Here is a 918,640-nt window from a genome sequence, read left to right as displayed (position 1 = left end):
CATCGGCGGTTGTTCGAACGACACGCCGAGCGCTTTCCACGCGTCGTACAGGCGTTCGACTTCGTGCTTGTCATCGACCATGAATGCCAGCTCCGATCGATGGCCGGTGCCGCCCGACACGAAGTCATTCGCATGGGTCGACCACAGGCCCAGATGCAGCCCGTTGTCGAGCGCGAAGGCCGCGTAGGTCGGAAACGCGGCGACGGGCCGGCGCCCGAGCAGGCGCTCATAGAACTGCGCGCTGCGCGTCGGGTCCTCGACATACAGAAGAACGAGATTCGGGGAAGTCATGCGGAGCCGTCCTGGGATCGATTAAGATGCGTTCCATTCTACGAATGGATGCTGTCAGAACATGGCAGCATTGAACGATGACGCGCGCCGAACGATTGCTCTCGCTATTGCAACTGTTGCGACGCCACCGCCACCCGGTGAGCGGTCGCGTGCTGGCTGAAGAACTGGGCATCAGCCTGCGCACGGTCTATCGCGACATGGCGTTGTTGCAGGCGCAGGGTGCGGACATCGAAGGCGAGCCGGGCGTCGGATACGTGCTGCGCGCCGGTTTCATGCTGCCGCCACTGATGTTTTCGCAAGCGGAACTCGAAGCGCTGATGCTCGGCTTTCGTTGGGTCGGGAAGTTCGCCGATGTACAGCTCACGACGGCCGCATCCGATGCGCTCGCGAAGATATCCGCCGTGCTGCCGGCCGACCTGCGCCGCGAGATGGAATGCACGACACTGCTCGTCGGCCCGCGTACGGTCGAGGATCGGGAGATCATCGACATGGGTGCCGTGCGCGCGGCGATTCGTACCGAAAGCAAGATCAGGATCCGATATGCGGGCGAGGGCCGGAAAGCAATCGGCGAACGGATCGTGTGGCCATTCGCGCTCGGCTATTTCAATGACGCGCGGATTCTGGCGGCGTGGTGTGAAAGGCGGAACGACTTCCGGCATTTCCGGACCGATCGCATCGTCGAGCTGGAGCGACTGGATGTGCGATATCCGCGGCGGCGCGCGGTGCTGCTGAAGGCGTGGCGTGCGGTGGGCGCCGACGTGCGAGTGACGGTGAGGTAGCGTGCGGCCGATCGACCGCACGCGTCGGTGCGTTTATGCGACGTGCGCCACGCCGTATTGCGAAGACAGATATCGCCGGATATCGGCCGGCGAATCGATGAAGCGTCGGCCGTTGTGCTCGCGAATCGCCAGCGCGCCGTCAGTCGGTGCGTGACCGTCGCCGAGCACGAGCACCGGCGCCGATTGGTTGTCCGTGCCGATCAGCGCGACGATCTGCTGGCGCGGCCGCGGCGCGTCGACGTATTCGACGTCGACGGCGTCGCGAAGCTGCGGGTAGAAGCTCAGCAATCCTTCGACGGAAACGGAGTCGCCGCAGTAGAACGGACCTTCGGAATCCTTGAAGAATCCTGGGCGAAGAATGAACAGCGTGTCTTTCATGATGGTCTCGCTATGAGAGGGGACGAACGTTGAAAAACCGTGATGCGGGGTGGCGCGCCGTGTCGCCGGATTTCACGCTTCCGCGAGCGCGGCGGTGCGCATTCTGGCGAAACCGGCGGCGAGGTCGGCGATCATGTCGTCGGGATGCTCGAGCCCCGCATGAATCCGCAGCAGCGGGCCTGCCGCCGCCCATTGCGTGGCGGTGCGGTAGCGCGACGGATTGGACGGGATGATCAGGCTTTCGAAGCCGCCCCAGCTATAGCCCATGCCGAAGCACGTCATCCCGTCGAGCAGCGCACGCATCGCATCGTCGGCCTGCGGATGCAGCACGACGCCGAACAGCCCGCACGCGCCGGTGAAGTCGCGTTGCCACAGCGCATGGCCGGGGTCGCCGGGCCGCGCCGGATACAGGATCTGTGCGACTTCCGGCTGTTTCGCGAGCCATTCGGTCAGCACGTGTGCGTTGCGCTGGTGTCGCTCGAGCCGGACCGACAACGTGCGCAGGCCGCGCAGCGCGAGATACGCGTCGTCGCCGCTGACCGTCATCCCGAGTTGCCGGTAGAAACGCGTGACTTTCGGTGCGAGCGCCTCGGTCGTCAGGATCGCCCCCATCAGCACGTCGGAGTGCCCGGCGATGTATTTGGTCGCGGCATGAATCGACACGTCGACGCCATGGTCGAACGAGCGGAAGTTCAGCGGCGTGCCCCAGGTGTTGTCGAGCAGCACGACGGCGGCGTGCCGGTGCGCGACGCGGCTGATGGCGGGAATGTCCTGCACCTCGAAGGTCAGCGAGCCCGGCGATTCGGCGAATACCGCACGCGTGTTCGGCCGCATCAGCGACGCGATGCCCGCGCCTATCGAAGGATCGTAGTACGTCGTTTCGATGCCGAGGCGTGCGAGCGTTTCATCGCAGAACGAGCGGGTCGGGTCGTACACGGAATCGGCCATCAGCAGATGGTCGCCGGGATTCAGCACCGCGAGCAGCGCGGTCGTGATCGCGCTGAGCCCGCTCGGCGTCAGCAGCGCGGCGTGCGCGCCTTCGAGGCGGGCGAGCGCTTTCTCGAGTGCGCGCGTGGTCGGGCTGCCGTGGCGCCCGTACGCGAGCGGCGTGCCGCGCACGGCGTCGAGTGCGTCGGTGCCATGAAAGAGCAGGGTCGACTGGCGATACACGGGCGGATTCACGGGCGAACCGGGCTGGCCGTGCGAGCGGCCTTCGTGGGCGAGTACGGTGTCGGTCGAATGCAGGTGGTTCAAGATGTCGTCCTTTGAGGGTCAATCGATCGAAACGAGGCTGCTCCTGCGCACTCAGTGCAGGATCTTGTCGAGGAAGTCGCGGGCGCGCTCGGAACGCGGCGCGGCGAAGAACCTGTCGCTGGCCGCGTCCTCCACCACCGCGCCTTGGTCCATGAAGATCACGCGATGCGCGACTTTCCGCGCGAAGCCCATTTCATGCGTGACGCACACCATCGTCATGCCGTCGCGCGCGAGCTCGACCATCACGTCGAGCACTTCGTTGATCATCTCGGGGTCGAGCGCGGAGGTGGGCTCGTCGAACAGCATCGCGACCGGGTTCATCGACAGCGCGCGCGCGATCGCGACGCGCTGCTGCTGGCCGCCCGACAACTGCCCCGGATACTTGTGCGCATGGGCCTTCAGGCCGACGCGATCGAGCAGCTTCATGCCGTTCTCGACGGCCTCGTCCTTGCGGCGGCCGAGCACCTTGATCTGCGCGAGCGTCAGGTTCTCGGCGATCGACAGGTGCGGAAACAGCTCGAAGTGCTGGAACACCATGCCGACGCGGGCGCGCAATTGCGCGAGCTTCGCGCCCGGGTCGCCGAGCCGCGTGCCGTCGACGGTGATGCTGCCTTTCTGGAACGGCTCTAGACCGTTGATCGTCTTGATCAGCGTCGACTTGCCGGAGCCCGACGGCCCGCACACGACGACCACTTCGCCTTTCGAGACCGCCGCGCTGCATGCCGAGAGGACCTGATGCTTGCCATACCATTTCGAAACGTTGTCGAGCGTAATCATGTTCTGTCCGTCGTTGAGGTCGGGTTGAATGGACGGCGCGCGTTCAATGCGTGGACGGCAGCGCGAGGCGCGTTTCGACGCGGCCCTGAAGCCGCGTGAGCAGCGTGCTCAGCACCCAGTAGATCGCGGCGGCGGCGAGATAGAGCGGCAGCGGCTGGAACGTCGCGGCGATCACTTCCTGCGTCGAGCGCAGCAATTCGGTGACGGTGATCACCGAGACCAGCGACGTGTCCTTGATCAGGCTGATCAGCGTGTTGCCGAGGCTCGGCACCGCGAGGCGCAACGCTTGCGGGCAGACGATGTAGCGCAGCGTCTGCACGTGCGTGAGGCCGAGGCTGTGTGCGGCCGCCCATTGCCCGCGGCCGATGCCGAGGATCGCGCCGCGCATGCTTTCCGACAGATAGGCGCCCGCGTTGAGCGTCAGCGTGAAGATGCCGGCCGTCGTCGGATCAAGCGTGATGCCGAGATCGGGCAGCCCGTAGTAGACGACGAACATCTGCACGAGTAGCGGCGTGCCGCGCATCAGGCTGACGTAGCCCTGCGCAAGCCCGGCGGCGAGCCGGTTGCTGCCGATCCGCATGATTGCGATCACGAGCCCGACGACGAGGCCGAGCGCCATCGACGCCACCGCGAATTTCAGCGTGAGCACCGCGCCTTTGACCATCACGGGCAGGGTATGAACGACCAGTTCGAGTGCTTCCATCACGTGTCTCCTGATTGTGTGCCGGCCGGCCCGCGCGTTCGTGCGCGCGGGCGCGGGGCGGGCTGTGTTATTGCGCCATCGGCTTGGTCGTGTCGGCGCCGAACCACTGCATCGAGATCTTCTTCAGCGTGCCGTCCTGCTGCAGCGATGCGACCGCATCGTCGATCGCCTTCGCGAATTTCGGATTGCCCTTGCGGAACGGGATGCCCATCCGGTCCTCGCCGCCCGCAAGCACGGAACCGGGGCGCAGCGGCAGGTGCGAGTTCTTGATCAGGTAGTTGAGCATCAGGCGATCGTTGACCGCCGCGTCGATGCGGCCCGCCGCGAGGTCGCGCAGGTTTTCCGGCGTACCGGGGTAGACCTGCAGGTCGATCGCGGGCACGGTCTTGACGAGATCGACGTAGTTGCTGCCCATCGTTACGCCGACCTTCTTGCCTTTCAGTTCGTCGAGCGACTTGAATGCGCGCGCGTCGTTCTGGCGTTGCAGCAGTTGCGCGGACGAATACACGTACGGTGCGCTGAAGTCGAGCGCCTGCTGGCGCGACGGCGTAATCGCGACCTGGTTGACGATCACGTCGAATTTGCCGGCCTGCAGGCCGGCGAGAATCCCGCTCCATTCGGTCGTGACGAACTGCGGCTTCACGCCGAGGCGTGCGGCGACGGCCTTCGCGACGTCGACGTCGAAGCCTTCGAGCTGGCCATCGGCGTTGCGGTAGTCGAAAGGCGGATAGGTGCCTTCGAGCGCGATCTTCAGCACGCCGGCTTGCTTGACGGTGTCGAGCAGGTCCGCCGCGTGCGACGTGGCGGCCGCCATGCAGAGGAGCGCGGCGGCGATGCCTTGCTTGAGCGTCGGGGTGAAGTGCTTCATGGTCGTCTCCGTGGTTGTTGTCGAAAATTCAGGGTGTGCGAAGCCGCGGCGACGGGCGGCGTCGCCGTGGGCGGGAAGTCGGTGCGGTGGGCGGCGGCGCGCGCTGTGCGTCGCCGTGCGTGATGCCGCGCGTTACGGCATGCGTTCGCGCGCGACGGTGGCGCGGCGCGCATGCGGATGAAGGCGTGAGCAGTGCGAACGGTCGTCGCGTGACGCATGAGCTGACCGCGCGGCATGCGTGTCGAACGTGTTCCGGTGCGCGGCGAAGAGTTCAAGCATGGTGTTCATGATTGCCCGTACGGCTTTGCGAGAGTGGTGGACCGGGTGCATCGTCGATGCGCATCCGGCGACACGAATGCTGAGCGACTGAGGGCAATCTTAGGTTTGTCAAAAAGGAATGTGTTTCCAAAGATGCGCGCACTTTCTGCGTGCCGTGGAATGTTTTTCTCTGCGCGCGGAACGCGGCGCAAGCGATCTGCTGCGGTTGCGCGCGATGCGAAGCATCAGGTGCTACGGTGCGGCTGTGCGGTTGCGCCGAATCGCGAGCGGGTGAACCGGCGGCGCACCGAAAAGCAAAACGGCCAGGCTTGCCGGTAGCGGCAAGCCTGGCCGTTGGCCTTCGTCTCGACGAGCGCGTGTTACTCGAACGTTTCGAGCGCGAGCAATTCGGCGATCGTCTGCCGGCGGCGGATCAGCCGCGGCGTACCGCGATCGACGAGCACTTCCGGCGCGAGCGGCCGGCTGTTGTAGTTCGAGGACATCGACGCGCCGTATGCGCCCGCGTCGTGCAGGAACAGCAGGTCGCCGATCTGAGGCTGCGCCAGCTTGCGGTGCGTGACCACGCCGCCTGCATCCTGCGTGAACACGTCGCCCGATTCGCACAGCGGCCCCGCGATCGCGAGGTCGACGAGCGGGCGGCCGGCCGGCAGCGCGCCGTCGTGCGTGTGCACGGACACCGCGTGGTAGCTGCCGTACATCGACGGGCGCATCAGGTCGTTGAAGCCCGCGTCGATCAGCACGAAATCGTGCTTCGGCCGGCGGTTGACGGCTTGCACTTCGGTGACGAGCGTGCCGGCTTCGGCGACGAGGAAGCGGCCCGGTTCGATCTCGATGCGCACCGGGTGGCCGAGATGTCGTTCGATCCGCTTGCGCGCGGCGTCCCACTGGCTGAAGTAGTGACCCACGTCGACGCGCGGCTCGCCGTCGCGATACGGAATCGACAGCCCGCCGCCGGCCGAGATCGCGTCGATGTCGTGGCCGAGCGACGTGACGAGATCGACCATCGCATCGCATACCTGCGACAGGTGGCCGTAGTCGACACCCGAACCGATGTGCATGTGGATGCCGACGAGCTTCAGCCCGTACTGGCGCACGATCTCGATCGCGCGCGGCACGTCGTCGATCCAGATGCCGTGCTTGCTTTGCGGGCCGCCGGTGTTGGTCTTGTTGCTGTGGCCGTGACCGAAGCCGGGGTTGACGCGCAGCCACACGCGGTGGCCCGGTGCGTGTTCGCCGATGCGCGCGAGCATGTCGAGCGAACCCGCATTCACGGTCACGCCGTGCTGCAGCACGGCTGCGAGCGTCGGACGGTCGATCAGGTCGGCCGTAAACACGACGCCTTCAGGCTCGCCGGCCGGGCTGAACCCTGCCGCGAGGCTGCGCTCGATCTCGCCGAGCGAAACGGCGTCGACGCACGCGCCTTCCTCGCGCATCAGCTTCAGGATATGGATGTTCGAGTTCGCCTTCTGCGCATAGCGGATGACGTCGAACTGGCGCAGTTGGGCGATGCGGTCGCGAATGACGTCGGCGTCGTATACCCACAGCGGGGTGCCGTATTGTTGCGCGAGCGTCGCGAGCTGGCGGGAATCGAGGGACATGGCGGATGAATCGGGTCGATTGAACGGATAGCGTGAATGATGCGCTTGTTTGGCTATACAGTAAAATGCCTGTTTTTCGACATTCGATTCATTCCTGATATAGAAGATCATGCTCACGCACCGTCATATCGAGGTTTTTCGTGCGCTGATGGTCGCCGGCAGCACGACGCGCGCGGCCGAGATGCTCTACACGTCGCAACCGACGATCAGCCGCGAGCTCGCGCGGATGGAGCAGGTCGTCGGCTTCGCGCTGTTCGAGCGCGCGCACGGCCGGCTGCGGCCGACGATGGCCGCGCTCACGCTGTTCGACGACGTGCGGCTCGCGTATGTGGGGCTTGAGCGTGTCGCGGCGACGGCCGCGCGCCTGCGCGAGTTTCGCGACGGGCAGCTTTCGGTGATCGCGCTGCCGGCGTTCTCGCATGCAATCCTGCCCGGCGCGTGCCGGCGTTTTCGCGACGCGCACGCGGGCGTCAGCGTGTCGGTCGAGACGCAGGAGTCGCCGATGCTCGAAGAGTGGCTGACCGCGCAGCGTTACGATCTCGGGCTGACCGAGCACGACGTCGCGCCGGCCGGCACCGTGCTCACGCCGCTGCTCGAAGTCGACGAGGTGTGCGTGCTGCCCGACGGCCATCCGCTGCTCGCGCAGGATGCGATCGATCTCGTCGATCTCGCCGATCGCCCGTTCGTGAGCCTGTCGCTGAACGATCCATATCGCATCCTGATCGACGAGGCGTTTGCGCAGCTCGGCGTCGCGCCGCGCTCGGTCGTCGAGACGCCGTCGGCCGTGTCGGTGTGCGCGTTCGTGCGGCAGGGGCTGGGAGCGGCGATCGTCAATCCGCTGACCGCGCTCGATTTCGTCGGGCGCGACCTGCACGTGCGGCCGCTCACGCGATCGTTTCCGTACCGGGTCAGCGTGATCGTGCCCGAGCACCGGCCGAAGAACCTGCTCGTCGATGCGTTTGCCGATGCGCTGCGCGCCGAGGCGAAGGCGATCCGTCGCCGGCTGGCCTCGCACCTCGGTTAGCGCGGCCGTATGATGGGCGTTTTGCGGCTGCCGTCCTTACTATCCGGAATCTCGTCATGACCGATGCTTCGTCTTCCCTCGAACAACCGACGCTTACCGGCGAGCGCGTCGAATTGCGGCCGCTCGAAGCCTCCGACCGGCAAGCACTGCTGGATGCGGCCGCCGACGGCCAGTTGTGGAATCTGAAGGTGACGGTCGTGCCGGGCGCGGAGACGGTCGATGCGTATCTCGACACCGCATTGCAGGGGCGCGCGTCCGGCACCGTGATGCCGTTCGCGATCGTCGATCGCGCATCGGGCCGCGTGATCGGCAGCACGCGCTTCTGGAAGATCGATCGCCGGAACCGCAAGCTCGAGATCGGCCATACGTGGTTGAGCGAATCGGCGCAGCGTACGCGCGCGAACACCGAAGCGAAGTGGCTGCTGCTCGCCTATGCGTTCGACACGCTGCACTGCGTGCGCGTGCAGTTCACGACCGACGAGCTGAACGAGAAATCGCGCGCGGCGATCCTGCGGCTCGGTGCGAAGCAGGAAGGGATCGTGCGTCACGAACGGATCATGCCGGATGGCCGCAAGCGCAATTCGGTGCGCTTCAGCATCATCGACGACGAATGGCCGGAGGTGAGTGCGCGGCTGACGGCGAAGCTCGCGACGTAACGTGTGATGCGTGTTCGGATCGCGTGATCCGACGTGCATCGCGCCGCCGGAATAGGGCAGCGCGACGAGGGGGAAACGGTGCGCCGCGCGCGGAGCGCGGCGCGGCATCGCGTTACTGCACCGATGCGAGATGGTGACGCTGCGCGAGCTTCTGCGCGTCCGCGTAGTGCGCCTGCAGGATCGGCAGCGCCTGGCGGGCGACTTCCTTCAGCTTCGTGTCGCGGCCCGATGCGATTTCGGCCTGGAATGCCGAGATCGCCTTCTGCTGGCCGGCGAGCGCGACCTGTTCGATATACGCCTTGTCGAACTCGGCGCCGCGCAGGTTCTTGATGCTGCTCAGCATGGCCGTGTCGGGGTCGTTGGCCGGCACGTCGACACCGCGCGGGCTCGCCGCGCGCATCGCCTGGATGATCTTTTCATCGTCGGTCGACACGCGTTGCGCGAAGGCCTTGACCTGGCTGTCCGACGTGCGCGAATCGGCGATGCGCGCCGCGTCGTGCTGCGTCGACACGGTCTTCGTGCCGTCGGTGATGAAGGCCTGGTCGGCTTCGTGGATGCGCGTCGCGGCAGCGGCCGGCGCGGACGGCACCGGTTGTGCGGTTTGCGCGGTCGCCGTCACGGCGACGAGAAGCAGGCCAGCGGCAGACAATGCAAGGCGCGAGAGTGGGGGAAAGCGGTTCATGGGACCTCCTTTCGATCGGGGCTCTGGTTGAAAAACGGATCACGTGATCCGTCACTGTGCGAGAGACCGGGCGCGCCCGGGCCGGATTCGACCGCCGCTCTGCCGCGGCGCCGGTCGAAGCGTTTCCCGGCCCGACTGATTCTAGGAGAGCGTTCGGGTAGCAGGTGCAACCGTGCTGTGGTTTGTGTAACGGTTGGTAAGACGAATCGAACGGCGTGCGCGCGGGCAGGTATTGCGTACCTGATGCGCATGCCGAAGCGGCAATTTTTGCGCGCACGCGGCGTGCGGGATGCACGTGCGTGTCATTTGCCTTTCATCGTCGTGCCGTGATGTCTTGCGCGTTGAGCGAGGCGTCGTGTGGTGTCGTGTCGAGCGCGATGCGTCACACGCGATCGAGCAGTGCGTCGAGGCGCGGCAGCAACGGCGTCGCGCAATGCGCCTGCAATGCGTCGGGTGCGGTGTAGCCCCACGCGACGCCCTGGAACGCGATGTGCGCGCGTCGTGCCGCGTCGGCGTCGCGAATCTCGTCGCCGACATACAGCACTTCGTCGGCGCGCACACCTGCTTCACGTACGAGCGCGCGCAGACGACGCGCCTTGCCGAACAGCGGAATGCCGCACGCGAAGTAGTCGACGCGGCGGCCCGCGTGCGGGCCGAGCCGGTCGCGCACGATCTCCTCGGTATTCGATGTGGCGATCGCGATGCGGATGCCGCGTGCGGCGAGCGCATCGAACGTCTCGTCGACGCCGGGGAACAGCATCACTTGCGCGACGCGCGGTTGCATCAGGCGGCGCATGTCGATCGTCACGCGCGGCACTTTCCACATCGGCACGTCGAGCGCGCGAATGATGTCGCGCGCCGACATGCCGCGCAGTGCGGGGCGCAGCTCGGGCGTCGCGTCGCGAAAGCCGTGCAGGCGCGACGCTTCAGAGAGTGCCGCGAGAAAGCTGTCGAGCGAATCGGCGAGCGTGCCGTCGAAGTCGAATGCGATGAGGCGATAGGGCATGACGCGGTGCGGCTGGTTCATTGAACGGGCGACATTGTCACCGAATCGAGGCCCGTTGCCTTCACGACCGCTTGCGCCTGCGGCGATGCGAGATAGTCGAGCAGCTTCTTCGCGGCTTCCGGATGATCCGCGCCGACCGGAATGCCGCCCGCGAAGCGCGTGACCGACTGCACGGATTCGGGCACCTTGCCCGCATACGTGACGCCCGGCACCGGCAGCAGTTCGCTGACCTGCTGGAAGCCGATTTCGTAGTCGCCGTTCGCGACGACCGATGCGACCGGAATGCGCGGCACCATCGTCGCTTTCGGCTTCACCTGATCCTCGATGCCGAGCTTCCGGAACATTTCCTTCTCGACGTAGACGCCGCTCGCGCTGTCCGAATACGCGACCGATTTCGCACGCAGCAGCACGTCCTTCAACTGCTCGACGGTGCCGATGTCGGGCTTCGGCGCGCCGGCGCGCACGACCATCCCGATCCGCGAATCGGCGAGCTCGACGCGCGACGCCGGAATCACCTTGCCTTCCTTGATCAGCCGGTCGAGCGCATAGCCGACCATGATCAGCACGTCGGCTTTCTCGCCGCGCGCGAGGCGGTTCGGGATCGCTTCCTTCGAATCGCCCATCGACGGGCCCGAGATCGTGTCGAGCGTGTCGCCGGACGCGGCCGTGAAGCCGGGGCCGAGTTGTCTGTAGGCAGCCGTGAAGCCGCCGGAGATCATCACGCGCAGCTCGGCTGCTTCGGCCGGCAGCGCGGCTAACGCGAGCGCGGCGGCGGCAAACAGGAGTGCCACGCGGCGCGTGACGGGATGGCGGGTGGCAGGGGCGGTGAGGGCGGCGCGATCGCGCATGGGCATGTCTCCTTCCAGTCTGTCGTGGGCGGCGTGCGCGGTTGCAACGGGCCGGCACGGGCTACATGATCCACTGAAATGCGCAGGGGCGTAAGCGGGTGAGGGCCGCACGCGCTGGCCGATGCTACTCGTAGTGGTAGCGGCAGGACACGATGCTGATCTGAAGGTCGTCGGCCTCGTAGACCAGGCGGTTCGTGTCGTCGATACGGCGCGACCAGAAGCCGGAGAGATTGGCTTTCAGTGGTTCGGGTTTGCCGATGCCTTCGAACGGCGTTCGCTGGGCGTCGCGAATGAGCTGGTTGATGCGCTTGAGTGTTTTGCGATCCTGCCCCTGCCCCTGCCAATAGACATAGTCATCCCGTGCGTCGGAAGTAAAGAGCACGCGGCGCACACTCATTCGTCATCCTCGGCGAGCTTGCGTTCCTTCGCCTTGCCTTTGCGCAGTTGCGCGATCGAGCGCTCGAGATGGGCAACGTTGGCCGGCGAGCGCAGCAGGTGAACCGTCTCCATCAGGCTGTCGTAGTAGTCCTGCGACATGATCACCGCGTTCGGCGCATCACGACGTGTGATGAGCGTCACGTCCGCATCGTCGACGACCTGGTCGATGACAGTCTTCAGATTGCCCCGGGCATCCGAAAAATGAATCGTGCGCATGATGTGCCTCACTTGTACATATAACCGTACAAGTATAGCATCGCCTGCAGGATATGTACGGGTTGTCGTACAGGTTGGCCGATCGTCAGTCGTGGTTGCATGTCATCGGCTGCCAAGAGAGGCCACATCCAATGCGTCACAGCCTCCAGCCGCCGCTTGTAGCCCGCCGCGCCGCGCGGTATCGTCGATGCTCCGCCTTCCGCCCCCAACCGGAGAACAGACGTGCCCGCTGCCACCCCCGCCACGCTGAGATTTTCCACCGACAAGCGCGAACTCGACATCGACGCGATCTTCGATTTCCTGCACCGCGACGCGTACTGGTCGCAGGGCATTCCGCGCGATGTGGTCGAGCGTGCGATCGAGGGTTCGCTGTGCTTCGGCGCGTATGTCGGCGACCGGCTCGTCGGGTTCGCGCGACTCGTCACCGATCACGCGACCTTCGCCTACCTCTGCGACGTGTTCGTGCTGCCGGCCGAACGCGGCAACGGCTACGGTCGCGCGCTGATCGATTACGTGTTCGCGCAGGAGATGGTGCAGCGCCTGCGCCGCATCATGCTCGTGACGACCGATGCGCACGAACTGTACCGGCCGGTCGGCTTCGGGCCGTCCGCGAACCCCGAGCGGCTGATGGAGATCCGCCGTCCCGACATCTACGCGAAACGCTGACGCGCGGCGCAGCGCATACAATATGCGCTTTCCGTTTTTGCCGAAGAGAAGCACATCATGACCGAACAGGAAGCCGAACAGCTCGCCACGCATCGTCATTACAAGGGCGGGCTGTATCGCTACATCGGCGTTGCCCGCCATTCCGAAACCGAGGAATCGGTCGTCGTGTACGAGCATCTGTGGCCGCATGCGCGCGGGCTGTGGGTGCGCCCGGAAGCGATGTTCAACGGCAACCTCGAAGACGGCACGCCGCGTTTTCGCAAGTTGCGCGACTGATCCGCGTGCGGCCGGCCGCATGAGCCGGCCGCGCGAACGTCACGCGCCGGCCAGCGCCTTCACCAGCTCCGGCGGCGCGTGCGCGACCGTCACCTCCGGCGTGCCGTGCCATGCCGCGAGTTTCTTCACGGCCTTCGCCACGTCGGCCGCGAGCCCCGTGCCGAACCGCACGCCCGGCTCGACATGCACGGCCTTCAGTTCGAACGTTCCGAGCGCGCGATGCGCTTTGGCATCGACGCGGCCGACCAGCCGGCCGCGATGCAGCACGGGCAGGCAGAAATAGCCGTAGCGCCGCTTGTGCTCCGGCGTATAGCACTCGATCGTGTAATCGAAACCGAACAGCATCGATGCGCGCCGCCGATCCCATACGACCGGATCGAACGGCGACAGCAGTGTCGTGACCGTCGAGCGCAGCGTGTCGGCCTCGGCGGCCGGCAGCAACGCTTCGAGCGAGCGATGCACGTAGGCCGGCTCCTTCCAGTCGGCGATCGTCACCGGAATCAGGTCGCCGGCTTCCGCGAGCCGTTCCAGCTCCGCATGGTACGAACGGCGCGGCAGCCGGTAGTAGTCGGCCACCCAGTCCGCGCGTACGACGCCGAGCGCGCGGCACGTGTAGTCGAGCAGTGCGGGCAGCACGGCGTCGCGCGGCGGCAGGTCGCGCGTGTCGTCCCAGCCGGGCAGCACGCGCTCGCGCACGTCGTACACGCGCTGGAAATTGCGGCGCTCCGACACCATCAGGTCGCCCGTCGTGAACAGCACTTCCAGGTGACGCTTCTCGGGCTTGCGATCCCACCATCCGTTGCCTTTCGCGCCATCCTCGCGCGCGAAATCGGCCGATCGCACCGGGCCTTCCTCGCGAATCCGCGCGAGCAGTCGCTCGATGTCGGGACGGTTCTGCTCGTGCCATTCGGCCGCGTACTTCCAGCCCATTCCGGACGGATCGAGCATCTTGTAGCGCATCAGGCCGAACTGCTCGACGGGCAGGAAACACGCTTCGTGCGACCAGTATTCGAACAGGCGCGCTTCGGCGAGATGTTCGTCGAGCCACTTCGGGGAGAAATCGCCGAGACGGCTGAACAGCACGAGATACGGGCTGCGCGCGACGACGTGGATGGTGTCGATCTGCAACTGCGCCATCCGGCGGATCGTGTCGAGCACGTCGGCCTTGGTGGCCTTGCGGCGGGGCGGCGTCAACAGACCCTGTGCGGCGAGATGCAGCGCGCGGGCGGCGGCGGGCGAGAGCGTAAGCATCGGGATGGCGGTTGAGGGTGGCGGTCGGGCACCACTTTAGCGCGAAAGCCGCACGCGCGTGCGACGTGCGCGCGCGACACGTCTGACAATGCTTGACAGATGCGTGGCGCAAGTTTCCTTATAGTGCACAGCATGGCGCGACGATATGAGCGCGCAACGATTCCGCTTCCGACGCACATATGTCCATGGCACGCAGGAAGCGAATCCGGGATTCTCAACCCCCATCGGGAGACCCGGAGCCCTGAGCGGACATCCATGCGGCTGTGCACCGGCCCCGTGTGGATGTCCGCTGATTTTTTTGTATTTCCGGTTTTTCGTCAGCCGCGCAACGCGTCACCCGAATCCCCGTTTCCCCGAATCCCCGAATCCCCGAACCGCAACGCGCGAGGCAGATCGTCGAGTCTTGCCGCGCGGTAACGCGGCGAACCGGACTGCCCGTCGTCGTTGCTGCGAATGTCAGGGTGCGCGTCTTCGCGCAGCCGCAACGACGCGCGGTTTTCCGGCGCGCACGCTCCCTTGTTTCCCGATCCAGATCGCGCCCGTACCGATTGCGGGTGCCGGCCGCTTATTGCCGCCTGCCGCGCGCGACTTCGTCGCCGGCGCCCGGCGGCAGCCGCCGCGTGATCGGAATCGATGCGAACGAGCACAGCCCGACCACGACGAACGCGGGCCAGAAATCCGACCACACCATCGACTGATGCCCCTGCAGCCAGTGCGAAATGTGCAGCACGATGCCTGCCACCGTCACGCCGAGCCCGAGCGACATCTGCTGCACGACGCTGCCGAGGCTCGTCGCGCGGCCCGCGTCGCGCGGCGAGATGTCCGCATAGATCATCGAGTTCAGGCTCGTGAACTGCAGTGCGGGGAAGATGCCGCCGACGAGCACGATCAGCCAGATCGCCCAGGTCGCCATGCCGGGATGGAACACGCCGTATGCGGCGATCGCGAGGCCCGCGAATGCCGCGTTGTAGATCAGCACCGTGCGAAAGCCGAAGCGGCGCAGCGTATGGGTGGCCGTCGAGCGGCTCACCGCGCCGCCGAGCGCGGACGCGCACGTGATGAGCCCCGAATGGAACGCGGTCATGCCGAGCCCTTCCTGCAGCGCGAGCGGCAGCAGGAACGGCACCGCACCGAGGCCGATGCGGAACAGCGACCCGCCGACGACGCTCGCATGGTAAGTGGGGATCTTCAGGAAACTGAGGTCGAGCACCGGGCGCTCCTTGCGGCGCGCGTACGGCACGTAGAGCGCGAGCAGCACGATGCCGGTCACGCACATCGTCACCGCGTTCGCGCGCGTGGTGAGCGAACCGTCGAGCAGCGTGAGGCCCATCAGCAGCAACGCGGCGCCGCTCGCCGACAGCAGGAAGCCGAACCAGTCGAGCGGGCCCGGGTCGGGCTCGTGCGTGTTCGCGATGTGCTTGCTCGCGAGATAGATCCCGTAGATGCCGATCGGCACGTTGATGAAGAAGATCATCCGCCAGTGCAGGTAGGTCGTGATGAAGCCGCCGACGAGCGGCCCGACCGTGGGCCCGAACAGTGCGGGAATCGCGAGGTAGTTCATCGCGCGCACGAGATCCGAGCGCGGCACGGCGCGGAAGATGATGATGCGGCCGACGGGCACCATCATCGCGCCGCCGACGCCTTGCACGAAGCGCGCGAACGTGAGCACGCCGAGGGAATTGGAGGCCGCGCACATCAGCGAGCCGACGACGAAGATGCCGATCGCGGTGCGGAATACGGAGCGTGCGCTGAAGCGGTCGGCGAGCCAGCCGCAGATCGGGATGAACACGCCGAGCCCGACCACGTAGGCCGTGATCGCAATGTTCAGTGTGACGGGGTTGTGCCCGAAGTCCCGCGCCATCGCAGGCAGCGCGGTGACGATGATGTTCGCGTCGACGCTTTCCATGAACAACGCACAGGCAACGATGAGCGGTGCTAGAAAGACGGGCGACATGGGCTGGGCGCGCGGTAAAGACGCCATTATGCCCACAATGTTGTCGATGCGTCACGCACGACAACACTTGTTCCGCATGTTGCAACAGTCGTCCCTGTTTTCGGGGAGGAAGAAGAGACGACTGCCGCGTGTGACATGACACATGACATCGATGCGGCGTCGCGGCCGCGCAACTTGCGCGCGGTGCGCGTTTCGTGCGACAGTCGGACCCACTCGCAACACCTCGCAACACAACACGACGCGCATCGATCGAGGGCCATCGAGACGAGCGCGCGCGCGAACGAGACCTCGTGCCGACCCACTCACCATCGAAAGGAGGGGACACGTCATGACGTCACGTCGTGCCGCATCGATCGCATCACATCTCGCAACCCGTCCCGCATCGCCCGCGCCGCGCCTTCGCTGGGCCGCCGCGCTGGCCGTCGCGTATCTCGCCGTCGCCGGCTGCGCCGCGCAGGCCGACAATGCGAACCAGGCGGTCGCGCAAGCCGCCGGCCAGTCAACCTTGCCGACCACGGCGGCGGCCGCGAGTCCGGCATCCGGCACGCTGCTGCCGCCGCCGAGCCAGCTGTACGGCGAGCTTTTCGTCGCGGTGCAGACCGCGCAGATCTATCCCGACCAGAAAACCTTCGTCGACGCCACACCCGATACCGATCCCGCGACGATCGTGCAGTTGTATCAGCAACAGAAATCGCAGCCGGGCTTCTCGCTGAAGACGTTCGTCGGCCAGCACTTCACGCCGCCCCCGGAAGGCGGCGTGACGCCGCCGCCGAACCAGACGCTGCGCCAGCACATCGACTGGTTGTGGCCGCAACTGACGCGCACGAGCGCGACAGTGCCGCCGTACGGCTCGCTGATCGCGATGCCGAAGCCGTACGTCGTGCCGGGCGGCCGCTTCCGCGAAGGCTACTACTGGGACACCTATTTCACGATGCTCGGGCTGCAGGTGTCGGGGCGCGAGGATCTGGTCGACGACATGCTCGACAACTTCGCGCATCTGATCGACACGATCGGGCACATCCCGAACGGCAATCGCACGTACTACGCGAGCCGCTCGCAGCCGCCGTTCTTCGCGTACATGGTGACGCTCGCGGCGCAGGCCGAAGGCGACAAGGTTTACCAGAAATACCTGCCGGAACTGCGCAAGGAACATGCGTACTGGATGCAGGGCGAAACCACGACGCCGCGCGGGCAGGCCGCGCGCCACGTGGTCGCGATGCCCGACGGCGCTGTGCTGAACCGTTACTGGGACGCGAGCGACACGCCGCGCGACGAGTCGTATCTCGAGGACGTGACGACTGCGAAGTCGGCCCCCGGCCGTCCGGCGAACGACGTGTACCGCGACCTGCGCGCCGGCGCGGAAAGCGGCTGGGACTACAGCTCGCGCTGGTTCGGCGACGGCAAGACGCTCGCGACGATCCGCACGACGTCGATCGTGCCGGTCGACCTGAACAGCCTGATGTTCCATCTCGAGACGACGATCGTGAAGGGCTGCACGGTGACGCGCGACGTCGCCTGCGTGACCGACTTCGCGGGGCGGGCAGCGCGGCGCGCGGCCGCGATCAACCACTATTTGTGGAACCGCCGCGGCTACTACGGCGACTACGACTGGCAGTTGCGCAAGCCGCGTGACGCCGTGACGGCGGCGGCGCTGTATCCGCTGTTCGCGGGTGTCGCATGGCCGGAGCGCGCGAAGGCGACCGCGCGCGAAGTGCGCAAGACGCTGCTGCAGCCGGGCGGCCTCGCGACGACGACCGAGAACACGGGCCAGCAGTGGGATGCGCCGAACGGCTGGGCGCCGCTGCAGTGGATCGCGATCGACGGGCTGCGTCGTTATGGCGAACCGGCGCTCGCGAAAGACATCGGCACGCGTTTCCTGTCCGACGTGAAGCACGTGTATGCGACCGAAGGCAAACTCGTCGAGAAGTACGTGGTCGAGGGAGCCGGCACGGGTGGAGGCGGGGGCGGCGAATATCCGCTGCAGGACGGCTTCGGCTGGACCAACGGCGTCACGCTCAAACTGCTCGGGCTGTACGGCGAGTGACGCGTGGCGCGTGCCGCATCTAGACGCACGGGCCGGACTGTCGCGCGCGCGGACGTCCGGCCCGTGTCTTCATGCGGGGTGCGTCGTCAGAACGTGATCGTCGTGCGCACGCCGACCACCGTCTCGTCGCCGATGCGCGCGCCCGGCGCGTTCGGGTTCGGAATGCCGCCGCCCGGACGGAAGAAGTGCTGCAGGTCGGCCTGCAGTTGCCACCACGGCGTGACCTGGTACAGGTAGGTTGCTTCGACGACCGTCTCCGCGCGGCGTACCGGATAGCCGGGCGTCGTGTAGGTGCCGGTGTCGCCGTCGAGGCCGCGCGCATGCGAGCCGATCTTCGCGTAGCCGACCGCGATGCCGGCGACGTCGTTGTCGCGACCCTTGAACGGCGCTTTCAGCGTCACGCCTGCGTTGGCGGCGAAATCGACGATATTGCGATCGCCCGGCGCGCCCATCACGCGCGCGAACACGCCGACCGAGCGCGGGCTGTCGGCCGACGGCCGCCACACCATCTGGTCCGCGACCGCATAGAACCCGTAGTTGCCGCGATGGGTGGCCGGCATGCCGTTGCTGTCCGGATTCGCGAGCGACAGCCCGTCGGTGCCGTAGCGCGGGTCGTTCGCATGCTGCGACTGATACCAGAAGCCGAGCTTGTAGGTGCCGGGCAGGCCGGCCGGCTGCGGTGCCTTCGGATCGGCGGGCGGCGCGTTCAGCGCGTACTGCACTTCGCCGATCACGAACGCGCCGCTGCGCAGGTTGAAGTTGGTGCCGTGCGCGTTCAGCACCTGCGCATCGCCGTCGCTGCGGCCGGCCGGGTTGCCGTCGAACACGCCGACCATCGCGGTCCACGCGTCGGCCGGCTTCACGCGCAGCCGCACGCCGAGCGACGACAGCGGATATGCGGGGCCGCCCGCCGGCAGGTCGGTCGACGGCAGCACGGGCCAGCCGAATGTTGCGTTCATGAACGTTGCCGCGTTCTGGCTCACCATGAATTCCTGGTCGACGCTCTGCTGGCCGACCTTCACGTCGACCTTGCCGTCGAGCAGCGACTGCTGGTACCAGAGCTCCCACAGGCGCGTGGTCGAATTCGCTTCGATGCCGGTTGCAGTCTGCAGCGTCTGCAGATACCGCTGCGTGAGGTTGGTGCCGTGGATCTGAAGCGCCGACACGTTGAACGTGCCGCCCGGCACGCCGATCGCCTTGCCGGTGTCGACGTTGAAGCCGAATTGCGTGAGCCCCTGGTAGGCGCCGCCGCGATTCGTGCCGCCGGACGTGTTGTACAGGTATTCGCTGGTTTCCTGCAGCGTCAGCGTGACGCCGTGATCGCCGAGCATGTCGCGCAGGCCGCCCATGTTGCCGAGCAGGTTCGAGCGTTCCCAGAAGCCGGTGGGAGCGGGCGCGGCAGCATCGGCGGCCTGTTGTGCGGGCGCGGCGGCGTCGCCGGCGCCGGCTGCCGGTTCGGGAGCGGCTGGCGGCGACGATTGCGCGAACGCGGGTGCGGCGGCGAGCGACAGCAGCAGCGCGGCGAGCGCATCGAGGCGGGGCTTGCGCGGGACGGGTTCGAGGTAGTTCTTCATGCGGGTTCCGTTGGCAGTTTGATTAGTTAGGCTGATTAAACAGGAACGTGATGCGGGGGTATTGCGAGGCGGTCGCGCGGCGCGTGTCGCCGCCGCGCGACGAAGGGCTTACGGCAGCCAGCCGCCGATGCGCCACACCTGAGCGAAGCCGAGGCGGGATGCAGCCGCGCACAGCAGCGCGGCGAGCGCGATGGCGGCCGCCATCGCGGCGGCGAGCATGCAGTCGAGCGGGCGGGGCACCGGCGCATGGGCGAGCGCCGTGCCGCGCCAGTTGCTGAACGCATGGGCGAGCGGCGAGAGGCCGGAAACGAACGAGCGGTCGCATGCGACGTGCACGATGCGCTTGAGTCTGACCGCGAACGATTGAAAGAACATGACGCTGCCTCCGTCAGGTCCGGCGCAGGCCGGACGACGTGATCGAGCGCGGACGCGTGACGCGGCCTGCGATCGGAGGGTGGAACGTAACGGAGCGTGCGACGGACGAACCGGCGATGGCCGGCCCGGGAGGAAGCGCGCTAACCCGACGAGTGCGAGCTAGCGGCGAAAGACATGCGTCTGGCTGCTATCTCGCGATGGCTTGGCCGGCTTGAACCGGCATCGAACTGCAACTAGAGCATGTGTCCACGGAGGGACTCCCTTGATGAATTGGGGCGGATTGTAGTCGCGACTTTTGCTGCGGTGCAAGTAAAAAAAGCGTCGATGTTGCGTGCATCGCGGCGGCGCCCGGCGTGCGTATCGCCGCTGCGCGATGCCGGGCGCGGCAGAGCGGCGACTGTTGTTCGCGCGCATCGCTGCCTCGTGTGATCCGGCACGTTGAAAGGTTTCGCCTTGCCAATCCTGGTGCGAATCTTTCAGTGCGCCGGGGGCGGGAAAAATTTTCCGCGGATCGGGTTTCGAGGGGTTGACTTCCGTTTCGGGCGGTCCATAGAATCCGGCATCTTCACTCTTGGGGCCGCCGCCTTGGACGCCTGCAGTAGTCGATCTTCGAACGAAATTTCCGCCTGAGCGACCGACGTCCGCGCCTCTTAGAAGCCGCCGTTTGTCACCCAGGCAAACGGTGCGCGCAGCAGTATTCCGCAGTAACCCCCTACGTGCACCCTGATTCGCGCCGGTTAGCGTGATGCGTTTTCGCATGCGCCGCCCGGTTATTCCGCCGCCTGGTTTGCGGCCGCGTTCGCACATGCGTCTTTCCCGCGCACGAACGTCGGCCCGCAAGCCGGACGGCGGACAACCGTGTTCCCCGGAACACCGCACAGGAGCCGCCATGAACGACAGTGACAGTTGTCCCTTATGCCCGATGCACAGACAGACCCTTTTGAACCCGGGTCGCAGGGACAATCCGGCCGACTAGCCTGACACGTCGTTCAGGCCCCGGACTGGCCCCGCGCCCACGACGCGGCCGGCACATCTGCCGTCGCCGCACGGAGCCAGACCATGAACTTCGGCCTTCTGCTGTCGAATCTTCCGCACGTCACGGAATCGCGTCACCACTACGACACGATGCTGACGCTCGACGCCCGTCCGCGGGTGTTCTCCCGCCTGTTGAACCAGCTGAAATCGTTGATCCACTGAAGCACGAAGCGCCGCGCGCGCCTCGGCATGCGCACGCGCGGCCGCCATCGAGCGGCCGCCCGCGCGCATTCCAAGGTCACACGCTCATCGCATAACCCTTAGCCGTACGGAATACATCATGTCCACGCCATCCAACGTCTCTCCACCGATCGCCGCCGAACGCAGCGCCGTGCTCGACGAAGCCCATGTGGGCGACATTCGCGGCGCGCTCGGTACGATCGCGCATCACGACACCGCCGCGCGCGGCACGTGGTGGGCACGCCTGCGCACGCTGCTCGCGATCATCGGCCCGGGCCTGATCGTGATGGTCGGCGACAACGACGCCGGCGCATTCGGCACCTATACGCAGGCCGGCCAGAACTACGGCACGACGCTGCTGTGGACGCTGCTGCTGCTCGTACCCGTGCTGTACGTGAACCAGGAAATGGTGCTGCGCCTCGGCGCGGTGACGGGCGTCGGCCATGCGCGCCTGATCTTCGAGCGCTTCGGCAAGTTCTGGGGCGCGTTCAGCGTGATCGACCTGTTCCTGCTCAATGCGCTGACCATCGTGACCGAGTTCATCGGCATCACGTTCGTGCTCGATTTCTTCGGGCTGCCGAAGGTGGCCGGCGTATGCGTGGCTGCCGCGCTGACGATGGCCGCGGTGAGTACCGGCGATTTCAGGCGCTTCGAGCGGTTCGCGATCGGGCTGTGCGTGCTGAGCCTGCTGCTCGTGCCGGTGCTCGTGTCGATTCACCCGCCCGTCGCGCAGATGACGCGCGATTTCTTCGTGCCGAACTGGCCCGCGCACGCGAAGCTGTCGGACGTGATGCTGCTCGTGATCGGTATCGTCGGCACGACGGTGGCGCCCTGGCAGTTGTTCTTCCAGCAGAGCTACGTGATCGACAAGCGCATCACGCCGCGCTTCATGAAGTACGAGAAGGCCGACCTGTGGATCGGCATCGCGTTCGTGCTGGTCGGTGCGGTCGCGATGATCGGCTTCAGCGCCGCGCTGTTCAACGGGCATCCGGAGGCCGGCAACTTCACCGACGCGGGCGGCATCATCGCGGGCCTCGAGAAGTATGCGGGCCGCACGAGCGCGACGCTGTTCGCGGTCGCGCTGCTCGACGCGTGCATCATCGGTGCGGCGGCCGTGTCGCTGTCGACCGCGTACGCGATCGGCGACGTGTTTAAGATCCGTCATTCGCTGCACCGTGGCGTGACCGATGCGAAGGGCTTCTATCTCGTCTACTTCGGCATCGTCGCGGCCGCGGCCACGCTCGTGCTGATCCCGGGCAGCCCGCTCGGCCTGCTGACCGAAGCCGTGCAGACGCTCGCGGGCGTGCTGCTGCCGAGCGCGACGGTGTTCCTGCTGGTGCTGTGCAACGACCGCCAGGTGCTCGGGCCGTGGGTCAACTCGACGAAGCTCAACGTGTTCACGGGCGCGGTGATCTGGGTGCTGGTGCTGCTGTCGATCATCCTGACCGCGTCGGTGATGTATCCGGATATCAGCGGCGAAGCGATCGTCGATGTGCTGGTGGGCGGCACCGTGCTCGCGATCGCCGGGTATCTCGCGACGGTGCTGATTCGCCGCAACAAGCGCGTCGTCGAGCCGGGTGTCGACCGCTCGCTGCGCGACACGTGGCGCATGCCGCCGCTCGACACGCTCGAGCCGCAGAACATGACGGTATCCACGCGCGTGTGGATGGCCGTGCTGCGCGGCTATCTGGTGATCGCGGTCGGTCTCGTGATCGTGAAGGTCGTGCAGATGACGCTGCTGAAGTAACGCGAATCGTCTCGAAGGAAGCGGCGCCGGACCCGGCACCGCGCCGCAACCCGCACATGCCGGCCCGCGAGGCCGGCATGTGCGTTTACGCGCGCGGCTGCCGTCAGATCAGCTCGAGTTTCGACGTCAGGTACGTGAGCTGGATCCGGTTCGCGACGCCGAAGCGCTTGCGCAGCTTGCGCAGGTGATAGTCGACGTTGTGTGCGCTGGTGTCGAGGCGCCGGCCGATCTCCTTGTCGGATGCGCCCTCGGCGATGCCGAGCAGCAGTTCCTGCTCGAACGGCGTGAGCCCGTTTATCGCGCGCTCGCGCGACGTCGAGATCAGTTGCGGCGACGCGAACTTGTGCACCGACAACCCGATCGACAGCGCCTGCTCGATGGTTGCCGGCGTGATCCATTCGCGCGTGCGGCGCGGCGCGGTGAAGCTCATGAACGCGTGCAGCCGCGTGCCGGGCACGGCCATCGAATACATGATGCCGCTGCACATTCCGTCGTCCTGCATCGTCTGCAGGAAGCCGTCGAGCGCGGCCGGCGTCACGGACGGGCCGTCGTCGCGCTCGCGATGTTCGCGGCGCAACTGCTGCAGGTCCCACACGATCGGCATGTTGCACACGCGCGCGCCGAGCGTGCGCGGGTCGACGTCGTGATGGTTGTGCCGCACGTAGTCGCCGCGATAGGTGGCCGGCGTGAACGCTTCGTGCAGGTAGAGACTCTCGACGCGCTCGCGCGAGAATTCGAGCGCGAAGTAGGCGAACGTCGAGAAGCCCGTCAGGTGCAGCAGGCTCGAGACGATCCGGTTGCGCTCGGCCGTGCTCTGCGCGAGCGCGAGCGTATCGGCGACGCCGAGCTTCGGGGCGTGCGCCTGCACGACGTCGCCGCGCTTCGCGTCGTCGCACCAGACGACCTGCACGGCACGCTCGCGCAGCGCGTCCGCGCATGTGTTCAACCCGCGCGGCGGACGGGAAAAGATTGGGGCGACCGCTTCTTCATGCAATGCAATATCGGACATGAGCCATCCCTCGGAATCGACGCGCATCGCCTGGCGGCGGCCGTATCGTGTACGGCATTCGCGGCGGTGCGATCGAGCATCGTTATGATATGCGCCGATCGTCATCCCTGACGAAACGCGGGGCATTGTACAAAAATGCCTGTGTACGCGTAATATGCCGTAATACTAATTGCGGCGAAAGAATCATATTCGCGTGCATATAACGATGGCCAGAAAATCATAAAGAAAAGACCAGATCGTGACGGGGCGCAGTTTCACATATTGGGAAAGGGGTGGGCTCCTCATGACATATGCTGACGGCGCACCACGCGTCGAGTGGTTTTCACAAGCCGATATAGCGGCGGCTGCCGCTTATTCGAATGAATATCAGGCAATCGAGCGTGACTTTTTTACCGGAATTCAAATTGCGCCCGGTAAAAGCGACCTTGCACCATTCGATTTCGCGCAATGCCATGCGCGATTGCGGCAAATCGGTTTCAGTACGCTCGGTTACGGCGCCTACGAAATGATCGGGCGGCGCATCCTGTGCGCGCACCTGCTGCGCGAACTCGCGCCGGCGACGTTCATGCAGCCGTATATCGAAGGAATGCTCTACGAAAACGACCCGCGGTTCGCGCAGGTTCGCCAGAGCGGTTTCCCGGTCGCGTGGCGGCTCGACGAGATCGAGGCGGCCGCGCAGGGCAGCGGCGACCGCAAGGTGCTCGCGCTCGCCGGCCATCTGCGCGCGCACGCGATGAACAGCGGCGTGATCTTCAGCCTGTCGGCGCCGCGCCTCGACTTGCGCGTCGCGGTGAACGTCACGTCGGAGACGCACGGCACCGAATGGATCGACGATCGCGTGATCGGCGGCGCGCTGTCGGTGAGCCTGGCCGTGCATCGTGTCGCGCTGCCGTTCCTCGAGGCGCGCATCGCGCGCATGCGCGGCTTCGCGCTCGGCGACGAGCAGCAGCAGGTGCTCGAGCGTCTCGTGCACGGGTTGTCCGACCAGGAGATCGCGAGCGCGCTGCGCACGTCGCTGCACAAGGTCGGGCACCACATCCGCTCGCTCGAAAAACTCTTCAACGTACAGAACCGCGCGCAGCTCGCCTATCTTGCCGCGCGGCGCCTTCAGCCTTGACCTGACGCGCGTGCCGGACGACCGGCACGGGATGGAAGCGGTTCCGGCGACGCGTGCCCGAAAGCGCCGCCGGGTTTCGTAGTCCGATCCGATCGCCGCCGGGAATCGCGCTTTCGCGCTACGAGGCGCATCCCTTTATCCATCGTTTCGCATCGCTACACTCGTCCCATTCAACGGTCCGCGCGGCACGGGGCAGGGTTGCCCGTGCCGGCCGGCGATAACGACAGGACAACGGCACGATGGCAGAACCGAAGGCGCTCCCCCGCGACTGGCAGCGGTTGTTTTCCGCCGGCCGCGGCGTGTCCGGCCGGCGTCTCGGGGGCGCATCGCCGCGCGCGGACCTGTTCCTCGGCACGTTCATCGTCGCGGTGGTCGCGCTGTTCATCCTGCCGCTGCCGCAAGCCGCGCTCGACGGGATGATCTCGCTGAATCTCGCCGCGAGCGTCGTACTGCTGACGGTGTCGACCTACGTGCCGTCGGCGGTCAGCTTTTCGTCGTTTCCCGCGCTGCTGCTGTTCACGACGCTGTTCCGGCTCGCGCTGAACATCGCGTCGTGCAAGCTGATTTTGCTGCACGCGAACGCCGGTCACGTGATCGACGCGTTCGGGCGGCTCGTCGTCGGCAACAACGTCGTGGTGGGCGGCGTGGTGTTCCTCGTGATCGCCGTCGTGCAGTTCATCGTGATCGCGAAAGGGTCGGAGCGGGTGGCCGAGGTCGGCGCGCGCTTCTCGCTCGACGCGATGCCGGGCAAGCAGATGAGCATCGACGCGGATCTGCGCGCGGGCATCATCAGCGCCGACGAAGCGCGCGAGCGCCGCGAGAAGCTCGAGCAGGAATCGCAGATGCACGGCGCGATGGACGGCGCGATGAAGTTCGTGAAGGGCGATGCGATCGCGGGCCTCGTGATCGCGTTCATCAACATCGTCGCAGGCATCGCGGTCGGCACGCTGATGCACGGGATGGATATCGGCGAGGCGCTGCAACGTTACGCGATCCTGACGGTCGGCGACGGGATGGCGTCGCAGATCCCGTCGCTGCTCGTGTCGATCGCGGCCGGCATCGTGACGACGCGCGTCGCGACGCGCGATGCGCGGCAGCGTCAACTGGGCGAACAGCTCGGCGAGCAACTGGGTGCGCATCCGCGCGCGCTGCTGATCGCGGCGCTCGTGCTGGCCGGTTTTCTCGTCGTACCCGGGTTCCCGAAATGGTCGTTCGCGCTGATCGCGTTCGGGCTCGGCGCGTTCGCGTTGTCGCAGCTCAAGCGCAAGACGACTGCGCCGAGCTTCAACCTGATTCATATCGCCGGGCGCATCGGCGCGGCCGACGACGGTCAGCCCGCGAAGGTGTCGCACGCGGCGGGCGTCACGTCGCTGATCGCGGTGTCGCTGTCCGACGACCTGCGCACGAGCCTGAACCTCGCGCAACTGCAGGCCGCGCTGTCGAGCGCGAAGGCGCGCGTCGACGCGGACATCGGCACGGTGTTCCCGCGCATCACGCTGAACGACGACGAAGGCGCGGCGGCCGGCACGTACCGGATCTACCTGCAGGACGTGCTCGCCGCGCACGGCGCGCTGAAGCCGGGCTGGCTGCTGTGGGACGGCGTCGCGCCGCTGCCCGAGCGCGCGGAGCGCCAGCCGGCCGAGGCGTTCGGCCCGTTCGCGACCGCGTTGTGGATCAAGCCCGACGGCGCCGCGCCGGACGGCAAGTGGCTGTCGAGCGAAAGTGCGCTCGCCGCGCACGTCGAGCAGATCGTACGCCAGCATGCGGACGAGCTGCTCGGCATCCAGGAGACACAGGCACTCGTGCATCTCGTGCGCCGCGATCACCCGGAACTCGTGGGCGAGCTGACGCGGCTCGTGCCGCTGCAGCGCGTGACCGAGGTGCTGCGCCGGCTGCTGGCGGAGCAGGTGCCGATCCGCAACCTGCGCGTGATCTTCGAGAGCCTGATCACGTGGGCGCCGAACGAACCCGACGACGTGATCGCACTCGTCGAGCTGGTGCGCGTCGACCTGCGCCGGATGATTACCGACCGCCACGCGGGCACGACGCGCCAGCTGCGGGTCGTGCTGTTCGAGCAGAACCTGCAGGAGCGGATCGAGAGCGCGGTGATGCGCACGAAGCAGGGCAATTTCCTCGCGCTGTCGAGCGCGGTCAAGCAGGACATCGGCGAGCAGGTGCGCGCGATCGTGCAGGCCGCGCAGGCGGCGGGCTCCGGCGGCCACGCCAACGCGCAGGGCGCGGCGCGGCTCGCGGTGATGGTCGCGCTCGGCGCGCGCCGCTACGTGAAGACGATCCTGCAGCCCGTGCTGCCCGAACTGGCGGTGCTGTCGTATCAGGAGGTCGAGGAGGACGTGCAGCTGCACACGGTCGGTTGGGTGAAGAACCCGCCGGACGACGGCTCGGTCGGCGCGGGCGCCGACGTGCGCGCGCCGGGGGCCGTGCAATGACGAGCTCGACGATCCTCGACCTGACGCGCCAGGCGCTGATGCTCGTGCTGCTGCTGTCGATGCCGATCGTGGTGATCGCCACCGTCACGGGCCTCGTCGTCGCGATCCTGCAGGCCGTCACGCAGGTGCAGGACGCCAACATCGGCATCGCGGTGCGGCTGATCGCCGTGATGGTCGCACTCGTGCTGCTGTCGGGCTGGCTCGGCGGCGAAGTGCTGCGCTTCGCGCAGCAGGCGCTGGAACGTGTGTTCGTTTCTTCCACAGGAGTCTTTTGATGCGTCGACGCGTCGCCTCGATCCGGTTTCAACCGCGCAGCCTGCAACGGGCCGCGCTTGCCTTGTGCGCGACCGCGCTGCTCACGGCGTCGCTGTGCATGGCGCCCGCGCAGCCGGCCCGCGCCGCGGACCTGCGCTGGCGCAACAAGCCGTTCACGATCGTCGCGAACGGCAAGAAGATCGGCGACTTCATTCGCGAGCTCGCATCGTCGCAGGACGTGACGGCGGTGGTCGACCCGAAGGTCGACGGCGTGATCAGCGGCCGCTTCTCGGGCACGCCGCAGCAGACGCTCGATACGATCTGCTCGACCTACGGGCTCACGTGGTACTACGACGGCTCGTTCCTGTATGTCGATCCGGCCGACCAGTCGCAGACGCAGATGATTCCGATCCCGCCGAATGCATCGGGTGAAATCGGCCGCGCGCTGCAGGCGATGCAGATTCCCGACAAGCGCTACACGCTCGTGATCAACGACCGCGCGAACAGCGTGTACGTGGCCGGCCCGCGCCGCTACGTCGAGCTCGTGCGGCAGGCGGTCGGCTCGGTCGGCGATCCGTCGGCGAACGGCGCGCACGCGGATATCCGCGCGTTCCGGCTGAAGTACGGCTGGGCGTCGGACTTCACGATCAACCGCTCGGGCAAGGAAGTGACGGTGCCGGGCGTCGCGACGATCCTGCGCAAGCTGTTCGGCAAGGGCGGCGGCACGAACGCGCCGCCGTCGAGCACGTCGCTCGGGCAGGCTGCGCGCCAGGTGAAACTCGGCTCGGGGATGACGATCGCGGTGCCGCGCCTCGATTTCCCCGATATTTCCGGCGGCCCGCGCGCGGGCGGTTATTCGGGCGACGGCAGCGCGGTCGGCGGATTCTCGCCGTTCTCGAGCGGCGGCGGCGACACGCTGCCGCAGATCGTCGCCGATCCGGCGATCAACGCGGTGATCGTGCGCGACCTGCCGGAGAACATGTACCGCTACCAGTCGCTGATCAACCAGCTCGACGAGCGGCCGCGCATCGTCGAGATCAACGTGACGATCATCGACATCAACGAGGATTCGCTCGACAGCCTCGGGATCGACTGGCGCCTGCACACGACGCACGGCGACGTGCAGATCGGCAACGGCGCGAATCCGCTGAACGGCAACACGCAGTACAGCGGCTCGGGCAACCCGCCGCTGACGTTCGGCGTCGGCACGTCGGAAACCGGGCAGACGGGCACCTTCCTGCCGACCGGCATCGCGCTGACCGCCTCGATCGGCGGCTCGCTGCGCAATTACCTGCTTACGCGCGTGAACGCGCTCGCGCAGAAGGGGCAGGCGCAGTTGCGCTCGAAACCGAAGGTGCTCGCGCTCGACAACACCGAGGCGATCCTCGAGAACCTCACGCAGTTCTACGTGCAGGTGCAGGGCTACCAGGATTCGTCGCTGTACAGCGTGACGACCGGCACGAGCATCAAGGTGACGCCGATGATCGTCGACGAGGCGATCCGCAACGCGGCCGCCGTGTCCGGCAATCCGCAGAGCGTGATGATGTCGATCGACATCCAGGACGGCAACGTCGTGCAGGGGCAGACCGTGTCGAACATCCCGGTGATCCAGCAGCGCAACATCGTCACCAAGTCGATGATCGACGAAGGCAAGAGCTTGTTGATCGCGGGTTTCAACGACGACGAGGTGCGGCTGAACAAGAGCGGCGTGCCCTGGCTGTCCGACATTCCGCTGATCGGCAACCTGTTCAAGTACACCGACAAGTCGGGCAACCACATGGAGCGGTTCTACCTGCTGACGCCGCGCGTGGTGACGGCCGCGTCGATGTACGCGCCGGACGGCTCGCCCGTGAACCCGGGCGCCGACGCGCCGGCCAATCCGGAGGGGCTGTCGATGTATCGCCCGCCGGACAACGACGTCGCGGTGCCGCTGACGCCGAAGCCGTTGCCCGGCACGAAGTTCGGCCCGCCCGCGCTGCCGCCGCCGAAAGAGGCGGCGCCGCAGCCGGGCGCGACGACCGCAGGAGCGACCACCCATGTCGACGAGCATCATTGATCCGCACGGCGATGGCGCATTGCCCGGCGGCGCGGGAGGCGCCGGCGCGAGCGCGGCCGCGCTCGCGTCGCCGTGGAACCTGTGTTTCCTGAGCGGGCCGATGTATGGCCGCACGATGTCGCTCGCGCGTGGTGCGAACTGGGTCGGCACGGCGGCCGATTGCGAAGTGATCCTGCCCGATCGCGAGATCGGCGCGAAGCAGGTGTGCCTGCAGGTCGGCGCGCTCGCGGTCACCGTGCAGAACCACGGCGGCGAGGTCGACGCACCGGTGCTGTTCAACGACGAACCGCTCGGCGCGGGCCGCCGCTCGATGACGCCGCACGACGTCGTGACGGTCGGCTCGATCCGGCTCGGCATCGCGCGGCACACGCAGGCGAGCGTCGCGGTGCCCGACGAAGCCGACGCGCCGGATGCCGCGCGCGAGGCCGCGTGGCTCGGCTGGCTCAACGGCGGGCTGCGCCGCCTCGGCAGCCGGCGGCTCGTGATCGCGCTGGTCGCGCTGTGGGTCGGCGTGCTGCTCGGTGCGCTCGGCTACGGCTTCGTCGCGTGGTCCGGGCGCTTGCCGTGGCAGCACGAATCGGTGCTCGCGCGCACGCACCGGCTGCAGCAGCAGTTGCACGCGTATCCGGAGCTGGCCGTCGCGCCGCGCGACGACGGCGTGATCGTGTCGGGCTACGTGAGCGACCCGGCCGCGCGCGATCGCGTCGCGCAGATCGTCGCGGGCGTCGACAACGCGGCGCTCGGCAACATCTACGTGGTCAGCGATCTCGTTGCGACCGCGCAGACCTATTTCAGCGATACGGCGCTCACCGTCACGTATCTCGGGCGCGGCCGGATCGAGTTGACGGGCACGGCGGCGCGCGCGCAGATCGAGCCGCGTATCCGCAACTACATGAAGGACGCGCGCCCGGCGCTCGAAGTGGTCGATCACGTCAGCGATGCCGATGCGGCCGCGCCGCGCACGACGACGACGCTCGGCGGCATGGCCGGTATCCCGGAGATCACGACCGTGTTCGCCGGCGACGGCGACCAGCGCTACATCGAGACGGCCGACGGCAGCCGCTATTTCGAGGGCGCGCGGCTGAAGGACGGCCCGACCGTCGTGTCGATCGGCCCGAACGAAGTCGTGTTCGAGCGCAACGGCCAGCGCATCACGATGCCGCTCGGCGGCGCGCCGGCGAACGCACCTGAACAGGCGCCCGCGCCGCCCGTGCCGCCGCTTGCGAGCGGCGCCGCGGCCGGGGTCGCGCAGCCGGTGCCGGGGCCGACGTTGCTGCCGGATGTCGCGCCGGCAGCAGCCGCGCCGGGAGCAGCGAAGGAGGCGGCGCACTAGCGCCGCGAGACAGGTCATGCGCATCGCGCGACGCGCGGTGCGCGCATGAACGCGGGACGTCGCACACGTGCGGCGTCCCACGTCGCCGGCGGGGCATGGGGCTGCCGCCGGAAAAGCAGATGAACTTCACATCAAGGAGCACAGCATGCCAGGCCCGACCAGTACCGGTAGCGCAACCGACACGACCCAGGTCCAGCAGCAGGCGGACGACCTGACCAAGACGCAGCTCGAACTGACGAAGATCAACTTCCAGGTCCAGCAATCGACGGCGACGTTCGAAACCAGCAACGCGGTGACCGCGCAGGAGGGGACGGCGAACGCCCAGGTCGCGCAACACCTGAGTTCCGCCGGCCGCGCATGACGCCGGCCACCGGCCGCGCCGCGCGCCGATGCGCGCCGGGTCAGCCCGCCAAGGGCGCCCGGCGGCGGGGGCGTGCGTGCCGGCCGGCCTGTTCCGGGCAGGCCCGGCCGATGCGGTCCGGCGCCTGCCAGCCAAGGAGGGCATAGATCATGTCAGTGACAGGCGTAGGCGCAGCGCCGCCGGGCGCTGCCGCGCTCGCGAGCGCGGCGCAGCAAACGGGTTCGGCGTCCGATCCGGCGCAGGTGCGCCAGTTCGATGCGCTGATGCAGCCGGGCGCGTCGCCGGCCGCGCAGGCGCCATCGTCGGGCGTCGCGATGGCGCGCGTGACGGCGGACGCGGCGCCGGCCGTGCAGATGACGCCCGCGCAGGCGAACCCGTCGTCGCTCGTCGAGCGGTTGCGCACGTACGGCAACGATCTCGACACGCGGTACGCGAACATCGACAAGCATCGCGGCGAGATGCTGACGTCGATGGCCGACAGCCGCAGCGATCCGTTGATGACGATGGTGAAGGCGATGGATTTCCAGTGGACGGCGACCACCACGATTTCCGAATACCAGTTGAGCCTGTCGGTCGCGCAGGCGGCGAACGGCTTCACGCACACCGTGCTGAAGACGCAGGAGTGAAAGCGCGCGGGGCCGGATACGGCCTCACGCGCCATGAAGCGGACAAACGATGACGACGATCGATTCGACGCCGCGCGCGCATGCGTGGCGCAGCCGGGCAGCGCGCGCGCTGCTCGCGGGGCTGCTCGTGCTGCTGGCCGGGTGCCAGAAGGAGCTGTACTCGGGCCTGTCGGAGCGCGACGCGAACCAGATGGTCGCGGTGCTCGGCGACGCGGGCATCAGCGCGTCGAAGGACAACGACGCGCGCGACACGTCGGACCGCAACGCGTGGCTGGTCAGCGTCGCGGACGGCGACATGCAGTCGGCGCTCACGGTGCTGCAGGCGAACGGGCTGCCGAAGGCGAGCTATGCGAGCCTCGGCGAGCTGTTCCAGAAGCAGGGCCTTGTGTCGACGCCGGCCGAGGAGCGCATGCGCTACCTGTACGGCGTGTCGCAGGACCTGTCGCGTACGTTGCAGGACATCGAAGGCGTGGTGGTCGCGCGCGTGCAGGTCGTGATTCCGGAGAACGATCCGCTGGCGGACAAGATCAAGCCGTCGTCGGCGGCCGTGTATATCCGCTACCGGCCCGGCGTCGACCTGCGCGCGATGGCGCCGATGGTCAAGGATCTCGTCGCGCACAGCATCGAAGGGCTGCAGTACGACAACGTGTCGCTGTTCCTGCAGCCGGCCGCCGCACGCACGGCGCGCGTGGACGGGATCGGCAGCGCGGTGTCGGACATCCTGCGGCTGCGTTCGCCGCTCGGCTGGCTCGTGTTCGCGCTGATCCTGCTGACCTGCGCGGTGATCGCGCTGTCGGCGGCGCGGCGCGGGATGTTCGGCACACGGCTTGCCGGCCTGCTCGGCGCGGCGCGCGGCGGCAACGGTGCAGCCGGGCAGTCGTCCGGCGGCGGGCTGCGCACGCCGGACGGCGCGCGCGACGGCGCATGAGCGATCCGTATGCGGCGCCGCCGGGCGACGCGGCGGCTCCGGCCGATACCGCGCCGCTGCCGTGGCTGCAGCCGCTCGCGCCGCCACCGGCCGGGCGGCGCGCGGCGTTTCATGCGCTTGTCTGCGACTTCAACCTGCGGCCCGACCGCTATCTGCACGTGACGCGCGTGCCGGCCGACTGGCCTGCGCGCTACCGCTCGCCGGATGCGTTCGGCGCGGCCGGCCGCAAGCTGCTCGCGCGGCACCTGCTCGATGCGAACGGCGTGGCCGGCCGGCACGACTTCGACGTCGCGAACCCGTGCGCGCGGCTCGCGCTGCTGCCGGGTGCGGCGCTCGAGCAACTGGCGTCGTATGCGGGGCTGCTGCTGCATCGCCACTGGCTGCGCGACGCGCTGGCCGCGCGGCGCATTCGCGCGGAAGTCGCGGCGCGGCTCGGCGGCGACGCGCTGGAACTCGCGCTCGAGCGCGCGCCGGAATTCGGCGCGCTCGCCGACACGCTCGAGCCGTGGCGTGCGGACCCCGCCGCGCTGCCGGCGGTGATCCGCGCACGCGGCGGGCGGCTGCTCGCGGATTTCATCGGCGTGGCCGGCGATGCGGTTGCGCAACGCGTGCGCCTGAAATTCAACCGCGCGATCGACGACGAGGCGCCTTACTGGCTGAACCGCGCGCAGCGCGACCAGTTCGGTGAGCTGCTGTTCCTGTTTCTGATTCCCGAGAGGCTTGCGTCATGGGACTGGCTTTTCTGATCACGAGCGACAACCTGCAGCTGCTGTCGGAGCGCAAGGTGCTCAAGGAGCGCGAATACGCGGCGCTGCTCGACGCGTCCGCGGTGATCGCGACCGCGCACGACGAGGCCGCGCGCATCGTCGCCGACGCGCAGCGCGAATTCGACAAGCGCCAGGCGGCCGGCTACGACGAAGGGATGCGCCGCGCGCAGCGCGAGCAGGCGGCGCAGGCGTATACGCAGGCGCTCGCCGCCACGCGCACGATGGAGACGATGAAGGATGCGATGGCCGACATCGTCGTGAAGGCCGTGCGCGCGATCGTCGGCGAGATGAGCACGCAGAAGCTGTACGAGGCCGCGCTGTCGCGGATCGCGCCGCTCGTGCGCGACGAGGCGTTCCTGATCGTGCGCATCGCGCCCGGCCGGACCGACGAGATGCGCGACGCGCTCGATGGCGCATTCGCCGGACAGTCGAACCGGCAGAAGATCCGCATCGTCGAGGATGCGCAGCTCGAACGTCACGCATGCACGGTCGAGACGCCGTCCGGACGCATCGATGCAAGCCTCGACCTGCAGATCGACGCGCTGCGCCAGGCGATCCGCCGCGACGCATTGAAGGGCGGCACACGATGAACGCGCCACTCGATGACGCGCAATCGTTCGGCGGCGACGGTGGCGACGACGGCGACACGCCGTTCGATCGCGGCCGCCTCGTCGGCGATCTCGACGCGGGGCTCGCGTTCTTCTCGCCGGTGTCGGTGCAGGGCCGCGTCAATCATGCCGTCGGGCAGATCCTGAACGCGACCGGCATCCGCGCGCGGCTCGGCGAGATCTGCGAGCTGCGCACGCCGAACCAGCCGACGCTGCTCGCCGAGGTGGTCGGCTTTTCGCGGCAGACGACGCTGCTCACGCCGCTCGGCGACGTGGCCGGCCTGTCGCCGGAGACGATCGTCGTGCCGTCCGGGCGCGAGCACGTGTTTCCGGTCGGCGAAGGCTTGTTCGGCCGCGTGCTCGACGGGCTCGGCCGGCCGCTCGACGATCGCGGGCCCGTGACGGGCGCCGCGTGGGTGTCGACGCAGCAGGACCCGCCGAACCCGCTCGCGCGCAAGATGATCGACACGCCGTTTCCGACCGGCGTGCGCGTGATCGACGGGCTGATGACGCTCGGCATCGGGCAGCGCGTCGGCATCTTCGCGCCGTCGGGCGTCGGCAAGAGCACGCTGCTCGGGATGATCGCGCGCGGCGCGCAGGCCGACGTGAACGTGATCGCGCTCGTCGGCGAGCGCGGCCGCGAGGTGCGCGAATTCATCGAGCACAGCCTGTCGCCCGAGGTGCGCGCGCGTTCGATCGTCGTCGTGTCGACGTCCGACCGGCCCGCGATGGAGCGCGTGAAATCCGCGCTCGTCGCGACCGCGATCGCCGAGCATTTCCGCGATGCCGGCAAGCGCGTGCTGCTGCTGGTCGATTCGCTGACGCGCTTTGCGCGCGCGCAGCGCGAGGTCGGGCTCGCGAGCGGCGAGCCGCCGACGCGGCGCAGTTTCCCGCCGTCGACGTTCGCGGTGCTGCCGCGCCTGCTCGAACGCGCGGGGCAGGGAGCGAACGGGTCGATCACCGCGCTCTACACGGTGCTCGTCGAAGGCGACGAGGAATCGGACCCGATCGCCGAGGAAGTGCGCTCGATTCTCGACGGCCACATCGTGCTGTCGCGCAAGATCGCGCTCGCGAACCGCTATCCGGCGATCGACGTGCTCGCGAGCCTGTCGCGCGTGATGCCGCTCGTCGCGAGCCGCGCGCACCAGCTTGCGGCGGCGCGCGTGCGCGAGCTGATCGCGAAGTACCAGGAGATCGAGCTGCTCGTGCAGATCGGCGAGTATCGCGAGGGCAGCGACCGCCTCGGCGATCTCGCGCTGCGCGCGCGCGACGCGATCGGCGCGTTCTGCGCGCAGGCGTCGCACGAGGACGTGCGCTTCGACGCGCTGCTCGCGAAGCTGACGAAGCTGGCGAACGATCATGTCTGAAGCCGACGACCGCCTCGTGCTCGCGACGCTCGCGCGCCTGAAACGCGTGCGCGAGATGCGCAGCCAGATCGCGCGCGTCGCGGCCGCGCGCCAGCAGGGCATCGCCGCGCAGAGCCGCCGCGCGCTCGATGCCGCGCACGCGCAGCTCGCGCAGCAGGTCGCCGCGAAGGCCGCGATCCAGACGCGGCTCGCCGACGACGTGCGCGAGGCGCGCGCGCTGCAGAACGCGGCGGCCGACACGCGCACGTTCGATCGCCACATCGGCACCGCGAACGCGTCGGTGAGCCAGGCCGCGAACGTGCATCGCGGCCACGAGGCGACGCTCGCCGATTTGCAGCGCGCCGCGCGCAAGGCGAAGGCCGCGGAGGACAAGCTCGAGAAAGCCGGCGAGAAGGCATTGCAGGCGCGCGCGGCGCGGGTCGAGCGCGATGCCGACGAAGTCGCGGACGGTTACGCGGTGCGGCGCTTCGCGACGTCCGGCGTATGGAGCGGCGCGGCAGGCGATACGGCCGGTCATGCGGCCGCGCAGCCCGAAGCGGCCGCCGCGTTCGATGCGGAGATGGCCGCGCAGCCGGCCGATGCGGAAGCCGGCACGAACGATGCCGCCGGTGCGGACGACGCCACCGCCCCGGCCGGCGATGCCGCGCCGGCTGCCGCCGCGGAGCGCCGATGCTAGACCAGGCCGCGGGTTTCAACGACGTCGCGGGTACGCTGCGGCCGCTGCTCTACGTGATGCCGCGCCTGTTGCCGATCATGTTCGTCGTGCCGGTGTTCAACGAGCAGATCATCACGGGCCTCGTGCGCAACGGGATCGCCGTCGTGATCGCCGCGTTCGTCGCGCCGGCGATCGACTCCGCGCAGGTGGCCGCGCTGCCGTTCCTGATGTGGTGCCTGCTCGTCGCGAAGGAAGCGATGGTCGGCCTGTTGCTCGCGGGCGCGTTCAGCGCGGTGCTGTTCGCGATCCAGGGCGTCGGCTACCTGATCGACTTCCAGACGGGCAGCGGCAGCGCCGCGTTCTTCGATCCGATGGGCGGGCACGAAGGCGGCCCGACCTCGGGCTTCCTCAACTTCGTCGCGATCGCGCTGTTCGTCACGGCCGGCGGCCTGCAGGTGCTCGTGCAGCTGTTCGCGCAGTCATATGCGTGGTGGCCGATCGGCTCGCTCGGCCCGGATTTCTCGTCGATGCTGCAGACCTTCATCGTGCGGCAGACCGACACGATCTTCGAATGGATGGTGAAGCTCGCCGCGCCGGTGACGATCGTGCTGGTGCTCGTCGAGCTCGGCATCGGCCTCGTCGGGCGCGCGGTGCCGCAGCTCAACATCTTCGTGTTCTCGCAGCCGCTGAAGAGCGCGCTTGCACTGCTGATGATGGTGCTGTTCCTGCCGGTGGTGTATGCGTCGCTGCATTCGCTGTTGAGCCCCGACAGCGGGCTGATCGCGCTGCTGCGCGCGCTGTTCGCCGCGCACGGCGGCGCCTGAGCGCGACGGAGCCGACATGGCCGAAAAGGACCAGAAGCCGACCGCGAAGCGCCTGCGCGAGGCGCGCGAGAAAGGCGATGTGCCGAAGAGCGCGGAGACGATCTCGTCGGCGTTCTTCGTCGGTGTGTGCGTCGCGCTCGCGGTGGGGATCGGGTCGCTGTTCGCGCGGCTGCAGGCGCTGTTCCGGCTGGTGTTCGACGCGGTCGGCGCGGCCGACCCGTCCGCACGGATCGCGGTGCTGATCGACGGCGCCGCGCGCGACTGGGCGACGCTGTCCGCGCAGATCGTCGCGGCCGGGTTGCTCGCGGGCCTGCTCGCGGGGTTCGTGCAGGTCGGCGGCGTGATGGCGTGGAGCCGCCTCGTGCCGCAGTTGTCGCGGCTCAATCCGGCCGAGGGCATGAAGAACCTGTGGTCGGTGCGCAATCTCGTCAATCTCGTGAAGATGCTGCTGAAGACGGCGCTGCTCGTGGCGACGCTCGGCTGGCTGATCGTCGAATCGCTCGACCCGTCCGTGCAGTCGGGTTTTACGCGGCCGGTATCGATCCTCGCGCTGATCGTGAAGCTGCTGATGATGCTGTTCGGCTGGGCCGCGCTGATCTACATCGTGATGGCGCTGATCGACATCGTGCACCAGCGGCACGAGTTCAACCAGAAGATGAAGATGTCGATCGACGAAGTGCGGCGCGAGCACAAGGAGGACGAGGGCGACCCGCACATCGCGGCGAAACGCCGGCAACTCGCGCGCGAAGCGCAGTTCGCGTCGCTGCCCGACCGGATCGGCTTCGCGTCGGTGGTCGTCTATTCGCCGCGCGTCGCGGTCGCGCTTTATTACGGTGGAATCGGTTCGCTGCCGTGGGTGCTCGCGCGCGGCGAGGGCGACGCGGCCGAGCGGATCGTGCGGCTCGCGCGCGACGAGCTGCGCCCGACGCTCGCGAACGTCGGGCTCGCGCAGGCGCTGTACGACACGACGCCCGAGAACGGCACGATCCAGCCGCAGCATTTCCGCGAGGTCGCGCAGTTGCTGAAGTGGGCGACCGGCGCGGGTTGACGCCCGCATGCGCTCCTTTTTCGGGCGCCGGGCCTGCGCGGCCATGCGTGCCCATCCGATATGGCCCCTTGCCCGGTCATGCGCGCACGGCGCTTGACGCCAATTTTTTTCCGGTCGTCGTCCGAATTCACCGGTGAATTATTGCTGATTTATTTCTTCGTAATATGGCTCGACCGTCACGCCGGACGGCGGGCCGCAAGGTGCGCCATGCGTGACGGAACAGGTCAACAGGGGCAGGCAAATTACATGTGCGGAATCGACGGCTTTTTGAATAGCGTCGCCATCGATGAGGAGACAGCGCGCGGCACGCTCGCGCGCATGACGGCGAGCCTCGCGCATCGCGGGCCGGACGGGCAGGGGATCTGGGTCGACCCGGAGGCCGGCATCGCGCTCGGCCACCGGCGGCTGGCGATCGTCGACCTGTCGGTGCACGGCCGACAGCCGATGGCATCCGCGTGCGGCCGCTACGTCATGGTCTTCAACGGCGAAATCTACAACCATCGCGAACTGCGCGCGGAGCTGGAACGCGCAGGGCGCGCACCGGCGTGGCGCGGCCACTCCGACAGCGAGGTGCTGATCGCGGCGATCGTCGCGTGGGGCGTCGAGGCGACGCTGCGGCGCGCGACGGGCATGTTCGCGTTCGCGCTGTGGAATCGCGCGTCGCGGGTGCTGACGCTCGCGCGCGACCGGATCGGCGAGAAGCCGCTCTACTACGGGCGGATCGGCGACGCGCTCGTGTTCGCGTCCGAACTGAAGGCGTTGCGCGGTTATCCGGGTTTCGACGGCGCGATCGACCGCGACGCGCTGTGCCTGTACCTGCGGCAGTCGAGCGTGCCCGCGCCCTACACGATCTATCGCGGCATCCACAAGCTGCCGCCCGGCACGTACCTGCAGTTCGAGCATGCGCGCGACACGCCGCGCGTGCGTGCGTACTGGACGCTCGAACAGGCGATCGAGAACGGCCGCGCGCAGCCGTTCGAGGGCAGTGCCGACGATGCCGTCGGCCAGCTCGACACGATCCTGCGCCAGGCCGTCGCGCAACAGATGGAAGCCGACGTGCCGCTCGGCGCGTTCCTGTCGGGCGGCGTCGATTCGTCCGCGATCGTCGCGCTGATGCAGGCGCAATCGGCGACGCCGGTCGACACGTTTACGATCGGCTTCCACGAGGCCGGCTACGACGAGGCCGGTTACGCGAAGGCCGTCGCGCGCCATCTCGGCACGCGGCACACCGAGCTCTACGTCACGGCCGACCATGCGCTCGGCGTCGTGCCGAAACTGCCGACGATCTACGACGAGCCGTTTTCCGATGCGTCGCAGATTCCGACCTTTCTCGTGTCGGAGCTGACGCGCCGGCACGTGAAGGTGAGCCTGTCCGGCGACGGCGGCGACGAATTGTTCGGCGGCTATACGCGCTACTTCCTGACACCGCGCCTGTGGCGCAAGCTGCATCGCGTGCCGGCCGCCGTGCGCGCGCGGATCGCAGCCGCCCTGCATGCGCTGCGGCCCGATCATGCCGACCAGCTCGCGGCCGTCGCGCAGGGTGCGTGGGGCGGCGTGGAAGCGCGCGAATCGGCGGCGCGCATCGGCGACCGCCTGCACAAGCTCGGCCACGTGATGACGGCCGAGAGCCGCATCGGCCTGTACCGGCTGCTGATGTCGGCGGTCCATCATCCCGAGCGCATCGCGCTGTCGGGGCAGGAGCCGCCGACGCCGCTCGACACGGCGTCCGCGTGGCCCGCACACCTGAGCTTCGCCGAGCAGGCGATGGCGATCGACACACTCACCTATCTGCCGACCGACATCCTCGCGAAGGTCGACCGCGCGGCGATGGCGGTGAGCCTCGAGACGCGCATGCCGTTCCTCGATCATCGCGTCGTCGAATTCGCGTGGCGCGTGCCGGCGGCGGTGCGCTTGCCGGAAGGGCAGTCGAAGGCGCTGCTGCGCGGGCTGCTCGACCGGTACGTGCCGTCGGCGCTGATCGACCGGCCGAAGCAGGGCTTCTGCGCACCGATCGACCACTGGCTGCGCGGCGCGCTGCGCGACTGGGCCGAGGCGCTGCTGCGGCCGTCGCGGCTGCGCGAGGAAGGCTTCTTCGACGCGGCCGCGGTCGAACGCCTGTGGCGGCAGCACCAGACGGGCCGGATGAACTGGCAGCACCAGTTGTGGACGGTGCTGATGTTCCAGGCGTGGCTGGAGGCGCAGCGGGCGGCGTGACGAAAGCGCCGTGCGCGGCGGCGCATCCCGGCCGCCGGGACGAACGTCAGCCGACGTTCAGCGGCGTGCCGATCGGCAAATTCCCGGGATCGTGCGCGACGGACGGATTGAGTTGCAGGATCTCGTTCAGCGCGCGCGCATCCTGTTCGCCGGGCGTCATCGCCTGCTGGTCGGCACGCGACACGTGCGCGGCGTCGAGCAGCGACTGGCGATGCTGGTCCGCGATCACCCACAGCGAATCGCCGTCGACGACGATGTAGGGCTGCGGGGTGTTCGCCGGCGATGGCGTCTGCGCAGGCTGGGGCGGGGCCGTCGGCTGCGTGGCATGCGTGACGGGCCCCTGCTGCCCAGGCGTGGCGGCCGGAGACGGTGCGACGGCGTTCTGCGTCGGGCCGCTGCCCGGTTGTTGCGTGCCGGGGGGCGGCGGGTTGCCATTGTCGTCCTCCAGCGCGGTGTAGATCCACTTGCCGACATAGATCAGGATCGGCGCGACCAGGAGCGAAGTCGGAATCGGGCCGGTGATCCGTTTCGTCAGATTCGGGAAATGCGTGTCGATGCGCGCGAGCGCGAGCAGCGTCGCGGACGACAGCGACGAAATCGCGGCCGGCAAGTCCGAATGAATGGCGGGTTGCGGGCCGACGAAAGGCGCGATCGCACCGCCGGCGATGCTCGCGAGGTCCGACATCAGATCGATGCCGCGCACGATGCGGCTGCGTCGTTCGATGCTCAGGTGCGCAAACGCGCTGCCCTGCACGAGGCCCGTATACGTGATGCCGAGTAGCGCGCCGGCTGCGCCGAGCGCGGGCACGACCGACGGATTCTGCAGCAGCGCGTGCAGCGACAGCTCGCCGAGGCTCGCATAACCCGCGATCGCGGCGGCCCGTCCGGCCTTGCCGATGAAGCGGCGCGGATTCCCGTAGTGCAGCTGCTGGATCGAGGTACCCGCGAGCACGCCCTGCATCTGCTGGAGCATGTCGTTGGCGATCATCTTCGTGTATTCGAGCGTCTTGTCCGCGGGCAGCGACGCGGCCTGGTGCAATTCCAGCTGGAGCCGGATCTTCGCACGCGCGCTTTCCGCGAGCAGGATCAGCGACGCATTGCGCTGCGCCGCGTGCATCTGGTGCGCGGCGAGCTGGTTGTTCAGGCCGTCGACGAAGCGGTCGATCACGCGGTCGAACAGGCGCGGGTCGCCGCTTTGCAGCACGCGAACGGTGTCCTGGTGCAGCGCCTGCACGAGCCGGCCGGTCCGCACGCCGACGAACGCCGCATTCGCGGCCTGCTTGAAGCGGTCCGGTGTCAGGCCGAAGTGATGGACCGCGAAGCCGGCCGCCGCGCCGACGGCGATCGACAGCAGGTTCTTGCGGTTGAGCATTGCGCCGATCCAGCTGTCCGGCTGGTGCAGGCGCAGCGCATGCAGTTCCGCGGCTGCGGCGCGCGGATCGTCGGGCGTCATCGGGTCGTGCGTCTGCGCGCTGACGAGCCGGCTTTCGCTGATCGGTTGCGTATCGGCGGAGACGAGCGCCGGCGCAAGGACGGTTTCGCGCCAGGCGCGCAGCGGTTCGACGCCAGCGCCGCCGCCGTCCGCCGTGACGATCTGTTCCGGCTCCGCGAGCCGCGCGCCGACTTCCGCGAGCCACCGTTCGTTGAACATCCGGGCGGCATCGCTGTTCGCGGGTGCGCGGCGCGGGTCTGCCGCCCATTTGTCGGTTGCGAAGCGCGACGTCGCATAGCGTGCGCGATGCAGCAGTTGCGTGGTGTTGCCTTCGTACAGCTGCTGGCGCAACGCCGCGATCCGTGCGGGCGACATGCCGCGCGCCCGGCCGATGCGGTCGACTTCCGCGAGCAGCAGGCGGTGCTGGTTCATCAGCGTCGTGCGATCGACGCGATCGTACACGCGCGTCAGTGCGTCGGCGCCGTGCAGCCGGGTGATCGACGGATCGTTCGCTTTGGCGCGCTCGACGAGCAGCGTCGCGAGCGCGGTCGTCAGTTCCTGGTTGGCGACGAAGTCGGCGCCGTGCGTCGCGTACGACAGGCCGACGTGTACCCACGGCAGCGCCGGGTGGTCGAGCAGCGATTTCGCGAGTTCCAGGTGACTTGCACCGGACGCGGGTTCCGGCACGGTGTCCCAGCCGTGAAAGGTCACCATCACGTGCGGCGCCGGCTGGCCGAGGTGCTTCCGGTTCCACGATTCGAGCAGCGAGCCGAGCCGCGCGTGGTCGTGATAACCCGTGTTGGGGCCGGGCTGATGCCGGTTGTCGACGGCCGATACCAGCGCCCGCGCCGGGGCCATTTCGAGGCGCAACAGGAAACCGGCTTTCGACGACGCGTCGAGCCAGTCGTGCAGGTGCTTCTCGACCAGATCGTCGATATGCATCGACTTGCCGTTCGTGCCGGTGATCGTGCCGGTCCAGTAGTCGATCGTCGCGTCCTTGTGGTCGCCGATCGATTTCGCGTCGTGCACGATCCCTGGGTCGTGCCTGGCGCCGCGCGTGGCCGCGAGCGTGTGCGGATCGACCACGATCGTCACGACCGGCGTCACGCCGCCGTAGCGTTCGATCTGCGCGACGAACGTCGCGGGGTCGTCGGATAGCCGGAAAGCGCGGCTCATCGGCACGACGCGCTGCTGATACGCGAAATCGGCGGCGAGAAACCGCCGGCGCAGCGCGCGGTCGATCGCGCGCGCAGCGCTGAAACGGCTCAACCCCTTTTTCTTCAGCGGGATCGGTGCATAGCGCGAGCCGCCGCCCGACCAGTCGCGGGCGACGTACACCGGCATGCCGGTGTCGCGCCACGCCTGTGCGTCGGCCATGATCGCGGGCGGTACGCCGTTGACCGCATCGTCGACTTCGAGCGGCGCGGCGCGCGGGTCGCGCGCATGCTGCACGAGCGCGTCGATCCGGTCGTAGTGCTCGAGCAGGCTCGATGCGTTGCCGTCGCCATAGCGCTGCAGCCATTCGACCTGTGTCGTGCTGACGAGCGAGGGCTGATAGGTCCGTACGTCGAGCACCGGATGGCTCGGCGCCGTGTGTCCGTTGCGCACGGCCGCGGCGTTCGCGCGGCGAATCGACTGCAGCGCCGCCTTGCGTTGCGACCGAAGTCGCTTCGCTTCGGCCGCCCCCCAGTTGCGCCGGGCATCGGATGTGTCTGGCGAGCTGTCTTTTGCCAGTGCGTCGACGTCGGCGAGGCGTGTCTCGAGTGTCGCGAGCCGCGTGCCGCGCGCGTGGTCGGCAAGTGCGTTCGGTGCGAGTTCGGTCAGCAGCAGGTGGATGTCGCCACCGTACGGGCCGTTGCCGATCGGCGACGCCTCGAGCGGCACGCCGGGGCTGTCGGGTTTGCGCCAGTCGTCGTGCCACGTCAGTTTGCCTTCCGCGTCGGCGGTGATGACGGCACGCGGCTTGCCGAGCCGGTACGCGATCCGGTCGCCGCCGCCATACACGTAAATGAAATGCTTGCCGGGCACGAGGCCGCGCGCTTTCGCGAGACCGAGCAGGTGCACGGTGTTGTGACCGCTGAAATCCAGTGCGTGACCGGATGCGGCGGGCAGCAGGCCCGCTTCGAACGGGCGTGCTGCCGGACGCCGTGCTGCGGCCGCGATCGCGCGGGCGCGGCGCAGCGTGACCACCGCGCCCGCACCGGTCAGCGACGGGAGCCGGCGCCGCATGGCGTGCGCGCGGCTGATCGCCACATGGCTGCCGTATCGAAGGCGGCGTGGCGGCAGGACTTCCGTCTTGTCCTTCTTCGGTGGCTGCGGCGCGTCGAAGCGGTCGCCGACCCGCGCGAGCATGGCCGGTTCGACACCGCTGACGAAGAACGTCATGCCGCGCGTGCGGGCGCGTGTGAGCGGCACGCCGTGCAGTTTGCCGTTCGGCCATAACCGGATGCGTCCGCGCTGCGGATACGCGGCGGCGAGCGGCCGTTCCTTCACGCGCGTCTGCGCATGAGGCGCATTTTCCTGGTATTGCCAGACACCGGCGGCGGAGTCGTAGCGCGCGTGACCGGCGATCTTGCCGGTCGCCTTGTCGACGACGTAGATCGTGTCGGCGTGGCCGGCTGCCGCGACGGCCTGTTTCGCGCGTGCGAAGTGCGGCGCATTCGACAGCGCGTCGATTGCGTCGACGTACGCGTCGCGCACGCGCCCGCTTCGCGTGAATTCGACCGTCTCGTCGCCTTGGCGAGCGGGCTCGATCTTTGCCGGGCCGCCGAGTGCGGTCAGCTCGCTGTGCGTGACGGAAGACGCATGGAAATCGAAAGCGCGTCGCGCGTCGGCGGTGGCGGTCGGGTCGCTGCGTTCCATCGCGCTCGACAGCGCCTGCTTCAGCGCCTCCCGTTCTTCCGCGTTCAACGCGTTGCCGAGGAACCGGAGGCGGTGGATCGCGCCATTCGCATCGACATGTGCCGTTGCGACGAACGACGGCGGCGCGTCGGGTGTCGGCTGGCCGGCGCGGGAGATCAGCAGCGTCTTGCCGGTTCCCGTCTGCTGCACCAGTTGGCCGAGCGTGGGCGCGTGCTGGCCCTCGGCGCGCGTCAGCGTGCGCATGTCGCGCTCGTCGAGCCACGCGCGCGCATGCTTCATCGCGCCGCCGTCGAGTGCATGGCGGCCGCGCGCCGGGGCGGCGAGCCTGGCCGGCACCGGGCGTCCGGCGGCCGCGCGAACCTGTTCGCCGTAGTATTCGCGATAGGTCGGATTGCCGGGCGTCGACGTGCGCATGTCGCCGAACGTGTCCGCGAGTGCGGACAGCGCGGCCGGGTCGCGGCTCGCCAGCGCATGCTCGGTCGCGTGGGCGAGCGCGTCGGGCAACTTCGCACGGGCCGAGATGTCGGGCCCGCCGGCGGCGAGGATTTCGTTGCGTATCGTGTGCGCGTTGAGTTCGGCGCGCGCCTCCGCGTCGAGCAACGCGGCCACCGCTGCTTCGGGGCTCGCATGTTCGGTGGCGAGCGCGCCGGTCGTGAGGTCGACGCCGTGCTGCAGTTCGTGGCCCCAGACGAACACGAGCGTGCCGGCGCGGCGCGTATTGCCGTCGAGCACGATCGTGCGCGTCTGCGCGTCCGCATAATGGCCGCCGCCGGGCACGCCGACCCGGATCTTCCAGCCGTCGTCGCGGACCAGCCGCATCTGGGCGCGAAAGGTCGGCGACTGCCGTGCGATCGCGTGCGCGCGCATCAGCAGCACGCGGCCGCGGAATCGCTGCACGACGCGCCCGAGCATGCCCGGGCGTTGAGCGTAAGCGCCGCTTTCTGCGTAAGCGGGATGGGCGAGGCGAATGCGGCCCGTCTCCACGCCGCGCTGGATCATGTCGATGACCCCGTCGATCCGCTCGACGACGTCGCCTTCGGGGTCTCCCTTGTGCATGACCTGACCGGGATCGTGCAGCAGGACGTCGCCCTTGTGGCCGAACAGCACCTGGAAGTCGTACAGCAACCCGTGCGCTTGCGTGACGTTGCGAATGTTCACGAGATCGGCGACACCGGTGCGCAGGACCACGCCGGGCAGACCGAGTCCTTTCTCCATCGCGGTGCTGCTCAGGCGCGCGGCCGGCTTGTTCACGACGCCCATCCGGCCCAGGTGCGAAAACGGCCCGTCGACCGTGCTGACGGGCAGGTTGAGCCGCTTCAGTTCGCGCAGGCCGTTCTGTTCGGCGCGGGTCTCCTCGTGCGCGACGATGACGCCGTCCGGCGATGTGTCGCGGAAGAAGCCGATCGCCTGGCCCGTGCCGCCGTCGAATACCGTCTTGTAGAGCCCGGAGCCGAGGAGCGGGCCGAGGTGGTCGGCAGGATCGACCGGGCGCGCGGGATCGCCGGCGACGTGCAGCCGGCCGCCGGTGACCGACAACTCGCCGAGCGCCGGTTGTTCGTAAGCGGCCGGCACATAGCGGTTCATGCCCGACAGGTCGGTCGGCATGCCGCCTGCGCCGAAAGCGTCCGGGTGCACCGCGTAGACCGGGCGTTGCCACAGGTTCGCCAGTTGCGCGGCCGCGCCTTCGTTCGCGTGCCGCGCGGCCAGGATCACCACGCGCTGGCCTGCGTACGGAATGTCCGACAGCAGCGTGAAGCCGTGCGGATCGATCGGCCGGCCGTCGGGGCCGAGCAGCGTGCCGTCGTGCCGCGTGTCGGCATGGACGATGGCGAGGCGGTCGGCTTCGTCCATCGACACGAGGCCGCGCCGCCTGAGGCCCAGCGCATCGAGCGCCGGCGTCGCGGCACCGAACGGCGACGCATTGCGCTCGACATGCGCGCGCGACCATGCGACGCGCTGCGCCTGGATCTCGCGCATCGAGCGCGGCGCATCGTCGCGCGGCTTGTCGCGGCCCCGGTTGTCGTGCGGCGGCTCGCCCGCATCGCGCGGATGCGTATTGTCGCGATTGCCGCGACTGCCGAGGTCGACGTCGTAGCGGGCCTCGAACGAATTGAGCTGCTTGCTTGCCTCGGCTTCGAGCGCCTTGCGCGTGTAGCGGCCTCCACCGGTGCGCTTGCCGGTTGCATTCACGCGCGAACGGTCGCTGCCGAGCAGGCGCATCTGCTGCGCGAGCGTGCCCGACTGTTGCGCGAGTGCGCTGACCTGGTTCGGCAGCGGCGCACCGCCGGCACGCATCTGCACATCGGGCCGCTTGAGCTTGACGTCGCCGCGCTCGATCCCGCGTTCGAGCAGCGTGATCTGGTCGTCGACATCGGCCAGGGTCTGACGATACGCGTCGCTGTTCGTCTCGATCGGGCCGGGATCCGCGAGCAGCAGCCGGCCGTCGCGGTACACGCCTTGTGGATCGAAATAGAGCCGGTCCTGCAGGATCGCGTCGCGCAGCGTGCGCAACGTCTGCAGCGATTCGGGGTCGAGCGTTGTCGGCAGCAGGCCGCGCCCGGCATCGCCCGTGTGCAGCGCGCCGCGCGGCTGGTACAGCACCGCGACGCGATCGGCGTGCGAAAAGGGGCCGTCCATCGCGACGGTCGGGAGATCGTACCGGCGCCGCAGCAGCGCGAGCGCCGCGCGCTCGGTGTCGGCGCTCGCCCGTTGTTCGGCGCGCGTGCTGAAATCCTCGTAGAGGCCGACGACGGCGTCGCGGCCGAGCGCGAAGCCGCCCTTGTGGGCGCCGAAGCCGAGCAGTGCGCCGAGATGTTCGTTCAGGTCCACGGGCTTGCCGCTGTCCGCATGGAACACCTGACGACCGTCGGCCCGCAGCGGCCCGAGCGCGACTTCCGGGTGCGGCGCGGGATCGAAGCGCAGGAACCCGCTCGTCGCGCGGATCGTGCCGTCCGCGGCGAGCGCGCCGCGCGGCGCGACGAACACCGGGCGGTTCCAGACGTTCGCGAGTTCGGGCGCGAGCCCGGCCTCGGCGCCGCCCGCGACGAGCACGATCGGTTCGTCGAGCCGGGCCGGTGCAGGCAGGCCGTGGCGCGTTTCGAGCGCGAGTTCGTGGCCGGACAACGGCGCGCCGTTCGGGCCCGTCAACGGCGCGTCCGCGTGGCCGCCGCGCACCACGAACAGCGTGCGGCCCCCGTAGGTGTGCTGCTCGACGCGCGGCCCGCCGCTCGCGACCGCGACGTCCGCATCGCGTGCGGCGAAGCCCGGCGCGAGCGGGGAAGCCTCGATCGCATGGAGGACGGTCCATGCGACGCGCTGGCGAAAACTCAGCGGTTCGAGTGGCCCGCCCGAGCCGGCTTCGGCCGGGTTGGCGACCCGCCGGTACTGCATCGTCCGTGCATCGCCGCTGCGGCGATCCGCGCGCGATGCGGTGCGCGCATCCTGGTCGTTCTCGGCATCGCGTTCGCGCACCTGCGCGGACGAGCGGCCCGCCTGCGCGGTCGCGCGCGACGTCGCCGCAGCCGGCTCGGCGACGGCTGCCGCCGTGTCGGCCGCGCGCATCGCGGACGGGTCCGCGCGGGCCGCCAGCGTGCGGGCGCCGTCGTCGTGCGGCGGCGCGGCCGGTGTCGGCGCGTCGGTCGCCGGTGTCGCGGCGCGCGGTGTGCCGACCTGGCTCGGCGCGCGCAGCTCGATACCGTCGGACAGCGTCAGGCTGCCGTCCTTGCCGGCCGTGATGCGGCCATCGGTGTCGTAGCGGTTGAAGCGCGTGCGTTCGAGGGTGCGCCACGAGCCGTCGACCCGCTCCGCGATCGTGATGCGGCCGTCGTGATCGACGAACGCGGTGGTGCCGGTCTTGCCGCGCGCGCCGGTATTCACGGCATTCGCGCGGCTCAATACGCGAATCGGCACGCCTTCGTAAGTCAGCACGCGCTTGCCGACCATCAGCGTGCCGTCGCCAGCCACGGTCACGCTGCGGCCGTCGATCGTCGCGCGCGTGCGGCCGAGCCGCAGCGTACTGGTCGACGTATAGCGGCTTTGGCCGATGCGCACGGTCTGGTCGCCGATCTGCACGGCCTGGTTGTTCAGGTCGCGGCCGCCGAAACCGCCGGTACGCCGCACGATGCCGGTCGTCACCGCCTTGAGCTTCTGGTGGCCTTGCGCGAGACCGAGGTTCAGGAGGAACGACGATGCATCGCCGGCGAGCCGGTCCGTGTGCCCCGTCAGCGCGTCGTGCGTGAACTGAACGCCGGCCTCCGCCGCGCCGCCGAGACCGGTGACCGTCGTTGCGCGCCGCACGAAGGTCGCGAGCGCCTTCGAGTCGTTCAGCAGCGTGGCGATCTTGCCGATCCCGCCGACGCCGGCCGGCACCAGGTTCAGGTAGTCGGCGCGCGCCTCCGCATCGAGCGGATTGATCGTGCGATCGTGCTGCACGCGATTGACGAGGTCGTAACCGGAATTCGCGACGGCAGCCGCGGCCGACGTATAGATCAGCCCGGTACCGGCCACGTTGAGCGCGACGCCGAGCGGCGCGCCGAACACCGTCGCGTCGAGCAGGCCGCCGCCGACCTCGAGCGCGATCCCGCCGAGCAGCATCCCGAGATTCACGTCGCCACCGCCGAACGTGTGCATCACGCCTTCCCACCAACTGTCGTCGTGCGCGGTGTCGTGCCGGTCGATCCGCGCGACGCCGTTCGCGTCGTAGCCGGTCGCGATGTCGAGCGTGCCGTCCGACGACAGCGTGTTGTCGTCGATGAAGTTGCCGACGCTCGAGTATTTCGCGCCCTGATCGTCGACGTAATGCGTGTCGCCGCTCTCGTTCGTGACCTTGAAGATCGCGCTCGTCATCAAGCCGGCGTCCTTCGACGCATAGACGACCGGCATCACGTTGACGCGCGTGCCGGTGCCGCCGCCGACCTTCAGCAGTTCGTCGCGCACCTTGTCGATCGATTCGAGCTTCTTGCCGTCGCTGAATTGCGCGGCGTGCGGGTCGTCGGTCGCGCGGTCCGGCGACAGCCCGATCGCGATGCCGACGAGGTTGCGCTGCTGCGTGTCGTCGAGCTTGCCGAAGTCGATCGTCGCGCCATGCCGCGTCGCCTCGCCGGCCTTGTCGAGCAGCGACTGCGACAGCTCGTTGCGGTGCGCACCGAAGAAGTCCGACAGCGCCTTCGCGTAGTCCTTCTGGTCGGATTCCGTCTTCGGATTGCGCAGCCGCTCGTCGAGATGCGCGTCGAATTCGTTGAACAGTACCTGCTGATGCAGCGTTTCGCCGAGCATCTGCGCCTGCTGAACGTCGCGGTTCGCCTGATCGAGTGCCGCGCGCGCATCGGTCAGCTCCTTCGCGTAACGATTCACGACGAACGGCACCGGCGCGGTCAGCGGAATGTTCTTCGGCGTGCCGTCGGGTTTCGTCACCGAAAACACGCTCGGCGTCGGACCGACGCCATGGTCGCGATTCCACTGGTCGTACCGGGCCTGCAAGCCGTCGGCCTTGATCTGCAGATCCGACTGCTTCGCCTGCGCATCGGCGAGCGTCTGCTTCGTCGCCCGTTCGTTGACGACCGCCGTCATCCGGTCGTCTGCCTGATGCAGCGCGGACGCGATCGTTTTCAGCCCCTTGATCCCGAGCGGCGTCGGATCGTTCGCGATGCACATCGTCCGGTGGTCGTACTGGTTCTGCACGCCGGCCGCGACATCGTCGTAGTGGATCGCGAGCGCGTTGCCGAAGGCGGCGACGAAGCCGTCGTGCGCGATGCTCGCTGCATCCTTCGCCTTCGACAGTTGCGCGGCCGCGTCGTCGACACCGAGATCGGCCCGCGGATCCATGAGTTTCACGCCCGGATGGTCGCGGCGCCATTGCGTCGCGCTCTTCTGCGTGGTGTCGTAATTCGTCTGCTGCTCGGCGGCCTGGCGATTCGCATACAGCATCTGCAGATAGCCGCCGCTCACGCGTGCGTTTGCCTGCGCATGGTTCAGCAGGTCCTTCTGCGTGGCGACCGTCGTGCTCATCACGGCCGGGCCGTACTTGCCGGACACCGCGTCGTACGTGCCCTGGATGTCGGCGACCTTCGCCGCGTCGGTCGCCGCGCTCAGGCACGCGTTCGCATAGTTCGCGTCGTCGGCGCTCTGCGTCAGTTGCGTCCGGGCCTCGTCGGGCTTCAGCGCCGGCGGCACGTCGATCACGCGATCGAGCCGCGCAAGCCGGGTGTTGATGCGGGCGATGCCGGCGCTCATCGCATCGGCGTAGTCGCCGTTCGACGCATACGACTGCAGCTGGGCGAGCGCGAGGTTCGAGTTCGCGATGTCGGCATTGTGAAGCGCCATTGCTTCGGACAGCTTCGCGTCCGCGTTCTGCCATGCGTCGTACGCCTGCTTCTGCTGCGGCGTCCAGTTGTCCTGCGACGCCTTGGCCGGATCTTTGCCGATGTCGGGTACGGCCGCTTTCAGCCGGTCGAGCGCCGCATTCGCGTCGGATTGCGCGGAGCCGGACCGTGTCGGATCGAGCGCCTCGTTGTCGTGATCGGCCTGCTGCGCATACGCGATCATGTAGCCGGCGTCGGTCGTGACGTCGAGCTCCTTTTCCGCCTTCGCGGTGGCCTTGTGCGCGTTGTCGTAAGCCGTTTGCGCGCCGGCGAGCGCGTCCTTCGTCGTGGACGGATCGTTGTGCGCGCTCGTCAGCGCGGTCTGCTTGTCCTGCTCGTCCTTCAGCGCATTGTCGTATTGCGTTTGCGCGCCCTGGATCGCTTTCTGCGCGGCTTTGGTCAGCGGGTCGTCGACCGTGATGTCGGGCGGCTTGGGCCGATACTGGTCGGCGAGGCTCTGGATCAGCGATGTCGCGGACGCGATTTCGGCATTGGTCGGCTTCGACGGATCCGTGTCGGGCGTGACCTGCCCCGCGATCGGCGGCGGGGGCGTGGCGGCCTGCTGCTTCGACGGGTCGCTCGCTTGCTGCGCAGCCTCGCTTGCCGCTTTCGCGCGTTCGGCTTCGAGCGTGCGTTCGAGGAACGCCATCCAGTTTGCGCCCATTCCGACGCCGTCGATATCCAGCATCCAGCTCCTCCCGGGCGCGCATCGCTCGTGGGTGCGCGCATTACGATGCCATTACGGTCAAGCTTGGAGTGTAGAAAGGTGTGCATCGCGACGGCGCAGCGCGTTTCGTAGCGTGCCGCCGATGCGCGCACGTCGAGGGGGTATCGCTACGAACGGCGGGGAGGGGGCGGGCTTACTGCTGATCGAGACACTTCACGCACAGCCGCTTCGCCTGGCTGGCCGGCAGCCCGCGGCACATCATCACCACCGGGCGCGCGTGGCATGACGGCGCATCGGCGGACGCGGCGGGCGACGCCAGCCGGCGCGCGCTTTCGGGCGGCGTGACGGCAGCGGCTTGCGTGCGCCGCCGGCGCTCGGGCGGCGGCGTGTCGCTCACGACGGGAATCGGCTCGATGCCGCCTTCGCGCGCGTTGCGCTGCGCGCTCGCGACGACGCGGCTCACGTAGCCGCTCGAGAAGCCGGTCGTGAAGTTGCCGCTGTAGTAGCACGACAGCGCCGCGCGCAACGCGGCCTGCGTGGCGCGGCCGGTGCCCGACGAGCGCGCGAAGCATTCGGTCAGGATCGCGCCGCCGGCCTGCAGGTTGCGGCACGGCTCGAACATCGTCGTTTCGTCGAGCCCGTATTTCGGAAAGTTGCGCACGTTCACCTGCGCGAGGCCGACGCTGTAGCTGAAGCCGCGCGCCGCCAGCTCGCGCGCGGTCGCACGTGCTTCGTCGAGCGATGCGGGCTGGCGCGTCAGGTGTCCGCCGACCACGCCGATCGCATACGGATTGAAGCCCGACTCGGTGCGCACGAGCGCGGCGAGCGTATCGGGGTCGACGTTCGGCGCGCACGCGCGCGCGAGTTGCGCGAAGCCCGCGCCGCCGCTCGCGGCCTGCACGGCGCGCGGCTGCCCGCACGCGAGCGCGAATGTGGCCAGCGCGCACAGGCACGCGGCGGCGCTGCGCAGGCCGCGCGCGTTCATCCCGCGCCCGCCACGCGGTACGACATCACGAGCCCGTGCACGAGCAGCGACCAGCCGTCGAGCGCGACGAACAGCAACAGCTTGAACGGCACCGAGATCGTCGTCGGCGAGATCATCTGCATGCCGAGTGCGAGCAGGATGTTCGCGACCAGCAGGTCGACGACGATGAACACGATATAGATCACGAAGCCGATCTGGAACGCCTTCGTCAGCTCGGCGAGCGTGAAGCTCGGCACCAGCACGAGCAGGTCGTCGTCCTTGATGCCGTCCGCGCGGTTCTTCGGCCACACCGACGTCGCGGTGCGCACGAAGAATTCGCGGTCGCGCAGCCGCGTGTGCGACACGAGGAAATCCTTGATCGGCGGCAGCGCGGCATCGGCGAGCGCGCCGACGTCGGCGGTCGACAATTGCGCCGACGCGTCGAAGTGGCGCGCCTGCAGCGCGTCGCGGATCGACATCCCGACCGGCGCCATGATGAACAGCGACAGGATCAGCGCGATGCCGTTCAGCACGAGGTTCGGCGGCACCTGCTGGATCCCGAGCGCGGAGCGCAACAGGCCGAGCACGACCACGAGCTTCGTGTAGCTCGTCACCATCAGCGCCGCGAACGGCGCGATGCCGAGCGCGGCGATCACCGCGATCAGCGCAACCGGATTCGGCAGGTTGCCCATCGTTCAGCGCTCGCGCGGCGCGGGTTGCGTCAGCGTGACGACCCGCACGCCGAGCTTCTGGCCGACCGCGATCAGGTGGCCGGTGCCGATCAGCATCCCGTTCGCGACGAGATGGATCACGCTCTGGTTGATCCCTTGCTGCAGTTCGATCACGGCGCCCGGCTGCAGCGCGCTCAGCTCGCCGAGCGGCATCGACGTGGGCGGCAGTTCGAAGCGCAGGTCGACCGCGAGGCCATCGAGCGTGCGCGGCGCGTCGGCGGGCGGCGCGTCGTGCGTCGTCGCGGTCGCGGTGTCGGTGCGGGTCGGTTCCAAAGGCATCTCCCTGATTCGTTCGACGGTCAGCCGGTTGCCCGACGGCCGCCCGGTGATTTCCCACGCCGGCGCGGCCGGCAGCCGCGCGACGCACAGCAGGTTCTGCTCGTGCGCCTGCCAGCGTTCGATCGCGATGATGTCGCCGCCGACGACGTCGGCCAGTTCGGCCGTCGTCAGCTCGGTGCGGCCGATCTCGAACACGAGCGGCACGGGCAGGTTCGCGTAGGCCGCGCGCGCGTCGGCAGGCGCGGCGGGCGCGGCCGCAAAGAACACGGCCAGTGCATCCGGCGTGTCGAACAGCAACGCGCCGTGGCAGCGCCACGCGGCGTCGGCACGGCGCAGCTCGAAGCGCAGCGCGGCCGGCGACGCGCGCCAGGCGGGCGCGCTCGCGGGCGGCGGCAGCAGTTCCACGCGCTGCCGTGTCGCGGCCTGCAGCACGGCCGCGAGCGGCGCGCACAGGTCGGCGAGCAGCGCCGCGCGGATCACGGCCGGCACGGCCGGATCGGCGGCGTCGCCGAGCCATTCCGTTTCCGCGACCGGGTCGATCCACAGCGTGCCGGCGGCCGGGCCGACGACGAAGCGGTACGCATGCGCATCGGCGGCCGGCTCGGCGTCGACGCGCCAGCGCGCCTCGTACGCATGCTCGCCGAGCGTGACCGGGACGGCGCCGGGCGCGCAGTACGCGTGCGACAACCCGCGCGCGGCAGCGGCGGACAGGCGCGGCAGATAGGGCGACGCGTCGAGCGCGACCGCGGCCGGCGGCGCGGCGGATGGCGCGGAAGCGGCGGGCAGGGCCCGGCTCGCGGCGTCGCCGGCGTCGGCATTCGTCAGGAACAGCGCAGGCACGGCGGGATCGGAGCGGATTCGGCGTCGGTTCGACGGGTTGTTCTTGGGGGCCGGTGGCGCGGTGGGGCGCGCGGCTGCTGCGTCGATTGTAGGGATGGCGACGGCCGCGTGCCGCGCCGGAATCCGTAGTCGTGCGCATCGCGTGGCGGCATGGGGCGCGGGGCGCTACGAAGCCCGACGTGGCGTCACGTAGCGCCATGCAATGCGATCGAGCGGGATGCGCGGGGCGGGCGGGGAAAAGCGACCGCCGCCCGGAGGCGGCGGTCGGGTCGCGACTGGCTGGCGTGCCGGGCGTCCATGGCTCGCCCGGCTGGCGAGCCGCGAAGCGCCGCGATTGCGCGCGGCGCGGTGGGGGATCGGTGCCGGCGCGCCGCGAACCGGTGGCGCGCGGGGCGAGTCGTCAGGCGTAGTCGGCGGCCATCGCGGGTTGCGGCGCCGCGCGCAGGATCGGCGCGGCGTCGTGGCGCTCGACGTGCGTCATCGCCGCACCGAACAGCACCAGGCGGTAGCCGACCGCGTAGATCGGGATGATGCGCAGGTTCTTGTCGTGATCGAGCTGCAGCTTCGACCGGATACGCGAGATATGGGTGTCGAGCGTGCGCGACGACACGCCGAGTTCGCGGCCCCAAACGGCTTCCTGGATTGCCTGCCGCGGCACGATCTTGTTCATGTTGTCGAGCAGGAATTCGACGACGTCGAATTCACGCGGCGTAACGTCAACGACTTTGTTGTCGATTTCGATCGTGCGGCGCACGAAGTTGATTTTTATGTTGTCGATGTACAGGTATTTGCAATCCATGGTGGCCCTCGCATGTCCATAAAGGAGTGTTTGCGGGTCATGTGTTGCAACTTCCGGGCCAGGGAACGGATGGTGACGCGCCGGCAGGCGCCGGAGCCGGTGCTGGCGGCGTGGCGGCCTTGAATTTAAAAGAATTTTTAACGCCGCGCACGAGGAGATGTTCCGAAGGGGACGGAACAACGGTGAAGGATTGTTACGTAGCATCGCGGGGCGACGTTACGGGCGTTACGTCTGACGTAACGTGTGGGGAGAGGCGGGAATCCGGGCAGGCTGCGCAGGGCGCGGGCCGGGCCGCGAACCCGATGTCAGGCCCCAGAGCGAGCCCGCTCCCGATAAAAAAGGCCGCGGGACGTCGCCATCCCGCGGCCGGCGCTGTTACCTGCCCGTCACGCCTTCGCGCTATCCGCCGAATCGAACGGCAGCACGTAATGCCGTTTGCCCGTGGCCGCGAAGATCGCGTTCGCGACGGCCGGCCCGACCGGCGCGACGCCCGGCTCGCCGACTCCGGTCGGCGCCTCGGCCGACGGCACGATGTGCACCTCGACCTTCGGCATTTCCGCCATGCGCAGCACCTGGTAGCTGTCGAAGTTGCGCTGCTCGACGTGGCCGTCCTTCAGCGTGATCGCGCTGTGCATCACCGCGCCGAGCCCGAAGCCGATGCCGCCCTCCATCTGCGCGGCGACGATGTCGGGATTGATCGCGATCCCGCAGTCGACCGCGCACACCACGCGCTCGACCTTCACCTTGCCGTCCGCGTCGACCGATACCTCGGCCACCTGCGCGACATAGCTCTTGAACGCCTCGGCCACCGCAATCCCGCGCCCGCGCCCCTTCGGCAGCGGTTTCGCCGGGTCCCAGCCGGCTTTCTGCGCGGCCAGTTCCAGCACGGCGCGCATGCGCGGCTCCTTCGCGAGCAGGTCGCGGCGGAACGCGTACGGGTCCTTGCCCGCCGCGTGCGCGGCTTCGTCGATGAACGCCTCGACCGCATAGGCCGTGTGCGAGCTGCCGACCACGCGCCACCACAGCACCGGCACGCCGGTCTTTGCGGTCGCGAGTTCCACCGACACGTTCGGCACCGCGTACGGCAGGTTCGCCGCGCCCTCGACCGATGTCGCGTCGACGCCGTTCTTGACCATGAACGCCTCGAACGGCGTGCCGGCGAGGATCGACTGGCCGACGATCCGGTGGCGCCAGCCGACCAGCCGGCCGTCCGCGGTCAGCCCCGCGTCGAGCTTGTGGAAGTACATCGGCCGGTAGAGGCCGCCCTGGATGTCGTCCTCGCGCGTCCACTGCAGCTTGACGGGCTTGCCGTCCGCGCCGAGCGCCTTCGCGATCGACACGGCCTCGACCACGTAGTCCGACCACGCGTTCGCGCGCCGGCCGAAGCTGCCGCCCGCGTACAGCGTGTGGATCTGCACCTGCTCGGGCTTCAGGCCCGCGACGTGGGCCGCGTTGCCCTGGTCGACCGTCTGGAACTGGTCGCCGGCCCAGATCTCGCAACTGTCGGGCGTCAGTTTGACGACCGCGTCGAGCGGCTCCATCGGCGCGTGCGCGAGATACGGGAATTCGTACGTCGCGGCGAGCTTGCGCGCGGCGCCGGCGATCGCGGCATCGGCATCGCCGTCCTTGCGCGCGGACGTGCCGGGCTTGTCGGCGAGCTGCCGGTATTCGCGCATGATCTCGTCGGAGCTGCGCTTTTCGGCGTTCGTTTCGTCCCATTCGACCTTCAGCGCGTCGCGGCCCTGTTTCGCGGCCCAGAAGCCGGTCGCGACGACCGCGACGCCGCGCGGCACCTGCACGACCGCCACGACGCCCGGCACGGCCTTCGCGGCCGTCGCGTCGAAGGATTTCACCGTCGCGCCGAAGCGCGGCGGGCGCTGCAGCAGCGCGACTCGCATGCCGGGGAAGGTCGTGTCGAGCGTGAAATGCGCGGTGCCGTTCGACTTCGCCGAGGCGTCGACGCGCGGAATCCGGTGCCCGATCAGCTTGAAATCGGCCGGCTGCTTCAGCGCGACCTTGTCCGGTACGGGCAGCTTCGACGCATCGGCGACGAGCGTGCCGTACGCGGCCGTCTTGCCGCTCTTCGCGTGCGTGACGACGCCGTTTGCGGTCGTCAGCTCGCCGGCCGGCACCTTCCAGCGGGCCGCCGCGGCCGACACGAGCATCGCGCGGGCCTTGCCGCCCGCTTCGCGCAGTTGCTGCCACGAGTTCGCCATCGCCGAGCTGCCGCCCGTGCCCTGCATCGTGCCGAACGCGAGGTTCGCGTAGCGCTTCGCATCGGCCGGCGCGCTTTCGACGCGCACGCTCGACCAGTCGGCATCGAGTTCCTCGGCGACGATCGTCGCGATGCCCGTATAGGCGCCCTGGCCCAGTTCGACGTGTTTCGCGATCACCGTGACGGCGCCGTCGGGCGTGATGCGCAGGAATGCGTTCGGCGCGAAATCGGCGGCGGGCGCGGTCGCGGCGAGCGCGCGGCGGCCGAGGCCGGCCCATTCGAAGCCGATCGTCAGGCTGACGGCGGCCGCGGCGCCCGCGGCTTTCAGGAACGTGCGGCGCGACGGTTGCACCGAACCGGGGTTGTCGAGTTCGATCGTCATGGTCAGGCTCCCAGCGTCGCGGCTGCGTCGTGGATCGCGGCCCGGATGCGGGCGTAGGTCGCACAGCGGCACAGGTTGCCGTTCATCGCGGCGTCGATGTCCGTGTCGGTCGGCTTCGGATTCTGTTCGAGCAGCGCGGTGGCCGACATGATCTGGCCGGACTGGCAGTAGCCGCATTGCGGCACCTGCAGCTTGACCCATGCAGCCTGCACGGCTTTCGCGGGCTTGCTTTGCAGGCCTTCGATCGTCGTGATGTGCTTGCCCGCGATGCCGGCGAGCGGCAGCACGCACGAGCGGACGGGCTGGCCTTCCAGATGCACCGTGCACGCGCCGCACTGCGCCATGCCGCAGCCGAACTTCGTGCCGGTCAGTCCCGCGTGCTCGCGGATCGCCCAGAGGACGGGCATCGACGGATCGGCGTCGAGCGTGACGTTCTTGCCGTTCAGGACAAACGAGGTAGGCATTTTTATGTCTCCATGGGGAAAACCCGCCATGCCGGCAGGTTAGCGGGGAGTGTGCGCGAGCACGCAGAATTTGCGTCTACCCAATCCTGCAAATTTGTTGAACAATCCTGCAAATCCCCGGCACGCTGCGAGCCGTTTCGCTATGCTCCCGCGACACGGGGAAATCAATCGAGGATTCGTCATGGACATGACCGATATCGCGGCGTCGCGCGAATCCGGGCGGCGCGAACTGGCGTCGCTGATCGGCCGCTTCGCGCCGGCGGACGGCTCGCATGCCACGGCCGTGCCGGGCCTGATGCTGCACCGGCACGCGCGTCCGGTCGATCTCGGCTGCACGGTGTCGCGGGCCGCGCTCGTGATCGCCGCGCAGGGCGCGAAGCGCGTGATCGTCGCCGGCCAGGCGTACGAATACGATTCGCAGAATTGCCTGATTACGTCGATCGACTTGCCGATCCTGTCGCGCGTGACGCGCGCATCACCGGACGCGCCTTACCTGTGCCTGTCGCTGACGCTCGATCCGCAGCGGATCGTCGAACTCGCGGCCGAGATGCGGTTGCCGGAGCCCGACGCGGGGCCCGAAGGCGAGGGGATCGCGCTCGCCGAGCTGACGCCGCCGCTGCTCGACGCCGCGCTGCGCTTGTTACGGTTGCTCGATACGCCGGCGGACATTCCGGTCGTCGCGCCGCTGATCGAAAAGGAACTGCTGTACCGGCTGATGACGAGCGGGCAGGGCACGCGGCTGCGCCACATGGCCATCGCGGGCAGCCAGACGCACCGGATCGCGCGCGCGATCGAATGGATTCGCGATCACTTCGCGGAGCCGATGCGCGTCGAGACGCTCGCGCAGGCGGTCAACATGAGCGTGTCGTCGCTGCATCATCATTTCAAGCACGTGACGACGCTGAGCCCGCTGCAGTACCAGAAGCAGTTGCGGCTGCACGAGGCGCGGCGGCTGTTGCTGCGCCAGGGCGGCGACGTCGGGTCGGTGGCCGCCGTCGTCGGCTACGAAAGCGCGTCGCAGTTCAGCCGCGAATACAGCCGGCTGTTCGGCGCGCCGCCGATGCGCGACGTCGTGCACCTGAGGAAGAAGGAGCTGCTCGGGTGAGGCCGGCGCCGGCCGCCGGTCATTTCGCGACGATTTCCGTTTGCAGGAACGCCGGCGCGATCCGCCAGTCCGGCACATAGCGCGCCGGCCACGCGCCGGGCGTATCGACCGCGTTGAAGTAGACCACGGCCTTCAGCAGCGGATAGCGCCACAGCGAGCGCTGGAATTCGTCGAGTTCGTCGCGCTTGCGTGCATTCGACCCGTCGATGCCGAGCTCCGTGACCATCACCGGCAGCCCGTAGTCGGTCACCCGCTCGTACTTGGTCCGCAGGATGCTCGCGGCGGAGAAGTGGCCGCCGGTCGGCCAGACCGCGCAGCGCGGGCAGTCGAATACGGACAGGCCGACGACGTCCACGTAACCGCGCCCCGGGAAATAGTCGTCGAGATTCCGGTTGCCGGCCGGCGACCACACGAAGCGCAGCCGGTCGGTCATCTTCCTGCATGCGGTCACGACCCGCCGGTAGGCGTCGACGTATGCCGATGCGTCGCCGACGGCCCACGGATAACGCCCCGTGTCCGTCTCCATCTCGTGGCCCCAGCGCACGAACACGGAGCCCTTCAGCGCCGCGAGCGTCGAGCAGAGGGCCGCGATGCGCGCGTCGTAACGGCCGTGCGCGATGTCCTCGAGCAGCGCGCCTTGTCGCGTACCGTCGGCTGCCCACGGCTCGACGGTCAGCATCAGCGAGCGGTTCCTCGACTGCGCATCCCGGTAGGCGTCGCCGATTTCGTCGCCGATATCGGGCGCGTTCCACGACACGAACACGTGATCGAACGCGAGATTCGAATCGGCCGCGAACGTCCTGTCCGGATCGTACGCGCCGAGCTCGGGCTGCTTGACCGGCTGGCCCGGCACGGGCGCGACGACGGCCGGCAGCCCCGAGCGCCACATCATCGCCTGCCAGCCTTTCGGCGCGCGCAACCCGATGCCCGTCAACAGCATCGCGAGCGCGAACACGAACAGCGCGTTGCGCACGGGCAGCCGGCTGAAGAACATCTGCCTGAACGCCGACGCGTCGAGCCCTTGCTCCCTGCCGTGATTCACCGCGACGACGGCCGCGATCACCAGGTACAGGATGCTCGTCAGCGTCGAGAACAGATAGAAGCCGGCGGCGTTGCGCGGATTCTCGACCGTGACGACGGGCAGGCTGCAGAACAGCGAGATCAGCAGGTACGGCGCGACCACGCGCAGCGGCGCGTCCTGCTCGATTGCGCCGCCCTTCGGCGTGACCTTGAACGCGAATTCCTTGCCGCGCACGCAGTCGAACAGCGCCGATGCGCAGCCGAGCACGACCCACGGCCAGCGCGCGAACACGAACGACAGCCCTTCCCACGACAGCAGCCTGGTGTTCAGCGGGCGGCACGACCGGGTCGAATGCGTGGCCCAGGTCACGACGCAGAGGATCAGCACGCTGAGCGGCAGCGCGTAGGCGAGGTACGTGAGGTAATCGACGTGCGCCCATACGCGGCCGGTCAGCAGCGCGACGACCGGAATCACGACACTGCCGGCCATCGCGAGCGCGCACAGCGGATACCACAGTTGGCAGAACAGGAACTGCGCCTTCAGCTTCGGCGGCAGGCCGCCGAAATAACGGCGCGTATAGCGCAGCATGATGATCATCACGCTCTTGGACCACTGGAATTCCTGCGTGGCCAGGTCGGCGAACGTGCGCGGCCCTTCGCCGTTCGCGATCGCGTTCAGCGCGTGCATGCCGCGCCAGCCTTTCGAATTGAAGATCATCGTGGTCGAGTGATCCTCGGCGAGCTCGGGCCCGAGCCCACCGATCTCGCGCAGCGCGCGGCAGCGCACCGCGTAGTGCGAGCCGATGCACAGCGGCGCGAGGCCGCCCGCATAACCGGCCTGCATCGTGCCGTGCAGCGGCCCTTCGACGTTCACGCGGCCGCGCGCGCTCCAGCTCTGCGCCGCGTTGCTGTCGCAGATGCTCGGCGCCGACACGTAGCCGACTTCCGGATCGACGAACGGACGCAGCATTTCCTCGAGATAGGTGCGGGTCGGCACGTGATCGGCGTCGAGCTGCGACACGAAATCGTAGTTGTCGTAGCCATACATGTCGTAGAAGTACGCGAGATTGCCTTCCTTGCAACGGGTCCGGCGCGGCCAGCTCGTCCGGTGATAGGCGGCGATACCGCGCCGCGTCGACACGAATACGCCATGTTCGCGGCACCAGTCGAGCGTCTCGGGCGTCGGGTCTTCATCGGCGAGCCAGGTGTCGTGCGGATAGGTCTGGTCGAGCATCGCGAGCAGCGTCGTGCGGACGATGTCGAACGGCTCGGACGGCGCCTTCGTGACGACCATCGCGACGCGCCAGTCGCGCGGCACCGCCAGCGCGGGGTTCGGCACGACTGCCGAGCGGATGATGAAGATGAAATAGCCGGGAATGAAGGTGGTCCAGAACAGCACGAAGCAGTTGACGCCGAAGCGGAACGCATCGACGTAGTGATCGTCGCGCAGCCACCAGCGCCAGAAGATGCCGAGCGCGACGAACCAGCACAGCGCGAGGATCTGGAAGATGAACTTGGTCCCGCTGTCCATCAGCGGGACGACGAGCGGGATGTCGGCTTCCCGCGCGCCGGCGCGATCTGCTTCGGTATCGGGGGTATCGGCGGTATCGGTGGCGTCCGGGGCCAGGCCGCCGGCAAGCGATGCAACCAGCTTCTTCATGGTGCTCTCCCGTCAAGGTCAGATCATCAGTCGTGAAGCAGGCTGCGAGGCAGCCGGGTGTCCTCGTTTGCAGGTTGGGGTTCTGCCGGGTCCGCCGGCGCGCGCTCGCTGCACGTGCGGCCGATGCGCTCGTAGCGCCGAAACCCGCTGTCGACCGCCAGCCGTTCGCTGAACAGGTTGCGCATGTCGAGCATCACGGGATCGGCCATGTGGTCCGCCAGGTCGGTGAGGTCGAGCGTCTCGAACGCCTTCCACTCGGTCATCACGACGACGGCGTCCGCGCTGCGCACGGCGTCGGTCGCGGAGCCTTCCATGAATACCTGCGGCAGCAGCCGCGACGCCTCGTGCGGACGCGCGGGGTCGTACGCGCGGATATGCGCGCCCGCGCCGACGAGCAACTGGATCACGTCGATGCTCGGGCTTTCGCGCACGTCGTCGGTCTGCCCTTTGAACGTGAGGCCGAGCACGGCGATGCGCTTGTCCTTGATCGAACCGCCGCAGGCCTTCTCGATGCGGCGCAGGATCTGTTCCTTGCGCAGCGCGTTCGATTCGATCGCCGCGCTGACGATGCGCAGCGGCACCGCGTGCTTGGAGGCCGTCGCTTTCAGCGCGCGCGTGTCCTTCGGGAAGCACGAGCCGCCCCAGCCGGGGCCGGCCTTGAGGAACGACGCGCCGATGCGGCGGTCGAGGCCCATTCCGTTCGCGACCAGCTCGACGTCGGCGCCGACCGCTTCGCACAGATCCGAGATTTCGTTGATGTAGCTGATCTTCACCGCGAGGAACGCGTTCGCCGCGTACTTCACGAGTTCGGCGGTTTCGATTTCGGTGGCGAGCACGAGATGGCCCGTCGCTTCGAGCGGCGCGTAGATCGCCTTCATGATCTCGATCGCGCGCGGATGCTCGGCGCCGAACACGACGCGGTCCGGATGCATGAAATCGTCGAGCGCCGATCCTTCGCGCAGGAACTCCGGATTCGACGCGATCGCCGCGTCGATGCCGGCCGGCGCGTATTGCTCGACGATTTGCTTGACGATCCGGTTCGTGCCGACCGGCACCGTCGACTTGGTGACGACGACCGCGAAGCCGGTCAGGTTCGACGCGATCTCGCGCGCGGCCGCCTCGACGTACTGCAGGTCCGCGTGATCGGTGCCCGGCTGCGCCGGCGTGCCGACCGCGATGAACACCGCGTCGCGATCGCTCACGCTCGCCGCCAGGTCGCTGCTGAAGCGCAGCGTGCCGCGTTCGACGTTGCGTGCGACGACGGCGTCGAGGCCCGGTTCGTAGATCGGCATGCGGCCGTCGTTCAGCGCGTCGATCTTGCCGCGATTGTTGTCGATGCAGACGACGTCGTGCCCGAGATCCGCAAAGCATGCGCCGCTCACGAGCCCGACGTAGCCCGTGCCAACGATGGCGATCCGCACATTCATGGTTGTTCCCCTGGGTGCCTTTCCGTGAAACCGGCTCGACTTCCGATTACTGGCCGGATTCGAATTGCAGTTCTTTTTGAAACCACGCCGCGGCGTGTTCGACCATTTGCTCGATTGCGGTAAAACGCGGCCGCCAGCCCAGCACGAGCGCGGCCTTCGTTGCGTCGGCGTACAACTCGGGCGGATCGCCCGGGCGGCGCGCGGCCATCGTCGTCGGCACGGTGCGTCCGGTGACGGCCTCGACGGCGCGCAGCGCATCGAGCACCGAGGTGCCCTTGCCGGTGCCGAGATTCAGCGCGACGCTGTTGCCGCCGCGGCACAGATAGGCGGTGGCCTTCAGGTGCGCGTCGGCGAGGTCGCTCACGTGCACGTAATCGCGAATCGCGGAGCCGTCGGGCGTCGGGTAGTCGGTGCCCATCACCTGGAAGGCATGGCCGGTGCCGAGCGCCGCGCGGATCGCGAGCGGCAGCGCGTGCGTTTCAGGCTCGTGGCATTCGCCGATCATGCCGTCAGGGTCCGCGCCCGCCGCATTGAAGTAACGCAGCGCGACCCACTTCAGCCCGTACGCGCGCTCGAAATCGGCGGCCATCCGCTCCATCGCGTATTTCGTGAAGCCGTACGGATTGATCGGCTGCTGCGGCGTGCGCTCCGAGATCGGCAGCGCATCCGGCACGCCGTAGGTCGCGCACGACGACGACATCACGATCTTGCCGACGCCGGCCGCGCGCATCGCGCTCAGCAGCGTGCAGGTGCCCGTGACGTTCACCGTGTAGTAGCGCTCGGGGGCGAGCACCGATTCGCCGACATAGGCGAGCGCGGCGAAATGGATCACGACGTCGGGCCGGTGCGCGGCGAGTGCCTTCGACAGCGCGTCGCGGTCGAGAATGTCGGCCGCGACGAGCGGCCCCCATCGAACCGCGTCGCGATGGCCGGTCGAGAGATTGTCGTAGGCGACCGGTTCGTGTCCCGCTTGCGCGAGCGCCTTGCACGTATGGCTGCCGATGTAACCCGCTCCGCCTGTCACGAGCACTTTCATGCGGTCGCTCCGGTCATGCGCAGCACCGGCTCGAGCCACAGTTCGCGGCTGAAATAGTCGACGGTCCGGCGCAGGCCTTCGTCGAGATCGATGGTCGGCCGCCAGCCGAGCTCGGTCGACGCGATCGAGATGTCGGGTTTGCGCTGGTGCGGATCGTCGATCGGCAACGGCCGGAACACGATTTCCGATTTCGAGCCCGTCATCGCGAGCACTTTCTCGGCGAGTTCGATCATCGTGAATTCGCCGGGGTTGCCGATGTTGACCGGCGAACCGACGTTGCGCTCGGCGCCCATCAGGCAGAAGAAGCCGTCGATCAGGTCGCTGGCGAAGCAGAACGAACGCGTCTGCTTGCCGTCGCCGTAGATCTCGAGCGGCGCGCCGTTGAGCGCGCCGACGATGAAGTTCGACACGACGCGGCCATCGCGCGGCGACATTCGCGGGCCGTAGGTGTTGAAGATGCGCGCGACGCGCACGTCGATGCCGTGCGTGCGGTAGTAGTCGTAGCACAGCGCCTCGGCGGCGCGCTTGCCTTCGTCGTAGCACGCGCGCGGGCCGATCGTGTTCACGTTGCCGCGATAGGTTTCCGTCTGCGGATGCACGCCCGGGTCGCCGTAGATCTCGCTGGTCGAGGCCTGGAACACGCGTGCGCCAGTTTTGCGCGCGAGCGAGAGACAGTGGTTCATGCCGAGCACGTTCGTCATCATCGTGTGGACGGGATCGATCTGGTACGTGGGCGGCGATGCCGCGCACGCGAGATTCCAGATCTCGTCCACCTGCAGCTGCGGCAGGCCGAGCGATACGTCGCCCTTCACGAATTCGAAGCGCCCGGATGCTTTCAGGTCGGCGACGTTGAGCTTGCGCCCCGTCAGCAGGCTGTCGATGCAGGTGACGAATGCGCCTTCGATGACCAGGCGTTCGCACACGTAGCTGCCGAGAAAACCGGCGCCGCCCGTCACGAGGGCGTGTCGACCGGCGCGCGTCGCGATCGGAACCCTGTCATTCATGGCTTTCCCCTTCGTCGAACATCTCGTCGAACCACACGTCGATTTGCTCGACGGCGGCGCGAACACGTCCCATCCCGCTGCACGGGCAGCGTTTCGGCAAGCGCCGGTTCGCATGGGCTGATGTCGACGAAGCGCCGCGGCAGGCGCTCCGGTTTCGCTGGCTTCCCCGTTGATGCTTGAACGACGCAAGCGTCGATCGATCGCAGGTGATCTTCATCGCCGTTCCCCGACAAGCTGATTGACGAGCGGGCGCCGTCCGTGTTCTTCGTGCCGTGGCGTGCCGCTCGGTGAGAGCCGCATATCAGGCAATCGGCATGCCAGGGACGCCGCAGTCCCGATGCGCGACCGCGTGCTCGTGCAATTGCTGCACGGCACGCGGATATGTGTTTCACGCGTGTATCGTGGGGACAGAAAAGCGATCGGAACGATTGCCGGATCGACGCGATTCGATACGACGAAACTCGCGATAAATCAGGCTTTTGCGAGGTGAGGGGTGTTAAACGAGTGTTGATCGAGCATGTTTCAATGATGAGAATTGCACTGGTTGTCGATTAAAAGAGTTGCTTGAGCGTATCGCTCGTGGATCGAGCGTATCGCGTGAAATGTAAACCGAAAGAAAGTGAAACAAGGATGAATCGTCTGAAATCGATGCCGTAAACATTTGTTATATTTTGTTTTAAATTTTACGACGATGAGCGGGTGGATCGCGGCGCCGTTGGCCGCTTCACGGATTTTATTTTTTCAACGTCTTTTAGGCCTGTCTTTCTATCCGTGATCGTGTCGGTATTTTCACGGATGAATCAAAATCGTTTGAATTGTCGAGGCCGGCGCGTGCCGACGACGTATCGGAGGCCGTCACACCGGCCCGGCGAAACAGGATGCCGCACGATTCGATTCCTGTTTGCCGGGGTGCTGGAAACCGGCCGCACGTGCCGCGCCGCGTGGTTTGCGAGCGGCAAGGCCCGCACCGCCTGGCCGGCGCGGCAGCGCGCTTCTCAAGTTTGAAACAACTGTTCATCTGACCGTTCGGCGAGGGCCGGCGAGCCGGATTCGTCCGTCAAATCATGGCATTGCTTCGCGGCGCTCAACGATCGCCGCGCGTGCCGAACCGTTGCCGCGATACATTCCTGAAACAAAAAATGACGTTCCCGGCGATTCGTGCCGGCGCGGCGGCCGTTCGGCGCGCGCAATGAACGGTGGAATAACGCGTGGCACGCTGCTTGCGGTATTCGGCGCATCGGCGAGCGGTCGAGATGAAGCAACAAAGATGTGGGGCGACCACCTCGTCAATAAGCCAGTCGGGGAAACGGCGATGAAGACTATAAGCAGTAGCTTGATCGGCGCGTACTTTGCGCTCCAGTGGGGTAGTCGGAAAGATCGGGGTGTTGCTCGCGGCGCAGTGCCAGCTTCGCGGGTTTCCATGTGCCGATTTCTCGGCCTCCGCACGCTTCGCGTGCTGGAGCGGTTGTCGCGCCGCGCGGCAACCGGGCGACAGCGGTATTCGCCCTCATTCAGTTCACCCGGATGGGTCAGGCTGTTCGTGCCGGACAGCGTGACGCCGATTCGCCTTCGACCGTGCAGGGCGGTTTCGATCGCGCCAGGCAAAACCTGGCGCCGGCCGGATTAGATCGAACGCCCGTCGGCCGGATTATCCGGAAGACCTTTCGTCGATCGCTCAGGGAGAAGACATGCTACCTGGCTGCGATGCAGGCTCGTTATCGCTCGACTGAAAAGCGTATTTTCCACGAGGCTGCATTTTGCGGTGGTAAATGTATTCGCGCGTTTTCGATTCCGGAAAGGGATGCCATGTGCCGGCATCCCGTCCGGCGGGGTATCGAATATCGCGGGCCGGAAAAATAAGCGTATCGATCCGGTTGTATTAATGGAGTCGTTTTCGGGAAATTTCAAAAATTCATAAGATTCATCGAAAACACCTACTCATAAATTTTGGACAACTGAAAAACACGAAACTAAACTTCGGCTGGCAAAAACAGAAAAGAATGAGTTTCAAAGGCAACATGATTCTCGTAATTAGATAGTGATCCTTATTTGTGAGGATTGCTCAAGTCTGGAAGATTGATGGCGTGCGATCTTCCTGGCTCATTCAGTCCACGCCGTTATGGAGTCGACCATGAAGAAGCTTCTGATTGCAGCAGCAGTTCTGGCGGTTTCGGGTGCAGCGTTCGCAGGCAGCGGCACGGTGTCGAGCAGCAGCTCGTCGAGTGGCGGTTCGACGATGGCCGGTGTTGCAGGGTTCGGCCATTTCTCCGCGACCGATTCCGGTGCCGCACTCGGCGCAGCCGGTGCACTCGCAGGTGGCCCCGGCAGCGGCTCGGTCTCGTACACCAACCACACGCAATCGTCGTCGGTCGGCGGCTTCGGCTTCGGCGGCGCACAGGCTGGTGGCACGAGCGGCGCGAACGCCGGTTCGATCGGCTGGACGTATCACCACTAAGCCGGGGCGCGTAGCGTTCGTCATTGGCTGGCGGTACGGGGGCCGGGTTTCGCTCCGTGAGGACGAGCCCGGTTCCTGGACTGCCGAATAACCTCACAGCAAGGAATTGCTATGAAAGCCAAAGTGATCTTAGCGACAGCGCTTACCGTCCTATCGTCGGCCGTGCTGGCCGCCGGTTCGTCCACGACCAACCAGACGCAATCCGTTGCAGCAGGCGTTTCCGGTTCGGTACTGGTCGGCTCCGGCAGCTATACGAGCAATTCGAATTCGGTAGCGGGCGCAAATGCGGGAAGTACCGTGACACCGTCCGGTTCCGTTGGTACGGCATCCGCGTTTCACAACTCGACCTCGACGGCCAGCGGTTCGGGCACGAACGGGGGGCGTTCGCGGCGGGCGGCGGTATCGGTGCCGCAGGCTCGTACGGTGGAAACAGCAGTACGAACGAAAACGCGAACGCGTTGTCGGGCGGCGTTTCCGCCACGATCGTGCTCGGTGCGAATCACTACACCGCCACGAGTGCGAACGACCAGGGCGTGGCCAACGCCGGTGCCGCAGGGCTCACGGGCGCTGGTGGTTCAGGTGCGATCACGGGTTCGAATCACTACAACTCGTCGACCGTTTGGAGTACCGGCCCGGCCGGCTCACCGTCAGCATCGGGCGGAAGCCAGGCAAGTTCCAGCGCGACCGGAAGCAGTCATTAGTCAGGTGCGGGGGGACCAGTTTCTCAGCGACGCTGGTCTCTTTTCCCCGCATTGTTGTCACGTAAGGAGTTGGCATGAAGCAGAAACTGATTGCCGCCGCTCTGATGCTTGCGTCTCTGACGGCATATGGCGCTGACCGTGCTGCCGACGACGTGCAATCGAATATGCAGACGTCAAACAACCCTGACCAGACAACCAAACCGTCAGAACAACAAACGCTTTCGTCGGGCAGTGCCATCGGCGGACCGGATACCCAGCAGTGGCAGGGCATGTCGGCCGGCTCGTGGTCCCAGCTGGGCAGCGGCTGGAAGCAGTTCGGGGAAGCAGCTAAAGCTGAAGGCATTCAGGGGAATTAGTACGGTTGCCTGGGTGGGAGGTCAAACCTCGTCCGGAGAGTGAAATGAACAGCAACAGGATCAAGGTGGCATGCGCGGCGATGTTCGCGATGACCACGATCGGCGCCCAGGCGCAAACTGCGGATTCGACTTCGAGCGCACAGTCCTCGACGTCGTCCACGGCGATCAGCCAGGGCGGTGGCTCGAGCATGAACACGAACACCACGAGCTCGCGCGGCGGCAACGCCACCAGCAGCAGCGGGGTTCGCGGCAGCGGCAATTCGAGCGTGAACGTGAACGTGACGATGCCGTCCGGCACGAGCGGTGGCTCGAGCGTGACGCCGCAGAGCGTGAGCTCGCTGCAGTCGTCCGGCGCACCCGGCACCAACCCGTACAACACCCAGTCATCGGAAAACGTCAACTACTCGGGTACGCAGACGATCAAGACGAACCCGGCCATCCAGGCGCCCGGCCTCACGACCACGCTGTCCGACACCTGCATGGGATCGGTGAGCGTCGGCGTGTCGTTTCCGGGATTCGGCGCGACGGGCGGCACGACGCTGGTCGACCAGGCCTGCGTGCGTCGTCTCGATGCGCGTGAATTCCGTGCGATGGGGCTGACCGACGTGGCGCTCGCGCTGCTCTGCCAGAGCGACGCGAACCGGCGCGCGGTGGAAGCGACCGGCCACCTGTGCCCGGGCACGACCGCACCGCTCGCGCGTTCGAATGTCGCGCCGAGCGTCGAAGCGACCGTCGCCGACGACGTGAAGTATCACGATCCGATCGTGCGCAACCGCATGGGTCTGCCGCCGCTCGGCTCCGCCGCACCGGCGCCCGCCGCGACGCGCCCGATCGAAACGACCTCCGTGCAGGCTGCGCCGATCCCGGTGCCGGTCCCTGTCCCCGTGCCGTCGATCGCTGCACCGGCCATCGCACCGACCGTCGCCAGCAAGGTGCCGGACGCTGCGCCGGCGGCTGCCGCGAAGGCCACGCAAGCGGCTGCCGTCATGCCCGCCGCTGCCGCCGCACCGGTTGCCGCTGCAGCGCCGGCGGTTGCCGCCGCGCCTGCCGTCGCACCGGCCGCGATGAGCGCGGTGCCCGCAGCGGCCATCGTCGCCGTGCCAGCCGTTGCCGACAAGGCGCCGGAGCCCGCGCCGGCCGTGGCCGACAAGGCACCGGAGCCCGTGCAGCCCGTCGCCGACAAGGCACCGGAGCCGATGCCGGCCGTCGCCGACAAGGCGCCCGAGCCCGTGCAGCCGGTTGCCGACAAGGCACCGGAGCCGATGCCGGCCGTGGCCGACAAGGCGCCCGAGCCCGTGCAGCCGGTTGCCGACAAGGCGCCGGAGCCGATGCCGGCCGTGGCCGACAAGGCGCCCGAGCCCGTGCAACCGGTCGCCGACAAGGCGCCGGAGCCGATGCCGGCCGCCACCGATGCCGCGCCGCAGGCAGCGGACGCTGCGATGCCCGCGCCGGCAGCCGATGCGAAGGCAGCCGAGCCGGCTCCGCAGGCCGCGGTCGAAGCCCCCGCACCGGAAGCCGCGCAACCCGCCGCAGCCGACATGCCGGCCTTGTCCGATCCGGCGCAGAGTCTGTCGCCGGCCCCGGTCGACCAGCAGGCCGCACCGGCTGCACCCGCCACACCGGTACCCGCAGTCGTCTCGACGAGCACGTCGTCGTAAGCGTGCGGGCCCGTCTCCCGTGCGACCGGCATGCCGGCCGTGCGGGAGCCTTCGGAGCCGATGCGCGACGGTCGTCCCTGTTTGACGGGTGTTGGTCCCATCCCCGAGGTCAACACCTCTTTTTGCCTGACGAGGATACAAGGAGGCCTCAATCATGAGGATCTTTTTGGTCGCTCTGCTGCTGGTCAGCGCGCAAGCCGCCGCGCAGTCCGTTTTCCAGAATCCCGCGGTTTTCGTCATCCTGAGCGAGCAGACCGCCGCGAACGCCGTGAGCGTTCAGCAGGCACTGACGACGCTCGGCCGTGCCGACAACACGGCCTGTGCGCCGATGATGATGATCGGCGACCCGCAGATGATTTACATGATGCCCGAGGAAGGGCACGCGCCGTCGTGGCAATCGCCGGTGTACGGTCGCGGCACGCCGTTCGAGGCGCAGAACGGGCCGCACCCGACAGGCAAGACGGTCGGCGCGATGCAGCACGCCGAGGACATGCAGACCCAGCCGTGGAGCGACAGCAGCGCGATCACGCAGAAGATCGCCGGCGACTCGAGCCTGTCCGCGGCCGACCGCGTGAGCGATTGGCAGCGCAACGGGCTCACTTCGATCGAGACGGCCCGCGCGACGGAAGTGACGGTGAACGGCAAGACCTACCGGGCCTATCGCGACGACATCAACCGGTCCGCGCAACCGGTGATCGAGCCGCAGATCTACACGCAGCGCGTCGTTTTCTGCCGATAACGAAACGTCGATCCGAGGACGGGCCGGCGCTGCGCCGCGAGACCACGGAGTCCCGCCGCACGCCGCCCGGCAACGACCGGTCCGAGATACAACCCTACGCGGCGAGGCCATCGTGAACTATTGCTGCCAGATCAGGCTGTCAGGCCCGCAGGATGTCGAGCAGGATGCAGGCATGACGATCGCGCCGTTCCTTGCCGTCCGGCGCAACCATACCGCGCCGTCGCGGCCGCTCGTCTACCTGTCTCAGCATCACGACACCGCGCTCGTCGACTGTCTCGCCTTGCGCGGCTGGGATGTGTCGCGCGCGAAAACCGTTGCGGACGCACTCAATCTCGTCAAGGCGAATCGCCCGCATGCGGGCATCGTCGATTTCGGCAGCTTCGCGTCGGCCGACGTCGCGTCGTTCGAGGCGCTGCTGCGCGACCCGCGCGTCGGCTGGGTCGCGCTCGCCGACGGCGAGCGTCTGTGCGACATCGCGATCGCGCGGCTGATCCGTCACTGCTGTTTCGACTACGTGCGCAATGCGACCGCCTATACGACGATCGGCTATCTCGTCGGCCATGCGTACGGGATGCTGAAGCTCGCGGACGGCGACCCGGCCGCGGACGCGCCGCCGCCCGGCGGCACGATGATCGGCGCATGCGACGCGATGCGCCGGCTGTTCTCGACGATCCGCAAGGTCGCGAACACGGATGCCTCCGTGTTCATCGCCGGCGAATCCGGCACGGGCAAGGAGCTGACGGCGGCGGCGATTCACCAGCATTCGTCGCGCGCCGAGGCGCCGTTCGTCGCCGTGAACTGCGCGGCCATCCCGTCGACGCTGCTGCAGGCCGAACTGTTCGGCCACGAGCGCGGCGCGTTCACGGGCGCGCACCAGCGCAAGATCGGCCGCATCGAGGCCGCGCACGGCGGCACGCTGTTTCTCGACGAAATCGGCGACATGCCGTTCGAGAGCCAGGCGAGCCTGCTGCGGTTCCTGCAGGAAGGCACGATCGAGCGGCTCGGCGGGCACGCGTCGATTCCGGTCGAGGTGCGGATCGTGTCGGCCACCCACGTCGATCTCGAGGCGGCGATGCGGGCGGGGCGGTTCCGCGCCGACCTGTACTACCGCCTGTGCGTGCTGCGCATCGACGAGCCGCCGCTGCGCGTGCGCGGCCGCGACATCATGCTGCTCGCCGATCACGTGCTGCGCCGTTATCACGCCGACAGCCCGCACCGGATTCGCGGCTTCATGCCGTGCGCGGTCGAGGCGATCCACAACTATGCGTGGCCCGGCAACGTACGCGAGCTGATCAACCGGGTCCGGTTCGCGATCGTGATGACGAACGGCCCGATGATCTCGGCCACCGATCTCGAGTTGCACGCGTACACGTCGCGGCGTCCGCCGACGCTCGCCGAAGTGCGTCGCCAGGCCGAGCGGCACGCGATCGAGGAAACGCTGCTGCGCCATCGCCACCAGCATGCGGACGTCGCGTCGGAGCTGGGCATCTCGCGCGCGACGCTGTACCGGCTGATGACCGCGCACGGGCTGCACGGCTGACGCGCCGCGCATCGGCTCAAGACCGCGCGGCGGCAGCCGTTAAGACATGAAATGACCCGTCCGGACCGCCGGCGCAGCGATGCGCCCGCGCGGCCGGCACGCGGCGCATCACGTTTATCCGAGGTTATCGTGGCAGAGTGCAGTCACTGCGGCAGGACGTTGCTGGTCGGCGGGCAGTCGATCGACGGCCGCCGCTATTGCAGCGCGGCGTGCGCGCACGCGCATCCGATCGTCGTCGAGGCGGAGCGGGTGCCGGACGCGAAGGTCAGGCAGTACGTCGACGACTGGCGGTACGGGCCGTGTCCGATCTGCCTGCGCGAAGGGCGGCCGGTCGACGTTCATGCGTCGCATCGCGTCGTGTCGCTGGTGTTCGTCACGCGCTGGGCGACGCGGCGCCACGTGTGCTGCCGCCGCTGCGGCCGCAAGAAGCAGGCGCTCGCGCTGCTCGCGTCGGCCGCGCTCGGCTGGTGGGGATTGCCGTGGGGCGTCGTGCTGACGCCGATTCAGCTCGCGCGCAACGCGTTCGGGCTGGCCGCGCGCGATCCGGAAGTCGCGACGCAGCAGTTCGAGCAGTTCGTGCGGCGCAAGCTGGCGGAGCGCCGGCTGCGGCGCGCGCGGCAGGGCGCCGGCGCCTGATCGCGGCGGAGCGTGCTCAGGCCGGCCGCTCGAAGCCCGATGCGATCCAGCGCTCGGCGCTGGCCTTGCTCAGCTTGAAGCCGGCCGATACCTTCGCTTCGGCCAGCAGCTCGCCGTACGGATCGAATGCCTTGAGCTGCGCGTACGGCTCGAATTCGTCCGGCACGATGTCGAGCGTCACCGACACGTCCTGTTCGTCCTCGCCCTGGACCGTCACTTCCTTGTGCAGCATCGCGCGCCGCTGCTGCTCGTGGCGCATCAGCACCTCGGTCGCGGTCTTCACGAGCGTGCGGAACGCGTTCGCGTCCATCGGCTTCGGGTTCTTCTTGTCGCGGCCCATGGTCCACGGCCCGACGAGCGCGGGCTCGGACTCGCCGTCCTTGATCATCTCGACGGCCCAGCCGTCGTCGTCTTCGTTCTTGATGATGCGGGCCGTCCAGCCGTTGTCGCGCCAGAGGCCGTCTTCGTGGATGGCGGTGTCGTCGGATTGCAGATCGGATTCGGTCATGGGGAAAGTGGGAAGTACGGGGCGACGGGCAGCCGGCGAAACAACGGCGGCACGCGGCCGGCATCGGCGCGTCGCTCGCTGCCGGTCGCCCGCCGCCGGTCGCCCGGAATGGCATGCAAAGGCCGCAATTTTACCTGCTGGCCGGCCGCGTGGCCCGCGCGGCGCGCAAGCCCGGCCTTCCGGCCGATGCCGGCGGGTGCCGGCCGCCGGTCGCGGCCGGTCGAACCGGGGCAATTATCAAACTTGTATTACGCCCCTGGCGGCCGATCCATATGCCGTCCGATATCCCGTCCGCGCGCGGCTCCATAGAATCGACTCTCAGGCTAAAAATAGCCTGAATGTCCTTTCAACGCCAAACCGGCCGCGCGCGTTCCGCACCGTGCGGCCGGCGAACCACCTGGAACTGCGCATGAGGAAATTCAATGTTCGCATCGTCTTCGCGTACGACTGGCCGTTGACGCTGGCCGGCATCGAGCAGATCGCCGGCAGCGCCTGCGCGATCGAGCTCGTCGCGGTCTACCGGAGTGCGGCCGAGCTGGTCGCGTCGCTTGGCGGCGTCGACTGCGACATCGTGCTGATCGACTATTCGATGCGCGGCGACGAGCAGATGGACGGCCTCGCGCTGTTCGACTGGCTGCGGCGCATGCGCCCGAGCGCCGGGATCGTCGCGCTGGTCGCCAACGAGAACCCGCTGATCTTCCGGTCGATCCTCGCGACGGAGCGCGTGAGCATCGTCAGCAAGTTCGACGAAGTCGGCCATATCGTCACGGCGATCCATTCGAGCTACAGCGGCGGGCGTTACCTGTCGCCGCGCGTGCGGCGCGCCGTCGACGCGTTCGGCGAGCACGACCACGCGCCCGTGAAGCTGTCGGCGCGCGAGATCGAGGTAATCCGCCTGTATCTGTCGGGCGAGCCGATCAAGGCGATCGCGCAGCGCCTGAACAAGGGCAAGCAGACGGTCAGTGCGCAGAAGATCAGCGCGATGAAGAAGCTCGGCGCGAACAACGACGTCGAGCTGATCCAGCGGGCGGCGGGGCTGGGGCTCGGCACCATCACGGCCGCGTCGCGGGCCGGCGGCGCGGTGTGAGCCCGCCGGCGCCGCGCCGGCGCCGTCAGGCCGGCAACGCGAACCGCGTGACGGCGTCGCGCAGCGCCTCGGCCTGATCGCGCAGCGAATGCGCGGCGGCCGCGGCCTCTTCGACGAGCGCCGCGTTCTGCTGCGTGACCTGGTCCATCTCGCCCACCGCGCGATTGACCTGCTCGATCCCCGCGCTTTGCTCGCGCGACGCGTGGCTGATTTCGTCGAGGATCTCGTTCACGCGCCGCACCGACTGCACGAGCTCGGCCATCGTCTCGCCGGCATTCGTGACGAGCGCCGCGCCGTGTTCGACGGTCTCGTTCGACGACACGATCAGCGACTTGATCTCCTTGGCGGCCGTCGCCGAGCGTTGCGCGAGCGAGCGCACTTCGGCCGCGACCACCGCGAAGCCGCGGCCCTGTTCGCCCGCGCGCGCGGCTTCGACGGCCGCGTTCAGCGCGAGGATGTTGGTCTGGAACGCGATGCCGTCGATCACGCCGATGATGTCGCCGATCTTGTGCGAACGGTCGGTGATCTCGTTCATCGTGCGCACCACGTCGTCGACCACCTCGCTGCCGCGTGTCGCGACCTGCGCGGCCTGGCTTGCGAGCGATGCGGCCTGCGCGGCGCTGTCCGCGTTCTGCTTCACGTTCGCGGTCATCTGGTCCATGCTCGACGCGGTCTGCACGAGCGCGGCCGCCTGTTCCTCGGTGCGCTGCGACAGGTCCGTGTTGCCGGCCGCGATTTCGCTCGCGCCGACGTTGATGTTCTCCGTGCCCATCCGCACGCGCGACACCATGTCGATCAGCCCGCCCTGCATCGTGTGCAGCGCATGCAGCAGGCTGCCGCGATCGTCGTGCTTCACGGTGACGCGTGCGGTCAGGTCGCCCTGCGCGATGCGCTGCGCGGCGTCGAGCGCGACTTCGAGCTCGCCGCCGAGGTTCGCGCGCACGCTCCTCAGCACCAGCACCATCACGGCGGTCGCGAGCGCGCCGAGCACGGCCGTCATCGCGAGCCAGCGGCCGATGCTCGCGAGCACGGCCGAGCGCACGTCGTTCATGTACATGCCCGTCACGAGATACCAGTCCCACGGCGCGAAGCGCTGCACGGCGCTGATCTTTTCCTGAGGCTTGTCGGCGCCCGGCTTCGGCCACAGATACTCGACGAAACCCTTGCCGCCTTCCAGGTTGCCGGCCTTCACGATCTCGACGAACAGGTGCTTGCCGTTCGGATCGGTGAAATTCGACACGTCCTTGCCGTTGAGATCGGCCTTGATCGGATGCATCACGATCACGGGTTTCGAGTCGTTGACCGAGATGTAGCCGTCGGCGCCGTAGCGCATCGCGGCGATCGCTTCGAGCGCCTTCTGCTTCGCGTCGGCTTCCGGCATCGCGTTCTGCTGCGACAGCTTGTAGTAATGGTCGGTCACGCTGGCGGCCTGCGCGACCAGCGACGCGAGCTGGTCGCGGCGGTCCGCGATCATCGAGGCGCGTGTCTGCCATGCGCCGAGCCCGGCGATCACGAGCAGGCCGAGCCACAGGATGACGATCATCGAGGCGAGTTTCTGATTCAGGGAAAGGTTGCGCATGGTGTGTGGTCGGTCAGTCGAGGAAGCTCGCCGGTGCGGCGTGACGGGATAAGTGTCTTGACGGCGCGCGACGCGGGTTGCCGTAGGCGGGTAATCCCTATGGAGCGGCGCAGCCGCCAATGCCTTCGACGCCGATACGGGTATCTATGCATATGCATAAACGGGGTCGCTATACTGTCGGGGCGATTGCGTGCGCGCCGGGCGCCCGGGCGGGCGGCGGCACGGCGCTGAATGGAACCGAAAGGAGGCAACGATGCGAATTCTGGTGGTGGGGGCCGGCGCGGTCGGCGGTTATTTCGGCGGCCGGCTGGCCGCGGCGGGGCGCGACGTGACGTTCCTGGTGCGCGACGGCCGCGCGGCCGCACTCGCGCGCGACGGGCTGCTGATCCGCAGCCCGCGCGGCGACCTGACGCTCGCGAACGTGCAGACCGTGCGCGCGAGCGATGCGGGTGCCGGCGTCGCGCCGTTCGATCTCGTGCTGCTGAGCTGCAAGGCGTACAGCCTCGACGACGCGATTCTCTCGTTCGCGCCGTTCGTCGGGCAAGACACGCTGATCCTGCCGATGCTCAACGGGATGCGCCACCTCGACGTGCTGCGCGAGCGGTTCGGCGCCACGCAGGTGCTGGGCGGGCTGTGCGTGATCGCGGCGACGCTCGATCGCGAGCAGCGCATCGTGCACCTGAACGACACGGCCGGGCTGTCGTTCGGCGAACTCGCCGGCGGCGAGTCGCCGCGCGTGCGCGCGGTGGCCGACGTGTTCGGCGGCGCGGGTTTCGACGCGACGCTCAGCGACGACATCGCCGCGCGGATGTGGGAGAAGTGGGTATTCCTCGCGACGCTCGCCGCGAGCACGTCGCTGTTCCGCGGCTCGGTCGGCGACATTCTCGCCGCGCCGGACGGCCGCCGCCTGCTCGAGACGATGCTCGGCGAATGCAGCGCAATCGCCGAACACAACGGCCACCGGCCCGACCCGGCGGCGATTGAGCGGATGCAGCGGATGGTGCTGACACCGTCGCCGCTGACCGCGTCGATGCTGCGCGACGTCGAGAACCATGCGCGCGTCGAAGCCGATCACGTGATCGGCGACCTGCTCGCGCGCCGCGACCCGCAGGCGGACGACGCACTGTCGCTGCTGCGGATCGCATACAACCACCTGAAAGCGTACGAGGTGCGGACGGCGCGCGAGCACGCGGCCGCGTAATCGCCGGCACCGGCCTTTCCCACGGGCCCGGCGGCCGGCCGCCGGGTGTCCGTCCCGCGTGTTCCGCGCTGCCCAAATTTGCCATCCGGCGCCGTTTTCGGCCGGAAAGCGCAAAAAAGTATCGAAAATCAGGCGTAAAGTTGGTGGAGCCGCGCGCTCGATCGACCTACATTGCTTCCCATGCGACCGGTCGCATCGCCGCGCGAGACACGCGGCGCACGAGCGAACAGCCGAGCAGGCCGGCCAGGAAACCATGGGAATGGAGACGCCAACATGATGCACCCCGATCTCGAAGTGGTCGAAGTGCGACGCGACGAGTCGTTCAAGGTCTGGTCGCACGGCTATCCGTACTGCACGATCCGCTGGCATTTCCATCCCGAATTCGAACTGCACCTGATCGTTGCGACGCGCGGCAAGTATTTCGTCGGCGATCACATCGGCTCGTTCGGCCCCGGTCATCTCGTGCTGCTCGGCCCGAACCTGCCGCACAACTGGGTCAGCGACATGGCCGAAGGCGAAACCGTCGAGTGCCGCAACCTCGTGATCCAGTTCGATCCGGCGTTCGTGCGCCGTTGCATGGACGCGTTTCCCGAATGCCGCGACGCGCAGGCGCTGCTCGACGACGCGCGACGCGGCGTCGGCTTCGACGCCGAGACGAGCGCCGCGATCGCGCCGCTGTTCGACGAGCTGCTGACGGCGCACGGCATGCGCCGCATCGCGCTGTTCATGACGATCCTCGAACGGCTCTGCGGCGCGGCCGAACGCACGCTGCTCGCGAGCCCCGCTTACGACCAGGCTCACGTCACGCCCACGCGGCTCAGCCACGCACTGTCGTATATCGGCAAGAACCTCGCGGCCGAGCTGCGCGAATCCGATCTCGCGCAACTGACCGGGCAGAGCATCAGCGCGTTCTCGCGCGCGTTCCACCGTCAGACGGGCATGCCGTTCGTCCAGTACGTGAACCGGCTGCGCATCGAGTCCGCATGCCAGATGCTGCTCGCCGACGACGCGAACATCACCGACATCTGCTTCCAGGCCGGCTTCAACAACGTATCGAACTTCAACCGCCAGTTCCGCGCGGTGAAGGGGATGGCGCCGTCCGAATTCCGCACGCTGCAGCGGCTGAACGCACGCAGCCGCGAACTCGCGCTGCATGCGGCGCCCACCGGCAACCCGATGCCGCCGCGCGTGCTGACGCCCGGCGCGCCCGAACTCGCGCCGCAACCCGGATGATCGCCGGGCCGCCGCCCGCCTGAACTTTCCACGCCGTTTTACCCCGCCGATCGCGCCGTTTACGTCGCGAGGGGCGACTTCACCCACGAAAAAGCCGCACACCGCGGCCCACATGGCGCCGGAGCAAGCGCTGACGCGCAAACGCCGGCCGATAACGGAGACACCGTCATGACGCACGCATCGCCTGCTTCTTCCCCTCGTCGCGCCGCCCGCATGGCGGCCGTCGCCGCGCTCGCCGCCGCGGCGTGGCTGCCCGCCGCCGCGCATGCCGCGCCGCTGCGGATCGGCATGACGTTCCAGGAGCTGAACAACCCGTATTTCGTGACGATGCAGAAGGCGCTGAACGATGCGGCCGCATCGATCGGCGCGCAGGTGGTCGTCACCGACGCGCATCACGACGTCAGCAAGCAGGTGAGCGACGTCGAGGACATGCTGCAGAAGAAGATCGACATCCTGCTCGTGAACCCCACCGATTCGACCGGCATCCAGTCGGCGATCACGCAGGCGAAGAAGGCCGGCGCGGTGGTGGTGGCCGTCGATGCAAACGCGAACGGCCCGGTCGATTCGTTCGTCGGCTCGAAGAATTACGACGCGGGCGCGATGTCGTGCGAATACCTCGCGAAGGCGATCGGCGGCAGCGGCGAGGTCGCGATCCTCGACGGCATTCCGGTCGTGCCGATCCTCGAGCGCGTGCGCGGCTGCAAGGCCGGGCTCGCGAAATTCCCGAACGTGAAGCTCGTCGACACGCAGAACGGCAAGCAGGAGCGCGCGACCGCGCTGTCGGTGACGGAGAACCTGATCTCCGCGCATCCGAAGCTCAAGGGCATCTTCAGCGTGAACGACGGCGGCTCGATGGGCGCGCTCGCCGCGATCGAGGGTTCCGGCAAGGACATCAAGCTGACGAGCGTCGACGGCGCGCCCGAGGCGATCGCCGCCATCCAGAAGCCGAACTCGAAGTTCATCGAGACGACCGCGCAGTTCCCGGCCGACCAGGTGCGCATCGCGCTCGGCATCGCGATTGCGCGCAAGTGGGGCGCGACGGTGCCGAAGGCGATCCCGGTCGACGTGAAGGTCGTCGATCGCGGCAACGCGAAGGGTTTCAGCTGGTGAACGACGCGCGACGCGACGCGAAGGGCGGCATGGACGGCGCCCTTCTCACGGAGAGGCCGATGGATACGATACTCAGGCTCAACGACATCACGAAAAGCTTTCCGGGCGTGAAGGCGCTGTCCGGCATTCATCTCGAGATCGCGCGCGGCGAGATTCACGCGCTGCTCGGCGAGAACGGCGCGGGCAAGTCGACGCTGATGAAGATCCTCTGCGGCATTCATCAACCGGATGCGGGCACGATCGAGATCGACGGCACGGCGCGGCAATTCGCCGACTATCACGATGCGGTCGCGGCGGGCGTCGGCATCGTGTTCCAGGAGTTCAGCCTGATCCCGCATCTCGATGCCGTCGACAACCTGTTCCTCGGCCGCGAGCTGCGCAACCGCTGGGGCGCGCGCGACCGCACGCGGATGCGCCGCGCGGCGGCCGGCATCTTCGCGCGGCTCGGCGTGTCGATCGATCTCGACGCGCCGATCCGCACGCTGTCGGTCGCGCAGCAGCAGTTCGTCGAGATCGGCAAGGCGCTGTCGCTCGACGCGCGCATCCTGATCCTCGACGAGCCGACCGCGACGCTCACGCCGGCCGAAGCCGAACACCTGTTCGCGATCATGCGCGAGCTGAAGCGGCAGGGCGTCGCGATGATCTTCATCTCGCATCACCTCGAGGAGATCTTCGCGGTGTGCGACCGCATCACGGTGCTGCGCGACGGCCAGTATGTCGCGACGACCGACGTCGCGCGCACGGACGTCGAACAGCTCGTGCGGATGATGGTCGGCCGCCGGATCGAAAGCAGCTTTCCGCCGAAGCCGGCGCTGCCAGCCGATGCGCGGGCCGTGCTCGAGGTCGATGCGCTGCAGATCGAGCGCGGCGGCCCGGTGAACCGCTTCGCGCTGCATGCGGGCGAAATCCTCGGCTTCGCCGGGCTCGTCGGCTCCGGGCGCACGGAGACGGCGCTCGCGGTGATCGGCGCGACGCGCGCGCATCGCAAGGAAGTGCGCGTGTGCGGCACGGCCGCGAAGCTCGCCGATCCGGCCGATGCGCTGCGCGCGGGCATCGGCATCCTGCCGGAAAGCCGCAAGACGGAAGGGCTCGTCACGTCGTTTTCGATTCGCGACAACATCTCGCTGAACAACCTCGGCAAGTACCGGTCGATGCGCTGGCTGATCGACCGGCGCGGCGAGGCGCGCACGACCCACGACGTGATGCGGCGCGTCGGCGTGAAGGCGCCGTCGATCCACACCGAGGTCGCGACCCTGTCCGGCGGCAACCAGCAGAAGGTCGTGATCGCGCGCTGGCTGAACCATCACACGTCCGTGCTGATCTTCGACGAGCCGACACGCGGCATCGACGTCGGCGCGAAAGCCGAAATCTACGAGCTGATGCGCGAACTCACCGCGCGCGGCTACGCCATCATCATGATCTCGTCCGAGCTGCCGGAAATCGTCGGCATGTGCGATCGCGTCGCCGTGTTCCGGCAGGGCCGCATCGAGGCGACGCTCGAAGGCGACGAGATCGATCCCGACACGGTCATGACCCATGCCACGGCCGGCACGCGAGGAGCGACCCATGAACCTGCCTGATTCTTCTTCCACGCCCTCCACGACGCTCGCGGCCACGGCCGGCGAGGCGCCGCCGCCCCGCGCGATGTGGGCGCAGCTGCGGCGCTCGACGCTGTTCTATCCGCTGGTCGGCCTCGTCGTCGTGTGCGTCGCGATGATGATCGCGAGCCCGGGCTTCCTGTCCGCGGCGAACCTGGAAAACGTGCTGCGCCAGGTGTCGATCAACGCGATCATCGCGGTCGGCATGACCTGCGTGATCCTGACCGGCGGGATCGACCTGTCGGTCGGCTCGGTGATGGCGCTGTCGGGCACGCTTGCGGCCGGGCTGATGGTCGCGGGCGTCAACGCGGTTGCCGCGCTGGCGATCGGCATCGCCGTCGGTCTGGGCTTCGGCTTCCTGAACGGTGTGTTCGTCGCGCTCGCGGGGATGCCGCCGATCATCGTCACGCTCGCGACGATGGGTATCGCGCGCGGCCTCGCGCTGATCTACACGGGCGGTTATCCGATCGACGGGCTGCCCGACTGGGTCGCGTTCTTCGGCAGCGGCAAGGTGCTCGGCATCCAGGCGCCCGTGCTGATCATGCTGATCGTCTACGCGAGCGCGTGGCTGCTGCTCGAGGGCATGCCGTTCGGCCGCTACGTGTATGCGATCGGCGGCAACGAACAGGCGACGCGGCTCACCGGCGTGCGCGTCGCGCGCGTGAAGCTGATCGTCTACACGCTGGCCGGGCTCACGTCCGCGCTCGCCGCGATCGTGCTGACCGGGCGGCTGATGAGTGGGCAGCCGAACGCGGGCGTGGGCTTCGAGCTCGACGCGATCGCGGCCGTCGTGATGGGCGGCACGTCGATTTCCGGCGGGCGCGGCGCGATCCTCGGCACGCTGGTCGGTGCGCTGCTGCTCGGCGTGCTCAACAACGGGCTGAACATGATCGGCGTGAACCCGTATGTGCAGAACGTGATCAAGGGCGGAATCATCCTGCTCGCGATCTACATCAGCCGCGAACGATCGCGGTAACGCATCACTTGTCAGCTATCCGAATCATCACCGAAAGAGAACACTCATGACGACACCCGAAGCCCAGCCGCGGATGACCGCGGTCGTCTGCCACGGCCCCGAGGATTATCGCGTCGAACAGGTCGCGAAGCCGCGCCCCGGCCCGAACGAACTCGTGATCCGCATCGCCGCGTGCGGGATCTGCGCGAGCGACTGCAAGTGCTATACGGGCGCGAAGATGTTCTGGGGCGGCCCGAACCCGTGGGTGAAGGCGCCCGTGATTCCCGGCCATGAATTCTTCGGTTACGTCGAAGCGCTCGGCGACGGCGCGGCCGAACATTTCGGCGTGGCACTGGGCGACCGCGTGATCGCCGAGCAGATCGTGCCGTGCGGTAAGTGCCGCTATTGCAAGTCGGGCCAGTACTGGATGTGCGAAGTGCACAACATCTTCGGCTTCCAGCGCGAGGTCGCCGACGGCGGGATGGCCGAGTACATGCGTATTCCGCCGACCGCGATCGTCCACCGGATTCCGCTTGGCGTGTCGCTGGAAGACGCCGCGATCATCGAGCCGCTGTCGTGCGCGATCCATACGGTGAACCGCGGCGACGTCCAGCTCGACGACGTTGTCGTGATCGCGGGCGCGGGCCCGCTCGGGCTGATGATGACGCAGGTCGCGCGCCTGAAGACGCCGAAGAAACTCGTCGTGATCGACCTGATCGACGAGCGGCTCGAACTCGCGCGCGAATACGGCGCCGACGTGACGATCAACCCGAAGCGCGACGACGCGCGCGAGATCGTCCGCGCGCTGACCGACGGTTACGGCTGCGACGTCTACATCGAGACGACCGGTGCGCCCGTCGGCGTGAGCCAGGGGCTCGACCTGATCCGCAAGCTCGGCCGCTTCGTCGAGTTCAGCGTGTTCGGCGAGGATGCGACCGTCGACTGGTCGATCATCGGCGATCGCAAGGAGCTCGACGTGCGCGGCGCGCATCTCGGGCCATACTGTTACCCGATCGCGATCGACCTGCTCGCGCGCGGGCTCGTCACGTCGAAAGGCATCGTCACGCACGGTTTCGCGCTCGAGGACTGGGACGACGCGATCCGCGTCGCGAAATCGCCCGAATCGATCAAGGTGCTGCTGAAGCCGGCCCGCTGAAAGCCGACGCGCGCCTCACCGGAGACATCATGGAATACGTCATAGGCGTCGATATCGGCACGCAGAGCACCAAGGCGCTGCTCGTCGACCGGCACGGCACGATCGTCGCGCGGCGCTCGGCCGGCTACCAGCCCGATACGCCGCGTCCGTTGTGGGCCGAGCAATGGCCGCAGGTATGGTTCGGCGCCGTGCTCGAATGCGTCGCCGGCTGCGTGAGCGATGCGCGCGCGCAGGGCGTGCCGGCCGACGCGATCCGCGCGGTCTGCGTGAGCAGCCTGTACGGCGGCTCGGGCATTCCGGTCGACGCCGACATGCGGCCGCTTCATCCGTGCCTGATCTGGATGGACCGGCGCGCGACCGCGGAGGTCGAGCGGGTCAACGAACAGGTGAACGTCGAGCGGCTGCGCGTGATCACGGGCAACGGCGTCGACAGCTACTACGGGTTCACGAAGATGCTGTGGCTGCGCGACCAGCGTCCCGACGTGTGGGCGAACGTGCGCTACTTCCTGCCGCCGAACGCGTACGTGATCTATCTGCTGACCGGCGAGGTCGCGGTCGATCACAGCTCGGCCGGCAACATCGGCGGCGTGTACGACGTCGCGCGCCGCGAGTGGTCGGACGACGCGCTCGACATGCTCGGCATCCCGGCGACGATGATGCCCGAGCGGCTCGTCGAATCGACGGACGTCGTCGGCGGGCTGCTGTCGCAATGGACCGGGCAGCTCGGGCTGCCGGCCGGCACGCCGGTCGTCGCGGGCGGCGTCGACGCCGCCGTCGCGACCTTCGCGGCCGGTGCGACGCGCGCGGGGCAGCACGTCGCGATGATCGGCACCAGCATGTGCTGGGGTTACGTGAGCCAGCATGTCGATGCGCGGCACGGTCTCGTCAGCATGCCGCACGTGTTCAACGGGCAGCGCGACCTGTACGTGTTCGGCGGCGCGATCACAGCCGGCGCGTCGGTCGCGTGGTTTCGCGACCAGTTCTGCCATGCGGAAATCGATGCGGCGCGCTTGCTGCCGCACGGCGATCCGCACGTGCTGCTCGAGGACGCGGCCGAAAGCGTGCCGGCCGGCGCCGACGGCGTGCTGTTCCTGCCGTACCTGATGGGCGAGCGCAGCCCGGTGTGGGATGCGAAGGCGAGCGGCGCGTTCGTCGGGCTCAGTCTCGCCCATACGCGCGCGCATCTCTATCGCGCGGTGCTCGAAGGTGTCGCGTTCGCGTTGCGGCACAACATCGAGGCCGGCCGCCGCGGCGCGGCGGCGCTGGACGATCGGCTGATCGTCGTCGGCGGGGCCGCGCATTCGGCGCTGTGGATGCAGATCATCGCGGACGTGACGGGTTTCCCGGTGTGGACGATCGGGCAGGACGTCGAGGCCGCGATGGGGGCGGCACTGCTCGCGGGTGTCGGCGTGGGGCTCGTGTCGGTCAACGATGCACAAGGTGGCTGGGTCACGCTGGTTGAGCGTGCGCGGCCCGATGCCGAGCGCGCAACGACGTACGACGCGCGTTTCGCGCTCTACACCGCGCTGTATCCGGCACTCAAGCCGATCATGCACAAGCTGGGCACGTCATCATGAACACACGATTCGATTTCAGCGGTGCGCGGATGCTCGTCACGGGCGCATCGAGCGGGATCGGGCGCGCATGCGCGGTGGCGCTCGCGCATGCGGGCGCACAGGTTGTCGCGGCGGCGCGCGACAGCGCCGCGCTCGATGCGCTCGCCGGCGAGATCGCGTGCGAGACGGTGCGCCTCGATGTCGGCGGCGACGAACATGCGATCGATGCGGCGCTCGCCGCGCATCGTGCGTTCGACGGCCTCGTCAATTGCGCGGGCGTCGCGTCGCTCGAACCGGCGCTCGAGGTCGGCGCGGCGCATTTCGATCAGGTGATGGCCGTCAACGCGCGCGGCGCGGCGCTCGTGGCGCGGGCCGTCGCGCGGAAGATGATCGAATGCGACGGACGCGGCGCGGCGCGCGCGCGCGGCAGCATCGTCAACGTGTCGAGCCAGGCCGCGCTCGTCGGCCTGCCTGCGCATCTGAGCTATTGCGCGTCGAAGGCGGCGATGGACGCGATCACGCGCGTGCTGTGCATCGAGCTCGGGCCGCACGGCATCCGCGTGAACAGCGTGAACCCGACCGTCACGCTCACGCCGATGGCGCAATTCGCGTGGAGCGAGCCGGAGAAGCGCGCGCCGATGCTGGCGGCGATTCCGCTCGGACGATTCGCGGAGCCGGACGAGGTGGTCGAGCCGATCCTGTTCTTGCTGAGCGATGCGGCATCGATGATCAGCGGCGTGTCGCTGCCGATCGACGGCGGGTATACGGCGCGATAGGTGACGGCGTGCAGTGCCGCTTTGCCGGCGGCCGCGCGCCGCGGGAAACAGGGGCGAATGCGCGGGTGGCCGGCGCGCGTTTAAACGGGGTCCTTGCTCGGCGGCCCGTCCGGTTGCTGCGGGTTGTCGTGATGGCCTGGCGGCGACGACAGCGGGTCGTCTTCCGGATCGCGGTTCGGGTCGGCCGGGGGCTCGGGCGTCGGGGTCGTGTGATCGCTCATGGGGAACTCGCGCAAGGCAGGACGGTGGCGGGGCGGCGGCGGGTGCGCCTCGTCTCCGTTATAGCCAATCGGCCGCGCGTTTGCAGCGGGATTCTTGCGGCGGGTCGTGTCGCACAGGCGAAACCCTTGGCTGGGGGCATTCTCGCGGAATTCCGCGATGGGCTCACTGCGCGATCGCGGTCAGCGTAAATCCGCGGGCGTATCGACATCGCGCAGGATGCCGGGATCGTCGACGTCGAGCAGCCGGACCGGCGCGCTGGCGAACAGCGCGCGGGCGCCCGTGTCGCCGTCGAGTGCGGCGAGCGCATCGAAGTGGTGCGCGGCGAAGCCGACCGGATGGCCGCGCACGCCGCGATGCGCGGGCGCGACGATCGACGCGTTTTCGGCGTCGAGCGCGCGCGTGACGGCTTCGTAGGTGGGGGCCGCGATCCACGGCATGTCGGCGAGCGCGACGAGCCAGCCGCTCGCGTCGGGGGTCGCGCGTACGCCGGCCGCGAGGCTCGCGCCCATGCCACGCACGGTGTCGGGCGCGTAGACGACCTGACAGCCGGCTTCGTTCAGCAGAATCGCGAGTTTTTCGGCGCCGGGACGCACGACGGCGATGACGTCGGACGTGATCGCCGCGAGATGGCGGGCGGCCGCGACCGCAACAGGCGTGCCGTCGGGCAACAACGCCAGCAGCTTGCTGTGCAGGCCGCTCGGGTCGAAGCGTTGACCAAGACCGCCGGCGAGCAGGACGCCGGTGGCGAATGACGCATAGGACATCGGCGCGGGGGGATGTGAGGCAGGTGCCGCGATTGTGCGGGAGCGGGCAGGGATCGGCAAGTGAGGGTGTTACCGGGGCTTGCCTGTTTTCATCGGAAAGAATGTCGATCGGCGGCTGCGTCGAGCGGGTTTTCCTCGGCGGGGCCGTAGATTGCGTGCGATTCGCGTTGTATCACGGCCCAATGGCGGTTGCCGAACGACCAATGCCGCCATTTCGACAGGTAATTCGTGAAGCCGGTCGCCCGGGACGCGTACTGCGTCGCATGAGGCCGATCAGGATCGTTTTGGTCGGACGAATCGACGATATGGCAGCGTTCGGCGGAGGATGTGCCCTGGTTTTGCCGGTGGACCCGCCACGCTCACCAAAGCGTCTTCACATGCGCGTATGCGCGGATTTTTTCGTCGCGGGTGACGAGCGGCGCGCCGAGCCGCCGCGCGGTGGCGACGATCATGCGGTCGGCCGGATCCTTGTGGAACGTGCCGGGCAGGGTGGTGGATTTCGCGGCGATGTCGGCGTCGACGGGCACGAAGCGCATCCCGTCGATTTGCGCGACCGTGGCGAGCCATGCGTCGACTTCCATCGACAGCGCCAGCCGCTCGTTGCGCACGAGCATCGCAATCTCCCACGCGGAGATCGCGGATGCGGCGAGCGCGCCTTCGCTCCGCGCGCGCTCGATCGCGCTGCGCGCTTTCTTGCTGAGCGAAGCGTCGCCCGCCACCCACCACACCAATGCATGCGTATCCAGCACGATCACCGCGACGCCTCCCAATCATCTTCCGCAATCGGATCGAGAGGATTGTCGTAGCGCATGACCGTGCCGCGCAATATGTCCAACGGCTGAGCCTCGCGTGCGTGATACGGCCGGATCTCGAGCGTTGGTTTGCCGTGATCGGTGACGATCAGGCTTTCGCCCGACGCCTCGACGAGCCGGAAGTATTCGAGTGCGCGAGCCTTGAATTCGGATTTCGAAACGGGAGCGTGTGGCATCATGATATGAGCATAGTCATTTGACAATGGTCATTTTATGATGCACCGGGGAGCGCAGCAAGCGGCTAAGGCTTTGGCTGGCCGATCGGGGAGGGCAGGCGTAAGAAGCCGTTTCCCTGGCGGTGCGCGCTACGCATCCGCCCACTTCCTCAGCAGATTGTGATAAATCCCGGTCAACGCAATGACCATCGGATCTTTCGCACTCTTTTCCGCGGAAAGCGCCTGAATCTGCGTATCGAGCTGGAACAGCAGCGTGCGATCCCCATCGTCGCGCACCATGCTCTGGATCCAGAAGAACGACGCAACGCGCTCGCCGCGCGTCACGGGCGTCACGTGATGCAGGCTCGACGCCGGATACAGCAACAGGTCGCCCGCCGGCAGCTTCGCGCGATGCACGCCGTACGTGTCCTCGACACACAGCTCGCCGCCGTCGTATGCATCGGGTTCCTCGAGAAACAGCGTCGCCGACAGATCGCTGCGCACGCGGAAATCCGTGCCGCGCAGCAGCCGGATCGCGTTGTCGACGTGCGTGCCGAACGTCTCGCCGCCTTCGTAACGATTGAACAGCGGCGGAAACACCTTGAGCGGCAGCGCCGCCGAGAAGAACAGCGGGTGGCGCGCAAGTGCATCCTGGATCGCATCGCCGACCGCCCGCGCAGCCGGCGAGCCTTCCGGCAATTGCCGGTTGCGTTTAGCGAGCGCGGACTGCGCGCCGGACGTCGCGTTGCCGTCGGTCCATTCGGCCGCATCGAGCAGGTCGCGGCATTGCGCGACCTGCGCCTTGGTCAATACGCCGGGGATGTGAAGCATCATGTTGCGGATTCCATGGGATGCGGCGTGAGTTGCATCGCGGCCGCCCGAAATGCGTCGAGCGGCGACGATGCGAGATACGCGCGCATCTTCGCGATGAACGCGGGCGTCGCGGTGGCCGGCACGCGCGCGAGCCACGTGAGCGCTTCGTCGATGCGCCCGCGCTCGGCGAGCAGCCGTGCAAGGTTGAACTGGCCGCGGAAGTCGCCGGCAACGGCCGCGCGGCGATAGTGGTCGAACGCGGCGTCGGGGTCGACGGATACGACCCAGCCGTCCTCGTAGAAGCCGCCGATCAGGTTGATCGATTTCGCATGGCCGAGCGCGGCCGCGCGGCGGAACCAGTCGAGCGCGTCGGCGCGGTTCTCGTCTACGCCGTTGCCGAGCGCGAGCGCCGTCGCGTAGTTGTACATGCCCCAGTCGAGCCCCGCCTGCGCGGCGAGCCGGTACCAGTACACGGCGACCGGCGCGCACGCGGCCGTGCCCCAGCCGAACTCGTAGCAGCGGCCGAGCATGTTCATCGCCATCGGATGGCCGGCCCGCGCGGCGTGCCCGAACCAGTCGAACGCGGCAGCCGGGTCACGCGCGACGCCATGCCCGTCGAGCAGATACTGCCCGTAGACGGCCTGCGCATCGACGATGCCGTTGTCGGCCGCCGCCGCGACCCACGCGGCGGCGCGCTCGGGCGGCCCGGCCAGGATGTCGGCGAACTCGCGCGGCGACACCGACGCGAGCGCCTTCAGCGACACGGCCTCCATCGATCAGTAGCGCGCGTTCAGCGTGACGAACGCCGAGCGGCCCGGTGCGATCGACGCGTAGTGCGCCGGATACGCCTGATCGAAGTACGTGCGGTTGAACAGGTTGTTCACGTTCAGCTGCAGGTCGAGCTTCTTGTTGATCCGGTACTGCGCCATCGCGTCGAAGCGCCAGTACGACGGCACGGCGCGCAGGTTCGCGGGATCGCCGAACACTTCCGACATGTAGAACGCGCCGCCGCCGACGGTGAACTTCGGCGTCACGTCGTAGTTCGACCACATCGTGAGGCTGTGCTTCGGCGTGTTCGGGAAGCGGTTGCCGTTGTTCGCGCTGTCCTTGCCGTTGTCACGCAGCTCGCTCTTCATGTACGTGTAGCCGCCGAACACCTGCCACTGCTTCGTGATCTGGCCCGCGACGCCGAGTTCGAGACCCTGCACGCGCTTGTTGCCGACCATCGCGTACTGGTTGTTCGGCAGCGTGACGCGCGCGTTCGTCGTGTCGATCTGGAACAGCGCGGCGGTCAGCGACAGCTTGTCGTTCAGCACGTTCCACTTCGTGCCGAGCTCGATGCTGCGGTTCTTCTCCGGCGACAGCTGGTCGGCGTTCTGGCCGACGCCGCCGCGGCCCGGCGTGAGCGACTGCGTTTCGCTGCCTTCGCCGAGCAGCATGCCGGCCGGCGTCGACGAAGTTGCATACGACGCATAGATGCTGCCGTTCTGCGCGGGCTTGAACACGAGGCCGGCCTGCCAGTTCACGAGCGTGTCGTCGCGCGTGGTGGTCTTGCCGCCGTTTGCCTTGGTGTCGGTGAAGCGGGTCGAGTAGTCGTCGACGCGCACGCCGGCGTTCACCTGCCAGCGCGGTGTGATCTCGATCGTGTCGAAGCCGTAGATCGACTTCGTCGTGGTGCGCGCATGCGCGTAGTCGTTGGCGCGTGTGATCGAACCGGCCCACGGATCGTTCGGGTTCGGCGACCACAGGCTCGTGCAGTTGTAGCCCGACGCCGCGCCGATGCCTTTCTGGCAGATCTTGCCGTTATCCGTTGCGACGTTGTACGAATCGCGCTTGCCCCACTCGCGCGACAGCTCGATGCCGGTCGTGAAGCTGTGCTTGAACGGGCCGGTGCGGAATTCGCCAAACAGCTCGGTCAGGTTCGCGATGCTGTTGATCGAGCTGTTGCGGTTGTTGTTGCGGCGCCAGACCTTGCCGTTGACCACGTTGCCCTGGCTGTCGTCCGGCTGCGTCCAGATGTAGTCCTGCGTCGATTCGGTGTAGCGCGTGGTGTTGCGGACCGTCAGCCCTGGCGTGATGTCGTGTTCGATCTTGATCGTGCTGATGTCCGACGTGGTCTTGCGGAAGTCGCGGTCGATCAGCCCGTAGAAGTTGTGGCGATCGACGGGCGCCGGATAGATCGTGTCGACGTTCGCGGGCTTGTTCGACGTCGTATAGAAGTACGGGATGCCGCTGTCGGGCATGTCGTCCGTCGACAGGTGGTAGTAGCTCGCGGTCACGCGCGTCGACGTGCCGAGGCCGAATGCGATCGACGGCGCGACGCCCCAGCGTTCGTTGTTGACGGCGTCGCGGCCGGCGACGTCGTTGTTGTGGCTCATCAGGTTCAGGCGGAACGCGGCGTGATCGGCGAACTGCCAGTTGCCGTCGGCCGTGAAGCGGCGATAGCGGTCGGTGCCGAGGCCCGCGCTCGCGCTGGCCGTCGTGCCGAGGTGCGGGGCTTTCGTGATCAGGTTGATGCTGCCGCCCGCGCCGCCGCGGCCGCCGTATGCGCCGTCGGAACCCTTGGTGATTTCGACGCGTTCGGTGTTGAAGATCTCGCGCGTCGTGGCGCCCGTGTCGCGCATGCCGTCGACGAACATGCTGCCCTGCGTGTCGTAGCCGCGGATGAACGGGCGGTCGCCGAGCGGGTTGCCGCCTTCGCCGGCGCCGAACGTGATACCCGGCACGGTGCGCAGCGCTTCGGTCAGCGTCGACGCACCGCTGTTCCGGATCAGTTCCTGCGGGATCACGGTGACGGACTTCGGCGTGTCGACGAGCGGCGCGGTGAATTTCGCGGAAGCGGAAAAGTCGGCCTTGTAGCTGTGCTCGGTCTTGCCCTGGATCTCGATCGGCGCGAGATGGCCTTCGGTGCTGGACGGGGCGGGCGGCGTGCCGTCGGCGAAGGCGGGGCTCGCGGCGAGCACGCTGCACAAGGTGGTGAATTTACCGAGCTTCAACTCGTCGGAACGGGACTTCATGATGCGCATCGACCTCGCGGTGTGGCCCCGGAGGCAAGGCGCTACAGGAAGGTGCACGCCGCCGGGAATTATTACGATTTGTTTTCAGCCGGCATTCTATGTAATTTCATGTTAAATGAGAAGCGTTCTTGTTCGTGTTTGTGTGGAATTGTTGACGAATGTTGCGGGGAGGAGTGGGCGTGGAAGCTGGCCAAACGGCCGAGTGTCAAGGGTTTGACGGGTGAATTAGAGTGATCACATCGCAGGCAATTCTGGTGAATGCAAAGTGCTCATATGACTGCATTGAAAGCAATTTGCAGGAATGCATCATGCCGGTGATGACCATCCGAAATTTGCCCGACGAAGTGCATCGCGCCCTTCGGGTTCGTGCAGCCAAGCATGGGCGCAGCACTGAAGCCGAGGTGCGCGACATTCTTGAGCAAGCTGTTCTGTCGAGCGGCCGCCTCAAGCTGGGCACGCTACTGGCGGAAATTGGGCGGGAGGCCGGGGGGGGCGATTTCGACGTCGAGCGTGACAAGACGTCAACTGATCCGATGAGCTTCGAATGATCCTTGTTGATGTAAGCGTCATTTCCGAGCCACTGCGACGTGAGCCGAGCGCGGCTGTGGTCGAGTGGCTCGATGCACAGAACGTCGAGACGCTGTTCCTGGCCGCGATTGGTCTCGCCGAAATGCGGTTCGGTATCGCGACGTTGCCGGAAGGGCGAAGGCGGGAGGCGTTGCATCAGAACCTCGAGCATCGCATCGTGCCGCTGTTTCGAGGCCGGATCCTGCCGTTTGACGAGGCGGCAGGTGCGGCGTATGCGAGCATTCGCGCGCGAGTCCGTGCCGCAGGCAATGCAATCGCTCCGGCCGACTGCTTCGTTGCGGCAACGGCCGAGGCGAACGGCCTGATCGTCGCGACGCGCGACGTTGCTCCATTCGAAGCGGCGGGGTTACGCGTGATCGATCCGTGGGCCTCGTAAGCGTCAGCCGTTCGGGCAATCATCATGTGCTCGCGCAAAAAATGAAGCGCGCCGGGTAACACGGCGCGCTTTTCATCGAACGATCGTGCCTGACTGAGGCGTCTTCCGTCGTTCCGCTCAATCAACCCCGTGAAACACCGCATCCTCCGGCCCGAGATACGCCGGCGGGCGCCACGTCGCATCGCGCATCGAATGCTGCACGAGGTTCTCGACGCCGAGCAGCACCGCGAAGATCGCCATCCGCACCGGAATGCCGTTGTCGGTCTGCCGGAAGATCGCGAGGCGCGGGTCGCGGTTCAGGTCGACCGACAGGTCGTTCGCGCCGGGCCGGCTGTCGCGCGGCAGCGGGTGCATGATCAGCGTGTCGGGCTTGCAGACCGAGTCGACGAGCGCCTGATTGATCTGGAAATCCGGCGTGTAGCCTTCGAACGATTCGTCGGTGAAGCGCTCCTTCTGGATGCGCGTCGCGTACACGACATCCGCGCCGCGCAGCCCGGCCGCGAGGTCGGTCGTCTGCTCGATCACATGGCCGTTCGTCGAGATCTGGTCGATGATGTACGCCGGCATCTCGAGCGTCGGCGGCGACACGAGCGTGAACTTGAGCCCGCGGTACAGCGCGAGCAGCTTGACGAGCGAGTGCACCGTGCGGCCGTACTTGAGATCGCCGACCAGCGCGATGTGCGCGCCGTCGACGATCTTCCCGAGCCGCGAGAATTCACGCTGGATCGTATAGAGATCGAGCAGCGCCTGGCTCGGGTGCTCGCCAGGGCCGTCGCCGCCGTTGATCACCGGCAGGTTGGTTGCGCGCGCGAACTCGGCCACCGAGCCTTTTTCCGGGTGGCGGATCACGAGCGCGTCGACGTACCCGGCCATCACGCGGCTCGTGTCGTAGATCGATTCGCCCTTGGCCATCGACGAGAACGTGAAGCCCGTCGTGTCGCACACCGAGCCGCCCAGCCGGCAGAAGGCCGCGCCGAACGATACGCGGGTGCGCGTGCTTGCCTCGAAGAACAGGTTGCCGAGCACGGCGCCTTCCAGCACACGCGAAACCTTGTGGCGCCGCGCGATCGGCTGCATCACGTCGGCAACACGGAACAGCGCCTCGACCGATTCCCGCGAGAACTGGTCGACCGACAGCAGCTGCGGCTTGCCTTCGAACAGGAACTGCTTGGAGAGCCCCTGATTATCTACGCTTTGCGTATAGATGCTGCCATCCGGTGCCGAGCGCTCGACGATTTCCGACACGAAGCGCTCGACGATCTCGGGCATCCCGCGCGATTCCTGCGAATCGTCGGGCAGCAGCCACGTGTCCAGCGCGCGCCGGCTGACGCCGATGCGATTGGCGAACGCTTCGCGGGTCATGTTGAGGCGGCGCATCGCGTCGCGGAGGAAGGCTTGCTGGGGAACGGTCATCGGCGGCTCCTGGCGGAAAATATACGCGGTGCGTATATTAGTTCCTGCCGCAATGAAGTCAAGGAAAATCTGCGAGAACCGGTTGTGCGGTGCGTGTGACACCCGACAGGTTCGTACTGGCGCGCGGCGTCCGTCTCCGTATAATCAGGTCAGGCCCCGTGCCCGGCAGCTTGCGGGGCGCCGCGCCGCATACGATTCGCCCGGTCGGGCTTGTTGATTCGAAGGAGAACGAGAATGACGCGTACGATTGCTGCAATGCTTCTGGTGGTAACCGCCGCGCTGGCCGGTTGCAATACGGTTGCCGGCATGGGCCAGGACATTTCGAAGGGTGGCCAGGCGATCAGCGATTCGGCTGAAAAGGCCAAGTAAGTCGACGGGTTCCGGAATGCAGAAGGCGCCGGGCCGTCCCGCGATTGCGGGGCGGCCCGGCGCCTTTTTTTCGGGCTGCGCGGGTGCCGGCGGTGTCAGGCGTGTTCCACGAATGCGTAGCGGCCTTCGACCTTGCGCGGCGTCAACCAGCCGTAGTCGGGGAAGATCCGGTTGCGGACGAACCACACGTAGCCCACGAGCAGGATCGTGATGACGAGGCTCGGCAGCGCCGTCGACGGATCGCGACCGAGATCGGCGATGGTCTTCGGCAGTTGCAGTAGCGACAGCAGGATGAACGCGTGATATGCGCCGACGCGATGGGTCGCGAATCCCCAGATGAACAGCAGTGACAGCGGCACGGTCAGCGCGAGGAACAGCAACACGATGCCAGTGCCGGCGGTGGCGGAGATGTAATACGCGAGCGCGAGGCTGATCGCCAACTGGGCGATGCCGAGCGCGACCAGGATCCGGACGTGAACCTTGTTCTTGCGGCAGCGTTCGGGATCGGCGCGCGATGCGATCAGGCCCGCGAGCACGCGATCCTTGAGCCCCTGTCCGGACAGATCGGCCAGCACGTCGGCCTTCCTCGTTCCCGCGGACAGCAGCACCGCGATTCTTGTCTTGGCTTCCTTCCTGTTCATTGTTTGGCGAATTATTGTTCGATGGTTGTCAAAGGTCCCGGCCACGCGAATATTGCATCTTGCGAGGTGGCGCGCAACGGTTTTGCAGTGTGCGGACACATTCCTACAGTCGCAGACGGCGGCGTCGGAACGAGGGGATCGACGGGCAGTGCGGCGGGACGAAGCGACCGCCGCTGCCGCAATGACGTGACGAACGCGGATCAGTCGACGGCGGTTTGCGTCGACGGCGCGGAGCGGGCCGGCTGTCCCGGCTTCGCCGGCTCTGCGGTGCGTGTCCGGGCTGACGGTTCGCGCCGGCGTGTGGCGCCGACGAGCATGCCCGCGACGACGAGTGCGATGCCGGCGACACGCGTGCCGTTCAGCGTCTCGCCGAACAGCGCGACTGCGAACAGTACGGCCGAGACCGGCGCGACCGCCGTGAACAGCGCGGCTTCGGTGCCGCTCGTGCGTGCCGAACCGGCATACCAGCACAGGTAGCCGAGCACGGTCGGCACGAGCGCGTAGTAGGCGATCGCCGACACGGCGCCGACGGTCCAGCCGGCCGCCACCGCGTGCCATTCGAATGCAGCCGGCACGAATGCGAGCACGAAGCCGAGGCCCGACATCGCGGTGGACAGCGCGAGCGGCGGCAACGGTGCGGCGAGCCGCCGGTTGAGCAGGATGAATACGGCTTCGCATGCGACGGCGGCCAGCACCAGCGCATCGCCGGCCAGCGTCTGGAGCGACGGCATCGTCTGGCCGGGCGCGAACGTGACGAACAGTACGCCGGCCGTTGCGAGCGCGGCGGCCAACCAGTCGCGCGGTGTCTGCCGCTCGCGCAGCACGACGGCCGCGATCAGCGTTGACATTGCCGGCAGCGTGCCCAGCATCACTCCCGCGTCGAGCGGTGACGAAAGCTTCGTGCCGCTGATCAACAGCACGGTGTAGCCGACACCGCCTGCCGCAGCCTGGATGACGAGCAGTACCGCGTCGCGTGCGGAAATGCGCGGCCAGCGCATGCGCTGCGCGCGCATCAGCGCGAACAGCAGCGGGGTCGCGATCAGGAAGCGCAACGCCGTGGCCGCGAACGGCGGCAGGCCGCTCGCCGCGAGACGGCTCGCGATGACGGTGCTGCCGACGCCCGCCATCGCGGCGGCGAGATAGAGATAGCCAATCAGTCGTGTTTTCATGCGCCGCATCGTCGCGTATGGCGGCGGTGGCCGTCTTGAACGAAATTGCAGCGCGGGCTTGGGCTTGGGTTTGGTCTTAGGGCTCGGGCTCGGACTCGGGTAGGCGCATCGAGTCCGCCGAATGCATCGAGCAGGGCGCTTGCATCGGCGCGCTGCGCCACCCAAGCCGCAACGATCAACAATCGCCGATGGCCGCTCGTCCAGCGGCTTCGCGCCGGAATCACGGCAGCATCAAACCGCCTGCGTGAACCGCCCCGGTGTGATCCCGAACTGGCGTGCGAATGCGCGCGTCAGGTGGCTCTGATCGGCAAAGCCGGCTTCGGCCGCGGCATCCGCGATCGGCAGGCCGCCGGCGAGCAGCGTGCGCGCCAGCCGCGCGCGCGACTGGATCAGGTACGCGTGCGGCGTGATGCCGAGTTCGCGCGCAAACCCGCGCAACAACTGGAAGCGACTCACGCCGCTCAGGTCGGCCAACTCGGCGAGCGAAACGGGCGCGGCCGGCGCCGCGTCGAGTCGCTCCCGTGCGACGCGGATCGCCGGTGCAACGCCGGCTGCCGGCGGCGCGCGGTTCGCGTGCCGGGCGAGGAGCCCGGCGACGAGCATCACGAGCGCCTCGTCGCGCGCGAGCGGCTGGGTTTCCCCGGCGACGATGCGCGCATGCAGCCGCCCGACGGCGGCTGCGAGCCGCGCGTCGCGCACCGCCGGATGCGCGAGCTCGACGCCGCCCAGACCTTCTTCCGCCGCGACACCCGCAACCAGCGCGGGCGCGAGGTACAGCATCCGCCAGCGCCGGCCCGTGCCGGCATCGATCGGCGAACCGTCGTGCATTTCGCCCGGGTTGACCATGATCGCGTCGCCGGCGAGCGCGTCGACCTGCCCGCGGCCGCTCCACGACCGGTGCGCGCCGCTGACGATCACACCGACCCCGAATTCGTCGTGCGCGTGGCGCGGAAACGCACGGTCGGATTCGAGGCTGATCGCCTCGATGCCTTCGCAAGTCCGCCGGTAGTGGGTGACACGGTGCATGTGCGCTCCTCGCGCCGGGTGCGGCGCGGATTTCGTGCACTTTAGCGCGTTCCGGCGCCGTGCGCCCTTCATCCTTTTGGCGGATACCGCGCGGCGTGCGCAACCCGCACCATGTGCACATGAGCAGCGTACACGGCCCGCCGGGCCTGAAGCTGCGCGGGAGACGGCAGGTGGAACGACAGGATCCGGTATTCATTCAGGTTGGCGCGCTCGCGGATGGTTTCGCGCCGGAAGCGAACATCCTCGCGCCCGTCGACGCGCTCGCCGGGCGTACGCTGACGCTCAACGACGCAACGGGCGCGTGGCGCGTCTATACGTTCGAACCCGGCGCGCTGCAATGGCGCGATGCGGCAACCGACGCGGGCGGCCGCGAGCCGTGCCGCGTGACGCGGCTGCGCGACGGGCTGTACTTCGTTGATTACATCGACTCGGCCGCCCGCGCGACGTCGGTCAGTCTCGTGATCGATCTCGACGACGGCGTGTGGACGTCGGTCGTCGGCACGCTGCCGACGGAAGCCGATACGCGCATCGACGCGTTCACGCGCGTCGCACGCGGGTTGCCGCTCACGGCCGTCGATACCGAGTTCCGGCACGGCACGCTCGGCGGCCATGCACAGCCGGGGCCGCTGCATGCGCTCACGCGCGAGCTGATCGGCAAGCGGACGATGTACCGCTACAGCCCGACCGAATGCTACGAGCACATCTACCTGAACGAGAATTTCTACGCGTGGCAGTGCCTGCAGGGCGTCGAAGGCGGGCTGGCCGATGTCGACCGGTGCCATTACTTCAGGATCGCCAGCGAGCTGTACCTGTTCGTGTGGCGCGAAAAGGTGGTGCCGACGCTCGGCGTCGTGCTGATCGATCTCGCGCAGCGCAAGACCGACGGCAAGATCTTCGGCTACCAGGGCGGCGATTTCGGCACGCTGTCGAATTTCCAGATCGGCGCGCATGCGCAGGTGCTGAACGAAACCGTGCATCCGCTCGGCGACGAGGAGGCGCGGCGATGACTGCCGTGCCGGGCAGCGGCCGCCTGCGCGCGGATTTCAGCGGGCGCGTCGTGCTCGTCACCGGCGCCGCGCAAGGGATCGGCGCGGCGATCGCGCGCCGTTTCGCGGAATCCGACGCGTTCGTCGCGATCGCCGACCTGAACGGCGAGGCCGCCGCCGCGCAGGCCGATGCGCTTGCCAGCGCCGGCGGCGATGCGCGTGCCTATCGGGTGGATGCTGCCAGCCGCGACGAGCTGGTCGCGCTGGTCGCGGCGGTCGAGCGCGACGCCGGCCGGCTCGATGTCGTCGTGCACAACGCCGCGTATTTCCCGCTGACGCCGTTCACGCAGATCGACGAGCCGACACTCGAACGGACGCTGTCGGTCAACCTGTCGGCGCTGTTCTGGCTCGCGCAGGCGGCGTTGCCGGCATTCGAGCGTGCGGGGGCCGGGCGGCTACTCGTTACCTCGTCGGTGACGGGGCCGCGTGTCGTGTATCCGGGGCTCGCGCATTATGCGGCGTCGAAGGCCGGCGTGAACGGCTTCATCCGCGCGGCGGCGCTGGAGCTCGCGCGCCGCAACGTGACGGTCAACGGCGTCGAGCCCGGGATGATCCGCACGCCGGCGGCCGGCAATCTCGGCGACGCGTCGGTCGCGGCGCAGATCGCGCGCGACATTCCGCTGGCGCGGATGGGCGAGCCGGAGGATATCGCCAACGCGATGCTGTTTCTCGCGTCGGCGGACGCTGCGTACATCACAGGGCAGACGATCGTCGTCGATGGCGGTGCGACGTTGCCGGAGAGCGGGGCGGTGCTGGGAGACGGGTAACGATGAACCCGCAAGAGCAACGGCCGCGACGAGGCCGTGGCCGGCGATGCGCTTGCTGCGGGGCGATCGTCGGCCGTGAAGGGTATCGTCGTCGCGACTACAGCCAGCCGTTGCGGATGAACTCGACGATCGAATAGCGGCGGTTCTCGAGCGCGTGCTGCCGGACGGCTTCGACGATCCGCGATACGCCGTCCGCGTAGGGTGTCGCGCCGACCACGCGCGATTCGAACTGCAGGCTGCACGCGCCGTCGTCGATGCGTATCCGGTGCACCGCATGGCGGCCGAGCTGATCGTCGGGGATGCCGAATTCGCTGCGCTGCACGTCCGGGTCGCGTACGGAGCGGATGTCCTCCGGCCGCACGCCGAGCGACTGGCCGATGCCGACGGCCGTGCCGGGCACGGACGTCTTGCCCGCCTGATGCGACTCCATCAGGCTGATTTCGCAGTCGCGAAACAGATGGCCGCTGGTTTCCAGCATGCTCATGAACTTGAGCATCAGGATGTTCGTGTTCGGACAGAGCACGACCGGGAAGCCGTGCGATCCGGTTTCGAGGTCGGAGCCGGTGGAGAGTTCGACGAGCGGCGATGCAGTGGCCTGGCAGAACGCGATCGCGGCGGGGAGTTCGCGGCCGGAACCGGCATGCACGACGATCGATCGGGCGTCGCTACGTCGGGTGTCGCTACGCACGTTGTCCGACCACGGCATCACGCGACAGGTTGACGGGTCGAGCTTGTGCGAGCCGAGCAGCTCATTAGCCAGCTTGCCGGTTCCAACGACGAGTACTTGCATGAAATTGACGGGTTGAGATTCAGGATTCGAGACGGGAATGGCGAGGGCTGTCGGATCGTGCAGCACGATTGCGGCGCGGGCTGCAGCGGACGAGCCTTGCGCATTATGCCCGGCCGTCCGCATGCTCGCCTGCCTGCTGCCTGCTGCCTGCTGCCTGCTGCCTGCTGCCTGCCGCACGGCGCACGGCGCACGGCGCACGGCGCACGGCGCACACCGCACACCGCACACCGCACACCGCGCACCGCGCACCGCGCACCGCCCTGCGTCGCGCGTGCAGAGCGGCGATGCGTCAGCTCGCCACCGCCGTCGGCAGCCATGCGTTCGCCGCGTTCTGCGTGGCGAGCTGCTTCGCGATCGAGCGTGCGAGCCGGTCCGTATCGGATGCCACCGTGTCGTGCTTGGCTTCCGACGCGCCGTGCAGGCCGGCGCCGACCGCTGCCGACGTCGCGAGGCGGCCGGCCGCCGCGCCGACCCCGGCGGTTTCCACCATGCCGGGCAGGTGGCCGCTGTTCGCGCTGGCGGAGAACGTATGGAGCGGCTGCGGTGCGCCGTGGGCCGGCTGGAACAGCACGGTGACCGACGCGCCCACTTCGCTCTTGCCCGCGCCGAGGCCGATCAGCACGCGCCGGCGGCGGTTGCCGGCGTCAATCGTCTCGAATCGGCCTTCGATGACCAGCGCGTCGCGGTCGTCGGGCACCGGGCCGTCGGCGCGCAGCGCGGGCAGGCCTTGCGACCGGAGTTCGCGCACGAGCGCGTCGGCGAGCTGCGCGCGGGTCTTAGCGCGCTCTGCTGGCGCTGCACGTCGGCGGATGAACCGTGCGCGAGGGTCGCGAGCTTGCTGATCATCCCGCCGTCGACCTTGACGTCGGTTGCGCCCACGTCGAAAGCGGATACATACACGACGTCCGCGTGAACCTGCGGCAGTGCGCGTGCCGCCGGCACGGAGGTCGTGGCCGTGATCGCGGTCGATGCGCAGCCGGTCATGGCGAGCGCGCTCGCGATCAGCGCGGCACTGGTCAGACGTTTGGCCTGTGCGGCAAGTGCGTGAAGGGAAGTGAACATGTCGATCTCCGTTGCCTGGATGAAGGTGCCGATACTGTCGCGGCATTCAGGAACGCGAACGATCGGAAGCGGGGCGTGGACGCTGGCGGAGAAGGGTTGTCATGCCGTTGCGCAACACGCAGGCGCAAGTATGCGGAGGTCGGGCGCGGCGCGCCACGCAGGAATTATGTCGGCGCATGTCACGCGCCGGCGCGGGCGGCCGTCAAGCCGTCAGGTCATCAGGCCGTCAGCGACGGGCGGCCCGGCGCTGACGAATCGAGCGGCAGCGCGACGACGGCCTCCAGGCCGCCGCCGTCGCGGTCGCGAAACGTCAGCGAGCCGCCGTGCAGGCGGGCGATCCGCTCGACGATCGCGAGGCCGAGGCCGGTGCCGCCCGCATGGCTGCGCGCGTTCGCGCCCCGGCTGAACGGCGCCTTCAGTCGTTCGAGTTCGGCGGCGCCGATGCCGTTGCCGCGATCGCCGACCACCGCATATGCGATGCCCCGTTCGGTCCAGGTACGTACGCCGAGGCCCGTACGTCCATACACGACGGCGTTCTGCATCAGGTTCATCAGCAGCCGCATCAGGCTGATCGGGCGGAACGCGAACACGGGCACATCGCCTTCGTCGAATTCGAATTCGTGACCGAGCCCCGCGAAATCCGCGACGAGCTGGCCGATCAGCGCATTCAGGTCGCCGGGTTGCGGCGTTTCGCGCTCGCCGCTGCCGGCGTAGTCCATGAATTGCTGCAGGATCGTATCGATCTGGTCCAGATAATGCTCGGCCGAGGCGGTGAGCGCGTCATGGGTGCCGCGCGGCAGCGCCATCGCGATCGCGAGGCGCAGCTTGGTGAGCGGCGTGCGAATGTCGTGCGACACGCCGGCCAGCATCAGCGAGCGGGTCGCTTCCGCCTGTTGCAGCGCGTCGGCCATTTGGTTGAACGCACGGCTCACGTCGGCGATTTCGGTCGGGCCGTCGGTCGGCAGCGGCGGCGGGCGCTCGCCCGCGCTCACGCGCTGCGCCGCCCGTGCCAGCGCGTCGAGCGGCCGGTTCAAGTGGAGCTGGATCAGATAGCCGGTCAGCGCAGCGAGCAGCGCCAGCCCGACCGACAGCGCGAGGGCCGTCGTGATGCCGCTCGCCTGCGCGTCGGCGGCCATCGGCAGCGGCACCCAGACGGGCGAGCCGGCCGCATGCAGCCGGATCCACAGGCGTTCGTCGTCGCCCGATTGCCAGCGCGCCGGCAGCCCGGGCGGCAGGTGGCGTTCGAGCGCCTGCATGAACACGTCGCGCTGCCAGGCGCGGAAGAAGGCCGACAGGTTCGGCGCACCCGGCGGCGCAGCGGGCGGCGGCGATGTCTGGCCGCCGAGCTGCGCGGCCATCGCGCGGCCCGCGTCCGGCGGCACGGCGGCCAGCGTACGGTCGAGCAATTGCACGTAGTCGGAGAAGATGATCGACGCGCGTTCGATGCGCGGGCGCTGCACGTAGTGGAGCAGCACGGCGAGCGAACAGGCGAGCGACAGCGCGACGAGCGCCACCAGCAGCGCGATGTTGCGCGCGAGCAGCGAGCGCGGCAGCGGGAGTCGCATCACGTCTCGACGCCGGCCACCAGCATGTAGCCGATGCCCCAGACGGTCTTGATGAAGCGCGGTTTGCCGGGATCGTCCTCGACGATCTGGCGCAGCCGCAGGATCTGCACGTCGACGCTGCGATCGAGTGCGTCGTGGTCGCGGCCGCGCGCGCGGGCGAGCAGGTTCTCGCGGCTCACCGCGCGGTTCGGCGACGAGCCGAGCGCGTGCAACAGCAGCATCTGCGCCGAATGGATCTCGACGAGCGCGCCGTCGCGCATCAGCGTCTGCTGGCCGACGTCGAACGTGAACGCGCCGAAGCGCAATCGTTGCGACGTCACCGTCGGTTCGCCGGCCGCCATCTTCTGCCGCCGCAGCAGCGCACGCACGCGCGCAACGAGTTCGTCGGGGAGAAACGGCTTGGCCAGGTAATCGTCGGCGCCGGTTTCGAGGCCGACGACCTTGTCGGCCGCGTCGCCTTTCGCGGTCAGCATCAGGATCGGCAGCGTGTGGCCTTCGGCGCGCAGGCGCCGGCACACGCTCAGGCCGTCCTCGGGTTCCATCATCAGGTCGAGCACCAGCAAGTCGTACGGTTCGCGCTGCAGCAGGCGATCGAGCCGCTTGCCGTCGGCAACCGCGCGGACCTGGAAGCCCTGGCCGGTCAGGAAGCGCTGCAGCATGTTGCGCAACTCGGCTTCGTCGTCGAGCACGATGATCTTGCTGGACTGTTCCATCGGCTGCCTCCCGGTACGGCCGCGCGGCCGCACGCTCGTTGTCGGTCAGCGGGCCGCCATGCGCTGGCGCATGAAGCCGGCGATCTGCGCGAGCGTGACATAGCCGTTGCGCTGCGTGTCGATCTCGTCGAAATGCTGCGCGACCATCGGCATGCCCGCGGCGGCCTGCTCGCGGGTGAGCTTGCCGTCGTGCGTCGTGTTCGCGCTGGCGAAGCGGGCCTGCAACTGCATCAGCGCATGTTCGACGCGTGCGCCGCCGTTCGCCGCGCCCGCCGGCATCTGCTGGGCCGACGCTGCTGCTGAGACGATACACAAAACGACGACGGCAATCATCTTCTTGATGGACTTCATGGGGTTTCTCCTTGCGTGGCCGACGGTCTGCGCCGGCCGGGTGGTTGATGAAACGGAAACGGGTGGAAAACGAAACGGATCGATATCGGGTTACGCCCAGTGAGCAGGCACCCAGATGCGGCCGGCCCAGTGGGCGGGCACCCAGACGACCGCGCGCGGCGGGTGAGCGACATACACGGCGCGCGGGGCGACGTACACGGAACGCGGCAGCGGCGGTGCGAGGTACAGGACCTTCGGCGGGGGCGGTGCGACGTAGACGATGCGCGGGGCCGGGGCAGGTGCAATCACGACCGCTTTCGGCGGCGCAACATGCACGACTTTCGGCGGCGGTGCGACGACGACGGTTTTGGGCGGCGCAGGCGTGACGACGACAGCGGCCGGAGCCGGCGGCGCCGCGACGACGACGGCAGCCGGCGCCGGCGGCGCGACAGCGACCGTGGCGGTAACTGGCGGCGTCACGATCACCGCAGCCGGCGGGGCGGCGCGACGGGCACCGGCACCGTTCCTCCCGCCACGACGACCGTGCCGCCGGCCGCCGTGCTGCCGTGAATCACCGCCGTGCCGCCGGTCGACACCGTACCGCCATGAACGATGGTCGAGCCGCCCGACGTCGTCACGACGCCGGGTGCGACGCGCGTCGCGCTGCCGGAATGCGTGACGCTGCCGCCATCCGTACCCGTCACGGTGCCCGAGCGCGAGCAGGTCGACCCCGCGCAATTCGTCGACGCCGTGTGGCTGGCCGTGTTGCCGCCCGATCCGGTGATCGTGCCGCTCGACGCGTACTGGCCTGGGCCGTTGCGCGTCACGCTGCCCGACGTCGATGCGCTGCGGCCGTCCGAGCCCGTCAGCGAACCGGTATGCGAGCAGGTGCCGTCCGCGCAGCTCGTGTCGCCGTTGTGCTCGACCGAGCGCCCGTTGGGGCCGACGGCGGTGCCGCTGTTCGAGAACTGGCCCGGCGCGGTGCGCGTGACGGTGCCCGTATTGGTTGCGAGGCCGCCGCCGCGGCCGATCACGCCGCCGGCGTGCGAGCAGCTGCCGCCGCCGCACGAGCCGGCATGCGCGCCGCTGTAGGTGCCGCGCGGCGTGTAGGCGGTGCCGTGGCCGGACCAGCCGGCGAAGGCCGGCGCGCTGGCGAGCGTGACGAGAGCGGCGGCGGTGACGAGGAAGCGGGTTTTCATCGGGTGTCCTTGCGGTTCGTTTCGGTGCACGCGGTGGCGTGGCGACGGGACGAACTTTAGGACGGCAGCGCGCGCCAGTCGCGTCATAAAAGATGTCGCGGTGTTACACGTGGCGCGTGTTTTTCGGTACGACGAATGCGTGCGTCGTCCGTGCGGATCGCGGGCATGCCGCGTCGGGCAAGGCTGCCGGCGATGCAGTCGCGTGGCAGTGAGGTACGGAGGAATTGATCGGCGCGCGGCGTGCGCCATCCGGAAGTGTGTCGTGGCGACATGCGGCGACATATTTGCCGGCCGATCCTTGCATGCGCGGAGGCACGTCACGCACATTAAAAGCAGGCAATGCACGATGCACGATCACGACGCGGCATGCGTTGCTTCGCGACATGCAGCCGTTGCGGCAAACCTTCCGATGAATGCCGAATACGCGAGCCGCGAATCACTCGGCAACGGCAGCGTTCGTATGTCACGCCGCCGCATCCGTCGCCGCGTATCGCACAAGTCGTCGATCGGCTCCGCCACGACATACGGCGACACATTTCCCGAAGGCCCAAAGCACTCGCTGGCGCGAACCGTCCCGTCGCCAGGCCACGCGCGCCAACGACCACTGCACACCGCCCGAACGCATTTCCCGGCGACATACGGCGACACATTTCATCCGTGGTCTTTCCGTTTCGCGCCCACTACAGTGCGTTCCATCCGACGCGATGGCAGCACGTGCCGCACATGACGCGTCCGACTCAACCGAAGGAAAGACCCATCATGCTCATGACCACAGGAAAGCTCGCGTACTTCGTCACACTCTTCATCGTCGCCGTCTCGCTTGTCGAGGCGGCGGTGCTCACGTGGCGCCGCAGCCGCCAGCCCGAACCGTTCGACTGGAACGAAGTCTGGCTGTCGCTCGCCGATCTCGCGGGCCGCAAGCTGCTCGCGCTGGTGCCGCTGTCGCTCGCCACGCCGGTCTTCGATTTCGCCTGGGCGCACCGGCTCTTCACGATTCCGCTGCACAGCGTCGCGCTCGCGCTGCTCGTGTTCGTCGGCCAGGAGTTCTGCTACTACTGGTATCACCGCGCGTCGCATCGCGTGCGCTTCTTCTGGTCGACCCATGCAGTGCATCATTCGCCGAACCAGCTGACGCTGTCGTCCGCGTTCCGTCTCGGCTGGACCGGCAAGATCGCCGGCGCCGCGATGTTCTTCACGCCGCTCGTGTGGCTCGGCGTGCGTCCGGAAGCCGTGCTCGCGATCCTGTCGTTCAACCTGATGTACCAGTTCTGGCTGCACAACACGTGGATGCCGAAGCTCGGTTGGCTCGAATACGTGTTCAACACGCCGTCCGCGCATCGTGTGCACCATGCGTCGAACCTCGACTACCTCGATGCGAACTACGGCGGTGTGCTGATCGTGTTCGACCGGCTGTTCGGCACCTATGTCGCCGAACGCGCCGACGAGCCGTGCCGCTACGGCCTCGTCACGCCGACCCGCTCGCGCAATCCGTTCGTCGTCGAGCTCGAACACTGGGCGAGCCTCGTGCGCGACGTCGCGACGGCCCGCGACGTGTGGACCGCGATCCGCTTCGTGATGCTGCCGCCGGGCTGGCAGCCGGGCAACCGGGGCGAAACGACGGAGGAACTGCGCCGCCGCAATCTCGTCGCTGCGCGCACGGATGCGTGAAGGGCGCTACGCTGTCGGCACGCCGGCCTCGCACGCTCGTGCTGCGGCCGGCATGAACCATGCACCACGCATCATCAAGCAACCCTCGATCCAGGAGAGAACATCGATGGAACACGACCTGAAAGGCAAGGCAGTCGCGATTACCGGCGGATTCGGCCATCTGGGCGTCGCGACGGCCGCGTGGCTGAGCGAGCGCGGCGCACGCGTCGCGCTGATCGGCCGGGGCGAAGCGCCGGCGGCACCGGCGCTGCCCGGCGTGCCGGCCGATGCGTTGCGCATCGGCGGCATCGATCTCGTCGATCCGCAGGCGGCCGTCCGGGCGCTCGACATCGTGCAGCGCGAATTCGGCCGCGTCGACGCGCTGCTGAACATCGCCGGCGCTTTCACGTGGCAGACGATCGCCGACGGCGACGCCGCGACGTGGGACCGCATGTACGAACTGAACGTGAAGACCGCGCTGAACGCGTCGAAGGCCGCGCTGCCGTACCTGGTGGCGAGCCCGGCCGGCCGCGTCGTGAACATCGGCGCGGGCGCGGCGTTCAAGGCCGGCGCGGGCATGGGCGCGTATGCGGCCGCGAAGGCCGGCGTCGCGCGGCTCACCGAGGCGCTGGCGGCCGAACTGCTCGATCGCGGCGTGACGGTGAACGCGATCCTGCCGAGCATCATCGATACGCCGCCGAATCGCGCGGACATGCCCGATACGGATTTCACGCGCTGGGTGCGGCCGGAACAGATCGCCGCGACGATCGGCTTCCTGCTGTCGGCCGACGCGCAGGCGATCACCGGCGCATCGATTCCGGTGAGCGGCCGCGTGGCGTAGCGCCGGCGTCTCGCTGCGGCTCGCGCCCGGTCCGGCCGTGCGTACAATGTCGCACCGGAAACGCGAGCCCTGCCCGAGACCATGAATCAGCCCAATATCCTGATCGTCGAAGATGAAATGGCGATCGCGGACACGATCGTCTACGCCCTCGGCACCGACGGCATGCAGACCGTCCACTGCACGCTCGGGCAGGCGGCGCTCGACCGCCTGTCCGAGTCGCACTTCGACCTGGTCGTGCTCGACGTCGGCCTGCCGGACATGAGCGGCTTCGAAGTGTGCCGGCGGTTGCGCACGTTCACCGATATCCCGGTGATCTTCCTGACCGCGCGGCACGATGAAATCGACCGGATCGTCGGGCTCGAAATCGGCGCCGACGATTACGTGGTCAAGCCGTTTTCGCCGCGCGAGCTGGCCGCGCGGGTGCGCGTGATCCTGCGCCGCTTCCACCGGCCGGCCGCGCCGCAACCGCAACCGATGCCGATGCCGGCGCCGGCCACTGCAGCCGGGCCCGTTGCGCCGGGTTTCGTGCTCGACACCGATGGTGCGCGCGTGTCGTGGCTCGGCCACGCGCTGGACCTGACACGCTACGAGTTCGGCCTGCTCGCGTTGCTGGTCCGGCATCCGGGGCGCATCTATTCGCGCGAGCAACTGATGGACCTCGTGTGGCACGAGGCCTTCGATTCGGCCGACCGCACGGTCGACACGCACGTCAAGACGCTGCGCGCCAAGCTGCGCGCGATCGACCCCGAACGCGACCCGATCCGCACGCATCGCGGGATGGGTTATTCGCTGCAACCGTAACGACCGGCACCGCCCATGCATATCGGCCTGCGCATCTTCTTCGGCTTCTTCCTGATCGTCGGTCTTGCCGCGCTGATCACGCTGCGCGTGTTCGTGCAGGAGGTGAAGCCCGGCGTGCGCGAGGCGATGGAGGACACGCTCGTCGACACCGCGCAGGTGCTGGCGACGCTGGCCGCCGACGACATGGCGAGCGGCCACATCGCCGACGGCGCATTCGCGCGGCAGCTCGAAAAGCTGCACGCGAGCCCGGTCAGCGCGAACGTGTGGGGCATGCACAAGAACACGATCAGCTACCGCATCTACATCACCGACGCGCACGGCATCGTGCGCTACGACTCGGACGGCGGTGCGGTGGGGCAGGACTATTCGCGCTGGAACGACGTGTACCGGACGCTGCGCGGCGAATACGGCGCGCGCAGCACGCGCGCCGATCCGAACGACGACAGCAGCACCGTGATGCACGTCGCGGCGCCGATCCGGCGCGGGAACGACATCATCGGCGTGCTGACGATCGCGAAGCCGAACCAGACCGTCGCGCCGTTCATCGCGCGCAGCCAGCGCAAGATCATGCTGTACGGCGCATTGCTGATGGGCGGCGCGATCCTGATCGGCGCCGCGTGCACGTGGTGGCTGGTGCTCGGGCTGCGGCGATTGCAGCGCTATGCGCGCGCGATCGCGGCCGGCGAACGCGCGGTGATGCCGCTGCAGGGCGCGAACGAGCTGGCCGAACTCGGCCGCGCGGTGGAGAGCATGCATCAGCGGCTGGAGGACCGGCAGTACGTCGAGACCTACATCCACACGCTCACGCACGAGATGAAGAGCCCGCTGGCGGCGATCAGCGGCGCGGCCGAGCTGTTGCAGGAGGACATGCCGGTCGAGAATCGCCAGCGCTTCACCGGGAACATCCGCCGCCAGGCCGGCCGCCTCGAACAGATGATCCGCAAGCTGCTCGCGCTGGCCGAAGTCGAGCAGAAGCAGCGCCTGTCGGTGCACGAACCGGTCGCGCTGCTGCCGGTGCTCGAACAGCTCGTCGACGATATCGAGCCGCGCGCACGGCAGCGCGGCGTGAGCCTGCGGATCGACGTGCACGACGCGGCCGATCCGGCGGTCGTCGAAGGCGATCCGTTCCTGCTGCGCCAGGCGCTCGGCAACCTGCTCGACAACGCGCTGGATTTCGCGCCGCACGGCAGCACGATCCGGATCGCGCTCGAACGGCAGCCGGCGGGCAGGGCGCACGTGGCGGTCGTGCGCGTCGCCGACGACGGCCCGGGCGTGCCCGATTACGCGCTGCCGCGCGTGTTCGATCGCTTCTATTCGCTGCCGCGCCCCGACGGGCAGGATCGCAGTACGGGCCTCGGGCTGTGTTTCGTCCGCGAAGTCGCGATGCTGCACCGTGGCCAGGTCGCGCTCGCGAACCGCGACGAAGGCGGCGCATGCGCGACGCTCACGTTGCCGTCGGCGGGTTGAGCGCGCTTCACGCTCGCCACACATTCGCTTCACACCGGCTTCAATCGCCCTTCACCGGGCCCGGTCATGCTGGCCGTACCTTCCATTCCGGTACCTTCAGCAATGAATCGAGTCCTGTTGTTCAAGTCCGTGATCACCGCGTTTCTCGTGCTGTTGATCCTGATCCCGCTGCACATGGTGCAAAGCATCGTGCAGGAACGCGCCGAGTTTCGCGAGAGCGCATTGCAGAGCATCTGGGCGAGCTACGCGGGGCCGCAGACGGTGACGGGGCCGGTGCTCGTCGTGCATTACACGGAAGTCACGCGCGTGCGCGACAGCGCGCCGGCCCGCGGCGCGCCGAAGACGAGCCTGAGAAGCGAGACGAAACGGCTGCTCGTGTTTCCGAAGACGCTGAACGTCGACGGCTCGCTCGACATCAAGGTCCGTTATCGCGGCATCCATAAAGCGCTCGTGTACGACCTGGCGAGCCGGATGACGGGCACGCTCGCGCTGCCGGACCTGAAGAAGCTGCCGCAGGCGGACGGCCACGTGAGCTTCACGATCGACGGCGCGTATGTCGCGCTCGGCATCGGCGACATTCGCGGGTTGAAGGCGCAGCCCGACCTGCGCATCGGCGGCGAGCGGCTCGACATCGAGCAGGGCTCGCGGCTGGAGAGCCTGCGCCAGGGCGTGCATGCGAACGTCGATCTCGCGGCGCTCGCGAAAGCCGGGGCAGTCGTGCCGTTCAGTCTCGACCTGCCGCTGGTGGGGGCGGAATCGGTCGCATTTGCGCCGGTGGCCGACCAGAACGAGTTCTCGCTGAAGTCGAAGTGGCCGCACCCGAGCTTCGGCGGCGCGTTCCTGCCGGGCGAGCGGACGATCGATGCACAGGGTTTCACCAGCAACTGGCACGTGACGTCGTTCAACACGAAGGCGCGCGAGCAGGTCGCATCCGGCAACGGGGATGGTGCGATCGAGATGGCGTCGGTATCGGTGATCGAACCCGTGAACGTCTACCTGCAGGCCGAACGCGCGACGAAGTACGGTGCGCTGTTCGTGATGCTCACGTTCGCGAGCTTCTTCATGTACGAACTCGTGAAGCGGCTGCGCATTCACCCGATCCAGTACCTGCTGGTCGGCCTGTCGCTCGCGCTGTTCTTCCTGCTGCTGTTGAGCCTGTCCGAGCACATCGCGTTCGGGCGCGCGTATCTCGTGGCCAGCGGCGCGTGCATCGGGCTGCTCGGCTTCTACCTGTCGTTCGTGCTGCACAGCGTGAAGCGCGGCGCGACGTTCGCGGCGCTGCTCGCGATGCTGTACGCGGCGCTCTACGGGCTGCTGCTGTCGGAGGACAACGCGCTGATGCTCGGTTCGCTGCTGCTGTTCGCGATCCTCGCCGGGATCATGACGCTCACGCGCCGCATCGACTGGTATGCGCTGGGCGCCGCGTGGCAGCCGCTGGCCGACAAGCCGGGCGCCGGCGCCGTGAAGCCGGAGGCGCCGGCGAAGTAAGCGGCGGTGTTGCGTGTGCGCTGGCCGGGGCGACCTCCGGTCAGCGCACCATGCCGTGCCGGACTGCCGCGATTCACGCGTGAGGCGACGGCCGGCGAAACCGCGCCAGCGGAATTTCGGCGACGGCCGTGATTTCGATCAGCAGATCGGGGTGGTAGAGGCGCTCGACCTGAACGGTCGTCGTCACGGGATAGGGCTCGGCGAAGTACGTCTTGCGGATGTCGCCGGCCTGCATGAAAGCGTCGATGTCGGTCGCGTAGTGAACGAGCGAGATCACGTCCCGCATCTGTCCGCCCATTGCGGCCAGCACGTCGCGGATGTTGTCGAGCGTCTGGCGCACCTGCGTGCGCATGTCGCCCTGGCCGACCACCTGACCGCCTCGGTCGAGCGCGACTTGCCCCTTCAGATGGACGATCCGGCCGTCGCCCTGGATCACGGCCATCGAGAACGCGCCGAACGGCGCCCAGACTTCCGGCGGATTCACTGCTTCAGCCATGACGCAACTCCTGTCGGTCGGTGGGGACGGCTCGGCTGCACGGAGGGCAGTGCTCGGGGGCGCGATGCGGGCGCGCCGTCGACTGCGCTGCGCGCTTCGTCGACGATCGCGCCATTATGGATGAGCGCACGGCGCCGCATGCGTGCCGCCCGGGCTGGGCGGCATCCACTTATACTGAGCGTTCTCCGTCATTCGATTTTCGCCGTGCCCACGTCAGCTCCTACCGATCCGTCCATCGACGATCCCCGTCCGACCCCGCCCGAACAGCCCGAACTGGAAGACTGCTGCAACAGCGGCTGTTCGCCGTGCGTTTTCGACCTCTACGACGAAGCGCTCGCGCGCTATCGCACCGAACTGGCCGAGTGGGAAGCGCGGCAAGCGCAACGCAAACGACACGGATGAATGCGATGCCGGCGAGCGGCCGCGCATTCACCGTTCCCGCTTCACGTCCGGCCAGCGGTGCGATCGCCGCCCCGCGTCACGCGCCCGCATGCAGCCGCCGATGCAGCGGCCCGAGCGCGGCCGACAGCGCGATGCATGCGAGCAGCACGATCGTCAGCACGAACATCGACGTCCTGAACCCCTGCACGTAGTCGATCGCGGCCGGATGTCCGCCGAGCCGCGCGAAGAACACGCCGCCGATCGTCGCGGCGCCGACCGCCGCACCGATCTGCAGCATCGCGGTGACCATCCCGGATGCGACACCCGCGCGCGCCGCATCGACTTCCGCCAGCACGATCCGCACGACCGACGGCAGCACGAGGCCTTGCCCGATGCCGATCGCCGCGATGCCCGCGTAGAAGCCGGGCCCCGGCGCGCCTTCGCTCGCGAGCGCGGCGGCGGTCGCGACGCCGGCCGCGAGCATGACGAAGCCGAGCGTGAGCACCCGGTAACCGCCGAACCGGCCGACGAGGCGCGGCATCAGCAGCGGGCTGGCCAGGAAGCCGAGCCCGAGCGGCAGGATCGCGAAGCCTGACGCGAGCGGCGACCAGTTCAGGCAGCCCTGCAGATAGATCCCGTAGCTCAGGAAGAACGCGCTCAGCGTATAGAACAGGAACGCGAGCATGAGCCCGAGCGCGACGACCGGGTTGCGCAGCAGGCGCACGTCGAGCAGCGGATCGCGGCCGCGGGCGAGCCGGCCCGCTTCGACCGCCAGCAGCGCGCCGAGCATCGGCACCGCGCCGACGAGGCACGCGATCATCCACAGCGGCCAGCCGGCCTCGCGTCCGTGCGTGAGCGGGTAGACGAGCATCAGCAGGACCAGCGACATCAGCACCGTGCCGGGCACGTCGATACGCTGGCCGCGCGGCGGCCGGTTCTCGGGGATGAAGCGCCAGCTGCCGATCAGCGCAAGGATGCCGATCGGCAGATTGACGAGGAAGATCGCGCGCCAGCCGAGCCCGAACGGATGCAGGCTGATCAGCGCGCCGCCGCCGAGCTGGCCGATCACCGCCGCAAGTCCGAACGCGAAACCGTAGAAGCCCATCACGCGCACCTGCTCCTGCGGGCTGAACACGCTGCGGATCGTCGCGAGCACCTGCGGCGCGAGGATCGCGGCGAACAAACCCTGCAGCACGCGGCCGCCGACGAGTACCGCGCCGCTGCCGGCGAGCCCGCACAGCGTCGACGCGAGCACGAAGCCGGCCATCCCGAGCATGAACATGCGCTTGCGGCCGTACAGGTCGCCGAGGCGCCCGCCGGTGATCTGCACGACCGCGCTCGCGCACGCATAGGCCGACACGACGAGCTGGAGCTCGGCCGGACGCGCGCCGATGCCGTCGCGGATGGCCGGTAGCGCGAGATTCACGATGAAGTAGTCGAGCGGCGGCAGAATGGCGCCGACCAGCAGGACCACGAGCGCCCAGCCGTGATGGCTGCGCGGCGTCGCCGCGGCGGCCGCGCCGGCCGGCGCGCAGGGGGCAAGGGTGTTGTCCGTCATGAAAGCAGGTTCCGAAAAATGAGGGCCGCATGCGCGAGCGGCGCTGGCAGGCCATTGATCCCGTATTCTCGGCGGGGTCGATGATTCGGAAAAGCGGGAAAGAGTGGTAGCATCCATCGGGTTATTCGATGGATGGAGAACGATGATGCGCGGCTTCGACCTGGACCAGTTGCGTACTTTCGCGGCGGTCGCGGACGCCGGCAGCCTGACGGCCGCCGCGCCGCTGTTGCACCTGTCGCAGTCGACGGTCAGCGAGCAGGTGCGCAAGCTCGAATCGCGCGCCGGCGTGCCGTTGTTCGTGCGCAGCAAGCGCGGCGTCGAGCCGACACCGGCCGGCTCGCGGCTGCTGCAGCACGCGCGGCGCATCGTCGCGCTGAACGAGGCCGCGTTCGACGAGCTGCGCGGGCAGGCGATCAAGGGCGAGCTGCGCGTCGCGATCACCGATTACTACCGGACGAATGAAGTCGCGGGGATGCTGGCGCGGCTGCGCGAGTGCTATCCGCAGTTGAGCTTGCACGTGAGCGCGATGAAGAGCGCGGACATCGAAATCGCGCACGCGAGGGGGCAGATCGATCTCGGCGTCGTGATGCACCTGTCGAGCGGGCCGTTTCGGCCGGCGTCGGCCGATACGCGCTGGGTGCTGCGGCGCGAGCCGCTGTCGTGGGTCGCGTCGCCGGCGCTGGCCGAGCAGTTGCCCGAGCCGTTGCCGCTCGTGCTGCTGCCGGACGACTGCATGATGCATCAGATCGCCGTGCGCTCGCTCGACGAGCAGCGCATGCCGTACGTGCTGGTGCACAGCGCGTCGGGCGTCGCGGGGCTGCAGTCGATGCTCGCGGCGGGGCTGGGCGTTGGCTGCCTGTGCGCGTCGGCGATCTGCGACGGCATGATGCGGCTCGGCGCGAAATACCGGCTGCCGCCGCTGCCCGATGCGGTGTTTTCGCTGACGCCGCCGATGCCCGGCGAACGCGAGTCGGTCACGCAGGCGCGCGAGGTGCTGTCGCGGCAGTTGCTGATGTAAAACCGCGCCGCGCGACATGCGACGGCGCGTATTCGAGAGAAGCAGCAAGAGGGCCGAACGAATGAACGACGAACTGAAGCGCCAGATGGCCGAACGGCTGCAGGACGCGCTGGAGCGCGTGGTCGACGAGCGCTCGCTGATCCACTTCCTGCGCGTGCTCGGCCACGACTGGAACAAGGAGCGGCAGCTCGACGCCGATGCGCCGCCGTCGCCGTATGCGCGCGCCGCGCTCGGCTGGGAAAACCGCTCGATCGGCGAGTACCTGGAAGCGATGGTCGACTGGGCCGAGGCGTCGGAGGAAGGGCTGCGCTTCTACGACGTACCGGACAATCCGTGGCGGCGCATGGCGGATATCCTGTTCGCCGGAAAGCGCTACGAGTAGCGTCACCCGCGCGATGCGTCGAGCCGCCTACTCGGCGGTTTCTCCGTCCGCATACGCACGCAACCCGTCCGCGAGCGCATCGAACACCGCCCGGCAGCGCGGGCTGGTCCGCAGATCCTCGTGCATGACTACCCAGGTCTCCAGCATCATCGCGAGCTGCTCCGGCAGCAGGCGCACGAGCCGTGCGTCGCGCTTCGCGAGCCCCGTCTGGCAGAAACCGACGCCGTAGCCGGCGCGGATCATCGCGAGCTGCGCGAGATTGCTGTCGGTGCGCAGCGCGAACGCATCGCGTTTCCACAGCGGCATCCCGCGCCCCGCCGAGCGGATGAACGGCGTGACCGTATCGAAACCGATCAGCGCGTGACGCGCGAGTTCGTCGGTCGTCGACGGTGCACCGTTGCGCGCCACGTAATCGTCGCGCGCGAACAGCCCGACTTCGATTTCGCCGATGCGCCGCGCGACGAGCGCGTCCTGCGCGGGCGGCGCCATCCGCACCGCGATGTCGGCCTCGCGGTTCAGCACGTCCTGGATACGGTCGGTCGGCACCAGTTCGATGACAAGCCCCGGATGGTCGCGCCGCAATTGCGCGAGCATCGGCGGCAGCACCTCGACGGCGATCACGTCGCTGGCCGAGATCCGCACGGTGCCGCGCACGCCGGCGCCGTGGCTTGCGGCCGCGCGCTCGAAAGCCGCCGCCGCGCTGCGCAATGCTTCCGCATGGCCGCGCAGCGCGAGCGCCGCCTCGGTCGGCAGCAGGCCCGACGGCGAGCGCGTGAACAGCGTCTGGCCGAACGCTGTTTCGAGCGCCGCGACGTGGCGGCCGGCCGTCGGCTGCGTAATGCCGAGCGCGCGTGCCGCGCCGGACAGCGAGCCTTCCGTCAGCACCGCGAGAAAGGTGCGGTAGCGTTCCCAGTTCAGATCGGTGGTCATACATAAATGTATAGCTGATCTTCCGGGTTAGGCAATTCCTTGTTAGCCGCCGGCGCGCCAGAATGCCTCTCACGATGGTTCATTCACGGAGAACGGCAATGACGACGGACGCAGGCGGAATGCAACGACAGGCACTCGTGCTCGGCGCGAGCGGCGGGATCGGCGGGGAAGTCGCGCGGCAGTTGCGCGATGCCGGCTGGCAGGTGCGCGCGCTCAAGCGCGGGCTCGACGCCGAAGTGGTGGAGCGCGACGGGATGACGTGGGTGCGCGGCGACGCGATGGATCGCGAGGCGGTGGTGCGGGCCGCGCGCGGCTGCAGCGTGATCGTGCACGCGGTGAACCCGCCCGGCTACCGGAACTGGCCGACGCAGGTGCTGCCGATGATCGACAACACGATCGCGGCAGCGACGGTGGCGCAGGCGACCGTCGTGCTGCCCGGCACGGTCTACAACTACGGCGCCGACGCGTTTCCGGTGCTGCGCGAAGATGCGCCGCAGCATCCGGCGACCCGCAAGGGCGCGATCCGCGTCGAACTGGAGCGGCGGCTGCAGGAAGCGACTGCGCAGGGCGTCCGGACGATCATCGTGCGCGCGGGCGATTTCTTCGGCGTGCGCGCCGGCAACAACTGGTTTGCGCAGGGGCTGATCAAGCCGGGGCGGCCCGTTTCGAGCATCAGCGTGCCGGGGCGGCCGGGTGTCGGTCATCAGTGGGCGTACCTGCCGGACGTCGCGCGCACGATGGTCGAGCTGATCGAGCGGCGCGACACGCTGGAGTCGTTTGCGCGCTTCCATCTCGGCGGGCATTGGGATGCGGACGGCATGCAGATGGCCGAAGCGATCAGCCGCGTGGCGCAGCGGCACGGGATGCGGCCGGCCGTGCGCAAATTCCCGTGGTGGGTCGTGTGGGCGGCGGCGCCGTTCGTCACGACGCTGCGCGAGATGCTGGAGATGCGCTATCTGTGGCGCGAGCCGTTGCGGATGGACAACGCGCGCGTGACGGCGGTGCTCGGCCGCGAGCCGCTGACGCCGCTTGATACGGCGGTGGAGGCGACGCTGGCGGGGCTGAGGTGTCTCAAGTGAGCAACGGCCGTCGCGGATACGGCAGCAGTCTGCTATGATCCGCGCTCCCTTCCTCGACGCTGCTGCAGGAAGGTACTCACGACCGCCGGAATACCGGAGGTCGCGTCGTACCTTTTTCATTTCCAGCAGCGATGTCTACCTTCCCTCGCTTAAAAAAGGCCTTGCAGCGGCAAGGCATCCGTGTCGACTATCACGCCGGCATATATCACCTGCGCAATGAACAGTCGCAGGCTTCCGTTCTGTTGCCCGATTCGCTCCCGCTCGAGGAGAAGGCCGTGCAGCAGTTGCTCGCGTTCGCGGCAGTCTGTTCTCCCGATGGCCATCACGGCGTCTGCAAGGCATGTGCGACGCCCGATTTCCATCCGGGCGGTGTTGCGCCCGTCGGTTCGGTCGTCGCGACCGACGACGCGTTCGTGATTCCCGCCGCGATCGGCACCGACATCAACTGCGGGATGCGTCTCGTCACGACGGGCCTCAAGCGGTCCGCGCTCGCGCCGTTCGAATCGGCGCTCGTGGAGCGGCTGACGCGCGCGATTCTCGCGGATCGCCGCGACGTGCCGGTCAGCGGCGACGCATTTCGCGCGCTGTTCGACGTTGGCCCCGCGGCATTCGTCGATCGCGTCGCGCAACAGGGCCTCTGGCAGCAGGTCGACCGCGGTCGGCTTGCCGACGAACTGTCGTCATGCATCGGCCTCGACCGGTTCGACGGCAATGCGAAGTATGCGCCGGACGCGCATGTCGGCTCGCGCGACGTGTTTCGCGATCCCTGCCTGGGTACGCCTGGCTCGGGCAACCATTTCGTCGAACTGCAGATCGTCGATGCGGTGTTTGACCGGCATGCGGCATATCGTGCAGGGCTCGCGAAGGACGATGTCGTCGTGATGATTCACAGCGGTTCGCGCGATGTCGGTTTCTACGTCGGGCGTCGCTGGATGGATCGGGCGCGGGCTGCATGGCCGGTAGGTGTCAAGCATCCGGAAAGCGGTCTGTACGGTCTTTCCGGCGAACTGGCGCGCGAATACCTCGTCGCGATGGGCACCGCCGCGCGCTATGCGTGGCTGAATCGCGTCGTCCTGGCGGAGATGGTGCGCAAGGAACTGGCCGAACTGACCGGCGAGACCCGTTCGGCGCTCGTGGTCGATGTGCCGCACAACGTCGTGCTGCGCGAGAACGGGATGAACATCCATCGCAAAGGCGCGACGCCAGCCCGTGACGGCGATCTTGCGCTGATTCCCGGATCGATGGGCGATGCGTCGTTTCTGGCGACAGGGCTCGGCCATCCCGACTGGCTGTGGTCATGCAGCCATGGGGCAGGCCGGAGCGTGCGCCGGCAGGTATTGCGGCGGATGCGCACGGAGCAGGCGCCCGGCACGTGGCGATGCGTGACGTTGCGCGACGAACGCCGGATCGAGGAGGCGCCGGAAGCCTACAAGCCGATCGGACCGGTGATCGATGCGCAGGAGCAGGCCGGTCTGATTCGCAGTGCGGTCCGGCTGAAGCCGTGGATCACGTTCAAGGCGTGACGAGCGCCGCCCCCGTCACGCCACGACCGGCAATACCTCGACCGCATACCGGTGCTTCAGGCTGCGCCCGAGCACCGGATCGTGCAGTTCCATCTCGAACGCATCGCCATCGCCCATCGCGGCGATCGCGCCATGCACGGTGACGGTGCCGCCATACATCGCGCAGCGCGCGGGCATCGTGCGTCGGTCGTCGAAACGTTGCCACAGCGCACCCGGCGCAAGCAGTCCGCTGACCGCGCCATGCTGGTATGCAACCCGTTCGCCGCCGCGCGAAATCAGCCACGAGCGCATCTCGATCGCGTCCCAGTGATCGGCGACATCCGCGTAGAGCCACGCATCGCGGCCCAGCGGTTTCGCGCACACCTGTTTCGACACGGCGACGCCGTACGCCTCGACTTCACGATCCGTGTGATCGGAGCCGACCGTGACCAGCGTGCCGGCCGGGCTGTCGACCAGCACGCATTCGATCTCGCCGCCCGAGCGTGCGCCGAGTACGCCGATCGACGGCGCCTGCGTGAGCAATGCGGCCGACACGCGATAGAAGCACGGCGTGGTCGAGGGTGGCGCGACGCCGAGCGCCGCGAGTTCGTCGATGTGCGCGCGGATCGCTTCCGGATCACGGCCGGCCCAGCCGGCGATCACGACACGCTCGATCTCGACGTCGACGGCGGCCGGCGCGCGTTGCAGGGAAATCACGTTGAACGACAGGGCTTGCATGCGGGTATCCGTTTGAAGTGCAAAGGAATGAACAGGGATGCGGCGATACTCAATCCGCGAGCGGCCGGTGCGCGGTCTCGCGTGCGACGAGGAGCGCGATCGACGTGACGACGAGCGCGGCGGTGACGTACAGCGACACGGCCGTCGTCGAGCCCGTCTGCCGGAACAGCGTGGCGATCACGAGCGGTGCGAAGCCGCCGCCGACGATGCCGGCGAGCGTGTAGGCCAGCGACGAACCCGCATAGCGCACCCGCGTCGGAAACTGCTCGGTGACGAACGCACCCTGCGGGCCGTACATCACCGCGTGGATCACGAGACCGATCGCGACGGCCGCGACGATCGCGACGGGCCGCGCCGAATCGAGCAGCGCGAAGAACGCGAACGCCCACACGATGCCGGCGATCGCGCCGGCGAGATACACGGGGCGGCGGCCGAAACGGTCCGACAACGCGCCGAAGAACGGCACCGCGAGCGCGTTGCAGGCCGTGCCGATTATCACGGCCGTCAGCGCGACGGGGCGCGACAGATGCAGCACGGTCGTCACGTAGGTCAGCGTGAACACGACGATCAGCGCGTACAGCACGTCCGAGCCGATCCGCGAGCCGCCCGCGATCAGCAGGCGCCGCCAGTGGTACTTCAGCACGTCGGCGACGGGCACTTCGGCGGTCGCGTGCGATTCGGCGAGCTGCTCGAACTGCGGTGTTTCGTCGACGCCGCGGCGCAGCCAGAAACCGAACACGACGAGCAGCGCGCTGGCCGCGAACGGCACGCGCCAGCCCCACGACAGGAAGTCCGTGGACGTGGTCGACAGCGTCACGAGCGCGATGCAGCCGGTGCCGAGCAGCGTGCCGAACGACGGGCCGATCTGCGTCCACGACGCGGACAGTCCGCGTCGGTTCTGGTCGCCGTGCTCGACCGACAGCAGCACCGCGCCGGCCCATTCGCCGCCGAGCGCGACGCCCTGCACGAAGCGCAGCGCGACGAGCAGGATCGGGCTCAGGATGCCGGCCTGCGCATAGGTCGGCAGCACGCCCATCAGCGCGGTCGTCAGCCCCATCAGCACGAGCGTGAGCATCAGCACCGCGCGGCGGCCGATGCGGTCGCCGAGATTGCCGAACACGAAGCCGCCGAGCGGGCGCGACACGTAACCGACCGCGTAGGTCGAGAACGCGAGGATCGTGCCGGCCAGCGGATCGACCGACGGGAAGAACAGATGGTTGAAGACGAGCGCGGCGAGCGTGTTGTAGATCGTGAAGTCGTACCACTCGAGCGACGTGCCGATCATGCTCGCGGTCGCGAGTCGGCTGTTGCGGACGCGGCGGGGCGCGTGGGCGGCGGGCTGGGCGAGAGTGCTCATGGTGTCGGGCAGGTCGTGATGGATGACGGAATGAAGCGCGGGGCCGGCACACCGGCGGCGTGCAAATGCGGCGCGGCCGGCGTCGGCGTTCGGGTGTTCAGGCGCTCAGGCGCTCAGGCAGGCAGTGCGGCGGCGGCCGGCTCCGCTTCTGCGTCGCGATACGCAACCGGCAGCGGCGCGGCGGCGCGCCACAGCAGGTCGAAGGTGCGCACGTCGTCGTGCCCGGCGAGCGCGGCGGCTACGCGGCGCGTCACGGCCGCATCGCTGCCTTCGATCAGCACGAGCGCATCGGCGGCCGGGCGGGCGGCCGCATCGGCGCCGATCGGCGCGGACAGCTCGGGTGCGGTGCAGAAGAGCCGCGCGGCGTGGATGCCCGGCTCGTGCAGCGCGGCGTCGAATTGCTCGCGCAGTTGCGCCACTTCGATGCGCTCCGGCGGCAGCACGAACAGCGCGAGATGCGCGCCTTCGCCGTCGCCGGCCTCGATCGCCAGTTCGCCGACGCGCCGCTGCGTGCCGGTCATGCGCTCGAAGTTCGCGAGCGACCACGTGGTCTGCTGCGTGAACGCGCGCCGGTAGGCGTCGCTGCGGAACACGTCGAGCACGTCGGTCACGTACAGCGCGAGGTACTTGCGCGGGCCGCCGTCGGTCGCGCGAAAGCGCCGCGCATGCGTGAAGCCGGGAATCGCGACACGCTCCTGCATGTGTTCGCGGTCGTACCACGCGTTGAAATCGGCTTCGTGCGCGGGGTCGATATCCGTCCAGACGCAAAGCTGGCCGTGCGGAAGGGAAGGGCGGGTCATCGCGGGGTTCCTCGTGACGGGGGTGTGTCAGGAACCGCAGTTTCCCGAAGACGGGCCGCGCCCGTCCAACAAGAAAACAAATTCGCGGTGAACAGGTTTTCTTATGAGCGGGGCGGGCGGCGTTTTGCGGGCGGGGCGGCGGACGGTGCGGGTTTCGTCGCGGGTTTCGCTTTCGGTTTCGCCTTCGTATTGGTCTTTGCCGCCGTCCGGGTACGGGCGGGCGATGCGTCGACGGGATCAGGCTGAGGCGATCCGGCCGGTTTCGCATGGCTTGCTGCGGCCGACATCGCGCGCGCGACTTCGCTCGCCAGTTCGGCGATGCGCGCGGCAACCGGCAGGCCCTGCGAACGGTACGTCGCGACGAGCGGCAGCGCGGGGAATTCGGGTTCGACGTCGAGCAGCTCGAGCGCGCCTTCGTGCAACTCGCGCCCGATGATCGCGGGCGGCAGCGCGGCCACGCCGAAGCCGTCCGCGACGAGGCGGATCATCGCGGCCACCGACGTGATGCAGTTGATGCTAGCCGGCCGCTCGACGGCCGCGAACAGCCGCTCGATCGTCGCGTGCGGCCCCGAGTGGCGCGAGAAGCTGATGATCGGAAACTCGGCCAGGCGCGCGACGTCGAGTGGCTGGCCGCCGAGCCCGAGGCGCGGGCTGGCGGCCCAGTGCACGGGGAATTCGCACAGCGGCAGGTTCGTGAAGTCGGGGCCGGGCACCGGATCGGTCTGCAGGATCAGGTCGACGCCGTCGGTGCTGAGCAGGCGGATCAGGTGCAGCGTCGTGTCGCTCGTGATTTCGACGTCGAGGCGCGGATAACGCTCGCGCAACTGCGCCATCAGTGCCGGAAACCAGCTGTGCACGATCGATTCGATCACGCCGATCCGGATCAGGCCGGCGTCGCTTGCCGCGTCGATGTCGCGGCGCATTTCGCCGTCGAGCCGCACGATCCGCTCCGCATACGCGAGCATGCGCCGGCCCGCCGGCGTGAGCGTGGCCGAGCGCGTGTTGCGATCGAACAGACGCACGTCGAACGCTTCCTCGAGCGATGCGATGCGGCTCGACACGGCGGCCTGCGTCGTGTGCAGTTTTTCGGCCGTTAGCCGGAAGTTTTCCAGCTTCGCGAGCCAGACGAAGGTTTCAAGAAACCGGATGTTCATCGAAGTCCGAACGGTGTGGCGGCGGGATCGGTCGATGGTAGCGGATTTTCGGGGCAGGAAACGAGCAGGCGGCGCGGCGAACGCACCGCAGCGGCCGCCGGGGCAGGTGTCGACAGCCCGCAGGACGGGTGGGCAGGTGTCGGCAGGTCGCAGCGCGTTGGGGCAGGTGCCGGCAGGTCCCGGAGCGTGCGGGGAACGGTGCCCACCGTGAGGCGTCAGGAGGCGGCGCGCCCCCTTGTGTCAAATCGCGTCGAACGCGAGCGTCGGCACGTCGACCACCATCGCGCCACCGTCGGCGACCAGCGTCGCGCCGGTCACGAACGACGCGTCCGGCGACGCGAGGAACGCGCAGACGGCCGCGATTTCGTCCGGATCGGCCGCGCGCCGCAGCGGCACGTCGGCGCTCACGCGCGCATACGCGCGGTCGAGCGTGTCGCCATGCGCGGCCATCAGCGGCTCCATTTCCGCGTCGGCCATCGGCGTGCGGACCCAGCCCGGGCAGACGGAGTTCGCGCGCACGCCATGCGGGCCGTAGTCGCGGGCGAGCGAGCGGGCGAGCCCGAGCAGCGCGTGCTTGCCGACCGTATAGCCGCACACGCCGGGCCCGGCCGCGAGCGCCGCGATCGACGCGACCAGCACGATGCTGCCGCGCTGCGCGATCAGGTCGGGCAGGCACGCGCGCGCGCTGACGAATGCCGTGTCGAGGTTCGCGTGCATCGCGTCGCGCCATTGCGCGTCGTCGGTTTCGTCCGCGCGGCCGACGCCGTGGCCGCCCGCGCACGCGACGAGCGCGTCGACGCGGCCGAAGCGTTCTGCGATCTCCGGCAGAAAGCCGGCCCAGTCGGCCGTGCTGGCGGCGTCGCCGGCGAGTACGAGGCCGCCCGTTTCGGCGGCCAGCGCGTCGAGCGGCGTGCGGCGCCGGCCGATCAGCACGACGCGGTCGCCGCGGCTGGCGAAGCGGCGCGCGCACGCGGCGCCGATGCCGGTGCCCGCGCCGGTGATCGCGATCGTGCGGGGTTGCGGGTGCGTCATGTTCTTCTCCGGAAAGGTGTCGTTCCCGGTCACTTTAGGCGGCGCCGGCCCGCGCCGGTATCAGCCGGAAGGATGAACGCGGGCAGTCCTTTTGGCCGGCCTGAAAGGTCGTGGCCCATTTTGCAAAGGCTGACGATGTCCGGCCCCGAATCGCTCTATCCTCCACATTTTTGGGATAAGTCGCGAAAGCCCGGCACAATAGCGCGGGCGAGGCCGCGCATCGACGCGCGGCGCACCGGCCGGCCGATTCCGTCGTGCGAGCAGAGCGGCAGGCCGGCCAGACCGATGCGCGGGCATCGCGTCTGCCGATGGCGCGTGCCATCACGGCTTATCGCCCGGTTGCGCGCTGGCGTGGCCGGACCGTCGACAAGAACAGGGAGGGGCCGGCAATGAGGCTGGACGACGAAAGAGAAAGCATGAACGTCGAAGATCGCCGCGGCGCCGGCGGTTTCGGCGGCGGGCGCGGCGCGACGATCGGCATCGGTACGATCGTGGTTGCGCTGGCCGCGTCGTATTTCTTCGGGATCGACCCGCGCGTGGTGCTCGAAGGCGCATCGGCGCTGCAGGGCCGCCAGCAGCAGGCGCAGCCCGCGCCGGCGCAGCGCCAGGGCGCACCGGCGAACGATCCGGGCTCGGTGTTCACGCGCAAGGTGCTCGGCAATATCGAGCGCACGTGGACGGGTGTGTTCAACACCCAGTTGCATGCGCAGTACGAGCCGCCGAAGCTCGTGATGTTCACGAGCTCGACGCCGACCGCCTGCGGCACGGGCCAGACGGCGATGGGGCCGTTCTACTGCCCGGCGGACCGCAAGGTGTATATCGACCTCGGCTTCTACGACGAACTGCGCAAGCGCTTCGGCGCGGGCGGCGATTTCGCGCAGGCTTACGTGATCGCGCACGAAGTCGGTCACCACGTGCAGAACCTGCTCGGTATTTCCGACAAGGTCGACGCCGCGCGCCGGCGTTCGAGCCAGGCGCGCTCGAACGCGCTGTCGGTGCGGATGGAACTGCAGGCCGACTGCTTTGCCGGCGTGTGGGCGAACAACGCGCAGCGCGCGAACCAGCGGCTGATGGAACCCGGCGATTTCGAGCAGGGGCTGAAAGCGGCCGCCGCGATCGGCGACGACCGGCTGCAGCAGCAGGGGCAGGGCTACGTCGTGCCGGAAAGCTTTACGCACGGCACCAGCGACCAGCGCGTGTACTGGCTGCGGCGCGGGATGGAGTCGGGCGAGGTGAGCGCCTGCGACACGTTCGCCGCGAACGCGCGCTGACGGAGGGCGGGGCGCGCACCGTCGCGCGCGCTTCGTCCCGGCCAACCGGCCGCACCTGTCCCGCGGCCGAGCGACCACACCGGCCCGGGGGCGGCGGCCCAGCGACGCAACGGCCCATCGGCCACCCCAGCCACCCCGGGACGATTTGCCGATTTGCGCTCACCGGCGCATTTCGGCGCCGGTAGGCTGGCCCGAACTTCGACACGTTCGTCCGCCAGCCAGCCGATTCCACCATGCCGATTCCATCCGTTCCCGCCGACCAGGACGCCGTCGACTGGCAGCGCGCGCTGCGCGCGTGCGTGGACGCGTTCGATGCGTTCGCGAGCCCGTCCGCGATCGTGTTCTACCGGCTCGACCTGAGCGGCGAGCCGGCCGATTTCGAGCTGTTCGGGATGCCGGAATCGATGCATCGCACCTATGTCGCGCGTTACCGGATGCTCGATCCGCTGCATCCGTCGCGTTGCGCGGCGGGCGAATGCGCGGTCGTCACGCTCGCATCCCAATTGCCTGACGAAAGGCGCGACGCATCCGCGTACTGGACCCGTTTCCTGCGGCGGCATGACGTGGCCGACGTCGTCGAGATCTGGCTGCGCGACGCGGGCCGGACGGTCGGCGCGTTCTCGCTGCTGCGGTTCGGCATGGGCGACGGGGCCGGCAACGGCACGGCGGGCCGTTTCGCGCCCGGCGAAATCGACGCGCTCGCACGGCTGCAGCCGGTCGCCGAAGCCGCGTTGAGTCCGTTGCTGCGCGCGCGGCGCGGGATTCACCGGATCGATTGCGAAGAGCGGTTGACCTACCGCGAAGAGCAGATCGCGCGCCTCGTGCGTGACGGCCGCTCGAACAAGGAGATCGCGCGCGATCTCGCGCTCGGGCAACCGACGATCAAGACCCACCTGATGCGCATGTACCGCAAGCTCGGCGTGTCGAACCGCACGGAGCTGGTCGGCGCGTTGTTCCTGTAACTCCCCACGCCCTGCCAATTTGCGCTAACTGCGCGCCCGCCTCGCTCGATACAGTGGTCCGACGCCCGCGTGCCCACGCGCATGCGGCCAGCCACGACAATCCTCGAGACGCCCATGAGCACCACGAACTTCGTCGCCGTCAGCGACACCGTGCGCACCTTCGTTGCGCGCGATTTCGGCCTCTTCATCGACGGTGAAATGCAGCCCGCGCACACGGCCGCGCGACTCGACGTGTACGACCCCGCGACCGGCGAGCGGCTCGCGTCGGTCGCGGACGCCGACGAACACGACGTCGACCGCGCGGTCGCCAGCGCCAAGCGCGCGTTCGACGCGCGCGTGTGGAGCGGGCTGCGCCCGGCCGACCGCGAACGCATCCTGCTGAAACTCGCCGACCTGATCGAAGGCGACGCCGAAACGCTCGCGCAGCTCGAAACGCTGAACCAGGGCAAGTCGATCCACGTGTCGCGCGCGATCGAAGTCGGCGCGAGCGTCGAATACGTGCGCTACATGGCCGGCTGGGCGACCAAGATCACCGGCCAGACGCTCGACGTGTCGATCCCGTTCCCGCCCGGCGCGCGCTACACGGCCTATACGCGCAAGGAGCCCGTCGGCGTGGTCGCCGCGATCGTGCCGTGGAATTTCCCGCTGATGATCGCGGTGTGGAAGCTGATCCCCGCGCTCGCGGCCGGCTGCACGATCGTGCTGAAGCCGTCGCCGGAAACGCCGCTCACCGCGCTGCGCCTCGCCGAGCTTGCCCGCGAAGCCGGCGTGCCGCCCGGCGTGTTCAACGTCGTCACCGGCGGCCGCACGTGCGGCGCCGCGCTCGCGAGCCACCCGTCGATCGCGAAGATCTCGTTCACCGGGTCGACCGCGACCGGCAAGCTGGTCGGCGCGGCGGCCGTGCAGAACATGACGCGCTTCTCGCTCGAGCTCGGCGGCAAGAACCCGATCGTGATGCTCGACGACATCGACGTCGCGCAGGCGCTCGACGGTGTCGCCGCCGGCGCGTTCTTCAACCAGGGGCAGGTGTGCGCGGCCGCATCGCGCATCTATGTGCATCGCAGCAAGTTCGCGCAGCTCGCCGACGGCCTCGCGGGCGTCGCGCAGTCGATGAAGCTCGGCGCGGGTCTCGACACGACCGCGCAGATCAACCCGCTGGTGTCCGCGCACCATCGCGACAAGGTCGTCCAGCACATCGAAGGCGCGCGCCGCGCGGGCCTGACGTTCCTCGCGGGCGGCACGCCGGCCGACGATCTGCCCGGCTATTACGTGAAGCCGGCCGTGATCGCCGATCCGCATCCGGACAGCGCGATCGTGCGCGACGAGGTGTTCGGCCCGGTGATCGTCGTCGTGCCGTTCGACGACGCGGCCGACGCCGTGCGCCTCGCGAACGCATCGCCGTACGGCCTGGCCGCGAGCATCTGGAGCAACGACCTGAAGCGCGTGATGAACCTCGTGCCGCAGATCGAGGCCGGCACCGTGTGGGTGAACTGCCATATTCCGCTCGACCCGTCGATGCCGTTCGGCGGCTACAAGCAATCGGGCATCGGCCGCGAGTTCGGTCAATACGCGATCGAAGGCTTCACCGAAACCAAATCCGTCTGCATCGCGCACTGATGCGCGGCGCGAACCTGAACAACCTCGTCCAAACGATCCGACAGTGGAGACTGCAATGAGCTACAACGAAGCGAAATTCTGGCACCCGATGGTGCACCCGAACGAAATGAAGCAGCGCAAGCCGATCCGCATCGTTCGCGGCGACGGCTGCTACGTGTTCGACGAAGAGGGCAGGAAGCTCGTCGACGGCGTCGCGGGCCTGTGGAACGTGAATGTCGGCCACAACCGCCAGGAAGTGAAGGATGCGATCGTGCGCCAGCTCGACGAGCTCGAATACTTCCAGCTGTTCGACGGGATCTCGCATCCGCGCGCGGAAGAGCTGTCGAAGAAGGTGATCGACATGCTCGAACCGGAAGGAATGCGCCGCGTGCTGTACAGCTCGGGCGGCTCCGATTCGATCGAGACCGCGCTGAAGATCGCGCGCCAGTACTGGAAGGTGCGCGGCCAGGCCGATCGCACCAAGTTCATCTCGCTGAAGCAGGGGTATCACGGTACGCATTTCGGCGGCGCGTCGGTGAACGGCAACACGGTGTTCCGCCGCAACTACGAGCCGAACCTGCCGGGCTGCTTCCACGTCGAGACGCCGTGGCTGTACCGCAACCCGTTCACGCAGGACCCGGAGGAACTCGGCCGGATTTGCGCGGAAATGCTCGAGCGCGAGATCCAGTTCCAGAGCCCCGACACGGTCGCCGCGTTCATCGCGGAGCCGATCCAGGGCGCGGGCGGCGTGATCGTGCCGCCGGCCAACTACTGGCCGCTCGTGCGCGAGGTGTGCGACCGCTACGGCGTGCTGCTGATCGCCGACGAAGTCGTGACGGGTTTCGGCCGCAGCGGCAGCATGTTCGGCAGCCGCGGCTGGGGCGTGCGCCCCGACATCATGTGTCTCGCGAAGGGGATCTCGTCGGGCTACGTGCCGCTCGGCGCGACGGTCGTGAACGCGCGGATCGAGGACGCGTTCGCCGCGAATGCGGATTTCGGCGGCGCGATCATGCACGGCTACACGTATGCGGGCCACCCGGTCGCGTGCGCGGCCGCGATCGCGAGCCTCGACATCGTCGTGAAGGAAGACCTGCCGGCGAACGCGGCGAAGCAGGGCGCGTATCTGCTCGAAGCGCTGCAGCCGTTCGCGGAACGCTTCGCGTCGGTGGGCGAGGTGCGCGGCAAGGGGCTGATGCTCGCGCTCGACCTCGTCGCGAACAAGGAGACGCGCGAGCCGATCGACCCGCTGTCGGGTTACGCGAACGCGGTCGCGGAAGTTGCGCGCGAGAACGGCGTGCTGGTGCGGCCGGTCGGCACGAAGATCATCCTGTCGCCGCCGCTCGTGATTCAGCGCGAACAGCTCGACCGGATCGTCGACGCGCTGGCGGCGGGCTTCGAGGCCGTACCGTTCGCCTGACGACGTGATTGCGTGACGGCAGGCCGGCGGCGGCATCGCAGCCGCCGCGGGTTTGCCGATTTGCGCTATGACCGGATTATTTTGCCTGCGTATTTTTTCGACATCGGATCAACGTGTGATCGACAGGGGACCCGGGTGCCGAAGCGCTGAAGCGCCGTCCCGGGCCGACCGCAAAGCATGGGGCCTCTCACTGCCGTAGCGCAGGTCGAGGCCCACACAGGAAGGAGACAAAGATGTCGGGATGGTCAGGAATTACCGGCGCCGCGGGCGACACGCCCGCCGGCACGCCGGCCGAGACGGGCGGCGGCACGGCGCTGAAGGCGGGCGCGGTCGGCTTTCCGACCGCGCTGGCGAGCGCCGTCGGCCTCATCATGGCGAGCCCGGTGATCCTCACCGCGACGTCGGGCTTCGGGATGGGCGGCTGGGCGTTCGCGGTCGCGATGATCATCGCGTTCGTGATGATGCAGGCGCAGGCGACCACCTTCTCCGAAGCCGCGGCGATGCTGCCGACGGCCGGCTCGGTTTACGACTACCTGTCGTGCGGGCTCGGCCGCTTCTGGGCGATCACCGGCACGATTTCCGCGTACTTTCTCGTGCACGTGTTCGCCGGCACGGCGGAGACGATCCTGAGCGGTATCATGGCGCTCGTCAATTTCGAATCGCTGAACGCGGCGTTCGAGAAGCACAACAGCTCCTGGCTCGTCGGCGTCGCCCTCGTGGTCACGTTCGCGATCACCAACATCATCGGCATCAAGGTGTTCAGCAAGCTCGAGATCGTGCTGACGGCCGGCATGTGGCTGTCGCTGATGATCTTCGGCATCCTCGGGCTCGCGGCTGCGCCGGCCGTGCACCTCGACGGCTGGTTCGGCGGCTCGGAAGTCGGCACGTCGGTGCCGGCCGTGCTGTCGCTCGTCGGGATGGCGATGTTCATGTTCGTCGGCTGCGAGTTCGTCACGCCGCTCGCGCCGGAAATGAAGACGCCGGGCAAGACGATTCCGCGCGCGATGGCGCTCGGCCTCGTCGGCGTCGCGATCTGCATGTTCCTGTACGGCGCGGCGATCCGCCGCCAGGTCGCGAACGTGCCGGTGAGCCCCGACGGCCTCACGCACCTGCTCGACACGCCGGGCGCGATTCCCGCGTTCGCGCTGCAGGTGCTTGGGCCCTTCGGGCGCATCTGGTTCGGCATCGCGTTCCTGTGCGCGGGCGCCGCGACGATCAACACGCTGATGGCCGGGCTGCCGCGCATCCTGTACGGGATGGCGATCGACGGCGCGCTGCCGCGCTGCTTCGCGTACCTGCATCCGCGCTTCAAGACGCCGGTGGTCGGGATCGTCGCGGCGGCGATCGTGCCGATCTTCCACGCGTGGCTGATCAACGGCAATCTCGACAGCATCCTGCACCTCGTGCTCGCCGCGACCTGCGCGTGGGGCACCGCGTACCTGCTCGTCACCGCATCGGTCGTGATGCTGCGCATCCGTCGCCCGGATTTGCCGCGCCCGTACCGTTCGCCGCTGTTCCCGCTGCCGCAGATCGTGTCGAGCGTCGGCATCGTGCTCGCGATCTGGTACATCACGCCGCCCGGCATGAACGCGCGCGACATCTACGTGCCGTTCGGCGCGATGCTCGGGCTCACCGCGCTGTACGCGCTGTTCTGGACGCTCGTCGTGCAGCGCCGGCATCCGTTCAAGCCGGTGCCGGTCGAGGAAGTGCTGCGCAACGAGCACGTCGCGTCGTGAAGGCCGCGCTTGCCCGGTGGCGCGCGGCGCCCGATGCGCCGCCGCCCGGCCATCGGCCCGGCGCGATCGCCGCGCGCGTGCTCACCGATCTGCGTGCGGTGCGCGATGCCGATGGCGTCGGCCATCCGGCGGCGCGGCTGCCGAACGGCGTGCGTGTGAGCGTCGACGAGCGTGTCGAGCGCCAGTTCCTGATGCATACGGTCAGCGTGAAGGTGTCGACGGCCGCTCGCGGCCCGGCCGCGCAGGGCAGCGCCCGCGTACGGCAGACCGGCTGGCTGCGCCGCACGGGTATCGACGCGACGCCCGAGCCGGGATGCGACCCCGGATTCGCCGATACGCTGGCCGCGCTGATCGCGGAGCCGTCGCTGGCCGACGCGCTGCGGCCGCTGCACCTGACCGACTGCGCGATCGACGCGCGCGACGGCTGCTGGACGCTCGCGATCGTGCCGTTCGGCGGCAGCGAGGTCGTGAACCGGATGCCGTCGTTTCGCCGCTACGTCCGCCTGACCGGAGAGCAGGCCGCCGGGCTGTCGGCGGCCTGTCTTGCATTCGAAACCGCACTACGCAGGATTTTGCGCGGGTAAGCTGTGGCGTTGCGGCCGCGCGGATGCGCCCGGCCACATCCAGGATCCAGGAATCAGGGTTTTACCGGAGACGCCGATGTTGTTCCAGTCACGCTCACACGAAGACGTGCACGACCACGGGCTCGCGATCGCGGGCTGGCATCAGGTCTACCGCCAGATGACGCCGGGCCGCTTCAGGGGCACGGTGACGCAGGTGCTGTACGACGATTTTCACTTCTTCCGCGAAACGACCAACCGGCGCGTCGCGCAAACCGGGCTCGCGCCGGCCGGCCGCACGTCGCTCGCGGTGCCGCTGTCCGTGCCGCTCGCAGGTACTTTCCAGGGCCAGCCGATCGACGGATATGCATTGCTCGCGCTGCGCGCCGGCGAGGATTTCGAATTCCACACGCCGGAAGGGATGGGGCTCGTCGGGATCAGCGCGGCATCCGACATGGTCGACGAGCTGTGCGAAGCCGAATTCGGCGCATCCGGCGCGCGCAAGCTGCGGCACGTGACGCGGCTGTCCGACGCGCAGGGCGTCGCGCTCGGCGTGCGGCTGTCGGCGCTGATCGACGATGCGCAGCGCAACCCGGGCCACCTCGAATACGCGGCCACCCGCAAGATGTTCCGCGACGCGATGCTCGGCATGTTCCTCGATGCGCTCGAGCAGGGTATCGGCGTCGAGCGCCGCGATATCACGCATGCGACCTACAGCGACATCGTGAGCCGCTGCGAGAAGCATCTGCGCGACCGGCCCGAAGAACCCGTCACCGTGCTCGAACTGTGCCGCGCGCTGCGCTGTAGCCGCCGCACGCTGCAAACGAGCTTCCAGCGCGTGGCCGACGTCACGCCGGTCGGCTATCTGCGCACGATCCGGCTGAACGCGGTGCGTCGCATGCTGCGCACGACGTCGGTGCAGCAGCTCGGTGTCGGCGAGGCCGCCGCGAGCTGGGGTTTTACGCATCTCGGTTATTTCGCGCGCGAATATCGCGACCTGTTCGGCGAACTGCCTTCCCAGACGACGCGCCCCGAATGACGCGCGCGCACCGCGACGAAGCCGCCGGGCGTCGTCGCGAACTGCGCGATCCACCGTTTGCCGATTTGCGATAGAGGTCCTGAATTTTCGCTGGATAGAGTCCTGTCACCCAATTCGACAACCCCATCGATTTGCACTGCAGATCGATGAAAACAGAGGGGCGGGACATGAAGATCGGACGACGACTGGCCGCGGCGGCGGCTACGCTGGGTTGCATGCACGCACACGCGCAGACATCGGGCAGCGTGACGCTGTACGGCACCGTGGACACCGGCATCATCTACTCGACGAACCAGCAGTTCACGCGCGCCGACGGCAGCACGGGCGGCGGACATGCATGGCAGATGGGCGGCGGCAACCTCGTGCCGTCGCGCTTCGGGTTCCAGGGAGCCGAGCCGCTCGGCGGCGGGCTCAACGCGGTGTTCACGCTGGAACAGCAGTTCCTGTCCGCGAACGGGCAGGCGCTGCAGGGCGGCACGGCATTCAGCCGGCAGGCGTGGGTCGGGCTGCGCCACGATACGATCGGCACGCTCGGCCTCGGCCGGCAATACGACTCGTACACGGACATGCTTGGCGCGTATGTATCGAGCAACAACTGGGCCACGCCGTACGGCTCGCATCTCGGCGACGTCGACAACCTGAACGCCGCGTTCAACTTCAACAACGCGGTGAAGTTCACGAGCGCCGATTTCAACGGCCTCACGTTCGGCGGCACGTTCAGTTTCGGCGGGCAGGCCGGCGATTTTTCCGCGAAGCGCGGTTATGCGGTGGCCGCGACGTACACGCGCGCGCCGGTCGCGTTTTCGGTCGGCTACCTCGACCTGCACCAGCCGCTCGACGCGGCGCTCGGCGGCGCAAGCGGCTATATCGGCGATTTCTCGTGCAGCAACCCGGGCGCGATGTACTGCCTGCTGCAGGACGCCGGCTCGATGCGCGCGTTCGGCGCGGGCGGCTCGGTGACGCTCGGCGCGGCGACGGTCGCGCTCACCTATACGCATACGCGCCTCGGCGACAGCCGTTATTTCTCGACCGCCGCGCAGCCGCGCACGCAGGCGTTCACGTTCGACATCGGCGAGCTGAACGTCACGTACATGTTCACGCCCGCGCTGCAGGGCGGCGTCGCGTACATCTTCAACGCCGCGCATACCGACGGACGCGGCACGACGCGCTTCCACCAGGTGAACGTCGGCACGAACTACAGCCTGTCGAAGCGCACTGCGCTGTATGCGGTCGCGATCGGCCAGATCGCGAGCGGGACGGGGCTCGGCACCGACGCGAACGGCAACGCCGTGAACTATGCGCAGATTCCGGTGCTCGCAAACAGCAATTCGAGCCGGCAACTGGCGGTGATGGCCGGGATTCGCGTGAACTTCTGACGCGGCCGGGGCGGGGCAGCCGGGCATGGCGGCGGATTCTTCCGCCGCGTGCCATAAATTCTTAACGATCGGCGTGAACAATGGCGTTCGCATCAGGCGGCCAGCAACGCCGCCCGCGTTGCACACGTGTGCAACGCATGGCCGTCCCGCCACCACGCCGAACGAGAGAGACCTCATGACCCTGCTGAGCCGCCTGCGCGCGCTGTCCGCCGCCCTTGCGTTGTCCTTTGCCGCCACGCACGCCGTGGCCGCGGATCTCGTCATCGCGGGCCGCGACGACATCTACGGCAAGGGGCTGGCCGACGCCGTCGCCGGCTTCAACAAGCTGCACCCGGGCACCGAGATCGAGCTGCTCAAGCTGCCGAACGCGAACCTGTACCAGAAGCTCAAGCTGTCGATGCGCGAAAGCACCGGCGCGTACGACCTCGTGATGATGGACGACACGTGGGCGCCCGAATTCATCGGCAACGGCTGGCTGAAGCCGCTGCCCGCGTCGCTCGCGGACGCCGATCTCGTGCCGTCCGCCGTCGCGCTCGGCCGCAACGCGGCCGGTGCGCTGTATGCGCTGCCGATCGTCGGCAACGTCGAGATGTTCGCGTACCGCAAGGATCTGCTCGCGAAATACAAGCTGCAGCCCCCGCGCAACTGGGACGACGTGCTGAAGATCGCGCAGACCATCGGCGGCGCGGACAAGAGCGTGTCGGGCGTCGTGTTCCGCGGCACGAAGGGCAACCCGGTCGTGACGGGCTTCCTGCCGATCCTGTGGGCTTACGGCGGCGACGTGTTCGACCATGCCGGCAACGTGACGATCGATTCGCGCGAGGCGCAGGCCGCGCTGAAGACGTTCCTCGCGCTGAAGGCGTCCGCGCCGAAGGACGTCGACGTGTACGGCGCGGCGGAAGTGCGCGATGCGCTGCAGCGCGGCACGGCCGCGCAGTCGATCGAGGTATGGCCTGCGTGGGTGCCGGCGCTCGACGATCCGAAGCAGTCGCGCGTGGTCGGGCAGATCGCGTTGCAGCCGCCGCCCGGGCAGACCGCCGGCCCGGCACCGATGCTCGGCATCTGGCAGATGGGCATTCCGAAGGATGCGCCGCACGCGAAGCTCGCGCAGGATTTCCTCGCGTACCTGACCTCCCGCGACACGCAGACGCGCCTCGCCGGAATCGGCATTCCGCCGACCCGCCGCAGCGTGTTCGCCGATCCGGCGCTGGTGCGCCAGTACCGCTGGTATCCCGATCAGCTGAAGGCGCTCGAGGCCGGCCGTGCGCGGCCGCGCGTGAAGGACTGGCAGCAGGTCGAGAGCATTCTCGGCGACCAGCTGCAGCTCGCGCTGACCGGGCAGGCCGCGCCGGACGCCGCGCTGCGTCAGGCGCAGCAGAAGATCGCGCAGGCGACGGCCGCGGCCGGCAAGTGACGGCTCGCCTCGATACGTTGTCCGGAACCCGCGCATGAAATCATTCGGCCGCAGCCTGCCGTTCGTCGCGCTGCTCGGTCCCGCGTTGCTGGTGCTCGCCGCGCTCGCGCTGTATCCGGTCGCGCAGGTGCTGATCGATTCGTTCTGCCAGGTCGATTACGCGGCCGGACGGCGCGCGTTCGCGGGGCTCGCGAACTATCGCGCGGTGCTCGGCGACGACGCGTTCACGGCCGGCTTCGGCAACACGCTGCGCTTCACGATCGTGGCGTCGCTCGCCGAAGTCGCGCTCGGCTTCGGCCTCGCGCTGCTGTTCGTGCGCGCGTTTCCGGGGCGGCGCATCGCGCTGCCGCTCGCGATCCTGCCGATGATGCTGTCCACGCTCGTGTGCTCGGCGATCTGGCGCAACTGGCTCAACTTCGACGGCTTCCTGAACGCGCTGCTCGCGGGGTTCGGCATCGAAGGCGTGCGCTGGCTGTCCGATCCGCATCTCGCGCTGTGGTCGCTCGCGCTCGTCGACGTGTGGCAGTGGACGCCGATGGCGTTCCTGATCGTGCTCGCGGGGCTGCAGTCGATTCCGCAGGAGCTGTACGAAGCCGCGCGCACCGACGGCGCGAGCGAGTGGCAGTGCCTGCGCGACATCACGCTGCCGCTCGCGGCGCCGCAGATCGGCCTCGCGCTGCTGCTGCGCTCGATCGACACGTTCAAGCTGTTCGACAAGGTCTATGCGCTGACGGGCGGCGGCCCCGGCAACGCGACGCAGACACTGTCGACCTATATCTACGACACGGGCTTCCGCTTCTTCAACGTCGGGCCGGCGAGTGCCGCGTCGGTGTTGATGCTCGCGGCGTCCGCGCTGCTGGTTTCGGGGTACGTATGGCAGACGGTTCGCAAGCGGCGCGCATGATCGCGCAACCCGCGGGCATCACGCGCGCACGAGCAGGCGCCGCATTCGGTCGCGCGATGCCGTGGGCGCTGCGCATCGCCGCGCTCGCGCTGTTGCTGCTGCCGTGCCTGTGGATGGCCGGTGCGGCGTTCATGCCGACGCTCGAACGCCTCGATCATCCGTTGCGGATCTGGCCGGCCGCGCCGACCTTCGATCATTTCGCGTCGGTGTGGTCCAACGGCATCGGCGCGCCGCTCGTCAATTCGCTGCTGGTCGGATTCGGCACGACGCTGCTGGCGCTGGCGCTCGCGTTTCCGGCCGCGTACGCACTCGTGCGGCTGCGGTTTCCGGCGCGGCTCGACCTGCTGTTCCTGGTGCTCGTGCTGGCGTTGAAGCTGATGCCGCCGATCACGATCGCGGTGCCGCTGTTCGCGCTCGCGAAGCGGCTGCACCTGCTCGACTCGACGTTTGGCCTGATGCTCGCGTATCAGATCTATGCGCTGCCGATGGCGATCTGGATGCTGCTCGCGTTCGTGCGCGACGTGCCCATCGAATATGAAGAAGCGGCCTGCATCGACGGTGCGGGGCTGGCGCGGCGGCTGGTGCAGATCGTGCTGCCGCTGTGCGCGCCCGGGCTGATCGCAACCGCGATCTTCGTGTTCATCGCCGCGTGGAACGAGTTCCTGCTCGCGCTGCTGTTCGTGTCGACGCCGAGCCGCTTCACGCTGCCGCTCGCGATTGCCGGATACGTGACGGAGAACGGCATCGACTGGGGCGACCTGATGAGCGCGGGGTTGCTCGCGTCGCTGCCCACGCTGGCCGTGGCCGGTTATGTGCAGCGTTACCTGCTGCGCGGGTTCGCGGGCGGGTTGAAGTGACGCGCGGCCGCGCCGCGCCTGATCCCGCGTTCTTGTTCTTATTCGCAGCTGTGCCGCACGACTTGAGTCACCGGCACGACGCGCGTGCGCGACGGGCCGTCGAAGGTCTGCATCCGGTCGGCGAGCATGTCGATTGCCGCATGCGCGAGGCCGCGCGTGTCCTGCCGGAGCGTCGTGAGCCGATACGCGTCGTATTCGGCGGCCGGGATGTCGTCGAAGCCGATCACGCGCAGGTCGTCCGGCACGTGCAGCCCGAATTCGTTGCGCGCGGCGTCGATCAAGCCGAGCGCGAGCAGGTCGGACGAACAGAACACGCCATCCGGGCGCTCGCCGGCCGCGAACAGCTGCCGCGCGGCGTCGACGCCGCACGCGTGGGTGTCGGACGGCGTGTCGAGCACGCGCGCGAGCGCGGCATCGAACGCGTCACCGCGCCCGATCGCATGCTCGAACGCATCGGCGCGCGCACGCGCGCTGTAGCTCGCGCCGCGCGGCCCGACGAACGCGAGCCGGCGCGCGCCGGCCCGCACGAGCCGCTGCGCCGCATGGACGGCGCCCGCCGCGTTGTCGCTGACGACGACGTCCGCACCCGGCAGGTTCGCGTCGCGATTGATCATCACGACGGGAATCCGGTGTTCGAGATACTGCTGCGCCACCGACAGCGGCGGCGATGCGGACGTCATCACGAGGCCCGCGATCCGGTAGCTGAGCAACTGTTCGAGCGATTGCCGGACCTGGCGCGGATCTTCCGCGTTGGTCACGAGCGGCGTGAGCGCGCGCTGCCCGAGCGCGGCCATCAGGTCGGACAGCAGCCGCGCGCGGAACGGATTCTCGAACCCGGCCGTCACGACGCCGATCATGCTGCTGCGCTGCGTAATCATGTCGCGCGCGATCAGGTTGACCTGGTAGCCGAGCGCGCGCGCCGCGACCATCACGCGTTCACGCGTCTGCGGCGCGATGCTCGCCGTCGGCGAGAACGCGCGCGACACCGCCGAGCGCGAGACGCCGGCCCGCACCGCGACGTCCGACGCGGTCACCCACGGTTTTCTTTCCTTGTCATTCATCGATTCATGATTCCTTCGAGCCACGATACGTGCATGCCGTCTGCCGACTGGATGTCGGCGCTCGACGACGCGCGGCCGCTGCATACGCTGACCCTACCGGGCAGTCATGACACCTGTGCGTATACGGTCGACGATCGGCTCGTGCGCACGCAGCGCGCGCCGCTCGATGCGCAGCTCGCGCACGGCGTGCGGCTGCTCGACATCCGCTGCCGGCACGTGCGCGACGCGTTCGACATCCATCACGGCGGTATCGCGCTCGGCATGACGTTCGACGATGTGCTGGCCAGCTGCACGCGTTTTCTCGACGCCCATCCGCGCGAATGCATCGTGATGTCGGTGAAGGACGAATGGCCGGCGCACGCGTGCACGCGTGCCTTCGACGCGACGTTCGACGCGCATCGCGCGCGGCATCCGCGGCTGCGCTGGCACGCGGGTGGCGCGTTGCCGGCGCTCGGCGACGTGCGCGGCGCGATCGTGCTGCTGCGGCGTTTTCGCGGCAGCCGGCCGCTCGGCATCGACCTGACTGCGTGGCCCGACAACGCGACCTTCGCGATCGATCATCCCGATGGCGCGTTCGTGATCCAGGACGAATATCGCGTGCCGGTGGCCGCGTCGATCGGCTGGAAGTGGCGGGCGATCGATGCGTTGCTGACGCACCTGCCGTCGCCGGACAGCGGCCGCTGGGCGATCAATTTCTGCAGCGGAACGGGGATGGGCGCGAATCCGTTCGTGGTCGCGCACGGCGACGGCCGTGTGCAAGGCATCCACGCGCGGCTGGCCGAACGATTGCGCGAGCAGCGCGGCCCGTGCGGCGCGATGCTGCTCGACTTCTGCGACGACGACGACTGGGCGCTCGTGCGCGCGCTGATCGAATGCAACGATCACGCGCCGGCGCCGGGTGCGTGGCGCCGGCCGTTTCGCTGTTAGTGCAGGTTCGCGCGGAAGAACGCGAGCGCCTTCGCGTCGAGCGTCTGGTGAAAGGCGACGCGATCGAATCCGCCGGCGTCGACGCACACGCGCGGCGCCATTTTTTTCAACGCGTCGGAACACGGCGCGATGAACGCGAAATGCGCAGCGTTCCGCACGACGTGGAATTCCGGCCGCTGCGGCAGCAGGCCGGCCAGCGCGGGGATGGTGGCCGGCTCGACGCCGTCGCCGCCCGCCTCCGATCCCCAGATCTGGATCGGTGCGTGGACATTCTTCACCGTATCGGCGGTCGGGAATTCGTCGAATGGATCGGCGAGCACGTAAGCCTTGATGCGCGGATCGTGCGTCAGCGGCGCTTTCGGCACGTCGCCGTTGCGGATTTGCCTGCAGATCGGCCAGGTCGGGTCCGGGCAGGCGACCTCCGCATGCACGAAATCCGGGTTGGCGCCGGCCAGCACGAGGCCCGTATAGCCGCCGCGCGAAAAGCCGAAGAAGCCGATCCGGGCGGGATCGATTCGGGTGGCGTCGGCCGAGTTGGCGAGCATGTAGTCGACCAGGCGCTTGATGTCGACGGGGCGTTCGACGAACTCCTGAATGTCGGCCGCGCGGCTCATGTCGAGCGCGTTGTCGCCGGGGTGGTTGATGGCCGCGACCACATAACCCGCGTCGGCGAGCGTTTCCGCGAGATCGTGATGGCCGAGGGGCGTGCCGCCGTGCCCATGCGAGATCACGATGAGCGGCAGCTTGTCGCCGAGGGTCGGGCAATCGCGCAGGCCTTTCAATTCGAAAGGCCCGACCGTGAGCGTCTGCGCGGCGTCCGCGCAGGGCGTCCACACGACCGCCTTCATTTCGGGGCCGGTGGCATCGGCAGGAATCCGGACGAACTTGATGCCGGCCGCATGCGCGACCGTGGCGGACAGGCAGAGCAGGACGGCCGATAACCAGGTTTTCACGGTGAATCCCTCCGGGGCAAGGATCGGACTGCCGTTGCGGATCGCCGGTCGGACGCCGGCGGGCTACCGCGTCGCGATCGCCACGGCCGCGCCGGCCATAGCAGCGGCGCTCGTGCGGTTCGCGATCCGCTTCGCGCGCGCCGACGTCAGGAACGCCCGCGCGCGTGACGCGAGCAGCGACCAGATGCAGTCGGTGACGATCAGGACCGCGAGCATCGTGCCGACCAGTTCGGCCCAGGCCGTCACGCCGACGTGCGTGAGGTCGATGATGGTTGGCAGCAGCGCGAGATAGAAAACGACGATCTTCGGATTGCCGAGCGCGACGAGCAGGCCCGCGACGAACATGCGCCACGGCGACTGGCCGCGCGGCAGGTCGTCCGCGCCCGTATCGGTCGGCGCGGTCCACATCTTCCACGCGAGGAACAGCAGGTACGCGACGCCGAGCAGCTTCAGCACGATCAGGCCCGTCTCGAACGTGCGCGCGAACGCGGACAGCCCTGCGACCGCGACCGTGAGCCATACGGCCTCGCCGAGCCACATTGCGATGAGGAACGGCAGCACGTCCCGCACGCCGTTCGTCAGCACGCGCGCGACGAGCGCGGCGACGCCCGGGCCGGGCGTGCCGGCGGTGACCAGCAGGGCGAAGGCGAAGACGGCGAGCGCGGACAACGTCATGACGGACCTCGTGGGCGGGTGTTCGAAACGTATGAGGTTTCGATTATAGTGACGGCCGCTCCCGATTGCCTGCCTGTATTGACGTCATGACTGCATCGATCCTGATTCGCCCCGCCACGCGGGAAGACGCGGCCGCGATGGCCGCCGTGGAAGTCGCCGCCGCGCAGCGGTTTCGCGAGATCGGCATGATCGACATCGCCGACGGCGAGCCGACCGATGCGGCCGACGTGCTCGCGCGCATCGATGGCGGGCGCGCGTATGTCGCGGTCGATGCGCAGGGCGCATGCGTCGGGTTCGCGTTCTACCGGCTGCTCGATGCGCAGCGGCTGTATCTGGAGGAACTGGATGTCGCGCCGTCGCATGCCGGACAGCGGATCGGCGCGCGCCTGATCGAACAGGTGACGGCGCGCGCGGCGCAGGAGCGCATCGCGCAGGTCGTGCTGTCGACGTTCCGCGACGCGCCGTGGAATGCGCCGTATTACGCGCGCCTCGGTTTCCGGATCGTCGACGACGCGTCGCTCGACGACACGCTGCGCGCGATCCGCGCGCATCACGTCGCGCTCGGGCTCGACGAGACGCAGCGCGTGTTCATGTGTGCGGACGTGCACGCCTGAACACGCGCTGCCCGGGCGTCAGGCCGCGTCGCTCAGCGCCGGATAGTCGGTGTAGCCCGTTTCGCCTTCGGCGTAGAACGTCTCCGGCACCGGCTTGTTGAGCGGTGCGCCGAGTTCGAGGCGGCGCGGCAGGTCGGGGTTCGCGATGAACAGCTTGCCCCAGGCGATCGCATCGGCGCTGCCGTTCGTGAGCGCAGCCTGCGCGGTGTCGAGCGTGAACTGCTCGTTCGCGATCAGCGGGCCGCCGAACGCTTCCTTCAGGCGCGGGCTCAAGTGGTCGCCCGAATACGATTCGCGCGTGAAGATGAACGCGATCTTGCGGCGGCCGAGTTCGCGCGCGACATAGCCGAACGTCGCCGCCGGATCGGAATCGCCCATCGTGTGCGCGTCGCCGCGCGGCGCGAGGTGCACGCCGACGCGGCCGGCGCCCCACACGTCGATGGCGGCATCGACCACTTCGAGCAGCAGGCGTGCGCGGTTCTCGATCGGGCCGCCGTACGCATCGGTGCGGCGATTGGTGCTGTCCTGCAGGAACTGGTCGAGCAGGTAGCCGTTCGCGCCGTGGATCTCGACGCCGTCGAAGCCGGCCGCCTTCGCGTTCTCCGCACCCTTGCGGTATGCGGCGACGATGCCCGGGATCTCGTCGAGTTCGAGCGCGCGCGGCGTCACGTACGGGCGCTGCGGACGCACGAGGCTCACGTGACCGCCCGCGGCGATCGCGCTCGGCGCGACCGGCAGGTCGCCGTTCAGGAACACCGGATCGGAGATCCGGCCGACGTGCCACAGCTGCAGCACGATGCGCCCGCCGGCCGCATGCACGGCCTGCGTGACCTGCTTCCAGCCTGCGACCTGTTCGTCGGACCAGATGCCGGGCGTGTCCGCGTAGCCGACGCCCTGCGGCGTGACCGACGTCGCTTCGGTAATGATCAGGCCGGCCGATGCGCGTTCGGCGTAATAGCGGGCCATCAATGCGTTCGGCACGCGCGTCGCGCCCGCACGGGAGCGGGTGAGCGGCGCCATCACGATGCGGTTCGGCAGGGCGAGTTCGCCGAGGGTAACGGGGTCGAACAGCGTGGGCATGGCAGATAACCTCTTCACGAAAGGCGGGCGCGCCGTCGCGTCATGTGCAACGCGGGCCCGCATGGCCGATACGGCCGGTTGACTAGAGATCGCGGCGCAAAGCGTCGTGAAATGCGTCGATGACGGCCTCGTTGCGCTGGAAGAACGCCCACTGGCCGATCCGCGTCGACGTCACGAGCCCCGCGCGCTGCAGCGTCGCGAGGTGCGCGGAGACGGTCGATTGCGACAGCCCGCAGCGCGCGTCGATCTGGCCCGCGCAGACGCCGTGGTCATACGGCAGCGTCTGTTGCGGGAAATGCGCGCCGGGCGTTTTCAGCCAGACGAGGATTTCCCGGCGGACGGGGTTCGAGAGCGCTTTCAGGATCGCGTCGATGTCGATTTCGGTCGGCATGGATGGGGTGGGTGTGTCGGTCAGGCGAACGGGTATCGTCGATGGGCGAATCTTATATCGTATTTTGACGATACGTTTTGAAAGCACTGTTGGCTATGGGGTTGATAGCGATCGAGACGGGCAATATCTGGCAGCCCGAATAAGTCTCGCTACGTTTTCTCAGGGGAAATCGTGTTGCGACGCATGAACGGTTGCCGCCCGCGTTAGCCGGTTATCGGGGTGCGACCGTTTATGCGTGCCCCAGTGATGGGCCGAAGTCGCAGGGGACAGACCACGCGAATGCGCTGGAGACCGGGCGGCACCGCGCCGAATCGCGTCCCGCCCGGTCTTCAATTCGTCCTGTCGACCATCCTGTACCGCCCCCGTACCGCATCGACATGAGCGAGCGTATCGAGCACGCGTATCACCGGCGGATGCCCGTAAACCCGCTCGACCATCGCCTTGTACTCGTCGCCGTGCCAGCGCTCGGCGGCTTCGCGCGTGCGCCACACGTACACGCCGCCGCCTTCGTGCGTTTGCGCGTCGTAGAAGTACCACTTGTGCAGCAAGTCCGGGTTCTGCGCCCACTTCGCCGCGGTGCTTTCATACCGTTCCTGCAGCGTGGGGACATCGACGTCGGCTTGCAGCTTGAAGAAGACGATTTCGGTAATCATGGCAATGCCTCCATTCGTGAATCGCAGGGGCGACGCGCGGATGTCGCGTACCTCAGTAAGGCGACGGCCGGTTCTCCGTGCGCCATTTGAGGTCGGCCGGCGTGCCCGGCCGGGGCGGGCGCAGCCCCTCGATCGTCCACAGCCCGAACGGCGTTTCGCCGATATGGATTTCCCAGCGCAGGCCGCGCTCGCCGATGAACGGCGCCAGGCGCTGGCCGACATGGGTCATGAACCGCGCCTGCTCCGCCGGGTCCTCGATCTGCCGTGCGATGTGATCGACCCGGATCCGCACGAAGTCGCCGGTCGGCTTGCCGCCGATCAGGAACGACGCGGGCGGCAGCGACTGGAACAACACGTTCACGTAGAAGCGCGGCAGGAACCCGTCGTAGAAGCCGACGATGCGATCGGCGATCTCGAGTTTGTCGGCGTCGGTATAGGCGTTTTCGGGGTGGTAGATGTTCCAGAGCGGCATGCGGGTTCTCCTGTTGACGGGATTGGAAGCGGGCGACGGCTCAGGCGGCGGCGTAGCGCGCGGCAGGCAGGCCGTCCTGCGTGACGGCGGTGAGGAGGCGGCTGCGCGCGCCTTCGAACTGCTGCCATGCGCCGAGATCGTGGAGCGTCGGAAAGCAGACGGATTCCGCGTGATCCAGTGCATGCAGTGCGGTGTCGACGAGCGTTTCCGGCGTCATGAACAGCGCGTCCGGAAAGGGCGCCGGCGTGTCGCCGAAGAATTCCGTGCGCACCGGCCCCGGCATGACGGCCTGAACCGCGACGCCGCGCGGCGCAAGCTCGGCGTGCAGCGCGCGCGTGAAATTGAGCACGTACGCTTTCGAGCCGCTGTATCCGCCCGCGCCGGGCACGGGCATCAGCGTGACGATCGAGCCGATGTTTACGATCATCCCTCGCCCGGCCTCGCCGAAGCGGCGCGCGGCCGCCAGCGAGAGCCGGGTCAGCGCGAGCACATTGACCCGGATCATCGCGTCGACGGCGGCGGGATCGACCGACGCCGACAGACCCAACGCGCCGAGGCCGGCGGCATTGACGATGCCCGCGAGGCGGGCGGTGCGGTCGATCAGCGCCTCGATCAGCGCGACGCCGTCATCACTCGACAGGTCGGCGGCGACGGTCTGCACGTCGCATGCGTATGCCGACCGGAGCCGGTCGGCAAGCGTCGCGAGCCGTTCATGGCGGCGCGCGACCAGGATCAGGTCGTGCCCGCGAGCGGCGAGGCGATCGGCATAGACGGCGCCGATGCCCGACGACGCGCCGGTCACGAGTACAACACCTCGAGCTTCTTGCTTCATGCGCGAATCTCCGAAAGGATGGACTGACAGGATTCAACTAACTCTTATTATTAGAGTAAGTGTCCGGCAGCGCGCCGTCAAGCGTTGCCGGATGCGATACGATGAGCGCCGCGCGTGCGCACATGTGTCGCGCGCCGAAGTCAGGAAAGGTGATTCGCGATGAAATCCAAGAGTTTTGACGGCATGACCTGTTCGATCGCCAGCGTGCTCGACGCGCTCGGCGATCGATGGAGCATGCTGATCGTGCGCGATCTGGCGCTCGGGCTGGCGCGCTACGACGACCTTCGCCAGTCGACGGACGTGACCCATGCAACGCTGTCGGACCGGCTGAAGGCGCTCGAAGGCAAGGGGCTGGTCGAGCGCCGGCTGTATCAGTCGCGCCCCGATCGGTACGAATACCATCTGACGCCGCGCGGCCGCGACATCGGCATCGTGCTGATGGCGCTCGCGCAGGTTGGCGACGCATGGGGGCTGGCGGAATCGAAGGCGCCGCCGCTCAGGTTCACGGACGCGCACTCGGGGCATGCGGTGCGGCTGGCGTTGGTCGATGCCGAGACGGGCAGGCTGCTCGACCTGCCTGACCTGCGGGTGGAGCCGGGCCCCGGCGCGGACGAGATCATGCACTGGCGGCTCGAGAAGACGCGGGCGCGGCGGAGTGAATCGTGACGCTTGCGCCGCTGTTTCCCCGCCGGATCGACGCTCACGAAGGAAACCGCGCGGCGTTCGCTTCGGGCGGCAGGCGCAGCGCGTTCGTGAGGTAGCTCACTGTCCGGTAGAAGCCCGCGAGCATCAGCAGCTCGAGCAGGGCCTCGTCGCTGAAGTGCCGGTGCAACGCGTTCCACAGTGCATCGTCGATATCGCATTGCCGATGCAACGCATCGCACATCCGGATCAGCAGCCGCTCTTCGTCACGCCAGCATGTGTCTTGCGCCGAGCCGTGGGCCAGCGACCGGATCTGCTCGTCGCTGAATTCCGCCGCCTGCGCGAACACGGCGACATGCACGCCCCATTCGTATTCGGACCGGCACAGCGCGGTGGTGCGGTCGATGACGATTTCCCGCTGGCGGATGTCGAGATGGCCTTTGTCCAGCAGGCCGGCGGCAAAGAACTTCGTGCACAGGCGCGTATCGCGCGCCATCGTCGTGAAGAGCCGCAGCGGCGGCCGGCCGCGCATGATCCGTTCGATCGAAGCTGCAATCTCGGGCTCGAAAGGCGGCGATGCGCTCGCAATACGCTGAGTCATGTGAACTCCCGTGCATGAGGTGAGGCATGAGTCAAAGCGTAGGCATCGTGCTTTAAAAAGTAAAGCATGAAATCCGGATGGCGAGCATCATTACGCTAGTGTGGCGATCCATTGACAGGGGCAGGCGGTTGCTTTAAAAAGTACAGCATGACTACGCCAAGAATCGGACAACGTGTTCGCGGATCGACAACCGGGCGGCCCATCATGGTCGTGCTGGATCTGCTCGGGCGGCGCACCGCGCTGCGCATCCTGTGGGAACTGCGCGGCCCGCCGCTGACGTTCCGCGCGTTGCAGGAAGCCTGCGAAACGAACGCGCGCCTGCTCAACACGCGGCTCGCCGAGCTCAAGGCGTCGGGCCTCGTCGAGCATGGGGATGGCGGCTATTGCATGACCGCCGAAGGCCGCCGGCTCGAAGCGGCGCTTCAGCCGTTGCTGGGGTGGGCAAGGCAGTGGGCAAAGCGCGATCCGGACGGGTTCGATGCAGCCGAGCGCGAGCAATCCGGGCAGTCGCGTTGAGCGTTCGGCACACGGGCGCGCATCGCAACATCATTGCGGCTCATGCGTCACGCGTGAGTCATTTTTTGTTTGCCGGAGTTCATTCATGTCTGTTCGCGCTGTCATATTCGACTTCGACCTGACGCTGGCGGATTCTTCCGCCGCGATCATCGAGTGCACGGAGTACGCGTTGCATCGGCTTGATGCCTCCGGCGCGACGCATGCGCAGATCGCTGCCGTCATCGGGCTGCCGTTGCAGGAAATGTTCCGTTCGTTGACGGACGACACCGAACCGGCGCGAGCCGACGCGTTCGCGCAGCATTTCGTGGCGCGCGCCGACGAGATCATGGTGCATGGCACCCGCATCTATCCCGAGGTTCCGCCGCTGCTTGCGCAACTGCGTGAGCAGGGCCTCGCGATTGCGATCGTGTCGTCGAAGTTTCGCTACCGGATCGAAGCGATCCTTGCGCTGAACGGATTGCAATCGCAGGTCGACGTGCTGATCGGCGGGGAGGACGTGCAGCGTCACAAGCCGGACCCGGAAGGGCTCGTGCTCGCGCTCGATCGGCTCGACCTGCCGGCAGCCGACGCGATCTACGTGGGCGACCATGCGGTGGATGCGCAGGCGGCCGATCGCGCGGGCGTGCCGTTCGTCGGCGCGGTGAGCGGGATGACGTCGTTCGACGCGTGGGCCCGCGCGGGCAAGCAGGCGGTGCCCGCGCATATCGGCGAACTCGCGGCGATCGTGCAGCGGATGCGGCGCGGGACGTGCGACGTATCCGGCTGACGTGATGCCGGGCGGCGCATTCGTCGGCGCGTACGCTCACGGCACGGCTTGATCCCGACGAGTCGAATGCTCCGGAAAACCGCACGATGCCGCGCACCGTCAATCACCTCCGCTGGAAGATCGTCGCATTCCTGGTCGCGCCGCTGACCTTCGTGATGACGCTCGATCGCGCGGCGATGGCCGTGGCCGCGCCGACGATCCAGTCCGAGCTCGGCCTGTCGATCGTCGAGATGTCGATGATCCTGACCGTCTATTTCTGGGCCTATGCGATCGGCCAGATTCCGGCGGGGCGGGCGGCCGAACGCTTCGGGTCGCGCAAGGTGCTGTTCGGCACGAGCACGCTGTGGTCGCTGATGATGATCGTCACGCCGCTCGGCGGTTCGTTCGCCTGGCTGTTCGGTTGCCGGCTGGTGCTCGGCGGCGCGCAGTCGGCCGACTGGTCGAGCAGCGTCGTCGCACTCAAGCGCTGGTTTCCGACCGGCGAGCGTGCGAAAGGCAACGCGGTGCTGCTCGCAGGCCTGTATCTGGGCCCGATCGTGTCGGCGCCGCTCACCGCATGGACCATCGTGCACTTCGGCTGGCACGCCGTGTTCTACGGGTTCGGCGCACTCGGCCTGCTGCTCGGCGCGATCTGGTGGTTCGGTTACCGCGACGCGCCTGCGTCGCACCCGCTCATCACGAAGGCCGAGGCCGACACCATCGCGGCCGATCAGCCGCCCGACCAGGCCGACGTGTCGGGTTCGCTCGTGCGTTGCCTGCGGTTGTGGCGCTTCTGGATCTTCGGTGTTCAGTACTTCCTGCTGGTGCTGATCCAGAGCTTCTACACGACGTGGCTGCCGACCTACCTGATGCGCGCACGCGGGCTGTCGCTGAAGGCGATGGGGCTGTACGCGTCGTTGCCGTGGGTTGCCGTGTTCGCGGCCGTATTCGTCGCCGGAACCGTCAGCGATCGGCTGCTCCGGAAAACGGGCTCGATCTATTGGGCGCGCACGCCGGTCGCGATCGCGGGATTTGTCGTGAGCGCGCTCGCGCTGGCCGCGGCGTCGCGCGCGGACGCGATCGCGGCGGTTATCGCGCTGCTGTGCCTGTCGTTTGCGGCCGTCGGGTTCGTGCAGGTGGTCGTGTGGTCGGCCGCGCAGGATCTCGGGCGGCCGTTCGCCGGCGTGATGTCGGGCTGGACGAACGTGTGGGGTGCGTTGTCGAACGTCGCAGGCCCGATGACGCTTGCGCTGGTCGTCAAGGTCACGGGTAGCTGGGGCAGCGGGATGATCGTGATCGGCGCCGCGGCGGCGTGCGGCGCGGTGTTGTGGCTGTTCGTGCACCCCGAGCGGCCGTTGCTCGCCGCCGCTCCCGACGGATTGCCGCCGGCGGGCGGCGCGAGCGCGCCGCGTAGCGCCGGGCGTGCAACGCGGGCCGACGCCGGGCGCGTGTCCGAACCGGCCGACTGAACCCGTTTGCGCAAAAGATCGGCAAGCGCGCGACGGATTCTGCGACTATCGCCGTTAAAGTCAAACCGTCAAAACAGGTTCGCCACCATGTCGCTCATTTCCGTCGTTTTCGACCGAATCCGGCCCTCGCGCGTGCTGCCGGCCGTCCGCACGCTGTCATGCGTCGTTCCGCTCGCGGCAGCCGGTGCCGCGGCCGGGATGCTGGGCGCCGCGCCCCGGCCGCGGCGGCCACGCAGCGCGAACGCCTCGAAGCGCCGGTCAAGGCCGTCGCCGACCAGCGCGTGGCCGTCGATACGCCGCAGGGCAGCGCGGCGCTGCCGGTCTACGCGGACCATCCGCTCGACAAGGCCGCGCCCGACGTCACGCGCGTATTCGTCGTGATTCACGGCACGCTGCGCAATGCCGACGCGTATTACGCGTCCGGGCGCCAGGTCGTCGAGAAAGCCGGCGCGGCCGGCAACGGCACGATGGTCGTCGCGCCGCAATTCCTGACGCGCGCCGATACGCGCGCATTCTCGCTGGACGCCCGAACGCTCGCGTGGACGCAGGAAGGATGGAAGGGCGGCGAGCCGGCCCGCCAGCCGGGCCCGGTCAGTTCGTTCGCCGCGCTCGACGCATTGCTCGCGCATTTCGCCGATCGCAGTCTGTACCCCGCGCTGACGACGGTGGTCGTGATCGGGCATTCCGCCGGCGCGCAACTGCTGCAGCGCTACGCGGTGGCCGGGCGAGAAGGCGACGCGCTGGCGCATGCCGGCATCGCCGTGCGCTACGTGGTCGCGAATCCGTCGAGCTACCTGTATTTCGACGACGAGCGGCCGGCCGGCCAGGTGCTCGCGGGCGGCGCGTGTCCGGGCGCGACGCAATGGAAATACGGCTTGAAGTCGGCGCCGCCCTACGTGGCGTCGCAGGACGCGGGCGAGCTCGAAACGCGCTATGTCGCGCGCAACGTCGTGTACCTGCTCGGCCAGGCCGATACGAACCCGTACACGCATTTCATCGACCGCTCGTGCGCGGCGATGGCGCAAGGCCCTTACCGGCTCGCGCGCGGGCTCGCGTATTTCGAATACCTGAAGAAGCGGCACCCGTCCGATCTTGCGCAGCACGTCGTCGAAGTGCCGGGCGTCGGGCACGACAATCTCGGCATGTTCACGTCCGCGTGCGGGCTGGCCGTGCTGTTCGACCAGGCGTTGCCGCCGTCGTGTCCGGTCGTCGCCGGCACGGCGCCGGTCGTGCGTGCCGCGGGGCAGTGAGCGCGACGGCGCGCGTGGATCGATCAAAAAAATGAAGGAATCGGGAAGATAAATTCATTTCCCGATCGTTCGTTCGCGGTTCAGGATGACGGCGTTGCCTGGAGCACTCCCCATGAACATCACGATCCTCGACGATTATTTCGACACGCTGCGCACGCTGCCGAGCTTTCGCAAGCTCGACGGGCACGACGTCACGATCTGGACCGATCACGTGCAGGACGTCGACGCGCTGGCCGAGCGCCTGCGCGACACCGAAGTGCTGGTGCTGATCCGCGAACGCACGCAGATTCGCGCGCCGCTGATCGCGCGGCTGCCGAAGTTGCGGCTGATCAGCCAGCGCAGCGTCTATCCGCACATCGACATCGACGCATGCACCGGGCATGGCGTGATCGTGTCGTCGAACCAGCACGCGGGCACGCCTTCCTATGCGGCCGCCGAGCTCACGTGGGGCCTCGTGCTGGCCGCGATGCGCCAGATTCCGCAGCAGATGCGCGCGCTGCAGGCCGGCCGCTGGCAGATCGGCGTCGGACGGACGCTGCGCGGGCGCACGCTGGGTATCTACGGTTACGGCCGGATCGGTGCGGAAGTCGCGCGCTACGGCGCCGCGTTCGGCATGAACGTGCAGGTCTGGGCGCGCGAGGCGTCGCTGCAGCGCGCTCGCGACGACGGCTGGGCGACGGCATCGTCCAGGCAGGCATTCTTCGAAGCGTGCGACGTGCTTTCGCTGCACATGCGGCTCGTGCCGGCCACGCGCGGCATCGTGACGGCGGACGATCTGGGCCGGATGAAACCCGACGCGCTGCTCGTGAACACGAGCCGCGCGGGCCTCGTCGAACCGGGCGCGCTCGAAGCGGCCTTGCAGGCCGGCCGGCCCGGGATGGCGGCGGTGGACGTCTACGACACCGAGCCGCTGCGCGACCCCGGGCATCCGTTGCTGCGCTTGCCCAATGTCGTGTGCACGCCGCATATCGGCTACGTGACCGAGGACGAATACGAAACCCAGTTCTCCGATGTATTCGACCAGATCGTCGCGTATGCGGCCGGGCAGCCGATTCACGTCGTCAACCCGGACGTGCTCGCCCGCGACGCGGCATCGATCGAGCCGCTGATCCTCGACCTGCTCGAATGGATCGGGCCCGGTGTGCGGCCCTACGACGAGGTGATCGATGCATGGCGCACGTCGTGCCCGCGCCTGCCGGTGTGGGAGGAAGCCTGTGCGCGCGGCTACGTGGTGCGACGCCATGAGCCGGGCGGTGCGGCGGAGGTCGAGGTGAGCGCGGCCGGCCGCGCACGCCTGCAAGCCGGGCGGGCCTGAGCGCACGGACCGGATCGGATTGGGGCGCGGTCGCGGCGCCGCGCGTCATGCCGGTTTTTCGGCGACCGGAGCGGGTGCGTCCGGATCGAATACCGTCAATCCTTCGGTCGGGTCGGTCGGCATGTCCCACGGCCGCGCGGCAATGGCCCGTTTCGTCGCTTCGTAGCCGGCCTGCCGGCGGGCCGCGATGCCGGTCGGCGTGAAATCGATGTCCTTCAACTGATTGTCGCCGGCGAGCCGCGGCGCTGCGAGCTTGATCAGGTGCATCGTCGTTTCGCATCCCCACGCGGCGAGCCGGCGCACGGCCGGCGACGCGCGTTCGGCTTCCGGCACGTGCCGCGCCAGTTCGCGAATCACGTGGCGCAGCTGATGGATCTGCTGCTGGCGCGCGATGTGGCTGTCGGTGCGGCTCGCGTACTGGATGTCCTTCTGCCGTTCCGACACCTGCCAGATGCTTTCGGGCTCGGGGCCGGCCGGATTCCACATCTGCACCGAGAAGATGATCGAGCTGCGGCGCGGGTTGTCGTCGAGCACGACCTCGACCGGCGTATTCGAATACACGCCGCCATCCCAGTACGGCGCGCCGTCGATCCGTATCGCCGGAAACGCGGGCGGCAACGCGCCCGAGCTCATGATGTGCTCGATCCCCAACGGCGTATCGCGCGAATCGAAATAGCGCATCGTGCCGGTGCACGCATTGACCGCACTGACGGTCAGGCGCGGGTGGCCCGCGTTCAGCAGGTCCGGGTCGATCAGCGACGCGAGCGTGTCGCGCAGCGGCGCGATCCGGTAGTACGACGCGCGATCGACGCCGAGGCGCACCATCGGCCCGAGCCACGACGCCGGATTGGGCTGGAAGAATCCGGCGATGCCGCCGCTGATGATCATCAGCTCTGCCAGCGTCTTGTCCCAGCCGGGCACCAGCGGCGGAACGTCGAAACGGGTCCGCTCGGTCACGCGCTGCCAGAACGCCAGCAGCTTCTCGTAGCGCTGCTCCGGCGGATTGCCGGCGATCAGCGCCGCGTTGATCGCGCCGATCGACGTGCCCACCACCCAGTCGGGCCGGATACCGGCTTCGTCCATTGCCTGGAAGACGCCGAGCTGGAACGCGCCCAGTGCGCCGCCGCCCTGGAGCACGAGCACGACTTGCCCGGGAAGGTTCATGCGTGCCGGCTGGCTAGCGGTCATGGCTTGCCTCGCTGCGTGTGACGGTGGGTCGGGTCCGAACGGCTCGTTTCAGTTTAGGCGATCGGCAGCGGGGGATCGCTCGCCGCGCAGCGCTACGCGTCCGGGTAAGGCGTGCCGTCCTTGTGCAGGAACCGGCCGTCGCGGCTCGGGCTCATCATGTCGATGTCCGGGCAGGTGATCACGTCGTCCGGCGAGCGCGAGCCGACTTCGAGATAGACGGCGGGCGCGTCCGACCGGTTGACCAGGTGATGGCCGTTGCCGGAGTTTTTCGGAAATGCCGCGCAGTCGCCCGCACGCAGCACGGTCTCGCCGCCGTCCTCGATCATCACGAGCTCGCCCTCGAGCACGTAGACGAATTCGTCTTCGTCGGCGTGCCAGTGACGCTGGCTGGACCAGCCGCCCGGCGGCACGCGCATCAGGTTGACGCCGAAATCGCGCAGCCCGCCGGCATCGCCCAGGCGCTGGCGGATGCGCTGCGCGCATGGCGCGTCGAACGGCCGCGGATAGCCGCTACCCAGGCGTTCGGGCACGGCGCTGATGTCGATCCTGGGCATGGGCGGCTCCGTCTGCCACGCGGGCGAATGGGACGGTGGTCATTGTAGGCTCGTGCCACCGGCCGCTCGTCCGCGCGTTTCGTGGCGGGCCGCGTCATTCGACGGTGATCGTCTCCTTCATGTACGGATGAATCCCGCAGAACACCTTGTAGACGCCCGGCTTGTCGAAGCGGAACGAGTACGTGTCGCCCTGGTCGAGCGCCGACGAGTGGAAGATGCCGGCGTCGTTGACGACGGTGTGCGGTTCGCCGTCGAGGTTTTTCCACGTGACCGTCGTGCCGGCCTTGATCGTGGTCGACATCGGCGAAAACATGAAATTGCGGATCGTCACGAGCGGGCCGTCCGGGCCCTGCGCGAACGCGGCGAGCGGCGTGCCGGCGGCGGCCGAGCACAGGATCAGCGCCGCGATGATCTTGGATTGCTTGAAGCGGGTCATGTCGGTCTCCTTGTGTATCGGTCAGGCCAGCGTGGCGTCATGCAGCGACGACGAGACCGGATGGCCGGCGAATTCGACGGTCGTCACGCCGAGCATCGCCGGCAGCCGGTCGTGCGGTACCGTGAGCGGCACGGGCCCCGGGCCGTTGCCGGCCGTCGGCTGCGGGAACGCGGTGGAGCGCGCGGTATGGAACGTGATGTTGCCCTCGACCTTCGACACGATCTGGTGGATGTGCCCGTTCAGCACCGTGACCGAGCCGAAGCGCCGCAGCAGCGCCATCGTCTGCGGCGCGTCGCCGGTTCCCCAGCCCCACGGCTCGTAGATGGTCCACATCGGCATGTGCGAGAACACGACGATCGGCGTGCTCGACGAGCGGCCCTTGAGATCCTGCGCGAGCCATGCGAGCTGGTCGTCGCCGAAGCTGCCGAGCCCGTTCGGCTTGAAATGCATCACGTTGACGAGGCCGATGAAGTGCACGCCCGCGTGATCGAAGCTGTAGTAGCCGCGATTGTCCGACGCCTTGCCGAACCGGCCGAAATATTCGGCGCCCGAACCGTCGGTGACGTCGTGCTCGCCGGGCACCGTGTGCAGTTCCGGCACGCGCAGCGCGGACAGCAGTTGCGACGCGTGGTCGAACTCCTCGGCTTTGGACAGGTGCGTGATGTCGCCGGTGTGGATGGCCAGCGCGGGCATCGACGGCATCCCGTTGACGAGGTCGATCGTCTGCCGCAGCGTGGCCGACACGTCGGGATTGGCTTCCTTGTTGAAGCCGATGTGCGTGTCGCTGATCTGCACGAACAGCGGTTTGCCGGCGTCGGCCGGGCGCGCGTCGCCGGTCTGCGCGAGCGCGAGGTCGAACGGCGTCAGGATGCCGCCCGACAGCGTAAACAGCGTGCCGAGCCCGCCGAAGGCCATGCACTGGAGGGCCTTGCGGCGCGACGGGCGGGTGGGATTCGATGAAGACATGGGAGCCTCGCAATCGTATGACGAAACCGGACGGCCGGATCGTCCTGGAAAAAACCGGCGCCTTCGTGTGCCATACCGGCGAAGCGGCGGTTTTATTCCCGCGAATATTCCCGCGCGTGACGAGGCCGGACACGAGCGCCCGCGGCCTGCGAGGCGATGAACGATGGTTGAAGGGCGACCTGTCAATGTCCTGTAAGTGACACGTCACATTTGCGTCATGACCGCCCGATAGCCTGCGACACCGAGTCACCTGTCCGGAGCCACCTTCATGCCGAATCTCGCGGCAACGGAAACCAGCGGTGCGGTCAGCCATCGCACGCGCACCATCAGCCTCGCGCTGTTTTTCCTGATCATTGCCTTCGGCATCGTCTATGTCGGGATTCATCTGAGCGCCGACCTCAGCCCGGTCAAGGAAAGCTCGATCCTCCCGTTCCTGCTGCTGATCGTCGCGCTGCTGATCGCGCTCGGCTTCGAGTTCGTGAACGGCTTTCACGACACCGCGAACGCGGTCGCGACCGTCATCTACACGCATTCGCTCGACCCGCATCTCGCGGTGGTCTGGTCGGGGCTCTGGAACCTGTTCGGCGTGCTCGTGTCGAGCGGCGCCGTCGCATTCGGCATCGTGCAGCTGCTGCCCGTCGAGCTGATCCTGCAGGTCGGCAGCGGCGCGGGCTTCGCGATGGTGTTCTCGCTGCTGATCGCGGCCGTCACGTGGAACCTCGCGACCTGGTATTTCGGGCTGCCGTCGTCGAGCTCGCACACGCTCGTCGGGTCGATCATCGGCGTCGGCCTGATGAACCAGATCGTCAGCGGCCCGTCGGGCACGAGCGGCGTCGACTGGAACCAGGCGCTCGGCGTCGGCAAGGCGCTGCTGTTCTCGCCGCTGATCGGCTTCGTGCTGTCCGCACTGGTGCTGCTGCTGCTGAAGGCGCTCGTGCGCGTGCCGGCGCTGTACCAGGAGCCGAAGGGCAACAAGCCGCCGCCGTTCTGGATCCGCCTGCTGCTGATTCTGACGTGCACCGGCGTGTCGTTCGCGCACGGCTCGAACGACGGGCAAAAGGGCATGGGCCTGATCATGCTGATCCTGATCGGCGTGATGCCGACCGCCTACGCGCTGAACAAGGCCGTGACACCCGACCAGACGAGCACGTTCGTCGCGGTCGCGCGCCACGCGTCGGCGACACTCGTCAAGTACGCCGACCCGGCCGCTCAGTCCGCCGACCCGCGCACCGACGTCGAGACGTACGTGCGCACGCACAAGCTGACGCCCGTGACGCTGCCCGCGCTGGGCAAGCTCACCGACACGATCGCCGACCAGGTCGCGCAGGCAGGCGGCATCTCGAGCGTGCCGCAGAACCTCGTCGACAACGTGCGCAACAACATGTACGTCGCGTCCGAGGCGATCCGCCTGATGGAGAAGGCGAAGGCGCCGGCGTTCTCGGTCGAGGACGCGAGCGCGCTCGACGCGTTCAAGAAGCAGATGGACCGCGCGACGAAATTCATCCCGACGTGGGTGAAGGTCGCGGTCGCGATCGCGCTCGGACTCGGCACGATGGTCGGCTGGAAGCGGATCGTCGTGACGGTCGGCGAGAAGATCGGCAAATCGCATCTCACGTACGGGCAGGGCGCGTCGGCCGAGGCCGTCGCGATGCTGACGATCGGCATGGCCGACGCATACGGGCTGCCGGTATCGACGACGCACGTGCTCGCGTCGGGCGTGGCCGGCACGATGACGGCGAGCGGCGCGGGCCTGCGCTGGGACACGGTGCGCAACCTCGTGCTCGCATGGGTGCTGACGCTGCCCGCGTCGATCGCGCTGTCGGCCGCGCTGTACTGGGCGCTGCACGGGCTTTTCTGATGCTCTTCTGATTCGCGCCGGGGGGCGCGACGCCCGGCCGCGCGGGATGCGGCCGGACCCATCGACTTTCAATTCGACACAAGACGCTACCGATGGATCTCAGTTTCTTCGACCCGAACCGCACCGCCAACGCGTCCGCGTGGCGCGTGCTCCCCAATCGCTGGGACGCCGTCGCGTTTCCGCTGATCATCGGCATACTCGCGATGGCGATCGTCGGTTTTCACCAGACGATGGCGCCGATCGGCGTGCTGCAGACGCAGAAGATCGCGCTCGATCCGTCGAACCTGCCCGAATACGCGTTGCGCACCACGCTGCGGATGCTCGCGGCGATGGTCGCGTCGCTCGCGTTTACGCTCGTCTACGGCACGCTCGCCGCGAAAAGCCGCCGCGCGGGCATGGTGCTGATTCCGATTCTCGACATCCTGCAGTCGGTGCCGGTGCTCGGTTATATCTCGTTTACGGTCACGTTCTTTCTCGCGCTGTTCCCGGGCCGCGTGCTCGGCGCAGAACTCGCGGCGATCTTCGCGATCTTCACGAGTCAGGCATGGAACATGACGTTCAGCTTCTACCAGTCGCTGCGCACGGTGCCGCGCGACCTGAGTGAAGTGTCGCGCGGCTTTCACCTGACGCCGTGGCAGCGCTTCTGGAAGCTCGAGGTGCCGTTCTCGATGCCGGGGCTGATCTGGAACATGATGATGTCGATGTCGGGCGGCTGGTTCTTCGTCGTCGCGTCGGAGGCGATCACCGTCGGCAACCAGACGATCACGCTGCCGGGGATCGGCGCGTATCTCGCGCAGGCGATTTCGGACAAGAACCTCGGCGCGGTCGGCTGGGTGATCGTCGCGATGTCGGTCGTGATCCTGGCCTATGACCAGCTCCTGTTCCGCCCGCTCGTCGCGTGGGCCGACAAGTTCCGGATGGAAAACACCGCATCCGGCGATGCGCCGCAGTCGTGGCTGCTCGACATGATGCGCCGCACGCACCTGATCCACCAGTTGCTGGTGCCGGCCGGCTGGCTGCTGTCGCAGGCCGCGCGGATTCCGCTGCGCCTGCCGCCGATGAAGGGCGCGCGGTCGCGCGGCGCGTCGGCGCGTCGCTCGTCGCGCATCGGCGACATCATCTGGGGCGCGTTCGTGATCCTGCTGACGGTGTACGTCGTGTGGCGCGTCGTCAGCTTCGTGTCGACCGGCGTGACGATGGGCGAAGTCGGCCACGTGCTCGTGCTCGGGCTCATCACGCTGCTGCGCGTGTTGGTGCTGATTGCGATCGCGTCGGTGATCTGGGTGCCGCTCGGCGTGCTGATCGGGCTGCGCCCGGCGCTGGCCGAGAAGATCCAGCCGCTCGCGCAGTTTCTCGCGGCGTTCCCGGCGAACCTGCTGTTCCCGGTGTTCGTGATCGTGATCGTCCACTTCCACCTGAACGCGGACATCTGGCTGTCGCCGCTGATCGTGCTCGGCACGCAGTGGTACATCCTGTTCAACGTGATCGCCGGCGCGATGTCCTATCCGAACGACTACAAGGAAGCCACCAAGAATTTCCGCATCCGTGGCTGGCAATGGTGGCGGCAGGCGATCCTGCCCGGCATCTTCCCGTACTACGTGACCGGCGCGATCACCGCATCGGGAGGCGCGTGGAACGCGAGCATCGTGTCCGAATTCGTGCAGTGGGGCGACACGAAGGTCGTCGCGCACGGCCTCGGCGCGTACATCGCGCAGACCACCGCCGCCGGCGATTTCCCGAAGATCATCCTCGGCATCGCCGTGATGTCCCTGTTCGTTACCCTGTTCAACCGTCTGCTGTGGCGTCCGATGTACGCCTATGCGGAATCCCGGCTCCGTCTCGATTGAGAGTAAGCGCGATGCAAAATTCGACCGTTATCAACGCCCCCGTCAAGACGTCCCAGCCGCCGCAGCCTCCGCGCCTCGGCGAAGAAATCCTGCGCGTCGAGCACGTGAATCGCGGCTTCAACAAGTCGCAAGGCGAACTGCTGGTGCTCGACGATGCGAACCTGTCGCTGCGCGAAGGCGAGATCGTCGGGCTGCTCGGCCGTTCCGGCTCGGGCAAGTCGACGCTGCTGCGCATCATCGCCGGCCTGATCGAGCCGACCGGCGGGGAAGTGACCTATCTCGGCAAGCCGCTGAACGGCCCGGCCGAAGGCGTCGCGATGGTGTTCCAGACCTTCGCGCTGTTTCCGTGGCTCACGGTGCTGCAGAACGTGGAAGCCGGCCTCGAAGCGCTTGGCGTCGGCGCGCGCGAGCGGCGCGAGCGTGCGCTCGCCGCGATCGACCTGATCGGTCTCGACGGTTTCGAGAACGCGTATCCGCGCGAGTTGTCGGGCGGCATGCGCCAGCGCGTGGGCTTTGCGCGCGCGCTCGTCGTCGATCCGACGATCCTGCTGATGGACGAGCCGTTCTCGGCGCTCGACGTGCTGACGGCCGAAACGCTGCGTACCGACTTGCTCGACTTGTGGACGCAAGGCCGGATGCCGATCAAGTCGGTGCTGATCGTCACGCACAACATCGAGGAAGCGGTGTTCATGTGCGACCGGATTCTCGTGCTGTCGTCGAACCCGGGCCGCGTGATCGCCGAGATCAAGGTGCCGTTCAAGCATCCGCGCAACCGGCTCGACACCGATTTCCGCAAGCTCGTCGACGACATCTACGCGAAGATGACCGCGCGTCAGACCAACGAGGCGACGAAGAAGGGGCTCGAGCTCGGCAGCTGGATGCCGCGCGTGTCGACCAACCTGATGGCCGGCCTGATCGAAACGCTCGCGATGGCGCCGTACCACGGCCGTGCCGACATGCCGGAAATCGCGCGCACGCTGCATCTGGAAGTCGACGAACTGTTCCCGATTGCTGAAGTGCTGCAGTACCTCGGTTTTGCGGACGTGCGGGAAGGGGATGTGTTCCTGACGCCGCCTGCGCGCGTGTTCGCGGAATTCGGTACGCAGGAACGCAAGCTGATGTTCGCGGATCACCTGCTGAAGCACGTGCCGCTCGCCGCGCGGATCAGGAAGGTACTGAACGAGCGGCCGGGCCACCGCGCGCCGCGCGTGCGCTTCGAGCAGGAGCTGGAGGATTTCCTGTCCGACGAGGCGGCCGAGGAAACGCTCGACGCGGTGATCGACTGGGGGCGGTACGGCGAAGTCTTCTCGTACAACGACAAGACCGAGGTGTTCAGTCTCGAGGATGTCGAGAGCTGATCGCCGCGTGCGCATTGCATCTCGTCGCGCAGGCCGTGGCGAGATGCAGTCATGAGCCGTCTGCCTCTTCCCACTGAGCGAGAAGCTCCGGCGGAATGGCCTTGACGACATCGACGTAGCGCTTTCCGACGAATTGTTCGGCGCGTTTAAGCAGCACCGGAATGGGGCTGCTCGGCTCGTTCGTCTCGAACCACCGGCGTGCCGCGCAAATCAACGTCAACGCTGCCCGCCGGTCCGCCGGCGCAAAGAGGGCGGGCGCAACAACGGGCGTCGAGTCTGGAGAAACCACCTGCTCGTCATCCGGACGTGCCCGCGATGCGGCCGGTTCGGCGAGTGCCGCCAACACCGGCGTATCGCATTCCTCGTGTGCGACTGCAGGCAAGGTGTCGGACCAGGTATCGACCCGCGGTTCGCTTGCTTGAAAGCGCCGGAGCAGGCGGATCAACGGGGAAAAATCCGGTAGATACGCGTCGAGGTGCGTCGCACACCACGTATCGATGGCGGAGAGATTCGAGATCGCGTCGTCGAAGGCTTTCATCGTCGACGGCTGCTGTTCGCGCAGGTTCTGCAACTGCAGCGTGACCGAATCGGGTGCGAGCGCATCGACCGGACGCGGATGCGCGAACGCACGCTCGACGTCGCGTACCTGCAGCCGCGTGGCGGTCGATCGTGTCAGGACGATTTCCCGCACGTCGGCCAGCAACCCTTCCGGATCCGATAGCGCCTGCAATGCGTTCATCCGCATCTCCAGCGCGGCATGACGATCGTTGTCGGCATCGGCCTGCGGATGCACCTGCTCCGGAAACGCCTGCAACCAGGCCGCCAGCAGCCCCGTTCCATCGGCAAGACCTGCCACACCGCCCAAGCGAGTGCGGCAGCGCGTATGCAGCACGGCGACGCGCATGTCCTTCGTTCGCGTCATCAGCCGCCAACAATCTCGTTCGATCTCGCTCCAGTTGAGCGGGTCGGGCGAATCGACGAATGCGCCGTATTGCACATCCCGCCTGGGTGCGGCGCCGGCAAACAGCACCACGAAATCATGGTCGTATTCGAGATCCGGGCCGCATGGTGCCGTATCACTCAACGGCGCGAACCAGTCCTCATGCGGCGTGTCCGCGACGGTCGCCCGGCCGGGCTTGTTTTGCGTGGAAGATGGTTTCTTGCTCATGGTCAATGCCCGGAGGCCGTATCGCGGCGATTGAAATGGCGTGCATGGCGTTCGGGCTCGAAGCGCATGCCGGTGATCGGCTTGTCGGATGCAGGACGGCCCAGCCAGCCGGACCAGCCCATCCGCTGCCGTCCGCCCATCATGGCCGGCGGCGCGCTTTCGGGTTTGATGCGAAGCTCGAGTTCCCATTCGAGCTCGTGACCGACGAATGCCCGCACCCACTCGACGAGTCGCGGCAGGTCTTCACCTTGCGGCGTGAAACGCAGGTACGCGTCGAGATCGACGGGACCGATCACGATGCGAAACCGGTGCTGGCGGTCCGGTGCGACGCGCCCGAGCACCGCGCCGCGGCCCATCGTCGCGGCGGCGCCCGGGTAGCCCATGCGCCCGCAGTCGGCCGGATCGATTTCGATCCAGTGAAAGACGTTTTCCTCGAGGGCGACCGGGACGCCGAAATAATGTTCTAGCGTGGTGCGCAGTCCGTCCGGATTGCGCGATTCGCGAACGAGATGGGCCGAGGTGGCAAGGCGCGCATGCGACGGAAGGGGGCGTCGGCTGATCTCGCCGATGTCCTGTCCGACAAGGCTGGCGACGTAGAACGAGAATTGCTCGTCGTGTTTCCGGTCGAGGCCTGCAGCCGCCTGCGCGGACGCCCACGCACGATAGAACAGGGTGAAGAACCGGTGGTGAAAAATGTCGAAGAAGTCGACCGTGGTCGTGTCGCGGCGGCCGCTTTCCCGATCCTTCGCGATTTCGGTCACGTGGATGGGGAGTGGGCCGTTGGGCCCCAGCATGCCGAGGCCGAACAGCCGCACCTTGAGTCGCCCGCCCGCCTCGTGCGCGCTCGCGATTTCGCGCGGCGCGAAGGCCAGACTCGGCTGCTGGCCCAGCCTGAACGGTTCGGCCTGCGGCCGGCGCGCGCTGCCGACCGGATCGATCGCGGGGTTCGCGCCGATTCGACGCAGCAACGACAGGAACCCGAAACGCCAGGGTTCGGCCTGCAGGGACTCGAGCAACTCGGGTGACAGCGCGTTGTCGAGCAGCAGCGCGGGGAGCGTGGCGCGCTTCATCACAGGGCTCCGCGCGTGCCGGTGCGTGCTGGCCAGCGCGCGATCCGGCCGCGTTGCATCGAGTGCAGCTCCGTCTGCGTGAAGCTGTTGATCGACACGTGCCGCGCAAGCCAATGTTCGAGGATCGTGCCGAAAAGATAGGGACTCACGCCCGAGAAGCCTGTCTCGTCGACCGTCAGTACGCATTCGATGCCGCGGCCGAAGGTCATCGGGCCGGCTCCCGGCAGCTTGCGCGTTACGGGGCGCGTTTTCGCGCCCACGAGGCTTTCGACTTGCCTGCATTGTCCGGCGTCGCTATCCACGAGATACAGGCGCAACAGGTCGCGCAGGCCTTGCCCGCCCTCCCGGTGATCGAGGGTTTCGAGCGGCAGATAGTTGAAGTTCAACTGGCGGATCAGGCGCCACGCCATTTCCCGCTCGGCATAAGGCGGCAACGGTGCGCTCGGCGGGCGGATCAGGCCGATGCTGTCGACCGGCGCGGACTGCGCCGTCTCCAGGTCGTGCACGCCGTTGCGTGGCACGAGCGTGGCGAGATCGCGGTTCGTCAACAGCGCCTCGACCGACAGGAAGCGGATGTTTTCGCCATACGGCGCCTCGGCCTGGTCGACGAGCGAGAGAAACACCTCCGTCCCCACGTATGGCGTGCGCGTCCCGTAGCGGCGCGCCGAATCGGACAGCAGGCGCCGCTCGCGCCGCATCGAAAAATAACGGCCGTGGTTGCCTTCATCGTTGTTCAGCGTCTGGTAGAGCGGCCGGAACTCGAGTTCGGAGGACGTTGCGGCGACCTGCCCATAGGCGGCGCTGACCGAGAACACCTCGTAGTCGAGCGGCGTGAGTCGAGCCGGAACCAGATGGAATTCGGTATCGCGCGGCGAGATCTCGACCCGGTCGGTATGCTTGCGGAACAGATTGATGACGGGCGTGCAGAAGAGCGCGAAACGCGACGCATCGACGAGATTGGCGAGTGGCCCGGGCGCCCGGTCAAGCAGGACGACGATCTCGACTTCCCGGCCGTTGACGCGCGAGAACCCTTCGGCAAGGCCGTTCAACGCGAAGAACCAGAACCGTGCGGGACAGGCAAAGTATTCGTGCAGCAGGTTGTGCCCGTGGAACTTGGCCCAGTTGAGCGGTAACAGGCTTTGATCGGTGCCCAGGCCTTCGTATTCGACCGCCCTGTCGGTGACGGCCGCGGGCGGACGGCCCGGCATGCCGAATTCGCCGGGCGCGCCGATCACGGAGGCGATGCCGCCCGCATGCAGCAATTCAAACAGATGCGACGCGACCTGTTCGTCACCTGCCAGATAGACCGGAAGCCGGTCGAGCCCTTTCAGGTCGACGATCCGCATGTTGCCGGTGGTCGCGAGCCTGATTCGCAACGCCCCGCGCACTCGCGTATCGGGCGGACAATAACGCTCCAGCGCCGGGATGTCCGGTGGAATGCCGGTCAGCCGCACGTCGGTGATCGCGAGCGGCCACAGTGTGACGTCCTGTCCGCTCGTGAACCGGCAGGCCGTGCGCTCGCCATCGGGAACCTGCGCGGTGAACGCGGTCCCGCGCGGAAGGCGATAGCCATCGACGAGGTTGCCTTCCGACTGCCCGGGATACAGGCGAGCGATCGAGATCGACGGGGTCGGCGCGACGTAGTTCGGGTAGATGACCTCGAGCAGTCGCTCCGTGAAGCGCGGAAATTCCGCATCGAGCTTGATCTGCATGCGCGCTGCCATGAAGCTGAACGATTCGATCAGGCGCTCGACGTAAGGGTCGGCCACTTCGCCGGCCTGCATGCCGAGCCGGCGCGCGATCTTCGGATGCGCACGTGCGAACTCGGCGGCGAGCTCGCGCATGTAAATGAGTTCCTGGTTGTAGTAATCGAGCAGTCGCGGGTCCATCGGAGAAGCCTCGTTGGGGTCGTGGTGTGCGCCGTGCTCAGCCGGCACGCATGCCCGTGATCCGGATTTCGCTCGTTTCGAGATCCAGCGAACTCTGCACCATGAATTCGAGCGGATACGGATCCATGTGGATCAGGCCGCGTACTTCGAAGGCGAGCACGTTGTGATGTTCGCCCGCGGAATCGGCATCGGCGTGGGTGCGGGGCGATACCACCAGTGAATCCGGAATCAGGCGCGGCTCGAAATCGCCGATGGCGCGACTGATCATGCATTCGACGTCATTCCACTGGCGTGATGCGATAAAGGTGCCTGCGAGCGGCGGCACGCCGAAATTCACGGTCGACGCAGCAGCTTGCGGATGGCAGGCGCGATCGATCCGGTCTTCGATGCTCGTCGTGTTGAGCAGATAGGCGAGATCGCGCTGCACGATGTCGCGCATCTGCTTGCGTGTGACCGTGTATTCCTCCGGGGCTTCGGTCTGTCGATGCGGTGCATCGTCGCGCAGGCGGTCGAGCAGCGTCGGCATCAGATGCGAGTTGGCTCGCCGCGGCGTACGTGTGGCCGGGGCATCGGCGCCCGGCTGGCGTTTTCGGCCTTCAGTCATGGGCTTGATTCGCGTTGATCGCAATTGGCGCGACGCGCGAGCCGAACTCGGCGTGCGCCAGTTCAAACAGGCTGAAGTCGCCCAGGTCTGTTGCCCATGTCTTCTGCCCGAGCGCGACGACACCGGTGCGGCCGATGTCGTGCCAGAGGGTCTTGCGTCCGAGACGCACGGCGTCGTTGCCGGTTTCCGAACCCGGGTACCGGGCCGGCATGAAGCCGTGGACGTCGCTGCCGTCGACGAGCGTGAGTGCGCAGGGTGCCCAGACCAGATCGACCGGTTGCGTCGGCTGCGACACGCGCCATGCCGCCAGGTCGGCGAACGGCACCCAGCGATAGTGTCCGGCCGTGATGAATTCGCAGACCGGGCCGAAGCGGGAATCGCTGTCGGCGATCCAGGCGGCATCCCCCTGCGGCGCGACGAGCGGAACGTTCGGTGCAGCCCGAAAGGCTGCGTCGCGGACGATGTCGGCCTGTTCGACCTGCTCGTCGGCAGCATGACGCATCGCATCCAGCAGGGCGTCGATCCAGGGCGGCGATGCAAGGACGGCGCCAGGGTGTTCGCGGCCCTCGACCACCTTTGCCCGCCACCGCTCGGCACGGATCAGGTCGCGATACATCTGTGCGGTTCGGCCCTGACTCGGTTCGAGCTTCGCCCAAACCTGCAGTTGCTGGATTGCGCGTGACCACTGGCCGACGATGCATAGCAGCTGGAACAGCGCCCAGCGATGGGGCGTGGTCGTCGGCTGCGAGCGAATGCGTGCCTCGATGCGCTCGATCTGGTCGGCGAGCGGGATGTTGCCCGCACGATGCGTGGCGGACGTAGTGATGGCGGTGAGCCTTGTCATGGCTGGTCCTTACGTAAGGACGCGGCCAGCGGGCTGTCCACGGACAGCGCATGGTGCTCGCGCCGGGTAAGCGGTGGCGGGACAGGGGTGCGGCGCGCGGACTCGGCATGAAATTCGCGTGGCGCGAAAAGTTGCAGGATCTCCGGAACGGATTCGCCATCGGTTACCGCTTCCGCGTGTCTGTCCAGATGACCGAATACCTCCTCGATCGTGCGATTGCCGGACAAGAACGTCTCGATCGAATCCGAATGCCCCTGGCTTTCATAGGCCGGGTGATCCGGTGAGATGGGGGGCGTGAGCGTGTCGTCCGCCGATGGAGCCCACGCCGAAGAGATCGGTGCGCCGGGGGCGGCGAGGGCGCGCCAGTACTGCGCATGGAGCGCATTGATCAGCGCATCGGTGTGGCCGGCTTCGTTGCGGACCGTGTCTGCTGCGGCATGCGGACGGGCAGCAGCATCTTCCCGTGCGCCGATACCAAGCAGGCCGAGCATGTCGTCGTCGGCGGTGTGCGCGGAACCGAAAGCGTCGCCCGGTTGCAACGTGTCGGTAACGGGCCGTGGACGTGCTTTCTCCGACGCGGGCGCGACGAGCGGCGTGTTCGATTGACGATGCCAGGGCAGGTGAAGGGAACGCATGGGTGGGTTCGGTGGCAGAAAGATCTGCAAATAAAGCGCGAGTATCGATGAATATTTCGTCTCAAAAAAGTGCTTGGGAAATAAAATGAAAAAATTGATTATGGGATGATTGTTAAAAATCGAAACGTTTAAATGAAGATGTGATTTTAGTAAAAGGATTTGTATCGTTTGTTGACGTTTTGCGGTTTTGATTTTCGCTTTTTATCTCGAAATGGCGGCGATTTGTAGGTGGCGTTTTTGGTGGGGTCCGTATGGATTGTTCATGATTGTTCGGTGGCTCAGGCATGGAGTTGATGTGATGGAATATGGGATTTGTCCTATATTTATTAATTGTTGTCGATGTGGTTGGTGCGTTGACGTGGTTATTGTTTCATGTTGATAATTCGGCTCCTGATTCGGATCAGGCCGTTTCCCGAATCGGAGAGGGAAGTGTGTTTCGAATGTTCGAGGTACCGTCTGGCATGAGGGCAATAAAGGAATCCTTATTGCCATGACGTGTGCATTCGCAACGCGCTAACGAACATAACAAGACCATCATGAACATTTCACGCCAGACTTTGTTCGGCAAGCTCGGGGTCGAGCTTTATCGGGGAATCGAGTCGGCGACGAGTTTCTGCAAGCTGCGCGGGAATCCGTTCGTCGAACTCGTCCATTGGCTGCATCAACTGCTCCAGCAGTCGGACGGTGACCTGCGGCGAATCGTGCGGCATGCGGATATCGATCGCGACGTGCTCGAGCGTGATCTTGCGCGGGCGCTGGCTGCGTTGCCGGCTGGCGCGAGTTCGATCAGCGATTTTTCCTGGCATATCGAAGCGGCCATCGAGCGTGGCTGGGTGCTGGCGACCCTCGGTCATGGCGATCGTCGCGTGCGTGGTGCATGGCTGGTCGCGGCACTTGTCTCGACACCTGAACTTCGGCGCGTGCTCCTCGCCATTTCTCCTGAATTCGGCAAGATCCCGGTGGAAGATCTTGGCGACGTGCTTCCTGCCTGGATCGACGGGTCACCGGAGGCAGCCGACGGGCCGTACGATCAAAGCGAACTCGCGCCGGCTTTGCCGGGCGAGGCATCCGGTGCAAAGCCGGGGCCGTCGAAGGGCAACGCGCTCGAGCAGTATTGCCTGGATCTCACCGCGCGGGCGCGTGCCGGCGAAATCGATCCCGTCATCGGCCGCGAACTCGAAATCCGCACCGTGATCGACGTGCTGCTGCGTCGCCGACAGAACAATCCGCTGGTCACCGGCGAGGCCGGGGTCGGCAAGACGGCCGTGGTGGAGGGGCTCGCGCGTGCGATCGCAGCGGGCAACGTGCCGCCGAATCTGGCCGACGTGAGGCTGTTGAGCCTCGATGTCGGCGCGCTGCTGGCGGGGGCCAGCATGAAGGGGGAATTCGAGGCTCGCCTGAAGGGTGTGCTCGAGGCCGCCGCACGATCGGCGACGCCCATCATCCTGTTCGTCGACGAAATCCATACGCTGATCGGCGCGGGCGGCCAAGCCGGTACCGGCGATGCCGCTAACCTCCTGAAACCGGCGCTCGCACGCGGCACGATCCGCACGATCGGCGCGACAACCTGGGCCGAATACAAGCGACATATCGAGAAGGATCCGGCGCTGACCCGGCGTTTCCAGGTGTTGCAGGTCGCAGAACCGTCCGAGGCGGCGGCGACCGACATGGTTCGCGGGCTCGTGCCGACGTTCTCGTCGCATCACGGCGTCGTCGTTCGCGATGAAGCGATCCGCGCCGCAGTGACGCTGTCCCATCGTTACATTCCGTCCCGTCAGTTGCCCGACAAGGCGATCAGCCTGCTCGACACCGCGTGTGCGCGCGTGGCGCTGTCGCAGCACGCGACGCCGCGCGAACTGGACGACGTGCGGCAGCGTCTGGCTGCAGCGCGCGCCGAAGAAATCCTGCTGGTGCAGGAGGCCCGTATCGGTCTCGATGCGGACAAGGCGTTGAATCGCGTGCATACGCGTATCGACGTGCTGGCGACGGAGGAAGCATCGCTCGCGGAGCGCTGGCGCGAACAGGCGCAGGCCGCCCAGGCATTGCTCGCCGGGCGCGAAGCCGCGATCGCAGACGCAGACGGTTCACCGGTATCGGTCGACACGCTGCGCGAACTCGAACGGACGCTGGCCGCGCTGCAGGGCGATGTACCGCTCGTCTTTCCCGAGGTCGACGCCGCCATCGTCGCCGAGATCGTTTCGGACTGGACCGGCATCCCGGTCGGTCGCATGGTCACCGACGAGATTGCCGCTGTGCGTCGCCTTCCGGAAACGCTTGAGACGCGCGTGATCGGGCAACGCGATGCACTGCATCTGATCGGCGAGCGCGTGCAGACCGCACGGTCGGGCCTGACCGATCCGAAGAAACCGCTGGGCGTGTTCCTGCTTGCCGGCCCTTCCGGCGTAGGCAAGACAGAGACCGCGCTGGCGCTTGCCGAGGCGCTCTACGGGGGCGAACAGAACCTGATCACGATCAACATGAGCGAGTATCAGGAAGCGCATACGGTGTCTGGCCTGAAAGGTGCACCGCCCGGCTATGTCGGCTACGGCGAGGGCGGTGTGCTGACCGAAGCGGTGCGCCGCCGTCCCTATGCGGTCGTGCTGCTCGACGAGATCGAGAAAGCGCATCGCGACGTGCACGAAATGTTCTTCCAGGTGTTCGACAAGGGCTACATGGAAGACGGCGACGGCCGCCATATCGATTTCCGCAATACCACCATCCTGTTGACGAGCAACGTCGGCGCCGACCTGAGCGCGGGCCTGTGCGCGGACCCGGCGCTGTCGCCGGATCTCGACGGGCTGCGGGACGCGCTTGCCCCGGAATTGCTGAAAGTATTTCCGGCGGCGTTCATGGGGCGTGTGACGGTGGTGCCGTACCGTCCGCTCGCCGACGACGCACTCACCCGCATCGTTCGCCTGCATCTGGATCGCGTCGTGAAACGCATGGCGGACAGCCACGACATTGCGCTTGCCTACGACGACACGGTCGTGAGCTACATCGTCGACCGTTGTCTGGTTCAGGAGACCGGTGCGCGCGTGCTCATCGGCTTCATCGAACAGCATGTGCTACCGCGCCTTTCCGCGCTATGGCTCGATGCGTTTGCATCGCGCGTGCCACTCGAGCGCATCTCGATCGGCGCGAGCGACGCCTCCACATCGCCCGCCGAAGCGCTGACGTTCGAGGCGACCCATTCTCATCTTGTCGAGCCACGCCGTTGAGCTCGACATCCGTCAACCACTGTCAGGAGACTGTTCATGTCCGCTAGCAGTTCGCAGAAGTTCATCGCGCGCAATCGTGCGCCGCGCGTGCAGATCGAATACGACGTCGAAGTGTATGGCTCGGAGAAGAAAATCGAGCTTCCGTTCGTGATGGGCGTGCTCGCCGACCTGTCCGGCAAGCATCCGGTCGAACCGCTGCCGGCGGTGTCGGACCGCCAGTTCCTGGAAATCGATATCGACAACTTCGACGAGCGCATGAAGGCGATCCGGCCGCGCGTCGCGTTTGCCGTGCCGAATACGCTGACGGGCGAAGGTCAGATGATGGTCGACATGACCTTCGAAAGCATGGAGGACTTCTCGCCGGCCGCGATCGCCGACAAGGTGGAGCCGCTGCGCCGCTTGCTCCAGGCGCGTACGCAACTGGCGAACCTGCAGACGTACATGGATGGCAAGTCGGGCGCGGAGGCGCTCGTCACTCAGTTGCTGCAGGACCCGGCACTGTTGAAGTCGCTGGCTGCGGCACCGCGGCCCGAGCGGCAAGAAGCCGGCGCGGCCGATCCGGGCGACGCGAGCTGACAGACAAACCGATCGAGGATGACCATCATGGCAAAACAGCAAGCACAGGCCGTCGAGGCCCAGGCGACCACCCAGTCCGATTTCACGCAGCTGCTCGAGCGGGAGTTCCGGCCGAAGACGGACCAGGCCCGCGCGGCGGTGGAACATGCGGTGCAGACGCTCGCGGAGCAGGCGCTCACGCAAACGATCACGATCAGCGACGACGCCTACAAGAGCATCGCGGCCATCATCGCGCAGATCGATCACAAGCTTTCCGAGCAGATCAACCTGATCCTGCATCACGACGACTACCAGGCGCTCGAATCCGCATGGCGCGGCCTGAACCATCTCGTGTCGAACACAGAGACGGACGAGCACCTGAAGATCCGCGTGATGGACGTCTCGAAGACCGAACTGCATCGCACGATGCGCCGCTACAAGGGGCTGGCGTGGGACCAGAGCCCGCTCTTCAAGCAGATCTACGAGCAGGAGTACGGCCAACTCGGCGGCGAGCCGTACGGGTGCATTGTGGCCGACTACTACTTCGACCACACGCCGCCGGACGTCGACCTGCTCGGTTCGATCGCGAAGGTGTCGGCCGCTGCGCACACGCCGTTCGTGACCGGTGCGGCCCCGTCGGTGCTGCAGATGGAGTCCTGGCAGGAACTGGCCAACCCGCGCGACCTGACGAAGATCTTCACGCAGAACCTCGAATACACGGCGTGGAATTCGCTGCGCAATACCGAGGATGCGCGCTACGTCGGCCTCGCGATGCCGCGCTTCCTCGCGCGCCTGCCGTACGGCGCGAAGACCAATCCGGTCGACGAATTCGATTTCGAGGAAGACACGAACGGCTCGAATCACAGTCGCTATGGCTGGGCCAACGCGGCATACGCGATGGGCGTCAACATCAACCGCTCGTTCAAGCAGTACGGCTGGTGTTCGCTGATCCGCGGCGTCGAATCCGGCGGCACGGTCGAGAACCTGCCGTGCCATACGTTCCCGACGGACGACGGCGGGATCGACATGAAGTGCCCGACCGAGATCGCGATTTCGGATCGTCGCGAGGCCGAACTGTCGAAGAACGGCTTCATTCCGCTCGTGCATCGCAAGAACACCGATCATGCGACCTTCATCGGCGCCCAGTCGCTGCAGAAGCCGGCCGAGTATCACGACCCCGACGCAACCGCCAACGCGAACCTGTCGGCGCGCCTGCCGTACCTGTTCGCCTGCTCGCGCTTCGCGCATTACCTGAAGTGCATCGTGCGCGACAAGATCGGCGCGTTCAAGGAGCGCGAGGACATGCAGCGCTGGCTCAACGAATGGATCATGCACTACGTCGACGCTGATCCGGCGAACTCGTCGCAGGACACGAAGGCACGCCGGCCGCTCGCGGCGGCTGAGGTGCTCGTCGAGGACGTGGAAGGCAATCCCGGCTACTACCAGGCGAAGTTCTTCCTGCGCCCGCATTTCCAGCTCGAAGGATTGACCGTTTCGCTGCGGCTCGTGACGAAGCTGCCGTCGATCAAGGAAGCCGCTTAACCATCCGGCAGGTCCCGCAGGGCCGAACATGAGGATGCTTCGGCAGACGATGATCGGCCCGATTCCAATCGTTTAATAACAGGAGTACTACGCATGGCACAGGACATTTTTCTGAAGATCGATGGCATCAACGGCGAATCGCTCGACGACAAGCACAAGGACGAGATCGAGATCCTGAACTGGGATTGGGAAATCCTGCAGGAATCGACGATGCATTCGGGTAGCGGCGGCGGTGCGGGCAAGGCGACGGTGAAGGACCTCACGTTCGAACACAACATCGATCGTGCAAGCCCGAACCTGATGAAGTACGCGCTGACGGGCAAGCACATCGACCAGGCGGTGCTTGTGATGCGCAAGGCCGGCGGCAATCCGCTCGAGTACCTGAAGCTCACGATGAGCGACGTGATCGTCACGCGCGTGAAGCCGTCGGGCAGCAAGGCCGGCGAGGAGAAGAGCCGCGAGACGGTGTCGCTGTCGTTCTCGAAGGTCAAGCAGGAGTATGTCGTGCAGAACGCGCAGGGCGGCAGCGGTGGCGCCGTCACGGCGAGCTTCGACATCAAGGGCAACAAGGAAGCGTAAGCGTGGTGCGCCGCGCGCGACAGAGCATGTGTGTTCTCCGCGCGCGGCGTATTTCGCGGTTCATCGAGGTGAATTCTGCATGCGTTCGATTCTGACTGCCGCTTTGTGCGCTGCCGTCGTGCTGCTTTCGGCCTGCGCGAGCGGCGAACCGAAGCCGAAAGAACCGATTCGGCTCGAACTGGCCGTCAAAGCGGCATCCGACGTCAATCCGGACGATCGCGGGCGGCCGGCGCCGATCGTGGTGCGCCTCTACGAGCTGAAGAGCGACAACGCATTCGAGGCGACGGATTTCTTCACGTTGGAGAAACAGGAGAAGACGGTGCTGGCCGACGACGTCGTCAAGCGCGACGAGTTCCAGTTGCGGCCCGGCGAGCATCGGAAAGTCGTCCGGCGCCCTGATCCGGAAACGACCGCCATCGGCGTGATCGCGGCCTATCGTGACCTGCCGAACGCGGTGTGGCGGTCGGTCTACACGCTGCCCGCAGCGCGCGACAAGGCGTGGTACCGATTTTTCACGCCGAAGCTGAAATTGACTGTCGGTCTCGAGGCCAAGGCCGTGAGGATCGAGGAAACGAAGAAATGAAACACGTCGCGCAACGAAACGGACGATACGTATGAGCTGGTACGCCAAGGTCGCCTGGCAGGAGGGGTTGTTTTTCAGGCCACAACTGTTCCAGCAACAGGAACGCTACTTCGAGAAGTACGCGCACATGCGCGCGGCGCCGCTGTCGCCGTTTTTCTTCGGCTTCGTGCATTACGGGCTCGATCTGGAGTCGCTCGCGCTCGGGAAGGTGGTCGTCAAGTCGGCCGCCGGCGTGTTCGCTGACGGCACGCCGTTCGATGCGCCGGGCAATACGCCGTTGCCGCCGCCGTTGACGATCCGGCCCGAGCACGTCGATCAGGTGATCTATCTGGCGGTGCCCGTGCGCTTGCCGAACTGCGAGGAAACGACGTTCGAGAACACGGCGGATTCGATGGCGCGCTACCAGGTGTTCGATACCGAGCTGCGCGATTCTAATTCGATCGGGCTGGCGCCCGAGTCCGTCCAGCTGTCGAACCTGCGGCTGCGCCTGGTGCCCGAGAAGGAGCTGGGCAGTGCATGGATCGGTCTTGCGCTCACGAGCGTGAAGACCATCCGCGCAGACGGCAGCATTGAACTGGACGACACGCTCGTGCCGCCTGTGTCGGGCTATGGCGTGAGCGATCTGCTGACGAGCTGGGTCACGAAAATCCACGATCTCGCTCACCTGCGCGCGAATGCGCTGTCGCAGCGGCTGGCCGGTACCGACGACACAACCGCGAGTGCGGCGACGGTCACGGATTACTTGCTGTTGCAGATCCTCAACCGGTATCAGCCGTTGCTGCAGCACATGCTGCGCGTGCCGACCACATCGCCAGCCGATGTGTACACGCTGCTGATCGCGATGGCGGGGGAATTGTCGACCCATCTGCGCACGGACACGCGCCGTCCGCTCGACACGCATCCACCTTATCGGCACACGACGCCGCATCTTTGCCTGAAGCCGGTGGTCGACGATACGCATCGGCTGCTCAATGCCGTGCTGGTACGGAGTGCGCAGAGCATCGCGCTCGAGGATCAGGGGCACGGCATGCGCAATGCAGTGGTCGATCCGGGGGATATGCAGGGCTTTGCTGCGCTGGTGCTGGCCGTGCATGCGGCGATGCCGCCCGATGTGCTGCGGCAGCAGTTTCTCGCGCAGGCGAAGGCGGGGCCATCGGAGAAGCTGCCGAGTCTGGTGCGCAGTCACTTGCCGGGTATCGGCCTGCAGGCACTTCCGGTGCCGCCGCGGCAGATTCCGTTCAATGCGGGATACATCTATTACGAGCTGACGCAGGGCGGGGCGCTGTGGGAGGAGGTGGTGCGTCACGGCGGGATTGCATTACATGTGGCGGGGGACTTTCCGTCGTTGAAGCTTGAGCTTTGGGGGGTACGCGCGTAGGAGCGATGGTCGAGAAGGAGCTGGATAGCGAAGTGATTCAATTTCAGGATTTGATTGACTCGAATTTGATATGAAAAATATAACTGAACGTGCACCCGAACCATCTCGAAAAAACCCTGTGCTTCGTGGTTTTGGTCTTGCCTGGCTGATTTTGATCGCGGGGTATTGGGCGGTTACATCTATCGATCCGATGCGTAACTTGTTTTGGCGCGGATATTTTTTTCTAGTGCCGCCGGTTGTCGCAGCCTTGGTTGCCGTTGCATTTATTGTGCGCGGAGATAAAGACTTTGCCGGCGGAATATTTGCCGGCCTTGTCTCTATGCTGTGCGTGATTGTTGCGTTGGTGATTTTTTTAATCAATAGTTTATTTGGTAACTCCTATCCCCTTGTTAACGGTTGGAAATAGGACGGGGTAGGCGTTATAGGTTGAACGTATTGTGGATGATCAGTGACTCGATCGATTCAAAGGGGCATCGGAATGGCTTTGTTTGACGCACCACGGACGCTGTCGGTTTCCGGCGCGGCCTTGCCGATGTACGGTGGTCAGTCGATCCTGACGCCGGTGAAGCTCGCTGGCGGCGAGACGATTGGCGAGTTGTTCGAGTACGTCCTGGAGCTGAAGACGCCGGACGCACTCGGGTTTTCGCAGAGCATCGCGGCGAATGTCGATCTCGACGCGCTGATCGGCACCGAAGTGACCGTATCGATTCAGCTCGAAGGCAGGGGACATTTCATTCCAGGTCTCGCCGGCGCTGCCGGAATGGCCAATATCGGCGCCGGCTCGCGCGAAATCACCGGTGTTGTCAGCCATGCGACGATCGTCCGTGAGGACGGTCGCTCGATCGTCTATGCCCTTACGCTGCGACCGTGGCTCTGGCATGCGACCAAGAATTGCGACTGTCGCATTTTCCAGGATATGTCCGTGGTCGAGATCACGGATGCCGTGCTGTCGGTTTATCCGTTCCCGATCGACAAGCGACTGACGACTCCCCGGCCGAACAAGATATGGCCCAAGCGGGACATTCAGCGCCAGCACTTCGAAAGCGATTGGACATTCCTGCAGCGTTTGTGGGAAGAGTGGGGCATCTACTACTTCTTCGAACATGACGAAGGCAAGCATCGACTCGTGCTTTGCGATTCGATGGGGGCGCTCAAACCGCTCGGCGATGCCTATGCCGAGCTTCGCTACGAACCGCCGACCAGTCGACGGATCGACGAGGAACACATTCACGATTTTTCGGTGTCCCATGCGCTGACCACGGGCGCGGTGACGGCTGTCGACTACGACTATACGTTGCCGCGGGCGAATTTGACCGTGACGCGCGAAGACCCTCGCGAAATGGGGCTCGCTCATCAGGAGCGCTATTCGTGGGGAGATTACGCACAGCCGCAAGCAGGTGCGGCCGGACTCTCCGGCGCTCACAACGAACCGCGCACGGAGGCGGAATATCTGACGCTGGTGCAGATGCAGGCCTGGCGGTGCCAGGGATTGAGAGCCCACGGCAAGGGCAACTTGCGTGGCATGGTCACCGGGCAGACATTCGTGCTGTCGCACTACCCGCAGATCGCGGCGAATCGCGAATATGCGGTGATTGCCTGCAGGCTTGCGATCGAGGAGATCGGCGAAGCGTCAGGGGCCGGCCAGCAGTATCGCTGCGAAGCGGATTTCACGGTGCAACCGACCCATGAACCGTTTCGGCTAACGCGCACGATTGCGAAGCCGCGCATGACCGGCGTCGAGTATGCCGTCGTGACGTGCCCCGAGGGGCAGGAAATCTGGACCGACGCATACGGCCGGGTGAAGCTGCAGTTCCTATGGGACCGGTTGGGCAAGAACGACGAGCGTTCCAGCTGTTGGGTGCGCGTTGCCGGTGCGTGGCACGGCGATCAGTTCGGGGGTGTTTTTCTTCCGCGCCGGGGGCATGAGGTCGAGGTCGCTTTCGTCAATGGTGATCCGGATTTGCCGATCGTCGTGGGCAGCGCGGTGAATGCATTCAACATGCCGCCGTTCGCGCTGCCGGAGAACCAGACACTCGCCGGTTATCGAAGCAAGGAGGTCGGTGCCCGGCGGGCGAATACGCTGGCTTTTGATGATACGAACGGAAAGATCCAGGCGCATCTGTCGAGCGATGAAGGTTGCTCGCAGTTGAATCTGGGGTACATCACGCGTATTGCGGGGAATGCCGGGCGGCAGGATGAGCGTGGTCGTGGGGCGGAGTTGCGGACGGACGGCCACGGCGTGTTTCGTGCGGGGCAGGGCATGCTGCTTACGACGGAAGCACGTCCCAATGCGCAGGCGCATTTGACCGACATGGATGAAACGACTGCCCGGTTGGAAGAAGCCGCGCGTTGGCAGTCGACGATTGCTCAACTGGCGCAACAGGCCACGGCGCAGGACGCGAACGCCCATCAGGAAGAAGTCGCCGCGATGCTGGCCAGACAGAACGCCGCCATACGCGGGCCGCAAAGCCGCGCCGACGACGGTTTTTACGAGCTGGGTGCGCCGCACGTCGTCATTGCTGGCGCCGCCGGTATCCAGACTACGACTCCCGCGACAACGCATATCGCGAGCGGTCAGCACGTTGCGCTGACGAGCGGGGCGCATATCGCGGCATCGGCGAGCGGTAGCGTCCTCGTCAGCGCTCAGGACACGGTGCGTCATTTTGCAGCGCATGGAGGCATGAAATCCGTCGCGGCGGATGGCGATATCGACATTCACGCACTGCAGAAGGCGATCAATCTGCTGGCCCTCCTCGAGGTCAACGTCACCAGCGACACGATCCATATCAAGGCGAAAAAGAAGCTGGTTCTGAACGGTGGCGGGAGCTATATCGAGCTTGAGCAGGGCAGCATCAAAAGTGGCACCAGCGGTGTCTGGCTGGCACATGCAGCCACCCATTATTTTCCTAAACCTGACGAAGTTTCCGTCGAGCTTCACGTTCCCAAGGTGTGCATCGAGTGTCTGCTGAAAGCCGCGAAGAGCGGTGCATCGGTTGTGCCGCGGCTTTGAGGTTGGCTTCATGAAAACAGTAGACGGCAACGGAAAACTCTATGGCCTGGTCGATGGCGCGCAGTACCCGGAGGCGCTTGCTATATGGGTGCTCGAGTTCTCGCCGGAGGTGCGATCGTTATTTGAAGGATTGCCCGAGGAGGAGGCCGGAAACGCGGCTCCGATTCTTTTCGAGATCGACGACGCGGATAGCGAATGGGTTCGTCATATCGATCAGATGGATCGGTATCGGCCATGCTTCACAGTGATGCGCAGCGCGCTCGGTATCGATGAACTCAAGATTCATATTCAACGCTTTCTCTTTGCGGACATCGGTGAAGGCATGCAGGTTCTGCTTCGCTGGTTCGATCCACGTTCGCTTCCGTCGATAGTGGGCGTCGCCGGCCAAGCGGTGATCGTTGAACTCACACGCCCGATAGCGACATGGATGTATCGCGGTGGAAGCTCGGAGTGGCGGTACATCGCTATCGACGAGCGTTTGCGCATCGAGGATGCGAGGCAGTTTTCGCTGTCACTCAGTCAGCGGCAGCTCGATACGTTGGAAAAGCATGATGAGCCGCATGCGCTCATGAGCGAGTTGAGCGACCTTGGCCTGATCGACGCGAATCAGCCATATGCCATCAGGTACCGGGATTTGCTTCACCGATATGGTCGTGCGATTCAATGGGGGTTGGCGCTCAGGGCAGATCTTCACGCGTTCTGTGTGGCCTCGTATCAGTATGGCGAAGCGTTCGACCGACAGGGCGAGATTCGATCGGCCATCCGGTCGGCTGTTGCCGGCGAAGCATCGTTGCTACAAGAGTTTGAGTTGGTTCCGTCGTATGTATGGCGGGATTTGATGCGTGATTTCGAGAAGCGTGCGAAGTCGATCGATGAACAGGATGCCGAAAAATGATCGTAGTTGTTTCGAAGCGCTTTGCCGGTCTTCTTGCTGCTGGTTTCCTGTCGACGATCCTTGGGTGCTCGGATGCAAATGAGAGTAACCCATCGGATGTGAGTGGCTATAACTACACCGACTACTACATCGCGGGATTCCGCGTCGGGAATGAAGGCCAGGAACTCTCAGCAGGCGGGCCGAATATCTTTCCTAAAAAGGACGGTCAAGCGCGCTCGGGCGGAGGGGGATTCGTGTGCTGCATCAGCATTCCGTCCCACTGGCGTCCAGACACGAAACTCGTGATCAAGTGGCGACGAGACACGAAACCCTACGACGATGACCGTAGCGGTGACCAATGGCTTACTGCGACCACAGACGTGCCGCCGTACGGGCCACGCACCGCGGGCTTCGTGGTGCATTTCCTGTCAGGCGACCGGATTCGTATCCAGATCAGGGATGAGAAAGGAATTCTCCCGAAAATCGATGATGACGATCCCTATATCGTGCAGGGCGTGCTGGACTCGGAATTGAACAAGAAGTGAGGAGAGGGTGTGATGAGCGTCATTCGATGGCCCGAGCCATTCAACGAACGGGGTCGTTTGGGCGAGGGCGAAACTGCTCGCACAACGGGCAAAAGTACCTTGGCAGGAGAGTTCTACCGCTGCCCACAGACGTTACGCGTCATCTTGATCCTGACTACATAAAAGGAGATTTTCTTGAGATGGAAATCAGTGCTCTGAGGCATTTCCTTGCTTTACTTACCTGTTCGCTGTTGCTAACGATGATTGGTTGCTCGGATTCAAATGACATCAATCCGTCCAGCGTCAGTGGCTATAACTATACCGATTATTACATTGATCAATTTCTCATTACGAGCGAGGGTCATGAACTGTCTGCAGGCGGTTCAAATATGTTGCCGAAAGAGGCTGGGAAACAGCGCTCGGAAAGTGGTGGATCGTGCTGTATCGGTATTCCTGCCCACTGGCGTCCAGGCATGAAGCTCGTAATCAAGTGGCGGCGGGACACGAAACCCTATGACGAAGACCGCAGCGGTGATCAATGGCTTACTGCGACCACCGACGTGCCGCCGTATGGTCGACGGACTTACGGTTTTGTGGCGCATTTCCTGCCCGGCGATCGAATCCGTGTGGAGATCGAGGACAAACCGGAAATGGCGGAGAAACCCGCCGATAACGATCCGTACATCGTGCAGGGCGTGCTGGATGCGGAATTGAACAAGAAGTGAGGAGAAAGTGCGATGAGCGTAATCCGTTGGCCCGAACCGTTCAACGAACAAGGGCGTTTGGCAGAAGGTGAAGCGGCCCGAGCAATGGGCAAAAGTACCTTGGCAGGGGAGCCCGCTGGCTGTCCGAAGACGCTTCACGTCAATCTGTTCTTCGATGGTACGAATAATAATCTTGAATGGGATACAAAATATACGAAAAAGCCGACACACAGTAATGTCGCGAGAATGTTTCGTGCTTGCCAGCGGAAAAAAGAAGCAGGGATTTTCTCCGAGTACGTTCCGGGTGTCGGTACTCCATTTTTTGAAATTGGCGAAATGGCTTTCACGTCGGAAGGCAAGGCATTCGCCCTTGGTTTCGGTATGCGCGTCGCTTGGGGATACACCCGCTTGCTGAACGCGCTGCATATCGCGATGACGGGGAGTCGATTGCTGGACGATCCTGAGGCCCGTGCTCTGTGTTCGTCGATCGACAATGACGTCATGGCCTCGAACGGCACGCTGACGCAAATTGTCGGAAAGGTGTCTAAGGCTCTCCCCATGGCGGGTTCTATCGCAACCGCATCGCAGGTGTACTACGGATACAAATCTCGGGCGAAGCTGGAGCGTCTTCACGGGGAACTGTCCGCGCTTCAGAAGAAGCATCGCGGACCGGGTGGTCAACTGAATCGTTCGATCAAGAAGGTATGGGTGAACGTATTCGGCTTCTCGCGCGGTGCGGCAGGCGCGCGCGTATTCGTCAACCGTCTCATCAACACGTGGGCACCGGACGGTATGATCGCCGGCGCGATTCCGTACGAGGTCAATTTCCTGGGGATTTTCGACACGGTTGCATCGGTTGGTCTGCCGGATACGGCCACTGCGGCGATCGATATGGCGGATCTAGACGGGCACTGGGCATGGACCGCAAAAGGTGCCCTTAACATTCCCGCTTCAGTGAAGAAGTGCGTGCATTTCTTCTCGATTCACGAACAGCGCATGAGTTTCCCGCTCGATTCCATTCGGGAGCAGCATGCCTATCCGGTCAGCGAGCCGCGCAGGATTGAGGTCGCCTACCCGGGGGTACATTCGGACGTGGGCGGTGGTTATGCGTTCAATGAAGAGGGCAAATCTCGAGACGGCGACGGTAGCAAGCTTAGTCAGGTCACCTTGCACAACATGTATATCGAGGCATTGAAGGCTGGCGTGCCATTATCTGTGCAGACAAAGGAATCACCGCTTCCGAAGATCGTAGACGATGATTTCAAAATCTCGTCATCCGTTTCCCGCGCCTTCAACGACTGGCTCTCAACCGTCAATCAAAAGCCCCTCGACAGCGTCGAAACCGCACTTCGTATCGGCATGGGTCAGTCGCTCGCATGGCGTACCTTGCGCGCGGACTATGGAAATCCGCAGGCCTACATCACGTCGCAGGCCTTTTTCCGTCATGCGCCTGAAGACGAGGTCACGCCCCACGGACTCGAAACGCGAATCGCGAGCAAGGCAGCGTCCAATTCCCAGCTTGACAAGCTGAAGCACGAGAAGAGCCAACTCGAGAAGCAAAAGGCTGGCCTCGATGCCGCCGCGCTCAGCATGCCTGCGATTCCGGCACTGGCGAATCCGTTCAAGAAAAAGGCGGCTGAACTCGGCGAGCAAATCAAGAAGAAAGACGCCGAGATCATGGCGGCTGCGGCTGGGAAACCTCCGCGGCCCGGCGAGGGTACGACGGACGTAACGACCAACGACAAGACCGACCTTCTCGAAGCCGCGGAGGAGTTCCGCCTCTTGCTGGCATACCTGTATCCCGATCGTCGTTCGCGCTGGCAGGTGTACTGGTCTCGCCCGCCGGCGGACAAGGTGAAGCTGAAGGTTGGGGGGCCAGCGATGCCATTGCCTTGGAACAGGACGTCAGCGCTTATTACCTGACGGTTGAACGGAAGGATGTCGCCACGCACCGTCGGCAAGGGTCGACGACCGTCTGGATGGGAGGGCGTGATCGCGTGCTGCAGCTGTTTGGTGCCGTGGCCCCGTATCAACCAGTCCTGGATTATGTTCTCGCGCCGCCGCAGGAAATGCTGCCGTTCCTGCTCGAACACACGTCTGACGCCGCGGTGCGAAAGCTGCCTAGCGCCGCGATTCGTTTGCTGGACGATTACGTTCACGACAGCCGCGCATGGTTCCGCGTGCCCTATTTCCATGAATATGCACCCGGCGGTTACGGTTGGGCGCGGACGTTCTTCGTCGGCAACGACAGGCGCGTTCGGTCGCTCGGCCTGAAAGACGCCGCCGCGCAGATTGCCATCGAGCGTGCCAGGGTAGCGGCGGCGGATCGCGGCAACTACCTTGCCGAGCAGTTCAGGACGTTACCGCCGCCAGTGAAAGTCGACTTCAGCACCTTTCCGCGTTATTAAGCGCGCCAGCCTACGAATAGCACCATGTCAATCAGCATCGCAGTCGTCGGAGACGCAACCGACCATGGCGGCCGGATCATTACCGGCTCGGATACGCACAAGATCGGCGGCAGGAAAATCGCCCGCCTGCATGATCTGGTCGATTGCCCGGAAACCTATCCGGACGGTCGTCCGCACGGCGTCAACAAGATCATCGAAGCGCATCCGACGCTCAGCGTCGGCGGGCGCCGCGTGGCGCTGCATGGGCACCGTACCGAGTGCGGTTGCCGGCTGATTGCCACGTCAACGGCAAAGGTGGGACGCTAACCATGTCGACTCCAAGGAAAACCCGCGCGCCGATCGATTCCGTGCATACATCCACGGAAGATACGGAGGCGTTGGCCGATGCGCTGAACCGGGAAGACGATACGCCGGCCAACGAGGGTATTGCACCGCCCGAGGTCTTCGAGCAGCGCCTGGCCCAAGTGAAGGCTGCGCCGAATCCATTACTTGAAGCATCCCGCGTCCTGCTGCGTGCACAGGCCGACATGCCGGAGAAATTTGCGTCGAAGAACGCAGTCGCGTCGTTACGCGCGCTTCTCAAGCAGGAAGTGCGGGTATTCGAAAAACTCTGCGAGCAGACCAATATCCGACGCGACCACATGATTGGCGCCCGATATTGCCTGTGCACGGCGCTGGACGAAACGGTAACGCAAACCGCATGGGGCAAGGCCGGTTCATCCGGGATTGCATGGATCAAAGAGGGGCTGGCAACCACCTTCCACGGCGACCTCGATGGCGGCGACAAGGTTTACCTGCTGATCGGCCGCTTGCTCGAAGACCCTCACGAGCATCGAGACCTGCTGGAAGTCATTTACCGGACGCTCAGTCTCGGCTTCGAGGGCCGCTACCGAGGTGCGGCCGATGGCGCGCGCAAGCACGACGCGATTCGCCAGCGGCTCTACAACGTCATCACGTCGCAACGCGAATCCGTGCCACTGGCGCTGTCTCCCCACTGGCAATCCAACGCAAGTGGCAAGCGCCTGTCGGTCTACGATTTTCCAGTGTGGATTACCGCGACTGTCCTGTCGGTGGTCCTGCTCGGACTGTTCGGATGGTTCAAGTACGAACTGTTCAATCGCAGCGCGGACGTTCAGAAGCAGATTGCCGACATCGCCCGCATGACGCCGCCGCCTGCACCGCCGCCGCAATTGCACCTCAAGCAGCTGCTCAAGGACGAAATCGCGACCGGCACCGTCAGTGTCGACGAAGACGCTCGCCGCAGCGCCGTCACGTTCCGCGGCGACGCGATGTTCCGGCCCGGTGGCGCTTCGGTTCAGGCATCGATGAATCCGCTGATTTCGAAGATCGCGGCCGAGATCGCCAAGGTGCCGGGCAAAGTCACGGTTCTCGGCTATACGGACAACGTGCCGATTCGCAGCCGTCATTTCGCGTCGAACCAGGTGCTGTCGGAAGAGCGGGCCACCCAGGTCATGCAGATGCTGCAAGCCGCCGGGGTGCAGGCGAACCGCCTCGAAGCCGTCGGCAAGGGCGATGCCGATCCGGTCGGCGACAACCGCACCGCGCAGGGGCGCGCGCAAAACCGCCGCGTCGAGATCGACGTCGCACGATGAGCCAGATCCGTTTCCGGAATAACACATGAAGAAGTTCCAGTTCCTGTCGTTTCTGGCCTCGCGCCAGTTCCTCGCGTTCCTCGCACTGGTTGTCGTCGCACTGGTGGTCTGGTTCGTCGGTCCGTTTTTCGCATTCGGCGGGCTCAAGCCGCTCGCCGGGGCCGGCATGCGCGTGCTGCTGATTGGGTTGTTGCTCGCCGGCGTGCTGCTTTGGCTCGTGGGATGGTCGATCAGCATCGTGTTTGCCGCATTGCTGTGCTTGCTGATCTGGTATGCGGGGCCGCTGCTTTTGCTGGGGCACATGGCTCCATTCGAACCGGCGTCGGCCCGGCTCACCGCGATCTCGCTGGTGGCGGTCGTTTTCGTCCTGATCGGCGTGTTCCGCCTGTGGCAGAAAATGCGCGAAGACGATGCGTTCATGAAAAAGATGCTGCGTCTGGATCGCAGGAAGGAGGATCCGCTCGCAGCTTCCCGTCTTCGGAAAGTCGAAGGAGGTGTGACGAACGCGCTCGCGCGCCTTAAATCGATGCGTACCGGTGCGCGCGGCATCGGCAAGCTGTTCCAGGGCAAGCGCTATTTGTACGAGTTGCCCTGGTACATCACACTCGGCTCGCAAGGGTCCGGCAAGACCAGCATATTGATGAACGGTGGGCTGGCGTTTCCCGTTGCCGAGCAGATGCAACGGGCTGCCGGGAAACCTGCTGCCGATGCTGCCGCAGTGGACTGGTGGCTGACGAACGATGCGGTGCTGATCGACACGACCGGCTACTACACGCGTCATCGCACCGCGAAGGCTGGGGGCGGCGATGCACGCGTCGCTGAACCGAATAAGCCGGTAGCCGATGCATCCGGCAAGGATGCCGCCAACGCGCCGACGAGCACGGGACGTTCTGCCGATGACACGCAACAGGACGCCCTCGGAAAATCGGAAGAGGCCGCCGCCTCGAAATCGAGCGTCGATGTCGTTCCGAATCCTTCCGACACGCGCGACGGTCCACAGGAGATCGATCGAGTGGAGTGGCTCGGGTTTCTCGGCATATTGCGCCGGAACCGGCCTCGCGCGCCGATCAACGGCGCATTGCTGACGGTCGATCTCGCGACGCTGGCAAGCGCGGATGAACAGGCGCGTGTCGCCGAGGCTGCTGCATTGCGCGCCCGGCTGGCAGAGCTGAGAGAGGAGCTGGGCATTCGCTTCCCCGTTTACGTGATGGTCACGAAGATGGATCGCCTCGCAGGTTTTGCCGAGTATTTCGGGGCGCTCACGTCCGAGGGGCGAGCACAGGCATGGGGCTTTACGCTTCCATACGGCAAGGAAACGGTTGCGAAGGAAGGGCTGCGTGCGCGTTGTCATCACGAGCTCACCCAACTGGCGGAACGGTTGACGGGTTCGATCGATACGCATCTGCAGGATGAGTACGATCTGGACAAGCGGCGCAAGCTTGCCGCCATGCCGGAGGCGTTTTCCGCGCTGCTCGGGCCGCTGCTCGACCTGATCGACCAGGTATTCCTTGATTCTCGCTATGACGACACCCAGCTCCATTCGACGTTGCGCGGCGTGTACTTCACGAGCGCCCGACAGCGGGGCAGCGAGATCGTGGCGGAACGTCATACGGTGGTTCAACGTCTTCTGTCGACTCAGGACCACGCCCCTGGTGCACCGGCGCGTGCCGAGGGGAATCAAGGGTTCTTCCTGCACGATCTCCTGACGCGTGTCGTGTTCCCGGAAGCGCATCTCGTGAGTCCCAACCTGCGTTGGGAATATCGCTACCGACTCTTGCGCCTGATCGGCCACACATTGGTGCTGCTGTTGTTCGTGTGGCTGGCGATTGGTTTGCGCGTGAGCTTCGGCAACAACAGTGACTATCTCGACACGATTGGCCGCAAGGTGCAGGCGCTTACCGCCCGCGTCACGGCGTTGTACAAGACGCCCGAATTGCAAGCCGTGCCCGATACGCTGACAGAGGCGCGCTATCTGCCCACTTTCCCGGGGCTCGACCTGTCCGATCCGGACAGCGCGTGGCGCTACGGTCTCTACACGCCCGTGGACATTGCCACTGAAAGTCGTCACACCTACGATGCGCTCGAAGACAACCTGCTGTTGCCGCAGATCGTGCACCGTCTGGAAGAAATCATGTCCGGTGCAATGGCCAGCGAGGATCCAAAGGCTGCCTACGATGCGCTTCGCGTGTACTTGATGCTGTACGACAGGGCGAAGTTCAATGCGGGTGACGTCAAGGCATGGGTGCTCGACGACTGGGCGAAGACCGACAGCGCCACTGCTTTTGGTGGAAGGGCGTCGATGATCGACCACGTGCAACAGCTCTTCTCCGGGGAGCGTGTCGTGCAGTCTCCGCTGATCCGCAACGACGCGCTGGTACAGCAGACACGTACCTTTCTTGATGGCAGCAACGCCACCGACCGCCTTTACCAGCGCGCGAAGGCGGCAATGCTCAAGGAAGCACCCGATGAGTTTACGTTGCTGCGCGCGGTGGGCCCGCAGGCCGGCACGGTGTTCACGCGAGCGAGCGACGCACCGTTGTCGCGTGGCGTGCCGGGGCTCTTCACGTTCGACGGCTATCGGAATCTGTTCGACAAGCGGCTGCCGGAATTCGTGCAGATCGCGCACGACGACGACGCGTGGGTGATGGGGCGCTCGTATTTGGGCGAGGCTCAAAAAAAACGGCTGAGATTGTGAGTAACGCCACCGGCGCGGACGATGCGTTGACCGACGCCGTTCGCCGCGAATACCTGATGGAGTACGCGCAGCAGTGGGAGGCGTTTCTCAACGACATTCGGACCGTGAGCGGCACGAGTCTTGCCTTCAATCTGAAGGTGCTGCGCAGCTTTGCGGCCCCCGATTCGCCGCTCGCACGTCTTGCCCGTGCCGCAGTACGCGAGACGACGCTCACGCAGCAATCGACTGCGTCGAACGGTTCGCTGCTGCAGAAGGCTGCCGACCAGCTGAACCAGAAAGCCGACAAGGCGCTGGGTATTCGGGCGTCGGAGCGTGTCGAGCGGGAACTCGTCGACAATCGTTTCGCGGCGTTGCGAGAGGTCGTGACGGGAAACGCGGATGCGCAGCTCGAGGTGCAATCGACCGTCACTCGGGCGGACAAGACGGGACTGGACGGCGTCGCCAACATGCTGAACGACTATTACACGGCGCTCACCGTTGCTGACAACGCACTGTCGAACAACAGCATGCCGCCGGCGAGCGATACGGCCGCGAAACTCAAGATGGCTGCCGACACTATGCCTGCACCGTTCCGCGCGATATTGCTCAAGCTCGCCGCAGATGGGTCGCGCGAGGTCAATCTGGGGATCGGTCAACTGTTGTCGCGCCAGATGCAGGCAGTGGTTGGCGACAGCTGTCGACTGACGATCGAAGGAAACTACCCGTTCTCACCCGAGAGCAAGCGCGATGTCGGTATTGACGACTTCACGCGTGTGTTCGCGCAGGGCGGTGTTATCGACGATTTCTTCGTGAAGACGCTGGCGCCATTTGTCGATACGTCCGCAAAGCCGTGGCGCTATCGAACCCTGCCGGGGGCAACGGAGCCCGTACAAGGGCCGAGCCTCGAGCCGTTCGAGCATGCGAAGGCGATTCGCGACATTTTCTTCAACGATCCTGGCCACAGGCAGATGACGTGGAAGGCCGACATCCGAATTCCCGAACTCGCGCCGACGATCATGAGCCTCTCGCTCGACATCGACGGGCAGGCGACGCTTTACCAGCACGGTCCGGTCGCACCCGTCACGGTTACGTGGCCAGGGCCGCGCGGCGGCGTCCATGCCGAGATCACGGCCAGCCCGCGCATCCGGCCAGACACGTCGACAGTTTCATCCGACGGCCCCTGGGCGTTGATGAGACTGCTTCAGAAAGGTCGGGTGGTCGGAACGGCCACGCCGGGCCGCACACGAGTCGCGTTCAGTTTCGACAGTCGTGAAGCGGTGCTCGACATTACGAGCTCCGGAAGTGTCGCGAATCCGCTGACGAGCGACGTGTTGAAGACGTTCCGGTGTCCGGCCTCGATGGCGATGTTCAATTTGCCGGATAGTGGCCCGCCACCGGGATTGCCCCAGGGCACGTTGCCGATAGGCGCGGGAAGCGTTTCCCGTTGAATCGAGAAAGGGGCGATCACGATGAGTCTCTCAACAGCCGATCCGTCGAACCATGCCGGAGCCTTGGTGTCGCCGTCCGTCGCGACAAGGCTCAAGATGATGGAGCAGTCGACCAACCCGCTGCTTGAAGCAGCGCGCGTCCTGCTGCGCGCGTTGGCCAATCAGCCTGAAATTCTCGATGCCGATTCGATTGCCCGGCAGCGGCGGTGGCTGGAGCATGAGATCCGGCTATTTACGCGGATTTGCGGTGAACTCAACCTCCGACCGGAGCATGTCCGGAGCGCAAGCTATTGCCTGTGCTCGGCGCTCGACGAGGCTGCGATGCAGACGCGTTGGGGAAAAGGAGAGGCAACCGGAAGCGAATGGCAAGTCAACGGACTGGCTGCTGCGATGGGCCATGATCGTCAGGGCGGTGATCGTGTTTTCCAACTGATCGATGAGGCGTTACGCAGCCCGCACGCGAACCTCGATCTGATCGAGCTGTACCAAAACATACTCGATCTTGGCTTTCGCGGGCGTTACCGATTCGAGCATGAAGGTCACCGCCGTTTGCAGGTCATTCGTGAGCGCGTGCACGACGTGGTTGTGACGGGCGGGTTGGGCATGAGCCACGTAAGCGAGCCGGTCAGACAAATGCGACAGACGGTCGATCCGTGGGTGCGTCCGTTGGCTATGCGCCGGTCGTCGCGCATTTGGGCTGTTGTCGGTATAGTCGCCGCGTTGCTGGCGGGCGCCGCGGGATATGCCGTGGTGGACCATTGGACCGGTTTGAGAGAGGCGCAACGGGTGTCGCCGTTTGACTCGCTGGCTCGCAATCTGGAACAGCAGCTCCGTGACGAGGTCGCAGCAGGGAATGTCGAACTGATCCGGGATCCTGTACGGAATATCTTGTCGCTGCGCTTTGGCGGCATGTTTGTGCCTGGTGGTGTGGCGGTGGCCCCTTGGGGAGCTTCCGTCGTGGCCTCGGTCGGACGGGAAATCGCGGCGATGACCGAAGGCGTGGTTGTTCGAGTCGTGGGATACGCGGACAGCGCGCCGGCCAGTTCAGCACGTCAGGTTTCCAACCAGGCGCTTTCCGAAGCGCGTGCCCGACAGGTTGCCCAGATTCTTGTCGCGGCAGGCGTACCGGTGCCGGGCATCAGCGTGGAAGGGCGCGGAGATGCCGATGCGTTGGCGGACAACAGTACTGAGTCGGGAAGGGCCAGGAATCGTCGCGTCGAAGTGATTATTTCGGAATGACGCAGGAAAACGTTGCTCCAGCGGTTTTCCGCGACCGATACCATCCGCCGCTCACTCCGGCAAATCCCGCTGATTCGTGTCCTGCTCGATCCCTCCGGTATTGAGGTGCTCGATCTTCTCCATCCGCTGCCTTGCCAGCTCCGGCAGCCGGTTCGTCACGCCGATCACGATCGCTTCCGCGAGCGCGAGCGCCGGCACGTTGGTCTGCAGCATCGCGAACGGGCGCCCCTGGATACGCAGCACGATCTCCGCGAATTCGCCGATCGGCGACATCCATTCGTCGGTGATCAGCAGGATTCGCGTGCCGAGCCGGTGTGCGGCCTGCGCGAAGCGGATGCTGTCCTTCTGGTAGCGGCGAAAGTCGAAGATGACGAGCACGTCGCCGCGCCCCATGTCGGCCAGCGCGACCGACGCGAGGTTCACGTTCGGCTCGACGTATTGCACGTGCGGGCGTGCATAGGCCAGCGTGAACGAAAACAGCGACGCGAGCGGCGCCGTATAGCGCCCGCCGCCGCAGAAGACGCGGATGTCCGTATCGGCCAGCAGCGCCACGGCTGCGTCGAACGCGGCGGCGTCGAGTCCTTCGATCGTGGTCGCGAGCGATTCCGACAGCCGCTGGAAAATCGCCGAATGGCTGTCGCGCTTGCCCGTTTCCGAGTGGAATGCATCCATCCGCGCGAGCGGCGAATTCATCGCGGTGTCGATTTCGTCGTGCAGCGCCTGCTGGAACGACGAGTAATTGGGAAAACCGATCCGGACGACGAAGCGGAACACGGTCGGGTCGCTGACTTCGGCCTGTTTGGCGACGCTCGCGATCGGCCCGAGCCCGAGGCTCGGGTAACGATCCAGCAACGCCTGCGCGACCTTCTGTTCCGACGGCGTGAAGCTATCCATCTGGGATAACAGCAACGCCCTGATGCTCGTCCCCATCGGGCACTCCGACTCTCGTATCTGAATGACAAACGGCAGACGTGCGTCTGCCGGCGACTGCCCGCATGTTAGCCGATTGACGTGCGGCGGCCCGCGCGCGGGCCGAAATTAGAGGGACGCATCGCTCGGGCAGATGGAGCGTCCGTCAATGTAATGAAACAAACATTCATCTGGAAGCGTTTCCGCGCTTCGTCGCTTGAAATTCAGTGATAACCCTAGGTATTAGCGCAAAAAAGCGAGTGATATGATCGCGCCCTCGCCGGAATGTACGATTCATTACACTCCGGATTGGCGGCGCCGATACGCGATGACGCGGCGGCGCATCCCGGCCTGGCCCGGTTATTTGTCTGGAGGATTCCGTCATGAGGCGGCTCGTCGTACTCACCCTGTTGTCGGCATTGAGCGTGTGCGCGTTCGCCGCTTCGGACCCCGCGGTTGAAGCGAAGAACGGCATGGTCGTGTCGTCGCAGCACTTCGCGTCGCAAATCGGCGTCGACATCCTGAAGGAAGGCGGCAACGCGGTGGATGCGGCCGTGGCGGTCGGTTACGCGCAGGCCGTGACCAATCCGTGCTGCGGCAATATCGGCGGCGGCGGCTTCATGACCGTGCACCTGGCCGACGGCCGCGACCGCTTCATCAATTTCCGCGAGACGGCGCCGGCCGCTGCGACGGCGAACATGTACCTCGACGCGGCGGGCAACGTCCGCCCGGGCGAAAGCCTGTACGGCTATCGCGCGGTCGGCGTGCCGGGCACGGTGGCCGGGCTCGATCTCGCGCAGCGCAAGTACGGGAAGCTGACGCGCAAGCAGGTGATGGCGCCGGCGATCCGGCTCGCGCGCGACGGTTTCGTGCTGACGCGCGGCGATACGGACATCCTCGACACGACGATCGACCGCTTCAAAAAGGACCCGGACGCGGCGCGCATCTTCCTGCGCGCGGACGGCACGCCGCTGCAGCCGGGCGACCGCCTGGTGCAGAAGGACCTCGCCCGTACGCTGGAGCGGATCGCGGAGCAGGGGCCCGACGCGTTCTATCACGGCGAGATTCCGAAGATCGTCGAGGCGGCGTCGAAGCGGGCGGGCGGCCTGATCACGGCGGCCGATTTCGCGTCGTACCGCGCGCAGGACATGGCGCCCCTGACATGCACGTATCGCGGTTACGAGTTCGTATCGGCGCCGCCGCCGAGCTCGGGCGGCGTGACGATGTGCGAGACGCTGAACATCCTCGAAGGGTATGACCTGCGCAAGCTGGGTTATCACTCCGCGGCGTCGATCCACTACATGACCGAAGCGATGCGGCACGCGTACGAGGACCGCAACACGCTGCTCGGCGATCCCGACTTCATCGACAACCCGATCGCGAAGCTGACGAGCAAGGAATACGCGGCGCAGATCCGCAAGGGTATCCATGCCGATACGGCGACGCCGTCGGTCGACGTGCAGCCCGGCGTCGGCGTGCACGAGAAGCCGGAGACGACGCATTACTCGATCATCGACCACGACGGCAATGCGGTGTCGACGACCTATACGGTCAACGGCCGCTTCGGCGCGGTGGTCATCGCGCCGGGCACGGGCTTCTTCCTGAACGACGAGATGGACGACTTCACCACGAAGGTCGGCGCGCAGAACCTGTTCGGCCTCGTGCAGGGCACGCGCAACTCGATCGCGCCGGGCAAGCGCCCGCTGTCGTCGATGGCGCCGACCATCGTGAAGAAGGACGGCAAGGTGTTCATGGTGGTCGGCTCGCCGGGCGGTTCGCGCATCATCACGATCACGCTGCAGACCGTGCTGAACGTGATCGACTACGGGATGACGCCGCAGGACGCGGTCGCCGCGCCGCGCATCCACCACCAGTGGCTGCCCGACGAGGTCTATTACGAAACCTACGGCCTGTCGCCCGACACGCTCGCGATCCTGCGCAACATGGGCTACAAGATGGTCGAGCAGACGCCGTGGGGCGCGGCCGAACTGATCATGGTCGGCCTGCCCGGCACCGAAGCGGCGAGCCGCCAGAGCTCCGGGAACGATTCGTCGGTGTCCGGCAACGTGCGCGTCGGCTTCATCTACGGCTACAACGATCCGCGCCGTCCGGCCGGCTCGGCGATCGGGTACTGATCCGGCCGCAACCTGCCGAACCGCTGCCGCCGTCATTCGCCGTTGTGCGAATGACGTTGCGGCGGCAGCGCGTCCGTCCGCGGACATTCGCAAGTTCGATCGCCGCCGGTGCGCGGCACAGCGCGCACGTCCGGCTCGCTCCGCGCGCTTCCCGGCGCGACGCCCGACGCACGTCTTTCATCAGTCATCCTCGTCACCCTGCGGAGAATTCCGTCATGAACAAACGCATGTCTGCGGCAGGCTGGATCCTGCTCGCGATGGCGGCCGGCATCCTGATCGGCTACCTGATCTACACGCAGCTTCCGGACAAGCAGTCGGCCGCGGAAATCGCCGGCTACATCTCGCTCGTGTCCGACGTGTTTCTGCGGCTGATCAAGATGGTGATCGGCCCGCTGGTGTTCTCGACGCTCGTCGTCGGCATTGCGCACATGGGCGATGCGTCGTCGGTCGGGCGCGTGTTCGTGAAGGCGCTCGGCTGGTTCGTCACCGCGTCGCTGATCTCGCTGCTGCTCGGGTTGCTGATGGCGAACCTGTTGCGCCCCGGCGAAAACCTCGGCCTGCCGCTGCCGGACATCGGCACGTCCGCGCATCTCGCGACGTCCAAGTTCACGCTGAAGGATTTCGTCGGCCACATGGTGCCGAGATCGTTCGCCGAGGCGATGACGAACAACGAGATCCTGCAGATCGTCGTGTTCTCGATGTTCTTCGGCGTCGCGCTGTCGGCGCTCGGCGAGCGCGGCAAGATCCTCGTCGCCGCGATCGACCAGCTGTCGCACGTGATGCTCAAGATCACCGGCTACGTGATGAAGCTCGCGCCGCTCGCAGTGATGGCCGCGATGGCGTCGACGGTGGCGATCAACGGGCTGTCGATCCTGCTGAAGTTCGCGGTGTTCATGGGCGACTTCTACGTGAGCCTCGTGCTGCTGTGGGCCACGCTCGTCGCCGCCGGGCTGCTGTTCCTCGGCCGCCGCGTGTTCAAGCTGCTCGTGCTGATCAAGGAAGCGTTCATGCTGTCGTTCGCGACCGCGAGCTCGGAAGCCGCGTATCCGAAGATCCTCGATGCGCTCGACCGCTTCGGCGTGCGGCGCAAGATCTCGAGCTTCGTGATGCCGATGGGGTATTCGTTCAACCTCGACGGCTCGATGATGTACTGCACGTTCGCGTCGCTGTTCATCGCGCAGGCCTACAACATCCACCTGTCGCTCGGCACGCAGATCACGATGCTGCTGATCCTGATGCTCACGTCGAAAGGGATGGCGGGCGTGCCGCGCGCATCGCTCGTCGTGATTGCCGCGACGCTGCACCAGTTCAACATCCCGGAAGCGGGGCTGCTGCTGATTCTCGGTGTCGACACGTTCCTCGACATGGGCCGCTCGGCGACGAACGCGGTAGGCAACTCGATCGCGAGCGCAGTGGTCGCGAAGTGGGAAGGCGAGTTGATGTCGGAAGCGGAAGCCGAAGCGCATGCCGCGCAACTCGACGCCGAACTGGAACGGCAGAACAGCGATCCGGCCTATGGCGCCGGTCAGGCCACGTCGACCTGACGTCAGACGGTCAACGCGTCGTCGATGCACGCCGCCAGCACCATCGCGGCGGCGTTGCCCGGCGCCGAGCCGAGCAATTGCGGCGCGTAGACGCTGTCGCCGATCTCGATCGGCCGCCCCGACAGCGCGCAGACACCGCGCTTGCGCGTCGTGAACAACCGCCACTTCTGGTAGCCGTAGTGCCCGGTGCACGCGTCGCACCACGAAATCATCACGGTGTCGGCCGTGGGCCGTTCTAGCACGTTGATGGTCGGCTTGCTCGTCGCGTCCCACGACGGCAGCCGGTCGCGCGTGACGCTGCGCCGCCGGGGCATGCCCCACGATACGGACGGCATGTCGAAGCTGCCGATCGCGGCGACGGTCATGAGCCAGGGCGCTATACGGTTGTTCATGTCGGTTTTCCTCGAAACGTTACGCGGTGCCGCGACGCGCGGCATCACGACAGGCGGATGCGCGGCTGCACGCAGCCGTTGATCCGTTCGGCGATCCACAGCAGGGTCGCCTTGGAGAAGCCGTGCAGCGCCTGCTGGTGCCGCCGGTAGAGCATCAGGTGGCTGAACTGCGCGAAACGCCCCTGGATGAAGCCGCCGCGAAAGAACCCGAATTGCCCGAGCGTGCCGAACGCGTCGTAGTCGCTGATCGACACGAGCGCGCCGAAATCGTGGAACGCGAACGGCGGGATCGGCTTGCCGTCGAGCCACGCGGGCAGGTGCTTCGCGAGATGCTCGGCCTGCTGCGTCGCGACCTGCGCGGTCGGCGGCAGCGGCCGTTCCTGGCCGGCGGGCAGCAGGCTCGCGCAATCGCCGATCGCGAACACATGCTCGTCGGCCGCTGCCTGCAGCGTGGGCCCGACGACGATCTGGTTCGCGCGGTTCGTGTCGAGCCCGCCCAGCGCCTGCATGAAATCGGGTGCCTTCACGCCGGCGGCCCAGACCATCAGGTCGGCTTCGGCAAACGAACCGTCGCCATAGTGGAAACCGTTCGCGTCGGCCGACGTGACGCGCGTCGACGTCAGCACGTGAAAGCCGATCTGTTCGAGCCGCCGCTGCGCGGATGCGGAAATCCTCGGCGGGAACGCGTTCAGGATGCGTGGGCCGCTTTCGAGCAGCGTGAGCTGCAGCCGCTCGCGCACGGTCGCGTCGCCATACGCCTGCGCCACTTCCAGCAACCGGCTCAGTTCCGCCGCAAGTTCGACACCCGTCGCGCCCGCGCCGACGATCGCGACGCGGAACGGCTCGTCGCGCGCGATGCTGCGGAACACGCGCATCCGCAACGCTTCGTTGAAGGTTTCGGCCTGCTGCTGGCTGTCGATGAAGTAGCAGTGCTCGCGCACGCCCGGCACGCCGAAATCGTTGGCCTGGCTGCCGAGCGCGAAGACCAGCACGTCGTATTCGAGTTCGCGGGCCTCGATCACCAGTTCGCCGGTCTGCGAACGGATCTCGCCGAGCTGCACGCGGCGGCGCGCGCGATCGAGCCCCGTCAGTTCGCCGGGCTGGTACGTGTAGCCGTGTTCCCGCGCATGGGCGAGGAAGATCACCTGTTGCTGCTGCACGTCCCGCGTGCCGGCTGCAATCGTGTGCAGCATCGGCTTCCAGATGTGGGTCGGGCTGCGGTCGACGACCGTGACCTGCGCCCGCCCGGACCGGCCGAGGCGCTCGCCCAGACGGGTCGCGAGCTGCAATCCGGCGATCCCGCCACCGACGATGACGATGCGTGTAGGGGTTGTCATGAATAAATCATCAAGTGATGAATAAGGTATGATCCTAGCGCTTACCGGCTTCGCGTGTCAACGGAGCCGGGCCGGCAGCCCGGTTTCGTCGACGTGAAACCGGGGCCCGAACACGGGCATTCGAATGACTCAAGGGGAGCAGGAAAACGTGGCTGAAGTCACTGAGCGCGAGCCGTCGAAGCGGCGTACGCGCGGGCGGCCGCTGGCGGGGGCATCCGTCGGTCCGGACGTGATATTGCGGGCCGCGCGCCGTACGTTTGCGAAGCGCGGCTACGACGCGACGAGCGTGCGGGAAGTCGCGCGCGAGCTGGGCGTCGACGCGGCGCTGATCGCCCATCATTTCGGCACGAAGGAAACGTTGTGGCTGGCCGTCGTCGAGCAGATCGTCGAACTTGCCGAGCCGATGTTCGACGCGCTGCGCGCATTGCGTACGTCGTCACTGCCGCATCGCGACCGCGTGCGGCGCGCGCTCGAGCTGTGCATCGATCACGAGCTGGACGAGCCCGACATGGGGATGTTCTTCTCGACCGCGGCGACCGAAGAGGGTGCGCGGCTCGACCGGCTGCAGGAACGGATCGTGCGGCCGTATCACGACGTGATGTTCCCGCTGCTGTCGGATGCGGTGCAGGCCGGCGCGATTCGCGCGGTCGATCCGAACGTGCTGTTCTTCATGCTCGCGAGCGCGATCGGCACGACGGTGTCGTACAGCCACATGATGCTGGAGTTCACGTCGCTGCCGACGCGGCGGGACGCGTTCCGGCAGGCCGTGCTCGACGCCGCGCTCAATCTCGTCGGCGACTGAGCGCCGCGCGCGCGATGCGCGCGGTCACGTCGCGGCAACCAGCCCCAGTTCAGCCACCGCATTCCGCGCGGTTTCGCGCAGCGCATCGACGAGCGGCGACGGCGTGCGGTACGCGATCGCCAGCTCGTACGCGAGCGGGCTGCCCGCATCCTTCAGTTCGCGGAACACGATGCCTTGCGGCTGCATCGGCACGAACAGGCGCGGCATCAGTGCGACGCCGATGCCGCCCGCGACGAGCCCGGCCGTCGTCTGCATCTGGCGCGGCTGCTGGACGATGCGCGGCGTGAAGCCGGCCTGCGCGCACGCCGTGACGATCCGCGCGTGCATGCCGGGCCCGTGATGCGCGGCAAACATGACCCACGGTTCGTCCGCCAGCTCCGCGAGCGCGATGCGCCGGCGGCGCGCGAGCCGGTGGCCGTCGGGCAACGCGGCGACCATCCGGTCGCGCAGCAGCGGCTCGACGCGCACGTCGCCCGCATCGGCCACCGGCAGCACGACGAGGCCGGCATCCGTACGGTCCTGGCGCAGTGCGAGCACCTGCTCGGCGGTCGTGCCTTCCTCGAGCTGGAACGCGACGTCCGGATGGCGCTCCTGGAATGCGCGGAGGATCAGCGGCAACAGTGCGTTGACCGTGCTGTCGACGAATCGCAGCCGCAGCGTGCCGCCGAGGCCGGCGCCCGCGCGGCGGGCCACGGCCACCGCGCGCTCGGCCTGCTCGATCGCGCGCCGTGCTTCGAGCAGGAAGGCTTCGCCGGCCGGCGTCAGCGCCGAGCCGCGGTTGTCGCGCTCGAGCAGCGTGACGCCCAGTTCTTCTTCGAGCTTGCGGATCGCCGCGCTGAGCGGCGGTTGAGCCATATGCAGCCGCTCGGCCGCGCGCCGGAAGCTGAGCGCCTCGGCGACCGCAATGAATTGCCTGAATTGCCGCAGATCGATCATGCGATACTTTTTGCGTATCAGTGGATCATCGAATTCGTATTTTACCTATCACCCGGTGCTGCCCAGAATGCCCTTGTCATCAACCGTCAACATTCAGGAGGGCAGGTCATGACGGGCAGCGAACAGCAACGCACGGCGATCGTCACGGGCGGGTCGAGCGGGATCGGTTTTGCCATTGCAAGCCGGCTGGTGGAGGACGGGTATCGTGTCGCGATCGTCGGGCGCGACGTGACGCGATTGCAGGCGGCGGTCGCACGGTTCGGCGATGCGGCGATCGGGCACGCAGGCGACCTGAGCGTGCGGCGCGACGCGGAGGCGGTCGTCGCCGCGATCGTCGCGCGGTGGCCGCGCATCGACGTGCTGGTCAACAACGCAGGGCTGACCGGCCGGGTCGGCGCGGATACGGAGGCGGGCGAGGCGGAGGCTGTTTGGGACGCCGTGCTCGATGCGAACCTGAAAAGCATGTTCGTGACGACGCTGGCCGTACTGCCGCATCTGGCCGAACGCGCCGCGAGGATCGTGAACATCGGCTCGATCGCGGCGCGCGCCGGCAGCCTGCTGCCGGGCGGCCTGGCGTATGCGGCCGCGAAGGCAGGCGTCGAAGGGTTCACCGTCGCGCTCGCGCGCGAGCTCGGGCCACGCGGCGCGACGGTCAACACGGTCGCGCCCGGTTATATTGCCGATACACGTTTCTTCGGCGACGGCGGCGTCGCGCCGGGCATCGCGGCGACGATCCGCGAGCAGACGCCGGCCGGTCGCGCCGGCCATCCGGACGACATCGCGGATGCCGTTGCGTGGCTCGCCGGGCCGCGCGCGTCGTTCGTCACGGGCGCGACGATCGCGGTGAACGGCGGCTGGCGCGTCGGGTGAGGCAACCCGCGCCGGCGGCGCGTGCAGGCTCGCCCGTCATTCGAGGTCCGCGGGCGGCTTGTCGCCGAGCCAGCGCCGCGCGCCGGGCCCGTTGCGGCCCGCGCGGTCTTCCGGGTTGGTCAGCTTGCAGCGCTTCAGCGACAGGCAGCCGCAGCCGATGCACTCGTCGAGATTGATGTAGAGCCGCTGCAACTCTTCGATCCGGTTCGCGACGCGCTGCTTCCAGCCGCGCGACAGCCGTTGCCAGTCCTTGTTGCTCGGCGCGGTGTCTTCCGGCAGGCTGACGAGCTGCTCGGCGATCTCGTCGAGCGAATAGCCGATCTTCTGTGCGAACACGATGAACGCTATCAGCCGCAGCACCGCGCGCGAATAGTGGCGGTGGCTCGACCCGTTGCGGTGCGACTTGATGAGCCCGCGCGTTTCGTAGAAGCGCAACGTCGACGCCGGCACGCCGCTGCGCGCGGCCACTTCGCGAATCGACATCAGCGGCCATTGCGGGGTTTCCTGGATACCCATGACGCCCTCCGGGAAAGCTTGACTTGAAGTTAACTTCAACTTTTATGCTACGCGGCAGTTTAACCCGTCGCGAGGCATCATGCTCTCCTTATCCCTACGCAGGACGTCGCCTTTGGGCGCGGCCTGTGCCCTGTTGCTGGCGTTGTCGGGCTGTCACGACGGCAAAGGCGCATCGTCGGCCCATCCCCTTCCCGAAGTCGGCGTCGCAACGGTCGCGCCGCGCACGGTCCGCCTCGCGGACGAATTCAACGGACGCGTCGAAGCCGTCGACGCGGTCGAACTGCGGCCGCGTGTGAGCGGCTATCTTCAGCGTGTCGCGTACAAGGAGGGCGACCTCGTCGCGCAGGGCGCATTGTTGTTCGAGATCGACCCGCGCCCGTACCGGATCGCGCTCGACCGCGCAAACGCGCAGCTGCAGCGGGCCCGCGCGGCCGCGAGCCTCGCGAACGTGCAGCTCAAGCGCGTGCAGACGCTGATCGATGCGCATGCGACGTCGCAGGAAGAACTCGACAACGCGCGCGCCACCGCCGAGCAGGCCCGCGCGGATCTGCAGGCGGCCGACGCGGCCGTCGCCGACGCGAAGCTCAATCTCGGTTTCACCGAAGTGCGTGCGCCGATCGCGGGCCGCGTCGGCCGTGCGATCGCGACCGTCGGCAACCTGGCGCGCGCGGACGATACGCTGCTGACGACCGTCGTGTCGCAGGACCCCGTCTACGTGTATTTCGATTGCGACGAACAGAGCTATCTGCGCTACAACGCGCGGCGCGCCGATCCGAAGCATCGCGCGATCGGCGCCGATCCGGTGCGCGTGGGCCTCGCGAACGAGACGGGCTTCCCGCACGCGGGCACCGTCGATTTCCTCGACAACCGGCTCGATCCGCAAACCGGCACGATCCGCGCGCGCGTGCGGCTGACGAATGCGGATCACACGTTCACGCCGGGGCTCTATGCGCGCGTGCAGCTCGTCAGCGGCCGCGACCAGGATGCGATGCTCGTCGACGACAAGGCCGTGCTGACCGACCAGGACCGCAAGTACGTGTACGTGATCGGCCCCGGCGACAAGGCGCTGCGCCGCGACGTGACGATCGGCCGCGAGCTGGAAGGCGAGCGGATCGTCGAGAAGGGGCTGCAGGCGGGCGACCGCGTGGTGGTCGACGGCATGCAGCGGATCTACTACCCGGGCGCGCAGGTGAAGCCGAAGGCGCTGCCCGCGCGCGCCGACGCCGGAACGGGCAACGACGCCGGCACCGGCGCCGCTGGCGGCGCGCAGGCCGTAGCCGACGCCACCGCGCCGGCCGCGCAATAACGGGAGACATGTAATGGATTTCTCCCGATTCTTCATCGACCGGCCGATCTTCGCGGTCGTGCTGTCGATCGTCATCTTCGCGATCGGCCTGATCTCGATTCCGATGCTGCCGGCCGGCGAATACCCGGAAGTCGTGCCGCCGAGCGTCGTCGTGCGCGCGACGTACCCGGGTGCGAACCCGAAGGAAATCGCCGAATCGGTCGCCGAACCGCTGGAAGAGGCGATCAACGGCGTCGAAGGCATCATGTACATGAAGTCGGTCGCCGGGTCGGACGGCAGCCTGCAGGTGGTCGTCACGTTCCTGCAGGGCGTCGATCCCGACACGGCCGCCGTGCGCGTGCAGAACCGCGTGAGCCAGGCGCTGTCGCGCCTGCCCGACGAGGTGCGCCAGTACGGCGTGACCACGCAGAAGCAGTCGCCGACGCCGCTGATGTACGTGAGCCTCTATTCGCCGGACAACAGCCGCGATTCGCTGTACCTGCGCAACTACCTGACGTTGCACGTGAAGGACGAGCTGTCGCGGCTCACCGGCATCGGCGACGTCGGCGTGTACGGCTCCGGCGACTACGCGATGCGGCTGTGGCTCGACCCGAACCGGCTTGCATCGCGCGGGCTGACCGCCAGCGACGTGATCGCGGCCGTGCGCGAGCAGAACGTGCAGGTGTCGGCCGGCCAGCTCGGCGCGGAGCCGTCGCCGAAGGCGCACGATTTCCTCGTGTCGATCAACGTGCGCGGCCGCCTGCGCACGGTGCAGGAGTTCAGCGACATCGTGCTGCGCAACGGCGACGACGGCCAGGTCGTGAAGCTGTCCGACGTCGCGCGCATCGAGCTCGGCGCGGGCGACTACACGCTGCGCTCGTATTTCAACGACAAGCATTCGGCCGTGGTCGGCATTTTCCTGTCGCCGGGCGCGAACGCGCTCGACGTCGCGAAGGCCGTGTACGCGAAGCTCGATGAACTGTCGAAACGGTTCCCGCCCGGCGTCGCGTACCGCCCCGTGTGGGACCCGACGGTGTTCGTGCGCGAATCGATCCGCGCGGTGCAGCACACGCTGATCGAAGCGGTGGTGCTGGTCGTGCTCGTCGTGATCCTGTTCCTGCAGACCTGGCGCGCATCGATCATTCCGCTCGTCGCGGTGCCGGTATCGGTGGTCGGCACGTTCGCGTTTCTCCATCTGCTCGGCTATTCGATCAACACGCTGACGCTGTTCGGGCTCGTGCTCGCGATCGGGATCGTCGTCGACGATGCGATCGTCGTCGTCGAGAACGTCGAGCGCAACATCGCGCAAGGGTTGAGCCCGCGCGACGCCGCGCACCAGGCGATGCGCGAGGTGTCGGGGCCGATCGTCGCGATTGCGCTCGTGCTGTGCGCGGTGTTCGTGCCGATGGCGTTCATGTCGGGCGTCACGGGCCAGTTCTACAGGCAGTTCGCAGTGACGATCGCGATCTCGACGGTGATCTCCGCGATCAACTCGCTGACGCTGTCGCCCGCGCTCGCCGCGAAGCTGCTGCGTCCGCACGGCGCGCCGAAGGATGCGCTCACGCGCGCGCTCGACCGCGCATTCGGCTGGCTGTTCCATCCGTTCAACCGCTTCTTCGAGCGCAGCTCCGATCGCTATCACGGCGTCGTCGGCCGCACGCTGAAGAAGCGCGGCGTGGTGTTCGCGGTCTATGCGGCGCTGCTCGCGGCGACCGCGCTGCTGTTCAACGCGGTGCCGGGCGGCTTCATCCCCGTGCAGGACAAGCTTTACCTGTTCGCCGGCGCGAAGCTGCCGGAAGGCGCGTCGCTCTCGCGCACGAGCGCCGTGACCGAGCAGATGACGAAGATCGCGCTCGGCACCGATGGCGTCGAGATGGTGCCGGCGTTCGCGGGGCTGAACGCGCTGCAGGGCGTGAACACGCCGAACATCACGAACTCGTACGTGATCCTGAAGCCGTTCGACCAGCGTCATCGCAGCGCCGCGCAGATCAACGCGGACCTGAACGCGCGTTTCGCGGCGATCGGCGGCGGCATCACCTATGCGTTGATGCCGCCGCCGATCCAGGGCCTCGGCAATGGTTCAGGTTATTCGCTGTACCTGGAGGATCGCGGCGGGCTCGGCTACGGCGCATTGCAGAACGCGCTCACGGCGTTCCAGGCGGCGGTCGCGAAGACGCCAGGGATGAGCTACCCGGTCAGCTCGTACCAGGCGAACATTCCGCAGCTCGAGGTGAAGGTCGACCGGCTGAAGGCGAAGGCGCAGGGTGTCGCGCTGACCGACCTGTTCAATACGCTGCAGGTGTATCTCGGCTCGATGTACGTGAACGACTTCAACGTGTTCGGCCGTGTGTACCGCGTGATGGCGCAAGCCGACGCCGGCCACCGGCAGACGGCCGCCGACATCGCGAACCTGCGCACGCGCAACGCGAAGGGCGAGATGGTGCCGATCGGCTCGATGGTGACGGTCGGGCCCGCGTACGGGCCCGACCCGGTGGTCCGCTACAACGGCTATCCGGCTGCCGACCTGATCGGCGACGCCGATCCGAAGGTGATGTCGTCGTCGCAGGCGATCGCGAAGCTCCAGCAGATCGCGAAGGAGGTGCTGCCGCCCGGCATCACGCTCGAATGGACCGACCTCAGCTACCAGCAGGTCACGCAGAGCAACGCGGCGATCGTCGTGTTCCCGCTCGCGGTGATGCTCGTGTTTCTCGTGCTGGCCTCGCTGTACGAGAGCTGGACGCTGCCGCTCGCGGTGATCCTGATCGTGCCGGTGTGCATGTGCGCGGCGCTGTTCGGTGTATGGCTGTCCGGCGGCGACAACAACGTGTTCGTGCAGGTCGGCCTGGTCGTGCTGATGGGGCTCGCATGCAAGAACGCGATCCTGATCGTCGAGTTCGCGCGCGAGCTCGAAATCCAGGGCAAGGGCGTGATCGAAGCCGCGCTCGAAGCGTGCAAGCTGCGGCTGCGCCCGATCGTGATGACGTCGGTCGCGTTCATCGCGGGCTCGGTGCCGCTGTTGATCGGCAGCGGCGCGGGCAGCGAAGTGCGTGCGGCCACCGGCGTCACCGTGTTCGCGGGGATGCTCGGCGTCACGCTGTTCGGGCTGTTCCTGACGCCCGTGTTCTATGTGGCGATCCGCAAGCTCGCGGGCGGCACGCCGGCCGTGTGGAGCGAACAGCACGGCACCCTCGAAGGAGAAAACCGATGAGCGCCGCTTTCCGTCTTTCCGCGCTCGCGATGTCGGTGACGCTGGCCGCCTGCGCGGTCGGCCCTGATTTCAAGCGACCCGACACGGCGAGCGCCGTGCGGTTCGCGCGCGACGAACATCCGGCGACGCAGCGCGACGCGTCGCCGTCCGATACGCCGCCCGATGTGTCGGCCGATGCCGATGCCGCTTTCTGGCGCGGCTTCGGCGATCCGGCGCTGACGCAGTTGATCGACGCGGCGCTCGCGGCGAACCAGGATCTGCAGGTCGCCGTGTCGCGCTATGACGCATCGAACGCGCTGCTGTCGCAGGCGACGTTCGACCGCTTTCCGACGATTACCGCGAGCGGCCAGATCGGCCATCAGCTGATGAGCAAGGACCAGGCGTTCGGCGCGCCGCGCAGCCAGCGCGATAATCCGACGTCCAGCATCGGGATCAATGCCGCATGGGAACTCGACCTGTTCGGCCGCGTGCGGCGCTCGATCGAATCGCAGCGCGCGGAAACGGCGGCGAGTGCGGCGGACGTGCGCGCGGTGCGCGTCGCGATCGCGGGCGAGGTCGCGAGCACGTACGTCGATCTGCGCGGCTCGCAGGAACGGCTGCGGATCGCGCGCGACAACGCCGACAACCAGAAGCAGACGCTCGCGCTGATCAATGCGCGCGTCGGCGCGGGGCGCGGTTCGGAGCTCGACGCGGCGCGCGCGCGGGCGCAATACGAATCGACGACGTCGCGGATCGCCGTGTACGAAGCGGCGATCGGCGTCGACGAGCACCGGCTCGCGGTGCTGACCGGGCAGACGCCGGATGCGCTGATCGGCCGTTTCGACTGGCCGAAGGCGGCCGTCTCGCCGGGCACGCCCGTGCCGCTGCCGGCGCTTGCCGCCGACATCGATCCCGGCACGCCGGGCGACCTGTTGCGCCGGCGGCCGGACGTCGCGGCAGCCGAAGCGCGGCTGCACGCGGCGACCGCGCGCGTCGGCGTCGCGACGGCCGACCTGTTTCCGCGTTTCACGTTGTCGGGGTTGCTCGGCAGCGCGACGAGCAGCTACGGGTTCTTCCGCGCGGGCAGCGATACGAACCTGATCGCGCTCGGCATCGACTGGTCGTTCCTCGACGTCGGTCGCGTGCGCGCGCGGATCGCGGCGAGCGACGCGGAAGCGGCCGGCCAGCTCGCGCAGTACCGTCAGACCGTGCTCGGTGCGCTGGAGGAAACGGAGAACGCGCTGCTGCGCGTCGCGCGCACGCGTGACGAGACGGCGCACCTCGTGCGTGCGGCGGATGACAGCGCGCGTGCCGAGCAGCTCGCGCAGGCGCGCTTCTCGGCGGGCGCGATCGACTACTACGAAGTGCTCGACGCGCAACGGACGCTGCTGCAGGCGCAGGACGCGGCGGCCGACGGGCGGATGCGCAGTGCGGCGTCGACGGTCGCGTTGTACAAGGCGCTCGCGGGCGGCTGGCCGTCGGGAACGGGGCAGGGCGCGCAAGGCCCGCTCGCGGAGTCGAGGCGATAGCGCGGGCGCGTTTGCGCGGCAGGCTGGATGCGCATGCCTGCCGCGCGGCCGCACGACTACACCGTCGCCGGATCGATCTTGCCGATGTCGATGCCGTAACGCCGGATGGCTTCGCCGACCCGCGCGCGAGGCATCGCGCCTTCATCGGCGAGCGCCTTCAGCGCGGCGATCACGATGAAGTGCCGGTCGACCTCGAAGAACGTGCGCAGCGCTTCGCGTGTATCCGAGCGGCCGAAGCCGTCGGCGCCGAGCGACACGAAGCGCCGGCCGTCGACGAACGCGCGGATCTGGTCGCCGACGATCTTCATGTAATCGGTCGCGACGACCACCGGCCCCGTACGCCCGTCGAGGCATTGCTGCACATACGGCACGCGCGGCGACGCGTCCGGATGCAGCAGGTTCCAGCGTTCCGCGGCGAGCCCGTCGCGGCGCAGCTCGGTCAGGCTCGTCGCGCTCCACACGTCGCTCGACACGCCGAAGTCCTGCGCGAGCAGGTCGCTCGCGGCGAGCACTTCGCGCAGGATCGCGCCGCTGCCCATCAGTTGCACGTGCGGCGCATCGGTGCGCACCGCGCTGTCGCGCAGCAGATAGAGACCCTTGAGAATGCCGGCTTCCGCGCCGTCGGGCAGCGCCGGGTGCGGGTAGTTCTCGTTGAGCAACGTGATGTAGTAGTAGATGTCCTCCTGTTCCGCGAACATCCGCCGCAGGCCGTCGCGCACGATCACCGCGAGCTCGTACGCATAGGTCGGGTCGTACGACACGCAGTTCGGGATCACCGACGACAACACGTGGCTGTGTCCGTCGTTGTGCTGCAACCCTTCACCCATCAGCGTCGTGCGGCCCGACGTCGCGCCGAGCAGGAAACCGCGCGTGCGCGCGTCGCCGGCCGCCCACGCGAGATCGCCGACACGCTGCAGCCCGAACATCGAATAGAAGATGTAGAACGGAATCGCCGGCAGGCCGTGGTTGCTGTATGCGGTGCCGGCCGCGATCCACGATGCGATCGCGCCCGATTCGTTGATCCCTTCCTGCAGGATCTGGCCGTCCTTCGCTTCCTTGTAGTAGCTGAGCTGGCCGGCATCCTGCGGCGTATAGAGCTGGCCGAGATGCGAATGGATGCCGATCTGGCGGAACAGGCCTTCCATCCCGAACGTACGCGATTCGTCCGGCACGATCGGCACGACGAGCTTGCCGAGGTCCGGGTCCTTCAGCAGCGTGGTGAGGATGCGCACGAACGCCATCGTCGTCGACAGCCCGCGTTCACCGCTGCTCCTGAGCTGGCCGTCGAATGCGGCGAGCGGCGGCACCGGCAGCGGCTCGACGCGGCTGAAGCGGGCCGGCACGTGGCCGCCGAGCGCCGCGCGGCGCTCGGCGAAGTAACGCGCTTCGGCGCTGCCCGGCTCGGGCTTCAGATAGGGCAGTTCGTCGAGCTGCGCGTCGCTGACCGGCAGCGCGAAGCGGTCGCGGAACGCGCGCACGGCGTCCGCGCTCATCTTCTTCAACTGGTGGTTCACGTTCTGGCCTTCGCCGGCTTCGCCCATCCCGAAGCCCTTGACCGTTTTCGCGAGCACGACGGTCGGCCGTCCGTCCGCGCGCATCGCCTGCGCGTAGGCCGCATGGACCTTTTCCGGATCGTGGCCGCCGCGCGCCAGTTTCCAGATGTCGTCGTCGGAAAGATCGGCGACGAGTTCAAGCAATTCCGGATACTTGCCGAAGAAATGCTCACGCACGTATGCGCCGCTCTGCGACTTGAAGGTCTGGTAGTCGCCGTCGACGCATTCCATCATGCGCTGGCGCAGCAGGCCGGTCGTGTCGCGTTCGAGCAGGCGATCCCAGCCGCCGCCCCAGATCACCTTGACGACGTTCCAGCCCGCCGCGCGGAACGTGCCTTCCAGTTCCTGGATCACCTTGCCGTTGCCGCGCACGGGGCCGTCGAGACGTTGCAGGTTGCAGTTGACGACGAAGATCAGGTTGTCGAGCCGCTCGCGCCCGGCGAGCGAGATCGCGGCGAGCGATTCGGGCTGGTCCATTTCGCCGTCGCCGAGAAACGCCCAGACCTTGCGGCCCTGATGCGCTTTCAGTCCGCGATATTCGAGGTAGCGCATGAAGCGCGCCTGATAGGCGGCCGTGAGCGGCCCGAGCCCCATCGACACGGTGGGGAATTGCCAGAAATCCGGCATCAGGCGCGGATGCGGATACGACGACAGCCCGTCACGTCCCGCTTCACGGCCGGTCTCGCGGCGGAAGTTGTCGAGCTGCGCGTCCGTGATGCGGCCTTCCAGATACGCACGGCCGTAGATGCCGGGCGCCGAATGCCCCTGGATGTAGACCATGTCGCCGTCGAAAGCATCGGTGCGGCCGCGGAAGAAATGATCGAAGCCGACGTCGTACAGTACGGCGGCCGACTGGTAGGTCGCGATGTGGCCGCCGACGTTCGAATGCCGGCCGGCGCGCAGCACCATCACCATCGCGTTCCAGCGGATCATCGCGTTCAGGCGCCGCTCGAGCGCGAGATCGCCCGGGTAGGCCGGCTGCCGCTCGCGCGGCACGGTGTTCACGTAGGCGGTCGTCACGCGGCCGTGCAGGTCGCCGTGGCGGGCCGCGTCGAGATCGGCGAGCTGGTCGAGCAGGTAGTGCGCGCGCGGGCGGCCTTCGAGGGCGATCACGGATTCGAGCGCATCGATCCATTCGCGGGTTTCCTGCGGGTCGATGTCGGGTAGCGCGAGAGGTGCGGTCATGCAATGTCTCCAGAAGCATAAGGCTGCGCGGGGCGACGGTCGTGGCGCCGCGTCGCGCGACGGAACACCCGCCGATCGGCGGGTAGATAGTTGCAATTGCAATCATGTCGAAGGCAATTGTATCGAGGTAAAATTTAATTGCAACTGCAATTCAACGAAAGGAACGACCTGACATGAGCGCACCCGAACCCGATCTGTGGTTCTCGTTCGTCCGCGCGCACCGGACGATGATTCGCGAGATCGAACGCCGTCTCGCGGAGGCCGGCCTGCCCGCCTATGCGTGGTACGACGCGTTGTGGGGGCTCGAAAGCGGGCCGGACGGCACGCGTCGCATGCACGAACTCGCCGATGTGCTGGCGATCGAGCGCTACAACCTCACGCGGCTCGTCGACCGGCTCGAACAGGAGGAGCTCGTCACGCGCGCGCGCTCGGCGGACGATGGCCGCGCCGCGTTCGCGCGTATCACCGACAAGGGGCGGACGCTGCGCAAGAAGATGTGGAAGGTGTACCAGTCGACGGTCGCGGAGCTTTTTCTCGACCAGTTCGGCGCGAAGGAGCAGGCGGCGATGGCCGCCGCGCTCGATCGCGCGACGGCCGCCGCGCGCGAGGCATCGACGGACGCGAAGTAGCAGCGGCCGCGCCGCGCGTCAGGCGAGCCCATACCGGTGTATGGCCTGCGCGGCACGGTCGGCCGGTACACGGCCGGCGTCGGCGAGCAGGCGCAGCGCGACCGCCACGATCCATCGCGGATTCGGCGCGCGTGCGCCGCCAGCGCCGGCCGAATCCGCGCCGAGCGCCGCGAAGCGGGCAGGGACGAACGCACCGATCTGCGCGGCGATGTGCCGCGCATAGCCCGTCACCGCGAGCACCGGCGCATTGCCTTCACCGAGACACGCACGGACGTGCGCGATGCGCGGTTCGGCATGCGGATGCAGCAGGTTCCAGCGATCGGCCTCGCGGCCGTCGCGCGCGAGTTGCGTATAGCTCGGGCAGCTCCAGATCGTCGAATCGACACGCCATTCGTCGTGCAGCAGGTCGGCTGCTTCCATCACGTGCGCGAGTGTGCTGCCCGCGCCGCACAGCCGAATCTGCGCGACCGCGCCGGCCGCCGAGCGCCGGCCGGCCCGCACCATACCCCTGAACGCATCCCGGGCCGCGGTGGCCGACAGCGGTTTCGTGTCGGGCATGCAGTCGTCGTGGCTCGCGAGGTAGAAGAATCCCGGCTGGCCGTCGACATAGAGCGCGTGCAGCGCGTGGCGCAGGATCGCGATCGCCTCGTGGCCCGAAGCCGGGTCGTACGGCGTACACGCCGGGTTCGCGGCCAGCCAGTGCGGGACGTCGGGCGTCACGCCCTTGGGCCATGACGACAAGGTCGTTTCGGCGTCGTTCACGAAGATCCCGCGCGCGACGGTCTCGGCTGACGCCAGCCGCAGGCGGTCGGTCGCGCGCGCCTGCAGCAGATACAGCAAAGGCCGCTCGAAACGCTGGCCCGCCGCGAGAAAGCGCAGCGGCCACGCGCTGATGCGACGATGCGCGTTGTCGCCCGCCGCCGATGCGGGGTCATCGGCGCGGACGATCCATACGCGTTCCGACGTCGCCGCATCGTGTTCGAGGCAATCGGCGGCTGCACGCATCGCGCCGAGCGGTGACACCGCTCGGCCGCGCGGCGCGAGCCGCCGCGTCACCAGTCGTTCGAGGCAGGCCGCCGCGGCGCGGCGGGTGTCGGGCGTCCGCACGGGCGGACCGGATCGCGCAGTCTGCATGTCCCTCCTTCGAGTGTTGGCATGTTGCCGGGACCGTTGGTCCAGGCATAGGATTGCAATTGCAACGATTGTAGTTGCAACGATAACCGGATGACAAGGACCGACATGACATCGACTCACTCCCTCACGTTCTATACGGCCGACACGCCGAACGGGCACAAGGTCGCGATCTACCTGGAAGAGGCCGCGCTCGCGCACGATCGCGTGCACGTGAACCTGTCCGCCGGCGAGCAGCGCAGCCCGGCGTTTCTCGCGATCAACCCGAACGGCAAGATTCCGGCGATCGTCGATCACGACACCGGCCTGGCCGTGTTCGAATCCGGCGCGATCCTCGGCTATCTCGCCGCGAAGACGGGCGTTCTGCAACCCGAAACGCTGGCCGAGCGCACGGCGGTCCAGCAATGGCTGCACCTCCAGATCGGCGGCATCGGGCCGATGCTCGGCCAGCTGTGGTGGTTCCTGCGTGCATCGAAGACGGTCAATGTGGAAGCGATCGACCGCTATCGCAACGAGGCGAAGCGTCTCTATGCGGTCGTGAACGGCCGGTTGTCGGAATCCGCGTATCTCGCATCGTCGCGATACTCGATCGCCGACATTGCCGCGTTTCCGTGGTTGCGCACGGCGGCGGAGCTCGATCTCGACATCGCGGGCTATCCGCATGTGGAGCGCTGGCTGGCCGACATCGAAGCGCGGCCGGCCGTTCAGCGGGGCCTGATCGCATGCCGTGCGCCGGTGGCGGAACAGGCGCACTGACGTTACATCGCCCGCGCCGCACGCGCGGCGCGGAAACCGGGCAGGTTGCCCGCCCCGAAACATCGTTCTCCTTCGTCGTAAACGTCTCGAATGCGTGATATTTGCGCCGCTCGATCCGGTTTAGAGTGGCCGCGAATCGATGACGATGCGTCGCATGGCCGCAGCCCCGGGCCGTACAGACGCACCAGAGGAGTGGGAGACAAATGGGTGAAGGCAGGATTACGCAGGTCGAATCGTTCGGTTTCGAGCGCATTCCCGATGCATCGCGCTATGCGCGGCCGATCGATCTGTTCCGGTTGCTGTTCGGCGGCTGCAATACGTTTTCCACATCGGTGCTCGGCAGCTTTCCCGTGCTGGTCGGGCTGTCGTTCAAGGCGGGCGTCGCCGCGATCGTGCTCGGCGTGCTCGCCGGCACCTGCATCCTCGCGCCGATGAGCCTGTTCGGCCCGCGCAACGGCACGAGCGACCCCGTGTCGTCCGGCGCGCATTTCGGCATCCACGGCCGGATCGTCGGCTCGTTCCTCGCGCTGCTCACGTCGATCGCGTTCTTCTCGCTCGCGGTGTGGAGCTCGGGCGACGCGCTCGTCGGCGGCGCGCACAACATGGTCGGCGTGCCCGTCAACGGCTTCACGCTCGGCGCCGCCTACATGGTGTTCGCGGTGCTCGTGCTGATCGTGTGCATCTACGGCTTCCGCTTCATGCTGTGGGTCAACAAGATCGCCGTGTGGGCCGCGAGCGTGTTGTTCGTCGCGGGCCTGTTCGCGTTCGCCGGGCTGTTCGACGTCAACTACGCCGGCACGCTGCATCAGGGCAGCGCGGGCTTCTGGGCCGCGTTCGTCGGCGCGGTGCTGGTGGCGTTGAGCAATCCGGTGTCGTTCGCGTCGACGCTCGGCGACTGGGCGCGCTACATCCCGCAGCACACGCCGAAGCATCGCGTGATGGGCGCCGTGTTCGCCGCGCAGATCGCGACCTTCGTGCCGTTCTTCTTCGGCCTCGCGACCGCGACGATCATCGCGTCGAAGGCGCCCGCGTTCATCGCGTCGAACGACTACGTCGGCGGGCTGCTCGCGATCTCGCCGCGCTGGTTCCTGCTGCCGATGTGCCTGATTGCGATCATCGGCGGGATGTCGACCGGCACGACCGCGCTGTACGGCACGGGCCTCGACGTGTCGAGCATGTTCCCGCGCTTCCTGAACCGCGTGCGCGCGACGCTGCTGATCGGCACGATCGCGATCGCGTTCATCTTCGTCGGCCGCTTCTGGTTCAACCTCGTCGAGAGCGTCGCGACGTTCTCGACGCTGATCGATACCTTCAGTTGCCCGTGGATGGCGATCATGGTGATCGGCTACGTGACGCGCCGCGGCTACTATCTCGCCGACGACCTGCAGGTGTTCAACCGCGGGCTGCACGGCGGACACTACTGGTTCACGCACGGCTGGAACGTGCGCGCGATGGGCGCATGGCTGCCGGCCGCGTTCGTCGGGCTGGCGTTCGTGAACCTGCCGGGCCAGTTCGTCGGGCCGCTCGGCAACCTCGCGGGCGGGCTCGACCTGAGCGTGCCGGTGTCGCTGGTGATAGGCGGGATGCTGTACTTCGTGCTGCTGACGCTGTATCCGGAACCGGACGGCGTGTACGGCCCGCACGGGCGCCGCTTCGTGCGCGGCGGCCGGCAATCGGCGCGCGGCGCCGGTGCGCCGGCGATCCAGCCGAAGGGATACTGAGCGGCGCGTTGCGCCTGACCCCGGAACGACAACGCCGCCGTGCGGGCATAGCCGCCGGCGGCGTTGTCGCTTCCGGCAGGACGGCGGCCTGCCGGCACGGCGATGCGATGCGTATCAGTGGAACGTGCTGCCCGCGAGCATCCCGCCGTCGACGATGAATTCCGACCCCGTGCAATACGCGGATTCGTCGGACGCGAGGAACAGCACGAGACTGGCCACCTCGTCGGGTTTGCCGATGCGCGCGATCGGCAGGCCGCTGTAAATCGACGACGGATCGAAATCCGCGTACTCGGGCGGGCGCGCCATCACCGTATCGATGCCGCCCGGGTGCACCGAGTTCACGCGAATGCCGTAGCGGCCGAATTCGAGCGCGGCGGCCTTCGTCATCCCGCGCACCGCGAACTTGCTCGACACGTACGCGCTGCCGCCCGCGACGCCTTCCATCCCGGCCGTCGACGACACGTTGACGATCGAGCCGCCGCCCGCATCCTTCAGCGCGGCAAGCGCCGATTTCATGCCGAGCCAGCAACCGACCTGGTTCACGTCGATCACCTTGCGATAGTCGTCGAGCGAACACGATTCGATCGGCACGAGCTTCAGGATCGCCGCGTTGTTCACGAGGATGTCCAGCCGGCCGAAATGCGCGAGCGTCGCCTGAATGGCCGCCTGCCAATCGCTTTCGCTCGTCACGTCGAGATGCTGGAAATGCGCGGCGTCGCCGAGTTCGGCCGCGACGCGCCGGCCGGCGTCGTCCAGCACGTCGGCGATCACCACGCGCGCGCCTTCGGCGACGAACCGGCGCGCTTCCGCTTCGCCCTGGCCGCGGGCGCCGCCCGTGATCAGCGCCACCTTGCCTTCGAGTCGTTTCATCCTGATTGCTCCTGTGGGTGAGAGAGACGCGCGCGGCCGCTCACGCGGTGGCGGCCGCCACGTCGATGATGCGGACGGGATTGGCGCCGTCCCATGTGCGGGCTTCGGAGATGCCGTGCGCGATCATGTCGCGCATGCCGGCGCCTTCGATGATTTCGACGCGCACGCCGGGATCGTCGGCGTCGTCGAGATAGGCGACGCGCGTGGACGGGTTGTGCGCTTCGAACACGACGCGCAGGCCGCGCGCGGTGAGCTGCGCCAGCGCCGCATCGAGATCGTCGACGACCCACGCGACGTGATGCAGGCCGACGAGGGGCTGCCCGTGCGCGTCGCGGTACGGCGAGCGCGAATCGTTCGTCACGTGGATCAGTTCGATCTGCAGATCGCCGCGATACGCGAGCCCGACGTCCATCGTGACCGTCACCGGTTCGCCGAGATGGCGGCCGTCGAGGCGCACGTTGCGGAACACGGTCCACGGGCCGAGATCGTGGCGCGCACGCCAGCGCGCGACGCTGGTGTCGAGGTTGGCGACCACGTAGCCGAGCTGGTCGATGGGGCCGAGGACTGGGTCGTTCATGTCGTCTCCGTGGCGGGCGCACGTGTGCGCGGCGCGCAATGAATGACGGCCATGATGGCAACAAAGCCCGTGCTTCGTGCCGTCCGAATGGACTAGCACGCGCTGTTCGTATCGCCGGGAGTCGGGACGGAAGAGGGGCGGGGCAGGCGAGTGAGGCGGATCGAGCCGCGCGTCACCGCGCGTTCGGCCCCTTGACCGTCAGCCGGCACACGGTGGCGAGCGCGAGCAGGTTCGGGTCGCGTTCGCGCCGGTGCAGGAAGCTCAGGCCGATCGTCTGGCGGATCGTGGGCCCGGCGAGCGGCACGAGCGCGATCTTGTGCGCGAACAGGTCGCGTACGCGGCCCGGCAGCAGCGAGCAGCCGACGCCGCCCGACACGAGGTTGATCAGCGAGAAGATGTCGCCGACGCGCATCACGACGTTCGGTGTGACGCCGGCCGCGCGGAACGCTTCGGTGAAGCCGTGGTGCGTCGCGAAGCCTTCGCCGAGCGATACGAACGGCACGTCGCGGCACGCGTCGAGATCGATCGCGTTGCGCTGCGCGTACGGCGAATCGATCGGCGCGGCGAAGAACATCTCGTCCTGGAACAACGCGATCGATTCGATCTCGGCGTCCGGGTCGGGCAGCGCCATCAGCGTCGCGTCGATCGCGCCCTGCCTGAGCTTGTCGAGCAGGTCGGCGTTCGAGCCGAGCACGAGTTCGGCCTGCAACTCGGGGCGGCGCTCCTTCAGTGCGATCACGACTTCGGGCACGGTGCGGATCGTCAGCGAATAGAGCGAGCCGATCTTCAACTGCCCGGCGCCGTAGCCGGCCGCTTCGCGCGTCGAGCGAATCCCGTCCGTCATCGTCTTGAGCACTTCGCCCGCGACTTCGGCGAGCACCAGCGCGGCGTCGGTCGGAATCAGGTTGCGCCCCTCGTGACGAAACAGCGCGCAATGCATGCCTTCCTCGAGCGTATGCAGCGCGCGATGCACGCTCACCGTGCTGACGCCCAGCGCTTCGGCGGCTTTCGCGAGGCTGCCGGCTTCCATGAACGCGAGGAGCACCTCGAGCTTGCGGAACGTGATCTCTTCGTTGATGCGGTTGCGCATGATCCAGGCGACGGGAAGGGCAGCTGACGATTCTGCCGCAGAACCCGGGCCGCAACAATGCGCGAATCACCGGGTTTTTCGCGGGGCAAAGGCGCGCTGCGGAAACATTTAATCTCCGGCTAAGTTTCTTCCGCGGGCGTTAATTGATGCGGGTTTTTGGCGTCCCTATGATCGTTTCAAGCCGGTCGTGCGTGCGCCGAGAGGGTTGCTTTTACCTGTCTCGGGCCAGCGTGCGAACGGTCGGTTCGCCCATGCCTGCCGTGCACGGCGGCCGGCATGCGGTGCGGCACCACGAGACTGCAGGAGATAAGCATGCACGACTCACGTCGGAACACGCGGCATCGGCAAGTGGTTGCCGCCGTCGTCGGCAATACCCTCGAGTGGTACGACTTCATCGTTTACGGGTTCTTCTCCGGCATCATCGCGCGGCTGTTCTTTCCCGCCGAGAGCCAGTACGCGTCGCTGCTGATGTCGCTCGCGACGTTCGGCGTCGGCTTCTTCATGCGCCCGGTGGGCGGCATCCTGCTCGGGCTCTATGCGGATCGCAAGGGCCGCAAGGCCGCGATGCAGCTCATCACTCCTGATGACGCTGTCGATCGCGCTGATCACGTTCGCACCGTCGTACGCGACGATCGGCCCGGTAGCGCCGGCCCTGATCGTCCTCGCGCGGCTGTTGCAGGGCTTCGCGACCGGCGGCGAATACGCGAGCGCGACGGCGTTCCTCGTCGAGAGCGCGCCCGAGAACCGGCGCGGCCTGTACGGGTCGTGGCAACTGATCGGCCAGTGCCTCGCGGTGTTCTCGGGCGCGGCGATGGGCGCGTGGGCGACGCAGTCGCTGTCGGATGCCGCGCTGCACAGCTGGGGCTGGCGCGTGCCGTTCGCGCTCGGGCTGCTGATCGGGCCGGTCGGCCTGTGGATCCGCCGGCACATGGAGGAGACGGAGGCGTTCATCGATGCGAGCAAGTCGGCCGTCGAGCCGCCGGCGAGCGTGGCGCGCGTGCTGCGCGACAACCTGCGCGGCGTGCTGGTGTCGATGGGGCAGACGATCACCGGCACGGCCGTGTTCTACGTGATGCTCGTCAACATGCCGACGTTCGTGCACAAGACCTTCGGGCTGCCGCTCGACCAGGTGTTCAAGGTGCAGATGCTGGCGGTCGCGCTGCTGACGGTGACGATTCCGGTCGCCGCGATCGTGTCCGACCGCATCGGCAGGCGGCCCGTGCTGATCGCCGGCATGCTGGCGATGCTGACGGTCACCTATCCGCTGTTCTCGTGGCTGGCCGCGGCGCCGAGCATTGGGCGCTTGCTGGTGATGCAACTGGTGATCTGCACGATCATCGGGATCTGCTACGGCCCCGCGCCGACCACGCTCGCCGAACAGTTCGCGACGCGCTCGCGTTCGACCGGCATCGCGCTCGCGTACAACGTCGCGGTGATGATCTTCGGCGGCTTCGCGCCGTTCATCGTCACGTGGCTGACGCACGCGAGCGGGTCGCCCGTCGCGCCCGCGTGGTACGTGCTGTTCGCGGCGTCGTTCGGGCTGCTCGCGAGCGTGTTCATGCACGACGGCGCGCCGTGCGTGCTCGCGCGCCGGCAGTTTCAGGGCGAACCGCTGAGCGTCAAGTAACGGCCGGCGGCCTGATGCCCGCGCCGGCGAGCCATCGGCGCGGGCGGCATCCTGGGTATCGGTGCGTCCGATGATGAGCATCGCGGGCGGCGGCCTACCGCGGCGGCCGTCCGGTCATTACGCTTGGGCGATCATCCACTCTGTCCGGAAGGTCGCCATGTCCCGGCTCGATTACAAGCTGCTCGGCCCCTGTTTGCTCGCCATCGCGATCGACGCGATGGGGTTCGGGCTCGTCTATCCGATGATGTCCGCGATCTTCAGCGATCCGCACGCGGGCATCCTGCCGGCCGACGCCGGCGCGCACGCGCGCAATTTCTACCTCGGTCTCGGCTACGGGATCTACCCGCTGTGCATGTTCTTCGGCTCGTCGCTGATGGGCGAGTTGTCCGATCGCTACGGCCGCCGCAGGATCCTGCTGCTGTGCGTGCTCGGCCTCGCGGCCGGCTACGCGATGATGGCGGCCGGCGCGTGGCACGCGAGCGTCGCGCTGCTGCTGGCGGGCCGCGGGCTGACCGGCCTCATGGCCGGCTGCCAGGGCATCGCGCAGGCGGCGATCACCGACCTGAGCACGCCGGAGAACAAGGCGTACAACATGAGCATCATGTCGCTCGCGTTCAGCGCGGGCGTGATCGTCGGCCCCGTGCTCGGCGGCGTCACGTCCGACCGGACGATCTCGCCGCTGTTCGACTACGGCACGCCGTTCGTGCTCGTCGCCGCGCTGTCGCTGGCGTGCGCGTTCTGGACCTGGGCGTCGTACCGCGACTCGGCCGCACCGCGCGGCGACACGCGCATCGATCCGCTGCTGCCGCTGCGGATCATCTGGGAGGCCGCACGCCAGCGCAACGTCGCGTTCCTGTCGGTGGTGTTCTTCCTGATGCAGGTCGGCTACGGGCTCTACCTGCAGACCATCATGCTGCTGTTGCAGGCGAAGTTCGGCTATACGAGCGCGCGGCTCGGGCTGTTCAGCGGCGTGATCGGGATCTGCTTCGTGTTCGGCCTGCTGTTCGTCGTGCGGCTGATGCTGCGCGTGTGGCGCGTGATCGACATCGCGAAGACGGGCCTGCTCGTCGCCGGGCTCGGGCAGGTGCTGTCCGCGCTGTTCCCGCAGGAGCCCGTACTGTGGGCGCTAGCGATGGTCGTCGGCTGCTTCGACATGGTTGCGCATACGACGATGTATACGGCGTTCTCCGACGCCGTCAGCGAAGACCGGCAGGGCTGGGCGCTCGGCGTCGCGGGTTCGGTGATGGCCGTCGCGTGGGTCGTGACGGGCGCGCTGACGAACCTGCTGCCCGTATTCGGCGAGATCGGCCTGCTGCTGATCGGCGGCGCGGGCTTCCTGCTCAGCTTCGTGATGATGGTCGCGTACGGGCGCACGCAGCCGGGCGCGCGTACGCCCGCGCTGTCGTAGCGTGGGCGGTCGAGCGGGTTGGCCCGATCCTGTCGGACGTTGTCCCGCGTGCCGCTGTCGCGCGAAGCCGCGTGGCCCGACACTGGCGTCTCGCGGTGCTGGAAGCGCCAGGCCGCGTCCGGCGGCGCCGGCAGGGCCGGCCCGCCGTTCCGTTCGATGTGCCAACCTGGAGTAGAGAACGACCCATGCAACATCCGACCATCCGTACCCTGGCCGGCGCGACGGCGCCGACGTCGATCGCCGCCGCCCGCACCGCACTGCTGGTGATCGATTTCCAGAATGAATATTTCAGCGGCCGGCTGCCGATTCCGGAAGGGCCGCGCGCGCTCGGCAACGCGCAGCGCGTGATCGCGTTCGCCGACCGCGCGGGCATTCCGGTGTTTCACGTCCAGCACGTCGATACCGCCGACAGCCCGATCTTCGCCGACGGCAGCGACGGCTTCCGTTTCCACGCGGATTTGCAGCCGGCGCCGCATCACGCGGTGGTGAAGAAGACGTCGGTGAGCGTGTTCCCGACCACCGACCTCGACGCGCGCCTGAAAGCGGGCGGCATCGACACGCTGATCGTCACGGGCCTGATGACGCACGCGTGCGTCGCCGGCGCGGCACGTGATGCGGTGCCGCTCGGCTATGCTGTGATCGTCGTCGACGACGCATGCGCGACGCGCGACCTCGATGTCGCAGACGGCGGCACGGTGCCGCACCGCGACCTCCATCGCGCGACGCTGGCCGCGCTGTCGGACACGTTCGGCGATGTGCTGACGACCGCGCAGGTGCTGGCGCTCGACGTCGCCTGACGGCCGCCCGGCGTGCGCTTCGACGTCAGTCGGCCCAGCCCGGCGCGGCGTACACGACTTCACCGCGGAAGCTCGTCTCGATCACGCGGGTTTGCGCGAACGTCTCGACCGGGTGCGCGAACGGATTGCGATCGAAGATCGCGAAGCTCGCGTCCTTGCCCGCTTCGAGCGAGCCCGTGCAGTCGTCGAAGCGCAGCGCATAGGCGGTGTTCACCGTATAGGCCTCGAGCATCGTCAGCAGGTCGAGGCGCTCGTGCGGATTCCACGGCGGGCTGTCGGGCTGGTCGATCAGCAGGTGCGTGACGCCGGTCTGGATGATCTGCATCGGGTCCATCGTGCTGACCGACCAGTCGGAACCGGCCGCGAGCATCACGCCCGCGTTGCGCATGCTGCGGAACGGGTAATTGCGCGCGGCGCGCTCGTCGCCGAGCAGGTCGCGATAGAGCTGCTGCTGTTCTTCGCGCGCGGCCGTCCACAACGTCTGCACGCTCGCGATCGCGCCGAGCCGGTTGAAGCGGCTCATGTCGGCCGGATCGACGAGCTGCAGGTGCGCGAGCTGCGCGCGCCGGTCACGCATGCCGTTACGGCGCTGCACGTATTCGAGCGCGTCGAGCGTCATGCGCACCGCGCGGTCGGCGAGCGTATGGAAGTGCAGGTCGAAGCCGGCCGTATCGGCGAGCAGGCAGATCTCGTTCAGCGCGTCCTGGCTCCACAGCGCGAGGCCGCAGTCGTCGGTGCCGGCGTACGGCTCGAGCAGCGCGGCGGTTTTCGATTCCGGCACGCCGTCGACGAAGATCTTCACCGTATGCAGGCGCAGGTTGTCGCGCTCGTATTCCTGACGCCATCCGACAAAACGCTCGACCTGCTCGCGCGGATCGCGGCGCGGGTTCGCATAGAGGCCCGCGCTCATGTACGCCTTCAGCGTGCCGGCGCGCTGCGCCGCGGCGTATGCCTTGAGCTCGGCTTCCTCGACGCGCGCGTCGAACCAGCCCGTGATGCCGTAGCCGTGCGCCATCGTGTGCGCTTTCGCGAGCGACTTCGGATAGCCGGCCGGGCTCAGTTGCGGAATGATCGGGCAGACGCGATAGAACGCCGCTTCGTGCACGACGCCGTTCGGCGCGCCCGACGCATCGCGCTCGTAGACGCCGCCCGATGGGTCGGGCGTATCGGCCTTGATGCCGGCTGCTTCGAGCCCCTTCGTGTTGAGGCAGCCGCTGTGCACGTCGAAGCCGACCACGAGCAGCGGCCGGTCGGGCACGATCCGGTCGAGCAGTTCGCGGGTCGGGTAGGCGCCGAACGCGGCGAGATTGGCGCCGCCGAGGTAGACCCACGGCTCGTTCGGCGTCGCGTCGGCGCACGCGCGGATGCGCTGCAGGATCGCGTCGGGGTCGTTGATGCCGGACAGGTCGAAGTCGCCGAGGATCTGGTGGCCTTCGAGCGGGTGCACGTGGCCGTCGATGAGGCCCGGCAGCATCAGCCGGCCGGCGAGGTCGACCATGCGAGTGGCGGGGCCGGCGAGCGGGCGGATGTCGTCGTCGCGGCCGACCGCGACGATCTTGCCGTCCTTCGTGGCGAGCGCCTGCGCGAAGCGGCGCTGCGCGTCGCCCGTGTAAAGCAGGCCGTTCAGATAGACGGTGTCGGCGTGTTGCATGTGTCTCCTCCGGATAGGGGGCGTGTCGACGGGCGCACGCGTCCGGCGGGCGGGCCGTCTGGCTCGTCCGGTCGCGTGAACCCGGTCGGGTTGGAATGGGGTGCGGGGCGTTACGTACCGGCGCTGCGCGCCGGATGCGACGGCGTCGTGCCGCGGTCACCGCCGGCCGCGACGGGCGGTGCGTCATGCCGGTTTCGCCGACGGCTCCCGATCGGCAAATCGGTGGGGGACGCATGTGCGGCCGCGCGGGCCGGCGTCCATCCGGTATTCGGCATTCGGTGTCTCCGTGGCATCCGACGTGTTCCTGTCGCCGGGTGAGTCAGATACTAGGAGCGGGGCGGCCGGCTGTCTGTCATCGTTTTGAGGACAACGCGCGACAAAGGCGGCGGGAGGTAGGGCGATGTGCCGGGGTGATCTACCGGCTGCGGGCTTCCGGCGTTTCCTCTTCGGTCACGCACCACGCGAAGAGCCCGGCCCGGTTCGCAACGCCGAGCTTCGCGAGCGCGCGCCCGAGATAGGTGCGCACGCTGCTGGGCTTGAGCGCGAGCGTATCGGCGATCTGCGGGACGGGCCGGCCTTGCAGCACGGCGCGGCAGACGAGCCGCTCGCGCTGCGACAGCGCCGCGCCGCTGGCCGACAGCCGCTGTTCGAAGCGCTGCAGCAACGCGTCGTCGTCCGAGCGCGGCGTCAGGCGGGCGAGCCGCGCATGCTGGATCAGCAGCGGCAGCACGAAATCGCCGAGCTGCCGCAGCAAGGCCAGTTCGGCCAGCGTGTAGGACGGCTGGCCGCGCCGGCGGAACAGCGAGAACGCATAGACGTAGTCGCGCTCGCTGCCGAGCAGCGTGCAGTCTTCGCCGAGCTCGCCGAGCGCAAATTGGCGGCCGTATTCGGTCGCCGTGTCGATGTCTTCGTTGCACGAGAACACGAGCTGCGAGTCGGTCGCGCGCTCGATATGCGGAAGCAGCGTATCGGTGCGCCAGTCGCCCTGTGTATACAGATCGAGCGCATGGCGGGTGCCGTCGGGATCGTCGCCGCCGGCGAAGAACAGCACGTCGACGTTGTCGACCGATTGCGACGGCGTATCGCGCCGGTAACGCATCGCGACGCAGTAATGGGATTGCGGGTCGACGGTTTCGCGCAGCCACGCCCAAAGCCGGGCGGGAAACTGCGGACTGCCGAGGCTGGCGACCAGGTCGCCGGCGTTGCTCAGGGAAATGTGGGCGGGGCTCATCGTTGACACCGTCTTCGCGAACGGCCGCCCGCGCCGGCCGGGTTTCGCGTGCGGCGGCGCGCTTGGCAGGCGGCGGCGTGCGGTCATGCGGGCCCGCGGCCGGCGCGGCGGCGAAGCTACGATTGTAGGGGACTTCGCCGCGACCGGGCATCCATGCGGGCGGGCGACACGGCGGATTGCCGTCGACGACCGGCGCACGGCGCGCGTCGTCGGATGCCGCTTGCCGGCCCGTGCGTCAGAACATCGTGTTCCGGTTCGCGGACGTTTCGGGCACCGGCTGGATCACGTCCCAGTGCTCGACGATCTTGCCGTCCTTCACGCGGAAGATATCGACGATCGCTTCGCCGCGATCGCCCGGACGCTCGGTCGCATGCACGTGCAGGTACACGAGGTCGCCGTCGGTCGCGCTGCGGACGATGCGCGCCCGCGATGCCGGGTTCTTCTGGAAGGCGCCGACGAAATACGACACGAACGGCTTCTTGCCGTCCGGCACGTGCGGGTTGTGCTGCTTGTAGTCGTCCGCGACGACGGCGGCGGCTTCGACCGCTTCATGCTTGTTGAAGAAGCGGTCGTAGAACGTCAGCACGAGCTGGCGGTTGGCTTCCTCGGCGGCCAGGTCGCGCGTGGCCGGGCCGGCGGCCAGCGCGGCCGTCGACGCGGCCAGCAGGACGAGCGCGGCAACGGCGCGAACGGGGGAGCGGAGCGATGACATGTAGCGTTTTCCTTGTCTGACGTTTCGTGGACTGATGTGCGATACACGGCTGCGGGCTGCACCGGTCGGTCGCGGTGACCGGCGGCACATGTGCGCGTGGCTGCGAGCACGCATTGCGCGTCGATGCGAAGGGATCGGCGCGAAACGCATGCCGTCAGCGCTGCCGATGGTGCGAGGCCGCGCGGCATCGTCATGTTTCGTTGAACTGGCGAATCCGGGCGGCTGCCGGGCCGATCGAATGGTACAGTTGCCGCGAACCCGTCACAAGAAGTCAGCGCGGTGTGAACAGGTCACACCGCGCTGACCATGCATTGTCCGTGAAAGAGAATCCCGTCATGCCGTTGCCCTCCGCCGACGAAATCGTCGAACTCGATCAGCCGTGCCCGATCCGCGATGTGCTCGACCGCATCGGCGACCAGTGGAGCCTGCTCGTGCTCGAAGCGCTGTCCGGCGGGACGATGCGCTTCAACGAACTGGGCCGTGCGATTGGCGATGTGTCGAAGCAGATGCTGTCGCGCACGCTGAAGCGGCTCGAGCAGGACGGTTTCGTCAGCCGCACGCTGTTCGCCGAGGTGCCGCCGCGTGTCGAATATGCGCTGACCGACCTCGGGCGTTCGTTCCTGACGCCGATGCACGCGATGATCCGGTGGGCCGACGAACATCATCGCGCGATCTGCGCCGCGCGCCGTCGAGCGCGGGAGCTGGAGGGCGGTGGCCGCTGAGCGGCGCGCTGGCTCAGTTCCTTTGAAGGGTGGTGTGTTGCCGACGGCTCGGCTTGGCGACGTATGTCGGCTCGGCATCGGATGTTCGTTATCCGAAGGGCCTCGTCCAGGTGGACGGCTTGACGATACGCTGCCGCGTTCGTCGCAAATACAGCAACGCGTGTGCGACGCGACACCCAAGTCGACGGCCAGCGTCGGCGCGACCGAAACATGGCGTCTTCTGTTGTATGGGGCGCGACAAGAGGACAGCAGGAATTCGCGCGGTGCAGGATGACGAGACCGCAAAGAGGCGGCCGTGTCGATTACCGACGTTGTCCGATCGGATGGAGCACGAGTATCGGTATCGCGGCCGGGGGCGCGCCGGAGAAGGGCCGAATGTGCGGGATGTGCGGGATTTGCGGGGCACGCGTGCCGCTCGCCAGGATTCCGCGGCCGGGGCGCGGTGCGGATTCGCGCCCGGACCGGCTCCGGCCCCTCCACGGGCCGGAGCCGGTTGGTTGTCTATCGCCACGAACCGTCGACGTAGATCCACACGTGCCCCTGGCGACGCCAGTAGCCGGGTACCCACCGCCGCCCGGGGCGCCGTGCGACCCAGCGGCCGGACACCCATATATAGCGGCCGCGCTGCCAGCTCCAGTAGCCGTCGGTCCATATATAGCCGTGCGGCCGAGGCGGCGGCGGACGGCGATCGTGCCGGGCCGCCGGCGGTCCGAAGCCCGGGCGGTCGGCATAAGGCGGCCCGCCGGGCACGCGATTCGGGCCGGACGGCCGATAGACGGGCGGTGCGGGCTGAGCCGAGGCGGCGCGCAGCCAGCCGGTGCCGGCAAAGGCGGCGGTCAGTCCGATGGCGCGCAACAACGAGCGTCGATTCATGGCGTGTCCTGTTCTGTATTCGAGGCCGCCTTACATTAGCCTGCCGGTGCGCCGACCGGGTTACGCGAGCGGTTAAGGCTGTTACCGCGTGTCACGGCAGCCGCAGGCCGCCGTTGCCGGCCCTGCCGGCGGGTGGACATGACCCGCTTCACGGATGTCGTGCGTTGTTTACTGACCGGCCGACACGTTTTAGACGGCGAGAGCCTGGTATTTGAGACTAAACTGAGTAAAAATTGCCGATTCGAGGGTGCCCAATCGAATCCGTTTGTTGTTTCTATGCAACCGTCAAGACGATGACATGTAAGAATGGTGCGATGGGAGGCTCCAAAAAGCCGTCGTCAAGAAGTCAAAAACAAGCATCAAAACAAATACTTATAACGCGGCCCTACTTTCATTATTTCTAGTTCTGGAAAAGCTTATTTCTTTATTTGCGGATCGCTCCCCTAGGGTACACCCCTATACTCACGGTTCCCAAACGGGCAACTATCCGGGCGCGGCCAGCAGGACCGATGGCGCTCCCGGGCGGTTGAAGACCGTTTATGAACAAGGTCGCGAGACCTGCCTCTTTTTAGAAGGGAGCTCCACGAATGAACAAGACTCTGATCGTTGCAGCAGCTGCAGCATCGTTCGCAACCGTCGCTCACGCGCAAAGCAGCGTCACGCTGTACGGCGTGCTGGACGCAGGCATCACCTACCAAAGCAACGTTCAGCCGGCCCTGGGCCAAGCTGGCAAGTCGCGTTGGTCGATGGGTTCGGGCGTTGACCAGAGCCGTTTCGGCCTGCGTGGCTCGGAAGACCTGGGTGGCGGCCTGAAGGCAATCTTCACGTTGGAAAGCGGCTTCAACATCGGTAACGGCAAGTTCGCGAACGGCAACGGCGGCATGTTCAACCGTCAAGCTTTCGTCGGCCTGTCGAGCCAGTACGGCACGGTCACGCTGGGTAAGCAATACGACGCAACGCAAGACTACCTGGCGCCGCTGACGGCAACGGGCTCGTGGGGCGGCACGTACTTCGCGCACCCGCTGAACCTTGACCGTCTGAGCACGAACGGCGATGTCGCTCAGAACAACACGATCAAGTACACGAGCGCGAACTACGCTGGCCTGCAATTCGGCGGCACGTACTCGTTCTCGAACAACACGAACTTCGGCAACAACCGTGCGTACAGCGCGGGTGCTGCATACCAGTTCCAAGGTCTGAAGCTGGCTGCTGCATACTCGCAAGCGAACCTGGGTGACGGTACGAACGCAAACGGCGCAACGTCGTCGGCGATCGGTGGCATCGCTAGCCAAGGCCGCGTCCGCACGTACGGTGCTGCTGCTGGCTACGCATTCGGCCCGGCACAAGTCGGCGCTGCATGGACGCAAGCACGTCTCGACAACAACGCTGTCGGTAGCCTGGGCTCGGTGCGCACCGACAACTACGAAGTCAACGCAAAGTACAACCTGACGCCGGCTCTCGGCCTGGGTGCTGCTTACACGTACACGAACGCGAAGATCAACAACGGCAGCACGCACTGGAACCAGTTCGGCCTGCAAGCTGACTACGCACTGTCGAAGCGCACGGACGTCTACGCACAAGCTGTGTACCAGCGTGCAGCGAAGAACGGCATTGGCGCATCGATCTACAACGGCGACAACAGCACGCTGCCGAGCTCGTCGATCAACCAAACCGCAGCAACGGTTGGTCTGCGTCACCGCTTCTAAGCGTGACAGGCGGGGTAACCCGCTTCGCAGCATCGAAAAAGGCGCCTTCGGGCGCCTTTTTTTTCGTCTGCGGAATGGATAACGACGATTCATATCGTCCGGATGCAAAAAAGCGAGGCACATGCCTCGCTTTTTTTCGTTCTGCGCCGGTCACGGCGCGGTGCTGGCCGGCTGGCGTCAGCGCGTGTATTCGCCGTTGGCTTCCGGCTGGAACACGATCGCGGAGACCTTCATCAGCTTTTCGGCACCGCTCGGCTGCATCACCTTGACCATCTGGCCGCGCTGCGTGCCCAGCAGCGCCATGCCGACGGGCGAGAACACGTTCAGGCGGCCCAGTTCGAGATTGGCGGCGTCAGGATAAACGATCGTCCAGGTGGTCTGTTCCTGGGTTGCTTCGTCGAGCAGCGTGATCTGCGAATTCATCGTGACGACGTTCGCCTTGATGGTGTCCGGCTGAACGATGTCGGCGCGCTCGAGCAGCGTGTCGAGCATGGTCTGGAATCGCGGGTTGTGCTCGGCGTGCTTCTCGAGGCGAGCGACGTCGAGTTCAGTCAACTGGTAAAGGCGTTGTTTCATGGCAGTTCTCCAAATGATCGGCAGGGGCAGGCGTGGCGTGCCCATGAGGATCGCCCGGAGCCTGTCTGACCTGGCTCCGGGAGGAGACCGAGCCGTCAGATCAGGCGCCGGGCAGGGGCGAGCGGCGCCTGGGCCGTGCGTCGAGCGAGGGGATGCGCCGGATAATCGGCGCGCGCGCGCACGCCGGCGGGGCCGGACGGCGAAACCGAAAGAGGCGTGAGCGCGTGCATGGTGGATGTGGAATATCGACTGGCGAATAAAACCTTACGATTCTACAACACAACCTTCGGGATATGTGATCTGGCTGTTGGCGTTTCGTCAGAGATTGTTGTGTAGATGAAGCAAGTGGCGGCGTTGCGATTCGGAAAAGGCGGGCGATATTTGCCAAAATCGCAACGCTGTATGTTCAAACTAAGGGTTTCCCCTCGGGGTGACGAGCACTACACTGGATTCAATCGCTTCAGACAGTCCTGCCGAGGCGACATCAAAAGAGAACATATTCCGGAGGTAAATCATGAAGTCGATCATCTACGCAGCCATCGCCGCATCCGTCCTTGCCGCTCCGATCGCATCGTTTGCGCAATCCGAGCAAGGGCTGACCCGTGATCAGGTCAAGGCCGAACTCGTGCAACTCGAACAGAACGGCTACAAGCCGCTGGCGAGCGATTCGCAGTATCCGAGCAACATCCAGGCAGCCGAACAACGAATTCAGCCGAACCAGCCGATGCTCGCGCAGGCCGATACGAGCGGCTACGGTGCCGTGCCGACGGGCGCAGCACAAGCGGGTCGCCGCATGACGCGGGAAGCGCCGAATCCCGTGAACTCGGTCTACTTCGGTAACTGAACGTCCCCGGGTCTGCCCGAGCGCACCGCTTAATCGACGAGACGCGCGCCATTTGCGCGCGTTGTTCGCCCGCAGGAGCAGAACCTCCGTCGCCGCATTCCGGCGGCTTTCCGCCCAGACGCTTACGCGTTTGGGCCTTTTTTGCTGGTGCGGGTCAGACCGACGTGACCGCGGGAGTGCCGTGGATATAGTGTTCGAGCTGGCTGATCGTGAACTGCTGATCGGCAATCACGCTCTTCACGAGGTCGCCGATCGAGATGAGGCCGATCAGCTTGCCGCCGTCGAGGACGGGCAGGTGGCGCATCCGGTGCTCGGTCATCAGTGCCATGCACTCGTCGGTGGATTGCGACGGTTCGACGTAGCGCACCTTCGCCGTCATGATTTCCTCGACGCGGGTGGCCTTCGAAGAGCGGTCCTGCAATACGACCTTGCGCGCGTAGTCGCGCTCGGTAACGATGCCCGCGATGTCGTCGCCGTCCACGACCAGCAACGCGCCGATTCCCTTTTCCGCCATCAGCTTGATGGCGTCGTAGACGAGATCGGTCTTCCTGACGGTGTAGATGGTGCGGCCGGAATCCGGCTTGGCCTTGAGAATCTGCGCGACAGTCGTACTCATTCGCTTTCTCCGTGTGCAGGTCGATACAGGGAAGGCAGGCGTGATGCGCGTCACCCGATGAGGCCAGTATAGCCGGGCGGGTGGCGGCAGTCGCGTGACGTTTCCAGATTAGCGGTAAACTCCCGTCACGCACTATCCACACAACTCCTACATTCCTGATCGTTTCGACTGAATTCATGATGTCTTCGCGTTCCCAATCGCCCGCGCAGGGCAATGGCCAGGCCGACGAGTGCGTGACGCTCGTCGCCACGGCGTCGCTGCCTACGCGCTACGGTACGTTCACGTCATACGCGTTCCGCGTATCGGGCAGCGATGCCGAACATCTCGCGCTCGTGATGGGCGACGTGACCGGCGAGCAGTCCGTGCTGACGCGGCTGCATTCCGAATGCCTGACCGGCGACGTGTTCGGCTCGTATCGCTGCGATTGCGGCGAGCAGCTCGATCTCGCGTTGCGCTACATCGCGGCCGAAGACCGCGGCGTGCTGCTGTATCTGCGCGGCCATGAGGGGCGCGGGATCGGCCTCAGCAACAAGATCCGCGCATATGCGCTGCAGGAGCAGGGGCGCGACACCGTCGAGGCGAATCTCGACCTCGGTCTGCCCGACGACGCGCGCGAATACGACTCGGCCGCAGCGATCCTCCGGATCCTCGGCGTGACGTCGGTGCGGCTGATGAGCAACAACCCGAAGAAGTTCGACACGCTCGTGAAGCACGGCATTCCGGTCTGCGAACGCGTGGCGCTCGCGGTGCCCGTGCGCGAAGAAAACGAGCGTTATATCCGCACGAAGCAGACGAAGTTTGGGCACTACTTCGAAGAAAACGAGTAATCGCATCCGGCGCTTCGGCGGCTTCTCGCCGCCGCGTGCCCTTCCGATCGTCGCCGGCCGAGGCGACGATCGCGATTCCCGTCTCATCCGTCTTGCGTCCGGGTTCGTGATGCTAGTTGCGTTGCGCCACCGATACGATCCCACTCACCCATGACCACGCGATCGAAGATCGAAACCGAACGTCTGACGCTGCGTCGCTGGCGACCGGAAGACGCGGCCGCGCTTGCGGCGATGCACGCGCATCCGGAAGTGACTGCGTGGCTAGCGCGCGGCCCGATGTCGGTCGACGAGGCGAGCGACGTCATCGCGCGCTTCGACGCGCATTTCGAGGCCCACGGTTTCGGCGTGTGGGCGGTCGAGCGTCGAGCCGATGCGACACTGATCGCACTTTGCGGGCTGTCGCACGAAACGCGTGTAACGCATCCGATGACGCCATGTGTCGAAATCATGTGGCGGCAGGCGCATCACGCTTGGGGCATGGCTATATTGCCGAAGCGGCGGTCGCGGCATTGGCCGACGGGTTCGACCGGAGCGGGCTCGGCGAGATCTTCGCGTGGACGGCCGACACCAACCTGCGATCGCAGCACGTGATGCAGCGGCTTGGCATGCAGCGCCAACCGGCGCGCGATTTCGATCATCCCGCGTTGCCGGAAGGGCATGCGCTGCGGCGGCACGTCGTGTACGTTGCCCACCGCGGCGACGCCAGCGCGTAACGGCTCGTCAACGCCAGTCGGCATTCTGCAGCACGATCCGGTAGCCGTCTGCGTCCTCGAATGTCTGGCCTGATATATCCCAATATGGATTGAACGACGTCACGGGCATGAAGCCGTGCGCAGTCGCGCGCTCGCATGCGGCTTCCCATTCCGGACGATCGGGCAGGTAGAACACGATCAGGTCCTCCGGCGTCGGGGACGGCGCGATCGGATGGTCCGGACAGTGCGTGAATTCGAAGTGGTAGTCGAGCCCTTTGCGTCCGAGCATGACGCCGGAAAAGCCGTCGTGATCTTCAAAGCGTGCGAGTACCGACAAGTCGAGGGCGTCGCGATACATGCGCTCGGTTCTGGTGAGGTTGGCAACCGGGCGGGCAATGCGCAGGTGTGCGTGCAAGATGGCCTCGGGGAGCGTGGCAGTCCCGCCGATGATAATCCGGTCGGTCCGGATTGTGTCGCGCCGAGATGCCGGGGGCGGCGAATGGTATGGCCCCGTAATCCGCGCAGGCAATAAAAAAGCCCACTGCTTGAGCGGGCTGAATCCATGTTTGGAGACATGGAGGAGACAAACGTAAATTTAAGGGAAAACCCGGAGGTTGGCAAGCCCCCGTTGTATCCATGCAACTTCCCGCCGTAACGACCGCCTCGCATCGACGCGGCCGCTATTGCGCTCACATGCCGCCGGCCCGCGCGTGCGCGGCAAACGCGCCGAACCGATCCTGCGCGACCGGCAGCGCGTACTTGTTGCGCATCTCGGTTTCGATCCACTCACAGGCTTCGCGTGCGCAATCGGTCAGCGCGTGCCGCGTCGCATGCCCGTCGATGTCGTAGACGAAGCGCACGCCGACCTCGTCGTCGGCAACCTGTCGTTCGAGCTGATTGAGCTGCAGTTGCGGACCATGCCGTTGCGACAGCGCGCGTAGCTCGTCGAAGTGATATTCGAGCCAGTCCGCGAAGAACAACGCATCGCTGCGGCACGGCAACCGGAAGGCCGTGCTGCGCGACGGGCGCGGCGTGGCTTCGCTGGCGGCTGCATGCGGCTCGTTGTCGCCGGAGAGGGGCGTGTCGACCGGCGCGAGCGGGTGCTGAATCCGCCGATACGGTTCGCGATCGCGCAGCGCATGCCACAGCAATTCGTCTCCGGCGGCGCCGGACGGCTGCATCGTCAGGTCGTGTTGGCCGTCGCCGGCCGGGACGATGTCGCGGATCACGAGGCGCAGCGAGCAGAGCGGTTCGTCCGCGACCAGCAGCGTCGCCGCGCGCGGCAGCCCGCAGACGAGCGGCGCGACGCCGGCGGCGCGAAACACGAGCCCGTGGCGGTCGAGCCGCACGAGCGGCAGCGGCCTGGGAAACGACGGATAGGCGACCGCGATGCGAGCGCCGCTGGCGCGCGTCAACCCGGGCATCATCGCGCGAAAGACCTGAGACTGGTCCACGTTGGTTCTCCTTCGTTACGATGCCGCCCGGACGGGAATACGCGTTCCGGTTCAGGCGGCGATGGCTTGCCGGGATGCCTGCCCCGGCTCGATTCCTAATGCGGCAAACGTTTGCGGATCGATATCGATCCAGCACGCGACCACCAGACGCCCGTCCACCTGTTTCGGCGGGCCTGCGCGGTGCGCGTGTATGCCGATCCGGCGAAACAGCCGCTCCATGCTCGCGAACGTCACGCCGATCAGCTGCCGCGCGCCAAGCTGCGCCGCGCATTCGACGACCGCCGCGAGCATCGGGCGCACCGCCCATTCGGCATTGCCCGAACCGCTTTCGTCGTCGGTCGCCGCGAACCTGGACAGCTCCCAGACAGCGGCTGATTGCGGCAGCGGCATGTCCTCGGCGATCAGGTCGGCGAACAACGAACCCAGCAGATACGGGCGCGTCGTGGGCAGCAGGCGCGCACATCCGCACATGTCGCCGTCGGCGTTTCGCGCGAACACGTAGACGGTATCGTCGCGATCGAACTGATCGCGCTCGAAACTTTCGTTCGCCGACGGGAGCGCCCAACCAAGCTGCTCGACGAACACGCGGCGCCGGTAGCGCCCGATATCCGCTGCAAGTTCGTGTGGCAACCGCCCTTCCTCGTGAACGAAGGTCCGCATGGTGTCCTCGGGTCTGTGCTTTTGTATGCACGCATTACATCGCGCGGCACGAGGACGCTGTAACTGGTAACTCTTACAGGGTGGCGACGCGAAAGCGTCATTCAGGACGTGGTAACGGTTTCTTGATCGACGGGATTGAAAACCGGGCCGCTTTTGCTTATAAAGACCGCCAGCATCACGGAAATGGTCAGAGGAATGCGTGGCCGGTTGTCACTGGAGCGTGGGACCGGCATGATAGGTGCCGTTGCGGCCGAGCAGGGCCGACGCGACCGCCGCGGCCCAGTCGATGGAGGCGAGCCGCGCGGCGAGCGCGGCGGCCGTGCGGAACATGCCGATGTCGGCGCCCGTGGCATCGACGATCATCACGTTGCTGCGGACGTCGCTGCCCGCGATCACGAACGTGCCTGTCGCGCGTTCGAGATACCAGTCCCAGCCGACTGTCACGTAAGCGACGCCGGCGCGGGCCGTGCGCTGCCATTCGGTATAGCCGGCGAGGCGTGCGTCGATCGCGTTGTCGCGCAGTTCCGCCAGCAGTGATGCATCGAGGCCGCTTGCGACGTGGTCGATCGCAAGCGCGGCCAGTGCGCCTTCTGACAGGCGTACGTAGCCGTCCGCGGACGGGCCGGAGACCGGATGCAGCAAAGGTGAAGTCATGCGCGGAATGTATCAGCCTCGAACCGGAGCTGGAACCTGACAAGTATGACAGCGTGACGTTGTCGGAGAACGAATGGAACTGCGCTGGCAGGATGCCTATCAACAATTCAGTGCCGCGGAAGACGAGCAACAGCTCTTCCAGCGGATCGCTGCCTATTCCAAACGGCTGGGATTCGAATACTGCTGCTACGGCATTCGCGTGCCGCTGCCCGTGTCGAAGCCGTCGGTCGCGATCTTCGATACCTATCCCGACGGCTGGATGGCGCGTTACCAGGCGCAGAACTACATCGAGATCGATTCGACGGTGCGTGACGGCGCGCTCAGTACCAACATGATCGTCTGGCCGGATGTCGACCGGAGCGATCCAGGCCCGTTGTGGCAGGACGCGCGCGAATTCGGGTTGTCGGTGGGTGTCGCCCAGTCGAGCTGGGCGGCCCGCGGCGCATTCGGATTGCTGAGCATCGCGCGCCATGCCGACCGGCTGACGCCGGCCGAGATCAACATGCTGACGCTGCAGACGAATTGGCTCGCGAACCTGTCGCATTCGCTGATGAGCCGCTTCATGGTGCCGAAGCTGTCGCCCGCGGCGGGCGTCACGCTGACCGCGCGCGAGCGCGAGGTGCTGTGCTGGACGGCAGAGGGCAAGACTGCGTGCGAGATCGGCCAGATCCTCAGCATCTCGGAGCGGACGGTCAACTTCCACGTCAACAACATCCTCGAGAAGCTCGGCGCGACGAACAAGGTCCAGGCGGTCGTCAAGGCGATCTCCGCCGGGCTCATCGAGACACCCTGACGCGGGCGAGGGCGGCGGCGCCGAACACGGCGGCCGCCATGCCGCTCATTCCATCATCGGCTCCGCTTCCTTCGCGGTCCAGCTCACGCTGGAAATGCTCTTCTCCATGCTTATCCGGCTCGCGATCTGCTCGAGCTTCGGTTGATCCTTCGGATGCAGCTTCAGCGTCGCGGTCACCTTCAAACGGTCCGGCTGGTCGGGGACGTCCTCGCTCGTGAGGCTCTGGAACGATAGCGGCTTCGCGTACATCGAGTTGGACAGCAGCGTGCGGATGTGCACTTCGTCGGCGGCCAGGCAGATCACGGTGATCTGGTATTCGCGCACGAGATCGGCATTCGACACGGGTGTCGCGTTGATCGCCTGGCTGACGCCCCGCAGCACGGTATTGGTGAGCAGCACGACGCCCGTGCCGGCGAGCGCGGGCACGTAATGACCGGAACCGGACAGCACGCCGACCGCAGCCGAGCACCACAGCGTCGCGGCCGTGTTGATGCCCTGGATCGAGCCTTTGTCGCGCATGATCACGCCGCCGCCGAGAAAGCCGACGCCCGACACGACGTACGCGGCGATCTGCGTGACCCCCGCAACGCCGTTGCCGGTCAGTACGCCGAGCGTGACGAACAGGCATGCGCCGCTCGCGACGAGCGTGATCGTGCGCAGGCCGGCCGTGCGCTGGCGCATCTGGCGCTCGAGGCCGATCGCGACGCCGCAGGCGAACGCGGTGAAAAGACGGAGTGCGAAATCGAAAGTCATGGTTGTCCTGCCGTGCAAGGAGCGCATGCCGGCTCGCGCCGCCGCGGCGCAATGCCGAAGGCGACGCGAAGATGGCCGTCATCGCGCGGTACTGTACCGCGCGAATGCGTCATTCAGTGTGAAACGGTAGGCGTACGGGCTCGCGGAACGCGAGCCGGGGCAGGAGAACTGCGTCGGACAGGCGTTCAGGCGGCAAGCGGCGCACGCAACGGAGTGCTGCAACTGTCCACGATGGTTCCTGAAGGAAGAATGGGCGGCATTCTAGTGGGCGGCGCGTGCATGCGTCAACCGCCCGGCGACGGTCGGGCTACTGCGCCGACCCGATCGTCCCCGTGGCGAGCGCGAGCGCGGCAGCCGCCGACAGCGCACCGGCATAGCTGTCGACCTCCGCATTCCGGGCCGCGAGCAGCTGGCTCTGCGCGATCGTCGCGTCGGTCACCGAACCGACGCCGTTCCGGTACGCGGTCAGCGCCGCGTCGTAGCTCGTCTGCGCGGCATCGACGAGCGCCTTCGCGGCATCGTGCGATGCGAGGCTCGTCTGCACCGCGTTCTGCGCGGCGACGACCTGGCGGACGGCTTCCTCCTTGGTCCGCGTGAGGCGCGCGGAGGCGCTTTGCGCATCGTTGCGCGCCTGCATCAGCACGGCCGAGCGCAGCCCGCCGTCGTACAGCGGGATCGTCACGCCGAGGAACACGCCGCCGCCGTAGCGGCTGCCGTTCAGATTGACGGTCGGCGCCTGGTCGCCGATCGCCGGCAGCGCGGAGATCGCCGTGCCGCCGCTCGCATACGACGTCGATGCGGACAGGAAGATCTTCGGCATGAACGCAGCCTCGGCGGCCTTGATCTTCGCGCGGTTGGCCTTTTCGAGCGCGAACGCGCCCTGCAGGTCGGGGCGGCGCGCGATCGCGTCCGACACGATCGCGTCGACCGACGAACCGAGCGCGGGCGGCAGCGGCCGCTTCGGCAGCGCGGCGATCGTCGGCTTCGACAGCGGCGAGATGCCGAGCGCGGAGACGAGGGCAAGGTAGCTGTCGCTCTCCGTGCCGTTCGCCTGCACGAGCGCGAGGTTCGCCTGCGCGCGGTTCTGCGTCGCCTGCGCGAGTTCGACGACCGTGCCGACGCCGTGCCTGAGCCGTGCGCGGGATGCCGCGAGGATCGCGTCCGCGTTCGCGAGGCCTTGCTGCGCGCTGAGTGCGCGCGATCGCGCGGCTTCGTAGCGGTAGTACGCAACGGTCACGTCGTGGATCACCTGCTGGTGCACGGCCGTGAACGCGACGTTCGATGCGATCGATGCCTGCTCGGCCGCTTCGACGCGCGCCGCGCGGCCGCCGAAATCGAACAGCAGCCATTGCAGCGACAGCGCTGAAATCGTGCCGTGCACGGTCGTGTCGCTCGACGAATCGCCGAGGATCGTCGACGTCGAGCCGTGGCTCGCCTGGTACGCGCCCATGGCCGTTGCGGACAGCTTCGGCAGATAGGCGGATTTCGCGATGCCGACCGCGAGCGCCGCGTTGCGCGCGTCGTTCCATGCGATGCGGGTCAGCGGGTTCGCCGATTCGGCGAGGTCGATCAGTTCGGGCAGCGTGTACGCATGTGCGGAATCGAGCGCGGCCGGCGGCGATACCGACGCGAGCGCGGGCGTGGGCGGCAGCGTGTAGTCGTGCGCGCCTTGCGTGGACGCGCGCGGCGGCGCGGGCACGATCTCGCCCGCAGCCGATGTTTGCGGCTGCCACGGGCGGTCGGACGCCTCCGGCGCCAGATCGATCGACGACGTCGCGCAGCCGGCCAGCGCGACGGCGGTCGCGAGGGCGGCGGCGGCGATCGAGGCGGCCGGCGGTTCAGGTAGGCGCATGAGGGACGGGCTCCTTCGGTGTGGCTTGGCGGGCGGCGTCGGCGATATGCGCGAGCCGCGCGTCGATCAGGTGCAGCAGCGCGTCGCGCGCGGGGTCGGCGGGGGCGTCGCCCGACGGCGCGGGGGCGTCCGTCCGAGGCGCGGCTTCGTCGTCGCGCAGGTCGGCCACGCGCGCGAGCTGCGCGCCGATCGCCGCGTCGCCCGGCGCGCGCTCGGCGAGCAGGAACAGCGGGCCTTCGAGCGCGCCGAGTTCCGCGAGCGCGCGCCGCCGCGCGGCGAGCCACGTGGCGGCCGGCCGCACCCACGACGGTTCGTAGTGGATCAGCCCGAGTTCCTGCGAAATCGCGCCGTGGCGCGCGAACGCTTCGGCGGCCAGCGCGCGCCGCTCGGCCGGCTGCGCGATCTGCGCGAGGCGCCGCCACTGGTCGAGCAGCGCCGCGAGCGCCGTGTCGATCTGCTTGCCGATGCTGACGGGCCAGATCCGCGTGAACACGAGATACACGACCACGTTGCCGAGCAGGATGCCGATCGTGCGGTCGCGCGCGAGCGTCAGGTCGAAGCCGGGGCCGGCGCCCTGGATCACGCACAGGAAGAACGCGAACGCGACCTGGAAGCCCGCATACGCGATGCGCGGCGACCCGAAGGCGACCCACGCGGCGAGCCACGCGCCGGCGAATACGAGCGCCATCAGCTCGCCGATCGACGACAGCGACGGCACGACGAACACCAGCGCGGCGGTGCCGAGCAGCGCGCCGACGATGCAGCCGGCGATGCGCAGCGTGAGCTTCTCGACCGTTTCGGCCGTCGAGCCGAGCGACACCATGTAGCAGGTGATGAAGCAGGTATGGATGCCCGACCAGTCGAGCTGCGAGTACAGCAGGTAGCAGAACATCGCCGCGGCCGTCGTTTTCAGTGCGTAGCGGACGTGGTCGGGATTGGTGCGTGCGTCGGGCAGGAAGAAGCCGCCGCGCGGGGCGGGGGGCGCAGACGGCGCGGCGGGCTGCGCCGGCGCGGCGGCCGTATCGGCCGCGGCCGGTTCCGCGAAATGCGTGATCGCAGTGTGCAGGTCGGTTGCGACGACGCGCGCGAGCGGCGGCAGCGCATCGGTGGCCGGCAGCGCGAGCGTCACATCGACCGGATAGCCGCCCTGTTCGAGGATGGCGGCCATCTCGTCGAGCGTCGTGGCGATCGGGGCGGCGAACGCGTCGGGCAGCCGGGCATCGGGCTCGCGGTCGGCGAGCGCGACGGCCACGAGCAGCGCGGTGCTCGACGCGATGGCCTGCCGCAGTGCGACGACATCGGCAGCCGACGACGAGCCTTCGAGCTTCGACAGCTTGAGCCACGTGAGCAGCTGCTTGTCGCCTTCGCGCAGGCTTGCGTCGAACGCGGCGCGTGCGTCGTGGTCATGATCGCCGCGCAGTCGTTGCGCCGCGAGCCGCAGCCGCTTCGCGAGCTGCGCTTGCGCGAGCTTGCGCGGCGACGGCGCGATCAGCAGGTTGACGACGATCGCGACGCCGACCGGGATCGCGACCATCAGCCATGCATAGAGCAGCGCGCGCGTCGCCGCTTCACCGAACGGCGCGAGGCCGAGCTGGTCGAGCCCGAAGCCGACGATCATCGCGAGGATCGCGCCGACCGGGCGCAGCTTACTCGCCGATGTCAGGTAGAGCAGCCCGACCGACATCACGGTCATGCACGCGACGCGGAGGATCGAATAGTCGATGCTGAAGATCGCGACGCCCATCACGAGCGCGATCACGACCGTGACGAGCAGCAGCATCGCGACCGCGAGCACGACGCTCGTCACGCGGTCGGCTCGGTTCAGGAAGAACACGACGTATGCGGAAATCGCGGCTTCCGGCGTGCCGTACCCGCTCGTCACGAGCACGACCAGCGCGCAGATCAGCGCGACGCGCACGGCCATCGCCGCGCGCCCCGGAAACGGCACGAGCAGTCGCAGGACTTCGCGCGGGCCCGGCGAGCGGACGTCAGCGGCAGGCTGAGCCATGCCGGACCTCGACGATCGCGCTCGCGCCGACGCGCACGAGCTTGCCGTCGGGTTCGTCGAGCTTCACGCGCACGGGGAAGCGCTGCGCGACGTGCACCCAGTTCACCGAGTTCTGCACGATCGGCAGCGAGCGCGGCAGGTTGATGCGGGCGCTGTCCGCGATGCCCGCGCCGATGCCGACGACCTTGCCCGTCATCGGGCGGCTGCGGTCGATCATCGAATAGACGGTCGCGCAATCGCCGACCTCGATGCGGTTCAGCGCCGTCTCGCGGAAGTTGCCGACGGCGAACCATTCGCTCGCGTCGATTAGCGTGAAGATGGACTGGTTCGGCGCCAGGGTTTCGCCGGCGAGGACGGTCAGGCCCGTCACGAGCCCGTCGTGCGGCGCGCGCACGACCGTATCGTCGAGCGCGTGCTGCGCGCGGGCCAGTGCGGCCTCGCGCGCATGCAGCGTCGCGATCGCATCGGCTTCGTCGCCGATCGTCTGTGCGGATGCGCGCTGTTGTTCCTGGGCCTGCGCGAGCGACACGGCCGCATCGCGCTGGCGCACCTTCGCCTGGTCGAACTGCTGCGCGCTGACATAGCCCTGCGCGGCGAGCGGCGCGAGCCGGTTCACGTCGCGCGTCGCGAGATCGGCGTTCTGCGTCGCGCGCTTGACCTGCTCGGCGGCGACCGACGCGTTCGAGCGTTCGCCGATCAGTGAACGGCGCCGCGTGTCGAGCGATGCGCGCGCGAGTTCGAGATCGGCCTGCGCCTGTGCCACCGTCAGCCGGTACGGCACGGGATCGATTTCGTACAGCAGGTCGCCTTTCGCGACGCGCTGGTTTTCATGCACCGCGAGCCGCACGATGCGCCCGCCGACGGGCGATGCAACGTGCACGACGTCCGCGTCGATCGACGCATCGTCGGTGGACGGGAAGGCGGTCGTGCGGTGGTACGCGTACGCGAGTGCCGCGATGCCGAGCGCGACGATCGCGAGCGCGATCACGCGGCCTTTCATGGAGGGGCGGGCGTTTCCGGCGGCCTTCATGCGAACGGCCCCGTGCCGGTGAGCCAGACGATCACGGCGATCACGAGCCCGATCGCGGTGCACACGGCCAGTTGGTAAGGGACCGTGGCGGCCCAGCCGGTCGCGACGAACACGCGGTGCGCGACGATCGCGCCGACGATGCCGACGATCGCGCTGACGAGCCAGAGCGGGAAATACGCGCCGAACAGGACGTACGACGGCGCGCCGCGCGATGCGCAGCCCGCGAGCGGCAGGGCGGGCGCCAGGACGGCGGCGACGCGCAGGGGCGCGCGCGGCGTTGTTTTTCTCATGGTGTGGCGAGCTCGACGATGGGGGTGGATGCCGGGCACGGCGCAATGCGGTTGGTCGCCGCGACGACTGTTCCGCGATACGGAGCCGATAATAAAGCAGCGCGATGCGGACCGCCAGCTATCCGGTCCGCGTTCGCGACACGGGCCGTGGCCGGTCGCGGCCGCGCCGTTCCGTCCGGCATCGTGTTTCGGTGACGGCGCCCGGGCCGCCGCGATTCTGCCAGCGCAAGCTCGTGTAGGGTTGCTAACGGACTGTAAAGGATCGTCAGACGAAAGAAGGCGGAAGATGTTTGCTGCGCCCACGCAGCGCAATCGATGTGGAAACGGCTGTTTGCCGCTCGAACGCATGGGAATCCGGTCAGGTCGGTCCGGTCGTTTCCTCGAGGGGCGTGACGGGATCGAGGTCGTCGAGATCGGTGCGGATGGTCGTGACCGACACGGGATCGCCGGTCATCGTCCGGCCCCGCGCGATGTGCCGCCGACGGGCACGACCGGTCGTCGGGAACGGGATCTGTGTACCATCGTGCGTATGGCGCGAAGCGCGGCATGGGGCGTCATCGCCCCGTGCGATGCTCGTCGCGGAAGCCGTATCGCAACGAAGGTGAACGCTCCATGCGAAGTTTCTTTGTCCGGTTCATTGCAATCGGCGTGTTGTTCCATCTGTATGTCGGGATACGGATCATTCCCGATGCGTTCGCGTCGCCGGTCGCGCGCACGGTCGCCGCGCTCGTGCTGGCGAGCTTCGTCGTGCTGATCCCGGTCGGCATGTTCTCGCGCCGCTTCGACGAAGGCTGGGCCGCGACGCTCGTCGGCTGGGTCGGCTCGCTCGTGATGGGCTTCTTCTCGTCGCTGCTCGCGCTGACGCTGCTGCGCGAATTCGTGCTGCTCGGCGTGGTCGTGTGGCGGCAGTTCGTGCATGCCGGCGCGTGGAGCGGAGCATCAGGCGATACGGCGGTCGGCGTGCTGGCGGCCGCGGTGCTCGTCACGGCGATCGGGTTCGTCGGCGCGCGCCGCACGGCGGCGGTCAAGCGGGTGTCGATTCCGGTCGCGGGGCTGCCCGCCGGCCTCGACGGGCTGACGATCGTGCAGCTGTCCGACATCCACGTCGGGCCGACGATCAAGCGGCCCTATATCGAACGGATCGTGCGTGCGGTCAACGCGCTCGATGCGGACGTCGTCGTCGTGACCGGCGACGTGGTCGACGGTTCGGTCAAGCGCCTGCGCGAGCACACGGCGCCGCTCGGCCGCATGAAGTCGCGGTACGGCAGCTTCCTCGTGACCGGCAACCACGAGTATTACGCGGGTGCGCATGCCTGGATCGACGAATTCCGGCGCATCGGGCTGACGGTGCTGCTGAACGAGCACGTGCTGATCGAGCGCGGCGGTGCGCGCGCGGTGCTCGCGGGCGTGACCGACTTCGCGGCGGGCGGCTTCGATCCCGCACATCGCAGCGACCCCGAACGGGCGCTGGCGGGCGCGCCGCACGACGTCGGCACGAAGATCCTGCTCGCGCACCAGCCGCGCAGCGCGGAAGCGGCGAACCGGGCCGGTTTTACCGTCCAGCTTTCAGGGCATACGCACGGCGGCCAGTTCCTGCCGTGGCCGCCGTTCGTGCGGCTGCAGCAGCCGGTGATCGGCGGGCTGAGCCGTTTCGGCGATCTGTGGCTCTATACGAGCCGCGGCACCGGATACTGGGGGCCGCCGAACCGCTTCGGCGTGCCGTCCGAGATCACGCTGATTCGCCTGACGCGCGGCTAGGGCCGGTTCCCGCTAACAACGGGCTTGCGAACGGGCCTTGCCGGCGGCCGTCACTCGATCCGCGCGATGTCGTCGAAATCGAAGCGCGGGCTGCGCGGGAACAGGCCGGCCGGATCGCCGTAACCGAGATTCACGAGGAAGTTGCTCCGGATCGCGGTGCCCGCGAAGAACGCGGCATCGACCTTCGCGTTGTCGAAGCCGGACATCGGGCCCGCGTCGAGGCCGAGCGCGCGGGCGGCCAGGATCAGGTAGGCGCCTTGCAGCGACGCGTTGCGGAACGCGGTGGTCTCGATCAGCGCGTCGTTGCCGGCGAACCAGCTGCGCGCGTCGGCGTGCGGGAACAGCCGCGGCAGGTGCTCGTGAAACGCGAAATCCATGCCGACGATCACCGTGACGGGCGCAGCCATCGTCTTCGCGAGATTGCCTTCGGACAGCGCGGGCTTCAGGCGCGCCTTCGCTTCGGGCGACTTGACGAACACGAAGCGGGCGGGGCTCGAATTCGCCGAGGTCGGGCCGAATTTCGTCAGGTCGATCAGCCGGTGCAGCAGTGCGTCGTCGACGGGTTTGTCCTGCCATGCGTTGTGCGTGCGCGCGGTGAGGAACAGTTGATCGAGGGCGGAATCGGAGAGCGTCGTCATGATGGGGTCCGGGAAGAAAGCGGCCGGGTCGCGCCGGCCGGCGTGGCTGAAGAAAGCGGCGCCCCCGGCAGGGCGCGCCGCGACACGCCGCGATGATAGCGTGATGCGCGCCGGCGCAGCGGGCTTCCCGCCGGCGGCGAATGACAGCGCATGGCGGTGCGCGGCGCGGTTGGCTAGTATGCAGGCATGCATCGTTCGCCCCGTTCATCGCCCGTTCCCTCCGACATGTCGACGCCCGATCTTTTTGCCGACACGCCCGCGCCCGACGTGGACTGGTACCCGGACTGGCTTGCGCAGCCCGACGCCGATCGCGTGCTGGCCGCGCTGATCGGCGAGGTCGCGTGGCGGCAGGACACGATCCGCACGCCGCGCGGACGCATTCCGTTGCCGAGGCTCACCGCGTTGCAGGGCGAGCCGGACGCCGTTTACGTGTATTCGGGCATTCGCAACGTGCCCGCGCCGTGGACGCCAGCCGTGCTCGAACTGAAGCGGGCGGTCGAAGCGACGTGCGGCGCGCGTTTCAACAGCGTGCTGCTCAACCGCTACCGCAACGGGCTGGACAGCCTGGGCTGGCACGCGGACAACGAACCGGAACTCGGTGATGCGCCCGTGATTGCGTCGGTGAGCCTTGGCGCGATGCGCGTGTTCGATCTCCGTCATCGTGCGACGGGCGTCACGCATGCGTATCGCCTCGTGCACGGCAGCCTGCTCGTGATGCGCGGGCGCACGCAGGCCGAATGGCAGCATCGCGTGCCCAAGGCGCCGGGCGTGCAGGGCGAGCGGGTCAACCTGACGTTCCGGCGCGTGATGCCGGCCGGCGCGGAGCGCTAGCATCCGGCCGTCATCCTGGCGTGCCAGGGCCGCGGGATAAATCGCGCCCCGTTTTCGCAATCCACGAACGACCAAGGCAAGCAAGCGACGCAGCATGCGGCACGTTGCCGCACGAACGCGGGACGATGTGGCCCGAAACGGCCCAAAGGCTTGTCCTATATGGGTTTCAGACATATTCGATCGACCGTCCGGTTCCGATAGATGAGTGAAACCTCTGATGGTGCGTCGCAACAATCATTGGCTAGACTGTCGAATGGCTGAAACGCGTCGGATCCCGGCGCGACCTTTTCGACATGCCCCGTGCGTTGCCGATGCAATGCGCAAGGGGGCAGGAGCATAACGCGTGACCGTACTCGACCCTACCTTCGAACCCTCGCTGCACGTCTTTGAACAAGACGGCGGATGGCAATGGGCGCTGACGGTACAGCGGGCGTCCGGCGTTGGCGTGAAAGTCGTCGCGTTCAGCCGGGATGGCTTGCGCGGCGAAGCCGAGGCATACGCCGCCGGCCAGCTTGCCCGCGCCGAGTATGCCGACGCCGTGACGGCCTGACGCCGTCGCGCCGATCCCGTCCGGGGATCGCCATCACCGCCGGCCATTCGCTGCCGGGCGGTTTTCTCCCGATCGTTTCCCGTCTTCCGTTTGCCGCAATGCGCGTTCGTCGCGCGACGCCGCATGCGGTGCCCCCGCGCGCCGATGCGCCCCGGTCTGCCCGCGCCAAATGGTCCGTACCATCCGACACGTGCGTGCCACACGCCGCGCTTAACGTCCGTGCACGGTGTCCGTCGCGCCGGCGATGGGGCCCGGGCCGCGGCTCGATCGCCGGCCGCCGGGCGACGACCCATCGACAAGAACGCAGGTCATGTGCGACGACAGAACCGACACCAACTGCCATGGGCGCGGCGGATCGCGCACGGCGCGGGCGCCGCAACGGGGATTCACGCTGATCGAGGTGCTGATCGCACTGGCGATCGTCGCGGTGGCGCTCGGCGCCGTGATGCGCGCGATCGGCGCGCTCGCGTCGGACACCGATATGGCCCGCATGCGCCTGCTCGCGTTATGGAGCGCCGACAATGCGCTCGGCGAAATCCGCATCGCGTCGACCTGGCCGTCCGTCGGCACGAACACGTTCGCGTGTCCGCAGGGCCGCTACCGGTTCGTGTGCCGCCAGTCGGTGGCCGCGCTGCCGAGCCCGCTGGTGCGCCGCGTGACGGTGAGCGTCTATCCGTCCGCGTCGAGCCGCAACGTGCTCGCCGAAGTCGTCACGGTGATCCAGAATGAAGCGCGCCGCTGAACCGCGTGCGGCGGCGCGCGCCCGCGGCTTCACGCTGATCGAGATGCTGGTCGCGATCACGCTGCTCGCCGTGATCGCGTTGCTGTCGTGGCGCGGCCTCGACGCGACGATCCGCGGCCGCGACGATATCGCGTCGAATCTGGCGCAAACGCGCCTGCTCGGCCGCTATTTCTCCCAGTTGCAGTTCGACCTGACCAACCTCGTGACGCCCGACGAAGTGTTCGGGCCGCCGTTGCGCATCCGCCCGGACGAACTCGTGATGGTGCGCCATCTCGGTGTCGGCGGCGGGCCGACGCACATGCAGGTCGTGCGTTACCGGCTGACGGGGCGCGAGCTCGTGCGCAGCGCGTCGCAGCCGCTGGCGTCGCTGGCCGAGGTCGACGACGCGCTGCATCACATGGATGCGTTCGCGCGCGTGGTCGTCAGCAACGATGCGCGCTCGATGCAGCTTTCCGTATGGATTCCGCCGGACGGATGGACGACGAGCCAGACCGTCATCGAGCAGGCCTATGCGCAGTTTCTCGCGCAGCACGGCATCAGCAACTCGACGTCGATCGGTGCGCCGGTGCCGCGCGGCGTCCGCTTCGCGGTCACGATGGGCGCGCCGGCGGTCGAGTACGTGCGAACGATCCCGATCGGTCAATGAATGCGCAATGCGGCCCGGTACGCGCGCCCATATGCGGAAAGCCGTTCCGTCCCCCGCACAAAATGGTCCGTAACTTTCGTCATACGTCTGTTATTGGCCGTCCGTTAGTCTCGTGACGAGCATGACCGCCGCGACCGGTTCCATCGGCCGGTTCAGCGGCGGCATCGTCAAACGGGAAGGGGGCGAACGTGACGGTCGAGCACCGGCATGATGCACACGCGGGCGCGTCGGGACACGACGCGCCCGGGCAATGGCAATTGACGGCGATCCTGAACCGCGCGCAGCAGTGGCACGGCGCCGGTCGGTTCGACGATGCGGCACGCGACTATCTCGCGGTGCTCGCGAAGGCGCCCGATCATCCGCAGGCGCTCCATCTGTACGGCGTGCTGCAATTCCAGCGTGGCGCGGCCGATCATGCGGAAGCGCTGCTGCGTCAGTCGATCGCGATCGCGCCGGACGTGCGTGCGCTGTCGGATCTCGGCGCGATCGCCGGCGAGCGCGGCCGCACCGACGAGGCGCTCGCCCATTTCGCGGCCGCGCTGCGCGCATCGCCCGACGACGTGCAGACGCTCGTGCGCCGCGGCAACACGCTGACCGATTTGCGCCGCCATGACGACGCGCTCGCGTCGTTCGACCGCGCGCTCGCGGTGTCGCCGCTCGTGCTCGACGCCCTCTGCAATCGCGGCGGCGCGCTGCGTGCGCTCGGCCGCTTCGACGAAGCGCTCGACACCTACGACCGCGCGCTGATGGTCGATCCGCATTCGTTCGAATCGTGGTTCAACCGCGGGCTCGTGTTGCGCGAGATGCGGCGCGCGGCCGACGCGCTGCACTGTTTCGATCGCGCGAACGCGATCCGGCCGGGCGTCGCCGCGATCGTGGCCGAGCGCGGCCGCACGCTTGCCGATCTCGACCGCCTGAACGAAGCGCTGGCCGCATTCGACGAGGCGATCGCGGCCGATCCCGCGCGGCTCGATGCGTTGTGCGACAGCGCGGCCGTGCTCGAACGGCTGGGCCGCGCGGATGAAGCGCTCGCGCGTTGCGACCGCGTGCTGGCGCACGATCCGGCTGACGCCCGCGCGCTCGCGAGCCGCGGCAACGCGTTGCTGCAGCTCGAGCGTCACGACGAAGCGCTCGACAGCTACGCGCGTGCGCTCGCCATCGAGCCGCGTTCGGCCGACACGCTGTGCAATCGCGGCACGGCGCTGCGACATCTGCAGCGTTTCGATGCGGCGCTCGCCAGCTACGACGACGCGCTCGCGCTCGACCCCCGTTTCGCCGAAGCGTGGACGAACCGAAGCCGCGTGCTGCAGGACCTGCACCGTTACGACGAAGCCTTCGCGTCGCTCGATCGCGCGCTCGCGCTGCGTCCCGATCACGCGGCGAGCTGGCTCGCGCGCGGCAACCTGTTCGCCGACCGTGCGCAGGCGGCCGACGCGTTTGCGGCCTACGACCGCGCGCTCGCGCTGCAACCCGACTGGGCCGGCGCGCATTGCGCGCGTGCATCGCTGCACCTGATGGAAGGCGATTTCGCGCGCGGCTGGCATGGGTACGAATGGCGGCTGCGCGATCCGCAATTCGCGCGGTATGCGCGGTCGTTCACGCAGCCGGCGTGGCGCGGCGACGAGCCGCTGGATGGCAGGACGATCCTGATTCACGCAGAGCCCGACTTCGACGACACGCTGCAGTTCTGCCGCTACGTGCCGCTCGTCGCCGCGCGCGGCGCGCGTGTGGTGCTCGAGGTACCGCCTTCGTTGCACGCGCTGATGCCGTCGCTTGCCGGCGCGGCCCACGTGATATCGCGCGGCGCGCCGCTGCCGGCCTTCGATTGCCATGTGCCGCTGCCGAGCCTGCCATACGCGTTTCGCACCGAAACCGACACCATTCCGCGCGACGCGGCCTACCTGCATGCGGACCCGCAACGCACGCGCGAGTGGGACGCGCTGCTCGGCGAACGGCGCAGGCCGCGCATCGGGCTCGCATGGGCGGGCGATCCGGCGCAACGGCACGACGCCGGCCGGTCGATCGACTTCGCGCGGCTCACGCCGCTGTTCGATCTCGACGTCGACTGGATCAGCCTGCAGAAACCCGTGCATGAACACGACGACGCGCGGTTGGCGGATACGCCGGTACGCCGCGTCGACGACGAACTCGGCGATTTCGCGGATATGGCTGCGCTGATCGGCGCGCTGGATCTCGTGATCGCGGCCGATTCCGCCGTTGCGCATCTGGCGGGCGCGCTGGGCGCGCGCGTCTGGGTGCTGTTGCCCGATCCGCCGGCATGGCGCTGGATGCGTACGCGCGGCGACAGCCCGTGGTATCCGTCCGCGCGGCTGTTTCGCCAGCCGGCGCCCGGCGACTGGGCCGATGCGATCGGCGCGGTGCGCGCCGCGCTCGAACCGATGACACGTTAGACACGACACGCGACACGAACAGCGACAAGTGGGGGCCACACGATGACACCGAATGGGGAAGGGACGACACTGGCGAGCGCGCTGCTCGCGCCGGAACGCCGTCCGCCCGATACCGCGCAGCTCGAACGGCTGCTCGTGCGTGCGCGCAAGGCGCATCACGAGGGCGCGCTGCAGCACGCGGAGAACGCGTACGCCGAATTGCTGGCGATCGATCCCGAGCATCCGGAGGCGCTGCACCTGCTCGGCGCGGTGCGTTTCCAGCAGGGGCGGCTCGACGATGCCGAACCGCTGATGCGGCGCTCGGTCGAGCGCCAGCCGGTGCCGCTTGCGCTCGCGAACTACTCGGCGGTGCTGGCCGGGCTCGGGCGCGAACACGATGCGCTCGCGCGGCTCGACGAGGCGCTCGCGATCAATCCCGTGCATCAGCGCGTGCTGTTCCAGCGGGCCGGGCTGCTCGCGCAACTTGCGCGGTACGACGAGGCGCGAGCGGTCTACGACCGGCTGCTCGAACTGACGCCCGGTTTCGCCGACGGTTACGTGAAACGCAGCGACATGCTGCGCGCGCTCGGCCGCTTCGACGACGCGCTCGCCGACTGCGACCGCGCGATCGCGCTCGCGGGCCGCACGTTCGACGCGATGCGCGGGCGCGGGCTCGCGCTGCGCGAACTCGGCCGCTTCCGCGACGCGGCTGACAGCTACGGCCACGCGCTCGCGCTGCGGCCGGGCAGCGCCGACGCGTTGTTCCTGCGCGGCGTCGCTTATCTCGACCTGCACGACCCCGAATACGCGCTGGCCGATTTCAATGCGGCGATTGCGGCGAGCCCGGCGTTCGTCGAGGCGATCTTCAACAGCTCGGTCGCGCTCGAACAGCTCGGCCGGCACGACGAGGCGCTGATGCGTTGCGACCGCGCGATCGCGATCGATCCGCGCCATGCGCGCGCTCGCCAATCGCGGCAACGCGGCGAGCTACCTGGGCCGCTACGCGGAGGCGGTCGACAGCTATGCGCGCGCGCTCGATGCCGAGCCGGGCAGCATCGGCGTGCTGTGCAACTACGCGAGCGCGCTGATGCGTGTCGATCGTCACGACGACGCACACGACCTGTGCGACCGTGCGCTGGCGATCGACCCGCACTACACGCCTGCGTCGTTCACGCGCGCACGCGTGCGGCTCGAATCGCACCGCTACGACGATGCGCTCGACGATCTCGCACGCGTGATCGCCGCAACGCCGCGCGACAAGCTCGCGCATTTTCATCGCGGCAGCGCATTGCGCGCGCTGCGACGCAACGACGACGCGCTGCGCGCGTATGCGGAAGCGATCGACATCGATCCCGACTATGCGCACGCGCACTGCATGCGGTCGTTCCTGTGCCTGTCGATCGGCGATTTCGAAGCCGGCTGGGCCGAATACGAATGGCGCTGGCGCGACAGCCAGCTCGACGGCAGCCGGCGCGACTTCGCGCAGCCGCGCTGGACGCACGGGATGCCGCTCGACGGGCAGACGATCCTGCTGTATCCGGAGCAGGGGCTCGGCGACACGCTGCAGTTCTGTCGTTACGTGCCGCTCGTGAAGGCGCTCGGCGCGCGTGTCGTGCTCGAGGCGCCGGTCGAACTGAAGGCGCTGTTCGCGACGCTCGACGGCGTCGACGTGCTCGTCGCGCGCGGCGACCCGCTGCCGCCGTTCGATCTGCATTGCCCGCTGCTGAGCCTGCCGCTCGAATTTCGCACCGATCTTGCGTCGATTCCGGCGGGCGCGCCGTACCTGCGTGCCGATCCCGCGCGCGTCGAGCACTGGCGTACGCGCCTGGGTGCGACCGACCGGCCGCGCATCGGCCTCGTCTGGGCCGGCAACCCGCTGCACCTGAACGACCGCAATCGCTCGATCACGCTCGCCGACCTGGTGCCGCTGCTCGACGACCGCTACGAATGGATCAGCCTGCACAAGGTGATCCGCGACGAGGATCGCGCCACGCTCGACGCGAGCGCGATTCGCTTCGTCGGCGACGCGCTGACGGATTTCGCGGAAACGGCCGCGCTGACCGATGTGATGGACGCGGTGATCAGCGTCGATACGTCGGTCGCGCACCTGGCCGGCGCGCTCGGCCGGCCGCTCGCCGTGATGCTGCCGCACACGCCCGACTTCCGCTGGCTGCTCGATCGCGACGACAGCCCGTGGTATCCGGGCGCGCGACTGTTCCGCCAGCCGGAGGGCGGCCAGTGGGCGCCGGTCGTCGAGCGGATTCGCGACGCGCTGCCGGCGCTGGCGGCGGGGGCGCTGCGATGAGCATGGCGCAGGCGCCGGCGTTCGGCGCGGGCGCCGCACCGTTGCGGGCGGCGGTCGACGATGCGTTGCGCCATGCGCGCGCGCGGCTCGAGCAGCGCGATCTCGCGGGCGCGGGGCGGCTCTACGAGGGAGTGCTGGCGATGATGCCCGACCACGTCGAGGCGCTGCACCTGCTCGGAGTCGTGCATCTTCAGCGCGGCGATCCCGTGCGCGCGGAGCCGTTGATCGCGCGATCGATGCGATCCGGCTTGAATCATCCGTGGAATTTCGCGAATCATGCGGCGGCGCTGACCGGCGCGGGCCGTCATCGTGAGGCACTCGATGCCGCTGCCCAGGCGCTCGCGCGCGACCCCGGTCATGCGCCGGCGCATGCGGCGCGCGGCGACGCACTGCACGCGCTCGGGCGGCACGGCGAAGCGGTCGGCGCCTGCGATCTCGCGCTGGCGCGCGAACCGGGCCGCGCGTCGACGTGGGTCCGGCGCGGCGAGGCATTGCGCGCGCTCGGCCGGCCGGCCGACGCGCTGATCAGCATCGAGCGCGCGCTGCGGCTCGATCCGGACGACCCGGCAGCGCTCGCCGAACGCGGCCATGCGTTGCGCGCGCTCGGCCGCGGCGACGAGGCGCTGCATTGTTTCCAGCTCGCGATGGTCGTGCGCGGCAAGACGCCCGATCTCGTCTATGCGTGCGGCTATACGCTGATCGAGCTGGGGCGGCCGGCCGAAGCGCTGGCGTGTCTCGACGAAGCGCTCGCGCGGCTGCCGGACGACATGCAGCTGCTGTTCGTGAGCTGCGTCGCACTCGATCTGCTGCATCTGCGCGACGCGTTGCTCAAGCGCAGCGACCGGCTGCTCGCGCGCGATCGCGACCACGTCGGCGCGTGGGTCGGCCGCGGCAACGCGCTGCTCGGGCTGCGGCGCCACGAGGAAGCCGCGCACGCGTACGGCGAAGCGCTTGCGCGCGCGCCGGCGGATTTCGACGCGCTGCGCAATCGGGCCGGCGCGCTGCGGGCGTCCGGCGCGTACGACGAAGCGCTCGCGCATTACGACCGTGCGCTCGACGCGCGCGGCCCGCACGCGGAAGTGCTGTGCAATCGCGCGATCACGCAACAACTGCTCGGCCGTTACGACGACGCGCTCGCGAGTTACGCGGCCGCCGCCAGCGCGCCCAGCCGCACGGCGCAGGAGATTTATACGCGCGCGGTCGCACGCCAGCAGCTCGGCGACTACGCCGCCGCGCTGGCCGATTTCGCGCTGGCGTGCGTGCGCGATCCGAATCATGGCGTCGCGCGCCGGTCCGAGGCGTTCTGCCGCCTGGTGATGGGCGACTTAGATGCGGGCTGGCGGCAGCACGAAACGCGCTGGGATGCCGCCGACGTGACGCTGCACCGGCGTCATGCGGACCGCCCGCAATGGACGGGCGACGCGCCGCTCGCGGGGCGCACGCTGCTGCTGCATGCGGAGCAGGGCTTCGGCGACACGCTGCAGTTCTGCCGTTACGCGAGCCTCGCGCATGATCGCGGCGCGACCGTGCTCATTGACGCGCCGGCCGCGCTGGCCGGTCTGCTGGGCACGCTGCGCGGCGTGAGCCGCGTCGTCGTCGACGGCCAGCCGGCGCCCGCGTTCGATCTCCATTGCCCGATGCTGAGTCTGCCGTTCGCGTTCCGCACGACGCTCGACACGGTGCCGGCCGGCGTGCCGTACCTGCATGCCGACCCGCGGCGGCGCGCCGAATGGATCGGGCGGCTCGACGCGGCCGCGCCGTCACGACGGTTGCGCATCGGGCTCGCGTGGTCGGGCAATCCGGACCACGCGAACGACGAAAACCGGTCGATGACGTTCGCCGCGCTCGCGCCGCTCGTCGCGCTCGATGCGACGTTCGTGAGCCTGCAGGTCGGCGTGCGTGCGCGCGACGCCGACGCGTTCGCCGCGAGCGGCGTGCTGTCGTTCGAGGCGGAGTTGACCGATTTCGCGGAAACGGCTGCGCTCGTCGACACGCTGGACCTCGTCATCGCGGTCGATACGTCGGTCGTGCATCTGGCCGGCGCGCTCGGGCGGCCCACGTGGGTGCTGCTGCCGCGCGTGCCGGACTGGCGCTGGCTGCTCGAACGCGACGACAGCCCGTGGTATCCGCACGCAACGCTGTTCCGGCAGCAGCGGCCCGGCGACTGGCCGGCGCTGGTCGAGCGTGTGGCCGAGGCGCTGGCAGCCCGCATTGGCGCGCATCGCGCAAGCGCGTGACCGGCCCACTGTGACAAAAGCTACGGACCTTTCGCATCCGGCCGGAATGGTCCGTAACACCCGCCACGCGGTTGCCATCGCGTCTTCGTATGTTCTTGTGATTCTGGCGGCCGGGTTCAGGCCGGGACGCAATGACCAGACGCGGCAACGGATCGGCACCGCTTTCGGCGCGACCGTCGTCAAGCGCAATTTCATAGGATTCGGGGTGAAGAATGGCAGCACGCGCACGCACGGCACGACAACCTGACGCGACGGGGTCGCGCTCGACCCTGAAATCGGAACTGCGGCCGCTGGTTCAGGCCGTGGCGCTGATGCTGCTGGCGGGCGCGTCCGCGCACGTGCAGGCCGCGGGGATCATGAACCTCGGGGCGGCGACGCCGCGTGCGTCGGGCGGCGCGGCAGGCGCCGGCGGTGCGCCGGGCATGCCGAATCTCGGCGTGTCGCCGCAGCAGGCGCTGCAGGCGAGCCAGCCGTCGATCCGCAACCTCGGCTATGCCGCACATGCGATCGCCGCGCAGATCGCCGCGCAGCAGAACGCGGCTGCCGCGGCGGCGAAGCTGCCGTCGACCGTGCCGAACGGGCTTGCGCCGGGCGGGCTGCAGGTGGCGAACGGCGTGACCTTCGTGACGGACAACAACGGCAACCCGATCAGTCAGAACACGGATGCCGGCAACCCGCTGCTGTGGGTCAACGCGAACGGACCGAAGCAGACCGTCGACGGCAGCGGGCACGTGAACGTCGACGTCAAGCAGACCGGGCAGAACGCGGTGCTGACGTGGGAGACGATGAACGTCGGCCGGCAGACCACGCTGAACTTCGACCAGTCGGCCGGCACGCAGACGAACGGCGCGAACAACTGGGCCGTGCTGAACCGGATCAACGACCCGAGCGGGCGGCCGAGCCAGATTCTCGGCAACATCACCGCGCAGGGCGCGGTGTACGTGATCAACCGCAACGGCGTGCTGTTCGGTGCGGGGTCGCAGGTCAACGTGCATTCGCTGGTTGCGTCGTCGCTGAACCTGCTCGACATGAAGAATCAGCTCGTGCCGACGCCGGCGGGCATCGTTGCGAGCAACCAGCAGTTCCTGAGTTTGCCGGCGGGGACGACGGGCGGGCTGGCTTATCCGGAGTCGGGGAGTTCGGGCGGAACGGTCGGGGCGGGGGGGCAAGCCGAACGAGGTGCTGGGGCTCGGTAGTCAGGCGCTGCTGATCGGGACGTATCAGGCGCCGGGCGACGTGACGATCGAGCAGGGGGCGTCGATCACGACGCATACCAACGGTACGGCGAGCGACGGCGGGTTCGTGCTGGTTGCGGCGCCGAACGTGACGAACGCGGGCAGCATTTCGGCGACGTCGGGGCAAGTCGTGCTCGCGGCGGGCGTGGGGGTGAGCCTGCGGCCGAACGGAGCCGGGGCGACGGGCAACCCGCAAGTCCTGCTGCCGGAGTTGAGCGGGCAGATCGTGACGACGGATTTTCAGACCGGCGGGACGATCGACGTCACGCCGGCTGGCACGTTGACCAATACGGGCATCGTCCAGGCTGCCCGCGGCAACGTGAACCTGCTTGGCAGCCGCGTTGCGCAAAACGGCGTGGTGGGCGTGACGACGAGCGTCAACACGCCGGGCACGATCACGATCTCGACGGCGGACGAGTATGCGTCGAACAATCCGCTGGGCAATCCGTATACGGGCACGGTCCCGGTCACGGGCGGCACCGGCGGCGGCGACAACGTCAATCGCGCCGGCCTGCTGAGCTTCGGGCCGGGATCGGTGACGACCGTGTTGTCCGACAACAATGGCCAGACCGCGACGTCGACGCCGGGCACGACGTTCACGCCGGGCGGCATCACGATGACGGCCGGTTCGGTCTGGTTCCAGGGTGGCTCGCTGATCGAGGCGCCGGGATCGAACGTGTCGGTCACGGCCTATGCGCCGTCGATCGTGTCGAACAAGGTGCCGGGCCAGACCGCGGTGCCGGGTCGCATCTACGTCGATGACGGCGCGACGATCGACGTGTCGGGGCTCGCAAACGTGCAGGCGCCGATCTCGCAGACGCTCGTGACGATCGACCGGATCGGCCAGAACGAACTGGCCGATTCGCCGCTGCTGCGCAACAGCTTCCTGTTCGGGCTGAAGGGCGTCGTCGTCGACAGCACGCTGACGGGCACGCGCAGCGACGGCGTGCAGTGGGTCGGCAGCCCGATCCTGAACCTGTCGGGCTACGTGAACCTGATTCCGCGCACCGTCGATCAACTGCTGACCAACGGCGGCACGATCACGCTGTCGGGCAACGAGGTGATGACCGCGACCGGTTCGTCGATGAACCTGAACGGCGGGTACGTGCATTACAACGGCGGGATGGTCAACACGACGCGGCTCGTCGACGCCAACGGTGCAATCGTGCCGATCGGACAGGCGAGCCCCTATGAGCGTTACATCGGCATCGCCGGGCAGTTCGTCGAGAGTCACCCGCGCTGGGGCGTGACGAAGTCCTGGTTCAACCCGCTGCAGACGGGCGGCACTTACCAGTCCGACTACATCGTCGGCGGCAATGCGGGCACGCTCGACCTGTTCGCGTCGCAGGCGCTGGTGCTCGACGGCGACATCAGCGCGCAGGCGTTCGGCGGCGCGAAGCAGATGCAGGGCAACAGCCTGCCGTCGGGCGGCACGTTCAACCTCGGCGCCGATCCGAAGCTGGCCGGCGGCGCGCTGGCCGGGATGACGTGGAACACCGGCGCTAACCCGACGATCACGTTCAACGGCATCTCGGGCTTCGCGATCCTGCAGGACAACGCGCCGCAACTCGGCGCGCTGATGCCGGGTTTCTCGATCGGTACGCCGATCGACAAGACCGCGTACCAGTCGCTGGCCGCCAACGATCCGAACAACCTGCTGACGACGCAGATCGTGCCCGTTGCGAAGTTGAACAGCGGCAGTTTCGCGAACCTGAACGTGTCGGAGGACAAGAACACGGGCAAGGGCATCGTGGTTGCGCAGGGCACGCAACTGAATCTGCAGCCGGGTGGTTCGATCTCGCTCAACAGCCCGGCGGTCGGCGCCGACGTGAACGTCGCGGGGCGGCTGTCCGCGCCGTCCGGTTCGATTTCGATCACGAGCGGCGGCAATGTGGTCGTCGGGCCGCAGGGCGCGATCAATGCCGCAGGCCAGTGGGTGAACAACGATGTGCAGGCCGCGCCGGGTACGACGCCCGGCAACAGCCAGTTCATCAACGGCGGCAGCATTTCGCTGTCGGCAAAGCAGAATTCGACCTTCGTGGACGGCGTCGCCGTGGACGCGACAGGATCGATCCTGCTGCAACCGGGCAGCGTGCTCGACGTATCGAGCGGCGGCGAAATGCTCGCGAACGGTCAGTTGCTGATGCAGAACGGTGTCCCGGCCGGACGCGGAGGCAACGTTACGTTGCAGACATACGCCGCTTCGCAGGCGACGCAGCAGTTCGGTCATACGCGCGACAGCGGTTCGCCGCTGCCTGCTACCCAACCGGTTGCAGGCACGATCGCGATGGGCGGTACGATTCTGAGCGAAGGTTTTTCGGGGGGCGGCACACTGACGCTGGAGGCGCTCGGCTTCCGGATCGGTGGAGACCGCGCGGCGGCGGCGCCGTGGGACGTCTATCTGCCCGAAAACTTCTTCTCGCAACAGGGCTTCGGCAAGTACGTGCTGAATGCGTACTACGATTCGACCGTCGCGCCGGGTGCAGCGGCCGCACTCACTCAGTTGAACCGTATTCCGGATGCACTGGCGCTCCAGCAGACAGGGTCGGGCGCGAATCTGTCTGCTGGCAGCCTGACGACGATCGGTCAGCTCGACGCCTATCACCGGCAACCGACGAACCTCGTGTTGACGGGCGGGAGTTACGTTGCGTGGCAAAACGGGCCGGACGGCCCGCCGCCATCGTATCCGGGCGTAACCGGTGCGGTGACGCTGTCGTCCGGGGCATCGATCAATGCCGATGCGGGGGCGAGCATCGCGCTCGCTTCACCGAAGCAGGTTACCGTGCTCGGCTTGGTGGTCGCGCCGGGCGGCGCGATCGTGCTGAGTGCCGATACTGGCGGCACGACCGGTCAACCGGGGCAATTCAATGTCTACACGCCGAGCAACAGCCGATCTGTCTGGCTCGGTTCCGATGCGACGCTCGACGTATCCGGTGTCGCGCTCGCCAATCCGCTCGCCACGCCTGTCAAAGTGGGGGAACGACTGTCGTGCCCAATTCCGGCAAGGTTCTGCCGGGCGGTTCGGTGACGCTGTCGAGCGATGCGGGTTACGTCGTCGCACAAACCGGTTCGACGATCGACGTGTCGGGCACGTCGGCGAACTTCGATCGTTTGCAGGCGAACGGCACTTATGCGTCGCAGCCCGTGTGGAGCGATGCCGGTTCGATCACGCTGTCGGCCGCGTACGGCCTCTTCGCGGACGGGACGCTGGCCGGCCACGGTGGCGCTTCGCAGGCGCGCGGCGGCACGCTTGCGATTCTGCCGCATCAGAACAGTAGCTCGGCCGGTGCGACGGCGCTCGTCGTGCGGCAGAGCGGGACGCTCGTTCCCGCCGGACTTGCGCCGGGCCAGGATTTCTCGGCTGCGATCGATCCGACCACCGGGCAGCCGATCGGTCAGCCGACGGGCGTGATCCAGTTCGCCGCCGATCGCCTGAACGGTTCTGGAATCGCGAATCTCGTGCTGGGTGACGGCACGCCGTCCCCGATTCCCGCGCCGGTGCCGCCGATCGCATTTGCGGGCAACGTGAACCTGACGCTACCCGAATCCGTGACGCTGAATGCCGGCCGGATCGCGGCGATCGGGATGGATCAGCTTTCGACGCTGTTGTCGACACCGGCCAAGCCGGCCGGCGGCAGTTCGGTGCTCGCGGACCAACTCGCGCAGCCGCCAGCCAATCCGCTCGGCACGACGGTGACGATCAACGCGCCTTATGTCGCGCTGGTTGGCCCGATCGCCACCTCGTCAACGCCCGCATTCGCGCCGGTCGCGACGCTTTCCGATGCAACGCTGAACGTGAACGCATCGTTTCTCGACCTGCGCAATCAGATCCAGTTGAACAATATCGGCCAGGCGAATCTGGCGAGCAGCGGCGATATCCGGCTGAGTTCGACCAGCGTGGCGACGAGCGGGCCTGCCGCGCTGGCCCCCGGCATGCTGTATACGCCGGGTAACGTGTCGTTCAATGCGGCGGACGTGTATCCGGCCACCGGCAGCACCTTCATCGTCGACGCAGTCGGCCCGGTCGATTCGACCACCGGCAAACCCGCGCCGACCACCGTCACGTTCGGTACGACCGGTTCGTCCGGCACGCCGCTGTCGGCCGGCGGCACGCTGCTCGTCGACGCGACGAACATCGTGCAGGGCGGTAACGTACGCGCCCCGTCGGGCACGCTCGTGTTCGGGGTCGGCGATCCGACGAACGCCGCGACGCAGAAGCAGTTCGGCAACCTGCCGCTCGTCGCGACCGATTCGGTGACGTTCGCGAACGGCAGCGTGACGTCGGTTTCGAACGGCGGATCGACCATTCCTTACGGCACGACGATCGACGGCGTCGAATGGCAGTTCAACCCGCTCGCGGGCACGACCGCATCCGACCTGAATGCGCCGCCGGCCAAGTACATCGGCGTGAACGGCACCAGCGTCGCGCTCAACAAGGGCGCGACGATCGACCTGTCCGGCGGCGGCGACCTGCAGGCAGCCGAATGGGTGCCGGGCACGGGCGGCACGCGCGACGTGCTGTCGCAATACAACGTGAGCTACGCAAGCGGCAAGGGGGCGACGGCGGTGCCGGTCAACGCGGGCGCCGGGAACGTCTACGCCATCGTGCCGGGCGCGCAATCGCCGGTGGCCGCATACGATCCGCTGTTCGCACAGTCGATACAGCCGGACGTCGCCAGCAACGGCACGCCGACGACGCAGACCGTGACGCTCGGCGTCGGCCAGGCCGGGATGAATGACGCGATCGGCAAAGCCGTGTACCTGTCCGGCGTGCCGGGCCTCGCGGCCGGTTATTACACGCTGCTGCCGGGCAAGTACGCGACGCTGCCGGGCGCGTACCGCGTGACGGTGTCGGCGACCACCGGCAACGTCGTGCCGGGCGCGTCGCAGGTGCTGCCGGACGGCACCGTGACGACGGCCGGGTACTTCGCCGATGCCGTGACGGGCGGGCGCAGCGCAACGCCGACGCTCTTCAACGTGCAGTCGGGGGCGGTGTGGCAGCAGTACTCTCAGTACACGCTGAAGGGTGCGAACGACTTCTTCACCGCGCAGGCCGCGAAGCAGGGCAACGTGACACCGCCGCTGCCGGTGGATGCCGGCCAGCTCGTACTGGCCGCGACGAAGGCGCTCACGCTCGGTGCGACGCTGAACGCAGTCGCCGGCGCGGGCGGCGCACCGGCCGAGGTCGACATCGCGTCGCGTGACATCCAGATCACCGGCAACGGCAGCGCGGCGCTGCCCGGCTATCTGCAGATCGGCGGCGATGCGCTCGATTCGTTGACCGCCGGCAGCTTGCTGATCGGCGGCACGCGCGCAGCGACGACGAAAGGTGTGACCATCACGCCGATCGCGAACAGCGTGGTGGTGTCGAACGACGCGAACACGTCGTTGAAGGGCCCCGAGATTCTGCTGGTGACGAAGACCGACGCGAGCGGTACGGATTCGAACGCGGCAAACGGCTTGCGTGTCGACGCAGGCGCATCGATCGTAGCGGCAGGCGATTATCCGGCGGCGAAGGACCAGCCGATCACGATCGCCGGCGACGGTGCGCTGCTGCGCGTGTCGAACGGCGCGATGGCGCCGCTCACGCGCACGGGCGGCACCGGCACGGGATTGCTGACGGTCGGCGCAGGCGCGACGCTGTCGGGCGGTCAGGCGCTGATGCTCGATTCGTCGGGCAACCTGAAGGTCGACCCGAGTGCGGTGCTGTCGGCGAAGGCGATCACGGCTGACGGTTCGGCGATCACGTTCACCAATGCGACTGGCGCAGCCGCGGCGAACCTGCCGGGCTTCGTGATCGACCAGGCCGGGCTTGCGCAGCTTTCCAACGCGGATCTCGTCACGCTGCGCAGCTATGGCGCGATGGGTTTCGTCGGCGACGTGAACGCGACGTTCGGCAAGAGCGTCGACCTGAGCGCGGGCACGTTCACGAGCGATGGCGGCCGCGTGACGCTGAACGGGCAGCAGATCGCGTTCACGAACGAGACGGGTGCGCCGAATGGCACGGTCACGCCGGGTAACGGCACGCTGACGGTCAACGCGAAGGAGATCGACTTCGGCACGGGCACGAAGGCGTTGAGCGGATTCTCGTCGGCGAACATGACGGCAAGCGGCGGCATCGTCGGGCAAGGCACGGGGACGTTCGATTTCGGTGCGCTGCCGGTCACGCTCAATGCGCCTGTGTATCTGGCCGATACGAGTTCCGCATCGACCGTGAAGACGACCGGCGCACTGACGCTGAACGGCGCGGCCGGCACTGCGTTGACGAAGACGCCGGTGGGCGGCGCATGGCATTTCGTTGGCGGCACGCTCGCCGACAACGGCGCGACGATCGCCGCGCCGGCCGGCAACGTGAGCCTCGAGGCGACCACCGGCAACCTGACGATCGGCAGCGGCTCGACGGTCAGCGCCGCGGGCGTGTCGAAGCAGTTCTTCGACGTGACGCAATACGCGCCGGCAGGTTCGATCACCCTGACCGCCGATGCAGGGACGGTCGACGTGCAGTCGGGCACGACGCTCGATTTCTCGGGCGCGAAGGGCGGCGGCGCGGCGGGCAGCCTGACGCTGTCGGCGCCGAAGCAGGTCGTGAATCTGAACGGCACGATCAAGGGCGGTGCGACGAATGGCTATGCAGGCGGTTCGCTGTCGCTCGACACGGCCGGCGCGGCCGATCTCGATTCGCTCGCGAAGACACTCGCATCGAGCGGCGTGAACCAGTCGATTGCCGTTCATACGAAGTCGGGCAACCTGACGCTGTCGGCCGGCAACGCGCTGACCGCGCGCTCGGTGTCGCTGACGGCCGACGGCGGCGCGGGCAATGCATCGGATACGGCAAACGGCAACGTGAACGTGCTGGGAACGATCGACGCGTCGGGCAAGGCGGGCGGACAGATCGACCTGTACGGCCGCAGCGGCGTCGACGTGGAGGGCACGCTGCTCGCGCGCGGCTCCGATCCGACGCAGCGCGGCGGCAAGGTGAATATCGGCACGAGCGCAGTGTTCGATCCGACCGTCGCGAATCCGTACAACGCGACTTACGGCTACGAGAACATCGATCCGTCGCGCTCGGGGCTGATTCGCGTCGGTGCGGATGCGCTGATCGACGTGTCGGGCGGGACGGCCGGCGGGTTGTCGGGCGGCACCGTGAATTTCCGTGCGCCGCTGCTTGCGGACGGCAGCGTCGATGTCCAGTTGCCGAATACGTTCAACAGCGGCAAGGGCATCGTCGGTTCGCGTGCGACGACGCTCGAAGCGTATGCGACGTGGAGCACGACCGACGCGACGTCGGGCGCACAGCACTTCGACGGCATCGTCGATCCGGCGGGCTGGTACGACAGCAAAGGGCATTTGCTGGGCGGCACATTTACCGCACAAGGCGCTAATCCGCCGACCTTCACGTTCGCACCGAACGCGAACGGCGACGGCGGCGGCACGCTGACGAACAATGCGACCGGTGCGCAGGTGACATTGACGGGTAGCGACGCAGACCAGGCCTCACTGTATAACGGCGTCACGTCGATCGGCTTCCCGGGGATGAGCAGCACGTACTTCGTGCCGACGACCGCGAACGCCGATCATCAGAATTTCTACGGCGGACAGATCGTCAAGGCGAGCGACGGCACGCTGTCGATGACGCCCGGCACGCTGATGGGATTCATTCAGAGCGGACTCGGTGCCAACGGGCCGACGCTGCAAGGGTCGACGGGGAATATCGCGAATTTCCGCGTGGCGCCAGGGATCGAATTCGACAACCCGAGCACGGCGATCAACAGCGGCAATATCTCGATCTTGTCGAACTGGAATCTGGGCGCGGGGCTGCCGAACAATAGCGGGACGATCGATCCTGCGTATCGCTATAACCGAACGATCGCGCCGATGCTGACGTTCCGGGCGACGAACAATTTCGACGCGAAAGCGAGTATTACCGACGGGTTCTTCCAGAGCCAGGTCGCGACGATTCTGGGGGCGGCGGGGACGGGTTCTGCTACCGGGACGTATGCGGCAGCGCTGGCGTTGTACAACAGCCTGATGTCGCTGGATGATCCGGCGTCGATCAGCGTGCAATTTACCGATGGATCAACTCAGTCACTGACGTCGATCAGTAAAGATTCGACGAATCCGCTCTACGACCCGAACGTTGCATTGACTGCACCACTCCAGAATCAGGCGCCTCTGTACTACTCCGACTATCTGGAGTACGGCAATTCGTGGGGTTCGTATTACGGATACTGGGCAAGCGGGAACTATGCATTCCACATCATGCCTTATGTCCCGTTGCGTATTCCCGCACCGGTGCTGTCGAACTATGCGTCATACCAGGATTATGCGAACGCGTACTTTGGTCCGGGTTCCTGGTTGTTTGGGTATGCAAGTAATACCGTTGCCGGAGTGGTGCGAAACGGCGTGGTTTTCTTTGAGAAATTTGGCACGCCGACGCCGCCGGTCATGTCGTCAAAGCCTGGCGATTACGGACAGTACATCGCTTTATACGGGAACTATCTGTCGCGATTGACTTTCACGAAATCGCCCAATTTTGCGTTCGTTGATCCAAGGAACGCGTATAGCTTCTTCTATGCGCCTGCCTCTCCGCTGTCGATTCCTAACACGGGCGTCAACATCGGTGCACTGCCAGGCAATACGGCGGCCAACGTTGCAACGAAAGACAACCCGTTGCCGATCAGCTATGCAGCATTGCTAGGTGGTCAAAGCACGTCATATCGCATTGTTGGTGGCGCAGATCTGGCAAGTGCCAATCCGCTCGCTGTACAGCCGAATGCGGCGCTCGATTCCGCCAGCGTATCTGCGGGCAACGTGACGTTGAATCAGCACACGGCCTATGTCGATTCGAACGGACTGACGTTGCTTCAGCCGACGACGATCCGAACGGGAACCGGGTCGATCGACATCGCCGCGGCCAACGATTTCACGCTGGCGGATACGGTCGCGCCGGGTGTCGTGTATACGGCGGGCGCGCCGGCGCAGGGTTCACCGACGTTGGGGCTTGCTTCGGCGGTGATGAATGGGGGGGTAGGCAAGGCGGATATTCTGGTCACGCCGGCCGTGAATCCCGACTCGGCGGGAGACATTTCTATTCGTGTGCAGGGCGATATAAACGGCCTCCAGAACGTGATTGATGCAACAGGCGCGGTGACGGGGGGAGCGGGCAACAGCATTAGCCAGTACTGGTGGCAGTGGATGCAGATCACGGCAGGGAAAACCTCGGATGGCAATTTTATCGTTGCTCCGCTGACCCGGACATCAATCGATTTCGGTGCGTTCGACCAAGGCGTGATGAGTGTCGGCGGCAACGTCGCGATCAGTGCCGGCGGCAATATTTCGGACCTGGCCGTGTCGTTGCCGACCACGTGGTACCTGGATGGCAACGGCAAACCTGTCACGGTCGGCGGTGGAAATCTGACGGTGCGAGCGGGCGGCGATATTCTGAGCGGCGACTACTTCGTCGCGAAGGGGGCAGGGACGATATCGGCCGGCGGAAGCATCGGGCCGGACATCACCGTCTCGTCTCCCCGGACTGGGGTGGCTCCAATTGCCGTATCGACGGTGCTTGCGACGCAGGACGGCATATTCGATGTCACGGCGCGTCAAGGCGCAGACATCGGTGCAGTGTTGAACCCGTCCTATGCGAGCGGATTCTCGCCGCCCGGCGGACAGCCCACCAAGGCTGTCAATCTGTTCAGCTACGGACAGTACGCCGACAGCCAGGGATACTCACCGACTTCCGCGGTGAATGTGCTCTCCACAACCGGCGACGTTAGAATCGGTGCGCTCGGTGGCTTGTTGACCGGGGCAAATGGCGTACTGCCGGCGAGCGTCAATCTGACGGCATTCGACGGAGGGATCAATGTCCAATCGGGTGGTGTGCTTTATCCGTCGGCCGTCGGCCAGTTGAATCTGGTTGCGGATCGATCCGTGAATCTTTCCAGCATATCGTCACTACTGGTTGGAACCAGCTTGCCCAATACGTTCGGTATGTCCGACGCCGATCCGTCGCAGATGCCTTCGCCGACGAATCCACTCGCTGTGATTCCGGCATTGACCGATACGACACTTGTCGGACATGCGCTTAATGCACTGCATGGCGACGACATGCAACCCGCGCGAATCTACAGCCTGAATGGCAGCATCGTTAATGGCACAGTGGACAATCCCAATTCCAGTGACGGCTTCTACCGGAGCCTCGTTACGCTATCGATCGACAAACCGGCGTTGGTACAGGCCGGGCAGGACATCGTCAACCTCGCGTTCTGGGGGCAGAACCTGCGTAGCTCCGATGTGACACGAGTCGTGGCCGGCCGAGATATCTACGACACATCGATCCCGTACGCAGGTGGCGGCGCTGTCCCGGTGTTGGTGATCGGCGGGCCGGGATGGTTCGATGTGCAGGCAGGACGTAACATCGGCCCGTTGACGAGTCGGGCAGAGTTGTACAACCAACAGGCTATCCCCACTGGGGTCCCGCTTTTCACTGGTATCGACGCCGTCGGCAACGCGAACAACCCGAACCTGCCTCACGAGAGTGCGAACGTCAACGTGCTGTTCGGCGTTGGTCCCGGCGTCGATTTGCCGGGGTTCATCTCGACCTATATCGCGCCGGGCAGCTCGGTTGCCGGCGTGCCGAGCGCGACGCCCGCATTGGTCGCGTTCATGGAGCAGTACGACGCGGGGGCGCTTGGTGTTGACACGGGCCTGCAGGCGGACAAGGACGCCGCGCTTGCCAGGGTCGGACGGTTGACAGCCGACGATGCGTGGAAGCAATTCAAGGCGTTGCCGTCTTACGTACAGCAGCTTTTTGCGGAAAAGGTACTGTTCGGCGTCCTCGCGCAAGTCGGTGCGGACTTCAATGATCCGGCGAGCCGGTACAACGGCCAGTATTCGCGAGGTTATCAGGCAATCAACACGCTGTTTCCCGCATCGTTCGGCTACACGGCGAACAATCTGGGCGGCGGCTCCAACGGGGCGAACAAGTCGGCGAGCACGGGCAACCTCGACATCCGAAGCACGACGATCCAGACGCAGCAAGGTGGCGATGTGACGATCCTCGGCCCGGGCGGGCAGGCACTCGTTGGCAGTACGACGGCGCCGCCGCAGATCGTGGACGCGAACGGCAAGGTGGTGGCCGGCCCCGGCACGATGGGGATCCTGACGCTCGAGAAAGGCAACGTCGATATCTTTACCGACCAGAGCGTACTGCTCGCGCAGAGCCGGATCTTCACCGAGCAGGGCGGCGACATGACGATCTGGAGCTCGAACGGTGACATCAACGCGGGCAAGGGCGCGAAGACGTCGGCCGATACGCCGGCGCCGCAGTATGTATGCGATGCGAACCACTACTGCACGGTCGATTCGCGCGGTCAGGTGACGGGCGCGGGTATCGCGACGCTGCAGAGCATCCCGGGTGCGCCGAAAGGCACGGTCAACCTGATTGCGCCGCGCGGGACCGTCGATGCGGGCGACGCGGGCATTCGTGCTGGCAACCTGAACGTTGCCGCGTTGCGTGTGGTGAATGCCGACAACATCCAGGTCACCGGGAAGGCGACCGGCATTCCGCTCGTGCAGGCTGTGAACACGGGAGCGCTGACGGCGGCGAGTTCGGCCGCGTCTGCCGCGAGCCAGGTCGCACAAGACGTCGCAAGAAACAATGCTTCAGGCGTTGCCCCGCGTCGCTGGACGATCAGCGTGCAGGTTGAAGGCTTCGGGGACAACGGTCCGGATGGCGGGTCGAAACGGCGCAAGTCGGAGCAGGTTGGCTACGATTCGTCCAATGCGGTGTCATTGCTGGGGTTTGGCGCAGCCGGGCCGACTCAGCGGACGTTGTTGAGCAAGGAGGAACTCGGGAAGCTGAACAGGTTCTGATTCGACGGCATCGGGATGGATTGAACCGGACGGAGAGAAAGCCCCGCCTCGCATGGTCGAGCGCGGGGCATTTTGTTTTCGGAGGTCGAATCGCATTTGCCCGGTTTATCTGTCCGGTGAACGTCTTGTCGATAAGACCGGTGCGGCTTTCGTTTGGTCCCGGCTCACGTTTCCGGAGAATCGATACGGGGCGCTCCAGAGTCGAGCGAAACGATTTGCAACCCGGTGTGAGTGCTACCTGGGTACTTGTGGTCAATCCGTCGACCTGCTGGCTTGCAGGCGTGGAGAGGGAGTCGCGTGAAATGGTGTGACGTCTTGCTTCTTATACGGTATCTGGTGACCGGTACCGTATCGCGCGCAATGGCGCGGCCGCATGAAAAAAAACCGCCCCGAATGCTCGGGGCGGGTTCAACACGACATTGCAAATCCGTAGCGATCCGGATCAACGGCCGGTATAGAGTGAGCAGGTCCCTGCTTCGCCGATGTCCAGGTTGTTTCCGCTCGTGTTGCTCAGGAAGTTGGCGAGGATCGCGGATTTGAAGCTTGACGGTACGGTGTCGAAGCCATTTCCGTGTACGACTGACGCGTAGCTAGTGTTCGTGTAGTGGTTGTTCAGGAAGCTTTGAACATTTGACATCACAGTCGGGTCGGCGTAGCACTGGCTCAGGATGATCTGGCTCATGCCAGAAACCGGATAGCCGGAAGCCGGGTTGGCCAGCGCAGCGTATGCCAGGCCGGAGACTGGCGCCCACTGCGTCGGATCAATTGCAGCGGAAAATGTCGACGGTGCCGAGATCGTGCCCAATGCCCTCGTTGCGTTCGCGTACGTCGGCGCGTAGTACGTCATGGCCATCGAGTTGTACAGGCTGGCGATCGGAAGCTGCAGCGCGCCCGATGACGTCACGACCGCGCTCGACGGTGCTAGGTAGGTATTCGAGTAAGCCGGACTCAAGTAGGCGACCGCACCAATGCCGGCGGACCATAGTGACGCAAGCGAGCGACGAGCGCCCATATCGCCCGATGCCGCAATGAAGTTCGATGGCGTCCCGGTCGGAAATGCTGTCGTGTTAGCGAATATCGGCGAATCGACGAACGTTGTTCCGGCCTTCGTGTTAGCGCGCGTGCAGACTGCAGCCAGATGACGGGTCAAAAGTTCGGTGGTGCCACTCGAGTTCGATTGATAGACGACGGTGATTGCTTGATTAAATGGGTAACTGTAATAGTCTTCAGGGTTAAGGATCTGATTCCAGTTTGTAAGCTTCCCCGAGAAGATGCCGCACAGATCATCATCGTTCAGTGCGATGCTATGCGTCTGACTTGGTGTCGTTTGAGGCGTGATCGAACTCGTCACGGTAGGACCGTTGACGATCGGCACTGTGATGGCCGTCACGATATACGGGATCTGGATCAGCGGGCCGCTGTTGGTACCGATCGTGCTGGCGTTGTACGACGTGACTTGCGCGGTTGTCAGCCCAGCTTCGCTGGTAGCAAAGTGAACCGCACCTGTAACGCCCTGGCCGAAGAATGTCGGTTGGTTGTTCAGGAACGCGTACACGCCTGCTCCATTGACAGCGTACGGGTAATACGTGAAGCCTTCTCCATTCGTGCCGAATAATCCTATCTCGCTTGCTGGATTGCTGGCGCTGCCGAACAGCGGCGCGACAAGCGACGATCCTCCGCCTTGAACGATCGGTCCGGCGGCAGCGGCGAGCGACGATCCGGCGATCGGAATGATCCCGGCGAGAATGCGGCAGATTGCGCGTTTGGTGAGATTCATAAGGATTTCAGTGTGGTGGTATCGGGAAAGCGGACGAGAAGCGCGTTCGATATGAGCCAACCTCGCTCCGTTGGTATCGAGCGGCCTGAAACGAAAAAAAACCGACCTCGATTGCTCGAGGTCGGTGCGCCGTATTGCCGTGTATTGCAGGATCTGCCGTCGATTACCGGCCGGTGACGAAAGTGCAGACCGATGCGTCGCCGATGTCCAGGTTGTTCCCGCTCGTGTTGCTCAGGAAGTTCGCGGAGATCGCGGTCCGGAAGTTCGACGGCACGGTATCGAAGCCGTTGCCGTGGACGATCGACGCGTAGTTGGCGGCCGTGTAGTGGTTGTTCAGGAAGGACTGAACATTCGAAGTCACCGCCGAGTTTGCATAGCACTGGCTCAGGATGATCTGGCTCGTGCCCGAAACCGGATAGCCGGCAGCCGGGTTGGCCAGCGCAGTGTATGCCGGGCCGGAAACCGGCACCCACGCATTCGGATCGGCAGGGTTCGACGGTGCCGAGATCGTGCCCAGTGCCGTCGTCGCGTTCGCGTACGTCGGCGCGTAGTACGTGCTGTTCGACGAGTTGTACAGGCTGGCGATCGGAAGCTGCAGCGCGCCCGACGACGTTACGACCGTGCTTTGCGATGCGAGGAACGTGTTCGTGTAGTCCGGGCTCAGGTATGCGACCGCGGCCGTGCCGGCCGACAACAGCGTCGTGAGCGAACCGCGAACGCCACCGCTGCCCGAGGCAGGGATGAAGTTCGTCGGCACGCCCGTCGGGAACGCCGACGTGTTCGCGAACGTCAGCGAATCGATGAACTTGACGCCCGACGCCGTGTTGGCGGTCGTACAGACTGCAGCCAGGTGGCGGGTCAGCAGTTCAGTCGTGCCGCTGCTGTCCGAGCGATAGACGACCTTGATGGGCTTGCTGGTCGTCGTGTAGACCAAACCCGTTTCCGGATTGATCACGTTGTTCCAGTCCGTGATCTTGCCCGAGAAGATGCCGCACAGGTCGTTGTCGTTCAGCGCGATGCTGTGCGCCTGACCCGGCGTCGTTTGCGGCGTGATGGCGCTCGTCACGGCCGGAGCGTTGACGACCGGCACCGTAATCGCCGTCACGATGTACGGGATCTGGATCAGCGGGCCGCTGTTAGAACCGACCGTGCTGGCGTTGTACGACGTGACTTGTGCCGTCGTCAACGCAGCATCGCTGTTGGCGAAGTGAACCGTGCCCGAGACGCCCGTGCCGAAGAACGTCGGCTGGTTGTTCAGGAACGCGTTCTGGCCGGCGCCCGAACCGACCGAGAAGTACGTGAACGTGGCGTTGTTCGTGCCGAACAGACCGATTTCACCGAAAGCCGGAACGGAGGTAGTGGCGTTGGCGCCGATCGTCGGTGCGACGAGCGACGAGCCGCCACCTTGAATCACCGGGCCTGCAGCCATTGCGACCGAAGCGCCCATGCCCGAAACGACGAGAGCCAGGACCTGACAGATCTTGCGCTTGCTGGATTTCATGAGAAATTTCCTTGGACGAAGATAAACGGGAACCCCTGCTACTGCGGTTGGAGTACTTGTGGACCGCCGGGTAAATGTAGGGGGAAATCCGGATGACGCGTGTGAATTTTTAATAACGAAAGGTACGGAACATTTGTGGCGGTATTGGCAATGCTTTATCCGGATTGGCGTGGCCATAATTCGAGATGGAATCGGGCGATCGATGATTCCCAGATGTTGGGAGGGCGATGGTTCACTCCGGCGAGGCCTCGTGTTGCGGGCTTTTTGCTGCACACAGAAGTGCTATCGCAACTGCAAGTCAGTTTCGTGGCGAATGCTACGGAACATTTCTTCCACAGACGGAGTGGATTTCCGGGATTGAATATCCGGTGATTCGATCGAATGCTTTTATTAAGCAACCATCAGTCCATGATTGCCGTCTAGTTAATGTTTGAATAATTGATTTCACTAATCGCGATGAAATCGTTTTTACGATATAAGAGCAACGACCGGAAGTAATGAGAACCAAAAAGAGAAACAAAAAAAGGTAGCCCAACATCCGTCACAAATCTGCGCCGGTTCGCTCCGTAGTCTTCCCCGGCGACTCCGTCCGGCGCGTTGCGCGACGTCGTCGAAAAAGTCCAGCGCGTGACACGCGTGACCCGAGGGCACTCACATGTCGGCATTCCGCTACGAAGCGATCGATCCCACCGGCCGCACGCTGAAAGGCGTGCTCGAAGCCGACAGCGCGCGCGCCGGGCGCAGCCATCTGCGCACGCAGGGGCTCACGCCACTCGTCGTCGAACTGGCCGGGCAACGCCTGCACGGCGAACGTCATCAACGCCTGTCGCTCGGCCGCAAGCTGTCGCAGCGCGAGCAGGCGATCCTCACGCGCCAGCTCGCGAGCCTGCTGGTCGCGGGGCTGCCGCTCGACGAATCGCTGTCGGTGCTGAGCGAGCAGGCCGAGCGCGAATACCTGCGCGAGCTGATGGCGTCGATCCGCGCGGAAGTCGTCGGCGGCCATTCGTTCGCGAATGCGCTCGGTCAGCATCCGCGCGATTTCCCCGACATCTATCGCGCGCTCGTCGCGGCCGGCGAGCACACGGGCAAGCTCGGCGTCGTGCTGTCGCGTCTCGCGGACTACATCGAGCAGAGCAACGCGCTGAAGCAGAAGATCCTGCTCGCGTTCACGTATCCGGGCATCGTCACGCTGATCGCATTCGGCATCGTCACGTTCCTGCTGAGCTACGTCGTGCCGCAGGTGGCGAACGTGTTCACCAGCACGAAGCAGCAGTTGCCGACGCTGACGGTCGTGATGATGGCGCTGTCCGATTTCGTGCGGCACTGGTGGTGGGCGTCGCTCGCGGCGATGGCCGCGATCGTGTTCGCGATCCGCAAGGTGTTGTCGCGGGAAGGGCCGCGGCTCCGGTTCGATCGCTGGCTGCTGACCGCGCCGCTCGCGGGCAAGCTCGTGCGCGGCTACAACACGGTGCGCTTCGCCAGCACGCTGGGCATCCTGACGGCGGCCGGCGTGCCGATCCTGCGTGCGTTGCAGGCGGCCGGCGAGACGCTGTCGAACCGCGCGATGAGCGCGAACGTCGACGATGCGATCGTGCGCGTGCGCGAAGGCTCGGCGTTGTCGCGCGCGCTGGCCCATACGAAGACGTTCCCGCCGGTGCTCGTGCACCTGATCCGCTCGGGCGAGGCGACCGGCGACGTGACGACGATGCTCGACCGCGCATCCGAAGGCGAATCGCGCGAGCTGGAGCGGCGCACGATGTTCCTGACGAGCCTGCTCGAGCCGCTGCTGATCCTCGCGATGGGCGGCGTGGTGCTCGTGATCGTGCTCGCGGTGATGATGCCGATCATCGAGCTGAACAACATGGTGCAGTGATGCGGGCTTACCGCACGAACACGTTCGCCTTCTCCGCGGCAGGCAACGCGATCTCGCGCTGCAAGCCGTGGCGGTCGACGACGATCGAGCGTGCGCGGACTTCGGCGAGCTTCGCGGCTTCGCCGATCGCGGCGCCGAGCGACACGACGCGCGACGCTTCGCCGCCGACGCTGACGATCGCCGCTGCGCGCCGTGCGTCGAACGCAAGCACGCCGAGCAACTGGATCGCGTCGCGGTTGTCATCGGGCTTCGCGCCGAAGAGTTGTGCGCTCGCGGCAACGTCGATCGGCGCGGGCGATGCGGCAGGCGAAGGCGCGGGCGCATCGGCCGCACTCAGCAAGCGCACGGCCCACAGCGACACGGCGACGAGCGCCGCGCCGGAAACGAGCGTCGCGACGAGCGGAACGAAATCGACGCGGGACGGAATGTTGCTGAGCAGGGTGAGCGGTTTCATGGCGGCGGATCGATTCGATGAACGGTGAACGGATTCCATTCTTTGACGCAAGGGTGAACGCATGATGACGGGGCACGACGAATGGCGAACATCGCACGCAGGGCCGACGCATGAACGTGTACGCCGCCGCATGCAACGCGGCTTCACGCTGATCGAGATCATGGTGGTCGTCGCGATCCTCGGCATTCTCGCGGCGCTGATCGTGCCGAAGATCATGAGCCGCCCCGACGAGGCGCGCCGCATCGCCGCGAAGCAGGACATCGGCACGATGATGCAATCGCTGAACCTGTATCGCCTCGACAACGGCCGTTACCCGTCGCAAGAGCAGGGGCTCGCTGCGTTGATCCAGAAGCCGACCACCGACCCGGTACCGAACAACTGGAAGGACGGCGGGTATCTGGAACGGTTGCCGAAGGACCCGTGGGGCAACGCGTATCAATACCTGAACCCGGGCGCGCACGGCGCGATCGACGTGTTCAGCTACGGCGCGGACGGCAAGCCGGGCGGCGAGGGGAACGATGCGGATATCGGTTCGTGGCAGTAACGGCATGACGATCGCGCCTCCCGGGAAGTCGCGCATGCTCGCGCCCCGTCGCGCGGCGGGCTTCACGCTGCTGGAGATGCTCGTCGTGCTCGTGATCGTCGGGCTGCTGGTCGCGGTCGTGACGCTCGCGCCGTCGCGCAATCGCCGCACCGATCTCGCCGAGGAAGCGCAGCGGCTCGCGAACCTGCTCGAATCGGCCGGCGACGAAGCGCAGGTGCGCTCGATGCCGATCGCGTGGCAGCCGGTGGGTGGCGGCTACCGGTTCGTGCAGCGCACGGAGAACGGTGCGTGGGCGCCGATGACGGACGACCTGTATCGCGCACGCCGCTGGGGCTCGGCGGTGACGGGCGTGTCGGTGCGTTACACGGGCGGCGGCGAAGTGCCGTCGCGCGTCGTGCTCGGCAGCGAAAGCATCGACGTGCCGGTGACGATCACGCTGTGGTCCGGCGAGGTGCGGATGGCGGTGGTCGGCACGGGCATCGGCAATTTCGTCGTGCGCCGGCCATGAGCGGCGCGCGGCGTCGCGCGGGCGCAAGCCCCGAACCCGTGACGCACGAAAGCGGTGCGGCGCGATCGTGTCGCGGATCGGCATACTTCACCTGACTGTCATAGTGCCCGCTCACAATCTGACGTTCGCTTGCCACGAAACCGCTCACGGGGGTGCGCGTTTCGCCGGCAGCGTGCAACTCCACTTCCGTCCAGGGATTCATGACTCGTTCACGGGCGCCGACCGGTGTCCTGGCGCTCGTCGCGTGGCTCGCGTTCGTCGTGCTGTGCATGCGTGGCGTGCAGGCGCAGGAGACCGGTTCCATCGGCCGCCAGCCGGGCAGCGCGGTGCGTTTCGATCTGCCCGCGCAGCCGCTCGCGAAGACCTTGCAGGACTTCGCGCGGATCACCGAGCTGATCGTGCTGGCGCCGGCGCCGCTGCTCGACGGGCGCACGAGTGCGCCGGTCCAGGGCGAATTCGCGCCGCGCGACGCGCTCGAGCGGATGCTGGCCGGAACGGGGTTGCGTGCGGAATTCTCGCGTCCGGACGAAGCGATCATCGTCGCGCAGCCGGTTGCCGGGACGGCGCCCGCGACGGCCGACACGCCGGCGGATGCGGCCTTGCCGATCGACGGGATCGGCGATTCCGGCGATCGGCGCGCGTTCGCGGGCCTGCTGCAGGCGCATCTGATCGATGCGCTGTGCGCGCAGCCGGCGGCGGTGCCGGGCAGCTATCGACTCGTCGCGCAGGTGCGCATCGACAACAGGGGGGCGGTGGTGGCGGTCAACATGGTGGCATCGAGCGGTTCGGCCGCCCGCGACGCGGCGGTGATGCGCGCGCTGCGCGCGCTGAAGCTGGACGATGCGCCGCCGGCGGACCTGCCGCAGCCGGTCACGATCCTGCTTCGGCCGGCCGGCAACGGCGTGCATTTTCGTTGTCCGGCGCCGCAGCCGGCCGCTCGGGGCTAGGCCGCGATGACCGACAGCAATCGCACCGGGCTCAGGAAGCTGCTGGCGACGCGCTACGCGTATCTCGTCAGGCGCCTCGAGCGCGTGACGGGGTCGAAGGACGGCGCGGCCGACGCGCTGCACGAAACCTGGCTGCGCCTCGAGAACGCGAACGTCTCCACGCAGGTGACGAACGCGGACGCCTATATACTCGGGATGGCGAACAATGTCGCGATCGACCAGCATCGCCGCGAACGGCGGCATTTGCACGACGACGATGTCGAGACGCTGCTCGAGATGCCCGACGAACTGGCCGATCCCGAGCGCATCGTCGCGGCGCGCCGCAAGGTCGAGACACTGAAGGACGTGCTGCGCGGCCTGCCGCCGCGGCGCCGCGCGATCCTGCTGGCCGCCCGTGTGGACGGCCTGCTGAACCGCGAGATCGCCGAGCATTTCGGCATTTCGCTGCGGCTCGTCGAAAGCGAGCTGAGCGCGGCGATGAAGTACTGCCTGCAGCGCATGCAGGAAGAAGACGGTGATTCTTACACGGGTTCGCGAGGCGGCCCGCGTAAATTTTGAGCATCCGGACGATGACGAAAGCCCAGGCCGAACCTGCCCACGACGAACTCGACGAAGCGAGTGCGTGGCTGTTGCGTCTGCGCTCGGGGGACGCGAGCCAGGCCGAAGCCGACGCGTTCGAGCGCTGGTGCGCCGATCGTCCGCAAGCCGCCGATCTGCTGCGCGGCACCTGGAGCGCGCTGCGCACGGCGGCGACCGAACTCGCGCACGAGGAGCGTGCGGCCGCTGCCTGGGCAAACGTTGCAAAGCGCGAGCGCACGATGCGCACCGGGCGGCGCGCGTTCATCGGCTTCGCGGTCGCAGCCGGCGCGTCGTGGCTCGCGGTGCGTCCGCCGATGCAGTTGTGGCCGTCGCTCGGCGATCTCGCGGCCGATTACCACACGGGCACCGGCGAGCAACGCAGTGTTGCGCTGTCGTCGCGCGTGACGGTGGAGTTGAACACGCAGACGCGCGTCGACGTGTTGCCCGCGGGCGATGCCGCGCACGGCGTCGAAGTCGTCGCGGGCGAAGCGGAGATCGATGCGGCCGCGCCGCCGGCCGGCCGCGCGACGCCGATCCAGCCCGTCACGGTGGTCGCCGGCGGCGGCCGCATGCAGGCGACCATCGCCCGCTTCAACGTGCGGCGCACGGGCTCGCAGGTCTGTGTGACCTGCCTGTCCGGCACGGTCGCGCTCGAGCATCCGCGCGGCGCGCGCACGCTGAAGGCCGACGATCAGGTCGTCTATGACGATCGCGGCGTGCAACCGGTGTCGCGGACCGATCCGGGCGCGGTCAGCGCATGGCGGCGCGGCATGCTGGTGTTCAACGGCGTGCCGCTGGCGGACGTCGTCGACGAGATCAACCGCTACCGGCGCGGCAAGGTCATCCTGCGCAGCGCGTCGCTCGGCGAAAACCGGATGCAGGCGCAGTTCCCGATCACGCGGCTCGACGACGTGATCGACATGGTCGGCCGCCTGTACGGCGCGCACATCACGCGCCTGCCCGGCAACATCGTGCTGCTGAGCTGACGCGGCTTCCCGCACTTTCCGCTTTCCTTCCTTTCTTCCTCCGTCGGGCGGGCCCTTTGCCCGCTTCAGGGCTACCCGCGCGCTGCGGGTTACGGCCCTTCGATACGACCTAATCCATGAGGGCCGGCAAACGCCGGGCCGTCTTTCATGGCGGCCCGGCGGGGCGTCGTCGGACCCGAGGCGTGGGTGGCAAGCGCCCCGGCCGCGCAGCGATGCGCGGTGCGGGGAATGTGTGTCGATTGAGCTTCGGGCGGTGGCGTGATCATGAACGAATCGCAACGGGATGCGGATTCCGGCGACGCGAACACGCGTGCCGACGCGATCCGCGAGGGCGCGGTGCGCTGGCTGCTGTGGCTGCGCGCCGGCGACACGACGGAGCACGAACTCGACGCTTTCGGGCGCTGGCGCGCGCAGAGCGACGCGCACGCGCGCACGGTGCGCGAGCTGATCTGGATGTGGGCCGTGCTGGAGACGGCCGGCCGCCAGGAACCGGGCGAGTCGGGCGGATCGCCGCGCACGCATTGACGCGGCGGGCGGCGCGTGGCGTATGCTCGCGCGCCGGAATCGCTGTCATGACGCCGCGCGCGGGCGTTGCAAGAAAGTCTGCGGGTTACGCGCGCCCGCTTCGACCTTGTATATGAGAGAGCGAGGGGGCCGTGAAGCGAGGCGGGGACCGGGGGCCGGAGCGGGAACAGGCCCCCGGATCGCCGTTCACCCGGCGTGACCGGCATGCCGGCGCCCGGCTTCGCGATTCAGGATGGCGACCCGTGCCGCAGGCCGGCGCGTGCGCCGCTCCACGCGGCGTCGAGCGGATCGCCGGCGTCGCGCAGCGGCTCGCGCAGAAAGGGAAAGCGTTCGACGAACGGTGCGGATTCTTGCAAGGCCACGATATGGTTGACCATCCATTGCAGCAGCTCGCCGCCGTGCCGGACCTGTTCCGTGCGCCAGTCCGGCATCGTCGAGAAAAGTGCCGAGAAGCCGCCCCAGCGCGATGGGCGATCGTTGTCGCCGGGCCGGAAATAGGTGTTCATCGCGACGTCGTGCGCATCGGTCAGCGTGCCGACGAACAGCCCGTGAGGCGTCGGCACGCCGATCTGCTGCCAGCCCTCCGCGAGTGCGAGCGAGCGCATCACGCGCGCCGCGACGAACGCGACGCGCGTCTCATGTTCGATTTCCGAAAGCGACATCACGCCGTTGCGCTGCATGCAGCGCGCGACCGCGTGCGGGCGGATCACGTTCGACGCGAAGCTGCGCAGTACCAGGTCGGGCACCGTCAATTGCAGCTGGAATTCGCGCAGGCCGTGCTCGGCGCTCATCGTCGAGAAGTTGACGAACAAGCCTTCGGCGTGACCGAGCGTGCCGACGTACGGCTCGAGCCCGAGGCGGGCGAGCTTCGGCGCGATCTGGCGCTCGAGCAGCCGCATCAGGTTGCGGCGGTTGCGCACGCCCGTGAAATCGTCGAGGCCGCGCGTGACGACGTCGCTGATTTCCCAGCGGCGCTCGTCGGCGACGAGTCGCGGAGAGCCGCTCAGATCGAACCGGGCGCGGCCGTGCGCCACGCGTGGATCAACGTACATGCCGGTGCCTCGTGCATCGATTGCGGGCGGACCGCCGCGACGGCGCGTCGTCGTGCGGGGCCGGTGGTCGCCCACGATGCTGCGGCGTCGCGGGCGGCCCGTCAAGTGCGATTGCGCCGCGCGGCAGGCAGGCGGGCGTACCCGGCCGAACCGTATGGAGTCACCCGATGATGCGCACGATCGTGGAACGCTTCGTCGAACTGAGCCCGATGACGATCATGACGCGGCTCGTGCTGCAATGCGCGCTGCACGACGACTGGATCGACACCGTGGCCGAAGCCGACGAAGGGCCCGACGACGAGTCGATCCGCGAAACGCTGTTCGCGCTGGCGGTCGACGCGATCGCCGCGCTTGCCATGCACGCGCGTACGCCGCAGGCCGCCACCGGCAACGTGTCGTCCGCGTCCGGCGTCGCCGTGGCCGCGCTTCACGACGGCATGAGCCGATGGCGGGCCGGCTGGGGGCGCGCGCTCGTCAGGGACAGCGTCGATCTGCTGCTGCCGGTCGCGGCGACGCGTGCCGACGAACGTGCGCGTTCGGTCGGCGGGATGCGGCTGCGCGTGCTGGACGGCGCGGGCGACGGTTGCGCGCCCGGGGCCGCCGGTTGCGGGTGCGGGCGCGCGTGCGACGATCCGGCGCGCGAGGCGGCGGGGGCGAGCGGCGCACGCGCGTTGCCGGTCTACGATCCGGATCTCGGGATGATCGTCGACCTGCTGCCGGTCGAACGCGGCCGGGCGCACGAGCGCGCATTCGTCGGCGCGCTGCTGGAGACGGTGCGGCCGGGCGAGCTGTGGATCGTCGACGGCCGTTTCGATACCGATGCGATCGTGTCGGGCTGGCCGCGCCGCGGGGGGGCGTTCGTGCTGTGCGAATACGGCGGCGCGGCCGCCTGCCGGCCGCTCGGCGGCTGGCGCGACGCCGGCCGCCTCGATACCGGGTATCTCCGCGAGCAGGCCGTCGGCATCGCGGGCGACGGCGATGCGGCCGGTACGCTCAGGCGGATCGAATGGCGCGATCACACGCTCGACGGCAGTCCGGGCGCGACGGTCGCGGTGCTGACGAACCTGCCCGCCGGGCAGTTCGACGCGCGCCAGGTCATGCAGCTGGCGCGCCGTCGCTGGCGCGATGCGCTGCCGTTGCCGCTCGATCCCGTGACGGGCGGCGCGCCGTTCGGCGGCGTACCCGCGCGCGCGTCGCTGCTCGCGAGCGGAATCGCGGCGCTCGCGTACAACGCGTTCAGCGTGATGACGCGCGTCGTCGGCGGCGCGCTTACCCTGGACGAGCGAGATGCGGAGCGCGTGCCGTCGCACATCGCCGACGGCGTCGCGGCAACCTATGCGGGGATGATGATTGCGTTGCCGCCCGACTGGTGGCGTCGTTACGACCAGTTACCCGCGGCGGCGCTCGGCCAGATGGTGCGGATGCTCGCCGTGCATGTCGATCCGCGCAGCGAACGGCGCAGGCGTCGCGACAACCGGCTGTCCGCGAAGTCGCAGGCGCTGCTGCGCGCGGCGACGCTCGAATGCCTGCTGCACGACGACGGCGGCGATCCCGCCGCGAGCGTGTTCAGCCTGCGCACGATCGCGATGGCGACGCGCGACTTCAGCAGCAATCCGTCGAAGGCATTGCGGCACGCCGGCGAGGCGCTCGTGATGGTCACGAAATACAACCGCCCGATCGCGTTGCTCGTGTCGATCGACGACTGGAACCGGCTGCTCGGCGAAGTACGCGAAACGAATCTCACGCGGCTGTCGTTCGACTGCGCGGCCGCGCAGGGCATGCGTGCCGTCGCGTTGGGCGAATCGTCACTGAACTAGCGCGGTTTCGCACGGGCTTGCCCGTGCGCCGCGTTCAGCTCGTCAGCCGGTGCACCCAGATCACCGACGTCCACGTGAAATTCCCGCTGCCGTAGCGCGCGACCAGCGTATCGACGCGCGCGTTGATGCGCGCCGAATGCACGCGGCAATGCACGAGGAAGTAGATGCTGTTGACGCCGACGACCGATCCGTCCGGCAGCGTCGGGCTGCCGTTTCGTGCGGGCAGCAGGTATTCGGCGATGTCGCCGGTGCTGACGAAGTACGCGGTGCCGCGCCGGTCGACGAGCCGCTTGGCCTGGCTGGCCGACAGGGTCGGAATCGCGGCGACGAGCACGGGCTCGGCCGCGGTATTGGCGTTGACGGTGGTCAGATCCGGCAGGATCGTCGTGAACGGCGCCAGCGTGTCGATTGCATGCGCGTCGTAGCCGGGAATGCGCGCGAGATCGTCGATGGAAACGAGCTGCAGCGGCCATCCGTCGGGGCCGTTCGTGTCGCGCAGCGAGCGCAGCATGTAGTCGGCCGTCAGCTGCGCGAGCGCAGGATCGAGCGATAGCTGGCCGAGCAACCGCCGGTACGCCAGCACGCCTTCGGCGTTGGCCTGCCAAGGCTTGCCGGGCGCGACGCGCGACACGAGGTTCGTCAGGTTGAAGCGCGCCTGCGCATCCTCGACGTGCCCGGAGATCCACGCGCGCGACAGTTCCGCGTTGACCGCCGCGGCATCGGGCGGCAGCAGGTCCGCAAGCTGCACGTCGGCGGCCGGCGACGACCACGGCTGGCCGACGAACGTGACGTTCGACGTCGCGCTCTGCGCGCGCAGCGTCGCGCGCGCCCATTCGACCGCCGCGCGTTCGACCCACATCGTCTGGGTGGCGAGCCGCTGGTTCTCCACGTCGCGGGTCGCGACCTGCTGGCGCCACAGCACGCTGGCCGCGAGCGTGGCGGCCAGCGCGACGACGAGCAGCACCGTCACGATCGCGATGCCGCGTTCGCGCGTCGGTCGCGCTTTCCCGAACCTTCCGTATCGATGCATGCGCTTGGCTCCTGCGATGGCGGCGCGGTGGCGCTCAATCCTCGAACGCCAGCCACGCGTGTGCGATGCTCGCATGCGCAGATGACGTGACGCCGAACATCGCGGCGAGGCCGGCCACCCAGAACGCGAGCGTCGCGGCATGCGTGCCGTCGGCGGCGACCGCGAGCGGGCCGACCAGCGATGCGATCGAATGCGAGCGCCACAGCAGCAGCACGAACAGCGCGCAGCCGACCGCCATCGCGACGAAGAACAGGTAGAGCGCGACCGTCGAGCGCCGCGTGAACGGCGCGCGGTGATGCCGCTGGTTCGCCGCGACGATGGCCGCGCCGTTCGCGACCGGCACGATCGCCATCGCGAGCATCCAGAACAGCGGCTGGTCGCTCGACGCGTTGATCAGCAGCAACGTGCCGATCGTCCAGATCGGCGGTGCGAGCACCGTGAGCGCGATCCACGAAAACAGTTGCCAGGCGAGCCACGGCGCGCGCCAGCGCAACGGGCGCCGCGCCACGGCGCAGGTGGCGGACGGCGGCCGGCCGGCGGTCGCGGCAAAGCCGGACAAACGCCCGGCGAGCCACCGTACGAATATCGTGGCGAATGACATGAATGCATCCCGTCGTTGACGTCATTACCTTCTTGTTGACCCAATAGCTAGGACGAAGCGGGCGCCTGCAAACCGCAGGTTTTCGTCGATCGGGACGCCGGCGGCACCGCCGCCCCGCGATGACGGTGCACGGAAACGGTCTCGCGCGCGTGTCGTGCATATCTTCAGCGGAATGTCACAAAAACTTCCCGGTTGAAACCCGAGGATTGTCGTGCCGCTCGCAGTGGGGACGCGCTTTGCGCGATCGCTTCCGGGCGGCAACACGTTTGCCGGCGATCGCGCGCGAGCGCGACGTCCATGAGCCGTGACGGCCGTGGCGGACGACACGCACACGAAACGGGGGCCACGCACATTCCTGCGCAACGTCCCGCGCATTGCGCGCGGGCGGTCGTTGCGCGCGCATCGCCGGCCGCACGCCGGCGGCCGTGTCCTGCCTCCGGCGTCGAACCGGACGGCCCGCGAAAAAAAGTTTGCGGCAATGCGCGCCCGGTTCCGTCTAGGTAGGTGAGAGCGGCGACGCGTGCGCCGCACACGATCGTCGTTGCCGGTCGACGCAGCCGTGCCGAAGCGTCGTCAGGCAGCCGATCGCGACGATGCGAATCGGGTGTGCGGGTTTGACGGATTCGCTTCGTCCTTTCCGGTAGACGCGGTCGAGCGCGGGTACGGAAATCGGGTAATGCATTGTGCAATTCATGCTAAGGATGGCGAATAAATCGTCATCAAAGTGAAACAGGCATTTGATAGCGGAGCGGGCGACGGGGTGAGTGCGCTTCGCCGCGATCCGGAACAACAAAGGGGAATGGCGCATGCCGCCGAGAGTAGACCGCAAGTCACGCGAACGATGGCGGCTGAATTGCCGATGCCTGGCCGGCGCCGTGCTGGCCGGAGGGCTGAGCATCGCGCCGGGCATTCATGCGCAGGAAGCCGCGAAGCCCGCGCCGTCGGCGCCGCAGACGTTCGACGTGAATGCCTTCGTGGTGCGCGGCAACACGACGTTGCCGACGCTCGAGATCGAGAAGGCCGTGTACCCGTTCGAAGGGCCGGGACGGACGCTCACCGACGTGAATGCGGCACGCGACGCATTGCAGAAGGCCTACCAGGAGCGCGGCTATCAGTCGGTGGTCGTCGAGCTGCCGCAGCAGCAGGTGAAGAACGGCGTGATCCTGCTGCAGGTGGTCGAGGCGAAGGTCGGGCGATTGCGCGTCGACGGCGCGAAATACAACTCGCCGCAGAACATCCGCGATGCGGTGCCCGCGCTCGCCGAAGGCACGGTGCCCGATTTCAGCCAGGCGCAGCAGCAGCTCACCGACCTGAACCGCTCGGCGGACCGGCAGGTGATTCCGGTGCTCAAGCCGGGCGCGATGCCGCAGACGGTCGACGTCGATCTGAAGGTCGACGATCACAGCCCGCTGCACGGCACGCTCGAACTGAACAACGACAACAGCCCCGGCACGTCGACGCTGCGCACGAGCGCGAGCCTCAGCTACTCGAATCTCTGGCAGCTCGGCCACGTGATTTCCGGCACCTACGTGCTCGCGCCGCAGCATCCGAACGACGCGCGCGTCTATGCGTTCTCGTATCTCGCACCGATCAAGGATTCGCGCTGGAGCTTCCTCGCGACGATCGTGCATTCGGACAGCAACGTCGCGTCGGTCGGCAACACCAACGTGCTCGGCAAGGGCACCACGTACGGCTTCACCGCGATCTATTCGCTGCCGGCGACGGAGACCTACGCGCACTCCGTCAGCGTCGAGATCGACCGCAAGCATTACGACGAAAACGTGTCGCAGCCGGGCCAGGGGGTCTCGACCGCGCCGCTCACCTACGTGCCGGTCACGCTGTCGTACAACGGCCAGTTGAGCCTGAAGAACTCGCAGACGTCGTTCTCCGCGTCGCTGACGACGAACATTCGCGGCCTCGGCAGCGACTGGGGCGCCTGGGACAACAAGCGCTACAACGCGACGCCCGATTTCGTGTACGGCAAGTTCGACGTCAATCACACGCAGCGCTTCGCGAACGACATGCAGGCCAATGCGCACGTGAACGCGCAGATCTCGAACTCGCCGCTCGTGTCGAGCGAGCAGTTCGCCGCGGGCGGGATGAACAGCGTGCGCGGCTACATGCAGGCCGAGAACACGGCCGACAGCGGCGTGATCGCATCGCTCGAAGTGCGCAGCCCGTCGCTCGTGAAGTGGCTCGGCGGCGCGGTCGGCAGCCGCCTGAACGAGTGGCGTTTCCATGCGTTCTTCGACGCCGCGCACCTGTGGTTGCTGAGCCCGCTGCCGGAGCAGACGGCGCGCTTCAACCTGATGAGCGTCGGCGTCGGTACGCGGCTGCAGATCATGAAATACGCGAGCGCGGATTTCGAGGCCGGATGGCCGCTGAAGGCGGGCGTCTATACGCGGCAGTACAGCCCGCGGTTCGATTTCTACGTAAGGCTGGGGTTCTGACGGATTTTTTTTGATCGTGCCGGGGCGATGCGACGAGCGCGGCGCCCGCACATTCGGGGAGTGGATCGTGAAGCGAGTCTTGTTTTTCCTGTTGGCGGTGATGCTCGGCGTGCTGCCCGGCATCGCGAACGCATGGTGGCAGAACGACTGGTCGTACCGGAAGGCGATCACGATCGACGCGAGCGCGAAAGGCGCGAATCTCGCCGAGTCGGCCGGCCGCGTGCCGCTGCTGATTCGCCTGCATTCGGGCAATTTCCAGTTCGACGGGCTGGCCGACAACGGCGCGGACATCCGCTTCGTCGCCGCCGATGACAAGACGCCGCTGAATTACCACGTCGAACAATACGATCCGGTGCTCGGCGTCGCGCTGATCTGGGTCGACGTTCCGAAGATGCCGGCCGGCGCCGCGGAGTCGATCTGGATGTACTACGGCAACAAGAAGGCGCCGGACGGCGGCAAGCCGGCCGAAACGTTCGATGCCGACTACACGCTCGTCTACCACTTCAACGGCGCGGCGGGCGCGCCGCCGAAGGATGCGACCGCATACGGCAACAACGCGCAGAACGCATCGTTTCGCACGGTCGAGGACGGCATCGTCGGCAAGGGTGCGCGCTTCGACGGCAGCGGGTCGCTGACGCTGCCGGCGAGCCCGTCGCTGAACCTGGCCGCGGGCGGCAGCTTCACGTTCAGCGCGTGGGTGAAGCCGTCCGCGCTTGCGCCGAACACGCTGCTGTACAGCCGCCGCGACGGCGCGAACGCCTTGCTGATCGGCCTCGACAACGGCGTGCCGTTCGCGGAAGTCGACGGCGCGGCCAATAGCCCCGCGCCGGTGCGCACGCCGGCCGCCGCACCGGTTGCCGCGAACCAGTGGACCTATCTGGCCGTCACCGCCGACGGCAAGAACCTGACCGTCTACGTGAACGGCAAGCAGGCCGCGCAGGTGGCGGCGACGCTGCCCGCGCTGAACGGCGCCGCCACGATCGGCGCGGACGCCGCCGGCGCGCCGGCCGGCCTGGCCGCGTACTCGGGTGCGCTCGACGAGCTGCGCCTGTCGAAGATCGCGCGTTCGCCGGCCGCGCTCGCCGTCGATGCGCTCGCGCAGGGCTCGGAATCGAAGCTCGTCGCGTACGGCGCGGACGAGAAGCAGTCGGGTTTCGGCTTCGGGTATTTCGGCGTGATCGTGCAGTCGGTGACCGTCGACGCGTGGGTCGTGATCGCGATCCTGCTCGGCATGGCGGTCGTGTCGTGGGTCGTGATGTGGACGAAGGCGCGTTACGTCGGCACCGTCGACAAGGCGAACCTGTATTTCGTGCAGCGCTTTCGCGAAGTGGCCGGGCGTCATCTGGTCGGCCTCGCGCACGTCGACGAAGCGAGCGACGACGGCCGCCGGCTCTACCAGTCGTCGCTGTACCGGCTGTACAAGGCCGGCGTGCATGAAATCCACAGCCGCGTGGACGGCAACGGCCGCACGGTGATCACGTCCGAATCGATCGAGGCGATCCGCGCGTCGATGGACGCGACGCTCGTGCGCGAAAACCAGCGGCTGTCGAAATCGATGGTGCTGCTGACGATCGCGATCTCGGGCGGCCCGTTCCTCGGGCTGCTCGGCACGGTGGTCGGCGTGATGATCACGTTCGCGGCGATCGCGGCGGCCGGCGACGTGAACGTGAACGCGATCGCGCCGGGTATCGCGGCCGCGCTGCTCGCGACGGTGACGGGCCTGTTCGTCGCGATTCCCGCACTGTTCGGCTACAACTACCTGCTGATCCGCAACAAGAACGTGACCGCGAACATGCAGGTGTTCGTCGACGAATTCGTCACGCGCCTCGCCGAAGCGCACCGCACGCCCGATCACGCGGTGCTGGCCGACTGAGCGCACTGAACCGAACACACGCAGGAGAACGCCATGCAGGTTCAGGACGACGACAAGCCGTACGACGACATCAACATCACGCCGATGCTCGACCTCGCGTACGTGCTGCTGATCATCTTCATCATCATGACGACCGCGTCGGTGCAGGGCATCAAGGTCGACCTGCCGAAAGCGAGTTCGTCCGCGAGTCTCGCGAAGCCGAAGACGAAGGCGATCACGGTCGCCGATTCGGGGCAGGTCTTTCTCGACGCCTACCCGGTGACGATGGACGAACTCGAGAGCCGGCTGCGCATCGAGAAGGCGACCAATCCGGAATTCCCGATCGTGCTCAAGGGTGACGCGGCCGTGCAGTACCAGAAGGTCATGGACGTGCTCGACCTGCTGCGCCGCCTCGACCTGTCGCAAGTCGGTCTCGTGACCGGCAAGGCGAAGCAGGGCTAGGGCGCGCGATGGAAATGACCTACAACGGCGGCCCGCCGCAGAAAGGCCCCGGCCGCTACGTGAAGCCGGTTGCGATCGCGCTCGTGCTCGCGGGGCTGGCCGCGCTGATCTGGCGTTTCGCGGGCGATACGGCCGGCGTGAAGCGCGTGAGCGCGCCGCAGGTGACGACGGTGATCCCGTTGCCGCCGCCCCCGCCGCCACCGAAACAGAAGCCGCCGCCCGAGAAGGTGAAGGAGGAGGTCAAGACGCCGGTCGACCGGCCGACGATCGCGCCGAAGCCGTCCGAGGCGCCGAAGCCGTCGGACAACCAGCCGAAGCAGATGACGATGAATGCGCCCGCGCAGGCCGGCACCGACAGCTTCAACATCGGCGCGGGCGACGGCTCGGGGATGATCGGCAGCGGCGGGGGCGGCAAGTTCGGCAATGCGAGCTACGCGCAATACATGGTGTACGTGCTGCAGCGCGCGATCGAGCAGGACAAGGGCGTGCAGGAAGCCGGCGGCGCGCGTTTCACGGGCAGCCTGAACCTGTGGATGGATACGGCCGGGCGGATCACGAAGGTCACGGTCGCGCAGTCGACCGGCGACGCGAAGATCGACGCGGCCGTGATCGCGGCAGTCGAAGCGCTCGGCAGGGTCGACGAAGCGCCGCCGCCCGCGACCGCGTATCCGGTGCTCGTGAAGCTCCAGGGACGCAAGCCGGCATGACGATGCGCGCGCGCGACATGGCGAATGAATCATGGGGCGGCGCCGTTACGCGGATGCCGCCGGAAAAGAAACGAAAATTGTTCGGAGTGCTTCGATGATTCGGAAGATGAACGGACGGGGTGGGGTACCCCGCAACGGCGCGCTGCCCGCGCGCCTGTCGCGCGTCGGCGCGGCGGTGCTGACGCTCGGGTTGACGTGCGCGTCCGCCGCGCACGGGCAATCGCTCGAGGCGCAGGCGGCAACGGGGAAAGCCGCGCCGACCGAGAGCGTGGTGATCAACCTGATCAACCTGCTCGTCAAGCGCGGCGTGCTCACGCAGCAGAATGCGAACGAGCTGATCAGCGAGGCGCGCACGGAAGCCGTGCAGGCGAGGGCCGCGCGCGCGTCGGGCGCGCCTGTCGTGGCCGGCGCGGGCGTGGTGAATCCGCCGACGCAGCCGGGCGACGTCGCGGTGCCGTACGTGCCGCAGCTCGTGCGCGACCAGATCCGCGACCAGGTGAAGCAGGAGGTGATCGCGCAGGCGAAGGCCGAGAACTGGGCGCAGCCGAACACGTTCCCGGACTGGGTGTCGCGCATCAAGCTCGACGGCGACTTGCGCGTGCGCGACGAATACCACTTCTACGGCAGCCGCAACGCGAACAACGTGACGAACTTCGCGGCGATCAACCAGGGCGGCGGGTTCGACATCAACCAGAACACCAATACGACGCAACTGCCGACGCAGAACACCACGCAGAACCGCAACAACCTGCTGCGCTACCGCGCGCGGCTCGGCGTGACGGCGACGCTGTCCGACGACATGATCGCCGGCATCCAGCTCGCGAGCGGCAACGACAACGGGCCGGTGTCGACCACCTCGACCGCCGGCGGCGGCTTCGCGAAGAAGAACATCTGGCTGAACAAGGCGTTCTTCGCGTATCGGCCGACGTCCTGGCTGAACCTGACGGCCGGCCGCTTCGACAATCCGTTCTTCAAGTCGGACCTGGTGTTCTCGGACGACCTGATGATGGACGGGCTCGCCGCGAACCTGCGCCATGCGCTGCCGTGGAATCCGGACGTCACGCTGTTCGGCACGCTCGGCGTGTTCCCGATCCAGTACACGAGCGAGAACTTCCCGTCGAACAGCACCGACAAGGCCGGCAGCGACACGAAGTGGATGTTCGGCGCGCAGTTCGGCGCGGACTGGAAGATCGATGCGAAGAACCGCCTGCGCGGCGCGGTTGCGTACTACGACTTCCAGAACATGCGCGGCACGCTGTCGTCGCCGTGCGCGCTGTATCTCGGCGCGACCAACTGCAGCACCGACAACGAGGCGCCCGCGTTCATGCAGGGCGGCAACACGTTGGTCGCGCTGCGCAACATCGTGCAGAACCCGAACCTCGCGCCCGGGATGACGCCGCAGCCGCAGCTCTTCGGGCTCGCGTACAACTATCGGCTGCTCGACCTGAAAGCGCAGTGGGACACGGTGGTGGCCGACCGCTTCAAGCTGCGCCTGGACGGCGAGTACGTGCGCAACCTCGCGTACAACGACAACAAGGCGTTCGCGGCGGCGTCGCTGCCGGTCAACAACTATGACTCGACGTCGGTGAACGCGACGCGCGCCGATTACCGCAGCGGCCCGAACGGCTTCCTCGCGAAGGCGACGATCGGCGAGCCGGAGCCGCGCGAGAAGGGCCAGTGGAACTTCTCGATCGCGTACAAGTACCTGCAGCCGGACGCCGTGCTCGACGCGTTCAACGATCCCGACTTCCATCTCGGCGGCACCAACGCGCGCGGCTACGTGCTCGGCGCTGCGTATGCGGTCGCGCGCGACACGTGGGTATCGGCCCGCTACCTGAGCTCGAAGGAAGTGTACGGGCCGCCGGTATCGATCGACGTGCTGCAGATCGAGCTGAACGCTCGTTTCTGACCGGAGCCGCGAATGAACACGATCCATCGCACGATGCTCTCGGCCGGCGTGGCCGGTGCGCTGCTGCTGGCGGCGGGCGGCGCACACGCGCAAAGCATCGAGGACAAGCTGCGCAGCCAGTTGCGCTCGACCGTGCAGGAGCTGCGCCAGTTGCAGGACGGCCAGGCCCAGTTGCAGAGCGACAAGGCGGCGGCCGAGAAGCAGCGCGACGACGCGCTCGCGCAACTGAAGGCATTGCAGGGGCAACTCGCGGCGGCGCGCGGCGATTCGGGCGCGGAGGCGGCCGCGAAGCGCGCGCTTGCACAGGAGCGGGCGGGCCGCGAGCAGGACGCGAAGTCGCTCGCGAAATACAAGTCGTCCTACGAGGATCTGCTCGCCGTGTCGCGTGCCCGCGATGCGCAGCACACGCAACAGCAGAAGGACATCGCCGCGCGTGACACGCAACTGAAAACCTGCCAGGCCCACAATGCCGAGCTGTATCGCGTGGGGCACGAGATTCTCGACGCGTACGAGCATGTCGGGATCGGCACGCTGTTCGCGTCGCGGCAGCCCTTCGCGCAGTCCGCACGGGTGAAGTACGACGATCTCGCGCAGCGCTACGGCGATGCGCTGTACGCGGGCAAGTACGACCCGGCCGCGCGCGCGGCCGCCGCCGCCGCTGCGCCGGCGTCGGCCGCGAATGCGCCGTGAACCTGCGCCCGGAACCGGGCGCGAACCGACCGTTTCATTGAACACGGGGAATACCGACATGCAAGACAAGCAACCGAACGCCGGCGACGAACGCACGGCACACGATGCGCCGATCGAAGCGATCAGCGCCGACCGCCTGGCCGACGTGCTGCGCCGCGCGGGCTATCGCGTGACGGCGGCCGAGCAGAACGGCGCGGTGCAACTGATGAGCGCGAGCCAGGGCATCGGCTTCGCGGTGCGCTTCGGCAACCCGGCTGCCGCGCTCGCGCCGCAGGCGGCCGAGGTCGCCGCCGCCGCGCTGCCGTACATCGACTACACGCTGTCGTGCGTGCTGCAGGTGCAGGGCGAATTGCCGACCGAACTCGTCGCGGACTGGAACCGGACCAAGCGCTTCGCGCGTCTCGCGAGCCACGGGCCGTTTCTCGCGCTGGAGATGGACGTGGTCGTCGCGGGCGGCGTGTCCGAGCGCCACCTGCGTTCGACGATCGAGCTGTGGGATCGCCTGATCCAGGAATTCCTGCTGCACCTGCGCAACCGTCCCGCGATGGCCGAGCAGGACGCGGCGCGCGCGGCGGCGGCCGATCCGGCATCCGCATCGGCCACGGCTGTGGCTCCGGCCGGGCTCGAGGCTGCCACGCAGTCGTGATCGTCGTGCGCAGGATCGGCACAGCGCTGCGAGGCAGCCTGTCCCGCACGTGACGCCGGCGGGCGCGCGAGCACGGTGTCCGCATTTCAAGAGCAATCCAGAGGGCAGTCGAACGATGATGACGAAGATGAAGATGCTGGCAATGGTGGCGGGCAGTCTCGTGCTGGGCGTGCCGTTCGTTGCGCACGCACAGGACGACGTGATCGCGAACGCCGCGCAGGCGTCGGTCACGCAGGCCGACATCGCGGGGCTGTTGAAGGCGGTGAGCCCCGAAGGCCGTGAACGCCTCGCGGCCGATCCCGCGACGCTGGACCAGATCGTGCGTTCGACGCTTGCGCAGAAGGCCGTGCTGGCCGAGGCGAAATCGAAAGGCTGGGACAAGCAGGCCCAGGTGCAGGCGGCCGTCGAGCAGGCGCAGCGCGATATCGTCGTGCGCAGCTACCTGACGTCGGTCAACGCACCGCCGGCCGACTATCCGTCGGACGCGGAGCTTCAGTCCGCGTATGACGCGAACCGCGCCGCATTCACCGCGCCACGTGCGCTGCACGTCGCGCAGATCTACATCGCGGTGCCGCAGAACGCGGATGCCGCCACGCTCGACAAGGCGCGCAAGCAGGCCACCGATCTCGCGAACCGTGCGCGCAGCGGCGATTTCGCGGCGCTCGCGAAGGCGAATTCGCAGGACAAGGCGAGCGCCGCGAATGGCGGCGATCTCGGTTTCGTGCCCGACACGCTGATGGTGCCGGCGGTGCGGCAAGCCGCCGACGCGCTGAAGCCGGGCCAGGTTTCCGCACCGATCCGGACGCCGGCCGGCTTTCATGTCGTGAAGCTGATCGACGTGCGCGCGGCCGCGCCGCGGCCGCTGGCCGACGTGAAGGAGCAACTGCGCACGATGCTGCGCGCGCAGCGCACACAGCAGAATGCGCAGGCGTATCTCGCGAAGCTGGCCGCAAACGCGCCGATCAATGAAGACGCGCTGAAGAAAGCGCTCGCGTCTGCCCGGTAGGCGAGCCCATGGCCACTGTCCGTTCGACGCCGCGCGTCGCGGCCCCCGATGCGCGCACATCGGCGCGCCGTCGCCCGGCCGCCGCCGCCGACCGTCCGCGCATGCCGAAGGCGAACCCGTGGCCGGGCCGGCCCGGCGAATGGCCGACGCATTGCCCGCTTTGCTTCGGCGCGCTGGAGCCGTTGCCCGGCGCGGGCGGTTATGCGCGGCACCGGAGCATGCGGTGCTCCGCGCAATGCGTGCTGACGACGCGCCAGTATCAGCCGGAGGAGCTGACGATTCGCGGCTCGCGCGACGTGCAGGTCGCCGCGCATCATCGCGAGCGCTTCATCGCGCACTGGCCGCGCCATTACGCGCTGATGCGGCGCGCGTGGCCCGCGCTCACGATCGGCCGCTTCATCGCGGTGATCGCGTGCGTGGACGTCGCGGATCTGTGGTCGTACCGGATGTTGCGCGACGACGATCTCGCGGCCGTGCTGCTCGTGCTGGCCGGCTTCCTGCGCGTGCCGGAAGCGCCGGGCGCCGACGCACCGGGCACCGACCCGCGCGCGCCCACGGTGCGCTGGGTGCGGTTCTGGTTCGACGCGAGCGTGCGCGACGTCGGCGATCTGTGGACGGCCGGCAGCGATGCGCCGGCGCTGTTTCGCGTCGACTATCGCGAACCGCTCGTCACGCCGTATCCGACCGGCGCGCAGGTGCATGCGTGGCAGCCGGTCGAAGGCATGCGCGACGCATGGGCGCGGCAAGCCGATGCAAGCGAGCCGGCCGTCGAGGCGGCCGATCGCGCGGCGTTCGCGCGTTTCCTCGCGCGCGCGCCGCTGTCGGCCGCGCGTGCAACGGAGCCATGACTGAAGGAGGCGCAGGTGAAGATGCGACGAAACGGAATCGCGACGATCGTCTGCCTGTTGCTGGCGGCCGGCGCACACGCACAGGGCAGCCGCGCGGCGGCGAGTGCGGCCGTACCGGCCCGGCCGGGTTCGGCCGCGAAGCCGGTGTGCGTCGACGCGGAAGTCGACGGCAAGCGCGCGCTGTCGTACGACTGCCTGAGCCAGCAGTTGAAGCCGACGGCCGAACCGCAGGCGGGCGCATCGCAGACGGATTCGGAGCGACTGTCGAAGCAGCCGTCGAACCGGCTCGGCACGTTCAACCTGTCGACCGAGCAGAACCGCTTCGGCTCGAACTGGGGCCGGTCGGTGACACCACAGCGGCCCGATGCGCCGGTTGCGGTGCCGCCGAAGTGAGGCACGCGGCGGGTATCGACTGGCGGACTCGATGAGCCGGCGCGAACCGGCGAGGAACAGTGGCATGAAAGCAGGCAAGCGCACAGGACTGGCGGTGCTGCTGCGGGCGATCGCGAGCGGGCTCGTCGTGTCTACGTTCACGTTCGCGTGCACGACGGCGCAGGCCGCCGATTCGCCCGCGCAGGCGAGCGCCGTCGCGCCGACCGTCGCATTGCCGAACTTCGCCGCACTCGTCCGGCGCGTCGGCCCGGCCGTCGTCAACATCAGCGTCACGCGCGAAGTCGCGCAGATGGGTATCCAGTTGCCGCCCGGCATCGCGCTCGATCATCCGCTCGCGCCGTTTCTCGCGCGGCGCGTGATCGGCAACCGGGAGGAAGTGAGTCTCGGCTCCGGCTTCATCGTCAGCGCCGACGGCGTGATCCTGACCAACCGGCACGTGGTCGGCGATGCCGTCGCCATCGACGTGAAGCTGACCGACAAACGGCAGTTCAAGGGGCGCGTGATCGGCAGCGATCCCGTATCCGATGTCGCGGTGATCCGCATCGACGCGCACAACCTGCCGGTCGTGGAAACCGGCGACCCCGCGCGCACCGAGGTCGGCGACTGGGTGATGGCGATCGGCTCGCCGTACGGGTTCGCGAACACGGTCACGCAGGGCATCGTCAGCGCGAAATCGCGCTCGTTGCCCGGCGAGCGCGCGATTCCGTTCATCCAGACCGACGTGCCGATCAACCCCGGCAACTCGGGCGGCCCGCTGTTCGACCTCGGCGGCCGCGTGATCGCGATCAACTCGATGATTTTCTCGAAGACGGGCGGTTATCAGGGGCTCGCGTTCGCGATTCCGATCGACATCGCGCTCGACGTGAAGGACCAGTTGCTGCGGACCGGCAAGGTCACGCGCGGCCGGCTCGGAGTGGCCGTGCAGGAGGTGAGCCAGGCGCTCGCGCGTTCGTTCGGCCTCGCGAGCCCGGATGGCGCGCTGATCACGATGGTCGAGCCGGACGGCCCGGCCGCGCGCGCGGGCGTGCAGGCGGGCGACGTCGTGCTCGCGGTCGACGGCAAGCCGGTCGACGAATCGGCGGACCTGCTCGGCGCGGTCGCGGGCATGCGTGCCGGGCGGCAGGCCGACCTGCTCGTGTGGCGCGCGGGCCGGGCGATGCACGTGATCGCGACGGTCGGCGCATTCGACAGCGGCGCCGCGTCGGCCGGCGGCGAGCAAGGCCCCGCGCGGTTCGGGCTGGCGCTGCGGGCGGCAACGGAGCCGGAGCGCCGGCGGCTCGGCGTCGGCCAGGCGCTCGTCGTCGAGCAGGCGAGCGGCCTGGCCGCGCGCGCGGGCTTGCAGCCCGGCGATGTCGTGCTGTCGGTGAACGGCACGCCGGTTGCGAGCATCGGCGCGCTGATGGCGGAGATCGACGCCGCGCACGGCAATGTCGCGCTGCTCGTCCAGCGCGGCGGCGCGCGGCTGTATGTGCCGATCGGGATCGGTTGAGCAGGCGACGCAATGCGGCACGACGGCCGGGTGCCGACATGCCGAAACGGGAGGCGGGATGAAGCGAATGCAGAAGTGGGGCGCATCCGGATGGCTGCGCGCGATCGTCGCCGCATGCGGGCTGGCCGCGGGTGCCGCGCCGGCCGTGGCGCAAAAGGCCGACGTGCCGCCGACATGGATCCGCTATGGCCAGCTCGCCGGGCAGCAGTTCCAGACGTGGCTCGAAGCGGACGGCGACGCGGCCGACCGGCTGCACCGCTACCTCGAGACGCGCGTGCTGAATGCGAGCGCCGACGCGCCGCCGCCCGCGATCGTCGTGCGCGCGTGGATCGGCGCGACCGGTGCCGTCACGCGCGTCGAATTCGCGTCGCTCGGCGATCCCGATGCGGACGCGGCGCTTCGGCAACTGCTCACGGCCGGCCCGCTGGCCGAGCCGCCGCCGCCGGACATGCTGCAGCCGTTGCGCGTGCGGCTGCGGCTCGCGCCGAATCCGGACGCGGCGGCATCGGCGGTACGCGCGCCGTGACGCCCGGGCTCCGTACCCGGGCCGGCTGATAGCGCTGCATATCGTAATAAGATATCCGTGGCGACGTGATGATCGCGCCCGACGCCCTACGCCCTACGCCCTGCGCACGCAAGGGCCGGCCAGCCGCCTGCCTGCTGCCCGGCGATTTCCGCATGGCGTCCGTCCATCGCTGCTATCCTCTCGACCGTGAATGACTCCTCATGGCGTCGCGGATGCGCATGCTGCATTGCGGCGATGCGCGCGGGTGCGAACCTGCGTGCGCGCTGAGGTAGCATGACTGACTATCCACGGTGATCCATGACCCGTTTCGTGACTGATTTCCTTCCGTCCATGTCCACATGGTCAAGACAACGATGAGCGGCACACCCGAACCCGCCGCGCCCGGCGACGACGAATCGTCCGGCGGCGCGTCGTCCTATCTGGTGCCGGGGCTCGAACGCGGGCTGCGGATTCTCGCCGAATTCTCCGCGCGCGAGCCCGTGCTCGGCGCGCCCGAGTTGTCCAAGCGCATCGGCATTCCTCGCACGACCACGTTTCGCCTGCTGCAGACGCTCGAAGCGCTCGGCTTCCTCGAGCGCGTGAACGGCGATCGCTATTTCCGGCTCGGCGTCGGCGTGCTGCGGCTCGGCTTCGAATACCTGAACTCGCTCGAACTGACCGATCTCGGCACGCCGGTGCTCGAACGGCTGCGCGATTCGACCGGCCTGTCGGCGCATCTGCTGATCCGCGACCAGCGCGACGTCGTGTTCGTCGCGAAGGCGCAGAGCAACGCGTCGATGTTCGGTTCGGTGAAGGTGCACGTCGGCACGCGCCTGCCCGCGCATGCGACCGTGCACGGCCACGTGCTGATGGGCGACCTGACGCGCGACGCGCTGCGCCAGCTCTACCCGGAAAAGCGGCTCGAGCAGTTCACCGAGCGCACGCCGGGCACCGTCGACGAGCTGTACGACCGCGTGCGCCAGTACGCGCGGCTCGGCTACGCGGTCAGCGAGGCGGCGTTCGAAAGCGGCATTTCGGCCGTGACCGCGCCGGTGCGCGATCATTCGGGCTCGATCGTCGCGGCGATCACCGCGACGGTGCCGCGTTCGGAGATCGGCGAGGCCGGTGAAAAGGAGCGGCTCGTCGAAGCCGTGTGCGGCGCGGCGGTCGACCTGTCGCAGCGGCTGAACTACCGGCCGCTCGAAAGCGACCCGACGTTCGCGCACGCGCGCCACAGGGTCGCGATGTTCTGACGCGCGGGGCGATACGCGGCCGGATCGCCGTGATGCTCACGCGCGCGGCTTCGCACAACACAAAAGACAAGAGCGGCCCGCGGGCCGCTCTTGTCTTTTCGGGCGCCGCACGCCCGGCACCGCTCAAAACGAGTGGTGAATCCCGGTCAGCACGATCACCTGGTTCGCAGTGCTCGATACGCCGGCCGTGAAGAATGACGCGTTCGCGCCGCCCGACGCGTGTTCGTACAACACGTTCGCATAGAGCTGCGTGCGCTTCGACAGCGCGTAGATGTCGCCGATCTCGACCTGCGTCCAGCGGCGGCCGGACAGCGTCGTGGTGGCCGCGCCGCCCGCGATCGTGTTGAACGCGCTGCTGCGGTAGTTCACGCCAGCGTCGTAGCTCTGGAACGTATCCGAATAGCCGTTCGACTGCATCTTCGTGCGCGTGTAGAGGCCATGCACGAGGAAATCGCCGATCTGGTACGACGCGCCCGCGCCGATGTTCTCGACCTTGTTCGCGATATAGCCGTTCGCCGTGTTCTGCCCCTGGAACGACGCGATGCCCGTCTGGCTGATCAGGATCGAGCGGTCGTGTTCGTTCGAGTAGACGACCGACGCCTTGAACGGCCCGTTCGCATAGTTCAGCGCGACGCCGACCGATTTGCCGGTCGAGAAATTCGTCGTGTTGCCGAGCGCCATCGTCGCGGCGGCCGAGAAGCCCGCGTAGCTCGGCGAGCGGTACTTGACCGAGTTGTTGTACGGCACGTTGCCGGTCGCGGCGAGCCCGTCGATGTTGCCGGGGTGGAACGCGTACCAGCTCATCGCGAGATAGGCCGTGCTGAGCGGATCGAGATAGTCGAACGACAGCGGTGTCTGGCGGCCGAGCGTCAGCGTGCCGTAGCGCTCGGAACTCAGGCCGACGAACGCCGCGCGGTTCCAGATCGTGTTCGCGGTCGCGAACTGGCCGTTGTTCGTATAGAAGCCGTTTTCGAGCTGGAAGATCGCCGACAGGCCGTCGCCGAGGTCTTCCTTGCCTTTCAGGCCCCAGCGATCGGGCTGCGTGTTGCCCTGGATCATCGCCCACTTCGCGTGGCCGCCGACGTTGTTCACGTACGCGACACCCGCATCCAGGCTGCCGTACAGCACCACGCTGCTCTGCGCCCAGGCGCCCGACACGGCGCCGATCCCGATGACTGCTGCTGCTACCGCATGCTTGACCATTTGATCTCCTGACTCTCCGACCTGATGAAAACGTGCCGTGGCGGCATGCGCGGGGACGGCCGGCCGTCACGCGTGTTCCACCGCCGGACGGGCATTCGTATGTTCCATATAAGGAACAATGTGCCTCTGGTGGAATGAAGTATAGGGGCGTCGCGCACGTGATCAAAAATAATTTTTTCGGGCCGGATGGCCGCGCGGACGATGCATTGCACTGGTGCGCGAAGCCCGAATAAAGGGCGTAACTCCGCGATACAAAACAAAAAATTACATCTTGTGGGGTAGGCGAAAGCGATAACCGACCCGACGGTCAGTGTTTTCCCTAGGGCATGCAGCTTTTTGTTTTACTCGTGGAAAGTCGCTCCTATAATCACCATCCATAAACTAACGTTCCGGATATGGAACAAGTCAGGATCAAACCGAGAGTCGATCAGAAGGAAGGGTGTGAGATGTCTGAACAATGGGTTTGCGCCGGGCACGCCGGCGCGCTGTCGGAAGACACGCCGATCGAGTTCAAGCGGACCGACGGCGTCGAAATCGGGATCTACCGCGTCGGCGACGCCGTGTATGCGCTCGAAAACCTGTGCCCGCATGCGTACGCGCTGCTAACGCAGGGGTTCGTCGACGAAGGCACGGTCGAATGCCCGCTGCACGAGGCCGTGTTCGACATCAAGACAGGCGAATGCCTGAAGGGTCCGGGCGGACGCGCGCTGAAGCAGTACGCGGTGCGCCTCGCCGGCGAGGAAATCCAGATCAAGGTGGATTGACGTCTTCTACCGTCTAAAGGCGGCCGATTCCCACAACTGGCGATGCACGTCCGCATCGGAGAATGTTCAGCGCAGCGTTGGTATCTCGATCATGCACGACACCGCAACCACTGCAGGTCCACTCTCTTATTCGCAGTCCCGCGATACCTTTCGGCCGCGTCGTGCTGTCTTTCGATCCGCACGCCGAACAGGACTGGGTAGAGCCGCTTTCATCCACTTCCTCGAACGTGGCTCCGTGCGCCATCGCTTTGTAACGGAGCTTGTTTCGGAAGGACGACCAGGATGCGTCGTAGACGCTCTTCGCCATCCTGGTTTTGGCGAGTTTCGATGCCGACACGTTGCCGATTACGATGTAATCGAAGCGCCGTACCAAATTGAGCGCGAGCTTGTGCTGGAAATCGGCGCGGGCATTCGCCACCTTGGCGTGCAGCTTCGCGATATGCCGTTTGTGTTTTCGAGCCCGTTGCACTTTCGCCAACTTTTCCGCCGCGCGTCGGCCGAACCGATCATTGGGCAACGTCTCGCCAGTCGAAAGTGTGGCGAAGTCTTTCAGACCGAGATCGATTCCGACACCGGAACGGATCGGGCGCGCCTGAACTTCGGGCACTTCTATCACGATGTTGAGAAACCAGTTGCCGCAGGCATCCCGCGCAAAGTTAGTGCCGTCCTTGATCTTCCCTTCGGGAAGCTGCCGGCTGTTGAACACACGGAAGGTGTTGCCGGCAAAGCGAAATGCGTCGCCCTCACGCTTCAAGTCGCGACCCTTGAGCGGCACCCAGCCAAGGGATTTCCTGCCGCGATAGCGCAGGTAAGGCCGTTGATGCTGGCTGCGCGACTTTGCGTACTGCTCACACGTTGCGTTGATCGTGCCGGAGTGGAGGCCGAGTTCCTTGCTGCTGCCCGTGGTCAACATATTCAAATCAAATCCCGTTGGCCACTTCTTGTTCCACTTGAGCGCGTGCTTCTGCGTGTCGTTGCAGAAGTTCCAGACGTAGTTCACCGCACGGCTCTGCTTGTTAAGCAGTCCGTTGAGCGACTTCACGCGATAGCGATAGACAAGAATCATGCTGGTCACTTTAACGTTGGAAGGCCGTCTGTCAACGGCACTCCATTCCTCTCCGCCATCCATGGTGGGGTTTCTCGGAGCAACTGATGAAAGAAGCGACCGTCAACTTCAATCCCTTCCTGAAGCCGTGGGTGGCGCCGCAGCCGAACAACGTCGCCGGCAAGGGGCAGATCGAGATCCCGGGGCAGGTCGAGAACCGGATCTGGCAGAACCGCAAGGCCGAACCGACGCAATACGAGAACGACCTCGGCGATGCGCTCGAACGCGTGTTCGAAGCCGGTGCGACCGAGCTGGACGACGTCGTCGCGGGCCTGAACCGCATCGGCTTCCGCGCGCCGGACGGCACGCCGTGGACGCCCGAGCGCTTCCGAGCCGAAATGGCCGCGCTCGCGGAATGAGCGCGCCGCGCGCGTGACCCGCCGACCCGACGACAACCGCATCCGGAGCACACTGATGACGTCCCCCGTACAACACGCAGCCCAACACGACCCGGTCCGTGACTACCTCGACCGCGGCATCAAGAACTACTGGTATCCCGTCGCGCCGAGCTGGCAGGTGTCGAATGCGCCTGTCGGCCTCACGCGCCTGTCCGAGCAGATCGTCCTGTGGCGCGATCACGAGGGCAAGGTCCACGCGCTGGAAGATCGCTGCCCGCACCGCGGCGCGCGCCTGTCGCTCGGCTGGAACCTCGGCGGCAGCATCGCCTGCTGGTATCACGGCATCGAGATCGGCGGCGACGGCACGGTCGACAAGGTGCCGGCCGTCGCGAACTGTCCGCTCGAAGGCACGAAGTGCGTGAAGTCGTATCCGGTCGAAGAGAAGGCCGGCGCGATCTTCCTGTGGTTCGGCGACGAAGCGCACGGCGAGCCGGCGCCGCTGAACCTGCCCGAGGAACTGGTCGCCGACGAGTACGGCCACTTCCTGTGCGTATCGAACTGGAAGTGCAATTACCAGTACGCGATCGACAACGTGATGGACCCGATGCACGGCGCGTACCTGCATGCGACGTCGCACTCGATGGCCGAAGGCGACAAGCAGGCCGACATGCGCGTGCGCAAGACGGAAACGGGCCTGATGTTCGAGAAGATCGGCCAGCGCGACGTGAACTTCGACTGGGTCGAGCTCGGCGAAACGGGCTGCCTGTGGATGCGCCTCGCGATTCCGTACAAGCAGAAGTTCGGCCCGGGCGGCAACTTCGGGATCATCGGCTTCGCGACGCCGGTCGACGGCGACAACTGCCAGGTCTACTTCTGGCGCACTCGCAAGGTCAGCGGCTGGCAGCGCGACGTGTGGCGCTTCATGTACCGCAACCGCCTCGAGGGCCTCCATTGGGACGTGCTCGAGCAGGACCGCTACGTCCTCGAAAGCCTCGCGCCGCAAGCGCGCGATCACGAATACCTGTACCAGCACGACATCGGCATCACGCGTGTGCGCCGGATGCTGCGCCAGCGCGCGCAGGAGCACCTGTCCGCGCTCGACGCGCATCGTGCGGCGCAAGCCGCTGCGGAGCCCGCGAATGGCTGAGTTCGCACCGGTCGTGTCGCTGGCGGGGCGCCGCGTGCTCGTCACGGGCGGCGCGCGCGGTCTCGGCGCGGCGTTCGTGAATGCGCTCGTCGCGTCGGGTGCGCAGGTCGCGTTCGGCGACGTGCTCGTCGACGAGGGCCGTGCGCTCGCCGCGCAGCTCGCGCAAGCCGGTCATGCCGCGCATTTCTTCGCGCTCGACCTGGCCGATCCGGCGAGCATCGACGCATTCGTCGCGCAGGGCGCCGCGGCGCTCGGCGGCATCGACGCGCTGATCAACAACGCGGCGATCACGAACTCGGGCGGCAAGCTGTCGACGGAGCTCGACGTGTCAACGTGGGACGCCGTGATGAACGTGAACGTGCGCGGCGTGTGGCTCGTCAGCAATGCGGCGTTGCCGCACCTCGCGAAGTCGGGCCGCGGTGCGATCGTGAACCTCGCATCGGACACCGCGTTGTGGGGTGCGCCGCGGCTGCTCGCCTACGTCGCGAGCAAGGGCGCGGTGATCGCGATGACGCATGCGCAGGCGCGCGAGTTCGGCGCGCACGGCGTGACGGTCAACGCGATCGCGCCGGGGCTGACCGAAGTCGAGGCCACGGCGTACGTGCCGGCCGAGCGTCACGCGTTCTACATGCAGGGCCGCGCGCTGACGCGCACGCAGGTGCCCGACGACGTGACGGGCCCCGTGCTGTTCCTGCTGTCGGATGCCGCGCGCTTCGTGACAGGTCAACTGCTGCCGGTGAACGGCGGCTTCGTAATGAATTGATGTTTTTACCCTTGATGAAGGAGAGGACGATGGCGGACGCCGATCTCGAACGCAAGTCGTGGGACCAGCCGGAAGGCGCAAGCTTCAACGACTGGATGGAAGGGCGCGTGGCGCGCTACGCGACGCGGCGCTACGACTGGGACGCGCTGAAGTTCCAGGCCGACTACGACCCGAAGTACCGCCGTGCGCAGATGCGTTATGTCGGCACCGGCGGCACGGGCGTCGCGAAAGACGTCAACACGATTCCGGCCGGCAACTTCACGTTCTCCACGATGGTGATCCCGGCCGGCAACATCGGCCCGAGCCACATCCATATCGACGTCGAGGAAATCTTCTTCGTGCTGCGCGGCAAGATGAAAGTGATCTGCGAGCGCGACGGCGAAACGTGGGAAGCGATCCTCGGCGAGCGCGACCTGATCTCGGTGCCGCCGGGCGTGTATCGCACGGAAATCAACATCGGCGAGGAAGACGCGCTGATGTGCGTGATGCTCGGTTCGCCGAAGCCGATCACGCCGACGTATCCGCCGGATTCGCCGCTCGCGAAGATCAAGCGTTGAGACGGAGCCGGTAAAGCAATGAGTGTCATCGACAAACGTGAACGCGACCGCACCGCGGCGTTCGCCGCGCTGCTCGGGCAGTTTCCCGAGCAGCGTTGCGAGGCCGGCGCGGCGGGCACGATCGGCTACCGTGAAGCTGGCGCAGGCGAGGCCGGCGCGCAGCATGCGGGCCGCGCGCTTCCCGTCGTGCTGCTGCACGGGATCGGCTCGGGTGCCGCATCGTGGGTGCGCCAGCTCGACACGCTCGGCGCATCGCGGCGCGTGCTCGCGTGGGATGCGCCCGGTTACGGCGTATCGACGCCCGTGCACGGCGCGTCGCCGGCCGCCGCGGATTACGCGGCGTCGCTGAACGCGTGGCTCGAGGCACTCGGCATCGAACGCTGCGTGCTGGTCGGTCATTCGCTCGGCGCGATCATCGCGGGCGGCCTGGCCCGTGCGATGCCCGCGCGGATCGCCGGCCTGCTGCTGATTTCGCCTGCGGGCGGCTACGGCAGCGCGCCCGCCGAAACGCGTGAATCGCGCCGCGACGCGCGGCTCGCGATGCTCGCGGAGCTCGGCCCGACCGGGTTGGCCGAGCAGCGCAGCGGCAATATGGTTTCCGGGTTCGCGAGCGAGGATGCACGTGCGTGGGTGCGCTGGAACATGGCGCGCATCGTGCCGGCCGGTTATGCGCAGGCCACCCATCTGCTCGCGAACGCCGATCTCGCGACCGATCTCGCCGGCTTTCGCGGCCGAACGGCCGTGGCCGTCGGCGCGAACGACGCGATCACGCCGCCCGCCGCGTGCGAGCGGATCGCCGCGGCCGCGCACGTCGGGATGCAGGTGATTCCGCAAGCCGGTCACGCCGGTTACGTGGAAGCGCCGGCCGTTTATTCCGCACTGATCGACACGTTCTGCCGTCAGTGCGACACGCAGCGGGGGCTGGCATGAACGAACCGCTGAAACAACAAGACACCGAAAACCCGAAGTCCGAAGCGAGCTACGTGGTGCCCGGCCTAGAACGCGGGCTGCGGATTCTCGCCGAATTCTCGCCGCGCGAGCCCGTGCTCGGTGCGCCCGAGTTGTCGAAGCGGCTCGGCATTCCGCGCACGACGGTGTTCCGTCTGCTGCAGACGCTCGAATCGCTCGGCTTCCTCGAGCGCGCGGACAAGGATCGCAACTACAAGCTCGGCATTGCCGTGCTGCGGCTCGGCTTCGAATACCTGAGCTCGCTGGAGCTGACCGATCTCGGCCTGCCCGTGATCGAAAGCCTGCGCGATGCGACCGGCTTCACGACGCACATCGTGATCCGCGACGGCCGCGACGTGGTGTTCGTCGCGAAGGCGCAGAGCCAGTCGCCGGTGTTCAGCTCGATCCGCGTGAACGTCGGCACGCGCCTGCCCGCGCATGCGACGACGCACGGCCACGTGCTGATGGGCGACCTGTCGCTGAAGGAGCTGCACGCGCTGTATCCGGAACGCACGCTGAACCGCATGACGAGCGCGACGCCGGAGACGGTCGACGCGCTGTACGAAGTGATCCGCGAGGATACGTTGCGCGGCTACGGCATCAGCAATTCGTCGTTCGAGCGCGGTATTTCGGTGGTCACGGCGCCGGTGCGCAACGAGACGCAGAAGATCGTCGCGTGCATCACGGTGACGGTGCCGCGTCCGGAGATCGATGCGGCGCTGGTCGCCGACGGGCTGATCGACAAGGTGCAGCGCGCGGCGGCGGAATTGTCGCGGCGGCTCAATTACCGCTCGGATGACGAGCACACGTTTCTGAAGGCTTTAGGACTCCGATGATCCAGATCGATCTGACCGGGCAGGTTGCAGTGGTGACGGGCGGTTCGTCCGGCATCGGCCTCGCGACCGCCGAACGGTTCTTGCAGGCCGGCGCATCGGTCGCGATTTGCGGCCGCGACAGCGACCGTCTCGCGCGTGCCGAAGCGATGCTTCGCGACAAGTACGCGGGTGCGCAGTTGCTCGCCGAGCGCTGCAACGTGCTCGACGAAGCCGACGTGGCCATGTTCGCGCAAGCGGTGTCGACACGCTTCGGCCGCGCCGACATGCTCGTGAACAACGCGGGCCAGGGCCGCGTGTCGACTTTCGCCGACACGACCGACGACGCGTGGCGCGAAGAACTCGAACTGAAGTACTTCAGCATCATCCGCCCGACGCGCGCGTTCCTGCCGCTGCTGCGCGACGCGCAGGCGCCGACGATCACCTGCGTGAATTCGCTGCTCGCCTTGCAGCCGGAGCCGCACATGGTCGCGACGTCGTCGGCGCGCGCGGGCGTGCTGAGTCTCGTGAAGTCGCTCGCGACCGAGCTGGCGCCGCAGCGCATCCGCGTGAACTCGATCCTGATCGGCATCGTCGAGTCGGGCCAGTGGCGCCGCCGCTACGAAACGCAGGCGCAGGCCGGCGAAAGCTGGGAAGACTGGACCGGCGCGCTCGCGCGCAAGAAGAACATTCCGCTGAATCGCTTCGGCAAGCCTGACGAGGCAGCCTGGGCCCTTTTTTATCTCGCAACGCATCTGTCGTCCTACACGACGGGCAGCCATATCGACGTTTCTGGAGGCTTTGCACGCCATGTCTGAAAAAACCACGGTTGGCGAGCTGATTGCCGCCTTTCTCGAGCAGTGCGGCGTGAAAACCGCATTCGGTGTCATCTCGATCCACAACATGCCGATCCTCGACGCGATCAACTCGCGCGGCAACATCCGGTATGTCGGCGCGCGCGGCGAAGCCGGCGCGGTGAACATGGCCGACGGCCTGGCCCGCGTGTCGGGTGGCCTCGGCGTCGCGTTCACGAGCACGGGCACGGCGGCGGGCAACGCGGCCGGCGCGATGGTCGAGGCGCTGACGGCCGGCACCGCGATGCTGCACATCACGGGGCAGATCGAGACGCCGTACCTCGACCAGGATCTCGCGTACATCCATGAAGCGCCGGATCAACTGACGATGCTCGACGCGATCTCGAAGGCCGCGTTCCGCGTGCGCACGGTCGAAACCGTGCTGCCGACGATCCGCGAAGCCGTGCGTATCGCACAGACCGCGCCGACGGGCCCCGTGTCGGTCGAGATTCCGATCGACATCCAGGCCGCCGAAATCGAATGGCCGGAAGACCTCGCGCCGGCGCACGTCACGGTGCGCGAGCACGATGCCGCGCGCGTCGCGAAGCTGACCGATGCGCTCGCATCGAAGCGCCGCCCGCTGCTGTGGCTCGGCGGCGGCGCGCGTCACGCCCGCGAGGAAGTCGAACGCCTCGTGAAGCTCGGCTTCGGCGTCGTGACGAGCGTGCAGGGTCGCGGCGTGCTGCCCGAGGATCACCCGGCGACGCTCGGCGCGTTCAACGTGCACGCATCCGTCGAAGCGTTCTACAAGACCTGCGACGCGCTCGTCGTCGTCGGCTCGCGCCTGCGCGGCAACGAGACGCTGAAGTACAAGCTCGCGCTGCCGCAGCCGCTGTTCCGCGTCGACGCCGATGCGCTCGCCGACAACCGCGGCTATCGCAACGAGCTGTTCGTGCACGGCGATTCGAAGCGCGTGCTGGCCGAGCTGGCCGATCGTCTCGAAGGCCGCCTGTCGGTCGATCCGCAGTTCGCGGCCGATCTCGCGGTGGCCCGCGAGCAGGCCGTCGCCGACGTGTCGAAGGGCCTCGGCCCCTACAAGCAGCTCGTCGATACGCTGCAGGGCGCCGTCGGCCGCGACTACAACTGGGTGCGCGACGTGACGATCTCGAACAGCACGTGGGGCAACCGCCTGTTGAAGATTTTCGAACCGCGCGCGGGCGTGCATGCGCTCGGCGGCGGCATCGGCCAGGGGATCCAGATGGGCATCGGCGCGGCGCTCGCGGGCGCGGCGGCGAAGACGGTCTGCCTCGTCGGCGACGGCGGCCTGATGGTCAACGTCGGCGAGCTGGTGACGGCCGTGCAGGAAAACGCGAACGTGATGATCGTGCTGATGAACGACCAGTGCTACGGCGTGATCCGCAACATCCAGGACGCGCACTACGGCGGCCGCCGCTGCTTCGTGCAATTGCACCAGCCCGATTTCGCGCAGTTCTGCGCGAGCTTCGGTCTCACGCATTACCGCATCACGTCGCTCGACCAGGCCGAGACGATCGTGCGCGAAGGGCTCGCGAAGGAAGGACCGGTGATGGTCGAAGTCGACATGCTGTCGGTCGGCTCGTTCGCCTCGCAGTTCGCAGGCCCGCCGGTGAAGAAGGAAGCGCCGTCGGAGCGCCAGTATGCGTAACGTCCACGCACCCGTCGACGTCGCGATGATCGGCTTCGGCGCGATCGGCGCGGCCGTGTACCACGCGGTCGAGCACGATGCGTCGCTGCGCATCTCGCACGTGATCGTGCCGGAACACCAGCGCACCGCGGTGCAGGACGTGCTCGGCGAGGCGGTGGAGGTCGTGTCGTCGGTCGACGCGCTGGCCCGCCGCCCCGAGTTCGCGCTCGAATGCGCGGGCCACGGCGCGCTCGTCGATCACGTCGTGCCGCTGCTGAAGGCCGGCACCGATTGCGCGGTAGCGTCGATCGGTGCGCTGTCCGACGTCGCGTTGCTCGACGTGCTGTCGCAGGCGGCCGACGAAGGCGGCGCGACGCTGACGCTGCTGTCCGGCGCGATCGGCGGCATCGACGCGCTGGCGTCCGCGAAGCAGGGCGGCCTCGACGAAGTGCTGTACGTCGGGCGCAAGCCGCCGCTCGGCTGGCTCGGTACGCCGGCCGAGGAACTGTGCGACCTGCGCGCGATGACCGAAGCGAAGGTGATCTTCGAAGGCAGTGCGCGCGACGCCGCGCGCCTGTATCCGAAGAACGCGAACGTGGCGGCGACCGTGGCGCTCGCGGGCCTCGGCCTCGACGCGACGCGCGTGTGCCTGATCGCCGATCCGGCCGTCGCGCGCAACGTGCACCGCATCACCGCGCGTGGCGCCTTCGGCGAGATGTCGCTGGAAATGAGCGGCAAGCCGCTGCCGGACAACCCGAAGACGTCCGCGTTGACCGCGTTCTGCGCGATCCGCGCGCTGCGCAACCGCGCGGCCCGCTGCGTGATCTGAACGGGCGGCGCCGAGCGCCGAAAGACCCGCCTGCGCTACGGCGACGGCGGGTGTGCAGAGACAGATTTGTGGGACTTGTGAAATGACTCCTTTCGATACGAGCCTCGTACCCGACGGCAACATCCTGATCGGCGGCGAGTGGCGGCGCGGCCGTGGCGCGCCTTATGCGAGCCACTATCCGGCCGACCAGTCGCTGAACATGGAAGTGTCGACGGCGAACGCGGAAGACGCGGCCGAAGCCGTCGAGGCCGCCGACGCCGCATGGCGCCGCGCCGACTGGTCCGGGCTGAAACCGCATCAGCGCGCGCAGGTGCTGTACCGCATCGCGGATCTGATCATGCAGCGCCATGAAGCGCTCGCGAACCTGCAGCGCCGCGACAACGGCAAGCCGATCAGCGAGACGCGCGTGCTGGTGGCCAGCGCGGCGAACACGTTCCGCTATTTCGCGGCGTGCCTCGAAACGCTCGACGAAGAACTGACGCCGTCGCGCGGCGATTACCTGACGATGAGCGTGTACGAGCCGATCGGCGTGATCGCGGCGATCACGCCGTGGAATTCGCCGATCGCGTCCGACGCACAGAAGCTCGCGCCGGCGCTGGCCGGCGGCAACGCGGTGGTGCTGAAGCCGGCCGAAGTCACGCCGCTCGTGTCGCTCGCGCTCGCTCGCATCTGCGAGGAGGCCGGCGTGCCGAAGGGCGTGCTGAGCGTGCTGCCCGGCAAGGGCTCGGTGATCGGCGACGTGCTGGTGCGCCATCCGCTCGTGAAGAAGGTGTCGTTCACCGGCGGCACCGAAGTGGGCCGCGGCATCGCACGCCTCGCGGCCGAGAAGCTGATGCCCGTGTCGCTCGAACTCGGCGGCAAGTCGCCGACGATCGTGTGCGACGACGCCGATCTCGATCACGCGGTCAACGGCGTGCTGTACGGCATCTTCAGCTCGTCGGGCGAAGCGTGCATCGCGGGTTCGCGGCTGTTCGTGCAGCGCGCGGTGTACGACGAATTCATGCAGCGTCTGGTCGCGGGCGCACGCAAGCTGCGCGTGGGCGATCCGACGCGCGCCGATACGCAGATGGGGCCGCTGATCACCGCGAAGCATCGCGAATCGGTCGAGCGCTACGTCGCGCTCGGTCTGGAAGAAGGCGGCCGCCTGCTGTGCGGCGGCGAGCGGCCGTCGGGCGACGGGCGCGAGAACGGTTTCTTCTATCAGCCGACGATCCTCGAAGGCCTGCCGAACAGCGCGCGCATCTGCCAGGAAGAAATCTTCGGGCCCGTGCTCGTTGCGATGCCGTTCGACGACGAAACATCGCTGATCGCGCAGGCGAACGACAGCGTGTTCGGCCTCGCCGCCGGCATCTGGACTCGCGACTACAAGCGCGCATGGCGCATCGCGCGTGCGCTCGAGACGGGTACCGTCTGGATCAACACGTACAAGCTGTTTTCGATCTCCACGCCGTTCTCCGGCTGGAAGGAGAGCGGGATGGGGCGCGAGAAAGGGCGTCTCGGCATCCGCGAGTACATGCAGCAGAAGAGCCTCTACTGGGGCTTGAACGACGCGCCGCTGCCGTGGGCGAACTGAGCGAAGGGGAATGACGCAATGAGCATTTTGGGAATCGAGCAGATCACGTACGGCGTCGACGACCTCGCGACCTGCCGGCGCTTTTTCGCCGACTGGGGGCTGAAGGAAGTCGCGCACGACGACACGCGCGCACGCTTCGAGACGCTGAACGGCTGCACCGTGCTGGTCGTCAAGGCCGACGATCCGGCGCTGCCGCCCGCGTTCGAAGCAGGCCCGACGCTGCGTGAAGTCACGTGGGGCGTCGCGACGCAGCAGGAACTCGACGCGCTGCGCACGAAGCTCGCCGGCCAGCCCGGCTATTACGCGCAGGACGATGCAGTTGGCTGTATCGATCCGAACGGGATGGCGATCCGCGTCGAAGTCACGCGCAAGCGTGCGCTCGAAATCACGGGCTCGCCGTCGAACGTGTGGGGCCAGACGCTGCGCGTCGACCAGCCGAGCCCGATCTATGCGCGCGCGGAGCCGGTCGAGGTCGGCCATGTCGTGTTCTTCACGAACTGCCTCGACGCGCAGGAAAAGTTCTATCACGAGCTGTTCGGCTTCGAGACGTCGGATCGCTACCCTGGCCGCGGCGCGTTCATGCGCTGCGCGCCGCATGGCGGGCACCACGACCTGTTCCTGCTCGCGCTGCCGAATGGCAAGCGCGGCCTGAACCATGTCGCGTTCACCGTGCGCGACATCCATGAAGTGTTCGGCGGCGGCATGCACATCGACCGCTGCGGCTGGGAGACGCAACTCGGCCCGGGGCGTCACCCGGTGTCGTCCGCGTACTTCTGGTACTTCCAGAATCCGGCCGGCGCGCTGATCGAGTATTACGCGGACGAAGACGTGCTGACGCCGGACTGGCAGCCGCGCGAGTTCGAGCCGGGCCCGACCGTGTTCGCCGAGTGGGCCGTCGACGGCGGCCTCGATGGCAACACGCGCCGGCAGAAGAGCGCGAAGGCGCCGGAAGGCAAGTTCATGACGGAGCGCAAATCATGACCGAAGCGAACACGCAGGCGCAGGCCGCGCCCGGCACGGTCGTCGTGATCGGCGGCGGCCAGGCGGCCGGCTGGGTGCTGAAGACGCTGCGCGCCGAAGGCTACACGGGCCGCCTCGTGATGATCGCCGACGAGCCGCATCTGCCGTACGAGCGCCCGCCGCTGTCGAAGGCCGTGCTGGCCGGCGACGCCGACATCGAAACCGTGCGCGTCGTGCGCCCGGACGAATTCGACGCGCTCGACATCGAGGCGTGGCAGCCGGAACGTGCGGCGTCGATCGACCGCGCACGCCGCATCGTGACGACCGCGAGCGGCCGCGAGATCGAATACGACCGGCTCGTGATCGCGACCGGCGGCACGTCGCGCCGGCTGCCCGACGCGATCGTGAAGACGCCGAACCTGCACTACCTGCGCACGCTCGACGAAGCGGCCGCGCTCGGCGAGAAGCTGCGCGCCAGCCGGCGCGTGCTCGTGATCGGCGGCGGCTGGATCGGCCTCGAAGTCGCGGCGACCGCGCGCAAGCTCGGCGTCGACGCGGTGGTGGTCGAAGGCGCGCCGCGCCTGTGCGGCCGCTCGGTGCCGCAGATCGTGTCGGATTTCCTGCTCGACCTGCATCGCGCGAACGGCGTCGACGTGCGTCTGGGCGCGGCGCTCGCGTCGCTCGACGCGCAACCGGACGACGCGTCGAAGGTGCGCGCGACGCTCGCCGACGGCACGACGATCGACGCCGATTTCGCGGTGGCCGGCATCGGCCTCGCGTTGAACGCGTCGCTCGCGAGCGATGCGGGGCTGGCCGTCGACGACGGCATCGTCGTCGACGAATTCGGCGCGACGAGCGACCCGGCGATCTTCGCGTGCGGCGACGTCGCGAACCATCACAACGGCTGGCTGAAGCGGCGCGTGCGGCTCGAATCGTGGGCCAACGCACAGAACCAGGCGATCGCGGCCGCGAAGGCGGTGCTCGGCGTGCGCGCGCCGTACGCGGAGATTCCGTGGTTCTGGTCCGATCAGTACGACGTGAACCTGCAGATCCTCGGCGATCTGCCGGCCGATGCACAGCTCGTCGTACGCGGTGACCTCGCCGCGCGCCGCGCGACGCTGTTTTTCTTGGGCGACGGGCATGTGAGAGGTGTCATCGCCGTGAACAACGCACGCGAGCTGAAGCTCGCACGCAAGTGGATGAACCAGGGCCGGACAGTGGATACGGAAGCCCTGGCAGACACGACCAAAGCGCTTGCCTGACCGGCCAAAAAGATCCAGGAGACACCCCGCATGAGCACTTTCGACAACGTCGTGGCCGGCCGCGCCACGATGGAAGCTGCCGCCTCCACGCCCGGCGCGATCATCGCGCGGCTCGAGCGGCTTCCGGCCAACGCGATGCAGATCCGCGCACGCGTGCTGATCGGCACCGCGACGTTCTTCGACGGCTTCGACGTGATCACGATCGCGGCGACGCTGCCGCTGCTGATTCACAAATGGGGGCTGTCGCCGACGCAGATCGGCATGCTGATCGCGTCCGGCGCGATCGGCCAACTGATCGGCGCATTCCTGTTTCCCGCGCTGGCCGAGAAGCACGGCCGCGTGAAGGCGATCGCGTGGAGCTCGGCCGTGATCGGCATCACGAGCATCGCGTGCGGCTTCGCGCCGACGTTCGAGGTGTTCGTGCTGCTGCGGATTTTGCAGGGGCTCGGGCTCGGCGGCGAGTTGCCGGTCGCCGCGACGTACATCAACGAGATCACGCGCGCGCACGGCCGCGGCCGTTTCGTGCTGCTGTACGAGATCGTGTTCCCGATCGGCCTGCTCGTGTCGATGGCGCTCGGCGCGTGGCTCGTGCCGCGCTTCGGTTGGGAAATCATGTACTTCGTCGGCGGGCTGCCGCTGATCCTGTCGGTCGTGCTCACGCGTCTCGTGCCGGAATCGCCGCGCTGGCTCGCATCGCGCGGGCGGCTCCCGGAAGCCGGGCGCGCGGTGAGCGCGTTCGAAGCGTCGGTGCGCGGCGAGCTGCCGCCGGTCACGCAGGCGGCCGCGTTCGACGAGATGGTGCGCCAGCATCCGAAGCGCAAGATGAGCGACCTGTTCAGCGCCGCGTATCGCAAGCGCACGCTCGCGGTGGCGACGTTGTGGGCGACGTGCGGGTTCATCCAGTACGGGCTGTCGACGTGGCTGCCGACGATCTACAAGAACTTCTATCACGCGCCGCTGCAGCTCGCGCTGAACCTCGCGGTGATCGGCTCGGTGATGGGCGTGCTCGGTTCGCTGGCGTCGGCGCTGCTCGTCGACAAGCTCGGCCGCAAGCCGGTGATCGTGTGGTCGTTCGTGCTGTGCGCGCTGTCGCTGGCGTTCGCGGGCATCTATCACGCGTCGTCGGTGTACGTCGTCGCGATCTTCTGTTCGCTGTCGCTCGGGTTGATGGCGTCGGGTTTCATTACCGCGTACGTCTACACGCCGGAACAGTATCCGACCAGCATCCGCGCGTCAGGCTGCGGGCTCGGCAGCGCGTGGCTGAAGATCGCGTCGTTCGTCGCGCCGATGGTCGTGCCGCACGCGATCATCGGCGGCAACCTCGCGCCGGCGTTCTACCTGATCGGCATCGTGCCGCTGATTGCGGCGGTGACCGTGCATTTCGTTGGGATCGAGACGAAGGGGAAGGTGCTCGAAGCACTCGAAGCGTGAGCGAGGGCGGCAGCAACGGTTGACGTGAAAGGAAAGGCCCGGACGATGTCCGGGCTTTTTGTTTGGGGCGGTGCGGTAGTGTCGCCGGGCAGCGCGAACGCATGCAATTGTTGACGTGTGGCTTGCATGGTCTAATTCACGATCCCGTTTTCTTCCGGTCATCGTCATGCCCCTGTTCGAACCCGTCACGCTGAATACATCCCGCCTCGTTCTGCGTCCGCTGCGCGAAGCGGATGCGCCGGCCTTCTTCGAGATCTGGTCGGATGCGGAAGCGATGCGCTATTTCTCGTTCGCGCCGATGACGCACGTCGAACAGGCGGCGGAGCGCATCGAACGCAACCTGCGGACGTCGGCGAGCGGGCAGGATTTCGTGTGCGTGCTCGAACTGCGGGAAACCGGCGACGCGCTGGGCGAATGCGTGCTGTTCCATGCGAACGAGCAGTGCCGGCGCGCTGAAATCGGCTTCAGCCTGCGGCGCAAATTCTGGAACGGCGGGTACATGCGCGAAGCGGCGCACGCGGTGATCGACCATGCGTTCGGCACGCTGCGTCTGAACCGGCTCGAGGCCGATATCGATCCGCGCAACGCGGCGTCGGCGCGGCTGCTGGAACGGCTCGGCTTCGTCAGGGAAGGGTTGTTGCGCGAACGCTGGATCGTCGGCGACGAAGTGTCGGACAGCGCGCTGTACGGATTGCTGGCGAGTGATCGGCGCGGGCCGTATCGGCCGGCGGATATCGCGTGAAATGCGTCGCGCGGGGCGCTCACAGTTTCGCGAGCCAACCCTCGACTTTTTCCTTCCCGCGCAGCGTCGCGATCCACCGCTCGGGCAACGCCGGCTCGCCATACAGCGCACCGGCGAGGCTGCCCGCGATGGCCGCCGTCGTATCCGTGTCGTTGCCGAGCGCGATCGCGCGCTTCACGCAGTCTTCGTAGCTGCCCGTCGACAGCAGGCAATGGATCGACGACCAGAAGCTGTCGACCACGTAGCCGGAGCCTTGCGGCGCGTCGAAGCGGCCGTCGAGCACGACCTTCAGCTCGATTTCGTCGTTCGTGCGTTCGTAGCGCGCCAGCAAATCGTCTTCGGCCGCGCGCACGGCGTCGGGTGCGGACTGGCCTTCGACGATACCGAGCGCCGTCAGGCAATACAGCGCGCAGCAAAGCTGCGAGCGCACGTGGCCGTGCGTGACGAGGCTCTGCTTGCATGCGAGCCGGATCGCTTCGTCGCGCGACGCGGCGACCATCACCACGGGAAAGCAGCGCATCAGCGAGCCGTTGCCGTTGTCGCGCTCGCCATCGGGCCCGGCCACGGCCGGAGCCTTGCCGGCCGCGAGTGCGTGGAACGCGCGCTGCGTCTGCAGGCCGACGTCGAATACGCGCCCGTCCGGCGTGAATGCGCCGCGATGAAACCAGTCCTGCAGGTTGCCGGCGAACGTGTCGAGATTCAGGTCACGGTCGTGCAACAGTGCATCGAGCAGCGCGAGTGCCTGCGCACCGTCGTCGCTCCAGGTGCCGGGTGGCACGCCATCGTGTGCGTGCTCGAAGCCGTGCGGCGGCGTCATGTCGATCGCGGCGGGAGGCGGGATTGACTCGGCGTCGTGGAATTCGTAAGGCACGCCCAGCGCGTCGCCGACCAGCAGGCCAAGCAGGCCGCCGCGCAGGCGGGAGAGTCGGGTCGGATTGGTGGTCATCGGAGGAGGCTCGGGTTGGCGGCTCGCGTTGCAGATTAGACCAATCGCATTCGCGTGCCTAGCCGGTGCGTGCGGGAGGACGGGCGCGAATCGCTGGAGGTATGCTTGCGCGTCAAGACCGGATCAGGCGACGACTTGCGGAGCGCATCCGTATAACGCCGGTCCGGCGGCGGCACAGAGCATGGAGCAACGACATGAAACAGATCGTGGTAACCCGCGTCGCAGCCTATTCCGCCGGCAGCGAATGCGCGGAGGTGACGCTACGCTGCGGTGAGCACGAGATCACGGTGTTCTCGTTCGGCGGCACGGCGCGCGTGAACGACATCGTACGAACGCCGGTGTCGGCGATCGATTGCGATGTACGCGCGGCCTGTCTTGCCGATTGGCCCGACGATGCCAAGCGGGCGGCCAGCCGGCAATGGATCGGGAAAACCGCGAACCCGTACGGCTACCGCGGATGCGGGCAGGTCGTCGACCGGGAGCAGGGGTTGATCGACGTGGTCGGTTTCGTGATCGACGCGGGCGAGCTGCCATGCGATGGCGCGGTCGAATTCGAGTGTCTGCGGCTCGACCTCTGAGCGGCCGATCGACGGTCGGTCTTGCCGGATTGCCGGCGCAAACTTACCCTTGGCCAGCACACCTGCCCACGAAAAGGATCGACCATGCAAGCCCATCCTCTGCGTCTTTCCCCCGGCGAAGATCTGCGCGGTGCCATCGAGGCCGCGTTGCGTTCGCATGGCGCTCACGCGGCGTTCGTGATCCAGGGCATCGGCAGCCTGAGCGTCGCGCAGTTGCGTTTTGCCGGCATCGACCAGCCCACCGAACTGCGCGGCGACCTCGAAATCCTGACGTTGGCCGGCTCGGTCTCGCCGGACGGCGCGCACCTGCACATGGCCGTTTCCGACGCATGCGGGCGCGTGTCGGGCGGCCATGTCGCGAGCGGTTGCGTGGTGCGTACGACCGCCGAGATCCTGCTCGCGCTGCTTCCCGCCCATCGTTTCTCGCGCGAACCCGACGCGGGCACCGGCTTCAACGAACTGGTGATCCGCCGCGCACCGGGTGGCGACAGCGCATAAAAAAATGGCGCCGCGGGCATTGAGCCTGCGACGCCATTGCGTGGCGCTGCGGCGGCAACCGCCCGCCGCAACCCGACCGCGTGCTTACAGCTGCACGGTGTCGGCCACTTCCTTGAAGTCTTCGATCTGGTCGAAGTTCATGTACTTGTAGATCTTGTCGCCGTTGGCCGTGAGCACGCCCATGTCGGCCATGTACTCTTCCTTGGTCGGGATCTTGCCCAGACGCGAGCAGATCGCCGCCAGTTCCGCCGAGCCGAGGTACACGTTCGTGTTCTTGCCCAGGCGGTTCGGGAAGTTGCGGGTCGACGTCGACATGACCGTCGCGCCTTCGCGCACCTGTGCCTGGTTACCCATGCACAGCGAGCAGCCCGGCATTTCGGTACGCGCGCCGGCCGTGCCGAACACGCCGTAGTGACCTTCTTCGGTCAGCTGCTTCTGGTCCATCTTGGTCGGCGGCGCGACCCACAGCTTGACCGGAATGTCGCGCTTGCCTTCCAGCAGCTTCGACGCGGCACGGAAGTGGCCGATGTTGGTCATGCACGAGCCGATGAACACTTCGTCGATCTTCGCGCCGGCCACGTCGGACAGCGTCTTCACGTCGTCAGGGTCGTTCGGGCATGCGACGATCGGCTCGTGGATGTCGGCGAGGTCGATCTCGATGACGGCCGCGTACTCGGCGTCGGCGTCCGGCGACAGCAGTTGCGGGTCGGCCAGCCACTGCTCCATCGCTGCGATACGGCGCTGCAGGCTGCGCGGATCCTGGTAGCCCTGCGCGATCATCCACTTCAGCAGCGTGATGTTGCTGTTCAGGTACTCGATGATCGGTTCCTTGTTCAGGTGCACCGAGCAACCGGCGGCCGAACGCTCGGCGGACGCATCCGACAGCTCGAACGCTTGCTCGACCTTCAGGTCGGGCAGGCCTTCGATTTCGAGAATGCGGCCCGAGAAGATGTTCTTCTTGCCTTGCTTGGCGACCGTCAGCATGCCTTGCTTGATCGCGTACAGCGGAATTGCGTTGACGAGGTCACGCAGCGTGACGCCCGGTTGCATCTTGCCCTTGAAGCGGACCAGCACCGATTCCGGCATGTCCAGCGGCATCGTGCCGGTGGCGGCCGCGAAGGCGACCAGGCCCGAGCCTGCCGGGAAGCTGATGCCGATCGGGAAGCGCGTGTGCGAATCGCCGCCGGTGCCGACGGTGTCGGGCAGCAGCATGCGGTTCAGCCACGAGTGGATCACGCCGTCGCCCGGGCGCAGTGCGATACCGCCGCGCGTGCTGATGAAGTTCGGCAGCGTCTGGTGCGTCTTCACGTCGACCGGCTTCGGATAAGCGGCGGTGTGGCAGAACGACTGCATCACGAGATCGGCCGAGAAGCCGAGGCACGCGAGATCCTTCAGTTCGTCGCGGGTCATCGGGCCCGTGGTGTCCTGCGAGCCGACCGAGGTCATCTTCGGTTCGCAGTACGTGCCCGGGCGCACGCCCTGGCCTTCCGGCAGACCGCATGCGCGGCCGACCATCTTCTGCGCGAGCGAGAAGCCCTTGCCGCTGTCGGCCGGCTGGTGCGGCAGGCGGAACAGCGTCGACGGCGCGAGGCCCAGCGCTTCGCGCGCCTTCGCGGTCAGGCCGCGGCCGATGATCAGCGGAATGCGGCCGCCGGCGCGCACTTCGTCGAACAGCACGTCGGACTTGACCTGGAATTCGGCGATCACTTCGCCGTTCTTCAGCGCCTTGCCGTCATACGGGCGCAGTTCGACCACGTCGCCCATTTCCATCTGCGACACGTCGAGCTCGATCGGCAGCGCGCCGGCGTCTTCCATCGTGTTGTAGAAGATCGGGGCGATCTTGCCGCCGAGGCACACGCCGCCGAAACGCTTGTTCGGCACGAACGGGATGTCTTCGCCGGTGAACCACAGCACCGAGTTGGTGGCCGACTTGCGCGAGGAGCCGGTGCCGACCACGTCGCCCACGTAGGCGACCAGGTGACCCTTTTCCTTCAGCGATTCGATGAACTTGACCGGGCCGCGCTTGCCGTCTTCTTCCGGCGTGATGCCGGGGCGCGCGTTCTTCAGCATCGCCAGCGCGTGCATCGGGATGTCCGGGCGGGTGGTGGCGTCCGGCGCCGGCGACAGATCGTCGGTGTTGGTTTCGCCCGTGACCTTGAAGACCGTGACGGTCAGGCTTTGCGGCACTTCCGGACGGCTCGTGAACCATTCGGCGTCGGCCCAGCTTTGCAGCACGGCCTTCGCGTGCGCGTTGCCCTTGTCGGCGAGTTCCTTCACGTCATGGAACTGGTCGAACATCAGCAGGGTTTTCTTCAGCGCGTCGGCGGCGACGGCCGCGACTGCTTCGTCGGACAGCAGCTCGATCAGCGGCTGGATGTTGTAGCCGCCGAGCATCGTGCCGAGCAGTTCGGTGGCGCGCTCGCGCGAGATCAGCGGGCTGACCGTCTCGCCCTTGGCCACGGCGGCCAGGAAGCCGGCCTTCACGCGGGCGGCTTCGTCGACGCCGGCCGGCACGCGGTAGGTGATCAGTTCGAGCAGCGTTTGCTCTTCGCCGGCGGGCGGATTCGCCAGCAGTTCCACCAGTTCGGCGGTTTGCTGGGCCGTCAACGGCAGCGGGGGAATACCGAGCGCGGCGCGGGCGGCCACGTGAGCACGAAAGTTTTCAAGCATGGGGAGACCTGCTGATATGGCGTTTGAGGGGAAGGCCTTTCCGGCACTCCGAGGCTGTTCCAGGCACTGCTTTGAGCGGGATTCTAATCTCAATGCTCTGTAACGTCAAATGTCTTATGTCTTATATAAGAGTTGGCGCGCGTGAACCGGGCGGGCGCGGCGGTACGGCGCGCCGGTTCGTTCCGGCGAAGTCTGGCGGGATGTCCGGGCGCCTTTGCCGGCAAGGTGTTCCGGGCGGTTCTTGCCGTCGCCGGAAGGATGGGGCGATCCGCGGCTGGCGGCCTGGTCGCGATTCGGGCGCGTCCGCTGACGGCAGGTCGGCCCTGCCGGGTCCGACTTTCGTCATGTGGAACGGCAGCGGGCCGTGCGCGGTGGCGACTGAAGGGCTCGAACCCGATTCCGGTTTCCGGTGCCGCACATATCTGCACAAGCACACAAGAAACGGTACACACGCGTTGCTTCCGCGCGTCTACGCTCCTTTTCGCGCGGCTTGCAATCAGGTTTCAAACAGGCGGGGCGAGGATCGGCATGCGCCTGTCGGCTCACCCTGAACGTCCGCGATACCTTCAATTCCGTCGAGCAAGAACATGCGATCCAGACATTGGCTTTTCCTGATGGCGTCACTCGTCGCGTCGGCGGCCGTTCATGCGGCCGCGACCGGCGACGAGACGCAGGGCGCGGCCAGCCAGCCCGTCGCGCTGGTCTATCGCGGCCCGGCAGCGTGCGATGGCTGCCCCGAAGCGATCGCCGCGCGCCTGCGGGAATCGGATTACAGGTTTCGGGTGATCTACGTCGGGCCGGCCGAGAAGCTCAAGATCACGCCTGCGGCCCTGGCCGGCGCCGCTTTATACGTCCAGCCCGGCGGCGGGCAGGACATCCCCGGTGCGGCAGCGAGCATCGGGCGGCGTTCGATCCAGGCCGTGCGGCGATACGTGTCGAACGGCGGGCGATATCTCGGCATCTGCATGGGCGCGTATCTGGCGGGCGAGCAGGGTTTTGGGCTGGTTGCCGGCGAGATCGACTCCGAGGTCGACCGGCCGGGCTCGACGCTTCACGGCATCGCGGACACCGTGACACCGGTCGTATGGCGCGGGAAAAAGCGCTGGATCTACTTCCAGGACGGCGCGATGCTTCCGGCCGTCCAGGCCGGTTCCGGCGGTGTCGTGCTGGCGACTTATCCGAACCACGACATCGCGGCCGCGACGTACCGCTTCGGCAAAGGGCGCGTCGGGCTCGTCGGCCCGCATCCCGAGGCCGATGAAAGCTGGTATCGCCAGTACCGTCTCACGAACCCGGACGGCGTTTCGCCGGACATGGCTCATGACCTGATCCACGCGACGATGAAGCCATAACGGCGCGTGCGTTATTTCCGTTTGGCCCGGTACGCGTCGAGATTCTTGCGCGCCTGCGCGCGGATGGCGCGTTGCACGAACGGCGTCCAGCCGAGCAGGGCTCCCTTCAGCCCGAGCGCCTGGCGTGCCCAGCGCCACAAGTCGAAGCTGTCGCGATGCTCGACGATGAGCCCGTCGCGAAACCGGAACCGCGCGTCGATCCGGTTGACCACCATGCGGCCGGTGGCGGTGAACCGGTAGCGCGCGACCCACTGCGCGCGGCCGGCCTGTTCATCCGCGTCGACCTCGCCGAACGTCAGCGAAAATTCCTGCGCACGCGCGACCAGCATGCGCCACATGTCGCGCGCGAGATCGCCGCGCAGTTCGCCGAACGCGGGATCGCTGAAGACGATGTCGTCGGCATAACAGGCGAGCATCGCGTCGATGTCGCGCTGCTGGAAGGCGGTGTAAAAACGCTGGATCAACTCGGTGTTCGGATGGCTCATCTTTTGATTGGCTTGTCGTTGCAGATGAAGCGGGGTCTCGACGTGCGGCCGGTTGCCGGTTGCCGGGCAAGCCACTGTATCGGAAATCAAATGCGCTGTCCGCGATGGGCGCGATCACGTGCGCCGGTGTTTCCCGGCTGTTCCGCCGGCCGTCCGATTGATGGACAATCGCGCGCTGGAGGCCGGCAACGCCCCGGCCTTGTCACGCACGTCGATTGTCGAGAAACCGCCCATGAAATTCCGCGTTGAAGCGCCGTTGCGGCGCACCTTGTTGCTGGTGTTGCTGGCCCATGCGTCACCAACCTTCGCGGCAGGGCTCGACTGCGCGCAGGCAAGCAGCGCGACGGAAAAGGCCGTCTGTGCGTCGAACGACCTCCATCTGGACGACGGCAGGCTGTCGGCCTTTTACCGGAAGCTGTCCGATGCGTTGCCGCAAGGGCAGCGCGCCGCGTTGCGCACCGACCAGCTCGGCTGGCTGAAGACCCGCGATCAATGCGGCGCGGATCACGGTTGTATCGAGCAGCGTTATCTGTCGCGGATCGGCGAACTGCAATCGCGGCTGGCCACGGTGCTCGCGTATCACCCCGACGGCGAAGACCAGGCCGCGCTCGACGATTTGCGTACGCTCGTCGATCAGGCGCGCAAAACGGATTCGATCTCACCGGTCGGGACAGTGATCGAACGGTTGCGGATCAAGGCCGGCGTCACCCGCTTTTCCAGCGAATCCGGCGACGGGCAGGGGGCGGTTTTTCCGACGACCCGGCCCGACGGTGTGACGGCCGACGAATGGAAGGCGTTGAAGGCATCGCGCATCGACGTCGACGACACCGCGATGGGCGCCTTCTACACGCTGATCGATCTCGATGGCGACGGGCAGCGCGACCTGGTCGTCGAAACGGCGGCGAACGGAACCGGGTTGTGGTCGTCGGTCGACGTCATGCGCCGCACCGGCGGCAAGTTCGACGTGCCCGGCAATTCGAACGAAGCGATCGACCGCAGCCTGTACACGACGAATGGCCGCGGCGCGAATCAGGCGGCCGAATGGATTCGCTTGCGCGGGCGCGTTTATGCCCTTTATCGCGACAGCCACTACGGCGTGGACGCGTTCTACCTGCTGCGGCCGTTCACCATCGTCGACCAGGTGCCGCAACTGACGGTGCATTATCGTTACCGCCTGTCGGTGCCGATCGAGCAGCACGACGAGGGCAAGGCCGGTTCAACGGTGCTTGACGGCAAGCTGCATGCCGCACTCGAACGGGCGCTGCGCGAGGTGAGCGACAGCACCGCGCGCGATGCGGGCTCCGACAAGCCGCTGTGCCCGATTCCGCCTTCGGTGCAAGGCGATGCTCGCAGCGACTACATGAACTACGGGCCCGGCCACTACGCGTACGAGATCGTCGGCGACATGCCGGTGCATGTCGGCGGCACGTGCCATATCGGCCGGCTGGTCGACTGGTTCGGCGATTACGGCAAGAATGGCCTGATGGCGCAGATGTCGATACGCATTCCCGGCGGCGATACGGACCACGTGCAGACATTCGACGTGAACGGCGTCCGGACCGTGACATCCGTTGCAACGTCGATCGGGAAAGTGACGGTGAACAGCGGGAATTGATGCGAACGCGCGCGGCTTCGGTTCAGGCGTTTCCGCCTGAACGCGAGCGGAGCGTCACCGGATTCGCGTCAACGGTTCGCCATCGCGACGTCCTGGTTGCCGCGCCCGGTCACCAGGCAGCCCGACATGAACGCCTCGCTCTGGCTGCCGGCGGCGGCCTCGCCGAAGCCCCGGCCGAGCGCGTCGGCCTTCACCTGCGCGGCGCCTTGCTCGCACGCCAGCGGGCTGGCGTCGCGGCCCTGCGCATGCAGGATCGCGCGATCGGCAATGAGATACGCCAGCAGCGCGAAAACAGCGATATGTACGGCTCGTCTCATGGTTCGTCTCCTCGTCACCCAAGCGTACGCGGACACGTTTGGCGAAGCACTTGGGGGTTCCCCCGGTAAACGTCTGCTGAAAACGGTGGCGGGCGCGCGTGATCCCGTCCTGTTTTTCGGGTTTCACGTGCAAAAGGAAGGGGCTGTCGGCAGACGAGAGGAGGGGTGCGCAGCGCGGCAATCGCGCGACGGATTTCAGCGCGGCCGGCGCGTGATTCGCGCGAGTTTGACGAATGTCAGGGTGCGGGCGGGCGACGACGGTTGCGCTGCCGTTCGAAGCGATAGCATGAATGCATGATTTGACGGAACGCGATGACGGGTGAATGCATCGGTTCCGGCAAGCAGGCGCGTGTCGAATATCGCTATCGAAATAGTGAGGAATCCAAATGCTTAACGTATCTTCCGTGTTGATCAGTCTCGCCCCGATGTGGGCAATCTTGCTGGTTGCGTCCTCGGCTGCTGCTTATTTCGTGTTCTGGCGCAAGGTCATCGAATAAGCGCTGCGTGACGAGCGTTGCGCATGCTGCGCGCAACGCGCATACGTGCCGCGTTGATCGTGCATCCGTCGCCGGCGCAAGTTCGCGGCCGTCATGAGAACGCGGCCGCGCTGCACGCCAGTCATTGCACGGCCGTCACCGGCACGTTCGAAATCCGCACCAGCCGGCCCATCACGCTGCGGCGAAACACCGACAGCAGCGCATGAAGCGGATCGTGCCTCGGCGCGACGACCACGATTTCGTCGCATCCGTTTTCGGCCGCCGCTGCCGCGATCGTATCGGCCACCGGGCCGACCTTCATCACGACGCTGTACTTGACGCCGACTTCCCGTAGAATCCGCTCCGCCATGGCCAGATCGTCGGACGCGAACTTCTCCTCGATCGAGCGCAGCCGCGACAGCGGGTGATAGGCCTCGAGCCGCGTCGATTCGAGCGGCGCCTGAACGTTGATCAGCACGATCTCCGACGCGCACCGTTCGCGATACAGGAATGTCGCGTGGCGCACCGCCTGCAGCGAGCGGGGCGAGTGACCGACCGGAACCAGCAGCTTGAGCATGAACGTTGTCCAGGGAACGAGATGATTCCAGCGTAGCGCGCCGCCGGGCCGAGCGATCTAAAGAGACCGGGCGGCCGCGTAAAAATGTCGTTAACGCACGCCGCCTCGTGTCGCGCCTAAGGAAACGCTGATCAATGGACCAACTTCCGAAGTTGCAGGCGAGATGGCTTCAAATTTTCTGGATGACGAAGCGAATCGGCGCTCAATTCAGTGAATTTGGCGCGTAAGCGAGCCTCCCCTGCTCGCATTTTTCATACGCATGACGGACTGCTCCCATGGACCGATCGCAACAGATTTCGCGCAATCACCAGATTCGCCAGAGCGAACAGGCTGAACAGTTGCGCGGTGTTCTTGGCCAAGCCCTTGTATCGGGTCTTGCGATGCTGAAACAGATTCTTGACGATATGAAACGGATGCTCAACCCGCGAACGGATCTGCGCCTTGGTTCGCTCGAGCGCGATCACCAGGTCCTTCAGCGCTCCTTCTTGCATCGCCTTGATCTTTCCCCGCCTGGCAGCGACGTGCCACTTCACGGCCTTGCCCGCCATTTCCTCGCGCTTGTCGACGCCAATGTAGCCCGCGTCGGCGAACACCTGCTCTTCATGCCCGTGCAGCAGGGCATGAGCTTGCGATACATCCGACACGTTGGCCGCCGTGCCAACCACACTGTGAATCAGGCCCGAGTCGGCGTCGACGCCAATGTGGGCTTTCATGCCAAAGTGCCATTCGTTGCCCTTCTTCGTTTGATGCATTTCCGGGTCACGGCTCTTCCCGGCATTCTTGGTCGACGGCGGCGCTTCAATGATCGTCGCGTCAACCAGCGTGCCTTCCTTCATCATCAGCCCACGCTCGCACAGCGAGATGCCAATCTCGTCGAACAACTTCCGTGTCAGTTCGTGTTCGATCAGCAGGCGCCGGAACTTCAACAGCGTGGTTGCATCAGGCACGTTCTCGATCGCCAGATCGATGCCGGCGAAGGCTCGCAGCGTGATGCTGTCATACAGCGCGTCTTCCAGTCCTTCGTCCGACAGTCCGTACCACTGTTGCACGAAGTAGATTCGCAGCATCCGCTCAAGGCCAATCGGCGGGCGACCTCGCGTGCCCTTCGGATAGTGCGGTTCGATGGCCGACAGCAAGCGCTGCCACGGAACGACCTTCTCCATCTCTTCCAGGAAGCGTTGGCGCCTCGTCACTCGCTTCTTGCCTGCAATTTCCGCTTCCGCGAAGCCGATCTGCCTCTTCATCGTCGTGGGTCCGTTCCGTGAGCTGTCTTCTAAACGTCCTCGGCTACGTCTGCGATGACCGCCGAGCCGAATAAATCAGCGTTTCCCTAATAGAAATATAAGAAATTTAAGTTTATGCGCATAAACGATTTCATCCACCGAGGCGGCGCACGAGGTCCGATACCCGTCGCCGCGATTCAGTCGAATCCGCAATGAATCGTGACGGAAAATATCGGAGGTTGCCGATCCGGCGTCGCGTAGAGTAGTGCATCGGCCGCAGCGCGGCCCCTCCCGGCCGGTTCGGGAGCGGCCGCCGCCGCCACGCGGCCTGCCATTCATTCAGATTTCAGGAGACCCCGAATGCCGCACGGCGCCCCGCAGCTTCTCGCTCCCGCTTCCATTTCCGTCGATCCGATCGTGCGCCTGTCGGCAGGCGAGCTCGCGTCGGCGATCCGCAGCAAGGCGGTCTCGTGCGTCGAGACGATGCGCGCGTATCTCGACCACGTCGAGCGCGTGAACGGCGCGGTCAACGCGATCGTCGCGCTGCGCGAGCGCGATACGTTGCTCGCCGAAGCCGCGGAAAAGGATGCCGCGCTGGCGCGCGGCGAGTACCACGGCTGGATGCACGGGATGCCGCAGGCGCCGAAGGATCTGGCGATGACGAAGGGGCTCCGGACGACCTACGGCTCGCCGATCTTCCGTGAGCACGTGCCGCAGGCCGATTCCGTGGGCGTCGCGCGGATGCGCGCGGCCGGCGCGATCTTCATCGGCAAGACCAACACGCCCGAGTTCGGGCTCGGCTCGCACACGTTCAACGAGGTATATGGCGCGACGCGCAACCCGTACGACCTGACGAAGAGCGCGGGCGGCAGCAGCGGCGGCACGGCGGCGGCGCTCGCGTCGCGGATGCTGCCGGTGGCGGACGGCAGCGATTTCGGCGGTTCGCTGCGCAATCCGGCCGCGTTCTGCAACATCTACGGCTTCCGGCCGTCGCAGGGGCGCGTGCCGCGCTGGCCGGGCGTCGACGTGTTCATCCAGCAGCTCGGCATCGAGGGGCCGATGGGCCGCACGGTCGGCGACGTCGCGCAACTGCTCGCGATCCAGGCCGGCTACGACCGGAACGATCCGCTGTCGCTCGCCGACGATCCGGCCGTGTTCGCGCAACCGCTCGAAGCAGACCTGCGCGGCAAGCGCATCGCGTGGGTCGGCGACTGGAACGGCTATCTCGCGACCGAGGCCGGCGTGCTCGCGCAGTGCGAACAGGGGCTGGCGACGCTGCGCGAGATCGGCTGCGACGTCGATGCCGCGCTGCCCGCGTTCGCGCCTGATCGCATCTGGCGCCTGTGGCTCGCGCACCGGCACCTGCTGTCCGGCGGCGGGCTGCTCGCGCATTACCGTGATCCGGCCCGCCGCGCGCTGCTGAAGCCCGAGGCGATCTACGAGATCGAGGGGCTGCTCGCGATGCAGGGCGACGCGGTGTTCGACGCGAGCGTCGAGCGCACGGCCTGGCATCAGGCCGTGCTGAGCTTCTTCGACCGCTACGATTTCATCGCGGCGCCGACTGCCCAGGTGTTCCCGTTCGACGTCGACCAGCGCTGGCCGAAGGAGATCGCGGGCCGCGCGATGGACACTTATCACCGCTGGATGGAAACGGTCGTGCCATGGACGCTGGCCGGCTGCCCGGTGATCAGCGTGCCGGTCGGTTTCAACGACGCGGGGCTGCCGATGGGGATGCAGCTGATCGGGCGCCCGCGTGCCGATCTCGACGTGCTGCAGCTCGCACGCGGTTACGAGCAGGCGGCCGACTGGGTCGGCCGGCGGCTGCCGGCCTGGATGGCCGCGTAACGCCGCGGCAGGCGGGCGGCGGCATGCCGCCCGTTTTGTTTGGGCATCGACACGTGCGAGCTTGTTGCTCGACGACGGCGGCGCGTGTTGTCTCACCGCTTGCGAAGCCCCGAAGCCCCGAAGCCCCGAAGCCCCGAAACCGCGTGCATTGATGCAACCGGAGAACGAATCCCGGCGCCTGTCCGATATCGCACCGCAAACGCGGGCGAATGCGCATGACGGGCTGCAGTCGCGGCCGAATTGCAAGCCGCCGCGCGGCGTGATTTCGTTTCGATGTGTTTCAGTCGTTGCGGCGGCGCGCGACGCGCTTCGACAATATCGGGCTCAACCATTCGGGCACGAGGGAAACACATGAAGCACATTCGCGCGACGGGCCGGCATCTGGCCTCGGCAGGCATCGCGTTCGGCATCCTGGTGAGCGGTGCCGCGCACGCACAGCTCGATCTGCAGTCGATCGGCGCGTCGCTGCTCGGCGGCGGGCAACAGCAGGCGGCGCCCGCGCAGGGCGGCGTCGCGCAACTGCTGCAGGCCTACGTCGGGGCGAACCAGCAAGTGCTGACCGGCCAATCGGCGCTCGCGTCGGCGATGGGGCTGACCGGCGCGGCCGGGCAGGCGCAGCAGGCCGCGGGCCAGCTGAGCGGCGGCAATGCGCTGACGCCGGCCGCGCTGTCGCAGATGGGCGGCGCGCAACAGTCGGTGTCGCAGGCGCTCGGCCAGGCTTTCGCGAGCGGCGGCGCGACGCACGGCCCGATCGACAAGCAGGCGTTCAGCAACGGTCTCGCGTCGCTCGGGCAGGGGCTCACGCAGTATTCGCAACTGCAATCGGGGCTCGGCAATCTCGGGTCGACGAGTGCCGCGTCGCTGCTGCAGTCGGGGCTGAATCCGCAGAACATGCAGGCTGCGTCGTATATCGCGCAAAGCGCGCCGGGCCAGTTGCAGTCGCTCGCGGCGACGCTCAGCCAGGCCGTGCAGTTCGCGACGAGCCAGGGCATTTCGGTGCCGTCGGTTGCGTCGTCCGCGCTGAAGCTGCTGCCGTAACGTCGCGCGGGAGCGTGCGCGATGCGGTGCCGGCATCGCGCGCGACGACGAACCATCACCCCGCACAACATGGGGGTTTCGCGCGATGCTATCGTGGCGTGTCCCTTTTATCGGTGCAGGTTCATGACTGACTCGTTCGACCTCTCGCGCTATTTCTCCCGCATCGGCTATGACGGCCCGGCCGAGCCGACGCTCGACGTGCTGCGCCGGCTGCATCTGCTGCACCCGCAGGCGATTCCGTTCGAAAACCTCAATCCGCTGACCGGCGCGCGCGTCGCGCTCGACCTGCCCGCGATCGTCGACAAGGTGATCGGGCGCCGCCGCGGTGGCTACTGCTTCGAACTCAACAAGCTCTTTTACACCGCGCTCACGACGATCGGTTTTCGCGTGACGCCGCTGATCGCACGCGTGCGCTGGATGCGGCCGCCCGAGATCGTCACCGCGCAGACGCACATGCTGCTGCGCATCGATCTCGACGGCGCGGCCTGGCTCGCCGACATCGGCTTCGGCAGCGCGACGCTGACCGCGCCGTTGCGTTTCGTGCCGGACGAGCGGCAACTGACGCCGCACGGCGCGTTTCGCGTGATCCACGCACCGGTCGACGGCGAATTCGACATGCAGTTCGAGATCCCCGACGGCTGGCAGACCACCTATCGCTTCTCGCTGAAACCGGCCGAGTGGATCGATTACGACGCCGCGAACTGGTTCACGTCGACGTATCCCGAGTCGATCTTCGTGAACGACCTGATCGCGTGCCGCGTGCTGCCGGACGGTCGCGCGGCGCTGCTCAACACCGCGCTGACGCTGCGCGACGCGACGGGCGCCGGGCGCACCGTCACGTTCGACGATGCGGCCGCGTGGGGCGCGTGCCTGCGCGACACGATCGGCATCAATACGGCGGGATTCGATCTCGACGCGCTGTTTGCGCGGCTGGCGGCGCGCGCCGGGAAGTAACGCCGAACACGCACGCACGATTCGGGCACGCGGCCTGCCCACGGCCTGCCCACGGCCCGCACCCGATCGGGTCGTCCATCCCGGCCGCATGCATGTTTGACTTTTGCTAGATTGCTAGCATACTAGCCATCATGACCGATGAAGAAGTGAAGCAGTTCAACGTGTACCTGCCGCTGGGCCTGATCCGGCAGGTCAAGCATCGCGCCATCGAAACGGAGCAATCGCTGTCCGCGCTGGTGGCCGAAGCGCTGCGCGCGTACCTGGCCGTTCCGCCGTCGGGCGAGGGGCCGTCCACGAAGGAGGAGTGACATGTCATCCGAGCGAATCGAAGCCGTGTTCCTGACGACGCACAACTGGGGCAAGTCGGCGAAGTTCTTCCAGGCGCTGGGCTTCACGCTGGAATTCGAAACCGATCACCACTCGGGCCAGTTGCGCAGCGGCGACGGCCCGTATCTGTTCATCGCCGAAGTCCCGCCGGGCGAGACGCCCGACATGCAGGTCGTGCTCAAGGTGCCCGACGAGCAGGCGGTGCGGCCGCAGCCGATCGTCGATGTCGTCACGCCGTTCGAGGACACGCACTGGGGCACGCGCGACATGACCGTACGCGATCCGGACGGCCGCGTGTGGCGCTTGCAGGCGCCGGGCAAGCAGGGCGCGTGAGGCCGACATGACCGATACCCGCGAAGATGCACCCGACAGCACGGCCGCGCGCGTCGCACTGTGGCGCGCGCTGCACGTCGAACTCGACGCGCCGCCGCACGTGCTTGCCGACGAAGTCGGGCTTCAACTGCTCGCGCCGGCGCCGGGCTGGCAGCAGCGTGGCGACATGGACCCGCAGTTCACGCGGCCGTTCCGCGCGTCGATCGTCGCGCGGGCGCGCTTCATCGAGGATCTCGTGGTCGGGCAGGCCGCGCGCGGCGTGAGCCAGTACGTGATCCTCGGCGCCGGTCTCGACAGCTTCGTGCAGCGCCGGCCCGACATGGCGTCGCGCGTGACCGTCTTCGAAGTCGATCCGCCGGCGCCGCAGGCATGGAAGCGCCGCCGTCTGGTCGAGCTCGGCTTCGGCGTGCCCGACTGGCTGCGTTTCGTGCCGGTCGATTTCGAGGCGAAGCAGTCGTGGCGCGATGCGCTCGTCGGCGCGGGCTTCGATGCCGGCAAGCCGGCGGTCGTGGTGTCCACTGGCGTCAGCATGTATCTGACGCGCGAAGCGAACGCGGCCGCGCTGCGTGAAGTCGCGTCGCTCGCGCCGGGCTCGACGCTCGCGATGACGTTCCTGCTGCCGCTGGAACATGCGGACCCGGACGTGCGCCCGGGGCTGGAGATGGCCGCGAAGGGCGCGCGCGCAAGCGGCACGCCGTTCATCAGCTTCTTCATGCCGGCGCAGATCCAGGCGCTCGCGATGGAAGCCGGTTTCACGAAAACCGAGCACATACCGGCCGCCGAGCTGACGCGCCGCTATTTCGCCGATCGCACGGACGGCCTCAGGCCGCCGAACAACGCAGAGGAACTGCTGGTCGCGACGATCTAGCGTCGCAGGCGTGAAAGCAGGGACGTACGCACACCGGGCCGGCGACGCAAAGCCGCCGGCGTCCGGCCGCGCCGTCACGCGCGTTCGAGCACGGCCATTTCCCGCACGATCACGAGCAGCACCGCGAGGCTTGCGCCGCCCGATGCGCGCAAATCCGCGAGCAGGTGCTCGTAGCGGGCGAGCGCAGCTTCGCGGCGCTCGCGCCATGCGCCGACGATCGTCTCCGGCGTGGTCGAATCCGGCGATTCAGCGAGTGCGCTCGTCGCGAGCGTGCGCTTGAGGCGCGCGACTTCCGCGAGCGCGGCCGCGCGCGCGAGCATGTCCCAGTGCGTCGGCGTCGGCAGCGTCGCTGCGCGTTCGCCGATCCATCCGTAGTTGAGCAGCGTGCCGAGCGAGAAGTAGACGCCCGCGACGAGTTCGAGGCTGCGGTTGCAGGTCGCGGCCACTTCGGCGATGTCGAGCAGCGCGGCCGAGATGTCGCCGCTCGCGGCGCGCACCGCGAGCGCGCTGTCGACGCCGGCTTCGACCAGCACGCGCTGCCGCTCGGACAGCGCCTCGAGATCGTCGGCCGGCAGCAGCGACGGCAACTGCGGCGCGAGCCTTTGCGCCGCGTCCCGGCACCGCGCGATCAACTCGGCGACGCCGCCGTCGGCCACCGCGCCGGACTGCAGATGCCGCAGGAACCACAGCGCCGCGCGTTCCAGCAGCCGCGCGACGTCGACGAACATGCGCGCCTGCACGTCGTCGGCCACGCGGTTGTCGAGCGCGTCGATGTCGCGCCACACCGCATCGAGATCGAACACGTCGCGCGCCATGATGCACGCGCGCACGATGTCGCCCGGCTTCGCGTCGGTTTCCTCCATCAGCCGGTGCACGAACGCGGCGCCGACGCGGTTCACGAGCGCGTTGGTCAGGTGCGTCGCGAGAATCTCGCGGCGCAGCGGATGGCGGCCCATCGGCTCGCTGAAGCGTTGCTGCAGCGGCTTCGGGAAGTAGTCGACGAGCATCGCGGCAACCAGCGGATCCTCGGGCACGTCGGATTCGAGCAGCGCGTCGTAGAGCCACATCTTGCTGTATGCGAGCAGCACCGCGCGCTCCGGCGACGTGAGGCCGAGCTTCGCGGCTTGCCGTTCGGCGATCTCGTCGTCGGTCGGCAGGAATTCGATCACGCGGCTCAGGCGGCCCGCGCGTTCGAGCCAGCGCATCAGGCGCGCCTCGGCGTCGAGCAGCTCGACGCCGTAGCGGCCGGCGATCGACAGCGCCTGCGTCTGGTAGTAGTTGTCGCGCAGCACGAGCAGCCCGACTTCGTCGGTCATCTCCGCGAGCAGCGCGTTGCGCTGCTTCTCGGTCATCTCGCCGTCGGAGACGACGAGCCCGAGCAGGATCTTGATGTTGACTTCGTGATCCGAACAATCGACGCCGGCCGAGTTGTCGATCGCGTCGGTGTTGATGCGGCCGCCGCGCTGCGCGAACTCGATGCGGCCGAACTGCGTGCAGCCGAGGTTGCCGCCTTCGCCGACGACCTTGCAGCGCAGCTCCGCGCCGTTCACGCGCACCGCGTCGTTCGCGCGGTCGCCCACTTGCAGATGCGTTTCGCGCGCGGCTTTCACGTAGGTGCCGATGCCGCCGTTGTACAACAGGTCGACCGGCGCCTGCAGGATCGCGCGGATCAGCTCGGTCGGCGGCAGCGCGTGCGCGTCGATGCCGAGCGCGGCCTGCACGGCCGGCGACAGCGGGATCGTCTTCGCGCTGCGCGGGTACACGCCGCCGCCCGCCGAGATCGCGGCCGGATCGTAGTCGGCCCAGCTCGAGCGTTCGAGCGCGAACATGCGTTCACGCTCCGCGAAGCTCGTCGCGGGGTCGGGGTTCGGATCGAGGAACACGTGCCGGTGATCGAACGCGGCGACGAGCCGGATGTGCGGCGACAGCAGCATCCCGTTGCCGAACACGTCGCCCGACATGTCGCCGACGCCGACCACCGTGAAATCGGTCGTCTGCGTGTCGATGCCCATCTCGCGGAAGTGCCGCTTCACCGATTCCCATGCGCCGCGCGCGGTGATCGCCATCTTCTTGTGGTCGTAGCCGACCGAGCCGCCGGACGCGAACGCATCGTCGAGCCAGAAGCCGTATTCGTGCGAGATCGCGTTCGCATAGTCGGAGAAGGTGGCTGTGCCCTTGTCGGCGGCGACGACGAGATACGGATCGTCGGGGTCGTGGCGCACGACGTCGGGCGGCGGCACGATCGCGTTGCTGACGAGGTTGTCGGTCAGGTCGAGCAGGCCGCGCAGGAACGTCTGGTAGCACGCGATGCCTTCGCGCATCCACGCTTCGCGATCGCTCGGCGGCGGCGGGTTCTTCACGACGAAGCCGCCTTTCGAGCCGACCGGCACGATCACGACGTTCTTCACCATCTGCGCCTTCATCAGCCCGAGAACCTCGGTGCGGAAATCCTCGCGGCGATCCGACCAGCGCAGGCCGCCGCGCGCGACGCGCCCGCCGCGCAGGTGCACGCCCTCGACACGCGGCGAATACACCCAGATCTCGAACATCGGCTTCGGTTCGGGCAGGCCCGGCACTTTCGCCGGATTGAACTTGAACGACAGGTAGGGCTTTGGTTCGCCGTTCGCGTCGTGCAGGAAGTAGTTCGTGCGTTCGGTCGCATTGATCACGCCGAGGAACTGGCGCAGGATGCGGTCCTCGTCGAGGTTCGGCACCTGGTCGAGCGCACTTTCGATCGACTTCAGCAGCCGTTCGGCCTGCACGTCGCGCGTGTCGCCGGTGGCTGGATCGAAGCGCAGCAGGAACAGCTCGACGAGCTGCCGCGCGATCGCCGGATTGCCGGTCAGCGCGCGTTCGATGTACGCGTCGCTGAACGTCGAGCCGACCTGCCGCAGGTATTTCGCATACGCGCGCAGGATCGTCACTTCGCGCGCGCTCAACTGGGCGCGCAGCACGAGGCGGTTGAAGTCGTCGTTCTCGATGCGGCCGCTCCAGATCCGGTCGAACGCATCCTCGAACAGGCCCTTCACGCGCTCGATGTCGAACTCGGTATCGTCGGCGAGTTCGAGCCCGAAGTCGTGTACCCACGCATGCATGGCATCCTGCGTCTGGATCCGGTACGGCCGTTCTTCATCCACGCGCACGCCGAGATGCTCGAGCATCGGCAGGCTGCGTGACAGCGCGATCGGGTCGCCCGCGCGATACACCTTGAAGCGGAACGCGCGCGCCTCGGCCTCGATCGGGCGGTACAGGTTCATCGCGAGCTGGCCGGAATCCTTCACGCGCTCGATCAGCTCGATGTCGCGCACGGCCGTGCGCGCCGGGTAGTCGTCGCGATAGCCGGCCGGGAACGAGTCGGCATAGCGTTGCAGCAGCCGGTTGCCTTGCTCTTCGCCGAACGCGTCGAGCAGCGCGTCGGCGAGATCGTCCTGCCAGCGGCGCGTGACCTGCACGAGCCGCGTTTCGAGCTCGCGCGTATCGACGTCGGGCATCGTGCCCGGCTCCGCATGTACGACGAAATGAATACGCGCGATCGCCGATTCCGACAGCAGCGGCGTGAATTCGACGTTCACGCCGTTGTACGCATCGACGAGCAGCTTCGCGATGCGCCGGCGCAGGTCGGTGTTGTACTTGTCGCGCGGCACGAACACGAGGCACGACACGAAGCGGTCGAACCGGTCGCGGCGCACGAACAGGCGCGTGCGCTGGTGTTCCTGCAGCCGCAGGATGCCGAGCGCGATGTCGTAGAGCTGATCTTCGTCGGCCTGGAACAGCTCGTCGCGCGGATAGGTTTCGAGCACCGTCACGAGCGATTTGCCGAGATGCCCCTTCGGCAGGAAACCGGCGCGCCGCACGATGTTCGCGCACTTGCGGCGCACGATCGGGATCTCGGCGCTCGACACCATGTACGCGGTCGACGTGTAGAGCCCGATGAAGCGGCGCTCGCCGGTGACTTTGCCGTCCGCGCCGACGAGTTTCACGCCGACGTAGTCGAGATAGCCGGGGCGGTGCACGGTCGCGCGCGAATTGGCCTTGGTCAGGAAGATCGGCCACGCGCCCATGATGATGTCGGCGGCGGCCTGCGGCAGCGGCGTGACGTCGGGCGCACCGGATGTGCGCAGCGATTCGCGCAGGATGCCGAGGCCCGTCCCTTCGATGCCGCGCAGGCCGAAGCCGGTGCCGTCCGACACGAGCGCGTAGTCGCGGTGGCCGAGGAACGTGAAGTGATCGGCGGCCATCCATTCGAGGAACGCGCGCGCCTCGATGTCTTCCGCGGTCGATTCGCGCGCCTTCATCTCCTTGATCGTCGCGCGGGCGATGTCGACGATCTTCGGCCAGTCCTCGACCGACGCGCGCACGTCGCCGAGCACGCGCGCGATGTCCTCGCGCAGCGTGTCGAGCAGCGCGGCGTCGCCGCAGCGATCGACTTCGAAATGGATGAACGACGCGAGTTGCGACTGGCCGTCGCCGGGCGTTGCACCGCCCGCGTCGACGCGCTCGATGCCGCCGCCCGCGCCGCGCCAGATGCGGAACACCGGGTGCAGCGCCGAATGCAGCGCGAGCCCGAGGCGGTTGACGGCCATCGTCACCGAGTCGACGAGGAACGGCATGTCGTCGTTGACGATCTCGATGACCGTGTGATCGGAATGCCAGCCGTGCTGTTCGAGGATCGGGTTGTACACGCGCAGCCGTTCGCTGCCGGGCACGAATTTCTGGGCGGTTTGCCAGTGCGCCATGGCGGCGCCGTACAGATCGGCGATGCTGCGATTCTGCAGATCGTCGGCGTCGACGAAATCGTAGTAATGACGCAGGAAAGGTTCGACGATCCGGAACGTGGCTTCGGGCAGGCGCCCTCGCGCGAATTCGACGACGTCGGAGAGCAGGTGTGCGACGACTTCCTCGTTCTTCGCTTCCATGGCGGTCTCCCGGGTGGCCATTGGCTGCTGCGTCTGTCCGGCATTATGCGCCGATTGCGTGACAAAGCGATGTGCGGGCGCACAACGGGAAACGAGGAAGGAGGTCGCCTGCAGCGTCGTCGTGCAGGCGCCGCAGGCGATACATCAGAGCGATGCAGGCGGCGCTGAGGCGACGCCGGTGGTGACGCTCAGCGCTCGTCGCTCCACAGCTTCCCGGCCGTCGCCCAGTTCTCTTTCTTCACGTCGGTCAGGATGATGTCGACCGAGCCCGGCGCGCAGCCGAGCGTCTCGCACGTGACGCGCGTGATCGCCTCGACGAATTCGCGCTTCTGGTCGACGGTGCGGCCTTCGAACAGCTGGATATTGAAAGTCGGCATGACAAATGCTCCGGTTGAGGTTGAACGATTCGGTGATGTGAGGGGGCGACGTCAGTCGCGATACGACGGATCGATCCGGTCGAGCCGGCGCAACAGCGCCGGCCATTCCAGTTCGCCCTCGATCGCGCCGCCGTCGCGCAGTTGTTCGGCCGTGCGATCGGCGACGGCCGGATCGGGCAGCACGAGCGGGCCGCCGCCTGCCTGCGCGCGCACCTGGATATCGCACGCCTTGATCAGCGTATCCATCAGCACATAGGCTTCGGCAACGGTGCGCCCGACCGTCAGCGTGCCGTGATTGCGCAGCAGCATCGCGGATTTCGCGCCGAGGCTCGACGTCAGCCGCGCGCCCTCGGCCGGCGAGAACGCGAGTGCCTCGTAGTCGTGGTACGCGAGGTCGCCGTGGAACCGCAGCGCGTGCTGCGATGCGGGCAGCAGCCCGTCGCGCTGGATCGACACGGCGATGCCGGCCGTATTGTGCAGATGCATCACGCAGACGGCATCGGCGCGCGCGGCGTGCACGGCCGCATGCAGCGCGAAGCCCGTCACGTTGACCGCGTATTCGCTGTCGCCGATCCGGTTGCCGGCCAGGTCGATCTTTACGAGATTCGATGCGCGCACCTCGTCGAACGTGAGGCCGAACGGATTGATCAGGAAATGGCCGGGCTCGCCGGGCACGGTCGCGGAAAGATGCGTGTAGATCAGGTCGTCCCAGCCGTTCAGCGCGACGAGCCGATAGGCGGCGGCGAGATCGACACGCAGGCGGCGTTCGGCGTCCGAGATCGGGCCGCCGGGCTTCACGGCATCAGGACGGTGTGCGAATGACGACATCGGGTTCTCCGAGAGTGAAGCGGCGCGAGACGGCCACCGTGATCCACGATGCGAGCGCGAACGGCGCGGTGAGCACGGTGATGTCCGCGCGCATCGCAAGCCACTGGATCAGCGCGGCGAGTGCGGCCGCCGCGAATGCGGCGCGCGCGCCGCGCGGCATCAGCGCGAGCGCGGCCAGCGCGCCGTTGAAGCCGAGCAGGCCGTCGGCGAACGATGTGCCGTTCGCGCCGAGCGCGAGCAGCAGCACGGTCGACACGACCGCGCCGCAGAATGCGAACGCCGCCGCGCGGCGCGACGCGGCCGCGATGCCGCCGACGATCAGTGCGCCGGCCCACGCGCCTTGCGCGAAAGTGGTCTGGGCGACGCCCGAGAGCAGCGCGATGCCGCTCGATGAGAATGAAAGCGTCAACGCCGCGCCAGCCATCGCACCGGTTGCATGCTGCAGCGCGACAAACGGCAGCCACAGCGCGGTGACGGCGAGACACGGGCTCGAATACGGGCACTGGCGCCAGCGGGCCAGCGGCGCGCGCATCGCGCGCTGCACGAGCGCCGCACCGATCGCGGCCAGCGGCACCAGCGCGAGCGCGGCGAGCGGATGGGGCGCGAACAGCACCGCGACCAGCGCGGCGAGCGCGCCGTTGAAGCCGTGCAGCCCCTGTTCGATGTCGCGGCGCTCCGCGCCCGTCAGTACGGCGGTCATGCTGGCGGCGGCCGAGCCGACCAGCGCTGCGCAGGCGAGCCGCAAGTCGGTCAGCGCCAGCGCGGCGAGCAGCATCGCGCCGGTGAACGCATTCGCCTGCAGTACGATCTGCCCGATGCCGCGCAGCAGGATGCGCAGGTCGATCGATGGCGAAGCGGGGCGGGCGGTAGGCATGATGGCGGCGGAACAGGACGAGCCGCGAGCATAGGACACAATGCCATGCACCGGAATAGGGAATTCTGGATAGTCAGGATTTGTGTGCGGTGCCCCAGATCGGGGAACGGGCATGTTTTACCGGGGCTACGTTGGCGTTTTTTGGCGCTTTATCGGCTTGGGTAGCGAATTTGCGCATCGGCTGGCGTTTGCGTGACGGGATGTGTGCAACGATGCCCCGATTCGGGGAAACCGGGAGACGAAACGATGCGCGAAGTGCGTTGGGCGTCGCTAGAAGGCGATGGGGTCGAACATCTGGCGTTCGACCGGAGCGGCGGCGGGATCGTCGTCGAAAGCGCGGTGGTCGGCCAGCGCTACGGCCGGGCTTACGGGCTCGCGTATCGCGTAGAGTGCGATCCGCACTGGCGCGTGACGTATGCGGTGCTGAAGGTGATGGGCGGCGGGACGCTGGAGCTGCGCGGCGACGGCGCGGGCCACTGGCACGACGGAGCGGGCCGCGCGCTGCCGGAACTGGACGGCTGCATCGACATCGACATCGCGGCGACGCCGTTCACGAATTCGCTGCCGATCGGCCGCCTCGGGCTCGCGCGCGGCGAGCGGCGGCCGATCGACGTCGCGTACATCTCGACGCCGGACCTGAAGGTCACGCCGGTCAAGCAGGCATATGCGTGTATCGAGCCGGGCCGGCGCTACCGCTACGAAGGGATCTTCCGGAACTTCACGGCCGAGATGGACATCGACGACGACGGGCTGGTGATCGACTACGAAACGCTGTTCAAGCGCCTGCCGGCGCCGACGGCGCGCTGAACCGCGGCGGTCGTCACCGCCGGCCGCTCCTGCGCGGAAGCGAAGCGGTCGATCCGCGACGCGATCAGGTCGGGGTGACGCAGCACGATCCAGTGCGTGCCGTCGATTTCCTCGCGCACGTGGTCGCCGAGCCAGCGGTCGAGGTCGACCGACATCTCGGGCGTCACGTAGCGGTCGCGCACGGGCACCAGGATCTGCACGGGCGCCTGCGCATACCGTTCGCGCGGCTTGCGCGCCCGCGCGAGGAAGTTCGCGCGGTAGAGCTGCATGCCGTTCAGCGAATTCTTCAGTTGCACGGGGTCGCGCTCGGCGCGCACGCGTTCGGTGAGCTGCAGCCAGCGCGGCCACAGCGCCGCGCCGCCGAGCCGCCAGATCAGCGACGGCACGAGCGGCAGGTGGAAGAACGCGATGTACCACGACTTCAGGCTCTGCTTGAGCCGCATCTTCGCGCGGAACACGTGATCGAGGCACGGGCCCGAGATCGACGTGTACGACGCGATCCGGCCGCGGAACGCGGGGTCGGTCACGGCCTCCCAGCACTGGATCGAGCCCCAGTCGTGGCCGACGAGGTGAAACGGCCGGCCGCCGCAGGTCGCGTCGGCCACCGCCTTCAGGTCGCCTGCGAGCTGCGCGAGCGTGTAGTCGGCGCGGCGGCGCGGCGCATCGGACGCGCCGGCGCCGCGCACGTCGTACGCGATCACGCGGTAGCGCTTTGCGAGCCGCGCGCGGATCGGCGCCCACACGGCCGCCGAATCGGGGTAGCCGTGCACGAGGATCAGCGGCGGCGCGCGCCGCGGCCCGCTTACGTAGACGGCGAGTTTCACGTCGCCGGACTGGACGGTCAGCATCGCGTGTGCGCGCGACATGGCGTCATGCCTGCGCAACCGGGTGCAGCGGCACGCGGCGCGGGGCGGCCTGCGCCGCGTAGCGCGCGTTGGTCGCGTCGATGTTCTCGAGCAGCGTGTCGAGCCCCTGCAGGTACTGGTGGTTGTCGTGGTCCCACGGGTGGAAGCCGGGGCGGAAGTAGTCGAGCCATTCGCGCGCAATGCTCGGGAATACGCCGTGCTTCGGGCCGTACAGGTACTTCACGAGGCGCCACATGCCGCCGAACTTGCCGTGTTCGCGACGGTGCGCGCGCATCAGGCGCAGGTGGAAGTCGAACACGATTGCCCAGAAGAGCACGGTCGTCGTCAGCATCGTGCCGGTGCGCAGCAGGTAGCTGCCGAGGCCCGGCTTCATCACGGCGTTCCATACGTCGTACGACACGGCCTTGTGCTCGGTTTCCTCCATCGCGTGCCACATCCACATCTGCTGGTAGCCTTCGACCGAGCCGTCGATCCGGTGCTCGTGGCCCGACAGCAACTGGTTCGCGAGGATCGCCGTGTAGTGTTCGAGCGCGATCGTGATCGCGAGCTGCATCGAGTGCGGCAGTACCTTCTTGAACCAGCCGAGGATCGTCCACAGGCGCTTGTCGAGCTTGTGCGCGGGCAGGCCCGACGACTGCAGCAGGTCGTTGTATTCGATGTGCTCGCGCGTGTGCATCGCTTCCTGGCCGATGAAGCCGATCACCTGCTTCTTCAGTTCGGGGTCCTCGATGCGGTCGCGGTAGTTGCGCACCGAATCCATGAAGAAGCGTTCGCCGGCCGGGAACAGCAGCGACAGCGCGTTCATGAAGTGCGTGACCGGCACGCCCTGGACGTGCCAGTCCTTCGCGCGTTCGGGCGGCAGCGCGAAACGGATGTCACGACGCACGGGCATCATGTTCGGGGTCGTCATGATTGTTCACCTCCCTGATTACCTGCATTGTTGTACGTGGCGTGCAGCGGTGCGGATGCCGGCGTGCCGCGCGCAGCGTGGCGGCAGGCCCTGGCAGCCTCGCGGCGCGTCGCGAGCACGACGAGCGCCTGGTACGCGCACGGCAGCACGCGCGCCATCCAGTCGCCGGCCTTCGCATCGCGGCCGATCAGCACACGGCGCTTGTTCCGGCGCACGCCGGAGAGGATCGCGCGCGCGGCGTCGTCGGCGGTCGTGATGAAGAATTTCTCGAACGTGTCCCGGCCTTGCTGCTCGCTCGCGACCATGAAGCCGACCATGTTCTGCGACACGCGGCTGGCCTGCGCGATGTTCGTGCGGATGCCGCCCGGATGCACGCAGGTCGCCGACACGCCGCACTTCATCATGTCGAGTTCCTGGCGCAGCGATTCGGTGAAGCCGCGCACCGCGAACTTGGTCGCGTTGTAGCCGCTCATGCCCGGTTGCGCGAAGATCCCGAACAGGCTCGACGTATTGATCACGTGGCCGTCGCCCGATGCCTTCAGGTGCGGCAGGAATGCCTTCGTGCCGTGCACGACGCCCCAGAAATTGATGTTCACGATCCACTCGAGATCGCTGTATTCCATCCCTTCGATCGTGCTCGACAGCGCGACGCCCGCGTTGTTGAAGATCAGGTTGACCTTGCCGTGTTCCTTCGCGGTGTCGTCGGCCCACGCGAACATCGCTTCGCGCTCGCCGACGTCGAGCACGCGCGTCGAGACGCGCACGTTCGGCGCGATCGCACGGACGATCCGTTCGGTTTCGGCGAGACCGACGCCGTTCTTGTCGGCGAGCGACACGTGGCAGCCGGCCTGCGCGAGCTGGATCGCGAGCGAGCGGCCCATGCCCGAGCCGGCGCCCGTGATCGCGGCGACCTTGTTGCTGAAATCTTTCATGTCGGTTGTTCCTTGTCTGGCTCAGGCCGCTTCGGCGGAAGTGGAAGCAGAAGCGGCGGGCACGGCGGCGGGGCGCGCGGTCGTGTCGTGCGGCGCGCGATACGCGTGGTAGTCGGCGATCGAGAAGTGCGCGGTCGCCTGGCGGAAGCGCCACGTGAAGCCCGGCCACAACGTCGTGTTCTTGCCCGTGCGCGGATCGAGATACCAGCTCTTGCAGCCGCCCGTCGACCAGATCGCCTTCTTCAGCTTGCCCTGCAGGTCGCTGTTGAACTGCGCCTCGACGAGCGGGCGCACCTCGATCGCATCCGCGCGCTCGCGATGCATCGCCTGCAGCGCGCCGAGGATGTATTCGATCTGCGACTCGATCATGAACACCATCGAGTTGTGGCCGAGGCCGGTGTTCGGGCCGACGATCATGAAGAAATTCGGGTAGCCGGGCAGCGTCGAGCCGAGATACGCGTGCGCGCCGTCGCGCCATGCGTCGACGATGTCGAGGCCGCCGCGGCCGACGATCGCGCCGCGCGGGAACGGATCGGCGACCTGGAAGCCGGTGCCGTAGATCAGGCAGTCGACTTCATGGCGGCGGCCGTCGGTCGTGACGACCGCGTCGGCTTCGATGTGGTCGATGCCGGTCGTGATCACGTCGACGTTCTTGCGCGACAGCGCCGGGTAGTAGTCGTTCGAGATCAGCACGCGCTTGCAGCCGAGCGTGTAGTCCGGCGTGACGGCCTTGCGCAGCTCCGGATCGGGAATCTGCTTGCGGATGTGGCGCAGCGCGAGCTTCTGCACGTTCTTCATCAGCGACGGATGGATCGCGAAGCCGAGCACGCGCGATTCGAGCATCCAGTAGATGCCGCTGCGCACGGCCTTCTGCGTGAACGGCAGCGTGCGGAACAGCCACTTCTCGAGCCCGGTCAGGTTGCGGTCGGGCTTCGGCATGATCCACGGCGGCGTGCGTTGGAACAGCGCGAGTTCCTTCACGCGCGGCGCGATCTGCGGCACGAACTGGATCGCGCTCGCACCGGTGCCGATCACCGCGACGCGCTTGCCTTCGAGCGCATAGTCGTGATCCCAGTGTTGCGAGTGGAAGGCGCGGCCCTTGAAATTCTCGACGCCGGGAATCGCCGGCAGCGCGGCGCGCGACAGGCCGCCCATCCCGGACACCAGCACACGCGCGGACAGCCGCTTGCCGTTCGCGAACGTGAGGCGCCAGCGTTGCGCGGCCTCGTCGTACTCGGCGCGCTGCAGCTCGTGGTTCAGGCGCAGGTGCGGGCCGACCCCGAAGCGCTGCACGCAGTCTTCGAGATAGGCGCGAATCTCCGGCTGCGGCGCGAACATGCGCGTCCAGCGCGGGTTCGGCGCGAACGAGAACGAATAGACGTGCGATTGCACGTCGCATGCACACCCGGGGTAATGATTGTCGCGCCACGTGCCGCCGACCGACGCGGCCTTCTCGAGGACGACGAAGTCGGTCACGCCTGTTTGCCGCAGGCGGATCGCCATGCCGAGGCCGGCAAAGCCGGTGCCGATGATGGCGATGTCGATGGTTTCGTCCAGGCCGTCGTGGCCGGGCGGACCGAAAGGCAAGGTGCGAGCATTCATCCGGGTGTCTCCGATTTGGCTCATTTTCGAATGTTACATTGTTTGATGTAACGATAGTGGGTGAGCCCGGAAACCGCAAGAGGCTAGAAGCGGCGCTCTAAGGGCCGGAAGCCAGACGGGAAAAGGCTGAGCGGGGTTTGGAACAGGCCGTTTTCCGCATTGCGGAAGACGCGGAGAGGCCCGTGTACGGGGCGAGACAGGAGGCGGGCTAGGCCGCCGGCGCGCGGCGGCCTGTTTGAAACGGAATCAGGGTCGGATTGAACGGGCGCTTGTCTCATGGAAAACCCCGGCCACGATCGTGACCTGCGCGAGCGCGTAGAGGCCCCAGATCAGGTAATCGATGCCCGGAAAGCCGCCGAGGAACCGGCCGACGCCGATCAGCGTATCGGAGCCGACGAAGATCAGGCTGCCGATCGCGACCAGCGGGCCGCGCGTGCGGGCGGCGAGCGCGAAGCTCGCCATCACGCACAGCACGAGCATGTAGACGGCGACCGGTATCAGCAGCTCGCCGAGGTGCGGGAAGAAAGCCAGATAGAAAGCCGGCGCGGCGATCCACAGCCCGACGAGCGCGATGATGCGCCAGCCGTGCGGCCGTGCGCGCCAGCGCAAGAAGATCGCGCAGTAGAACAGGTGCGTGAGCAGGAACGCGCCGAGGCCGAGGACGAACGACAGCGGCCAGTCGGGCAGCGCGAGCAGCACGTCGCCGAGCACGGCGGTCGCGAGCGCCGCGCACAGCCACGCGCGTTCGCGCGCCGCGCCGCAGGTGCTGCCCGCCGCGAGCAGCAGGATGCCCATCGCGGCTTTCGCGGCGGCCTGGCCGGGATAGGGCGCGACGGCGAGCGACAGCCCGTACAGCAGCGCGGCGGCGACGGCGAGCGGCCAGAGCCGGCGGTAGGTGGCGGGAAGCGTGGCGATCAAGGCGGGTGTCTCCGGATTGTTGGCGTCTGCGGTGGACGGCGCGCCGTCGTGGGAGCGGCTGCCGGCCATTATCCGGAAGAAAGCGCGCGCGAAAACCGGCAAATCCTTCTAGGACATGGCGGGGATGGCGTGCGCAGGCGCGTGCTTGCCGCCACGGCGATCCGGTGCGGCCCGGCGCACGATGGGCGAGCGCCTTCGCGCGATTTCTTCCGCGCGTTGCCCCGGCTGAACCGGGGCAACGAGTTCAATTCGGCTTGTTATGATCGCCGCGGTATTTCCGTTGTCGTTGTTCCGCCCGGTCGCGCGACAGGATGCGTAAGCCGGTGCGAGCCCGATGAATCCATGCCGTGCCCGGCCCGCGCGCCAATCCGCAGCGGGGCGGCCGGCCCCACGAAAAATGGTCCGACCATGACCGAACTTCTCCACGGCGACGGCGCGATCCGTCGCACGACGCCGTACGGCTCCTCGATCGAAAACACCTATGCGGGCGTGCTGTCGTTCATGCGCCGCAGCTACTCGCGCGCGCTCGACGGCGTCGACGTCGCGATTTCCGGCGTGCCGCTCGATCTCGCGACGACCTATCGCTCCGGCGCGCGGCTCGGGCCCGCCGCGATCCGCGCGGCGAGCGTGCAGCTCGCGGAGCTCAATCCGTATCCGTGGGGTTTCGATCCGTTCGAGGATCTCGCGGCCGTCGACTACGGCGATTGCTGGTTCGACGCGCACAACCCGTTGTCGATCAAGCCCGCGATTGTCGAGCATGCGCGCACGATCCTGCGCTCGGGCGCGAAGATGCTGACGCTCGGCGGCGACCACTACATCACGTATCCGCTGCTGGTCGCGCACGCGGAGCGCTACGGCAAGCCGCTGTCGCTGATCCATTTCGACGCGCACTGCGATACCTGGGCCGACGACGATCCCGACAGCCTCAACCACGGCACGATGTTCTACAAGGCCGTGAAGGAAGGACTGATCGATCCCGCGACGTCGGTGCAGGTCGGCATCCGCACGTGGAACGATGACTTTCTCGGGATCGAGCGGCTCGACGCCGCTTGGGTGCACGACCATGGCACGCGCGCGGCGGTCGAGCGGATCGTCGACATCGTCGGTGCGCGGCCCGCGTACCTGACGTTCGACATCGACTGCCTCGATCCGGCGTTTGCGCCCGGCACCGGTACGCCGGTCGCGGGCGGGCTGTCGTCTGCGCAGGCGCTCGCGATCGTGCGCGCGCTCGGGGCGGTGAACCTGGTCGGCGCGGATGTCGTCGAGGTTGCGCCCGCTTACGATCATGCGGATATCACGGCGATCGCGGCCGCGCATGTCGCGTGCGATTTGCTGTGTCTGTGGCGGCAGAAGAAGGTGGCGGGGGCGTTGAAGTAAGCGGACGCGCATGGTCGCTTGATGAAAAAAGGCCGGCGGGCAAGGTGCTCGTCGGCCTTTTTCATGCGCTGCGTGCGGTTTTCCGTGGGGACGGCCGGAAAGGGCGTGGCGGATTTTCGCGGGCGGTGCGGTTCGATCCGGAGCAGTCGTACGCGTTTCTCGTCGTGGTCATTCAGGCAAGCGCCGATACCGCTGCTGCGCCCATTACCCATCAACCTGATGCACGCCGAAGCTTCGCCGCTGCATGCCGGCGGGCAGTGAACCGCCAGCCCGTTCCAGGGCTGGCGTTACTCGTTCCCGCGGATCACGGTTGACGTTTGCCGCGGCCACCTGCAGGTTTGCCGGCCGGCTTGCGTGAACCCGCGGCCGGCTTGCCGGCGGGTTTGCTGCGCGGCTTTTGCGTGCTGAACGGATTGCCGCCGGACACACTCGCGCCTTTACCTGCGGCTACCGCGCGCGGCGCCGCAGGCTTGCGTTTGCTTTCGCCATTTTGCGGGCGTGCCTTTTTGCCGGGCGCCGGCTTGGCGCTGGGCGCAGCGTGCGGCACTTTCGGCTTCTTGGGCTTTTTGGGTTTCTTGATGATCTCGCCCGTTGCGCTGGTTTGCGGCACGCGGTGTTCGGCTTCGAAACCCGGCTCTTCCTCGCGCGGCAGCGTTTGCCGGATCAGCGCTTCGATCGCGGCCAGTTGCGGCGCTTCATCGGCACACACGAGGGACACCGCCACGCCGCTGGCGCCCGCGCGGCCCGTGCGGCCAATACGGTGCACGTAGTCTTGCGCCACGATCGGCAGATCGACGTTGATCACCAGCGGCAGGTCGTCGATATCGAGCCCGCGCGCGGCGACATCGGTGGCCACCAGCATGTTGACTTCGCCGGTCTTGAAGCGATCGAGCGCACGCAGGCGTGCGGGCTGCGGTTTGTCGCCGTGAATGGTGTCGACCGCGTAGCCCGCGTCATCCAGCATGGCCGCCAGGTAATCCACGCCTTTGCGCGTTTTGACGAACACCAGCGCGTGCTCCCAGTTGTTCTCGGCCACGAGGTGCATGAAGAGATCGGGCTTGTTCTTCTTGTCCACCGGCACCACCCACTGCTTGATCTTGCTGGCCGTGGCATTGGGCGGGCTGACGCTGATGTTGACCGGGCCGCGCAGAATGCCCGCTGCCATCGCGCGGATATCGTCGGTAAACGTGGCGGAGAACAGCAGCGTCTGGCGCCGGGCGGGCAACGCGGCAAAGACGGCGTCGAGTTCGTTCGCAAAGCCCAGATCCAGCATGCGGTCGGCTTCATCCAGCACCAGCGTTTGCACTTGATCGAACTGCACCGCGTTCTGGCGGTTGAGATCCAGCAAACGGCCGGGCGTGGCAACGAGCACATCGACGCCTTTGCGCAACTTCATCATCTGCGGGTTGATGCTCACGCCGCCGTAGGCAGCCAGGAATCGCAAGTCGAGGCCTTTGCCGTACGTGATGAAGCTTTGCAGCACCTGTTCGGCCAGCTCGCGCGTGGGCACCAGCACCAGGACGCGCGCGCGGTTGCTGGACACCGTCGGGCCGTGTTGCACCAGCCGCTGCAACAGCGGAAGCGCGAAACCCGCCGTCTTGCCCGTGCCGGTCTGTGCCGCAGCCATGACGTCCTTGCCGCTGAGCACGGCAGGAATCGCCTTGGCCTGCACCGGCGTAGGTGTCTGGTAATTGAGATCCTGCACATTACGCAGCAAGGGATCGATCAGGCCAAGCGAGGCAAAGGACATGGACGTGTTCCGGGCTAAAACCGCAATTCTAGCGGTTACCGTGCCGATCGCACCGCGCGTGTCATCTCACCCGGCAACGAGATCGCGCGGATGATCTGCAAAGGGGAGAGGCAGAACGACGGCGGGGCAAAAGCCGCGGTTGAGAAATATTGTTCGTCGTGGATACAAGTCACGCGACTCATTCGTGAAGGCTATCGCGTCATGTGTGTGATCGTGGCGCGACCATTGGGCTGCTGCCGATCGGCTTGCGGGTTCATGTCCGTCATGTCCTGACGCGTTTCGCGAACGTTGTAGTCGGGGCGGTGGGCGGCGATGGAGGGGGAGACGTCCGGGCGTTTGGTGGCTCCCATTCGCTGGATGGCGGTCGGCATCCAGCGTGCGACGAACGCGTCCTGTCGACCTATCTTGGTCGCCCAGTTCGGGGATTTCTCAAAGGCTGTTTCCAAGCTAGAGCGGCCATGCGCTGCCATGCCGCACAAATGCCTTCTCAAGCTGGGGCTGAGGTTTTGCAACGCGCCAGCAAGTACGCTCTCGTTTTCGAATTCCCAATAAGGCTTCACATCGTCGATGTGAGCTGCGAGCTTTTCAAACTCCTGCTCTTCTAGCTTCTGCGTCACACGTATCCTGAACAAGAGAGACCCATACGCGTCTTCGGAGGCGTAAACGCTGCCCGGCGAGCGGCTTCCTAATGTCCATCGAGAGAATCTGTGTCTGTGCGTGTGTGATGGCGTGTATCCGTGTTAGGGAAGGTTAGTAGGCGGTAATGGGCCGACGTGATATAAGGCTCTATGGTGTGGGCGTGATGAAGATTTTCATTTCCGTGGACGAAGAGGACAAGCGCCTATTTCATCGGGGAGTAACTTCTTGAACGAATCGCTCAATTTCGACCGGCAGAATCTAGTCGTTAACCCACTACGTCGTCCCGTGAACATCCAGTCAGGGAGTCGCTCGTCGCGAATGCGCACAGAGTGCAACGTGCAGGGCGCACTTTGCCTTAACCGCGCTCGCTCTATGGGCGGCGGCAATTCGAAGCTCCTCCGACTTTTCCTGCTACCGCAGCCAGCGAAGTTTGCGTCCACCTTCGACGCAAAGGACATTGTGGCCTACGGCCTTGGCGTGCATATTCTTCGTGTCTTTCAGGATGACGACGAATTTCGCACTGCAGTATTGACGTTGCTGGCCAAAGGTTATCGATTATCCCTTGGCGAACGACGACTCGACCTGAACGTGGCCGGCAAAATCCCGAACAACCTGCGGGAATCCCTATCGGATAGTTTGGCGATAGCGGCTGGTCGCCTTGAAGCCCTGACGGGCGGCGAGGTCAATTCGGAGGCCAGTCTTAGTCGTATTCGCAAACCTTGGATAGTGGCCTCAATCCTATCCGGTATTTTCTACTTTTTCAGGAATCTGGTTTCAGGCCTTCCTCTGTCCGCGTTTTCGCTTCTGCCGGCAATTGTCGTCGGAACGGTGGTTCTTTCGACGGGAGTGATTTTTGTCCTGCGCGCAAGCCTGAAACAATATGCGCTTGCTGGAGCGGTCGCGTCCGAAGCCTTGATGTGGAGTGTCTTCAGTTCGGTGTTCTTCAGTATCGCAATATGTTCTATTTTGAACGACTACGTAGGGGAACGGGTATTGCCAGCTCAATCCCTCGTGGTCGACGGAACAGTCCATATTACACACGGGAAATACACGTCCTGCTCGCTTGTCCTCAACACTTCGACTCCTGTTGTATTGGATGGAAAACGGCTCCAAGCATTACCGATGCCTTGCTCGCTTGCCTATCTGCATAACGATTCTTCCGAGTACCGCTACGAGGTTAAAATCAATCGCGGGCTGTTAGGAGCTGCTTTCGTGCAGTCGTTTTCGTTGCAGGAGTGAGTGCCAGACGGCGCTGCGCCAGCGAATCGAAAGTCGAGATAGGCCATCGCGACAAGCGGAGGAGCAACGTACGCGGGCTGACCAGGATCGGGTAGCCGGCCGAGCCTGCTCAAGACTGAGTTGTGTTCGGTTACGAACACCATCGGCAATCCGCTGTATTGCTGACAAACACGTGGGTTTCTCTTCGAAAGTCGGCAAAGGTCAAGTTGCTCCCACGGAGTATGCGGCAGAGTCCGAAAGCGAACCGGCCGTTGGAGTGACGGCTTCGTCTGTTGCGCGAACGTCAACTATTGGCCGACTGCCGACCATTCGCTTCACGCCTCCCGAAAATTCCGGAAAACAAAAAAGGCCGACGGGCAGGGTGCCCGTCGGCCTTTTCCGGATCGGTGTACTACGCCGCGCGTTACTTCTCTGCAAGCGCCGTCGCCACGCGTTTATCGGTCCATGCGTTATCGGCCACGTTCAGCTTCTGCGGAATCAGCTTTGCCCCATAAAACGCGTCGGCCACGCCTTGCTGAATCTTGACGATCTTCTCGTCGACCGGCACCGCGCTGAACGGCACGCGCTTGATCCACGTTTCGACGAGCGGCAACGGCAGCCCGACCTTCGGCGCGATCAGCGCGGCCGTCTCGGCCGGATGCCCGTTGACCCACAGGCCCGTCTCCCGCGCCTGCTTCAGGATGGCGCCGACCACGTCGGCATGCCGTTCCGCGAAATCCCGCGTCGCTTCGTAGAAGTTGTTCGCGGGCGTGAGGCCCGTGTAGTCGGACAGCGTGCGGATTTTCAGCGAATTCTGCGCGGCCGCGTAGTACGGGTCCCAGACGGCCCATGCGTCGACGTTGCCGCTCTCGAACGCGGCGCGTGCGTCGGCGGGCGGCAGGTACACGGGGCGGATCTCGTCGTAGCGCACGCCGGCCTTCTTCAGCGCTTCGAGCAGCAGGTAGTTCGCGCTCGAGCCTTTCTGCAGCGCGACCTTCTTGCCGCGCAGGTCGGCGAGCGAGCGGATCGGCGAATCGGCCTTCACGAACACGGCTTCGTTGTGCGGCGCGGGCGGTTCCACACCGACGTAGACGAAGCGCACGCCGGCCGCCTGCGCGAGCACCGGCGGCGGCGCGCCCGTATAGCCGAAGTCGATGCTGTTCGCATTCAGCGCTTCGAGCAGTTGCGGGCCGGCCGGGAATTCGAACCACTGCACGTCATAGCCGAGTGGCTTGAGACGCGCTTCGAGCGAGCCTTGCGCCTTGATGACCGACAGCAGGCCGGCCTTCTGGTAGCCGATGCGCACGACCTTGTCGGCGGCGCCCTGCGCGAAGGCCGACGTGGCCGCGACGGCGACGAGCGCGGTCGCGGCGGTGCGGGTGATCCAGCGGGTGAAACGAATCATCGAACGAACTCCATGCGAAACGTCTTCGGGTGAGCGGCCGGTGCCGCTCGGTTGGAAGAATCGTCGCATGAGCGATCACGCCCGCAAACGAAGCATTGCCGATAAGAATATGACGGCGGCGGCCCTATGCTTTGTCGCCGTCGTCCTGCGTATCGGGCGTGCCGGATTGCCGCGCGGCTTCGTCGCTGAGTTTCTTGTCGAGGATCGTCGCGACACGGCCGCCGAGATAGGCGCTGGCCGCGGTTTCGAGCGCGCGGTTCGTCTCGCCTTCGACGAACACGGCCGCGAGCGGGCGCAGGCGCCAGATCGCATCGACGAGCGCGGGCACGTCGGTGGCCGGCGGCAGCGTGCCTTCGTCGTACCGGTCGAGCCGCTTCACCACGAGATCGACGAGCAGCCGTGCGATCGCGTCGAAGTGCGGACGCGCGAGGCTGATCACGTCGAGCAGTTCGCGCGGCGGAATGCCTTCCTTCGTCATCGCGGCCGCTGCCTCGAGCAGCGCGGGGCTCTTCGCGACGAACGACAGGCCGCGTCGTTCGAGCAGGCCGAGTTCCGTCACGCGCGAGAGCTGCGTCGGCGCTTGCGGGCCGAACATCTGCACGAGCGCGGCGAGCGAATAGGTTTTCGGCAATTCATGCGACCAGCGGCCGCCGATCGCGTTTTCGAGGCCGAGGATCGAGCGCAGGTCGTGGCCTTCGTCGATCGCCTTGATCAGGTCCTGGATGTTCGACAGCGTGTAGCCGCGCGCGAGCAGGTGGTTGATCAGCTTCAGGCGCGCGACGTGCGTATCGTCGTAGATGCCGACGCGCCCGCGCTTCTCGGGCGGCGCGAGCAAACCGCGATCCTGGTACGCGCGGACGTTGCGCACGGTCGTGTCGGACACGCGCGCGAGTTCGTCGACCGTGTATTCGTTCTGGGAATCCACCGCGGCCTCGTCGGGGATGGGTTGAGTCTGTTTTGACATGCGGCCATTCTAGCGCGACGCGGCAGCCTCGGGCGAGGCGGGGAGCGTGTGTGCACCGCCGCCGAGCGGGCGCTGCAGCAGCGCCGTGTCGATCCAGCGGCCATGCTTGAAACCGACCGCTTTCAGCAGGCCGGCCGGCTCGAAGCCGAACGCGCGATGCAGTGCGGTCGAGCCGCCGGTGCCGCCATCGGCGATCACCGCGATCATCTGTCGCCACGGGCCGGCCTCGCAGCGTGCGATCAACGCCGCGAGCAGTGCGCGGCCGATCCCGCGCCCGCGCTGCGCGTCGTCGATATAGATCGAATCCTCGACGGTGAAGCGGTACGCGCTGCGCGTGCGGTAAGGCGTCGCGTACGCGTAGCCGGCCACCCGGCCGTCGCATTCGGCGACGAGATACGGCAGCCCGTCGCGCAGTACCGCGTCGCGGCGCGCACGCAGCTCGGCGGCGTCGGGCGGCGTTTCCTCGAACGACGCGACGCTGTGGCGCACGTGGTGCGCGTAGATCGTGTGGATGGCGGCGAGATCGGCATCGGTCGCGTCGCGGACGATGCAGGCGGCTGGCGTGGCGGACATGGTGACGGGGAGCGGGGAGCGGGGCGCAGATGCGGGCAAACCCGTACTATGCGGGCGATTGCCCGATGCGTAAAGCGGCGGCCGTGCGTCCGGCGTCGCGGCGTTCAGCTCGGCTGCCGCTTTTTCTGCGTGTCGCGGGGCAGCTCGTTGAAGCGGGCGAAGTAGTAGGCGGAAAAGCGGCCGAGGTGCCCGAAGCCGAACGTCAGCGCCGTGTCGGTGATGCTGACCATCGGGTCGGTCAGCAACTGCACGCGTGCGGCATCGAGCCGGATGTTGCGCAGCAGCTCCATCGGCGTTGCGCCGTGGTAGCGCCGGCACAGCACGTTCAGCGTCCGCAGGCTGACGCCGGCGACCCTGGCGAGATCTTCGAGCGAGATCGGCGCGCAGAGCCGCGCATGGATGAATTCGTGCAGCGCATCCATCTGCCGGATGCCGCCGCGCGATCCGGCCTTCGCCGGTGCGCCGCGCGCTTGCGGCACGGGGCCGGCGTGCGTGGCGGCGGGCGACGGCGGGCAATGCACGCGCAGGAATAGCGCGAGGCTTCGTTCGAAGTGGTCGCGCCATTCGGCCCGGATGCCGCCGTCGTCGGCAACGGCGAGCATGTTAAGCAGCGACTGCGCGATCAGGTCCCACTGCGACGCAAGCGACGTCGGCAACAGGAATCCCGGGGCGAGGCCGGGCGCAGCGTCGTCGGGGCGGCGGCCGCCGGCCGCGCGCATCAGCGAATCGGGCACCTTGACGATCAGTTGCCGGGTGCCGGACCGCCAGCGGAGGCGGACGCGCGTTCTCGGCGCCAGGACGGCGGTGCGCCCTTCGGACACGCCCATCACGTGCCCGTCGCACTCGATTTCGGCGCCGCCCGCAAGCGACGTGTGGACGAGCGAAAAGCCGTCGAACGGGCGCGGGGCGACCTCGACTTCGGCGCCGTACTGCAGCGCGTAGATGCTCAGGTGATTCAGTTGCCCCTTGAAAAGGGCCGTGTCCGGCACACCCCGCTTCCAGCGCAGCGCATGCTCGGACAGTTCCGCCGAGACCAGCTCGTGCGCATCCATGCGCAATCCGGAGCGGAACAGGCAATTCCGATACAGCGCGGACAGCACTTCCGCATTCGGGGTGAGGGGCATGGGGCGTCTCCTGTGCGGCGTTTTTCATGCGTGGCATCCGGCTGGCCGCGGATGCGCGTTGCGCCACATCGGTTTCTCTTCTGTGCGAGATATCCTGAAAGGATGATATTGACCTTCGTCAGGCTTGTCTAAAGTATTGCAAGAATCGGATAGTCCCGTTCGCGCAGCGGAAAAATCCGGATAGCGTGCGGCGCGCGGCACGCAAGAAAGCGGCTCGAATTCGCGAGCTGCGTGCAAATTCCGGATAGTGAGAATCATTGTGGCTTCCTACACTGCGCCGGCATCCGGACGGAATGCAGTGCATCCCGCGAAAACATTTCGTACAGCTACTAAATCGATGGGGCGATCGATCGTACTGATACGAGGGCGTGGGGTGCGACGGCTACCGCCGGGCCTGAGTCTCCTCTGGAAAAAGGAACGAAACCCCATGCGTCAAATCAACCTGCAGGCGCTCTCCGATGAAGCGCGGCTGGGCCCGCTGCACGGCGTCGTGCTGTTCTGGTGCGCGCTGATCATCGTGTTCGACGGCTACGACCTCGCGGTGGCCGGCATCGCGCTGCCGGCGATCATGAGCGAGATGGGCGTCAATCCGGCGCAGGCCGGGTTCATGGTCAGCTCGGCGCTGTTCGGCATGATGTTCGGCAACATCGTGTTCGGGACCGTCGCCGAGCGGATCGGGCGCCGCTGGGCCATCGCGGCCTGCCTGACGCTGTTCAGCGTCTTTACCGCGGCGGCCGGGATGGCGCCGACGCCCGCGCTGTTCGGCGCGGCCCGCTTCCTGGCGGGCATCGGCATCGGCGGCGTGATGCCGAACGTGATCGCCCACATGACCGAGTACGCGCCGCGTCGCCTGCGCAGCACGCTGGTGACGCTGATGTTCAGCGGTTATTCCGTCGGCGGCATGCTGGCGGCGGTCATGGGCAAGGGGATGATCGACGCATACGGGTGGCAGTCCGTGTTCGTCGCGGCGGCCGCGCCGGTGCTGCTCGTCCCGCTGCTCGTGAAATGGATGCCGGAATCGCTGCCGTTCCTGATCCGGCGCGGCCGGACCGACGAGCTCGCGCGCATCGCGCGCCGGCTCGATCCGGCGTACCGGCCCGAACCGGGCGACTGCTATGTCGTCCCGCGCGAGGACGATGCGGGCAGCGCGCCGGTTCGGCAGTTGTTCGACGACGGTCGCGGATTCAGCACGGTCATGTTCTGGATCGCGTGCTTCATGTGCCTGTTCATGGTGTATGCGCTCAGCGCGTGGCTGACGAGGCTGATGGCGAGCGCCGGTTACAGCCTCGGTTCCGCGCTCACCTTCGTGCTGGTGCTGAACGCCGGTGCGATGGCGGGCGCGATCGGCGGCGGCTGGCTGGCCGATCGCTTTCCGATCAAGACGGTGCTCGTGTCGATGTATCTGCTGGCCGCGGTGTCGATCACGCTGTTGGGCTACAAGATGCCGACCGCGCTGTTGTTCGTGCTGGTCGGCGTTGCGGGCGCGTCGACGATCGGCACGCAGATCGTCAACTGCGCGTACGCGGGGCAGTTCTATCCGATGGCGATCCGCTCGACCGGCATCGGCTGGACGTTGGGCGTGGGGCGCGGCGGCGCGATCCTGGCGCCGATCGTCATCGGTTTGCTGGTCGGCATCGATCTGCCGCTGGAACAGAACTTCATGGCGATCGGACTGCCTGCGCTGGCGGCGGCCGTCGCGGTCGGCCTGATCGATCACCGGCGCTCGGCTTCGCATCGCGATCGACCGGCCGGCGCTGGCGCCGGCGAGCGTCAGGCGTCGCCTGCCCAGCCGTCCTGAGCGGCACGTCGGCGGGGCGCAACCGGCCGGGGGCTTGGCCGGCCCGCCGCAGCGGTTCCGACGGGGCTGCGGCGTCAGAGCCGCCCGTCCGCCTCGCGCACCGCATCCGCGATCGCATCCGCGACGCGCTGCACGCGCGGCGACCGGCGCACGTCCGGGTGAACGACGAGCCAGATCTCGCGCTCGATGTCGCAGTGCGGCGCGGACGTCAGTTCGACGAGCGGTGCACCGGCATGTGCGGCCGGATCGTCGACGAGAAACCTGGGCAACAACGCGACGCCGGCTCCTGCCGCGCACGCGCGATGCTGCGCGGCCAGGTCGTTCGCGATGAACGCGAAGCGCCGTCCGGCCGCGAAGCGCTCGAGCCATTGCTGCTGCGGCGTTTGCGCGAGCGCGTCGTCGTAGCCGACGAACGGCCAGGTGTCGGGCGGCGCGCCCGCCCATTCGGGCGATGCGCACAGCGCGAAGCGCATCGTGCCGAGCCGGCGCGCGGCGAGCCCCGGCTCGCTCGGCCGTGACAGGCGCACCGCGAGATCGGCTTCGCGTGCGTACAGGTTCGCCGCATGCATCTCGCCCATCAGGTCGATCCGCAGCGCCGGCCATGCGCGTTGTGCACGGGCGAGGCGCGGCGCGAGGAAGTGGCTGGCGAACACCGGCGACGCCGACACGCGCACGACGCCGTCGAGCGTGGCCGCGCCCTGCGCGGCGCGCGCGAACGCATGCGCGTCGGCTTCGAGGCGCGCGGCGTGTTCGGCGAGGTGCAGCCCTTCGTCGGTCGGCGGCCAGCCGCGCGGCAGCCGGTCGAACAGCCGGATGCCGAGCGACGACTCCAGCGCGTCGATGCGCCGCGCGACCGTCGAATGCTGGACCTGCAGCGACCGCGCGGCGGCCGACAGGCTGCCGCCGCGCATCACCGCGAGGAAGGTGCGGATGTCGTCCCAGCTCATCGGTGGCGCGGAGGCGGGAGTGAAAGCCGGATCGGTCGAATTTTGCACAGTAGATGGGCAATTAACGTGAATTCCGATCGATTATGCACGATGGGATGATCGTGTCACTTCATTCGATTGCGAGGAGCGTCATGACCCAAACTGCCACCGCCATCCGGATCGGGATCGACCGCTACGGTGACGCCGGCGTGCTGCGCCGCGTCGATGCGCCCGTCGCGCCACCTGCCGCCGGCGAGGTGCGGATTCGCCAGACCGCCGTCGGCGTGAACTTCGTCGACATCTATTTCAGGACAGGGGCACACGCATTGCCCGCGCTGCCGGACGCGCTCGGCGTCGAGGCGGCCGGCGTGATCGACGTGGTCGGGCCGGGCGTGACGGATCTCGTGCCGGGCCAGCGCGTCGCGTATGCGGGCATGCCGACCGGCAGCTACGCGAGCCTGCGCACGATGCCGGCCGAGCGTGTGCTGCCGATACCCGACGGCCTGAGCGACGACGCGGCCGCCGCCGGGCTGCTGAAAGGCATCACCGTTTATATGCTGCTGCATCGGGTCCGGCAGGTCGGCGCCGGGGACACGATGCTCGTGCATGCGGCGGCCGGCGGCGTCGGGCTGCTCGCGACGCAGTGGGCGCGCGCGCTCGGCGCGCGGGTGATCGGCACGGTCGGGTCGGCCGCGAAAGCCGCGCTCGTGCGTGCGCACGGCGCGGAGGCGGTGGTCGATTATCGGGAGGAAGATTTCGTTGCGGCCGCGCGCGCGTTCGGCGGCGGCGCAGGTGTCGATTACGCGATCGAAGGGATCGGCGGCGACGTGCTGACGCGTACGCTCGGCGCGATCCGTCCGTTCGGGATGGTCGCGAGCATCGGGCAGGTTGCCGCGATCGGCGTGCGGCAGACGGTCGATCTCGACGAGCTCGGGCCGGCCCGCTCGATCGCGCTGGCGCGGCCGAGCGTGCTAAGTTTCATCGCGCGCGACGTGGCCGCGTATCGGGAGGCGGCGCGCGCGACGCTCGAACGGCTGGCGGGCGGCATGCACGTCGAGATCGGCGCGCGGCTGCCGCTCGAACAGGCGGCCGACGCGCACCGGCTGCTGGAGTCGCGTGCGACGACGGGCGCGGTCGTGCTGGTGCCGTAACGGCGGGGCGTCGCGGGGCGCGATGCGGGCCGCCGGTCACATCGCGCCAGGGCTTGCCATCCGGTCAGTTGTGCTTGCGCAGCGGCGCATCCTCGACGAACCACGCGAGCACGAACGCGATCGCGATCACGGTCGCCGCCGCGAGATACACGACGTGCAGCGAGCCGGCGAACGCATGCAGGTACGCATCGCGCACGGCATCGGGCAACTGGTGCACGGTGGCCGGGCCGAGCGCGGGCGGCAACTCCGTGCCGGCCGGCAGTGCGTGCATCATCCGCGACTGCAACCCGTGCGAGAACAGCGCGCCGAACGCGGCGACGCCGAGCGAGCCGCCGATCGACCGGAACAGCGTCGCGCCCGACGTCGCGACGCCCATGTGCCGGAACTCGACCGTGTTCTGCACGGCGAGCGTCAGCACCGGCATCACCATGCCGAGCCCGATCCCCAGCAACGCCATGTACGCATACATCGTGTGCAACGGCGTATCGAGCGTGAGCGTCGACAGCAGCGCCATCGCGATGCCGCCGGTCAGCGTGCCCGCGATCGGGAACATCCGGTACGAGCCGAGCCGCGAGATCAGCCGGCCGCTGACGATCGACGTCACGAGCATCCCGCCCATCATCGGCAGCAGCTGCATCCCGGCCTGCGACGGCGTCGAGCCCTTCACGACCTGCAGGTAGAGCGGGATGAACGTGACCGAGCCGAACAGCGCGATGCCGACGACGAAGCCGATCAGGCTGACCAGCACGAAGGTGCGATGGCGGAACAGTTCGAGCGGCATGATCGGCTCGGCCGCGAGCCGTTCTTCATAAATGAAGCCGCCGATCGCGACGAGGCCGAGTACGAGCGTCATCCACAGTTGCGGCGACGTCCAGGGCAGCAGCGAGCCGCCTTCGCTCGTGAACAGGATCACGCAGGTGAGGGCCGTCGCGAGGAACGTGGCGCCCATGTAGTCGATCCGGTGCTTCACGTGCGCGGTGTGCGGCCGGAACGCGATGCCGATCACCGCCAGCGCGAGAAAGCCGAGCGGCAGGTTGATCGTGAAGATCCAGCGCCAGGAAAGGTGCTCGACCAGGAAGCCGCCGAGCAGCGGGCCGATGATCGTCGCGAGGCCGTAGACGCCGCCGAACATCCCCTGGTAGCGCGCGCGGCGATCGGGAGGCACCAGATCGCCGATCGCGGCCATCGTGACGACCATCAGGCCGCCTCCGCCGAGCCCCTGCAGCGCGCGCAGCACGATCAGCTGCGTCATGTCCTGCGCGACGCCGCACAGCGCGGAGCCGGCAAGGAACAGCACGATCGCGACCTGCAGCACGATCTTGCGGCCGTACAGGTCGCCGAGCTTGCCGTACAGCGGCAGCACGACGGTGGACGACAGCAGGTACGCGGTGACGACCCACGACAACTGGTCGAGCCCGCCGAGCTCGCCGACGATCGTCGGCAGCGCGGTCGACACGATCGTCTGGTCGAGCGCGGACAGCAGCATGACGAGCAGCAGCGCGGCGACGATCAGCCCGGTCGGCGCGTCGCGGCGGGCCGCTTCGGCGGCCGGTGGCGTAAGGAGGGTATCGGTTGTCATCGAGATATCTGCCATGGCAGGGATTTGATCCGAAATATAGCGATGAATGATTGCCTGGTCAATTTCTGCCCAGCCTCGATATGTTGCAGCCGTAACAGGAGATTGCCGACGCGAAAAATTGACCGGGATCAGCCGGAAAGCAGGGACACACTCAAGTTTTTTGCAGGCAAACCGTAATCCAGAGTGCCGCGGACCGATTGCCGCGTCACTTTTCATCGCCCACGTCCGTCATGAACCTGAACGCCCTGTTTTCCCGTTTCTCGATCCGTACGCGGATCTTCTCCACGCTCGGTCTCGTTGCCGCGCTGCTCGTCGTGTCGGGGCTGATCGGCCTCGCCGGCATGCAAAGCTCGAACCGCGCGCTCGACGAGGCCTATACGCAGCAGCTGGCTGCGAAGACCGCGCTGTCCGCGGCGAGCCTGAACCTGACGATCGTGCGCACGACGCTCGACCGTGCGCTGCTGCATCCGGAAGCGCCGGAAGTGCCCGATCTCGTCAAGAAGGCCGAGAACTATCTCGCGAAGGCCGACGCGGCCTGGCGCAACTACGCGGCGATGCCGCACGAAGGCGACGAGGGGCCGCTCGCGAGCCGCCTCGACGCCGCGCGCCAGGCGCTGATCGGGCAGGCGCTGAAGCCGATGATCGACGCGATCCGCGACGGCCGGCGCGACGAAGCCGACCGGTTGCTGATGACGGTCGCGCCGCCGCTGTCGGTCGCGCTCACGCAGGCGACCGATGCGCTCGATGCGTACCAGGTCGCGCGCGGCAAGGACGTGTACGACACGGCGCAGACCTATTACGGCTGGATGCGCGCGGGTGCGATCGCGGGCATCGCGTTCGGCCTGGCCGCGTGCCTCGGTTGCGCGATCGGCCTGCATTTCGCGATCACGCAGCCGGTGAACCGGCTGCTGTCGCATTTCCGCCGCCTGTCGGAAGGCGACCTGACCTCGGAAGTGCGCTGGTCGTCACGCGACGAGATGGCCGAGCTGGTGAAGGGCGTGACGGGCATGCAGCGCAGCCTGGCGGATACCGTGCGCCAGGTCAGCCAGGGTTCCGAGGCGATCTCGACGGCAACGCACCAGATCGCAGCCGGCAACACCGACCTGTCGCAGCGCACCGAGGAACAGGCGTCCGCGCTGCAGGAGACGGCCGCGAGCATGGAGCAGCTGACGGCAACCGTGAAGCAGAACGCCGACAATGCGCTCGAAGCACAGGCCTGCGCGGACAGCGCGAGCGAGATCGCGACGCGCGGCGCGACGGTGGTCGGCGAGGTGATCGGCACGATGAACGAGATCGACCAGAGCTCGCAGAAGGTCGCCGACATCATCGGCACGATCGAGGGTATCGCGTTCCAGACCAACATCCTCGCGCTGAATGCGGCGGTGGAAGCCGCGCGCGCGGGCGAGCAGGGGCGTGGTTTCGCGGTGGTCGCGGGCGAGGTGCGCACGCTCGCGCAACGCTCGGCATCCGCGGCGAAGGAAATCCGCACGCTGATCGGCGAATCGGTCGAGCGTGTCGCGACCGGCTCGCGGCTCGTCGGTGTGGCCGGCACGACGATGCAGGACATTCAACTGGCGATCGGCCGCGTGACGGGCATCATGACGGAGATCGCGGCCGCATCGAGCGAACAGCGCGACGGGATCGAGCAGGTGAACCGCGCGGTGTCGCAGATGGACCAGGTGTCGCAACAGAATGCGGCGCTCGTCGAGCAGGCTGCGGCCGCCGCGGCTTCGCTCGAGGAACAGGCCGACGGGCTGCGCCGCGCGGTGGGCGCGTTCCAGGTGGCGTGATCGACGGCGGGCGGTGGCGGGCCGAGCGCTCGCAGGCCGCCCGCTGCGTCAGGCGGCCTCGAGCTGCGCAGCTGCGCGTGACGACGCAACGATCAGCAGCTTCATCGTCGCGCGCGTCGCGCCGACGAACAGCTTGCGCGCGGCGCGCGCGTCGAGCGTATCGAAGTCGACCTCGGTGAGGATCACGCACGGCGCCGACTGGCCCTTGAAGCGGTAGATCGAATCGAGCAGCACGTCGCCTTCGCGATATTCGGGGTTGCCGAACAGGTCGTACTTGCCGGTGAAGCTCTTCACCCGGTGCGGGCCGAGCTGGTCGAGCGGCGCGAGCACCGAGCCTTCACGGCCGCGATACGACAGCACCGCGATGTCCTGCTTGCGGAAGCCGAGCGACAGCGCATGCGTGATCGCGCGCTTGGTCGCATCGATGCAGGCTTCGTTCAATGCGTCGCCCGACGCGCCTGCTTCGCCATAGGCCGACACCGACGGATCGGAGCCGTCGAACGGGCTGCCGGAGCGCAGCTCGGCCGCGAGCGGCTCGACGCGGCCGACCACGTCGCGCACGAATTCGAGCAGGTCGCGCGGGCTGCGGTAGTTCGTGAGCGCCTTCAGCGTGACCCAGCCGGGCAGCGCGACGCTCTCGCGCATGTACAGGTTCTGCAGCGGATCTTCCAGCCACCACCACGCGCCTTCCGGCGCCAGCAGGCGTTCCAGTGCGGCGGCCCACGGCGCATGGAAATCCTGCCCTTCGTCGACGACCAGCACGTCGAATTGCCAGTGCCCGGGAATGGGTGCCTGCGCGAAACGCGCCTCGAGCCGCTCGAATTCGCCGGGCGTCTGGAAGTCGGGCGTATAACCGCCGTCGCGCGCGACCCAGTCGCACAGCTGGTGGTAGTTCGCGATTTTCGCGCCGGGCGGCGCGATGCGCGCGATGTAGTCGGCGAGCGGCCGGTTGAAGCATACGTAGAGCACGCGCTTGCCGGCCGCGACGGCATCGCGCATGACCTGCACCGCGAGTTGCGTCTTGCCGGAGCCGGCCGTGCCGGTGACGCGCAGCCGGAACGGCGCGAATTCGAGCTGGCGCGCCCATGCGGCGAGCCCGCCCGACAGCCGCGTGACGAGCGTGCCGGCCTGCCCGACGAGCGCGCTCGTGTCGGGCGTGAGCGCCAGTTCGTCCGCAAGGAAATGGTGGAGCTTCGGTGTGTTCGGAAGGCGTTCGTCGTCCTCGGGCAGGATCTGCAGGATCACCTGTGCGAGCTGCGCCTTGCGCGACGCATCGACGATGCGATCGGCCGCGACGCCGGCGATCGACGCCTGGCGGATCGAGTAGTCGGGGCAGTACAGCAGCGCCTCGACACCGTAGACGCCCGCGCCGAGCGCGGCGGTCAGCCGCCGGTGCAGCGTTTCCTGCGTGCGTGCGAGCTGGATCGCGACATTACGCTCGGTCTGCAGGTAGACCTTCACGAGCCCCTTCGGCGTTTCGCGCAGGAAACCGGCTTTCTGCTCGATCAGCAGCACGCGGCCGGCCGGGCTCACGACGACGAACGCCGCTTCGCCGAACACCGAGAACCCCTGGTCGGCGCGCGTCCAGTGCACGCCGTGATACACGGTGTAGGTATCGGGCAGCGCGTGTTCGAGCGCGGCGAGCGTTTCGCGCTCGCGTTCGGCCGCGCCGGTCGCGGCGAGGCTTTTCCAGTCGTCGGGGATGAGGCGGGCCATGGAGTCGGGCGGCGGATGCCGGCGTGGGCGTGAACAGGTGCAGCTATTGTACTGAGGAACCTGTTCGCGACCGCCATGCCGCGCGGACGTTGGCCGTCCGGAGGAGGAACGGCGCGGCGGAAATTACCCGCGCGCGAGCCGTTTCGCGAGATCGGCGCTGAGGATCGCCATGCGCGCGGGCTTTTCGTAGCAGACGACGTCGAACGCGCGGATCACTTCGCTGATGTCGGCCTCGCTCGCGCGGCCGGTGAGCAGGTCGCCCGTCAGCACGAAGATCGGCGCGCCGGGGTTGTCGGACGTGCGCACGGCCTTGATCGCGGTGGCGGCCGTGCTGTCGTCGAACAGCCATTCGGTCAGCACGGCATCGAAGGCCTGGCCCTGCAGCGCGTCGACGAACGGCGCGAGGCCGTCGAACGCGGCCGTCGCGAAACCCTGCCGTTCGAGATAGCGGCACAGCTCGGTTGCGCTGACGCGATCGGGGTCGATCACCGCGACGACGAGCTTGTCGCTCTCCGCGCGGCGCGGATAGATTTCGATCTTGTGCACGTCGTACGCGTTCTGGTACAGCACGCCGGTGTGGCGCAGCACGCGCCAGCGGCCGTTCTGCTCGTACGCGACGAACTCGGGACGCGCGCCGGCTTCGAGCGGCGCGCCGATCCAGGCGGTGCACGGAATCTCGGCGACGCCCGCGTAAAGGACGGCCTCCTGCGAATACGCGCCGACCATGCCGGGGTCGAGCGTCTGCGCGCCGAACAGCTGCGCGGCGGGCTCGCCGTACGCTTCGGCGACTTTCTTGATCTGCGAGAGCGTCCAGGGGCTGCTGCCGCGCAGTTTGCGATGGCCTTGGGAGAAACTCAGGTCGAGGATGCGGCAGAGTTCGGTGGTCTGCTGGCGCTTGCCGATGCCGTTGCGGGTCATCAGCTCGCGCACGCGCTCGGCAACCGCGAGGGAATCCGTGGTGATTGCTTCAGTGGTCATGCTACGGGAACGGATCGTGACGTTCAGAACGACGCCTTGCGGCAGTCTCGACGGACAGTCTTCATGACGTCCAGTGGCGAGCCGACCGGCCACGCGCGGAAAAGATAACTTTACCGCAAAATGGTCGTCATTCAGTGTGGCGAAAGGTGCGTTTGTGTGAAAGGTGTGTCACGACGTTACCGCAGCCGGCCGTATTTCGACGCATTAGCGCCCTACAGGAAACAATGACGACAACCTATCCGCTGCACGATGCCCTGACCCGCGCCGAAGCGGCGTTCCCGGCCGAAGCCGATGTCGTGATCGCCGGCGCCGGCATCATGGGCTGCGCAGCCGCGTACTACCTTGGCCTGCGCGGCCTGAAGGCCGTCGTGCTCGACAAGTCGCGCATCGCCGGGCAGCAGTCGACGCGCGCGTGGGGCTTCGTTCGACAGCAGGGCCGCGAAGCCGCCGAGGTGCCGTTGATGATGGCCGGCATGCGGATCTGGGAAAATTTAGAGGAAACGCTCGGTTTCGATCTCGAATGGCGGCAGGGCGGCTGTCTCTATATTGCGGACAACGAAACGGACTGGACCTCGTTCCAGGCCTGGCTCGCGGTCGCGCACGAGCACGGGCTCGACACGCGCACGCTGACGCGCGCGCAGATCGACGCGCGCGTCAGCGGCCTGTCGCCGCAGGCGCGCACGCTCGGCGGGCTGTACACCGCGACCGACGGGCAGGCCGAGCCGCGCCGCGTGGCCGCGGCGTTCGCCGCGCGCGCAACGGAAGCCGGCGCGCGCTTCTTCGAGGGTTGCGGCGTGACCGCGATCGAGACGGCCGGCGGCGCGGTCGTCGGCGTCGCGACCGAGCGCGGCACGATCCGCACGCGGCGCGTGATCTGCGCGGCGGGCGCGACCAGTTTCCGGCTGCTCGACGGCGTCGGCATCCGCCTGCCGCAGCAAGCCGTGCGCGGCACCTGCATGCGCACCAACGTGGTGCCCCCGGTGTCGGCGGCAACGGTCTGGGGGCACGGCCTCGGTATCCGGCAGCGCAAGAACGGCGCGATCAATCTCGCCGACGACATGCAGGTCGACGTCGACCTGACGCTCGGCCACCTGCGCGGGTTGAGCCTCTTCTGGCCGGAGTTCTGGTCGCAGCGCGACAAATTCCGGCTGCACCTGAATTCGGCCGCGTGGCGCGATGCACTCGAGCGCATCAACGGCGCGGCCGGGCCGATCGAGCCGCGCGATCCGCAGCCGCAGCCGAACCGCGCGCATGCGCCGCGCGCGCTCGCGAAGCTCAAGACGATCTTTCCCGCGCTGAAGGACGCGCAGATCGTCGAGGCGTGGGCCGGCCTGATCGACGTGCTGCCCGACGGCATTCCGGTGATCGATGCGCCGGGCACGCCGGCGGGGCTCGCGATCGCGACGGGGTTCTGCGGTCATGGCTTCGCGATGGGGCCGATCGTCGGCCGGCTGCTTGCGGAATGGATCGACACGGGCGCGCCGTCGCTCGATCTGCACGCGTTTCGCGCACAGCGTTTCGTCGACGGGACGATGGTGCGGCCGCGCAGCATGCTGTAACGGCCGGCGCGGGGCATTCCCATCGTAGAATCGAGCCCGCATCCTTCAGGAGATTCCCCGTTGGCAACGCCTTCCGACCAGCGCCGTTCGTTGCGCTCACGCCTGCGTCGCGCCCGCAACCCGTGGCAGGCGCCGCGCACACGCACGCTGTTCACGCGTCCCGCGACGTCGCCGCGGCGCACGCTGCTGTTCCGCATCGGCGCGGTCGTGCTGTTGTGCGTGCTCGCGTTCCTCGTGCTGTATCTCGATCGCGACGGCCTGCGCGATTCGACCAAGAGCACGCCGATGACCGTCGCCGATCTCGTGTACTTCACGATGGTCACGGTCGCGACGGTCGGCTACGGCGACATCGTGCCCGTCACCGCGCGGGCGCGCCTGATCGATGCGTTCTTCATCGTGCCGATCCGCATCGTCATCTGGTTCATTTTCCTGGGCACGGCGTATCAGTTCGTGATCCAGCGCGTCATCGAGGAATTCCGCATGAAACGCCTGCAAAAACAACTGTCCGATCACATCGTCGTGTGCGGTTACGGCCTGTCGGGGTCGATCGCCGTGCGCGAGCTGCTCGAGAGCGGCGTCGATGCCGCGACGATCATCGTGATCGATTCGCAGCAGCAGGCGCTCGAGGCCGCGACGTCGCTCGGCGTAACGGGGCTGCTCGGCGATCCCGCGCACGAGGACCTGTTGCAGCAGGCGCAGGTGCGCGCGGCGAAGGCCGTGATCATTTCGGTGACCGACGATCCGACCGCGATCCTGCTGACGCTGTCGGTGCGCAGCATCGCGCCCGATACGAAGATCGTCGTGCGGATCCAGGAGAACCTGTACCAGCGGCAACTGCGGCAGGCCGGCGCGGACGTGATCGTGTCGTCGACGAAGATCGGCGCGCTGCTGCTCGCGGACGCGGTGCATAGCCGCTACATCGTGCCGTTCGTGAACGACATGCTGTCGACGCGTGGACGCGCGACGCTGCTGGAGCGTGAGGCGTTGCCGCACGAGATCGGCTGCATGACGAACGTCGTGCCGGGTGCGATCATCGTCGGGCTCGATCGCTGCGGGAAGATTCATTCCTTTTACGAGGACCCGCCGTGCAGGATCGAGGCGGGGGATACGCTGGTCGTGATCCAGTCGGCGAGGATTCCGGACCCGGATGTTTGATGGTGCATGAATCCCGGGAAATTGAAATAACCCAATGATTCGTGTGTTCGTGTGTCAGGTGGATCGTTGTCTTTTTATGAATGTGTAGACGCCATGCAGGTGCCCGAGGGCAACATCGATCCATGCTGATCTTCGCTGGTCGGCGGACGCGCGTGTTCGCCCGCTCGGGATGAGCGGGCAGTGGCCTCGGCATTTCCTCAACAGCGCGTGCCGATAGCAGCGGATAACGCCCCTGGTGGGGCGCGTCACGACACGCTCGCAGTGTTCCTGCCGTGCCGGAAACGGCTTCAGTCGAACTGCGTTCCTTTCTGGATCAACTCGATCTTGTATCCGTCGGGGTCCTCGAGAAATGCGATCACCGTTCGACCATGCTGCATTGGCCCCGCCTCACGCGTGACGCGATAACCGAGCGCTTTTGCGAGACGTGTCACGTCCGCAGCGTCGTCGACCTCGATGGCGACGTGACCATAACCATCGCCGTGCTCGTAAGCGTGACGGTCCCAGTTGTAGGTCAGTTCAATCGCAGCTTCTTCACGCTCATCCCGATATCCGACGAAGGCAAGCGTAAAACGTCCGTCCGGGTACTCCTTCTGCCGCAGCACCCGCATTCCGAGCGCGTCGTGATAGAACTGCAGCGACGCATTCAGATCGGAAACGCGCAGCATGGTATGTAAAACACGCATGAATTGATCTCTCTACGCTATTGAAAAAACGACCGAGTCAGCCTTCGACGCGATAGCCCTTGAACAGGAAGACGGGCCCGAATGCGTAGCTGTCGATCAGGTCGAAGAACTTCTTGATCGTGTCGTTGCGGCAGTGCTGCTGGAACGCTTCCTCGTTCTCATACACTTCGTCCAGATAGAAGCGATTGCGATTGTGTTCGTCACGGATCACTTCGAACCGAAGCGTGCCGGGCTCCTTCGCGAGCGAACCCTTCGCATCGAACAACCCCGCCTCGGCGAAGGCTTCGCGCTTGTCGGAAGGAACGTCGAATTGCACCAGAACGTGATAGGTCATGCGAGCCTCGAGAAGTAAGGATGAAATTCGATGATCGGGGCATCCCGACCACCGAAGCCGTACGATAGGCGCACGAGTCGTTCATGAAAAGTAACTTAAAATAAGTACATCACTAACAAAAAGTGAGCGATCTCCGTGAAGCTCTCCCAGATCAAGTTCTTTTGTGCGGTCGTCGAGCACGGCACCGTTGCAGCCGCGGCCAAGGCACTGAATTGCGTTCCGTCGAACATCACGATTCGCGTGCGCGAGCTCGAGAGCCAACTCAACGTCGCCTTGTTCATACGCGAGCGCAATCGATTGTTCGTCACGCCGGAGGGGCGCCTTCTGTACGAGAAGGCAGGAACGCTGCTCGCGCTCGCCTCCGAGACGCAGCAACTGTTTGAGGGGAATCAACCGTCAGGCAGCCTGAACGTCGGCGCCCTCGATGCCGTACTGAGCAATCATCTGCCGCCGCATATCGCGAACTATCGGCGCGCGCGTCCGAGGGTCAGGCTGAACATCCATCCGGGACATTCGTTTGCGCTCGAACGACGGCTCGTGGACGGTGAGCTCGACGTGATCGTGTCGGACGGCCCGATCGATCATCCGCTGCTGGCAAGCTCGATAGCCTTTCGGGAATCGCTGATGCTGATCACGCCGAAGGCGATACGTCGCGTATCCGCCGAGTGGTATGCCGAGCACGAGCTATATGTGTTCGGAACGAGTTGCTACTATCGTCAGCTGGTCGACGCCTGGATCAGCCGAAACCAGGTCACACCGCGCGCCGTGCTCGAAATCGAGTCCTATCCGATCATGTTTGCTTGCGTCGCGGCTGGCCATGGTTTCGCATTCGTACCAGCCAGCTTTTTTGCGACCTACCAGCGCGGCTATTCGGTGCGCGCTCATCAGCTTGACGATATCGGCTCCGCCGATACCTATTTCGTCTGGCGCAAGCATCAGGCTTCCGCGCTTGTTCCCGACTTCATCGACAACTGCCTGCCGGATTGACCGAAGATATGCAGCCCGTTGATGTCGATCAGGCGTTCGATCCGCATCGCGATGCTGATACGGTGCCTTCTCGCTGGAAGGGGCGTAGCAGGTTGCCGATACCAAGTTCGCCAATGCACCTGCCGTGAAGACGCGCTGCGCAATGCAGCTCCGTGACTTCCAACACTTCGAGAATGGCGGGGTGTTGTGCGAGTGCGCGGCATTCGCCGAGTGGCTTGCATCAGGTCAGGCTGGCGCTCAACCGGGCGCGGGACACATTACTTTTCTTTGATTGGATGTCTGTGAGCGATGCCTGGTATGCGTCGATGAGCGGCTTCAGTTGCACCGGTGACGCGACGCACCGGTGCAATTCCGCGATGCCCGCCGGCGTCAGTTCCCCACTTCCTTCAGAAGTGCCGCAGCGGCCAGTTTGCCGATGTTGTTCGACGCGAGCGGGCTATCCCCCGTGATCAGCTTTCGATCCTGGTGGCACCGGCCCGTCATGTCCTTGTTCAACACCTTGACACCGAGTTTCTCGAGGCTTTCGGCGACGAGCCAGGGGAGCGGGCCCGGCATGTAACCGATATCCAGATTCGGCCCCTTGTCGAGCGCATCCGGGAACACGCAAATCTCGTAGTCCCTGAACGGATAGTTTTCCGGCTTTTCACCGACGGCCGAAGCCAGCAAGCACGACGGACCATGGCACAACGTAATGATGTGCCTGTCGTTGTCGAGCGCCCACTGGAGCGTGCGCTTGACCTCCGTGCTGTACGGAATGCCGGCCAGCACCCCGTGACCGCCGGGAATGAATACCGCGATGTAGGGCGAATCCGCGCCAAGGTCCCGGTCCAGCACATCGGACAATTTGAGCGGCACTTTGAGCTTCGGCAGGTATTTCCGGTAGGTACTCTGAACGGCTTCGTCCTCACCCGGCATGGCCCACAGCTCCAGCTTTGCCGGATTGCCCGAAAGCGTCGCGATATCGATTTCGAAGCCGGCCTTGTCCATGTGATGCATCGGCAGCAGCATCTCGACCGGATGATTACCGGTCGAGAACATCTTGCCGTTCGTCATCAGCACATAACGCTCGTCGGTCGCGATCATCAGCACCTTCCACTTGCCGCCCTTGTACGGGTTCGGGTAATGCGCGCCGTCGAAGTCGGTCTTGGCGGACGTGTACTGCGACAACGAGTACGGAGAGGGGAAGTAGGCGTTGTTCTCCGCGGGATCGGGCGAGGGCATCTTGTCCGGTTGCTGCAGTTCGGTGGTCATGATTGCTCCTTTCACTGGACTGGGTTCAGGAATCGACTGGGACTCGATGATCGGCCGTGCTCAGCCGACGGATGCCTGTGAGTCGGCTCGGATGGCTTCCTTTGCACTTCGAGGCGAAGACGAAGACTCCGCCAGGCAGCACGAGCGTGCGGAGCAAATCTTACAATACGGTCCGGGATTAAATGCCCCCCCGATCAGGTGGGTCCGCGCTCGACGGGCCGGCGTTACGCGTGACGGTTCGCCGTATCGCCGACGCACTGCGACGCGTTGGCCTGTCCCCCCAAATGTGGGGGTGTTTGGCGAGTGCCGGTACGGTATCTTGAATGTCATCGCGGCTGACGCAAACCAGCGTCGAAAATGGCCTGCACGGTCGCCCGTGACCTTGCGTTGCGCCACGTCGGCCGCTCACGGAGACCTTCATGAATCCTTCGTATTCCCGATCCCGGGAAGCGCTGTTGCCGTCTGCCTACACGTATCCGCTTCTGATCAAGCAATTGCTTCACACGCCGCTGGCGACTCGGCCGGAGCAGGAAATCGTCTACGGCGACCAGTTGCGGCACAACTACTGGACCTTTCGCCATCGGCTCGGTCAACTCGCCAGCGGATTGTCATCGATCGGCGTCGAGGCCGGAGATACCGTTGCCGTGATGGACTGGGACAGCCATCGCTATCTGGAATGCTACTTTGCGATTCCGATGATGGGCGCGGTGCTGATGACCGCCAACGTGCGATTGTCGCCCGATCAGCTGCTGTACAGCCTCAATCACTCGGGCGCGCAGGTTGCCCTGGTGCATCGCGACTTTCTGCCGATGCTCGCAAGCATTCGCGACCGGCTCGAGACGGTGAAGCGCTTCGTGCTGATCGCCGATGGCGGGGAGATCGACGTTCCGGACGGGTTTGCCGACGAGTACGAGCATCTGGTTGACGCCAGTCCGCCGGATTTCGCGTTTCCCGATTTCGACGAGCATACGCGCGCGACGACGTTTTACACGACGGGTACGACCGGCCTGCCGAAGGGCGTGGCGTTCACGCATCGGCAACTGGTATTGCACACGCTGGCCGGAATGGCTGCGTTGTCGAGTGCGCGCGAGCACGGGCGTATCCATCGGGATGACGTCTACATGCCGATCACGCCGATGTTCCACGTGCACGCGTGGGGAATGCCGTACATTGCGACTGCGCTCGGGCTCAAGCAGGTTTACCCGGGACGCTATTCCGCGGAGGGGCTGCTTGCGCTGATCGAGCGCGAATCCGTGACGTTCTCGCATTGTGTGCCGACTTTGCTCGGGATGATTCTCGACAGCCCGTCGTCGGCGGCGGTCGATCTGTCCTCCTGGAAAGTAATCGTCGGCGGCTCGCCGCTGTCCGAGGGGCTTGCTCGCGCGGCGATCGCGCGTGGCATCGACGTCTATACGGGTTACGGCATGTCGGAGACGTGCCCGCTCATGACGATCGCGCAAGTCGATTCAGCGCAACCGGGCGCCGACGGGACGCCTGACGACGGCGTCGCGCGCAGGACACGAACGGGCGTGCCGCTGCCTCTCGTCGATTTGCGTATCGTCGACGAGAATCTGCGCGATGTGCCGCACGATGGGCGCTCGGCGGGGGAAGTCGTCGTGCGGATGCCGTGGGCGACACAAGGCTATCTCGGTGACGTGCCGGCCTCGCAGGCGCTGTGGGCTGGCGGCTATCTTCACACCAACGATATCGGCGTAATCGACAAGGACGGCCGGCTGCAGATCACGGACCGCATCAAGGACGTGATCAAGACGGGCGGAGAGTGGGTGTCATCGCTGGAACTCGAGGACATTCTGTCTCGGCATCCCGCCGTACGCGAGTCTGCCGTCATCGGCATCAAGGACGCCAAATGGGGCGAGCGGCCGCTCGCGCTCGTCGTGCTGGCCGACGAATACGTCGGGCGAGTCGATTCCGCGGAATTGCAGGCGCACGTCAAGCAGGTGGCCGATCGCGGATTGATCTCACGATACGCGGTGCCGGAAAGGCTGCTCATCGTCGATGCGATCGAAAAGACGAGCGTCGGCAAAATCAACAAGCGCGTATTGCGCGAGCGCTATCAGGCAGGCTGAGCTGCGCGGATATCGGCCGCGCGGTGAGCGGCCGTTATCCGTGTCGAGTCATCCGAGCGTCGTTTTGCCGAGGTCTTCAAAGAGTTTGACGTTGTCCCAGTAGGCGGCAATCCTCGTGATGCGGGCCTCGGCATCGAACCGGAACACGAATGCGTGCCTGACCGAAAACGATTTTCCGCGATGCCGGATGCCCAGGAAATCCTGTGCCTGGGTACCGCGGATCGTGACCTCGACAGTCGCGTGATGTCCCGCTCCGTCCGCATGGATGGCGTCCATATCATTGGACAAATCCGGAAAGGCATTGATCAGCGCTGTCCAGATCGCCAAACCCTGTACGGCCGCGGCGCCTGTCGCGGCGATCGGCACGTAATCAACGGTGGCGTTCGGCGCAAACAGGGCTAGCATTCCCTCGAGGTCGTGCTTTCGGTAGCGGTCAAAAAATGCTTCCGCGATGTCTCGGCAATTCATGACAGCTCCCGGGCGGTAACGATGGTTCAACGGCTTGGGGCGACCGGATGCCCAATGGTCGCGTCAGCGGCCGGGCAAGTGGGTGGTGGCGTCAATGGGGGGACCGCCGGGGTAGCATGGAATGAGTTGCCCGATTGAGGTAGCCCCCCAAATGGGGGGCTGAACATCGGATGGCGGATCGAGAACAATGCGGGTCCCTCGCGTTCGACCGGTATGCGCCACGATTCCGGCACTGGCCAGTCCGGACATCACCTACTGTTGATGGCCGATGTCGCATGGCTATGCTGTATTTGCCGCGCATCGAAACCTGGCAGTGCGTCGGGCAGGTGGGCCGAGGGCTACCGCCCACGCGGGCAGACCGTACCAAGTGAACAGGAAACAGATGACGTCCACGGAAAGCGGAGAGTCGACCATGCCTGCGGACGCCGATGCGATCGAAGTGCTGGTGCGTACCAAGCTGATGCCGGCATCGGCACGAGAAATCGTACCGCGCGTTGCCAGGATCGGCCGGCTCGTGCGGGCGCTCGACCGCCGGGTCACACTCGTATGCGCCCCGGCCGGGTACGGGAAGACGACGCTGCTGTCGGAGTGGCGAAAAGAACTCGTCGCGACGGATATCAAGGTTGCGTGGGTGAGTCTCGACCAGGACGACGACAACGCGTCGATCTTTGCATCCTATGTCGTCGCGGCCGTCGTCGAGGCCACCGGTGGGGTCGGCGGCCGTGCGCAGCGATTGCTGCGCGACCGCGCGCTGATTCCGCTGAAGATCGTGTTCGACGAGCTGCTCAACGAGCTCGAAGCCGCGGGCGTCGAAATATTCCTGATGCTCGACGATTTCGATCGCCTCGTATCGCCGGTCATTCACGATGCGATGTTCGAGTTGTTGCGCTACGCGCCGTCGAACGTGCACGTCGTGCTGGCCTGCCGATCCACGCCGGCATTGCCGCTCAGTTATTTCGAGTCGCGTGACGAGCTGGTGAGGGTGGACGCGGACGATCTCTGTTTCGACGAAGCGGAAACGCGATCGTTCTTCGACCGGATCGCAGGCAAGCAACTCAACGCGGAGAGCATCGAGCGCCTGCGTGCCGCGACAGAAGGCTGGGTGTCGGGTTTGCAACTGGCCGCGCTCGCACTGCGCGACGATAGCAACGCGGCGCACGTCGCCGAACAGGTGAGTCATGCGCGGGCCGGGATCGCCACCTATCTCAACGAGAACGTGATGTCCCGCGTACCGGAGGCCGTTCACCACTTCCTGCTGTGCACGGCGGTGCTGGAGCAGATGACGCCTTCGTTGTGCAACGCGCTGACGGATCGTGACGACGCCGCGGACTGCCTCGAATGGTTGAGTATCCACAATCTCTTCATCAAGTCGGTTGACGGAGGGCGTCAGAACTATCGCTATCACGCGCTGTTTTCGCAGTATCTGCGAGAGGAGCTGGCATTGCGCCGGCCGGGCGCGGTTGCCGCTCTCCATCGCCGCGCGAGCGAATGGTATGCGGCCGAGCGGCAATGGCCGGATGCCGTTCGGCATGCGCTTGCCGCCGGTGATTTCGACACGGCCGCCAGTTGGGTCGAGACGTGCGCGATGAGGCTCATCGCTTCCAGTGACGTGCGAACGGTGCTCGACTGGGTATCCCGCCTCCCGGCGCCCGCGGTCACCGGACGCTTGCGGCTGAGGATTGCGCATACGTGGGCGCTGGCGTTGTCGATGAGTATCGTCGACGCACGCCGCTCGCTGGAGTCGATCGAATCCGACGTGAATGCGGGCCGCTTCGACATGGATGGTGTCATGGCGACCGAACTGCTTGCGGTGCGCTCGTTGATCGCAGGTTTGTCGGACCGGAGTGTCGAATCGCTGAATCTGGGCGAGCGCGTGCTGGATGCGAGCCCGAAGCCGGGATCGTGGATAGAGCAGATCGGGCAAACCACGATGATCTTCGGGCTCAGTTATGCGGGGCGCATCGATGATGTGCTTGCGCTCAGAGCACGCGCGGAAAGTGCGATGTCCGGAGATGAGCCGCTGTATGCGAACGTTTACCGGCAAAACATGTCCGGTCTCGCAGAGTTCGTCTCCGGTCGCTTGCATGATGCATCGAAGACATTCGAGGTCGCCCTGCGGTTTGCCGAGCGGTCCGCAGGGCACTTGTCGGCGGCGACCGCGCTGTCGGCCGGCTATCTGTCGGCCATCTATTACGAATGGAACGACTGGGCGAAGGTCATGGAAGCCCAGCGAGATCGCTTCGAGGTCGCGATGCAGGCATGCTCGCTCGGGCCCTTGCTGCGTTTCATACAGGCAGCGGCGTTGATCGAGTTTCAGTCCGGTCACGAAGCGCGGGCCCATGAAATCCTCGAAGCCGCGGATCACATCGCATGCAGCCGGCAATGGCTGCGACTGCGTGTGGCGTGCATGGCGACCAGCATTCGGATCCATGTGAGCGCCGGAAAACTGTCGCAGGCGAATCGTGTCGGCAAAGCGCTCGCGGCGCTCGTGCCGGCAGCGTCGCCGGACGAGGCATCGAGTTACGTGGAAACGTGGCAAATGGCGCAATCCGCGCGGGCCAGGCTGTTGCTCGCGGACGGGAAAGCGGTCGAGGCCGAGCGGGCGATCGGAATCGTGCATGACGAGCTTGTCGCGCGTGGATTCGCGTGGTTCGCCGCGCAAGCCGCCACGTTGCGGGCTGTAGCACTTGAACAGGCCGGCCAGGAAGACGAAGCGCTCGATGTACTCGGTCGAGCGCTCGAATACGGTCAGGTCAACGGGCTGGTACGTACGTTCATCGACGAAGGCGCAGCCGTGGAGCGCATGGTCGGGCGCGCGCTAAAGCGCGCCGGGCGCTTACCGGCCGTCAACGCGTGGTATTTGCGGGAGCTAGCGCGCGCATTCGACGCCACGCGGACGTCCAGCACGACATCGGCCACGCGGCCGGGCCTGCCCGGGAACCTGAGCGCGCGGGAGGCCGAGATCCTCGACTATGTCGCGCAAGGGTTATCGAACAAGGAAATCGCCCGTGCGCTCCGTGTTGCGCCGGAAACGATCAAGTGGCACCTGAAGAATATCTTCGAGAAGCTGAATGTCACGTCGCGCATCCAGGCCGTACGCAACGGGTTGGCGCGTGAGCCGTCGAGCTCGAGGCCCGATGACGAATGACCGGCGGAGGGTGTGCCGGTCCACGTCGTCGAGGCTCGGAAAATGAGGACACCATTTCGTCGATCGGCGCGTGAATGCGCGCGGTGTGGCGAAGGTCGCGGTGCGTGACGAGCGATACGTCATACGGCGACTGTTGCACGCGATCGGTCCAGATGTTCGCGAGCCGTCGCATTCTCCCACTGGCCTGCACAAAAGGGGCGGAAAACAACCGGTCGAAAACGACGGTCCGCCCGCTTTCGCAAGCGTCTCACATGCACGAACGATCAAGTAGCCCCCGTGCGGGGGGTGATCGCCTGGCGAAGAATGCTCGACAATTCGGACTATTGAGTTAAGTGTGGCGGCTGCTGGAATGGCAGATTACCGGCCGGACTGCGCTGGCGCGGTCCTTCCGGCCGAAAACTCCAGATGGTTATGTCGGGCGTCACTCCTGCAGCGCTCAGAAGCAAACTTCCGGATTTCCGTTACGTGCGTAGACAGGCAGTGATAGACGATGAATCGAAATGGATATGCTCGAAAACATGCGGACATTCGTGCGTGTGGTCCAGGCCGGGAGTTTTACGGCAGTGGCAAAACAGACCGATGTCGCGATTGCACAGGTGTCGCGGGCAGTCGCTAGTCTCGAAGAATATGCACAGACTCGTCTGCTGAATCGAACGACCCGGCGGATTTCGCTGACCGACAGCGGACGGCGTTATTTCGATCGCCTGCTGTCGATCCTTGGCGATGTCGACCAGGCGAATGCCGAGGCGAGAAACGCGCTTGTTCGGCCATACGGGCGGTTACGCGTACATACCATGCCCGGGCTGGGGCAGAGCCATGTCACCGAGGCAGTCGTTGCCTATCAAGCAGCCTATCCCGAGGTTGCAGTCGACGTCACCTATTCACAGAGGATGCCGAATCTGGTGGAAGACGGCTACGATATTTCGGTGGTCACGGCATCGAGCCTGCCTGATTCGGGGTACATCGCACACACCTACGGGAGATGCTACAGCGTGCTGGTCGCATCGAAAGCCTATCTCGATCAACATGGCACCCCGACGACGCCGGCCGATCTCGCCGACCATACGTGTTTGCGCCTCGACACGCCCGCCGATTCGAACGACGCATGGTTGCTTCATGGCGCGGGCGGCGAGGTGATATCCCACTCCGTTCTCTCGGCCCCGTTTCAGGCGAATGCACCGGAAGCGCTGGCGATTGCGTTGCGTGCCGGAATGGGTATCGGGTCGTTGGCCATCTATTCGGTTATCGACGATCTGCGAAGCGGGAAACTCGTGAGGGTGTTGCCGGGCTATCGCCTGACGATGCTCGATGTCTATGCGATGTACATATCCAGGCAGTTCATGGACGCGAAGATACGGACATTTCTCGACCATCTGCGCATGACGCTTTCGCCGGCGCTGGAAGCCGACGAAGGTGCATTGAATTCGATTGCTGCATAAGGTCTGCGCACTGTAATCGGCAGTCGCGGGCGCCACGCAATCGTCACGCCGGGGGTGCCCGATTCTGACGCCCGGCAATCCGCAGTTCCCCGTTCGTTCTTGTTGAGGAGAGGATGATGAAGTCACGTTTTTTGATCGTTGTTGCCGGCATTGTCGCGTTGACGTCCGTAACGTGCTACGCGCAATCCGCTACCCCTGACACGCAAACGGCCAAGCCGGCGGCTGCGTCGTCTCGCTCGGCGAAGAAGGCCGAGCGCCTGGAAAACCGGACGTTCGCGAAGAAGGTCCGGCAGGCGATCGTGAAGGCGCCCGGCATCGGCAATGCACAGGTCACGGTGTTCGCCAAGGCAAAGACCGGCGAAGTGACGCTCGCCGGCATGATAACGGACGAGTCGCAGGACAAGGCCGCGGTGGAGGCGGCTCGCCAGGTGCCTGGCGTCACGTCGGTGACAAGCAAGCTCGAGTTGCGAATGGAAGGCGGGCAGTGATGCGGTGTGCCTGACGCTGTCGGCCCCTCCGGATGTTCGCATTCGGAGGGATCGGCAGCGTGAATGGTTCGGTATTCGAAGAATAAATCCAGGAAATCCGCGTCCGGTCAGTGCGGGCGATCGGATGGTCGGGATCGACGGGTTCCCGATGCGCCCGGCCCGGCGGGTGTTCCGCACGGAACCTAGAAGAGATGCCGAATCCCGACGGCGGTGCCGAACGTCGATCCCGACACGCCGTAGAGCGCGCCGTTGGTGGACAGGCCGGTGTTCATCTTGCCGTGGTTGTTGACGAACCCGAACTGGCCGTAAATCATCGTCGCCTTCGACAGGCTGTAGGTCAGGCCCGTGGCGGCCAGAACAGAGTGATTCCCGGTATCGTTCCCGTCGCTCGTGTACCAGACGCCCGCGTCGGCGTGGATCGTCGGTGTAAACCGGTAGCTCAAGCCACCGCCGTAGACGCGGTTGTCGAATGAGCCCGCGATCTTGTAACTGACGAATACCGCGTTCACGGTCAGATCGTTGAACTCGTAACGCGCACTGATCGTGCGGCCCGAGAACGCGACGGTGCTCGGCAGGGGCGTCGTCGCAGCCGTGCCGCCGGCGTTGCCGCTATACATCGCCGCGCTGACAAGCAACGGGCCGTACGTGTAGTTCAGGCTCGCGGAATACTGCCGGCCCGCCTGGAAATTACCGGCTGCGCCACCAAGCGCAAGCATCGCGTTGCCCTGAAAACCCGCCATCGTCGGGCTCGCATACGAGATGGCATTCGCGTTGAAGATGCCGGTGACGAACACGTTGCCAACGTAGATCGGCACCTGGCTGCCGAAGAACGATACGGAGCGCGGGTCGGTCGAGATCAGCGAGAGCACGAACGGGGAAAACTGCAAGCCGGCCTTGACGGTACCCACGCCGCTCTCGATGCCGATCCAGGCCTGGCGGCCGAAGAAGTTTCCGTTCGAATCGGTGAAGCCGCCTTTCGACAGATCGATGCCGCTCTCGAGCGTGAAGATCGCCCTCATGCCGCCGCCGAGATCCTCGCTGCCTTTCAGGCCGAACAGCGATGGCGTCATTCCGCCGCTGATCAGCGAAAACTGACGGCCGGCATTTCGGCCGGTCGCCGGATCGACCGTCTTGCTCGTGTACAGGACGCCGCTGTCGACGATGCCGTAAAGCGTCACGCTGCTTTGCGCATGTGCGTACGGTACCGCGCCTCCGATGATGGCGGTCGCCAGTGCGATTGAACGACTTCCGGAACGAAATGACATCGTTGATTATCTCCAGTGTAATTGTGATTTCTAAGGAAACGCTGATCAATGGACCAACTTCCGAAGTTGCAGGCGAGATGGCTTCAAATTTTCTGGATGACGAAGCGAATCGGCGCTCAATTCAGTGAATTTGGCGCGTAAGCGAGCCTCCCCTGCTCGCATTTTTCATACGCATGACGGACTGCTCCCATGGACCGATCGCAACAGATTTCGCGCAATCACCAGATTCGCCAGAGCGAACAGGCTGAACAGTTGCGCGGTGTTCTTGGCCAAGCCCTTGTATCGGGTCTTGCGATGCTGAAACAGATTCTTGACGATATGAAACGGATGCTCAACCCGCGAACGGATCTGCGCCTTGGTTCGCTCGAGCGCGATCACCAGGTCCTTCAGCGCTCCTTCTTGCATCGCCTTGATCTTTCCCCGCCTGGCAGCGACGTGCCACTTCACGGCCTTGCCCGCCATTTCCTCGCGCTTGTCGACGCCAATGTAGCCCGCGTCGGCGAACACCTGCTCTTCATGCCCGTGCAGCAGGGCATGAGCTTGCGATACATCCGACACGTTGGCCGCCGTGCCAACCACACTGTGAATCAGGCCCGAGTCGGCGTCGACGCCAATGTGGGCTTTCATGCCAAAGTGCCATTCGTTGCCCTTCTTCGTTTGATGCATTTCCGGGTCACGGCTCTTCCCGGCATTCTTGGTCGACGGCGGCGCTTCAATGATCGTCGCGTCAACCAGCGTGCCTTCCTTCATCATCAGCCCACGCTCGCACAGCGAGATGCCAATCTCGTCGAACAACTTCCGTGTCAGTTCGTGTTCGATCAGCAGGCGCCGGAACTTCAACAGCGTGGTTGCATCAGGCACGTTCTCGATCGCCAGATCGATGCCGGCGAAGGCTCGCAGCGTGATGCTGTCATACAGCGCGTCTTCCAGTCCTTCGTCCGACAGTCCGTACCACTGTTGCACGAAGTAGATTCGCAGCATCCGCTCAAGGCCAATCGGCGGGCGACCTCGCGTGCCCTTCGGATAGTGCGGTTCGATGGCCGACAGCAAGCGCTGCCACGGAACGACCTTCTCCATCTCTTCCAGGAAGCGTTGGCGCCTCGTCACTCGCTTCTTGCCTGCAATTTCCGCTTCCGCGAAGCCGATCTGCCTCTTCATCGTCGTGGGTCCGTTCCGTGAGCTGTCTTCTAAACGTCCTCGGCTACGTCTGCGATGACCGCCGAGCCGAATAAATCAGCGTTTCCCTAAGGATTTTTTTAATTGGTTTGAAAAATGAATCCGGGAATTGACCGTCTCGTGATTTTCGATTCATTGGCGTGGATGTTAGATCAGGGTGTCGACATATTGAAATACGGTAGTAGTACTAGATATGTATGGGATAAATGGAGGGCCATGAAAACAATTCATTTGCGTCGAATTTTCTGCCTGCCTACGCTTTCAACCATTAAAAATCCACAAATCCCGGCGATCTGAACGGAAGTTTTCCGTGCATGAACTCGACCGGGGAGATTTGAGCGGTTGACTAAAAAGGAGACGATGCATGGAGTCGAAGAACGTTCCGGAGATGGCCGAGCTGTTGCGCGATGCGCCGAAGAACTGGGGCAAGTGGGGGCCGGACGACGAAGTCGGTTCGCTTAACTACCTGACCGAGACGGAGGTGCTGCGCGGCGTTGCGGCCGTGCGTTCCGGCAAGACCTTTACGCTGCAGATCCAGATGGGGAATCCGAAGGGCGATCCGGTCTGGCCGGGCCGCTCCCAGGCATGCCGCATGAATGTGATGGACAAGGGCCACTACATGTGCGGCAAGGGGCCGCTGTTTCCCGGGCTCCTCGAATATGCGGACGACATGATGATCATGTATCTGCAAGGTTCCACGCAGTACGACGCCCTGGGGCACGTCTGGTACGGCGACCAGATCTGGAATGGCTACGACGCGAAATCGACGATCGGCGGCCTCGCGAAGGCGAGCGTATTGCCGATCGCGGAGCGCGGCGTCGTCGGGCGCGGCGTGCTGATCGACATCGCCCGGCATCGCGGCAAGGCCGTGCTCGATCCGGGGGAGACCTTCACGCATCGCGATCTGCTCGAGGCTGCCGAAGCGCAGCGCGTGACGATCGACAAGCGCGACGTCCTCGTGATCCGCACCGGCTGGATCGGCTCGTTCTACGAGCGCGACAAGAACGAGTTCTACAAGAATTTCATCGAACCCGGCCTGACCTACAGCCCGGCGCTCGTCGAATGGTTCCAGCGGATGGAGATCCCGAACCTCGTCACGGATACGATCGCGAACGAAGTGACCATCGATCCGGAATCGGGCGTCGCGCTGCCGCTGCATAACGCGCTGATGCGCAACCTCGGCGTCACACTGACCGAGATCGCGCAGCTCGACCCGCTCGCGGCCGACTGTGCGGAAGACGGGCAATGGTCGTTCCTCTACACGGCGGCGCCGCTCAAGGTCGTCAGCGGAAGCGGCGCGCCGGTCAATCCGGTGGTCATCAAGTAGGTCGTTTCAACTCCGGTCCGACCGCGTCCGCGCTTGCAAGCGCCGGGCGCGCAGTGCAATTCCGGCGGCGCGCGCACGTGATGCCGCGCCGTCCATTCCTGGAGTGTCCATGACGCCCTATGACAAGAAGCCCTGGCTCGCGAACTATGCGGCCGGCCATCCGGCGACGATCGCGCCGGTATCGACCGACGCGCTCGGTATGTTCCGAGCGGCGGTCGCACGAGCGCCTGAGCGTGCCGCGATATTGTATTTCGACGGCGTGCTGACCTACGCCGAACTCGATGCGGAATCGGATGCCCTTGCCAGCGCGTGGCGCGAGCGCGGCTGCGTATCCGGCGACCGCGTGGCGCTGTACCTGCAGAACGTGCCGCAGTTCGTGATCGCGCTTGTCGCCGCGTGGAAGCTCGGGATGATCGCGGTGTCGATCAATCCGATGAACCGCTCACGCGAGCTGCGCGTATTGCTCGCGGATTCGGGCGCGCGAATGCTGATCTGTCACGAGTCGCTTTATGCGGACGTCGTACGCCCGTTTCTCGACGAGGAAGCCCGGGCCGCCGCGCGAGGCGAGCCGGCGGTGCAGCCAGCCGTGATGACCACGAGCGAACTCGAATACCAGAGCCGAAACGATGCACGACTCTTTGCCGGCACGCGACGGCAGCCGGCGGATGACGTGGAGGATCTGTCGACGACGATTGCCGCCTATCGCGGACATCGACCGCCACCCGTCACGCTCGGGCCGGCGGATGTCGCGATGCTCGTGTACACGTCCGGCACCACCGGCGTACCGAAGGGTGCGATGAACACGCACGGCAACATTGCATTCAACGCGCAGGTGTACCGTGACTGGATGGAGCTGCGGGAAGGCGGTCCGATCCTCGGCGTCGCGCCGCTGTTTCACATCACCGGACTGGTTGGGCATATCGGCGCGGCGTTGATCGGTGCGGCACCGCTGATTCTTGCGTGCCGTTTCGAGCCGGGTGTCATCCTCGATGCGATCCGCGAGCATCGCGCCGAATTCACGATCGGCTCGATCACGGCGTTCATTGCGTTGATGAACCATCCGCACGCAACGCGCGAGCATCTGGTGTCGATGCGACACATCTACTCCGGCGGTGCCCCGATTCCGCCGAGCGTCATCGATGCGTTTCTCGAGCGCTTCGGCCACTACATTTACAACGGCTACGGGTTGACCGAGACGAACTCGCCCACGCACTGCGTGCCGCTCGGTCGCGATGCACCGGTCGATCCGTCGACCGGGACGCTCGCCGTCGGCGTACCGGTATTCAACGTGGAGTCGTACATCGGCGACGAGGCCGGCCGCCCGCTGCCGTCGGGCGAGATCGGCGAGATCATTTCGCGCGGGCCGATGGTCGTGCCGGGCTACTGGAACAAGCCGGCCGAGAGTGCGAAATCGATTGTCGACGGATACTTCCGGACCGGCGACGTCGGGTTCATGGACGAGCAAGGCTGGTTCTATCTCGTCGATCGCAAAAAGGACATGATCAACGCGGGCGGCTACAAGGTCTGGCCGCGCGAAGTCGAGGACGTTCTGTATTCGCATCCGGCGGTACGCGAGGCCGCGGTCGTCGGCGTCGCTGACAGTTACCGGGGAGAAACCGTCAAGGCCGTCGTGAGCCTGAAACCGAATGCCGAAATCTCGCCCGATGCGCTGATCGCATACTGCAAGGAACGGATGGCGGCGTACAAGTACCCGCGCATCGTCGAGATCATCGACGAACTGCCGAAGACCTTGACCGGGAAGATCCTGAGGCGCGAGCTGCGCGGGTAAGCGAGCGTCGGCCGACGTGGCAGGTGGCGCACCGCGTCACGGGTGCGTCGCCGTGCCCGCACGAACGGACTCGAATACCTCGCCCAGTTGCCGACGCAACCAGATATTCGCGGGATCGGCGTCGGAATTCGCGTGCCAGTAAAGATAGGTATCGATCGATGCGTCGAACGGGCATTCGAGCATCTGGTTGCCGTACATCTCGTTGAGCAGCCGCGCGTACCGCTCCGGCATGGTGAGCAGCAGGTCGGTCTGGTCGACGACGCGGCAGGCGGCGAAGTAGCGGACGCATCGCAGGCGGACGCGGCGTTCGGCGCCGAGTTTGACGAGTGCGGCATCTTCGACGCCGCCGCCGCGTTGCCGGCTCGTCACGAGCACGTGCTCTTCGGCGAGGTAGGTGCCGAGGTCGAGGCGTTGACCGACGCGCGGGTGATTGCGCCGGCACAGCACGACGTACCGGTCGGTCGATAGTTTGGTACTGCGCACGGATTGCGGGTGAGGCAGCAGGACGTCGATGACGGCATCGAGCGCGCCGGTGAGCAGGTCCGCTTCGATCGCGCGCCGGTCGTGTTGTACGGCGGCAATGTCGATCGACGGCGCGTGATTCGCGACGTATTGCGCGATGGGCGGCAATACCACCGGTTCCTGTGCGTTGAGAATGCCGATCGTGAAGCGCCTGATCGTCGACGCGACATCGAACCGGCTGGCTTCATGCAGCGTGCATTCGAGCGTATGCAGGCCATTGCGCACACGCGCAATGATCGCTCTCGTCAACGGGGTGGGCATCATTGCATTGCCGTGACGCTCGAACAGCGGGTCGCCGAGCAGTTCGCGCAGCCGGTTCAGCGCATGACTGACCGCCGATTGACTGAGATTGAGCTGCTGCGCCGCGCGCGTGATGCTCTGCTGGGCGTAGATGCGTTCAAACACCACGAGCAGATTCAGGTCGGTCCGGAAAATGTTCATGACATCGGGAATGAAGGGAGGGCGCAGCGGTAGCGGCGATTCGTCAGAAATACCGCGTGAAGACGCGGTTTTGCCACCCCCCGGACGGGGGGCAGCGCGCATAGCGCCGCTCATCCTGATATCGCGCATGTACGCCAGCCCCGATTCTCGGTCGTCGCCGGGAACCGTCGGTGTTTCCCCGGGGTGCATGCGAACGCACCGATGCCCCCCACCAGAGGGGGCTGCTATTCGGGAATCGCGGAAATAAGCTCAGTCGTCCCGGCGATCACGGAGCGCATGTTCACCGGGATAAAGAGCTGAATGAAATTTTATGGATAACGAATCTATTGACGAGGTGAGGGGTCGCAAGGCGATCCTGATTCCCGGAATGGACGACGGAGGAGGCATATGACGTTGAATGCAAGCGCAGTTTCACGCATCCGGGAGCATGCGAAGTTTCGTGAGCTGGTCGACGAACGCGCACGCCTGGGCCGGGTGCTGATGGTGATCGTGCTGGGCGCGTATTTCGGGCTGATCGCGCTGGTCGCATTGCGGCCTGACCTGTTGAGCAGCCCGGCCTGGACGGGAAGTGTCACGACGGTCGGCGTGATATTCGCGGTTGTCGTGATCGTCGCCGGATGGGGGTTCACGTGGCTCTACGTCCGCGTCGCGAATGATCGGTTCGAAAGACTGACCGACGAATTGCTTGGCGAGGTGCAGCAATGAAATCGATCGCACGCGTTTCGACCGCGGCAGTCGCGCTTGCCGCCGCGCCGGGCGGCCCGGCCTGGGCGAGCCCAGTCGTGGAGGCGGGGGCGCGGCAGCCACTCAATCTTGCCGCCATCGCAATGTTCATGGTGTTCGTCTGCATGACGCTGGGCATCACCTACTGGGCGGCGCGCCGCACCAGGACGGTGAACGACTTCCTGACCGCCGGCGGCGGAATCAGCGGGCTTCAGAATGGCCTCGCGGTCGCCGGTGACTACATGTCCGCCGCGACGTTGCTCGGCGTCGTGAGCCTCGTCTACGCGAAGGGTTACGATGGCCTGCTTTATGTCGTCGGCTTCTTCGTGGGATGGCCCGTGATGTTGTTCCTCATGGCCGAGCGGCTGCGCAATCTCGGCCGGTTCACGTTCGTCGACATCATCGCCTACCGGCTCGATCCGGTCAGCACGCGCTGGATGGGGGTGGTCAGTTCGTTGACGGTCGTGTTCTTCTATCTCGTCGTTCAGATGGTCGGGGCGGGGGAGCTCGTTCAACTGCTGTTCGGCATCGACTACACCTATGCGGTCGTCGGCGTCGGGTGTCTCATGATCGTCTACGTGACCTTCGGCGGGATGATCGCGACGACGTGGGTTCAGATCATCAAGGCCGTACTGCTGATGTTCGGCGGCACCGTGCTGACGCTGTTGGCGCTCGGTCACTTCGGTTTCAGCTTCGAACGGCTTGCGCGGTCCGCAATCTCGGTGCACAAGGCGGGGAACTCGCTGATGCAACCGGGCCGCCTGTTCTCGGACCCCGTTTCGGCCATCTCGATGTCGCTCGCGACGGTGTTCGGACTCTCCGGTCTGCCGCACGTCCTGATGCGCTTCTTTACCGTTCCGAATGCGCGAGAAGCCAGGAAAAGCGTATTCGTTGCCAGTACGTGCATCGGCTTCATGTTCATCGCGATGTTCGTCATCGGTCTCGCAAGCGTCGTGATCGTCGGCACCGACCCGCAGTTCTTCGAGGGCGGACGCGTGGGCGGCGTGCTGCGCGGCGGGAGCAATATGGTGGCGATGCATCTCGCCAACGCGACGGGCGGCAGCCTGTTCCTCGGCTTCCTCGCGGCGGTGACGTTCGCCACCATCCTGGCCGTGGTGTCGGGCCTGGTGCTGGCGGGCGCGTCGGCCGTATCGCACGACCTCTATGCGAGCGTGCTGTGCAAGGGGCGGGCGAGCGGGGCATCGGAGATTCGCGTCACGCGGTGGACGACACTGGCGATCGGCGTCGTGGCCGTCGCGCTTGGCCTCCTGTTCAAGGGGCAGAATCTCGCTTTTCTCGTTGCACTGGCGTTCAACGTTGCCGCTTCGGCGAATTTTCCGCCGCTCGTGCTTTCGATGTACTGGAAGGGATTGACGAGTCGCGGCGCCGTTTGCGGCGGCATCGTCGGGCTCGTATCGTCGGTCTCGCTGGTCATTCTGTCGCCGGCGGTGTGGAAATCGGTGTTGGGACATCCGGCTGCCGTGTTCCCTTACGATCATCCGGCGTTGTTTACGATGCCGTTGGCGTTCCTGGCGAGTTACGTGTTGTCGATACTCGATCGCAGTTCGAAGGCCAACGCGGAACGGCGCGCGTTCGATGCCCAGTTCGTACGCGCTCAGACCGGGCTCGGAGCCGAGCAGGCGGTCGAGCATTGACCGGAACGTGCGGCCATGCCCGACGCATCGAGGATGCACCAGTCAGTGTGCGCGGAATGGTGCTGATGCGCGGTCATCGGGCATCGGACTCCGGTGCGGGTAACGGCGAGTCGGGTGCCGCGAGCGCGCTGTGCATGAAGTGCAGACTACCGAGCACGGTTTGAAGATGGGGCACCGCCGGCCCGGCCGCATCGGTGGTCTGCATCGTTCGTTGCAGGGTGGCGATTGCAGCCTGCACCGCGCGCGTGGCGGCGGCGCGGGCCGTCGGTGTCGGCGTCTCGAACAAGAGCCCGATCGCGCGGCATGCGGACGCGCAATCGTCGAGCCACGCCGGTGTGGCGTCCGGGCCGCGCCGTGCTGCCTCGATGGCCATCGCACCGCGCAGGTCGACGACGGCTGAGCCGATCTCGAGGACGGACAGAAACCATTCGACGGACTCGCCGTTGGCCACCGGGTCGTCACGCGAGATCGACCGGACCTGATACATGAGGTCACGCGTGCGGCTTTCGAAGCGCGCGCGCAGCGTCGCGGCCGAGTCGGTGCAGGCGAACACGACTTGCCCGCGCAGGTCGGCGAGCAGGTGTTTGCGCAGCTCGCGCATCGTCGGCGGCAGGAACAATTCGAACGCGACCGACGCCATCAGCATGGACAGGACCAGCGCGATCGCATCGTTCATGAAGGACGTCGGATCGTAGGCGACGACATTGTCGGGGCCGGTCAGGAAGCAGAAATAGATGCAGTATCCGACGCCGTAGCCTGCCAGCGACGGGCGCGTCGTCATCCAGCATCCCAATGCGAGCGGCGGAGCGAGGACCACGCACAGCAGCGGGAAGCCGTCGATGACCGGGTAGGCGACGAACATGACGATCAGCCCGATGACGGACGCGAACGCCGTGCCGATCGCCATCTGAAACGCGGTGCGTGACGGGCGCGCAGAGGAGGCGACCAGTGCGCAGATTGCGCCGCCGTTCAGCACGAGCAGGGCGCCCGACGGCCATGCGGTCGCGATCCAGAACGTGCTCAGCACGAGTGTCAGCAGCATTGCGCGGACGCCGGCGACGGCCGCGATGAGCGGATTGGTGCGCGGTTCGTATGGCGTCGCCCACTGTTCGCGCTCGTGAGCGATTGCACTCAGCGACAGATAGGTTTGCGCATAGGCGATATAGCTGTCCAGGAATCGGTCGAGCAGGTCGACCGCCGTGTCGAAGTCGAGCGCGCTCGCGCGGCTGCCGAGCCGGTTTCGCGCCAGGCGTGCGCGGTCGGGCAACGCCGTGCGGCAGTGTTCGAGGGTGTCGGCCAGCGATTGGACGAGTGCGTCGATATCGTCGGCGTGCGTCGCATCCTGCCATTCGAGCCGGATCGGCGCCGCGATACCGGCCATCAGCGCTTCGATCTCCGTCAGCACGACATCGGCGCGTGCCGCCCGCAGTCGGGCGATCAGCTGACTCAATGCGTGCAAGCGCGTCGATGCTGCCATGCGCTCCGCATTGAGGCGAGTCAGGCGGCCGTTTCGCAAGCGCGTGTCGGGGCCTTCGAAAACCGCGACACTGCGTGCGGCTTCCGCGTTGACGGTTTCGTCGACGATGCGCACGCTCAGCGCCTCGAGAAACGACCGGTCGATGCGGCCCGACAGGATCGACAGCACATCGTCCGTGAACTCGGTGAACCGCGCCCGGTTCACGCGGCTGATCTGTTTGCTGACATGCTGCGGAAAGACGAGCGCGCTGACCGCGCCCGAACTCAGGATGCCGATCGTCACTTCCGTTACACGCGTCATCGCCGAAAGAAAGGCCGCGTCCGGATGTTGCCATGACGGGATGCCGATGAGCGCGGCCGTGTAGCCGGCGAGCACGAAACCATAGGTCCGGAAGTTGCGGTTTCGCGCGGCGCCTGCCGTGCAAATGCCGATCCAGAGCGCGGTTGCGCCGAGGAAGAGCTCCGGCGCCTGCCCGAACAGGCCGATCAGCACCAGCATGGCGAGCAGGCCCACGATCGTGCCGCAGATCCGATACAGGCTTTTGGCGAGCACCATGCCGCTTTGCGGCTGCATCAGCACGAAGACCGTCGTCATCGCCGTGCGCGGCATCGGGAGTTCGAGCTTCATCGCCACACCGAGCGCCAGCAGCGCGGCGAGAATGGTCTTGAAGACGTACAGCCAGGTGACGCCGCTCGTGCCGGCCCAGTGGCGGGCGGCGTCGATGATGGCGATACCTGTTTTGGTATCCGAAATATAGGACGTGATTCTGAACGGCGACGAAGACATGATGTAGGTGGCGCGTGATGCGGGAGCGCGGCGACAGGACGAACGTGATTGTATTTTCCGGAGACGCGCTGGAGTATTGCGCGTGGTGTTAAACGCTTTTTCCGGATCAGGATCGACGTCGTCGCGCGGTGAACGGGTGCGATGGCCGAGCATGCCGCTCGCCGCGCGTGGCCCGTTCGACGAAGCGACAGGAGTGGACCGGCGAGCCGTGCGCCTGCATCGCGATCCCTGCCTCCGGCGGCCGGACGGCCGCTTTTCCGCGCGTTGCGTTCGTGCGCAAGACCGGCGGCGAACCGGGCGTTCGCCGCCGGTGCGGAGGCTGCTGCGCGGGTCAGTTGCGCGTCAGCATGTTCAACAGCGCCTGGGCGGCCGGTTCGGACGACGCCGGATTCTGGCCGGTGATCAACAGGCCGTCGACGACCACGTACGGTTGCCAGTCATCGGTTTTCGAATAGCGACCACCCTTCGACTTGAGTTCGTCCTCGACGAGAAACGGCACGATGTTCGTCAACCCGACCGCCTCCTCTTCCGAGTTCGAGAAGCCGGTGATGTTCTTGCCGGAGACGAGCGGCTTGCCGTCCGTCCCCTTGGCATGCCGCAGCACGCCCGGTGCGTGGCAGACGACTGCGACCGGCTTGCCCTGTGCGATGGCCTGCTCGATCAACGAGATCGACCGAGCGTCTTCCGCGAGATCCCAGAGGGGGCCGTGGCCGCCCGGATAGAACACCGCGTCGAACCCGTCGACGGCAACCTCGGACAGTTTTTGCGTGGCCGCGAGCGCGGCCCGCGCGTCTGCATCTGCTTCGAAGCGGCGCGTGGCGTCGGTCTGAAACGCGGGGTCCGCGCTTTTCGGATCGAGCGGCGGCTGGCCGCCGGCCGGCGACGCAAGCGTGATGTCCGCGCCTGCGTCTTTCAGCGTGAAGTAGGGGGCGGCGAATTCCTCGAGCCAGAAGCCGGTTTTCTCGCCGGTCGAGCCGAGGGTGTCGTGGGAGGTCAGGACGAAGAGAAGTTTCATGATGTCGATGGATGAAGATGAATGATGGATGCGCGAATTCGCTTTACGCAGCGATTTCGGCGACGCGCACGACTACCTTGCCGAAGTTCTTTCCCGCGAGCAGACCGATGAGCGCTTCCGGTGCCTTTTCCAGGCCGTCGGTGACGTCCTCGCGCGGCGTGATCTCGCCGGCCTTTACCCAGCCGCCCATTTCGGCCAGGAACGCCTGATAGCCGGTCGCATAGTGATCGAGGATGATGAAGCCCTCCAGGCGGATCCGTTTCTTCAGGAGCGTGTCGGTCAGGAGCGGCAGCCGGTCGGGGCCGGGTGCCGGTTCGCTATCGTTGTATTGCGAGATCAGGCCGCAGAGCGGCACGCGTGCGCCGACGTTGAGGAGCGGCAGCACGGCGTCGAAAATCGCACCGCCGACGTTCTCGAAGTAGACGTCGATGCCGTCGGGGCAGGCTTGCGCGAGCTGCCGGGCAAGATCGGGCGCCCGCCGATCGAGGCACACGTCGAAGCCGAGCGTCCCGGTGACGTACCGGCATTTCTCCGCGTCTCCCGCAATGCCGACGACGCGGCAGCCTTTCAGTTTCGCGATCTGGCCGACGACGGCGCCGACCGCCCCGCTCGCCGCCGCGACGACGACCGTTTCGCCCGGTTTCGGTTGCCCGATCTGCAGCAGGCCCGTATAGGCGGTGAAGCCCGGCATGCCAAGCACGCCGAGTGCGTGGGACGGGTGTTCGAGATCCGTGCCGAGCGGCATGAGATCCGTGCCGTCGGAGCACGTGTAGTCCTGCCAGCCGCTTTCGCCCAGCACCAGTTCGCCAACCGCAAATGCGGGATGCTTCGAGGCAATGACGCGGCTGACGGTGCCGCCAACCATCGTGTCGCCGAGCGCAACCGGCGGCGCGTAGGACGGCGCGTCGCTCATGCGCCACCGCATGTACGGATCGAGCGACAGGTAAAGCGTCTGCAGCAGGACTTCGCCTTCGGCGGGCGTCGGTACTGCCGTGGTTTCGAGCCGGAAGTTGTGTGCTGCCGGCGCGCCGACGGGGCGGCCGGCCAGGACGACCCGGCGATTGACGGATGGGGACTGCGGCATGGGTAACCTCTGTGTGACGGTGTCGCCGCCCGGAACGTGCAGGGTGGCGGCGGGTTTTTCGCGTGACGGTCGTGATGCGCGGGACGACGTGCCATGGCATGTCGCATACGAAAAGTAGACCAGTCGTCTAGGGCTTGGACACTTGCAGGCAACGTCGCAGGTCATGGCCTGCAGGGATGCGCCGGGTCGCGTCATTCATCGCATGAATGCGAGGGCCGACCAACAGGTCGAACCGTGAGGCGGATCATACGATCGAGTAGACCAGTCGTCTAGAGCGTGTGCCGTGCGATTTCGCGCTCCGTGAGCTGCCCTGCGTGTGATCGACGAGGCGCGCCGGGCAACGGCGAACCGGGCATCCGTTCGTCGCAAAGGCCGTCCCATAAGGCGCTCGCCGGGATCGGCCGTGCCGGTAAACGACGGCGTGCGGCCGCGTCCGAACCTCGGCAGCGAGGCGGGCCGCCTCCCCATTCGGGGGGCACGTCGGCTGCGTGAAACGCCGTAAGGTAGTCGGCAAGGTAGCCGTCCGGGTCGGTCCGGCCGGCGCAATCATCGTGTCGCGAACGGGAGGCAGCATGACCAGAACGGTGTTGATAACCGGTGCGGGGTCCGGATTCGGGCGAGGGGTCGCGTTCGCGCTTGCCGAACGCGGGCATCGCGTGATCGCGTGTGGCCAGATCTGGCCGCAGGTCTGGGCGCTGCGGCAGGAGGCCAAGGCGCGCGGTGTGGACATGCAGGTCATCAAGTTCGATGTGACAAACGAAATCGATCGTGCGCATGCATTGCCGCACGACGTCGATGTCCTGCTGAACAACGCGGCCATCATGGAATCCGGCCCGCTTGTGGAGATTCCGATATCCGTGTTTCGCTCGGTGTTCGAAACGAACGTCTTTGCGGCGCTCGAAGTCGCGCAGGGATTCGCGCGCAGGATGGTCGTGCGCGGGCATGGCCGGATCGTCTGGATGTCGTCGGTCGCGGGACTCGTCAAGGTGCCGTTCGACGGCGCCTACGCCGCGTCGAAGCATGCCGTCGAAGGCATCTGCTCGGCGATGGAGGAGGAGCTGAAGCCCTATGGCGTCGAAGTCGTGACGATCAATCCCGGCGCCTATCGCACCGGCTTCAACGACACCGGCATGGAAAGCATGGATCAATGGTGGGACCAGGGCGAGCGCGTGGTCGCTCACTGGCCGACGCGCGAACTGAATCGGCAACACGATCCCGCTGAAATGATCGACGCCATCGTCACGGTGATCGAGGCGGAGGCGCCGTCGTATCGTACCGTCAAGCCCGAGTCCGCCGGGCAGCTCGTGCGCGACGAGCAGGCTGCCGCATGGGAACGCACCGTAGGCGGCAAGCGGTGAGCGGCGCGAACGAACGCAACCGCCGGCGAGCGTGTCCGCCATGTAGGGATGCATGTTGCCGGCGGCCCTGAAAGCGCGGTGCGTCTAGACGAAGCGGAGCAGCGAGATCGTGATCGTCAGTGTCACCGCCGACAGGATGCTCGACGCGACCAACGTCGCGCCCGCGGTCGGATCGTCGATGTCGTAGCCGAGGCCGAACAGGATGCCGAAGGAGCCGCATGGTATCGCCGCCAGCAGCACGAGTTGCCCGGCCATCGGTGCCGGCACGGAGAAGAGGCGGACGCAGAACCATGCGAGCAGCGGCTGCACGATGTGGCCGAGCAACAGCGCAACACCGACCTCCGCGTTCAGCCGGATCGGCAGGGTGGCAAGGATGAGGCCGGTGGAGAACAACGCGAGGCCCGCCGTCGTTCCGCCGATGATGCCCAGCGATTGGGCGATCAGCGTCGGCAGGCGCCATCCGAGAACGGAGAAGGCAATCCCCCCGAGCGGCGCCAGGACAACCGGCTTCAGGAAGGTACTGAGCAGCGCGCCGGCGAGCGGTTGCGCATCCGGCTGGCGCGCGTGTTGGGCGCCGCGGGCGCGCTCGAGCAGAATCAGGCACGCAGGAGACATCACGATCGATGCGACGGTGATCGCGAACGCGACCGTCAATGTGCTCGACTCGCCGTACACGGCGACGAGAAGCGGCAGGCCGACGGCTGCAAAGTTCGGCATGCCAACCGTCACCGCACGCACGGCGGAACGACTCGGATCAACATGAAAGACATGCTTCGACAAGACGAGCGACGCGAAATACGGCACGAGCATGAAGATCACGATGACGGCCACGGGAACCAGATGGCTCACCAGTTCCGCGCGCGGCATCTTCGCGGTATAGACGAACAGCGCGAATGGCAGCGCATAGTCGACCAGCATCTTGTTGATCGACACGACGGGCATGTTTCCGGCATGAGTTCTTCCGGCGAAATAGCCCATTGCGATCGAAAAGAAAAACGGTACCAATGCGGACGATATTTGTTCAGTCATTGCAGCTCCAGAGCAGGTCGCCGGGCACTGTGCCGGTATCCGGCACCGTCACCCGCATGCTGACCAGGCGATCTCGACGCGGCGAAACGAATCGGCCCGCGAGTCGCAGCGTTGCCGCCAACATGAACGCCTTGCGGGTTTTTTTCACCCCCCCGTAGTGGGGGTAGAGCGGTCGGCTCGACAGCGCTATCGTTGGCTCATCGTGACGACGGGCCGAAGCAATGCAGGCTGGCCGGTTCGTACCGAGCGGGTGCGGTGACGTTGTTCGATTCCGCAGCGAGGCCGTGCAGCATGAAACAGCCCGATCGTCTCGCAACGACCGTCACCTGCCGGTCCGATCCCGCCTGGACAACATTGCCAGGACGTCATGCCGAAGCGCGCGTGAAGTCGTCGACGATGACATCGCTCAACCGGACGCGTTCGCCTTTCCACGCGAGCCGGCAGCAGGGCAGCGCATGTGCGCGCTGCCTACCCGGAATGTCCGGCCCGGGATCCATGCCGGCATCGTGTCAATTGCACTGCGCGACGGTTCGCGTTGCGCGGAGAAACCCGTCATGATTTTTGAAATTGCCCAGATCGACATACAGGAAAACGGCGAGCCGGGGTTTGAACGTGCGGTCGCCGAAGCGAAACCGCTCATCGAACGCGCACCCGGTTGCCATGGCTTGCATTTGTATCGCGGTATCGAGCAACCGTCGCGCTATCGCCTGATGGTGCAATGGGAAAGCGTCGAGCTGCACGACGCCTTTCGCCAGACAGCCGATTTTCAGCGCTGGCGCGAACTGGCCGGACCCTTCTTCGTGGCCCCGCCGTCAGTCGAGCACGTGCGCGAAGTCTGACGAGCCTGCGCATGACGCGCGGTGCACCGCCGCATCCGTGCGGCGTGCCCGGCCGGCATCGCCGGCACCATCGGTTTTTGCAAGGAGAGAGAGGCCGTGAGGTTCTCCACGATCAGCACGCAGATTCAACTGGCGAGGCGGCCGAACGGTCAGCCCGTTTCGGACGATTTCCAGACGGTCGCGGTGCCGCTTCCGGCGTTGGCGGACGGCGAGATTCGCGTGCGAAACGAATACATTTCGGTCGATCCGTACATGCGCGGCCGAATGGACGACCGGCCGTCGTATGTCGAGCCGTTCAAGCTGCATGAAACGATGACCGGCGCCGCGGTCGGCCGTGTGACCGACAGCGCGTCGAGCGCATTCGCCCCCGGCGATCTCGTGCTGCACCGATACGGCTGGCGCGACATCGCCCAAGGCGCGGCGGAAGAATTCACCCGCGCTCCGGACATGCCGGACCTGCCGAGCAGCGTTCATCTCGGCGTCATGGGCGCAACGGGCATGACGGCGTATGTCGGGCTGCTCGTGGTGGCACGCATGCGCGAGGATGACGTCGTGTTCGTTTCCGCCGCAGCGGGCGCGGTCGGCTCGCTCGCGGGGCAGATCGCGCGGCTGAAAGGCGCTGCGCACGTGATCGGCTCGGCAGGGAGCGACGAGAAAGTTGCCGTGATTCGCGAACGCTACGGATACGATGCGGCGTTCAATTACCGGCGCGCGCCGGTGCTCGAGCAACTGGCGGCCGCGGCACCCGCAGGTATCGACGTCTATTTCGACAACGTCGGCGGCGATCATCTCGAGGCGGCCTTGTCGACGTTCAATTACGGCGGACGCGCGGCGATCTGCGGTGCCATTTCGCAGTACGACCGCGTCGGTGCATTGCCCGGGCCGCGGTTCATGGAAAACATCGTCTATCGCAGCCTGACGTTGACGGGCTTCCTGCTGCACGACTATCGGCAGGACCGGGATGCGTTCGTCGACGAGATGGCGGCGTGGCTGAGGGGCGGGCAGATCGTGCATGACGAAACGATCGTCGACGGTGTCTCGCGCGCGCCGGAGGCCTTTATCGGGCTGATGAACGGGACCAACACCGGCAAGATGCTGGTCAGGATCACGTGACCGATTGAACACGCGCGATCGACCCGGCTCCGGGTTCGATCGCGCCGGCTTGCGAGTGGGACATGCCTGATGCGACTTCACGACTGGACGACGGGCTGCGCGTGGGTTCCGCCCGCGAGTTCGCGGGTGCCCAGGTGACGGTGCTGGAATACGACGGAAGCGTGCTGGTGGTGCGTTGGGTCGAGCCCGGCGTCCGGCATTTCGGCGAGCAGCGCTGGCGGCGTGTCATCGCTTCCCGCCGCGGCATCTGCGTACTGACGCATTTGCCCATCTTCCCCGGCGACGCGGTGTTTCGTCCGGCGGAGCGGCCGAGACCCACCAACGCCCGCGCGATGATCCTCGCGAACGATACGCTGGGCATGCAGCCTGCCTGAACCCTGCCTGAACGCGTGCCGGCGCGCGCAGCGCCGGCACGACCGGATCACGATTGCGCGACGGTATTCCTGAGTACGCCGATCCCTTCGATCTCGACCTCGCACACATCGCCGACGCGCATCCAGAGCTGCGGATTGCGTGCCATGCCGATGCCCGACGGCGTGCCGGTCGCGATGACGTCGCCGGGCTCGAGCGTCATGACTTCACTGATGGTGGCGATCAGCGCAGCGATGTCGAAGATCATGTCGTTCGTGTTGGCTTCCTGCACGACGACACCGTTGAGCCGGGTCTGAAGCTTGAGACCGTCCGCGCCCGGCGGCAATTCGCCGGCGGTCACCAGCTCGGGGCCCAGTGCGCCCGTATTGTCGAAATTCTTTCCGACCGTCCATTGTGGTGTCTTGAACTGATAGTCCCGCAGGGTCGCGTCGTTGAAGATCGTATAGCCGGCCACATGGTTCAACGCGTCGCTTCGCGCGATGCGTCGGCCGCCGCGGCCGATGATGACCGCCAGCTCGCCTTCGTAATCGAGCTGATCCGACTCCGTCGGCATGCGTATTGCGGCGCCGTGCGCGGTCAGGCTGCTGCGAAAGCGCGCGAAGAGCGTCGGATACGACGGCACCTCGTATCCGGCCTCTTGCGAGTGCTCGACGTAGTTGAGCCCGACGCAGATGATCTTCGCCGGCCGCGTCACGGGCGGGAGCAGCGTGCAGTCGGCCAGGTCGAGCGGCCGTCCGGCCAACTGGAGGCGCTGGCTTGCCTGCGCCAGCGCGGAAGGACCGCCGGAGACGACGGTGTCGAGATCGCCGGGGTAGTCGGGATCGCTACGCGTCAGTCCGAGATAATGGCCGTCGCCGGACCGGATGGCGAGGCCGGTGACGCCGTCGCGGACGAAGCTGATGAATCGCATGATGGTTTTCCGATAATCAAGTGAAACAGGCCGGAAGGCGCGAGGCCGGGCCGCGCGGTCCTTCGGTCGCGTGCGGGAGGGTGAGTCCCGCGTGATACGGGCAGCCGCCCGATGTCATTTGCCGGTCGAACCGGGGGCGCCGTCGTCGGTCACTTCGTTCGTGACGGCCGCCCGAATCCGCTTCAATTGCGCCGGATCGACCTGTCGCCGGACTTTCTCGACGTCGGATGCGCTCACCTTGCCGGCACGATTGCCCCAGCTGTCGCGTACGAACGTCGCGAGTTCGGCGACCTGCATGTCCGAGAGCCGCCAGCCGAATGCGGGCATGGCCAGCGGCGCCGGATCGGTTCGGGTCGACGGCATCCGCGAGCCGGTCAGGATCACGTGAATGACCGACGACGGATCGTCGGACGTGACCACCGCGTTGCCCGCCAGCGCGGGAAACGCCTTCATCGCGCCGCTGCCGTCCGAGCGATGGCACGCATTGCAGTTGTCGAGGTACAGCAAGGCGCCGCCGGTCGGCGTGACGCCCGAGCGCAACGCGAAAGCCGTATCGGACTTGACGGGAGGTGCCGCCGACGTCGGCGGTGCGCGACCGGGGCCGAGGCTGCGGAGGTAATCGGCAACCGCTGCCAGGTCGGCGTCGCTGAAATACTGCGTGCTGTTCTCCACGACTTCGGACATGCCGCCGAACGTGGCGCCGCCGTGTGATCGTCCGGTTCGCAGAAGCTGGACGATGCTGTCCCGTGTGAGCTCGCCGGCGCCGTTTCCGTGCCCGGGGCGCAGGTCGGGCGCATGCCAGCCCGCGAGCGTGTAACCGCTCAGGTACAGATCCGATCCGCGTGCGTCCAGCGCCTTCTCCTGGCCCATCAGGCCGTGAGGCGTATGACATGCGCCGCAGTGCGCAAGCCCTTGAACGAGATAGGCGCCGCGGTTCCATGCTGCGTTTTGCGTCGGGTCCTCGCGATAGGCGCCACTTGGGCGAAACAGGAGATTCCATCCCGTGAGCATCACGCGCAGGTTGAACGGAAAGTGGAGCCGCGTCTCCGTATTCGGCTGGCCGATCGGACGGACGCCGTGCATGAAGTACGCATAGAGTGCGCGGGTATCGGTGTCGCTGACCTTCGAGAAGGACGGGTACGGCATGGCGGGGTAGAGCAGGTGCCCGTCCTTCGCCACGCCTTTGCGCATCGCGGCCGCGAAATCGTCGTAGCTGTAGCTGCCGATCCCGTGCTTGATGTCTGGCGTGATGTTCGTCGAATAGATCGTGCCGAACGGCGTGTTCATCGGCAGCCCGCCGGCGAACGGCTGGTCGCGCCGCGATGTATGGCACGCCACGCAATCGCCGACGCGCGCCAGATAGGCGCCGCGCGCGATCTGGTCGGCATCCTGCGCGTTCGCGTCGGCCGGTTGCAGCCACGTGGCCAGCGTGGCGAAGGTAAATAGCAGACCGAACGAGATGCCGGCCAGTTTCTTGCATCGCTCACCCATTGCATTTCCTATGTCGGTAGCAGTGGACCGGGATTCTTCAGGTACTGCTCGCGGATCGCGCGCGCCGCGAAGTACGCTTGCGCGCCGACCATGCCTGTCGGGTTGTAGGCCCAGTTTTGCGGAAACGCGCATGCGCCCGTCACGAATACGTTGTGCACGTCCCACGATTGCAGGTACTTGTTCACGACGCTCGTGTCCGGCCGATCGCCACAGACTGCGCCGCCGGTCGTATGCGTGGTCTGGTACGGCCGCATGTCGAAGTGATCGCCGATCTTCCCGGCGTGGACCGACATCGATTTCGGCTTCATCGCACGCGCGACCTGCTCGGCCTTGTCGGTGACGAAACGCGTCATGCGCATCTCGTTGTCGTGCCAGTCGAATGTCATGCGCAGCAGCGGGAGGCCGTATGCGTCGCGATAGGTCGGATCGAGATCCAGGTAGTTCGTGCGATACGACATGACCGAACCCGCCGTACCGATGGAAAACGAATGCAGGTAGTTGTCCTTGAGCGCCTTCTTCCAGGCGGAGCCCCATTTGGGCGTGCCTTCCGGCAACAGGGTCTGGCCGATCGGGCGGCCGCCGGTGACCATCGCGCTGATATAGGCGCCGCCGACGAACCCCGCTGCGGAATGATCGAAATGATCCGCATTGAAGTCGTCGAATGCCTGGCCCCCGGAGCCGGCGCCGATGAACGGATCGATGTGGACATCCTTGTCGAAGAACAGCGAGACCGCGCTGTTCTTCTGATAGGCGAAGTTCCTGCCGACGGTTCCCTTTCCCGTCGCCGGGTCGTACGGCGTTCCGATCCCGGACAGCAACAGCAGGCGCACGTTGTGCATCTGGAATGCGCAAAGCACGACGATGCGCGCCGGCTGGAACACTTCCCGGCCCTGCGCATCGAGATAGGTCACGCCGGTGGCGCGCTTGCCGGACGAATCGAGTTGCACGCGCGTCACATGGGATCGGTCGCGCAACTCGAAGTTGGGTTTGGCCAGTAACGCCGGCAGGATGCAGGCTTGCGGCGATGCCTTCGCATACATGTAGCAGCCGAAGCCTTCGCAATAACCGCAGAAGTTGCACGGGCCGAGCTGCATCCCGTACGGATTCTGATAGGCGATCGACGCATTGGACGCGGGAATCGGAAATGAATGGAATCCGGCTTCGCTGGCCGCACGCTTGAACAGGGTCGCCGGATAATTGTCGGCGAGTGGCGGGCACGGATAGTCGCGCCGGCGCATGGCCTCGAATGGATTGCCGCCGTCGACGATCTTGCCGTGAAGATTGCCTGCCTTGCCCGACGTGCCCATCACGGCTTCGATACGTTCGAAGAACGGTTCGAGTTCGTCCAACGAATAAGGCCAGTCCTGGATCGTCATGTCATCGGGAATGAACCCGGCGCCATATCGCTGCGCGTAGTGCGAGCGGATCTTGAGGTCGGCCGCATTGGCGCGCCAGGTCGTGCCGTTCCAGTGCACGCCCGAGCCGCCCACCCCGGTACCCAGCAGGAATGCGCCGAGCTGCCGGTAGGGCAATGCGTCCTCGTTCGGCGCATGCCGGATCGTGACCGTCTCGCGCGCAAGATTCTGCATCAGCTTGCGCCGCTGGATGTAAGCGAGTTCGTCGGCGATGGCCGGGTACGCGAACTCGGGGCTCGTATCCCGATTTTCGCCGCGCTCGAGGCCGACGACGGTCAGGCCGGCCTCGGCCAGCTCCATCCCCATGATCGCCCCTGTCCAACCCATCCCGACGAGGACGGCATCCACTTCCGGTTTCGTGATTTGCGGCATATGCATCTCAACCCTGTTGACCTTCGATGCTGACGGGGCCGTACGGGTAGCGCTTGCCGGTCCCGACCCAGTCGAGGAAGTCCGCCCTGGCCCCCGGAAAGCCGATCATCTTCCAGCTGCCCATCTCCTTGTTGCCGCCGTGGATCGGGTCCGACAGATAGCCTTCACGGGTGTTCTCCAGCAGGAACGCGAAGAAATCCGTCGAGGAGAGATCGTCGAACGCCATCGCGCCGGACTCCAGGCGTGCGAGCACGCCGGTTTGTTCCGCAACGGCGAGTTCGGCAAAGCGCCTGCCTGCGAATTCGCGCATGCATCGCGCGTTCGTCGCCTGGATGCCCGCTCGGTACAGCTCGCGAGGCGTGAGCCTCGACTGATAACCGAACAGCGGGGAGGCGGCACGAAACGGACCCTGCATATACCAGTGCGCCGCATAGCCGTAACCGGTTTCCAGTTGCCTGTCGATGAAGATGGGTACGTTCAGCTCCAGCGCGCCTGGCCCTTCGTTGTCGTGCGGGATCAGGCGATCCACCGCCGCGAGTACGAAGTGCCATTCTTCGAGCGTGAAGAACGCCGGACGGTAGTTGTCGAGCCGGACGCCGCCGTCGGCGTTTTGGGTTGCCGTCGGCGCCGGCGATGCGTCGTCGCCCGAATGGCACGCCCCTATCGCGACGGCGGCGGGCACGATGGCGACGCGTTTGAGGAAGACGCGCCGGCCGGACTCGGGCGCCGGCTTGTCGTCGGGTGACTGGGTTTTGCTCATGGATGCGTTTCAGACCATTCCGTGGTGTCGTCCCGTGCGCGGCCGCTTCGGTCTGCTGACCATGCAGCGACGGCGTGTCGGTGCGCTCTTCAACCGGCATGCGTGGCGCGAATGCTCCTGAATGGAGATGCGCGTCGGACCATGCGTCGAAGGGTGCGTGCAACGAACAGTACCGACGGCCCGGCGCGATGGCAGCCCCCTGTTCGGGGAGGGCGCGCGGAATTGAGCATTTCCGGGTGGCTGCGCACGGTCGATCCGGACGCCCCCCCACTTAGGGAGGATTCTTGCAGAGCCACCGACGGTACGAGGATCATGACGTTGGCGACGTTTGTTTCTTCAAACTGACGAATTCCGCTCAACGATGCCGGATTGCTGGCGCAGTCACTGCCATCCGCAGTGCCAGGGGAAACCGCTGCACCAGCGAATTGCAATTGCGTTACTCGACTCCGCCGCGAATCGCGAGCCGCGCGTGGCTCGGCGAGGCGAGATGAAACCCACCAAGGAGTCTGCCATGTCGACTTTCTCAAGACGTTCGTTCGTCCAGTCAATCGGTGCTGCAACACTCGCGCCCGGCGTGCTGCTCGCGTCGGCAGAGGGCGGCGCTGCGCCCGAAAAATCCGCTCCACCGCAGGGGGGCGGCGCGAACTATGCCGATTACAAGCATATCCAGGTTACCCAGGACAGCGGCGTCGCCACCGTGACGCTGAACTATCCGCCGCTCAACCTGCTCGACGAGGTCCTGTCGGAGGAGTTCGATTCGTTGACCCGCCAACTGGAACAGGATGCGAGCGTACGTGTCGTCGTGCTGCAGAGCGCCGTGCCGAAGTTCTTCATTGCGCATTCGGGCCTGCACCGTGTCGGCTCGGCGCCGAAAACGACTTCGAATACCCGCACCTTCCGCCTGACCCAGATGCTGGGCGAGCGCCTGCGCAACATGCCCAAGGCCGTGATCGCGAAGGTCGAAGGGATCGCCCGGGGGGCGGCTGCGAGATCGCGCTGGCCGCAGACATGTGTTTTGCCGCGATCGGCGAAGCCGTGTTCGGTCAGCCGGAGGTCGTCTGCGGACTCGTCCCCGGTGGCGGCAACACCCAGCGCCTGCCGCGGCGAATGGGGCGCGCCCGCGCCCTCGAGGTGCTGCTGGCCGGGGAAGATTTCTCTGCCGAGCTGGCCGATCACTACGGCTATATCAATCGTGCACTGCCGGCCAGGGAACTGGGCCCGTTCGTGGACAAGCTCGCACGCCGCATCGCAACCTTCCCGCCCACGACGATTGCCCACCTCAAGCGGTCCGTGGACATGGGGTCCGACGTCTCCTTCTCCGAAGGCTTGCTGGTGGAAGCGCATGAATCCGATCTTTGCGTCGCCAACGAAGCGATACAGGCGCGCGTGAAGGCGATACTCGCTGCAGGTGCCGAGACCTATGAAGGGGAGCTTCGCTTTCCCGATCTCTCCGCGAAGCTGCCGCCTGCTGATTGAGCGGTGCACGCCGGTATGAGCGGCCGGTCGTGACCGATCCTTGCCGAGCGATGGGGGGGGCAGGTCGAACGCATTGGCGTGACGAGATCGAGATTGCTCGTGCGTGTGACCTGCTTCCCGTGTCGGGTCCGGCAACCGTGTCGATTCGGTTCCGGTCAAGGCATGCCAATGAAGAAGCGATTCAGCGAAGATGCATCGATGCGCCAACGCTATACCGCCCATGCCGACCGGCCTGGGAAGCCGTTTCAACCCGCGCGTGAACGTAACAACGTTCGAGCGTCACGCCGCCACCACCGGCCGCGGCACGCACCGATCAAAGGCTGTCCAGGAACGCCTGCGTGACCGCGACCCACGGCCCGTTTCCGTCATTGTTCGCGTCGTATTCGACGGCAGGGTTCTGGCCGCCCCAGATGATCGCGCCGGACGCGGTCGTGCTCCGGATCGTGTTCAGCACGCTTTGCCAGGTCGCAGCGGGAATCAGGGTGGTGTTCTGATCGTAGTACTGCGGCCAGATGTACGGAAACACCGGATGGGGCCCCGTGCTGCTCTGGCGGTCGATCGTTCCCGTCGATGCGAGGTCGGCATTGAGCTGCGGCGCCCAGGCCGCGCCCGTATACGGCGACGTACCGTTCGCCTTGACGTATTCGCTCGGGAAGTACGCCGTCCGGCCGTTGTTGAGATCCATCAACTGAGCAATGTCGCGATACGCGCTGGCCGAGTCCGCCGTGCTGATGTTGGCCGCATTCGCGAGCCCGTACCATCCGAGCACGCGATTGGGGCGAATGGCCTGGGTCCATTGCTGGAGTTGCTTGAGGATCGCGAACCGGTTGGCGATCGTCGCCGTGCTGCCGGTCAGGTACAGCTTTTCGCAGTCGAGAACGAGATAGCCGGCCGAGTCGGCCGGCGTCGGGTCGTACGTGTTGACCAGCGCCTCCCAGTCGCTTTGGGACGGAAGCTTGACCTTGCCCGTCGACGCATCGTATGTGAGCGGCTGGCAGTAGCGGGCCGGGATGAAATTGGTCTTGACCGCACCGTGTCCGATGGAGACGTCGGCGTATGACGTGTTGTCCAGCACCGTAAACGAGGTCGCGGCATCGACCCTGGGTGGATGAACGGCCGCGAGCGCGCTCAGCGCCGCCGTGCCGACACCTGCCACGACCCACAGACGCTGGCGAATTGACGTGGATTGCATCATTGAACTCCTGGTTGGAAAAAAGGAGAAAAGGGCGCGTTTGAGCATGCGGCGCACGTGTCGCGCCGACCGGCGGCGCGGGCTAGAACATCGTCTCGATGCCCGCATAGACACCGGTTTGGCCGTGACCCGGCGCCGGGTTCGTGCCCCAGCCGGCGTTCATCGGCCCCAGCCCCGGGCTCTGCGGATTGACGCCGAAATTGGCATTGGCGCTGTTGAACACGTGCGCCGCCATGCTGTACAGGAACGTTCGCTTTGACAGGTCGTACATGCAGCCGATGCCGACCATCGTCACGCGCGACTCGCCGTCGTGATCGGCGGTCCATTTGCCGGGGCCGACCTTCATCGTGTAGGCCGCGCCCTGCAGGTGGAGAAACGGATTCACGTCGTACGTGAGGCCGGCCCACCAGAGATCGGCGGTGTCGGACAATCCTGCCGGCGTGTCCGGCGCGGAGTAGTGCGTGTACGCGGCCTGCACGCGAAACGGACCGAACCGGTCGCGCACGCCGACGAACAGCTCGCGCGAATAACTGAACAGGTTGTTTTCGATACCCTGCGCGTTGCGGATCTCGTCCCAGACCACGCGTACCTGGAAGTCGCCGTGCGTGTAGGCGCCGCTGATGCCGTCCGCGCGGCCGGCCTTGCCCGCGTTGCCTGGATCGCCGGCGTTGAAGTTCGTCGGGCTGTTGCCCAGGTTCAGTTCCGCATCGAACGAGAAGCCGTGCAGGTCGGGCGACAGGTAGCGGATGCCGTTGGAAAGGCGGGAGCCGTTCCGGTACGCGACGAACGATTGCGCGCCGAAGTTTTCTTCGAGCAGCGGGTCGTATTCCCACACGTAGTTGTTGAGCATGGGCCCCTGGCCGAACCGGATCGTGCCGTAGGTGTCGTTCTTCAAGCCGATCCAGGCCGCGCGCTGGAAGATCAGCCCCGCGACCAGCGAGCCGGTCGGCGTGAAGGCCGACTCGAGCCAGAACAGCGCGTGGTTCCCGTGCCCCAGGTCTTCCGTGCCCTTGAGGCCGATGATGTTGACGCCCCAGTCGCTGCCTTGCGACCAGCGCGACCCGGCGCCGTGCGGTGTCTGGACGCCGCTCGTGTACTGGACGTCGCCGCCCAGGCGTCCCCACAGAAGGACATTCGATTGCGCGTGCGCGAGCGTCGTGACGAAGAACGCGATCGCGAAAGCTGTTCCGCTTCTCATTTATTTAGCTATCCATATTTGATGGAGCGATAAAAAATCGGCCGCCCCCGGTGCGGCCGTGTGTCCGCCATGCCGCGAGGCGCGGTCAGCGAGGCTGCTGCGCCGGCAGCGGCACGTCGGCGGCCGGCTCGGCGCGGCGCGGGGCCGGCCGAACGAACTGTCGACGTTGATCCTGCGTCAGCCCGAAGAACCACGTGAGCACGAAGGCCGACGCGTAGGCCGTCGCTGTGGCGAGGCAATAGACCGCGACGCTGCGGCCCAATCCCATGGGCCCGGTGACGAGCGGGATCAGCATCAGGTTGGCGGGGCCGATCGTGGTCGCCCCGACGAAATCGCCGTGACTGGCGAAGTACCCGAGTACCAGCGCGCCGATTCCGCCGCCGATCGACGACGTGACGAGCGGACGCCCGAGCGGCAGCGTGACGCTGTACAGCAGCGGTTCGGATACGCCCAGCATGCAGGTCGGCAAGGTGTCCCGGATCCGCTGTTTGAGGCCCGCATCCTTGACGCGGAAGTAGAGCGCGAAGGCGGCGCCGGCCTGCCCGCACCCCGACATCGCGAGAATCGGGAACAGCGCGGTGAAGCCGTATTGCGCGATGAGTTGCGCATGAATCGGGATCAGTGCCTGATGCAGGCCGAACATCAGGAGACCGACGAACGACGCGGCGAGGACGAACGCGGCTGGCATGCCGCCGACATTCAGCAGGCGCGTGGTAATCAGGCTGACGCCGTTCGTCAGCACGTCGGCGACCGGCATGAGCACGAACAGCGTGGCGGCGCCGGCGACGAGCAGCGACACCGTTGGTGTCACCAGCGTCTCGATCGCGGGCGGGATGCGCGTGCGCAGGTTGCGCTCGACCAGCGCGACCAGCACGCCGGCCAGCAACGCCCCCATCAGTCCGCCCTGGCCGGGCCGCAGCGCGATTTCGCCGAGCAGCGGCAGGGTGAATGCGTGGAGCTTGGTGACGGCCGGCACGATCATCACGCTTGCGGCCGCGCCGCCGAGGCTCGGCGTGCCGTCGAACTCGCGCGCCGCATTCATGCCCACCTGGATGACCAGGAATGCGAAGAAGGCCGTGCCGATCGTCGATGCGACGGTGGCGAGAAAGGTCAGATCGCTTGCGCTATCGGGGGGCGAATGCCTGGCCCAGAGCAGCAACAGGCCGCCGAGCGCGTTGATCAGCCCCGCGCCGACCAGCGCCGGGATCAGCGGCGTGAAGATCGCGGCGATGCGGCGCAGGAATCCGCGCACGGCGTGGTTGCCGCGTTTGACGGGCGACGGCTGCTTCGCGGCAGGCACGTCGTCGCTCGTCAGCGCGTTGCTCGCAGCGCGTTCGCTCAATGCCTGCGCGAACGCGCTCCATACCTGCTTGACCGCGCCCGGGCCGATGACGACCTGCAGCGGATCGCCGGTCACCACGCCGAGCACGCCCGGCAGTTGCCGCAACGCGGCCGGGTCCGCGAGCGCGGGATCGACGAGATTGACGCGCAGTCGCGTCATGCAATGCGTGTGGTTCCGCACGTTTTGCGTGCCGCCGATTGCATCGAGAATCGCGTGGGCCAGTTCCCTGAATCGCTCTGCCGTCTCCGCCGCCATGCCTTGCTCCTGTGGAATGCCGAACCGCCTCGGTCGGGAGGCGGGTAGGTTGAGTTGAATCGTTGACGGATTGGAACGGACCAATACATTTATTGGTTGGCAATAGGTAGTTTTTTAGAAGCTGTCCACGGATTGGGTGGTTAGCTTTTCTGTTCTGGAGATAACGTGCGCAGGATCGCTGGATGGGCCGGAAATTTATCGAAAAACCCATATGTATCAATGGATATTGGCCGATTTGTGGATCAGGTCGATCGGCGGGCGTCACCGCATGGTTACAAAAATCGGTATCGCCGCAATTTACAACCAATGCCAGACCAATTATGATCGGCAGCATTTCTCGTCCAACCTGTGGAGTCTGAGCATGCCGCTGGATCGTCTGATTACCGAGCAGCCCAACGTCTTCAGCGCCAACCTCGATCAACTGAGCATCGAAGAGGGCGTGGCATTGATGAATCGCGAGGATGCGTTCATTGCGCCGTGCGTGGCGCGCTCGCTGCCGTCCATCGCGGCAGGCGTACGGGCGGTCTCGCAAGCGCTTCGCGCGGGCGGCCGGCTCGTCTACATCGGCGCGGGCAACAGCGGCCGGATCGGTTACCTCGATGCGCTGGAGTGTCAGCCGACTTTCGGCATGTCGCCGCAAGAGGTCGTGGGCATCGTCGCGGGCGGTTTCATCGGCATGTCCGAAGGCGTCGAGGATTCCGCGGAACGCGGGCAGGCGGATCTGGAAGGCATCGCGCTCAGGCGCGAGGACGTGGTCGTCGGGTTGTCTGCGAGCGGTCGCACGCCCTATGTGATCGGCGCGCTGCGCCATGCGCGGCGAATCGGCTGTTCGACCGTGTCGGTCGCCTGCAATAGCGGGAGCGAGGTCGGCGCCGTTGCCGATGTCGCGATCGAGGTGGACTGCGGCCCGGAGATCCTGGCCGGGTCCACGCGCCTGAAGGCGGGGACTGTGCAGAAGATGGTCTGTAACATGCTGTCGACGCTCTCCATGGTCGCGCTCGGCAAGACCTATGGCAACCTGATGGTCGATCTGCAGGTGCACAATCACAAACTTCAACTGCGTGCGCAATCGATTGTCGCGCAGGCGGCAGGCGTCGCGCCGGACGTCGCTGCACGGACGCTGGCGGAAGCCGGCAACCGTCCGCGGATCGCCATACTGATGCTGCTGGCCGGTTTGAGCTGCGGCGAAGCCGAGGCGTTGTCGGTGGAGCATGGCGGATCGATTCACCGCGCGCTGCAGGCGCGCAAGCCGTCCTGACGCAGTGCGTCGCCCCGTGGCGCATTTTTCAATCCTGACCATTTCTAGTGTATCGATGACGGAACGCAGCCTGGATGACCTTCCTCCACCCGACGTGCAACCCGAAGCGCGCCTGTTCAGCGCGTCGCAGGTAGCCGAACTGCATACGCCTTCGTCGAGCGGCGCGAGGACGCCGGTTGCGTCGCGCGTCGCCCGGATGCTGCGCGCGACCATCGTCGACGGCGCGATGAAAACCGGCGAAAGCTTTCCGCCCGAACGGGAGCTCGCGGCGTTGCTCCAGGTGTCGCGCGACACGGTGCGGCGCGCGATCGAAGAACTGATCCGCCAGGGCCTCGTCGAAGCGCGTCAGGGCGCGGGGACGTTCGTCGCCGCGCGCGTCGAGCAACCGTTGACCGAGATCACCAGTTTCTCGGACGACATGCTCCGCCGTGGCTTTCGTCCGGGGTCCCACTGGGTCAAGCGCGAATTGCGCCGCCCGACACCGGAGGAGTCGCTCGCACTGGGGCTCGCACCGGATTCGGTCGTCATGCATCTCGAACGGGTCAGAACGGCGGACGCCGTACCCATGGCAATCGAACGTGCGGTGCTGGCGGCCGAACTGCTGGGTGGCAACCTGGAGTTCGGCGACTCGCTGTACGACGCGTTGAATGCCGTCGGCGTTTGCCCGGTCAGGGCGCTGCAGCGGCTGCGCGCGGAACTGGCGTCCGGGCTCGACGCGGAACTGCTCGGCATCCGGAGCGGCGATCCGGTGCTGCACATCGAACGCCGGTCGTTCTCGGTCGAAGGGCGGCCGCTCGAGCTGACGCGGTCGTTTTACCGAGGGGATCGTTACGATTATCTCGCCGTGATGGGCAAAGGGTGATGGACTGGGTGGCGACGGGTACGGCCGCGCCGTAGCCGGCACCCAGGCCGGCCGTCGCCGCAATCGTGCCCGCGGCATGCGCTCGATTCGCGATCGGCAGCGCATCGGTCGCCTCCCGCGATATCAACGCGGCGAACGCAGGTCGCAGTGTGCGGCGACGGCACTGATCCCCGCCCGCGCGGAGCCGGCCGAGGTCAGCGCACGGGCTCTGCCGAGGCCAGCAAACTGCGCAGGAACACCATGATCATGTGGCCGATCGGCACCTCGGACAGGATCGACTGCTGCAGCGACAGGCCTTGCGAGAGGCCCATGAACGATATGGCCAGCACGACCGGCGGTTCGGGCGGCACTTTCTTCAGCCGCGCGAAAATCTGTTCGATGCAGTAAGCGAGGCCATCGCGATGGGTGTCCAGCAGCGCCTGCGATGCCGCTGCAAAAGCGGGGTTGCGTCGCCCCTGAAGCTTGAACTCGACGCCCAGCACCGACCACTCGGGCTCGGCATCGACGGTCCGCGACCAGATTTCCAGCGCATTCAATATGTCGTCCGCCGAAGCGGACGGGTCGCCCAGCGCCCGCGCGATGTCGGCCACTTGCGTCCTTGAACGCTCCCGCATCAGTTCGATGAACAGTTCATCCTTGCTCGCGAAATTCGAATAGAACGCGCCCTGCGTGTAGCCGGCCTCGGCCGCGATATCCCTGAGCGACGTGGCGCCGAAACCGCGGTCGACGAACAGCCGCTTCGCAGCCGCGAGCAAATGCGCGCGGGTCTGCAATCGACTTTCTTCGCGGCTCAACCGCGGGGGAGGGGCGCCGTATTCATGGCCGGAAGGATATCAGTTGATATTTGGGATAGATACCATTACGATCGCATTTCAAATATCACTTGATATGTAAAATGCGGCGCGCGATTGTGCGCCGGAATGTTCATGGTAGGGCCGGCTCCGGGTGGACGATCGTCGCGGCATGGGGCCGTCGGTGCGGCGTCAAGGGGCTGCGGATGGTTGCGCCCATGGTGTCGGGTCATCCGGTGTATGGGGTTGGCCGCTTGCCGGCCAGATGAATGCCGCCCTCGCGGGGCGACATGAAACAGTTTGTTAGCCATGCGAATCATGTCGATTCCCATGCGGATGCGGGGCAGGAAGCAGAAGATGAGTGCGAGCAAGACCTATGCGCAGCTCGTTGTCGAGCTGGCCGAACTGGACGAGGAAATCGAGCGTGCACGCGCGCGTGAGCGCATCGATGCGATCGAGAAGGTTCATTCGTTGATGGACACCTATGCGATCAAGCATCGCGACCTGGTCGGCCGGAACGGCCGCCGAGGCGCGTACATGGTGAAAGTCCTGCCGGCGCGGTATCGCGATCCGGTGAGCGGGAAGGAATGGAGCGGGCGCGGTAACGCTCCGCTGTGGATCCGGGGCAAGGATCGCCGTCAGTTCGTCATATGCAAGCCCCCATCGGCCGGCAAGAAAGCCAGGTCAAATTGACGAAGCACGACGGGCGCGCGGCATGACTGCCGGCGCGCGTTGAGCTAAGGCGATATCGGTCTGGACTGCGCGTGTCCCGGCGGCGTCAGCACCACGAGCAGCGTGGCGCCGTCCGGCGCCACGTAGGCATGCGGCCGATGCGACGAAAACAGCGCGCTTTCGCCGGTGCGCAACCGCGTCGGCTCATCGTGCTCGAAGTGCAGTTCCAGTTCGCCGGACAGCACGTAGCAGAATTCGTCGCCCTCGTGGCCGGCGAGTCCGCCGGCATCGTCCACCGTGCGTGCGTCGACCTGCATGCGCAGCGTAATCATCCCGGCCGAGCTGTCACGGTGCAGCAGCGCGTACTCGTAAGGGATGTTCGCGATTCGCGTCGTGACGATGTCTTGCGCGTGGCACACGCTCAGCGAATGGCGGTGGCGCAACTGGTTGGTCAGCACGTCGCGCCAGTCGAAACCCATGCCTTCGATGATTCGGTGCAGTACGCCGAAGGTCGGCGACATCTTGTTCGTCTCGATGCGCGAGAACGTCGCCGCAGGCACGCCGGTCAGCCGGCTTGCCTCGTTCAGCGTGAGATCGCGCGACTGGCGCAGCGCGCGTAACCGCTGCCCGATCTGGTCGGCGGGAACCTGCAGCCGCTCGCGGCGCGGCGGCTTGATCGGCAGCGCGGAAAGAATCGACGAGACGCGGGTTTTCTTGCTCATTACCGTTCACCGGGGAGAATGTTTTTACTGATATGTAATAAAAATATACAGCATTGCCGCAACCCCGGGCGTTGAAATGCGAAGCGCTTGTCGTTGCCGAGTATCGAGGCGTACACTGCCGTGGTGTCGACATGACGAAAGCGGGACATCTTCGATGTCTCGTTTTTTTGCTACCTGTATTTACGGATATGTAAATACAGGTGCATGCACGACGCGTCTTGCTCCGGCCGTCGGGACACGAAGCTCCGCAGAAACAGCGATGGAGACGAGCGAAGCGGCGTGATTTCACGGCCATAAATTTACGTATCAGTAATTTTTGAAGGAGTGGTCATGAGTGTGAAAAACGATCGGATGGATGGCGCGTACCGCGCGGAAGGCTGGGTGCAATGGCCCGGCGAGCCCGAACTGAGTTTCCAGTTCGCGCGCACGCTCGGCGGTGCGCAGGAAGGCGCGAGCCTGATCAGCGAGTGTTTTCGCGCGGCGTCGCGGATGACGCCCGGCGATACCGAGAGCTGGTATCGCGAATGGCAGGTGCTCGCGACGACGAGCGAGCAGCGCGCGCTGGACGCACTCGAGCGCGGTTTCCTGCGCACCGCGAGCAGCAACTGGCTGCGCGCGGCCAACTACTACCGGTCGTCGGAGTTCTACCTCGCGCACGATGACGCGCGGCGGCGCGATACCTTCGACAGCGTCGAGCGCTGCTCGCATCGCTATCTTGAAGGGCTGACGCCGGCCGGCGAGGTCGTGCGAATCCCGTACGAAGGCGGTGCGCACCTCGATGCGTATTTCCTCCCGTGCGCAGGCAACGGCGTGCGTTCGCCGACCGTGATCGCGTTCGGCGGGCTCGACGAGTACAAGGACGAACTGCTCCACGAGATGCCCAAGCACGCGCTCACGCGCGGCATGTCGCTGCTGCTGGTGGACCTGCCCGGGCAAGGCGGGACGCTGCGCCGTCAGAAGATCGTGAACCGCGCCGATACCGAAGTGCCGGTCGGTGCATGCGTCGATTACCTGCTCACGCGCCACGACGTCGATCCCGGCCGGATCGCGCTGTACGGCGCCAGCGTCGGCGGGGTTTATGCGGCGCGCGCGGCGTCGTTCGAGAAGCGCGTCGTCGCGGTGGTGTCGGATTCGGTGATGTTCGACATGTCGACGTTGTTCGCGGAATGGCTCGATACGCCGGACCGGCTCATCTGGCGTCACCTGAAATGGGTGTTCGGCTGCACGACGCCGGAGGGCGTGGTCGCCAAGGCGCGGGACTTCCGGCTCGCCGACGTGATCGAGCGGATCTCGGTGCCCTATCTGGTGCTGCAGGGCACCGAGGACTGGCTGGGGTTGAAAACGGCGACCGATACCTACGAGTACGCGAAGGCGCATGGGGTCGACGCGACGCTCAAGCTGTTCGATCCCGACGAAACGGGCGCCGCACACTGTCAGATCGACAACCCGACGCTGGGGCAGGAGTTCATCTGCGACTGGCTGGCGGCGCGACTCGGCATCGATCAGCGCGAGGTCCGGCAGCGCACGCAGGCATTGGCCTGAGCGGCAGCGCGTATCGGCGCGGGAGGCCGGCTCGCCGCGGCGGGTCGGCCTCCCGGCGCCGGCCGTCGTCGACCGTAGCGCCGGCCGGTGCTGCGGCGGACCGAACCGCTGGCCGCCGCCTGCGTTTATCCGCGGCCCACGAAAGGCATCGCGGTCGCCATGATCGTCATCGTCAGGATGTTCGTGTCCAGCGGAAGGCTGGCCATCTGGACGATTGCGTTCGCGACGTGCGCGACGTCCATGCGCGCTTCGGGCGCGAGGCTGCCGTCCGCTTGCGGCACGCCTTGCGTCATCCGTTCCGTGAGCGACGTCGCCGCGTTGCCGATGTCGATCTGGCCGCAGGCGATGTTGTATGCGCGGCCGTCCAGCGCCAGCGATTTCGTGATCCCGGTCACAGCGTGCTTGGTGGCCGTGTACGCGATCGTGTCGGGGCGCGGCGCGTGCGCCGAGATCGAGCCGTTGTTGATGATCCGGCCGCCCTGCGGCGTTTGCGCTTTCATCAGCCGCCACGCGGCCCGCGCACACAGAAAGACGCCGGTCAGGTTCGTCGCGACGACGTCGTTCCACACGCCGAAGTCGTATTCGTCGAGGGGAACGGCGGGGGCGTTGCGTCCGGCATTGTTGAACAGGACGTCCAGCCGGCCGAACTGCTGCGTGATCTGCGCGAACGCGCGATCGACCGATGCTTCGTCGGTGACGTCGGCAGGAAATACGTGCGCGTTGCCGCCGGCGATGCGGATCGCCTCCTGCGTTTCGCGTAACGATTCTTCCCGGCGTCCGATCAGCGCGACGGTGAATCCGGCGCCGGCGAGCGCGATGGCCGCCGCCCGGCCGATGCCGGTTCCGGCGCCCGTGACGGCTGCGAATTTCTGCGAGACAGACATGGCTTGATTTCCTGCTGGTTGAATGGGAGGCGAGGCGGCCGGTGACGGGCGTCATCGCCGCTTCGGCAATGTAGTCGAAATGCGCGTTGCGCATGTTCAGGTACGGATCGTACAGCGTGCCTGCATCCCGCGATGTTGTCGGGCGGTTGGGCGGCTAGCGTGTCGCGTTGTTCGACGCGGGCGGCAGCAGATCGATCCGGCTTCGCGTCAGGCACCGCGGCCAGGTAGCCGCTACGCCGTTGTGTCCGACGATGACGAAGTTCGTGAATGCGCGATCGGACACGAGCATCTGGCCTTTGCCGATGTGTTCGCCGATAAAGGTGATCGCGAGCTCGATCGGCAGAAAATCGCCGATCGTGCGCCGGACGTGGATCAGGACGTCCGCGGCGCCAATCGTCGAGAGCATGTTCCGAAGCAGGTCGCGATCCACGCTGCCGCTCGAAAGCAGATGTATCCACTCGCACTGGACGAGATCGACATCGGGGCGATGCTTGAGATAGAGCGAATGCACGCGTCTGGGGTTCATGGGCTCAGGTACCCGTGTTTGCGATAACCGCGACTATTGCTTCCGCCCGGGCGCGGTCTTCCGCACCCGCGCGCCGGTGTCCGCGAACAGGTCGACCACCACGCCGCGCAACCACCGGTTGCCTTCGTCCTGATTGACCCGCGTATGCCAGAGCATATGAATCGGCGCGCCCGGCAGCGGGACGGGCAACGCGCGCCAGCCGAGCGAGAACGGCGCGGCGAGTTGCAGCGCGAGATGCTCCGGCACGGTCGCGATCAGGTCGGTGCGCTGCAGGATGTAGCCCACGCTCATGAAATGCGGCACCGTCAGCCGCACCTGGCGTTTCACGCGGCGCCGTCTCAGCCATTCGTCCACCTGCCCGTGGCCGGTGCCGGCCGACACCACGACCAGGTGCCCGGCATTGCACCACGCATCGACCGTCAGCGGCGCGTCCTCGAGCGGATGCCCGCGCCTGAACAGGCACACGTAACGCTGATCGAACAGCCGGCGCTGATAGAACCCGCCCTTGAGTTGCGGCAGCAGGCCGATCGCGAGATCGACGCGGCCGTCGGCCATTTCGTCGCTCAGGTTGACGCTCGTGTCGCGAACGGTATTGAGCGCGATGCCCGGCGCCGCTTGCGACAGGTGTTCGAGCAGCGCGGGCAGGAACACGACTTCGCCGATATCGGTCATGCCGATCGTCAGCGTGCGCGTGGCGCGCAGCGGATCGAAACCGGTCTCGGGATTGAGCGCGGCATGCAGCGTCGCGAGCGCATGCGAAACGGGTTCCGCGAGCCGCAGCGCGAACGGCGTCGGCACCACGCCGCCCGGCCCGCGCACGAACAGCGGATCGCCGAGCCGGCGGCGCAGCTTCGCGAGCGCATTGCTGACGCCCGGCTGGCTCATGTTCATCTGCTCGGCGACGCTCGATACGCGCCGCTCCTGCATCAGCCGCTGGAAAAGCAGCAGCAGGTTGAGGTCGATATCGCTCAGTTCCATGGGTTTCGCATCGTCGCGCTCATTGCATCGGGTGATGAAGCAGATTCATTTCATTTTATTGCGGGATGAATGTCCACTCCTGAAACTACCGATACGGCGCACGCATTCGACACGCGCGCTGCGCGGGCCGCGGCCCCCACACCTGAATATCGGAGACACCTTCATCATGCAGACGAACCTGAAGATTGCGATCGTCGGCGCCGGAATCGGCGGCCTGACGCTCGCGCTCGCGCTGCGCGAGCACGGCATCGACGCGCAGCTCTACGAGCAGACCGACGCATTGCGCGAAGTCGGCGCGGCCGTCGCGCTGTCGGCCAATGCGACGCGCTTCTACGAGCGCATGGGGTTGCGCGATGCGTTCGACGCGGTTTGCGCGGACATCCCGGGCCTCGTCTATCGCGACGGGCGCAGTGGCGCGGTGATCGGCCATCATCGCGGCGAGCCCGACTATCGCCGGCAATTCGGCGGCGCGTACTGGGGCGTGCATCGCGCGGATCTGCAGGCCGTGCTGTCGAAAGCGGTGGGCCTCGACTGCATCCATCTCGGCCACCGGCTGATCGATCTCGCGCAGCATCTCGATCGCGTCACGCTCGCGTTCGACAACGGCGCGCGCATCGAAGCCGATCTCGTGATCGGCGCGGACGGCGCGCGTTCGATCACGCGGCGCTGGATGCTCGGCTACGACGATGCACTGTATTCGGGCTGCTCGGGTTTTCGCGGCGTGGTGCCGGCCGACCGCATGGACCTGTTGCCCGATCCTGACACGATCCAGTTCTGGGTCGGGCCGCACGGGCATTTGCTGCACTATCCGATCGGCGACGACGGCGACCAGAATTTCCTGCTGGTCGAGCGTCACCCGTCGCCGTGGCCGTCGCGCGACTGGGTCATGCCGTCGGAAGAGGGCGAGCAACTGCGCCTGTTCGGCGACTGGCATCCGGCGGTGGTGCAGATGATCACCGCGGTGCCGATCAGCCAGCGCTGGGGGCTGTTCCATCGTCCGCCGCTCGGCCGCTGGAGCCGCGGGCGCGTGACGCTGATCGGCGATGCCGCGCATGCGCTGGTGCCGCACCACGGGCAGGGCGCGAACCAGTCGATCGAGGATGCGGTGGTATTGGCGGCGCAACTGGCGAAGGCCGGGCCGCGCAACTGGCGCGAAGCGCAGGAAGGCTACGAGCGTCTGCGTCGCGGCCGCACGCGCAAGGTGCAGTACGCGTCGATCTCCGCGGCCGACGTGCTGCACCTGCCCGACGGGCCGGCCGCGCAGGCGCGCAATGCGCGTCTTGCCGAGCGCGGCAGCGTGCTGCATCACCTGGACTGGATTCACGATTTCGATGCGCTCGCCGACGAGCCGGACGAGCGTCAGGGCGGCACGTGGCTTTGAATCTCGTAGCGGCCGGACCGTAGGCTTCGCGCGTTTATGCCGACGGAATCATTCGTTGCGCAGCATCGACGAAAACAATCGTGCGCCCGCTCGGGTGCCCCGTCACTTCACGCATTCGAGCGCGTACTTCAATCCCTGCCCGAGCAGCCCGCGCCACACGTCCCACGTATGCCCGCCGTCGACGATGCGCAGCTCGGCCGGGTTCTGCGCGCGGCGCAGGTGGGTGTACAGCACACTCGATTCCGCCTGGATCGTCAGGTCGTCGTCGCCGGCCGCGATGAACATCGGCACGCGCCAGCTGCGCGCGAAATAACCGCGCATCAGCGCCGGGTAGTTGAGCTCGTGCCACACGCGCGAGTCGAACTGCCGCTCGCCGAACACGCCGACATAGCGCGCGGCGGAATTGAGCGGCGGCTCGTTCGCATAGATCGCGGGGCTCAGCAGCATCGCGCCGCAGAACAGCCCCGGTTCGAGCAGCGAGAAGCGCAGCGCGCCGAAGCCGCCCATCGATACGCCGCCGATCGCGCGGCCGGCGCGCTGGTTCGACACCGCGAAGTGCGCTTCGACTTCGGGCAGCAGGTCGTTGAGGAACGCGCTCTGCATCTTCTCCTTGCGGTCGACGTACCAGTCGGTGCCGCCCTGCGGCATCACGATCACGACCGGCGGAATCTCGCGGCGCTCGATCAGCGTGTCGGCGGTAGCCTGCAGCCGGCCTTGCGTGACCCAGTCGTTCGCGTTGCCGGCATTGCCGTGCAGCAGGTACATCACCGGGTAGCGCGCGCCTTCCGGGTTGTAGCCGGGCGGCAGGTAGACCGTGTACGACCAGTCGCGCTTCAGCGACGCCGAGCGGAACGCGCGCAGCACGATGCTGCTGCCCGGATTGACGGAAGCCTCCTGGGCGGGCGGCGCGGCCTGGACGACCGCCGGCGGAGACGACGCGGGCGATACCGTCGGCGCGGCCGGCGTGGCACGGGCGGTGGTGATGGAGCCGGCGATCAGGGCGACGGCGAACGGAAGGGCGAGTCGGCGCATGGCGAAACGTTTCAGGAGAGGCGCCGGCTATCGTAGCAGCGGCGCATGACGGCGCGGCGCGTCATCGCCGCGAACGGAACGGCAGCCGCGCGACGAGCGGCCCGTAAAGTTTGGCAACGAGATACAGCAGGCCTATCGCGACGACGTCGGCGGCCAGGCCGAGCGGCACGTTGAGATAGCCTTCGGTCGCCTGGTAGAGCACCGAATCGACCGCGAGCGAGATGCCGGTGCCGGCGACGAAGCACAGCAGCCCCTGCCGGCCGATCGTGCCGATCCACGGCATCGCGTGCGCGACTTTCTTCATCCAGCCCAGGTGCACGAGCTTGGCCGCGAGCCACGCGATCGCGAGGAAGTTCGCGAGCCGCAGCGCGCCGAGGTTCTGTTTGATCGACGGATCGGTCGGGAACGGCTCGATGCGCAGCCGGTAGTAAGCGCCGGCCGCGACGATCGCGAGCGAGACCGCCGTCAGCAGCCAGCCCTGCGGCTTGGGCGCGAGCGTCTGGTAGACGGGCTGGCAGCGCGCGATCACGCCGAGCACGAACAGGAACTGCCACGCGAACGGATTGAAGTCCCACGGCGCGCCTTCGACGGTCGGCAGGAAGCGCGCGACGTGCGGCGCCGCGTACCAGAGCGACCCGCTGAATGCGAGCATCAGCCACGGCTGCGTGCGCGCGAGCGGTAACGCGAGCGGGACGAGCAGCGCGAAGAACGCGTACATCGGCAGCACCGACGCGAGGTACGGCTGGCGGCGGAACAGCAGGATGTCGCGCAGCGCGGCGAGCGGCTTGTGGAGCAGGCCGTCGAGGTCGTTGGTCGGCATGTTCGGGCCGTCGATCGCGAGCGCGTTCAGCGCGGCCGTGATCAGCAGCATCAGGCCGGCCGTCACGAGGAACGCGCGGTAGATCTCGAACGCGCGCCGGATGAAGCGCTGGCGCGCGGCGGCTTCGTCGTGCCGCTCGGCGAGCGAGTTGTACGCGATCGCGGTCGCGAAGCCGCCGAGGAACACGAATACCTCGGCCGCGTCGCACAGCGCGTACGCGTGCAGCGTCACGCGCGACAGGATGCTGCCGCCGATGTGGTCGACGACGATGACGAGCAGCACGAGGCCGCGGAAGAAATCGAGTTCGGCGTAACGGCCGGCCCGGGCAGGCGCGGTCATCGGGCCGCCACCCGGCGCGGGGCGCGTGCGCGGCCGGCACATGCCGCGCAGGAATCGGGGTGAAGCATGACTTCGTGGAGAAATGGCGAACGGATGCGCATTGTGCCACCGATGCGACGCCGGCCGGGTTTACGCGGATGGCGGGCCGGCCCGCCGCTGCCGATAAGCCCGGTCAGGCAGTCTGCGCAACGGGGCAGTTGGGAGAGCGCAACGCTTTGCGCGCGGTTTCGATACCCCGATGGACGGACGGTTTGCGACGTGACACCATTTTGATTCCACGCGGCCGCACACCGCGTCGTCCGCCCTGCGGGCCACACATACAACAGACCAAACATTCGCCGGGCGCTCGGCCTGCCCGGCCCCCGGCTCCGGAGATCCGTCATGAAGAAGCACGTCATTTTTGCCGCTGCGCTGGCCGCTTTCGCCGCGCCGGCCTTTGCCCAGAACAGCGTGACGCTGTACGGCCTGATCGACGAAGGCTTCAATTACACGAACAACGTCAACGTCAATGGGGTCGGAAAAACGAATTACCAGCTCGCGAGCGGGTATGCGCAGGGCAGCCGCTGGGGCCTGAAGGGCAGCGAGGATCTCGGCGGCGGGCTCAAGGCGATCTTCACGCTGGAAAACGGTTTTGACGTGAACAACGGCCGGCTCGGCCAGGGCGGCCGCATGTTCGGCCGCCAGGCGTTCGTCGGGCTCTCCGCGCCGCGCTTCGGCACGTTGACCTTCGGCCGCCAGTACGACTCGGTCGTCGACTACCTCGCGCCGCTGACCGCGAACGGCAATTGGGGCGGCACGCTGTTCTCGCACCCGTTCGACAACGACAACACGGACAACTCGTTCCGCGTCAACAACACGGTCAAGTACGCGAGCCCCGACTGGAACGGGCTGACCTTCGGCGGCACGTACAGCTTCAGCAACAGCACGGGCTTCTCGAACAATCGCCAGTACAGCATCGGCGCGCAGTATTCGCTGGCCGGGCTGCAGGTCGCGGCCGCCTACCTGCAGGCGAACAATCCGGGCGTCGGCAGCGCGGGCGCGATCGCGGCCGACGATGCGAACTTCGTCGCCGATCGCCTGCGCATCTTCGGCGGCGGGATCAACTACACGTTCGGCCCGGCCACGGTCGGTTTCGTCTATACGAAGACGGACGTGAAGAATCCGGTGTCGACCGTCTACCTGCCGGCTTCGACGTTCGCCGGCCTCGGGCTGACCGCGACGAAGTTCCAGAACTTCGAAATCAACGGCAAGTACCAGCTCACGCCCGATTTCTATCTCGGCGCGCAGTACGTGTACACGGACGGCAAGTTCGATGCCGCCGCCGGCTCGTTCAAGCCGAAGTACCACACGGTCGGCCTGATGGCCGACTACAGCCTGTCCAAGCGCACCGACGTCTATCTGCAGGGCGCATGGCAGAAGGTCGCCGGCGACAAGACCGGCACGGCCGCCGACGGCGGCTACGTCGTCGGGACGGACGGCCCGTCGTCGTCGTCGAACCAGTTCGCGGTGCGCGCCGCGATCCGCCACAAGTTCTGAGCGCGGCCGCCGGGGCTGCGCGCCCCGGCGTTCGCTGCCGTCAGTCCGCCCGGTGCGTGCCGCCGAGCGTTGCCGCGAGCCAGTCGACGAAGATCCGCACGCGCGGCGCAAGATGCCGGCCGTACGGGAACACCACCGACACGGGCAGCGGCGCTGCATTCCATTCGGGCAGCACTTCGACCAGCGAGCCGTCGGCGAGCAGCGGTGCGAGCCCGTCGCGCGGCACCTGGACCATCCCGAGGCCGGCCAGGCAGCACGCGAGATACGCCTGCGAGCTGTTGACCGACACGACGCTGTGCATCTTCACCGCGTGCAGCTCGCCCGAATCCATGTCCGCAAATTCCCAGTCCAGTTCGCGGCCCGTGCGGCTCGAGAAATAGCCGACCGCGACGTGGTCGGGTAATTCGTCGGGCGAGCGCGGCGTGCCGTGGCGCGCGAGATACGCGGGCGACGCGCAGTTGATCTGCGTCATCTCGCCGATGCGCCGCGCGACGAGCGACGTGTCGGACAGCACGCCGACCCGCACCGCGCAATCGATGCCGTCCGCGACGAGATCGACGAAGCGGTCGGTCGTGCTGATCGCGACGCGCAGGTCGGGGTAGCGCGCGTGGAAATCAGGCAGCGCGGGAATCACCTGGTTCACCGCGAAGCGTTCGGGCAGATCGACGCGGATCACGCCGCGCGGCGACGCGGCGGCGTCCTCGAACAGCGTTTCCACATCGTCGAGATCGGCCAGCAATCGCACGCAGCGCTCGTAATAGGTCGCGCCCTCGGCCGTCAGCGCGACGCGCCGCGTCGTGCGCTGCAACAGGCGGATCTTCAGGTGCTTTTCCAGATACTGGACGGCGTTGCTGACCGTCGGACGCGGCAGTTGCAACTGCTCGGCCGCTTTCGTGAAGCTGCCGAGATGGGCGACGCGCGCGAAGATGCGCATTGCTTGCAGATGGTCCATGCGGGGCGAGGGGCGGGCTGATTGGGACAGGCTCCATTGTTAATCAGCGTCGAATGGTTTGGTGGAGCGTTTCGCGTTTATCGCATGCTGCGATGCGCCCAGAATCCGGTCCATTCACTCACCACTTGAAGGAAACGGACATGGACACGCGTCAACTGGGCCGCACGGGCCCGCAGGTTTCGGCGATCGCGCTCGGCTGCATGGGGATGTCGGATTTCTACGGGCCGGCCGACCGCGACGAAAGCATCGCGACGCTGCACGCGGCGCTCGACCACGGGATCACGATGCTCGACACCGGCGATTTCTACGGAATGGGCGACAACGAGATGCTGATCCGCGACGCGCTGCGCGGCCGTGCGCGCGACCAGGTGCTGATCAGCGTGAAGTTCGGCGCGCTGCGCGATCCGGTCGGCGGGTTTGCCGGCTACGACGCGCGGCCCGACGCGATCCGGAACTTCGTCGCGTATTCGCTGAAGCGGCTCGGCACCGACTACATCGACATCTACCGGCCGTCGCGCGTCGATCCGGCGGTGCCGATCGAGGAGACGGTCGGCGCGATCGCCGATCTCGTGAAGGCCGGCTACGTGCGCCACATCGGCCTGTCGGAAGCCAGCGCCGACACGATCCGCCGCGCGGCGGCCGTCGCGCCGATCTCCGACCTGCAGATCGAGTATTCGCTGCTGTCGCGCGGCATCGAGGCGGAGATCCTGCCCGCGTGCCGCGAACTCGGCATCGGCGTGACGGCCTATGGCGTGCTGTCGCGCGGGTTGCTGGGCGGGCGCTGGAACACCGCTCGGCAGGGCGAGCGCGATTTCCGCGCGGCGAGCCCGCGCTTCCAGGGCGAGAACCTCACGCACAACCTCGCGCTCGTCGATGCGCTGCGGACGATCGCCGACGAGAAGGGCAGCAATCCGGCCCAGGTCGCGATTGCGTGGGCATTGTCGCGCGGCGGCGACATCGTGCCGCTGATCGGCGCGCGCAAGCGCACGCAGCTCCAGGACGCATTGCAGGCCCCTGAGTTGCAACTAACGGTCAATGACATCGCTCGCATCGAAGCGGCGGTTCCCGCCGGGGCGGCTGCCGGCGAGCGTTATCCGGCCGCGCAGATGGCGCACCTCGACAGCGAGCAGGCGAGGGGGTGATTCACGGGGCCTGACCGGCTGCTCTGCGCGGCCCGCCCGGCGGCCCCGAGCCAGCCTCAGGCAAAGCCAGATGGCGGGCGGCGCGGCGGCGGTTCACCATCGGCGCCTTGTTCAACCGGACGGAACGCCGCCATGCAAATTCATACGCTGACGATCATCGTGCTGGTTTTCCTGCTGGCCGGCGCGGTCAAGGGATGATCGGGCTCGGGTTGCCGACGATCGCGATGGGGCTGCTCACGCTCGCGATGCCGCCGTCGGCCGCGGCGAGCCTGCTGCTCGTGCCGTCGTTCATCACCAATGTGTGGCAGTTGTGGCTCGGTCCGTCGTTCGGGCCGCTGCTGCGCCGGCTGTGGCCGCTGCTCGCCGGTCTCACGATCGGCACGCTGACGGGCGGGCTGCCCGCGCTCGCGGCCGGCAGCACGTGGACGCATGCGGCGCTCGGCGTGGTGCTGATCATCTACGGGCTGTGGGGGCTGGCCGCCGCGCGCCTGCCTGCGCCGGGCCGCCACGAACAATGGCTGTCGGCCGTGATCGGCTACCTGACGGGTGTCGTGACGGCCGCGACCGGTGTGTTCGTCGTGCCGGCCGTGCCGTATCTGCAGGCATTGCGGCTGTCGAAGGACGACCTGATCCAGGCGCTCGGGCTGTCGTTCACTGCGTCGACGATCGCGCTCGGCTTGCAGTTGCGCGTGACGGGCGCGCTGCAGACGGTCGATCTCGGCGTGTCGGCGCTCGCGCTCGTGCCGGCGCTGGCGGGGATGGCCGGCGGGCAATACGCGCGGCGCGTGATGAGCGAGAAGGCGTTCAAGCGCTGTTTCTTCGTCGGGCTGATTGCGCTCGGCGCCTACATGGCGGCTTCGGGGTGGCTGTGAGCGGGCATCGCCGGTGCGCGTGATGCGTGCGCGCGGCGATGCCCGCCACCCTGCACGATTCCGAAGCCGGTAGCCGGCTTCGGGCATGCTCGCAGGACGGCAGCCGCGTCGATCAGGCCGGATCGGCGTACTTCAGCGTCCACCCGAACGTGCGGTTCGTGCCCGCGCCGAGCGCAAACGGCTTCGTCGTGCAGGCGAAGTTCGAATGCAACTGGCCGATCGGCGTCGTCGACAGCGGGTTCGTCGCGCCGTTCACCGTGTCGAAGGCCGACAGCGCGCAGTTGTCGAACCCGGACGCCGCATAGCCGGTCGCGGTGCTGTTCGCGTACGTCACCGACACGCCGTTGGCCTGCGTGGACGCGAAATCCGCGAACGACGTGAAGTCCGTCTCGACCGACAGGTTGCCGCTGAGCGTGGCCGTGCTCAGCGTATCGCTGCGCGCGATCGAGCCGTGCGCGAACGTCAGCACCGTATGCACCTGCAGGTCGAGATCCGTCGTGTACGCCGCATTCTTCGACGCGAGCCGGAACTTCGCCGTATCGAACGACACGATCACCTGGCCGTTGGCCTGCTGCACGTTCAGGTTCTTGTAGTACGTGACGGGAATGTAGGTTTTCCCGTTGTACGACACCTGCGGAATCAGCAGCGCGTAGCCGAGATCGGTCGTGCCGTAGGTCAGCTTGTCGGAAGCCGGCACCGGGTAGTACGGCGTGAACGAGTTGTAGTCGGGCGCCTGGCTCAGGTTCAGGTTGATCACGCGCCGTCCGTCGCGCACGGTGACCAGCGCCGCGCTGTACGGATGCGCGGCGTCGTTCGGCTGGTTGTACCAGGTGAGCGTGTAGCGCGGCAGCGCGTCGAGCCACGCGTTGTAGTCCGTATCGGCCATCGGCGCCTTGCCGCCGAAGCCGAGCTTGTTCCACCATGCGTTCACGTACAGGTACTGGTGCAGCAGGCTGAAGTTCTCGCCCATCACGCGCGGCTTGCCGCGATACGCGTCCGTGCCGCGGCCCTTGACCCACATGTTCACCGACGGCGTCGGCAGCGACGGGTCGTACCAGAAGGTGTCGAAGCGATGCGCGGCCTTGGCGATGAACGTGTACGCGATCTGCTTCTCCTGATCGGACAGCACGCCGGCATTGGCGGCCGCGGTCAGCACTTCCATGAACGCGGAATCGCCGTACGGGCCGATCGAGCGGCCGTAGTTGAAGCCTTCGCCGTCGCCGTTCAGCTGCTGCAGGATCAGGTCGACGGACTTGCGCAGATACCCCTTCAGTTCCGGCGTGAGATTCGCCTCGTTGCCCATCTCGAGCGTGCGCTCGGTGACTTCGCCGATCAGCAGCGTGCTGTAGCGGTCGAAGCGCGCCTGGTCGTAATAGGTCGTGTGCGTGTTCGACGCTTCGTCGGAGAACCCGCCCGACGAATCCTTCCGGATGTGGTTGGTCAGCGTGTACAGCAGCGCGTCGCGCGCGCCCATCGTCGCGACGGCCGGATCGGTCGCCGACGCGAACGACGGATTGCTCCAGCCGAGTTTCTGCCGCAGCCCGGCGATCCCGTAGGACACCGCATAGTAGTTCTGCGCGGTGTTCAGCGACGCGATGTCGATCGGCGTGCCGGCGGCCGGGCACGTGTCGACCTTGCCGCTCGCGTCGGGGCCGAACATGTCGCAGAACCGGAGCCGCTGCTGCAGCGTCGCGAGCATCGCGTCGCTGAAGACTTCGTTGAGCATCCCGTGCGCCTGCAGGTTGTTCAGCGCGACGAGATAGTAGTACTCGCCCCACGACGTATTCGCGTACGTGTAGTTGCTGCCCGACTGCGCCATCATCGCGGTCGTGATCTTCTGGTACGTCGCGAGGTAGCTTGCGTATTGCGGGTCGCCTTTCGACTTCATGTCGATCAGGATGTACGACAGGCCGAGCGCGAGCTTGCCTGGCAGGAATTTGTCGCCGGTGTTCGTGTCGAGCACGTGAACCGGCGTGCCGTCGCCGAGATCCATCACGACCTGCGTGAAGTCGGGCGACTTCCGGATCAGGTCGAACAGCGCGCGCATCTGGCCCATCATCGTGATCGGCGTGTCCGTCCCGGCCGGTACGCTGGTGTCGGCCGCGCCGTAGACGAGCGCCTGCAGCGAGGTGGCCGCCAGCGCGGAAGCGGGGGGCGACGTCGGTGTCGAGCCCGACGGCGGGGTGGACGAAGACGGCGGATCGGTGATGTCGTTGCCACCGCAGGCGCTGACGAACACGACGGAAAGGGCGCTGAGCGCGGCGCCGAGCGCGAATCTGCTGCGCGGATGCATTGTGTCTCCAGTTTTGAATAGTGATGTGGAACGGGCGGGTGTGGCCGTTGCCGCGCTCGATGCCCGTACCTGGGCTCCGCCTCGTAACCCTGATCCCTGAAGGCGGATGGCCCGAATCACAACTCGAGCGGGCAAGCGTTCTCCCTGCGCGGGCCGTGGACGGCGTCGCGCCGATGCATTGGAAAACGTTTTCCAAATTTAGGCATCGAACGGCCCGGTGTCAATGAACTTTCACGCTGGATGCGCCGGTAGAAACCCGAATAGTGGGAACGAAGGAGGGAAGCGATGAGGCCGAAATGACGTGATATTCGCCGGGAATTTTTACGTCTTCCGGTGAGGTGCTGCGTCGAATGCCGGCGTGAAAGCGGAAGGAGGAAAAGCTGTCTCGCTACGTGCTCTCTATGAACTTTGAGAGAAAACGTTATCCATAAGAGTTGAGGCGAGTCGAAGCGGATATCGACCCGCCGATCGCAACCGGCGCCTGGCGACGCCAACGAGCCTTAAAGCTGCGCCTCGATCGCCGCCTTGTCGATCACCGACCAGACCTGGCGGATCTTGCCGTCGTGAAACTCGTAGAACACGTTCTCGGCGAACGTGACCTTCCTGCCGTCGACGGCGAGCCCCATGAACGTTCCTTTCGGCGAACAGGCGAAGCGCAATCGGCACGCGACGCGCGGCGGCTCACAAGCGAGCAGCCGGATGTCGAAATGGAGGTCGGGTATGTCGCGGTAGTCCTGTTCCAGCATCGCGCGGTAACCGGCCAGGCCGAGCGGCCGGTCGTTGTGGATCACGTCGTCGGCGACGTACCGGCCGAGCGCTGGCCAGTCCTGCCGGTTCAGGCAGTCGATATACGCGCGGTAGCGGGCGGCGAGATCGATGTCGGTCATGGTCGTGCCTCCGGGTGTCGATGGAATGGGGCGAATGTCGCGCGCGTTATCGCGGCCCCGTTTCGCCGGACAAAAACGCGACGAACTCCCGCGTGTATTTCGGCAGCGCGTCGAACGACCGCGCACACAGCGTCAGCTTCCGGTGGCTCCACGGATCGGACAGCTCGACGAGCCGCACGTCCATCGTCTGCATCGCGCGCTCGGCGGCATGCCGCGACACGATACCGATGCCCACGCCGCTGGCGATCACGCGGCAGATCGCATCGAAGCTCTTCAACTGCACGCGATAACGGATCCGTTTGCCGAGCGCGCGCGCCTGGTCGGCGAGATGCACCTGCAGCGCGCTGCCGTCGGTGAGGCCGATGAAGTCGGCGTCGGCGATTGCGTCGAACGCGACCGCGTCGTGTGCCGCGAGCGGATGCGCGGCCGGCGCGACCACCACCAGCCAGTCCTCGCGAAACGGCTTTTGCTCGAGCCCGCCGAGCCCGACCGAATCGGCGACGATGCCGACTTCGGCCGTCTTGTTGCGGATCGCATGCACGATCTCCTGGCTCGAGCGCTCCTCGACACTGATCGACAGCTTCGGATGATGCGGCAGGTAATCGGCCAGCGCGTCGGGAAGGTATTCGCTCAGCGAGGCCGTGTTGCACAGCAGCCGGATATGCCCGCGCAACCCCTGGCCGAACTGCTGCAGTTCGCCGCGCATGTGGTCGATCTGCTGCAGCACGGTGCGCGCGTGATGTTCGAGCGCGCGGCCCGCATCGGTCGGCTGCGCGCCCGACTTGGCCCGGTGCAGCAGCGGCACGCCGAGTTCGTCCTCCATGCCGCGGATGCGTTCGCTCGCGGCCTGCAGCGTGATGTGCGTGCGTTCGGCGCCGCTCGTGATCGTGCCGGCCTCGCAGATGTTCAGGAAGAGCCGCAGGTCGGTCAGGTCGAAGCGCATGATGGGCGGGGAGCGATCGTGTCGGAATGGCCGATAAGTTAGCAGGAACGGCGCCCGCGGTCTCAAGCGCAGCCTGAGGCCCGATTCGCCGGTTCCGCATTTTCGGGGTGTGATCGAAGCCCGATCATGGCGGCATCTCAACCGGGGAGCCCGTCATGCATGTCGATTCGTCGTGGGGCGTGTCGTTCAAGATCGCACTGCACCTGTTTTTCCTGTGCATCGGCATCGCCTGGGCCTGTTCAGAACTCGCCGAATGGTTGCGTTGAGCGCGCCGGCAGGCGCGCGCATCGATCGCCTGTCGTCGCCCGGCAGCTATTGAAATAAATTCGTCATAGTTTCTTTCGACGAAAATTCTTCCGCTTTCGCGCGAAAAGACTGTCAAGTTTTCCCCGATCCGACCGTATTACCGGTAGCGAATGCCAGCCGGCGGCCGGTTCGTGATCGTTTGTCATCATTGTTTGCATCCGGTTACACGTCGGCCGTTCCGTTTTTGAGATGCTTGAAAGATTGTCAAACCGGAGTCGGATCGTCCATGAAAACGCGCGAGATTTACCGCAACGCGGCGCGGCTGTCGGGCCTGGCCGCCGTGCTCGTCATGGCCGGTTGTGCAGACACGCAGTCCATCCCGCCGAGCAACACGCTGGCGGGACAGTCGCAGCCGTCGAGCCAGCCCGCCGCTGCGCCGTCGGCCGCCACGTCCGTCACACCGCCGCCGGCGCCGATTCTCGTCGCGCAGAAGTACGTCGTGAAGCGCGGCGACACGCTGACGGGCATCGCTTCCGCGAACGACTGCAGCGTGGCCGATCTGCGCACCTGGAACAAGCTGGGCGCGAACGGCAGGCTGCGCATGGGCCAGGTGCTGCGCATCGTCAAGCAGCAACCGCTGCCGACGGCCGGCGCGACCGGCACGCAGGCCGCGGCGGCCGCTGCCGCGAGTGGTACGGCGGCAGGCGGCCAGGTCACGGCGTCGACGGCGAGCGACCGTCAGGTCGTCAAGGAAACGAAGCGGCACGCGGGCGGCGTCGCGCTCACGTGGCCCGCGCGCGGCAAGATCGTCGACGGCTTCCGGCCGGGACAGAACCGCGGCATCCAGATCGCCGGCCGGCCGGGCGATCCGGTGCGCGCCGCGGCCGACGGCCGCGTGATGTATGCGGGCACGGGCCTGAACGATTACGGCAGCCTGATCATCGTCCAGCACAACGCGGATTTCCTGACCGCCTATGCGCACAATCGCAAGCTGCTCGTGAAAACGGGCGACATCGTGCGCCAGGGCGACGCGATCGCCGAGATGGGCGACCTCGACAACTCGCGCGTCGCGCTGCTGTTCGAGGTGCGGCGCGACGGCAAACCGGTGAACCCGATGCCGTACCTGCCTTCGTCGCAAGGTTGAGCGGGGCCGTTTCGCTGGAACGCGGCGGCGGTCGCTGCTACGCTATGGGGTCTGTTTGCCGGTGGCGCGCCGATGCGCTGCATCGGCACACAGACCCTGTTGTTTCATGCGAGTCCCGCGCTGCCTGCGCGGAGCCGACGGGCGTCTTTCGGGGATGCGCGGCGAAGGCCGTCGCGGGCCGGCCGTCGGCGTGAACGGGCGCGCTTTGCCGGTGCGCGCCCGCGTTGCTTCGTGCCATCGTTTCCGACAGAACACACCTCATCCATGGAACACTCTCCGACACGCCGCTCGCTGTTGCTCGCCGCCGTTGCCGCACCGTTCGTCGCCGCATGCACGTCCGCGCCGGTCGCCGACCAGGGGCGCGCCCACACCGCGCAAGCCGAACTGGCCGCGCTCGAGAAAGCGTCGAACGGCCGGCTCGGCGTCGCCGCGCTCGATACGTCGAGCGGCGTGCGCATCGCCCACCATGCGCGCGAGCGCTTCCCGCTGTGCGGCACGTATGCGGTCGTCGCGGCTGCGGCGATCCTCGCGCGCGGCTCGCTCGACGCGTCGCTGCTGCCGCGCCGCATCCTGTATCGCCGTTATGAAGTCGTGGCGGGTTCGCCGGTCACGGAAAGCCACGTCGACACGGGCATGACGATCGCGCAACTGTGCGCGGCCATGCTGCAGTCGGGCGACAAGGGCGCCGGCAACCTGCTGATGGGCGTGCTCGGCGGCCCGCAGGCCGTCACGGCGTTCGCGCACGACAGCGGCGACCCAACGTTCCGCCTCGATCACTGGGAGCCCGAGCTGAACAAGGCCACGCCGGGCGACGAACGCGACACGTCGACGCCGGTCGCAATGGTCGACACGCTGCAGCGGCTGCTGCTCGGCGACACGCTGCGCGAACCGCAGCGCACGCAACTGACGGAATGGCTGACCGGCGGCGCGCGCAGCGCGGCCGGCATCGCGGCGGGCGTGCCGTCCGGCTGGCGGATTGCCGGCAAGGCCGGCGCCGGCGGTTACGGCACGACGACCGACATCGCGGTGGTGTGGCCGCCGTCGCGCGCGCCGATCGTGATGGCCGTGTCGTTTACGCAGCCGCAGGCCGACGCGGCGGCCCGCGCGGACGTCGTCGCATCGGCAGCGCGCATCGTGACGGGCGCGTTCACCGCGACGGCCTGAGTTTTCCGCGTCTCGCGCAAAGCGGGCGTTTGGCTTATCGTGTCGGTCAGCGCGCGCCGGTGTCGGCGCGCGATCCTTCTGCGCCGTTTTTCCGTTTCCCAGCCTCGTCATGCGCCGACTTCCGCCCCTGCACGCGCTGCAGATCTTCTCGACGGTGGCTCGCCACCGCAGCTTCACGCGTGCGGCCGAGCAGCTGTGCATCACGCAGGGCGCGGTGAGCCGGCAGATCCAGACGCTCGAGGCGCACTACGGCTTTCCGCTGTTCAAGCGGCATGCGAAGGGCCTCACGCTGACGGCGGAGGGCGAGCAGTTGCTGCCGGTCGTCAACGAGAGCTTCGCGCGGATCGAGGACATCTCGATGAAGCTCACGCGGCAGCGCACCGATCTCGCGCTGAAGGTGCCGACCTGCGTGATGCGCTGGATGCTGCCGCGCATCATGCGCTTCCAGGGCGAGCATCCCGATCTCCACGTGCAGATCACGACCGCGTGGCAGCACGTCGTCGATTTCTCGACCGAACCGTTCGATGCGGCGATCGTCTACGGCACGCCGCCGGGCCCGGGCGTGTTTGCGTTGCCGTTGTTCGACGAGCGGTTGACGCCGGTATGCGCGCCCGAGTTGCGGCAGGCGTCGCCGCTCGATGCGGTTGGCGATCTTGCGCGCCATACGCTGCTGCATCCGACGCGCGACCATCGCGACTGGCGCGCGTGGCTCGATCACGCGGGCGAGCGCGGCGTCGATCCCGCGCGCGGGCCCACGTTCGACACGCTCGATCTCGCGACGAACGCGGCGATGCAGGGCTTCGGCGTCGCGATCGGCGACGTGACGCTCGTCGACGACGACGTCGCCGCACGCCGACTCGAACGGCCGTTCGACATCGTGCTCGAAACCGGCGCGCGCTACTTCTTCGTGTATCCCGAGAACATCGGCAGCCAGCAGAAGATCCGCGCGTTCAGTGACTGGATCGCGCGCCATCGCGATTGATGCACGATGGCGGCAGCGGGCCTCCGGCAGCGGGCTTTACTGGTAGGTCACGACGGCGATCATCGGCGCCTGATCGTTGCCCGGACGCTTCGGTAAAACGATTGCGCGCGAGGCCTGCGTAAAGGTCGTGGTCTTCACGGCCTGCATGCTGGCCGCGTCGACGAACGCGATCTGTCCGATCGCGGGGCGCGGGCAGTCGGGCCGTACCTGGGCGGGTGCGGCGCCGGTTGCGTCGAGCGCGAACGAACACGGCGGCTCGACGATCATGCCGGAGAAATGGATGATGCCGGACGCACCGGCGGCAAAGGACGAGGACGTGGCCAGAAGCGAGGCAGCCAGGGCGAACGAGGCGGCGAACAGGCGATGCTTCATGACAGGCTCCAGAGAGGAAGCGCGTCGCAGCGGGGCCGCTCGGGTGGCAGTCCGTCAACGCCGCGATGCTGTATGCGTAAACGGCAAAACCATCGAACCTCTTGAATGAAAAAACAGAAATAAAGGTAATAAGCAAATGACGCCGGATTGCTTCAACCAATGTAGGCCGAATCTGCGCAACCGCAAGTCAGGGAAATGCCGGGTGGCATAAGATCGCAGGACGAACGGTTGCCGGGACCGTTGTGCGGGCAACGTCATCGCGTTGCCCGGAAAGCAAAAAGGCCGCTCGAAACGAGCGGCCTTTTTGCATGGAAGCGGACGATGCGGTGTTCAGCCCGCGCGCTTGCGTACCGCGCCGACGATCACGAGCAGCACGATCGCGCCGATGATCGATGCGATCCAGCCCGCGCCCTGGCCCGGCGCATACCAGCCGGCGGCGCGGCCGACGTAGCCCGCGACCAGCGAGCCGACGACGCCGAGCACGATGGTCATCAGGATGCCCATCTTGTCGTCGCCGGGCTTGAGCGCGCGGGCGAGGAGGCCGACGATGAGCCCGACGACCAGGGTTTCGATGAATTGCAGCATGAACGCCTCCCTATTGCTGTTGAGCTGTTGACGAAAGGAAGTTGACCCGTGCGGTGCACGAGGGTTCCCCGCGGCGGCCATGCCGGCGCGGGGCGTGCCGAGTATCGCATGCCGGCGCGTCGCACAGATGTCAGGCGGCGGGCGCGTCACTCACCGGGTCGAGACGGCGGTAGCCTTCGGTCGCCTGCAGCAGCGTGCGCGTGTAGTCGCGCGCGACCTGCCCGGCGCGCACGTCCTCGATCCGCAGCTGCTCGACGATCTCGCCATGCTGCATCACCGCGACGCGCTGGCACAGGAAGCCGATCACCGCGAGGTTGTGGCTGACGAGGATCATCGTCAGGTTGCGCTCGCGATGCAGGCGGCGCAGCAGGTTCAGGATCTCGGCCTGCACCGACACGTCGAGCGCGGACGTCGGCTCGTCGAGCAGCAGCACGCGCGGCTCGACGATCAGCGCGCGTGCGATCGCGACGCGCTGCCGCTGGCCGCCCGACAACTGGTGCGGATAACGAAAGCGGAACGCGGGGCCGAGGCCGACTTCGGACAGCGCGCGGGCAATGCGCGCATCGGCGTCGCCGATGTCGTGGATCGACAGCGGCTCGCGCAGCGTCTGATCGACCGTGAAGCGCGGATGCAGCGATGCGTACGGGTCCTGGAACACCATCTGCACGTGGCGGCGGAACGCGCGCTCGGGCTTGCCGCCGACCGGCCGGCCATCGATCGACAGGCTGCCGGACGCGAGCGGCACGAGGCCCGTCAGCGCACGCAGCAGCGTCGACTTGCCGGAACCCGATTCGCCGACGAGGCCGAACACCTCGCCGTCGCGCACCGCGAAGCTCGCGTCGCGCACGGCGTCGACGTGACCCGTGCGGGTCGGGAAACGGATCGATGCGTGATCGACGTCGATCATCGTGCGGCCTCCTGTCGATCGGCGGGCGGGATGGCATGCGGCGAGGGATCGAGCCACGCCGGGTCGCGCCGCAGCACGGGCAGTTCGTCGGGCGGGTTCGCGAGCGGCGGGTTCGCCGCGAGCAGCCCGCGCGTGTACGGATGGGACGCGTCGCGCAGGTCGCGCGCGGCGCAGGTTTCGACCACGCGGCCCGCGTACATCACCGCGACGCGATCGCAGAACGACATCACGAGCGGCAGGTCGTGGCTGATGAACATCAGGCCCGTGCCGTGCCGCGCGATCATCGCGTCGAGCACCGCGAGCACCTGCATCGACACCGCGACGTCGAGCGCGGACGTCGGTTCGTCGGCGATCAGCAGGCGCGGGCCGGTCGATACCATCATCGCGATCATCACGCGCTGGCCCATGCCGCCGGACAACTCGTGCGGATACGCATCGGCGACGCGCGCCGGGTCGCGGATCTGCACGGCCGCGAGCGCGTCGACGATCCGTTCGTGCAGCGCGCGGCCGCGCAGGCCGGGTTCGTGGAGGCGGAATGCTTCGCCCATCTGCTTCGCGACCGTCATCACCGGGTTCAGCGAATATTTCGGGTCCTGTAGGATCATGCCCATCTGGCTGCCGCACAGCCGTCGGCGCTCGCGCGGGCTCATCGCGAGCAGGTCGTGGCCCGCGAAGCGCATCGTGCGCGCGGACCAGCGTGCGGCATCGGGCAGCAGGCCGAGCAGCGCGCGGCCCGTCAGCGATTTGCCCGAGCCCGATTCGCCGACGATGCCGAGCCGTTCGCCGGGCGAGAGCGTCAGCGACAGGTCGCGCACGGCGTCGGTGACGACGCCGTCGTGCCCGCGAAACCCGATCCTCAGGCCGTCGATCTCGCAGAGCGGCGCGGGCGCGGTGGCGGAATTCATCGGCATGTCACGCTCCATGACGGGGATCGAAGACGTCGCGCAGCCCGTCGCCGAGCAGGTTGAACGCGAGGCTCACGAGTAGGATCGCGATGCCCGGCAGCGTCGCGACCCACCACGCGTCGAGCAGCACGTTGCGGCCCGAGGCGACCATGAAGCCCCACTCGGGGCTCGGCGGTTGCGCGCCGAGGCCGAGGAAGCCCAAGCCCGCGACGGTCAGGATGATGCCGGCCATGTCGAGCGTCGCGCGCACGATCACCGACGACATGCACAGCGGCATGATGTAGCGCAGCAGGATGCGCGGGCCCGATGCGCCCTGCAGCCGCGCGGCGTGGATAAAGTCGGCCTGCGCGATGCGGATCGTCTCCGCGCGCGCGAGCCGCGCATACGCGGGCCATGCGGTGATCGAGATCGCGACGACCGCGTTGATCACGCCGGGCCCGAGCGCGGCCGCGAACGCGAGCGCGAGCACGATCTTCGGGAACGCGAGCGCGATGTCGGTGATGCGCATCAGCACGCTGTCGACGATGCCGCCGCAATAACCGGCCGTCGTGCCGATCAGCAGGCCGATCGGCACGACGATCACGACGACGAGCAGCGCGATGCCGAGCGTGAGGCGCGAGCCGGCGATCAGCCGCGAGAGGATGTCGCGGCCGAGCTGGTCGGTGCCGAACCAGTGCGACGGCGAGCCGGGCGGCAGCAACCGGTCGGACAGCACCTGGCGCAGCGGATCGTGCGGCATGATCATCGGGCCGATGATCGCGACGACGATCAGCGCGACGAGGATCGCGAGCCCGAACAGGTTGAGCGGATTGGTGGCGAAGCGGCGCCAGCGGCGGTACGCGAGGCCGAGCGCGGCCTGCGAGCGCGACGCGGGCGCATCGGAAAGCAGCCACGCGCGCAGCGTGAGACGCTCGGCATTCATGATCGGACGACCTTCGGCATGGGCGATGAAAGAAGCAGGGTGGAAGCGGTCATGTCGGAGCGGCCTTCAACGTGCGCGCGGATCGAACACGCGGTACAGCGCGTCGGTCAGCAGGTTGACGGTGATGAACATCACGCCGATCACGAGCGTCGCGCCGAGCACCGCGTTCATGTCGGCGTTCAGCAGCGCGCCGGTCAGGTAGGAACCGAGCCCCGGCCACGCGAATACGATCTCGGTCAGCACCGAGCCTTCGAGCAGGTTGCTGTAGGTGAGCGCGATCACGGTGAGCAGCGGCACCGCGATGTTGCCGAACGCGTGCCGCCAGATCACGCGGCGCTCGGACAAGCCCTTCGCGCGCGCGGTGACGATGTATTCCTGGCTCAGTTGGTCGAGCATGAACGAGCGCGTCATCCGGCTCAGGTACGCGACCGAGTAGTAACCGAGAATCGCGGCCGGCAGCGCGATGTGCGACACCGCGTTGCGGAACACGTCCCACTCGCCCGCGAGCGCCGCGTCGATCAGCAGGCTGCCCGTGCGCGGATCGACCATGCCGTCGTACACCGGATCGAGCCGGCCGGGGCCGCCGACCCAGTGCAGCCGCGCGTAAAACAGCAGCAACCCCATCAGCCCGAGCCAGAACACCGGCACGGAATTGCCGATCAGCCCGACGAAACGCGCGATGTGATCGATCGGCTTGTTGTGCTTCACGGCGGCCGCGACGCCGAGCGGCACGCCGATCGCGATGCCGATCAGCGTCGCGATCGTCGCCAGTTCGAGCGTGGCCGGGAACACGCGCTTGATGTCGTCGAGCACCGGGTTCGCGGTCAGCAGCGATACGCCGAGATTGCCGTGCAGCACGTCGCGCACGTAGATCAGGAACTGCGTGACGAGCGGCTTGTCGAGGCCGAGCGCGATGCGTTCGGCCGCATACGCCTCGGCCGACGCGCGATCGCCGAGGATCGCGAGCACGGGATCGATCGGCACCTTGCGGCCGATCACGAACGTCAGCGCGAGCAGCCCCGCGAACGTGACGGCGAGCGTGAGCGCCCAGCGCAGCACGCGCAGCGCCCAGCGTACGGCCGGGCGCCGCGCGGGCAGCGTGCGCAGTGCTTCGAGGGAGGAGGCGGGAGTCGACATGCGGCGAATCTTATTGCTTCTTCAGGTTGCGGTACGACACGAGATCGTTGATCGGCCCGACTTCGAGCCCGCTGACGCCAGGCCGCGTCGCGACCTGTGCGACTTTCTCGAACATGATCACGAACGGTGAGCGCGCGAGCACTTCCTTCTGCATCGACTGATACAGCTGCGCACGTTTCGCGGCGGTCGGCTCGGCGAGCGCGGCATCGGTTTCCTTCGTGAGTTGCGGGATGTCCCAGCTGTTGCGCCAGGCCAGCATTTTATAGCTCGACTTGTCGGAATTGTCGGGATTCCATGCGAAACCCTGCGCGTTGCTGTGCGGATCGATGTAGTCGGCCGACCATTCGCCGATGTAGATGTCGTGCTGGCGCGCACGGTATTTCGCGAGCGTCTGCTTGTTGTCGCCGGGGATCAGCTGCACCTTGATGCCCGCCTGCGCGAAGTTCGCCTGCACGGCCTGCGCGATCTCCGTGTACGGATAGTCGTTGCGCACGTCCATCGTCACCGTGAAGCCGCCGGGCACGCCGGCCTTCGCGAGCAGCGCCTTCGCCTTCGCGACGTCGAGTTTGTACGGGTTCGCGTTCAGCGTGCCGAGAAAGCCTTCGGGCAGGAAGGTCTGGTGCACCTTGTAGGTCGTCTTCACGACGTTGCCCTGGATGCCGGCGTAGTCGACGAGCCACTTCAGCGCTTCCTGCACGTCGGGCTTCGCGAGCGTCGGGTTCTTCGTGTTCAGGCCGAGATACAGCAGCGTCGCCTGCGGCGATGCCGAGACCTTCGCCTTGCCGGATTTCACGACGGAGGCCAGATCGTCGGGGCTCAGGTCGCGCGCCGCATCGACGTCGCCGTTCTCGAGCAGCAGGCGCTGGCTCGCGGCTTCGGGCACGTGGCGCAGCACGATGCGCTTCATCGCGAGCGGCAGCCGGTAGCCGTCGAAGCGCTGCAGCACGAGGCTGTCGCCGGCCGTCCACTTGACCAGCTTGTAAGCGCCGGAGCCGGCCTCGTTGGTCTTCAGCCAGGCGTTGCCGAAGTCGTTGCCCTGCTGGTGCGACAACAGCAGCTTCCTGTCGAGTACCGACGCCGGCCACGAGCCGAGCACGTTCAGCACGAAGGTCGGCGCGTATTTGCGGTCGGTCGTGACCGAGATCGTCTGGTCGTCGAGCTTCTTCACGTTCGCGACGACGTTCGCCTTCGTGAGGCCGATACCGGTCAGCACGGCGGCCGGCCCCTTGTCGAGCAGCACCGCGCGCTGGATCGACCATGCGACGTCGTCGGCCGTCAGCGGGTTGCCCGAATGGAACTTGAGGCCGGGGCGCAGCTTGAACGTGTAGGTCAGCCCGTCGGTGCTCACCGTCCACGACTGCGCGACATCGCCGTTGAATTTCGACGGATCGCGCAGGTCGACGCGCACGAGCCGGTCGTACGTGTTCGCGACGTATTCCTCCGGCACCAGCTCGTAGATTTCGCCTGGATCGAGCGTCGTGAATTCGTCGAGCAGCGTGGCCATCACGAACATGTCCTTAGGCGTTTCCGCGTGCGCGGCGGAAAGCGGAACGGCGGCGAGAACGGACGCGGCGGCGAGCGCCGCGACGAGCCGGGATGTCGGTAGTTTCATGTGCGCTTCTCCATCTGTCGTTGATGTCGTTGAAGTCGTTGAACGTGAACCGTGAAGGGGACGGGCATTGGCATCACATCAGGCGCCACGGGCCGCTCGCCGCGTTGTCGATCTGCGGCAATTCGCACGAGCCGGGCAGCTCGTAGTGCCACCACTCGCTGTCGATGTGCGCGAAGCCGGCCGCGTGCATCACGCCGAGCAGCAGCAGGCGGTTGCGTTGCACGGCTTCGGGCAGCCCCGCGTGGAAGTGGCCCGACGCGGCGACCATCTCGTCGAAGCCGGTGCCCATGTCGAGCGGTTCGCCGTTCGCACCGACGAGCGTCAGGTCGAGCGCGGTGCCGCGGCTGTGATTCGAGCCGCGGCCGAGATCGGCGACGAAGTTCGGATCGGGCAGGAAATCCCACAGCACTTGCTGCGCTTGCGGCGGCCGGTACGCGTCGTAGATGCGCAGCGTGAAGCCGGCCTGCGCGGCCACGTCGACCGCGCGGCGCAAGGCGGCTTCGGCAGGCGCCAGCAGCAGGCAGTGCGCGCGGCGGTAGATCGGCTTGCCGGTCAGGTTGCGGTCGGTCGCGTAGACGAGATCGATGTCGACGCGATGCGTGGCGGGCGTGATTTCGACGAGGCGGTGGTCGGTCATCGGTTCGGGTTCGCTCAGGATTCGAATTGGTCGAACGTGTGCTGCAGTTCGCGGTTGCGCGCGACGCGCCGGTCGATCGCCGGGCCGAGGCGGTCGACGACGGCCGTGATCAGCAGGTTGAACAGGCAGGTGAGCGGCGCGAGCGAATCCCAGAACTGGCCGACGTCGGTTTTCACCTGCAGCAGGTCGGCCGGCCATTCGCGCGCCCACGGGCACGACAGGTCGGTGACGAGCGCGAACGGCTGCCCGCGCTCGGCCGCCGCCTGGCAATAGCGGCGCGCGCTGCGCGAATACGCGCGCGTGTCGGTGACGATGCAGTACGGCCGCTCGAATTCGGAGTTCAGCGAATCGACGTACGAGCCCGACTGGCCGTCGGAATAGAACACGCGCGGGCGCAGGTATTCGAGGTAGCTGCTGAACGCGTTGCTGATCCCGCGCGTCGACTGGATGCCGAGGATGAACACGGCGTCGGCATGCGCGATCCGGTCGGCGACCTGCGCGAACACGGGGCCTTCGGCGAGCCGGTACACGTGGCGGATCGCATCGAGCTCGCGTTCGAGCGACGAGGCGAGCGCGCCGTCGCTGCCATTGGGGTTGCCGTTGCCGCCGGCTGGCTGCGTACCCGCGACGCGGCGGTATTCGTCGAGGCGGTCGGTGATCATCCACGGGCGATCGCCGCCGCCGCGCAGTTCGCGTTTCAGGTCGTCGAGATTGCGATACCCGACGCTGCGCAGAAAACGCCCGACCGAGATGCCGCTCGTGCCGGCCTGCTGCGCGATCTGGTCGGCCGTCTCGAGCCCGAGCCGGTCGAGGTTCGCGAGCATGTAGCTCGCGATGCGCTTCGCTGTCGGCGTCAGCTCGGCATAGCGGGATTCGACGGTACGGGCGAACGCGCAGGTCATCGGCTGTTAGATCGTTGTCGTCTGGTGATCGAATGTCATCTATCTAACGAAGCCAAAATCATTCGCGCCAGCGGATAAAAACTATGGTGTGAGGATAGATGATAGGGTCGGATGGCGGAGTGGGGCACGCGAATCGTGCCGATTATTTCTGTGGGGAATATTTTGCGTTTATGCCTGACAGGAATATCGCGACGTCGTTCGTTGAACGGCACGTCAAGTCGACGCCACGGATCCTGGTCGGCGCAGCGCATCCTCGGCGGATTGCGGTCGGCAGCACAACGGCTCGACGACATGCCGGGCAAGTGAACCGCATCGAACCCCGGCCGGGCGAGCCGGGGTTCGGTGTATCGGCATCAGCCTGCTTCAGCCTGATTGTTTTTTCAAATCGATCGCATTGATAGTCTCAATCTCCTCTTTTTGCCACCCTGTATCCCGCTGCGCCGCAATAATTACAAAATTAAAGCAGATCAGATTAAATCATTAATTCAGGTTAATAATTCATTTAAGTTTTAAGCGGATTTGTATTTAACTTGCGTCACGGGATGTTCGATTTTCGATAATCCGAAAAACGGCATGTGTTCCGTAATGGTAATTCGCTCAATCGCAAGAATGAAGAGGTAACCATGACGAATCTTTCTCGACGCAAGATGCTGACGAATACGGCCGGCGCCATTGCCGCAGCGGGCATTGCCGTATCGGCAAAGGCCGCGTCGTTCGGCAATCCGGACCGCCCGCCGGAGGGCGCAGTGAATGCGCTCAACCGCCAGAGCCTGACCGATCCGGGGCCGAAGAATCCGGCAATCGCAAACCAGTTTCCATCTTTTCAGGATCCGCCGGCCACCGATATAAACGGCATGCCGTTATTCTGGGCGTCTTTTAATAATGCGCATAAGCGCATTCAAAATGGCGGATGGGCACGCGAAGTCACGCAAGATGATTTTGCGATTTCAGAAACAATATCCGGCGTGAACATGCGCCTGACGCGCGGCGGCATTCGCGAGATGCATTGGCACCAGCAAGCCGAGTGGGCGATCATGCTCGACGGCCGCTGCCGGATCACGGTGCTCGACGAACTCGGGCGGCCGTCGGTGCAGGACGTGAAAACCGGCGATCTCTGGTATTTCCCGCCCGGTCTGCCGCATTCGCTGCAGGGGCTCGGCACCGACGGCGCCGAATTTCTGCTCGCGTTCGATAACGGCCGCGCATCGGAATTCAACACGCTGCTGCTGACCGACTGGGTCGCGCATACGCCGCCCGACGTGCTCGCGCTCAATTTCGGCGTGCCGGCCGACTCCTTCAAGAACATTCCGCTCGACAACCTGTGGATCTTCCAGGGCGACGAGCCCGGCCCGCTCGCGGAAGCCCAGCGCGCATCCGCGTCGTCGGCCGGTGCGCCGCCGCATCCGTTCATCTTCTCGCTCGGCGACATGAAGCCGGCGGTCAAAACGCGCGGCGGCGAGGTGCGGATCGCGGACAGCACGAACTTCAACATCTCGAAGACGGTCGCGGCGGCGCTCGTCACCGTGCATCCGGGCGGCATGCGTGAGCTGCACTGGCACCCGAATGCCGACGAATGGCAGTACTACCTGCAGGGCGAGGCGCGGATGACCGTGTTCGACACGGGGCCGAAGGCGCAGACGGCCGACTTCCGCGCAGGCGACGTCGGTTACGTGAAGAAGAGCCTCGGGCATTACGTGCAGAACACCGGCAAGACCGACCTGGTGTTTCTCGAGATCTTCAAGACCGACCGCTACGCGGAGGTGTCGTTGTCCGACTGGCTCGCGCACACGCCGCCGAAGCTCGTCGAAGCGCACCTGAACGTCGCGCCGGACGTGATTGCGCAGTTTCCGCGCAACCGTCCCGACGTCGTGCCGCTGTAACGCCGCCGCCGCCGTGGCCGGCAGGCGGCAGGCCGGCCGCGTCGCCCGCTTCCGGGCAAGCCTTCCTTATTCGAACGGAACCACACCATGATTCCCGTCACGAGCAAATCCGCCGGCGGCTTCGCGCTGCCGGGCCAGTCTCCCGAGCGTATCGACGGCGCGGCGCGCGCCGCGCTGGAAGGGCGCCGCACCGGCGTCGCCGCGCTGCTGCCGTTCGTCGGCCCGGCCGTGATCGCATCGATCGGTTATATGGACCCCGGCAATTTCGCGACCAACATCCAGGCCGGCGCGGCGTACGGCTACCGGCTGCTGTGGGTCGTGCTGGCCGCGAACGCGATCGCGATGCTGTTCCAGGCGATGTCGGCGAAGCTCGGCATCGTGACCGGCCGCAATCTCGCGGAACTGTGCCGCGACCATTTCCCCGCGCCGGTCGTGTGGGGCATGTGGGTCGCCTCCGAGATCGCCGCGATGGCGACCGATCTCGCCGAATTCCTCGGCGGCGCGCTCGCGTTCGGGCTGTTGTGCCACCTGTCGCTGTTCGCGGGGATGATCGCGACGGCGTTCGCGACCTGCGCGATCCTCGCGCTCGAAAAGCGCGGCTTCCGGCCGCTCGAAGCCGCGATCGCGGCGCTGGTCGGCGTGATCGGCGCGTGTTATCTCGGCGAGCTGCTGATCGCGCCGCAGGACTGGCACGCGGCCGCTTTCCATCTGGTCGTCCCGCAGATTCCCGATCATGCGGCGCTGACGATCGCGGTCGGGATCATCGGCGCGACGATCATGCCGCACACGCTGTACCTGCATTCGGGGCTCACGCAGGATCGCACCGCGCCGCGCGACGACGCGGAACGGCGGCGGCTCGTGCGCTTCTCGAACCGCGAGATCGTCGTCGCGCTCGGGCTGGCCGGGTTCGTGAATCTCGCGATGGTGATGATGGCGTCGTCGGCGTTCCATCTGAGCGCGCCGGGCATGACCGACATCGGCGACGCATATCACACGCTGATTCCGGTGCTCGGGCCGGCGGCCGGGGCGCTGTTCCTCGTCGCGCTGCTGACGTCGGGCGTGTCGAGTTCGGTGGTCGGCACGATGGCCGGGCAGGTCGTGATGCAGGGTTTCATCCGCCGCCGCCTGTCGGTGTGGGTGCGGCGCGCGGTGACGATCGCGCCTGCGTTCGCGGTGGTCGCGCTCGGCTGCGACGTCACGCGCGCGATGGTGGCGAGCCAGGTCGTGCTGAGTTTCGTGCTGCCGCTGCCGATGATCGCGCTGCTGATGCTGTCGGCGCGCGCGGACGTGATGGGTGCGTACGCGATGCGGATGCCGCTGCGGATCGTCGCGGGCGCGGCGACGATCGTGATCGTCGGGCTGAATGCGTATCTGGTGTGGGCGGCATTCAACTGAACGACGGCGGCGCGGGGCCGCTGGTTGTTTGCTGCTGCATGTTCGGCGCTTCGCGCAGCCGCCGGATCGTGTTGCACTGTTGGCCGCAGAGGCGCGTCGAGCGCAGCGTGATGACCGCACCGGCCGCGGCTCGATACCGGAATCAGCTCGGTACCTTTGCGCTGCCCGTCGACCGGCATCTCGCCGCACAGCGGCGACCGCGAGCCGGACGGGGACGTTGCGTAGATGTTCAGCCGCGCGATGTCGCGTGTCGCGGTGAACACGACCGCAGATCGCCGTTGTCGCCCGACAGGGCGCCCGCGCGGCAGGCCACGGCGATTACCCGCGCGCCGGCAGGGCCGGCCGCGCGGGCTGCCGCGATTATTTCGCGAGGGTCCGGTACGACACGAGGTCGTTGATCGGCCCGATTTCCGGCCCGGTCGTGCCGGGGCGCGTCGCGACCTGCACGACCTTCTCGAACATGATGATGAACGGCGAGTTCGCGAGCACGGCCTTCTGCAGCGCTTCGTAACGCTGCGCGCGTTTCGCGGGCGACGGCTCGACGAGCGCGGCCTCGGTGTCCTTCGTCAGTTGCGGAATGTCCCAGCTGTTGCGCCACGCGAGCATCTTGGTCGGCGACTGGTCCGAGTTGTCCGGATTCCACGCGAAGCCGCGCGCGTTGCTGTTCGGGTCCATGTAGTCGGGCGACCATTCGCCGACGAAGATGTCGTGCTGGCGCGCGCGGTATTTGCCGATCGCCTGCTTCGCATCGCCCGGGATCAGCTTCACGCGGATGCCGCCCTGCGCGAAGTTCGCCTGCAGCGCCTGCGCGATCTCGATGTACGGGTAGTCGTTCGGCATGTCCATCGTCACGTCGAAGCCGTTCGGCAACCCGGCCTTCGCGAGCAGCGCCTTCGCCTTCGCGACGTCCTGCTTGTACGGCCGCGCGTTCAGCGTGCCGAGGAAGCCTTCGGGCAGGAAGGTTTCATGCACCTTGTAGGTCGTGCTGACGATGTTGCGCTGGATGCCGTCGTAGTCGACCAGCCATTTCATCGCCTGTTGGACCTCGGGCTTCGCGAGGTTCGGGTTCTTCGTGTTCAGGCTCAGGTACAGCAGCGCGGATACCGGCCACGACGCAACCTTGATCTTGCCGGCCTTCGTCAGCGCGGCGAGGCTGTCGGGGCTCAGGTTGCGTGCGGCGTCGACGTCGCCGTTCTCCAGCAGCAGCCGTTGTGCGGACGCTTCGGGCACGTGGCGCAGCACGACGCGCTTCATCGGATACGGCGTGCGGTATTTCTCGAAACGCTGCAGCACGATGGTTTCGTTCGGCGTCCACTTGACGAGCTGGTACGGGCCCGAGCCGGCGTCGTTGGTCCGGAGCCACGCGCTGCCGAAATCGTTGCCCTGCTGGTGCGACAGCAGCAGTTTCTTGTCGAACACCGAGGCCGGGCACGCGCTCAGCACGTTGAGCACGAAGCTCGGCGCGTACTTGCGGTCGGTTTCGAGCACGACGGTCTGCGGATCGACCACGCGCACCTTCTGCATCACGTTCGCTTTCGTGAGGCCGAGATCGGCGAGCACGCCGGCCGGCCCCTTGTCGAGCAGGATGGTGCGCTGCAGCGACCACGCGACGTCGTCGGCGGTCACCGGGTTGCCGGAATGGAATGTGAGGCCGGGGCGCAGCTTGAACGTGTAGGTGAGGCCGTCGGCGCCGACCGTCCACGATTGCGCGATCTGTCCGTTGAAGTGCGTCGGATCTTTCAGGTCGACGCGCACGAGCCGTTCGTAGGTGTTCGCGACGTACTCGGACGGCACAAGTTCGTAGATCCCGCTCGGGTCGAGGGTCGTGAATTCGCCGAGCTGCGTGGCGACGACGAAGATGCCGGGCGGCGTGGCAGCCTGCGCCGGCAGCGCCGGAACGAGTGCGACGAGCGCGGCGCTGACGAACAACCGGGACAGCAGATGCTTCATGCGGGCTCCAACGAAAAGGAATCGTGGGTGCGATTCTCTCATCGACGGACGCCGGAGGAAAATATTCGGCGCGCGCGGGGCGGGCCGGGCGGGCGCCCGGCGCCGGCAGGCGTCAGATCACGCAGCGCGCGATCGCGAAGCGCATCGCTTCTTCAGGCGGCTCGCTGCCCGAGCCGCGCACGACCTTGACGACCGAGCCGTTGCCCGACGGCGTGAGCGTGACGAAGTACGAGTTCGATCCGATCGAGATGTCGGTCACGCCGTTGTGCTGCGATTGCTCGGTGCCTGACAAACGGCTGTCGAGGCAATTGGCGATCGCGTAGGCCGGACGCTGCGACGACACGTAGATCATCGGCGCTGCGCCGGATGACGAGGCCGAGTCGGACGAGGGCGCGGAACCGCAGGCGGCGAGCAGGGCGGCGGGAAGGAGCAGCAGGAATCGTTTCATGATCGGGTCGTCGGGTGTCTCGTATCGAGGCTGGGGCGCGGGGTAGGCGAAACGCGAAGCTTCGCGACGAAACCGCCCGGATTCGGGCCGTTTTTGACGGTCGATGCGGCAGGCGGCTGACGACGGAGTATACCCGCGGCATTTGACGCGGATGAGGCGTTGAAACGATTCGATACAACAAGCACCCGCTGCCGCACGGCGGCAGCGGGCGTTTCAGGCGTTGGCGACTGGGCGCTGGCCGGTTGTGTCGTTTTTACTGGCCGATCTTGTGGCTGACCGCATTTTCCTGCTGGTTCAGCACGCGCTGCTCGCTCTTGGTGATGTGGCTGTGATCCTGCGCAGCCATGTCCCGCTCTTCCTGGCGGATCTTGTGGTCGTCACGATGCAGGCGCGCGGCCTGTGCGTGCGACATCTCGCCCTCCTTCACTTCGTGATGGATGCGGCGATTCTGGTTTGCGAGGCGCTGGTTGACCTCTTCGCGGCGCGGATGCGTCTGCTGCCACGGCGTGTCGGCGAACGCGGTGCCGGTCAGCACCGACATCAGGGTGGCGGCGATCGCGAGATGGCGGGTAAGGGCTCGCATGGTGTTTTCTCCTGTCGTTGCGCGTCCGAATGGTGGGCGCTTGAGGAAAAAACGCGGAGCCGGCGCAGGCTGTTGACGTTTCGGCCTGTATCGATTGCAAGTCTTTATTACGTCTGCGGTTTGCGGCGCGGGCCCGGCGCGTGCAGCGGGGCCCGGCCGCGGCTGTCAGTGCGCGCCCGCCGCCGCCGCATCGGCATCGCCGCCGCCCGAGCGCGCCGGCTTCGTGATCCAGATGAGCGGGATGATCGCGATGAAGATGATCGCCGACACGTAGAAGATGTCGTTCAATCCCATCACGGCCGCCTGCGAATCGACCGACGCGTTGAAGAGCCCGAGCGCCGAATCGGGGCCGACGTGCAGCAGCGAGCGCATCGTGTCGACCTGCTGCGCGAAGATCGGGTTGGTGACGCTCGCCTGTTCGGTGAGCCGCACGTGATGCAGGATCGTGCGGTCGTTCCATGCATTGCTGATCAGCGACGTGCCGACCGCGCCGCAGAACGTGCGGCCGAAATTTGACAGGCCGGCCGCGGCAGGAATCTTTTCCGGCGGCAGCCCGGACAGGATGATCGACGTCAGCGGCACGAAGAACATCACCATCGGAATGCCCTGCAGCAGCGTTGGCAGCACGAGATCCCAGTGCGACACGTCGGTATAGAACGTCGTGCGCATCATGAAGACGACGGCGAAGCCGACGAACGCGAGCGTCGCGATGTAGCGCGGATCGGTGCGCGGCAGCAGCTTGCCCATCACCGGCGTGAGGACGACCGCGAACAGCCCGAGCGGTGCCGTGGCGAGCCCCGAATCGACCGCGCGGTAGCCGAGGTAGCCCTGCATCCACTGCGGCAGCAGCACGAGCGTGCCGAAGAACATCCCGTAGGCGACCGAGATCGCGATCGTGCCGCCGGCGAAATTGCGTTGCGTGAAGAGCCGCAGGTCGACGATCGGGTTGGCCTCGTGAAGCTCCCACACGAGAAAGAACGCGAAGCCGATCAGCGCGACGATGCCTAGCGCGACGACGACCGGCGAGTTGAACCAGTCGAGGTCCTTGCCCTTGTCGAGCATGATCTGCAGCGATGCGACCCACAGCACGAGCAGCAGCAGGCCGACGGTGTCGATCGGCATGCGGCGCGTGGCCGATTCGCGGTCGCGGAACACGATCCACGTGACCGCCGCCGCGAAGAGGCCGACCGGGATGTTGATGTAGAAGATCCACGACCAGTTGTAGTCGTAGGTGATCCAGCCGCCGAGCGACGGGCCCGCGATCGGGCCGACGAGCGCCGTCATCGACCACAGCGCGAGCGCGCTCGACGATTTCTGCCGCGGCCACGCGCCGAGCAGCAGCGCCTGCGACAGCGGCGCGAGCGGCCCCGCGACCGCGCCCTGCAGGATCCGCGCGGCGAGCAATGTCGGCAGGTTCGGTGCGATCCCGCACAGCCACGACGCGCACACGAACAGCAGGATCGACGTGACGAACAGGCGCACCTGGCCGAAGCGCTGCGTGAGCCAGCCCGTCAGCGGAATCGACACCGCGTTCGCCGCCGCGAAGATCGTGATCACCCACGTGCCTTCGTCCACCGACACGCCGAGGTCGCCCGAAATCGTCGGAATCGCGACGTTCGCGATCGACGAATCGAGCACGTTCATGAACATGGCGAGCGATACCGCGATCGTGCCGATCGCGAGCCGGCCGCCCGACAGCGGGCCCGGGGATGACGGAGATGACATGGTGTTCCTGGGGGATGAGGGACGGCGGCGCGTGGCGACGGTCGCGCTCGCGCGACGCCTGCGCGGGCGGCCCGCCAAAAGGACGAACGAACGGATACGCACTGCGCGCGGGCGGCCCGCCAAGCGGGGCCGCTCGCGCGCAGCGTACGGTTCAATCGTTCATCCGGATCGGCGAAGCCGCGACGGGCTTCGGGGGCGGGTGCGCCCGTCAGGAAGGCGCGACGCGCGTGACGCGTCGGCGGGTAGCCGGCACGTGGCTGCCGGTGCGGGTGAGGTCGTTTTTCATTGCCACAGGCTAACGGCGCGGCGAACGACGATCAACGCTTGCGCGCTCACTAATTGCTTTCACGTACCGCAACAATGCGGCACGGCGCGTGCCGGTTTACGATCGCGAAAGGCTGGTTACGGCGCGCTCCGCCATGCGGTGAAGACTTCCGTCAGGAATTCGACGAACGCGCGCACCTTGCTGTCGAGCGTCGCGCGCCGCGGGTAGAGCACGTGAAGCTCGACGTCGTCGGTGCGGTGCCAGTCGGGCAGCACGATTTCGAGTTCGTTCTTCTCGAGCCGCCGCGCGGTGAAGTGCGTGGAAATCAACGCGATGCCGCCGCCGCTCGAGGCCTGGCGCAGCACCGTGACCGATTCGTTCGAGATCAGCACGGGCCGGACCGGCACGTCGGCCACGTCGCCGGCCGCGTTGGTGAGTCGCAGCGTCAGGCCGGGTGTGTCGCGGCCGACGAACAGGATGTCGTGATGGGCGAGATCCTGCGGCGTTTGCGGCCGGCCGGCGCGATCGAGATAGTGCGGGCTGGCCGCGAGCTTCGCGTGCGACCAGCCGAGCGAGCGCGCGACATAACCAGAATCGGTCAGCACGCCGGTGCGTAGCGCGACGTCGAAGCCGTGTTCGACGAGATCGAGCGCGCTGTTGTCGTAGATCAACACGAGCTGGACCAGCGGATAACGCCGGCGAAACTCGGCGAGCGCCGGCTCCAGTTCGAACAGGCCGATCGAGTAGGGCACGAGCACGCGCAGCGTCCCTTCGGGTTCCGTGCGCAACGCGCGGGCCAGGCGATCCGCGTCGAGCAGGATTTCCTCGGCGCGCAGGCAGCGCTCGTAGTAGTCGCGCCCGGCTTCGGTGACGGACACGCGGCGCGTGGTGCGGTACAGCAGCTGGACGCCGAGGTCGTCCTCGAGCTGCTTGACCTTGCGGCTCACGCGGCTGAGCGGCATGTCGAGTTGCGTGGCGGCGGCGGTGAAGTTGCCGCGTTCCACCACGCGCAAGAAAATCCGGATGCTCTCGAAATCCATACGAGTCGTTTCAGTGTTCGTCCTGTGCGCATCTTACCGTCGCGCGCCGGATCGCCTCGGGTCGCGCCGATTATCCCGCCCGGTGCAATAACGCATCCCGCAGTCGGCCCGTAGTGGCGGCAGGCGCGCGATCGTATGCTCGCCGGATGAAATTCGCTTTCCCCAGCCTGCCGCCGTTCGCGGCCGTCCGGGCCGCGCTGCGCGACGCGCGCCCGACGCTGCCGCCCGGCGCGCTCGCGTTCGCGCTGCGCAATACGGCCGCGTCGCTGCTCGCGCTCTATATTGCGTTCCGGATGAATCTCGACGATCCGAAATGGGCCGCGTCGACCGTCTGGATCGTCGCGCAGGGCAGCCGCGGGATGGGGCTGTCGAAGAGCCAGTACCGGATTCTCGGCACCGCGATCGGCGCAGCCGTCGCGCTCGCGCTGACCGGCGCGTTCGCGCAGACGCCCGAGCTGTTCCTGGCGGCGCTTGCCGTATGGATTGGCCTGTGCGCGGGCGTCGCGACGTTCCAGCGGAATTTCCGCGCGTATGCGGCGGTGCTCGCCGGCTATACGGCCGCGATCATCGCGATGGATGCGGTGTCCGCGCCGCTGCATGCGTTCGATATCGCGGTTGCACGGTTCCTGTACGTGGTGGTCGGCATCCTGTGCTGCGCGCTGTTCGATACGGTCTTTGCGCCGGGCGCGCCGCTGAACGATGTCCGTACGCGGCTCAAGCGCTATCTCGACCGTTCGGTGGCGGTCGGTGCGGGCGCGCTGCGCCGTGAGCCGAACGGCGCGGCGGTGCACCGGCTGTTCGCGGACGCGCTCGAACTCGATACGGCCGCCGAATACGCGGCGACCGGCGCGCCGCCGGTGCGCAACGCGATCGGCCATTTGCGCGCCGCGGCGCTGGGCGTGTTGGCGGCACAGGCCGCGGGGCAGGCGATCCGCGAGCACGCGGTGCGCGCCGGCGATGCACCGGACCCGCTGGTTGACGAGGTCGCGCGTGTGCTCGACGGCGTCGCCGCGTCGGGCGACGCCGGGTACGAACTGGCGGCGCTGCGCGCGCGCGTGGACGCAGCGCTGCATGCCGAGGCGGCCGGCCCGGACACGTCGCGCCTGCTGACGCTCGACCGGCTGGCGGCGCTGCTCGCGGGGTTCGACCGCGCATACGCGAGCCAGGCGCAGCTCGACCGGCCGGAGCCGCCGCCTTCACGCGTGCGCTACGCGTTCCACCACGATCCGGTAATCGCATGGCACAACGCGATTCGTGCGTTCCTCGCGGTGATGACCGCGTCGGGGATCTGGATCTTCACCGCGTGGCCGTCGGGCGCCGGTTTCGTCACGATCACGGCCGTGGTCGGCGCATTGTTCTCGACGCGCCCGAATTCGGTGCGCGCGGCTGTTGGGTTTCTGAAAGGCACGGCGTGTGCGGCCGTCGCGGGTGTCGTCTGCAATTTCATCCTGCTGCCCGCCGTGTCGGGCTTCGAGATGCTGGCCTATATCCTCGGCGTGTTCCTGATCGCCGCGGGCATCGCGATCCGGCATCCGCGCACGGCCGCGATGGGCAGCGCGTTTACGATCTTCTTCTGGAATTTCACGTCGCCGGACAATACCGCCCGCATCGGCGACGCCGCGTTTCTGAACAGCGCGCTCGCGACGATGCTCGGGATCGCGTTCGGCGCGCTCGTGTTCGCGCTCGTGTTTCCCGACGATCCCGGCACCAGCCGGCAGCGCCTGCATCGTGCGGTGCGCCGCGACCTGGCAGGCATTGCGCGCGACCCGCGCGCGTGGTCCGCGAGCACGTGGCTCAGCCGTACGGCCGATCGTCTCGCGCGCGAGCTGGGGTTCGCAGGAAGCTTGCCGCAGACGCTGATCGAGCGCGACATGCGCGACCTGCTCGCGATCTGGGGGCTCGGCGACAGCCTGCTGTCGCTCGCCGAACTGGCAGCGCAGGAGCCGGCCGCGCGTCGTGCGGCAACCGTGGTGCGCGGGCGGTGCGCGCGGGCGGAGTTCGCGGAGCTCGACCGGACCTGCGACATGGCAGCCCGCGTGCTGCTGCGGCGCGTGGCCGCTCGCGATGGCGACGACGCGCGCGCGTTGCTGCGCGGGGTTGTGCTGCTGCGGCGAATCGCGGATGCGGCCGCCGAACACGGCGGCTTCCTGCGCGGCCGCCGCGACTGAGCGATGCGGCGGGCGGGTGTTCAACTGAGGCGGTAGGCGCGGCAGGGCGCCACTTCCGCCGGCAGCGGCTCGTGGTTCAGTTCGAGCAGCGTGCGCTCGATCATCCTCGTCATCGCATCGAGCGCGAGATGGTTCGGCCCGTCGCCGAACGGTTCGGCGATCGCATGGGCGATCGCGTCGAGCGCGATCAGCGTATAGGCGACGAACACGGTGACGAACGGCGTCGCCGCGCCGATCGAGTCGACGAGGCCGAACGGCAGCAGCACGCAGTACGCGTAGATGGTCCGGTGCAGCAGCACGTCGTACGAGAACGGGATCGGCGTCGACGCGATGCGTTCGCACCCGCTCACCATCGAGACGAGATCGTCGAGGCGCGCGTCGAGCATCCACAGGCGCGTGTCGGAGAGGCGGCCCGCATCGGCGCGCGCGGCGAAGGCCTCGCGCAGCCCGTGCACGATTGCAACCGGGCGATACCGGGCAGCGGCGATGCGCGCGTAGGTGTCGTCGTCGAGCAGCGCGCGCAGGTCGCCGGCCGGATCGGTGCCGCGCAGTTGATGCTTGAGCGAATAGACGAACGCGACGACCGTGCGCACGAATGCGCGCCGCGCGTCGTCGTCATCGTCGAGCGCACCGTAGCTGAGCGCCTGCGACACCAGCGTGCGCGTGGCGGTCAGCACGCCGCCCCAGAGCTGCCGCGCCTCGCGATAGCGGTCGTAGCTCGCGTTGTTGCGAAACCCCGCGAAGATCGCGAGCGTGAGCCCGATCAGCGTGAACGGCGTCGGGTTCAGCGGCACCTTCTCGCCGAGCACGCGGCCGCCGCCCCACACCGCGACGAGGCTGATCGCGAGCGTCAGCAAGAGCTGCGGCAGGATGGTCGGCAGCACCGAGCCGTTCCAGACGAGCAGCATCCGCAGCCAGTGCTCGCGCGGGCGAACGATCATCGTCGTGCTCCGTCAGGCGGCGATTGACGCCGGTGCGGCAGCGCGATGCAGCAGCACGGGCACCGACTTCGACGTCGGCGTGTTGCACACGTCGCCGACGCTGTCGAGCGGCACGAGCGGGTTGGTTTCCGGGTAATACGCGCCGATGCAGCCGCGCGGGATGTCGTACTCGACGAGCAGGAAGCCGTCCGCGCGCCGCTCGATGCCGTCGTGCCACACCGTTTCCATGTCGACCCATTCGCCGGCCTTCAGGCCGAGCATCGCGAGATCGTCGCGGTTGACGAACACCACGCGGCGCTGGCCGAACACGCCGCGATAGCGGTCGTCGAGCCCGTAGACGGTCGTGTTGTACTGGTCGTGTGAGCGCGTCGTCATCAGCGTCATCAGCCGCTCGCCGTGCAGCGCGCGGGCGCGCTGGATCGGCGTGTCGGTCGGCAGCGCGTGCGCGATGAAGTTCGCCTTGCCCGTGGGCGTGAGCCATTCGCGGTCGCGCGACGCGACCCGCAGGTGGAAGCCGCCCGGCCGCGCGATGCGCGTGTTGTAGTCGTAGAAGCCGTCGAACGTTGCCTCGATCGCGTCACGGATCTTCGCGTAGTCGTCCTTGTACGCGAGCCAGTCGATCTTGCCGCTGCCGAACAAGGCATGGCCCATGTGCGCGACGATTGCGGGCTCCGACATCAGGTTCGGCGACGCCGGCTTGTTCATTCCGTACGACACGTGGACCATGCTCATCGAATCCTCGACCGTCACGCCTTGCGCGACGTTGTCCTGCAGGTCGATCTCGGTGCGGCCGAGCGTCGGCAGGATCAGCGCGTCGCGGCCGTGGATCAGGTGGCTGCGGTTCAGCTTCGTCGTGATGTGCACGGAGAGGTCGCAACGGCGCATGCCTTCCCACGTGCGCGGCGTGTCGGGCGTCGCCATCGCGAAGTTGCCGCCGAGGCCGATCAGCACCTTCACGTGGCCTTCGAGCATGCCTTCGATCGTTTCGACGACGTCGAGGCCGTGGTGGCGCGGCGGTTCGAAATCGAACACGTGGCCGAGCCGGTCGAGGAACGCCTGCGACGGTTTTTCCTCGATGCCGACCGTGCGGTTGCCCTGCACGTTCGAGTGGCCGCGCACCGGGCACAGGCCCGCGCCGGGGCGGCCGATGTTGCCGCGCATCAGCATCAGGTTCGTCAGCATCTGCACGGTCGCGACCGAATGCTTGTGCTGCGTGATGCCCATGCCCCACGTCGCGATCACGCGCTCGCTGCGCGCATAGAGCTGCGCGAGGCCGTCGATCTGCTCGTACGGCACGCCGCTTTCGGCCGTCAGCGCGGACCAGTTTTCGTTGCGCAGATCGTCGGCGAACGCGTCGAAGCCGGCCGTGTGCTCGCCGATGAACGCGGTGTCGAGCACGCGCGGCGCACCGGCGGCGCGCGCGGCGTCGTCGAGTTCGAGCACGCGCTTCGCCATCCCCTTGATCAGCGCGAAATCGCCGCCGATCGTCGGCTGGATGAACGTCGATGCGATCTTGGTGCCCGACATCGTCAGCATCTCGATCGGGCTTTGCGGATCGGCGAAGCGTTCGAGGCCGCGCTCCTTCAGCGGGTTGATCGACACGATCGTCGCGCCGCGCTTCGCGCATTCGCGCAGCTCGCCCATCATCCGCGGGTGGTTGGTCGCCGGGTTCTGGCCGAAGATCAGGAGCGTGTCGGCGTGCTCGAAATCGTCGAGCGTGACGGTGCCCTTGCCGACGCCGACCGATGCCGGCAGCCCGCGGCTCGTCGCCTCGTGGCACATGTTCGAGCAGTCGGGGAAGTTGTTCGTGCCGTACCGCCGCACGAGCAGCTGGTACAGGAACGCCGCTTCGTTGCTCGCGCGGCCGGACGTGTAGAACGCGGCCTGGTTCGGGTCGGGCAGCGCGCGCAGGTGACGCGCGATCAGCTCGAATGCGTCGTCCCAGGCGATCGGCACGTAGCGGTCGGTTTGTGCGTCGTAGGCCATCGGGTCGGTGAGCCGGCCGTGCTGTTCGAGTTCGAAATCCGACTGTTCGAGCAGTTCGGTGACGGTATGCGCGGCGAAGAAGTCGGGCGTCACGCGCTTGCTCGTCGCTTCGGCGGCCACGGCCTTCACGCCGTTTTCGCAGAATTCGAACGTCGATGCGTGCTGGCGGTCGGGCCATGCGCAGCCGGGGCAGTCGAAGCCGTCCGGCTGGTTCTGGCGCAGCAGCGTACGGTAGTTGCCGCCGGCGACCTTTTCCTTGATCAGGTTGATCGTGACGGCTTTCAGCGCGCCCCAGCCGGCGGCCGGGTGGGTGTACGGTTCGATGCGCGCGGTGGAGGATTTCTTTTTCATGGTGCAGCAGGTGTCGGGGGCGATGCGTGCAGAGTACGCGCGGCACCTGTGATGCTGTGTGTACACCTGGTCACTTCAAAAAAGAGTGCAGTTGCAGCCGTTCAGACAGTGCGGATCGCAACTGTGTTGCTGAAGGGAAGTTGAAAGGGAGGCGCGTGAAGCGTTACGAACAACTGGCCGACGATCTCCAGGCGCAGATCGAGCGTGGCGTGTACCGGCCCGGCGAGCGGATTCCGTCGGTGCGGCAGGCGAGCCGGCAGCAGCAGCTCAGCGTCACGACCGTGCTGCGCGCGTACCTCGTGCTGGAAAGCCGCGGCCTGATCGAAAGCCGGCCGCAATCGGGCTATTTCGTGCGGGCGCGCGCGGCGGCGCCGGCCGAGGCAGAACTGCACATGTCGGCGCCGGCGGCCGAGCCGTCGGCCGTGGACGTGAGCCGGCTCGTGCTGTCGACGCTGCGTTCGATTGCGCGCGACGACGCGGTGCCGCTCGGTTCGCCGTATCCCGATGCATCGCAGTTTCCCGTGCAGCGCCTCGCGCGCTATGCGCAGGCGATCGGGCGCCGCCGCACGCGCTGGGGCGTGATCGACGATCTGCCGCCCGGCAACCAGGAGCTGATCCGCCAGATCGCGCGGCGTTACGCGGAGCGCGGAATCGCGGTCGAGCCGGGCGAGATCGTGATGACGATCGGCGCGACCGAGGCGATCAACCTGTGCCTGCAGGCGGTCGCAAAGCCGGGCGACACGATCGCCGTCGAATCGCCGACCTTCTATGCAATGCTGCACGCGATCGAGCGGATGGGCATGCGCGCGCTGGAAGTCGCGACGCACCCGGGCGACGGCATCGATCTCGATGCGCTCGAACGGATTTTCGTACGCGAGCGCATCGCCGCGTGCATGGTGATGCCGAATTTCCAGAACCCGCTCGGTTTCCAGATGCCCGACGCGCGCAAGCGCGCGCTCGTCGAGCTGCTGGCGAAGCACGGCGTGCCGGCGATCGAGAGCGACGTCTATCACGAGCTGCACTTCGGCGACACGACGCCGAGCGCGCTGAAGTCGTTCGACCGCGACGGGCTGGTGCTGCATTGCGCGTCGTTCACGAAGAGCCTGTCGCCGCGCTACCGGATCGGCTGGGCGATGCCGGGCCGCTACCGCGACCAGGTCGAGAAGCTGAAATTCCTGAACACGCTCGCGACGCCCGCGATCGAGCAACTCGCGATCGCCGAGTACCTGAAATACGACGGCTACGATTTCCATCTGCGGCGCATGCGCAAGCAGTACGCGCAGCAGGCGAGCCTGATGAGCGCGATGGTGCGGCGTTTCTTTCCGGAAGGCACGCGGCTGTCGCAGCCGCAGGGCGGGTACGTGCTGTGGGTCGAGCTGCCGCCGCAGGTCGATGCGATGAAGCTGTACACGCTCGCGCTCGCGCAGCGGATCACGGTCGGGCCTGGGCACATGTTTTCGGCGGGCACCGATTACCGGCATTTCATCCGGCTCAACTACAGCTACCCGTGGTCGCGGCAGATCGAGGAAGCGCTGAAGGTGCTCGGGCGGCTCGCGTCGGAGTGCGCGGCGGGGTGAGCGCCGCGATTCCGGGTGTCAGGCGGCGGCCGACAGCCGGCCGCCGTGGCGTGCATCAACCCGCGTGCGGCGCGTGCAGCCCGGCCTGCGCGGCGCCGGCCATCTGCCGCATGTCGAAGCCCGACGGATGCTGGTACACGCGCAGCCCGAACTCCGGCAGCACCGCGATCAGGTGATCGAACAGGTCGGACTGGATGGTCTCGTAGTCGACCCACGTCGTCGTGTCGGTGAAGCAGTACAGTTCGAGCGGAATGCCTTCGGCCGTGAGCGGCAGTTGCCGCGCCATGCAGGTCATGTCGCGGCGGATGCGCGGATGGCCCTTCAGATAGTTCGCGACATACGCGCGGAACGTACCGAGATTCGTCAGCTGGCGGCGGTTCGCCGCGCAGTCGCCGGCCGCACCGAGCGTGCCGTTCCATTGCTCGATCGCGTCGACCTTGTCTTCGAGATAGTCCTTCAGCAGCGTCAGGCGTTCGAGCCGTTCGATCTCGTCGTTGGACAGAAAGCGCACGCTGGTTGCATCGACGAACAGCGCGCGCTTGATGCGGCGGCCGCCCGCTTCGGTCATCCCGCGCCAGTTCTGGTAGCTCTCGGTGATCAGTTTCCACGTCGGCACCGTGATGATCGTGTGATCGAAATTCGCGACCTTGACGGTGTTCAGCGTGATGTCGATGACCGTGCCGTCCGCGCCGGCCGACGGCATCGTGATCCAGTCGCCGATCCGCAGCATGTCGTTCGACGACAGTTGCACGCCCGCGACGAGGCCGAGCAGCGTGTCCTTGAAGATCAGCATCAGCACCGCGGACATCGCGCCGATGCCGGACAGCAGCAGGCCGATCTGTTTGCCGGTCGCATCGCCGATTACGACGAGCGCGGCCGTGATGAACATCACGAGCTTGACGAGCTGCATCGCGCCTTTCAGCGACAGGCGCGGCTGATCGCGCTGGTGCGTGCGATGCGCGTGTTCGAGCGCGGACAGCGTCGCGCTGATGGTCATCGTCACGAGGAACACGATCAGCGCGAACAGCACCTTGTCGGCGGCTTGCGCGGCGGTATCCGGGATGCCGGGCACCGCGCCGAGCCCGAGCTTGATCACGACGAACGGGACGATGCGGTTCAGCCACTTGAACGCGCCGAACTCGAACAGCGCGTCGTCGACGCGCGTGGCCGACAGCCGCGCGAGCCGCGCCACGACGCGAAACAGCAGGAAATGGACAGCGGCCGTGATCGCGCCGGCGGCGGCGAGCAGGACGAGGATGCCGACGAGCGGCGCAAACCAGGATTCGTTCAGGGTCATAACGGCAAACAGGGGCCTTCTCGTGCGTTGAATCGGCGCCGCGATGCGGCGCGCGCCCGGTGAAGGGCACATGAAAGGGACCGTGATTGTGCCATCGGGTTCCGGACGCGTGCCGCGAATGCGCATCGCGCGGCTCCCGAACTTCCTCACCATTGCGCAGGTCTCCTTTGCAATCGGGTGAGGGAGGAAGACGAGGCTGCATCACCGCACGCCGGTGCGCACGCGGGTTGTCGGCCCGCGCCGCATGCGGGCCGGCGATCCGTGCGACGCTGCTTCCGCGAGTGTGGGCAGGCGAACGCACGTGTCGGGCAATCCTGCGATCATGCCGGTTCCGGCGGCGTTGCCGGCGCGCCGTTCGTCGTCGCGAATTGCTGAACCGCCGACGGTGAGCGCCGCGCGGCACCTTCGCGCACTTGCCATGCGGCGCCTGCCCGGGGCACGATGCGCGAACGACTTCGCGAACCCCGTCATCACGCCACTTCGACCTCACGCATTTCACGCATGCAAGACTCCAACGAAAGCCGCTCGTCAGGCGTGCGGCTGCTGAAAGGCATCCTCCCGATCCGCCGCGCAGGGGCGATCCGCGATGTATTCGCGGGCATTTCGCTCGCGTCGATGGACATCCCGCAGGTGCTCGGCTACGCGCGCATCGCCGGCATGCCGGCCGTCACGGGCCTTTACACGGTCTTCCTGCCGCTCGTCGCGTTCGCGTGCTTCGGCGCGTCGCGCCATCTCGTGGTGGCCGCCGATTCGGCGACCGCGACGATCTTCGCGAGCCGGCTGTCGTCGATGGCGCCGGCCGGCAGCGCCGACTATGCGGCGCTGGCCGGCATGGTCGCGCTGCTGACCGCCGCGATGCTGCTGCTCGCGCGCATCTTCAAGCTCGGCTTTCTCGCCGATTTCCTGTCGCGCACGGTGCTGGTCGGCTTTCTCGCCGGCGTCGGCGTGCAGGTGTCGATCGCGATGCTCGGCGACATGTTCGGCCTGTCCGTACCGTATCCGGCGTCGCGCAGCCTCGCGCAACTCGACTATGTCGTCACGCATCTCGTCCACACGAACCGGCCGACGCTCGCGCTCGCGGCGCTCGTCGTCGTCGCGATTCTCGCGTGCAAGCGCTTCCTGCCGCGCGTGCCGATGCCGATGATCGCGGTCGCGGGCAGCATCGCCGCGAGTTATGCATTCGGCTTCGCCGCGCACGGCATCGCGGTGCTCGGGCCGGTCGCGGGCGGGCTGCCGCCGCTGCGCTGGCCGTCCGTCACGTGGCAGCAGTTCCTCGATCTCGTGCCGGTCGCCGCGTCGTGTTTCGTGATGATCATCGCGCAGAGCGCGGCCGCCGCGCGCGTGTTCGCGCAGCAGTACGGCGAGGACGTCGACACCAATGCCGACATCCTCGGCCTTGCCGCCGCGAATGCGGCCGCGGCGGTCGGCGGCGCGTTCGTCGTCAACGGCAGCCCGACGCAGACGGCGATGGCCGACGGCGCGGGCGTGCGCAGCCAGATCGGGCATCTTGCGTTCGCCGCGGTCGTGGCCGTCGTGCTGCTGTTTTTCAGCACGTACCTGCAGTATCTGCCGCACGCGGTGCTGGCCGGCATCGTGTTTACGATCGCGCTCGGGCTGATCAACGTGCGCAGCCTCGCGGCGATTCGCAAGGAAAGCCCGGGCGAATTCACGCTCGCGCTGGTGACGGCCGCGGCCGTCGTGACGGTCGGCGTCGAGCAGGGCATCCTGCTGGCCGTCGCGCTGTCGCTGATGCGGCACGTGCGCCACAGCTACCAGCCGCACACGATGGTGCTGGAACCCGTCGCGGGTAACGGCCGGTGGCAGCCGGTGCCCGCGCGGCCCGGCGCGATGACGGCGCCGGGGCTGATCGTCTACCGGTTCGGTTCCGACCTGTTCTTCGCGAACGACCATCTGTTCGCCGGCGAAGTGGCCGAGCTCGTCGATGCGGCGCCGGAGCCGCCGCGCTGGTTCATCGTCGACGCGGGCGCGATCACCGACATCGACTATTCCGCCGCGCGGACGCTGACCGATCTCGTCAAGACGCTGCGCGCGCGCGGGATCGGCGTGCTGTTCGGCCGCGTCAACCGCTACCTGCGCGCGGACATGGATCGCCACCGGATCACGGAGATTGTCGGCGCGTCGTGCATCTTCCCGACGCTGCATCAGGCGCTGGAGGCGGCCGGCACGACGCCGGCGCCGCAGGAGCCGGGCGTCGTGTAACGCGAAGCGGCGCTAGGCGGCCGCGCGCAAGCGCGCGAAGCCGTTGCGCAGGTGGCGGGCCAGTTCCGCCGCGGCCGGCGTGCGCTGGCCGCGCGGCAGATGAAGATTGATCGCGAAGTTCGGCAGCGCGGGCAGGCCGCTGCCGGCTGGCAGGATGTCGAGGTCGGCCGGCACGGTGGACGCGAGCCACACGGTCACGGCGAGATCGGAGCGTACGGTCGCGGCGGTCGCGTCGATGCTGCCGTTTTCGAACACGGTGCGCCACGCGCGATCGCAGCCGCGCAGCGCGTCGAGCACCGTCGGGCGGAACGCGCAGGTCTGCGCGACCATCGACACGGGCAGCGGCGTGTTCCGGTGCGCGGTGCCGCCTTTCGCGCCGACCCACACCAGGCGGTCGACCGCGATGCACTCGCCGCGCGATGCGCCGACCGGCGCTTCGATCAGTGCGACGTCGAGATCGCCCTGCGTGAGCCCCCGGCGCAGTTCCGGCGATGCCGCGCACACGAGCGAGAGTTCGACCTGCGGATGGGCCTGCGCATAGCCTTTCAGGATCGGCGCGAGACAGGCGCCGACGAGATCCTGCGGGGCGCCGAGACGGACGGCGCCTTCGACCGCGCCGGCCGTCATGTCGGTCAGCAGCGCATCGTGCACGGCGAGCAGCCGGCGCGCCTGCCCAAGCAGACGCTCGCCGGCGGCCGTGAGCACCAGGTTGCGATGCTCGCGGACGAACAGCGGGCCGGACAGCGTTTCGAGCCGTGCGACCTGCTGGCTGACCGCGCCTTGCGTCAGGTGCAGCGCGTGGCTGGCCGCCGTCATGCTGCGATGATCGGCGACCGTGACGAATGCGCGCAGCAGTGCGATGTCGAGATTGCGTACCATGCGTCGCATTATGGATGCTAATGGCAGGCATAAAAAGCTTTCGCTGTCGTAATGCGAGGGTCGCGGGTAAAACGGGGTTTCGACATCGACCACCGGGAGCCGCCGTGCCGCTTCACGACTACCTGCCGCTCGTGCTGTTCGTGATCGTGTCCACCGTGACGCCGGGCGGTGCGACGACGCTCGCCACCGCATCGGGCGCCCATTTCGGCTATCGGCGTTCGCTGCCGATGATGGCGGGTATCGCGGCCGGCCTGGCGTCGATGGCGGCGGCCGCCGCGGCCGGGCTCGGCGGCGTGCTGCTCGCGCTGCCCGCCTTGCAACTCGCGATGAAGGCGGCCGGCTCGTTGTATCTCGTATGGCTGGCCGTGCGCATCGGGCGCGGCGGCAAGCCGCGGCTCGATGCGGCCGTGCACCGGCCGCAAGGGTTCGTCAGCGGCGTATGGATGCTCTGGCACAACCCGAAAGGCTGGGCGATGACGCTCGGCGCGGCCGCGTCGTTCGCCGCGCTCGCGTCCGGCCCGGCGCGGCTCGGCGTGCTGCTCGGGCTGGCGTTCGGCGTGGCTGCGATGGCGTCGCTGTCGCTGTGGTGTTTCGCCGGGCTGCTGTTCGCGCGCGTGTTGCGCACCGAGCGGCAGTGGCGCTGCCTGAATGCCGGGCTGGGCGTGCTGCTGGTGGTGTCGATCGTGCCGATGTGGCTGCCGTAGCGACGCCGCGCGCGCGGCGCGGCGTCGACGGTCAGCGCGAACCGGCGCGCGCGGCGCCGGCGGGTTGCCCGCCCGCGCCGGCCGACCACAACGGCAGCCGCAGCGTCGTGACGAAGCTCGCCGCATGCAGCAGGCAAAGCAGCCCGAACGCCCACGCGTACGCGCCGGCTTGCGTGCCGCCGCCCGATGCCGGTCCGGCTTGCAGCCGCCACGCGAGGAACAGCGTGCACAGCGTCGTGAACGTCGGGCCGCCGAGGCGCTGGACGATATTGAGCGACGTCGTCGCCATCGGCAGGTTGCTGCGCTCGACCGACGCATACGCGGCGGCGATCGACGGCGCACCGATCGCGCTCTGGCCCATGCCGCGCAGAAACAGCGCCGGCACGAGCACCCAGGGGTCGTAGCCGGCGAGGGCGAGGAACACGAGCGGCAGCGTCGCGAGCAGCGCGAGCAAGGCCCCGGCGGCGGCGAGCCGGCGCACGCCGAACCGGCTCGTCAGCGCGCCCATCGACGGATAGGTGACGAGCATGCCGAGCCCGAGCGGCGCCAGCAGCCAGCCCATCTCGCCCGGCGAACGTCCGCACGCCTGGATCAGGAACACGGGAATCAGCATCTGGCCCGCGTACATCGCGCCGTTCGACAGGAACTGGGTGCCGGCCGCCGCGCCGAACACGCGGGAGCGGAACAGCGCGAGATCGATCAGCGCATGCTCGCCCTTGCGCCGCTCGAAGCGCAGGAACGCGGCGAGCAGCAGCGCCGAGCACGCGACGGCGACGACACCGGCCGCCGTGCCGATCCGCTCGGCGCCATACAGGAACAGCACGAGGCCCGGCGACAGCAGCGCGAGGCCGATCCAGTCGAGCTCGCGACGTTGTGCTTCGTCGCGGTCGCCCGGCAGGAACCGCACGGCCAGCGCCAGCGCGAGCGCACCGACGGGCAGGTTCACGAGAAACAGCCAGCGCCACGATGCATGCTGCAGGATCGCGCCGGCGACGACGGGGCCGAGGATCGGCGCGAGCAGCACGGGCACCGCCGCGTAGCCGATCACGCGCGCCATCTGCTGGCCGGCCACGCGCGCGATCATCATCTGCGCCATCGGCGCGAGCAGCCCGCCGCTGACGCCTTGCAGCACGCGGAACGCGATCAGCGACGGCGCGGACCACGCGAGCCCGCACAGCGCCGACGTGAGCGTGAACGTGGAGAAGCACCACAGGTAGAGCGCCTTCGCGCCGATGCGGTCGACGAGCCAGCCGTTCAGCGGCAGCACCAGCGTCAGCGCGAGCAGGTAGCCGCTCGTGACCCACTGGATCGTCGACAGGCTCGCGTGCAGGTCGGTCGCGAGGCTCGACAGCGACACGTTGACGATCGTCGCGTCGAGCTGCGACAGCAGCGAGCCGAGCGTCGCGACCGCGCTGACCTTCCAGATCGACGGATCGAGCCGGCCCGCGGCCGATGCGCGGGCGCCGCTCACGCGCCGCGCTGGTCGAGCAGCGCGAGGATGTCCTGCGTCGAGCCCGTTTCGCCGAGGCGCGGGAAGATGCGCTCGACGCTGTTCACGTGCGCGTCCGCGTTGAGGTCGGTCATCGCGTCGATGGCGAGCGTCACGTTGTAGCCGAGTTCGTGCGCGTACCGCGCGGTCGATTCGACGCCGATGCTCGTCGCGACGCCGGTCAGCACGATCTGCGTGACGCCGGCCGCCTTCAGGTGCGCGTCGAGATCCGTGCCGGTGAACGCGCCCCAGGTCTTTTTCGTCACGAGGTGGTCGCCCGGCTGCCGGTTCAGTTCGGGCACGAGTTCGGTCCAGTCGGCGGGGAGCGCATCCGTGCGCATCTGCTGCTGCGTGCGGCCCGGTGCGCCGCCGGCGACGTTGACGAGCACGACCGGCAGGCCGCGGCTGCGGAATGCGTCGAGCAGTGCGCGCGCGTGCGCGACTACCGGTGCGACCGGATGCGCGGTGGGGAGGGCGACGATGCCTTTCTGCAGGTCGATGACGACGAGTGCCGTGTTCGTGTCGAGACGGGTTGCGCTCATGATGGGCTCCGTGAAAAAGGGCGAAGGGGGCCGTGCGCGCGGCGGTTGCGTGGCGCGCGGGCCGGATTCATTGCTCGCCGATCCGGCGGATCAGCGGGATCGCCGCGGCGAGCGCGTCGATTTCGTCGGGGTCGAGTCTGGCGATTGCGGCGCCGAGCCACTGGTGCTTCGCAGCATTGCGCTTGCGCCGCGCATCGAGGCCGGTCGCGGTCAACTGGAACAGGATCTGGCGGCCGTCGGTCGGATGCGGCTCGCGCTCGACGAGGCCGTCTTCCTCGAGGCTCGCGAGGATCGCCTTCATCGACTGCGGCTTCATGGCCTCGGCGCGGGCGAGATCGGCGGTCGTCATCGGCCCGTGTCGTTCGAGCCGCGCGAGCGCGCTGGTCTGCGACATGCCGAGTCCTTCGGATTCGACCTCGGAGCGGAGCCGGCGGATCAACTGGCCGACCGCGAGGGTCAGGTCGGCGGCGACGAGGGCGGCGGAAGCGCCGGGTTTGCGTGGCGGGTTCATGCGGCGAATCATAGGATATGACAGTTAAACTTGCAAGTTTAACTGTCGAATTGGCCGCCGAATCGTGGCGCCGGCCGGCGCGCGGTTATGCGCGGCGGGGCGCGACTGCTACGACTTCGTTGTATTTCGGGGTGGCGTTCTCGTGCAGCAGGTCGCCGAGATATTGCGCGAGTTCGTCCGCGGCGAGCGCGGACGGAATCTGCAGGTTGGCGGGGCGCCGCTTGCCTTCGGTGCCCAGATCGAACACGGCCCAGCGGCCGTTCTTGCGCACGACGGCGAGCAGCTGTCCGAATGCGTTGAAGCGGTATTCGTCCTGCATCGCATTACTCCCCTGGCGTGAATGCGCCGGCCGCCTGCGTGGGCTTACTGGATCGAGCAGGTCAGCCAGCGATGGATTTTGAGTGCATCGCTCGAGACGCCGGCGCGCGTCGGTGCGCCGAGCAGCACCACCGTTTCACGGCGGCCCTTCACGCGCATGCGCATCACGACGCCGTGCCCCGATTCGTTGATGAAGCCGGTTTTCTGCAGCCGGATCGGCAGGCGGCGGTAGCGAACCAGCGGGTCGGAGTTCACGTACAGCAGCTCGCCGTCGCCGGGACGCACGGTGGTCGACGTATCCGTCGAGAAGTAACGGATCAGCGGGTCCTGCGCTGCCGCGCCGACGAGCCGTGCAAGATCCTCGGCCGTCGACACGTTGTGCGGCGACAGGCCGGTCGGCTCCCGGAAATGCGTGTGGCGCATGCCGAGCCGCCGCGCTTCGCGGTTCATCGCCTTGACGAAAGCCGCGCGCCCGCCCGGATAGTCGCGGCTCAACGCGGCGGCCGCGCGGTTTTCCGACGACATCAGCGCGATATGGAACATGTCGCGGCGCGACAGCTCCGAGCCGACCTGCAAGCGCGAGCCGGTGAACTTGATCGTGTCCCGGTCGTGCGCGGTGACGCGCAGCACGCCGTTCAGCGGACGGTCGGCGTCACGCGCGACGACGGCCGTCATCAGCTTCGAGATCGACGCGATCGGCCGCACGGTGCGCGCGTTGCGCGCCAGCAGCGGCGTGCCGGAATCGACGTCGAGCACGTAGGCCGCGCGTGAATGCAGCGACCTGACCGCGCGCGGGCTGTAGCCGCAGCTGGCCATCAGGCGCGGCCTGGCGGGCGCCGGGCGCGGGCGTACGGCGGTCGTGCGCTTCGCGCGGCGCTGCTGCGGGGCCGGCGCCGCGTGACGCTTGACGGCATGATGCTTCGCGCGCGGGCGGCGGTGCTTGACGGCCTTGCTGTTGCGGTGTGCCGGCTTCTTCTTGACGGCCTTCGTCTGCGCATGGGGCGTGCGATGCGGCTGCGTGCGCTGCGCGGACGCGTTCGCGGCGAACGCGAGCAGCAGGAACGAGAGAGCGAGGATCAGGGTGGTCCGGGTGCGGGTCAGGCGCGCGATGAGGCCGGTCAAGCGAAAGTCTCCTTTTCACGCGCGATGCGGCTGCGCGGAATCCATGGTCGGTCAGCGGGTGCGGGAAATTATAAGGTCGATCGCGCGACGATGACGATCGAAGCGAATGCAATGACGCGTGATGCGGAGGGATTCCGGTCGTTCTTGTGCTGTCGATCAGTGATGCACGCGCGGTGAGAACCGTCAAGGCGTGCCGTTCCGGGCCGCTATGCCTCGAGACAGCGCGGGTTCCGCGTCGCTGTCCGGCGCCGCCGTTCAGCGCGGCCAGTTCCGCCGCGACACGACCGCGAAACTGATGGCGATCGAACCCGTCATGGCGCGCGGCGGCGCGTCTTCGATCGCATCGCCGAAACGAAAGCGGCGGCTGCGTCCGTCGGTGCGTTCGATGCGACGTTTCGGTGCGCGCGCATCGACCGCGGCGGCAGGTTCGTTCGCGACCGCTGCATCGCAAGACGGGTCGGCGACGCACTCGGCCGCATGATCTGGAGACATGACAGTGAATTCCGGGAAGGGCATGTCCGTATTGAACGTCATTGCATTCGATCAGTAAAATGAATGTTTCGATCGATATGATTCTTTTGAAGAATGGAACTGAAACTGCTGCGAACGTTCCTGACTGTCACCGAGCTGTGTCATTTCAGCCGCGCGGCCGATGCGCTGCACATGAGCCAGCCGGCACTGAGCAAGCAGATCGGCGCGCTCGAGGCGAGCCTCGGCGGCAAGCTGTTCGAGCGCGGGCGGCACGGCGCGGAGCTGACGCCGTTCGGCGAGCGCTTCCTGCCCGACGCGCAGGCGCTCGTGCGCGATGCCGACGAGATCCTCGCGCGTGCGCGGGAGGCGACCAGCGGGCAGCGCGGCCATCTGCGGCTCGGCATCTGCCTGTCGGTGCTGACGCTCGTGCCGAAGCTCGTCGCGGAATTTCGCCGCCGCAATCCGGGCATTGCCGTCACGCTGAGCGACCTGTCGTCGTCCGAGCGGACGCGCCGGCTGCGCGCGGGCAAGCTCGACGCCGGTTTCCTGCGCCTGCCGTCCGACGACGGGCTGTCGTCGTTCAAGGTGATCGACGAAGGGCTCGCGCTCGCGGTGCCGCCGCATCTCGGCTTCAAGCGCGTGCCGGCCGACCTCGACGTGCTCAACGAGATCGGCTTCATCGCGCTGCAACGCGCGCGCGGCCCGGGGCTGGCCGCGCAGATCGACCGCTGGTGCGTCGAGCGCCGCTTCGTGCCGCACGTGACGCAACAGGCGGAGGATGTGCAGTCGGTGCTGACGTCGGTTGCGGCCGGCGTCGGCGTCGCATTCATCCCGTCGCGTGCGCAGTACCTGCTGCGCGACGCGACGGTGCTGCCGCTCGACGGCAAGGATGCGAAGTGGCGCGTGGGGCTCGCATGGCTGTCGGATCGAGACGATCCCGTCACGACGCATTTCGTGTCGTTCATGCGTGCGGCGATCAAGGGTGCGTGACCGGGCGTATAGTGTTCGCGATTGCATCCTGAATGCCGGTCCGGCGCCGGCTCACGTACCCGAACGATGACTTCAGAATCCGACGAATCCCCGCTCGATCCCGCACTCGTTGCGACACTCGCGACGCTGAACGAGGCTGCGAGCGATCCGGCCGGCAAGACCTGGTCGCTGCCGAAGATCGCGAAACGCACGCAGTTGCCGATGAGCACGCTGCGCCGCGTGCTGACGCAGCTCGACGGCGCGGGCCTCAGCACGACGACGCTGAACGAGGACGGCACCGGCAGCGCCGCGCTGACCGAAGAAGGGCGAGCCGTGTGTGCGCAACTGTTCGGCGCGAACGACGCCGGGTGAAAGAAAAACGGGCCGCTGATGCGGCCCGTCGTATTGCTCCGGTTCATGCGGGGCGCCGTGCATTACCACGGCGCCGTCACGGCCCTCACCGAATATCGGCAGAGCCGGACGTTCCGCCCGCGCACGTCGCGCGGGCCGACGGACATCAGAACCACTGCTTGTAGCGGCGCACGTAGATCGTCTTGACGATCTGCGCGAGCAGGATGTAGCCAACCATCGTCGCCGCGAGCCACAGCCAGTAGGTGCCCGGCAGGTGCATGAAGCCGATCGCGTCGGCGAACGGCGAGAACGGCAGCCAGCAGCCGATCGCGATCGCGGTGAACGTCGACAGCAGCACCGGCAGCGAGGCCGTGCTCTGCAGGAACGGGATCTTCTGCGTGCGCAGCAGGTGCACGACGAGCGTTTGCGACACGAGGCTCTCGATGAACCAGCCCGAGTTCATCACGATCTGGCCGCCCGTACCGCCGTGCAGGTGGTACATCGCGCCTGCGCCGAACACGGTCCACATCAGCACGTAGGTCGTGATGTCGAACACCGACGACGTCGGCCCGACCCACAGCATGAAGCGGCTGATGTTGCCGGCTTCCCACTTGCGCGGCTTCTTCAGGAACTCGGGGTCCATCTTGTCCCACGGCAGCAGCATCTGCGACGTGTCGTAGATCAGGTTCAGCACGAGCAGCTGTGTCGCAAGCATGGGCTCCCACGGCAGGAACGCGCTGGCGACGAGCACCGAGAACACGTTGCCGAAGTTCGAGCTCGCGGTCATGTTCAGGTACTTGAGGATGTTGCCGAACGTCTCACGGCCCTTGATCACGCCTTCCTCGAGCACCATCAGGCTCTTTTCGAGCAGGATGATGTCGGCGGTTTCCTTCGCGATGTCGGCGCCGCTGTCGACCGAGATGCCGACGTCGGCGTCGCGCAGCGCGGGCGCATCGTTGATGCCGTCGCCGAGGAAGCCGACCGTGTGGCCGTTCGCCTGCAGCGCCTTCACGATGCGCGCCTTCTGCAGCGGCGTGAGCTTCGCGAACACGGTCGTGCGTTCGACCACCTGCGCGAGCGTCGCATCGTCGAGCGCTTCGATTTCCGCGCCGAGGATCGGCTTGCCGGGTTCGAGGCCGACCTGGCGGCACACCTTCATCGTGACGATCGGGTTGTCGCCCGTCAGCACCTTCACCGCGACGCCGTTTTCGCGCAGCGCGGCGAGCGCCGGCGCGGCCGATTCCTTCGGCGGATCGAGGAAGGTGAGGAAGCCGCGCACGACGAGATCGCGTTCGTCGGTGGTGCGGTACTGCTCGCGTTCTTCGCCGCGCGGGATCGTGCGCGTCGCGAGCACGAGCACGCGGAAGCCGTCCTCGTTGTACGCGTTGGCCTGTTCGAGCAGCCGCTTGCGCGCGACGAAGTCGAGCGGGCGCACGCCGTCTTCATCCTGCACGTGCGTGGAGACGGCCAGCATTTCCTCGACCGCGCCCTTGCAGACCAGCAGGTGCGTGCCGCGCGTATCCTCGACGACGACCGACAGGCGGCGCCGCACGAAATCGAACGGCAGTTCGTCGATCTTCTTGTAGCCCTGCGGTTTCACGCGTTCGCCGATCTCGTCGGCGCGCGCGACGACCGCGATGTCGATCAGGTTCTTCTGGCCGCTCTGGTGGAAGCTGTTCAGCCAGCCGAGCCGCAGGATTTCCTCGTTTTTGTGACCGGACAGGTCGAGGTGGTGTTCGAGGATGATCTTGTCCTGCGTGAGCGTGCCGGTCTTGTCGGTACACAGCACGTCCATCGCGCCGAAGTTCTGCACCGAGTTCAGCCGCTTGACGACGACCTTGCGGCGCGCCATCGCGATCGCGCCGCGTGCGAGGTTCGCGCTGACGATCATCGGCAGCATCTCGGGCGTGAGACCCACGGCCACCGCGAGCGCGAACGTGAGCGCGCTCAGCCAGTCGCCCTTGGTCAGCCCGTTGATCATGAACACGATCGGCACCATCACGAACATGAACTTGATCAGCAGCCAGCTCACGCTCGCGACGCCGCGGTCGAAGCTCGTCTCGATGCGCTTGTGGCTCACGACGTTGCGTGCGAGCGAACCGAAGTACGTGTCTTCGCCGGTCGCGACGACCACGGCCGTCGCCGTGCCGCTGACGACGTTGGTGCCCATGAAGCACACGTTCTCGAGATCAAGCAGCGATGCGGAAGCATCGTTCGCCGCGCTGGCCGCGCGCGTGTTCGCGGATTTGCCGGCCACCGCCCCGAGCGTGTCGTACTTCTCGACGGGCAGCGCCTCACCGGTCAGCACGGCCTGGCTGATGAACAGGTCGCGCGACGCGATCAGGCGCACGTCGGCGGGGATCATGTCGCCGGCCGACAGGTGCACGATGTCGCCGGCCACGACGTCGCGCATCGGCACTTCGCGGCGCGAGGGTTCGGCCGTGTCGGTCACCGCGCGTTGCACGGTGGCCGTCGTGCGGACCATCGCCTTGAGTTTTTCGGCCGCGCGTAGCGAACGGAATTCCTGCACGAAGCGCAGCAGCGCGCTGATCGTGACCATCGTCAGCAGGATCGTCATGCCGACATAGTCGCGATCGTCGGGCGCCGCGAAGTAGACGTCGGTGAAGAAGCTGATGGCGGCCAGCACCAGCAGCACGTAGACGAACGGGTTGTGGAACGACAGCAGCAGCTGGCGGGTCCAGTGCGGCGGCTTGTCGTGCGCGATTTCGTTCGGGCCGTAGTGCTGCAGGCGGTCGGCGGCCTGGTCGTAGGTGAGGCCGCGCGTGCTGGAGTGCAGTGTCTTCAGCGTGTCTTCGAGCGGGCGGGCCGCTTCCTGCGCGGCGCGCATGATGCGCGGTTCGTTCTGCTGGCTGGCGCCGGCGTTGATGAAGCCGCGCTGTTTCTTTTGCGATGTATTTCGTTGTGTCATGAGTCGCTCCTTGCGCACGGGGCGGCGGGCGGGGAGCGACCGTGACGTTATCGACGCACGAGCGCTCCCCGCCGCGTCGCGTCTGGCGCGATCGGCTGTGGATCGGTGAAGGCGGGAACGCTCGCCGGCGCGCAGGGTGCGGTCGGACGGTCGATGCGCAGCGTCGCACCGGCGAGCGGTAATCGACTACTGTCGTCTGAGTTCATCTGCACTCCTGTCGGTAGCGGATAGTCGGCACGGGCGATCGGCGGCCGCGCACGCACGAAGGCGCGCGGCCGGACGGCACGCGAACGGGGAATGCACGCGGCTGGCGCTGCGCGCAACACGAACGCACGCGCGCGACGACGCGTCGCGTGCATTCGGCACATTCAAAAAATTCGGCGGGGAATCTGGCCAGTCAGGCCGGAAGGACGCCGCATCCTGCTTCCCGGGATGCGGCAGAAGACGAGGCTCTGCGCGTTTTCCTCAGGCAGCAGTCAAGTTGGTCGAGCACCAACTACAACTCGCATCGGTGTTCACAGAACACTCCATGTAATTAGACGGGGCCGATGGTAATGGCTCGTCGTGCGAAGCGTCAACCCTTTTGTCAGGCGTTTCGTGCGAAACGTAACCGGGCCGATGCGTGGACCGTAACGCGAGCGCCGGCGCGCCGAAAAACGAGCCGCGCGCATGCCATGTCGGCATGCGCGCGGCCGTGTCGAAGCAGGGCGCCGGTTACTGGTTGGCGGCCGCGACGGCGGCTCCCGCGTCGACGATGCCCGAGCCTGCCGGCATCGCGGTGCACGACGTGCCGGCCGCCAGCTTGGTCGTGCGTGCGCCGCCTTGCAGCTTCTGCTGGATCTGCGCGGGGGTGAGGTTGCCGTTCACCGAGAGCATCAGTGCGGCGACGCCCGTGACCTGCGGCGTCGCGAGGCTCGTGCCGTTCGCGAGGCCGTAGGTGTCCGAGCCCGGCGTCGTCGTGCCGGTGTTCGACGTCGACAGGATGTTGACGCCCGGCGCGCTCAGCGTGACATCGGCGCCGAAGTTGCTGAACGATGCGCGGCGGCCCGTTGCGTCGGTCGCGCCGACGCTGATCACGCCGCGGCAGTTCGCGGGCTGGTCGAGCCCGGTCGACAGACCGTCGTTGCCGGCCGCGACCACGACGGTCACGCCCTTCGCGGTCACGTCGTCGATCGCCTGCTGGAACGTCGTGCTGCATGCGCCGACGCCGCCGAGGCTCAGGTTGATGACCTTCGCGGGGTTGGGGTTGTTCGGCACGCCGTTTACCGGGATGCCGGCTGCCCAGCGCATCCCGTCGGCGATGTCGCTCGTCACGCCGCCGCACTTGCCGAGTACGCGCACCGGCAGGATCCGGCCGAGCCACGATACGCCCGCGACGCCGATGCCGTTGTTGGCGGTCGCGCCGATCACGCCCATCACGCGCGTGCCGTGCCAGCTGCTGTTGCTCGGTTCGCTCGCGCAGTGATAGTACGGGCCGCTTGCATTGTCGAGTTCCTGCTGCGTGACCCAGTCGCCGGGATCGCTCGCATCCGGGCCGCGCGTCAGGCCGTTGTTGCTGGTGTTGACGTTGCTGATGAAGCTGTAGCCCTGCAGCGTCAGGTTGCCGACGAGATCCGCATGCGGCCGGTAGCCGGTGTCGAGCACGGCCGTGACGACGGTCGGCGAACCCTTGGTGGTGTTCCAGGCGAGCGGCAGGTCGATACCGGCCGTCGGGTCGGACAGGTTCCACTGCTGGCTGTACAGCGGGTCGCTCGGCGTGTCGCGGATCTGCATCGGGTGATCCGGTTCCGCGTAGTCGACGTCGGCATCGGCCGCGAACGCCTGCGCGAGCGCGGTCGCGTCGGTGGCCGCGATGCGCTGGCCGAGCGACAGCACGGCCGCGCCGTTCGAGATCGTCCGTTCGACCTGCACGTTCAGCGGCGCTTGCGCAACCGAGCTGGCATAGGCGCGTGCGCTGCCGGCCACCGGTGCGGTCCAGCGCGTCATCGAGCGCTGGATCACCGCGTCGAGCCGCGTCCCGTTGTCGATGGTTGCCATCGCCCGTGCGGCGGTCAGCGTCTTCAGCTTGACGATCAGGTGATCGACCGGCGCTTCGGCCGGCGCGGTCTGCGCGGCCATCTGCACGGCGGCCTGCTGCGTCGCGCACGCGTTGCTGCCGGACGAGGCGGGCGGGTTCGTGGGGTTGGGGGACGGGGACGGGGCCGGTGTCGGCGCCGGGGCGTTGTTGGAGGAAGACGGGTTGCTGCCGTCGCCGCCGCCTCCGCCACCACAGCCGGACAGGGGCAGGAGGGCGGCGGCGGACAGCACGCCGACGAGCATGCGCGCATGTGCGGAGCGCGCCAGCGCGAAATTGAAACGTTTGGCTCTCATGTTGAAACTCGATCCTCGTAGATAACCGTCGTGCCGGCGGTGGCGCTGGTCCGGCGAACCCGGACCTTGTCGTTTTTGTCTGGCGGCCGCGGCAGGGTTGCTGCGACGCGCCATGCACTGGGTAACGGCCAGCGCGGCGGCTTCTTGAGTACGTTTCGCGAGAAAAACGGGGGGCGGCGCAAACGATTACGTTGCGGCGTTGCGGCACGAACGCATGTTTGGAACGCGTGACCCAAAAGACAGGTTCGCGCCCGCACGCGGCCGGTCGGGCGAAATGCGCGGCGCGAGCCGGTTTGCGCGGTACGGAAAACGGGCCGGGCGGCCCGGACGCGATGGAAGGTTGTTTACGCTTTCCCTGATGCGACGCGAATTTTGTCGGGCGTACGATCGCGATTCGATCAACGTTTCGTCAGGAGAAAAGCATGGATCGCCGCTTCCGTTGGCTGGCTGTCGCGCTGTCCTGCGCGCTGGCAAGCGCCGCGCACGCGCAGGCCCTCACCGGCACGCTGAAGAAGATCAAGGACACGGGCATCGTGTCGCTCGGCATTCGCGAATCGTCGGTGCCGTTCTCGTATTCGGACAACCAGCAGAAGAACATCGGCTATTCGCGGGACATCGCGTCGCGCATCATCGACCAGCTGAAAACGGAGCTGAGCCTGCCGAACCTCGCGGTGAAGGAAATCCCGATCACGTCGCAGAACCGGATTCCGCTGCTGCAGAACGGGACGATCGATTTCGAGTGCGGATCGACGACGAACACGCTCGAACGGCAGAAGCAGGCCGCGTTCTCGAACAGCATCTTTCTGTACGGCATCCGCTTCAGCACGCGCAAGGATTCGGGCGTGAAGGACTTCTCTGACCTGGCCGGCAAGACGGTCGCGACGACGGCCGGCACGTCCGACGAACGCCTGCTGCGCAAGCTCAACGAAGAGAAGGCGATGAACATGACGATCATCAGCGCAAAGGACCACGCCGAAGCGTTCATGAACGTCACGACCGGGCGCGCGGTCGCGTTCGTGATGGACGAGCCGCTGCTGTACGGCGAGATCGCGAAGGACCGCAACCCGGGCGCGTACACGGTGACGGGCACGCCGCTCGTCCACGAAAATTACGCGTGCATGATGCGCAGGGACGATCCGGCGTTCAAGCATGTCGTCGACGGAGTGATCGCGAAGATGCAGACGTCGGGCGCGGCCGAGAAGCTCTACAACCAGTGGTTCACGCAGCCGATTCCGCCGAAGGGCGTGAGTCTCGGCTATCCGCTGTCGGCGGAGATGAAGCAGCTGTTCAGGAATCCGACCGACCAGGCACAGTACTGATTTCGGTACTGAAATGAAAAGCCGCCGGTGTGGGCCGGCGGTGTCGGGGGTGATGCGTCGCGTGTCAGGGCTTGATTTCAGGCCCGCGCGCGGCCGGTTTTTCGGGGGCGGCCGGCATCTGCCCGGCGATCGCGAACACGGGCATCAGCGCCAGCGCGCCTGCCGCCATGGACGAACGAAATCGCATGGTCGTATCACCATCAAGCGATACTGAACGAACCGTGCGGCTCACGGAGAGCGCCATCGGCGACTGTGCGGATGCCGGTTCATATCAGCATTAAAACCGTGGCTGGGCGGCCCGGTTAGCGCATTTCCGGGCGTGCCGCAATCGGCATTCAACCTCGCCCGCGCCAGGGGAATCCGGTTGCCTGCCGCAACAACAGGCACAATACGCAGTTCGCCAGGTTCGCACGTGTGTTCGATATTCGAACATTTCGCGGCGCATCCCGCTGTCCGACATCCTTCCCAGTCGTCATGAACGCCACGCTCACCCCCGCGCGCGAGTCGAATTCGCCGCGCTTCCTGCTATTCCTGATCTGCCTGTTCGCGTCCGCGGGCCAGCTCGCGATCGACATCTACGTCCCCGCGCTGCCCGACATGGCGCGTTCGTTCGCGACGACGCCGCAGGCGATCCAGTCGAGCGTGTCCGGCTACATGGCGGCCTACGCGCTCGGCCAGCTGATTTTCGGCCCGATCGCCGACGCATACGGGCGCAAGCGCGTGCTTGCGTTCGGGCTGGTGATCTACACGATCGGCTGCCTGTTGTCGCTCGGCGCGCAGAGCCTGGAGATGTTCGTGCTCGCGCGCTGCCTGCAGGGCTTCGGGATTGCGACCACCAACCTGCTCGCGAAAGCGATCATCACCGATTCGTTCTCCGGTCAGGCGCTGATGCACGCGTTCACGTACATGTCGATCGCGTGGGGGCTCGCGCCGATCATCGCGCCGGTGATCGGCGCGCATCTGCAGGAATGGTTCGGCTGGCGTGCGTGCCTCGTGTTCCTGCTCGTCTACTCGCTGGTGATGTGGGCGCTGCTGTGGCGCTACCGCGAAACCTTGCCGAAACCGGTGCATCTCGAGCCGCGCACGCTGATGGCGAACGCGGGCAAGGTGCTGGCGAGCCCGGTATTCCAGAGCTGCTTCCTCGCGCAAGGGCTGTGCTACAGCATCCTGCTCGTGTTCAACATCGTCGGGCCGTTCATGGTGCAGACCACGCTGCACAAGCCGCCCACCTTCTTCGGCTATCTCGCGCTCGGGATCGGGCTCATGTATTTCCTGGGCGGCCTGTCGAACCGGATTCACGGGCGCGGGCTGCCGAGCGCCGAGCAACGGCTACGCATCGGCGCGCGCGTGATGGCGGGTGCGTCGGTCGCGATGCTGGTGCTGGCGTTGACCGTCGGCCTGCGCGTGTGGACGCTCGCCACGCCGGTGCTCGTGATGGGCTTCTGCGCGGGCGCGATGTATCCGACGCTGATGGCCAAGGGCAATTCGCTGTTTCCGCATATCGCGGGGCTGACGAGCGCGATCCTCGGGTGCGCGCTGCTGCTCGTGTCGTCGGCGATGATGGGGCTGGCCGGCTTCGTGTCGATCCACGTGCTGACGCCGCTCGCGCTGTTCTTCGTCGTGCTGTCGTTCATCGTCGTATGGATGGTGACGAAGCTGCTGCGGTACCTGACGCAGCAGCAGGCCGCGGCCGTCGTGTGCGGGAGCGGGGAGGCCGCGTAAGCGTTTCGTTGATCGATCGCGAGCGGTGGCGACGCGGCCGAGCGGCCTTGCTAGCCGGGCCGCTCGCGCAACACACCACATCCGACAGAACCATGAGCCTGATCCTGCTGAACCGCGTCTCCCGATCCGATGCCGCCGACCTGATCGCCGCCAACCGCGCCAGCCGAAGCCATCATCTGCCGTGGGTCGACTCGTTTGTCGACCAGGCCGGATTCGATCAATGGTTCGCCCGCTGCGTGACGGGGCCGAATGTCGGACTCGTCGCGCGGGAACGGGTGTCCGGGGCGGTGGCCGGTGTGGTGAACTTCAACGAGATCGTCGGCGGCGTGTTTCAGAGCGCGTATCTCGGGTACTACGGGATGGCGGATTTCAGCCGCAAGGGGCTGATGACGGACGCGTTGCGCGAGGCGATCGGTGTCGCGTTCGGTGAGCTCGGGCTGCATCGGCTCGAAGCGAACATCCAGCCCGGCAACCACGCATCGATCGCGCTGGTACGGCGGCTCGGCTTCCGGAAAGAGGGATTTTCGCCGCGCTATCTGCGCATCGGCGGCGAATGGTGCGACCACGAACGGTGGGCGCTGCTGGCCGACGAAGGGAACGAAGCGGGCGCCTGAGGTTCGATTCCTTTCGCGCCGCAGGCCGCTTACAGCGGATGCGCCGCGCCCGCCTGGGTCAATAGCGAAACGGCAACCGGATCCGGCGACCCATTCGAATCGATCGCGCCGGCTTTGGCCAGCGCGACGAGATCGCTGTCGACGCCCGGTTGCCCGACCACGAACGACGTGGTCAGGAACGCCGGCGCTGCAAGCGTGAGCGCATAACGCTGCTGCAGGTTCGTCACCACGGCCGATTGCGCGGCCTGCACGGTGTCCGGGCTGTTCATCGCCTGCTGATAGCGCAGGTTGCCCTGGAAATTGCCGATCAACCCGGCCGTATTCGTGCCGAGCTGCGCCGCGAGATAGACCAGCATCAGCTCGGTCTCGGGTGTCGTATTGAAGGTGCCGCCTGCATAGGCGAGCGAATGCAGGCTCGTGCCGCCCGACGTCACGGTGATCACGCACGGCAGTGCGGCGTTCACCGTCACACGATAGTTGCCGCCGCCGTCCGTCAGCGTCGTGGCCGATCCCACCGCACAACTGACCGCCACCGGCGCGCTCGCGAGCGCATCGCCCGTGGCGGCCGTGCCCGACAGCGACACGGTCTGCGTGTTGTTGTTGAAGCAGACGTCGACGCCGAAACAGGCGTCGCCGTTGCAGGCCTGAAGCGCCGCGAGCGTGGCGACGCAAAAGGCGCCCAGCGCGGGGCGGGTGAAGCGCGTATGGCGAATGTTCATGGTCGCGTGCGTCCGGGAGAAGGGAGCAACCGATGCGCGCCGGGAATACGGCGCCGCTCTCATTCTATGTCCCGAATCGGGGCGGTGCTTGCCCGTTTGGCCTGCTGGCGATGGGGAGCGGCTTGCCGTTGACCGGTTCGGCTCGTGCGGTGTTTCGCCGGCGGGATGCGTTACTTGCGCGCAGGGTGCCGTGCCGAAGCAGCTTGCCCTCGGTTTCGGGGGGGGGGGGGGGGGGCATTTTTATCGGATCCGGAATCGGTCTGCGCCGGTTTGTCTTGTGTGTCCGAATGCATCGCGCGTCCGGTATCGTCGGTCGATTCCGTCGCGGCCACAATCGGCCGCGTGCCTTGCCGACCCGGCCTGCTCAGGGCTTGCGCGCGGCCGGTGCAGCCGTTTTCGCGAACGCCCCCGTACCTCGAAGCTGATCGCATCCGCGACATTCCCTCGCGCGTCGACGAGTTCGAGCCGGTGCCGGCCCGGCCACGGCAGCCACGCGACGCGGTCGGCATGCCCGATTACCTTGTCGTCGAGCCGCCACGCGAACCGCGCGGCGCGCCCGGCCGAACGCTCGAACCAGATCCGTTGGTTCTTCGGCGGAATGTCCGGGTCGATCGCGAAGATCGTGCCGTCCGTCGGCGCACCGATCGTCAGCGGCGCGCGCGCGCCGTCCTTGCCCGGCGTGACGGGTGCGGCGAGCCGGATCGTGTCGACCGCCGTTCCCGCGATGAACCACTCGTTGCGCGCGGGCTCGATATCGCGTTCGAACGTGATGCGGCGCGTCTCGACGCCGGCCGGCGCGCGTGGCGCGCGGCTCGGCAGGTCGCGGTGCAGGTAGCCGACGACGGCCGACCACACGGGCGACGCGCCCGTGACGCCCGACACGTCCCACATCGGCGAGCCATCCGCATTGCCGACCCACACGCCGACCGTATAGCGCGACGTGAAGCCGACCGTCCAGTTGTCGCGCATGTCCTTGCTCGTGCCGGTCTTGACCGCCGAGAAGAAGCGCGTGGCGAGCGGATTGTCGAAGCCGAACGTGCGCACGCGCGCGTTGTTGTCCGACAGGATGTCGGTGACGACGAAGCTGGCCGCTTCGCTGAACACCCGGGTGCCGCCGTCCGCACGCGTGGGCGCCGATGCGCCGGCAGCCGGCGCTGGCGCGGGCAGGTCGACGACCTTGCGTGCGACGCCGCCGTTCGCGAGCGCGCGATACGCGTTGGTCAGCGACAGCAGCGTGACGTCCGCGCTGCCGAGCGCGAGGCTGAAGCCGTAGTAGTCGCCTTCCTGCGCGAGCGGCAGGCCGAGCGCGGTCAGCGTGCGCGCGAAACGGTGCGGCGTGACGAGCACGAGCGTGCGCACGGCCGGCACGTTCAGCGAGCCGCCGAGCGCGCTGCGCACGCTCACCCAGCCCTTGAAGTCCTTGTCGTAGTTCTGCGGAATGTACAAACCGCCGCCGGCGGCGAGGTTGATCGGCGCATCGTCGAGCAGCGACGCGGCGGTCAGCCGTTTTTCGTCCAGCGCCTGGGCGTAGAGGAACGGCTTGAGCGTCGAGCCGGCCTGGCGCGGCGCGAGCACGGCGTCGACATCGCGCGCGCTCGACAACGCGCCCGACGATCCGACCCACGCGCGAATCTCGCCGGTCGTGTTGTCGATCACGACGACCGCGCCGTCCTGCACGTTGCGCCGGTGCGCGGGTGCGTTGAGTTCGGTGAGCGCGCGCGTCAGCGTGTCGCGCGCGAAGCGCTGCAGCGGCGCATCGAGCGTCGTGCGGATCTGCGCGCCGGCCGCCGGCCTGACCTCGGCCGCGATGCGCCGCGCGAAGTGCGGGGCGAGGGCGGCGCCGTCGTCGCGCACCGCGCTGGCCGGGCGCGCGACGACGAGCTGCACGTAGCCGTCGAGCGACGCGCACGCCTGTTCCGCATGCATGTCGCGCAGGATCCGGCACGCGCGCTCGGCGACTTTCGCGGGCGTCGCGTTGGGCGCGCGCACGAGTGCGGCCGCGATCGCGGCCTCGCGCGCGTCGAGACCCGACGGCGCCTTGCCGAACAGCACCTGCGACAGCGCGCCGAGCCCGACCGTCTCGCCGCGGAACGGCACGAGGTTCAGGTAGGCCTCGAGGATCTGGTCCTTGCGCCAGCCGCGTTCGAGCAGCAGCGCGTTCATCGCCTGCGTAGCCTTCTGCGGTAGCGAGCGCTGCCCCGAGCGGCGCGGCGAATCGCTGAGCAGCCCGGCGAGTTGCATCGTGACGGTCGACGCACCGCGCGTGCGCTCGTTCCACAGGTTGCCCCACGCGGCGCCGGCGATTCCGCGCCAGTCGACGCCGCTGTGTTCGTAGAAACGCTTGTCCTCGGAGACGACGATCGCCTCGCGGAATGCGGGCGATACGTCCGCGAGCGACACCCAGTCGCCGCGCCGTTCGGTGAGGTCGACGCGCGTGCGCTGCAGCGGCGTGCCGTCGCGCGCGAGCAGCACCCAGTCGGAACTGCGCCAGTTGCGGCGCACGTCGTCGTAGCCGGGCAGCGCATGCGCGACGAGCGGCGCGGCCAGCACGACGGCAACGATCACGCGGCCGGCGAAACGCGCCGGCCGCGGCAAAACCAGATCGATCATCACGTACTCACGACTTGCCTGCGTCGGCCGGTTTCACGGTCATCGGCGGATTCGGCCACAGGCCGTACACGGACGGCGCGTACAGCGCCTCGACGCGCGTCGGCGGCAGTCCGAACGTGCCGACGTTGTTCAACCGAACCGTGTACTCGACCGAGAATTTGCCCTTCGGCAAATAGTCGTAGTACGCGCGGTAGCCGTCGAAGTCACGCTCGATGAACGACGGCCACGCGCCGTCCGGCGTTTTCTCGCCCTGCGTCGCCGCTTCGGAGTCGCGGCCGAGGCCCGATCCGAGGATCGTCGCGCCGGCCGGGATCGGATCGTTGACGGCGACCCACGTCATGTCGCTCTGCGCATCGATGTCCAGATGCACGCGCACGACGTCGCCGCGCGTCAGCACGCCCTTGACGGCGGGCGACACGGGTGTGACCGTCTTCGTGATCCGGTAGCCGGCCGCGAACGGCGAGCGCAGCGGCACGGCCGCGAGGCTCTCGACGGTCGCCCACGGCCGCCCGGTGCCTTCCTGCGTGACCGACAGCGTGGCCGGCGCCTGCGACGCGCGCGGCCACGGCATCAGCACGCTGCGCGCGGCGGCCGCGCGGGTCGCGGCGGTGGCCGACGCGGGCGTATCGGCCGGCGCCTGCGCCTGCGACCACGAGATCGTGCGCTCGTCGCCGCCGAGCGCGACCTTCGTCGCGCCGGCAACCGGCGTGCTCTCGTAGGTGCGCGAGAAGCGCTCGACCGCGAGCAGCCCGAGCGCGTTCGACGTCGTCGTCTGCCATGCGCCCTGGCGTTGCAGCGCGAGCAGGCCGGCCGTCACGCGCGGCATCTCGTCCTTCCACGCCGGGTCGCCCGCGAATTCCATCGCGAGACGCGCGGCGTTGGTCTCGTTGCTCGTCATCAGCCACCACAGGTCGTCGTCGCGCGCGGTCGAGAACACGAGCTGCGTGCCCTGGTACGTGAGGCGCGCACGCAGGATCTGCTCGACCTGCGCGCGTTTCTCGTCGCGTTGCGGGATGTCCTTCACGCGCGTCAGGATCGCGTGATAGTCGATCACCGCCGACGTCGGCCACTGGTTCGGCGCGATTTCGATCGAGCCGAGCATGCGGCCCTGCGCGGCGCCGTAGCGCGACAGCGCCTCGATCGCGGCGAGCTTGCGCAGGTCGCGATCCTGGCGCGGCGCCCATGCGTTGCGCTCGATGCGGCCGTCGACGAAGCGCGCGAGCCCGGCTTCGAGCTGCGTGCGCATGTCTTCCGGCAGCGCGAAGCGCGGGTCGAGACGGCTCGCCTCGTCGGACAGCACGAGCAGGTACGACGACAGCGTCGGGCTGCCGTAGTGCGAATCGTCGGACGACGGCGGGAAGTAGCTCGCGAGCCCGTCGCTGTCGAGGTAGACGGGCATGCGTGCAACCAGTGCCTGCCATTGCGCGGGGTCGCGCAGCCCGATCGCGCGCGACGCCTGCTGTTCGAGGCAGCGGTACGGATAGCGCTCGAACCAGCGGCGCACGCCCGGCAGGCCGTCGGCGAGCTTCGACTGCAGCGAGACGGCGATGCCGCCGCGCGGCGCGCCCTGTGCATTGCCCGCGGCGCCGGCCGGCGCCGCGACAGGCACGGTCAGCGTGCCGTCGACCTGCGCGAGCGTGGCCTGCTGTACGGTTACCGGCAGCGCGGGCACGACCTTCTGCGCGACTGCCAGCGCGTCGGATGCGCGCTTGCCGCCTTGTTCGGCGGCTTCGATGCGCCAGTTCAGCGCGCCGGCCGCATCGAGCGCCTGCTCGGGCACGGTGATCGTCCATGCCACTTCGCTTGCCGTATTGGCGGCGAGCGACACGGTTTGCGGCGCGACGTCGAGGCCCGTCACGCGCGGCGTCACGACGACCTGCATCGCGCGGTCGGTCGTGTTGCGCAGCGTGACCTGCGCGCGGAACGCGTCGCCTTCTCGCACGAGCGGCGGCAGGCCGGAGATCAGTTGCAGATCCTGCGTGCTGCGGATCGACGTGCTGCCCGTGCCGAAACGGTCGGGGCCGACCGCCGCGATCGCGACGATCCGGAAGCGCGTGAGCGCGTCGTTCAGCGGCACCTCGACGGTCGCGCTGCCGTTGGCATCCAGCGTCACGCGCGGATTCCACAGCAACAGCGTGTCGAACAGCTCGCGCGTCGGCGCGCTGCCGCCGCCGCCGCCGGCCGGTACGGCCTTGCGGCCGAAGTGGCGGCGACCGACGATCTCCATCTGCGCGGTGGCGGTTTCGACGCCGTACGCGCGTCGCCGCAGCATCGCGTCGAGCAGGTCCCAGCTGTTGTTCGGCATCAGTTCGAGCAGCGCCTCGTCGACGGCTGCGACCGCGATCTGCGTGCCGGCCGGCGCGGGCTGGCCGTTCGGCAGCGTGACCTTTACGTGCGCCTGGGCCTTGCTGCGCACCGTGTAGCGCGTCGCGTCGGTCGTCACGGTCACGCCGAGGCGGTGGACGCCCGTGCCGACCTTGATCTCGCCGAGGCCGTAGCGGAACGCGGGCTTCGACAGGTCGACGAACGCGGTCGGCGCTTCATAGTGGCGGCCTTCGCGCCAGAATGCGCGGGCCCATTCGACCGGGGCCTTCCAGCCCCACGTGAAGAACGAGTACCACGGCACTTCGCGAATCCGGCCGCGCAGCGCGAGCACCGACACGTAGACGTTCGGCCCCCACGATTCGCCGACCTTCAGGTCGACGGTCGGGTTCTTGCCGTTCAGCTCGACGATGTGCGTTTCCATCACGCCGCCGCGTTCGACCGCGACGAGCGCGGTCGCGTAGCGGAACGGCATGCGCACCTGGAAGCGGGCCGTTTCGCCTGGTTCGTACGAGGTTTTCTCCGAGATCACGTCGATCCGGTCGGTGTTGTCGCCGCCGAACCAGAGCTCGTCCTCGCGCGTGACCCAGACCGACGTCGATGCGTTCGACGCGCGGCCGTCGCCATCCTTTGCAACCGCGATCAGCTGCACGTTGCCGGCCTGTTCGAGCGTCGCGTCGCAGGACATGCGGCCCTTGTCGTCGGTCTTGCCCGAGCACAGCACGCCGAGCTCGCGCGTGTCGCTCTTGTTGTCGTACGCATAGAAGCCGCCGACCATCCGCTTGCGCGACGACGTCGTGATGTGCGCGACACCCTTGATCTCGATCGGCACCGACGCGCGCGGCTTGCCCTGCAGATCGACCGCGAGCGCCTGCACGGGCACGCGCTGGCCGACCGACACCCAGCGGCCGGCCTTGATGCCGGCCACCACCGCGGCCGGCCACAGGATCGTGTCGCCGCGGATCGTCTGTACCTCGCCGTTCGGGTCGGCGAACGTCGCTTCGAGCGCGATGCGCTTCGGCGCGTCGACGTCGGGCAGGCCCTTGAGCGTGACCGAGCTCGCGCCGTTGCGGTCGAGCGTCAGCGGCAGCTTGTCGGCGATCAGCTTCGTCGCGTCGGGGTCGTTGTTCGACGACGACGCGTTGTCGCCGTCTTGCGAATCGTCGTCGGCGTTGCCGTCGCTCTTGTCGGCGCGATACGGCGTGAAGCTGAAGTCCTCGAAGCGATCCGCGAACGGCGGCGACGCCCACTTCATCAGCGCCGACACCTGCACGGGCAGGTTCGATGCGCCGCCGCCCGACACATAGTCGATCTGCACCGCGAGCGGCGCTTCCTTGACGGCGACGAGCGGGCTCTTCTGCGCGTCGCGCGCGCCGATCGACCCCTTCAGCACCGGCAGGCGGAACGCCTCGACGCGGAAGCTGCCGCTGTAGTAGGTGGAAGTGGGTGAATCTTCCGGGCCGCCCTCGAGCTCGACGCTGTATTCGCCGAGCTTCGCGGCCGGCGGCAGCGTGAATTGCGTGTCCGCGCTGTGATCGGCGGCCCACGTGAGCGGCAGCTTGTAGGTCTGGCCCGTGCCGAGATGGCGGATCGTCACGCGCGTCGGGTATTGCGACGGGAACGCGAGGCTCTGCAGCGTTTCGGTGCGGATGAAATGCTTCATCGACACGGTTTCGCCCGCGCGCAGCAGCGTGCGGTCGAACACCGTATGCGCGCGCACGGTCGGCGCGCTGTCGGTGTCGGTCGGCACGTTGAAGCGCCAGGATTCGATCCCGCGGTTCCAGCCCGAGCTGACGAACGCCATGTCGGGGCCCGTCTTCGGATCGTTGACGCGGGCCGACACGAAGTAGTCGTCGAAGCGCTCCGACGAGCTGCATTCATGCTTCGGCTCGAACGGCCCGTCGATCTTCAGGAGACCCTGCGCGTCGGTCTTGCCGGACGCGATTTCGTCGCCGTTGCAGTCCGACACGCGGATCTGCGCGTTCGGCACGGGCTTGCCCTTGTCGAGCGTCGTGACCCACACGAGGTTGTTCTCGCGGCCCTGTTTCAGGTGCACGCCGAGGTTCGTGACGAGCACGGTCGTACGCACGTACATGCTCGACGGCTTCGCGAGCAGCGAGCGGCCGAGCGCGGGCGACGCGAGTTCGAGCACGTAGAAGCCGGGCTTCTCGATCGGCACGCCGACGATCTCGAACGGGCGCAGCGTCTTCGGGTCGGCTTGCGGCAGCGTCAGCGCCTGCGCACCGGGCTCGCCCTTGAGCAGCGACAGCGAACGCACGTCGACGCGGCGGTTCTTCGGCGCGGGCTGCTTTTCGCCGGCCTCGAGCGGCACGTAGACGGGGTGCTGGCCCTTGCGTTCCAGCAGGCCGGGAATCTGGTCGTCGATCGAGCCGGCCGTCATCGACCAGTTGTCGAAGCGGTCGACGGTGCGCATCCACTGGCGGATCGCGGTGTCGTTCTCGACCTTCAGGTTCGCGAACTGCGCGCCGCCCGCGTTGAGGCCGGCGATGTGCAGGTCGGCCTCGACGTTGCGCAGCGTGACGGGCACGAGCGCGGGCGTGTCGGGCTCGGCGAAGCGCTCGACGATCCCGAAGGTGCCCGACGAGAATTTCGCGAGCGGCGGCATCGGCGCGGTGCGCGTCGCGAGCGGGAACAGGTCGGCGTTGGACAGCGTGCGGTCGGTTACGTCGCGCAGGCCCGACGGCAACTCGATCGTCAGGCCGGCCTGCGCCGGCAGCGGCGGGTTGAACGTGACGGTCGTCACTTCCTCGCTGTGATCGTCGGCCGCGAAGGTCGGCGACAGCGAACCGTCGGGGCCGCGCACCTTGATCGCCTCGGCGTTCTTGCGCGAGATCGGCGCGTTGAACGACAGCGTGAGCGGGCGCAGCGGCGTGCACGGCGCCTTCGCGTTCTCGCGTTCGCACGAGAAGCTCGCGGCGAACGGCGCACGCACGGTGAAGTCGAAGCGGCGCTCGGTGTCGTTCGCGATGCCGCTCGGGCTCGCGACGCCCTTGCCGTACACGAGCTGCATCTTCGCGCTCGCCGGCAGCGCCTGCGCGCACGACAGCGTCAGCACGCGCGCGGCATCCTTCTTCAGACCGAAGTGGTCGAGCAGCGCGTTGCGCGTATCGTCGTCGGCGGCCGTGACGGGAATGCGGTTGCCGATGCCGGCCGCTTCGCACCAGATGTTCGCGAGCGCCGAGCGCGGTTCGGCCGGGCCGTTCAGCTTCATCACGAACACCTGCCGTTCCTCGATCTCGCGCGAGCCGGGGCGCACGTTCACCGGGAACGGGCCGCCCGTCTGGAACGTGAAGCGGCGCGTGCCGCTGGCCGCGTTGCCGGCGACCGAGCGCAGCGTGTCGTTGAGCGCGACCGAGCAGCGCACGCCGGGCGGCAGGTCGTTTTCGAAGTCGTAAACCCAGGTCTTGTCGTCGAGCCAGTGACCCTGGCCGCGTGCGGCGGCGGAGTCGGTACAGGTCACGCGCGCGGGGTTCGGTGCGGATGCCGAGCCGAATGCAACCATCGGCTCGTCGAACTTGATGACAGTCTGACGCACTTCGGTGACGGTGCCTTGCGGCGACACGCTCACCGTGCGCGCCGCGAGCGCATGGAGCGACAGCGCTGCGGCGGCGCCGAGCGCCGCGACGGCGCCGATGCGCCAGACGAGCCGTGTGGTGCGGTTGGTTGGATTCGCTTTGTTGTGTTTGTCGTGCTGCTTCATCGCTCGATTGCCCTCGGAGGGAAGCTTTCTGTTTGATTGCACGCGATTCTAACCGACGGCCATGCGCGCGCATCGCTGCACGCAGTGTGTCGCCGGCATGCGACACCGGTATGCACGACGCAGATTTGTCGCGCCGACGACACAAAAATGCAGCGAAATGTCGATTGTCTCGGATTGCGGAACATTTAATGGACTATAAAAAGATTGTTCGATCCGATTTGTGCGCGTACATTTCAGGTCCGCGCCAATGTTTGAGAAATATCAAGCGTGGTTTTCCCGAATCCGGTGTTCGAGAGAAGGAAACATGCATAACGACAACACCCCCCACTCGCGTCGCGCTGGCGACGCAGCCGCAACCGGCATCACGCGGCGTCAATGGCTGCAGGGCGCACTGGCGCTGACGGCGGCGGGCCTCACGGGCTCGCTGGCGTTGCGGGCCCTGGCCGATGATCCCGGCACCGCGCCGCTCGATACCTTCATGACGCTGTCCGAAGCATTGACCGGCAAGAAAGGGCTGAGCCGCACGACCGGCGAACGCTTCCTGCAGGCATTGCAGAAGGGTTCGTTCAAGACGGCCGACAGCCTCCCGCAACTCGCCGGCGCGCTCGCGTCCGGTTCGCTGAATCCCGATCAGGAAGCGCTCGCGCTGAAGATTCTCGAGGCGTGGTATCTCGGCATCGTCGACAACGTCGTGATTACCTACGAAGAAGCATTAATGTTCGGCGTCGTGTCCGATACGCTCGTGATTCCTTCGTATTGCCCCAACAAACCCGGCTTCTGGGCCGATAAACCGATCGAGAGGCAAGCCTGATGGCCGATACCGATACGCAAAAGGCCGACGTCGTCGTCGTCGGGTCGGGTGTCGCAGGCGCGATCGTGGCACACCAGCTCGCGATGGCCGGCAAGTCGGTGATCCTGCTGGAAGCCGGCCCGCGCATGCCGCGCTGGGAAATCGTCGAGCGCTTCCGCAACCAGCCCGACAAGACGGACTTCATGGCGCCGTACCCGTCGAGCCCGTGGGCGCCGCATCCCGAATACGGCCCGCCGAACGACTACCTGGTCCTGAAGGGCGAGCACAAGTTCAACTCGCAGTACATCCGCGTGGTGGGCGGCACGACGTGGCACTGGGCCGCGTCGGCATGGCGCTTCATCCCGAACGACTTCAAGATGAAGACCGTGTACGGCGTCGGCCGCGACTGGCCGATCCAGTACGACGACATCGAGCATTACTACCAGCGCGCCGAGGAAGAGCTCGGCGTGTGGGGCCCGGGCCCCGAGGAAGATCTGTACTCGCCGCGCAAGGAGCCGTACCCGATGCCGCCGCTGCTGTTGTCGTTCAACGAGCAGACGATCAAGACGGCGCTCAACGGCTACGACCCGAAGTTCCACGTGGTGACCGAGCCCGTCGCGCGCAACAGCCGCCCGTACGACGGCCGGCCAACCTGTTGCGGGAACAACAATTGCATGCCGATTTGCCCGATCGGCGCGATGTACAACGGGATCGTGCACGTCGAGAAGGCCGAGCAGGCCGGCGCGAAGCTGATCGAGAACGCGGTCGTCTACAAGCTCGAGACCGGGCCGGACAAGCGCATCACCGCCGCGGTCTACAAGGACAAGACGGGTGCCGACCACCGCGTCGAAGGCAAGTACTTCGTGGTTGCCGCGAACGGTATCGAGACGCCGAAGATCCTGCTGATGTCGGCAAACCGCGATTTCCCGAACGGCGTCGCGAACAGCTCCGACATGGTCGGCCGCAACCTGATGGATCACCCGGGCACCGGCGTGTCGTTCTATGCGAACGAGAAGCTGTGGCCGGGCCGCGGCCCGCAGGAAATGACGTCGCTGATCGGTTTCCGCGACGGCCCGTTCCGCGCGACCGAAGCCGCGAAGAAGATCCACCTGTCGAACATGTCGCGCATCAACCAGGAAACGCAGAAGATCTTCAAGGGCGGCAAGCTGATGAAGCCCGAGGAGCTCGATGCGCAGATCCGCGACCGTTCCGCGCGCTACGTGCAGTTCGACTGCTTCCACGAAATCCTGCCGCAGCCCGAGAACCGCATCGTGCCGAGCAAGACGGCCACCGACGCGATCGGCATCCCGCGCCCCGAGATCACGTACGCGATCGACGATTACGTGAAGCGCGGCGCGGTGCACACGCGCGAGGTCTATGCGACGGCGGCGAAGGTGCTGGGCGGCACGGAAGTCGTCTTCAACGACGAGTTCGCGCCGAACAACCACATCACGGGCGCGACGATCATGGGCGCGGATGCGCGCGACTCGGTCGTCGACAAGGACTGCCGCACGTTCGACCATCCGAACCTGTTCATCTCGAGCAGCTCGACGATGCCGACCGTCGGTACGGTGAACGTGACGCTGACGATCGCGGCGCTCGCGCTGCGGATGTCGGACACGCTGAAGAAGGAAGTCTGACCGTGCGGAAATCTACTTTCACCTTCCTCCTCGCCGGCTGCCTCGCGCTGCCGGGTCTCGCACGCGCGGCCGACGCGGCCGATCCGGCACAGGTCAAGCGCGGCGAATACCTCGCGATCGCGGGCGACTGCATGGCGTGCCACACCGCGAAGGGCGGCAAGCCGTTCGCGGGCGGCCTCGGGATGCCCGTGCCGATGCTCGGCAAGATCTACACGAGCAACATCACGCCCGATCCCGATACGGGCATCGGCAGCTGGACGTTCGAGGACTTCGAGCGCGCGGTGCGCCACGGCGTCGCGAAGAACGGCGACAACCTGTATCCGGCGATGCCGTACGTGTCGTACGCGAAGATCAACGACGACGACGTGCAGGCGCTGTACGCGTACTTCATGCACGGTGTCGAACCGGTCAAGCAGGCGCCGCCGAAGAACGAGATCCCTGCGCTGCTGAGCATGCGCTGGCCGCTGAAGATCTGGAACTGGCTGTTCCTGAAGGATGGCGCTTACGAGCCGAAGCCGGCACAGAGTGCCGAGTGGAACCGCGGCGCATATCTCGTGCAGGGCCTCGCGCACTGCAGCACGTGCCACACGCCGCGCGGCATCGCGATGCAGGAGAAGTCGCTCGACGAAACCGGCGGCAGCTTCCTGTCGGGTTCGGTGCTCGCAGGCTGGGACGGCTACAACATCACGTCCGACCCGAACGCGGGGATCGGCGGCTGGACGCAGCAGCAGCTCGTCCAGTACCTGCGCACCGGCAGCGTGCCGGGCGTCGCGCAGGCCGCCGGCCCGATGGCCGAGGCGATCGAGCACAGCTTCTCGAAGATGACGGAAGCCGATATCGGCGCGATCTCGACGTACATCCGTACCGTGCCGGCCGTCGCCAGCGGCGACGCGAAGCAGTCGCGCGCGTCGTGGGGCAAGCCGTCCGACGATGGCGCGAAGCTGCGTGGTGTCCCGCTTGCGGCGTCGGGCATCGATCCGGCACGGCTGTATCTCGGCAATTGCGCGACCTGTCACCAGATGCAGGGCAAGGGCACGCCGGACGGTTATTACCCGTCGCTGTTCCACAACTCGACGGTCGGCGCATCGAACGCGACCAACCTCGTGCAGGTGATCCTGAATGGCGTGCAGCGAAAGGCAGGCAGCGAGGACGTCGGGATGCCCGCGTTCCGCCACGAGCTGTCGGACGCGCAGATCGCCGCGCTGGCAAACTATCTGACCGGGCAGTTCGGCAATCCGGCCGCGAAGGTGAGCGAGCAGGACGTCGCGAAGCTGCGTTGACGCGGCACGCGACGACGCAGGGCGATCACTGACAAGAGGAGGAGCACAGCACATCGGGCGGGCCCCGATGCCGGTTGTTGCAGAGCGGGGCGGGCGGCGCAGGCAGTTGCCCGCCCTGGTTCATTGGCAATCCGGTGCGCGACGGCCGCGCATCGCTTTCGTTGATCGACACCATGACACCGAATCAACCGTTTCTCGCGTCCCAGCGCGATGTGCTGCTGCTGCTGTCCCGAATCCTGCTCGTGATCCTGTTCGTGATGTTCGGCTGGAAGAAGATCATCGACTTCCCCGGCACCATCGCGTTCATGGGCTCCGAAGGCGCGCCCGCGCCGATCATCTCCGCCGCGATCTCGGTCGTGATGGAGCTGCTCGTCGGGATCGCGATCCTCGTCGGTTTCCAGACGCGGCCGCTCGCGCTGCTGCTTGCGCTGTATACGATCGGCACCGGCATCATCGGCCACCACTACTGGACGATGACGGGCGGCGAGCAGATCAACAACATGATTCATTTCTACAAGAACATCGCGATCTCGGGCGGCCTGCTCGCGCTTTGCGCGGCCGGCCCCGGGCGTTTTTCGATCGATCGCGGATAAACAGGCCCGGGGCGCGCGCATGGGGCGCGCGCATGGGGCGCGCGCTGGAAGGTCGAGACTCCGAGGGGGCATCATTTTGCGACTCAAACATTTCGCATGGCTGATCGCGGCCGTCACACCGGCGGCCGCTTTTGCACAAACGAGCGTGACGTTGTACGGCCGTATCGACGGCGGCATCGAATACCTGAACCACATCGCGACGCCGAATGGCAGCAAGTCGCGCTGGGCCGCGGAAAGCGGCGACTGGGGCACCAGCATGTTCGGGCTGAAGGGCATCGAGGATCTCGGCGGCGGGCTGTCGACGGTCTTCAACCTGGAAACCGCGTTCCAGGTGATGAACGGCCAGACGGGCGGCGGGCGCATGTGGTCGCGGCGCGCGTACGTGGGCCTGAAGAGCAACACGTGGGGCCAGTTGCAGGCCGGCCGCAACCTGTTCATCGACAGCGACGGCGTGTGGGAATTCGACCCGTTCGTCCAGCAGGCGTTTTCGTCCGCGTCGCTCGTGCGCGGCCGCAACTGGCAGCAGACCAGCAACAACATCGAATATCACAGCCCGGTGATCGGCGGCTTCGACGTGCAGGCGCAATACGCGTTCGGCAACCAGTCGCGCGGCTTCAACTACGGCGCCGCCGACGATTTCGGCCGCTCGGACGGGATCATGATCTCGTACCACTCGCCGGTGCTCGACGTGCGTGGCATCTACGACGAACTGCGCGACAACAACGGCAAGTTCAGCAACATCTTCACCGCATCGCGCGAGTATTTCGTCGGCGCGAACGTGAAGGTGTCGAAATTCAAGATCCAGGGCGCGTATACGCACTACCAGGCGCCGGACAGCCCGGCCGGCGTTGCCGATCGCGCGGATCACTACTGGCTCGGCGCGACCTACACCGCGACGCCGCAATGGGCCGTGACGGGCGGCGGGTACTACGTGAAGGTCGGCGACGGCGGCGGCGATGCGTCGCACGATCCGTCGGGCCACGCGATGATGTACGTGCTCGGCACCACGTACAACCTGTCGAAGCGCACGTTCCTGTACGGCACGGTCGCGTACGTGCGCAACGGCGGCAACTCGAACTTCTCGCTGCTCGCGACGCCGCGTGATGCGACGTCGGGCACGAGCCCGCTGACCGGCGAGTCGCAGACGGGCGCGTACGTCGGGATGATGCATACGTTCTGAGCGGGGCGTATCGCAAGTCATGCAAGGCACGGGCGAGGGTGGCCCGTGCCTTGTTGCGTTGACGGCGTCCCGCCGGCGCCGGTCAGAACACGCAGGTGTCGGTCGTCGTCAGCGTCGCGAACGGGCCGTCGAGCGTCGCGTTGTGATGCGCGACGATCCGCTCGGCCGGCAGCGCGGGCGTGTCCATGCAGGTGTGTGCGTCGGCGACGAGCGCTACGCGAAAGCCGAGGTCGGCGGCTGCGCGGCAGGTCGTGTCGATGCAGTACTGTGTCTTCATCCCCGCGACGACGATTTCGCCGATACCGGCGGCGCGAAGCCACTCGGCAAGCTGCGTCCCCGCGAAGCAGCTCGACCGCGTCTTGGTGAACACGGTGTCGCGCGTGGCGTCGATCGCGAGTTCCGGCAGCAGCGTGGTGAGCGGCGAGTCGGGTGCAATCGGCGAGCCGGCGGGCCCGGTGTGGCGCACGGCGAACACGGGTGCACCGGCTTCGTGCGCGCGACCGATCAACCGGTTGATGTTTGCGAGCACACGGTCGCCATCGTGCGGGCGATCGGGACCGTGAAACAGCCCGACCTGCATGTCGACGACGAGCAGCGCGCGTTTGGGGGAAGGGGCTTCGGACATTGCGTTTCTCCTGAATGACCGGCACGGACGGAGAAACGACAAGACCCCGTCCGGAACCGGCGGGGCCTGTGAGGAATCGGTGGCGCTACGACCTTGCGCGCACTCGCCGCACGAGCCCGCCGAAGGCGGTCGTGCGCGTCGTGATCGAGAGCGTAGTGGTGGCGTAGCGCATCGAGCGATCATGCCCGATGCGCGCGCATCGCGTCAATCGCGTGCCGCGCATCGGTCGTTGGCGGGCGCTCAGTCGAGCGACTTCCCGGCCTTCTCGTCCATGCAGCGGATGGCGAGCAGCGTGAATACGCCGCAGCCGATCGCGTACCACGCGGGCGCGTTCGGGTTGCCGGTCGCCGCGATCAGCCACGTGACGAAGAACTGCGCGAAGCCGCCGAAGATCGCGACGCCGACGCTGTACACGAGCGCGCCGCCGGTCGCGCGCACCGCACGCGGGAACAGCTCGCCGAGCATCGCGCCGGTCGCGCCGATGTTGATCGCGTGCACGATCGACAGCGCGGCGATGATCGACAGCAGCGACGCCGCGCCCGGCCAGCGGTTCAGCGCGATGAACGCCGGGTAGATCGAGGCCATCAGCACGATGCGCGTCCACCAGACGATCCGGTTGCGCCCGTAGACGTCGGACAGGTGGCCGCCGATCGGCGTCACGAGCATCAGGATCGCGCCGGCGACGCAGCCGGCCGTCATCGACAGCCAGGTCGGCAGGTGCAGCACCTGCACGCCGTAGATCGCCATGTAGAACACGATGATGTAATGGATCGACGTGCCGCCGATCGTCACGCCGAGGCCGGCGAACACGGCCTTGCCGTGATGGCGCAGCACGTCGGCGAGCGGCAGCGACGCGACCGGTTCGTCATGCGCGGCAGCGGGCGCGGCGGCCGGCACTTCCTCGACGGTGCGGCGCAGCCAGTAGCCGATCGGCACGAACAGCGTGCCGATGATGAACGGCACGCGCCAGCCCCAGCTTTCGAGCTGCGCGGCATTCAGCGTTGAAGTCAACGCGACGCCGGTGAGCGCGCCCGCGAGGGCGGCGAGCCCCTGGCTCGAGAACTGGAACGACGCGTAGAAGCCGCGGCGATGCTGCGGTGCCTGTTCGAGCAGCAGCGTCGTCGACGCGCCGACTTCGCCGCCCGACGCGAACCCTTGCAGCAGGCGCGCGAGCACGAGCAGCATCGGCGCGGCGATGCCGACTTGCGCGAAGGTCGGCGCGACCGCGATCGTCGCGGTGCCGAGCGCCATCAGCAGCAGCGTCAGGATCATCGCCTTCTTGCGGCCGGCGCGGTCGGCATACATGCCGATCACGAGCCCGCCGAGCGGACGCGTGACGAAGCCGACGCCGAAGCTCGCGACGGCGAGCATCAACTGCCCGAACGGCGAATGCACGGGGAAGAACAGCTTGCCGATCAGGATCGCGAAGAAGCTGTAGACCGTGAAGTCGTAGAACTCGAGCGCGTTGCCGACGGCGGCGGCCGCGATCAGCCGGCGTTTCTTTGCGGCGGCGCGCGCATCGACCGGCGTGCCGGCGAACGGAAGGGCAGACGTTTCCATGGGGCTCCCCCGGGTAAGCGCGAAGCGGTGTGGTGAAGGGCCGTCAGGCCGCGAGCCAGGCTTCGGCGACGCGAACCCAGTAGCTCGCGCCGATCGCGAGGATGTCGTCGTTGAAGTCGTAGCCGGGGTTGTGCACCATGCAGCCGCCCTTGCTGCCGATCCCGTTGCCGATGAACGCATAGCAGCCGGGGCGCGCTTCGAGCATGAACGCGAAATCCTCGCTGCCCATCAGCGGCGCGGTGTCGGTTTCGACGCGCTCGGCGCCGAGCATCTGGCGTGCGATGTCGGCCGCGAACGCGGTCGGTTCGGGATGGTTGACGAGCACCGGGTAGCCGTAGTCGTAATCGACTTCCGCCGCGATGCCGAAGCTTTCCGCCTGGCCCTTCACGAGCGCTTCGATGCGGCGTGCGAGCAGTGCCCGCACGTCGGCGTCCAGCGCGCGCACCGACAGCTTCATCACGACGGTTTCGGGAATGATGTTGAACGTCTCGCCGGCCTGCACGCTACCGACCGTGATCACGGCCGCATGCTGTGCGTCGACTTCACGCGCGACGATCGTCTGCAGCGCGACCATGATGCTGCCCGCGGCCGACATCGGGTCGCGCGCGAAATGCGGCATCGCGCCGTGGCCGCCGACGCCGCGCAGCGTGATCGTCACGCGGTCGGCCGACGCCATCGCGGCGCCGGTGCGGAATGCCATGTCGCCGGCGGCGCGGCCCGGCATGTTGTGGATCGCGAAGATCGCGTCGCACGGGAAGCGGTCGAACAGGCCGTCGTCCATCATCGCCTTCGCGCCGCCGAAGTTTTCCTCGGCCGGCTGGAAGATCAGGTTCAGCGTGCCGGAGAACTGGCGCGTAGCGGCGAGGTGGCGCGCCGCGCACAGCAGCATCGCCGTGTGGCCGTCGTGGCCGCATGCATGCATCTTGTTCGCATGACGGCTCGCGTACGGCAGGCCCGTGGCTTCCGCGAGCGGCAGCGCATCCATGTCGGCGCGCAGCCCGACCGTGCGCGCGCCTTGCCCTTCGCGCAACACGCCGACGACGCCCGTCTTGCCGATGCCGCGATGCACTTCATAACCCCAGCCGGCGAGCAGCTCGGCGACGAGATCGCTCGTGAGCGTTTCCTCGAACGCGAGTTCGGGATGAGCGTGGATGCGGCGGCGCACCTCGACCAGTTCGGGGGCGATCGCGGCGATGCCGGGGATGACGGGGTTCACGGCTTGCAGCATGGTGTCTCCTGTGGGGCGGGTGGGGCGTTTGACGCGCATATGACGTCAAAGCATATAAATTTCTTTTGCGCACCAGAAGCTGATAAATTGCTTTGGTGCTCACCACCGGTTGCCGCTCGGGAATACCCTGAGCCGGCGCGCGTCGCGGGGCATCGGGTTTCCACGGATCACGCCTCACCGCCATGAAATACCATCAGCTGAAAGCGTTCGTCACCGTCGCGGAAGAGGGGAGCATTCGCGCGGCCGCGCGCCGCCTGAACGTGTCGCCGGCGGCGCTGACGAAGGCGGTCAAGGAGCTGGAGATCGCGCTCGGCGTGTCGCTCGTCGTGCGCACCGCGCGCGGCGTGCAGCTCACCGCGTTCGGCCAGCAACTGCAGGTGCGCGCGCGGCTGATCGTCGCCGAAATGCAGCGCGCACGCGACGACATCGAGCAGGCGCAGGGGGCGATGACGGGCTCCGTCGCGGCGGCGATCACGCCGGCCGCCGCGGTGACGATCCTGCCCGATGCGTTTCGCGCGTTCCGGCGGCGGTTTCCGGTGGCGCGCGTCAGTCTCGTCGAAGGGTTTCCGGGTGTCGCGTTGCCGCGGCTGCACGACGGCTCGCTCGATTTCGCGGTGGCCGTCGTCGTGCCCGAGCTGCTGGCAGCCGAATTCGATCACGCGGAACTGTATTCGAGCCGTTCGCTGATCGTCGCGTGCAAGGGGCATCCGCTCGCATCGGCCACGTCGCTCGCCGATCTCGTCGAGGCCGACTGGCTGATGAATCCGTCGCCCGAAAGCTCGACGCAGGTGCTGTTCAATGCCTTCGTCGCGTACGGCTTGCCGGTGCCGGCACGCGTCGTCGAATGCCCGAGCTTCGGCCTGGCGCGCAGCCTGATGATGGGCTGCGACCTGATCGCATCGATGCCCGAGCAGTTGCTGCAGGGCGAGTGGGCGCAGGACCAGTTCGTGATACTGCCGATCCGCGAGCGGTTGCCGGCCGTGTCGGTGCAGGTCATCACGCGTCGCGACAGCCCGCTGACGCCGGCCGCGGCGATGCTGCTCGACTGCCTGCGCGATTCCGCGCGACGCAAGGGGCTGCGGTAAGCCGGCGTGCAGCGATCGTCATCGCATAGCGATCCTGACGATCTCGCGCGTAGCGCCGTTGCCGTTTCACGGGTTCGACGCCGCGGCAGCGGAGCGCGGTTCCTGCATGCGCCGCGCGAGCCGGTATCATAGCGGCCGGCCTGCCGCTCCGGCCGGCCTCCAACAACATCGCCATCCGGCATCCAGCAATCAGAGGCATCACATGACCAGTGCAACCCAATTCGACAACGTATCGGTCGTCAAGCGCGCGAACGTCTATTTCGACGGCAAGTGCGTGTCGCATACCGTGCTCTTCCCGGACGGCACGCGCAAGACCCTCGGCGTGATCCTGCCGTGCGCGCTCAACTTCGGCACGGACGCGCCCGAATTGATGGAAGTGCAGGCCGGCAAGTGTCGCGTGAAGCTCGACGGCAGCAGCGAATGGCAAACCTACGGCGCCGGCGAATCGTTCTCGGTGCCGGGCAAGAGCCGCTTCGACATCGAAGTGCTCGAGACGCTCGATTACGTCTGCAGCTACCTGTAAGCGCAGGCGGCAGAAAAAGAAAAAGCCCCGCCGAGGCGGGGCTTGTCGCAAGCGGATGGCGCAAGGCCATCCGGAGCGCCTGTTCTCGTTACAGGCAGGCGTTGATGTCGCCGGCCGACGACGCATCACCGCCACGGAAACCGACCCAGGTCTTCGCGTTCGCGGCGTTCGCCGGGCGCACCACGGCTGCGGCGCCATTCGGCGGTTGCTGGCCCGGCGCATACACGGCCATTGCAAGGCCGTTCGCCAGTTCGTACTGCGACGTCACCTGTTGCTGCGACTTGTCGGCCCAGGTCTTGGCGATGCACTGCGCTACCTGGTCGGCGGGTTTCTGGCTTTGTCCCACGTTCTGCAGGGCAGAATCGGCTGCATGAGCAGAAAATGCCACGGTCAATGCGATGAGCGGTAAGTATTTTGCGTTCACGTTATCTCCCTCGAGTCGTGATTGATTGGGTGGGATGCGCAGCAGTACTGCGTGCTAGTGAGATTGCATCGGACAAGCACGGTTCCGGCTATTCCGAAACAAGTTGTTAACGCGCTTGCCAAATGGCGGCTTCGGTGCTGTGCAGATTTGCTGCGGCACGGCATGCAGTGTGTGCGGCCCGTCCGCGGACGGGTGATGCAGCAACGACTTCATGCGGTGCGCGGTCGGCGCGCTGCCCGGTCGTGTGGTGAGGTGACGGTCGCGGCGTGCGGCATCTGTCTGCATGCCGCGCCGCGACGCTTTATCTGATGGCGAAAGTGGAATGGCTGATTCGATGGCCCCGTCGCATGAGTACCATCATGACAAACTTTCGCCGGTTGGATTGTTAACCAACTTTAAACGCAGGGCGCGGCGAAATGCGAAGCGGCGCGCGAGGGGCGCGGCGCTTCGTGGAGCAAGGGCAGGGCGAGGAAACGTGGCGCGGCCGGGGGGCCGCGCATGCGGGATGCGTCAGCCGGCCTTGCGCGTGCCGGCATCGCGCAGGTTGACCGGTACGACCGGGCGAAAGCGCTCGCGCTTCTGTTCGTCGTCGAAGTGCTGGAGCGCGGGTTTGATGAGGTCGCTGCGCGACACGATGCCGGTGATGCGCAGCGATTGCTCGTCGTCGACCACGGGCAGGCGTTCGAGGCCGAGCATCGCGAGCCGGGATGCGACGACGCGGCATGTTTCGTGCGCAAGCGCGACGGCGGGTGCGCGGCCGGCGAATGCGCCCGAGACTGGCGTGTCCGCTGCGGCCTGCGCGCGCTGCGCGTCGAGCGTCGCGCGATCGACGAGGCCGAGCAGGCGGCCGTTCTGCACGACCGGGTATGCACGGTGCGTCTGCTGCGCGCCGAAGTACTGCGACTCGACGGCATCGAGCGTCGCTGCGCCGTCGATCGCGACGAGCCGGTCGGCGGACGTCATCACTTCGGCGACGTCGTGCCGCTCGAGCGGATCGACGCCGTATTCGCGATAGATGTGATAGCCGCGGCGCGCGATCTTCTCCGTCATGATCGAGCGCTTCATCACGATGGTCGCGAAGCCGTGCGCGACGAGTGTTGCCGCGAGCAGCGGCAACAGTGCGTTGGCGTCGTGCGTGAGGCCGAACGCGAACACGATCGCGGTCAGCGGCGCGCCGAGGGTGGCGCCGAGCGTCGCGGCCATGCACACGAGCGGCCACAGCGCCGGATCGCCGCCGGGCAGCATCGGCGACAGCACGGTGCCGAGGCCGGCGCCGAGCATCAGCAGCGGGGCGAGCACGCCGCCCGACGTGCCCGAGCCGAGCGCGATCACCCACATCACGGCCTTCACGATCAGCAGCGCGAGCGCGATCTTCAGTGCGATGTGCTGATGCAGCAGGTCGCCGATCACGTCGTAGCCGACGCCGAGCGCGCGCGGTTCGAGCCAGCCGCCGATGCCGATCACGATCGCGCCGAGCGCGGGCCACCACATCCAGTGCACCGGCAACTTCGCGAAGGTGTCCTCGACGCGGTACAGCGCAGCCGACAAGCCGCATGCGAGCATGCCCGACAGCAGCCCGGCGACGATGCACGACAGCAGTGCGACGGGCGTGGGCGCGGCCGTCGTCAGCGGAAACAGCGGATCGACGCCGAAGAACAGCGCACGCGCGAAACCGGCCACCGCGCACGCGAGCGCGACCGGCAGGAAACTGCGCGGACGCCATTCGAACAGCAGCAGCTCGACCGCGAGCAGCACGGCGGCGACCGGCGTGCCGAACACGGCGGTCATGCCGGCGGCCGCGCCGGCGACGAGCAGCGTCTTGCGCTCGGCGGCGGTCACGTGCACGCATTGCGCGATCAGCGAGCCGAGCGCGCCGCCGGTCATGATGATCGGGCCTTCGGCGCCGAACGGGCCGCCGCTGCCGATCACGACGCCGGACGACAGCGGCTTGAGCACCGCGACCTTCGGCGACATGCGGCTCTTGCCGAACAGGATCGCTTCGATCGCTTCGGGAATGCCGTGGCCGCGAATCTTCTCCGAACCGAAGCGCGCCATCATCCCGACGATCAGGCCGCCGATCACCGGCACGACGATCACCCACGCACCGAGCGTGTTGTTCGCGGGAGAGCGCTCGACGAACGAGAACTGCTGGAAGAAGAACAGGTTCGTGAAGAGGTGGATCAGGCTCAACAGCACGAATGCGGCAAGCGTGCTGAGCAGGCCGATCCCGGCGGCAAGCAACGCGATCCTGGGCAGGCGTTCGTTGGTCGAGAAATCGCGTTTGTGCGGTGCGTTCATCGGAGTGGAAAAAGCAAGGGTCAGTAATCGATCTGGGGAACCTGGAACGCGTCCTTGAGCGACTTCAGCTCGGCGCGATGCATGGCCGCGAGGCGGGCAAGCAGCGTCTCGCCGGCTTGCTCGAGGTGGACTTCGACCTGCCGGCGGTCCGCTTCGCTCGTCTTGCGCTTCACGAGCCCGAGCGCCTCGCAGCGTGTGACCAGCGCGACGACGCCGTGATGCTGCGCCTGCAGGCGTTCCGCGAGCTCGCCGATGGTCGCCCATTCGCGATGCGGATAACCCTTGATGTGCAGCAGCAGCAGGTATTGCAGCGGCGTCACGCCTTCGCTTTGCGCGGCGCGTTCGGAGAAGCGCTCGAAGCGGCGCATCTGGTAGCGGAACTCGGACAGTTGCTGGAAATCGCTTTTGTTCAGCGCGCGTCGGGTATCGTTCATCGAGGTCGGGCAGTCAGTCGGTTTCGGTAGCGATAAATATATCACGGCATGATATAAATGTGCGAATCGAGGCGGAATAAACGTATTCCGCGCGACGTCGGTCATCGTGCCGGCGTTACGCGGCCTCGAGCATCCGCGTCTGCTGGTAGAGGCCCGTCACGAGATCCGTCTGCGTAATGATCCCGACGAGCCGGCGCGATGCATCGACGACCGGAATGTGGTGATGGCCCGAATGCGTGAACAGCGGCACGAGCGCCGTGAGCGGCATCGTGTGCGGCACGAACGCGACGTCGCGGGTCATCACGGTGGCGACGCTTGCGGGCTGGCCACCGAGCGATTGCGGCAGTCGCGCGGACAGGCGTTGCCACAGCGCGGTCGGGCGGCGCAACTGGCGCGTGAGGTCGGCGCGCGTGACGATGCCGGCCAGGCGGCCTTCGCCGTCGACGACGGGCAGCGCCTTCACGCGATGGCGATCGAGCAGCGTGAGTGCGGCTGTGACCGACGTCGACGGCGCGACCTCGATCGCGTTCTTCGTCATCAGGTCGGCGCACGTGAGTTGGCCGAACGTGCGCGTATAGGCCTGCATCTCGGTTTCGCGCAGCAACGCTTCGAGATCGTCCGGATCGACGTCGAGCCATTCGCTGCGGCGCTTGAGCACCGCGTCGAGGTCGCCGCGCGTGAAGCCGCCGCGCGCCGGTGCGGCGCTGCCTGCCTGCGGTTTCGTTTCGGGGCGTGCGCCACCGTGCGGGTAGCGGTGCCCGGTCAGCGCGTGATAGACGAGCGCGGCCGACAGCAGGATCGCCGATTGCAGCGCGATCGGCTCCAGCACGAAACCGAATCCGAGCGAATGGATCGCCGGGCCGCCGACCACGGCCGTGAGCGCGACGGCGCCCGACGGCGGGTGCACGCAGCGCAGCAGGAACATGCCGCCGATCGCGCACGCGATCGCGACCGCGGCGGCCGTGATCGGATCGGCGATCCATTGCGCGCACGCGACGCCGACCGTCGCCGCGACGAGATTGCCGCCGATGATCGACCACGGTTGCGCGAGCGGGCTGGCCGGCACCGCGAACAGCAGCACGGCCGACGCGCCCATCGGCGCGACGAGCAGCGGCACGAGGCCGGGCACGCCGGGCAGCAGCCGCATCGTGACGCCGACCGTCGCGATGCCGACGAGCGCGCCCGTGCACGAGCGCAGGCGCTCGCGCCAGCCAAGCGACATCGGATGGGGAACGAAGCTGTGCAGCCATTGCCGCAACGTGCGGCGCGACGAAGAGGAGCCTGACGACATGGACGATAAGCGGTAAGGATGACAGCGCGGACGCGCGCTGCGACAAGCGCGGAATTATATCGCGTTGTGATACAAATTGCCGCATCGCATCAAGCCGTTGCGTGCGCACGACGCGCGCGGCTTGCAAGAACCTTTCATCCGATGAAAGCCTGGGCGGCGCACAAGTGCGCAAATTTGTCTGCGGCGGCGTACAATTCGGGCCACTGAATCCCCTTGTATCTTTGAAGTGCGTGTCCGGCAGTGCCGTCACGCCCGGACCTGTCAGGGTTCGGGGTTGGCCGCAGCATGTAGCCCGTCATCCCTCGGTGCCCATGGAGCCCGTGCGTGAGTCTTGGGCGCATGCATGCGCCCGATCTCTGAAAGCCCGAACAGTTGCGTGAACGCCGTTCGCATTTGCAAGGAAGGGACGCAGGGATCATGGCCAATCAAATTGCAGTCGGTATCGACATCTCCAAGAAGACCATGGATGTAGCCATGGGGCACGAGCAGCCTACGGCCATATTCAGCAACGATGGTGCCGGGCATCAAGCGTTGATCGAAGAGCTGAAAAACCATCAGGTCTCGCTGATCGTGATGGAGGCGACCGGACAGTACCAACTGGCCTGCGCCTGCGCACTTCAAGCTGCGGGATTCGCTGTCGTCGTCATCAACCCTCGGCAGGCACGGGACTTCGCCAAGGCCATGGGGCGCCTAGTCAAGACCGACAGCGTGGATGCCCGCATGCTGGCTGAGCTGGCCCAGGTGCTGAATCTGCGGCCGGATCGAGACCGCTTCATCAAGCCGATGCCAGACCAGGCGCAGCAATACCTTCATGCACTGGTGCTTCGACGCCGGCAACTGGTGCGCCTTCTGGTCAGTGAGCGCCAGCGCAAGCACATGGCGCATGCCGAGGTGGTGCAGGACATTGTGGAACTGATGGATGTGCTGTCGAGACAGCTTGAAGCGCTGGATCGGAGGATTGCGGAACACTTGGCGTACCATCAGCCCGATCTGGCCGCCTTGCTCAAGAGCGTCAAAGGGGTTGGTCCGGCAACGGCTGCGACGCTGATGTCCGAGCTGCCAGAGCTTGGCCGGCTCAAGGCCAGGCAGATCTCTGCGCTGGTAGGCGTCGCTCCGATGAACCGGGACTCGGGCCAGGCCCGCGGCAAACGCTTCATCTGCGGCGGACGTGCCGCGGTCAGGAGCGCTTTGTACATGGCCGCCATCGTCGCCATGCGTCACAACGCCGTGATACGGCGTTGCTATGAGCGTCTGCTGGCGGCAGGCAAGCCGAAGAAGGTGGCCATCGTGGCCTGCATGCGCAAGCTGCTGATTATCCTGAATGCCATGGTCAAAAGCGGGCGGCCATGGAATGACCAGCTTGCACAGGCCTGAAATTGCTGGAGAGTGTCCCCATGTCCGGCCGGCCGCTGCGCCGGCGAATGGGCTTCAGATACCCATCGCCATGACCCAGCCCGCCAGCCCGGCCAGCAGCACCACGAGCGCTGGCGGCACGCGTCCCACCGTCAGCAGCCCGAACGAGAGCAGCGCCAGCCCAAAATCCGCCTTGCCGTGGATGGCACTCGTCCATACCGGGTCATAGAGGGCGGACACCAGAATGCCGACCACGCCGGCGTTGATGCCGGCCATGGCCGTCTGGATGCCCGCGCGGTGGCGCAATCCTTCCCAAAATGGCAGTGCGCCGACCAGCACGAAGAAGGCCGGGAGGAAGATGGTGCCCAGGAGTGCCAGCCCGCCGATCCAGCCATGCAGCGGGCCGTGAGCAACCGCGCCGAGGTAGGCCGAGAACGTGAACAGCGGCCCCGGCACGGCCTGCGCCGCGCCGTAGCCGGCCAGGAAGTCGGCGTTGCTCACGACGCCGCTCGGCACCACGGCGGCCTGCAGCAGCGGCAGCACGACGTGCCCACCACCGAAGACCAATGCACCGGAGCGATACACCCCTTCCAGCAGCGCTATCGTGAACGAGTCCGTGGCTGCGGCCCACAGGGGCAGCCCAACGAGTGGGGCGGCAAACAGCAGCAGTGCCACGACGCCCAGCTTGCGCGAAACCGGGTAGCTATGGGCATGGCCGCCGCCAGGCTGTGCGATCTTCAAGCCCCACCAGCCCAGCAATCCCGCCACCGTGATGGCGGCGATCTGCCCCATCGCCGAGGGAAGAATGATGGTCAGCAGCGCCGCCAGAATGGCCAGGGCGGCGCGCGACCGGTCCGGGCACAACGACCGGGCCATGCCCCAGACTGCCTGGGCCACGATGGCCACGGCCACCACCTTGAGCCCATGGACCCAGCCGGACTGGGCCAGCCCCTGGTACTCGGCGATGCCAAAGGCGAACAGGATCAGCGCAATCGCCGATGGCAAGGTGAATCCGGCCCAGGCCGCCAGCAGCCCCAGCCAGCCCGCGCGGCCCAGCCCCAGCGCCATGCCCACCTGGCTGCTGGCCGGGCCGGGCAGGAGCTGGCACAGGGCGACCAGGTCGGAGTAGCTGCGGTCATCCAGCCAGCGGCGGCGCTCGACAAACTCCGAGCGGAAATAGCCCAGGTGCGCGATCGGCCCGCCGAAGGAGGTCAGCCCCAGCTTGAGAAAGGCGCCGAAGACTTCGACGGGTGAGCCGCGCGCGGCTGCGGACTCATGCTGCAAGGTGTTGGTTGAATCTGTCATTTGTGCATCGCCTCCCCGGTGAACTCCCGGATGCGTTCCTTGGCCAGTGCCAAGCCTTCCTTGCCCTTGGGCGTGATCGTGTAGAGCTTGCGCACGGTGCGCCCTTCACGCTCCTGGCGGGAGACGAGGTAGCCGTCGCGCTCCATCTTGTGCAACATCGGGTACAGCGTTCCGGGAGAGAGGCGGTAGCCGTGGTGGGCCAGCTCGTCGATCATCCATTGCCCGTAGATCTCCTGCTCGGCCGCGTGGTGCAGCACATGCAGGCGGATCAGTCCCGACAGCAAGTCGTGGTGCTCCATAGCGCGCGGTGTCGATTGTTCTTTCATATCGAATATCGATAACGAAATTCGATAATATCAGCTTCAGATCACCCGACTGCGCACGCAGAGGTATTTAGACCTTGCGACCCTCAGCATCCACCACGGCCTCACCATCCTCTTTGTTGAACGCGCCGCGCTGCGGCTGCGGCAAGATGTCCAGCACGGCCTCCGATGGCCGGCACAGGCGCGTGCCCAGCGGCGTGACCACGATGGGCCGGTTGATGAGGACGGGGTGCTGGAGCATGAAGTCGATCAACTGCACGTCGCTCCACTGCGGGTCATCCAGGCCCAGCTCGGCATAGGGCGTGCCTTTCTCGCGCAGCACGGCGCGCGCCGATACGCCCATCGCGGCGATCAGTGCCGTCAGCGTCGCCCGGTCGGGCGGCGTCTTCAGGTACTCGATGACCGTGGGCTCCTCGCCGCTGTTGCGGATCAGGGCCAGCACGTTGCGCGACGTGCCGCAGGCGGGGTTGTGGTAGATGGTGATGTTGCTCATGGTGGCTTGCCTGGGTTAGCGGGAGGGAGGGTTCGGGCCGCATTCGTACCAGCCGCGCGAGCGGTTGACCACGCGCACGACCAGCAGCATCACGGGTACCTCGATCAGCACGCCGACCACGGTGGCCAGCGCCGCGCCGGACTGGAAGCCGAACAGGCTGATGGCGGCGGCCACCGCCAATTCGAAGAAATTGGAAGCGCCGATCAGTGCCGACGGGCAGGCGATGCGGTGCTGCTCGCCCACCTGGCGGTTGAGCCAGTAGGCCAGCCCCGAGTTGAACAGCACCTGGATCAGGATGGGCACGGCCAGCATGGCGATCACCAGCGGTTGGCGCAGGATGGCCTCGCCCTGGAAGGCGAACAGCAGCACCAGCGTGAGCAGCAGCGCGGCCATGGACAGCGGGCCGATGCGGGCCAGCGCGGCATCGAAGGCGGCCTGGCCCTGGCGCAGCAGCGCGCGGCGCCAGAGTTGCGCGAGGATGACCGGGATCACGATGTAGAGCAGCACCGACACCATCAGCGTGCTCCAGGGCACGCTGATGGACGACAGGCCCAGCAGCAGGCCGACGATGGGCGCAAAGGCGAAGACCATGATGGTGTCGTTCAGCGCCACCTGCGACAGCGTGAACGCCGGGTCGCCGCCGGTCAGCCGGCTCCAGACGAAGACCATGGCCGTGCAGGGCGCGGCGGCCAGCAGGATCAGGCCGGCAACATAGCTGTCGAGCTGGTCGGCCGGCAGCCACTGGGCGAAGATCTGGCGCACGAAGATCCAGGCCAGCAGCGCCATCGAAAACGGCTTGACGGCCCAGTTGATGAACAGCGTCACGCCAATGCCGCGCCAATGCTGCCTGACCTGGCCCAGCGCACCGAAGTCCACCTTGAGCAGCATGGGAATGACCATGACCCAGATCAACAGGCCCACCGGCAGGTTGACCTGCGCGACCTCGAGGCGGCCGATGGCCTGGAACACGCCGGGTGCGAACTGGCCCAGGGCCACGCCCAGCACGATGCACAGGAACACCCACAGCGTCAGGTAGCGCTCGAAGAGGCTCATGGGCTGCGGCGCTTGTTCAGGCCGCAGCGCTTCAGGGATTGCATTCATTGCCCCGGCCTCACTTCGTACCGATATTGCGCAGCTCATGCTGCAACGACATGGCGTCCAGCCGCTGCAGCGGCAGCGACAGGAACAGCTCGATGCGTCGGCGCAGCGTCAGCGCCGCATCCGTGAATGCCTTGCGCTTCTGCTCATCGGTGCCTTTGACGGCTGCGGGGTCAGGAACGCCCCAATGCGCCGACATTGGCCGTCCCGGCCACACCGGGCAGACCTCGCCGGCGGCGTTGTCGCAGACCGTGAATATGAAATCCAGCTCCGGTGCACCGGGCGCCGCGAACTCATCCCAGTTCTTGCTGCGGTAGCCAGCGGTCGGCATGTGCAGCCGCTCCAGCGTGGCGAGCGCCAGTGGGTGGACTTCGCCCTTGGGGTGGCTGCCCGCCGAGTAGGCGCGAAAGCGCCCCTGGCCCAATTCATTGAGGATGCCTTCGGCCAGGATGGAGCGAGCCGAGTTACCCGTGCAGATGAACAGGGCGCTGTAGATCTTGTCGGTGGTCATGGGTATCTCACATCAGCAGCAGGAGGAGGCCGGCTTCACCGCAACGCCCATCGGCTTGCCGCGCACCGGGGTACAGCACGCTGCGGCGGAAGTCGCTGCAGGCGCCGCTTCGTTAAAGACCGGAATATTGCCCAGCGTGTGAAAGTGCTCCCAGGCCACGCCCTGCGGGTCGGTGATCCAGTGCTTCTCGCTGCGCGCGTAGCAGCAGGTCGTGGTGCCCTCGTCCAGCAGCGTCATGTCGGCCGCCTCGGCGCGGGCCTTCAGCACCGCCAATTCCTCGGCATCGTCGGTCTGGATACCCAGGTGGTCAATGCCCGGCTTGTTGCCACGTGTGGAGATGGCGAAGTTGACCGGCGGGTCTTCGAGCATCCATTTGGCGTAGTCGCTTTTGACGCGCGCGGGCTGCGCGGCGAACAGTTGGGAATAGAAGCCGATGCTGCGGTTCAGGTCATCGACGTGCAGGTGGACGTGGAAGCGCTTCATGGGGAGATCCTTTCAGCAGGAGGTACAGGCAGAGGAGGAATCACTGACCTCGCACGTGCTGCCTTGGCAGCAGTGCTCGGTCAGGTAGCCGAGCAGCCCATTCATCTGGCTGAAGTCGGCGCGGTAGATCAGGTTGCGGCCTTGCTGTTCGATGGTGACGAGGCCAGCATGAGCCAGTTCCTTCAGGTGGAAGGACAGCGCGTTGCGGGCCACGTCGAGCTGATCGGCCAGAACGCTGGGCGTGAGCCCTTCGGGGCCGGCGACGACTAGGGATCGGAACACGCGCAGGCGCTGGGCATGGGCCAGGGCACCGAGGGCGGAAACGGCTTGGGCTTCATTCATTATTCAATAATACATCAATTATTGAATCAATGGCAATGCCGCTTATGCTGGATCAAGCCTGCGTGGCTTGACTTTCAAGACAGTTGCTCATGCCTGAACCACGCACGCGATGTCCGCTCTCCCGCCTTTCCCCCGGCACGGTGATCGATTCGGCGTGGTTCGCGGCCGCGTTCCGTTCCCCACCTGACGCGAGCGCCGCCGACGCCTCCCCACTGACTCTCCCCAAGCCAATTCAATGGACATGCTCGAAAACATGCGCCTGTTCGTGCGCGTTGTCGAAGCCGGCAGCTTTACGGCGGTCGCGAAGGAAATCGACGCGACCACCGCGCAGGTGTCGCGCGCGGTATCGAACCTCGAAGCGCACGTACAGACGCGCCTGTTGCATCGCACGACGCGCCACCTCGGCCTCACCGAAAGCGGCGAGCGCTATTTCGAGCGCGCGAAATCGATCCTCGCGGAAATCGACTATGCGAACGCGGAGGCGCGCAACGCGCTGCTGCGGCCGAGCGGCAAGATGCGCATCCATGCGATGACGGGGCTCGGGCAGAGTCATGTGGTGTCGTCGATCGTCCGCTACCAGGAAGACAACCCCGACGTGTCGGTCGAGCTGACGCTTGCGCAGCGCATGCCGAATCTCGTCGAGGAAGGTTATGACGTGTCGATCGTGACGGCGTCGCAATTGCCCGATTCGGGTTATGTCGCGCAGACCTGCGGCACGAGCGTCAGCGTGCTCGTCGCGTCGCGCGAATACCTGGCGCGGCACGGCACGCCGCAGACGCCCGACGAACTGCCGAACCATGTGTGCCTGCGGCTCGACACCCCCGCATCGCCCGCCGGCGAATGGCGGCTCGAACGCAACGACGGCGAGGAAACCGTCTACGAGCTGCAGCCGGCGCCGTTCCAGGTCAACGTGCCGGATGCGCTGTGCGTCGCGGTGCGCGCCGGGCGCGGGATCGCGTGTGTCGCGCTCTATACGGTGCTCGACGACATCCGCGAAGGGCGGCTGATCCGCGTGCTGCCCGAGTACCGGCTGCAGACGGTGAGCGTGTACGCGGTCTACGCGACGCGTCGTTATCTCGACGCGAAGATCCGCACGTTCCTCGACCACCTGCGCACGACGCTCACGCCCGCGCTGGAGAACGACCTGCGCGAACTCGACCGGCTGACGATCGAGCAGACGCCGGGCGGCCGCAAGCGCGCGTGACGGCGCGGGCGCGCGCCGTCCGGGCCGCGTGGGCAGCGATGATGCTCACGCGCGCGGCGGCGTGACGCGAATCCGCTCGAAGCGGCCCGCGAGCCACGTGTACGCGGCGATGCCGATCAGCCCGTGCGCAGCGACGAACCACAATGCGCCGGCGAACGAACCCGTGCTGGCGACGAAATAGCCGATCACGAGCGGCGTGACGATCCCGGCGATGTTGCCGAGGCCGTTGAACACGCCGCCGCTCAGGCCGACCATGCCTTCCGGCGCCGTGTCGGCGAGCACGGCCCAGCCGACCGCCGCGAGCCCCTTGCCGAAGAACGCGATCGTCATCAGCGCGATCACGACGGCGTTCGACGATGCGCCGTTCGCGAGCACGAGCAGCGTCGCCATGGCCATCCCCACGACGAACGGCGTCTTGCGCGCCCGCGACGGGTGCATGCCGCGCCGGATCAGCCAGTCCGACAGCACGCCGCCGAGCACGCCGCCGGTGAACCCGCAGATCGCCGGCAGCGCGGCGACCCAGCCGGCTTCCATGATCGTCATCCCGCGCCCCTTGATCAGGTAGATCGGGAACCACGTGATGAAGAAGTAGGTGAGCGCGGTGATGCAGTACTGGCCGATATAGATCGCCCACAGGTTCCGGTGGCGGAACAGTTGCGACACGTCGTGCCACGACGCGCGCGGCCGATGGCGCACGCGGTTCGCCTCGAGATCGACGAGCGCGCCGTGCGCGCGCAGGTAGTCGCGTTCCGCGTCGCTCACGCGCGGGTGGCCGTGCGGCTCGCGATACCACGCGAACCACAGCGCCGCGAGCGCGATGCCGAGCATCCCCATCCACAGGAACACGTGCTCCCAGCCGAGCGCATGCGTGAGCCATGCCATCGCCGGCGTGAACAGCACGACGGCCATGTATTGCGCGGAATTGAACAGCGCCGACGCCGTGCCGCGTTCGGCGGTCGGGAACCAGCACGCGACGATCCGCGAGTTGGCCGGGAACGCAGGCGATTCGACGAGGCCGAGCATGAAGCGCATCACGAACAGCGCGAGCGTCGCGGCTGCACCCTGCACGGCGAACCAGCCGACCGTGCCCTGCAGCATCGTGAAGGCCGACCACAGCAGCAGGCTCAGGCCGTACACGCGGCGTGCACCGAAGCGGTCGAGCAGCCAACCGCCCGGTATCTGGCCGATTGCGTAGGCCCAGGCGAACGCCGAAAAAACGACACCGAGCTGCACGGGCGACAGCCCGAGATCGTGCGCGACGCCGGTGCCGGCGATCGACATCGTCGCGCGGTCCGCATAGTTGATGACGGTCACGGCGAAGATCAGCGCGAGGACCGTATAGCGGACGCGGCCGATCGCGCGCGAGGCGGCGGGCGACGCGGCGAGGGCGGCGCCGCTGGATCGATTGGGCATGCGTGTCTCCTGGCCTCCGTCGTGCGGCGGCGTCTGGTGTTGTAGCGGGGTGTCGACGGTGCGGCGATCAGCGCGTGACGCTGGTCGGCGGGCGCTGGCCCGCGAAGCATGCGGCGAGGTTGGCGAGCACGATCCGGCCCATTTCGTCGCGCGTTTCATGCGTCGCGCTGGCGCGATGCGGCTGCACGACGACGCGCTCGAGTTCGAGCAGCGCGGCCGGTACGTGCGGTTCGTTCGCGAACACGTCGAGACCCGCGCCGGCGATCGTGCCGTCCGCGAGCGCGCGCACGAGCGCGGTTTCGTCGATCAGCTTGCCGCGCGCGACGTTGATCAGGAATCCGTTCGGGCCGAGTGCGGCGAGTACGTCGGCCGTCACGAGCACGTTGCCGTGATCGGCCGATGCCGCGATCACGAGCACGTCGCTGTCGCGCGCGAGCGCGGCGAGGTCGGGCACGAAGCGATAGCCGCTGTCGCGATGCTCGCGCGGGCCGAAGTAGCTGACGGGCATCCGGAACGCCTGCGCGCGCTGCGCGATCGCGTGTCCGACGCGGCCGAGCCCGACGATGCCGAGCCGCTTGCCCGTTACCTGCGTCGCGAGCGGCTGGGCCGTTTTACCCCAGCGGCCGGCGCGCACGATCCGCTCGCCGGCGCCGAGGTCGCGCAGCGTCATCAGGATCAGCCCCATCGCCATGTCGGCGACGTCGTCGGTGAGCACGTCGGGCGTGGTCGTCACGTGGATGCCGCGCGCCCGGGCGCGGTCGAGATCGACGGCGTCGGTGCCGATGCCGCTGATCGCGACGATCTCGAGCGCGGGCAGCCGGTCCATCAACGCGCCCGACAGGCCGTTCGCGCCGCCGGTCACGACACCGCGAATGCGCGATGCCACGCGGTCGAGCAGCGCGTCCGGCTGGTCGGTCGCATACAGCCGGTGCACCGCGTAGCGGGCGGACAGTTCGGCGTCGATGGCGTCGGGAAGCGGCTGGGTGAGCAGGATGTCGATGGTCATGAAGGTCTCGGTCGTCGTGCACGGCGCAGGCCGTGCATCAGGTGCAACCGAGTATAGGAATCGCATCGATGTTGGTCTAACATCAAAAGACTATCGATTGATTCAAGATTTGGATGATTGAACTGCACCAGCTTCGCTGCTTCGTCGCGGTCGCCGAGGAACTGCATTTCGGCCGTGCGGCCCGGCGGCTCTTCATGACCCAGCCGCCGCTCAGCCGGCAGATCCAGCTGCTCGAGCATGCACTCGGCATCGCGCTGCTCGAGCGCAGCAGCCGGCAGGTCAGGCTGACCGCGGCTGGCGAGCGTTTTCTGCGCGACGCGCGGCACATCCTCGAATTCTCCGCGCGGGCCGAGCAGGCCGCGCAGCGCGTCGCGCACGGCGGGGCGGGCCGCATCACGCTCGGTTTCACGGCCGTCAGCGCCTACCGGATGATCCCGGTGCTGCTCGCGCACGCGGCGCACGCGCTGCCGGACGTCGACGTCGAATTGCGCGAGATGGTGTCGACCGTGCAGATCGACGCGCTCGCGTCTCGCATGCTCGACGCGGGTTTCGTGCGCCAGCGCGCCGCGCGGCAGCCGCTCGAATACCGGCTCGTGCAGCGCGAACCGATGCTCGTCGCGGTCGCGCAAGGCGCGCCGCTCGCCGCGTACGAGCAGATCGGCCCCGACGAGCTCGACCGGCAGCCGTTCATCGCGTATTCGCCGAACGAGGGGAAGTACTTCCACGACATGATCTCGGGGATGTTCGCGAGCGCGGGGCGGCTGCCGAACTACCTGCACTACGTCGGGCAGACGCATACGATCCTCGGCCTCGTGCGCGCGGGGCTCGGCGCGGCGCTCGTGCCGGCGTCCGCGCGCGAACTGCACGTGGACGGCGTGGTGTTCCGCCCACTTGCGGGCGTCGACGTGGCGGCCGAACTGTATCTCGCGTGGCGTGCGGACAACGACAATCCGGCGCTGCCGGTATTCAACGCGATGGTCGAGCGGTTTCTCGCACAGGAGCAGGAGCAGGACGGTGCGGTGGCGTAGCGCGTTCGCGTCGTCCATGCTCCACGCGGCTAGACTTCGGCGCCGATGCGCGCGGCGAGCCGGAGCGCGAGCGCATAGCCTGTCAGCGTCGGGTTGACGACCGATGCGCTCGGATGGACGGCGGTGCTGGCGATGAACAGGTTCGGGTGATCGTGCGTCCGGCAGTCCCGATCGACGACCGAATCCTTCGGATTCCGGCCCATGATCGTCGTACCCATGATGTGCGAGCTCGGCACCCATGCGTTGACGTCGCCGAGCATATCGGTCGCGCCGAATGCCCGCCGGAATGCCGAGTAGTCGGCGAGCAGGCGCGGCAGCGCCCGGCGCGCGTAGTCGCGCATGTCGTAGTCGGTACGGGGTGTCGGCAATCCCAGCGCGTCGCGATGTGTGCTCAGTGTCACGCGGTTGGCCGGGTCGGGCAGCGGCTCGACATAGCTGGCGATCTTCAGGTAGCGCGCGGCATCGGCCCGGATGCGCGCGTCGAGTTCGGGGCCGACGATGCCCTGGTCGATGAGACGTCGCGTAATGCGTTCGTTCGGCACGGTGTTGTCGAGGAAGTGCCGGATTGCGCCGTGCTCGCGCCGGAACGCGCCGTCGCGCCACGTGTTGATGCTGCCTTGCTGGGTCGGCCCGCGCCCCGGCCAGAGCGGTACGCTGGTCAGCATCGCGAGCGCGCGGCCGGTGTGCCCCATCATGTTGCGGCCGACCTGATCCGACGAATTGGCGATACCGGACATCAGCAGCAGTTTCGGGATCTCGACGCCGTGGGCGGCCAGGACGAATGCGCGAGCGGTCAGGCGTGTGCTGTGGCCGTCTGGCGTCATGTAGTGCACGGCCGCGATGCGCCCGTTCGCGCCGCGTTCGATTTTGTGCGCCACGGCGTTCGCGAGCAGGCGTGCGCCGAGTGCGACTGCACGGTGGACCGGCCGGTCGCCGGAGAACTGCGCCCCGATCGGGCAGATCGGCGCGCAGTTGTTGTTGCCCGCGCAGACGGGGCGCCCGTCGTACGGTCGGGTCGCGCGGGCGTTGGGCTCGTCGACGAAGCGGTGTCCGATCGCGGCGACACGCGTCGCGACTTCCTGCGTCAGGTACGCCCACGGTTGCTGCTTCATCGGATACGGCTTCGAGCGCGGCGGAAACGGGCCGCCGCCGCGGCCGCTCTGATCGTCGGTATCCGATCCGGACACGCCGATCTCTTCTTCCGCAAGCTGATACCACGGTTCCAGTTCGTCGTAGTCCAGCGGCCAATCGCGACCTTGCCCGTAGAGCGAACGCAGCCTGAAGTCGTTCGGCAGCATGCGCCATGTCGCACCGCCCCAGTGCCAGGTCGTGCCGCCGACCAGACGCAGGTACGACGGTTTCTGCAGGATCGGGCCGACGCTGTCGATGTAGTGGTCGGAATAGCGGCCGGTGGACGATTTCGGGGCCCAGGGCTGATCCGGATACGGGCCGTTGTAATCGGATTTGTCGCCGTAGTTGCGAAAGGCGCGCACGAGGTCCGCGCGCCGCAACTCGGGGCCTGCTTCGAGCACGATGACCGACTTGCGCTGGCGCGCGAGCGAGTGTGCGACGGCGCCACCGAGAATGCCCGCACCGATCACGATCACGTCGGCGTCGAATTCGCTGCTCATCGTATTGCTTCCTTCGCTTGGGCGTTTAGCGGGTGGGTGGGGTTGGCGGGCCGTGCGGTCCAGTATTCGGGCCGCGCGCGGACATACGACGGAATCACTGTGACGTCGGCGGTCGCCTCGAACATCAGCGCTGTCTCATAGCCGACCATGCGTGCACCCGATCCGCGTCCGACGCTGCCGGTGTAGAACGCCTCGACGATCGCCAGTGCGGCGGCGTGCAGCTCGGGCGATTGCGACCGCATCTGCGCGACGACATTCTGGACATCGTTCGGCGGGGCCGTGGCCAGCGCCGTGTCGAGCACGCGCAGGTGTTCGTCGAAGCGCGGGTCGTGCGCCTGCAGTGCGCGGCAGACCGATGCGACGTAGTCGGCCGGCAGCGCGGCGCGTCCGGTCAGGAATGCGCCCGTGCGTGCGAGGCGCGGCAGGGTGTCGTCGTGGGCCGCGATATCGGACAGTGCCGCGCGCGGCAGTGCGCCGTACAGCGCAGCGCCTGCGGACCATTGCAGCAAACGGCGCCGCCGGTCGTCGATATCGAACGGATCGTGTAACGACATCGGAAGCTCTCCTTTAGTGGGCCGGCGCGGTGCGAAGCGTTGTGACTTCGTCGCGCGTGATGCGCATCTGGCCGTTGCCGAATTGAAGCGACAGATAGGTGACGAGCGCCACGACTTCGTCGTCGCGCAGTTCGGTCTGGAATGCGGGCATGAAATAGTGTGTGTGCCCGTTGTCGACGCTGGCGCCGAACAGGATCGTGCGTGTGAGGTTGGCCGCGGTCGCGGTGCCGACGACGCTGTTTTCCATGAGCGACGGAAAGAACCCGTCGGTGGTGCCGGTGCCGCGCATTCCGTGGCAACTGGCGCAATGATCGAGATAGAGCGCGGCGCCGTCGGGCGGCGCATGCGCTGCGCCCGCCGTGCGCAGCGCGATGTAGTCGTCGGCGGGGCGGCCCTGGGCGGATCGCGGCGCGCGGTCGGGACCCGGCGCCGGGCGCACGGTGCGCAGGTACGTGGCCATGGCGGTCAGGTCCGCGTCGTTCATCCTGCTGAAGCTGTGCGTAACCGCATCCGCCATCGGGCCGGCTGCCTGCGCGCGACCGGGCGTGTTGCCGGTGCGCAGGTATTGCACGATGTCGCCGGTTGTCCAGATACCGATCCCAGCCTGCTCGTCGCTCGTGATGTTGAACGCGCGCCAGCCGTCGACGACTGCACCGGCGAGATAGCTGGCGCCGGATTCGTCCAGGGCGAGTTCCTGCATGCCGATGCCGCGTGGCGTGTGGCACGCGCCACAGTGTGCGGCGCCCTGCACCAGATACGCGCCGCGGTTCCATTGCGAATCGCGGCCGGGTTTGTCTGCGTACGCGCCCGCGCGCAGGAACAGCGCGTTCCAGATCTTCAGCGGCCAGCGCATCGTGAGCGGCCACCCAAAATCCGGCGTGCGGTTCGGCTGGGCGACGGGCGGGACGCCGCGCATGAAATACGCGTAGAGCGCGTCGATGTCGCGGTCGCTGAGCTTCGTGTAGGACGGATAGGGCATGGCCGGATACAGGTTGCGCCCGTCCGGCGTCACGCCTTCGCGCAACACCTTGCGGAAATCTGCCGGCGTGTAATGGCCAATGCCGGTTGCTGGGTCCGGGGTGATGTTCGTCGAATAGATGCGCCCCATCGGCAGCGTCATCGGCAGCCCGCCCGCGAATGGTTTGCCACCCGGCGCGGTGTGGCATGCGATGCAGTCGGCAGCCGTTGCGAGGTAGCGGCCGTTGGCGATGCGTGCCGAGTCGTCGGCTGGCGCGGCCGCCGCGAAGAGCGGCGCTTGAAGGGCGAGCGCGGCGAGCGATGCGGCGATCCGGTTGCTGCGTGACAGGTTCATTGAAAGCATGTCCTCGGGCCGGCCCGCATGGCGGCCCCGGTTTTGTACGGTCGGTCGACAGCGTGGTTGCGCACCCCGGAGAGGGCGCGCCGAATCCCGTGGCGACTCGATTTCGGGCGAAGCTTAGCATGTTTCTGTATCGATACACTAAATCGATACAGAAGTCACCGTTCTAGACCTCGGGACAGACGGGAATATGGCCCGGGAGGACAGTGAGCGGATGCCGTCCGAAATCGCCCGTCATCGGTTGCCGGATCCCGGGAGGCAAAAGTCGGTTGTCTGATGATGCTGCGAATAAACGGGCAGCGTTGTCGGGCTCGGGGCCTGATTTTCATCAGGTTTTCGGGCAAACCCTCATATCGAATTTGTCGGTCATCGTATTACTGTATCGATACACTAAATCGATACAGTTGCGCCGTGAGGTGCATACGCAAAGGAGACGGCTCATGAACACCCTTACCCGGCGGCGCTTTCTGCAAACCGCGTCCGTCGCGACGCTCGCCGCCGCGGGCGGATTTCCGGCGATCGTGCGCGCACAGCCGGCCGTGACGCTGCGCTGCTCGTCGTCGATGCCGGCCGACCAGAACGCCGCGCATTACGTGTGGTACGAACGGCTCGCGGCGAACCTGAAGGCGAGCGTCGGCGACGCGATCCGGGTCGACTACTTCCCGAACAGCCAGCTCGGCAAGGAGAGCGACGTCGCGCAGCAGGTCAAGATCGGCGCGATCGACATGATGATCGCGGGCTCGTCGATCTGGGCGACGGTCGCACCGGAGCTCGGGATGCTCGATCTCGGCTACTTGTTCGACAGTTATGCGCACGTCGCGAAGGTGCTCGACGGTCCAGTCGGGACGAGCCTGAACGCGCTGCTGCAGAAGCGCGCGGGCTGTTCGGTGCTGACCTGGGGTTCGCATTTCGGCGGGCGCTGCGTGTTCACCAAGAAGCCGGTGCTCGCGCTGTCGGGGCTGAAGGGCACGAAGTTGCGCGTGCTGCCGACGCCGGCATTCATGGATACCTTCAAGGCGATGGGCGCAGTGCCGACGCCGATTCCGTTCGGCGAGTTGTACATGGCCGTGCAGACGGGCGTCGTCGACGGCCTCGAGCACGATCCGGCCACGGTGCTTGCCAGCAAGTTCGACGAGGTCGTGAAGTCGTGCTGGCAGTCGAACCATGTGTTCGCGGCGATGACGGTCGTGATGGGGCGGCGCGCACTCGACCGGATTCCCGCGAACCTGCGTCCCGCATTCGACCGCGCGGTGGCCGACGCGACCGCGCAGCAGCGCGCGATCGCCGCGCAGAAGGCCGATCAGGCCGAGCAGGCGCTGAAGCAGCACGGGATGACGTTCCATCCGATGGCGGCGGGCGAGCGCGCGGCGATCCGGCAGACGATGCACGACCAGCTCTACGCGGCGTTCGCGAGGCAATATCCGGCGACCGCGCCGCTGTTTCCGGCGATTGCCGCCGCGCGGGGCTGAGCGATGGATGCCTGGTCCGTTTCGAGTGCCGCACCCGGCGCTGGCCGCCCCGCGCATCGCATGTCGCGCGTGCTGGAAGGGGCGATACGCGGGATCGAATACCTGTCGGCGGCGGTGCTTGCCGTCGACGTGCTCGTCGTGTTCGCATCGGTCGTCTTCCGATACTTCCTGCACGACCCGGTCGATTGGGCCGAGGAGGTCGCGAGCGCGCTGATGATCGTACTGGTGTTCTTCGGCGCGGCGACGGTACTGGGGCGCAGCCAGCACGTCGGCATCGACCTGTTCCGCGGCTGGCTGCCGGCACGGTGGCAGGGCGCGCTCGTGCAGACCGCTCACTGGATCGTCGCGGCCGTGTCGCTGAACCTGTTCGCGTCGTCGTGCCAGCTGCTCGCCGATTCGTACGACCAGCTGACGCCGGGTGGCCTGCCGGGCTGGATCAACGTGTACCCGATGATGTTCGGCACGCTGTTCATGGCCGTGTTCGCGCTCGTGAACGCGCTGAATGCGCCGCGCCGCCGCGTGATCGGCACGCTCGCGTGCTGCGCGGCGCTCGCGGCCGTCGTGTACGGATGGAACGCACTGTTGCCCGCGCATGTGATCGCGCCGGGCGCGCTGCTGGCTGCGGGCTTCGTCGTCGGCCTCGTGCTGGGCGTGCCGATCGGCTTCGTGCTGGCGTTCTCGGCGCTGCTTTACTTCCTGGCCGATCCGACGTTGCCGCTGCTCGTCTACTCGCAGCAGATCATGGCCGGCGCCGATCATTTCGTGCTGCTCGCTGTGCCGTTCTTCGTGCTGGCCGGGCTGCTGATGGAATCGAACGGGATGTCCGTGCGGCTCGTCGAGCTGCTGTTGCGGATCTTCGGGCGCGTGCGTGGCGGCCTCGGGCTGATCGTGATCCTCGCAACGGTCTGTTTTTCCGGCGTATCGGGATCGAAGCTGGCGGATATCGCGGCGGTTGGCGGCGTCGTGATGCCGGCCGTGCGCCGTGCGCGTCAGGATCCCGACGAAACGGCGGCGCTGCTCGCATGCAGCGCGGTGATGGCCGAGACGATCCCGCCATGCGTGAACATGATCATCATGGGCTTCGTCGCGAACATCTCGATCGCGGGGCTGTTCGTCGCGGGCATCGTGCCGGCCGCGGTGCTGGCCGCGTCGCTCGCGGCGGTCGCCGTGATCACCGGGCGCAAGATCGACGTGACGGCGGTGTTCACGGAGCGCCGCGCGTGGTTGCCGCTCGCGGGCGGCGCGCTCGTCGCGCTCGTGATGGTCGCGATGATCGGCAAAGGCGTGACGTCGGGCATCGCGACGTCGACGGAAGTGTCCGCGTTCGCGGTGGTCTATGCGCTCGTCGTGGGCTGGGTCGCGTTTCGCGAGTTGAGCTGGCGTGCCGTCGGCCGCGTGTTCGTGCGTGCCGCGTCGATGGCGAGCGGTATCCTGTTCATCGTCGCCGCGGCGTCGAGCGTGTCGTTCGCGCTGTCGATCGAGCAGATTCCGGCGCTCGTCTCGGGCACAATGACGGCGTTCGCCCATCAGTACGGCGCGACGATGTTCCTGCTGCTGTCCGCGCTGGTCATGGTCGTGTTCGGTGCGGTGCTCGAAGGCGCGCCCGCGCTGATCATCTTCGGGCCGCTGCTCGCGCCGATCGCGCTGAGGCTCGGTATCCACCCGCTGCATTTCGGCACGGTCGTGGTGGTCGCGATGGGGCTCGGGCTGTTCGCGCCGCCGGTCGGCCTCGGGCTGTTCACGACGTGCGCGATCACCGGCACCGAGGTGCGGCGCGTCGCGCGGCCGATGGTGAAATATCTGCTGGTGCTGGTCGTCGCGCTCGTCGCGCTGATTCTCGCACCGGCGTTTTCGTTGTGGCTGCCGGCCCGTTTCGGCCTGTAGCCGCCATTTACAGCAAGACGACATGAGTACGATTCAGGATGTGGCCCGTCACGCGGCCGTCTCGGTCAGCACGGTTTCGAACGTGCTCAACGGCCGCACGGACCAGATGAAGCCGGAAACGCTCGATCGCGTGAAGGCCGCGATGGATGCGCTGCAATATCGGCCGAGCACGCTCGCGCGCCAGCTCAAGACAGGGCAGACGCCGCTCGTCGGGTTGCTGGTGCCCTCGATGGCGAACCCGATGTACGGTTACATCGCGCGCGAGGTCGAGACCTGCGCGCAGGAGCAGTACGGCCATCGCGTGCTGATCGGCAACACGTATCGCGATGCGAGCAAGGAGGCGTCGTTCTTCGACGACCTGTTCGCGCACGGGGTGCGGCGCGTGATCGTGATCTCGTCGCTCGCCGACGAAAGCCACCTGGAGCGCGCGGCCGAACGCGGGATGACGGTCGTGAGCTACGACCGGCGCGCGACGCCTGGCGAGCCGTCGAAGGTCGATCACGTGACGGCCGACAACGAGGCCGCCGCGCGGCTCGCCACGCGCTGCCTCGTCGAAGCCGGCCACACGCGGCTCGCATTCGCGACGGTCGCCGGCATCACCGTGAGCCGCAGCGACAAGATTCGCGGTTTTCTCGCCGCCGCGCGTGACGCGGACCTCGACGGGCATGCGCAGGTGCTCGACGGCGGCCCCGCAAACGAATACGGCGACGCGGTGATCGTTGACGTCGGGCGCGCGCTCGGTGTTGCGCTCGCGGCCGATCCGGCGCGGCCGACCGGCATCGTCGCGGTCAACGACCTGTTCGCGTTGGGCCTGATGGCCGGGTTGCGCGACGGCGGGCTGCGGGTGCCGGACGATGTGTCGGTCATCGGGATGGACGGCCATTTCCTGTCGGCGATCTCGTATCCGGCGCTGACCACGGTGCAACTGCCCGTGACCGAAATGGCCGAGGAGATGGTGCGGCGCGTGATGCGGCCGGACGGCGATGGGCCGTCTGCGCCGGAACAACGTGTGTTTACCGGCGTGACGCTCGTGGAGCGCGCGTCGGTCGCGCCGCCGCCGCGTGCGGCCGACTGGCGCGGAGGGGCGGCATGACACGCGTTTTCGTTACGCATCCGTCCGGGATGCTCGACCACTACTTCGGGGCGACGGCGCTGCGTGGGCTGCAGGCGATCGCCGACGTCACCTGCAACCCGCTCGATCGCGAACTCGGCACGGACGAACTGGTCACTGCCGCGCAGGGGTGCGACGCGATAATCGCGTACCGGCAGACGCCCGCGCCGCGCGCGCTGTTCGCCGGGTTGCCCGCGCTCGCTGCGTTCCTGCGTTGCGCGGTCGACATACGCACCGTCGACGTCGAAGCGGCGAGCGCGTGCGGCGTGCTCGTCACGCAGGCCAGCCCCGGCTTCGCGCCGGCAGTGGCCGAGTGGGTGATCGGCGCAATGATCGAACTCGGGCGCGGCATCGGCCGCTATGCCGACGACTATCGCCGGGGCGAACCGCCGGCGCCGCGGATGGGGCGCGAGTTGCGAGGCAGCACGCTCGGCGTGATCGGCTACGGACAGATCGCGCGTCATCTCGCGCCGGTCGCGACGGCGCTCGGGATGCGCGTGATCGTCAGCGATCCGTACGTGCGCGTCGATGCTCCGTCGCTCGAACAGGTCGAATGTGCGGCACTGCTGCGCGACGCGGATTTCGTCGTATGTCTCGCGCCGGCAACGCCGGCCACCGCGAATCTGATCGACGCGGCGGCATTCGCGGCGATGAAGCCCGGAGCCTGTTTCATCAATGCGTCGCGCGGCGAGCTCGTCGACGAACAGGCGTTGGCCGATGCGCTCGACAGCGGCCGGCTGGCCGGTTGCGCGCTTGACGTCGGCCGTGCCGCGGACCAGATGCCGACGCCCGCGCTCGCCGCGCATCCTCGGGTGATCGCGACCCCGCATATCGGCGGGCTGACGCTGCCGGCGGTCGAGCATCAGGCGCGGGAGACGGTTGACCAGCTCGCCGCGTTGCTGGCCGGAAGGGTGCCCGCGGGCGCCGTCAACGCGGCGCACGCGACGCGGCTCGCGCGCTGGCGCCCGGCGAAGGCGGCCGCTGCGCCGGGCACACGATGACGCGCGGCGCGGCCGGCACGCCGCTGAACGCGTGCGATTGCCACATCCATATCTACGACGACGCGTACCCACTTGCGCCGACGGCGACGTTCCGTCCTCCGCGGGCGCCGGTGGCTGCGTATCGCCGCGTGCAGCAGGCGCTCGGCCTCGCACGCGTGGTGGTGGTGCAGCCGACCGGTTACGGTTTCGACAACCGCTGCACGCTCGACGCGCTGGCGGCGTTCGGTCCGCATGCGCGGGGCGTTGCGACGTTGCCGGTCGACGTGCCCGACGTGGAACTGGAGCGGCTGCACGCCGCGGGTGTACGAGGCGTGCGGTTCATGATGCTGGCGGGTGGCGTGGCGAGATGGGACGAACTGGAAACGATGGCGGCGCGAATCGCGCCGCTCGGTTGGCACATCGACTTGCAGCTCGACGGCCGGACATTGCCCGATGTCGAACCGCTGCTGGCCACGCTGCCGTCACGCGTCATGATCGACCATACGGGGAAGTTTCTCGTGCCTGTCACACTCGACGCACCGTCGTTCGTCGCGCTGCAGCGGCTGCTCGATCGCGGCCACGCGTGGGTGAAGCTGTCGGCGCCTTACGAGACGTCGCAGGTCGGCGCGCCCGGCTACGACGACGTCGCGCGCCTCGCATCGGTGCTGGCGCGCGAACATGCAGCGCGATGCGTGTGGGGTACGAACTGGCCGCACCCGAACGCATCGCCGTTGCCCGACGATGTCCGCCTGCTCGGCTGGCTGCACGATTGCACGGCAGACGACGCGCTCAGCCGGGCGATTCTGGTCGACAATCCGGCTGTCCTCTACGGGTTCGATACGCATCAGCCTGCGTGATTCGGCCGTGTAACAAGCTTTCAATCCGGAAGCTTGCCGCATGCGATGACAAGCAATCCTGATCGAGCGCGACGGCCTGACGTCGAGCGAATCCTTACCGTCATGAAAGCAGCCTCGTTACTCGTGTTTCAACGGCGGAACACGGCGGTTCGCTGCACTGCGACAACCGCTTGACGCTGCATGCCGGTCGGCGCACGATACCGGCAGTGCATTTGGAGCGGGACGCGCCGGCCGCGCGGTTCCTGCACCCGCGATACGCAAAAGAACAACGATGAGCCTTTACGTACTCGTACCGGAATCCCGGCGCCGCATCGATCGGTCCGCCGAAGCAACGACCACCCCGACGCCCGTCGCGTCACGTATCCGTCATCCCGTTTCGTACCGTGCCTCGGTACACTTTCCCGTCCGCGCGATGGCCGCGACGATCAGCGACGCCGTTCCGAACCGCTGCATCGCGCCACAACCTGCCGCCCCCGATCACCGCATCCTGACCAGCGCCTACACCGGCATCTCGTGACGCTCGCCGGCGCTCGTCCCTGTATTGCGCCGCCGGCTTTCCTGACCGCCCGGCGGCGCTGGAGTCCGAAGCATTTCGATTGAGCTTGAAGACGCAAACGCACGCAGTTCGATTCGAGGTTCAAGGAGAAATACTCATGTCGCAGCTTTCGAATGAAGAAGCAAACGGCAGTTCGGGGAGTGGCAAGGTAAAGCTGATCAAGTGGGCGATCATCATCGCGGGCGTCGCGATCGCGGCGCCGGCGGCGTTGTTCATCCTGAAGGGGGTGATCGCGCTGGTCACGGCCGGCGTGATCGGCCTCGGCGCGATCTATTTCGCGCCGGTCGTCGCGATGAAGTTCGCGAACCAGAAGGTGAAGATGATCGTCGAGGAGGCGCAGGCGAATCCGATCGAGACGCTCATCAACCAACTCGCGGAAAAGCGCCAGGCCGCGCAGAAATTCGCGGACAGCATCACCGCGTTTCGCACCGAGGTGAAGAATTTCGAGAGCAAGACGGAACTGTTCGAGAAGCAGTATCCGGACGACGCGCCGCGCTTCCGGTCGCAGCTCGACACGATGAAGCAGCTTCTGGCGTTTCGCGAGGGCCGCTACAAGCAGGTGCAGGCCGAGCTGAAGAATTTCGCGTCGGCGATCGACCGCGCGAAGGCGATGTGGGACATGTCGCAGGCGGCGCAGCAGATGAACAAGCTCGCGGGCAGGCAGGCGTCCGACACGTTCGAGCAGATCAAGACCGACGTGGCCGTCGATTCGGTGATGCGCTCGGTCAACAAGGCGTTCTCCGAAATGGAGACGTCGCTGATGGACAACCCCGAGGTCAAGCAGGCGCAGCAGCAGGCGGTGATCAACGGCAGCCATGTGCCCGGGGCCGATGCGGCGAATCCCGCTGCGTTGCCGTCCAAACAACAATAACTTCCCGCAGGCACGCAACCATGAAAAAACTTCTCGGCGCAGTAGCGTTTCTGGTGGTGCTCGTCGGCGTATGGATCGTGCATCAGGGCGGCCTGTCGTCGCTGCTTCCCTCGCACGACGCGGCGCCGTCCTCGACGTCGGCGCAGTCGGGCGACGCAGGCCAGCCCGCGCAGCCGTCGCCGTCGGCCAATGTGCTGCCGGCCGGCTTCACGCCGCAGGCCAGCGCGCTGAAATCGATTGCCGAAAACGGCATCGTGCGGATCTCGGTGCAGAACCCGAGCGAGCCGTTCTTCGGCGAGGCCAAGGGCGCGCCGCACGGCTTCAACGTCGAATTCGCGCGGCTGCTGTTCGCGGACCCGTCGTTCTCTCACGGTGGCAAACCGATCGTCGTCGATACGCGTCACGAGGTCGACACGTACCCGGGCGTGCCGAAGCAACTGCTCGACACGGACGCGAAAGGCAATCACGTCGTCGACGTGGCGATGGACGGGCTGACGTTCCCGGACAACACGCCGGCGGGCGTCGTCTATTCGGTGCCGTATGTCGACGATTTCGGCTATTCGCTGATCGTGCGGCAAGGGTCCGCGATCCGCTCGACCGACGATCTCGCCGGCAAGACGGTCGGCATCCTGAAGGGCGACCCCGACGTGCGCGCGTTCGTCACGCGCCAGTATCCGAACGTCCGGTTCGTCGAAGTCGACGATTCCGATCCGGCCTTCATCGCGAAGAGCATCGACGGCCATACGGTCGACGCGTTCATCTACGACTATCCGTTCGCGGTCAGCTCGATCAAGGACACCGACCTGAAATTCGCGGTGACCAAGCTCGACGGTTCGAACATCGCGTACAAGATCGGCGTGCGCGCCGACGACCAGGATCTGCTGATCTACCTGAACGCCGCGATCGCGAAGCTCAAGCAGTCGCCGCAGTATCTCGACCTGCTGCGCAAGTACTTCGTCAGCGACCAGGCGGTGACGACCGCGGCCGCGTCGGGTGAACACACGTACGTGGTGAAGGCGGGCGATACGCTGAACATGATCGCGGCGAGCAAGCTCGGCAGCGGCCAGCGCTATCGCGAGATCCAGCGCCGCAACAACCTGGCCAATCCGAACCTGATCCTGGCCGGCCAGCACCTGGTGATTCCGGTCCGGTAGCCGCGGAGCGGGATGAAGGGAAGCGAAGGGACGTGAAAGCGTGCGCGCGGCGCGGCGGAGGGTGTCCGCCGCGCCGCGCGCACGCGCCTGTCAGTGGGTAATCGACAGGAACAGGTAGGCGGCGAACAGCGACAGGTGCACGACACCGTGCAGCACCGTCGTGCGCCCCTGGCTGAGCGTCAGCGTGCTGACCAGCAAGGTGAGCGCCAGCAGCACGGTTTCCATCGGCCCGATGCCGAGCGTGAGCGGCTGGCCGACCCAGATGAACACGGCCGCGACGGTCGGGATCGTGAGCCCGATGCTCGCGAGCGCCGAACCGAGCGCAAGGTTCATGCTGGTCTGCAGGCGATTCGCGCGCGCGGCGGTGACGGCCGCGAGCCCTTCCGGCAGCAGTACGAGCGCGGCGATCACGATGCCGACCGCGGCTTCGGGCGCGCCGAGCTTCATCACCGCATGCTCGACGGCCGGCGACAGCAGCTTCGCGAGCAGCACGACCGCGACGAGGCTCACGAACAACAGAATCATGCTGATGATGGCGGTACGCGTGCTCGGCGCCGCGGCGTGCACCGACTCGTTTGCGCTGTCGTGCGCGGCGAGGAAGTAGTCGCGGTGGCGCACGGTCTGCACGAACACGAATGCGCCGTACAGCACGAGCGACGACACGCCGGCAAACGCGAGCTGCGATTTCGAAAAGAACGGGCCCGGCGCGGCGCTCAGGTAGTTCGGCATCACGAGCGACAGCACGGACAGCGACGCCAGCACCGCGAGCGCCTTGCTCGCGCCGCGCCCCTGGAAGTCCTGCTCGCCGTGTTTCCACGCGCCGACCAGCAGGCAGATGCCGACGATGCCGTTGCAGATGATCATCACGGCGGCGAACACGGTGTCACGTGCGAGGCCCGATTTCTCGGGGCCCGCGCCGAGCATCACCGATACGATCAGCGCAACTTCGATGACGGTCACGGCGACCGCGAGCACGAGCGTGCCGAACGGTTCGCCGACGCGGTGGGCCACGACTTCGGCATGGTGGACGGCGGCGAACACGGCGCCGGCGAGCGCGACGGCGAACAGCGCGATCACGAAGCCTTCGGCCGGCACTGCGCGCGACAGCGCGAGTACCAGCCACGCGGCAAGCGGGGCCACGAGGGTCCAGCGCGGGAGCTGGTTGGACGAGAGCGGCATGAGGGTTTCCTTATGCGAGCGGCGGCGCGCGACGCGCCGTCACGGGTTGACGAAGCCCGGCCGTACTATCCGCCGAACGAGGACGATGAAACCGAAGGGTGGCGGCGCGTGAAGACGCTGCCTCGAGTTCGCCGCGATGACGCGGCGAGGGGCGCGGGCGGGCCGAAGCCCGTCGCTGGATGAAACGGTTCGATGCGGCTGGCCGCCTGCGGCAGGACCCACACACGTGACGACGCGCGGGCCGGCGGCTCGGTTCCGACCCCGAAAGGGCGGCCTGCGATGGACAGCGGTGGCGGCGTGACACGCGGTTTCCCCCTGAAATCCGGCGGTTTGTCGAATTTTATCAGGCGATTGGGGGCCACTATCTCATATTCGAACGCTTACATGGACCTTTCGGTTTACAAAAAGTGCCCCAATCCGTCGATTTTTTGTCTTTGCGGTTTCCGTAACGGTCTCTTGCACGACAAATTCGGGCTCGCCCTGACATAAATCTACCGACCGGTCGGTTTATAATCGCTCGCACTTCCACTTCATGACGGATCGCAAGCGATGGCTGTTTCCTCTGCACAATCGGTGAACTCGGGCGCGCTGGCGCCGTCGGCCGTCGTCGGCGTGATCGGCGCCGGCGCGATGGGCGCGGGCATTGCGCAGGTCGCGGCGGCGGCCGGCCATACGGTGCTGCTGTACGACCTGAGCGAATCGGCCTGCGACAAGGCGTTGGCGGGCATCCGCGCACAGTTCGCGCGGCTTGCGGAAAAAGGCCGGCTCGAACCGGCGCAGGCCGAGGCTGCCGGCAACCGGATCCGCGCGGTGCGTGCGCTGGCCGACTTCGCGGGCGCCGCGCTGGTCGTGGAGGCGGCGGCCGAGCGGCTCGACGTGAAGCGCGAGATCTTCGCGACGCTCGAACGCCATGTCGACGACGCGTGCCTGCTGGCGACCAACACGTCGTCGATCTCGATCACGTCGATCGCGGCCGGGCTGCGCGTGCCGCAGCGCGTCGCCGGCCTGCATTTCTTCAACCCGGCGCCATTGATGGCGCTCGTCGAGGTGGTCAGCGGGCTCGCCACCGCTCCGGAAGTCGCGCAAGCGCTTTATGCGACCGCCGCCGCGTGGGGCAAGAAGCCCGTGATGGCGAAATCGACGCCGGGCTTCATCGTGAACCGCGTCGCGCGGCCGTATTACGCCGAGGCGCTGCGCGTGCTGAACGAGCAGGGCGGCGCGCCGGCATCGATCGATGCCGTGATGCGCGAGGCCGGCGGTTTCCGGATGGGGCCGTTCGAGCTGATGGACCTGATCGGCCATGACGTGAACTTCGCGGTGACCGAATCGGTGTTCCGCGCGTACTTCAACGATCCGCGCTACACGCCGTCGCTGATCCAGCAGGAGCTCGTGAACGCGGGCTTTCTGGGGCGCAAGTCGGGCCGCGGCTTCTATTCGTATGCGGACGGCGCGACGCCGCCCGCGCCCGATCTCGAACCGCCGCGCGATGCGCCGGCCGACGTCGCGCTGTACGCGCAGGACGGCCCGGCTGCCGCGCTGCACGCGCGCTTCGCCGAACGCATCGCGATCGCGCGGCAGGCCGGCGCGCATCCGGACGGCCTGCTTGCGCAGGCCGGCCGCGCGTCGATCGCGCTGACCGACGGCCGCACCGCGACCGCGCGCGCCGCGCAAACCGGCGTGGCCGATCTCGTACTCGTCGACCTTGCGCGCGATTACGCGCAGGCCGGGCTCGTCGCGCTGACGCGCGCGCTCCAGTGCAGCGACGCCGCCTATGCGGACGCGGTCGGCCTGTTCCAGCAGGCGGGTTTTCGCGTCGTCGGTGTCGCGGACGTGCCGGGGATGGTCGTGATGCGCACCGTCGCGATGCTCGCGAACGAGGCGGCCGACACGGTCAACCAGGGCGTGTGCTCGCCCGCCGATCTCGATCTCGCGATGGAGAAGGGCGTGAACTACCCGTGCGGCCCGCTCGCGTGGGCCGATGCGATCGGCATCGGCCGCGTGCATCGCGTGCTGTCGAACCTGGCGGCGAGCTACGGCGAGGACCGCTATCGCGTGTCGCCGCGCCTTGCCGCACTGCATGCGGCCGGCCGCACGTTCCGGTCGTAGCCGCCGGCCCGGCCCACTCGATCACGATAACGACATCACTCCATTGGAGGAGCACCCCGATGACTCACCCGACGCATCCCGCCGCCGCCCTCGATCCGATCGAGACCGCCAGCCGCGACGAACTGCAGGCGCTGCAGCTCGAGCGCCTCAAGTGGTCGCTGCGCCACGCGTACGACAACGTCGCGCACTATCGCCGCACGTTCGATGCGGCCGGCGTGCATCCGGACGATCTGAAAACGCTCGCCGATCTCGCGAAATTCCCGTTCTCGACGAAGAACGACCTGCGCGACAACTATCCGTTCGGACTCTTCGCGGTGCCGCGCGAGCAGGTCGTGCGCGTGCACGCGTCGAGCGGTACGACCGGCAAGCCGACGGTGGTCGGCTACACGGCGCGCGACATCGACACGTGGGCGAACGTGACTGCCCGCTCGATCCGCGCGGCCGGCGGCCGCCCGGGCGACACGCTGCACAACGCGTTCGGCTACGGACTCTTCACCGGCGGCCTCGGGATTCATTACGGCGCGGAACGGCTCGGCTGCATGGTCGTGCCGATGTCGGGCGGGCAGACCGAGAAGCAGGTGCAGCTGATCCGCGATTTCGAGCCGAAGATCATCCTCGTCACGCCGTCGTACATGCTGAACCTGATCGACGAGATGGTGCGGCAGGGGATGGACCCGGCCGAATCGTCGCTGAAGATCGGCATCTTCGGCGCCGAGCCGTGGACGCAGGCGCTGCGCGAGGAAGTGGAGACGCGCGTGGGCATCGATGCGCTCGATATCTACGGGCTGTCCGAGGTGATGGGCCCGGGCGTCGCGTGCGAATGCGTCGAGACGAAGGACGGCCCGGTGATCTGGGAAGACCATTTCTACCCGGAGATCATCGACCCCGTCACGGGTGAAGTGCTGCCCGACGGCAGCCAGGGCGAGCTCGTGTTCACGTCGCTGACGAAGGAGGCGATGCCGGTGATCCGCTATCGCACGCGCGACCTCACCGCGCTGCTGCCGCCCACTTCGCGCACGATGCGCCGTCTCGCGAAGATCACGGGTCGTTCCGACGACATGCTGATCGTGCGCGGCGTGAACGTGTTCCCGAGCCAGATCGAGGAAATCGTCGTCGCGCTGCCGCAACTGTCGGGTCAATTCCAGATCACGCTGTCGCGCGACGGTCACATGGACCGGCTCGATCTCGCGGTCGAGCTGCGTTCCGAGGTCGCCGCGTCCGTTACCGACAGCGACCGCGCCGCGCTCGCACGCGAGCTGCAGCACCGGATCAAGACGATGGTCGGCGTGTCGTCCGGCGTGACGGTGCTCGCGGCCGGCGGCATCCCTGCGACCGCGACCGGCAAGGCCCGGCGCGTGATCGACCGCCGGCAGGCCGCCTGATTCCGATCGTTGCCGTTCTACCCGAGGAAACCTGTTCGATGGATGGATTGAAGACCCTGGCCGTTTCGGTCGATGCGCGCGGCATCGCGACCGTGGCGCTGCAACGCGGCGACGTGCTCAACGCGTTCGACGAAACGATGATCGCCGAGCTGACCGACGCGTTCACGGCGCTCGGTGCGCGCGACGACGTGCGCGCGATCGTGCTGTGTTCGGACGGCCGCGCGTTCTGCGCGGGCGCCGACCTGCAGTGGATGCAGCGCGCGAGCACGAACGACGCGGCTGCGAACCTGCGCGACGCGCAGCGGTTCGCCGCGATGATGCGCGCGATCCGGCAATGCCCGAAGCCGACGGTCGCGCGCGTGCAGGGCCACGCGTTCGGCGGCGGTGTCGGCCTGTGCGCGGCCTGCGACATCGTGATCGCGAGCGATCATGCGCGTTTCTCGGTCAGCGAGGCGCGCTTCGGGATCCTGCCGGCCGTGATCGGCCCGTATCTGGTCGAGGCAGTCGGCCAGCGCCAGGCACGCCGGCTCGCGCTGACCGCGACGCAGCTCGCCGCTTCGGAAGCCGTCGCGATCGGCCTGATTCATCAAGCCGTGCCGCTCGATACGCTCGACGAAGTGCTCGACCGGACGCTCGCGGAACTCGGCCGCAACGGCCCGAACGCGCTGACGGAGATCAAGCGCTTCTTCGACGCGATCGGCGAGTATCCGCCGTCGGACGAGCGCGCGGCCTTCACCGCGCAGACGATCTCCCGCGTGCGTGCGACGCCGGAAGCGAAGGAAGGCTTCGCCGCGTTCTTCGCGAAGCGGCCGCCGGCATGGGAGGCCGGCGCCGAGTAAGGGCTGGCGGCGATTGGCGGCAAAGCGGGCGCGGCCGCATTTTGCCGCTCCGGCGCGACGCTTGCTCTACAATGCGTGACCCCCGGCGCACCGCCGGCCCAGCCCCGACCGATTCTTCGCACGATGATCGTCAACCGCCTTATCTCCGAGATCCTGTTCGGCTTCACCGGCCTGATCGGCATCATCAATCCGATCGGCATCGCGTTCCTGTTTCTCGAACGGACCGAGGCGCTCACCGAGCACGAGCGGGACCTGCTGGCAAGGAAGGTCGCGTTCAACTCGTTCATCGTGCTGCTGGTCGCGTTCTTCGCCGGCACGCCGGTGCTGCATTTCTTCGGGATCTCGATGGAAGCGCTGCGGATCGGCGGCGGTTTCGCGGTCGCCGTGGCAGGCTGGCAGATGCTGAACGAGCCTGACGGCCCCGGCGGCGGCGATACGCCGGTCAAGCCGATCGATGCGAACGCGATCATGACACGCGCGTTCTTCCCGCTGACCGTGCCGCTGACGGTCGGCCCCGGCTCGATCGCCACCGCGATCGCGCTGAACGCGAACCGCACGCACAAGCTGTCGGAGTTCATGCTGTCGAGCATCGTGTCGATTGCCGTCTCCGTGCTGGTCGCGGTCGTGATCTGGCAGACCTACAGTCGCGCCGCGCTGCTGTCGCGCTACCTCGGCACCGAAGGCACCAAGGTCGCGAAGCGCGTGTCGGCGTTCCTGCTGCTGTGCATCGGCGTGCAGATCATGCTGACCGGTTTCTCCGCGTTCCTGCAGCCGATCGCCGACCAGGTCAAGTAAGCCTCTCCAGGCAAGCCTCCCGTCCTTTCCCGCGTTTCGACCGGGCGCGCGTGCGCCCGGTGCGGCGGCGTGCGCGCGTCATACGCGTTTGCGCGGCGCGGGATAACATGCGACGTCCGGCGGTTGCGCGGCGCGCAGCCGGCCGCAAGCTCAACTTCAATGACGAGGCGTGCGATGGAATACGTGAAATTCGGGTCGACGGGGCTGGACGTGTCGAAGCTGGTGCTGGGTTGCATGACGTTCGGCGAGCCGTTGCGCGGCACACACCCGTGGACGCTGCCGGAAGCGGAAAGCCGCCCGATCATCCAGCGGGCGGTCGAAGCCGGCATCAACTTCTTCGATACCGCGAACATGTACTCGGACGGCACGTCGGAGGAGATCGTCGGCCGTGCGCTGCGCGATTTCACGAAGCGCGACGACGTCGTGATCGCGACCAAGGTGTTCTACCGGATGCGGCCGGGGCCGAACGGCGCGGGCCTGTCGCGCAAGGCGATCATGACCGATATCGATCAGAGCCTGAAGCGGCTCGGCACCGATTACGTCGACCTGTACCAGATTCACCGCTGGGATTACGGCACGCCGATCGAGGAGACGCTCGAGGCGCTGCACGACGTCGTGAAGGTGGGCAAGGCGCGTTATATCGGCGCATCGTCGATGTTCGCGTGGCAGTTCGCGAAGGCGCTGCACACGTCGAAGCAGAACGGCTGGACGCGCTTCGTCAGCATGCAGAACCACCTGAACCTGCTGTATCGCGAGGAAGAGCGGGAAATGCTGCCGCTGTGCGAAGACGAAGGCATCGCGGTGATCCCGTGGAGCCCGCTCGCGCGCGGTCGCCTGACGCGCAACTGGGACGAATCGTCGGAACGGCAGCAGAAGGACGACGTCGGCCAGCGGCTCTATGACGCGACGGCCGACGCGGACAAGGCGGTCGTCGAGGCTGTCGCGGCGATCGCCGCCGCGCGCAACGTGCCGCGCGCGCAGGTCGCGCTCGCATGGGTCGCGCAAAAGCGCGGCGTCACTGCGCCGATCGTCGGCATCTCGAAGCCGCAGCAACTGGACGATGCGCTCGGCGCGCTCGATCTGAAGCTGACGGCCGACGAAATCGCGACGCTCGAACGCCCGTACGTGCCGCATGCGGTCGCCGGGTTCAACTGAGCGATATCGCGGGGTAGCGCCGCGCGCCGCGTTCAGCGCGCGGCAGCGAGCATCGGGTAGGTGAATAGGCCGAAGTGGACGACGTTCAACCCCGCATGTGCGAGCGCGGACGCGAGCAGCCCGCCGCGCCGCCATGCGAGGCCGTAGCCGATGCCGGCCACCGTGCCGAGCACGATCCATTGCCAGCCGCCGGCCGCGTGCGCGGCGCCGAACAGCACCGCGCCGATCGCGAGCGCGACCCACGGTCCCCACGTGAACGCGCGCAGCGCGCGCGTCAGCCCGCCCTGCACGTAGCCGCGGAACAGCGCTTCCTCGGTGAGCGTGACGAGCAGCAGGTTGTTCACGAGCCACAGCCAGCCCGACGGCGGCCATTTGGGCGCCCAGCCGACCATTCCGAGCGCGAGTGCGCCGGCCAGGCACACGGCGGCCGTCGCAACGGCCGCCACGGCGCCCGTACGCAGCGCGCGCGACAGCGCGACGTCGGGCGCGATCCACGGCAGCACCCACAGCAGCCACAGGCCGACGAGCGGCTTGTCGAGATTCAGGTACATCGTGAACGGCACGGCGTCCGGCGTGAAGCGCGTCGGGGCGATCACGAGCGGATTGTGGAAACCGGGAATCAGGTGCAGGCTCAGCGCGATCGCGAGCGCGGCAAACACGGCATGCGCGGCGATCCGCACCGCGAGCGGGCGCGCGGGCGACACGCCCCAGGCGGCCGCGGCCAGCAGCGCGAGCGGCGCCAGCACGATCGGCTGGAGCTTGCCGAACGCCAGCGCGCCGGCATAACCGAGCACGGCCAGGATGAGGCTCAGGCCGTGCTGCGGGCGATGCCACGCGAGTGCGGCGGCCGCGAACAGGGCGAGCCAGATCGTGGCGCACGGAAGGAGCGAGAGGGACATGACAGGAAAGGCATTGGTCGGACGAGACGCCGCGCATCATACAGCAGGCGCGGTGACAGGCCGCCGGGCCTCATGTGAACGGCCGGTCGGCCGGCCGGCTTTCAGCGGCCGGCGACCTCGGTGACGCCGTCGCGGGTCGGGATGTCGACGCTGTTGCGCACGCGCATCCGCCGGCGGTACCAGAACGTCCACAGCAGCAGGCAGCCGAACACGGTGTAGCCGATGATCGGCGAGACGACCAGCACGCGCTCGACCGGCCAGGTCATGACCATCCAGCAGCGCAGCAGCATCTCCAGCGTCATGAATCCGCCCCAGACGAACGTCATCAGCCGCAGCATCTGGCGCAGCCCCGGCTGCTCGGCCCAGACCGACTCGAAGCGTTCGGCGCCGCCGGCCATTTCCCGCGCCACGGTCGCGCGGGCCAGATAGAAGATCAGCGGGCGTTCGCGGAACAGCGACAGCAGGAACACGATACCGATCGTGCCCGACGCGAGCGACTCGCGCATCAGCAGCGTGCGCGGGCTGCCGCCCAGCGCCATCCCGACGATCGACAGCGCGATGCCGAGCAGCACGACGGCCGCCACCGCGTCGACGCGGCGTGAGCGGACGAATTCGACGATCGACCAGATGATGGGCGGAACTGCCGACGCGTAAAGTGCGCCGGTTTCGCCGAAGTACGGATGCGCGACCCGGTAGGCAACCCAGGGCAGCAGCAGGTTGACGAAGAGTTCGAGGATCAGTCCGGCTCGCGGTTTCACGGTTCGCCATTCCACGCAGGTGGGGGCGAACGCGTGACGGGCGTGGTGGCCCGCGGTTGCCCCGAAAAGGGTTCGGTCCAGTATATCGAAGAAACGCGCGGCGCTGCGGCGCCCGGCGCCGGCGTGTGCGTCATGCGTTCGCCGCCGCCGGCAGCGTGATCGTCACCGTGGTGCCCTGCAGCACGACGCTATGCACCTGGATGCTGCCTGCGTGCCGTTCCACGACTGCCTTGACGAACGCCATGCCGAGCCCGACGCCGCTGGTTTCCGGCTGGCCGGCAGTGCGAAAGCGCCGGTAGCGTTCGAACAGTCGCGCCTGGTCCGCGCTGCCGATCCCGCATCCGCTGTCGCGGATCGTGCAGCGCACGGTCTTGCCGTCGGCGTCCGGCTCGACCCTGCATTCGACGCTCGTCAGCGACGCGCTGTACTTGATCGCGTTGTCGAGCAGGTTGATCAGCGCGCGCGACAGCAGGGCCGGATCGCCCAGCACGATCGCGTCGTCGCGCCGCGGCACGTCGTCGATCGACATGTGCTTCTGGTGCGCGAGCGGCCACACCGCGTCGCGCGCTTCGTTCATCAGGTCGGCGAGGTTGACCGGCACGCGCTCGTATTCGCTGGCTTCCGCGCGCGAGAGCTGCGCGAAGCCGTCGGCCATCGCCAGCGTGTGCCGCGCGAGCTTGCCGATTCTCGCGAACTGCCGCTTCATCTGCGTCTCGCCCGCACGCTGTTCCTGCGTGGCGATCAGGATGATCAGCGACGTCAACGGCGCGCGCATGTCGTGCGAGAACAGCGTCAGCATGTCGTTGCGCTGGCGCTCGAGCATGTCGCGGCGCACGTATGCGTTGCGCAACGTCTCCAGCGCTTCGTGGATGCGGGCGATTTCGGGCGCGACGCCGCGCGGGATCGAGACGTGCGCCGTATCGCCGTCGCTGAGCGCGATGATCCGGCGGCCGAGCGCATCGAGCGGCTGCGACAGCAGCCGCTGCGTGGCGCGCGCGAGCGAGAACAGGATCGCGATGCACAGCGCCGTCGCGAGCGCCGACACGACGACCTTGATCCTGGCGGCGTCCCGGTCGGCGATGGCGCGGCGCCGCGCAAGGTCGATGATGCGGTCGCGCAGCAGTTCGCTCGGCCGGAAATACGGCACGATCGTTCGCGAGAAATCGGCGGCGCTCGTCGCGTAGGCGCCCGTCTGGCCGGCGGCGACGGTCGCATCGACGAGCGGAAGGAGGTGGCCGTCGAAGGCGTCGTCGAGTTGCGCGTACTCGCGTACGACGTCGGGATCGTCGAACTGCGCGCCGATCGCGCCGTCGATCAACGCGCGCAGTTGCTCGATGCGGCCGCGCATCCGCATGATGTCCGCGAACTGCGCGCGATCGAGCGCCTGCCGCGCGAACATCGGCGCGATCAGCAGCGAGCCCGTGCGGCCCGCATATTCCCTGAGATCGCCGAGCAGCCGCGCCAGCAGGATCGCGCCCGACGTGTGCGGGTCGCGCATCGCGGTGTCGGTCATCGCGCCGTCGATCAGCAGGGACACCGCGTCGACGATCCGGAACAGGCGCGCCTGCGCGTGCTGGATATCGTGAACGGTGCGTGACGCGAGCGGGCGTGCGTCGAGCGCATCGACTTCCGAACGCGCATCGGCGAGCGTGATCCGGATCGTGTCGAGCGCGTGCAGCAGGTTGTCGCGTTCGCGCTCGTCGAGCGTCGTCGCCTGCACGATGCCGGCGCTAAAACGTGCGAGCGCCTGGTCGGAACGTGTGCGTGCGGCGAGCAGGTTGCGCCTTTCCGCGGCGCCGTCGTTCTGCAGGCGCACCAGCAGGTCGTTCGTCGGACCGCGCTCGGCCGAGATCACGTTGGCGGCGACGATGGCGCCGCGGACGAATTCGAAGCTTTGCAGGTCGGCGTTTTCCTGCCGGTATTGCCGGAAACTTCCCCAGATGATCGTGCCGCACAGCAAGGCGAGCAGCGTCGTGACGAGTGCGAAGCCGATATGCGTCTTCTGCTGGATCGTTAGCGATCGAACGTCGCATGCGTGTTCCCGATTCAACGAGAATGATCGATTCATGACACACCATTTTTGCAAGCTATCCCGGGTTGGCCCATATTCTCGGCCTGTCGGCGCCGTGCACCGTGAGGTGCCGCGGGTGTTTCGCCGTCGCGGGCGGCCACGATCCCGGCCGGGAAGCCGGATCGCGCTTTGCACAGGATCGCCTTGCGCCCCATTCCTGTCGACACCGGATGAGTCGGGCTTGATCCGGAGAAACACCGATCGCTGGCTCGGCGGGCGGATCGCCGCAGCTCGTGGTCGGGATGGCGCGTGCATCCGATCGATGTAACCGACAGGAATGCTGACCGGAACACGCTTCGGACCAGGGTGGCGAGTAAAGGGGAAAGCGGCCGGAGCGGAATCGTCGGCAGGCGGGGGCAGGGCGGGTGCTGGTGCTGATGCACCGCCCGTGCGGGCGGCGCGGATGGATCGCGCGGTTGCACGCGTGCCGCGGCACGCATCGCCGCCGCGGCAGCGCGCAGCGTCAGGACACGGCGGGCTGGACGATGATCTTCACGTTGCGGTCCTTGTGGTTGACCAGTTCCTCGAAGCCGTGCGCGACGATGTCGCCGAGCGCGATGCGCCCGGTGATGAGGGGCTGCACGTCGATCCGGCCGTCCGCGATGAAGCGGATCACGTCCGCGAATTCGCCGTTGTACGCGAGCGAGCCGATCACTTCCTTCTCGGTCGACACGATGTCGAAGAAGTTGAACGGCGTCGGCTCCTCGAAAATGCCGACCATCACCGACTTGCCGGCCTTGCGGATCACGTCGATCGCGAGTTTCGCGGTGGCCGTGTGCCCGATGCACTCGAACGACACGTCGGCGCCGTAGCCGCCGGTCAGCGCCTTGACTTCCGCGATCGCGTCGGACGTTTTCGGATCGATGACGACGCTCGCGCCGACTTCCAGCGCCTTCTGCTTGCGCGCGGCCGACATCTCCAGCGCGATCACGCGTCCGGCGCCCGCGGCCTTCGCGCACATGATCGTGCACAGGCCGATCGTGCCCGCGCCGACGACCACGACGGTCTGCCCGACGATGTTGCCCGCCTTCTTCACCGCATGCAGTCCGACCGCGAGCGGCTCGATCAGCGCGCCGGCCTCGGTCGGGAAGTTGTCAGGCAGCTTGTACAGCAACTCGGCGGGCACGTTCACGTATTCGGCGAACGCGCCGTTGTTCATCAGCCCGGTGAACGCGAGGTTCTCGCAGATGTTGTACAGCCCGTGCGTGCAATACCAGCATGTGCCGCAATGCTGGCAAGCGTCGGCGGTCACGCGGTCGCCGGGCGCGAAACCCGTCACGCCCGCGCCGAGTTCGGCGATCTCGCCGCTGAACTCGTGGCCGAGGATGCACTGGCCTTTCAGGCCCGTCAGCGGATGCGGCGCATCGACCGGGATGAACACGGGGCCGGCGACATATTCGTGCAGGTCGGAGCCGCATATCCCGCACCAGTGGACGCGAATCGTGACCCAGCCTGCCGGCGGGTGCGCCGGAACGGGAACCTCTTCGACGCGGATGTCGCGGCGGCCGCGCCAGACGGCGGCCTTCATGCTGGGGGCGGTAGTCGGTGCCGGTGTACTCACGTTGCTGTCTCCGTCAGGTTGTCGTCGGGCGCGAGGCGTGGCTGCCGGGGCGCCCGTCGCGCGATTGCGCGATCGACCCGTATGCAGGAACGGGGCCAGCTTGAATTGACGCGTTGGGCGGCGATCGAACGGGACGGACGGTGTGCGATGCATCATTCCCGTGTTCGTTGACGGAACGCGATCCGGCGGGAAGGGCGTCGAATTTTGCTGCGCTCGCGAAGCCGCCGGCCGGGTGAGACGCTGGGACGTTCGTCTCAGCGCAATGAGACGAATCGCGAGACGAACGGCGATGGTCGGTGTGCAGGCGTCGTCGTCCGGGCCCATTGCGGCGATCGGCGAAACGGATCGTTGCGCACGATACCTCTTTACTTAAAGTGAACTTCAATTTGTATCATGTGCGCCAGTCCGATCACGGCCGCATGAGACATCCCGTTGCACGCGGCCGTTTCAACGGAGGTGGGATATGACCGAAGCGCCTGTCGCGGCCGATGCCGCCACGCTGCCGTCGCGCAGTTACCGGGCGGCCGTCGCGAACGTCGTGCTGGCGAGCATCGTGTCGGCGTTGCACGTCGGCAAGGCGACGATCGCATTGCCGTCGCTTCAGCACGAATTCGGCGGCTCGCTCGCGTCGCTGAGCGGGATCATGTCGGTGTTCCCGTTCGTCGGCGTGTTCGGCGGAATCGCGGCCGGCCTGCTGGTGCGCCGCTGGGGCGACCGGCTGTTGCTGATGACGGGCCTCGTCATTCTCGGTGTGTCGAGTATCGCGGGCGCGTGGGCCGGCAGTTTCGCGTGGCTGCTGGTCACGCGCTTTGCCGAAGGGCTCGGTTTCGTGATCGTGGTCGTCGCCGCGCCGGCCGTGCTGAATCGCGTCACGCCGCCCGAGCGGCGCAACCTCGCGTTCGGCCTCTGGAGCACGTTCATGCCGGCCGGCATGGCGCTGTCGATGCTCGTCGGGCCGTTGCTCGGCGGCTGGCGCAACGGCTGGCTCGCGGCAGCGGCGCTGACGCTCGTCGCGGCCGCCGCGGTGCCGGTCACGACGTCCGCCGGCACACCGGCGCGGCAGGCTGCCTCGATGCGTATCGGGCCCGCGCTGCGCGACGTGCTCGCGTCGCGCTCGACGACGCTGCTCGCCCTGGGCTTTGCGACCTACAACGTGCAGTTCTTCGCGGTGATGACGTTCCTGCCGGTGTTCCTGATGCAGCGCCTCGGCGTCGCGGTCGGCGCGGCGGGGCTGATCAGCGCGGCGATCGTCGCCGCGTGCGTGATCGGCAACCTGACGGCCGGCTGGCTGCTGTCGCGCGGCGCGCGGCCGGGGATCGTGATGGCCGCGACGTCGGTCGCGATCGGCGCGGCCGGCGCGGGGCTCTTCAGCGCGGCCACGCCCGCGCCGTTCGCGGTCGCGCTGGGTTTCGTGTTCTCGGCGATCGCGGGCATGCTGCCCGCGACGATCCTCGCGTGCGCGCCGGGCTCCGCGCCGTCGCCGTCGCTGGCGCCGCTCAGCATCGGCTGGGTCGTGCAGGGCAACTATCTCGGCCAGGTGATCGGGCCGCTGACGATCGGCGCGATCGTCGGTGCGTTCGGCTGGTCGGGCGGCATCGGGCTGATGCTCGCGGCGGCGGCCGTCGGCGCGACGATCGGCCTGTCGCTGCTGCGCGAACCGATGGGCCGGCGCTGAGCGTGGCCCCGGCGCCGTTCAACCTGCACGGAAACTCGTCAAGCATGCCGAACATCATGGAAAACCTGATCTGCGAAGAAGACGTGTCGTACGAGGCGATGCCGCCGGGCGGTGACGTCGCGCATCCGCTCGTGACGATCGGCCGCGCGCCGGTTCCGGAGCATGCGGCGTCCGCCATTTCACCGTTGCGGCCGCAACTGTTCGTCACGGTGCTGGAGGCCGGCGACGACAGCCTGCTGATTCGATGGGTCGAGAGCGGCCGTTGCCATTACGGCGAACAGCGCTGGCGCCTGCGTGTCGCGTTGCAGCCGGGCCGCTGCGCGATTTCGGGGCAGCCGATCGAGCCGGGCGAGCCGGTATTCCGGCCGGTGCGGCGGCCCGTGCCCGCGAACGGCGACGAGATGATCTGCCCGGCGTCGGTGCCATGCGCGGGTGGCGCGGCGAGGGACGCCGCGCCGGAGGACGACGACGTGCGCGATCCGGCCGACGTTCTCGACTGAACGCCGGCCGGCCGCGGCGCCGCGTTACTGCTTCACGTCGTGCCGGTACTGGATGAAGCCTGCGTTGTTCGCGAGCCTGTCGTACAGCGCGCGTGCGGTCGTGTTGGTTTCGTGCGTGAGCCAGTACACGCGGCTCGCGCCGGCTTCCCGGGCGTGTTCGTACACGGCCTCGATCAGCGCGCCGCCTGCGCCTTGCCCGCGTGCGTCGGGCGCGGTGTACAGGTCCTGCAGGTAGCAGTACGGCCCTTCGGTCCAGCACGAGCGGTGGTAGATCGAATGCACGATCCCGACCAGCTTGCCCGATGCGTCGAATGCGCCGAGCACGAACATCGGCTCGGCAGGGTCCATCAGGCGCGCCCACGTCGTCGCGAACACCGTGTCGCTCAGCGCGGTGTCGTAGAACTTCTGATAACCCTGCCACAGCGGGCGCCACGCGGCTTCATCGGCGGCGACGAGCGGGCGCACCGTGACGCGCGTCGCGTCGTTCGCGCGGGCTGCGGCATCGCGCGCGTTCGCCTGCGCATGGCGGATCGCGATGAGCGACTGGCGCTGCTCGCCCTGCGCGTCGAAGTTCTCCGGCGCGAGCCATGCATCGAATGCGGCGCGCACGTCCGGCCATTCGCCGTCGATGATCGAGAACCATGCGGTGTCGCGATTGCGGCCCCGGTACGTGATCGCCTGCCGGAACGTGCCTTCGTAACGGAAACCGAGCCGCGCGGCGGCCTTGCGCGACGGTGCGTTCAGGTCGTCGCACTTCCATTCGTAGCGCCGGTAGCCGAGCGTGTCGAACGCGTACTTCATCAGCAGGTACTGCGCTTCGGTCGATACCGGCGTGCGCTTGAGCAGCGGCGAGAACGTGACGGAGCCGACCTCGATCACGCCGTTGGCCGGATCGATGCGCATCAGCGCGAGCGTGCCGACCGCCCGGCCCGTGGCGCGATCGATCACCGTGTAGTGCAGCGGATCGGGGCTCGCCTGCGCGCCGCGCGCGTAGTCGCGGTAGCTCGACTCGTCGGCGTACGGGCCGTGCGCGAGATAGGTCCAGTCGCTGCCGTCGGGCGCCTGCGCGTAGGCGGCATACAGGTCGGATGCGTGGCGTTCGGCGTCGAGCGGTTCGAGCCGGCAGTAGCGGCCTTCGAGCACGATGCGTTCGGGGCGCGGGCGCGCGGACCAGTCGGGAACGGGTTGGCCGATGGGCTGCTGGAAGGCGTTGGTGAGCGTGGACAAGGTCGATCTCGCTTCGGTTGGCGGCCGGCGACATGCCGGCATGCAGACGATCGTAGTCCCGTCGAGGTACCATGAGAAGCGCCAGAGATCGGTAAATTTATGGTGCCACGATCCGGTCGCTCCGTTCCGACACTTTCACGCCGCGATGTTCCGATGACGACTGCCTTTTCTTCCGCTGAAGCGCCACCGTTGCCGCTCGACGCGCCGCTGGCGCGCGCGCCGGGCGCGCCTTCGCTGCAGCGCCAGTTGCTGCGCCGCGTGCGCGACGCGATTCTCGGCGGCGCGATGCCGGCCGGCACGCGGCTGCCCGGCACGCGTGCGCTGGCCGAGACGCTCGGCGTATCGCGCAACACGACGGCCGCCGTCTACGAGCAGCTCGTTGCCGAAGGTTTCCTGCAGTCCGATCGCCGCGGCACGCGCGTCGTCGGGCTGTCGCGGCCGGCGCCGCCGCGCCGGCGTGCCGCGCCGCCGGCCGTCGCGCAGCGGCTCGGCCGGATTCGCCCGAGCCGCATCGGCACCGGCGAATCGGAGGGCTTCCGGCCGGGCGTGCCCGCGCTCACGCATTTCCCGGTGGACGCATGGCGGCACGCGATCGACCGCGCGCTGCGCCGCGCCGGCCGCGACCTGCTCGGTTATGGCGATCCGCTCGGCGAGCGCGCGCTGCGCGATTCGATCGCACGCCACCTGGCCGTGACGCGCGGCGTGCGTTGCGATCCCGAGCAGATCGTCATCACGGAAGGCGCGCAGGGGGCGATTGCGCTGTGCGCGCAGTTGCTGACGAACCCGGGCGATACGGTGTGGGTCGAGGAGCCCGGCTATCGCGGCGCGCGCACCGCGATGCAGGCGGCCGATCTCGACGTGCTGCCGATGCCGGTCGACGCGGAAGGGCTGCGGGTCGAAGAGCACGACTGGCGCGAGCGGACGCCGCGCCTCGTCTACACGACGCCGTCGAACCAGTTTCCGACCGGCGCCGTGCTGTCGATTTCGCGCCGGCTCGCGCTGATCGATGCCGCGCGCCGGCACCGCGCGTGGATCATCGAGGACGACTACGACAGCGAGTTCCGTCACACCGGCGAGCCGATCGGCGCGATGCACGGGCTCGCGCCCGATTCGCCCGTCGTTTATCTCGGCTCGTTCAGCAAGACGATGTTTCCGGCGCTGCGGATCGGTTTTCTCGTGCTGCCCGAGGCGCTGCTGGCCGCCGTGCGGACGGTGCTGCCGGAGATGCTGCGCGGCGGGACGCGCCACGTGCAGCTCGCGCTTGCCGACTTCATCGAGACGGGCGAGTACGGCCGCCATCTCGGGCGGATGCGCCGGCTCTATCGCGACCGGCGGCGCTTGCTGCTCGCCGCGCTCGACGGCGGGTTGAGCGTGCCGCACCAGGTCGAGGGCGGGCCGTGCGGGTTGCATCTCGCGCTGCGGCTGCCCGCGCGCTACCGCGACCGCGCGATCGTCGACGCAGCGCGCGCATACGGCATCGGGCCGTTTCCGCTGTCGGGTTTCTCGATCCATGCATCGTCGGCGGCCAACGGGCTGGTGCTCGGCTTCGGCAATACGTCGGCCGATGCGTTCGAGCCGATGTTGCGGACGTTGTCGGCGATCGCGGAACAGGTCGCCGGGGATTGAAGCGTGACGGTATAGTTTCGCCATTCAAATTTCTGCAGCCGGGTCATGGCATTGCTTCGCAAATCATTCCTGTTCGTTGCTGCCGTATGCGCGTCGCTGTCGGCGGCCGTTGCGCATGCACAGCCGACGCGCGACGGCTTCATCTGCGATACCGACAAGCACCACGTCGTGATCGACCACGTGGCGGACGGCGCCTTGCGCTACCGGGTGTGGAACAAGCCGCGTCCGGCCGACCAGAAACCGGACGTCGAGGTGCACGGCGGCACCGAAGACACCGGCGGAACGGACCCGTGCGTGAACACCACGTGGTCGTTCAAGCGCGGCAACATCGTGTACTGGGTATCGGACAGCGCCGCCTGCACGGACGGCAAGCCGCCGCGCGGCGCTTACGGGATGGTCTCCGTGACAATCAACAAGGAATTTGCGGCCCGATACTGGTGCGTGAAGTAACGCAGCGGGTAGCGTGCGGCAGTCTGAAAAGCGCGGTGTGAGCGCCGATGTCTTGTTCGGTCAACCGACCATCCTGGCCGGGCGATTGTGAACTGCCCGTACGCGCTACAGATTGCGCACGAGGGTATTCATATTCAAATGGTTAATAAGTTCAAGTGTTGAACTTGAATAACCGTCTATTCCGTTGTCCGCGCTTGATTCGGAAACGTTTCGTTTTATGGTCAAAAATAGTTAACGGTGGTTGCAAGCGCTGGCGGGATGAGCGAGGATGCATTCCGTGTAACAAACGGTTACTTTTGTCCCGATCATGAACGGTCGGGACCGGGTTTCGTAGCCCGGGATCGATGTTTTTCATTATTCAAGGATTCCGGAGCGCGCCATTCGGGGCGGCGCGATGAAACCTGTTGGCAGTGTGCTCGGACAAGTAAAAACGGCATTCGGTGTGAGGTCGGCGAAACGAGAGATCGCGCTCACGGTATTCACCGGTTGCGAAATGGCATAGAGCTCGATGAAATCCGATTCAAACCGTTATTGCTTCCCGAATTTGCTGGAAGCGTTCCTGATCGTCGTTGTGCTGATCATGATCGAGTATTTGATGAACGCGATCATCTGGTCGATCGGCCGCAGCGCCGGGCTTCAGCCGATGGCGATTGCCAGCATCGGGCGCGTTCTCGCGAACGGGCTCGTATTTACGGTGCTGCTTCGTCACAGCAAGCAGACTTATCGTGACCTGCTGCACGAAAGTGCCGATTCATGGCAAGCAACGATTGGCCGGTTTTTCTTCCCCGTTTTGCTGATGACGCCGGGATTGCTGGTGGCGGTGAGCGTTCTCGAAGTCGGCGTCGGGCAGCTTTTCCCGTGGGGCGGAGGAAAATTCGATGCCCGCGAGATGTATGTGAACGGCGGGCTCGGCTTGATCGTATTGACCTGCCTGATTGCACCGGTGCTTGAAGAGATGCTGTTTCGCGGCGTCATGCTGCGCAGCTTTTTGCGGCAGTACCCGAGCGGAACGGCGATCGCGCATTCGGCTGCGGTGTTCGGTCTTGCGCATCTGAACGTGTACCAGTTCGTGCTCGCATTCGGGCTCGGGCTTTTGATCGGGAAGCTGTACGCGGCCACGCGTTCGTTGCTGCCGGGGATGTTGGTCCATGCCTGCTACAACACCGCCGTGGTGATCGTCGCGCTGACTACGCCGTTCGAATTTTCCACGCAAAGTCTTCTCGAAATCTGGCCCGTCTCGTGGTGGTTTCTCGCGCTCGCGATGGGCGTCATCGGCACATGCCTGCTGATCAAGTCGGTCGACGCGCTGCGAACAGGGCAGGCGCGCGCCGCAGGAACCGACGGCTTGCATTGAGCACGTTGCGGCAGCACGCGTTGAGCAACGTTGACGTAATGCGGGTCGATCCGTCATCGGGGTCTCAAAAGCATAACGGACGGCCGGGCGTCATTTGATGCCCGGTATCGATCGTGTGCGGCCGTCGTCCGGGGCCGCACGTCTACGCGGTATCGATTTTCAACGACTGAAAAACGGGGTGAAACATGCGGGGCAAGCAAGTCTGGTTGGCGAGTGTTGCGAGTACGGTGCTGCTGCTGACGGCATGCGGCGGCGGTGACGGCGACGGCACCGCCGCCGTCGGTACGGGAAGCAATGCGTCGAACAACACCAATACAGGCGGAACACCGACAGCCACGTCGCCCGGCTCTCCGCCGACGGATTCTTCCACGCCGCCTTCCGTACAAACGGCATGCCGGCCGAACGGCAACTTCAGTTATTCGGGTTCGGCTTCGCCGGTCATGGCGCAAAACGGTCAGCTTGCGGTGGTCGTGGTGCCGAACCTGCCGAGCGAATACGCGAAGAACCGCAACATGACGGCGGCGAACGTGCCTGCCGCGAGCCTGGTTCAGCAGTCGAGCGGCGCATTTACGACGCTCGCGTCGTCGACGGCGGAGACCGACTGCCTCGGGCTCGACCACGGGGCCGTCACCGACATTCAGGGCGTCGGCACCGACGTCGCGATCGGCCGGTGGAACCGGGCCATGGATACCGACGGCAATACCTACACCGATACGCAAGGCGTTCACTACGCGGTGGGCCGGCCGCTGTCTTTGCCCGCAACGAGCGGTACGCTGACGTGCACGTCGTTGATCTCGGATACGGTCGCGACCAACGACGGCAGCGCGGACGGGACACTCGGCACGGGTTCGGCCACGCTCGATCTCGGTTCGCGTACGCTCGTCGGCCTGAACCTGTCGATCAAGCTCGCGAATACGCAATACGGGGTGTCGTTCCCGCAGGCGCCGTTGAACGGCGTGTCGAAAACCACCGGGCAGGCGTCGGTGCAATCCGTGGTCGTCGGGCATGACGCGACCCAGCCGCTGGTTGCCGTCGGCTACACCGCGACGTTGCCGAACACGCAGGGGATCGGCGGCGTCGTGATCCTGTCGTGCCATTGATCGGGCAGGTGTCAGGCCTGTTGGCGGGCGGGCGCTGATAACGGCGGTCCACGGTTCGCGTCGTCTTCTTCATGGCGGAAACGGGCGATCCGAACGGGCGGCGATTCGAGCGGCAACGCGTCCGGCTCGTCGATCCGGCTTCGGGTCCGCATGACGCACCGAATTGACCGGCAGCATTCGGGGCTACCGGCGATCCTGCGCGTTTCGAGGGTATTGAATACTCGGATTGACGAACCGCCGAGTTTGTTCGAAACGAACCCCATTGCGGCTCCCCGGCCGCCGCACCACCCGGCATACGGGTTTCGATTCGTATGTTCGAACAGGTCGCGTGGACTATAAATGGATGCGTGTACCGGTGCTTGTCGGGCGCCTGCGCGTCTCGCGCATGTCGGCGCCGCGACTGCCGGGGGAGGTGCACCGTGGTTCGCCAGACGCTTGCTCGCGCCGTGTTTCACACCGCGCTGTTGGGAGGCGCGTTTGCCGTTTTCGTGGCGACGCTGCCGGCCGCCACTGCGGGAACCCTCGCGCCGCCCGCCACGCCGCCTGCCATGAAGGGCCGGCCGGCCGCCGCGCCTTACGCGATGCCGGTCGACTTCCCGGCGATCGTCGACCGCTACGGCCCCGCCGTCGTGACGATCATGACCGCCGCACCCGACCCGTCAACCGGCGGCCCGTCCTTCGCGCTCCTCGATCCCGACGATCCGCTTGCCGCGCTGTTCCGGCACGGCGCGCCGCCGCCCGCGCAGGGCCCGCAGGCGCCGGCGCCCGATACGTCGCCGCGCGCGGTGTCGGGCAGCGGCTCGGGTTTCATCGTCAGCGCCGACGGCCTGATCCTCACGACCGCGCACGTGGTCGACGAAGCGACCGACGTGACGGTGCGGCTCACCGACCGCCGCGAATTCAAGGCGACGGTGCTGGCCGTCGATCCGCAAAGCGACGTCGCGGTACTGCGGATCGACGGAAAGAAACTGCCGTTCGTGCGCATCGGCGATTCGTCGAAGGTGCGCGCGGGCGAACCGGTGATGACGATCGGCGCGCCGGACGGATCGGGCAACACGGTCACGGCCGGCATCGTCAGCGCGACGTCGCACCGGCTGCCGGACGGCAGCGCGTTTCCGTTCTTCGAAACCGACATCGCGGTGAATCCCGACAACTCGGGCGGCCCCGTGTTCAATCGCGCGGGCGACGTGATCGGCATCGCGGTGCAGGTCTATACGGGCGCCGAACGCTACGCGAGCATGACGTTCGCGATTCCGATCGCGTTCGCGGCAAAGGTGCGTGCGCAGCTACAGACGCAGATGCAAGCCCAGGCCCAGGCGTCGGTTCCGGCGCCGGCGCAGGGCGCGCCGTCCAACGCGTTCGGCCTCGACGTGCAGGATGTCGGCATGGGGCTGGCCGCGGCGTTCGGACTGCCGCGTCCGGCGGGCGCGCTCGTCAACGGCGTCGCGCCTGGCTCGCCGGCCGCGGCGGCCGGTGTGAAGCCGGGCGACGTGATCGTGAAGCTGGGCGACAAGGCGATCGGCCGCTCGGCCGAACTGAACGACCTGGCCGCCGCGCTGCCGCCCGGCGAGAAGGCGCCGCTGCGCGTGATCCGCAAGCGCGGGCCGGTGATGCTGACGATCACGGGCGCCGACGAGGCGGCCGGCGGCGCTGGCGCGGCAACCGGCATGGCTGCCCCGAAGGCGGCTGCACGGACGGGACCGGGGCCGGGGCCGGCCGCGGGCGAAGGCGGCGATCGCCTCGGGCTGACGATGCACGCGCTGAGCGACGACGAGCGTCGTTCGACGGGGCTCGCGGTCGGGATGATGGTGGACGCGGTGCGCGGCCCCGCAGCGAACGCGGGCATCCAGCCCGGCGATGTCGTGCTGGAGCTCAACGACACGCTGCTCGAGACGCCCGACGACGTGCCATCGCTCGAAGCGAACGGCGGCAACGTGATCGCGGTGCTGATCCAGCGTAATAACGCGCGCAAGTTCGTGTCGGTGCGCGCGCGTTAGGGGACGTACGGGATTCGCGTCGATCAGCGACGACAATGCGGCCGAAGCGATGGAAAACGAATCTGCGAAAGCGCTGCATCCGCCGACCGTCGCCGATAAATTCTTGCGCCGATACGACTGAGCAACCGGCGGGCGGTCGCGGCCGGCGGGCGCCGTATCGCTCAGGCACGGCGGGCGTTGCATCCGCCGGCCGTGCCTGCTTTTCAACCCGTTACGGCTTTGCGCCCACGACGAACTCGAACGTCGCCACACCATCGACGCCTCCCGTCACGCGATCGCCCGGTTGCAGCGCGCCGACGCCGGCCGGCGTGCCGGTGAAGATCAGGTCGCCGGCCTTCAGTTCGACCGAGCGCGACACGTACGCGATGACGTCGGGCACGGCCCAGATCATGTCGGCCAGGTCGCCTTGCTGGCGCGTTTCGCCGTTGACCGCGAGCCAGATGCGGCCGGTCGCGGGGTGGCCGGTGGCCGTCGCCGCGCGCAGCGCGGTCACGGGGCCCGACGCGTCGAAGCCCTTGGCCCAGTCCCACGGACGGCTCAGCTTCTTCGCCTCGGCCTGCAGGTCGCGGCGCGTGAGGTCGACGCCGACGCCGTAGCCCCACACGTGCGACAGCGCGTCGGCCGGGTCGATCGAGCGACCGTCCTTGCCGATCGCGACCACCAGCTCGATTTCATGATGCAGGTCGTTCGTCAGCGGCGGATAGGGGACGGTGCCGCTGGCGGCGACGATCGCGTCGGCCGGCTTCGTGAAGAAGAACGGCGGTTCGCGGTCGGGATCGGCGCCCATTTCGCGTGCGTGGTCGGCATAGTTGCGGCCGACGCAGAATACGCGGCGCACCGGAAAGCGCGCGGACGACTGTTCGACTTCGACGGAAGGACGCTCGGCGGCGTCGATGACATAGGCGGACATCGGATGGCCTCGTTCGGTAGGGAGACGGATGCCGGCGCCCGTGCGGTGCACGGGCCGGCATGCGTGCAACGATACCCGACGCGCCTGCCGCCGGATGCGACGCAACTGCGTTTTACCGGGACAAAACTACGCGTCGGCGGCTGGCGGCGCGTCGTCGCCGGCCGGCAGCGCAGCGTTGGCGTCGCGGTAGGCCTTCGGCGACACGCCGACCCGCGCACGGAAACGCCGCGCGAAATACCCTTCGTCACGGAAGCCGACCGAGCGCGCGATATCGGCGATGCGCCGGCTCGTATGGGCCAGCAGCGATTGGGCGAGCGCGATCCGGCGCTCGGTCACGAGATCCGTGAACGTGCTGCCGGTCTCCTTGCGGACCAGGTGCGCGAGATAGTTCGGTGACAGGAACGCGGCTTCGGCGGTCGCGGCGAGCGTCAGGTCCTCGCGGGTCAGGTTCGCGCGCACATGGCGCAGCACGCGCGCGAGCGCGTCGCGCCGGCCCGCGCGCTGGGCGCCGCGCTGCGCGAGTTTGTCGAGCGCGCCCGCGTACTGCGTGCAGACGAGCCCGATCAGCTGCAGCAGGTAGCCGCGCAGCAGCGTGGTCGAGCCGAACGTGCGCACGCGATCGGTGTCGAGCATGCACAGCGCGAGGCGGCGCGCTTCGTCGAACGTGTCGCCGGTCAGGATGAAGTCGAGATGCTCCTGGAAGCGGAACGGCGTCAGCTCCGGAAAGCGGTGCGCGGGCACATCCTCGAGATCGAGCGGATCGACGTCGAGATCGGCGCGCAGGAACGCCTGGCTGAAGTTGATGACGATGAAATGCGCGCCTTCCGGATGCGGGATCAGGTGTTCGCGGTGCGGCAGCACGAACGCGAGCGCGCCGCGCGGAAACGGCCGCGTGACGCCGCCGATGCGTTGTTCGGTGTCGCCGCCCAGGTTGAACTGGATCTGGAAATACGCGTGCCGGTGCGGCTCGGTGATCGCCTGGCGCGACGCCTGGTCGCGGATGTAGAAATCGAGCCGGTCGCTGCGTTCGGGCATCCCGTACAGGCGCGGCGGGGCGGTGGAGGGCATGAAGGATTCTGCTGTTCGTGACGCGGTTGAGCCGCGATGGTACAGCGAACCGGGCGCGGCCGGAATGTGTGGCGGCGGCGCCCGGTGGCGATCAGGCGTCCGGATGGAAGCCGAGATAGCGGGTGTGCGGGCCCGCCACGCTGCCGGCAAGGCGGCTCGACGCGTCGACCGACGCGAGCGCGTTCGTCGTCGCCGCGCGGTTCGACACCAGCGTCCATGCGATGGCGTCATCGGCGGCGACCATCGGCGTCGCGAGCAGATCGGTCAACGCGGCGAGCAGCACGGGCGCGGGCGGTGCATGAACGACGTACCCTTCATTGGCCACGGCCGCCATGTCGATCCCCAGCACCGCGCACAGCCGTGCACGCAGCGGCGTCTCCGCTTCGCTCGCCGCTCGCGAGCGCGCGATGCTCTCGCGCGTGTCCGCGTCGACGATCGCGCCGCCGCGGATGAGCGGCGTCTGCTGCCATGCGTCGGACGGGCATTCCTTGCCGCCGGGCGTCAGCGGCACGAACGGATTGATCTCGGCCGGGTAGATCCGGCACACGAGCGGGCGTTCGTCGTAGATCCCGCAGCGCAGGTCGTCGCGCAGGTTCGGGCATGGCCCGGCATGGGCGGCGGTGAGCACCACCGTGACGCGCACGGGCAGCGAGCCGCTGAGCGCGGGTGTCGAACGGACGCGCTTGTATGCGGCGAACGCGTCGTCGGGCTCGGGTTCGACGAGCCACGGCATCGCGTCGCACAGCAGTTCCACGTGGCCGCCGCGCTTCAGCCACGCGATTGCCTCGTTGATCGTCAGTGGAATGCGCAGGTCGCGGCAGCATCCGCCGCAGCCGGTGCAGTCGAAGTCGATGTCGGGTGCGATGGCGGGTTCGTTCATGGGGTGTGTATCGGGGTTTCGGGCGGGCCGCGAAGCATCGCGACGCCGCCGGCGGTTTCGTTTATCGGTCGAGCAGCGGGGCCAGGCGGCGGCGCAGCTCGGGCACGACGTCGGCGTCGAACCATGGATGGTGCTTGAACCACGCCTGGTTGCGCGGCGACGGATGCGGCAGCGGCAGCACGCCGGGGCCGTAGTCGCGCCACGCGTGCACGGTGTCGGTGAGCGTCGCCTTGCGCGTGTCGCGCAGGAAATGCCGCTGCGCGTACAGGCCAATCAGCAGCGTCAGCCGGATCGACGGCAATTCGGCGACCAGCCGGTCGATCCACAGTTGCGCGCATTCGGGGCGCGGCGGGTTGTCGCCGCTCGCGCCGCGGCCCGGGTAGCAGAAGCCCATCGGCACGATCGCGAAGCGCGTTTCGTCGTAGAAGGTGTCGGCGTCGACGTCGAGCCAGCCGCGCAGCCGCTTGCCGCTCGCGTCGTCCCACGGAATGCCGCTCGCATGGACGCGTGCACCCGGCGCCTGCCCGACGATCAGGATGCGCGCGTCGCGATGGGCGCGCACGACCGGGCGCGGGCCGAGCGGCAGGTCGGCTTCGCAGGCTCGGCACGCGCGGATTTCGGTGAGCAGCACGTCGAGCGGCGCGCGCATTCGTTTCGGCATCGATTCGGATCGGGGACGGAGTGGCAAGGCAGTGCCGTCCGGGCGGTGCGGCAGCCGCGCGGCGGAGGCCGCCGGGCCTGCCGCGCCGCATGGGCTACGCGGCGCGCATCAGGCGTCCGATGCACCGCCTTCGGCGACCGCCGCATCATACAACGCAGTCTGCGCGATCGCAGCGGCGATCCTCGCGTCGTCGTCCGGGCCGTCGAGCATGCCCCAGCGCCGGTATTGGGACAGGAACCACTGGCCTTCGCGCGGATCGGGCCGGTTCACGGCGCCGCCGTCGTGGAAGCGGATCGGCAGCGGCGGCGCGGCGAACGGCCCCGCGCCGTAATCGCCGAGCAGGCGCGGCGCGATCAGCCGGGCCGGCACGCCGAGCGCGTCGGGCGACGCGAGCCAGTCGGCGGCCTCGCGGCGGTGCGCAGGGCTGTCGAGCCACGCGCACGCATCGACGAGCGTGCGGATCAGCGCGCGTGCGGTGGCCGGGTACAACGCGACGAAGTCGCGCCGGGCCGCGAGCACCTTCTCCGGATGATCGGGCCAGATCTCGCTCGTGACGGCCACCGTCCGTCCCGCGCTGCAGGCCTCGGCCACCGCATGCCACGGTTCGCCCGCGCAGAAACCGTCGAGCTCGCCGCCCGCGAGCGCGGCCACCATCTCGGGCGGCGGGATCACGACGCTGCGCACGTCGCGCAACGGATCGACGCCGTGCGACGCGAGCCAGTGGTTCAGCCACATCGCATGCGTGCCGGTCGGGAACGTCTGCGCGAGCAGCGGCTTGCGGCCGAGCGTCGCGAATGCCGCGCGCACGTCGCCGCTTTCGCGATAGGCGTCGGCCAGGCCGCGCGAGAGCGAGATCGCCTGGCCGTTGCGGTTCAGCACCATCAGCGCGGCCATGTCAGCCTGCGGGCCGCCGATGCCGAGCTGCAGCCCGCACACGAGCCCGTACAGCGCGTGCGCGGCGTCGAGTTCGCCGCTCAGCAGCTTGTCGCGCACGGCCGCCCACGACGGCTGGCGGCGCGGTTCGAGCGTGAGGCCGTGACGCGCGCCGAGGTTCAGGCGCTGCGCGACGATCAGCGGGGCTGCGTCGCTCAGCGCGACGAACCCGAGGCGAAGATGCGCGCGTTCCGGCGCGGCGGGAGGCGAGGTATTCATATCGGTCATGGCTGGGGTGACGCGTCGAGCAGTTGCCGCGCGACGTCGACGATGCGCAGGCCCTGGTCCATCGCGCGCTTGCGCAGCGCCGCGTACGCGTCGTGTTCGGACAGCCTGCGCTGGTCCATCAGCACGCGTTTCGCGCGATCGATCAGCTTGCGCTCGGCGAGTTCGCGCTCGACGTCGGCGAGCCGGCGGCGCAGCGCATCGTCGTGCGAGAAGCGCGCGAGCGCGACTTCGAGAATCGGCGCGAGGCGCTCGGCCGACAGCCCTTCGACGAGATACGCGCTGACGCCCGCGCCGACCGCCGCGCGGATCAGTTCCTGATCGGCGTCGTGGCTGAACATCAGCACGGGGCGCGGCGCGGTCGCGTGCATCACCGCGAGTTGCTCGAGTGTGTCGCGCGACGGCGAATCGGTATCGATGATCACGACGTCGGGGCGCTGCTCCTCGACGGCCGCCGGCAGGCGGGCGGGCGTCGCGACGTCGTTCAGCATCTCGTAGCCGAGGCGCGCGAGCGCGTCGCCGAGTTCGCCGATCGGCTTGTCGGTATCGGTGACGAGCAGCACGCGCAGGCGGGCGGACATGACAGGCGAACTCATGAGGCGAGCAGCAGCCGCGGTGAAGCTTCGGCGCGACGCGCGAACGGCGCGTGATGGCCGAGTCGGGGCGCGGCCCCGATACCGCGCGAGCACGACCGGTGACCGGTGCGAACGGGGCCAATGGATTCGGAAGAGGCGGGCGGCCGGCGCCGCGTGATGCGGACCATGCTAGGCGGCCCGGACCAGCGCCGCGTCGCGCGCGGCATCCTCATGCTGCACGGCCGCTTCGCCGATCGCACCGCCGACGAGGATCACGGCCGGGCTGCCGAGCCGAGCTTCGTCGATGCCGCGCGCGAGCTGGCCGAGCGTGCCGGTCCAGCGGCGTTCGTCGGGCGTGCCGGCCCATTGCACGGCCGCGGCCGGCGTCGAAGCGGGCATCGCGGCGAGCAGGCCCGCCGCGATGCTGTCGACGCGGCTCATCCCCATGTAGATCGCGAGCGTCATACCGGTGGCCGCGAGGCGCGGCCAGTCGGGTTCGCCGTGATCCTGGCGGTGCGCGGTGACGAACGTGACGCCCTGGCAATGCTCGCGGTGCGTGAGCGAGATGCCGAGGCTCGCAGCCGCCGCGAATCCCGACGAGATGCCGTTGACGATCTCGACCGGAATCGCGGCCGCGCGCAACGTCGCGAGCTCTTCGCCGGCGCGGCCGAACAGCAGCGCGTCGCCGCCCTTTACGCGCACCACGTGCGCGCCGCGCAGCGCGTAGCGGCGCATCAGCCGCTCGATGAAGGCCTGCGGCGTGGAGCGGCAGCCGCCGCGCTTGCCGACGCGGATCACGCGCGCCTGCGGTGCGAGTTCGACGATGCCGGGCGCAACGAGATCGTCGAGCAGCAGCACGTCGGCGGCGGCCAGCGCCTTCACGGCCTTCAGCGTGAGGAGATCGGGATCGCCGGGGCCGGCGCCCAGCAGCGTGACTTTTCCAGTCGTCATGTCGAATTCCATTGCCGCGTGCGTGCGGCGGTCGTTAATGCGTATCTGCGCGGCGGCGGCGGGCGATCGAAGCGGATGGCATCCGGCCGTGCCGCGCACGGGGGACGCCGTTGTCCGGAGGGGCGCGCCATCGAAGGCGCGCCGGGTTTGCGGGGACTGCCCGCCGGCGCCGTTGCCGGTGTGATGCATCAGGTTCAGCAATATCCGGGCCAACCGGCGCGATGCGCGGCCTGTCGCGGTGCGATACACCGCGCGGCCCGCTCGCGCCCGTATGCGTTCGCCGCGCGCAGCCCGACGCAATGCCGCAACGATGTGCATCGTGCCCCGTCAGCGCGCACCGCGATGTCGCACGGCGACAGTGCTGCAGCGCACCACATCTGTGCCTTGCTGCATCACGGCGCATCGTGCGGCGCGTGCCGGATCGCGCCGCGCGCTGCCCGGCGAGCCTTGCGCGGCGGGGCTGTCGGCGCGATTCAGGCAGACATGGCACGGCGTTTGCGTAAGCTGGTTCGGGCGAATCAACGGCGATTCGTCCGCAGTACCGATTACTGACGCGCCCGGCAACGGGCTTCATGGGCAACGGCGTCCTACGCATCGGGTCTCGACGAGACCGGGTGCGCAGGACGCCGTTTTTCGTTTGGCGGATGACATGACCGACAAAGCTACCCGTATCGATCTCTTCAGCCTCCGCACTGCGCCGATGCGCGCGTTCCACCTGACGTGGATGGCGTTCTTCGTCTGTTTCTTCGCGTGGTTCGCGTGCGCGCCGTTGATGCCGCTCATCGCACGCGAATTTCATCTGACGGCGGCGCAGGTCGCCAACATCAACATCGCCGCGGTGGCCGCGACGATCGCCGTGCGGCTGCTCGTCGGCCCGCTGTGCGACCGCTTCGGCCCGCGCCGCGTGTACGTCGGCCTGCTGCTGCTCGGCGCGATCCCCGTGTTCGCGGTGTCGTTTACGCACGACTACCTGTCGTTCCTGATCTGCCGGCTCGGCATCGGCGCGATCGGCGCAGGCTTCGTCATCACGCAGTACCACACGTCGGTGATGTTCGCGCCGAACGTCGTCGGCACCGCGAACGCGACGACGGCCGGCTGGGGCAACGCGGGCGCGGGCGCGACGCAGGCGCTGATGCCGCTGCTCGTCGCCGCCGGCCTGATGCTCGGCTTCGGCGACGATTCGTCGTGGCGCATCGCGCTGGTCGTGCCGGGCGTCGCGATGCTCGTGATGGCGTGGGCGTACTGGCGCTTCACGCAGGACTGCCCGCAAGGCGACTTCGTCGCGCTGCGCAAGGAAGGCGTGACGATCGACAGCGGCAAGAAGGGCGGCTGGGCGAGTTTCTTCGCCGCGTGCGGCAACTATCGCGTGTGGATGCTGTTCGTCACGTACGGCGCGTGCTTCGGCGTCGAGGTGTTCATCCACAACATCGCCGCGCTGTACTACGTCGATCACTTCAACCTGTCGCTGAAGGACGCGGGCTTCGCGGTCGGCCTGTTCGGGCTGCTCGCGCTGTTCGCCCGTGCGCTCGGCGGCTGGCTGTCCGACAGGATCGCCGCGCGCCGCAGCCTCGACGTGCGCGCGATGCTCCTCTGCGCGCTGATCGTCGGCGAAGGGCTCGGGCTGATCTGGTTCTCGCATGCGCAAAGCATCGGCATCGCGCTGGTCGCGATGCTGACCTTCGGCCTGTTCACGCACATGGCATGCGGCGCGACCTACGCACTGGTGCCGTTCATCGATCGCAAGGCGCTCGGCGGCGTCGCGGGGATCGTCGGCGCGGGCGGCAACGTCGGCGCGGTCGCCGCGAGCTTCCTGCTGAAGGGCGTCGGCGACGTGCAGCACACGCTGAGCCTGCTCGGCCTCGCCGTCACCGCGACCGCGCTGTGCGCGATGGCCGTGCGCTTCAGCGAAGAACACAAGGCGCGCGAAGCCGAGCTGCGCGACCGCGCGCTGGCCGCAGGCACCGTCGCCAACTGATCGATCGAAGGAACGTCACCATGAAACTCATCGTCATCGGCCACGGCATGGTCGGCCACAAGCTCCTCGAATGCGTCGCGGCGGAAGCCGGCGCGGCGGGCGCGCTGCAGGTCACCGTGCTCGGCGAGGAACCGCGCCCGGCCTACGACCGCGTGCACCTGTCCGAGTTTTTCGCGGGCAAGTCGGCGGACGACCTGTCGCTCGTCGAACCCGGCTTCTTCGCGCGTCATCCGCAGTTCGACCTGCGCCTGAACGCGCGCGTCGCGTCGATCGACCGCGCCGCGCATACGGTCACGCTCGCGTCGGGCGAAACGCTCGCGTACGACAAGCTGGTGCTCGCGACCGGCTCGCGCCCGTTCGTGCCGCCGATGCCGGGGCACGATCGCGCCGGCTGCTTCGTGTACCGGACGATCGAGGATCTCGAAGCGATGCAGGCGTGCGGCACGCATGCGAAGCGCGGCGTCGTGGTCGGCGGCGGGCTGCTCGGTCTCGAATGCGCGAAGGCGCTGCGCGACATGGGGCTCGACACGCACGTCGTCGAATTCGCGCCGCGGCTGATGGCCGTGCAGGTCGACGACGGCGGCGGCCGGATGCTGCGTGCGAAGATCGAGGCGCTCGGCGTGACCGTGCATACGGGCAAGAACACGCTCGAGATCGTCGATGGCGAGGAAGGGACGCACCTGATGGCGTTCGCCGACGGCACGCATCTCGACGCCGACATGATCGTGTTCTCCGCCGGCATCCGCGCACGCGACGAACTCGCGCGCGCCTGCGGGCTCAACATCGGCCCGCGCGGCGGCGTCGCGATCGACGACGCATGCCGCACGAGCGATGCCGACATCTACGCGATCGGCGAATGCGCGGCTTGGAACGGCATGGTGTACGGCCTCGTCGCGCCCGGCTACGACATGGCGCGCGTGGTCGCGAAGCAGCTCGCCGGCGGCGCGGACGGCGCTGGCACAGCCGCGTTCTCGGGCGCCGACATGAGCACGAAGCTGAAGCTGATGGGCGTCGACGTCGCGAGCATCGGCGACGCGCACGGCGCGACCGCCGGCAGCCGCACGTACCAGTACGCAGACGAGCGCCGCCAGGTCTACAAGAAGCTGGTGGTGTCGGATTGCGGCAAGTTCCTGCACGGCGCGGTGATGGTCGGCGACGCGGCCGAATACGGGACGCTGCTGCAGATGATGCTGAACCGCATCGAGCTGCCCGAGTCGCCGGAATTCCTGATCCTGCCGTCGTCGGACGGTGCGGCGAAGCCGGCGATCGGCGTCGACGCGCTGCCGGACGGCGCACAGATCTGCTCGTGCAACAACGTGTCGAAGTCGCAGATCTGCGCGGCGGTCGGCGACGGCGCGACGAGCCTCGGCGCATTGAAGACGTGCACGGGCGCCGGTACGTCGTGCGGCGGCTGCGTGCCGCTCGTCACGCAGATCATGAAGGCCGAGATGAAGAAGCAGGGCCTCGCGGTCAACAACCATCTGTGCGAACACTTCCCGCACTCGCGCCAGGAGCTGTTCCACCTGATCCGCGTCGAAGGCATCACGACCTTCGACGAACTGCTCGCGAAGCACGGCCACGGGCTCGGCTGCGACGTGTGCAAGCCGGCCGTCGCGGGCATTCTCGCATCGTGCTTCAACGAGTTCGTGCTGAAGAAGGAGCATGCGGGGCTGCAGGATTCGAACGACTACTACCTCGCGAACATCCAGCGCGACGGCACGTATTCGGTCGTGCCGCGCATGCCGGGCGGCGAAGTCACGCCGGAAGGGCTGATCGCGGTGGGCCAGGTCGCGAAGAAGTACGGGCTCTACACGAAGATCACGGGCGGCCAGCGCGTCGACCTGTTCGGCGCGCGCGTCGAACAGTTGCCATCGATCTGGGAAGAGCTGATCGCGGCCGGCTTCGAATCGGGGCATGCGTACGGCAAGGCGCTGCGCACCGTGAAGTCGTGCGTCGGCTCGACGTGGTGCCGCTACGGCGTCGACGATTCGGTCGGCCTCGCGATCGACCTCGAGAATCGCTACAAGGGGCTGCGCACGCCGCACAAGATCAAGTTCGGCGTGTCGGGCTGCACGCGCGAGTGCGCGGAAGCGCAGGGCAAGGACGTCGGGATCATCGCGACCGAGAAGGGCTGGAACCTGTACGTGTGCGGCAACGGCGGGATGAAGCCGCGCCACGCGGAACTGCTCGCGTCCGACCTCGATCGCGACACGCTGATCCGCTACATCGACCGCTTCCTGATGTTCTACGTGCGCACCGCCGATCGCCTGCAACGCACGAGCGTCTGGCGCGACAACCTCGAAGGCGGCCTCGACTACCTGGCCGACGTCGTCGTGCAGGACAAGCTCGGGATCGCGGCCGAACTCGAGGCCGACATGCAGCACGTGGTCGACACCTACGAGTGCGAATGGAAGAAGGCCGTCACCGATCCCGAGACGCGCAAGCGCTTCCGTCACTTCGTGAACAGCGATGCGCCGGACGCGAACATCGAATTCGTCGAGACGCGCGGCCAGATCCGTCCCGCGACGCCCGACGAGCGCGTGCGCGGCAAGCCGGTGACGATTCCGGTCGTCGCCGAAAGCGCGGCGCTGGCCGTCACCGAATCCGCAACCATTTGACCCTGACCGACACCAGCGTCTTTTCCAAGGAGCCCATCATGAACGATCGTCTTCCCCTGTCCTGGACCCGCGTGTGCCCGCTCGACGACATCGTGCCGAATACCGGTGTGTGCGCGCTCGTCAACGGCGAGCAGGTCGCGGTGTTTCACGTCGCGCATGCCGACGGCGGCGTGTTCGCGATCGACAACGTCGATCCCGTGTCGCAGGCCGCCGTGATGTCGCGCGGGCTGATCGGCAGCCTCGGCGAGCGCGTCGTGGTCGCGTCGCCGCTGTACAAGCAGCATTTCGACCTGCGTACCGGCGAGTGCCTGGAATCGCCGGAGCAGTCGGTGAGCGCGTATCCGTCGCGGGTCGAGGACGGTTTCGTGTGGATCGCGGCCTGACCGAACCGGAGCGCGCATGACCGCCACCCCCGTCAAGAGCGTGTGCCCGTACTGCGGCGTCGGCTGCGGCATGGTGCTGCACGTCGAGGATGGCGAGGTCGTCAAGGTGTCCGGCGACTCCGACCATCCGACCAACTTCGGGCGGCTGTGCACGAAGGGTTCGTCGGCGCACGTCGCGCTGCGCCGCTCCGGGCGGCTCGATCGCGCGTTCGTGCGCCGCGCGCGCGAGGACGATCTCGTGCCGCTGCCGGCGCGCGACGCGATCGCCGAAACGGCGCGCCGCCTGCGCGCGGTGCTCGATACGCACGGCCCCGATGCGCTGTCGTTCTACGTGTCGGGGCAGATGTCGATCGAGGCGCAATACCTCGTCAACAAGCTCGCCAAGGGCTTTGTCGGCACCAACAACATCGAGTCGAACTCGCGCCTGTGCATGGCGAGCGCGAGCACCGGCTACAAGCAGTCGCTCGGCGCGGACGGCCCACCCGGGTCTTACCAGGACTTCGATCGCGCGAACCTGTTCTTCGTGATCGGTGCGAACATGGCCGACTGCCACCCGATCCTGTTCCTGCGGATGATGGATCGCGTGAAGGCCGGCGCGAAGCTGATCGTCGTCGATCCGCGCCGCACCGGCACCGCCGACAAGGCCGACCTGTTCCTGCAGATCCGGCCCGGCACCGATCTCGCGCTGACGAACGGGTTGCTGCACTTGCTGCACGCGAACGGCCGCACCGATGCCGCGTTCATCGACGCGTACACCGAAGGCTGGGACGCGATGCCCGCGTTTCTCGCCGACTACACGCCCGAGCGCGTGGCGGAAATCACGGGGCTCGCGGAAGCCGACCTGCGCACGGCCGCGCAATGGATCGGCGATGCGCAGGAGTGGATGAGCTGCTGGACGATGGGGCTCAACCAGAGCACGCACGGCGTGTGGAACACCAACGCGATCTGCAACCTGCATCTTGCGACCGGCAAGCTTTGCCGACCCGGCAGCGGGCCGTTTTCGCTGACGGGCCAGCCGAACGCGATGGGCGGGCGCGAAATGGGCTACATGGGCCCCGGCCTGCCGGGCCAGCGCTCGGTGGCGTCCGACGACGACCGGCGCTTCGTCGAGAACCTGTGGCGCGTGCCGGCCGGCACGCTGCGCAAGGAAACCGGGCAGGGCACCGTCGACCTGTTCTCGCGGATGGCGACCGGCGACATCAAGGCGTGCTGGATCATCTGCACGAACCCGGTCGCGACCGTGCCGAACCGGCAGAACGTGATCGCCGGGTTGCAGGCGGCCGAGCTCGTGATCGCGCAGGACGCGTTCCTCGACACCGAGACCAACCGCTACGCGGACATCCTGCTGCCCGGCGCGCTGTGGGCCGAGGGCGATGGCGTGATGATCAACTCCGAGCGCAACATGACGCTGATGCGCGCCGCGGTCGCGCCGCCCGGCGATGCGCTGCCCGACTGGCGCATCGTCGCGGAAGTCGCGCGCGCGATGGGCTTCGGCGATGCGTTCGACTATGCGTCGGCGGCCGACGTGTTCGACGAGATCGTGCGTTTCTCGAATCCCGCGACCGGCTACGACCTGCGCGGCGCGAGCCACGCGGCGCTGCGCGACGGGCCCGTGCAGTGGCCGGTCGCACCGGGCACCGCGCGCGAGCGGCACCCGATCCGCTACCTGAACGACGGCGTGAGCCAGACGTTGCGCCCGGCCGCCGACGGGAACGATGCGCCGCATCTGGCATTCCCGACGCCGTCCGGCAAGGCGCGCTTCTTCGCCCGGCCGCACGTCGCGCCGGCCGAGCTGCCCGACGACACGTTCCCGATCGTGCTGAACACCGGGCGGCTGCAGCATCAATGGCACACGATGACGAAGACGGGCAAGGTCGCGATGCTGAACAAGCTCAACCCGCGCCCGTTCGTCGAGCTGCATCCGGACGACGCGAGCGCGCTCGGCATCGCCGCGAAGGACAGCGTCGAGATCCGTTCCGCGCGCGGCCGCGCGGTGCTGCCGGCCGTCGTGACCGAGCGCGTGCAGCGCGGCAACTGCTTCGCGCCGATGCACTGGAACGACGTGTACGGCGACGACCTGTGCATCAACGCAGTGACCAACGACGCGATCGATTCCGAATCGCAGCAACCCGAACTGAAATACTGCGCGGTCGCGCTGCGGCGCGTCGAGACGGATGCGTTCGCGTCCGCCGACGATGCGACGGCGCAACCCGATGCATGCGCCGACGACGCGCGGCCCGCGCCGGCGATGGTGCAGGCCACTGCTTCACAGGAATCCGACATGGCAGACATCGACACTTTTGCGGCCGCGCTCGGCGTCGCCGATCTCGCGCCGCCGCCGCTGACCGATAGCGAACGCCTGTACGTGGCCGGCCTCGTCAGCGGGCTGAAGGCGAGCGCCGGGCGGCGCGAGGGCAGCGTGCCCGTGCTGCCGGCGAGCGCGCCGCTCGCGCCGGCGGTGCGGTTCTGGCTCGACGGGATGCTCGCCGGTCTTTTCAGCCGCTCGGTGCCCGCGCACGCGCCGGATGCCGCCATGCCCGCGCTGGCGGCCGATGCCGCCGCGTCCGGTGGCGTGCGGATCGTGCGCACGCGCCCGAAGGTCGTGCTGCTTTGGGCATCGCAGACGGGCAACATCGAATCGCTGACCGAGGACTACGCGACGCAGCTGATGAACGCGGGCTTCGAGATCCGCACCGCGTGCATGTCCGACTATCCGGTCGCGTCGCTCGCCGGTGCGCAATACGTGCTGCTGATGACGAGCACCTTCGGCGACGGCGATGCGCCCGACAACGGCAGCGAGTTCTGGGACGCGCTGCAGGCCGGCAGCGCCGCGCGTCTCGATGGCGTGCACTTCGCGGTGCTCGCGTTCGGCGATCGCAACTACGATCAGTTCTGCGGCCATGGCCGCCGGCTCGACGCGCGGCTCGCGGAACTCGGCGCGGCACGCCTGTGTGCGCGCGTCGATTGCGACGTCGAATTCCAGAACGATGCCGACCATTGGCTCGAACGCGTCGTCGCGCGGATCAAGGAAGCGGACGCCGCGCTGCACGCGGTGCCGTCCGGCGGGATGAGCCCGTCCGGCTTGTTGCCGTCGAAGGCGCATCCGGCGCCGTCGAAGCTCGTCGCGAACCTGCGGCTCAACCGGCCGGGCGCCGCGAAGGACACGCGCTATGTGTCGCTGTCGACCGAAGGCGCGAACCTCGAATACGAAACCGGCGACGCGCTCGGCGTGTGGCCGACCAACTGCCCGGAGCTGGTCGACGAGCTGCTGTCCGTCACCGCGCTGAAGGCCGACGCGCCGGTGTCGATCGCAGGCGTCGGCGACGTGCGGCTCGGCGATGCGCTCGCGCGCCACTTCGACATCACGCGCCCGCATCCGGACACGCTCGCGCTCATCGCGTCGCGCAGCGCGAACGGCGCGCTGAAGTCGCTGCTCGGCGACGACCGCAAGGGCGACCTGAAGCAATGGTTGTGGGGGCAACAACTTGCGGACGTGCTGCACGAGTTTCCGGTCGAGCTGTCGGGCACGGAGCTGGTCGGGATGCTGAAGCGGCTGCAGCCGCGCCTGTATTCGATTGCGTCGAGCCCGAGCGCGCACCAGGGCGAGATTCACCTGACCGTGTCGGCCGTGCGCTATCACAACGGCCGGCGTGCGCGCAAAGGCGTCGCGTCGACGTTCCTCGCCGATCGCGCGGACGACGGACGCGTGCCCGTGTTCGTGCAGAAGTCCGCGCATTTCCGGCCGCCGGTGAACGGCGACGTGCCGATCGTGATGGTCGGCCCGGGCACCGGCGTCGCGCCGTTTCGCGGCTTCCTGCACGAGCGGCAGGCGCGCGGCGCGCGCGGGCGCAACTGGCTGTTCTTCGGCGAGCAGCATGCGCAGACCGACTTCTACTACGGCGACGAGCTGGGCGCGATGCACGACAGTGGCTTCCTGACGCGGCTCGATCTCGCGTTCTCGCGCGACCAGGCCGACAAGATCTACGTGCAGGACCGCATGCGCGAGCAGGGCGCCGAGCTGTTCGCGTGGCTGGAGGAAGGCGCGCACTTCTACGTGTGCGGCGACGCCGCGCGGATGGCCAAGGACGTCGATACGGCGTTGAAGGCGGTCGTTGCCGAGCACGGCGGCATGTCGGACGATGCCGCGAACGACTATGTCGCGCGGCTCGCGAAGGCGCGGCGTTATATGCGCGACGTGTATTGAACGCAGGTGGCGCGGCTGGATACGGTCCGGTCGGCTGAGCAGCCTCCTGGTACGGTGGCTGCTCAGCTGCTCAGCCGCTCAGCCGCTCAGCCGCTCAGCCGCCGAGTTGCGTAGCCGCCGAACCGCTCGGTTAGTTAGCCAGCGTCGGTACCGGCTGCCTGCAAAACCGCCGGCAACGGATGCCGAGTGACCGTCCTGCCGCCGCCTGCCTGCTTCACTGCTGCCTGTCCCACGCGTGCGCCTGTTCGGCGCGCACGAACGCTTCCGATGACTGCGGCAGCACGTTGCGGAACACGCCGCCGTCGCTTTCGATCACGTCGACCATCTTCGCGATCATCTCCTCCGGGTCGTGCTGTTCGAGCGGGAACGTCAGCCGCTCGGGCGTTACCGTGTGGACGGCAGGATCGCGCCAGCGCCGCGTCGTTTCCATCATCCGGTCGTTGAAGCCCGTGCTGTACGGGCCGGGATTCACGACCGCGACGCGGATGCCGTGCGGCGCCAGTTCCGCATGCATCGCCTCGGCCACCGATTCGACCGCGTGCTTCGACGCGCAATAGGCGCCCGTGAACGGCCCCGTGATCAGCCCGGCGATCGACGACACGAACACGATCTTGCCGTGCCGGCGCGCGAGCATCCCGCGCGCGATCTGCTGCGTGAGTTCGAGCGGCCCGAACACGTTGACGTCGAACAGCTCGCGCACGATCTCGACCGGCAGGTCGACGAGCGCGCCGGCCTCGCCGACACCCGCGTTGTTCACGAGCACGTCGATGTCGATCTCGGCCGCGCGCGCGCGGTCGTGGGCCGACGTGACGTCGAGCTGGATGGCGCGCAGCGCGGTGCCGCGTTGTGTGGCGGCCGCCGCCAGTTCGTCGATTTCGGCCGTGACGCGCACGCCGGCCGTCACGTCGTGACCGCGTTCGGCGAGCCGCAGCGCGACTTCCCGGCCGAAGCCGGTGCCCGCGCCGGTGATGAGGATGCGTTTCTGTGCCATGTGCCTACCTTGTGGTGTGAAGGGTTGCCTGAAAGCGGTCGCGGGCATGCCGGGCGATCGCGGTGTCTTCGTCGACGCTGCCGCCGGATACGCCGATCGCGCCGACGTACCGCCCGTTTTCGTCGACGAGCGGTTCGCCGCCGCCGAACGTAACAAGCCCGCCGTGACTGTGCTCGATGCCGCGCAGCGGACCGTCGCCCGACATCGCGCCGAGCGAGCCGGTCGACGCGCGGAAGCGGACCGCCGTCAGCGCCTTGCGCTGCGCGAGATCGATCGCGCCGAGAAAACAGTCGTCGGTGCGCACGAACGCGAGCAGGTTCGCGCCGGCATCGACGATTGCGACGGTGATGCCGGCGACCTTCAACGACGCGGCGTGCGCAAGCGCGGCGTCGATCGTGCGTCGGGCGGCTGCGAGCGGCAGCGCGGCGGTGAGCGGGTCCATTCGAGGCTCCGGTGAGACGACAGGGCCAGTGTAGGCAGTTGCGGTATATGGGAGAATCCGCATTCCGCTCGAAGGAGTTTCAAGTTTTTTTAATGATGAGCAGACGTGATCCGATGGCCGGGCTGCACGTGTTCATGACCGTCGCGACGGCCGGCAACTTCACGCGGGCCGCCGCCGCGCTGGGCCTGACGCCGGCCGCCGTGAGCCTTGCGATCGGGCAGCTCGAGGGCGAGCTGAACGTGAAGCTGTTCAACCGCAGCACGCGCGGCGTGAGCCTGACGGAAGCCGGCCAGCGCTACTGGCGGCAGACGGAGCCCGCCTATCGGCAGGTCATGCAGGCGCGCGACGAGCTGAAGGATGCGCGCAGCGAGCCGAGCGGGCTGTTGCGTGTGACCGCGCTGCCGCTGGCGCGCTTGCTCGTGATCGCGCCGGTTCTCACCGTGTTCCGCGAGCGCTATCCGAAAGTCCGGCTCGAAATCCGCTACGAAAACGAACTGGTCGATATCGCGAAGGACGGGTTCGATGCGGGGATCCGCCTCGCCGACCGGCTGCAGCCGGGGATGATCGGTGTGCGGATCGCGCCCGCGCTGTCGTGTGCGCTGGTCGCGTCGCCCGGTTATCTGGCGAGGCACGGCGCACCTGCGTCGATTGCGGCGCTCGAGCAACATGCCTGTATCCGCTTCCGGTTTTCGGAGAGCGGGCGCCTGCACAAGTGGCTGCTGCACGATGGGCGTCGCGACGTCGATCTCGATCCGGAAGGCGTGTTCGTGACGAACGATGCCGACGCGGTGATCGATGCGGCGCTTGCCGGCGTCGGCATTGCGTTTGCATTCATGCGCGAGCGCATCGAGCGGGACCTGCGCGACGGCACGCTCGTCGAGGTGCTGCCAGGCGTGTGCCGGACGTTGCCGCCGATGTGGCTCTACTACGTGAATCGCAAGCACGTGCCGGCGAAGCTGCGCGCGTTCATCGACGTGCTGCGCGAGCGGGCCGGCGCAGACGTGGCGTAATCCTGCCGCGCGGCTGCCGGCGGCGATTCGCGGGGCGGCGCATGATGGCGGCTCTGTCCACGAAGCCATGGAGTCGCGTCATGCCCGGATTCGCTCGCTTTTCGCTTCCGATCCTCGGTATCGCAGGATCGCTGGTTGCTGCTGTCGCGCTCGGCAGCGCGCCGGCCGTGGCCCAGACGTCGACCGTGCCGGCGAGCACGGCTGTTGCCACGCCCGACAACGCGATCCTGCTGACTGTCTTTCTCAGGCACGATCAGTCGAGGCCGCTCGCCGAGCTGAACGAGCAACTCGCGAAGCAGGGCTTCTACAAGGCGTTTCCACCGCCGGGTGTCGAAGTGGTGAGCTGGACCGTGACGATGGGGATCGGGCAGATCGTCGTGCTGCGGCTGCCGGCGTCGCGGCTGCGCGAGGTCAATCGCGTGCTCGAGGATACGGCGTGGGGGGCGTATCGGACGGAGTTCTATCCGACTTACGACTACAAGGCGATCGGGTTGGCGGAGCACGAGCGGGGGAAGTGAGGCGGAGTATTCAAAATAGTTACCTCGATGATGATTCGCTTTTCTCGGGCGCGAAAGCCATTCGGTATTTTCAAGATAATGCTTGAATCGAGTTCGCTTGTAGAGATGAAATGCGTTGTTTCTCTTTCTCAAAAATGCGAGGTCGTACTCGACACCTTGATAAGAATCGTTAAACGCAACATTTTTTTGCTGTTTCCTGCTTGGAGGGAAAGGGCGGGATATCGATGCGATTCGTACCTGATGTGAGAACGTCCAGGAAACAATTGCGCTGAATCTCAGCCTATTCGGCCTGAGAAGATAAGAGTTGGCTGAAGATAAAATTTTCAATCAGACAAGTCGTAAAAATCAGATGCTTCACATATTTACGACGATTGGCAATTGTTGACAGTCGCCCTATGGTTTCCTGACGATTGCTTTGCTAACGTTCATCGGCCTAAAAAAGACGCCAATAAAGAACGATGAACAAGAAGACGTACCGTCTGGTGTATTCCAGGCTCCGGGGAATGGTGGTGGCTGTCGAAGAGACGGCGACTGCCGCGGGGAAAACCGAATCCGGCGAGAGCCGGGCCAGCCGGCGTTCGCTCGGCGGTTCGGGCTTGCTGATCGCGGCTGCGTCGCTGGCGGCCGCGCCGCAGCTCGCGACGGCGCAGATCGCGCCGACGCCCGGCACCAGCACCCATGTGATCCCGACGCAAAACGGGCTGCCGCAGGTGAACATCGCGAAGCCGTCGGGTGCGGGCGTGTCGGTCAATACGTACAACCAGTTCGACGTTCAGAAAAACGGCGCGATCCTCAACAACTCGCCGACGATCGTCAATACGCAGCAGGCCGGCTATATCAACGGGAACCCGAACTTCGGGCCGGGCCAGTCCGCGCGCATCATCGTCAATCAGGTCAACAGCGCGAATCCGTCGCAACTGCGCGGCTACGTCGAAGTTGCCGGGAGCCGTGCGGAAGTGGTGCTGGCGAACCCGGCCGGCATCGTTGTGGACGGCGGCGGCTTCATCAATACGTCCCGCGCGACGCTGACCACCGGACAGCCGTACTACGGCGCGGATGGCTCGCTCGCGGGCTACAACGTCAACCGCGGCCTCATCACGGTTCAAGGGCCGGCCTCAATGCGGCGAACGTCGATCAGGTCGACCTGATTTCCCGAGCGGTACAGGCCAATGCGGCGATTTACGCGAAACGCCTGAACGTTGTCGCAGGCGCGAACCAGGTCAATCACGACACGCTTGGGGGGCCAACCGATGGCATGGCAGTCGCAAAGGACGCTCGAAGTATGCCTAATATTCCTAGCAATAGTCAGGCGACGGTGGTCGCAAATAATCCGTTTATTCCACGGTCTGCCGGTGGTACGAATTCGATGATGGATTTTTTGCCGGAAGCGGCTCGAATTACAGAAGCCGGGGAGAGAATTGTGATCAATGGAAATGGAGCCAACCCGTATTTCTCGAGGATTCCATCCTCTGATCAGTTGGATTCCTTGGGGCTGAATGTGGAGTATCAGGGGAGGCTTCTTCCTGAGTATCAAGGATTGAATTTCTCCAGGTCTGATGGTTCACCCATCCCTAATGAAACGATGCGGACGATAGTTTTTATAAATAAATAAGAGGAATAAAGTGAAGATTGTAAAAAACTGCTGGGATTTATTGGCGGCATTTGATTGTCAGTATGGGGCTCATTTTTTCGATGGGAAGGATGCGTATATATATGTAAATGATTGGCTTGGTGTGTTTGGTGTGATAGAGGATGATTTTTGCAAAAAAAATCAGGATGGTTTTGTTGGGCATTGTGTCTTGGTATTCAGAGGGGTTAAAAGGTTTGATTTCGTTGTGACTCCGTATGAGGTGGTTGACGGCGCTGTGTCGTGGAAGCGTTCAATCCCATTTAATTATGCCGGGGATGAAGGTGGAGGCGGGCGGGTATACGAGTTGGCGGGAAGTCTTCATGGATTTGCATCGTCGGTAAGTATTTGTGTTGATTCTGCAGAGTTCGAATTGCATATTTTGGGAGTGGATGAGCCATCGCGTCGATCTCAGTTTTGATGTTGTATTTGAGTTTAAATTCCTCGATGTTTGAGTTCTGAGTATGTCAATTTATGTGGGTTGCATTCGATTGAAGTGGATGGGTGGGCTGGCGCTATATTCATTTGGATTGGCTGTTGGCGTGAACCTATAAAAAACAAAGCAGAATAAATGCGAGAGACCCAAAAACTGCCACTTGTCGTCGATCTCGACGGCACGCTGACCCCATCGGACACCCTGATGGAGTCCGTGATCCGCGTCGTCAGGCATAAGCCTTCAAACCTGCTGCGATTGCCTTTCTGGCTCGCCGGCGGGCGTGCCTCATTCAAGGCCCGAGTAGCAGAACACGCCGATTTTCGTGCGGAGACACTCCCGTATCGCGAGCCGCTTGTCGACTATCTCGCGCACGAGCGCAGAAGCGGCCGCAAGATCATGCTCGCAACTGCCGCGCATCGCTCGATCGCCGAGCGCGTGAACGCGCATCTCGGCTTGTTCGACCTCGTCATCGCAACCCGAGACGAAACGAACCTCAAGGGCGAAACCAAGCTTGTCGGCATTCGTGAACAGGTGGGCAACGATTTCGTTTACGCGGGCGACAGCAAGGCTGATCTGCCGGTATGGGCCGGCGCGAAGGGCGCCATTCTGGCCGGCGTGGCTCCAGGTATTGCCGCCGATGTTCGGAGCCGCATTCCGGTCGAACGCGAGTTTTCAAACCCGCGCGCGAACGTCACTACGTGGTGCAAGGCACTACGCGTCCACCAGTGGCTGAAAAACCTGTTGCTGTTCGTTCCGCTGCTGACGGCCTTTGCTTTCTTCGACACCGACAAGGTTGCCACGCTCGCACTCGCGTTTCTGGCGATGTCGTTGGGCGCGTCTGCGACCTACATCGCCAACGATTTGTGGGATCTGGACAACGATCGCCGCCATCCTCGCAAGCGCAACCGTGCATTCGCAAGCGGTACGTTGTCGATTGCCAAAGGCCTTCGTTGCGCAGTGCTGTTGCTGGTGCTGGCGTTTGCACTGGCATTCGCGGTGTCTCCCGCATTTGCCGGGATGTTCGCGCTCTATCTGGTGCTCACGACAGCGTATAGCTGGCGCCTCAAATCGATCGTGCTGCTCGATGTTCTTGTGCTGTCGCTGCTGTACACCTACCGGATCGTTGCCGGAGCCGTCGCGGCGGAGATCACGGTCAGCCGCTGGCTTCTCGCGTTTTCCGTGTTCGCGTTTCTGAGTCTTGCGCTCGTGAAGCGCTGCTCCGAACTGGTGCTCCTGCGTCAGAGCGACAAAGGCGCATCGGCAGGCCGTGATTACCGGGTGGGCGATCTCGAAGTGCTATGGCCGTTCGGTATCGGCGCGTCATTGGCCGCGGTAGTCGTATTCGGCCTCTTCATCAACGCTCCGGAAACCACGGCACGCTACGCGATTCCGCACTTGCTCTGGTTCGTGCAGATCGGCCTGATCTACCTGTTCGGACGGCTTTGGATCACAACGGTGCGCGGCGCGATGCACGACGATCCGATCGTTCATATCCTTGAAAACCGCGGTAGTTTCAGCATGCTTTGCGTCATGGTGGCGATCGTGCTGGCCGCTCACTTCCTGCCGGCTCCGTAAGCGGCGAAAACCCTATGACGGAAAAGAACCAAAACCGGGTGCGGGCATTTTGCCGCTTCGCCATCGTCTACGTGCTGCTGTTCGTCTGCGCGGGAAACATCACGAACAGCATGCTGTTGAAATGGGGTTTCCGCGACGACCAGAAGGGCGATTTTGCAACGAGCTACAGCCTCGTCGGCATGATGAATGGCGATGCGCCGAAGCCGTATGTCTACCGCTCGTCGTTCCCGCGCGCGGCGAAGTGGATGGCGGAACAACTTGGCCCGGAGAAACAGGACAAGTTGTTCAAGTCGATCAAACGACATGATTCGCTGCGAAACGCCTATTTCACGAGCGTGCCGGACGAATACTGGACGCCTGTCACGGCGCTCGCCTATCACCTGACGTACATCGCGATTGTGTTGTCGACACTGTTTGCGCTGTTGCTGGTCTATAAGCTCGCCAGGCTGCACGGATTGAGCTTCGGGCATGCCGTCGGCTTTCTGGCTGCATTCAGTTTCGTCTATCCGTTGACGTTTCAGCAGGGCGGCTATTACTACGACTTCTTCGAACTGCTCGGTGTCCTGGGCGCATGCTATTTCCTGCTGAAGAAGCGAATGCTGGCTTGCACACTGATGATCGCCGTGTTCTCCCTGAACAAGGAAACTTTTTTTCTCGTTCCACTCGCGTTGTTCCTGTTGCACGAGCGGGACGTATCAATGCCGAAGCGCGTCGTATGGCTGGTATTGCAGCTTGGGATCTGCGTCGCGACCCGGCAATTCATCATGAGCGGCTACAGCGAAAACGCTGGCGGATTCGTCGAATATCACGTGTGGGACAACCTGAAGTTCTGGGTGAATCCCAAGTCCTATCTGTCCTTCTACAACCTCATCGGCAAAGGCATCTTCACGCCGAGCCTGGAAAATCCGCTGATGCTCGTGCCGCTTGCCGTGTTCTTCCGGGCAGCCTGGCGGGTGACGCCGAAGCGCTACCGAAGCTACTTCTTTGCGGCATTCCTGCCCGTTCTGGTGCTGTTCATCTTCTTCGGTTATCGGGACGAGGCGCGAAATTTCTCGGTCGTATTTCCGGCGATCGTGTTGATTGCGCTGCACGGCGCGAACCGGTTCAACGTGATTTTCAGCGGCAACGCAGATGTAGCGGGTGACAGTCGTGTTGCATCCGATAGTCGGACGGATATCGCAATGATCCCGGAGGCTGCGCGATGAATTGGCTGATCGTTGCCGCCAGTGGCGTGTTCGGCGGGCTCGCGAGCATATTGCTCAGGGTCGCCGCGCTGAAGGGAATCGCATATGGCGAGTCCAGCGTGCTGCCATGGGTTGCGCGTGCCGCCGCCGTTGCTGCTTACGGTGTCGGGTTCGTGCTTTACGCGGCGGCCTTGCGCAAGACAACGCTTGGCGTTGCGTATCCCGCCATGGTGGCGATCTCCATGCTCGTCGTGCTGTCGTTCACCGCGTTGCACGAACGCTTTTTAAATCCGATGCAAGCAGTCGGTGCAGTTGTCATTCTGATCGGCGTCTGGATGGTCACGCGGTACGCATAATCGTCCCTGCCGATGCTCCCGGCGAAAGCGACGTCGTGCTCGACATCAAGCGCAACAAACCCTGGACCGTCGTCGCTTCGATCGACAACTCCGGCACGCGCGCCACCGGCCGCCTGCAAGGCAACCTGTCGCTCGGCATCGACAACCCGCTCGGCCTGAACGACATCTTCAACATCGGCGTGAGCCAGGACCTGGAATTCGGCGACAAGCGCCTCGGCTCGCACGGCTGGAACGGCTTTTACTCGATCCCGTGGGGCTACTGGACGGCCACGCTGTCCGCGTACACGAACACGTACTACCAGCAGATCGCCGGCGTGAATCAGACCTTCGTTGCGAGCGGCAACTCCAAAACCGTCGACTTCAAACTGAACCGCGTGCTGCTGCGCAGCCAGAACGACGTGTTCGGCGCGCAATTCCGCTTGTCGCGCCGCTTCGGCCAGAGCTTCATCGAAGACACCGAAATCCCGCAACAGCGCCGCAACAACACGTTCGTCGAGATCGGCCTGACCGATCGCCATTACTTCGGCGGCGCGCAGTTCGACGGGATGCTGGCATACAGGCAAGGCGTCGGCGCATTCGGCGCGCACGACGACATTCTGGCCGCGGAGGGCGGCCCGACGTACCGCTACAGGATGGCGGTGCTGGACACGAACCTGTCGGTGCCGTTCGCGATCGCGAAGCAGCCGTTCCGCTACGTCGGCACTTTCCACGGCCAATACACGGGCAACACGCTGTACTACATCGACGACATGACGATCGGTAGCCGCTACACGGTGCGCGGTTTCGACGGCGAGACGATGCTGGTGGCCTCGCGCGGGTTCTACTGGCGCAACGAGTTGCAGATGCCGATCGGGCAGACGGGGCAGGCGGTTTATGCGGGGCTGGATTACGGCCGCGTCTGGGGGCCGCAACCGATCACGCTGGTCGGCACACAACTGGCCGGCGCGGTGATCGGCGTGAAGGGCAGCGTCGGCACGCGATTCGGCGCTTACGCGTACGACCTGTTCGCAGGTACGCCGGTTTACAAGCCGTCGGGTTTCCCGACTGCACGTGTGACCTTCGGTTTCCAGCTGACCGCACAGTTTTGACGGCGAAGCCCATATAGAAGAAAGGATTACGGCGGGCGACACCCAGAACACCCGGATGCCGCAAACCCCGCGGAACACAAGTGATCCGACAGCAATTGGCGACATATCACCGAACCCGTCCCCATTCCCCAACCCCCGCACCCACCCACGAATTCATCCTCTCCCGCGCAGCCCGGCCGGGAGAATTTCTCCCAAATCCGCCACCGCCCATTCATCCGATGAAAAAACCGTTCAGGTTCCCGGTATGATGCGCACCTTGCGTTTTTCGGCCGCACGATTTTGATGCGATGTTGACGCGCCCCGCGCGCCACAAAACCGCACAATGCGAGCCGAAAGATTTTGTAATATAAGACCCGTATACTTGTAAGTTCTGATTCAGGCGCTCCCTGCCTTCTCTTTCGGCCGACCGCCCACGCAGAACAACCAGATTCGTCGCCGCCTGGCCCCCTTGCGCCGCGACACGCTATGCACCACCACTGAACAACCTATGTCTTCCCGCCACTCAGGTTCGCCCGGCCGTGCCGCGGCGGCGATCGCCCGTGTCTGGGCGTTGCTGCGCAATGAGCGCGTGCTGTCGCCGCTGCTCGCGCTCGGCATCGGCCTGCTGTTGATCGTGGTTTTCCAGCACCTGTCGGAATCCGTCGACTACCGGTCGGTGATCCGCCAGTTGCGTCACATGTCCGCCGCCGAGTGGGGCGCGTCGCTGGCCGCCACGGCGCTCAGCTATCTCGCGCTCGTCGCCCGCGATGCAGTCGGCCTGCGCTACGTCGCCGCGAAGGTGCCGCGCGCCGCACTGTGGATCGGCGCGATCGCCGGGTCCGCGCTCGGCAATGCGACCGGCTTCGGCGCGCTGACGGGCGGCGCGGTTCGCGCGCGGGTGTACGGCGTGTCGGGCGTCACGCCCGCGCAGATCGGCCGGATGACGGTGTTCACGAGCGGCACGCTGGCGCTCGCGATGGTGCTGATGACGGCCGTCGGCATGGTCTGCGTGCCGGAGGCGCTCGCCGCGATGCTGCACGTCGCGCCCGGCGTCCTCACGTGGGGTGGCGCTGCGCTGCTCGTGGTGCTGGCCGCGATGGTCGTGATGTGCGGCAACACCGCGCGCCCGGTCGTGACGCGCTTCAAGTGGCTGTCGTTCGACGTGCCGGCGCGGCGCGATCTCGTTGCGCAGGTCGTCTACGCGGTGCTCGATGTCGTCGCGGCGGGCCTCACGCTGTGGGTGTTGCTGCCGGCTGCGCCGGTCGGCTTCCCGACCTTCATCACCGTCTACGCGGCCGCGCTGCTGCTCGGGATGATCGGCCATACGCCGGGCGGGATCGGCGTGTTCGAAGCCGCGATGGTCTTCACGCTCGGCCGCGAAGTGCCGGCGCACGCGATGGTCGCCGCGCTGATCGCGTATCGCGCAATTTACTTCGGCGTGCCGCTCGTGCTGTCGGCCGGCCTGTTGGCCGGCTTCGAAGGCCGTGCGCTGCGGCGCCGGCTCGTGACGCGTCAGGCCGCGCGCGTGTCGCAGCTCGCGCCGGTGTTCCTGAGCCTCGTGACGTTCGCGGTCGGCAGCATGCTGGTGATCTCGAGCGCGACGCCCGCGTTCTGGCACCGGATCGCGATCCTGCGCCACCTCGTGCCGCTGTGGGTGCTCGAAGGCTCGCAGGTGATCTGCAGCGTGCTCGGCGTTGCCTTGCTGTTCGTCGCGCGCGGGCTGCTGCGCCGTCTCGACGGCGCATGGTGGATGACCTTCGCATTGACGCTCGCGAGCCTTGCGCTGTCGCTGGCGAAGGGCCTCGCATTCGTCGAGGCCGGCGTGCTCGGCACGCTGCTCGTGCTGCTGCTCGTCAGCCGCCGCCGTTTCAACCGCCATTCGTCGCTGCTCGCCGAGCGTTTCACTGTGAGCTGGTTCGTGTCGGTGGCGATGGTGCTGATGCTGGCCGTGTGGGTGCTGTTCTTCGCGTTCCGCGACGTGCCGTACACGCGCGAGCTGTGGTCGCATTTCTCGTTCGATGCGCGTGCGCCGCGTGCGCTGCGCGCAACGCTCGCCGCTGGCGTGTTCGTCGCGATGTTCGCGCTGTGGCAGTTGCTGCGTCCGGCGCCCGGCCGTTTCGTGAAGCCGGTGCCGCAGGATCTGTTCGATGCCGAGCGGATCATCCGTGCGCAGGAGTGCAGTGACGCGGGCCTCGCGCTGATGGGCGACAAGTCGTTCCTGTTCTCCGCGTCGCGCCAGGCGTTCCTGATGTACGCGAAGTACGGCCGCACGTGGGCCGCGCTGCACGACCCGGTCGGGCCGCGCGAAGAGTGGCCGGCGCTGATCGCCAAGTTCATTGCGCTCGCGCACGCGCACAGCGGCCGCGCCGCGTTCTATCAGGTGCGCGCGAACGCGTTGCCGTTGTATCTCGACGCGGGGCTCACGCTGATGAAGCTCGGCGAGGAAGCGCATATCGCGCTCGACCAGTTCGACCTGAAGGGTTCGAACCGCTCGCACCTGCGCTACGCGCTGCGCCGCGGCGACAAGGACGCGCTGGCGGTCGAGGTGATCGCGCCGTGCGACGTGCCGGTCGCGCTGCCGGCGCTGCGCGACATCTCGGACGGCTGGCTCGACAGCCGCGACGCGCGCGAGAAGAGTTTCTCGGTCGCCGCGTTCCACGACGGTTATCTCGCGACGCAGTCGGTGATGCTCGTGCGTCAGGCCGGCAAGCCGATCGCGTTCGTTACGTTCATGACGACCGACCTCAACACCGAGGCGACGGTCGGCGTGATGCGCCATCTGCCGGAAGCGTCGCCGTACGCGATGGAGTATCTGTTCACGCAGCTCGCGCTGCATCTGAAGGAAGCGGGTTTCCGCAAGCTGAGCCTGGGCATCGCGCCGTTCTCGGGGATGGGGGCGGCGAAGATGCCGTCGCCGTGGCACCGGCTCGGCCTGATGGTCTGGCGCTTCGGCGGCCGCTTCTACAACTTCCGCGGCTTGCGCGCTTTCAAGAGCAAGTTCGAACCGCACTGGGAGCCGCGTTATCTCGCGGCTTCGGGCTCGGTCGGCGTGTTCGTCACGCTTGCGGATCTGTCATTGCTGGCTGGAGGTCGGCGTTCATGATGTTGAAGAAGGGAATCGCGCGGGCGGCAGCCGCCTGCGCGGGAATGATGCTGGCCGGCGCCGCGTGCGCCACGCAACCGACCGCCGTGAAGGCCGAAACCGTATCGGGCGGCCGCTATGGCCCCGTCACCGTAACGAAACCGAGCGGGCCGCTGCGCGGCTTCGTCGTGCTGTTCTCGCGTGAGGCCGGCTGGAATGCCGCCGATCAGCAGGCCGCCGATGCGCTCGCGAAGGCCGGCGCGATGACGGTCGGCGTCGATTCCGAGCGGTATGCGATGAATCTCGCCGCGAAGCAGGAGACCTGTCATCACCTCGACGGCGACGCCGAGGCGGTCAGCCACCAGCTCGAACGTCTCGCGCAGTCGTCGCGCTATTTCACGCCGATCGTCGCGGGCGTGGGCCAGGGCGGCGCGATCGCGAAGCAGATCCTGTCGATGGCGCCGGAGAATACGATTGCCGGTGTCGTCGCGGTCAACCCGGCGCCGAAGCTCGATCCGCGCTTCAAGCCGTGCCCGCCCGATCCGACGATCGTGCGTCGCGCGATGCCGGGCTTCGTCGAAACGGCCGCCGCGGCCGATCCCGCGAAGCTCGTGCCGCTCGTCACGTCGCACCTGCGCGACAACAACAGCGGCGACGAGCTCGACGTGTCCGACCTGCCGCTCGTCGAGCTGCCGGCCAAGGGCGGCAGCGACCGGCTCGCGATCGTGATCTCGGGCGACGGCGGCTGGCGCGATCTCGACAAGACGATCGCCGAGGCGCTGCAGCGCGATGGCGTGTCGGTGGTCGGCATCGACAGCCTGCGCTATTTCTGGAGCGAGAAGCCGCCTGCGCAGGTGAGCCGCGATCTCGCGCGCGTGATGCGCACGTACATGGCGCGCTGGCATGCGAACCGCGTGGCGCTGGTCGGCTACTCGTTCGGCGCCGACGTGATGCCGTTCGCATACAACCGGCTGCCGGCCGACCTGCGCGACAAGGTCGCGGTGATGTCGCTGCTCGGCTTCGCGCCGTCGGCCGATTTCCAGATCCGCGTGACGGGCTGGCTCGGCATGCCCGCGAGCGACAAGGCGCTGAAGGTTGCGCCGGAAATGGCGAAGGTGCCGCCGCAGCTCGTGCAGTGCTTCTATGGCGCGGAAGAGAAGGACACGATGTGCCCGGCGTTGGTGGGCACGGGCGCCGACGTGATCAAGACGCAGGGCGATCACCACTTCGGCCGCGACTACATCGCGCTCGAGAAGAAGATCCTCGGCGGTTTCGGCAAGCCGGTGGCGGCGCGCTGAAGGCCGGCGCCCGCTTCGCGGCGGGCGCCGGCCGGTTTGCTTCCGGTTCATCGTACGGGCGGCCATCGTGCCGCCCGTTTCATTTTCCGGCCGGCGCCGCCGTGTCCTGCGGCGGCGTTGCCGTTCTCGCATCGCGCTGATAGAAGCCCGGAAACCGGTCGAGCTGCCGTCGCGCGGCCGCGATGTCCGTATCGTCGCCGAGCACCGCGCTCGAAAACCCTGTGCGTTCCATCAGCAGCAACTGGTCGACCAGTACCTCGCCGGTGGCGCGCAGGTCGCCGGCGAAGCCGAAGCGCTTGCGCAGCAGGTACGCCTGGCTGTACGCGCGGCCGTCGGTGAACGACGGGAACTGCAGGTCGATGCGCGCGGCTTGTGCGATCCGTTCGGCAAGCGGCGGCAGTTCCTCGTCGTTGCCGATCGTCAGCGTCGCATCGTCGGGCGCGTGCGTGTTGCCGGCGTGTTCGGCCGGCGTCAGCAGCCGGATGCGGGCGTTCGGGTTCTCTTGCTTCATGCGTGTTCCATGCGATGGCGCGCGTCGTTCGCGGCGGCCTTGAAGGGTTCCGCGCCGATGCGGCGCACCGTGTCGATGAATCGTTCGCTGCGGCCGTCGGCATCGATCCGCGCGTCGAGATACGCGTTGACGATCGCATCGACGACATCGACGATCTCGTCCGCCGAGAACGACGGGCCGATCACCTTGCCCGGCTGCGCGGGGCCGCTCACGGCCGAGCCGTCCGACCCGCCGAGCGTCACCTGGTACCACTCCGCGCCGTCCTTGTCGACGCCGAGGATGCCGAGGTGGCCGCTGTGATGATGGCCGCACGAGTTGATGCAGCCGCTGATGTGCAGGTCGATGTCGCCGACGTCGTGCAGCATGTCGAGATCCTGGAAGCGCTCGGCGATCGCGTCGGCGATCGGGATCGAGCGCGCGTTCGCGAGCGCGCAGAAGTCGCCGCCCGGGCACGCGATCATGTCCGTCAGCAGCCCGACGTTCGCGCTGGCGAGCCCGATCGCGCGTGCGTTCTCCCACAGCAGGAACAGGTCATCCACGTGCACCCACGGCAGCACGACGTTCTGCGTGTGCGTGACGCGCGCTTCGCCGGCCGAGAAGCGGTCGGCGAGCTCGGCGAGTGCGTCGAGCTGGTCAGGCGACGCGTCGCCGGGCGCCTGCAGGCGGCGCTTGAACGACAGCGTGACGATGCGCAGCGCCGGGTCACGGTGAGCGGCGACATTGCGGACGAGCCAGCGCGCGAAGGCCGGATGGCGATTGGCCTGCGCGGTGACGCGTGCGCTTGCGTCGTGCGGCGCGAGCGTGCGCGGTTCGAGCCGCGGCGGGACGAACGATGCGGCGACGCGATCGAACTCGGCCTGCGGGATCGTGTGCGGGCCGCCGTCGTGCTCGACGATCTGGCGGAACTCCTCCTCGACGTCGTCGATATAGCGTTGCCCCTCGGTCTTGACGAGGATCTTGATGCGCGCCTTGTACTTGTTGTCGCGCCGTCCGTAGCGGTTGTACACGCGGACGATCGCCTCGATGTAGTTCATCACGTGCCGCCACGGCAGGAACGCGCGCAGCAGCGTCGCGATCATCGGCGTGCGGCCCATCCCGCCGCCGACGCTCACGCGAAAGCCGAGCTCGCCCGTCTCGTCGCGCACGAGCTTCAGCCCGACGTCGTGCCAGTCGGTCGCCGCGCGGTCTTCGGCCGCGCCGGTGATCGCGATCTTGAATTTGCGCGGCAGGAACGCGAATTCAGGGTGTAGCGTCGTCCACTGGCGCATCACTTCGGCGAACGGGCGCGGGTCGGCGATCTCGTCAGGCGCTACGCCCGCGCGTTCGTCGCACGAAATATTGCGGATGCAGTTGCCGCTCGTCTGGATGCCGTGCATGTCGACGGTCGCGAGCAGGTCCATCACGTCGGCCGCTTTCGCGAGCGGAATCCAGTTGAACTGCACGTTGGTGCGCGTCGTGAAGTGCGCGCTGCGGGTCGGCAGGCGCAACGTGCCGAGCAACGCCTGCGCATCGCGCGCGGCGCGCCAGGTGGCGTCGTCGGGCACGTCGTAGTCGCGCGCGATTCGCGCGAGCACGCGAAGCTGCGCGCTCGACAGCTCGCCGTACGGCACGGCGACGCGCAGCATCGGCGCGTGACGTTGCACATACCAGCCGTTCTGCAGGCGCAGCGGCCTGAACGCATCTTCGCTCAGCGTGCCGTGCTGCCAGCGTTCGAGCTGGTCGCGAAACTGGGCGGCGCGGCTGTGCACGAGCGCCCGGTCGAAATCGGTATATCGATACATGACGTGATACGCGAGAGGAGCGGCGGCGCGCAGGGCGCACGCGGCCCGGAAGGGGACGTTGCGACGGATGTCAGGCAACGGGAGACAGCGTAGGGAACGCGGTGCGGCGGGACAAGCAGCAGATCGGGACGAAAAGGGCGCAGCAGATGCGCGCGCGGCGCGTGCCGCGCGTGCGTTCAACCCGTGGCGGGCTTATGCGTGGGCGTCGACGACGAGCGCCGGATCGAGGGCGCGGATGCGCTGGTCGATGAAGTAGCCGCCGCCTTCCTGATAGCGCAGGAACAGGCGGCCGCATGAGCGGCAGCGGCTGACGTTGCAGCGGTTGTACGGAAAATATCGCAGCGCGATAGGTGCGTCGTCAGACGCGTAGCGCGTACCGGCCGGATGATATTCCGCGTAGGTCGGCTCCACCTCGCCGGGCGGCGCAAGCGTGGCCACTTCGGTCAGTTGCGCGTCCTGCAGCGACAGCGGCAGGCTCGTCCATCCGGCGAGCGGCGTTTTCGTGCAGGTGCAGGGCTGCGTGATGTGTGCCGCTTCGGCTGCCAGTTTCAGCAGCGCGTCGTGATCGAGGTAAGGCAGTTGGCTCATGGAAAGTCTTGAAGGGACGACGAGACCAGCAATGTAACCCGCACGGGGATTGCCTGCATGGCCGCGGCGCAGGCAGCGCATCGTGCGCGCCGTTTGCGATCAGCCTGCCTTGCGCACGGGCGGCTGCGCGACCAGTTCGCCGAGCACGCGGATCGCGCGCTCGATGTCGCGGCTCCAAGGATGGCCGAAGTTCACGCGCACGCAGCGCTCGAAGCCGTGCGCGGCCGAGAACAGCGGCCCCGGCGCCACGCTGATTCCGCGCGCGATCGCCTGGCGATGCAGTTCCATCGCGTCGATCGCGTCGGGAAACGCGAGCCACAGGAAATACCCGCCTTCGGGCCGCACCCACTCGACGCCGGGCGGCAACCAGCGCCGCAGCGCGTCGTCCATCCGGTCGAGCTGCGTGTGCAGCGCGCCGCGCAGCTTGCGCAGGTGGCGATCGTAGCCGCCGTGTTCGAGATAGTTCGCGATGCCGGCCTGCGCCGGAATGCTCGCCGACAGCGTCGTCATCAGCTTGAGTCGCTGCACCTTCTCCGCGAACCGGCCGGCGGCCGCCCAGCCGATCCGGTAGCCGGGCGCGAGCGTCTTCGAGAACGAACTGCAATGCATCACGAGGCCGTGCCGGTCGAACGCGCGCGCCGGCAGCGGATACTCGGGGCCGAAATGCAGCTCGCCGTAGACGTCGTCCTCGATCAGCGGCACTTCGCGCGCGGCGAGCATGTTGACGAGCGCGCGTTTTTTGTCGGCGGAAAGCGTGACGCCGGTCGGGTTCTGGAAATTGGTCATGAACCAGCACGCGCGGATGTCGTGCCGGTCGAGCGCGTTCGCGAGCGCATCGAGATCGAGGCCCGTGCGCGGATCGACCGGAATCTCGACCGCGCGCAGGTCGAGCCGTTCGATCGCCTGCAGCGCCGCATAGAAACCGGGCGCTTCGACGGCCACGACGTCGCCGGGCCGCGTGACGGCCATCAGGCACAGGTTCAGCGCTTCGAGCGCGCCGTTCGTGACGACGATCTCGTCGATCGGCTGCGACACGCCCGTCGCGAGATAGCGCCGCGCGATCTGCTGGCGCAGCGCCTCGTTGCCGGGCGGCAGGTCGACGACCGTGCTCCACGGGCTCACGAGCCGCGTGGCCTGCGCGAGCGACTTCGCCAGGCGCGGCAGCGGAAACAGTTGCGGCGCCGGGAACGCGGAACCGAGCGGCACGATGCCCGGCTGCGTGGCCGCATCGAGGACGGAGAACACGAGGCTGCTGATGTCGACCTTGCGCGTCGCGCCGGCGCGGCTCGCGCGCCGCTTCGCGGCCGGGCCCGCATCCGGTTTGGCGCCCGGCGCGACGTAGTAGCCCGAACGTTCGCGCGCGCGGATCAAGCCCCGTTGTTCGAGCAGGTAGTACGCGCGAAACACCGTCGACTGGCTCACGCCATGTTGCGCGATGATCTGCCGCAGCGACGGCAGCCGCGTGCCGACCGCGAGGTTGCCGTGGCGGATGTCGTCGGCGATCGTGTGGGCGAGGGTTTCGTAGCGTTTCATCGGCGTGGACGGGACGCGTCGCCGCGCGCGGGCCGGGTGGCGCCGCGCCGGCGGGCGCGGGTCATTGTCCGATGCACGGCCCGAAAAGGAAAGGGCAGGCGGCGCCGCGACGAGGCGCCGCCGCGATGCGTCAGGCCGCGTTCGGCTCCGCGTTCCGCCCGTTCGCGCCGCCACGCAGCGGCGGCAGCGGCTCGACCTTGCCGACGATGAACAGGTACGACAGCGCGCCGACCACGCACAGCACGCCGGCCACCGCGAGCGGCACGACGAACGAGCCCTTCGTGATCGACAGCATCACGCCCGTGAACGTCGTGATGAAGATCCCCGCGAGATTGCCCGCGAAGTTCTGGATGCCGCCGATCGATGCGACGTGCGCGGGCGTCGGCGCGATTTCGCCGACGAGCGTCCACACGTTTGCGCCGGCGAACGACAGGCTCGCATACGCCAGCGCGAAGAGGCCGAGGCACGCCCATGTGTTTTCGACGAAGGCGGACAATGCGATCGACGACGACAGCAGCATCCCGAGCACGAGGCAGGTCTTGCGCGCGGCGGTCGCGCTCCAGCCGCGGCGGAACAGGCTGTCCGACACGTAGCCGCCGAGCCAGCCGCCGGGAATCGCGAGCAGCGCGGGCAGCATGCCCCACGTGCCGAGCGACGCGAGCGAGAAGCCGCGCGATTGCAGCAGGTAGCTCGGGAACCACGTGATGAAGAAGTAGATCGCGAAGTTCAGGCAGAACAGCCCGATCATCATGCCCCACACGGTGCGGTAGCGGAACAGGTCGAGCCACGACACCTGCGGGCCGTCGGTTGCGGCCGCAACGGCCGGCGCGCCACGCTGCGCGAGCAGCGCGTCGACGGCATCCGGCGCGATCGCGCGATAGCGTTCCGGGTCGCGATAGACGAACCACCACGCAAACGCCCACACGATGCCGATCCCGCCCGTGATGACGAACGACCCGCGCCAGCCGACGATCGAGATCAGCCACGCGACGAGCGGCAGCGACAGCGCGGAGCCGACGCGCGAGCCGCTGTCGAAGATGCTGCTCGCGAGCCCGCGTTCGCTGCGCGGAAACCAGTTGAACGCGACCTTCGCGAACGACGGGATCGCGGCGGCTTCACCGACGCCGAGCATCAGCCGCACGCCGACGAGTTGCGCGAGGCCGCGCGCGGCGCCCGTCGCGACGGTAAACACCGACCACCAGCCGACCGCGAGCGCGAGGCTCACGCGCACGCCGACCTTGTCGATGAACCAGCCGGCCGGCAGTTGCAGGAACGCGTAGGTCCAGAAGAACGCGCTCAGTACGAGCCCCATGCCGACCGCGTCGAGGCCGAGATCGGCGCGGATGCTGGGCGCGGCGATCGCGAGGTTCGCGCGGTCGATGAAGTTGATGACGTTGGCCAGGAAGCACATCAGGATCATGGCCCATCGGATGCGTGGCATGTGAAGTCTCCGCGCGGAATGTCGTGACGGGCGACCGGCGATCCGCTGCGCCGGCCGCCTCGATGGGCGTTTATTGCGATGCGTGCGCCGCTTGCGGCGCGCGGTCGAATTTCGCCAATGCTTCCCACAGGCCGTTCAGGTAGACCGCGCCGAGCGCGCGGTCGTACAGGCCGTAGCCGGGCTTGCCCGTCTCGCCCCAGATCATGCGGCCGTGGTCGGGGCGCACGTAGCCCGTGAAGCCGGTGTCGTGGTACGCCTTCACGATCGCGGCGATATCGAGCGAGCCGCAGCTCGACAGGTGCGCGGTTTCCTCGAAATCGCCGTTCGCATCGACCTTCACGTTGCGGATGTGCGCGAAATGGATGCGGCCCATCGCGCCGAACTCGCGCACGAGCGCTTCGACATCGTTCTGCGGGCCCGCGCCGAGCGAGCCCGAGCACAGCGTCAGCCCGTTCGCGGGCGTGTCGACGATGCGCACGATGCGCGCGAGATCGTCGCGGTTCTTCACGATGCGCGGCAGCCCGAAGATCGGGCGCGGCGGATCGTCGGGGTGGATCGCCATCTTCACGCCGGCTTCCTCGGCGACGGGAATGATCGCCTTCAGGAAGTATTCGAGGTTCGCCCACAGCGCGCGCTCGTCGACTTCGCGATAGTCGGCGAGCAGCGCCTGCAGTTGTTCGGGCCGGTAGCTCGAATCCCAGCCCGGCAGCGCGATGCCGTCGTTCGGATCGATCCGGTCGACCGCGTCGGTGCTGAACGCGAGGCAGGTCGAGCCGTCGTCGAGCGTCTTCGACAGCTCGGTGCGGGTCCAGTCGAACACGGGCATGAAGTTGTAGCAGATGACGCGGACGCCGGCCGCGCCGAGATGGCGGATCGTCTGCCGGTAGTGGTCGATCAGGCGGTCGCGGCTCGGCTTGCCGAGCTTGATGTCCTCGTGGACGGGCACCGATTCGACGACTTCGAACTGCAGGCCCGCACGTTCGATCGTCGCCTTCAGCGCGTCGATCTTGTGCGCGGGCCAGACTTCGCCCACCGGCTCGTCGTAGATCGCGGACACGATGTGCGTGACGCCGGGGATCTGGCGGATGTATTGCAGCGAGACCGGATCGGACTCGCCGTACCAACGGAATGACATCTTCACTGGAGCGGCTCCTGGCTTGGCGGTTCATGCATCGGACGATCGGGCGGCAGCGTGCCGGCCCGGCATCGGTGTGCGGATTATGATTGGTATGCCAGTTTGGTTGGATAGTGGTTTACCAGTTGTCCGGAACGGATGCCGCCGGAGTGACGCTCCCGGGCGCGCTCGTCAAGGCTGGCCAGCAGGCCGAATAAGCGGCTCGGCGGAATTGGTGTACCATTTTGGCGATCCGGCGCCGCGATGGTGCCAGCCAGCCCGTTGCGAGCCTTTCGATGACCGATCTTTCCAGCCTGCCAGCCCCTCGCGACACCGATGCCGCGGACCGCTCCTATATCGGCCTTGCGCGGCAGATTCACGCGATGGTGGCCGCCGGCGCGTTCGAAGCGGGCGCGCGGCTGCCGTCGGAGCGCAGCCTGGCCGACCAGTTCGGCGTGAGCCGCACGCAGGTGCGCGAGGCGATCATCGCGCTCGAGGTGCAGGGGATCGTCGAAGTGCGGATCGGCTCGGGTATCTACGTGTCGGCGGCCGATGCCGCGCGGCCGGTGACGTTCGAGGTGCCGCGCGGCCCGGGGCCGATCGAGACGCTGCGCGCGCGCGGACTGATCGAGGCGGAAGTCGCGGCGCTCGCCGCGACCGAGCGCAAGGATGCCGATCTCGACCGCCTGTTTTTCTCGTTGACGACGATGCGCGAGCAGATGGACGACAAGGCCGCGTACGACGCGGCCGATCGCCAGTTCCACCTGCGCATCGCGGAATCGACCGGCAATACGGTGCTGCTGCACATGGTCACGGCGATGTGGGACTGCGCACGCAGCGATCCGCTGTGGGACAAGATCGAAGAGCACTTTCACTCGACCGCGCTGCGCGAGGCGTCGCAGGAGGATCACCAGCGGATCTTCGCGGCGATCATGGCGCGCGACGCGGCGAGTGCGCGCGATGCGATGCGCGCGCACCTGTCGCGCGTGATCGCGGAATTCACGCAGGCGTGGCGCTAGCGTGCCGGCAGCAGGCCGATGGCGCGACGGGCCCGCTACGCGGGCCGCGTTTCAGGCCACCGCCAAACCACCATCAAAGCCCTTCAAATAACGCGACATGCTCGTCGTACGCGCGCTGCTGCCGTGCGTACGCATCGTCGAGATGCGCGTGCAGTGCGCGCTCGGCTGCATCGGCGTCGTGCCGTTCGAGCGCGTCGAGCACTTTCTGGTGCTGCGCAAGCGTGACCTCGCCGACGATCGGATCGCGCACGGTCACGTGCCGCACGCGGTCGATCGGCGCGCGCACGATCTCGACGAGCTGCTGCACGCGCGGCAGCCGTGCGGCCGCGCTGACGGTTGCATGAAATGCGTTGTCGCACGCGATCGCCGCGACCGCGTTGCCGCGTTCGATCGCGCGCCGGTGCGCGTCCTGGATGTCGTGGAGTTGTTCGAGTTCGCGTGCGCTGATGACTTCGGCCGCGCGGCGGATCGCGGCCGTTTCCAGCACCTTGCGGATCAGCGCGCTCTCGACGAACTGCTCGCGCTTCACGGGCGCGACGAAGGTGCCCGATTGCGCGGCGATCAGCACGAGCTCCTCGCGCGCGAGTTGCAGCAGCGCCTCGCGCACGGGCGTGCGCGACACACCGAGCGCTTCCGCGATCGCACGCTCGTAGATCACGTCGTTCGGAAGCAGCGTCATCGTCACGATCGCGTCGCGCAACAGCGCGTGAATCTGCACGGACAGGGCCTGCGAACGGTCCAGCGTGAAATCGGCGGGGATCAGGCGGGCGATGAAGGCGGCCTGGGTGGAGTGTTCTGACTTCATGAATGGGCGAGAGGGTGGCAGGCTGCCGGCGTCCTCGGTGGATGCCGGTCGATCAGTATATTAGTGCGCATACCGCTTGCGGCGAATCGTCGGTGGATTCCCGACCGACCACTTCGCGGGTTTACCCCTGTATCGGCACCGGGATGTATCTCTATAATCGCCAACTAATATATTAGTTGGCCAACGCTTCGAAGAAAGCGGGGCCGGCGACCCATCCCCACTGGAGACACGCATGCACCTCGAAGACTCAGCCGGACCCCGCCCGACGGCCCATGCCGCGACCGCCGCGCCGACCGCCGTGCGCTGGCGGATTTTCTGGCTGTTGCTGTTGCTGTCGTCGATCAACTACATCGACCGCGCGTCGCTGTCCGTCGCGCTGCCGATCATCTCGGCCGAATTCAGCCTGTCGCCCGCGATGGAAGGCGTGCTGCTCAGCGCGTTCTTCTGGACGTACGCGCTGATGCAGATTCCGAGCGGGCTGCTGGTCGACCGCTTCAAGGCGCGCACGATCGTCGGCCTCGCGACGATCGGCTGGGGAGCATGTCAGGCCGTCGCGGCCGCGTGCTTCAGCTGGGTGCCGCTGCTGCTGACGCGGCTCGGGCTCGGCATCGCCGAATCGCCGATCATGCCGGCCGGCGCGAAACTCGCGGGCACGTGGCTCACGCCGGCCGAGCGCGGCCGCGGCGCCGCGCTGCTCGACGGCGGCGCGCCGCTCGGCTCGGCCTGCGGCGCGATCATCATCACCGCGCTGATCGCGGGCCTCGGCTCGTGGCGGCTCGCGTTCGTCGTCGCGGGCGCGGGCACGATCGTCGTCGGCATCCTCGCGTGGTGGTACATCCGCAACCATCCGTCCGAGCACGCCGGCGTGAATGCCGCCGAGCTCGAGCACGTGACCGCCCATGCGGCCGCGGCCCGTGCCGGCGAGCCGAAGGCGAGCGTGCCGTTTCGCGAACTGCTGCGCGACCGTTCGGTGCTGTTCATGTTCGCGAGCTGGGCCTGCTACAACAGCGTGTTCTACGGGCTGATGACGTGGATGCCCAGCTACCTGCACAAGGCACACGGCTTCGACCTCAAGCAGATGGGCGGCGCGACTTTCATCATCTTCATGTGCGGCTTCGTCGGCGAACTGTTCGGCGGCTGGCTCGCCGACAAGTGGCGCGCGGCCGGCGGCGCGCCGAACCGTGTGATGCGCGTGATGTTTTCGGTCGCGGGCCTCGCGTCCGCCGCGGCGATCCTCGCGGTGAGCTTCGCGACGGGGCTCGTCAGCGTGGTCGTGCTGCTGTCGGTCGCGCTGTTCTTCATCCGCTGGTGCGGGATGTTCTGGGGCGTGCCGGCAACGCTCGGCGGCCAGTCCCGTGCGGGCCTGCTCGCGGGTGCGATGAACTTCGGCGGCAACATCGTCGGCGTGATCGTGCCGATCCTGATCGGCCTCATCGTGCAGTTCACCGGCACCTATTTCCTTGCGCTGATGTTCTTCGTCGTCGCGGCATTCGGCCTGGCCGTCTGCGCGAGCCTCATCGATTACCGCGACCGGGGCCTCGACTGAAGCCCGTCGCCCGATTCAACCGGAACCGAACCATGTCGTCACTTTCCACCGAAACCCGGCAGGCGCCGGCCGCGTCGCGCCCGCGCACGATCCGGCTCGACCCAGCCGACGACGTCGTCATCGCCGTCGAGCAACTCGTCAGCGGCACGCGCCTCGACGACGAAGGCGTGAGCGTCGTGGGGCTGATCCCGCCCGGTCACAAGGTCGCGACGCGCGCGATCGACGCCGGCGCGCCCGTGCGCCGCTACGGCCAGATCATCGGCTTCGCGAGCCAGCCGATCCGGCCCGGCCAGCACGTCCACACGCACAACCTCGACATGGGCGAGTTCGCGCGCGATTACGCGTTCGGCGAAGGCACCCGCGACACCGGGTTCGTGCCCGATGCGCAGCGCGCGACCTTCGACGGCATCGTGCGCGCCGACGGCCGCGTCGCGACGCGCAACTACATCGGCATCCTGACGTCGGTGAACTGCTCGGCGACGGTCGCGCGGGCGATCGCCGATCATTTCCGCCGCGACATCCACCCCGACGCGCTCGCCGCGTATCCGAACGTCGACGGCGTGGTGGCGTTGACGCATGGCGTCGGCTGCGCAGTCGATCCCGACGGCGACGCGCTCGCGATCCTGCAGCGCACGCTCGGCGGCTACGCGTGCCATCCGAATTTCGCGGCGGTCCTGATGATCGGGCTCGGTTGTGAAACCAACCAGATTCCGCGCCTGCTCGAAACCCAGGGGCTGACGGAACACGCGCGGTTGCGCACGTTCACGATCCAGGACAGCGGCGGCACGCGCAAGACGATCGAGAAAGGCATCGCGCTCGTCGAGTCGATGCTGGCCGCCGCGAACGACGTGCGGCGCGAGCCCGTCGACGCGAGCCATCTAACGGTCGGCCTGCAATGCGGCGGCTCCGACGGCTACTCGGGCATCACCGCGAACCCCGTGCTCGGCGCGGCGGTCGACCTGCTGGTGAAGCACGGCGGCACCGCGATCCTGTCCGAAACGCCGGAGATCTATGGCGCCGAGCATTTGCTCACGCGCCGCGCGGTGTCGCGCGACGTCGGCGAGAAGCTGATCGCGCGCATCCGCTGGTGGGAGGACTATTGCGCGCGCCATCACGCGGCAATGAACAACAACCCGTCGGCCGGCAACAAGGCGGGCGGCCTCACGACGGTGCTGGAGAAATCGCTCGGCGGCATCGCGAAGGCGGGCAGCACGAATCTCGTCGACGTCTACGAATACGCGATGCCGGTGCGCGCGAAAGGGCTCGTGTTCATGGACACGCCAGGCTACGACCCGATCTCCGCGACCGGGCAGGTCGCGGGCGGTGCGAACCTGATCTGCTTCACGACGGGGCGCGGCTCCGCATACGGCTGCGCGCCGACGCCGTCGCTGAAGCTCGCGACCAACAGTGCGCTGTGGCGGCGGCAGGCCGACGACATCGACCTGAACTGCGGCGACGTGCTCGACGGCGGCGCGCGCATCGACGCGCTCGGCGCGACGCTGTTCCGGATGATGCTCGACGCCGCGTCCGGCCATGCGACGCGCAGCGAACTGCACGGCTACGGGCAGAACGAATTCGTGCCCTGGCAGATCGGCGCGATCACCTGATTCACCTGATTTGAATTTCCTGCGGCAAGGAGTGCCACTGATGCAATCGAACCATTCATCCGCGCGCTATCGCGGCGTGTTTCCCGTCGTGCCGACGATCTTCGCCGACGACGGCCGGCTCGACCTCGACGGACAACGCCGCTGCGTCGACTTCATGATCGATGCCGGATCGAACGGCCTGTGCGTGCTCGCGAATTTCTCCGAGCAGTTTTCGCTCGCCGACGACGAGCGCGATGCGGTGATGCACTGCGTGCTCGAACACGTCGCCGGCCGCGTGCCCGTGATCGTCACCACGTCGCATTTCGGCACGACCGTGTGCGCGCAGCGCAGCCGCCGCGCGCAGGACGCGGGCGCTGCAATGGTGATGGTGATGCCGCCGTATCACGGCGCGACGTTTCGCGCGGGCGAGGCGGCGATCGTCGAGTTCTTTCGCAGCGTCTCCGATGCGATCGACATTCCGATCATGATCCAGGACGCGCCGGCGAGCGGCACGCACCTGCCTGCCGCGCTGCTCGCGCGGATGGCGATCGAGATTCCGAACGTGTCGTACTTCAAGATCGAGGTGCCGCAGGCGGCCGCGAAGCTGCGCGAGCTGATCGCGCTCGGCGGCGATGCGATCGTCGGGCCGTGGGACGGCGAGGAGGCGATCACGCTGCTGGCCGATCTCGAAGCGGGCGCGACGGGGGCCATGACGGGCGGCGCGTATCCGGACGGCATTCGCCGGATCGTCGACGCATGGGCGGCCGGCCGTGCAGACGAAGCCGAGCGCGAGTACGGGCGCTGGTTGCCGCTCATCAATCACGAGAACCGCCAGGGCGGCATCGCGACCGCGAAGGTGCTGATGAAGGCGGGCGGCGTGATCGCGTCGGACGCCGTGCGTCATCCGCTGCCGTCGATGCATCCCGACACGCGCGCGAGCCTGCTGCGGATCGCACGCGCGCTCGATCCGCTCGTGCTGCGCTGGGGCCGCTGAGCGAAGCGCGCGCCGACACGGTTCAACGATTTCACGATTCAACGATGTTCAACGAGGACAATTCATGCAGATTTCCGGCGCTTCCCTGATCGGTCGACGCAGCGCGGCCGGCGCCGCGGGATTCCAGGCGCTCGACCCGGCGACCGGCGCGGCGCTTGAGCCCGTGTTCGGCCGCGCATCGGCGCACGACGTCGACGCAGCCTGCGCGCTGGCCGCCCAGGCATTCGACGCGTATCGGCATACGTCGCTGCGCGCACGCGCGGCGTTTCTCGACACGATCGCCGAGCGGCTGCTCGCGCTCGGCGATGCGCTGGTCGAGCGCTGCGTCGCGGAAAGCGGGTTGCCGCGCGCGCGCATCGAAGGCGAACGCGCACGCACGGTCGCGCAGCTTCGGATGTTCGCGCAGGTCGTGCGGGCGGGTGACTTCCTCGGCGTGCGCATCGATCCCGCGCAGCCGGCGCGTCAGCCAATGCCGCGCGTCGACCTGCGCGTGCAGCACGTCGCGCTGGGCCCCGTCGCCGTGTTCGGCGCGAGCAATTTCCCGCTGGCGTTTTCTGTCGCGGGCGGCGACACGGCGTCGGCGCTGGCGGCCGGCTGCCCGGTGATCGTGAAGGCGCATCCGGCCCATCCGGGCACGTCGGCGCTCGTCGGTCGCGCGATTCAGGAGGCCGTGGATGCATGCGCGATGCCGGATGGCACGTTCTCGCTGCTGTTCGACGACGGTTACGAAGTGGGTGCCGCGCTCGTGCGCGATCCGCGCATCCAGGCGGTGGGCTTCACGGGCTCGCGCAGCGGGGGCACCGCATTGATGGCGCTCGCGGCTGCGCGACCGCAGCCGATACCAGTCTATGCGGAAATGAGCAGCGTGAATCCCGTGCTGCTGTTCGCGTATGCGCTCGACGCGCGCGCGGAGGCGATCGGCCGCGCGTTCGCGGCGGCGCTGACGCTCGGCGTCGGTCAGTTCTGCACGAATCCGGGCCTGATTCTCGGTGTCGACGGCCCGGCGCTGCGGCGCTTCGAGGCTGCGGCCGCCGCCGTGCTGGCCGATCTGCCTGCGGCCCCGATGCTCACGCCGGGCATTCACCGCGCGTACGAAGAAGCGGTCGCCCGCCTGGGCGCGCAGCCCGGTGTCGAGCTGCTTGCGCGCGGTGCGCCGGCAGGCGGCGGGATCCGTCATGCGGGCCGCGCGGCGCTGTTCGCGACGCCGGCCGACCGGTTCGCGCATCAGCCCGAGTTGCACGACGAAGTGTTCGGCCCCGCATCGCTCGTCGTGCGCTGCCCGGATCTCGACACGATGCATGCGCTCGTCGAGCGGCTCGACGGACAGCTCACGACGGCGCTGCATATCGACGATGGCGATCACGCTGCGGCGCGCGCATTCATGCCGTTGCTCGAACGGCGTGCGGGACGCATTCTCGTGAACGGTTTCGGCACGGGCGTCGAGGTCGCGCATGCGATGGTGCACGGCGGTCCGTATCCGGCGACGTCGGACGGCCGTTCGACGTCGGTGGGCAGCCTCGCGATCGGCCGCTTCCTGCGCGCGGTCTGCTATCAGGACGTGCCCGATGCGTTGCTGCCCGATGCGCTGCGCGACACGAATCCGCTGGGTGTGCCGCGCAGCATCGACGGACATCGCGACGTGCAGGCGTGACGGACCGGTTACCGAACCGATGAAGCGGCGACAGCGCGCTTTCGACTGATCATTGACGCTCGCCCGGCGGCATTTCATGCACGTGCAACGATGTGCGGGGAAAGCGCCGCCGCCGCTGCGCATGCGTTGCGTGCGGCTTCTGCCGATTGCGTGTCGGTCCTTTTTATGGTTTCGTTGCGGGATATCGCATCGACTCGAAAAAGGACAGTCGAATGCAGCCGTGCGATTCAGACGGGGTCCGATTGATCAGGGGAATCGGCGCACGTGCGCGTCGTCGCGGCGCCGTGTTCACGCTGCTCATCATATTGACGTCGGGCTTACTGGGCCTGCCTGTTTTCGCTGCCTCTCCCGAAACCGTCAACGACAACGTGCTGCGTGTGCTGGCATGGCCGGGCTACGCGGACAGCGACGTCGTCAGCGCATTCGAGGCGCGGTTTCATGCGCGTGTCGAAGTGACGTTCGTCGATTCCGACGAAGCGCTGTGGACGCGGCTGCATAGCGCGGCGCCGCCGCCATACGACGTGCTGGCCGCGAATACGGCCGAGATCCAGCGCTACGCGGGCGAACATCTGCTCGCGCCGATCGACTTGTCGCATATCCCGAACCGGCGGCGGCAGTTGCCGAACTTCCAGCAACTCGCGACGATCGGCGGGCTCGTGCAGGACGGCGCGACCTATGCGATTCCGTTCACGTATTCGTCGATGGGGCTGATCTACGACCGCAAGCAGGTGCCCGCCGTGCCGCGTTCGATGCGCGAGCTGTGGAATCCGCGCTACCGCGGCAAGGTGCTCGACTTCAACAGCGCGCAGCACAACTTCTCGTTCGCGGCGCTGGCGCTCGGTTATCCCGACCCGTTTCGCCTGTCGCCCGAGCAGACGCTCGCCGTCGCGCGTAAGCTGATCGACCTGCGCCGCAACCTGCTGACGTACTACACGCTCCCTGAAGAGGCGACCGCGCTGTTCGTCCAGCATCGCGCGGCGCTGATGTTCGGCAACTACGGCACGCAACAGGTCGAGCTGTTGCGTCGCGCGGGCGTGGACGTCGGCTACGTGATCCCGGACGAAGGCGCGCTCGCATGGCTCGATTGCTGGGCCGTCACGCGCGGCACGCAACGTCCCGCGCTCGCGTTCGCGTGGATCAACTACATGCTCGAACCGGCGATCGGCGCGCTGCTGACCGAGCGCCAGGGGCTCGCGAACACGCTCGAGCCGCCGCCGGGGCTCGACACCGGGCATCAGCATCTCGTGTGGTTGCAGCCCGTCGAAGACATCGCGCGGCGCGAATTGCTGTGGGGGCGCATCGTGTCGGGCGACCGGCCGGAGCGGTTCGGAAAATGATCCGGCTCGGGCTCACGTCGAAGCTGTCGGTGCTGTTCGCGTGCATCGGCGTGATCGCGTCGGGTACCACCGGCTACTACGCGTATCGCGCGAACCGCGCGATGCTCGTGCAGGAAGCGCAGCACAGCCTGCTGATGTCGACGCAACTGCTCGGGCAGCGCTTCACCACCGCACTGGCCGACGTCGCCGACGATGCGCTCGTGCTGGCGCAGTTGCCGTCGGCCGCGCTCGTCGCGGGCAGCGACAACCCGGATCGCGCACCACGTTCGCGGCTCGAGCAGGTGTATTACAGCTTCATGAGAAATCATCCGGAATACCTGCAGATCCGCCTGATCGCAAGCGCGCATTTCGGGCTCGAACGCATCCGCGTCGATCGCGATGCGCACGGCATCGTCGTGCTGCCGGAAAGCGCGTTCCAGGAAAAAGGACAGTTTTCCTATGTATTCGACACGCTCGCGACGGCGCCCGGTCATATCTACCTGTCGCCGATCGTGATCAACCACGAGACGGGGTCGCACGCGGCCGAAGGGCTGCCGATCCTGCGCGTGGGTACGCCGGTCGTCGACCCGTCAGGCCAGACGATCGGTGCGCTCGTCGTCGACGTCGAGCTCTCGCGCGTGTTCGACCGGCTCGAACGTGATCTGCCGGAAGACTACGGGGTGTATCTCGCGAACGAATGGGGCGATTTCCTCGTGCACCCCGATCCGACGCAGACGTTCGGCTTCGACCGCGGCCGGCGCGTGCTGATGCAGGACCGCTTTGCCGCCACGCGCGCGCTGTTCGACAGCGCGCGCGCGAACGTGACGCTCAACGGCCTGGAGCAGCCGGACGAGGCGCCGGGGCAAATGTTCGCGTTCGCGCGCACGCCGTTCGGAAACGACGAGGGCAACCGCTTCGTCGTGCTCGGGATGGCGCGCCCGCTGGCGGACGTACTCGCGCCGGCCGGCATGCTGGGCGAACGGATCGTCAGGATGGTGCTCGTGTCGAGCCTGCTGGCGGTGATTCTCGCGATCCTGTTCGCGCGCGCGATCACGCGGCCGTTGCAGACGCTCGCGCGTGCCGCGACGCACGTGTTCGACGATCCGGCCGCCGAACGGCTGCCCACCGGTCGCGCCGACGAGATCGGCGTGCTCGCGCGCTGTTTCGACAGCATGCGTGTCGAGATCCGCACGCAGGTCGCGATGCTGCGTGCGAAGCAGCAGGAGCTGACGCACCTCGCGGGCCACGATCCGCTGACCGCGCTGCCGAACCGTCTGCTGTTCATGGAGCATCTCGATGCCGCGATCCGGCATGCGGCGGCGGTGCGCGAAGGGCTGGCCGTGATGTTCGTCGATCTCGACCGCTTCAAGCAGATCAACGACCAGCACGGGCATTCTGCCGGAGATCGCACGCTCGTCGCGGTCGCGAAGCGGCTGAGCCTCGTGCTGCGCAGCGGCGACATGGTCGCGCGGCTCGGCGGCGACGAATTCATCGTGCTGATTGCAGACGTGCGTTCGCCGGCGGTGATCGGCGATATCGCGTCGCGCATCCAGATCGTGATGGCCGAGGAACTGGAATTCGGCGACCGGCGCGTGGCCGTCGGCGCGAGCATCGGCGTCAGCGAGTTTCCGGCCGACGGTGCGTCGGCCGAGGAATTGCTCGTGAAGGCCGACGCGGCGATGTACGCGGCGAAGGCGTCCGCGCAGTTCGCGTGCGTGCGCTATCAGGAACTGGTCGGCGGCGGTGCCGCGACGGAAGCGGTCGGCCGGGTCGCATCGGGCGGCAGCCGGTGAGGGACGCTCGCTGAAGTGCAGGATGCAAACGCAACGAGCCCGTCGCGGGACGGGCTCGTTGCATGTGCGGACTGCGCGCGCGGGGCGCGCAGCGGCTGGCTTAGTGGCCGAAGTAGATCGAGTCGTGCGCGCTTTGCACCTTGGCGGCCGGTGCGCCGCCCTGGACGGTTGCGGCCGGTTGCGCACCGTAGCCGCTGTTGTCGGCGGCGTGCACGCGGGCTTGCGCGGCTTCGATGTCGGCCGGGTAGTGCGGGCTCGACACGGCTGGCTTGTAACCGGCGTTTTCGAGCTGGACCAGTTCGGCGCGCACTTGAGCGCGGGTTACGGTGCTTTGAGCGAATGCGCCGAACGAGGCGGACAGGGCGACGGCGGCAACGACTGCGGAAACGAGCGATTTCATGATGACCTCCGATGTTTGTCTTGGCTTTCCGCGTTCGACACCATGTCGTAAGCGGTTGATTACATCGTAGGCGTCGGGTGACTTAGGGTAAACGTGGATTTCAGCGAAAGATCGTTGCCGCTGAGGTAATAATTCCGGGATAAATATCTTCCGTCCCCAATCGGTGTTGCCGGATTTGCAAGGGCGCGGTGGCGGGTGGGTGCGGCGTCGATGCTGCGTACGAGCGGACGCCCGGCGGCGAAGGAGGCGGTGGAGGTGACGTGGATGGGCTGCGGTGAGGCGGGATCAGACGTCGTCGTCGATTTCCTTGCGCTCCCGGCGTTCCTCGTTGCCGCGGCGCGCGCGCAGACGCTGGCGCGACAGGACGGCGATGACCTGCTGGGTCGGCGCGCCGGACGGCAGCTCGTTGCGGATGCGATCGGGCACCATCGGCAGGCCCGCACGCTGGCGGCGCAGCGCCTTTGCGATTGCCCGGCGGCATTCGTCCCCGTGGCAATCCCATTCATCGCGGATTCTCTGGCAATAACGGCATTGTTCCATCGGAACAGTCTAACGCGTCTTGCGAAACGGTGAGGAAGCCGCGCCGAACGGTCACACGCCGGGCGCGCCACCGGCGAGCGCTTTCGCATGGGCCTGGAAGCGGCGGTGCTCGTCCGGCGGGACGAGCGATCCGCCCGTCGCCCAGATGACGTGCGTCGACCGGTGCATGTCGATCGCGAGATTGCGTACGTAGTCCTGGCCGGCCGGCGACCGTTCCAGCCAGCCGGGCCCGCCGACGGCAGCCGCGGCCGACGGTTCCAGTTCCACGCCCAGCGCGCGCTGAACCGCGAGCAGTTGCGCGTAGAGCTGCGCGTCGCTGACGGTGAACACGCCCGACAGCAGCGGCGCCATCAGCGGGCTGACAAGATGCGACGCCTGCGCGACGGCGAGGCCGTCGGCCTCGGTCCGGTTGTCGAGCCCCACGTCGTAGACGGACAGCGGCTCGCGGCGACCGGACGCAAGCTGGACCAGCATGCAGGGCGAAGCGACGGGCTCGGCGAAAAAGCAATGCACGTGCTCGCCGAAAAGCGCCTTGAGGCCATACGCGATGCCGCCCGGCGCACCGCCGACACCGCAGGGGATATGGACGAAAAGTGGATGTGCGGCGTCCACGCCGCGGCCCGCCTCGGCGAGTTGCGCGGCGAGATGCCGGGCGCTTGCCGCGTAGCCGAGGAACAGCATCAGCGAGCCTTCGTCGTCGACGAAATGGCAGCGCGGTTGATTGTGTGCCTGCGCGCGTCCGGCCGCGACGGCTTGTGCGTAATCGCCGTCGTGCTCGATCACGCGCACGCCGCGATTTCTCAGGCGCGCCTTTTTCCAGGGCTTCGCTTCGGTCGACATGTGAACGACCGATTCGAACCCCAGCGCGGCGGCCATCACGCCGATGCTCAGGCCGAGATTGCCGGTGCTGCCCACGATGACGGTGTGCGCGGCAAACAGTGCGCGCGCCGCGGTCGACGCAAGAGTTCGCCGGTCTCCCGCGGGGTCGAGCAGCCCGTGTTCGATCGCGAGCGACTCGGCGAGCGCGAGCACTTCGTGAAAACCGCCGCGTGCCTTGATCGAACCGGCAATCGGCAACGCGTCGTCGCGCTTGATGAACCACGCGCCACGCGCGTCGGCCGGGTGCGACAACGCGCGCTGCAAGTCGTCCGCGGGCATCAGCGGCGACTCGATTTTTCCCGCACTCGCCGCGAGCTCGGGAAAAAGTTCGGCCATCAGCGGCTCGCAGCGCGCGAGCCGCGCTTCGGCCATCGCAATGGCGTCGAACGATGGCGCGTCGTGGGGCAAGGGGCGGCCGGCACCCGGGTTCAGCCACAGGAGCGGGTGGCGGGATTGCAGTTTGGCTAATAGATCGGTAGGTTGGAGCGCGATAGTCACGAATCGGCCTCGTGTTCGTAAAGTGCGGCAATGCTACGATTCCAGACGTTTGCGCGAAAGCGCCGATTTCTAATGAATGCATTAGCCTGACTTATATCTATGCGACTGGACGGTTCGATCCTTGGTGCGTTGCTCTGTTTTGAAACCGCCGGCCGGTTGCTGAGCTTCACGAAGACGGCGCAGGCGTTCAACCTGACGCAAAGCGCGGTCAGCCAGCAGATCCGGCACCTGGAGGACAGGCTCGGGTATCCGCTTTTCGTGCGTCAGGCGCGCGGGCTGAAGTTGACCGGGAAGGGCGAGGTGCTGCTCGGGACGATGTCGGGTGCGTTCGGCGATATCAACCGCACGCTGGACGCGCTCGGCATGTCGGACGCGCCGCTGCAGGTGAGCTGCCTGCCGTCGCTCGCGCTGCAATGGTTGATGCCGCGCCTGACCGGATTTCACCGGCAACAGCCGAACGTGTCGGTGCGCGTGAAAGCCGAGTTTCAGGTGCTGGATCGACAGGCGATGGAGTCCGACGACATCGACGTGGCCGTGCGCTACGACCCGATGCAATACAGCCGGCTGCATGCCGACGCCATCCTCGACGAAATCCTGTTTCCGGTCGCCACGCCTGCTTATCTGGCGCAGCATCCGGCTTTCGCGAGCGGGGAGTCGCTGGACGGCGTCGTGTTGCTGCACGACGCCGCGCCGTGGGCCGGCGCGCCCGAGTTCGTGGAATGGCGCACGTGGCTGGAGGCGGTCCATCCGGCGTGGCTCGCGCAGCTGGACGGGCCACGGTTCAATTTCTCGAGCCTGGCGATCACGGCCGCGTTGAACCATCAGGGTGTCGCGATGGGGCGCTCGGCGCTCGTGCATGACGAGATCGCCAGTGGGCGGCTCGTCGATGTCTTTGGCGCCCACGTGCGCGCGCCGGCGCGCTACGTGCTGCTTTCCCGCAACCCGGACGATCCGCGTACCGCCGCCTTTTCGGACTGGCTCAAGGCGGAGTGCGCGCGCTTCGATGAAGCGCGGTCGGGGCTGGTGCCGAACGGGGGCCTGCACCGGTGATCGATGTTGCCGGATTCGACGGGTACTTTCGTCGGGGCGTGTCGTCTCAGGCCGATTGAGTCGGGGTGCGAAGCAATTGGAACGGAGGGCGCTGCTGTCGTTCGCCGGAGATTACAGTTTCCCGTCTTCCTCCATGCGGCCTCCTTGCGCACGGGAAGCCGCGCGTGCGTCTTACCTGAGCGACCAGATTCCCCAGATCGCGATCAACAGGCCGAGGCCGAATCCGCAGCCCAGCAACACATAGGTTTCCATTTCGTGCCTCTGAAAACGGCGCAACGCTGACTGTTGCATCAGCGCGCGAGTAGCAAAGTCGGTAGCGTGTCGTTCGCGTCGTTGCACGGTGTCCCGTGCCGTCGGAGCCGAGCGATACGCCGGGTCCGCGAATACTACGCTTTGCAGCTTTCAGAACGCATGCGCGATCGACGGCGGCACTGCCGGCCGTCATTTCCCGGCTGCGTGTGCGCCGTTCGTCTGGGCCGCAGGCGATCCGCCATGCCTGAGCGCGCCCGATTTCCAGATCATCTGCGATGCCGCGACGAGCACGAACAGCAGGACGACCATCCTGAAGACCTTCGGCGACATCTTGTCCCGCAGCGGGCGAACGAGCCACATGCCGGCAATGGCCGGCAGGCTGGCCGCCGCCGAGATCGCCAGGTCCGCGGCGCTCGCATGCGCGGCGCCGCTGAACGTCGTGATCAGCGTGACGATCGACACCACGAGGATGATCGCGATCTGCTTCGTGAAGACGCGCCCGGTCGCACCGGACGAAATCAGGTAGGTGGCGAGCAGCGGGCCCGGCACCGACGCGATGCTTTCCATCAGCGCCGCACCGAACCCGAGCACGAAACCGACGGGCTTCTGCCACGCGTCGGGCAGGTTGAGCTTCGGCGCGGCGAGCATGAGCGTCGCGGCGACGATCAGCAGTGCGCCCGATGCCGCTTGTGCGTGCCCGGGATTGAGCGACAGGAGAATCGCGACGCCGACGATATTGCCGATCACGGTGCCGGCGATCGGCGCGGCGATCTTGCGTGCCGTCGCCAGCACCTGGCCGCCTTCGAGCGCCTGCGGAATGTTGCCGAGGATGATCGGCATCGACAGCAGGAGCACCGCATGCCGGATCGGCAGGAACTGGCTGAGGATCGGCATCGCGATTAGCGGCACGCCGATGCCCGTGACGCCCTTGACCATGCCGCCGAGCAGCAGCGCGACGGCGATGCCGGCCAGATCGAACGGGGTAAGGCCCTGCAGGCTGGAGACCAGCACACCTTCAGTCAGATTGAAATGGATCATCGAGTGGCATGTCGCGGCATATCCGGCAGCGAGCGCGGTCGGCGGAGCCCGTTGCGGTCGCGTGCGTCTTGCACGCATGTGTTCTGGAGTTCTGGATCGGCTTGAACCGGTCATGCGATCGCATGCAGTCCGTTGGGTGCGGCCGGGTGAGCATGCAATCGACGCGGCGGTTCGAGCACGCATCTTACCTGAGCGCCGCGAAGGGCATTCGGCTTGCCCGCCGCACCGTCGCTATCATTCGATCCGGTTCATGACGAGTAGCCGTATCATGCACAACATACATGTGATGAAACGAGGAGATCCGATGACGCTTGCGCAGTTGCAGGCACTGGCGGCCGTAGTCGAACTCGGTTCGCTCACGGCCGCGGCCGACCGGCTCAGCCGAAGTCAATCCGCGATCAGTCACGCGCTGACCGAGCTGGAGGATCTCACGCAGGTCAAGCTGCTCTGGCGCGACCGGCAGCCGGTCGTGTTGACCGCGGCGGGCGAACGCCTGTGGCCGTACGTCCAGAGCGTGGTTCGGGAAGCGCAGATGCTGCGCCAGCAGTTCAGCCTGTCTCGCGGCAAGCTCGAAGGGAAGCTGGTGGTCGCGTCGCTGCCGAGCGTCTCGCTGGCGTTCGTCGTCCCCGCGCTCGAGGCGTTGAAGGAGATGCATCAGGGTGTGTCGGCGGTGCTGCTCGAAGGTACGGACAGCGAAGTCGAAGGGTGGATCGACGACGGTACCGCCGACATCGGCGTGGTGGCCGGCACGAAGACGTTCGCCCACAATCTTCCGCTGCTCGACGAGGATTTCGTCGCGGTGGCGGCGCAAGGCATGTTCGGTGCGAGCAAGCGCGTATCGGCCAAGCAGCTGTCCGCGGTGCCGTTCATTTTTTCGAAGGCAGGTTGCGGGCCGGTGATCGCGGATTACTTCGCGCGAAGCGGCGCGCCGCTGCGGGCCGCGTTCAACGTGGTCGAGATGCGCACCATTCTTTCGATGGCGGAGGCCGGCATGGGCGTATCGATCGTTCCGCGCATCACGCTCACGTATACGCCGTTTGGCGGCCGTGTGCTGGAGCTGTCGCCGAAGCTGCATCGTTCCGTGCGGCTGTCGTGGAACGCGGGCGGCAATGCGATTGCCGATGAGTTCGTGAGGCTCGTCGACGCACAGCGCGCCAAGGCCGTGAAGGCAACCCAGGCACGCGCGAAAAAGCGCGGGTAACGTACAGCCGGCACGATGAACGCCGCTCATGGGCGGCTTGCAGTTTATTCATGCCGATGATGGCCGGGATGCAATACATTGTCCGGACTTCGTCCCAGTGACTGCTCTGCCCCGAAGGAGACTGCCGTGCCGGCTTTGCCTACCCTGTTTGCATTCGGACTCGTGTCGCTCGGCATGGTGCTCACGCCCGGACCGAACATGATCTATCTGGTTTCGCGCTCGATCTGCCAGGGTCGCCGTGCCGGGCTGGTGTCGCTCGGCGGTGTCGCGCTGGGGTTCGTCTTCTACATGGTTTGCGCGGCGTTCGGCATTACCGCGCTGGTGATGACCGTGCCTTACGCGTACGACGCGTTGCGTTTTGCCGGTGCGCTGTATCTGTCATACCTGGCATGGCAGGCGCTCAAGCCGGGCGGCCGTTCCGCGTTCCAGGTCCGGCAGTTGCCGCACGACGGCCGCGTGAGGCTCTTCACGATGGGGTTCGTCACGAACCTCGCGAACCCGAAGATCGCGGTGATGTATCTGTCGCTTCTGCCGCAGTTCATTTCGCCGGGGCACGGCAGCGTGCTCGCGCAATCGCTGGCGCTCGGCTGCGTGCAGATCGCGGTGAGCATCAGCGTGAACGCGCTGATTGCGTGCATGGCCGGGTCCATCGCGGGCTTTCTCGCGGGACGGCCGCTCTGGGCGTCGGTGCAGCGCTGGTTGATGGGCACCGTGCTGGCCGGATTGGCGGTGCGTATCGCGCTGGAGTCGCGAAGCTAGCGCGAGCGGCTTGCCGGGCACGAAACGGAGAGCGGCAACCGCGCGTCCCGTTGCAAGCACCCGGCACCGTTACCCGTGGCAATTCTCCCGTGCTTCCTTCCCGGCGCGAACGGGCGTGGCCTTTTCGATACGCCGGCTGCGCGTCGCAAGCCAGCACAGGATCGATCCGCCGCAAACCATCGACGCGCCTTGCCAGAACGCGATCGACAGCGGCGCATGCAGCAGCGTCGCGGCGAGCGCGGCCGCGAGCACCGGCGTGAAATACGAGGCGCCGACGATGATCGTCACGTTGCCGTGCATGATGCCGGTGTTCCACGCCGCATAACCGAACCCCAGCGCCGATGCCGCCAGCACGATATACACGACTGCCTGAAGGCTGAACGTCATTGCGCCGCCGCCTTCGATCGCGAACTTGATCCAGAGCGCCGCGGCGACCAGCATGAAGAACGGCGTGACGCCATTCTTGCCGTCGGCGATACGTGCGGTCACCGTGCAATAGGCGGCCCAGATCAGCGCGCCGAAGAAGGCGAGGCCGTAGCTCAGCGGATTGTCCGCGACGTTGCGCAGCATGCCGGCCGGATCGAGGCCCTGGTCGCCGCCGAGCACCCAGCAGATTCCGAGCATCGACAGCAGGACGCCCGGCACGACCAGCAGGCTCGCGCGCTGCTTGTTGAACACGATGGCGGCGACCAGCGTGAAGCTCGGCCACAGATAGTTGACCATCGCGACTTCGATCGCCTGGCGGCCGTTGCTCGCATAGCCGATCGACAGCGACATGCACAGCTCGTACGCGACGAACAACAGCCCGCCCCAGATCAGATAGTTTTTCGGGAACTTGCTCAGATCGGGGAAGCCGATCGAAAACAGCAGGAGGACGGAGGCCACCGTGTAGATCATCGCCGCGCCGCCGGTCGCGCCGAGGCTTTCGCTGACCCCACGGACGAGCGCCACCACCGAGGCCCACAACAACACCGCGCCGAGCCCGACGAGCGTTGCCTTGTTCTTGCGCTTCATGCTTCCTGCCTGTTTCAACATTCAAATTCGGATACGGATGATTCGGTTTCGTCCGCATGCGCCGTGATCGCAAATGACAATCCGATACGGCGCGTTGCGCGCGAACATGCACAGTTTAACGGGGCGGAGCCGGGGCGGCCCGGCGGTGGACGCTGGCGGGAGCGCGGCCCGGTGCCTGCGGCCGGTTCAGGCAAGGCGCGGAACGGGGCAGTTCGTCATGCGTCGTCGATGCGCCATGTCGCGCCGATTGCCGACAACGCGCGTCCGATCGCGTCGAGCATGGCGTTGCGCGTCGGCCCGAGTGTCGTGACGAGGAAGAACCCGTCGTCGCCGGTCGACAGGTCGATCAGCGGCCAGCCGTTGGCGGTCTCGCGGATTTCGAGCCGTCGCCTGTCGGGATCGATGTCGACGTCGCCGTGCGTTTGCCGCAGCACATGCGCGATTGCATCGAATGCGTCGGCCGACGGGCGCGTGTGAATGCGGTATTCGAAACTCATCGTCGTGGGTCGGGGTGCGAGGCGAGCAGTCTAACCCGCGCCCGGCCCGCCCATCAGCCGATGCCGAAACAGCAGGCGCCCGCCGCAGCGAGCGCCCGCCCGATCAGCGCTCGTGCCGCTTCTTGCTCAGCTCGATCGTCTCGAACAGCTCGTAGTCCGCGGTCGGGTGCTGGTCGGCGCCCGGCGCGTGGTAGTAGCGCATCGTGATCGTCGTATGCCCGCCCGGCTTGCCCGGGTCGTGGTCGAACACGGCGATCCCGTACCCGGTGCCCGTATCGCGGCGCGCGGACCAGATCGCATCCTCGAGCGCATCGGCCGGCTGGCGCACGAACGTGTTCGCCGCCGCGCCCGGCACCGGCCGGTTCGGTTTCGTGAATACCTTCGCCCGCGCATAACCGGTCGCCGGATTCTCGCCGTACACGTCGAGCGGCGCGCTGGTGCCGCCGCCGCCGAGGATCAGGTGGATCGTGCCGTGGCTCGTGTCGAACTTCGTGCGATCCGGGTCGTTCGACCCGACCGGGCGCGGCTGCAGCGTCTCGACGACTTCGCCGGTCGTCGCGTCGACGCCCGCGCGGTGATTGCAGCCGCGCACCGGGTAGCTGCGCTCGTAGTCGTGATCGTGGCCGCACAGCACGAGATCGACACCGTAACGGTCGAACAGCGGCAACCATGCTTCGCGAATGCCCTTGTCGGAACCGTTGCCCGTCTTCGACGAACTGAGCGCGTCCTGGTGCATCTGCACGACGATCCAGTCGATATCGTCGTCGTGCGCCGCATGGCGCAGCGTGTGTTCGAGCCAGCGCGTCTGTTCGCCGTTGCTGTAGCCGCGCACGTAGAACGACGTGCCGGGTTCGATCGGCGGGCGGCCCGTGCTCGCGGCCGGCACGAGCGGGGCCGGGCCGCCGACGAACGCGGCAGCGTCCTGGTACACGACATCGTCGGCGTCGAGCGACACGAACAGCACCGAACTCACGCGGAAGCTGTACCAGCGGCCCGGGAAGTGCGTGCCGTTCTCGGGCAGCGTATAGCGCGCGAGATACGAGTCCAGCCCTTGCGGACCGTTGTTGAACTCGATCTCGTGATTGCCGGGGCACGGCATCCACGGACGATTCGCGGCCGACGTCTGGTTGTTGTTGCCGAAGTCGCGCCACACCTCGGGCTGGTGCGCCGGGTTCAGGTTCGCGTAGCAGAGGTCGCCGTTCAGCAGGTGGAACAGCGGCTGGAACTGTTCGACGGCCTGCACCGCGAAGCGGCTCTGCGGCGACGACAGCACCCATGCGCCGTTCGGCGTCGCGAGATCGCCGTAGCTGGTGAAACGGAACGGCGCGCGGCCGCGCGGCGCGGTCGAAAAATTCGCGGCGAACGGCTGCGCGGCGTTGCTGTCGTTGTCGGCCGTAATTTCGTAGCGATAGCGCGTATTCGGCTTCAGCCCGTGTACGCGCGCGTGGTAAGCGAACACCGTTTCGCCGTTCAGGCCATCCGTGTACAGGCGCTGTACGCCGTGCACGGTGCGCGGCGGCTCGCCGTCGGCGACGATGCGCGCGCGCGGATTGACGGCCGGCGCGAGCGATGCCCACGAGATCACGACTTCGGACGTCGGGTCGTTGCCCCACGTCAGGTGGACCTGTTCGGGCGTGCCGTCCGGATTCGACGCGGCGGCGCGGGCGGCTGCGAGGCCGCCGGCAGCGGTGGCGAGGCCGGAGACGCCGGCGAGTTTCAGGAAGCCGCGGCGCGACACCGAGGCGGCCGGCTCGTTCGGCTGATCAGGGAGAGTGTCCTGGTTCGACATGGTCGTAGTTTTCGTTGATGGGGACGCGAGATGTGGAACCGCGCGGCCATGCGCGAGCGTGGCCGGGGCGTGGGCCGGAAACGAGCGGGATCCCGGTGAACACATTGTCGGAGGGCAGTTTTGCCGGGTTGTGACAGCACGGCAAGCCTGCGCGTGCGGCGGCTGGTACGCGGGCCCGCGCATTCCGGCCCGCTACCAGGCGCATCCGGCTCGCCTGAATTTTTTTCCAACGCCGCGACGGATTTCCTGCGCCGGCTCCGTTTAACGCATGAACGGCCGCTTCCGGTCGATGCAGGTTACTTCGGAGTCTTTCATGAAACTTTCTGTTCCATTGCGGTTTGCCGCCGGATGCGTGGCCGCGCTGGCGGCGTCCGCCGCATTCGCGCAGGCCGTCATCGTCGCACCTTACGCGCCGCCGGCGCCACGCGTCGAAGTGATGCCGGCGCCGCGCGCGGGTTACGTCTGGGACCAGGGCCACTGGCACTGGCGGCAGGGGCGCTACGTATGGATTCCGGGCCACTGGCAAGTGGTGCGCGTCGGTTATCACTGGGTACCCGGACACTGGGCCGCGCGCGGCCCGGCGTGGCGCTGGGTGCCGGGCCACTGGGCCTGATGCGCATGCCGCCGCGCGGTACGTCGTGCCGGTGCGGCGGTCCCTTCACGCAATCTCATGAGTCGAAGCCATGCCTTTTCGAACCATCGTGATACTGGCGGCCACGGCCATCGTGCTGGCCGGCTGCGTCGTGGTGCCGGCACGTCCGGCGTATTACCGGCCCGCGCCGGTCGTCGTATATTGAACGCGCCGGCCGACGCTCGCGTGACCGGACGACAGGATCGATATGCCGCGCGAAACGGATGTCGATGAAACGGGCATGGCCGACGCCGTGCGCGATGCACGCGGCGGCGCCGAACAGTCGGCGTGGCGCCGCGCGGCGACGGCCCGACGCATGCAAGGAGAGCACGACGATGAGCTTCAGCCGGGCGGCGGGCAGACCTGCCGGCACAGGGCGGCGCAAACGCACTGTGCTGCGGAGCAGGCCGCGTTGAGCGATCGCGGCGACCGCGATCCGGACGCGGAACTCGTCGCGCGCGTTGGCGCGCGCGATTCGTCGGCGGTGCGCGTGCTCGTTGCGCGCAAGCTGCCGCGTCTGCTCGCATTGGCGACGCGCATGCTCGGCGACCGGAACGAAGCCGAGGACGTCGCACAGGAGACGTTCTTGCGGATATGGAACCAGGCGCCGCGCTGGCGCGAAGGCGAGGCGCGCTTCGACACGTGGCTGCATCGCGTCGTGCTGAACCTGTGCTACGACCGGTTGCGTGGGCGGCGCGAAGAGCCTGTCGATACGTTGCCCGACGTGCCGGACCCGCAACCGGAGCCGGCCGCGCATGCGGAGCTGCGCTCGCGCGATGCGCGTGTGCGGCAGGCGCTTGCCGCGTTGCCGCCCCGGCAGCGGGAAGCGCTCGTGCTCCAGTACTATCAGGAAATGTCGAACGTGGAAGCGGCCAACCTGATGGGCATCACCGTCGATGCGCTGGAAAGCCTGCTCGCGCGCGCCAGGCGCAACCTGCGCGCGCAACTGGCCGGCGGCCCACCTAGCGAGGACAAGCGATGACACCCGAACGATTTCGTACCATCGTCGCCGCATACGGCTCGGACGCACGGCGTTGGCCGGACGGCGAACGCGCGGCCGCCGAGGCGTGGGCGCGCGCGAACCCGCGCGACGCGCTGCTGGCGCTCGACGATGCCGCCGACCTCGACGCATGGCTGTCGTACGACATGGTCGCACCGCCCGCGCCGGCGCTCGTCGAGCGCATCGTCGCGACGGCGCCCGCGCCGCAACGCGCGCGCCGGCGCGGCACGGTGTGGTGGTCGGGCGCGGCATTCGCGGGTGTCGGCCTGGCCGGCGCGCTCGCGGGCGCCGTGGCCGTGTCGATGCTGATGCTCGGCAGCGTGCCGTCGGCGCAGCACGAACCGGGCTATTTGACGACGACGTTCGGCGGCCCGAGCGTAGATTGGAGTGACGAATGAGTGAACGCAGCTGGAAATTCGCGCTCGTCGGCTCGGTCGTGTTGAACGTGTTCATGCTCGGCGCGATCGGCGGCGGGGCCTATCAGTGGTTCGCGACGCATCGCGACCTGCCGGCGGCGGGCGCGCCCGCGCAACGCACCGCGTTGCGTTTCGCGGCGGACGAATTGCCCGATGCGCGGCAGCGCGAATTCGCCGCCGCGCTGAAGGCGGCGCGCAAGGACGGCCGCGATTTTGCGCGCGAAGGGCGCGATGGCCGGATCACCGTGCTGGACCTGCTCGCCGCGCCGCAGCTCGATCGCGCGGCGATCGATGCCGCACTCGACCGCACGCGCGCGGCCGATACCGCGATGCGTGCGCAGGTCGAGCGCAGCGTCGTCGATTTCGCGGCGACGCTCACACCCGACGAGCGCGCGAAATTCGTCGACGGGTTGCAGCACAGCGGCAACTGGCGTTTGCCGCCGAAGCTGCAGAAGAAGCCGGACGCATCGGCGAGCCGGTAAGCAACGAGCAGGGCGGCGCGCAGCAAGCGTGCCGCTTTCGGTTGTTTTCGGTCACGCGCAATGCGTGCACCGGACAAATCGCGCCGCCGTTGCGCGTCGACGACGCGACGAGTGCCGCCATGGCGTGCGATCTCCGCCGATCTTCGCGTCCGGCATTTCCCCGATCCGGAAAATATTTGCGATTCCCGCGACGGATTTCCCGGCGCTCCCGCGTTAAACACGGGTACGCACCGCAAGAGAGCCCGTCATGGACCATCCGAACGACACCACGCCGGCCGCGATCGCGCTGAACCGCTTCGGTCTCGGCGCGCGGGGCGACGAAGCGCCGCCTGCCGACCCGAAGGCGGCGCTCGTCGCGCAATTCGACCGTTACGACGCACGGCCTGCCGCGTGGGCCGGCGAGCCGGACGCGGTGGCGCTCGCGACGCGTTTCGCGACCGCGCGCAGCGCGATGACCGGCGACGACGCGGCTGCTAAACGCGCGACCGCGCAATCGATTCGCCGCGACGGCTACGACGCGTACCGCAGCGCCGTCACGGCACGGATGAACAGCGCGCTGAACACGCCCGCGCCGTTCGTCGAGCGTCTCGTGCATTTCTGGGCGAACCATTTCGCGGTGTCGGTCGACAAGGGGCAGGTGGCCGCGTACGCGGGCGCGTTCGAGCGCGACGCGATCCGCCCGCACGTGCTCGGCCGCTTCGAGGACATGCTCGTCGCGGTCGAACAGCATCCCGCGATGCAGCTCTTTCTCGACCAGGCGCGCTCGGTCGGCCCCGACAGCCCGGCTGCGCTGCGCACGGCGGAACGCAATCCGTCCGCGAAACGCGGGCTCAACGAAAATCTCGCGCGCGAAATCATGGAACTGCACACGCTCGGCGTGCGTACGGGCTACACGCAAGCCGACGTGACGGAATTCGCGCGCGCACTGACCGGCTGGAGCCTCGCCGGCGGGAACGGGCAGCAACCGGGCGACGCCGCGCCCGGCGCATTCGTGTTCCGCCCGAAGCTGCACGAACCGGGCACGCGCACGGTGATGGGGCGCACCTACGACCAGCCGGGCGAAGCGCAGGCGCGCGCGGTCCTGCACGATCTTGCGCATTCGGATGCGACCGGCCGGCACATCGCGTTCCAGCTCGCCCGTCATTTCGTCGCCGACAATCCGCCGCCCGCACTGACCGACCGGCTCGCCCGCGCGTTCGACGCGAGCGGCGGCGATTTGCCGGCCGTCTATCGCGCGCTCGTCGATGCGCCCGACGCGTGGTCGCCGGTCAACCGCAAGTTCAAGACGCCGTGGGAGTGGGCCGTATCGTCACTGCGCGGGCTCGGCTGGCGCGACACGGGCGACCTGAAGGCCGCGCCGTTGCTCACGCAGCTTGGCCAGCCCGTGTGGCGGCCGGGCTCGCCGGCCGGTTACGACGACGTCGCCGCGAGTTGGGCCGCGCCCGACGCGCTCGTGCGCCGCGTCGAGATCGCGCAGCGCCTGGCTGCCCGCACCGGCGACCGGCTCGACCCGCGCACGCTCGGCAACACGCTGCTCGCCGGTTCGATGAGCGCGCCGACGGCGACCGCGCTGTCGCGCGCCGAAAGCGCGACCACGTCGCTCGCGCTGCTGCTCGTATCGCCCGACTTCCAACGGAGATGAACATGTCACTGTCCCGCCGACAATTCCTGAGCGTGGCTGCCGCCGGCGCAGGCGCGATCCTCGTCGCGCCGCGAATCGTGTTCGCGAACGTGGAGACCGACCGGCGCTTCGTGTTCGTGATCCAGCGCGGCGCGGCCGACGGCCTGAACATCGTCGTCCCGTATGCGGAGCCCGCGTATGCGTCGCTGCGCGGCCCGCTCGCGATCGACACGGCCGCCGCGACGCGGCTCGACGGCACGTTCGCATTGCATCCGTCGCTCGCGCAGACCGCGCAGTCGTACCGCGACGGGCAGGCGCTGTTCGTTCACGCGATCGCGTCGCCGTATCGCGACCGCTCGCACTTCGACGGCCAGAACGTGCTGGAGACGGGCGGCCGCGCGCCGTATCAGGTGAAGGACGGCTGGCTGAACCGGCTCGCCGCGCTGCTGCCGCCGACGCGCGAAAGCGCGATCGCGTTCGCGCCGACCGTCCCGCTCGCGTTGCGCGGCACCGTGCAGGCGGCGTCGTATGCGCCATCCGGTTTGCCCGCCGCGCCTGATGACTTGCTCACGCGCGTGTCGGCGCTTTACGAGGCCGACGCGCAGCTCGGTCCGTTGTGGCAGTCGGCGATGGCCGCGCGCGGCCTCGCGGGCGATGCGCATGCGCGGCAGGACCCGGCCGGTGTCGGCAAGCTCGCCGCGACGTTCCTCGCGCGCGACGACGGCCCGCGGATCGCGATGATCGAGACGGGCGGCTGGGACACGCACAGCGCGCAGAACGCGCGGCTCGCGAATCAGCTGAAGGCGCTCGACACGATGCTTGCCGCGCTGCGCGACGGCCTCGGGCCTGCATGGCAGCAGACCACGGTGCTCGTCGCAACCGAGTTCGGCCGCACGGCTGCCGTGAACGGCACCGGCGGCACCGATCACGGGCAGGCGTCGGTCGCGATGCTCATGGGCGGCGCGGTTGCCGGCGGCCGCGTGATCGCCGACTGGCCGGGGTTGCGGCCCGGCGACCTGTACGAAGGGCGCGACCTGAAGCCGACCGCGTCACTCGACGCGCTGATCTCCGGCGCGGCCGCTGAAAGCCTGCGGCTCGATCCGCGCCGTACCGCGTCCGCGCTGTTCGCGGAAAGCGGGGCGACACGGCCGATGACCGGGCTGATTCACGGCGCCGCGTGACGCGCCGCGCTTGCGCGTTCGCTCGCGGCAACCGATTACACAACAGGGAGAATCGACGATGAAGATCCGATCCGTTTCGCTCGCCGTGCTGGTGAGCGTGAGTGCCGCGCTGATGTCCGCCTGCGTGGTCGAACCCGTGCGGCCGCCGCAACCGGCGCCCGTCGCCGAGGTGCCGCCGCCACCGCCGGCGCCCGGTTATCGCTGGGCGAAGGGGCATTACCGGTGGGCCGGCAATCATTGGGCGTGGGTGCCCGGGCACTGGGTGGTGGTGTACTGACAGGGTGTGACGCGCCGCGCGGTTCGCGGCGTCTCTGCGGGAGGCGGTGCGGCGGATTGACCCGCGATACGCATCGGCCCGGGTCTCCTGATTTCGACGGTGGGCTGGGCGGGCTCGAACTCGATCACCGTACGGAACGCGTGCGCTCGACACATGCCGACATGAGCACCGACGGCTCGCAGGCAATCTACCACCCGATCCGGTGCTTCTCTTCCGTCTCGCGATGCCGCCAGTCATCGTCTGCGTGCAGGTACTGGCTCGTCGTCGTGAGCGACGCGTGGCCGAGGTTGTCGCGCACGAGCCGCAGGTCGACACGGCCGTCGGCCATGTGCGAGCCGGCGCTGTGCCGCAGCCAGTGCGCCGACGCCTGTTCGAGCACGCGCGCCTGTGCGTCGCCGGCTTCGCCGCTCGCGCGCAGCCGGTCGGCCGCGTGCTGGAACACCTGCTTCACGATCCGGTGCAGCGCCGCGCGCGTGAGCGGCTTGCGCGCCTGGCCGAACGGCAGCACGAGCGGCGTGGGCTCGCCGTCGGACGGCAGCGCCGGCAGGCCGTGCGTGCGTCGGTAGCGCGACAGCTCGGCCATCATTTCGTCGGTGGCCGGCACGAGCCGCTGCCGGCCGCCTTTGCCCGTCACGTCGAGCCACCAGCGCTCGTGCCCGTTCGCATCGCGCCGGCAGAAGAACCGGCCCATCGTCGTGTCGGCCGCTTCGGTGATGCGCAGCCCACCGAGATACAGCAGTGTGAACAGCCAGCGCGCGCGATCCGCATGGAAGCACGCGCGCGCATCGTCGCGCGGCATCGCGGCGATGGCGTCCTTGACCGATTGCCACAGCGGTTGGCCGAGATGGCGCGTGACGCGCGGCGCGGGTCGACGTTGCCGCTGCCGCGACAATGCAAGCGGATTGCCGGCCAGATACCCGGCCTGCACGAGCCACGAGAACATCACGTTCAGGATCACCAGCGCCTGCCGCTGGCTGGCCGCCGACAGCGGCCCGTAGAACGGCCGCCAGCGCGGATCGTCGCGCGGATGTTTGCGGCCGCCGTTCGCGCACCAGACGTCGGCCGGCGCGGGCGCGAGCAGGAACTGCCTGTAGACGACGAGATCCTCGTGCGTGAGCGACGACAGCGGCTTGCCGCACGCGATCACGGCCCACAGCAGCAGGCGCTCGGCTTCCTTGCGGTAGTTCTGGAACGTGGTCGGTGTATCGACGAAGCGCGCGAGCCACGCGCGCACGGCGTCGAGATCGTTGGTCGCGGCAATCTGCGGATGCGCGCTGCCCGAGCGGTTGGTGCCCGCGCGTCCGTCGAGCGCGGCCGGCACGGTCAGCGTATCGATCGGCAGCAGGCGCGGGGTGGCGCCGGACGGAACGGGTGAGGTCATGCAATGGAGAGCGCAGTGCGTGCCGCGTGTGTGTGGTCAGGCGGACGAACGCAGCGCGACGAAGCGTAACGGGAAGCGCCGATGGTACACGATCGTCATGCGGTGAATGTGCGGTCGCTCGCGATCAATTTGCCGGCGAGATGGCCGCGCGACGAGCGCATCACCCCAACGACAACACACTGTTCAACAACGTCCGCACCAGCGTCGCCTGCCGCGTCACCCCCGTCTTCGAAAAAATCGCGCGCAAATGCGAGCGCGCGGTGTTCTTGCTGATCGCGAGCGCGTCGGCGGCTTCCTCGAGCGTCTGCCCGTTGACGAGCGCGAGCGCCAGCGCGGTTTCGGCCGGCGTGAGGTCGAACAGCTTGCGCACGATGTCGTGCGACGCCTGCGACTTGCGCTCGGCGTCGCGAATGAACACCGCGCACGCCGGCCGGCGCGGATTGTCCTCCGACCATTCGCTCAACGGGACCGCGCGGATCAGCACGCCGAGCCGCGGCTTGCCGGACGGGCGCGGCACCGCGATCGCCTGCACGAGCGTCGGCATGCCGCCCGCGCGTTCCGCGAGCACCTGCCGGATCATCTTCTGCAGCTTGCGGTCTTCCAGCGGATACGACGCTTCGAGCGCGCCGCCGCGCACGCGCAGGCCGTCGCATTCGGCGAAGATCTCGTCCGCGACGGAATTGGTCTTCATGATCGCGCCGCGCTCGTCGAGAATCGCGGTGCCGACGAGCATGCGGTCGATGGCGCTCGCGTACAGCGTGCGCTCGGATTCGACCATCCCGAACTTCGCGTGCAGCCGCACCGCGCGCTTCAGGTGCGGCAGCAGCGCATTGCAGGCCGCCTTGTCGGTCGCCGAGAACGCGTCGCCGCGATGCGGGCGGCACACGCGGAAACGGCATTCGACGCCGTCGTGCGTGCGCAGGTCGGCGCCCATCAGGTAGCCGACGTCGTGCGGTTCCATGAACTCGCGATACATGGTGCTGCCGCGCCAGACGCCCACGCCGAGCAGCTCGTCGACGGTGACGACGCGATCGGTCGGCAGGTTCACGAACGGATCGAGCGCGTAATAGTAGTGGTTGTACGACGCGACGCCCGGCAGCGGCGCACTGTGCTCGGACGCATTGATCATCAGCCCCGCGTGGCCGCTGGCCGGCCAGCGCAGGATCATCGTCACGTAGTTCGCCTGCAGGTGCACGCGGATCTGCTCCAGCGCGCCGCCCCACGGCACGTCTTCCAGCGGCCCCTCGTAGATTGTCGCGAGCATCGCGTCGAACTGCTCGAGCGTCAGCTTCGATTGGGCAAGGTGCGGCGGAAGGGCCGGGGGCGCCGTGGTCATTCGGGTTGTCTCCTGTTGCGGCCGGCGGGTCGCGAGGCGCCCGGCGTGCACGTGCGGACCGCCGGCGGCGATGCGCGCGGCTGAACCGGAACACGGTAACGTGTCGGCGTGCGCGTCACATCGCACGAATGAGGGTGGCGGATCGTCTTTTGTAAGGTATTTGTGAACTTTCTCGCCGCCCTGATCGTCTAATCGCCCCTCCAACGCTTCCAGAGGAACATCAGATGATTCGTCAAACCAGAACGCTGCTCGGCGCCGCCGTCATTGCCGGCAGTACGCTCCTCGCCGGATGCCAGACCGACGCGGCTGCCACGGCGCCGAACGCGGCGCGCCCGGCCGACGGCCGGCCGGTGACCAAGACCGTCTATGTCGCACCGCAATCCGCGCGCTGCACGGGCGTCGCGCCGATGGAATGCCTGCAGGTGCGCAACAGCCCGAGCGAGCCGTGGAGCCTGTGGTACGCGGGCATCGAAGGCTTCGCGTACCAGCCCGGTTACCTGTACACGCTCGAAATCGACGAATACCACGTTGCGCAGCCGCCGGCCGACGGTTCGTCGATCCGCTGGGTGCTCAAGCGCGTCGTCGAGCGCCGCCCGGCGAACTGACGCGCGGGCTCATGCGGCCGGTCGCGACGCCGCTGCTTGCGGCGGCGCGACCGTATCGATCCGCCGGAACACGACGGACGACAGCAACGTGACCACGCCCATGCAGGCGAACGACAGCATGAAGCCGTGCGCCATCGAGCCCCGATAGGCGGCGAACAGATTCACGAGCCCGCCGCCGATCGACACGCCGAGCCCCATCGCCAGCATCTGCATCATCGTGAACAGGCTGTTGCCGCTGCCCGCGTCGGCATGCGACAGCCCCTTGAGCGTCACGCCGTTCATCGCCGCGAACTGCATCGAGTTCGCGGCGCCGAACACCACCAGCAGCACGATCTCCAGCACCGGCGCGGGCCGCGCCGATACGAACGCGAACCCCGCGATCGCACACCCGACGATCCCCGTATTCACGACGAGAAACGCCGCGTAGCCGAAGCGCTTCACGAGCGGCGCGATCCAGCGTTTCGCGATGACGCCCGCGATCGCGGCCGGCAGCATCATCAGGCCCGATTTCAGCGGCGAATAGCCGAGCTGCACCTGCATCAGCAGCGGCAGCATGAACGGCACCGAACTCGTGCCGATTCGGCACAGCAGGTTGCCGAGCAGCCCCGAACCGAAATTCGGCTCGCGAAACAGCCCGAGCCGGAACAGCGGCTGCGCACGCCGCCGCGCGTGCGGCAGGTAGGCGAGCGCGCTCGCGAAGCCGGCCGCGGCGAGGCCGGCCGCCCACGCGGCGCGATGCGCGGGCATCGGCGGGTCGATCGCGAGCGACAGCGCGATCATCGCGACCGACAGCAGCGCACAGCCGACGAAGTCGAACGGCGGCGGCTGCTTCGCCTGGTCGTGCGGCAGGTAGCGCTGCACGGCGGCGAAGCCGATCGCGCCGACCGGCACGTTGACGATGAACACCCAGTGCCACGAAATCGCCTGCGTGAGCCAGCCGCCGAGCGTCGGCCCGACGATCGGGCCGAGCTGGCCGGCGATCGACACGAACGCGATCGCCGCCACGTATTGTTCGCCCGGCACGCGGCGCAGCACGGCGAGTCGCCCGATCGGCAGCAGCATCGAGCCGCCGATGCCCTGCACGGCGCGCGCAGCCACGAGCTGGCCGAGCGTATGCGACGCCGCGCAACCGATCGACGCGAGCACGAAGACGAGAATGGCGACCGAAAACACGCGGCGCGTGCCGAACCGGTCGGCGAGCCAGCCGGACGCCGGCGTGAGCATCGCCATCATCAGCGTGTAGGCGACCACGACGGGCTGCATCGCGAGCGGCGACGCATGCAGGCTTTGCGCGATCGAAGGCAGCGCGGTGTTGACGATCGTCGTGTCGAGCGACTGCATGAAGAATGCAGCGGCGACGATCCAGAGCAGCGCGGAGTGAGTGGGTTCCCGGGACATGACGAAAGGCGTGGTGCGACGGCCGGACCGGCGTGGTGCCGGTCTTCAGGCGTTCGATGGTACCGATTCCGCCGGTCGTCGGGAAGCCGTTCGAAGGGGCCCGGCCTGATGGCAGGCCAACGGTGGCATGACGCACGGCCCCGCACGGCCGCGCGCTGCGCCGCGTCATGCGGCCCGTTTCTGCGAAATCACGAGCAGTGCGCCGTTCTTGTCCTCCAGCACCGCGCGGTATTCGTGCGGCCCGGCCTGAATGGGCACGCGCACCGACGCGCCGGCCTTCACGACCCGCGCCATCGCCGCATAGAGATCGTCGTCCTCGTCGACACGCAGCGTGAGCGCCGCGCGCTCGACGATCTGCTCGTCGCCTGCGACCAGCGCGATCGTCAGCGGCCCGCCGTCGAGCGCGCAATAGCGGTCGCCGTCGCGGAACTTCACGTTCAGGCCCAGCCCGTCGACGAACAGCGGCAACGCCGTGTCGATGTCGTCGACCGGATACAGCAGCATCGATACCTTCATCCCGGTTCTCCCTTGTCTTGATGTGGGCGGCGTGCAACGCGCCGCCCGTCGATGCTAGCGCGCCGTTCGCGTGCTCACGCAGTCCGATCGGATGACCGTGAAACCCCTCTGTTCCCGCACGTACCCCGTTACTCCAAACAGACGATGCCTGCCGCCGCCCGCGCGCCGACACTCCCATTCGTGGACCGTCGCTATTCGTCCGTATCGTGCGGGCGGCCTGCGCGACCCCGACTCGTCCAACATACATGGAGACGCACGCAATGAAGTTTTCCCTTATCTACGAAGCCCAGACCACCGACGCGTCGCGCGAGGGCGACCACCGGGTGTTCAAGGAGACGGTCGAACAGGCGCTGCTCGCCGAACAGGTCGGCTTCGACACGATCTGGTGCGTGGAGCACACGTCGCTGACCAACTATGCGCACATGAGCGCGCCCGAAACCTTCCTTGCGTACCTGGCCGGCCGCACGACGCGCATCGGCCTCGGCCACGGCGTCGTGTGCCTGCCGCCGGCGATGAACCATCCGATCAAGGTCGCGGAGCGCGTCGCGCTGCTCGACATCCTGTCGGGCGGCCGCGTGCATTTCGGCGTCGGCAAGGGCGGCAGCCAGCAGGAAGCGGGCGCATTCGGCTACGACCTCAACGAACTGCAGCCGATGATCGACGAATCGATGTACCTCGTGCCGAAGATGTTCGTGCAGGACGAGATCGAGCACGACGGCAAGTACATCAAGATCCCGAAGCGCCCGATTCACCCGAAGCCGTTCCAGGACCCGCACCCGCCGATGTACCTCGCGTGTACCAACACCGACGCGCTGCTGCGCGCCGGCCAGCGCGGCATGGGCGCGCTCGTGCTCGGTTTCGGCGGCCCGGACGAAGTCGCGAAGAAGAACGCGGTTTACCGCGAAGCATGGGCGAACCGCAAGCCGGAAGATCAGGTCGGCTTCCGCCCGACCCAGCACCTCGCGGCGCTGTGCCCGACGGTCGTGATGGCTGACGGCCAGGCCGCCCGCAAGATCGGCATCCGCGGCCAGCGCTACTTCATGGAATCGCTCGCGTACTGGTACACGGGCGGCGAGCGTCCGGACCCGGCGAAGTGGGGCGACGACCTCGTGCAGGCCGACACCGGCGAGATGGTGATCCGCTCGCGCTTCGCGTCCGAGGAGGTCGTCGTGAACTTCGCCGACCCGGCCCTCGCGATGATGAACCCGAACCACGCGTACGGCACGGTGGACGACTGCATCGGCTACGTCGGCCGCCTGCAGGAAGCGGGTGTCGACGAAGTGCTGTTCCTGTGCCAGATGGGCACGGTGCCGCACGAAGCGCAGATGGAGACGATCCGCAACATCGGCGAGCACGTGATCCCGTTCTTCAACAAGGAGAAGGAACGGGCCTGCGCATAAGGCGGGCAGGGCCGCGCCCGTCGTCCCTTCGGACGATGCGGCGCGGCCGCGCGACGCCGACCATCGGCGGCAGGACCCATCGCTCGCGGCGCGGGCCGCGACGAACAACTTTGAGAGAGACCGGAGCAGGCGCCGCGGCGCGCGCTCCGTTCCACAGGAGACATTCGTGCATCGCGACAACGATACGAACGCACTGGCCGCCACGCTGATCGAGCGGGCCGAGGCACTGGCGCCGACGCTGGCCGGCCGCGCCGCGCAGGCCGAAGCGCAGGGCCGCATCCCGGCCGAGACGATCGCCGACATGCAGGCCGCCGGCTTCTTCAAGGTGCTGCAACCGAAGCGCTACGGCGGCTACGAGCTCGATCCGCAGACCTTCTTCGACATCCAGATGGCGCTCGCGCGCGGCTGCATGTCGACCGCGTGGGTGTACGGCGTCGTCGGCGTGCACAACTGGCAACTCGCGCTGTTCGACGAGCGCGCGCAGCAGGAGGTGTGGGGCAACGATCCGGCGACGCTGATCGCGTCGACCTACATGCCGGTCGGCCGCGTCACGCCGGTCGACGGCGGCTTCCGCCTGTCGGGCCACTGGAAATTCTCGAGCGGCAGCGAACTGTGCGAGTGGGTGTTCCTCGGCGCGCTGGTGCCGCCGGCCGTTGCCGGCCAGCCGCCGGAATACCGCACCTTCCTGCTGCCGAAATCGGACTACCGGATCGAGCAGGACTGGGACGTGCTCGGCCTGCGCGCGACGGGCAGCCACGACATCGTCGTCGACGACGTGTTCGTGCCCGCGTACCGCACGCACAAGGCGATCGACGGGATGATGGGTACGAGCCCCGGCCTGGCAATCAACGACGCGCCGCTGTTCAAGCTGCCGTTCGCGCAGATCTTCGTGCGCGCGGTGTGCACGTCGTGCATCGGCGCGCTGCAGGGCGCGCTCGACGATTTCACCGGTTATGCGGCCACACGGGTGTCCGCGAACAGCGGCGCGAAAACGACCGACGATCCGGGCGCGCAGAACGCATGCGCGAACGCGGCCGTCGCGATCGACGAGATGAAGGTGCTGCTCAAGCGCAATTTCGCCGAACTGATGGCGTCGGTCGCCGGCGGTCCGGCCGTGTCGATCGAGCGGCGCGTGCATTTCCGCTACCAGTCGGCGCAGGTCGCCGAGCGTTGCGCGCAGGCTGCGAACACGCTGCTGCGCTATGCGGGCGGCAACGGCATCTATCACCGCAATCCGCTGGTGCGCCGTTTCCTCGACCTGCATGCGGCCCGCGCGCACTACGCGAACAACGTGGACCGCTTCGGCCAGAACCTCGGCGCGGTGATGCTCGGTCGCGAGAACACCGACTTCTTCATCTGACGAGGCCACGATGAACGACACGCAAGCGCAGCAGTACACGTTCGACGTCGTGGTGGTCGGCTCCGGCGCGGGCGCGCTGCTCGCCGCGTGCCGCGCGGCCGACCGCGGCCTGTCCGTCGTCGTGATCGAGAAGACGGGGCTGTATGGCGGCACGTCGGCGGTGTCGGGCGGCGGCATCTGGGTGCCGTGCAATCACCATATCGCCGAGCTCGGCGCGACCGATACGCGCGAGGCCGCGCGCCGCTACATCGACGCGTGCGTGGCCGGCGCGTCGACGCCCGACAAGCTCGACGCGTACCTCGACCGCGCGCCGGAGATGCTGCGCTACCTGGAATCGAAGACGCCGGTGCGCTACCAGGCGCTGCCGAAGTACGCGGACTATTTCCAGAAGCTGCCGGGCGCGATGCCCGGTTATCGGGCGCTCGATCCGCTGCCGTTCGACGGCGGGCTGCTCGGCGACGAGTTCGACCGGCTGCGGCCGCCGTCGCCCGGCACGCTGATCGGCGGGCGCGTCGCGGTGACGTCGAAGGAAGCGCACACGCTGTTCTCGCGCGGGCCCGGCTTCATGAAGCTGGCGATCGCGCAGTTCGGCCGCTACTGGCTCGACTTCGGGATGCGCCGCCGCACGCGGCGCGACCGGCGCCTGACGCTCGGCAACGCGCTGATCGGCGGGCTGCGCCACGCGCTGCTCGAGCGCAACGTGCCGGTGTGGCTCGACACGCCGATGCGCGACCTGCTCGACGTGGACGGCCGCGTGACGGGCGTGCGCGCGCAGCGCTTCGGGCAGCCCGTGACGATCGCCGCGCGGCGTGGCGTGATCCTCGGCGCGGGCGGTTTCGAGCGCAACCAGCCGATGCGCGAGCGTTACCTGCCGCAGCCGACGCAGGCGCAATGGAGCGCGACGCCGCCGTCCAACACCGGCGACGCGATCGCCGAAGGCCACCGGCTCGGCGGCGCGCTGGCGCTGATGGAGCACGTGTGGGGCGCGCCGACGGTCGGCGTGGCGGGCGAGGAGAAGCAGCGCGCGCTGTTCGTCGAACGCAACCTGCCGGGCTGCGTGATCGTCAACGGTCTCGGCAAGCGCTTCGTCAACGAGGCCGCGCCGTATTCCGAATTCGTGCCGGCGATGTATCGCGATCATGCGCGCACCGGCGCCAGCGTGCCTGCGTGGATGGTGTTCGACGCGCGCTTTCGCCGCAAATACCCGTGCGGCCCGATCATGCCGGCGTCGATGATGCCCGATTCGCGGATTCCGGCAGCGTTTCGCGACGTGCTCGTGAAGGCCGACACGATCGACGCGCTTGCCGCGCGGATCGGCGTCGACGCGGCCGGCCTGCGCGACACGCTGCGCGACATGGCGCGCTACGCGGTCACCGGCGTCGACGACGAATTCGGCAAGGGCGACAACGCTTTCGACACGTACTACGGCGATCCGCAGAACACGCCGAACCCGTGCCTCGGGCCGGTCGACCAGGCGCCGTTCTACGCGGTGCGGATCGACGCGGGCGACATCGGCACGAAGGGCGGACTCGTCACCGACGTGCAGGCCCGCGTGCTGCGCGGCGACGGCACGCCGATCGATGGCCTCTACGCCATCGGCAACACCAGCGCTTCGATGATGGGCGCGAGCTACCCCGGCGCGGGCTCGACGCTCGGTCCGGCGATGACCTTCGGGATCATCGCCGCCGATCACCTGGCCGCGCAGGCGGCCGACGCCGGCGGCCGGGCAGCCCGGCCATCCACGACTGAACTTGACGGAGTACGACCATGAGCGATCTCACCACCCACCCGCTGCGCACCGACATGCTGCTCGCGATGCGCCGCCTCGCGCGCTCCGTCACGGTCATCAGCAGCGCGCACGACGGCCGGCGCTACTCGATGTCCGCGACGGCGGTCGATTCGCTGTCCACCGAGCCGCCGTCGCTGCTGATCTGCATCAATCGTTCGGCATCGCTGTATCCGCCGCTCGATGCCGGAGCGCCGTTCTGCGTGAACGTGCTGTCGGCACGGCACGAAGGCATCGCGATCGACTGCAGCGGCCGCCTGAAGGGCGAAGCGCGCTTCACGACCGGCGACTGGCACACGTCGCCGCACGGCGTGCCGTATCTGCGCGATTCGCAGGCGAGCTTCGTGTGCGAGCAGGACGGCCGCTTCGAATACGGCACGCATACGGTGTTCATCGGGCGCATCCGCGAGGTGCTGATGAGCGGCGACGTCGATCCGCTCGTCTATCTCGACGGCGCCTATACGACACCCGGCGCGCCCGCGAGCCGTGCGGCCGCGTGATGGCCGCACAGGTTTTCCAGCCACCGCGGAGACGATCCATGACACGCAGACTGAACGGCCGCACCGCGCAAGCCGGCGATGCCCGGCGCGGCGCCGATGCATCGGCCGCGCGCGAGATCGTGCGCCTGCTCGGCGGTGCGGCATCGCATGTGCTGAACGGGTTCGCGTGCCTCGCGCCGGCGCTGGCGTCGAACGAAGCGCAGGTCGTCGCCGACCGTCGCGAACGGGCCGGCCATGTTGCCGGCACGGCATGAGGAGCCGGCCATGAGCGATTCGCGCTTCCACCGGCTGACCGTTGCCGAAGTGATTGCCGAAAGCGACGACGCGTGCTCGTTCGTGTTCGACGTGCCCGCCGCGCTGCGCGACGCATTCGCTTACCGGCCCGGGCAGTTCCTGACGCTGAACGTGCCGTGCGCGGACGCGACCGTCACGCGCTGTTATTCGCTGTCGAGCGCGCCGGGCATCGATGCCGCGCCGAAGATCACCGTCAAGCGCGTGCGCGACGGCCGCGCGTCGAACTGGCTGTGCGACCGCGTGCAGGCGGGCGACACGCTCGACGTGCTGCCGCCGGCCGGCGTGTTCACGCCGCGCGCGCTCGACGGCGACCTGCTGCTGTTCGCGGGCGGCAGCGGTATCACGCCCGTGCTGTCGATCCTGAAATCGGCGCTCGTGCACGGGCGCGGGATGCTGACGCTGATCTATGCGAACCGCGACGAGCGCTCGGTGATCTTCCGCGACGAGCTGCAGCAGCTCGCGCAGCGCCATCCAGGCCGCGTGCGCGTGATTCACTGGCTCGACAGCGTGCAGGGCATTCCGCAGCAACGCCATCTCGAAGAACTTGCGCGGCCGTTCAGCCAGCAGGAGACGTTCATCTGCGGGCCCGCGCTGTTCATGGAGAACGCGCTGGCCGCGATGCTCGGCCTCGGGCTGCCGCGTGCGCGCGTGCACGTCGAGCGGTTCGCGTCGCTGCCCGATGCGCCGGCGCAGGCCGAGACCGCGGCGTCGGCCGCGGCAGCGGCAGGCGCCGGCGAAGGCGCGGCGATCGAGACGGTGCTCGACGGCGACGCGTTCGCGTTCGACAGCGCGCCTGGCGAAACGCTGCTCGACGCGATGCTGCGCGCGGGCGTGCCGGCGCCGAATTCCTGCCGGATGGGGCAATGCGGCGCGTGCATGTGCCGGATCGAGCGCGGCGAGGTCGCGCTCGACAGTAACCACGTGCTCGACGACGACGAGATCGCGGCCGGCTGGACGCTGGCCTGTTGCGCGCGACCCGCGAGCGATGCGCTGCGCGTGGTGTTTCCCGACTGAGCCGTGGCGCGCCGGCGGCGCGCACGGCAACCTGATGCCTATGACGATGGACAATGAAATCCTGACCACGCCCGCGCTGATCGCGCGGGCTGCCGCGCGCCACGGCGCGCACCCGGCGATCGAGTCGGAGCATGGCCGGCTGACCTACGCGGAACTCGACGCGGCGCGCCTCGACGCGGCCCGCGCGCTGCTGGCGAGCGGCATCGACGCCGGCGACCGCATCGCGGTCTGGGCGCCGAACCTGCCGCAATGGATCGTCGCCGCGCTCGCAATCCACACCGTCGGCGCGATCCTCGTGCCGGTCAATACGCGGATGAAGGGGATGGAGGTCGGCGGCATTCTGCACGACGGCGGCGCGCGGCTGCTGTTCTGTTGTGGCGCCTTCCTCGGAGAATCCTATCCGGCGATGCTCGCGCCGCACCGGCCGGCGACGCTCGAACGCGTCGTCGTGTTCGACGGTGCGCCGCCGTCCGGCGCGCGCGACGAGACCTGGAACGCGTTCCTCGCGCGTGGCGCGGCGGTGCCGCTGGCCGCGGTGCGTGAGCGCGAGGCGCAGGTCACGCCCGATACCGTGATGGACCTGATGTTCACGTCCGGCACGACGGGCCGCCCGAAGGGCGTGATGACGACGCATGGCCAGAACCTGCGTGCCGCGCAAGCGTGGGCGACGATCGCCGGCGTGCGCCGCGACGACCGCTACCTGATCGTCAACCCGTTCTTCCACACGTTCGGCTACAAGGCCGGCTGGCTTGCCGCGCTGTCGAGCGGCGCGACCGTGCTGCCGCATCTCGTGTTCCAGCCGGCCGACGTGTTGCGGCGTGTCGCCGACGATCGTGTGTCGGTGCTGCCCGGCCCGCCGACGCTGTACTACGCGCTGCTCGACGCGCCCGATCGCTCGACGCGCGACCTGTCGTCGCTGCGGATCGCGGTAACGGGCGCGGCGGCGATTGCGCCGAGCCTGATCGAGCGGATGCGCGCGGAGCTCGGCTTCGAGACGGTGCTGACCGGCTACGGGCTGACCGAATCGTGCGGCTTCGCGACGCTGTGCCGTCAGGGCGACGATGCGGAAACCGTCGCCTATACGTCGGGGCGGCCGATGCCGGATGTCGAACTGCGCATCGCGGGGCCGGGCGGCGCGCCGCTCGGGCCGGACGAGACCGGCGAAATCTGGGTGCGCGGCTACAACGTGATGCGCGGCTACTTCAACCAGCCCGAGGCGACACGCGAGACCGTCGATGCGGACGGCTGGCTGCATACGGGCGATCTCGGCTGCGTCGATGCGAACGGCAACCTGAAGATCACCGACCGCATCAAGGACATGTTCATCGTCGGCGGTTTCAACTGTTATCCGGCGGAGATCGAGCGGCTGCTCGCCGCGCATCCCGCCATCGCACAGGTTGCGCTGGTCGGCGTGCCCGATACGCGGCTGGGCGAGGTCGGACACGCGTATGTCGTGCTGCGTCCGGGCGCGCATGCCGACGCCGACGAACTGAACGACTGGGCGCGCCGCAACATGGCGAACTACAAGGTGCCGCGGCACTTCACGTTCGTCGAGCAATTGCCGACGAGCGCGGCGGGCAAGGTGCTGAAGTACCGGCTGCGCGCGGGAACCGAGTCGGCGGCCTGAGCGCCGCCGCGACACACGAACGGGATGGACGCATGAACGACAACGGATTTGCGCAGGGCGCGGTGCTGGTGTTCGGCGGCAGCGGCGGGATCGGGCAGGGCGTCGCGCTCGAGTTTGCGCGTGCCGGCGTGCCGGTCGCGGTGGGTTATCGCAGCAAGGCCGACGTGGCCGAGCGCGTTGCGCGTGATATTCGGGCCGAAGGTGTGGCGGCTACCACGCACTGCGTGGACGTGACCGATCCCGCGCAGGTCGACGCCGCGCTCGCGGCCGCGATCGACGCGCATGGCCGGGTGCATACGGTTGTCTGGGCGGCCGGGCCGTTCGTGAACCAGCGTCATATCGGCGATATGACGCACGACGACTGGCGCCGCGCGATCGACGTCGAGACGATCGGTTTCTTCGTCGCGGCGAAAGCCGCGCTGCCGCACTTCCGTGCGTCAGGCGGCGGGTCGTTCGTGACGCTCGGTTCGGCGGGGCATCTGCGCTGGCCTGATCGAGACGGACTGTCGGTCGCGCCGAAGGCCGCGAACGAGGCGCTGGTGAAGGGGCTGGCGCGCGAGGAGGGGCGTTACAACATTCGCGCGAATTCGATCCTGGTCGGCGTGATCGAGGCCGGGATGTTTCCGGTGCTGCTCGAACAGGGGCAGTTCGACCAGGCGTGGATCGACGAGACGCAGAAGATGCTCGCGCTCAAGCGCTGGGGGAAGGCGCACGACGTGGGGCGGGCGGCGGTGTTTCTGGCGTCGGACAGGGCGGATTACATTACCGGGCAGCAGTTGAATGTGTCCGGAGGGTATGGGTTGTAGCTCGGCGCGGAATTGCACGTTCGGGCAACCGCGCTTGCGTGCCGGTCGTCCCGCGTGTCGATATTGATCACCATTCTTCCTTTTTCAGAACGCCGACAACGCGGCCGATCTGCGGATCGGCTCGCGGCAGTCGTTCCGGCTCTCGTATCGCTTCCGGGCGTGACATGAACAAGTTGCATGCGCACGCATCGGTATTCACCCTGCCTCGTCACGCACGATTGCGCGTCTGCATCGCTTGCACCCTGCGCGAGGTCACACTTCTGCAACGCTTTTTCAAAGTATTCCCCGGTACTCGATTGATCGGGACGGCCACGCGCATGCGCTGACGGCCGTGCGGCCTTGTTCGGCAGGCGTTGCGATCTCGACGTACGACGGGGCGAATCACGCGTTTTGGCCGGGTTTCGGCCTGGTCTGCCGAATACGGATACGTTCCTGAAACATTTCCTCCGATTCTTCCCCCACGTGACCGTGCATGTTCGGCGGTAACGCTTGCCTCGCTTCGGTTTGCGCCGCATGGCACGCGCTTTGCGGTTGACCCGGGGCCGCCGCTGCAAACGAAATTGGCCAGAACGACGATCGCATCGACGGCATGTAACGACATCGAAACAAACGGGGAATCGGATCGGGGCGCAGGTGCCGTCTGTTGCGGCGTATCCGTCGCGCATGTCGTATCGGTCATGCGCACGGGCACCGTGTTCCCGATCCGTCGAACAGCAAGCTTGCTTGCAAGGTGTCGTGCCGGGGTTCGCGCCACGCATTGCGCAGGGGCTGCATGCGGCGGGACGGCGCGCCCGGCACATGTCGGGGGAGGCGCCCGTGAAAACGACAGTGAACCAATGGGCCGCAGTCGCGGTGATGTGTGCCGCGAGCGCGCACGCGCAGGAGATCTACCTGCAGGGCGGCACGCAGGGCGTCGGCATCGGTGCGGCCGTGAGCTTCAATTCGATGCTGGGCGCGCACGCGGATTTCAATGCGATCGATCTTTCGCACGACTTCACGGTGGCCGGCAATCGCTATCAGGACGACCTGAAGCTGCGTCAGGGCGGTCTGTACGCGGACATCTTTCCTTGGCGAGGCAGCGGCTTTCGCGCGACGATCGGGATGCGCTTCAACGATGACGAACTTCGCGGCGTATCGGTGCCGACCAACGGCACTTACGTATTCGGCGGCAAGCGCTATCCGGCGATGCCGGGGATGTACGCGGTCGCGCAAGCGCGTTATCCGGCGGTGATGCCGTATGTCGGAATCGGCTACGGGCACCGGCCGGCATCGAAAGGGTTGGGATTCGTCGCCGACCTCGGCGTCGCGTACGGGATGCCGAAATGCGCGTATTCGCTGTCGCCGGAACTGGCGGCGGCAGTCGGACCGGCGAAGAGCCAGATCCTGGTCGCGAGCGGGCTGGACCAACTGAGGCAGGTGATGTCGCGCTATCGGTGGTATCCGGTTTTGCAGATCGGGATTTCGTATCGGTTCTGAGCGGGTCGAGCTGTTGTTGCGCGCGCCGAACGGTGGATTGGCGATGAGGGCATGGCAATGGTTCGGTTGCTGGCGATCCGGAATACGTTGCCAGGTGGCCGGCGGGCGTGTTGCGCGATCGATCGGTGGATGCGGCCGCGCGCTGCGTCGGTTTGCACATCTGTACGCGAGAAACGGCTGCCGATAGCCAATCGGCCGTCTTTTTCATTTTTCCGATTCGACTTACCTTGCGGACTGCAGTTCGACGTGTCGGGCGAGCGGCGCAAGCCATGTGTATTCATGCGGCCTTTGCTGTTCGCCGGCGCCAACTATCGTTTCCCTCCGCCACTGACGGTGATAGCAATGCTTGCAATTCATGGTCGTGACGCTATCATTGATAGCAATCTGGATGGAGGGACTTATGGCAAATCTACTGGTGCGTAACGTGGATGACAGTATCGTTCAGAGCCTGCGCGAGCAGGCTGCGGCAAATGGCAGGAGTGCCGAGGCCGAACATCGGGCCATCCTGGCCGATGCGCTCGGCCGGCCGAAGCGAAGGTCATTTGCGCAAGTGCTGATGAGCATGCCCGATGCTGGCGAAGACACGGATTTCCAGCGGATTCAGGATTCCGGCGAGGTCAGGCGTGTTTTTGATTGATACGAACGTCATCAGCGAAATCAGGAAGGGCAAGCGAACCAACCGCGGCGTGCGGGCGTTCTTCAGGCAAGCCGAAGCCGACGCGAGCCCGCTGTATCTGTCCGTCGTGACGGTGGCCGAGCTTCGGCGCGGCGTCGACCTGATCCGTCATCGAGGCGATCATCCGCAGGCGTCGGCTCTCGAAGCATGGATGGCGACGATCCTGTCCGGCTATGCGCCGAACATCCTGCCGGTCGATATCGAGACCAGCCAGATGTGGGGGCATTTGCGCGTGCCCGATCCGACGCACGAGCTCGACAAGCTGATCGCGGCCACCGCGTTGATCAACGATCTCACGGTCGTTACGCGCAACGTCGACGATTTCGCTCGCACCGGTGTCCGGCTGCTGAATCCGTTCGATTGACACGGAGGTGGCGCTGGTTCGCCACAGAGGCGCCATCGCCTCGCGTTTGCCCCAGGCTTGCCTAAGCACCAATCTCGGTCGACTGATACGCAATGTTCCGCCACGTCCCGTCGTGCCGGACCCAGACGGAAAGAAAGCGCGCCTGATAATCGAAATGCTCCGCGCCGTTCTGCCCGGTTGCGCGCCAGCGGCCGATCACGATTGCGGCATCGCCGTGCGCGCGGGTGCTCAGTTGGTCCACCGCCGCTGTATCCCACCGTCGAGTGCCGGAGCGGTACGAAGCGAGCACGTCATCTTTCGTTTCGATGTCGCCGCCAGGCTGAATCAGTACGTAATCGGGATGAAGCAGGTGGGCGATGACATCGATCCCGTGGTCGAGATCGAGATGTGCGGCCGCGATCGCATGCTCGGCCTGTTCGACGGCTTGCTGGTCAGCTTCGGTAAAGGTGGACATGAGTCGGCATGAAAGAACCGGATACCGATGCGCCAAGTAGCCAGAGCGGTCGGCGCAAGCGATGTTCCGAAGTACGAAGGGGGCACGCACGATTCTAGCTGCCGTCGTGCGTCACACCCGTTGCAGCCATGAAAAATAACGCGCCGAATCGCTCGTCCCGGCCAGCCGGCACGCTTGCCGCCGGCACCTCGCTCCGCACCCGTGCAAGACGACCGAGCCGTTTCGCCTGATTCCCGCTGCTGCAATGCGGCAATCAGGCCACAACCTGTCCGGGCTTTCCGTCCCCTTGAACGCGAAACCCGCGTCGCAGGGTTCTCCCGCACCGCCACGATTCCCCGCCGCCTCTCGTCCCAACAGACGATGTAACACCACCCCCGACCGGCCAGAATCCTTTCACGAACAACGGATTCTGAACCAGGAGGAGGCCGACATGATCGATGTCCGTGCGCTTGGCTATGTCGTCGTCGAGGCGACGCGCGTCGATGCGTGGCGCCGCTACGCGGAAGACGTGCTGGGCATGCAGGCGCTCGACGCGCCCGACGGCGCGCTGTACCTGAAGATGGACGAGCGCGATTTCCGCTACGTGATCGTTCCCGGCTCGACCGACCGCTATTTCGCGTCGGGCTGGGAGCTGCCCGACGGCGCGGCGTTCGACGCCGCGCTGGCGGCGCTGCAGCGCGCAGGCGTCGAGCCCGTGCGCGCAACCCGCGACGAAGTCGCGCTGCGCCGCGTGCAGGCGATGGCGTGGTGCACCGACCCGTCCGGCAACCGCCACGAGCTGTACTGGGGCGCGCGCTGCGACTTCCGTCGCTTCGTGTCGCCGCTGGGCGTTGCGCATTTCGTCACCGGCGACATGGGGCTCGGCCACGCGGTGCTGCCCGCGCCGCAGTTCGATGCGACCGATGCATTCGTGCGCGGCGTGCTCGGCTTCGAGCTGTCCGACATCTACCGCGTCAAGTTCACGCCCGATCCGGCCGAACCGGAAAAGCGCATCCATTTCATGCACTGCCGCAACGCGCGCCATCACAGCCTCGCGCTGTTCGAGATGGCGGTGCCGTCCGGCTGCGTGCACGTGATGGCCGAAGTCGATTCGATGGACGAAGTCGGCCGCGCGCTCGATCGCGTCGCCGCGCACGACGTGAAGATGTCCGCGACGCTCGGCCGGCACTGCAACGACCAGATGATCTCTTTCTACATGAAGACCCCCGGCGGCTTCGATCTCGAATACGGCTTCGGCGGCCTCACGGTCGACTGGTCGAAGCACGCTGTGTTCGAGGCCACGAAGGTGAGCCAGTGGGGCCACGATTTCAGCATCGGATACCGGTAAGCCAGCACGATGACGATGAAACCTCTCGACAAGACGATGTCCGCGCGCGACGTGGTCGCGCAACTCGCCGACGGCATGACGATCGGTATCGGCGGATGGGGGCCGCGGCGCAAGCCGATGGCGCTGGTGCGCGAAATCGCGCGCTCGAACCTTAAGGACCTGACGATCGTCGCGTACGGCGGCGCCGATGTCGGCCTGCTGTGCGCGGCGGGCAAGGTGCGCAAGGTGGTGTTCGGCTTCGTGTCGCTTGACGTGATTCCGCTCGAACCGCATTTCCGCCGGGCGCGCGAGCAAGGCCGCATCGACGTGCTCGAACTCGACGAAGGCATGCTGCAGCTCGGCCTGCGCGCGGCTGCCGCGCGCCTGCCGTTCCTGCCGACGCGCGCCGGGCTCGGCACCGCGCTGCTGGATCACGCGCCGGAACTGCGCACGGTGAGCTCGCCATACGACGACGGCGAGACGCTGCTGGCGATGCCTGCGCTCGAACTCGACGTCGCGCTGCTGCACGTGAACGCGGCCGACCGGATGGGCAACACACGCATCGACGGCCCGGATCCGTTCTTCGACGCATGGATGGCGCGTGCCGCGCAGCGCTGCTACGTGTCCGCGGAAACGGTCGACGCATCGATCGCGACCGAAGACCTCGACGCCGCGAAACGCAACCCGTTCGAGCGTTCGCTCGTCACGGGCGTCGTGCACGCGCCGGGCGGCGCGCACCCGACGTCGTGCGGGCCGGCCTACGGCTGGGACCTGCCGCACCTGCGCGCGTACTGCGCGAGCGCGGAAGACGATGCGAAAACGACGGCGTACCTGCGCGACGTGGTCGGCCAGGACGAACGCCAGTACCTCGAAGGCGTCGGCGGGCTGTCGCACGTGACGATGCTGCCGTTGCCGATTCTGTAAAGGAGCGCCTGTGAGCGAATCTCTCGACCATTCCCTCGCGGAACTGATGATCGTCGCGTCCGCGCGACTCTGGCGCGACGACGGCGAAGTGCTGGCGACCGGCATCGGCACGGGCCCGCGGCTCGCGGCCGGCCTCGCGCGGCTCGCCTACAACAACGGGCTGATGCTGACCGACGGCGAAGCGTATCTCGTCGAGGAGCCGGTGCCGCTCGGCCCGCGCCCCGACGGTTTCCGCGTGAAGGCGAGCGGCTGGATGACTTACGAACGCGTGTTCGACTGCCTGTGGCACGGCCGCCGCCACGCGCTCGTGATGCCGACGCAGATCGACCGCTTCGGCCAGGCCAATATCTCGTGGCTCGGCGACGACTACGCCCAGCCGAAAACCCAACTGCTCGGCGCACGCGGTTTCCCCGGCAATTCGACGAACCACGCGAACTCGTTCTTCGTCAGCGGCCACGGCAAGCGCACGTTCGTCGAACGCGAAGTCGACATGGTCTGCACGGTCGGCTACAACCCGGCGCGCCGGCTGCCCGGGATGAAAACCTTCGTCGACCTGCGCAGCATCGTCACCGACCTGTGCGTGATGGATTTCAGCGGGCCCGACCACGCGATCCGCGTGCGCTCGCTGCATCCGGGCGTGAGCTTCGACGAGGTGCAGGACGCAACGGGCTTTCCGCTGGTCGCGCATCCGGAACTCGACACGACGGCCGCGCCGAATGCGGAAGACCTGCGCATCGTCCGCGCGCTCGATCCGCACAACCTGCGCGCGACGATCGTGCGCAACAATCCGGCGCCGCGCCGGGGATGAGGCCTGACATGGAAGCGACCCAGGTGACGTTCGGCGACGGTGTCGTCGACTACGCGGTCGAGGACGGCATCGCGACGATCACGATGAACCGCCCCGAGTATCACAACGCGCAGAACTCGAAGATGACGTACGCGCTCGACGCGGCATTCCGGCGCGCGGCGCACGACGATGCGGTGAAGGCGATCGTGCTAGCGGGCGCCGGCAAGCATTTCTCGGCGGGCCACGACATCGGCACGCCGGGCCGCGACATCCACGAGTCGTTCGATCGTGCGTCGCTGTGGTACGACCACGTCGACAAGGAGGGCGGCGAATTCCTCTATGCGCGCGAGCAGGAGGTGTACCTCGGAATGTGCCGGCGCTGGCGCGACCTGCCGAAGCCGACGATCGCGATGGTGCAGGGCGCGTGTATCGCGGGCGGCCTGATGCTCGCGTGGGTGTGCGACCTGATCGTCGCGTCGGAGGATGCGTTCTTTGCCGATCCGGTCGTGCGGATGGGGATTCCGGGCGTCGAGTATTTCGCGCATGCGTACGAGCTGAACCCGCGCATCGCGAAGGAATTCCTGTTCCTCGGCGAACGGATGCCGGCCGAACGCGCGTACCAGATGGGGATGGTCAACCGCGTGGTGCCGCGCGAGCGGCTGCGCGATGCGACCTACGCGATCGCCGCGAAGATCGCGACGATGCCGCGCCTCGGGCTCACGCTGACGAAGCAGGCGCTGAACCACGTCGAGGAACTGCAGGGCAAGCGCGCGGCGATGGACGCAGCGTTCGCGTGGCATCACTTCGCGCACGCGCACAACGAGCTCGTCAGCGGCGACCGCCTCGGCGGCTACGACGCGCGCAGCATGGCCAGCTCGCAGCGCCAGCCGAGCGGCGCGGATCGCGGCGATACGCCGGCGCCGGTCGCCGTCAACGGAGCCGCGGCATGAGCACGACGCTTCACAGCCAGCTTCACAGCCCGCTGCATACGCCTTTGTGCGACCTGCTCGGCTGCCGCTACCCGATCGTGCAGACCGCGATGGGCTGGGTGGCCGACGCACGGCTCGTCGCGGCGACCGCGAACGCGGGCGGCTTCGGCTTCCTGGCCGGCGCGACGCTCGAGCCCGACCAGGTCGAGGCCGAGATCCTGAAAGTGAAGTCGCTGACGGACCAGCCGTTCGGCATCAACTTCCACATGTTCCAAAAGAACGCCGCGCAGGTCGTCGATCTCGCGATCAAGCACCGGCTGCGCGCGGTCAGCTACGGCCGCGGGCCGGACGCGAAGACGATCCGCCGCTTCAAGGATGCCGGCATCGTCTGCATGCCGACCGTCGGCGCGCCGAAGCATGCGGCCAAGGCGGTCGAGCTGGGCGCGGACATCGTCACCGTGCAGGGCGCGGAAGGCGGCGGCCACACAGGCTCGGTGCCGACCACGCTGCTGCTGCCGAAGGTGCTCGACGCGGTACGCGTGCCGGTCGTCGCGGCGGGCGGATTTTTCGACGGTCGCGGGCTGGCCGCCGCGCTTGCGTACGGCGCGGCCGGCATCGCGATGGGCACGCGTTTCCTGATGAGCGCCGAATCGCCGGTGCCGCGCGAAACGCTCGATCGTTACGTCGCGGTGGGCGACCCGGCGCGCATTCGCGTGTCGGACGCGCTCGACGGTTTGCCGCAACGGATGATCGACAACCCGTATCTGCTGAAGCTCGAACGCTTCGGCCCGCTGCGCCGCACGCTGTTCGCGCTGAAGACGGCCGAAGCATGGCGGCGCCAGAACGGGCTGCGCACGAGCGAAATGCTCGGCCTCGCGATCAAGGCGCTGCGTTCGCACGACTACACGGCGAGCCAGACGCTGATGGCCGCGAACGCACCGTTCCTGATCCAGCGCGCGATCGTCGAGGGCAAGCCGGACGAAGGCGTGCTGCCGAGCGGCCAGGCGGCCGCGATGATCGGCGCGATCGAATCGTGCGACGCGCTGATCGCGCGGATCGTCGCGGAAGCCGGCGAACGGCTCGACGCACTGGCCGCGTTGCGCGGCGCGGCAGCGGCGCAGGCCGCATAAGCACAAACACAGGGAGGCAAAGGAGATGACAGCATCCAATCAACCGGCCGGCGCGATGCCGTTCCGGATCGATCGCGCCGACGGCATCGCCGAACTGGTGATCGCCCATCCGCCCGTGAACGCGCTCGACGCGCAGGGCTGGCATGCGCTCTCCCGCGCGCTCGACGCGCTCGGCGAGGACGACGACGTGCGCGTGATCGTCGTGCGCGGCGAGGGGCGCGGCTTCTGCGCGGGCGTCGACATCAAGGAACTGGCCGCGCATCCGGAGCGGATCGTGTCTGTCAACGCGGGCAACTACGAGACGTTCCGCGCGGTGCACCGCAACCCGAAGCCGGTGATCGCGGCCGTGCACGGTTTCGTGCTCGGCGGCGGGATCGGCATCTGCGGCGCGGCGGACATCGTCGTCGCGGCGGATTGCGCGCGCTTCGGCGTGCCCGAGATCGACCGCGGCGCGATGGGCGGCGGCGCGCACCTGCAGCGGCTGTTCGGCGTGCAGAAGGTGCGGGCGATGTATTTCACCGGCGACATGATCGACGCGGCCGAAGCGTACCGGCTCGGCGCGGTCGAGCAGGTCGTCGCGCGTGATGCGCTGCGCGACGCGGCGCTCGCGATCGCCCGCAAGATCGCGGACAAGAGCCCGGCGATGGTGCGGCTTGCGAAGGAGGCGCTGAACGGCGTCGAGGACGGTGATCTCGAGGACAAGTACCGCTGGGAGCAGGGTTTCACGCTGCAGGCGTACATGACGAACGACTCGACGGAGGCGCGCGCCGCGTTCGTCGAGAAGCGCGACGCGCGTTTCGACGCGCAGGCCGAGGAGGCACGCGCATGAACCTGACCTATACGCCGCAACAGCAGGCGTTCCGCGCGGAAATCCGCGAATGGCTCGCCGCGCACGTGCCGCGCGAGCGGCTGCCGAGCTTCGACACCGAGGAAGGCTTCGCCGCGCACCGCGAATGGGAGCGCACGCTGCACTCGGGCCGCTGGAGCATGGTCACGTGGCCGCGCGAGCTGGGCGGGCGCGGTTGCGACCTGATCGAGTGGCTGATCTTCGAGGAAGAGTACTGGCGCGCCGACGCGCCGATGCGCGTGAACCAGAACGGCATCTTCCTGCTCGGCCCGACGCTGATGGATTTCGGCACGCCGGAGCAGAAAGCGCGCTTCCTGCCCGCGATGGCGGCCGGCGAGCACGTGTGGGCGCAGGGCTGGTCGGAGCCGAACGCGGGCTCGGACATGGCCGCGATCCGCACGACGGCGGTCCGCATCGGCGACGAGTACGTGCTGAACGGCCAGAAGATCTGGTCGACGCGCGCGGTGTGGGCCGACTGGCTGTTCGGGCTGTTCCGCAGCGATCCCGAATCGTCGCGCCACCACGGGCTCACGTTCCTGATGGTGCCGCTGTCCGCGCCGGGCATCACGGTGCGGCCGATCCGGCAGTTGAACGGGCAGACAGGCTTCGCGGAGATCTTCTTCGACGACGTGCGTGTGCCGGTGGAGAACCGGCTCGCGGCCGAAGGCGCGGGCTGGCAGGTCGCGATGGCGACGGCCGGCTTCGAGCGCGGGCTGATGCTGCGCTCGCCGGCGCGCTTCCAGCGCACCGCGCAGGCATTGCGCGACCTGTATCTCGCGCACCGCGACAGCGCGGATCGCGATCCGACGCTGCGCGAGCGCGTGGTGTCGGCCTGGATGGATGCGCAGGCGTATGCGCTGTCGACCTACGCGACCGCGAGCCGGCTGCTCAAGGGCGGTCACATCGGCGCGGAGTCGAGCACCAACAAGGTGTTCTGGTCTGAACTCGACCTGCGCATGCATCAGACAGCGCTCGACATCCTCGGCGCGCACGGCGAGGTCGTCCCGCAGACGGCCGCGCAGCACGCGACGCTCGGCCACTGGCTCGATGGCTTCCTGTTCGCGCAGGCCGGCCCGATCTACGCGGGCACCAACGAGATCCAGCGCAACATCGTCGCCGAACGGATGCTCGGCATGCCGCGCGCGTAACGGCGCCGGCGACACCTCACTGAACGGACATCGTATGGATTTCGTATTCGATGAAGACCAGGAAGCGCTCGCGGACAGCGTGAAGCGCCTGCTGATGACCGAGATGACGCCCGAGCTGATCCGCGAGCTCTGGGCCACGCCGACCGGCCGCTCGGACGCGCTGTGGGCGCTGTTCGCGTCGCAGGGGCTGACCGCCGTGTCGGTGCCCGAGGCGTACGGCGGCCTCGGCCTGACCGAGGCGGAATGGGCGCTGCTCGCGCAGACCTACGGTTACTTCGGCAGCCCCGAGCCGCTGCTCGACACGGCGCTCGTGTCGGCCGGCGTGCTGGCGCGGTTGCCCGCGAGCGACTGGCGCGACGCGCTGTTGCGCGACATCGCCGAAGGGCGCGCGCGCGTCGCGCTCGTGCATCCGGTGAACCCGTATGCGGCCGACGTGCACGTCGCGCAGACGCTGCTGTGCGAACACCGCGGCGAGCTGCACCGCGTCGATCCCGCGCAGTGCGCGTGGCGCGCGGTCGACAGCGTCGACCCGTCGCGGCGCCTGTTCACGCTCGACTGGGAACCCGCGGCGGCCACGCGCATCGCGGATGCGGAGGAAGCCGCGCCGCTGCTGGCACGCGCGCTCGACCACGGCGCGTTCGCGGTGGCCGCGCAATTGCTCGGCCTCACGCAGCGCGTGCTCGACGTCGCGATCGATTACAGCGCGCAGCGCAAGCAGTTCGGCAAGGCGATCGGCTCGTACCAGGCGCTCAAGCATCTGCTCGCGGACGTGGCGATCCGCTACGAGTTCGCGCGGCCGGTGGTCGCGCGCGCCGCGCAGGCGATCGCCGACGATCACCCGCAGCGCGCGGTGTTCGTGTCGCACGCGAAGCTCGCGGCGACGGCGGCCGCGCAACTGGCCGCGCGTCACACGATGCAGGTGCACGGCGCGATCGGCTACACGTGGGAGCTCGACCTGCAGATCTTCATGAAGCGCATCTGGGCGCTTTCCGGCAGCTGGGGCGACAGCGCGTTCCACAAGGCCCGCGTGGCCGACGCGATTCTCGGCGACGCATTGCCGATCGGCCCCGCGCAGACCTTCGACCTCGAGGAACTGAACTGATGAAACAAGCCTATATCGTCGACGCGCTGCGCACGCCGACCGGCCGCCGCAAGGGCGGGCTCGCGCACGTGCATGGGGCGGACCTCGGCGGCTTCGTGCTGAAGACGCTCGTCGAACGCAACGCGATTCCGGCCGACGAATACGACGACGTGGTATTCGGCTGCGTCGACACGATCGGCCCGCTCGCGGGCAACATCGCGCGCACCTGCTGGCTCGCGGCCGGGCTGCCGCTCACGGTGCCGGGCGTGACGGTCGACCGGCAGTGCGGCTCGTCGCAGCAGGCCGTGCATTTCGCCGCGCAGGCCGTGATGAGCGGCGTGCAGGATGTCGTCGTCGCCGGCGGCGTGCAGACGATGACGCAGATCCCGATCTCGTCCGCGATGACCTGCGCCGCGCCGCTCGGCTTCACCGATCCGTTCTCGGGCAGCGCCGGCTGGCGCGCGCGCTTCGGCGACGCGCCGGTGTCGCAGTTCGTCGCCGCGCAGCGGATCGCCGATCACTGGAACCTGTCGCGCGACGCGATGGAGCGTTATGCGCTCGAAAGCCACCGCCGCGCGGTCGCGGCGATCGAGGCCGGCCATTTCAAGCGGGAAATCGTGCCGCTCGAAGGCGTGCTGCACGACGAGACGCCGCGCCCCGACACGTCGCTGGAAAAGATGGCGACGCTCGAACCGCTCGCGCCGGGCGGCTCGCTGACGGCCGCCGTCGCGAGCCAGACCTGCGATGCGGCAGCCGCCTTGCTGATCGTGTCGGAGGATGCGTTGAAGCGCTATGGCCTCACGCCGCGCGCACGCATTCATCACCTGAGCGTGCTCGGCGACGATCCGCTGTGGATGCTGACCGCGCCGATTCCGGCGACCAAGGCCGCATTGAAGAAGAGCGGGCTCGACTGGTCGCAGATCGACGTGGTCGAAATGAACGAGGCGTTCGCGTCAGTCGCGATGGCCTGGCTCGCCGACACGCGTTTTCCGCACGAAAAGACCAATCCGAACGGCGGCGGCATCGCGCTCGGCCATCCGCTCGGCGCGACCGGCGCACGGCTGATGACGACGCTGCTGCACGAGCTGGAACGCACCGGCGGCCGCTACGGCCTGCAGACGATGTGCGAAGGCGGCGGCCTCGCGAACGTCACGATCATCGAGCGCCTGTGAGCGCGTCACTTTCACGATCCACGAGGCACAAGCATGGGAATCTGTAACGGACGCACCGTCATCATCACCGGCGCGGGCGGCGGGCTCGGGCGCGAATACGCGCTCGCGTTCGCGGCCGAAGGCGCGGCGGTCGTCGTCAACGACATCCGGCACGACGCCGCGCAGGCCGTGTGCGACGAGATCGCGCAACGCGGCGGGCGCGCGCTCGCGAATTCGGACGACATCACGCGCACCGACACCGCGCAGCGGATCGTCGATGCGGCGCGCGAAGCGTTCGGCGACGTGCACGTGCTCGTCAACAACGCGGGCATCTGCCGCGACAAGATGTTCACGAGCATGACCGAGAACGACTGGGACGACGTGATGCGCGTGCACCTGCGCGGCCACTTCTGCCTGTCGAGCGTGCTGGCGCGCGTCTGGCGCGACGCCGCGAAGGCCGGCCAGGCAGTCGACGCGCGCATCGTCAACACGAGTTCGGGTGCCGGGCTGCAAGGCTCGATCGGCCAGTCGAACTATGGCGCGGCGAAGGCCGGAATCGCCGCTCTCACGCTGATGCAGGCGGCCGAGCTGCAGCGCTACGGCGTGCGCGTGAACGCGCTCGCACCGGCCGCGCGCACGTCGATGACCGAAGGCGTGTTCGCCGACATGATGAAGAAGCCCGAGGACGGCGGCTTCGACTACTTCGATCCGGCCAACGTCGCGCCGCTGGTGGTGTGGCTCGGCAGCGCGCTGTCGGCCGACGTGACGGGCCAGGTGTTCGAGGTCGCGGGCGGGATGATCGCGGTCGCCGAAGGCTGGCGCACCGGCCCGAGCGTCGATCGCGGCGCGCGCTGGGCAGCGGCCGAAGTCGGCCCGGCCGTCGCGCAGCTGCTCGCCGATGCGCGCCCCGCGCAGCGCGTGTACGGGAGCTGAGCAATGGACCTGGCGCTCACCGACGAACAGGCGATGATCCGCGACGCGGCGGCCGACGTGCTCGCCGAACGCAGCGCGTCCGCCGACGTGCGCCGCGCGCTCGAGCAATCGGCCGGGCGAGACGACGCGTTGTGGGCCGCGCTCGCAGGCGAGCTCGGCTGGAACGCGCTGGCGCTGCCCGAAGCGGCCGGCGGGCTGGGGCTCGGCGCGGTCGAGCAGACGGTGCTGATGGAACAGCTCGGCCGGCGCGTCGCATGCGTGCCGTATTTCCCGACCGCGTGCCTTGCTGCGACCGTGCTGGCCGGCTGCGACACGCCGGTTGTGGCCGGCTGGCTCGCGAAGATTGCCGAAGGCGCTTGCAGCGCGACGCTGGCGCTGCCGCTCGACCTGCCGTTCGACGCGGCAGCGGCTTCCTGGCCGCTGCCGGTCGTCGCGGAGGAAGCGGCGGGCGGCTATGCGCTGTCCGGCGTGATCCCGCAGGTGATCGACGGCGCGCGTGCCGACCTGTTGTTGATCCCCGCGCGGATCGCGAATGAAGCGCAGTCGATCGCGGTGTTCGCAATCGACGTCGCAACGGCAACCGGCCTGACCGTCACGCCGCTCGACACGCTCGACGCGACGCGGCCGATCGCGCGCATTGCGTTCGACGAAACGCGCGTGAATCGCGATGCGCTGCTCGCCGGCCGCGACGCCGCGCAGGCGCTCGAACGCGCCGCATGGTTCGCGGCGCTCGCGCTGGCTGCCGAACAGCTCGGCGGTGCTCAGCAATGCCTCGACCTGACGCTCGACTACACGAGCCAGCGCGTGCAATTCGGCCGTGCGATCGCGTCGTTCCAGGCGGTGAAGCATCGCTGCGCACAGATGATGGTGCTGATCGAATCGGCACGCTCGGCCGTGCTCGGCGCCGCGCATGTGTGGGATGCGCAAGCCGGCGCGACGCCGGGCGCCGCGCTGCGCGTCGACATCGCCGCCGCGAAGGCCGCCGCGAACGACGCCTATGCGTTCTGCGCACAGGAAGCGATCCAGTTGCACGGCGGCGTAGGCTTCACGTGGGCATACGACCCGCATCTCTACTTCAAGCGCGCGCAGGCGTCGGGCGCGCAGTTCGGCAGCACGCCGCAACTGCTCGAATGGATCGCTTGCCATGCGATCGACGGCGGCGCGCCGCAGCGCGACGCAGCGCCAGCGACGCCGCCGGTTTCGGCGGCAACGCGTCCGTCCGCCGCGCGTGCAGGAGCACTTCAATGAACAGCGAAACGCGCGAACAGCAATTGCGGCACGAAGTGGCCGACTGGGTGCAGTCGCACCTGACCGGCGAATTCGCGTGCCTGAAATACCGCGGCGGCCCCGGCGACGAGGAAGCGTGGCCGGCGCTGCGCAAGGCGTGGGAACGGGAAATGGCGCAGGGCGGCTGGACCGGGCTCGGCTGGCCGACCAGCGCCGGCGGGCGCGGCTTGACGGTCGCCGAGCAGGTGATCTTCCACGAGGAATATGCACGCGCCGGCGGCCCGGGGCGGATGGGCCATATCGGCGAAGGGCTGCTTGGGCCGACGCTGGTCGCGTGCGGCACCGACGACCAGCGCGCGCGCTTCCTGCCCGGCATCCTCGCCGGCACGCAGTTCTGGTGCCAGGGTTATTCGGAGCCGGGCGCGGGTTCGGATCTGGCCAACGTCCGCACGCGCGCCGAACAGGATGCGGACGGCGCGTGGCGCGTGTACGGCCAGAAGGTGTGGACATCGCTCGCGCACGATTCCGACTGGATCTTCGTGCTCGCGCGCACCGATCCCGAGTCGAAAGGCAACAAGGGGCTGTCGTTCCTGCTGATGCCGCTCGACCAGCCGGGCATCGAGATCCGGCCGATCAGGCAGCTCAACGGCGGCGCGGAATTCAACGAAGTGTTCTTCGACGGCGCGCGCGCGGAAGCCCGCGACCTCGTCGGCGCGCCGGGCGACGGCTGGCGGATCGCGATGACGCTGCTCGGCTTCGAGCGCGGCATGTCGACGCTCGGCCAGCAGATGCAGTTCGTCCGCGAACTCGAATGGGTGATCGACGCCGCGCGCGAATCGGGCGCGGACCTCGACCCGGTGCTGCGCCAGCGGATCGGTCGCGCCTGGGCCGGGCTGCGCGTGATGCGCTACAACGCGCTGCGGATGCTGTCCGGCGCGGACGACGCCGACGCCGGCGCGCCGCTGCGCCGTGAGGCGCTGATCTACAAGTACTTCTGGTCGAACTGGCACCGCGACCTCGGCCAGCTCGCGATGGATGCGCTCGGCCCCCGCGCGAACGTGGTCGATCCGGCCGACGAAAAGCTCACCCATCTGCAGCGCGTATTCCTGTTCTCCCGTGCGGACACGATCTACGCCGGCACCAATGAAATCCAGCTCAACATCATGGCCGAGCGCGGGCTCGGCATGCCGAGAGAACCACGAGGTAACGCATGACCGAACTTCAGATTGCAAAAGCGCCGCCCTACGTGCCGGGCCACCAGCTGCTCGCCGGCAAATCGGTGCTGATCACGGCCGCCGCCGGCGCGGGCATCGGCTTCGCGGCCGCGCGCCGCTGCGCGGAGGAAGGCTGCCGCGCGCTGTTCATCTCCGACATCCACGAAAAACGCCTCGAACAGGCGGTGCAGACGCTGCGCGCCGAAACGGGGCTGCAACAGATCTACGGCCGCCTGTGCAACGTCTCGGTGGAAGCCGACGTGCAGGCGCTGGTGGCCGACGCGCAGGACAAGCTCGACGGCGTCGACGTGCTGATCAACAACGCCGGGCTCGGCGGGTCGACCCGCATCGTCGATATGGACGATGCCGAATGGTCGCGCGTGATCGACATTAGCCTTACCGGGACGTTCCGGATGACGCGCGCGATGCTGCCGCACATGCAGGCCCGAGGCCGCGGCGCGATCGTCAACAACGCATCGGTGCTCGGCTGGCGCGCGCAGGCGGAACAGGCGCACTACGCGGCGGCGAAAGCGGGCGTGATGGCGCTCACGCGCTGCGCGGCGCTCGAAGCGTCGCCGTACGGCGTGCGCATCAACGCGGTTGCACCGAGCATCGCGATGCACGATTTTCTGAAGAAGTCGGCGCCGGCCGACTTGCTGAATCAACTGGCGTCGCGCGAAGCCTTCGGGCGCGCCGCCGAAGTCTGGGAGGTCGCGAACGTGATGGTGTTTCTTGCAAGCGATTACGCGTCGTACATGACGGGCGAAGTGCTGTCGGTCAGCAGCCAGCACGCATGATGGACACGACCCTCGACCCCGTGCGCGCGACGCCCCGCGTGTTCGCGCATCCCGGCGAACTCGCGGCGGCCGTCGGCGACACGCTCGGCGCGAGCGCGTGGCTCGCGATCGACCAGATCCGCATCGACGGCTTCGCCGATGCGACGGGCGATCACCAGTGGGTGCACGTCGATCCGGTGCGCGCGAAGGACGGCCCGTTCGGCGCGTGCATCGCGCACGGCTACCTGACGCTGTCGCTCGTCAACTACTTCCTGCCGCAGATCGTGCGCATCGACGGCGCGCGGCTCGGCGTCAACTACGGCTGCGACAAGATCCGTTTCCCCGCGCCGGTGAAGGTCGGCGCGCGCGTGCGCGGCGTCGGCGAGCTGCTGCGCGTCGAGCCGCTCGAAGGCGGCGTGCAGGCGTGGATACGCGTGACCGTCGAGATCGAAGGCGAAGCCAAGCCCGGTTGCGTGGCCGACACGATCAGCCGTTACTACTTCTAGATCCAGATTCAGAGAGCCAGCACATGGAAGACGCAGTCATCGTTTCCGTCGCACGCACGCCGATCGGCAAGGCGTTTCGCGGCATGTTCAACGACACCGAGGCGCCCGCGCTGGGCGGCCACGTCGTGCGCACGGCGCTCGAACGCGCGGGCGTCGCGCCGGCCGACGTCGACGACGTGCTGATCGGCTGCGCCGCGCAGCAGGGCACGCAGGGCTACAACATCGGCCGCCTGTCGGCCGCGGCGGCCGGGCTGCCGGCTTCGGTGCCGGGCATGGCGATCGACCGCATGTGCTCGTCGGGCCTGATGTCGATCGCGAGCGCCGCACGCAGCATCGGCGCGGGCGACGCGCGGATCGTCGTCGCGGGCGGCGTCGAGTCGATCTCGCTCACGCAGAACAAGCACAAGAACGCGTATCGCGCGCGCTCGCAAGCGGTGCTCGATCACCAGCCGGCCGCGTACATGGCGATGATGGAAACGGCCGAGATCGTGTCGCGCCGCTACGGCATCTCGCGCGCGGCGCAGGACGAATTCGCGCTGCAGAGCCACCAGCGCACGGCCGACGCCCAGGCGGCCGGCCGCTTCGACGCGGAAATCGCGCCGCTCGACGTGCGGCGCGCGCTGTTCGACAAGGAAGGCAACGAGACCGGTCACGAAGACCTGCGCGCGGCACGCGACGAAGGCGTGCGCGCCGACACGACGGCCGAGCGGCTCGCAGGGCTGAAGCCTTCGTGGAGCGGCGGCAAGGTCGTCGAGCAGGGCGAGTTCGTGACGGCCGGCAATGCGTCGCAACTGTCGGACGGCGCGGCCGCCGTGGTCGTGATGTCGCGCAGCGAAGCGGCGCGCCGCGGGCTGACGCCGCTCGGCGCGTTCCGCGGCCTCGCGGTGGCCGGCTGCGAGCCGGACGAGATGGGCATCGGCCCGGTGTTCGCGATCCCGAAGCTGCTGGCGCGTTTCGGAATGACGGTGGCCGACGTCGGGCTGTGGGAGCTGAACGAGGCGTTCGCGTGCCAGGCGCTGTATTGCCGCGACACGCTCGGCATCCCCGACGATCGCCTGAACGTGGACGGCGGCGCGATCGCGCTCGGCCATCCGTTCGGGATGTCGGGCACGCGGATGACGATGCACGCGCTGCTCGAAGGCGCGCGGCGCGGCGTGCGGCACGCGGTCGTGACGATGTGCATCGGCGGCGGGATGGGTGCCGCCGCGCTGTTCGACGTCGGCGCGTAGCAGGAACCGGCAGCGATCCAGTCAGGACCATTCGAGGCCGCGGCAACGACCGGCGGCCCGGAGACTTGCAGGCGACGGCGGCGGGCGCTTCGGCGCGAACCGCCATCGAATGCAGATACAGGAGACAAGCGATGAAACGAACTTTGCCCGGACTCGCGATGTCGGCGCTCGTGCTCGGCGCCGCGTTGTTCGCGTTTTCGCCGCGCCCGCTGCCGGCGTTCCCGGTCACGGCGATCCATGCGGACCGGCTGCAGATCAACGGGCTCGCCCGGGCCGGCACGCGCATCGTCGCGGTCGGTGAACGCGGCGTGATCCTGCTGAGCGACGACTCGGGCGCCCACTGGCGGCCGGCGTCGGTCACGCCCGACGACGCGTCGACGCTCACCCAGGTGCGTTTCATCACGCCGACGCTCGGGATCGCGGTTGGCCACGACGGCCGGATCGTGCGCAGCGACGACGCGGGCGTGCACTGGCGCGAGGTGCACATGGACCACGAACACTCCGATCCGCTGCTGTCCGTATGGGGCACCGCGAACGGCCCGCTGTTCGCGGCCGGCAGTTTCGGGCAGCTGCTGCGCTCGGATGACGCCGGCGTCAACTGGCAGACCGTGAAGACGCCGGCCGGCGACCGCCACCTGAACGCGATCGTCGGCGACGGTCACGGCAACCTGCTGATCGCGGGCGAGAGCGGCACGCTGCTGCGCTCGACCGACAACGGCGTCACCTGGGACAAGCTGCCTTCGCCGTACGCCGGCTCGCTGTTCGGCGCGCTGATGCTCGCGAACGGCGACTGGGTCGCATACGGGATGCGCGGCAACGTGGTGCGCAGCACCGATCGTGGCGCGACCTGGACGCACGTCGACAGCCACGTGCCGGTGTCGTACTTCGGCGCGACCCAGCTCACCGACGGCGAACTCGTGCTGGTCGGCCAGGGCGGCGCGATCGTCGCGTCGCGCGACGGCGGGCTGACCTTCGGCGTGCGCAAGCTCGGCGGCGTGCAGAGCCTCGCGGCCGTGCTCGACATGGGCCACGGCGCGCTGCTGCTCGGCGGTGAAGCCGGCGTCGCGCCGCTCGCCGCGTCGCCGTCCTGAAGCCCGGCCGCCGGTTTCCGTCCGCTTTGGTTCGTTTCGCATCGCCAGTCCGTACCGACACGAGAATTCCATGAACGACCTGTCACGCCCCCCTGAAGCCGTTCCCGCGTCGCGCCTCGCCGCGTTCGTCGAGCGCTGCGCCAACACGATCATTCGCCAGCGCAAGCTGCTGATGCTGCTCTGCGTCGCGGTGACGCTCGCGCTCGGCCTGTCCGCGACGCGCCTGAAGCTCGATCCGGGCTTCAACAAGATGATCCCGATGCAGCACCCGTACATGCAGGTGTTCGAACGCTACGCGGGCGCGTTCCCCGGCGCGAACACGATCCTCGTGAGCCTGCGCTGGAAGGGCGACGGCGACATCTACAACCAGACGTTCATGGATGGGCTGCGCCATGCGACCGACGACGTGTTCTTCATCCCCGGCGTGAACCGCTCGCGCGTGTTCTCGCTGTTCACGCCGAACGTCCACTACACCGAGGTGACCGAGGCCGGCTTTCGCGGCGACGTGGTCGTGCCGGGTCAGTTCTCCAGCGCGAACCCGGACGATCTCGCGAAGGTGCGCCGCAACGTCGCGCGTTCGGGGCAGATCGGTCGCCTCGTCGGCAACGACCTGAAGTCGGCGCTGATCCGCGCGGAGCTGCGCGAGACCGATCCCGCGACCGGCAAGCGGCTCGACTACAGCACGGTCGCGCGCCAGCTCGAGGAGATTCGCGCGAAGTATGCGAAGCAGGGCATCGACGTGAACATCATCGGCTTCGCGAAGCTGGTCGGCGACGTCGAAAGCGGCATCGCGGGCGTGATGGCGTTCTTCGCGCTCGCGTTCCTCGTCACGGCCGCGCTGCTGTTCGCCTACACGCGTTCGCTGAAGACCACCGCGCTGGCGCTCGTCGTCGCGCTGCTGCCGGTCGTGTGGCTGCTCGGCGCGCTGCCGCTGCTCGGGCTCGGTATCGATCCGATGTCGATCCTCGTGCCGTTCCTGATCTTCTCGATCGGCGTGTCGCACGCGGTGCAGATGACCAACGCGTGGAAGCAGGCGCTGGTGCGCGGCGCGTCGTCGGTCGATGCCGCGCGCGACGCGTTCCGCAAGCTGTTCGTGCCGGGCACCGTCGCGCTGCTGACCAACGCGCTGGGCTTCATGGTGATCATGCGGATCAAGATCGACATCGTGCGCGAGCTCGGCATCACCGCGTGCCTCGGCGTGCTGCTGATGATCGTCACGAACAAGGTGTTCCTGCCGATCCTGCTGTCGTACACGCGCCTCGAACGCGGCACGCTGGCGCGTGCGCAGCGCACGGCGGCGGCCGGCGGCAGCCCGATGTGGTCGCGCTTCGCGGTGTTCGCGCGGCCGGCGCCCGCGCTCGGCGTGTTCGCAGTCGCGCTCGCGCTGCTCGCGTACGGCACGCTCGAATCGCGCAAGCTGGAGATCGGCGATATCGGCACCGGCGCGCCGGAGCTGCGCGCGAACTCGCGCTACAACATCGACAACGCGGCGATCACGCACCAGTACAACATCGGTGTCGACGTGTTGTCGGTGATCGTCGAGACGACCGGCTTCGACGACGCGTGCCTGCATTACCCGGTGATGAGCGCGATCGAGAAGTTCGAGATGAACATGCGCGGCGTGGCCGGCGTGCAGTCGGTGACGAGCGTGTCGTCGCAGGGCAAGGTGTTCATCGCCGCGTTCAACGAAGGCAACCCGCGCTGGGCCGCGCTGCCGCGCTCCAGCGACGGGCTCACGCAGGGTTCCAACGCGTTCGACCCTGACAACGGGATGAACACCGCGAACTGCAAGGCGATCCAGGTCCTGATCTACACGAAGAACCACGAAGGCACGACCATCGCGCACATCGTCGACGAGATCAAGCGCTTCGCGGCCGAGAACCCGACGCCGAACGTTGCGTTCCGCCTCGCCGGCGGCAACGTCGGTGTGATGGCCGCGACCAACGAGGCCGTCGGCGATGCCGAAGTCGCGATGCTGCTGTCGATCTTCGGTGCGATCGCGCTGCTGTGCGCGCTCACGTTCCGCTCGTGGCGCGCGGTGCTGTGCATCATCGTGCCGCTCACGCTCGTGTCGATCCTGTGCAATGCGGTAATGGCGCGGCTCGGCATCGGGCTGAAGGTCGCGACGCTGCCGGTGATCACGCTCGGCGTCGGCGTGGGCGTCGACTACGGGATCTACCTGTACGAGCGCCTGCAGCACGACATCCGCCACGGCGCGACGCTGCCGGACGCATTCGCCGACGCGATGCGCCAGCGCGGCACGGCGGCGCTGTTCACGGCCGTCACGATGTTCATCGGCGTCGGCACGTGGGCGTTCTCCGCGCTGAAGTTCCAGGTCGACATGGGCGTGCTGCTCGCGTTCATGTTCCTCGTGAACCTGTTCGGTGCGGTGTTCCTGCTGCCCGCGCTGGCCGCGTGGCTCGGCGTCGAACGCGCCGAGCGCCGCATGCAGCAGGCGTCGCCGCAGCCGGTCGCCGCGCCGCAGCTGAAGCCGGCGCGCGCGCTCGAACCCGGCAATCCGGCGCACTGATCGCCGCCCCTCATTACCCCCGAACGCGCGGCGGGCCGCCGCGCGCGTCAACCAGGAGACACATCCGATGTCCGCACGCCCCTACAAGATCGAAGCCCAGCCGCTCGCACAGCGCTATGCGCGCGGCTGGCACTGCCTCGGGCTCGCCCGCGACTACAAGGACGGCAAACCGCACACGCTGAACGTGTTCGGCCGCAAGCTCGCCGCGTTCGCCGATTCGACCGGCAAGGTCAACGTCGTCGACGCGTACTGCCCGCACATGGGCGCCGACCTGAGCCTCGGCACGGTCCAGGGCGACAACCTCGTCTGCCCGTTCCACGGCTGGGCCTGGAGCGGCGAAGGGCAGTGCGCGTCGATTCCGTACTGCAAGCGGATTCCGCCGAAGGCGCGCATCGGCGCATGGCCGACCTGCGAGGAAAACAACCTGCTGTTCGTGTGGAACGACCCGGAAGGCAACGCGCCGCCGCCGGAAGTCGCGATTCCGCGCCTCGACGTGTGCTTCTCCGACGAATGGTCGGACTGGGTCGTCGACAAGATGGTGATCCAGGCCAACTGCCGCGAACTGGTCGACAACATCTCGGATGTCGCGCACTTCGCGACCGTGCACCACGCGCCGATCGACTATTTCGCGAACCTGTTCGAGGACCACAAGGCGACGCAGCTGATGGTCGGCCGCAGCGAGAAGCTCGGCGGCGACAGCCTGACCGCGTTGTCGACCTATTTCGGGCCGGCCGTGCACATCACGCAGATGACGGGCCAGAGCAACGGGCAGCCGATCCATTCGGTGCTGCTGAACTGCCACGTGCCGATCGACATGAACAGCTTCGAGCTGCGTTACGGCGTGATCGTGAAGAAGGTGGCGGGGCTCAGCGAAGCGCAGAACCTGGAGATCGCGAACGCGTACGTGAAGGAAGCGCAGCGCGCGTTCTACGAGGACGTCGACATCTGGCACAGCAAGACGCGGATCGACAACCCGCTGCTGTGCGAAGGCGACGGGCCGCTGTACCAGATGCGCGACTGGTATTCGCAGTTCTACCTGGACGCGGCCGACGTGCGGCCGACGTGCGTCGCGCGTAAGGCGTTCGAAATGCGGATTCGCGACGGCGAGGCGCCGCCGGCGCTGCATCACGTGTTCGAACCGCAGTAAAACGTGGTGGGCCGGCCGAAAAAGGGGGGGCATCGAAATGCGTCCCGTCGGCCGGCAACTCCCGCCGCATAAGGCGCACACGGCAGGCGCGCGTCTGCGCCGCACCGAAATGCCTTGACGAAACGTTTGCAGCAGCGTAGTGTCCGTGACCGAAGTCTTCAAGAAGTTCGATTGCTCATCATTGGCCGCACTCCGTGCGGCGGTCGTTGGTCTCTCCCTCTTTTGATTCTTTCTGTGCCCGTCACGGGCGCATGTTCAATAATTTGTATTAAGGAAGTATTTGTGGATACCGGTACCGTCAAGTGGTTCAACGAAACCAAGGGCTTTGGTTTCATCTCCCCGGACAACGGCGGCGACGATCTGTTCGCCCATTTCTCGGAAATTCGCGGCACGGGCTTCAAGACCCTGGCCGAAGGCCAGAAGGTCAGCTTCGAAGTGAAGCGCGGCCCGAAGGGTCTGCAAGCGTCGAACATCACGCCGCAGTAAGCCGCATCGGCATCGGCCGCCAATCGGCTGCCGCTGCCGGATGGATTTTCTCGCAGGCGCCGTTTTTCCGGTGGCCTGCGCGATTCCGATGCGCACGACCGATGCATCGCGTCATTCACGATGCATCGGTCGTGACGCCTCCCTCATCGCATGCCTGACCGGCGTGCGACGCAACGCCCTCGCGAAGCGCTCGCTGCTTCGCCAGCGCATCACCGCTTCAACGCATCAACCCGAGCAGACCGCCGCCATGCTTGTAGTAGCCGGCGCGGTCCCGACTTGCGCGGCGCTCATCGCGCCGCCGCCACTGACCGCCCGAACGCCGCAACGCGCCGGGCTCCGATCGCAAGACGTGCCTGTGGCCCGTCTGAACGAACCGATACCCGGCAGCCTGCCGGCCGCCGTCCCGTTGCGGGAAACGGCGCCCGGCAGATCGCCGCGGCCGCGGTCAATCACCTTGTCTGGAGGAATTGGTTTGGCAAAAGAAGAACTGCTGGAACTCGACGGGATCGTCGACGAAGTGCTGCCGGACAGCAAATACCGTGTCACGCTGGAAAACGGCGTGGTGGTGGGCGCGTACGCGTCAGGCCGCATGCGCAAGAACCACATCCGCATTCTCGCGGGCGACCGCGTGACGCTGGAACTGTCGATGTACGACCTGACCAAGGGCCGTATCAACTTCCGGCACAAGGACGCGAATTCCCCGCGTCCGCCGCGAAGCGGCCAGCCGCGTCGCTAAGCGGCAACGATCGCGCGCCGCACCGCGCCGATCGAATCCCGTCCGGCCACACGGCCGGACGAACCGGATGAACGGCACATGCCGTGTCGTTCATCGGTCGCCGGCGGCGTGATCGCGCCGCGGCGGCCAGTACAGCCTTCTCCGGTCGCCGCGCGTGTATGGCACGCTCAGGCGGTCGCGTCCCGCAGGAAATCCTCGACGACCATCGCGAAATACGGCGGACATTCCTGCATCGGGTAATGCCCGCAATTCGGCATCGTCACGAGCCGCGCGTTCGGATGCCACGCCAGGAACGTCGCCTGCATCGCCGCTGCGTCGAGCCCCGGGTCCTTGTCGCCGACGATCACCAGAAAGCGCGTGTCGAGCCCGCGTATGTCGTCGACGAAATCCGTTCCCGTCAGCATGTCGAGATACGCGAGCCGGCAACCCGGCGCCACGCGTTCGCGGTTCTGCCGCAGCTTCACGTCGGCCCATCGCGCCGACAGCCCACCCGTGACGAATCGCGCGAGCCGGCGAAACGCCTCGTCGTCGACGGTCGTGCTCGCGAAGAATGCGCGCGCGTCGTCGTTCAGGCGGTTGCCGGCCGCCGATACCGCGCACACGGCAATCGCGCTCTTGATGCGCGACGGCGCGTCGGCGGCGATCCGTTGAGCCGCCATGCCGGTCATCGAATGGCCGATCACGTGAAAGCGCTGCCAGCCGAGATGGTCCGCGAGCGCCAGGCAATCGGCCGCGATTTCGTCGACCGTACAGGCGCCGCTCAGGTGGATGGATGCTCCGTAGCCGCGCAGGTCGACGAACACGTACGTGAAGGCCGTTTCGTCGAGATACGGCAGCAGCGCCGCGTAGTTGGTGCGGTCGCCGAGCCAGTCGTGCATGACCATCACGCATTCGGGGCCGGTGCCGTGCCGCAGGTAGCCGAGGCCGTCGTAGCCGCCGTTCGGGTGCGAGGCGAGGGTGTCGATAGGGTTCATTTCAAGTGGTTTCCTTTTGGTCCGGGAACCAAAACGAAACGCCCTCCCGGCGGACCGGGAGGGCGTCTTGAAAGTGGATCGATCGTATCGGGCCGACCGGCGAAAGTCAACGCTTATAGCGCCATCCCGCCCGACACTTCGATGCGCTGTGCATTGACCCAGCGATGGTCGTCCGACAGCAGCGACGCGATCATGGCGCCGATGTCGTCGGGTTCGCCGACGCGGCCGAGCGCCGTCCATTCCGCGATGCACCGGTTGACCTCCGGGTTGTCGCGCACCATCCCGCCGCTGAAATCGGTCGCCACCGCGCCCGGCGCGACCACGTTGACCGCGATGCGGCGCGGGCCCAGTTCCTTCGCCAGGTAGCGCGTCAGCACCTCGACGGCGCCCTTCATCGACCCGTAGGCCGCGCTGCCGGGCACGGCGACACGCGTGAGGCCCGACGAGACGTTCACGATACGGCCGCCGTCGCGGATCAGCGGCAGCAGCGTCTGCGTGAGGAAGAACACGCCCTTGAAATGCACGCGATAGAGCGCGTCGAAATCGGCTTCGGTCGTCTCGGCGATCGGCGCGTGATGCGACGTGCCCGCGTTGTTGACGAGGAAATCGAAACGGTCGGCGCCGTAGCGCGAGAGGGCGTCGCGCAGCTGCCCGGCGAAACGCTCGAACGTGGTGGTGTCGCCGGTATCGAGCGGCAGCGCGATGGCCGGTTGCCCGGCGTCGGCGCTCAGCGCGACGACATGCTCGGCTTCGGCGCGGTTCGACCGGTACGTGAAGATCGAGCGCACGCCGCGCTGCGCGAGATGAAGCACCGTATTGCGGCCGAGCCCGCGGCTGCCGCCGGTGACGACGGCGATTTTCGGGGATGAAGCGGGGAGATGTGCTGCAGTCATGCTGGGCTCCTGGTCGAAGGCGGTGACGAACAGCGGCAAGCGTACGGCGGCGGCCGCGCCCGCTGAATGCCGGAACCGGCCGCGTTCTTGCCTGATCCTGCCCGGCCGCCCCGGCGCGCGCGGCGCCACGTGTACCATCCGGAAATCGGGATACGGAGGGCCGCACCATGTCGGACGAACTGATCGAGCGCGTCGCGCGCCTGACAGGCGCGCCGGGCGAAGACAGCCCGTTCGCGACCGCGATCGACGGGCTGATCCTGCTGCGTGCCAACCGCGAGAAGCTGCCCGCGCCGCTGATCATGAAACCGGCGCTGTGCGTCGTCGTGCAGGGCGCGAAGTGGACGACGTTCGGCGGGCGTCGCTACGACTATGGGCCCGGCCGCGCGCTCGTCGTCAGCGTCGAGATGCCGGCGACGAGCCGCGTCGTCAAGGCGAGCGAAACCGAACCGTTTCTCGGCATCGTGCTCGAATTCGATCCCGCGATGATGCGCGACGTGCTCGAACGGCTCGACGCGCCGTCGCAACCGGCCGCGCCGATCGGTCATGGCGTGTGCGTGACCGATTTCGACGGGCCGCTCGCCGATTGCGTGCTGCGGATGATGCGGCTGCTCGATACGCCGGCGGCGATTCCGGTCGTCGCGCCGCTCGTGATGCGGGAGATCTGCTACTGGCTGCTCGCGGGCCCGCATGGCGGTGAAGTGTCGCGCGTCGTGTTCGCCAACGGCCATGCACAGCGCGTCGTCGCGGCGATCCACGCGCTGCGCGGTCAGTTTGCCGAGGCCGTCCGCGTCGAGGATCTCGCCGCCGTCGCGCAGATGAGCGCGTCGGCGTTTCATCGGCAATTCAAGGCGCTGACGTCGATGACGCCGCTGCAGTACCAGAAGCAGTTGCGGCTGCTGGAAGCGCGGCACCTGATGGTGACCGGCGCGGCGAACGCGGAAACGGCCGCGTATCGCGTCGGCTACGAAAGCGCGTCGCAGTTCAGCCGCGAATACGCGCGGATGTTCGGCGCGCCGCCGCGGCGCGACGTCGTCACGCTGAAAACCGCCCAGGCCGAAGCCTGAGCGCGCCTGAATGCGCGCGCAGCGACACGCTTCGCGCGCGGCTTTACGTGCGGACCGGCACGGCCGTACACTCGTCGGCAATTCGCGGCCCGCGCGCGCTGCTTTCAATGCCTTTCAGGTTCTTTCAAACGCCTTTGGCGCGCCCGGCCCGGCGTCTCCGGCTCGATGCTCCGCGATCGTGCCGGCCGGACATTCGTCGTGCGACGCCAGGAGGCGCCATGAGTGCAGACGCAGCCCCCGCATCCCCGCCGGTTCAGGCGCGCATCCAGCACGTGTTCGTGCTGATGCTCGAGAACCGCTCGTTCGATCACCTGTTCGCGCTGTCGGGCATCGCCGACATCGTCGCCGCGTCGCCGGGCGACAGCAACGCGTATGGCGGCGCCGTCTACCCGTTCGGCGGCGGCGCGCCCGACCGGATGCCGACCGATCCGTGCCACGAATTCACCGACGTGCTCGAACAGCTCTGCGGCGCGGGTGTGCCGTTCGTGAAAGGGCAGGCTTATCCGCCGGTCGGCAATTCGGGCTTCGTGTCGAACTACGCGACGTCGCACTCCGAAGGCACGCCGCCGCAGCCGGTCGACGCGGGCAAGATCATGCAGGGGGCCAGTATCGAGACGCAGGCGCCGTCGCTGTATGCGCTCGCGAACGCGTTCGTGCTGTGCGACGCGTGGCATGCATCGATGCCGGGGCCGACCTGGCCGAACCGGTTCTTCCTGCACGGCGCGTCGTCGGCCGGGCTCGACCATTCGCCGACCAAGGAAGAAATGGGCGGGTGGGATACGGTCGACGGCTTCTCCTATCCGAAGGGCTCGATCTTCGGCGCGCTCGGCGACGACAACTGGCGCATCTACCAGGACCAGACCGGCGATCCGCTCGGCCACGTGCCGCAGGTCGCGTCGCTGAAGGGCGTGAGCTTCTTCGATGTCGACGATCTCGCGCATTTCGAAGCCGATCTCGCGGCGGGCTACACGGCGCGCTATACGTTCATCGAGCCCGGCTACGGCGACATCGTGCACGGTACCTACCAGAACGGCAGCTCGCAGCACCCGATGGACGGGCTGGCCGGCGGCGACCAGCTCGCGGCGCGCGTGTACAACGCGATCCGCAATTCGCCGGTATGGAACAGCAGCCTGTTCGTGATCGTCTACGACGAGCACGGCGGCTTCTACGATTCGGTCCGGCCGGGCGCCGCGCCGCCGCCGAACGACGGCGCAGCCGCGACGCTGAACGCGAGCGGCTTCGGGTTCGACGTGTACGGCGTGCGCGTGCCGGCGATCGTGATTTCGCCGTGGGTCGCGGCCGGGCAGGTCGATCACACACCGTACGACCATGCATCGGTGGCCGCGACGCTCGGGCGGCTGTTCGGGCTCGCGCCGCTGACCGATCGCGACCGTCTCGCCAACGACCTGCTGGCGCTCGTGACGACCACCTGTCGCACCGATTGCCCGCAAAGGATCGGAACATGAACACGACCCCGGCCCCGGACCCGCGCGACGCGCTGCCCGTGCGCGACGGCACGAGCCTGATCGCGTATCTGCACATCCTGAAGAAGGCGCATGCGGCGCTGGTCGGCCACGACAAGGCCCATCAGCGCTTCAGCGAGATCGTCACGCGCGGGCAGGCGCGGCAATACATCGAGGAACTGATGCCGGTGCTGCTGCAGGCGCGCGCCGCGCATCGGCAACGGCGGCACGGCGGGAAGCACCGCTGACGGGGGAGGCGGCCGGCTGAACGGCGTGCACAACCGGCATGCCCGGCGCAGCGATCCGCCGCGCCGTCTCCATCCGTCAAAAAGAAAACGGGGCTTGTCGCCCCGTTTCGCACCGCTTCCGGACGGATGCCGGTCGCGTTCGATTACGCGGCCACTTCCCGTGCCCGCGCCATCGTCAGCGCCGCGTCCTCGATCATGTCCTCCTGCCCGCCGACGAGCCGTTGCCGGCCCAGTTCCACGAGGATGTCGCGTGCGGGAATCCCGTACTTCGCTTCCGCGCGCTTCGCGAACAGCAGGAACGACGAGTAGACGCCCGCATAACCGAGCGTCAGCGCATCGCGGTCGAGGCGGATCGGCGCGTCCATGATCGGCACGACGAGATCCTCGGCGACGTCCGAGATCGCGAACACGTCGACGCCCGTCTCGATCCCCATCCGGTCGCACACCGCGACGAACACTTCCATCGGCGTATTGCCCGCGCCCGCGCCGAGGCCGGCCGCGGCCGCGTCGATCCGGTTCGCGCCGGCGGCGACCGCCGCGACCGAGTTCGCGACGCCCATCGCGAGGTTGTGGTGCCCGTGGAAGCCGAGTTCCGTCTCCGGCTTCAGCGCGTCGCGCACCTGGCCGATGCGCGCGGTCACGTCGTCGGGCAACATGTGGCCGGCCGAATCGGTGATGTAGATGCAGTTCGCGCCGTACGACTCCATCAGCTTCGCCTGCACGACGAGCTGCTCGGGCGACGACATGTGCGCCATCATCAGGAAGCCGACCGTGTCGAGCCCGAGCGTGCGCGCAAGGCCGATATGCTGCTCCGACACGTCGGCCTCGGTGCAGTGCGTCGCGACGCGGATCGTGCCGACGCCGAGCGCGTGCGCCATGCGCAGGTGCTCGACGGTGCCGATGCCGGGCAGCAGCAGCGCCGACACCTTCGCCTGCTTCAGCTCCGGAATCACGGCGCTCAGGTATTCCTCGTCGGTATGCGCGGGGAACCCGTAGTTGACCGACGCGCCGCCGAGCCCGTCGCCGTGCGTGACCTCGATCAGCGGCACGCCGGCCGCGTCGAGCCCGCGCGCGATGTTGCGCATCTGGTCGAGCGTGATCTGGTGGCGCTTCGGGTGCATCCCGTCGCGCAGCGACATGTCGTGTACGGTGATCTTCTTGCCTGCCAGTGACATTGCGTGGCTCCTCAACTCAAGCGGTGGCGGCCGTCGCGGCCAGCATCTGTTCGGCGAAACGCTCGGCCGTGGCGGCCGCGGCGGCGGTCATGATGTCGAGGTTGCCCGCGTATTTCGGCAGGTAGTCGCCGAGCCCTTCGACTTCCATGAACACCGACACGCGATTGCCGTCGAACACCGGGCCGTTCTTCAGCGTGTAGCCGGGCACGTAGCGCTGCACTTCCTTGACCATCGCATGCACGGACGCGGTGATCGCGTCGACGTCGGGCGGCCCGTCGGTCAGGCAGTGGATCGTGTCGCGCATGATGAGCGGCGGCTCGGCCGGGTTGATCACGATGATCGCCTTGCCCTTGCGCGCGCCGCCGACCTGTTCGATCGCACCGGACGTCGTGCGCGTGAATTCGTCGATGTTCTTGCGCGTGCCCGGGCCGACCGATTTCGACGATACCGTCGCGATGATCTCGCCGTACGCGACCGATTGCACGCGCGACACCGCGTACACCATCGGGATCGTCGCCTGGCCGCCGCAGGTCACCATGTTCACGTTCATCTGCGCGCTGTCGAGATGCGCGTCGAGGTTCACCGGCGGCACGCAGTACGGCCCGATCGCGGCGGGCGTCAGGTCGATCATCCGCACGCCGAGCGCGGTCAGCTTGTCGGAGTTGTCGCGGTGTACGTAGGCCGACGTCGCGTCGAACGCGATGCGGATGTCGTCGGCCGCCACGTGCGGCAGCAGCCCGTCGACGCCCTTGTCGGTGGTCTTGAGGCCGAACTCGCGTGCGCGCGCGAGGCCGTCGGACGCCGGATCGACGCCGACCATCCACACGGGTTCGAGCACCGGCGAGCGGCGCAGCTTGTACAGCAGGTCGGTGCCGATGTTGCCGGGACCGATCAGCGCGCATTTGATTTTCTTCATCGGGATTGTTCCTTTAGATAAAGCGGACGTCGCAACTGCCGATGCCGGAGATGTGCATCGACAACGCGTCGCCGGCCGTGACCGGAATCAGTTTCGCGAGCGAGCCGGACAGCACGATCTCGCCGGCAAGCAGCGGCACGTCGTACGCGGCGAGCGTGTTCGCGAGCCACGCGACCGCGTCGGCGGGATGGCCGAGCGCCGCGTCGCCGCGCCCTTGCGCGACGGGCTCGCCGTTCTTTTCGATCGTCATCTCGCAGGCGGCGAGATCGAGCGTGCGCGGGTCGACGCGCGCGTCGCCGAGCACGTACACGCCGCACGACGCGTTGTCGGAGACGGTGTCCTCGATGCGGATCGCCCAGTCGCGGATGCGCGAATCGACGATCTCGAAGCAGGGCGCGACGGCGGCCGTCGCGGCGATCACGTCGGTGCGGTCGATACCGGGGCCGCGCAGGTCGCGCGCGAGGATGAACGCGATCTCGCCTTCGGCGCGCGGCGCGATCAGCGAATCGACGGCGATCGCCTCGCCGGCCGCGTAGTGCATGCCGGACAGCAAAATGCCGAAATCGGGCTGGCGCACGTTCAGCATGTCCTGCACGGCCTGGCTCGTCACGCCGATCTTTTTGCCGACGATCGCTTCGCCCTGTTCGACGCGGCGTTCGATGAACCGCTGCTGGATGCGGTAGGCGTCGTCGAGCGACAGCCGGCGCGGGCGGCTTGACAGCGGCGCGACCGGCGCACGCGCGTGCCACGCGGCGTACAGCTCGTCGCCGAGCGTCGTATGCAAGCGGGAAGACATGAAAGGGCCCTCGAATGGAAAAGGCCGCCGTCGCGGGCGGCGTCGTGCGCCGGAGCGGGGCTCCGGCGCGTGGGGCGCGGGCGTGCCGCGCCGGTCAGTTGCCCGAACTGCGGATCGCGTCGGGCGAGAAGTACGCTTCGTTGAACTGCGGGCTGTTGTCGAGCTTCGGCATCGGGCCTTCGTTGGTCAGGCGGTCGGCCATGTACGCGCCGGAAATCAGGTCGTGGAAGAACACCGCGCTCGGGTAGAACACCTTCGCGTCATACGCGTACAGCGACGTCGCGACGTTGGTGCGCCAGAGCTGGCCGCGCGCGTCGTAGTTGTCCGCGAGCAGCGATTGCCACGAATCCTCGTCGATGTAGAGCACGCGTTTCGCGTACTGGTGGCGATAGCCGCTCTTCAGCGTCGCCTGCAGCACCCACACGCGATGCAGCTCGTAGCGGATATACGACGGGTTCTCGTGGCCCTTGGTCAGCAGGTCGCCGTACTTCACCGAGCTGTCCATCACCTTGTAGTTGTCGTAAGGCACGTAGATCTCGCGCTTGCCGACGATCTTCCAGTCGTAGCGGTCGCCGGGGCCGTTGTACAGGCGGTCGTCGTCGACCGTACGGAAGCCGCCCGGGCCCTGCGGCTGGTCATAGCCGTATTCCGGCGCCTGGCGCACGCGCCGCGTGCCGGGGTTGTACATCCACGTGCGCGACGAGTTGTCCGCGCCGGCCTTGTCCCAGTTCGTGAAGCCGACGATCAGCGAGCCGCGGTCGGACAGCGGCAGCTCCGTCGCGTTGCGGTAGTACGTGCGGTTGTTCAGGTCGCTCTTCACGTCATACTTGCCGACGTTGCGCGGCGAGTAGATGTCGTAGCGCACCTTGCCCCACGCGATATTGCCGTCGGAGTACACGACCGCCTGGTCGTAGGTGGCCTGCTCGGTGCCGATCGACGACGAGAAGCGCTGGTTCCACAGCAGTTCGGCGGCGGTTTTCGGGATCGGGTAGGGCACCGTCGGCGGCGCGTTCGTGAGGCCGTTCGAGTCGGCCGTCATCGTCGAATCGGGCGCGTACGCGCGAATGTCCTTGTAGACGGCATCCGGGTAGCGGAAGTCGCGGTGAGTCGGGTAGACGATGATCTTGAAGGTGGCCGGATAGCGCTTGAACATCGCCTTCTGACCGTCGGTCAGGTGCTCCGCGTACTGCGCCATGTTTTCCGCGGTGATCGTCGCGACGGGCTTCTCGTTCGCGAACGGATCGGGGTAGCGGCTGCCGCGCTTGTACTGCACGTCGGGCGGCGTGCCGAGCCACTTGCCCGACCACTCGGGCACGCTGCTGTCCTTGCTCGCGGCGCGGACCGCACCCATCGGGGTCAACTGGCCGTCGAGCGCCTTCAGGTCGTCCGTCGTGACCTTCGGGTACGACGCCGTCGCGGCGAACGCGCACGCGGCGATCACCGACGCGCGCATGAGGGGGAGACGAATTCGCTTCATGACAATCCTCTTGCTGAGTGACGAGCGGCCGGGCCGCTCAGAAGTGGTAGGTCGCCGTGGCGAGCACGTAGTCGCGGTCCGAAAGCGGGCGCGTGACCGGGTTCGGCGAACCGAGGAACTTGGCGTAGACGAGCGACAGCTGCAGGTTGCTCAGGCGCGTGAAGGTCACGCCGGCCGTCACGCGGTGGTCACCCTGGCCGGTCAGCGAGCCGAGCGCGCCGGCGAGCGGCGACGTGCCGGTCAGGTCGTGCGTGTAGGTGAGCGGCACGTCGAGATCCCAGCCGTTGAACACGTTCTTGTAGCTGAGCGTCCACGCGATCTCCATCGCGAGCGCGTTACGCGAATTCGCGAGCGTCGTCGAACCGTCGAGCTCCGAGATGCTGCCCGCATGCACGTACGTGAGTTCGCCGATCAGCGACTGCGAGTTCGCGAGGAAGCTCGGCCCGATCGAGTAGATGCCCGACAGGTTGGTCTGCAACACGTTCGCGCGCGTCGACTGCGGGCCCGTCGCGGTATTGACGAGCACGGCCGCGCCCTGGCGGTACGACACTTCGCCCGCGACGTTCACCGGGCCGACCTGCGTCGAGAAGCTCGCGCCGGTCAGCTTGATGTTGTTGAAGTAGGTCTGCTGATACTGGAGCGTCGGGAAGTACGTCGTCACGACGCTCGGGTTCATGTCGTTGTAGTGCAGGTAGTACAGGCCGAGCTCGGTGTCGCCGAGCACGCGGAAGCGCGCGCCGATACCCCACTGGTTGCGTGCGCTCGGCTTCTCGTCGGGGCCGCGCGGAATGATCATCCCGCCCGGGCCGATGATGTACTGCGCACCGGGGCCCGTGACGTCCGAGTAGCTCCAGTACGTGCCGGGCGCGGTCAGCCGGTTCTGCTGGTACGAGAACTGGTAGTAGCCGAGCAGGCTGAAGCTCGGCGTGATCTGCCATTGCGTCGAGATCTGCGGCACGGGCAGCAGGATGTCCTTCACCTCGGCGCCGGCCATATACGACTTGGTCGCATCGGACGGCCCCTGCGCGCCCGCGATGTTCGGGAAGAACAGGCTTTCGCCCCACGCGACGACCTGGTCACCGACCTTCACGTTCAGGCTCGTCGAGCCGATGTGGAACGTGTTGTACGCATATGCGGCGAGCAGCGTCGTGTGGCCGCCCGACCAGTAGCGCGCATCGCTCGTGAAGTTGTTGTACTGGCCCGACTGGTTCACGGTGCCGGGCGCATCGTTGTTGTTCGGGCGATGGTAGGCCTGGTCGTAGAACGTGTCGGCGCGAACGAACACACCCCAGTCGTCGTGCTTCAGGTTCACTTCGCCGAGCAGGCTGACCTGGTTCTCGATCAGCTTGTTCTTCGCGAAGTTGCGGTCGCCGTCGTCGCCGTTGATGTTCGCCGGCGTCAGCAGATTGCCGCTCGGCGCACGCGTGCGCATGCCGAGGCCGTAACTGAGCGTGAACGTGTAGTCCAGCGTCGTGTCGGCGCCAAGCTCGATCGTGCTGCCGGCGTGCGCGTTGGGAACGGCGCACGTCAGCAGCGCGGCGGCCAGCGTCGACAGCGTGGCGGTTGCCCGCTTGTCGGTACGGCGCGAAATCCGTTGATGCATGGTGTCTCCTCTTGGGGGTATCGACGACGGTCGTCTATGTGTGTTGTCGTGAGAGGCAGAGTAGGGAGATCGCGGTAGCAGGGAATCGTCGAAATGAACTAGATGACTTCCCTAGGACTGGCAACGATTCGTCCTGCACCGCTTGCATCGCAGGGTTCAACGCGCGGCCGATTGCGCGGCGCTCAGGAACGCCGGCCGCTCGCCGCCGCCGTCGAGCCGCAGGTTCGCGCCCGACGTGTACGACGCGTCGGGCGATGCGAGGAACAGGCAGGCGGACGCAACGTCGTCGGGCGTCGCGAGCCGTCCGGCGGGAATCGTCGCGCGGATCGCATCGAGCGCGTCGCCGTCGCCGTAGTGGCCTTCGGTGGCCGATTCCGTCTGCACGAGGCTCGGGCTGATCGCGCACACGCGCACGCGCGGCGCCCACTCGACCGCGAGCGACGTGACCGCGTTGACGAGGCCGGCCTTCGCCGCGCCGTACGCGGCCGTGCCGGGCGACGGGCGCGATGCGCTGACGCTCGCGATGAACAGCATCACGCCGCCTTCCGGCTGCGGTTGCATGATCGCGTTCACGCGCTGCGCGAGCTGCAGCGGCGCGATCAGGTTCAGCCGCACGATCGATTCGGTGAAGCGCGGCGACGCGTCGGCCGCGAGCGCGAACGGCGAGCCGCCCGCGTTGTTGACGAGCACGTCGAGGCCGCCCGCCGCGTCGCGGATCGTCGCGAGCAGCGCGTCGACCTGTTCGATGTCGCGCAGGTCGGCCGCGACGAACTCGGCGGTGCGGCCGCCGCCGGAAGGCGGCGTGTCGGGCGCGCTGCGTCCGCAGACGAACACGCGCGCGCCTGCCGTGAGAAAGCGTTCGGCGATGCGCCGCCCGATACCTTTGGTGCCGCCCGTCACGAGCACCGTTTTGCCGCTGTAGTCGAATCCGTTCATCGTCAGCCTCCGTTTCGGTGGGCCGATGATAGGAAGAAGCGCGCGCGGCTTCGTAGTCTGAAAGGATGATGCCGGCCGGCGCCGGCGGCGCAATCATCGTGGCAAGCACCCATCGACAGACGAAGGAGACAACCCGCGATGACGATCCCCACGACGCCGCCGGCCGGCATCTTCACCGACGTACCGGGCGGCCTGCGCCTGCACCATTACGAGGCGGGCGAGGGCCGGCCGGTGGTGTTCATCCACGGCAGCGGGCCGGGCGCCAGCGGTTTCAGCAACTTCAAGCACAACGTCCCGGCGTTCGCGGCGGCCGGTTATCGCGCGATCGTGGTCGACCTGCCCGGCTACGGGCAGTCGTCGAAGCCGTCCGACGTCGCCTATACGCTCGATTTCTTCGTCGGCGCGCTGCATGCGCAACTGGCCGCGCTCGGGATCGGGCCGGCGGTGCTGCTCGGCAACTCGCTCGGCGGCGCGATCGCGCTGAAATATGCGCTCGACTATCCGGATGAAGTCGACGGGCTGATCATGATGGCGCCGGGCGGCGTCGAGGATCGCGAAACCTACTTCCGGATGGAAGGGATTCAGCGGATGGTGAAGCTGTTCACCAATCGCCAGATGAATGACGACACGATGCGCGAACTGCTCACGCTGCTCGTGCACGACCCGGCGATCGTCACCGATGCGCTGGTGGCCGAGCGGATGAAAGTGTGCGTCGAGCAGCCGACCGAAGTGCTGTCGACGATGAGCGTGCCGAACCTGACCGACGCGCTCGGCGATCTGCGCAGCCCGGTGCTCGGTTTCTGGGGTACGGGCGACCGCTTCAACCCGGTCGGCGGCGCGCTGAAATTCCTCGAACGCTGCCGCGACGCGCGTTTCGTGCTGATGAACCGGTGCGGCCACTGGGTGATGGTGGAGCACGCCGATTATTTCAATCGGGAATGCCTCGATTTTCTTGCGGCGCGGAATACGCGATAACGCCGGATGCCCTTCAAGGCCGCTCCGCACGCGGGTGGCCATGTCTGAATACACGGAGACAAGATGAAACTGATCGAAGAACTGTTCGACCTGCGCGGCAAGGTGGCCGCGATCACCGGCGGCGCGCGCGGCATCGGCGCGGAAACGGCGCGTGTGCTGGCTGCCGCCGGCGCGAGCGTCGCGATCCTCGACGTGCTGTCGCAGCCGGCGGAAGCGCTGGTCGAGGAAATCCGCGCGCAGGGCGGCCAGGCCGCGTTCTGGTCGCTCGACGTGACGCAGGAAGCCGACGTGTCGCGCGTGTTCGCCGACGTCGTTGCGCGCTTCGGCCGTCTCGACGTGCTCGTGAACAATGCGGGCATCGAAGGGCACAACGTGCCGACCCACGAGCTCACGCTCGCGCAATGGCAGCGCGTGCAGGACGTGAACGTCAACGGCGTGTTCCTGTGCACGCGCGCGGCGATTCCGCACATCGACGCAGCCGGCGGCGGATCGATCGTGAACCTGTCGTCGATGTACGGGATCGTCGGCGGTCCCGACGTGCCCGCCTATCACGCGTCGAAGGCCGCGGTGCGGATGATGGCGAAGGTCGACGCGATGCTGTACGCGGCGAAGAACATCCGCGCGAACTCCGTGCACCCGGGCTACATCCGGACGCCGATGCTCGAGGAAGCGTTCCGCCAGATGGGTCAGGACCCCGACAACGTGTTCGGTTATCTGCAGACGCACGTGCCGATGGCGAAGATCGGCAGCCCGCGCGACATCGCCGCCGGCATCCTGTATCTCGTGTCGCCGGCCGGCCGTTACGTGACCGGCGCGGAGCTCGTGATCGACGGCGGGTATACCGCGCGCTGACGCAACGCGGCGCGCGCAACGGAACAGGAGACAAGCAGTTGAAAGTGCTCGTGGCAGTGAAACGCGTGGTCGACGCGAACGTGAAGGTCGGTGTCAGATCCGACTGGACCGGCGTCGATATCGCGAACGTGAAGATGTCGATGAACCCGTTCGACGAGATCGCGGTGGAAGAGGCCGTGCGGTTGAAGGAGGCCGGTGTCGCGACCGAGGTGGTCGCGGTATCGGTCGGCGTCGCGCAGGCGCAGGAAACGCTGCGCACGGCGCTCGCGATCGGCGCGGATCGCGCGATCCTCGTCGAATCGCCTGACGGCGTCGAGCCGCTGGGCGTCGCGAAGGTGCTGAAGGCGCTGGTCGACAGGGAACAGCCGCAGCTGGTGATCCTCGGCAAGCAGGCGATCGACGACGATTCGAACCAGACCGGGCAGATGCTCGCCGCGCTCGCGGGTCTGCCGCAAGCGACGTTCGCGTCGAAGGTGGTGATTGCCGAGGGGCACGCAACGGTTGCACGCGAAGTCGACGGTGGCTCGGAAACGCTGTCGCTTCGACTGCCTGCCGTCGTCACGACGGACCTGCGCCTGAACGAGCCGCGCTACGTGACGCTGCCGAACATCATGAAGGCGAAGAAAAAGCCGCTGGAAATCGTGAAGCCCGAAGACCTGGGCGCGGACGTGACGCCGCGCCTGAAGGTGCTCAAGGTGAACGAGCCGCCGAAGCGCGCTGCCGGCGTGAAGGTGCCGGACGTGCAGACGCTGATCGGGAAGCTGAAGACCGAAGCCAAGGTGCTGTAACAGGGAACGCAAGGACATGACGATTCTGGTAATAGCGGAGCACGACAACGCGTCGATCAAGGCTGCGACGCTGAATGCGGTGGCGGCGGCGCAGAAGATCGGCGGCGAGGTTCACGTGCTGGTCGCGGGCCACGGCGCGCAAGGCGCGGCCGACGCAGCAGCGAAAATCGCGGGTGTGTCGAAAGTGCTGCTGGCCGACGCGCCGCAGCTCGAAGCGGGCCTGGCTGAAAACGTCGAGGCGACGGCGATGACCGTCGCGAAGAACTACTCGCACATCCTCGCGCCGGCCACGGCATCCGGGAAGAACATCGCGCCGCGCATCGCCGCGAAGCTGGATGTCGCGCAGATCTCCGAGATCACGGCCGTGGTTTCGGCCGATACGTTCGAACGCCCGATCTACGCGGGCAACGCGATCGCGACGGTGCAGTCGGGCGATTCGGTCAAGGTCATCACGGTGCGCGCGACGGGCTTCGATCCGGTCGCAGCCGTTGGCGGCAGCGCAGCGATTGAAAAGATCGAAGCGGCGCCGGATGCAGGCGTGTCGCAATTCGTGAGCCGTGAAGTGACGAAGCTGGATCGCCCGGAACTCACCAGCGCGAGCATCATCGTGTCGGGCGGGCGTGGCCTCGGCAGCGGCGAAAACTACACGAAGGTGCTGGAGCCGCTGGCCGACAAGCTGCATGCCGCGCTCGGCGCATCGCGTGCAGCTGTCGACGCGGGCTACGTGCCCAACGATTACCAGGTGGGTCAGACCGGCAAGATCGTCGCGCCGCAGCTGTACATCGCGGTGGGCATCTCGGGCGCGATCCAGCATCTGGCCGGCATGAAGGATTCGAAGGTGATCGTCGCGATCAACAAGGACCTGGAAGCGCCGATCTTCAGCGTGGCCGATTACGGCGTCGTCGGCGATCTGTTCACGCTCGTGCCGGAAGCGGCCGCGGCGCTCTGACCGATGCCGCTGTTCGAGTTCAACGGAATGCGCCCGCGCGTCGATCCGTCCGCGTATGTCGACCCGAGCGCGGTCGTGATCGGCGACGTGACGATCGGCGCGCGCTGCTACATCGGCCCGCATGCGAGCCTGCGCGGCGACTTCGGCGCGATCGTCGTCGAGGAGGGCAGCAACGTGCAGGACGGCTGCGTGCTGCATGTCGGGATCGGCGAGACGTGCCGGCTCGGCGTCAACAGCCACATCGGCCACGGCGCGATCGTGCATGGCGCGACGCTCGAGCCCGACACGATGATCGGGATGAACGCGGTCGTGATGGACGGCGCGACGATCGGCGCAACGACGATCGTCGCCGCATGCGCGTTCGTGAAGGCCGGTTACGACGTGCCGCGCGGCGTGCTGCTCGCGGGCATGCCGGGGCGCGTCGTGCGGCGGCTGAGCGACGCGGAGATCGACGCGAAGGCGAACGGCACGCGGATTTATCAGCAGCTTGCGGCGGATTGTTTGAGGACGATCAGGCCGATCGACGGGTGAGCGGGGGGCGGAGGCCGCCCGTCAATCATCGCGTCCCGCGCCTGGCTTGAGCGCGCGAAACCCTTCGGCCGTCGACGCAAAGCGCGCAAACCCGAGCGCCGACAAGTCCTGCCGAAGGCGCTCCGAAAACGGCGTGCCGTAGACTTCCAGAATCGCGTAACCGCCGTGATGGGATCTCTCGTTGTGATGTTCGTCCACGGCATCGAGTATGCCGGCACACCAGCTTTCACGATCGTCGCCGTCACGCAGGAACGTGGTCACGCTCCCTTCGGCGGCCTGCCCGGTCGGCGCAGGTAACGCATGCCGGATCCGGGCGGCCACGGCATCGTTCACCGCGCTCGTCACGACCCACGTATGCGATGCGACGGCGGCGATGTCGCGAATCCGCTCGCCGCTGTCGGGATCGACGATCAGTGCGACCGTGTTCTGCTTCGTCATGGGCACTCCCCGTTGTCGTTGCGATGTTGACAGTCGATTATGCGTGCCGGTCAATCGGGACGATACCGGATCAATTGCGTCGCCCGCCATCGTTGGCTTAAGATCGGCAGGTTCATCCCACGCCTTCAGCGCCAATGAAAAAGAGCATACGCCTGCGGGTCGCCGTCATTGCTTCCGCCTTCGCCGTCTTCAACGTCTACATGCATGTGCAGCAGCTCATCAGCGGCTGCGTCTGGGTCAGGGGCCATCAGCGCTGCAGTTTCGAAAACAGTGCGAATTTCGAGAGCTGGATGGATCTCGACCTGATGGTCACGTGTTGCTGGGTCGCCGCCGCCTTGGTGGGCTGGTTCGCCGTGGCCCGGCCGGAGAAGCAACAGGATTCGTGACCGACGTACGTCGCGAAAAAAACGACGCTGTCAATGCGTGACAACGATCATCTGCGCAGCGCGATGACGCCATCGCGCACTGCCCGGACGGGCAGTGCAACCGGCACCGTCAGAACCGCGTCCGGATCCCCGCGCCGTAGGTGCAACCGCTCGACAGGTTCGACACGTGGTCGTACAGATACCCGGCATACACGTCGGTGCGCTTCGACAGCGGATAGTCGTAGCTGATCGACGCCGTGCTGCGCGCCTGGTCGAGCGCGCTGTTGTCGCGCGAATACGCATACGACGCGAGTATCCGGCCGATGCCGACCGGGATTGTCACGCCGCCCTGCAGCATGTTCACGTGGAAATTGCCGCCCGCCAGCGTGTTGCCGAGGTACGTGTATTCGCCGTACAGCTTCACGATGCGCAAGTCGTACGACGCGCCGAGCTGCGCGGCCGTCTGGCTCCTGAAGCCCTTCAGCAGCTTGCCGAGGTCACCCGGCGCGGAACTGAAGTTCAGGTACTGATAGACGGCCCCGATCGCGAGCGCGCCGCGCACGAACTGCGCCTGCGCCGCGAATTTCTTCGCGCCGTTCTCGCCCGCCTGGTTGCCGAGCGCGTACATCGCCGCGCCGCTCAGGCCGCTGAAATCCGGCGTCGAATACTGGATCGCGTTGCTCCATGACGTGCCACCCGGAATGCCTTGGTCGGTGGGAAAGCCGGGGTAGGTGCCGAGGCTCGAGTAAAGCTGGACGATCGTCGGCGAAAACGTGAACGACGCGTAGAACGGATTGAATTTCGCCGATTGCAGGTAGAGCAGGCTGCTTTGCCGCCCGAGTGCGAGTGCGCCGTACGGCGACGCGATGCCGACGTACGCATTGCGGGAAAAGGTCGGGTCGCCGTCGAACGAGCCGAAGCGGCCGTTCTGCGGGCGGAAGAAGCCTTCGATCGCGAACACGGCCTTGTAGCCGTCGCCGAGATCCTCCTGGCCGCCGAAGCCCCAGAACGACGTCGACAGCCCGCCGCCGCCCTGTTGCGCGGCGCCCGGGTTGCCGGGAACGCGCTGGTAGCCGGCCCATGCGTCGACGATGCCGTACAGCTGCACGGACGATTGCGCGTGCGCGGAAGCGCCGGCCGCCAGCGCGGCGACGGGGGCGGCAAGGCGGAAGATCAGGTTCAGCGTGGCGATGCAAACACGTTTCATCAGCATGATGGGTTCTCTTCACTCTTTCCGATGGCGAGCGCAAGCCGGCGCCGCGCAGGACGCGCCGGTGCCGGGATGCAGTGCGGGAGAAAACGCGGAACGCGCGCGAGCGGGCGCCGGCGGCAGCGCCGCGACACCGGCTGCGACGTATGCGCGCTAGTTGGGCCGGTGTTCGAGCGAGCGCCGCTGCAGCGACGCCGTCACGCCCCTGGCTTTCCTGAACAGGAAGAAGTAGAGCTTGATGTACTGCCCGACCAGGATCGCGTTCATGAACGTGCCTTCGCGGATGAACTCGGGCTTGCCGAGGAACGTGAGGCCGATCGCCGCGCTGACGAGCAGCAGCGTGCAGTCGAAGCTCGTCTTGATGTCGCCCCAGCGCCATCCGGTGCGCTCGAAGATCGCATTGACGAACATGTCGATCGGCATCAGCACGAGGTTCGCGCGGATCATCAGGAACAGGCCGAACGCGAGCAGCGCATCCGCGAACGCGAGCAGGCCCAGTTTTGGCAGGTAGTCCTGGAAGCCGATCGAGCGCGTCAGCATCAGGTTCAGGTCGAGGCAGCTCGCGAGCACGAAGGCCGGAATCAGCGACGCGAAGTGTTTCGCCCGGAAGTCCTTGCGCAGGACCAGAAACGTCAGGAACAGCATGAACAGCTCGAGCATGAAGTTGTACGTGCCCTGGCTCAGCGGCCGGTAGACGAGCGTCATCGTCCGGGTCAGGCTGCTTTGCGGCGAGATGCCGATGCCCGCGCGAATCGCGAAACTGATGCCGAGCGTGAGGATGTAGATACCGACGACATAGGTGATCCAGCGCCGTGTGAGGCTGCCGGTATCGATGACTTCCGCTTCCCTTGCATGGTGCGCCATGGTGGTCCCTTGGTTGTCTTCGTGTTGCCGCGCGTGTCGGGGCGCCGGGTTGGCGGCGGCGCGATGCGCTGTCGTGAGGAATGCACGAAGGTATACCGGGCGAAGGCGCCGGTGCCATCCGCGATTCCCATAGCCGGCGGGGCCCGTGGGCGCCCGCCGGTCGTCTCCTCCTGCGGGCCTGCGTCAGGCCATGAAGCCGAAGCGGTCGAGCGAGATGAACAGCGTCAGCAGCTTGTTCACCACGGGTTCGCCCTCATTGCGGTTGCCCATCGCTTCCAGTGCGCCGTCGATCGAGCGGGTCGCGCCGAGCAGGTCGGACAGGCTCATGTTCGCCATCACGCCGTAGATGTCGAGCGGCAGCACGGCCTTGACCGCGTGGTCGTCGGTGACGACGCAGCCGCCCACCTGCGAATCGACCTGCTTCAGGCAGTGGCACATCTCCGCGCTGTCGTGCCCGACCACGACGAAGTACGCCTTCGGCGCCGGCCAGAACGTCGCCACCGCGCCACGCTCGATCGACACGCCCTTGAACAGCCCGTTGACCACGTGGCGCTTGCCGTTCGCGTAACGCTGCACGACCGAGATGCGATTGAGCGTGACGCCCGCCACCTCCGGTACGACCTTGCCGTCGCGCAACGGCACCCACACTTCCTGGAAGAACTTCTCGTGGCCGCGGCCGTACACGTCGAACAGGTAGACCTTCGCCTGCGTGCCGTCCTCGGACACCTCGATCGGTACGAGATCCAGTTGCGCGGGTGTCAGGTCGCCGAGGCCGGGCACCGGTTTCTTCACCATCCCCGAATAATCGACGTCGGCCTGCTTGAGCAGCTTGCGGTCGCGGGCGACCAGCTCGCCGTCCTTGAACACGTAGCGCGGGTTGATCTTCGACAGGCTGTCGGTCAGCACGATATCGGCGAAGCGGCCCGGGGTCAGCGAACCGAAGCGGTTGTCCATCCGGAACGCGCGCGCCGTGTAGAGCGTCGCCATCTTGATCGCCTGGATCGGATCGATGCCCATCTCGGCGCACAGCGACACGATCCAGTCCATGTGGCCCTTGGTCAGCAGGCGGTCGACCGAGATGTTGTCCGCGCACAGCTGGAAGTTTTCCGACGGCCATTTCCGCTTGACGATCGCGCGCAGCATGATCTTGATCACCTCGGGGCTGCCGACGCCGAACTTGATCTGCGTCTGCAGCCCGTAGCGCACGCTTTTCTCGATGTCGTCCTCTTTCCACACGTCGTGGTTCGCGAACGCGCCGATCGCCGGCATGTAGTTCAGCATCATGTCCGACAGCGCCGTCACGCCCCAGTGCGTGTTCATGAAGCCGCCTTTCGCGCGGCCGAGCGCCGATTTGCGGAAGTCGTCGTCGTTGCCCACGCTGTAGGTCAGGTGCGCGAGTTCGCCGAGGCCGATCACCGGGTCCATCTTCAGCAGCGCATCGGTCACGTCGACCGACGTCTTCTTGCCCGGCGCGAACGCGAACACGCGATACGGCAGGCGCTCGTGATCGCGGAACAACTGCTCGGTGGCCGGCACGGCCTCGGGGCCGGCCGCGCTGACGAAATCGAGGCATTCGGAAAAGATCGTCGTCGTGCCGCACGGCACGATGGCCTCGGCGAACGCGGCCGGGTGCGCCAGTTGCGCATCGAAGTGAATGTGCGCGTCGATCAGCCCGGGAATCGCGTAGAGCCCTTCGCCGTCGAACACCTGGCGCACCTTGATCGCGGTTTCGTCCGGGTTCAGCGCGACGATGCGCTTGTCGAACACGAGAATCGAGCCCTGGTAGACCGTCTCGCTGTGCACGTCGAGGATGTTCAGATTCTTCAGCAGGAGATCGGCTTCCTTCTTCCCGTTGAGAATGTCGAAAATCGCGCGCACCTGATCGTAGTGGGCCGCGACCTGGTCGCGTTGTGCGGTTGCGCCGCCTGCCGTTCTCTCGCTGACTTCTTGGTACATGACTTGTCTCGCTTTCATCGGTTGGTTTGAACCTGCTTTTTGCGGCGCACCAAACGCGGCCGCCGCAACGTGCGCGAGCGGGCCGGGTGGTGCCGCCGGCCAGCGAACGCGACAGGGACAATGAAAACCGAAGTCCCCGTTTCTAAAAAGCAGCGTTTTTTGCGCGGAGCGTGCGCTTTTCGAGTACGCTACGCCGACCCAGGAGGCCGGCGAACATGCTCCATTCACGATTGCTGCGTTACATCGACGAGGTCGCGCGATGCGGCTCGATCCGCGCGGCCGGCGAGAAGCTTCACGTCGCGCCGTCCGCGATCAACAAGCACGTGCTGCTGCTGGAGGAGGAGATCGGCGAGCCGCTGTTCGAGCGCCTGCCGCGCGGGCTGCGGCTGACGCCGGCCGGCGAGATCCTGCTGGCGCACGTGCGCAGGACGATGTCGGAATACCGGCAGGTCGAGGCCGAGATCCGCAACCTCAACACGCTGCAGAAGGGGGAGGTCATCATCGCGACCGTGACGGGCCTCGCCAGCGGGATCGCGTCCACCGCGGCCGCGAATTTCTGCGCGCAGCATCCGCACATCAAGATTTCGATTCGCGTGATGTTCGTGCGCGAGATCGTCGATGCGCTCGCCAACGGCGAAGCCGATCTCGGCCTCGGCTTCAACCTGCCGCCGTCGCCGCAGCTCGAAAGCCTGTGGGAAATGGATACGAGTCTCGGCGCGGTGATTTCGCCGCAGCACGCGCTCGCGCGCATGGAGTCGATCCCGCTCGCTTACTGCGCGTCGTATCCGCTGATCTTCGCCGACCGCTCGATGCTGATGCACGGCATCGTCGCCGATACGTTCGAGGAAGCGGGCATCGACGTCGAGCCGCTGTTTCGCACCAATTCGATCGAGACGATGAAGCGGCTGGCCGCCGCGAGCGAAAGCATCGCGTTCCTGAGCAAGTTCGATATCGCGGAGGAGTACCGCCAGGAGAGCCTGACTTACCGGCCGATCCGCGATCGCGCGTTCAGCCGGAACGTGCTGTCGCTCGTGCGCCGCGAAAAACACGGGCGGGGGCTCGCGAGCCTGCTGCTGGCGGAGGAGATCATGGCGATCCTGGGTGAAATGAGCAGTTGAGCGCGGCTTGCGCGAACGGATGGCCTTGGTTGTCTGCCGTTGTGTTTTCGCCTTGCGTGCCCGGATAATGATCCGGCGTCGCGCGCGATGCGCGAGGGGAGACTCCCATGCAATTTCCGACGGGTTCGGTGGTCGCGCTCAGTTCGGCAGCCGCGACGATGTTTTCGCTGGGCATGCTGTTTCTCGGCTACTGGGGCTGGCATGAACCGTTGCCCTGGCGGTTCGGCGACTACGTCGTGATCCTGCCCGCGCTCGCGGGTTTCGCGTGCCTCGCGAGCGTGCCGTTTCTCGCGACATCGCCGATGAAGACACCCGACGACGAGTCGCGGATGTTCGTCGCGCGGCGCGTGTTTCTGTGCGGCGCGGGTGCGGTGTGGTGTGCGATCGTCGCGTCGCTGCTCGTGTGAGGTTCGGCGCTGACGATCGCGCATCCGCGACGCGCCGGGAGCGCCGATGCGGGGTGCGGTCGTTTTTTGCTGCAAGTGCTACGTAACGCGCGGCCGGTGTTACGTCGGCGCGGCCGGGACACAAGGGCCGATCGCGCTGCCGGGCGGGCTTCGCATGCGATGCGTCATGCCGGGAAGGGCCTCCGGCATGGTCGCTGCGCGATGATGGAGAATTGTTAACGAGGATGGTGAAATGGCACGGTAGATGCTTGCAGGAATGATTGCGCTGAATAGCTGACGGGGGCTTCCATGCAAAATCATTTCATCAAGACGAACGTTGCGCTCGCCGCCATTGCCGCGGCATGTGCACTGGCTGCGTGCGGTGGCAGTGACATGTCCGCGCCGACGCCGCCTGGCAACACCATCGGAACGAGTACGAGCGGGACGAGTGGCAGCAGTGGCACAAGCGGTTCGAGCGGCACGAGCAGCAGCGGCACAAGCGGTTCGAGTGGCACGAGCAGCAGTGGCACGAGCAGCAGTGGCACGAGCAGCAGCGGCACGAGCAGCAGCGGCACGAGCAGCAGCGGCACGAGCAGCAGTGGCACGAGCAGCAGCGGCACAAGCAGCAGCGGTACAAGCAGCAGTGGCACGAGCAGCAGCGGTACAAGCAGCAGCGGCACGAGCAGCAGCGGCACGAGCAGCAGTGGCACAAGCAGCAGCGGCACGAGCAGCAGTGGCACGAGCAGCAGTGGCACAAGCAGCAGTGGCACAAGCAGCAGCGGCACGAGCAGCAGTGGCACGAGCAGCAGTGGCACGAGCAGCAGCGGCACGAGCAGCAGCGGCACGAGCAGCAGCGGCACCAGCGGCACCAGCGGCACGCCGGGCACGAACGGCATCATCAGTTCCGTCGGCGGGGTCGTCATGGCCGCGGGCGCCACGATCTCCGGCGTGAGCCCTCCGGGCGGCGTCAAGGGCGTGACCACCGGGCTCGGCAACACGGTCACCGGCGCCGGCACGATCATCCGCGACACGTCGAACGCCGTGAGCAACGGCATCGGCCAGATCGGCCTCACGACGAACCCTGTCGGTACGACCGTGGCCGGCCTCGGCAGCATCGTCGGTTCGACGAGCAACCCGGTCGCCGGCCTCAGCGAGACGGTGAAGGCGCTCGGCGCCGGCCCGCTCGCGCCGCTGGCGCCGATCACGGGGCCGGTCGGCGGTCTGCTCGACACGGTCGCCAACGGTCTGCATGGCGCAGGCACGACGCTCGGCTCGGCCCTGTCGTCGGGCCCGGTACAGCAGACGACCCAGGCGATCAGCACCGCAATCACGCCGCTCGTGACGACGGTCGGCCAGCTCACGCAGCAGGTCGGCACGGCGACGGGCCTCGGGCAGCCGGTCTCGGGCCTGCTCGGGCAGGTCGGCGGCGCGATCACGTCGGCCGGATGGAAGGTGACGTCCACGTCGCCGCAGCCGCTCGTCGGCGCTGTCGGCGGGCTCGTCCGCGCCGTCGGCAACACGGTGACCAACGTGGGCGGTCTCGTGAACCCGAACGGCGCGAATGGCGCGGTGCCGATTTCCGGATTGGTGACGAGCGTCGTCGGTGGTATTCCGGCAACCGTCGTGAACGGTCCCGGAGCCGGCACGAGCGGCGGGTCGACGTCGGGCGGCACGAGCAATCCGCTTGCGCCCGTCACGTCGCTGCTGGGCAACCTGCTCGGCGGCTTGGGCGGCGTAACGGGAGGCGTAACGGGCGGCGCGGCCGGCAAGTAGCGGTCTTGACCGATCGTCCCGCCGGGCAGCCGGCCGGACGATCGCCAACGGCGGCCGGATGGAGTTGCCTGCCGGATCGAACCGGCAGGCGGCGGTTACGCCGGCAACGGCGGCGATTCGACGGCCGCCCGACGTCAACGTGTTACCCGCGGCTCCCGTCGAGCTTCGACGGCGGCCGCGCCATCCCGCGCGCCGGCAGCGGCGTCGACATCACGATCGACGTGCGCGTTTCGCCGTACAGGTTGATGCGTTCGATCAGCTGTTCGAGATGGGTCATGCTGGTGGCGACGAAGCGCATCACGTAGGAATCCGCGCCCGTCACGTGATGACATTCGACGACTTCGGGAATCGTCTCCAGCAACTTGAGGAATTTGGCTTTCGCCGGTTGGGGCACCGTGATGCCGATCAGCGCGCTCACCGGATAACCGGCCGCGGCCGGATTGATCCGCGCCGTGTAGCCCTCGACGACGCCGGCCGCTTCCAGGCGCTTCACGCGCTCCGTGACCGCCGGCACCGACAGGTGAACCTGGCGCGCCAGCTCCGTATAGCTGACGCGGCCGTTGTCCTGCAGCAGCGCCAGTACCTTCCAGTCCAGTTCGTCCATCGCGGCGGGATTTTTTAAGGCGGAGTAGTCATTTTTCCTTAAAAACCGCATTCAGCGATGACGGGACTTTCCCTACGATGCCTGTTCCACCCGTTGCATGTCGCAAGGAGCAGGCGATGTTGTTCATCAAATCCGTCGTGATGGGGCTGTCGATCGCGGTGCCGGTCGGCCCGATCGGCATGTTGTGCATTCAGCGCAGCCTGAGCCGCGGTTTCCAGGCCGGGTTCGCGACGGGCATCGGCGCCGCGTGCGCCGACGCGATCTACGGCCTGCTCGGCGCGCTGGGCATCGCGGGTATCGTCACGGCGTTCCCGATGCTGACCGTCGGCCTGAAGATCGGCGGTGGCGCGTTCCTCGTGTGGCTGGCCTGGACCATCGCACGCCAGGCGCCGGCCGCGTCGGCGATGCAACGCGAGTTGCCGCGCACGACGGTGCTGCGCGATTTCCTGACGACGTTCGGCCTCACGCTGTCGAACCCGATGACGATCCTGTCGTTCGTCGGGATTTTCGCGGCGCTCGGCCCGCTGACGGGCGCGCGGGAAGGCGCGATGTGGCCGTCCGTGTCGCTGATGGTCGCCGGCGTGTTCATTGGTTCCGCGACCTGGTGGCTGTGCCTGAGCAGCGCGAGCGCCGCGCTGCGCACGAAGATGTCGTTCGCGTTCATGCACGGGTTGTCGCGCGTGTCGGCCGTCGTCATCGCGGCGTTCGGCGCGATTCAGCTGGCTGCGGGCGTGCGCGGCGTCATCTAGGCGCGCGGTGCGTCACGCTGCGGCCGGATGTCGTCGACAACCGTCCGCAGATGCGCCAGCAATTCCTGCATCACGGTTTTCCGAAGGTAGTGGTTCATGCGCGTGCTGACGACGATATCGGACGGCAGCGCGTCGATCGAACGCTGAGCCGACAGCAGATCGTCGGCAAGCCGAACCAGCGCATCGCGATGCCACGCGCTCAGCGCAACCGCGATGTCGTCCGGCCAGAAGCCGAACGCGTCGATGCCGCAGCATCCGGCGACGCATTCCGTTTCCAGCGCATCGATCAACGGCATGAGCGCCGCCAGATGCGGATCGATCTCGATCGCTTGCCCGTGGCCGCCCGCCAGGTCGCCAAATGCGATCCAGCGATCCTGGCCGATACGGATGTCGTCCTTGTGCGGCTTCTCGTTCATCGTTCGATGCGCTCCGGGTTCAGTTCAATGCCCGCAAATGCGCGCGCACGAAGCCTGCGATTTCCCGGCCCAGCTCCCTGTCCTCCGGCGCGCCCATGAAGCCGCCATGCGGCATCCCTTCGAACACGTGAAGCTCGGTCGGCACCTGCGCGCGCCGCAACGCGCGATGCAGGCGCACCGCGTTCGACAGGAACAGGTCGCGCGTGCCGCTCTGGATGAACGTCGGCGGAAAACCGGCGGCGAAATCGCCGAACAGCGGCGACAGGTAAGGATGCGCGAGATCGGCGCCGTTCGCGTAGAGCAGGTTGTTCGGCATCAGCGACCCCGGCAGCACGACATCGACGAGCCGGTTGGTCTCGAAGCTGTCACCGGATTCGGTGAGATCGGCCTCGGGCGACAGCAGCACCAGTGCGGCCGGCAGCGGCAAGCCTTCGTCGCGGGCGCGCAGCACCATCGCGGCGGCGAGATTGCCGCCGGCCGAGCGGCCGCTGATGACGATGTTCTCCGGCGCGTAGCGTTCCAGCACGTGCGAATAGGCCGCGATGCAATCGTCGAGCGCGGCCGGATACGGATGCTCGGGCGGCAGGCGATAGTCGACGCCGTAGCATCGAATGCCGAGCCGGTCGGCCTGCATCTGCGCGCCGGCGCGGCACGCGGCGCCGCCGCCCAGGACCAGCGCGCCGCCATGCAGGTCGATGACCGCGCATTCGCCGGAAATCGCATCGGCGGGCGTCGCGACGTGGATGTCGGCGTGGCCGGCCCGGATCGTCTCGACGCTCGAGCGCAGATACCCGCCGAGCTGCTCGATGGCCGCCGCGTAATGCGCATCGGCCGCGGCTTTCACGCGCATCCACGCATCGTGATCGTCCGGCGGTGGCATCACGTGCAACGCATTCAGCGGCACGCCGTCGTCGCCGACCAGTCGCCGCAGCGCGTCTCGCGCTTCGTCGCTGATCGACGCGGGAAAGGGGACGACCCGGCTCGGTACGGCGACGCCGTCAGGTTTGTCTTTCATCGAATGGTTTCCGTTCGGCCCGTCACGGCGTATTCCGGTGCAGCACGGCCCGTCATGCGGCCGACGGCCAGTGGCGCAGCATCACGTCCAGCGCGTCGAGACTGCGCGACCACGACGCGTCGGAATCCGGCGCGCTGTGCGAGAAACCGCCCGCGCTTTCCAGCGTCACGTAGCCCATGAAGAAACCGCCGAGCAGGCGAATCGCATGCGCCTGTTCGGCGTCGGGAATCGCGTAGCCGCGCAGCATGGCCGCGGTCATCCTGACGAGCCGGCCGCCCGCGCTCTCGGCGGCGCGTTCCGCGCTCACCGGATGCCGCGCGGCCGCAAAGCGGCCGGGATGCTCGCGCGCATAGTCGCGATAGACGTTCGCGAGTGCGGCCAGCGCGTCCTTGCCGGTGCGGCCGGCCAGTGCGTCGGTCGCGCGGTCGGCCAGCTCCTGCAGCGCGAACAGCGCGATACGGCTCTTGAGGTCGTCGAAACTCGGGATATGGGAATACAGGCTGGCGAGCTTCACGTCGAAGTGCCGCGCGAGCGCCGCGCCGGTGAGCTGCTCGAAGCCGGTTTCATCGGCGAGCTGCGCGCCGGCTTCGACGAGCCTGTCTACGGTAATGCCGGCACGCGCCATGACGGATGCTATTGAGGTTAGTCAAAAAACTAATTCTATTAGTTTTTGTGGCAGTGTCAATGTCGTGTGCGTGCCGGTGGCTTCGCCATGCGTGGGTTTGCCGGGCCGTCAGAACGTATAGCTGACCTTGCCGAACGCGGTGCGTCCGAGCGTGTTGTAGCCGTACGCGGTCATGTACTGCCGCTCGAAGAGGTTCGACAGCGACGCCGACACCGTCAGGTGCGAATTGATCCGGTAGGCCGCGCGCAGGCTCACGGTCAGGTACGACGGCAGATACTGCGTATTGGCCGGATCGTCGAACGTCGAGCCGCCGTAGAGCAGCGACGCGCCCGTGCTCAGCGCGTGCAGGTGCAGTTCGTCCCACGTGTGATCGACGTTGAGGCTGACCGTCTGGCGCGGCCGGCGGTTGAGCCAGGTCTGGTTGGTCTCGTCCTGCGGATTCAGGATGCCGATCGCGAGGCTCACCGGCGTCGAGCGGCCGATCGTGCCCTTGTACGACAGGTCGATGCCGCGAATATGCGAACGGCCAATGTTCATCGGCGAGAACGTCGCGGGGTTGTACGCGATCAGGTTGTTGACCCGCGTGTCGTAGATCGCGGCGGAGAACGTGCCGTACGACGTATTCGCGTCGATCGCGGCCTCGACCGACGTGTTGCGTTCGGGGCTGAGGTTCGGATTGCCGTAGCCGGGGTAGTACAGGTCGTTGAACGTCGGCAGGCGGAACGCGTTGCCGTACGACACGCGCGCCGTGTAGACCGGCGTGATCGCCCACGACAGCGCGGCATTGCCGGTGTTCACCGACTGCCCGGCAATGATCTCGTGACGCCCCGCGAGGAACATCGTCACGCTGCCGAGCGTCGCCGACTGATGCAGCGAGAACGCGGAATCGTTGCGCGTCGGCACGCCGGCGGGAATGTCGAACGGCAGGAACGCCTGTTCGCGCGTGAAGTCGTAGGCCAGCTTCGTCTCGCCCGACAGCGGCAGGCCGAACAGGTGGAACCCGTGTTCCTGGTGGGTCAGCGACGTCGACGTGCTGATGCGCTGCGAATTGATCTGGTCGGTCGCAAGGGTCGGGTCGTTCGCGTAGATGAAGGCGCGGTCGTTCGAATAGCCGAACGACTGGGCGAACTGCGTGTCGGGCGTGATGTCGAGACGGAACGCGATGCCGGCCGTCAGTTGATGATCGAGCTGACGGTTCGCATAGCCGATGTTGTCGTAGGACAGATCGGACCGGTGATACAGCGCGAACGTCGAGATCGACCAGTTGTCGCGCGCGTAGCCGAGGCGCGCATCGAGATCCTGTGCGTGATACGGATTGCGGCCGGCTTCGTGCGCGTAGAAGAACGGGCGCGTCGCATCGATGCCGGCCGTGTTGTAGTCGTGCAGGCCGAGCGAGTAGGTGAGCCCGCCGAGCGCGGCCAGCGGCCCCGTCGACGGCACCGTGCCCGACGTGCGCAACTGCGTGTCGAAGGTCTTGTTCGACCCGCCGCCGAACGACACCGTGGTCTGGTTCGGTTGATTGCTGGCGCGGCGCGAGAAGAGCTGCACGACGCCGCCCATCGCATTGGCGCCGAACGACGCGGCGGCCGGCCCCGAGATCACTTCGACGCGCTCGAACGCTTCGGTCGGCAGATCGGCCCACGGCGCGATGCCGGTGGTCGACGAGCCGATCCGGATGCCGTCGATGAACACGGCGACCTGGCTGGCCGACGAGCCGCGGATGCTGACCGACGCGGACGAGCCGGGGCCGCCGTTCTGCGAGACGGTGACGCCCGGCAGCGTCGCGAGCGCCTGCGTGATGCTCGGGTCGCCGGGCGACAGCCGGTCGAGATCCTCGCGCGTGAGCACCTGCGTCGACGCATAACGACCGTCGAACGATTCGGGCAGGCGCCGCGTGTCGGTCACGCTGATCGTCGGCAGGTCGGCGCTTTCCGCGGGCCGGGCGGCCTGCGGGAGCGCGGTGTCGCCGGCAGCATGGGCGATCGGGGCAAGCAGCGCGCTGGCGGCGGACGTGGCAAGAAGGTAACGAATGTTCATGAGGCAGCGGGAATAAGCGTGTTGCGTGTACGGCGATCGTGAGCGAATCGGGGGCCGGGCCGGCCAGTTCCGGGCGGGCGTCATGGCGTGGCGGGACAAGGCGGCCGGCTGCCGGCGGTGTCGGTGCGGCGCATGCCGGGCGACGCAAGCGCCATAAACGGCCGCGCGGACGCGGGCTGGCCACGCATGCCGACGGCGTGTCGGTGCGACGCTTTCTGAGCGAAAGCGGATTCGGAAACGATGGACATCTGAAGGGTCCTGAGGTCGGGCCGTCCATGCAACGGGCGACCGCCAATGGCGGTGCTTGGCGCGCCGGGACACCCCGCCCGGTGCGGCTGCTTGGACCTCGGGTCGATGGCAGGTCTCCTGGCTCGCGGGTCGTCATTCGCGCCGGCCTTCCCGGTTTCCCAGTGGCACGCAGTGGCACGCATTCGCCGCTCACAGTTGCGGGGGCAGCCGCAGATTCGAGGCGCTGCCTCTCCTGCGTTCCCTTTTGATCCCGTCTCCGGGAACCATCAGCGCGCAAGCGTAATGGCGCGGGCTCCGGCGCGTCAATTGTCCGGTTGCGCAGGGATGCGAAAAAACGTCATTGCCCGGCGGAAACTTTCCAAACCCTTTCTTTCATGCGCCGGCGCCGCGTTTCATGTCTGACGAAACACCGGGATCGACGGCGGGGGATCGCGCCTGAACCGGCTCGGCGCGACACCCGTCCAGCGCACGAACGCACGCCGGAACGCTTCCTCGCCGCCGAACCCGAGATGTGCGGCCACGCGTGCGACCGGCCAGTCCGTGTCGCGCAGGCATCGTCGCGCGGCGTCGGCCACGCATTGCTCGCGCAACGCGTGATAACCGCTGCCTTCCGCCGCGAGCCGCCGCCGCAGCGTCGCCTCGCTGACGCCGAGCCACGCGGCCAGCTCCACGAGCGCCGGCAGCGCCTGTGCGTGCGCGAGCGCCGCATCGAGAAAGCCGCGCACCTGCTGCGTCCACGACACGACGGCTGGCGCCGCATCGATCAGACGAAACGGGAAATCGACGAGGAACGCGTCGAGTTCGGCCGGCTGGCGGATCACGCGGCATTCGAGCCGCGCCGCATCGAACGCGAAGCCGTAGGTTTTCCGGCCGACGTCGACCGGCGCGTTGAACAGACCGAGCAGCGGCACCGCGTCGTCGCGGCGCGGATGGCCGAGCCACACGTCGATTGGCCGCAGCGGCTGCCCGATCAGCCAGCCGAACAGTTGCAGATAGCAGAACAGGCCCGTCAGGTCGACGAGGCACGCGGCCGGGCTGCGCGTGCGGCGCAGCGAGTCCATCCGGAACGTCGCGCGTCCGTCGCGCACCGCGAGCGACAGCATGCCGGCGCGTGGCGTCAGCATGTCGCAGAAGTCGCGCGCGCAGCGGATCGCGTCGGCGAGCGTCGCGCAGCTCAGCAGGCAGCGGCACATCAGGTCGACTTCCTGCTTGCGCATCGGCGGGTGGCCGTCGCCGCGCGCGACCTGCGCTTCGAGCCGCTCGATCGCGTCGCGGTAGAGCGCAACGAAACCGCCGGCCGTCGGCGCATCGTGCGGCGCCTGCGTATCGCGTCCGGCCGGCGCCGCGCCGCTGCGCGTGAGTTCGCTCAGCAGGCGCGCGCCGAAACCCGGCAGGACGCGGCCGTTTTGGGGCATTGCGCGCGGTTTCATGTTGTCTCCCGTTCTGATCGTTGCGACAGGGGCCGGTGAGCGGGCCGGTAGGGGTGTGCGAACCGTCGCCACGCAAGAATGCTATCGACGCCGGCCGCCTTCGGCCTCGCCGGAACGGCGTAGGCCGGCAACGCATCCCGCCATGAACGACCACGGACGACACGCGAATGATCCAGATCGTAGATGAAATCACGCTCGCTCCCGAGCGCATTCCCGACGTGCTCGCGCTGCTGCGCGACCGCTACTTGCCGGGCCATGCGGCGCGCGGGCTGACGGCGGCCGGCCGCTGGGTGTCGCCGCCGGTCGCGGTGCCGGGGCAGCCGAGCACGCTGTGGCTGACCTGGCACGTCGACGATGCGCCGTCCTATTACCGGATGCGCGCGCTGACCGATGGCGACGTGGTCGCGTTCTGGATGGCGGTCGACGGGCTGTGCGACGCGCGCCGACGCCATGTGATGACGGACGCCGACGCGCCGTTGCCTGCCCTGAAGGAGGCCGGCCATGCGGCATGACACGGCGCAGGTATTCGTTTCGGTGGATCGCGATGCGCATGCGATCGAACATGCATTGTGCGAGGCCGCGCGTGCGCTGCCCGGCGCGAGACGTGTGACGCTCGCGCGCAATCAGGAAGGTAGCTGGGGCGCGGGCGACTACACGCTCGACGTGTTGCGCGATGCGCCCGTGGTCGATCCTGCCACGGATTTCGCCACGCTGGCTCGGCTGCCGGGCATCGCACGCATCGACGGCGCCGTTTGTCGCCCGATCGGCGGCGGCCTGCGCGAACCCGGGTTGCACGACGGCGTGTGGCGCACGCTGATGCTGCGCACGCGGCCGCAGGCCAGCGAAACGCAAGTCGCCGCGCTCGAAAGCGAGTTGCTGCAGATGCCCGCATTCATGCCCGGCATCCGCAACTGGCGACTGAGCCGGATCGAGACGCCGGGTGCCTGGACGCACGTGTGGCAGCAGGAATTCGCGCACGTCGGCGATCTGCTCGGCGAATACCTGATGCATCCGTATCACTGGGGCTGGGTCGACCGCCGGTTCGACGCCGAAAGCCCCGACTGGACGGTCGACGCGATCTCGCATGCGTTCTGTCCGCTCGCATCGAGCCTGCTGGCCGATACGGCGACGTGACGCACGGCGCGCACCCCACCCACAAAAAAACTGGAGACACGAAGATGCGAGCCCTTTTGATCGACCGCGTCGGCCATTCCGACGCATTGCGGCTGGCCGACGTTTCGGCGCCGAAGCCGGGCCCCGGCGACGTGCTGATCCGCGTCGCGTATGCGGGCGTCAATCCCGCCGACTGGAAATGCCGGGAAGGTTATCTCGGCGCGTTCATGCAGTACACGTTTCCGTTCGTGATCGGTTTCGATGCGGCGGGCGTGGTCGAGGCGGTCGGCGACGGCGTCGACGGTTTCGCGCCCGGCATGCGCGTGTTCGCGCAGACCGATGTCGGCGCGGGGCGCTGGGGCGCGTATGCCGAATACGTCGCGGTGCGCCACGACTCGGTCGTGCGGCTGCCCGACGCGGTGAGCTTCGCGGAAGCGGCGGCCACGCCGACGCCCGCGCTGGCCGCGTGGGCCGGCCTGTTCGACGACGGCGGGCTGCGCGCCGGGCAGACCGTGCTGGTGCACGGCGGCGCGGGCGCGGTCGGCACGTTCGCGATCCAGCTCGCGGCCCAGGCCGGCGCGCGCGTCGCGGCGACGTGTTCGGCGCGCAATCTCGACACGGTCGAATCGTTGGGTGCGGAGGCCGCCATCGACTATCGCGCACCGGACATCGCCGCTGCGGTGCATGCCTGGGCGCCCGGCGGCGTCGATCTCGTGCTCGACGCGGTCGGCGGCGACACGCTGCCCGGCGCGCTCGACCTGCTCGCGCCGGGCGGCACGCTCGTGAACATCATGACGCTCGCGGCCGGCGATGCCGAGCGGCTGGCCGCGACGGGCGCCGACGCCGCGCGGCGCGGGCTGCGCACCGCGATGACCTACAGCCGGATGCCGAGCGGCCACACGCTCGCATCGATTGCCGAACGGCTCGGCCGGCGCGAGTTGCGCGTGCCGCGTTTCGACAGTTTCCCGCTCGAACAGGCGGCCCGGGCGCTCGATCTCGTTCAAACGGGCGAGGCGAAAACCAAGCTCGTGCTGCACGTTGCGGATATCGCGGGCTGAACGGCTCGCATCAAAATTTCTGGAGACATCATGACCGACACCCGAACCGCGATCCTCGCGGGCAAGTGCGCACTCGTGACCGGCGCGAGCCGCGGCATCGGCCGCGCGATCGCGCAGCGCCTCGCATCCGAAGGCGCGACCGTCGTCGTCACCGCACGCAGCCTCACGCAATCGGCCGGCACCGCCGGCACGCTCGCCGAAACGGTTGCACTGATCGAACAGGCCGGCGGCCGGGCCATCGCGCTCGCGGCCGACCTGTCGAACGCGGCCGAGCGCGACGCACTCGTCGGGCGCGCGGCCGACGCGGCCGGCGGCCTCGACATCCTCGTGAACAATGCAGGCGTGGCCGATTACGCGTGCGTCGACGCGATGCCGATGACGATGTTCGACACGACGATCGAACACTATCTGCGCATTCCGTTCGCGCTGGCCCAGGCCGCGATCCCGCTGATGCGCGCGCGCGGCGCCGGCTGGATCGTGAACGTCGGCTCGGTGACGGCGCTGGCGCCGCTGCGGCCGTTCGATGATTTCTCGCGCGCGGGCGGCGCGACCGTCTATGCGGCGGTGAAGGCCGCGCTGTCGCGCTTCACGCAGGGGCTCGCGGCCGAACTCGAAGCCGACGGCATCGCGGTGAATCTCGTCGCGCCGAGCACGGCGATCCGCACGCCGGGCGCGGCGCGCTACATCCCCGAAGGCTATCCGACCGAGGACGTCGCGTATCTCGCCGAAACCGCGCTCGCGCTGTGCAGCCTGCCGGCGCGCGAACGCACGGGCCTCGTCACGCACAGCCTGCATTTCCCGCTCGCACAGCGCCTTGCCGTGCGTTCGCTCGACGGCCGCACGCCGCTGCCGCCGCCGGTGATCCCCGACTACGCACATCCCCACATCGACCCGACAGGATTCTGATATGACGAAATCGATTCGCTTCGACGGCGGCACCGCCGTGATTACCGGCGCGGCCAGCGGCATCGGCAGCGGGCTCGCGCGCCACGCGGCCGCGCTCGGCATGCGCGTCGTGCTGGCCGATCTCGACCCGGCGAAGCTCGACGCGTTCGCCGCAACGCTCGATACCGACGTGCTGTGCGTGCCGACCGACGTGAGCCGGCCGGAAGCCGTCGACGCGCTCGCGGAAGCCGCATGGCAACGCTTCGGCGGCGTCGACCTGCTGTTCAACAATGCGGGCGTGATGGCGACCGGCTTCAGCTGGGAAATCACGCCGGAGCGCTTCGAGCGCAGCTTCGCGATCAACGTGCACGGCGTGCTGAACGGGATTCGCAGCTTCGTGCCGCGCATGCTCGAGCGCAACGTGCCGGCGCGCGTCGTGAACACCGCATCGGTCGGTGGGTTCCTGCCGAGCCCGCTGATGTCGCCTTATTCGGCGACCAAATTCGCGGTCGTCGCGCTGACCGAATCGCTGTACGGCGAACTGAAGATGCTCGGCGCGCCGGTGGGCGTGTCGCTGCTCGCGCCGGGGCCCGTGCAGTCGGGCATCTTCAACGATCCGTTCGGCGCTGCGCACGACCGGCCCGAAGTGCGCGGCTTCGTCGACACGATGCGCTCGATGCTGAACGCGCACGGGCTCACGCCCGACGCGTTCGCCGAGCGTGTGTTCGACGGCATCCGCGAAGGGCGTTACTGGCTGATTCCGCAACCGGAGACGATCGACGGCGCGCTGCAGCGGCGCACCGACGACATCCTCGCCGCGCGCGATCCGTCGCTGCCGTCGTTCTGACGATGACGGCCGGTCGCGGCAGCCGCGACCGGCGCGCGTCGTTACATGTGCGTGCCGGCGTGCGTGCGGCCGCTCGGGTCGCCGCCGCGATCGGGCGGCGTATTGTTCTGATCGATCTTCGCGAGCACGAAGCCGGCGGCCGGCAATGCGGCAGGCGAACGGTGGGTGGCCTGCGCGACGGCGTCGCGCGGCGATGCGGCGGGAAAACCGGATGACGTAACGCCCGGTTGAGCGAACGCCGAAAGGGAAGCGGCCGCCAGGGCGGCGGCGACGATCGCGTGCGTGTTCATGGTGGCTCCTTCACGACTGACTGCGGGACAACGTAATCAGTCTAGGGCGCGAAACTTAACGCGACGTGAAGGCGCGAAGGCGCGCGGATGACGGAATGTTTCCGCGCGCGCCGCGACGCTCAGGCGGATGCCGACACCAGCGCGCAGAAGTTCTCCAGATCGACGTTGCCGCCGCTGATGACGATGCCGACGCGCTTGCCTTGCAGCTCGTCTTTCATGCGCCGCACGGCGGCGAACGACAGGCAGCCGGTCGGCTCGACGACAATCTTCATACGGGTCGCGAAGAAGCGCATGCAGTCGACCAGTTCCGCGTCCGTCGCGGTCAGGATGTCGTCGACGTCGCGGCGGATGATCGGGAACGTCAGGTTGCCGAGATGCTGCGTCTGCGCGCCGTCGGCGATCGTGCGCGGCGTGTCGATATGCACGATCGCGCCCGAGCGGAACGATTGCTGGCCGTCGTTGCCGGCTTCCGGCTCGACGCCGTACAGCTTCGCATTCGGCGACAGCGCGCGCGTGGCGAGCGCCGTGCCCGACAGCAGCCCGCCGCCGCCGAGCGGCGTGAATACCGCGTCGAGCGGCCCGACTTCGTCGAACAGTTCCTTGGCCGCCGTGCCCTGGCCGGCGATCACGTCCGCGTGGTCGTAGGGCGGGATCAGCGTGAGCCCGTGCTGCGCCGCGAGATCGCGACCGATCTGCTCGCGGTCCTCGGTGTAGCGATCGTAGGTCACGACCTTGCCGCCATAGCCGCGCGTCGCTTCCATCTTCGCAGCCGGCGCGTCCTGCGGCATCACGATCGTCGCCGGAATGCCGAGGATGCGCGCCGACAGCGCGATCGCCTGCGCATGGTTGCCGGACGAGAATGCGACGACGCCGTTGCGGCGCTGCTCCGCATTGAAGCGCGACAGCGCGTTGAACGCGCCGCGGAACTTGAACGCGCCCATGCGCTGCAGGTTCTCGCACTTGAAGAACACCTGCGCGCCGAGCGCTTCGTCGATCGTGCGCGACGTCATCACCGGCGTGCGGTGCGCGTGGCCTTCGAGCCGGGCCGCGGCGGCGGCGACGTCGTCGTACGTGGGGAGAGTCGGAGAGTTCATGGTGGCTCGAGAGTCGAAAAGGTCAGTCAACGGGAAAGCAGGGCGCCTGCATCATTTCGCATCGTTGTACACGGTCGCGCGCGATACGCCGAGATGCTGCGACACGATCTCCATCGCACGGCGCACTTCGAGAAAGCCGTCGGCTTTCAGCGTCTGCATCAGCTCGCGGCGCTGGTCGGTTTTGAGCTCGCGCGGCGTCGTCGCGAGGCGCGTCGCGAACGCGTCGATGCGTTGACGGATCGCGTCCGCGCCGGCCGGGTCGAGCGTGTCGACGACGGCTTCGCCGTCCGTGCTGCAGAACCGGTTCAGCATGCCCTGGAAGCCGCGGAACAGCGTGATGTCGGCATTCAGGCACAGCGCGGCCACGTAGCGCCCGTTTGAATCCTTGACGCCGATCGACGTGCTTTTCGCGGTGCGGCCGTCGGCGAAGCGATTCGCGTAGTTCGCGATCACCTGCGGGAAATCGTCGTCCGCGATGCGCGCGAGGCCGAGTTCCGTCGCGGGATCGCCGATCGCGCGTCCGGACAGGTTGTTGTGGATCGCGAGGATCGCATGCTCCGGCGTGCGAAGGTCGTGAACCACGACCTCGGTGAACGGCGCGAACATCTCGCCGAGCCCTTCGGCGATGCGCTGCACCTGTTCGATCAGCGACGCCTGCTCGGACAGTGCTTTCTTTCGGGGCGTGGTCATGGTGTGGTCGCGTTCGGTGAGGCTGGCGGATTTGGGGGCGATGTGGCGGCGTGCGGGTGCGGTCATCCGGCGAGCACGTCGCCGTCGGCCGCTTCGGGCCGCGTGATGTCGGCCAGCAGCGGACGCGCGATCCGCACGTAGTCGGCCGAATCGAGCACGACCGAGCGGTCGAGGCGGCCCGCGTTGAATGCGATTTCGTCGTTGCGCTCGACCAAAACGGGATCGACGACGAGCGTCACGTTGCCGTCGAACACGAACGGCGGCACGGCGCCCATCACGCAGCGCGTGACGGTGGCGGCGACGTCGGGCGGCGCGAGCGTCGCCTTGCGGCGGCCGACGGCATCGGCGACTTTGCGGAAATCGATCTTCAGGTGGCCGGGGATCACGGCGAGCGCGGTGGTGTCGCCGCCGTCCTTGAACGTGCAGAGCATCGCCTTCGCGCCCTGTTCCGGGCGCGTGCCGCGGATCGCGGCGATCACGTCGGATTTGCCTTCGGCCGGGTGCTCCAGCACGCGGAAGCGTGCACCGGAGGTGGTCAGCAGGTCGCACAGCACGTCGAAAACGGGGTGGTCGCTCATGGTGTTCCGGGGAAGGCCGAGAGGTTACGGTTTGCACGCGATCAAGTGCTGCGGCGTGCCGGTCGATGGATTGTCCAATTGTAGACGTTTTGTCGTGATCGTGGCAAAAACGCGTGTCGCCGCAGAGCGGCGACCGTTGTCACGGGAAAGGCGGGGAAGGAACGATGCTTCGCGGGATGGGGGGAGCGCGGAGGTAACGGTCGGCGTTCGGGCAGTTTCAGACGTTCAACCGCCGGAGTGTCGAGTCAGCCGAACGCCTTGTCGACGTTGTCAGTGGTCGGTGGTGTTGCGTTGATTGACGAAGCGTCACCTCCAGCCGACGATTGCCTCGATCTGGGCGGCAAGTTGCAACAGTAACGCGTCCTCACCCGGCTTCGCCGCAATTTGTACGCCCACCGGTAGTCCGTCGGCCGTCTTGAACGTCGGGCATGACGCGGCCGGCTGGCCGCAGAGGTTCGCTGGAATGGAGAATGGCGCGAATCGGTAGCCGGTTTCTCCCCAGCTTTCGATGTTCGGGAAACGATTGAAGGACAACGTTCCGACTGGCGCGGGGTCTTGTGAAAGTGTCGGCGTCAGCAAGATATCGATATCGCCGAGCGACGCAAGATATTCGTCGACGTATGCGCGGCGGCAAATCTGCGCACGCTGATATCCGTCGACACCGCCCTGACGTGCTTTTTCCAGAAGATGCCACGTCAATTGCTCGAGATCGTTGTCCTCCGGTTGCTTGCCGATCTCGCGCGCACGCTCGTCGACAAGATCCAGGATGTCGTAAATCCAGAGCATGTCGAACCATTCGGCCGACGCCGTGGCAGCCGGATACCGATACTCGGTGATCGCGTGTCCGGCATCCTCGAGCGCACGCGCGACCTGTTCGACAGCGCTGACCTGATTGGCTCCCGCCATCTCTCCGGATGGCGCGCGCTTGCCGATTCCGATCCTGAGTTTTCGGAGCGGTCGCGACAAGGCTGCAAGATAGCTGTCGCCACGAGCAGTTGCTGCGGTGATATCCAGCGAGGCCGCGCTGTCTCTCACGCTCCTCGTGACGACGTGGTCGGAATTCAATCCTCCGGCAATTTCCGCGAAGTACGGCCCGACGGGATTGAGGCCGGCAGTCGGCTTGAATCCGAATACGCCACAGCAGGACGCAGGGATCCGGATCGAGCCGCCGAGATCGGTTGCATGTGCGACGGGTACCATGCCTGAAGCCACCGCTGCCGCTGCGCCACCACTGCTTCCTCCCACGGTCACAGCGGGATTGGCGGGGTTGCGCGTCACGCCATAGGCGCGGGGCTCGGTCACGAATTCGGCCGCGAATTCAGGCGTATTCGTCTTGCCGAGGATCGTCAATCCCGCCGCTCTCCAGCGTTCGACCATGACACTGTCCGGACGCGGCGCCGCTTGACGAAAATAAGACGAACCAAAAGTAGTCGGCATGTCGCGCGAATAAAGATTCACGTCTTTCAGAAGAAACGGCACGCCATATAGCGGGCTTGCACCTGTTTCGGCTGCATTCGAAATCGCGTCATGGTTCTTCATGATGACGGCGTTGATCGACGGATTCTTTTCCTCGATCCGCGCTATTGCGGCTTGCGCAACTTCTGCCGCACTTACCTCTCCCTTGATTATCAAGGTGGCAAGTCCAATTCCATCTTCACGCAGGTATTCGTCGGCATTCATGGTGCTGTCAGGTCCACTTTCAGTAAGCGATGATTGAAATTTTCGACAACAGGAAAATTCTTCGTAGCGCCGCTACGTAGAAAATCGCGATGGATGGCTGCTCGGGTTTCAGTGCTTCAAATACGCGTCGACAGCAGGTGCCGCAGGCTTGCCGTCGAAAGTCGTGACGCCGGCCAACCACTGCGCCAGCACTTCCGGATGATTCTTCAGCCAGTTCTTCGCGACCACCATCGGGTCCTCTTTCTTGACGATACCCGCCATGACGGTGTCTTCCATTGCAGTCGTGAACTTGAGGTTGTCGAGCAGCGCCGCGACGTTCGGGCAGCGTGCCTGATAGCCGTTCGCGACCACCGTATAGACTTCGGCCGCGCCGTAATTCGGACCGAATTGCTTGTCGCCACCCGACAGGTATCGAATCTTGTACATCAGGTTCATCGGATGCGGCTCCCACCCAAGAAATACGATCCATTCCTGACGAGCGATTGCGCGATCGATCGACACCAGCATCCCGGCTTCGCTGGATTCCACCAGCTTGATGTCGCCCAGCTGATGTTCATTTGCCTTGATCATTTTCTGAATGGAGACATTGGCGTCGTCACCCGGTTCGATTCCGTAGATGCGCCCTCCGATTTTGTCCTTGAATTTCGCAATATCGTCGAAACTCCGCAACCCCGCGTCGTACACGTAACTCGGAACGGCCAGCGTGAATTTCGCCCCGATCAGGTTGGGTTTCGGTAGCCGCGTGACGGATTTCGAGTCGAGATAGGGTTTTGCATTCTGGTCTTGGGACGGTACCCAGTCGCCGAGATAAATATCGATGTCCTTGCGTTTCAGGCCCGCCCACGCAAGAGGAATCGACAGCGTGACATCGGTGGGTTGATAGCCGAGCCCGACGAGAACGTTTTTGGTCAGGGCCGTAGTCGATTCGAGATCCGCCCAGCCGATCTTCGCGAAACGCGGCGAGATACAGGTCATGGGCTCCTGCGCCTGGGCGGCAAACGACAGGACGGCTGCGAAGACGCAACCGGCACGAAAAAGAGGCTTCACCATCGGGGACTCCAGAGGGATCGCAATCCGGGCAAACGGATCGTGGTTGAGGGATGTCAGCAAGCCAGCCGCTTCGGATTTCGGGGCGTTGGTCGAATATACAATAAATTGGACGGTCATCCAAAATCCGTGTTTACGCGGAGCCGGGGCTAGGTGTTGCTGCGTTGGCAGGCATCGGGGAAGGGGGAGGAGAAGCCGGTCGCGAGGGCGCGTGGCTGTCCGCGTCAGTCAGTGTCGACACGGATTCGACATGCATCCGAGGGCAAGACGGGGGGCGTGCAGCAGATCCGGCGACGCTCGATCGGCGGAGCCTGGATGCCTGATCGGCGCGACTGGACCGCACCGGCTTCGACCAGCGAAACGCGTTCGCGCCAGCGACCCGCGGCCCTTTGTGGTTGCCCGTAGGCAAAAGGTATACTTCGCCGATCGAACAGCGCGACGACGAGAAGGTCGCTCAACTCGGATCAACTTCAAACGAACCGCAATGCCTAGCAAGTCGATAAGAGACATCCGCCGTGCGGATCTGATGGAGGCCGCCTATCTGACGATGCAGGAGCACGGTCTCTCCGGTATTACGACGGCTCGTGTGGCTGAGCGGGCTGGTCTGTCGAACGGTCTCGTCCACCATTACTTCAAAAACAAGAATGAACTGATCGAGAGCGCGATCCGGTTTTCGACCGCCGAGCAGAAGGCCGATGTGCTCGGTTGCATCGCCGGCGCGCGGACGCCAATCGAGAGAATATGGGCGATCATCGAAGGCAATTTTTCGGAACGCGGTTACACACGGCCGATCGCTCAGGGTTGGGTGTCATTCTGTGGCGACGCCTGCTTCAATCCTCGATTCCTGCGCATCCAGAAAATCGTTCATCGAAGAATGGACGACAACCTGCTATTCAGTTTGAAAGCGCTGTTGCCCGAAGATCGCGCACGTGCGATTGCGCTGGATATCAGCGTGATGATCGACGGGTTCTGGATGCGCCTCGCTTTGCAGGGCACCCCCGATCGAGCCGAGGCGCTCGATCACATGCGGCTCTACCTCGATAGGGTACTTGCAGCGGTCGAATCCTGATTCGCCATCTTTCGAATGAAAGACCGGCCGGGCCGCTGAATCGATCGACTGCAAGATGCCGGGACAGTCGGCAGAGCCCAAAGCGACTTCGGTCCGCCGCGCGCAAGCCGGCCGGCAGCAAGCGGCGCAGCGGCTCGCCGAGGGCGCGTGGATCAGGTCGTCGCTGCGGCGAGCGAGCCGCTTGATTGCTTGAGAGGGCGCCGGCCCCGGACATCTCGCCTGGACTGGTCGGCAAGACGGTCACTCGTCCTGCGCAGATCGAACCGATCAACGATGCGTTTCGCGTCAGCGCAAACGATCTCGACTGCGCCCGGGTGATCGTGAAGGCGCGCGCCCCGCCGTGTTCAAGTCCGACGGCGCAATGTGCGAGCCGGCGACGCGTTATCGCCGGGCATCCGGCATCATTGATCGTGCGAAGTGGTACGGCGTTCGGAGCCGCAACGGCGGTGCCGGCAACGCCGCACGCGCGATCGCATGTCATGCCGTTGTTTCGTCCTGGATTGTTCGCCAAACAGAATTTCACCATGAGGTTCATAGGCCCCCTCGTCTGCACGGTTGGCACGAGCGCTGTGCCATTTCCGCTACCTCTGCAGATGCACCCGGGATTCGGCGGCTAGCCGTGTCATGCCGGGTTGGTCATGGCAGTCGACAAAACGCCGGGTCAAGCCGGCGATCGATCGTGTCGATCATGCACCGCTCCTGAAAATCAATGCGCTGATTCTCTGCACGGCGATCTTCCGGTTCGCATTCATCTCGCTTGGTACGCCGCTTCTCGCTGATTGCGCATTGCTGGCGGTACCCGGCGCAGCCGATTCCATGCCGTTTGCTGCGATGGGCGGCGTTGTGCTGAAAGACCCGCCCGGTCAGGATGCCAATAGCGGAAACAGCCTGTTCTCGATGGCGCAGATGCCGGAGATCGGTCTCGGCATATCGGCCGGTGGCGATTTCGCATGCTTGATCGCTGGGCAGTCAGACTGCTACCCGGTTCGGAATGCAGATGAGTTTCATGCTCGCTGGAGCGGTGCGATTGAGTCTGATTTCGTACTCGCAAGATGGAAGGGAAGCCTTTCATGGAGCAAGCATCCGGGCACGGAGGAGGATTTCAATCGAAAAGGTTGTCCGGGGTGTGAGCGGCGGGCGATGGAATGTGCTGCCGGCGGTGTGGCGAAAAAACGCAGAATTGCAATAACCGTGTTCAGATTTGGTTTAGCGATTTATAACCATTAATTCAATATCTGTATTCATGTTGAATGACGGCCATTCATCGTTTCGTGCCGATTGAAAGTCGACGCGCGGTGGCAGCGGAAGGGCGCGGCGTGCCCTGGGTGTTTGACCCCCCCCGGTGTTGACGATCGGTGTCGAATGCGTGTCGCTGTACGGTCCGGCGTGGGCATTTCGCGAGATTGAAAGCGCCAATCTCGCACTTGAGCGCCTCTGGTCGATGCTTTACGGATGAGTGGCGCCAGCTCGGCGCGTTGATTTTGTTTATTTAACGGATTCGTTCGAGATCTTTTTTGGAGGCTTCATGTCCAGAAAGTCGATAGTTAATGAAAAATTTATAACCGATTTTGGTGAAAATAATTCTTCATGAAGTGATCGTGGAAAGCAAAATTTAGACGTTGGTTTGAATTAAAAAAATTATAAAAAGTGATGGTGCTATATGACACTTTAATTTAGACGATGTGCTCTAAATGGGGTTGCTGTATTGACAGTAAATTAGCAGTGCGTGCTAACTATATGGGCATTTAGGTGGATGTCACTGCCCGAATGACGGGGTGTTGTGCTTTACTTTTATTGCCAAGGGGATTTTATGAATATTCTGCGTTCGATCGCCGGCCTCGGTTTGGCGCTGGCGGCGTCCTTGTCTCATGCCGCGATTGCGTGCCGACCGGCGACGCCGGCTGAAGCCGCGATCTATACCACGACGTCCGCGTTTCCCGGGGTGGTTTCGCCGAAAGACGGCACGTGCTGGGTCAACAATCTCGTCGTGACGATGCCGGACGGTACGAAGCTGACCGCGAATGCCGCGCTGCCAAAAATCGTCAGCGCGGATCAGAAGTTTCCGGGCATCGTCATGATCGCCAGTTGGGCCACGCCGGATTTCATTGAGTATCGCGGCCAGCAGCAACGCCTCGCGCAAGACGGCTACATCGTCCTGAGCTATACGGCCCGCGGCTTCTACCTGTCGGGCGGACAGGTTGGCGTGGCGAGTCCGCAGGACGTGCAGGACGTCTCTTCGGTCGTGGACTGGGTGATCGCCAATACGCAGGCGGACGCTGACCGGCTGGCCGTCAGCGGCATCTCCTACGGTGCGGGTATGTCGTTGCTGGCGCTGGCTCATGACCCACGGCTGAAGACGGCGGTGGCTTTTTCGGGGTGGGGCGATCTGGTCGACCAGCTGTATCAGGGGGACTCCCCGAACGCGACGTGGTCGGCCCTTCTGTTCCTGTCGGGAAAGGTGACGGGGCGTCTCGATCCGATCGTGGACCAGTACATCAAAGCGCTGCTCGATCCGAACACATCCGAAGCCAAGGTCAACGAGATCCGCGCATGGACCAAGGTCCGTTCGCCTTCGTCCTATATCGACGCCATCAACCGGCGCGGCGCGCCGGTGTTCATCAGCAAGAATTTTCAGGACGACATGTTCACGCCGAATTCGTCGATGAAGATGTTTGCGGCACTCACCGGCCCCAAAAAGCTGCTGCTGAACCCCGGTGTTCATGCACAGGCGGAAGTCGGCGGCGCGTTGTTCGGCGTACCGAACTATCCGTACGATCAGGCGCACCGCTGGTTCGACCGCTGGCTGAAGGGCGTACAGAACGGCGTGGATACCGAGCCGAAGGTCTCGATGCAGGTCAAGTTCACCGATACGAGGGATGTGTTCGACACGTGGCCGGCCAGTAACGTCAGTACGCAGACGCTGTACGTCGGGCCGCGCGGCCCGATCCGCTGGGATTCGAGCTGCTTGTGTACGAAAGGCACCGCGGGCGGCCTGCTTGGCGCGCCGAACCGGACGCCGGGCTCCGACCTGATCCAGAATCTCTTCGACACCACTGCGACGAGCGGCCCCATTCCGGTAGTGTCGACCTTCGGCGAAAGCGTGGGGGCGCCCGTGGTGAACGCGTTGTCGACGGTGAACCTTGCGGCAGGCGTGCGCTATGAAGGCGCGTCGCTCCGGTCGCCGATGCGCCTGCGCGGCATTCCGACGCTGAATCTTCGCGTGACGCCGTCGCAGGCGCGTGCCCAGGTGGTCGCGTATCTGTACGACGTCGATGCACTCGGCGTCGGTACGCTGATTACGCATGGCACGCGCTCGCTGCACCGGGCCACACCGGGGGCGACGATCGATTTTCCGATCGAGTTTTCAGGGACGGCCTATGACGTGCCGGCCGGCCATCATATCGGTATCGTGCTGGATACCTTCGACAGCCTGTACGGGCAGCCGGTCAATCCGGGCGAACGCTTCGGTGTGAAGTTCGAGTTCGATCCGGCCAGACAGTCGACGCTGGCGTTGCCGGTACGACTTTGAGGGTGGCGACGGTTGCTTGAACGGCGACGATGCCGTAGCGCTCGTCGCATGACGGGCGGCGCTGCGGCGTCGGGTGCCGTGCGCGCATGCTTGCGCTGCAGCGGCAGCGCGACGCGGCAGTTTTCCCGCGCAGTTTCGCAGCCGTCGTCGTCGATCATCCCGAGGTCTATCGGGACATGAATTCACCGGACCCGAAGCCACATCTTTACGGCGAGGGTACTTTCGTCGGGGGTATGACGATTGATCGCGCCAGGCTCGGCGCGATCGCAACTTACCCCCGCACCGCCTTCACCACATACTGACTCGTCGGCACGACATCGATCTTGTCGAAATCGATGAACCGCCCGCAGCTATCCATCATCTCCGCCACGTTCCGCTGAAACTTCTCGTCATCGCCGACCGCATCGAAGAACGCATGCGGATCGGTCATCGCGGCAGCCGGAAAGCATTCCTCGACGATCGCGTCGTAACCCGGCGCCGCATGCGTGAGTGCGCGCACGACGACGTTCTGCACATACAGAAAATTATCCTGCGTATCGATCGCAACCCGCGTGTGATGCCCGTGCCACACGTCGAGCCACGCCTCGTGCGTGAGGCGCGGCGGCCGCTTCAGGAACGCGAGTTGCGAAAAGCCGGCCGTGCGCTCGCCCGCCCGCGCGGGGAAGCGCGTGTTCGGAATCGGCTGCGATTCGGTGACGAGATACGCGGCCATGTGCGGCACGACCGCCCGTACCGCTTCATCGAACGGCTTTCGAAACATCGTGTTCGCGCTGTCGACCCACACCGCGACGATCCCGTCGATGCCCGGGTGCGTGTTGGTCTGTTTCAGGCCGGCGGCCGGCGCGACGTCGGCGTCGGCAATGTTCACCTGCACGCCGTGCGCGCCGAGCGACAGCAGCGTGTCGGCGAGCTGCGCACGCACCGTGCGGCTCCATTGATCGGGTGCGGCCTGCGCGTCGCGCCACAACACGTAAATGACTTTCTCCATTGCTCCGGCTCCAGGGGGAATGACGGGATCGGCGGCGCTGCCGCCGGGGTTCAGGAAGCGGTGACGGCCGCGCCCGTCGCGAACCGGTTCGCGGTCAGCGTGAACGACGGCGGGATCGGCGACGTGACGGTTTCGAACAACCGCTCGTGACGCGTCGCGTGAATGCGCCACACGCCATCGCGCTTCACGTACTGATCGTCGTAGAACGCGGTGCCGTGCAGCAGGTAGTTCTCCTCGAGATTGATCGCGTGATCCTCGAGAAACCACACGCCGCACGCGTGATCGGCGGACACCAGCGTGAGTTCCGGGTGATGCCCGTGATGCATCGTCAGGAAGGTCGGCTTGCCGATCAGCGCGCGCAGGCTCGACACGAACGCGTCGCGGCCGTCGTACGCGTACTCGCCGCCATTGAGCCGGACCTCGCAGTCCTCGGTCAGGCAATCCAAGAGCAGCGACCAGTCGTGCGTGTCCACCGCGCGGAAATACCGGTATTTCAACTGCCGGATCTGCTCGTATTCGTAAAGCGTGCGGGTCGTGTCGTCCATCGCCGTGTCTCGTGGTGGTGTCGTTCGATGGTAGGAACGAATCGGCCTGCATCACATCGTCTGTTCGGACGAAAACCGTTTGCACATGCGGCCGGCGTCGAGATGAATCGCCGGCTTAATCCGAACGGGTGATGGCCGGCCCGTCGCGCGGCGGTAAGGTGGGATCGACGCGGCGTCCGAACCGCGCCGGCACCCAACAAGGAGACGGGATGACCCTCATCGAATCGCTGGAAACGCGCGTGCGCAGGCTCGAGGATGCCGATGCGATCCGCCGGCTGAAGGCGCGCTATTTCACGTGCTGCGACCGCAAGGACCCGCAGGGGATGCGCGACTGCTTCGCGCCCGGCGCCGTGCGCATCGATTACGGCCGGATCGGCACGTTCGATACGTGCGACGCGCTCGTCGACGTGTTCGAGCGGCTCGGCTGCCATCCGCACATCGTCGAGATGCACCACGGCGTGAACCCCGATATCACCGTGATCGACGACACGCATGCGCGCGGCACTTGGGGCCTGCATTACCAGATGATCGACACGAACGCGCGCACGCTCACGCAGCTCGGCGCGTATTACGACGACGAATACCGGAAGGTCGACGGCGAATGGAAGATCACGGGCACGCGCTGCGTCGTCACGTCGACGCTGTCGGCCCGCTACGAAGGCGATGCGCCGGGCGTGCTGTTCGCCGGCGCGCAGCCGCCGGCTGCCTGAGCACGCAATCGCCACGCGCGTGGCGAACATTCCACAGGAGACATCGAATATGACACAGAACCACGATGCGCCGGTCGCCGTCGTGACGGGCGCATCGCGCGGCGCGGGCAAGGGCATCGCGCGCGCGCTCGGCGCGGCCGGCATGACCGTCTACGTGACGGGCCGCTCGCAGAACGAAGGCGATGCGCCGCTGCCCGGCACGATCCACGAAACCGCGCGCGAGATCGACGCGCTCGGCGGCCGCGGAATCGCGGTGGTGTGCGATCACGCGGACGACGCGCAGGTGAAGGCGCTGTTCGAGCGCGTCGAACGCGAAAGCGGGCGGCTCGACATCCTCGTCAACAACGCAACCTACCTGCACGACCAGCTGATCCTGCCGGGCCCGTTCTGGGAGAAGTCGCTCGACCTCGTGAACATTCTCGACGTCGGGCTGCGTTCGGCCTACGTCGCGAGCTGGCACGCGGCGCCGCTGATGGCGAAACGCCGCAGCGGGCTGATCGCGTTCACGTCGTCGTTCGGCGCGAGCTGCTACATGCACGGCGCGGCTTACGGCGCGCAGAAATCCGGCGTCGACAAGTTCGCGAAGGACATGGCCGTCGACCTGAAGCCGTTCGACGTCGCGGCCGTGTCGATCTGGATGGGCCCGCTGCGCACCGAGCGCACGACGCGCGTGTGGGACGAGCATCCCGATCTGTACAAGGAGTTCTCGCTCGTCGCGGAAAGCCCGGAGTTCACGGGCCGCGTGATTCACGCGATCCACGGCGATCCGCAGCGCATGGCGCTGTCGGGACACGTGCTCGTCGGCGCCGAAGCGGCGCTGCAGTACGGCATCGCCGATCTCGACGGCAAGCAGCCGCCGTCGTACCGCGAACTGCTCGGCGGGCCCGTGCAGGCGCATCCGGCGATCGTCGCTTAAGGAGCGCACATGGGCATCCTGAAAGGCAAGGTCGCGCTCGTGACGGGCGCGGGGCAGGGCGTCGGCCAGGGCGTCGCGCATGCGCTCGCGGCCGAAGGCGCGCATGTCGCGGTGGTCGGGCGCACGCGCGACAAGCTGCTCGCGACCTGCGACGCGATCCGCGCGCGCGGCGGTGTGGCCGAGCCGTTCGTGTGCGACGTGATGGACGCTGCGCAGATCGCGCAGTGCGTCGACGCCGTGGTCGAGCGGTTGGGCGGCGTGCAGATCCTGATCAACAACGCGCAGGTCGTGCCGCTCGGCCGCCTGCTCGACGTGACCGACGCCGATTTTCTTGCGGGGCTCGAATCGGGGCCGATCGCGACGCTGCGGATGATGCGCGCGTGTCATCCGCATCTGAAGGGTGACGGCGTGATCGTCAATTTCGCGTCGTCGGCCGCGGTGCGCTGGGATGCGTCGGGTTACGGCGCATACGCGGCGACCAAGGAGGCGATTCGCGCGCTGACCCGTGCGGCCGCGTGCGAATGGGGCACGGACGGCATCCGCGTGAATGCGGTCGCGCCGCATGCGTTGTCGCCGGGCCTGAAGGGCTGGGTCGATGCGAACCCGCAGGAAGCCGCCGCGTTCTTCCGCACGATCCCGCTCGGCCGCGTCGGCGACTGCGAGCAGGACATCGGGCGCGCGATCGTTTTTCTCGCGAGCCGCGACGCGGCGTACCTGACGGGCGCGACGCTGCCGCTCGACGGCGGGCAGGCGTATTGGGGATGACGGCGCGCGGCGCTTGCCGCATCGCCGGATACGAGGCCGGCCCGCACGCACGCGCGTGATGGCCGGCGAACAGGAATCGAAGAGAGGACGACATGGGTCGACTGGAAGGGAAAGTAGCGATCGTCACGGGCGGCGCGCGCGGAATGGGCGCGGCGACGTGCAGGCTGTTCGTCGAAGAAGGTGCGCGCGTCGTGATCGGCGACGTGCTCGACGCGGAAGGCGAAGCGCTCGCGCGCGAACTCGGCGATGCGGCGCGTTTCATGCGGCTCGACGTCGCCGACGAAGCGAGCTGGGTGCGCGTGACCGAAGCGACCGTCGAGCAGTTCGGCCGCATCGACGTGCTGGTCAACAACGCGGCCGTGCTGACGTTCGGCGGCATCACCGAGTTGTCGAAACGCGATTTCGAGCGCGCGGTGTCGATCAACCTCGTCGGCACGTTCGTCGGCATCCGTACGATCGCGCCGCGCATGATCGCGCAGAAGAGCGGGTCGATCGTCAACATTTCGTCGGTGGACGGGCTGCGCGGCGTGAACGCGCTTGCGGCCTACGTATCGAGCAAATGGGGCGTGCGCGGGCTGACGAAGGTCGCCGCGCTCGAACTCGGCCACCAGGGCGTGCGCGTGAATTCGATCCATCCGGGCGGCGTGAACACCGTGATGTCGAACCCGACCGGCGCGCCGCTCGAGGAAATCAACAAGCACTATGCGAACGTGCCGCTGCAGCGCGTCGGCCTGCCCGACGAGATCGCGCGCGCGACGCTGTTCCTCGCGAGCGACGAAGCGTCGTATTGCAACGGCGCCGAACTGGCCGTCGACGGCGGGATGGCGGCGGGCGCGTATTACCCCGGATTGCCGGGTGCGCCGTTTTGAGCAGGGGGTGCGTACCGGGCGTGCTGGCAGGATGTTTGTGTACGCAACCTAATTCAGGGTTTGCCTGAGTAGCGAAAACGCGGATTCGCCGGGCGCGCATGCGCGTTTCTCATGCGCGCAGCGAACGCCCGGGAATTCCCGCGCTCGCGGAACCCTTGCCGGGCGGCCGTCCCGGCTGTTTCGTCCCCGACTGCGATCGCCGCGACGCAGTCAGCATGACTTGCCGGCAACGCATGTGCCCGCAGGTCGTCACAGTTGTTTCTTGTTGCAACGCAACGCCCGCCCAATATCGGCGATGGTATGCTGGCCGGCATGGAAGTTGTAAGGCAGGTTGCATGCATGGCGAAACTAGCGTTCGCATCTTCTAACGAGACATCACATCCTCTCGCCCGCATCGCGGCATCGACACGCGCCCAGTTCGCGTGCTCCGCGTTGCGCGTTGCTGCGTCCTGCGCTTCGATCGCATTCCTCATCTGGCGGGTTCACCCCGCAACCCCCATCCCCGCCCAATAATCCGGAGACATCCCCATGTCGCAAAACAATCTGGCCGAAGCAACACACGGCCCGCTGATCGCTCCACCGGCGTTCGTCAAACATCGCAAGCTGATCGACTGGGTGTCGCGCATCGCGGCGCTCACGGAGCCCGAGCGTATCGTGTGGTGCGACGGTTCGCAGGAAGAAAACGACGCGCTGTGCCAGGCGATGGTCGACCAGGGCACGCTCACGCGCCTGAACCCGGCGAAGCGCCCGAACTCGTATCTCGCGCAATCCGATCCGTCGGACGTCGCGCGCGTCGAGGATCGCACGTTCATCTGCTCGGCTTCGCGCGACGACGTTGGCCCGACCAACAACTGGATCGCGCCCGCCGAAATGCGCGAGACGCTGAACGGGCTGTTCCGCGGCTCGATGCGCGGCCGCACGCTGTACGTCGTGCCGTTCTCGATGGGCCCGCTCGGCTCGCCGATCGCACACGTCGGCGTCGAACTGTCCGACAGCCCGTACGTTGCCGTGAACATGCGGATCATGACGCGCATGGGGCGCGACGTGTACGACGTGCTCGGCGAAGACGGCGAGTTCGTGCCGTGCGTGCACAGCGTCGGCCACCCGCTCGAAGCGGGGCAGAAAGACGTGCCGTGGCCGTGCAATCCGGTCAAGTACATCGTGCATTTCCCCGAAACGCGCGAGATCTGGAGCTTCGGCTCGGGCTACGGCGGCAATGCGCTGCTCGGCAAGAAGTGCTTCGCGCTGCGCATCGCATCGACGATGGGCCGCGACCAGGGCTGGCTCGCCGAGCACATGCTGATCCTCGGCGTGACGTCGCCGGCCGGCAAGAAATATCATGTCGCGGCCGCGTTCCCGTCCGCGTGCGGCAAGACCAACTTCGCGATGCTGATTCCGCCGCAAGGCTTCGACGGCTGGAAGATCACGACGATCGGCGACGACATCGCGTGGCTGAAGCCCGGCCGTGACGGCCGGCTTTACGCGATCAACCCCGAGGCCGGCTTCTTCGGCGTCGCGCCGGGTACCGGCGTGAAGACCAATCCGAACGCGATCTCCACGCTGACGGAAAACGTGATCTTCACGAACGTCGCGCTGACGGAAGACGGCGACGTGTGGTGGGAAGGGCTGACCGACACGCCGCCCGCGAAGCTGACCGACTGGCAAGGCAACCCGTGGACGCCGGAAATCGGCAAGGAAACGGGCCGCAAGGCTGCGCATCCGAATTCGCGCTTCACGGCTCCGGCCGCGCAGTGCCCGTCGATCGATGCGGACTGGGAGAACCCGGCCGGCGTGCCGATCGATGCGTTCATCTTCGGCGGCCGCCGTTCGACGACCGTGCCGCTCGTGACCGAGGCGCGCGACTGGGTCGAAGGCGTGTACATGGCCGCGACGATGGGCTCGGAGACGACCGCCGCGGCGGTCGGCCAGCAGGGCATCGTGCGCCGCGACCCGTTCGCGATGCTGCCGTTCTGCGGCTACAACGTGAGCGATTATTTCGCGCACTGGCTCAAACTCGGCAAGCAGCTCGAGAGCACGGGCGCCGCGTTGCCGAAGATCTACTGCGTGAACTGGTTCCGCAAGGACGCGAATGGCAAGTTCGTGTGGCCGGGCTTCGGCGAGAACATGCGCGTGCTGAAGTGGATGCTCGACCGTCTCGAAGGCACCGGCGGCGGCGGCGAGCATGCGTTCGGCGTGTCGCCCGCCTATGAAGACCTGCACTGGGACGGGCTCGATTTCACGCGTGAGCAGTTCGACGCGGTGACGTCGATGAACGCGGACGAATGGCGCGAGGAGCTGAAGCTGCACGCGGCATTGTTCGATACGCTGAAGCTGCGGTTGCCGGTTGAAATGACCGACACGATGAAGAAGATCGAGCAGCGTATCGGCAACTGACGATCCGCATCGACGACGACGTCCCGCCGCCGGCGAGTTGCATGCCGGCGGCGGGACGTTTTTGCATCTGCGCCGTTCGTTTACTGCGCGCTGCAATGGGCAACGACTTCGTCGACCGCGCGCTGCACGTCGCCGCGCCGGTAGCGCAGCAGCGCGCTGTCGGCCGGATCGGGCTCGTACGCGACGACGTTGCCGCGCCCCGTGTAGATCGCCATGTCGGGCAGCAGCGGATGCTCCTGGTCGAGCGACGGCACATCCTGCGGATTGCCGGCTGCGCGGAAGAATGCGCCGAAGTAGTCGGCGAAGCTGAGGTTCTCGTCGCCGACGAGGTAGGCCTTGCCCGCTTCACCGCGCTGCAGCGCGCCCCAGATCGCTTCCGACAGCGATTGCGTGGAGATGAAGTTGCTGCCGCCGGCCGGCCCGAACACGGGCAGCCCCGCGAACTGGCCCTTCGCGTAGCCGGTGTATGCGGCGAACATCTCGTTGCGCAGCCCCGGCACCGACCCGACGACGAACGGCGCATTCACGCTGCACACCGAGAAAGACGGCGTCGCGAGCGCGCGCACGCGTTCGTCGGCGAGATGGCGCGAGCGTACGTACGGCACGGTCTCGACGAGCGCCGGCGCGACCTGCGGATAGAAGCTGCCGACCAGCACCGCGCGCTTCACGCCCGCGTCGCGCGCGAGCGCGAAGAAGCGCGGCACCGCGTCGACGTTCGCGCGTTCCCAGTGCGCGGCTTCGTCGGTGCCGGGCGGCAGGTGGCGGATATCGTTGCCGGCCGCGAACACGACCGCGTCGAACGGCGCGAGATCATCGCGCGTGAAGTTGCCTGCCACGTAGTCGCGCAACAGCACGTCGAACTGCGCGAGCGCGCTGCCGGCCGCGGCCGGCTTGCGTGCGGCGAGCGTGATCTGGTTGCCTTGCGCATGCAGGTGCAGCGCCGCGTGGCCGCCGATGAGGCCGGTACCGCCGACGATCAGGATTTTCATGGTGTCTCCGGTGGCGGCGCAGGCGCGCCGCATGAGATGAGCGGGTGAAGCCGCGCAAGCGCGCGGCGCTCGGTCAGAAATTGAAACCGTTGCCCGTGACGACGGGCATGTTGGTCCAGAAGCCTTTCGGGTCGCGATACCAGCCGGCCGCGGCGAGTGCGCCGCCGTCGACGTGCAGCGTCGTGCCGGTGACCCACGCGGCGAGCGGGCTCGCGAGGAACAGCGCGGCGCCCGCGATGTCGCCGGCCACGCCGAAGCGGCCGAGCGGAATCCAGCGCGGGATGTGATCGTGGTGCTCGGCCGCGACCATCGCGCTCACGGGCACCTGCGGCGTCTCGGTGGTTTCCGGCGCGATCTGGTTCACGCGGATGCCGGCCGGCCCGAGCTCGAGCGCGAGGCTTTTCGTGAAGCCGGTCAGCGCGGCCTTGAACGACGCATACACGGTGCAGTTCGGAATCGCGCGAAAACCCTCGATCGACGATACGCCGATGATGCTGCCGCCCGCGCCGCGTTTGCGCAGCAACGGCAGCATCGCGCGCGTGACGATGAAGGCCTGGCGCAGGTTCACGTCGAACAGCCGCGCGATGTCGTCGTCGGTGTAGTCGTCGAACGGCTTCGCGATCTGCAGGAAATCGCCGACGTTGTTGACGAGCACGTCGAGGCCGCCGAAGCGTGCGTCGACCGTCCGGGCGAATGCATTGACCTGGTCGGCGCGCGTGACGTCCACGGTGCCGACGAGTGCGTCGACGCCTGCCGCTTCGAGCGCCTGCCGCACGTCCTGCGCGCGGGCCGCGTCGATCTCGGCCACGGCGACGCGTGCGCCGGCCGCGCCGAACGCTTCCGCGCACGCGCGGCCGATGCCCGCGCCGCCGCCGGTGACGAGTACGGTCTTGCCGGTGAATGAAATCATCGATGAACTCCTTTGAACGGGAAGGCGGTGCGCCGCGTCACAGCGACGACACCAGTTGCGCGTTGTCGATCCGCAGCTCCGCGCCGTTCACGAAGCGCGATTCGTCGGACGCGAGGAACAGCACGAGATTCGCGACGTCCTGCGGGTCGCACATGCGCGCCATCGGATCGCTGCCGATGCCGAGCGCGGCCGGGTCGAGATCGGGCATCAGCGCCTGCGTCATCGGCGTCCAGATCCCGTCCGGATGGATCGAGTTGCAGCGGATGCGATAACCGCTGCGCTTGCAGTGCACGGCGACGCTGCGCGCGAGCGCCGTCACCGCGCCTTTCGAGCCGGTGTACGCGCACATCATCGGCAGCCCGCCGAGCGCGGCGACCGACGACATCATCACGATCGAGCCCGGCGTGTCGTTGCCCTTCATCGCGCCGATCGCGTACTGGCAGCCGAGGAAATAACCGTCCGCGTTGGTGCGCATCACGCGCCGCCACGTGTCGAGGCTCGTGTCCTCGATCGAGCCGACCGGGCAGATCGCCGCGTTGTTGACGAGCACGTCGAGGCGCCCGAAGCGGTCGAGCGTGGACGCGATCGCGTGCCGCCAGCCGTCTTCATCGGCGATGTCGTGGCGCACGAACAGCGCCGCGTCGCCGATTTCGCGCGCGAGCGCGCGGCCGGCATCCTCGTCGATGTCGGTCAGCACGACGCGCGCGCCTTCGGCGGCGAGCAACAGCGCATCCGCGCGGCCGACGCCGCTTGCCGCGCCGGTGACCAGCGCGACCTTGTTTGCGACTCGATTCATGGTCGGTCGAATTCCTGTGACGTTGAAAGAAGGCGGGCGCTCATGCAGCGCCCGGTGCGCGGCCGGCCTTGATCGCGTCGAGCGCGGCCGTGCCGTAGATCTGCGCGATCGTGTCGTCGACGCGCGGGTTCGTGCGCAGTTCGTGGCCGCCGTCGACCGCGAAGCTCTGCCCGGTCACCCAGCCCGATTCGGGGCCCGCGAGATAGCGCACCGCGTGCGCGATCGCTTCGGGCTCGCCGAGCGTGCCGAGCGGGATCTGTTCGAGAAAGCTGTCGACCATCGCGCGGTTGTCGAACATCGGCGCGGTCGCTTCGGAGCGCGTAAGACCCGGGCGCACCGCGTTCACGCGGATCTTCGCGCCGGCCAGCTCCTCGGCTGCGCCGCGCACGAGCGCTTCGAGCGCGGCCTTCGCGGTGCAGTACGCGGTCAGCCAGCGGAAATTGATCCGCGCGGCCGTCGACGAGATGCAGACGATCGCGCCGCCGCCGCTCGCGGCCAGCCGCGGCGCGGCATGACGGATCGCGGCGAACGCGCTGTGCAGGTTCAGGTCGATTTCCGCGCGGAAGCTGTCGGCGTCGTGCATCAGCAGCGGCCGGAAACCGGCGCCGCCGACCGTCGGCACGACGATGTCGAGACGGCCGTCGAGCGCCCACGCGCAGTCGAGCGCGGCTTGCAGGTCGGCTTCGTCGCATGCGTCGCCCGCATGGATCGCGACGCGGCTGCCGGGCACCGCGTCGGTCAGTTGCCGCTGCGTACGTTCGAGCGCGTCGCGGCGGCGGCCCATCAGCACGACGGCGGCGCCGTCGGCGACGAGCGCCTGCGCGCACGCTGCGCCGATACCGCCGGCGCCGCCCGTCACGAGCGCCGTGCGGCCGTCGAGGGGAAGGGATGTGCGCATCGTTCAGCCCTCCAGCGGCAGGTCCTGCGCCCAGTCGACGTGCAGCGTGCGCGCCGCGAAGCGCCACGTGCCGCCGTCGAACACGCAGCGATCGCGGTAGCGCAGCCCCCAGTCGAGCTTGCGCTTCACGCCGTCGCGCACGTAGACGTGGCACGCGACGCCGTAGGTTTCGACGTCGGCCTCGCCGCCGTCGAGCGTGACGAGCTGGTTGTGCACGTGATGCTGGGTGGTTTCGTAGCGCTCGATTACGCCCATGCCCGCGACGATCGCGTCGCGGTCGTCGAAGCGGAAGCCGGGGCCGGCCAGTGATGCGTCGGCGGTGAAGAGGGTGGATAGCCGCGGCCAGTCGCGCCGGTCGACGGCCTGGGCGTAGCGGCACGCGAGTTCGTACAGCGCGTGGCGGGGATTCGAATCGGTCATGCGTTGCTCCCGTGGAAATACGGAAAGAGTCGGCCGCGCCGCGAGTGCGGACGCGGCGGCATTGCGACGTCGATGCGCAGGTTCGCATCGAACCGGTCGAGACTCGTCATCCATACGGAGCAGGGCGAGGGTCGGGGAAAACACCGGGGCGGGGCGCTGCGCGCCGCGCGATGGCATGCCGATGCTGCGGCGCAGCGGCCGATGCGCGGGAGGCGTCTGCCAGTTGGCGTGGCGGGTCACGAAAGGCGCACGACGCGCCGCGTTTCTTTCATGCACGTGAATCCGAGGTGCGTGATGCTGCGATGCGGCATGCGGTTCGCGCGCCGCTCCGCGTTTGCCCCTAGTCGAAATGGACGATGGCTGGCGGCCGGGCGCTGGCTACCGTGCAGTCATCCGGTGCTGCATGCGATGTACGCCGGACACGAATCGCACCAGCGGCCAACCGGAGGGGACGACGATCATGAGACTGACAACTCGCAAGCTGTGCGTATTGGTGATGGGCACGTTCGCTGCGATGGCAATGGCGCGATACGGCGTCGATCAAGTGCCGTCGCCGCCGTATGCGGCTGGCATCCTGCAATGTCGCTCGGTCGACGTGAACGGCCTGCCGACCGGCTGCGTGCCGATCGATCCGTCCCACTTCGGTTTCGCCGCGCTGCGCGGCATGTGACGCCGGCGCGGCCGCGCGCCGCGCAGGCCGGACGCCGTTGCGGCGCGCGGACCGCTTTCGCCGGAGCCGTCGCGCAATGGTCGCGCATCGGCCTGGCCGCGCGGCCGTACTGCTTCACTCCGGTCCACTTCCGCCGCGCCCGGGACGGCGTAGCGCCTGCATCGGCACCGCCGCATGCCCGTTTCGGCCACGCGGCATCGAGCCGACTCACCGAGCGCCGCGCCGGGCGGTCCGCCCGGCAGGCCGGCGCCACGCCCGTCGCTTTCCGCCCCTTTCCTTCACGCTGACCCATTCCTCATGTCATCCGACCATTCCCTGACCCGCCCCCTGAACCTCCGCGACGTGCATCGCTGGGACGCCGAACACGATGTCGTGATCGTCGGCTTCGGCGCGGCCGGCGCATGCGCGGCAATCGAAGCCGCGAGCGCCGGCGCCGACACGCTGATCGTCGAGCGCGCGTCGAGCTTCGGCGGCACGAGCGCGCTGTCGGGCGGCGAGATCTACCTTGGCGGCAGCGGCGGCACGCCCGCCCAGCGGCAGGCCGGCTTTACCGACGACACCGAGGATCTGTACCGCTACCTGATGCTCGCAGGCGGCCGCGACGCCGACGAGGCGAAGGTGCGCGTCTACGCGAACGAAAGCCTCGCGCATCACGACTGGCTCGTCGCACAGGGGCTCACGTACAAGAACACGTTCATCGCCGAGCGGATCGTCGAACCGGAAACCGACGATTGCCTGATCTGGTCGGGCAGCGAAGAGGCCTGGCCGTTCAGCGAGGCGGCGAAGCCGTGCCCGCGCGGCCACACGCCGCAATGGCCGGGCTGGGGCGGCGGACAGATGCTGATGCGCGTGCTGGCCGAACGCGTGCAGGCGCTCGGCGTCGCGACGCGCTACGACACGCGCGCGCTCGCGCTGATCGTCGACGACGGCGGCGCGGTGCGCGGCGTCGTGCTGCGCGCCTATGGCGAGACGGCTTACGTGCGTGCGCGCCGTGCGGTGATTCTGTGCGCGGGCGGCTTTGCGATGAACCGCGACATGGTGCGCCGGCATGCGCCGCAGTTCCTGCGCTCGGACGAACCGATCGGCAGCCCCGGCGACGACGGCTCGGGCATCCTGCTCGGCCAGAGCGCGGGCGGCGCGGCGATCCACATGGACCAGGGCTTCGTCAGCCTGCCGTTCTACGCACCCGAATCGCTGATCCGGGGGATTTTCGTGAACGCGCGCGGGCAGCGCTTCATCAACGAGGACGGTTATCACGGCCGCACGGGCCATCATGCGTTCCATCAGGCCGACGACCGGATCTACCTGCTCGTCGACCACGCGACCTACCAGGAGCCACCTGCGATCGCGCGGATCGGCATCGCGGCGGCCGGCGAGACGTGGGAGGAGGTCGAGCGCGACCTGCAGATGCCGGCCGGCACGCTGACGGCGACCGTCGACGTCTACAACCGCCACGCGGCCGAAGGCGCCGATCCGCTGTTCCACAAGGCGAAGAAGTGGCTGCAGCCGCTGATCGAGCCGCCGTTCGTCGCGCTCGATTGCCGGATCGATTACGCGTTCTATCCGCACTTCACGCTCGGCGGCCTCGACACGCTGCCGACCGGGCAGGTGGTCGATGCGGCGCGCGCGCCGGTGCCGGGCCTCTATGCGGCCGGCCGCACGACGTGCGGGCTGCCGCGCTGGGGCGCCGGGTACAGCTCGGGGCTGTCGCTGGCCGACGCGACGTTCTTCGGCCGGCAGGCCGGCCGTCACGCCGCGCATGCGGTGCGCGACGCATTGCGCAGCGCGGCGTAGCCTGGCTGAAATGAACGACGCCCCGGGCCGCGCGATTGCGTGGCCCGGGGCGTCGTCGTTTCAACCCGCCGTCAGCCGAGGTCGAGCGCGTTCGTCAGATCGCCCGGCGGCGTCTCGCCGCGCGCGGCGAACGCCTTGTTGCGCGCGGCCACGCCGTCGAGCGGCGCGAGTCCGTGCACGCGGCTGATGAAGCGCAGGATCGAGTTCGTGTCGTACAGCGTGTGATCGACGAAACCCTTCTTCGCGAACGGCGAGATCACGAGCGCCGGAATCCGCGAACCCGGGCCCCAGCGATCGCCGACCGGCGGCGCGACGTGGTCCCACCAGCCGCCGTTCTCGTCGTGCGTCATCACGATCACGGTGTTCGCCCATTGAGGCCCGCGCCGGATATGGTCGATCACGGTCGCGATATGGCGGTCGCCCGATTCGATGTCGGCATAGCCCGCGTGCATGTTCAGGTTGCCCTGCGGCTTGTAGAACGTGACGGCCGGCAGGCGGCCCGCGTCGATGTCGGCGATGAAGCGGTTCGTCGACGGTTCGTCGCCGAGCCCTGCGTCGCGCAGGTGCCGCTGGCGTGCTTCGGTGCCCGGCGCGAAGTTGCGGAAGTAGTTGAACGGCTGGTGGTGGTACTGGAAATCCGGCACGGTGCCCGTGTCGCGATGTTCGAGCGCGTACTGCCACGCGCCGCTGTACCACGCCCAGTCGATGTTCTTCTCCGACAGGCGGTCGCCGATCGTCGCATAGCCCTGCGGCGGCATCACGCGATGGTCGTCCGGGTCCGCATAGGCGGCGTTGCCCGGGTCGGGCGGCGGTACGTAGCTCGGCTGGTACGGCGGCGCCATCGTGTTCACGCCGTAGCCGTCCGGCGTCAGTGGGCCGTCGCCGGCGAACTTCGGCGGGCCGTCGAGCGCGGATGCGGGCGAATCGTCGGCGAGCTTCAGGCGCGTGCCGGCCGGATCGTCGCCTTCGACCTTCGACAGCAGCTTGGCCGCGTGCGGATGCTTGTGCGCGTCCGGATACATCGGCGGCTGCGCCGAAATCAGGAACATGTGGTTCATCCACGAGCCGCCGAAGGCCGCCATGAAGAAGTTGTCGCACAGCGTGTATTGCCGCGCGAGATTCCACAGCCGCAGCGTGTCCGCCGAATTGCGGTAATGGCCCATCACGAGGCCGCCCGAATCGGCCCACGCGGCGAACTGGTTGTTGCGGCCGGCCGCGATCTGCATCTGGTTCTGGTAGAAGCGGTGCCACAGGTCGCGCGTGATGACGCCGTTCGGCAGCGGCTTGCCCTGCGCGTCGGCGATCCGGAACGGCGCGTTCGGCAGCTTGTCGATGTCGCGCTCGGCGATCGCGTAGCGCTTGCCGTCCACTTCCTGCGCCTGCGGCACGAGCCCGCCCCAGATCTTCGGCAGCACGGGCAGCGGCGTCTTGCCGTCGCGATCGAGCTGCTGCGCGTGTTCCGGCCGCACCTCGCTCAGCGGATGGCGCACGCCGGGGAAATCGCCGTACAGGTTCGAGAAGCTGCGGTTTTCCGCGTAGATCACCACGATATGGCGCACGTGCTGGCGCAAGGCTTCGTCGAGCCGCAAGTCGGCGGCGGAACGCGGCGCGGCCGGCTGCGTCGTTTCGCAACCGGTGAGCGCGACACCCGCACCGAGCGCGGCGAGGCCGCCGAGCACACGGCGGCGGTCGGGATCGGCAGGAAGGTCGTCGGGGCGATCGGGGGTGTCGTTCACGTCGTGTGCTCCTCGAATGGGCGGGTGGGTGTTGTCGTTCGATGCGCGGCGACGCCGCACCGGCTGCCGCGACGCGTGACGGAAAGCAACGGCCGGTGTCGCACGCGTGCCAGCGCGGCACGACTGTCACAAAAATGTCACGAACGCGACTATAACGCGGCGAGGGCTGCCGATGAAAGGCGTTTGTCGGACGATTTCGATGCGCGAGGCAGGCAATGCGGGACGCCCGTGCGCGAGCTAGACTGGATTCAGGGGCGGCGCGTCGCGGCGTGCCGCCCGGGCGAGGATCGCCTGGCGGCGCCGGCCGACGGCGCCGTCGCGGCGTGTCATTGATGCAACGAAACGAGGCGACGATGACGCGGATGCATGCCGCTTCCTCCGCATGGCCGCCGATGCCGCGCGCCGAGCGCGCGTGCGTGCCCGCGTGAGCGCGCACCGCGCGGCGCGTGTGGCTGGCCCGATGCCATGGACAGGAAATTCGACTACCCGGGATTGCTGATCGCGGCGGGCTTCTTCGTGCTGTTCGCTGCGCAGTTGCTGATGCTTCACCCGGCGTCGACGTCGATTGCCTACAGCGATTTCCACCGGCTCGTCGCCGCGCGCCTCGTCGACGATCTCGAAGTCGGCCCCACGTCGATCACGGGCACGCTGAAGATGCCGCAGGCCGGCACGATGCTGCCGGCGTCCGAAGCGGCGGTCGCGCAGCAGGCCGGCGCGCCGTGGCGCTTCACGACCAACCGCGTGAGCGACGATCGCCTCACCGATACGCTGACCGCCGCCGGCATCCGTTATCACGGCACGCCCGACACGAGCTGGATCGCGTCGCTGGCTTCGTGGCTGCTGCCGCTCGTGCTGTTCGTGTTCATCTGGAACATGATGCTGCGAAGGCGCGGCGGGCTGCAGGACTTCACCGGGATGGGCAAGAGCCGCGCGCGCGTGTACGTGCAGCAGGAAACCGGCATCACGTTCGACGATATCGCGGGCATCGACGAGGCGAAGGCCGAGTTGCAGCAGCTCGTCGCGTTTCTGCGCAACCCCGATCGCTACCAGCGGCTCGGCGGCAAGATCCCGAAGGGCGTGCTCGTCGTCGGCGCGCCGGGCACGGGCAAGACGCTGCTCGCACGCGCGGTGGCCGGCGAGGCGGCGGTGCCGTTCTTCTCGATCAGCGGCTCGGCGTTCGTCGAGATGTTCGTCGGCGTCGGCGCCGCGCGCGTGCGCGATCTGTTCGAGCAGGCGCAGCAGAAGGCGCCGTGCATCGTGTTCGTCGACGAGCTCGATGCGCTCGGCAAGGTACGCGGCGTCGGCCCGATGTCGGGCAACGACGAACGCGAGCAGACGCTCAACCAGTTGCTCGTCGAGATGGACGGCTTCCAGGCCGGCTCCGGCGTCATCATCATGGCCGCGACGAACCGGCCCGAGATTCTCGATCCCGCGCTGCTGCGGCCGGGCCGTTTCGATCGCCACATCGCGATCGACCGGCCCGACGTGACCGGCCGCCGGCAGATCCTCGGCGTGCACGTGAAGCGCGTGAAGCTCGCGGCCGACGTCGATCTCGGCGAACTCGCGTCGCGCACGCCGGGCTTCGTCGGCGCGGATCTCGCGAACGTCGTCAACGAGGCCGCGCTGCATGCGGCCGAACTCGGCAAGCCGGCGATCGGCATGGCCGATTTCGACGAGGCGATCGATCGCGCGTTGACGGGCCTCGAGCGCAAGAGCCGCGTGATGAACGCGCAGGAGAAGCTGACCATCGCGTATCACGAAGCCGGCCACGCGCTCGTCGCGGAAAGCCGCGCGCATTGCGACCCGGTGAAGAAGGTGTCGATCATTCCGCGCGGCGTGGCCGCGCTCGGCTACACGCAGCAGGTGCCGACCGAGGATCGCTACGTGCTGCGCAGGAGCGAGCTGCTCGACCGGATCGATGCGCTGCTCGGCGGGCGTGTCGCGGAAGAGCTCGTGTTCGGCGACGTGTCGACGGGCGCGCAGAACGATCTCGAACGCGCGACCGCGATGGCGCGCCACATGGTCATGCAGTACGGGATGAGCGAGAAGATCGGGCTCGTGACGTTCGACGACGGCGATGCGCGCCAGGGCATGCCCGGCGCGTGGCGTGCGGGCGAAGGCCGCTGCAGCGAGCATACCTCGCGCATGATCGACGACGAGGTCCACACGCTGCTGACCGACGCGCATGCACGCGTCGCGGCAACACTAGGTGAACGCCGCGATGCGCTCGAACGCATCGCGCAACGGTTGCTGCAATGCGAGGTGCTCGAACGCGATGCGCTGCAGGCGCTGATCGAAGGGCGCATCGAACCGTCGTCCGCAGCAGCGGCATCCGGCGACGAAGCCGGCCCGCGCGGCGACGCGATCGCGCCCGAGCAAGCCTCCGCGGTCGAGCGCGATTTCGTCGCGTACGGCCCGCCGCGCGAACCCGATCGCTGAACGCGCCGCGAGCCTGCGGCCGGCGCGCGCCGATCCGGCGCCGCGCCTCCTTTCCCGTTTTCCAGTCACGGAGTCGCCATGAGCGAGGCGCACGTATCGGTCGATGTCGCGCAACAGGCGCGTTTCTGTTTCGAAGTCGCATTTGCCGGCACGACGCTGTCGCCGGTGCTCACCGACGAACCGCCACCGCTCGGCGACGGTCGCGGGCCGAATCCGGTCCGTCTGCTGGCCGCGGCCGTCGCGAGCTGTCTGGCAGCGAGCTTGCTGTTCGCGCTGAAAAAACAGCGTGTCGATCCGCAGCCGGTCACCGCACACATCGACGTCGACATGGTGCAGAACGACGCGGGCAGGGTGCGCGTGGGCGCGATGGCCGTGCGCCTGTCGATCGGGAAAACATGGGCCGATCTCGCGGCAGCGACGCGTGCGCTCGATCGGTTCGACGCCTATTGCGTCGTGGCCGAAAGCCTGCGCGCCGGCATCCCGATTGCGGTCGACGTGTGCGATGCGAACGGTGCGACGCTCGAATGCGCGGCGACGGATGAGTGAGTGCGTCGAGCGCGTCAGGGCGCGGTGGCCGCGGCGACTTCGGCTGCTTCGGCGAGCGCATCGAGAAAACGCGTGCGCCACCAGTGCACGTCGGTCTTGCGCACGATCGCCATCAGCGCCGCGTGACGCTGGCGGCGCTCCTCGAGCGGCATCGCGAGCGCGCGCTGGATCGCCTGCGCGGTGCCTTGCGTTTCGTACGGATTGACGAGCAGCGCCGATTTCAACTGCTCGGCCGCGCCCGCGAAACGCGACAGCACGAGCACGCCCGGATCGGCCGCGTCCTGCGCGGCCAGGAACTCCTTCGCCACGAGGTTCATCCCGTCGCGCAGCGGCGTGACGAGCGCGACGCGGCTCGCGCGGTAGAGGCCCGGCAAGCGCTTGCGCGCGACGGTGCGGTGGATGTAGCGCATCGGCATCCATTCGAGTTCACCGTAGTCGCCGTTGATCGCGCCGCACAGGCTGTCCATCTCGCGCCGCAGGTCGTCGTACGCGCCGAGATCCTCGCGGCTCGGCGCGGCGATCTGGATCAGCGTCGCGCGATCGCGGTTCTCCGGATACTGTTCGAGCAACTCGCGGAACGCATGCACGCGCTGCGGCAGCCCCTTCGTGTAGTCGAGCCGGTCGACACCGACGAGCAACTGGCGGCGCGAATATTCGTCGCGCATCCGCTCGAACATGTCGATGCCGTCGCGATCGCGCGCGAGCGATTCGAACTCGTCGACGTTGATGCCGATCGGGAACGCACCGGCCGACAGCGTGCGGCCGAACGCGCGCAGGCGGCCGTCCTGCAGCCGCGCGGCGCCGGCTTCCGCTTCGACGTAATGCTCGAAGTGCAGCAGGTCCGATTCGGTCTGGAAGCCGACCAGGTCGTACGCGAACAGCGAGCGCATCAGCCATTCGTGTTCGGGGATCGCGGCCATGATCGGCGGCGGCGGCATCGGGATGTGCAGGAAGAAGCCGATCGGATTCGTGCAGCCCATCGCGCGCAGTTCGGCGGCGAGCGGAATCAGTTGGTAGTCGTGGACCCAGATGGTGTCGTCGGGGCGCAGCAGCGTGCGCAGCTTGCGCGCGAACAGCTGGTTCACGCGCCGGTAGCCGTCGGCGAAACGCCGGTCGAACTGGGCGAGATCGAGCCGGTAGTGAAACACCGGCCACAGCACGTTGTTCGAATAACCGAGGTAATACGCGTCGTAATCCTGCGGATCGAGATCGATGGTCGCGAGCTGGATGCCACCGACGTTCTGGATCTGGACCTCGTCGCCATGCGACGGCTGATCGTCGCCGCCGCGTAGCCTGCCGCTCCAGCCGAACCAGACGCCGCCGGTTTCCTGCAGGCTGTCCTTCACGGCAACGGCAAGGCCACCGGCCGCGGCTTTACGGGGATCTGCAATGCGATTGGATACGACGACGAGTCGGCTCACCAGCTCTCCTGACGATTGTTGGGGGAAGGGTGCGGCCGGCGGCGCGAAGCGGACGCCGCCATCGACGCGCTGCGCGCGATGCGATGGGGCCGCAATGCGATCGGACGGGAATCAGGGGCACGCGATTCGCCGTTCGAACGGGGAGTGCTTTTTTTAGGATACTCGTCATTCGTTCGATTTAAAAGTCTGCAGCGGCGAACGAAGCGGGTATGAATGCGGCGTGACAGCCGTGACATCGGCGCGGCGGCGTGCGAGGCGCGGGCGGGATCGGAATTTGCGCGGCGCTGCAAAGGTGGCGTGCGTAGTGCGCGGTGGTGGATAGCGGGACTTGTTCAGACAGTCGTGCGTGCGCGAATACGCATCGGCACGATGTCGCGCCGATCGACGGTGGCGACGACGGTGACGACCTTCGATGCAGCTACGCCGATGCGCGACCTACATGCAAGCGTGCCGCGAACGCACGACGCGAATCGGTGTTGCGCGATGTCGTGTGCGCGCGCCGAGTCCGCAGGAGAGGGACGATGCGCAGCCGCACCGCGTGCCGCGCGCGGCCGCGCATCGCGCGGTGCGCGCAAGCGCGATGCAGGCGGGCAAGCGAAGCAGCGTGCGCATCGTCGTCGCCGTTATGCGGTGGCCGGCTGCCAGTGACGCGTATCGGCTTCCTGCGCATGCGTGCCCGGCGACGTCGTGTGCGCGCCGGACGGCATCCGGAACGCGGAGACCGTTTCGGAAAGCTCGCGGCCCTGCGCCTCGAGCGATTTCGATGCGGCCGCGGCCTGTTCGACGAGCGCCGCGTTCTGCTGGGTCGTCTCGTCCATTTGCGTGATCGTCAGGTTCACCTGGTCGATGCCGCGGCTCTGCTCGGCCGATGCCGCCGCGATCTCGCCCATGATGTCCGTCACGCGCGCGACGGCCTGCGTGACGTCGGACATCGTCTTGCCGGCTTCGCCCGCGAGCGCCGAGCCGTCCTGGATCGTCTGCACCGATGCGGAGATCAGTTCCTTGATTTCCTTCGCCGCCGTCGACGAGCGCTGCGCGAGACTGCGCACCTCGCTCGCGACGACCGCGAAGCCGCGGCCCTGTTCGCCCGCGCGCGCCGCTTCGACGGCCGCGTTCAGCGCGAGGATGTTGGTCTGGAACGCGATGCCTTCGATGATGCCCGTGATGTCGGCGATCTTCGACGAGCTGTGACCGATCTCCGTCATCGTGTCGACCACGCGGCCGACCACCGAGCTGCCGCGCTGCGCCACATCCGACGCGTTCGCGGCGAGCGTGCTCGCCTGTTGCGCGTTCTCTGCGTTCAGCCGTACCGTCGACGTGAATTCTTCCATCGTCGCGGCGGTTTCCTGCAGCGACGCGGCCTGTTCCTCGGTGCGCTGGCTCAGGTCGAGGTTGCCCGACGCGATCTCGCCCACCGCATGCGCGATGCTGTTCGACGAATCGCGCACACGGCCGACGATGCCGATCAGCCGCTCGTTCATCGTTCGCAATGCTTCGAGCAGATCGCGCGTCTCGTCGTTGCCGTTCACCTGGATGCGGCTGCCGAGATCGCCGTTCGCCACCGTGCGCGCGACGTCCACCGCCGCGCCGATCGGCACCGTGATCTTGCGTGTGAGCCACAGGCCGCCACAGACGGCGACCGCGACGGCGATCAGGCAGATGCCGGCCAGCAGGTTGCGCTCCATCACGTAGCGATCCGTGAATTCCTGCGCGATCGCGAGTTCGCGTTCATGCGTGTAGGCCGCGTACGCGTCGGTCGCGCGCACCAGCTGCGCGAGCAGCGGACGGCAATTCGCATCGATGTCGGCGGTGGCCTCGTCCTTCTTGCCGGCCTGCGCAAGCCCGACGATGCGCAGCGCGACGGGCCCGTAGCTGCCTTCGATACGCACGATGTCGCCCACCAGTTCGCGTGCGCGATCGGACGTGTCGGTCGCGTTCGCCATCATGTCCTTGAGCTTCGCGAGACGTTCCTGCACGTCCTTGTGCGCCTGGTTCACTTCGGCCAGTTCGAGCTCGACGTCGGACGGTTTGGTGACGAGCACGAGATTGCGCGCGGCGATCGCTCGCCGGTCGACCGCGGTGCGGATTTGCGCGGACAGATTCGCGCGCGCGTTGATGCCGTTCATGTAGCGGGAAAACTCGGCGTTGGTATCGGACAGTGCCTTGAGGGCCATGCCCGACACGATCACGACGACTGCGGCGAGCAAGCCGAAGCCGCCCAGCAGCTTAGTTTTGATGCTCATTCTGGCGATTTTCACGTTGTGCCTCTGCGCGTGTGGTTGGCAAATTGAATTTATTGTTCGACCAGATACGGGCTCGTGCCGGCATTAACGGGTATACGGGATGATTCTTTACCCTTCGAAAACCCTGATATTAGTTTTTTTAGCGATGAAAGCCTTGTCAGGTGGGCGTTCTTGATTTGGATCAAAAGCCCGGGATTACCCGTGATTCAAGCGTTCATAAGCGGAATTTGAAACCGGTTTTATTGGTGAAATCTAAAACCGTCTATTTGATAATAATTGTCTGATGATTTTCTTGCGATTTATGGATGAATAACGGAATTTCGTTGGCGGGGGAATATGGGGAGGGAGTCGATGCCGTGATCGGCATGTGCCGCGAAATGGACGGCAATGGCGGATCAGGAAAAATCCGGCGCGGAAGTCGTCGCGCCGGACAGGCTCGCGGCGGGCGCCGCGAGCAGTGAGACAGGGTCAGAACGTGGTGCGCAAACCGGCCATCACGCTGCGGCCGCCTTCCGGTGCAAAGCCGCGCACGACCGAGGTGGCGTAGCGGATTTCCTGGTTCGTCAGGTTGTCGCCGCGCAGGTAGGCGAGCCAGCGCGTGGCGCCGACGCGGAACTTGTAGGTCAGCATCACGCCGAGCGACGTGTAGCCGTCCGTCGAGAAGTCGTTGTCGGGCACGCGATGCTGCGACCACGCATGCGTGACCTGCGCGCGCGCACCGAACGGGCCGTAGCCGTAATCGGCCGCGAGCGTCGCACGCAGCGGCGCGATGCGCGGCAGCGGCTGGCCCGTGTCGACGTTGCGCGCGTGCGTGTAGTCGGCCGTCAGCTCCAGGTCGACCGTATGGCCGCGCCGCGAGAAGGCGCGCCATTTGCCGTCGAGCTCGACGCCGTAGAACTCGGCGCGCACGCCGCGATAGATCGCCTCGTTGAGCGAACCGTCGGTGCCGGGCGCGACGGGCTCGCCGTCGTCGTTCACGACGCGGCCCGTGTTGTACTCGGTCAGGTAGTTCGAGAAGCGGTTGTAGAACACGCCGACGCTGCCGCGGTTCGGGCCGCTCGCGTAGCGCAGTGACAGGTCGGTCGACACGGCCTTTTCCTTCGACGCGTTCGGGTTGCCGATCAGGAACTGGCCGGTCGCGTCGTGCGGGCCGTTCGAGTACAGCTCGTAGAAGGTCGGCGCGCGTTCGGTGTACGCGACGTTCGCCGCGACCGACCACACCGGCGTCAACGTGAACAGCGCGCCGGCCGACAGGCTGCCCGCGTTGAAATCGCGCGGCTGCGCGCCCGCGAATTTCTCGACGCCGGCCGGATCGGGATCGACCTTCACATGTTCGAAGCGCCCGCCGAGGCTCAGCTTCAGCGCCGGGACGACCTGCCATTCCTCGAGGCCGAACAGCGCGACGCTGTTCGTGCGCGTGGACGGCACGAGCATCTCGTCGCCGAGCGCGGAGAACGTGTTCTGGCCGAACTGCACGCCGATCGCGCCTTCGAACGGGCCGATCTTGCGATGCCGCGCCTCGATGCGCGCCTCGTAACCGCGGTTGCGGAAGGTGGTCGCCGTCTCGCCGTTGTCGACTTCCTTGTGACGGTAGTCGGTGTACGCGAAGTCGAATTTCAGCTTCGTGAACGGCCCGCTCAGGTTGCGCACCTCGGACGCGAACGCGAGGCGCTCCTGGCGCATCCGCAGGCGCACGTCGCTCTCCGCGACGGAGCCGTAGTTCGATTCGTAGCCGCTGTACGACAGGCCCGCGAAGCCGTCCGCCCACGTGTACGACGCGCCGAGCGCGCCGCCGTGCACGCGGCCGTCGCTGTTCGGCACGCTGCCGTACGGCTGCGGCGTGTCGGGGCCGTCGATCGCGCGTTGCGTGCTGCTGCGCGCGTAGCCGGGAATCCGCAGCTTGCTCGTCTCGCGATCGAACGCGTCGACATGGAATGCGAAGCGGCCGTTGCCGCCTTCGACTTGCGCGGCGCCCGCGCGCACGGAGTTCGCGCCGCCGTAGCGCGCGTCGAGCGCACCCGTCACGCCTTCGATCGCTTCGCGCGGAATCCGGTTGTCGATCGTGTTGACGACGCCGCCCACCGCGTTGCCGCCGTACAGCAGCGCGGCCGGGCCGCGCACGATCTCGACACGCTCGATCGACAGCGGGTCCTGCGGCACGGCGTGGTCGTACGACAGCGAGGACGCGTCGTAGGCCGCGACGCCGTTCTGCAGCAGCCGGATCCGGTCGCCGTCCATCCCGCGAATGATCGGGCGGCCGACCATCGGCCCGTAGGTGGTGGTCGATACGCCGGGCAGCCCGTTGAGCGTTTCGCCGAGCGAGTCGGCCTGGCGGCGCGTGAGCGCGTCGCCGGAAAGCTGGACGGTCGGCGCGATCAGTTCGGTGTCGCCGAGCGGGTTCGCGGTCACGAAGATCGGCGCGAGCGGGGCGGCCGAAGCGGTGCCCGATGCGGCGGGCGCATCGGTCTGCGCTTGTGCGACGGCGGCGAACAGCATCAGCGAAAGGGACGAAAGCGGGCGAAGCGGTAGACGAGGGAGGTCGCGCATGGTCGGTGAATCGGTTGGAATCGGATAACGAGCGATGCGGGTCACCATTGGATACGATATATTGTTGCGTCGGCGACGCGCAGTGACCCGTTGGGATATGGCTCGGCGAGACTCGAGCACCTGGGAGTAACGGCGTCAGGTGGACGAGCACACGAAATGATATGTTATATCATTTCGAATTCCAAGCCGAATGTCGGCGATTCGTACGGTTTCCGTCGGATCGTCGAAATATCGGCTGAAGCGGGCGGCCCGCTGGCCGATGATCGTTCGCGAGTCCGGCCGGCGCGGCGTCGAGCGAAGCGGCGCGCCCGATCGTGCTGTGCCGCCGTGCCGCCGTGCCGCCGTGCGACGCGATGATGCAGCCGCGATCGCCGGATAGCGCGCATCGCGTTGATGCGTATCAACGTGCTCCGATTCCGAAACCGGATACTGGGTCGCTCATCGACCAGACAGGAGCGACGCATGACGCAAACCATGAAAGCGGCCGTGGTGCACGCCTTCGGCGAACCGTTGCGCATCGAGGAAGTGCCCGTGCCGGTGCCGGGCCCCGGCCAGATTCTCGTCAACATCAAGGCATCGGGCGTCTGCCATACCGATCTGCACGCGGCCGACGGCGACTGGCCCGTCAAACCGTCGCTGCCGTTCATTCCGGGCCATGAAGGCGTGGGCATCGTCGCGGCCGTCGGTGCGGGCGTCACGCACGTGCGCGAGGGCGATCGCGTCGGCGTGCCGTGGCTCTACACGGCCTGCGGCCATTGCGAGTACTGCCACACGGGCTGGGAAACGCTGTGCCATGGCCAGCAGAACACCGGCTATTCGGTGAACGGCAGCTACGCGGAATACGTGCTGGCCGATCCCGACTACGTCGGCCATCTGCCGGCGCAGGTCGCGTTCGACGAGATCGCGCCGATCCTGTGCGCGGGCGTGACCGTCTACAAGGGCATTCGCGTGACCGATACGCGCCCCGGCCAGTGGATCGCGATCTCGGGGATCGGCGGGCTCGGGCACGTGGCGGTGCAATACGCGCGCGCGATGGGCCTGCACGTTGCGGCGATCGACATTTCGCCGGACAAGCTCGCGCTCGCGCGGCAACTCGGCGCGCAACTGACGATCGACGCATCGATCGACGATCCCGCGAAGGTGATCCAGAAGGAAATCGGCGGCGCGCACGGCGTGCTCGTCACGGCGGTGTCGCGCGGCGCGTTTGCGCAGGCGCTCGGGATGGTGCGGCGCGGCGGCACGGTTGCGCTCAACGGGTTGCCGCCCGGCGATTTTCCGTTGCCAATCTTCTCGACGGTGCTGAACGGTATCACCGTGCGCGGCTCGATCGTCGGCACGCGGCGCGACCTGCAGGAATCGCTCGATTTCGCGGCCGACGGCCTCGTGCGCGCGCATATCCATCGCGACCGGCTCGGCAACATCAACGACGTGCTCGCGAAGCTGCGCGAAGGCAAGGTGGACGGGCGCATCGTGCTGACCGACATGCGGTGACGCGATGCCCGCGGTGGCGCGACGCGCGCGGCCACCGGGTCGACGGATCGACGGTGAAGCGCCCGCTCAGCGTTCCGGCGTAAACCGTTCCTGCAACGCCTGCAGCCAGCGTGCGACGACATCGAGTTCTGCGTCGGAAAACCCGTCGCACAGTTTCGCGTTCAGTTCGCGCAGCACCACGCGCGCATGCTTGAGCGCCGACTGGCCCGCATCGGTCAGGAACAGGCGGGTCGCGCGGCCGTCGTCCGAATCGGCGTGGCGCGCGATCAGTCCGGCTTTCGCCATCCGGTCGGCGAGGCCGGTCATCGCGGAGGGCGCGAGCTGCAGCGCCGCGCCGACTTCGCCGATCAGCGCGCCGTCCTGCTTGTCGAGAAAGAACAGCACGCCGGCCTGCGCGGCGCTCGCGCGCGTGTCGGTTTCCGCCTTGCGGTCGACCCAGCGCTGCACGCGTCGCTGGCCAAGGTTCAACAGGAAAAACAGTCGTCGTCGTTCGCTCAAGCTGGGTTCCCGACAGCAATGGAAAGGGAGGGGCGGCTCGCTTGGCGCGGCGTGTCGAGCGCCTGCGCGAGCCAGTCGGCGATGCCTGGCCACAGCACCGAGCCGGGCCGGCTGCGGAAGAAGCCCATGTGCCCGACCGGGCCGGTGCCCGCCGCGTGCGGATCGACCTGGCGGCGTTCGACCGCTGCGCCGGTGAAGTAGCTTACCAGCAGGTCGATCGCGACGGGATTCGCCCACGGATCGTCGTCGAAGCCCAGCGCGAGGATCGGCAGCCGTTGTTTCGCGTAGCGTTCGGCGGCGCCGAGCGCCGGATCATCGAAGAAATAACGCGGCAGCGTCGTCCAGCGGCTCCATTCTCGGAACACCCCGGCCGGCAAGTCCTCGCCCAGTCCGAGCCGCTTGCCGGGCACGTAGCCGAGCACCGCGGACATCAGCGGGCCGAGCACGCGCAGGATCAGCCGCACCTTCAGGCGTTCGGCCGCGCTCGCGATCAGCCGCGTGCTGCCCGCGTGCGCCGCGACGAGCACGGCCGCGCGCAGGTGCACCGTGCCGGCGGAGAGCCCGATCGCATGCCCTCCGACGCTATGGCCGACCGCCAGCAGCGGCAACCCGTCGTACGCCTGCCGCGCCCAGGCGGTCGCCGCGCCCACGTCGAGTTCCATCCAGTCGCGCATGCTGGCCTGCAGCGCGCCCAGCCGCGCGGGCCGTGACGCATGGATGCCGCGATAGTTGTAGGTCAGCGCCGCAAAGCCGCGCCCCGTCAGGAAGCGCGCGAAGCCGGCGTACAGCCGCTCCGGCACCGCCGTCGCCGGATGGATCAGCACCAGCGCGCGCGGTTCGGCGTCGGGCGTCCACAGCGTGCCGCGCAGCGGATAACCGTCGATGGCGGAGAACTCGATGGGTTGGGCAGTCATGACCGTCCTCGTTCCGGGAGTTATTTCGTATGCGAAATATAGTCCGGAATGTATTTCGCGTGCGAAATAGATGTCGAAGAATCATTCGGAGGCGGCGTGCCGGGCTGGCATGCGCAGTGCTTCACTTCATAAAATATTTGCATCTTTGCATAGCAGAATATTGCGTTTGTCTCATGAAGCGGATCGCCGTATCGTCACCGGTTTCACCCCGTTCGCCGGCCGTTGCGCACGGCGGACAACGAGGCACCGCCGTCGCGCGGCAGCCCGCCAACTTCCCGGGAGATCACGTTGCTGAGCCGAATCGTCACGGCGCTCTTGCTGGCGCTTGCTGCGCAGCCGGGCATCGCGAAAGACACCGTCACGCTGCGCGTCGGTGAACAGAACTACTTCAACATCCAGGCGTCGATGGAGGCGTCCGGCGTGCTGAAGGACCTGCCTTACACGATCGAGTGGAAGCATTTCCAGGCCGCCGCGCCCGTTGCCGAGAGCCTGAACGGCAACGCGATCGACCTCGGTTTCCTCGGGGATTCCGCGCTGCTCACGCTGGCCGCGCGCGGCGCGCCGGTCAAGGTCGTCGCGGTGTCGCGGCAAAGCCTCGACGGCGTCGCGATCCTCGTGCCGAAGAATTCGCCCGTTCGCACCGTGGCCGACCTGCAAGGCAAGACCGTCGCCGTGTGGCGCGGCGCGTGGAGCCAGCAGCTCGTGCTGCGCGCGCTCGAGCACGCGGGCGTGCGTGCGGATTCGGTCAAGTACGCGTACCTGATGCCGATCGACGCGACCAACGCACTCGCGAACGGCTCGGTCGACGCCGTGTCGCTGTGGGAGCCGTTCGTCAGCACGCTCGCGTTGCGGCAGGGCGCGCGGCCCATTACCACCGCGCAGGGGCTGATGCCTGCGCTGAGCTTCGTCGCCGCGAACGAGCAGGCCGCGTCGGGCAAACGCGCGGAGATCACCGATTTCCTGAAGCGCGTCGTGGCGGCGCGCCAGTGGGTCGACAGCCATCCGCGCGAGTATGCGGACCTGTGGGCGAAGCGTGCGAAGCTCGAACCCGACGTCGCATACCGCTGGCTCAACAATGCGAAGCAGCGCGTGGGCCCGGTCGACGACACGGCTGCGAAGGATGCGCAGAACACGGCCGATTTCTTGCACAAGGCCGGCGTGATTCCGGCCGCGTACGACACGTCGAAGCTGCTCGACCGCTCGTATGCGGGCGCGTTCGCAGCGCCCGGGCAAAAGACCGAAAAGACGGCCGCCGCGCAGTGATCGTGCCGCCGCCCGTTCCCGGACTCCCGATCGAAAACCCAGAGGACATTCCGACATGCCAGTCGACATCATCGGCATGATCACCGCGACACCCGGCGCGGAGGTCGACGTACCGGGCGGCGCGGCCGTCCAGCCCGACTACGTGCGCCGCTTCGCGCAGGCGCACGAGGCCGCGGGCTTCGACCAGATCCTGGTCGGTCATTTCAGCAACGCGGCGGACGGTTTCATCGTCGCGTCGTTCGCGGCTGCGGCGACCGAGCGCAGCCGCCTCCTGCTCGCGCACCGGCCCGGCGTGATCGTGCCGTCGGCCGCCGCGCGGCAGATCTCAACGCTCGACGCGTTCAGCGGCGGCCGTCTCGCGCTGAACGTCGTGTCGGGCGGCGACGATACGGACCTGCAGCGCGACGGCGATTTCGTCGCGCACGACGCGCGTTACCGCCGCACCGGCGAATATCTCGACGTGCTGAAGCGGATCTGGCTCGCCGACGCGCCAGTCGATCACGACGGCGAGTTCTACCGGCTGCGCGGCGCGTCGCCGCTCGTGAAGGGCGCGCAGCGGCCGCATGTGCCGATCTATTTCGGCGGCTCGTCGCCGGCCGCGCTCGCGGTTGCGGGCGAACACGCGGAGGTCTACATGACGTGGGGCGAGCCGCTCGACGCGGTGCGCGAGCAGATCGCGCGCGTGCGCGCCGCCGCCGCGCCGTTCGGGCGCATGCCGCGCATCAGCGTGTCGTTCCGGCCGATCGTCGCCGAGACGGAAGCGGCTGCGTGGGAGAAAGCCGAGACGATCCGTGAGCGCGTGCGCGCGGCGCGGGTCGCGAACGGCCAGCCGATCGCCGGCCACGCGCCGCAGAACGCGGGCTCGCAGCGGCTGATGGCGGCCGCCGCGCAGGGCGACGTGCTCGACGAGCGGCTGTGGATGGGCGTCGCGAACCTGACCGGCGCGCGCTGGAATTCGACCGCGCTGGTCGGCACGCCGGAGCAGGTCGCGCGTGCGCTCGGCGCGTATTACCGGCTCGGCGTGTCGACGTTCCTGATTCGCGGGTTCGATCCGCTCGACGATGCGCTGGCCTACGGGCGCGATCTGATTCCGGCGATTCATGCGCATGTCGCGGAGCTCGACCGGTATCACGCGGCGGTCACGGCGTAGCCGACGATCGTCGGCCTACTGCGCGCCGAATTGCCCCGGCATTTCCGTGACGGAAGGCGCGCCGGGGCGATTCGCATCGCGCGTTTCGCCCCGGTCGTCAGAACGACGGCAACCCTGGCGGATTGGTTTCCGCCCGCGCGATCGCCTCGCTCTGCAATCCCCAGCGCGCGAGCGCCTGCCCATACCGGCCGCTGCCGATCAGCGCATTCGTCGCGAGCGTCAGTGCGGGCGCGAGCCCGCTGCCGCGCCGCGTCGCGATCGCGACATCGGCATTGGCCGGCCAGCCCGCATTGACGACGCCGACGCGGCGGATCTTGCCGGTGCGCGCGGCTTCATATGCGAGCGATGCGTTCGGGTTCAGTTCCGCATCCGCACGGCCCGAAAACAGCGCCACGCGCGCGGTCGCATCGTCGTCGAAATAGAGCAGCTCGGCCGGCTTGAGCCCCTGCGCGACGTTGCGTTTGTTCCATTCGAGCAGGATGCGCTCCTGGCTCGTCCCGGCGCCGGTGATGATCCGCAAGCCGGCGATGTCCTTCGGCTCGGCGATCTTCGCGATCGGGCTGCCGGTACGCACATAGAAGCCGTGCAGCCCGAGCCGGTAGGTCGTGAAATCGTATTTTTCCTTGCGCTTCTCGGTCACGCCGACATTCGAAATCACCGCGTCGTACTTGCCGGACGTCAGCCCGAGCGGCCAGTCGGCCCATGCGATCGGCACCAGCGCGAGCGAGCGGCCGAGCGTGTCGGCGACGAGCTGCGCATAGTCGGGATCGGCGCCGACCACGGTGCGCGCGTCGGTCGCGTAGGTCGATACCGGCGGCGCGTGCGGCGAAATCGCGACCGTGAACGCGCCCTCGCGCACCCAGCGGTAGCCGGTTGCCGCGCGGATCGCCGCGTCGTCGCGATCCGCGCGGATGCGGCCGGCCTGGCGCGGGTCGAGGTCCGCGGTGCCTGCTGCCGCTTGCGCCGCACGCCACGACAGGCCCGAAGCCGCGACCAGCGCGGCGGTCATGAACTGGCGTCGGTCGGTCATCGTGCCGCGCCTCGCAGGTCGGGAGCGGCGCGCATCACAGCACCCGCGACAGGAACGCGCGCGTGCGCGGATGCGACGGCGCGTCGAGCACGGCGCCCGGCGGCCCGGCCTCGACGATGCGCCCGCGCTCCATGAACAGCACGTTGTCCGCGACTTCGCGCGCGAAGCCGATTTCATGCGTGACGATCACGAGCGTCGTGCCCGAGCGCGCGAGTTCCTTGATGACGTCGAGCACTTCGTTGACGAGTTCGGGATCGAGCGCGGACGTCGGCTCGTCGAACAGCAGTACCTTCGGCCGCAACGCAAGCGCCCGTGCGATCGCGACGCGCTGCTGCTGGCCGCCGGAAAGCTGGCGCGGGTACGCATCGGCTTTATCCGCGAGACCGACGCGCGCGAGCAGTGCGCGCGCGGTGCGCTCGGCGGCGTCGCGCGTCACGCCGGCGACCGCGACCGGCGCTTCGATCAGGTTTTCGAGCACCGTCAGGTGCGGGAACAGGTTGAAGTTCTGGAACACCATCCCGACGGCCGTGCGCCGCTTCAGTACGTCGCGCTCCTTCAGCTCGTAGAGCACGTCGTCGTCGCGCCGGTAGCCGATCAGCTCGCCGTCGATGTCGATGAAGCCGTCGTCGACGCGTTCGAGATGATTGATCGTGCGCAGCAGCGTCGATTTGCCCGAGCCGGACGGCCCGACGATCACGGTCACGCTGCCGCGCGGCGCGACGAACGACACGTTGTCGAGCACGCGCTGCATGCCGAACTGCTTCGACACGCCATGCACGGCGACTTCGCCGCCGGCGCGCGGCGCGGCGGCAACGGCATCGACGTCGTTGCCGGCCTGTGCGAGCGATGCCGTGTTGCGCGACGTGGCGCGCCGCCACAGCACGCCGATGCGCGCGAGCGCGAACGTGAGCACCGACGGCTGCGGATTGCGCAGCGCGCCGCGCGCGTAATGGCGCTCGACCTGCACCTGGATCGCCGACAGCACGGTCAGGATGATCAGATACCAGACGGTGGCGACCATCAGCAGCGGAATCACCTCGAGGTTGCGGCGATAGATCACCTGCACCGTGTAGAACAGTTCGGGCATCGCGAGCACGTACACCATCGACGTGCCCTTGGCGAGCATGATCAGGTCGTTGAACGCGGTCGGCAGGATCGCGCGCATCGCCTGCGGCAGCACGATCCGCGTGGTCTGGCGGCCGCGCGGCAGCCCGAGCGCGGCGGCGGCTTCGAGCTGGCCCTGGTCGACCGCGAGAATGCCGCCGCGGATCACCTCCGCCGAAAACGCCGCGTGGTGCAGCGAGAGGCCGAGCACGGCTGCGAAGAACGGGCTGATCAGGTCGGTGGTCGGCGTATCGAACCACACGATGTCGGTGAACGGCACGCCGAGCCGCACGTGTTCGTAGAGGTAGCCGAGATTGTTCAGGATCAGCAGCAGCACGATCAGCGGAATCGATCGGAACAGCCACACGAAGGTCCACGCGCTCGCGGAAAGCAGCCGCGAACGCGACAGCCGCGCCAGCGCGACGAACCCGCCGAAGACGAGGCCGAACACCGCGCCGAGCAGCGTCAGCAACAGCGTGCGCGCAAGCCCTGACAGCACCGGCGGCGACAGGAACCATTCGGCGAACACCGGCCAGCCCCATTGCGGGTTGCCGAGGATCGAATGCAGCGTGATCGCGATCAGCACGATCGCGAGCACGGTGCCGGCCGCGCGCGACCGGTGGCGTGCGGGCACGATCCGGAAGCGCGTGCCGGGCTCGCGCGCGCCGGGGGAAGAGAGCGGCGGCAGTGTGCCGCCGAGATGGGTCGTGTCGCTCATGTCGATGGAAGTCCTCGAATCGGTCAGGCGAGCCGCGCACGGGCGGCGCGGCATATCGGCGTATCGGCGTATCGGCGTATCGGCGCGTGGCCGGGCGGTGCGGGTGTCAGGCGTGCGCTTCGGCCGCCGTCTCCTGCGCCTCGCCGGGCACTGCGTGGCGGCTTGCCTTGCGCGGCAGGCCGAGGTGGTCGCGCAGCGTCGCGCCCGGCAGGTCGCGGCTGTAGCGGCCGCGCGCCTCGAGCGCCGGGATCACGAGCTCGACGAAATCGTCGACACCCTGCGCCTGTACCGGGAAGCCGAGGATGAAGCCGTCGCCGGCGCCCGCGTCGTGCCAGCGGATCAGCTCGTCGGCGACATGCTCGGCCGTGCCGATGAAGTTCGGCCGCGGCGTCGCGACGGCGAGCGCTGTTTCGCGCAGCGTGAGGCCCTGGGTCTTCGCGTCGGCCTTGATCTGGTCGGTGGTCGAGCGGAAGCTGTTGCGGCCCAGCTCGCCGAGTTCCGGGAACGGCGCGTCGAGCGCGTATTGCGTGAAATCGTGGTGATCGAAATAGCGGCCGAGGTACGCGAGCGCGTCGTCGATCGTCAGCAGATTGCGGATCGCCTGGTATTTGTCTTCCGCCTCGGCGGCCGTGCGGCCGACGATCGGCCCGACGCCGGGAAAGATCTTCACGTCGTCGGCGCGGCGCCCGTGCTCGACCGCGCTTTGCTTCACGCGGCGCGTGAACGCGGCCGTTTCGTCGATCGATGGCGAATGCGTGAACACGGCGTCCGCGTACTTGCCCGCGAGCCCGATACCGGTATCGGAGGAGCCGGCCTGGAAGATCACCGGCTGCCCTTGCGGCGAGCGCTGGATGTTCAGCGGGCCCGCGACCTGGAAAAAGCGGCCGTGATGGTCGAGCGTGTGGAGCTTGTCGCGGTCGAAGAAGCGTCCGGTCGCGCGGTCGCGCACGAAGGCGTCGTCGTCCCAGCTGTCCCACAGGCCCTGTACGACGTCGAGGTATTCGTCGGCGATTTCGTAGCGCAGCTCGTGATCGGGATGCGCCTTGCCGAAATTCTTCGCGGTGCCTTCGAGCGGCGTCGTCACGACGTTCCAGCCCGCGCGCCCGCCGCTGATCGCATCGAGCGACGCGAGCTGGCGCGCGACCGTGAACGGTTCGCTGTACGACGTCGAGATCGTGCCCGCGAGCCCGATCTTCTTCGTCGCGACCGCGAGCGCCGACAGCACCGTCAGCGGCTCGAAGCGGTTCAGGAAGTGCGGGATCGACTTCTCGTTGATGTAGAGGCCGTCCGCGACGAACGCGAACGCGATGCCGGCGGCTTCCGCCTTGCGTGCGATGCCGATCGCGAAGTCGAGGTTGATGCTCGCGTCCGGCGGGTTGCTCGGGTGCCGCCATGCGTTCATGTGGCTGCCTGCGCCTTGCAGCATCAGGCCGAAAGGGATCGATCGTCGGGTCGTCATGGGAGCGTCACGCGTTCTGGTCAGGGGAAAGGGAGTGGCTGTCCGCGAGGGCCGCCTGCAATGGCGTGGCCGACAATGCGCCGCCGAGCCATTCGACCGACGCGAGCCGCGCCGCGTAGTCGGTCACCGGCGAATCGATCACGAACGCATCGACGTCGAGCCGCCGGCTCAGTGCATCGAGCGCGCGGTGGATGCGCTCGGGCGTATCGGCGAGCACGGTCGGGCGCAGCTCGTCGATCCGGTAGTCGGACGCGCCGCTTTGCCGCGCGAATTCGGCAGCCGCCTGCGCGCTGCCGAGGTTGAAGCTCTGGCCGCCCGCGAACTGCAGCTTGAAGATCTTCAGCGGCCCGATCTGTCGCTCGGCCTCGTCGCGCGTCGGCGCGGCGACCGCGTACAGCGCGACGAGCGGCCGCGTGCCGCCTGCACTGCGGTAGGCGTCGAGCGAGCGTTCGAGGTTCGCGTCGTCGCCGTTGAAGTGACCCGCGTAGCAGAAGCGCCAGCCGTTGCGCGCGGCGAGCGCGCCGCTGTCCGGCGAGCCGCCGAGCAGGATGCGTTCGGGCAATTGCGGCGGCACCGGCATCGCGACCGCGCCGGCCAGCGGATGGTCTTCGGCGACGCCCCAGCCGAGAAACGCGTCGAGTTCGGCGAGCTGGCCCGCGAAATCGGGCTTGCGCGCCTTGTCGTGAAACCACTGCAGCGCGCGCGTGGTCAGCGGCAACCCGCCGGGCGCCTTGCCGATGCCGAGATCGACGCGGCCCGGCGCGAGCGCGGCCAGCAGCTTGAACGATTCGGCGACCTTGAACGGGCTGTAGTGCTGCAGCATCACGCCGCCAGAACCAACGCGGATGCGCGACGTATGCGCGAGCAGGTGTGCGACGACGATTTCCGGCGCCGAACTGGCGAACCCAGGCGTGCCGTGATGCTCGGCGACCCAGAAGCGCTCGTAGCCGAGCTGCTCGGCGCGTTGCGCGAGCGTCGTGGTGAAGCGCAGCGCGTCGGCGGCGCTCGCGCCGTCGGCGATCGGACTCTTGTCCAGCAACGAAAGCGAATAAGACATGGTGAGCGGTGTTCCTGCGTAGGGCGTGGATGGGCGGTGGGCTCGCGGCGTCAGCTCTTCGGCAGCCCCGGCGGATTCGTGCGCGACTGGTCGATCGCTTCGGATGCGAGGTTCCAGCGGTCGAGCACCTGCTGGTAACGGCCGTTCTTGATCAGCCCGTTCAGCGCGACGGTCAGCGGATCGGCGAGCCCGCTGCCGCGACGCGTCGCGATCGCGATGTCGGCCGTGCGCGGCCAGCCGCCGCTGATCGCGCCGACGAGCCGCGTCTTGCCTTGCTGCGCGCTCTGGTACGCGAGTACCGAGTTCACGCTGAACACGACATCGGCGCGACCCGACTGCACGGCGACGATGCGCATCGCCTGGTCGTCGTAGTACTGGATCTGCACGGGTTTCAGCCCGTGCGCGACGTTCTCGCGGTCCCACGCGAGCAGGATCTTTTCCTGGTTGGTGCCGGCGTCGGTCACGACGCGCAGCCCCGCGACGTCCTTCGGCTCGCGGATCGCCTGGATCTTGCTGTCGTTGCGCACGTAGAAGCCGACCAGATCGTGGCGATACGACGAGAAATCGAATTTCTGCTTGCGCTCCTCGGTGACGGTGACGTTCGAGATCACCGCGTCGACTTTCCCCGATTCGAGCGCGAGCGGCCAGTCGGCCCACGACAGCGCGACGATCTTCAGCTTGCGGCCGAGGCTGTCGGACACGAGCTGGCCGACGTCGGCGTCGAAGCCGATCACCGTGCGCGCGTCGGTCGCATACGAGCTGATCGGCGGCAGGCTCGGCGCGATGCCGATCGTCAGCGTGCCGGGTTCGGCGAACTTGAACGATGCGGGCACCGCGCGCTCGACCGCCGCATCGGCCACGCCGCGCGGGCGGCCGCGCTGCTCGGGGCTCAGGTCGAACGTAGCTGCGGCTGCGGCCGCGGCGAACGCGGTCAGGCCGATCAGCGCGGCGGCCAGCGTGCGCACGGCACGGGAAGAAAGCGGTACGGCTCGTTGCATGAAAACGTCCTGTCGTGGAAAGCGAAATCGGGAAAGCGGGGCAGCCGCGCTCAGCGCGGCAAGACCGGTTCGGGTACGGGCGCCCACAGGTCGGCGAGCGTCGACGTGCGCGACGGATCGCCGAGGTCCTTGCCGAACCGCAGGTGGAAATACGCTTCGGGGTCGATCGACGAATCGAACAGCCGCGTATAGCCGGTGCGGTCGTACAGCGCCCATGCTTCGGGCTGGCGAAAGCCGGTGGTCAGGTAGATGCGGCGGAAGCCTTGCTGCGCGGCGCGCAGTTCGAGCGCTTCGACGATGAGGCGCGCGAGCCCCTGGCGACGCAGGTCCGTGCGGGTCCAGATGCGTTTGAGTTCGGCGGTCTGCGCGTCGTAGCGCTTGAACGCGCCGCCGCCGATCGTCTCGCCGTCGCGCAGCAACAGCACGAACGCGCCTTCGGGCGGCGCGAACAGTTCGGCCGGGTAGCGCGCGAGTTCGTCGCGCGCGGATGCCTGGCTATCGGGCCGGTATGCGTTGTAACGGGTCGAATATTCGTCGATCAGCGCGTCGATCAGCGGCTGGGCGCGGACGTCGAGCGGCGTCGTGTCGATGATGCGGTCGGTCGTGGCCATGGGCATCGCGAAGGGCGCGCGATGCGGACGTTCCTTTCGGGGCGCGGGCACGCGGCCCGTCCGGTCTGTTCCGTTATCGCTGCGCGGTTGTCGTGATGACGGCGGCCGGTGCGGGTTCTGCGATGAATGTGGCGGGCCGCCGCCGTTTTGAACACGTTAGCGGCGCGGCCGGCAAAGGCGAACGAAGCAATTTCGATAAGGATTTCGCGGGGGACGTCAGAAGGCTTGCAGCGGGAGTGGGGAGGGGGCGGAAAGCGCATGCGCTGAAGGTCGGGCTTCACGCATGCGCGATGCTGAAGGGTACGAGCCTATGCGGCCCGCACTTCTGTGAGCAGATCCGGATGGCGATCCAGGATTTTGAACAGCTTCACAAGGGCAAGCGGCGGGTTCGTCTTGCCCGTTTCGTAGCGAGAAAATGCGTTGACGCCGCCACCGAATATTTCGGCCGCCTCGCGCTGATCCAGCATCAGCTTCTTGCGGACCTTCGCAATGAACTTCGGGTCGACGATGGTTGAGTTCACCTGTTTGTTGAACTCGGTGATCGCTTCGCCGAGACGCGTTGCCTCGTCGAGGTCAAGGACCGATTCTCCGCAGGCCGGACAGAAATCACCGGTGATATCGGGGACGACGGTCGATCGACCCTTGTACGTATAGGGAATGTCGCGGGTATCGCGAACCAGTTTGGCGGCGCCGCATGCTGGGCACTTCATTTTCAACGCTCCTTGAAAGACACGATCAGCACATCGTCGATCACGGTGAGTTTCAGGTACACGTCGCCGTTCACGGTGCGACGCTGATAGACGTCTTGCCAGATCGTGTGATCGGCATACGTCGTCATGCTCTTGTGGAAATCGACGGCTGTCAGCGACACGACGACATCGATCGCCTCCTGCTCCGTAAAACCGAGTTGCCGGGCGCCGAATACTGCGCTCGCGGTCAAACGCACCTTGCCGATCTCGACGAGTGTTCTGACTCGGGACAGCTTGCAATGAGGCGTGTTCTTTTCCATCTGCGATCATAACCAAAAGAGTTAATTTGTCAAGTTGGTTAATGGCGCGCATGCAGCCCACCATCATTGGCAGACTGCATGGAAAAGATCGGAATTCGTAGCTGGCCTATTGGCCAACACTCGGCGGCGCCGACAACTCCGCCAGCTGAAACAGGCAATCGCCGCGCCGCACCTGCGCGGGCACGCGCTTGCACACCACTTCGCCGTCGCCCTTGAACCGGTGCAGCATCGGCTCGCGCAACGGCGTATCGGGGAAATGCACCCACGCGGCCGGCTGCCCGGCTTTCACCTGGTCGCCGAGCTCGACGAGCGGCTCATACAGCCCGCGCTCGTACGCATAGACGAAATGGCGATCGCCGTCGACGCGCATGAAGCGCGTGACGGTCGGCGGCGCGTCGGGCACGAGCGCGCCGCGCAGCAGGTCGATATACCCGAGGTAGTGCAGCAGCCCGTGGCGGCCGAGCCGGATCAGCGACGGATCGGCCATGCCTGCGCCGCCGAGTTCCGTCACGATCGAGATCGCGCCTTGCCGGCGCGCGGCCGATGCCGAATGCACCGGGTTCGGCGCATGCAGCAGCGCATTCGGCAACCCGAACGCGACCAGCAGCCCGTTGAGCTTCGCGGCTTCGTCGGCGTCGAGCGGATCGATCGCGAGCATGTTGCCGCCCTGGTACAGCAGCGAGCTGCCGCCCGAATGCAGATCGACCAGATACTGGGCGCGCGACAGCAGCGCGTGTTCGATGTAGTGGGCGATCATCTGCGTCGGCGTGCCGGTCGCATCGCCGGGGAAGCTGCGGTTCAGGTTGCCTTCGTCGAGCGGCGACACGCGCAGGCCCGCGTCCGCCGCGGGGAAGTTCGCCATCGGCAGCAGGATCAACTGCCCGCTGATCATCTCGGGTTCGATCTCGCGTATCAACTGCGACACGATGATCTGGCCTTCGTACTCGTCGCCGTGGTTGCCGGCCATCACGAGCGCGACCGGCCCGTCGCCGTTGCGGATCGATGCGATCGGAATCGGCAGCCACCCGTACGCCGAGCGGTGCACGGAATGCGGCAGCCGCAGGTAGCCCGCGTGCTTGCCTTGCGCGTCGAGATCGATTTCGCAGTGGATGGGGTTGCGCTGAGAGGAGGGAGCGGTCATGGCGGCATCGTGCGATGAACGTAATCCGCCATCTTATCGGGAAACGACCGCCGCGCGCCGCACCGGGGCGCTGATGCCGAATGCCGTCGGCCGGCATGCGCGCGAACGTGCATCAGCGAACCGCATTGCCGATACGCGAAGCCGCGCGCGATGTTGCATCGATGAACGCATGCCGGCGCGCGGGCCGGCTGCATTCGTGCGTCAGGTTGCGCGCCGATCCCTTGCTGCGACAGGCGCAGCGCGTGCGAACGGCTCAGCGGCCCGATGTTTCAGCTTCGAGACGTCCTTCTTCCCACAGTGCCCAGAAACGGCTGCCGGCGCGATACGGATTCGCGCGACGCATGCCGTGATCGGCGACGCCCTGACGGAACGCGCCGTACAGCGTCAGCGGCGGATTGTCGACGCACGCGGCTTCGCGGGCGGCCGGCACGCGGCGTTCCGAAACGAGCCGACGGATCAGCGATTCGCCGTCGATCACGGCCTGTTCGTCAATCGTTTCGTTGCGGCTGAGGACTTCGACGGTATTCATGTTGGGTCTCCCTGACAACCTGTTTCCCTGACAGGGAGCAATAAGAGTGCCAGCCATGAAAAGCCGCGCGCTGCATCGATCGTGCCGGCTTCTGCGGCTAACGCGATGCGTGACGGACCGCGATGTTACGGAACACGTCACGTGACATGGAACGACGCAACGCCACGCGCGGGTACGCCGCGCCATGCAAAGCGTTTCGAAAATGAATCGTCGGGAGGAAGCGGACGGCGGCGCCGGGACGCTCGTGCGAGCGCGGCCGGGTCAGTTCGCGGTGGCGGGTGCCACGCGCCGGCTGCCGCTCGAATAGAAGCGGTAGATGCCCTTGCCGGCCGACTTCGCATCGTACAGCGCGCTGTCGGCCTGCCGGATCAGTTCGTCGGGGGAGCCGTGCCCGTCGTCGAGCGCGATGCCGATGCTGATCCCGAGGGTGACGATCTCGCCGATCGACAGCGTGTACGGCGCCGAGATCTGCCGGATGATCCGCGCGGCGAGGATCGAGCACGCCTGCATCGTCGTGTCGTCGATCGCGACGACGAACTCGTCGCCGCCGATGCGCGCGGCCAGTTCGCCGGGCGGCAGCGTCTTGCCGAGCCGCTCGGCGACCTGCGTGAGCACCTCGTCGCCGGCCTGGTGGCCGAACCTGTCGTTGATCGCCTTGAAACCGTCGAGGTCGAGATACATGACGGCGAGCGCGGGGCCCGGCATGCGCGGCCGACGCGCGAGCATCCGCTTGAGCTCGGCATGCAGTTCGTGGCGGTTCGGCAAACCTGTGAGCGCGTCGTGTCGCGCGAGGTGCCGGATGTGCTGCTCGGTCTGGCGGCGCGCGGTGACGTCCTCGACGATGATCACCGCGTTGCCGTCCGGCACGCGGTGGCGCGTCAGTTCGAGCTGGCGGCCGTCGGCGAGCGCGATGTCGAACGGCGCGGGTTCCTCGCGGTTCAGCCAGACGGCGCACAGCGCGGCGAGGCCGCCGTCGCCCGGATCGGTCACGGCGTTTGCGCCGAGTGCCGCGACGACGTCGGGCAGCGGCGTATCGAGCATGATCTCGCGCGGCGAGCCGAACAGTTGCGCGGTGCGCCGGTTCGCGACGATCACGCGCGTCTCGCCGTCGATCATGCACAGGCCGTGCGGCATATAGGTCAGTGCCGCGTCGAAGCGCGCGACGAGTTCGGCGTTGCGCTGGCGCGCGGCGATCAGTGCGACGAGCACGCGGTAGTGGCGCTGGACGACCGTGCGCATGGCCGCGAGATAGATGACGAGCGGCGGCAGCAGCAGCCACGCGCCCGGCCGGTCGGCGAGCAACGCGCCGACGCCGATCGGCAGCACGCCGAGCGTGACCTGCGTCATCGCGAGCCGCGGCAGCGCCGAATTGCGCGATGCGATTCCGCCGAACACGCCGCCCGCGACCATCACCGACAACGTGCCGAGCTCGACGTCGACGGCGTCCACGCAGCCCATCACGCCGAGGCCGAGCACGAAGCAGGCGGCGAGCGACACGGGCGCATAGCGCATCGCCCAGTATTCGGCGCGATCGTTGCCGACGTTGCGCTGCACCGCATAGGCACGCGCGATCGCGAGCCGCGCGGCGAGCAGGCTGACGTCGGCGACGAGCCACACGAGACACCAGAGCTGCTGCAGCCGGACCAGTGCAATGGCCGCGACGAAGCCGCTCGCGAGCCCGGACAGCGCCATCGGGCGCACGTCCTCGAACAGCGTGACGAGCATCGACGGGCGAAGCGCGGCCGTCACACGGTGGTTGCCGGAGGGAGGAGTGGCGAGAACGGAGTTCAGGAGAGGCGCCCTGACTGCCATGGTTTTTGACCTCGACACGATGTCGCGATGGCTGGCGGCGCCCGCACGGCACGTGGCGGAAGCACCGGCCAGGCCGGATGCGCACGACATTACCATGAAACATGCGCGGCGCGGAGCGTGCGGGCACGGCCTCCGGACTGGCCGGCGGGCATCGGCCGCTAGTCGTAAACCACGCCTGCGAAAGTCTTGCGCATTCGACGGCGCGAAGGCAGCATCGTTGCAAACGAGACCGATGTGCGGCGGCCGACCGGAGACCGGCCGCGATGCGTGGCGCGCTTGCGCGACGACTGGCATCGCCGGCGGCATGAAGCCGGTGCGGCGCTACGCAAACGCATGCAAATCGTCGGCTGATTGCGCGCCGCGACCGGCCGCCGCAGCCCGGCTGAATTTCGTTATAAGGAATTCAATAAGTATTTCATGCGGGAAATACTATAGGCGATATATCTAAAACAATGCCAGAATGCGCGCCGCTCCGAACGCCGCGACACCCGATCGCCGTCCGAGCCGCATCAGGAGGTTCCCCCAATGAAAAACCACGGCCTGTCACGGCGGGGTTTTCTGAAGGCCAGCGTGCTGGCGGGCGTTGCAGTGTATGTCGCGCCCCTGGGCAGCCGCGCATTCGCGGCGCTCTTCGAAGAAAAACTCCTCACCCCCGTCAAATGGGATAGCGTTACCGGCATCCCCCAATTCCGCATCGACGGCATCGCGAAGGTCACGGGCTCGAAAGTGTTCGCCCGCGACGTCCGCGCGGCCGACATGCCGCACTGGCCGCAGCAGCAGTCGCATGCGCTGATCCTGCGCGTCACGCAGGCCGATCGCACCTACGAAGGTTTCGACCTTTCGCTGCTCGGCGACGAACTGAAGCCGGACCGCGTGGTCACGGCCGACGATCTCGCGCGCGACGGCGTCGCATTCCCGACGTTCTACGGCGACGACATGCTGTTGCCGGCCGGCAAGACGCCCGCGTATCTCGGCCATGCGGTCGCGATCCTCATCTATCACGACTTCGCGCGCTTCCGCTTCGCGAAGAACGCGCTCAAGTTCCGCGACGACGTGATCCGCTACGGCGCGGTCACGGGCCCGCTCGAACGCGACCCGTGGGGCACCTTCCGCTACGTGCGCGTGGGCGGCAAGACGGCCTATGACGACGACGTCTATTCGAGCCTGAAGGACGCGCCGATCTTCCCGAGCATGATGCGCAAGCACCTGCCGGTGTGGCCGGACGGCAAGGAGCACGGCAAGCTCGACGAGCAGGGCATGTTCCTGGCGGGACAGATCGCCAGCGAGCTCGATCATCCGTCCGCCGACTGGCTCGTGTTCGACCGCGAGTACAACACGCAATCGGTCGACACGGCCGCGCTCGAACCCGACAACGCGAACTGCTGGTACGACGCCGCGACGCAGTCGATGCACCTCGTCGTGCCGACGCAGTCGCCGCTCGAGGTGGCGGAGAACGCGGCCGCGATGGTCGCGAAATGCCGCTTCCCGGTGAAGAAGCTGTTCGTGCACCCGTGCTACACGGTCGGCTACGGCTCGAAGGATCACTTCAACGTACCGTTCTACGGGCTCGTCTGCGCGCTGTACGCCGACGGCCGCCCGGTGCGTTTCGCGAACGACCGCTACGAGCAGTTCCAGACGTCGCTGAAGCGTCACGCGTTCAAGATGCACTACCGGATCGCCGTCGACCGCAACACGGGCCTGCTGCAGTCGTTCAAGGGCGACTTCGAGGCGAACGGCGGCGGCCGCATGAACTTCTCGCCGTCGGTGGCGATGGTCGGCGCAACGGCCGCGCAGTCGATCTATTACTTCCCGAAGAGCGACCTGGCCTCGGTCGCGATCGCGTCGCGTGCGATCGACGCCGGCTCCGCACGCGGCTACGGCACGCTGCAGAGCATGGCCGCGACCGAGATGGCGGTCGACGAGATCGCCGCGCAACTGAACATCGACCCGATCGATTTCCGCCTGCGCAACGCGCTGCGTTCGGGGATGAAGAACACGCAGGGTGCGATTCCCGCCGGCGCGCTGCGCGTCGATGAAGTGCTGGAGCGCGCGAAGCAGCATCCGCTGTGGACGCACCGCGTCGCGCGCAAGGCCGAATTCGAGGCCGCGAACCCGGGCAAGCGCTACGGCGTTGGCTTCGCATGCGTGCAGAAGGACTTCGGCACGGGCGCGGAAGCGTCGTTCGCGAAGGTCGAATTCGACGAGCACGGCAAGGTGTCGCTGCGGCATACGGCGGCCGAGATCGGCACCGGGATGTCGACGTCGCAGGCCGTCGCGGTCGCGAAGTGGCTCGGCCGCCCGGCGACGGACGTGCAGGTCGCCGTGACCGAGTGGCCTGACCTGCCGGTCGAGACGAGCGGCGATCCGTACCTGATGTCGCAGGCCGACCAGGATCGGCTCAGCGCGAACCCGCGCTGGTCGCCGAACTACGCATCGCCGTCGAGCGCGACGAACTCGGCTTACTACTTCACGCACAGCACGCGCGAAGCCGCGCGCGCGGTGTTCCGCTACGGGCTGTGGCCGGCCGCGATGTCGATCTGGACGCGCGGCCTCGGCGGCGGCCAGGCCGCGCCGTACACGATCCGCATCGAGGACGCGCGCTGGGTCGACGGCAAGCTGACCGCCGACGGCCTCGAGCCGCTGACGTTCGAACAGCTCGCGAAGCAGGCGCATGCGCTCGGCCTGCCGACCGGCGCCGTCGTGCACGTGTTCAACCGCTGGCAATGGACCGACGCCGAGTTCGAAGTGGGCGGTACGGTCGAACGCTTGCCGGTCGACGGGCTGTCGCTGCGCGTCGGCGCGCCGAAGACGGGCGACAAGGCGGGTGACGACAACGGCCCGGTGCCGGGCACCGCCGCACCGGCCGGCGCGACCGCGATGCGCGGCACGCTGCCGCCGACCGCGAACGGCTACCGCGTGCTGGACCGCAAGCGCGTGTTCATCCCGCCGACGAGCCGCAACAACGCGGCCGTCACGTACTACACGGCCGTCGGCACGCTCGTCGAACTGGCCGTGCACGAAGCGACCGGCAAGGTCGAGCTGATCACGCATCACTCGATCATGGAGTGCGGCAACCAGATCTCGCCGCAGCTCGTGTCGGGCCAGTTGCAGGGCGGCCTCGCGATGGGCATCGGCCACGCGCTGCACGAATACCTGCCGCTCTACGAGGACGGCCCCGGCAACGGCACGTGGAACTTCAACCGTTACCAGCTGCCGCGCGCATCCGACGTCGCCGTGTGGTCGCAGACGGGCGACATCCTGCCGCCGCTGTCCGAGACCGATCCGCCGAAGGGCGTCGCCGAAGTGGTGATGATTCCCGTCGTCGGCGCGATCGTGAACGGCATCGCGCACGCGATCGGCCATCGTTTCACCGACTTGCCGGTGACCCCGCAAAAGATTCAGGAGGTGCTCGCATGACGACCGCCCAAACCGCGGCTTCGGCCGCGAGCGCCAGCGCGGCTGCGACCGGCGCTTCCGCACCGGACGCGGCTTCGGCTGCGCCGGCATCCGCCCCGGCTGCTGCGCCGGCCGCCGTCGAGCGTCCGCTCGTCCGGTTCCAGCAGAAGCCGCTGTCGGTCAAGATCAACGGCAAGTCCGTCGGCCCGATGCAGGTGCCGGAAGGGCTGATGATGATCGAGTTCCTGCACGAGTACGCGGGCCTCACCGGCTCGCGGCTCGGCTGCGGGCAGGGCATCTGCCACGCCTGTGTCGTGATCGTCGACAAGCCGGACGGCACGAGCGAGGAAATGCGCACCTGCATCACCGGCGCGCACTTCTTCCACGGCCGCTCGATCCGCACGATCGAAGGCCACGCGAAGCGCAACGACGCGGGCGAAGTGGTCGAGCTGTCGCCGATCCAGCAGAAGTTCCTCGAGCACTTCAGCTTCCAGTGCGGCTACTGCACGCCGGGCTTCGTCAACGCGGCGACCGTGCTGATCGAGCGCCTGAAGCGCGAACCGGTCGCGAAGGCCGACGTCGAGCGCACGATCACCGAGGCACTCGACGCGCACATCTGCCGCTGCACGGGCTACGTCCGCTACTACGAAGCCGTGAAGGACGTGGTGCTGACGACGCCGGGACTCGTGAAGGACGCCGCATGAAACGCACATTCGCCCATCGTGTCGCGCGGGCCGCGGGCCTGCCCGCGCTCGCGGCCGCCTGCGCGCTGCTGCTCGCCGCCTGCGGCGGCCACGACGCGCCTGCCTCGAGCGCGGCGTCCGGCGCGCCCGGCGCCGACCAGGTCGCGCGCGGCCGTTATCTCGTCAAGGCCGCCGACTGCGCGGCGTGCCACACCGCGAAGGACGGCGCGCCGTTCGCCGGCGGCGCGGCGCTCGAATCGCCGTTCGGCACGTTCTACGGTTCGAACATCACGCCCGACAAGGATCACGGGATCGGCAACTGGAGCGCGGACGATTTCTACGCCGCGCTGCACGACGGCAAGGCACCGGGCAAGCGCCTGTATCCGTCGATGCCGTACACGTCCTACCGGCAGCTCACGCGCGCCGACGCCGACGCGATGTACGCGTACCTGAAGACGGTCAAGCCGGTTGCACAGGAAAACCGCGCGCACGACCTGAAGTTCCCGTACAACCTGCGCTTCGGCATGGTGTTCTGGGACATGGTGTTCCTGAAGGACAGCCTGCCGGACGCGTCGGTCGGGCAATCCGCCGACTGGCAGCGCGGCCGCTATCTCGCGGGCGCGCTCGGCCACTGCGCGGAATGCCATACGCCGCGCGCGTTCACGGGCCAGCTCGACAGCGCGAAACCGTTCACGGGCGCCGCGCTCGGCCGCGTGGCCGCACCCGACATCACGCCGGCCGGTCTTGCCGCGCGCGGCTGGACGGGCGCGGACCTGCAGACGTTCTTCGGCGTCGGCATCGCGCCGCAAGGCTCGGCGTTCGGCGAGATGTATCCGGTCGTGCACCTGAGCACGCAGTACATGACGAAGGACGACCTGCGCGCGCTGTCCGTGTATCTGCTCGGCGATACGCCTCCGGCGCCGCAACCCGTGAAGCCGGTGTCGGCCGACGCCGCACAGCTCGCGGCCGGGCGCTCGGTGTATCTCGCGGTCTGCGCGGGCTGTCACGGCTTCAACGGTGAAGGCAAGCCGCACGTCGCGGTGCCGATGAACGGCAACTCGACAGTGCGTCAGGGCGACCCGCGCAACCTGCTGGTCGCGATGCTCGACGGCATCGACGAGCAGAAGTTTGCCGGCCTCGAAAACCTGCAGCCGATGCCGGGTTTCGCGCACACGCTGAGCGACGACGAACTCGCGCAGCTCGCGAACTACCTGCGCGCGACGTGGGGCGGCCAACCCGCGAGCGTCACGCCGGCCGACGTGAAGGCCATGCGTTAAGTCGTGCCTCGGGGTGGGGCGTCGCGTGCGATGCAGCCGGTTTCCGGCATGTCGCGCGCGATGCGCCCCCCGACTTTTTTCGCGGCGGCGCGTCAGTAACCGCTGCCACCTCCGCCACCACCGCCGCTGCCTCCCGAACCGCCGCCGCCGTACCGGCTCATGCCCGGTCCCTGCGAAACGCCGCTGCCCGACGACGTACATCCCGCCGACAGCACGAGCATCAGTGCCGCGATCAGCGCCGCGGCCAATGTTGCCGATTTCATTTCGATCTCCTTTCGACGCACAGGCCGCACCACAGGCCGGTTCGTGCGAACCGGCGCCTGCGCGATGATGTAACGCGTCGCGGCGGGCGTTTATTCCATGCTTTTTGCGTATCGTGGCGCGATGGTGCCGGATCGCATGCATGGCTCGGCGACTTGGTACACTCCGGCACGCCGCCATTCCGATTACGAACATAAAAACATGAGTGCCACCGTCGATCGTCCGCCGCGCAAACCGCTGCGCGCGTCCAGTCCCGTTGTGTTCGGTTGTTTGTCGTTTGCGTTCGGCGGACCGCTCGTCGCGGCGCTGGTCTGGCCGTCCGTGATGCTGATCGCGTGGTCGGTGATCCACGGCCCGCAGTGGGATCTTCTGAAAGCCTGCGCCGGCATGGCGCTGATGGTTTTTGTCGCGTCGTTCGTATTCGGCTATTTCCTGCCCGCGGCGGTTGCGGGCGGCATCATGGGCGCGATCGGCACGCGTATCCGGCGGCGCTGGTTCGTGCTGCTGGGGATCGTCGTGGGCACCGGCGCGATGCTCGGCTACGTCTTGCTCGTGACCTATCTGCTGGGGGACAACGATATCGGCGGCATCAACGTGATCGCGACGCTCGATTCGTTCGTGACGTCGGGCGTGATGTCGCACTGGCTGCATCGGCGGCTCGAACGCTTGCGTTGAGTATGGCTGCGCGCGTCGCGCATGCGATCCGCACGTCGCGCGATCCTTCACAGCGACGCGCGAAATTCCGGTCGGCGGCACATTGCGCCGCCGCCGCTTTTGACGGGTGTTTCGGGATGCGGCCGTAACCCGGCCGCCCGCGGCCTGCGATGCGCTGCGTGAAGCGAATGCCGCCGTCGCGGCGGCATCCGGTCAACGATAGACGAGATCGGCGCGACGATTCTGCGCCCACGCATCTTCGTCGTGACCGAGTGCGACCGGCTTTTCCTTGCCGAGGCTGACCGCCTCCAGTTGCGTGGCCGGCACGCCGAGCGTTTCGAGCGCGCTCATCACGGCCTGCGAGCGGCGTTCGCCGAGTGCGAGGTTGTATTCGGACGTGCCGCGTTCGTCGGTATTGCCCTGGATCAGCACGTGCCGCGCCGGATGACTGCGCAGGTAGTCGGCGTGCGCCTGCAGCAGCGACTGGTATTCGGGCTTGACGGAGTAGTTGTCGAAATCGAAGTAGACGCTGCGCTTCGCGAGCGGGCTGTTCGGGTTGTCGAGATCGTCGGCCGTGACCGTTGCGACGGTTTCGCTCGAGGGCGTCGGCGCCATGCCGGCATTCTCGGGCGTTTTCGCCGCCTGGTGGCAACCGGCCAGCACGGCAAGGGCTGCAATGATCGCAAATCGGCTCGTTGTGCTCATCGTTCTCTCCTGCGGTTGACTGCGTTGAGAGCGTGGTGCGTGCAATCTGCAACGTCACGTATCCGGCCGCAGCGGCGCGAAAGTGCCGGCTCTGTCACGCGATGCGTTTCGTAAGCCGGCGGGACGCCTTATGAAAGAGTGTTGCGGCCGAAGCACCGAAATAACGGCGCCGCTGCATCCAGATTAGGAAAAATGTCACAGCGTGACCAGTTTCTCCGCATTTTTTGCGTCGATGCGACAGTCCGGGACACGCCCTTGCGCGTGCAGGCGACGACGCAGGCAGCGCGCCGTGTCGTCAGAACTTGTGGCGCAAACCCAGCGCGACGACGACCTGGTTGCTGTTCGCCGACGGCGTCAGCGTCCAGACGGTCGCGTTGAATGCCGGATTGCCGTTGCCGCCGCTCACGCTCTGATAGACGCCTTCGAGATACGCGTCCGTGCGCTTCGACAGCGCATAGTCGGCCTGTGCGACGACCTGGTTCCACTTCGGGCGCGTCTGGCCGGTGCGCGTGTCGAAGCGGCCCATCGTGTAGGTGTACGCGGCTGACAGGCTCAATGCGCGGGTCACGAAGAAGCTTCCGTCGATCGAGAAATTGTCGAACACCAGCGATTCGCCCTTCAGCGGCGCGATGTTGGCGCCCTGGAGCACGCCCGTCACGCCGTCGGTGGTCGAGTGCGACCAGGCTGCGCCGACCGAATGCGGCCCGAATGCATAACGACCGGCCACGGCCCAGATCTGCTGGTTGCCGCCGGTGATCGTCGCCGAGCCGTCGACCGTGCTCAGTGCGCCGTCCGGGTTCGGCGCATTGCGGTCGCGGCTGATCTTCAGGTAGCCCGCGCCGAGCTTCAGCGGCCCGTTCGCGTACGACACCCCCGCGCTCCACGCCGCGTTGTTGCTGAACTGGCCGGCCGTGTTCGAAAAGCCGTACATCGCGCCGAATCGCAGCCCGTGGTACGTCGGGCTCGTGTACTTCACCGCCTGGTTGATGCGCAGGTTGCGGTTCGAATCGTCGTTGTCGTACGGGTGAACCGCGAGGTTGCCGCCCCAGCCGGGCCCAGAGGCGCCAAGCGGCGTCACGAAATCGAGGATCAGGTCGTACTGGCGGCCGAACGTGAGCGCGCCAGCCGTCTTCGAACTCAAACCGACCCACGCCTGGCGGCCGAACATGTCGACGCCTTTCTGCGACAGCTTGCCGGTGGTGCCCGAGAAGCCGTTTTCGAGCGCGAAGATCGCGGCCATTCCGCCGCCGAGATCCTCGCGGCCGCGCAGCCCCCAGCGCGATGCGTTCAGCGCGCCGCTCGTCATCGCGACGGCGCCGCTGCCGGGCGAGCCGGCGCCTTGCGTGCGCTGGTTGGTTGCGTAGGTAATCGACGTATCGATCAGGCCGTACAGCGTGACGCTGCTCTGTGCGTGCGCGATACCCGGCGCGAAGCCGGTCAGACATGCGGCAATGACGGTCCCCGCGACGCGTGCGTTGGCGTGCTTGTTCATCTGGTAGGAATGCATAGGAGTTTTTATCGTTTGTCCGGCCCGGTGGCCGGCGGGTCGCGCCGGCGCGCCGGCCGACGGATCGAGCGGCCATTATTGGAGATCGGGCGACGCTCGATTAAGGCGCTGCACAGGAAAGGTCCTCTGCGAAATCGCGCGGAATCGCGGCGGCGGTGCCGGGGATTCGGGCGGGAACGGGAGGCGGAAGGCGGGAGGTACGTCGCGGCGCTGGCTGTGCCGGGCGGCGCGAGCCGCAGTTGCGCGCTCGGCTGTCGAGCGATCAGCGACGCGCAACCGGCAGCGCGGCTTCGACGCCGCCGCTGCGATACGCGGCACGAACGGCAATTGCCCTGGCGTCGAGCGCTTCAGGCGAGTGGCAGCGTCTCAGGCGGACGACGACGCGCGGCAGGACCGACAGCTGATCGCGCAGGCGCACGATCGATTGGCAGCACGAGAAGGCCGACGACCGCGCATCGCGGCTCGACGCGGCTTCGGCGAGCTCGGCCGACCATGCGACACCGCGATGGCGCCTGGCCTCGTCGAGGTGCGGCAGGTAGCGTGCGTCGCCGGAGAGCGCGATCAGCAGCGCGGCCCAGTGCGCGCCGCGCCACCCGTGGCTGATGTCGCACGTCAGGTCGGCCAGCAACGCGTCGTCCAGCACGGACAGGCTTTGCTGGCAAAGGTAGTGGAAGTCGAGCGGTTGATAGCGGACATGCGGATAGTCGCGCAACACGTGCCCGAGTTCGACGCCGGCATCGACGGCGGCCGCCAGGAAGCGTTCGGCCGGAGCCGGGCGGTTCAGCTTCAGTGTCGGCACGCTCAGGAAAAGCCGGCTGATGTCGTCGGGGTGGTAGTGCATGGCGCATGTCGTAATGGTCGTTCGGCAGCACGTGCTCTCGGCAACGTTCGCTCCCGGCGGATACGGCGCCCCGACCGAATCGATGAAGGGCCGCAGCTATCCGCCGCGACGGCGGCCGAGGATCGTGCCGTTCACCGTACGATGAACGGCGAACGAACCGATTCTACAAACGAATCGCGTGACCGGTGCAACGCCCGTTACGCGCCGTCGCGCGGGAGCGCAAGAATCGCATCGAGGCCGCCGCCGTCGCGATTGCGCAGTGTCAGCGTGCCGCCGTGCAGCGTCGCGATGCTGCGCGCGATCGTGAGGCCGAGGCCGGTGCCGCCGTCGTCGCGATCGGCGTGCGCGCCGCGCCGGTACGGTTCGAACACGCGTTCGAGCCAGTCGTCGGGAAGCCCCGGGCCGGAGTCGCTGACGACAATGCGCACCGCGTCCTTGCCGTCGCGCACGTCGATCGTCACCGGGGCGCCGCCGCTGTAGTGCGCGGCGTTGTCGAGCAGGTTCTGCAGGCAGCGTTTCAGGTTGCGCGCGAAGCCCGACACCGGCGCCGACGCGTGCCCGCGGATCACGACCGCCTGGCCGGTATCGCGCGCATCCTCGGCCAGCCCTTCGAGCATCGAATCGAGATCGATGCCGCGGCGCGGCTCCGTCACTTCCACGCCGCGCACCGCGTCGAGCGCGCTGCGCACCATCGATTCCATTTCGTCGAGATCGCCGCGCAGCCGGTCGCGCCACTCGGGGTCCGGCAGCATCTCGGTGCGCAGCCGCAAGCGCGTGAGCGGCGTGCGCAGGTCGTGCGATACCGCGCCGAGAAAGCGCGCGCGCCCGGCGAAGCTGTCGATCAGTTGCCGCTGCATCGCATTGAACGACTCGGCCGCGCTGCGCACTTCCGACGGCCCGTCGACGGCAAGCGGCGGCCGGTGGATGTCGCGGCCGAGCGCTTCGGCTGCGCGCGCGAGCTGCGTGAGCGGCTTCAACGCGAAGCGCACCGCGACGAACGCGACCGCGCACACGGCGACGAAGCGGATCAGGTACAGCCGCAGCAGGTAATCGACGACGAGCGACGCGGGCATCGCATGCATGCCGGCCTGGCCTTCGTCGGCGCGCACGTCGAGCCAGCCGCCGGACGGCAGGCCGACCTGGACGTGAAATTCGCCGGTCGGCATCCGCGAATCGAACAGGCTCAGCGGGCCCGCATGGCGGCCCGTGTCGTCGTGCAGCTCGGCGTCGACGAGGCGAAACGGCGTATCGGCGCCGAGCCGGCGCGACAGGACGCCGGCGATCAGGCCGGCCGTCGCGTGCTGCGCGAACGTCAGCGTGCCGGCCGGCGAGGGCGCATCGACACGGCGCAGCCGGTAGCGTGCGTCGCCGAGCGCGGCGATGACCGCATCGCGCGCGGCCGCGTCCGGCGCGGCGTCGACGAGCCGCAGCGTATCGGCGAGCCGGCTCGCGAACAGCCGCGCCGGAATTTCGAGCATGCGGTTGTCGTGCGTGTCGAACCAGATCGTGCCGGTGAGCATCTGGCCGGCGAACATGCCGGCCGCGAGGATCGCGACGAGCCGGCCGAACAACGAATCGGGCCAGACGCGCAGCTTCAGGCGGCGCGCGCGCATCACGCTTCGTGCACGACGTCCGCGACGAGCATGTAGCCCTCGTTGCGGACCGTGCGGATCAGCGCCGCGTTGCGCGCGGCATCTTTCAAGTGGTGGCGCAGCCGGCTCACGCACACGTCGATCGAGCGATCGAGCGGCGCGAGCTCCTTGCCGAACACGCGATCGAGCAGGAATTCGCGTGACAGCGGGCGGTTCGGGTGATCGAGCAGCGCGCGCAACGTGCGGTAGTCCGAGCCGCCGAGCGACACGACGACCCCGTCGGGCGACATCATCTGCTTCATCCGCGTATCGAGTTGCCAGCCCGCGAAGCTGACGAGCGACGACGCCTCGGTGCGCCGGGCGCCAGGAATCGCGCGCGTGCGGCGCAGCACGACCTTGATCTTCGCGACGAGCTCGCGCGGATCGAACGGCTTCGGCAGGTAGTCGTCCGCGCCCATCTCGAGGCCGAGGATCCGGTCGAGCAGGCCGCCGCGCGCGCTCAGGATCACGATCGGCACGTCGTGGCGCTGCCGCAGGTCGCGGGTGAGATCGAGGCCGTCCTCGCCGTCGAGCATCAGGTCGAGCACGACGAGATCGACGCTCGCCGTACCGAGCGCCTGCCGAAGCTGCAAGCCGTTCTCGGCCAGCGTGACGCGGTAGTTCATGCCGCGCAGGTAGTCGCCGAGCAGCGTACGGATGTTCGGATCGTCGTCGACGACAAGGATGTGGTCCATCAGGAGAAGCGTCCGGGTAAATCGAAATGAATCTGAAAGGCGGGGCGCGCCAACACATTCCATTACAAAAGGCTGCGCTGCCAACACATCGCCATTACACGCAATGATTACAGTGTCGCCCTTCAAATGGCAATGATTCTCATTCAGAGGCGACATTATGGCAATTTCCAGACATTCGTGGGTGCGGCGTGCGTGCTTCGGCGCAGCCGCGCTGATGATCGGCGCGGCCGCCGTGCACGCAGCGGCGGCGACCGCGCCTGCTTCCGCGGTGTCGCCCGCGCCGGCGACCGTGACCGATCTCGCGGGCCGCACGGTTCGCGTCCCGGCGCAGGCGCCGCGCCGGATCCTGCTCGGCGAGAGCCGGCTGCTGTCGGCTGTCGCGCTGCTCGACGGCGCGCAGCCGCTGGCACGCATCGTCGGCTGGCAGGGCGACCTGCCGCTGATGGACCCGCAGACCTACGACGCCTATGCACAGGCTTTCCCGCAGATCCGCCGCATTCCGCTGATCGGCCAGGCGACGGAAGACAGCATCAGCGCCGAGAAGGCGCTGAGCCTGAAGCCCGATCTCGCGATCTTCAGCCTCGGCGGGCACGGGCCGAGCCGCTACAACGCGCTCGTGAAGCAGCTCGAGGCGACCGGCACGACGGTCGTGTTCGTCGATTTCCGGCTGCATCCGCTGCAGAACACGCTGCCGAGCATCGCGCTGCTCGGTGCGGTCATGCATCGCAGCGAACAGGCGAATGCGTACGCGGCGTTCTACCGTGCGCATCTCGCACGCGTCGAGGCGGTCGTGAACCGGATTCCGGAGGCGCAGCGGCCCAAGGTGTTCGTCGATCTACTCGCCGGCGTGTGGGATGCCGGCTGCTGCCACACGGCCGGCAACGGCAACTTCGGCGAATTCGTGACGGCCGCGGGCGGGCGCAACATCGCGGCGGGGCTGCTGCCCGGCGTGCTCGGCGACATCAGCATGGAGCAGGCGATCGCCGCGCAGCCCGACGTGTACATCGCGACCGGCAGCCGCACGAAACCGGGGCTCGCGTCGCTGCGGGTCGGCGCGCAGACGAGCGCGCGCGATGCGGCGGCGAGCCTCGCGCAGCTCGCCGCGCGTCCGGGTTTCGATGCGATCAAGGCGATCCGCGACGGCCGCGTACACGGCATCTCGCACAATTACTACGACTCGCCGTACAACATTCTCGCGATCGAAGCGTTCGCGAAGTGGTTCTACCCGCAGCAGTTCAAGGATCTCGACGTGCATGCGACGCAGGCCGAACTGCATCGCCGCTTCCTCGCGATCGCGCCGCAGGGCGCCGAGTGGGTCGACACGCCGTTGCCGGCCGCTTCGTCGCAGGCCGCACGATGAGCGACGCCGTGCTTCAGGATGCCGTACCCGGCCGCGCGGCCCGGCACGCGCACGCGACGAGCCTGCGCGACTATCGCCGTCTCACGACGCGGCGCGCGGCCGCGCTCGTCGTCGTCGCGTTGCTGATCGTCGTGTCGGTGCTGTTCGATCTGTCGTCCGGGCCGTCGGGGATGCCGGTCGCGACGCTGTTGCGCACGCTCGTCGAGCGCGCGGGCGCCGATCCGGCCGCACGCGTGATCGTCTGGCAGATCCGTCTGCCGTATGCGGCGATGGCCGTGCTCGTCGGCGCGGCGCTCGGGCTGTCCGGCGCGGAGATGCAGACGATCCTCGCGAATCCGCTCGCGAGCCCGTACACGCTCGGCGTGTCGGCCGCCGCCGCCTTCGGCGCGTCGCTCGCGATCGTGCTCGACGTGACGATTCCGGGCATCGCGCAAACCTGGGTCGTGGCGGCGAACGCGTTCGTTTTTGCGTTCCTGTCCGCGTTGCTGCTCGACGTGGTCGCGCGCTGGCGCGGGATGAACACCACGGGCGTCGTGCTGATGGGCATCGCGCTCGTGTTCGCGTTCCATGCGCTCGTGTCGCTGATGCAGTTCATTGCGTCGGCCGATGCGTTGCAGGGGCTCGTGTTCTGGACGCTCGGCTCGCTCGCACGCGCCGACTGGCCGAAGCTCGCGGTGCTCGCCGCGGCGCTCGCGATCGCGCTGCCGCTGTCGATGCGCAACGCGTGGACACTCACCGCGCTGCGGCTCGGCGAGGATCGCGCGGCGAGCTTCGGCATCGACGTGAAGCGCGTGCGGCTCGCGACGCTGCTGCGCGTGTCGGTGCTCTCCGCGCTCGCGGTGTCGTTCGTCGGCACGATCGGCTTCGTCGGGCTGATTGCGCCGCATCTCGCGCGCACGCTGTTCGGCGAGGACCACCGGTTCTATCTGCCCGGCAGCCTGCTGCTCGGCGCACTGATGCTGTCGCTCGCCTCGATTGCATCGAAGCTGATCGTGCCGGGCGTGCTGATCCCGGTCGGGATCGTCACGGCGCTGGTCGGCATCCCGCTGTTCCTCGGCATCGTCGTCCGTTCGCAGGGAGGGCAGGCATGAGCGGGTTGACGATCGACGGACTGACGGTACGTTACGGGCGGCGCGACGTGCTCGTGTCGCTGAGCGCGGGGCCGTTGCCGCGCGGCTGCATCACCGCGCTGCTCGGCCCGAACGGCAGCGGCAAGTCGACGCTGCTGCGCACGCTCGCGGGGCTGACGCGTGCCGCGTCGGGCGCACTCGCGCTCGACGGCGAACCGTTCGTGCCGGGGCTGCGCGGCGCGCGTTCGCATGGCGTCGTGTACCTGCCGCAGGCGCTGCCGGCCGGCGTGCGCCTGCAGGTGCTCGAATCGGTCGTGGTCGCGCGCCGCGCGACGCGGCATGGCTTGATGGCGGCCGGCCGCGCCGGCGGCGGGCAGGGCGACGACATCGCCGCACTTGCGGTGCTCGCCCGGCTCGGCATCGAGGCGCTCGCGCTGCGCACGCTCGACGAACTGTCCGGCGGCCAGCGCCAGCTCGTCGGCCTCGCACAGGCGCTCGCACGCGATCCGCAGGTGTTGCTGCTCGACGAGCCGCTGTCCGCGCTCGACCTCAATCACCAGCACCAGGTCATGGCCGCGCTGCACGACATCACGCGCGAACGGCAGCTCGTGACGGTCGTCGTGCTGCACGACATCAGCGCCGCGCTGCGCGGTTGCGACCGCGCGATGCTGCTGCACCGCGGCCGCATCGTGCGCTTCGGCATGCCGGAAGACGTCGTGACGCCCGCCAGTCTCGCCGACGTGTTCGGGGTTGCCGCGCGCATCGAGCGTTGCTCGCGCGGCCAGCTCCAGGTGCTGATCGATGGGCTCGCGGCAACCGGTCCGGTTGCCGCCGCGTCGCGCTAGCCGTCCTCTTCATTACTCACATCACCGGAAGGATTCATGTCGTCGTCTCATCAACGAGCCGGCCGATCGCCGTCGGCCTTGCTGTCGAACCTGTTGGGCGCCACGCTCGGGCTGGCCATGCTGTCGGCCGCGCATGCGCAGCCGGATGTGCCGGCCGCCGCGCCGGACGCGTCGTCGTCGCCGGGCGCCACGCTGCCAGCGATCGACATCCACGCGCATTCGTCGCCGTACCGCACGGAATTCCTGCAGTCGGACCAGTTCACTGCGCCGCTGCTGGACGTCGCTCAGAGCGTCGCCGTCATCCCGAAGAAGGTGCTCGACGAGCAGCAGGCGCAGAGCCTGCAGGACATCCTGAAGAACGTGCCCGGCATCACGTTTACGTCGGGCGAGGGCAACCTCGGCTGGGGCGACATGTTCACGATCCGCGGTTTTTCAGGCGAGCAGAGCATCACCGTCGACGGCATTCGCGACGCGGGCCTCGCCGGGCGCACGGATACGTTCAACGTCGAGCGCGTCGAGGTGTTCAAGGGCACCGGCACGATCGAATCCGGCGTCGCCGCGCCGGGCGGCAGCGTGAACCTCGTCAGCAAGGAAGCGCACGCCGGCGACGCGTACCACCTGTCGACGACACTCGGCTCCGCGAGCTACCGGCGCGTGACGGCCGACCTCAACAAGCAGTTGACGCCGACGTCGGCGTTCCGGCTGAACCTGATGCGCCACTACAACGCGGTCGACGGCCGCGCGGTGACCGACTACGACCGCTGGGGCGTGGCCGGCTCGCTGGCGCTGGGCCTCGGCACGCCGACGCGCGTGACGATCGACTATCTGCACCAGAACGACGTGAACACGCCCGACACCGGCGTGCCGATCGAGCGCGGCACCGGCGGCGCACGCATGCCCGGCGTGCCGCGCAACGGCTGGTACGGCGACCCGAACCTGTTCACCGATCGCGAGGTGACGGATCGCGCGACGGTCAAGGTCGAGCACGACTTCAACGACAACGTGCGGATTTCCAACCTCACCCGTTTCGAGCAGACCGACCGCATCACCGTGCTGTCGCCCGCGCGTTTCAATTCGACCGACGGTACGTCGTACGGCTACACGGGTACGGGGCCGCTCGTGACGAGCGGCGCAGGGCTCGCGTCGTACAGCGGTTATGCACCGCTCGCGAATGCGTCGCCGCTGGCGGTACTGCGCGGCAGCAATTTCGGCACGTCGAAGCGGTACGACATCGTGGCGAACGAAACCAACCTGAATCTCTCGTTCGACACGGGCGGCCTGCATCACGACGTCGTCGCGGGCGCGGAGGTGTATCACGAGCGCTACGGCGACCTCGCCCGCACGATTCTCGCGCCGTCGGTCAATCCGGTCATGAACCTGACGAACGCGTACGGCACCAGCATGGGCGGCGTGCCGACGCTCGAAGGCGGCGCGGGCGACTACGCATCGCTGACCGATGCGGGCGTCTATCTGCGCGACACCGTGACCGTCACGCCGAAGTGGCTCGTCGAAGGCGCGGTGCGCTACGACCGCTTTTCGCTGAAGCAGGTCAACGGCGCGGCGAACGCGCACACCGTCGCCCGCAGCAACGACGGCGCATTGAGCGGCCGCGTCGGCATCACGTACAAGCCAGTGCCGTTCGGCAGCATCTACGCGACCTACAGCCGGGCCGCGCAACCGTCGGCGGTGGGCGCGACGACCAACAACGTGATCTACGGCAACACGTCGAGCCAGGACTTGCAGGCGGCCGTCGCGCAGACGTGGGAACTCGGCTCGAAATGGGATCTGTTCGATCATCGACTATCGGTGACGGGCGCGCTGTTTCGCACCGAGCTGTCCGATTCGTGGGATTACGGCGACGGCACGACGACGGTCGTGCGCGCGCTGCCGCCGCGCCGGGTGGACGGCCTCGAGCTCGGCGTGTCGGGCAACTTGACCGACCGATGGTCCGCGTTCGCGGGATTCGCCGCGATGCGCGGGCGTATCACGAAGGGGGCGAATGCCGGGTTGCGGCCGGCCAACGTGCCCAACGCGACGTTCAACCTGTGGACGACGTATGCCGTCACGCCGAAGCTGTCGGTCAGCTATGGCGCGCAGTACGTCGGCACGCGGCGCTATACCGACAACGGTTACGTCGGCGGCCAGAACAACAACAGCAGCACCGTGAACGGCGCGAGCGGCAAGCATCCCGTGTACGTCGCGGACAACGAAAAGGCGCCGTCGTTCTGGCTGCATTCGATCGCCGCGCGTTATGAGGTCGACAAGCACCTGACGGTGGGCCTCAACGTGCAGAACCTGTTCGACACGTCCTATTACTCGGCGATCGGCGCGTCGCTCGACGGCTTCCAGTTGTACGGCGTGCCGGGAGCAGGGCGCACGGTGATGGCGACCGCCGACATCCGGTTCTGACGCATGCGCGCGCCTGCATCGATTTCGAAGGAAAACACACGATGATGATCGAGATTCCGGGCGTGTTCAGCCCGGCCGAGGCCGCCCAGCTCGTCGAGCGGCTGCGCGCCGCGCAATGGGTCGACGGCCGCGCGACGGCCGGCGCGCAATCGCGGCGGGTGAAGGAGAACCGGCAGCTCGACGGCGATGATCCGCTTGCGCGCGAGATCGGCGACGAGATCATCCGCCGCCTCGCGCAGAACGCGGTGTTCATGTCGGCGGCGCTGCCCAAGCGGATTTATCCGCCGCTGTTCAATCGTTATGCGGGCGGCGAGTCGTTCGGTTATCACGTCGACAACGCCGTGCGCGGGATCCGCGCGTCGCGCGAGCGCGTGCGCACGGATTTGTCGGCGACGCTGTTCCTGAACGATCCGGCGAGCTATGACGGCGGCGAGCTCGTCGTGCGCGACACGTACGGCGAGCACCGTGCGAAGCTCGCGGCCGGCAGCATGATCCTGTATCCGGGGTCGAGCGTGCACAAGGTCGAGGCCGTGACGCGCGGCGAGCGGCTCGCGTCGTTTTTCTGGGTCGAGAGCCTCGTGCGCGAGGATGCGCAGCGGAGTTTGTTACTCGATATGGACGTCGCGATCCAGCGGTTGACGCAGCAGGACGCCGACGGGGAATCGTTGTTGCAGCTCACCGGGGCGTATCACAACCTGTTGAGGATGTGGACGGATGTTTGAGCCGGGTGCCGCCGGATGAAATCCCGGGATTGAAATCCACCAGGATGAGACGCAAATCCACTTGGAACGGCGTGGAGCGGGGCAGAATAGGGTGAGCCGTCGGCACTGTGCCGCTCATGAAAATCCACCTCGTCTCCAGGCGTTCCAGATGGCCAATATCTTGCGTCAGATCCGGTCGGCACCACGAACGGTGACGGGCGTCGCATTCGCCGTCTGTCTGCTCACAGGTTGCGCCGCGATGACTTCATCCGTTCCGGCCGATCCCGAGCAGCAGTTCGTCGCGGAGCAGCGGAACGCCAACATGCAGTACATCCAGAGCCTGGCAGCGTACAAGCCCGCTTTCGAGAATCCCGGCAGCTATAGCCGGGCGCAAGTGCTGGAAAAGTACGACGCGATGCTTTATCAATACTCGGTCGCAGCGGTCAGTTGGGTCCGCGCGGTTTATCCGGCCGCCCGGCAAACGCTGCCGCCATCCCTTCGACCGTTGCCTGCACCGTCCGGCCCACTCGGTCTGACAGACGTGAACCGACACTACGAGCATGCGCTCGAAATGAACGCCGTCATGTGGGAGATCAGCATGGCCGCGGATTTCGGCAAGCCGTCGAAACTGGCGGTCCCGAAGTACAACGGTCCGTTGCTTTTCATGCCGGTCGCGCCGCCTTTTCCACCCTTGCAGGATGTCCGCGATCCGCAGTTCGCGCGGCTGGTGGCCATGACCAGGAAAGTGGACGACGCGCAGAAGGCGGACCTCGCGCAGCAGCGTGCGGCGACCGCGAGACAGATGGCGGAGAACGCCGCGATGCACGCGGCAAACCATCCCCCGGGGCCGAATCCGCTCGACTCGATCAATCCGCGGACCGGGTTGCCGTATCCGCCGCCGCAGGTAGAGACGCAGCGCTGGTGCACGATGATGGGCAATGGGGTTGGCGGGCGCGTTCCGTGTTGACGCGTGGAGATTGGCCGCAGCGTGCCGGTATGAGTCGGCGATGATGTTTTCCGGATGTATAGAAAGTCGCGGATCTTCTGCATCAATAAGATTGATTATCCGGCGTTAAAAGTGACATCAGCCGTCATCCACGGTGCGGCTGATGTGACGATAAAAGGGATATCACATGCAGCCATCACGGCGTTTCGTGCATGTGCGGGACTTTATGAAATTCCGGCCGAAGCGTTTCGGATTCGATCTCGAATCGACGGATTAAATCGAATCGAGAAATAAAAGTGTAACCACGGCAAGTGGCAAAACTGCCGCTCCCGCATTGCGTGCGGTGACGAACGCAACTGCTGCGGCGAAACGCATCGGTCGCGGTTGCCACGGGACTCCGCGACAAGCGCCGACGATCACCTCTTCCGGTTCCGGAAACCCGCCACTGTAGCGGATCTCGTCGAACACGGTCCTCCACTGCGACCCGATAGTCACCGTGTTTTTCCATGTCGGATACAGCTCGTGAAAGCGGAATGGCTCACCCGCGCGGGTGCACGACATGTCGACATCATCGGCCGGGCCGACATGCAACGCGTTTGCCATCGACATCGTCCGCACGTTGGCATTCCGGCGTGGCAGTTGTCACTCTTTTAAGAATTTCCTTGACATTCGTAATATGGATGTCATTTCATACGGTCTGAAATATTTCACAGTGTTACAAAGAATTCGACTCATTAGTTTAGCGTTCCTCAATAAACAGGATGTCGGAGAACATGAAAAAAACACAATGGGTGGGGGATCGTCCTTTTTTCAGGCGCAACGCCCGGCTGCTGAGTTTGCTCGTGCCGATAGCAATCCAGCTGGCCGGATGCGGCGGGGATGATTCAGCTTCGCCGCGCGCATCGAACGACGGGAACGCGCCGGGCCAATCGGCTCAGCCCGGCACCGAGACGACGGCCCCCGCGCCGGCGCCCTTTACGCCACCCACGCCGGTGCCCGAAGTCGGCACGCAATACGAGCGCTCGCCGACCGGGTTGTCCTATCCGAAGCTGGCCACGCTGTATCCGGGACACGACGGCCCGACGGTCGAGAACGGCATGATCTTGCCCTGGCTGTCGATGCGGCCGCCGCTGAAGCTGAACGTGATGGTGCAGACACCGTTCGACACTGACGGGGACGGCAAGCCCGACCGGATCGCGCTGCGCATCGTGCAGCCCGCCGAAGTGGCGGAGGGGCTCAAGACGCCGGTCATCGTGCGGCCGTCGGTGTACTACGCGGATCCGACTTACGCGACGCAGGCGCGCGCACCGTTTCTTGGCGAGGCGGAGTATTTGCGGATGGGTTACACGATCGTCTACGCCGATTCGATCGGCACCAACCAGTCGGATGGCTGCTGGTCGGTGATGGACCGTACCGAACGCGACGCAATGGCGAGCGTCGTGCGTTGGTTGACGGGCGACCCTGTCGCACCGGGTTTCGATCTTCAGGGCAAACAGGTTGCGGCATCCTGGTCGACCGGGCACGTCGCGATGGAGGGGATTTCCTATGGCGGCACGCTGCCCACGATGGTCGCGGCGACGGGTGTGCCGGGGCTCGAGGCGATCGTGCCGGTGGAGGGCATCAGTAGCGGGTACGACTATTTCCGCTACAACGGCGTGATCGCGGATATCGACAACACGGTATCGCTTGGCAGCTACATGAAATCCCAGCAGGCGTCGGTTCGCTCGGCGATCTGCGAGCCCGCGCGCGTTGCAGCGGTCACGGCCTCCGACAACGCGAGCTATGCATACAACGATTTCTGGAAGGCGCGCAACACGGTGTCGCTGGTCGACCGGATTCAGGCCGCTACGCTGATCGCACAGGGGCAGGCCGACAACAACGTCAAGACGAAGAACGCGACGCAACTGTACGACGCGTTGTATCGCGCGAAGAAGCCGGTGCAGCTCTGGCTGCATAGTCGAAATCACGACGATCCCGCCTGGCAAAAGGAATGGCAGAAGCAGATCGTGATGTGGTATTCGCGCTATCTGTTCGGCGTCAACAATGGCGTCGAGACGCAGCCGACGTACGTGCGCGAGACGCCGGCGGGCGACATCCCGGTCGGCGCGACGCTTCCCCCCGATCCGAATGACACGGGCGACACGCTGATCGGCCACTGCCATTCGGGCCACAATCCGCGCGACTGCATTCCGGCGGGCGAGCTGTTCGTCAAGGAGGATGCATGGCCGAAGACGGTCGACACGTCCTACTATCTGCGCGGCGACGGACGGACCGGAGGATTGCTGACGCCGAACACGGCGGAGGGCACGCAGGCTGCCGCGGTCGATTTGAGCAACGCAACGGCCGTGACCTACGAGACGAAATCACTCGCGAACGCGACCCGCTACGCCGGCGCGATCCGGGTCGCGATGCGTGGCCGGTTCGCGCCCGCCGTCACCAACATCAAGGCCACCTTGTCGGTGGACGGACACGACGTGACGTACGGATGGGCCAATCCGCGCTTCTACAAGGGGCTGGACGTCGCACAAACGATCGCGCCGAACACGGACTACGATTTCTCGCTGGAGATGATGCCGCGCGATTTCACGGTGCTGCCGGGCAGCAAGGTCAAGTTGAAGCTCGAGGGCTACCAGGGCACGTCACTGGTGACGCTCGATCTGTCGCACACCGTGCTTGCCATGCCGGTTGTTCCGAAGGCACGCGTAGCGGCAGTCATGATGGTGAAGTAGCAGAAGGGGCAGGCCGCGAACCGACAGTCGGCGTCTGGATGCATGGATAGCCGACGCTGTCGGGCATGACGAGGGATGGGACGAAAAGGTTGCGGGGTTGATCGAAGTCCTTGTGTTTATCTAAGCATATCTAATGAATTTAACTGTTCAGGAGATTGATCAATGACGAGAAAAATTCCAATCTGGGCCGTGGCCACCGCGCTCGCGGCTGCAGTGCTGGCCGCATGCGGGGGTGACGACCCGACGTCCGCCGCAGTGAGTGCGGCGAACACGACGGTCAGCGCGCCGTCCGCACCGGTCACGGCGGCAGAAGAGTCTGAACTGGACGTGTTTGCACGAGTCGCGCCGGCCGACAAGGTGCTGAATGACGGCAACACCTACGACACGACGATCAACGGCTCGATCGCGATATCCCGGATCAACGAGGATTCGTCGGTCAAGCGGCACACGATCACCATCAACGGCAAGGTGCTGCCGTATGTCGCGCGCGCCGGGCACCTGGTTGCGTATCGACAAAACGCGGCAGGCAAGAAGGCCGAGGCCGCGATCTTCTATACGGCGTACACGCGTGACGCGCTGCCCAAGGAGAATCGCCCGGTCACGTTCTTGTGGAATGGCGGCCCCGGGTCGGCATCGATCTGGCTGCACATGGGATCGTGGGGCCCGAAGCGGCTCAAGTCCGATGCACCGAACATGGCCGATCCCACGAAGCAACCCGATAGCTTCCCGTTTGAGGACAATGCGATTTCGCTGCTCGACCAGTCGGACATCGTTTTCGTCGATCCGCCCGGGACAGGTCTCTCCACGGCCATCGAGCCGCTCAAGAACGGCGACCTGTGGGGAACCGACGACGATGCCCAGGTGGTGGCCGACTTCATCACGAGCTATACGAACAAGTACAACCGGCAGAGCTCTCCGAAGTACCTGTACGGCGAATCCTACGGCGGCATCCGCACACCGATCGTCGCCAATCTGCTGGAGCAGGCGGGAACCAGCGGTTACGCGCCCGATCCGTCCGGCAAGCCGGCCAGGGTGCTGGAAGGGTTCATCCTCAATTCGCCGCTCGTCGACTACAACTCCAATTGCGACATGATGGGCGGGCGGGTGACATGCGAGGGTTACATCCCGTCCTACGCAATGACGGCAGACTACTTCAAGAAATCCGTCAAGCGTGGCACGCAAACACAGGAACAGTATCTCGGTGAGTTGCGCACGCTGGCGAGGGCTGCATTCCAGACGACCTACGGTACCTATTTCACCAACGGCCGGCCGAACGGCCAATGGAATGCGTATGCGGCAAGCGCTGCCGGACAGGCTCTCCTGAACCGGATGGCCGACTACACCGGTATTCCCGCGTCGACCTGGAAGAGTGCGTTCAACTACACGCCGGGGCCGTTTCGAAGCGCGCTGGTGCCCGGGTACAACCTCGGGCGCTACGATGCGCGCATGAAGGTGCCGAACGGGAACAGCTTCGCGGCGGACAGCTACATCGACGTGGCATTCCTGAACCAGCTCAAGACGTATTTCCCCGATTTCGTCAACTACAAGACCCAGTCGAGCTACCAGCCACTGAATAACGCGACGATCGGAAACTGGAAATGGAAGAGGACGGGAAGCAAATCCTATTACCCGCAGAGCATTACCGACATTCAAGCCGTTCTGACCGCGAACCCCGATGCCAAGCTGCTGATTCTTCACGGTTATGAAGATATCGCGACGCCGGGTTTCCAGACCGAACTGGATCTCGAGGGGGTGAACCTGAGCGATCGCATTCCAGTCAAATGGTTCGAAGGCGGTCACATGATCTACAACACGGAGGCATCGCGCGCGCCATTGAAGGAGACGATCGACAGCTATTACAAGTCGCCAGCGCGTATCGCGGACGGTTCCTTACTGTAAGCCGAGGACAGCTATGAAAATCGTGACCTATTTTGGTTTCACCGTGGCCGCCACCGTCATCTCGATGTCAGGCATCGGCGCGGCGCTCGCCTACGACGACTTGCCGAAGCCGCCGCCGCCACCGGAGGGCTGGGTTCAACCGCCCAAGCAATCGGAAGGCACCGTTACGCGAGACGTGGAAAACCAGGTTGCCCAGCGTTTTACCGCCGCTACCGGCGGCAATCCTGACGGGCTGTTGTCGAAGCAACAGGCCAAGGCGGCTGGATGGGGGTTGGTCAGCGACCATTTCTCGGACATCGATCGTGCGGGGACGGGCTATGTCCGGCTCGACGACGTGTTGCGGTTCATGTCGGAACGAACGCCGCAACGCATCATGCGCATGAAAAATGCGACGAAACAGAATCAGCAGTTGTGACGTGAGGTGGATTCCCCGCTGCGGGTGGCGGGGAATTTTTCCGTGGGTCGTGGTTCGCGCGGGAATGACCGGACGCTTCGTGCAGGTCAGCGCAGGCCAGCGTCGGTCCAGAATCGGTGTAGCGCTCTCGGATTGGCTCCAGCGCCCGTTGCCGGATTCGCAACAGATCGGTTCGTCGCGAGACGTTCCATGCGGACTCCGTGTTGCGTGGAATCGCAAACCAACGAATGGCGCCCTCGAGGGCGCCAAAAGTCCTTCCAGAGAACGCTCGCGGGAGCCCGCCTATTGGCTCGGGGCGAGCGGGCGCGTCATGGCAAGAAGCGAGTCGACGAATGCCTCGCGCTGCGCCGGGTCCAGCGGACGCAGTCCGCACACCTCGTCGAACCACAGACCTTCCACGGCAAAGCGGATGATATGGGCGGTGCGCTCGGGCAACTGGTCGCGGCCCAGCAATTCCGCCCAGCGGGCCACGTGCGTCGCATAGACAGGCAGCAGGCCCGGCTCCAGAAGCAGGCTTCCGATCACGGCCGACAGGCTTCTCCCTTGCAGCGCCTGTGCGGAGCTCGCGATGATGTACGCGCGCGTCCAGGCGCCCGGCTGGCCGTCGACCTGTGCGGCTTCGGTGACCGCCCGCTCGAAGGTGATGGCTTCGAAGTGCAGCAGCCCCGCCAGAAGCTCGGACTTGCTCGAGAAGTGATAGAGCAGTCCTCCTTTACTGATGCCGGCGACCGATGCCGCCTCGGCAAGGGTTAATCCCAGGATGCCCTTGTCTTGCAGGATTTTTCGCGAAGCCTCGAATATTTTTCTCTTTGTCTCGCTGATTTCGTAATCCATGTTCTCTTTCATGAAGAATTGCAGGGAGAATGGTCCGAAAGAAGCCGTACCGGCTGGACGGTGCATTATACAAATTCTCTTTGCCATTTTTTTTGATTTGGCTACTGTACCGGCTGGACGGTACATGGTCTCTGCACGAGCCCGAACCTCATCTCCCCGGCATGGATAGAACGATGAACGAGTACACGAGTTTCCCCGTGATGGATGCATGCACCGAACGCGGCGATGGCGTATTGACGCTCTCGCGAGGGCAGGTCCGCGGCATGCGCATGCACGACAGCGTCCGGTTCGTTGGCATTCCATACGGAATGCCGACGGACGGCGATCGGCGATTCCAGCCGCCCGTGCCCGCACCCGCATGGGACGGAATCCGCGATTGCCGAACTTATGGCGATGCGTGCCCGCAATTCAATGACGACTTGCCGGCATGGCAGTTCGATGGCGGCCATTCGGCGAACTGCCTGAACCTCAATGTCTGGATGCCGGCTGCGGCAGCGCGTGGCGATCGTTTGCCCGTGATGGTGTGGCTGCATGGCGGCGCTTATCTGTCGGGCTCCGCAAACCTGTCGCTGTACGACGGGCGTATGCTCGCCGAGGAACAGCAGGTGGTGGTCGTGTCGATCAACCATCGCCTCAATGCGTTCGGCTACCTGTACTTGCGCGATCGGGACGCCCGTTATTCGCATGCGGCGAATGTGGGCCAGCAGGATATCGTGCTGGCTCTCGAGTGGATCGCGGCAAACATCGACGCGTTCGGCGGCGATGCGGCCAACGTCACGCTGTTCGGCGAATCGGGCGGCGGCGGGAAGATCTGCGCGCTGACGATGATGCCGTCGGCCGACGGCCTGTATCACAAGGCCATCATTCAGAGCGGGGCGTTTCTCACGACGCTGTCGCGAGAGGATGCGCACGTCAGGGCCGATGCGTTCCTTTCGATGCTCGGCGCCGACGCGCGATCGCTCGACGGGATTCCGGACGAGCGGCTCCTCGCCGCTGCGCGGCGCCTGTTCGATCGCTACGGCTATACCGCGTTCTGGCCGGTCGACGATGGCGTCGTCATCGATGCGTCGAGAAGTCCGGGCCGGTCGATACCGATGATGATCGGTACGACGCGGCACGAGGCGGCGTACTTTCTGGAACCACGGCTGCTCGCGCACGGCCCGCTCGAATCGGCCGACCGTCGCGATGCGCTCGAGAACGGTGTCAGGCCATTCAGCATCGGCGCGGACGATGCGAGGGCAGCCGTGGACGTCGCATCGCGTACCCATGCGCTCGAGCCCCGCACGATCGGCCGGGACCTGACCGACGTCGTGTTCTGGATGCCCGCGGTGGCGCTGGCGGAGCGCAACAGCCACCAGGCGAACACGTTCATGTATCGGTTCGACTGGGAATTCCCGTGCTGCGGCGGCAGCTACTCGATTCATGGCGCTGAAATCCCTTTCGTATTCGGCACGCTCGATTACCCGCTGCCGGCCTGGGACAGCACCGATTTCCCGAGCGGGCGGTATCCGGACGACGCGCGTGGCGACCGGTTCGAACTGGCGGCGCGCATGCGACGAGCATGGGCCGGTTTCGCGCGATACGGCGATCCGTCGGCGCGCGGCGCCCCGGTGTGGCCGCGTTACACGCCGGAGGCGCGTTCGACACGGATTTTCGACCGAACCTGCCGCATCGAACAGGACCCCGATGCCGAGCGCCGGCGAGCGCTGTTCGCAGGGCGCGCGGGCTCGTAATGCATTTCCCCCCAATCATCTACAAGGAACAGACATGGAGACGTCAGCGGCAACACCTGCATCCGCATCCACGCGGCCTTTGAACTGGATTGCCATCGTATTTTTCGTACTGGCCACCAACGGGCCGCTCACCAGCCTCATCGGATGCGTGCCGTATGGCGTCGCGTACGGCAACGGAATCGGGATCGCCGGCTCCTATCTTTGCGTGGGGCTGATCTACCTGTTCTTTGCGGTCGGCTTCACGGCGATGAGCCGCCATGTAAGCAATGCAGGCGCGCTGTATACCTATGTCGGGCAAGGCCTCGGCCGGCCGGCGGGCGTGGGCGCGGCGTTCATGGCCGTCGCGTCGTATTTCGTGATCACGCTCGCATGCTATGCGCTGCTCGGCTTCTATATCAGCTACTTCATCAGCACGCTCACCGGCGTGGCCGTGCCATGGTGGCTCAGCACGCTCGGCGCGGCGGTCGTCGTGCACGTGTTCGCGATCAACAACGTGCAGTTCAACGGCGCGGTGCTGTTCCTGCTGATGATCGTCGAAATCGGGTTGATCGTCGCCTTCAACATCAAGGTGGCAGCCACCGGCGGAGGCGTGGAGCACTTCAGCCTCGCGCCGCTGCATCCCGCGAACGTTTTTACCGCGAAGTTCGGCACCTCGCTCGTGTTCGTCGTCGTCGCCTACATGGGCTTCGAGACGACGGTGATCTACGCGAACGACGTCCGGAACCCGAGCCGGTCGATTCCGATCGCCACGTACGTCAGCGTCGCGGTCATCATGGCGATCTACGTGGTGTCGACGGTGCAGATGTCCAATGCGTTTGGCTATGCCGAGGTCGTCGCCCTTGCGGTGAAGTCTCCCGCGGATCTGTGGTTCGCCGTGACGGAGCGGGTGCTTGGCAAGCAGATGGTGGTGGTCACCAATGCGCTGCTGATCACCAGCATGCTTGCTGCGATCATCAGCTTCAACAACGCGACCGTGCGTTACTGGTATTCGCTCGGCCGCGACGGCATTGCGTTCGAGTGGCTCGCGCAGGTGAGCGAGAAGAAGGGGCTCCCGATCCGCGCGGCGAACATGCAGTCGGTGATCATGGTCACGCTGATCGTTCTGTTTGCCGTCTATCGCGTCGACCCGGTCATGGTGATCGCACCGTATCTCAGCATCCCGTCCGCGATCGGCATCGTGTGCGTGCAGGCGCTGACCGCGCTTTCAGTCATCCGGTTCTTCGCTGCCCGTCGCGAGCGCAACACGCGGTTCGTTCGATGGGCCGTTTTCCCGGCCATCAGCTTCGCGGGATTCGGCTACTTCCTGTACGCGATGATCGGCAACGTCTCGTTGATGGCCGGCACGTCGTCACTGATCGTGTCGATTCTGCCCTGGACGACGCCGGCGATTGCCGTCATCGGTGCGATGTTCGCGGGGTGGCTGCGGCACGCGCGGCCGACGGTCTATACCCGGCTGGGACGATTCCTGAGCGATAGCTGATCGCGCGGAATATTTCGGAAAGTGGTGAGATTTGGTTAATTAGAGATGCGTATTAATTACCAATATCGGAAATGGCTGACAGCGGGCTGATGGGTGACGCTGGGCGGCCGATCGGCCGCGCGTGTTCGCGCGACCTGATCGTTCGGGAGGGGCGCGTTCGCCCCTTCTTTGGCGGCGAGCCAGGCGGGAGGGCAGCCGCAAAATGGATGGAATGCGTGCGGAATCGAGGGGAGGGTGTGCCACGGCAGCCCGCCCGTATTCACGCACCGGCAGGCGCTCGATCAAAGCGGACCGGACGGCGTACACGGTGGATTGAGCTGGTGATCGGCCATGAGATCGAGTTTGACGATCGCCCAGCCGGATTCCTGGCGCCGAAACGAAAGGTAGTAACGCCCGGTGGCGATAACGTCGGCGCGCCCCTCGGTCGGAAACGCGTCGCGTGTCTGGATCAGGTTGACGGCCGCCTGGGCGCGATCGCCGTTGATGTCGATCAACGGAGACACGAGGTTGTGCCGCACCGTGCCGCCACTGCCGGACGGGTTCGTGCCGAACAGCAGGGTCGCGAAGCGCGTCAGTTGGGTGCGGCCGCGAACGACACAGACCGGATTGTTGTAATCCGGCTTGCCGCCATTCCATACGTGCTCGGTCCAGATACCGTCCGCGTCGAAAAGACGGGTGAATCGCGCAACGCGGCTGGCCTGCGATTCGCCGGGCACGCCGGCGTCCAGAATCGACACGTACTGTGCGAGAGCGCGTTCAACGGCGATCACGTCGGACGCATTCGATAGACTCGCCGCCCGACGCGAATCGAATGTGTCCGGCGCGCCTTGCGCGGCGGCCGCATGGTAGACGGCAACGAGTGCGGCAACGCCGAGCATGCGGCTGGCGAGGATGCAATTCCATTTCATGGAGGAGGCTCCCGGTCGGGCGGCAATGGTGGGGTGGACAGCGATTTCTTTAATTCGGTGCGACAACCGACATGGTGCGACGTGTCAGCGCCATCGCGCTGCAGCCGGCGACCAGGCCTACCGTGCAGATGCCGGCCCAGCCCGCGTGAAGCCATGCGAGGTTGCCGACTTCCGCGCCGATTGCCACGCCGAACATCGCGCCGGTGATCAGGATGCCGTTGAGGCGGCTGCGGGCCACCGGATCAAGCGTATTGACGATGGTTTGATGCGACACGATCCCTGCCATCACGCCAAGATCGAACAGGACCGCACCGATCGCAAGGGAAACCATCGAATTCGAGAAGATCCACATGCCGCCGAAGGCGACGATGACGAGCAGGCAACCCACGCGAATCGCCGGAACCGGACCCGCGCGATCGATGAGCCGGCCGAACAGCGGTGCCGCCAGTGCGCCGGCGGCGCCTGCCACGCCGTATGCGCCTGCCACGCCGGGCCCCTGGAAAAACGGAGGTGCGGCCAGGACGAGCGCGAGCGTCGACCAGAAGGCGCCGAGCGACATCGCGAGCAGCCCCTGCGTGAACACCGATCGGCGCAATGGCGCGTGCTTCAGCCAGAGCTTCACGAGGCTCGCCATCAGGTCGGCATAACGCCCGCTGGTGTTGGCGGGCAACGCGGGAAGCAGCCGCCAGACCGCCAGGACGATCAGGGCCTGGAGGCCTGCGGCCACCGCGTAGATCGCGCGCCAGCCATAGTGTTCCGCGACGAGCCCGCCGAGCGTTCGCGACAGCAGTATGCCGGTGAGCAATCCGGTCGTTACGCTGCCGACGACGCGGCCCCGGTTGGTATCGGACGCGAGCTGCGCGGCGACCGGGATGAAGTCCTGTCCGACGCTGCTGAGGAGCCCGATGAGGGCGTTCGTGACGAGCAGCGTCGCGAAGTTGGGCGCAAACAGCGCAGCCAGGAGCGCCAGGACGAGCAACGTGCCCTTGCCGACAATCAGCGAGCGGCGGTTCAGCATGTCGCCGAGCGGTGCGAGCAACAGCATTCCGGTCGCATAGCCGATCTGCGCCATCGTGGGCGCCCAGCCGATGAGCGTGGGTGGAACGTCGAAGTTCTGCTGCACCAGGCCGAGGATCGGCTGGATGTAGTAGACATTCGACACACCGACGCCCGTACCGATCGCCAGCAGCAGGACCAGGTTGCGCGACAGGCGTTCCTGGTTCGCGGGCCATGCAGCAGGTGTCGTCAAGGTGAGCTCCTGGTGATCGATAACGTTGCGAGGGCGGATCATGCGTGCGCCTGCAGCAGGATCGAAACCTTCGATTCGATAAGCGGTGAATATCGTCGCACACAACTACATCTCTTGCGATGTTTTTTTGGCGACGAATCAATCTGATCGGCTAGCGCATCCGGGAAATTCGCTGAACGAGGTCATTTTTTTGAATTTATGTCGCTTAAATTCGAAGATATCGGCTTATTTCTTCACTTTTTAGTAACAATATGATTAATGAGATTGTGTTTGCAAGTGAAACGCATGCGAGCTAATATCGTGCTGCGTTGCAGCGAAACTGAAGCAAGACGAGTCGACCCGATCGCTTTCAAAGCGGCATTTACGCGGAGTGCCTGCGGATGCATGTCCCCCCTCGATATTCGTACACACGTGCCGTCGATCTGGATGTCGACGACCGGCGACGCGTTCCGGTCGTCATCGTCGGCGCAGGCCTGATCGGGCTCGCGCTTGCGCTGGATCTGGCGCGTCGACAGGTGCCGAGCGTGGTGCTGGAGGCGCGGGACGCACCCATCGAGGGATCGCGCGCGATCGTGTTCGCGAAGCGCAGCCTGGAGATTCTCGCGCGTCTGGGGCTCGGTCCGCGACTCCGGCAAAAGGGCGTGAGCTGGAAGGTTGGCCGCCTGTTCCATCAGGACTGCGAGGCGTTCGCGTTCGATTTCCAGCCGGAGCCGGGACACGCATGGCCCGCGTTCATCAATCTCCAGCAGTCCTATGTCGAGGAATGGCTGGCGCAGGCGTGCTCGGCCACCGGCCTCGTCGAGTTGCGCAGCCGAAACCGCGTGACCGGCGTGGATCAGCATGCCGACGGAGCAACCGTCGATGTCGACACGCCGGATGGCGCGTATCGCCTCGAATGTGACTGGCTGGTGGCATGCGACGGCGCGCGCTCGACCGTGAGGCGGGCGCTCGACCTGCCGTTCGTCGGGGCGGCGTTTCCCGATCGCTTCCTGATCGTCGACATCGAGATGATCGATTCGACGTTCCCGGCGGAGCGGCGCTTCTGGTTCGATCCGCCGTTTCATCCCAATCGCTCGGTGCTGTTGCACAAGCAGCCCGACAATCTGTGGCGCGTCGATTTCCAGCTCGGCACCGACGCGGACCCCGAACTCGAACGACAACCCGAGCGCGTGGAGAAGCGGTTGCGCGCCATGTTCGGCGACGACCTGCCGTTCCGGATCGACTGGTTGAGCATCTATACGTTCCGGTGCCGGCGGCTGGAGCGATTCGTCCACTCGCGCATTGTGTTCGCGGGCGACAGCGCGCATGAAGTCAGCCCGTTCGGCGGCCGTGGTGGCAATGGCGGCCTGCAGGACGTGGACAATCTCGGATGGCGGATCGCCGCGATGCTTCGGCACGGCGCCCCCGCTTCATTGATCGATTCGTATGGCGAAGAACGCGTTTTTGCCGCCGACGAGAACATTCTCAATTCCACCCGCAGCGCGCGCTTCATTTCGCCCGACAGTCCGTCTGTGAGCGTATTGCGCGACGCGGCGCTCGCGCTCGCGCGCACGACGCCGTTCGGGCGCACGCTGGTCAATTCCGGGCGTCTGTCGCGTCCGTCCGTGCTGACGGGCGTCGGGCAGTTCTCCGACGCCGCCGCGCTCGCCGGTGCGCTGAAGCCCGGGTCGCCCGCGTTCGATGCGCCGGTGATGCGCGGCGACGCGTGCGGCTGGCTGCTCGACGATTTGGGCGGCAACGGCTACACGCTGCTGATCTACGACATGCCGGCACGTGCTGCCGCGATGGCACTCGATTCCGCCGCGTTCATTCATCCGCTTCGCGTGGTGACGGTGGCACCGGAGCGGCCGCCTCGCGATGCCCACGCGCCACACGGTGTGGTGCTTTGGGATCACGAAGGGAAAGTGGCGTCGCGTTACGGCCTGACGCCGGGCAACGCGGTGTTGCTGCGGCCCGACCAGCATGTGCTCGGCGTGTTCGAGGGCGCCGACTCGGATGCGTTGCGCCGGTGTCTCGGGAACACACTCGGGGTGTCCGCTTCGACCACCTTCGAGGAGGCGCAGTCATGGTGATGAACGGTGGCGCGACCGGCAATCAGTCCGGGCTGGACGAGTATGCGCGTATTCCCGCGCTGCCTGACCCGGATGCCTACTTTTCGATGCTGTCCGACGCGTGCCGCGATCTCGATGCCGCGCAAGGGCATTTATTCCATGCACAGCTCGTGCTGGTGCTGATTCATCACATCGCGGATCCGGACATCGTGCGGGAGGCGATCGCGATCGCCCGCACCGGACTGGGTTTGCCCGCCATTTCCAGTCAGGAATGATCGTCAAGCAGTTCGAATCGATAAAGCCGAACCGGGTCGATCCGGTTTGAAGCGAAGCGGCGCGCAATGCACGACGCGCGGCGTGGGTCCTCCGTGAATGAGAGCACGAAGCCATGTCCATCGATGCAGAATACCGAAACGACTCGCGTTATCGACGAGGAATCGACGAGCCTCAGGGGCGTATTTTCCTGAGCGGTCAGCAGGCGCTGGTGCGAATGATGCTGGCGCAGGCCGGTGCCGACCGTGCTGCCGGCCTGAATACCGCGGGCTTCGTGACAGGCTATCGCGGCTCGCCGCTCGGTGGCCTGGATCATGAGTTGTGGCGCGCCAAGGCCTTGCTCGAACCGTCGAACATCCGCTTCCAGCCGGCGATCAACGAGGATCTTGCCGCCACGGCATTGATCGGTACGCAGCGGGTCGAAACCGATGCGGCGCGACGTTACGACGGTGTATTCGGCATGTGGTACGGCAAGGGCCCCGGCGTCGACCGCTCGGGAGACGCGCTCAAGCATGGCAACGCATATGGCTCGTCGCCGCACGGTGGTGTGCTCGTCGTCACGGGCGACGATCACGGGTGCGTGTCGTCGTCGATGTCCCATCAGTCGGATCGCACGCTCGTCGCCTGGGGCATGCCGGTCGTTCATCCCGCCGGGCTTGCCGACTACGAGCGATGCGGGCTATGGGGCTGGGCGCTGTCGCGCGCATCGGGCCTGTGGGTCGGCTTCAAGGCGATCACCGATACCGTCGAGGCGTCGACCTCGTTGCAGACGTCGGCACCACCCGGCTTCACGATTCCGCCGGTCGATCCCGGCCCGGATGGCTTGCACTGGCGCTGGCCCGATCTGCCGGGCATGCAGATCGAGCGCCGGCACCGCTACAAGCTCGAGGCGGCACGTGCGTTCATCCGTACCAATCCGCTCGACGAGGCCGTCACCACACCCGCGCGTCCCGTGCTCGTGATCGGCGCGGTCGGCAAGGCCTATCGCGACGTGCGCGAAGTGCTCCAGCAAGGCGGGATATCGCTCGATCGTCTCGAGCAGGCAGGCGTCGCGCTGCTGAAGATCAACCTCGTGTATCCGCTGTCGCCGCTGCTGGAAACCTGGGCCAAGCGGGCGGCCAAGGTGCTGGTGATCGAGGAGAAGCAAGCGGTCGTCGAGGATCAGCTCAAGCAGCGCCTCTACAACATCCGGCATGACCGGCGGGCAACGATCATCGGAAAAACCGACGAGAATGGCCGGATGCTCTTGTCGGAACAGGAGGAGCTGCGTCCGTCGCGAATCGCTCAGTTGCTGCTGCAGCAACTCGCGGCGCTCGACCTGGCGCTGCGCATTCCTTCATCGTGGATCGACGCGCCGGCGGTGCGGGCCGCGGACTGGGTGAAGCGCACGCCGTACTTGTGCTCCGGCTGCCCGCACAACACGTCGACACGCGTTCCGGATGGCAGCGAGGCGCGCCTCGGCATCGGTTGTCACGCGATGGCGGCGCGGATGCCCGAGCGGGCCACGAGCGGCAGCGTGCAGATGGGGGGGGAAGGTGTCGACTGGCTCGGGCAGGCCCCGTTCGTCGAGACGCCGCACATCTTCCAGAACATCGGCGACGGGACCTTCTTCCATTCCGGTTATCTGGCGATCCGGCAAGCGGTGGCGGCGCGGGCGACGATCACCTACAAGCTGCTGTACAACGACGCGGTGGCGATGACGGGCGGCCAGCCGGTGGACGGCAGCCTCGACGTCAGAAAGGCGATCGATCTCGTCAGAAGCGAGGGCGTGCAGCGCGTCGTCGTGGTAGCCGACGATCCCGACCGCTACAAGGCGCGCGCGCGCCTTCCACGGGGCGTCGAACTGTTCCATCGCGATCAGCTCGACAACGTTCAGCGGCAACTGCGCGAGACGCGCGGCGTCAGCGTCCTGATCTTCGACCAGGTTTGCGCGACGGAAGCCCGGCGCAGGAAGAAGCAGCAGCCGGCGCCGGCGATCGCGACGCAGGTCGTGATCAACGAGACCGTTTGCGAGGGATGCGGCGATTGTCAGGTCAAGTCCAATTGCCTGTCGGTCGTGCCGGTCGATACGCCGTTCGGCGCGAAACGCAGCATCGACGCGCATTCGTGCAACACCGATCTGTCCTGCGTGAAGGGTTTTTGCCCGAGTTTCGTGACGATCACCGGCAAACCACGCACGCGCAAGCGCGCAGATTTCGACCACGCCGCCGCGCTTGCGCGCGCGGACGCGCTCGCGTTGCCCGTTGCGCCGCGCCCGCTCGACGCGCCATTCGAGATATTGCTCACCGGCGTGGGGGGAACGGGCGTGGTCACGGTGGCCGGGACGATCGCGCTGGCCGCGCATCTGGACGGTCTTGACGTCAGCGTCCTCGACTTCACGGGTTTTGCGCAGAAGGGCGGAGCCGTACTGAGCCACGTCAGGATCGCGCGTGATGCCGAATCCCTTCATCAGTACCGGATCGATCGCGGCGGCGCCGACGTCCTGCTGGCCGCGGACCTTCTGGTGGCAACCGAGGACGACGGGCTGGCCGCGCTCAGGCGTGGTCGGACGCAGGTCATCGCCAACACGGCGCAAACGCAAACCGGGGCGATGTTGCGCGATCCGGGCCTGCGCATCGAAACGGACGCCATTCAGGCGCTCATCAAGGCGCGTGTCGGCGAACAGGGCTACGTTGCATTCGACGCGAAGCAACTGGCGACCGATCTGCTGGATCCGATGCAGGCCAACATGTTGTTGCTCGGTTATGCGTGGCAGCGCGGGGCGATCCCCGTATCGCTGGCAGCCTTGCGGAAGGCCCTGGATCTGCAGGGCGGCAGTGCGTCCGCGAGGCATCAGGCGATTGCCTGGGGGCGTCTGTGTGCGGCCGATCCCGATTTTGTCGCGAGTCAGTTCGGCACCGCGCCCGACAGCCTGCCGGCGATCCCGATCCGCGATGCACGACAGCCCGAAGAATCCGTCGAGGAGCGAGCCGACAGGCGGAGCACGTTTCTCACGCAATACCAGAATGCGCGTTATGCGGCGCGCTATCGACAGACGGTAGAGCGGGTGAGCGCGGCCGCGCGGGCGATCGGTGACGTCACGCTGGCCGATGCGGTGGCGCGCAATTTATTCAAGCTGATGGCGTACAAGGATGAATACGAGGTGGCGCGCCTTCATTCCGAGGCGAGCTTCCTCGCGGATCTGCGTGGAAAATTCGCGGCAGGCGCGAAACTGACGTTTCATCTCGCCCCGCCGTTGCTCGACGCATTCAGGAAAGGCGGCGAGCCGGCGCCGCGCAAGCTGGCGGTCGGAGGATGGATGATCCCGCTGTTCCGCATCCTTGCGGCCGGCAGGGTGCTGCGCCACACGCCGTTCGACCCGTTCGGCTGGACCGCCGAGCGACGCGAGGAGCGTCGCCTCGTACGCGACTACGAGTCGACGCTGCTCGACTTGCTGCCGCGCCTGACGCGCGAGAAGCTGCCGCATTTCGTCGCGTGGGCGAACGTGCCCGATTCGATCCGGGGGTACGGCTACATCAAGCTGCGCGCGATCGAGGCGGCCCGAAAGCGCCAGATCGATCTGGTCGAACGGATTCTGAGCGAACGCAGCGAACATCGCGTGATTCGAATCGAGTCGCTGGAAGACCATGCCGGGAAGGCGGAAGTGGTCGAGTAAGTGCGTGAAGGTCGGCGAGCGGAAGGAGCGAATCCGCTCGCCGGATTGCCTGGCGATGGCGCGACTTTCGGGCCGCCCGCCGTCACTGTGCCGCGGGGGCGTGCAGCAGTTCCGCCAGATTCGCGTACGAAGGATTCCGGTTCGAGCGGTCGAGGACCCATTCGACGATGGCCGCGCGGTGTTGCGACGCGTACGGCAGCTGTGCGTAAGCGACGCACTTGTCGAATTTGGCGACGAGTTCGTCGAGTGACATCGGATTCTTCGGATTGCCCTTCGCGTACGACACTTCGCCTTCTTCAATCCGTCCGTCGGTCAACCTGATCGCGATCTTGATCTTGCCGTGCGTGCCCAGCTCGCTTCGTTCGCAATCCGGGTCGGTGCGGGGATGGATCTTGCGGCTCAATGCGAGGATGTCGGGACGACGGATCGCAGCCTCCGTGAAATCGTCGATGAAGATGTCACCCGTCGCAAGGGCGGTCGCCACGTTGTAGGCCATGCTGAAGCGCGCGTCGACCACACTCTCGGGCGCCTGCTTGCGTGCGATGGGCGCGCATACGAGATCGTGGATCTGCTGGTTGGTCTGGATGTCGATACGTTCGATCTGCGCGGCGGACAGTCGTTCTCCTTTCGTCAATTCGAGCGCGAGCGCGACCGCAGAGGTGTTCGGCCTGCAGGTCGGGAAGGGCTTGAACGCGACGCCGTCGACGTTCGCGAATACCTCGCCGAGTCCGTCACTGATCGTTTCGATTGCGGAGCCCGGCTCGAATGCGCTGTAGTAGCCCCAGCGGCCGGTCAGGTAGTCCTTCGCGCCGGTGAAGCCGCGCGACGCGAGGACGACCGCGCGCACCGCATTCGCGGCAACGAGCCCCTGCTGGTAGAACACCGTCGGCGCACCGTCGATCATGCATTGGGTTTCCCCGAGCGCGGACGTATAGGCGATCCCCATTGCATGATGCAGTTGCTCGCCCTTCAGGCCGTACAGGATGCCGGCCGCCGCCGTGGCCGCGATCACTTTGCACAGATCGTAGCGCCCGCTTTCGAGCAGGGTCTCGCGACGTGCTCTCGACAGGCGGATCGACAGATCGAGCCCGGCGATGTAGGCGGTCAGGAACGCCTGATGATCGATTGCGTTCGCGCGCAATTCGGCGATGGCCAGCAACGGCGGAAAAATGGCGACGCTCGGATGCGTACCGAGCGGGTCGGCCACGTCGTCGAAATCGAGGGACCGCGCGGCCGCGCCGTTGAGCAGGGCGGCGGACGGTGCCGGCAAGCGGCTCGTGCGGCCGATCACGCGCGCTTCGGGGCGTCCGCCCCAGTGCTCGATGACGTCCGCGAGAAGCTCGACTTCGGCGTCGCGCGAGCCGGCGAGCGAGACGCCGATGATGTCGATCAGCGAATGCTTCGCGAGCGCGATCGCGGCCGGATCGATGCGCGAGAAGGTCAGACGGTCGCAATACTGCGTGAGATCGGATTCGAGGCTCACGGCAACTCCGTTAGGGTTGGTGATGCGATTGACGAGGGTGACGGGTGCGGGGCGGGGCGCGGCGTGCGTTACGCAGGATCCGCGTCGGCGAGGCTGATCAACCGTTCTCCGGCCTCGACGCTTTGCTCCGCGGCGACATGCACGGTCTCGATGCGACAGCGTCGTGGTGACGGTAACGTGATGACCATCTTCATGGCTTCGAGGCGGAGCAGCGGCGCGCCTTCGTCGACGAGATCCGATGCGCCGACGAGAATCTCGGTGATGCGCGCGGGCATCGGTGACGTGATCGACGCGTGCGCGGCGCGACCGGCGCCGCTGCCGGCCTTCCCGCGCTCGCGCGCCGCGCCTTGCAACGCGATGTCGCGATGCATGCCCGCGTAGTCGACCACGAGGTTCGAGGTCGTCGTGCGCGTCAGCAGGATTTCATGGCGCGCGCCGCCGATTTCGGCGACAACCCGGATGCCGCCGCCGGGCAGCGACTCATGGCGCTTCAGATGCAGCAGCATCGTATCCCCGTCGTCGAAGGTCGCCCGACAGGTATCGGCTTCGATCGTCTGAACATCGATGCGGGTGGAGAGGGCGTCTCCCGGTACGCCGCTCAGGATGCCGGCGTACCGCGTACGACGTGGTGCGATGCTCATTCAGGCGCTCCCCATAGGGTTCCGGGCGATCCGGATCCCGGCGCAACGACGCCGGGCCGGGATGATTTCAGCGCAGCCATGGGCGCTGGCCGTTCTGGATCACCCATGGCGACAGCGATCCGGTATCGGCGATGGTCCGTTCGCGGACGGGGACGGGCGCTGCGGTGTCGAGATGCAGGGCCACCGCCGCGAGCGCGTGCAGCACGCGCGCCATGTCGGGCGGTACGCCTTGCGCGACCGGGAAGTCGCTTGCGATCGACAGATCGTAGCGGCCGAGCCGGAACGGCAGGTGCGTCAGCAGCCAGCGATGGAACGGCAGGTTCGTGCTGAAACCCGCGATCACCAGTTCGCCCAGCGCATCCTGTGCGCGGCCCAACGCCGCGTCGCGCGTCGCGCCGTTCACGATCAGCTTGAGGCACAGGCTGTCGAAGCGGCTGGACTGTCGCGCGCCGGCATGCACGCCGGCGTCGATCCGGATGCCAGGACCTTCCGGAACGCGGTAGTACGTGACGGTGCCGCCGGTCGGCAAGAATCCTGCATGGGCGTCTTCGGCACACACGCGGAATTCGAGCGCATATCCGCTGAAGCGGATGTGCTGTTGGGTAAAACCGAGCTGTTCGCCCGCCGCCGCACGCAGCATCTGCTCGACGATGTCGATCCCCGTGATCGCTTCGCTGACCGGATGCTCGACCTGGATTCGCGCGTTCATTTCGATGAAGTAAAACCGCTCGTCCGGATCGACAAGAAACTCGACGGTGCCGGCACTGTCGTAGCCGACCTCCACCGCTACGTTCAGCGCGGCCTCGTGCAACCGGTCGCGCAACGCGTCGGACAGTGCCGGCGCCGGCGCTTCCTCGACGATCTTCTGCCTGCGCCGCTGCACGCTGCATTCACGTGTGCCGAGATGAACGAGGTTGCCGTGGCGATCGCCGAGCACCTGCACCTCGATATGCCGCACGTGTTCGCCAAGAAAGCGTTCCAGATAGACCGTGTCGCTGCCGAATGCGAGCTGCGCTTCGTGCCGGACCTCCGCGAGCGCGGATTCGAATTGTTCAGGACCCTGGACGACCCGAATGCCGCGTCCGCCGCCGCCGAGCGCGGCCTTGATCAGGATCGGGAACCCGATGTCGGCCGCGGTTGCGGCCGCTGCGTGCGTGTCGCCCGCGACGGTCGCTCCGGGCACGATCGGCACGCCCGCGCGCAACGCTGCCGCGCGGGCGGCGATCTTGTCGCCCGTGCAACGGATTGCGTCGACGTGCGGCCCGACGAAGGTGAGACGATGGGCGAGGCAGACCGCCGCGAAATCGGCATTTTCCGCGAGCGGCCCGTACCCGGGCGCCACCGCGTCGGCACCCACCATCGCCGCCACGGACGCGATCGTGTCGATCAGCGAAGCCGGATCCCAGGCGTCGATGCGAAACGCCGAATCGGCGGCAAGCACGAACGCACCGTGTTCATCGTCGTCGGTGAACAGCGCGACCGTTTCGATGCCCATCGTTCGGCACGTGCGAATGAAGCGCAACGCAATCTCGCCGCGACAGCACAGCAGCACGCGACGGATCGTCATGCCGTCGCTTCCGATCGAGCCGGCTCAGGCTGCCGGACGCCGCGTCCGAGTTCCGTGTGGGCACGGGTAAACTCGCCCGCGCTCACGGCGCCCGCAACCGAAATTTCGCCCGCCAGCGCAACGGCCGCCGCGATCTCCGCGAATTTTCGGACATCGTTTTCGCAGCCGAGCATCTGCAGGCATTCGCGTTGGGCGGGCAGGCGCGTACCGCCGCCCACCACGCCGACGATGAGGTTCGGCAGCGTGACTGATGCGCGCAGGTCGCCGTTATCGAGCACGTCGAAGGTCGTGCAGGCATTCTTGAACGACACCGTGACGAATGCCGGATCCTGGCCGCACGCGATGAACAGCGCGGTCAGCGCGTTTGCAACATGGATGTTGGGTGCCGTCGCGCCGCGTTGCGAGAGCAGCGTGTTGCACGCATGCAGGAAGCGCTGCATCCGGGCCGGCGTCGTGCGCAGGCGCTGCTCGATCAAGGCGGCCGGTACGCGGACGCTCGCGGAAACGTAGCGGCCCTTCGCTTGATCGGGTGTAAAGCGTTTGTCGCCGCCGAGCGTGTTGAAATAGTCTTCGACGAATTGCGGGCATTCGTTCGCAATGAGGCGACATGCCGCCTCATTGGCCTTCGTGGCCATGTTGAGGCCCATCGCGTTGCCGGTTTCGTACGTGAAGGCCAGGCCGACGAGATTGCCCTGGAACAGCGGGCTGACTTCGAGCAGTCGCGCATGGCGGCTGGTAGCGTTCGCGGCTTCGACGATCCTCGGCATGTTTTGACGCAACCACGCATCGAACGCGGGTGCCGAATCGGACGACCGCAGGACGATCGCGGACACCTTGGTGAGCGCATCGCCGATGAAGCGGTAGGCCGGCCGATCGCCGGTCGGCAACGCATTGTCGAGCAGTGTCGTTGCGCAGCCGCCGCTGGCGGTAATGAGGTTCATCCCGCGCGAGAAGGACGCAACGAGCGCGCCTTCGGTGGTGGCGAGCGGCACGATGAAATCACCTTGGGCATGTGTGCCGTTGATCTTCAAAGGTCCCGCGATCCCGATCGGGACACCGACAAAGCCCGTGAAGTTTTCGCATGCGCCATTGACCGCGCCGGGCGGCACCGCCGCACCGCCGAGATAAGGGTAGCTGCCGCCGGTCACGGCCTCCACCCAGCGCAGGCGTGCGTCGATCTGGTCGAAGCTGTAGTCGTCTTGCGGGTTTCTGGGAATGCTCATGCCGATTTCCCCTATAGCTGGATGTTTGAATGACGGCGTACCGGTGGCGCCGGAATCTTGTCTCGCAGCAGGCCGAGACTCGCCATCAGCGTATTGCGTAGATTGGCAGGCTCCACCAGCCCCTCGATATACGTGCGGCTCGCGGAGTAATGCGCACTCGCGTGCGCGTCGCGATACTCGTCGATCAGCACGTCGCGTCGCGCGGCCGGATCTTCCGCGCCGGCGAGTTCCTTGCGGAAGATCACGTCCACGGCCGCTTCGGGGCCCATGACCGAGATCTCGGCGGCGGGGAGGGCATAGATGAGGTCCGTTGCCGACCGGTTGGCGAGCGTCGGATACGCGCCGCCATAGGCCTTGCGTAGCACCACGGCGATCTTCGGGACAACCGCCTCGCAATACGCATGCATGAGCTTGGCGCCCGAGCCGATCACGTTCGCGCGTTCCTGCTGCTTGCCCGGCAGATAACCCGGCACGTCGAGCAGCGTCAGGATCGGGATGCCGAATGCGTCGCACGTGCGGACGAAACGCGCCGCCTTCTCCGATGCGCGAATGTCGAGGCAGCCCGCGAGCCATGCCGGCTGGCTCGCGACGATTCCGATGCTCTCGCCACCGAGCCGCGCGAAACCGACCACGATGTTCTGCGCATGCAGGCGATGCACTTCGAGAAACGAGGCTTCGTCGACAATCGCGTCGATCGCGCGGCGCACGTCGAATGGCTGCGTCTTGCTGGCCGGGATGATGTCGTCGAGTTCGGGCAGCGCTCGCGGCAAGGTTGCCGGCCCCTGCAGCGGCGGCACGCGCGACGCGTTGTTCTGCGGCAGATAGGAGAGGAGATCACGCGTGAGCGCCAGCGCTTCGTCGACCGATTCGACCAGGAAGTGCGCGAGGCCGGTCTCGGCAGCGTGCAGATGGCCGCCGCCGATGTCTTCCTTCGTGACTTCCTCGCCGGTCGCGCGGCGAATCACGGCAGGGCCCGTCAGGAAGAGCGCGGATACCTGATCGACCATCACGACGAAGTCGGTCAGGGCAGGGACATAGGCCGCGCCGCCGATGCAGTCGCCGAGGATCAGCGAAATCTGCGGGACGACACCTGATGCGCACACGGTTTTGTAGAACACGTGACTGAACTGCGAATCGGCATCGACACCTTCGTGGATGCGCAAGCCCGATGAGTGGTTGAGTGCAATGACAGGGGCGCCGATGCGCAACGCGAGGTCGAGCACCTTGCCGATCTTCAGCGCGTGAATCCGGCTGGAACTGCCGCCGAGAAAATTGCTGTCATGCGCATAGACGAGGACGGGGCGCCGATCGATCGTGCCGTGCCCCGTGGCGATGCCGTCGCCCGGCTGCTTGCGGGCCGCCGCACCGAAGTGCGTGCAATCGTGCTCGGCCTGCGCGTCGAGTTCATGAAACGAGCCCGGATCCAGCAAGTCAGCGATGCGCTGGAATGCAATGCCGGGAACGGCGGTCAAGCGATCCTGCTGCTCTCGAGAACGATCTTGAAGTCCGGAAACATCACTCATCGAATCGCTCCGTAGACGTGGTTCGATGCGCAACCGTCGCTCACTCGAGGCCTTGTCGAGCGACGGTGCATTGAAGGGGGAAACCGGGTGCGAAAAACTTCAGCGACGAGAGTAAATCATTTGCGATCTAATCGCAATGTACGTAATTAATTCGATGCGAAACGAGGAAGGGGCATGCCCGAGCCGGCGGGCGATCGCCGGGGGCAAACAGGGAAAGGACGGAGGTGCGAGGCGGGAGGGCGCGTGAAGGCGCCCGCAGTGCGACTAGGCTTCGGCTGACGCGACGATCGAGCTCAGGACGGAGTCGACCAGCGCGAGCTGATCGGTCGACACGTTCTGCAGCAGCTTGCTTTTGATGCCCTTGACCATCAAGTCGATCTGTTCGCCGACCTTTCGGCCGCTTTCGGTCAGGTAGAGCGTCTTGGCCCGGCGATCCGACGCATCGTCGCGACGTACGACCAGCCCGGCTTCTTCCAGTTGGTCGAGCAACCGGACCAGCGAATGGCCCTCGAGACCGATGTGCTCGGCAAGTGTGCGTTGCCGAAGCCCTTCACCGAGCTTGTAGATGAGCCACAGCGGAGTCGACGTCGCTTCCGAAAGATTGAGCTTGCTCAGTTCGATGTCCGCAACTTTGCGCCACATGCGAGCTGCGCGTTGAAGGCGCAGACAAAAAGTATCTTCGGCGAGGGAGAGCAGACTGGAAGACATTAAATTGACATCTATAGGGAACGGAGCTCGGGTGCGTGCGGGGTAATTGTTCCGCACATCGCGACAAAGGCGGGCAGGTGCCCGATGATGTGTGCCCGCATATCGACGCAATATAGCACATGTTTTGGCGACGATAGCGTCAGTTGTCTGGTGGAATGTACTAGGTTGACTCGCGGCCCGCGCATTTTCGCTTGCTCGCCGCCTCGCGTTCCTCGGGTGAATTTCGCTACATTCACGCAATATTCCCGGCACATTGCGAAGCAGGGTACGCGAATTCGCCGGCTTGCGCTGGAGGTGGTCCGGACGGGGCAGCGGCATCGTTCGGTGGCGAGCCCGGCCGGATGAGGCGAGGGCGAATTCAGTAATTTGTCATTGACACGCGTCGCATTCTGCGAATAATACATCTCATGCGACTTATTGGCATGAGATGCATTTGTGCGGTGCGGGACGCGTGAAGGGTATTCGGCGTCGTTCGGGTTCTGCTTACGGGAGCAGCAATGGAGCACATCAGCCATTCAGCCGGCGAGCGACGCGTGGAGAGAGTCGCACTGGGCGACGCGAGCGAACGAATCGTCTCGATCGACGTTCACGCGAACCCGATGATGCGCGGTGACACGGCGTTCTGCGCCACGTCGCATGGTTCGTCAGGATTGCAGACAGTGAGCTCGGCGTTCTCGGCATTGCTTTTCTCGTTCGTGGCCGAGCGTGGCGTCGGCACCCTGTTGTCGTTTGCAATCGATTTGCGGGACGTTGCCGCGTGGCCCGCCACGACGTGCTTGCTCGAATGGCGGATCGGCGCGATCGAGCCGCACTTCGGCCTGAAGGGGGACATCGTTCGCCTGAACGGGCGCGCGTCGTTGCCAGACGGCTCGGTTGTGCTGTCCGGATCCGCGAAGGCGGTTGTCTATCCGGCAAGCCAGGTGGACCCCGGGCCCGAAGTCTGCGCGGAGGAAATCTTCTGGTCGCGGTTTGCCGTCCCTGCATGACGCGATCGGATCGAGCGGGCTGCCGGCCGATAGAGATCGTATCAGGGCAAATAAAATCCAACCAACTCGCAGGATAGGAGTGCGCTGTGTCCAACATTTCCGCAGAACGCCAGTTTCGCCCGCCTTATCTGAAGTCGTTTCGCTCGTATTCGACGCCGCTGACCGTCGTTTGTACGCTGTTATCGCGAGCGGACAATACGCCGTTGAGCGAACGTCGCAGGGATCCCAATCTGCTGCTGGACACAACGGGGGAATTGATCAAGGATCCCGCCACGACGCCCAACGCGTTCGAAAACAACGCCAATATCGCGTTCGAGAAGTGGACGGAGTATTGGCGAAAAGTGCATGGCCCGCGGTTCGTCTATGCGCAACCGCCGGAAGACGGCGGCATCCAGCAGTTGCTGCGCTACGACCAGATTCATCGACTGCCGGCCGGCCCGTCGAGCGGCTCGCCGCTGCCCTACGCGGCGCCCGTCGATGCGCGAGGCCAGCTATTCGATACGGTCATCGGGCATGTTCCGGAATACCGTCGTCCCCAGTGGGACGGCATCGCTTACCTGGGCTTCGAAAACGCTGACGGAATCAAGGCCGTCTTTAGCCAGCCGGAAATCGCGGCCAAGATCATGCCCGAGGATCAGGCCATTTTTCGCGAACTGTGTCCGGTGGTGGCGACGCAGCACATCATTGTGCCGAGTGCGACGCAACGCGATCCGATTCTTCTCGTCAAGGTCGTCAAGCGAAAGGCGAATCTGTCGCGCGCCGAATTCCACGACGCCTGGCTGAACCAGTATGCACCGCTGGTGCTCCAGCAGCCGGCGACGAGCCGCTACGTGAAGCGATACGTTCAACTGCACAACATCGGTCCCACCGAAGCAGGGCATCCGCTTTTCCACCCGGTCGGGCATACGATCGACGGCGTGTCGATCCAGGCGTTCGCGTCGATCAACGATCTCGAGGATTTTCTGCTCGATCCGGGCGTGGCGCGTCTGGCCGACGAAGAAGCGGCGCTTCTGGCGAGCGATGGCATCGAGTATTGGTCAGGTGTCGCGTATCAGGTTGTCAATCAGATTTTCCCGGAAACCTCGACGTGGCCCCGATCGAATAGCGATTCAGTGCATTCATGACAATACGTCCGACAGGCGACGATGGAGTGAGACGACGATCCCGCCACTAAGTGCGCGGGCGCCTGACTAACGCTTCTCGGAGTTAGATGTGGATCACTACGACTACGATGTACTGACCGGTGCGCGAGCACCCATGTATCGGGCCGAATCGGCGGGCACGCGATCGCGCGGCAGCGAGCGCCAGCCGCTCGACGAATCCGGTGCGGGCATTCCGCAGCGCGCGGATTTGGGCGAGTTGACGGGGATCGTCATGACGTGTGAATGGTCTCCGTCGTCCTGGCGAGCGCGAACGATTCGTCAGGTGCCGGACTATCCCGACACCGTCAAGCTGAAGGATTCGGAAGACCGGCTGCGGCAATTACCGCCGCTCGTGCTTGCGTCGGAGATTCGCCGTCTCAAGATACAACTCGCTGACGTCGCGCACGGAAAGGCATTTCTGCTTCAGGGCGGCGATTGCGCGGAATCCTTTGCCGAGTTTCATCCGAATGCGGTGCGCGATCTGCTCCGGGTGTTTCTGCAGATGTCGACCGTGCTCGCGTTCAGCACCGGCGTACCGATCGTCAAGATAGGGCGGATCGCGGGGCAGTTCGCGAAGCCGCGCAGCGAGCCCGACGAAACGATCGATGGCGTCACGTTGCCGAGTTATCGCGGCGATATCATCAACGGCATCGAGTTCAGCGAGGCGGCACGGCGCCCGGATCCGGAACGCGTGCTGAAGGCGTACAACCAGGCAGCGGCAACCCTCAATCTGCTGCGTGCGCTGAGCCACGGCGGGTTCGCCGATCTGCGCCATGTCCAGAAATGGAACGAGGGTTTCGTGGCCACGGCCCCCCAGGGGGCGCGCTATCGGCAGATCGCGTGCCGGATCGTGCAGGCGCTCCGTTTCATGAACGCTTGCGGCGTGTCGCCGGATGACGTGCAATCGCTTCGCGAGACCGATCTCTACACGAGCCACGATGCGTTGCTGCTGCATTACGAGGAAGCGTTGACGCGGCAGGATGCGCTGACACGCGACTGGTACGACTGCTCCGCGCATATGCTGTGGATCGGTGAACGAACCCGCGGCGCCGACGACGCGCACGTCGAGTTTCTCAAGGGCGTGGCGAATCCGATCGGACTGAAATGCGGGCCGACGATCGAGCCGGACGATCTGCTGAAACTCATTGACGTGCTCAATCCCGACAACGAGCCGGGCCGGCTCACGCTGATTGCCCGGATGGGGGCGGACACGCTGGCGGAGCGGCTGCCACGCCTGTTGCGACTGACGCGGAAAGAGGGCCGCGAAGTCATATGGTCGATCGATCCGATGCATGGCAATACGATCAAGTCGGCATCGGGATACAAGACGCGACGATTCGAGAACATTCTGCGTGAGGTTGAGCAGTTTTTCGATGTGCATCGTGCAGAAGGCACGCACGCGGGCGGCTTGCATCTGGAAATGACCGGGACCGACGTGACCGAATGTACCGGAGGCGGCCAGCGTATCAACGACGATCAGCTTTGCGAGCGCTACCACACGCATTGCGATCCGCGGCTGAATGGATCCCAGGCGCTGGAATTGGCATTCCTGGTTTCCGAAAAGCTGTCGGCCCGACACGATCTGCCTGACGACACGCGCGCCGAAGCGGTCGCATGACGCGACTGCCACCAGGTTGACGATTTTCCGGAAAACGCCCGCTTTACTCGACCGACGATATCGATATGGTCTCCTGAATATAAGCGCGTGTATCCGATGATGGCCGACCTCGGTGGTGGTTCATCTATTCAGCAAGGATTCGTTTCCGATGAAGTACGCCAGTTCAGGTCGACCGGACGCCGATGCGCATCGCCATATTGTGCTGGCGAGCATCTGCGCATCGGGCATTCTGATTCCGATCGTTTTCTCCGGGCCTGCGATCGCGCTACCTGATATCGCACGTCATCTTCCCGGAGATGTCTTCACGTTGAGCTGGATCGTCAACGCATACAACGTCGCATTCGGCAGCCTCGTGATGGCGGGCGGAGCGCTGGCCGACCAGGTCGGCCGCAAGCGATGCTTTCTCTTCGGGTTGGTGCTGTTCTTGCTGACGTCCCTGTTGATCGTGTTCACGCCGAGTCTGACAATCCTGATTGCACTCCGCGCCATCGAGGGAATCGGCGGGGCGCTGACGTTGACCGCCGGCGCGTCTCTCATCACGCAGGCATTCGAAGGCCACGCGCGTACCCGCGCGTTCAGCTTGCTCGGCACGTCCTTCGGGATCGGCCTCGCGTTCGGCCCGCTGACAACCGGCATCATCGTCAGCACCTGGGGATGGCGGGCACTGTTTCTGGCAATTGCCATTGCGTCCTTGTTGATTCTCGTTGTCGTGTTCAACAACCTCGAGGAATCGCGCAATCCCGACGCCCGTGGCGTCGATCTGGCCGGGACGATCACCTTCACGGCTGCGCTGGCGGTGATCATCTTCAGTATTGTCCAGGGTCCGCATTTCGGCTGGGGCAGCGGCATCACGGTCGGATTGTTGGGTGTCGGGTGCCTGCTGCTGCTGCTATTCGTCGCCGTCGAATTGCGTATCCGGGCCCCGATGCTCGATTTGTCGCTGTTCCGGCATGCCCGCTTTCTCGGGGTGTTGCTGCTGCCGGTCGTCACGGGCTTCAGTTTCATCGCGCTGCTCGTCTATTTGCCGATCTGGTTCATCGGCATCAAGGGCTACGACGCATTCCATGCGGGGCTCGCCATCCTGCCATTGACCGCACCCATGCTCGTCGTGCCGTTCCTGTCCGGCGTCCTGTCGAAACATTTCTCCCCGGCGAGCCTGTGCAGCGCAGGCCTGGCTTTGGCCGCCGTCGGGGTATTCGGATTGTCGAGATTGACGCCGGGCAGTGCTTTCGTCGACGTCGCGTTGCCGATGCTCGTGATCGGGATCGGCAATGGCGTGCCCTGGGGGCTGATGGACAGCCTGGCGATGAACGCAATACCGAAGGAGCGGGCGGGGATGGCGGCCGGAATTTTCTCCACCATGCGCGTCACCGGCGAGGCCATCGCGATCGCCGTCATCGGCGCGGCATTGATCGGCCTGACGCATGCATCGCTCGCGAGCGTGCCCGCCATCGGCACCGAATCCGCTGCCGCTCTGACCAATTCGATCACCTCGGGAAACATGGGCGAGCCATTACGCGGCCTGTCTCCGGTCGTCCGCGAAGTATGGGTTACCGCGTCCGTCAATGCCTATGCGGCAGCGCTGAAGACGGTGCTGTCGGCTATCGCGATCCTGGCGCTCATCTCGGCATGGGTTCTCTGGCTGACGCTGCGCAGGCCGGCGCCCGTCGAGTTGTCGATGCGGGCGTCGAAGTCGGGCCTCGATGGATGACCAGGGCTCGAAGGAAACACGTGGCGCCATTCCGGCGTGCATTGAACGACCCGACGACGATCGTTCGATTACCGACGTGTCGCCGCCGGTTTCACCGCGGGAACCGATGCCATGCATCGATCGCGCATACCCGACGTCCGACTATCGATCCGAGGACTCCATGACAGAACAATCGGCTTCACCGCACGCTCCTTTTTTTCGCTCGTTCCCGTTCGGCCGCACGACATTGCGCAACCGCATCGTCATGGCGCCCATGACGCGGAACCGCTCGCCAGGCGGCATTCCCGGGCAGGATGTTGCCGATTATTACCGCCGCCGCGCGCAAGGTGGGGTCGGGCTCATCGTGACCGAAGGCACCTACATCGACCATCCGGCGGCCAATGGCTATGCGAATGTTCCGGCCTTTTTTGGTGAGGCCGCGCTTGCGGGGTGGGCACGGGTGGTCGAGGCGGTGCACGACGCCGGCGCGTGCATCGTGCCGCAACTCTGGCACGTTGGCGCCATTCGTCGGCCGGGTGCGGAGCCTGATCGATCCGTGCCGGGGGTAGGGCCGATGACCGTGGTCGACAACGGCGTGACCGTGGTCGAGGCGCTCGATGACGCGGAAATCGCCGAAATCGTGGCTTCCTACGCCCGAGCCGCCGCCGATGCACGGCGTATCGGCTTCGACGGCGTCGAGATTCACGGCGCGCACGAATACCTCATCGACCAGTTCCTGTGGGACACGACCAACCGGCGAACCGATGCATACGGCGGCAATATCGCCAATCGCACCCGTCTCGCCAGCGAGATCGTGCGTGCCGTCAAGCGCGCGACGAGCATCGACTTTCCCGTGATGTTCCGTTTCTCGCAATGGAAGATCAGGGACTATGACGCGAGAATCGCGCATTCGCCTGCGGATCTCGAACAGATTCTTCTGCCGCTCGTCGAGGCTGGCGTCGATATCTTTCATGTCAGTACGCGCCGATATCTCGATCCGGCCTTTCCCGGCTCACCCGACAGCCTGGCCGTGTGGACGCGGCGCCTGAGTGGCAAGCCGGTCGTCTGCGTCGGCAGCGTCGCATTGAACAAGGCCTATGCGATCGCGCAACTCCGCGGCGCCGAGGATCCGCGCGCGGAGCTGGCCGATCTCGATCCGGTCGAGAATCAATTGCGCCGGGAAGAGGTCGACCTCGTCGCGCTCGGTCGGCCGCTGCTGGCAGATCCGGATTGGCCGAGCAAGGTTCGGGAGAATCGCCTCGCCGAGATTCGAGCATTCGACCGAGATGCGATGCTTACCAGCGTTTGAACTGTCGATTGATCGGCTGGTCACGGCGCTGTGAAACCAGCCTGGCCCGGGCCAGCAGCACGATACCGGGCGACCAGCCGTTCAATCTGTCGTCCGCCACGTCCTGTATGACCTTGAATCGGTCGAGTTCTCGCATGTTCAATGTCACCAGAGCTGTTCGGTGCATCGCCGGCTCCATGATCTGACGGGGAGCCGGCAAGCTTACCGAGGTCCAAACGCGACATTTCTATGCAGCCAAAAGCGGACATTTCAATCTAGCCACTACAACTCAATTTCTCGATAATTCACGTTATGTAAAATCTAATAACTCACCATCATGAGCACCGCTGGCCTCACCGGCAAACGATGCTTGCCGGCAAACCGCCCAGCCGGATATTTGAGAATTGAGATACGCTCGTCCTGCACAGGCAACGCTGGCAATCGACGCCGGTCAGGAGCGAAATGAGCACGATCACGGGGACCTTCGATCCAGCGGCGCCGCCGCCACGCATCGCGCGGCTGGTGCTGGTCACGCCTGATGGCGCGATGGTCGGTTGCTTGCCGCCTATTCCGGTCGCGATCCCGTGGTGGCAGGAAGTCGAATCGGTCGTACGCGCCGCGCGCGAACGCCATGGCCTCGACGTAACGATCCTGCGCCTGCTGGAAACCGTTCGCGACCGGGCGCCCGGCGGTGAAGTCACCTATCTGGCCGAGATCGCGGAACCCGTTCCGGCCGAATGCTGGACCGGGCGCATCGAGCCCCATTCACTGCGCCAGAACTACGCGCGACCGGGCGGCCCCGCGGCGGATCTCGGCTGGGCGGCACGCGTACTTGCCCAGCGCGGCTTGTCGGCCAGCGCCAAACCCGTCCAGGTTCGAACCTGGAATCTCTCGAGCGTCTGGCGCATTCCGATCGGCGGTCAATCGGCCTGGCTGAAAGTCGTGCCGCCGTTCCTGGGTCACGAGGGCCGCGTTATCACGGCGCTGGCCGGCCGGCGTGCGCCGACCCTGCTGGGTCATGACGAATGCGGGCGCATTCTGCTCGCGGAGATCCCCGGCGACGACCAGTTCGACGCGGCGCTGCCACAACTGCTCGCCATGGTGACGCTGCTGGTCGACATGCAGGCGTCGTGGATCGACCGCATCGACGAATTGCGCACGATGCAATTGCCCGACTGGAGCGGCGCGGGTTTGGCCGCCGACATCGCTGCCGTCGTCGAGCGAACCGGCGACGCATTGTCTCGTGACGAACGTGTTTCGCTGCGGCATTTCGTGAACGGTCTCGCGGCGCGGTTTGCCGAGGTCGATGCGTGCGGATTGCCGAATACGCTGGTCCACGGCGACTGCCATCCCGGCAATTTTCGCGGTACGCAGTCGGATCTCACGCTGCTCGATTGGGGGGACAGCGGAATCGGCCATCCGTTGCTCGACCAGTCCGCGTTTCTCGACGCCGTTCCGCGCGAATATGCGCCGACGATCAAGGATCACTGGAAACGGGAATGGCTGGCGAAGGTGCCCGGCTGCGACCCGGTGCGCGCCGCTACCCTCCTCGCCCCGATCGCCACAGCCAGACGGGCGGTGATCTACCAGCGATTCATCGACAATATCGAGCCGTCGGAGCAGGTCTACCATCGCGGCGATCCGGCCGACTGGCTGAGCCAGACCGCCGCGCTGGTCGCGATGACGGACTGAATGCGGGATCGCCAAAAGCATCGACGCCGTGAATCGAATCGGTATCGCTGCGTGAAAAGCGACGAATGAAAAAGGCCGGGCAGAACGCCCGGCCCGAAACAACGCACGCGCCGTGTCAACGGCTGCGCGCACGCGGTCGATCGGCCGTCAGACGGCCATCACCGTCACCGACTTCGTGACGAGGTACGGCTCCAGCGCTTCCGGCCCGCCTTCCGATCCGTAACCCGAATCCTTCACGCCGCCGAACGGCATTTCCGGCCACGGCGTCGCCGGCTGGTTGATCCACAGCATCCCGACTTCGAGGCGCTGCGTGAGCAGGTGCACGTTCGCGAACGAACGCGTGAACGCGTAGCCGGCCAGCCCGAACGGCAGACGGTTCGCTTCCGCGATCGCATCCTCGAGCTTGTCGAAGCCACGGATCGCCGCGACCGGGCCGAACGGCTCGTTGTTGAACACGTCCGCTTCGAGCGGCACGTTCGCGATCACGGTCGGTGCGAAGAAGTTGCCTTCCGAGCCGATCCGCTCGCCGCCCGTCTCGATGCTCGCGCCGACCTTGCGCGCGTTGTCGACGACCGACGCCATCGCGGTCAGCCGGCGCGGGTTCGCGAGTGCGCCGAGCGTCGTGCCTTCCTCGAGGCCGTTGCCGACCTTCAGCCCTTCGGCGTGCTTGACCAGCGCGCGCGTGAATTCGTCGCGGATGCTGTTGTGCACGAGGAAGCGCGTCGGCGAAATGCACACCTGCCCGGCATTGCGGAACTTCGCACCGCCGGCCGCCTTCACCGCGAGCGCGACGTCGGCGTCCTCGGCGACGATCACCGGTGCATGACCGCCCAGCTCCATCGTTGCGCGCTTCATGTGCAGGCCCGCCATCGCGGCGAGCTGCTTGCCGACCGGCGTCGAGCCCGTAAACGTGACCTTGCGGATCACCGGGTGCGGGATCAGGTACGACGAGATTTCAGCCGGATCGCCGTACACGAGGCCGATCACGCCGGCCGGCACGCCTGCATCGACGAACGCGCGCAGCAGCGCGGCCGGCGATGCGGGGGTTTCCTCCGGCGCCTTCACGAGGAACGAGCACCCGGTCGCGAGCGCGGCGCTCAGCTTGCGCACGACCTGGTTGACCGGGAAGTTCCACGGCGTGAACGCCGCGACCGGGCCGACCGGCTCCTTCACAACCGTCTGCTGCGCGGCGAGGTTGCGCGGCGGCACGATCCGGCCGTACACGCGGCGGCCTTCGTCCGCGAACCATTCGATGATGTCGGCCGCCGACAGCACTTCGACGCGTGCTTCGGTGAGCGGCTTGCCCTGCTCCTGCGTCATCAGCTGCGCGATCGCGTCGGCGCGCTCGCGCACCAGCGCGGCTGCCTTGCGCATCGTCGCCGCGCGTTCGTGCGCCGGCACCTTGCGCCACGCTTCGAAGCCGCGCTGCGCGGCGGCGAGCGCGCGGTCGAGATCGGCGATGCCCGCGTGGGCCACCTTGCCGATCGGCTTGCCGGTCGCCGGGTTCACGACGTCGATCGTCTTGCCGCTCGCGGCGTCGACCCACTCGCCGTCGATCAGCAGTTGCGTATCCGTATAAGTCACGTTAGCCATCCAGACACCCCTACATTGCGTCGATAAAACGCGCGCTGCCGGTCACGGCCGCGCGCCGGTTGACAGAAAGAGCAAAGCCGCCGGGGCCTCAGCGCCCGGCGGCGCAACGACGGGCGCGAAGGCCCGCCGTCGTTCCGCATGGGGCCACGCTCAGTGCGCGGCCGCCGTCGCCTTGCGGAGTTTCGCGACGTCCGCCGCCTGCACGGCCGGCGCGCCGTTGTTCCAGCCCGCGCGCATGAAAGTCAGCACGTCGGCGATCTGCCGGTCGTTCAGCTGGTTCGAGAACGCCGGCATCGGATACGCGGACGGCACGCCGCCGATCACGAGCGTCTCGCTGCCGTTCAGCGTCACGTTGATCAGCGACGATGCGTCGGTCTCGAGCACGTTCGGATTGCCGGCGAGCGGCGCGAGCAGCGGCGCATAACCGCGCCCGTCCGCGCCGTGGCAATGCAGGCAGTAAGCGTTATACACCTTCGCGCCCGGATCGGCCGCAGGCCGGCCCAGTACCACCTGCGTCGCCTTCGGATCATAGCTGTATGGCGGCGCGCCCGTGCCGCCCGCGGCCGGCAGCGATTTCAGGTAACGGGAAATCGCGGTCAGGTCGTCGTCGTTCAGCGCCTGCGTGCTGTGGTTGATCACGCTCACCATCGAGCCGAATGCCGTGGCGTGCCGGTTCGCGCCGGTCTTCAGGAACTGCGCGACATCGGCCTCGCTCCAGCGGCCGAGCCCGGTGTTGTGCTCGGCCGTCAGGTTCGACGCGAACCAGTTGTCGATCGGCGCACCCGACAGGAACGCCGTGCCGCCTTCGTCGAGCGCTTTCTCCTGGAAGCCGACGCCGCGCGGCGTGTGGCACGACCCGCAGTGCCCGAGCCCCTGCACGAGGTACGCGCCGCGGTTCCACATCGCGTCCTTGGCCGATTTGTCCGCGTACGGCGTCGTGTCGAGGAACACCGCGTTCCACAGCGCGAGCGGCCAGCGCATGTTGAGCGGCCACGGGATGTCGGACGGACGGTTCGCCTGCTTCACCGGTTCGACGCCGTGCATGAAGTACGCGTACAGCGCCTTCACGTCGTCGTCCTTCAGCTTCGCGTACGACGGATACGGCATGGCCGGATACAGGTGATGGCCGTCCTTCGCGACGCCCCGGCGCAGCGCGCTGGCGAAATCGGCTTCCGTGTAGCCGCCGATGCCGGTTTCCGGATCGGGCGTGATGTTGGTCGTGTAGATCGCGCCCATCGGCGTGACCATCTTCAGGCCGCCCGCGAACGGCGTGCCGCGCGGGGCGGTGTGGCACGCGACGCAGTCGCCGGCTTTTGCGAGATACGCGCCGCGTGCGACGAGCGCGTCGTCGGCCGTGGCCGCCCGAGCAGCCGTGCCGGCCAGCAGTGCGGACAGTGCGAGCAGCGAAGCGCCGAACACGTTCGCGGCGCGATTCAGGGTGAGGTTTTTCATGGTCATGCCTCCCCTCAGGCCGTCTTCAGCTGGTTGCCGACCGGCAGCTTGCGCAGCCGCGTGCCGGTTGCCGCGAAAATCGCGTTCGACAGCGCCGCCGCGGTCGCGGCCGTGCCCGGTTCGCCGATCCCGCCGGGCGCTTCACCGCTCTTCACGAGATGGACCTCGATCGGCGGCGTCTCGTTGATCCGCAGCATCCGGTAGTCGGTGAAGTTGCTCTGCACGACGCGGCCGTCCTCGATCGTGATCTCGCCGTACAGCGCGCCCGTGATCCCGAAGATGATGCCGCCCTGCACTTGCGCCTCGATCGTGTTCGGGTTCACATACTGCCCGCAGTCGACCGCGCACACGACACGCTTGACCTGCACCTCGCCGCCATCCACCGCGACGTCGACGACGATCGAGAAGAAGCTGCCGAACGCATGCATCACCGATACGCCGCGCCCTTGCCCCTTCGGCAACGACGCGCCCCAGCCGGCCGCTTTCGTCGCGACGTCGAGCACGTTGAGCGCGCGCGGCGTCTTGCCGAGCAGCGCGCGGCGGTATTGCACCGGGTCGGTCTTGGTCTGCGCGGCCAGTTCGTCGATGAAGCTCTCGACGACGAAGGTGCCGCGCGTCGGCCCGACGCCGCGCCAGAACGCGGTCGGCACGTGGCGCGGTTCCTGGCGCACGTAGTCGACGAGCTGGTTCGGCAGGTCGTACGGCAACTCGGCCGCGACCTCGACCGCATCCGGATCGACGCCGTTCTGGAACGCGGGCGGCGCGAAGCGCGCCATGATCGACGAGCCGACGATCCGGTGCTGCCACGCGACCGGCTTGCCGTTCGCATCGAGGCCGGCCGAGATCCGGTCGTAGTAGTACGGCCGGTACATGTCGTGCTGGATGTCTTCCTCGCGCGTCCAGACGACCTTCACGGGCGCATTGACCTGTTTGCCGACCTTCACGGCCTGGCCGATCATGTCGGTTTCGAGCCGCCGGCCGAAGCCGCCGCCGAGCAGGTGGTTGTGCACGACAATCTTGTCCGGCGGAAAGCTCGTGAGCCGTTGCACGGTGTCGACCGCGCGCGTCGGCACCTGCGTGCCGACCCAGATCTCGCAGCCGTCACTGCGCACGTGTACCGTGCAGTTCACGGGCTCCATCGTCGCGTGCGCGAGGAGCGGTTGCTCGTAGACGGCGTCGATGCGCGTCTTCGCATTCGCGAACGCCTTGCCGACATCGCCCTCCTTGCGCGCGACCGCCCCCTTGCCGTTCGCCGCGGCCTGCGCGAGATCGGCGACGATGTCCTTCGTCGATACCTTGGCTCCAGCGCCTTCGTTCCACTTCACGACGAGCGCCGACGCGCCGCGCTTCGCGGCCCACGTGTGATCGCCGACCACCGCAACCGCGTTGTCGACACGCACGACCTGGCGCACGCCGGGGATCTTCCGCGCGGCCGTGTCGTCGACGCTCGCGACCGTGCCGCCGAACACCGGGCTGTTTACGATCACCGCGTACAACATGCCGGGCAGGCGCACGTCGAGCCCGAACTGCGCGGTTCCATCGACTTTCTCCGGTGAATCGAGCCGCTTCGCGGGCGTGCCGATCAGCTTGAAATCTTCAGGCTTTTTCAGCGCGACGTCCTTCGGCACCGGCAGCTTCGCAGCGGCATCGGCGAGCTGGCCGTACGATGCGCGCCGGTTGCTCGGCGGATGCTGCACTTCGCCGTTCGCGGCGCGGCAGGTGGCCGGATCGACATTCCACTGCTTCGCGGCCGCCGCCACCAGCAGCGTGCGCGCCGTGGCGCCCGCGCGACGCAGCGGCTCCCACGCGTAGCGCACCGACGTCGAACCACCCGTGAGCTGGCCGCCGAGCAGCGGATCGAGGAACAGTTTCTCGTTCGGCGGCGCATGGTCGAGCGTTACGCTCGACAGCGGCACTTCGAGTTCCTCTGCGATCAGCATCGGCAATGCGGTATAAACGCCCTGCCCCATTTCGACCTTCGGCATCACCAGCGTGACCTTGCCGGCGCGGTCGATCTGCACGAACGCGTTCGGCGCGAACACGCCCGCGTGCGCGGTTTCATCGCCATCGCCGCCGATCACCGAACGGCGTGCATCGTCGCCCGCCGCCGGCAGGCTGAAACCAAGCAGCAAACCACCGCCGGCCGCCGCGCCGAGCGACATGCCGAACTTGATGAACGAACGGCGCGACACGCCCGCGCCGGCCCGACCTGCTTCGATCAGTCCGCGTGACATGTCAGCCTCCGCAGAGCAGTCTCAAGGATGCTGACCGCCCCCTCGGGCGGCAGCGAACAAAGTGAGCGTGGGGGTTGTTTCATCTCAGGCTCCCTTCGCGGCTTGCTTGACCGCCGCGCGAATCCGGTTGTACGTGCCGCAGCGGCAGATGTTGCCGGCCATCGCCGCATCGATGTCGGCGTCGCTCGGGTTCGGGTTCGACGCGATCAGCGCGGTGGCGGCCATCACCTGCCCCGACTGGCAGTAGCCGCACTGCACGACATCGAGCTCGCGCCAGGCCTGTTGAACCTTGTGGCCGGCCGGCGTCGCGCCGACGGCCTCGATCGTCGTGATCTTGCGGCCCGCGACGGCCGCGACCGGCAGCACGCACGAGCGCGCGGCGACGCCGTCGAGATGCACGGTGCACGCGCCGCATTGCGCGATGCCGCAGCCGAATTTCGTGCCGGTGAGGCCGACGAGGTCGCGCAGCACCCAGAGCAAGGGCATGTCGTCGGGGCGTCGACCGTGCGGGCTTCGCCGTTGATGTTGAGGGTGACCATACAGCCTCCGGGGGCCGGTGTATTGGGGAAGCGGCGCGAACGGCGCGCCGTGTCGTCATGGCCGTCGCGCGGTGCGCAACGGGTGCCGCGCGGCCCGGGTGGGGGCGAACCGCTACGGTAAAGCGTCAGGTGTTATTCGGCCACGTCGATGCCCGACAGCACCTTGAGGACGGGCGGCGCCGAGAACCAGTCGGCGGACTTGATGCGAAACGCGGTGAAGTACGGGCTCGCGAGATGCGCGTCGAACGCGGCCTGGTCGTCGTAGATCTCGAACAGGTGCAGGCCGGGCGAGCCGTCCTGTTCGCGAAACAGGTCGTAGCGGCGGTTGCCGGGTTCGGTGCGGGTCGCCGCGACCATGCTGCGCAGTTCGGCCTCGACGTCCTGTACGTGTTCGGGTTTCGGGAATATCGAGGCAATCACGTAAAGCGCCATGTTTTTACTCCTTTCGAAACGGAATCGAGCATGCCACAAGCCGGCGTCGGGCGGCGCCGGCGTGCAATCGTTGTTTTCGTGTGTCGCCGTGCGGCGGCATCAGGCCAGTTCGTCGGGGCCCACGCGCACGACGACCTTGCCGAAGTTCTTGCCGGCGAGCAAGCCGATCAGCGCTTCCGGCGCGTCGGCCAGGTCGGGCACGACATCTTCCAGCGCCTTCACCTTGCCCTGCGCGACCCACTCGCTCATTTCCTTCAGGAACGGCGCATAGCCGGTCGCATAGTGATCGAGGATGATGAAACCCTGTACGCGGATGCGCTTGCGCAGGATCGTCGACATCAACAGCGGCAGGCGGTCGGGGCCGGCCGGCAGCGCGGTGTCGTTGTAATGCGCGATCAGCCCGCACACGGGCACGCGCGCGTGATCGTTGAGCAGCGGCCAGACCGCGTCGAACACGGCGCCGCCGACGTTCTCGAAATAGACGTCGATGCCGTTCGGGCACGCGTCCTTCAGTTGCGCGGCAAACGCGGGGTCGCGGTGGTCGATGCACGCGTCGAAGCCGAGCGTGTCGGTGACGTACGCGCATTTGTCGGCGCCGCCCGCGATGCCGATCACGCGGCAGCCCTTCAGCTTCGCGATCTGGCCGACGACCGCACCGACCGCCCCGCTCGCGGCTGCCACGACCACGGTTTCGCCGGCCTTCGGCTCGCCGATCGTCAGCAGCCCGGTATAGGCGGTGAAGCCCGGCATGCCGAGCACGCCGAGCGCGTACGACGGATGGGCGAAGTCGCGTCCGAGCGGAATCAGGTCACGTCCGTCGGACAGCGCATAGTCCTGCCAGCCGGCGCCCGCGACGACGAGGTCGCCCTCGCGGAATGCAGGCAGGTTCGACGACACGACGCGGCTGACCGTGCCGCCGACCATCACGTCGCCGAGTTCGACCGGCGCGGCGTAGGACGGCGCATCGCTCATCCGGCCGCGCATGTACGGGTCGAGCGACAGCCAGACGGTGCGCAGCAGCACCTGGCCGGCGCCGGGCGCCGGCACGTTGCCGGATTCGGTGCGGAAATCGTTCGGCGTCGGCGCGCCGACCGGGCGCGAGTTCAGGATGATCTGGCGGTTTGCAGTCTTGCTTTGCGGCATGTGAGTCTCCGTCGACAAGGATGGACGTGCGTCGTGGGCACGGCCGGATCAGGGATGGACCAGCAGAGGTTGCGCGCCTGCGGCAGCGTCGGCGTTCAGGCCGTCGTGGTCGCAGGCGTGCAGATGGAACAATCGGGACAGCGTAACGCGTGGCAAGACATTCGTCATGAGCGAATAAGTAGACCAGTCGTCTATAATCAAGACAAAAACAAGGCGCGCCTATGCGCGCCCGGGTTACGACTGCGCTCCGTCATGCGCGGCCGGCGGCAGGTTCAGCATACGCCGCGTTTCGACCATCGCCCTTTCGAGCGGTTTGCGGTTGCGGTGAATCTTTTCCAGCAGCGTTGCGCCCAGCCACAGCTCGTACAGGATCGCCGCCGTGTGCTGAGGATCGTCGACCGCGCTCAGCGAGCCGTCGGCGAGTGCTGCGTCAATGCCGCCCGCGAGCCGCTCGATGATCTGGCTCGTGCCGCGCCGAAGTACCGTACGCATCGCTTCCGACAGGTCGGACACTTCCGCGCCGAGTTTCACTGCGAGACACTTGCCTTCCGGATCGTCCGCGCACTGCGTGCGCAGCCAGTTGCCCCAGTACGTCATCAGGCGCTCGGCGCCCGTGCCCGCCTGATGCTTGAGCAGGTTGTCGAGATGTGCGAGATAACCTTCGAAATACGATTCGAGCAGCGCTTCGCCGAATGCCTCTTTCGAGCCGAAGTAATGGTAAAACGAGCCCTTCGGGATGCCCGCAGCGGCGAGAATCTCGTTCAGACCGACCGCCGAAAACCCCTTGTGGAGCATGATCGGCTTCGCGATATTCAGGATGTGCTGGCGAACTTCCGCGCCCGAAGATGCATTCATGATGGCGTATGGTAGCAACGATTAGACCGGTCGTCTAGTGACGTCGAGCCGGTATGTTGAGCGGCACTTTACCCGATCCCCGCCGGGCGCCCAATGCCCGGCCAGCGCGCAGCGGGTATTCCGCCGCGCCCGCCCCCGCTTCATCCGGTGCGCGGCGTCACACGAGCGACTCGGTTTCGTCGCAAGCGTTTCATCGATCTCCCGCATAAATACGCGCGGCGCATGTGCCGGCAATCGTAAAAATGCGGCCGGCATTGCACACGTGTGCAATGCGCCGAACCGACGTTGCCGTTTCCCGAACCCGCGACCAGGAACGCCCATGACCGCTTCGAAACCCGCCCGTCCGCCCGCGCCGAACCGCCGGCGCTTCATCCAGCGCGGCGCCGCGCTGACCCTGTCGCCGCTCGTCGGCACGTTGGCCGCCTGCGGCGGTGACGGCAATCCGACATCCGCGTCGTCGTTCGCCGCAGCCGGCGCCGCTGATACGTCCACGCGCAGCTACGGGATCGCCGACCGCTCGATCACGATCAACGTCGTCAATACGATCCCGTCGACGACACTCTCGTTCGGCAGCGCGGCGAGCCAGAGCGGCTCGTTGCCGCAGGCGTCGCAGACGCAGGTCGCGACCGGGCAAGCAACTGCCGTCAGCGCATCGAACAGCTGGGGCGACTGCACGGGATCATTCAGCCTCGCCGGCGGCGACGCGTCGTTTGCAATCGCGTATACGCATCCGTTCGGTTCGCAGCCGACGACCGTCAGCGTCACGCCGTCGGCCGGCTATGTGGCAGGCGCCGACGCCGCCACGTTCCCCGGTCACGACTCGGTTGCCAATCTCAACCTGTATCGCGGCGTCGCGACCGCGAATGGCGCATGGGTCGTGCCGCTCGCGCAACTCGCGACGCCGCCGGCCAACAACTGCCAGGATTTCGCGAACAGCATGTTCGGCAGCAACGTGCGCACGGCCGCCGCGATCCAGTCCGCTTACCAAAGTACCGGTCCGCTCGGTTATGTACCGCCCGCCGACTTCACCGGCGGCCAGCTCGCGGGCTTCGTCGCGCAATGGGTGCGGCGCTGGCAGAGCGGCGCGTCGTACACCGTGCTACCCGGCGCCGACGCGCAACTCGTCGATGCGCTGAAGCAGTACGTGTCCACCGCGTCGAGCGCCGGCCCGCTGACGATGTGGGTGCCGCAGATCGCGTGGCAGGCCGGCTCCGATCCGGCCGTGTTCGCGCTGACCGGCTATCGCGCGTTTCCGTTCGTCGATGCGCAAGGCAACTGGATCGCCGCGACGCTTTCTGCATTCCTGACGCTGCTGGCAGCCGGTTCGCACATCGTCGCGATCAGCGCGACGAGCGACTTGCCGCCGGGCGTCACGATGCAGGCGTTCGACAGCTTCATGGGTGCGAGCGGGCTGACGACATCGACGGACATCGGCAACTCGCACTACGCGTCGGTCGTGAACACGACGGGGCGCTATTACCTGAGCGTCGGCAGCGATTTCGCGCCGGCGAACTGCGGCCTGATCCTGTCGTTCCTGTATGGGCGCACGGTGAACAACCTGCTCGCGGGCGCCGGCACGTACAACACGTTCATCCAGCTCGAGGGCTGGCAGGCCGGCGGGTCGCGCCACAACGCCGACTACGCGACCTATCAGCAGACGCTTTGGAACATCTCGACGTACGGGGCATCCGCGTACAGCGAGAAGCGCGCGACGTCGATCTTCCTCGCGCCGGCGGGCTGGACGCCGCAGGTCTATCAGACGACGCGGATGATGCCCTACGTCGGCGCCTATGCGCAGTCGAACGGCACGCCGCAGAGCTGGCTGAATACGTCGCTCGTCACGATTCCAGCGGATGCGCCGCCGCTGCCGTCACGGTATGTGCTGAGCTGAGCGAGAGGATGAGCGGGCCGGCGTTCGGGCGAGCGGCATTTCGTCCGTTCGGCGGCGTCGGGCGTGCGTCGCCATCGGCTGGCGCACGCCCTGATTTTTGCAGTCAGCGCGGCATGTCGTCGGCGCGTTTCCTGGTGCGCGCCCTTCGCTCGCTCCGTTCCGCGGCCGGCGCCACCTTGACGCCGCGTACCGGCGCCCGGCGCGCGAGTACGGTTATCTCGCGCCTCAGCGCATCGAGCTCCTTGCCGCGCGCCGCATCGGTCGCCTGGGCGCCGTCGAGCTGCCCCTGAAGTACCCCGCACCGATGCAGCGCGTCGCCGAGTTGCGCCTGCAGCGCGGCCACGTCCTTGCGCTGCTGAGCATCGCGCTGCTCGGCGCGCGAGGCCGTGGTGTCGAGTTCTTTTTGCAGTCGCGCGGCCGCGAGCCGCTCGCGATCGATCTCCTGCAGCGCCCGCTTCTCCGATGCGCGCAAGCGCTCCTCGGCTCGGCTCGCGTCGTCGCGCAACCGGTCGAGCTGCGTCGTGAAATCCGCGCGCGCCTGGGCGAGTGCGCGGTCGCCTTCCGCGTTGTCGGCCTTCAGTCGATCGATATCCGACTGGAGTGCACGCCGCGAGGCGTCGTCGGCCGCCCTCGCCTGCTCCAGTTCCTGAATGCGGACCTGCGCGGCCAGCAGCGCGGCCGTGCGTTGCTCCAGCGCGGTTTCGGTGCGCGCGAGTTCGGCCTGCAGCGTCGCGACTTCCGCTTTCGCTGCGGCCCGTTCGGCTTCGACTTCCGCGCGCAGTGCGTCGAGCGCGGCAGCCGCATCGGTGCTCGAACGATTCCACAACGCCGCGACCAGCTCGCCGGCCACCGCCTGCAAATCGGCCGGTAAATCGGGATGCTCGATGCGGACGCGGCTCTTCTCCCGCAGTTCGGCCCAGAACTCGCCAAGGACGGCCGTCGGCGTGCTCATGCTGCCCTTGCGAACGAGCTGGTACAGGCGGTTCGCGGTGGGCGTGATCCCGAAACGGAAGAACAGCAGCGCGCAGGCTTCGCGGTACAGCTCGCGGGTTTTCGGGAAGTCGGCCTTGAGTCGCTCGATTTCGGCGGTCAGGCGGGGTTCGTCGGCAGCGAGATCGGACATGGCAGGTTTGATCGAGAATTTCGTAAATAATATAACGTAAACCGTTAAATATCCAATCTTCGATGTCGTTTGATTTGACATTATTTCTATAATGTCGAGATGGCCGAATATCGAGGCACGGTGCGCGAAATCGCAGTGCTGGTCGGACTTCATCGCTCCCGCCGTGACCCCGCCGTACGACACAAACGCCCCTGCAACCGCCGCAAAAAACCTTCAACATTGAGCGCTTGAAAGCCGGCCGCCCCGCTTTGCCGCGTCGTCGGCGTCCGTCCGGCGTGCCGGTGAAGAACAAAAGAACAAGGAGCCCGCGTTGCGCAAATTCCGGATCGGCCCGCGTGGCTTGTTCGTCAAGCTCGTGCCGACGTTCATCGTGGTGGGGTTCGTGGCGATGGTGCTGTCGTCGGTGCTGACGAGCGTGCTGTGGCGCACCCATGCCGAAAGCGATATCCGCCGTTTTCTCGGCAACCTCGACCGCACTGCCCTGGCCGCCGCAGCCGGCGCCGTCGACTTGCGCGACCCGATCGCCTGTCGTGCCGCGGCCGACGCGATGTTCTGGCGGATCGCGCAGGACGGCGCGCGCGACGTGATGGACTTCGCGCCGATGATGGGCTTCTTCGGCGCCGGCCGGCTGCAGGTGCGCATTACGCGGCCGGATGGCGTCGGATGTGCGACCGCGCCGGCGGCGTCACCGCTGCTGTCCGACACGTTCGCCGCCATGCCGGCCGATCCGGCCGTGCCCGAGACGATGCTGCATCGTGACGGCGACTGGGCCATCGTCACGCGCATCGCGCTCGCCGGCGGCGCGACGGCGCGGGTGGGCGTCCATTACTGGCCGGGCTGGCAACTCCATTACGAGATCGCGGACGACGCATCGGCGTACGACCTGATGCGCACCGTGCTGTATCTCGGCGCGATGGGTGCAAGCTTCGCGGGGCTGCTGGTCTGGTTGCTGGTGCGGCGCGTGCGGCGGATGACGGCCGCGGCCGACCGCTGGGCGGCCGGCGACCTGTCGGCCCGGATCGCCGATGCGTCACGCGACGAACTCGGCGAACTGGCCGCGCATTTCAACCGGATGGCCGATGCGCTCGCGCGCACGTTCGGCATGCAGAAGGCGCTCGCGGTGTCGGTCGAGCGCACGCGCATCGCACGCGATCTGCACGACACCGCAAAGCAGCGCAGCTTCGTGCTCGGCCTCAAGCTGACCGAGCTGGAATACGAGGCGCAGCGCCATCCCGACCTGTTGCCGACCGTCGGCGCGGCGCGACGCCTGGCCGATCATCTGCAGCAGGATCTCGACAACGTGGTGACCGGCTTCAGCCTCCCCGCAATCGCCGAAGACGGCCTGCGCGCGGCCGTGTCCCAGGCGGTGCGCGACCTGCTGGCCGGCTCGGGCATCGACTGGTCGCTCGATCTGCCGGATGCGGCCGCGCGCACGCTCGATGCGCAGCCGTCGGCCGCGCACGAACTGCTGATGATCACGCACGAGGCGACGGCCAATGCGTTGCGCCATAGCGGCTGCCGCCGTATCGACATCGCGTGCGAACCGGGTGGCGCCGCACGCGCGTCGCCTGGTGCGTCATCGCGCTGGCAATGGATCGTGCGCGATGACGGCGACGGCTTCGATCCGGCTGCCGTGCCGGTGGGCATGGGGCTCGGCAACCTGCGCTGGCGCGCCGATGCGCTGCCCGGCGGCAAGCTCGACATCGTGTCGGGCGCGGACGGCACGCGCGTGACCGTCCATTTCAATCCGATGGAGACGGCATGACCACGATCCTCATTGCCGACGATCACGCCGTCGTGCGCGAAGGCATCCGCGGCCTGTTGCGGCTCGATGCGTCATTCGCGATCGTCGCGGAAACCGACGACGGCGCCTCGACGATCGAGAAGGTGCGCGAGCATCGCCCCGACGTGCTGCTGCTCGACCTGATGATGCCCGGCATGGGCCACGCCGGTGTGCCGGCCGTCATTCGCGCGATTCGTGCGGCCAGCGGCGACACGCACATCATGGTGCTGACGTCGTCCGACGACGATGCGCTCGCACTCGCGGCGATCGACGCCGGCGCCGATTCGTTCCTGCTGAAATCGATGCGCGGCGAGCGCCTGCTGCAGGCGATCCATGCGGCTGTCCACGGCGAACCGACACTGCATCCCGGCATCGCGCAGCGCATGATCGGGGCGTTGCGCAAGCCGCCGCGCAGCCCGTTCGCCGCGCTGACCGCGCGCGAGCTGGAAGTGCTGCGTTGCCTGGCCGAAGGCGGCAGCAATGCGCGCATCGCGGCGACACTCGGGATCACGGAAAAAACCGTCAAGACGCATCTCGGCAACGTGATGTCGAAACTGCACCTGTCGGACCGCACGCAGGCCGTCGCGCTGGCGTGGCGGGAAGGACTGATGGCGCCAAGATCCTGAGCGCGGCGCGCGGCCGGCTGCGTGCCGCGCCGGCGGTGCGGCACGTTCCCCACTCCTCACCGGCCACCTGGACGATGCGCCGCGCCTGCGACTTTGGTCGCATCCTTTCCGGCTCGCGCGCGCGACCTTCGCCCGATGTGCGGCGTGGCCGCCGTCCCTAAAGTGGCGCTGTCGCGCGATCACGCGCATTCGAGACGGCGCAAACATGAGACCTGCCTGGTTGCTGTTCCTTCCTGTCGCGCTGGCGGCGTGCGCGCCGCTCGCGCTTTCCTCCGCGGGCCGCGACGTGCGCGTCGTCATGACCGACCCCGGCGGCACATGCCGTCATCTCGGCGACGTGACCGGCAGCCAGGGCAACTTCCTGATCGGCGGCTTCATCCCGGATTCGTCGCTCGAGACCGGCGCGCGCAATGACCTGAAGAACCGCGCCGCCGCGTTGGGCGGCAACGTCGTGGTGCTGCTGACGCAGCGCGGCACGCAAAGCGGCAGCTTCGACGGCAACGACGGCGGCTACCTGCGGCAGACCGGCGTCACGCTGACCGGCAGCGTCTACCGCTGCCCGGGCACCGGAGCGTGACCATGCGCCTCTTCACGACCCTGATCTGGAGCCTCGGCATTTCCGGCTGGTTGCCCGGTTGCGGCGGCGACGGCAACGAACCGGTCGCGCCGGGCGGACTGCCGCCGGCGCCGCCCGAGATGCTGCGCGCCGCGTTGCAGGACGGCGCGTTCGTGCCGCAGACGCACGGCATCTGGGCGCTCGCCGGCACCGGCGTCGTCGCCGAGATCGGACCGCACGGCGCGGTCATCTACAACACGACGCGCACCGGCAACCTGTGCTGGCGCGACCCCGCGTACAACGCGAGCACCGCGGCCGTTGCCGGCCTGATCGGGATGTATGCGCACTGGCGCGGCAGCCTGATCTTCACCGATTCGCCGGACGGCATGCAGTTGCATGCGCGCCCGCTGGCCGCGCTGCCCGTGGCATGCCGGATGACGGGCACCGGCGCGCCGTCGCCGCTTGCGACCTACGATGCCGTCGCGGCGCTGCTGCTCGATTTCCATACGTTCGCGGCCGAGTACGGCGTCGACTGGCCGGCGCGCATCGCGAAGCTGCGTCCGCAGGCAGCCGAGGCCCGTAACGACGCGGCGCTCGCCCCCGTGCTCGACACGCTGCTCGGGCCGCCCGTCGATGCGCATACCAGCATCGGCGACGAGAACGATACGTTCACGTTCGGCTGGCGCTACGAAAACGCGCCGCAGCAGACGTTTCGCCGATTGCGGCGCGCGTGGATGAAGGAGGCGCGCGATACGCCGTTTCCGGCCTGGCTCGGCGCGTGGCAGGCGCGGCAAACGCAGGCGCGGATCGGCCTGCTGCGCCCCGATGCGCGCGGCGTCGAATTCGACGGCAGCCTGCTCTGGGGCGTGCTCGACGGCAATATCGGCTATCTCGCGATCGACCGGATGGGCGGCTTCGCCGGCGGGCCGATCGTCAGCATCGAACAGGATCGGGCCCGGCTCGCCGCCAAGCTGGACACCGCGCTCGCGCGCCTGAAGGATACGCAGGCGCTCGTGCTCGATCTCTCGCTCAATCAAGGCGGCGCGGCGCAGATCTCGCACGACATCGCCGCCCGTTTCGCCGACCGCAAACGGCTCGCCTATACGCGCGCGTTGCCGCAGGCGGCCGGTATCGCGCCGCAACCGTTCCATGTCGAGCCGGGCGGCGCCGTCCGTTATGCGAGGCCCGTCGTCGTGCTGACGAGCGACGTCACCGTCAGCGCCGGCGAATACCTCGTGCTGATGATGCGCACGCTGCCGCACGTGGCGCAGGCCGGGCAGACCACGCAGGGCGCGCTATCCGGCGGCTTCGGCAAAGGCTTGCCGAACGGCTGGATGATGGGCATCGCCAATCACGTGACGCGCGACCCGGCCGGCGTATCGTACGAGGCGCGGGGAATCCGGCCCGATGTCGCATTCGACGTGTTTCCGGACGATGTGCCGGAATCGGGCCTCGCCCGCGCGGTGACGCGCGCCGCGCAACTGGCGGTGCAACGGGCGCTGTAGCGCACCGGCGCAGGCGAGCCGAGCGTCGCCTGCGCCATGCGATGCACGCTCGCGCTTCGCCGGGTGTGTCTCCGGCATTCGCCAGCAAACGAACAGCAAAATCGCCGCGCATGCTGCGACATCCGCCGTTCGAACTCGGCGCGATCCGGCCGGCGCGGTCGCGCCCGACGCTCGCGGATCGTTTCGCCGCGCCCTTGCCGTCGGTGGACGCCGGCTGTCATTCGGCTGCCACCGTCGACCGGTAGCGTTCGGGGCTGACCCACGATATCGACAGACGAATCGCCATGAAGCGCACGTCGCGCGCCACGCCCCACGTTTATGCGGCCACGTCCCGCGCCCTCGCCGTCAGTCTCGCGATCAACCTGCTGCTGCTCGCCGTCGAGACGCTCGCGGCGTGGTCCGCGCATTCGTCGGGGCTGTTCGCGGATGTCGCGCACGCGGCGATCGATCTCGCGGCCGATGCGCTGATCCTCGTCGCGTGCCGGCTCGACGCGCGCCTGCCGCCGGAGCGGCGCCCGACCTACGAACCGATCGCGCTCGCGGGGCTGGGCGCATTGCTCGTCGCGACGGGCGCGCAGATGATCTGGCACGCGACGAGCCGGTTCGACGCGCCGCCCGCCGTGCAGCCGGTCGCGACGACGCTCGCGCTCGTCGCCGTCACGCTCGCCGGCAAGGCCGCGCTGTCGTACTGGATGCTGCGCAAGGCGCGCGAGACGGGCTCCGCATTGCTCGAGGCGAGCGGCTGGCATGTGCGGACCGACGCGCTGTCGGCGTTGCTGGCTGCGCTCGCGATGAGCGCGGCGCTGGTCGGCTTCGGCCGTCTCGACGACGTGGCCGCGCTTGCGATCGGTGCGCTCGTGATCCGCACGGGTGCCGGTTTCATCCGGCGCGGCTGCGCGCAGTGGCCGGCGCTGGCCGAGTGGACGAATCGATCGACGCGCGGGTCGTGAACGCTGCTGTCGTCGGCGGTTGGTTGGCGCGCGATGGCATGGCGCGCCCGATACCGGCTGGCTAATCGGTCATCGGAGTGATCGGCTGCGCAAAATGACGAAGAGGCTCGCAAGGTGCGAGCCTCTTTTGCATGATGCCGTCATCCCCGAGCCGTGCCGTGCCGCTCACGATGCGTTGATCGCCATCGATGTATCGACAGACGAATGCGGCCGGTTCCGATGCGGCGACGCGCGGCTTGTCACGCACGCCGCGCATTCGACCGCCTCCGCCTCCGCTTAACCGAGCGGCACCACGCTGCCGAGCAGGATCCGCACGAGCGTCGCCTGACGCGTGACGCCCGTCTTCGAGAAGATCGCGCGCAGGTGCGTACGCGCGGTGTTCTTGCTGATTCCCGATTCCTCCGCCGCTTCCTCCAGCGTCAGCCCGTTGGTCAGCAGCAGCGCGAGCGACGTCTCGGCGGGCGTCAGGTCGAACAGCTTGCGGATGATTTCCTGCGCGCCCTGCGGCTTGCGGTCGGGGTCGCGCAGGAACAGCGTGACGGCCGGCCGCCGCTTGTTGTCCTCCGACCAGTCGGACAGCAGCACCGTGCGTACCAGCAGCCCGAGGCGCGGCTTGTCGAAGCTGCGCGTGATCGGCATCGCCTCGACGGTCGCCGCGGCCGTGCCGTGGTGTCCCATCACCGCGTGGCGGATCAGTCGCTTCAGCGTGCGGTTCTCCTGCGCGTCGGTCGCCTCGATCGTGCCGCGCGCAATCGTCAGACCATTGTTCTGCTTGAGGATCTCGTCGGCGACGCTGTTCATGTCGATGATCGTGCCGTTCTCGTCGAGCGCGATCGTGCCGACCTGCATCCGGTCGATCGCATTCGCGTAGATCGAGCGTTCCACCTCGGCCGAATCGAGCCGCGAATGCAGTTCGATCGCGCGCTTCAGGTGCGGCAGCAGCAGCGCGCAGATCGCCTTGTCGCGCGCGGAGAACTGCTTCGACGCATGGTTGCGGCATACGCGGAACCGGCATTCGACGCCCGACGGCGTGCGCAGGTCGGCGCCGAGGATGTAGCGCACGTCCTGCGGCTTCAGGAACTGCTTGTACAGCTCGCTCGACAGCCAGCCCGTGTCGCCGAACACGTCGTCGACCGTGACCACGCGATCGGCCGGCAGGCCGACGAACGGGTCGAGTGAATAGTAGTAATCGTTGTAGGCCGCCTGGCCCGCATCCGGGACGACCGGGCCGAATTCCGACGCGTGCACCGACAGCGGCGCGCGGCGATCGCTCGCGGCCGCGCGCAGGATCAGCGTCACGTAATTGGCCTGCAGCCAGCGGCGCACCAGTTCGAGCGCACTGGCCCACGGCGGCGTTTCCAGCGGCCCCTGATAGATGCGCGCCATCAGCTCGCTGAAATCCGCGACGCCGATGTCGGCTTCTTCACTTGTTGCCTGGCTCTCTTGCGGAGCCCATCTCGTCTCCATCAGCACGCTCCATCCTCCATACGACATGTTTCCGCTGACACACAACCGTGCCGCCATGATTAGGACGTGTCTTAATTCCGGCGTCATCGGGAGATTCACTGAATGGTGAGAATTGGCCATCCGTGCGCGCGAACCATCGTCCAATCGGATGATGTGGCGCCCTGCCTGCTGCGCTGGAATGCCCGTCAGGCCGTGCCGGCAAGCATCCGGCGCGGACTCAGGGAAAACCGCGACACGGGTTTACCTGATTCAGACCGCATCCGATTCAGACAGGAGTTCCCATGCCGCTCGACCCTCAGGCGCAGGCGTTGCTCGCCGCGTTCGCCCAGGCCCCCGCGATCGATTTCGATCAGCTCACCGTTCCCGCTTATCGCGCGAGTCTCGCCGCGGGCGGCGCCTTCGCACCCGGCGACGCCGTCGCCGCCGAAGAGGACTGGCAGATCCCCGCTTCGGGGCGTCAGTTGTCCGCGCGGCTGTATCGGCCCGATGCCAACGGGCCGTTGCCGCTGACCGTGTTCTTCCACGGCGGCGGCTTCGTCGCGTGCGGCATCGATTCGCACGCGAACGTGTGCCGCAGTCTCGCGAAACGGGCGCGCACGCTCGTGCTGTCGGTCGACTACCGGCTCGCGCCCGAAGCGCGCTTTCCCGCGGCCGCACACGACGCGTGCGACGCCGTGCGCTGGGCTGCCGCGAATGCGCGCGATCTCGGCGCGCGCGCGGGCGCGGTGGCCGTGGCCGGCGACAGCGCCGGCGGCAATCTCGCGGCGGTCGCCGCGCTGCAGTTGCGCGGTTCGGGCATCGCCATCGCGCATCAGTTGCTGCTGTATCCGGTCGTCGATTGCGCGACCGAGCATCCGTCGTACGAATCGCTCGGCGACGGCTATTTCCTGACGGCGGGCTGGATGCGCTGGTTCAAGCGGCAGTATTTCGACGACGGCGCCGATCGCGCGTCGCCGCTCGCGAGCCCGCTCGCCGTGCCGGACGTCGCGGGCGCAGCGCCGGCGACGATCGTCAGCGCCGAGTTCGACCCGCTGCGCGACGAGGCCGAAGCGTATGCGCAGCGTCTCGCGCAAGCCGGCACGCCGGTGACGCTCGTGCGCTGGCCCGGCCAGCTTCACGGTTTCGCGAGCATGCTCGGCGCCGTCGATGCGGCCGACCGCGTGCTGACGTTCAGCGCCGACGCGCTGCGCCGCGCATTCGACGCGACGGAGGCGCAATGACGCTCGCCGGCACGCTGGAGATCGTCGACGAGCTTCGTGCAGGCCGGATGGTGCTGCTCGTCGACGAAGAGGATCGCGAGAACGAAGGCGATCTCGTGATCGCCGCCGATCACGTGACGCCCGAGGCGATCAATTTCATGGCCCGCTTCGGACGCGGGCTGATCTGCCTGACGCTGACCGCCGAGCGCTGCGAGCAACTGCGGCTGCCGCCGATGGCCGATCACAACGGCACGCCGTTCGGCACCGCGTTCACCGTCAGCATCGAGGCGGCCGAAGGCGTGACGACCGGCATTTCGGCGGCCGACCGCGCGCACACGATCCGTGCCGCGGTCCGCTCGGGCGCGCGCCCCGACGATCTCGTGCAGCCGGGCCACGTGTTCCCGATCGCCGCGCGCCCGGGCGGCGTGCTCGTGCGCGCGGGGCACACCGAGGCCGGCTGCGATCTCGCGGCGCTCGCCGGGCTCACGCCCGCGTCGGTGATCTGCGAGGTGATGAACGACGACGGCACGATGGCGCGGCTGCCTGAGCTGAAGGCGTTCGCCGCCCAACACGGGCTGAAGATCGGCACGATCGCCGACCTGATCCATTACCGCCGCGAACACGAATCGCTCGTCGAGCGCGTCGGCGAGCGGCCGCTGCATACGCCGTGGGGACGGTTCCGCGCGATCGAGTATCGCGATGCCGTGCATGGCGCGCCGCATCTCGCGCTCGTGCGCGGCGAACCCGATCCGGCGACGCCCGTGCTGACGCGCGTGCACGAATGCCATTCGCTGCTCGACCTGCTCGACGCGGAGCCGTCCGCGCATTCGTGGCCGCTGCATGCGGCGTTGCAGCGGATCGATGCGGCCGGCTGCGGCGTCGCGGTGCTGCTCGACTGCGACATGCGCGGCGACGCGATGCGGGTGCCGGCCGGCAATGCGCGCCGCGACGGGCGCGTGACGGGGATCGGCTCGCAGATCCTGCGCGACGTCGGCGTGCGGCGGCTGAACGTGCTGTCGAGCCCGTTCCGGCTGCCGGCGCTGTCGGGGCACGATCTGGAGATCATGGCCTTCATTCCGCTCGGGGACGACGATCCGGAAAGCGCGCGGGGCGCGCACGCGAACCCGCTTCGGGCAGCCTGACGCAGGGCTGGATGCGGGATTGAGCCGCGGACGGGCCCGGCTGCGGGTTACGCGTATAACAGGCTATCGTTTGTTTTTATTAAATACAGTCTCGGGTTTGTATTTTGACGATACATACCATAGACTGTATTTTCCGATTACAAACGATCGCCTGTCATCCCGCGGAGTGACCGATGGCCTTTCCTGTCCAGACCCTGACCCAGCTGCGCCCGATACTCGTCGGCTTCCGGAAATCTGCGGGGCTCACGCAGGCGCAACTGGCCGCCCGCCTGGGCGTCACGCAGCAATCCTACGCGCAGCTCGAAGCCAATCCGTCGGCGGTCAGCATCGAACGGCTCTTCAAGGTACTGAACACGCTCGGCGTGCGCCTGACGCTCAACCCGCTCGCGCCGGATGAACCGGCAGAGCCTGCCGAACCCAACGCCGATACCGGGCCGGCGGCTCGCAAGCCGGCCGCCAAAAAACGCGCGCCGGATTCGGCGAGCGCCGCAACGGCCCCGAAAATCCGAGCCAAAACCACGACCGGCGCGGCGCGGAAACGGCCGGCAGCAGCGACAGCGGGCAAGCCGCGCACCTCGGAACGGGAGGACTGGTGACGATGGCCGCACGCGCCCGCCACGACCGCCTCGACCTGTGGATGAACGGCATTCCGGTCGGCTACTGGGAAGTCCGGCGCGGCGTCGAACGCCTCGTCTACCTGCCGGGCTGGCTCGACGATCCTCAGGGGCGTCCGCTGTCGCTGTCGCTGCCCTTCACGCCCGGTAACCAGCCGCACCAGGGCGCGATCGTCGCCGATTACTTCGACAACCTGCTGCCGGACAGCGAACCGATCCGCCGCCGCATCGCGCAGCGTTACCGGCTCGGATCGACCGCGCCGTTCGAGCTGCTCGCGTCGATCGGCCGCGATTGCGTCGGCGCGATCCAGATGCTGCCGCCCGGCGAGACGCCGGTCGACCTCGAGACGATCGACGGCGTGACGCTCGACGATGCGGCCGTCGCCGACGTGCTGCGTCACGCGACCGCCGCGCCGCTGCCGGGTCACGCGGAACCGGAAGGCGACCTGCGCCTGTCGATCGCCGGCGCGCAGGAAAAAACCGCGCTGCTGCGCCAGGGCAACCGCTGGTTGCGGCCGTCGGGCAGCACGCCGACGACGCACATCTTCAAGCTGCCGCTCGGGCGCGTCGGGAACATGCAGGCCGACATGCGGACGTCGGTCGAAAACGAATGGCTGTGTTCGAAGCTCGTCGCCGCATATGGCTTGCCGGTCGCGCCGTGCGAAATCGGCCGGTTCGACGACCAGAAGGCGCTGATCGTCGAGCGCTTCGACCGGCGCCCTTCCCGCGACGGCACGTGGCTTCTGCGGCTGCCGCAGGAGGACATGTGCCAGGCGACTGGCACACCGTCGGGCGCGAAATACGAATCCGACGGCGGCCCTGGCATCGAGACGATCATGGGCATCCTCGCGAACGCGGCCGACGCCGCGCACGACAGGATGAATTTCTTCGTCGCGCAGCTCGTGTTCTGGGTGCTGGCGGCGATCGACGGCCACGCGAAGAACTTCAGCATCGCGCACCTGCCCGGCAATACGTACCGAAGCACGCCGCTGTATGACGTGTTGTCTGCGCATCCGATCATCGGCACGCGCCGCAACCAGCTTCCGCCGCGCCGCGCGCGGCTCGCGATGGCCGTGTGCGGCAAGAACCGCCACTACGTGATCGGCGAGATCCAGCCGCGCCACTGGATCGCGCAGGGCCGGCGCGTCGGCCTGACCGAAGACGACGTGCGCGCCGCGATGGCGGCCGTCGCCGCGCGCACGGAACCGGCGATTGCCGAAGTCGCGTCACATATCCCGGCGGATTTTCCGGCGGACGTGGCGGACGCGATCTTCGACGGCATGCGCCGCCAGAGCCGCAAGCTCGGCGCTGGCGATTCCGCGTGACGGCTCGGTCGGGTGTATCGGGGATTCGGGCGGTTCGGGCCTGAGAATCAGACGCGGCGTTTCGATGCGCTGAATCAACGATCCTTTCGCACCGGACTTCGCGCCTCGATACCGCGCGAGCGCCGTCGACACGCCATCACTACGGACCGTGAAGCGTGCCCGCACGTCGAGTCGGCCCATGTGGCAAGCTCGTCCACCCGGACGATGCGCGCCTGCGCCATCGCCGCACAATGGTCGCCGTGTCCACTCCCGACGCCCGCGCCATCATGCAATCCGCCGACCTCACGACCGCGTTCAGCCCGCTGCAGATCGGCCCGCTGACGCTGCGCAACCGCCTGATCAAGTCCGCCACCAACGAAGGCATGACGCCGAACGGCGTGCCGTCGCGCGCGCTCGTCCGGTTTCATGAACGCATCGCCGAAGGCGGCGCCGCGCTGACGACCGTCGCTTATTGCGCGATCAGCGATGACGGCCGCACGTTCGTCGACCAGGCGCAGCTCGACGTGCCGACGGTCCGGCAATTCCGCGCGCTGACCGACGCCGTGCATCGCCACGGCGCGGCCGCCTCGGCGCAGATCACGCACGGCGGCTGCTTCACGTTCCTGCCATCGTTGTCGACGAAACGACCGTTGAGCGCATCAGGCGGTTTCAACAAGGTCGGCGTGATGAGCGGCCGCTTCCTGAAGCAGGCGATGACGCGCGACCAGATGTCGGCCGTCGCCGACGAGTTCGCGCAGGCGGCGCGGCATGCGCGCGACGCCGGATTCGATGCGGTCGAGATCCACATGGGCCACGGTTATCTGCTGAGCCAGTTCCTGTCGCCGCTGTACAACCGCCGCCGCGATGCATACGGCGGTGATGCGGCGCGGCGCGCGACGTTCCCGGTCGACGTGCTGCGCCGCGTGCTCGACGCGGTGGGCCGCGATCTTGCCGTCGTCTGCAAGATCGGCGTGACCGAGGGCGTGCGCGGCGGCGGCACCGCCGACGACGCGTGCGAGATCGCGCGGCGGCTCGAAGCCGAAGGCGCGCACCTGCTTGTGCTGAGCGGCGGGATGAACGTCGAATCGGTGTGGCAGCTGTTCGGCAGCCCGCTGCCGGGCGACGCGCGCGCGAACGCGGACAACGCGATCGTGCGCGCCGCGATGGCGCTGCAGAAGCTCACCGAACCGAAGATGGGCGCGTTTCGCGAGATGTACTTTCTCGAGCATTCGCGCAAGGTGCGCGCGGCCGTGCGGATGCCGCTCGCCTATCTCGGCGGCGTGCGCTCGCGCGGAAATGTCGAGCTGGCGATGCGCGAAGGTTTCGACGCGGTTGCGCTCGCGCGTGCGCTCGTGTTCGAGCCGGGTTTCGTGAACGGGTTGCACGACGACCGGCTCGCGCAGTCGGGCTGCACGTCGTGCAACCGCTGCGTCGTGTCGATGTACACGCCGGGCGGCACGGCGTGCGTGCTGGGAGAACCGAACGATCCCGCGCCGAACCGCGTGCCGGCTGCCGGCGCGTGAGTGCGGATGCCCGATGCTCGATAACGGCACCGAAGCCGTTCAGCCCGCGTCGCGGGCGCGGGCGAGCGCCGCGAGGTTCCCTTCCCCGAACCCGTGGTGCCCCTTGCGCTGCACGATCTCGAAGAAGATCTCGCCGGGCCGGCGCTTGATGAAGGTCTGGAAGAACAGGCGCGGCACGCCGTCGCTGCCGATCTCGCCGTCGACCAGCACCGCGCGGCGGCGCAGCGCGTCGAGATCGACGCCGTGCCCCGGCAGCCGCGCATCGACGTCGTCGTAATAGCGGGCGGGCGGTTCGATGAACTCGACGCCGTTCGCGCGCAGCGCATCGACGCACGACAGGATGTCGTCGGTCGCGAGCGCGACGTGCTGGACGCCTTCGCCCGGATGGTCGGGCAGATAAGCGTGCATCAGCTCGGTGCGCCGCGTGCCTTCCTCGTAGACCGGAATCCGCACCGCGCCGCACGGCGACACCATCACGCGCGATTCCTCCGACACATGCCAGTGCGCGTCGATTTCGTGGATCTCGCGAAAGTGCAGCAGGTCGTGGTAGAAATCCAGCCACTCCTGCATGCGCCCCGCGCCGACGGTCTGCGTGAAATGATCGACCTGCTGCAGGCCGACGCCTGCGCAATCGAGATCGGTGTGCGCGGTCGCGATGTCGATCGGCCGGAAATCGATGTCGAAGATCGAGATGTCGCCGACGCCGCCGCGCTGGCCGTCCCGCCCGCGCCAGCGGTCGATGAAATACAGGTGCGAATCGCCGATGCCCTGGATCGCCGGGATCTTCAGTTCGCCCACGCCGACCCGTTCGCCCTCGAACGCCCACGCGCCGAGCTCGATCGCACGCTCGAACGCGCGCCGCGCGCTGGCCACGCGCAGCCCGATCGCGCAGACGCCCATCCCGTATTCCTCCGCGTAGCGCGCGGCGAACGAATCGGGCTCGGCATTGATGAGGAAATGCATTTGCCCTTGCCGGTACAGCGTGACGTTCTTGCTGACGTGCCGTGCGATCGCCTTGAACCCGAATTGCTCGAAGCGTTGCGCGAGCGCTTCCGGCACGGGCGCCGCGAATTCGACGAATTCGAGGCCGGCCATCCCGAGCGGATTGGCGGCCGAATCGGCAACGGGCGGCGTATCGCTGGACAGGGGGTGGGAAATGCCGGGCATTCCAGTCTCCGGGGACATGCGGTCGATGGGGATGGCGCCCGGCTCGGGTGGCATGCAGGGCCGCTGCGGTGGCCGGGCAACCGCCCGAACGGGCGTGTTTTCAATGCTGCAGATTTTAACCAGATCGTTCACGGCGGCACACCCTGGCCGAACGGGATATCGTCGCACCGCCTAGTGCAAACCCGGAAAGCGTTCGATAATCGCACGATCTTGAACGATAATCGCGCACTTTATCCGATTGGCCAATTGTCGTCGTGTGGCGCGCGCCCTATTCTCCGTTCACTCATCGACTTCAATGCAGCATCGGACGCGGCGCCGCCACGATTCCATGATGCGCCGTGCCAGGAGACACCGCCATGACCCCAACCTTCGACACCCTCGACGCCGCCGCCGGCGCCCGCGCGCGCAGCCAGGCCCGCAAGGCCGCGATCGGCAGCTTCGTCGGCGCCGTCGTCGACTGGTACGACTTCCTGCTGTACGGGATCGTCGCCGCGCTGGTATTCAATTCCGAGTTCTTCCCGAAGGTCAGCCCGACGATGGGCACGCTCGCGGCGTTCGCGACGTTCGGCGTCGGCTTCCTGTTCCGGCCGCTCGGCGGCATCGTGTTCGGCCACTACGGCGACCGGCTCGGCCGCAAGCGGATGCTCGTGCTGACCGTGATGCTGATGGGGCTGTCGACGGTCGCGATCGGCCTGCTGCCGGCGTTCTCGACGATCGGCTGGTGGGCGCCCGTGCTGCTGGTGCTGATGCGCGCGATCCAGGGCTTCGCGGTCGGCGGCGAATGGGGCGGCGCGGCGCTGATGGCCGTCGAGAGCGCGCCGAAGCAAAAGAAGGCGTTCTACAGCAGCGGCGTGCAGGTCGGCTATGGCGTCGGGCTCGTGCTGGCCACGGGCATCGTGTCGATCCTGAGCCACACGCTCGGCGAGGCCGCGTTCAAGTCGTGGGGCTGGCGCCTGCCGTTCGTGTTCAGCATCGTGCTGGTGCTGATCGGGCTGTGGGTGCGCAAGAACATGGACGAGTCGCAGGAGTTCGTCGAGAAGGTCGAACACGGCAACCGCAAGCTGCGCCTGCCGGTGCTGGAAGCGCTGACGCGTCACCCGAAGGCTTTCCTGCTGATCATCGCGCTGCGGCTCGCCGAGCTGTTCACGATGTATATCGTCACCGCGTTCGCGCTCAGCTATTCGACGACGAACCTCGGCATGTCGCGCGACCTGTTCCTGAATATCGGCCTGCTGGTTGGCGCGGTGAGCTGCGTGACGATCCCGTGTTTTGCGTGGCTGGCCGACCGATACGGCCTGCGTCGCATCTACCTGGTCGGCGCGCTGATCGGCGTCGCGTCCGCGGTGCCGTTCTTCATCGCGCTGGAGGCGCGGTCGATCGCGTGGATCGTGATCTTCTCGATCCTGCTCGCGAACGCCGCGCACGACATGGTCGTGAGCGTCCAGCAGCCGCTGTTTACCGAGCTGTTCGGCGCTGAATACCGTTATAGCGGCGCGGGCGTCGGCTATCAGTTCGCGAGCGTCGTCGGTGGCGGGTTCACGCCGTTCATCGCGGTCGGCCTCGTCAGTGTGGCGGGCGGTTCGTGGCACCTCGTCGCCGGTTATCTCGCGGTAGGCTGCCTGATCTCGCTGGTGGTCGCCGCGCGGATGCGGGCGGCGTAGTGATAGGCAAGCGTGTGGCCGGCCCAGCGTCGGTCATGCGCGAACGAGGCGCGGCAAGCGCGCGTACAGGCGCTCGACGAGTTGCCGGGCATTCTCGCCGTAATGCAGTTCGCGATGGCAGTTCGGACACACCGCCACCGCATTCGACACCAAGTCGGGCCCCTGTTCCGCCAGCTTGCGAACGTGATGCACTTCCAAGTACGGCAGCCCGTCGGCGCCCTGAAACGGAGCGGGCTCGTTACAACATTCGCAAGTCCCGCTTGCCTGCGCGAGCACCCAGGCCTTGACCGACGGATCGCGTCGTACTTGCGTGACCGTCGCGGTAGTCGTGTCGGGGTTCGTGTTGCCCGGCGGCGGCGCGACCGGCGTTTTTTTTAGCGCGTCGCGCACATCGAGTTCGAACTTCACCGTCGGCGCGGCTGATCGTCGTTCCAACTCGTTGATGAACTGCTCAATCAGCACGCCGTTCGCGCCAACGTTTTTTGCGGGCTTGAGTCCGGGAAGCCATTGACGGCCCATGAGCACCAGCACATAGGAAATGTTCTGCATGCGGTACTCAAACGCTTTTGCCGTGCGATTGAATTGTCTGGCGAGCGTGTCGTAGACCGCCTTCTTGACGTATGGCCGCCCCGCACGATCGCTTTCGAGCATTTTGAGATATTCATCGACAGACGCGCGGAGTTCTTCCCGCGTCCACGGTCGCCCGTCGGTATTCGCGGAAGCATCGTCGGTCAAGCGGGATTCGGGAGCGGGTGTCGACATGGAAGGCAGCATAAGGGAGTCCGCCCGCGATTTTACGAGATAAGGAATTGCGCCGGACCGGCACGTTGCAGCCGGTCGTTTTCATTCTTGCGATTCGATCGGCCGGTTGCCGTGCAGGCAATGACCGCACCCAACGTCAAACACCGTCAATCGCTCCCCTCAATCCCCTTTTTCCCCTCTGAACATTCCACGCCGCCCGCCGACCAATGGCATCATATGGGCCTACGTCAGTCACCGATACGCCCCCATATCATGTCGAATCTCATCGTCCACGGCGGCACCCCGCTGCGCGGGGACATCAAGCCGTCCGCAAACAAGAACGCCGTCCTGCCGATCCTGTGCGCCACCCTGTTGACCGACCAGCCGCTGCGCCTCGTCGGCGTGCCGGACATCACCGACGTGCGCAAGATCCTCGACATCTTCCGCACGCTCGGCAGCGACGTGTCGGTCGACTTCACGACGGGCCTCCTCGAACTCCACCATCGCAACACGAAGTTCGATCCGGCCGTCCACCGGCTGCCCGAAGCAATGCGCTCGTCGATCATGCTGATTCCGCCGCTGCTCGCGCGCTTCGGCGTCGCGCGTCTCGAGAACGACGTGAAGGGCTGCACGCTCGGCGTGCGCGAGATCGATCCGCACGTCGAGGTATTCGAGCGCTTCGGCGCGCACATCGAGCGCACGCCCGATTCGCTGATCGTGCGCACCGACGGCCCGCTGACGGCCAACGACCACTGGCTCGACTACGCGTCGGTCACGACCACCGAAAACTTCGCACTGTGCGCGACGACCGCCAACGGCACGTCGACGCTGATGAACGCGGCGTCCGAGCCGCACGTGCAGGAGTTCTGCCAGTTCCTCTCGATGATCGGCGTCGCGATCGACGGCATCGGCACGTCGCGGCTCTGCGTGACCGGCGGCGGCAAGCTCGGCGGCGGCGAATTCCGCTTCGCGGAGGATTTCCACGAGATCGCGACGTTCCTCGCGCTCGGCGCGATCACCGGCGGCGACATCACGGTGCGCAACTCGTCGCCCGAGCATTTCCCGCTGATCGACCGCACGTTCGCGAAATTCGGCGTCACCGTCACGCACCGCGACGGCTGGTCGCGCGCGGAACGCGACGGCCCGCTGCGCGTGCGCCGGCCGTTCACGCAGAACATCCTGACCAAGGTCGAAGCCGCACCGTGGCCGTACCTGCCGGTCGACCTGCTGCCGATCTTCATCGCGCTCGGCGTGCGCGCGGAAGGCAGCGCGATGTTCTGGAACAAGGTCTACGACGGCGCGCTCGGCTGGTCCGGCGAGCTGTCGAAGTTCGGCGCGCACGTGCTGCTGTCGGACCCGCACCGGCTCATCACGTTCGGCGGGCTGCAGCTGACCCCGGCGCGCGTCGAGAGCCCGTACATCATCCGCGTCGCGATCGCGCTGCTGATGGTGGCCGCGAGCATCGAAGGCCGCTCGGAAATCATGAACGCGCTGCCGATCCGCCGCGCGCATCCGCATTTCGTCGAGAACCTGCGCTCGGTCGGCGCAAACGTCGAGTGGACGAGCAGCGAGTAACACGCTGACGGATGCGGCGCGTGCGATGCAGGCGCCGCATTCACTCGGCGGCTTCGAACGGCCGCCCCCTTCCGCCTCCCTCCGAAATCGCCGTCATCGACCACCTATCGATGACCGTCGTCGTCCATTGCCGCACGCCCGGGCCGCGAATCCGGCGTCGAATCATGCCGGTTCGAAAGCGGCTTCCGGTGTCGGCATACCCGCAGTGATTTGGATCTGCGCGATAATCGCCCGATTCCGCGCGGTCATCGCGCATCCCGATGCCGCTCCCGACGATGAAAAAGCCCGAACTCGACCGACGCGACTGGATTGCCGGCCTCGAAAAAGGCCTGATGATCCTCGAGGCATTCGACAGCCAGCATGCGCGCATGACGCCCACGCAGGCCGCCGCGCGCACCGGCCTCACGCGCACGGCCGCGCGGCGCTACCTGCTGACGCTCGAATCGCTCGGTTACGTCTACACCGACGGCAAGCTGTACGGCCTCACCCCGCGCGTGCTGCGGGTCGGCTGGTCGTACTTCGATTCAGCGCGGCTGCCGCGCACGGTTCAGCCCTATCTGCAGCAACTGAGCGCGTCGCTGAACGAATCGGCATACGTCAGCGTGCTCGACGGGTGGGAGCTGGTGTTCATCGCGCGCAACGGCGTGTCGCGCGTGATGACGACCGGCTTCGTGCTCGGCGCGCGCGTGCCGGCGCCGCTCACGTCGCCGGGTGTCGTGCTGCTCGCCCATCATCCCGATCGCGAAGCCGTGCGCGCATGGCTCGACGACACCGAACTGCCGCCGTTCACGCCGCACACGATCACCAACAAGGCGCGGCTGCTCGAACAGGTCGACCAGGCGCGCGACGCGGGTTTCGCGGCGATCGAACAGCAATTGCAGGTCGGCGTGCGCGGGATCGCGGTGCCGCTGAAGAACCGTCACGGCGAAGTGGTCGCCGCGTTGAGCACGAACATGCCGATCGGGACGGAGACGACCGACGCGGCCGTGCGGCGCGTGCTGCCGCATCTGCAGGAAGCCGCGCTCGCGATGCTGAACGTGCTGTAGCACCCCGCTCGTCCGTCGATGCCTGTCGCGAGCCTGCTACGCCGCGACGCGACGGGTAACGCCGCCTGCGCAGCCTCCGGCGGTCTGCCGAACGGCCGCCCGTCCCTTCACCCGATCCGCCACCACCGCGGCAGCAGGTCACGCACTTCGCGCCGCCGGTAACGGTCGTCGATCAGGTGCACGACGCCTTCGTCGTGCTCGGTGCGGATCACGCGCCCGGCCGCCTGCACGACCTTCTGCAGGCCCGGATACAGGTACATGTAGTCGTACCCGTTGCCGAAGCGCGCGTCCATCGCGCGGCGCATCTGCTCGTTGACGTCGTTGACCTGCGGCAGCCCGAGCGTCGCGATGAACGCGCCGATCAGCCGCTCGCCGACCAGATCCACGCCTTCCGAAAACGCACCGCCCAGCACCGCGAAGCCGACGCCGCGCCCGCCCGCGGCGAAGCGCGCGAGAAACGCGTCGCGCTCGCTTTCGGCCATGCCGGGCGCCTGCGCCCACACGGGCACGTCCGGGTGGCGCGCCTGCATCAGCGCGACGACGCGCCCCAGGTAGTCGAAGCTGCTCAGGAAACCGAGGTAATTGCCGGGTCGCGTCGCGTATTGCGCGGCGATCAGGTCGGCGATCGGCTCGAGCGAGCGATCGCGGTCGCGCCAGCGCGTCGACACGTGGCTCGCGACGCGCACCGTCAGTTGCTCGGCGCGGAACGGCCCGTCTACATCGAGCCAGCCGGTATCGCCAGGCAAGCCAAGCGTGTCTCGATAGAAATGAAACGGGCTCAGCGTGCCCGAGAACAATACGGTCGCACGCGCGGCCTCATAGCGCTGCGCGAGGAAACCGGCCGGGATCACGTTGCGCACGCACAGCGTCGACTGGACGCGGCGCCGGCGGCCGGCCGTTGCAACGCCGTCGAGCGCCGGCTGGCGCGGCATCGGTTCGCCGTGCAGCGTCGCGTCGAAGATCGACGCGCTGTCGAACGCATCCGCGAGCACGCCGAACTGGATCGCCTCGAAATGAAAACGCAGCAACGCGTCGCCGTTCGCGCGCGGTGCGTCGGTCAGGTGTTCGCCGATCGCGGCAACGAGGTTCTGCACGGCCGACACGATCGGGCCCGGAATGTCCGGATACGCGGCATAGCGCTCGGCCTGCGCGCGATTGACCGTGCCCCACGCGCGGGCCAGCCGGTCGAATGCCTTGCGCAGCGCGACGGGCGCGGCTTCGCGCGCAGCCGCGAACGCGAACGGATCGAGCGACGCGCTGTACATCTTGCGTGCGCGGTCGAGCAGGTTGTGCGCCTCGTCGACGAGCACGCCGACGCGCCACTGGTTCTGCTGCGCGAGCGTGTGCAGCATCGCGCTGCCGTCGTAGAAATAGTTGTAGTCGCCGATCACCATGTCCGACCAGCGCGCAAGCTCCTGCGCGAGATAGTACGGACAGACGTCGTGCGCGAGCGCGGCCGAGCGCACGGTGTCGCGATCGAGCAGCCCGGCGCCGATCGCAGCGTCGCGCGCGGCCGGCAGCCGGTCGTAGAAGCCTTTCGCGAGCGGACACGATTCGCCGTGGCACGCGCTGTCCGGATGCTCGCACGCCTTGTCGCGTGCGACGAGCTCCAGCACGCGCAGCGGCAGCGCGGGCGTGCCGGCGCCGAGCGTCGCCGCCGCTTCGAGCGCGAGCGCGCGGCCGGGTGTTTTCGCGGTCAGGAAGAACACGTGATCGAGCTCGCCCTCGCCGCACGCCTTCAGCAGCGGGAACACGGTACCCAGCGTCTTGCCGATACCGGTCGGCGCCTGCGCCATCAGGCAGCGCTCGTCGCGCGCCGCGCGATAGACGGCTACCGCCAGCTCGCGCTGGCCGCTGCGAAACTGTCCGTGCGGAAACGCGAGCGCGCGCAACGCCGCGTCGCGTGCCGCGCGATGGGCCGTCTCGCGCTCGGCCCAGCCGACGAAACACGCGCATTGTTCGGCGAAGAACGCCGCGAGCGTGGCCGCGTCCAGCGTTTGCGTCAGGACGGTTTCGCGCTCGGACACGATGTCGAAATACACGAGCGCGACGTCGATTTCGGTGAGCCCGCGCGCGTCGCACATCAGATGCGCATAGACCTTCGCCTGCGCCCAGTGCAGCGTGCGGTGGTTGGCCGGCATCGCGTCGAGACTGCCGCGATAGGTCTTGATTTCCTCGAGACGGTTCGCTACCGGATCGTAGCCGTCCGCGCGGCCGCGCACGGTGAGCGTGCCCCACGTGCCTGCCAGCGCGATCTCGGTTTCGTAGCGCGCGCCGCGGTTCGACGTGACCGCGCCGTGGCCGGCGATGCCTTCGAGCGCGGTCGGCGCGGGCGTGAAGCGCAGGTCGAGATCGCCGCGCCGCGCGGTGAACTCGCACATCGCCCGCACCGCGACGACATAACTCATGCCGACAACCCGGCCGCTTCCGCGTGCACGACGCCCGTACCGGCCCATTCGACATCGACGACGCGCACCGGGATGCCGTGCGCGACGCAGTACGCGAGCCAGCGTGTCTGGTTGTCCTGCAGCCGATCGCCGGGGCCCTTCACCTCGATCAGCTCGTAGCGGCGCTCGCCGGGCCAGAAGCGGACGAGATCGGGCAGCCCCGACCGGTTGCTGCGGATATCCGCGAGCAGGCGCGCGAACCACAGCCTCAAGTGCTCAGGCGGCAGGCACGCGAGCGCTTCGTCGAGCAACGCTTCGCTCAGCACGCCCCAGAACACGAATGGCGACTGCAACCCCGCCTTCGTCGCGAAATGCCGTCGGATCGTTTCACGGTACGCGCCCGAATCGAGCTGCGCGAAACACGCGGCGAACGCATCCGCGCGGCGCGCGGCGAAATCGGGTGCGTGAAGGTCGGCCGGGCCGCGCTGGAACGGGTGGAAGAACGCGCCGGGCACGGCCGCGAACACGGGTTCCCAGCACAGCAGCCCGAACAGAGAATTGATCAGCGTGTTCTCGACGTAATGGACCGGCGAAGCCGGCTGCGCGAGATGGTCGCGCACCGCGAATTCGACGCTGACGAACACGTCGGGACGCACGAGCACGAGCGTCTCGCGCGGCACGTCCGGCGCGGCGGCCGCGCGTTCGACGCGCTGGCCGAGACGCCGCTGCAGGCGCGGCAGCATGCGCTCGACGCGCTGGCGCTCTTCATCGCTCTCGAAGCTGCCGCGCGCATCGAGCGCCAGCGCGAGCGCATCATCGTCGCGCCCGCAGCGCTCGAGCACGCGAATGCGCCGGTGGCGGCTGCCGGGCCACGCGCTGCGCGTGTATGCGTCGAGCGCGGCGTCCCAGTCGGCGCGGCGCTCGCAGGTCTGCCCGAGCGCGAACAGCAGCTTCGCGCGCCGGGTCGCGAGCCACGGCTGCGCGCAGCCCACGGTATCGATCGCGCGCAGCAGATCGTCGAATGGCAGATCGTCGGGCCATGCGTCGAGCGCGTCGCGGCACGTCTGCAATGCAAGGTACGCTTCGACGTCGCTGCGCTGCTGGAACGCGCGCGACGACGGCGCGATCGGCACGCTTTCGTACTGGAACACGCCGAGATCGGCGAGCACGAATTCGCTCCAGTCCTGATGGAGATTGCCGAAGAACATCAGGCGCAGCCGGTCGCACAGCGCGCCGACCGTCACGCGCAGCACGCGATCGCCGGCCTGCGCGCACCACGCGTCGAGCGGTTGTGCGGCGTCATGCGCGGGCCGCAGCCGTTCGAGCCATTCGGTTTTGCGCTCGCCCGCATGCGCGGCGAGCGACGGGAAGATCCGCAGCAGATCGGCCTTGGTCGACAGTGCGAACAGCTCGTCGAGCGTCAGCGCGGGCGCCGGATCGACCCAGCCGAGTTCGACGAGCGGCGCGGTCGCGTCGAGCGTGCAGCCGATTTCGTCGTACACGAGCTTGCTCGCGCGGAAGTCGGACCCGCTGCGCATCAGCATCCGCACGAGCAGCGCGCGCGACGCCTGCGGGAGCAACGCGAAATCGCGCACGAACGCCTGCTCCTGAAGGTCGAGCAAGTCGTCGTAACGCTCGCCGAGCCAGGCCAGCGCGCGTTCGAAATTGGTCAGGTAGTAAAACGCCGGGGGCGTCGGCGAAGCAGGCGTCACGGAATTCGATCACTGTACGTTTGTACAGGTCCGAATCATAGCAAATGTGACGGCAAGTGCCGCACACCGCCGCCCCCCGATCGGGATGCCCGGCTCAGAACTGGTAATTCACCGACATGTCGAACACGCCGTTCGTCGACTGCTGCGTGATCGGGCTGCGCGCCGCGCGACCGACGAGCTGTTCGATCGCGCCGTCCATCGTCACGAACCAGTGCTTGTTCACGAACCAGACCATCGTCACGCCCAGGCCCGCCGATTTGATCCCCGCGCCCGATGAATAGGCCGGCAGCCCCGAACGCGCCGCGGCGCCCTGGCTCACGCCGAACCAGCTGTTCATGTAGCGCGAATCGGCGAACGATACCGTCGGCCCCGCAAACCAGAAGAAGTTTTCGTTGCTGCCCGGCATCGGCATGTACGCGGAAAAATCGCCGACCCAGCCGTTCGATCCGCCGATGCTGCGCCGGACGTCCGCGCGCAGCACGAGCGGGAACTCCTTCGAGATCACGTAATCCGCCGCCAGCTTCATCACGGGCGCCGCGTTGATGTTGTCGAGGCCGTTCAGGTGGCCGATATCGTCGGCCGAACGACGCCCGAGGTCATAGCCGACCGACAGGCTCACGCGCCAGTTCGGCCCGCGCAGCACGTTGGCGCCGAGGCCCTCGCCGGTCGACAGGAAGAACAGGTCGCGATAGCGGATGTCGACATTCGGCCCGCCCAGCACGCGATAGCGCTCGGAGCCGGCATAGCGCGGCTGCAGCGTCATCGCGGCGCCGACGCTGACTTGCCACGTGGAGATGGTCGGATCGAACAGTTTCTCGAGCGGCACGCCCGCCGAGTATTGCCATTCGCCGAGCGGCGAAGGCGTCTGGGCCGACGCGTCGCGGGCGCCGGCCGCGGCGAGCGCCGCGCATGCGGACAAGCCGGATACGAACCGGCGTGCGCCGGGTGACAGCAACGGGCGAGCAACAGTCATCAAGGCGTCTCCGTCGGTTGCGTGAAACGAACCTGAGGGAAAGCGCGTCGCGCCCCTGCGGCTGCAGCGGCTGGCAGCCTGTGGCGCGAACGTAGCGTGCGCTGAATTAACGGACATCCTACGCGACGCGCGCGAAGACGCAAAGCGCCCGCTGCGCGCGGGCACTTTGCCGCGTAGGGAACGAACCGGCGAGGCGTTGCGGAATCAGAAACGCTCGACGTGATAGTCGCCGGCCAGTGCGGCCGGGCTGCGCGTCGACATCATCCGCGAGAAGCCGTCGGCGAGCCGTCCGAGCGCGAGCTGTTTCTGGCTGGCGTCCCAGTGCGTATAGGTGTCGTACGCGGCATCGTCGAACGATACGGTGACGGCGGCCGGGTGGCCGCTGGCGCGAAATCCGATGTGCAGCACGCCGCCCGGCAACTCCTCGATGTGATAGCGCAGCGAGCGCGATTCGAAATAGCGGCCCAGTACCTGGGCGATCGCGCGCTTGTCGGGCGATTGCACGTGAATGTCCATGATGGTCCTCCTTTCAGTGTTCGCGCGGCCGGTTGCGGTGTACCGCCTCCTCCGGGCATCCGCATCGGCGGCGGGTGTGACGGCGGGTCGCCCTGAGGCGGCCCGTCCGGGACGGGCGGATCGACGGGATCGTCGTGCCCGGGCAGTATCGGCTCGGGGTCGACGTCGGGTGTCGGTTCGGGGCGGTGCAGCATGGATGGCGTCTTCATGTCACTCCTGCGCGACGGCGCGCGCCTCTCGATGGCGCTGCGTGCGCAAGCGGCGTGCCTGCTTCCGCGGCGCGCGGTCTGTGCGGGCCGCCGTCGTCAGTCTCGTCGCACACGGTTGCACCACGAGCGCGCACGAACCCGACGGCGCGCAGTGCGCGACGAGCGCCCGTCATGGACGAATACGCGCGCAAGGCGGTCGGAGACGGCGTCATTCAGTGCGTGCACTTCGTCCTTTTCGTCGGACCTGCGCCGTACGGCCCCATAGACCGGCAAGTCGCGCCAGCATGTGTCGACGGTGTCCACGCGCTTACGTACGTGGCAGAAATCGCCGCCGCATACGTTCGCGTCGTAACGTATCCTTTTCCTGGATGCCTTCAACGGGATGTCCTCCCGTCCACGCCGACGGCGCGCGGGTCATGCCCGGCGCGCCCGCCCGGTTTCCCCGGCGCGCAAGCGCCGTGCTGCCGGCGCCGCGCAGGCACGGCGCTTGCGGCTGCATCAACGACCAAGGAGGTTCGATCATGACCGCTTACGCCACCGGCAGCCGCGACGCCGTGTCACCGGCTGCCGGATTGTTCCGGTTCGCCACGTCGCGCCCGCCGTCCGAAGACAAGACGGAAGAGCGCATCGACGAAGGGCTGGAGGAATCGTTTCCGGCCAGCGACCCGCCCGCCGTCGGCGGTGCGACGCGTATCGACCCCGCCAAGCCGTCCGGCGAGCACGAACGTCGCGCGCCGCACGTCCCTTCCCCGCCCCGCGATCACGGCTGACGGCGGCACCCGGTTCGCGGGGCGCCACCGCGCATCCGCGTGCCGGAGCAATCCGGAGTGATCTGATGAAACGCCTTGAACATCGATGGCATGAAATCAGCGGCGCCGCCGGCATCGCGGCGCTGGCGGCGATCGAGAGCGCGCTGGTGCTCGCGATCGTCGCGATGACGGGCATCGGCCACTGACGTCCCGCACCGCCCGTTCGTGGCTGCCGCCGTGGAAGATGTACAAGCGGGCTGGCAAATTTCACCCTCGCCCGGCCGCCGGGGCCCGGCGTGCGCGGCGCACGCGCGGCACGCCATCTGCTTCCGGATCGTCTCGCTCACGAAGGAGACGTTCATGTATCGCGTCAACGAGATCATGTCGCGCGACGTGGTGTGCGTCGCGCCGGCCGACACGATTCGCCATGCGGCCGAACTGATGCGGCGCTTCGATATCGGCGTGCTGCCCGTGTGCGGTGGCGCCGGGCTCGTCGCGATCGTGACCGACCGCGACCTCGCGGTGCGCGCGCTGGCGCATGGCCATTTACCCGATACGCCCGTTCAGGCGGTGGCATCCGCGCCGGTGCAGTGGTGCGTCGAGGACGACGGCGTCGGCGACGTCCAGCAGCGGATGGCCGACGCGCAGTTGCATCGATTGCCGGTGCTCGACGAGAGCCTGCGGCTGGTCGGCATCGTGTCGCTCGGCGACATCGCGACGCGCGCAAGCGGCACGGCGCGCGACGAACTCGCCAATACGCTCGAGGACGTATCGCTGCCGCGCCGGCGCTGACGTGCGCCGTTTCGTGCCATTCCGCACGGCCCGCCCGGCCGGCGCTTCGATCAGGAGGTTTGCGATGACAACGGACAAACCGTCGCGCGACGACACGCACATTGTCGGCGCGCGCAGCCGTACGGCCCGCAGCGGGCCGGGGCCCGACGTGATGGCCGCCCGCACGCTCGAAGGCGATCGCGTGCTGACGATCGACGGCGACGATATCGGCAAGGTCGCGGACATCATGCTGGACGTACGCTCCGGCCGGATCGCGTATGCGGTCGTCGCGTCGGGCGGTGTGCGCGGGCTCGGCGGCAAGCTGCTCGCCGTGCCGTGGAACGTGCTCGCGCTCGATGTCGAGCGCAAGTGTTTCGTGCTGCCCGTTGCCACCGAACGCGTGCGCGACGCGCCCGGCTTCGATAAAGACCGCTGGCCGGCGATGGCCGATCCGGCCTGGGCCGAAGCGCTGCATGCGTACTACGGCAGTTCGCCGTACTGGCTGATCGAGGAAGGCGAAACGGCGATCGACTCGCCGCCGTACGAGGCTTCGCCGGACGGCCCTGAAAGCGGCGGGCCGCGCTGAAGCGGATCTGCTTCGACGCGGTTCAGTGGGCGGTGGCCAGCGCCTGCGCGAGCTGTTGCGCGGCCGCCGGATGCGCGTTCGGCATCGGCAGCGTACCGGCCGCGAACGCGCGAAGTTGCGGATCGCGGCGGGTCCGCGTCTTGGTTTCGTCACGCCGGATCGCCGTCCGTGCCGTCGCGCCGAGTGCGTTCCGCTGCGTTCATCGCACCTTCTTTCCTCGATTTGAACGGCCAGACGACCGGACCGCAGCCGCCGCTACCGGTTGCGTCCTTTCCCGTTGCCCGCGTCGTCCGGCGCGACCTCGGCAATCACGTTCGCCAGCGTCGGCATGTCGACCGGCTTGCACAGGTACGCGTCGAAACCGGCGGCCATCACGCGGTGGCGGTCGGCCTTGCCCGTGTGCGCCGTGACCGCAACGACGGGCAGATGCGCGCTGCCGTCTGGCAGATGCCGGATGCGCTCGATCAGCCAGAAACCGTCGCCGTCCGGCATTGCGAGATCCGACAGCACGACGCTCGGCGGATCGCGTTCCACCGCGTCGAGTGCGTCATGCCCCGACTGCGCGGTCGACACTTGCGCGCCCATCGTTTCGAGCGCCGCGGCGAGACTCGCGCGCGACGTCGCGTCGTCGTCGACGACGAGCACGCGTTGACCGTCGAGCGCGACCGCGGCTGACTGGCCCGCCGGATTCACCCGACTCTCCGGATCGTCGACGTCCCAGCCGGCCGGCAGCGTGACCGTCACGGTCGTCCCGAGTCCGGTGCCCGCGCTCGTCGCGACGACTTCGCCGCCGTGCAGCTGCGCGATGCTGCGCACGATCGACAGACCGAGCCCGAGGCCGCGTTGCGGCAATGCGAACGCGCCCTCGGGCCGATTGAACGTATCGAACAGGTGCGGCAGGTAGTCCGGCGCAATGCCTTGCCCCGTGTCGGCGACCGACAGCCGCACGCGCTCGCCCGCCCGCGTCAGCGACACGTCGATGCGCCCGCCCGGCGGCGTGAACTTGATCGCGTTCGACAGCAGGTTCGACAGCAACTGGCGCAGGCGCTCGCCGTCCGCCGGAATCACGCAGGCCGGCATCGCGCACGCCGTCGACAGCACGAGGCCGTTCGCCTGCGCCATCGCGTCGAATTCGCGCGTGGCGTCGCGCACGACCCGCACGAGATCGACCGGCACGCGTTCGAGGCGCAGCCGCCCCGTCGCGAGCGACGACGCATCGAGCAGGTCGGCGACCATGTGCGACAGCGAGCGCGCGCTGCGGTCGATCGCGTCGACCGCCTGCTGCGCGAAACCCTGGCCGTCGGCGTTGCGCAGCACTTCGACCCAGCCGTAGATCACGTTCAGCGGCGTGCGCAGCTCGTGCGACACGGTGGCCAGCAGCTCGTCCTTCAGCCGGTTCGACGTGTCGGCCGGCGAGCGCCTGTCGCGCCGCTCGCCGCGATGGCGTTCGCGCGTTTCGCGCAGCGTCATCGACAGGCCCGCGCAGTTGCCCTGCGCATCGACGATCGGCGAGGCGGCGAAGGTCGCCCGGAAACGGCCGCCATCGCGTCGCACGCACAGCACGTCGAGCGGCCCGACCGGCGCGCGCTGGTGCGCGAACGATGCGGGCACCGGATGCCGCCGCAGCCAGCGCGGCGCGATCATCGCGGCAATGTCGCGGCCGCTCGCCTGCGCCGCATCGATCCCGAAGATCCGTCGCGCGGCCGGATTCCAGCTCGTGATCCGCCGCGCGGCGTCGACGCCGACGATCGCATCGGGCGATGCGTCGACCACACGGCGCAGCAGGCCTTCGTCGGGCGCCGGCTCACCGTGCGGCATGCGGGTGTCGGCATTCCGATCGATTCCACGCACGCGAGCGTTCGCGAGCAGCGGCTTGACGGCCATCACGAGCACGCACTCGACGAAGCCGATCGCGACGAACGCACCGGCCTGCGCGAACAACGCCGCCAGTGGCGCATCGCGCCACCACAGCGCGCCGATCGCGGCCACGCTCGCGGCGGTCGCGACGAGGCCGCCGCCGAACGACGTCAGCCAGGCCGCGGCTGCGACACCTGCATAGAAAGGCAGCGGCGCAAATGACGCGTGCCCGCCGCCGACGCGAATCGCCCACGCCTGAAGCGCGGACGCCAGCCCGACGGCCAGCACGACCCATGCGCCCTGCCGTAACAGCTCACGGGTCAGGGTCCTCATTGCTTCCTTGCATCGCGCCGGCTCCCGCCGCGCGGCGTCGTGCCGCTGTTCGGCCATCCGGCATGCCGTCGAGCGTGCCGGGCGAGCGTGGAAGCATCAGCAAGCGATATGCCCGATGCACGTCGGCGCGTGTCGGGGCAGCGAATGCCGGACGCCGCCGCTCCGGCGCCGGCCGATGTCGCGCCCCGCCCCACCGGAATGCGCGCTGGACCCGCTTTTTCATCGGATTTCTGTAAAAAAGCACCGATACGGCCCTGAATGCGACCGTTCTACTGATCCTGCCGAATTCACGCGAAAGACCGATGGACGATTTCTTCCGCCCTCGCCGCGTGCATTGGAAATTCCTATTTCGCGGCACCTTCGCGGCCGTTTCGCTGTCGATGATAAATATTGCAACGAACGGAACGCGTGATGCCGATTTTCAAAACGGTCCGCGAACACCGATGGGTGAATCCACAAACCGGCCGAAGCAGCGCATGGACGGCCGCCGGTTGTCCGGCCGGTCGTCCGTGATGCGCGCGCTGCTCGGCCGTATCGAGAAAATCGCGCCGACCCGCGCCAGCGTGATGATTGCCGGCGAAAGCGGGGTCGGCAAGGATATCGTCGCGCGCCGGCTGCACGATCTGAGCGCACGGCGGGACGGCCCGTTCGTGCCCGTGAACTGCGGCGCAATTCCGCCCGACATCGCCGAATCGCAACTGTTCGGGCACGAGAAAGGCAGTTTCACCGGCGCGATCGCGCAGCGGGAAGGTTTCTTCGAAGCCGCGCGCGGCGGCACGCTGCTGCTCGACGAAATCGCGGAAATGCCGGCGTCGCTGCAGGTGAAGCTGCTGCGGGCGATCGAGTCGAATGCAATCGTGCGGGTGGGTGGCACCGAGCCGATTCCGCTCGACGTACGGATCGTGTCGGCCACCCGCCACAACCCGGCCGAAGCCGTGCGCGACGGTCGGCTGCGCGAAGACCTGTTCTACCGCCTCGCCGCGTTCGCGCTGTACGTGCCGCCGCTGCGCCAGCGCGACGGTGACGTCGTGACGATCGCGCAGGAGTTCGTCGACACGCTCAACGCGCGGCACCGGTCGCACAAGCGGCTGACCGACGCGGCGATCGCGGCGCTGCGCGCCTATTCATGGCCCGGCAACGTGCGCGAGCTGCACAACGCGATCGAGCGCGCATACATCCTGTCCGACGAAGGTATCGACGTCGCGCTGCCGAAGCAGCCGATGCCGCCCGAGCGCACGTCGGAGCATGCGATGGCGCTGCCGCTCGGCGCGACGTTGCACCATGCGCAGCAGCGCTTCATCGCGGCGACGCTGCGCCACTTCGACGGCAACAAGCCGCGGGCGGCGAAAGCGCTCGGGATCAGCCTGAAGACGCTCTACAACCGGCTTGCGCTGATGCGCGACGGCGGGCGCTCCTGAGCGGCGCGCCCGCGCATCCTGCGGGCCGCGTCACGCGACCTTGAACTGCCCGACGGTCGTCGCCAGCGCGTTCGCCTGCGACTGCAGCGCGGTCGCCGCGGCGGTCGACTGTTCGACGAGCGCCGCGTTCTGCTGAACCATCTCGTCGAGCTGCGTGACCGCGCGATTCACCTCCTGGATGCCGCGCGTCTGCTCGTTCGCCGCGTGCGTGATCTCGGAAATGATGGTTGTCACGTTCGACACGTTCGAGACGATCTCGCGCATCGTGTCGCCCGCCTGGCGCACCTGCCCGGACCCGGCCGACACGCTCGCGACCGTCGATTCGACCAGCACCTTCACTTCGCGCGCGGCCTGCGCGCTGCGTTGCGCGAGGCTGCGCACTTCCTGCGCGACAACCGCGAAGCCGCGGCCCTGCTCGCCCGCGCGCGCCGCTTCGACGGCCGCGTTCAGCGCGAGGATGTTGGTCTGGAACGCGATGCCGTCGATCACGCCGATGATGTCGCCGATCCGGCCCGACGCTTCTTCGATCTTTTCCATCGTCGCGACGACGTCCGACACGACCACGCCGCCGTGCGACGCGATCCGCGACGCGGCTGCCGCGCGTTCGTCGGCCTGGCCGGCGGCCGCCGCCGACTGGCCGACGGTCGCGGTGATCTCTTCCATCGACGCGGCCGTTTCCTCGAGGCTCGCCGCCGCCGATTCGGTGCGCGACGACAGATCCTGGTTGCCCGCCGCGATCTCGTTCGCGGCCGTGCGCACCGATTCGCTCGCGTCGCGGATCTGGCGCATCACGTCGTTCAGCTTGTCGACGAAACTGTTGAACGAGCGCGCGATGTCGGCAACTTCGTCGCGGCCGTCGACCGGCAGGCGTTGCGTGAGGTCGCCGGCGCCCGAGCCGATCGCGGCCATCGCCTGGCGCACCTGCGACAGGCGGCGGAACGCGGTCGCGGTGATCGCGCCGATGATCAGCGATGCGACGCCGACGATCACGACCAGCGTGATCAGCGACGCGGTCAGCAGCGAGCGCATCCCGGCCGTCGCTTCGGTCTTGTCGAGCAGCACCAGCGCGTACCAGTCGGTGCCCGGCACGGGGCGCGCACGCACCAGCTTCGCGTCGCCGCCCACGCTCACCTCGACGGGTGCGGTCGCTGCCGCGACCGATGCGGCGCCCATCGCGCCGAGTTCGGGCGACACGTCGGCGACCGGCTTCAGCGTGAGCTTCGCGTCCGGGTGCGCGACCACGTGGCCGCTGCTGTCGATCAACATCCCGAAGCTCGCGGGCGTCGGCCGGATCGACTTCACGTTGGCGATCACGCTGTCCATCGCGACGTCGGCCGCGACCACGCCTTTCAGCGCGCCGTCGCGCAGGATCGGCACCGCGAACGTGACCACGAGGTTACCCGTGCCGGCATCGACGTAAGGCGGCGTGACGACTGGCTTGCCGGCCTGCGCGGCCTGCTTGTACCACGGGCGGCCGGTCGGGTCGTAGTCGGGCGGGATGCCGGTCGGGTCGGAGAAGCGGAACGCCTTGTCGGCGAAGCCCGCGTAGACGTTCGTGAAGCCGCCGGCCGCGGCCATCTGCTTGAACACCGGCAGCGGATCGGGCGTCAGCGCGGCGTCCTGCAGCGACTCGATCATCCGGCTGCGCGTGGCGACCCAGTCGGCGATCCCGACCACGTGGCCGCTCGCGACCGAGGTCAGGTTGCGGTCGATCGCGTCGTCGTTGTATGAGCGTGCAATGAAGTAATTGATCAGCGTGGTGGCGACGAGCGCGAATACGACGATGGCGACGCACGCGGCGAGGATGCGGGCGCGGATGGACGAGAACATGGCAACGACTCGGTAAGGGAGCGCGAACGCCCGGTGGACGAATTCACCGGGTAAACGGCAATCGCGCCCAATACTTGAGACCGTTGTGACAAATCGATGAAAAGTATGACGAAAGGCGTGGCCGGTTGTCGGCCTTTCGTCAGGAAGGCGGCGCGTGATGCGCCGCGCGCACGGATCGCCGGTTGCGGCGTTCCGCACTGGCGGTCTCGTGCGCGAAGCGGGTGTCGGGTGGGCCGGCCGGCTGTCGATTCCGCGCGGACCGGTGCGGCAGACGCCGCATGCAGGGCGACTGCCTCGCGGCCGTCCGGAGCCGGCGGCAGGTCGCGCGACGCCTGCGGCGTCAGCCGCGGCGGGCGTCCGTCATAAACGATGGACCGCCCGAGGGTCGGGTTCCGCGGGAACGGCGGCGGCCCGCGTATCGCTGTCGAGATCGTCCTGCTGGCGCATGCGTTCGCGCAGGTGCCGGATCGCGAACACGTGGATGTAGTCGTGCACGCGCGCGCCGGACGACAGCACGCGCACTTCGTCGTCGAGCATCGCACGCAACTGATCCGCGCCGATCGCGCGCTGTTCGGCGGCTTCCTTGAGTGAATCGAGCAAATTGTCCTTGGACATCGACGGACTCCTGACGGTCGAGGAACGAAAAGTTGACGGTACTGGAAGCTTAAAGACTGGATGGCCGCGCGGCGTGCGATGCGCCGGCGCGTGTTTGCGCGCGATCAACGGCACGTTGCGTGCCGCCGCGCCGATCCGTCACCGAACCGGCCGCGCAAGGTTCGCGGCGCAAACCGCCCGCGAACGAGACTCGAAATCCTGCCACGCCACCCCGGGGCGCGGCACCGGCCGACGAACGGGCGATGGAAACGCCGCGCGACGCCGATGCAGAGGGCAACTTAGACTCGCCGAAATCATGCGTCAAGCGACGCCCGGCACGCGCGGTTCATTCGTCGGAACGAAGGCGCCCGATCGCCGCCGATGCGGCCGAACGGCGGCCTCGCGTGTCAGCGGATTCCGATACGCACGCGCAATGCCTGACAGCGACTTCAGCGCGCGCCGCTTGGCAGCGCGTTGTCGCGACACGATACTGGTCACATGAACGAAACGTTCATGCCGGGCCATCGCCCAGCCGGCCGTCGAGCCGGCATGCGGGTTCGGGCGCAGGAGACCAACCATGAAACATCGCAATTTCCCGGGACGGGCCGGCCAGCGGCGCGCGGCAAGTCACGCGCGCGCCTTGCCCGCCCGGGCCGTATCGGCCGGCACCCGTCCGTCCGACGATCTCGATACCCTGCTCGCGCTCGCTCGCGAAGCCGGACTGCTCGTCACGCTCGACGGGCAGATCGGCCGCGAAAAGTACCAGAGCGTCGCGGGGTCGGTCCTGGCGCTGCAACGGTTCGCCGCGGCACTCTGCGCGCGGGCCGAGGCCGAGGCGCCGGCTGTTTCCGAGCCTCGCCGCAAGGCGCGCCCCGGCTGGCCGCACGCAAACCGGCTGCGCAGCCGCGCGTCCGGCACGCACGGGTCGCCGCATGTCGCGCGCCAGCGTCCGCGTGTACGTCGCAGCGCCGGCTGTCGGCACAACCTGGTGTCAGTTCTTCGCACCCTGTGAACGCACGCGCGGCCCGCCATGGCGGCGCGTGACGGAAACTTCGGCAGGGCCGCAACATGCCGCGCGCATGCTGCGACCATTCGCCAACCGGTGCGACTGCGCGCCATGCGCCACTGCGTGCCGTTCCACACGGCAGCACTCAAGACGATTCCTGCGGGATAAAACGACGGGGCCAGCAACGGGGAAAGCGGACGGGGTGACGTGCACCCCGTCCGTCCTCCAAGGCAGCCGTCGGCTGCCTACCCTCGTGCCAGAGAGTTCTCGGTCGGATGACGCGCCATCCGATGCATGGCGCGGCTCCGCAATATGAAGCGACGACGGCGAACGCGGCGCATGTCGCAGCCGCTGGCGGGCCGTTTCGACGTTCGCGTTCATGCGTGGCTGTCGTCGCACATGAACGCGTCATGCTCGACAGACCGGTTGCCTCGCCGGATGTTCCGTCAATGTCTCACGCGATGCGCACCGCGTTTCTGACGCAGGTCAACCCAAACCCGCTTCGTGCGCGACGCCGCATCGTTTACTCGGCACCGCGAACGAGCAGCACGGGCACTTGCGCGAGGTGCGCCACGCGGCGCGCGACGCTGCCGATCAGCCAGGCGGCGATGCCGCGCCGGCCATGCGTGCCGACCACCAGCAGTTCCGCACGCCAGTGCACGGCGTCGCGCATCAGCGCATGAGCCACGTCGTCGCTCGTCGGTCGCGTTTCGACGACGCCACGCTTGGTCGGGTTCCCGGTCGCATGGAACAGCGGGCCGATCTTCGCCAGCGCATCCTCGCCCTCCGCTCGGTACGCATCCTCGAGCGCGCGCACCGGCACGAGATCGGTCAGACGAACCGCGCGATCGATCACGTACGCCGCGTACAGCAGCGTCGTCGGCGCGGCGAAGCCGAGCCCGACACGCACCGCGTGCAGCGACGGCTCGCTGCCGTCGACCGCGAACATCAGCCGCTGCAGCGTGCCGTCCGACGGGCGCTCGTACGTGGCCGGTACGATCAGCAACGCGCAGCGCGCGCGCGTCGTCAGCGTGTCCGACATCGCGCCTTCGACGAGCCGCAACAGCCCGTGATGCGGATTCGCGCCCACGACCAGCACGTCCGCGCGCCATGCCGACGTATCGTTCACCAGCGCATCGGCGACCGTGCCGCCCGTGACCGACGTGTCGACGATCACCTGCTCGACCTCGATGCCGCTGTCGGAAAACAGGGCTGCGATCCGTGCGCTGGTGGCCTGCGCCTCGCGCATCATGTCCTCGCGCGCGGACGTCAGCAGCGCGTCGATGCGCGGGATGTCGGGCAGCACGAGGCGCGGGTTGTCGATCGCGCAGACGATGCGCAATCGCATGCCGGGGCGCAGCAGCGTGCGCGCGTAATGCGCGGCGGACAGCGATTCGGGTGTCGGATCGACGGCCAGCGCGATACGCGCGAGTGTCGGGATGGACTGGGCAGGCTGCATGGCGAAGGCCTCCGTGCGTACGCGTCGTCGCGGAACGACGACGGAAGCTTCGCGCGGAAGCGGCGCGCGGCGGCGGGACGGCCGGCACGGTCGCAAGAATCGGCGGATGGCCGCGCGAAGCGCGGACAAGCAATCCAGACAGCATAGAGCGTCCCGCCCGCGCGTGCATGATCGCGATCAACGCACGCGCAGGTCGATCCGTATCGCTTACGACTTCGTCGACACCGATGCCGCCGGACGGTTCGCATAGAACAGCGCGTAGGCGATGCCGAGCAGCACGATCCATACCGGCCCGATCACGAGCGCGACGCGCGTATCCGGCGTGAAGGCCATCAGCACGACGACCAGCGCGAGAAATCCGAGCGCGATGTATGAACCGAGCGGATAGAACGGCACGCGGATCGGCAGGCGCGCGATCTTGTCGGCCGACAGCGTACGACGAAAGCGCATTTGCGCGATCAGGATCACGCACCACGTCCAGATCGCACCGAACGTCGACACCGACGTGAGCCACGTGAACACGTGCTGCGGCGCCAGATAGTTGAGCAGCACGCCGATCAGCAGCAGCGCGACCGACACGATCACGCCGTACACCGGCACGCCGTTGCGATTCACGCGGCCGAGCTTGCTCGGCGCCTGGCCTTGCTGCGCGAGGTTGTAGAGCATGCGCGCGGTGCTGAACAGGCCGCTGTTGCACGACGACAGCGCCGCGGTCAGCACGACGAAGTTGATGATGCCGGCGGCGGCCGGGATGCCGAGCCGCGAGAACGTCATCACGAACGGGCTGCCCTGCGTGCCGATCTGGTCCCACGGGTAGATCGACATGATCACGAACAGTGCGCCGATGTAGAAGATCAGCACGCGCCAGAACACCGAGTTCACGGCCTTCGTCAGCGACTTCTCCGGGTTGCGCGCCTCGCCGGCCGTGAGGCCGAGCATCTCGACGCCGAGATACGCGAACATCACGATCGGCAGCGCGCCGATCACGCCGCCGATGCCGTTCGGCATGAAGCCGCCGTGTGCCCACAGGTTCGAGATGCCGGTTGCGATGCCGCCGTTGCCGATGCCGAACGCGATCATCAGCCCGCCGCCGATGATCATCAGCACGATCGTGACGATCTTGATCAGCGCGAACCAGAACTCGAATTCGCCGTACAGCTTGACCGCGATGAAGTTCACCGAGCCCATCGCCATGAGCGCCGCGAGCGCCCAGATCCAGTTCGGCACGCCGGGGAACCACATGTGCATGTAGACGCCGACCGCCGTGATTTCCGCCATGCAGGTGACGATCCACACGAACCAGTAGGTCCAGCCGGTCAGGTAGCCGGCGAGCGGGCCGAGATAATCCCGTGCATAGCGGCTGAAGGCGCCGGCGACCGGGTTCGTGATCGCCATCTCGCCGAGCGCGCGCATGATCAGGAAGATCGCGATGCCGCCGAGCAGGTAGGTCAGCAGGATGGCCGGGCCGGCCGTACGGATCGCGGTGGCCGAGCCGAGGAACAGGCCGACGCCGATGGTCGCGCCGAGCGCCATCAGGTTGATGTGCCGTTCCTCCAGCCCGCGGTGCAGCTGGTCTTCTGGTTGTTTCAAGTCCGTCTCCTGGCAGCCGCGAGCGGCCGCCGTCATTGTGTCGATGTCAATGCGCGACCGTTCATGCCGATATTGGCAGCCGAAAACGAAATAATCCCCACTGCCGATTTCCGAATAAGAAACGACATGGATGTTGCGTCAATCCGATGTGAATCGCCGCGGATTAACCGTATTTTCCGAAACAATCCGGACAACGGATCGGGCCTTTCACGGAATACGTCCGTGCGGCCCGTACGACGCGGCTGTGCGCGTGGCGAGCGGCAACGGGATCAATCGCTTTCGGCGCGAACGAACGCGCGTCGAATGTGCGTGATTACACGCACGCAATATGCAGGCGGGATTATATGGAGGATTAGAGGTTTCACGCCAGCCGATTTTCGTAAAAATCGTGGCGTGTGAAAGCGGTGGCGGAATTCGAATGTGCGCCGAGTCGTGCGCGTATTTATTTCGACAACGTCGCGCGCACCGTATATTCGCCTTCGAGCGCGCCGTGTTCAGGCCGCACGAAATAGCGCGACGAATCGAGATCGGCCGGCAGCGGCTCGACCGGATAGCCGTGCTTCTCCCACGCATCGAGGCCGCCCTTCAGCGCCCGGATGTTGTGGATCATCTTCTTGCGCTGCATCTTCGCGATCAGGCGCTTGGCCGTGGCTTCGTTCGGGCACACGCAATACACGACGATCGGCCGTTTCAGCAATTCAGGGTCGAGCAGGTCCGGCGAATCGAGATCGACCGGCACTGCGCCGGCGATCCGGTACGGCTCGCGCTCGCGGATCGCGCGCGGCCGCGCGTCGAAGATCAGCGGCGGCTCGTCCGACGTCATCATCTCGACGAGTTGCGGCGGCGAGATGCGTACCTGCGCGAGATAGCGGCGGAACTGCAAGCGGCGCACCCAGCGGTACAGCAGGAACGTGATGAAGATCGCGAGGAAGGCGTCGAGGATCGTGCCGCCGCTCGCGCGCACCCACAGCACGAACTGGACGATCTGATCGTGAATGGCCGCGCCGCCGATCAGCCAGAACGCGGCCCACAGCGACGCGCCGGCCAGATCCCAGAACAGGAACACACCGACGCCGATCGCGGTCGTGCCGAGCAGCGGCGCCGACACGAGGCCGAGGCCCGGCAGGAACTTGGACAGCACGAGCAACGGCGCGCCGTATCTTTCGAATACGTTACGCGCGAAGCGCAGCGTCGTGTCGAGCGACAGCGAGAAGCGCACGAGGCCGTTCAGCAGCCGCCGGCCGCGCGTGCGGCCCATGAAAAACCACAGCGAATCGGCGAGCATCGTCGCGCCGATCGCCGCCGCGAACATGCTTGCCCACGACGCCTGCCCCATTGCCGCCATCGTGCCGCCGAGAATCAGCATCGGCACGGCCGGTACCGGCACGCCGAGCTGCGTGATCAACACGCTCGCGAACACGGCCCACGGGCCGAGCGACGATGGAATTGCAATGGGAAAGTGCCACACGACGGCGCTCCTGGAAGACATGCGGGCCGCGCGACGGGGCCGTCGGTACGGCTGTGCAACGGCCGCCGCGGCACGTCCGCAGTCGACCTTGCGCATGACGGGCATTCTAAACGGGTTTGGCCGCGCTCGCGCGGAACACGCGCCGCCAGCGCGGGCTTCGGGCGGCTGCAGGCACCGCTGTCGCGCTTACGCGTCGGGGCGCGGCGCGAGCCGCGCGACGTGTTCCGCGTAGTCCGGAAACGCGGCGGCCAGCGCGGCCGCGTCGGCCAGTTCGAATTCCGCGAACTCGAACCCCGGCGCAACCGTGCAGCCGACGAGCGCGACGTGCTCCGGCGACGCGCAACGCGCGCCGAACCAGCGTCCGGCCGGCACGACCGCCTGGAACACGGTACCCGGGTGCGTGAGCGGGTTGCCGAGCCGGTGGATCGTCAGCCCGTCGCGCTCGTCGAGCACCCACACTTCAATCGGATCACCCGCGTAGAAATGCCAGACCTCGTCGGAACGGATCCGGTGCCACGACGAATAGGCGCCGTCGCACAGCAGGTAGTAGATCGCGGTCGACGCAGCGCGCGGCGCGCCGTCGGCGGGCCGCACGACCGCATCGGTCGCACGATAGGTTTCGCGGAAATAGCCGCCCTCGGGGTGCGGCTGCAGGTCGAACTGGTGAATCAGGTCGGCGGCGGAAATCGGCATGACGGATGACGGTCGGTAAGGGAAGGAACCTGGCGTCCGGCATGCGGCCCGTTCGTCGCGAATGCGACCGGGCGCTGCCGGATGCCGCTGCGTCGATCGCCGCGGCCATGCGCACGGCGAAGAAGCGGACACCGACCGATGCTGCCAGAACTGCGTGTCGGGACGCAACCGCCGGCGCGCAATCGCTCCACATGCGCGCGCGTCCGGCGCGGCCTCATCCGGATGGCGGGCGCATCGAATGCGACAACCGCGCTCACGCGCGGTGCGCCGGTCAGCGTATCGCGCGTCCCGTCAGGCAGGGTTCAGGCGAATACGTGCGGCAGTCCCCTGCCCGCAGCCGTTCATGCGTCAGCGCAGCGCTGCGCGCATCACGCCGCTGCCGGCGCGCCCGGCTCGCCGTGCCGCACCAGCAGCACTGGCCGATCGGCCGCGCGCAGCAACGATTCCGCGACGCTGCCGAGCAGCAACCGGCGCAGCCCGTGCCGCCCGCTCGTGCCCATCACGATCAGGTCGGCGTCGGCTTCGGCCGCCGTGCGCATCAGCACCGTGGCGATGTCCTCGCCGTAAGCGTCGAGCGCGCGCACGGTGCCCGGCACGTGTTGCTGCGCGAGCACCGCCTTTGCATCGTCGAGCACCGGTGTCGCCGCGTCGGTGGCGGCCGCATCGCCGTCGCGCTCGGCCGGGAAACCCGCATCGACGTCGACGAGCTGCGGCCGATGCTCGACGACGTACGCACAGGTGACCTCGCCGCCTGACGCCGCCGCGATCCGGATCGCCTCGTTCAGCGCGAGACGCGCGCTCGGGCTGCCATCGAGCCCGACGAAAATCCGCTTGTACATGGTCCGTCCCTCCGACCGGGCACGCGCCGCGCGCTGCGCGACGGCGGCCCGTTACCGCAAGCCGGCCCGGTGCCGGCTTGCCTGCCGAACAGTCTGCCCCACGTGCCGACGCGCGCGTTGACGCGCGTCAAGCGCGGCCGGCGCGCCCGCTGCTCCACGTCGTTTGCCGCATTTTCAGCTGACCCTATTACAAAAAAAGCGTAAAACGCGCACAATTTCATCTTGAAAATAGACGTTGCACGCAGCCGGTGCGAGTTTTCCCCGGTTTTGCCGCGCTGCCCGAGTGCTCAAGGGCCTGACAACACAATGGCCATCGAATGACCGTCAGTGGAACCCCGACGCGTGACGCCCGAGGGCCCACGCGCCTCCAGACCATGTTACGCCAGCCGCTCGCGGCCGGCGTCGTCGCGCTGTGCGCCGGCGCCGTGCTGTCGCTCGGCGTCGCGCTGCTGGTGCGCGAGCAGTGGCAGAACGCCGTCCGCACGCGCTTCGAACGCCGCACGACGCACGTGACGGCGATGCTGCGGCACGAGTTGCAAGCCGGCGTCGCCGTGCTCGAAGGCGCGCGCGGCGCGTTCAGCCTCGTGCCGGACATGACGCCCGAGCAATGGCGCCGGTACGCGGAGACCCTCGATCTCGACAGCGGCCGCTCGCCCGTCCGGCAGATCGGCTACGTGCCGCTGCCGCCCGCGACGCGCAACGCGCTCGCCGACGCGAAACCGATGCCGGCCGACGCCCTCGCGACCGCGGCGCTCAGCGCGCCCGCTTCGAGTTCGCCCGTCGTGCGCTTCGGCGCGTCCGACGCGGCCCCGCTGGCGCGCGCGCTGCAGACCGGCGACATCGCGCTCGGCGTCCATCCGGCCGATGACGACACGTCCCGCGACGCGCGCACCCTCACGCTGTTCCTGCCCGTCACCACGTCGCCGAATGCGGCCGCCACGCCGTCCGGCACGCGCGCAGCCGGCGCCGACGGGATGCTGTTCGCGGCGTTGAGCCCGCGGCGGCTGGTCGAGCGTGCGCTCGACGCGGAACGCGGGATCGACCTGTGGATGACCACGAGCCGCGATCCGCGTGCGATCGTCAGCGTCGAGACGACGACCGACGAGGCATCGACGTCGCCCGACCTGTTGCGGCGCACCGACGAACTGAATTTCGGCGGCACCGTGCTGACGCTCGCCTATTCCGCGGACGGCCGCCCGAGCGCGACCGGTGCGCAGCGCGCGGCCGGCACCGTGCTCGCCGCGGGGCTGATCGCGTCGATCGCGTTCGCGGCGCTCGTCCACGCATTGCAGCGCCGCCGGGGCGCTGCCGTCGATCCCGGCGCGAGCAGCCGCGGCATCCTCAACGAGGCACGGATGATGGGCATCATCCGTTCGTCGATGGAAGCGATCATCACGATCGACGAAAAGCAGACGGTCGTGATCTTCAATCCGATGGCCGAGCAGGTGTTCGGCGTGTCCGCGATGGAGGCGATCGGCGCGCCGCTGTCGCGCTTCATCCCCGAGCGGTTCCGCGCCGCGCACGCAAAGCATGTCGACCAGTTCGGCGTGACGGGCGTGTCGGAGCGGCAGATGGGCCGACAGCGCGTGCTGTTCGGGCTGCGTGCCAACGGCGAGGAATTCCCGATCGAGGCGTCGATCTCGCAGATCCGCGACGCGTCCGGCAAGCTTTATACGGTGATGCTGCGCGACATCACCGAGCGGCTGCGCGCCGAGAACGCGCTGAAGCAATCGCGCGAGGAATTGCGCGAACTGTCGGCGAACCTGCAGAACGTGCGCGAGGAAGAAAAGACGCGCATCGCACGCGAGCTGCACGACGATCTCGGCCAGCAGCTCACCGCGCTGAAGATGGACCTGTCGGTCGTCGAGCAGCAGCTGCGCGTGCCCGATCGCGCGCAGTCCGACGAAGGCATCCTGTCGCACCTGCAGGGCATGCGCCGGCTGATCGATACGACGGTCGCATCGGTGCGGCGCATCGCGGCCGACCTGCGGCCGGTGATGCTCGACGATCTCGGCCTCGTGCCCGCGATCGAATGGCTCGCGAACGATTTCACGAACCGCTACGGGATCGATGTCGAACGTCACATCGAAACCGGCGGCCTCACCTTCACCAGCGCGGGCGCAACCACGCTGTTCCGCATCGTCCAGGAAGCGCTGACGAACGTCGCGCGCCACGCGGATGCGACGCGCGTCGCGTTGCGGCTCGACATCGAGGAAGGCTTCTGCGTGCTGCGCGTCGCGGACAACGGCCGCGGCGCGGCGCCTGGCGGTCCGGCCCACGAGGACAAATCGTTCGGCCTGATCGGCATTCGCGAACGCGCGCACATGCTGGGCGGCACCGTGACGATCGACACCGCCCTCGCGCGCGGTTTCTCGATTACCGTGTCGTTTCCGCTCAGTACCGTTCAACAGGACATTCTCATCTCATGATCAAGGTGCTCATCGCCGACGACCATACGCTCGTGCGCGACGGTCTGCGGCACATCCTCCAGAATGCCAGCGGATTCGAAGTCGCCGGCGAAGCCTGCGACGGCCCGTCGACGATCGCGCTGGTGCGCTCGACGCCCGCGCAGGTGCTCGTGCTCGACCTGTCGATGCCGGGCCGCAACGGCGTCGAGCTGATCAAGCAGATCAAGGACGAGAAACCCGCGCTGCGCGTGCTCGTGCTGACGATGCACGCGGAGCAGCAATACGCGGTGCGCGCATTCCGCGCGGGCGCGTCGGGTTATCTGACGAAGGAAAGCGCGAGCGCCGAGCTGGTCGGCGCGGTCACGAAGGTGGCGTCGGGCGGCGTGTACGTGAGCCTCGCGATGGCCGAGCAGTTCGCGCAGAGCCTGAACGAGCCGGCCGAGACGCTGCCGCACCAACGTCTGTCCGACCGCGAATTCGACGTGTTCCGACGAATCGCCGCCGGACAGACGCTCACCGAGATCGCGCAGGCGCTGTGCGTGAGCGCGAAGACGGTCAGCACTTACAAAACACGGATTCTGGAAAAGATGCAGATGCCGCACGAGGCGGCACTGGTGCGTTACGCGATGCGCCACAAACTGCTCGACGAAACGGACGACGTGTAACGGACGACGTGTAACGGACGGTGTCCGGCCGTGCGGCATGCGCCCGGCCGAACGGTGCGGGCCTTACTTCGCGGGCACCGGGCATGCGAGGTCGCCTTCCTCGCACGACAGATAACCCTTCAGCGTTTCGGTGCGCGCTTTCGTCAGATCGTCGAGGCAGGTCGACATGACCATCGGATACGCGCTGCCGCCCTCGGCGTTCGCGCCGGAGAAACTGCATTCGGCGTCGCGGTACGCAATCCACGCGCGCTGCGCATTCACGAGTTTCTCCGCCAGCGGCCGTGCATCGCGCAGGCGCGCGGTGATGGCCTGGTAGGTGCGGTTCAGTTCCCCGTCGGATTTCCTGTACGCGCGATCGGCACATGCCGTCATCGTCGCCTGATCCGTCGCGTCCGCGCAGTTCGCCTGCGCATGGGCGACGTTCGCGGCCAGCGCCAGCGTGCAAAGCAGACCGGTCAAGACACGCATGGATGCTCCTTGTTGTTCGTTGAAGTCGTGGAACCCGGTGCGGAGCCCGACGCCCCTGCCGCGCCTCGGCGCGCGGCGACACCGTCCGCGATGCTAGCGCACGCGCGTTCGGTTGTCAGCCGCGATCGTGCCCGCGCATCGGCTTGCATATCGTCCATGCACGCCTACACTGGAAAATCGATACGCCGCTTCAGGCCCGCGCTATCGCATCCATCCCGTCACCGCTTCCGCGCATTCCTCAGCGCATTTCGCGTTCGTACCGTCGAGCGGGCGTGACGTTTCGTCAGCCGGTTTCCTCTGCCCAGCACAACGCGCAAGCGCCGTCGCTCCCCTGGAGGAAATCATGAGCTATCACCTGGAAGGCCGTCTGCTCGAGGTCTGCAACTGCCGCGTACTCTGCCCGTGCTGGATCGGCGAAGATCCGGATTTCGGCGTGTGCGACACCATCGTCGCATGGCACGTCGACAAGGGCACGGTCGACGGCGTCGACGTCGGCGGCAACACGATCGCCGCCGTGTGCCGCGTGCCGGGCAATATCCTGCAAGGCAACTGGACCGCTGCGATCTACGTCAGCGACACGGCGTCCGAAGCGCAGGAGCAGGCGTTGCTCAAGGTCTACACGGGACAGGCCGGCGGCCCGATCGCCGAACTCGCGAAGCTGATCGGCAAGGTCGTGTCGGTCGAGCGCGCACCGATCAGGTTCGACGTCGAAGGCGCGCGCGGCACGCTGTCGATCGGCACCGACTATCACGCGGAACTCGAGCCGTACCTCGGGCCGAGCGGCGCGCAGACGACGCTGACCGACACCGTGTTCTCGACCGTGCCCGGCGCACCCGTGTTCGTCGGCAAGGCGCCCGTCTATCGATCGAAGAACGCGGCGATCGGCATCGACGTCGATCTGAAGAATCACAACGCGTTGCAGAGCACGTTCCTGTTCGACGCGTGAATCGCGCTCGCACGGAAACCGCCATGGCAGCGTCGCTGCACCGGCGCCTGTTTCCGCTCGTGCTCGCGAGCCTCGTCGTGTTCGCGTGGGTCACGTTGTGGGCGTGGACGCGCAGTCCGTACGGGCGTTATCTCGAGCACGGCGACGACGCCGCCTCCGCACCGTTCAGCGTGCTGTGCCGCGCGCTGCCGGGCGGCACGCTATGGCTGCCGGCCGTGTTCGACGCGGCTGCCTGGACGCTGATGATCCTTGCGATGATGCTGCCGACGACGCTGTCGCTGTTCGACGCGTTCGCGCGCGTCGTCGCGGGCCGCCCCGACCAGACGCGCCTGCTCGCGCTCGTCGGCGTCGGCTACGTGGTCGTGTGGAGCGGATTCGGCCTCGTTGCGCACGGCCTGCATGCGCTGGTGCTGACGGGCGTCGCGCACCTGCCGGCACTCGCGTGGCGCGGCTGGCTGATCGGCGCGGCCGTGTTCGCGCTCGCCGGCGCCTTTCAGTTCAGCAGGCTGAAGGAACACTGCCTGGACCGTTGCCGCACCCCTTTCAGCTTCGTGATCAGCCACTGGCGCGGTCGCGCGCCGCTGCGGCACGCGTTTGCGCTGGGCGCGAGCCACGGGCTCTTCTGCGTCGGGTGCTGCTGGGCGCTGATGCTGTTGATGTTCGTCGTCGGCGCCGGCAGTCTCGGCTGGATGCTGTCGCTCGCCGCGCTGATGGCCATCGAAAAGAATGCGGTGTGGGGACGGCAGATCACGGCGCCGCTCGGCGTTGCACTGTTCGGCGTGGCCGTGCTGATCGTCGCGAACCACGCGTGAGGCACGCGATGCGTCCGCCCGCCTCCGTATTCGCGCCGCACGTGCGGCCAGCCGTGCGGGTCGTCGCGCTGACGTCCGTCGCGATGCTCGCGTTCGCGTCGAATTCGCTGCTGTGCCGGCTCGCGCTGCAGGCCGGGCGGATCGATGCGGCCAGCTTCGGCAGCCTGCGCCTCGTGTCGGGCGCGCTGATGCTCGCGATCGTTGCGCGCGCGGGTGCGCGACGGCCGGCCCCGCCCGCGGACTGGCCCGCGGCGACGATGCTGTTCGCCTATGTCGCATGCTTCTCGTTCGCGTACCTGACCGTCAGCGCCGCAACCGGCGCGCTGATCCTGTTCGGCGCGGTGCAATTGACGATGTTCGTGGCGGGATGGCGCGCCGGTGAACGGTTCGCCCCGACAGGCTGGGCCGGGTTCGGCGTCGCGCTCGGCGGGCTGCTGTATCTGATGTCGCCGGGGCTCGCGGCCCCCACGCCGCAAGGCGCCGCGCTGATGACCGTGGCCGGCGTCGCCTGGGGCATCTATTCGATACGCGGCCGCAAGCCGGCCGATCCGGTCGCCGCGACCGCCGGCAACTTCCTGCGCGCCGCACCGCTGGCGCTGGTGCTGAGCGTCGCGCTGGCCGCGCGCATGCACGTGACGCCAACCGGCATCGTGCTTGCCGTGGTGTCGGGCGCGCTCACGTCGGGCCTCGGCTACGTCGTCTGGTATGCCGCCCTGCGGCATCTCACGGCGATGCGCGCCGCGGCCATCCAGTTGTCCGTGCCGCCGATCGCCGCGGGCGGTGCCGTGCTGTTCCTGTCGGAACAGCCGACCTGGCGGCTCGCGCTCGCATCGATCGCCATCCTCGGCGGCGTCGCGGCCGTGCTCGCGACCCGCGCCCGCCGCGCGGGCACTGCGCCGTGATGCTCTCCCGGCACCGTTCTCATTCGGGATGCGGAAACGAAAAACCCGTACACGGATACCGTGCACGGGTTTCGGGCTAACACCCATGCGCCCTTGCGGGCGCCAGCCGGCTCAGTGGCCGAAGAACACCGACGAACGATCGGTGGCGGCCGGCACGACCACGCGCTGGCCCGACTGCGACGTCGCAGCGGCGTTCGTGCCGTAGCCCGTCGTGTCGGCTTGCGCGCCGGTGTTCTGCGCGGCGGCGATCTTGGCCTGTGCAGCCTGGATGTTTTCCGGGTAGTTCATCCAGTCGTTCGGGTTGTAGCCGGCCTTTTCGAGCTGGACCAGTTCGGCGCGTACTTGCGCGCGCGTCAGCGGTTGCTGGTTCGATTGGGCGAACGAGACGACCGGTGCGGCCACCAGGGCGGCCAGTGCAACTGCCTTGATCAGCGATTTCATGATGCGTTACCTCCAGGATTGTTTTGTCAGGCGCTTCGGACTCGGGGTCGTTGCGCATGAGTAGAAGTCTAGGAGGTGCGACTATCAGGGTAAATACTTAAATCGCGAATTCACTGTTGACGGAAACCATACAATCGCCGGGAATTTCGCCGAATCATCAGATGATTGTCGGCATTTACGTGCCGAATGGGCGTGAAAGCTGCCGCATGCCCGCCCGCCGTCAGCGCAGGTGATCGGTATCCGCCGACGCCATCAGCCGGTCGAACAGCAAGGCCTTGAGGCGGATCAGGTCGTCGGCGCCGGTTTCGCCGAACGCCGCGTGATGCAGCGTCAGCGCCGGCGTGTGCGGGTCCGCATGCGCGGCCCGCACCGTGCCGTCGAGCACGAGAACTTCGATGCGGTCGCCCGCCGCATACGGCAGTTGCACGCGCAACGGCTCGCCGGTGGCGGCGATCGTCCGGTCGACCGCGATCGACAGTCCGCTCAGGCTGATGTCGCGCACCATCCCGATGCCTTGCGCGTCGCCCGCTCCGCCCGTGCAGCAAGCCGCGATCCGCACCGGCACGCGCGGCTCCGCGCGCGTGCGCAGCCGGTCGACGAAGCCGGGCGGCGAAAGAATCATGAACGGCGCGGCGCCCGACGCCTGCACCGACTCGACCGTCGCGCCGAAACGCGACACGGCGGCACGGCCGATCGCCACCGCTTCGACGTCGTCGCCGCGCGCGAACTCGAGCACGGCCGCCGGCTGAGGCTCGACGAACAGCGCGCCCGACGCGGCGACGCCGATCAGCCGGCAGCGCTGCAGCACGCGTGTCGTGCCGACCCGGCGGCGGATTCCGATCGCGGCCCCGGCCGACAATCCCATCCGCGTGACGGGCGCCGCTGCGCCGTGCCCATGCGGATCGGCATCGTCGCGCAGGCGCACGGGCCGGAAATGGTCGAACAGGAAAGCATGTTGCGCGGCATCGCGCAGCGTCGCGCCGGCCGGCAGCAGCGCGGCGCCGTCGGCATCGTAGAGGTCGAAGCCGAGCGGGACGCCGGCAGAGAGATCGTCGCGCGTCAGCGCGACGTAGTCGGTGGGAAGCCGCATCGGAGAAGCGCGGAGCGACCGCGCGAGCTGTCGTGACACCGTAATTACGGCAACATCGCGCGAAATCTGAACGGCTTCGTTATTGCGAGGCGCCGGTCGTGTCCGGAGAGGCCGGCGCAGGCGGCGGGGCCGGTACGGTCGAAGGTTCGGCGCCGACGCCCGCGTTGCCTCCGCTCGCCGGGCTGGCGCCCGCGGCCGGCGGCTGCGCGGGCTGCGATTGCGATGCGCCCGACGACAGCGCGGCAGCCGAGGCGGCCACTTCGGACGCCGGTATCCATTCCTCGACGATTCCACCCGACGCCGCTTCGGGCGCCGATGCCGCCGATTCCGCCGCCGACGCGCCTTCGTCCGCTTCAGGCGGCCGCTCCACGCGCTGCGTCCTGGCGGACGCCGGCGCCTTCTTCGTCTCGGGCGGGAACCACGTGTCGAACAGGTCCGTCACGCGCTCGCGCAGCGACGCGAACCAGCCGGGCGACGGCTCGGTATCGAATTTCGCCTTCGTGTCGATGATCCGCGCACGCTGCGCGCGCTGGAAGAAATCGCCGACGATCGGCAGCGCGCTGTGCGCGCCCTGCCCCCAGTAATCGCTGCGCAGCGTCACGCGGCCGTCGTCGAAACCCACCCACGCGCCGGCGACGAGGCCCGGCTGCATCAGGATGAACCAGCCATCCGCGTTGTCCTGTGTCGTGCCGGTCTTGCCGGCCACGTCGCCGCGAATGCCGAAGCGCGTGCGAATGCTGCCGCCCGTGCCGCGCGTCACGACATCGCGCATCACGCTGAGCAGCGTCTTGTCGGTTTCGGCGTCGAGCGCGCGCTCGGGCGGCGCCGGCGCGTATTCGGCGAGCACGTCGCCCTGGCGGTTCTCGATGCGCGTGACCATCTGCGGTTCGACATACAGCCCGCCGTTCGCGATCGTCGCGTACGAGGCGACCATCTCCTTCAGCGTGACCGGGCTCGTGCCGAGCGCGAGCGACGGCACACGTTCGAGCGGGCTCTCGCGCACGCCCATGTCGTGCGCGAGCCGCGCGACGGCGGCCGGCCCGACCTTCTCCATCACCTGCGCGGTGATCCGGTTGCGCGACAGCGCGACCGCGTCGCGCAGCGTCATCGGCTTGCCCGTCGGCGGCACGTCGTCGTTCGGCCGCCAGATCTCGCCGCCCTTCAACGGGATCTCGACCGGCTGGTCGATGAACGTGTCGTCCGGCTTCATCCCGCTCGCGAATGCGACGCCATAGACGAACGGCTTGAACGTCGAGCCCGGCTGGCGCCGTGCCTGCGCGACGTGGTCGAACGGCTCGCTGGTGAAGTCGCGGCTGCCGACCCATGCGCGGATCTGCCCGTCGCGCGGATCGATCGCGAGGAAACCGGCCTGCACGTCGGTCTTCGTCTTGCACAGCGCGCGCATGAAGCCGCGATCGGCCGCGAGCAGCTTCATCGCGGCCGCGTCGTCCTTGCCGGCGTCCTGCGCGGCCTTGTACTCGGGCGACTCGCGCATGAAGGTGCGGAACACCTCGTTGTCGGTGCCGCAGCCGTCGCGGCCGCTCCACGCGCCGTTCGCGATGCCTTGCAGCTGATTGCCCTGCTGCGTGAGCGCCTGCGTCGCCATCTGCTGCAGCCGCGAGTCGATCGTCGTGCGCACGATCAGCCCGTCCGAGTAGATGTTGTAATCGTTGCGGTCGGCCCACGCGATCAGCCACTTGCGCAGTTGCTGCGCAAAATGCGGCGCCGGCCCCGGCGGCTCTTTCTGGCGCTCGAAGTCGATGCGCAGCGGCCGGCGCTGCAATTGCGCGAACTGTGCCGGCGACAGCTTGCCGTACTTCACCATCTGGCCGAGCACCGTGTTGCGCCGCTGCAGCGCGCGCTCGGGGTTCAGCACCGGGTTGTAGTAGCTGTTGCCCTTCAGCATCCCGACGAGCGTCGCGCTGTCGAGCACGTCGAGCTCGTCGGCCGACTTGTCGAAATAGGTGCGCGCGGCCATCTCGACGCCGTACGCGTTGTACAGGAACGGCACCGTGTTCAGGTAGGTTTCGAGGATCTGGTCCTTGCTGTAGACGGCCTCGATCTTCAGCGCGGTGATCGCCTCCTTCACCTTGCGCGTGAGCGTCGGCGCGCGGCCGATTTCGTCCGGATACAGGTTGCGCGCGAGCTGCTGCGTGATCGTCGAGCCGCCCTGACGGCTGCCCGAGAACGTATGAAGCGCGGCCGACGCCGTGCGCTTCCAGTCGAGGCCGTGATGTTCGTAGAAGCGATGGTCCTCGGTCGCGATCAGCGCGTCGACCATGTGCGGAGAGATCTGCTTGAGCGGCACCCATTCGCGGTTCGACGGCTTGAATTCGGCCAGCAGCTTGCCGTCGGCGGACAGCACCTGCGCGGGCTGGTCGACGCGCGCCTTGCGGATGTCGCCGATACCCGGCGTGAACGGGATGAGCACGACCACGTACAGCGCGAACAGCGCCGGCACGGCGGCGGCCGCGAGCAGCACGCCGCGGCGCGTCGGATGACGGAGATGGTGCCACGCGGCGGCGGCGAGAGGCTTGACCCGCGCCGCGGCGGCAGCCGCGACGGGTTGGGCGCGCGCAATCCATCTGGCACAGAAGTCACGCACTGACGACACGTTTCGGCGATTCACGCGGGTGGAGCTCGGCTGAAAAGGGTGCATCGTACCAAAACTCGCGCGGCCCGCCGGCCCGTGGCGGCGCTGCGCACGCGCGCACCGCGCGGCTTCGCGATCGTTCGTGCATAAAAAAAGGCGCGTGACCCGCAACGGGAACGACGCGCCCAACCTGGTACGACAACCGGGCGGCCGCGCGACGGCGGCCGGTCTGCGCCGATGCTCAGCGCACGAGAAAACCGTAGGTCAGCGGATCGCGCTCGTCGACGATCCAGTTCGCGAACCCGCAAATGTGCGCGCTGCCCTCGACTTCCGGGATCACGGCCGGGATATCGCCGACGGTCGTTTCGCGCAGCACGCGCCCCTTGAAGATCGTGCCGACGATCGATTCGTTGACGAGCGTGTCGCCCGCCGCGAGCAGCCCGCGCTGATAGAGCTGCGCGACGCGGCCGCCGGTGCCGGAGCCCGTCGGCGAGCGGTCGACCTCGCGATCCGCGAACACGCAGCAGTTCGCCTGCGTCGAGCCCGGATGGCGCGGCGCGTTCGCGATGATCGTGCCGTAGATGTGATTGATTTCCGGAATCTCCGGATGCGCGACCGGATACTTCGCGTTCGCGGCGGCCTTCACTTCCGCGCCGAAGCGAATCAGTTTTTCCACCGCCGCTTCGCGCACCGGCAGGTCGAACGGCGCGCCGTCGACATAGAAGTAGAACGCGCCGCCGTACGCGATGTCGCCGGTCACGGTGCCGAACGAAGGCGTGTCGACCGATACGTCGCGCAGCCAGATGAACGACGGCACGTTGACGAAGCGCACGGAGCCTGCGTGCTCGCCGTCCCATTTGACGAAGGCTTCGATGAAGCCGCACGGCGCGTCGATGCCGACGCGCGTTTCCGGCACCGTGCGCTGCACCCAGCCGAGTTCGACCGCCGCGGTCGACAGCGCGATCACGCCATGCCCGCAATGGTCGCTGTAGCCCTCGTTGTGCACGAAGATCACGCCGAAATCGGCGTTCGGCGACACGGGTTCGGTCAGGTAGCCGCCATACATGTCGGCATGGCCGCGCGGTTCGAACATCAGCGCGCGGCGGATTTCGTCGGCGTTCTCCTTGAGCCAGGCGCGGCGCTGGACGATCGTGTCGCCCGGCAGTCTCGGCAGCCCGCTCGTGACGATGCGGAATGCTTCGCCGCCCGTATGCACTTCGACGGTGGAAAGGGATCGGGAAATTTTCATGGTGAATCGAATGCGTGAAAACGAAGGACGGCGGCCGAGCCGCCGTCCGGTGGCAGGCCGGTTATTTCGCGTACGGTTCCGGCAGGCCGTTGCGGATCACGTAGACGGTGGTCGGCGCGCCCTTCAGGTCGCCGTTCGCGTCGAACGAATAGGTGCCCGCGACGCCCGCGTAGTTCGACTTCGCGAGTTGCGCGATCAGTTTCGCCTTGTCGGTGGTCGTGCCGGCCTTGACCATCGCGTCGGCGAGCAGCTTCATGCCGTCGTAGTAGTTGACGCCGTAGACCTGCGTATCCGTGTGATAGGTGTCGTGGTACTTCTTCAGGAATTCGCGGCCGGCCGCCGTCTTTTCGAGTGCGACGCCGCCCTGCGCGCAATAGACGATCGACGCCGCTTCGCCCGCGACCTTGCCCATGTCGGCCGAGCAGATGCCGTCGCCGCCGAGCAGCTTCGCGCGCAGCCCGCGCTGCTTCATCTGCTTGGCCATCGGTGCGCCCTGCGCCGCATAACCGCCGAGGAAGATCACGTCGGGGTTGCTGGCCTTGATCTTGGTGAGAATGCCGAGGAAATCGGTGGCCGACGAATTCGTGTATTCCTGATCGACGATCTTGATCCCGTTCGCCTTCGCGACGCTCATGAACTGCTCGGCGACGCCCTGCCCGTATGCGGTGCGATCGTCGATGACGGCGGCCGTCTTCGCGTTCAACGTCTTCGCTGCGAACGTGGCCATCGTGCCGCCGAGCTGCTCGTCGCTCGCGCCGATCCGGAAGATGTTCTTGAAGCCCTGCCGCGTGAGCGCCGGGTTCGACGCAACCGGCAGGATCGGCACGCCGGCGTTCGAGTACACGCGCGACGCCGGGATCGCGACGCCCGAGTTGTACGGCCCGAGCACCGCGACGACGCCCTTGTCGACGAGGCTCTGTGCCACTTGTACGCCCGCTTTCGGGTCGGCCTGGTCGTCGTCGGAGACCAGTTTGAACGTGACGGTCTTGCCGGCGACCTTCACGCCGGCCTTGTTGAGCTCGTCGACGGCGAGGCGCGCGCCGTTTTCATTGTCCTTGCCGTTGGCAGCCTGCGGGCCGGTCAGCGGCGCCGAATGGCCGATCATCACGACTTCCTGCGCGTGGGCGGAAGTCAGCGCGCCGGCGGCAACGGCCACCGAGAGCGCGGTAACGAAGTGTCGCATGATGTCTCCTGATTGGTTTTGTGTGAAACCAATGTAGGACACGCGTGGTCACATCGCAAGCAATTTCAAAATAAATTTCGTGATTCTGGTCATATTTTAGACCAAAACGAGTCCACGGACCTCACTTGGGCGCGATATCGCGCCGCACGCGCCGGATGTGCTGCTCGACGTAGAACGCCGCAGCATCGGCGTCGCCGGACACGATCGCCTCGTAGATCAGCCGGTGTTCGGACACGTAGAGCCGGATCCGGCCCGCATCGTAGATACCGTCGTCCTTCAGACGCTTCCACAACGGCTGGTCCATCGTCTTCGCGACTTCATCGGCAATCTTCACGATCAGCGCATCGCCGGTCATCAACGCGAGTTGCCGGTGGAACAGCCGGTCGCTCTCGTTCCACAGCGCGCGCTGGTGCGGATCGTCGACGTCGGTGATGGTTTCCATCTGCGCGAGATAACGCTCGGCGCCGGGGTCGGTGCGGCCATGCGCCGCTGCAAGGCGCGCGATCGCGGGTTCGAGGATCAGCCGCACGTCGAGCGTCGACGTCGGGCTGAAATCGGCTTCGGACGCCGTGTGCATGTCGCCGCGCTGCGCGAGCACGTCGAGCGGCGCCGCGACGACGTAGGTGCCCGAATTGCGCTTCGTGATCACGAGCCCTTCGTTCTGCAGCGCGCCGAGCGCTTCGCGCACGGCCGGCCGGCCGACCTGGAACAGCCCCGCGAGCTCGCGCTCCGACGGCAGCCGCGAATCGGCCGCGTAGCGCCCCGCGCGGATCTCGTCGCGGATCTTCTCGGCAACCTGCTCGTAGATCTGCAGCGGCCGGAAACCGCCTTCGAGTGATTCGGGACGCGCGGACATCATCGTTTGGCTCCTGCCCGGTCGCGGGCGTGGATTTGGAATGGGTTCGCACTATACCGGAGCGGCACGGCATCGAGGCCATGACACTCCTTTTGGACAGATATTAGAACCAAAATCGGCGCGCCGCTTTATTTTCTGGCTTGCGGGTGCGCCAGCAGGTGGTATAGATTCGATCCACACTGCCGCTGTATCGCGGTATCCGGCAGCCCCGTGGCGGGTGCGGCATGCGCCCGTCGTCCACGCTTACCGATGCATACGACGTACACGATGACCGCTCTTTCCCGCACTCCCGTTTTCGATGCGGCCGACACGGCCGCGCTGCTCGACTACCCGGCGCTGCTCGCCACCCTCAGGCAAACCGTCGCCGACTATGCGGCGGGCGAGATCGTCAGCCCCGAGCGGCTGGTCGTGCCGCTGCAGGCCGGCGGCGTGATGCTGTCGATGCCGTCCAGCGCGCGTGACCTCGCGGCCCACAAGCTCGTGAACGTGTGCCCCGGCAACGGCGCGCGCGGGCTGTCGACCATCCTCGGCCAGGTGAGCGCCTACGACGCGACGACGGGCGAACTGCGCTTCGTGCTCGACGGCCCGACGGTCACCGGCCGCCGCACGGCAGCCGTCACCGCGCTGGGCATCCAGGCGCTGCACGGCGCGCCGCGCGACATCCTGCTGATCGGCACCGGCAAGCAGGCGGCCAATCACGCGGAAGCGCTCGCGGTGATCTTTCCCGATGCACGCCTGCATGTGCGCGGCACGAACGCCGACAGCGCGGCCGCCTTCTGCGCCGCGCATCGGGTGCACGCGCCGCGGCTCGTGCCGCTCGACGGCGATGCGATTCCCGACGCGATCGACGTCGTCGTCACGCTGACGACGAGCCGCACGCCCGTCTACCGCGAAGCCGCGCGCGAAGGCCGGCTGGTGGTCGGCGTCGGCGCGTTCACCGCCGATGCCGCCGAAATCGACGCGAACACGGTGCGCGGCAGCCGGCTCGTCGTCGACGACCTGGCCGGCGCACGCCACGAGGCCGGCGACCTGATCGTCGCGCAGGTCGACTGGCAAAGCGTCGCGTCGCTCGCCGACGTGTTGAGCGGCGCGTTCGACCGCAGCGGGCCGCTGCTGTTCAAGAGCGTCGGCTGCGCCGCGTGGGATCTGGCCGCGTGCCGCACGGCACGCGATGCGCTCGCGGCGCGCCAGGCCGGCTGACGCGGCAGCCAAGCCCGCCGGCCGCGCGCACGCGGCCGGTGCGGCATCGCAACATCGGGAGCGTTCCGGCGCTTTCCCGTACGCGTTGTAGGAAACGCCCTACAAAACGTCGAAGCGGCCTACACAAACTTCCAATTCGGCCGATTTCATTTTTGGCGGCGCAACACGATACTGCCGGCATGAATGCCAGCCTGTCACCCGCCGCGCTCAGGGTGTTCCTCGTCGATCACGCCATTGCCGTCCGGCAACGGATCGCGCTGCTCGTCGGCGCGATCCGCGGCGTCGCCGTCGTGGGCGAGGCGGAAGACGGCCAGGACGCGTGGACGCATATTCGCAGCAGCCAGGCGGACGTCGTGATCGTCGACCTGCGGCTCGCGGACGGCAGCGGCCTCGATCTGATCGGGATGCTGTCGAAGGCCGCGCCGCGCATCGTCACGATCGTGCTGACGAACCATTCGGCGCCGGCATTCAGAGAGGCATGCGCGTCGGCCGGAGCCGACTACTTCTTCGACAAGACCGTCGAATTCGACGCTGCGTGCCGTGTCATCGAATCCCTGGTGCACGCTCGCGCGCACCGCCCCTGACGAGCCGGAGCGACTCATGTCTACCGCCTACGCCGCCGACGTACCCGTCGCCCCCCGGCCGATGATTCCGCTTCGCGCGGTCTCGCGCGCCGATGCCGCCAAACATCCCGCCGCACGCTGCTCGGTGTGCGCGATGCGCTCGATGTGCCTGCCGCCCCACCTGACGGCGGCCGATTTCGGCCGCCTCGACGCGATCATCTGCACGACCCGGCAGGTTCGCCAGGGCGACGCGCTGTTCCGCACCGACGATCCGTTCCAGAGCATCTATGCGGTGCGCGCGGGTTCGTTCAAGACGGTGATGATGCATCGCGACGGCCGCGAGCACGTGACGGGTTTCCAGATCGCCGGCGAAACGCTCGGGATGGACGGCATCGGCGGCGGCCAGCACTGCTGCGACGCGATCGCGCTCGAGGACAGCGTCGTGTGCATCATCCCGTTCGGCGCGCTCGAAGCCGCATGCCGCGAGATGAAGCCGATGCAGCATTTCCTCTACCAGATGCTGAGCAGCGAGATCGTCCGCGAGTCGAGCCAGATGCTGCTGCTCGGCACGATGTCGGCCGAACAGCGCGTCGCGCATTTCCTGCTGAACCTGTCGTCGCGCTTCGAGGCGCGCGGTTATTCGGCGACGGAATTCAATCTGCGGATGACGCGCGAGGAAATCGGCTGCTATCTCGGGATGAAGCTCGAGACCGTCAGCCGGATGTTCTCGCGGTTCCATCGCGAATCGCTGGTGGAAACGCGCGGCAAGCGCGTGCGCATCATCGACGCGCAGGCGCTCGCGCGGGTCTGACTCGCCACACTGCAACGCCCGCGCGGCGCGGGCGTGCGATGCGTCATTGCGCCGCGACACCGGCTGCCGCGTCGCGCAGCGTCCCCCTTCCAGCCCCCGCCTGCCACGCGATCAGCGCCTGTTCGGCCTGAGCGAACGCGCGGCGCAGCGTATCGTTCACGTCGTCGCCGATGCACGGCGGCAGCGGCCTGAGCGCCGCGTCGCGCATCACCAGGTCGAGCCGCACGTCGAACGTGCGCCTGCCGTCGGCCGCGCCGCGCGATTCGATCGCGAGGTGGCAGCCGTCGATCAGCGCGCGGAACCGTTCGAGCCGCACCAGCTGCGCGCCGGCTTCGGCTTCGACCGCGGCGGACCCCGCGAATCCGAGGCAGGCGATCTGCATGCCTACACCCATGTTGTCTCTCCCGACACGGCCGCCCGCTCGTCGACCGCGTTGCATGCATCGCTCGCATCGACATGCGGCGGCATGCGTTTTTCCCGTGGCGTGGCGCGGATTCTTCGATCACTGCCCGGCCGATAGTCTGCCCGCGCCCGTGCCGGCGCAGGACCGTTCGTTCATACGTTGAAAACCTGCGACGCCTTCATCTCGATCCACGTCATCCCGGCGCGCAGCCCTTCGATCATCGCTTCACGCTCGGTCGGATACGCATGGCTGTGCTCGAACGTGTGGTGAAAACGCGCGGCGCCGGCGCCGTGCTCGACCGACACGCGGCAGCGGAACTCGCCCGAATCGCACGGGCGCGTCTCGACCTCGACCGACCAGTCGCGTTCGTGAATGTTGCCCTGCAGTGTCATGCGCCCCTCCTGCGGTATCAGTCTTCGAGCCGGAAGTGGCCGCTGTGCAGCAGCACCGGCCGGCCGCCGATTTCCTCGAGCATCCGTCGCGCCATCGCCTCGATCGCCGTCCGGTGCGCGTCGAACGCGGCCAGCAGGTCGCGCTCGAGCAGCGACGGCGCGCCGAAATGATCCTCCAGCGCCTCGGCCGTGACCGCGCACTGTACGCAACGTCCGTCGACCAGCGCCGAAAACGCGACGACCAGGTCGCGCGCGCAATATTCAGCCGGTTCCGGTGGGAAGACAATCTGCATCTGTCCGCCTGTCATCGTCGTGATGGCTCCATGACGAGAGCATAGTGGCGCGCGCGGCCGCGCACTTGACCCACGTCAACCGGTTCGCTGCACCGCACGATTGCGGCGCGGCGTCATGCGGGTACGGCGGCGCTTCAGCCCGCGTCGGGCTCGATCGTCGCGCCGCGCTCCGCGAGCAGCTCGCGCAGCACGCTGCGGTGGCAATGGTTCTCGTCGTCGCAGTAGCAGCCGATCGAGAACGCGGTGGTGGCCGACATCGCCGCCAGCAGGTCCAGTACCTTGGACGGATCGCCATGCGCCATTTCCGCGCGGAAGTGACGCTTGAACGCGCGCCATTCGACATCGGTTTCGGCGGCCTGCGCCTGTGCGACGAGCTCGGGGCTCGGCGACAGCGTCGGCAGCCATACATCATAGTAGTTGCGCGATGCGAATTCCGCCTTGGGCACGCCGCGCGGCGGCCGCCGCACCGTCCCGATCCGCAGGCCCTCGCCGGCCGCGCGCGGCGTGCCGAGCTGGATGATCCGAATGCCCATGTCGCTCCTTGCGTGTTGCGTCCGATTCCGTGATCGTACCCCCGCGCATGCGCTCGCGTCAGCCGGGCAGCGCACACGGCGCACGCGCAACAAAAAACCGGCTGCCCCCTCTCGGGAAGCAGCCGGTTCGGCCAGCAGCGTTGCGCGCCGGGCGCGCGGCGATCAGACGCCGCTCTTCAGCACCTTGCCGATCGCGTCCGCGACGATGCCGACGTTCGAGTCGTTCAGGCCCGCCACGCACATCCGGCCCGAACGCAGGATGTACACGCCGTGCACTTCGCGCAGCGCGTCGACCTGCGATTCGGTCAGGCCCGTGTACGTGAACATCCCGCGCTGCTTCACGTAGCGCGTGAGCGCTTCGCCGCTGACGTGATCGCGCAGCCCGTCGTGGATCGACTGGCGCATCCGCGCGATGCGGCGGCACATCGCCGCGAGTTCTTCTTCCCACTGCTTGCGCAGCGCGGGCGTACCGAGCACGGCCGCGACGACCTTCGCGCCGTAGGTTTGCGGGTTGCTGTAGTTCGAGCGCACCGCGCCGGCCAGCTGGCCGAGCACGCGGTCGGCCGCAGCCGAGTCTTCGCAGACGACGCTCAGGCCGCCCACCCGCTCGCCGTACAGCGAGAAGTTCTTCGAGAACGAGTTCGCCACCAGCGCCGGCACGCCGCGGCGGGCCAGCTCGCGCACCGCGAACGCATCCGCGTCGAGGCCCGCGCCGAAGCCCTGGTACGCCATGTCGACGAACGGCAGCAGCCCGCGCGCCTCGATCACGTCGATCAGCTTTTCCCACTGGCCTTCGTCGAGATCGACGCCGGTCGGGTTATGGCAGCACGCGTGCAGCAGCACGATGCTGCGCGCCGGCAGCGCGTCGATCGCCGCGAGCATCGCGTCGAACTTCAGGCCACCCGTCGCTTCGTCGTAGTACGGGTAGGTATTCACCGTGAAACCGGCGCGCTCGAAGATGAAGCGGTGGTTTTCCCAGCTCGGATCGCTGAGCCACACTTGCGAGTCGGGGAAATAGCGCTTCAGGAAATCGGCGCCCACCTTCAGCGCGCCCGAACCGCCGAGCGTCTGCAGCGTCGCGATGCGGCCGGCCGCACGGGCCGGGTGATCGGCGCCGAACACGAGCGCCTGCACGGCGTCGCGATACGCGGCCAGGCCGATCATCGGCAGGTACGGCTTCGGGCCGCTTTCGCGCTGCAGCGCGGTTTCGGCTTCGCGCACCGCGCCCATCACCGGAATCCGGCCTTCGGCGTCGAAATAAATCCCGATGCTCAGGTTGACCTTCTGGTCGCGCGGATCTTTCTGGAAGTTCTCGTTGAGCGTCAGGATCGGGTCGCCCGGGTACGCGTCGATGTGTTCGAACATGGCTATGTCGGTCTCGTTTGGAAGAATGGTCGGTGGTGGCCTGCGTCAGCGTGCGGATGCGCCGTCGCGCACCGCATAGCCTGCATTCTTCTGACGGAAGCGATACCCGATCGCGAGCACCGCGAGCCATACCGGGATCAGGTACACCGACAGGCGGAGATCCGGCGTCAGGTACATCACGACGAGAATGCCGGCCATGAATGCCAGGCACAGGTAATTCGTGAAAGGATAGCCCAGACTGCGGAAGGAAGTCTCCTCCCCGGCTGCGCGCTTGGCCTGGCGGAACTTCAGGTGGATCAGGCTGATCATCGCCCAGTTGATGATCAGCGCCGACACGACGAGGCCCATCAGCACCTCGAACGCCTTGCCCGGCATGAAGTAGTTGACCAGCACGCACAGGCCGGTGGCGAGCGCCGACGCGCCGAGCGCGGCGAGCGGAATGCCGCGCTTGTTCACCGAGCACAGCACCTTCGGCGCGTTGCCCTGCTGCGCGAGGCCGAACAGCATCCGGCTGTTGCAGTACACGCCGCTGTTGTAGACCGACAGCGCGGCCGTCAGCACGACGACGTTCAGCACGTTCGCGACCAGGTTGCTGCTCAGCGCGTGGAAAATCAGCACGAACGGGCTGCCGCCGCTGACGACCTTCTCCCACGGATACAGCGACAGCAGCACGGCGAGCGCGCCGATATAGAAAATCAGGATGCGGTAGATGACCTGGTTGGTCGCTTTCGGGATGCTGCGCTTCGGATCGTCGGCCTCGGCCGCCGTGATGCCGACGAGTTCGAGCCCGCCGAACGAGAACATGATCGCGGCCATCGACATCACGAGGCCCGATACGCCGTTCGGGAAGAAGCCGCCGTGCTGCCACAGGTTCCGGACGCTGGCTTCCGGCCCCGCGTGGCCGCTCGCGAGCAGCCAGCCGCCGAAGCCGATCATCCCGACGATCGCGGCGACCTTGATGATCGAGAACCAGAATTCCGTCTCGCCGTACGACTTCACGCTGGTCAGGTTGATCAGGTTGATGACGACGAAGAACACGAGCGCCGACACCCAGGTCGGCACGCCCGGCCACCAGTACTGCACGTAGATCCCGACGGCCGACAGTTCGGCCATGCTGACGAGGATGTACAGCACCCAGTAGTTCCAGCCGGACAGGAAGCCGGTGAAGTGGCCGAAATACTTGTCGGCGAAGTAGCTGAACGAACCTGCGACGGGCTCGTCGACGACCATCTCGCCGAGCTGGCGCATGATGAAGAACGCGACGATGCCGGCCACCGCATAGCCGAGCAGCACGGACGGGCCCGCCATCTTGATGGTCTGCGCGATGCCGAGGAACAGCCCCGTGCCGAGCGCGCCGCCGAGCGCAATCAGCTGGATGTGCCGGTTCTTCAGCCCGCGCTTCAGGCCGTCGCTCTCGTTTCCAGAAACCATGTCTTCTCCACTCTGTCCGCCTCCGCCGGAAGCGGTGCGGCGCGCCTCGGTGTGCCGGGCGCTGTTTTGCTGTGCCGGCGGCCGTTCGTGGAGCCGCCGGGTTGGGGACTGCAATCTTCGCGTGGCGTCGCCCGATTCCTGTCGGCGTGCCCGCCAGACCGGCCGCCGACTGCCGCCGCGCCCGCGTTGCTGCGGTCGCACACGAAAATCCGGCGTCAGTTTAGCGTCGCGACGGCGAAATCGGGTTGCGTAACCCGTTCATGCAAACCCTACATTATGAGATAAGATTGCATCGAGGAGACAAACGAGGAAACAAAAATGCCTGAACCGGTTCTCGACCGCATCGACCGCCACTTGCTTTCGATCCTGCAGGAAAACGGCCGTGCGTCGAACCTCGACCTGGCGAAGGCTGTCGGCCTGTCGCCCGCGCAGACGCTGCGGCGCCACCGCCGGCTGGAAGAGATCGGCGCGATCCGCCGCTACGAAACCCGGCTGTGCCCCGATACGCTCGGGTTCGGCGTCACCGCGTTCGTGCACGTGACGATGGAGCGCGGGCATATCCGCGATCTGTCCAAGTTCCAGAAACTGGTGTCCGACCTCGCGCAGATCCAGGAGTGCTTTTCGGTGACGGGCGATATCGACTACGTGCTGAAGGTCGTCGCGCACGATCTGAAGGGATTGTCACGGTTCCTGCTCGAAACGCTGATGCGGATTCCCGGCGTGAGCGGCGTGCATTCGAGCGTGTGCCTCGACGAGATCAAGTGTACGAGTGCGATGCCGGTTGAAGCATGACGGCAGATTAGCGCCGACAGGTCACTTCGCATACGGACACCGATGGGGCCGGGACCGTACGGTTCCCCAACCGGCGTGGCCCCGACGGGCTCAAACCCTGCAACCACGTGCCAGATCACCCGTTGTGCCGCTCTTGGCATGCCCCTCTGCCGCGCCCGAGTTCAGCGCTTCGCACACGCTGACTAGCGACGCTTCAATTTCGACTAACGAAATCCAGGAAAACGCAGCCGCTTGCGTCGTCACCTGTTCCGCACCCGTCATCATCGATTGAAAAAGCTTTCATCGCTTTTCGGCGAATCCCACGAAAAATCATACAAGTCCAATAGGCGGTTTATTTTTTACCGGCGATCGTCTTCGGCTTTTTAACGCAAAAGGAGAACAGGATGCGCCGAACAACAGATTGGTATTCAGACTTGGCAGATTCGAAAGAGATTCTTTTCTGGGAAATCAAATGAAACGGCTGGTTGTCGCTGTCTCGGGATTCATATGGGGCTTGTTCGTCGCCTGGGCATCTCTTTACACGTTCAGCCGTATTCATTGGCCCGCGGCGCCATCGCATTCGACCGGCTGCAACGACATGGAACACTGTGCGCCTCACACGGTATTTATCGCGGGCTTACTCGCTTTGACCATGTGGCCGTCGGTGGTCTTCGCCGCACTCAATGCCTTCGCTTATCTGCGTTGGTCGCTGCGTAAATGGGCTCTCGTTTTCGGTGCAACGACGCTATTTGTCGTCTTGTTTTATCTGGCGCCGTATGCGGTACCCGTTTTAGGCCTTTTCAGCTAAATCGGACCACTGGAGCGATGCAACGCCGCCCGCGCGCTGCGTCGCTCCCTTCAATCATCCCTTCGTTAAGTCGCCAGCAATTCCATTCGACTTTGTCGAAACCGGCGACCTCCGCAGCCGCTCACCGCACCGCCTCGAACGCACTGATCAACAACGCCCCGGCCGCGATCACCACACAGCCGGCCGCACGGCGCGGCGTCAGCCGCTCGCCGAGATACACGCGCGCAATCAGCGCCGCGAACACCACGCTCGTCTCACGCAGCGCCGACACCGGCCCCATCGGCGCGCGGTCCATCGCCCAGATCACGATGCCGTACGCGAGCGCCGCGAACACGCCGCCGCAGGCCGCCTTCGCCGTTTCGCCGACATCCTGCGTCAGCCGCAGCGGCCCCACGCGCAGCCGGTAATACGCGGCCATCATCCCGCCCGTCAGCACGAACATCCACGCGGTATAGCCGACCGTGCTGCCGCTTTCCCGCACGCCGATCCCGTCGACCACGCTGTAGGCCGCGATCGACACGCCCGTCGCGAACGCAGTCGGCAGCACCTTTGCCATCGAATGCGTCGCGCCGCGCCCGCGCTCCAGCCCGATCGCCAGGATGCCGGCGCAGATCAGCACGAGCCCGCATTGCGCGCCGGCATTCAGCCGTTCGCCCGCGAACGCCGCCGCACCGAGCGTGACCAGCAACGGCGCGGTGCCGCGCGCGACCGGATACGAAACGGTCAGGTCGCCATGCTCGTACGCACGCACGAGCAGCAGCGTATAGACGACGTGCAGCACCGCCGATGCGACGACGCACAGCCAGCTCGATGGTGAAATCGGCGCGGCGGCCGGCAGGAACAGCAGCGCGAACAGCCCGATCGCGATCTGCAGCACGGTGGCCGAACGCAACCGGTCGCCGCTGCTGCGGACCATTGCGTTCCACGACGCATGCAGGAACGCGGCACACAGAACGGCAAACAGAACGGGAATCGGCACGATGAATACTCGATGACGGTCGGCGACGCGAATCGTCGCCGCAGGGCGTTCATCGTATGAATCTGTCACCCGATTGTCAAAAAAGGCGGCCCGAGCGGCGCTGCAAACGAACCGTCCGACGGCGCCTTTTTGCCCGCCCCGCCCGCCCCGCGCGGCGCACGCGGCAGACGGCCAGCCCGCCGCGAAATGTGTCGCGCAGGTTTCACATGGTCCGCCCCTTTCCGTTCTCTTTCGCCTCCGGTTGCGCCGTAATGAAATCGATACCGCAACGCAACCATCGCGAAAACACTCCGTCCCCATATCTTCATACGCGACTGTTCCAATGCGCGTGCTCTCTCACGAGCTCCGCGCCGAACCCACACGGCGACGGGGCCGCTCTCCACCATCGAAGACCTTAACTGGAGTTTCCCGATGTTCCGTCAAGCCTTGCTCGTCACCGCCTGCGCAGCCGCGGCGCTAGCGCTGTTCGCCTGCGGCGGCAGCGACGATCCCACGTCGACGCCCGCGGTGTCGTCGCAGGATGCGCTGCAGACCGCCACGCCGATCAAGCACGTCGTCGTGATCTATGGCGAAAACATCTCGTTCGATCACTACTTCGGCACGTACCCGAACGCGACGAACCCGTCGGGCGAACCGGCGTTCTCGGCCAAGTCCGGCACGCCGACGCCCAACGGCCTGACGGGTACGCTGCTCACCGCGAACCCGAACTTCACGAACACGGCCAACGGCACCGACGCGGCGAACCCGTTCCGCCTCGACCGCACGCAGGCCGCCACCGCCGACCAGAACCACGCGTACACGGCCGAACAGCAGGCCGAGGACAACGGCCTCGCCGACCTGTTCCCGAAATACACCGGCAAGGGCTCGTCCGGCGGCGCCGGCGCGTTCGGCACGAAGGGCCAGGTGATGGGCTACTTCGACGGCAACACCGTGACCGCGCTGTGGAACTACGCGCAGCGCTTCGCGATGAGCGACAACATGTACACGACGTCGTACGGCCCGTCGACGCCGGGCGCGCTGAACGTCGTGTCGGGCCAGACCAACGGGATGCAGATCGTCAAGACGTCCGCGCAGCCGTCGACGCTCGCGAAGAGCTCGTACTACATCAATGACGGCCAGGGCGGCTTCACGATGATCAACGACGTCGACCCCGGCAACGACGTGTGCTCCAGCACGACCGACCAGGCGTTGATGAGCGGCAAGAACATCGGCGACCTGCTGAACAGCGCGAAGATCTCGTGGGGCGGCTTCATGGGCGGCTTCAACCTGTCGACGACGAACGGCAACGGCACGACGGGCTGCGCGCGCAGCACGGTCGCCACCGCCGTGAACGCCGCGACGACCGACTACATCCCGCACCACAACTGGTTCCAGTACTACGCGTCGACGTCGAACCCGCAGCACACGCGGCCGAGCTCGGTCGCGGCGATCGGTTCGAGCTTCCAGACCGACGGCAAGACAGCCGAACCGGCGAACCACCAGTACGACACGGACGACTTCTTCGCAGCCGTGAAGGCCGGCAACTTCCCGTCGGTCAGCTACCTGAAGGCGCCGGCCGCCCAGGACGCGCACGCAGGCTACTCGGATCCGCTCGACGAGCAGGCGTTCGTGACGAAGGTCGTCAACTTCCTGCAGCAGCAGCCGGACTGGCAGAACACGGCCGTGATCGTCACGTATGACGACTCGGACGGCTGGTACGACCACGTGTACACGGCACCGACGCGCGCATCGTCCGACCCGGTCGACCAGGTCAACGGCAGCGGCAAGTGCGGCACGGGCGGCACCACCGGCGTGAACGGCGCCACCGTGAACGGCCGCTGCGGCCCGGGCGTGCGCATTCCGCTGATCGTGATCTCGCCGTATGCGAAGCAGAACTACGTCGACCACACGATGATCGACCAGGCATCCGTCGTGCGCTTCATCGAGGACAACTGGCTCGGCGGCCAGCGCATCGGCGGCGGTTCGTTCGATGCGACGGCAGGCGACCTGCGCGGGCTGTTCGACTTCACGTCGAAGCCGAACACGACGCCGCTGTATCTCGACCCGACGCTCGGCACCGCGCTGAGCGCCGCACCGTCGATCTGACCGGCATCAACGCATGAAGGCAGGCCGGCGCATCACGCGCCGGCCGTTTCCGTTTAACGCGCCGCATCAGGCGGCGCCAGATTTCCGACCGACAGCATGACAGCTCGCCCCGCGTTCCCGTCCCCCGACGCCTCCGGCACTCCCGCGCCGCGCGCCCCTTCCCGCCTCCTGCGCCGCACCGCGTTCGTGCTCGGCGCGGCCGTGCTTGGCTATGGCGCGTTCGCGATCGCGTTCCCCGCGCAGGTGCCCGCGGCGATCGGCACCGTCGTCGCCGACTGGACGGGCGCGAACCCGCACCCGGTCGTGCTGCAGCGGCCTGCCGCGCAGCCTCTGTCGGCGGTCGCGCAGCTCGGGCGCGCGCTGTTCCTCGATCCGTCGCTGTCCGCGTCGGGCAAGCAGTCGTGCGCGTCGTGTCACAGCCCCGATCACGCGTACGGGCCGCCGAACGCACTCGACGTGCAGCCGGGCGGCCTCGCGATGACACAGCAGGGATATCGCCCGCCGCCGTCGCTGATGTACCTGTACCGCCAGCCGAATTTCAGCATCGGCCCCGATGCCGGTGAAAACGACGCCGCGCCGAGTGTCGCGCAGCAGGCTGCGTCGGCGGCCGGTGTCGTCAAGGCGCAGAAGGTGGCCGGCACATCGGCCGCGCCGCAGCTCGTGCCGCAGGGCGGGATGTTCTGGGACGGCCGCGCCGATACGCTGCAGCAACAGGCGTTCGGCCCGCTACTGAATCCGGTCGAGATGGCGAACACGAGCATCGACGACGTCGCGCACAAGCTCGCGCAGTCGGCGCATCGCACGCAGTTCGAGAAACTGTTCGGCGCGCGCGTGTTCGACAGCTCGCAGCTCGTAGTGTCGGAGGCAATGTTCGCGATCGCGCGCTACCAGGTCGAGGATCCGTCGTTCCATCCGTACGACAGCAAGTACGATCGCTGGCTCGAAGGCCGTGCGCGCCTGTCGCAGGCCGAGCTGCGCGGGCTGCGCCTGTTCAACGATCCGGACAAGGCGAATTGCGCGGGCTGCCACCTGTCGAAGCCCGGCAAGGACGGGCTGCCGCCGATGTTTACCGACTACCAATACGAAGCGCTCGGCGCGCCGCGCAACAAGCAGTTGGCGCAGAACCACAATGCGGCGTTCTACGATCTCGGCGTGTGCGGGCCGTTCCGCGACGATCTGAAGGACCAGACGCAGTATTGCGGGATGTTCCTCACGCCGACGTTGCGCAACTCGGCGACGCGCCACGTGTTCTTCCACAACGGCGTGTTCCACACGCTCGACCAGGTGATGGCGTTCTATAACGAGTGCAGCATCTCGCCGCAGAAGTTCTATTCGCGCGGCGCGGACGGCAAGGTCGACGAATACGACGACATCCCGCCGAAGTACCGCGCGAACGTCGACGTGACCGATGCGCCGTTCGATCGCAAGCCGGGCGACACGCCCGCGATGACGGCGCAGGACATCAAGGATATCGAGGCGTTCCTCGGCACGCTGAACGACGAGCCGGTGCGGCACTGAGCGCCGGGCAGGCGGCATCGGCCCGCCGCCTGCCCCCTCGTTTTCCCCAATCCCGTTCACCTTGACGCCGTTCCCCCGATCGGCAACACTTCAGTCACTCAAGTGTGATCACAGATCGCAGATCAAACCCAGGAGAATCCCGTCGTGGCGCCTCGTATCGTCCCGCCTGCACTGAAAGCCATCGAGCAGGAAACGATGGCCGACAAGGTCTACCAGCAACTGCGCGAAGCGCTGATGAGCGGCCGTTTCGCGCCCGGCCAGGCACTGAGCCTGCGCAGTGTCGCGGAAGCCGTCGGCTCGTCGACGATGCCCGTCCGCGCGGCGCTCACGCGGCTGCGCGCCGAACGTGCGCTGGTCGACGGCCCGAACCGCGCGCTCGTGGTGCCGCCGATGACGCTCGACATGCTCGACGAACTGCGCGACGTGCGGATCGCGCTCGAAGGCTGCATCGCCGAGCGCGCATGCGCGCGGATGACCGACCCGCAGGTCGCCGCCGTGCGCAAGACCTGCGAAACGATGCAGGCGCATGTCGAGGCCGGCCGCTCGCGCGCTTACCTGCAGAGCAATTTCGCCTTCCACAGCGCGATCTACGCGCACGGCGCGAGCGAAAACACGCTCGCGATCGTCGAGAACCTGTGGATGCGCGTCGGGCCGTTCCTCAACATGGTCGCGCTCGACATCCCGCACATGCGGCGTTCGATGGACGCGCACCGCGCGATCGTCGATGCGCTCGAACGGCGCGACGGCGCGGGCGTGCGGGCCGGCATCGCACTCGACATCGGCGGCGCCGCGCACGACCTCGCCGAGACGCTGCGGGCCGAACAGACGCCGCGGACCGTCAACGCGAAACCGTAGCGGCCGCTTGCCGCCATCGCGCGGCCGCATCAGCCGACAACATCAACCATGGAGACAACCCGGCATGACAGCTTCCGACCTGCTGAAACCCTATGACGGCCTGCGCGTTCTCGTGACGGGCGGCGCATCGGGCATCGGCCTCGACATCGCCGACGCGTTCGCGGAGTGCGGTGCGCGCGTGCATGTATGCGACGCGTCGCAAGCCGCGATCGCGGCACTCGCCGACCGGCCGCCTCGCGCCGGCGCCGGTGCGATCGGCGCGACGCTGGCCGACGTATCCGATCCGGCCGCCGTCGAGCGCGTGTTCGCCGACGTATCGGCCACGCTCGGCGGCCTCGACGTGCTGGTCAACAACGCGGGCATCGCGGGCCCGACCGGTGGCATCGACGAGATCGACCCCGTGCAGTGGGAGCAAACCATCGCGATCAACCTGACCGCGCAATTCCAGTTCGCGCGCCTCGCCGTGCCGCTGCTGCGCGAATCGAAGCACGGCGGCGCGATCATCGCGCTGTCGTCGGTCGCGGGCCGGCTCGGCTACGCGTTCCGCACGCCCTACGCGGCGACCAAGTGGGCCGTGGTCGGCCTCGTGAAAAGCCTTGCGATCGAGCTCGGGCCGCTCGGCATCCGCGTGAATGCGATCCAGCCCGGCATCGTGCGCGGCCCACGGATGCGCCGCGTGATCGAGGCGCGCGCGCAGCAGCTCGGCATCGGCTACGACGAAATGGAACAACGCTATCTCGAGAAGATCTCGCTGCGGCGCATGACCGATCCGGCCGAGATCGCCGCGACCGCGCTGTTCCTGTGCTCGCCGGGCGGGCACGGGATCACCGGACAGGCGATTTCCGTCTGCGGCAACGTCGAAGTGCTCTGAGCCCTCCTGCATCGCTCACCGAAAGGAATCCATCCGTGGCAAACGCTCGCAAAGTCATCATCACCTGCGCCCCGACCGGCGCGATCCATACGCCGTCGATGTCGCCCTACCTGCCCGTGACGCCGCACGAGATCGAGACGGCCGCCGTCGCGGCCGCGCAGGCCGGCGCGGCGATCCTGCACCTGCACGCGCGCAACCCGTCCGACGGCAAGCCGACGCAGGATCCGGCCGTGTTCGCGGAATTCCTGCCGCGCATCAAGGCGCAGACCGATGCGGTCATCAACCTCACGTCGGGCGGCAGCCCGCACATGACGGTCGACGAGCGGCTGCAGCCCGCGCTGCATTTCCAGCCCGAGGTCGCCTCGCTGAACATGGGCTCGATGAACTTCGGGCTGTATCCGATGCTCGAGCGTTTTCGCGAGCTGAAGCATCCGTGGGAACGCGAACATCTCGAGAAGAGCCGCGACCTCGTCTTCAAGAACACGTTCGCCGACATCGAAACGATCCTCACGCGCTGCGGCGCGAACGGCACGCGTTTCGAATTCGAGTGCTACGACATCTCGCACCTGTACAACCTCGCGCATTTCGTCGACCGCGGGCTCGCGAAGCCGCCGTTCTTCGTCCAGAGCGTGTTCGGCCTGCTCGGCGGCATCGGCGCGCACCCGGAGGACCTGATGCACATGCGCCGCACGGCCGACCGCCTGTTCGGCGACGATTACGTGTGGTCGATCCTCGGCGCCGGCCGCAACCAGATTCCGCTCGCGACGATCGGCGCCGCGCAGGGCGCGAACGTGCGCGTCGGGCTCGAGGATTCGCTGTGGATCGCGCCGGGCAAGCTCGCGGAATCGAGCGCCGCGCAGGTATTGAAGATGCGGCAAGTCCTTGAAGGCCTGTCGCTGGAGATCGCGACACCGGCCGAGGCGCGCGCGATGCTCGCCCTCAAGGGCGGCGACGCGGTGAATTTCTGATCGTCGGGTAGCGCCCCAAAACCAGGACCCGCAAGCGCAGTGACAAGGCGCCGGCCCGAACCGGCCGGCGCCAGGACGCCCATCATCGCCCCGCTCCGTTCGAGCGCCGCCGGCGCGGCTCCGTCGTCTGCCCATCCGCTGCGCACCTCGCAGCGGCATCTGCCGAACGCGGCGCGCCGTGCTTGCCGTGCGCGCCGGTTCGCCCTTACCGGAGTCGTCCGCATGTCCACTCAACACGCTCAGGCCTTGCCTTCCGCCGCCGGCGACGCGAGCGCGTCGCTGAACCGGCTGCTGTTCCGCAAACTCATGCCGCTGCTGATCGCCGCGTACGTGATCAGCTTCCTCGACCGCACCAACATCGCGTTCGCCAAACACTCGATGGGGGTCGATCTCGGCATTTCATCCGCCGCGTACGGGCTCGGCGCGGGCCTGTTCTTCCTGACCTATGCGTTCTTCGAGATCCCGAGCAACCTGATCATGCATCGCGTCGGCGCGCGCTTCTGGATCACGCGGATCATGGTCACGTGGGGCGCATTGTCGATCGCGATGGCGTTCGTCAGCGGCGAGACGTCGTTCTACGTGATGCGCCTGCTGCTGGGCGCCGCCGAAGCGGGCCTGTTTCCCGGCGTGATGCTGTATCTGACGTACTGGTTCGGCCGCGAGGAACGTGCGCGCGCAACCGGCTATTTCCTGCTCGGCGTGTGCATCGCCAACATCGTCGGCGGGCCGCTCGCCGGCGCGCTGATCGAACTCGACGGCACGCTCGGCTTCCACGGCTGGCAATGGCTGTTCGTCGTCGAAGGCATTCCGGCGATCCTGCTCGCGTTCGTCGTGTGGACGCGATTGCCGGATCGCCCGAGCACCGCGCCGTGGCTCTCCCCGGAAACCGGCCGCGCACTCGAGCGCACGCTGGCCGCCGAACAGGATGCGGGCGTCGACACGCACGGCGGCCACGCGTTCGGCGCCGCGTTGCGCGATCCGCAGATCTGGCTCGCGATCTTCGTGTACTTCTGCCATCAGTTGACGATCTATACGGTGATCTTCTTCCTGCCTGGCATCATCGGCGCGTCGGGACGCTTTTCTCCGTTCGCGGTCGGCTTGCTGACCGCGCTGCCCTGGCTCGCCGCAGCGGTCGGGGCGGCGACGCTGCCGCGCTTTGCGCGCGAGTCGCGCCATTCACGCCGGATGCTGTGCGCGGGGCTGGTCGTGATGGCGGCCGGCATGGTCGGCGCCGCGCATACGTCGCCGGTCGCGGGGCTCGCCTGCGTGTGCGTGGCCGCGTCGATGTTCTTCGTCGTGCAGTCGATCGTGTTCACGTTTCCGTCGTCGCGGCTCGGCGGCAGCGCACTGGCCGGCGGGCTCGGGCTCGTGAATACGTGCGGGCTGCTCGGCGGCTTCGTCGGACCGACCGTCGTCGGCGCGATCGAGCAGGCCACCGGCAACGCGAAGAACGGGCTGACGCTGCTGGCGGCCGCGCTCATCGTCGCGGCGTTCGCGAGCCTCGCCCTGCGTCATGGACACGAACGGTCCGAAGCGCGGTCGCACGGTTGACGGCCGGCGCGATGCGGGCATCGAATCCCGCCCGCATCGCGCCTTGCCTCGTCAGAACAGATACATCCCCGCGACGAACACGACGCCCGAGAACAGCAGCGTCGTCACGCAGTACCCCATGATGTCGCGCACGCCGAGCCCGGCGATCGCCAGCGCGGGCAGCGCCCAGAACGGCTGCGCCATGTTGGTCCACGCCTCGCCGTAGGCGATCGCCATCGCGGCCTTGCCGAGATCGGCGCCGAGCGCCTGCGCGGCCGGCATCACGAACGGGCCCTGCACGACCCAGTGGCCGCCGCCCGACGGCACCGCGAAATTGATCACGGCCGAGCTGAGGAATGCGAGCAGCGGGAACGTGTGCACGTTCGCGATATCGACGAACCACTTCGTGATCACGCCCGCGAGCCCCGAGTGATCCATCAGCGCCTGGATGCCCGCGTAGAACGGAAACTGGATCATGATCCCCGACGCACCGCGCGCCGCACCGGCCACCGCGCGCGCATAGGCCATCGGCGTACGGTGCAGCAGGATGCCGGCCGCGAGAAACGCGAGGTTCACGGTGTCGATGTCGAGCGCGAAACCCTTCTGCACGAATCGCAGCACGAGGAATGCCCCGCACAGCGCCGCGACGAAGATCGACAGCAGGCGGCTCTCTTCCAGCCGCTCGGCGAACGTCGCGTCGGGGCCGAGCTTGCGCTCGACGCTCGGCGGCTCGGCGAGCAGCGCCGGATCGACGCTGACGACGTCGCCCGGCTTCGGCATCATCATCCGCGCGAGAAACGGCAGCATCACGATCAGCCCGATCGTGATGAACGCGTTGTAGCCGGTGAAGATCGTCTGCGACACGGGAATCAGCCCGATGGTCTTTTCCATCGGATTGCCCTTCGTGGCCGCGACGAGCGGGACCGAGCCCGACAGCCCGCCATGCCAGCTCAGGAAGCCCATGTACGCGGATGCGACGAGCAGCCGGTAATCGCTGCCGGCCACGCGGCGCGCCACTTCACGCGCGAGCATCGCGCCGAGCACCAGCCCGAAGCCCCAGTTGATCGCGCAGGCGAGCGCGCCGACGAACGCGACGAGCATCACGCCCTGCCCCGGCGTGCGGGCCGTGCTTGCCAGCGCAACGAGCATGCGCTTGACGGGCGGCGAGCTCGCGAGTGCGTGGCCGGTGACGAGAATCATCACCATCTGCATCGAGAACGCGAGCAGGTTCCAGAAACCCGAACCCCACATCGTCGTGAGCTGCACGGGCGTATTCGGCGTGAGGCCGAACGCGAGCGCGAAGGTCACGATCGTCAGCAGGATCGCGAAAATCAATGGGTCGGGCAACACGCGGTGGACCACCTGCGTGAAGAAGCGTGAAATGCGCTGAATCAAGTTGAGCTCCTCGTTTCCTGATATGAACGTCCGCGCGCGTGTCGTTCGTTGTTGGCTGGCGCGGAATCGCGCGGATTCTGGCACAGAACCGGCGGACGCGCGCTGGAGCGCGCAATCAGGAAACGGGGATGAAAACGGCGTCGAGCGGCGCGAGCGGCGCCGCCTGAAAATGATCGATGCCCGGGCTTCAGCGGGTGGCGGCCACCGGCGTCGTGACGGCGGCGATCGCCTTTTCGCGCCGCTCGGCCAGCCGCTGCGCGAACCGGTACGCGACGAGCGAGCCGGCCACGGCCACCAACATCGGCACGAGGCTGTCGTGATTCGCACGCGTGAATTCGACCATCAGCACGACCGCCGTGATCGGCATTTGCATCGACGCGGCGAGAAACGCGGTCGCGCCGACGAGCGCGCATCCGCCGATCGACGCGCCGGGCCACACGAGGCTCCACAGCCCGCCGAGCACGACGCCGAGCAGCGCGCCGTTCGCGAGGCCCGGCGTCAGCAGGCCGCCTTCAGCACCGGCCCGCAGGCTGCCTGCCTCGATCAACACCTTCAGCACGAGCAGCACGGCCGCGAGGCCGATCGTCAGCGTGCCGTCGAAGCCCAGCGATGCGGGGCCCTTGCCGTTGCCGAGCAGTTGCGGAAACCATAACGCGAGCCCGCCGATCACCGTGAAGTTGACGAGCGCGAGCACCGGCAGCCGCCAATCTTTCGGTGCATTCGCCCGCGCGCGGGTCGTGAGCTTCACGAAGCCGTACGCGGCGAAACCGAACAGCGGCCCGCAGACGATCGACCATGCGACGAGCGGCGCGCTCAGCGCGAACGCGGGCACCGTGTACTGGTGTTCGTTGCCGAGGCCGATCCACGCGACGGCCGCCGCAATCGCCGACGTCACGACCGCCACCAGCAGCGCGCGCAATTCGAACGTGCCGAGCAGCACTTCGAGCACGAAGATCGCGCCGCCGAGCGGCACGTTGTAGACGGCCGCAAGGCCCGCGCCCGCACCGCACGCGACCATCAGCCGGCAGTCGTCGGGCGTGAGCCCCGCGCGATGCGCGAGCCGCCCGGCGAGCAGCGAACCGATCTCGCGCGGCGCAACCTCGCGGCCGAGCGGCGAACCGAGCGCGACGGTGACGATCTGCAGCAGCGCATGAACCGTCGTGCTGACCAACGGCATCCGCGGATCGGCCGCGCGGACCGCACGACGAATGCTGACCAGCGGCCGGCCGTACCGGTAAAGCGCCCACCAGCCGCCGCCGGCGACGATCCCGCACCCGACCAGCACAGCAAGCCTGCGCAGCGGATCGGCGGCCGTCACGCCCGAGAGGAAGCTCTCGGTGCCGATCACGTGCGCGATGCTGTAGCCGTACGCGACGTGCTGGATCGCATGCAGCAGCAGCGCGAGCAGCATGCCGCCGAAGCCCGCGCCGACGCCGGTGAGGATCGTGACGACGGCCACGCGGGCAAACGGGCTGGCCGGTGGCAAGGAGGAAGCGGGAGCGGACGGGAGATCGGGGCGCATGAGGTCGGCGAACGGAAATCGAAAGAACGGCGCGCAACGCGCGCGCCGTCATCAGGAACGCATCCTAGGCCGCCCTCTCTCATGAGACAAACGTATTTTTCGAATCGACTCATGTATTTTGTGAATACATGAGTCCGGACGGCTGGCGCGCGTCGTTCGCATCAACCCGGATGCGTGACGCGCTCCGGTGAGCGCCGTGTGATCACATGCTCGTGGCAAACCGTCGGCGTGGCCTTCTCCGGCTCCATCAGCGCACGGCCGCGCGGCAGTCCGTTGGACGGCTTCACGCGATGATCCTTCGCCGCATGCGTGAAAACGACCGCGCGATCCGGCTCGCGCGTCCCGACGAAAGCGTCGCCCGCGCCGATCAACCGGCTCGCCACATCCCGAGCATGTTGCACCGGCGCGACAGCCGGCCCGCGTCGAACGGATGCGGCATGCGCGCGATCGCGCCCAAACGGCCGGCGTCGCGCATGCGCGTCGCGTCGTGTCAGTTTTGTGAAGGACTCTTGTGGGATCCGGAAAGGTGCGCTCGCCGCCCCGGGCGGCCTTGCGCGCGCCTTGCATTCCTATACTTGCGCCGAACTTTCGTTCCCAGTCCCACACGCAGGAGCCTTTACGTGAAAAAAACCCTCGTCGCCGGCGCATGCACCGCCGCGCTGTTCGCCCCGCTCGCCCACGCGCAAAGCTCGGTCACGCTGTACGGCCTGATCGACGCCGGCATCGCCTATACCAACAACGCCGGCGGCGCCTCGCTGTGGCGCATGACCACCGGCACGATCAACGGCAGCCGCTTCGGCGTGCGCGGCACCGAAGATCTCGGCGGCGGCGTGAAAGCGCTGTTCGTGCTGGAGAACGGCTTCAACGCGAACAACGGCGCACTCGGCCAGGACGGCAAGCTGTTCGGCCGTCACGCGTATGTCGGCCTGAGCGGCAACGGCTACGGCACGCTGACGCTCGGCCGCCAGTACGACACGATGGTCGACTTCGTCGCGCCGTTGTCCGCGACGTCCGGCGACTTCGGCGATACCGGCTTCGCGCATCCGTTCGACAACGACAACCTGAACCACTCGCTGCGCATCAACAACGCGGTCAAGTACACGAGCGAAACGGTTGCGGGCTTCAAGGCCAGCGCGATGTACGCGTTCTCCAACTCGACGAACTTCGGCGCCAACCGCGCATACAGCGTCGCGGCGAGCTACACGAACGGCCCGCTGAAGCTGGCCGGCGCGTACCTGCAGATGAACGGCACGAAGGGCTCGACGAGTACGAGCCCCGGCGCGACCGATTCGGCCGAGGCGAAAAGCCTGAACCAGGGCGGCTGGTCGATCGGCTCGGACCGCATGCGCACCTACGGCGGCGGCATCAGCTACGTGTTCGGCCCCGCGACCGTCGGCTTCGTGTACACGCGCTCGCAATACGACAACACGGGTTCGTTCGGCTCCACCGGCCAGGTCGCGTTCAACAACTACGACGTGAACGTGCGCTATGCGGTGACGCCGGCGGTCAGCCTCGGCGCGGCCTACGTGTACACGGATGCCAGCGTGTCGAACCCCGACAGCAAGCACGGCACCGATCCGAAGTGGCACCAGGTCGACCTGCAGGCCGTGTACAAGCTGTCGCGCCGCACCGACGTGTATGCGGAAGCGATGTACCAGCATGCGTCCGGGCGCGGCTACCAGGCGTTCATCAACGGGTCGGGCGGCGCGTCGAGCACGCCGAACCAGATCGTCGGCGCGATCGGGATGCGCACGCGGTTCTGATTCGCCTGATCCGGCATCGCTCGCCGGCAACGCACCTGCTTTCGCACGCAGGTGCGTTCGACGCGGGCGATGCGCGCCAATGTTGTGCCATCTGGAAGGGAGCCTGCCTGGAATCGGGGTTTTTGCGCGTACGGGCGCTGCGTAGACTGGCATCGAAGGTCCGGGGCGCGCATCGCGCGTCGAACCGGCCGCCTACCCCGTATTCAGGAGAACATCGTGAAATCGCTCGTCGTTACCGCCGCCGCTGCCGTCCTGCTTGCCGCACCGGCCCTGTCGTTCGCCCAGTCGGCGAAGTCGCCCGTCACGCGCGCGCAGGTGCTGCAGGAATTGATCGACCTCGAGTCGGTCGGCTTCAATCCGGCGCGCGGTGAAGTCGGCAACTATCCGGAGGACATCATGGCGGCGCAGGAACGGCTCCACGTGAAGCGTCTTGCCGAGCAGAAAGCCGCACAGGCCGCCTACGGCCCGGCCGGCGAGCCGGCAACCGAATCGGGCGCCGCGGCGAAGCCCGCACTGTGACGACGTGACGAAGCGCGAGGCCCGCATGAAGCGTATCGCCCGGGCCTCGCGTTCATCGCGCTGGCACGAAGAAGCCGCCAACGCGCCGGCGTGCGCCGGTTGCTCAGGCGGCCTGCGGTTCGCGGCCGATCGCGTTCAGCATCTCGACGTCGCGCGCGATCATGCCCGGCACCTGCGCGCGCAGCATCTCGACCCAGGTCCGCACCTTCGCATCGACGAAGCGGCGCGACGGATACAGCGCATACACGTTCATCTTCTGCAGGATATGCGCGGGCAGCACGCGCACGAGCGTGCCGTCGCGCAGCGCGTCGATCGCCGAGTACAGCGGCAGCATGCCGATCCCGATGCCGTCGCGGATCGCGAGTGCGAGCGATTCGGCCGTATTGGTCTGCACCGGCCCCGAGACGTGGATCTGCTCGACGCCTTCCGGCCCTTCAAGCACCCATTCGTGCGTCGGGAACGCCGGCGTGCACAGCGTCAGGCACGCATGCGCGGCGAGATCCTGCGGACGGGCCGGCGCGCCGTGCCGTTTCACGTAGTCGGGCGACGCGCACAGGATGCTGAACGTCGAACCGAGCAGGTGCGACACGAGTTCCGAATCGGGCAGCGACGACGCGGTCACGACGGCCATGTCGCTCGTGCCGTCGAACAGGTCGGGCATGCGCTGCGACAGCGACAGCTCGATCGACACGTCCGGAAACTGTGCGTGATAGCGCGTCAGCGCGGGCAATACATAGTGATGGCCGACGCTCGCGAAGCTGTGCATGCGCAGCACGCCGGCCGGGCGCTCGTGCGCGCAGCTCGCTTCCTCTTCGGCGCGGTCGACGTCGGCGAGGATCTGGCGGCAGCGCCGCAGATAGCTTTCGCCGGCCGACGTCAGTGCGAGGCGGCGCGTCGAGCGATTCATCAGACGGGTGCGCAGGCGCGCCTCGAGCTCCGAGACGGCGCGCGACATCGCGCCCGTCGTCGAATTCAGCGATTGCGCGGCGGCGGTGAAGCTGCCCGTCTCGACGACGCGCGTAAACACCCGCATGTTTTGTAGGGTATCCATTCCTGTGAGCAACCTGTAGCGGAGCCGCTATTTTCCTCCACTGGATGCGACAGATTGTTACTCAGGCTGCAACTATCGTTTCCCCGCAGCTGCGTTAATGCGCGGGCGCCGCACTCCTACAATCGGCGCCTCACCAGTCGAACGGCCCCGTTCGGATGTGCCGCGGCACCCTGCCCGGCCCTGCACGGGCCACCTCTTTTCATGAAGCCACAATCAGCGATCGAGCGACCTTCCATCGAACCGGCACGATGGAGGACATGGCTCGATCCGCTCGGCGACGCGGCGCGCGACTGGGCCACGAGCGACGGCCTGATCTGGCTGCATCTCGCGAAAACCGTGTTCGCCGCGCTCCTGGCGATGGGCATCGCGATGCGCCTCGAGATGTCGCAGCCGCGCACGGCGATGACGACCGTGTTCGTGCTGATGCAGCCGCTGTCGGGGATGGTGTTCGCGAAGAGCTTCTATCGCGTGCTCGGCACGGCGGCCGGCCTCGTCGCCGCGCTCGCGCTCGGCGGATTGTTCGCGCAGCAGCCCGAGCTGTACATGGCCGGCATCACGCTGTGGATCGGCGGCTGCATCGCGCTCGCGGTGCGCAACCGGCACTTCCGCTGGTACGGCTTCGTGCTCGCCGGCTACACCGCCGCGCTGATCGGGCTGCCGGCGGTGATGACGCCGCAGACGCTGTTCCAGTCCGCGCTCACGCGCGCCGCGGAGGTCGCGCTCGGCATTGCCTGCTCGGGTGCGGTCAGCGCGCTGATCCTGCCGCTCAGCTCGGCGAAGGCGTTGATGCGTTCGCTGGGCGCGCGCCATGCGACGTTCGCGGCCTTCACGGCCGGCGCGCTCGCCGGCGACGTCGCACGCGGCGATTTCGAGCGGCGCTTCGCCGATTTCGTCGACGACATCGTCGGCTTCGAGGCCAACCGCGCGTTCGCGTCGTTCGAGGACCCGCACATTCGCGCGCGCAGCCGCCGGCTCGCGCGGCTGAACAGCGAGTTCATGAACGCATGCACGCGGCTGCATGCGCTGCACCAGCTCGTCAAGCGCCTGCGCGCGAATCATGCCGACGCGGTGCTCGATGCGCTCGCGCCGCACGTCGACGCGCTCGCGCAGCGGTTCACCGCGTTGCGCGACGAGCGGCAGCGCGGCATCGCACCGGCCACCGGCGCGCTGCTCGAACTGCGCCGCTTCCATGGCGCGTTGCCGAAAGCCGCGCGCGCGTCGCGGCGCGACATCGAGGAGCACGCGGCCGGTGGCCTGCTCGACTTCGATACCGCGATCGAGCTGATGTACCGCTTCATCGGCGAATATCTCGGTTATGCGGATACCTACGCATCGCTCGACCAGGACGATCACGCGTTCGAGCGCTCGGTCACGCATTACGCGGTGAAGACCAATTCGTTCTTCGTCGGCTTCGCGTTCCTGCGCACGATCGTCGCGGTCGGCGCGATGAGCGCGTTCTGGCTCGCGTCGGAATGGCCGAGCGGCCCGCTCGCGGTGATCGCCACCGCGATCGCGTGCGCGCTCAGCTCGACGTCGCCGCGTGCGCCGAAGTTCGTCGCGCAGATGAGCGTCGGCGCGGCGTTCGCCACCGCCGTCGGCTACCTGTTCCTGTGCTACGTGTATCCGAACATCGACGGTTTCCCGCTGCTGTGCGCGACGCTCGCGCCGGTGCTCGGGCTCGGCGCGTTTCTCGCGATGCGGCCGGGCCTGTCCGGTTACGGGATCGGTTTCGCCGTGTTCTTCTGCCTGCTCGCCGGCCCCGACAACGCGATCGCGTATACGCCCGAGGTGCTGATCAACAACGGGCTGGCCATCGTCGTCGCGATGCTCGCGTGCTCGCTCGTATTCGCGGTCGTGTTCCCGACCCACATGCCCTGGCTCACGGGCCGTATCGCGCACGACCTGCGCCGCCAGGTCACGCTCGCGTGCGAAGGCGCGCCGGACGGCCTCGCGCAGCGCTTCCAGTCGAGCACGCACGACCTGATGGCGCAATTGCGCACGCTGCTGGTACGACGCACGCGACAGCATCGCGACGCGCTGCGCTGGATGCTGTCGACGCTCGAGGTCGGCCATGCAGTGATCGACCTGCGCGACGAACTGCGGGCGTTCTGCGAATCCAGGCCGCCGCAGACGCTGCGCTGGACCGGTTCGATCGATGCGGTACTGCACGAACTGCCGCGCTTCTTCGACGATCCGACGCCCGGTCATCACGCGCGCACGCTGAAATCGGTGAACCTGGCGATCCGCGCGGCGCAGCACACGCTGCAGGCGTGGTACGCGGTGCCCGATGCGCGTCATCGCATGCAGCGGATCGTCGGCTGCCTGCATTTCATGCGCAGCGCGCTGCTGGACAAGGACGCGCCATTCAACCGGCATCGCCATTGAACATCGATGCGTGTGCAACCTGATCCTTGTTCCGAATGGAAATAAGCTCTACAGCCGCGGTGATTAATCTATAAGCAGTACGAGCCTATAGTTTCTTCACTGCCAGCGAAACTGGCACTCACCCAGGAGAAACCAAAATGAAGCCGCTTCACCTCGCCCTCGTTGCCCTGTCGCTCACCGCTGCTGTCGCCCACGCACAGCCGGCGCCCGCCGACGTCGCGCAGCAACAGGCGAACCGCGCCGAAGCCGTCAAGGCCGCAGGCCGCGTCGATCGCTCGCAATCGAAGCAGGAAGACCCGAACGCATGTGTCGGCCCCGTCAGCTTCTGCAACATCTACTTCGGCAGCTGAGCATGACGCCGCGTCGTCACGGCCAGGCCCGCAACGCCCGCATCGCATGCGCGGGCGGGCGGCGCACCGGCCGATCGCCGCATCGCCGCCCCGTCCAACGCCGCTTCGATTGAAGCGGCGCATGCCGTTTCAGGCGCCGCGCCCCGGCCGCCAGCCCACTTCGCGCAACGCATCCAGCAAGCGCGCCTGCCCGAGCCCCTCGACCCGCGCGCCGCGCGACTCGACGTCGCCGCCCGCGACGAGCGCATTCACGATCGCCTCCTCCACCGCCTCCGCCGCCGCGACGAACAGCGCGGAAATATGATCGTTGTTGACCATGTTCACGCCGGTCGTCGGCGCGCCCTTGCTGCCGTAGCTGGCCGCCGGCAGCCCGTCGTTGCCCGTTGCGAACGCAAGGAAGATGTCGCCGCTCGAATCCTCCGTGCCGCCGCCGACGCGCGCAAGCCCGACGCTCGCGCGCTGCGCGAGCCGCGTGCACTGATGCGGCAACAGCGGCGCGTCGGTCGCGATCGTGACGACGATCGAGCCCATGCCGGCCTCGCCCTTGGCGTCCGGCGCGCGGAACGGCGAATGCACGTGCCGCAGCACTTCGCCGACCGGATAACCGGCGACGCGCAGCATCTCGCGCACGCCGTAGTTCGCCTGCACGAGCGCGCCGACGGTCCAGCCGCCCGCGTCGGCGGCGAGCACGCGCGACGCGGTGCCGATGCCGCCCTTGAACTCGTGGCAGATCATGCCGGTGCCGCCGCCCACGCCGCCTTCGGCGACCGGCCCCGACTGCGCGGCGGCCAGTGCGCGCTGCACGTGCGCGGCGCTCACGTGCTGCCCCCAGATGTCGTTCAGCAACCCGTCGTAGGTTTCCATCACGACCGGCATGCACCAGTACACGCGGCCGGCGGCCGCTTCACGTTCGTTCGCGACGAGCGCGTCGCGCACCACGCCGACGCTGTGCGTGTTCGTATAGGCGATCGGCGTCGTGAGCAGGCCGGCCTCGCGGATCCATTCGAGCCCCGTCGCGTCGCCGTTGCCGTTCAGCACGTGCACGCCCGCGAAGCACGGCGAGTCGTGCGCCGCGCCCGCGCGCGGCTCGATGACGGTGACGCCGCTGCGGATCGATGCGTCGCCGTTCTCGACGTTCAACGTGCAATGTCCGACCCGCACGCCCGGAACGTCCGTGATCGCGTTGAAGCGGCCCGGCGTGCCGAGTCCGATGCGGATGCCGAGATCCCTCGTGCGCATGATGCAATTCCTCCAGTCTTTCAATGGTTCGGTGTTTCGGTGAGGCAAGGTGTCGATCCGGCGCTCAGAGCGAGCGGAACGCTTCGCTGTGGCGCGCCCACATCACGTACATCACGAGCGCCGCAACCAGCAGCCCCGCGATGATGATCAGGTCGGTCGGTTTCGTCGCCGTCGCCAGCGTCGTGTAGAGCGTATATCCGGCGCCCGCCACCGCGACGAGCGGCGTCACGGGCCACAGCGGCATCCGGTAGTGATGTTCGACGTCGCGGCGCACCAGCCGGCTCGCGAGCGCGGCCAGCCCGACCACCAGATAAATCAGCAGCAGCAGGTCGACCGTGAACGCGGTCAGCTCGTCCAGGCTCGACACGAACACGAGCCCCGCCGACGGCACGGCAAGCGCGAGCGTCGCGAGCCACGGCGATTCGAGGCGCGGGTGGATCGTCGAGAAGGCACGGTTGCAGGTGCGCGACCAGAGCGCGTGCCGGCCGCTGCTGTACAGCAGGCGCCCCATCGTGATCACGATCGCGATGATCGCGTTGAACACCGACAGAAAGATCCCGCCGCTGACGACGCGCGACACGGCCGGGTTGCTCAGCGAACGCACGACATAGCCGATCGGGTCGGTGCTTTTCGTGAGTTCCGTGAGCGACGGCGCGCCGAGCACGATGGCCGTGAGCGGAACCAGTTCGACGACGAGGATCACGAGCAGCGAATAGATCACCGCCTTCGCGACGTTGCGGTTGCCGCCGCGCAGATCTTCCGCGAGATAGGCGGCCGAACCGAAGCCGTTGTAGCAGAAGATCGCCGTGCCGATCGCCGGCACGATCGCGGCGAGCGTCGCCGGCACGAGCGCGTTGCCGCTCGCGACGACCGGCGCGATCAGCGCTTCCGCGCCGCGGTGCGGCGACCCGAAGCCGAGCCCCGCGATTAGCATCAGCACGCCGATCTCGACGACGAGGAACGCGCCGGTGATCCACGCGTTCGTCTTGATGTTCAGCATCCCGAGCACGTAGCTGAGCAGCACGATCGTCAGCGCGACCGACTGGTTGCTGAAGTGCGTGCCGAGCGCGTTGTTCAGGTACGGCGCCGCGCCGCTCGCGAGCACGGCCGGAATGAACACGCTGACGGACAGCACCGTGATGAAGGTCAGGTAGCCGGGCAGCGTGCCGAACACGCGCTTGGCCATCACGTATTCGCCGCCCGCGCTGCGGTGCGCGGCGCTGAGCTCCGCGTAGCAGAGCGCGAATGCGAGCGCGAGCACGCCGCCGAGCACGAACGACAGCACGGCCCCGCTGCCGGCCTGCTGGATCGCGAACGGCGCGATCACGAAGATCGAGCTTGCGGGCGTCACGCCCGACACGGTGATCATCACCGCATCGCGCACGCTGAGCGTCTGCGACAGCGCGCGCGGCGCGTCTTCCGTTGCAGGCGCCGCTTGCAGCGTGCCCGTCGATTCCGACATCATCGCCATTTCGTTCTCCATCCTATGCTGCTCTTTTTTGAACACCCATACTCGGGCCCGATTGATTGCGTGGCAGTCTAGGAAGCCAATTTCAGGACCGCTATTCCCCCTTCGTGTTACGCCCTTCCGGTGGTGGTATGGATCGACTCTTCTCCGAAATCGCGATGCACCAGGCGCTTGGCCGCGTTATCGATCATCTCGGCCAGCCTCGCTTCTGGCGGTTCCTGGTGCTGCTGCTCAATGAAATGGCGCCGTTCGACAACGCGCTCGCGACCGCGGTCGGCCGCGACGGCGTGCCGCTCGTGCTCGACGAATACGACACGGGCGGCACCGACAAGGCGTCGCCGGTGCCGCTTTACCTGAACGGGTTATATCTGCTCGACCCGTTCCTGCAGGCCGCGCACGACGGGCTCGCCGACGGCTGCTACCGGCTCGAGGAAGTCGCGCCCGACCTGTTCCGGCAAAGCGAGTATTTCCTGAGCTACTTCCGCGATGCGGTCGGCGACGACGAGATCCAGATCCTCGTGCGGCCGAACGCCGACATGCTGCTGTCGCTGTCGCTCGGCGCGGCCGCGCGCTTCGACGTCGAGCCGCTCGGCAAGCTGACGGCCGCGATGCCCTGGGTGCTCGCGACGATCCGGCAGCACTGGCGGCTGGTCGGCGACGCCGCGCGCGCGACGCCCGACGCCGATCTCGGCGCGCGTGTCGAGCAGGCGCTCGCACGCTTCGGCGCGGGCGTGCTGACCGATCGCGAGATGTCGATCGCGAGAATGGTGCTGCGCGGCAATTCGTCGAAGGCGATCGCCGAGCGGCTCGCGATTTCACCGGAAACGGTGAAGGTGCACCGGCGGCATCTTTACGCGAAGCTTGGTATTTCGTCGCAGCCCGAGCTGTTTTCGCGGTTCATCCAGGCGTTGGGCGAAGACGCGGCGGGATGAGCGCATCGACGAGGACGGATGGCACGGGCGCGGAATCGTGCAATATCCGTGAATCGCCGCATTCCGTGGTCATCCGGTGAAGCACATACGGATGCACCGTCGACAACAACGCTGCCCGGAAACAGGAATCCCGATCCATGTCGCTCATTCCGCTCGTCGGACTTGGCTGGTTGTTTCTGTGCGCCATCAGCGCCGCATCGATCGTGCTCGTGCCGCCGCTCGTGTTGATCGCGTGCCTGATGGGAAAGGATGTCTGGTCGATCCTGACGCGCGGCCGGCTGCAGTTCGCGTTCCTGGCCTATCTGGGTTCCGCGCCGGTGCCGGCCGTATTCACGTTCCTGCTGGAAGCCGGCGCGGCGGCCGGGAATGCGGGCGGATATGCATCCGACGCATTGAAAGCGTGGAACGAAAGGGTGTTCTTCATTTTTGTCGGCGCGGCCGCGCTGTGCGGGCTGCTGCTGTTGCTGCGGCCCAGGAGCAGGACATCCGCGAACGTCGAGCCGTCGCAGTCTGCGCAATAGCCCGCGCGCGAACACCGCGCCATGCCGCCCGCCCGGGTTTCGGGCAGCGGCACGGTCATGCGCAGCGTCCTGCTACTTCCACTTCGCGCCGATTTGCGCGAGCCCGGCGTTCCGGAGATCGTCCGGCAGCATCACCACGCGGAACTCGCAGTCTGCATTCAACATCAGGAACCACGGCTCCGCGAGCGCCGGGATCTGCGACGGGTCGTCCAGATCGACGATCACGACCGCCCCGCGCCCGCCGCCCTGCTCCGTGAAATACACGGCCTCCGGCCTGACCGCTTCGAGTATTCGCGAGATCACGTCGCCGACGCTGCCGTCGCGCACCAGCGTGTTGAACGGCTCGTGAGGGATTCGTATGTTGAGAAGCATGCGCATGACCATCCTCCTTGGGCTCCGCCCGGCCTGGGCCCTTCAAGCATAGGTGCTGCGCGACGCCGCGCCAGTGTCGGCGCAAGCAGTTGCCGGCACGCATTCACATTCCGACGATTCGATGACATCGCGTCAATCAAACGCGCGATGCAGGCCGGGTCGAATCGACCGCTCATGCCCCGTCATGCGGAGACCGTATCGGCCGTCAGCCCCGTCGGGGCGATCGCCAGATGCAACGCCCGCTCCGGCCGCAGCGTCACGTTCAGCACCTCGCGCGGCGGCGTCATGCCGGGCGGCACGGACAACACGTAACGCTGCAGAACCATTGCGGCCACGACCGTCATCTCCGTCATCGCCAGATGCTGTCCGAGGCAGACGCGCGGGCCGGTGCCGAACGGCATGTACGCGCCGCGCGGCGCAGCCGGCGCATCGCCGGCGAAGCGCTCCGGGCGAAACGCATCGGGCTCCGGAAACCATCGCGCATCGCGCTGCATCAGTTGCAACGGCAGCATGAACAGCGTCCGCGCGGGAAACTGCCACGCGCCGAGCGCAATCGGCCGCGACGCGCGACGGCTGATCAGGATCGGTGCGGACGGATACAGGCGCAGCGTTTCGTCGAGCGTCTGCGTCAGGTAGCGCAACGACGATCGCGTCTCGGCCGACGGCGCGCGGCCGCCCAGCGTGCGGGCGACCTCGTCGCGCGCGGCAGCTTGCGCGGCCGGGTTCGTGGCCATGCACCACGCCCACCAGGTCAGCGCGCCGGCCGTCGTCTCGTGGCCCGCGAGGAACGCCGTCATGCATTCGTCGTGCACGGCCCGCAGTGGCCATCGCCGCGCATCCGCGCGATGCAGCCGCAACAGGCGCGACAGCAGATCGTCCGGCCAGATCCGCTCAGGCATGTCGAGTCGCGCATGCAGCTGCCGGTCGATCAGTTCGTTCAGCACCGCCATCGCCCGCACCTTGCCGCGCTTCCACGGCATCCAGTCCGGCGTGCTTGCCGGCACGTAGAACGCCGCGTTGGCCGCGGCGCTCACCACGCGCACCGCGTCCTCGGCGGCGCGCGCATCGTCGCCGATCGCGTTGGAGAACATCGTGCGCATGATCACGTCCATCGCGAGCGACGTCAGCGCGCTTTCGATCGGCCAGTCGGGATCGCTCGCGGGCCACTGCGCGATGGCATGACCGGCGGTCGCCGCGATCGCCGGAACGAACGACTGAACCGGCTTCGGCATGAAGTTCGGCTGCAGCGCTTGCCGTTTGTCGCGCCACGCATCGCCTTCGGCGACCAGCACGCTATGGCCGTGGACCTGAGCGAATACGCGAATGGCGCGCTCCCAGCGTCCGAGCGCGTCGTGATGCGTGACCAGCAGCTCGCGCACGAGCGCCGGATCGGTCACGACCACCGCGTGCTCGGGCCACACGCGCAGGTGCACGACGTCGCCGTACGCGCGCTGCCAGCCGGCCAGCGTGCCGATCAGGTCGCGCGACATCGCGCGCAGCAGCCCCCACCCCGTCAGGCCGGCGCGCGGCCCCGGCGGCCATACGCCGGGCGGGTGAAGCACGGGCGCCGGCGCAGCCGTGCCCGCATGGAATGGACATTGGGAAGACGATCGTGTGTTCATGCGGCGGATTGTCCGCGTCGGCGAACCGGCGGTCTTGAACGCAAACGACATCGACATGCATACGGCCGGTCCCTATACTCCGGCGTCATGTTCTCCGGCCCGCCATCGATCCCGCCGTTTTGCCCCGATCCGCTGGCACGCGCCCCGCGCGTGCTGATCGACGGGCGCTCGCCGCATGCGCGGCTGCATCCCGCACCGGCAGCGCTGCAGGGCGCGGTGGTCGCGATCGCGCTGCACGATACGCGCGGCTTCGCGTTGACCGACGCGCAGCGGCTCTCGCACTTTCCGGCCACGCCGCTCGTCTGCGTGTCGTGGTATCGGGGTCTCGACGCGGGCTTCATCGAACGCACCGCCGACGGCGTGCAATGGCGCCCCTTCGGCGCCGCGGCGACGCTGTCGGGCAGCCATTCGACTCCCACCGTCGCGTGGGCGCCGACGGGCGGGCGGATCGGCATGATCTGCTTCACCGCCGATGCGGCGCGGACGCTGTTCGGCCTCGCGCTGCCGGACATTCACGATCGCGTGCGCGACGCGCACGCGTGCCTCGGCCGCGACTGGCACCCGTTGCTCGACGCGCTGATCGGCGCGGATCGCGACGCCGACGTACTGACGGCGATCGACCGGCATCTCGCGCCGCGCTGGCAGGCGCTGCGGCCTGCGACGCCGCTGTCGTCGCTACGCGACGCGGGGCGCAGCTGGGTCGAGCGTCTCGCGCTGCAGGCGCGCGAGTGGCGCGGCACGCACGGCCCGCGCCAGGTCGAACGGCGCATCAAGGCCTACAGCGGCCGGTCGCTGCGCGAATGGCAGGCGCTGGTCAGGACGGAAAGCGCGTTCTTCGCGGCGCGCGACCGGTTCGAAGCCGGCGCCGCGTTCAACTGGGCGACGCTGGCGCTGGACGAAGGATTCGCCGATCAGGCGCACCTGAGCCGCGAAGTGAAGCGCATCACGGGGTTCTCGCCGAGCGAATTCACGCAACGCTTTCTCGAGGACGAATCGTTCTGGATGTACCGGCTGTGGGTGTGATGCGGTAACGGTCGGCCCGCTTCGTCATCCGTTTCGCGACGAACGGCCCGCCCGCTTTCGCCCGCTTTTCTCCCGCTTTTCTCCCGTCAACCGCGCGCGTCGACGAAGCCGCCGTCGCACGCATCGTGCGGCACATTCCAGCCGAAGTACACCTCGGCCTCGACGATCCGCCCGTCGCGCACACGCAGCCGCTCCGCATTCCGGAACCGTCTGCCGTCCACCGTTTCCGCCTCGTACACGACGAACACGTGCTCGCCGTGAACCGCGACGTCGACGAAATCGAAACGCGCCAGCGTCACGCTGTTCGGCCAGCAGCGCCGAAAATACGTGTCGCGGTCGAGCCGGTTGTCGAGCGGACTCGTGAAATGAAAATCCGGCGCGATCAGCGCTTCGATCGCATCGCGGTCCTTGTCGGCATACGCGCGATAGCTTGCGCGCGCAACGTCACCCGGGTTCTGAAGCATCGTGCTGCCCTCCATCGAGAGTCGAAGCGAACGTAGGCCGCAACATCGGCTGCCGTGCCACCGAACGCGCCCGGCGTGACTTTCACCCGCCCGGTTGCCCGTTTCGACCCGCACGGGCATGATGTCCGCGAGCAATCCGCCTGCCTGCCGTTCGCTGACCGTCCAGCCTCTCACGTCACCTCGCCCATGTCACTACGCGCATTCAGAACGCTGGTCGCGATCGCCCGATACCGGACTTTCGCACGCGCCGGCGAAGCCATCGGGCTCACGCAGTCCGCTGTGAGCCTGCAGATCAAGACGCTGGAGAGCGAATACAACGTGCAGCTGTTCGACCGGTCGCGCCGTCAGCCGGTGCTCACCGAAGCCGGCAACATCCTGCTCGCGCAGGCCGAGCAGGTGCTCGCGATGGTCGACCGGATTCCCGATGCGCTCAGCGACGAAAAGAAGCTCGTCGGCCGCCTGCGGATCGGCGCGATCCAGACGGCGCTGTCCGGCCCGCTGCCCGACGCGCTGCTCGCGCTGCGCGACGCGCATCCGTCGCTGCGCGTGCACGTGTCGGCCGGCATGTCGGCCGAACTGGCGAACCGCGTCGCGGCCGGCGAACTCGATGCGGCGATCACGACGCGCCCCGTGCGCCCGCACCCGGCGGAACTGACGTGGACCACGCTGTACGAGGATCGTTTCTGGCTGCTCGCGCCGCCGGAATATGCGGAGCGCGACGCGGGCACGCTGCTCGAAGCGCTGCCGTTCATCCGCTTCGACGCGCAGGCTTGGGCCGGCCGCATGATCGCCGCCGAGCTGCGACGCATCGGCGTGCGCGTGCGTGAAGAGATGGTGCTCGACAGCGCCGAAACGATCGCGCGCATGGTCGCGCGCGGGCTCGGCGCGGCGATCGTCGCACTCCCCGATTCGACGCTCGCGCGCCTGCCGCCCGTCACGCGCTTGCCGTTCGGCCAGCCGCAGATGGGGCGCGCGGTCGTCCTGCTCGAACACCAGTCGCGGCCGGCCGAGCGTTTCGCCCGCGCGCTGGCCACCGAAGTCACCGCGTCATCGATGAGAATTTCTCATTGAACACCCGATAATTAACAATTATTCCTGTTGCTTGCGCGTGTTAACTTGGCGGCATCGTCACTCTTTCGATTGCGTGTCGCCATGTTGCCCGCCGGATGGATTCCCGCCTCGTTCCGCCGCTCCGCCTGCCTGCCGCTCGACGCGGCGCGCGTGAAGGCGCGCCGATGATCGGCCCGATCCTGCTCGCGCTGGCGCCGGTCGCGCTGCTGGTCGCATTCGGCCACGGGCTGCGGCGCACGGGTTTCATCGCCGATGCGTTCTGGCCGCACGCCGAGCGCCTCTGCTACTACGTGCTGCTGCCCGCGCTGTTCGCGGACGGCCTCGCGACCGCACGGCTGCAATCGCTTCCCGTTTTACCGCTCGCGGCGGCGCTGGTCGGTTCGACCGCACTCGTCGCGGCGCTTCTTCTGCTGGTCCGCCCGTTCGTCCGGGTCGACGGCGCCGGCTTCACGTCGGTGTTCCAGGGCGCCGTGCGCTTCAACAACTATGTCGGCACCGCGCTGGCCGCCGGGTTGTTCGGCGCGCAAGGCATCGCGCTCGCGGCCGTGTGCGTCGCGGCGATCGTCCCGACCGTCAACCTGATGTGCGTGCTGGTGTTCGCGCGCTACGGCGACACGCGGCTCGGCGCGGCGGCGCTCGCACGGCAAATCCTGTCGAACCCGCTCGTCGTCGCGTGCGCGCTCGGGATCGCGATGCAGGCCGGCGGCGTCACGTTCCCGGTGGCCGTCGAGCCGGCCGTGCGCGCGCTCGGCGCCGCGTCGATGCCGCTCGGCCTGCTGTGCGTGGGCGCGGCGCTGAAATTCGACGCGGCCCGCGCGTGGCTGCGGCCGGTGTGCATCGCGTCGGCGTTCAAGTTCCTGGCGATGCCGCTGATCACGCTCGCGGCCGGCCGCGCGTTCGGGCTCGGCGACGCGGCACTGACGGTCGCGCTGCTGTTCCAGGCGCTGCCGACCTCGTCGGCGTCGTACATCATGGCGCGCCAGCTCGGCGGCGATGCGCCGCTGATGGCCGGCATCACCGCGTTCCAGACGATCGCCGCGGCGCTCGCGATGCCGGTGGTGCTGACGGCGCTCGCATCGGCGCCCGTGTTTCGCTGACGGCACGCGCCCGTTTCCGCGCCGCTACCTGCTTCCATCCCCGCTGAATCAGCCTGCAAGCCAGCCACCGCACGGTTCGCGCACCGCCCGCCGTGCGCGGTCGCGCACGCCTTGCCTCAGGCGCTTGACGAGAGATCACGCCTCATGAACGCACCCGCCCCGCCCGCCGCCATCGCCGCTACCCGGCCGCACGCGGCCATCTACGTGAAGCTCACGCTCGTCGCGCTGTTCTGGGGCGGGACGTTCATCGCGGGGCGCATCCTGGCCGCGTCGATGTCCGCGACCGGCGCGGCCACCGGCCGCTTCGCGATCGCCGCGCTGCTGCTGACCGTGCTGACGTGGAAAATCGAAGGCAGGCTGCCGAAGCTGAGCGGCCGCCAGATCGTCACGACCTTCGGGCTCGGCGCGACCGGCATCTTCCTGTACAACGTGTGCTTTTTCGCGGCGCTCGCGCGGATGCCGGCCGGACGCACCGCGTTGTTCGTCGCGCTCAATCCGGTCGCGACGGCCGTGCTGCTGTCGGTCGTCTTGCGGGAGCGCCTGTCGCTGTCGCGCTGGGCCGGCATCGCCGTCGCGCTGTTCGGCGCGGTGGTCGTGATCAGCCGCGGCGAATTGCTGCGCGTGCTGACGGATCTCGGCAACACGTTCGGGGCCGGCGAACGCTACATGTTGTGTGCGGTACTGAGCTGGGCCGCCTACACGGTGATCGGCCGGCGCGCGCTCGACGGGCTGTCGCCGCTCGCGGCCACGACGTACGCGACGCTGTGGGGCCTCGCGCTGCTGGTCGTTGCGCATCTGTTCGGCTCGCACGCGAGCGGCAGCGCGCCGCTGACGTGGCAGGCCGTCGCGTCGATGATCTACCTCGGCGCGATCGGCACGGTGGTCGCGTTCGTCTGGTATTCGCAGGGCATCCGCGAACTCGGGCCGGCCCGCGCCGCCGTGTTCACCAACCTGGTGCCGGTGTTCGGCGTGCTGCTGTCGGTCGGGCTGCTCGGCGAGCCACTGTCGAAGTCGATGCTGGCCGGCGGTGCACTCGTAATCGCGGGCGTCGCGCTGACCAATCGCGCGCGCCGCTGACGCGTCGCCGGGCACCGGATGCTCGCTCGGGGACAGATACCGAATCCCGCCGCGCAATGGCGCGCGCCACGCCGTCGCGTGATGCCGACACACGGCCGATACGCCCCCGATCTTCTCGCAGCCCCGCCAAAAACCGCCTATGTTGAATGAAGCGCCCCCGTTTGCCGCCATCCGACCTTGCGTCGCTCGCACCGGCGACGACGGCGCCGCGTTCCGGCACCATTCATCGCGATTCCCGTGCACGCTCGCCCGTGCGTGATCGCGCCCGCCCACCGGAATCCAAGGAGGCATTCATGAAAGCCGTGCTGCTCGTCAGTTCCGCCCTGCTCGCCATTGCGTCCGCTTCGGCCTCGGCTCAAGGCTCGATCACGAAAGTCGAAAACGGCGCGCTCGTCGCCGCGAACGGAATGACCGTCTACGTGTTCGACAAGGACAAAGCCAACGCCGGCACCAGCGCGTGCACCGGCCAGTGCGAATCGTTCTGGCCGCCGTATAAGGCCAGTGCGACCGACGTTCCGGTCGGGCCCTACACGATCGTCAAGCGCGACGACGGCAGCCCGCAATGGGCCTACAAGGGCAAGCCGCTGTACTTCTTCTCGAAGGACATGAAACAGGGCGACCGCAACGGCGACAACTTCAAGGACATGTGGCACGTGGTTGCGCCGTAAGCATGCCTCCGCGGCGTCGCCCGCCGCCGGCGAGGACGTAAAAAAGCCCGCCCGGATCGTCGATCGGGGCGGGCTTTCGCGGCGGCCGCGCTGCATCGCTCGCCGACGGGCGAGTTTTGCATGCGGCCGGAACGCGCGTCAGCGGTTCGACGGGAAGCTGAACACCGTCCCTTCGCGCACGCCGGCCGACGGCCAGCGCTGCGTGATCGTCTTGCGCTTCGTGTAGAACCGCACGGCGTCCGGGCCGTATGCGTGCAGATCGCCGAACAGCGAACGCTTCCAGCCGCCGAACGAGTGATACGCGACCGGCACCGGCAGCGGCACGTTGATGCCGACCATGCCGATCTGGATGTTGTCGCTGAAGTAGCGCGCGGCCTCGCCGTCGCGCGTGAACAGGCACGTGCCGTTGCCGTATTCGTGCGCGTCGATCAGCGCCATCGCCTCGTCGAGCGACTTCAGGCGGATCACGCCGAGCACGGGCCCGAAGATCTCGTGCTGGTAGATCGGCATGCCGGGCTTCACGTTGTCGAACAGGCACGGGCCGAGGTAGTAGCCGCCGTCATGGCCGTCGACCTTCACGCTGCGGCCGTCGACGACGAGCGTCGCGCCCGCTTCCACGCCCGCTTCGACGAAGCCCGTCACCTTCTCGAAATGCTGCTGCGTGACGAGCGGACCCATGTCGACGCCCGCGCCGTTGCCCGGGCCGACCTTCATCTTGTCGATCTCGGCCTTCAGGCCCGCGACGACCTTGTCGCCCGTCTCGTCGCCGATCGCGACGACCAGCGGAATCGCCATGCAGCGCTCGCCGCACGAACCGTAGGCGGCGCCCATCAGCGCGTTCACCGCGTTGCCGATGTCGGCGTCGGGCATCACGACCGCGAAGTTCTTCGCGCCGCCGAGCGCCTGCACGCGCTTGCCGTGCGCGCAGCCGGTCGAGTAGATGTATTCGGCGATCGGCGTCGAGCCGACGAAGCTCACGGCCTTCACGCGCGGGTCGGTCAGGATCGTGTCGACGGCTTCCTTGTCGCCGTTCACGACGTTCAGCACGCCCGGCGGCAGGCCGGCTTCGAGCGCGAGCTCGGCCATGCGCAGCGTCGACGACGGTGTACGCTCGGACGGCTTCAGCACGAACGTGTTGCCGCACGCGACGGCCATCGGCCACATCCACAGCGGCACCATCACCGGAAAGTTGAACGGCGTGATGCCGGCCGCCACGCCGAGCGCCTGGAACTCGCTCCACGAATCGATCGCGGGGCCGACGTTCTTGCTGTGCTCGCCCTTCAGCAGCTCGGGCACGTAGGTCGCGTATTCGACGTTCTCGATCCCGCGCTGCAGTTCGCCCATCGCATCGGCGAGCACCTTGCCGTGCTCGGCCGTGATCAGCGCGCAGAGCTCGTCGGCGTGCTCCTCGAGCAGCGTCTTGAAGCGGCTCATCACGCGGGCGCGCTTCAGCGGCGGCGTGTTGCGCCATGCCGGGAACGCGGCTTGCGCGGAGGCGATCGCGGCTTCGACGGTCAGCTTGTCGGCGAGCGCGACGCTCTTGTGCGATTCGCCGGTGGCCGGGTCGAACACCGGCTGGACGCGGCTGCCGCCGTCGACACGCTTGCCGTCGATCAGGTGGCCGACGGTGGAGGTCACATTGCTGTCGTGTTTCATCGTTCGTGCTCTTTCGTGAATTCGGTTGTTTCTCGGGGACGAGCGGCTCAGTCCACTTCGTTCAGCGCGTCGGACAGCGCGTTGACCAGATTGTCGATCTCGCGCTTCTCGGAGATGAACGGCGGCGCGAGCTGGATCGTGTCGCCGCCGTAGCGCACGTAGAAGCCCTTCGCCCAGCAGCGCATCGCGATCTCGTACGGGCGCCGTGCCGGTTCGCCCGGCAGCGCGGCGATCGTCAGGCCGGCCGCCAGCCCGTAGTTGCGGATGTCCGTGATGTGGCGCTGGCCCTTCAGACCGTGCACGGCCGCCTCGAAATGCGGCGCGAGTTCGCGCACGCGGCCCACCGCGTCTTCCTTCACCAGCAGGTCGAGCGCCGCGACGCCGGCCGCGCATGCAACCGGGTGCGCCGAATAGGTGTAGCCGTGCGGGAACTCGAGCATGTATTCGGGGCCGCCCGCGGCCATGAACGTGTCGTAGATTTCCTTCGTCGCGATCACGCCGCCGAGCGGCTGCACGCCGTTCGTGACCTGCTTCGCGAAGTTCAGGATGTCCGGCGTCACGCCGAACGCATCGGCGCCCGTCATCGCGCCGGCGCGGCCGAAGCCCGTGATGACCTCGTCGAAAATCAGCAGGATGTCGTGCGCGGTACAGATGTCGCGCAGGCGCTTCAGATAGCCCTTCGGCGGCACGACCACGCCCGCCGAGCCGGAGAACGGCTCGACGATCACGGCCGCGATGTTCGACGCGTCGTGCAGCGTGATCAGCTCGAGCAGGCGGTCGGCCAGCTCGGCGCCGTGCTCGGGCATCCCGCGCGAGAATTTGTTCTCGGCGAGTTGCGTGTGCGGCAGGAAATCGGCGTCGAGGCCCTGACCGAACAGCTTGCGGTTCGCCCCGATCCCGCCGACCGAGATGCCGCCGAAGTTCACGCCGTGGTAGCCCTTCTCGCGGCCGATCAGGCGCGTCTTCGTACCCTTGCCCTTCGCGCGCCAGTACGCGCGGGCCAGCTTCAGCGAGGTGTCGGCCGCTTCCGAGCCCGAACCCGTGAAGAACACGTAGTCGAGGCCGGCCGGCGTCAGGTCCTTGATCTTGTTGGCGAGTTCGAACGACTTCGGGTGGCCGAACTGGAACGCCGGCGCGTAGTCGAGCTGCGCGACCTGGCGGCTCACCGCCTCGACGATTTCCGTGCGGCCGTGACCGAGGCCCGTACACCAGAGGCCCGACAGGCCGTCGAAGATCTTGCGGCCTTCGGCATCCGTGTAATACGCGCCCTTGCCCGACACGATCATGCGCGGATCGGCCTTGAACTGGCGGTTGGCCGTGAACGGCATCCAGTGCGCGTCGAGCCAGGCGGCGTCGGTGCGGATGGTCGTGTCGTCCTGCGCGGCGGTGGTGATGTCGGTCATGTCGGTCGGCGCGGCGCGCCCCTCCTTCTTGTGATGATGTTGCGCATTGTCGGGAGGCCAATTAGTCTCTTCAATATCGCAATATCAATGTTCACTTGCGCAACTATGCAAGCAAAGAAACCGAAGAGCCGCGCGCTGCTCGGGCAGCTCAGCGACATGGATCTCCGCCTGCTGCGGGTCTTCAAGGGCGTCGTGCAGTGCGGCGGAATGGCGGCGGCCGAACTGGAACTGAATATCGGCATCTCGACGATCAGCCGGCACGTGAAGGATCTGGAAACGCGCGTCGGCCTCGTGCTGTGCCGGCGCGGCCGCGCCGGCTTCACGCTGACACCCGAGGGCCAGACGGTGTACGAGGAGACGCTGCGGCTGCTCGCGTCGATGGAAGCATTTCGAAGCAGGATAGACGGTATTCACGACCGGATGGGCGGAGAATTGCACGTCGCGGTGTTCGACAAGACGGCCACCAACGCGAATGCGCGCCTCGGCGACGCGATCCGCCAATTCGCGGACGAAGCGCCCGACGTCGCGCTGAACCTGCACGTCGCGTCGATCAACGAGGTCGAGCGCGGAATCATCGACGGCAGCTATCAGGTCGGGATCATTCCCGCGCACCGCAATTCGGGCAGCCTCGTGTATTCGGAGCTGTTCGACGAACGGATGCTGCTCTACTGCGGCCGCCAGCATCCGCTTTTCGATGCGCCGCACGGCAAGCTCACGTGGACGACGATCCGCAACCATGCGTTCGCGGGGCTCGGCTTCCATTCGCCGAACATGGAACTGAGCCATCGCGCGAAGCTCACGCGCAGCGCGACCGCGTCGGACCAGGAATCGATCGCGACGCTGATCCTGTCGGGTCGTTATCTCGGCTTCCTGCCCGACCATTACGCGGAGAGCTTCGAAAACAAGGGGCTGATGCAGTCGATCGCACCGCAGCGGTTCAATTACCGGTGCCGGTTCGTGAGCCTGCTGCGACGCTCGCCGCGGCCGTCGCGGGCCGCGCTGCTGTTCCAGACGTGCCTCGAAGCCGCGCACGCCGAAGCGCGGCCGGCCGCGTAGGCGGCTGACGCGCGGAATCCGGTTCCCGGCTGTGCGTCGTGCGGCATCGCGCGAGCGGGACGCTCGGCGGCCCGACGCACGCGCCCGCATCGCGAATATGGGACGGGCAGGCGCAGCGGCACCGTCATCCCCGCCCTGTTACGTCACGCGCGGTCGCCCTGATCGACCGCGCCGCCTGCGCGCAGCTTGTCGCGGTTGCGCTTCACGAAATGCGTCGCGACCAGCGCGGCCGCGAAACCGGATGCCGCGCCGACGCCGAGCGCCCAGCGCGGGCCGAGGTGATTCGCGACCCAGCCGGCCACCGGCGCGCCGATCGGCGTGCCGCCGAGCGCAACCGCGAGGCGCAGCGCCATCACGCGGCCGCGCATCGCCGGCTCGGTGGACAGTTGCATCAGGCTGTTGGTCGAGTTCATGAAGGTGATCGCGGCGATCCCGGTCAGCACCAGCGCGGCGGCGAACAGCCAGTAGCTGGGCGCCAGCGCGGCAAACGTGCAGCCGAGCCCGAACAGCGCGGCGCCGATCCACAGATGCCGGAACCGCGGCTGCTCGCGGCGCGCCGCAAGCAACGCGCCCGAGATCGTGCCGACCGCCATCATCGACGAAAGAAAGCCGAACCCGCGCGCATCGACGTGAAACACGCTGGCGGCCATCGTCGAGATGAACAGCTGGAAATTGAGCCCGAACGTGCCGATCAGGAACAGCATCACGAGGATCGCCGTCAGGTCCGCGCGGTGCCATACGTAGCGGAACCCGTCGAGCAGGCTGCTGCGCGCGCGGCTCGCCCGCACGTTCGCGCGCAGTTCGTCCTCCCGCAGCAGCAACAGCGACGCCAGCACCGCGAAGAAGCTGATCCCGTTGGCGAGGAACGCCCAGCCCGTGCCGACCGACGCGATCAGGAAACCGGCCGCGGCCGGCCCGATCATCCGTGCCGCGTTGAACGACGTCGAATTGAGCGCGACCGCGTTCGCGAGTTCGCGATCGCCGACCAGTTCCGCGACGAAGGTCTGCCGCACGGGCGCATCGAATGCCGATGCGCAGCCGAACAGGAACGCGAACACGTACACGTGCTCGAGCCGCGCGGCGCCCGTGACCGTCAGCACGCCGAGCGCCAGCGCCAGCACGCCCATCAACGCCTGCGTGGTCATCAGCAGCTTGCGCTGGTCGAAGCGGTCGGCCGCGTAGCCGGTCCACGGCAACAGCAGCAGTTGCGGACCGAACTGCAGCGCCATCACCGTGCCGACGGCCGACGCGTCGTGATGCGTGAGCTGCGTGAGGACGAGCCAGTCCTGCGCGGTGCGCTGGATCCACGTGCCGATGTTCGACACCAGCGAACCGATCGCCCATACGCGATAGTTGAAACTGCGAAGCGAACGGAATACGCCTGCCGCCGGCACGCTCATGGCTGCTCCCGCTCCGGGTCGTTGCCGCCGTGCAGCGCGCCGAAGTGCCGTGCGAGATGCAGGCCGAGCACGAGCGCGCCGAGGCCGAGCGCGGCCACGTCGGCGGACACCTTCAGGTCGAAGGCGCCGGTCCGGCAGACCAGCACGTAACCGAGCACGAGATTCACGAAACCCCAGACGAGGTTCACGGTCGACGACGACAGCCCGCGGCCGGGCGGATTCGCGAACGGCGTCTGGAACGGTTCGCCGCGCAGCCCGCTGACCAGATGCGGGACGGCGTTCGCGAGAAACGCGCCGCCGAAGAAATACGACACGAGATGCAGGATGTTCATGTTCAGGCTGTCCTCCGGCCAAGCCGGTCGATACGGTTCACGGGCGCGCCGGGTCCTGGAATTCGGCGAGCCGCTGCAGCAGCTTCACGGCCGACGCGAGTTCGGCCTGCTCCGCTTCCGACAACTGCGCGTGCAGCGCGCGGAACAGCCAGTCGTCCTTGGCCGCGCGGTTGGCCTGCAGCACCTTGCGGAAACCGGGCGTGAGCGTCATCAAGGTCTGCCGGCCGTCGGTCGGATCGGGCGCGCCGCTGACGGCGCCCAGCGCCTCCAGCGTCGCGACCGTCACGCGCATCGACTGCGGGCGCACGCTTTCGGCGCGCGCGAGCGCCGACACGGTCGCGGGGCCGTCGCGATCGAGCCGCAGCAAGACCGATTTCTGGGAGGACGTGAGGTCGTTCGGGTGGGTCTGCTCGCGCATCCGTCGCATCAGCTTGCCGACCGAGATGCGGAGTTCGCCGGCGAGACCGGCCAGTTGGGGTGTTTCGGGGGGCGAAGATGGCGTGTTCATCGGCGCACGATAGCACGTATACAGAAAAACTGTACAGTTTTACTGTATATATCGGTGAGCCGATCATATGACTCCCGTGATGAACGGCACGACCGGCCATCACCGGTTCGGTTGCACGAAGCGGCTCTGCGATAATGCGGGCTCCCCATTTCCGCTCCGCCTTCCGCCATGACGCAGCCGTCCGCCCCGCTCCCCACCGACTTGCCGCCGATCTCGTGCCTGCCCGGCGAAGCATTGCCGTGGCTGCCGATGAGTGCCGACCTGCCGGGGCTGGCGATCAAGTACCTGCACATCAATGCGGCCGAGGACACGCTGACTGCGCTGCTGAAGATGCCGGCCGGCGGCACGCTGCCGCGCCACCGTCATGACGGCGAGGTGTTCGTCCACACGCTGCAGGGCGCGTGGCGCTACCTCGAATACGACTGGGTCGCGCACGCCGGCTCGACGGTGCTCGAACCGGCCGGCTCGGTGCATACGCCGGAAACGCTCGGCGCGCCGGGCGAGGACGTAATCACGCTCAACGTGATGCGGGGCGATCTCGTGCTGCTCGACGACGATGGCCGCGAATCCGCGCGCGAGAACTGCCGCGTCGCGCTGCTGCGCCAGCGCAAGCATGCGCGCACTGCGCCGGAAGATGCGGCGCCGTTCGTCACGCGTTAGGACAAGCGGCGGCGGCGCGTCGCGATCCGCATGGCGCCGGCTTGCGCTGATGCGCGTTTGACCGCCGGCGCGCTTCGCCCGCCTCCCCGGCCTGCCCGCGCATCACCGAAAACGTCGGAAAAATCGCCGAATATCGCTGGCCAGCAGGTCCGGCTCTTCCAGTGCGGCAAAATGGCCGCCGCGCGGCATGTCGGCCCATTGCACGACGTCGAACACCCGTTCGAGCCAACTGCGCGGCGGGCAGTTGATTTCCTTCGGAAAACGCGCAAACGCGACGGGCACCGCCAGGCGTTGCCCGGCCGCGAAGCGCATGGGTTGCAGCCGGTTTTCCCAATACATCTGCATCGACGAGCCGATGCAGCCAGTGAACCAGTAGAGCGAGATTCCGGTCAGCAGCGTGTCGTGCGAAAACCGTCGCGAGACGTCGCCGTCGCAATCGCTCCACGCGCGGAATTTCTCGGCGATCCACGCGGCCAGCCCGGCCGGCGAATCGTTGAGCGCGACGGCCAGCGTCTGCGGCTTCGTCATGTGCATATGCGCGTATCCGCCCTCCAGCGCGGCCCACTCGCCGCCCCGCGTCAGGAAGGCCCGTTCGTCCTCGGTCAGCGGCGAAGCCTCGTCCGTCGGCGGTGCGTAACTGCCGGGCAGGTAGTTCAGATGGATACCGTCCACCACGTCGGCGTGTCGCGCGCCGAGCGCAATCGACACGCCTGCGCCGAGATCGCCGCCCTGCGCGCCGAAGCGTCGATATCCGAGACCGGACATCAGCGCCGCCCAGCGGTCGGCGACCTGAAATGCCGACATGCCGGGCGCTTCAGGCGCCGGCGAGAACAGGAAGCCCGGGAGTGACGGCACGACGACGTCGAACGCGTCGTCCGGATCGCCGCCGAACGCCGCCGGGTCGCAGAGGCGATCGATCAGCGCCTCGAATTCGAATACGGAGCCCGGCCAGCCGTGGGTGACGACGAGCGGATACGGCCTCGGCCCGACGCCGCGTCGATGGATGAAATGCACGCGCTGCCCGCCTGCGTCTGCGACGAACTGCGGCAGCCGGTTCAGCGCGCGCTCCGCGGCACGCCAATCGAAACGGTCGGCCCAGTATGCGGTCAGCTCGCGCAGCCACGGGCCGTCGATACCCTGCTGCCACGACCCGGCCGGTGTCAGCACCGGTACGCGCATGTCGCGCAGGCGTCGGTGCAGGTCCTCGAGCGCATGATCGGGAATCGCAATGTTGAACGGGGCGGCGTACATCGTGTCTCCTCGCGAAGAATGTCGACGAGATTCTGCGCGATTTTTCCGTCCCGCGCCGAACGGCTCGCGTCGGCGCGTCAGCCCGTTTCGCGCTCGTCCACGCGCGCGTCGCGGCGCATCGCCTGCGGCGGCACGCCGAACCCGCGCACGAATGCCTCGCGCATGTGCCGGCGGTCGCGAAAACCGTTCTCCTTCGCGACCACGTCGAGCGGATGGCGGCTTTGTTCGATCATCAGCCGCGCGGCTTCGAGCCGCAGTCGCTCGATCGCCTTCGCGGGCGATTGCCCCGTTTCCAGCGTAAACACGCGGCTGAACTGGCGCGGGCTCAGGTGGACCGCATCGGCGAGATCCTCGACGGTCAGCGCGCGGCCGAGGTTCTGCCGCGCGTAGTTCAGCGCGTTCTGGATCCGGTCGGATTTCGGCGCGAGCTCCAGCATTTCCGAATGCTGCGACTGGCCGCCGGCCCGGCGCTGGTGCATCACCAGCTTGTGTGCGACCGAACGCGCGGCATCGGCGCCGAGATCCTTTTCCACCATCGCGAGGGCCAGGTCGAGACCGGCCGTCATCCCGGCCGAGGTCCAGATCGGACCGTCGACGATATAGATCCGGTCTTCCTCGACGCGAATCTCCGGGTAATGCCGCTGCATGTCGCGGCCATACGCCCAGTGCGTGGTCGCGCGGCGCTGCGCGAGCAGTCCGGCCTCAGCCAGCACGAACGCGCCCGTGCAGATGCCGGCGATCCGCCGTGCGCGCGCGTTCGTGCGGCGCAGGAACGCGACGACGCCGGCCGGCGCCGGCGATGCGAACGGATCGTTGACGCCCGCGACGATCCACGTATCGACGTCGATCCGCCCCCGCAGCGCACGGGTGGCGACCGACAGCCCGAGCGACGAGCGCACGTCGCCGCCATCGACCGAATAGTTGTCCATCACGTAGAACGGCTCGCCCGCGCCCATGTTCGCGTACTCGAACACCGACTGCGCGGCGAGCGCCATGATCTGGAAACCGTCGCTGATCAGAAAGCCGATTCGGTGCATGCGTGTTCTCCGGTCCCGGGCGTGGTGGTCGGCCCGATGTCCTGAATCATACCTATCTACGTCATTTGTGTCGCGGCGATTCGAAGCCAGAATGCATTCACGCCATTCGGCCAACTTCAACGAAACGGAGCGACATCATGACCCAAGACCATCGCGGTACCGCCCTCATTACCGGCGCATCGTCGGGTATCGGCGCCATCTACGCGGACCGGCTCGCGCGCCGCGGCTACGACCTGATCCTCGTCGCGCGCAGCCGCGACCGGCTGGCCGCCCTCGCCGAGCGCATCACGAACGACACGCAGCGCAGCGTCGAAATCGTCGACGCGGACCTCAACGACCGCGCGGCGCTCGCCGCCGTGGAGGCGAAGCTGAAAGAGGACGCGAGCATCACGCTGCTCGTGAACAACGCGGGCATCGGCACGCATACGCCGCTGCTCGACAGCGACGTCGACGCGATGACGCGAATGATCGACCTGAACGTGACCGCGCTCACCCGGCTGACCTATGCGGCCGTGCCCGGCTTCGTCGCACGCGGCCGCGGCGCGGTGATCAACATTGCGTCGATCGTCGCGATCTCGCCCGAAACGCTGAACGGCGTGTACGGCGGCAGCAAGGCGTTCGTGCTCGCGTTCAGCCAGTCGCTGCATCACGAGCTCGCCGGCAACGGCGTGCAGGTGCAGGCCGTGCTGCCCGGCGCGACGGCCACGGATTTCTGGCAAACGGGCGGCCTGCCGATCGAGCACCTGCCGAAGGAGATCGTGATGTCGGCGCCCGACATGGTCGACGCGGCGCTGGTCGGCTTCGATCGCGGCGAACTCGTGACGATTCCGTCGCTGCACGCAGGCGACGAATGGGACGCCTACGAGGCCGCGCGCCGCACGATGGCGCCGCACCTGTCGGCCGATACGCCCGCGCCGCGCTACGCGCCGGCGCACTGATTCCCGTTTCCGCTTCTCCGCTATCCAGCCAGACACATGGAGCACACATCATGAAACCCAGCGGCAATACCATTTTCATTACCGGCGGCACCTCCGGCATCGGCCGCGCGCTCGCGATCGCGCTCGAACGGCGCGGCAACAAGGTCATCGTCGCCGGCCGGCGCAAGGCGCTGCTCGACGAGATCGCGCAACAGCACCCGAATATCGACACGGTCGAACTCGATGTCGGCGACGGCACGCAGATCCGCGCAGTCGCGGCCCGGTTGATCGAACGTTATCCGGCGCTGAACGTCGTGATCAACAACGCCGGCATCATGCCGTTCGACGACGCGGGCGGCCCGCTCGACGACGAACAGGCCGTGCGCCTCGTCGACACGAACCTGCTCGGCCCCGTGCGCGTCAGCGCGGCATTCGTCGAGCATCTGAAGCGGCAACCCGACGCGACGATCATCAACAACAGCTCGGTGCTCGCGTATGTCCCGCTGGCCGCGACGGCCCTCTATTCGGCGACGAAGGCCGCGATTCACTCGTACACGCTGTCGCAGCGCTTCGCGTTGCGCGACACCAGCGTGCGCGTGCTCGAAATCGCGCCGCCGTGGGTCGATACCGATCTCGTGCACAAGAGCGGCGACCCGCGCGCGATGCCGGTCGACGCGTTCGTCGCCGAAACGCTGACGCTGCTCGAAACCGCGACGACGGAAATCGTCGTCGAAGCGGCCAGGCCGTTGCGCGACAACGCGGGGCCGAACGAGCACGCGTTCGTCGAGCAATTCAATCAGTTCATCGTCGACAACCCGATTCCCGTCGAATGACATCGCGCGGAAACCCGCCATCGGAGCCCCCATCATGACTACCGCACTGGAAGAGAAAAACACGGCCTTCGTCCTCGAAGCGCTCGATACGCTGTTCAACCGGAAAGACTACGACCGGGCCGCGCAATTCTGGGCCGACGACTACGTGCAGCACAGCCAGCACGTGCCGGCCGGCCGCGACGGGCTGTTCGGCCTGGTCGATTCGATGCCCGGCCTGCGTTTCGAGTACGACAGGGTTGCCGCCAGCGGCGACTTCGTGTGGGTACACAGCCGGTACACGCACTCGGCCAGCCCCGTCGCGCTGATCGCGCTCGATATCCTGCGGATCGAGGGCGGCAAGCTGGTCGAGCACTGGGACGTGCTGCAGAACGAGGCCACGCGCGCCGAATCGGCCGGCGGCCATCCGATGTTCGGCGACGCATTTCCGGACGCGTGTTGACGCCGTCTTTCGTCCGACGGAAAACCCGGCGCCGGAGCGCCGGGAAACCGCCGCGAATTCCTTCTCCTGCCGCGCGAATGGATAACACCGGGCATCGATTTATGCCCGCTTGCCATGTATTTCGCGCAACAGTAAGCTCTACCGCTGCAGTATTTGAAGCAGCGCCATATCGGCGCGATCCGTCCGATCATCCGGGCAATCGTCCGTTGCGGAATTCGACCATGCGGTTCCGTATGTTCATCACCGAAACCGGCGACGCGCCGGCTACCGCGCGCGTCGCGGCCGACAGTCCGCCGGCGCTCCCGCCGCTGCCCGAACTGGAGACCGTCTGCCGAGTCGCGCGCGCGCATTTCGGCACAGCCGGCGTGTTCATTGCGTGTATCAAAGCCGGCGCGCAACGCGTGCTGGCCGCCGACGGCACGCTGCCCGAGCCGCTACCCGATCCGCTTTCCGCCGATTTTTTCCTGCCGCCCGCCTCGCACGATCCGTCTTCCGGCCGACGCATCGCAGTGCAAGGCGCGAACGGCAGCCTGCCATGCGCCGACGGCGCGCGTCACACGGCTGACACGCCTGACGTGCCTGCGTTGCCCCGCGAGCCGCATGTCGTCGCGACCTGCGAACTGGCCGCGCCCGACGGCACCGCACTCGGCACGCTGTGCGTCGCGCACGACACCGACCTGACGCTCGACGCCGCGCAATGCGCGCTGCTGCGCGACCTCGCCACGCTCGCCGAACGCGCGCTCGCCCGCGCCGTCACGGAGGCCGCCTTGCGCGAACGGCTCGTGCGGGTCGAGGAACACAGCACGCTGACGACACTCGCGCTGACCGAAAGCGGCACCGGCGTGTGGGACCGCAACGTGGAAACCGGCGAAATCCATTACTCGCCGACGTGGAAGGCGATGCTCGGCTACGCGCCGCACGAGTTGAGCAACCGGATCGAGGACGCGTACGACCGGCTGCATCCCGACGACGTCGACGACGTGAAATCCGCGATGCGCTCGCACTTCGAGCACCGGACCGCCAGCTACGAGGTCGAGCACCGCATCCGCTGCAAGGACGGCACGTACAAGTGGATTCGCAGCCGCGGCAAGGTGATCAGCCGCGACAGCCACGGCCGGGCGCTGCGCATGGTCGGCACGACCACGGACATCACGGCGCTGCGCGATTCGGCCGCGCTCATCACGAACCTGACCGACCAGGTTCCCGGGCTCGTGTTTCAGCTGCGGCAGGCGGCCGACGGGCACCGGTTCTTTTCCTATGCGAGCGCGGGGGTCAGCGACATCTACGAACTGACGCCCGAGCAGATCGCACGCAACGCGGAAACGGTCGAGGCCCGGATTCATCCGGCCGACCTCCCCGCCTACCGGCAGTCGCTGCACGATTCGTCGGTACGTCTGACGCCGTGGCGTCTCGAATACCGCGTGCTGCTGCCCGGCCAGGGCCTGCGGTGGCGCGAAGGCGACGCGCGCCCGCAACGCACGCCCGACGGCGGCACCGTGTGGCACGGCTTCATCACCGATGCCACCGAGCGCAAGCACATCGAGGCCGAACTGCACCGGATGGCGACGACCGACCATCTGACGCAACTGTCGAACCGCCATGCGTTCATGCGGCAAAGCGAAGCCGCGCTGCGTTGCGTGCGCGCGACCGGCGAGGCCGCCGCGGTGCTGATGCTCGATCTCGATCATTTCAAGGCGTTGAACGACCGTTGGGGCCATCCGCTCGGCGATCGCGCGCTGCGGCATTTCGCGCGCCTGCTGCTGGCGGAAGCCGGGCCCGACGGCATCGTCGGCCGGGTCGGCGGCGAGGAGTTCGCGATCGTGCTGCCGAGGTCGGATCTCGATACGGCGTTCGCCTTTGCGCTGCGCTTGCAGCAGCGCGCGATACAGGCGCGGCTGATGCACGAGGACCAGCAGGTCGCGCTGACCGTCAGCATCGGCATCGACGCGATGCGGGAGTCGGACTTCGGCGCGTACCAGTCGCTGTCCCGCGCCGACAAGGCGCTCTATCTCGCGAAGGAACGCGGCCGCAACCGGATCGAGGTGTATCGGGCATGACCCGGGAAGGTTCGGTCCGCGCGACGGGCCGCTACGCATCCGGCAACGCGGCCATGACCGGCCCCGCCCGTTCCTTCGCGTCGAACGATCATGTAGGCTTGCGCATCGATCTGACGAATGCCGCCTCATGACCCTGTCCAAACGACTCATCCCGTCCTGCCTGCTCGGCGTCGCGCTCATCGAGTTGCTGGCACTGCTGGTTTTCTACATGGCTGCCAGCTCGATGGAAGATCCGTATGCCGGCGTTCGCGCGGTCGTCACCGCACTGGTCGGTGCGGCCGCGATATCGGTCATCGGGTTCGCCGCGGGCATCGCGTACCTGGCGATCGATCTGCAGGCGCGCGGCGCCGCGATCAAAAGCGCCCTGGCGCTGCATGGCCTGCTCGTCCTGCCGGGGCTCTATCTGTATTTCCACTGAAGCACCACGCGGCCGGCGGCGTCACGCCGAGCCTTCACGCGGCGTCGCGCGCACGCCCGCCAGCATCGCGACCGCGCACGCGGCCAGCAACGCCGCGATCATCAGCATCGCCGGGTCCATGCTGCCGGTTCTCGTGCGGATCAGCCCGACGAGCCAGGGCGTGATCATCCCGCTGGACACGCCGATGCTGCTGATCAGCGCGATCCCGCCCGCCGCGCCCGCCCCCGAGAAATACGCGGACGGCACGGCCCAGAACACCGGATGGGCGGCGAAGATCAGCATCGCCGCGACCGACAGCAGCGCCATCATCACGACGATGCTCGGCAGGTGCAGCGTCAGCAGCGCGAGCGCCACCGCGCCGCCGAACGCGCACGCGGCGAAATGCCGGCGCCGCTCGCGCTTGCGGTCCGAGCGCCGCGCGATCGTGATCAGGCCGACCGCGCCGATCGCGTTCGGCACCACCGACAGCAGGCTGATCTGCACGACATCGTGAATGCCGAATTCGCGGATCATCAGCGGCATCCAGAACAGCAGCATCAGCAGCGCGGTGGTCAGCGAGAAATAGATGAAGGCGAACAGGTAGGTACGCGGTTCGGCCAGCACCTGCCGCAGCGAATGCGGCGCGGGCGCCGCGCGATCGTGATCAGGCCGACCGCGCCGATCGCGTTCGGCACCACCGACAGCAGGCTGATCTGCACGACATCGTGAATGCCGAATTCGCGGATCATCAGCGGCATCCAGAACAGCAGCATCAGCAGCGCGGTGGTCAGCGAGAAATAGATGAAGGCGAACAGGTAGGTACGCGGTTCGGCCAGCACCTGCCGCAGCGAATGCGGCGCGGGCGTGCCGGCACTGGCGTGGTCGGCGGCCAGATCGGCCGCGAGGCGCCGCCGGTCAGCGTCGGTCAGCCAGCGCGCGTGCTCGGGACGATCGCACAGCCAGAACCACGCGATCACGCCGAGCAGGATCGCGGGCGCGCCCTCGATCGCGAACATCCATTGCCAGCCGTGCAGCCCGAGCACGCCCGACATCCCGCGCATCAGCCAGCCCGACAGCAACCCGCCGACCATCCCGGCCACCGCGACGCCCGCGTAGAAGATCGACAGCACCGATGCGCGCCGCCGCGCCGGATACCAGTAAGTCAGGTAGAACACGACGCCCGGGAAAAAGCCGGCCTCGAACAGCCCGAGCAGGAAGCGCAGCACGTAGAAATGCTTCGCGCTGTCGACGGTGATCATCGCCACCGACACGGCGCCCCACAGGAACATGATCCGCGCGAACGTGCGGCGCGCGCCGAAGCGGCGCAGCAGCGCGTTGCTCGGCACCTCGAACAGCACGTAGCCGACGAAGAACAGCACCGCGCCGAGGCTGTACATCGCGTCGGTCAGGCCGAGATCCTGCCGCATCTGCAACTGCGCGAAGCCGATGTTGCTGCGATCGAGAATCGACACGATGTAGCAGATGAACAGGAACGGCACGATCCGCTTGCCGATGCGCCGGTACAGCGCGTCGTCGTCCGTCGAACCGGCGCCGGCTGCGACGGCATGCGCGCCGTCCGCTTGAAGAGGGGCTGACATCGATCGTCTCCTCGATGAATTCCGATGCGGGCCGGACCCGAAGCGCCGGTCGCCGCCGCCCGCGCGCGGCGACCGGCCGTTGCTCAGTCGCGCTGCGCGGCTTCGCCCTTCACGCCGAGCATCAGCGCCGCGCCGCTCACCACCAGCAGCGCGGCCAGCAGGTACACGGCGAGATCCATGCTGCCGGTGCGCGTGCGGATCATCCCGATCACCCACGGGCTGACGATGCCGCTCGTGATCCCGATGCTGCTGATCAGCGCAATCCCGGCCGCCGCCGCGTTGCCCGACAGGTAGCGGGTCGGCACGGCCCAGAAGATCGGCAGCGCGGCGAAGATCAGCGTCGCCGCGACCGACAGGCACGCCAGCATCGCCGCGAAGCTGTGCAGGTGCAGCGTCAGCGCCGCGAGCGCGAGGCCGCCGCCGATCGTGCACGCCGCGAAGTGCTTGCGGCGCTCGCCGGTGCGATCCGAGCGGCGCGCGATCAGGATCAGCCCGACCGCGCCGACCGCGTTCGGCACGACCGTGTAGAGGCTCACGGCCACGACGTCGGTCACGCCGAAGTCGCGGATCATCAGCGGCATCCAGAAGTTGAGCGTGAGCGACGCGCAGGTCAGCGAGAAATAGATGAACGCGAACAGGTACACGCGCGGGTTCGCGAGCGCGGCCATGAGGCTGCGCCGGTCGTGCGCGTCATGCGCGCCGCGGCCGTCCGCGCACAGCGCGGCGACGCGCGCCTTTTCGTCGGACGTGAGCCAGGTAGCGTCCTGCGGCCGGTCGACGAGGAACGTGAACGCGGCGAACGCGAGCAGGATCGCCGGCGCGCCTTCGATCGCGAACATCCATTGCCAGCCGTGCAACCCGAGCACGCCGCTCATGTCGCGCATGATCCAGCCCGACATCAGGCCGCCGAGCACGCCGGCCACCGCGACGCCCGCGAAGAACACCGAGATCGCCGCCGCGCGCCGGTTCGCGGGGAACCAGTACGTCAGGTACAACACGATGCCGGGGAAGAAGCCGGCTTCGAACACGCCGAGCAGGAAACGCAGTACGTAGAAATGCGACGGCTGCGACACGAACATCATCCCGGTCGACGCGATGCCCCACAGCAGCATGATCCGCGTGAACGTGCGGCGCGCGCCGAACCGCGCGAGCAGCAGGTTGCTCGGCACTTCGCAGAACACGTAGCCGACGTAGAACACCGCGGCGCCGAGGCCGTACATCGCATCGCTGAAGCCGAGATCGTGCTTCATCTGCAACTGCGCGAAGCCGATGTTGATGCGGTCGAGGAACGACACGACGTAGCAGAGGAACAGGAACGGCACGATCCGCCACGCGATCTTGCTGAACAGCTGCGCGTCGGTGAATTCGGATGCCGATGCGGAAGTCGACGCCGAGACGCTCGCGTGCGCGATCGTCGCTTCGGCGGGAAGCGATTGGGGCATGTCTCTCTCCAAACGGGCCGCGCGAATCGAGCGCGCAGCAGTCTCCGAGGGCGTGCATGCGCCCTGCTTTCTTGTGAGACCGGATACGGCTGCCGGAACCGCGGCGCAATGCCGCCGGTGCCGGCGCCTTCAGGGAAACGGCGGCGCGTTCACCCGAACGCCCCGTCGTGATGGGCCGCTCAGTCCTGCAGCGCGGCCCACATGTCCTTGTCGCGCTGCGCGGTCCAGATGCGCGGATGCGCGATGCCGCTCGCTTCGTCGAATGCGCGCGACACGTCGAACGGCAGGCAATGCTCGTAGATGAACACGTGGCCGAACTTCGGATCCATCGCTTCGCGCGTGAGCGCCATCGAGGCCTTCAGGTCGAGATTGCGCTCGACGGCCTTGCGGCCCTGCGCGAGCAGCGTCGTGACGAAATCCTTCGTGTAGTCGAGGCCCTTGTTCACCTCGGCCGGATTCAGCAGCGCGGGGCCGCGGCCCGGCACGAGCTTCTCGGCGCCGAGCGCGCGCAACGCTTCCAGCGTGGCCGGCCACTGTTCGAGCTGCGCATCGCCGCAATAGCACGCGGCGTCGTATTCGACGAGGTCGCCGGAGAACAGCACCTTCTGCGACGGCAGCCAGACGATCGTGTCGCCCTTCGTGTGGCCCGAGCCGACGTGCATGATCTTCACTTCGAGCTTGCCGAGGAACAGCGTAATCTCGCGCTCGAACACGAGCGTCGGCCAGGTCAGGCCCGGCACCGTCTCGACGCCGGCGAACAGGCGCGGGAAGCGCTCGATCTCCGACTTCATGTCGGCCTCGCCGCGCTCGACGATCATCTCGTACGTGCCGCGGCTCGCGATCACGTGCTGCGCGCCTTCGTCGAAATACGCGGACGCGCCAAGCACGCGCACCGCGTGGTAGTGCGACAGCACCACGTGCTTGATCGGTTTGTCGGTCACGCTGCGGATCTTCGCGATCAGATCCTGCGCCATCGCGGGCGTCGCGGTCGTGTCGACGATCAGCACGCTGTCGTCGCCGATGATCACGCCCGAGTTCGGGTCGCCTTCGGCGGTGTACGCGTACGCGTTCTCGGACAGCTTCGTCCAGGTGACTTTCTTCTCTTCCAGATCGGCTTGGGAGGCGAATGCTTTGGCCATGTTGCGTTCCGTGGCTGCGAGCCATGTGTTGAGGGGAGTGAACGGATCATCTTCCCGCGCCAAATATTTGTCAATGACAAAGTCGCTTGCTATTGTCTAATACGGGTAAACCTGCGGGCTGGCGCGATAAATGGCGTCGGATACCATGCGGGGTTTCGTCAACGGAAGAACTCACGCGTGCAGAACCACGAAGTCAGCGCAGACGACGCGCCGCCCAAGGCGCAGCGCGGGATCCAGAGCGTCGAGGTCGCCGGCCGGCTGCTCGACGCGCTCGCGCGCAGGCGCAAGCCGCTCGGCCTGTCCGAGCTGGCTGCCGCGGCCGACCTGTCGACCGCGCAGGCGCACACCTATCTCGTCAGCCTGACGCGGCTTGCGCTCGTGAAGCGCGATGCGATCACCGGCAACTACGAGCCGGGCCCGTTGTCGCTGCGGCTCGGGCTGATGTCGATCGAGCGCCAGCCGGCCTATCGCGCCGCGCTGCCGCACGCGGCGCGGCTCGCGGAAACGGTCGGCCTGAGCGTCGCGCTGTCGGTGCCGGGCGCGCTCGGCCCGACGATCGTGCGCATCGAGCACGGCGGCTATCCGTTGCATGTGAACCTGCACGTCGGCTCGGTGATGTCGCTCGACACGACGGCGACCGGCCGCGTGTTCCGCGCGTTCGGCGATCCCGCGCAACTCGATGCGATGGCGGCCAGCCAGGCCGGCGCGGGCGACACGCTCGCGGGCGCCGAAGGCGTGCAGCCCGCGCCGAACGCCGACGCGCAACAGGCTGCGCTCGACGCGATCCGCGCGCACGGCATCGAACGCGGCGTCGACCGGCCGAGCCCCGGCGTCAGCGCGATGTGCGTACCGGTATTCGACGCGCTCGGGCGCCTGCAGCTCGCGATCACGGTGATCGGTTCGACGGGATCGATCGACGTCGGCTGGGACGGCCCGATCGCGGCCGCATTGCGCGACGCCGCGCGGCAGGCCACCGCGTCGCTCGGCGCGGAACCGGCTGACGCACCGCCCGCACCGGCAACGGGCGCCGCGTACGTACCGCCCGCGCTCGCCGACGACGCGAAAGCGCAGCGCGGGATCAATGCGCTCGACAGCACCGGCGAGCTGCTGCTCGCACTGGTGTCGGCCGGCCGCGCGCTGCCGCTGCGCGATCTCGCGGCGGCAGCCGGGATGCCGGCCGCGAAGTCGTTTCCGCATCTCGTCAGCCTGCAAAAGATCGGCCTGCTGAGCCGCGACGACGCCGGCTGCTTCGGCGGCGGCCCGCTCGGGCAGGCGCTCGGCCTGATCGCGATGCAGCGCGTGTCGCCGACGCGCGACGCGGAAGCCGAGATCGTCGCGCTGGCCGGCGCGACCGACATGAGCGTGGCCGCCGCGACGCTCGGGCCGCTCGGCCCGACCGTGATCCGGCTCGAGGAATCGGCGCGGCCACAGCACGTGAGCCTGCAGGTCGGCACCGTGATGTCGCTCGTCAATACGGCAATCGGCCGGATTTTCGCGGCCGGCATGCCCGACGACGTGCTGGCCGACCTGCTCGCCGACGAACCCGTGCGTCTCGCCGGCACCGCCGCGCCGGCCGACGACGCGTTCCGCGCGCGGCTCGCGGCGATTCGCGCGGACGAGCTCGATTTCGCGTTCGACGCGCCGGTGCCGGGCATCGGGACGGTCGCCGCGCCCGTGTTCGATCACACCGGCAGCATCCGGCTCGTGATCGCGATCATCGGCTCGTCGCGTGGCTTCCCGCGCGGGCCGGACAGCGCGCTCGCGCAGACGCTGCTCGCCGCGACGCGACGGCTGTCCTGGCGATTCGGGTGGATCGGCCGCTAAGCGCCGCGCCCTTCGTCCCGCCGATCGAATCGTCCTTCTCCCGCCATTTCGTTGCTCTGCGCAGGGCCGTGCTTGCCACGGCCCTGCGGCGCCCGTTCGCGTCGCAAAAGCCGCCCATATTCATGTTGCGTAGCAGCAACACAAATTGTCAGTAATTCTCATATAACGAAATCGCATTTCACAAGGCGGTGACGCTCCGTTATGATTAGGGTTATCCCTAACTCGCCACCTATATGGGGCTTCGTCATGCAAACGTCTAATGTCTCCGATCGTTCCACCCAATCCGCTGGCTGGCTCGCACGTGTTGGCGAGCTGATTGCAGAAGCTTGGTCGCTCCACCTCGAGAACTGCGAAGTCATCGCTGAAGCACACGCGCGTCTCCCGCGCTGAACGGAACGACCGGCCGCACGATTGCCTGCCTGATCCGCTTGCGCGGACGCGCGCCGCGAGGCCGCCGCGTCCGGCATCCGCGTGACGGGCAGGCAGCGTTGAAACGGGCCGGATTCGTTCCGCGTTCTGATTGAATTCGCTCGCCGCGTCGGGAGCGTCTTGATGTAAATGCCGGCGCCGATCCGTTTCGGCGCGGTTTTGTCTGTCGATTGCCCGGGCAGGCAGTCGTTATCCGGACGATGTGCAATTGCACCGGATCATCGCGGACGGAAGATTCATCCGTTTCGCCTGCTCGCGTGCAGTATTTCGCCGCGCGCCTTCTGCGGCGGCCTTTCCCCAGTATTCGCCGGCTTTCTCCGCGCCATCGCGCAGCCGCATGCGCGACCCGTTCAACGATGGCCACGCGCCCCCTTCACACCTGAATCGACGGCACATCCTTCATGCAGCGCAGCGCGAACATCGAGCGGCTGTGACGGATGCTCGAAATCCTGTACAGCTTTTCGCGCAGGAAACGCTCGTAGCCGGCCGTGCCGTCCACCGCCACCTTGATCCAGTAGTCGTATTCGCCCGATACGAGATACGCCTCGAGCACTTCGGGCAATGCGGCCAGTTCCGAGCCGAAACGCGCGAGCGCGTCGTCCTCGTGGCGATCGAGCGTGACTTCGAGGATCACGATGTCCGCATAACCGAGCATGCGCTGGTTGACCAGCGCGACGTAACCGTCGATGTAGCCGTCGGCTTCGAGTTGTCGCGTGCGGTTCCAGCACGCGGTCGTCGACATGCCGATCTGTTCGGCCAGTTCGGCGTTCGACAGACGCGCATTTTTCTGCAATGCACCAAGGATCTTGCGGTCCTGGTTGTCGAGCGTTTTCGCCGTGCGTTCGCGGGTAGCCATGTTGAAAAGAATCTTCTACGGAAAAACGGGATTCTATCTGAACAGGATTCCGGTTTCATGTCCGTTTTGCTGGAAAACAGGAAGCCTTTTAACCGGCCCGCTTGATACATTTTCTCCATGCCTGTTGCCCGGCACGCTCCCCGCGACAACCCCTTCGCACCGGGACGCACGGCCGCAATCACGAGTTGCGGTGCCGGACAAGCAGGCATGCGATTCCCCGCCGCCCGCACGCCTATCCGACCGCGTGCGGAGCCGGTGCCTGCATCCCCGCTCTCGCGCTTCCCGTCATGTCGTTCAGGCTTTATCTGTCGTTCCTCGCTGCTTCCGCCGTTCTCATCTACGCGCCCGGCCCCGTGAACCTGCTCACGATGAACCAGGCGCTGCGCGCCGGCTGGCGCCGCGCGTTGCCGTGCGTGTGGGGCGGCACGCTCGCCGTGCTGCTGCAACTCGCGCTCACCGCGCTGTGCCTGAATTCGCTGGTCCACATCAACGAGCACGCGCTGACCGTGCTGCGCTGGGCCGGCGCCGCCTATCTCGTCTGGCTCGGCGCCAAACAATGGTTGAACCGCGCGCCCGCCGCATCGGCCCAAGCCGGCGCCGCCATTGCCGAGCCGGATGCCGACTCCGGACGCGCGCTGTTCTGGCGCGGCGTCGCGACGTCGGGCCTGAATCCGAAAACGCTGCTGTTCTTTCCGTCGTTCTTTCCGCAGTTCATCAGCCCGAATGCCGACTGGAGCCTGAACCTTCAGTTCCTGCTGCTCGCCACGACGTTCGCGCTGCTGTTCGCGGGCGGCGTCGCGTCGATGGCGCTGTTCTCGCACCGGCTGAGCCGTGCGTTGCAGCGGCCCGCGCGGATGCGCGCGATGAACCGCGTGACGGGCGGGTTGCTCGTGGGGATGGGCGCGATCATGGTCGGCTGGAACTGAACGTTCGGGTGCGCGGGTATCGTCAAGCCCCGCGAAAAAGCAGCCGATCGCCGAATGCTTTAGGGTAGCGGCTGGTTCGTTGGACATGCCCGGCCTGCCGGGCGACTGAATGAAGCACGTCACTACCCGCCTGCGGCGCCTGTTCGCGCCGATCGGCCTCCACTGGTATCTCGCCCTCCTCCTCGCGCTCGACGCGCTCATGGTGCTGCGCCCCGTCGTCGAGCACGCGAAACTCGGCGTCCATCACGCATGGCTCGCCGATGCGCTGAACCTCGTCGACAACGCGGGGCTCGTCGTGCTGCCGCAGGTCATCGTCGCGGCCGGCCTCGCGACGATGGCCATCGGCATCGTGCTGCGCGCCCGCGTCGCATGGGTGCTGTCGATCCTGCTGCTGGTCGCGGCCGCCGCGATCAGCGTGCTCGGCGGCTATCGCAGCCACGCGGTGTTCGTGTACACGGCGGTACTGGTCGTCGCGCTGCTGTATTACTGGCGGCACTTCAACCGCGCGAGCATCGCCGCGAGCAGCCTGTTCGCGTTGCTGAGCATCGTGTCGCTGCTGATCTACGCGACCTTCGGCGTGCTGTATCTCGGCGACGAATTCACGCCGCCCGTCCACGATCTCGCCACCGCCGTCTATTTCTCGATCGTGTCGATGTCGACCGTCGGCTACGGCGACATCGTTCCGCACGCGCCGACCGCGCGCCTGTTCACCGCATCGGTGATCGTGCTCGGCATCACGGTATTCGCGACGTCGATCAGCGCGGTCATCGGCCCCGTGATCGGCGGCAATCTGAAACGGATCGTCAAGGGAGGCATTTCGAACGTGATCCGCAAACATCATTTCCTGATCGTCGGCGCGACGCCCGTCGCGCATGCGGTGCACGACGGGCTGCGCAAGCGCGGCTACGCTGTGACCGTCGTCGTGCCGGCCGGCGTCGAGCACAACTACGCGGCCGCGACCGACCTGATCGTCGGCGACGCGACCGACCATGCGGTCCTGACGAGCGCCGGCGCGGCGACCGCGCGCGCGGTGCTCGCGCTGCGTTCCGACGACGCCGAGAACGCATTCATCATCCTCGCGATCCGCGAAATCGCGCCATCGGTGCGCACGGTCGCGCTCGTGAACCAGCAGCGCAACCTCGAACGGCTGCGCCTGCTGAAGCCCGACATGGTGTTCTCGCCGCAGCAGCTCGCGGGCGAACTGCTCGCCAGCACGCTCAACGACGAACCGGTAGACAAGTCGATGATCTCGCACCTGCTGTTCGGCACCGCCGACGCCGCGTGACCCAGGGCGAGCGGCCGGTACAATCGCGCGATGTCCGAATTGCTCACTTACGGCGGCCTGTTCGCCGTGTCGATGGTCGCCGCGACCCTGTTTCCGCTCCAGTCCGAAGCCGTGCTCGCGGGCCTGCTGCTCGCCGGGCGCGAACCCGTATGGGCGCTGGTGCTCGTCGCGAGCATCGGCAACGTCGCGGGCTCCGTGATCAACTGGGCGCTCGGGCGCGGCATCGAACACTTCCGCGAGCGCCGCTGGTTTCCGGTCAAGCCGTCCGCGCTCGCACGCGCCGAGCGCTGGTACGCGCGCTACGGCCGCTGGTCGCTGCTGCTGAGCTGGGCGCCGGTGATCGGCGATCCGCTGACGATGATCGCCGGCGTGCTGCGCGAGCCGCTGCCGACCTTTCTCGCGATCGTCACGATCGCGAAGGTCGGCCGCTATCTGGCGGTCGCGTGGCTCATCGTGCATTGAGCCGCACGACGCGCCACGCGTCTTTTATTTCTTGTCGCCCGCCAGGTCGATCGCCTTGTCCGATCCGACCGTATTGCGCAACTGGAACTTCTGGATCTTGCCGGTCGAGGTTTTCGGCAGCTCGCCGAAACGCACCGCCTTCGGCACCTTGAAGCCCGCAAGCAGTTGCCGGCAGTGCGCGACGATTTCCTCCTCGGTCGCGCTCGCGCCTTCGCGCAGCTCGACGAACGCGCACGGCACCTCGCCCCACTTCGGGTCCGGCATCGCGACGACGGCCGCCACCGCGACGGCCGGATGCCGGTACAGCGCGTCCTCGACCTCGATGCTCGAAATGTTCTCGCCGCCCGAGATGATGATGTCCTTGCGGCGATCCTTGATGCGGATATAGCCGTCCGGCGTCAGCACGCCGAGATCGCCGGTATGGAACCAGCCGCCGTGGAACGCTTCGTCGGTCGCCTTCGGGTTCTTCAGGTAGCCCTTCATGCAGATGTTGCCGCGGAACATGATCTCGCCGAGCGTCTCGCCGTCGGCCGGCACCGGCGCCATCGTGTCGGGATCGAGCACCGTCGCGCCCGCTTCGAGGTGGTAGCGCACGCCCTGGCGCGCATTGAGCCGCGCGCGCTCCTCATCGGGCAGCGCTTCCCAGTGCGACTGTTTCGCGCAGACCGTTGCCGGGCCGTAGACCTCGGTCAGCCCGTACACGTGCAGCAGGTCGAAGCCGATCTCCTTCATCTTCGCGATCACCGCCGGCGCGGGCGCCGCGCCCGCCACCATCGCGTGCACCGTGTGATCGATGCCTTCGCGCAGTTCGGCCGGCGCGTTCGCGATCGCGCTCTGCACGATCGGCGCACCGCAATAGTGCGTGATGCGTTCGCGGCGGATCAGGTCGAACACGGTCTTCGCGTCGAACTTGCGCAGGCAGACGTTCACGCCCGCGCGCGCCGCGACGGCCCACGGGAAGCACCAGCCGTTGCAGTGGAACATCGGCAGCGTCCACAGATACACCGCGTGCTTCGGCATGTCCCATTCGAGGATGTTGCTGATCGCCGCGAGATACGCGCCGCGATGGTGGTACACGACGCCCTTCGGGTCGCCGGTCGTGCCGGACGTGTAGTTCAGCGCGATCGCCTCCCATTCGTCGGCGGGCGGCGTCCACGCGTAATCGGCGTCGCCGCTCGCGACGAACGCTTCGTAATCGGTCGCGCCGGCGAAGCGCTCGGGATCGGCCGGCATCGCATCCGCGACGCTGACGATCTTCAGGCCCGGCACCTCGAGCGCCGCGCGATGCGCGAGCTCCGCGTACTCGGTGTCGACGATCAGCACCTTCGCCTCGCCGTGACGCAGCATGAACAGCACCGACGACACGTCGAGCCGCGTGTTGATCGTGTTGAGCACGGCGCCGGCCATCGGCACGCCGAAGTGCGCCTCGACCATCGCCGGGATGTTCGGCAGCATCGCCGCGACCGTGTCGCCGCGCTCGACGCCGGCCTGCGCGAGCGCGCTCGCCAGCTGCTTCGCGCGCGTGTAAGTTTCGCCCCAGGTGCGCCGCACGTCGCCGTGCACGATCGCGAGGCGCTCGCCATAGACTTCGGCCGTGCGGACCAGGAAGTCGATCGGGGTGAGCGGCACGTAATTGGCGTCGCGGCGGCCGAGCCCGGCCTCGAACATCTGCGTCATGATCCTGTCTCCCGTGTTCTGTCGACCGGCGTGCATCCACCCCGGATCGTTTTGATGTGGTTCAATTGCCGACAGCCTAACGGGCGCTATTGTGAGCCGTCTGTCATCGAAACGACAGAGTGCCTTTCGAGCGCTGCGCGTTATCCCTATCCTCGCAAACCCGCACCATGCACGACCCTCTCGTTGCGCCGCCCGACGCGGCTGCCCTCCCGGCCGATACGCTCCCCGAACCGGGCCCGTTGCCCGCGCTGTCGACGCTGTTCGGCCAGTGTGCCTGGTTCCGCACGCTCGCGCCCGAGCACCAGGCGCTCGTGCTCGCGCAGTCGCGCGTCGAGCAGTGCGAAGCCGGCAGCGTGATCGCGCATCGGCTCGCGCCGTCCGAATACTGGATCGGCGTGCACCGCGGGCTGCTGAAGCTCGCGATCTTCAACGCGTCGGGGCGCGGCTGCACGTTTTCCGGCGTGCCCTCGGGCGGCTGGTTCGGCGAAGGCAGCGTGATCAAGCGCGAGCTGCGCAAGTACGAGGTCGTCGCGATTCAGCGCTCGACCGTGCTGTTCGTGCCGGTCGACACGTTCCACGCGCTGCTCGACACGAGCCTGCCGTTCACGCGCTTCGTGATCCACCAGTTGAACAACCGGATGGGCGAGTTCATCGCATCGATCCAGAACAGCCGGCTGCTCGACGTCGATGCGCGCGTCGCGCAGGCGCTCGCGCAGCTCTTCAACCCCGATCTGTACCCGGACACCGGCCCGGCGCTGTCGATCTCGCAGGAGGAACTGGGGATGCTCGTCGGCGTGTCGCGGCAGCGAATCAACCAGGCGCTGCAGCAGCTCGAAAAGCGCGGCGTGTTGCGCCTCGCGTACAACCAGATCGAGGTCGTCGACCTCGGTGCGCTCGCGCGCGTCGGGATGGAACAGATCTGAGCGCGGCGCGATGAGCGAAACCGCCGCCGGCGCAACGCGCGCATCCGTCGCCGCAGCCGTTCACGGATCGCGGCGTGCGCAAGCATTCCGTCTGGAGAATCGGCCGATGTCCATCGCCCCCAACCTGACAATTCCGCCAGTTTCGCGACAGTAACCCGTTCCACGCCGACGCCTATCATTCGGGTTCCCTTCATCGACGCCTGATCACCGCCTGTCCCGCTGCCTCCATGTGGATCGTCAATCTTGCGCTCAGGCGCCCCTACACGTTCATCGTCATGGCCATCATGATCGTGCTGGCCACCCCGCTTGCGCTGATGCGCACGCCGGTCGACGTGCTGCCCGCGGTCAACATTCCCGTGATCAGCGTGATCTGGAATTACAGCGGCTTCTCCGCGACGGAGATGACCAACCGCATCACGGCCGTGCATGAACGGATCCTGACGACGACCGTCAACAACATCCAGCATGTCGAATCGACGTCGCTGCCCGGCATCGCGGTCGTGAAGGTGTTCCTGCAGCCCGGCGCGAACGTGCAGACGGCGATCGCGCAGACCGTATCGTCCGCGCAGGCGATCGTGCGACAGATGCCGCAGGGCGCGACGCCGCCGCTCGTGATCACCTATTCGGCATCGAGCATCCCGGTGATCCAGCTCGGGCTGTCGAGCAAGACGCTCAGCGAACAGTCGCTCGCCGACATCGCGCTCAACTTCCTGCGCCCGCAGCTGATCACGGTTCCGGGCGTGCAGATTCCGTTCCCCTACGGCGGCCGCACGCGCGTGGTCGCGATCGATCTCGATCCGCAGGCGCTGCTTGCAAAGGGCCTCACGCCGGCCGACATCGTCAACGCAGTCAATGCGCAGAACCTCGTGCTGCCGACCGGCACCGCGAAGATGGGCCAGACCGAATACCGGATCGACACGAACGCATCGGCCGACACGATCGCCGACATCGACAACCTGCCGATCCAGACCGTCAACGGCGCGACGACCTACCTGCGCGAAGTGGCAGCGGTGCGCGACGGCTTCGCGCCGCAGACCAACGTCGTGCGCCAGAACGGCCAGCGCGGCGTGCTCGTATCGATCCTGAAGAACGGCGACGCATCGACGCTCAAGGTCGTGTCGGACCTGAAGGCGCTGCTGCCGAAGGTGATCCCGACGCTGCCCGAAGGCCTCACGATCACGCCGCTGTTCGACCAGTCGGTGTTCGTCGACGCCGCCGTGCAGGGCGTGATCCACGAGGCGCTGATCGCCGCCGTGCTGACCGCGATGATGATCCTGCTGTTCCTCGGCAACTGGCGCAGCACGCTGATCATCGCGATCTCGATCCCGCTGTCGATCTTCACGTCGCTGATCGCGCTCGCCGCGCTCGGCGAGACCATCAACATCATGACGCTCGGCGGGCTCGCGCTCGCGGTCGGGATCCTGGTCGACGACGCGACCGTCACGATCGAGAATATCGAGCGGCACCTGCACCTCGGCACGCGCCGGGCCGCCCCAAGCGTGCCGAGCGCCCCCCTCGGGGGGCAGCGACCGGAGGGAGCGTGGGGGTCGTCGTTCAGTACGAACCTGCACGACGCGATCCTCGAAGGCGCCGGCGAGATCGCGGTGCCCGCGTTCGTGTCGACGCTGTGCATCTGCATCGTGTTCGTGCCGATGTTCTTCCTGACGGGCGTCGCGCGCTTCCTGTTCGTGCCGCTCGCCGAGGCCGTCGTGTTCGCGATGCTCGCGTCGTACGTGCTGTCGCGCACGCTCGTGCCGACGCTCGCGATGCTGCTGTTCCGCCCGCAGCAGGCCGGCACCGGCCCCGATCATGCGACGTCGCGTTTCGCGCGCATTCATCACGCGTTCAACGACGCGTTCGAGCGGCTGCGCGCGTGGTACATCGTGCTGCTCAGCATGCTGCTCGTGCGCCGCCGCTTCTACGCGATGTGCTTCCTCGGCTTCTGCGTGCTGTCGACGGGCCTCGTGTTCGTGCTCGGCCGCGACTTCTTCCCGAATGCCGATTCCGGCAACATCCGGCTGCACATGCGTGCGCCGACCGGCTACCGGATCGAGGAAACCGCGCGCCTCGCCGACCAGGTCGAGCGCGTGATCCGCGAAGTCGTGCCGCCCGACGAGCTCGGCGCGATCGTCGACAACCTCGGCCTGCCCGTGAGCGGCATCAACCTGTCGTACAGCAACGCCGGCACCATCGGCACGCTCGACGGCGAGTTGCTGATCGCGCTGAAGCCCGGCCACCGCGCGACCCAGCATTACGTGCAGACGCTGCGCAAGCTGCTGCCCGAGCGCTTCCCGGGCGTCGAGTTCTTCTTCCAGCCGTCGGACATCATCACGCAGATCCTCAACTTCGGTCAGCCGGCCGCGATCGACGTGCAGGTGCTCGGCAACGATCTCGCGAGTAACATGACAATCGCGAGCAGCCTGATGAAAAAGATCAGGCAAATCCCCGGCGCCGTCGACGTGCACGTGCTGCAGCGCAACGACGAGCCGACCCTGCTGGCCGACATGGACCGTACGCGCATGCAGCAGCTCAATCTCTCCGCGCAGAACGTCGCGCAGAACATGCTGATCTCGCTGTCGGGCAGTTCGCAGACGACACCCTCGTTCTGGATCAACCCGCGAACCGGCGTCCAGTACCCGCTGCAGATCCAGACCCCGCAGTACAACATCTCGTCGGTCGACGACCTGCTCGGCACGCCGATCTCGGCGAGCGGCCGCACGGGCATGCCGCTGCAACTGCTCGGCAACCTCGTGCAGATGCGCACCAGCGCGAATCCGGCCGTGATCACGCACTACAACATCCGCCCGGCGATCGACCTGTACGTGAGCGTCGAAGGCCGCGACCTCGGCTCGGTCGCGGGCGAGATCGACCGGATCGTCTCCGACGCGCGCGCGACGCTGCCGCGCGGCACCGACCTGACGATGCGCGGCCAGATCGAGACGATGCGCACGTCGTATATCGGCCTCGGCGCGGGCGTCGCGATGGCGATCGTGCTCGTCTACCTGCTGATCGTCGTCAATTTCCAGTCGTGGCTCGACCCGCTGATCATCATCAGCGCGATGCCGGCCGCGCTCGCCGGCATCGCGTGGATGCTGTTCATCACCGGCACGCACCTGAGCGTGCCCGCGCTGACGGGCGCGATCATGACGGTAGGCGTCGCGACCGCGAACAGCATTCTGGTCGTGTCGTTCGCACGCCAGCGCCTCGCGGCCGGCGCGCCGCCGCTCACCGCCGCGCTGGAAGCCGGCGCGACGCGGATCCGGCCGGTGCTGATGACGGCGCTCGCGATGATCATCGGGATGGTGCCGATGGCGCTCGGTCTCGGCGAAGGCGCCGAGCAGAACGCGCCGCTCGGCCGCGCGGTGATCGGCGGGCTGCTGTTCGCGACCGTTTCGACTTTGCTGTTCGTGCCGCTCGTGTTCGGCGGCGTGCATGCGCGGCTGGCCCGCCGGCGCGCGCGCCAGGCCGGACACTGACCTTCGCCCATAGACCCGGTTGAATTTTGGTTGAATTCATGGAAGAGAAACATCACAGCTCCGTCGGCATCCAGGTGGACGAACACGGCATGCACCTGCCGACGCGCACGTCGGTGTCGCGACGCGGACGGATCGTGCTGATCGTGATCGGCGTGCTGCTGGCCGCCGGCGCCGCGCGCACGATCGTCGTCAACGTGCTGAACCGCAACCGGCTCGACGCGATCGCCGAGCAGAACACGCGCCAGTACGTGAACGTCGTGCATCCGGTCGACGCGGCAAACGGCGGCAAGCTGTCGCTGCCCGGCACGCTGCGCGGCTTCGTCGAGGCGCCGATCTACGCGCGTGCGAGCGGCTACGTGCTGCGCTGGCAGGCCGACATCGGCGCGCACGTGAAGCAGGGGCAACTGCTCGCCGAACTCGACACGCCGGAGCTGAACCAGGAACTCGCGCAGGCCACCGCGCAGCGCCAGCAGGCACAGGCGGCGCTCGCGCTCGCGAAAACGTCGTTCGATCGCGCGCAGCAGTTGCGCCAGCGCGATGCGGTGTCCCAGCAGGAACTCGACGATCGGCAAGGCGCGTTCAACCAGGGCGCCGCGAACCTCGCCGCGGCCGACGCGAACATGCGCCGGCTCACCGAGCTGAAGGGCTTCCAGCGCATCGTCGCGCCGATCGACGGGATCGTCACACAGCGCAACGTCGACGTCGGCGATCTCGTCAACTCCGGCAACGCGGGCCGCGCGCTGTTCACGGTCGTGCAGGCCGACCGGCTGCGCCTGTACGTGCAGGTGCCGCAGGCCAACGCGCAGCAGGTGAAGGTCGGCCAGCACGTGAGCGTCGCGCAGGCCGAACTGCCGGGTCGGACCTTCGACGGGACGATCACGCGCACCGCCGAGGCGATCGACGTCGCGACGCGTTCGCTGCAGGTCGAGATCACGCTGCCGAACCCGGACGGGCAGTTGCTGCCCGGCGCATACGTGCAGGCGACGCTGCCGATGACGCCGGTCGGCCGCCTGCAGGTGCCGGCCAATACGCTGCTGTTCCGCGCCGAAGGCCCGACGGTCGCGACCGTCGAAGCGAATGGCCAGGTGCGCCTCAAACAGGTGACGATCGTGCGCACGATCGGGCAGACGCTCGAAGTCGACGGGCCGATCACGCCGAACGACCGGCTCGTCGCGAACCCGAGCGACGCGCTCGCGAACGGCGACCAGGTCGTCGTGTCGGCGGCCGCGCCGGCGGCGAAACCCGCATCTGCCGTGGCGGGAGCGAAGTCGTGACCGCGACGCGCACCCGCATGCGGCCCGCGGCGCTCGTCTCCGTCGTCGCGCTGGCCACCCTCGCCGGCTGCACGGTCGGCCCCGACTACCGGCGCCCGGCCGTCGATACGCCAGCCGCGTGGCGGCTCGATCCGGCCGACGCGTACTGGCACCCGGCCGCGCCGGCCCGCGCGCCGCTCGATCCGGCGTGGTGGACGGCGTTCGGCGATCCGCAGCTCGATGCGCTCGAAGCCGACGCGCTGCGCAACAACCAGAACCTCAAGGCGGTTGCCGCGCGCTACGACCAGGCGAAGGCGACGCTCGCGTCGGTCGCGTCCGCGCAATATCCGGCCGTCGGCCTGAACGCGAGCGGCCAGCGCTTCAAGATTTCCGCCGACCGGCCGCAGACCAACTACGCGACGACCAACGCGTCGACCGTGCAGAACGACATCCAGGTCGGCGCGAGCGTCAGCTACGAGCTCGACCTGTTCGGCCGCGTGCGGCGCAGTGTCGAATCCGCGCAGGCGAGCACCGAGCAGGCGCACGACGACTTCGCGAACGCACGCCTCGTGCTGACCGCCGATCTCGCGTCGAGCTATTTCGCGTTGCGCGAGCTCGACACCGAGATCGACGTCGTCAAGCGCTCGATCGACCTGCAGCAGAAGGCGCTCGACTACGTGAGCGCGCGTCACGACCTCGGCGCTGTGTCCGGCCTCGACCTGCTGCAGCAACGCTCGCAGCTCGACGCGACGCGCACGCAGGCGCAATTGCTGATCCAACAGCGCGCGCAGGTCGAAACCGCGATCGCGACGCTGGTCGGCACGCCGGCGCCCGGATTCTCGCTGCCGCCGCGCGTGGTGCCGATCAACGCGCCCGCGCTGCCGACCGGCATGCCGAGCGACCTGCTGCAGCGGCGGCCCGACGTGGCGTCGGCCGAGCGCGCGATGGCCGCCGCGAACGCGCAGATCGGCGTCGCGCGCGCCGCGTATTTCCCGCGCATCGCGCTGTCGCCGGACATCGGCTGGGACGCGACGCGCTTCGCGGGCCTGTTCACCGTGCCGGCGCTGCTGTGGTCGGTCGGCGCATCGGTCAGCCAGCCGCTGTTCGAAGGCGGCAAGCTGAAGGCCGGCGTCGATTTCGCGCAGGCCGGCTATACGGCCGCGCAGGCCAGCTACCGGCAGACCGTGCTCACCGCGTTCCAGGAGGTGCAGAATGCGGTCACGGGCCTGTCGGTGCTGGCGCAGGCCGCGCAGCAGGCATCGGCGGCCGTCGACGACGCGCGCAAGCTCGTGTCGCTCGCGCAGGATCGCTACGCGGGCGGGCTGACGCCGTTCATCGACGTGCTGACGGCGCAGCAGCAACTACTGACGAGCGAGCGCCAGGCCGTGCAGATCCAGGGCCAGCGCGCGGCGCTCGTCGTGTTTCTCGCGAAGGCGCTCGGCGGCGGCTGGGACGGCGGTGCGACGCCCGAAGTCGCGGCTGCCAGCCCGCAGCGCGCCGCGAGCGTCGCCCCTTAACCCGATTAGGCGGATAACCAACATGAAAGTCCTGATCGTCGAAGACGAACCGAAAGTCGTCGAATACCTGAAGAGCGGGCTGACCGAGGAAGGCTGGGTCGTCGATACCGCGCTCGACGGCGAGGACGGCGCGTGGAAAGCCGTCGAATTCGACTACGACGTGGTCGTGCTCGACGTGATGCTGCCGAAGCTGGACGGCTTCGGCGTGCTGCGCGCGTTGCGCGCGCAGAAGCAGACGCCCGTCATCATGCTGACTGCGCGCGACCGCGTCGACGACCGCGTGCGCGGGCTGCGCGGCGGCGCCGACGACTACCTCACCAAGCCCTTCTCGTTCCTCGAGCTGATCGAACGGCTGCGCGCGCTGACACGCCGCGCGCGCGTGCAGGAATCGACGCTGATCTCGATCGGCGACCTGCGTGTCGACCTGATCGGCCGCCGCGCGACCCGCGACGGCACGCGCCTCGACCTGACCGCGCAGGAATTCCAGTTGCTCGGCGTGCTCGCGCGGCGCAGCGGCGAAGTGCTGTCGAAGACGACCATCGCCGAACTCGTGTGGGACGTGAATTTCGACAGCAACGCGAACGTCGTCGAGACGGCGATCAAGCGGCTGCGCGCGAAACTCGACGGCCCGTTCGCGGACAAGCTGCTGCATACGATCCGCGGCATGGGCTACGTGCTCGAGGCGCGCGAGGACGGCGACACCGAGAGGCCGGCATGAAACGCTCGATCGTGCTGCGGCTCTCGGCGATGTTCGGCATCGTGTCGCTGCTCGTGTTCACGCTGGTCGGCTGCGGGCTGTTCGTGATGATGGAGCGCCAGCTGTTCGCGGAACTGCGCGCGACGCTCGACACGCGCTCCAAGGTTGCCGAATTGATCGTGTCGCATGCCACTACGGCCGCGCGCGGCCGCCTCCTGCAGGAAAAGCTCAGCGATTTCGAACCGCCCGACGGCTCGACGCACTACCAGATCGTCAGCCCCGACCCCGCCTTCCGCTTCGGCAATCCCGTGAACGGCGTGCCCATCGAGCCGCCGGACGGCGCGTTCCGGCGCTACGCGCTGAACGACAGCAGCTACGACGTGATGACGAAGACCGTCACGGTGGCCGGCAGCGGCGAGCGGCCGACGCTGCAACTGATCGTCGCCAGTTCGTGCGAGCGCACGCAGCGGATGCTGCGCCGCTTCGGCTGGACACTCGCCGCGCTGATCGCGACCGCCACCGTCATCACGCTGCTGCTGAGCCGCGCGGTCGCCCGCTTCGGGCTCGCGCCGCTCGACCGGCTGTCGCAGGATGCCGCGTCGGTCAGCGCCACGAACCGCCGCCAGCGGCTGCAGACCGACGCGCTGCCGGCCGAGCTGCGCGATCTCGCCGCATCGTTCAACGGCGCGCTCGAACGCATCCAGCAGACCTACGCGCGGCTCGAAGCCTTCAACGCGGACGTCGCGCACGAGCTGCGCACGCCGATCAGCATCCTGATCGGCCAGACCCAGGTCGCGCTCACCAGCCGTGACCGCTCGGTCGACCGGATGCGCCAGACGCTGCAGTCGAACCTCGAGGAATTCGAGCGGCTGCGCGTGATCATCAACGACATGCTGTTCCTGTCGCGCAGCGACCGCGGCGAACGCGCGACCGACCTGAAGGACGTGTCGCTCGCCGACGAAGTGCGGCGCATGCTCGACTTCCTCGAAATCCCGCTCGACGAGGCGCAGTTGCGCGCCGAGCTGCATGGCGATGCGCGCGCGGCCGTCGATCCGTCGCTGTTCCGCCGCGCGATGACGAACCTGCTGATCAACGCGATCCAGCATTCGGCACCCGGCGAAACCGTGAACGTGACGATCACGCGCCGCGACACGCTCGTCGAGATGGCCGTCGCGAACCCGGGCGAGCCGATCGATCCCGCGCAGCGCGCGCACGTGTTCGAGCGCTTCTACCGGCTCGAGGAAGCCCGCGCGAACAGCAAGGAGAATCACGGGCTCGGGCTGTCGATCGTCAAGGCGGTGGCCGAGATGCATGGCGGCAGCGTGTTCGTCGCGTGCGCGGGCGGCGTCAATACGTTCGGCTTCTCGGTGTCGACGCAGCCTTGCGCGGGCGGCCCGCTTCGCCCGGACGCGACCGATTCCGCCGACGCGCACGACGCGCTGCCCGCGCACGCGCCGCGCGCCCTGCACTGACGGCGGCCCACGCCGCCGAGGGCAGTTTTCTTCAATACGGGCCGATGCGGCGGCCGTAGTCTCGATGCGACTTTCGACATTTCGCATGGAGACACCTGATGAGCATGCTGGTTTCGATGGCCGCGTTCGCGCTCGCCTCGTCGATCACCCCCGGTCCCGTCAACATCGTCGCACTCAGCGCGGGCGCGCGCCACGGCCTCGGCGCGAGCCTGCGTTATGCGGCGGGCGCCACGCTCGGCTTCGTCGCGCTGTTCCTGCTGATCGGCCTCGGCCTGCACGCCGCGCTCGCGCGCTGGCCCGTGCTGACCACCGCCACGCAGTGGTCGGGGATCGCGTTCCTGTTATACATGGCGCTGAAGCTCGCGCTCGACGACGGCCGGCTGTCGGCCGATCCGGACGTGGCCGGCCCGTCGGCGGCGGCCGGCGCGGCGATGCAATGGCTGAATCCGAAGGCGTGGCTCGCGTGCGTGGCCGCGATGGGCGCGTATGCGGCCGACGGCGACCGCGCGCAAGTCTGGCAGTTCGCCGCGCTGTATCTGGTGATCTGTTTCGCGTCGATCGCATGCTGGGCGTATGCGGGCGCGTCGCTGCGGCACCGGCTCGCGAACGCGCGGCGCATGCGCGTGTTCAACCGGTTGATGGCGCTGCTGCTCGCGGGCAGCGCGCTCTTCCTGCTCGACGTGTAACCCGCCGGCTCGCTCGCCGGGCAACGGCGCCGACGCCATCGACGACGGACCCGCGTTCCGCCGCCCTGCCGCTCAGCGCGTCGCGCTGCGGTACTGCCCGGGCGTTGCGGCCGCGATTCGCCGGAAGGCGCGCTGGAAATGCGCCTGATCGGCAAAGCCCGCGTCGAGCGCGACTTCGGCAATCGGCCGGCCGCGACGCAGCTCGGTGCGGCCGTACTGCACGCGACGATCGATCAGGAACGCATGCGGCGTCATCCCGTAGCGCGCGTTGAACGCACGGATCAGGTACGACGGCGACAGGTCGGCGGCCGCGCAGATCGCATCGAGCGTGACGCCTTCGCGGCAATGCGCGGTGATGTAGTCGGCCGCGCGCGCGAGTTTGGCGTTGTCGTCCCCGGGCCGCGTGTCGGGCCGCTCGCGATCGAGCGCGCCGTGCAGTGCGGTGAAGAACTCGACCGCCGCACTCTCCTTGCCCAGCGGCTCGATGGCGGGCGACACGAGCGTGCGATAGAAGCTGCCGAATTTACCGAACAGGTCGCGCCGCGCCGTCATCTTCGGCGAAAACCCGTGAAAATCGCGATTCGGATCGTGACCCAGCGAATGCTGCAGCCGCGCGAGCCAAGGCACGTCGACATAGACCATCCGGTACGCCCACGCGTCGGGGCCGTACGGGTTGCACGCGTGCACCTGTTCCGGATCGATCATCACGAGCACGCCGCGCCCGACGTGTTCGTTCGTCGCGCCGTTCACATAGCTGCTCGTGCCGCCGACGATCGCGCCCACCGAAAACGTGTCGTGCGTGTGCTTCGCGTAGCAGATCTCGCGCCCGTCGTCGACGGTACGCGCCTCGATGAACGGCAGCGCGGCATTGCGCCAGAACGGCGACGGATCGGCGGATCGGTTGGCGGTACGGCTCACGCGGCGGGCTCCCGGTTCGGACGGCGAACGCTCACCGTACAAGACTGTGCGGCGCCGTGCAACGGGATCGTCCGGCTTCGACGCCTGATCGCGCCGTTTCGCCCCAACGGAACGCGGAAGAACGAACGGGTCTGCCGGCAATGCTTCGCCACGCGCGCGCAGGCGGGGCGTTCTATCGGCAAATACATCGGGATATTCCGCAACCGCAACGTTCGCAGGCACGTCCCGGTTGCCCATCGCCGGGCGCATTGACGCAGCGCTTTCATCCGGCTCGGATCGCTGCACGGCCGGTTGACCTTCGCTAATTCCGTCCCGCCTCGGCTTGATCTGGCGTCACGGCTGATTCGTGTCGACCTGGCCCGGGATCACCATGCCGGCGATCGACACTCCGGTCTCGATACATCCCTCGATCAGCCTTCGCCTGCCCGCCCTGTCGTAGCTGCGCTCGTCGTCGGCCTCCATCGTCATTACTCGCAGCGGCAGAAAATCGTCACCGCTACCGTCAATCATGAATTGTGCCCACGAAAATTATCGTGGGCACAATCCCGTCCCCGCCGGCTCCTCGACACGAGGTGCGAAGCATTTCGTGCTTGCGCTGAAACAGCGCTTGCCCTACGGCTGCTTCGCCCGGCGTTGGCAAGCGTTCCCGCCTGCTACCGCGCTAGAGTCGAGCGGATCGGGTCAGGCCGGAACGTAGATCTTCGGATCCCACCAGTAGTAACCGAACAGTTCCTGGTTCTGCCCGCCGACAAGCTTGTAAAGCGCGAAACAAACGCCGAAATATTCCGTGCCGCTATTCCTGACCGACGAGTCGAACGTCGCGAACGTGAGCCGTTTCTGCAGTGCGGGGAGGCCATTTCGGCTCTGCGACTCCGGATTGGGTTCCACAGCACCGTTGCGGGTGACCGTGTTGCAGTTGAACTGATTGAATACCTGGTCGCCCTTGTAGTGCTTGATGTCATAGATGATCACGGCGTCATCGGAGTTGTCGTAGATCGACACGCCGGTGAACAGGACGCGATCACGAGGGTATGCCGTGATTTCCAGGTCGGCCGAACCCTGCCCCTTGATGCCACGCGCGCCGGTGCAAATCATGAACTGGCCATTGTGAGCGATGCCCGTCGGATTGCTCAGATTCTGGCTCGGATTCGGGTACGTTTTCTTGACCCACTCCGTATCGATAACCACGAGGACGTTGATGTCCTGCGCGCTTGATGCAAGGGTGACTTCGGAAGCCATAGTTAACCTCCACTCATTCAACGTTAGGAATTGAACTCTGACGACACATCATTAGTGCGTCATGGACAATGTCCTATTTTTTGACCAGCAAAATCAATTACACTCAATTACACGACGATTATCACCGACCTCCGCAAGCAACAACCGAGATCCCGAATTCAAGAAAGTCGCAAAAAATCAATTACAGCCAATTACACAATCGATAATCGCCAGATCCCATATTCAACAACCGGATCACCAACGATAAAATCAGAAAATCAATTACACGTGATTACACGACGATGATCACTGGACTCCATGCGTAATAACCGGCTTCGCCCGTGATCGGGGCCGGCCGTTGCAATCGGGAGAATCCGGATCGGGCCATATCGCACGTGCCCTCACGCGGCGATCGAGCACTTGCGCGCCTGGCGCAAGCCGGCTGCGGCGGAGAAGCACGGCACTGTCCGAATTATCGTCAATCGAAAGGCGGACACCTGCTTTCCCCGCAGTTTCAGCGTACCTCATTGAATCAAAAAACAGCGTTGTTTTTTTCGTTTTGACCGACGCAGCGCCCCTGCACTGAAAAACAAAAACGACCCTCATTAAAAATACTCATCCCATTAAACTTGACAGGTACGAAAACCAATATAAATGGATGATACTAACGACACGCATCACCGATGCGTCATTCGCACCGAACGAGCAATTGATCTATCACGGAGGCACCTAAATGGAATTCGATCCGAACAGCGTCAGTCTGGAACAAACCTCTCAACTCATTCAGATTCTGGCGATTATCGACACGAATCATGTAAAGAAAAGCTATTCTAATCCGAGCAAGAGTGCGTCCCACCCGACGCCCATCAGCAGCAATGCCGTGTTCATGGTCAACAGCCACCTGCCCGGCGTGAGCAGCTCGGAAGGCACGGGCAACCTGAGCCTGAAATTGCATGTCGGCGACAAAGTGTCCCTGATGGGGACATCGCTCTCCGACAATTCGGGAGACTCGGCGGTGATTTACAACGTCCGGCACTTCTCGGGCGATCAGGTCTTCACGCCGTTCGTCGTGCAGACCATCGAACAGGGTGAAGCACCGAGCGCCGCCGAGACGCCCGATATCGTCGCGATCTCGGCGCAATCCCAAGCCTTCCAGAGGTTCTACTCGTCGGCGAGAGCTTCCGGGTCCGAGAACCTCGGAACGAGTTTTGCACTGTATACGCGGGATCAAAACAAAAAGAGCTTGTTCGGCTACTTCTTCTGGACCTGGCAAGCCTCCGCTGCTTGAGGCAAGCGCCCCGACCACTCGCTCCGAAGCCGTCAGGGAGCGATTCGAGCCGGCAGGTCTTGCGCTGCGCCTCACAGGGCGCCACCCCTTTTCCGCGATAAAGCCAAAACGGAGCACCACGTATGACAGCCGATCCTGGAAGCATCAATCTCGACGTGAACTCGCAGCAAATCGACATCCTGGCCGTGATCGACACGGAATACATCAAGAGGAGGTACCCGAATCCGAGCAAGAAGCCCGAGTCACCGATCGCCGTCGATCATCGCGCCGTGAACCTGCTTTACACCGGGGCGCGGGGCGGGTCGATCGGGAATGGGCCAGGTGACCGGCTTCTGACGCTGTATCCGGGCGACACCGTTTCACTCAGGGCGGTATCGATCTATGAGAACTCGGACGACGCCGTGCTCATTTATCAGGTTGCACACCTTTTCGGGCAGAAAGTCTTCAACCAGTTTACGCAGGACTTCCTTGAAGTGAAGACCGTACAACTGAACCCTGAAACTTCCGATGGCCTGCCGCCGCTGACGAAGTTGCAAACCTTCGCCAGCATTGGCGCCAAGGTACGAGAGAGCGGGATAGAAACGCTGGGCGCCTGCTTTGGCCTCTATACGCTGGAAAGAAGTACACAAGAGCTGTTCGGGTACTACTGGTGGGACTGGTTCGCCACGTGCCCCTGATATTCGCCCTCCGTTGTCGCGGCTCGCAAATTTTGCGAGCCACGGTCACGCGGCGTGCTGGCCGCATGCACGGAATCCGCCGGCACCGGCTTCGAGCCAGGTGCGCACATGCCGCCATCGCAACCTGCAAAAGCGTCATCGCCTTGATACCTCGCGGATGAAGTACGCGCGTGATCCCGACCTCGCGCCCGGTTGACCCGAGCCGACCGGGATCGCGTGCGTCCGCCACTCGAACGGGCGGCTTCTCACCCGGGCATCCGCCATTTTTGCGCCACCGCCGCCGACACGCTCGCGGGCTGGCTCATCGGCCATATTTTCCCTAAGCTTTGAATTCCGTCCGCCGCTGCGCCCGCAGCGGCTCCCGTTCACTCTTTCCCCATCACGCTCATGCAGATCGATCTGAAAGGCAAGACCGCGGTCGTCACCGCCTCCACCGCCGGCATCGGGCTCGCGATCGCCGAAGGGCTCGCGCGCGCCGGCGCGCGCGTCGTCGTCAACGGTCGCAGCGACGCGTCGGTGCAATCCGCGCTCACGCAACTGCGCGCCGCCGTGCCGGGTGCGAGCGTCGACGGCGTCGCCGCCGACCTGGCCGACGCGGCCGGCGTCGCGCGCGTCACGCAGCACACGCCGGATGCGGACATCCTCGTCAACAACGCGGGGATCTACGGCCTGAAGGCGTTCTTCGACATCGACGATGCCGAATGGGACCATTACTTCCAGATGAACGTGATGTCAGGCGTGCGCCTCGCGCGGCATTACCTGTTGGGGATGATCGAACGCAATGCGGGGCGCATCGTGTTCATTTCGTCGGAATCGGGGCTGAACATCCCGGTCGACATGATTCACTACGGATTCACGAAAACCGCGCAGTTGTCGATCGCGCGCGGCCTCGCGAAGCTCGCGGCCGGCACCAACGTGACCGTCAACTCGGTACTGCCGGGGCCGACGATGTCGGACGGCGTGCGTGCGCTGCTGAAAGAAACGGCCGACGAATCGGGCCGCAGCGTCGAGGATGTGGCCGTGGATTTCGTGCGCAACCATCGCGCGAGCTCGATCATCCAGCGGCCCGCGACGCCCGAGGAAGTCGCGAACCTGGTGGTCTACGTGTGCTCGCCGCAGGCTTCGGCGACGACCGGCGCCGCGCTGCGCGTCGACGGCGGCGTGGTCGACACGATCGCTTGACGGCCGGCCGGCTCAAGGCCTCCGCACGCTAGCGCGAAGCGGCCTTGCCCGGCTGCAGCGTGCCCTTGCGGTCGGCGTCCATGCACGAATCGAAGCCGTATTGCGTGACGAAACCGGCCTTGTCGAACACGACGAAATAAGGCCGGTGATCGTTACCGTGCTCGATAAAGTAGTTGTAGCAGACGCCGTTGCCGTTGCGGACCATCCATACGCTGCGCGGGTTGCCGCCCGCGCGGACGACATCGGCGCGCGTCGCGCCGTGCCGCGACGCGGCTCTTGCCAGCGGCGTGCGCGAATACGAAAACGGCAGCCACGAGTCGAACCACGCGCAACCGTGCAACATCAGGCAGCCGGCGGCCAGGGACAGCGTCGCTGCGGGACGGGACATCGTAATCAATCGCATGCTTGGGAAATCTGCTGCGCCATGCCGGCGTGATCGAAAGCCCCATGCTACTCGACCTTTGGGTCCGGATCGAAAAGAAATGTAGAGATCCGTTTCCGAATTCGTGGTTGGCATGCGCCTGCGCCCGCCGAATCGTGGCCGATCGTTGCAGCGAGATTGCATCCGGGTTCTGGCCAGATTACGACCGGGCTGAGACGGCTCGATGCCTGCATGCGTCGCCCGGCCGTCGCGCCGATGCTTCAGACCGGCGCGGCGTCGCGCATCGTCACGCGATCCACTCGGCCCACAGCATCGTCAGCACCGTCATCAGCGCGGGGCCGACGAACAGCCCGACCAGCCCGAACGTTTCGGCGCCGCCGAGGATGCCGAACAGCACGAGCAGGAACGGCAGCCGTGTCGAGCCGCCGATCAGCACCGGCCGCACGAAATGCTCGGCAACGAACACGACGACGAAACCGATCACCGCCACCGCGACGGCCCACATCGTCGCGCCCTGCACGAACAGCCAGAGCGCCGCGCCGCAGAACACGATCGGCGCGCAGAACGGCAGCATCGCGGCAACCGCCGTGACGAGGCCGAGCAGCGCCGCATGCGGGACGCCGGCGAGCGCATAGGCGATGCCGAGCAGCGCGCCTTCGCCGAGCCCGACGACGACGAGCCCCGTCACCGTGCCGTACACGGCTGCGACCATGCGCTCGATCAGCTCCGCGCCGTTGCGCCCGAACGCGCGCCGCGCGCCTTCCAGCAATGCGCCCGACAGCTTGTGCCCGGCGCGCAGGATCACGAACAACGTGACGAGCATGAAACCGAACTCGAGCAGCGCATGCGCGAGCTTGGTGCCGAACTGCCGGCCGAACGCGATGAATTTCTCGCCGTTGACACTGTGCATCGCGCTGGCC

General features: G+C 67.2%; 798 protein-coding genes, 16 pseudogenes and 1 riboswitch (2 of these 815 cut by a window edge). Of the genes and pseudogenes, 434 read left to right on the top strand and 380 right to left on the bottom strand.

Features of this window, described 5'->3' with window-relative positions; genetic code table 11:
* Positions 1-291, bottom strand: the 5' portion of a protein-coding gene (locus BBJ41_RS24100) for a VOC family protein (protein WP_069748775.1). It extends 78 nt beyond the left edge of the window; the window shows 291 of its 369 coding nt (coding positions 1-291); the start codon lies at positions 289-291; the stop codon falls past the left edge of the window.
* A gap of 77 nt (positions 292-368) precedes the next feature.
* On the opposite strand from BBJ41_RS24100, the gene BBJ41_RS24095 reads away from it, so the two are divergent.
* On the top strand, positions 369-1,070 hold the full coding sequence (locus BBJ41_RS24095; RefSeq protein WP_069748774.1) for a helix-turn-helix transcriptional regulator: 702 nt from the start codon (positions 369-371) through the stop codon (positions 1,068-1,070).
* A 33-nt stretch (positions 1,071-1,103) separates the two neighbouring features.
* Here the strand turns inward: BBJ41_RS24095 and BBJ41_RS24090 are convergent, their stop codons facing one another.
* The 6 genes from BBJ41_RS24090 to lysA all read right to left on the bottom strand — a co-directional run bounded on the left by BBJ41_RS24090 (position 1,104) and on the right by lysA (position 6,927).
* Positions 1,104-1,448 carry a DUF3088 domain-containing protein gene (locus BBJ41_RS24090; RefSeq protein WP_069748773.1) on the bottom strand — a complete coding sequence of 115 codons (345 nt, stop codon included), beginning with the start codon at positions 1,446-1,448 and terminating at the stop codon, positions 1,104-1,106.
* Between the two features lie 72 nt (positions 1,449-1,520).
* Complete coding sequence (gene metC, locus BBJ41_RS24085) at positions 1,521-2,702, bottom strand: cystathionine beta-lyase (protein ID WP_069748772.1); 1,182 nt, start codon at positions 2,700-2,702, stop codon at positions 1,521-1,523.
* Between the two features lie 51 nt (positions 2,703-2,753).
* Positions 2,754-3,479 carry an amino acid ABC transporter ATP-binding protein gene (locus BBJ41_RS24080; RefSeq protein WP_069748771.1) on the bottom strand — a complete coding sequence of 242 codons (726 nt, stop codon included), beginning with the start codon at positions 3,477-3,479 and terminating at the stop codon, positions 2,754-2,756.
* Between the two features lie 43 nt (positions 3,480-3,522).
* A complete protein-coding gene (locus BBJ41_RS24075) occupies positions 3,523-4,182 on the bottom strand; it encodes an amino acid ABC transporter permease (protein ID WP_048245569.1) in 660 nt (219 codons plus the stop codon).
* Positions 4,183-4,249: 67 nt separating this feature from the next.
* The gene (locus BBJ41_RS24070; RefSeq protein WP_069748770.1) at positions 4,250-5,050 is read right to left on the bottom strand and encodes a transporter substrate-binding domain-containing protein; all 801 of its coding nucleotides are present in this window, start codon (positions 5,048-5,050) and stop codon (positions 4,250-4,252) included.
* Positions 5,051-5,688: 638 nt separating this feature from the next.
* Positions 5,689-6,927, bottom strand: a complete 1,239-nt coding sequence (lysA, locus tag BBJ41_RS24065) for a diaminopimelate decarboxylase (protein ID WP_069748769.1) — start codon at positions 6,925-6,927, stop codon at positions 5,689-5,691.
* Between the two features lie 109 nt (positions 6,928-7,036).
* Here lysA and BBJ41_RS24060 point away from each other — a divergent pair, with 109 nt between their 5' ends.
* A complete protein-coding gene (locus BBJ41_RS24060) occupies positions 7,037-7,951 on the top strand; it encodes a LysR family transcriptional regulator (protein WP_069748768.1) in 915 nt (304 codons plus the stop codon).
* A gap of 56 nt (positions 7,952-8,007) precedes the next feature.
* Positions 8,008-8,607 (top strand): GNAT family N-acetyltransferase, encoded by a 600-nt coding sequence (locus BBJ41_RS24055; RefSeq protein WP_069748767.1) that lies wholly within the window; start codon positions 8,008-8,010, stop codon positions 8,605-8,607.
* Positions 8,608-8,719: 112 nt separating this feature from the next.
* On the opposite strand, the gene BBJ41_RS24050 is transcribed toward BBJ41_RS24055, so the two are convergent.
* From BBJ41_RS24050 to BBJ41_RS24030, 5 genes are all read right to left on the bottom strand, one after another.
* Positions 8,720-9,289: a DUF4142 domain-containing protein gene (locus BBJ41_RS24050; protein WP_069748766.1), complete on the bottom strand. Its 570-nt coding sequence runs from the start codon at positions 9,287-9,289 to the stop codon at positions 8,720-8,722.
* A 382-nt stretch (positions 9,290-9,671) separates the two neighbouring features.
* On the bottom strand, positions 9,672-10,295 hold the full coding sequence (locus BBJ41_RS24045; protein WP_069750351.1) for an HAD hydrolase-like protein: 624 nt from the start codon (positions 10,293-10,295) through the stop codon (positions 9,672-9,674).
* A 17-nt stretch (positions 10,296-10,312) separates the two neighbouring features.
* Positions 10,313-11,143, bottom strand: a complete 831-nt coding sequence (locus tag BBJ41_RS24040; RefSeq protein WP_083281954.1) for a substrate-binding domain-containing protein — start codon at positions 11,141-11,143, stop codon at positions 10,313-10,315.
* Positions 11,144-11,267: 124 nt separating this feature from the next.
* Positions 11,268-11,540 carry a Txe/YoeB family addiction module toxin gene (locus BBJ41_RS24035; protein ID WP_069748764.1) on the bottom strand — a complete coding sequence of 91 codons (273 nt, stop codon included), beginning with the start codon at positions 11,538-11,540 and terminating at the stop codon, positions 11,268-11,270.
* A complete protein-coding gene (locus BBJ41_RS24030; RefSeq protein WP_069748763.1) occupies positions 11,537-11,797 on the bottom strand; it encodes a type II toxin-antitoxin system Phd/YefM family antitoxin in 261 nt (86 codons plus the stop codon). Before BBJ41_RS24030 ends, BBJ41_RS24035 begins: the two co-directional genes overlap by 4 nt.
* A gap of 222 nt (positions 11,798-12,019) precedes the next feature.
* Here BBJ41_RS24030 and BBJ41_RS41675 point away from each other — a divergent pair, with 222 nt between their 5' ends.
* Positions 12,020-12,463 (top strand): GNAT family N-acetyltransferase, encoded by a 444-nt coding sequence (locus tag BBJ41_RS41675; protein WP_069748762.1) that lies wholly within the window; start codon positions 12,020-12,022, stop codon positions 12,461-12,463.
* Between the two features lie 57 nt (positions 12,464-12,520).
* The gene (locus tag BBJ41_RS41670) at positions 12,521-12,739 is read left to right on the top strand and encodes a DUF1653 domain-containing protein (RefSeq protein WP_006480837.1); all 219 of its coding nucleotides are present in this window, start codon (positions 12,521-12,523) and stop codon (positions 12,737-12,739) included.
* 39 nt (positions 12,740-12,778) lie between these two features.
* On the opposite strand, the gene BBJ41_RS24015 is transcribed toward BBJ41_RS41670, so the two are convergent.
* Together BBJ41_RS24015 and BBJ41_RS24010 are read right to left on the bottom strand one after the other, a co-directional pair.
* Entirely contained in the window at positions 12,779-13,990 is a 1,212-nt protein-coding gene (locus tag BBJ41_RS24015; RefSeq protein WP_069748761.1) for a winged helix-turn-helix domain-containing protein, read from the bottom strand.
* Positions 13,991-14,555: 565 nt separating this feature from the next.
* Positions 14,556-15,944 (bottom strand): MFS transporter, encoded by a 1,389-nt coding sequence (locus BBJ41_RS24010; RefSeq protein ID WP_069748760.1) that lies wholly within the window; start codon positions 15,942-15,944, stop codon positions 14,556-14,558.
* Positions 15,945-16,272: 328 nt separating this feature from the next.
* Here BBJ41_RS24010 and treA point away from each other — a divergent pair, with 328 nt between their 5' ends.
* Positions 16,273-17,988, top strand: a complete 1,716-nt coding sequence (gene treA / locus BBJ41_RS24005; RefSeq protein ID WP_069748759.1) for an alpha,alpha-trehalase TreA — start codon at positions 16,273-16,275, stop codon at positions 17,986-17,988.
* An 86-nt stretch (positions 17,989-18,074) separates the two neighbouring features.
* Here the strand turns inward: treA and BBJ41_RS24000 are convergent, their stop codons facing one another.
* Complete coding sequence (locus BBJ41_RS24000) at positions 18,075-19,562, bottom strand: carbohydrate porin (RefSeq protein ID WP_069748758.1); 1,488 nt, start codon at positions 19,560-19,562, stop codon at positions 18,075-18,077.
* 108 nt (positions 19,563-19,670) lie between these two features.
* A complete protein-coding gene (locus BBJ41_RS23995; protein ID WP_069748757.1) occupies positions 19,671-19,937 on the bottom strand; it encodes a hypothetical protein in 267 nt (88 codons plus the stop codon).
* Between the two features lie 1,059 nt (positions 19,938-20,996).
* Between BBJ41_RS23995 and BBJ41_RS41245 the strand changes: the two genes are divergently transcribed.
* Positions 20,997-21,134 (top strand): hypothetical protein, encoded by a 138-nt coding sequence (locus tag BBJ41_RS41245; protein WP_167362212.1) that lies wholly within the window; start codon positions 20,997-20,999, stop codon positions 21,132-21,134.
* Between the two features lie 118 nt (positions 21,135-21,252).
* Positions 21,253-22,899, top strand: coding sequence for an Nramp family divalent metal transporter (locus BBJ41_RS23990; RefSeq protein WP_069748756.1), 1,647 nt, complete (start codon positions 21,253-21,255; stop codon positions 22,897-22,899).
* Between the two features lie 103 nt (positions 22,900-23,002).
* On the opposite strand, the gene BBJ41_RS23985 is transcribed toward BBJ41_RS23990, so the two are convergent.
* The gene (locus BBJ41_RS23985; protein ID WP_069750350.1) at positions 23,003-23,908 is read right to left on the bottom strand and encodes a helix-turn-helix transcriptional regulator; all 906 of its coding nucleotides are present in this window, start codon (positions 23,906-23,908) and stop codon (positions 23,003-23,005) included.
* 283 nt (positions 23,909-24,191) lie between these two features.
* On the opposite strand from BBJ41_RS23985, the gene BBJ41_RS23980 reads away from it, so the two are divergent.
* The 15 genes from BBJ41_RS23980 (at position 24,192) to asnB (ending at position 40,514) form a co-directional block, all read left to right on the top strand.
* Positions 24,192-25,025 carry a helix-turn-helix transcriptional regulator gene (locus BBJ41_RS23980; protein ID WP_069748755.1) on the top strand — a complete coding sequence of 278 codons (834 nt, stop codon included), beginning with the start codon at positions 24,192-24,194 and terminating at the stop codon, positions 25,023-25,025.
* Positions 25,026-25,264: 239 nt separating this feature from the next.
* Positions 25,265-27,472, top strand: coding sequence for a type III secretion system export apparatus subunit SctV (gene sctV, locus BBJ41_RS23975; protein WP_069748754.1), 2,208 nt, complete (start codon positions 25,265-25,267; stop codon positions 27,470-27,472).
* Positions 27,469-27,747 carry a type III secretion system export apparatus subunit SctS gene (sctS, locus tag BBJ41_RS23970; protein ID WP_069748753.1) on the top strand — a complete coding sequence of 93 codons (279 nt, stop codon included), beginning with the start codon at positions 27,469-27,471 and terminating at the stop codon, positions 27,745-27,747. The genes sctV and sctS overlap by 4 nt, the downstream gene beginning before the upstream one ends.
* Positions 27,747-29,783, top strand: coding sequence for a type III secretion system outer membrane ring subunit SctC (gene sctC / locus BBJ41_RS23965; protein WP_069748752.1), 2,037 nt, complete (start codon positions 27,747-27,749; stop codon positions 29,781-29,783). Before sctS ends, sctC begins: the two co-directional genes overlap by 1 nt.
* Complete coding sequence (gene sctD / locus BBJ41_RS23960) at positions 29,764-31,116, top strand: type III secretion system inner membrane ring subunit SctD (RefSeq protein WP_069748751.1); 1,353 nt, start codon at positions 29,764-29,766, stop codon at positions 31,114-31,116. The genes sctC and sctD overlap by 20 nt, the downstream gene beginning before the upstream one ends.
* Before the next feature lie 145 nt (positions 31,117-31,261).
* Positions 31,262-31,477 (top strand): hypothetical protein, encoded by a 216-nt coding sequence (locus BBJ41_RS23955; protein WP_069748750.1) that lies wholly within the window; start codon positions 31,262-31,264, stop codon positions 31,475-31,477.
* A gap of 149 nt (positions 31,478-31,626) precedes the next feature.
* Positions 31,627-32,103, top strand: a complete 477-nt coding sequence (locus BBJ41_RS23950) for a hypothetical protein (protein ID WP_069748749.1) — start codon at positions 31,627-31,629, stop codon at positions 32,101-32,103.
* Between the two features lie 49 nt (positions 32,104-32,152).
* Positions 32,153-33,031: a type III secretion system inner membrane ring lipoprotein SctJ gene (gene sctJ, locus BBJ41_RS23945; protein WP_069748748.1), complete on the top strand. Its 879-nt coding sequence runs from the start codon at positions 32,153-32,155 to the stop codon at positions 33,029-33,031.
* A complete protein-coding gene (locus BBJ41_RS23940; RefSeq protein ID WP_069748747.1) occupies positions 33,028-33,777 on the top strand; it encodes a SctK family type III secretion system sorting platform protein in 750 nt (249 codons plus the stop codon). The genes sctJ and BBJ41_RS23940 overlap by 4 nt, the downstream gene beginning before the upstream one ends.
* On the top strand, positions 33,759-34,388 hold the full coding sequence (sctL, locus tag BBJ41_RS23935) for a type III secretion system stator protein SctL (protein WP_069748746.1): 630 nt from the start codon (positions 33,759-33,761) through the stop codon (positions 34,386-34,388). The genes BBJ41_RS23940 and sctL overlap by 19 nt, the downstream gene beginning before the upstream one ends.
* Positions 34,385-35,773: a FliI/YscN family ATPase gene (locus BBJ41_RS23930; RefSeq protein ID WP_069748745.1), complete on the top strand. Its 1,389-nt coding sequence runs from the start codon at positions 34,385-34,387 to the stop codon at positions 35,771-35,773. The genes sctL and BBJ41_RS23930 overlap by 4 nt, the downstream gene beginning before the upstream one ends.
* Positions 35,766-36,449 carry a hypothetical protein gene (locus BBJ41_RS23925; protein WP_069748744.1) on the top strand — a complete coding sequence of 228 codons (684 nt, stop codon included), beginning with the start codon at positions 35,766-35,768 and terminating at the stop codon, positions 36,447-36,449. Before BBJ41_RS23930 ends, BBJ41_RS23925 begins: the two co-directional genes overlap by 8 nt.
* Positions 36,443-37,252: a type III secretion system export apparatus subunit SctT gene (sctT, locus tag BBJ41_RS23920; RefSeq protein WP_069748743.1), complete on the top strand. Its 810-nt coding sequence runs from the start codon at positions 36,443-36,445 to the stop codon at positions 37,250-37,252. Before BBJ41_RS23925 ends, sctT begins: the two co-directional genes overlap by 7 nt.
* A gap of 16 nt (positions 37,253-37,268) precedes the next feature.
* A complete protein-coding gene (locus BBJ41_RS23915) occupies positions 37,269-38,300 on the top strand; it encodes an EscU/YscU/HrcU family type III secretion system export apparatus switch protein (protein ID WP_069748742.1) in 1,032 nt (343 codons plus the stop codon).
* Between the two features lie 246 nt (positions 38,301-38,546).
* The gene (asnB, locus tag BBJ41_RS23910) at positions 38,547-40,514 is read left to right on the top strand and encodes an asparagine synthase (glutamine-hydrolyzing) (RefSeq protein WP_069748741.1); all 1,968 of its coding nucleotides are present in this window, start codon (positions 38,547-38,549) and stop codon (positions 40,512-40,514) included.
* A gap of 46 nt (positions 40,515-40,560) precedes the next feature.
* Here asnB and BBJ41_RS41240 read toward each other — a convergent pair whose 3' ends face one another.
* From BBJ41_RS41240 to BBJ41_RS23875, 7 genes are all read right to left on the bottom strand, one after another.
* Positions 40,561-51,855: an LWXIA domain-containing protein gene (locus BBJ41_RS41240; protein ID WP_069748740.1), complete on the bottom strand. Its 11,295-nt coding sequence runs from the start codon at positions 51,853-51,855 to the stop codon at positions 40,561-40,563.
* 172 nt (positions 51,856-52,027) lie between these two features.
* Entirely contained in the window at positions 52,028-52,819 is a 792-nt protein-coding gene (locus tag BBJ41_RS23900) for a lytic transglycosylase domain-containing protein (protein ID WP_069748739.1), read from the bottom strand.
* The gene (gene sctR / locus BBJ41_RS23895) at positions 52,816-53,490 is read right to left on the bottom strand and encodes a type III secretion system export apparatus subunit SctR (RefSeq protein ID WP_069748738.1); all 675 of its coding nucleotides are present in this window, start codon (positions 53,488-53,490) and stop codon (positions 52,816-52,818) included. The genes BBJ41_RS23900 and sctR overlap by 4 nt, the downstream gene beginning before the upstream one ends.
* A gap of 3 nt (positions 53,491-53,493) precedes the next feature.
* Entirely contained in the window at positions 53,494-54,648 is a 1,155-nt protein-coding gene (gene sctQ / locus BBJ41_RS23890; protein WP_069748737.1) for a type III secretion system cytoplasmic ring protein SctQ, read from the bottom strand.
* A 400-nt stretch (positions 54,649-55,048) separates the two neighbouring features.
* Entirely contained in the window at positions 55,049-55,447 is a 399-nt protein-coding gene (locus tag BBJ41_RS23885; protein ID WP_059449537.1) for a winged helix-turn-helix domain-containing protein, read from the bottom strand.
* Between the two features lie 386 nt (positions 55,448-55,833).
* On the bottom strand, positions 55,834-58,044 hold the full coding sequence (locus BBJ41_RS23880) for a xanthine dehydrogenase family protein molybdopterin-binding subunit (RefSeq protein ID WP_069748736.1): 2,211 nt from the start codon (positions 58,042-58,044) through the stop codon (positions 55,834-55,836).
* A gap of 2 nt (positions 58,045-58,046) precedes the next feature.
* Positions 58,047-58,508: a (2Fe-2S)-binding protein gene (locus tag BBJ41_RS23875; RefSeq protein ID WP_069748735.1), complete on the bottom strand. Its 462-nt coding sequence runs from the start codon at positions 58,506-58,508 to the stop codon at positions 58,047-58,049.
* A 181-nt stretch (positions 58,509-58,689) separates the two neighbouring features.
* Between BBJ41_RS23875 and BBJ41_RS23870 the strand changes: the two genes are divergently transcribed.
* Entirely contained in the window at positions 58,690-59,613 is a 924-nt protein-coding gene (locus BBJ41_RS23870) for an AraC family transcriptional regulator (RefSeq protein WP_069748734.1), read from the top strand.
* Between the two features lie 19 nt (positions 59,614-59,632).
* Here the strand turns inward: BBJ41_RS23870 and BBJ41_RS23865 are convergent, their stop codons facing one another.
* The 6 genes from BBJ41_RS23865 to BBJ41_RS40560 all read right to left on the bottom strand — a co-directional run bounded on the left by BBJ41_RS23865 (position 59,633) and on the right by BBJ41_RS40560 (position 67,182).
* Entirely contained in the window at positions 59,633-62,293 is a 2,661-nt protein-coding gene (locus tag BBJ41_RS23865; RefSeq protein ID WP_069748733.1) for a glycosyltransferase, read from the bottom strand.
* Between the two features lie 26 nt (positions 62,294-62,319).
* Positions 62,320-63,720, bottom strand: coding sequence for a UDP-glucose dehydrogenase family protein (locus BBJ41_RS23860; protein ID WP_069748732.1), 1,401 nt, complete (start codon positions 63,718-63,720; stop codon positions 62,320-62,322).
* Positions 63,721-63,766: 46 nt separating this feature from the next.
* Positions 63,767-64,756, bottom strand: coding sequence for a UDP-glucose 4-epimerase GalE (gene galE / locus BBJ41_RS23855; protein ID WP_069748731.1), 990 nt, complete (start codon positions 64,754-64,756; stop codon positions 63,767-63,769).
* A complete protein-coding gene (locus BBJ41_RS23850; RefSeq protein WP_069748730.1) occupies positions 64,753-65,760 on the bottom strand; it encodes a UDP-glucuronic acid decarboxylase family protein in 1,008 nt (335 codons plus the stop codon). The genes galE and BBJ41_RS23850 overlap by 4 nt, the downstream gene beginning before the upstream one ends.
* Complete coding sequence (locus BBJ41_RS41665) at positions 65,753-65,977, bottom strand: hypothetical protein (RefSeq protein WP_232036275.1); 225 nt, start codon at positions 65,975-65,977, stop codon at positions 65,753-65,755. The genes BBJ41_RS23850 and BBJ41_RS41665 overlap by 8 nt, the downstream gene beginning before the upstream one ends.
* A gap of 845 nt (positions 65,978-66,822) precedes the next feature.
* On the bottom strand, positions 66,823-67,182 hold the full coding sequence (locus BBJ41_RS40560; protein WP_156814851.1) for a hypothetical protein: 360 nt from the start codon (positions 67,180-67,182) through the stop codon (positions 66,823-66,825).
* A 102-nt stretch (positions 67,183-67,284) separates the two neighbouring features.
* On the opposite strand from BBJ41_RS40560, the gene BBJ41_RS41660 reads away from it, so the two are divergent.
* From BBJ41_RS41660 to BBJ41_RS23835, 4 genes and pseudogenes are all read left to right on the top strand, one after another.
* Positions 67,285-67,620 carry a hypothetical protein gene (locus BBJ41_RS41660; RefSeq protein WP_236872138.1) on the top strand — a complete coding sequence of 112 codons (336 nt, stop codon included), beginning with the start codon at positions 67,285-67,287 and terminating at the stop codon, positions 67,618-67,620.
* A 271-nt stretch (positions 67,621-67,891) separates the two neighbouring features.
* A complete protein-coding gene (locus BBJ41_RS23840; protein WP_069750349.1) occupies positions 67,892-68,215 on the top strand; it encodes a hypothetical protein in 324 nt (107 codons plus the stop codon).
* Between the two features lie 111 nt (positions 68,216-68,326).
* Positions 68,327-68,916: pseudogene (locus BBJ41_RS42020) on the top strand (hypothetical protein).
* Positions 68,917-68,990: 74 nt separating this feature from the next.
* Complete coding sequence (locus BBJ41_RS23835) at positions 68,991-69,272, top strand: hypothetical protein (RefSeq protein WP_069748729.1); 282 nt, start codon at positions 68,991-68,993, stop codon at positions 69,270-69,272.
* On the opposite strand, the gene BBJ41_RS41655 is transcribed toward BBJ41_RS23835, so the two are convergent.
* Positions 69,244-69,570 carry a hypothetical protein gene (locus BBJ41_RS41655; protein ID WP_232036273.1) on the bottom strand — a complete coding sequence of 109 codons (327 nt, stop codon included), beginning with the start codon at positions 69,568-69,570 and terminating at the stop codon, positions 69,244-69,246. The two genes, BBJ41_RS23835 and BBJ41_RS41655, sit on opposite strands and share 29 nt — an antisense overlap.
* Here BBJ41_RS41655 and BBJ41_RS23830 point away from each other — a divergent pair.
* The 4 genes from BBJ41_RS23830 (at position 69,545) to BBJ41_RS23815 (ending at position 73,845) form a co-directional block, all read left to right on the top strand.
* Positions 69,545-70,930, top strand: a complete 1,386-nt coding sequence (locus BBJ41_RS23830; RefSeq protein WP_236872137.1) for a chemotaxis protein CheA — start codon at positions 69,545-69,547, stop codon at positions 70,928-70,930. The two genes, BBJ41_RS41655 and BBJ41_RS23830, sit on opposite strands and share 26 nt — an antisense overlap.
* A gap of 154 nt (positions 70,931-71,084) precedes the next feature.
* Entirely contained in the window at positions 71,085-71,669 is a 585-nt protein-coding gene (locus tag BBJ41_RS23825) for a hypothetical protein (protein ID WP_069748727.1), read from the top strand.
* Positions 71,670-71,781: 112 nt separating this feature from the next.
* Entirely contained in the window at positions 71,782-73,209 is a 1,428-nt protein-coding gene (locus BBJ41_RS23820; protein ID WP_122170036.1) for a sigma-54 dependent transcriptional regulator, read from the top strand.
* Positions 73,210-73,338: 129 nt separating this feature from the next.
* Positions 73,339-73,845 carry a hypothetical protein gene (locus BBJ41_RS23815; RefSeq protein ID WP_069748725.1) on the top strand — a complete coding sequence of 169 codons (507 nt, stop codon included), beginning with the start codon at positions 73,339-73,341 and terminating at the stop codon, positions 73,843-73,845.
* 16 nt (positions 73,846-73,861) lie between these two features.
* Here the strand turns inward: BBJ41_RS23815 and BBJ41_RS23810 are convergent, their stop codons facing one another.
* Positions 73,862-74,353, bottom strand: coding sequence for a hypothetical protein (locus BBJ41_RS23810; RefSeq protein ID WP_069748724.1), 492 nt, complete (start codon positions 74,351-74,353; stop codon positions 73,862-73,864).
* Between the two features lie 409 nt (positions 74,354-74,762).
* Between BBJ41_RS23810 and BBJ41_RS23805 the strand changes: the two genes are divergently transcribed.
* Entirely contained in the window at positions 74,763-75,440 is a 678-nt protein-coding gene (locus BBJ41_RS23805) for a LuxR C-terminal-related transcriptional regulator (RefSeq protein WP_069750348.1), read from the top strand.
* Between the two features lie 25 nt (positions 75,441-75,465).
* Here the strand turns inward: BBJ41_RS23805 and BBJ41_RS23800 are convergent, their stop codons facing one another.
* On the bottom strand, positions 75,466-77,019 hold the full coding sequence (locus tag BBJ41_RS23800) for a methyl-accepting chemotaxis protein (protein ID WP_069748723.1): 1,554 nt from the start codon (positions 77,017-77,019) through the stop codon (positions 75,466-75,468).
* A gap of 253 nt (positions 77,020-77,272) precedes the next feature.
* On the opposite strand from BBJ41_RS23800, the gene panE reads away from it, so the two are divergent.
* From panE to BBJ41_RS23760, 8 genes are all read left to right on the top strand, one after another.
* Entirely contained in the window at positions 77,273-78,220 is a 948-nt protein-coding gene (gene panE, locus BBJ41_RS23795) for a 2-dehydropantoate 2-reductase (RefSeq protein WP_069748722.1), read from the top strand.
* A 273-nt stretch (positions 78,221-78,493) separates the two neighbouring features.
* Positions 78,494-79,453 carry an AraC family transcriptional regulator gene (locus tag BBJ41_RS23790; RefSeq protein ID WP_069748721.1) on the top strand — a complete coding sequence of 320 codons (960 nt, stop codon included), beginning with the start codon at positions 78,494-78,496 and terminating at the stop codon, positions 79,451-79,453.
* Between the two features lie 168 nt (positions 79,454-79,621).
* Positions 79,622-80,563: a substrate-binding domain-containing protein gene (locus BBJ41_RS23785; protein WP_069748720.1), complete on the top strand. Its 942-nt coding sequence runs from the start codon at positions 79,622-79,624 to the stop codon at positions 80,561-80,563.
* A gap of 59 nt (positions 80,564-80,622) precedes the next feature.
* Positions 80,623-82,143 (top strand): sugar ABC transporter ATP-binding protein, encoded by a 1,521-nt coding sequence (locus BBJ41_RS23780; protein WP_069750347.1) that lies wholly within the window; start codon positions 80,623-80,625, stop codon positions 82,141-82,143.
* Positions 82,130-83,137 (top strand): ABC transporter permease, encoded by a 1,008-nt coding sequence (locus BBJ41_RS23775; protein ID WP_069750346.1) that lies wholly within the window; start codon positions 82,130-82,132, stop codon positions 83,135-83,137. Before BBJ41_RS23780 ends, BBJ41_RS23775 begins: the two co-directional genes overlap by 14 nt.
* A gap of 46 nt (positions 83,138-83,183) precedes the next feature.
* A complete protein-coding gene (locus BBJ41_RS23770; RefSeq protein WP_069748719.1) occupies positions 83,184-84,272 on the top strand; it encodes an alcohol dehydrogenase catalytic domain-containing protein in 1,089 nt (362 codons plus the stop codon).
* A gap of 29 nt (positions 84,273-84,301) precedes the next feature.
* Complete coding sequence (locus tag BBJ41_RS23765) at positions 84,302-85,849, top strand: FGGY-family carbohydrate kinase (RefSeq protein ID WP_069748718.1); 1,548 nt, start codon at positions 84,302-84,304, stop codon at positions 85,847-85,849.
* Positions 85,846-86,604 (top strand): SDR family oxidoreductase, encoded by a 759-nt coding sequence (locus tag BBJ41_RS23760; protein ID WP_069748717.1) that lies wholly within the window; start codon positions 85,846-85,848, stop codon positions 86,602-86,604. The genes BBJ41_RS23765 and BBJ41_RS23760 overlap by 4 nt, the downstream gene beginning before the upstream one ends.
* 80 nt (positions 86,605-86,684) lie before the next feature.
* On the opposite strand, the gene BBJ41_RS41235 is transcribed toward BBJ41_RS23760, so the two are convergent.
* The 7 genes from BBJ41_RS41235 to BBJ41_RS23730 form a co-directional block, all read right to left on the bottom strand.
* Positions 86,685-86,825 carry a hypothetical protein gene (locus BBJ41_RS41235; RefSeq protein WP_163012928.1) on the bottom strand — a complete coding sequence of 47 codons (141 nt, stop codon included), beginning with the start codon at positions 86,823-86,825 and terminating at the stop codon, positions 86,685-86,687.
* 180 nt (positions 86,826-87,005) lie between these two features.
* Positions 87,006-87,590: a nucleotidyltransferase family protein gene (locus BBJ41_RS23755; protein WP_069748716.1), complete on the bottom strand. Its 585-nt coding sequence runs from the start codon at positions 87,588-87,590 to the stop codon at positions 87,006-87,008.
* Positions 87,591-87,949: 359 nt separating this feature from the next.
* Positions 87,950-88,345 (bottom strand): type II toxin-antitoxin system VapC family toxin, encoded by a 396-nt coding sequence (locus BBJ41_RS23750; protein ID WP_069750345.1) that lies wholly within the window; start codon positions 88,343-88,345, stop codon positions 87,950-87,952.
* Complete coding sequence (locus BBJ41_RS23745) at positions 88,342-88,581, bottom strand: type II toxin-antitoxin system Phd/YefM family antitoxin (protein ID WP_069748715.1); 240 nt, start codon at positions 88,579-88,581, stop codon at positions 88,342-88,344. Before BBJ41_RS23745 ends, BBJ41_RS23750 begins: the two co-directional genes overlap by 4 nt.
* A 126-nt stretch (positions 88,582-88,707) precedes the next feature.
* Positions 88,708-89,391 (bottom strand): Fe2+-dependent dioxygenase, encoded by a 684-nt coding sequence (locus BBJ41_RS23740; protein ID WP_069748714.1) that lies wholly within the window; start codon positions 89,389-89,391, stop codon positions 88,708-88,710.
* Positions 89,388-90,143 (bottom strand): tetratricopeptide repeat protein, encoded by a 756-nt coding sequence (locus BBJ41_RS23735; protein ID WP_069748713.1) that lies wholly within the window; start codon positions 90,141-90,143, stop codon positions 89,388-89,390. Before BBJ41_RS23735 ends, BBJ41_RS23740 begins: the two co-directional genes overlap by 4 nt.
* A gap of 3 nt (positions 90,144-90,146) precedes the next feature.
* A complete protein-coding gene (locus tag BBJ41_RS23730; RefSeq protein WP_069748712.1) occupies positions 90,147-92,387 on the bottom strand; it encodes a TonB-dependent receptor in 2,241 nt (746 codons plus the stop codon).
* Positions 92,388-92,695: 308 nt separating this feature from the next.
* Between BBJ41_RS23730 and BBJ41_RS23725 the strand changes: the two genes are divergently transcribed.
* Positions 92,696-92,935, top strand: a complete 240-nt coding sequence (locus tag BBJ41_RS23725; protein WP_069748711.1) for a FitA-like ribbon-helix-helix domain-containing protein — start codon at positions 92,696-92,698, stop codon at positions 92,933-92,935.
* A complete protein-coding gene (locus BBJ41_RS23720; protein ID WP_069748710.1) occupies positions 92,932-93,351 on the top strand; it encodes a type II toxin-antitoxin system VapC family toxin in 420 nt (139 codons plus the stop codon). The genes BBJ41_RS23725 and BBJ41_RS23720 overlap by 4 nt, the downstream gene beginning before the upstream one ends.
* A 117-nt stretch (positions 93,352-93,468) precedes the next feature.
* On the opposite strand, the gene BBJ41_RS23715 is transcribed toward BBJ41_RS23720, so the two are convergent.
* Positions 93,469-94,764, bottom strand: a complete 1,296-nt coding sequence (locus BBJ41_RS23715) for an aspartate carbamoyltransferase (protein WP_069748709.1) — start codon at positions 94,762-94,764, stop codon at positions 93,469-93,471.
* A gap of 234 nt (positions 94,765-94,998) precedes the next feature.
* Here BBJ41_RS23715 and BBJ41_RS23710 point away from each other — a divergent pair, with 234 nt between their 5' ends.
* Positions 94,999-95,133 carry an entericidin A/B family lipoprotein gene (locus BBJ41_RS23710; protein WP_034204471.1) on the top strand — a complete coding sequence of 45 codons (135 nt, stop codon included), beginning with the start codon at positions 94,999-95,001 and terminating at the stop codon, positions 95,131-95,133.
* Positions 95,134-95,228: 95 nt separating this feature from the next.
* On the opposite strand, the gene BBJ41_RS23705 is transcribed toward BBJ41_RS23710, so the two are convergent.
* From BBJ41_RS23705 to BBJ41_RS23695, 3 genes are all read right to left on the bottom strand, one after another.
* Positions 95,229-95,774: a permease gene (locus tag BBJ41_RS23705; protein WP_069748708.1), complete on the bottom strand. Its 546-nt coding sequence runs from the start codon at positions 95,772-95,774 to the stop codon at positions 95,229-95,231.
* Between the two features lie 200 nt (positions 95,775-95,974).
* Positions 95,975-96,943: a DMT family transporter gene (locus BBJ41_RS23700; protein ID WP_069750344.1), complete on the bottom strand. Its 969-nt coding sequence runs from the start codon at positions 96,941-96,943 to the stop codon at positions 95,975-95,977.
* Between the two features lie 231 nt (positions 96,944-97,174).
* Positions 97,175-97,969 carry an AraC family transcriptional regulator gene (locus BBJ41_RS23695; protein ID WP_069748707.1) on the bottom strand — a complete coding sequence of 265 codons (795 nt, stop codon included), beginning with the start codon at positions 97,967-97,969 and terminating at the stop codon, positions 97,175-97,177.
* A 170-nt stretch (positions 97,970-98,139) separates the two neighbouring features.
* Between BBJ41_RS23695 and BBJ41_RS23690 the strand changes: the two genes are divergently transcribed.
* Entirely contained in the window at positions 98,140-98,976 is an 837-nt protein-coding gene (locus tag BBJ41_RS23690) for a molybdenum cofactor biosynthesis F family protein (protein ID WP_069750343.1), read from the top strand.
* Positions 98,973-99,782 (top strand): SDR family oxidoreductase, encoded by an 810-nt coding sequence (locus tag BBJ41_RS23685; RefSeq protein ID WP_069748706.1) that lies wholly within the window; start codon positions 98,973-98,975, stop codon positions 99,780-99,782. Before BBJ41_RS23690 ends, BBJ41_RS23685 begins: the two co-directional genes overlap by 4 nt.
* A gap of 97 nt (positions 99,783-99,879) precedes the next feature.
* On the opposite strand, the gene BBJ41_RS23680 is transcribed toward BBJ41_RS23685, so the two are convergent.
* The 6 genes and pseudogenes from BBJ41_RS23680 to BBJ41_RS23655 all read right to left on the bottom strand — a co-directional run bounded on the left by BBJ41_RS23680 (position 99,880) and on the right by BBJ41_RS23655 (position 105,441).
* A complete protein-coding gene (locus tag BBJ41_RS23680) occupies positions 99,880-100,572 on the bottom strand; it encodes a dihydrodipicolinate reductase (RefSeq protein WP_069748705.1) in 693 nt (230 codons plus the stop codon).
* A gap of 289 nt (positions 100,573-100,861) precedes the next feature.
* On the bottom strand, positions 100,862-101,320 hold the full coding sequence (locus BBJ41_RS42015; RefSeq protein WP_335650561.1) for a DUF4410 domain-containing protein: 459 nt from the start codon (positions 101,318-101,320) through the stop codon (positions 100,862-100,864).
* A 532-nt stretch (positions 101,321-101,852) separates the two neighbouring features.
* A complete protein-coding gene (locus tag BBJ41_RS23670) occupies positions 101,853-103,199 on the bottom strand; it encodes an ATP-binding protein (protein ID WP_069748704.1) in 1,347 nt (448 codons plus the stop codon).
* Positions 103,199-103,912 (bottom strand): response regulator, encoded by a 714-nt coding sequence (locus BBJ41_RS23665; RefSeq protein ID WP_069748703.1) that lies wholly within the window; start codon positions 103,910-103,912, stop codon positions 103,199-103,201. Before BBJ41_RS23665 ends, BBJ41_RS23670 begins: the two co-directional genes overlap by 1 nt.
* Positions 103,913-103,957: 45 nt before the next feature.
* Entirely contained in the window at positions 103,958-104,263 is a 306-nt protein-coding gene (locus tag BBJ41_RS23660; RefSeq protein ID WP_122170019.1) for an EF-hand domain-containing protein, read from the bottom strand.
* 90 nt (positions 104,264-104,353) lie between these two features.
* A pseudogene (locus tag BBJ41_RS23655) lies at positions 104,354-105,441 on the bottom strand (hypothetical protein).
* A 759-nt stretch (positions 105,442-106,200) separates the two neighbouring features.
* Here BBJ41_RS23655 and BBJ41_RS23650 point away from each other — a divergent pair.
* The 5 genes from BBJ41_RS23650 (at position 106,201) to creD (ending at position 111,685) form a co-directional block, all read left to right on the top strand.
* On the top strand, positions 106,201-107,109 hold the full coding sequence (locus BBJ41_RS23650) for a sterol desaturase family protein (protein ID WP_069750341.1): 909 nt from the start codon (positions 106,201-106,203) through the stop codon (positions 107,107-107,109).
* 106 nt (positions 107,110-107,215) lie between these two features.
* Positions 107,216-107,929 (top strand): SDR family NAD(P)-dependent oxidoreductase, encoded by a 714-nt coding sequence (locus BBJ41_RS23645; protein ID WP_069748702.1) that lies wholly within the window; start codon positions 107,216-107,218, stop codon positions 107,927-107,929.
* An 81-nt stretch (positions 107,930-108,010) separates the two neighbouring features.
* Entirely contained in the window at positions 108,011-108,730 is a 720-nt protein-coding gene (gene creB, locus BBJ41_RS23640; RefSeq protein WP_069748701.1) for a two-component system response regulator CreB, read from the top strand.
* Between the two features lie 15 nt (positions 108,731-108,745).
* The gene (gene creC / locus BBJ41_RS23635) at positions 108,746-110,197 is read left to right on the top strand and encodes a two-component system sensor histidine kinase CreC (RefSeq protein ID WP_069748700.1); all 1,452 of its coding nucleotides are present in this window, start codon (positions 108,746-108,748) and stop codon (positions 110,195-110,197) included.
* Positions 110,198-110,299: 102 nt separating this feature from the next.
* Positions 110,300-111,685 carry a cell envelope integrity protein CreD gene (creD, locus tag BBJ41_RS23630; RefSeq protein WP_069748699.1) on the top strand — a complete coding sequence of 462 codons (1,386 nt, stop codon included), beginning with the start codon at positions 110,300-110,302 and terminating at the stop codon, positions 111,683-111,685.
* A gap of 73 nt (positions 111,686-111,758) precedes the next feature.
* Here the strand turns inward: creD and BBJ41_RS23625 are convergent, their stop codons facing one another.
* Positions 111,759-112,181 (bottom strand): RidA family protein, encoded by a 423-nt coding sequence (locus BBJ41_RS23625; protein WP_069748698.1) that lies wholly within the window; start codon positions 112,179-112,181, stop codon positions 111,759-111,761.
* Between the two features lie 204 nt (positions 112,182-112,385).
* Between BBJ41_RS23625 and BBJ41_RS39480 the strand changes: the two genes are divergently transcribed.
* Positions 112,386-112,583 carry an oxidoreductase-like domain-containing protein gene (locus tag BBJ41_RS39480; protein ID WP_083281952.1) on the top strand — a complete coding sequence of 66 codons (198 nt, stop codon included), beginning with the start codon at positions 112,386-112,388 and terminating at the stop codon, positions 112,581-112,583.
* A gap of 76 nt (positions 112,584-112,659) precedes the next feature.
* On the opposite strand, the gene BBJ41_RS23620 is transcribed toward BBJ41_RS39480, so the two are convergent.
* Entirely contained in the window at positions 112,660-114,120 is a 1,461-nt protein-coding gene (locus tag BBJ41_RS23620) for an MFS transporter (protein WP_069748697.1), read from the bottom strand.
* A gap of 145 nt (positions 114,121-114,265) precedes the next feature.
* On the opposite strand from BBJ41_RS23620, the gene BBJ41_RS23615 reads away from it, so the two are divergent.
* The gene (locus tag BBJ41_RS23615; RefSeq protein ID WP_069750340.1) at positions 114,266-115,138 is read left to right on the top strand and encodes a LysR family transcriptional regulator; all 873 of its coding nucleotides are present in this window, start codon (positions 114,266-114,268) and stop codon (positions 115,136-115,138) included.
* Positions 115,139-115,199: 61 nt separating this feature from the next.
* Positions 115,200-115,520, top strand: a complete 321-nt coding sequence (locus BBJ41_RS23610; protein ID WP_069748696.1) for a DUF7660 family protein — start codon at positions 115,200-115,202, stop codon at positions 115,518-115,520.
* A 27-nt stretch (positions 115,521-115,547) separates the two neighbouring features.
* On the opposite strand, the gene BBJ41_RS23605 is transcribed toward BBJ41_RS23610, so the two are convergent.
* Entirely contained in the window at positions 115,548-116,450 is a 903-nt protein-coding gene (locus BBJ41_RS23605) for a LysR family transcriptional regulator (RefSeq protein WP_069748695.1), read from the bottom strand.
* A gap of 98 nt (positions 116,451-116,548) precedes the next feature.
* On the opposite strand from BBJ41_RS23605, the gene BBJ41_RS23600 reads away from it, so the two are divergent.
* Together BBJ41_RS23600 and BBJ41_RS23595 are read left to right on the top strand one after the other, a co-directional pair.
* Positions 116,549-117,529, top strand: a complete 981-nt coding sequence (locus BBJ41_RS23600; RefSeq protein WP_069748694.1) for an NAD-dependent epimerase/dehydratase family protein — start codon at positions 116,549-116,551, stop codon at positions 117,527-117,529.
* 131 nt (positions 117,530-117,660) lie between these two features.
* Positions 117,661-119,052, top strand: coding sequence for an RtcB family protein (locus BBJ41_RS23595; protein WP_069748693.1), 1,392 nt, complete (start codon positions 117,661-117,663; stop codon positions 119,050-119,052).
* A 15-nt stretch (positions 119,053-119,067) separates the two neighbouring features.
* Here BBJ41_RS23595 and BBJ41_RS23590 read toward each other — a convergent pair whose 3' ends face one another.
* The 5 genes from BBJ41_RS23590 to BBJ41_RS23570 all read right to left on the bottom strand — a co-directional run bounded on the left by BBJ41_RS23590 (position 119,068) and on the right by BBJ41_RS23570 (position 124,112).
* On the bottom strand, positions 119,068-119,769 hold the full coding sequence (locus BBJ41_RS23590; RefSeq protein ID WP_069748692.1) for a DUF2848 domain-containing protein: 702 nt from the start codon (positions 119,767-119,769) through the stop codon (positions 119,068-119,070).
* A gap of 49 nt (positions 119,770-119,818) precedes the next feature.
* Positions 119,819-121,138: an MFS transporter gene (locus BBJ41_RS23585; RefSeq protein WP_069748691.1), complete on the bottom strand. Its 1,320-nt coding sequence runs from the start codon at positions 121,136-121,138 to the stop codon at positions 119,819-119,821.
* Positions 121,139-121,239: 101 nt separating this feature from the next.
* Positions 121,240-121,926: a DUF4286 family protein gene (locus BBJ41_RS23580; protein ID WP_069748690.1), complete on the bottom strand. Its 687-nt coding sequence runs from the start codon at positions 121,924-121,926 to the stop codon at positions 121,240-121,242.
* Between the two features lie 101 nt (positions 121,927-122,027).
* On the bottom strand, positions 122,028-123,080 hold the full coding sequence (locus tag BBJ41_RS23575; RefSeq protein WP_069748689.1) for a LysR family transcriptional regulator: 1,053 nt from the start codon (positions 123,078-123,080) through the stop codon (positions 122,028-122,030).
* 240 nt (positions 123,081-123,320) lie between these two features.
* Positions 123,321-124,112 carry an SDR family NAD(P)-dependent oxidoreductase gene (locus tag BBJ41_RS23570; protein ID WP_069748688.1) on the bottom strand — a complete coding sequence of 264 codons (792 nt, stop codon included), beginning with the start codon at positions 124,110-124,112 and terminating at the stop codon, positions 123,321-123,323.
* Between the two features lie 389 nt (positions 124,113-124,501).
* Between BBJ41_RS23570 and ypfJ the strand changes: the two genes are divergently transcribed.
* From ypfJ to BBJ41_RS23515, 11 genes are all read left to right on the top strand, one after another.
* A complete protein-coding gene (ypfJ, locus tag BBJ41_RS23565) occupies positions 124,502-125,383 on the top strand; it encodes a KPN_02809 family neutral zinc metallopeptidase (protein ID WP_069748687.1) in 882 nt (293 codons plus the stop codon).
* A 233-nt stretch (positions 125,384-125,616) separates the two neighbouring features.
* A complete protein-coding gene (locus tag BBJ41_RS23560) occupies positions 125,617-126,345 on the top strand; it encodes a helix-turn-helix transcriptional regulator (protein WP_069748686.1) in 729 nt (242 codons plus the stop codon).
* Between the two features lie 114 nt (positions 126,346-126,459).
* Entirely contained in the window at positions 126,460-127,962 is a 1,503-nt protein-coding gene (locus tag BBJ41_RS23555) for an aldehyde dehydrogenase family protein (RefSeq protein WP_069748685.1), read from the top strand.
* A 55-nt stretch (positions 127,963-128,017) separates the two neighbouring features.
* Positions 128,018-129,358 (top strand): aspartate aminotransferase family protein, encoded by a 1,341-nt coding sequence (locus BBJ41_RS23550; RefSeq protein ID WP_069748684.1) that lies wholly within the window; start codon positions 128,018-128,020, stop codon positions 129,356-129,358.
* Between the two features lie 233 nt (positions 129,359-129,591).
* Entirely contained in the window at positions 129,592-131,094 is a 1,503-nt protein-coding gene (locus BBJ41_RS23545; protein ID WP_069748683.1) for an APC family permease, read from the top strand.
* A complete protein-coding gene (locus BBJ41_RS23540) occupies positions 131,091-131,678 on the top strand; it encodes a DUF3156 family protein (RefSeq protein ID WP_069748682.1) in 588 nt (195 codons plus the stop codon). The genes BBJ41_RS23545 and BBJ41_RS23540 overlap by 4 nt, the downstream gene beginning before the upstream one ends.
* A gap of 76 nt (positions 131,679-131,754) precedes the next feature.
* Complete coding sequence (locus BBJ41_RS23535; RefSeq protein ID WP_069748681.1) at positions 131,755-132,693, top strand: helix-turn-helix domain-containing protein; 939 nt, start codon at positions 131,755-131,757, stop codon at positions 132,691-132,693.
* Positions 132,694-132,860: 167 nt separating this feature from the next.
* Positions 132,861-134,069, top strand: coding sequence for a porin (locus BBJ41_RS23530; RefSeq protein ID WP_069748680.1), 1,209 nt, complete (start codon positions 132,861-132,863; stop codon positions 134,067-134,069).
* Positions 134,070-134,244: 175 nt separating this feature from the next.
* Positions 134,245-135,483 carry an ABC transporter substrate-binding protein gene (locus tag BBJ41_RS23525; protein ID WP_069748679.1) on the top strand — a complete coding sequence of 413 codons (1,239 nt, stop codon included), beginning with the start codon at positions 134,245-134,247 and terminating at the stop codon, positions 135,481-135,483.
* Between the two features lie 34 nt (positions 135,484-135,517).
* Positions 135,518-136,387 (top strand): carbohydrate ABC transporter permease, encoded by an 870-nt coding sequence (locus BBJ41_RS23520; RefSeq protein ID WP_069748678.1) that lies wholly within the window; start codon positions 135,518-135,520, stop codon positions 136,385-136,387.
* Positions 136,384-137,244, top strand: a complete 861-nt coding sequence (locus BBJ41_RS23515; RefSeq protein ID WP_069750339.1) for a carbohydrate ABC transporter permease — start codon at positions 136,384-136,386, stop codon at positions 137,242-137,244. The genes BBJ41_RS23520 and BBJ41_RS23515 overlap by 4 nt, the downstream gene beginning before the upstream one ends.
* Positions 137,245-137,282: 38 nt before the next feature.
* Here the strand turns inward: BBJ41_RS23515 and BBJ41_RS23510 are convergent, their stop codons facing one another.
* The gene (locus tag BBJ41_RS23510) at positions 137,283-138,305 is read right to left on the bottom strand and encodes a LacI family DNA-binding transcriptional regulator (RefSeq protein WP_069748677.1); all 1,023 of its coding nucleotides are present in this window, start codon (positions 138,303-138,305) and stop codon (positions 137,283-137,285) included.
* 6 nt (positions 138,306-138,311) lie between these two features.
* Between BBJ41_RS23510 and BBJ41_RS23505 the strand changes: the two genes are divergently transcribed.
* The gene (locus BBJ41_RS23505) at positions 138,312-139,232 is read left to right on the top strand and encodes a phosphatidylinositol-specific phospholipase C (protein ID WP_156814850.1); all 921 of its coding nucleotides are present in this window, start codon (positions 138,312-138,314) and stop codon (positions 139,230-139,232) included.
* Here the strand turns inward: BBJ41_RS23505 and BBJ41_RS23500 are convergent.
* Positions 139,229-140,185, bottom strand: a complete 957-nt coding sequence (locus BBJ41_RS23500) for an alpha/beta hydrolase family protein (RefSeq protein ID WP_069748676.1) — start codon at positions 140,183-140,185, stop codon at positions 139,229-139,231. The genes BBJ41_RS23505 and BBJ41_RS23500 overlap by 4 nt on opposite strands.
* A gap of 63 nt (positions 140,186-140,248) precedes the next feature.
* A complete protein-coding gene (locus BBJ41_RS23495; RefSeq protein WP_069748675.1) occupies positions 140,249-140,860 on the bottom strand; it encodes a LysE family translocator in 612 nt (203 codons plus the stop codon).
* A gap of 86 nt (positions 140,861-140,946) precedes the next feature.
* Between BBJ41_RS23495 and BBJ41_RS23490 the strand changes: the two genes are divergently transcribed.
* On the top strand, positions 140,947-141,474 hold the full coding sequence (locus BBJ41_RS23490) for a GNAT family N-acetyltransferase (RefSeq protein WP_069748674.1): 528 nt from the start codon (positions 140,947-140,949) through the stop codon (positions 141,472-141,474).
* An 18-nt stretch (positions 141,475-141,492) separates the two neighbouring features.
* On the opposite strand, the gene BBJ41_RS23485 is transcribed toward BBJ41_RS23490, so the two are convergent.
* The 5 genes from BBJ41_RS23485 to BBJ41_RS23465 form a co-directional block, all read right to left on the bottom strand.
* Positions 141,493-142,554, bottom strand: a complete 1,062-nt coding sequence (locus BBJ41_RS23485) for an alkene reductase (protein WP_069748673.1) — start codon at positions 142,552-142,554, stop codon at positions 141,493-141,495.
* Between the two features lie 82 nt (positions 142,555-142,636).
* Positions 142,637-142,945: an ArsR/SmtB family transcription factor gene (locus BBJ41_RS23480; RefSeq protein ID WP_069748672.1), complete on the bottom strand. Its 309-nt coding sequence runs from the start codon at positions 142,943-142,945 to the stop codon at positions 142,637-142,639.
* A gap of 329 nt (positions 142,946-143,274) precedes the next feature.
* Positions 143,275-143,598 (bottom strand): YdhR family protein, encoded by a 324-nt coding sequence (locus BBJ41_RS23475; RefSeq protein ID WP_069748671.1) that lies wholly within the window; start codon positions 143,596-143,598, stop codon positions 143,275-143,277.
* Between the two features lie 52 nt (positions 143,599-143,650).
* Positions 143,651-144,070 (bottom strand): tautomerase family protein, encoded by a 420-nt coding sequence (locus BBJ41_RS23470; RefSeq protein WP_069748670.1) that lies wholly within the window; start codon positions 144,068-144,070, stop codon positions 143,651-143,653.
* A gap of 40 nt (positions 144,071-144,110) precedes the next feature.
* Positions 144,111-144,902 (bottom strand): SDR family NAD(P)-dependent oxidoreductase, encoded by a 792-nt coding sequence (locus tag BBJ41_RS23465; protein ID WP_069748669.1) that lies wholly within the window; start codon positions 144,900-144,902, stop codon positions 144,111-144,113.
* 159 nt (positions 144,903-145,061) lie between these two features.
* On the opposite strand from BBJ41_RS23465, the gene BBJ41_RS23460 reads away from it, so the two are divergent.
* On the top strand, positions 145,062-145,568 hold the full coding sequence (locus BBJ41_RS23460) for a winged helix-turn-helix transcriptional regulator (protein WP_069748668.1): 507 nt from the start codon (positions 145,062-145,064) through the stop codon (positions 145,566-145,568).
* A gap of 34 nt (positions 145,569-145,602) precedes the next feature.
* Here BBJ41_RS23460 and BBJ41_RS23455 read toward each other — a convergent pair whose 3' ends face one another.
* A complete protein-coding gene (locus BBJ41_RS23455; protein ID WP_069748667.1) occupies positions 145,603-146,145 on the bottom strand; it encodes a carboxymuconolactone decarboxylase family protein in 543 nt (180 codons plus the stop codon).
* Between the two features lie 204 nt (positions 146,146-146,349).
* On the opposite strand from BBJ41_RS23455, the gene BBJ41_RS23450 reads away from it, so the two are divergent.
* From BBJ41_RS23450 to BBJ41_RS23425, 5 genes and pseudogenes are all read left to right on the top strand, one after another.
* Positions 146,350-146,661 carry a winged helix-turn-helix transcriptional regulator gene (locus BBJ41_RS23450; protein WP_232036265.1) on the top strand — a complete coding sequence of 104 codons (312 nt, stop codon included), beginning with the start codon at positions 146,350-146,352 and terminating at the stop codon, positions 146,659-146,661.
* Positions 146,662-146,746: 85 nt separating this feature from the next.
* Positions 146,747-147,427 (top strand): HAD family hydrolase, encoded by a 681-nt coding sequence (locus BBJ41_RS23445; RefSeq protein ID WP_069748665.1) that lies wholly within the window; start codon positions 146,747-146,749, stop codon positions 147,425-147,427.
* Positions 147,428-147,513: 86 nt separating this feature from the next.
* Entirely contained in the window at positions 147,514-148,875 is a 1,362-nt protein-coding gene (locus BBJ41_RS23440) for an MFS transporter (protein WP_069748664.1), read from the top strand.
* Between the two features lie 158 nt (positions 148,876-149,033).
* Positions 149,034-150,125 carry an alpha/beta fold hydrolase gene (locus BBJ41_RS23430; protein WP_236872136.1) on the top strand — a complete coding sequence of 364 codons (1,092 nt, stop codon included), beginning with the start codon at positions 149,034-149,036 and terminating at the stop codon, positions 150,123-150,125.
* A 112-nt stretch (positions 150,126-150,237) separates the two neighbouring features.
* Positions 150,238-151,206 (top strand): annotated as a pseudogene (locus BBJ41_RS23425) (D-2-hydroxyacid dehydrogenase family protein); the annotation flags it as partial.
* 279 nt (positions 151,207-151,485) lie between these two features.
* On the opposite strand, the gene BBJ41_RS23420 reads toward BBJ41_RS23425, so the two are convergent.
* The 4 genes from BBJ41_RS23420 to BBJ41_RS23405 form a co-directional block, all read right to left on the bottom strand.
* Positions 151,486-152,628 carry a patatin-like phospholipase family protein gene (locus BBJ41_RS23420; RefSeq protein ID WP_069748660.1) on the bottom strand — a complete coding sequence of 381 codons (1,143 nt, stop codon included), beginning with the start codon at positions 152,626-152,628 and terminating at the stop codon, positions 151,486-151,488.
* A 92-nt stretch (positions 152,629-152,720) separates the two neighbouring features.
* A complete protein-coding gene (locus BBJ41_RS23415; protein WP_069748659.1) occupies positions 152,721-153,182 on the bottom strand; it encodes a cupin domain-containing protein in 462 nt (153 codons plus the stop codon).
* 94 nt (positions 153,183-153,276) lie between these two features.
* Positions 153,277-153,618, bottom strand: a complete 342-nt coding sequence (locus tag BBJ41_RS23410) for a cupredoxin domain-containing protein (RefSeq protein ID WP_069748658.1) — start codon at positions 153,616-153,618, stop codon at positions 153,277-153,279.
* 21 nt (positions 153,619-153,639) lie between these two features.
* Entirely contained in the window at positions 153,640-154,584 is a 945-nt protein-coding gene (locus BBJ41_RS23405; RefSeq protein ID WP_069748657.1) for a metallophosphoesterase family protein, read from the bottom strand.
* A 268-nt stretch (positions 154,585-154,852) separates the two neighbouring features.
* Between BBJ41_RS23405 and BBJ41_RS23395 the strand changes: the two genes are divergently transcribed.
* From BBJ41_RS23395 to BBJ41_RS23385, 3 genes are all read left to right on the top strand, one after another.
* Positions 154,853-156,442, top strand: a complete 1,590-nt coding sequence (locus BBJ41_RS23395; RefSeq protein ID WP_069748655.1) for an inorganic phosphate transporter — start codon at positions 154,853-154,855, stop codon at positions 156,440-156,442.
* Positions 156,443-156,534: 92 nt separating this feature from the next.
* Positions 156,535-158,289, top strand: a complete 1,755-nt coding sequence (locus BBJ41_RS23390; protein ID WP_069748654.1) for an ABC transporter permease — start codon at positions 156,535-156,537, stop codon at positions 158,287-158,289.
* Positions 158,290-158,300: 11 nt separating this feature from the next.
* Positions 158,301-159,647 (top strand): ABC transporter ATP-binding protein, encoded by a 1,347-nt coding sequence (locus BBJ41_RS23385; RefSeq protein WP_069748653.1) that lies wholly within the window; start codon positions 158,301-158,303, stop codon positions 159,645-159,647.
* Positions 159,648-159,696: 49 nt separating this feature from the next.
* Here BBJ41_RS23385 and BBJ41_RS23380 read toward each other — a convergent pair whose 3' ends face one another.
* From BBJ41_RS23380 to BBJ41_RS23355, 6 genes are read right to left on the bottom strand one after another with little or no spacing between them, the layout of a single operon-like run.
* Positions 159,697-160,815, bottom strand: a complete 1,119-nt coding sequence (locus BBJ41_RS23380; RefSeq protein WP_069748652.1) for a type VI secretion system protein TssA — start codon at positions 160,813-160,815, stop codon at positions 159,697-159,699.
* A gap of 2 nt (positions 160,816-160,817) precedes the next feature.
* A complete protein-coding gene (tssG, locus tag BBJ41_RS23375; protein WP_069748651.1) occupies positions 160,818-161,885 on the bottom strand; it encodes a type VI secretion system baseplate subunit TssG in 1,068 nt (355 codons plus the stop codon).
* Positions 161,885-163,774 carry a type VI secretion system baseplate subunit TssF gene (gene tssF, locus BBJ41_RS23370; protein WP_069748650.1) on the bottom strand — a complete coding sequence of 630 codons (1,890 nt, stop codon included), beginning with the start codon at positions 163,772-163,774 and terminating at the stop codon, positions 161,885-161,887. Before tssF ends, tssG begins: the two co-directional genes overlap by 1 nt.
* Positions 163,775-163,811: 37 nt before the next feature.
* Positions 163,812-164,378 carry a type VI secretion system baseplate subunit TssE gene (tssE, locus tag BBJ41_RS23365; protein WP_069748649.1) on the bottom strand — a complete coding sequence of 189 codons (567 nt, stop codon included), beginning with the start codon at positions 164,376-164,378 and terminating at the stop codon, positions 163,812-163,814.
* Positions 164,371-165,222 carry a type VI secretion system accessory protein TagJ gene (locus tag BBJ41_RS23360; RefSeq protein ID WP_069748648.1) on the bottom strand — a complete coding sequence of 284 codons (852 nt, stop codon included), beginning with the start codon at positions 165,220-165,222 and terminating at the stop codon, positions 164,371-164,373. The genes tssE and BBJ41_RS23360 overlap by 8 nt, the downstream gene beginning before the upstream one ends.
* Complete coding sequence (locus BBJ41_RS23355; protein ID WP_069748647.1) at positions 165,219-165,857, bottom strand: TagK domain-containing protein; 639 nt, start codon at positions 165,855-165,857, stop codon at positions 165,219-165,221. Before BBJ41_RS23355 ends, BBJ41_RS23360 begins: the two co-directional genes overlap by 4 nt.
* 536 nt (positions 165,858-166,393) lie before the next feature.
* Here BBJ41_RS23355 and tssH point away from each other — a divergent pair.
* From tssH to icmH, 18 genes are all read left to right on the top strand, one after another.
* The gene (tssH, locus tag BBJ41_RS23350) at positions 166,394-169,075 is read left to right on the top strand and encodes a type VI secretion system ATPase TssH (RefSeq protein WP_069748646.1); all 2,682 of its coding nucleotides are present in this window, start codon (positions 166,394-166,396) and stop codon (positions 169,073-169,075) included.
* A gap of 36 nt (positions 169,076-169,111) precedes the next feature.
* The gene (gene tssB, locus BBJ41_RS23345; protein WP_069748645.1) at positions 169,112-169,651 is read left to right on the top strand and encodes a type VI secretion system contractile sheath small subunit; all 540 of its coding nucleotides are present in this window, start codon (positions 169,112-169,114) and stop codon (positions 169,649-169,651) included.
* A 27-nt stretch (positions 169,652-169,678) separates the two neighbouring features.
* Positions 169,679-171,172, top strand: a complete 1,494-nt coding sequence (tssC, locus tag BBJ41_RS23340) for a type VI secretion system contractile sheath large subunit (protein ID WP_069750337.1) — start codon at positions 169,679-169,681, stop codon at positions 171,170-171,172.
* 93 nt (positions 171,173-171,265) lie between these two features.
* Complete coding sequence (locus tag BBJ41_RS23335) at positions 171,266-171,751, top strand: Hcp family type VI secretion system effector (protein ID WP_069748644.1); 486 nt, start codon at positions 171,266-171,268, stop codon at positions 171,749-171,751.
* A gap of 79 nt (positions 171,752-171,830) precedes the next feature.
* Positions 171,831-172,334 (top strand): type VI secretion system lipoprotein TssJ, encoded by a 504-nt coding sequence (tssJ, locus tag BBJ41_RS23330; protein WP_069748643.1) that lies wholly within the window; start codon positions 171,831-171,833, stop codon positions 172,332-172,334.
* Positions 172,335-172,365: 31 nt separating this feature from the next.
* The gene (gene tssK / locus BBJ41_RS23325; RefSeq protein WP_069748642.1) at positions 172,366-173,712 is read left to right on the top strand and encodes a type VI secretion system baseplate subunit TssK; all 1,347 of its coding nucleotides are present in this window, start codon (positions 172,366-172,368) and stop codon (positions 173,710-173,712) included.
* A gap of 70 nt (positions 173,713-173,782) precedes the next feature.
* Positions 173,783-174,118: a hypothetical protein gene (locus BBJ41_RS40555; protein WP_156814849.1), complete on the top strand. Its 336-nt coding sequence runs from the start codon at positions 173,783-173,785 to the stop codon at positions 174,116-174,118.
* 72 nt (positions 174,119-174,190) lie between these two features.
* On the top strand, positions 174,191-176,722 hold the full coding sequence (locus BBJ41_RS23320) for a type VI secretion system Vgr family protein (protein WP_069748641.1): 2,532 nt from the start codon (positions 174,191-174,193) through the stop codon (positions 176,720-176,722).
* 10 nt (positions 176,723-176,732) lie between these two features.
* Positions 176,733-177,617, top strand: a complete 885-nt coding sequence (locus BBJ41_RS23315) for a DUF4123 domain-containing protein (protein ID WP_069750336.1) — start codon at positions 176,733-176,735, stop codon at positions 177,615-177,617.
* The gene (locus BBJ41_RS23310; protein WP_069748640.1) at positions 177,614-178,141 is read left to right on the top strand and encodes a DUF3304 domain-containing protein; all 528 of its coding nucleotides are present in this window, start codon (positions 177,614-177,616) and stop codon (positions 178,139-178,141) included. Before BBJ41_RS23315 ends, BBJ41_RS23310 begins: the two co-directional genes overlap by 4 nt.
* Before the next feature lie 179 nt (positions 178,142-178,320).
* The gene (locus BBJ41_RS23305; protein ID WP_069748639.1) at positions 178,321-178,845 is read left to right on the top strand and encodes a DUF3304 domain-containing protein; all 525 of its coding nucleotides are present in this window, start codon (positions 178,321-178,323) and stop codon (positions 178,843-178,845) included.
* Between the two features lie 12 nt (positions 178,846-178,857).
* The gene (locus tag BBJ41_RS23300) at positions 178,858-180,747 is read left to right on the top strand and encodes a T6SS phospholipase effector Tle1-like catalytic domain-containing protein (protein ID WP_418222313.1); all 1,890 of its coding nucleotides are present in this window, start codon (positions 178,858-178,860) and stop codon (positions 180,745-180,747) included.
* Positions 180,717-181,232, top strand: coding sequence for a hypothetical protein (locus tag BBJ41_RS42135; RefSeq protein ID WP_418222312.1), 516 nt, complete (start codon positions 180,717-180,719; stop codon positions 181,230-181,232). The genes BBJ41_RS23300 and BBJ41_RS42135 overlap by 31 nt, the downstream gene beginning before the upstream one ends.
* Positions 181,233-181,256: 24 nt before the next feature.
* Positions 181,257-181,538 (top strand): PAAR domain-containing protein, encoded by a 282-nt coding sequence (locus BBJ41_RS23295; RefSeq protein WP_069748638.1) that lies wholly within the window; start codon positions 181,257-181,259, stop codon positions 181,536-181,538.
* Between the two features lie 2 nt (positions 181,539-181,540).
* Positions 181,541-182,845 (top strand): type VI secretion system protein TssL, long form, encoded by a 1,305-nt coding sequence (tssL, locus tag BBJ41_RS23290; RefSeq protein WP_083281951.1) that lies wholly within the window; start codon positions 181,541-181,543, stop codon positions 182,843-182,845.
* A 25-nt stretch (positions 182,846-182,870) separates the two neighbouring features.
* A complete protein-coding gene (tssM, locus tag BBJ41_RS23285) occupies positions 182,871-185,540 on the top strand; it encodes a type VI secretion system membrane subunit TssM (protein ID WP_418222311.1) in 2,670 nt (889 codons plus the stop codon).
* Positions 185,537-186,967, top strand: a complete 1,431-nt coding sequence (locus BBJ41_RS42130; RefSeq protein WP_418222310.1) for a type VI secretion IcmF C-terminal domain-containing protein — start codon at positions 185,537-185,539, stop codon at positions 186,965-186,967. The genes tssM and BBJ41_RS42130 overlap by 4 nt, the downstream gene beginning before the upstream one ends.
* 21 nt (positions 186,968-186,988) lie before the next feature.
* Entirely contained in the window at positions 186,989-188,206 is a 1,218-nt protein-coding gene (icmH, locus tag BBJ41_RS23280) for a type IVB secretion system protein IcmH/DotU (RefSeq protein WP_069748636.1), read from the top strand.
* A gap of 51 nt (positions 188,207-188,257) precedes the next feature.
* Here icmH and BBJ41_RS23275 read toward each other — a convergent pair whose 3' ends face one another.
* Positions 188,258-189,136, bottom strand: coding sequence for a MurR/RpiR family transcriptional regulator (locus BBJ41_RS23275; RefSeq protein WP_069748635.1), 879 nt, complete (start codon positions 189,134-189,136; stop codon positions 188,258-188,260).
* Between the two features lie 362 nt (positions 189,137-189,498).
* On the opposite strand from BBJ41_RS23275, the gene ggt reads away from it, so the two are divergent.
* Positions 189,499-191,250: a gamma-glutamyltransferase gene (gene ggt / locus BBJ41_RS23270; RefSeq protein ID WP_069748634.1), complete on the top strand. Its 1,752-nt coding sequence runs from the start codon at positions 189,499-189,501 to the stop codon at positions 191,248-191,250.
* Positions 191,251-191,465: 215 nt separating this feature from the next.
* Positions 191,466-192,794: a dicarboxylate/amino acid:cation symporter gene (locus tag BBJ41_RS23265; RefSeq protein WP_069748633.1), complete on the top strand. Its 1,329-nt coding sequence runs from the start codon at positions 191,466-191,468 to the stop codon at positions 192,792-192,794.
* A 2-nt stretch (positions 192,795-192,796) separates the two neighbouring features.
* Here the strand turns inward: BBJ41_RS23265 and BBJ41_RS23260 are convergent, their stop codons facing one another.
* Positions 192,797-193,186, bottom strand: a complete 390-nt coding sequence (locus tag BBJ41_RS23260) for a DUF3331 domain-containing protein (RefSeq protein ID WP_069750335.1) — start codon at positions 193,184-193,186, stop codon at positions 192,797-192,799.
* A 44-nt stretch (positions 193,187-193,230) separates the two neighbouring features.
* On the bottom strand, positions 193,231-194,523 hold the full coding sequence (locus BBJ41_RS23255) for an NAD(P)/FAD-dependent oxidoreductase (RefSeq protein ID WP_069748632.1): 1,293 nt from the start codon (positions 194,521-194,523) through the stop codon (positions 193,231-193,233).
* Positions 194,524-194,671: 148 nt separating this feature from the next.
* Between BBJ41_RS23255 and BBJ41_RS23250 the strand changes: the two genes are divergently transcribed.
* Entirely contained in the window at positions 194,672-195,325 is a 654-nt protein-coding gene (locus tag BBJ41_RS23250; RefSeq protein ID WP_069748631.1) for a TetR/AcrR family transcriptional regulator, read from the top strand.
* Positions 195,326-195,349: 24 nt separating this feature from the next.
* On the opposite strand, the gene BBJ41_RS23245 is transcribed toward BBJ41_RS23250, so the two are convergent.
* Positions 195,350-196,261 (bottom strand): LysR family transcriptional regulator, encoded by a 912-nt coding sequence (locus BBJ41_RS23245; RefSeq protein WP_069748630.1) that lies wholly within the window; start codon positions 196,259-196,261, stop codon positions 195,350-195,352.
* Positions 196,262-196,369: 108 nt separating this feature from the next.
* Between BBJ41_RS23245 and BBJ41_RS23240 the strand changes: the two genes are divergently transcribed.
* Positions 196,370-197,131: an SDR family NAD(P)-dependent oxidoreductase gene (locus BBJ41_RS23240; protein ID WP_069748629.1), complete on the top strand. Its 762-nt coding sequence runs from the start codon at positions 196,370-196,372 to the stop codon at positions 197,129-197,131.
* Between the two features lie 36 nt (positions 197,132-197,167).
* Here BBJ41_RS23240 and soxR read toward each other — a convergent pair whose 3' ends face one another.
* Entirely contained in the window at positions 197,168-197,647 is a 480-nt protein-coding gene (gene soxR, locus BBJ41_RS23235) for a redox-sensitive transcriptional activator SoxR (protein ID WP_069748628.1), read from the bottom strand.
* 79 nt (positions 197,648-197,726) lie between these two features.
* Here soxR and BBJ41_RS23230 point away from each other — a divergent pair, with 79 nt between their 5' ends.
* The 3 genes from BBJ41_RS23230 to BBJ41_RS23220 are packed head-to-tail and all read left to right on the top strand — an operon-like array spanning position 197,727 to position 203,648.
* Positions 197,727-198,953, top strand: a complete 1,227-nt coding sequence (locus tag BBJ41_RS23230) for an efflux RND transporter periplasmic adaptor subunit (protein ID WP_069748627.1) — start codon at positions 197,727-197,729, stop codon at positions 198,951-198,953.
* 13 nt (positions 198,954-198,966) lie between these two features.
* Complete coding sequence (locus tag BBJ41_RS23225; RefSeq protein WP_069748626.1) at positions 198,967-202,140, top strand: efflux RND transporter permease subunit; 3,174 nt, start codon at positions 198,967-198,969, stop codon at positions 202,138-202,140.
* Positions 202,137-203,648, top strand: a complete 1,512-nt coding sequence (locus BBJ41_RS23220; RefSeq protein WP_069748625.1) for an efflux transporter outer membrane subunit — start codon at positions 202,137-202,139, stop codon at positions 203,646-203,648. Before BBJ41_RS23225 ends, BBJ41_RS23220 begins: the two co-directional genes overlap by 4 nt.
* A 56-nt stretch (positions 203,649-203,704) precedes the next feature.
* Here the strand turns inward: BBJ41_RS23220 and aceE are convergent, their stop codons facing one another.
* Complete coding sequence (gene aceE, locus BBJ41_RS23215) at positions 203,705-206,386, bottom strand: pyruvate dehydrogenase (acetyl-transferring), homodimeric type (protein ID WP_069748624.1); 2,682 nt, start codon at positions 206,384-206,386, stop codon at positions 203,705-203,707.
* 173 nt (positions 206,387-206,559) lie between these two features.
* Here aceE and BBJ41_RS23210 point away from each other — a divergent pair, with 173 nt between their 5' ends.
* Positions 206,560-207,015, top strand: coding sequence for a MarR family winged helix-turn-helix transcriptional regulator (locus BBJ41_RS23210; protein ID WP_069748623.1), 456 nt, complete (start codon positions 206,560-206,562; stop codon positions 207,013-207,015).
* Between the two features lie 18 nt (positions 207,016-207,033).
* Here BBJ41_RS23210 and BBJ41_RS23205 read toward each other — a convergent pair whose 3' ends face one another.
* On the bottom strand, positions 207,034-208,149 hold the full coding sequence (locus tag BBJ41_RS23205; RefSeq protein ID WP_069748622.1) for a transketolase-like TK C-terminal-containing protein: 1,116 nt from the start codon (positions 208,147-208,149) through the stop codon (positions 207,034-207,036).
* A gap of 105 nt (positions 208,150-208,254) precedes the next feature.
* Between BBJ41_RS23205 and BBJ41_RS23200 the strand changes: the two genes are divergently transcribed.
* Complete coding sequence (locus BBJ41_RS23200; RefSeq protein WP_069748621.1) at positions 208,255-208,902, top strand: glutathione S-transferase family protein; 648 nt, start codon at positions 208,255-208,257, stop codon at positions 208,900-208,902.
* Between the two features lie 203 nt (positions 208,903-209,105).
* The gene (locus BBJ41_RS23195; protein WP_069748620.1) at positions 209,106-210,623 is read left to right on the top strand and encodes a purine-cytosine permease family protein; all 1,518 of its coding nucleotides are present in this window, start codon (positions 209,106-209,108) and stop codon (positions 210,621-210,623) included.
* Positions 210,624-210,737: 114 nt separating this feature from the next.
* Here the strand turns inward: BBJ41_RS23195 and BBJ41_RS23190 are convergent, their stop codons facing one another.
* The 3 genes from BBJ41_RS23190 to BBJ41_RS23180 form a co-directional block, all read right to left on the bottom strand.
* A complete protein-coding gene (locus BBJ41_RS23190; RefSeq protein WP_069748619.1) occupies positions 210,738-211,493 on the bottom strand; it encodes a glucose 1-dehydrogenase in 756 nt (251 codons plus the stop codon).
* Between the two features lie 40 nt (positions 211,494-211,533).
* Positions 211,534-212,070: a VOC family protein gene (locus tag BBJ41_RS23185; protein ID WP_069748618.1), complete on the bottom strand. Its 537-nt coding sequence runs from the start codon at positions 212,068-212,070 to the stop codon at positions 211,534-211,536.
* A gap of 172 nt (positions 212,071-212,242) precedes the next feature.
* Positions 212,243-213,160 (bottom strand): LysR family transcriptional regulator, encoded by a 918-nt coding sequence (locus BBJ41_RS23180; RefSeq protein ID WP_069748617.1) that lies wholly within the window; start codon positions 213,158-213,160, stop codon positions 212,243-212,245.
* 276 nt (positions 213,161-213,436) lie between these two features.
* Here BBJ41_RS23180 and BBJ41_RS23175 point away from each other — a divergent pair.
* The 3 genes and pseudogenes from BBJ41_RS23175 (at position 213,437) to BBJ41_RS23165 (ending at position 216,992) form a co-directional block, all read left to right on the top strand.
* Positions 213,437-214,787, top strand: a pseudogene (locus BBJ41_RS23175) (MFS transporter).
* A gap of 157 nt (positions 214,788-214,944) precedes the next feature.
* Positions 214,945-216,195 (top strand): MFS transporter, encoded by a 1,251-nt coding sequence (locus tag BBJ41_RS23170; RefSeq protein WP_069748616.1) that lies wholly within the window; start codon positions 214,945-214,947, stop codon positions 216,193-216,195.
* A gap of 185 nt (positions 216,196-216,380) precedes the next feature.
* On the top strand, positions 216,381-216,992 hold the full coding sequence (locus BBJ41_RS23165) for a cysteine hydrolase family protein (protein WP_069748615.1): 612 nt from the start codon (positions 216,381-216,383) through the stop codon (positions 216,990-216,992).
* 25 nt (positions 216,993-217,017) lie between these two features.
* Here the strand turns inward: BBJ41_RS23165 and BBJ41_RS23160 are convergent, their stop codons facing one another.
* The 3 genes from BBJ41_RS23160 to BBJ41_RS23150 all read right to left on the bottom strand — a co-directional run bounded on the left by BBJ41_RS23160 (position 217,018) and on the right by BBJ41_RS23150 (position 220,586).
* Positions 217,018-218,643, bottom strand: coding sequence for an amidohydrolase (locus BBJ41_RS23160; RefSeq protein ID WP_069748614.1), 1,626 nt, complete (start codon positions 218,641-218,643; stop codon positions 217,018-217,020).
* Between the two features lie 415 nt (positions 218,644-219,058).
* Positions 219,059-219,874 carry a helix-turn-helix transcriptional regulator gene (locus BBJ41_RS23155; protein ID WP_232036262.1) on the bottom strand — a complete coding sequence of 272 codons (816 nt, stop codon included), beginning with the start codon at positions 219,872-219,874 and terminating at the stop codon, positions 219,059-219,061.
* A gap of 235 nt (positions 219,875-220,109) precedes the next feature.
* Positions 220,110-220,586 (bottom strand): nuclear transport factor 2 family protein, encoded by a 477-nt coding sequence (locus BBJ41_RS23150; RefSeq protein WP_069748613.1) that lies wholly within the window; start codon positions 220,584-220,586, stop codon positions 220,110-220,112.
* Between the two features lie 335 nt (positions 220,587-220,921).
* Here BBJ41_RS23150 and BBJ41_RS23145 point away from each other — a divergent pair, with 335 nt between their 5' ends.
* On the top strand, positions 220,922-221,308 hold the full coding sequence (locus BBJ41_RS23145; RefSeq protein ID WP_069748612.1) for a winged helix-turn-helix transcriptional regulator: 387 nt from the start codon (positions 220,922-220,924) through the stop codon (positions 221,306-221,308).
* Positions 221,309-221,809: 501 nt separating this feature from the next.
* On the opposite strand, the gene BBJ41_RS23140 is transcribed toward BBJ41_RS23145, so the two are convergent.
* On the bottom strand, positions 221,810-222,181 hold the full coding sequence (locus BBJ41_RS23140; RefSeq protein WP_069748611.1) for a YXWGXW repeat-containing protein: 372 nt from the start codon (positions 222,179-222,181) through the stop codon (positions 221,810-221,812).
* Positions 222,182-222,768: 587 nt separating this feature from the next.
* On the opposite strand from BBJ41_RS23140, the gene BBJ41_RS23135 reads away from it, so the two are divergent.
* The gene (locus BBJ41_RS23135) at positions 222,769-223,887 is read left to right on the top strand and encodes a porin (RefSeq protein WP_069748610.1); all 1,119 of its coding nucleotides are present in this window, start codon (positions 222,769-222,771) and stop codon (positions 223,885-223,887) included.
* A gap of 177 nt (positions 223,888-224,064) precedes the next feature.
* Here the strand turns inward: BBJ41_RS23135 and BBJ41_RS23130 are convergent, their stop codons facing one another.
* Complete coding sequence (locus tag BBJ41_RS23130) at positions 224,065-224,463, bottom strand: GreA/GreB family elongation factor (protein ID WP_069748609.1); 399 nt, start codon at positions 224,461-224,463, stop codon at positions 224,065-224,067.
* 514 nt (positions 224,464-224,977) lie between these two features.
* Here BBJ41_RS23130 and BBJ41_RS23125 point away from each other — a divergent pair.
* A complete protein-coding gene (locus tag BBJ41_RS23125; protein ID WP_069748608.1) occupies positions 224,978-225,307 on the top strand; it encodes a DUF4148 domain-containing protein in 330 nt (109 codons plus the stop codon).
* A 154-nt stretch (positions 225,308-225,461) separates the two neighbouring features.
* Here the strand turns inward: BBJ41_RS23125 and BBJ41_RS23120 are convergent, their stop codons facing one another.
* Complete coding sequence (locus BBJ41_RS23120) at positions 225,462-225,923, bottom strand: CBS domain-containing protein (RefSeq protein ID WP_069748607.1); 462 nt, start codon at positions 225,921-225,923, stop codon at positions 225,462-225,464.
* Positions 225,924-226,099: 176 nt separating this feature from the next.
* On the opposite strand from BBJ41_RS23120, the gene ribA reads away from it, so the two are divergent.
* Positions 226,100-226,750: a GTP cyclohydrolase II gene (ribA, locus tag BBJ41_RS23115; protein ID WP_069748606.1), complete on the top strand. Its 651-nt coding sequence runs from the start codon at positions 226,100-226,102 to the stop codon at positions 226,748-226,750.
* Positions 226,751-226,900: 150 nt separating this feature from the next.
* Positions 226,901-227,301 (top strand): annotated as a pseudogene (locus BBJ41_RS23110) (GNAT family N-acetyltransferase); the annotation flags it as partial.
* Between the two features lie 169 nt (positions 227,302-227,470).
* Here BBJ41_RS23110 and BBJ41_RS23105 read toward each other — a convergent pair.
* From BBJ41_RS23105 to BBJ41_RS23090, 4 genes are all read right to left on the bottom strand, one after another.
* Positions 227,471-227,857, bottom strand: coding sequence for a VOC family protein (locus BBJ41_RS23105; protein ID WP_069748605.1), 387 nt, complete (start codon positions 227,855-227,857; stop codon positions 227,471-227,473).
* A 274-nt stretch (positions 227,858-228,131) separates the two neighbouring features.
* Positions 228,132-228,896, bottom strand: a complete 765-nt coding sequence (locus tag BBJ41_RS23100; protein ID WP_175972697.1) for a hypothetical protein — start codon at positions 228,894-228,896, stop codon at positions 228,132-228,134.
* A 51-nt stretch (positions 228,897-228,947) separates the two neighbouring features.
* Positions 228,948-229,556 (bottom strand): acyl-homoserine-lactone synthase, encoded by a 609-nt coding sequence (locus tag BBJ41_RS23095; protein WP_069748603.1) that lies wholly within the window; start codon positions 229,554-229,556, stop codon positions 228,948-228,950.
* A 210-nt stretch (positions 229,557-229,766) separates the two neighbouring features.
* Positions 229,767-230,210, bottom strand: a complete 444-nt coding sequence (locus BBJ41_RS23090; protein WP_069748602.1) for a DUF4902 domain-containing protein — start codon at positions 230,208-230,210, stop codon at positions 229,767-229,769.
* Positions 230,211-230,283: 73 nt separating this feature from the next.
* Between BBJ41_RS23090 and BBJ41_RS23085 the strand changes: the two genes are divergently transcribed.
* A complete protein-coding gene (locus BBJ41_RS23085; protein ID WP_069748601.1) occupies positions 230,284-231,003 on the top strand; it encodes an autoinducer binding domain-containing protein in 720 nt (239 codons plus the stop codon).
* Between the two features lie 45 nt (positions 231,004-231,048).
* On the opposite strand, the gene BBJ41_RS23080 is transcribed toward BBJ41_RS23085, so the two are convergent.
* The 5 genes from BBJ41_RS23080 to BBJ41_RS23060 all read right to left on the bottom strand — a co-directional run bounded on the left by BBJ41_RS23080 (position 231,049) and on the right by BBJ41_RS23060 (position 236,936).
* Complete coding sequence (locus BBJ41_RS23080) at positions 231,049-231,756, bottom strand: MgtC/SapB family protein (RefSeq protein WP_069748600.1); 708 nt, start codon at positions 231,754-231,756, stop codon at positions 231,049-231,051.
* 307 nt (positions 231,757-232,063) lie between these two features.
* Positions 232,064-233,608 (bottom strand): TolC family protein, encoded by a 1,545-nt coding sequence (locus BBJ41_RS23075; protein ID WP_069748599.1) that lies wholly within the window; start codon positions 233,606-233,608, stop codon positions 232,064-232,066.
* Entirely contained in the window at positions 233,595-235,616 is a 2,022-nt protein-coding gene (locus BBJ41_RS23070; RefSeq protein WP_069748598.1) for an FUSC family protein, read from the bottom strand. The genes BBJ41_RS23075 and BBJ41_RS23070 overlap by 14 nt, the downstream gene beginning before the upstream one ends.
* On the bottom strand, positions 235,597-236,646 hold the full coding sequence (mdtN, locus tag BBJ41_RS23065) for a multidrug transporter subunit MdtN (protein WP_069748597.1): 1,050 nt from the start codon (positions 236,644-236,646) through the stop codon (positions 235,597-235,599). Before mdtN ends, BBJ41_RS23070 begins: the two co-directional genes overlap by 20 nt.
* Entirely contained in the window at positions 236,643-236,936 is a 294-nt protein-coding gene (locus BBJ41_RS23060; RefSeq protein ID WP_034180399.1) for a hypothetical protein, read from the bottom strand. The genes mdtN and BBJ41_RS23060 overlap by 4 nt, the downstream gene beginning before the upstream one ends.
* Positions 236,937-237,548: 612 nt before the next feature.
* On the opposite strand from BBJ41_RS23060, the gene BBJ41_RS23055 reads away from it, so the two are divergent.
* Entirely contained in the window at positions 237,549-238,694 is a 1,146-nt protein-coding gene (locus BBJ41_RS23055; protein WP_069748596.1) for a metallophosphoesterase, read from the top strand.
* A 50-nt stretch (positions 238,695-238,744) separates the two neighbouring features.
* Here BBJ41_RS23055 and BBJ41_RS23050 read toward each other — a convergent pair whose 3' ends face one another.
* The gene (locus BBJ41_RS23050; protein WP_069748595.1) at positions 238,745-239,332 is read right to left on the bottom strand and encodes a malonic semialdehyde reductase; all 588 of its coding nucleotides are present in this window, start codon (positions 239,330-239,332) and stop codon (positions 238,745-238,747) included.
* A 225-nt stretch (positions 239,333-239,557) separates the two neighbouring features.
* Between BBJ41_RS23050 and BBJ41_RS23045 the strand changes: the two genes are divergently transcribed.
* The 9 genes and pseudogenes from BBJ41_RS23045 to BBJ41_RS23010 all read left to right on the top strand — a co-directional run bounded on the left by BBJ41_RS23045 (position 239,558) and on the right by BBJ41_RS23010 (position 262,142).
* Positions 239,558-240,163, top strand: coding sequence for an alpha-ketoglutarate-dependent dioxygenase AlkB family protein (locus BBJ41_RS23045; protein ID WP_175972699.1), 606 nt, complete (start codon positions 239,558-239,560; stop codon positions 240,161-240,163).
* 343 nt (positions 240,164-240,506) lie between these two features.
* A complete protein-coding gene (locus tag BBJ41_RS23040; protein ID WP_069748593.1) occupies positions 240,507-240,713 on the top strand; it encodes a hypothetical protein in 207 nt (68 codons plus the stop codon).
* Between the two features lie 310 nt (positions 240,714-241,023).
* The gene (gene gspI, locus BBJ41_RS23035; protein WP_069748592.1) at positions 241,024-241,455 is read left to right on the top strand and encodes a type II secretion system minor pseudopilin GspI; all 432 of its coding nucleotides are present in this window, start codon (positions 241,024-241,026) and stop codon (positions 241,453-241,455) included.
* Positions 241,439-242,101, top strand: a complete 663-nt coding sequence (locus BBJ41_RS23030) for a PulJ/GspJ family protein (protein WP_069748591.1) — start codon at positions 241,439-241,441, stop codon at positions 242,099-242,101. The genes gspI and BBJ41_RS23030 overlap by 17 nt, the downstream gene beginning before the upstream one ends.
* 188 nt (positions 242,102-242,289) lie before the next feature.
* Entirely contained in the window at positions 242,290-244,512 is a 2,223-nt protein-coding gene (locus tag BBJ41_RS23025; protein ID WP_069748590.1) for a tetratricopeptide repeat protein, read from the top strand.
* Positions 244,513-244,554: 42 nt separating this feature from the next.
* Positions 244,555-245,382, top strand: a pseudogene (locus tag BBJ41_RS41645) (tetratricopeptide repeat protein); the annotation flags it as partial.
* Between the two features lie 61 nt (positions 245,383-245,443).
* The gene (locus BBJ41_RS41640) at positions 245,444-246,796 is read left to right on the top strand and encodes a tetratricopeptide repeat protein (protein WP_236872132.1); all 1,353 of its coding nucleotides are present in this window, start codon (positions 245,444-245,446) and stop codon (positions 246,794-246,796) included.
* Positions 246,797-246,798: 2 nt separating this feature from the next.
* Positions 246,799-249,033, top strand: coding sequence for a tetratricopeptide repeat protein (locus BBJ41_RS23015; protein ID WP_069750333.1), 2,235 nt, complete (start codon positions 246,799-246,801; stop codon positions 249,031-249,033).
* Positions 249,034-249,344: 311 nt separating this feature from the next.
* A pseudogene (locus tag BBJ41_RS23010) lies at positions 249,345-262,142 on the top strand (filamentous haemagglutinin family protein).
* A 442-nt stretch (positions 262,143-262,584) separates the two neighbouring features.
* On the opposite strand, the gene BBJ41_RS23005 reads toward BBJ41_RS23010, so the two are convergent.
* Both BBJ41_RS23005 and BBJ41_RS23000 read right to left on the bottom strand, forming a co-directional pair.
* Positions 262,585-263,919: a substrate-binding domain-containing protein gene (locus tag BBJ41_RS23005; RefSeq protein ID WP_069748589.1), complete on the bottom strand. Its 1,335-nt coding sequence runs from the start codon at positions 263,917-263,919 to the stop codon at positions 262,585-262,587.
* Between the two features lie 163 nt (positions 263,920-264,082).
* Complete coding sequence (locus tag BBJ41_RS23000; protein ID WP_069748588.1) at positions 264,083-265,420, bottom strand: substrate-binding domain-containing protein; 1,338 nt, start codon at positions 265,418-265,420, stop codon at positions 264,083-264,085.
* 655 nt (positions 265,421-266,075) lie between these two features.
* Here BBJ41_RS23000 and gspF point away from each other — a divergent pair.
* Positions 266,076-267,293, top strand: coding sequence for a type II secretion system inner membrane protein GspF (gspF, locus tag BBJ41_RS22995; protein WP_069748587.1), 1,218 nt, complete (start codon positions 266,076-266,078; stop codon positions 267,291-267,293).
* A gap of 7 nt (positions 267,294-267,300) precedes the next feature.
* Here the strand turns inward: gspF and BBJ41_RS22990 are convergent, their stop codons facing one another.
* Positions 267,301-267,747: a type II secretion system protein N gene (locus BBJ41_RS22990; RefSeq protein ID WP_069748586.1), complete on the bottom strand. Its 447-nt coding sequence runs from the start codon at positions 267,745-267,747 to the stop codon at positions 267,301-267,303.
* A 130-nt stretch (positions 267,748-267,877) separates the two neighbouring features.
* Between BBJ41_RS22990 and gspG the strand changes: the two genes are divergently transcribed.
* The 6 genes from gspG to BBJ41_RS22960 all read left to right on the top strand — a co-directional run bounded on the left by gspG (position 267,878) and on the right by BBJ41_RS22960 (position 271,836).
* Entirely contained in the window at positions 267,878-268,291 is a 414-nt protein-coding gene (gene gspG, locus BBJ41_RS22985) for a type II secretion system major pseudopilin GspG (RefSeq protein WP_069750332.1), read from the top strand.
* Positions 268,266-268,799, top strand: coding sequence for a GspH/FimT family pseudopilin (locus tag BBJ41_RS22980; RefSeq protein WP_083281949.1), 534 nt, complete (start codon positions 268,266-268,268; stop codon positions 268,797-268,799). Before gspG ends, BBJ41_RS22980 begins: the two co-directional genes overlap by 26 nt.
* Positions 268,800-268,999: 200 nt before the next feature.
* Positions 269,000-269,746 carry a secretin and TonB N-terminal domain-containing protein gene (locus BBJ41_RS22975; protein ID WP_069748584.1) on the top strand — a complete coding sequence of 249 codons (747 nt, stop codon included), beginning with the start codon at positions 269,000-269,002 and terminating at the stop codon, positions 269,744-269,746.
* A gap of 6 nt (positions 269,747-269,752) precedes the next feature.
* Positions 269,753-270,304 (top strand): RNA polymerase sigma factor, encoded by a 552-nt coding sequence (locus tag BBJ41_RS22970; RefSeq protein ID WP_069748583.1) that lies wholly within the window; start codon positions 269,753-269,755, stop codon positions 270,302-270,304.
* An 11-nt stretch (positions 270,305-270,315) separates the two neighbouring features.
* Positions 270,316-271,311, top strand: a complete 996-nt coding sequence (locus BBJ41_RS22965; RefSeq protein WP_069748582.1) for a FecR family protein — start codon at positions 270,316-270,318, stop codon at positions 271,309-271,311.
* A 264-nt stretch (positions 271,312-271,575) separates the two neighbouring features.
* A complete protein-coding gene (locus BBJ41_RS22960; protein ID WP_083281948.1) occupies positions 271,576-271,836 on the top strand; it encodes a FecR/PupR family sigma factor regulator in 261 nt (86 codons plus the stop codon).
* Between the two features lie 227 nt (positions 271,837-272,063).
* On the opposite strand, the gene BBJ41_RS22955 is transcribed toward BBJ41_RS22960, so the two are convergent.
* Complete coding sequence (locus tag BBJ41_RS22955) at positions 272,064-272,888, bottom strand: hypothetical protein (RefSeq protein WP_069748580.1); 825 nt, start codon at positions 272,886-272,888, stop codon at positions 272,064-272,066.
* A gap of 167 nt (positions 272,889-273,055) precedes the next feature.
* On the opposite strand from BBJ41_RS22955, the gene BBJ41_RS22950 reads away from it, so the two are divergent.
* On the top strand, positions 273,056-274,705 hold the full coding sequence (locus BBJ41_RS22950) for a type II toxin-antitoxin system Phd/YefM family antitoxin (RefSeq protein WP_069748579.1): 1,650 nt from the start codon (positions 273,056-273,058) through the stop codon (positions 274,703-274,705).
* Positions 274,706-274,739: 34 nt separating this feature from the next.
* Here the strand turns inward: BBJ41_RS22950 and gspK are convergent, their stop codons facing one another.
* Together gspK and BBJ41_RS22940 are read right to left on the bottom strand one after the other, a co-directional pair.
* Complete coding sequence (gspK, locus tag BBJ41_RS22945; RefSeq protein WP_069748578.1) at positions 274,740-275,735, bottom strand: type II secretion system minor pseudopilin GspK; 996 nt, start codon at positions 275,733-275,735, stop codon at positions 274,740-274,742.
* Between the two features lie 34 nt (positions 275,736-275,769).
* On the bottom strand, positions 275,770-276,336 hold the full coding sequence (locus tag BBJ41_RS22940) for a hypothetical protein (RefSeq protein ID WP_069748577.1): 567 nt from the start codon (positions 276,334-276,336) through the stop codon (positions 275,770-275,772).
* An 806-nt stretch (positions 276,337-277,142) separates the two neighbouring features.
* Between BBJ41_RS22940 and BBJ41_RS22935 the strand changes: the two genes are divergently transcribed.
* The 13 genes from BBJ41_RS22935 (at position 277,143) to BBJ41_RS22875 (ending at position 290,546) form a co-directional block, all read left to right on the top strand.
* Positions 277,143-278,786 (top strand): ShlB/FhaC/HecB family hemolysin secretion/activation protein, encoded by a 1,644-nt coding sequence (locus BBJ41_RS22935; protein ID WP_236872131.1) that lies wholly within the window; start codon positions 277,143-277,145, stop codon positions 278,784-278,786.
* A gap of 67 nt (positions 278,787-278,853) precedes the next feature.
* Complete coding sequence (locus BBJ41_RS22930) at positions 278,854-280,659, top strand: DUF2341 domain-containing protein (RefSeq protein ID WP_069750330.1); 1,806 nt, start codon at positions 278,854-278,856, stop codon at positions 280,657-280,659.
* Between the two features lie 33 nt (positions 280,660-280,692).
* Entirely contained in the window at positions 280,693-281,100 is a 408-nt protein-coding gene (locus tag BBJ41_RS22925; RefSeq protein WP_069748576.1) for an ExbD/TolR family protein, read from the top strand.
* Between the two features lie 8 nt (positions 281,101-281,108).
* Complete coding sequence (locus BBJ41_RS22920; protein ID WP_083281947.1) at positions 281,109-281,807, top strand: energy transducer TonB family protein; 699 nt, start codon at positions 281,109-281,111, stop codon at positions 281,805-281,807.
* A gap of 94 nt (positions 281,808-281,901) precedes the next feature.
* Positions 281,902-283,716 carry a putative porin gene (locus BBJ41_RS22915; protein ID WP_069748575.1) on the top strand — a complete coding sequence of 605 codons (1,815 nt, stop codon included), beginning with the start codon at positions 281,902-281,904 and terminating at the stop codon, positions 283,714-283,716.
* Between the two features lie 12 nt (positions 283,717-283,728).
* Positions 283,729-284,406, top strand: coding sequence for a hypothetical protein (locus BBJ41_RS22910; RefSeq protein ID WP_069748574.1), 678 nt, complete (start codon positions 283,729-283,731; stop codon positions 284,404-284,406).
* Between the two features lie 58 nt (positions 284,407-284,464).
* Positions 284,465-285,052: a YbjN domain-containing protein gene (locus tag BBJ41_RS22905; RefSeq protein ID WP_069748573.1), complete on the top strand. Its 588-nt coding sequence runs from the start codon at positions 284,465-284,467 to the stop codon at positions 285,050-285,052.
* 115 nt (positions 285,053-285,167) lie between these two features.
* Positions 285,168-286,058, top strand: coding sequence for a peptidylprolyl isomerase (locus BBJ41_RS22900; protein WP_069748572.1), 891 nt, complete (start codon positions 285,168-285,170; stop codon positions 286,056-286,058).
* Between the two features lie 8 nt (positions 286,059-286,066).
* Complete coding sequence (locus BBJ41_RS22895) at positions 286,067-286,906, top strand: hypothetical protein (protein WP_069748571.1); 840 nt, start codon at positions 286,067-286,069, stop codon at positions 286,904-286,906.
* 21 nt (positions 286,907-286,927) lie between these two features.
* Entirely contained in the window at positions 286,928-287,299 is a 372-nt protein-coding gene (locus BBJ41_RS22890; protein ID WP_069748570.1) for a hypothetical protein, read from the top strand.
* Between the two features lie 64 nt (positions 287,300-287,363).
* Positions 287,364-288,788, top strand: coding sequence for a Do family serine endopeptidase (locus BBJ41_RS22885; protein ID WP_069750328.1), 1,425 nt, complete (start codon positions 287,364-287,366; stop codon positions 288,786-288,788).
* Between the two features lie 58 nt (positions 288,789-288,846).
* Positions 288,847-289,314 carry a hypothetical protein gene (locus tag BBJ41_RS22880; RefSeq protein ID WP_069748569.1) on the top strand — a complete coding sequence of 156 codons (468 nt, stop codon included), beginning with the start codon at positions 288,847-288,849 and terminating at the stop codon, positions 289,312-289,314.
* A gap of 338 nt (positions 289,315-289,652) precedes the next feature.
* Complete coding sequence (locus tag BBJ41_RS22875) at positions 289,653-290,546, top strand: IclR family transcriptional regulator (RefSeq protein ID WP_069748568.1); 894 nt, start codon at positions 289,653-289,655, stop codon at positions 290,544-290,546.
* A gap of 123 nt (positions 290,547-290,669) precedes the next feature.
* On the opposite strand, the gene BBJ41_RS22870 is transcribed toward BBJ41_RS22875, so the two are convergent.
* The gene (locus BBJ41_RS22870; protein WP_069748567.1) at positions 290,670-291,749 is read right to left on the bottom strand and encodes a porin; all 1,080 of its coding nucleotides are present in this window, start codon (positions 291,747-291,749) and stop codon (positions 290,670-290,672) included.
* Between the two features lie 446 nt (positions 291,750-292,195).
* On the opposite strand from BBJ41_RS22870, the gene BBJ41_RS22865 reads away from it, so the two are divergent.
* A complete protein-coding gene (locus BBJ41_RS22865; RefSeq protein ID WP_069748566.1) occupies positions 292,196-292,513 on the top strand; it encodes a non-heme iron oxygenase ferredoxin subunit in 318 nt (105 codons plus the stop codon).
* Between the two features lie 13 nt (positions 292,514-292,526).
* Here BBJ41_RS22865 and BBJ41_RS22860 read toward each other — a convergent pair whose 3' ends face one another.
* Positions 292,527-293,579 (bottom strand): RNA-guided endonuclease InsQ/TnpB family protein, encoded by a 1,053-nt coding sequence (locus tag BBJ41_RS22860; RefSeq protein ID WP_069748565.1) that lies wholly within the window; start codon positions 293,577-293,579, stop codon positions 292,527-292,529.
* An 86-nt stretch (positions 293,580-293,665) separates the two neighbouring features.
* On the opposite strand from BBJ41_RS22860, the gene BBJ41_RS22855 reads away from it, so the two are divergent.
* The 14 genes from BBJ41_RS22855 (at position 293,666) to BBJ41_RS22790 (ending at position 307,437) form a co-directional block, all read left to right on the top strand.
* Positions 293,666-293,977: a recombinase-like helix-turn-helix domain-containing protein gene (locus BBJ41_RS22855; RefSeq protein WP_034180372.1), complete on the top strand. Its 312-nt coding sequence runs from the start codon at positions 293,666-293,668 to the stop codon at positions 293,975-293,977.
* 55 nt (positions 293,978-294,032) lie between these two features.
* Positions 294,033-295,103 carry an aromatic ring-hydroxylating dioxygenase subunit alpha gene (locus BBJ41_RS22850; RefSeq protein WP_069748564.1) on the top strand — a complete coding sequence of 357 codons (1,071 nt, stop codon included), beginning with the start codon at positions 294,033-294,035 and terminating at the stop codon, positions 295,101-295,103.
* Positions 295,096-295,866, top strand: a complete 771-nt coding sequence (locus BBJ41_RS22845; protein WP_069748563.1) for an SDR family oxidoreductase — start codon at positions 295,096-295,098, stop codon at positions 295,864-295,866. The genes BBJ41_RS22850 and BBJ41_RS22845 overlap by 8 nt, the downstream gene beginning before the upstream one ends.
* Before the next feature lie 29 nt (positions 295,867-295,895).
* Positions 295,896-296,423 carry a cupin domain-containing protein gene (locus BBJ41_RS22840; protein ID WP_069748562.1) on the top strand — a complete coding sequence of 176 codons (528 nt, stop codon included), beginning with the start codon at positions 295,896-295,898 and terminating at the stop codon, positions 296,421-296,423.
* Between the two features lie 18 nt (positions 296,424-296,441).
* Positions 296,442-297,353: an alpha/beta fold hydrolase gene (locus BBJ41_RS22835; RefSeq protein WP_069748561.1), complete on the top strand. Its 912-nt coding sequence runs from the start codon at positions 296,442-296,444 to the stop codon at positions 297,351-297,353.
* Positions 297,350-298,207, top strand: a complete 858-nt coding sequence (locus BBJ41_RS22830) for an IclR family transcriptional regulator (protein WP_069748560.1) — start codon at positions 297,350-297,352, stop codon at positions 298,205-298,207. The genes BBJ41_RS22835 and BBJ41_RS22830 overlap by 4 nt, the downstream gene beginning before the upstream one ends.
* Positions 298,204-299,001 carry an SDR family oxidoreductase gene (locus BBJ41_RS22825; protein WP_069748559.1) on the top strand — a complete coding sequence of 266 codons (798 nt, stop codon included), beginning with the start codon at positions 298,204-298,206 and terminating at the stop codon, positions 298,999-299,001. The genes BBJ41_RS22830 and BBJ41_RS22825 overlap by 4 nt, the downstream gene beginning before the upstream one ends.
* A complete protein-coding gene (locus BBJ41_RS22820; RefSeq protein ID WP_069748558.1) occupies positions 298,994-300,661 on the top strand; it encodes a thiamine pyrophosphate-binding protein in 1,668 nt (555 codons plus the stop codon). Before BBJ41_RS22825 ends, BBJ41_RS22820 begins: the two co-directional genes overlap by 8 nt.
* Positions 300,654-301,469, top strand: a complete 816-nt coding sequence (locus tag BBJ41_RS22815; protein ID WP_069748557.1) for an aspartate dehydrogenase — start codon at positions 300,654-300,656, stop codon at positions 301,467-301,469. The genes BBJ41_RS22820 and BBJ41_RS22815 overlap by 8 nt, the downstream gene beginning before the upstream one ends.
* Positions 301,470-301,551: 82 nt before the next feature.
* The gene (locus BBJ41_RS22810; RefSeq protein ID WP_069748556.1) at positions 301,552-303,042 is read left to right on the top strand and encodes an aldehyde dehydrogenase; all 1,491 of its coding nucleotides are present in this window, start codon (positions 301,552-301,554) and stop codon (positions 303,040-303,042) included.
* 18 nt (positions 303,043-303,060) lie between these two features.
* A complete protein-coding gene (locus BBJ41_RS22805; RefSeq protein WP_069748555.1) occupies positions 303,061-304,023 on the top strand; it encodes a VOC family protein in 963 nt (320 codons plus the stop codon).
* Positions 304,020-305,264, top strand: a complete 1,245-nt coding sequence (locus BBJ41_RS22800; RefSeq protein WP_069748554.1) for an NAD(P)/FAD-dependent oxidoreductase — start codon at positions 304,020-304,022, stop codon at positions 305,262-305,264. Before BBJ41_RS22805 ends, BBJ41_RS22800 begins: the two co-directional genes overlap by 4 nt.
* 30 nt (positions 305,265-305,294) lie before the next feature.
* A complete protein-coding gene (locus BBJ41_RS22795; RefSeq protein ID WP_069748553.1) occupies positions 305,295-306,695 on the top strand; it encodes an MFS transporter in 1,401 nt (466 codons plus the stop codon).
* Positions 306,696-306,861: 166 nt separating this feature from the next.
* Positions 306,862-307,437 (top strand): GNAT family N-acetyltransferase, encoded by a 576-nt coding sequence (locus BBJ41_RS22790; protein ID WP_069748552.1) that lies wholly within the window; start codon positions 306,862-306,864, stop codon positions 307,435-307,437.
* A gap of 19 nt (positions 307,438-307,456) precedes the next feature.
* On the opposite strand, the gene BBJ41_RS22785 is transcribed toward BBJ41_RS22790, so the two are convergent.
* Entirely contained in the window at positions 307,457-308,383 is a 927-nt protein-coding gene (locus BBJ41_RS22785; RefSeq protein ID WP_069748551.1) for an ADP-ribosylglycohydrolase family protein, read from the bottom strand.
* Positions 308,384-308,577: 194 nt separating this feature from the next.
* Between BBJ41_RS22785 and BBJ41_RS22780 the strand changes: the two genes are divergently transcribed.
* Together BBJ41_RS22780 and BBJ41_RS22775 are read left to right on the top strand one after the other, a co-directional pair.
* Complete coding sequence (locus BBJ41_RS22780) at positions 308,578-308,961, top strand: hypothetical protein (RefSeq protein WP_069748550.1); 384 nt, start codon at positions 308,578-308,580, stop codon at positions 308,959-308,961.
* An 84-nt stretch (positions 308,962-309,045) separates the two neighbouring features.
* Positions 309,046-309,459 (top strand): PPC domain-containing DNA-binding protein, encoded by a 414-nt coding sequence (locus BBJ41_RS22775; RefSeq protein WP_069748549.1) that lies wholly within the window; start codon positions 309,046-309,048, stop codon positions 309,457-309,459.
* A gap of 84 nt (positions 309,460-309,543) precedes the next feature.
* Here the strand turns inward: BBJ41_RS22775 and acnB are convergent, their stop codons facing one another.
* Entirely contained in the window at positions 309,544-312,129 is a 2,586-nt protein-coding gene (gene acnB, locus BBJ41_RS22770) for a bifunctional aconitate hydratase 2/2-methylisocitrate dehydratase (RefSeq protein WP_069748548.1), read from the bottom strand.
* A 587-nt stretch (positions 312,130-312,716) separates the two neighbouring features.
* Here acnB and BBJ41_RS22765 point away from each other — a divergent pair.
* On the top strand, positions 312,717-313,481 hold the full coding sequence (locus tag BBJ41_RS22765; RefSeq protein WP_069748547.1) for a BPL-N domain-containing protein: 765 nt from the start codon (positions 312,717-312,719) through the stop codon (positions 313,479-313,481).
* A gap of 11 nt (positions 313,482-313,492) precedes the next feature.
* Here the strand turns inward: BBJ41_RS22765 and BBJ41_RS22760 are convergent, their stop codons facing one another.
* On the bottom strand, positions 313,493-313,966 hold the full coding sequence (locus BBJ41_RS22760; protein WP_069748546.1) for a nuclear transport factor 2 family protein: 474 nt from the start codon (positions 313,964-313,966) through the stop codon (positions 313,493-313,495).
* Between the two features lie 232 nt (positions 313,967-314,198).
* On the opposite strand from BBJ41_RS22760, the gene BBJ41_RS22755 reads away from it, so the two are divergent.
* Positions 314,199-315,581 (top strand): lysozyme inhibitor LprI family protein, encoded by a 1,383-nt coding sequence (locus BBJ41_RS22755; RefSeq protein ID WP_069750327.1) that lies wholly within the window; start codon positions 314,199-314,201, stop codon positions 315,579-315,581.
* 68 nt (positions 315,582-315,649) lie between these two features.
* Here BBJ41_RS22755 and BBJ41_RS22750 read toward each other — a convergent pair whose 3' ends face one another.
* From BBJ41_RS22750 to BBJ41_RS22740, 3 genes are all read right to left on the bottom strand, one after another.
* On the bottom strand, positions 315,650-315,898 hold the full coding sequence (locus tag BBJ41_RS22750) for an adhesin (protein WP_069748545.1): 249 nt from the start codon (positions 315,896-315,898) through the stop codon (positions 315,650-315,652).
* Between the two features lie 618 nt (positions 315,899-316,516).
* A complete protein-coding gene (locus BBJ41_RS22745; protein ID WP_069748544.1) occupies positions 316,517-316,951 on the bottom strand; it encodes a universal stress protein in 435 nt (144 codons plus the stop codon).
* A 251-nt stretch (positions 316,952-317,202) separates the two neighbouring features.
* Entirely contained in the window at positions 317,203-318,195 is a 993-nt protein-coding gene (locus BBJ41_RS22740) for an IS5-like element ISBmu2 family transposase (RefSeq protein ID WP_006412423.1), read from the bottom strand.
* A 339-nt stretch (positions 318,196-318,534) separates the two neighbouring features.
* On the opposite strand from BBJ41_RS22740, the gene BBJ41_RS22735 reads away from it, so the two are divergent.
* From BBJ41_RS22735 to BBJ41_RS22710, 6 genes are all read left to right on the top strand, one after another.
* A complete protein-coding gene (locus tag BBJ41_RS22735) occupies positions 318,535-320,019 on the top strand; it encodes an amidase (protein WP_069748543.1) in 1,485 nt (494 codons plus the stop codon).
* 351 nt (positions 320,020-320,370) lie between these two features.
* The gene (locus BBJ41_RS22730) at positions 320,371-321,057 is read left to right on the top strand and encodes a hypothetical protein (RefSeq protein ID WP_069748542.1); all 687 of its coding nucleotides are present in this window, start codon (positions 320,371-320,373) and stop codon (positions 321,055-321,057) included.
* Positions 321,058-321,180: 123 nt separating this feature from the next.
* The gene (locus BBJ41_RS22725; protein WP_069748541.1) at positions 321,181-322,011 is read left to right on the top strand and encodes an arylamine N-acetyltransferase family protein; all 831 of its coding nucleotides are present in this window, start codon (positions 321,181-321,183) and stop codon (positions 322,009-322,011) included.
* A gap of 131 nt (positions 322,012-322,142) precedes the next feature.
* A complete protein-coding gene (locus BBJ41_RS22720) occupies positions 322,143-322,319 on the top strand; it encodes a ribbon-helix-helix protein, CopG family (RefSeq protein ID WP_069748540.1) in 177 nt (58 codons plus the stop codon).
* A 1-nt stretch (position 322,320) separates the two neighbouring features.
* The gene (locus BBJ41_RS22715) at positions 322,321-322,671 is read left to right on the top strand and encodes a VOC family protein (protein WP_069748539.1); all 351 of its coding nucleotides are present in this window, start codon (positions 322,321-322,323) and stop codon (positions 322,669-322,671) included.
* A 7-nt stretch (positions 322,672-322,678) separates the two neighbouring features.
* Positions 322,679-323,539 carry a class I SAM-dependent methyltransferase gene (locus BBJ41_RS22710; protein WP_069748538.1) on the top strand — a complete coding sequence of 287 codons (861 nt, stop codon included), beginning with the start codon at positions 322,679-322,681 and terminating at the stop codon, positions 323,537-323,539.
* 74 nt (positions 323,540-323,613) lie between these two features.
* Here BBJ41_RS22710 and BBJ41_RS22705 read toward each other — a convergent pair whose 3' ends face one another.
* From BBJ41_RS22705 to BBJ41_RS22690, 4 genes are all read right to left on the bottom strand, one after another.
* Positions 323,614-328,455, bottom strand: a complete 4,842-nt coding sequence (locus tag BBJ41_RS22705; protein ID WP_069748537.1) for an NAD-glutamate dehydrogenase — start codon at positions 328,453-328,455, stop codon at positions 323,614-323,616.
* Positions 328,456-328,643: 188 nt separating this feature from the next.
* Positions 328,644-328,832: a 4-oxalocrotonate tautomerase gene (locus BBJ41_RS22700; RefSeq protein ID WP_011354745.1), complete on the bottom strand. Its 189-nt coding sequence runs from the start codon at positions 328,830-328,832 to the stop codon at positions 328,644-328,646.
* Positions 328,833-328,883: 51 nt separating this feature from the next.
* Entirely contained in the window at positions 328,884-329,660 is a 777-nt protein-coding gene (locus BBJ41_RS22695) for a class II aldolase/adducin family protein (protein ID WP_069748536.1), read from the bottom strand.
* Complete coding sequence (locus BBJ41_RS22690; RefSeq protein WP_069748535.1) at positions 329,635-330,534, bottom strand: urea transporter; 900 nt, start codon at positions 330,532-330,534, stop codon at positions 329,635-329,637. The genes BBJ41_RS22695 and BBJ41_RS22690 overlap by 26 nt, the downstream gene beginning before the upstream one ends.
* 246 nt (positions 330,535-330,780) lie before the next feature.
* Between BBJ41_RS22690 and BBJ41_RS22685 the strand changes: the two genes are divergently transcribed.
* On the top strand, positions 330,781-331,341 hold the full coding sequence (locus tag BBJ41_RS22685; protein WP_069748534.1) for a putative glycolipid-binding domain-containing protein: 561 nt from the start codon (positions 330,781-330,783) through the stop codon (positions 331,339-331,341).
* On the opposite strand, the gene BBJ41_RS22680 is transcribed toward BBJ41_RS22685, so the two are convergent.
* From BBJ41_RS22680 to BBJ41_RS22660, 5 genes are all read right to left on the bottom strand, one after another.
* Positions 331,296-332,207: an alpha/beta fold hydrolase gene (locus tag BBJ41_RS22680; RefSeq protein ID WP_069748533.1), complete on the bottom strand. Its 912-nt coding sequence runs from the start codon at positions 332,205-332,207 to the stop codon at positions 331,296-331,298. The genes BBJ41_RS22685 and BBJ41_RS22680 overlap by 46 nt on opposite strands.
* Positions 332,208-332,211: 4 nt before the next feature.
* Positions 332,212-333,117, bottom strand: a complete 906-nt coding sequence (locus tag BBJ41_RS22675; protein WP_069748532.1) for a metal-dependent hydrolase — start codon at positions 333,115-333,117, stop codon at positions 332,212-332,214.
* On the bottom strand, positions 333,114-334,049 hold the full coding sequence (locus BBJ41_RS22670; protein WP_069748531.1) for an SDR family NAD(P)-dependent oxidoreductase: 936 nt from the start codon (positions 334,047-334,049) through the stop codon (positions 333,114-333,116). Before BBJ41_RS22670 ends, BBJ41_RS22675 begins: the two co-directional genes overlap by 4 nt.
* Positions 334,050-334,070: 21 nt before the next feature.
* Complete coding sequence (locus BBJ41_RS22665; protein ID WP_069748530.1) at positions 334,071-335,651, bottom strand: flavin-containing monooxygenase; 1,581 nt, start codon at positions 335,649-335,651, stop codon at positions 334,071-334,073.
* A gap of 246 nt (positions 335,652-335,897) precedes the next feature.
* The gene (locus BBJ41_RS22660; RefSeq protein WP_069750326.1) at positions 335,898-336,569 is read right to left on the bottom strand and encodes a lysoplasmalogenase; all 672 of its coding nucleotides are present in this window, start codon (positions 336,567-336,569) and stop codon (positions 335,898-335,900) included.
* Positions 336,570-336,977: 408 nt separating this feature from the next.
* On the opposite strand from BBJ41_RS22660, the gene speB reads away from it, so the two are divergent.
* Positions 336,978-337,946, top strand: a complete 969-nt coding sequence (speB, locus tag BBJ41_RS22655) for an agmatinase (protein ID WP_069748529.1) — start codon at positions 336,978-336,980, stop codon at positions 337,944-337,946.
* 304 nt (positions 337,947-338,250) lie between these two features.
* Here the strand turns inward: speB and BBJ41_RS22650 are convergent, their stop codons facing one another.
* Positions 338,251-339,696: a DEAD/DEAH box helicase gene (locus tag BBJ41_RS22650; RefSeq protein ID WP_069748528.1), complete on the bottom strand. Its 1,446-nt coding sequence runs from the start codon at positions 339,694-339,696 to the stop codon at positions 338,251-338,253.
* Positions 339,697-339,887: 191 nt separating this feature from the next.
* Positions 339,888-340,313 (bottom strand): hypothetical protein, encoded by a 426-nt coding sequence (locus tag BBJ41_RS41230; RefSeq protein ID WP_167362211.1) that lies wholly within the window; start codon positions 340,311-340,313, stop codon positions 339,888-339,890.
* A 247-nt stretch (positions 340,314-340,560) separates the two neighbouring features.
* Here BBJ41_RS41230 and BBJ41_RS22640 point away from each other — a divergent pair, with 247 nt between their 5' ends.
* Positions 340,561-341,574 (top strand): hypothetical protein, encoded by a 1,014-nt coding sequence (locus BBJ41_RS22640; RefSeq protein WP_156814847.1) that lies wholly within the window; start codon positions 340,561-340,563, stop codon positions 341,572-341,574.
* A 403-nt stretch (positions 341,575-341,977) separates the two neighbouring features.
* On the opposite strand, the gene BBJ41_RS22635 is transcribed toward BBJ41_RS22640, so the two are convergent.
* From BBJ41_RS22635 to BBJ41_RS22620, 4 genes are all read right to left on the bottom strand, one after another.
* Positions 341,978-342,958, bottom strand: a complete 981-nt coding sequence (locus BBJ41_RS22635; RefSeq protein ID WP_069748525.1) for a sulfonate ABC transporter substrate-binding protein — start codon at positions 342,956-342,958, stop codon at positions 341,978-341,980.
* Between the two features lie 124 nt (positions 342,959-343,082).
* On the bottom strand, positions 343,083-343,922 hold the full coding sequence (locus BBJ41_RS22630) for a MerR family transcriptional regulator (RefSeq protein WP_069748524.1): 840 nt from the start codon (positions 343,920-343,922) through the stop codon (positions 343,083-343,085).
* Between the two features lie 9 nt (positions 343,923-343,931).
* On the bottom strand, positions 343,932-344,495 hold the full coding sequence (locus BBJ41_RS22625) for a GNAT family N-acetyltransferase (RefSeq protein ID WP_069748523.1): 564 nt from the start codon (positions 344,493-344,495) through the stop codon (positions 343,932-343,934).
* Positions 344,496-344,599: 104 nt separating this feature from the next.
* Positions 344,600-345,619 carry an AraC family transcriptional regulator gene (locus BBJ41_RS22620; RefSeq protein WP_069748522.1) on the bottom strand — a complete coding sequence of 340 codons (1,020 nt, stop codon included), beginning with the start codon at positions 345,617-345,619 and terminating at the stop codon, positions 344,600-344,602.
* Positions 345,620-346,046: 427 nt separating this feature from the next.
* Here BBJ41_RS22620 and BBJ41_RS22615 point away from each other — a divergent pair, with 427 nt between their 5' ends.
* Complete coding sequence (locus BBJ41_RS22615; RefSeq protein ID WP_069748521.1) at positions 346,047-347,417, top strand: MFS transporter; 1,371 nt, start codon at positions 346,047-346,049, stop codon at positions 347,415-347,417.
* Between the two features lie 74 nt (positions 347,418-347,491).
* Here the strand turns inward: BBJ41_RS22615 and BBJ41_RS22610 are convergent, their stop codons facing one another.
* A complete protein-coding gene (locus BBJ41_RS22610) occupies positions 347,492-348,364 on the bottom strand; it encodes a LysR family transcriptional regulator (protein ID WP_069748520.1) in 873 nt (290 codons plus the stop codon).
* A 131-nt stretch (positions 348,365-348,495) separates the two neighbouring features.
* On the opposite strand from BBJ41_RS22610, the gene BBJ41_RS22605 reads away from it, so the two are divergent.
* A complete protein-coding gene (locus BBJ41_RS22605) occupies positions 348,496-349,494 on the top strand; it encodes a quinone oxidoreductase family protein (RefSeq protein ID WP_069750325.1) in 999 nt (332 codons plus the stop codon).
* Between the two features lie 64 nt (positions 349,495-349,558).
* On the opposite strand, the gene BBJ41_RS22600 is transcribed toward BBJ41_RS22605, so the two are convergent.
* Entirely contained in the window at positions 349,559-351,073 is a 1,515-nt protein-coding gene (locus BBJ41_RS22600; protein WP_069750324.1) for an MDR family MFS transporter, read from the bottom strand.
* A gap of 230 nt (positions 351,074-351,303) precedes the next feature.
* On the opposite strand from BBJ41_RS22600, the gene BBJ41_RS22595 reads away from it, so the two are divergent.
* Positions 351,304-352,863, top strand: coding sequence for a methyl-accepting chemotaxis protein (locus BBJ41_RS22595; RefSeq protein WP_069748519.1), 1,560 nt, complete (start codon positions 351,304-351,306; stop codon positions 352,861-352,863).
* Between the two features lie 48 nt (positions 352,864-352,911).
* On the opposite strand, the gene BBJ41_RS22590 is transcribed toward BBJ41_RS22595, so the two are convergent.
* The gene (locus tag BBJ41_RS22590) at positions 352,912-354,579 is read right to left on the bottom strand and encodes an ATP-binding domain-containing protein (protein ID WP_069748518.1); all 1,668 of its coding nucleotides are present in this window, start codon (positions 354,577-354,579) and stop codon (positions 352,912-352,914) included.
* Between the two features lie 123 nt (positions 354,580-354,702).
* Positions 354,703-355,557: a helix-turn-helix domain-containing protein gene (locus BBJ41_RS22585; protein ID WP_059240186.1), complete on the bottom strand. Its 855-nt coding sequence runs from the start codon at positions 355,555-355,557 to the stop codon at positions 354,703-354,705.
* Positions 355,558-355,781: 224 nt separating this feature from the next.
* On the opposite strand from BBJ41_RS22585, the gene BBJ41_RS22580 reads away from it, so the two are divergent.
* Both BBJ41_RS22580 and BBJ41_RS22575 read left to right on the top strand, forming a co-directional pair.
* Entirely contained in the window at positions 355,782-357,116 is a 1,335-nt protein-coding gene (locus tag BBJ41_RS22580; protein WP_069748517.1) for an NAD(P)/FAD-dependent oxidoreductase, read from the top strand.
* Positions 357,117-357,176: 60 nt separating this feature from the next.
* A complete protein-coding gene (locus BBJ41_RS22575) occupies positions 357,177-358,271 on the top strand; it encodes a potassium channel family protein (protein ID WP_069748516.1) in 1,095 nt (364 codons plus the stop codon).
* A gap of 287 nt (positions 358,272-358,558) precedes the next feature.
* Here the strand turns inward: BBJ41_RS22575 and gloA are convergent, their stop codons facing one another.
* Together gloA and BBJ41_RS22565 are read right to left on the bottom strand one after the other, a co-directional pair.
* A complete protein-coding gene (gene gloA, locus BBJ41_RS22570) occupies positions 358,559-358,954 on the bottom strand; it encodes a lactoylglutathione lyase (protein WP_069748515.1) in 396 nt (131 codons plus the stop codon).
* A 37-nt stretch (positions 358,955-358,991) separates the two neighbouring features.
* Complete coding sequence (locus tag BBJ41_RS22565; protein WP_069748514.1) at positions 358,992-359,288, bottom strand: heme-binding protein; 297 nt, start codon at positions 359,286-359,288, stop codon at positions 358,992-358,994.
* Between the two features lie 135 nt (positions 359,289-359,423).
* Between BBJ41_RS22565 and BBJ41_RS22560 the strand changes: the two genes are divergently transcribed.
* Positions 359,424-360,275 carry a LysR family transcriptional regulator gene (locus BBJ41_RS22560; RefSeq protein WP_069748513.1) on the top strand — a complete coding sequence of 284 codons (852 nt, stop codon included), beginning with the start codon at positions 359,424-359,426 and terminating at the stop codon, positions 360,273-360,275.
* A gap of 369 nt (positions 360,276-360,644) precedes the next feature.
* Here the strand turns inward: BBJ41_RS22560 and hchA are convergent, their stop codons facing one another.
* Complete coding sequence (gene hchA / locus BBJ41_RS22555; protein WP_069748512.1) at positions 360,645-361,526, bottom strand: glyoxalase III HchA; 882 nt, start codon at positions 361,524-361,526, stop codon at positions 360,645-360,647.
* A 419-nt stretch (positions 361,527-361,945) separates the two neighbouring features.
* Between hchA and BBJ41_RS22550 the strand changes: the two genes are divergently transcribed.
* Positions 361,946-363,613 carry a fatty acid--CoA ligase gene (locus BBJ41_RS22550; RefSeq protein WP_069748511.1) on the top strand — a complete coding sequence of 556 codons (1,668 nt, stop codon included), beginning with the start codon at positions 361,946-361,948 and terminating at the stop codon, positions 363,611-363,613.
* Between the two features lie 48 nt (positions 363,614-363,661).
* Here the strand turns inward: BBJ41_RS22550 and BBJ41_RS22545 are convergent, their stop codons facing one another.
* Positions 363,662-364,081, bottom strand: a complete 420-nt coding sequence (locus BBJ41_RS22545; RefSeq protein WP_069748510.1) for a nuclear transport factor 2 family protein — start codon at positions 364,079-364,081, stop codon at positions 363,662-363,664.
* 382 nt (positions 364,082-364,463) lie between these two features.
* Between BBJ41_RS22545 and BBJ41_RS22540 the strand changes: the two genes are divergently transcribed.
* The 3 genes from BBJ41_RS22540 to BBJ41_RS22530 all read left to right on the top strand — a co-directional run bounded on the left by BBJ41_RS22540 (position 364,464) and on the right by BBJ41_RS22530 (position 369,156).
* Positions 364,464-367,229 (top strand): winged helix-turn-helix domain-containing protein, encoded by a 2,766-nt coding sequence (locus BBJ41_RS22540; protein ID WP_069748509.1) that lies wholly within the window; start codon positions 364,464-364,466, stop codon positions 367,227-367,229.
* 500 nt (positions 367,230-367,729) lie between these two features.
* Positions 367,730-368,668, top strand: a complete 939-nt coding sequence (locus BBJ41_RS22535; protein WP_069748508.1) for a LysR family transcriptional regulator — start codon at positions 367,730-367,732, stop codon at positions 368,666-368,668.
* A gap of 113 nt (positions 368,669-368,781) precedes the next feature.
* Positions 368,782-369,156 carry a BON domain-containing protein gene (locus tag BBJ41_RS22530; RefSeq protein ID WP_236872130.1) on the top strand — a complete coding sequence of 125 codons (375 nt, stop codon included), beginning with the start codon at positions 368,782-368,784 and terminating at the stop codon, positions 369,154-369,156.
* Positions 369,157-369,338: 182 nt separating this feature from the next.
* Here BBJ41_RS22530 and BBJ41_RS22525 read toward each other — a convergent pair whose 3' ends face one another.
* Both BBJ41_RS22525 and BBJ41_RS22520 read right to left on the bottom strand, forming a co-directional pair.
* Positions 369,339-370,421, bottom strand: a complete 1,083-nt coding sequence (locus BBJ41_RS22525; protein WP_083281945.1) for a porin — start codon at positions 370,419-370,421, stop codon at positions 369,339-369,341.
* A 165-nt stretch (positions 370,422-370,586) separates the two neighbouring features.
* A complete protein-coding gene (locus tag BBJ41_RS22520; RefSeq protein ID WP_006412423.1) occupies positions 370,587-371,579 on the bottom strand; it encodes an IS5-like element ISBmu2 family transposase in 993 nt (330 codons plus the stop codon).
* Between the two features lie 382 nt (positions 371,580-371,961).
* Between BBJ41_RS22520 and BBJ41_RS22515 the strand changes: the two genes are divergently transcribed.
* Together BBJ41_RS22515 and BBJ41_RS22510 are read left to right on the top strand one after the other, a co-directional pair.
* The gene (locus BBJ41_RS22515; protein ID WP_069748507.1) at positions 371,962-372,924 is read left to right on the top strand and encodes a cyclase family protein; all 963 of its coding nucleotides are present in this window, start codon (positions 371,962-371,964) and stop codon (positions 372,922-372,924) included.
* Positions 372,827-374,713, top strand: a complete 1,887-nt coding sequence (locus BBJ41_RS22510; protein WP_236872129.1) for a class I adenylate-forming enzyme family protein — start codon at positions 372,827-372,829, stop codon at positions 374,711-374,713. The genes BBJ41_RS22515 and BBJ41_RS22510 overlap by 98 nt, the downstream gene beginning before the upstream one ends.
* 36 nt (positions 374,714-374,749) lie before the next feature.
* Here the strand turns inward: BBJ41_RS22510 and BBJ41_RS22505 are convergent, their stop codons facing one another.
* On the bottom strand, positions 374,750-375,676 hold the full coding sequence (locus BBJ41_RS22505) for a LysR family transcriptional regulator (RefSeq protein ID WP_069748505.1): 927 nt from the start codon (positions 375,674-375,676) through the stop codon (positions 374,750-374,752).
* Positions 375,677-376,063: 387 nt separating this feature from the next.
* Between BBJ41_RS22505 and BBJ41_RS22500 the strand changes: the two genes are divergently transcribed.
* Both BBJ41_RS22500 and actP read left to right on the top strand, forming a co-directional pair.
* On the top strand, positions 376,064-376,381 hold the full coding sequence (locus BBJ41_RS22500) for a DUF485 domain-containing protein (RefSeq protein WP_069748504.1): 318 nt from the start codon (positions 376,064-376,066) through the stop codon (positions 376,379-376,381).
* On the top strand, positions 376,378-378,054 hold the full coding sequence (gene actP / locus BBJ41_RS22495) for a cation/acetate symporter ActP (RefSeq protein ID WP_069748503.1): 1,677 nt from the start codon (positions 376,378-376,380) through the stop codon (positions 378,052-378,054). Before BBJ41_RS22500 ends, actP begins: the two co-directional genes overlap by 4 nt.
* Before the next feature lie 73 nt (positions 378,055-378,127).
* On the opposite strand, the gene BBJ41_RS22490 is transcribed toward actP, so the two are convergent.
* The 3 genes from BBJ41_RS22490 to BBJ41_RS22480 form a co-directional block, all read right to left on the bottom strand.
* Entirely contained in the window at positions 378,128-380,317 is a 2,190-nt protein-coding gene (locus BBJ41_RS22490) for an FUSC family protein (protein ID WP_069748502.1), read from the bottom strand.
* Between the two features lie 331 nt (positions 380,318-380,648).
* A complete protein-coding gene (locus BBJ41_RS22485; RefSeq protein ID WP_069748501.1) occupies positions 380,649-381,332 on the bottom strand; it encodes a type 1 glutamine amidotransferase domain-containing protein in 684 nt (227 codons plus the stop codon).
* A 43-nt stretch (positions 381,333-381,375) separates the two neighbouring features.
* On the bottom strand, positions 381,376-382,416 hold the full coding sequence (locus BBJ41_RS22480) for an NADP-dependent oxidoreductase (RefSeq protein WP_069748500.1): 1,041 nt from the start codon (positions 382,414-382,416) through the stop codon (positions 381,376-381,378).
* 572 nt (positions 382,417-382,988) lie between these two features.
* Here BBJ41_RS22480 and BBJ41_RS22475 point away from each other — a divergent pair.
* The gene (locus BBJ41_RS22475; protein WP_069748499.1) at positions 382,989-383,774 is read left to right on the top strand and encodes an SDR family oxidoreductase; all 786 of its coding nucleotides are present in this window, start codon (positions 382,989-382,991) and stop codon (positions 383,772-383,774) included.
* 84 nt (positions 383,775-383,858) lie between these two features.
* Here the strand turns inward: BBJ41_RS22475 and BBJ41_RS22470 are convergent, their stop codons facing one another.
* The gene (locus tag BBJ41_RS22470; protein ID WP_236872147.1) at positions 383,859-384,752 is read right to left on the bottom strand and encodes an AEC family transporter; all 894 of its coding nucleotides are present in this window, start codon (positions 384,750-384,752) and stop codon (positions 383,859-383,861) included.
* Positions 384,753-385,087: 335 nt separating this feature from the next.
* Between BBJ41_RS22470 and BBJ41_RS42125 the strand changes: the two genes are divergently transcribed.
* The 3 genes from BBJ41_RS42125 to BBJ41_RS22455 all read left to right on the top strand — a co-directional run bounded on the left by BBJ41_RS42125 (position 385,088) and on the right by BBJ41_RS22455 (position 387,129).
* The gene (locus BBJ41_RS42125) at positions 385,088-385,642 is read left to right on the top strand and encodes an antibiotic biosynthesis monooxygenase family protein (RefSeq protein ID WP_418222308.1); all 555 of its coding nucleotides are present in this window, start codon (positions 385,088-385,090) and stop codon (positions 385,640-385,642) included.
* A 96-nt stretch (positions 385,643-385,738) separates the two neighbouring features.
* Entirely contained in the window at positions 385,739-386,755 is a 1,017-nt protein-coding gene (locus BBJ41_RS22460; RefSeq protein ID WP_069748496.1) for an NADP-dependent oxidoreductase, read from the top strand.
* A gap of 62 nt (positions 386,756-386,817) precedes the next feature.
* Positions 386,818-387,129, top strand: a complete 312-nt coding sequence (locus BBJ41_RS22455; protein ID WP_083281943.1) for a DUF3331 domain-containing protein — start codon at positions 386,818-386,820, stop codon at positions 387,127-387,129.
* 47 nt (positions 387,130-387,176) lie between these two features.
* On the opposite strand, the gene BBJ41_RS22450 is transcribed toward BBJ41_RS22455, so the two are convergent.
* The 4 genes from BBJ41_RS22450 to BBJ41_RS22435 form a co-directional block, all read right to left on the bottom strand.
* Positions 387,177-388,037, bottom strand: coding sequence for a fumarylacetoacetate hydrolase family protein (locus BBJ41_RS22450; RefSeq protein ID WP_069748495.1), 861 nt, complete (start codon positions 388,035-388,037; stop codon positions 387,177-387,179).
* A 114-nt stretch (positions 388,038-388,151) separates the two neighbouring features.
* Positions 388,152-389,528: a c-type cytochrome gene (locus BBJ41_RS22445; protein ID WP_069748494.1), complete on the bottom strand. Its 1,377-nt coding sequence runs from the start codon at positions 389,526-389,528 to the stop codon at positions 388,152-388,154.
* An 8-nt stretch (positions 389,529-389,536) separates the two neighbouring features.
* Complete coding sequence (locus BBJ41_RS22440; RefSeq protein WP_069750320.1) at positions 389,537-391,315, bottom strand: GMC family oxidoreductase; 1,779 nt, start codon at positions 391,313-391,315, stop codon at positions 389,537-389,539.
* A 7-nt stretch (positions 391,316-391,322) separates the two neighbouring features.
* Positions 391,323-392,075 carry a gluconate 2-dehydrogenase subunit 3 family protein gene (locus tag BBJ41_RS22435; RefSeq protein ID WP_069748493.1) on the bottom strand — a complete coding sequence of 251 codons (753 nt, stop codon included), beginning with the start codon at positions 392,073-392,075 and terminating at the stop codon, positions 391,323-391,325.
* A 361-nt stretch (positions 392,076-392,436) separates the two neighbouring features.
* On the opposite strand from BBJ41_RS22435, the pseudogene BBJ41_RS42120 reads away from it, so the two are divergent.
* Positions 392,437-393,551, top strand: a pseudogene (locus tag BBJ41_RS42120) (enoyl-CoA hydratase/isomerase family protein).
* 313 nt (positions 393,552-393,864) lie between these two features.
* Here BBJ41_RS42120 and BBJ41_RS22425 read toward each other — a convergent pair.
* The 4 genes and pseudogenes from BBJ41_RS22425 to BBJ41_RS41620 form a co-directional block, all read right to left on the bottom strand.
* On the bottom strand, positions 393,865-394,743 hold the full coding sequence (locus tag BBJ41_RS22425; RefSeq protein WP_167362210.1) for a hypothetical protein: 879 nt from the start codon (positions 394,741-394,743) through the stop codon (positions 393,865-393,867).
* 82 nt (positions 394,744-394,825) lie between these two features.
* Positions 394,826-395,941 (bottom strand): porin, encoded by a 1,116-nt coding sequence (locus BBJ41_RS22420; RefSeq protein ID WP_069748491.1) that lies wholly within the window; start codon positions 395,939-395,941, stop codon positions 394,826-394,828.
* An 85-nt stretch (positions 395,942-396,026) separates the two neighbouring features.
* On the bottom strand, positions 396,027-397,442 hold the full coding sequence (locus BBJ41_RS22415) for a PTS transporter subunit EIIC (protein ID WP_236872146.1): 1,416 nt from the start codon (positions 397,440-397,442) through the stop codon (positions 396,027-396,029).
* Positions 397,443-397,538 (bottom strand): annotated as a pseudogene (locus tag BBJ41_RS41620) (hypothetical protein); the annotation flags it as partial. It abuts the gene before it with no gap.
* Positions 397,539-397,749: 211 nt separating this feature from the next.
* Here BBJ41_RS41620 and murQ point away from each other — a divergent pair.
* Entirely contained in the window at positions 397,750-398,796 is a 1,047-nt protein-coding gene (gene murQ, locus BBJ41_RS22410) for an N-acetylmuramic acid 6-phosphate etherase (protein ID WP_236872127.1), read from the top strand.
* Complete coding sequence (locus tag BBJ41_RS22405) at positions 398,750-399,658, top strand: GntR family transcriptional regulator (RefSeq protein ID WP_236872126.1); 909 nt, start codon at positions 398,750-398,752, stop codon at positions 399,656-399,658. Before murQ ends, BBJ41_RS22405 begins: the two co-directional genes overlap by 47 nt.
* Before the next feature lie 194 nt (positions 399,659-399,852).
* On the opposite strand, the gene BBJ41_RS22400 is transcribed toward BBJ41_RS22405, so the two are convergent.
* Positions 399,853-400,431 (bottom strand): TetR/AcrR family transcriptional regulator, encoded by a 579-nt coding sequence (locus BBJ41_RS22400; protein ID WP_236872125.1) that lies wholly within the window; start codon positions 400,429-400,431, stop codon positions 399,853-399,855.
* Between the two features lie 348 nt (positions 400,432-400,779).
* Here BBJ41_RS22400 and BBJ41_RS22395 point away from each other — a divergent pair, with 348 nt between their 5' ends.
* A complete protein-coding gene (locus BBJ41_RS22395) occupies positions 400,780-401,142 on the top strand; it encodes an H-NS histone family protein (protein WP_236872124.1) in 363 nt (120 codons plus the stop codon).
* A 44-nt stretch (positions 401,143-401,186) separates the two neighbouring features.
* Here BBJ41_RS22395 and BBJ41_RS22390 read toward each other — a convergent pair whose 3' ends face one another.
* Entirely contained in the window at positions 401,187-401,843 is a 657-nt protein-coding gene (locus tag BBJ41_RS22390; protein ID WP_069748486.1) for a helix-turn-helix domain-containing protein, read from the bottom strand.
* A 330-nt stretch (positions 401,844-402,173) separates the two neighbouring features.
* Between BBJ41_RS22390 and BBJ41_RS22385 the strand changes: the two genes are divergently transcribed.
* Positions 402,174-403,385, top strand: a complete 1,212-nt coding sequence (locus BBJ41_RS22385; protein WP_156814844.1) for an alpha/beta hydrolase family protein — start codon at positions 402,174-402,176, stop codon at positions 403,383-403,385.
* 125 nt (positions 403,386-403,510) lie between these two features.
* Here the strand turns inward: BBJ41_RS22385 and BBJ41_RS22380 are convergent, their stop codons facing one another.
* The 3 genes from BBJ41_RS22380 to BBJ41_RS22370 form a co-directional block, all read right to left on the bottom strand.
* The gene (locus BBJ41_RS22380) at positions 403,511-404,269 is read right to left on the bottom strand and encodes an SDR family oxidoreductase (RefSeq protein WP_069748485.1); all 759 of its coding nucleotides are present in this window, start codon (positions 404,267-404,269) and stop codon (positions 403,511-403,513) included.
* A 154-nt stretch (positions 404,270-404,423) separates the two neighbouring features.
* The gene (locus tag BBJ41_RS22375) at positions 404,424-404,795 is read right to left on the bottom strand and encodes a hypothetical protein (RefSeq protein WP_156814843.1); all 372 of its coding nucleotides are present in this window, start codon (positions 404,793-404,795) and stop codon (positions 404,424-404,426) included.
* Between the two features lie 33 nt (positions 404,796-404,828).
* A complete protein-coding gene (locus BBJ41_RS22370) occupies positions 404,829-405,773 on the bottom strand; it encodes a LysR family transcriptional regulator (RefSeq protein WP_069748483.1) in 945 nt (314 codons plus the stop codon).
* Between the two features lie 166 nt (positions 405,774-405,939).
* On the opposite strand from BBJ41_RS22370, the gene BBJ41_RS22365 reads away from it, so the two are divergent.
* Positions 405,940-407,154 carry an FAD-dependent monooxygenase gene (locus tag BBJ41_RS22365; protein ID WP_069748482.1) on the top strand — a complete coding sequence of 405 codons (1,215 nt, stop codon included), beginning with the start codon at positions 405,940-405,942 and terminating at the stop codon, positions 407,152-407,154.
* Between the two features lie 102 nt (positions 407,155-407,256).
* On the opposite strand, the gene BBJ41_RS22360 is transcribed toward BBJ41_RS22365, so the two are convergent.
* Positions 407,257-408,186 carry an alpha/beta hydrolase gene (locus tag BBJ41_RS22360; RefSeq protein WP_069748481.1) on the bottom strand — a complete coding sequence of 310 codons (930 nt, stop codon included), beginning with the start codon at positions 408,184-408,186 and terminating at the stop codon, positions 407,257-407,259.
* 61 nt (positions 408,187-408,247) lie between these two features.
* Entirely contained in the window at positions 408,248-409,345 is a 1,098-nt protein-coding gene (locus tag BBJ41_RS22355) for an OpgC domain-containing protein (RefSeq protein ID WP_069750317.1), read from the bottom strand.
* 381 nt (positions 409,346-409,726) lie between these two features.
* On the opposite strand from BBJ41_RS22355, the gene BBJ41_RS22350 reads away from it, so the two are divergent.
* A complete protein-coding gene (locus BBJ41_RS22350) occupies positions 409,727-410,881 on the top strand; it encodes a porin (RefSeq protein WP_069748480.1) in 1,155 nt (384 codons plus the stop codon).
* A gap of 40 nt (positions 410,882-410,921) precedes the next feature.
* Here BBJ41_RS22350 and BBJ41_RS22345 read toward each other — a convergent pair whose 3' ends face one another.
* Positions 410,922-411,833: a LysR family transcriptional regulator gene (locus BBJ41_RS22345; protein ID WP_069748479.1), complete on the bottom strand. Its 912-nt coding sequence runs from the start codon at positions 411,831-411,833 to the stop codon at positions 410,922-410,924.
* Positions 411,834-411,973: 140 nt separating this feature from the next.
* Here BBJ41_RS22345 and BBJ41_RS22340 point away from each other — a divergent pair, with 140 nt between their 5' ends.
* Both BBJ41_RS22340 and BBJ41_RS22335 read left to right on the top strand, forming a co-directional pair.
* Positions 411,974-412,975, top strand: a complete 1,002-nt coding sequence (locus tag BBJ41_RS22340) for an aldo/keto reductase (protein WP_069748478.1) — start codon at positions 411,974-411,976, stop codon at positions 412,973-412,975.
* A 132-nt stretch (positions 412,976-413,107) separates the two neighbouring features.
* Positions 413,108-413,847, top strand: a pseudogene (locus tag BBJ41_RS22335) (sulfite exporter TauE/SafE family protein).
* Between the two features lie 112 nt (positions 413,848-413,959).
* Here the strand turns inward: BBJ41_RS22335 and BBJ41_RS22330 are convergent.
* The 3 genes from BBJ41_RS22330 to BBJ41_RS22320 all read right to left on the bottom strand — a co-directional run bounded on the left by BBJ41_RS22330 (position 413,960) and on the right by BBJ41_RS22320 (position 417,970).
* A complete protein-coding gene (locus tag BBJ41_RS22330) occupies positions 413,960-416,140 on the bottom strand; it encodes a hypothetical protein (RefSeq protein WP_069748477.1) in 2,181 nt (726 codons plus the stop codon).
* Positions 416,141-416,640: 500 nt separating this feature from the next.
* On the bottom strand, positions 416,641-417,027 hold the full coding sequence (locus tag BBJ41_RS22325) for an ester cyclase (RefSeq protein ID WP_069748476.1): 387 nt from the start codon (positions 417,025-417,027) through the stop codon (positions 416,641-416,643).
* 46 nt (positions 417,028-417,073) lie between these two features.
* Complete coding sequence (locus BBJ41_RS22320) at positions 417,074-417,970, bottom strand: LysR substrate-binding domain-containing protein (protein WP_069748475.1); 897 nt, start codon at positions 417,968-417,970, stop codon at positions 417,074-417,076.
* A gap of 532 nt (positions 417,971-418,502) precedes the next feature.
* Between BBJ41_RS22320 and BBJ41_RS22315 the strand changes: the two genes are divergently transcribed.
* The 3 genes from BBJ41_RS22315 (at position 418,503) to BBJ41_RS22305 (ending at position 421,506) form a co-directional block, all read left to right on the top strand.
* Complete coding sequence (locus BBJ41_RS22315) at positions 418,503-419,360, top strand: peptidoglycan DD-metalloendopeptidase family protein (RefSeq protein ID WP_069748474.1); 858 nt, start codon at positions 418,503-418,505, stop codon at positions 419,358-419,360.
* A gap of 264 nt (positions 419,361-419,624) precedes the next feature.
* Positions 419,625-420,524 (top strand): class A beta-lactamase, encoded by a 900-nt coding sequence (gene bla, locus BBJ41_RS22310; protein WP_069748473.1) that lies wholly within the window; start codon positions 419,625-419,627, stop codon positions 420,522-420,524.
* 109 nt (positions 420,525-420,633) lie between these two features.
* Positions 420,634-421,506, top strand: a complete 873-nt coding sequence (locus BBJ41_RS22305) for a LysR substrate-binding domain-containing protein (protein ID WP_069748472.1) — start codon at positions 420,634-420,636, stop codon at positions 421,504-421,506.
* 36 nt (positions 421,507-421,542) lie between these two features.
* On the opposite strand, the gene BBJ41_RS22300 is transcribed toward BBJ41_RS22305, so the two are convergent.
* The 9 genes from BBJ41_RS22300 to sapR form a co-directional block, all read right to left on the bottom strand.
* Positions 421,543-421,878 (bottom strand): hypothetical protein, encoded by a 336-nt coding sequence (locus BBJ41_RS22300; RefSeq protein ID WP_069748471.1) that lies wholly within the window; start codon positions 421,876-421,878, stop codon positions 421,543-421,545.
* A 330-nt stretch (positions 421,879-422,208) separates the two neighbouring features.
* Positions 422,209-422,463, bottom strand: a complete 255-nt coding sequence (locus BBJ41_RS22295; protein ID WP_034204657.1) for a GlsB/YeaQ/YmgE family stress response membrane protein — start codon at positions 422,461-422,463, stop codon at positions 422,209-422,211.
* A gap of 130 nt (positions 422,464-422,593) precedes the next feature.
* The gene (locus BBJ41_RS22290) at positions 422,594-423,370 is read right to left on the bottom strand and encodes an ABC transporter ATP-binding protein (protein WP_069748470.1); all 777 of its coding nucleotides are present in this window, start codon (positions 423,368-423,370) and stop codon (positions 422,594-422,596) included.
* Positions 423,367-424,281, bottom strand: a complete 915-nt coding sequence (locus tag BBJ41_RS22285; RefSeq protein ID WP_069748469.1) for an ABC transporter ATP-binding protein — start codon at positions 424,279-424,281, stop codon at positions 423,367-423,369. The genes BBJ41_RS22290 and BBJ41_RS22285 overlap by 4 nt, the downstream gene beginning before the upstream one ends.
* Position 424,282: 1 nt before the next feature.
* On the bottom strand, positions 424,283-425,197 hold the full coding sequence (gene nikC / locus BBJ41_RS22280) for a nickel transporter permease (RefSeq protein WP_069748468.1): 915 nt from the start codon (positions 425,195-425,197) through the stop codon (positions 424,283-424,285).
* 66 nt (positions 425,198-425,263) lie between these two features.
* Positions 425,264-426,334 carry an ABC transporter permease gene (locus tag BBJ41_RS22275; RefSeq protein WP_069748467.1) on the bottom strand — a complete coding sequence of 357 codons (1,071 nt, stop codon included), beginning with the start codon at positions 426,332-426,334 and terminating at the stop codon, positions 425,264-425,266.
* 10 nt (positions 426,335-426,344) lie between these two features.
* The gene (locus tag BBJ41_RS22270) at positions 426,345-427,946 is read right to left on the bottom strand and encodes an ABC transporter substrate-binding protein (RefSeq protein WP_069748466.1); all 1,602 of its coding nucleotides are present in this window, start codon (positions 427,944-427,946) and stop codon (positions 426,345-426,347) included.
* A 73-nt stretch (positions 427,947-428,019) separates the two neighbouring features.
* On the bottom strand, positions 428,020-428,583 hold the full coding sequence (gene ddpX / locus BBJ41_RS22265; RefSeq protein WP_069748465.1) for a D-alanyl-D-alanine dipeptidase: 564 nt from the start codon (positions 428,581-428,583) through the stop codon (positions 428,020-428,022).
* A 14-nt stretch (positions 428,584-428,597) separates the two neighbouring features.
* Positions 428,598-429,485 (bottom strand): sap1 transcriptional regulator SapR, encoded by an 888-nt coding sequence (sapR, locus tag BBJ41_RS22260; protein WP_069748464.1) that lies wholly within the window; start codon positions 429,483-429,485, stop codon positions 428,598-428,600.
* Between the two features lie 623 nt (positions 429,486-430,108).
* Here sapR and BBJ41_RS22255 point away from each other — a divergent pair.
* Positions 430,109-431,365 (top strand): oxalate decarboxylase family bicupin, encoded by a 1,257-nt coding sequence (locus BBJ41_RS22255; protein WP_069748463.1) that lies wholly within the window; start codon positions 430,109-430,111, stop codon positions 431,363-431,365.
* A gap of 87 nt (positions 431,366-431,452) precedes the next feature.
* Complete coding sequence (locus BBJ41_RS22250; protein ID WP_069748462.1) at positions 431,453-432,760, top strand: Nramp family divalent metal transporter; 1,308 nt, start codon at positions 431,453-431,455, stop codon at positions 432,758-432,760.
* Positions 432,761-433,120: 360 nt separating this feature from the next.
* Here BBJ41_RS22250 and BBJ41_RS22245 read toward each other — a convergent pair whose 3' ends face one another.
* From BBJ41_RS22245 to BBJ41_RS22225, 5 genes are all read right to left on the bottom strand, one after another.
* Positions 433,121-434,710 carry an ABC transporter substrate-binding protein gene (locus BBJ41_RS22245; RefSeq protein WP_069748461.1) on the bottom strand — a complete coding sequence of 530 codons (1,590 nt, stop codon included), beginning with the start codon at positions 434,708-434,710 and terminating at the stop codon, positions 433,121-433,123.
* A 112-nt stretch (positions 434,711-434,822) separates the two neighbouring features.
* Positions 434,823-435,158 carry a sugar ABC transporter ATPase gene (locus BBJ41_RS22240; RefSeq protein WP_048247522.1) on the bottom strand — a complete coding sequence of 112 codons (336 nt, stop codon included), beginning with the start codon at positions 435,156-435,158 and terminating at the stop codon, positions 434,823-434,825.
* Positions 435,159-435,411: 253 nt separating this feature from the next.
* Positions 435,412-435,741, bottom strand: a complete 330-nt coding sequence (locus BBJ41_RS22235) for a hypothetical protein (RefSeq protein WP_069748460.1) — start codon at positions 435,739-435,741, stop codon at positions 435,412-435,414.
* Between the two features lie 165 nt (positions 435,742-435,906).
* Positions 435,907-437,466, bottom strand: a complete 1,560-nt coding sequence (locus tag BBJ41_RS22230; protein WP_069748459.1) for a DHA2 family efflux MFS transporter permease subunit — start codon at positions 437,464-437,466, stop codon at positions 435,907-435,909.
* Positions 437,467-437,868: 402 nt separating this feature from the next.
* The gene (locus BBJ41_RS22225) at positions 437,869-438,771 is read right to left on the bottom strand and encodes a LysR family transcriptional regulator (RefSeq protein ID WP_069748458.1); all 903 of its coding nucleotides are present in this window, start codon (positions 438,769-438,771) and stop codon (positions 437,869-437,871) included.
* Positions 438,772-438,917: 146 nt separating this feature from the next.
* Between BBJ41_RS22225 and BBJ41_RS22220 the strand changes: the two genes are divergently transcribed.
* Entirely contained in the window at positions 438,918-440,939 is a 2,022-nt protein-coding gene (locus BBJ41_RS22220; RefSeq protein WP_069748457.1) for an FUSC family protein, read from the top strand.
* A 20-nt stretch (positions 440,940-440,959) separates the two neighbouring features.
* Here the strand turns inward: BBJ41_RS22220 and BBJ41_RS22215 are convergent, their stop codons facing one another.
* Positions 440,960-441,880 carry a bestrophin family protein gene (locus BBJ41_RS22215; RefSeq protein ID WP_069748456.1) on the bottom strand — a complete coding sequence of 307 codons (921 nt, stop codon included), beginning with the start codon at positions 441,878-441,880 and terminating at the stop codon, positions 440,960-440,962.
* A gap of 12 nt (positions 441,881-441,892) precedes the next feature.
* Positions 441,893-444,217 carry an FdhF/YdeP family oxidoreductase gene (locus tag BBJ41_RS22210; protein ID WP_069748455.1) on the bottom strand — a complete coding sequence of 775 codons (2,325 nt, stop codon included), beginning with the start codon at positions 444,215-444,217 and terminating at the stop codon, positions 441,893-441,895.
* Positions 444,218-444,372: 155 nt separating this feature from the next.
* Here BBJ41_RS22210 and BBJ41_RS22205 point away from each other — a divergent pair, with 155 nt between their 5' ends.
* Positions 444,373-445,794, top strand: coding sequence for an aminotransferase-like domain-containing protein (locus BBJ41_RS22205; RefSeq protein WP_069748454.1), 1,422 nt, complete (start codon positions 444,373-444,375; stop codon positions 445,792-445,794).
* 55 nt (positions 445,795-445,849) lie between these two features.
* Here BBJ41_RS22205 and BBJ41_RS22200 read toward each other — a convergent pair whose 3' ends face one another.
* Positions 445,850-447,091, bottom strand: a complete 1,242-nt coding sequence (locus tag BBJ41_RS22200; protein ID WP_069748453.1) for a mechanosensitive ion channel family protein — start codon at positions 447,089-447,091, stop codon at positions 445,850-445,852.
* A 501-nt stretch (positions 447,092-447,592) separates the two neighbouring features.
* Here BBJ41_RS22200 and BBJ41_RS22195 point away from each other — a divergent pair.
* Positions 447,593-449,311: a SulP family inorganic anion transporter gene (locus tag BBJ41_RS22195; RefSeq protein ID WP_069748452.1), complete on the top strand. Its 1,719-nt coding sequence runs from the start codon at positions 447,593-447,595 to the stop codon at positions 449,309-449,311.
* Positions 449,312-449,323: 12 nt separating this feature from the next.
* Here BBJ41_RS22195 and BBJ41_RS22190 read toward each other — a convergent pair whose 3' ends face one another.
* A complete protein-coding gene (locus BBJ41_RS22190; RefSeq protein WP_069748451.1) occupies positions 449,324-450,199 on the bottom strand; it encodes a LysR substrate-binding domain-containing protein in 876 nt (291 codons plus the stop codon).
* A 95-nt stretch (positions 450,200-450,294) separates the two neighbouring features.
* Here BBJ41_RS22190 and BBJ41_RS22185 point away from each other — a divergent pair, with 95 nt between their 5' ends.
* The gene (locus BBJ41_RS22185) at positions 450,295-450,894 is read left to right on the top strand and encodes a LysE family translocator (protein WP_069748450.1); all 600 of its coding nucleotides are present in this window, start codon (positions 450,295-450,297) and stop codon (positions 450,892-450,894) included.
* Positions 450,895-450,925: 31 nt separating this feature from the next.
* On the opposite strand, the gene BBJ41_RS22180 is transcribed toward BBJ41_RS22185, so the two are convergent.
* The 6 genes from BBJ41_RS22180 to BBJ41_RS22155 all read right to left on the bottom strand — a co-directional run bounded on the left by BBJ41_RS22180 (position 450,926) and on the right by BBJ41_RS22155 (position 455,410).
* Positions 450,926-452,365: a DHA2 family efflux MFS transporter permease subunit gene (locus tag BBJ41_RS22180; RefSeq protein WP_069748449.1), complete on the bottom strand. Its 1,440-nt coding sequence runs from the start codon at positions 452,363-452,365 to the stop codon at positions 450,926-450,928.
* Positions 452,362-452,925 (bottom strand): isochorismatase family protein, encoded by a 564-nt coding sequence (locus BBJ41_RS22175; RefSeq protein ID WP_069748448.1) that lies wholly within the window; start codon positions 452,923-452,925, stop codon positions 452,362-452,364. Before BBJ41_RS22175 ends, BBJ41_RS22180 begins: the two co-directional genes overlap by 4 nt.
* A 67-nt stretch (positions 452,926-452,992) precedes the next feature.
* Complete coding sequence (locus BBJ41_RS22170; protein WP_069748447.1) at positions 452,993-453,448, bottom strand: MarR family winged helix-turn-helix transcriptional regulator; 456 nt, start codon at positions 453,446-453,448, stop codon at positions 452,993-452,995.
* 73 nt (positions 453,449-453,521) lie between these two features.
* Entirely contained in the window at positions 453,522-453,755 is a 234-nt protein-coding gene (locus tag BBJ41_RS22165; RefSeq protein WP_069748446.1) for a DUF7661 family protein, read from the bottom strand.
* A gap of 44 nt (positions 453,756-453,799) precedes the next feature.
* The gene (locus tag BBJ41_RS22160; RefSeq protein WP_069748445.1) at positions 453,800-454,876 is read right to left on the bottom strand and encodes a serine hydrolase; all 1,077 of its coding nucleotides are present in this window, start codon (positions 454,874-454,876) and stop codon (positions 453,800-453,802) included.
* A gap of 255 nt (positions 454,877-455,131) precedes the next feature.
* Positions 455,132-455,410 carry a hypothetical protein gene (locus BBJ41_RS22155; RefSeq protein WP_069748444.1) on the bottom strand — a complete coding sequence of 93 codons (279 nt, stop codon included), beginning with the start codon at positions 455,408-455,410 and terminating at the stop codon, positions 455,132-455,134.
* 51 nt (positions 455,411-455,461) lie between these two features.
* On the opposite strand from BBJ41_RS22155, the gene BBJ41_RS22150 reads away from it, so the two are divergent.
* Positions 455,462-456,337: a LysR family transcriptional regulator gene (locus tag BBJ41_RS22150; RefSeq protein ID WP_069748443.1), complete on the top strand. Its 876-nt coding sequence runs from the start codon at positions 455,462-455,464 to the stop codon at positions 456,335-456,337.
* 66 nt (positions 456,338-456,403) lie between these two features.
* Positions 456,404-456,688 (top strand): transcriptional regulator, encoded by a 285-nt coding sequence (locus tag BBJ41_RS22145; RefSeq protein WP_069748442.1) that lies wholly within the window; start codon positions 456,404-456,406, stop codon positions 456,686-456,688.
* 145 nt (positions 456,689-456,833) lie between these two features.
* On the opposite strand, the gene mgtA is transcribed toward BBJ41_RS22145, so the two are convergent.
* Together mgtA and BBJ41_RS22135 are read right to left on the bottom strand one after the other, a co-directional pair.
* Positions 456,834-459,596, bottom strand: a complete 2,763-nt coding sequence (mgtA, locus tag BBJ41_RS22140; RefSeq protein ID WP_069748441.1) for a magnesium-translocating P-type ATPase — start codon at positions 459,594-459,596, stop codon at positions 456,834-456,836.
* 714 nt (positions 459,597-460,310) lie between these two features.
* Positions 460,311-461,966: a S8 family peptidase gene (locus BBJ41_RS22135; protein WP_069748440.1), complete on the bottom strand. Its 1,656-nt coding sequence runs from the start codon at positions 461,964-461,966 to the stop codon at positions 460,311-460,313.
* 422 nt (positions 461,967-462,388) lie between these two features.
* On the opposite strand from BBJ41_RS22135, the gene BBJ41_RS22130 reads away from it, so the two are divergent.
* On the top strand, positions 462,389-463,285 hold the full coding sequence (locus BBJ41_RS22130) for a glutamate/aspartate ABC transporter substrate-binding protein (RefSeq protein ID WP_069748439.1): 897 nt from the start codon (positions 462,389-462,391) through the stop codon (positions 463,283-463,285).
* A gap of 64 nt (positions 463,286-463,349) precedes the next feature.
* Here BBJ41_RS22130 and BBJ41_RS39435 read toward each other — a convergent pair whose 3' ends face one another.
* Positions 463,350-463,529, bottom strand: coding sequence for a hypothetical protein (locus tag BBJ41_RS39435; protein ID WP_083281938.1), 180 nt, complete (start codon positions 463,527-463,529; stop codon positions 463,350-463,352).
* A gap of 230 nt (positions 463,530-463,759) precedes the next feature.
* Here BBJ41_RS39435 and BBJ41_RS22125 point away from each other — a divergent pair, with 230 nt between their 5' ends.
* Positions 463,760-465,007 carry a multidrug effflux MFS transporter gene (locus BBJ41_RS22125; RefSeq protein WP_069748438.1) on the top strand — a complete coding sequence of 416 codons (1,248 nt, stop codon included), beginning with the start codon at positions 463,760-463,762 and terminating at the stop codon, positions 465,005-465,007.
* 92 nt (positions 465,008-465,099) lie between these two features.
* On the top strand, positions 465,100-465,621 hold the full coding sequence (locus BBJ41_RS22120) for a GNAT family N-acetyltransferase (protein ID WP_069748437.1): 522 nt from the start codon (positions 465,100-465,102) through the stop codon (positions 465,619-465,621).
* A 29-nt stretch (positions 465,622-465,650) separates the two neighbouring features.
* Here BBJ41_RS22120 and BBJ41_RS22115 read toward each other — a convergent pair whose 3' ends face one another.
* The 3 genes from BBJ41_RS22115 to BBJ41_RS22105 form a co-directional block, all read right to left on the bottom strand.
* Entirely contained in the window at positions 465,651-466,340 is a 690-nt protein-coding gene (locus BBJ41_RS22115; protein ID WP_069748436.1) for a hypothetical protein, read from the bottom strand.
* A 240-nt stretch (positions 466,341-466,580) separates the two neighbouring features.
* Positions 466,581-468,950 (bottom strand): penicillin-binding protein 1C, encoded by a 2,370-nt coding sequence (pbpC, locus tag BBJ41_RS22110; RefSeq protein ID WP_236872123.1) that lies wholly within the window; start codon positions 468,948-468,950, stop codon positions 466,581-466,583.
* A 7-nt stretch (positions 468,951-468,957) separates the two neighbouring features.
* A complete protein-coding gene (locus BBJ41_RS22105; RefSeq protein ID WP_069748435.1) occupies positions 468,958-474,993 on the bottom strand; it encodes an alpha-2-macroglobulin family protein in 6,036 nt (2,011 codons plus the stop codon).
* Positions 474,994-475,297: 304 nt separating this feature from the next.
* Between BBJ41_RS22105 and BBJ41_RS22100 the strand changes: the two genes are divergently transcribed.
* The 5 genes from BBJ41_RS22100 (at position 475,298) to BBJ41_RS22080 (ending at position 480,476) form a co-directional block, all read left to right on the top strand.
* Complete coding sequence (locus BBJ41_RS22100; RefSeq protein ID WP_069748434.1) at positions 475,298-475,804, top strand: sugar dehydrogenase complex small subunit; 507 nt, start codon at positions 475,298-475,300, stop codon at positions 475,802-475,804.
* Positions 475,804-477,423, top strand: a complete 1,620-nt coding sequence (locus BBJ41_RS22095) for a GMC family oxidoreductase (RefSeq protein ID WP_069748433.1) — start codon at positions 475,804-475,806, stop codon at positions 477,421-477,423. Before BBJ41_RS22100 ends, BBJ41_RS22095 begins: the two co-directional genes overlap by 1 nt.
* Positions 477,424-477,425: 2 nt before the next feature.
* On the top strand, positions 477,426-478,703 hold the full coding sequence (locus BBJ41_RS22090; RefSeq protein ID WP_069748432.1) for a cytochrome c: 1,278 nt from the start codon (positions 477,426-477,428) through the stop codon (positions 478,701-478,703).
* 173 nt (positions 478,704-478,876) lie between these two features.
* On the top strand, positions 478,877-479,296 hold the full coding sequence (locus BBJ41_RS22085; RefSeq protein ID WP_069750316.1) for a DoxX family protein: 420 nt from the start codon (positions 478,877-478,879) through the stop codon (positions 479,294-479,296).
* 76 nt (positions 479,297-479,372) lie between these two features.
* Positions 479,373-480,476 carry a porin gene (locus BBJ41_RS22080; protein ID WP_069748431.1) on the top strand — a complete coding sequence of 368 codons (1,104 nt, stop codon included), beginning with the start codon at positions 479,373-479,375 and terminating at the stop codon, positions 480,474-480,476.
* A gap of 82 nt (positions 480,477-480,558) precedes the next feature.
* Here BBJ41_RS22080 and BBJ41_RS22075 read toward each other — a convergent pair whose 3' ends face one another.
* The 3 genes from BBJ41_RS22075 to BBJ41_RS22065 form a co-directional block, all read right to left on the bottom strand.
* Positions 480,559-481,101, bottom strand: coding sequence for a cysteine hydrolase family protein (locus BBJ41_RS22075; protein WP_069748430.1), 543 nt, complete (start codon positions 481,099-481,101; stop codon positions 480,559-480,561).
* Positions 481,102-481,341: 240 nt separating this feature from the next.
* Complete coding sequence (locus BBJ41_RS22070; RefSeq protein ID WP_069748429.1) at positions 481,342-482,661, bottom strand: MFS transporter; 1,320 nt, start codon at positions 482,659-482,661, stop codon at positions 481,342-481,344.
* Positions 482,662-482,704: 43 nt separating this feature from the next.
* A complete protein-coding gene (locus BBJ41_RS22065; protein ID WP_069748428.1) occupies positions 482,705-483,889 on the bottom strand; it encodes a M20 aminoacylase family protein in 1,185 nt (394 codons plus the stop codon).
* A 182-nt stretch (positions 483,890-484,071) separates the two neighbouring features.
* Between BBJ41_RS22065 and BBJ41_RS22060 the strand changes: the two genes are divergently transcribed.
* On the top strand, positions 484,072-484,974 hold the full coding sequence (locus BBJ41_RS22060; protein ID WP_069748427.1) for a LysR substrate-binding domain-containing protein: 903 nt from the start codon (positions 484,072-484,074) through the stop codon (positions 484,972-484,974).
* A gap of 202 nt (positions 484,975-485,176) precedes the next feature.
* Positions 485,177-485,497, top strand: coding sequence for a pyrimidine/purine nucleoside phosphorylase (ppnP, locus tag BBJ41_RS22055; protein ID WP_006478890.1), 321 nt, complete (start codon positions 485,177-485,179; stop codon positions 485,495-485,497).
* Positions 485,498-485,585: 88 nt separating this feature from the next.
* On the opposite strand, the gene BBJ41_RS22050 is transcribed toward ppnP, so the two are convergent.
* From BBJ41_RS22050 to BBJ41_RS22035, 4 genes are all read right to left on the bottom strand, one after another.
* Complete coding sequence (locus BBJ41_RS22050; RefSeq protein WP_021162025.1) at positions 485,586-485,921, bottom strand: hypothetical protein; 336 nt, start codon at positions 485,919-485,921, stop codon at positions 485,586-485,588.
* A gap of 510 nt (positions 485,922-486,431) precedes the next feature.
* Positions 486,432-488,219, bottom strand: a complete 1,788-nt coding sequence (locus BBJ41_RS22045) for a chloride channel protein (protein WP_069748426.1) — start codon at positions 488,217-488,219, stop codon at positions 486,432-486,434.
* A gap of 20 nt (positions 488,220-488,239) precedes the next feature.
* Positions 488,240-488,653: a MarR family winged helix-turn-helix transcriptional regulator gene (locus BBJ41_RS22040; protein WP_069748425.1), complete on the bottom strand. Its 414-nt coding sequence runs from the start codon at positions 488,651-488,653 to the stop codon at positions 488,240-488,242.
* A 115-nt stretch (positions 488,654-488,768) separates the two neighbouring features.
* Positions 488,769-489,944, bottom strand: a complete 1,176-nt coding sequence (locus BBJ41_RS22035) for an HPP family protein (protein WP_069748424.1) — start codon at positions 489,942-489,944, stop codon at positions 488,769-488,771.
* A 417-nt stretch (positions 489,945-490,361) separates the two neighbouring features.
* Here BBJ41_RS22035 and BBJ41_RS22030 point away from each other — a divergent pair, with 417 nt between their 5' ends.
* Complete coding sequence (locus tag BBJ41_RS22030) at positions 490,362-491,318, top strand: IS110 family transposase (RefSeq protein WP_027457584.1); 957 nt, start codon at positions 490,362-490,364, stop codon at positions 491,316-491,318.
* 54 nt (positions 491,319-491,372) lie between these two features.
* Here the strand turns inward: BBJ41_RS22030 and chrA are convergent, their stop codons facing one another.
* The 7 genes from chrA to BBJ41_RS21995 all read right to left on the bottom strand — a co-directional run bounded on the left by chrA (position 491,373) and on the right by BBJ41_RS21995 (position 495,852).
* Positions 491,373-492,602 (bottom strand): chromate efflux transporter, encoded by a 1,230-nt coding sequence (gene chrA, locus BBJ41_RS22025; RefSeq protein WP_049405859.1) that lies wholly within the window; start codon positions 492,600-492,602, stop codon positions 491,373-491,375.
* On the bottom strand, positions 492,599-492,928 hold the full coding sequence (locus BBJ41_RS22020) for a PadR family transcriptional regulator (RefSeq protein ID WP_223277441.1): 330 nt from the start codon (positions 492,926-492,928) through the stop codon (positions 492,599-492,601). Before BBJ41_RS22020 ends, chrA begins: the two co-directional genes overlap by 4 nt.
* 67 nt (positions 492,929-492,995) lie before the next feature.
* On the bottom strand, positions 492,996-493,418 hold the full coding sequence (gene arsC / locus BBJ41_RS22015; RefSeq protein ID WP_027457581.1) for an arsenate reductase (glutaredoxin): 423 nt from the start codon (positions 493,416-493,418) through the stop codon (positions 492,996-492,998).
* 15 nt (positions 493,419-493,433) lie between these two features.
* Positions 493,434-494,519: an ACR3 family arsenite efflux transporter gene (gene arsB / locus BBJ41_RS22010; protein WP_069744862.1), complete on the bottom strand. Its 1,086-nt coding sequence runs from the start codon at positions 494,517-494,519 to the stop codon at positions 493,434-493,436.
* Positions 494,520-494,529: 10 nt separating this feature from the next.
* Positions 494,530-495,027 carry an arsenate reductase ArsC gene (locus BBJ41_RS22005; protein ID WP_027457579.1) on the bottom strand — a complete coding sequence of 166 codons (498 nt, stop codon included), beginning with the start codon at positions 495,025-495,027 and terminating at the stop codon, positions 494,530-494,532.
* A 12-nt stretch (positions 495,028-495,039) separates the two neighbouring features.
* The gene (locus BBJ41_RS22000) at positions 495,040-495,510 is read right to left on the bottom strand and encodes an ArsI/CadI family heavy metal resistance metalloenzyme (protein ID WP_069744861.1); all 471 of its coding nucleotides are present in this window, start codon (positions 495,508-495,510) and stop codon (positions 495,040-495,042) included.
* A 12-nt stretch (positions 495,511-495,522) separates the two neighbouring features.
* Positions 495,523-495,852 carry an ArsR/SmtB family transcription factor gene (locus BBJ41_RS21995; protein WP_027457577.1) on the bottom strand — a complete coding sequence of 110 codons (330 nt, stop codon included), beginning with the start codon at positions 495,850-495,852 and terminating at the stop codon, positions 495,523-495,525.
* A 235-nt stretch (positions 495,853-496,087) separates the two neighbouring features.
* Between BBJ41_RS21995 and BBJ41_RS21990 the strand changes: the two genes are divergently transcribed.
* Positions 496,088-497,056 (top strand): LysR family transcriptional regulator, encoded by a 969-nt coding sequence (locus BBJ41_RS21990; RefSeq protein WP_069748423.1) that lies wholly within the window; start codon positions 496,088-496,090, stop codon positions 497,054-497,056.
* A gap of 45 nt (positions 497,057-497,101) precedes the next feature.
* Here BBJ41_RS21990 and BBJ41_RS21985 read toward each other — a convergent pair whose 3' ends face one another.
* Positions 497,102-498,469, bottom strand: a complete 1,368-nt coding sequence (locus tag BBJ41_RS21985) for an MFS transporter (protein WP_069748422.1) — start codon at positions 498,467-498,469, stop codon at positions 497,102-497,104.
* A gap of 67 nt (positions 498,470-498,536) precedes the next feature.
* Positions 498,537-499,475: a 2-hydroxyacid dehydrogenase gene (locus BBJ41_RS21980; protein WP_069748421.1), complete on the bottom strand. Its 939-nt coding sequence runs from the start codon at positions 499,473-499,475 to the stop codon at positions 498,537-498,539.
* A gap of 113 nt (positions 499,476-499,588) precedes the next feature.
* Here BBJ41_RS21980 and BBJ41_RS21975 point away from each other — a divergent pair, with 113 nt between their 5' ends.
* Positions 499,589-500,503, top strand: coding sequence for a LysR family transcriptional regulator (locus BBJ41_RS21975; protein ID WP_069748420.1), 915 nt, complete (start codon positions 499,589-499,591; stop codon positions 500,501-500,503).
* A gap of 29 nt (positions 500,504-500,532) precedes the next feature.
* On the opposite strand, the gene BBJ41_RS21970 is transcribed toward BBJ41_RS21975, so the two are convergent.
* Genes BBJ41_RS21970 through BBJ41_RS21960 form a run of 3 tightly spaced genes read right to left on the bottom strand, consistent with a single transcriptional unit; the run spans position 500,533 to position 504,000 of the window.
* Entirely contained in the window at positions 500,533-502,134 is a 1,602-nt protein-coding gene (locus BBJ41_RS21970) for a GMC family oxidoreductase (protein WP_069748419.1), read from the bottom strand.
* On the bottom strand, positions 502,131-502,688 hold the full coding sequence (locus BBJ41_RS21965) for a sugar dehydrogenase complex small subunit (protein ID WP_069748418.1): 558 nt from the start codon (positions 502,686-502,688) through the stop codon (positions 502,131-502,133). Before BBJ41_RS21965 ends, BBJ41_RS21970 begins: the two co-directional genes overlap by 4 nt.
* A 13-nt stretch (positions 502,689-502,701) precedes the next feature.
* Positions 502,702-504,000 (bottom strand): cytochrome c, encoded by a 1,299-nt coding sequence (locus BBJ41_RS21960; protein ID WP_156814842.1) that lies wholly within the window; start codon positions 503,998-504,000, stop codon positions 502,702-502,704.
* A 446-nt stretch (positions 504,001-504,446) separates the two neighbouring features.
* Here BBJ41_RS21960 and BBJ41_RS21955 point away from each other — a divergent pair, with 446 nt between their 5' ends.
* The 8 genes from BBJ41_RS21955 to BBJ41_RS21925 all read left to right on the top strand — a co-directional run bounded on the left by BBJ41_RS21955 (position 504,447) and on the right by BBJ41_RS21925 (position 512,888).
* Entirely contained in the window at positions 504,447-505,475 is a 1,029-nt protein-coding gene (locus BBJ41_RS21955) for a TRAP transporter substrate-binding protein (protein WP_069748416.1), read from the top strand.
* Positions 505,476-505,478: 3 nt separating this feature from the next.
* Entirely contained in the window at positions 505,479-507,359 is a 1,881-nt protein-coding gene (locus tag BBJ41_RS21950; protein ID WP_069748415.1) for a TRAP transporter large permease, read from the top strand.
* Positions 507,360-507,381: 22 nt separating this feature from the next.
* Entirely contained in the window at positions 507,382-508,452 is a 1,071-nt protein-coding gene (locus tag BBJ41_RS21945; protein ID WP_069748414.1) for a LacI family DNA-binding transcriptional regulator, read from the top strand.
* On the top strand, positions 508,449-509,471 hold the full coding sequence (locus tag BBJ41_RS21940; RefSeq protein ID WP_069748413.1) for a hydroxyacid dehydrogenase: 1,023 nt from the start codon (positions 508,449-508,451) through the stop codon (positions 509,469-509,471). The genes BBJ41_RS21945 and BBJ41_RS21940 overlap by 4 nt, the downstream gene beginning before the upstream one ends.
* Positions 509,468-510,307, top strand: a complete 840-nt coding sequence (locus tag BBJ41_RS21935) for an amidohydrolase family protein (protein WP_069748412.1) — start codon at positions 509,468-509,470, stop codon at positions 510,305-510,307. Before BBJ41_RS21940 ends, BBJ41_RS21935 begins: the two co-directional genes overlap by 4 nt.
* A 271-nt stretch (positions 510,308-510,578) precedes the next feature.
* Positions 510,579-510,824, top strand: coding sequence for a hypothetical protein (locus BBJ41_RS40545; RefSeq protein ID WP_156814841.1), 246 nt, complete (start codon positions 510,579-510,581; stop codon positions 510,822-510,824).
* A gap of 136 nt (positions 510,825-510,960) precedes the next feature.
* Positions 510,961-511,734 (top strand): hypothetical protein, encoded by a 774-nt coding sequence (locus BBJ41_RS21930; RefSeq protein ID WP_069748411.1) that lies wholly within the window; start codon positions 510,961-510,963, stop codon positions 511,732-511,734.
* Between the two features lie 20 nt (positions 511,735-511,754).
* Complete coding sequence (locus tag BBJ41_RS21925; protein WP_069748410.1) at positions 511,755-512,888, top strand: transporter substrate-binding and LysM peptidoglycan-binding domain-containing protein; 1,134 nt, start codon at positions 511,755-511,757, stop codon at positions 512,886-512,888.
* Between the two features lie 90 nt (positions 512,889-512,978).
* On the opposite strand, the gene BBJ41_RS21920 is transcribed toward BBJ41_RS21925, so the two are convergent.
* On the bottom strand, positions 512,979-514,067 hold the full coding sequence (locus tag BBJ41_RS21920; protein ID WP_069748409.1) for a calcium:cation antiporter: 1,089 nt from the start codon (positions 514,065-514,067) through the stop codon (positions 512,979-512,981).
* A 549-nt stretch (positions 514,068-514,616) separates the two neighbouring features.
* Here BBJ41_RS21920 and paaH point away from each other — a divergent pair.
* The 5 genes from paaH (at position 514,617) to BBJ41_RS21895 (ending at position 520,344) form a co-directional block, all read left to right on the top strand.
* Positions 514,617-516,173, top strand: coding sequence for a 3-hydroxyacyl-CoA dehydrogenase PaaH (gene paaH / locus BBJ41_RS21915; RefSeq protein ID WP_069748408.1), 1,557 nt, complete (start codon positions 514,617-514,619; stop codon positions 516,171-516,173).
* 59 nt (positions 516,174-516,232) lie between these two features.
* Complete coding sequence (gene paaK / locus BBJ41_RS21910; protein WP_069748407.1) at positions 516,233-517,555, top strand: phenylacetate--CoA ligase PaaK; 1,323 nt, start codon at positions 516,233-516,235, stop codon at positions 517,553-517,555.
* Between the two features lie 38 nt (positions 517,556-517,593).
* On the top strand, positions 517,594-518,394 hold the full coding sequence (locus tag BBJ41_RS21905; protein WP_069748406.1) for an enoyl-CoA hydratase-related protein: 801 nt from the start codon (positions 517,594-517,596) through the stop codon (positions 518,392-518,394).
* 123 nt (positions 518,395-518,517) lie between these two features.
* Complete coding sequence (locus BBJ41_RS21900) at positions 518,518-519,189, top strand: MarC family protein (protein ID WP_069748405.1); 672 nt, start codon at positions 518,518-518,520, stop codon at positions 519,187-519,189.
* Between the two features lie 174 nt (positions 519,190-519,363).
* On the top strand, positions 519,364-520,344 hold the full coding sequence (locus BBJ41_RS21895) for an aldo/keto reductase (protein WP_069748404.1): 981 nt from the start codon (positions 519,364-519,366) through the stop codon (positions 520,342-520,344).
* Between the two features lie 32 nt (positions 520,345-520,376).
* On the opposite strand, the gene BBJ41_RS21890 is transcribed toward BBJ41_RS21895, so the two are convergent.
* The 4 genes from BBJ41_RS21890 to BBJ41_RS21875 form a co-directional block, all read right to left on the bottom strand.
* A complete protein-coding gene (locus tag BBJ41_RS21890; RefSeq protein ID WP_069748403.1) occupies positions 520,377-521,243 on the bottom strand; it encodes a CPBP family intramembrane glutamic endopeptidase in 867 nt (288 codons plus the stop codon).
* A 101-nt stretch (positions 521,244-521,344) separates the two neighbouring features.
* Positions 521,345-522,001 (bottom strand): VC0807 family protein, encoded by a 657-nt coding sequence (locus tag BBJ41_RS21885; RefSeq protein WP_069750315.1) that lies wholly within the window; start codon positions 521,999-522,001, stop codon positions 521,345-521,347.
* A gap of 130 nt (positions 522,002-522,131) precedes the next feature.
* Positions 522,132-524,069, bottom strand: coding sequence for a sensor histidine kinase (locus BBJ41_RS21880; protein ID WP_069748402.1), 1,938 nt, complete (start codon positions 524,067-524,069; stop codon positions 522,132-522,134).
* A 466-nt stretch (positions 524,070-524,535) separates the two neighbouring features.
* Positions 524,536-525,600 carry a 2,3-butanediol dehydrogenase gene (locus tag BBJ41_RS21875; protein WP_069748401.1) on the bottom strand — a complete coding sequence of 355 codons (1,065 nt, stop codon included), beginning with the start codon at positions 525,598-525,600 and terminating at the stop codon, positions 524,536-524,538.
* 496 nt (positions 525,601-526,096) lie between these two features.
* Between BBJ41_RS21875 and BBJ41_RS21870 the strand changes: the two genes are divergently transcribed.
* Positions 526,097-527,308, top strand: a complete 1,212-nt coding sequence (locus BBJ41_RS21870) for an MFS transporter (protein ID WP_069748400.1) — start codon at positions 526,097-526,099, stop codon at positions 527,306-527,308.
* A 44-nt stretch (positions 527,309-527,352) separates the two neighbouring features.
* On the top strand, positions 527,353-527,808 hold the full coding sequence (locus BBJ41_RS21865; protein WP_069748399.1) for a DUF3331 domain-containing protein: 456 nt from the start codon (positions 527,353-527,355) through the stop codon (positions 527,806-527,808).
* 24 nt (positions 527,809-527,832) lie between these two features.
* Here BBJ41_RS21865 and BBJ41_RS21860 read toward each other — a convergent pair whose 3' ends face one another.
* Positions 527,833-529,035 (bottom strand): GNAT family N-acetyltransferase, encoded by a 1,203-nt coding sequence (locus BBJ41_RS21860; protein ID WP_069748398.1) that lies wholly within the window; start codon positions 529,033-529,035, stop codon positions 527,833-527,835.
* A gap of 153 nt (positions 529,036-529,188) precedes the next feature.
* On the opposite strand from BBJ41_RS21860, the gene pdxR reads away from it, so the two are divergent.
* From pdxR to BBJ41_RS21835, 5 genes are all read left to right on the top strand, one after another.
* Complete coding sequence (pdxR, locus tag BBJ41_RS21855) at positions 529,189-530,661, top strand: MocR-like pyridoxine biosynthesis transcription factor PdxR (protein WP_069748397.1); 1,473 nt, start codon at positions 529,189-529,191, stop codon at positions 530,659-530,661.
* Positions 530,662-530,706: 45 nt separating this feature from the next.
* Positions 530,707-531,111 carry a hypothetical protein gene (locus BBJ41_RS21850; protein WP_236872122.1) on the top strand — a complete coding sequence of 135 codons (405 nt, stop codon included), beginning with the start codon at positions 530,707-530,709 and terminating at the stop codon, positions 531,109-531,111.
* A gap of 508 nt (positions 531,112-531,619) precedes the next feature.
* Positions 531,620-532,465, top strand: coding sequence for a CPBP family intramembrane glutamic endopeptidase (locus BBJ41_RS21845; protein WP_069748396.1), 846 nt, complete (start codon positions 531,620-531,622; stop codon positions 532,463-532,465).
* Positions 532,466-532,650: 185 nt separating this feature from the next.
* Positions 532,651-533,565, top strand: a complete 915-nt coding sequence (locus tag BBJ41_RS21840) for a hypothetical protein (RefSeq protein WP_069748395.1) — start codon at positions 532,651-532,653, stop codon at positions 533,563-533,565.
* Between the two features lie 419 nt (positions 533,566-533,984).
* Positions 533,985-535,562 (top strand): trypsin-like peptidase domain-containing protein, encoded by a 1,578-nt coding sequence (locus tag BBJ41_RS21835; RefSeq protein WP_069748394.1) that lies wholly within the window; start codon positions 533,985-533,987, stop codon positions 535,560-535,562.
* Positions 535,563-535,773: 211 nt separating this feature from the next.
* Here BBJ41_RS21835 and BBJ41_RS21830 read toward each other — a convergent pair whose 3' ends face one another.
* From BBJ41_RS21830 to cobA, 7 genes are all read right to left on the bottom strand, one after another.
* A complete protein-coding gene (locus BBJ41_RS21830; RefSeq protein ID WP_069748393.1) occupies positions 535,774-536,472 on the bottom strand; it encodes a fumarylacetoacetate hydrolase family protein in 699 nt (232 codons plus the stop codon).
* Positions 536,473-536,598: 126 nt separating this feature from the next.
* Positions 536,599-537,540, bottom strand: a complete 942-nt coding sequence (locus tag BBJ41_RS21825; protein WP_069748392.1) for a helix-turn-helix transcriptional regulator — start codon at positions 537,538-537,540, stop codon at positions 536,599-536,601.
* Between the two features lie 91 nt (positions 537,541-537,631).
* Entirely contained in the window at positions 537,632-538,420 is a 789-nt protein-coding gene (locus BBJ41_RS21820; RefSeq protein WP_069748391.1) for a YkgJ family cysteine cluster protein, read from the bottom strand.
* Between the two features lie 61 nt (positions 538,421-538,481).
* Entirely contained in the window at positions 538,482-539,081 is a 600-nt protein-coding gene (locus tag BBJ41_RS21815; RefSeq protein WP_069748390.1) for a uracil-DNA glycosylase family protein, read from the bottom strand.
* 108 nt (positions 539,082-539,189) lie between these two features.
* The gene (locus tag BBJ41_RS21810; RefSeq protein ID WP_069750313.1) at positions 539,190-540,233 is read right to left on the bottom strand and encodes a CmpA/NrtA family ABC transporter substrate-binding protein; all 1,044 of its coding nucleotides are present in this window, start codon (positions 540,231-540,233) and stop codon (positions 539,190-539,192) included.
* 5 nt (positions 540,234-540,238) lie between these two features.
* Positions 540,239-540,835, bottom strand: a complete 597-nt coding sequence (locus tag BBJ41_RS21805) for an ANTAR domain-containing response regulator (RefSeq protein WP_069748389.1) — start codon at positions 540,833-540,835, stop codon at positions 540,239-540,241.
* Between the two features lie 168 nt (positions 540,836-541,003).
* Positions 541,004-541,765 carry a uroporphyrinogen-III C-methyltransferase gene (gene cobA / locus BBJ41_RS21800; protein WP_069750312.1) on the bottom strand — a complete coding sequence of 254 codons (762 nt, stop codon included), beginning with the start codon at positions 541,763-541,765 and terminating at the stop codon, positions 541,004-541,006.
* A gap of 649 nt (positions 541,766-542,414) precedes the next feature.
* Here cobA and BBJ41_RS21795 point away from each other — a divergent pair.
* Genes BBJ41_RS21795 through BBJ41_RS21780 form a run of 4 tightly spaced genes read left to right on the top strand, consistent with a single transcriptional unit; the run spans position 542,415 to position 550,945 of the window.
* Positions 542,415-543,740 (top strand): MFS transporter, encoded by a 1,326-nt coding sequence (locus BBJ41_RS21795; protein ID WP_069748388.1) that lies wholly within the window; start codon positions 542,415-542,417, stop codon positions 543,738-543,740.
* Positions 543,741-543,760: 20 nt separating this feature from the next.
* Positions 543,761-546,358, top strand: a complete 2,598-nt coding sequence (gene nirB, locus BBJ41_RS21790) for a nitrite reductase large subunit NirB (protein ID WP_069748387.1) — start codon at positions 543,761-543,763, stop codon at positions 546,356-546,358.
* Positions 546,359-546,396: 38 nt separating this feature from the next.
* Positions 546,397-546,741 carry a nitrite reductase small subunit NirD gene (gene nirD, locus BBJ41_RS21785; RefSeq protein WP_014899114.1) on the top strand — a complete coding sequence of 115 codons (345 nt, stop codon included), beginning with the start codon at positions 546,397-546,399 and terminating at the stop codon, positions 546,739-546,741.
* A 16-nt stretch (positions 546,742-546,757) separates the two neighbouring features.
* Entirely contained in the window at positions 546,758-550,945 is a 4,188-nt protein-coding gene (locus BBJ41_RS21780; protein ID WP_069748386.1) for a bifunctional nitrate reductase/sulfite reductase flavoprotein subunit alpha, read from the top strand.
* Positions 550,946-551,159: 214 nt separating this feature from the next.
* Here the strand turns inward: BBJ41_RS21780 and BBJ41_RS21775 are convergent, their stop codons facing one another.
* Both BBJ41_RS21775 and BBJ41_RS21770 read right to left on the bottom strand, forming a co-directional pair.
* On the bottom strand, positions 551,160-551,936 hold the full coding sequence (locus BBJ41_RS21775) for an SDR family oxidoreductase (RefSeq protein WP_069748385.1): 777 nt from the start codon (positions 551,934-551,936) through the stop codon (positions 551,160-551,162).
* A gap of 4 nt (positions 551,937-551,940) precedes the next feature.
* A complete protein-coding gene (locus BBJ41_RS21770) occupies positions 551,941-552,378 on the bottom strand; it encodes a GlcG/HbpS family heme-binding protein (RefSeq protein WP_069748384.1) in 438 nt (145 codons plus the stop codon).
* A gap of 95 nt (positions 552,379-552,473) precedes the next feature.
* Between BBJ41_RS21770 and BBJ41_RS21765 the strand changes: the two genes are divergently transcribed.
* From BBJ41_RS21765 to BBJ41_RS21725, 11 genes and pseudogenes are all read left to right on the top strand, one after another.
* Positions 552,474-553,388 (top strand): LysR family transcriptional regulator, encoded by a 915-nt coding sequence (locus BBJ41_RS21765; protein WP_083282054.1) that lies wholly within the window; start codon positions 552,474-552,476, stop codon positions 553,386-553,388.
* A gap of 80 nt (positions 553,389-553,468) precedes the next feature.
* Positions 553,469-553,906 (top strand): hypothetical protein, encoded by a 438-nt coding sequence (locus tag BBJ41_RS21760; protein ID WP_069748382.1) that lies wholly within the window; start codon positions 553,469-553,471, stop codon positions 553,904-553,906.
* A 458-nt stretch (positions 553,907-554,364) separates the two neighbouring features.
* Positions 554,365-555,143: pseudogene (locus tag BBJ41_RS39425) on the top strand (two-partner secretion domain-containing protein); the annotation flags it as partial.
* 45 nt (positions 555,144-555,188) lie between these two features.
* The gene (locus BBJ41_RS40540) at positions 555,189-555,518 is read left to right on the top strand and encodes a hypothetical protein (protein ID WP_236872156.1); all 330 of its coding nucleotides are present in this window, start codon (positions 555,189-555,191) and stop codon (positions 555,516-555,518) included.
* 10 nt (positions 555,519-555,528) lie between these two features.
* The gene (locus BBJ41_RS39420) at positions 555,529-555,954 is read left to right on the top strand and encodes a hypothetical protein (RefSeq protein ID WP_083281937.1); all 426 of its coding nucleotides are present in this window, start codon (positions 555,529-555,531) and stop codon (positions 555,952-555,954) included.
* A 150-nt stretch (positions 555,955-556,104) separates the two neighbouring features.
* Positions 556,105-557,544 (top strand): UbiA family prenyltransferase, encoded by a 1,440-nt coding sequence (locus BBJ41_RS21750; RefSeq protein ID WP_069748380.1) that lies wholly within the window; start codon positions 556,105-556,107, stop codon positions 557,542-557,544.
* Positions 557,545-557,558: 14 nt separating this feature from the next.
* Positions 557,559-558,749 (top strand): hypothetical protein, encoded by a 1,191-nt coding sequence (locus BBJ41_RS21745; RefSeq protein WP_069748379.1) that lies wholly within the window; start codon positions 557,559-557,561, stop codon positions 558,747-558,749.
* Positions 558,746-559,084: a small multidrug resistance protein gene (locus BBJ41_RS21740; protein ID WP_069748378.1), complete on the top strand. Its 339-nt coding sequence runs from the start codon at positions 558,746-558,748 to the stop codon at positions 559,082-559,084. Before BBJ41_RS21745 ends, BBJ41_RS21740 begins: the two co-directional genes overlap by 4 nt.
* A pseudogene (locus BBJ41_RS21735) lies at positions 559,084-560,172 on the top strand (ShlB/FhaC/HecB family hemolysin secretion/activation protein); the annotation flags it as partial. The gene BBJ41_RS21740 and the pseudogene BBJ41_RS21735, both read left to right, overlap by 1 nt.
* Before the next feature lie 487 nt (positions 560,173-560,659).
* On the top strand, positions 560,660-563,254 hold the full coding sequence (gene mprF / locus BBJ41_RS21730; RefSeq protein WP_069748377.1) for a bifunctional lysylphosphatidylglycerol flippase/synthetase MprF: 2,595 nt from the start codon (positions 560,660-560,662) through the stop codon (positions 563,252-563,254).
* Entirely contained in the window at positions 563,251-564,531 is a 1,281-nt protein-coding gene (locus tag BBJ41_RS21725; protein ID WP_069748376.1) for a virulence factor family protein, read from the top strand. The genes mprF and BBJ41_RS21725 overlap by 4 nt, the downstream gene beginning before the upstream one ends.
* Positions 564,532-564,610: 79 nt before the next feature.
* Here the strand turns inward: BBJ41_RS21725 and BBJ41_RS21720 are convergent, their stop codons facing one another.
* The 6 genes from BBJ41_RS21720 to uxuA all read right to left on the bottom strand — a co-directional run bounded on the left by BBJ41_RS21720 (position 564,611) and on the right by uxuA (position 571,526).
* Positions 564,611-565,042 (bottom strand): DUF934 domain-containing protein, encoded by a 432-nt coding sequence (locus tag BBJ41_RS21720; RefSeq protein WP_069748375.1) that lies wholly within the window; start codon positions 565,040-565,042, stop codon positions 564,611-564,613.
* Entirely contained in the window at positions 565,039-566,823 is a 1,785-nt protein-coding gene (locus BBJ41_RS21715; RefSeq protein ID WP_069748374.1) for a nitrite/sulfite reductase, read from the bottom strand. Before BBJ41_RS21715 ends, BBJ41_RS21720 begins: the two co-directional genes overlap by 4 nt.
* A gap of 192 nt (positions 566,824-567,015) precedes the next feature.
* Positions 567,016-567,411, bottom strand: coding sequence for a hypothetical protein (locus tag BBJ41_RS21710; protein ID WP_069748373.1), 396 nt, complete (start codon positions 567,409-567,411; stop codon positions 567,016-567,018).
* A 99-nt stretch (positions 567,412-567,510) separates the two neighbouring features.
* A complete protein-coding gene (locus tag BBJ41_RS21705) occupies positions 567,511-568,944 on the bottom strand; it encodes an aminotransferase-like domain-containing protein (protein ID WP_069748372.1) in 1,434 nt (477 codons plus the stop codon).
* Between the two features lie 130 nt (positions 568,945-569,074).
* Complete coding sequence (locus BBJ41_RS21700) at positions 569,075-570,385, bottom strand: MFS transporter (RefSeq protein WP_069748371.1); 1,311 nt, start codon at positions 570,383-570,385, stop codon at positions 569,075-569,077.
* A gap of 70 nt (positions 570,386-570,455) precedes the next feature.
* A complete protein-coding gene (gene uxuA, locus BBJ41_RS21695) occupies positions 570,456-571,526 on the bottom strand; it encodes a mannonate dehydratase (protein WP_175972731.1) in 1,071 nt (356 codons plus the stop codon).
* Positions 571,527-571,795: 269 nt separating this feature from the next.
* Here uxuA and BBJ41_RS21690 point away from each other — a divergent pair, with 269 nt between their 5' ends.
* The gene (locus BBJ41_RS21690; protein WP_069748370.1) at positions 571,796-572,518 is read left to right on the top strand and encodes a FadR/GntR family transcriptional regulator; all 723 of its coding nucleotides are present in this window, start codon (positions 571,796-571,798) and stop codon (positions 572,516-572,518) included.
* Positions 572,519-572,591: 73 nt separating this feature from the next.
* Here the strand turns inward: BBJ41_RS21690 and BBJ41_RS21685 are convergent, their stop codons facing one another.
* Positions 572,592-573,323: a GntR family transcriptional regulator gene (locus BBJ41_RS21685; RefSeq protein WP_069748369.1), complete on the bottom strand. Its 732-nt coding sequence runs from the start codon at positions 573,321-573,323 to the stop codon at positions 572,592-572,594.
* A 232-nt stretch (positions 573,324-573,555) separates the two neighbouring features.
* Between BBJ41_RS21685 and BBJ41_RS21680 the strand changes: the two genes are divergently transcribed.
* From BBJ41_RS21680 to BBJ41_RS21655, 6 genes are all read left to right on the top strand, one after another.
* Complete coding sequence (locus BBJ41_RS21680; protein WP_069748368.1) at positions 573,556-574,869, top strand: MFS transporter; 1,314 nt, start codon at positions 573,556-573,558, stop codon at positions 574,867-574,869.
* A 32-nt stretch (positions 574,870-574,901) separates the two neighbouring features.
* Positions 574,902-576,476: a UxaA family hydrolase gene (locus tag BBJ41_RS21675; protein WP_069748367.1), complete on the top strand. Its 1,575-nt coding sequence runs from the start codon at positions 574,902-574,904 to the stop codon at positions 576,474-576,476.
* Between the two features lie 40 nt (positions 576,477-576,516).
* Complete coding sequence (locus tag BBJ41_RS21670) at positions 576,517-577,449, top strand: dihydrodipicolinate synthase family protein (RefSeq protein WP_069748366.1); 933 nt, start codon at positions 576,517-576,519, stop codon at positions 577,447-577,449.
* A gap of 64 nt (positions 577,450-577,513) precedes the next feature.
* Positions 577,514-579,100, top strand: coding sequence for an aldehyde dehydrogenase (NADP(+)) (locus BBJ41_RS21665; RefSeq protein WP_069748365.1), 1,587 nt, complete (start codon positions 577,514-577,516; stop codon positions 579,098-579,100).
* Between the two features lie 212 nt (positions 579,101-579,312).
* A complete protein-coding gene (locus tag BBJ41_RS21660) occupies positions 579,313-580,437 on the top strand; it encodes an extracellular solute-binding protein (RefSeq protein ID WP_069748364.1) in 1,125 nt (374 codons plus the stop codon).
* Positions 580,434-582,209, top strand: coding sequence for a sensor domain-containing diguanylate cyclase (locus BBJ41_RS21655; protein WP_069748363.1), 1,776 nt, complete (start codon positions 580,434-580,436; stop codon positions 582,207-582,209). The genes BBJ41_RS21660 and BBJ41_RS21655 overlap by 4 nt, the downstream gene beginning before the upstream one ends.
* 100 nt (positions 582,210-582,309) lie before the next feature.
* On the opposite strand, the gene BBJ41_RS21650 is transcribed toward BBJ41_RS21655, so the two are convergent.
* The 3 genes from BBJ41_RS21650 to BBJ41_RS21640 all read right to left on the bottom strand — a co-directional run bounded on the left by BBJ41_RS21650 (position 582,310) and on the right by BBJ41_RS21640 (position 584,526).
* The gene (locus tag BBJ41_RS21650; protein WP_069748362.1) at positions 582,310-582,609 is read right to left on the bottom strand and encodes a DUF4148 domain-containing protein; all 300 of its coding nucleotides are present in this window, start codon (positions 582,607-582,609) and stop codon (positions 582,310-582,312) included.
* Positions 582,610-582,894: 285 nt separating this feature from the next.
* Positions 582,895-583,149: a hypothetical protein gene (locus BBJ41_RS21645; protein WP_027791787.1), complete on the bottom strand. Its 255-nt coding sequence runs from the start codon at positions 583,147-583,149 to the stop codon at positions 582,895-582,897.
* Between the two features lie 51 nt (positions 583,150-583,200).
* On the bottom strand, positions 583,201-584,526 hold the full coding sequence (locus BBJ41_RS21640; RefSeq protein WP_069748361.1) for a D-serine ammonia-lyase: 1,326 nt from the start codon (positions 584,524-584,526) through the stop codon (positions 583,201-583,203).
* 99 nt (positions 584,527-584,625) lie between these two features.
* Between BBJ41_RS21640 and BBJ41_RS21635 the strand changes: the two genes are divergently transcribed.
* Positions 584,626-585,576 (top strand): LysR substrate-binding domain-containing protein, encoded by a 951-nt coding sequence (locus BBJ41_RS21635; protein ID WP_069748360.1) that lies wholly within the window; start codon positions 584,626-584,628, stop codon positions 585,574-585,576.
* 441 nt (positions 585,577-586,017) lie between these two features.
* Here the strand turns inward: BBJ41_RS21635 and BBJ41_RS21630 are convergent, their stop codons facing one another.
* Positions 586,018-586,866 (bottom strand): sulfite exporter TauE/SafE family protein, encoded by an 849-nt coding sequence (locus BBJ41_RS21630; RefSeq protein WP_069748359.1) that lies wholly within the window; start codon positions 586,864-586,866, stop codon positions 586,018-586,020.
* A gap of 304 nt (positions 586,867-587,170) precedes the next feature.
* Between BBJ41_RS21630 and BBJ41_RS21620 the strand changes: the two genes are divergently transcribed.
* Both BBJ41_RS21620 and BBJ41_RS21615 read left to right on the top strand, forming a co-directional pair.
* Entirely contained in the window at positions 587,171-588,067 is an 897-nt protein-coding gene (locus BBJ41_RS21620) for a LysR family transcriptional regulator (RefSeq protein WP_069748357.1), read from the top strand.
* 126 nt (positions 588,068-588,193) lie between these two features.
* Positions 588,194-588,826 carry a LysE family translocator gene (locus BBJ41_RS21615; RefSeq protein ID WP_069748356.1) on the top strand — a complete coding sequence of 211 codons (633 nt, stop codon included), beginning with the start codon at positions 588,194-588,196 and terminating at the stop codon, positions 588,824-588,826.
* 69 nt (positions 588,827-588,895) lie between these two features.
* On the opposite strand, the gene yddG is transcribed toward BBJ41_RS21615, so the two are convergent.
* The 3 genes from yddG to BBJ41_RS21600 all read right to left on the bottom strand — a co-directional run bounded on the left by yddG (position 588,896) and on the right by BBJ41_RS21600 (position 592,126).
* A complete protein-coding gene (gene yddG / locus BBJ41_RS21610; RefSeq protein ID WP_069748355.1) occupies positions 588,896-589,840 on the bottom strand; it encodes an aromatic amino acid DMT transporter YddG in 945 nt (314 codons plus the stop codon).
* Positions 589,841-590,055: 215 nt separating this feature from the next.
* On the bottom strand, positions 590,056-590,337 hold the full coding sequence (locus BBJ41_RS21605) for a hypothetical protein (RefSeq protein ID WP_069748354.1): 282 nt from the start codon (positions 590,335-590,337) through the stop codon (positions 590,056-590,058).
* Between the two features lie 103 nt (positions 590,338-590,440).
* Entirely contained in the window at positions 590,441-592,126 is a 1,686-nt protein-coding gene (locus tag BBJ41_RS21600; RefSeq protein WP_069748353.1) for a purple acid phosphatase family protein, read from the bottom strand.
* Between the two features lie 313 nt (positions 592,127-592,439).
* On the opposite strand from BBJ41_RS21600, the gene BBJ41_RS21595 reads away from it, so the two are divergent.
* The 7 genes from BBJ41_RS21595 to BBJ41_RS21565 all read left to right on the top strand — a co-directional run bounded on the left by BBJ41_RS21595 (position 592,440) and on the right by BBJ41_RS21565 (position 597,734).
* A complete protein-coding gene (locus BBJ41_RS21595) occupies positions 592,440-592,739 on the top strand; it encodes a YXWGXW repeat-containing protein (protein WP_034180189.1) in 300 nt (99 codons plus the stop codon).
* A 226-nt stretch (positions 592,740-592,965) separates the two neighbouring features.
* Entirely contained in the window at positions 592,966-593,739 is a 774-nt protein-coding gene (locus BBJ41_RS21590) for an RNA polymerase sigma factor (RefSeq protein ID WP_083281935.1), read from the top strand.
* Positions 593,736-594,155, top strand: a complete 420-nt coding sequence (locus BBJ41_RS21585) for a hypothetical protein (RefSeq protein ID WP_069748352.1) — start codon at positions 593,736-593,738, stop codon at positions 594,153-594,155. Before BBJ41_RS21590 ends, BBJ41_RS21585 begins: the two co-directional genes overlap by 4 nt.
* A complete protein-coding gene (locus BBJ41_RS21580; protein ID WP_069748351.1) occupies positions 594,152-594,655 on the top strand; it encodes a periplasmic heavy metal sensor in 504 nt (167 codons plus the stop codon). Before BBJ41_RS21585 ends, BBJ41_RS21580 begins: the two co-directional genes overlap by 4 nt.
* Positions 594,656-594,902: 247 nt before the next feature.
* On the top strand, positions 594,903-596,297 hold the full coding sequence (locus tag BBJ41_RS21575) for a DUF1800 domain-containing protein (protein WP_069748350.1): 1,395 nt from the start codon (positions 594,903-594,905) through the stop codon (positions 596,295-596,297).
* Positions 596,294-597,457: a DUF1501 domain-containing protein gene (locus BBJ41_RS21570; RefSeq protein ID WP_175972730.1), complete on the top strand. Its 1,164-nt coding sequence runs from the start codon at positions 596,294-596,296 to the stop codon at positions 597,455-597,457. Before BBJ41_RS21575 ends, BBJ41_RS21570 begins: the two co-directional genes overlap by 4 nt.
* Before the next feature lie 58 nt (positions 597,458-597,515).
* Entirely contained in the window at positions 597,516-597,734 is a 219-nt protein-coding gene (locus BBJ41_RS21565) for a YXWGXW repeat-containing protein (RefSeq protein WP_069748349.1), read from the top strand.
* A 187-nt stretch (positions 597,735-597,921) separates the two neighbouring features.
* Here the strand turns inward: BBJ41_RS21565 and BBJ41_RS21560 are convergent, their stop codons facing one another.
* Both BBJ41_RS21560 and BBJ41_RS21555 read right to left on the bottom strand, forming a co-directional pair.
* The gene (locus BBJ41_RS21560) at positions 597,922-599,115 is read right to left on the bottom strand and encodes a tyrosine-type recombinase/integrase (protein ID WP_069748348.1); all 1,194 of its coding nucleotides are present in this window, start codon (positions 599,113-599,115) and stop codon (positions 597,922-597,924) included.
* Between the two features lie 160 nt (positions 599,116-599,275).
* A complete protein-coding gene (locus tag BBJ41_RS21555; protein WP_069748347.1) occupies positions 599,276-600,451 on the bottom strand; it encodes a helix-turn-helix transcriptional regulator in 1,176 nt (391 codons plus the stop codon).
* A gap of 224 nt (positions 600,452-600,675) precedes the next feature.
* Here BBJ41_RS21555 and BBJ41_RS21550 point away from each other — a divergent pair, with 224 nt between their 5' ends.
* Positions 600,676-601,056 carry a DUF4377 domain-containing protein gene (locus BBJ41_RS21550; RefSeq protein ID WP_069748346.1) on the top strand — a complete coding sequence of 127 codons (381 nt, stop codon included), beginning with the start codon at positions 600,676-600,678 and terminating at the stop codon, positions 601,054-601,056.
* Between the two features lie 9 nt (positions 601,057-601,065).
* Here BBJ41_RS21550 and BBJ41_RS21545 read toward each other — a convergent pair whose 3' ends face one another.
* Both BBJ41_RS21545 and BBJ41_RS21540 read right to left on the bottom strand, forming a co-directional pair.
* Entirely contained in the window at positions 601,066-602,454 is a 1,389-nt protein-coding gene (locus BBJ41_RS21545; RefSeq protein WP_069748345.1) for a DHA2 family efflux MFS transporter permease subunit, read from the bottom strand.
* Between the two features lie 165 nt (positions 602,455-602,619).
* A complete protein-coding gene (locus BBJ41_RS21540; protein WP_069748344.1) occupies positions 602,620-602,970 on the bottom strand; it encodes a VOC family protein in 351 nt (116 codons plus the stop codon).
* Positions 602,971-603,230: 260 nt separating this feature from the next.
* Between BBJ41_RS21540 and BBJ41_RS21535 the strand changes: the two genes are divergently transcribed.
* From BBJ41_RS21535 to BBJ41_RS21485, 11 genes are all read left to right on the top strand, one after another.
* Positions 603,231-604,370 (top strand): LLM class flavin-dependent oxidoreductase, encoded by a 1,140-nt coding sequence (locus tag BBJ41_RS21535; protein WP_011355016.1) that lies wholly within the window; start codon positions 603,231-603,233, stop codon positions 604,368-604,370.
* Between the two features lie 166 nt (positions 604,371-604,536).
* Positions 604,537-605,730, top strand: a complete 1,194-nt coding sequence (locus BBJ41_RS21530; RefSeq protein ID WP_069748343.1) for an acyl-CoA dehydrogenase family protein — start codon at positions 604,537-604,539, stop codon at positions 605,728-605,730.
* A 10-nt stretch (positions 605,731-605,740) separates the two neighbouring features.
* Complete coding sequence (locus tag BBJ41_RS21525) at positions 605,741-607,501, top strand: FAD-dependent oxidoreductase (RefSeq protein ID WP_069748342.1); 1,761 nt, start codon at positions 605,741-605,743, stop codon at positions 607,499-607,501.
* Entirely contained in the window at positions 607,498-608,016 is a 519-nt protein-coding gene (locus BBJ41_RS21520; protein WP_069748341.1) for a flavin reductase family protein, read from the top strand. The genes BBJ41_RS21525 and BBJ41_RS21520 overlap by 4 nt, the downstream gene beginning before the upstream one ends.
* Positions 608,017-608,054: 38 nt before the next feature.
* Positions 608,055-608,270 carry a hypothetical protein gene (locus BBJ41_RS21515; RefSeq protein WP_069748340.1) on the top strand — a complete coding sequence of 72 codons (216 nt, stop codon included), beginning with the start codon at positions 608,055-608,057 and terminating at the stop codon, positions 608,268-608,270.
* Positions 608,271-608,280: 10 nt separating this feature from the next.
* Complete coding sequence (locus BBJ41_RS21510; protein WP_069748339.1) at positions 608,281-609,324, top strand: ferredoxin--NADP reductase; 1,044 nt, start codon at positions 608,281-608,283, stop codon at positions 609,322-609,324.
* 40 nt (positions 609,325-609,364) lie between these two features.
* Positions 609,365-610,951 (top strand): FadD3 family acyl-CoA ligase, encoded by a 1,587-nt coding sequence (locus BBJ41_RS21505; protein WP_069750308.1) that lies wholly within the window; start codon positions 609,365-609,367, stop codon positions 610,949-610,951.
* A gap of 32 nt (positions 610,952-610,983) precedes the next feature.
* The gene (locus BBJ41_RS21500; RefSeq protein WP_069748338.1) at positions 610,984-611,757 is read left to right on the top strand and encodes an SDR family NAD(P)-dependent oxidoreductase; all 774 of its coding nucleotides are present in this window, start codon (positions 610,984-610,986) and stop codon (positions 611,755-611,757) included.
* 798 nt (positions 611,758-612,555) lie between these two features.
* Positions 612,556-613,233, top strand: coding sequence for a hypothetical protein (locus BBJ41_RS21495; RefSeq protein ID WP_069750307.1), 678 nt, complete (start codon positions 612,556-612,558; stop codon positions 613,231-613,233).
* 400 nt (positions 613,234-613,633) lie between these two features.
* On the top strand, positions 613,634-613,870 hold the full coding sequence (locus BBJ41_RS21490) for a FitA-like ribbon-helix-helix domain-containing protein (protein WP_069750306.1): 237 nt from the start codon (positions 613,634-613,636) through the stop codon (positions 613,868-613,870).
* On the top strand, positions 613,857-614,273 hold the full coding sequence (locus BBJ41_RS21485; protein ID WP_232036249.1) for a type II toxin-antitoxin system VapC family toxin: 417 nt from the start codon (positions 613,857-613,859) through the stop codon (positions 614,271-614,273). Before BBJ41_RS21490 ends, BBJ41_RS21485 begins: the two co-directional genes overlap by 14 nt.
* A gap of 61 nt (positions 614,274-614,334) precedes the next feature.
* Here BBJ41_RS21485 and BBJ41_RS21480 read toward each other — a convergent pair whose 3' ends face one another.
* Positions 614,335-614,727: a nuclear transport factor 2 family protein gene (locus BBJ41_RS21480; protein WP_069748336.1), complete on the bottom strand. Its 393-nt coding sequence runs from the start codon at positions 614,725-614,727 to the stop codon at positions 614,335-614,337.
* 430 nt (positions 614,728-615,157) lie between these two features.
* Between BBJ41_RS21480 and BBJ41_RS21475 the strand changes: the two genes are divergently transcribed.
* The 20 genes from BBJ41_RS21475 (at position 615,158) to infA (ending at position 635,905) form a co-directional block, all read left to right on the top strand.
* Positions 615,158-616,054: a VOC family protein gene (locus BBJ41_RS21475; protein ID WP_069748335.1), complete on the top strand. Its 897-nt coding sequence runs from the start codon at positions 615,158-615,160 to the stop codon at positions 616,052-616,054.
* A gap of 9 nt (positions 616,055-616,063) precedes the next feature.
* Positions 616,064-616,957 carry a CoA transferase subunit A gene (locus BBJ41_RS21470; RefSeq protein ID WP_069748334.1) on the top strand — a complete coding sequence of 298 codons (894 nt, stop codon included), beginning with the start codon at positions 616,064-616,066 and terminating at the stop codon, positions 616,955-616,957.
* Positions 616,958-616,967: 10 nt separating this feature from the next.
* Positions 616,968-617,765 (top strand): CoA-transferase subunit beta, encoded by a 798-nt coding sequence (locus tag BBJ41_RS21465; protein WP_069748333.1) that lies wholly within the window; start codon positions 616,968-616,970, stop codon positions 617,763-617,765.
* A gap of 8 nt (positions 617,766-617,773) precedes the next feature.
* Positions 617,774-618,694, top strand: a complete 921-nt coding sequence (locus tag BBJ41_RS21460; protein ID WP_069748332.1) for an enoyl-CoA hydratase — start codon at positions 617,774-617,776, stop codon at positions 618,692-618,694.
* On the top strand, positions 618,691-619,803 hold the full coding sequence (locus BBJ41_RS21455; RefSeq protein ID WP_069748331.1) for an NAD(P)H-dependent flavin oxidoreductase: 1,113 nt from the start codon (positions 618,691-618,693) through the stop codon (positions 619,801-619,803). The genes BBJ41_RS21460 and BBJ41_RS21455 overlap by 4 nt, the downstream gene beginning before the upstream one ends.
* 25 nt (positions 619,804-619,828) lie before the next feature.
* Entirely contained in the window at positions 619,829-620,632 is an 804-nt protein-coding gene (locus BBJ41_RS21450) for an enoyl-CoA hydratase family protein (RefSeq protein WP_069748330.1), read from the top strand.
* Positions 620,629-621,798 carry an acyl-CoA dehydrogenase family protein gene (locus BBJ41_RS21445; protein ID WP_069748329.1) on the top strand — a complete coding sequence of 390 codons (1,170 nt, stop codon included), beginning with the start codon at positions 620,629-620,631 and terminating at the stop codon, positions 621,796-621,798. Before BBJ41_RS21450 ends, BBJ41_RS21445 begins: the two co-directional genes overlap by 4 nt.
* 34 nt (positions 621,799-621,832) lie before the next feature.
* On the top strand, positions 621,833-622,900 hold the full coding sequence (locus BBJ41_RS21440; protein WP_069748328.1) for an acyl-CoA dehydrogenase family protein: 1,068 nt from the start codon (positions 621,833-621,835) through the stop codon (positions 622,898-622,900).
* Entirely contained in the window at positions 622,900-624,051 is a 1,152-nt protein-coding gene (locus BBJ41_RS21435) for an acetyl-CoA C-acetyltransferase (protein WP_069748327.1), read from the top strand. Before BBJ41_RS21440 ends, BBJ41_RS21435 begins: the two co-directional genes overlap by 1 nt.
* A gap of 33 nt (positions 624,052-624,084) precedes the next feature.
* On the top strand, positions 624,085-624,963 hold the full coding sequence (locus tag BBJ41_RS21430; RefSeq protein WP_069748326.1) for an SDR family oxidoreductase: 879 nt from the start codon (positions 624,085-624,087) through the stop codon (positions 624,961-624,963).
* 3 nt (positions 624,964-624,966) lie between these two features.
* A complete protein-coding gene (locus tag BBJ41_RS21425; protein ID WP_069748325.1) occupies positions 624,967-626,211 on the top strand; it encodes an acyl-CoA dehydrogenase family protein in 1,245 nt (414 codons plus the stop codon).
* The gene (locus tag BBJ41_RS21420; RefSeq protein ID WP_069748324.1) at positions 626,208-627,404 is read left to right on the top strand and encodes an acyl-CoA dehydrogenase family protein; all 1,197 of its coding nucleotides are present in this window, start codon (positions 626,208-626,210) and stop codon (positions 627,402-627,404) included. Before BBJ41_RS21425 ends, BBJ41_RS21420 begins: the two co-directional genes overlap by 4 nt.
* Positions 627,401-628,201, top strand: coding sequence for an SDR family oxidoreductase (locus BBJ41_RS21415; protein ID WP_069748323.1), 801 nt, complete (start codon positions 627,401-627,403; stop codon positions 628,199-628,201). Before BBJ41_RS21420 ends, BBJ41_RS21415 begins: the two co-directional genes overlap by 4 nt.
* On the top strand, positions 628,201-628,686 hold the full coding sequence (locus BBJ41_RS21410; protein ID WP_069748322.1) for a MaoC family dehydratase: 486 nt from the start codon (positions 628,201-628,203) through the stop codon (positions 628,684-628,686). The genes BBJ41_RS21415 and BBJ41_RS21410 overlap by 1 nt, the downstream gene beginning before the upstream one ends.
* Before the next feature lie 23 nt (positions 628,687-628,709).
* Positions 628,710-629,915, top strand: a complete 1,206-nt coding sequence (locus BBJ41_RS21405) for an acetyl-CoA C-acyltransferase (protein ID WP_069748321.1) — start codon at positions 628,710-628,712, stop codon at positions 629,913-629,915.
* A gap of 131 nt (positions 629,916-630,046) precedes the next feature.
* On the top strand, positions 630,047-631,006 hold the full coding sequence (locus BBJ41_RS21400; RefSeq protein ID WP_069748320.1) for a WD40/YVTN/BNR-like repeat-containing protein: 960 nt from the start codon (positions 630,047-630,049) through the stop codon (positions 631,004-631,006).
* Between the two features lie 70 nt (positions 631,007-631,076).
* Complete coding sequence (locus tag BBJ41_RS21395) at positions 631,077-633,536, top strand: efflux RND transporter permease subunit (protein ID WP_069748319.1); 2,460 nt, start codon at positions 631,077-631,079, stop codon at positions 633,534-633,536.
* Between the two features lie 67 nt (positions 633,537-633,603).
* Positions 633,604-634,683 carry a Rieske 2Fe-2S domain-containing protein gene (locus tag BBJ41_RS21390; RefSeq protein ID WP_069748318.1) on the top strand — a complete coding sequence of 360 codons (1,080 nt, stop codon included), beginning with the start codon at positions 633,604-633,606 and terminating at the stop codon, positions 634,681-634,683.
* 282 nt (positions 634,684-634,965) lie between these two features.
* Positions 634,966-635,169, top strand: a complete 204-nt coding sequence (locus tag BBJ41_RS21385; RefSeq protein WP_006483056.1) for a cold-shock protein — start codon at positions 634,966-634,968, stop codon at positions 635,167-635,169.
* A gap of 472 nt (positions 635,170-635,641) precedes the next feature.
* Positions 635,642-635,905 (top strand): translation initiation factor IF-1, encoded by a 264-nt coding sequence (infA, locus tag BBJ41_RS21380; RefSeq protein ID WP_027780754.1) that lies wholly within the window; start codon positions 635,642-635,644, stop codon positions 635,903-635,905.
* Between the two features lie 167 nt (positions 635,906-636,072).
* On the opposite strand, the gene BBJ41_RS21375 is transcribed toward infA, so the two are convergent.
* Together BBJ41_RS21375 and BBJ41_RS21370 are read right to left on the bottom strand one after the other, a co-directional pair.
* Positions 636,073-636,879 (bottom strand): alpha/beta fold hydrolase, encoded by an 807-nt coding sequence (locus BBJ41_RS21375; protein ID WP_069748317.1) that lies wholly within the window; start codon positions 636,877-636,879, stop codon positions 636,073-636,075.
* Between the two features lie 113 nt (positions 636,880-636,992).
* Entirely contained in the window at positions 636,993-637,772 is a 780-nt protein-coding gene (locus tag BBJ41_RS21370; protein WP_069750305.1) for an SDR family NAD(P)-dependent oxidoreductase, read from the bottom strand.
* Positions 637,773-637,939: 167 nt separating this feature from the next.
* On the opposite strand from BBJ41_RS21370, the gene BBJ41_RS21365 reads away from it, so the two are divergent.
* From BBJ41_RS21365 to BBJ41_RS21355, 3 genes are all read left to right on the top strand, one after another.
* Positions 637,940-638,836, top strand: a complete 897-nt coding sequence (locus BBJ41_RS21365; RefSeq protein WP_069748316.1) for an AraC family transcriptional regulator — start codon at positions 637,940-637,942, stop codon at positions 638,834-638,836.
* A gap of 218 nt (positions 638,837-639,054) precedes the next feature.
* The gene (locus tag BBJ41_RS21360) at positions 639,055-640,302 is read left to right on the top strand and encodes an alkaline phosphatase family protein (RefSeq protein WP_069748315.1); all 1,248 of its coding nucleotides are present in this window, start codon (positions 639,055-639,057) and stop codon (positions 640,300-640,302) included.
* Entirely contained in the window at positions 640,299-640,547 is a 249-nt protein-coding gene (locus tag BBJ41_RS21355) for a hypothetical protein (RefSeq protein ID WP_069748314.1), read from the top strand. Before BBJ41_RS21360 ends, BBJ41_RS21355 begins: the two co-directional genes overlap by 4 nt.
* Before the next feature lie 143 nt (positions 640,548-640,690).
* Here the strand turns inward: BBJ41_RS21355 and dmpG are convergent, their stop codons facing one another.
* From dmpG to BBJ41_RS21325, 6 genes are all read right to left on the bottom strand, one after another.
* A complete protein-coding gene (gene dmpG / locus BBJ41_RS21350; RefSeq protein ID WP_069748313.1) occupies positions 640,691-641,722 on the bottom strand; it encodes a 4-hydroxy-2-oxovalerate aldolase in 1,032 nt (343 codons plus the stop codon).
* A 16-nt stretch (positions 641,723-641,738) separates the two neighbouring features.
* Complete coding sequence (locus BBJ41_RS21345) at positions 641,739-642,638, bottom strand: acetaldehyde dehydrogenase (acetylating) (RefSeq protein ID WP_069748312.1); 900 nt, start codon at positions 642,636-642,638, stop codon at positions 641,739-641,741.
* Positions 642,639-642,651: 13 nt separating this feature from the next.
* A complete protein-coding gene (gene dmpE, locus BBJ41_RS21340; protein ID WP_069748311.1) occupies positions 642,652-643,434 on the bottom strand; it encodes a 2-oxopent-4-enoate hydratase in 783 nt (260 codons plus the stop codon).
* Positions 643,435-643,528: 94 nt separating this feature from the next.
* On the bottom strand, positions 643,529-644,911 hold the full coding sequence (locus BBJ41_RS21335; protein ID WP_069748310.1) for a DUF1329 domain-containing protein: 1,383 nt from the start codon (positions 644,909-644,911) through the stop codon (positions 643,529-643,531).
* Between the two features lie 37 nt (positions 644,912-644,948).
* Positions 644,949-646,514: a DUF1302 domain-containing protein gene (locus BBJ41_RS21330; protein WP_069748309.1), complete on the bottom strand. Its 1,566-nt coding sequence runs from the start codon at positions 646,512-646,514 to the stop codon at positions 644,949-644,951.
* 156 nt (positions 646,515-646,670) lie between these two features.
* Positions 646,671-647,450 carry an SDR family oxidoreductase gene (locus BBJ41_RS21325; protein ID WP_069748308.1) on the bottom strand — a complete coding sequence of 260 codons (780 nt, stop codon included), beginning with the start codon at positions 647,448-647,450 and terminating at the stop codon, positions 646,671-646,673.
* 138 nt (positions 647,451-647,588) lie between these two features.
* Between BBJ41_RS21325 and BBJ41_RS21320 the strand changes: the two genes are divergently transcribed.
* The 5 genes from BBJ41_RS21320 (at position 647,589) to BBJ41_RS21300 (ending at position 651,545) form a co-directional block, all read left to right on the top strand.
* A complete protein-coding gene (locus BBJ41_RS21320) occupies positions 647,589-648,425 on the top strand; it encodes an alpha/beta fold hydrolase (RefSeq protein ID WP_069748307.1) in 837 nt (278 codons plus the stop codon).
* Positions 648,426-648,488: 63 nt separating this feature from the next.
* The gene (locus BBJ41_RS21315) at positions 648,489-649,277 is read left to right on the top strand and encodes an SDR family NAD(P)-dependent oxidoreductase (protein ID WP_069748306.1); all 789 of its coding nucleotides are present in this window, start codon (positions 648,489-648,491) and stop codon (positions 649,275-649,277) included.
* 38 nt (positions 649,278-649,315) lie between these two features.
* Positions 649,316-650,065 carry an electron transfer flavoprotein subunit beta/FixA family protein gene (locus tag BBJ41_RS21310; RefSeq protein ID WP_069748305.1) on the top strand — a complete coding sequence of 250 codons (750 nt, stop codon included), beginning with the start codon at positions 649,316-649,318 and terminating at the stop codon, positions 650,063-650,065.
* Between the two features lie 16 nt (positions 650,066-650,081).
* Complete coding sequence (locus BBJ41_RS21305) at positions 650,082-651,014, top strand: electron transfer flavoprotein subunit alpha/FixB family protein (RefSeq protein WP_069748304.1); 933 nt, start codon at positions 650,082-650,084, stop codon at positions 651,012-651,014.
* A gap of 3 nt (positions 651,015-651,017) precedes the next feature.
* On the top strand, positions 651,018-651,545 hold the full coding sequence (locus BBJ41_RS21300) for an acyltransferase (protein WP_069748303.1): 528 nt from the start codon (positions 651,018-651,020) through the stop codon (positions 651,543-651,545).
* Positions 651,546-651,566: 21 nt separating this feature from the next.
* Here the strand turns inward: BBJ41_RS21300 and BBJ41_RS21295 are convergent, their stop codons facing one another.
* Positions 651,567-651,983, bottom strand: coding sequence for a hypothetical protein (locus BBJ41_RS21295; protein WP_069748302.1), 417 nt, complete (start codon positions 651,981-651,983; stop codon positions 651,567-651,569).
* A 134-nt stretch (positions 651,984-652,117) separates the two neighbouring features.
* Between BBJ41_RS21295 and BBJ41_RS21290 the strand changes: the two genes are divergently transcribed.
* A complete protein-coding gene (locus BBJ41_RS21290) occupies positions 652,118-652,369 on the top strand; it encodes a hypothetical protein (RefSeq protein WP_069748301.1) in 252 nt (83 codons plus the stop codon).
* 109 nt (positions 652,370-652,478) lie between these two features.
* Here the strand turns inward: BBJ41_RS21290 and BBJ41_RS21285 are convergent, their stop codons facing one another.
* The 3 genes from BBJ41_RS21285 to BBJ41_RS21275 all read right to left on the bottom strand — a co-directional run bounded on the left by BBJ41_RS21285 (position 652,479) and on the right by BBJ41_RS21275 (position 656,378).
* Positions 652,479-653,555 (bottom strand): porin, encoded by a 1,077-nt coding sequence (locus BBJ41_RS21285; protein ID WP_069750304.1) that lies wholly within the window; start codon positions 653,553-653,555, stop codon positions 652,479-652,481.
* A 156-nt stretch (positions 653,556-653,711) separates the two neighbouring features.
* Complete coding sequence (locus BBJ41_RS21280) at positions 653,712-654,422, bottom strand: YczE/YyaS/YitT family protein (protein WP_069748300.1); 711 nt, start codon at positions 654,420-654,422, stop codon at positions 653,712-653,714.
* Positions 654,423-654,605: 183 nt separating this feature from the next.
* Positions 654,606-656,378 carry an adenine deaminase C-terminal domain-containing protein gene (locus BBJ41_RS21275; protein WP_236872119.1) on the bottom strand — a complete coding sequence of 591 codons (1,773 nt, stop codon included), beginning with the start codon at positions 656,376-656,378 and terminating at the stop codon, positions 654,606-654,608.
* A gap of 215 nt (positions 656,379-656,593) precedes the next feature.
* Here BBJ41_RS21275 and BBJ41_RS21270 point away from each other — a divergent pair, with 215 nt between their 5' ends.
* From BBJ41_RS21270 to BBJ41_RS21260, 3 genes are all read left to right on the top strand, one after another.
* Positions 656,594-657,496: a LysR family transcriptional regulator gene (locus tag BBJ41_RS21270; protein ID WP_069748298.1), complete on the top strand. Its 903-nt coding sequence runs from the start codon at positions 656,594-656,596 to the stop codon at positions 657,494-657,496.
* Between the two features lie 107 nt (positions 657,497-657,603).
* Entirely contained in the window at positions 657,604-657,903 is a 300-nt protein-coding gene (locus BBJ41_RS21265; RefSeq protein ID WP_069748297.1) for a hypothetical protein, read from the top strand.
* A 288-nt stretch (positions 657,904-658,191) separates the two neighbouring features.
* Positions 658,192-659,655 (top strand): collagen-like triple helix repeat-containing protein, encoded by a 1,464-nt coding sequence (locus BBJ41_RS21260; protein ID WP_069748296.1) that lies wholly within the window; start codon positions 658,192-658,194, stop codon positions 659,653-659,655.
* A gap of 142 nt (positions 659,656-659,797) precedes the next feature.
* Here BBJ41_RS21260 and BBJ41_RS21255 read toward each other — a convergent pair whose 3' ends face one another.
* Positions 659,798-660,259, bottom strand: coding sequence for an Lrp/AsnC family transcriptional regulator (locus BBJ41_RS21255; RefSeq protein ID WP_069748295.1), 462 nt, complete (start codon positions 660,257-660,259; stop codon positions 659,798-659,800).
* A 116-nt stretch (positions 660,260-660,375) separates the two neighbouring features.
* On the opposite strand from BBJ41_RS21255, the gene BBJ41_RS21250 reads away from it, so the two are divergent.
* Complete coding sequence (locus BBJ41_RS21250) at positions 660,376-661,008, top strand: LysE family translocator (protein ID WP_069748294.1); 633 nt, start codon at positions 660,376-660,378, stop codon at positions 661,006-661,008.
* Here the strand turns inward: BBJ41_RS21250 and BBJ41_RS21245 are convergent.
* From BBJ41_RS21245 to BBJ41_RS21225, 5 genes are all read right to left on the bottom strand, one after another.
* Complete coding sequence (locus BBJ41_RS21245; protein WP_069748293.1) at positions 661,005-661,424, bottom strand: DUF6331 family protein; 420 nt, start codon at positions 661,422-661,424, stop codon at positions 661,005-661,007. The two genes, BBJ41_RS21250 and BBJ41_RS21245, sit on opposite strands and share 4 nt — an antisense overlap.
* 19 nt (positions 661,425-661,443) lie before the next feature.
* Complete coding sequence (locus BBJ41_RS21240; RefSeq protein WP_069748292.1) at positions 661,444-662,439, bottom strand: alpha/beta hydrolase; 996 nt, start codon at positions 662,437-662,439, stop codon at positions 661,444-661,446.
* Between the two features lie 52 nt (positions 662,440-662,491).
* Entirely contained in the window at positions 662,492-663,064 is a 573-nt protein-coding gene (locus tag BBJ41_RS21235) for a TetR/AcrR family transcriptional regulator (protein WP_069748291.1), read from the bottom strand.
* A 108-nt stretch (positions 663,065-663,172) separates the two neighbouring features.
* Entirely contained in the window at positions 663,173-665,101 is a 1,929-nt protein-coding gene (locus BBJ41_RS21230; RefSeq protein WP_069748290.1) for a TonB-dependent receptor domain-containing protein, read from the bottom strand.
* Between the two features lie 339 nt (positions 665,102-665,440).
* Positions 665,441-665,633: riboswitch (cobalamin riboswitch) on the bottom strand.
* A gap of 109 nt (positions 665,634-665,742) precedes the next feature.
* Entirely contained in the window at positions 665,743-666,780 is a 1,038-nt protein-coding gene (locus BBJ41_RS21225) for a helix-turn-helix domain-containing protein (RefSeq protein WP_069748289.1), read from the bottom strand.
* 167 nt (positions 666,781-666,947) lie between these two features.
* Here BBJ41_RS21225 and BBJ41_RS21220 point away from each other — a divergent pair, with 167 nt between their 5' ends.
* The 5 genes from BBJ41_RS21220 to BBJ41_RS21200 are packed head-to-tail and all read left to right on the top strand — an operon-like array spanning position 666,948 to position 670,683.
* Positions 666,948-667,292 (top strand): hypothetical protein, encoded by a 345-nt coding sequence (locus BBJ41_RS21220; protein ID WP_069748288.1) that lies wholly within the window; start codon positions 666,948-666,950, stop codon positions 667,290-667,292.
* Complete coding sequence (locus tag BBJ41_RS21215) at positions 667,282-667,914, top strand: Dabb family protein (protein ID WP_069748287.1); 633 nt, start codon at positions 667,282-667,284, stop codon at positions 667,912-667,914. The genes BBJ41_RS21220 and BBJ41_RS21215 overlap by 11 nt, the downstream gene beginning before the upstream one ends.
* Before the next feature lie 44 nt (positions 667,915-667,958).
* Complete coding sequence (locus BBJ41_RS21210; RefSeq protein WP_069750303.1) at positions 667,959-668,951, top strand: NADP-dependent oxidoreductase; 993 nt, start codon at positions 667,959-667,961, stop codon at positions 668,949-668,951.
* A gap of 30 nt (positions 668,952-668,981) precedes the next feature.
* Entirely contained in the window at positions 668,982-669,857 is an 876-nt protein-coding gene (locus tag BBJ41_RS21205; protein ID WP_069748286.1) for an SDR family NAD(P)-dependent oxidoreductase, read from the top strand.
* Between the two features lies 1 nt (position 669,858).
* On the top strand, positions 669,859-670,683 hold the full coding sequence (locus tag BBJ41_RS21200; RefSeq protein WP_069748285.1) for an SDR family NAD(P)-dependent oxidoreductase: 825 nt from the start codon (positions 669,859-669,861) through the stop codon (positions 670,681-670,683).
* Between the two features lie 41 nt (positions 670,684-670,724).
* Here BBJ41_RS21200 and BBJ41_RS21195 read toward each other — a convergent pair whose 3' ends face one another.
* From BBJ41_RS21195 to choX, 6 genes are all read right to left on the bottom strand, one after another.
* The gene (locus BBJ41_RS21195; protein ID WP_069748284.1) at positions 670,725-670,973 is read right to left on the bottom strand and encodes a hypothetical protein; all 249 of its coding nucleotides are present in this window, start codon (positions 670,971-670,973) and stop codon (positions 670,725-670,727) included.
* 119 nt (positions 670,974-671,092) lie between these two features.
* Positions 671,093-672,067, bottom strand: coding sequence for a threo-3-hydroxy-L-aspartate ammonia-lyase (locus BBJ41_RS21190; protein WP_069748283.1), 975 nt, complete (start codon positions 672,065-672,067; stop codon positions 671,093-671,095).
* A gap of 51 nt (positions 672,068-672,118) precedes the next feature.
* Positions 672,119-672,757 carry a helix-turn-helix transcriptional regulator gene (locus BBJ41_RS21185; protein ID WP_069748282.1) on the bottom strand — a complete coding sequence of 213 codons (639 nt, stop codon included), beginning with the start codon at positions 672,755-672,757 and terminating at the stop codon, positions 672,119-672,121.
* A 62-nt stretch (positions 672,758-672,819) separates the two neighbouring features.
* Complete coding sequence (locus BBJ41_RS21180) at positions 672,820-673,335, bottom strand: YbaK/prolyl-tRNA synthetase associated domain-containing protein (protein ID WP_069748281.1); 516 nt, start codon at positions 673,333-673,335, stop codon at positions 672,820-672,822.
* A gap of 306 nt (positions 673,336-673,641) precedes the next feature.
* A complete protein-coding gene (locus BBJ41_RS21175; RefSeq protein WP_069748280.1) occupies positions 673,642-675,015 on the bottom strand; it encodes an amidase in 1,374 nt (457 codons plus the stop codon).
* Positions 675,016-675,123: 108 nt separating this feature from the next.
* Positions 675,124-676,065 (bottom strand): choline ABC transporter substrate-binding protein, encoded by a 942-nt coding sequence (gene choX / locus BBJ41_RS21170; protein WP_069748279.1) that lies wholly within the window; start codon positions 676,063-676,065, stop codon positions 675,124-675,126.
* Between the two features lie 481 nt (positions 676,066-676,546).
* On the opposite strand from choX, the gene betI reads away from it, so the two are divergent.
* The 4 genes from betI (at position 676,547) to BBJ41_RS21160 (ending at position 680,660) form a co-directional block, all read left to right on the top strand.
* Positions 676,547-677,131, top strand: coding sequence for a transcriptional regulator BetI (gene betI / locus BBJ41_RS41225; RefSeq protein WP_069748278.1), 585 nt, complete (start codon positions 676,547-676,549; stop codon positions 677,129-677,131).
* 185 nt (positions 677,132-677,316) lie between these two features.
* Positions 677,317-677,748 (top strand): HpcH/HpaI aldolase/citrate lyase family protein, encoded by a 432-nt coding sequence (locus BBJ41_RS42115; RefSeq protein WP_156814839.1) that lies wholly within the window; start codon positions 677,317-677,319, stop codon positions 677,746-677,748.
* A 7-nt stretch (positions 677,749-677,755) separates the two neighbouring features.
* Positions 677,756-678,358 carry an MFS transporter gene (locus tag BBJ41_RS40530; protein WP_156814838.1) on the top strand — a complete coding sequence of 201 codons (603 nt, stop codon included), beginning with the start codon at positions 677,756-677,758 and terminating at the stop codon, positions 678,356-678,358.
* A gap of 583 nt (positions 678,359-678,941) precedes the next feature.
* Positions 678,942-680,660 carry a CocE/NonD family hydrolase gene (locus tag BBJ41_RS21160; RefSeq protein WP_069748277.1) on the top strand — a complete coding sequence of 573 codons (1,719 nt, stop codon included), beginning with the start codon at positions 678,942-678,944 and terminating at the stop codon, positions 680,658-680,660.
* Between the two features lie 44 nt (positions 680,661-680,704).
* Here BBJ41_RS21160 and BBJ41_RS42010 read toward each other — a convergent pair.
* The 3 genes and pseudogenes from BBJ41_RS42010 to BBJ41_RS21150 form a co-directional block, all read right to left on the bottom strand.
* Positions 680,705-680,827: pseudogene (locus BBJ41_RS42010) on the bottom strand (2,4'-dihydroxyacetophenone dioxygenase family protein); the annotation flags it as partial.
* Positions 680,828-680,931: 104 nt separating this feature from the next.
* Complete coding sequence (locus BBJ41_RS21155) at positions 680,932-681,648, bottom strand: EthD domain-containing protein (protein ID WP_069748276.1); 717 nt, start codon at positions 681,646-681,648, stop codon at positions 680,932-680,934.
* Between the two features lie 50 nt (positions 681,649-681,698).
* Positions 681,699-682,193, bottom strand: a complete 495-nt coding sequence (locus tag BBJ41_RS21150; protein WP_069748275.1) for a nuclear transport factor 2 family protein — start codon at positions 682,191-682,193, stop codon at positions 681,699-681,701.
* A gap of 209 nt (positions 682,194-682,402) precedes the next feature.
* On the opposite strand from BBJ41_RS21150, the gene BBJ41_RS21145 reads away from it, so the two are divergent.
* The 5 genes from BBJ41_RS21145 to BBJ41_RS21125 all read left to right on the top strand — a co-directional run bounded on the left by BBJ41_RS21145 (position 682,403) and on the right by BBJ41_RS21125 (position 687,847).
* Positions 682,403-682,903: a nuclear transport factor 2 family protein gene (locus BBJ41_RS21145; RefSeq protein ID WP_069750302.1), complete on the top strand. Its 501-nt coding sequence runs from the start codon at positions 682,403-682,405 to the stop codon at positions 682,901-682,903.
* 49 nt (positions 682,904-682,952) lie between these two features.
* Positions 682,953-683,819 (top strand): SDR family NAD(P)-dependent oxidoreductase, encoded by an 867-nt coding sequence (locus BBJ41_RS21140; protein WP_069748274.1) that lies wholly within the window; start codon positions 682,953-682,955, stop codon positions 683,817-683,819.
* A gap of 9 nt (positions 683,820-683,828) precedes the next feature.
* Positions 683,829-684,584 (top strand): SDR family NAD(P)-dependent oxidoreductase, encoded by a 756-nt coding sequence (locus BBJ41_RS21135; RefSeq protein WP_069748273.1) that lies wholly within the window; start codon positions 683,829-683,831, stop codon positions 684,582-684,584.
* Positions 684,585-684,676: 92 nt separating this feature from the next.
* Entirely contained in the window at positions 684,677-685,453 is a 777-nt protein-coding gene (locus tag BBJ41_RS21130; protein WP_069748272.1) for a glucose 1-dehydrogenase, read from the top strand.
* 528 nt (positions 685,454-685,981) lie between these two features.
* Positions 685,982-687,847, top strand: coding sequence for a phosphoenolpyruvate carboxykinase (GTP) (locus BBJ41_RS21125; protein WP_069748271.1), 1,866 nt, complete (start codon positions 685,982-685,984; stop codon positions 687,845-687,847).
* Positions 687,848-687,927: 80 nt separating this feature from the next.
* Here the strand turns inward: BBJ41_RS21125 and BBJ41_RS21120 are convergent, their stop codons facing one another.
* The 5 genes from BBJ41_RS21120 to BBJ41_RS21100 form a co-directional block, all read right to left on the bottom strand.
* Positions 687,928-688,836: an NAD-dependent epimerase/dehydratase family protein gene (locus tag BBJ41_RS21120; protein ID WP_069748270.1), complete on the bottom strand. Its 909-nt coding sequence runs from the start codon at positions 688,834-688,836 to the stop codon at positions 687,928-687,930.
* Between the two features lie 73 nt (positions 688,837-688,909).
* On the bottom strand, positions 688,910-689,746 hold the full coding sequence (locus BBJ41_RS21115) for an SDR family NAD(P)-dependent oxidoreductase (protein ID WP_069748269.1): 837 nt from the start codon (positions 689,744-689,746) through the stop codon (positions 688,910-688,912).
* Between the two features lie 37 nt (positions 689,747-689,783).
* Complete coding sequence (locus BBJ41_RS21110) at positions 689,784-690,542, bottom strand: SDR family oxidoreductase (RefSeq protein WP_069748268.1); 759 nt, start codon at positions 690,540-690,542, stop codon at positions 689,784-689,786.
* Between the two features lie 40 nt (positions 690,543-690,582).
* A complete protein-coding gene (locus BBJ41_RS21105) occupies positions 690,583-691,440 on the bottom strand; it encodes an SDR family NAD(P)-dependent oxidoreductase (protein ID WP_069748267.1) in 858 nt (285 codons plus the stop codon).
* 3 nt (positions 691,441-691,443) lie between these two features.
* A complete protein-coding gene (locus BBJ41_RS21100; protein ID WP_069748266.1) occupies positions 691,444-691,860 on the bottom strand; it encodes a nuclear transport factor 2 family protein in 417 nt (138 codons plus the stop codon).
* Positions 691,861-692,320: 460 nt separating this feature from the next.
* On the opposite strand from BBJ41_RS21100, the gene BBJ41_RS21095 reads away from it, so the two are divergent.
* A complete protein-coding gene (locus BBJ41_RS21095) occupies positions 692,321-692,530 on the top strand; it encodes a hypothetical protein (protein ID WP_069748265.1) in 210 nt (69 codons plus the stop codon).
* Between the two features lie 297 nt (positions 692,531-692,827).
* Positions 692,828-694,324 (top strand): FAD-dependent oxidoreductase, encoded by a 1,497-nt coding sequence (locus tag BBJ41_RS21090; protein ID WP_069748264.1) that lies wholly within the window; start codon positions 692,828-692,830, stop codon positions 694,322-694,324.
* A 71-nt stretch (positions 694,325-694,395) separates the two neighbouring features.
* Here BBJ41_RS21090 and BBJ41_RS21085 read toward each other — a convergent pair whose 3' ends face one another.
* Positions 694,396-696,060 carry an acid phosphatase gene (locus BBJ41_RS21085; RefSeq protein WP_069748263.1) on the bottom strand — a complete coding sequence of 555 codons (1,665 nt, stop codon included), beginning with the start codon at positions 696,058-696,060 and terminating at the stop codon, positions 694,396-694,398.
* A gap of 465 nt (positions 696,061-696,525) precedes the next feature.
* Here BBJ41_RS21085 and ftsH point away from each other — a divergent pair, with 465 nt between their 5' ends.
* Both ftsH and BBJ41_RS21075 read left to right on the top strand, forming a co-directional pair.
* The gene (ftsH, locus tag BBJ41_RS21080; protein ID WP_069748262.1) at positions 696,526-698,499 is read left to right on the top strand and encodes an ATP-dependent zinc metalloprotease FtsH; all 1,974 of its coding nucleotides are present in this window, start codon (positions 696,526-696,528) and stop codon (positions 698,497-698,499) included.
* A 78-nt stretch (positions 698,500-698,577) separates the two neighbouring features.
* The gene (locus BBJ41_RS21075; RefSeq protein ID WP_069748261.1) at positions 698,578-699,045 is read left to right on the top strand and encodes an OsmC family protein; all 468 of its coding nucleotides are present in this window, start codon (positions 698,578-698,580) and stop codon (positions 699,043-699,045) included.
* Positions 699,046-699,059: 14 nt separating this feature from the next.
* Here BBJ41_RS21075 and otsA read toward each other — a convergent pair whose 3' ends face one another.
* From otsA to BBJ41_RS21055, 3 genes are all read right to left on the bottom strand, one after another.
* Positions 699,060-700,466 carry an alpha,alpha-trehalose-phosphate synthase (UDP-forming) gene (gene otsA / locus BBJ41_RS21070; protein ID WP_069748260.1) on the bottom strand — a complete coding sequence of 469 codons (1,407 nt, stop codon included), beginning with the start codon at positions 700,464-700,466 and terminating at the stop codon, positions 699,060-699,062.
* A gap of 623 nt (positions 700,467-701,089) precedes the next feature.
* Positions 701,090-702,709, bottom strand: coding sequence for a methyl-accepting chemotaxis protein (locus tag BBJ41_RS21060; protein ID WP_083281932.1), 1,620 nt, complete (start codon positions 702,707-702,709; stop codon positions 701,090-701,092).
* A 468-nt stretch (positions 702,710-703,177) separates the two neighbouring features.
* Positions 703,178-705,205, bottom strand: coding sequence for a TonB-dependent receptor (locus tag BBJ41_RS21055; RefSeq protein ID WP_069748257.1), 2,028 nt, complete (start codon positions 705,203-705,205; stop codon positions 703,178-703,180).
* A gap of 513 nt (positions 705,206-705,718) precedes the next feature.
* On the opposite strand from BBJ41_RS21055, the gene adhP reads away from it, so the two are divergent.
* Positions 705,719-706,747, top strand: coding sequence for an alcohol dehydrogenase AdhP (gene adhP / locus BBJ41_RS21045; RefSeq protein WP_069748255.1), 1,029 nt, complete (start codon positions 705,719-705,721; stop codon positions 706,745-706,747).
* A gap of 66 nt (positions 706,748-706,813) precedes the next feature.
* On the opposite strand, the gene BBJ41_RS21040 is transcribed toward adhP, so the two are convergent.
* Together BBJ41_RS21040 and BBJ41_RS21035 are read right to left on the bottom strand one after the other, a co-directional pair.
* Positions 706,814-707,245, bottom strand: coding sequence for a MarR family winged helix-turn-helix transcriptional regulator (locus BBJ41_RS21040; protein ID WP_069748254.1), 432 nt, complete (start codon positions 707,243-707,245; stop codon positions 706,814-706,816).
* The gene (locus BBJ41_RS21035) at positions 707,242-708,159 is read right to left on the bottom strand and encodes an alpha/beta hydrolase family protein (RefSeq protein WP_069748253.1); all 918 of its coding nucleotides are present in this window, start codon (positions 708,157-708,159) and stop codon (positions 707,242-707,244) included. Before BBJ41_RS21035 ends, BBJ41_RS21040 begins: the two co-directional genes overlap by 4 nt.
* 288 nt (positions 708,160-708,447) lie before the next feature.
* On the opposite strand from BBJ41_RS21035, the gene BBJ41_RS21030 reads away from it, so the two are divergent.
* Together BBJ41_RS21030 and BBJ41_RS21025 are read left to right on the top strand one after the other, a co-directional pair.
* The gene (locus BBJ41_RS21030; RefSeq protein ID WP_069750301.1) at positions 708,448-709,422 is read left to right on the top strand and encodes an ABC transporter substrate-binding protein; all 975 of its coding nucleotides are present in this window, start codon (positions 708,448-708,450) and stop codon (positions 709,420-709,422) included.
* A 55-nt stretch (positions 709,423-709,477) separates the two neighbouring features.
* Positions 709,478-710,572, top strand: a complete 1,095-nt coding sequence (locus BBJ41_RS21025; protein WP_069748252.1) for an LLM class flavin-dependent oxidoreductase — start codon at positions 709,478-709,480, stop codon at positions 710,570-710,572.
* A 97-nt stretch (positions 710,573-710,669) separates the two neighbouring features.
* On the opposite strand, the gene BBJ41_RS21020 is transcribed toward BBJ41_RS21025, so the two are convergent.
* The 11 genes from BBJ41_RS21020 to BBJ41_RS20965 all read right to left on the bottom strand — a co-directional run bounded on the left by BBJ41_RS21020 (position 710,670) and on the right by BBJ41_RS20965 (position 722,040).
* Complete coding sequence (locus BBJ41_RS21020) at positions 710,670-711,602, bottom strand: ABC transporter substrate-binding protein (protein ID WP_069748251.1); 933 nt, start codon at positions 711,600-711,602, stop codon at positions 710,670-710,672.
* A 34-nt stretch (positions 711,603-711,636) separates the two neighbouring features.
* Positions 711,637-713,424 (bottom strand): amino acid ABC transporter permease/ATP-binding protein, encoded by a 1,788-nt coding sequence (locus tag BBJ41_RS41970; protein ID WP_083281931.1) that lies wholly within the window; start codon positions 713,422-713,424, stop codon positions 711,637-711,639.
* 106 nt (positions 713,425-713,530) lie between these two features.
* Positions 713,531-714,883 (bottom strand): LLM class flavin-dependent oxidoreductase, encoded by a 1,353-nt coding sequence (locus BBJ41_RS21005; protein WP_069748250.1) that lies wholly within the window; start codon positions 714,881-714,883, stop codon positions 713,531-713,533.
* A 7-nt stretch (positions 714,884-714,890) separates the two neighbouring features.
* On the bottom strand, positions 714,891-715,940 hold the full coding sequence (locus tag BBJ41_RS21000) for an LLM class flavin-dependent oxidoreductase (protein ID WP_069748249.1): 1,050 nt from the start codon (positions 715,938-715,940) through the stop codon (positions 714,891-714,893).
* Between the two features lie 50 nt (positions 715,941-715,990).
* Positions 715,991-716,938: an ABC transporter substrate-binding protein gene (locus BBJ41_RS20995; RefSeq protein WP_069748248.1), complete on the bottom strand. Its 948-nt coding sequence runs from the start codon at positions 716,936-716,938 to the stop codon at positions 715,991-715,993.
* Positions 716,939-716,988: 50 nt separating this feature from the next.
* Entirely contained in the window at positions 716,989-717,549 is a 561-nt protein-coding gene (locus BBJ41_RS20990; RefSeq protein ID WP_069748247.1) for a GNAT family N-acetyltransferase, read from the bottom strand.
* A gap of 308 nt (positions 717,550-717,857) precedes the next feature.
* Entirely contained in the window at positions 717,858-718,259 is a 402-nt protein-coding gene (locus BBJ41_RS20985; protein ID WP_069748246.1) for a type II toxin-antitoxin system MqsA family antitoxin, read from the bottom strand.
* Positions 718,260-718,261: 2 nt separating this feature from the next.
* Positions 718,262-718,558, bottom strand: coding sequence for a type II toxin-antitoxin system MqsR family toxin (locus tag BBJ41_RS20980; RefSeq protein WP_069748245.1), 297 nt, complete (start codon positions 718,556-718,558; stop codon positions 718,262-718,264).
* Between the two features lie 106 nt (positions 718,559-718,664).
* On the bottom strand, positions 718,665-719,699 hold the full coding sequence (locus BBJ41_RS20975) for a succinylglutamate desuccinylase/aspartoacylase family protein (RefSeq protein ID WP_069748244.1): 1,035 nt from the start codon (positions 719,697-719,699) through the stop codon (positions 718,665-718,667).
* A 253-nt stretch (positions 719,700-719,952) separates the two neighbouring features.
* The gene (locus BBJ41_RS20970) at positions 719,953-720,228 is read right to left on the bottom strand and encodes a hypothetical protein (protein ID WP_069748243.1); all 276 of its coding nucleotides are present in this window, start codon (positions 720,226-720,228) and stop codon (positions 719,953-719,955) included.
* 261 nt (positions 720,229-720,489) lie between these two features.
* The gene (locus BBJ41_RS20965) at positions 720,490-722,040 is read right to left on the bottom strand and encodes a sensor domain-containing diguanylate cyclase (protein WP_069748242.1); all 1,551 of its coding nucleotides are present in this window, start codon (positions 722,038-722,040) and stop codon (positions 720,490-720,492) included.
* 525 nt (positions 722,041-722,565) lie between these two features.
* Here BBJ41_RS20965 and BBJ41_RS20960 point away from each other — a divergent pair.
* The 3 genes from BBJ41_RS20960 to BBJ41_RS20950 are packed head-to-tail and all read left to right on the top strand — an operon-like array spanning position 722,566 to position 727,396.
* The gene (locus BBJ41_RS20960) at positions 722,566-725,457 is read left to right on the top strand and encodes a xanthine dehydrogenase family protein molybdopterin-binding subunit (RefSeq protein WP_069748241.1); all 2,892 of its coding nucleotides are present in this window, start codon (positions 722,566-722,568) and stop codon (positions 725,455-725,457) included.
* Positions 725,454-726,140: a (2Fe-2S)-binding protein gene (locus BBJ41_RS20955; protein ID WP_069748240.1), complete on the top strand. Its 687-nt coding sequence runs from the start codon at positions 725,454-725,456 to the stop codon at positions 726,138-726,140. Before BBJ41_RS20960 ends, BBJ41_RS20955 begins: the two co-directional genes overlap by 4 nt.
* Positions 726,137-727,396 (top strand): cytochrome c, encoded by a 1,260-nt coding sequence (locus tag BBJ41_RS20950; RefSeq protein WP_069748239.1) that lies wholly within the window; start codon positions 726,137-726,139, stop codon positions 727,394-727,396. Before BBJ41_RS20955 ends, BBJ41_RS20950 begins: the two co-directional genes overlap by 4 nt.
* A 92-nt stretch (positions 727,397-727,488) precedes the next feature.
* Here the strand turns inward: BBJ41_RS20950 and BBJ41_RS41220 are convergent, their stop codons facing one another.
* Positions 727,489-727,659 (bottom strand): hypothetical protein, encoded by a 171-nt coding sequence (locus tag BBJ41_RS41220; RefSeq protein WP_167362209.1) that lies wholly within the window; start codon positions 727,657-727,659, stop codon positions 727,489-727,491.
* Between the two features lie 199 nt (positions 727,660-727,858).
* Between BBJ41_RS41220 and BBJ41_RS20945 the strand changes: the two genes are divergently transcribed.
* The gene (locus BBJ41_RS20945; RefSeq protein ID WP_069750299.1) at positions 727,859-728,332 is read left to right on the top strand and encodes a hypothetical protein; all 474 of its coding nucleotides are present in this window, start codon (positions 727,859-727,861) and stop codon (positions 728,330-728,332) included.
* A gap of 192 nt (positions 728,333-728,524) precedes the next feature.
* Here BBJ41_RS20945 and pal read toward each other — a convergent pair whose 3' ends face one another.
* From pal to BBJ41_RS20920, 5 genes are all read right to left on the bottom strand, one after another.
* Positions 728,525-729,016 carry a peptidoglycan-associated lipoprotein Pal gene (pal, locus tag BBJ41_RS20940; RefSeq protein ID WP_069748238.1) on the bottom strand — a complete coding sequence of 164 codons (492 nt, stop codon included), beginning with the start codon at positions 729,014-729,016 and terminating at the stop codon, positions 728,525-728,527.
* A gap of 295 nt (positions 729,017-729,311) precedes the next feature.
* Entirely contained in the window at positions 729,312-730,523 is a 1,212-nt protein-coding gene (locus tag BBJ41_RS20935; protein ID WP_083281930.1) for a porin, read from the bottom strand.
* Positions 730,524-730,785: 262 nt separating this feature from the next.
* Positions 730,786-731,364 (bottom strand): hypothetical protein, encoded by a 579-nt coding sequence (locus BBJ41_RS20930; RefSeq protein ID WP_069748237.1) that lies wholly within the window; start codon positions 731,362-731,364, stop codon positions 730,786-730,788.
* A 197-nt stretch (positions 731,365-731,561) separates the two neighbouring features.
* Positions 731,562-732,977: an ATP-binding protein gene (locus BBJ41_RS20925; RefSeq protein WP_083281929.1), complete on the bottom strand. Its 1,416-nt coding sequence runs from the start codon at positions 732,975-732,977 to the stop codon at positions 731,562-731,564.
* Positions 732,977-733,690 carry a response regulator gene (locus tag BBJ41_RS20920; protein ID WP_069748236.1) on the bottom strand — a complete coding sequence of 238 codons (714 nt, stop codon included), beginning with the start codon at positions 733,688-733,690 and terminating at the stop codon, positions 732,977-732,979. The genes BBJ41_RS20925 and BBJ41_RS20920 overlap by 1 nt, the downstream gene beginning before the upstream one ends.
* 157 nt (positions 733,691-733,847) lie before the next feature.
* On the opposite strand from BBJ41_RS20920, the gene BBJ41_RS20915 reads away from it, so the two are divergent.
* The 6 genes from BBJ41_RS20915 to BBJ41_RS20890 all read left to right on the top strand — a co-directional run bounded on the left by BBJ41_RS20915 (position 733,848) and on the right by BBJ41_RS20890 (position 741,042).
* Positions 733,848-735,050: an ABC transporter substrate-binding protein gene (locus BBJ41_RS20915; protein WP_069748235.1), complete on the top strand. Its 1,203-nt coding sequence runs from the start codon at positions 733,848-733,850 to the stop codon at positions 735,048-735,050.
* Positions 735,047-736,141: a FecCD family ABC transporter permease gene (locus BBJ41_RS20910; protein WP_069750296.1), complete on the top strand. Its 1,095-nt coding sequence runs from the start codon at positions 735,047-735,049 to the stop codon at positions 736,139-736,141. Before BBJ41_RS20915 ends, BBJ41_RS20910 begins: the two co-directional genes overlap by 4 nt.
* Entirely contained in the window at positions 736,138-736,965 is an 828-nt protein-coding gene (locus BBJ41_RS20905; protein ID WP_069748234.1) for an ABC transporter ATP-binding protein, read from the top strand. Before BBJ41_RS20910 ends, BBJ41_RS20905 begins: the two co-directional genes overlap by 4 nt.
* Before the next feature lie 36 nt (positions 736,966-737,001).
* On the top strand, positions 737,002-739,374 hold the full coding sequence (locus BBJ41_RS20900; RefSeq protein WP_069748233.1) for a TonB-dependent receptor: 2,373 nt from the start codon (positions 737,002-737,004) through the stop codon (positions 739,372-739,374).
* Between the two features lie 41 nt (positions 739,375-739,415).
* Positions 739,416-740,096, top strand: coding sequence for a Fe2+-dependent dioxygenase (locus tag BBJ41_RS20895; RefSeq protein WP_069748232.1), 681 nt, complete (start codon positions 739,416-739,418; stop codon positions 740,094-740,096).
* 148 nt (positions 740,097-740,244) lie between these two features.
* Positions 740,245-741,042 (top strand): hypothetical protein, encoded by a 798-nt coding sequence (locus BBJ41_RS20890; RefSeq protein WP_069748231.1) that lies wholly within the window; start codon positions 740,245-740,247, stop codon positions 741,040-741,042.
* A 252-nt stretch (positions 741,043-741,294) separates the two neighbouring features.
* Here BBJ41_RS20890 and BBJ41_RS40520 read toward each other — a convergent pair whose 3' ends face one another.
* Positions 741,295-741,630, bottom strand: a complete 336-nt coding sequence (locus tag BBJ41_RS40520; RefSeq protein ID WP_223151213.1) for a hypothetical protein — start codon at positions 741,628-741,630, stop codon at positions 741,295-741,297.
* A 164-nt stretch (positions 741,631-741,794) separates the two neighbouring features.
* Here BBJ41_RS40520 and BBJ41_RS20885 point away from each other — a divergent pair, with 164 nt between their 5' ends.
* From BBJ41_RS20885 to BBJ41_RS20875, 3 genes are all read left to right on the top strand, one after another.
* A complete protein-coding gene (locus BBJ41_RS20885; protein ID WP_083282053.1) occupies positions 741,795-743,750 on the top strand; it encodes a Xaa-Pro dipeptidyl-peptidase in 1,956 nt (651 codons plus the stop codon).
* A gap of 162 nt (positions 743,751-743,912) precedes the next feature.
* On the top strand, positions 743,913-745,649 hold the full coding sequence (locus BBJ41_RS20880) for a S10 family serine carboxypeptidase-like protein (RefSeq protein ID WP_069748229.1): 1,737 nt from the start codon (positions 743,913-743,915) through the stop codon (positions 745,647-745,649).
* Positions 745,650-745,662: 13 nt separating this feature from the next.
* On the top strand, positions 745,663-746,064 hold the full coding sequence (locus BBJ41_RS20875) for a hypothetical protein (RefSeq protein ID WP_069748228.1): 402 nt from the start codon (positions 745,663-745,665) through the stop codon (positions 746,062-746,064).
* Between the two features lie 282 nt (positions 746,065-746,346).
* On the opposite strand, the gene BBJ41_RS20870 is transcribed toward BBJ41_RS20875, so the two are convergent.
* Positions 746,347-746,910 carry a TetR/AcrR family transcriptional regulator gene (locus BBJ41_RS20870; RefSeq protein ID WP_069748227.1) on the bottom strand — a complete coding sequence of 188 codons (564 nt, stop codon included), beginning with the start codon at positions 746,908-746,910 and terminating at the stop codon, positions 746,347-746,349.
* 161 nt (positions 746,911-747,071) lie between these two features.
* Between BBJ41_RS20870 and BBJ41_RS20865 the strand changes: the two genes are divergently transcribed.
* Together BBJ41_RS20865 and BBJ41_RS20860 are read left to right on the top strand one after the other, a co-directional pair.
* On the top strand, positions 747,072-748,631 hold the full coding sequence (locus BBJ41_RS20865; protein WP_236872118.1) for a carboxylesterase/lipase family protein: 1,560 nt from the start codon (positions 747,072-747,074) through the stop codon (positions 748,629-748,631).
* Positions 748,632-748,665: 34 nt separating this feature from the next.
* The gene (locus BBJ41_RS20860) at positions 748,666-750,111 is read left to right on the top strand and encodes an APC family permease (protein WP_069748225.1); all 1,446 of its coding nucleotides are present in this window, start codon (positions 748,666-748,668) and stop codon (positions 750,109-750,111) included.
* Between the two features lie 281 nt (positions 750,112-750,392).
* On the opposite strand, the gene BBJ41_RS20855 is transcribed toward BBJ41_RS20860, so the two are convergent.
* Positions 750,393-750,989: a nuclear transport factor 2 family protein gene (locus BBJ41_RS20855; RefSeq protein ID WP_236872117.1), complete on the bottom strand. Its 597-nt coding sequence runs from the start codon at positions 750,987-750,989 to the stop codon at positions 750,393-750,395.
* Positions 750,990-751,068: 79 nt separating this feature from the next.
* The gene (locus tag BBJ41_RS20850) at positions 751,069-752,268 is read right to left on the bottom strand and encodes an MFS transporter (protein ID WP_236872116.1); all 1,200 of its coding nucleotides are present in this window, start codon (positions 752,266-752,268) and stop codon (positions 751,069-751,071) included.
* Between the two features lie 380 nt (positions 752,269-752,648).
* On the opposite strand from BBJ41_RS20850, the gene BBJ41_RS20845 reads away from it, so the two are divergent.
* From BBJ41_RS20845 to BBJ41_RS20835, 3 genes are all read left to right on the top strand, one after another.
* Complete coding sequence (locus tag BBJ41_RS20845; RefSeq protein ID WP_069748222.1) at positions 752,649-754,340, top strand: FAD-dependent monooxygenase; 1,692 nt, start codon at positions 752,649-752,651, stop codon at positions 754,338-754,340.
* Complete coding sequence (locus BBJ41_RS20840) at positions 754,334-754,594, top strand: DUF2783 domain-containing protein (protein WP_236872115.1); 261 nt, start codon at positions 754,334-754,336, stop codon at positions 754,592-754,594. The genes BBJ41_RS20845 and BBJ41_RS20840 overlap by 7 nt, the downstream gene beginning before the upstream one ends.
* Positions 754,595-754,707: 113 nt before the next feature.
* Positions 754,708-758,247 (top strand): indolepyruvate ferredoxin oxidoreductase family protein, encoded by a 3,540-nt coding sequence (locus BBJ41_RS20835; protein WP_069748221.1) that lies wholly within the window; start codon positions 754,708-754,710, stop codon positions 758,245-758,247.
* Positions 758,248-758,329: 82 nt separating this feature from the next.
* On the opposite strand, the gene BBJ41_RS20830 is transcribed toward BBJ41_RS20835, so the two are convergent.
* The 6 genes from BBJ41_RS20830 to BBJ41_RS20805 form a co-directional block, all read right to left on the bottom strand.
* Positions 758,330-759,730 carry an MmgE/PrpD family protein gene (locus BBJ41_RS20830; RefSeq protein ID WP_069748220.1) on the bottom strand — a complete coding sequence of 467 codons (1,401 nt, stop codon included), beginning with the start codon at positions 759,728-759,730 and terminating at the stop codon, positions 758,330-758,332.
* A 68-nt stretch (positions 759,731-759,798) separates the two neighbouring features.
* Positions 759,799-760,371 carry an acyl-CoA carboxylase biotin carboxyl carrier protein subunit gene (locus BBJ41_RS20825; protein WP_083281928.1) on the bottom strand — a complete coding sequence of 191 codons (573 nt, stop codon included), beginning with the start codon at positions 760,369-760,371 and terminating at the stop codon, positions 759,799-759,801.
* 67 nt (positions 760,372-760,438) lie between these two features.
* Entirely contained in the window at positions 760,439-761,938 is a 1,500-nt protein-coding gene (locus BBJ41_RS20820) for an acetyl-CoA carboxylase biotin carboxylase subunit (protein ID WP_069748219.1), read from the bottom strand.
* Complete coding sequence (locus BBJ41_RS20815) at positions 761,935-763,161, bottom strand: hydroxymethylglutaryl-CoA reductase (protein ID WP_069748218.1); 1,227 nt, start codon at positions 763,159-763,161, stop codon at positions 761,935-761,937. The genes BBJ41_RS20820 and BBJ41_RS20815 overlap by 4 nt, the downstream gene beginning before the upstream one ends.
* Before the next feature lie 11 nt (positions 763,162-763,172).
* Positions 763,173-764,633 (bottom strand): acyl-CoA carboxylase subunit beta, encoded by a 1,461-nt coding sequence (locus BBJ41_RS20810; RefSeq protein WP_236872114.1) that lies wholly within the window; start codon positions 764,631-764,633, stop codon positions 763,173-763,175.
* A gap of 315 nt (positions 764,634-764,948) precedes the next feature.
* Positions 764,949-765,326, bottom strand: coding sequence for a MarR family transcriptional regulator (locus tag BBJ41_RS20805; protein ID WP_083281927.1), 378 nt, complete (start codon positions 765,324-765,326; stop codon positions 764,949-764,951).
* Positions 765,327-765,889: 563 nt separating this feature from the next.
* Here BBJ41_RS20805 and BBJ41_RS20800 point away from each other — a divergent pair.
* The 5 genes from BBJ41_RS20800 (at position 765,890) to BBJ41_RS20780 (ending at position 772,137) form a co-directional block, all read left to right on the top strand.
* On the top strand, positions 765,890-766,378 hold the full coding sequence (locus BBJ41_RS20800) for a hypothetical protein (RefSeq protein WP_156814835.1): 489 nt from the start codon (positions 765,890-765,892) through the stop codon (positions 766,376-766,378).
* Positions 766,379-766,464: 86 nt separating this feature from the next.
* Positions 766,465-767,502 (top strand): EthD domain-containing protein, encoded by a 1,038-nt coding sequence (locus BBJ41_RS20795; RefSeq protein WP_197680901.1) that lies wholly within the window; start codon positions 766,465-766,467, stop codon positions 767,500-767,502.
* Between the two features lie 88 nt (positions 767,503-767,590).
* On the top strand, positions 767,591-769,138 hold the full coding sequence (locus tag BBJ41_RS20790) for a class II 3-deoxy-7-phosphoheptulonate synthase (protein ID WP_236872113.1): 1,548 nt from the start codon (positions 767,591-767,593) through the stop codon (positions 769,136-769,138).
* 148 nt (positions 769,139-769,286) lie between these two features.
* Positions 769,287-770,849, top strand: a complete 1,563-nt coding sequence (locus tag BBJ41_RS20785) for an MFS transporter (protein ID WP_069748214.1) — start codon at positions 769,287-769,289, stop codon at positions 770,847-770,849.
* On the top strand, positions 770,842-772,137 hold the full coding sequence (locus BBJ41_RS20780; RefSeq protein ID WP_236872112.1) for an NADH:flavin oxidoreductase: 1,296 nt from the start codon (positions 770,842-770,844) through the stop codon (positions 772,135-772,137). Before BBJ41_RS20785 ends, BBJ41_RS20780 begins: the two co-directional genes overlap by 8 nt.
* Here the strand turns inward: BBJ41_RS20780 and BBJ41_RS39385 are convergent.
* Positions 772,124-772,273 carry a hypothetical protein gene (locus BBJ41_RS39385; protein WP_167362206.1) on the bottom strand — a complete coding sequence of 50 codons (150 nt, stop codon included), beginning with the start codon at positions 772,271-772,273 and terminating at the stop codon, positions 772,124-772,126. The genes BBJ41_RS20780 and BBJ41_RS39385 overlap by 14 nt on opposite strands.
* 305 nt (positions 772,274-772,578) lie before the next feature.
* Between BBJ41_RS39385 and BBJ41_RS20775 the strand changes: the two genes are divergently transcribed.
* On the top strand, positions 772,579-773,808 hold the full coding sequence (locus BBJ41_RS20775) for a phosphotransferase family protein (protein ID WP_069748212.1): 1,230 nt from the start codon (positions 772,579-772,581) through the stop codon (positions 773,806-773,808).
* Between the two features lie 147 nt (positions 773,809-773,955).
* Here the strand turns inward: BBJ41_RS20775 and BBJ41_RS20770 are convergent, their stop codons facing one another.
* The 7 genes and pseudogenes from BBJ41_RS20770 to BBJ41_RS20740 form a co-directional block, all read right to left on the bottom strand.
* Positions 773,956-775,401 (bottom strand): NAD-dependent succinate-semialdehyde dehydrogenase, encoded by a 1,446-nt coding sequence (locus BBJ41_RS20770; protein WP_069748211.1) that lies wholly within the window; start codon positions 775,399-775,401, stop codon positions 773,956-773,958.
* 150 nt (positions 775,402-775,551) lie between these two features.
* The gene (locus BBJ41_RS20765; RefSeq protein ID WP_069750291.1) at positions 775,552-776,853 is read right to left on the bottom strand and encodes a c-type cytochrome; all 1,302 of its coding nucleotides are present in this window, start codon (positions 776,851-776,853) and stop codon (positions 775,552-775,554) included.
* A gap of 14 nt (positions 776,854-776,867) precedes the next feature.
* Entirely contained in the window at positions 776,868-779,087 is a 2,220-nt protein-coding gene (locus BBJ41_RS20760; RefSeq protein WP_069748210.1) for a xanthine dehydrogenase family protein molybdopterin-binding subunit, read from the bottom strand.
* An 84-nt stretch (positions 779,088-779,171) separates the two neighbouring features.
* Positions 779,172-779,626: pseudogene (locus BBJ41_RS20755) on the bottom strand ((2Fe-2S)-binding protein).
* A gap of 132 nt (positions 779,627-779,758) precedes the next feature.
* A complete protein-coding gene (locus BBJ41_RS20750; RefSeq protein ID WP_069748209.1) occupies positions 779,759-780,058 on the bottom strand; it encodes a putative quinol monooxygenase in 300 nt (99 codons plus the stop codon).
* 99 nt (positions 780,059-780,157) lie between these two features.
* The gene (locus BBJ41_RS20745; protein ID WP_069748208.1) at positions 780,158-781,201 is read right to left on the bottom strand and encodes an NADP-dependent oxidoreductase; all 1,044 of its coding nucleotides are present in this window, start codon (positions 781,199-781,201) and stop codon (positions 780,158-780,160) included.
* A gap of 234 nt (positions 781,202-781,435) precedes the next feature.
* Positions 781,436-782,056 (bottom strand): TetR/AcrR family transcriptional regulator, encoded by a 621-nt coding sequence (locus BBJ41_RS20740; RefSeq protein WP_069748207.1) that lies wholly within the window; start codon positions 782,054-782,056, stop codon positions 781,436-781,438.
* A 319-nt stretch (positions 782,057-782,375) separates the two neighbouring features.
* Here BBJ41_RS20740 and BBJ41_RS20735 point away from each other — a divergent pair, with 319 nt between their 5' ends.
* Positions 782,376-783,947, top strand: a complete 1,572-nt coding sequence (locus BBJ41_RS20735; RefSeq protein ID WP_069748206.1) for a hypothetical protein — start codon at positions 782,376-782,378, stop codon at positions 783,945-783,947.
* A 103-nt stretch (positions 783,948-784,050) separates the two neighbouring features.
* Here BBJ41_RS20735 and BBJ41_RS20730 read toward each other — a convergent pair whose 3' ends face one another.
* On the bottom strand, positions 784,051-785,070 hold the full coding sequence (locus BBJ41_RS20730; RefSeq protein WP_069748205.1) for a DNA-binding protein: 1,020 nt from the start codon (positions 785,068-785,070) through the stop codon (positions 784,051-784,053).
* Between the two features lie 310 nt (positions 785,071-785,380).
* Here BBJ41_RS20730 and BBJ41_RS20725 point away from each other — a divergent pair, with 310 nt between their 5' ends.
* The 5 genes from BBJ41_RS20725 (at position 785,381) to BBJ41_RS20705 (ending at position 790,490) form a co-directional block, all read left to right on the top strand.
* Positions 785,381-786,835 (top strand): sensor histidine kinase, encoded by a 1,455-nt coding sequence (locus BBJ41_RS20725; RefSeq protein ID WP_069748204.1) that lies wholly within the window; start codon positions 785,381-785,383, stop codon positions 786,833-786,835.
* On the top strand, positions 786,832-787,479 hold the full coding sequence (locus BBJ41_RS20720) for a response regulator (RefSeq protein WP_069748203.1): 648 nt from the start codon (positions 786,832-786,834) through the stop codon (positions 787,477-787,479). Before BBJ41_RS20725 ends, BBJ41_RS20720 begins: the two co-directional genes overlap by 4 nt.
* Positions 787,480-787,684: 205 nt before the next feature.
* Complete coding sequence (locus tag BBJ41_RS20715) at positions 787,685-788,056, top strand: DUF4156 domain-containing protein (RefSeq protein ID WP_069748202.1); 372 nt, start codon at positions 787,685-787,687, stop codon at positions 788,054-788,056.
* 2 nt (positions 788,057-788,058) lie between these two features.
* The gene (locus tag BBJ41_RS20710; RefSeq protein WP_236872111.1) at positions 788,059-789,540 is read left to right on the top strand and encodes a S41 family peptidase; all 1,482 of its coding nucleotides are present in this window, start codon (positions 788,059-788,061) and stop codon (positions 789,538-789,540) included.
* Positions 789,541-789,824: 284 nt separating this feature from the next.
* A complete protein-coding gene (locus BBJ41_RS20705; protein ID WP_069748201.1) occupies positions 789,825-790,490 on the top strand; it encodes a cation diffusion facilitator family transporter in 666 nt (221 codons plus the stop codon).
* A 61-nt stretch (positions 790,491-790,551) separates the two neighbouring features.
* Here the strand turns inward: BBJ41_RS20705 and BBJ41_RS20700 are convergent, their stop codons facing one another.
* Both BBJ41_RS20700 and BBJ41_RS20695 read right to left on the bottom strand, forming a co-directional pair.
* Entirely contained in the window at positions 790,552-790,746 is a 195-nt protein-coding gene (locus tag BBJ41_RS20700) for a hypothetical protein (RefSeq protein ID WP_069748200.1), read from the bottom strand.
* Positions 790,747-790,766: 20 nt separating this feature from the next.
* Positions 790,767-791,957, bottom strand: coding sequence for a helix-turn-helix transcriptional regulator (locus BBJ41_RS20695; protein ID WP_069748199.1), 1,191 nt, complete (start codon positions 791,955-791,957; stop codon positions 790,767-790,769).
* 281 nt (positions 791,958-792,238) lie between these two features.
* Here BBJ41_RS20695 and BBJ41_RS20690 point away from each other — a divergent pair, with 281 nt between their 5' ends.
* From BBJ41_RS20690 to BBJ41_RS20670, 5 genes are all read left to right on the top strand, one after another.
* Positions 792,239-793,177, top strand: coding sequence for an alpha/beta hydrolase (locus BBJ41_RS20690; RefSeq protein WP_069748198.1), 939 nt, complete (start codon positions 792,239-792,241; stop codon positions 793,175-793,177).
* On the top strand, positions 793,174-794,298 hold the full coding sequence (gene ribBA, locus BBJ41_RS20685) for a bifunctional 3,4-dihydroxy-2-butanone-4-phosphate synthase/GTP cyclohydrolase II (protein WP_069748197.1): 1,125 nt from the start codon (positions 793,174-793,176) through the stop codon (positions 794,296-794,298). Before BBJ41_RS20690 ends, ribBA begins: the two co-directional genes overlap by 4 nt.
* Before the next feature lie 173 nt (positions 794,299-794,471).
* Complete coding sequence (locus BBJ41_RS20680; protein ID WP_069748196.1) at positions 794,472-794,894, top strand: helix-turn-helix domain-containing protein; 423 nt, start codon at positions 794,472-794,474, stop codon at positions 794,892-794,894.
* Between the two features lie 2 nt (positions 794,895-794,896).
* Positions 794,897-796,237 (top strand): type II toxin-antitoxin system HipA family toxin, encoded by a 1,341-nt coding sequence (locus tag BBJ41_RS20675; RefSeq protein WP_069748195.1) that lies wholly within the window; start codon positions 794,897-794,899, stop codon positions 796,235-796,237.
* 266 nt (positions 796,238-796,503) lie between these two features.
* Entirely contained in the window at positions 796,504-797,739 is a 1,236-nt protein-coding gene (locus tag BBJ41_RS20670) for an NADH:flavin oxidoreductase (RefSeq protein WP_069750290.1), read from the top strand.
* A 39-nt stretch (positions 797,740-797,778) separates the two neighbouring features.
* Here the strand turns inward: BBJ41_RS20670 and BBJ41_RS20665 are convergent, their stop codons facing one another.
* Positions 797,779-798,906 (bottom strand): 4-hydroxyphenylpyruvate dioxygenase family protein, encoded by a 1,128-nt coding sequence (locus tag BBJ41_RS20665; protein WP_069748194.1) that lies wholly within the window; start codon positions 798,904-798,906, stop codon positions 797,779-797,781.
* Positions 798,907-799,262: 356 nt separating this feature from the next.
* Here BBJ41_RS20665 and shiA point away from each other — a divergent pair, with 356 nt between their 5' ends.
* Positions 799,263-800,567 (top strand): shikimate transporter, encoded by a 1,305-nt coding sequence (gene shiA, locus BBJ41_RS20660; RefSeq protein ID WP_069748193.1) that lies wholly within the window; start codon positions 799,263-799,265, stop codon positions 800,565-800,567.
* A 33-nt stretch (positions 800,568-800,600) separates the two neighbouring features.
* On the opposite strand, the gene BBJ41_RS20655 is transcribed toward shiA, so the two are convergent.
* Positions 800,601-801,302, bottom strand: a complete 702-nt coding sequence (locus BBJ41_RS20655; protein WP_236872110.1) for an HNH endonuclease — start codon at positions 801,300-801,302, stop codon at positions 800,601-800,603.
* A 279-nt stretch (positions 801,303-801,581) separates the two neighbouring features.
* On the opposite strand from BBJ41_RS20655, the gene BBJ41_RS20650 reads away from it, so the two are divergent.
* Together BBJ41_RS20650 and BBJ41_RS20645 are read left to right on the top strand one after the other, a co-directional pair.
* A complete protein-coding gene (locus tag BBJ41_RS20650) occupies positions 801,582-802,883 on the top strand; it encodes a UDP-N-acetylglucosamine 1-carboxyvinyltransferase (protein ID WP_069748191.1) in 1,302 nt (433 codons plus the stop codon).
* A 275-nt stretch (positions 802,884-803,158) separates the two neighbouring features.
* The gene (locus BBJ41_RS20645; RefSeq protein ID WP_069750289.1) at positions 803,159-803,929 is read left to right on the top strand and encodes an IclR family transcriptional regulator domain-containing protein; all 771 of its coding nucleotides are present in this window, start codon (positions 803,159-803,161) and stop codon (positions 803,927-803,929) included.
* Positions 803,930-804,036: 107 nt separating this feature from the next.
* Here BBJ41_RS20645 and BBJ41_RS20640 read toward each other — a convergent pair whose 3' ends face one another.
* The 4 genes from BBJ41_RS20640 to BBJ41_RS20625 all read right to left on the bottom strand — a co-directional run bounded on the left by BBJ41_RS20640 (position 804,037) and on the right by BBJ41_RS20625 (position 809,517).
* Positions 804,037-806,337 carry an ATP-dependent DNA helicase gene (locus BBJ41_RS20640; RefSeq protein WP_069748190.1) on the bottom strand — a complete coding sequence of 767 codons (2,301 nt, stop codon included), beginning with the start codon at positions 806,335-806,337 and terminating at the stop codon, positions 804,037-804,039.
* Positions 806,334-808,028: a VRR-NUC domain-containing protein gene (locus BBJ41_RS20635; protein WP_069748189.1), complete on the bottom strand. Its 1,695-nt coding sequence runs from the start codon at positions 808,026-808,028 to the stop codon at positions 806,334-806,336. Before BBJ41_RS20635 ends, BBJ41_RS20640 begins: the two co-directional genes overlap by 4 nt.
* A gap of 94 nt (positions 808,029-808,122) precedes the next feature.
* Positions 808,123-809,001, bottom strand: a complete 879-nt coding sequence (locus tag BBJ41_RS20630; RefSeq protein WP_069748188.1) for a MipA/OmpV family protein — start codon at positions 808,999-809,001, stop codon at positions 808,123-808,125.
* A gap of 204 nt (positions 809,002-809,205) precedes the next feature.
* Positions 809,206-809,517, bottom strand: coding sequence for an ATP-binding protein (locus BBJ41_RS20625; protein ID WP_069748187.1), 312 nt, complete (start codon positions 809,515-809,517; stop codon positions 809,206-809,208).
* Between the two features lie 730 nt (positions 809,518-810,247).
* Here BBJ41_RS20625 and BBJ41_RS20620 point away from each other — a divergent pair.
* The 3 genes from BBJ41_RS20620 to BBJ41_RS20610 all read left to right on the top strand — a co-directional run bounded on the left by BBJ41_RS20620 (position 810,248) and on the right by BBJ41_RS20610 (position 811,832).
* Entirely contained in the window at positions 810,248-810,496 is a 249-nt protein-coding gene (locus BBJ41_RS20620; RefSeq protein WP_069748186.1) for a hypothetical protein, read from the top strand.
* A gap of 339 nt (positions 810,497-810,835) precedes the next feature.
* A complete protein-coding gene (locus tag BBJ41_RS20615; protein ID WP_069748185.1) occupies positions 810,836-811,267 on the top strand; it encodes a CBS domain-containing protein in 432 nt (143 codons plus the stop codon).
* Positions 811,268-811,331: 64 nt separating this feature from the next.
* Positions 811,332-811,832, top strand: a complete 501-nt coding sequence (locus BBJ41_RS20610) for a PRC-barrel domain-containing protein (RefSeq protein ID WP_069748184.1) — start codon at positions 811,332-811,334, stop codon at positions 811,830-811,832.
* A 255-nt stretch (positions 811,833-812,087) separates the two neighbouring features.
* Here the strand turns inward: BBJ41_RS20610 and BBJ41_RS20605 are convergent, their stop codons facing one another.
* The gene (locus tag BBJ41_RS20605; protein WP_069750288.1) at positions 812,088-814,022 is read right to left on the bottom strand and encodes a PAS domain-containing hybrid sensor histidine kinase/response regulator; all 1,935 of its coding nucleotides are present in this window, start codon (positions 814,020-814,022) and stop codon (positions 812,088-812,090) included.
* 380 nt (positions 814,023-814,402) lie between these two features.
* Between BBJ41_RS20605 and BBJ41_RS20600 the strand changes: the two genes are divergently transcribed.
* Positions 814,403-815,440 carry a sigma-54 interaction domain-containing protein gene (locus tag BBJ41_RS20600; RefSeq protein WP_069750287.1) on the top strand — a complete coding sequence of 346 codons (1,038 nt, stop codon included), beginning with the start codon at positions 814,403-814,405 and terminating at the stop codon, positions 815,438-815,440.
* A gap of 30 nt (positions 815,441-815,470) precedes the next feature.
* Here BBJ41_RS20600 and BBJ41_RS20595 read toward each other — a convergent pair whose 3' ends face one another.
* Positions 815,471-817,270 (bottom strand): methyl-accepting chemotaxis protein, encoded by a 1,800-nt coding sequence (locus tag BBJ41_RS20595; RefSeq protein WP_069748183.1) that lies wholly within the window; start codon positions 817,268-817,270, stop codon positions 815,471-815,473.
* Positions 817,271-817,630: 360 nt separating this feature from the next.
* Positions 817,631-817,885: a DUF3562 domain-containing protein gene (locus BBJ41_RS20590; RefSeq protein ID WP_069748182.1), complete on the bottom strand. Its 255-nt coding sequence runs from the start codon at positions 817,883-817,885 to the stop codon at positions 817,631-817,633.
* 556 nt (positions 817,886-818,441) lie between these two features.
* Between BBJ41_RS20590 and BBJ41_RS20580 the strand changes: the two genes are divergently transcribed.
* Complete coding sequence (locus BBJ41_RS20580; RefSeq protein WP_069748180.1) at positions 818,442-818,876, top strand: hypothetical protein; 435 nt, start codon at positions 818,442-818,444, stop codon at positions 818,874-818,876.
* A gap of 517 nt (positions 818,877-819,393) precedes the next feature.
* Here the strand turns inward: BBJ41_RS20580 and BBJ41_RS20575 are convergent.
* The 5 genes from BBJ41_RS20575 to BBJ41_RS20555 form a co-directional block, all read right to left on the bottom strand.
* On the bottom strand, positions 819,394-820,329 hold the full coding sequence (locus BBJ41_RS20575; protein ID WP_069748179.1) for a universal stress protein: 936 nt from the start codon (positions 820,327-820,329) through the stop codon (positions 819,394-819,396).
* Between the two features lie 207 nt (positions 820,330-820,536).
* A complete protein-coding gene (locus tag BBJ41_RS20570) occupies positions 820,537-821,955 on the bottom strand; it encodes an amino acid permease (RefSeq protein WP_069748178.1) in 1,419 nt (472 codons plus the stop codon).
* Between the two features lie 406 nt (positions 821,956-822,361).
* On the bottom strand, positions 822,362-823,387 hold the full coding sequence (locus BBJ41_RS20565) for a DedA family protein/thiosulfate sulfurtransferase GlpE (RefSeq protein ID WP_069748177.1): 1,026 nt from the start codon (positions 823,385-823,387) through the stop codon (positions 822,362-822,364).
* A 186-nt stretch (positions 823,388-823,573) separates the two neighbouring features.
* On the bottom strand, positions 823,574-824,080 hold the full coding sequence (locus BBJ41_RS20560) for a cupin domain-containing protein (RefSeq protein WP_069748176.1): 507 nt from the start codon (positions 824,078-824,080) through the stop codon (positions 823,574-823,576).
* Positions 824,081-824,448: 368 nt separating this feature from the next.
* A complete protein-coding gene (locus BBJ41_RS20555; protein WP_069748175.1) occupies positions 824,449-824,919 on the bottom strand; it encodes a universal stress protein in 471 nt (156 codons plus the stop codon).
* Positions 824,920-825,236: 317 nt separating this feature from the next.
* Here BBJ41_RS20555 and BBJ41_RS20550 point away from each other — a divergent pair, with 317 nt between their 5' ends.
* Together BBJ41_RS20550 and BBJ41_RS20545 are read left to right on the top strand one after the other, a co-directional pair.
* Positions 825,237-827,348 (top strand): PAS domain S-box protein, encoded by a 2,112-nt coding sequence (locus tag BBJ41_RS20550; protein ID WP_069748174.1) that lies wholly within the window; start codon positions 825,237-825,239, stop codon positions 827,346-827,348.
* Positions 827,345-827,992 (top strand): response regulator, encoded by a 648-nt coding sequence (locus BBJ41_RS20545; RefSeq protein WP_069748173.1) that lies wholly within the window; start codon positions 827,345-827,347, stop codon positions 827,990-827,992. The genes BBJ41_RS20550 and BBJ41_RS20545 overlap by 4 nt, the downstream gene beginning before the upstream one ends.
* A gap of 63 nt (positions 827,993-828,055) precedes the next feature.
* Here the strand turns inward: BBJ41_RS20545 and BBJ41_RS20540 are convergent, their stop codons facing one another.
* Positions 828,056-828,460, bottom strand: a complete 405-nt coding sequence (locus tag BBJ41_RS20540; RefSeq protein WP_069748172.1) for a lysozyme inhibitor LprI family protein — start codon at positions 828,458-828,460, stop codon at positions 828,056-828,058.
* Positions 828,461-828,803: 343 nt separating this feature from the next.
* Between BBJ41_RS20540 and BBJ41_RS20535 the strand changes: the two genes are divergently transcribed.
* From BBJ41_RS20535 to BBJ41_RS20525, 3 genes are read left to right on the top strand one after another with little or no spacing between them, the layout of a single operon-like run.
* Positions 828,804-829,406 carry a DUF1326 domain-containing protein gene (locus BBJ41_RS20535; RefSeq protein WP_069748171.1) on the top strand — a complete coding sequence of 201 codons (603 nt, stop codon included), beginning with the start codon at positions 828,804-828,806 and terminating at the stop codon, positions 829,404-829,406.
* A gap of 23 nt (positions 829,407-829,429) precedes the next feature.
* Complete coding sequence (locus BBJ41_RS20530; protein WP_069748170.1) at positions 829,430-830,218, top strand: DUF2182 domain-containing protein; 789 nt, start codon at positions 829,430-829,432, stop codon at positions 830,216-830,218.
* A gap of 8 nt (positions 830,219-830,226) precedes the next feature.
* Positions 830,227-831,120, top strand: a complete 894-nt coding sequence (locus BBJ41_RS20525; RefSeq protein ID WP_069748169.1) for a DMT family transporter — start codon at positions 830,227-830,229, stop codon at positions 831,118-831,120.
* 111 nt (positions 831,121-831,231) lie between these two features.
* Here the strand turns inward: BBJ41_RS20525 and BBJ41_RS20520 are convergent, their stop codons facing one another.
* The 6 genes from BBJ41_RS20520 to BBJ41_RS20495 form a co-directional block, all read right to left on the bottom strand.
* The gene (locus BBJ41_RS20520) at positions 831,232-831,561 is read right to left on the bottom strand and encodes a DUF4148 domain-containing protein (RefSeq protein ID WP_069748168.1); all 330 of its coding nucleotides are present in this window, start codon (positions 831,559-831,561) and stop codon (positions 831,232-831,234) included.
* A gap of 220 nt (positions 831,562-831,781) precedes the next feature.
* A complete protein-coding gene (locus tag BBJ41_RS20515; protein WP_069748167.1) occupies positions 831,782-832,651 on the bottom strand; it encodes a PilZ domain-containing protein in 870 nt (289 codons plus the stop codon).
* A 79-nt stretch (positions 832,652-832,730) separates the two neighbouring features.
* Positions 832,731-835,310 (bottom strand): penicillin-binding protein 1A, encoded by a 2,580-nt coding sequence (locus BBJ41_RS20510; protein ID WP_069750286.1) that lies wholly within the window; start codon positions 835,308-835,310, stop codon positions 832,731-832,733.
* Between the two features lie 175 nt (positions 835,311-835,485).
* Positions 835,486-836,493, bottom strand: a complete 1,008-nt coding sequence (gene lhpH, locus BBJ41_RS20505; RefSeq protein WP_069748166.1) for a trans-3-hydroxy-L-proline dehydratase — start codon at positions 836,491-836,493, stop codon at positions 835,486-835,488.
* Between the two features lie 61 nt (positions 836,494-836,554).
* The gene (locus BBJ41_RS20500) at positions 836,555-837,676 is read right to left on the bottom strand and encodes a branched-chain amino acid ABC transporter substrate-binding protein (RefSeq protein WP_069748165.1); all 1,122 of its coding nucleotides are present in this window, start codon (positions 837,674-837,676) and stop codon (positions 836,555-836,557) included.
* 121 nt (positions 837,677-837,797) lie between these two features.
* The gene (locus BBJ41_RS20495; RefSeq protein WP_069748164.1) at positions 837,798-838,535 is read right to left on the bottom strand and encodes a FadR/GntR family transcriptional regulator; all 738 of its coding nucleotides are present in this window, start codon (positions 838,533-838,535) and stop codon (positions 837,798-837,800) included.
* Between the two features lie 264 nt (positions 838,536-838,799).
* Here BBJ41_RS20495 and lhpI point away from each other — a divergent pair, with 264 nt between their 5' ends.
* From lhpI to BBJ41_RS20480, 3 genes are all read left to right on the top strand, one after another.
* Positions 838,800-839,732 (top strand): bifunctional Delta(1)-pyrroline-2-carboxylate/Delta(1)-piperideine-2-carboxylate reductase, encoded by a 933-nt coding sequence (lhpI, locus tag BBJ41_RS20490; RefSeq protein WP_069750285.1) that lies wholly within the window; start codon positions 838,800-838,802, stop codon positions 839,730-839,732.
* A gap of 179 nt (positions 839,733-839,911) precedes the next feature.
* Entirely contained in the window at positions 839,912-840,316 is a 405-nt protein-coding gene (locus BBJ41_RS20485) for a response regulator transcription factor (RefSeq protein ID WP_069748163.1), read from the top strand.
* 16 nt (positions 840,317-840,332) lie between these two features.
* On the top strand, positions 840,333-841,106 hold the full coding sequence (locus tag BBJ41_RS20480) for a helix-turn-helix domain-containing protein (RefSeq protein WP_069748162.1): 774 nt from the start codon (positions 840,333-840,335) through the stop codon (positions 841,104-841,106).
* Between the two features lie 43 nt (positions 841,107-841,149).
* Here BBJ41_RS20480 and BBJ41_RS20475 read toward each other — a convergent pair whose 3' ends face one another.
* The 6 genes from BBJ41_RS20475 to BBJ41_RS20450 form a co-directional block, all read right to left on the bottom strand.
* On the bottom strand, positions 841,150-841,500 hold the full coding sequence (locus BBJ41_RS20475) for a metal ABC transporter ATPase (protein WP_069748161.1): 351 nt from the start codon (positions 841,498-841,500) through the stop codon (positions 841,150-841,152).
* 161 nt (positions 841,501-841,661) lie between these two features.
* Positions 841,662-841,901, bottom strand: a complete 240-nt coding sequence (locus tag BBJ41_RS20470; protein ID WP_069748160.1) for a UDP-glucose 4-epimerase — start codon at positions 841,899-841,901, stop codon at positions 841,662-841,664.
* Between the two features lie 17 nt (positions 841,902-841,918).
* Positions 841,919-842,209 (bottom strand): DUF1488 family protein, encoded by a 291-nt coding sequence (locus BBJ41_RS20465; RefSeq protein WP_069748159.1) that lies wholly within the window; start codon positions 842,207-842,209, stop codon positions 841,919-841,921.
* 119 nt (positions 842,210-842,328) lie between these two features.
* The gene (locus tag BBJ41_RS20460; protein WP_069748158.1) at positions 842,329-842,727 is read right to left on the bottom strand and encodes a DUF488 domain-containing protein; all 399 of its coding nucleotides are present in this window, start codon (positions 842,725-842,727) and stop codon (positions 842,329-842,331) included.
* Positions 842,728-842,889: 162 nt separating this feature from the next.
* Positions 842,890-844,092: an amino acid aminotransferase gene (locus tag BBJ41_RS20455; RefSeq protein ID WP_069748157.1), complete on the bottom strand. Its 1,203-nt coding sequence runs from the start codon at positions 844,090-844,092 to the stop codon at positions 842,890-842,892.
* A gap of 45 nt (positions 844,093-844,137) precedes the next feature.
* Entirely contained in the window at positions 844,138-845,523 is a 1,386-nt protein-coding gene (locus BBJ41_RS20450; RefSeq protein WP_069748156.1) for an amino acid permease, read from the bottom strand.
* A gap of 318 nt (positions 845,524-845,841) precedes the next feature.
* Between BBJ41_RS20450 and BBJ41_RS20445 the strand changes: the two genes are divergently transcribed.
* Together BBJ41_RS20445 and BBJ41_RS20440 are read left to right on the top strand one after the other, a co-directional pair.
* Entirely contained in the window at positions 845,842-846,315 is a 474-nt protein-coding gene (locus BBJ41_RS20445; RefSeq protein ID WP_069748155.1) for an Lrp/AsnC family transcriptional regulator, read from the top strand.
* 451 nt (positions 846,316-846,766) lie between these two features.
* Positions 846,767-847,102, top strand: coding sequence for a hypothetical protein (locus BBJ41_RS20440; RefSeq protein WP_069748154.1), 336 nt, complete (start codon positions 846,767-846,769; stop codon positions 847,100-847,102).
* A 121-nt stretch (positions 847,103-847,223) separates the two neighbouring features.
* Here BBJ41_RS20440 and BBJ41_RS20435 read toward each other — a convergent pair whose 3' ends face one another.
* Positions 847,224-848,081: a DMT family transporter gene (locus BBJ41_RS20435; RefSeq protein ID WP_069750284.1), complete on the bottom strand. Its 858-nt coding sequence runs from the start codon at positions 848,079-848,081 to the stop codon at positions 847,224-847,226.
* Between the two features lie 411 nt (positions 848,082-848,492).
* Here BBJ41_RS20435 and BBJ41_RS20430 point away from each other — a divergent pair, with 411 nt between their 5' ends.
* From BBJ41_RS20430 to BBJ41_RS20405, 6 genes are all read left to right on the top strand, one after another.
* Positions 848,493-850,166 (top strand): phospholipase C, encoded by a 1,674-nt coding sequence (locus BBJ41_RS20430; protein ID WP_069748153.1) that lies wholly within the window; start codon positions 848,493-848,495, stop codon positions 850,164-850,166.
* Between the two features lie 96 nt (positions 850,167-850,262).
* A complete protein-coding gene (locus BBJ41_RS20425; protein ID WP_069748152.1) occupies positions 850,263-851,684 on the top strand; it encodes a cytochrome-c peroxidase in 1,422 nt (473 codons plus the stop codon).
* A 144-nt stretch (positions 851,685-851,828) separates the two neighbouring features.
* The gene (locus BBJ41_RS20420) at positions 851,829-852,539 is read left to right on the top strand and encodes a GntR family transcriptional regulator (RefSeq protein WP_069748151.1); all 711 of its coding nucleotides are present in this window, start codon (positions 851,829-851,831) and stop codon (positions 852,537-852,539) included.
* Positions 852,540-852,603: 64 nt separating this feature from the next.
* Positions 852,604-853,410: an SDR family oxidoreductase gene (locus tag BBJ41_RS20415; RefSeq protein ID WP_069748150.1), complete on the top strand. Its 807-nt coding sequence runs from the start codon at positions 852,604-852,606 to the stop codon at positions 853,408-853,410.
* A 35-nt stretch (positions 853,411-853,445) separates the two neighbouring features.
* Positions 853,446-854,378, top strand: coding sequence for a 3,5-dioxohexanoate:acetyl-CoA acetone transferase (kce, locus tag BBJ41_RS20410; RefSeq protein WP_069748149.1), 933 nt, complete (start codon positions 853,446-853,448; stop codon positions 854,376-854,378).
* Between the two features lie 222 nt (positions 854,379-854,600).
* Positions 854,601-855,929: an MFS transporter gene (locus tag BBJ41_RS20405; protein ID WP_069748148.1), complete on the top strand. Its 1,329-nt coding sequence runs from the start codon at positions 854,601-854,603 to the stop codon at positions 855,927-855,929.
* A 51-nt stretch (positions 855,930-855,980) separates the two neighbouring features.
* Here BBJ41_RS20405 and BBJ41_RS20400 read toward each other — a convergent pair whose 3' ends face one another.
* The 3 genes from BBJ41_RS20400 to BBJ41_RS41925 all read right to left on the bottom strand — a co-directional run bounded on the left by BBJ41_RS20400 (position 855,981) and on the right by BBJ41_RS41925 (position 859,112).
* The gene (locus tag BBJ41_RS20400) at positions 855,981-857,303 is read right to left on the bottom strand and encodes a TIGR00366 family protein (protein ID WP_069748147.1); all 1,323 of its coding nucleotides are present in this window, start codon (positions 857,301-857,303) and stop codon (positions 855,981-855,983) included.
* A 187-nt stretch (positions 857,304-857,490) separates the two neighbouring features.
* On the bottom strand, positions 857,491-858,825 hold the full coding sequence (locus BBJ41_RS20395; RefSeq protein ID WP_069748146.1) for a chloride channel protein: 1,335 nt from the start codon (positions 858,823-858,825) through the stop codon (positions 857,491-857,493).
* A 161-nt stretch (positions 858,826-858,986) separates the two neighbouring features.
* The gene (locus tag BBJ41_RS41925) at positions 858,987-859,112 is read right to left on the bottom strand and encodes a hypothetical protein (RefSeq protein WP_257786493.1); all 126 of its coding nucleotides are present in this window, start codon (positions 859,110-859,112) and stop codon (positions 858,987-858,989) included.
* A 333-nt stretch (positions 859,113-859,445) separates the two neighbouring features.
* Between BBJ41_RS41925 and BBJ41_RS20385 the strand changes: the two genes are divergently transcribed.
* Positions 859,446-860,588: a porin gene (locus BBJ41_RS20385; RefSeq protein ID WP_069748144.1), complete on the top strand. Its 1,143-nt coding sequence runs from the start codon at positions 859,446-859,448 to the stop codon at positions 860,586-860,588.
* A 216-nt stretch (positions 860,589-860,804) separates the two neighbouring features.
* Complete coding sequence (locus BBJ41_RS20380; RefSeq protein ID WP_069748143.1) at positions 860,805-861,107, top strand: DUF4148 domain-containing protein; 303 nt, start codon at positions 860,805-860,807, stop codon at positions 861,105-861,107.
* 103 nt (positions 861,108-861,210) lie between these two features.
* Here the strand turns inward: BBJ41_RS20380 and BBJ41_RS20375 are convergent, their stop codons facing one another.
* Positions 861,211-862,158 carry a LysR family transcriptional regulator gene (locus BBJ41_RS20375; protein ID WP_069748142.1) on the bottom strand — a complete coding sequence of 316 codons (948 nt, stop codon included), beginning with the start codon at positions 862,156-862,158 and terminating at the stop codon, positions 861,211-861,213.
* Between the two features lie 201 nt (positions 862,159-862,359).
* Between BBJ41_RS20375 and BBJ41_RS20370 the strand changes: the two genes are divergently transcribed.
* Both BBJ41_RS20370 and BBJ41_RS20365 read left to right on the top strand, forming a co-directional pair.
* The gene (locus tag BBJ41_RS20370) at positions 862,360-864,543 is read left to right on the top strand and encodes an FUSC family protein (RefSeq protein ID WP_069748141.1); all 2,184 of its coding nucleotides are present in this window, start codon (positions 862,360-862,362) and stop codon (positions 864,541-864,543) included.
* 137 nt (positions 864,544-864,680) lie between these two features.
* Positions 864,681-864,893, top strand: a complete 213-nt coding sequence (locus BBJ41_RS20365; protein ID WP_069748140.1) for a hypothetical protein — start codon at positions 864,681-864,683, stop codon at positions 864,891-864,893.
* Between the two features lie 129 nt (positions 864,894-865,022).
* Here the strand turns inward: BBJ41_RS20365 and BBJ41_RS20360 are convergent, their stop codons facing one another.
* Complete coding sequence (locus BBJ41_RS20360; protein WP_069748139.1) at positions 865,023-866,132, bottom strand: P1 family peptidase; 1,110 nt, start codon at positions 866,130-866,132, stop codon at positions 865,023-865,025.
* A gap of 64 nt (positions 866,133-866,196) precedes the next feature.
* A complete protein-coding gene (locus BBJ41_RS20355) occupies positions 866,197-867,603 on the bottom strand; it encodes an APC family permease (RefSeq protein ID WP_069750283.1) in 1,407 nt (468 codons plus the stop codon).
* A gap of 128 nt (positions 867,604-867,731) precedes the next feature.
* Here BBJ41_RS20355 and BBJ41_RS20350 point away from each other — a divergent pair, with 128 nt between their 5' ends.
* Together BBJ41_RS20350 and BBJ41_RS20345 are read left to right on the top strand one after the other, a co-directional pair.
* Positions 867,732-868,532, top strand: coding sequence for a helix-turn-helix transcriptional regulator (locus BBJ41_RS20350; RefSeq protein ID WP_069748138.1), 801 nt, complete (start codon positions 867,732-867,734; stop codon positions 868,530-868,532).
* 137 nt (positions 868,533-868,669) lie between these two features.
* Entirely contained in the window at positions 868,670-869,053 is a 384-nt protein-coding gene (locus tag BBJ41_RS20345; RefSeq protein WP_069748137.1) for a hypothetical protein, read from the top strand.
* Between the two features lie 72 nt (positions 869,054-869,125).
* On the opposite strand, the gene BBJ41_RS20340 is transcribed toward BBJ41_RS20345, so the two are convergent.
* Together BBJ41_RS20340 and BBJ41_RS20335 are read right to left on the bottom strand one after the other, a co-directional pair.
* Entirely contained in the window at positions 869,126-869,431 is a 306-nt protein-coding gene (locus BBJ41_RS20340) for a panthothenate synthetase (RefSeq protein ID WP_069750282.1), read from the bottom strand.
* Positions 869,432-869,607: 176 nt separating this feature from the next.
* Complete coding sequence (locus BBJ41_RS20335) at positions 869,608-870,915, bottom strand: cytochrome P450 (RefSeq protein ID WP_236872155.1); 1,308 nt, start codon at positions 870,913-870,915, stop codon at positions 869,608-869,610.
* Between the two features lie 219 nt (positions 870,916-871,134).
* Here BBJ41_RS20335 and BBJ41_RS20330 point away from each other — a divergent pair, with 219 nt between their 5' ends.
* A complete protein-coding gene (locus tag BBJ41_RS20330) occupies positions 871,135-872,070 on the top strand; it encodes a helix-turn-helix domain-containing protein (protein ID WP_069748136.1) in 936 nt (311 codons plus the stop codon).
* A gap of 86 nt (positions 872,071-872,156) precedes the next feature.
* Here BBJ41_RS20330 and BBJ41_RS20325 read toward each other — a convergent pair whose 3' ends face one another.
* The gene (locus BBJ41_RS20325) at positions 872,157-872,534 is read right to left on the bottom strand and encodes a nuclear transport factor 2 family protein (protein WP_069750280.1); all 378 of its coding nucleotides are present in this window, start codon (positions 872,532-872,534) and stop codon (positions 872,157-872,159) included.
* A gap of 186 nt (positions 872,535-872,720) precedes the next feature.
* Between BBJ41_RS20325 and BBJ41_RS20320 the strand changes: the two genes are divergently transcribed.
* The 4 genes from BBJ41_RS20320 (at position 872,721) to BBJ41_RS20305 (ending at position 876,447) form a co-directional block, all read left to right on the top strand.
* Complete coding sequence (locus tag BBJ41_RS20320) at positions 872,721-873,605, top strand: LysR family transcriptional regulator (protein WP_069748135.1); 885 nt, start codon at positions 872,721-872,723, stop codon at positions 873,603-873,605.
* A gap of 164 nt (positions 873,606-873,769) precedes the next feature.
* Positions 873,770-874,702 (top strand): AEC family transporter, encoded by a 933-nt coding sequence (locus BBJ41_RS20315; RefSeq protein ID WP_069750279.1) that lies wholly within the window; start codon positions 873,770-873,772, stop codon positions 874,700-874,702.
* Positions 874,703-874,846: 144 nt separating this feature from the next.
* Complete coding sequence (locus BBJ41_RS20310) at positions 874,847-875,779, top strand: DMT family transporter (protein WP_069748134.1); 933 nt, start codon at positions 874,847-874,849, stop codon at positions 875,777-875,779.
* Positions 875,780-876,072: 293 nt separating this feature from the next.
* Positions 876,073-876,447, top strand: coding sequence for a COG4315 family predicted lipoprotein (locus tag BBJ41_RS20305; RefSeq protein WP_069748133.1), 375 nt, complete (start codon positions 876,073-876,075; stop codon positions 876,445-876,447).
* Positions 876,448-876,585: 138 nt separating this feature from the next.
* Here the strand turns inward: BBJ41_RS20305 and BBJ41_RS20300 are convergent, their stop codons facing one another.
* The gene (locus BBJ41_RS20300) at positions 876,586-878,103 is read right to left on the bottom strand and encodes a CoA-acylating methylmalonate-semialdehyde dehydrogenase (RefSeq protein WP_069748132.1); all 1,518 of its coding nucleotides are present in this window, start codon (positions 878,101-878,103) and stop codon (positions 876,586-876,588) included.
* A 47-nt stretch (positions 878,104-878,150) separates the two neighbouring features.
* Positions 878,151-879,506 carry an omega-aminotransferase AptA gene (gene aptA / locus BBJ41_RS20295; protein WP_069748131.1) on the bottom strand — a complete coding sequence of 452 codons (1,356 nt, stop codon included), beginning with the start codon at positions 879,504-879,506 and terminating at the stop codon, positions 878,151-878,153.
* A gap of 105 nt (positions 879,507-879,611) precedes the next feature.
* Between aptA and BBJ41_RS20290 the strand changes: the two genes are divergently transcribed.
* Positions 879,612-880,562 carry a LysR family transcriptional regulator gene (locus BBJ41_RS20290; RefSeq protein ID WP_069748130.1) on the top strand — a complete coding sequence of 317 codons (951 nt, stop codon included), beginning with the start codon at positions 879,612-879,614 and terminating at the stop codon, positions 880,560-880,562.
* A gap of 143 nt (positions 880,563-880,705) precedes the next feature.
* Here the strand turns inward: BBJ41_RS20290 and BBJ41_RS20285 are convergent, their stop codons facing one another.
* Genes BBJ41_RS20285 through BBJ41_RS20275 form a run of 3 tightly spaced genes read right to left on the bottom strand, consistent with a single transcriptional unit; the run spans position 880,706 to position 882,802 of the window.
* Positions 880,706-881,962: an MFS transporter gene (locus BBJ41_RS20285; RefSeq protein WP_069748129.1), complete on the bottom strand. Its 1,257-nt coding sequence runs from the start codon at positions 881,960-881,962 to the stop codon at positions 880,706-880,708.
* A complete protein-coding gene (locus BBJ41_RS20280) occupies positions 881,959-882,294 on the bottom strand; it encodes a hypothetical protein (RefSeq protein ID WP_069748128.1) in 336 nt (111 codons plus the stop codon). Before BBJ41_RS20280 ends, BBJ41_RS20285 begins: the two co-directional genes overlap by 4 nt.
* Before the next feature lie 37 nt (positions 882,295-882,331).
* A complete protein-coding gene (locus tag BBJ41_RS20275; protein ID WP_069748127.1) occupies positions 882,332-882,802 on the bottom strand; it encodes a MarR family winged helix-turn-helix transcriptional regulator in 471 nt (156 codons plus the stop codon).
* Between the two features lie 168 nt (positions 882,803-882,970).
* Between BBJ41_RS20275 and BBJ41_RS20270 the strand changes: the two genes are divergently transcribed.
* Positions 882,971-883,462: a 2,4'-dihydroxyacetophenone dioxygenase family protein gene (locus tag BBJ41_RS20270; protein ID WP_069748126.1), complete on the top strand. Its 492-nt coding sequence runs from the start codon at positions 882,971-882,973 to the stop codon at positions 883,460-883,462.
* 102 nt (positions 883,463-883,564) lie between these two features.
* Here BBJ41_RS20270 and BBJ41_RS20265 read toward each other — a convergent pair whose 3' ends face one another.
* Together BBJ41_RS20265 and BBJ41_RS20260 are read right to left on the bottom strand one after the other, a co-directional pair.
* A complete protein-coding gene (locus BBJ41_RS20265; protein WP_069748125.1) occupies positions 883,565-884,713 on the bottom strand; it encodes an epoxide hydrolase family protein in 1,149 nt (382 codons plus the stop codon).
* A gap of 77 nt (positions 884,714-884,790) precedes the next feature.
* Positions 884,791-885,750, bottom strand: a complete 960-nt coding sequence (locus BBJ41_RS20260) for a GlxA family transcriptional regulator (protein ID WP_069748124.1) — start codon at positions 885,748-885,750, stop codon at positions 884,791-884,793.
* A gap of 137 nt (positions 885,751-885,887) precedes the next feature.
* Between BBJ41_RS20260 and BBJ41_RS20255 the strand changes: the two genes are divergently transcribed.
* From BBJ41_RS20255 to BBJ41_RS20235, 5 genes are all read left to right on the top strand, one after another.
* Positions 885,888-886,688 carry an SDR family NAD(P)-dependent oxidoreductase gene (locus BBJ41_RS20255; protein WP_069748123.1) on the top strand — a complete coding sequence of 267 codons (801 nt, stop codon included), beginning with the start codon at positions 885,888-885,890 and terminating at the stop codon, positions 886,686-886,688.
* Between the two features lie 50 nt (positions 886,689-886,738).
* Positions 886,739-887,500 carry an SDR family oxidoreductase gene (locus tag BBJ41_RS20250; protein WP_069748122.1) on the top strand — a complete coding sequence of 254 codons (762 nt, stop codon included), beginning with the start codon at positions 886,739-886,741 and terminating at the stop codon, positions 887,498-887,500.
* A gap of 34 nt (positions 887,501-887,534) precedes the next feature.
* Positions 887,535-887,939, top strand: coding sequence for a nuclear transport factor 2 family protein (locus BBJ41_RS20245; protein WP_069748121.1), 405 nt, complete (start codon positions 887,535-887,537; stop codon positions 887,937-887,939).
* 221 nt (positions 887,940-888,160) lie between these two features.
* Positions 888,161-889,996 (top strand): sensor domain-containing diguanylate cyclase, encoded by a 1,836-nt coding sequence (locus BBJ41_RS20240; RefSeq protein WP_236872109.1) that lies wholly within the window; start codon positions 888,161-888,163, stop codon positions 889,994-889,996.
* Between the two features lie 127 nt (positions 889,997-890,123).
* Positions 890,124-890,414 (top strand): hypothetical protein, encoded by a 291-nt coding sequence (locus BBJ41_RS20235; RefSeq protein ID WP_069748119.1) that lies wholly within the window; start codon positions 890,124-890,126, stop codon positions 890,412-890,414.
* 21 nt (positions 890,415-890,435) lie between these two features.
* On the opposite strand, the pseudogene BBJ41_RS20230 reads toward BBJ41_RS20235, so the two are convergent.
* The 4 genes and pseudogenes from BBJ41_RS20230 to BBJ41_RS20215 form a co-directional block, all read right to left on the bottom strand.
* Positions 890,436-891,047 (bottom strand): annotated as a pseudogene (locus BBJ41_RS20230) (MFS transporter); the annotation flags it as partial.
* 32 nt (positions 891,048-891,079) lie between these two features.
* Positions 891,080-891,991: pseudogene (locus tag BBJ41_RS20225) on the bottom strand (MFS transporter); the annotation flags it as partial.
* A gap of 83 nt (positions 891,992-892,074) precedes the next feature.
* Complete coding sequence (locus BBJ41_RS20220) at positions 892,075-893,433, bottom strand: MFS transporter (protein ID WP_069748117.1); 1,359 nt, start codon at positions 893,431-893,433, stop codon at positions 892,075-892,077.
* Between the two features lie 179 nt (positions 893,434-893,612).
* Complete coding sequence (locus BBJ41_RS20215) at positions 893,613-894,572, bottom strand: MBL fold metallo-hydrolase (RefSeq protein WP_069750278.1); 960 nt, start codon at positions 894,570-894,572, stop codon at positions 893,613-893,615.
* A 177-nt stretch (positions 894,573-894,749) separates the two neighbouring features.
* Here BBJ41_RS20215 and BBJ41_RS20210 point away from each other — a divergent pair, with 177 nt between their 5' ends.
* A complete protein-coding gene (locus tag BBJ41_RS20210; protein WP_069748116.1) occupies positions 894,750-896,396 on the top strand; it encodes an IclR family transcriptional regulator in 1,647 nt (548 codons plus the stop codon).
* 802 nt (positions 896,397-897,198) lie between these two features.
* On the opposite strand, the gene BBJ41_RS20205 is transcribed toward BBJ41_RS20210, so the two are convergent.
* A complete protein-coding gene (locus tag BBJ41_RS20205; RefSeq protein WP_069748115.1) occupies positions 897,199-897,681 on the bottom strand; it encodes an Lrp/AsnC family transcriptional regulator in 483 nt (160 codons plus the stop codon).
* Positions 897,682-897,968: 287 nt separating this feature from the next.
* Between BBJ41_RS20205 and BBJ41_RS20200 the strand changes: the two genes are divergently transcribed.
* The 3 genes from BBJ41_RS20200 to BBJ41_RS20190 all read left to right on the top strand — a co-directional run bounded on the left by BBJ41_RS20200 (position 897,969) and on the right by BBJ41_RS20190 (position 900,354).
* Positions 897,969-898,607 carry a LysE family translocator gene (locus BBJ41_RS20200; RefSeq protein ID WP_069748114.1) on the top strand — a complete coding sequence of 213 codons (639 nt, stop codon included), beginning with the start codon at positions 897,969-897,971 and terminating at the stop codon, positions 898,605-898,607.
* A 109-nt stretch (positions 898,608-898,716) separates the two neighbouring features.
* Positions 898,717-899,892 (top strand): voltage-gated potassium channel protein, encoded by a 1,176-nt coding sequence (gene kch, locus BBJ41_RS20195; RefSeq protein ID WP_069748113.1) that lies wholly within the window; start codon positions 898,717-898,719, stop codon positions 899,890-899,892.
* 30 nt (positions 899,893-899,922) lie between these two features.
* Positions 899,923-900,354 (top strand): YqaA family protein, encoded by a 432-nt coding sequence (locus BBJ41_RS20190; RefSeq protein WP_069748112.1) that lies wholly within the window; start codon positions 899,923-899,925, stop codon positions 900,352-900,354.
* Between the two features lie 24 nt (positions 900,355-900,378).
* On the opposite strand, the gene BBJ41_RS20185 is transcribed toward BBJ41_RS20190, so the two are convergent.
* Positions 900,379-902,031, bottom strand: a complete 1,653-nt coding sequence (locus tag BBJ41_RS20185) for an acyl-CoA synthetase (protein ID WP_069748111.1) — start codon at positions 902,029-902,031, stop codon at positions 900,379-900,381.
* A 167-nt stretch (positions 902,032-902,198) separates the two neighbouring features.
* Here BBJ41_RS20185 and BBJ41_RS20180 point away from each other — a divergent pair, with 167 nt between their 5' ends.
* The 7 genes from BBJ41_RS20180 to BBJ41_RS20150 all read left to right on the top strand — a co-directional run bounded on the left by BBJ41_RS20180 (position 902,199) and on the right by BBJ41_RS20150 (position 912,055).
* Complete coding sequence (locus BBJ41_RS20180) at positions 902,199-902,954, top strand: Crp/Fnr family transcriptional regulator (protein WP_069748110.1); 756 nt, start codon at positions 902,199-902,201, stop codon at positions 902,952-902,954.
* Positions 902,955-903,181: 227 nt separating this feature from the next.
* A complete protein-coding gene (locus tag BBJ41_RS20175) occupies positions 903,182-906,430 on the top strand; it encodes an efflux RND transporter permease subunit (protein ID WP_069748109.1) in 3,249 nt (1,082 codons plus the stop codon).
* 38 nt (positions 906,431-906,468) lie between these two features.
* On the top strand, positions 906,469-907,704 hold the full coding sequence (locus tag BBJ41_RS20170) for an efflux RND transporter periplasmic adaptor subunit (protein WP_069748108.1): 1,236 nt from the start codon (positions 906,469-906,471) through the stop codon (positions 907,702-907,704).
* Positions 907,701-909,200 carry an efflux transporter outer membrane subunit gene (locus BBJ41_RS20165; protein WP_069748107.1) on the top strand — a complete coding sequence of 500 codons (1,500 nt, stop codon included), beginning with the start codon at positions 907,701-907,703 and terminating at the stop codon, positions 909,198-909,200. The genes BBJ41_RS20170 and BBJ41_RS20165 overlap by 4 nt, the downstream gene beginning before the upstream one ends.
* Positions 909,201-909,222: 22 nt before the next feature.
* Positions 909,223-909,918 carry a heavy metal response regulator transcription factor gene (locus tag BBJ41_RS20160; protein WP_021159240.1) on the top strand — a complete coding sequence of 232 codons (696 nt, stop codon included), beginning with the start codon at positions 909,223-909,225 and terminating at the stop codon, positions 909,916-909,918.
* Positions 909,915-911,369 (top strand): heavy metal sensor histidine kinase, encoded by a 1,455-nt coding sequence (locus tag BBJ41_RS20155; protein ID WP_069748106.1) that lies wholly within the window; start codon positions 909,915-909,917, stop codon positions 911,367-911,369. Before BBJ41_RS20160 ends, BBJ41_RS20155 begins: the two co-directional genes overlap by 4 nt.
* Before the next feature lie 98 nt (positions 911,370-911,467).
* Entirely contained in the window at positions 911,468-912,055 is a 588-nt protein-coding gene (locus tag BBJ41_RS20150; protein ID WP_069748105.1) for a LysE family translocator, read from the top strand.
* A gap of 72 nt (positions 912,056-912,127) precedes the next feature.
* On the opposite strand, the gene BBJ41_RS20145 is transcribed toward BBJ41_RS20150, so the two are convergent.
* From BBJ41_RS20145 to BBJ41_RS20140, 3 genes are all read right to left on the bottom strand, one after another.
* Positions 912,128-912,973 (bottom strand): AraC family transcriptional regulator, encoded by an 846-nt coding sequence (locus tag BBJ41_RS20145; RefSeq protein ID WP_069748104.1) that lies wholly within the window; start codon positions 912,971-912,973, stop codon positions 912,128-912,130.
* 333 nt (positions 912,974-913,306) lie between these two features.
* Positions 913,307-913,483: a hypothetical protein gene (locus BBJ41_RS40515; protein ID WP_156814831.1), complete on the bottom strand. Its 177-nt coding sequence runs from the start codon at positions 913,481-913,483 to the stop codon at positions 913,307-913,309.
* A 171-nt stretch (positions 913,484-913,654) separates the two neighbouring features.
* Positions 913,655-914,212, bottom strand: coding sequence for an inclusion body family protein (locus tag BBJ41_RS20140; protein ID WP_069748103.1), 558 nt, complete (start codon positions 914,210-914,212; stop codon positions 913,655-913,657).
* Between the two features lie 712 nt (positions 914,213-914,924).
* On the opposite strand from BBJ41_RS20140, the gene BBJ41_RS20135 reads away from it, so the two are divergent.
* From BBJ41_RS20135 to BBJ41_RS20125, 3 genes are all read left to right on the top strand, one after another.
* Positions 914,925-915,479, top strand: coding sequence for an AidA/PixA family protein (locus BBJ41_RS20135; protein ID WP_069748102.1), 555 nt, complete (start codon positions 914,925-914,927; stop codon positions 915,477-915,479).
* A gap of 122 nt (positions 915,480-915,601) precedes the next feature.
* Complete coding sequence (locus tag BBJ41_RS20130) at positions 915,602-916,156, top strand: inclusion body family protein (RefSeq protein ID WP_069748101.1); 555 nt, start codon at positions 915,602-915,604, stop codon at positions 916,154-916,156.
* A gap of 387 nt (positions 916,157-916,543) precedes the next feature.
* On the top strand, positions 916,544-917,338 hold the full coding sequence (locus BBJ41_RS20125) for an SDR family NAD(P)-dependent oxidoreductase (RefSeq protein ID WP_069748100.1): 795 nt from the start codon (positions 916,544-916,546) through the stop codon (positions 917,336-917,338).
* A gap of 28 nt (positions 917,339-917,366) precedes the next feature.
* On the opposite strand, the gene BBJ41_RS20120 is transcribed toward BBJ41_RS20125, so the two are convergent.
* Positions 917,367-917,741, bottom strand: a complete 375-nt coding sequence (locus BBJ41_RS20120; protein WP_069748099.1) for a hypothetical protein — start codon at positions 917,739-917,741, stop codon at positions 917,367-917,369.
* 265 nt (positions 917,742-918,006) lie between these two features.
* Positions 918,007-918,640, bottom strand: partial view of an AI-2E family transporter gene (locus tag BBJ41_RS20115; protein ID WP_069748098.1) — the 3' portion only. 437 nt of this gene lie beyond the right edge of the window; only the last 634 of its 1,071 coding nucleotides appear in the window; its start codon lies beyond the right edge, outside the window; its stop codon occupies positions 918,007-918,009.

This window comes from Burkholderia stabilis (assembly GCF_001742165.1).
GTDB lineage: Bacteria > Pseudomonadota > Gammaproteobacteria > Burkholderiales > Burkholderiaceae > Burkholderia > Burkholderia stabilis.
Note: the sequence above shows the minus strand (reverse complement) of the source record. Positions and strands in the feature narration are given on the sequence as shown.

Bases quoted from the DNA above. Each gene is read 5' to 3' on its own strand.
- BBJ41_RS24095 (WP_069748774.1), top strand. From the start codon at position 369: ATGACGCGCGCCGAACGATTGCTCTCGCTATTGCAACTGTTGCGACGC.
- BBJ41_RS24090 (WP_069748773.1), bottom strand. From the start codon at position 1,448: ATGAAAGACACGCTGTTCATTCTTCGCCCAGGATTCTTCAAGGATTCC.
- BBJ41_RS24080 (WP_069748771.1), bottom strand. From the start codon at position 3,479: ATGATTACGCTCGACAACGTTTCGAAATGGTATGGCAAGCATCAGGTC.
- BBJ41_RS24075 (WP_048245569.1), bottom strand. From the start codon at position 4,182: ATGGAAGCACTCGAACTGGTCGTTCATACCCTGCCCGTGATGGTCAAA.
- BBJ41_RS24070 (WP_069748770.1), bottom strand. From the start codon at position 5,050: ATGAAGCACTTCACCCCGACGCTCAAGCAAGGCATCGCCGCCGCGCTC.
- lysA (WP_069748769.1), bottom strand. From the start codon at position 6,927: ATGTCCCTCGATTCCCGCCAGCTCGCGACGCTCGCGCAACAATACGGC.
- BBJ41_RS24060 (WP_069748768.1), top strand. From the start codon at position 7,037: ATGCTCACGCACCGTCATATCGAGGTTTTTCGTGCGCTGATGGTCGCC.
- BBJ41_RS24055 (WP_069748767.1), top strand. From the start codon at position 8,008: ATGACCGATGCTTCGTCTTCCCTCGAACAACCGACGCTTACCGGCGAG.
- BBJ41_RS24050 (WP_069748766.1), bottom strand. From the start codon at position 9,289: ATGAACCGCTTTCCCCCACTCTCGCGCCTTGCATTGTCTGCCGCTGGC.
- BBJ41_RS24045 (WP_069750351.1), bottom strand. From the start codon at position 10,295: ATGCCCTATCGCCTCATCGCATTCGACTTCGACGGCACGCTCGCCGAT.
- BBJ41_RS24040 (WP_083281954.1), bottom strand. From the start codon at position 11,143: ATGCGCGATCGCGCCGCCCTCACCGCCCCTGCCACCCGCCATCCCGTC.
- BBJ41_RS24035 (WP_069748764.1), bottom strand. From the start codon at position 11,540: ATGAGTGTGCGCCGCGTGCTCTTTACTTCCGACGCACGGGATGACTAT.
- BBJ41_RS24030 (WP_069748763.1), bottom strand. From the start codon at position 11,797: ATGCGCACGATTCATTTTTCGGATGCCCGGGGCAATCTGAAGACTGTC.
- BBJ41_RS41670 (WP_006480837.1), top strand. From the start codon at position 12,521: ATGACCGAACAGGAAGCCGAACAGCTCGCCACGCATCGTCATTACAAG.
- BBJ41_RS24015 (WP_069748761.1), bottom strand. From the start codon at position 13,990: ATGCTTACGCTCTCGCCCGCCGCCGCCCGCGCGCTGCATCTCGCCGCA.
- BBJ41_RS24010 (WP_069748760.1), bottom strand. From the start codon at position 15,944: ATGTCGCCCGTCTTTCTAGCACCGCTCATCGTTGCCTGTGCGTTGTTC.
- treA (WP_069748759.1), top strand. From the start codon at position 16,273: ATGACGTCACGTCGTGCCGCATCGATCGCATCACATCTCGCAACCCGT.
- BBJ41_RS24000 (WP_069748758.1), bottom strand. From the start codon at position 19,562: ATGAAGAACTACCTCGAACCCGTCCCGCGCAAGCCCCGCCTCGATGCG.
- BBJ41_RS23995 (WP_069748757.1), bottom strand. From the start codon at position 19,937: ATGTTCTTTCAATCGTTCGCGGTCAGACTCAAGCGCATCGTGCACGTC.
- BBJ41_RS41245 (WP_167362212.1), top strand. From the start codon at position 20,997: ATGAACTTCGGCCTTCTGCTGTCGAATCTTCCGCACGTCACGGAATCG.
- BBJ41_RS23990 (WP_069748756.1), top strand. From the start codon at position 21,253: ATGTCCACGCCATCCAACGTCTCTCCACCGATCGCCGCCGAACGCAGC.
- BBJ41_RS23985 (WP_069750350.1), bottom strand. From the start codon at position 23,908: ATGTCCGATATTGCATTGCATGAAGAAGCGGTCGCCCCAATCTTTTCC.
- BBJ41_RS23980 (WP_069748755.1), top strand. From the start codon at position 24,192: ATGACATATGCTGACGGCGCACCACGCGTCGAGTGGTTTTCACAAGCC.
- sctV (WP_069748754.1), top strand. From the start codon at position 25,265: ATGGCAGAACCGAAGGCGCTCCCCCGCGACTGGCAGCGGTTGTTTTCC.
- sctS (WP_069748753.1), top strand. From the start codon at position 27,469: ATGACGAGCTCGACGATCCTCGACCTGACGCGCCAGGCGCTGATGCTC.
- sctC (WP_069748752.1), top strand. From the start codon at position 27,747: ATGCGTCGACGCGTCGCCTCGATCCGGTTTCAACCGCGCAGCCTGCAA.
- sctD (WP_069748751.1), top strand. From the start codon at position 29,764: ATGTCGACGAGCATCATTGATCCGCACGGCGATGGCGCATTGCCCGGC.
- BBJ41_RS23955 (WP_069748750.1), top strand. From the start codon at position 31,262: ATGCCAGGCCCGACCAGTACCGGTAGCGCAACCGACACGACCCAGGTC.
- BBJ41_RS23950 (WP_069748749.1), top strand. From the start codon at position 31,627: ATGTCAGTGACAGGCGTAGGCGCAGCGCCGCCGGGCGCTGCCGCGCTC.
- sctJ (WP_069748748.1), top strand. From the start codon at position 32,153: ATGACGACGATCGATTCGACGCCGCGCGCGCATGCGTGGCGCAGCCGG.
- BBJ41_RS23940 (WP_069748747.1), top strand. From the start codon at position 33,028: ATGAGCGATCCGTATGCGGCGCCGCCGGGCGACGCGGCGGCTCCGGCC.
- sctL (WP_069748746.1), top strand. From the start codon at position 33,759: ATGGGACTGGCTTTTCTGATCACGAGCGACAACCTGCAGCTGCTGTCG.
- BBJ41_RS23930 (WP_069748745.1), top strand. From the start codon at position 34,385: ATGAACGCGCCACTCGATGACGCGCAATCGTTCGGCGGCGACGGTGGC.
- BBJ41_RS23925 (WP_069748744.1), top strand. From the start codon at position 35,766: ATGTCTGAAGCCGACGACCGCCTCGTGCTCGCGACGCTCGCGCGCCTG.
- sctT (WP_069748743.1), top strand. From the start codon at position 36,443: ATGCTAGACCAGGCCGCGGGTTTCAACGACGTCGCGGGTACGCTGCGG.
- BBJ41_RS23915 (WP_069748742.1), top strand. From the start codon at position 37,269: ATGGCCGAAAAGGACCAGAAGCCGACCGCGAAGCGCCTGCGCGAGGCG.
- asnB (WP_069748741.1), top strand. From the start codon at position 38,547: ATGTGCGGAATCGACGGCTTTTTGAATAGCGTCGCCATCGATGAGGAG.
- BBJ41_RS41240 (WP_069748740.1), bottom strand. From the start codon at position 51,855: ATGCTGGATATCGACGGCGTCGGAATGGGCGCAAACTGGATGGCGTTC.
- BBJ41_RS23900 (WP_069748739.1), bottom strand. From the start codon at position 52,819: ATGAACGCGCGCGGCCTGCGCAGCGCCGCCGCGTGCCTGTGCGCGCTG.
- sctR (WP_069748738.1), bottom strand. From the start codon at position 53,490: ATGGGCAACCTGCCGAATCCGGTTGCGCTGATCGCGGTGATCGCCGCG.
- BBJ41_RS23885 (WP_059449537.1), bottom strand. From the start codon at position 55,447: ATGGATTGCAAATACCTGTACATCGACAACATAAAAATCAACTTCGTG.
- BBJ41_RS23880 (WP_069748736.1), bottom strand. From the start codon at position 58,044: ATGACGATCGAACTCGACAACCCCGGTTCGGTGCAACCGTCGCGCCGC.
- BBJ41_RS23875 (WP_069748735.1), bottom strand. From the start codon at position 58,508: ATGCCTACCTCGTTTGTCCTGAACGGCAAGAACGTCACGCTCGACGCC.
- BBJ41_RS23870 (WP_069748734.1), top strand. From the start codon at position 58,690: ATGGACATGACCGATATCGCGGCGTCGCGCGAATCCGGGCGGCGCGAA.
- BBJ41_RS23865 (WP_069748733.1), bottom strand. From the start codon at position 62,293: ATGAAGAAGCTGGTTGCATCGCTTGCCGGCGGCCTGGCCCCGGACGCC.
- BBJ41_RS23860 (WP_069748732.1), bottom strand. From the start codon at position 63,720: ATGAATGTGCGGATCGCCATCGTTGGCACGGGCTACGTCGGGCTCGTG.
- galE (WP_069748731.1), bottom strand. From the start codon at position 64,756: ATGAAAGTGCTCGTGACAGGCGGAGCGGGTTACATCGGCAGCCATACG.
- BBJ41_RS23850 (WP_069748730.1), bottom strand. From the start codon at position 65,760: ATGAATGACAGGGTTCCGATCGCGACGCGCGCCGGTCGACACGCCCTC.
- BBJ41_RS41665 (WP_232036275.1), bottom strand. From the start codon at position 65,977: ATGAAGATCACCTGCGATCGATCGACGCTTGCGTCGTTCAAGCATCAA.
- BBJ41_RS40560 (WP_156814851.1), bottom strand. From the start codon at position 67,182: ATGGAAACCCGCGAAGCTGGCACTGCGCCGCGAGCAACACCCCGATCT.
- BBJ41_RS41660 (WP_236872138.1), top strand. From the start codon at position 67,285: ATGGGTCAGGCTGTTCGTGCCGGACAGCGTGACGCCGATTCGCCTTCG.
- BBJ41_RS23840 (WP_069750349.1), top strand. From the start codon at position 67,892: ATGAAGAAGCTTCTGATTGCAGCAGCAGTTCTGGCGGTTTCGGGTGCA.
- BBJ41_RS23835 (WP_069748729.1), top strand. From the start codon at position 68,991: ATGAAGCAGAAACTGATTGCCGCCGCTCTGATGCTTGCGTCTCTGACG.
- BBJ41_RS23825 (WP_069748727.1), top strand. From the start codon at position 71,085: ATGAGGATCTTTTTGGTCGCTCTGCTGCTGGTCAGCGCGCAAGCCGCC.
- BBJ41_RS23810 (WP_069748724.1), bottom strand. From the start codon at position 74,353: ATGACCGAATCCGATCTGCAATCCGACGACACCGCCATCCACGAAGAC.
- BBJ41_RS23805 (WP_069750348.1), top strand. From the start codon at position 74,763: ATGAGGAAATTCAATGTTCGCATCGTCTTCGCGTACGACTGGCCGTTG.
- BBJ41_RS23800 (WP_069748723.1), bottom strand. From the start codon at position 77,019: ATGCGCAACCTTTCCCTGAATCAGAAACTCGCCTCGATGATCGTCATC.
- panE (WP_069748722.1), top strand. From the start codon at position 77,273: ATGCGAATTCTGGTGGTGGGGGCCGGCGCGGTCGGCGGTTATTTCGGC.
- BBJ41_RS23790 (WP_069748721.1), top strand. From the start codon at position 78,494: ATGATGCACCCCGATCTCGAAGTGGTCGAAGTGCGACGCGACGAGTCG.
- BBJ41_RS23785 (WP_069748720.1), top strand. From the start codon at position 79,622: ATGACGCACGCATCGCCTGCTTCTTCCCCTCGTCGCGCCGCCCGCATG.
- BBJ41_RS23780 (WP_069750347.1), top strand. From the start codon at position 80,623: ATGGATACGATACTCAGGCTCAACGACATCACGAAAAGCTTTCCGGGC.
- BBJ41_RS23775 (WP_069750346.1), top strand. From the start codon at position 82,130: ATGAACCTGCCTGATTCTTCTTCCACGCCCTCCACGACGCTCGCGGCC.
- BBJ41_RS23770 (WP_069748719.1), top strand. From the start codon at position 83,184: ATGACGACACCCGAAGCCCAGCCGCGGATGACCGCGGTCGTCTGCCAC.
- BBJ41_RS23765 (WP_069748718.1), top strand. From the start codon at position 84,302: ATGGAATACGTCATAGGCGTCGATATCGGCACGCAGAGCACCAAGGCG.
- BBJ41_RS23760 (WP_069748717.1), top strand. From the start codon at position 85,846: ATGAACACACGATTCGATTTCAGCGGTGCGCGGATGCTCGTCACGGGC.
- BBJ41_RS41235 (WP_163012928.1), bottom strand. From the start codon at position 86,825: ATGAGCGATCACACGACCCCGACGCCCGAGCCCCCGGCCGACCCGAAC.
- BBJ41_RS23755 (WP_069748716.1), bottom strand. From the start codon at position 87,590: ATGTCCTATGCGTCATTCGCCACCGGCGTCCTGCTCGCCGGCGGTCTT.
- BBJ41_RS23745 (WP_069748715.1), bottom strand. From the start codon at position 88,581: ATGATGCCACACGCTCCCGTTTCGAAATCCGAATTCAAGGCTCGCGCA.
- BBJ41_RS23740 (WP_069748714.1), bottom strand. From the start codon at position 89,391: ATGATGCTTCACATCCCCGGCGTATTGACCAAGGCGCAGGTCGCGCAA.
- BBJ41_RS23735 (WP_069748713.1), bottom strand. From the start codon at position 90,143: ATGGAGGCCGTGTCGCTGAAGGCGCTCGCGTCGGTGTCGCCGCGCGAG.
- BBJ41_RS23730 (WP_069748712.1), bottom strand. From the start codon at position 92,387: ATGAAGTCCCGTTCCGACGAGTTGAAGCTCGGTAAATTCACCACCTTG.
- BBJ41_RS23725 (WP_069748711.1), top strand. From the start codon at position 92,696: ATGCCGGTGATGACCATCCGAAATTTGCCCGACGAAGTGCATCGCGCC.
- BBJ41_RS23720 (WP_069748710.1), top strand. From the start codon at position 92,932: ATGATCCTTGTTGATGTAAGCGTCATTTCCGAGCCACTGCGACGTGAG.
- BBJ41_RS23715 (WP_069748709.1), bottom strand. From the start codon at position 94,764: ATGACCGTTCCCCAGCAAGCCTTCCTCCGCGACGCGATGCGCCGCCTC.
- BBJ41_RS23710 (WP_034204471.1), top strand. From the start codon at position 94,999: ATGACGCGTACGATTGCTGCAATGCTTCTGGTGGTAACCGCCGCGCTG.
- BBJ41_RS23705 (WP_069748708.1), bottom strand. From the start codon at position 95,774: ATGAACAGGAAGGAAGCCAAGACAAGAATCGCGGTGCTGCTGTCCGCG.
- BBJ41_RS23700 (WP_069750344.1), bottom strand. From the start codon at position 96,943: ATGAAAACACGACTGATTGGCTATCTCTATCTCGCCGCCGCGATGGCG.
- BBJ41_RS23695 (WP_069748707.1), bottom strand. From the start codon at position 97,969: ATGCACCGTGTCACCCACTACCGGCGGACTTGCGAAGGCATCGAGGCG.
- BBJ41_RS23685 (WP_069748706.1), top strand. From the start codon at position 98,973: ATGACTGCCGTGCCGGGCAGCGGCCGCCTGCGCGCGGATTTCAGCGGG.
- BBJ41_RS23680 (WP_069748705.1), bottom strand. From the start codon at position 100,572: ATGCAAGTACTCGTCGTTGGAACCGGCAAGCTGGCTAATGAGCTGCTC.
- BBJ41_RS23670 (WP_069748704.1), bottom strand. From the start codon at position 103,199: ATGCGACTCCCGCTGCCGCGCTCGCTGCTCGCGCGCAACATCGCGCTG.
- BBJ41_RS23665 (WP_069748703.1), bottom strand. From the start codon at position 103,912: ATGGAACAGTCCAGCAAGATCATCGTGCTCGACGACGAAGCCGAGTTG.
- BBJ41_RS23660 (WP_122170019.1), bottom strand. From the start codon at position 104,263: ATGAAGTCCATCAAGAAGATGATTGCCGTCGTCGTTTTGTGTATCGTC.
- BBJ41_RS23650 (WP_069750341.1), top strand. From the start codon at position 106,201: ATGCTCATGACCACAGGAAAGCTCGCGTACTTCGTCACACTCTTCATC.
- BBJ41_RS23645 (WP_069748702.1), top strand. From the start codon at position 107,216: ATGGAACACGACCTGAAAGGCAAGGCAGTCGCGATTACCGGCGGATTC.
- creB (WP_069748701.1), top strand. From the start codon at position 108,011: ATGAATCAGCCCAATATCCTGATCGTCGAAGATGAAATGGCGATCGCG.
- creC (WP_069748700.1), top strand. From the start codon at position 108,746: ATGCATATCGGCCTGCGCATCTTCTTCGGCTTCTTCCTGATCGTCGGT.
- creD (WP_069748699.1), top strand. From the start codon at position 110,300: ATGAATCGAGTCCTGTTGTTCAAGTCCGTGATCACCGCGTTTCTCGTG.
- BBJ41_RS23625 (WP_069748698.1), bottom strand. From the start codon at position 112,181: ATGGCTGAAGCAGTGAATCCGCCGGAAGTCTGGGCGCCGTTCGGCGCG.
- BBJ41_RS23620 (WP_069748697.1), bottom strand. From the start codon at position 114,120: ATGACGGACAACACCCTTGCCCCCTGCGCGCCGGCCGGCGCGGCCGCC.
- BBJ41_RS23615 (WP_069750340.1), top strand. From the start codon at position 114,266: ATGCGCGGCTTCGACCTGGACCAGTTGCGTACTTTCGCGGCGGTCGCG.
- BBJ41_RS23610 (WP_069748696.1), top strand. From the start codon at position 115,200: ATGAACGACGAACTGAAGCGCCAGATGGCCGAACGGCTGCAGGACGCG.
- BBJ41_RS23605 (WP_069748695.1), bottom strand. From the start codon at position 116,450: ATGACCACCGATCTGAACTGGGAACGCTACCGCACCTTTCTCGCGGTG.
- BBJ41_RS23600 (WP_069748694.1), top strand. From the start codon at position 116,549: ATGACGACGGACGCAGGCGGAATGCAACGACAGGCACTCGTGCTCGGC.
- BBJ41_RS23595 (WP_069748693.1), top strand. From the start codon at position 117,661: ATGTCTACCTTCCCTCGCTTAAAAAAGGCCTTGCAGCGGCAAGGCATC.
- BBJ41_RS23590 (WP_069748692.1), bottom strand. From the start codon at position 119,769: ATGCAAGCCCTGTCGTTCAACGTGATTTCCCTGCAACGCGCGCCGGCC.
- BBJ41_RS23580 (WP_069748690.1), bottom strand. From the start codon at position 121,926: ATGACCCGCCCTTCCCTTCCGCACGGCCAGCTTTGCGTCTGGACGGAT.
- BBJ41_RS23575 (WP_069748689.1), bottom strand. From the start codon at position 123,080: ATGAACATCCGGTTTCTTGAAACCTTCGTCTGGCTCGCGAAGCTGGAA.
- BBJ41_RS23570 (WP_069748688.1), bottom strand. From the start codon at position 124,112: ATGACGCACCCGCAACCCCGCACGATCGCGATCACCGGCGCGGGCACC.
- ypfJ (WP_069748687.1), top strand. From the start codon at position 124,502: ATGAGGCTGGACGACGAAAGAGAAAGCATGAACGTCGAAGATCGCCGC.
- BBJ41_RS23560 (WP_069748686.1), top strand. From the start codon at position 125,617: ATGCCGATTCCATCCGTTCCCGCCGACCAGGACGCCGTCGACTGGCAG.
- BBJ41_RS23555 (WP_069748685.1), top strand. From the start codon at position 126,460: ATGAGCACCACGAACTTCGTCGCCGTCAGCGACACCGTGCGCACCTTC.
- BBJ41_RS23550 (WP_069748684.1), top strand. From the start codon at position 128,018: ATGAGCTACAACGAAGCGAAATTCTGGCACCCGATGGTGCACCCGAAC.
- BBJ41_RS23545 (WP_069748683.1), top strand. From the start codon at position 129,592: ATGTCGGGATGGTCAGGAATTACCGGCGCCGCGGGCGACACGCCCGCC.
- BBJ41_RS23535 (WP_069748681.1), top strand. From the start codon at position 131,755: ATGTTGTTCCAGTCACGCTCACACGAAGACGTGCACGACCACGGGCTC.
- BBJ41_RS23530 (WP_069748680.1), top strand. From the start codon at position 132,861: ATGAAGATCGGACGACGACTGGCCGCGGCGGCGGCTACGCTGGGTTGC.
- BBJ41_RS23525 (WP_069748679.1), top strand. From the start codon at position 134,245: ATGACCCTGCTGAGCCGCCTGCGCGCGCTGTCCGCCGCCCTTGCGTTG.
- BBJ41_RS23520 (WP_069748678.1), top strand. From the start codon at position 135,518: ATGAAATCATTCGGCCGCAGCCTGCCGTTCGTCGCGCTGCTCGGTCCC.
- BBJ41_RS23515 (WP_069750339.1), top strand. From the start codon at position 136,384: ATGATCGCGCAACCCGCGGGCATCACGCGCGCACGAGCAGGCGCCGCA.
- BBJ41_RS23510 (WP_069748677.1), bottom strand. From the start codon at position 138,305: ATGAATGACAAGGAAAGAAAACCGTGGGTGACCGCGTCGGACGTCGCG.
- BBJ41_RS23505 (WP_156814850.1), top strand. From the start codon at position 138,312: ATGATTCCTTCGAGCCACGATACGTGCATGCCGTCTGCCGACTGGATG.
- BBJ41_RS23495 (WP_069748675.1), bottom strand. From the start codon at position 140,860: ATGACGTTGTCCGCGCTCGCCGTCTTCGCCTTCGCCCTGCTGGTCACC.
- BBJ41_RS23490 (WP_069748674.1), top strand. From the start codon at position 140,947: ATGACTGCATCGATCCTGATTCGCCCCGCCACGCGGGAAGACGCGGCC.
- BBJ41_RS23485 (WP_069748673.1), bottom strand. From the start codon at position 142,554: ATGCCCACGCTGTTCGACCCCGTTACCCTCGGCGAACTCGCCCTGCCG.
- BBJ41_RS23480 (WP_069748672.1), bottom strand. From the start codon at position 142,945: ATGCCGACCGAAATCGACATCGACGCGATCCTGAAAGCGCTCTCGAAC.
- BBJ41_RS23475 (WP_069748671.1), bottom strand. From the start codon at position 143,598: ATGATTACCGAAATCGTCTTCTTCAAGCTGCAAGCCGACGTCGATGTC.
- BBJ41_RS23470 (WP_069748670.1), bottom strand. From the start codon at position 144,070: ATGCCGCTCTGGAACATCTACCACCCCGAAAACGCCTATACCGACGCC.
- BBJ41_RS23465 (WP_069748669.1), bottom strand. From the start codon at position 144,902: ATGAAGCAAGAAGCTCGAGGTGTTGTACTCGTGACCGGCGCGTCGTCG.
- BBJ41_RS23460 (WP_069748668.1), top strand. From the start codon at position 145,062: ATGAAATCCAAGAGTTTTGACGGCATGACCTGTTCGATCGCCAGCGTG.
- BBJ41_RS23455 (WP_069748667.1), bottom strand. From the start codon at position 146,145: ATGACTCAGCGTATTGCGAGCGCATCGCCGCCTTTCGAGCCCGAGATT.
- BBJ41_RS23450 (WP_232036265.1), top strand. From the start codon at position 146,350: ATGGTCGTGCTGGATCTGCTCGGGCGGCGCACCGCGCTGCGCATCCTG.
- BBJ41_RS23445 (WP_069748665.1), top strand. From the start codon at position 146,747: ATGTCTGTTCGCGCTGTCATATTCGACTTCGACCTGACGCTGGCGGAT.
- BBJ41_RS23440 (WP_069748664.1), top strand. From the start codon at position 147,514: ATGCCGCGCACCGTCAATCACCTCCGCTGGAAGATCGTCGCATTCCTG.
- BBJ41_RS23430 (WP_236872136.1), top strand. From the start codon at position 149,034: ATGCGTCGTTCCGCTCGCGGCAGCCGGTGCCGCGGCCGGGATGCTGGG.
- BBJ41_RS23420 (WP_069748660.1), bottom strand. From the start codon at position 152,628: ATGACCGCTAGCCAGCCGGCACGCATGAACCTTCCCGGGCAAGTCGTG.
- BBJ41_RS23415 (WP_069748659.1), bottom strand. From the start codon at position 153,182: ATGCCCAGGATCGACATCAGCGCCGTGCCCGAACGCCTGGGTAGCGGC.
- BBJ41_RS23410 (WP_069748658.1), bottom strand. From the start codon at position 153,618: ATGACCCGCTTCAAGCAATCCAAGATCATCGCGGCGCTGATCCTGTGC.
- BBJ41_RS23405 (WP_069748657.1), bottom strand. From the start codon at position 154,584: ATGTCTTCATCGAATCCCACCCGCCCGTCGCGCCGCAAGGCCCTCCAG.
- BBJ41_RS23395 (WP_069748655.1), top strand. From the start codon at position 154,853: ATGCCGAATCTCGCGGCAACGGAAACCAGCGGTGCGGTCAGCCATCGC.
- BBJ41_RS23390 (WP_069748654.1), top strand. From the start codon at position 156,535: ATGGATCTCAGTTTCTTCGACCCGAACCGCACCGCCAACGCGTCCGCG.
- BBJ41_RS23385 (WP_069748653.1), top strand. From the start codon at position 158,301: ATGCAAAATTCGACCGTTATCAACGCCCCCGTCAAGACGTCCCAGCCG.
- BBJ41_RS23380 (WP_069748652.1), bottom strand. From the start codon at position 160,815: ATGAGCAAGAAACCATCTTCCACGCAAAACAAGCCCGGCCGGGCGACC.
- tssG (WP_069748651.1), bottom strand. From the start codon at position 161,885: ATGAAGCGCGCCACGCTCCCCGCGCTGCTGCTCGACAACGCGCTGTCA.
- tssF (WP_069748650.1), bottom strand. From the start codon at position 163,774: ATGGACCCGCGACTGCTCGATTACTACAACCAGGAACTCATTTACATG.
- tssE (WP_069748649.1), bottom strand. From the start codon at position 164,378: ATGACTGAAGGCCGAAAACGCCAGCCGGGCGCCGATGCCCCGGCCACA.
- BBJ41_RS23360 (WP_069748648.1), bottom strand. From the start codon at position 165,222: ATGACAAGGCTCACCGCCATCACTACGTCCGCCACGCATCGTGCGGGC.
- BBJ41_RS23355 (WP_069748647.1), bottom strand. From the start codon at position 165,857: ATGCGTTCCCTTCACCTGCCCTGGCATCGTCAATCGAACACGCCGCTC.
- tssH (WP_069748646.1), top strand. From the start codon at position 166,394: ATGAACATTTCACGCCAGACTTTGTTCGGCAAGCTCGGGGTCGAGCTT.
- tssB (WP_069748645.1), top strand. From the start codon at position 169,112: ATGTCCGCTAGCAGTTCGCAGAAGTTCATCGCGCGCAATCGTGCGCCG.
- tssC (WP_069750337.1), top strand. From the start codon at position 169,679: ATGGCAAAACAGCAAGCACAGGCCGTCGAGGCCCAGGCGACCACCCAG.
- BBJ41_RS23335 (WP_069748644.1), top strand. From the start codon at position 171,266: ATGGCACAGGACATTTTTCTGAAGATCGATGGCATCAACGGCGAATCG.
- tssJ (WP_069748643.1), top strand. From the start codon at position 171,831: ATGCGTTCGATTCTGACTGCCGCTTTGTGCGCTGCCGTCGTGCTGCTT.
- tssK (WP_069748642.1), top strand. From the start codon at position 172,366: ATGAGCTGGTACGCCAAGGTCGCCTGGCAGGAGGGGTTGTTTTTCAGG.
- BBJ41_RS40555 (WP_156814849.1), top strand. From the start codon at position 173,783: ATGAAAAATATAACTGAACGTGCACCCGAACCATCTCGAAAAAACCCT.
- BBJ41_RS23320 (WP_069748641.1), top strand. From the start codon at position 174,191: ATGGCTTTGTTTGACGCACCACGGACGCTGTCGGTTTCCGGCGCGGCC.
- BBJ41_RS23315 (WP_069750336.1), top strand. From the start codon at position 176,733: ATGAAAACAGTAGACGGCAACGGAAAACTCTATGGCCTGGTCGATGGC.
- BBJ41_RS23310 (WP_069748640.1), top strand. From the start codon at position 177,614: ATGATCGTAGTTGTTTCGAAGCGCTTTGCCGGTCTTCTTGCTGCTGGT.
- BBJ41_RS23305 (WP_069748639.1), top strand. From the start codon at position 178,321: ATGGAAATCAGTGCTCTGAGGCATTTCCTTGCTTTACTTACCTGTTCG.
- BBJ41_RS23300 (WP_418222313.1), top strand. From the start codon at position 178,858: ATGAGCGTAATCCGTTGGCCCGAACCGTTCAACGAACAAGGGCGTTTG.
- BBJ41_RS23295 (WP_069748638.1), top strand. From the start codon at position 181,257: ATGTCAATCAGCATCGCAGTCGTCGGAGACGCAACCGACCATGGCGGC.
- tssL (WP_083281951.1), top strand. From the start codon at position 181,541: ATGTCGACTCCAAGGAAAACCCGCGCGCCGATCGATTCCGTGCATACA.
- tssM (WP_418222311.1), top strand. From the start codon at position 182,871: ATGAAGAAGTTCCAGTTCCTGTCGTTTCTGGCCTCGCGCCAGTTCCTC.
- icmH (WP_069748636.1), top strand. From the start codon at position 186,989: ATGAGTCTCTCAACAGCCGATCCGTCGAACCATGCCGGAGCCTTGGTG.
- BBJ41_RS23275 (WP_069748635.1), bottom strand. From the start codon at position 189,136: ATGGGGACGAGCATCAGGGCGTTGCTGTTATCCCAGATGGATAGCTTC.
- ggt (WP_069748634.1), top strand. From the start codon at position 189,499: ATGAGGCGGCTCGTCGTACTCACCCTGTTGTCGGCATTGAGCGTGTGC.
- BBJ41_RS23265 (WP_069748633.1), top strand. From the start codon at position 191,466: ATGAACAAACGCATGTCTGCGGCAGGCTGGATCCTGCTCGCGATGGCG.
- BBJ41_RS23260 (WP_069750335.1), bottom strand. From the start codon at position 193,186: ATGAACAACCGTATAGCGCCCTGGCTCATGACCGTCGCCGCGATCGGC.
- BBJ41_RS23255 (WP_069748632.1), bottom strand. From the start codon at position 194,523: ATGACAACCCCTACACGCATCGTCATCGTCGGTGGCGGGATCGCCGGA.
- BBJ41_RS23245 (WP_069748630.1), bottom strand. From the start codon at position 196,261: ATGATCGATCTGCGGCAATTCAGGCAATTCATTGCGGTCGCCGAGGCG.
- BBJ41_RS23240 (WP_069748629.1), top strand. From the start codon at position 196,370: ATGACGGGCAGCGAACAGCAACGCACGGCGATCGTCACGGGCGGGTCG.
- soxR (WP_069748628.1), bottom strand. From the start codon at position 197,647: ATGGGTATCCAGGAAACCCCGCAATGGCCGCTGATGTCGATTCGCGAA.
- BBJ41_RS23230 (WP_069748627.1), top strand. From the start codon at position 197,727: ATGCTCTCCTTATCCCTACGCAGGACGTCGCCTTTGGGCGCGGCCTGT.
- BBJ41_RS23225 (WP_069748626.1), top strand. From the start codon at position 198,967: ATGGATTTCTCCCGATTCTTCATCGACCGGCCGATCTTCGCGGTCGTG.
- BBJ41_RS23220 (WP_069748625.1), top strand. From the start codon at position 202,137: ATGAGCGCCGCTTTCCGTCTTTCCGCGCTCGCGATGTCGGTGACGCTG.
- aceE (WP_069748624.1), bottom strand. From the start codon at position 206,386: ATGACCGCACCTCTCGCGCTACCCGACATCGACCCGCAGGAAACCCGC.
- BBJ41_RS23210 (WP_069748623.1), top strand. From the start codon at position 206,560: ATGAGCGCACCCGAACCCGATCTGTGGTTCTCGTTCGTCCGCGCGCAC.
- BBJ41_RS23205 (WP_069748622.1), bottom strand. From the start codon at position 208,149: ATGCAGACTGCGCGATCCGGTCCGCCCGTGCGGACGCCCGACACCCGC.
- BBJ41_RS23200 (WP_069748621.1), top strand. From the start codon at position 208,255: ATGACATCGACTCACTCCCTCACGTTCTATACGGCCGACACGCCGAAC.
- BBJ41_RS23195 (WP_069748620.1), top strand. From the start codon at position 209,106: ATGGGTGAAGGCAGGATTACGCAGGTCGAATCGTTCGGTTTCGAGCGC.
- BBJ41_RS23190 (WP_069748619.1), bottom strand. From the start codon at position 211,493: ATGAAACGACTCGAAGGCAAGGTGGCGCTGATCACGGGCGGCGCCCGC.
- BBJ41_RS23185 (WP_069748618.1), bottom strand. From the start codon at position 212,070: ATGAACGACCCAGTCCTCGGCCCCATCGACCAGCTCGGCTACGTGGTC.
- BBJ41_RS23180 (WP_069748617.1), bottom strand. From the start codon at position 213,160: ATGCGCAACCGCATCAACGAAGAGATCACGTTCCGCAAGCTCGAGGTG.
- BBJ41_RS23170 (WP_069748616.1), top strand. From the start codon at position 214,945: ATGTCCCGGCTCGATTACAAGCTGCTCGGCCCCTGTTTGCTCGCCATC.
- BBJ41_RS23165 (WP_069748615.1), top strand. From the start codon at position 216,381: ATGCAACATCCGACCATCCGTACCCTGGCCGGCGCGACGGCGCCGACG.
- BBJ41_RS23160 (WP_069748614.1), bottom strand. From the start codon at position 218,643: ATGCAACACGCCGACACCGTCTATCTGAACGGCCTGCTTTACACGGGC.
- BBJ41_RS23155 (WP_232036262.1), bottom strand. From the start codon at position 219,874: ATGAGCCCCGCCCACATTTCCCTGAGCAACGCCGGCGACCTGGTCGCC.
- BBJ41_RS23150 (WP_069748613.1), bottom strand. From the start codon at position 220,586: ATGTCATCGCTCCGCTCCCCCGTTCGCGCCGTTGCCGCGCTCGTCCTG.
- BBJ41_RS23145 (WP_069748612.1), top strand. From the start codon at position 220,922: ATGCCGTTGCCCTCCGCCGACGAAATCGTCGAACTCGATCAGCCGTGC.
- BBJ41_RS23140 (WP_069748611.1), bottom strand. From the start codon at position 222,181: ATGAATCGACGCTCGTTGTTGCGCGCCATCGGACTGACCGCCGCCTTT.
- BBJ41_RS23135 (WP_069748610.1), top strand. From the start codon at position 222,769: ATGAACAAGACTCTGATCGTTGCAGCAGCTGCAGCATCGTTCGCAACC.
- BBJ41_RS23130 (WP_069748609.1), bottom strand. From the start codon at position 224,463: ATGAAACAACGCCTTTACCAGTTGACTGAACTCGACGTCGCTCGCCTC.
- BBJ41_RS23125 (WP_069748608.1), top strand. From the start codon at position 224,978: ATGAAGTCGATCATCTACGCAGCCATCGCCGCATCCGTCCTTGCCGCT.
- BBJ41_RS23120 (WP_069748607.1), bottom strand. From the start codon at position 225,923: ATGAGTACGACTGTCGCGCAGATTCTCAAGGCCAAGCCGGATTCCGGC.
- ribA (WP_069748606.1), top strand. From the start codon at position 226,100: ATGATGTCTTCGCGTTCCCAATCGCCCGCGCAGGGCAATGGCCAGGCC.
- BBJ41_RS23095 (WP_069748603.1), bottom strand. From the start codon at position 229,556: ATGCGGACCTTCGTTCACGAGGAAGGGCGGTTGCCACACGAACTTGCA.
- BBJ41_RS23090 (WP_069748602.1), bottom strand. From the start codon at position 230,210: ATGACTTCACCTTTGCTGCATCCGGTCTCCGGCCCGTCCGCGGACGGC.
- BBJ41_RS23085 (WP_069748601.1), top strand. From the start codon at position 230,284: ATGGAACTGCGCTGGCAGGATGCCTATCAACAATTCAGTGCCGCGGAA.
- BBJ41_RS23080 (WP_069748600.1), bottom strand. From the start codon at position 231,756: ATGACTTTCGATTTCGCACTCCGTCTTTTCACCGCGTTCGCCTGCGGC.
- BBJ41_RS23075 (WP_069748599.1), bottom strand. From the start codon at position 233,608: ATGCGCCTACCTGAACCGCCGGCCGCCTCGATCGCCGCCGCCGCCCTC.
- BBJ41_RS23070 (WP_069748598.1), bottom strand. From the start codon at position 235,616: ATGGCTCAGCCTGCCGCTGACGTCCGCTCGCCGGGCCCGCGCGAAGTC.
- mdtN (WP_069748597.1), bottom strand. From the start codon at position 236,646: ATGAAGGCCGCCGGAAACGCCCGCCCCTCCATGAAAGGCCGCGTGATC.
- BBJ41_RS23060 (WP_034180399.1), bottom strand. From the start codon at position 236,936: ATGAGAAAAACAACGCCGCGCGCGCCCCTGCGCGTCGCCGCCGTCCTG.
- BBJ41_RS23055 (WP_069748596.1), top strand. From the start codon at position 237,549: ATGCGAAGTTTCTTTGTCCGGTTCATTGCAATCGGCGTGTTGTTCCAT.
- BBJ41_RS23050 (WP_069748595.1), bottom strand. From the start codon at position 239,332: ATGACGACGCTCTCCGATTCCGCCCTCGATCAACTGTTCCTCACCGCG.
- BBJ41_RS23045 (WP_175972699.1), top strand. From the start codon at position 239,558: ATGTCGACGCCCGATCTTTTTGCCGACACGCCCGCGCCCGACGTGGAC.
- gspI (WP_069748592.1), top strand. From the start codon at position 241,024: ATGTGCGACGACAGAACCGACACCAACTGCCATGGGCGCGGCGGATCG.
- BBJ41_RS23030 (WP_069748591.1), top strand. From the start codon at position 241,439: ATGAAGCGCGCCGCTGAACCGCGTGCGGCGGCGCGCGCCCGCGGCTTC.
- BBJ41_RS41640 (WP_236872132.1), top strand. From the start codon at position 245,444: ATGCGCGCGCTCGCCAATCGCGGCAACGCGGCGAGCTACCTGGGCCGC.
- BBJ41_RS23015 (WP_069750333.1), top strand. From the start codon at position 246,799: ATGGCGCAGGCGCCGGCGTTCGGCGCGGGCGCCGCACCGTTGCGGGCG.
- BBJ41_RS23005 (WP_069748589.1), bottom strand. From the start codon at position 263,919: ATGAATCTCACCAAACGCGCAATCTGCCGCATTCTCGCCGGGATCATT.
- BBJ41_RS23000 (WP_069748588.1), bottom strand. From the start codon at position 265,420: ATGAAATCCAGCAAGCGCAAGATCTGTCAGGTCCTGGCTCTCGTCGTT.
- gspF (WP_069748587.1), top strand. From the start codon at position 266,076: ATGTCGGCATTCCGCTACGAAGCGATCGATCCCACCGGCCGCACGCTG.
- BBJ41_RS22990 (WP_069748586.1), bottom strand. From the start codon at position 267,747: ATGAAACCGCTCACCCTGCTCAGCAACATTCCGTCCCGCGTCGATTTC.
- gspG (WP_069750332.1), top strand. From the start codon at position 267,878: ATGCAACGCGGCTTCACGCTGATCGAGATCATGGTGGTCGTCGCGATC.
- BBJ41_RS22980 (WP_083281949.1), top strand. From the start codon at position 268,266: ATGCGGATATCGGTTCGTGGCAGTAACGGCATGACGATCGCGCCTCCC.
- BBJ41_RS22975 (WP_069748584.1), top strand. From the start codon at position 269,000: ATGACTCGTTCACGGGCGCCGACCGGTGTCCTGGCGCTCGTCGCGTGG.
- BBJ41_RS22970 (WP_069748583.1), top strand. From the start codon at position 269,753: ATGACCGACAGCAATCGCACCGGGCTCAGGAAGCTGCTGGCGACGCGC.
- BBJ41_RS22965 (WP_069748582.1), top strand. From the start codon at position 270,316: ATGACGAAAGCCCAGGCCGAACCTGCCCACGACGAACTCGACGAAGCG.
- BBJ41_RS22960 (WP_083281948.1), top strand. From the start codon at position 271,576: ATGAACGAATCGCAACGGGATGCGGATTCCGGCGACGCGAACACGCGT.
- BBJ41_RS22955 (WP_069748580.1), bottom strand. From the start codon at position 272,888: ATGTACGTTGATCCACGCGTGGCGCACGGCCGCGCCCGGTTCGATCTG.
- BBJ41_RS22950 (WP_069748579.1), top strand. From the start codon at position 273,056: ATGATGCGCACGATCGTGGAACGCTTCGTCGAACTGAGCCCGATGACG.
- gspK (WP_069748578.1), bottom strand. From the start codon at position 275,735: ATGCATCGATACGGAAGGTTCGGGAAAGCGCGACCGACGCGCGAACGC.
- BBJ41_RS22940 (WP_069748577.1), bottom strand. From the start codon at position 276,336: ATGTCATTCGCCACGATATTCGTACGGTGGCTCGCCGGGCGTTTGTCC.
- BBJ41_RS22935 (WP_236872131.1), top strand. From the start codon at position 277,143: ATGCCGCCGAGAGTAGACCGCAAGTCACGCGAACGATGGCGGCTGAAT.
- BBJ41_RS22925 (WP_069748576.1), top strand. From the start codon at position 280,693: ATGCAGGTTCAGGACGACGACAAGCCGTACGACGACATCAACATCACG.
- BBJ41_RS22920 (WP_083281947.1), top strand. From the start codon at position 281,109: ATGGAAATGACCTACAACGGCGGCCCGCCGCAGAAAGGCCCCGGCCGC.
- BBJ41_RS22915 (WP_069748575.1), top strand. From the start codon at position 281,902: ATGATTCGGAAGATGAACGGACGGGGTGGGGTACCCCGCAACGGCGCG.
- BBJ41_RS22910 (WP_069748574.1), top strand. From the start codon at position 283,729: ATGAACACGATCCATCGCACGATGCTCTCGGCCGGCGTGGCCGGTGCG.
- BBJ41_RS22905 (WP_069748573.1), top strand. From the start codon at position 284,465: ATGCAAGACAAGCAACCGAACGCCGGCGACGAACGCACGGCACACGAT.
- BBJ41_RS22900 (WP_069748572.1), top strand. From the start codon at position 285,168: ATGATGACGAAGATGAAGATGCTGGCAATGGTGGCGGGCAGTCTCGTG.
- BBJ41_RS22895 (WP_069748571.1), top strand. From the start codon at position 286,067: ATGGCCACTGTCCGTTCGACGCCGCGCGTCGCGGCCCCCGATGCGCGC.
- BBJ41_RS22890 (WP_069748570.1), top strand. From the start codon at position 286,928: ATGCGACGAAACGGAATCGCGACGATCGTCTGCCTGTTGCTGGCGGCC.
- BBJ41_RS22885 (WP_069750328.1), top strand. From the start codon at position 287,364: ATGAAAGCAGGCAAGCGCACAGGACTGGCGGTGCTGCTGCGGGCGATC.
- BBJ41_RS22880 (WP_069748569.1), top strand. From the start codon at position 288,847: ATGAAGCGAATGCAGAAGTGGGGCGCATCCGGATGGCTGCGCGCGATC.
- BBJ41_RS22875 (WP_069748568.1), top strand. From the start codon at position 289,653: ATGGTCAAGACAACGATGAGCGGCACACCCGAACCCGCCGCGCCCGGC.
- BBJ41_RS22870 (WP_069748567.1), bottom strand. From the start codon at position 291,749: ATGGTCAAGCATGCGGTAGCAGCAGCAGTCATCGGGATCGGCGCCGTG.
- BBJ41_RS22865 (WP_069748566.1), top strand. From the start codon at position 292,196: ATGTCTGAACAATGGGTTTGCGCCGGGCACGCCGGCGCGCTGTCGGAA.
- BBJ41_RS22860 (WP_069748565.1), bottom strand. From the start codon at position 293,579: ATGATTCTTGTCTATCGCTATCGCGTGAAGTCGCTCAACGGACTGCTT.
- BBJ41_RS22855 (WP_034180372.1), top strand. From the start codon at position 293,666: ATGAAAGAAGCGACCGTCAACTTCAATCCCTTCCTGAAGCCGTGGGTG.
- BBJ41_RS22850 (WP_069748564.1), top strand. From the start codon at position 294,033: ATGACGTCCCCCGTACAACACGCAGCCCAACACGACCCGGTCCGTGAC.
- BBJ41_RS22845 (WP_069748563.1), top strand. From the start codon at position 295,096: ATGGCTGAGTTCGCACCGGTCGTGTCGCTGGCGGGGCGCCGCGTGCTC.
- BBJ41_RS22840 (WP_069748562.1), top strand. From the start codon at position 295,896: ATGGCGGACGCCGATCTCGAACGCAAGTCGTGGGACCAGCCGGAAGGC.
- BBJ41_RS22835 (WP_069748561.1), top strand. From the start codon at position 296,442: ATGAGTGTCATCGACAAACGTGAACGCGACCGCACCGCGGCGTTCGCC.
- BBJ41_RS22830 (WP_069748560.1), top strand. From the start codon at position 297,350: ATGAACGAACCGCTGAAACAACAAGACACCGAAAACCCGAAGTCCGAA.
- BBJ41_RS22825 (WP_069748559.1), top strand. From the start codon at position 298,204: ATGATCCAGATCGATCTGACCGGGCAGGTTGCAGTGGTGACGGGCGGT.
- BBJ41_RS22820 (WP_069748558.1), top strand. From the start codon at position 298,994: ATGTCTGAAAAAACCACGGTTGGCGAGCTGATTGCCGCCTTTCTCGAG.
- BBJ41_RS22815 (WP_069748557.1), top strand. From the start codon at position 300,654: ATGCGTAACGTCCACGCACCCGTCGACGTCGCGATGATCGGCTTCGGC.
- BBJ41_RS22810 (WP_069748556.1), top strand. From the start codon at position 301,552: ATGACTCCTTTCGATACGAGCCTCGTACCCGACGGCAACATCCTGATC.
- BBJ41_RS22805 (WP_069748555.1), top strand. From the start codon at position 303,061: ATGAGCATTTTGGGAATCGAGCAGATCACGTACGGCGTCGACGACCTC.
- BBJ41_RS22800 (WP_069748554.1), top strand. From the start codon at position 304,020: ATGACCGAAGCGAACACGCAGGCGCAGGCCGCGCCCGGCACGGTCGTC.
- BBJ41_RS22795 (WP_069748553.1), top strand. From the start codon at position 305,295: ATGAGCACTTTCGACAACGTCGTGGCCGGCCGCGCCACGATGGAAGCT.
- BBJ41_RS22790 (WP_069748552.1), top strand. From the start codon at position 306,862: ATGCCCCTGTTCGAACCCGTCACGCTGAATACATCCCGCCTCGTTCTG.
- BBJ41_RS22785 (WP_069748551.1), bottom strand. From the start codon at position 308,383: ATGACCACCAATCCGACCCGACTCTCCCGCCTGCGCGGCGGCCTGCTT.
- BBJ41_RS22780 (WP_069748550.1), top strand. From the start codon at position 308,578: ATGAAACAGATCGTGGTAACCCGCGTCGCAGCCTATTCCGCCGGCAGC.
- BBJ41_RS22775 (WP_069748549.1), top strand. From the start codon at position 309,046: ATGCAAGCCCATCCTCTGCGTCTTTCCCCCGGCGAAGATCTGCGCGGT.
- acnB (WP_069748548.1), bottom strand. From the start codon at position 312,129: ATGCTTGAAAACTTTCGTGCTCACGTGGCCGCCCGCGCCGCGCTCGGT.
- BBJ41_RS22765 (WP_069748547.1), top strand. From the start codon at position 312,717: ATGCGATCCAGACATTGGCTTTTCCTGATGGCGTCACTCGTCGCGTCG.
- BBJ41_RS22760 (WP_069748546.1), bottom strand. From the start codon at position 313,966: ATGAGCCATCCGAACACCGAGTTGATCCAGCGTTTTTACACCGCCTTC.
- BBJ41_RS22755 (WP_069750327.1), top strand. From the start codon at position 314,199: ATGAAATTCCGCGTTGAAGCGCCGTTGCGGCGCACCTTGTTGCTGGTG.
- BBJ41_RS22750 (WP_069748545.1), bottom strand. From the start codon at position 315,898: ATGAGACGAGCCGTACATATCGCTGTTTTCGCGCTGCTGGCGTATCTC.
- BBJ41_RS22745 (WP_069748544.1), bottom strand. From the start codon at position 316,951: ATGCTCAAGCTGCTGGTTCCGGTCGGTCACTCGCCCCGCTCGCTGCAG.
- BBJ41_RS22740 (WP_006412423.1), bottom strand. From the start codon at position 318,195: ATGAAGAGGCAGATCGGCTTCGCGGAAGCGGAAATTGCAGGCAAGAAG.
- BBJ41_RS22735 (WP_069748543.1), top strand. From the start codon at position 318,535: ATGCCGCACGGCGCCCCGCAGCTTCTCGCTCCCGCTTCCATTTCCGTC.
- BBJ41_RS22730 (WP_069748542.1), top strand. From the start codon at position 320,371: ATGAAGCACATTCGCGCGACGGGCCGGCATCTGGCCTCGGCAGGCATC.
- BBJ41_RS22725 (WP_069748541.1), top strand. From the start codon at position 321,181: ATGACTGACTCGTTCGACCTCTCGCGCTATTTCTCCCGCATCGGCTAT.
- BBJ41_RS22720 (WP_069748540.1), top strand. From the start codon at position 322,143: ATGACCGATGAAGAAGTGAAGCAGTTCAACGTGTACCTGCCGCTGGGC.
- BBJ41_RS22715 (WP_069748539.1), top strand. From the start codon at position 322,321: ATGTCATCCGAGCGAATCGAAGCCGTGTTCCTGACGACGCACAACTGG.
- BBJ41_RS22710 (WP_069748538.1), top strand. From the start codon at position 322,679: ATGACCGATACCCGCGAAGATGCACCCGACAGCACGGCCGCGCGCGTC.
- BBJ41_RS22705 (WP_069748537.1), bottom strand. From the start codon at position 328,455: ATGGAAGCGAAGAACGAGGAAGTCGTCGCACACCTGCTCTCCGACGTC.
- BBJ41_RS22700 (WP_011354745.1), bottom strand. From the start codon at position 328,832: ATGCCGACTTTCAATATCCAGCTGTTCGAAGGCCGCACCGTCGACCAG.
- BBJ41_RS22695 (WP_069748536.1), bottom strand. From the start codon at position 329,660: ATGTCGTCATTCGCACACCGTCCTGATGCCGTGAAGCCCGGCGGCCCG.
- BBJ41_RS22690 (WP_069748535.1), bottom strand. From the start codon at position 330,534: ATGCCTACCGCCCGCCCCGCTTCGCCATCGATCGACCTGCGCATCCTG.
- BBJ41_RS22685 (WP_069748534.1), top strand. From the start codon at position 330,781: ATGCGCGAAGTGCGTTGGGCGTCGCTAGAAGGCGATGGGGTCGAACAT.
- BBJ41_RS22680 (WP_069748533.1), bottom strand. From the start codon at position 332,207: ATGTCGCGCGCACACGCGATGCTGACCGTCCAGTCCGGCGACGTGAAA.
- BBJ41_RS22675 (WP_069748532.1), bottom strand. From the start codon at position 333,117: ATGACGACCCCGAACATGATGCCCGTGCGTCGTGACATCCGTTTCGCG.
- BBJ41_RS22670 (WP_069748531.1), bottom strand. From the start codon at position 334,049: ATGAAAGATTTCAGCAACAAGGTCGCCGCGATCACGGGCGCCGGCTCG.
- BBJ41_RS22665 (WP_069748530.1), bottom strand. From the start codon at position 335,651: ATGAATGCTCGCACCTTGCCTTTCGGTCCGCCCGGCCACGACGGCCTG.
- speB (WP_069748529.1), top strand. From the start codon at position 336,978: ATGACCGAACTTCTCCACGGCGACGGCGCGATCCGTCGCACGACGCCG.
- BBJ41_RS22650 (WP_069748528.1), bottom strand. From the start codon at position 339,696: ATGTCCTTTGCCTCGCTTGGCCTGATCGATCCCTTGCTGCGTAATGTG.
- BBJ41_RS22635 (WP_069748525.1), bottom strand. From the start codon at position 342,958: ATGATTCGTTTCACCCGCTGGATCACCCGCACCGCCGCGACCGCGCTC.
- BBJ41_RS22630 (WP_069748524.1), bottom strand. From the start codon at position 343,922: ATGTCAAAACAGACTCAACCCATCCCCGACGAGGCCGCGGTGGATTCC.
- BBJ41_RS22625 (WP_069748523.1), bottom strand. From the start codon at position 344,495: ATGTCCGCCACGCCAGCCGCCTGCATCGTCCGCGACGCGACCGATGCC.
- BBJ41_RS22620 (WP_069748522.1), bottom strand. From the start codon at position 345,619: ATGCCCCTCACCCCGAATGCGGAAGTGCTGTCCGCGCTGTATCGGAAT.
- BBJ41_RS22615 (WP_069748521.1), top strand. From the start codon at position 346,047: ATGCGTCAAATCAACCTGCAGGCGCTCTCCGATGAAGCGCGGCTGGGC.
- BBJ41_RS22610 (WP_069748520.1), bottom strand. From the start codon at position 348,364: ATGAGCTGGGACGACATCCGCACCTTCCTCGCGGTGATGCGCGGCGGC.
- BBJ41_RS22605 (WP_069750325.1), top strand. From the start codon at position 348,496: ATGACCCAAACTGCCACCGCCATCCGGATCGGGATCGACCGCTACGGT.
- BBJ41_RS22600 (WP_069750324.1), bottom strand. From the start codon at position 351,073: ATGACAACCGATACCCTCCTTACGCCACCGGCCGCCGAAGCGGCCCGC.
- BBJ41_RS22595 (WP_069748519.1), top strand. From the start codon at position 351,304: ATGAACCTGAACGCCCTGTTTTCCCGTTTCTCGATCCGTACGCGGATC.
- BBJ41_RS22590 (WP_069748518.1), bottom strand. From the start codon at position 354,579: ATGGCCCGCCTCATCCCCGACGACTGGAAAAGCCTCGCCGCGACCGGC.
- BBJ41_RS22585 (WP_059240186.1), bottom strand. From the start codon at position 355,557: ATGACCACTGAAGCAATCACCACGGATTCCCTCGCGGTTGCCGAGCGC.
- BBJ41_RS22580 (WP_069748517.1), top strand. From the start codon at position 355,782: ATGACGACAACCTATCCGCTGCACGATGCCCTGACCCGCGCCGAAGCG.
- gloA (WP_069748515.1), bottom strand. From the start codon at position 358,954: ATGCGTGTTTTACATACCATGCTGCGCGTTTCCGATCTGAATGCGTCG.
- BBJ41_RS22565 (WP_069748514.1), bottom strand. From the start codon at position 359,288: ATGACCTATCACGTTCTGGTGCAATTCGACGTTCCTTCCGACAAGCGC.
- hchA (WP_069748512.1), bottom strand. From the start codon at position 361,526: ATGACCACCGAACTGCAGCAACCGGACAAGATGCCCTCGCCCGATCCC.
- BBJ41_RS22550 (WP_069748511.1), top strand. From the start codon at position 361,946: ATGAATCCTTCGTATTCCCGATCCCGGGAAGCGCTGTTGCCGTCTGCC.
- BBJ41_RS22545 (WP_069748510.1), bottom strand. From the start codon at position 364,081: ATGAATTGCCGAGACATCGCGGAAGCATTTTTTGACCGCTACCGAAAG.
- BBJ41_RS22540 (WP_069748509.1), top strand. From the start codon at position 364,464: ATGACGTCCACGGAAAGCGGAGAGTCGACCATGCCTGCGGACGCCGAT.
- BBJ41_RS22535 (WP_069748508.1), top strand. From the start codon at position 367,730: ATGGATATGCTCGAAAACATGCGGACATTCGTGCGTGTGGTCCAGGCC.
- BBJ41_RS22530 (WP_236872130.1), top strand. From the start codon at position 368,782: ATGATGAAGTCACGTTTTTTGATCGTTGTTGCCGGCATTGTCGCGTTG.
- BBJ41_RS22525 (WP_083281945.1), bottom strand. From the start codon at position 370,421: ATGTCATTTCGTTCCGGAAGTCGTTCAATCGCACTGGCGACCGCCATC.
- BBJ41_RS22520 (WP_006412423.1), bottom strand. From the start codon at position 371,579: ATGAAGAGGCAGATCGGCTTCGCGGAAGCGGAAATTGCAGGCAAGAAG.
- BBJ41_RS22515 (WP_069748507.1), top strand. From the start codon at position 371,962: ATGGAGTCGAAGAACGTTCCGGAGATGGCCGAGCTGTTGCGCGATGCG.
- BBJ41_RS22505 (WP_069748505.1), bottom strand. From the start codon at position 375,676: ATGAACATTTTCCGGACCGACCTGAATCTGCTCGTGGTGTTTGAACGC.
- BBJ41_RS22500 (WP_069748504.1), top strand. From the start codon at position 376,064: ATGACGTTGAATGCAAGCGCAGTTTCACGCATCCGGGAGCATGCGAAG.
- actP (WP_069748503.1), top strand. From the start codon at position 376,378: ATGAAATCGATCGCACGCGTTTCGACCGCGGCAGTCGCGCTTGCCGCC.
- BBJ41_RS22490 (WP_069748502.1), bottom strand. From the start codon at position 380,317: ATGTCTTCGTCGCCGTTCAGAATCACGTCCTATATTTCGGATACCAAA.
- BBJ41_RS22485 (WP_069748501.1), bottom strand. From the start codon at position 381,332: ATGAAACTTCTCTTCGTCCTGACCTCCCACGACACCCTCGGCTCGACC.
- BBJ41_RS22480 (WP_069748500.1), bottom strand. From the start codon at position 382,416: ATGCCGCAGTCCCCATCCGTCAATCGCCGGGTCGTCCTGGCCGGCCGC.
- BBJ41_RS22475 (WP_069748499.1), top strand. From the start codon at position 382,989: ATGACCAGAACGGTGTTGATAACCGGTGCGGGGTCCGGATTCGGGCGA.
- BBJ41_RS22470 (WP_236872147.1), bottom strand. From the start codon at position 384,752: ATGGGCTATTTCGCCGGAAGAACTCATGCCGGAAACATGCCCGTCGTG.
- BBJ41_RS22455 (WP_083281943.1), top strand. From the start codon at position 386,818: ATGCCTGATGCGACTTCACGACTGGACGACGGGCTGCGCGTGGGTTCC.
- BBJ41_RS22450 (WP_069748495.1), bottom strand. From the start codon at position 388,037: ATGCGATTCATCAGCTTCGTCCGCGACGGCGTCACCGGCCTCGCCATC.
- BBJ41_RS22445 (WP_069748494.1), bottom strand. From the start codon at position 389,528: ATGGGTGAGCGATGCAAGAAACTGGCCGGCATCTCGTTCGGTCTGCTA.
- BBJ41_RS22440 (WP_069750320.1), bottom strand. From the start codon at position 391,315: ATGCCGCAAATCACGAAACCGGAAGTGGATGCCGTCCTCGTCGGGATG.
- BBJ41_RS22435 (WP_069748493.1), bottom strand. From the start codon at position 392,075: ATGAGCAAAACCCAGTCACCCGACGACAAGCCGGCGCCCGAGTCCGGC.
- BBJ41_RS22425 (WP_167362210.1), bottom strand. From the start codon at position 394,743: ATGCAATCCACGTCAATTCGCCAGCGTCTGTGGGTCGTGGCAGGTGTC.
- BBJ41_RS22420 (WP_069748491.1), bottom strand. From the start codon at position 395,941: ATGAGAAGCGGAACAGCTTTCGCGATCGCGTTCTTCGTCACGACGCTC.
- BBJ41_RS22415 (WP_236872146.1), bottom strand. From the start codon at position 397,442: ATGACGCGACTGCGCGTCAATCTCGTCGATCCCGCGCTCGCGGACCCG.
- murQ (WP_236872127.1), top strand. From the start codon at position 397,750: ATGTATCAATGGATATTGGCCGATTTGTGGATCAGGTCGATCGGCGGG.
- BBJ41_RS22405 (WP_236872126.1), top strand. From the start codon at position 398,750: ATGGCGGATCGATTCACCGCGCGCTGCAGGCGCGCAAGCCGTCCTGAC.
- BBJ41_RS22395 (WP_236872124.1), top strand. From the start codon at position 400,780: ATGCGGATGCGGGGCAGGAAGCAGAAGATGAGTGCGAGCAAGACCTAT.
- BBJ41_RS22390 (WP_069748486.1), bottom strand. From the start codon at position 401,843: ATGAGCAAGAAAACCCGCGTCTCGTCGATTCTTTCCGCGCTGCCGATC.
- BBJ41_RS22385 (WP_156814844.1), top strand. From the start codon at position 402,174: ATGAGTGTGAAAAACGATCGGATGGATGGCGCGTACCGCGCGGAAGGC.
- BBJ41_RS22380 (WP_069748485.1), bottom strand. From the start codon at position 404,269: ATGTCTGTCTCGCAGAAATTCGCAGCCGTCACGGGCGCCGGAACCGGC.
- BBJ41_RS22375 (WP_156814843.1), bottom strand. From the start codon at position 404,795: ATGAACCCCAGACGCGTGCATTCGCTCTATCTCAAGCATCGCCCCGAT.
- BBJ41_RS22370 (WP_069748483.1), bottom strand. From the start codon at position 405,773: ATGGAACTGAGCGATATCGACCTCAACCTGCTGCTGCTTTTCCAGCGG.
- BBJ41_RS22365 (WP_069748482.1), top strand. From the start codon at position 405,940: ATGCAGACGAACCTGAAGATTGCGATCGTCGGCGCCGGAATCGGCGGC.
- BBJ41_RS22360 (WP_069748481.1), bottom strand. From the start codon at position 408,186: ATGCGCCGACTCGCCCTTCCGTTCGCCGTCGCCCTGATCGCCGGCTCC.
- BBJ41_RS22355 (WP_069750317.1), bottom strand. From the start codon at position 409,345: ATGACCGCGCCTGCCCGGGCCGGCCGTTACGCCGAACTCGATTTCTTC.
- BBJ41_RS22350 (WP_069748480.1), top strand. From the start codon at position 409,727: ATGAAGAAGCACGTCATTTTTGCCGCTGCGCTGGCCGCTTTCGCCGCG.
- BBJ41_RS22345 (WP_069748479.1), bottom strand. From the start codon at position 411,833: ATGGACCATCTGCAAGCAATGCGCATCTTCGCGCGCGTCGCCCATCTC.
- BBJ41_RS22340 (WP_069748478.1), top strand. From the start codon at position 411,974: ATGGACACGCGTCAACTGGGCCGCACGGGCCCGCAGGTTTCGGCGATC.
- BBJ41_RS22330 (WP_069748477.1), bottom strand. From the start codon at position 416,140: ATGCATCCGCGCAGCAGATTCGCGCTCGGCGCCGCGCTCAGCGCCCTT.
- BBJ41_RS22325 (WP_069748476.1), bottom strand. From the start codon at position 417,027: ATGACCGACATCGATCTCGCCGCCCGCTACCGCGCGTATATCGACTGC.
- BBJ41_RS22320 (WP_069748475.1), bottom strand. From the start codon at position 417,970: ATGCGCTTCGACCTGACCGACCTGCGGCTCTTCCTGAACATCTGCGAG.
- BBJ41_RS22315 (WP_069748474.1), top strand. From the start codon at position 418,503: ATGAAAACGCGCGAGATTTACCGCAACGCGGCGCGGCTGTCGGGCCTG.
- bla (WP_069748473.1), top strand. From the start codon at position 419,625: ATGGAACACTCTCCGACACGCCGCTCGCTGTTGCTCGCCGCCGTTGCC.
- BBJ41_RS22305 (WP_069748472.1), top strand. From the start codon at position 420,634: ATGCGCCGACTTCCGCCCCTGCACGCGCTGCAGATCTTCTCGACGGTG.
- BBJ41_RS22300 (WP_069748471.1), bottom strand. From the start codon at position 421,878: ATGAAGCATCGCCTGTTCGCCGCCTCGTTCGCCCTGGCTGCCTCGCTT.
- BBJ41_RS22295 (WP_034204657.1), bottom strand. From the start codon at position 422,463: ATGCTGCAATTCATCGAAACCCTGGTCGTCGGGCTCATCGTCGGCCTC.
- BBJ41_RS22290 (WP_069748470.1), bottom strand. From the start codon at position 423,370: ATGATCGACGTCGATCACGCATCGATCCGTTTCCCGACCCGCACGGGT.
- BBJ41_RS22285 (WP_069748469.1), bottom strand. From the start codon at position 424,281: ATGCCGATGAATTCCGCCACCGCGCCCGCGCCGCTCTGCGAGATCGAC.
- nikC (WP_069748468.1), bottom strand. From the start codon at position 425,197: ATGAATGCCGAGCGTCTCACGCTGCGCGCGTGGCTGCTTTCCGATGCG.
- BBJ41_RS22275 (WP_069748467.1), bottom strand. From the start codon at position 426,334: ATGTCGACTCCCGCCTCCTCCCTCGAAGCACTGCGCACGCTGCCCGCG.
- BBJ41_RS22270 (WP_069748466.1), bottom strand. From the start codon at position 427,946: ATGAAACTACCGACATCCCGGCTCGTCGCGGCGCTCGCCGCCGCGTCC.
- ddpX (WP_069748465.1), bottom strand. From the start codon at position 428,583: ATGACCGACCACCGCCTCGTCGAAATCACGCCCGCCACGCATCGCGTC.
- sapR (WP_069748464.1), bottom strand. From the start codon at position 429,485: ATGACCTGCGCGTTCGCCCGTACCGTCGAATCCCGCTATGCCGAGCTG.
- BBJ41_RS22255 (WP_069748463.1), top strand. From the start codon at position 430,109: ATGACGAATCTTTCTCGACGCAAGATGCTGACGAATACGGCCGGCGCC.
- BBJ41_RS22250 (WP_069748462.1), top strand. From the start codon at position 431,453: ATGATTCCCGTCACGAGCAAATCCGCCGGCGGCTTCGCGCTGCCGGGC.
- BBJ41_RS22245 (WP_069748461.1), bottom strand. From the start codon at position 434,710: ATGAAGCATCTGCTGTCCCGGTTGTTCGTCAGCGCCGCGCTCGTCGCA.
- BBJ41_RS22240 (WP_048247522.1), bottom strand. From the start codon at position 435,158: ATGAAACGATTCCTGCTGCTCCTTCCCGCCGCCCTGCTCGCCGCCTGC.
- BBJ41_RS22235 (WP_069748460.1), bottom strand. From the start codon at position 435,741: ATGCGAGCCCTTACCCGCCATCTCGCGATCGCCGCCACCCTGATGTCG.
- BBJ41_RS22230 (WP_069748459.1), bottom strand. From the start codon at position 437,466: ATGTCATCTCCGTCATCCCCGGGCCCGCTGTCGGGCGGCCGGCTCGCG.
- BBJ41_RS22225 (WP_069748458.1), bottom strand. From the start codon at position 438,771: ATGGATTTCGAGAGCATCCGGATTTTCTTGCGCGTGGTGGAACGCGGC.
- BBJ41_RS22220 (WP_069748457.1), top strand. From the start codon at position 438,918: ATGAAATTCGCTTTCCCCAGCCTGCCGCCGTTCGCGGCCGTCCGGGCC.
- BBJ41_RS22215 (WP_069748456.1), bottom strand. From the start codon at position 441,880: ATGATCGTTCGCCCGCGCGAGCACTGGCTGCGGATGCTGCTCGTCTGG.
- BBJ41_RS22210 (WP_069748455.1), bottom strand. From the start codon at position 444,217: ATGAAAAAGAAATCCTCCACCGCGCGCATCGAACCGTACACCCACCCG.
- BBJ41_RS22200 (WP_069748453.1), bottom strand. From the start codon at position 447,091: ATGACCCTGAACGAATCCTGGTTTGCGCCGCTCGTCGGCATCCTCGTC.
- BBJ41_RS22195 (WP_069748452.1), top strand. From the start codon at position 447,593: ATGCAAGACTCCAACGAAAGCCGCTCGTCAGGCGTGCGGCTGCTGAAA.
- BBJ41_RS22190 (WP_069748451.1), bottom strand. From the start codon at position 450,199: ATGCGACGCATGGTACGCAATCTCGACATCGCACTGCTGCGCGCATTC.
- BBJ41_RS22175 (WP_069748448.1), bottom strand. From the start codon at position 452,925: ATGAGCGCAACCCGTCTCGACACGAACACGGCACTCGTCGTCATCGAC.
- BBJ41_RS22170 (WP_069748447.1), bottom strand. From the start codon at position 453,448: ATGATTCGCCGCATGAACCCGCCACGCAAACCCGGCGCTTCCGCCGCC.
- BBJ41_RS22165 (WP_069748446.1), bottom strand. From the start codon at position 453,755: ATGCAGGACGAATACCGCTTCAACGCATTCGGACAGCTGCTCGCCGTC.
- BBJ41_RS22155 (WP_069748444.1), bottom strand. From the start codon at position 455,410: ATGACGTTCAATACGGACATGCCCTTCCCGGAATTCACTGTCATGTCT.
- BBJ41_RS22150 (WP_069748443.1), top strand. From the start codon at position 455,462: ATGGAACTGAAACTGCTGCGAACGTTCCTGACTGTCACCGAGCTGTGT.
- BBJ41_RS22145 (WP_069748442.1), top strand. From the start codon at position 456,404: ATGACTTCAGAATCCGACGAATCCCCGCTCGATCCCGCACTCGTTGCG.
- mgtA (WP_069748441.1), bottom strand. From the start codon at position 459,596: ATGACACAACGAAATACATCGCAAAAGAAACAGCGCGGCTTCATCAAC.
- BBJ41_RS22135 (WP_069748440.1), bottom strand. From the start codon at position 461,966: ATGAGAGCCAAACGTTTCAATTTCGCGCTGGCGCGCTCCGCACATGCG.
- BBJ41_RS22130 (WP_069748439.1), top strand. From the start codon at position 462,389: ATGGATCGCCGCTTCCGTTGGCTGGCTGTCGCGCTGTCCTGCGCGCTG.
- BBJ41_RS39435 (WP_083281938.1), bottom strand. From the start codon at position 463,529: ATGGCGCTCTCCGTGAGCCGCACGGTTCGTTCAGTATCGCTTGATGGT.
- BBJ41_RS22125 (WP_069748438.1), top strand. From the start codon at position 463,760: ATGAACGCCACGCTCACCCCCGCGCGCGAGTCGAATTCGCCGCGCTTC.
- BBJ41_RS22120 (WP_069748437.1), top strand. From the start codon at position 465,100: ATGAGCCTGATCCTGCTGAACCGCGTCTCCCGATCCGATGCCGCCGAC.
- BBJ41_RS22115 (WP_069748436.1), bottom strand. From the start codon at position 466,340: ATGAACATTCGCCATACGCGCTTCACCCGCCCCGCGCTGGGCGCCTTT.
- pbpC (WP_236872123.1), bottom strand. From the start codon at position 468,950: ATGATCGATCTGGTTTTGCCGCGGCCGGCGCGTTTCGCCGGCCGCGTG.
- BBJ41_RS22105 (WP_069748435.1), bottom strand. From the start codon at position 474,993: ATGAAGCAGCACGACAAACACAACAAAGCGAATCCAACCAACCGCACC.
- BBJ41_RS22100 (WP_069748434.1), top strand. From the start codon at position 475,298: ATGCATAACGACAACACCCCCCACTCGCGTCGCGCTGGCGACGCAGCC.
- BBJ41_RS22095 (WP_069748433.1), top strand. From the start codon at position 475,804: ATGGCCGATACCGATACGCAAAAGGCCGACGTCGTCGTCGTCGGGTCG.
- BBJ41_RS22085 (WP_069750316.1), top strand. From the start codon at position 478,877: ATGACACCGAATCAACCGTTTCTCGCGTCCCAGCGCGATGTGCTGCTG.
- BBJ41_RS22075 (WP_069748430.1), bottom strand. From the start codon at position 481,101: ATGTCCGAAGCCCCTTCCCCCAAACGCGCGCTGCTCGTCGTCGACATG.
- BBJ41_RS22070 (WP_069748429.1), bottom strand. From the start codon at position 482,661: ATGGAAACGTCTGCCCTTCCGTTCGCCGGCACGCCGGTCGATGCGCGC.
- BBJ41_RS22065 (WP_069748428.1), bottom strand. From the start codon at position 483,889: ATGCTGCAAGCCGTGAACCCCGTCATCCCCGGCATCGCCGCGATCGCC.
- BBJ41_RS22060 (WP_069748427.1), top strand. From the start codon at position 484,072: ATGAAATACCATCAGCTGAAAGCGTTCGTCACCGTCGCGGAAGAGGGG.
- ppnP (WP_006478890.1), top strand. From the start codon at position 485,177: ATGACCAGTGCAACCCAATTCGACAACGTATCGGTCGTCAAGCGCGCG.
- BBJ41_RS22045 (WP_069748426.1), bottom strand. From the start codon at position 488,219: ATGAACGCACCGCACAAACGCGATTTCTCGACCAACGAACGCCTGCCC.
- BBJ41_RS22040 (WP_069748425.1), bottom strand. From the start codon at position 488,653: ATGAACGATACCCGACGCGCGCTGAACAAAAGCGATTTCCAGCAACTG.
- BBJ41_RS22035 (WP_069748424.1), bottom strand. From the start codon at position 489,944: ATGTCGTCAGGCTCCTCTTCGTCGCGCCGCACGTTGCGGCAATGGCTG.
- BBJ41_RS22030 (WP_027457584.1), top strand. From the start codon at position 490,362: ATGGCCAATCAAATTGCAGTCGGTATCGACATCTCCAAGAAGACCATG.
- chrA (WP_049405859.1), bottom strand. From the start codon at position 492,602: ATGACAGATTCAACCAACACCTTGCAGCATGAGTCCGCAGCCGCGCGC.
- BBJ41_RS22020 (WP_223277441.1), bottom strand. From the start codon at position 492,928: ATGAAAGAACAATCGACACCGCGCGCTATGGAGCACCACGACTTGCTG.
- arsC (WP_027457581.1), bottom strand. From the start codon at position 493,418: ATGAGCAACATCACCATCTACCACAACCCCGCCTGCGGCACGTCGCGC.
- arsB (WP_069744862.1), bottom strand. From the start codon at position 494,519: ATGAATGCAATCCCTGAAGCGCTGCGGCCTGAACAAGCGCCGCAGCCC.
- BBJ41_RS22005 (WP_027457579.1), bottom strand. From the start codon at position 495,027: ATGACCACCGACAAGATCTACAGCGCCCTGTTCATCTGCACGGGTAAC.
- BBJ41_RS22000 (WP_069744861.1), bottom strand. From the start codon at position 495,510: ATGAAGCGCTTCCACGTCCACCTGCACGTCGATGACCTGAACCGCAGC.
- BBJ41_RS21995 (WP_027457577.1), bottom strand. From the start codon at position 495,852: ATGAATGAAGCCCAAGCCGTTTCCGCCCTCGGTGCCCTGGCCCATGCC.
- BBJ41_RS21990 (WP_069748423.1), top strand. From the start codon at position 496,088: ATGGACATGCTCGAAAACATGCGCCTGTTCGTGCGCGTTGTCGAAGCC.
- BBJ41_RS21985 (WP_069748422.1), bottom strand. From the start codon at position 498,469: ATGCCCAATCGATCCAGCGGCGCCGCCCTCGCCGCGTCGCCCGCCGCC.
- BBJ41_RS21980 (WP_069748421.1), bottom strand. From the start codon at position 499,475: ATGACCATCGACATCCTGCTCACCCAGCCGCTTCCCGACGCCATCGAC.
- BBJ41_RS21975 (WP_069748420.1), top strand. From the start codon at position 499,589: ATGATTGAACTGCACCAGCTTCGCTGCTTCGTCGCGGTCGCCGAGGAA.
- BBJ41_RS21970 (WP_069748419.1), bottom strand. From the start codon at position 502,134: ATGAGCAGCGAATTCGACGCCGACGTGATCGTGATCGGTGCGGGCATT.
- BBJ41_RS21965 (WP_069748418.1), bottom strand. From the start codon at position 502,688: ATGTCGTTACACGATCCGTTCGATATCGACGACCGGCGGCGCCGTTTG.
- BBJ41_RS21960 (WP_156814842.1), bottom strand. From the start codon at position 504,000: ATGAACCTGTCACGCAGCAACCGGATCGCCGCATCGCTCGCCGCGCTC.
- BBJ41_RS21955 (WP_069748416.1), top strand. From the start codon at position 504,447: ATGAACACCCTTACCCGGCGGCGCTTTCTGCAAACCGCGTCCGTCGCG.
- BBJ41_RS21950 (WP_069748415.1), top strand. From the start codon at position 505,479: ATGGATGCCTGGTCCGTTTCGAGTGCCGCACCCGGCGCTGGCCGCCCC.
- BBJ41_RS21945 (WP_069748414.1), top strand. From the start codon at position 507,382: ATGAGTACGATTCAGGATGTGGCCCGTCACGCGGCCGTCTCGGTCAGC.
- BBJ41_RS21940 (WP_069748413.1), top strand. From the start codon at position 508,449: ATGACACGCGTTTTCGTTACGCATCCGTCCGGGATGCTCGACCACTAC.
- BBJ41_RS21935 (WP_069748412.1), top strand. From the start codon at position 509,468: ATGACGCGCGGCGCGGCCGGCACGCCGCTGAACGCGTGCGATTGCCAC.
- BBJ41_RS40545 (WP_156814841.1), top strand. From the start codon at position 510,579: ATGAGCCTTTACGTACTCGTACCGGAATCCCGGCGCCGCATCGATCGG.
- BBJ41_RS21930 (WP_069748411.1), top strand. From the start codon at position 510,961: ATGTCGCAGCTTTCGAATGAAGAAGCAAACGGCAGTTCGGGGAGTGGC.
- BBJ41_RS21925 (WP_069748410.1), top strand. From the start codon at position 511,755: ATGAAAAAACTTCTCGGCGCAGTAGCGTTTCTGGTGGTGCTCGTCGGC.
- BBJ41_RS21920 (WP_069748409.1), bottom strand. From the start codon at position 514,067: ATGCCGCTCTCGTCCAACCAGCTCCCGCGCTGGACCCTCGTGGCCCCG.
- paaH (WP_069748408.1), top strand. From the start codon at position 514,617: ATGGCTGTTTCCTCTGCACAATCGGTGAACTCGGGCGCGCTGGCGCCG.
- paaK (WP_069748407.1), top strand. From the start codon at position 516,233: ATGACTCACCCGACGCATCCCGCCGCCGCCCTCGATCCGATCGAGACC.
- BBJ41_RS21905 (WP_069748406.1), top strand. From the start codon at position 517,594: ATGGATGGATTGAAGACCCTGGCCGTTTCGGTCGATGCGCGCGGCATC.
- BBJ41_RS21900 (WP_069748405.1), top strand. From the start codon at position 518,518: ATGATCGTCAACCGCCTTATCTCCGAGATCCTGTTCGGCTTCACCGGC.
- BBJ41_RS21895 (WP_069748404.1), top strand. From the start codon at position 519,364: ATGGAATACGTGAAATTCGGGTCGACGGGGCTGGACGTGTCGAAGCTG.
- BBJ41_RS21890 (WP_069748403.1), bottom strand. From the start codon at position 521,243: ATGTCCCTCTCGCTCCTTCCGTGCGCCACGATCTGGCTCGCCCTGTTC.
- BBJ41_RS21880 (WP_069748402.1), bottom strand. From the start codon at position 524,069: ATGAATCGATCATTCTCGTTGAATCGGGAACACGCATGCGACGTTCGA.
- BBJ41_RS21875 (WP_069748401.1), bottom strand. From the start codon at position 525,600: ATGAAGGCCGCCGTCTGGCGCGGCCGCCGCGACATCCGCGTCGAAGAG.
- BBJ41_RS21870 (WP_069748400.1), top strand. From the start codon at position 526,097: ATGACCGAAGCGCCTGTCGCGGCCGATGCCGCCACGCTGCCGTCGCGC.
- BBJ41_RS21865 (WP_069748399.1), top strand. From the start codon at position 527,353: ATGCCGAACATCATGGAAAACCTGATCTGCGAAGAAGACGTGTCGTAC.
- pdxR (WP_069748397.1), top strand. From the start codon at position 529,189: ATGACGACTGCCTTTTCTTCCGCTGAAGCGCCACCGTTGCCGCTCGAC.
- BBJ41_RS21850 (WP_236872122.1), top strand. From the start codon at position 530,707: ATGGCATTGCTTCGCAAATCATTCCTGTTCGTTGCTGCCGTATGCGCG.
- BBJ41_RS21845 (WP_069748396.1), top strand. From the start codon at position 531,620: ATGAAATCCGATTCAAACCGTTATTGCTTCCCGAATTTGCTGGAAGCG.
- BBJ41_RS21840 (WP_069748395.1), top strand. From the start codon at position 532,651: ATGCGGGGCAAGCAAGTCTGGTTGGCGAGTGTTGCGAGTACGGTGCTG.
- BBJ41_RS21830 (WP_069748393.1), bottom strand. From the start codon at position 536,472: ATGTCCGCCTATGTCATCGACGCCGCCGAGCGTCCTTCCGTCGAAGTC.
- BBJ41_RS21825 (WP_069748392.1), bottom strand. From the start codon at position 537,540: ATGCCCTCCACCGCCCCGCCGCGCCTGTACGGGATGCCCGAACGCAGC.
- BBJ41_RS21820 (WP_069748391.1), bottom strand. From the start codon at position 538,420: ATGAACGAACCCGCCATCGCACCCGACATCGACTTCGACTGCACCGGC.
- BBJ41_RS21815 (WP_069748390.1), bottom strand. From the start codon at position 539,081: ATGCCGAAACGAATGCGCGCGCCGCTCGACGTGCTGCTCACCGAAATC.
- BBJ41_RS21810 (WP_069750313.1), bottom strand. From the start codon at position 540,233: ATGAATACCTCGCCTCCCGCCGCGCCGGAACGCGCGCATCTTCGCCTC.
- BBJ41_RS21805 (WP_069748389.1), bottom strand. From the start codon at position 540,835: ATGAGTTCGCCTGTCATGTCCGCCCGCCTGCGCGTGCTGCTCGTCACC.
- cobA (WP_069750312.1), bottom strand. From the start codon at position 541,765: ATGACGACTGGAAAAGTCACGCTGCTGGGCGCCGGCCCCGGCGATCCC.
- BBJ41_RS21795 (WP_069748388.1), top strand. From the start codon at position 542,415: ATGACCGACAAAGCTACCCGTATCGATCTCTTCAGCCTCCGCACTGCG.
- nirB (WP_069748387.1), top strand. From the start codon at position 543,761: ATGAAACTCATCGTCATCGGCCACGGCATGGTCGGCCACAAGCTCCTC.
- nirD (WP_014899114.1), top strand. From the start codon at position 546,397: ATGAACGATCGTCTTCCCCTGTCCTGGACCCGCGTGTGCCCGCTCGAC.
- BBJ41_RS21780 (WP_069748386.1), top strand. From the start codon at position 546,758: ATGACCGCCACCCCCGTCAAGAGCGTGTGCCCGTACTGCGGCGTCGGC.
- BBJ41_RS21775 (WP_069748385.1), bottom strand. From the start codon at position 551,936: ATGGCACAGAAACGCATCCTCATCACCGGCGCGGGCACCGGCTTCGGC.
- BBJ41_RS21770 (WP_069748384.1), bottom strand. From the start codon at position 552,378: ATGGACCCGCTCACCGCCGCGCTGCCGCTCGCAGCCGCCCGACGCACG.
- BBJ41_RS21765 (WP_083282054.1), top strand. From the start codon at position 552,474: ATGAGCAGACGTGATCCGATGGCCGGGCTGCACGTGTTCATGACCGTC.
- BBJ41_RS21760 (WP_069748382.1), top strand. From the start codon at position 553,469: ATGCCCGGATTCGCTCGCTTTTCGCTTCCGATCCTCGGTATCGCAGGA.
- BBJ41_RS40540 (WP_236872156.1), top strand. From the start codon at position 555,189: ATGCCTAATATTCCTAGCAATAGTCAGGCGACGGTGGTCGCAAATAAT.
- BBJ41_RS21750 (WP_069748380.1), top strand. From the start codon at position 556,105: ATGCGAGAGACCCAAAAACTGCCACTTGTCGTCGATCTCGACGGCACG.
- BBJ41_RS21745 (WP_069748379.1), top strand. From the start codon at position 557,559: ATGACGGAAAAGAACCAAAACCGGGTGCGGGCATTTTGCCGCTTCGCC.
- BBJ41_RS21740 (WP_069748378.1), top strand. From the start codon at position 558,746: ATGAATTGGCTGATCGTTGCCGCCAGTGGCGTGTTCGGCGGGCTCGCG.
- mprF (WP_069748377.1), top strand. From the start codon at position 560,660: ATGTCTTCCCGCCACTCAGGTTCGCCCGGCCGTGCCGCGGCGGCGATC.
- BBJ41_RS21725 (WP_069748376.1), top strand. From the start codon at position 563,251: ATGATGTTGAAGAAGGGAATCGCGCGGGCGGCAGCCGCCTGCGCGGGA.
- BBJ41_RS21720 (WP_069748375.1), bottom strand. From the start codon at position 565,042: ATGAAGCAAGAGAACCCGAACGCCCGCATCCGGCTGCTGACGCCGGCC.
- BBJ41_RS21715 (WP_069748374.1), bottom strand. From the start codon at position 566,823: ATGTATCGATATACCGATTTCGACCGGGCGCTCGTGCACAGCCGCGCC.
- BBJ41_RS21710 (WP_069748373.1), bottom strand. From the start codon at position 567,411: ATGAGCCAACTGCCTTACCTCGATCACGACGCGCTGCTGAAACTGGCA.
- BBJ41_RS21705 (WP_069748372.1), bottom strand. From the start codon at position 568,944: ATGAAACGCTACGAAACCCTCGCCCACACGATCGCCGACGACATCCGC.
- BBJ41_RS21700 (WP_069748371.1), bottom strand. From the start codon at position 570,385: ATGCCACGCATCCGATGGGCCATGATCCTGATGTGCTTCCTGGCCAAC.
- BBJ41_RS21690 (WP_069748370.1), top strand. From the start codon at position 571,796: ATGACCGATCTTTCCAGCCTGCCAGCCCCTCGCGACACCGATGCCGCG.
- BBJ41_RS21685 (WP_069748369.1), bottom strand. From the start codon at position 573,323: ATGAAGTCAGAACACTCCACCCAGGCCGCCTTCATCGCCCGCCTGATC.
- BBJ41_RS21680 (WP_069748368.1), top strand. From the start codon at position 573,556: ATGCACCTCGAAGACTCAGCCGGACCCCGCCCGACGGCCCATGCCGCG.
- BBJ41_RS21675 (WP_069748367.1), top strand. From the start codon at position 574,902: ATGTCGTCACTTTCCACCGAAACCCGGCAGGCGCCGGCCGCGTCGCGC.
- BBJ41_RS21670 (WP_069748366.1), top strand. From the start codon at position 576,517: ATGCAATCGAACCATTCATCCGCGCGCTATCGCGGCGTGTTTCCCGTC.
- BBJ41_RS21665 (WP_069748365.1), top strand. From the start codon at position 577,514: ATGCAGATTTCCGGCGCTTCCCTGATCGGTCGACGCAGCGCGGCCGGC.
- BBJ41_RS21660 (WP_069748364.1), top strand. From the start codon at position 579,313: ATGCAGCCGTGCGATTCAGACGGGGTCCGATTGATCAGGGGAATCGGC.
- BBJ41_RS21655 (WP_069748363.1), top strand. From the start codon at position 580,434: ATGATCCGGCTCGGGCTCACGTCGAAGCTGTCGGTGCTGTTCGCGTGC.
- BBJ41_RS21650 (WP_069748362.1), bottom strand. From the start codon at position 582,609: ATGAAATCGCTCGTTTCCGCAGTCGTTGCCGCCGTCGCCCTGTCCGCC.
- BBJ41_RS21645 (WP_027791787.1), bottom strand. From the start codon at position 583,149: ATGGAACAATGCCGTTATTGCCAGAGAATCCGCGATGAATGGGATTGC.
- BBJ41_RS21635 (WP_069748360.1), top strand. From the start codon at position 584,626: ATGCGACTGGACGGTTCGATCCTTGGTGCGTTGCTCTGTTTTGAAACC.
- BBJ41_RS21630 (WP_069748359.1), bottom strand. From the start codon at position 586,866: ATGATCCATTTCAATCTGACTGAAGGTGTGCTGGTCTCCAGCCTGCAG.
- BBJ41_RS21620 (WP_069748357.1), top strand. From the start codon at position 587,171: ATGACGCTTGCGCAGTTGCAGGCACTGGCGGCCGTAGTCGAACTCGGT.
- yddG (WP_069748355.1), bottom strand. From the start codon at position 589,840: ATGAAGCGCAAGAACAAGGCAACGCTCGTCGGGCTCGGCGCGGTGTTG.
- BBJ41_RS21605 (WP_069748354.1), bottom strand. From the start codon at position 590,337: ATGAGTTTCGAATACCGCATTCACACGCGCCCGTCGGCCGACGCATTC.
- BBJ41_RS21600 (WP_069748353.1), bottom strand. From the start codon at position 592,126: ATGTCGAACCAGGACACTCTCCCTGATCAGCCGAACGAGCCGGCCGCC.
- BBJ41_RS21595 (WP_034180189.1), top strand. From the start codon at position 592,440: ATGAAACTTTCTGTTCCATTGCGGTTTGCCGCCGGATGCGTGGCCGCG.
- BBJ41_RS21590 (WP_083281935.1), top strand. From the start codon at position 592,966: ATGCCGCGCGAAACGGATGTCGATGAAACGGGCATGGCCGACGCCGTG.
- BBJ41_RS21585 (WP_069748352.1), top strand. From the start codon at position 593,736: ATGACACCCGAACGATTTCGTACCATCGTCGCCGCATACGGCTCGGAC.
- BBJ41_RS21580 (WP_069748351.1), top strand. From the start codon at position 594,152: ATGAGTGAACGCAGCTGGAAATTCGCGCTCGTCGGCTCGGTCGTGTTG.
- BBJ41_RS21575 (WP_069748350.1), top strand. From the start codon at position 594,903: ATGGACCATCCGAACGACACCACGCCGGCCGCGATCGCGCTGAACCGC.
- BBJ41_RS21570 (WP_175972730.1), top strand. From the start codon at position 596,294: ATGAACATGTCACTGTCCCGCCGACAATTCCTGAGCGTGGCTGCCGCC.
- BBJ41_RS21565 (WP_069748349.1), top strand. From the start codon at position 597,516: ATGAAGATCCGATCCGTTTCGCTCGCCGTGCTGGTGAGCGTGAGTGCC.
- BBJ41_RS21560 (WP_069748348.1), bottom strand. From the start codon at position 599,115: ATGACCTCACCCGTTCCGTCCGGCGCCACCCCGCGCCTGCTGCCGATC.
- BBJ41_RS21555 (WP_069748347.1), bottom strand. From the start codon at position 600,451: ATGACCACGGCGCCCCCGGCCCTTCCGCCGCACCTTGCCCAATCGAAG.
- BBJ41_RS21550 (WP_069748346.1), top strand. From the start codon at position 600,676: ATGATTCGTCAAACCAGAACGCTGCTCGGCGCCGCCGTCATTGCCGGC.
- BBJ41_RS21545 (WP_069748345.1), bottom strand. From the start codon at position 602,454: ATGTCCCGGGAACCCACTCACTCCGCGCTGCTCTGGATCGTCGCCGCT.
- BBJ41_RS21540 (WP_069748344.1), bottom strand. From the start codon at position 602,970: ATGAAGGTATCGATGCTGCTGTATCCGGTCGACGACATCGACACGGCG.
- BBJ41_RS21535 (WP_011355016.1), top strand. From the start codon at position 603,231: ATGAAGTTTTCCCTTATCTACGAAGCCCAGACCACCGACGCGTCGCGC.
- BBJ41_RS21525 (WP_069748342.1), top strand. From the start codon at position 605,741: ATGAACGACACGCAAGCGCAGCAGTACACGTTCGACGTCGTGGTGGTC.
- BBJ41_RS21520 (WP_069748341.1), top strand. From the start codon at position 607,498: ATGAGCGATCTCACCACCCACCCGCTGCGCACCGACATGCTGCTCGCG.
- BBJ41_RS21515 (WP_069748340.1), top strand. From the start codon at position 608,055: ATGACACGCAGACTGAACGGCCGCACCGCGCAAGCCGGCGATGCCCGG.
- BBJ41_RS21510 (WP_069748339.1), top strand. From the start codon at position 608,281: ATGAGCGATTCGCGCTTCCACCGGCTGACCGTTGCCGAAGTGATTGCC.
- BBJ41_RS21505 (WP_069750308.1), top strand. From the start codon at position 609,365: ATGACGATGGACAATGAAATCCTGACCACGCCCGCGCTGATCGCGCGG.
- BBJ41_RS21500 (WP_069748338.1), top strand. From the start codon at position 610,984: ATGAACGACAACGGATTTGCGCAGGGCGCGGTGCTGGTGTTCGGCGGC.
- BBJ41_RS21495 (WP_069750307.1), top strand. From the start codon at position 612,556: ATGTCGGGGGAGGCGCCCGTGAAAACGACAGTGAACCAATGGGCCGCA.
- BBJ41_RS21490 (WP_069750306.1), top strand. From the start codon at position 613,634: ATGGCAAATCTACTGGTGCGTAACGTGGATGACAGTATCGTTCAGAGC.
- BBJ41_RS21480 (WP_069748336.1), bottom strand. From the start codon at position 614,727: ATGTCCACCTTTACCGAAGCTGACCAGCAAGCCGTCGAACAGGCCGAG.
- BBJ41_RS21475 (WP_069748335.1), top strand. From the start codon at position 615,158: ATGATCGATGTCCGTGCGCTTGGCTATGTCGTCGTCGAGGCGACGCGC.
- BBJ41_RS21470 (WP_069748334.1), top strand. From the start codon at position 616,064: ATGACGATGAAACCTCTCGACAAGACGATGTCCGCGCGCGACGTGGTC.
- BBJ41_RS21460 (WP_069748332.1), top strand. From the start codon at position 617,774: ATGGAAGCGACCCAGGTGACGTTCGGCGACGGTGTCGTCGACTACGCG.
- BBJ41_RS21455 (WP_069748331.1), top strand. From the start codon at position 618,691: ATGAGCACGACGCTTCACAGCCAGCTTCACAGCCCGCTGCATACGCCT.
- BBJ41_RS21450 (WP_069748330.1), top strand. From the start codon at position 619,829: ATGACAGCATCCAATCAACCGGCCGGCGCGATGCCGTTCCGGATCGAT.
- BBJ41_RS21445 (WP_069748329.1), top strand. From the start codon at position 620,629: ATGAACCTGACCTATACGCCGCAACAGCAGGCGTTCCGCGCGGAAATC.
- BBJ41_RS21440 (WP_069748328.1), top strand. From the start codon at position 621,833: ATGGATTTCGTATTCGATGAAGACCAGGAAGCGCTCGCGGACAGCGTG.
- BBJ41_RS21435 (WP_069748327.1), top strand. From the start codon at position 622,900: ATGAAACAAGCCTATATCGTCGACGCGCTGCGCACGCCGACCGGCCGC.
- BBJ41_RS21430 (WP_069748326.1), top strand. From the start codon at position 624,085: ATGGGAATCTGTAACGGACGCACCGTCATCATCACCGGCGCGGGCGGC.
- BBJ41_RS21425 (WP_069748325.1), top strand. From the start codon at position 624,967: ATGGACCTGGCGCTCACCGACGAACAGGCGATGATCCGCGACGCGGCG.
- BBJ41_RS21420 (WP_069748324.1), top strand. From the start codon at position 626,208: ATGAACAGCGAAACGCGCGAACAGCAATTGCGGCACGAAGTGGCCGAC.
- BBJ41_RS21415 (WP_069748323.1), top strand. From the start codon at position 627,401: ATGACCGAACTTCAGATTGCAAAAGCGCCGCCCTACGTGCCGGGCCAC.
- BBJ41_RS21410 (WP_069748322.1), top strand. From the start codon at position 628,201: ATGGACACGACCCTCGACCCCGTGCGCGCGACGCCCCGCGTGTTCGCG.
- BBJ41_RS21405 (WP_069748321.1), top strand. From the start codon at position 628,710: ATGGAAGACGCAGTCATCGTTTCCGTCGCACGCACGCCGATCGGCAAG.
- BBJ41_RS21400 (WP_069748320.1), top strand. From the start codon at position 630,047: ATGAAACGAACTTTGCCCGGACTCGCGATGTCGGCGCTCGTGCTCGGC.
- BBJ41_RS21395 (WP_069748319.1), top strand. From the start codon at position 631,077: ATGAACGACCTGTCACGCCCCCCTGAAGCCGTTCCCGCGTCGCGCCTC.
- BBJ41_RS21390 (WP_069748318.1), top strand. From the start codon at position 633,604: ATGTCCGCACGCCCCTACAAGATCGAAGCCCAGCCGCTCGCACAGCGC.
- BBJ41_RS21375 (WP_069748317.1), bottom strand. From the start codon at position 636,879: ATGAACCCTATCGACACCCTCGCCTCGCACCCGAACGGCGGCTACGAC.
- BBJ41_RS21370 (WP_069750305.1), bottom strand. From the start codon at position 637,772: ATGACTGCAGCACATCTCCCCGCTTCATCCCCGAAAATCGCCGTCGTC.
- BBJ41_RS21365 (WP_069748316.1), top strand. From the start codon at position 637,940: ATGTCGGACGAACTGATCGAGCGCGTCGCGCGCCTGACAGGCGCGCCG.
- BBJ41_RS21360 (WP_069748315.1), top strand. From the start codon at position 639,055: ATGAGTGCAGACGCAGCCCCCGCATCCCCGCCGGTTCAGGCGCGCATC.
- BBJ41_RS21355 (WP_069748314.1), top strand. From the start codon at position 640,299: ATGAACACGACCCCGGCCCCGGACCCGCGCGACGCGCTGCCCGTGCGC.
- dmpG (WP_069748313.1), bottom strand. From the start codon at position 641,722: ATGTCACTGGCAGGCAAGAAGATCACCGTACACGACATGTCGCTGCGC.
- BBJ41_RS21345 (WP_069748312.1), bottom strand. From the start codon at position 642,638: ATGAAGAAAATCAAATGCGCGCTGATCGGTCCCGGCAACATCGGCACC.
- dmpE (WP_069748311.1), bottom strand. From the start codon at position 643,434: ATGTCTTCCCGCTTGCATACGACGCTCGGCGACGAGCTGTACGCCGCG.
- BBJ41_RS21335 (WP_069748310.1), bottom strand. From the start codon at position 644,911: ATGAAGCGAATTCGTCTCCCCCTCATGCGCGCGTCGGTGATCGCCGCG.
- BBJ41_RS21330 (WP_069748309.1), bottom strand. From the start codon at position 646,514: ATGCATCAACGGATTTCGCGCCGTACCGACAAGCGGGCAACCGCCACG.
- BBJ41_RS21325 (WP_069748308.1), bottom strand. From the start codon at position 647,450: ATGAACGGATTCGACTACAGCGGCAAAACGGTGCTCGTGACGGGCGGC.
- BBJ41_RS21320 (WP_069748307.1), top strand. From the start codon at position 647,589: ATGACGATCCCCACGACGCCGCCGGCCGGCATCTTCACCGACGTACCG.
- BBJ41_RS21315 (WP_069748306.1), top strand. From the start codon at position 648,489: ATGAAACTGATCGAAGAACTGTTCGACCTGCGCGGCAAGGTGGCCGCG.
- BBJ41_RS21305 (WP_069748304.1), top strand. From the start codon at position 650,082: ATGACGATTCTGGTAATAGCGGAGCACGACAACGCGTCGATCAAGGCT.
- BBJ41_RS21300 (WP_069748303.1), top strand. From the start codon at position 651,018: ATGCCGCTGTTCGAGTTCAACGGAATGCGCCCGCGCGTCGATCCGTCC.
- BBJ41_RS21295 (WP_069748302.1), bottom strand. From the start codon at position 651,983: ATGACGAAGCAGAACACGGTCGCACTGATCGTCGATCCCGACAGCGGC.
- BBJ41_RS21290 (WP_069748301.1), top strand. From the start codon at position 652,118: ATGAAAAAGAGCATACGCCTGCGGGTCGCCGTCATTGCTTCCGCCTTC.
- BBJ41_RS21285 (WP_069750304.1), bottom strand. From the start codon at position 653,555: ATGAAACGTGTTTGCATCGCCACGCTGAACCTGATCTTCCGCCTTGCC.
- BBJ41_RS21280 (WP_069748300.1), bottom strand. From the start codon at position 654,422: ATGGCGCACCATGCAAGGGAAGCGGAAGTCATCGATACCGGCAGCCTC.
- BBJ41_RS21275 (WP_236872119.1), bottom strand. From the start codon at position 656,378: ATGTACCAAGAAGTCAGCGAGAGAACGGCAGGCGGCGCAACCGCACAA.
- BBJ41_RS21270 (WP_069748298.1), top strand. From the start codon at position 656,594: ATGCTCCATTCACGATTGCTGCGTTACATCGACGAGGTCGCGCGATGC.
- BBJ41_RS21265 (WP_069748297.1), top strand. From the start codon at position 657,604: ATGCAATTTCCGACGGGTTCGGTGGTCGCGCTCAGTTCGGCAGCCGCG.
- BBJ41_RS21260 (WP_069748296.1), top strand. From the start codon at position 658,192: ATGCAAAATCATTTCATCAAGACGAACGTTGCGCTCGCCGCCATTGCC.
- BBJ41_RS21255 (WP_069748295.1), bottom strand. From the start codon at position 660,259: ATGGACGAACTGGACTGGAAGGTACTGGCGCTGCTGCAGGACAACGGC.
- BBJ41_RS21250 (WP_069748294.1), top strand. From the start codon at position 660,376: ATGTTGTTCATCAAATCCGTCGTGATGGGGCTGTCGATCGCGGTGCCG.
- BBJ41_RS21245 (WP_069748293.1), bottom strand. From the start codon at position 661,424: ATGAACGAGAAGCCGCACAAGGACGACATCCGTATCGGCCAGGATCGC.
- BBJ41_RS21240 (WP_069748292.1), bottom strand. From the start codon at position 662,439: ATGAAAGACAAACCTGACGGCGTCGCCGTACCGAGCCGGGTCGTCCCC.
- BBJ41_RS21235 (WP_069748291.1), bottom strand. From the start codon at position 663,064: ATGGCGCGTGCCGGCATTACCGTAGACAGGCTCGTCGAAGCCGGCGCG.
- BBJ41_RS21230 (WP_069748290.1), bottom strand. From the start codon at position 665,101: ATGAACATTCGTTACCTTCTTGCCACGTCCGCCGCCAGCGCGCTGCTT.
- BBJ41_RS21225 (WP_069748289.1), bottom strand. From the start codon at position 666,780: ATGAAACCGCGCGCAATGCCCCAAAACGGCCGCGTCCTGCCGGGTTTC.
- BBJ41_RS21220 (WP_069748288.1), top strand. From the start codon at position 666,948: ATGATCCAGATCGTAGATGAAATCACGCTCGCTCCCGAGCGCATTCCC.
- BBJ41_RS21215 (WP_069748287.1), top strand. From the start codon at position 667,282: ATGCGGCATGACACGGCGCAGGTATTCGTTTCGGTGGATCGCGATGCG.
- BBJ41_RS21210 (WP_069750303.1), top strand. From the start codon at position 667,959: ATGCGAGCCCTTTTGATCGACCGCGTCGGCCATTCCGACGCATTGCGG.
- BBJ41_RS21205 (WP_069748286.1), top strand. From the start codon at position 668,982: ATGACCGACACCCGAACCGCGATCCTCGCGGGCAAGTGCGCACTCGTG.
- BBJ41_RS21200 (WP_069748285.1), top strand. From the start codon at position 669,859: ATGACGAAATCGATTCGCTTCGACGGCGGCACCGCCGTGATTACCGGC.
- BBJ41_RS21195 (WP_069748284.1), bottom strand. From the start codon at position 670,973: ATGAACACGCACGCGATCGTCGCCGCCGCCCTGGCGGCCGCTTCCCTT.
- BBJ41_RS21190 (WP_069748283.1), bottom strand. From the start codon at position 672,067: ATGAACTCTCCGACTCTCCCCACGTACGACGACGTCGCCGCCGCCGCG.
- BBJ41_RS21185 (WP_069748282.1), bottom strand. From the start codon at position 672,757: ATGACCACGCCCCGAAAGAAAGCACTGTCCGAGCAGGCGTCGCTGATC.
- BBJ41_RS21180 (WP_069748281.1), bottom strand. From the start codon at position 673,335: ATGAGCGACCACCCCGTTTTCGACGTGCTGTGCGACCTGCTGACCACC.
- BBJ41_RS21175 (WP_069748280.1), bottom strand. From the start codon at position 675,015: ATGAATGCCGACGAATACCTGCGTGAAGATGGAATTGGACTTGCCACC.
- choX (WP_069748279.1), bottom strand. From the start codon at position 676,065: ATGGTGAAGCCTCTTTTTCGTGCCGGTTGCGTCTTCGCAGCCGTCCTG.
- betI (WP_069748278.1), top strand. From the start codon at position 676,547: ATGCCTAGCAAGTCGATAAGAGACATCCGCCGTGCGGATCTGATGGAG.
- BBJ41_RS40530 (WP_156814838.1), top strand. From the start codon at position 677,756: ATGCCGGGTTGGTCATGGCAGTCGACAAAACGCCGGGTCAAGCCGGCG.
- BBJ41_RS21160 (WP_069748277.1), top strand. From the start codon at position 678,942: ATGAATATTCTGCGTTCGATCGCCGGCCTCGGTTTGGCGCTGGCGGCG.
- BBJ41_RS21155 (WP_069748276.1), bottom strand. From the start codon at position 681,648: ATGGAGAAAGTCATTTACGTGTTGTGGCGCGACGCGCAGGCCGCACCC.
- BBJ41_RS21150 (WP_069748275.1), bottom strand. From the start codon at position 682,193: ATGGACGACACGACCCGCACGCTTTACGAATACGAGCAGATCCGGCAG.
- BBJ41_RS21145 (WP_069750302.1), top strand. From the start codon at position 682,403: ATGACCCTCATCGAATCGCTGGAAACGCGCGTGCGCAGGCTCGAGGAT.
- BBJ41_RS21140 (WP_069748274.1), top strand. From the start codon at position 682,953: ATGACACAGAACCACGATGCGCCGGTCGCCGTCGTGACGGGCGCATCG.
- BBJ41_RS21135 (WP_069748273.1), top strand. From the start codon at position 683,829: ATGGGCATCCTGAAAGGCAAGGTCGCGCTCGTGACGGGCGCGGGGCAG.
- BBJ41_RS21130 (WP_069748272.1), top strand. From the start codon at position 684,677: ATGGGTCGACTGGAAGGGAAAGTAGCGATCGTCACGGGCGGCGCGCGC.
- BBJ41_RS21125 (WP_069748271.1), top strand. From the start codon at position 685,982: ATGTCGCAAAACAATCTGGCCGAAGCAACACACGGCCCGCTGATCGCT.
- BBJ41_RS21120 (WP_069748270.1), bottom strand. From the start codon at position 688,836: ATGAAAATCCTGATCGTCGGCGGTACCGGCCTCATCGGCGGCCACGCG.
- BBJ41_RS21115 (WP_069748269.1), bottom strand. From the start codon at position 689,746: ATGATTTCATTCACCGGCAAGACCGTACTCGTCACCGGCGGCGGCGCG.
- BBJ41_RS21110 (WP_069748268.1), bottom strand. From the start codon at position 690,542: ATGAATCGAGTCGCAAACAAGGTCGCGCTGGTCACCGGCGCGGCAAGC.
- BBJ41_RS21105 (WP_069748267.1), bottom strand. From the start codon at position 691,440: ATGCGCACATCCCTTCCCCTCGACGGCCGCACGGCGCTCGTGACGGGC.
- BBJ41_RS21100 (WP_069748266.1), bottom strand. From the start codon at position 691,860: ATGACCGATTCGAATCCCCGCCACGCGCTGTACGAACTCGCGTGCCGC.
- BBJ41_RS21095 (WP_069748265.1), top strand. From the start codon at position 692,321: ATGAGACTGACAACTCGCAAGCTGTGCGTATTGGTGATGGGCACGTTC.
- BBJ41_RS21090 (WP_069748264.1), top strand. From the start codon at position 692,828: ATGTCATCCGACCATTCCCTGACCCGCCCCCTGAACCTCCGCGACGTG.
- ftsH (WP_069748262.1), top strand. From the start codon at position 696,526: ATGGACAGGAAATTCGACTACCCGGGATTGCTGATCGCGGCGGGCTTC.
- BBJ41_RS21075 (WP_069748261.1), top strand. From the start codon at position 698,578: ATGAGCGAGGCGCACGTATCGGTCGATGTCGCGCAACAGGCGCGTTTC.
- BBJ41_RS21060 (WP_083281932.1), bottom strand. From the start codon at position 702,709: ATGAGCATCAAAACTAAGCTGCTGGGCGGCTTCGGCTTGCTCGCCGCA.
- BBJ41_RS21055 (WP_069748257.1), bottom strand. From the start codon at position 705,205: ATGCTGTTCGCCGCCGTCGCACAAGCGCAGACCGATGCGCCCGCCGCA.
- adhP (WP_069748255.1), top strand. From the start codon at position 705,719: ATGACGCAAACCATGAAAGCGGCCGTGGTGCACGCCTTCGGCGAACCG.
- BBJ41_RS21035 (WP_069748253.1), bottom strand. From the start codon at position 708,159: ATGACTGCCCAACCCATCGAGTTCTCCGCCATCGACGGTTATCCGCTG.
- BBJ41_RS21025 (WP_069748252.1), top strand. From the start codon at position 709,478: ATGCCAGTCGACATCATCGGCATGATCACCGCGACACCCGGCGCGGAG.
- BBJ41_RS21020 (WP_069748251.1), bottom strand. From the start codon at position 711,602: ATGACCGACCGACGCCAGTTCATGACCGCCGCGCTGGTCGCGGCTTCG.
- BBJ41_RS41970 (WP_083281931.1), bottom strand. From the start codon at position 713,424: ATGAGCGACACGACCCATCTCGGCGGCACACTGCCGCCGCTCTCTTCC.
- BBJ41_RS21005 (WP_069748250.1), bottom strand. From the start codon at position 714,883: ATGACGACCCGACGATCGATCCCTTTCGGCCTGATGCTGCAAGGCGCA.
- BBJ41_RS21000 (WP_069748249.1), bottom strand. From the start codon at position 715,940: ATGTCTTATTCGCTTTCGTTGCTGGACAAGAGTCCGATCGCCGACGGC.
- BBJ41_RS20995 (WP_069748248.1), bottom strand. From the start codon at position 716,938: ATGCAACGAGCCGTACCGCTTTCTTCCCGTGCCGTGCGCACGCTGGCC.
- BBJ41_RS20990 (WP_069748247.1), bottom strand. From the start codon at position 717,549: ATGGCCACGACCGACCGCATCATCGACACGACGCCGCTCGACGTCCGC.
- BBJ41_RS20985 (WP_069748246.1), bottom strand. From the start codon at position 718,259: ATGAAGTGCCCAGCATGCGGCGCCGCCAAACTGGTTCGCGATACCCGC.
- BBJ41_RS20980 (WP_069748245.1), bottom strand. From the start codon at position 718,558: ATGGAAAAGAACACGCCTCATTGCAAGCTGTCCCGAGTCAGAACACTC.
- BBJ41_RS20975 (WP_069748244.1), bottom strand. From the start codon at position 719,699: ATGACCGCTCCCTCCTCTCAGCGCAACCCCATCCACTGCGAAATCGAT.
- BBJ41_RS20970 (WP_069748243.1), bottom strand. From the start codon at position 720,228: ATGAATACCGTCGAAGTCCTCAGCCGCAACGAAACGATTGACGAACAG.
- BBJ41_RS20965 (WP_069748242.1), bottom strand. From the start codon at position 722,040: ATGGCAGTCAGGGCGCCTCTCCTGAACTCCGTTCTCGCCACTCCTCCC.
- BBJ41_RS20960 (WP_069748241.1), top strand. From the start codon at position 722,566: ATGAAAAACCACGGCCTGTCACGGCGGGGTTTTCTGAAGGCCAGCGTG.
- BBJ41_RS20955 (WP_069748240.1), top strand. From the start codon at position 725,454: ATGACGACCGCCCAAACCGCGGCTTCGGCCGCGAGCGCCAGCGCGGCT.
- BBJ41_RS20950 (WP_069748239.1), top strand. From the start codon at position 726,137: ATGAAACGCACATTCGCCCATCGTGTCGCGCGGGCCGCGGGCCTGCCC.
- BBJ41_RS41220 (WP_167362209.1), bottom strand. From the start codon at position 727,659: ATGAAATCGGCAACATTGGCCGCGGCGCTGATCGCGGCACTGATGCTC.
- BBJ41_RS20945 (WP_069750299.1), top strand. From the start codon at position 727,859: ATGAGTGCCACCGTCGATCGTCCGCCGCGCAAACCGCTGCGCGCGTCC.
- pal (WP_069748238.1), bottom strand. From the start codon at position 729,016: ATGAGCACAACGAGCCGATTTGCGATCATTGCAGCCCTTGCCGTGCTG.
- BBJ41_RS20935 (WP_083281930.1), bottom strand. From the start codon at position 730,523: ATGCATTCCTACCAGATGAACAAGCACGCCAACGCACGCGTCGCGGGG.
- BBJ41_RS20930 (WP_069748237.1), bottom strand. From the start codon at position 731,364: ATGCACTACCACCCCGACGACATCAGCCGGCTTTTCCTGAGCGTGCCG.
- BBJ41_RS20925 (WP_083281929.1), bottom strand. From the start codon at position 732,977: ATGCGCGCGCGCCGCCTGAAGCTGCGCGTCTGGCCCGATTCGTTGTTC.
- BBJ41_RS20920 (WP_069748236.1), bottom strand. From the start codon at position 733,690: ATGGACCACATCCTTGTCGTCGACGACGATCCGAACATCCGTACGCTG.
- BBJ41_RS20915 (WP_069748235.1), top strand. From the start codon at position 733,848: ATGGCAATTTCCAGACATTCGTGGGTGCGGCGTGCGTGCTTCGGCGCA.
- BBJ41_RS20910 (WP_069750296.1), top strand. From the start codon at position 735,047: ATGAGCGACGCCGTGCTTCAGGATGCCGTACCCGGCCGCGCGGCCCGG.
- BBJ41_RS20905 (WP_069748234.1), top strand. From the start codon at position 736,138: ATGAGCGGGTTGACGATCGACGGACTGACGGTACGTTACGGGCGGCGC.
- BBJ41_RS20900 (WP_069748233.1), top strand. From the start codon at position 737,002: ATGTCGTCGTCTCATCAACGAGCCGGCCGATCGCCGTCGGCCTTGCTG.
- BBJ41_RS20895 (WP_069748232.1), top strand. From the start codon at position 739,416: ATGATGATCGAGATTCCGGGCGTGTTCAGCCCGGCCGAGGCCGCCCAG.
- BBJ41_RS20890 (WP_069748231.1), top strand. From the start codon at position 740,245: ATGGCCAATATCTTGCGTCAGATCCGGTCGGCACCACGAACGGTGACG.
- BBJ41_RS40520 (WP_223151213.1), bottom strand. From the start codon at position 741,630: ATGTCGATGGCAAACGCGTTGCATGTCGGCCCGGCCGATGATGTCGAC.
- BBJ41_RS20885 (WP_083282053.1), top strand. From the start codon at position 741,795: ATGAAAAAAACACAATGGGTGGGGGATCGTCCTTTTTTCAGGCGCAAC.
- BBJ41_RS20880 (WP_069748229.1), top strand. From the start codon at position 743,913: ATGACGAGAAAAATTCCAATCTGGGCCGTGGCCACCGCGCTCGCGGCT.
- BBJ41_RS20875 (WP_069748228.1), top strand. From the start codon at position 745,663: ATGAAAATCGTGACCTATTTTGGTTTCACCGTGGCCGCCACCGTCATC.
- BBJ41_RS20870 (WP_069748227.1), bottom strand. From the start codon at position 746,910: ATGAAAGAGAACATGGATTACGAAATCAGCGAGACAAAGAGAAAAATA.
- BBJ41_RS20865 (WP_236872118.1), top strand. From the start codon at position 747,072: ATGAACGAGTACACGAGTTTCCCCGTGATGGATGCATGCACCGAACGC.
- BBJ41_RS20860 (WP_069748225.1), top strand. From the start codon at position 748,666: ATGGAGACGTCAGCGGCAACACCTGCATCCGCATCCACGCGGCCTTTG.
- BBJ41_RS20855 (WP_236872117.1), bottom strand. From the start codon at position 750,989: ATGCTCGGCGTTGCCGCACTCGTTGCCGTCTACCATGCGGCCGCCGCG.
- BBJ41_RS20845 (WP_069748222.1), top strand. From the start codon at position 752,649: ATGCATGTCCCCCCTCGATATTCGTACACACGTGCCGTCGATCTGGAT.
- BBJ41_RS20840 (WP_236872115.1), top strand. From the start codon at position 754,334: ATGGTGATGAACGGTGGCGCGACCGGCAATCAGTCCGGGCTGGACGAG.
- BBJ41_RS20835 (WP_069748221.1), top strand. From the start codon at position 754,708: ATGTCCATCGATGCAGAATACCGAAACGACTCGCGTTATCGACGAGGA.
- BBJ41_RS20825 (WP_083281928.1), bottom strand. From the start codon at position 760,371: ATGAGCATCGCACCACGTCGTACGCGGTACGCCGGCATCCTGAGCGGC.
- BBJ41_RS20820 (WP_069748219.1), bottom strand. From the start codon at position 761,938: ATGACGATCCGTCGCGTGCTGCTGTGCTGTCGCGGCGAGATTGCGTTG.
- BBJ41_RS20815 (WP_069748218.1), bottom strand. From the start codon at position 763,161: ATGAGCATTCCCAGAAACCCGCAAGACGACTACAGCTTCGACCAGATC.
- BBJ41_RS20805 (WP_083281927.1), bottom strand. From the start codon at position 765,326: ATGTGGCGCAAAGTTGCGGACATCGAACTGAGCAAGCTCAATCTTTCG.
- BBJ41_RS20800 (WP_156814835.1), top strand. From the start codon at position 765,890: ATGGAGCACATCAGCCATTCAGCCGGCGAGCGACGCGTGGAGAGAGTC.
- BBJ41_RS20785 (WP_069748214.1), top strand. From the start codon at position 769,287: ATGAAGTACGCCAGTTCAGGTCGACCGGACGCCGATGCGCATCGCCAT.
- BBJ41_RS20780 (WP_236872112.1), top strand. From the start codon at position 770,842: ATGGATGACCAGGGCTCGAAGGAAACACGTGGCGCCATTCCGGCGTGC.
- BBJ41_RS39385 (WP_167362206.1), bottom strand. From the start codon at position 772,273: ATGCGAGAACTCGACCGATTCAAGGTCATACAGGACGTGGCGGACGAC.
- BBJ41_RS20775 (WP_069748212.1), top strand. From the start codon at position 772,579: ATGAGCACGATCACGGGGACCTTCGATCCAGCGGCGCCGCCGCCACGC.
- BBJ41_RS20770 (WP_069748211.1), bottom strand. From the start codon at position 775,401: ATGGCTAACGTGACTTATACGGATACGCAACTGCTGATCGACGGCGAG.
- BBJ41_RS20765 (WP_069750291.1), bottom strand. From the start codon at position 776,853: ATGAAAAACCTCACCCTGAATCGCGCCGCGAACGTGTTCGGCGCTTCG.
- BBJ41_RS20760 (WP_069748210.1), bottom strand. From the start codon at position 779,087: ATGTCACGCGGACTGATCGAAGCAGGTCGGGCCGGCGCGGGCGTGTCG.
- BBJ41_RS20750 (WP_069748209.1), bottom strand. From the start codon at position 780,058: ATGGCGCTTTACGTGATTGCCTCGATATTCCCGAAACCCGAACACGTA.
- BBJ41_RS20745 (WP_069748208.1), bottom strand. From the start codon at position 781,201: ATGCCGCAAAGCAAGACTGCAAACCGCCAGATCATCCTGAACTCGCGC.
- BBJ41_RS20740 (WP_069748207.1), bottom strand. From the start codon at position 782,056: ATGAATGCATCTTCGGGCGCGGAAGTTCGCCAGCACATCCTGAATATC.
- BBJ41_RS20735 (WP_069748206.1), top strand. From the start codon at position 782,376: ATGACCGCTTCGAAACCCGCCCGTCCGCCCGCGCCGAACCGCCGGCGC.
- BBJ41_RS20730 (WP_069748205.1), bottom strand. From the start codon at position 785,070: ATGTCCGATCTCGCTGCCGACGAACCCCGCCTGACCGCCGAAATCGAG.
- BBJ41_RS20720 (WP_069748203.1), top strand. From the start codon at position 786,832: ATGACCACGATCCTCATTGCCGACGATCACGCCGTCGTGCGCGAAGGC.
- BBJ41_RS20715 (WP_069748202.1), top strand. From the start codon at position 787,685: ATGAGACCTGCCTGGTTGCTGTTCCTTCCTGTCGCGCTGGCGGCGTGC.
- BBJ41_RS20710 (WP_236872111.1), top strand. From the start codon at position 788,059: ATGCGCCTCTTCACGACCCTGATCTGGAGCCTCGGCATTTCCGGCTGG.
- BBJ41_RS20705 (WP_069748201.1), top strand. From the start codon at position 789,825: ATGAAGCGCACGTCGCGCGCCACGCCCCACGTTTATGCGGCCACGTCC.
- BBJ41_RS20700 (WP_069748200.1), bottom strand. From the start codon at position 790,746: ATGCGCGGCGTGCGTGACAAGCCGCGCGTCGCCGCATCGGAACCGGCC.
- BBJ41_RS20695 (WP_069748199.1), bottom strand. From the start codon at position 791,957: ATGGAGACGAGATGGGCTCCGCAAGAGAGCCAGGCAACAAGTGAAGAA.
- BBJ41_RS20690 (WP_069748198.1), top strand. From the start codon at position 792,239: ATGCCGCTCGACCCTCAGGCGCAGGCGTTGCTCGCCGCGTTCGCCCAG.
- ribBA (WP_069748197.1), top strand. From the start codon at position 793,174: ATGACGCTCGCCGGCACGCTGGAGATCGTCGACGAGCTTCGTGCAGGC.
- BBJ41_RS20680 (WP_069748196.1), top strand. From the start codon at position 794,472: ATGGCCTTTCCTGTCCAGACCCTGACCCAGCTGCGCCCGATACTCGTC.
- BBJ41_RS20675 (WP_069748195.1), top strand. From the start codon at position 794,897: ATGGCCGCACGCGCCCGCCACGACCGCCTCGACCTGTGGATGAACGGC.
- BBJ41_RS20670 (WP_069750290.1), top strand. From the start codon at position 796,504: ATGCAATCCGCCGACCTCACGACCGCGTTCAGCCCGCTGCAGATCGGC.
- BBJ41_RS20665 (WP_069748194.1), bottom strand. From the start codon at position 798,906: ATGCCCGGCATTTCCCACCCCCTGTCCAGCGATACGCCGCCCGTTGCC.
- shiA (WP_069748193.1), top strand. From the start codon at position 799,263: ATGACCCCAACCTTCGACACCCTCGACGCCGCCGCCGGCGCCCGCGCG.
- BBJ41_RS20650 (WP_069748191.1), top strand. From the start codon at position 801,582: ATGTCGAATCTCATCGTCCACGGCGGCACCCCGCTGCGCGGGGACATC.
- BBJ41_RS20645 (WP_069750289.1), top strand. From the start codon at position 803,159: ATGAAAAAGCCCGAACTCGACCGACGCGACTGGATTGCCGGCCTCGAA.
- BBJ41_RS20640 (WP_069748190.1), bottom strand. From the start codon at position 806,337: ATGAGTTATGTCGTCGCGGTGCGGGCGATGTGCGAGTTCACCGCGCGG.
- BBJ41_RS20630 (WP_069748188.1), bottom strand. From the start codon at position 809,001: ATGACTGTTGCTCGCCCGTTGCTGTCACCCGGCGCACGCCGGTTCGTA.
- BBJ41_RS20625 (WP_069748187.1), bottom strand. From the start codon at position 809,517: ATGGACATTCACGTGCAATCGCCCGACAAGCGCGCGATCGCCCAGGTA.
- BBJ41_RS20620 (WP_069748186.1), top strand. From the start codon at position 810,248: ATGACCGCTTACGCCACCGGCAGCCGCGACGCCGTGTCACCGGCTGCC.
- BBJ41_RS20615 (WP_069748185.1), top strand. From the start codon at position 810,836: ATGTATCGCGTCAACGAGATCATGTCGCGCGACGTGGTGTGCGTCGCG.
- BBJ41_RS20610 (WP_069748184.1), top strand. From the start codon at position 811,332: ATGACAACGGACAAACCGTCGCGCGACGACACGCACATTGTCGGCGCG.
- BBJ41_RS20605 (WP_069750288.1), bottom strand. From the start codon at position 814,022: ATGAGGACCCTGACCCGTGAGCTGTTACGGCAGGGCGCATGGGTCGTG.
- BBJ41_RS20600 (WP_069750287.1), top strand. From the start codon at position 814,403: ATGATAAATATTGCAACGAACGGAACGCGTGATGCCGATTTTCAAAAC.
- BBJ41_RS20595 (WP_069748183.1), bottom strand. From the start codon at position 817,270: ATGTTCTCGTCCATCCGCGCCCGCATCCTCGCCGCGTGCGTCGCCATC.
- BBJ41_RS20590 (WP_069748182.1), bottom strand. From the start codon at position 817,885: ATGTCCAAGGACAATTTGCTCGATTCACTCAAGGAAGCCGCCGAACAG.
- BBJ41_RS20580 (WP_069748180.1), top strand. From the start codon at position 818,442: ATGAAACATCGCAATTTCCCGGGACGGGCCGGCCAGCGGCGCGCGGCA.
- BBJ41_RS20575 (WP_069748179.1), bottom strand. From the start codon at position 820,329: ATGCAGCCTGCCCAGTCCATCCCGACACTCGCGCGTATCGCGCTGGCC.
- BBJ41_RS20570 (WP_069748178.1), bottom strand. From the start codon at position 821,955: ATGACGGCGGCCGCTCGCGGCTGCCAGGAGACGGACTTGAAACAACCA.
- BBJ41_RS20560 (WP_069748176.1), bottom strand. From the start codon at position 824,080: ATGCCGATTTCCGCCGCCGACCTGATTCACCAGTTCGACCTGCAGCCG.
- BBJ41_RS20555 (WP_069748175.1), bottom strand. From the start codon at position 824,919: ATGTACAAGCGGATTTTCGTCGGGCTCGATGGCAGCCCGAGCGCGCGT.
- BBJ41_RS20550 (WP_069748174.1), top strand. From the start codon at position 825,237: ATGACCGTCAGTGGAACCCCGACGCGTGACGCCCGAGGGCCCACGCGC.
- BBJ41_RS20545 (WP_069748173.1), top strand. From the start codon at position 827,345: ATGATCAAGGTGCTCATCGCCGACGACCATACGCTCGTGCGCGACGGT.
- BBJ41_RS20540 (WP_069748172.1), bottom strand. From the start codon at position 828,460: ATGCGTGTCTTGACCGGTCTGCTTTGCACGCTGGCGCTGGCCGCGAAC.
- BBJ41_RS20535 (WP_069748171.1), top strand. From the start codon at position 828,804: ATGAGCTATCACCTGGAAGGCCGTCTGCTCGAGGTCTGCAACTGCCGC.
- BBJ41_RS20530 (WP_069748170.1), top strand. From the start codon at position 829,430: ATGGCAGCGTCGCTGCACCGGCGCCTGTTTCCGCTCGTGCTCGCGAGC.
- BBJ41_RS20525 (WP_069748169.1), top strand. From the start codon at position 830,227: ATGCGTCCGCCCGCCTCCGTATTCGCGCCGCACGTGCGGCCAGCCGTG.
- BBJ41_RS20520 (WP_069748168.1), bottom strand. From the start codon at position 831,561: ATGAAATCGCTGATCAAGGCAGTTGCACTGGCCGCCCTGGTGGCCGCA.
- BBJ41_RS20515 (WP_069748167.1), bottom strand. From the start codon at position 832,651: ATGCGGCTTCCCACCGACTACGTCGCGCTGACGCGCGACGATCTCTCT.
- BBJ41_RS20510 (WP_069750286.1), bottom strand. From the start codon at position 835,310: ATGCACCCTTTTCAGCCGAGCTCCACCCGCGTGAATCGCCGAAACGTG.
- lhpH (WP_069748166.1), bottom strand. From the start codon at position 836,493: ATGAAAATTTCCCGATCCCTTTCCACCGTCGAAGTGCATACGGGCGGC.
- BBJ41_RS20500 (WP_069748165.1), bottom strand. From the start codon at position 837,676: ATGCGACACTTCGTTACCGCGCTCTCGGTGGCCGTTGCCGCCGGCGCG.
- BBJ41_RS20495 (WP_069748164.1), bottom strand. From the start codon at position 838,535: ATGATGTCCGCGCGTCCCGAATCACTCGAAGGCGGTTTCCGGCCGCTG.
- lhpI (WP_069750285.1), top strand. From the start codon at position 838,800: ATGACCGCTCTTTCCCGCACTCCCGTTTTCGATGCGGCCGACACGGCC.
- BBJ41_RS20485 (WP_069748163.1), top strand. From the start codon at position 839,912: ATGAATGCCAGCCTGTCACCCGCCGCGCTCAGGGTGTTCCTCGTCGAT.
- BBJ41_RS20480 (WP_069748162.1), top strand. From the start codon at position 840,333: ATGTCTACCGCCTACGCCGCCGACGTACCCGTCGCCCCCCGGCCGATG.
- BBJ41_RS20475 (WP_069748161.1), bottom strand. From the start codon at position 841,500: ATGGGTGTAGGCATGCAGATCGCCTGCCTCGGATTCGCGGGGTCCGCC.
- BBJ41_RS20470 (WP_069748160.1), bottom strand. From the start codon at position 841,901: ATGACACTGCAGGGCAACATTCACGAACGCGACTGGTCGGTCGAGGTC.
- BBJ41_RS20465 (WP_069748159.1), bottom strand. From the start codon at position 842,209: ATGACAGGCGGACAGATGCAGATTGTCTTCCCACCGGAACCGGCTGAA.
- BBJ41_RS20460 (WP_069748158.1), bottom strand. From the start codon at position 842,727: ATGGGCATTCGGATCATCCAGCTCGGCACGCCGCGCGCGGCCGGCGAG.
- BBJ41_RS20455 (WP_069748157.1), bottom strand. From the start codon at position 844,092: ATGTTCGAACACATCGACGCGTACCCGGGCGACCCGATCCTGACGCTC.
- BBJ41_RS20450 (WP_069748156.1), bottom strand. From the start codon at position 845,523: ATGGTTTCTGGAAACGAGAGCGACGGCCTGAAGCGCGGGCTGAAGAAC.
- BBJ41_RS20445 (WP_069748155.1), top strand. From the start codon at position 845,842: ATGCCTGAACCGGTTCTCGACCGCATCGACCGCCACTTGCTTTCGATC.
- BBJ41_RS20440 (WP_069748154.1), top strand. From the start codon at position 846,767: ATGAAACGGCTGGTTGTCGCTGTCTCGGGATTCATATGGGGCTTGTTC.
- BBJ41_RS20430 (WP_069748153.1), top strand. From the start codon at position 848,493: ATGTTCCGTCAAGCCTTGCTCGTCACCGCCTGCGCAGCCGCGGCGCTA.
- BBJ41_RS20425 (WP_069748152.1), top strand. From the start codon at position 850,263: ATGACAGCTCGCCCCGCGTTCCCGTCCCCCGACGCCTCCGGCACTCCC.
- BBJ41_RS20415 (WP_069748150.1), top strand. From the start codon at position 852,604: ATGACAGCTTCCGACCTGCTGAAACCCTATGACGGCCTGCGCGTTCTC.
- BBJ41_RS20405 (WP_069748148.1), top strand. From the start codon at position 854,601: ATGTCCACTCAACACGCTCAGGCCTTGCCTTCCGCCGCCGGCGACGCG.
- BBJ41_RS20395 (WP_069748146.1), bottom strand. From the start codon at position 858,825: ATGCGCCCCGATCTCCCGTCCGCTCCCGCTTCCTCCTTGCCACCGGCC.
- BBJ41_RS20375 (WP_069748142.1), bottom strand. From the start codon at position 862,158: ATGGATACCCTACAAAACATGCGGGTGTTTACGCGCGTCGTCGAGACG.
- BBJ41_RS20370 (WP_069748141.1), top strand. From the start codon at position 862,360: ATGAAGCCACAATCAGCGATCGAGCGACCTTCCATCGAACCGGCACGA.
- BBJ41_RS20365 (WP_069748140.1), top strand. From the start codon at position 864,681: ATGAAGCCGCTTCACCTCGCCCTCGTTGCCCTGTCGCTCACCGCTGCT.
- BBJ41_RS20360 (WP_069748139.1), bottom strand. From the start codon at position 866,132: ATGCGCACGAGGGATCTCGGCATCCGCATCGGACTCGGCACGCCGGGC.
- BBJ41_RS20355 (WP_069750283.1), bottom strand. From the start codon at position 867,603: ATGGCGATGATGTCGGAATCGACGGGCACGCTGCAAGCGGCGCCTGCA.
- BBJ41_RS20350 (WP_069748138.1), top strand. From the start codon at position 867,732: ATGGATCGACTCTTCTCCGAAATCGCGATGCACCAGGCGCTTGGCCGC.
- BBJ41_RS20345 (WP_069748137.1), top strand. From the start codon at position 868,670: ATGTCGCTCATTCCGCTCGTCGGACTTGGCTGGTTGTTTCTGTGCGCC.
- BBJ41_RS20340 (WP_069750282.1), bottom strand. From the start codon at position 869,431: ATGCGCATGCTTCTCAACATACGAATCCCTCACGAGCCGTTCAACACG.
- BBJ41_RS20335 (WP_236872155.1), bottom strand. From the start codon at position 870,915: ATGTCGCGCGACCTGATCGGCACGCTGGCCGGCTGGCAGCGCGCGTAC.
- BBJ41_RS20330 (WP_069748136.1), top strand. From the start codon at position 871,135: ATGTTCTCCGGCCCGCCATCGATCCCGCCGTTTTGCCCCGATCCGCTG.
- BBJ41_RS20325 (WP_069750280.1), bottom strand. From the start codon at position 872,534: ATGCTTCAGAACCCGGGTGACGTTGCGCGCGCAAGCTATCGCGCGTAT.
- BBJ41_RS20320 (WP_069748135.1), top strand. From the start codon at position 872,721: ATGTCACTACGCGCATTCAGAACGCTGGTCGCGATCGCCCGATACCGG.
- BBJ41_RS20315 (WP_069750279.1), top strand. From the start codon at position 873,770: ATGATCGGCCCGATCCTGCTCGCGCTGGCGCCGGTCGCGCTGCTGGTC.
- BBJ41_RS20310 (WP_069748134.1), top strand. From the start codon at position 874,847: ATGAACGCACCCGCCCCGCCCGCCGCCATCGCCGCTACCCGGCCGCAC.
- BBJ41_RS20305 (WP_069748133.1), top strand. From the start codon at position 876,073: ATGAAAGCCGTGCTGCTCGTCAGTTCCGCCCTGCTCGCCATTGCGTCC.
- BBJ41_RS20300 (WP_069748132.1), bottom strand. From the start codon at position 878,103: ATGAAACACGACAGCAATGTGACCTCCACCGTCGGCCACCTGATCGAC.
- aptA (WP_069748131.1), bottom strand. From the start codon at position 879,506: ATGACCGACATCACCACCGCCGCGCAGGACGACACGACCATCCGCACC.
- BBJ41_RS20290 (WP_069748130.1), top strand. From the start codon at position 879,612: ATGCAAGCAAAGAAACCGAAGAGCCGCGCGCTGCTCGGGCAGCTCAGC.
- BBJ41_RS20285 (WP_069748129.1), bottom strand. From the start codon at position 881,962: ATGAGCGTGCCGGCGGCAGGCGTATTCCGTTCGCTTCGCAGTTTCAAC.
- BBJ41_RS20280 (WP_069748128.1), bottom strand. From the start codon at position 882,294: ATGAACATCCTGCATCTCGTGTCGTATTTCTTCGGCGGCGCGTTTCTC.
- BBJ41_RS20275 (WP_069748127.1), bottom strand. From the start codon at position 882,802: ATGAACACGCCATCTTCGCCCCCCGAAACACCCCAACTGGCCGGTCTC.
- BBJ41_RS20270 (WP_069748126.1), top strand. From the start codon at position 882,971: ATGACGCAGCCGTCCGCCCCGCTCCCCACCGACTTGCCGCCGATCTCG.
- BBJ41_RS20265 (WP_069748125.1), bottom strand. From the start codon at position 884,713: ATGTACGCCGCCCCGTTCAACATTGCGATTCCCGATCATGCGCTCGAG.
- BBJ41_RS20260 (WP_069748124.1), bottom strand. From the start codon at position 885,750: ATGCACCGAATCGGCTTTCTGATCAGCGACGGTTTCCAGATCATGGCG.
- BBJ41_RS20255 (WP_069748123.1), top strand. From the start codon at position 885,888: ATGACCCAAGACCATCGCGGTACCGCCCTCATTACCGGCGCATCGTCG.
- BBJ41_RS20250 (WP_069748122.1), top strand. From the start codon at position 886,739: ATGAAACCCAGCGGCAATACCATTTTCATTACCGGCGGCACCTCCGGC.
- BBJ41_RS20245 (WP_069748121.1), top strand. From the start codon at position 887,535: ATGACTACCGCACTGGAAGAGAAAAACACGGCCTTCGTCCTCGAAGCG.
- BBJ41_RS20240 (WP_236872109.1), top strand. From the start codon at position 888,161: ATGCGGTTCCGTATGTTCATCACCGAAACCGGCGACGCGCCGGCTACC.
- BBJ41_RS20235 (WP_069748119.1), top strand. From the start codon at position 890,124: ATGACCCTGTCCAAACGACTCATCCCGTCCTGCCTGCTCGGCGTCGCG.
- BBJ41_RS20220 (WP_069748117.1), bottom strand. From the start codon at position 893,433: ATGCCCCAATCGCTTCCCGCCGAAGCGACGATCGCGCACGCGAGCGTC.
- BBJ41_RS20215 (WP_069750278.1), bottom strand. From the start codon at position 894,572: ATGGCCAAAGCATTCGCCTCCCAAGCCGATCTGGAAGAGAAGAAAGTC.
- BBJ41_RS20205 (WP_069748115.1), bottom strand. From the start codon at position 897,681: ATGGCTACCCGCGAACGCACGGCGAAAACGCTCGACAACCAGGACCGC.
- BBJ41_RS20200 (WP_069748114.1), top strand. From the start codon at position 897,969: ATGTCGTTCAGGCTTTATCTGTCGTTCCTCGCTGCTTCCGCCGTTCTC.
- kch (WP_069748113.1), top strand. From the start codon at position 898,717: ATGAAGCACGTCACTACCCGCCTGCGGCGCCTGTTCGCGCCGATCGGC.
- BBJ41_RS20190 (WP_069748112.1), top strand. From the start codon at position 899,923: ATGTCCGAATTGCTCACTTACGGCGGCCTGTTCGCCGTGTCGATGGTC.
- BBJ41_RS20185 (WP_069748111.1), bottom strand. From the start codon at position 902,031: ATGACGCAGATGTTCGAGGCCGGGCTCGGCCGCCGCGACGCCAATTAC.
- BBJ41_RS20180 (WP_069748110.1), top strand. From the start codon at position 902,199: ATGCACGACCCTCTCGTTGCGCCGCCCGACGCGGCTGCCCTCCCGGCC.
- BBJ41_RS20175 (WP_069748109.1), top strand. From the start codon at position 903,182: ATGTGGATCGTCAATCTTGCGCTCAGGCGCCCCTACACGTTCATCGTC.
- BBJ41_RS20170 (WP_069748108.1), top strand. From the start codon at position 906,469: ATGGAAGAGAAACATCACAGCTCCGTCGGCATCCAGGTGGACGAACAC.
- BBJ41_RS20160 (WP_021159240.1), top strand. From the start codon at position 909,223: ATGAAAGTCCTGATCGTCGAAGACGAACCGAAAGTCGTCGAATACCTG.
- BBJ41_RS20155 (WP_069748106.1), top strand. From the start codon at position 909,915: ATGAAACGCTCGATCGTGCTGCGGCTCTCGGCGATGTTCGGCATCGTG.
- BBJ41_RS20150 (WP_069748105.1), top strand. From the start codon at position 911,468: ATGAGCATGCTGGTTTCGATGGCCGCGTTCGCGCTCGCCTCGTCGATC.
- BBJ41_RS40515 (WP_156814831.1), bottom strand. From the start codon at position 913,483: ATGATTGACGGTAGCGGTGACGATTTTCTGCCGCTGCGAGTAATGACG.
- BBJ41_RS20140 (WP_069748103.1), bottom strand. From the start codon at position 914,212: ATGGCTTCCGAAGTCACCCTTGCATCAAGCGCGCAGGACATCAACGTC.
- BBJ41_RS20135 (WP_069748102.1), top strand. From the start codon at position 914,925: ATGGAATTCGATCCGAACAGCGTCAGTCTGGAACAAACCTCTCAACTC.
- BBJ41_RS20130 (WP_069748101.1), top strand. From the start codon at position 915,602: ATGACAGCCGATCCTGGAAGCATCAATCTCGACGTGAACTCGCAGCAA.
- BBJ41_RS20125 (WP_069748100.1), top strand. From the start codon at position 916,544: ATGCAGATCGATCTGAAAGGCAAGACCGCGGTCGTCACCGCCTCCACC.
- BBJ41_RS20120 (WP_069748099.1), bottom strand. From the start codon at position 917,741: ATGCGATTGATTACGATGTCCCGTCCCGCAGCGACGCTGTCCCTGGCC.